The sequence below is a fragment of the Pseudomonas sp. Leaf434 genome (genome assembly GCF_001425545.1).
Taxonomy (GTDB): domain Bacteria; phylum Pseudomonadota; class Gammaproteobacteria; order Pseudomonadales; family Pseudomonadaceae; genus Aquipseudomonas; species Aquipseudomonas siliginis.
This window is the reverse complement of the sequence record NZ_LMQZ01000001.1, coordinates 1,953,591-2,687,255: the sequence shown is the minus strand read 5'-3', so window position 1 is coordinate 2,687,255 and position 733,665 is coordinate 1,953,591. Positions and strand designations below refer to the sequence as shown.

645 protein-coding genes, 3 tRNA genes, 10 pseudogenes and 1 riboswitch (1 of these 659 cut by a window edge) are annotated in these 733,665 nt (G+C 60.2%); of the genes and pseudogenes, 331 read left to right on the top strand and 327 right to left on the bottom strand.

Annotation, left to right across the window (positions count from 1 at the left end; genetic code table 11):
* Positions 1-334 precede the first annotated feature (334 nt).
* The gene (gene tyrS / locus ASG55_RS11995; RefSeq protein ID WP_016772931.1) at positions 335-1,534 is read right to left on the bottom strand and encodes a tyrosine--tRNA ligase; all 1,200 of its coding nucleotides are present in this window, start codon (positions 1,532-1,534) and stop codon (positions 335-337) included.
* Between the two features lie 212 nt (positions 1,535-1,746).
* On the opposite strand from tyrS, the gene ASG55_RS11990 reads away from it, so the two are divergent.
* A complete protein-coding gene (locus ASG55_RS11990) occupies positions 1,747-3,171 on the top strand; it encodes a peptidoglycan DD-metalloendopeptidase family protein (RefSeq protein WP_056786724.1) in 1,425 nt (474 codons plus the stop codon).
* 3 nt (positions 3,172-3,174) lie between these two features.
* A complete protein-coding gene (locus ASG55_RS11985; RefSeq protein WP_056786721.1) occupies positions 3,175-4,266 on the top strand; it encodes an anhydro-N-acetylmuramic acid kinase in 1,092 nt (363 codons plus the stop codon).
* A gap of 69 nt (positions 4,267-4,335) precedes the next feature.
* Here ASG55_RS11985 and erpA read toward each other — a convergent pair whose 3' ends face one another.
* Positions 4,336-4,686 (bottom strand): iron-sulfur cluster insertion protein ErpA, encoded by a 351-nt coding sequence (erpA, locus tag ASG55_RS11980; protein ID WP_007918905.1) that lies wholly within the window; start codon positions 4,684-4,686, stop codon positions 4,336-4,338.
* A gap of 167 nt (positions 4,687-4,853) precedes the next feature.
* Positions 4,854-5,888, bottom strand: a complete 1,035-nt coding sequence (gene argC, locus ASG55_RS11975; protein ID WP_056786719.1) for an N-acetyl-gamma-glutamyl-phosphate reductase — start codon at positions 5,886-5,888, stop codon at positions 4,854-4,856.
* 134 nt (positions 5,889-6,022) lie between these two features.
* Here argC and hemJ point away from each other — a divergent pair, with 134 nt between their 5' ends.
* The 6 genes from hemJ to coq7 all read left to right on the top strand — a co-directional run bounded on the left by hemJ (position 6,023) and on the right by coq7 (position 10,570).
* Positions 6,023-6,451 carry a protoporphyrinogen oxidase HemJ gene (gene hemJ, locus ASG55_RS11970; RefSeq protein WP_056786716.1) on the top strand — a complete coding sequence of 143 codons (429 nt, stop codon included), beginning with the start codon at positions 6,023-6,025 and terminating at the stop codon, positions 6,449-6,451.
* Positions 6,452-6,484: 33 nt separating this feature from the next.
* Positions 6,485-7,453 (top strand): NAD(P)H-dependent flavin oxidoreductase, encoded by a 969-nt coding sequence (locus tag ASG55_RS11965; protein WP_056786714.1) that lies wholly within the window; start codon positions 6,485-6,487, stop codon positions 7,451-7,453.
* A gap of 80 nt (positions 7,454-7,533) precedes the next feature.
* On the top strand, positions 7,534-8,481 hold the full coding sequence (locus ASG55_RS11960; RefSeq protein WP_056786712.1) for a DUF805 domain-containing protein: 948 nt from the start codon (positions 7,534-7,536) through the stop codon (positions 8,479-8,481).
* A 61-nt stretch (positions 8,482-8,542) separates the two neighbouring features.
* Positions 8,543-9,331, top strand: coding sequence for an SDR family NAD(P)-dependent oxidoreductase (locus ASG55_RS11955; RefSeq protein WP_056786709.1), 789 nt, complete (start codon positions 8,543-8,545; stop codon positions 9,329-9,331).
* A 56-nt stretch (positions 9,332-9,387) separates the two neighbouring features.
* Complete coding sequence (locus ASG55_RS11950; protein WP_017128660.1) at positions 9,388-9,726, top strand: histidine triad nucleotide-binding protein; 339 nt, start codon at positions 9,388-9,390, stop codon at positions 9,724-9,726.
* Between the two features lie 196 nt (positions 9,727-9,922).
* Positions 9,923-10,570 carry a 2-polyprenyl-3-methyl-6-methoxy-1,4-benzoquinone monooxygenase gene (gene coq7, locus ASG55_RS11945; protein WP_056786706.1) on the top strand — a complete coding sequence of 216 codons (648 nt, stop codon included), beginning with the start codon at positions 9,923-9,925 and terminating at the stop codon, positions 10,568-10,570.
* 111 nt (positions 10,571-10,681) lie between these two features.
* Here the strand turns inward: coq7 and speD are convergent, their stop codons facing one another.
* Together speD and ASG55_RS11935 are read right to left on the bottom strand one after the other, a co-directional pair.
* Positions 10,682-11,476 (bottom strand): adenosylmethionine decarboxylase, encoded by a 795-nt coding sequence (gene speD / locus ASG55_RS11940; RefSeq protein ID WP_024014530.1) that lies wholly within the window; start codon positions 11,474-11,476, stop codon positions 10,682-10,684.
* A 237-nt stretch (positions 11,477-11,713) separates the two neighbouring features.
* Positions 11,714-12,136, bottom strand: coding sequence for an OsmC family protein (locus ASG55_RS11935; RefSeq protein WP_016772921.1), 423 nt, complete (start codon positions 12,134-12,136; stop codon positions 11,714-11,716).
* A gap of 235 nt (positions 12,137-12,371) precedes the next feature.
* Here ASG55_RS11935 and crp point away from each other — a divergent pair, with 235 nt between their 5' ends.
* Positions 12,372-13,016: a cAMP-activated global transcriptional regulator CRP gene (crp, locus tag ASG55_RS11930; RefSeq protein ID WP_041476679.1), complete on the top strand. Its 645-nt coding sequence runs from the start codon at positions 12,372-12,374 to the stop codon at positions 13,014-13,016.
* On the opposite strand, the gene ASG55_RS11925 is transcribed toward crp, so the two are convergent.
* The 4 genes from ASG55_RS11925 to ASG55_RS11910 form a co-directional block, all read right to left on the bottom strand.
* Positions 13,013-13,711: a lipoate--protein ligase family protein gene (locus ASG55_RS11925; RefSeq protein ID WP_056786703.1), complete on the bottom strand. Its 699-nt coding sequence runs from the start codon at positions 13,709-13,711 to the stop codon at positions 13,013-13,015. The genes crp and ASG55_RS11925 overlap by 4 nt on opposite strands.
* A gap of 124 nt (positions 13,712-13,835) precedes the next feature.
* On the bottom strand, positions 13,836-14,672 hold the full coding sequence (trpC, locus tag ASG55_RS11920) for an indole-3-glycerol phosphate synthase TrpC (RefSeq protein WP_056786700.1): 837 nt from the start codon (positions 14,670-14,672) through the stop codon (positions 13,836-13,838).
* Positions 14,669-15,718, bottom strand: a complete 1,050-nt coding sequence (gene trpD, locus ASG55_RS11915) for an anthranilate phosphoribosyltransferase (protein WP_041476682.1) — start codon at positions 15,716-15,718, stop codon at positions 14,669-14,671. Before trpD ends, trpC begins: the two co-directional genes overlap by 4 nt.
* 9 nt (positions 15,719-15,727) lie before the next feature.
* On the bottom strand, positions 15,728-16,321 hold the full coding sequence (locus ASG55_RS11910; protein ID WP_042610431.1) for an aminodeoxychorismate/anthranilate synthase component II: 594 nt from the start codon (positions 16,319-16,321) through the stop codon (positions 15,728-15,730).
* A 407-nt stretch (positions 16,322-16,728) separates the two neighbouring features.
* Between ASG55_RS11910 and estP the strand changes: the two genes are divergently transcribed.
* Positions 16,729-18,636, top strand: a complete 1,908-nt coding sequence (gene estP / locus ASG55_RS11905; protein WP_016772913.1) for an esterase EstP — start codon at positions 16,729-16,731, stop codon at positions 18,634-18,636.
* A gap of 172 nt (positions 18,637-18,808) precedes the next feature.
* Here estP and trpE read toward each other — a convergent pair whose 3' ends face one another.
* The 10 genes from trpE to ASG55_RS11855 all read right to left on the bottom strand — a co-directional run bounded on the left by trpE (position 18,809) and on the right by ASG55_RS11855 (position 31,402).
* A complete protein-coding gene (gene trpE / locus ASG55_RS11900; protein WP_056786697.1) occupies positions 18,809-20,290 on the bottom strand; it encodes an anthranilate synthase component I in 1,482 nt (493 codons plus the stop codon).
* Between the two features lie 70 nt (positions 20,291-20,360).
* A complete protein-coding gene (locus ASG55_RS11895; RefSeq protein WP_041476686.1) occupies positions 20,361-21,179 on the bottom strand; it encodes a phosphoglycolate phosphatase in 819 nt (272 codons plus the stop codon).
* Entirely contained in the window at positions 21,176-21,850 is a 675-nt protein-coding gene (gene rpe / locus ASG55_RS11890) for a ribulose-phosphate 3-epimerase (protein WP_007918813.1), read from the bottom strand. Before rpe ends, ASG55_RS11895 begins: the two co-directional genes overlap by 4 nt.
* Positions 21,851-21,964: 114 nt before the next feature.
* Entirely contained in the window at positions 21,965-23,113 is a 1,149-nt protein-coding gene (locus tag ASG55_RS11885; RefSeq protein ID WP_056786696.1) for an iron-containing alcohol dehydrogenase, read from the bottom strand.
* Positions 23,114-23,398: 285 nt separating this feature from the next.
* A complete protein-coding gene (locus ASG55_RS11880) occupies positions 23,399-24,223 on the bottom strand; it encodes an ABC transporter permease (RefSeq protein ID WP_008084123.1) in 825 nt (274 codons plus the stop codon).
* Between the two features lie 12 nt (positions 24,224-24,235).
* Positions 24,236-25,483, bottom strand: a complete 1,248-nt coding sequence (locus tag ASG55_RS11875; RefSeq protein ID WP_016772908.1) for an ABC transporter permease — start codon at positions 25,481-25,483, stop codon at positions 24,236-24,238.
* 258 nt (positions 25,484-25,741) lie between these two features.
* Positions 25,742-26,785: an ABC transporter substrate-binding protein gene (locus tag ASG55_RS11870; protein WP_016772907.1), complete on the bottom strand. Its 1,044-nt coding sequence runs from the start codon at positions 26,783-26,785 to the stop codon at positions 25,742-25,744.
* 48 nt (positions 26,786-26,833) lie between these two features.
* Positions 26,834-27,958: an ABC transporter ATP-binding protein gene (locus tag ASG55_RS11865; protein ID WP_041476689.1), complete on the bottom strand. Its 1,125-nt coding sequence runs from the start codon at positions 27,956-27,958 to the stop codon at positions 26,834-26,836.
* 333 nt (positions 27,959-28,291) lie between these two features.
* Complete coding sequence (locus tag ASG55_RS11860) at positions 28,292-28,921, bottom strand: response regulator (protein WP_003228820.1); 630 nt, start codon at positions 28,919-28,921, stop codon at positions 28,292-28,294.
* A gap of 84 nt (positions 28,922-29,005) precedes the next feature.
* Positions 29,006-31,402 (bottom strand): PAS domain-containing sensor histidine kinase, encoded by a 2,397-nt coding sequence (locus ASG55_RS11855; RefSeq protein ID WP_056786693.1) that lies wholly within the window; start codon positions 31,400-31,402, stop codon positions 29,006-29,008.
* 73 nt (positions 31,403-31,475) lie between these two features.
* Between ASG55_RS11855 and ASG55_RS11850 the strand changes: the two genes are divergently transcribed.
* Positions 31,476-32,462 (top strand): alpha/beta hydrolase family protein, encoded by a 987-nt coding sequence (locus ASG55_RS11850; protein ID WP_056786690.1) that lies wholly within the window; start codon positions 31,476-31,478, stop codon positions 32,460-32,462.
* Positions 32,463-32,585: 123 nt separating this feature from the next.
* Here the strand turns inward: ASG55_RS11850 and ASG55_RS11845 are convergent, their stop codons facing one another.
* From ASG55_RS11845 to ASG55_RS11835, 3 genes are read right to left on the bottom strand one after another with little or no spacing between them, the layout of a single operon-like run.
* Positions 32,586-33,353: a TerB family tellurite resistance protein gene (locus ASG55_RS11845; RefSeq protein ID WP_056786687.1), complete on the bottom strand. Its 768-nt coding sequence runs from the start codon at positions 33,351-33,353 to the stop codon at positions 32,586-32,588.
* Between the two features lies 1 nt (position 33,354).
* Entirely contained in the window at positions 33,355-34,026 is a 672-nt protein-coding gene (gene murU / locus ASG55_RS11840) for an N-acetylmuramate alpha-1-phosphate uridylyltransferase MurU (RefSeq protein ID WP_056786684.1), read from the bottom strand.
* Positions 34,023-35,042, bottom strand: coding sequence for an aminoglycoside phosphotransferase family protein (locus tag ASG55_RS11835; protein WP_056786680.1), 1,020 nt, complete (start codon positions 35,040-35,042; stop codon positions 34,023-34,025). The genes murU and ASG55_RS11835 overlap by 4 nt, the downstream gene beginning before the upstream one ends.
* Before the next feature lie 130 nt (positions 35,043-35,172).
* Between ASG55_RS11835 and ASG55_RS11830 the strand changes: the two genes are divergently transcribed.
* From ASG55_RS11830 to ASG55_RS11780, 11 genes are all read left to right on the top strand, one after another.
* Positions 35,173-37,971 (top strand): LPS-assembly protein LptD, encoded by a 2,799-nt coding sequence (locus ASG55_RS11830; protein WP_056786677.1) that lies wholly within the window; start codon positions 35,173-35,175, stop codon positions 37,969-37,971.
* On the top strand, positions 37,946-39,268 hold the full coding sequence (gene surA, locus ASG55_RS11825; RefSeq protein ID WP_177342713.1) for a peptidylprolyl isomerase SurA: 1,323 nt from the start codon (positions 37,946-37,948) through the stop codon (positions 39,266-39,268). Before ASG55_RS11830 ends, surA begins: the two co-directional genes overlap by 26 nt.
* Positions 39,265-40,254 (top strand): 4-hydroxythreonine-4-phosphate dehydrogenase PdxA, encoded by a 990-nt coding sequence (pdxA, locus tag ASG55_RS11820; RefSeq protein WP_056786671.1) that lies wholly within the window; start codon positions 39,265-39,267, stop codon positions 40,252-40,254. Before surA ends, pdxA begins: the two co-directional genes overlap by 4 nt.
* Complete coding sequence (rsmA, locus tag ASG55_RS11815; RefSeq protein ID WP_041476699.1) at positions 40,251-41,069, top strand: 16S rRNA (adenine(1518)-N(6)/adenine(1519)-N(6))-dimethyltransferase RsmA; 819 nt, start codon at positions 40,251-40,253, stop codon at positions 41,067-41,069. Before pdxA ends, rsmA begins: the two co-directional genes overlap by 4 nt.
* Positions 41,070-41,182: 113 nt before the next feature.
* A complete protein-coding gene (gene apaG, locus ASG55_RS11810; RefSeq protein WP_056786669.1) occupies positions 41,183-41,563 on the top strand; it encodes a Co2+/Mg2+ efflux protein ApaG in 381 nt (126 codons plus the stop codon).
* Complete coding sequence (locus ASG55_RS11805; RefSeq protein ID WP_056786666.1) at positions 41,563-42,444, top strand: symmetrical bis(5'-nucleosyl)-tetraphosphatase; 882 nt, start codon at positions 41,563-41,565, stop codon at positions 42,442-42,444. The genes apaG and ASG55_RS11805 overlap by 1 nt, the downstream gene beginning before the upstream one ends.
* Positions 42,445-42,478: 34 nt before the next feature.
* Positions 42,479-42,808: a thiosulfate sulfurtransferase GlpE gene (gene glpE / locus ASG55_RS11800; RefSeq protein WP_056786663.1), complete on the top strand. Its 330-nt coding sequence runs from the start codon at positions 42,479-42,481 to the stop codon at positions 42,806-42,808.
* A 296-nt stretch (positions 42,809-43,104) separates the two neighbouring features.
* The gene (locus ASG55_RS11795) at positions 43,105-45,027 is read left to right on the top strand and encodes a PrkA family serine protein kinase (protein ID WP_016772892.1); all 1,923 of its coding nucleotides are present in this window, start codon (positions 43,105-43,107) and stop codon (positions 45,025-45,027) included.
* A 119-nt stretch (positions 45,028-45,146) separates the two neighbouring features.
* Entirely contained in the window at positions 45,147-46,418 is a 1,272-nt protein-coding gene (locus ASG55_RS11790) for a YeaH/YhbH family protein (RefSeq protein WP_056786661.1), read from the top strand.
* Positions 46,415-47,977 carry a SpoVR family protein gene (locus ASG55_RS11785; protein WP_024014545.1) on the top strand — a complete coding sequence of 521 codons (1,563 nt, stop codon included), beginning with the start codon at positions 46,415-46,417 and terminating at the stop codon, positions 47,975-47,977. The genes ASG55_RS11790 and ASG55_RS11785 overlap by 4 nt, the downstream gene beginning before the upstream one ends.
* Positions 47,978-48,040: 63 nt before the next feature.
* On the top strand, positions 48,041-49,264 hold the full coding sequence (locus tag ASG55_RS11780) for a multifunctional CCA addition/repair protein (protein WP_056786659.1): 1,224 nt from the start codon (positions 48,041-48,043) through the stop codon (positions 49,262-49,264).
* 90 nt (positions 49,265-49,354) lie between these two features.
* Here ASG55_RS11780 and folK read toward each other — a convergent pair whose 3' ends face one another.
* Both folK and folB read right to left on the bottom strand, forming a co-directional pair.
* On the bottom strand, positions 49,355-49,870 hold the full coding sequence (gene folK / locus ASG55_RS11775) for a 2-amino-4-hydroxy-6-hydroxymethyldihydropteridine diphosphokinase (RefSeq protein ID WP_041476704.1): 516 nt from the start codon (positions 49,868-49,870) through the stop codon (positions 49,355-49,357).
* Entirely contained in the window at positions 49,861-50,217 is a 357-nt protein-coding gene (gene folB, locus ASG55_RS11770) for a dihydroneopterin aldolase (RefSeq protein ID WP_056786656.1), read from the bottom strand. The genes folK and folB overlap by 10 nt, the downstream gene beginning before the upstream one ends.
* A 74-nt stretch (positions 50,218-50,291) precedes the next feature.
* Between folB and plsY the strand changes: the two genes are divergently transcribed.
* Positions 50,292-50,861: a glycerol-3-phosphate 1-O-acyltransferase PlsY gene (gene plsY, locus ASG55_RS11765; protein ID WP_056786655.1), complete on the top strand. Its 570-nt coding sequence runs from the start codon at positions 50,292-50,294 to the stop codon at positions 50,859-50,861.
* Positions 50,862-50,884: 23 nt separating this feature from the next.
* Here the strand turns inward: plsY and tsaD are convergent, their stop codons facing one another.
* Complete coding sequence (gene tsaD / locus ASG55_RS11760; RefSeq protein ID WP_039757706.1) at positions 50,885-51,910, bottom strand: tRNA (adenosine(37)-N6)-threonylcarbamoyltransferase complex transferase subunit TsaD; 1,026 nt, start codon at positions 51,908-51,910, stop codon at positions 50,885-50,887.
* A gap of 199 nt (positions 51,911-52,109) precedes the next feature.
* On the opposite strand from tsaD, the gene rpsU reads away from it, so the two are divergent.
* The 16 genes from rpsU (at position 52,110) to ASG55_RS11685 (ending at position 72,611) form a co-directional block, all read left to right on the top strand.
* Positions 52,110-52,325, top strand: coding sequence for a 30S ribosomal protein S21 (gene rpsU / locus ASG55_RS11755; protein ID WP_002551877.1), 216 nt, complete (start codon positions 52,110-52,112; stop codon positions 52,323-52,325).
* 486 nt (positions 52,326-52,811) lie between these two features.
* Positions 52,812-54,776 (top strand): DNA primase, encoded by a 1,965-nt coding sequence (gene dnaG / locus ASG55_RS11750; RefSeq protein ID WP_056786653.1) that lies wholly within the window; start codon positions 52,812-52,814, stop codon positions 54,774-54,776.
* Positions 54,777-54,843: 67 nt separating this feature from the next.
* Complete coding sequence (gene rpoD, locus ASG55_RS11745; protein ID WP_024014550.1) at positions 54,844-56,691, top strand: RNA polymerase sigma factor RpoD; 1,848 nt, start codon at positions 54,844-54,846, stop codon at positions 56,689-56,691.
* A 125-nt stretch (positions 56,692-56,816) separates the two neighbouring features.
* A complete protein-coding gene (locus tag ASG55_RS11740; RefSeq protein ID WP_056786651.1) occupies positions 56,817-60,563 on the top strand; it encodes a bifunctional diguanylate cyclase/phosphodiesterase in 3,747 nt (1,248 codons plus the stop codon).
* A gap of 15 nt (positions 60,564-60,578) precedes the next feature.
* A tRNA-Ile gene (locus ASG55_RS11735) sits at positions 60,579-60,655 on the top strand.
* Between the two features lie 194 nt (positions 60,656-60,849).
* Positions 60,850-61,422, top strand: a complete 573-nt coding sequence (locus ASG55_RS26925) for a PBECR2 nuclease fold domain-containing protein (RefSeq protein WP_056786649.1) — start codon at positions 60,850-60,852, stop codon at positions 61,420-61,422.
* A 271-nt stretch (positions 61,423-61,693) separates the two neighbouring features.
* A complete protein-coding gene (locus ASG55_RS11725) occupies positions 61,694-62,155 on the top strand; it encodes an Lrp/AsnC family transcriptional regulator (protein ID WP_041476707.1) in 462 nt (153 codons plus the stop codon).
* Positions 62,156-62,378: 223 nt separating this feature from the next.
* Positions 62,379-64,061 carry a flavin monoamine oxidase family protein gene (locus ASG55_RS11720; RefSeq protein ID WP_024014552.1) on the top strand — a complete coding sequence of 561 codons (1,683 nt, stop codon included), beginning with the start codon at positions 62,379-62,381 and terminating at the stop codon, positions 64,059-64,061.
* Positions 64,062-64,073: 12 nt separating this feature from the next.
* On the top strand, positions 64,074-64,868 hold the full coding sequence (locus ASG55_RS11715; protein ID WP_056786645.1) for a carbon-nitrogen hydrolase family protein: 795 nt from the start codon (positions 64,074-64,076) through the stop codon (positions 64,866-64,868).
* A 38-nt stretch (positions 64,869-64,906) separates the two neighbouring features.
* Positions 64,907-67,318: a pyrroloquinoline quinone biosynthesis protein PqqF gene (pqqF, locus tag ASG55_RS11710; RefSeq protein ID WP_056786644.1), complete on the top strand. Its 2,412-nt coding sequence runs from the start codon at positions 64,907-64,909 to the stop codon at positions 67,316-67,318.
* A gap of 156 nt (positions 67,319-67,474) precedes the next feature.
* Positions 67,475-67,549, top strand: coding sequence for a pyrroloquinoline quinone precursor peptide PqqA (gene pqqA, locus ASG55_RS26320; protein ID WP_003444522.1), 75 nt, complete (start codon positions 67,475-67,477; stop codon positions 67,547-67,549).
* 81 nt (positions 67,550-67,630) lie between these two features.
* Positions 67,631-68,542: a pyrroloquinoline quinone biosynthesis protein PqqB gene (gene pqqB / locus ASG55_RS11705; RefSeq protein WP_041476710.1), complete on the top strand. Its 912-nt coding sequence runs from the start codon at positions 67,631-67,633 to the stop codon at positions 68,540-68,542.
* A 135-nt stretch (positions 68,543-68,677) separates the two neighbouring features.
* Entirely contained in the window at positions 68,678-69,430 is a 753-nt protein-coding gene (gene pqqC, locus ASG55_RS11700) for a pyrroloquinoline-quinone synthase PqqC (protein ID WP_039757691.1), read from the top strand.
* The gene (gene pqqD / locus ASG55_RS11695; protein WP_056786642.1) at positions 69,427-69,702 is read left to right on the top strand and encodes a pyrroloquinoline quinone biosynthesis peptide chaperone PqqD; all 276 of its coding nucleotides are present in this window, start codon (positions 69,427-69,429) and stop codon (positions 69,700-69,702) included. The genes pqqC and pqqD overlap by 4 nt, the downstream gene beginning before the upstream one ends.
* Entirely contained in the window at positions 69,674-70,846 is a 1,173-nt protein-coding gene (pqqE, locus tag ASG55_RS11690; RefSeq protein WP_056786640.1) for a pyrroloquinoline quinone biosynthesis protein PqqE, read from the top strand. The genes pqqD and pqqE overlap by 29 nt, the downstream gene beginning before the upstream one ends.
* Entirely contained in the window at positions 70,812-72,611 is a 1,800-nt protein-coding gene (locus tag ASG55_RS11685) for an alpha/beta hydrolase family protein (RefSeq protein ID WP_056786638.1), read from the top strand. The genes pqqE and ASG55_RS11685 overlap by 35 nt, the downstream gene beginning before the upstream one ends.
* Before the next feature lie 116 nt (positions 72,612-72,727).
* Here the strand turns inward: ASG55_RS11685 and ASG55_RS26315 are convergent, their stop codons facing one another.
* From ASG55_RS26315 to ASG55_RS11670, 4 genes are all read right to left on the bottom strand, one after another.
* On the bottom strand, positions 72,728-72,886 hold the full coding sequence (locus ASG55_RS26315) for a YqaE/Pmp3 family membrane protein (protein WP_003228885.1): 159 nt from the start codon (positions 72,884-72,886) through the stop codon (positions 72,728-72,730).
* A gap of 94 nt (positions 72,887-72,980) precedes the next feature.
* Positions 72,981-73,301 carry a helix-turn-helix domain-containing protein gene (locus ASG55_RS11680; protein ID WP_039757682.1) on the bottom strand — a complete coding sequence of 107 codons (321 nt, stop codon included), beginning with the start codon at positions 73,299-73,301 and terminating at the stop codon, positions 72,981-72,983.
* Positions 73,294-73,650 (bottom strand): type II toxin-antitoxin system RelE/ParE family toxin, encoded by a 357-nt coding sequence (locus ASG55_RS11675; protein ID WP_056786636.1) that lies wholly within the window; start codon positions 73,648-73,650, stop codon positions 73,294-73,296. Before ASG55_RS11675 ends, ASG55_RS11680 begins: the two co-directional genes overlap by 8 nt.
* Positions 73,651-73,900: 250 nt before the next feature.
* On the bottom strand, positions 73,901-75,127 hold the full coding sequence (locus ASG55_RS11670; protein WP_056786633.1) for an aspartate aminotransferase family protein: 1,227 nt from the start codon (positions 75,125-75,127) through the stop codon (positions 73,901-73,903).
* A gap of 169 nt (positions 75,128-75,296) precedes the next feature.
* Between ASG55_RS11670 and ASG55_RS11665 the strand changes: the two genes are divergently transcribed.
* Entirely contained in the window at positions 75,297-76,211 is a 915-nt protein-coding gene (locus ASG55_RS11665) for a LysR family transcriptional regulator (RefSeq protein ID WP_056786630.1), read from the top strand.
* A 228-nt stretch (positions 76,212-76,439) separates the two neighbouring features.
* Here the strand turns inward: ASG55_RS11665 and ASG55_RS11660 are convergent, their stop codons facing one another.
* The 10 genes from ASG55_RS11660 to bioB form a co-directional block, all read right to left on the bottom strand.
* The gene (locus ASG55_RS11660; protein ID WP_056786627.1) at positions 76,440-78,218 is read right to left on the bottom strand and encodes an acyl-CoA dehydrogenase C-terminal domain-containing protein; all 1,779 of its coding nucleotides are present in this window, start codon (positions 78,216-78,218) and stop codon (positions 76,440-76,442) included.
* 157 nt (positions 78,219-78,375) lie between these two features.
* Positions 78,376-80,172: an acyl-CoA dehydrogenase C-terminal domain-containing protein gene (locus ASG55_RS11655; protein WP_056786622.1), complete on the bottom strand. Its 1,797-nt coding sequence runs from the start codon at positions 80,170-80,172 to the stop codon at positions 78,376-78,378.
* A 90-nt stretch (positions 80,173-80,262) separates the two neighbouring features.
* On the bottom strand, positions 80,263-81,552 hold the full coding sequence (locus ASG55_RS11650; RefSeq protein WP_039757672.1) for a GGDEF domain-containing protein: 1,290 nt from the start codon (positions 81,550-81,552) through the stop codon (positions 80,263-80,265).
* A gap of 191 nt (positions 81,553-81,743) precedes the next feature.
* The gene (locus ASG55_RS11645; RefSeq protein WP_024014564.1) at positions 81,744-83,549 is read right to left on the bottom strand and encodes a phenylacyl-CoA dehydrogenase; all 1,806 of its coding nucleotides are present in this window, start codon (positions 83,547-83,549) and stop codon (positions 81,744-81,746) included.
* Between the two features lie 274 nt (positions 83,550-83,823).
* A complete protein-coding gene (locus tag ASG55_RS11640; protein ID WP_016772865.1) occupies positions 83,824-84,120 on the bottom strand; it encodes a hypothetical protein in 297 nt (98 codons plus the stop codon).
* A 108-nt stretch (positions 84,121-84,228) separates the two neighbouring features.
* Positions 84,229-84,909: a dethiobiotin synthase gene (gene bioD, locus ASG55_RS11635; protein ID WP_041476721.1), complete on the bottom strand. Its 681-nt coding sequence runs from the start codon at positions 84,907-84,909 to the stop codon at positions 84,229-84,231.
* Positions 84,906-85,715 carry a malonyl-ACP O-methyltransferase BioC gene (gene bioC / locus ASG55_RS11630; protein ID WP_056786874.1) on the bottom strand — a complete coding sequence of 270 codons (810 nt, stop codon included), beginning with the start codon at positions 85,713-85,715 and terminating at the stop codon, positions 84,906-84,908. Before bioC ends, bioD begins: the two co-directional genes overlap by 4 nt.
* Positions 85,708-86,439: an alpha/beta fold hydrolase gene (locus ASG55_RS11625; protein ID WP_056786618.1), complete on the bottom strand. Its 732-nt coding sequence runs from the start codon at positions 86,437-86,439 to the stop codon at positions 85,708-85,710. Before ASG55_RS11625 ends, bioC begins: the two co-directional genes overlap by 8 nt.
* Positions 86,432-87,610: an 8-amino-7-oxononanoate synthase gene (gene bioF, locus ASG55_RS11620; RefSeq protein ID WP_056786612.1), complete on the bottom strand. Its 1,179-nt coding sequence runs from the start codon at positions 87,608-87,610 to the stop codon at positions 86,432-86,434. Before bioF ends, ASG55_RS11625 begins: the two co-directional genes overlap by 8 nt.
* A gap of 159 nt (positions 87,611-87,769) precedes the next feature.
* Complete coding sequence (gene bioB / locus ASG55_RS11615) at positions 87,770-88,825, bottom strand: biotin synthase BioB (protein WP_056786610.1); 1,056 nt, start codon at positions 88,823-88,825, stop codon at positions 87,770-87,772.
* 91 nt (positions 88,826-88,916) lie between these two features.
* On the opposite strand from bioB, the gene ASG55_RS11610 reads away from it, so the two are divergent.
* The 5 genes from ASG55_RS11610 to rarD all read left to right on the top strand — a co-directional run bounded on the left by ASG55_RS11610 (position 88,917) and on the right by rarD (position 94,794).
* Positions 88,917-89,651: a ComF family protein gene (locus ASG55_RS11610; RefSeq protein ID WP_056786608.1), complete on the top strand. Its 735-nt coding sequence runs from the start codon at positions 88,917-88,919 to the stop codon at positions 89,649-89,651.
* Positions 89,652-89,837: 186 nt separating this feature from the next.
* The gene (locus tag ASG55_RS11605) at positions 89,838-90,602 is read left to right on the top strand and encodes a TOBE domain-containing protein (RefSeq protein WP_056786606.1); all 765 of its coding nucleotides are present in this window, start codon (positions 89,838-89,840) and stop codon (positions 90,600-90,602) included.
* A 69-nt stretch (positions 90,603-90,671) separates the two neighbouring features.
* Positions 90,672-92,573: a PhoX family protein gene (locus tag ASG55_RS11600; RefSeq protein ID WP_056786603.1), complete on the top strand. Its 1,902-nt coding sequence runs from the start codon at positions 90,672-90,674 to the stop codon at positions 92,571-92,573.
* Positions 92,574-92,737: 164 nt separating this feature from the next.
* Positions 92,738-93,712, top strand: a complete 975-nt coding sequence (locus ASG55_RS11595; RefSeq protein WP_056786600.1) for a serine/threonine protein kinase — start codon at positions 92,738-92,740, stop codon at positions 93,710-93,712.
* Positions 93,713-93,906: 194 nt separating this feature from the next.
* On the top strand, positions 93,907-94,794 hold the full coding sequence (rarD, locus tag ASG55_RS11590) for an EamA family transporter RarD (RefSeq protein ID WP_041476730.1): 888 nt from the start codon (positions 93,907-93,909) through the stop codon (positions 94,792-94,794).
* 223 nt (positions 94,795-95,017) lie between these two features.
* Here the strand turns inward: rarD and ASG55_RS11585 are convergent, their stop codons facing one another.
* The gene (locus ASG55_RS11585; RefSeq protein WP_016772854.1) at positions 95,018-95,536 is read right to left on the bottom strand and encodes a glycine cleavage system protein R; all 519 of its coding nucleotides are present in this window, start codon (positions 95,534-95,536) and stop codon (positions 95,018-95,020) included.
* Between the two features lie 640 nt (positions 95,537-96,176).
* On the opposite strand from ASG55_RS11585, the gene ASG55_RS11580 reads away from it, so the two are divergent.
* Positions 96,177-98,354, top strand: coding sequence for a malate synthase G (locus ASG55_RS11580; RefSeq protein ID WP_056786595.1), 2,178 nt, complete (start codon positions 96,177-96,179; stop codon positions 98,352-98,354).
* Positions 98,355-98,617: 263 nt separating this feature from the next.
* On the opposite strand, the gene ASG55_RS11575 is transcribed toward ASG55_RS11580, so the two are convergent.
* Positions 98,618-99,064: a response regulator gene (locus ASG55_RS11575; RefSeq protein ID WP_016772851.1), complete on the bottom strand. Its 447-nt coding sequence runs from the start codon at positions 99,062-99,064 to the stop codon at positions 98,618-98,620.
* Positions 99,065-99,319: 255 nt separating this feature from the next.
* On the opposite strand from ASG55_RS11575, the gene ASG55_RS11570 reads away from it, so the two are divergent.
* The 8 genes from ASG55_RS11570 (at position 99,320) to ASG55_RS11535 (ending at position 108,415) form a co-directional block, all read left to right on the top strand.
* A complete protein-coding gene (locus ASG55_RS11570; protein ID WP_330219656.1) occupies positions 99,320-101,254 on the top strand; it encodes a putative nucleotidyltransferase substrate binding domain-containing protein in 1,935 nt (644 codons plus the stop codon).
* Positions 101,251-101,958 (top strand): 3'-5' exonuclease, encoded by a 708-nt coding sequence (locus ASG55_RS11565; RefSeq protein WP_056786589.1) that lies wholly within the window; start codon positions 101,251-101,253, stop codon positions 101,956-101,958. The genes ASG55_RS11570 and ASG55_RS11565 overlap by 4 nt, the downstream gene beginning before the upstream one ends.
* Before the next feature lie 204 nt (positions 101,959-102,162).
* The gene (locus tag ASG55_RS11560; protein WP_236167915.1) at positions 102,163-102,639 is read left to right on the top strand and encodes an RNA polymerase sigma factor; all 477 of its coding nucleotides are present in this window, start codon (positions 102,163-102,165) and stop codon (positions 102,637-102,639) included.
* Complete coding sequence (locus ASG55_RS11555; RefSeq protein WP_056786583.1) at positions 102,636-103,610, top strand: FecR domain-containing protein; 975 nt, start codon at positions 102,636-102,638, stop codon at positions 103,608-103,610. Before ASG55_RS11560 ends, ASG55_RS11555 begins: the two co-directional genes overlap by 4 nt.
* Positions 103,611-103,814: 204 nt before the next feature.
* Positions 103,815-106,241: a TonB-dependent siderophore receptor gene (locus ASG55_RS11550; protein WP_056786580.1), complete on the top strand. Its 2,427-nt coding sequence runs from the start codon at positions 103,815-103,817 to the stop codon at positions 106,239-106,241.
* A 74-nt stretch (positions 106,242-106,315) separates the two neighbouring features.
* On the top strand, positions 106,316-107,446 hold the full coding sequence (locus tag ASG55_RS11545) for a PepSY-associated TM helix domain-containing protein (RefSeq protein WP_056786577.1): 1,131 nt from the start codon (positions 106,316-106,318) through the stop codon (positions 107,444-107,446).
* Positions 107,443-107,622, top strand: a complete 180-nt coding sequence (locus ASG55_RS11540) for a hypothetical protein (RefSeq protein ID WP_041476738.1) — start codon at positions 107,443-107,445, stop codon at positions 107,620-107,622. The genes ASG55_RS11545 and ASG55_RS11540 overlap by 4 nt, the downstream gene beginning before the upstream one ends.
* A gap of 163 nt (positions 107,623-107,785) precedes the next feature.
* Positions 107,786-108,415: a glutathione S-transferase gene (locus ASG55_RS11535; RefSeq protein ID WP_056786573.1), complete on the top strand. Its 630-nt coding sequence runs from the start codon at positions 107,786-107,788 to the stop codon at positions 108,413-108,415.
* Positions 108,416-108,596: 181 nt separating this feature from the next.
* Here the strand turns inward: ASG55_RS11535 and creD are convergent, their stop codons facing one another.
* From creD to rloA2, 4 genes are all read right to left on the bottom strand, one after another.
* Positions 108,597-109,964 (bottom strand): cell envelope integrity protein CreD, encoded by a 1,368-nt coding sequence (gene creD / locus ASG55_RS11525; protein ID WP_056786567.1) that lies wholly within the window; start codon positions 109,962-109,964, stop codon positions 108,597-108,599.
* A gap of 132 nt (positions 109,965-110,096) precedes the next feature.
* Entirely contained in the window at positions 110,097-111,515 is a 1,419-nt protein-coding gene (creC, locus tag ASG55_RS11520) for a two-component system sensor histidine kinase CreC (RefSeq protein WP_056786564.1), read from the bottom strand.
* Positions 111,515-112,195, bottom strand: a complete 681-nt coding sequence (gene creB / locus ASG55_RS11515; RefSeq protein WP_016772840.1) for a two-component system response regulator CreB — start codon at positions 112,193-112,195, stop codon at positions 111,515-111,517. The genes creC and creB overlap by 1 nt, the downstream gene beginning before the upstream one ends.
* A gap of 69 nt (positions 112,196-112,264) precedes the next feature.
* Complete coding sequence (gene rloA2, locus ASG55_RS11510) at positions 112,265-112,771, bottom strand: retropepsin-like aspartic peptidase RloA2 (protein ID WP_041476742.1); 507 nt, start codon at positions 112,769-112,771, stop codon at positions 112,265-112,267.
* A 278-nt stretch (positions 112,772-113,049) separates the two neighbouring features.
* Here rloA2 and ASG55_RS11505 point away from each other — a divergent pair, with 278 nt between their 5' ends.
* Positions 113,050-113,937: an acyltransferase gene (locus ASG55_RS11505; protein WP_056786561.1), complete on the top strand. Its 888-nt coding sequence runs from the start codon at positions 113,050-113,052 to the stop codon at positions 113,935-113,937.
* Between the two features lies 1 nt (position 113,938).
* Here the strand turns inward: ASG55_RS11505 and ASG55_RS11500 are convergent, their stop codons facing one another.
* On the bottom strand, positions 113,939-114,496 hold the full coding sequence (locus ASG55_RS11500) for a DUF2780 domain-containing protein (protein WP_016772837.1): 558 nt from the start codon (positions 114,494-114,496) through the stop codon (positions 113,939-113,941).
* Between the two features lie 282 nt (positions 114,497-114,778).
* Here ASG55_RS11500 and ASG55_RS11495 point away from each other — a divergent pair, with 282 nt between their 5' ends.
* Positions 114,779-115,087 (top strand): hypothetical protein, encoded by a 309-nt coding sequence (locus tag ASG55_RS11495; protein WP_056786558.1) that lies wholly within the window; start codon positions 114,779-114,781, stop codon positions 115,085-115,087.
* 62 nt (positions 115,088-115,149) lie between these two features.
* Here ASG55_RS11495 and fdhA read toward each other — a convergent pair whose 3' ends face one another.
* The 8 genes from fdhA to ASG55_RS11455 all read right to left on the bottom strand — a co-directional run bounded on the left by fdhA (position 115,150) and on the right by ASG55_RS11455 (position 125,239).
* Positions 115,150-116,349, bottom strand: a complete 1,200-nt coding sequence (gene fdhA / locus ASG55_RS11490) for a formaldehyde dehydrogenase, glutathione-independent (protein ID WP_016772834.1) — start codon at positions 116,347-116,349, stop codon at positions 115,150-115,152.
* Positions 116,350-116,523: 174 nt separating this feature from the next.
* Complete coding sequence (gene purU, locus ASG55_RS11485) at positions 116,524-117,381, bottom strand: formyltetrahydrofolate deformylase (protein ID WP_039757644.1); 858 nt, start codon at positions 117,379-117,381, stop codon at positions 116,524-116,526.
* Positions 117,382-117,597: 216 nt separating this feature from the next.
* Complete coding sequence (locus ASG55_RS11480; RefSeq protein ID WP_041476747.1) at positions 117,598-118,230, bottom strand: sarcosine oxidase subunit gamma; 633 nt, start codon at positions 118,228-118,230, stop codon at positions 117,598-117,600.
* A gap of 142 nt (positions 118,231-118,372) precedes the next feature.
* On the bottom strand, positions 118,373-121,390 hold the full coding sequence (locus ASG55_RS11475) for a sarcosine oxidase subunit alpha (RefSeq protein WP_056786556.1): 3,018 nt from the start codon (positions 121,388-121,390) through the stop codon (positions 118,373-118,375).
* On the bottom strand, positions 121,387-121,716 hold the full coding sequence (locus ASG55_RS11470) for a sarcosine oxidase subunit delta (RefSeq protein WP_016772830.1): 330 nt from the start codon (positions 121,714-121,716) through the stop codon (positions 121,387-121,389). Before ASG55_RS11470 ends, ASG55_RS11475 begins: the two co-directional genes overlap by 4 nt.
* A 14-nt stretch (positions 121,717-121,730) precedes the next feature.
* Entirely contained in the window at positions 121,731-122,981 is a 1,251-nt protein-coding gene (locus ASG55_RS11465; RefSeq protein ID WP_016772829.1) for a sarcosine oxidase subunit beta, read from the bottom strand.
* Between the two features lie 21 nt (positions 122,982-123,002).
* Complete coding sequence (gene glyA, locus ASG55_RS11460; RefSeq protein ID WP_024014589.1) at positions 123,003-124,256, bottom strand: serine hydroxymethyltransferase; 1,254 nt, start codon at positions 124,254-124,256, stop codon at positions 123,003-123,005.
* Positions 124,257-124,528: 272 nt separating this feature from the next.
* Complete coding sequence (locus ASG55_RS11455; protein ID WP_056786553.1) at positions 124,529-125,239, bottom strand: TraX family protein; 711 nt, start codon at positions 125,237-125,239, stop codon at positions 124,529-124,531.
* A gap of 126 nt (positions 125,240-125,365) precedes the next feature.
* On the opposite strand from ASG55_RS11455, the gene ASG55_RS11450 reads away from it, so the two are divergent.
* From ASG55_RS11450 to ASG55_RS11435, 4 genes are all read left to right on the top strand, one after another.
* Positions 125,366-126,406 (top strand): threonine aldolase family protein, encoded by a 1,041-nt coding sequence (locus tag ASG55_RS11450; protein WP_016986284.1) that lies wholly within the window; start codon positions 125,366-125,368, stop codon positions 126,404-126,406.
* 159 nt (positions 126,407-126,565) lie between these two features.
* Positions 126,566-127,051 (top strand): Hcp family type VI secretion system effector, encoded by a 486-nt coding sequence (locus ASG55_RS11445; RefSeq protein WP_056786550.1) that lies wholly within the window; start codon positions 126,566-126,568, stop codon positions 127,049-127,051.
* On the top strand, positions 127,048-128,511 hold the full coding sequence (locus tag ASG55_RS11440) for a hypothetical protein (RefSeq protein WP_056786548.1): 1,464 nt from the start codon (positions 127,048-127,050) through the stop codon (positions 128,509-128,511). Before ASG55_RS11445 ends, ASG55_RS11440 begins: the two co-directional genes overlap by 4 nt.
* A complete protein-coding gene (locus tag ASG55_RS11435; protein WP_056786545.1) occupies positions 128,508-129,272 on the top strand; it encodes a hypothetical protein in 765 nt (254 codons plus the stop codon). The genes ASG55_RS11440 and ASG55_RS11435 overlap by 4 nt, the downstream gene beginning before the upstream one ends.
* Positions 129,273-129,330: 58 nt before the next feature.
* On the opposite strand, the gene gbcB is transcribed toward ASG55_RS11435, so the two are convergent.
* Positions 129,331-130,431 carry a glycine-betaine demethylase subunit GbcB gene (gene gbcB, locus ASG55_RS11430; protein WP_056786541.1) on the bottom strand — a complete coding sequence of 367 codons (1,101 nt, stop codon included), beginning with the start codon at positions 130,429-130,431 and terminating at the stop codon, positions 129,331-129,333.
* Between the two features lie 296 nt (positions 130,432-130,727).
* Between gbcB and gbcA the strand changes: the two genes are divergently transcribed.
* Positions 130,728-132,023 (top strand): glycine-betaine demethylase subunit GbcA, encoded by a 1,296-nt coding sequence (gene gbcA / locus ASG55_RS11425; protein WP_016772823.1) that lies wholly within the window; start codon positions 130,728-130,730, stop codon positions 132,021-132,023.
* A gap of 875 nt (positions 132,024-132,898) precedes the next feature.
* Here the strand turns inward: gbcA and etfB are convergent.
* From etfB to ASG55_RS11395, 6 genes are all read right to left on the bottom strand, one after another.
* Complete coding sequence (etfB, locus tag ASG55_RS11420; RefSeq protein ID WP_024014592.1) at positions 132,899-133,669, bottom strand: electron transfer flavoprotein subunit beta; 771 nt, start codon at positions 133,667-133,669, stop codon at positions 132,899-132,901.
* 9 nt (positions 133,670-133,678) lie between these two features.
* On the bottom strand, positions 133,679-134,899 hold the full coding sequence (gene etfA, locus ASG55_RS11415; RefSeq protein WP_056786539.1) for an electron transfer flavoprotein subunit alpha: 1,221 nt from the start codon (positions 134,897-134,899) through the stop codon (positions 133,679-133,681).
* Positions 134,899-136,848 (bottom strand): dimethylglycine demethylation protein DgcB, encoded by a 1,950-nt coding sequence (gene dgcB, locus ASG55_RS11410; RefSeq protein ID WP_056786537.1) that lies wholly within the window; start codon positions 136,846-136,848, stop codon positions 134,899-134,901. The genes etfA and dgcB overlap by 1 nt, the downstream gene beginning before the upstream one ends.
* A gap of 155 nt (positions 136,849-137,003) precedes the next feature.
* The gene (gene dgcA / locus ASG55_RS11405) at positions 137,004-139,064 is read right to left on the bottom strand and encodes a dimethylglycine demethylation protein DgcA (protein ID WP_056786533.1); all 2,061 of its coding nucleotides are present in this window, start codon (positions 139,062-139,064) and stop codon (positions 137,004-137,006) included.
* Positions 139,065-139,079: 15 nt separating this feature from the next.
* A complete protein-coding gene (locus tag ASG55_RS11400; RefSeq protein WP_039757633.1) occupies positions 139,080-139,610 on the bottom strand; it encodes a 4-vinyl reductase in 531 nt (176 codons plus the stop codon).
* Between the two features lie 105 nt (positions 139,611-139,715).
* On the bottom strand, positions 139,716-140,693 hold the full coding sequence (locus ASG55_RS11395; protein ID WP_024014597.1) for a dipeptidase: 978 nt from the start codon (positions 140,691-140,693) through the stop codon (positions 139,716-139,718).
* A gap of 231 nt (positions 140,694-140,924) precedes the next feature.
* Here ASG55_RS11395 and ASG55_RS11390 point away from each other — a divergent pair, with 231 nt between their 5' ends.
* Together ASG55_RS11390 and ASG55_RS11385 are read left to right on the top strand one after the other, a co-directional pair.
* On the top strand, positions 140,925-141,326 hold the full coding sequence (locus tag ASG55_RS11390) for a lysozyme inhibitor LprI family protein (protein ID WP_041476757.1): 402 nt from the start codon (positions 140,925-140,927) through the stop codon (positions 141,324-141,326).
* Positions 141,327-141,336: 10 nt separating this feature from the next.
* Positions 141,337-141,564, top strand: a pseudogene (locus ASG55_RS11385) (helix-turn-helix domain-containing protein); the annotation flags it as partial.
* A 63-nt stretch (positions 141,565-141,627) separates the two neighbouring features.
* Here the strand turns inward: ASG55_RS11385 and ASG55_RS11380 are convergent.
* Entirely contained in the window at positions 141,628-142,593 is a 966-nt protein-coding gene (locus tag ASG55_RS11380) for a tyrosinase family protein (RefSeq protein WP_056786528.1), read from the bottom strand.
* Positions 142,594-142,822: 229 nt separating this feature from the next.
* Here ASG55_RS11380 and ASG55_RS11375 point away from each other — a divergent pair, with 229 nt between their 5' ends.
* A complete protein-coding gene (locus ASG55_RS11375) occupies positions 142,823-143,239 on the top strand; it encodes a DUF3010 family protein (RefSeq protein WP_016772815.1) in 417 nt (138 codons plus the stop codon).
* A gap of 134 nt (positions 143,240-143,373) precedes the next feature.
* Here ASG55_RS11375 and ASG55_RS11370 read toward each other — a convergent pair whose 3' ends face one another.
* Entirely contained in the window at positions 143,374-144,318 is a 945-nt protein-coding gene (locus ASG55_RS11370) for a GlxA family transcriptional regulator (protein WP_041476759.1), read from the bottom strand.
* Between the two features lie 191 nt (positions 144,319-144,509).
* On the opposite strand from ASG55_RS11370, the gene ASG55_RS11365 reads away from it, so the two are divergent.
* The 6 genes from ASG55_RS11365 (at position 144,510) to ASG55_RS11340 (ending at position 149,991) form a co-directional block, all read left to right on the top strand.
* Complete coding sequence (locus tag ASG55_RS11365; protein ID WP_024014601.1) at positions 144,510-145,454, top strand: choline ABC transporter substrate-binding protein; 945 nt, start codon at positions 144,510-144,512, stop codon at positions 145,452-145,454.
* Between the two features lie 120 nt (positions 145,455-145,574).
* Positions 145,575-146,462, top strand: a complete 888-nt coding sequence (locus ASG55_RS11360; RefSeq protein ID WP_056786525.1) for a 3-keto-5-aminohexanoate cleavage protein — start codon at positions 145,575-145,577, stop codon at positions 146,460-146,462.
* A gap of 133 nt (positions 146,463-146,595) precedes the next feature.
* Complete coding sequence (locus tag ASG55_RS11355; protein WP_056786523.1) at positions 146,596-147,561, top strand: L-carnitine dehydrogenase; 966 nt, start codon at positions 146,596-146,598, stop codon at positions 147,559-147,561.
* Positions 147,562-147,688: 127 nt separating this feature from the next.
* Positions 147,689-148,165, top strand: a complete 477-nt coding sequence (locus tag ASG55_RS11350; RefSeq protein ID WP_056786520.1) for a thioesterase family protein — start codon at positions 147,689-147,691, stop codon at positions 148,163-148,165.
* Positions 148,166-148,191: 26 nt separating this feature from the next.
* The gene (locus ASG55_RS11345; RefSeq protein WP_056786518.1) at positions 148,192-149,355 is read left to right on the top strand and encodes a gamma-butyrobetaine dioxygenase; all 1,164 of its coding nucleotides are present in this window, start codon (positions 148,192-148,194) and stop codon (positions 149,353-149,355) included.
* Between the two features lie 372 nt (positions 149,356-149,727).
* Positions 149,728-149,991, top strand: a complete 264-nt coding sequence (locus tag ASG55_RS11340) for a hypothetical protein (RefSeq protein ID WP_008083190.1) — start codon at positions 149,728-149,730, stop codon at positions 149,989-149,991.
* A 73-nt stretch (positions 149,992-150,064) separates the two neighbouring features.
* Here the strand turns inward: ASG55_RS11340 and ASG55_RS11335 are convergent, their stop codons facing one another.
* Together ASG55_RS11335 and ASG55_RS11330 are read right to left on the bottom strand one after the other, a co-directional pair.
* On the bottom strand, positions 150,065-151,168 hold the full coding sequence (locus tag ASG55_RS11335) for a GlxA family transcriptional regulator (protein WP_007949927.1): 1,104 nt from the start codon (positions 151,166-151,168) through the stop codon (positions 150,065-150,067).
* Positions 151,169-151,714: 546 nt separating this feature from the next.
* A complete protein-coding gene (locus ASG55_RS11330) occupies positions 151,715-153,091 on the bottom strand; it encodes an L-serine ammonia-lyase (protein WP_056786515.1) in 1,377 nt (458 codons plus the stop codon).
* A 435-nt stretch (positions 153,092-153,526) separates the two neighbouring features.
* On the opposite strand from ASG55_RS11330, the gene ASG55_RS11325 reads away from it, so the two are divergent.
* From ASG55_RS11325 to choV, 3 genes are all read left to right on the top strand, one after another.
* A complete protein-coding gene (locus tag ASG55_RS11325; protein WP_016772806.1) occupies positions 153,527-154,474 on the top strand; it encodes a choline ABC transporter substrate-binding protein in 948 nt (315 codons plus the stop codon).
* Between the two features lie 77 nt (positions 154,475-154,551).
* Positions 154,552-155,397 (top strand): choline ABC transporter permease subunit, encoded by an 846-nt coding sequence (choW, locus tag ASG55_RS11320; RefSeq protein ID WP_016772805.1) that lies wholly within the window; start codon positions 154,552-154,554, stop codon positions 155,395-155,397.
* The gene (gene choV / locus ASG55_RS11315) at positions 155,394-156,572 is read left to right on the top strand and encodes a choline ABC transporter ATP-binding protein (RefSeq protein ID WP_016772804.1); all 1,179 of its coding nucleotides are present in this window, start codon (positions 155,394-155,396) and stop codon (positions 156,570-156,572) included. The genes choW and choV overlap by 4 nt, the downstream gene beginning before the upstream one ends.
* Positions 156,573-156,841: 269 nt before the next feature.
* Here the strand turns inward: choV and ASG55_RS11310 are convergent, their stop codons facing one another.
* Positions 156,842-158,782, bottom strand: a complete 1,941-nt coding sequence (locus ASG55_RS11310) for a BCCT family transporter (protein WP_223630511.1) — start codon at positions 158,780-158,782, stop codon at positions 156,842-156,844.
* A 486-nt stretch (positions 158,783-159,268) separates the two neighbouring features.
* Here ASG55_RS11310 and betI point away from each other — a divergent pair, with 486 nt between their 5' ends.
* From betI to yccS, 9 genes are all read left to right on the top strand, one after another.
* Positions 159,269-159,862 (top strand): transcriptional regulator BetI, encoded by a 594-nt coding sequence (gene betI, locus ASG55_RS11305; protein ID WP_008085771.1) that lies wholly within the window; start codon positions 159,269-159,271, stop codon positions 159,860-159,862.
* Between the two features lie 88 nt (positions 159,863-159,950).
* Positions 159,951-161,423 (top strand): betaine-aldehyde dehydrogenase, encoded by a 1,473-nt coding sequence (gene betB, locus ASG55_RS11300; RefSeq protein ID WP_039757620.1) that lies wholly within the window; start codon positions 159,951-159,953, stop codon positions 161,421-161,423.
* Between the two features lie 180 nt (positions 161,424-161,603).
* Entirely contained in the window at positions 161,604-163,307 is a 1,704-nt protein-coding gene (gene betA, locus ASG55_RS11295; RefSeq protein WP_056786513.1) for a choline dehydrogenase, read from the top strand.
* 261 nt (positions 163,308-163,568) lie between these two features.
* A complete protein-coding gene (locus ASG55_RS11290) occupies positions 163,569-165,011 on the top strand; it encodes a TldD/PmbA family protein (RefSeq protein WP_041476770.1) in 1,443 nt (480 codons plus the stop codon).
* Positions 165,011-166,348, top strand: a complete 1,338-nt coding sequence (locus ASG55_RS11285; protein WP_056786510.1) for a TldD/PmbA family protein — start codon at positions 165,011-165,013, stop codon at positions 166,346-166,348. The genes ASG55_RS11290 and ASG55_RS11285 overlap by 1 nt, the downstream gene beginning before the upstream one ends.
* A gap of 144 nt (positions 166,349-166,492) precedes the next feature.
* Positions 166,493-167,920: a multidrug transporter subunit MdtD gene (mdtD, locus tag ASG55_RS11280; RefSeq protein ID WP_056786508.1), complete on the top strand. Its 1,428-nt coding sequence runs from the start codon at positions 166,493-166,495 to the stop codon at positions 167,918-167,920.
* Between the two features lie 281 nt (positions 167,921-168,201).
* Positions 168,202-169,587 carry an ATP-dependent RNA helicase DbpA gene (dbpA, locus tag ASG55_RS11275; protein WP_024014613.1) on the top strand — a complete coding sequence of 462 codons (1,386 nt, stop codon included), beginning with the start codon at positions 168,202-168,204 and terminating at the stop codon, positions 169,585-169,587.
* A gap of 153 nt (positions 169,588-169,740) precedes the next feature.
* Entirely contained in the window at positions 169,741-170,919 is a 1,179-nt protein-coding gene (locus tag ASG55_RS11270) for an NAD(P)/FAD-dependent oxidoreductase (RefSeq protein ID WP_016772798.1), read from the top strand.
* 230 nt (positions 170,920-171,149) lie between these two features.
* Complete coding sequence (yccS, locus tag ASG55_RS11265; protein ID WP_056786505.1) at positions 171,150-173,342, top strand: YccS family putative transporter; 2,193 nt, start codon at positions 171,150-171,152, stop codon at positions 173,340-173,342.
* Between the two features lie 111 nt (positions 173,343-173,453).
* Here yccS and ASG55_RS11260 read toward each other — a convergent pair whose 3' ends face one another.
* Positions 173,454-174,191, bottom strand: coding sequence for a substrate-binding periplasmic protein (locus ASG55_RS11260; RefSeq protein ID WP_056786502.1), 738 nt, complete (start codon positions 174,189-174,191; stop codon positions 173,454-173,456).
* A 255-nt stretch (positions 174,192-174,446) separates the two neighbouring features.
* Between ASG55_RS11260 and ASG55_RS11255 the strand changes: the two genes are divergently transcribed.
* Positions 174,447-174,899, top strand: a complete 453-nt coding sequence (locus ASG55_RS11255; protein ID WP_056786498.1) for a GNAT family N-acetyltransferase — start codon at positions 174,447-174,449, stop codon at positions 174,897-174,899.
* A 96-nt stretch (positions 174,900-174,995) separates the two neighbouring features.
* On the opposite strand, the gene ASG55_RS11250 is transcribed toward ASG55_RS11255, so the two are convergent.
* The 3 genes from ASG55_RS11250 to ASG55_RS11240 are packed head-to-tail and all read right to left on the bottom strand — an operon-like array spanning position 174,996 to position 177,973.
* Positions 174,996-175,292: a winged helix-turn-helix domain-containing protein gene (locus ASG55_RS11250; protein WP_016772794.1), complete on the bottom strand. Its 297-nt coding sequence runs from the start codon at positions 175,290-175,292 to the stop codon at positions 174,996-174,998.
* Between the two features lie 18 nt (positions 175,293-175,310).
* The gene (locus tag ASG55_RS11245) at positions 175,311-175,805 is read right to left on the bottom strand and encodes a YgjP-like metallopeptidase domain-containing protein (RefSeq protein ID WP_038861199.1); all 495 of its coding nucleotides are present in this window, start codon (positions 175,803-175,805) and stop codon (positions 175,311-175,313) included.
* A 44-nt stretch (positions 175,806-175,849) separates the two neighbouring features.
* Positions 175,850-177,973, bottom strand: coding sequence for a putative bifunctional diguanylate cyclase/phosphodiesterase (locus ASG55_RS11240; protein WP_056786495.1), 2,124 nt, complete (start codon positions 177,971-177,973; stop codon positions 175,850-175,852).
* Positions 177,974-178,284: 311 nt separating this feature from the next.
* On the opposite strand from ASG55_RS11240, the gene ASG55_RS11235 reads away from it, so the two are divergent.
* The 5 genes and pseudogenes from ASG55_RS11235 to ASG55_RS26305 form a co-directional block, all read left to right on the top strand.
* On the top strand, positions 178,285-178,953 hold the full coding sequence (locus ASG55_RS11235) for a polysaccharide lyase family 7 protein (protein WP_016772792.1): 669 nt from the start codon (positions 178,285-178,287) through the stop codon (positions 178,951-178,953).
* A gap of 390 nt (positions 178,954-179,343) precedes the next feature.
* A pseudogene (locus ASG55_RS11230) lies at positions 179,344-179,669 on the top strand (DUF6124 family protein).
* Positions 179,670-179,770: 101 nt separating this feature from the next.
* Positions 179,771-180,022, top strand: a complete 252-nt coding sequence (locus tag ASG55_RS11225; protein ID WP_056786493.1) for a helix-turn-helix domain-containing protein — start codon at positions 179,771-179,773, stop codon at positions 180,020-180,022.
* A complete protein-coding gene (locus ASG55_RS11220) occupies positions 180,019-181,218 on the top strand; it encodes a type II toxin-antitoxin system HipA family toxin (protein ID WP_056786490.1) in 1,200 nt (399 codons plus the stop codon). Before ASG55_RS11225 ends, ASG55_RS11220 begins: the two co-directional genes overlap by 4 nt.
* A gap of 124 nt (positions 181,219-181,342) precedes the next feature.
* Positions 181,343-181,939 (top strand): annotated as a pseudogene (locus ASG55_RS26305) (transposase); the annotation flags it as partial.
* Positions 181,940-182,672: 733 nt separating this feature from the next.
* Here ASG55_RS26305 and fba read toward each other — a convergent pair.
* The 6 genes from fba to tkt all read right to left on the bottom strand — a co-directional run bounded on the left by fba (position 182,673) and on the right by tkt (position 189,027).
* Complete coding sequence (gene fba, locus ASG55_RS11205; RefSeq protein WP_008081027.1) at positions 182,673-183,737, bottom strand: class II fructose-bisphosphate aldolase; 1,065 nt, start codon at positions 183,735-183,737, stop codon at positions 182,673-182,675.
* Between the two features lie 251 nt (positions 183,738-183,988).
* Entirely contained in the window at positions 183,989-184,321 is a 333-nt protein-coding gene (locus ASG55_RS11200) for an MliC family protein (protein ID WP_056786480.1), read from the bottom strand.
* Between the two features lie 57 nt (positions 184,322-184,378).
* Positions 184,379-184,600, bottom strand: coding sequence for a hypothetical protein (locus tag ASG55_RS11195; RefSeq protein ID WP_056786477.1), 222 nt, complete (start codon positions 184,598-184,600; stop codon positions 184,379-184,381).
* A 34-nt stretch (positions 184,601-184,634) separates the two neighbouring features.
* A complete protein-coding gene (locus ASG55_RS11190) occupies positions 184,635-185,798 on the bottom strand; it encodes a phosphoglycerate kinase (RefSeq protein WP_016772785.1) in 1,164 nt (387 codons plus the stop codon).
* A 12-nt stretch (positions 185,799-185,810) separates the two neighbouring features.
* Positions 185,811-186,863 carry an erythrose-4-phosphate dehydrogenase gene (epd, locus tag ASG55_RS11185; protein ID WP_042606605.1) on the bottom strand — a complete coding sequence of 351 codons (1,053 nt, stop codon included), beginning with the start codon at positions 186,861-186,863 and terminating at the stop codon, positions 185,811-185,813.
* Between the two features lie 166 nt (positions 186,864-187,029).
* Positions 187,030-189,027, bottom strand: a complete 1,998-nt coding sequence (gene tkt, locus ASG55_RS11180) for a transketolase (RefSeq protein WP_056786473.1) — start codon at positions 189,025-189,027, stop codon at positions 187,030-187,032.
* A 259-nt stretch (positions 189,028-189,286) separates the two neighbouring features.
* On the opposite strand from tkt, the gene ASG55_RS11175 reads away from it, so the two are divergent.
* The 4 genes from ASG55_RS11175 (at position 189,287) to ASG55_RS11160 (ending at position 193,882) form a co-directional block, all read left to right on the top strand.
* Positions 189,287-190,282 (top strand): ArsR/SmtB family transcription factor, encoded by a 996-nt coding sequence (locus ASG55_RS11175; protein WP_056786470.1) that lies wholly within the window; start codon positions 189,287-189,289, stop codon positions 190,280-190,282.
* A gap of 18 nt (positions 190,283-190,300) precedes the next feature.
* On the top strand, positions 190,301-191,491 hold the full coding sequence (gene metK / locus ASG55_RS11170) for a methionine adenosyltransferase (protein WP_024014624.1): 1,191 nt from the start codon (positions 190,301-190,303) through the stop codon (positions 191,489-191,491).
* A gap of 221 nt (positions 191,492-191,712) precedes the next feature.
* Positions 191,713-193,389, top strand: coding sequence for an NAD-dependent DNA ligase LigB (ligB, locus tag ASG55_RS11165; RefSeq protein ID WP_056786467.1), 1,677 nt, complete (start codon positions 191,713-191,715; stop codon positions 193,387-193,389).
* 97 nt (positions 193,390-193,486) lie between these two features.
* Positions 193,487-193,882, top strand: coding sequence for a DUF1090 domain-containing protein (locus ASG55_RS11160; protein ID WP_016772779.1), 396 nt, complete (start codon positions 193,487-193,489; stop codon positions 193,880-193,882).
* A gap of 165 nt (positions 193,883-194,047) precedes the next feature.
* Here the strand turns inward: ASG55_RS11160 and ASG55_RS11155 are convergent, their stop codons facing one another.
* On the bottom strand, positions 194,048-194,497 hold the full coding sequence (locus ASG55_RS11155) for a c-type cytochrome (protein WP_056786463.1): 450 nt from the start codon (positions 194,495-194,497) through the stop codon (positions 194,048-194,050).
* A 128-nt stretch (positions 194,498-194,625) separates the two neighbouring features.
* Between ASG55_RS11155 and mltA the strand changes: the two genes are divergently transcribed.
* Entirely contained in the window at positions 194,626-195,798 is a 1,173-nt protein-coding gene (mltA, locus tag ASG55_RS11150) for a murein transglycosylase A (protein WP_056786460.1), read from the top strand.
* A 90-nt stretch (positions 195,799-195,888) separates the two neighbouring features.
* On the opposite strand, the gene ASG55_RS11145 is transcribed toward mltA, so the two are convergent.
* Complete coding sequence (locus ASG55_RS11145) at positions 195,889-196,272, bottom strand: MAPEG family protein (RefSeq protein WP_024014628.1); 384 nt, start codon at positions 196,270-196,272, stop codon at positions 195,889-195,891.
* Positions 196,273-196,604: 332 nt separating this feature from the next.
* Between ASG55_RS11145 and ASG55_RS11140 the strand changes: the two genes are divergently transcribed.
* Together ASG55_RS11140 and ASG55_RS11135 are read left to right on the top strand one after the other, a co-directional pair.
* Positions 196,605-197,774 (top strand): MFS transporter, encoded by a 1,170-nt coding sequence (locus ASG55_RS11140; protein WP_056786457.1) that lies wholly within the window; start codon positions 196,605-196,607, stop codon positions 197,772-197,774.
* A gap of 318 nt (positions 197,775-198,092) precedes the next feature.
* The gene (locus ASG55_RS11135; RefSeq protein ID WP_024014630.1) at positions 198,093-199,358 is read left to right on the top strand and encodes a cation:proton antiporter; all 1,266 of its coding nucleotides are present in this window, start codon (positions 198,093-198,095) and stop codon (positions 199,356-199,358) included.
* On the opposite strand, the gene ASG55_RS11130 is transcribed toward ASG55_RS11135, so the two are convergent.
* Both ASG55_RS11130 and ASG55_RS11125 read right to left on the bottom strand, forming a co-directional pair.
* Entirely contained in the window at positions 199,359-200,246 is an 888-nt protein-coding gene (locus ASG55_RS11130) for a formate/nitrite transporter family protein (RefSeq protein WP_056786455.1), read from the bottom strand.
* 174 nt (positions 200,247-200,420) lie between these two features.
* Positions 200,421-200,825 (bottom strand): acyl-CoA thioesterase, encoded by a 405-nt coding sequence (locus ASG55_RS11125; protein WP_016772772.1) that lies wholly within the window; start codon positions 200,823-200,825, stop codon positions 200,421-200,423.
* 198 nt (positions 200,826-201,023) lie between these two features.
* Positions 201,024-201,122: riboswitch (S-adenosyl-L-homocysteine riboswitch) on the top strand.
* A gap of 23 nt (positions 201,123-201,145) precedes the next feature.
* On the opposite strand from ASG55_RS11125, the gene ahcY reads away from it, so the two are divergent.
* The 5 genes from ahcY (at position 201,146) to ASG55_RS11100 (ending at position 207,700) form a co-directional block, all read left to right on the top strand.
* Positions 201,146-202,555, top strand: coding sequence for an adenosylhomocysteinase (gene ahcY, locus ASG55_RS11120; protein WP_016772771.1), 1,410 nt, complete (start codon positions 201,146-201,148; stop codon positions 202,553-202,555).
* 159 nt (positions 202,556-202,714) lie between these two features.
* Entirely contained in the window at positions 202,715-203,560 is an 846-nt protein-coding gene (gene metF, locus ASG55_RS11115; RefSeq protein ID WP_056786871.1) for a methylenetetrahydrofolate reductase [NAD(P)H], read from the top strand.
* A gap of 73 nt (positions 203,561-203,633) precedes the next feature.
* On the top strand, positions 203,634-204,716 hold the full coding sequence (locus ASG55_RS11110; RefSeq protein ID WP_056786451.1) for a hypothetical protein: 1,083 nt from the start codon (positions 203,634-203,636) through the stop codon (positions 204,714-204,716).
* An 87-nt stretch (positions 204,717-204,803) separates the two neighbouring features.
* Entirely contained in the window at positions 204,804-205,616 is an 813-nt protein-coding gene (locus ASG55_RS11105; RefSeq protein ID WP_056786449.1) for a substrate-binding periplasmic protein, read from the top strand.
* 221 nt (positions 205,617-205,837) lie between these two features.
* Entirely contained in the window at positions 205,838-207,700 is a 1,863-nt protein-coding gene (locus ASG55_RS11100) for a DEAD/DEAH box helicase (RefSeq protein WP_016772767.1), read from the top strand.
* A gap of 248 nt (positions 207,701-207,948) precedes the next feature.
* On the opposite strand, the gene ASG55_RS11095 is transcribed toward ASG55_RS11100, so the two are convergent.
* Together ASG55_RS11095 and ASG55_RS11090 are read right to left on the bottom strand one after the other, a co-directional pair.
* On the bottom strand, positions 207,949-208,527 hold the full coding sequence (locus tag ASG55_RS11095; protein ID WP_039757580.1) for a YceI family protein: 579 nt from the start codon (positions 208,525-208,527) through the stop codon (positions 207,949-207,951).
* Positions 208,528-208,558: 31 nt separating this feature from the next.
* Positions 208,559-209,110 carry a cytochrome b gene (locus ASG55_RS11090; RefSeq protein WP_041476792.1) on the bottom strand — a complete coding sequence of 184 codons (552 nt, stop codon included), beginning with the start codon at positions 209,108-209,110 and terminating at the stop codon, positions 208,559-208,561.
* A 300-nt stretch (positions 209,111-209,410) separates the two neighbouring features.
* Between ASG55_RS11090 and ASG55_RS27230 the strand changes: the two genes are divergently transcribed.
* Positions 209,411-209,599: a hypothetical protein gene (locus tag ASG55_RS27230; RefSeq protein ID WP_236708172.1), complete on the top strand. Its 189-nt coding sequence runs from the start codon at positions 209,411-209,413 to the stop codon at positions 209,597-209,599.
* Positions 209,600-209,623: 24 nt separating this feature from the next.
* Complete coding sequence (locus tag ASG55_RS27225; protein ID WP_236708171.1) at positions 209,624-209,908, top strand: hypothetical protein; 285 nt, start codon at positions 209,624-209,626, stop codon at positions 209,906-209,908.
* Positions 209,909-210,271: 363 nt separating this feature from the next.
* Here ASG55_RS27225 and ASG55_RS11080 read toward each other — a convergent pair whose 3' ends face one another.
* Positions 210,272-212,041, bottom strand: coding sequence for a flavin monoamine oxidase family protein (locus ASG55_RS11080; protein WP_056786445.1), 1,770 nt, complete (start codon positions 212,039-212,041; stop codon positions 210,272-210,274).
* Positions 212,042-212,264: 223 nt separating this feature from the next.
* Here ASG55_RS11080 and ASG55_RS11075 point away from each other — a divergent pair, with 223 nt between their 5' ends.
* Both ASG55_RS11075 and ASG55_RS11070 read left to right on the top strand, forming a co-directional pair.
* Complete coding sequence (locus tag ASG55_RS11075) at positions 212,265-213,671, top strand: adenosylmethionine--8-amino-7-oxononanoate transaminase (RefSeq protein WP_056786442.1); 1,407 nt, start codon at positions 212,265-212,267, stop codon at positions 213,669-213,671.
* 144 nt (positions 213,672-213,815) lie between these two features.
* Entirely contained in the window at positions 213,816-214,535 is a 720-nt protein-coding gene (locus tag ASG55_RS11070; protein ID WP_056786439.1) for a 16S rRNA (uracil(1498)-N(3))-methyltransferase, read from the top strand.
* 175 nt (positions 214,536-214,710) lie between these two features.
* Here the strand turns inward: ASG55_RS11070 and trhA are convergent, their stop codons facing one another.
* On the bottom strand, positions 214,711-215,328 hold the full coding sequence (trhA, locus tag ASG55_RS11065) for a PAQR family membrane homeostasis protein TrhA (RefSeq protein WP_039757573.1): 618 nt from the start codon (positions 215,326-215,328) through the stop codon (positions 214,711-214,713).
* A gap of 140 nt (positions 215,329-215,468) precedes the next feature.
* Here trhA and ASG55_RS11060 point away from each other — a divergent pair, with 140 nt between their 5' ends.
* The gene (locus tag ASG55_RS11060; RefSeq protein WP_056786436.1) at positions 215,469-216,389 is read left to right on the top strand and encodes a LysR family transcriptional regulator; all 921 of its coding nucleotides are present in this window, start codon (positions 215,469-215,471) and stop codon (positions 216,387-216,389) included.
* Between the two features lie 198 nt (positions 216,390-216,587).
* Here ASG55_RS11060 and madM read toward each other — a convergent pair whose 3' ends face one another.
* The 15 genes from madM to pilG form a co-directional block, all read right to left on the bottom strand.
* Positions 216,588-217,352 carry a malonate transporter subunit MadM gene (gene madM / locus ASG55_RS11055; protein WP_041476796.1) on the bottom strand — a complete coding sequence of 255 codons (765 nt, stop codon included), beginning with the start codon at positions 217,350-217,352 and terminating at the stop codon, positions 216,588-216,590.
* A 5-nt stretch (positions 217,353-217,357) separates the two neighbouring features.
* The gene (gene madL, locus ASG55_RS11050) at positions 217,358-217,750 is read right to left on the bottom strand and encodes a malonate transporter subunit MadL (protein WP_016772756.1); all 393 of its coding nucleotides are present in this window, start codon (positions 217,748-217,750) and stop codon (positions 217,358-217,360) included.
* 67 nt (positions 217,751-217,817) lie between these two features.
* On the bottom strand, positions 217,818-218,738 hold the full coding sequence (mdcH, locus tag ASG55_RS11045) for a malonate decarboxylase subunit epsilon (protein ID WP_056786434.1): 921 nt from the start codon (positions 218,736-218,738) through the stop codon (positions 217,818-217,820).
* Positions 218,735-219,355: a malonate decarboxylase holo-ACP synthase gene (locus tag ASG55_RS11040; protein WP_056786430.1), complete on the bottom strand. Its 621-nt coding sequence runs from the start codon at positions 219,353-219,355 to the stop codon at positions 218,735-218,737. Before ASG55_RS11040 ends, mdcH begins: the two co-directional genes overlap by 4 nt.
* Complete coding sequence (gene mdcE / locus ASG55_RS11035) at positions 219,349-220,134, bottom strand: biotin-independent malonate decarboxylase subunit gamma (RefSeq protein WP_056786427.1); 786 nt, start codon at positions 220,132-220,134, stop codon at positions 219,349-219,351. Before mdcE ends, ASG55_RS11040 begins: the two co-directional genes overlap by 7 nt.
* Complete coding sequence (locus ASG55_RS11030; RefSeq protein WP_056786424.1) at positions 220,131-220,982, bottom strand: biotin-independent malonate decarboxylase subunit beta; 852 nt, start codon at positions 220,980-220,982, stop codon at positions 220,131-220,133. Before ASG55_RS11030 ends, mdcE begins: the two co-directional genes overlap by 4 nt.
* A complete protein-coding gene (locus ASG55_RS11025; RefSeq protein ID WP_056786420.1) occupies positions 220,975-221,274 on the bottom strand; it encodes a malonate decarboxylase subunit delta in 300 nt (99 codons plus the stop codon). The genes ASG55_RS11030 and ASG55_RS11025 overlap by 8 nt, the downstream gene beginning before the upstream one ends.
* Complete coding sequence (locus ASG55_RS11020) at positions 221,274-222,131, bottom strand: triphosphoribosyl-dephospho-CoA synthase (protein WP_056786410.1); 858 nt, start codon at positions 222,129-222,131, stop codon at positions 221,274-221,276. Before ASG55_RS11020 ends, ASG55_RS11025 begins: the two co-directional genes overlap by 1 nt.
* On the bottom strand, positions 222,131-223,801 hold the full coding sequence (mdcA, locus tag ASG55_RS11015; RefSeq protein WP_016772750.1) for a malonate decarboxylase subunit alpha: 1,671 nt from the start codon (positions 223,799-223,801) through the stop codon (positions 222,131-222,133). The genes ASG55_RS11020 and mdcA overlap by 1 nt, the downstream gene beginning before the upstream one ends.
* Before the next feature lie 419 nt (positions 223,802-224,220).
* On the bottom strand, positions 224,221-224,691 hold the full coding sequence (locus ASG55_RS11010; RefSeq protein ID WP_056786406.1) for a chemotaxis protein CheW: 471 nt from the start codon (positions 224,689-224,691) through the stop codon (positions 224,221-224,223).
* Entirely contained in the window at positions 224,684-230,599 is a 5,916-nt protein-coding gene (locus ASG55_RS11005; RefSeq protein WP_056786403.1) for an Hpt domain-containing protein, read from the bottom strand. Before ASG55_RS11005 ends, ASG55_RS11010 begins: the two co-directional genes overlap by 8 nt.
* An 11-nt stretch (positions 230,600-230,610) precedes the next feature.
* Positions 230,611-232,659, bottom strand: coding sequence for a methyl-accepting chemotaxis protein (locus ASG55_RS11000; RefSeq protein ID WP_041476807.1), 2,049 nt, complete (start codon positions 232,657-232,659; stop codon positions 230,611-230,613).
* Between the two features lie 209 nt (positions 232,660-232,868).
* Positions 232,869-233,408, bottom strand: a complete 540-nt coding sequence (locus ASG55_RS10995; protein WP_056786402.1) for a chemotaxis protein CheW — start codon at positions 233,406-233,408, stop codon at positions 232,869-232,871.
* Positions 233,409-233,418: 10 nt separating this feature from the next.
* Entirely contained in the window at positions 233,419-233,784 is a 366-nt protein-coding gene (gene pilH, locus ASG55_RS10990) for a twitching motility response regulator PilH (protein ID WP_016772744.1), read from the bottom strand.
* A 60-nt stretch (positions 233,785-233,844) separates the two neighbouring features.
* On the bottom strand, positions 233,845-234,249 hold the full coding sequence (gene pilG / locus ASG55_RS10985) for a twitching motility response regulator PilG (RefSeq protein WP_016772743.1): 405 nt from the start codon (positions 234,247-234,249) through the stop codon (positions 233,845-233,847).
* Positions 234,250-234,474: 225 nt separating this feature from the next.
* Here pilG and gshB point away from each other — a divergent pair, with 225 nt between their 5' ends.
* From gshB to ASG55_RS10950, 7 genes are all read left to right on the top strand, one after another.
* Entirely contained in the window at positions 234,475-235,446 is a 972-nt protein-coding gene (gshB, locus tag ASG55_RS10980) for a glutathione synthase (protein WP_056786399.1), read from the top strand.
* 107 nt (positions 235,447-235,553) lie between these two features.
* Entirely contained in the window at positions 235,554-236,453 is a 900-nt protein-coding gene (locus ASG55_RS10975) for an energy transducer TonB (RefSeq protein WP_039757551.1), read from the top strand.
* A 168-nt stretch (positions 236,454-236,621) separates the two neighbouring features.
* A complete protein-coding gene (locus ASG55_RS10970) occupies positions 236,622-237,194 on the top strand; it encodes a YqgE/AlgH family protein (protein WP_016772739.1) in 573 nt (190 codons plus the stop codon).
* Entirely contained in the window at positions 237,194-237,631 is a 438-nt protein-coding gene (gene ruvX, locus ASG55_RS10965) for a Holliday junction resolvase RuvX (protein ID WP_041476809.1), read from the top strand. Before ASG55_RS10970 ends, ruvX begins: the two co-directional genes overlap by 1 nt.
* Positions 237,632-237,712: 81 nt before the next feature.
* On the top strand, positions 237,713-238,219 hold the full coding sequence (gene pyrR, locus ASG55_RS10960; RefSeq protein ID WP_016772737.1) for a bifunctional pyr operon transcriptional regulator/uracil phosphoribosyltransferase PyrR: 507 nt from the start codon (positions 237,713-237,715) through the stop codon (positions 238,217-238,219).
* A 27-nt stretch (positions 238,220-238,246) separates the two neighbouring features.
* On the top strand, positions 238,247-239,251 hold the full coding sequence (locus tag ASG55_RS10955; protein ID WP_056786396.1) for an aspartate carbamoyltransferase catalytic subunit: 1,005 nt from the start codon (positions 238,247-238,249) through the stop codon (positions 239,249-239,251).
* Positions 239,248-240,519 (top strand): dihydroorotase, encoded by a 1,272-nt coding sequence (locus tag ASG55_RS10950; protein WP_056786393.1) that lies wholly within the window; start codon positions 239,248-239,250, stop codon positions 240,517-240,519. The genes ASG55_RS10955 and ASG55_RS10950 overlap by 4 nt, the downstream gene beginning before the upstream one ends.
* Before the next feature lie 83 nt (positions 240,520-240,602).
* Here the strand turns inward: ASG55_RS10950 and ASG55_RS10945 are convergent, their stop codons facing one another.
* A complete protein-coding gene (locus ASG55_RS10945; RefSeq protein WP_056786390.1) occupies positions 240,603-241,037 on the bottom strand; it encodes an NINE protein in 435 nt (144 codons plus the stop codon).
* Between the two features lie 248 nt (positions 241,038-241,285).
* On the opposite strand from ASG55_RS10945, the gene ASG55_RS10940 reads away from it, so the two are divergent.
* Positions 241,286-241,903 carry a C40 family peptidase gene (locus tag ASG55_RS10940; protein ID WP_016772733.1) on the top strand — a complete coding sequence of 206 codons (618 nt, stop codon included), beginning with the start codon at positions 241,286-241,288 and terminating at the stop codon, positions 241,901-241,903.
* Positions 241,904-242,028: 125 nt separating this feature from the next.
* On the opposite strand, the gene ASG55_RS10935 is transcribed toward ASG55_RS10940, so the two are convergent.
* A complete protein-coding gene (locus ASG55_RS10935; RefSeq protein WP_041476813.1) occupies positions 242,029-243,063 on the bottom strand; it encodes a type IV pilus twitching motility protein PilT in 1,035 nt (344 codons plus the stop codon).
* Between the two features lie 56 nt (positions 243,064-243,119).
* Here ASG55_RS10935 and ASG55_RS10930 point away from each other — a divergent pair, with 56 nt between their 5' ends.
* The 10 genes from ASG55_RS10930 to ASG55_RS10885 all read left to right on the top strand — a co-directional run bounded on the left by ASG55_RS10930 (position 243,120) and on the right by ASG55_RS10885 (position 250,513).
* Positions 243,120-243,806 carry a YggS family pyridoxal phosphate-dependent enzyme gene (locus tag ASG55_RS10930; RefSeq protein ID WP_056786387.1) on the top strand — a complete coding sequence of 229 codons (687 nt, stop codon included), beginning with the start codon at positions 243,120-243,122 and terminating at the stop codon, positions 243,804-243,806.
* Between the two features lie 23 nt (positions 243,807-243,829).
* A complete protein-coding gene (gene proC, locus ASG55_RS10925; protein ID WP_056786384.1) occupies positions 243,830-244,648 on the top strand; it encodes a pyrroline-5-carboxylate reductase in 819 nt (272 codons plus the stop codon).
* A gap of 11 nt (positions 244,649-244,659) precedes the next feature.
* Positions 244,660-245,250, top strand: coding sequence for a YggT family protein (locus ASG55_RS10920; protein WP_039757546.1), 591 nt, complete (start codon positions 244,660-244,662; stop codon positions 245,248-245,250).
* Between the two features lie 205 nt (positions 245,251-245,455).
* Positions 245,456-246,595 (top strand): homoserine O-succinyltransferase MetX, encoded by a 1,140-nt coding sequence (gene metX, locus ASG55_RS10915; RefSeq protein ID WP_056786381.1) that lies wholly within the window; start codon positions 245,456-245,458, stop codon positions 246,593-246,595.
* Between the two features lie 7 nt (positions 246,596-246,602).
* On the top strand, positions 246,603-247,223 hold the full coding sequence (gene metW / locus ASG55_RS10910; RefSeq protein WP_056786380.1) for a methionine biosynthesis protein MetW: 621 nt from the start codon (positions 246,603-246,605) through the stop codon (positions 247,221-247,223).
* Between the two features lie 26 nt (positions 247,224-247,249).
* Positions 247,250-247,684, top strand: coding sequence for a DUF4426 domain-containing protein (locus ASG55_RS10905; RefSeq protein ID WP_056786377.1), 435 nt, complete (start codon positions 247,250-247,252; stop codon positions 247,682-247,684).
* Positions 247,681-248,277, top strand: a complete 597-nt coding sequence (gene rdgB / locus ASG55_RS10900; protein WP_024014661.1) for an RdgB/HAM1 family non-canonical purine NTP pyrophosphatase — start codon at positions 247,681-247,683, stop codon at positions 248,275-248,277. Before ASG55_RS10905 ends, rdgB begins: the two co-directional genes overlap by 4 nt.
* On the top strand, positions 248,274-249,479 hold the full coding sequence (hemW, locus tag ASG55_RS10895) for a radical SAM family heme chaperone HemW (RefSeq protein ID WP_056786374.1): 1,206 nt from the start codon (positions 248,274-248,276) through the stop codon (positions 249,477-249,479). Before rdgB ends, hemW begins: the two co-directional genes overlap by 4 nt.
* Before the next feature lie 22 nt (positions 249,480-249,501).
* Entirely contained in the window at positions 249,502-249,825 is a 324-nt protein-coding gene (locus ASG55_RS10890; RefSeq protein ID WP_008083808.1) for a DUF3392 domain-containing protein, read from the top strand.
* Positions 249,826-249,964: 139 nt separating this feature from the next.
* Positions 249,965-250,513: an RNA 2'-phosphotransferase gene (locus tag ASG55_RS10885; RefSeq protein ID WP_056786371.1), complete on the top strand. Its 549-nt coding sequence runs from the start codon at positions 249,965-249,967 to the stop codon at positions 250,511-250,513.
* A gap of 129 nt (positions 250,514-250,642) precedes the next feature.
* Here the strand turns inward: ASG55_RS10885 and trmB are convergent, their stop codons facing one another.
* The 4 genes from trmB to ASG55_RS10865 all read right to left on the bottom strand — a co-directional run bounded on the left by trmB (position 250,643) and on the right by ASG55_RS10865 (position 252,886).
* Complete coding sequence (gene trmB, locus ASG55_RS10880) at positions 250,643-251,368, bottom strand: tRNA (guanosine(46)-N7)-methyltransferase TrmB (protein ID WP_056786368.1); 726 nt, start codon at positions 251,366-251,368, stop codon at positions 250,643-250,645.
* Positions 251,369-251,377: 9 nt separating this feature from the next.
* On the bottom strand, positions 251,378-252,172 hold the full coding sequence (locus tag ASG55_RS10875) for a thiazole synthase (RefSeq protein ID WP_041476820.1): 795 nt from the start codon (positions 252,170-252,172) through the stop codon (positions 251,378-251,380).
* Positions 252,173-252,233: 61 nt separating this feature from the next.
* Entirely contained in the window at positions 252,234-252,434 is a 201-nt protein-coding gene (gene thiS / locus ASG55_RS10870) for a sulfur carrier protein ThiS (RefSeq protein WP_056786870.1), read from the bottom strand.
* Positions 252,435-252,505: 71 nt separating this feature from the next.
* The gene (locus ASG55_RS10865) at positions 252,506-252,886 is read right to left on the bottom strand and encodes a DUF423 domain-containing protein (protein WP_056786365.1); all 381 of its coding nucleotides are present in this window, start codon (positions 252,884-252,886) and stop codon (positions 252,506-252,508) included.
* A 74-nt stretch (positions 252,887-252,960) separates the two neighbouring features.
* Here ASG55_RS10865 and mtgA point away from each other — a divergent pair, with 74 nt between their 5' ends.
* Positions 252,961-253,683: a monofunctional biosynthetic peptidoglycan transglycosylase gene (mtgA, locus tag ASG55_RS10860; RefSeq protein WP_056786362.1), complete on the top strand. Its 723-nt coding sequence runs from the start codon at positions 252,961-252,963 to the stop codon at positions 253,681-253,683.
* Positions 253,684-253,862: 179 nt separating this feature from the next.
* On the opposite strand, the gene rpoH is transcribed toward mtgA, so the two are convergent.
* From rpoH to ftsY, 4 genes are all read right to left on the bottom strand, one after another.
* A complete protein-coding gene (gene rpoH, locus ASG55_RS10855) occupies positions 253,863-254,717 on the bottom strand; it encodes an RNA polymerase sigma factor RpoH (RefSeq protein WP_016772717.1) in 855 nt (284 codons plus the stop codon).
* 115 nt (positions 254,718-254,832) lie between these two features.
* A complete protein-coding gene (gene ftsX, locus ASG55_RS10850) occupies positions 254,833-255,858 on the bottom strand; it encodes a permease-like cell division protein FtsX (RefSeq protein ID WP_056786359.1) in 1,026 nt (341 codons plus the stop codon).
* Positions 255,855-256,526: a cell division ATP-binding protein FtsE gene (gene ftsE / locus ASG55_RS10845; protein WP_016772715.1), complete on the bottom strand. Its 672-nt coding sequence runs from the start codon at positions 256,524-256,526 to the stop codon at positions 255,855-255,857. Before ftsE ends, ftsX begins: the two co-directional genes overlap by 4 nt.
* Entirely contained in the window at positions 256,523-258,001 is a 1,479-nt protein-coding gene (ftsY, locus tag ASG55_RS10840; RefSeq protein ID WP_056786356.1) for a signal recognition particle-docking protein FtsY, read from the bottom strand. Before ftsY ends, ftsE begins: the two co-directional genes overlap by 4 nt.
* Between ftsY and ASG55_RS10835 the strand changes: the two genes are divergently transcribed.
* The 7 genes from ASG55_RS10835 (at position 258,000) to ASG55_RS10805 (ending at position 266,047) form a co-directional block, all read left to right on the top strand.
* Positions 258,000-258,194 (top strand): hypothetical protein, encoded by a 195-nt coding sequence (locus ASG55_RS10835; protein WP_056786354.1) that lies wholly within the window; start codon positions 258,000-258,002, stop codon positions 258,192-258,194. The genes ftsY and ASG55_RS10835 overlap by 2 nt on opposite strands.
* Positions 258,195-258,609: 415 nt before the next feature.
* On the top strand, positions 258,610-259,965 hold the full coding sequence (locus ASG55_RS10830) for a M16 family metallopeptidase (RefSeq protein ID WP_041476824.1): 1,356 nt from the start codon (positions 258,610-258,612) through the stop codon (positions 259,963-259,965).
* The gene (locus ASG55_RS10825; protein ID WP_056786349.1) at positions 259,958-261,448 is read left to right on the top strand and encodes a M16 family metallopeptidase; all 1,491 of its coding nucleotides are present in this window, start codon (positions 259,958-259,960) and stop codon (positions 261,446-261,448) included. Before ASG55_RS10830 ends, ASG55_RS10825 begins: the two co-directional genes overlap by 8 nt.
* Complete coding sequence (gene rsmD / locus ASG55_RS10820) at positions 261,448-262,050, top strand: 16S rRNA (guanine(966)-N(2))-methyltransferase RsmD (RefSeq protein WP_041476826.1); 603 nt, start codon at positions 261,448-261,450, stop codon at positions 262,048-262,050. The genes ASG55_RS10825 and rsmD overlap by 1 nt, the downstream gene beginning before the upstream one ends.
* Before the next feature lie 108 nt (positions 262,051-262,158).
* Complete coding sequence (locus ASG55_RS10815) at positions 262,159-263,499, top strand: M16 family metallopeptidase (protein WP_056786346.1); 1,341 nt, start codon at positions 262,159-262,161, stop codon at positions 263,497-263,499.
* Entirely contained in the window at positions 263,496-264,968 is a 1,473-nt protein-coding gene (locus tag ASG55_RS10810; protein WP_082530280.1) for a M16 family metallopeptidase, read from the top strand. The genes ASG55_RS10815 and ASG55_RS10810 overlap by 4 nt, the downstream gene beginning before the upstream one ends.
* A 71-nt stretch (positions 264,969-265,039) precedes the next feature.
* Positions 265,040-266,047, top strand: coding sequence for a hydrolase (locus ASG55_RS10805; RefSeq protein WP_056786337.1), 1,008 nt, complete (start codon positions 265,040-265,042; stop codon positions 266,045-266,047).
* A gap of 181 nt (positions 266,048-266,228) precedes the next feature.
* On the opposite strand, the gene ASG55_RS10800 is transcribed toward ASG55_RS10805, so the two are convergent.
* The gene (locus tag ASG55_RS10800) at positions 266,229-267,083 is read right to left on the bottom strand and encodes a sulfurtransferase (protein ID WP_056786334.1); all 855 of its coding nucleotides are present in this window, start codon (positions 267,081-267,083) and stop codon (positions 266,229-266,231) included.
* A 31-nt stretch (positions 267,084-267,114) separates the two neighbouring features.
* Complete coding sequence (locus ASG55_RS10795) at positions 267,115-267,786, bottom strand: TetR/AcrR family transcriptional regulator (protein WP_016772708.1); 672 nt, start codon at positions 267,784-267,786, stop codon at positions 267,115-267,117.
* A gap of 147 nt (positions 267,787-267,933) precedes the next feature.
* Here ASG55_RS10795 and ASG55_RS10790 point away from each other — a divergent pair, with 147 nt between their 5' ends.
* The 5 genes from ASG55_RS10790 (at position 267,934) to ASG55_RS10770 (ending at position 272,658) form a co-directional block, all read left to right on the top strand.
* A complete protein-coding gene (locus ASG55_RS10790) occupies positions 267,934-269,364 on the top strand; it encodes a coniferyl aldehyde dehydrogenase (protein WP_056786331.1) in 1,431 nt (476 codons plus the stop codon).
* Positions 269,365-269,393: 29 nt separating this feature from the next.
* Entirely contained in the window at positions 269,394-269,939 is a 546-nt protein-coding gene (locus tag ASG55_RS10785; RefSeq protein ID WP_056786327.1) for a hypothetical protein, read from the top strand.
* 131 nt (positions 269,940-270,070) lie between these two features.
* Complete coding sequence (locus ASG55_RS10780) at positions 270,071-271,666, top strand: GMC family oxidoreductase (RefSeq protein WP_056786325.1); 1,596 nt, start codon at positions 270,071-270,073, stop codon at positions 271,664-271,666.
* A 115-nt stretch (positions 271,667-271,781) separates the two neighbouring features.
* Positions 271,782-272,261 (top strand): pantetheine-phosphate adenylyltransferase, encoded by a 480-nt coding sequence (gene coaD / locus ASG55_RS10775; protein ID WP_003229157.1) that lies wholly within the window; start codon positions 271,782-271,784, stop codon positions 272,259-272,261.
* Between the two features lie 145 nt (positions 272,262-272,406).
* On the top strand, positions 272,407-272,658 hold the full coding sequence (locus tag ASG55_RS10770; protein WP_003195146.1) for a YfhL family 4Fe-4S dicluster ferredoxin: 252 nt from the start codon (positions 272,407-272,409) through the stop codon (positions 272,656-272,658).
* A 125-nt stretch (positions 272,659-272,783) separates the two neighbouring features.
* On the opposite strand, the gene ASG55_RS10765 is transcribed toward ASG55_RS10770, so the two are convergent.
* Genes ASG55_RS10765 through ASG55_RS10755 form a run of 3 tightly spaced genes read right to left on the bottom strand, consistent with a single transcriptional unit; the run spans position 272,784 to position 274,801 of the window.
* The gene (locus ASG55_RS10765; RefSeq protein ID WP_056786323.1) at positions 272,784-273,107 is read right to left on the bottom strand and encodes a hypothetical protein; all 324 of its coding nucleotides are present in this window, start codon (positions 273,105-273,107) and stop codon (positions 272,784-272,786) included.
* A 56-nt stretch (positions 273,108-273,163) separates the two neighbouring features.
* Positions 273,164-273,976: a bifunctional DNA-formamidopyrimidine glycosylase/DNA-(apurinic or apyrimidinic site) lyase gene (gene mutM / locus ASG55_RS10760; RefSeq protein WP_056786320.1), complete on the bottom strand. Its 813-nt coding sequence runs from the start codon at positions 273,974-273,976 to the stop codon at positions 273,164-273,166.
* Positions 273,977-273,988: 12 nt separating this feature from the next.
* Positions 273,989-274,801 carry an HDOD domain-containing protein gene (locus ASG55_RS10755; RefSeq protein WP_161984078.1) on the bottom strand — a complete coding sequence of 271 codons (813 nt, stop codon included), beginning with the start codon at positions 274,799-274,801 and terminating at the stop codon, positions 273,989-273,991.
* 228 nt (positions 274,802-275,029) lie between these two features.
* On the opposite strand from ASG55_RS10755, the gene ASG55_RS10750 reads away from it, so the two are divergent.
* From ASG55_RS10750 to ilvD, 6 genes are all read left to right on the top strand, one after another.
* Positions 275,030-275,569 (top strand): type 1 glutamine amidotransferase domain-containing protein, encoded by a 540-nt coding sequence (locus ASG55_RS10750; RefSeq protein ID WP_016772701.1) that lies wholly within the window; start codon positions 275,030-275,032, stop codon positions 275,567-275,569.
* Positions 275,570-275,731: 162 nt separating this feature from the next.
* A complete protein-coding gene (locus ASG55_RS10745; RefSeq protein ID WP_016772700.1) occupies positions 275,732-276,928 on the top strand; it encodes a class I SAM-dependent rRNA methyltransferase in 1,197 nt (398 codons plus the stop codon).
* A gap of 452 nt (positions 276,929-277,380) precedes the next feature.
* Positions 277,381-278,454 (top strand): SagB family peptide dehydrogenase, encoded by a 1,074-nt coding sequence (locus tag ASG55_RS10740; RefSeq protein ID WP_056786314.1) that lies wholly within the window; start codon positions 277,381-277,383, stop codon positions 278,452-278,454.
* Positions 278,451-279,428, top strand: a complete 978-nt coding sequence (locus tag ASG55_RS10735; RefSeq protein WP_056786311.1) for a diiron oxygenase — start codon at positions 278,451-278,453, stop codon at positions 279,426-279,428. The genes ASG55_RS10740 and ASG55_RS10735 overlap by 4 nt, the downstream gene beginning before the upstream one ends.
* Positions 279,421-280,653, top strand: a complete 1,233-nt coding sequence (locus tag ASG55_RS10730) for an MFS transporter (protein WP_056786308.1) — start codon at positions 279,421-279,423, stop codon at positions 280,651-280,653. The genes ASG55_RS10735 and ASG55_RS10730 overlap by 8 nt, the downstream gene beginning before the upstream one ends.
* A gap of 256 nt (positions 280,654-280,909) precedes the next feature.
* Entirely contained in the window at positions 280,910-282,751 is a 1,842-nt protein-coding gene (gene ilvD, locus ASG55_RS10725) for a dihydroxy-acid dehydratase (RefSeq protein WP_024014684.1), read from the top strand.
* Positions 282,752-282,951: 200 nt separating this feature from the next.
* Here the strand turns inward: ilvD and ASG55_RS10720 are convergent, their stop codons facing one another.
* Positions 282,952-284,007, bottom strand: a complete 1,056-nt coding sequence (locus ASG55_RS10720) for a hypothetical protein (RefSeq protein WP_056786305.1) — start codon at positions 284,005-284,007, stop codon at positions 282,952-282,954.
* A 239-nt stretch (positions 284,008-284,246) separates the two neighbouring features.
* Here ASG55_RS10720 and ASG55_RS10715 point away from each other — a divergent pair, with 239 nt between their 5' ends.
* Positions 284,247-285,638, top strand: a complete 1,392-nt coding sequence (locus tag ASG55_RS10715) for an L-cystine transporter (RefSeq protein ID WP_056786302.1) — start codon at positions 284,247-284,249, stop codon at positions 285,636-285,638.
* 93 nt (positions 285,639-285,731) lie between these two features.
* Here ASG55_RS10715 and ASG55_RS10710 read toward each other — a convergent pair whose 3' ends face one another.
* Positions 285,732-286,244 carry a dihydrofolate reductase gene (locus ASG55_RS10710; protein ID WP_056786298.1) on the bottom strand — a complete coding sequence of 171 codons (513 nt, stop codon included), beginning with the start codon at positions 286,242-286,244 and terminating at the stop codon, positions 285,732-285,734.
* Positions 286,245-286,329: 85 nt separating this feature from the next.
* Here ASG55_RS10710 and ASG55_RS10705 point away from each other — a divergent pair, with 85 nt between their 5' ends.
* Both ASG55_RS10705 and ASG55_RS10700 read left to right on the top strand, forming a co-directional pair.
* Positions 286,330-287,703, top strand: coding sequence for a DUF2868 domain-containing protein (locus tag ASG55_RS10705; RefSeq protein ID WP_056786294.1), 1,374 nt, complete (start codon positions 286,330-286,332; stop codon positions 287,701-287,703).
* Complete coding sequence (locus ASG55_RS10700) at positions 287,696-289,081, top strand: GTPase/DUF3482 domain-containing protein (protein WP_056786291.1); 1,386 nt, start codon at positions 287,696-287,698, stop codon at positions 289,079-289,081. Before ASG55_RS10705 ends, ASG55_RS10700 begins: the two co-directional genes overlap by 8 nt.
* Before the next feature lie 162 nt (positions 289,082-289,243).
* On the opposite strand, the gene ASG55_RS10695 is transcribed toward ASG55_RS10700, so the two are convergent.
* From ASG55_RS10695 to ASG55_RS10665, 7 genes are all read right to left on the bottom strand, one after another.
* Complete coding sequence (locus ASG55_RS10695; protein ID WP_056786288.1) at positions 289,244-289,801, bottom strand: phosphonate degradation HD-domain oxygenase; 558 nt, start codon at positions 289,799-289,801, stop codon at positions 289,244-289,246.
* On the bottom strand, positions 289,798-290,931 hold the full coding sequence (locus ASG55_RS10690; protein WP_056786287.1) for a TIGR03364 family FAD-dependent oxidoreductase: 1,134 nt from the start codon (positions 290,929-290,931) through the stop codon (positions 289,798-289,800). The genes ASG55_RS10695 and ASG55_RS10690 overlap by 4 nt, the downstream gene beginning before the upstream one ends.
* A gap of 118 nt (positions 290,932-291,049) precedes the next feature.
* Positions 291,050-292,075, bottom strand: a complete 1,026-nt coding sequence (locus ASG55_RS10685; RefSeq protein ID WP_056786284.1) for a putative 2-aminoethylphosphonate ABC transporter substrate-binding protein — start codon at positions 292,073-292,075, stop codon at positions 291,050-291,052.
* 36 nt (positions 292,076-292,111) lie between these two features.
* Positions 292,112-293,836, bottom strand: a complete 1,725-nt coding sequence (locus ASG55_RS10680; RefSeq protein WP_056786280.1) for a putative 2-aminoethylphosphonate ABC transporter permease subunit — start codon at positions 293,834-293,836, stop codon at positions 292,112-292,114.
* The gene (locus ASG55_RS10675; protein WP_056786277.1) at positions 293,836-294,912 is read right to left on the bottom strand and encodes a putative 2-aminoethylphosphonate ABC transporter ATP-binding protein; all 1,077 of its coding nucleotides are present in this window, start codon (positions 294,910-294,912) and stop codon (positions 293,836-293,838) included. Before ASG55_RS10675 ends, ASG55_RS10680 begins: the two co-directional genes overlap by 1 nt.
* Before the next feature lie 234 nt (positions 294,913-295,146).
* Positions 295,147-296,010, bottom strand: coding sequence for a LysR family transcriptional regulator (locus ASG55_RS10670; RefSeq protein WP_038861192.1), 864 nt, complete (start codon positions 296,008-296,010; stop codon positions 295,147-295,149).
* Positions 296,011-296,025: 15 nt separating this feature from the next.
* Entirely contained in the window at positions 296,026-298,281 is a 2,256-nt protein-coding gene (locus ASG55_RS10665) for a heavy metal translocating P-type ATPase (protein ID WP_056786275.1), read from the bottom strand.
* Between the two features lie 84 nt (positions 298,282-298,365).
* Here ASG55_RS10665 and cadR point away from each other — a divergent pair, with 84 nt between their 5' ends.
* A complete protein-coding gene (gene cadR, locus ASG55_RS10660) occupies positions 298,366-298,815 on the top strand; it encodes a Cd(II)/Pb(II)-responsive transcriptional regulator (protein WP_016772685.1) in 450 nt (149 codons plus the stop codon).
* A 125-nt stretch (positions 298,816-298,940) separates the two neighbouring features.
* Here cadR and ASG55_RS10655 read toward each other — a convergent pair whose 3' ends face one another.
* From ASG55_RS10655 to ASG55_RS10645, 3 genes are all read right to left on the bottom strand, one after another.
* A complete protein-coding gene (locus ASG55_RS10655) occupies positions 298,941-299,912 on the bottom strand; it encodes a thymidylate synthase (protein ID WP_056786272.1) in 972 nt (323 codons plus the stop codon).
* A gap of 50 nt (positions 299,913-299,962) precedes the next feature.
* Positions 299,963-300,778 (bottom strand): prolipoprotein diacylglyceryl transferase, encoded by an 816-nt coding sequence (lgt, locus tag ASG55_RS10650; protein WP_016772683.1) that lies wholly within the window; start codon positions 300,776-300,778, stop codon positions 299,963-299,965.
* Positions 300,779-300,857: 79 nt separating this feature from the next.
* Positions 300,858-301,640: a sulfite exporter TauE/SafE family protein gene (locus tag ASG55_RS10645; RefSeq protein WP_041476853.1), complete on the bottom strand. Its 783-nt coding sequence runs from the start codon at positions 301,638-301,640 to the stop codon at positions 300,858-300,860.
* Between the two features lie 130 nt (positions 301,641-301,770).
* Between ASG55_RS10645 and ASG55_RS10640 the strand changes: the two genes are divergently transcribed.
* Complete coding sequence (locus ASG55_RS10640) at positions 301,771-302,517, top strand: NRDE family protein (protein ID WP_056786269.1); 747 nt, start codon at positions 301,771-301,773, stop codon at positions 302,515-302,517.
* Positions 302,518-302,726: 209 nt separating this feature from the next.
* Here ASG55_RS10640 and ptsP read toward each other — a convergent pair whose 3' ends face one another.
* The gene (gene ptsP, locus ASG55_RS10635) at positions 302,727-305,006 is read right to left on the bottom strand and encodes a phosphoenolpyruvate--protein phosphotransferase (protein WP_024014698.1); all 2,280 of its coding nucleotides are present in this window, start codon (positions 305,004-305,006) and stop codon (positions 302,727-302,729) included.
* 22 nt (positions 305,007-305,028) lie between these two features.
* Positions 305,029-305,508 carry an RNA pyrophosphohydrolase gene (locus ASG55_RS10630; RefSeq protein ID WP_003229203.1) on the bottom strand — a complete coding sequence of 160 codons (480 nt, stop codon included), beginning with the start codon at positions 305,506-305,508 and terminating at the stop codon, positions 305,029-305,031.
* A gap of 143 nt (positions 305,509-305,651) precedes the next feature.
* Between ASG55_RS10630 and ASG55_RS10625 the strand changes: the two genes are divergently transcribed.
* Complete coding sequence (locus ASG55_RS10625; RefSeq protein WP_056786265.1) at positions 305,652-306,308, top strand: HAD family hydrolase; 657 nt, start codon at positions 305,652-305,654, stop codon at positions 306,306-306,308.
* A 120-nt stretch (positions 306,309-306,428) separates the two neighbouring features.
* Here the strand turns inward: ASG55_RS10625 and ASG55_RS10620 are convergent, their stop codons facing one another.
* Together ASG55_RS10620 and ilvA are read right to left on the bottom strand one after the other, a co-directional pair.
* Entirely contained in the window at positions 306,429-306,842 is a 414-nt protein-coding gene (locus ASG55_RS10620; RefSeq protein WP_056786263.1) for a DUF2269 family protein, read from the bottom strand.
* A 41-nt stretch (positions 306,843-306,883) separates the two neighbouring features.
* On the bottom strand, positions 306,884-308,398 hold the full coding sequence (gene ilvA / locus ASG55_RS10615) for a threonine ammonia-lyase, biosynthetic (RefSeq protein WP_016772678.1): 1,515 nt from the start codon (positions 308,396-308,398) through the stop codon (positions 306,884-306,886).
* Between the two features lie 317 nt (positions 308,399-308,715).
* Here ilvA and rpiA point away from each other — a divergent pair, with 317 nt between their 5' ends.
* Positions 308,716-309,390: a ribose-5-phosphate isomerase RpiA gene (gene rpiA / locus ASG55_RS10610; protein ID WP_007913886.1), complete on the top strand. Its 675-nt coding sequence runs from the start codon at positions 308,716-308,718 to the stop codon at positions 309,388-309,390.
* Between the two features lie 143 nt (positions 309,391-309,533).
* Here the strand turns inward: rpiA and ASG55_RS10605 are convergent, their stop codons facing one another.
* From ASG55_RS10605 to ASG55_RS10590, 4 genes are all read right to left on the bottom strand, one after another.
* Entirely contained in the window at positions 309,534-310,451 is a 918-nt protein-coding gene (locus ASG55_RS10605) for an SdiA-regulated domain-containing protein (RefSeq protein WP_056786260.1), read from the bottom strand.
* Between the two features lie 183 nt (positions 310,452-310,634).
* On the bottom strand, positions 310,635-311,558 hold the full coding sequence (locus ASG55_RS10600; RefSeq protein WP_056786257.1) for an SdiA-regulated domain-containing protein: 924 nt from the start codon (positions 311,556-311,558) through the stop codon (positions 310,635-310,637).
* 204 nt (positions 311,559-311,762) lie between these two features.
* Positions 311,763-312,428 (bottom strand): fumarylacetoacetate hydrolase family protein, encoded by a 666-nt coding sequence (locus tag ASG55_RS10595; protein WP_024014705.1) that lies wholly within the window; start codon positions 312,426-312,428, stop codon positions 311,763-311,765.
* A 41-nt stretch (positions 312,429-312,469) separates the two neighbouring features.
* Positions 312,470-313,864: an FAD-binding oxidoreductase gene (locus tag ASG55_RS10590; RefSeq protein ID WP_024014706.1), complete on the bottom strand. Its 1,395-nt coding sequence runs from the start codon at positions 313,862-313,864 to the stop codon at positions 312,470-312,472.
* A gap of 205 nt (positions 313,865-314,069) precedes the next feature.
* Between ASG55_RS10590 and serA the strand changes: the two genes are divergently transcribed.
* Positions 314,070-315,299: a phosphoglycerate dehydrogenase gene (gene serA, locus ASG55_RS10585; protein WP_024014707.1), complete on the top strand. Its 1,230-nt coding sequence runs from the start codon at positions 314,070-314,072 to the stop codon at positions 315,297-315,299.
* Positions 315,300-315,403: 104 nt separating this feature from the next.
* On the opposite strand, the gene ASG55_RS10580 is transcribed toward serA, so the two are convergent.
* On the bottom strand, positions 315,404-315,829 hold the full coding sequence (locus ASG55_RS10580) for a DUF4399 domain-containing protein (protein ID WP_056786255.1): 426 nt from the start codon (positions 315,827-315,829) through the stop codon (positions 315,404-315,406).
* A gap of 135 nt (positions 315,830-315,964) precedes the next feature.
* On the opposite strand from ASG55_RS10580, the gene ASG55_RS10575 reads away from it, so the two are divergent.
* Entirely contained in the window at positions 315,965-316,531 is a 567-nt protein-coding gene (locus ASG55_RS10575; RefSeq protein ID WP_056786252.1) for a transporter substrate-binding domain-containing protein, read from the top strand.
* Between the two features lie 103 nt (positions 316,532-316,634).
* Here the strand turns inward: ASG55_RS10575 and ASG55_RS10570 are convergent, their stop codons facing one another.
* Complete coding sequence (locus ASG55_RS10570) at positions 316,635-317,120, bottom strand: DUF523 domain-containing protein (protein WP_056786249.1); 486 nt, start codon at positions 317,118-317,120, stop codon at positions 316,635-316,637.
* Between the two features lie 2 nt (positions 317,121-317,122).
* Positions 317,123-317,755: a 2OG-Fe(II) oxygenase gene (locus tag ASG55_RS10565; protein ID WP_056786246.1), complete on the bottom strand. Its 633-nt coding sequence runs from the start codon at positions 317,753-317,755 to the stop codon at positions 317,123-317,125.
* A gap of 108 nt (positions 317,756-317,863) precedes the next feature.
* Here ASG55_RS10565 and ASG55_RS10560 point away from each other — a divergent pair, with 108 nt between their 5' ends.
* Positions 317,864-318,595, top strand: coding sequence for a DUF2059 domain-containing protein (locus tag ASG55_RS10560; RefSeq protein ID WP_024014712.1), 732 nt, complete (start codon positions 317,864-317,866; stop codon positions 318,593-318,595).
* Between the two features lie 132 nt (positions 318,596-318,727).
* On the opposite strand, the gene ASG55_RS10555 is transcribed toward ASG55_RS10560, so the two are convergent.
* The gene (locus tag ASG55_RS10555; protein ID WP_056786244.1) at positions 318,728-319,675 is read right to left on the bottom strand and encodes an alpha/beta hydrolase; all 948 of its coding nucleotides are present in this window, start codon (positions 319,673-319,675) and stop codon (positions 318,728-318,730) included.
* Positions 319,676-319,774: 99 nt separating this feature from the next.
* On the opposite strand from ASG55_RS10555, the gene ASG55_RS10550 reads away from it, so the two are divergent.
* Both ASG55_RS10550 and ASG55_RS10545 read left to right on the top strand, forming a co-directional pair.
* On the top strand, positions 319,775-320,353 hold the full coding sequence (locus ASG55_RS10550; RefSeq protein WP_056786241.1) for a DUF6436 domain-containing protein: 579 nt from the start codon (positions 319,775-319,777) through the stop codon (positions 320,351-320,353).
* A gap of 102 nt (positions 320,354-320,455) precedes the next feature.
* Entirely contained in the window at positions 320,456-322,867 is a 2,412-nt protein-coding gene (locus tag ASG55_RS10545) for a penicillin acylase family protein (protein ID WP_056786240.1), read from the top strand.
* 200 nt (positions 322,868-323,067) lie between these two features.
* On the opposite strand, the gene ASG55_RS10540 is transcribed toward ASG55_RS10545, so the two are convergent.
* From ASG55_RS10540 to ASG55_RS10510, 7 genes are all read right to left on the bottom strand, one after another.
* The gene (locus tag ASG55_RS10540; RefSeq protein ID WP_056786237.1) at positions 323,068-323,958 is read right to left on the bottom strand and encodes an ABC transporter permease subunit; all 891 of its coding nucleotides are present in this window, start codon (positions 323,956-323,958) and stop codon (positions 323,068-323,070) included.
* A complete protein-coding gene (locus tag ASG55_RS10535) occupies positions 323,955-324,836 on the bottom strand; it encodes an ABC transporter permease subunit (protein WP_177180879.1) in 882 nt (293 codons plus the stop codon). Before ASG55_RS10535 ends, ASG55_RS10540 begins: the two co-directional genes overlap by 4 nt.
* Positions 324,837-324,871: 35 nt before the next feature.
* A complete protein-coding gene (locus ASG55_RS10530) occupies positions 324,872-326,014 on the bottom strand; it encodes an ABC transporter ATP-binding protein (RefSeq protein WP_016772662.1) in 1,143 nt (380 codons plus the stop codon).
* Between the two features lie 63 nt (positions 326,015-326,077).
* Entirely contained in the window at positions 326,078-327,175 is a 1,098-nt protein-coding gene (locus ASG55_RS10525) for a polyamine ABC transporter substrate-binding protein (RefSeq protein WP_038860901.1), read from the bottom strand.
* Positions 327,176-327,361: 186 nt separating this feature from the next.
* The gene (locus tag ASG55_RS10520; RefSeq protein WP_039757472.1) at positions 327,362-328,474 is read right to left on the bottom strand and encodes a polyamine ABC transporter substrate-binding protein; all 1,113 of its coding nucleotides are present in this window, start codon (positions 328,472-328,474) and stop codon (positions 327,362-327,364) included.
* Between the two features lie 171 nt (positions 328,475-328,645).
* Positions 328,646-330,010, bottom strand: a complete 1,365-nt coding sequence (locus tag ASG55_RS10515) for an aspartate aminotransferase family protein (protein WP_056786233.1) — start codon at positions 330,008-330,010, stop codon at positions 328,646-328,648.
* A 56-nt stretch (positions 330,011-330,066) separates the two neighbouring features.
* Complete coding sequence (locus tag ASG55_RS10510; protein WP_056786231.1) at positions 330,067-331,425, bottom strand: glutamine synthetase family protein; 1,359 nt, start codon at positions 331,423-331,425, stop codon at positions 330,067-330,069.
* A gap of 728 nt (positions 331,426-332,153) precedes the next feature.
* Here ASG55_RS10510 and ASG55_RS10505 point away from each other — a divergent pair.
* Both ASG55_RS10505 and ASG55_RS10500 read left to right on the top strand, forming a co-directional pair.
* Positions 332,154-333,530 (top strand): glutamine synthetase family protein, encoded by a 1,377-nt coding sequence (locus ASG55_RS10505; RefSeq protein ID WP_016772657.1) that lies wholly within the window; start codon positions 332,154-332,156, stop codon positions 333,528-333,530.
* 284 nt (positions 333,531-333,814) lie between these two features.
* Positions 333,815-334,447: a TetR/AcrR family transcriptional regulator gene (locus tag ASG55_RS10500; RefSeq protein WP_041476873.1), complete on the top strand. Its 633-nt coding sequence runs from the start codon at positions 333,815-333,817 to the stop codon at positions 334,445-334,447.
* 161 nt (positions 334,448-334,608) lie between these two features.
* On the opposite strand, the gene ASG55_RS10495 is transcribed toward ASG55_RS10500, so the two are convergent.
* The 8 genes from ASG55_RS10495 to ASG55_RS10460 form a co-directional block, all read right to left on the bottom strand.
* A complete protein-coding gene (locus ASG55_RS10495; protein WP_003229256.1) occupies positions 334,609-334,824 on the bottom strand; it encodes a TOBE domain-containing protein in 216 nt (71 codons plus the stop codon).
* A gap of 29 nt (positions 334,825-334,853) precedes the next feature.
* Positions 334,854-335,660, bottom strand: a complete 807-nt coding sequence (gene ssuB, locus ASG55_RS10490) for an aliphatic sulfonates ABC transporter ATP-binding protein (protein WP_056786228.1) — start codon at positions 335,658-335,660, stop codon at positions 334,854-334,856.
* Positions 335,657-336,439 (bottom strand): aliphatic sulfonate ABC transporter permease SsuC, encoded by a 783-nt coding sequence (gene ssuC, locus ASG55_RS10485; RefSeq protein ID WP_056786226.1) that lies wholly within the window; start codon positions 336,437-336,439, stop codon positions 335,657-335,659. The genes ssuB and ssuC overlap by 4 nt, the downstream gene beginning before the upstream one ends.
* Positions 336,440-336,448: 9 nt before the next feature.
* Positions 336,449-337,597, bottom strand: coding sequence for an FMNH2-dependent alkanesulfonate monooxygenase (gene ssuD, locus ASG55_RS10480; protein ID WP_016772653.1), 1,149 nt, complete (start codon positions 337,595-337,597; stop codon positions 336,449-336,451).
* A gap of 25 nt (positions 337,598-337,622) precedes the next feature.
* Complete coding sequence (locus ASG55_RS10475; RefSeq protein WP_041476876.1) at positions 337,623-338,597, bottom strand: sulfonate ABC transporter substrate-binding protein; 975 nt, start codon at positions 338,595-338,597, stop codon at positions 337,623-337,625.
* Between the two features lie 89 nt (positions 338,598-338,686).
* A complete protein-coding gene (ssuE, locus tag ASG55_RS10470; RefSeq protein ID WP_016772651.1) occupies positions 338,687-339,280 on the bottom strand; it encodes an NADPH-dependent FMN reductase in 594 nt (197 codons plus the stop codon).
* Between the two features lie 315 nt (positions 339,281-339,595).
* The gene (locus tag ASG55_RS10465) at positions 339,596-340,234 is read right to left on the bottom strand and encodes a peroxiredoxin (RefSeq protein ID WP_041476878.1); all 639 of its coding nucleotides are present in this window, start codon (positions 340,232-340,234) and stop codon (positions 339,596-339,598) included.
* 292 nt (positions 340,235-340,526) lie between these two features.
* Positions 340,527-341,900 (bottom strand): OprD family porin, encoded by a 1,374-nt coding sequence (locus tag ASG55_RS10460; RefSeq protein WP_056786224.1) that lies wholly within the window; start codon positions 341,898-341,900, stop codon positions 340,527-340,529.
* Positions 341,901-342,264: 364 nt separating this feature from the next.
* Here ASG55_RS10460 and tauA point away from each other — a divergent pair, with 364 nt between their 5' ends.
* Entirely contained in the window at positions 342,265-343,254 is a 990-nt protein-coding gene (gene tauA / locus ASG55_RS10455) for a taurine ABC transporter substrate-binding protein (protein WP_156388186.1), read from the top strand.
* A gap of 133 nt (positions 343,255-343,387) precedes the next feature.
* Here the strand turns inward: tauA and argA are convergent, their stop codons facing one another.
* Both argA and argE read right to left on the bottom strand, forming a co-directional pair.
* Positions 343,388-344,689 (bottom strand): amino-acid N-acetyltransferase, encoded by a 1,302-nt coding sequence (gene argA, locus ASG55_RS10450; protein WP_016772647.1) that lies wholly within the window; start codon positions 344,687-344,689, stop codon positions 343,388-343,390.
* 262 nt (positions 344,690-344,951) lie between these two features.
* Positions 344,952-346,106: an acetylornithine deacetylase gene (gene argE, locus ASG55_RS10445; RefSeq protein ID WP_056786221.1), complete on the bottom strand. Its 1,155-nt coding sequence runs from the start codon at positions 346,104-346,106 to the stop codon at positions 344,952-344,954.
* Positions 346,107-346,262: 156 nt separating this feature from the next.
* Between argE and ASG55_RS10440 the strand changes: the two genes are divergently transcribed.
* Positions 346,263-347,633 carry a CYTH domain-containing protein gene (locus ASG55_RS10440; RefSeq protein WP_056786219.1) on the top strand — a complete coding sequence of 457 codons (1,371 nt, stop codon included), beginning with the start codon at positions 346,263-346,265 and terminating at the stop codon, positions 347,631-347,633.
* A gap of 181 nt (positions 347,634-347,814) precedes the next feature.
* Here ASG55_RS10440 and ASG55_RS10435 read toward each other — a convergent pair whose 3' ends face one another.
* Complete coding sequence (locus ASG55_RS10435) at positions 347,815-348,279, bottom strand: Lrp/AsnC family transcriptional regulator (RefSeq protein WP_024014730.1); 465 nt, start codon at positions 348,277-348,279, stop codon at positions 347,815-347,817.
* A 125-nt stretch (positions 348,280-348,404) separates the two neighbouring features.
* On the opposite strand from ASG55_RS10435, the gene ASG55_RS10430 reads away from it, so the two are divergent.
* The 3 genes from ASG55_RS10430 (at position 348,405) to ASG55_RS10420 (ending at position 351,005) form a co-directional block, all read left to right on the top strand.
* A complete protein-coding gene (locus tag ASG55_RS10430; RefSeq protein ID WP_056786217.1) occupies positions 348,405-348,743 on the top strand; it encodes a hypothetical protein in 339 nt (112 codons plus the stop codon).
* Between the two features lie 92 nt (positions 348,744-348,835).
* Entirely contained in the window at positions 348,836-350,620 is a 1,785-nt protein-coding gene (locus tag ASG55_RS10425; protein WP_056786216.1) for a GspE/PulE family protein, read from the top strand.
* A gap of 64 nt (positions 350,621-350,684) precedes the next feature.
* Positions 350,685-351,005, top strand: a complete 321-nt coding sequence (locus tag ASG55_RS10420) for a DUF2388 domain-containing protein (protein ID WP_172667868.1) — start codon at positions 350,685-350,687, stop codon at positions 351,003-351,005.
* 174 nt (positions 351,006-351,179) lie between these two features.
* Here ASG55_RS10420 and gcvP read toward each other — a convergent pair whose 3' ends face one another.
* Positions 351,180-354,053 (bottom strand): aminomethyl-transferring glycine dehydrogenase, encoded by a 2,874-nt coding sequence (gene gcvP / locus ASG55_RS10415; protein ID WP_056786213.1) that lies wholly within the window; start codon positions 354,051-354,053, stop codon positions 351,180-351,182.
* Between the two features lie 457 nt (positions 354,054-354,510).
* Between gcvP and ASG55_RS10410 the strand changes: the two genes are divergently transcribed.
* The gene (locus ASG55_RS10410; RefSeq protein ID WP_056786210.1) at positions 354,511-355,482 is read left to right on the top strand and encodes an IS110 family transposase; all 972 of its coding nucleotides are present in this window, start codon (positions 354,511-354,513) and stop codon (positions 355,480-355,482) included.
* Positions 355,483-355,693: 211 nt separating this feature from the next.
* A complete protein-coding gene (locus ASG55_RS10405; protein ID WP_056786208.1) occupies positions 355,694-357,547 on the top strand; it encodes a polyurethane esterase in 1,854 nt (617 codons plus the stop codon).
* 207 nt (positions 357,548-357,754) lie between these two features.
* On the opposite strand, the gene ASG55_RS10400 is transcribed toward ASG55_RS10405, so the two are convergent.
* Positions 357,755-357,979, bottom strand: coding sequence for a YgdI/YgdR family lipoprotein (locus tag ASG55_RS10400; RefSeq protein ID WP_016774830.1), 225 nt, complete (start codon positions 357,977-357,979; stop codon positions 357,755-357,757).
* Positions 357,980-358,174: 195 nt separating this feature from the next.
* Here ASG55_RS10400 and ASG55_RS10395 point away from each other — a divergent pair, with 195 nt between their 5' ends.
* The 4 genes from ASG55_RS10395 to ASG55_RS10380 all read left to right on the top strand — a co-directional run bounded on the left by ASG55_RS10395 (position 358,175) and on the right by ASG55_RS10380 (position 364,678).
* Positions 358,175-359,827 (top strand): VRR-NUC domain-containing protein, encoded by a 1,653-nt coding sequence (locus tag ASG55_RS10395; protein ID WP_056786204.1) that lies wholly within the window; start codon positions 358,175-358,177, stop codon positions 359,825-359,827.
* Positions 359,824-362,154 carry an ATP-dependent DNA helicase gene (locus ASG55_RS10390; RefSeq protein WP_156388182.1) on the top strand — a complete coding sequence of 777 codons (2,331 nt, stop codon included), beginning with the start codon at positions 359,824-359,826 and terminating at the stop codon, positions 362,152-362,154. The genes ASG55_RS10395 and ASG55_RS10390 overlap by 4 nt, the downstream gene beginning before the upstream one ends.
* A complete protein-coding gene (locus ASG55_RS10385; RefSeq protein WP_056786201.1) occupies positions 362,147-364,066 on the top strand; it encodes a hybrid sensor histidine kinase/response regulator in 1,920 nt (639 codons plus the stop codon). Before ASG55_RS10390 ends, ASG55_RS10385 begins: the two co-directional genes overlap by 8 nt.
* 78 nt (positions 364,067-364,144) lie before the next feature.
* Positions 364,145-364,678, top strand: a complete 534-nt coding sequence (locus ASG55_RS10380) for a hypothetical protein (RefSeq protein WP_016774826.1) — start codon at positions 364,145-364,147, stop codon at positions 364,676-364,678.
* Positions 364,679-364,912: 234 nt separating this feature from the next.
* Here ASG55_RS10380 and ASG55_RS10375 read toward each other — a convergent pair whose 3' ends face one another.
* The 5 genes from ASG55_RS10375 to ASG55_RS10355 all read right to left on the bottom strand — a co-directional run bounded on the left by ASG55_RS10375 (position 364,913) and on the right by ASG55_RS10355 (position 369,717).
* Positions 364,913-365,206, bottom strand: coding sequence for a hypothetical protein (locus tag ASG55_RS10375; RefSeq protein WP_056786199.1), 294 nt, complete (start codon positions 365,204-365,206; stop codon positions 364,913-364,915).
* A gap of 184 nt (positions 365,207-365,390) precedes the next feature.
* Complete coding sequence (locus ASG55_RS10370; RefSeq protein WP_056786196.1) at positions 365,391-366,734, bottom strand: cation:proton antiporter; 1,344 nt, start codon at positions 366,732-366,734, stop codon at positions 365,391-365,393.
* A 42-nt stretch (positions 366,735-366,776) separates the two neighbouring features.
* A complete protein-coding gene (locus ASG55_RS10365; protein WP_056786193.1) occupies positions 366,777-367,388 on the bottom strand; it encodes a Yip1 family protein in 612 nt (203 codons plus the stop codon).
* Between the two features lie 87 nt (positions 367,389-367,475).
* A complete protein-coding gene (locus ASG55_RS10360) occupies positions 367,476-368,333 on the bottom strand; it encodes a glucose 1-dehydrogenase (protein WP_016774822.1) in 858 nt (285 codons plus the stop codon).
* Between the two features lie 229 nt (positions 368,334-368,562).
* The gene (locus tag ASG55_RS10355; RefSeq protein WP_056786191.1) at positions 368,563-369,717 is read right to left on the bottom strand and encodes a MalY/PatB family protein; all 1,155 of its coding nucleotides are present in this window, start codon (positions 369,715-369,717) and stop codon (positions 368,563-368,565) included.
* Positions 369,718-370,068: 351 nt separating this feature from the next.
* On the opposite strand from ASG55_RS10355, the gene fdnG reads away from it, so the two are divergent.
* The 7 genes from fdnG to ASG55_RS10315 all read left to right on the top strand — a co-directional run bounded on the left by fdnG (position 370,069) and on the right by ASG55_RS10315 (position 380,367).
* Positions 370,069-373,134 (top strand): formate dehydrogenase-N subunit alpha, encoded by a 3,066-nt coding sequence (fdnG, locus tag ASG55_RS10345; protein WP_156388181.1) that lies wholly within the window; start codon positions 370,069-370,071, stop codon positions 373,132-373,134.
* Positions 373,135-374,070 (top strand): formate dehydrogenase subunit beta, encoded by a 936-nt coding sequence (gene fdxH / locus ASG55_RS10340; protein ID WP_016774818.1) that lies wholly within the window; start codon positions 373,135-373,137, stop codon positions 374,068-374,070.
* Positions 374,067-374,732: a formate dehydrogenase subunit gamma gene (locus ASG55_RS10335; RefSeq protein WP_056786188.1), complete on the top strand. Its 666-nt coding sequence runs from the start codon at positions 374,067-374,069 to the stop codon at positions 374,730-374,732. The genes fdxH and ASG55_RS10335 overlap by 4 nt, the downstream gene beginning before the upstream one ends.
* A 3-nt stretch (positions 374,733-374,735) precedes the next feature.
* The gene (gene fdhE / locus ASG55_RS10330; RefSeq protein WP_056786186.1) at positions 374,736-375,662 is read left to right on the top strand and encodes a formate dehydrogenase accessory protein FdhE; all 927 of its coding nucleotides are present in this window, start codon (positions 374,736-374,738) and stop codon (positions 375,660-375,662) included.
* Positions 375,663-376,940: 1,278 nt separating this feature from the next.
* Positions 376,941-378,353 carry an L-seryl-tRNA(Sec) selenium transferase gene (gene selA, locus ASG55_RS10325; protein WP_056786185.1) on the top strand — a complete coding sequence of 471 codons (1,413 nt, stop codon included), beginning with the start codon at positions 376,941-376,943 and terminating at the stop codon, positions 378,351-378,353.
* Positions 378,350-380,266 carry a selenocysteine-specific translation elongation factor gene (selB, locus tag ASG55_RS10320; protein WP_056786183.1) on the top strand — a complete coding sequence of 639 codons (1,917 nt, stop codon included), beginning with the start codon at positions 378,350-378,352 and terminating at the stop codon, positions 380,264-380,266. Before selA ends, selB begins: the two co-directional genes overlap by 4 nt.
* Positions 380,267-380,271: 5 nt before the next feature.
* Positions 380,272-380,367, top strand: a tRNA-Sec gene (locus tag ASG55_RS10315).
* Between the two features lie 330 nt (positions 380,368-380,697).
* On the opposite strand, the gene ASG55_RS10310 is transcribed toward ASG55_RS10315, so the two are convergent.
* From ASG55_RS10310 to ASG55_RS10250, 13 genes are all read right to left on the bottom strand, one after another.
* The gene (locus tag ASG55_RS10310) at positions 380,698-381,057 is read right to left on the bottom strand and encodes a DUF6124 family protein (protein ID WP_024012116.1); all 360 of its coding nucleotides are present in this window, start codon (positions 381,055-381,057) and stop codon (positions 380,698-380,700) included.
* A gap of 508 nt (positions 381,058-381,565) precedes the next feature.
* Positions 381,566-383,911: a hypothetical protein gene (locus tag ASG55_RS10305; RefSeq protein WP_056786180.1), complete on the bottom strand. Its 2,346-nt coding sequence runs from the start codon at positions 383,909-383,911 to the stop codon at positions 381,566-381,568.
* 382 nt (positions 383,912-384,293) lie between these two features.
* Positions 384,294-384,653: a DUF6124 family protein gene (locus ASG55_RS10300; protein ID WP_056786177.1), complete on the bottom strand. Its 360-nt coding sequence runs from the start codon at positions 384,651-384,653 to the stop codon at positions 384,294-384,296.
* Between the two features lie 379 nt (positions 384,654-385,032).
* Complete coding sequence (locus ASG55_RS10295; RefSeq protein WP_016774812.1) at positions 385,033-385,542, bottom strand: hypothetical protein; 510 nt, start codon at positions 385,540-385,542, stop codon at positions 385,033-385,035.
* 8 nt (positions 385,543-385,550) lie between these two features.
* Positions 385,551-386,066 carry a hypothetical protein gene (locus ASG55_RS10290; protein WP_024013038.1) on the bottom strand — a complete coding sequence of 172 codons (516 nt, stop codon included), beginning with the start codon at positions 386,064-386,066 and terminating at the stop codon, positions 385,551-385,553.
* The gene (locus tag ASG55_RS10285; protein ID WP_056786867.1) at positions 386,063-386,716 is read right to left on the bottom strand and encodes a hypothetical protein; all 654 of its coding nucleotides are present in this window, start codon (positions 386,714-386,716) and stop codon (positions 386,063-386,065) included. The genes ASG55_RS10290 and ASG55_RS10285 overlap by 4 nt, the downstream gene beginning before the upstream one ends.
* A gap of 226 nt (positions 386,717-386,942) precedes the next feature.
* Positions 386,943-388,238 (bottom strand): OprD family porin, encoded by a 1,296-nt coding sequence (locus ASG55_RS10280; RefSeq protein ID WP_056786174.1) that lies wholly within the window; start codon positions 388,236-388,238, stop codon positions 386,943-386,945.
* Positions 388,239-388,438: 200 nt separating this feature from the next.
* A complete protein-coding gene (locus ASG55_RS10275) occupies positions 388,439-390,142 on the bottom strand; it encodes an amidase (RefSeq protein ID WP_056786171.1) in 1,704 nt (567 codons plus the stop codon).
* A gap of 165 nt (positions 390,143-390,307) precedes the next feature.
* Complete coding sequence (gene proP, locus ASG55_RS10270; protein ID WP_041480305.1) at positions 390,308-391,813, bottom strand: glycine betaine/L-proline transporter ProP; 1,506 nt, start codon at positions 391,811-391,813, stop codon at positions 390,308-390,310.
* Between the two features lie 300 nt (positions 391,814-392,113).
* Positions 392,114-393,412: a carbohydrate porin gene (locus tag ASG55_RS10265; RefSeq protein WP_056786168.1), complete on the bottom strand. Its 1,299-nt coding sequence runs from the start codon at positions 393,410-393,412 to the stop codon at positions 392,114-392,116.
* A gap of 97 nt (positions 393,413-393,509) precedes the next feature.
* Positions 393,510-395,915 carry a glucose/quinate/shikimate family membrane-bound PQQ-dependent dehydrogenase gene (locus ASG55_RS10260; RefSeq protein WP_156388180.1) on the bottom strand — a complete coding sequence of 802 codons (2,406 nt, stop codon included), beginning with the start codon at positions 395,913-395,915 and terminating at the stop codon, positions 393,510-393,512.
* A 659-nt stretch (positions 395,916-396,574) separates the two neighbouring features.
* Positions 396,575-397,591 (bottom strand): NADP-dependent oxidoreductase, encoded by a 1,017-nt coding sequence (locus ASG55_RS10255; RefSeq protein ID WP_056786162.1) that lies wholly within the window; start codon positions 397,589-397,591, stop codon positions 396,575-396,577.
* A 55-nt stretch (positions 397,592-397,646) separates the two neighbouring features.
* Positions 397,647-398,435: an SDR family NAD(P)-dependent oxidoreductase gene (locus tag ASG55_RS10250; RefSeq protein WP_056786160.1), complete on the bottom strand. Its 789-nt coding sequence runs from the start codon at positions 398,433-398,435 to the stop codon at positions 397,647-397,649.
* Between the two features lie 138 nt (positions 398,436-398,573).
* Here ASG55_RS10250 and ASG55_RS10245 point away from each other — a divergent pair, with 138 nt between their 5' ends.
* On the top strand, positions 398,574-399,155 hold the full coding sequence (locus tag ASG55_RS10245; RefSeq protein WP_056786157.1) for a TetR/AcrR family transcriptional regulator: 582 nt from the start codon (positions 398,574-398,576) through the stop codon (positions 399,153-399,155).
* A gap of 186 nt (positions 399,156-399,341) precedes the next feature.
* On the opposite strand, the gene ASG55_RS10240 is transcribed toward ASG55_RS10245, so the two are convergent.
* The 4 genes from ASG55_RS10240 to ASG55_RS10225 form a co-directional block, all read right to left on the bottom strand.
* Positions 399,342-400,454, bottom strand: a complete 1,113-nt coding sequence (locus ASG55_RS10240) for an alkene reductase (RefSeq protein WP_056786154.1) — start codon at positions 400,452-400,454, stop codon at positions 399,342-399,344.
* A 172-nt stretch (positions 400,455-400,626) separates the two neighbouring features.
* Positions 400,627-402,861, bottom strand: a complete 2,235-nt coding sequence (locus tag ASG55_RS10235) for a xanthine dehydrogenase family protein molybdopterin-binding subunit (RefSeq protein WP_056786151.1) — start codon at positions 402,859-402,861, stop codon at positions 400,627-400,629.
* Positions 402,858-403,331 carry a (2Fe-2S)-binding protein gene (locus ASG55_RS10230; RefSeq protein ID WP_056786149.1) on the bottom strand — a complete coding sequence of 158 codons (474 nt, stop codon included), beginning with the start codon at positions 403,329-403,331 and terminating at the stop codon, positions 402,858-402,860. The genes ASG55_RS10235 and ASG55_RS10230 overlap by 4 nt, the downstream gene beginning before the upstream one ends.
* On the bottom strand, positions 403,328-404,608 hold the full coding sequence (locus tag ASG55_RS10225; RefSeq protein WP_056786146.1) for a c-type cytochrome: 1,281 nt from the start codon (positions 404,606-404,608) through the stop codon (positions 403,328-403,330). Before ASG55_RS10225 ends, ASG55_RS10230 begins: the two co-directional genes overlap by 4 nt.
* Before the next feature lie 286 nt (positions 404,609-404,894).
* Here ASG55_RS10225 and ASG55_RS10220 point away from each other — a divergent pair, with 286 nt between their 5' ends.
* The 3 genes from ASG55_RS10220 (at position 404,895) to ASG55_RS10210 (ending at position 408,736) form a co-directional block, all read left to right on the top strand.
* Positions 404,895-406,094, top strand: a complete 1,200-nt coding sequence (locus ASG55_RS10220) for an MFS transporter (RefSeq protein ID WP_056786144.1) — start codon at positions 404,895-404,897, stop codon at positions 406,092-406,094.
* Between the two features lie 94 nt (positions 406,095-406,188).
* Complete coding sequence (locus tag ASG55_RS10215; RefSeq protein WP_056786138.1) at positions 406,189-407,103, top strand: LysR family transcriptional regulator; 915 nt, start codon at positions 406,189-406,191, stop codon at positions 407,101-407,103.
* A 130-nt stretch (positions 407,104-407,233) separates the two neighbouring features.
* Positions 407,234-408,736 carry a sensor domain-containing diguanylate cyclase gene (locus tag ASG55_RS10210; protein WP_056786132.1) on the top strand — a complete coding sequence of 501 codons (1,503 nt, stop codon included), beginning with the start codon at positions 407,234-407,236 and terminating at the stop codon, positions 408,734-408,736.
* 6 nt (positions 408,737-408,742) lie between these two features.
* Here the strand turns inward: ASG55_RS10210 and ASG55_RS10205 are convergent, their stop codons facing one another.
* The 3 genes from ASG55_RS10205 to ASG55_RS10195 all read right to left on the bottom strand — a co-directional run bounded on the left by ASG55_RS10205 (position 408,743) and on the right by ASG55_RS10195 (position 412,378).
* On the bottom strand, positions 408,743-410,281 hold the full coding sequence (locus ASG55_RS10205; RefSeq protein ID WP_056786129.1) for a cryptochrome/photolyase family protein: 1,539 nt from the start codon (positions 410,279-410,281) through the stop codon (positions 408,743-408,745).
* A 195-nt stretch (positions 410,282-410,476) separates the two neighbouring features.
* On the bottom strand, positions 410,477-411,598 hold the full coding sequence (locus ASG55_RS10200) for an alkene reductase (RefSeq protein ID WP_056786126.1): 1,122 nt from the start codon (positions 411,596-411,598) through the stop codon (positions 410,477-410,479).
* 102 nt (positions 411,599-411,700) lie between these two features.
* On the bottom strand, positions 411,701-412,378 hold the full coding sequence (locus tag ASG55_RS10195) for a type 1 glutamine amidotransferase domain-containing protein (RefSeq protein ID WP_056786124.1): 678 nt from the start codon (positions 412,376-412,378) through the stop codon (positions 411,701-411,703).
* A 212-nt stretch (positions 412,379-412,590) separates the two neighbouring features.
* On the opposite strand from ASG55_RS10195, the gene ASG55_RS10190 reads away from it, so the two are divergent.
* On the top strand, positions 412,591-413,175 hold the full coding sequence (locus tag ASG55_RS10190) for a TetR/AcrR family transcriptional regulator (RefSeq protein WP_056786121.1): 585 nt from the start codon (positions 412,591-412,593) through the stop codon (positions 413,173-413,175).
* Positions 413,176-413,324: 149 nt separating this feature from the next.
* Here the strand turns inward: ASG55_RS10190 and ASG55_RS10185 are convergent, their stop codons facing one another.
* Both ASG55_RS10185 and paoC read right to left on the bottom strand, forming a co-directional pair.
* Positions 413,325-413,657, bottom strand: a complete 333-nt coding sequence (locus tag ASG55_RS10185) for a hypothetical protein (protein WP_056786120.1) — start codon at positions 413,655-413,657, stop codon at positions 413,325-413,327.
* Between the two features lie 25 nt (positions 413,658-413,682).
* Positions 413,683-415,893, bottom strand: a complete 2,211-nt coding sequence (gene paoC / locus ASG55_RS10180) for an aldehyde oxidoreductase molybdenum-binding subunit PaoC (RefSeq protein ID WP_056786117.1) — start codon at positions 415,891-415,893, stop codon at positions 413,683-413,685.
* Positions 415,894-416,159: 266 nt separating this feature from the next.
* Here paoC and ASG55_RS10175 point away from each other — a divergent pair, with 266 nt between their 5' ends.
* Together ASG55_RS10175 and gabP are read left to right on the top strand one after the other, a co-directional pair.
* Complete coding sequence (locus tag ASG55_RS10175; protein ID WP_056786113.1) at positions 416,160-418,286, top strand: TonB-dependent siderophore receptor; 2,127 nt, start codon at positions 416,160-416,162, stop codon at positions 418,284-418,286.
* 235 nt (positions 418,287-418,521) lie between these two features.
* Positions 418,522-419,928, top strand: a complete 1,407-nt coding sequence (gene gabP, locus ASG55_RS10170; RefSeq protein WP_056786111.1) for a GABA permease — start codon at positions 418,522-418,524, stop codon at positions 419,926-419,928.
* On the opposite strand, the gene ASG55_RS10165 is transcribed toward gabP, so the two are convergent.
* Together ASG55_RS10165 and ASG55_RS10160 are read right to left on the bottom strand one after the other, a co-directional pair.
* Complete coding sequence (locus ASG55_RS10165; protein ID WP_041480326.1) at positions 419,925-420,137, bottom strand: hypothetical protein; 213 nt, start codon at positions 420,135-420,137, stop codon at positions 419,925-419,927. The genes gabP and ASG55_RS10165 overlap by 4 nt on opposite strands.
* A gap of 18 nt (positions 420,138-420,155) precedes the next feature.
* Positions 420,156-422,207, bottom strand: coding sequence for a 2Fe-2S iron-sulfur cluster-binding protein (locus tag ASG55_RS10160; RefSeq protein WP_056786109.1), 2,052 nt, complete (start codon positions 422,205-422,207; stop codon positions 420,156-420,158).
* Positions 422,208-422,492: 285 nt separating this feature from the next.
* Between ASG55_RS10160 and ASG55_RS10155 the strand changes: the two genes are divergently transcribed.
* The gene (locus tag ASG55_RS10155; RefSeq protein WP_056786106.1) at positions 422,493-423,122 is read left to right on the top strand and encodes a glutathione S-transferase family protein; all 630 of its coding nucleotides are present in this window, start codon (positions 422,493-422,495) and stop codon (positions 423,120-423,122) included.
* A gap of 370 nt (positions 423,123-423,492) precedes the next feature.
* Complete coding sequence (locus ASG55_RS10150) at positions 423,493-424,413, top strand: LysR family transcriptional regulator (protein ID WP_041480329.1); 921 nt, start codon at positions 423,493-423,495, stop codon at positions 424,411-424,413.
* A gap of 27 nt (positions 424,414-424,440) precedes the next feature.
* Here the strand turns inward: ASG55_RS10150 and ASG55_RS10145 are convergent, their stop codons facing one another.
* Together ASG55_RS10145 and ASG55_RS10140 are read right to left on the bottom strand one after the other, a co-directional pair.
* Positions 424,441-425,217 (bottom strand): alpha/beta fold hydrolase, encoded by a 777-nt coding sequence (locus tag ASG55_RS10145; RefSeq protein WP_056786104.1) that lies wholly within the window; start codon positions 425,215-425,217, stop codon positions 424,441-424,443.
* 155 nt (positions 425,218-425,372) lie between these two features.
* A complete protein-coding gene (locus tag ASG55_RS10140) occupies positions 425,373-426,278 on the bottom strand; it encodes an AraC family transcriptional regulator (RefSeq protein WP_056786101.1) in 906 nt (301 codons plus the stop codon).
* 125 nt (positions 426,279-426,403) lie between these two features.
* Here ASG55_RS10140 and rclC point away from each other — a divergent pair, with 125 nt between their 5' ends.
* Both rclC and ASG55_RS10130 read left to right on the top strand, forming a co-directional pair.
* Positions 426,404-426,979 (top strand): reactive chlorine resistance membrane protein RclC, encoded by a 576-nt coding sequence (rclC, locus tag ASG55_RS10135; protein ID WP_056786098.1) that lies wholly within the window; start codon positions 426,404-426,406, stop codon positions 426,977-426,979.
* 30 nt (positions 426,980-427,009) lie between these two features.
* A complete protein-coding gene (locus ASG55_RS10130; protein ID WP_056786095.1) occupies positions 427,010-427,237 on the top strand; it encodes a DUF2790 domain-containing protein in 228 nt (75 codons plus the stop codon).
* Position 427,238: 1 nt separating this feature from the next.
* Here ASG55_RS10130 and ASG55_RS10125 read toward each other — a convergent pair whose 3' ends face one another.
* Both ASG55_RS10125 and ASG55_RS10120 read right to left on the bottom strand, forming a co-directional pair.
* Entirely contained in the window at positions 427,239-428,480 is a 1,242-nt protein-coding gene (locus ASG55_RS10125; RefSeq protein WP_056786093.1) for an MFS transporter, read from the bottom strand.
* A gap of 118 nt (positions 428,481-428,598) precedes the next feature.
* Complete coding sequence (locus ASG55_RS10120) at positions 428,599-429,732, bottom strand: lactonase family protein (RefSeq protein WP_056786865.1); 1,134 nt, start codon at positions 429,730-429,732, stop codon at positions 428,599-428,601.
* Positions 429,733-430,006: 274 nt separating this feature from the next.
* Between ASG55_RS10120 and ASG55_RS10115 the strand changes: the two genes are divergently transcribed.
* Positions 430,007-431,299 carry an Nramp family divalent metal transporter gene (locus ASG55_RS10115; protein WP_370695140.1) on the top strand — a complete coding sequence of 431 codons (1,293 nt, stop codon included), beginning with the start codon at positions 430,007-430,009 and terminating at the stop codon, positions 431,297-431,299.
* A 42-nt stretch (positions 431,300-431,341) separates the two neighbouring features.
* On the opposite strand, the gene ASG55_RS10110 is transcribed toward ASG55_RS10115, so the two are convergent.
* The 5 genes from ASG55_RS10110 to folE form a co-directional block, all read right to left on the bottom strand.
* Complete coding sequence (locus tag ASG55_RS10110) at positions 431,342-432,145, bottom strand: DUF1206 domain-containing protein (RefSeq protein WP_056786090.1); 804 nt, start codon at positions 432,143-432,145, stop codon at positions 431,342-431,344.
* Positions 432,146-432,271: 126 nt separating this feature from the next.
* Positions 432,272-432,577 carry a DUF6482 family protein gene (locus ASG55_RS10105; RefSeq protein WP_016774774.1) on the bottom strand — a complete coding sequence of 102 codons (306 nt, stop codon included), beginning with the start codon at positions 432,575-432,577 and terminating at the stop codon, positions 432,272-432,274.
* Positions 432,578-432,591: 14 nt separating this feature from the next.
* Positions 432,592-433,302 (bottom strand): SDR family oxidoreductase, encoded by a 711-nt coding sequence (locus ASG55_RS10100; protein WP_056786088.1) that lies wholly within the window; start codon positions 433,300-433,302, stop codon positions 432,592-432,594.
* On the bottom strand, positions 433,299-433,841 hold the full coding sequence (locus ASG55_RS10095) for a DUF3833 domain-containing protein (RefSeq protein ID WP_056786086.1): 543 nt from the start codon (positions 433,839-433,841) through the stop codon (positions 433,299-433,301). The genes ASG55_RS10100 and ASG55_RS10095 overlap by 4 nt, the downstream gene beginning before the upstream one ends.
* A gap of 45 nt (positions 433,842-433,886) precedes the next feature.
* On the bottom strand, positions 433,887-434,444 hold the full coding sequence (folE, locus tag ASG55_RS10090; protein ID WP_041480339.1) for a GTP cyclohydrolase I FolE: 558 nt from the start codon (positions 434,442-434,444) through the stop codon (positions 433,887-433,889).
* Positions 434,445-434,765: 321 nt separating this feature from the next.
* Here folE and ASG55_RS10085 point away from each other — a divergent pair, with 321 nt between their 5' ends.
* Complete coding sequence (locus tag ASG55_RS10085; RefSeq protein WP_056786084.1) at positions 434,766-436,220, top strand: TrkH family potassium uptake protein; 1,455 nt, start codon at positions 434,766-434,768, stop codon at positions 436,218-436,220.
* Positions 436,221-436,279: 59 nt separating this feature from the next.
* Here ASG55_RS10085 and ASG55_RS10080 read toward each other — a convergent pair whose 3' ends face one another.
* The 5 genes from ASG55_RS10080 to ASG55_RS10060 form a co-directional block, all read right to left on the bottom strand.
* Positions 436,280-436,765, bottom strand: a complete 486-nt coding sequence (locus ASG55_RS10080; protein WP_056786081.1) for a DUF6130 family protein — start codon at positions 436,763-436,765, stop codon at positions 436,280-436,282.
* 120 nt (positions 436,766-436,885) lie between these two features.
* A complete protein-coding gene (locus ASG55_RS10075) occupies positions 436,886-439,276 on the bottom strand; it encodes a TonB-dependent siderophore receptor (RefSeq protein ID WP_056786078.1) in 2,391 nt (796 codons plus the stop codon).
* A gap of 121 nt (positions 439,277-439,397) precedes the next feature.
* The gene (locus ASG55_RS10070; RefSeq protein WP_056786074.1) at positions 439,398-440,378 is read right to left on the bottom strand and encodes a DUF4880 domain-containing protein; all 981 of its coding nucleotides are present in this window, start codon (positions 440,376-440,378) and stop codon (positions 439,398-439,400) included.
* Positions 440,365-440,883, bottom strand: a complete 519-nt coding sequence (locus ASG55_RS10065) for a sigma-70 family RNA polymerase sigma factor (RefSeq protein ID WP_056786863.1) — start codon at positions 440,881-440,883, stop codon at positions 440,365-440,367. The genes ASG55_RS10070 and ASG55_RS10065 overlap by 14 nt, the downstream gene beginning before the upstream one ends.
* Before the next feature lie 269 nt (positions 440,884-441,152).
* Entirely contained in the window at positions 441,153-442,241 is a 1,089-nt protein-coding gene (locus ASG55_RS10060; RefSeq protein WP_056786072.1) for an NAD(P)/FAD-dependent oxidoreductase, read from the bottom strand.
* Between the two features lie 365 nt (positions 442,242-442,606).
* Between ASG55_RS10060 and ASG55_RS10055 the strand changes: the two genes are divergently transcribed.
* Positions 442,607-443,443 (top strand): MliC family protein, encoded by an 837-nt coding sequence (locus ASG55_RS10055; RefSeq protein ID WP_056786070.1) that lies wholly within the window; start codon positions 442,607-442,609, stop codon positions 443,441-443,443.
* Between the two features lie 273 nt (positions 443,444-443,716).
* Here the strand turns inward: ASG55_RS10055 and ASG55_RS10050 are convergent, their stop codons facing one another.
* On the bottom strand, positions 443,717-444,718 hold the full coding sequence (locus ASG55_RS10050) for a zinc-dependent alcohol dehydrogenase family protein (RefSeq protein ID WP_056786068.1): 1,002 nt from the start codon (positions 444,716-444,718) through the stop codon (positions 443,717-443,719).
* Between the two features lie 108 nt (positions 444,719-444,826).
* Between ASG55_RS10050 and ASG55_RS10045 the strand changes: the two genes are divergently transcribed.
* Positions 444,827-445,708 carry a LysR family transcriptional regulator gene (locus ASG55_RS10045; RefSeq protein WP_056786066.1) on the top strand — a complete coding sequence of 294 codons (882 nt, stop codon included), beginning with the start codon at positions 444,827-444,829 and terminating at the stop codon, positions 445,706-445,708.
* Positions 445,709-445,829: 121 nt separating this feature from the next.
* On the opposite strand, the gene ASG55_RS10040 is transcribed toward ASG55_RS10045, so the two are convergent.
* The 5 genes from ASG55_RS10040 to ASG55_RS10020 all read right to left on the bottom strand — a co-directional run bounded on the left by ASG55_RS10040 (position 445,830) and on the right by ASG55_RS10020 (position 451,150).
* Complete coding sequence (locus ASG55_RS10040) at positions 445,830-447,260, bottom strand: amidohydrolase family protein (RefSeq protein WP_056786064.1); 1,431 nt, start codon at positions 447,258-447,260, stop codon at positions 445,830-445,832.
* A gap of 40 nt (positions 447,261-447,300) precedes the next feature.
* Positions 447,301-448,104 carry an ABC transporter permease gene (locus ASG55_RS10035; protein WP_056786061.1) on the bottom strand — a complete coding sequence of 268 codons (804 nt, stop codon included), beginning with the start codon at positions 448,102-448,104 and terminating at the stop codon, positions 447,301-447,303.
* A 19-nt stretch (positions 448,105-448,123) separates the two neighbouring features.
* Positions 448,124-448,966, bottom strand: coding sequence for an ABC transporter ATP-binding protein (locus tag ASG55_RS10030; RefSeq protein ID WP_056786058.1), 843 nt, complete (start codon positions 448,964-448,966; stop codon positions 448,124-448,126).
* A 60-nt stretch (positions 448,967-449,026) separates the two neighbouring features.
* Complete coding sequence (locus tag ASG55_RS10025; RefSeq protein WP_056786055.1) at positions 449,027-450,052, bottom strand: aromatic ring-hydroxylating dioxygenase subunit alpha; 1,026 nt, start codon at positions 450,050-450,052, stop codon at positions 449,027-449,029.
* Between the two features lie 75 nt (positions 450,053-450,127).
* Positions 450,128-451,150 carry an ABC transporter substrate-binding protein gene (locus ASG55_RS10020; protein ID WP_056786053.1) on the bottom strand — a complete coding sequence of 341 codons (1,023 nt, stop codon included), beginning with the start codon at positions 451,148-451,150 and terminating at the stop codon, positions 450,128-450,130.
* A 667-nt stretch (positions 451,151-451,817) separates the two neighbouring features.
* Between ASG55_RS10020 and ASG55_RS10015 the strand changes: the two genes are divergently transcribed.
* The gene (locus ASG55_RS10015; RefSeq protein WP_082530278.1) at positions 451,818-452,639 is read left to right on the top strand and encodes an outer membrane protein OmpK; all 822 of its coding nucleotides are present in this window, start codon (positions 451,818-451,820) and stop codon (positions 452,637-452,639) included.
* 81 nt (positions 452,640-452,720) lie between these two features.
* On the opposite strand, the gene ASG55_RS10010 is transcribed toward ASG55_RS10015, so the two are convergent.
* From ASG55_RS10010 to ASG55_RS09965, 10 genes are all read right to left on the bottom strand, one after another.
* Positions 452,721-453,350: an isochorismatase family cysteine hydrolase gene (locus ASG55_RS10010; RefSeq protein ID WP_056786051.1), complete on the bottom strand. Its 630-nt coding sequence runs from the start codon at positions 453,348-453,350 to the stop codon at positions 452,721-452,723.
* Positions 453,351-453,434: 84 nt separating this feature from the next.
* A complete protein-coding gene (locus ASG55_RS10005) occupies positions 453,435-454,463 on the bottom strand; it encodes a D-cysteine desulfhydrase family protein (protein WP_056786049.1) in 1,029 nt (342 codons plus the stop codon).
* A 97-nt stretch (positions 454,464-454,560) separates the two neighbouring features.
* Positions 454,561-455,217: a DsbA family oxidoreductase gene (locus ASG55_RS10000; protein ID WP_056786046.1), complete on the bottom strand. Its 657-nt coding sequence runs from the start codon at positions 455,215-455,217 to the stop codon at positions 454,561-454,563.
* Positions 455,214-455,429: a tautomerase family protein gene (locus tag ASG55_RS09995; RefSeq protein WP_016774741.1), complete on the bottom strand. Its 216-nt coding sequence runs from the start codon at positions 455,427-455,429 to the stop codon at positions 455,214-455,216. The genes ASG55_RS10000 and ASG55_RS09995 overlap by 4 nt, the downstream gene beginning before the upstream one ends.
* Before the next feature lie 210 nt (positions 455,430-455,639).
* On the bottom strand, positions 455,640-456,107 hold the full coding sequence (locus tag ASG55_RS09990) for an HvfA family oxazolone/thioamide-modified RiPP metallophore (RefSeq protein ID WP_041480354.1): 468 nt from the start codon (positions 456,105-456,107) through the stop codon (positions 455,640-455,642).
* A gap of 252 nt (positions 456,108-456,359) precedes the next feature.
* Entirely contained in the window at positions 456,360-457,151 is a 792-nt protein-coding gene (locus tag ASG55_RS09985; RefSeq protein ID WP_056786043.1) for an HvfC family RiPP maturation protein, read from the bottom strand.
* Entirely contained in the window at positions 457,144-458,028 is an 885-nt protein-coding gene (locus ASG55_RS09980) for an HvfB family MNIO-type RiPP peptide maturase (RefSeq protein WP_056786040.1), read from the bottom strand. The genes ASG55_RS09985 and ASG55_RS09980 overlap by 8 nt, the downstream gene beginning before the upstream one ends.
* 113 nt (positions 458,029-458,141) lie before the next feature.
* Positions 458,142-458,561, bottom strand: a complete 420-nt coding sequence (locus ASG55_RS09975; protein WP_056786037.1) for an organic hydroperoxide resistance protein — start codon at positions 458,559-458,561, stop codon at positions 458,142-458,144.
* A 61-nt stretch (positions 458,562-458,622) separates the two neighbouring features.
* On the bottom strand, positions 458,623-459,138 hold the full coding sequence (locus tag ASG55_RS09970; protein WP_056786035.1) for an HvfX family Cu-binding RiPP maturation protein: 516 nt from the start codon (positions 459,136-459,138) through the stop codon (positions 458,623-458,625).
* 373 nt (positions 459,139-459,511) lie between these two features.
* Positions 459,512-460,573 carry an SDR family oxidoreductase gene (locus ASG55_RS09965; protein ID WP_056786033.1) on the bottom strand — a complete coding sequence of 354 codons (1,062 nt, stop codon included), beginning with the start codon at positions 460,571-460,573 and terminating at the stop codon, positions 459,512-459,514.
* 102 nt (positions 460,574-460,675) lie between these two features.
* Between ASG55_RS09965 and ASG55_RS09960 the strand changes: the two genes are divergently transcribed.
* Positions 460,676-461,302, top strand: a complete 627-nt coding sequence (locus tag ASG55_RS09960; protein ID WP_056786029.1) for a dTMP kinase — start codon at positions 460,676-460,678, stop codon at positions 461,300-461,302.
* A gap of 120 nt (positions 461,303-461,422) precedes the next feature.
* Here the strand turns inward: ASG55_RS09960 and ASG55_RS09955 are convergent, their stop codons facing one another.
* Both ASG55_RS09955 and ASG55_RS09950 read right to left on the bottom strand, forming a co-directional pair.
* Complete coding sequence (locus ASG55_RS09955; protein ID WP_156388178.1) at positions 461,423-462,535, bottom strand: hypothetical protein; 1,113 nt, start codon at positions 462,533-462,535, stop codon at positions 461,423-461,425.
* A gap of 126 nt (positions 462,536-462,661) precedes the next feature.
* Complete coding sequence (locus ASG55_RS09950) at positions 462,662-463,003, bottom strand: helix-turn-helix domain-containing protein (RefSeq protein WP_162245413.1); 342 nt, start codon at positions 463,001-463,003, stop codon at positions 462,662-462,664.
* An 806-nt stretch (positions 463,004-463,809) separates the two neighbouring features.
* On the opposite strand from ASG55_RS09950, the gene ASG55_RS09940 reads away from it, so the two are divergent.
* From ASG55_RS09940 to ASG55_RS26290, 3 genes are all read left to right on the top strand, one after another.
* Positions 463,810-464,121, top strand: a complete 312-nt coding sequence (locus tag ASG55_RS09940) for a hypothetical protein (protein WP_156388177.1) — start codon at positions 463,810-463,812, stop codon at positions 464,119-464,121.
* Between the two features lie 224 nt (positions 464,122-464,345).
* Positions 464,346-464,420, top strand: a tRNA-Lys gene (locus ASG55_RS09935).
* A 25-nt stretch (positions 464,421-464,445) separates the two neighbouring features.
* Entirely contained in the window at positions 464,446-466,767 is a 2,322-nt protein-coding gene (locus ASG55_RS26290; RefSeq protein ID WP_082530277.1) for a hypothetical protein, read from the top strand.
* Positions 466,768-466,957: 190 nt separating this feature from the next.
* Here ASG55_RS26290 and ASG55_RS09930 read toward each other — a convergent pair whose 3' ends face one another.
* From ASG55_RS09930 to ASG55_RS09910, 5 genes are all read right to left on the bottom strand, one after another.
* Positions 466,958-467,473 (bottom strand): cupin domain-containing protein, encoded by a 516-nt coding sequence (locus tag ASG55_RS09930; protein WP_056786019.1) that lies wholly within the window; start codon positions 467,471-467,473, stop codon positions 466,958-466,960.
* Positions 467,474-467,576: 103 nt separating this feature from the next.
* Positions 467,577-469,979 (bottom strand): TonB-dependent receptor, encoded by a 2,403-nt coding sequence (locus ASG55_RS09925; protein WP_056786017.1) that lies wholly within the window; start codon positions 469,977-469,979, stop codon positions 467,577-467,579.
* 67 nt (positions 469,980-470,046) lie between these two features.
* Positions 470,047-470,997: a FecR domain-containing protein gene (locus tag ASG55_RS09920; RefSeq protein ID WP_056786014.1), complete on the bottom strand. Its 951-nt coding sequence runs from the start codon at positions 470,995-470,997 to the stop codon at positions 470,047-470,049.
* On the bottom strand, positions 470,997-471,506 hold the full coding sequence (locus ASG55_RS09915) for a sigma-70 family RNA polymerase sigma factor (RefSeq protein WP_056786013.1): 510 nt from the start codon (positions 471,504-471,506) through the stop codon (positions 470,997-470,999). The genes ASG55_RS09920 and ASG55_RS09915 overlap by 1 nt, the downstream gene beginning before the upstream one ends.
* An 81-nt stretch (positions 471,507-471,587) precedes the next feature.
* Complete coding sequence (locus tag ASG55_RS09910) at positions 471,588-472,484, bottom strand: helix-turn-helix domain-containing protein (protein WP_056786010.1); 897 nt, start codon at positions 472,482-472,484, stop codon at positions 471,588-471,590.
* Positions 472,485-472,646: 162 nt separating this feature from the next.
* On the opposite strand from ASG55_RS09910, the gene ASG55_RS09905 reads away from it, so the two are divergent.
* From ASG55_RS09905 to ASG55_RS09885, 5 genes are all read left to right on the top strand, one after another.
* Entirely contained in the window at positions 472,647-474,005 is a 1,359-nt protein-coding gene (locus ASG55_RS09905; protein ID WP_041480368.1) for a glutamine synthetase family protein, read from the top strand.
* 264 nt (positions 474,006-474,269) lie between these two features.
* Positions 474,270-475,358 carry a polyamine ABC transporter substrate-binding protein gene (locus ASG55_RS09900; protein ID WP_056786007.1) on the top strand — a complete coding sequence of 363 codons (1,089 nt, stop codon included), beginning with the start codon at positions 474,270-474,272 and terminating at the stop codon, positions 475,356-475,358.
* On the top strand, positions 475,355-476,656 hold the full coding sequence (locus tag ASG55_RS09895; RefSeq protein ID WP_056786004.1) for an NAD(P)/FAD-dependent oxidoreductase: 1,302 nt from the start codon (positions 475,355-475,357) through the stop codon (positions 476,654-476,656). The genes ASG55_RS09900 and ASG55_RS09895 overlap by 4 nt, the downstream gene beginning before the upstream one ends.
* Positions 476,657-476,878: 222 nt before the next feature.
* Positions 476,879-478,534 (top strand): PqiB family protein, encoded by a 1,656-nt coding sequence (locus ASG55_RS09890; protein WP_056786000.1) that lies wholly within the window; start codon positions 476,879-476,881, stop codon positions 478,532-478,534.
* A gap of 17 nt (positions 478,535-478,551) precedes the next feature.
* Complete coding sequence (locus ASG55_RS09885) at positions 478,552-479,100, top strand: PqiC family protein (protein ID WP_056785997.1); 549 nt, start codon at positions 478,552-478,554, stop codon at positions 479,098-479,100.
* A gap of 6 nt (positions 479,101-479,106) precedes the next feature.
* Here ASG55_RS09885 and ASG55_RS09880 read toward each other — a convergent pair whose 3' ends face one another.
* Positions 479,107-480,045, bottom strand: coding sequence for a site-specific integrase (locus tag ASG55_RS09880; RefSeq protein ID WP_305965242.1), 939 nt, complete (start codon positions 480,043-480,045; stop codon positions 479,107-479,109).
* Positions 480,046-480,286: 241 nt separating this feature from the next.
* Between ASG55_RS09880 and ASG55_RS09875 the strand changes: the two genes are divergently transcribed.
* From ASG55_RS09875 to ASG55_RS09855, 5 genes are all read left to right on the top strand, one after another.
* Entirely contained in the window at positions 480,287-481,666 is a 1,380-nt protein-coding gene (locus ASG55_RS09875; protein ID WP_056785994.1) for a UDP-glucose 6-dehydrogenase, read from the top strand.
* Positions 481,667-481,910: 244 nt separating this feature from the next.
* Positions 481,911-483,089, top strand: a complete 1,179-nt coding sequence (locus ASG55_RS09870; RefSeq protein WP_056785988.1) for an MFS transporter — start codon at positions 481,911-481,913, stop codon at positions 483,087-483,089.
* 156 nt (positions 483,090-483,245) lie between these two features.
* The gene (locus ASG55_RS09865) at positions 483,246-483,932 is read left to right on the top strand and encodes an HPP family protein (protein WP_056785985.1); all 687 of its coding nucleotides are present in this window, start codon (positions 483,246-483,248) and stop codon (positions 483,930-483,932) included.
* 141 nt (positions 483,933-484,073) lie between these two features.
* A complete protein-coding gene (locus ASG55_RS09860) occupies positions 484,074-485,180 on the top strand; it encodes an enoyl-CoA hydratase/isomerase family protein (RefSeq protein WP_056785982.1) in 1,107 nt (368 codons plus the stop codon).
* 3 nt (positions 485,181-485,183) lie between these two features.
* Positions 485,184-486,335, top strand: a complete 1,152-nt coding sequence (locus tag ASG55_RS09855; RefSeq protein WP_041480377.1) for an acyl-CoA dehydrogenase family protein — start codon at positions 485,184-485,186, stop codon at positions 486,333-486,335.
* A gap of 362 nt (positions 486,336-486,697) precedes the next feature.
* Here the strand turns inward: ASG55_RS09855 and ASG55_RS09850 are convergent, their stop codons facing one another.
* From ASG55_RS09850 to ASG55_RS09825, 6 genes are all read right to left on the bottom strand, one after another.
* Entirely contained in the window at positions 486,698-487,471 is a 774-nt protein-coding gene (locus ASG55_RS09850; protein WP_016774718.1) for an enoyl-CoA hydratase, read from the bottom strand.
* Between the two features lie 15 nt (positions 487,472-487,486).
* Positions 487,487-488,614, bottom strand: a complete 1,128-nt coding sequence (locus ASG55_RS09845) for an acyl-CoA dehydrogenase (protein ID WP_056785979.1) — start codon at positions 488,612-488,614, stop codon at positions 487,487-487,489.
* Between the two features lie 142 nt (positions 488,615-488,756).
* On the bottom strand, positions 488,757-489,950 hold the full coding sequence (locus ASG55_RS09840; protein WP_056785976.1) for an acetyl-CoA C-acyltransferase: 1,194 nt from the start codon (positions 489,948-489,950) through the stop codon (positions 488,757-488,759).
* Between the two features lie 12 nt (positions 489,951-489,962).
* Positions 489,963-490,724 (bottom strand): SDR family NAD(P)-dependent oxidoreductase, encoded by a 762-nt coding sequence (locus ASG55_RS09835; RefSeq protein WP_056785974.1) that lies wholly within the window; start codon positions 490,722-490,724, stop codon positions 489,963-489,965.
* Positions 490,725-490,742: 18 nt separating this feature from the next.
* Positions 490,743-492,407, bottom strand: a complete 1,665-nt coding sequence (locus ASG55_RS09830) for an AMP-binding protein (RefSeq protein ID WP_056785971.1) — start codon at positions 492,405-492,407, stop codon at positions 490,743-490,745.
* Positions 492,408-492,697: 290 nt separating this feature from the next.
* Positions 492,698-493,714, bottom strand: coding sequence for an AraC family transcriptional regulator (locus tag ASG55_RS09825; protein ID WP_056785969.1), 1,017 nt, complete (start codon positions 493,712-493,714; stop codon positions 492,698-492,700).
* A gap of 273 nt (positions 493,715-493,987) precedes the next feature.
* On the opposite strand from ASG55_RS09825, the gene efeU reads away from it, so the two are divergent.
* The 4 genes from efeU to efeO (ASG55_RS09805) are packed head-to-tail and all read left to right on the top strand — an operon-like array spanning position 493,988 to position 498,187.
* Positions 493,988-494,827: an iron uptake transporter permease EfeU gene (gene efeU, locus ASG55_RS09820; protein ID WP_041480384.1), complete on the top strand. Its 840-nt coding sequence runs from the start codon at positions 493,988-493,990 to the stop codon at positions 494,825-494,827.
* An 8-nt stretch (positions 494,828-494,835) separates the two neighbouring features.
* Positions 494,836-496,020: an iron uptake system protein EfeO gene (gene efeO, locus ASG55_RS09815; protein WP_056785967.1), complete on the top strand. Its 1,185-nt coding sequence runs from the start codon at positions 494,836-494,838 to the stop codon at positions 496,018-496,020.
* Positions 496,021-496,037: 17 nt separating this feature from the next.
* On the top strand, positions 496,038-497,336 hold the full coding sequence (efeB, locus tag ASG55_RS09810; RefSeq protein ID WP_056785966.1) for an iron uptake transporter deferrochelatase/peroxidase subunit: 1,299 nt from the start codon (positions 496,038-496,040) through the stop codon (positions 497,334-497,336).
* A 26-nt stretch (positions 497,337-497,362) separates the two neighbouring features.
* Positions 497,363-498,187 (top strand): iron uptake system protein EfeO, encoded by an 825-nt coding sequence (gene efeO, locus ASG55_RS09805; RefSeq protein WP_056785965.1) that lies wholly within the window; start codon positions 497,363-497,365, stop codon positions 498,185-498,187.
* 105 nt (positions 498,188-498,292) lie between these two features.
* On the opposite strand, the gene pssA is transcribed toward efeO (ASG55_RS09805), so the two are convergent.
* A complete protein-coding gene (gene pssA, locus ASG55_RS09800; protein WP_056785963.1) occupies positions 498,293-499,636 on the bottom strand; it encodes a CDP-diacylglycerol--serine O-phosphatidyltransferase in 1,344 nt (447 codons plus the stop codon).
* A gap of 215 nt (positions 499,637-499,851) precedes the next feature.
* On the opposite strand from pssA, the gene ASG55_RS09795 reads away from it, so the two are divergent.
* The 3 genes from ASG55_RS09795 (at position 499,852) to ASG55_RS09785 (ending at position 501,981) form a co-directional block, all read left to right on the top strand.
* Entirely contained in the window at positions 499,852-500,415 is a 564-nt protein-coding gene (locus ASG55_RS09795) for a TetR/AcrR family transcriptional regulator (RefSeq protein ID WP_056785962.1), read from the top strand.
* A 54-nt stretch (positions 500,416-500,469) separates the two neighbouring features.
* On the top strand, positions 500,470-500,949 hold the full coding sequence (locus ASG55_RS09790) for a nuclear transport factor 2 family protein (RefSeq protein WP_041480390.1): 480 nt from the start codon (positions 500,470-500,472) through the stop codon (positions 500,947-500,949).
* Positions 500,950-501,201: 252 nt separating this feature from the next.
* Complete coding sequence (locus tag ASG55_RS09785) at positions 501,202-501,981, top strand: TSUP family transporter (RefSeq protein WP_016774706.1); 780 nt, start codon at positions 501,202-501,204, stop codon at positions 501,979-501,981.
* Here ASG55_RS09785 and nudC read toward each other — a convergent pair.
* From nudC to ASG55_RS09765, 4 genes are all read right to left on the bottom strand, one after another.
* Positions 501,949-502,779: an NAD(+) diphosphatase gene (gene nudC / locus ASG55_RS09780; protein ID WP_056785960.1), complete on the bottom strand. Its 831-nt coding sequence runs from the start codon at positions 502,777-502,779 to the stop codon at positions 501,949-501,951. The two genes, ASG55_RS09785 and nudC, sit on opposite strands and share 33 nt — an antisense overlap.
* Before the next feature lie 7 nt (positions 502,780-502,786).
* A complete protein-coding gene (locus ASG55_RS09775) occupies positions 502,787-503,599 on the bottom strand; it encodes a crotonase/enoyl-CoA hydratase family protein (RefSeq protein WP_056785958.1) in 813 nt (270 codons plus the stop codon).
* A 186-nt stretch (positions 503,600-503,785) separates the two neighbouring features.
* Complete coding sequence (locus ASG55_RS09770) at positions 503,786-504,931, bottom strand: PQQ-dependent sugar dehydrogenase (protein ID WP_041480394.1); 1,146 nt, start codon at positions 504,929-504,931, stop codon at positions 503,786-503,788.
* Between the two features lie 52 nt (positions 504,932-504,983).
* Positions 504,984-505,304 carry a hypothetical protein gene (locus tag ASG55_RS09765; protein ID WP_056785955.1) on the bottom strand — a complete coding sequence of 107 codons (321 nt, stop codon included), beginning with the start codon at positions 505,302-505,304 and terminating at the stop codon, positions 504,984-504,986.
* A 188-nt stretch (positions 505,305-505,492) separates the two neighbouring features.
* Here ASG55_RS09765 and ku point away from each other — a divergent pair, with 188 nt between their 5' ends.
* Positions 505,493-506,359: a non-homologous end joining protein Ku gene (gene ku, locus ASG55_RS09760; RefSeq protein ID WP_056785952.1), complete on the top strand. Its 867-nt coding sequence runs from the start codon at positions 505,493-505,495 to the stop codon at positions 506,357-506,359.
* A 130-nt stretch (positions 506,360-506,489) separates the two neighbouring features.
* On the opposite strand, the gene lpxO is transcribed toward ku, so the two are convergent.
* Complete coding sequence (gene lpxO / locus ASG55_RS09755) at positions 506,490-507,389, bottom strand: lipid A hydroxylase LpxO (protein ID WP_041480397.1); 900 nt, start codon at positions 507,387-507,389, stop codon at positions 506,490-506,492.
* Between the two features lie 308 nt (positions 507,390-507,697).
* Here lpxO and ASG55_RS09750 point away from each other — a divergent pair, with 308 nt between their 5' ends.
* Positions 507,698-508,132, top strand: a complete 435-nt coding sequence (locus ASG55_RS09750; protein WP_056785950.1) for a hypothetical protein — start codon at positions 507,698-507,700, stop codon at positions 508,130-508,132.
* A 33-nt stretch (positions 508,133-508,165) separates the two neighbouring features.
* On the opposite strand, the gene ASG55_RS09745 is transcribed toward ASG55_RS09750, so the two are convergent.
* The 4 genes from ASG55_RS09745 to ASG55_RS09730 form a co-directional block, all read right to left on the bottom strand.
* The gene (locus ASG55_RS09745; protein ID WP_056785947.1) at positions 508,166-509,110 is read right to left on the bottom strand and encodes a methyltransferase; all 945 of its coding nucleotides are present in this window, start codon (positions 509,108-509,110) and stop codon (positions 508,166-508,168) included.
* 14 nt (positions 509,111-509,124) lie between these two features.
* Positions 509,125-510,492: an iron-containing redox enzyme family protein gene (locus ASG55_RS09740; protein WP_056785944.1), complete on the bottom strand. Its 1,368-nt coding sequence runs from the start codon at positions 510,490-510,492 to the stop codon at positions 509,125-509,127.
* Between the two features lie 110 nt (positions 510,493-510,602).
* Positions 510,603-511,532 (bottom strand): ZIP family metal transporter, encoded by a 930-nt coding sequence (locus ASG55_RS09735; protein ID WP_056785943.1) that lies wholly within the window; start codon positions 511,530-511,532, stop codon positions 510,603-510,605.
* A 15-nt stretch (positions 511,533-511,547) separates the two neighbouring features.
* Positions 511,548-512,774: a zinc-dependent alcohol dehydrogenase gene (locus tag ASG55_RS09730; RefSeq protein WP_056785940.1), complete on the bottom strand. Its 1,227-nt coding sequence runs from the start codon at positions 512,772-512,774 to the stop codon at positions 511,548-511,550.
* A 374-nt stretch (positions 512,775-513,148) separates the two neighbouring features.
* On the opposite strand from ASG55_RS09730, the gene ASG55_RS09725 reads away from it, so the two are divergent.
* Positions 513,149-514,735 carry an ABC-F family ATPase gene (locus ASG55_RS09725; RefSeq protein ID WP_016774693.1) on the top strand — a complete coding sequence of 529 codons (1,587 nt, stop codon included), beginning with the start codon at positions 513,149-513,151 and terminating at the stop codon, positions 514,733-514,735.
* Between the two features lie 283 nt (positions 514,736-515,018).
* Complete coding sequence (locus ASG55_RS09720) at positions 515,019-516,206, top strand: MFS transporter (RefSeq protein WP_056785939.1); 1,188 nt, start codon at positions 515,019-515,021, stop codon at positions 516,204-516,206.
* Between the two features lie 127 nt (positions 516,207-516,333).
* Here the strand turns inward: ASG55_RS09720 and ASG55_RS09715 are convergent, their stop codons facing one another.
* Entirely contained in the window at positions 516,334-517,371 is a 1,038-nt protein-coding gene (locus ASG55_RS09715; protein ID WP_056785938.1) for an alpha/beta hydrolase family protein, read from the bottom strand.
* 167 nt (positions 517,372-517,538) lie between these two features.
* Positions 517,539-518,150 carry an FMN-dependent NADH-azoreductase gene (locus ASG55_RS09710; RefSeq protein WP_016774691.1) on the bottom strand — a complete coding sequence of 204 codons (612 nt, stop codon included), beginning with the start codon at positions 518,148-518,150 and terminating at the stop codon, positions 517,539-517,541.
* Between the two features lie 126 nt (positions 518,151-518,276).
* Here ASG55_RS09710 and ASG55_RS09705 point away from each other — a divergent pair, with 126 nt between their 5' ends.
* Together ASG55_RS09705 and ASG55_RS09700 are read left to right on the top strand one after the other, a co-directional pair.
* On the top strand, positions 518,277-519,185 hold the full coding sequence (locus ASG55_RS09705; protein ID WP_056785936.1) for a LysR substrate-binding domain-containing protein: 909 nt from the start codon (positions 518,277-518,279) through the stop codon (positions 519,183-519,185).
* Positions 519,182-519,541, top strand: coding sequence for an MmcQ/YjbR family DNA-binding protein (locus tag ASG55_RS09700; protein WP_016774690.1), 360 nt, complete (start codon positions 519,182-519,184; stop codon positions 519,539-519,541). The genes ASG55_RS09705 and ASG55_RS09700 overlap by 4 nt, the downstream gene beginning before the upstream one ends.
* A 119-nt stretch (positions 519,542-519,660) precedes the next feature.
* On the opposite strand, the gene ASG55_RS09695 is transcribed toward ASG55_RS09700, so the two are convergent.
* Together ASG55_RS09695 and ASG55_RS09690 are read right to left on the bottom strand one after the other, a co-directional pair.
* Complete coding sequence (locus ASG55_RS09695) at positions 519,661-520,089, bottom strand: DUF1294 domain-containing protein (RefSeq protein WP_056785933.1); 429 nt, start codon at positions 520,087-520,089, stop codon at positions 519,661-519,663.
* A complete protein-coding gene (locus ASG55_RS09690; protein ID WP_016774688.1) occupies positions 520,086-520,916 on the bottom strand; it encodes an undecaprenyl-diphosphate phosphatase in 831 nt (276 codons plus the stop codon). The genes ASG55_RS09695 and ASG55_RS09690 overlap by 4 nt, the downstream gene beginning before the upstream one ends.
* Positions 520,917-521,220: 304 nt before the next feature.
* Between ASG55_RS09690 and ASG55_RS09685 the strand changes: the two genes are divergently transcribed.
* The 10 genes from ASG55_RS09685 (at position 521,221) to ASG55_RS09630 (ending at position 532,911) form a co-directional block, all read left to right on the top strand.
* On the top strand, positions 521,221-522,855 hold the full coding sequence (locus tag ASG55_RS09685; protein WP_056785931.1) for a methyl-accepting chemotaxis protein: 1,635 nt from the start codon (positions 521,221-521,223) through the stop codon (positions 522,853-522,855).
* A gap of 1,214 nt (positions 522,856-524,069) precedes the next feature.
* Positions 524,070-524,633, top strand: coding sequence for a nicotinamide riboside transporter PnuC (gene pnuC / locus ASG55_RS09670; protein WP_041479688.1), 564 nt, complete (start codon positions 524,070-524,072; stop codon positions 524,631-524,633).
* A complete protein-coding gene (locus tag ASG55_RS09665; RefSeq protein WP_056785925.1) occupies positions 524,630-525,154 on the top strand; it encodes an AAA family ATPase in 525 nt (174 codons plus the stop codon). Before pnuC ends, ASG55_RS09665 begins: the two co-directional genes overlap by 4 nt.
* Before the next feature lie 331 nt (positions 525,155-525,485).
* Positions 525,486-525,935 carry a hypothetical protein gene (locus tag ASG55_RS09660; protein ID WP_056785923.1) on the top strand — a complete coding sequence of 150 codons (450 nt, stop codon included), beginning with the start codon at positions 525,486-525,488 and terminating at the stop codon, positions 525,933-525,935.
* A gap of 1 nt (position 525,936) precedes the next feature.
* Positions 525,937-526,509: a hypothetical protein gene (locus ASG55_RS09655; protein WP_041479691.1), complete on the top strand. Its 573-nt coding sequence runs from the start codon at positions 525,937-525,939 to the stop codon at positions 526,507-526,509.
* Positions 526,510-526,582: 73 nt separating this feature from the next.
* On the top strand, positions 526,583-527,575 hold the full coding sequence (locus ASG55_RS09650) for a hypothetical protein (protein ID WP_056785920.1): 993 nt from the start codon (positions 526,583-526,585) through the stop codon (positions 527,573-527,575).
* A gap of 64 nt (positions 527,576-527,639) precedes the next feature.
* On the top strand, positions 527,640-528,320 hold the full coding sequence (locus tag ASG55_RS09645) for a C39 family peptidase (protein ID WP_024012915.1): 681 nt from the start codon (positions 527,640-527,642) through the stop codon (positions 528,318-528,320).
* A 43-nt stretch (positions 528,321-528,363) separates the two neighbouring features.
* A complete protein-coding gene (locus tag ASG55_RS09640; protein WP_041479693.1) occupies positions 528,364-529,110 on the top strand; it encodes a hypothetical protein in 747 nt (248 codons plus the stop codon).
* A gap of 45 nt (positions 529,111-529,155) precedes the next feature.
* Positions 529,156-530,472, top strand: a complete 1,317-nt coding sequence (locus ASG55_RS09635) for a hypothetical protein (protein ID WP_056785917.1) — start codon at positions 529,156-529,158, stop codon at positions 530,470-530,472.
* A 222-nt stretch (positions 530,473-530,694) separates the two neighbouring features.
* On the top strand, positions 530,695-532,911 hold the full coding sequence (locus tag ASG55_RS09630; RefSeq protein ID WP_056785914.1) for a hypothetical protein: 2,217 nt from the start codon (positions 530,695-530,697) through the stop codon (positions 532,909-532,911).
* Positions 532,912-532,949: 38 nt separating this feature from the next.
* Here ASG55_RS09630 and ASG55_RS26280 read toward each other — a convergent pair.
* A pseudogene (locus ASG55_RS26280) lies at positions 532,950-533,335 on the bottom strand (helix-turn-helix domain-containing protein); the annotation flags it as partial.
* A 381-nt stretch (positions 533,336-533,716) separates the two neighbouring features.
* Between ASG55_RS26280 and ASG55_RS09625 the strand changes: the two are divergent.
* On the top strand, positions 533,717-535,099 hold the full coding sequence (locus ASG55_RS09625; RefSeq protein WP_056785910.1) for a hypothetical protein: 1,383 nt from the start codon (positions 533,717-533,719) through the stop codon (positions 535,097-535,099).
* Positions 535,100-535,170: 71 nt separating this feature from the next.
* Here the strand turns inward: ASG55_RS09625 and ASG55_RS09620 are convergent, their stop codons facing one another.
* Positions 535,171-536,496 carry a sigma-54 dependent transcriptional regulator gene (locus tag ASG55_RS09620; protein WP_056785907.1) on the bottom strand — a complete coding sequence of 442 codons (1,326 nt, stop codon included), beginning with the start codon at positions 536,494-536,496 and terminating at the stop codon, positions 535,171-535,173.
* A 522-nt stretch (positions 536,497-537,018) separates the two neighbouring features.
* Here ASG55_RS09620 and ASG55_RS09615 point away from each other — a divergent pair.
* The 3 genes from ASG55_RS09615 to nhaB all read left to right on the top strand — a co-directional run bounded on the left by ASG55_RS09615 (position 537,019) and on the right by nhaB (position 540,429).
* Positions 537,019-537,285: a hypothetical protein gene (locus ASG55_RS09615; RefSeq protein ID WP_016774677.1), complete on the top strand. Its 267-nt coding sequence runs from the start codon at positions 537,019-537,021 to the stop codon at positions 537,283-537,285.
* Positions 537,286-537,548: 263 nt separating this feature from the next.
* Positions 537,549-538,838, top strand: a complete 1,290-nt coding sequence (locus ASG55_RS09610; RefSeq protein ID WP_056785904.1) for a hypothetical protein — start codon at positions 537,549-537,551, stop codon at positions 538,836-538,838.
* An 88-nt stretch (positions 538,839-538,926) separates the two neighbouring features.
* Positions 538,927-540,429 (top strand): sodium/proton antiporter NhaB, encoded by a 1,503-nt coding sequence (gene nhaB / locus ASG55_RS09605; RefSeq protein ID WP_056785902.1) that lies wholly within the window; start codon positions 538,927-538,929, stop codon positions 540,427-540,429.
* Positions 540,430-540,589: 160 nt separating this feature from the next.
* Here the strand turns inward: nhaB and ASG55_RS09600 are convergent, their stop codons facing one another.
* The 3 genes from ASG55_RS09600 to gnd are packed head-to-tail and all read right to left on the bottom strand — an operon-like array spanning position 540,590 to position 543,908.
* Complete coding sequence (locus tag ASG55_RS09600) at positions 540,590-541,411, bottom strand: Cof-type HAD-IIB family hydrolase (protein ID WP_056785899.1); 822 nt, start codon at positions 541,409-541,411, stop codon at positions 540,590-540,592.
* The gene (zwf, locus tag ASG55_RS09595; RefSeq protein ID WP_056785896.1) at positions 541,408-542,931 is read right to left on the bottom strand and encodes a glucose-6-phosphate dehydrogenase; all 1,524 of its coding nucleotides are present in this window, start codon (positions 542,929-542,931) and stop codon (positions 541,408-541,410) included. Before zwf ends, ASG55_RS09600 begins: the two co-directional genes overlap by 4 nt.
* A complete protein-coding gene (gene gnd, locus ASG55_RS09590; protein WP_056785893.1) occupies positions 542,928-543,908 on the bottom strand; it encodes a phosphogluconate dehydrogenase (NAD(+)-dependent, decarboxylating) in 981 nt (326 codons plus the stop codon). Before gnd ends, zwf begins: the two co-directional genes overlap by 4 nt.
* 275 nt (positions 543,909-544,183) lie before the next feature.
* On the opposite strand from gnd, the gene ASG55_RS09585 reads away from it, so the two are divergent.
* The 3 genes from ASG55_RS09585 to ASG55_RS09575 all read left to right on the top strand — a co-directional run bounded on the left by ASG55_RS09585 (position 544,184) and on the right by ASG55_RS09575 (position 546,707).
* Complete coding sequence (locus ASG55_RS09585; RefSeq protein ID WP_016774671.1) at positions 544,184-544,366, top strand: DUF6026 family protein; 183 nt, start codon at positions 544,184-544,186, stop codon at positions 544,364-544,366.
* A 211-nt stretch (positions 544,367-544,577) separates the two neighbouring features.
* Complete coding sequence (locus tag ASG55_RS09580) at positions 544,578-546,320, top strand: phosphoethanolamine transferase CptA (protein ID WP_056785889.1); 1,743 nt, start codon at positions 544,578-544,580, stop codon at positions 546,318-546,320.
* Between the two features lie 177 nt (positions 546,321-546,497).
* Positions 546,498-546,707, top strand: a complete 210-nt coding sequence (locus ASG55_RS09575; protein ID WP_056785887.1) for a hypothetical protein — start codon at positions 546,498-546,500, stop codon at positions 546,705-546,707.
* A gap of 116 nt (positions 546,708-546,823) precedes the next feature.
* Here ASG55_RS09575 and ASG55_RS09570 read toward each other — a convergent pair whose 3' ends face one another.
* The 3 genes from ASG55_RS09570 to zapE all read right to left on the bottom strand — a co-directional run bounded on the left by ASG55_RS09570 (position 546,824) and on the right by zapE (position 549,239).
* Positions 546,824-547,321, bottom strand: coding sequence for a GNAT family N-acetyltransferase (locus ASG55_RS09570; protein WP_024012903.1), 498 nt, complete (start codon positions 547,319-547,321; stop codon positions 546,824-546,826).
* A 200-nt stretch (positions 547,322-547,521) separates the two neighbouring features.
* Positions 547,522-548,103 (bottom strand): DinB family protein, encoded by a 582-nt coding sequence (locus ASG55_RS09565; protein ID WP_056785884.1) that lies wholly within the window; start codon positions 548,101-548,103, stop codon positions 547,522-547,524.
* A gap of 17 nt (positions 548,104-548,120) precedes the next feature.
* Entirely contained in the window at positions 548,121-549,239 is a 1,119-nt protein-coding gene (gene zapE / locus ASG55_RS09560) for a cell division protein ZapE (RefSeq protein WP_056785881.1), read from the bottom strand.
* A gap of 263 nt (positions 549,240-549,502) precedes the next feature.
* Between zapE and ASG55_RS09555 the strand changes: the two genes are divergently transcribed.
* Together ASG55_RS09555 and ASG55_RS09550 are read left to right on the top strand one after the other, a co-directional pair.
* The gene (locus tag ASG55_RS09555; protein ID WP_056785878.1) at positions 549,503-550,969 is read left to right on the top strand and encodes a nucleobase:cation symporter-2 family protein; all 1,467 of its coding nucleotides are present in this window, start codon (positions 549,503-549,505) and stop codon (positions 550,967-550,969) included.
* A 66-nt stretch (positions 550,970-551,035) separates the two neighbouring features.
* Complete coding sequence (locus tag ASG55_RS09550) at positions 551,036-551,509, top strand: LEA type 2 family protein (RefSeq protein WP_056785875.1); 474 nt, start codon at positions 551,036-551,038, stop codon at positions 551,507-551,509.
* 136 nt (positions 551,510-551,645) lie between these two features.
* Here the strand turns inward: ASG55_RS09550 and ASG55_RS09545 are convergent, their stop codons facing one another.
* Complete coding sequence (locus tag ASG55_RS09545; RefSeq protein WP_056785872.1) at positions 551,646-552,569, bottom strand: carbon-nitrogen hydrolase family protein; 924 nt, start codon at positions 552,567-552,569, stop codon at positions 551,646-551,648.
* Positions 552,570-552,653: 84 nt separating this feature from the next.
* Here ASG55_RS09545 and ASG55_RS09540 point away from each other — a divergent pair, with 84 nt between their 5' ends.
* The gene (locus ASG55_RS09540; protein ID WP_056785869.1) at positions 552,654-553,568 is read left to right on the top strand and encodes a LysR family transcriptional regulator; all 915 of its coding nucleotides are present in this window, start codon (positions 552,654-552,656) and stop codon (positions 553,566-553,568) included.
* 6 nt (positions 553,569-553,574) lie between these two features.
* Here ASG55_RS09540 and ASG55_RS09535 read toward each other — a convergent pair whose 3' ends face one another.
* Positions 553,575-553,829, bottom strand: coding sequence for a hypothetical protein (locus ASG55_RS09535; RefSeq protein ID WP_003224595.1), 255 nt, complete (start codon positions 553,827-553,829; stop codon positions 553,575-553,577).
* 154 nt (positions 553,830-553,983) lie between these two features.
* Here ASG55_RS09535 and ASG55_RS09530 point away from each other — a divergent pair, with 154 nt between their 5' ends.
* Positions 553,984-554,301 (top strand): DUF883 family protein, encoded by a 318-nt coding sequence (locus ASG55_RS09530; protein ID WP_016774661.1) that lies wholly within the window; start codon positions 553,984-553,986, stop codon positions 554,299-554,301.
* A gap of 202 nt (positions 554,302-554,503) precedes the next feature.
* Here ASG55_RS09530 and ASG55_RS09525 read toward each other — a convergent pair whose 3' ends face one another.
* Positions 554,504-555,532, bottom strand: coding sequence for an Ldh family oxidoreductase (locus tag ASG55_RS09525; RefSeq protein WP_056785867.1), 1,029 nt, complete (start codon positions 555,530-555,532; stop codon positions 554,504-554,506).
* Between the two features lie 233 nt (positions 555,533-555,765).
* Here ASG55_RS09525 and ASG55_RS09520 point away from each other — a divergent pair, with 233 nt between their 5' ends.
* On the top strand, positions 555,766-560,613 hold the full coding sequence (locus ASG55_RS09520; protein ID WP_056786857.1) for a dermonecrotic toxin domain-containing protein: 4,848 nt from the start codon (positions 555,766-555,768) through the stop codon (positions 560,611-560,613).
* A 70-nt stretch (positions 560,614-560,683) separates the two neighbouring features.
* On the opposite strand, the gene ASG55_RS09515 is transcribed toward ASG55_RS09520, so the two are convergent.
* Positions 560,684-560,953: a PepSY domain-containing protein gene (locus tag ASG55_RS09515; protein ID WP_056785864.1), complete on the bottom strand. Its 270-nt coding sequence runs from the start codon at positions 560,951-560,953 to the stop codon at positions 560,684-560,686.
* 153 nt (positions 560,954-561,106) lie between these two features.
* Between ASG55_RS09515 and ASG55_RS09510 the strand changes: the two genes are divergently transcribed.
* Positions 561,107-562,108, top strand: coding sequence for a FecR family protein (locus ASG55_RS09510; protein ID WP_056785862.1), 1,002 nt, complete (start codon positions 561,107-561,109; stop codon positions 562,106-562,108).
* Positions 562,109-562,161: 53 nt separating this feature from the next.
* Here ASG55_RS09510 and pvdQ read toward each other — a convergent pair whose 3' ends face one another.
* Positions 562,162-564,501: a bifunctional acylase PvdQ gene (gene pvdQ / locus ASG55_RS09505; RefSeq protein WP_056785860.1), complete on the bottom strand. Its 2,340-nt coding sequence runs from the start codon at positions 564,499-564,501 to the stop codon at positions 562,162-562,164.
* A 243-nt stretch (positions 564,502-564,744) separates the two neighbouring features.
* Between pvdQ and ASG55_RS09500 the strand changes: the two genes are divergently transcribed.
* Complete coding sequence (locus ASG55_RS09500; protein ID WP_056785857.1) at positions 564,745-565,122, top strand: hypothetical protein; 378 nt, start codon at positions 564,745-564,747, stop codon at positions 565,120-565,122.
* Between the two features lie 9 nt (positions 565,123-565,131).
* On the opposite strand, the gene ASG55_RS09495 is transcribed toward ASG55_RS09500, so the two are convergent.
* Positions 565,132-565,320: a hypothetical protein gene (locus tag ASG55_RS09495; RefSeq protein ID WP_041480969.1), complete on the bottom strand. Its 189-nt coding sequence runs from the start codon at positions 565,318-565,320 to the stop codon at positions 565,132-565,134.
* A 358-nt stretch (positions 565,321-565,678) separates the two neighbouring features.
* On the opposite strand from ASG55_RS09495, the gene ASG55_RS09490 reads away from it, so the two are divergent.
* The 5 genes from ASG55_RS09490 to ASG55_RS09470 are packed head-to-tail and all read left to right on the top strand — an operon-like array spanning position 565,679 to position 572,728.
* Positions 565,679-566,926, top strand: a complete 1,248-nt coding sequence (locus tag ASG55_RS09490; protein WP_056786855.1) for an MdfA family multidrug efflux MFS transporter — start codon at positions 565,679-565,681, stop codon at positions 566,924-566,926.
* A gap of 9 nt (positions 566,927-566,935) precedes the next feature.
* On the top strand, positions 566,936-568,066 hold the full coding sequence (locus ASG55_RS09485) for a LuxE/PaaK family acyltransferase (RefSeq protein ID WP_056785854.1): 1,131 nt from the start codon (positions 566,936-566,938) through the stop codon (positions 568,064-568,066).
* 1 nt (position 568,067) lies between these two features.
* Entirely contained in the window at positions 568,068-570,470 is a 2,403-nt protein-coding gene (locus ASG55_RS09480; protein ID WP_056785851.1) for an aldehyde dehydrogenase family protein, read from the top strand.
* A 43-nt stretch (positions 570,471-570,513) separates the two neighbouring features.
* The gene (locus ASG55_RS09475) at positions 570,514-571,824 is read left to right on the top strand and encodes a phenylacetate--CoA ligase family protein (protein ID WP_056785850.1); all 1,311 of its coding nucleotides are present in this window, start codon (positions 570,514-570,516) and stop codon (positions 571,822-571,824) included.
* The gene (locus ASG55_RS09470; RefSeq protein ID WP_056785845.1) at positions 571,793-572,728 is read left to right on the top strand and encodes a GNAT family N-acetyltransferase; all 936 of its coding nucleotides are present in this window, start codon (positions 571,793-571,795) and stop codon (positions 572,726-572,728) included. Before ASG55_RS09475 ends, ASG55_RS09470 begins: the two co-directional genes overlap by 32 nt.
* Before the next feature lie 45 nt (positions 572,729-572,773).
* Here ASG55_RS09470 and ASG55_RS09465 read toward each other — a convergent pair whose 3' ends face one another.
* Positions 572,774-573,301 carry a hypothetical protein gene (locus tag ASG55_RS09465; RefSeq protein WP_024012886.1) on the bottom strand — a complete coding sequence of 176 codons (528 nt, stop codon included), beginning with the start codon at positions 573,299-573,301 and terminating at the stop codon, positions 572,774-572,776.
* A 353-nt stretch (positions 573,302-573,654) separates the two neighbouring features.
* Between ASG55_RS09465 and ASG55_RS27610 the strand changes: the two are divergent.
* The 19 genes and pseudogenes from ASG55_RS27610 to ASG55_RS09375 form a co-directional block, all read left to right on the top strand.
* A pseudogene (locus tag ASG55_RS27610) lies at positions 573,655-574,785 on the top strand (HAMP domain-containing protein); the annotation flags it as partial.
* A 333-nt stretch (positions 574,786-575,118) separates the two neighbouring features.
* A pseudogene (locus ASG55_RS27605) lies at positions 575,119-575,646 on the top strand (methyl-accepting chemotaxis protein); the annotation flags it as partial.
* Positions 575,647-575,887: 241 nt separating this feature from the next.
* On the top strand, positions 575,888-576,334 hold the full coding sequence (locus ASG55_RS09455; RefSeq protein ID WP_041480975.1) for a DUF411 domain-containing protein: 447 nt from the start codon (positions 575,888-575,890) through the stop codon (positions 576,332-576,334).
* Entirely contained in the window at positions 576,334-576,768 is a 435-nt protein-coding gene (locus tag ASG55_RS09450) for a YqaA family protein (RefSeq protein ID WP_056785840.1), read from the top strand. The genes ASG55_RS09455 and ASG55_RS09450 overlap by 1 nt, the downstream gene beginning before the upstream one ends.
* Positions 576,769-576,854: 86 nt before the next feature.
* Positions 576,855-577,901: an alpha/beta fold hydrolase gene (locus ASG55_RS09445; RefSeq protein WP_056785839.1), complete on the top strand. Its 1,047-nt coding sequence runs from the start codon at positions 576,855-576,857 to the stop codon at positions 577,899-577,901.
* A gap of 12 nt (positions 577,902-577,913) precedes the next feature.
* Positions 577,914-578,867, top strand: coding sequence for a D-2-hydroxyacid dehydrogenase family protein (locus ASG55_RS09440; RefSeq protein WP_056785836.1), 954 nt, complete (start codon positions 577,914-577,916; stop codon positions 578,865-578,867).
* 590 nt (positions 578,868-579,457) lie between these two features.
* Entirely contained in the window at positions 579,458-581,044 is a 1,587-nt protein-coding gene (gene glgA / locus ASG55_RS09435) for a glycogen synthase GlgA (RefSeq protein WP_056785833.1), read from the top strand.
* Positions 581,045-581,061: 17 nt separating this feature from the next.
* Complete coding sequence (treZ, locus tag ASG55_RS09430; RefSeq protein ID WP_056785827.1) at positions 581,062-582,864, top strand: malto-oligosyltrehalose trehalohydrolase; 1,803 nt, start codon at positions 581,062-581,064, stop codon at positions 582,862-582,864.
* Positions 582,861-584,939, top strand: coding sequence for a 4-alpha-glucanotransferase (malQ, locus tag ASG55_RS09425; protein WP_041480980.1), 2,079 nt, complete (start codon positions 582,861-582,863; stop codon positions 584,937-584,939). Before treZ ends, malQ begins: the two co-directional genes overlap by 4 nt.
* Complete coding sequence (locus ASG55_RS09420; RefSeq protein WP_056785825.1) at positions 584,936-587,710, top strand: malto-oligosyltrehalose synthase; 2,775 nt, start codon at positions 584,936-584,938, stop codon at positions 587,708-587,710. Before malQ ends, ASG55_RS09420 begins: the two co-directional genes overlap by 4 nt.
* 21 nt (positions 587,711-587,731) lie before the next feature.
* A complete protein-coding gene (locus ASG55_RS09415; RefSeq protein WP_056785823.1) occupies positions 587,732-588,070 on the top strand; it encodes a DUF2934 domain-containing protein in 339 nt (112 codons plus the stop codon).
* Between the two features lie 240 nt (positions 588,071-588,310).
* The gene (glgX, locus tag ASG55_RS09410) at positions 588,311-590,470 is read left to right on the top strand and encodes a glycogen debranching protein GlgX (RefSeq protein ID WP_041480983.1); all 2,160 of its coding nucleotides are present in this window, start codon (positions 588,311-588,313) and stop codon (positions 590,468-590,470) included.
* Between the two features lies 1 nt (position 590,471).
* Positions 590,472-591,470 carry a hypothetical protein gene (locus ASG55_RS09405; RefSeq protein WP_056785820.1) on the top strand — a complete coding sequence of 333 codons (999 nt, stop codon included), beginning with the start codon at positions 590,472-590,474 and terminating at the stop codon, positions 591,468-591,470.
* A complete protein-coding gene (locus tag ASG55_RS09400; RefSeq protein ID WP_056785817.1) occupies positions 591,467-592,225 on the top strand; it encodes a PIG-L deacetylase family protein in 759 nt (252 codons plus the stop codon). Before ASG55_RS09405 ends, ASG55_RS09400 begins: the two co-directional genes overlap by 4 nt.
* Positions 592,222-592,821 carry an SAM-dependent methyltransferase gene (locus ASG55_RS09395; protein WP_056785814.1) on the top strand — a complete coding sequence of 200 codons (600 nt, stop codon included), beginning with the start codon at positions 592,222-592,224 and terminating at the stop codon, positions 592,819-592,821. Before ASG55_RS09400 ends, ASG55_RS09395 begins: the two co-directional genes overlap by 4 nt.
* Positions 592,818-593,477 carry a glycosyltransferase gene (locus ASG55_RS09390; RefSeq protein ID WP_041480987.1) on the top strand — a complete coding sequence of 220 codons (660 nt, stop codon included), beginning with the start codon at positions 592,818-592,820 and terminating at the stop codon, positions 593,475-593,477. The genes ASG55_RS09395 and ASG55_RS09390 overlap by 4 nt, the downstream gene beginning before the upstream one ends.
* A gap of 178 nt (positions 593,478-593,655) precedes the next feature.
* On the top strand, positions 593,656-594,414 hold the full coding sequence (locus ASG55_RS09385; protein WP_056785811.1) for a PIG-L deacetylase family protein: 759 nt from the start codon (positions 593,656-593,658) through the stop codon (positions 594,412-594,414).
* A 198-nt stretch (positions 594,415-594,612) separates the two neighbouring features.
* A complete protein-coding gene (locus tag ASG55_RS09380; protein ID WP_056786852.1) occupies positions 594,613-595,395 on the top strand; it encodes an endonuclease/exonuclease/phosphatase family protein in 783 nt (260 codons plus the stop codon).
* A 379-nt stretch (positions 595,396-595,774) separates the two neighbouring features.
* Complete coding sequence (locus ASG55_RS09375; protein WP_056785809.1) at positions 595,775-596,827, top strand: autotransporter outer membrane beta-barrel domain-containing protein; 1,053 nt, start codon at positions 595,775-595,777, stop codon at positions 596,825-596,827.
* Between the two features lie 116 nt (positions 596,828-596,943).
* Here ASG55_RS09375 and glgB read toward each other — a convergent pair whose 3' ends face one another.
* The 3 genes from glgB to ASG55_RS09360 all read right to left on the bottom strand — a co-directional run bounded on the left by glgB (position 596,944) and on the right by ASG55_RS09360 (position 604,703).
* The gene (glgB, locus tag ASG55_RS09370) at positions 596,944-599,175 is read right to left on the bottom strand and encodes a 1,4-alpha-glucan branching protein GlgB (protein WP_056785807.1); all 2,232 of its coding nucleotides are present in this window, start codon (positions 599,173-599,175) and stop codon (positions 596,944-596,946) included.
* 2 nt (positions 599,176-599,177) lie between these two features.
* On the bottom strand, positions 599,178-602,519 hold the full coding sequence (treS, locus tag ASG55_RS09365) for a maltose alpha-D-glucosyltransferase (protein WP_056785803.1): 3,342 nt from the start codon (positions 602,517-602,519) through the stop codon (positions 599,178-599,180).
* 186 nt (positions 602,520-602,705) lie between these two features.
* The gene (locus ASG55_RS09360; RefSeq protein ID WP_056785801.1) at positions 602,706-604,703 is read right to left on the bottom strand and encodes an alpha-1,4-glucan--maltose-1-phosphate maltosyltransferase; all 1,998 of its coding nucleotides are present in this window, start codon (positions 604,701-604,703) and stop codon (positions 602,706-602,708) included.
* Positions 604,704-604,920: 217 nt separating this feature from the next.
* On the opposite strand from ASG55_RS09360, the gene ASG55_RS26980 reads away from it, so the two are divergent.
* A complete protein-coding gene (locus ASG55_RS26980) occupies positions 604,921-605,079 on the top strand; it encodes a hypothetical protein (protein ID WP_162999838.1) in 159 nt (52 codons plus the stop codon).
* Between the two features lie 70 nt (positions 605,080-605,149).
* On the opposite strand, the gene ASG55_RS09355 is transcribed toward ASG55_RS26980, so the two are convergent.
* The gene (locus ASG55_RS09355) at positions 605,150-605,662 is read right to left on the bottom strand and encodes an MgtC/SapB family protein (RefSeq protein WP_056785798.1); all 513 of its coding nucleotides are present in this window, start codon (positions 605,660-605,662) and stop codon (positions 605,150-605,152) included.
* A 121-nt stretch (positions 605,663-605,783) separates the two neighbouring features.
* Here ASG55_RS09355 and ASG55_RS09350 point away from each other — a divergent pair, with 121 nt between their 5' ends.
* The 3 genes from ASG55_RS09350 (at position 605,784) to mapR (ending at position 609,758) form a co-directional block, all read left to right on the top strand.
* Positions 605,784-606,032 carry a DUF3203 family protein gene (locus ASG55_RS09350; RefSeq protein ID WP_056785796.1) on the top strand — a complete coding sequence of 83 codons (249 nt, stop codon included), beginning with the start codon at positions 605,784-605,786 and terminating at the stop codon, positions 606,030-606,032.
* A 195-nt stretch (positions 606,033-606,227) separates the two neighbouring features.
* On the top strand, positions 606,228-607,658 hold the full coding sequence (gene ccoG / locus ASG55_RS09345) for a cytochrome c oxidase accessory protein CcoG (RefSeq protein WP_056785793.1): 1,431 nt from the start codon (positions 606,228-606,230) through the stop codon (positions 607,656-607,658).
* A 690-nt stretch (positions 607,659-608,348) separates the two neighbouring features.
* Entirely contained in the window at positions 608,349-609,758 is a 1,410-nt protein-coding gene (mapR, locus tag ASG55_RS09340; RefSeq protein ID WP_041480995.1) for a GntR family transcriptional regulator MpaR, read from the top strand.
* Positions 609,759-609,889: 131 nt separating this feature from the next.
* Here the strand turns inward: mapR and ASG55_RS09335 are convergent, their stop codons facing one another.
* The 10 genes from ASG55_RS09335 to ASG55_RS09290 form a co-directional block, all read right to left on the bottom strand.
* Entirely contained in the window at positions 609,890-610,636 is a 747-nt protein-coding gene (locus tag ASG55_RS09335; RefSeq protein ID WP_056785790.1) for an SDR family oxidoreductase, read from the bottom strand.
* A 177-nt stretch (positions 610,637-610,813) separates the two neighbouring features.
* On the bottom strand, positions 610,814-612,895 hold the full coding sequence (locus ASG55_RS09330; protein WP_056785788.1) for a putative bifunctional diguanylate cyclase/phosphodiesterase: 2,082 nt from the start codon (positions 612,893-612,895) through the stop codon (positions 610,814-610,816).
* A gap of 301 nt (positions 612,896-613,196) precedes the next feature.
* Positions 613,197-614,666 carry an efflux transporter outer membrane subunit gene (locus ASG55_RS09325; RefSeq protein WP_056785785.1) on the bottom strand — a complete coding sequence of 490 codons (1,470 nt, stop codon included), beginning with the start codon at positions 614,664-614,666 and terminating at the stop codon, positions 613,197-613,199.
* Complete coding sequence (locus ASG55_RS09320) at positions 614,663-617,770, bottom strand: efflux RND transporter permease subunit (RefSeq protein WP_056785782.1); 3,108 nt, start codon at positions 617,768-617,770, stop codon at positions 614,663-614,665. The genes ASG55_RS09325 and ASG55_RS09320 overlap by 4 nt, the downstream gene beginning before the upstream one ends.
* A gap of 136 nt (positions 617,771-617,906) precedes the next feature.
* On the bottom strand, positions 617,907-621,008 hold the full coding sequence (locus ASG55_RS09315) for an MdtB/MuxB family multidrug efflux RND transporter permease subunit (protein ID WP_056785779.1): 3,102 nt from the start codon (positions 621,006-621,008) through the stop codon (positions 617,907-617,909).
* The gene (locus tag ASG55_RS09310; RefSeq protein ID WP_041481001.1) at positions 621,005-622,309 is read right to left on the bottom strand and encodes an MdtA/MuxA family multidrug efflux RND transporter periplasmic adaptor subunit; all 1,305 of its coding nucleotides are present in this window, start codon (positions 622,307-622,309) and stop codon (positions 621,005-621,007) included. Before ASG55_RS09310 ends, ASG55_RS09315 begins: the two co-directional genes overlap by 4 nt.
* A gap of 174 nt (positions 622,310-622,483) precedes the next feature.
* On the bottom strand, positions 622,484-622,984 hold the full coding sequence (tpx, locus tag ASG55_RS09305; RefSeq protein ID WP_016774621.1) for a thiol peroxidase: 501 nt from the start codon (positions 622,982-622,984) through the stop codon (positions 622,484-622,486).
* Positions 622,985-623,272: 288 nt separating this feature from the next.
* Complete coding sequence (locus ASG55_RS09300; protein ID WP_056785778.1) at positions 623,273-623,950, bottom strand: DUF3313 domain-containing protein; 678 nt, start codon at positions 623,948-623,950, stop codon at positions 623,273-623,275.
* Positions 623,951-624,079: 129 nt separating this feature from the next.
* A complete protein-coding gene (locus ASG55_RS09295; protein WP_056785775.1) occupies positions 624,080-625,054 on the bottom strand; it encodes a hypothetical protein in 975 nt (324 codons plus the stop codon).
* A 429-nt stretch (positions 625,055-625,483) separates the two neighbouring features.
* Complete coding sequence (locus ASG55_RS09290; protein WP_056785773.1) at positions 625,484-625,975, bottom strand: hypothetical protein; 492 nt, start codon at positions 625,973-625,975, stop codon at positions 625,484-625,486.
* A 197-nt stretch (positions 625,976-626,172) separates the two neighbouring features.
* On the opposite strand from ASG55_RS09290, the gene ASG55_RS09285 reads away from it, so the two are divergent.
* Positions 626,173-626,865, top strand: a complete 693-nt coding sequence (locus ASG55_RS09285; protein ID WP_056785770.1) for an aspartate/glutamate racemase family protein — start codon at positions 626,173-626,175, stop codon at positions 626,863-626,865.
* Between the two features lies 1 nt (position 626,866).
* Here the strand turns inward: ASG55_RS09285 and ASG55_RS09280 are convergent, their stop codons facing one another.
* Positions 626,867-627,385 carry a GNAT family N-acetyltransferase gene (locus ASG55_RS09280; protein WP_056785767.1) on the bottom strand — a complete coding sequence of 173 codons (519 nt, stop codon included), beginning with the start codon at positions 627,383-627,385 and terminating at the stop codon, positions 626,867-626,869.
* A 634-nt stretch (positions 627,386-628,019) separates the two neighbouring features.
* Here ASG55_RS09280 and ASG55_RS27435 point away from each other — a divergent pair.
* From ASG55_RS27435 to ASG55_RS27600, 6 genes and pseudogenes are all read left to right on the top strand, one after another.
* Positions 628,020-628,243: pseudogene (locus ASG55_RS27435) on the top strand (DUF6124 family protein); the annotation flags it as partial.
* A gap of 1 nt (position 628,244) precedes the next feature.
* On the top strand, positions 628,245-628,458 hold a 214-nt coding region (locus tag ASG55_RS26270), incomplete at its 5' end, for a DUF6124 family protein (protein ID WP_236708169.1).
* 401 nt (positions 628,459-628,859) lie between these two features.
* Complete coding sequence (locus tag ASG55_RS09270; RefSeq protein WP_056785764.1) at positions 628,860-631,442, top strand: hypothetical protein; 2,583 nt, start codon at positions 628,860-628,862, stop codon at positions 631,440-631,442.
* Between the two features lie 472 nt (positions 631,443-631,914).
* Positions 631,915-632,156: pseudogene (locus tag ASG55_RS27205) on the top strand (DUF6124 family protein); the annotation flags it as partial.
* Positions 632,157-632,164: 8 nt separating this feature from the next.
* On the top strand, positions 632,165-632,371 hold the full coding sequence (locus tag ASG55_RS26810; protein ID WP_081489808.1) for a DUF6124 family protein: 207 nt from the start codon (positions 632,165-632,167) through the stop codon (positions 632,369-632,371).
* A gap of 125 nt (positions 632,372-632,496) precedes the next feature.
* The coding region (locus ASG55_RS27600; RefSeq protein WP_442962970.1) for a DUF6124 family protein at positions 632,497-632,590 on the top strand (94 nt) is incomplete at its 5' end.
* Between the two features lie 593 nt (positions 632,591-633,183).
* On the opposite strand, the gene ASG55_RS09260 is transcribed toward ASG55_RS27600, so the two are convergent.
* From ASG55_RS09260 to ASG55_RS27595, 10 genes are all read right to left on the bottom strand, one after another.
* Positions 633,184-634,164: a LysR family transcriptional regulator gene (locus ASG55_RS09260; RefSeq protein WP_056785761.1), complete on the bottom strand. Its 981-nt coding sequence runs from the start codon at positions 634,162-634,164 to the stop codon at positions 633,184-633,186.
* Between the two features lie 165 nt (positions 634,165-634,329).
* Entirely contained in the window at positions 634,330-635,277 is a 948-nt protein-coding gene (locus ASG55_RS09255) for a peptidylprolyl isomerase (protein ID WP_056785759.1), read from the bottom strand.
* Positions 635,274-635,744 (bottom strand): YbjN domain-containing protein, encoded by a 471-nt coding sequence (locus ASG55_RS09250; protein WP_056785756.1) that lies wholly within the window; start codon positions 635,742-635,744, stop codon positions 635,274-635,276. The genes ASG55_RS09255 and ASG55_RS09250 overlap by 4 nt, the downstream gene beginning before the upstream one ends.
* Positions 635,745-635,761: 17 nt before the next feature.
* Positions 635,762-636,391 carry a hypothetical protein gene (locus ASG55_RS09245; RefSeq protein WP_056785753.1) on the bottom strand — a complete coding sequence of 210 codons (630 nt, stop codon included), beginning with the start codon at positions 636,389-636,391 and terminating at the stop codon, positions 635,762-635,764.
* Between the two features lie 17 nt (positions 636,392-636,408).
* Complete coding sequence (locus tag ASG55_RS09240) at positions 636,409-638,106, bottom strand: putative porin (RefSeq protein WP_056785750.1); 1,698 nt, start codon at positions 638,104-638,106, stop codon at positions 636,409-636,411.
* A 39-nt stretch (positions 638,107-638,145) separates the two neighbouring features.
* A complete protein-coding gene (locus ASG55_RS09235; RefSeq protein WP_056785747.1) occupies positions 638,146-638,847 on the bottom strand; it encodes an energy transducer TonB family protein in 702 nt (233 codons plus the stop codon).
* 3 nt (positions 638,848-638,850) lie between these two features.
* The gene (locus tag ASG55_RS09230) at positions 638,851-639,276 is read right to left on the bottom strand and encodes an ExbD/TolR family protein (RefSeq protein WP_003201710.1); all 426 of its coding nucleotides are present in this window, start codon (positions 639,274-639,276) and stop codon (positions 638,851-638,853) included.
* A gap of 11 nt (positions 639,277-639,287) precedes the next feature.
* Positions 639,288-641,087 (bottom strand): DUF2341 domain-containing protein, encoded by a 1,800-nt coding sequence (locus ASG55_RS09225; protein WP_056785744.1) that lies wholly within the window; start codon positions 641,085-641,087, stop codon positions 639,288-639,290.
* Positions 641,088-641,099: 12 nt separating this feature from the next.
* Positions 641,100-642,698, bottom strand: coding sequence for a ShlB/FhaC/HecB family hemolysin secretion/activation protein (locus ASG55_RS09220; protein ID WP_056785742.1), 1,599 nt, complete (start codon positions 642,696-642,698; stop codon positions 641,100-641,102).
* A 54-nt stretch (positions 642,699-642,752) separates the two neighbouring features.
* On the bottom strand, positions 642,753-643,364 hold the full coding sequence (locus ASG55_RS27595) for a transposase (protein WP_082530275.1): 612 nt from the start codon (positions 643,362-643,364) through the stop codon (positions 642,753-642,755).
* 376 nt (positions 643,365-643,740) lie between these two features.
* Here ASG55_RS27595 and ASG55_RS09210 point away from each other — a divergent pair, with 376 nt between their 5' ends.
* The 4 genes from ASG55_RS09210 to ASG55_RS09195 all read left to right on the top strand — a co-directional run bounded on the left by ASG55_RS09210 (position 643,741) and on the right by ASG55_RS09195 (position 647,885).
* Positions 643,741-645,366 (top strand): NADP-dependent glyceraldehyde-3-phosphate dehydrogenase, encoded by a 1,626-nt coding sequence (locus tag ASG55_RS09210; RefSeq protein WP_016774600.1) that lies wholly within the window; start codon positions 643,741-643,743, stop codon positions 645,364-645,366.
* Between the two features lie 102 nt (positions 645,367-645,468).
* On the top strand, positions 645,469-645,825 hold the full coding sequence (locus tag ASG55_RS09205) for a DUF3302 domain-containing protein (RefSeq protein ID WP_056785737.1): 357 nt from the start codon (positions 645,469-645,471) through the stop codon (positions 645,823-645,825).
* 2 nt (positions 645,826-645,827) lie between these two features.
* Positions 645,828-646,787 carry an HlyD family secretion protein gene (locus ASG55_RS09200; protein WP_056785734.1) on the top strand — a complete coding sequence of 320 codons (960 nt, stop codon included), beginning with the start codon at positions 645,828-645,830 and terminating at the stop codon, positions 646,785-646,787.
* Positions 646,788-646,844: 57 nt separating this feature from the next.
* Positions 646,845-647,885 (top strand): FUSC family protein, encoded by a 1,041-nt coding sequence (locus ASG55_RS09195; protein WP_056785732.1) that lies wholly within the window; start codon positions 646,845-646,847, stop codon positions 647,883-647,885.
* 3 nt (positions 647,886-647,888) lie between these two features.
* Here ASG55_RS09195 and ASG55_RS09190 read toward each other — a convergent pair whose 3' ends face one another.
* Positions 647,889-648,782, bottom strand: a complete 894-nt coding sequence (locus tag ASG55_RS09190) for a DMT family transporter (RefSeq protein ID WP_056785729.1) — start codon at positions 648,780-648,782, stop codon at positions 647,889-647,891.
* Between the two features lie 147 nt (positions 648,783-648,929).
* Here ASG55_RS09190 and ASG55_RS09185 point away from each other — a divergent pair, with 147 nt between their 5' ends.
* Both ASG55_RS09185 and ASG55_RS09180 read left to right on the top strand, forming a co-directional pair.
* On the top strand, positions 648,930-649,367 hold the full coding sequence (locus ASG55_RS09185; protein ID WP_056785725.1) for an Lrp/AsnC family transcriptional regulator: 438 nt from the start codon (positions 648,930-648,932) through the stop codon (positions 649,365-649,367).
* 59 nt (positions 649,368-649,426) lie between these two features.
* Entirely contained in the window at positions 649,427-649,756 is a 330-nt protein-coding gene (locus tag ASG55_RS09180) for a YceK/YidQ family lipoprotein (protein ID WP_041481021.1), read from the top strand.
* Positions 649,757-649,821: 65 nt separating this feature from the next.
* Here ASG55_RS09180 and ASG55_RS09175 read toward each other — a convergent pair whose 3' ends face one another.
* Both ASG55_RS09175 and ASG55_RS09170 read right to left on the bottom strand, forming a co-directional pair.
* Entirely contained in the window at positions 649,822-650,493 is a 672-nt protein-coding gene (locus ASG55_RS09175) for a Bax inhibitor-1/YccA family protein (RefSeq protein ID WP_008006561.1), read from the bottom strand.
* A 90-nt stretch (positions 650,494-650,583) separates the two neighbouring features.
* Positions 650,584-650,841: a hypothetical protein gene (locus ASG55_RS09170; RefSeq protein ID WP_056785724.1), complete on the bottom strand. Its 258-nt coding sequence runs from the start codon at positions 650,839-650,841 to the stop codon at positions 650,584-650,586.
* A gap of 118 nt (positions 650,842-650,959) precedes the next feature.
* On the opposite strand from ASG55_RS09170, the gene ASG55_RS27425 reads away from it, so the two are divergent.
* Both ASG55_RS27425 and ASG55_RS26265 read left to right on the top strand, forming a co-directional pair.
* On the top strand, positions 650,960-651,094 hold the full coding sequence (locus ASG55_RS27425) for a hypothetical protein (RefSeq protein WP_269085001.1): 135 nt from the start codon (positions 650,960-650,962) through the stop codon (positions 651,092-651,094).
* A 258-nt stretch (positions 651,095-651,352) separates the two neighbouring features.
* A complete protein-coding gene (locus ASG55_RS26265; protein WP_008076910.1) occupies positions 651,353-651,529 on the top strand; it encodes a DUF3606 domain-containing protein in 177 nt (58 codons plus the stop codon).
* Positions 651,530-651,754: 225 nt separating this feature from the next.
* On the opposite strand, the gene ASG55_RS09160 is transcribed toward ASG55_RS26265, so the two are convergent.
* The 3 genes and pseudogenes from ASG55_RS09160 to ASG55_RS27195 form a co-directional block, all read right to left on the bottom strand.
* Complete coding sequence (locus ASG55_RS09160; RefSeq protein WP_056785721.1) at positions 651,755-652,162, bottom strand: DUF3775 domain-containing protein; 408 nt, start codon at positions 652,160-652,162, stop codon at positions 651,755-651,757.
* Positions 652,163-652,676: 514 nt separating this feature from the next.
* Positions 652,677-653,438, bottom strand: a complete 762-nt coding sequence (locus tag ASG55_RS09155; RefSeq protein WP_056785717.1) for a hypothetical protein — start codon at positions 653,436-653,438, stop codon at positions 652,677-652,679.
* 167 nt (positions 653,439-653,605) lie between these two features.
* Positions 653,606-653,830: pseudogene (locus tag ASG55_RS27195) on the bottom strand (lysis protein); the annotation flags it as partial.
* Here ASG55_RS27195 and ASG55_RS09150 point away from each other — a divergent pair.
* Positions 653,803-654,162 (top strand): hypothetical protein, encoded by a 360-nt coding sequence (locus ASG55_RS09150; RefSeq protein WP_056785715.1) that lies wholly within the window; start codon positions 653,803-653,805, stop codon positions 654,160-654,162. The pseudogene ASG55_RS27195 and the gene ASG55_RS09150 sit on opposite strands and share 28 nt — an antisense overlap.
* A gap of 9 nt (positions 654,163-654,171) precedes the next feature.
* On the opposite strand, the gene ASG55_RS09145 is transcribed toward ASG55_RS09150, so the two are convergent.
* Positions 654,172-654,771, bottom strand: a complete 600-nt coding sequence (locus tag ASG55_RS09145; RefSeq protein WP_156388176.1) for a hypothetical protein — start codon at positions 654,769-654,771, stop codon at positions 654,172-654,174.
* A 101-nt stretch (positions 654,772-654,872) separates the two neighbouring features.
* Here ASG55_RS09145 and ASG55_RS09140 point away from each other — a divergent pair, with 101 nt between their 5' ends.
* Positions 654,873-655,274, top strand: coding sequence for a hypothetical protein (locus tag ASG55_RS09140; RefSeq protein ID WP_056785709.1), 402 nt, complete (start codon positions 654,873-654,875; stop codon positions 655,272-655,274).
* Between the two features lie 23 nt (positions 655,275-655,297).
* Here the strand turns inward: ASG55_RS09140 and ASG55_RS09135 are convergent, their stop codons facing one another.
* The 3 genes from ASG55_RS09135 to ASG55_RS09120 all read right to left on the bottom strand — a co-directional run bounded on the left by ASG55_RS09135 (position 655,298) and on the right by ASG55_RS09120 (position 656,812).
* Positions 655,298-655,555 (bottom strand): hypothetical protein, encoded by a 258-nt coding sequence (locus ASG55_RS09135; RefSeq protein WP_056785708.1) that lies wholly within the window; start codon positions 655,553-655,555, stop codon positions 655,298-655,300.
* 69 nt (positions 655,556-655,624) lie between these two features.
* Complete coding sequence (locus ASG55_RS09130) at positions 655,625-655,813, bottom strand: hypothetical protein (protein WP_056785705.1); 189 nt, start codon at positions 655,811-655,813, stop codon at positions 655,625-655,627.
* A 450-nt stretch (positions 655,814-656,263) separates the two neighbouring features.
* Positions 656,264-656,812, bottom strand: coding sequence for a DUF5677 domain-containing protein (locus ASG55_RS09120; RefSeq protein ID WP_236708168.1), 549 nt, complete (start codon positions 656,810-656,812; stop codon positions 656,264-656,266).
* Between the two features lie 268 nt (positions 656,813-657,080).
* On the opposite strand from ASG55_RS09120, the gene ASG55_RS27185 reads away from it, so the two are divergent.
* Together ASG55_RS27185 and ASG55_RS09115 are read left to right on the top strand one after the other, a co-directional pair.
* Positions 657,081-657,227, top strand: coding sequence for a hypothetical protein (locus tag ASG55_RS27185; RefSeq protein WP_236708167.1), 147 nt, complete (start codon positions 657,081-657,083; stop codon positions 657,225-657,227).
* A gap of 48 nt (positions 657,228-657,275) precedes the next feature.
* Positions 657,276-657,950, top strand: coding sequence for a hypothetical protein (locus ASG55_RS09115; protein ID WP_236708166.1), 675 nt, complete (start codon positions 657,276-657,278; stop codon positions 657,948-657,950).
* Position 657,951: 1 nt separating this feature from the next.
* Here ASG55_RS09115 and ASG55_RS09110 read toward each other — a convergent pair whose 3' ends face one another.
* Positions 657,952-658,380 (bottom strand): hypothetical protein, encoded by a 429-nt coding sequence (locus tag ASG55_RS09110; protein WP_056785699.1) that lies wholly within the window; start codon positions 658,378-658,380, stop codon positions 657,952-657,954.
* Positions 658,381-658,433: 53 nt separating this feature from the next.
* Between ASG55_RS09110 and ASG55_RS09105 the strand changes: the two are divergent.
* A pseudogene (locus tag ASG55_RS09105) lies at positions 658,434-659,213 on the top strand (DUF2786 domain-containing protein).
* A 70-nt stretch (positions 659,214-659,283) separates the two neighbouring features.
* On the opposite strand, the gene ASG55_RS26255 reads toward ASG55_RS09105, so the two are convergent.
* Positions 659,284-659,823, bottom strand: coding sequence for an MltR family transcriptional regulator (locus ASG55_RS26255; RefSeq protein ID WP_082530274.1), 540 nt, complete (start codon positions 659,821-659,823; stop codon positions 659,284-659,286).
* Between the two features lie 66 nt (positions 659,824-659,889).
* Here ASG55_RS26255 and ASG55_RS27180 point away from each other — a divergent pair, with 66 nt between their 5' ends.
* Positions 659,890-660,210, top strand: a complete 321-nt coding sequence (locus ASG55_RS27180; protein WP_236708165.1) for a hypothetical protein — start codon at positions 659,890-659,892, stop codon at positions 660,208-660,210.
* Here ASG55_RS27180 and ASG55_RS27175 read toward each other — a convergent pair.
* Together ASG55_RS27175 and ASG55_RS26920 are read right to left on the bottom strand one after the other, a co-directional pair.
* The gene (locus tag ASG55_RS27175) at positions 660,207-660,440 is read right to left on the bottom strand and encodes a hypothetical protein (protein ID WP_236708164.1); all 234 of its coding nucleotides are present in this window, start codon (positions 660,438-660,440) and stop codon (positions 660,207-660,209) included. The genes ASG55_RS27180 and ASG55_RS27175 overlap by 4 nt on opposite strands.
* A 201-nt stretch (positions 660,441-660,641) precedes the next feature.
* A complete protein-coding gene (locus ASG55_RS26920) occupies positions 660,642-661,346 on the bottom strand; it encodes a hypothetical protein (RefSeq protein ID WP_162245412.1) in 705 nt (234 codons plus the stop codon).
* A gap of 214 nt (positions 661,347-661,560) precedes the next feature.
* On the opposite strand from ASG55_RS26920, the gene ASG55_RS09095 reads away from it, so the two are divergent.
* From ASG55_RS09095 to ASG55_RS09085, 3 genes are all read left to right on the top strand, one after another.
* A complete protein-coding gene (locus ASG55_RS09095) occupies positions 661,561-661,872 on the top strand; it encodes a hypothetical protein (protein ID WP_056785696.1) in 312 nt (103 codons plus the stop codon).
* A gap of 115 nt (positions 661,873-661,987) precedes the next feature.
* On the top strand, positions 661,988-662,230 hold the full coding sequence (locus ASG55_RS09090; protein WP_056785694.1) for a DUF4224 domain-containing protein: 243 nt from the start codon (positions 661,988-661,990) through the stop codon (positions 662,228-662,230).
* A gap of 1 nt (position 662,231) precedes the next feature.
* Entirely contained in the window at positions 662,232-663,281 is a 1,050-nt protein-coding gene (locus ASG55_RS09085) for a tyrosine-type recombinase/integrase (RefSeq protein ID WP_056785692.1), read from the top strand.
* Between the two features lie 304 nt (positions 663,282-663,585).
* Here the strand turns inward: ASG55_RS09085 and ASG55_RS09075 are convergent, their stop codons facing one another.
* The 6 genes from ASG55_RS09075 to pstS all read right to left on the bottom strand — a co-directional run bounded on the left by ASG55_RS09075 (position 663,586) and on the right by pstS (position 668,838).
* Positions 663,586-664,227, bottom strand: coding sequence for a hypothetical protein (locus ASG55_RS09075; RefSeq protein ID WP_056785689.1), 642 nt, complete (start codon positions 664,225-664,227; stop codon positions 663,586-663,588).
* A complete protein-coding gene (locus tag ASG55_RS09070; protein ID WP_056785687.1) occupies positions 664,227-664,925 on the bottom strand; it encodes a hypothetical protein in 699 nt (232 codons plus the stop codon). The genes ASG55_RS09075 and ASG55_RS09070 overlap by 1 nt, the downstream gene beginning before the upstream one ends.
* Before the next feature lie 93 nt (positions 664,926-665,018).
* Positions 665,019-665,780, bottom strand: a complete 762-nt coding sequence (pstB, locus tag ASG55_RS09065; protein WP_016774591.1) for a phosphate ABC transporter ATP-binding protein PstB — start codon at positions 665,778-665,780, stop codon at positions 665,019-665,021.
* 75 nt (positions 665,781-665,855) lie between these two features.
* Entirely contained in the window at positions 665,856-666,767 is a 912-nt protein-coding gene (gene pstA, locus ASG55_RS09060; protein WP_016774590.1) for a phosphate ABC transporter permease PstA, read from the bottom strand.
* Positions 666,767-667,732 (bottom strand): phosphate ABC transporter permease subunit PstC, encoded by a 966-nt coding sequence (pstC, locus tag ASG55_RS09055; RefSeq protein ID WP_024012838.1) that lies wholly within the window; start codon positions 667,730-667,732, stop codon positions 666,767-666,769. Before pstC ends, pstA begins: the two co-directional genes overlap by 1 nt.
* Before the next feature lie 74 nt (positions 667,733-667,806).
* Entirely contained in the window at positions 667,807-668,838 is a 1,032-nt protein-coding gene (gene pstS / locus ASG55_RS09050; RefSeq protein WP_051600442.1) for a phosphate ABC transporter substrate-binding protein PstS, read from the bottom strand.
* 313 nt (positions 668,839-669,151) lie between these two features.
* Between pstS and ASG55_RS09045 the strand changes: the two genes are divergently transcribed.
* Complete coding sequence (locus ASG55_RS09045) at positions 669,152-670,591, top strand: ATPase domain-containing protein (protein WP_041478782.1); 1,440 nt, start codon at positions 669,152-669,154, stop codon at positions 670,589-670,591.
* 23 nt (positions 670,592-670,614) lie between these two features.
* The gene (locus ASG55_RS09040; protein WP_016774585.1) at positions 670,615-670,974 is read left to right on the top strand and encodes a response regulator; all 360 of its coding nucleotides are present in this window, start codon (positions 670,615-670,617) and stop codon (positions 670,972-670,974) included.
* Here ASG55_RS09040 and ASG55_RS09035 read toward each other — a convergent pair.
* Positions 670,969-671,925: a fimbrial protein gene (locus ASG55_RS09035; RefSeq protein ID WP_056785684.1), complete on the bottom strand. Its 957-nt coding sequence runs from the start codon at positions 671,923-671,925 to the stop codon at positions 670,969-670,971. The genes ASG55_RS09040 and ASG55_RS09035 overlap by 6 nt on opposite strands.
* 330 nt (positions 671,926-672,255) lie before the next feature.
* Here ASG55_RS09035 and ASG55_RS09030 point away from each other — a divergent pair, with 330 nt between their 5' ends.
* The gene (locus tag ASG55_RS09030) at positions 672,256-672,840 is read left to right on the top strand and encodes a hypothetical protein (protein WP_056785683.1); all 585 of its coding nucleotides are present in this window, start codon (positions 672,256-672,258) and stop codon (positions 672,838-672,840) included.
* 38 nt (positions 672,841-672,878) lie between these two features.
* On the opposite strand, the gene ASG55_RS09025 is transcribed toward ASG55_RS09030, so the two are convergent.
* The 6 genes from ASG55_RS09025 to ASG55_RS09000 all read right to left on the bottom strand — a co-directional run bounded on the left by ASG55_RS09025 (position 672,879) and on the right by ASG55_RS09000 (position 681,613).
* Positions 672,879-674,507 carry a methyl-accepting chemotaxis protein gene (locus ASG55_RS09025; RefSeq protein ID WP_056785681.1) on the bottom strand — a complete coding sequence of 543 codons (1,629 nt, stop codon included), beginning with the start codon at positions 674,505-674,507 and terminating at the stop codon, positions 672,879-672,881.
* Positions 674,508-674,622: 115 nt separating this feature from the next.
* Positions 674,623-675,084 carry a hypothetical protein gene (locus tag ASG55_RS09020; RefSeq protein ID WP_056785680.1) on the bottom strand — a complete coding sequence of 154 codons (462 nt, stop codon included), beginning with the start codon at positions 675,082-675,084 and terminating at the stop codon, positions 674,623-674,625.
* Between the two features lie 308 nt (positions 675,085-675,392).
* Positions 675,393-675,770 carry a type 1 fimbrial protein gene (locus ASG55_RS09015; RefSeq protein ID WP_016774580.1) on the bottom strand — a complete coding sequence of 126 codons (378 nt, stop codon included), beginning with the start codon at positions 675,768-675,770 and terminating at the stop codon, positions 675,393-675,395.
* A 101-nt stretch (positions 675,771-675,871) separates the two neighbouring features.
* Positions 675,872-679,504 (bottom strand): transporter substrate-binding domain-containing protein, encoded by a 3,633-nt coding sequence (locus ASG55_RS09010; protein ID WP_056785678.1) that lies wholly within the window; start codon positions 679,502-679,504, stop codon positions 675,872-675,874.
* Positions 679,505-679,511: 7 nt separating this feature from the next.
* Positions 679,512-680,219 (bottom strand): response regulator transcription factor, encoded by a 708-nt coding sequence (locus tag ASG55_RS09005; RefSeq protein ID WP_041478777.1) that lies wholly within the window; start codon positions 680,217-680,219, stop codon positions 679,512-679,514.
* A gap of 173 nt (positions 680,220-680,392) precedes the next feature.
* A complete protein-coding gene (locus ASG55_RS09000; protein ID WP_056785675.1) occupies positions 680,393-681,613 on the bottom strand; it encodes an EAL domain-containing response regulator in 1,221 nt (406 codons plus the stop codon).
* A gap of 320 nt (positions 681,614-681,933) precedes the next feature.
* On the opposite strand from ASG55_RS09000, the gene ASG55_RS08995 reads away from it, so the two are divergent.
* From ASG55_RS08995 to ASG55_RS08985, 3 genes are all read left to right on the top strand, one after another.
* Complete coding sequence (locus ASG55_RS08995; protein WP_056785673.1) at positions 681,934-682,539, top strand: fimbrial protein; 606 nt, start codon at positions 681,934-681,936, stop codon at positions 682,537-682,539.
* A 68-nt stretch (positions 682,540-682,607) separates the two neighbouring features.
* Positions 682,608-683,357 carry a fimbrial biogenesis chaperone gene (locus tag ASG55_RS08990; protein ID WP_041478776.1) on the top strand — a complete coding sequence of 250 codons (750 nt, stop codon included), beginning with the start codon at positions 682,608-682,610 and terminating at the stop codon, positions 683,355-683,357.
* 197 nt (positions 683,358-683,554) lie between these two features.
* The gene (locus ASG55_RS08985; protein WP_056786849.1) at positions 683,555-686,014 is read left to right on the top strand and encodes a fimbria/pilus outer membrane usher protein; all 2,460 of its coding nucleotides are present in this window, start codon (positions 683,555-683,557) and stop codon (positions 686,012-686,014) included.
* A gap of 121 nt (positions 686,015-686,135) precedes the next feature.
* Here ASG55_RS08985 and ASG55_RS08980 read toward each other — a convergent pair whose 3' ends face one another.
* The 9 genes from ASG55_RS08980 to ASG55_RS08940 form a co-directional block, all read right to left on the bottom strand.
* Entirely contained in the window at positions 686,136-687,041 is a 906-nt protein-coding gene (locus ASG55_RS08980; RefSeq protein ID WP_016774575.1) for a LysR family transcriptional regulator, read from the bottom strand.
* Between the two features lie 87 nt (positions 687,042-687,128).
* Positions 687,129-687,665, bottom strand: a complete 537-nt coding sequence (locus ASG55_RS08975) for a 2,4'-dihydroxyacetophenone dioxygenase family protein (RefSeq protein ID WP_024012829.1) — start codon at positions 687,663-687,665, stop codon at positions 687,129-687,131.
* A gap of 108 nt (positions 687,666-687,773) precedes the next feature.
* A complete protein-coding gene (locus ASG55_RS08970) occupies positions 687,774-688,919 on the bottom strand; it encodes a glycerol dehydrogenase (RefSeq protein ID WP_056785670.1) in 1,146 nt (381 codons plus the stop codon).
* Between the two features lie 24 nt (positions 688,920-688,943).
* A complete protein-coding gene (locus ASG55_RS08965) occupies positions 688,944-689,714 on the bottom strand; it encodes an SDR family oxidoreductase (RefSeq protein ID WP_056785667.1) in 771 nt (256 codons plus the stop codon).
* Positions 689,715-689,747: 33 nt separating this feature from the next.
* Positions 689,748-690,452, bottom strand: coding sequence for an ABC transporter ATP-binding protein (locus ASG55_RS08960; protein WP_056785665.1), 705 nt, complete (start codon positions 690,450-690,452; stop codon positions 689,748-689,750).
* Entirely contained in the window at positions 690,445-692,226 is a 1,782-nt protein-coding gene (locus ASG55_RS08955) for a branched-chain amino acid ABC transporter ATP-binding protein/permease (RefSeq protein WP_201783055.1), read from the bottom strand. The genes ASG55_RS08960 and ASG55_RS08955 overlap by 8 nt, the downstream gene beginning before the upstream one ends.
* 11 nt (positions 692,227-692,237) lie before the next feature.
* A complete protein-coding gene (locus tag ASG55_RS08950; RefSeq protein ID WP_056785660.1) occupies positions 692,238-693,113 on the bottom strand; it encodes a branched-chain amino acid ABC transporter permease in 876 nt (291 codons plus the stop codon).
* 76 nt (positions 693,114-693,189) lie between these two features.
* Positions 693,190-694,437, bottom strand: coding sequence for an ABC transporter substrate-binding protein (locus ASG55_RS08945; protein WP_056785656.1), 1,248 nt, complete (start codon positions 694,435-694,437; stop codon positions 693,190-693,192).
* A 202-nt stretch (positions 694,438-694,639) separates the two neighbouring features.
* Complete coding sequence (locus ASG55_RS08940; RefSeq protein WP_056785655.1) at positions 694,640-695,545, bottom strand: LysR family transcriptional regulator; 906 nt, start codon at positions 695,543-695,545, stop codon at positions 694,640-694,642.
* 118 nt (positions 695,546-695,663) lie between these two features.
* On the opposite strand from ASG55_RS08940, the gene ASG55_RS08935 reads away from it, so the two are divergent.
* Complete coding sequence (locus ASG55_RS08935) at positions 695,664-696,590, top strand: alpha/beta hydrolase (protein WP_056785652.1); 927 nt, start codon at positions 695,664-695,666, stop codon at positions 696,588-696,590.
* Positions 696,591-696,684: 94 nt separating this feature from the next.
* Positions 696,685-696,894: a hypothetical protein gene (locus ASG55_RS08930; RefSeq protein ID WP_056785649.1), complete on the top strand. Its 210-nt coding sequence runs from the start codon at positions 696,685-696,687 to the stop codon at positions 696,892-696,894.
* Position 696,895: 1 nt separating this feature from the next.
* On the opposite strand, the gene ASG55_RS08925 is transcribed toward ASG55_RS08930, so the two are convergent.
* Positions 696,896-697,870 (bottom strand): NAD-dependent epimerase, encoded by a 975-nt coding sequence (locus ASG55_RS08925; protein WP_056785646.1) that lies wholly within the window; start codon positions 697,868-697,870, stop codon positions 696,896-696,898.
* 685 nt (positions 697,871-698,555) lie between these two features.
* Between ASG55_RS08925 and rfaH the strand changes: the two genes are divergently transcribed.
* The 17 genes from rfaH to ASG55_RS08835 all read left to right on the top strand — a co-directional run bounded on the left by rfaH (position 698,556) and on the right by ASG55_RS08835 (position 719,090).
* The gene (gene rfaH / locus ASG55_RS08920) at positions 698,556-699,074 is read left to right on the top strand and encodes a transcription/translation regulatory transformer protein RfaH (RefSeq protein ID WP_056785643.1); all 519 of its coding nucleotides are present in this window, start codon (positions 698,556-698,558) and stop codon (positions 699,072-699,074) included.
* Between the two features lie 51 nt (positions 699,075-699,125).
* The gene (locus ASG55_RS08915) at positions 699,126-700,286 is read left to right on the top strand and encodes an outer membrane beta-barrel protein (protein WP_056785640.1); all 1,161 of its coding nucleotides are present in this window, start codon (positions 699,126-699,128) and stop codon (positions 700,284-700,286) included.
* 12 nt (positions 700,287-700,298) lie between these two features.
* Positions 700,299-700,832, top strand: coding sequence for a polysaccharide biosynthesis/export family protein (locus ASG55_RS08910; protein ID WP_056785638.1), 534 nt, complete (start codon positions 700,299-700,301; stop codon positions 700,830-700,832).
* 2 nt (positions 700,833-700,834) lie between these two features.
* On the top strand, positions 700,835-703,144 hold the full coding sequence (locus ASG55_RS08905; RefSeq protein WP_056785636.1) for a GumC family protein: 2,310 nt from the start codon (positions 700,835-700,837) through the stop codon (positions 703,142-703,144).
* Between the two features lie 66 nt (positions 703,145-703,210).
* Positions 703,211-704,602 (top strand): undecaprenyl-phosphate glucose phosphotransferase, encoded by a 1,392-nt coding sequence (locus ASG55_RS08900; RefSeq protein WP_056785633.1) that lies wholly within the window; start codon positions 703,211-703,213, stop codon positions 704,600-704,602.
* A gap of 46 nt (positions 704,603-704,648) precedes the next feature.
* Positions 704,649-706,007 (top strand): UDP-glucose dehydrogenase family protein, encoded by a 1,359-nt coding sequence (locus ASG55_RS08895; RefSeq protein ID WP_056785631.1) that lies wholly within the window; start codon positions 704,649-704,651, stop codon positions 706,005-706,007.
* A complete protein-coding gene (locus tag ASG55_RS08890; RefSeq protein ID WP_056785627.1) occupies positions 706,004-706,711 on the top strand; it encodes a WecB/TagA/CpsF family glycosyltransferase in 708 nt (235 codons plus the stop codon). Before ASG55_RS08895 ends, ASG55_RS08890 begins: the two co-directional genes overlap by 4 nt.
* A gap of 11 nt (positions 706,712-706,722) precedes the next feature.
* A complete protein-coding gene (locus ASG55_RS08885; protein WP_056785624.1) occupies positions 706,723-707,802 on the top strand; it encodes a glycosyltransferase in 1,080 nt (359 codons plus the stop codon).
* Positions 707,799-708,905, top strand: a complete 1,107-nt coding sequence (locus ASG55_RS08880) for a glycosyltransferase (RefSeq protein ID WP_056785623.1) — start codon at positions 707,799-707,801, stop codon at positions 708,903-708,905. The genes ASG55_RS08885 and ASG55_RS08880 overlap by 4 nt, the downstream gene beginning before the upstream one ends.
* A gap of 1 nt (position 708,906) precedes the next feature.
* Positions 708,907-710,214 carry an O-antigen ligase family protein gene (locus tag ASG55_RS08875; protein WP_056785621.1) on the top strand — a complete coding sequence of 436 codons (1,308 nt, stop codon included), beginning with the start codon at positions 708,907-708,909 and terminating at the stop codon, positions 710,212-710,214.
* Positions 710,208-711,137: a glycosyltransferase family 2 protein gene (locus tag ASG55_RS08870; RefSeq protein WP_056785618.1), complete on the top strand. Its 930-nt coding sequence runs from the start codon at positions 710,208-710,210 to the stop codon at positions 711,135-711,137. The genes ASG55_RS08875 and ASG55_RS08870 overlap by 7 nt, the downstream gene beginning before the upstream one ends.
* A 17-nt stretch (positions 711,138-711,154) precedes the next feature.
* Positions 711,155-712,573 carry an oligosaccharide flippase family protein gene (locus ASG55_RS08865; protein WP_056785615.1) on the top strand — a complete coding sequence of 473 codons (1,419 nt, stop codon included), beginning with the start codon at positions 711,155-711,157 and terminating at the stop codon, positions 712,571-712,573.
* A 31-nt stretch (positions 712,574-712,604) separates the two neighbouring features.
* A complete protein-coding gene (gene galE / locus ASG55_RS08860; RefSeq protein WP_056785612.1) occupies positions 712,605-713,660 on the top strand; it encodes a UDP-glucose 4-epimerase GalE in 1,056 nt (351 codons plus the stop codon).
* A 30-nt stretch (positions 713,661-713,690) separates the two neighbouring features.
* Positions 713,691-715,169, top strand: a complete 1,479-nt coding sequence (locus tag ASG55_RS08855) for a family 16 glycosylhydrolase (RefSeq protein ID WP_056785609.1) — start codon at positions 713,691-713,693, stop codon at positions 715,167-715,169.
* A gap of 408 nt (positions 715,170-715,577) precedes the next feature.
* Positions 715,578-716,762 carry an MFS transporter gene (locus ASG55_RS08845; protein ID WP_056785604.1) on the top strand — a complete coding sequence of 395 codons (1,185 nt, stop codon included), beginning with the start codon at positions 715,578-715,580 and terminating at the stop codon, positions 716,760-716,762.
* Positions 716,763-716,789: 27 nt separating this feature from the next.
* Positions 716,790-717,464, top strand: a complete 675-nt coding sequence (locus tag ASG55_RS08840) for a polysaccharide lyase family 7 protein (protein ID WP_056785602.1) — start codon at positions 716,790-716,792, stop codon at positions 717,462-717,464.
* Between the two features lie 309 nt (positions 717,465-717,773).
* Complete coding sequence (locus tag ASG55_RS08835) at positions 717,774-719,090, top strand: MFS transporter (RefSeq protein WP_330219658.1); 1,317 nt, start codon at positions 717,774-717,776, stop codon at positions 719,088-719,090.
* A gap of 7 nt (positions 719,091-719,097) precedes the next feature.
* Here the strand turns inward: ASG55_RS08835 and ASG55_RS27420 are convergent, their stop codons facing one another.
* Together ASG55_RS27420 and ASG55_RS08830 are read right to left on the bottom strand one after the other, a co-directional pair.
* A complete protein-coding gene (locus tag ASG55_RS27420; protein ID WP_095179833.1) occupies positions 719,098-719,226 on the bottom strand; it encodes a hypothetical protein in 129 nt (42 codons plus the stop codon).
* 132 nt (positions 719,227-719,358) lie between these two features.
* Positions 719,359-719,910 carry a cytochrome b gene (locus tag ASG55_RS08830; RefSeq protein ID WP_041478765.1) on the bottom strand — a complete coding sequence of 184 codons (552 nt, stop codon included), beginning with the start codon at positions 719,908-719,910 and terminating at the stop codon, positions 719,359-719,361.
* Positions 719,911-720,116: 206 nt separating this feature from the next.
* On the opposite strand from ASG55_RS08830, the gene ASG55_RS08825 reads away from it, so the two are divergent.
* From ASG55_RS08825 to ASG55_RS08785, 9 genes are all read left to right on the top strand, one after another.
* Positions 720,117-720,794 carry a thermostable hemolysin gene (locus tag ASG55_RS08825; protein ID WP_056785596.1) on the top strand — a complete coding sequence of 226 codons (678 nt, stop codon included), beginning with the start codon at positions 720,117-720,119 and terminating at the stop codon, positions 720,792-720,794.
* Positions 720,784-722,268, top strand: coding sequence for an AMP-binding protein (locus ASG55_RS08820; protein ID WP_056785594.1), 1,485 nt, complete (start codon positions 720,784-720,786; stop codon positions 722,266-722,268). The genes ASG55_RS08825 and ASG55_RS08820 overlap by 11 nt, the downstream gene beginning before the upstream one ends.
* Entirely contained in the window at positions 722,268-722,942 is a 675-nt protein-coding gene (locus tag ASG55_RS08815) for a TenA family transcriptional regulator (protein ID WP_056785591.1), read from the top strand. The genes ASG55_RS08820 and ASG55_RS08815 overlap by 1 nt, the downstream gene beginning before the upstream one ends.
* Positions 722,929-723,738, top strand: coding sequence for an SDR family oxidoreductase (locus ASG55_RS08810; protein ID WP_041478761.1), 810 nt, complete (start codon positions 722,929-722,931; stop codon positions 723,736-723,738). The genes ASG55_RS08815 and ASG55_RS08810 overlap by 14 nt, the downstream gene beginning before the upstream one ends.
* Positions 723,735-724,379 (top strand): tetratricopeptide repeat protein, encoded by a 645-nt coding sequence (locus ASG55_RS08805; RefSeq protein WP_056785589.1) that lies wholly within the window; start codon positions 723,735-723,737, stop codon positions 724,377-724,379. Before ASG55_RS08810 ends, ASG55_RS08805 begins: the two co-directional genes overlap by 4 nt.
* Positions 724,380-724,390: 11 nt before the next feature.
* On the top strand, positions 724,391-725,053 hold the full coding sequence (locus ASG55_RS08800) for a response regulator (RefSeq protein WP_016774538.1): 663 nt from the start codon (positions 724,391-724,393) through the stop codon (positions 725,051-725,053).
* Positions 725,050-726,420 carry an ATP-binding protein gene (locus tag ASG55_RS08795; protein WP_056785585.1) on the top strand — a complete coding sequence of 457 codons (1,371 nt, stop codon included), beginning with the start codon at positions 725,050-725,052 and terminating at the stop codon, positions 726,418-726,420. The genes ASG55_RS08800 and ASG55_RS08795 overlap by 4 nt, the downstream gene beginning before the upstream one ends.
* A gap of 8 nt (positions 726,421-726,428) precedes the next feature.
* On the top strand, positions 726,429-726,632 hold the full coding sequence (locus tag ASG55_RS08790; RefSeq protein ID WP_056785583.1) for a hypothetical protein: 204 nt from the start codon (positions 726,429-726,431) through the stop codon (positions 726,630-726,632).
* A 342-nt stretch (positions 726,633-726,974) separates the two neighbouring features.
* Positions 726,975-727,187 carry a hypothetical protein gene (locus tag ASG55_RS08785; protein WP_224787233.1) on the top strand — a complete coding sequence of 71 codons (213 nt, stop codon included), beginning with the start codon at positions 726,975-726,977 and terminating at the stop codon, positions 727,185-727,187.
* Here the strand turns inward: ASG55_RS08785 and ASG55_RS08780 are convergent.
* Positions 727,181-728,152, bottom strand: coding sequence for a universal stress protein (locus tag ASG55_RS08780; RefSeq protein WP_056785578.1), 972 nt, complete (start codon positions 728,150-728,152; stop codon positions 727,181-727,183). The two genes, ASG55_RS08785 and ASG55_RS08780, sit on opposite strands and share 7 nt — an antisense overlap.
* A gap of 233 nt (positions 728,153-728,385) precedes the next feature.
* On the opposite strand from ASG55_RS08780, the gene fnr reads away from it, so the two are divergent.
* From fnr to ASG55_RS08765, 3 genes are all read left to right on the top strand, one after another.
* Positions 728,386-729,126, top strand: coding sequence for a fumarate/nitrate reduction transcriptional regulator Fnr (gene fnr, locus ASG55_RS08775; protein ID WP_056785575.1), 741 nt, complete (start codon positions 728,386-728,388; stop codon positions 729,124-729,126).
* Positions 729,127-729,328: 202 nt separating this feature from the next.
* Positions 729,329-730,669, top strand: a complete 1,341-nt coding sequence (potE, locus tag ASG55_RS08770; RefSeq protein WP_056785572.1) for a putrescine-ornithine antiporter — start codon at positions 729,329-729,331, stop codon at positions 730,667-730,669.
* Positions 730,670-730,718: 49 nt separating this feature from the next.
* Positions 730,719-731,624: an amino acid ABC transporter substrate-binding protein gene (locus ASG55_RS08765; protein WP_056785570.1), complete on the top strand. Its 906-nt coding sequence runs from the start codon at positions 730,719-730,721 to the stop codon at positions 731,622-731,624.
* 41 nt (positions 731,625-731,665) lie between these two features.
* Here the strand turns inward: ASG55_RS08765 and ASG55_RS08760 are convergent, their stop codons facing one another.
* Entirely contained in the window at positions 731,666-732,577 is a 912-nt protein-coding gene (locus ASG55_RS08760) for a universal stress protein (RefSeq protein ID WP_056785569.1), read from the bottom strand.
* Positions 732,578-732,789: 212 nt separating this feature from the next.
* Here ASG55_RS08760 and ASG55_RS08755 point away from each other — a divergent pair, with 212 nt between their 5' ends.
* On the top strand, positions 732,790-733,353 hold the full coding sequence (locus tag ASG55_RS08755) for a GNAT family N-acetyltransferase (protein WP_056785566.1): 564 nt from the start codon (positions 732,790-732,792) through the stop codon (positions 733,351-733,353).
* A 53-nt stretch (positions 733,354-733,406) separates the two neighbouring features.
* On the opposite strand, the gene ASG55_RS08750 is transcribed toward ASG55_RS08755, so the two are convergent.
* Positions 733,407-733,665: the final stretch of a universal stress protein gene (locus ASG55_RS08750; RefSeq protein ID WP_056785564.1), read on the bottom strand. Its footprint extends 665 nt past the window's final position; the window shows 259 of its 924 coding nt (coding positions 666-924); its start codon lies beyond the right edge, outside the window; it ends in the stop codon at positions 733,407-733,409.

The following is a 733,665-nucleotide window of genomic DNA, read 5'->3' as shown; positions in this document are numbered from 1 at the left end:
TGTCAAGTGATTATTTTCAGAAGTTTTCGAAGAATTCTTCAACAACTTCAACCACTTGCGCTTCCGATCTCTCGTTAGCGGGAGGCGAATTCTACAGCGTTAATCGCTGCTGTCAACACCTCTTTTTCTCCGCTTTCGACCGAGAAGATCGAACCGTTAAAAGAGCTACACATCACTGCTCTTTCAACTCCTTCCAGGCTTCGATGATCTGAAGCAAGCCGCTGTCGAAAGCTGCGTAACTCTTTGAATCTCAAGGAGTTTTCCGTTTCGACTGCGCCGGAAGTGGGGCGAATTATAGACTTCTAAAATTCGCCGTCAACCCCCAATTTCAACTTTATTCAGATTTCAGCGTAATACGTGCAAAAGCTTTCTTGCCGGCCTGACAAACGTGAGTCGTGCCCAGTACATATATAAAGGAACGATCAACCACCTCACCATCAACACGCACCCCACCCGCCGCCAACAGATCACGCGCCGCCGCCGAGTTCTTCACCAGGCCTGCCTTATTAAGGACGGCAGCGATCGGCATATCCTCAACCGAAGACAGTTCGATCTCAGGCAAGTCATCTGGAAGCTCGCCATCCTTCATGCGGTTGCCGGCGCCTCGGTGAGCATTCGCCGCAGCCTCTTCACCATGGAAGCGCGCAACGATCTCTTCAGCCAGCTTGATTTTGATGTCGCGTGGATTCGCTCCAGCTTCGACGTCAGCCCGGAAGGCGTTGATCTCATCCATCGAGCGAAAGCTGAGCAACTCGAAGTAACGCCACATCAGCGCATCCGGGATGGAAACCAGCTTGCTGTACATAACGCCTGGTGCTTCCTGGATACCGACATAGTTGCCCAGCGACTTGGACATCTTCTTCACGCCATCCAGACCTTCCAGCAATGGCATCGTCAGAATGCACTGTGCCTCCTGACCATACCCACGCTGCAACTCACGCCCCATCAGCAGGTTGAATTTCTGATCGGTACCGCCCAGCTCGACATCGGCGCGCAGCGCGACCGAGTCATAACCCTGAACCAGCGGATAGAGGAATTCGTGAATAGCGATTGGCTGGTTGGTGGTGTAGCGCTTGTCGAAGTCATCGCGCTCAAGCATGCGAGCGACCGTGTATTGCGAAGTCAGGCGAATGAAATCCGCCGGCCCCATCTTGTCCATCCAAGTGGAGTTGAAGGCAACTTCGGTTTTCGCCGGATCAAGGATTTTGAAAACCTGAGTCTTGTAAGTCTCAGCATTTTCCAGAACCTGTTCACGCGTCAGCGGTGGACGCGTTGCGCTTTTGCCACTTGGATCGCCGATCATCCCGGTGAAGTCACCTATAAGGAAGATGACCTGGTGCCCCAGCTCCTGGAACTGGCGCAGCTTATTAATAAGCACCGTATGACCCAGATGCAGATCCGGAGCGGTCGGATCGAAACCAGCCTTGATACGCAGGGGTTGGCCGCGCTTGAGCTTCTCGACCAGCTCGGACTCGACCAACAGTTCTTCCGCACCACGTTTAATCAGCGCTAGCTGCTCTTCAACCGACTTCATAACAGACCCGCAAGGCTCAGATTCAAAGGGAACCAACCATACAAGAACGCGCACCAATTACAAGTTTTGCCCGGCGCACGGACACCAATCCACAGACCCGAGGTCTGTAGACTTGCTTCAGCGATGATTTGGTTATATTTTATACAGTTATTTCATCTTCATCATGTCATTCATCTTTTCCAATTCATCTATTTCAAAGTCAAAAATTACCTATGACCACAGAACCGTCTAAAGCGCCCCCGCTTTACCCGAAGACCCACCTGCTCGCCGCAAGTGGAATCGCCGCCCTTCTCAGCCTGGCGCTGCTGGTATTTCCCTCCAGCGATGTTGAAGCCAAAAAGACGACTCTGAGTCTTGAACTGGAAAGTCCTGCTGAAAAACTGACACAAGATCAAGACGCTGCTGATGCGGCTCAAGCCACAAACGAGCCCGCAGCTTCGCCGTTCGCACAAATCGAAAACAGCGACGAAAACACCGCACAAACCGCTGAAACCGCGCCAGCACCTGTGGCGCCTGCTGAGAAACCGAAAGAGCCTGGGCACCGTGAAGTCGTGGTTTCCAAAGGCGATACACTGTCTACCCTGTTTGAAAAAGTCGGTCTGCCTGCAGCCTCCGTGCACGAAGTACTCGCAAGCGACAAGCAAGCCAAACAGTTCAGCCAGCTCAAGCGCGGCCAGAAACTCGAGTTCGAACTGAGTCCGGAAGGCCAGTTGACCAGCCTGCACAGCAAGGTCAGCGACGTTGAAACCATCACCCTGACCAAGAATGACAAGGGTTATTCGTTCAACCGAGTGACTGCCAAGCCAACTGTTCGCACTGCCTACGTCCACGGTGTCATCAACAGCTCACTGTCGCAGTCCGCAGCCCGCGCCGGTCTTTCTCACAGCCTGACCATGGACATGGCCAGTGTCTTTGGCTACGACATCGACTTCGCGCAGGACATTCGTCAGGGCGATGAATTCGATGTGATCTACGAGCAGAAAGTCATCAACGGCAAGGCCGTCGGCACCGGCCCGATCCTGTCGGCGCGCTTCACCAACCGCGGCAAGACTTACACCGCCGTTCGCTACACCAACAAACAAGGCAACAGCAGCTATTACACTGCCGATGGCAACAGCATGCGCAAGGCCTTCATCCGCACCCCTGTTGACTTCGCCCGCATCAGCTCGAAGTTTTCCATGGGCCGCAAGCACCCGATCCTCAACAAGATCCGCGCCCACAAAGGTGTCGATTACGCAGCGCCACGGGGTACGCCAATCAAGGCTGCCGGTGACGGCAAAGTGTTGCTGGCCGGTCGTCGTGGTGGCTATGGCAACACTGTGATCATTCAGCACGGCAACACTTACCGTACGCTCTATGGCCATATGCAAGGCTTTGCCAAAGGCGTGAAAACCGGTGGCAGCGTCAAGCAAGGTCAAGTCATTGGCTATATCGGCACCACCGGACTGTCCACCGGCCCGCATTTGCACTATGAGTTCCAGGTCAACGGCGTTCACGTCGATCCGCTGGGCCAGAAGCTGCCAATGGCCGATCCGATCGCCAAGTCCGAACGCGCGCGCTTCCTCGCGCAGAGCCAGCCACTGATGGCGCGCATGGATCAAGAGAAGGCCACCATGCTGGCTTCGAGCAAGCGCTAAGCCATGGCCCTGTATATCGGTGTGATGTCCGGAACCAGTCTCGACGGGCTGGACATCGCCCTGATCGAGCAGACCTCGGCGATCAAACTGATCGCCACCCACTACCTGCCAATGCCTGACTCCCTGCGCGCCGAGCTGCTTGGCTTGTGCGCCAGCGGCCCCGACGAGATCGCCCGCTCGGCGATTGCCCAGCAACACTGGGTCGAACTTGCCGCGTCGGGCATTCACACCCTCCTCGCGCAGCAACAACTCAAGCCCGATGCAATCCGCGCTATCGGTAGCCACGGTCAGACCATTCGCCATGAGCCGACGCGCGGGTTTACCGTGCAGATTGGTAATCCAGCCCTGCTGACTGAGTTGACCGGTATTACCGTCGTCAGTGATTTCCGCAGCCGCGATGTCGCAGCGGGTGGCCAAGGTGCGCCTCTGGTACCAGCCTTTCACGAAGCGTTGTTTGAAGAGCGTAGCGGTAACCAGGCTGTCTTGAATGTCGGCGGATTCAGCAATCTCAGCCTGATTGAGCCGAACAAACCTGTAGCCGGTTTCGACTGCGGCCCGGGAAATGTTCTGATGGACGCCTGGATTCACCGGCAACGTGGCGAAAACTATGACCGGGACGGCAAATGGGCTGCGACCGGCAAGGTTGAACCAGCCCTGCTCAAGGCGCTGCTCAGCGACCCGTTCTTCGTGACCAAAGGCCCGAAAAGTACGGGCCGGGAAGTCTTCAATCTGCCATGGCTGGAACAGCATCTATCGCGTCTGCCGACTTTCGCTGCCGAAGACGTTCAGGCCACGCTGCTCGAACTGACGGCGCTGACCATCGTCGAGTCGCTACAAAGCGCTCAATCGGACACTCAGGAATTGCTGGTTTGTGGCGGCGGCGCTCACAACGCCACGCTGATGCAACGCCTGGCCGCTCTACTGCCAGACACCAAGGTCGCCAGCACCGCAACTCACGGTGTTGACCCTGACTGGGTGGAAGCCATGGCCTTCGCCTGGCTGGCTCATTGCTGCCTCGAAGGCATCGCCGCCAATCGGCCAAGCGTCACCGGCGCTCGCGGCCTGCGCGTACTTGGCGCCATCTACCCGGCCTAAACTTCAGATACAAAAACGCCGCAGAACCGAAAGGCTCTGCGGCGTTTTTTTGTGTGCGGTGAAGCGCGATCAGATCGAGAACGACGACCCGCAACCACAAGTCGTGGTGGCATTCGGGTTCTTGATCACGAAGCGCGAACCTTCCAGACCTTCCTGATAATCCACCTCGGCACCGGCCAAGTACTGGAAGCTCATCGGATCGACCACCAGGCTCACGCCTTCGCGCTCGACGATGGTGTCGTCATCGGCCACGTCTTCATCGAAGGTGAAACCGTATTGAAACCCTGAACAACCGCCGCCCGTAACAAATACGCGCAGCTTCAAGCGATCATTCCCCTCTTCATCGACCAGGCTCTTCACCTTGTGCGCAGCACCTTGAGTGAATTGCAAAGCCGTGGGGGTGAAGGATTCGACGCTCATGCTGACTATCTCCCGGCGTTACGCCGCCATAATGCGTGATGACGCGCATTATCCGCTTGTCCTAGAAAATTGGTCAACTATTAGAGGAGCAGCGCAAGCTTCAAGCGGTGAGCTTCAAGCTTGCCTCTGATCTCTTGTAGCTTGTGGCTTGAAGCTCGTAGCTGCTTTTAAGGCAGCATGCCGGCGTGTGACAGGCCGAAGCGCTCATCCAGCCCGAACAGAATGTTCATGTTCTGCACCGCCTGGCCCGAGGCGCCCTTGACCAGATTGTCGATCACCGACAGCACGACCACCAGATCGCCATCCTGTGGACGATGCACGGCGATGCGGCAGACGTTGGCGCCGCGCACGCTACGGGTTTCCGGGTGGCTGCCGGCTGGCATGACATCGACGAACGGTTCGTTGGCATAGCGCTTTTCGAACAGTGCCTGCAGATCAACCGAGCGATCCGCTACTGTCGCGTAGAGCGTGGAGTGAATACCGCGAATCATCGGCGTCAGGTGCGGGACGAAGGTCAGGCCGACGTCCTTGCCCGCCGCGCGACGCAGGCCCTGGCGAATTTCCGGCAGATGACGATGACCTTTTACCGCATAGGCCTTCATGCTTTCCGACGTCTCGGAGTACAAAGAACCAACAGCCGCACCACGCCCGGCACCACTGACACCGGATTTGCAGTCGGCGATCAAACGCGATGCGTCGGCCAGACCTGCTTCCAGCAACGGCAGGAAACCCAATTGCGTTGCGGTCGGATAGCAACCCGGCACCGCGATCAGGCGCGCTTTCTTGATCTGCTCGCGATTGACTTCCGGCAGACCATAGACCGCTTCGTCCAGCAATTGCGGTGCGCCGTGTGGCTGGCCGTACCACTTGGCCCATTCATCAGCATCTTGCAGACGGAAGTCAGCGGACAGGTCGATGACCTTGGTGCCCGCCGCCAGCAGCTCGCCTGCCAAGGCGTGAGCCACGCCGTGTGGCGTGGCGAAGAAAACCACATCGCAGGCGCCAAGGGTTTTCACGTCCGGCACGCTGAACGCCAGCCCGTCATAGTGACCGCGCAGGTTCGGGTACATGTCAGCCACGGCCAGACCGGCCTCGGATCGGGAAGTGATGACGACCACTTCTGCCTGCGGATGCTGTGCCAACAGACGCAGCAGTTCGACACCGGTGTAACCCGTGCCGCCGACGATACCGACCTTGACCATAAACCTGCCCTCAACGAACCCACTGGAAAGCCGTCGATAATAGGGGCCGCGCGCGCCTGCGACAACCGCCAAGGTGACGCGCGGACGCTCAAGCCTCTACTATCTGGCTACCGTGAATGAGGGAATAACCAAAAATGCTCTATCTATGGCTCAAAGCGTTTCACATTGTCAGCGTCGTCTGCTGGTTTGCCGGGCTGTTTTACTTGCCGCGCCTGTTCGTTTACCACGCGCAAAGCACCGACACGATCAGCCAGGAGCGCTTCAGCGTCATGGAGCGCAAGTTGTATCGCGGCATCATGGGCCCGGCGATGATCGCCACGCTGATCTTCGGTGGCTGGCTGATCTACCTTAATCCATCAATCTTCAGCCAGGGCGGCTGGATTCACGCAAAACTGACTCTGGTCGTATTGCTGATCGGCTACCACCACATGTGCGGCGCGCAGGTAAAACGCTATGCCCGTGGCGAAAACACCCGCAGCCATGTCTTTTATCGCTGGTTCAATGAAGTGCCGGTTCTGATATTGCTGGCTATCGTAATTCTGGTCGTGGTCAAGCCGTTCTAACTTCAACCAATACAGGTCCTTGGGGGGTTCACAATGTCGCTGCCCGCTTTGCTCGAACAACGTCTGCGTCTGCCCGTAGTAGCAGCGCCGATGTTCCTGATCTCCAATCCGGAACTGGTGCTCGCCTGCTGCCGCAACGGCGTGGTCGGCAGTTTTCCGGCGCTGAACCAACGCGAAAGCAGCGGCTTCAAGGCTTGGCTGGAACAGATCGAAGCGGGCCTGGCGACGCTGGATAATCCGGCCCCTTATGCGGTGAACCTGATTGTTCACCACAGCAATCCGCGCCTGCAGGCGGATCTGGACATCTGCGTGGAGCATAAGGTGCCGATCGTGATCACCAGTCTCGGCGCGGTGAAGGAACTGGTCGACGCGGTGCACAGCTATGGCGGTCTGGTGTTTCACGACGTGACCACGCGGCGCCATGCCGAGAAAGCCGCTGAAGCCGGTGTTGACGGGCTCATTGCCGTTGCGGCCGGTGCCGGCGGGCATGCTGGTACCTGGAGCCCGTTTGCGCTGATTGCCGAGATCCGTGAGTTCTTCGACAAGACACTCTTGCTTGCAGGATGTCTGAACCACGGCCATGAGATTCTCGCCGCGCAACTGCTCGGCGCGGATTTGGCCTACTTCGGTACGCGATTTATCGGCACCACAGAAAGTCACGCGCCTGACGCCTACAAAGACATGCTGCTGACAGCCAAGGCTGCCGACATCATTCATACTCCAGCAGTGTCGGGAGTGCCGGCCAGTTTCATGCGCCAGAGCCTGGAGGCGGCCGGTTTCGACATGGCGGCACTGCAAGGCAAGGGCGAGGTGAACTTCGGCGACAAGCTCAAGCCGATCAACGATGAAGCCAAAGCCTGGAAGACCGTGTGGTCGGCGGGCCAGGGTGTTGGCCAGATTGGTGACCTGCCAAGCGTGGATCAGTTGATTGCGCGGCTCGATGCAGAATATCGTCAGGCTCAGGCGCGCGCCGCACAGCTGCCGGAACGCTGGCCGCGCTGAGCAATACCCCCGGCCAGTCGCTGTCAGACTGGCCTTGAACTGACTACTGCAAACCCAATCGCGACAAGGATGCCTCGGCCATGAGCGACACCCGTTACAAGATCGTCTTCGACGGCGCGCTGCAGCCCGGCGTCGACCTCACCACCGCCAAACTGAATCTGGCGGATCTGTTCAAAAGCGATGTGGCCGCCATCGAGCGCCTGTTCAGTGGCCGCACCGTCGCCCTCAAACGTGATCTGTCCCACAGCGATGCCCAGACGTATCTGCAGGCATTGAACAAAACCGGGATCGATGCGCGGATTGAAGCGGAAACCGCCATTGAGCTGGATCTGGCGGATGTCCACGATAACCCTGCAGCGGCGGCGGAACCGGACTCGCCTTACGCCCCACCGCGCGCCAATGTCGGTGAAGCCCTGCCGCCATTCGCCACGCTCAAGCCATTCAGCGTCGAAGGCCGGATCGGTCGCCTGCGCTTTCTCGCCTGGACCATGGTCTTGAGCCTGGTGACCCTGCCCATCGTCGGTGTGTTTGCCTTGATTGCGCTGGGCCTGGTCAGTGGCGATTCAACCACCGGCCTGATCCTCGGCGGCATTCTGGCGGTCTTCCTGTTCCTCGGTTTCATGATCGTCAGCATTCTGTTCAGCGTTCAGCGCCTGCACGATATCGGCTGGTCGGGCTGGCTGTGGTTGTTGAATCTGGTGCCGTTCGTCGGCAGTTTTTTCCCTCTGGTGATGATGGTCGTACCCGGCAATGCCGGCGCCAACCGCTATGGCCCGCCACCACCGCCGAACAGCACGGCGGTCAAAGTGCTGTGCTCGTTATGGATCGTATTCTTCGCACTGATTTTTGCCGGAGGCCTTCTTGGCGGCTTCTCGGTTGTGCAGGAAGAATATGAAAGCAATCTGGAGAGCAGCTATGACAGCGGCTCGGTGACCACCGACGAAGTTGAGGTCGTCGAACCGCCAGTGATTTCCGCCGACGAGGCAGCCGAACCGGCGCAGGCCCCTGTAGACTCTGCGCAAGAATGAACAGCGCTCCCTGCCGCGACAACCGCGTCGCCGGCGCGGAGCTGTTGCGATGGAGAACTGCATGACCCGTTACGCTCTGATCACCGGTGCTTCCAGCGGCATCGGCCTGGCCATGGCCGAAGCACTGGCCCGACGCGGCCGCAGCCTGATTCTGGTGGCACGACAGCGTGATCAGCTGGAAAGTATCGCCATCGAGCTGACCCAGCGTTTCGATGTCGAAGTATTGTTTCGTGCCTGCGATCTCGGCGAACCGTTGCGCCTGTCGGGCTTTTTGCTGGAGCTGGAAGAAGGCGACCGGCAGATCGATCTGCTGGTCAATTGCGCAGGCATCGGCACCTGCGGGCCATTCCTCGCGCAAGACTGGATGACCGAGCAGGACCTCATCGAGGTCAATATCCTCGCCCTCACACGCCTCTGCCATGCGCTGGGTAACAGCATGGCACTGCTGGGTGGCGGGCAGATCCTCAATGTCGCCTCGGTGGCTGCGTACAGCCCCGGCCCATGGATGAGCACGTACTACGCCAGCAAAGCCTATGTGCTGCATTTTTCCGAAGCCTTGCGCGTGGAGCTCAAACAAAGCGGCGTGAAAGTTTCGGTGCTGTGCCCCGGCCCGACGCGCACACCGTTCTTCCGAACCGCACAGATGAGTAGCGAAAAGATCGAAAGCAGCCACTCGCTGATGAGTCCGGAAGAAGTGGCACTGCATGCCGTACGCGCACTAGATAAAAACCGCGCCATCATCATTCCGGGACGACGCAATCGCTGGCTGGCGTTCCTGCCGCGGCTGGGTTCGCGCTGGCTTAACCGGACGATTGTCGGCATGGTCAACAAAGCTTACTGCCCCCGCTAGGAAGACAACTTCGAAGCGGTACACTCGATTCAGCCCAACTCAACGGAGAAACAGCAGTGGATACTCTGTTCACCAAGATCATCAACCGGGAAATCCCGGCGAAGATCATTTACGAGGACGACCAGGTTCTGGCCTTCCACGACATCGCCCCCCAGGCTCCGGTGCACTTTCTGGTAATCCCGAAAAAACCGGTGCGCACGCTCAACGACCTGACCGAAGACGACAAGGCGCTGGCCGGGCACATCCTGTTCACCGCGCAGCGTCTGGCGCTGGAACTGGGTTGCGAAGAAGGCTTCCGCGTAGTGATGAACTGCAATGAACTTGGTGGGCAGACTGTCTATCACATTCATATGCACGTGCTGGGTCAGCGCCAGATGAACTGGCCGCCGGGCTGACTGGCGACAACCAACTGTGGGAGCGAGCCTGCTCGCGAAGGCGCCGATACATTCAACACTTCAGTATCCGATAATCCGCTTTCTCGAGCAGGCTCGCTCCCACAAAAAAGCCTGACCGCGCAGCAAGTGACCCAGCGCAAACCCTCGCCGGCCGATTCGGTTAAACTGGCCGCCGAGATTCTTCCCGGAGGTCAGCATGACTACCCAACGTCACTACTCGCCCATAGACCGTCTGCTGCTGCAAGCCGATGCCGCGATGCGCACTCTGTTGCCCTTCAGTGGCCAGCCGTACCGCCCGTCGCCAGCGATTCTGCAGCCGGATACGCAGATGAGCGATGAAGACACTCGCCACGTCGCCGGTCTGATGCGCATCAACCATACCGGCGAAGTCTGCGCTCAGGCGCTTTATCAGGGGCAAGCGCTGACCGCCAAGTTGCCGCAGGTACGCGCAGCCATGGAGCACGCGGCTGAAGAAGAGATCGATCATCTGGTCTGGTGTGAGCAGCGCATCCATCAGCTGGGTAGCCACACCAGCGTGCTGAACCCACTGTTTTACGGCATGTCGTTCGGTATCGGCGCGGTGGCCGGACTGATCAGCGACAAGGTCAGCCTTGGTTTCGTTGCGGCGACCGAGCATCAGGTCTGCAAACACTTGAACGAACATCTGGAGCAATTGCCGGCCAAGGACGAGAAGTCCCGGGCGATTCTTGAGCAGATGCGCATCGATGAAGAACACCATGCGGAAAGTGCCCTGGATGCGGGCGGGTTTCGTTTTCCGGCGCCGGTCAAGTTCGGGATGAGCTTGTTGGCCAAGGTGATGACCAAGAGTACTTATCGGATCTGAGATATGTATCGCCCGACATTGCCCTATCGCTGGCAAGCCAGCTCCCACAGGGGTTTTGTCTGAAGCATGAAAAAGGCGACCAGGAGGTCGCCTTTTTTGTTTCCGGGAATCTTAGGTCGGCATATTGCGCGCGTAGAAGATTTCCAGCATTTCGTGTTTCACACGGTCGGTCACCTGGGCACGTTGCTCGGGCGAGAGGTTGCTGGTGGCGTCGCCGAACAGGTAGTTATCCAGTTCGAAGTTCTTCAGCAGCATTTTGGTGTGGAACAGGTTTTCCTGGTACACGTTCACGTCGGTCATCTGGTACGCGTCGCGAGTGTCTTCGGAGAGGTAGTTCTGGATCGAGTTGATCTCGTGGTCGATGAAGTGCTTGTTGCCTTCAACGTCACGGGTGAAACCGCGCACACGGTAATCCACGGTCACGATGTCCGAATCGAACTGGTGAATGAGGAAGTTGAGCGCTTTGAGCGGTGAAATGACACCACAGGTCGACACGTCGATATCCACACGGAACGTTGCAATACCGTCGTCCGGATGGATTTCCGGATAGGTGTGCACCGTGATGTGGCTCTTGTCGAGGTGGGCCAGAATGATTTCGGGCAACGGGCCCGGCGATTCTTCGATCTGGCTGTCAGTCGGGGTTACCGGCTCTTCCGAAATCAGAATCGTGACGCTGGCGCCCTGGGGTTCATAGTCCTGACTGGCGATGTTCAGGATGTTGGCACCAATGATCTCGACAACTTCTGTGAGAATCTGCGTCAGGCGTTTCGCGTTGTACTCTTGATTGATGTACTCGACGTAAGCCTGCTGGTCTTGCGGGGTTTCCGCGTAGCAGATGTCATAGATGTTGAAGCTCAAGGTCTTTGTCAGGTTATTGAACCCGTGGAGCTTGAGTTTGCTTTTCACCGTTAAAAACTCTCTATGTATGCGGCGCGGCCGCGTGATCAAGCATGCCCGTCAAGTGCGAACAACGCACCTGCGTAGGACGGTTAACACCTCTTCGCGATGGCGATTTTGGTTATCTGTTCAGGCGGATGACCCGTCGGCTGACCGATCACTGCCCTGAAAAAAGTGGCGCATTATGCAGACGTCAGCGGGGGATCGCCAGAGTCTGCACTGCTTTTATGATAGTTGAATGTCGGTTCAGCCGAGTTCGACGATTTCATAATCGTGGGTGATTGCCACGCCAGCCGCGCCGAGCATGATCGACGCCGAGCAATACTTCTCGGCCGACAGCTCGATGGCGCGCTTGACCTGAGCTTCCTTCAGGCCCCGGCCCTTGACCACGAAGTGCATGTGGATCTTGGTAAACACCTTGGGATCTTCAGTCGCACGCTCGGCATCAAGGAAGGCTTCGCAGCTTTCAACGGCCTGGCGCGACTTCTTCAGGATGCTGACCACGTCGAAGTTGCTGCAACCGCCGACACCCAGCAAGAGCATTTCCATCGGGCGAACCCCGAGGTTACGGCCACCGGCGTCCGGCGGGCCGTCCATCACCACGACATGACCACTGCCGGATTCGCCGAGGAACATGGCTTCGCCAGCCCATTGGATGCGTGCCTTCATCGCCCAGACTCCACTGTAAAAAAAGGGTCGCCAGCTTAGCACAGCACTTTGTCCCGACAGGAACGACGTCCTAGGACCGATGCTTTCTGGCTGTAGGTAATTTCTCGAATTCTCGACGGAGTGTCTGGTAAGCTGGCGCCAATTCGCTGGCGCCAATTCGTCAGCTCTGTAGCGACCGCCTTCAGCGCCTCATAACAACTCAAACATCACCGTGCAGTCTTTTCGGGATACAACCATGGTTGCTATTACCCCCACACCCAAAATCAAGAACATCGACAAGCTGTTGATGCATTGCCAGCGCCGGCGTCATGCGGCCAAGAGCAATATAATCTGCGCCGGGGATCGCTCGGACACGCTGTTTTTCATCATCAAAGGCTCGGTCACCATCCTCATCGAAGACGACGATGGTCGCGAGATGATCATCGCTTACCTGAACGCCGGGGATTTCTTCGGCGAACTGGGTCTGTTCGAGCAGGCAGGTCAGGAGCAGGAACGCAGCGCCTGGGTGCGTGCCAAGGTTGAATGTGAAACCGCAGAAATCAGTTACGCCAAGTTCCGCGAGTTATCGCAGCAGGATCCAGACATTCTTTACGCCCTCAGCGGACAAATCGCACAACGCCTGCGTAACACCACGCGCAAAGTCGGCGACCTGGCGTTTTTCGATGTCACTGGCCGAGTCGCCCGCTGCCTGCTGGAGTTGTGCAAACAACCGGACGCCATGACTCACCCGGACGGCATGCAGATCAAGGTCACCCGCCAGGAGATCGGCCGGATTGTCGGTTGTTCACGGGAGATGGTCGGCCGCGTGCTCAAGGATCTTGAAGAACGCAACCTGGTCGATGTGAAAGGCAAGACCATGGTGGTCTTCGGCACGCGCTAGACGTAAATCTGCGCCAGCATCAAACGAAACAATTCATCGAGACGCGCCAATGCCTGTGGCGCGTTGAATTTCTCATGCAGGGCGATGTGGCTTTGCGCCCTCACCCGCTGATCCAGGCCGCAGGCTTCATTGAAGCGATTGACCGCAGCAACCATCGCTTCGCGCTCGTCATCCATCAGCATCGCACCATGCACCAGGCCAACCGGACGCTGGCCGCCCTGACTCTGGCGCCAGCGCTGGGCGGTGCCGACCATCTTGCGACCGTCGAGATTGACGTTGAAACGGCCGTCGCAGAATGCGCCGTCGATTTCCCCGACCGACGAGGTGCCACCCAACTCATCCAGCAACTGACAGATCGGATCGCACAGGCGGCGGTAGCCGGTTTCGATGCGGTTCAGATCGCCTTCGCTGCGAGGCGGGGCATATACCAAGGCAATGTTGACGGTCGCAGCGGATTGCGGGACGGGCTCACCGCCGGTTTCACGCAACAGCACCGGCCAGCCAGCAGCAGCGGAAACTTCGCAGGCGTGGTCGAAATGCGGGAGACGGTTGAGGCGGCGCGGCATGACCAGCGCGCGATCGGTGGGTTGCCAGAACAGCAGGCCGAATTCGGCGTCGCCGGCGCAGACCGAGGCCAGCAAGTCCTGTTCGGCTTGCAGGCCGGATTCGATGGTCAGCGGGGTTGGCAACGACATGGTGAGCTCCGGCAGATTGAATCTCTTTAGCGGAATTTAGCGCCTCTTCGCGAGCAGGCTCGCTCCCACACTGGAATGCATTTCCCTGTGGGACCGAGCCTGCTCGCGAATGAGGTCGACTCGGTCAGTCGAGGGTCGAACCACTGATCGGCACACCACGCTCCGGAAAGAACAGGCGCTGCAATTCAATGCCCGGATTTTCCGCGCGCATGAACGCTTCGCCGACCAGGAACGAGTACACATCGCTGATTTCCATCAGCTCGACGTCGGCCCGATTGAGGATGCCGCTCTCGGTGATCACCAGGCGATCGCGCGGGATGCGCGGCAGCAGGTCGAGGGTGGTTTCCAGACTGACGTCGAATGTGTGCAGGTTGCGGTTGTTGACCCCGACCAGCGGCGTGTCGAGGGTTTTAAGCGCGCGCTCCAGTTCGTCACCGTCGTGCACTTCCACCAAGACGTCGAGACCGACCCCTTTGGCCACGGAGGCCAGCTCAGCCATTTTCACGTCGTCCAGGGCGGAGACGATCAACAACACGCAATCGGCGCCAAGCGCGCGGGCTTCAACGATCTGGTACGGATCGATCATGAAATCCTTGCGGATCACCGGCAATTTGCAGGCGGCGCGCGCCTGTTGCAGGTAGGCATCGGCGCCCTGGAAGTAGTCGATATCTGTCAGCACCGACAGACAGGTGGCCCCACCCTTTTCGTAGCTCTTGGCGATGTCTGCCGGGACGAAGTCTTCGCGGATCACGCCTTTGCTCGGCGAAGCCTTTTTGATTTCGGCAATCACGGCCGGTTGTTTCTTCTTCGCTTGCGCCAGCAAAGCCTGGGCAAAACCACGGGGTGCATCGGCCGCCTTGGCCAGACTTTCCAGCTCGCTCAGGCTGACCCGAGCGCTGCGCTCGGCGACTTCCTCAACCTTGCGCGCCAGAATGTTTTCCAGAACCGTCGGTACACTCATCCTTCATTCTCCACTTTGAATACCGCGGTAAAGGCACCCAGCTCCTCGAGTTTTTCCCGAGCGAGGCCGGTGTGCAGCGCGTCGTGCGCCAGCTCCACACCTTGTTTCAGACTGCTTGCGAGGTCGGCGGCATACAGCGCCGCACCGGCATTGAGCACAATCATCTCGGCAGCTTTCTGGCCGTTTTCGGTTTTGCGCTTGCCGAGGGCGTCACGGATCAGCGCCAGCGACGCTTCCGGGCCTTCAACCGATAGACCGTGCAGGCTCTGGCTCTTCATGCCGAGGTCTTCCGGTTCGACCCAATACTCAGTGATTTCGTTGTTTTTCAATTCAGCGACAAAGGTCGGCGCGGCGAGGCTGAACTCATCCAGGCCGTCCTTCGAATGCACGACCAGCACGTGTTTGCTGCCCAGTCGCTGCAAGACCTCGGCCAATGGCCGGCAAAGCGCCTGAGTGAACACGCCGACTACCTGATGTTTCACACCGGCCGGATTCGTAAGCGGGCCGAGCATGTTGAACAGCGTGCGCAGGCCGAGTTCGCGGCGCGGGCCGGCGGCGTACTTCATCGCTTTGTGGTGAGTCTGGGCGAACATGAAACCGATGCCGACGTTGTCGATGCAGCGCGCGACCTGCACCGGGGTCAGGTTCAGATAAATGCCGGCAGCTTCCAGCAGATCGGCACTGCCGCTCTTGCCGGACACCGCGCGATTGCCGTGCTTGGCGACGGTGCAACCGGCGGCTGCGACAACAAAGGAAGACGCGGTCGATACGTTGAAGATATTCGCACCGTCACCGCCGGTGCCAACCACATCGACGACGCCGTCGAGGGTTTTCAGCTCGACCTGATCGGCCAGCTCGCGCATCACCGACACGGCGCCGACGATTTCGTCGATGCTCTCGCTTTTCATGCGCATGGCCATCATGAACGCGCCGATCTGCGCTTCCGTGCACTGGCCGGTCATGATCTCGCGCATCACATCGCGCATTTCATCGGTGCTGAGGTCGAGGTGTTCGACGATACGGCTCAGGGCTGTCTTGATATTCATGGGAAGTCCTTAGCGCGTGCCGCCGGTTTGTTTGAGGAAATTGGCAAACAGTTCATGACCCTGCTCGGTGAGGATCGACTCGGGGTGGAACTGTACGCCCTCGATGTTCAGGGTCTTGTGACGCAGGCCCATGATCTCGTCGACCGAGCCGTCATCGTGCTGGGTCCACGCGGTCAGCTCGAGGCAATCGGGCAGGCTTTCGTGCTTGACGATCAGCGAGTGGTAACGGGTAACAGTGAGCGGATGATTGAGGCCGGCGAACACGCCCTTGTCCTCGTGGAATACCGGGCTAGTCTTACCGTGCATGACTTGGCGGGCACGCACCACATCACCGCCGAAGGCCTGGCCGATGGACTGGTGGCCGAGGCAAACGCCGAGGATCGGCAGCTTGCCGGCAAAGTGCTTGATCGCGTCGATGGAAACGCCCGCCTCGGTGGGCGTGCACGGCCCGGGGGAAACCACGATGCGCTCGGGATTCAGCGCTTCGATTTCGGCGATGGTCAGTTCGTCGTTGCGCACCACTTTGACCTCGGCACCCAGCTCGCCGAGGTATTGCACAACGTTGTAGGTAAAGGAGTCGTAGTTGTCGATCATCAGCAACATGGCGTTTCGAACCTCTTGAATTCTGACTTGATGACAGCCTTCAGATGACTTGCCCGCAGGGCGCTGCGCGATGTCGGACGCGCAGAGGGCGCCAGCACAGCGGCATTTCAAACAGACAAGGAAGGCAAAGCGATACAGATCCGGCGGAGCCGGCAGAGAAGATTCAGGCGCGCCAACGCCAGCGGGCGTGTGCCTTGATGACTTGATCCAGGAGTTTGCTGGTGATCAACACGGGGAAGGTCTCGTTCATACGTTCCGGCACAGTAACTTAGCTGGGCGGAGCGTGCAATATGGCGGGGCCTGCGGGTTATAAAACGGCAGAAGGATTCGCGACCGATGGCAAAATGCCGAAAGTTTTTGGTACTGTCGTTTCGTTCACCTACAACAATAAATAAACGGACTTGCTCATGATCAGACAGACGTTGTTTGTACCGCTGGCCAGCTGCTTGCTCGCACTCGCCTGCGCCCAGGCCAATGCAGCGCCCAATCCTTATTCCAGTTTCATCGTCTTCGGTGACAGCCTCAACGATGCCGGCACCTTCGCCGACACCGGTGGCCCGGCGGGCTCCACCGAGCGTTACACCAACCGTACCGGGCCGGTGTATCAGGATGGCAGCGGCGAAGTTTTTTCATTGAATTCCACCCAGTTGCTCGGCGGCCGCCTGGGCTTTTCGCCCGACCAGACAGCCTCTTCCAGCTCCGCAGTGCGCGCGGAAAACGGCCAGCCTGACGGCAACAACTGGGCGGTCGGTGGTTATCGCACCGACCAGATTCTCGACTCGATCACCACCCAATCTGCCACCGGCGAACGCACCCGCGCCGGTTACCTGCCGTCGAACGGCTTCCGCGCCGACCCGAATGCGCTGTATTACATTTCCGGTGGCGGCAACGATTTCCTCCAGGGCCGCATTCTCAGCCTGCCCCAGGCCAACGCCGCAGCCGATCGACTGGCCGATAGCGTGCAAACCCTGCAGACCGCCGGCGCCAAATACGTGATGGTCTGGCTGCTGCCCGACGTGGGCCTGACACCTGCTCTGAACGGCACGCCGCTGCAAGCGTTCAGCAGCACCCTCGCCAACCAGTTCAACAGTCAGTTGGTGACGCGCCTGCAAGGCATCAACGCCGAAGTCATTCCGCTGAACATTCCGGTGCTGCTCTCGGAAGTCTTCGCCGACCCGGGGCGCTTTGGTCTGGCTACCGACCAGAACCTCACCGCCACCTGCTTCAGTGGCAATAGCTGCACGGAAAACGCCCGTTACGGGATCAACAGCGCCACGCCGGATCCGACCAAACTGATCTACAACGATGGCGTACACCCGACCGAATCCGGGCAAAAACTGATCGCCGATTACGCCTATTCGCTGTTGGCTGCGCCATGGGAATTGAGCCTGCTACCGGAAATGGCCCACGGCACCGTGCGCGCGCATCAGGATGAATTGCGCAATCAATGGCAGGCGGACTGGGAGAACTGGCAAGCGGTCGGCCAATGGCGTGCGATTGTCTCGGCCGGCGGACAGCATCTGGATGTCGACAGCCAAAGCAGCGGCGCCAGCGCCGATGGCAGCGGTTACAACCTCAACGTCGGCGGCAGCTATCGCCTCAATGAGGCCTGGCGCGTGGGCGTGGCGGCCGGTTTGTACCGGCAGAATCTCGAGGCCGGGCACAACGATTCCGACTACAAACTCAACAGCTACATGGCCACCGCGTTCGCCCAGTTCCAGCAGAACCGCTGGTGGGCCGACGCGGCGCTGACCGGCGGCAAACTCGACTACGACAACCTCAAGCGCAAGTTCGACCTCGGCGCCAGCGAGGGCGCGGAGAAAGGCGATACCGACGGCAGCCTGTGGGCGTTCAGCACGCGCCTGGGCTATGACATTGCGCAACCGGGCAGCCAATGGCATCTGTCGCCGTTTGTCAGCGCCGATTACGCCAGTGTCGATGTCGACGGTTACTCGGAAAAGAGCAACCGCGCCACCGCGCTGACCTTCGATGACCAGAGCCGCGATTCGAAACGCCTGGGCCTGGGGATTCAAGGCAAGTACAACTTCACCGCGCAAACCCAGGTGTATGGCGAATACGCCCACGAGCGTGAGTACGAAGATGACGTGCAGAAGGTCAACATCGCCCTCAACACCCTGCCGGCCAATGACTTCACCCTTGAAGGCTACACACCGGCAAGTCACCTGAACCGCTTGAGCCTGGGCGTCAGTCACAAGCTGACGGCTGATCTGGCGCTGCGTGGGGGTTATACGTTCCGCAAGGATGATGACTTCAAGCAGCAGGGCCTGAATGTCGGGGTTGTGCTGGATTTCTGAGTCGTAGATGCAAAAAAGCGGCGCCTGTCAGGGCGCCGCTTTTTTTATGCCTCAACACAAAACCCAATGTGGGAGCGAGCCTGCTCGAGAAAGCGCTGGGTCAGTCAATATCAACGGTGACTGACACACCCTCTTCGCGAGCAGGCTCGCTCCCACATGGGAAATTCGTGTCTCAGGCGTCCGGGGTTTGCTCGGCCAGGGCCACGGCGCGGAACATCGCGCGGCGTTTGTTCAGGGTTTCTTCCCATTCCAGCGCCGGCACCGAGTCGGCGACGATGCCGCCGCCGGCCTGCACGTGCAACTCACCGTTCTTGATCACCGCTGTGCGAATGGCAATGGCGGTGTCCATGTTGCCGTTCCAGGCGAAGTAACCGACCGCACCGCCATACACGCCACGCTTGACCGGCTCAAGTTCGTCGATGATTTCCATCGCGCGAATTTTCGGCGCACCCGACAACGTACCCGCCGGCAGGATCGCCCGCAGTGCGTCCATCGCGGTCAGGCCCGACTTCAACTGGCCGGTGACGTTGGAGACGATGTGCATCACGTTGGAATAACGTTCGATGACCATTTTCTCGGTGAGCTTCACCGAGCCGATTTCCGAGACTCGCCCGGTATCGTTGCGGCCCAGATCGATCAGCATCAAGTGCTCGGCGATCTCCTTGTCATCCGAGAGCAGGTCCTGCTCCAGCGCCACGTCGGCTTCTTCGGTGGCGCCGCGTGGGCGCGTGCCGGCGATCGGGCGCACGGTGATCAGGTTGTCTTCGACGCGCACCAGCACTTCCGGCGAGCTGCCGACGACGTGGAAATCGCCGAAGTTGAAGAAGTACATGTACGGCGTCGGGTTGAAGCAACGCAGCGCGCGATACAGATCGATCGGCGCAGCCTTGAAGTCGATCGACATGCGCTGCGACGGCACCACCTGCATGCAGTCGCCAGCAAGGATGTATTCCTTGATGGTGTCGACGGCTTTTTCGTAATCGTCCTGAGTGAAACTCGAACGGAACACCGGATCAGCCGATTGCTGTTTGCTGAAATCCAGGCCACGACGCGGGGTGATCGGCTGACGCAGTTGCTCGAGCAGTTCCTGCAAACGCGCCTGGCCTTGCTCGAAGGCATCGGTCTGCGCAGGGTCGGCGAGGACGATCGCGTGCATCTTGCCAGCCAGGTTGTCGAACACCACAACGGCGTCGGAGACCATTAGCAGAATGTCCGGCACGCCCAGCGGATCCGGGTTCGGGCACTTGCCCAGACGCTTTTCCACGTAGCGCACGCAGTCATAACCGAAGTAACCGACCAGGCCCCCGTTGAAGCGCGGCAGGCCGGTAATGGTCGGCACGTTGTAACGGGCCTTGAAGGTTTCAACGAAGGCCAGCGGGTCTTCAACCTCGTGGCTTTCGGTCTCGACGCCATCAACGGTGATGCTGACGTGATGGTCGTGCACCCGCAGCACGGTGCGGCACGGCAGGCCGATGATCGAGTAACGGCCCCATTTCTCACCGCCCTGCACCGATTCGAGCAGGTAGGAGTTGGGCTGGTCGGCCAGTTTCAGGTAGATCGACAGCGGCGTGTCGAAGTCGGCCAGGGTTTCGCAGGCCAACGGGATGCGGTTATAGCCGTCAGCGGCCAGACGCAGGAATTCTTCGCGATTCATAAAGTGCCTCGTGGGGTGAGGTGCAATCAGTCAGGTATGCAAACGCGCCGGCAGGGCCGGCCAGAATCAGTCAGGCGCGCCAACGCCAGCGGGCCAGGGCCTTGATGACTTTCATCCAGAGTTTGCGGGTGACCACCACGATGGCGTTTCCAGAAGGGGGTTGAACAGCGTCGGGCAACGTTATCCCACCGGCCAGATCCAGGCAACCGGGAATTAGTTTGCGCAAATCGTCGATCACCAGTGCCGGCGATTCCTCGGCAATCGGCCGGCCATGGTTGTAGCCGTAACTCAGCGCCACACACTTGACCCCCGCTGCTTTCGCGGCCTGCACATCACTGCGCGAGTCGCCGACGAACAACGATTGCGAGGCCGGAATGTTGGCCATTTTCATCACGAAAAACAGCGCCGCCGGGTCAGGCTTCTTCTGCGGCAGGGTATCGCCGCCGATGATCCACTTGAAGTAGCGCCCGATCTTCATCTGATCGAGCAGCGGCGCGACGAAGCGCTCCGGCTTGTTGGTGATCAACGCCATGGCCACGCCTTGTTTGTGCAGCCACTTGAGCGTGTCGCGCACACCGGGATAGACCACGGTCAGTTCATGGCTGGCGCCGTACGCCTCCATGAAAATCTCCAGTGCGCGCTCGGCTTCAGCGTCGTCCACTGCCGAGTGATCGATGCCACCCGCCAAGGCCCGACGCACCAGCACCGGCGCGCCATTGCCGACCCATTCGCGCACCGCTTCGATACCTGCCGGCGGACGGCCGAGGGAGAGCAGCATGGTGTCCACCGCCGCTGCCAGGTCGGGAACCGAATCGATCAGCGTGCCATCCAGATCGAACATCACCAACCGTGGCAACTGCCCCGGGAACAACTGCTCAAAACCGCTCATGGGCGCGCCAGTGCCAGTTCGGAACGCATCTTGTCGATGACTTCCTGATAGTTTGGCGCGTTGAAAATGGCCGAGCCGGCGACGAAGGTGTCAGCGCCAGCAGCGGCAATTTCGCGGATGTTGTTGACGTTGACGCCGCCGTCGATTTCCAGACGGATGTCGCGACCGGAAGCGTCGATGATCGCCCGCGCTTCACGCAATTTGTCGAGGGTGCCGGGAATGAACTTCTGCCCACCGAAGCCCGGGTTGACGCTCATCAGCAGGACCATGTCGACCTTGTCGATCACGTACTTGAGCACGTCCAGCGGGGTCGCCGGGTTGAACACCAGACCGGATTTGCAACCACCTTCGCGGATCAGTTGCAGCGAGCGATCGACGTGCAAAGTGGCTTCCGGGTGGAAGGTGATGTAAGTCGCGCCGGCTTCGATGAAGTCGCCGACGATGCGGTCCACCGGGCTGACCATCAGGTGCGCGTCGATCGGCGCGGTGACGCCGTACTTGCGCAGCGCCGCGCAGACCATCGGGCCGATCGTCAGGTTGGGCACGTAGTGGTTGTCCATGACATCGAAGTGGACGAAGTCGGCGCCGGCGGCGAGAACGTTGTCCACTTCCTCGCCGAGGCGGGCGAAGTCGGCGGAGAGGATCGACGGAGCAATTACGAAGGGCTGCATGACGCACCTGTGCTGAGCTAAATCACGATGGCGCGCATTGTATACCTCAAGTTTCCACGCGCGCACCGGGACCGCGATGATTGGGTTGTGCCATGTGCCCTCAGCGCCCGCGCCTCAGTAAGCCGCGCGGTAGATCTTCTCGATGTCGCCGGCGCTGAGTTTGCGCGGGTTGTTGCGCATCAAGCGCTCGATGCCGGCGGCCTCCACGGCCATCGCCGGAATTGCTTCCTCCGGCACGCCGAAACTGCGCAGCCCGGCAGGGATTTCCACTGCCGCGCACAGGTCGGTCATGGCCTGCACGGCTTTGTCCGCGGCTTCGCTGGCGCTCAGATGCGCGGTCTTCACGCCCATGGCTTCGGCAATATCCTGCATGCGTTCGACACAGGCCATTTTGTTCCAGGTCATCACATAGGGCAGCAGCAAGGCGTTGCTGACACCGTGGGCAATGTTGAAGCGCCCGCCCAGCGGATACGCCAACGCATGCACCGCACCGACCCCGGCGTTACCGAACGCCATGCCGGCCATCAGGCTGGCGGTGGCCATGTCTTCGCGGGCTTGCAGGTTGGCGCCGTTGGCGTAGGCCTTGGGCAAGGCGCTGGCGATCAACTTGATTGCGCCAATGGCGAGGGAGTCGGTGATCGGCGAGGCATTCACCGACAGGTAGGATTCGATGGCGTGCACCAGTGCATCGACACCACTGGCGGCGGTGACACTGCGCGGGCAGGTCAGGGTCATTTGCGGGCTGACCAGCGCCACGTCCGGCAACAGATAGTCGCTGACGATGCCTTTCTTCAACTGCGCGACCTTGTCCGAGAGGATCGCCACGTTGGTGACTTCAGAACCAGTGCCGGCGGTGGTCGGGATGGCGATCAGCGGCGGGCCTTTGCGCGGCACCTGATCGACGCCGAACAGATCTTCCAGCGCGCCGTGATATCCGGCGTAGGCGGCGACACTTTTGGCAATATCGATGGCGCTGCCGCCCCCGAGGCCGATCAAACCGTCATGGCCGCCTTCGCGATAGGCGCGCATGCAGTCTTCGACGATGGCGATTTCCGGATCGGGCAGTACACGGTCGAATATTTCGTAGTCGCGCCCGCCGAGTTGCACCAGCGCCAGTTCGACAGTACCGGACTTGACCAGCGCGGCGTCGGTGACGATCAGCGGATTGTCGATGTCCAGACGAGTGAGTTCAGCGGCCAGTTGTTCGATGGCTGCGGCGCCGGTGATCAGTTTATGAGCGATTTTGAACTGGGACAGACTCATGGTGCGCAGCCTCTTATAGATGTGGGAGCTGGGCACAAGATTAGCTGGGGATTTGGGGTTGTCTGCTATTCAGGGTGTGAATGGTTGATCGGATAGGAAGATCAAGAGCCCCTCACCCTAACCCTCTCCCGGAGGGAGAGGGGACTGACCGGGTTGTACTCTCGAAATACATCGACCTGAATTACCGAGTCGAACTCCGGCCGCGAAAGCCTCGAAGATCTGCTCCCTTCCCCCTCGCCCCCTTGGGGAGAGGGCTGGGGTGAGGGGTGGCTTTTGACCTTGATCTCAGACCTGCGCAGTACGCAGTTTCTCGCTACGCCCGCGCAGCCATTCCAGGGTCAGCAGCAGAATCACCGAGAAGGCAATCAGTAACGTCGCCGCCGCTGCAATCGTCGGACTGAGGTTTTCGCGAATCCCGCTGAACATCTGCCGAGGCAATGTCGCCTGCTCAGGCCCGGCGAGAAACAGCGTCACCACCACTTCATCGAAAGAAGTCGCAAAGGCAAACAGCGCCCCGGAAATCACTCCCGGCGCAATCAGCGGCAAGGTCACCCGGCGGAACGCCGTCAGGGGTGAAGCACCGAGACTCGCAGCAGCACGCACCAGATTGTGATTGAAACCCTGCAACGTTGCCGAAACGGTGATGATCACAAACGGCACACCCAATACCGCATGCACGACGATCAGCGAGAAGAAGCTGTTACCCAGCCCCAGTGGCGCGAAGAACAGATAGCTGGCCACGCCAATGATCACCACCGGCACCACCATCGGCGAAATCACCAGCGCCATCACCAGCGCTTTGCCGGGGAAGTCGCCACGGGTCAGGCCGATCGCCGCCAGGGTGCCGAAGATCATCGCCAGCACCGTCGCCGCCGGGGCGACGATGATGCTGTTCTTCAGTGCACGCATCCATTCCGCCGAGGCGAAGAAGTCGTGGTACCACTGCAGCGAGAAACCCTGCAGCGGATAGACCAGAAAACTCCCCGAGTTGAACGACAGCGGAATGATCACCAGCACCGGCAGGATCAGAAACAACAGAATCAGGCCGCAGAGAATCCGCAGGCTGTAGAACCACACCCGTTCAATGGGCGACATGTAAGGACTCAGCATCGCAAATTCCCCTTAGCTCAGGCGCAGGCGACTGGCGCCGACCAGCCAGCTGTAGATCAGATAAAGCACCACGGTCGCCAGCAACAGCAAGCCGCCGAGCGCGGTGGCCATGCCCCAGTTGATGCTGGTGTTGGTGTAGAAGGCGACGAAGTAGCTGACCATTTGGTCGTTCGGACTGCCGAGCAGCGCCGGGGTGATGTAGTAGCCGATGGCGAGGATGAACACCAACAGGCAGCCGGCGCCAACGCCGGCATAGGTCTGTGGGAAGTAAACCCGCCAGAAACTGGCGAACGGATGACAGCCGAGGGAAATGGCGGCACGCATGTAGGTCGGCGAGATGCCTTTCATCACGCTGTAGATCGGCAGAATCATGAACGGCAGCAGGATGTGCACCATCGAGATGTAAACGCCGGTGCGGTTGAACACCAGTTCCAGCGGTTTATCGATGATGCCCATGGCCAGCAGCGCACTGTTGATCAAACCGCCGGATTGCAGCAGCACGATCCACGCTGCGACCCGCACCAGAATCGAGGTCCAGAACGGTAGCAACACCAGAATCATCAGCAGGTTGCTCTGCCGCGAAGGCAGGTTCGCCAGCAGATAAGCCAGTGGATAGGCGAGCAGCAGGCAGATCACGGTGATGACCAGGCCCATCCAGAAGGTGCGGGCGAAGATGTCGAGGTAGATCGCCTGATCCGGGGTGGCCGGGGCCAGTTCGCCGAGATCATCGATACGGTGATCGACTGCCGCCAGCAGGTAATACGGAGTGATGCTGCTGGTGTTGCGTTTCACCGCTTGCCAATAAGCCGGATCGCCCCAGCGTTCATCGAGCGCTTCCAGCGCTTCTTTATAAGAAGCCGGTTCGCTGGCGAACGGCAGCGCCCGGGCGGTTTTGGTCAGCAGGCTGCGGTAGCCGGCCAACTCCATGTTCAAGCGCTTGGACAGATCGCCCAGCGTCTGGTTTTTGCGGGCTTCGGCGAGGTCTTCGCTGGCCGCCTTGTACACCGGTTCGGCGGGCAGACCACGGCCGTCCCAACTGGCGATGGCAGTGACAGTGCGCGGCATGCCGCCAACCACTTCCGGGTTGCCGACGCTTTTATAGAGCAGCGCCACGATCGGCACCAGAAACACCAGCAGCAGAAACAGCACCAGCGGCGCAATCAGTGCCTGGGCCTTCCAGCGGTTGACCCGCTCGGCGTGCTTGAGCTTCTGCTTCAAAGTGGGGCTGGCGCCCTCGTTCAGGGGAACGGCGATGGCCATGACGTACTCCGCAAATCTTTGATCGTTACAGAGGTGGCGAACCACCTCTGTTGCGTTGAAACACTGCTACCTGTGGGAGCGAGCCTGGTGGCGAGGGGATTTATCCCCGTTCGGCTGCGCAGCAGTCGTAAAACCTGAGAATGCGGTTTATCTGACCCACCGAGCGGGTATGGCTTTGGGGCTGCTTCGCAACCCGACGGGGATAAATCCCCTCACCACAAAAGCCCCCTTGCCATGTCCATACAGGTAAATAAGTGGTTATTTCGCCGCCCAGGAATTGAAACGCTGTTCCAGTTGCTCGCCGTTGTCAGCCCAGAAGCTGACGTCGATCTGCACCTGGTTGGCGATGTTTTCCGGGGTGGTCGGCATGTCTTTCAGGACATCCTTGGCCAGCAGCGGCACAGCCTGGGTATTGGCCGGGCCGTAGGCGATGTTTTCCGAGTAGGTCTTCTGCTGCTGCGGCTGCACCGAGAAGGCAATGAACTTCTTCGCCGCTTCGGCGCGCTTGGCGTCCAGACCTTTCGGGATGGCCCAGGCGTCGAAGTCGTAGATGCCGCCGTTCCATACCACTTTCAGGTTGGATTCTTTCTGCACCGCCGCAATGCGACCGTTGTACGCCGAGCTCATCACCACGTCACCGGAAGCGAGGTACTGCGGCGGTTGTGCACCGGCTTCCCACCACTGAATGCTTGGCTTGAGCTCATCGAGCTTCTTGAAGGCGCGATCCTGGCCGCCCTTGCTCGCCAGCTCTTTGTAGACGTCTTTGGGCGCCACGCCATCGGCCATCAGCGCGAATTCGAGGGTGTACTTGGCGCCTTTGCGCAGGCCGCGCTTGCCCGGGAATTTCTTGGTGTCCCAGAAATCCGCCCAACTGGTCGGCGCGGTTTTCAGCTTGTCAGCGTTGTAAGCCAGTACGGTCGACCAGACGAAGAAACCTACGCCGCACGGCTGAATGGCGCCTTTGACGTAGTCTTCGGTCTTGCCGAACAGGGCCGGGTCGAGTTGCTCGAACATGTCTTCGTCGCAACCCCGGGACAGCTCTGGCGATTCAACTTCGACCAGATCCCACGACACGCTCTTGGTGTCGACCATGGCTTTGACCTTGGCCATCTCGCCGTTGTATTCGCCAGCGACGATCTTGCCGTTACCCGCCGCTTCCCAGGGTGCATAGAAGGCTTTGACTTGCGCCGCCTTGTTCGCCCCGCCAAACGACACCACGGTCAAGTCCGGGCCGGCGGCCATTGCGCCGGTCGCACCCATCAGGCCCAGAGTCAGGGCGGTGAACTTCAGGGATCTCAACATTTATTGTTCTCTCCACGTGCAGGGTTGGTGTTGGTATTGCCGGGGCGCTTAGTGCGCCTCTAAAAGCGGATCGAGCGCACGAACGTGCTCGACCTGCCAGCCAAGCGGTACCACGTCGCCGACGCTGAGCGCAGGATCGAGCTCGGCAATTGGTTGTTTCACGAAGAAGTCGGTCTTGCCGCAGACTTCCAGGCGCACCCGGACGTGGTCGCCCAGATAGATGAATTCCGCCACCCTCCCTGAGAAGCGGTTGACGCATTGATCGCTCGAACCGTTGAGGCTGACGCGCTCCGGACGGATCGACAGGGTCACCGGTTCGCCGGTCTGGCCAACGTTGACGGCCAGCGCCTCGACCTTTTCGCCACGGCCCAACTCGACCACACAGCGCTCGCCGCTCTGGCTGAGCAGGCGGCCGTTGAGGCGGTTGTTCTCGCCAATGAAGTTGGCGACGAAGGTGTTTTTCGGTTCTTCGTAAAGCGTGCGCGGCGGCGCAATCTGCTGGATCTCGCCTTGATGGAATACCGCGACGCGGTCGGACATGGTCAGTGCTTCGCCCTGGTCGTGGGTCACGTAGACCACGGTCACGCCGAGGCGCTGGTGCAGGTGCTTGATCTCCATCTGCATGTGTTCACGCAGTTGTTTGTCGAGGGCGCCCAGCGGTTCGTCCATCAGTACCAGTTGCGGCTCGAACACCAACGCGCGGGCCAGTGCCACACGTTGCTGCTGTCCACCGGACAACTGCGCCGGATAACGCGAGGCGAAGGCATCGAGCTGAACCATACTGAGGACTTTCTTCACCCGCTCGCTGACATCGCTTTTATTCAGGCCGCGCACGGTCAACGGGAAAGCAAGGTTCTCCGCGACAGTCATGTGCGGGAACAGCGCGTAGTTCTGGAACACCATGCCGATATCGCGCTTGTGCGGCGGCACGTTGTTGATCGAACGCCCGGACAGAAGGATTTCACCGGCGGTCGGCGTTTCGAATCCGGCGAGCATCATCAGGCTGGTGGTCTTGCCGGAACCGGACGGCCCGAGCAGGGTGAGGAATTCGCCTTTGCGAATGTCCAGGTTGAGGTCTTTGACGATCAGGTTCTCGCCGTCGTAGCTCTTCTGCACACCACGAAAGCTGACCAGCACATCACTGGTCCCTGCGCTTGTATCGACCTGGCTCATACCCACACCTTTGTTGTTGATGACTGCTTGTTCATCAAGCCTAGTGGCTGGCGGCGGCCACGCAAATCGGGGTGCAGGAGAGAATCGCTTAAGCGCAATGGAAGGTTGGGGGTAGGGATTGCCCTACAAGGATGGCGCGTTTGGGCAAACGCAGCGGCAAGGGGCAAGCTGCAAGCCGCTAGTAAAGGCAAAAGCGTCTGTCGCTAATGGATATGCCAACTCCGAACCTGTGGGAGCGAGCCTGCTCGCGAATGCGGTGGGTCATCAAACTGAATGGCTGACTGTTACGCCGCCTTCGCGAGCAGGCTCGCTCCCACATGAGGGCGGTGACGGTCAAAGGAGTTTGTGCTCCATCGCATATTTCACCAGCTCCGCCAGCGAGGTGATGTTGAGCTTCTGCATCAGCCGCGCCTTGTGCGTGCTGATGGTCTTGCTGCTCAAGGCCAGTTGCTGGGCGATATCGTTGACGTTGGCGCCTTGGGCCAGGCGTTCGAACACCGAGAATTCGCGTTCTGACAACAGCGAATGCAGCGGCCGGGTATCGGTCAGGCCGACTTCGAAGACCATGCGGTCGGCCAGTTCCGGGTCAATGTAACGCCCGCCCGCTGCGACTTTGCGGATCGCCGTGAGCAGCAGCGCCGGATCGCTGTCCTTGGTCGCATACCCGGCCGCGCCGACCTTCAAGGCGCGCGCGGCCATTTGCGCTTCGTCGTGCATCGACAGCACCAGAATCGCCGGCGGATTGTTCAGCGCACGGATACGCGGGATCGCTTCAAGTCCGTTGACGCCAGGCATGGAGATGTCCAGCAGCACCACCTCGCACGGCACGCTGCGCAGGGTTTCGAGCAGTTGCTCACCATTGCTCGCCTCTCCGACCACTTGCAGATCCTTGGCCAGGCCGATCAATTGCTTGATGCCCTCGCGGACGATGGTGTGGTCTTCGGCTACCAATACACGGATCACGTTTTTCTCCAGATTTCAGGTACACACCAGTCCCTGTGGGAGCGAGCCTGCTCGCGAAGGCGTCAGCACTCACAATACAAAACCTCAGACCTCACTTACCGGCACCCACACTTGAAGACTGGTGCCCTCCCCCGGCTCACTCACAAGCTCCAGCCGCCCGCCCATGATCAGCACCCGCTCACGCATACCGACCAGACCAAACGACGTCGGCCTACCCTCGGCCGCGACAAATCCTACGCCATCATCGCTGACCGTCAGGCACAATTCATCGCCCGCAAGCACCAGCGTCAGCTCCACCGTGTGCGCCTGAGCATGGCGCATCACGTTGGTCAGCGCCTCCTGCAAAATCCGGAACAGCCCCACCGCCTTGGCATCGCTGAGCGCCGGCAGGTTGTCCGGCACCTGCACCAGACACGGAATCTGCGTGCGCGCCTCGAACCGCCGCGCCTGCCACTCGATCGCCGAGGCAATCCCGGCATCCAGAATCGGCGGACGCAACGCGGTCGCCACATCGCGCACCAGCTGAAATAACTGTGCGATCAGGCGCTTCATGCTGTTGAGCCGCTCGTTCAGACCGGGATCGAGTTGCGCGTAGGCCAATTCGCACATCGATGTCTCCAGTTTCAGCACGGTGAGCATCTGTCCCAACTCATCATGGACTTCCCGGGCGATACGCGCCTTCTCTTCTTCGCGCACGCTCTCCAGATGCGCCGACAATTCGCGCAGTTGCTCGCGCGAGGCGGCCAGTTCCAGCTCGATGCGTTTGCTTTCGCTGATGTCCCAGACGATGCCGTCCCACACATAGGCGCCGTCCTCCAACTGGCGGGTGATCGCCTTGATCTCGGCCCAGCGTTGCTCGCCCTGGCGCGTGACGATGCGGCCCTGCCACGACCAGTCGCTGTCAGTGTCCAGCGCCTGATCCTGGGTACGGTGATAACTGGCCCTGTCATCGGGGTGCACCAGGCTGCGCAAGCCCATGTCGCGATGAGCGATGGCTGCCGGCGCATAACCGACCAGACTTTCGCTGCCCTCACTGATGTAGGCAAAGTCGATCTGCCCGGTGACCGGTGCCCGCTCCAGCCTGAACACCAGACCCGGAACGTTGGCGGCGATGCCTTGCAGGCGCGCCTCGCTTTCCTGCAAAGCGGCGAGCGCGCGGCGGCGGTCGGTGACGTCGGTGAGGTAGACCACCAGATATTCACTGTCGCGAAAACGCAGAAAACTCAAAGACACGTCGGCCGGCAGCACGCTGCCATCGGCACGCAGGCAGCTGGTTTCGAAGCTCAGCGGCCCTTCTTCACTGGCCCGCGCACGCTTCCACAGATTGAGCCAGCGATCCATGTGCAGGCCGGGCTCGAAATCGATCAGTGGCCGTTCGATCAGCCCGCCCGAGGGATAGCCGAGCATGTTTTCCGCTGCGCGGTTGGCGTAGCGCACATGGCTGTCCCAATTGACCCAGAGGATGCCGACGGTGCTTTGATCGATGGAAAACTGCGTCAGCCGCAGGGCCTCTTCGCTGGCGGCGCGCAACGCGATGTCCTCGCGGGCGCTGAGCAAGCGTTGTTCGAGGCTGTGTTGTTGGCGCCGCTGCCACACCACGATCACCGCGCAACTGAGCAGCATCACCGCGAACAACAGGCTGAGGTTCTGCCAGAATCCCGGAGACTCGGTCAGCCGTGGGTATTTCGGCTGTAGCCATTGATTGTGCAGTTGTTCCAGGTCCTTGGCCGGTATTGCGCGCAAGGCGCTCTGGACGATGCCGGCCAGTTCCGGCCAATCGCGCCGCGAGGCCACGCGCAGCAACTGCGGCAGGCCGATATCGCCGACCACCACCAGTTCGGCAAACTCCGGCTCCACCGACAGACGCCCCAACTGCGCTTCGTCGACCACTGCGTAGGAGGCTTGCTGACTCAACAGCAGTTGCAAGGCCTGACGCTCCAGCGGCACGCCTTGCAGATTCAAGTGCGGATAATTGCTGCGCAGGTAATCGGCGGTGCTGCTGGGCATGCGCACGGCGACGCGGGTCTGGCTGTCGAGTTTTTCCAGATCGACCGCGCCGCTGCTTTTCTGATCGCTGACCACCAGTTGCGGCACGCGCATGTACGGGTCGGAAAACTGCCAGAGACGCAGCGCGCTCGGGGTCTGGCTGAGGCCCGGAGCGATGTCGATCTCGCCCTCGCGCAAAGCGTTTTCCAACTGCCCGAGATCCTGAAAGTTGCGCCAGCTCAGTTCCACGCCGAGGGTTTTGGCCAGCAGCTTCATCAACTCGACATTGGCCCCGGACAATCGCTGCAGGCGCCGATCGTAGGTCGCATAGGGCGCCTGCAACACCAGGCCGACGCGCAATTCGTTGTGCTGCGCCAGCCATTGTTGCTGCTCTGGCGACAATTGCGCGGCATGGCCCGGCGGCGCAGGCGCCGCCCAGCCCATCAAGGGAAACCACAAACAGCCGATAACCCACAGGCAGCAAAATCGCTTCATTGAAGTCTCATACACTGACAAATTCTGACCAACCCATTAGGCTGCCGGGATACTTTCTGGCCTGGAATAACCGATGCCCTCTGTCTACCGCCTGGCACTGCCAGCATTGTGCCTGTCGCTGATCCTGCCTTGTGCGTTTTCCGCCGAAGCCGCAGACCCTGCGCCTGCGGCCACGGATAAACCCGCCGAAGAAAAACCGGCCGAGCGCCAGCCACTGCTTGAGCGTAGTCAGGAAGAGGCCGCCGCACTGCAACGTAAACTGCCGGCGCAAGAGCAGCAACAACTGCAGGCTGGCAGCGACACTTTCCTCGCCCTGTGGAAACCGGCCAACAGCGCCGAACCCAAAGGCGCGGTGATCATCGTTCCCGGTGCCGGCGAAACCGCTGACTGGCCGCAGGCAGTTGGCCCGTTGCGAGGCAAATTGCCGGATGCCGAGTGGAGCAGCCTGAGTATCACCCTGCCGGATCTGCAAAGCGACGCCATTGCTCCGCGCGTAATCGAACCGGCCGCCGCGCCGAAAGCCCCGGAAACCACAAGCAAAGACGCCACCACCGCACAACCGATCGAACAGGCCGCTGGCGGTGAAGCGGAAGTCGCCGAACAGGTAGTGGCCGAGACCAGCGAAGAACAAACCAAAGCCGACGCCGAGCGCATTTTCGGACGCATCGACGCAGCGATTGCCTACGCCGAACAGCAGAGCGCGCGCAGCATTGTCGTGCTCGGTCACGGCACCGGCGCCTACTGGGCGGCGCGTTTTCTCAGTGAGAGACAAACGCCGCAGGTGGAGAAACTGGTCATGGTTGACGCGCAAGCACCGGCCAAAGCCCTGCCGCCACTCGCTGAACTGACGCCGACGCTGAAGCTGCCGACGGTGGATATTTTCTACATGGACAGAGCGCTGGATCGCAACGCAGCGCTGGAGCGCATGCAAGCGAGCAAGCGCCTGAAGACCTCGGCGTTCAGCCAGGTGGCGCTGAAGGTGTTGCCGGACAAGAAGGCTGAGCAGGAACAGTTGTTTCGGCGGGTGCGGGGCTGGTTGAATCCTCAGGCTGTTGACTGACTGTCACACCGAATCGCCCTTAATTCGCGAGCAGGCTCGCTCCCACATTGGATCTATGCACAATTCAATGTGGGAGCGAGCCTGCTCGCGAAGGGGCAAGCACAAGCAACACCCATCTAACTTCTAGCGAAAATCCCGCCGCTCGCGAATCAGCGTATAGGCGCTATGCAGTTCCCGCGTACGCTCGGTCGCGTCACGCACCTGCGCCGGGGTCGCGCCGCTGCCGGCGATTTTGTCCGGGTGATGGCGACTGAGCAATCGCCGGTAAGCGCGCTTGATCTGTGCCGGCTCGCTGCTCGCCGACACCCCAAGCAGCTTCATCGCCTCCTGATAGCTCACTGCCGCACTGACGATCGGCCGCTTGCCCGGCTCGTAATCGCTGGCCAGCGCTTGCACCTGCTGCGACGTCCAGCCGAGCCACTTGCCCCACTGCGCCAGCAACTCGCGTTCGCTGACCCCGGCGCGACCATCAGCCCAAACCATTCGCCAACAGGCGCGCAACACACCTTCGGCCGCGTGCGGTTGCGCACTCAAACGACGCAGATAGCCGCGCAGATTGTCGCTGCCGGACTTGCCGCGATTGAACGCGGCAATCGCCCGTCGAGTCGCCGGTTCGCTCATTTCCAATGCGCGCATTTCATTGCGCGCCTGCTGGATATGCCCGTCAGTGACGCGCCCGTCGCTCTTGGCCAGACGCCCGAGCAACACGAACAGCAATTCATCGTTGCGCAGCATCGGCCGGCCACCGAGCTTTTCGCGTAAGTGTCCCCAGCTTTGCAAGTGCAGGCGCCGATCCAGCGCCTGCCCCAACAACGCCCCAAGCATGGCCCCCGGAATGCTGGCAATCGCGTACCCCACTCCGGCTCCAATCAGAGTCCCTGGCCACAGCATCTCAGCGACTCGCTTCTATCAAGGCTTCGGCTTCGGCCAGACGCTCGTGGGTACCGACATCCACCCAATGCCCCTTCAGGCGCTCGCCCGTCACTTCACCTTTGGCCATGGCGTTGCGTAGCAGCGGCGCGAGCTTGAACGCGCCATCGCTGCAACCATCGAACAACTGCGGATGCAGCACGGCGATACCGCTGTAGGTCAGCGTCTGCGCATCAGGCTCGCCGTCCTGCACTTTGCCGTCGATGAGAGTGAAGTCGCCTTTCGGGTGATGCGCCGGATTGTCCGCCAGCACCAGATGCGCCAGGCCATTGATTGGCTGGTGCAGCACGCTGAAGTCGTAATCGGTCCAGATGTCGCCGTTGACCACCAGAAAAGCATCGTCACCAAGTAACGGCAGCGCACGGAAAATCCCGCCACCGGTTTCCAGCGGCTCGCCCTCCGGCGAGTACTGAATACTCAGGCCGAAACGCGAACCGTCGCCCAGATGATCCTCGATCTGCTGACCAAGCCAGGCGTGGTTGATGACGATTTCGTTGAAACCTGCGGCCGCGAGGGCGTGCAGGTGATACTCGATCAGCGGCACGCCAGCGGCCTGCACCAGCGGTTTCGGCGTGGTCAGGGTCAGCGGGCGCATACGCTCGCCTTTGCCCGCCGCCAGAATCATTGCCTTCATGCCGTCGCTCCAGCACGCAAGCTGCTGAACAGCGCTTGCAGCTCCGCCAGTTCAGGACGGCGGGCGATCACTGCTTCTATATAAGAGAAGAAGCGCGGCACATCGGCCAGATAACGCGGCTTGCCATCGCGATGGCAGATACGCGCGAAGATGCCGATGACTTTCAGGTGACGTTGCACGCCCATCAAGTCGCTGGCGCGCAGGAAGTCTTCGAAATCAGATTGCACCGGAATGTCCAGTGCCGAGGCTTGCTGCCAATAACTTTCCAGCCAGCCGCGTACACGTTCTTCCGGCCAGCTGAGGAAAGCGTCCTTGAACAGGCAAGTCACGTCGTAGGTCACCGGGCCGTACACCGCGTCCTGGAAGTCCAGCACGCCAGGGTTCGGCTCGCTGAGCATCAGGTTGCGCGGCATGTAGTCGCGGTGCACCAGCACTTTCGGCTGCGCCAGCGCGCTGTCGATCAAGAGCTCGCTGATGTGCTGCCACTGTTGCTGCTGGGTCGCATCGAACTCGACGCCCAGCTCATGCTTGACGTACCACTCGGGGAACAACTCAAGCTCACGACGCAACAAGGCGACGTCGTAACTGGGCAACGGCGCAACCATCGGCAACTGTTGAAAAGCCAACAGCGCTTGCAGGGCATCGTGGAATAACGCGTCCGCATTTTCGCCATCGATGACGTCGAGATAGGTCTTGTTGCCCAGGTCATTGAGCAAAAGAAAACCGCGTTCGAGGTCTTCGGCGTAAATTTTCGGCACATTAATTCCGGATTTCGCCAGCAAAAAAGCGATATCCACGAACGGTTTGCAGTTTTCCTGGGGTGGCGGCGCGTCCATCACGACGAAGCTGCGACCATCGCCCTCCCAGCGGAAGTAGCGGCGGAAACTCGCGTCGCTGCTGGCCGCGGTCAACGTGGCCGGGGGCACGGTGCCCCAGCCCTGCTCGGCAGACAACTTTGCCAACTGCTCATCGAGCCAAACTTTCAGGTGTTGCAAGCGTACATCTTGGTCAGGCATTGCAAGGGTCTCCGACGGCGCTAGCCGTCAAGCGGGTCATGCTTTATTATCCAGCATCTTTTTCAGACCATCGAGAGGCGTGCGGCCCACACCGCGGGCAGATGGCACGCAGGAAGCCCGGACTAATAAGATGGCATTGAAATCCCCCGCGTTTCGTAAAAAATTTCCATTGTTGGTAACCGGCAGTCTGCTGGCTATGCAACCTCTGGCCAGTCAATTCGTTGTTGCCGCCGAGCAGTATGACTGCTCCGTCTCGGCTACGGGTGGCTGGGACTGTGCGCCCAAGTCGCCCGCCGCGGCATTGCCGCCGCGTCCGGTGCATGACGGCAGTGCCGTCAGCGCCGCCGGCGAGCCTGCGGCCGACAAGGGTTCCGACGCCGACACTGGCGCGAAAACCGCACTGGTCACCGAGTCCAAGGGCCGCGGCCTGAAATCCCGTAGCGAAGACTACAGTCACCTCGACTGGGTTCCGCGCGAGAAGCTCACCGCCGCCCAATTGGCCGAGACCGGTCCTTACTGCTCTGGTTCCTATATCGAACCGATTCGTCCTGGCATGAATGACAAGACGAATAAAAGTGACGCGCCGACCTTCATCGGTGCCAAAGCGTCGCGTTACGAGCAGGACACCCAGGTCGCCAGCCTTGCCGGTGACGTGATCATGCGTCAGGGCAGCATGCAGGTCGAAGCCGACGAGGCCAATCTGTATCAGGCCGAGAGCCGTGGCGAACTGGCCGGCAACGTGCGCATCCGCGACAACGGCGCGCTGATCGTCGGCGACCACGCCGATGTACAGCTCGACACTGGTGAAGCCAAGGTCGACAACGCCGAATACGTGATGCACAAATCGCGCATCCGCGGTAACGCGCTGTATGCCAAGCGTGCCGAAAACGCGATCATCCGCTTGAAGGACGGCACGTACACCACGTGCGAACCGAACAGCAACGCCTGGCAGCTCAAGGGCAACAACATCACCTTGAACCCGGCGACCGGTTTCGGCACCGCGACCAACGTGACGTTGCGCGTCAAAGACATCCCGATTCTGTATACCCCGTACATCTACTTCCCGATCGACGACCGTCGCCAGTCAGGTTTCCTCCCGCCGACCATCGGTTCGGGCAGCGACACCGGCTTCATGCTGGTCACCCCGTACTACTTCAACCTGGCGCCGAACTACGACGCCACGTTGTACCCGCGCTACATGAGCAAGCGCGGCATGTTGGTGGAGGGCGAGTTCCGCTACCTGACCAAGTCGAGTGAAGGGCAGTTCGGTGCGGCGTATCTCAACGATGAGAACGACGATCGCAAGCTTCAGTCCGACTACAAAGACACCCGCTATATGTACAACTGGCAGCACAAGGGCGGTCTCGACTCCCGTGTGCTCACAGAAGTTGATTACACCAAGATCAGCGATCCGTATTACTTCCAGGATCTGCAGACCGATCAGATTGGTGTGAAGAGCGATGATTTCGTCAATCAGCAGGGTGCGGTCAGCTACCGTGGCGACAACTACACCGCACGCCTGAATGCTCAGCAATATCAGCTGGCTACCGTTTCCAACATCACACCCTATGGTCGTCTGCCGCAGATCACCTTCAATGGTCAGCTGCCGTACCATCCGGAAGGTCTGAATTTCGATTACGAGACCGAGCTGGTTCGTTTCGATCGCGATCTACGTGATGGCGACTTCATCAATGAAGATGGCATTGCCGAACGTCGTCTGGACACAAACATCAGCGGTCTGGCCCGCGCCAACGGTGATCGCCTGAATCTGAAGCCGGGCGTCAGCCTGCCGATGAACTGGACGTATGGTTTCCTCAAACCATCGTTGAAGTATCAGTACACGCAGTATCAGCTTGATCTGGATAACACCGGCAAATCCCAGATTGATGCGCTGTCGCCGGAAAACCAGAAGCTTTATGGCAAGTTCGACAGCAACCAGAGCCGTGGCGTCCCGATTGCCAGCATCGACAGCGGCCTGTATTTCGATCGCGATACTTCCTACTTCGGCAAGAATTACCGCCAGACTCTGGAACCGCGCCTGTTCTACCTCTATGTTCCCGAAACAGATCAGGAAGACATTCCGGTCTTCGACACCAGCGAATATACCTTCAATTACTCTTCGCTGTTCCGCGACAACCGCTTCTCCGGCGCCGACCGTGTAGGCGACGAGAACAAACTATCGCTGGGCGTTACCAGTCGCTGGATCGAAGAAAACGGGTTTGAACGTCAGCGCATCAGCGTGGGCCAGGCGTACTACTTCAAGAACCGCGAAGTGCAATTGCCTGGTATCGATGCGAAAACTCGTGAAGACTCCAAATCCAGTGTTTCGCCGTACGCGCTGGAATATGAATACCGCTGGAACCGTGACTGGCGCGCCACTGCCGATTACAACTGGGACCCGGACAGCCGCAGCCCACGCTCCGGCAGTGCGATGTTCCACTACCAGCCGGCTGACAACCCGAACAAAGTCATCAACGCTGGCTATCGCTATCGCAATGACCAGATCCGTTACGACCAGAACACCGGCCAGTGGTCGGTGGGCGGCGGCGACTACGGCACCCCGGGTCAACCTGGCTACGTGAAGGACTACTACAAGATCCAGCAGCATGACTTCTCGGTCATCTGGCCGATCGTTCCGCAGTGGAACGCCATCAGTCGCTGGCAGTACGACTACAACCGCAATCGCACGCTGGAAGCCTTCGGTGGTTTCGAATACGACAACTGCTGCTGGAAACTGCGCCTGATCAACCGTTACTGGGTCGCCTATGACGAAAACAGTCAGAACGCCCCGGAAAACGAAAAAGGCGACCATGGCATCTTCCTCCAAATTGTTCTGAAGGGACTCGGCGGCCTGACTGGCGCCAAGGTAGAGAGCTTCCTCGACAAAGGCATTCAAGGTTATCGTGAACGTGAAGACCAAGCTTTCTGATTGTCTGCGCCCGGTGCTGCTGGGCGCGCTGTTCCTGGGTACGGCGGCCAACGCCGCCGTACAGTCCATCGATAAAGTGGTGGCGATCGTCGATAACGACGTGGTCATGCAGAGCCAACTGGACCAACGCGTTCACGAAGTTCAGCAGACCATCGCCAAGCGCGGTGGCGGTCTGCCGCCTCCAGGCGTGCTGGATCAACAAGTGCTCGAGCGTCTGATCGTCGAAAACCTGCAACTGCAGATCGGCGAACGTTCCGGCATCCGCATCACTGACGAAGAGTTGAACCAGGCTGTCGGCACCATTGCTCAGCGCAACAACATGAGTGTCGATCAGTTTCGTGCTGCGCTCGCTCGTGATGGCCTGAACTATGACGACGCCCGTGATCAGATCAAGCGCGAGATGATCATCAGCCGTGTGCGTCAGCGTCGTGTGGCCGAGCGCATCCAGGTGTCCGAGCAGGAAGTGAAGAACTTCCTCGCCTCCGACCTCGGTAAGATGCAGCTGTCCGAAGAACTGCACCTGGCCAACATCCTGATTCCGACCCCGGAAAGCGCCAACTCTGAAGCCATTCAGAGCGCTTATCGTCAGGCGATGGATGTATACCAGCAGCTCAAGCAAGGCGCCGACTTCGGTCAGATGGCCGTGGCCAAATCCGGTAGCGACAACGCGCTGGAAGGCGGCGAGATGGGCTGGCGTAAAGCCGCACAACTGCCACCTCCGTTCGATCGTGAGCTGAGCAGCATGGCGGTTGGCGACATCACTCAGCCTGCGCGCACGCCGGGCGGCTTCATTATTCTGAAGCTGCTGGGCAAACGTGGCGGCGAAGCGCAGATGCGCGACGAAGTGCATGTCCGCCACATCCTGGTCAAGCCGAGCCCGATCCGCGACGAAGCCAAGACCAAGGCACTGGTGCAATCGTTGTATGAACGCATCACCGCCGGCGAAGATTTTGCCGAACTGGCGAAAAACTACTCGGAAGACCCGGGTTCCGCCCTCAACGGCGGCGACCTGAACTGGATCGACCCGAACGTGCTGGTACCGGAATTCCGCGAAGTGATGGCTTCGACCCCACAAGGTCAGCTGTCCAAGCCATTCCAGACCCAATACGGCTGGCACGTGCTGGAAGTCCTTGGCCGTCGCGCCACTGACGGCACCGAACAGGCCCGTGAGCAGCAAGCGATGTCCGTACTGCGTAACCGCAAATACGATGAAGAGCTGCAAACCTGGCTGCGTCAGATCCGTGACGAAGCGTACGTAGAGATCAAACTTCCTGGTGCAGACCAGGCAGCGCAGTGAAACCCAAGCGTTTCGCGCTGACACCCGGCGAACCGGCCGGCATCGGTCCCGACCTGTGCCTGCTGCTCGCCGCGCAAGCCCAGCCACACCCCCTGATTGCCATCACCAGCCGCGACCTGCTCCTTGAGCGGGCCGCGCAGTTGGGGCTGGCCGTCAATCTGCTGGATGTCGCGCCGGGGCAGTGGCCAGATGCTCCAGCACCGGCCAACAGCCTGTACGTCTGGGACACGCCGCTCAGCGCACCGGTAATCGCCGGGCAACTGGACAAGGCCAACGCGGCATTCGTCCTCGAAACCCTGACCCGCGCCGGCAACGGCTGCCTGAATGGCGACTTCGCCGGGATGATCACCGCGCCGGTGCACAAAGGTGTGATCAACGAATCGGGTATCGCGTTCTCCGGACACACAGAATTTCTCGCCGACCTGACGCACACCGCGCAGGTAGTGATGATGCTGGCCACTCGCGGTTTGCGCGTGGCGCTGGTCACCACCCACCTGCCCCTGCGCGAGATTGCCGACGCGATCACCCCGGAGCGGCTGGAGCGGGTCACGCGAATCCTGCACGCCGACCTGCAAGACAAATTCGGCATCGCCCGGCCCCGCATCCTGGTCTGCGGTCTCAACCCGCATGCCGGTGAAGGCGGCCACCTGGGCCATGAAGAAATCGACATCATCGAACCGACATTAGAGCGCCTGCGCGGCGAGGGCATGGACCTTCGTGGCCCGCTGCCTGCCGACACTCTGTTTACCCCCAAATATCTGGAGCACTGCGACGCAGTGCTGGCGATGTACCACGACCAGGGCTTGCCCGTGCTCAAGTACAAAGGCTTCGGCGCTGCCGTCAACGTGACGCTGGGCCTGCCGATCATCCGCACCTCGGTCGACCATGGCACCGCCCTGGATCTGGCCGGCAGCGGCAGGATCGATACCGGCAGCCTGCAAGTCGCCCTGGAAACCGCCTACCAGATGGCCGAGACCCGTTTATGAACGAGCAATATCAACACAAGGCGCGCAAACGCTTTGGTCAGAACTTCCTGCACGATGCCGGCGTTATCGACCGCATCCTGCGCTCCATCCATGCCAAGCCTGACGATCGCCTGCTGGAAATCGGCCCCGGTCAGGGTGCGCTGACCCAAGGTTTGCTGGGCTCCGGCGCGCAACTCGACGTAGTGGAGCTGGACAAGGATCTGATCCCGATCCTCAACCAGCAGTTTGCCGGCATGAGTAATTTCAACCTGCATCAGGGCGATGCGCTGAAGTTCGACTTCAATACACTGAACGCCGCGCCAAACAGCCTGCGGGTGGTCGGCAACCTGCCGTACAACATCTCCACGCCGTTGATTTTTCACCTGTTGAACAACGCCGGCATCATTCGCGACATGCACTTCATGCTGCAGAAAGAAGTGGTCGAGCGCTTGGCCGCAGGCCCGGGTGGCGGTGACTGGGGTCGTCTGTCGATCATGGTCCAGTACCATTGCCGCGTGGAACATCTGTTCAACGTCGGCCCAGGCGCATTCAACCCGCCGCCGAAAGTCGACTCGGCGATCGTTCGTCTGGTGCCCCACGCGGTACTGCCGCACCCGGCCAAGGATCACAAGTTGCTGGAGCGCGTGGTACGCGAAGCCTTCAATCAGCGCCGCAAAACCTTGCGCAACACCCTCAAGCAATTGCTCAGCAATGCCGAAATCGAAGCCGCCGGCGTCGATGGCAGCCTGCGTCCCGAGCAGCTGGATCTGGCTGCATTCGTGCGCCTGGCCGACCAGCTCGCGATACAGGTCCCGGCAGCTCCCGCTGCCGACTGACCCGCGATGAACGCTATCGGGCAGCACACCACTCTGGTTTACTGCCCGATACTTGCCTAGACTGATTCCCCATCAGCTACGCCCCGCGTTCCGCTTCATTAAGGCCTTCTTGCATGTCCGATTCCCGTTATCAGGTCGATGTCAGCGTCGTCACCCGCTATCTGCCAGACCAATCGCAACCCGAACACGACCGTTTCGCCTTCGCCTACACCATCACCGTACAGAACAACGGCAAGGTTGCGGCCAAGCTTCTGTCCCGGCACTGGGTGATCACCGATGGTGACGGCCATGTCGAACACGTGCGCGGTGAAGGCGTCGTCGGCCAGCAACCGTCGATCAATGTAGGCAAGAGCCATGTCTACACCAGCGGCACAGTGATGACCACCAAGGTCGGCACCATGCAGGGCACTTATCAAATGCTCGCCGACGACGGCAAACATTTCGATGCCGTCATCAAACCGTTTCGCCTCGCCGTGCCCGGAGCCCTGCACTGATGACGACGTATGCCGTCGGTGACCTGCAAGGCTGCCTCGAACCGCTCAAGTGCCTGCTCAAACAAGTTGCCTTCGACCCGGCGCTTGACCGGCTGTGGCTGGTCGGCGATCTGGTCAACCGTGGCCCGCAGTCGTTGGAAACCCTGCGTTTTCTCTTTGGCATGCGTGAGTCGCTGGTCTGCGTGCTCGGCAATCACGACCTGCACCTGCTGGCCGCCGCGAAGAAGATCGAGCGCCTGAAGAAAAGCGACACACTGCGCGAAATCATCGAGGCTCCCGACGGCCCGCAATTGATGGAATGGCTGCGCCAGCAAAAGCTGATGCATTACGACGAAACACGCGATGTTGCGATGGTCCATGCTGGCATCCCGCCGCAATGGTCGCTGCGCCGTGCGTTGAAGTGCGCCGCCGAAGTGGAGACCGCCCTGCGTGACGACAACGTATTCCCCGCCTACCTTGACGGTATGTACGGCAATGAACCGGCGAAATGGGACAACGACCTCAAAGGCATTGATAGGCTGCGGGTGATCACCAATTACTTCACGCGCATGCGCTTTTGCACCGCTGAGGGCAAACTCGACCTCAAAAGCAAGGAAGGCCTCGACAGCGCGCCGCCCGGCTACAAGCCGTGGTTTCAGCACAAGGAGCGCAAGACCAAAGGCCTGCGCATCATCTTCGGTCACTGGGCCGCGCTCGAGGGCAATATCCACGAGCCGGGCATTTCCGCGCTGGACACCGGATGCGTATGGGGCGGCAGCCTGACGCTTATGAACGTCGACAGCGGCGAACGCCTGTCATGCAAATGCGACGAGCACGGCGGACTTGCGCCATCAGTCGCCCCACTCACCCCTAACGATTCGCCCGTCAACGCCTCGCGTTAGACTGCGCCTTCAGTAGAGCAACAGGTACTTTGTCATGACCGAATTCAAACGAATCCCCCCGGAACAGGCGCAGGCCCTGCGTGAACAGGGCGCAGTCGTAGTCGACGTACGCGATCCGGCGACCTTTGCCGCGCTGCACATCAGCGGCTCCAAACATCTCGACAACCATTCCCTGCACGCTTTCATTCAAGGCGCCGACCTCGATGCACCGACCGTCGTGGTCTGCTACCACGGCAATTCCAGCCAGGGCGCAGCCGCCTATCTGGTCGGCCAGGGCTTCTCCGATGTCTACAGCATGGATGGCGGTTTCGAGCTGTGGCGTACGACCTATCCTTCGGAAACCGCGCAAGGCACCGACGAATAATTTTTTTGCGCGGCGCAGGCCCCGGCTGCCGTGGGCCTGCGCGCGGCAGACGAACGGTCTGCCACAACTAATTACGTATCTCGCCTTTACCTCTCGAATTCCCAACTATCCTTAAGCGCAGGCCATCCAAAACAGGGGAGAGCCGGTACACCGGCGCGCGGGTCATCGGGAGTAGCTTTCGCGGTTTGTCGACCGTGGGAGAATTCTGGGGGGTAAACAGCAGCTGCCACAGCGACTGCTGCCAGCATCGACTGAGTGATCCGGCGTCGGCTCCACGTATCGAGCGAGGTGACGTCATGAGTATCTTTAGCCACTTCCAACAACGCTTCGAATCCACACGCCAGGAAGAACTCTCTCTGCAGGAGTACCTGGAGCTGTGCAAAAACGATCGCAGCGCCTACGTTTCCGCCGCCGAACGTCTGTTGATGGCGATCGGCGAACCGGAACTGCTCGACACTTCGACCAATTCGAGGCTGTCGCGCATCTTCTCCAACAAGGTGATCCGCCGCTATCCGGCCTTTGAAGACTTCCACGGGATGGAAGAATGCATCGACCAGATCGTCTCGTATTTCCGCCACGCCGCCCAAGGCCTGGAAGAGAAGAAACAGATTCTTTATCTACTCGGCCCCGTCGGTGGCGGTAAATCGTCCCTGGCCGAGAAGCTGAAACAGCTGATGGAGAAAGTGCCCTTTTATGCCATCAAGGGCTCGCCGGTCTTCGAGTCGCCTCTGGGTCTGTTCAACGCCACCGAAGATGGCGCGATCCTCGAGGAAGATTTCGGCATTCCACGGCGCTACCTGAACACCATCATGTCGCCATGGGCGACCAAGCGCCTGGCCGAATTCGGCGGCGACATCAGCCAGTTCCGCGTGGTCAAGCTGTACCCGTCGATCCTCAATCAGATTGCCGTGGCCAAGACCGAACCCGGTGACGAGAACAACCAGGACATCTCGGCGCTGGTCGGCAAGGTCGATATCCGCAAACTCGAAGAATTCCCGCAGAACGACGCCGATGCCTACAGCTACTCCGGTGCGTTGTGCCGGGCCAACCAGGGCTTGATGGAATTCGTCGAAATGTTCAAGGCGCCGATCAAGGTGCTGCACCCATTGCTGACTGCTACCCAGGAGGGCAACTACAACAGTACCGAAGGCCTCGGCGCGATTCCGTTTACCGGCATCCTGCTGGCTCACTCCAACGAATCGGAGTGGCACACCTTCCGCAACAACAAGAACAACGAGGCGTTCATCGACCGGATCTACATCGTCAAAGTGCCGTACTGCCTGCGCGTCAGCGACGAAGTGAAGATCTACGACAAACTGCTTTTCAACAGCTCCCTGTCCAAGGCGCACTGCGCACCGGACACCCTGAAAATGCTCGCGCAGTTCACCGTGTTGTCGCGCCTCAAGGAGCCGGAAAACTCCAACATCTATTCGAAGATGCGCGTCTACGACGGCGAAAACCTCAAGGACACCGATCCGAAGGCCAAGTCGATTCAGGAGTACCGCGATTCGGCCGGTGTCGACGAAGGCATGAACGGCCTGTCGACCCGCTTCGCCTTCAAGATCCTCTCCAAGGTGTTCAACTTCGATCCGCATGAAATCGCCGCCAACCCGGTGCACCTGCTCTATGTGCTTGAACAACAGATCGAACAGGAACAGTTCCAGGCCGAAACCCGCGAACGTTACCTGCGCTATCTGAAGGAATACCTGGCGCCGCGCTACATCGAGTTTATCGGCAAGGAAATCCAGACCGCTTATCTGGAGTCCTACAGCGAATACGGCCAGAACATCTTCGATCGCTACGTGCTGTACGCGGATTTCTGGATTCAGGACCAGGAGTATCGCGACCCGGAAACCGGCGAGATCCTCAACCGCGTAGCCCTGAACGAAGAGCTGGAAAAAATCGAGAAGCCGGCCGGCATCAGCAATCCGAAGGATTTCCGCAACGAGATCGTCAACTTCGTCCTGCGCGCTCGGGCCAACAACAACGGCAAGAACCCGACCTGGCTCAGCTACGAAAAACTGCGGGTGGTCATCGAGAAGAAAATGTTCTCCAACACCGAAGACCTGCTGCCCGTCATCAGCTTCAACGCCAAGGCCAGCAAGGAGGATCAGCAGAAACACAACGACTTCGTTACGCGAATGGTTGAACGTGGCTACACCGATAAACAGGTACGCCTGCTGTCCGAATGGTACCTGCGGGTCCGCAAGTCGCAGTGAGGCAGCTGCAAGCTATAAGCCACAAGCTGCAAGAACAAAGCGTGTGAACCCTGACACACGGGCATTCGCTTCCACTTGCAGCTTGCAGCTCAAAACTTGAAGCTCCCCGGAGGGGCCTTATGAGCTATGTGATCGACCGACGCCTCAATGGCAAGAACAAGAGCACGGTAAACCGTCAGCGTTTTCTGCGGCGTTACCGTGACCACATCAAGAAGGCTGTCGAAGAGGCAGTCAGTCGCCGTTCCATCACCGATATGGAGCACGGTGAACAGATCAGCATTCCCGGTCGCGACATCGACGAACCGGTGCTTCATCACGGACGCGGCGGCAAACAGACCGTGGTGCATCCCGGCAACAAAGAGTTCACGGCCGGTGAACATATCGCCCGTCCACCGGGCGGCGGAGGTGGGCGCGGTCCGGGCAAGGCTGGCAATTCCGGCGAAGGCATGGACGAGTTCGTCTTCCAGATCACGCAGGAAGAGTTCCTCGAGTTCATGTTCGAAGACCTGGAACTGCCGAATCTGGTCAAACGCAACCTGACCGGCACCGACACGTTCAAAACCGTCCGCGCCGGGATCAGTAACGAAGGTAACCCCTCACGCATCAATATCATTCGCACGTTGCGTTCGGCTCATGCGCGTCGTATCGCCCTGTCCGGCAGCAGCCGCGCGAAATTGCGCGAAGCCAAGGAAGAGCTGGCACGGCTCAAGCGCGAAGAACCGGACAACTTCGGCGATATCCAGGATCTCGAAGCTGAAATCGAGAAACTCAGCGCACGCATCCATCGCGTGCCGTTCCTCGACACCTTCGACTTGAAATACAACCTGTTGGTCAAGCAACCCAATCCCAGCTCCAAAGCAGTGATGTTCTGCCTGATGGACGTGTCCGGTTCGATGACGCAAGCGACCAAAGACATCGCCAAGCGCTTTTTCATCCTGCTTTACCTGTTTCTCAAACGTAACTACGACAAGATCGACGTGGTGTTCATCCGTCACCACACCAGCGCCCGAGAGGTGGACGAGGAGGAGTTTTTCTATTCTCGTGAGACCGGCGGCACCATTGTTTCCAGCGCCCTGAAGCTGATGCAGGAAATCATGGCCGAGCGCTATCCGAGCAACGAGTGGAACATCTACGCCGCTCAGGCCTCCGACGGCGACAACTGGAACGACGATTCGCCGATCTGCCGCGACATCCTGATCAATCAGATCATGCCGTTTGTGCAGTACTACACTTACGTGGAGATCACCCCGCGCGAACATCAGGCCCTGTGGTACGAGTACGAACGCATCGCCGAAGCCTTCTCTGACACGTTTGCCCAGCAGCAACTGGTCTCGGCCGGAGATATCTATCCGGTCTTCCGTGAACTCTTCCAGCGCAGGTTAGTGACATGACCGCCAAAGAGCAGAAACGCCAACCCATTTCCACCGGTTCCGAATGGACATTCGAGCTGATCCAGACTTACGACCGCGAAATCGCCCGGATCGCGGCCCGTTATGCTCTGGACACCTACCCCAACCAGATCGAAGTGATCACCGCCGAGCAGATGATGGACGCCTATGCCTCAGTGGGCATGCCGCTGGGCTATCACCACTGGTCCTATGGCAAGCACTTCCTCAGTACCGAGAAATCATACAGTCGCGGACAGATGGGCCTGGCCTACGAGATCGTAATCAACTCCGACCCGTGCATCGCCTATCTGATGGAAGAGAACACCATCTGCATGCAGGCGCTGGTGGTGGCCCATGCCTGCTACGGCCACAACAGCTTCTTCAAGGGCAACTACCTGTTCCGTACCTGGACCGATGCCAGTTCGATCATCGATTACCTGGTGTTCGCCAAGCAGTACATCATGCAGTGCGAAGAGCGCCACGGCATCGATGCCGTGGAAGATCTGCTCGACTCCTGCCATGCCCTGATGAATTACGGTGTCGACCGCTACAAGCGCCCGTATCCGATTTCCGCCGAGGAAGAGCGCCGGCGGCAAAAGGATCGCGAAGAGCACATGCAGAAGCAGATCAATGATCTGTGGCGCACCATTCCCAAAGGCGCGGACAAATACAGCGACAAGGACAACGCCCGCTTCCCGGCCGAACCGCAGGAAAACATCCTCTATTTCATCGAGAAACACGCGCCGCTGCTGGAACCCTGGCAGCGCGAAATCGTGCGCATCGTGCGCAAGATCGCCCAGTACTTCTATCCGCAGCGCCAGACCCAAGTCATGAACGAAGGCTGGGCAACGTTCTGGCATTACACGCTGATGAATGACCTGTATGACGAAGGCCTGGTCACCGACGGCTTCATGATGGAATTCCTCACCTCGCACACCAGCGTGGTATTCCAGCCGGGTTTCGACAGTCCGTACTACAGCGGCATCAACCCCTATGCATTGGGTTTCGCCATGTACCGCGACATTCGGCGCATGTGCGAAGAGCCTACCGAAGAGGATCGCCGCTGGTTCCCGGACATCGCCGGTTCCGACTGGCTGTCGACCATCAAGTTCGCCATGAGCAGTTTCAAGGATGAGAGCTTCATCCTGCAGTACCTGTCGCCCAAGGTGATCCGCGATCTGAAGCTGTTCAGCATTCTCGATGACGACCAGAAAGACGACCTGCTGGTGCCGGCCATTCATGACGAAGGCGGCTACCGGATCATTCGTGAAACCCTGGCCGCGCAGTACAACCTCGGCAATCGTGAGCCGAACGTGCAGATCTACAGCATCGACCGGCGCGGTGATCGCTCGCTGACCCTGCGCCATCAGCAGCACGACCGCAAACCCTTGGGCGACTCCACCGAAGAAGTCCTCAAGCACCTGCACCGGCTCTGGGGCTTCGACATTCATCTGGAAACCCTGCAAGGCGACCAGATCATGAAAACCCATCACGTGCCGCCACGCAGTGAACACAGCGAGGGCGATTACGGCCGGCTCGATCTGGCCGTGATTCATCTTTGATCCGGTTCTGGCCTCCGAAAGTCTGACGCAAGGGTTATCCTGTCGGACTGACGGAGGTTTTTTATGCAGGTTTACAAGGTTGGCGGCGCAGTACGTGATCGCCTGTTGGGGTTGCCGGTCACTGACATCGACAGGGTCGTGGTGGGCGCCACCACGGAGGAAATGCTCGCCAAGGGATACCGCCCGGTCGGCGCCGATTTTCCGGTGTTTCTGCACCCCAAAACCGGTGAGGAATATGCCCTCGCCCGTACGGAACGCAAGAGTGGCCGGGGTTACGGCGGCTTCACCTTTTACGCAAGTCCCGAAGTGACGCTTGAAGAAGACCTGATTCGCCGCGACCTGACGATCAATGCCATGGCCGAGGACGATCAGCTCAACCTGACCGATCCGTACCATGGTCAGCGCGATCTCGAAGCACGAATCCTTCGCCATGTTTCCCCGGCGTTCGCCGAAGATCCGTTGCGAGTGCTGCGCGTTGCCCGTTTTGCTGCACGCTACGCAGGATTGGGCTTTACGGTCGCCGATGAGACCATGGACTTGATGCGCCAGCTCAGTGAGTCCGGCGAATTGCAGGCGCTGACTGCCGAACGTAGCTGGAAGGAGATTTCCCGGGCACTGATGGAAGATCATCCACAGGTGTTCATCCAGGTCTTGCGCGACTGTGGCGCACTCAAAGAGCTAATGCCGGAAGTCGACGCCTTGTTCGGCGTGCCACAGCCAGAGACCCACCACCCGGAAATCGACACAGGCCTGCACACCCTGAGCGTGCTGGAGCAATCAGCCCTGCACAAACAACCACTGACGGTGCGCTGGGCCTGCCTGCTGCATGACCTTGGTAAAGGCCTGACGCCGGAAGAAGAATGGCCCAGGCATATCGCCCATGAGCACACCGGGCTGAAGCTGATCAAAGCGGTCAACGAGCGCTTCAAGGTCCCCAAGGACTTTCAGGAACTGGCGCTGCTGGCCGGCCAGTACCACACCCATGGGCACCGGGCGCTGGAGCTGAAAGCCTCGACGCTGCTGGAGTTGCTGCAGAGTTTCGATATTTATCGCCGGCCGCAGCGATTCGAAGAGTTTATCGCCGCGTGCGAGATGGACGCCCGTGGCCGCAAGGGCCTGGAGCAGCGCAGTTATCCACAGGCGGATTATTTGCGCGGAGCGGCGAAAGCTGCGCGAGCGGTGGCGGTGCAGCCGCTGCTGGAAAAGGGCTTCAAGGGGCCGGAACTGGGTGAAGCGCTGAAGCGGGAACGGTTGAAAGCATTGAAGATCTACAAAGACAACGCCTGAAGCAAGATCAAAAGATCGCAGCCTTCGGCAGCTCCTACAGGGAAACGCAAATTCCTCTGTAGGAGCTGCCGAAGGCTGCGATCTTTTGCTTTAAAGATTCGACGGAGTCAATTGCTGCCCATTCCATTCGAACGCAACCGGCGCCAACACCTGATCAATTTGCGCCTCGGCCCACAACGTCGCAAAGCTCTTGCCCACCCCCGGATGCACCCGATCCGGCGCAATCAACGACAGCGGCCACAGCACAAAGGCATTTTTCAGGATTTCAGCACGCGGCAGCATCAATCCATCGAAATTACCCACCAGATCGCCATACAGCAGCACGTCGATATCCAGCGGCAGACCTTTGCGATCCGGGGCATAACGACCGTTGTCCGCCTCGATGAATTTCAAGCGGCGGTCAAGCTCCATCAACGGCAGATCGGTGTAGGCCGAGACCACGAAATTGAAGAACGGCCCGCTCTTGATGCCCACCGGTTGGCTCTCGAACACCGCCGAACAACGGATATCCACCAGGAACGTGGCCAGCGCATCGAGACCGGCGCGCAAATGGGTTTCGCGCTCGATATTGCTACCGAGCCCGAGGTAGACCTGAGTCAGCGACATCCGCGCTCGATCTCCACACCCACACCACCCTTGGCCGCTGGAACGGCGCCCGGTTTGGTCAGTTTCAGTCGCACCCAGGTGATCTTGAATTCGGTCATCAGCACTTCAACCAGACGCTCGGCGAAGGTTTCGACCAGCTGGAACTGCGCCTGCTCGGCGAAGGCCTGAATGCGCGTGGAAACACTGGCGTAATCGAGCGCCAGGGTCAGGTCGTCACCGGCGGCGGCCGGGCGATTGTCCCAGGCGAAGCTCAGATCAAGACGCAGGCACTGACGGATGCCGCGCTCCCAGTCGTAGGCACCGATCACGGTGTCGACTTCCAGGCCCTCGATAAACACTCTGTCCAAGCACTTCTCTCCGCTGCACGACAAGGGCGCGATGCGCCGTTAGAATCAGGGCGTCCTCGCCCGGAATAGTTAGCATGTTTTGGTTACTGGCGATTCTCGCCTACCTGCTCGGCTCGCTGTCCTTTGCCATTTTGCTCAGCCGCCTGACCGGAAATCCGGATCCGCGAATGGGTGGCTCGGGTAATGCCGGCGCCACCAACATGCTGCGCCTGGCCGGTCGCAAACTGGCGATCCTGACCCTGCTCGGTGATCTGTGCAAAGGCCTGCTGCCGGTGCTGATAGCCTCGAGCGCGGGCCTTTCACTGCAGGATCAGGCCTGGACTGGCGTGTGCGCCGTGATCGGTCACCTGTTCCCTTTGTACTTTCGCTTTCGCGGCGGCAAAGGCGTTGCCACTGCCGCCGGCATGCTGCTCGGCCTGTATCCACCCGCCGCGCTGCTGGCCGTATGTGCCTGGCTACTGACGTTCTACCTGACCCGCACCAGCTCGCTGGCGGCGCTGATTGCCACGCCACTGACCCTGCCATTGCTGGCCTGGCAGGAGCCGGAAGCCTTACTGCCAATGAGCGCGCTGACCTTGCTGATTGTCTGGCGCCATCGCGGCAATCTACGCGACCTGTTCGCCGGGCGCGAACGGCATTTCTGACTGCCGTCCATGAGCGTCGCTCATTACAGCGCCGACAACTGCTCCATTGGCCAGCGTGCCTGCACGGTGATTGCCAGACTTTCCTGCTGACCGGCCTTCAGGCGCTGGCAACCGGCAAATGCGATCATCGCGCCATTGTCGGTGCAGAACTCCGGGCGCGCATAGAACACATCACCCTTCATATCGCCGAGCATTTTTTCCAGCGAAACCCGCAACGCCTTGTTGGCGCTGACGCCGCCGGCAATCACCAACCGCTTCATGCCTGCCTGTTTCAGGGCGCGCTTGCACTTGATGGTCAAAGTCTCCACCACGGCCTGCTGGAACGCCAGCGCGATGTCGCAACGGGCTTGCTCGCCGTCGTCCCCGGCGCTGACGCATTGCTGCCAGGTATTGAGGGCGAAGGTTTTCAGGCCGCTGAAGCTGAAATCCAGACCCGGGCGATCACACATCGGACGCGGAAAGGTGAAACGTCCTGCGACGCCCTTCTCGGCCAGCTTGGCGATTTCCGGCCCGCCGGGGTAATTGAGGCCCATCATCTTCGCGGTTTTGTCGAAAGCTTCGCCGGCCGCATCGTCGAGCGTCTCGCCGAGCAGGCTGTATTGGCCAATGCCGTCGACCTGAACCAACTGGGTATGACCACCGGAAACCAACAAAGCGACGAACGGAAATTCCGGCGGTTTCGGTTCCAGCATCGGCGCCAGCAAGTGGCCTTCCATGTGGTGCACACCGAGAGCCGGAATGCCCCAGGCAAACGCCAGCGCCTGCGCGCAGGAAGCACCGACCAGCAACGCGCCGACCAGGCCAGGACCTGCGGTATAGGCGATTGCATCGATCTCGGTCGGCACACAGTCGGCCTCGGCCAACACCTGACGGATCAAGGGCAGCATGCGTTTGACGTGGTCACGCGAGGCCAGCTCCGGCACCACACCGCCATAGACACGGTGCAGGTCGATCTGACTGAACAGCGCGTCGGCCAGCAGACCGCGTTCACTGTCATACAATGCGACGCCGGTTTCGTCGCAGGAGGTTTCTAATCCCAGTACTAGCATGGGTTTGCGCCTTGTTTAGGCTGAATTCGAAGGCGCGCATAATAGTCGCCACGTGATGCCCCGACCAGCGGTTTTCGATCAGAGGCTTTGCATTCCGAGCGATGAGGGGTTAACATCCGCAACCCTTAAAAACCGACGTCTTCAAGTGCTCTTTTGCCGCGAGGATGTTGACCCCGGTAATGAATGAAGGTAGCTCTGGATGCCAGCCGTCAAAGTAAAAGAGAACGAACCCTTCGACGTAGCTCTGCGTCGTTTCAAGCGCTCCTGCGAAAAAGCCGGTGTACTGGCTGAAGTTCGTAGCCGCGAATTTTACGAGAAGCCAACTTCTGAGCGTAAGCGCAAGGCAGCAGCCGCTGTTAAGCGTCACGCCAAGAAAGTTCAGCGCGAACAGCGCCGCGCCGTTCGTCTGTACTAATCCACAGACGTTCGTAGCAAGCTTCTTGCCTAAGCCCGGCCCTCAGCCGGGCTAATGGCATTTGCGTAAAACGCTTGATGCTTCACCGTCGACGCCGCCGATGCGACCGAGACAAATCTGCTTCACCGCGTCAGGCCTGGCTCTTTTGCCAGCGGTGCACGTCTTTTCTGACGAGCCTTTCAAGGCTACTGACGAGCACACCCACTGATTCCTCTTACGACGATCAGCCCAAGGCACCTGCATGCGTGCCCGCTTTATTGAGCTATCCGAGGTCGATAATCGGCCGTCAGCGGATTCAGCGCAACACTTTCACATAGTCGAAGACTGATAGGTACTAACGTCAGTGGATTTTCGGCAGATACACTTCCCGACAGCGATTCCGCAGACGACACCGGTCGAGCCGCACTTTTTGTGCGTTTCCAGCAATGGCCCGCGTCCGACGGCCTGTCGCAACGGATTTATTGCAGCGCAGACGACGAGAACGCCATGGCCGGGCTGATTCCCCAGAGCTTCATTGACGACCTGCTGAACCGCACCGACATCGTCGACGTGGTCAGCTCGCGCGTGCAATTGAAGAAGGCCGGTAAGAACTACACCGCCTGCTGCCCGTTCCATAAAGAGAAAACCCCGTCATTCAGCGTCAGCCCCGACAAACAGTTCTATTACTGCTTCGGTTGCGGCGCCGGCGGCAACGCCCTCGGCTTTCTCATGGATCACGACAATCTGGATTTCCCCCAGGCTGTCGAAGATCTGGCAAAAGCCGCCGGCATGGAAATCCCCCGCGAAGAAAGCGGTCGCGAGCGCAAGCCGCGCCAGCCGACCGATTCGCCGCTGTACCCGCTGCTGACCGCCGCCGCTGATTTTTACCGGCAGGCACTCAAGAGTCATCCGTCGCGCAAGGCTGCGGTGGATTACCTCAAGGGGCGCGGGCTGACGGGCGAGATCGCTCGGGATTTCGGCCTCGGTTTTGCGCCGCCGGGCTGGGACAACCTGCTCAAGCATCTGAGCAGCGACACCCTGCAACAGAAAGCCATGATCGAAGCCGGCCTGCTGATCGAGAACGCCGAAACCGGCAAGCGTTACGATCGCTTCCGCGATCGCGTGATGTTCCCGATCCGCGACACCCGCGGACGAATCATCGCCTTCGGCGGCCGCGTACTGGGCGACGACAAGCCCAAGTACCTGAACTCACCGGAAACACCGGTATTCCATAAAGGCCAGGAACTCTACGGCCTTTATGAAGCACGCAAAAATAATCGCAACCTCGACGAAATCATCGTCGTCGAGGGTTACATGGACGTCATCGCCCTCGCCCAGCAAGGCTTGCGCAATGCCGTCGCCACGCTGGGTACCGCGACCAGCGAAGAACACCTCAAGCGCTTGTTCCGCGTCGTCCCGAACGTATTGTTCTGCTTCGACGGCGACCAGGCCGGCCGTAACGCAGCCTGGCGTGCACTGGAAGCGACCCTGCCGTGCTTGCAGGACGGTCGTCGCGCGCGGTTCCTGTTTTTGCCCGAAGGCGAAGACCCGGACACCCTGGTTCGCGCCGAAGGCACCGATGCTTTCAAGGCGCGCATCAATCAGCACGCGCAGCCGCTGGCCGATTATTTTTTCCAGCAACTGACCGAAGAAGCCGACCCGCGCTCACTTGAGGGCAAGGCGCACATGGCCACCCTCGCCGCGCCATTGATCGACAAGGTGCCGGGAGCGAACCTGCGCATCCTCATGCGTCAGCGCCTGACCGAGATTACCGGCCTGAGCAGCGAGACCGTCAGCCAATTGGTTCAGAATGCGCCGCAGGAAGCACCGCCCGCCTACGATCCGGGCTTCGATTATGACGCCATGCCGGACTACAGCGACTACCATCAGCCGCAGGCACAGGACATGTATGTGCCGCAGCAGGAATGGACGCCGAAGAAACCCGGCGCCGGCGGCAAGAAGTGGGACAAGAAACCGTGGGACAAGAACGGCAAGCGTGGTGGCGATCGCGAACAGCAGCGCCCGCGTACGCCGATTGGCGTTGAATCGCCAACCCTGACGGCACTGCGAACATTGCTCCATCATCCGCAACTGGCCAAGCGCGTCGAAGACGCCGGGCACATTGCCGATGAAAATCAGACCAACGCCCAGCTGCTTGTGGCGCTGCTCGAAGCCGTACAGAAGAATCCCAAGCTAAACTCATTTCAGCTGATCGCGCGATGGCACGGTACTGAACAGGGTCGCTTGCTCAAGGCGCTGGCAGAAAAGGAATGGCTGATTGACGGAGATAACCTTGAACAACAGTTTTTCGACACCATTACTAGCTTGTCCGCCCGCCAACGCGAGCGAAATCTCGAACAGTTACTCAGGAAAGCGCGGCAAAGCGAACTGAGCGTCGAAGAGAAAAATCAACTGCGCGACCTTTTAAGTCGCAATGTTTCCGCATCAAACCCGACCTCAACTGGCGCGTGAGGTCATAGCTCAGGTATAATCCTCGGCTTGTTTTTTGCCCGCCAAGACCTTCAGTGGATAGGGTGTTATGTCCGGAAAAGCGCAACAGCAGTCTCGTATTATTGAGTTGATCAAACTGGGTCGTGAGCAGAAGTATCTGACTTACGCCGAGGTCAACGACCACCTGCCCGAGGATATTTCAGATCCGGAGCAGGTGGAAGACATCATCCGCATGATTAACGACATGGGGATCCCCGTACACGAGAGTGCTCCGGATGCGGACGCCCTTATGTTGGCCGACGCCGATACCGACGAGGCCGCTGCGGAAGAAGCAGCCGCTGCGTTGGCGGCGGTGGAGACCGATATCGGTCGCACCACTGACCCGGTGCGCATGTACATGCGTGAAATGGGTACGGTCGAGCTTCTGACCCGTGAAGGCGAAATCGAAATCGCCAAGCGGATCGAAGAAGGCATTCGTGAAGTGATGAGCGCGATTGCGCACTTCCCAGGCACGGTTGACCACATTCTCTCCGAGTACACCCGCGTCACCACCGAAGGTGGTCGCCTGTCCGACGTCCTGAGCGGTTATATCGACCCGGACGACGGCATCGCGCCGCCTGCGGCAGAAGTGCCGCCGCCGGTTGACCCGAAAGCCGTCAAGGCCGACGACGATACCGACGACGATGATGCCGAATCTTCCGACGATGAAGAAGAAGCCGAAAGCGGTCCGGATCCGGTCATCGCTGCGCAGCGCTTCGGTGCCGTCGCCGACCAGATGGAAATCACCCGCAAGGCCCTGAAAAAGCACGGTCGTCACAACAAGGCAGCCGTTGCCGAGTTGCTGGCCCTGGCCGAGCTGTTCATGCCGATCAAACTGGTGCCGAAGCAATTCGAAGCCCTGGTCGAGCGTGTACGCAGTGCCCTGGATCGCCTGCGTCAGCAAGAGCGCGCGATCATGCAGCTGTGCGTACGTGATGCACGTATGCCGCGCGCCGATTTCCTGCGTCAGTTCCCGGGCAACGAAGTCGACGAAAGCTGGTCCGACGCCCTGGCCAAAGGCAAGAGCAAGTACGCCGAAGCCATCGGTCGCGTGCAGCCGGACATCATCCGTTGCCAGCAGAAGCTGATTGCGCTGGAAACCGAGACCGGCCTGACCATCGCAGAAATCAAGGACATCAACCGTCGCATGTCGATCGGTGAGGCCAAGGCCCGCCGCGCGAAAAAAGAGATGGTTGAAGCCAACCTGCGTCTGGTGATCTCGATCGCCAAGAAGTACACCAACCGCGGCCTGCAATTCCTCGATCTGATCCAGGAAGGCAACATCGGCCTGATGAAGGCGGTGGACAAGTTCGAATACCGTCGCGGTTACAAGTTCTCGACTTATGCCACCTGGTGGATCCGTCAGGCGATCACTCGCTCGATCGCCGACCAGGCGCGCACCATCCGTATCCCGGTGCACATGATCGAGACGATCAACAAGCTCAACCGTATTTCCCGGCAGATGTTGCAGGAAATGGGTCGCGAACCGACTCCGGAAGAGCTGGGCGAACGCATGGAAATGCCTGAGGACAAGATCCGCAAGGTACTGAAGATCGCCAAAGAGCCGATCTCCATGGAAACCCCGATCGGTGATGACGAAGACTCCCATCTGGGCGACTTCATCGAAGACTCGACCATGCAGTCGCCAATCGATGTCGCCACAGTGGAAAGCCTGAAGGAAGCGACTCGCGAAGTGCTGTCCGGCCTCACTGCCCGTGAAGCCAAGGTACTACGCATGCGTTTCGGTATCGACATGAACACCGACCACACGCTCGAAGAGGTGGGCAAACAGTTTGACGTAACGCGTGAGCGGATCCGTCAGATCGAAGCCAAGGCGCTGCGCAAGCTGCGCCACCCGACGCGAAGCGAGCATCTGCGCTCCTTCCTCGACGAGTGATACCAGAACCCCCGGCCCAGGCCGGGGGTTTTGTTTTATGGCAGATTAAATTCCCCGCTCCGCCCTCCCCGTCGCGTACCCCGTCTACACTCGAAACAATCATCCCAAGCCCTGACGAGAGCGTTATGCCCAGACTGGCGCCCGTGCTTTTTCTGCTGTCATTGATGATCTGCACCGCCACGGCTGACGCGCTGACTCTCACCGATGAAGAACGCAGCTGGCTGGCGGCTCACCCTGACTTGCGCCTGGGTGTCGACGCGTCGTGGCCGCCTTTCGAATTTCGTGACGACCAGAACCGCTATCAGGGTCTCGCCGCTGACTATATCGACGTGATTCGCCAACGTTTGGCGATCAAGCTGACGCCCATCGAACCGGCAAGCTGGACGGTGGTGCTGGAGCAGGTCAAAAAAAGCAAGATCGATTTGCTGCCGGGAATCATGTCCACGCCGGAACGCCAGAATTACCTGTCATTTACCCGGCCGTATCTCGACTTCCCGATCGTCATTCTGGCCCATGTCGGCGGGGCCCAGCCGCGCAAACTCGACGACCTGTACGGTCTGAAAATCGCCGTAGTGGAAAACTACGCTCCCCACGAACTGCTGCGCACTCACCATCCCGATCTGAATCTGGTGGCCATGCCCAATGTCAGTTCGGCGCTGCAAGCCCTGGCGACCGATGAAGTGGACGCGGTGGTCGGCGATCTGGCTTCCAGCGTCTGGAGCCTGCGCCAGCTCAAACTCGACGGCCTCTACGTCAGCGGCGAAACCCCGTATCGCTATCAACTGGCGATGGCCGTGCCCCGCTACAACAAGATGTTGGTGGGCATTCTCGATAAAGTCCTGGCCGACATGACACCGGCGGAAATCAGCAGCATTCAGGAACATTGGGTCGGTAATGTGCTCGACCACCGCACATTCTGGTCAGATCTGCTGATGTATGGCCTGCCCGGTCTGTTGTTGTTGATGACGGTGCTGGCCGTGGTGATTCGCATCAACCGCCGCCTGAGCTCGGAAATCTCCCGGCGCATCGACCTCGAACAGGAATTGCGCAGCAGCGAATATCACTACCGCGGTCTGGTGGAGAGCTTGTCGGCGATCGCTTGGGAAGCGCGGATGAGCGACTTCACCTACAGCTATGTGTCGCCCCATGCTGAAGACCTGCTCGGGTATCCACAGTCTCACTGGCTGATTCCGGGTTTCTGGCACAACATCATTCACCCGGCCGACCTGACCCGCACGCAAAACTATTGCAGGGAAGCGCTGCGCCAGGGCCGCGATCACATCGTCGATTATCGCGTGATCACCGCCGACGGCCGCTGCCTGTGGGTGCGCGACATTGTCAGCCTGATCGAGCATGGCCACGAACCGGTGATGCGCGGGTTGATGATCGATATCAGCGAAATCAAACGCACCGAAGAGGCGCTGCGCCTGTCCGAGCAGAAGTTCGCTTCGGTGTTTGAGCAATGCCCGGACATTCTGGTGATTGCGCGCCTGTCCGACGGCTGCCTGCTGGAGGTTAACGAGGCCTTCGAAGAGCAGATCGGCCTTAGGGCCGAGGAGGTGATCGGGCAGACCGCCACCAACCTCAATATCTGGGGCATCCCCGGGGTGGGGCCGGGCCTCTTGCAGCGTTTGCAGGCCGGCAGCATCCGTAATCTGGAAATGCCCTTTCGCCGCAACAACGGCCAATTGTTCACCGGGCTGATTTCCGCCGAGCCTTTCGACCTCGACACCACCCCGGCGCTGGTGGTGGTAGTTCGCGACATCAGCCAGCTCAAGGAAACCCAACAGCAACTGCAAACCTCTGAAGAGAAGTTCGCCAAGGCTTTCCATGCGTCGCCGGATGGCCTGTTGCTGTCGCGCCAGAGCGACGGCCTGCTGTTGGAGGTCAACGAAGGTTTTAGTCGTATCACTGGTTTCAACAGCGCCATGTCGGTGGATCGTTCAACGCTGGATCTGGGCATCTGGGTCAACCTCAACGAACGCAAACAGATGCTCGATCTGCTAAAGCGCGACGGGTTTGTCCGCGACTTCACATGCCACATCCGTCGCAGCGACGGGCAGATTCGCCTGTGCGAAGTGTCCAGTCGCCCGCTGCCGATCGGCGACGAGGATTGCATGCTGACCATCGCCCGCGACATCACCGAACGCCATCTCATGCAGGAAAAACTGCAGCAGGCCGCGACCGTTTTCGAGAGCACCGCCGAGGGCGTGTTGATCACCGATACTCAACAACACATCAGCGCCGTCAATCGCGCTTTCACCGAAATCACCGGTTACAGCGAAAGTGAAGCGCTGGGCCACACGCCACGCTTGCTGGCGTCAGGGCTGCATGACAGCGCTTTCTACGCGGCGATGTGGCACCAATTGACCGACGAAGGCCACTGGCAGGGCGAGATTTCCAACCGGCGCAAGAACGGCGAGCTGTACCCAAGCTGGCTGACCATCAGCGCCGTGCGCAATCGCGACAAGTTCATCACCCACTTCGTCGCGGTGTTCGCCGATATTTCCAGCCTCAAGCATGCCCAGGCCAAGCTTGATTACCAGGCTCACCACGACCCGCTCACCGGCTTGCCAAACCGCACCTTGTTCGAGAGCCGCCTGCAAATGGCCCTGACCAGCCAGCAGGAAAATGGCGGCCAGGGTGCCGTGCTGTTTCTCGATCTCGACCGTTTCAAACACATCAACGACAGCCTCGGCCACCCGGTCGGCGACCTGTTGCTCAAGGGCATTGCCGTGCGCTTGAAAGAACAATTGCGCGATATCGACACGGTCGCGCGGCTGGGCGGCGACGAGTTCATCATTCTGCTACCGGGCCTGCAGCAAGCCAGCGACGCCGACAACATCGCGACGAAACTGCTCAACTGCTTCGGTGCACCGTTCCAGGCCGGCGAACACGAGTTTTTTATCAGCGCGAGCATCGGCACCAGCCTTTATCCCCGCGACGGCTGCGATGTCGCCACACTGGTGAAAAACGCCGACGCGGCGATGTACCGCTCCAAAGCCAAGGGGCGTAACCGCGTCGAAAGCTACACCCGCGACCTCACCGCCCAAGCCAGCGAGCGCGTAGCGTTGGAACACGAACTGCGCCGCGCCATCGAGCGCGATGAGCTGTTTCTCTATTACCAACCGAAAATCAGCCTGGTCGACCACAGTCTGGTCGGTGCAGAGGCGCTGATTCGCTGGCGCCACCCAACCTTCGGCGACGTGCCGCCCGAGCATTTCATTCCGCTGGCCGAAGAGAACGGCATGATCCTGCAGATCGGTGACTGGGTGCTCGAAACCGCTTGCCGGCAAATGTTCGAGTGGAGCCGGATCTACCAACCGCTCGGGCCGCTCTCGGTAAACCTCGCTGGCGCGCAGCTGCGTCAGCCGAACCTGTTGGTGCGCATCGAGCAACTGCTCAAGGACAACCGCCTCAGGCCGGATTTACTGCAACTGGAAATTACCGAGAATTTCATCATGAGTCAGGCCGAAGAGGCGCTGGCAGTGCTGCACCAGCTCAAACACCTCGGCGTGCAACTGGCGATCGATGACTTCGGCACCGGCTACTCCTCGCTCAGCTATCTCAAACGCCTGCCGCTGGACATCCTCAAGATCGACCAGTCCTTCGTCCGCGGACTGCCTGACGACCCCCACGACGCGGCCATTGTGCGCGCCATCATCGCGCTCGGCCGCAGCATGCAATTCACCGTGATTGCCGAAGGCGTGGAAACCCAGGCGCAACAACAATTCCTCGCCGCAGAAGGTTGTGAACAGATCCAGGGCTACATCGTCAGCCTGCCGCTGCCCCCGGACGAATTCGCCGCGACGTTTCTGCATATAACCGTATCGGATTTTTCGGATAGCACAGCCGCGAAACCGTCGCTATAATCCGCGGCCTACTGAGGGCCTATAGCTCAGTTGGTTAGAGCAGAGGACTCATAATCCTTTGGTCCACGGTTCGAGTCCGTGTGGGCCCACCAAATTGAAAAGCCGCGCTGAATGCGCGGCTTTTTTGTGGGTGCGGTTTCTCAGTCTGGCTAATTCCGACCCAGGAAGAAGGCTGCGCTATCTGTAGGATCATTCTGAAGCGATGCTTCCGGGACGTTTGCAGCCTTGTGAGGCTTTCCTGCGAGCAATTAATCTCCTGACGCCATCGCCGCCCAGGATTGTTTCCATGCTCATGAATGCTGCTCCAACAATCAGCGAAGCAGCCGACCAAGCAACCTGGATCGATCTTGCCCTACCCGACTTGAGAACACTCTCAAAAGAACTTCGATCAGCCGCAATCACAGAAATAAAAAGGGCTGACGATGCAGCGGGTGCCTTGGGAATACTCTTGGAATACTTCGGATTCATCGATGAGTCTGTTATGGCCGTCACGATCCTGACGCCGATTGGAAACGTTGCGGTTGCGAGAGACAAACTGGCCCACATCGTTGAAAAACGCCCGGACTCGCGCGAGCGCTATGTTCGACACGCTATCGATACCTTAACGGGACCCTTTGAAATATGGAAAGTCCGATACGATAACGGCGGACACCGCGTGGCATTCATCAATGCCTATGAGGCAAAAAATGACATGCTTGTGGTTGTAGACATTCGGAATGGACACGTTCTGTGGAATTTTATGCACGCTCCGGCGAGAGCCATGAACAGGCATCGAAAAGGCGAGCTTTTGTATAGGCGGTACATTCTTACGGACAAAAAAAGGGCAGCCATCGGGCTGCCCGTAACATCTAAATCCTGATATTTGCATCCTCAGGAAATGGGATGAAGAGGTCTCACCTGACACCGATGTTGCAGCATCGCTGAGGTACCTACATCTGCTAATGCCCTGCAAGGCAGCAGATTTCGCGCTCTTGTTGGCATTCTTGGGAAACAGGGCAGACAAGTCAAATCAATTGTCAGAACATTTGTTTCATCAAATTCATCAGTGACCACTTTGCTATGGCGCAAAAGCCTTTCCTATTTGCCTGTAAAGTGCGCCTCCCTCCGACTCAACGCCAATGGAGCCCACCTTGCCAGACACCCGCCAACCCATCCTCGACGAAATCGACCGCCAGCTAATCGCCGCGTTGCAAATCAACGCCCGCGAAAGCGTGGCCATGCTCGCCCGTCAGCTAGGCATTGCTCGCACGACGGTGACGTCGCGCCTGGCCCGGCTGGAAAAGGCCAGAGTGATCACCGGTTATGGCGTGCGTCTTGGTCAGCGTGTGGTCGATGGTGGCTTGCAGGCCTACGTCGGGATCAAGGTGCAGCCGCGTTCCGGCAAGGACGTGCTGCGGCGCCTGAGTGCGATGGCGCAGGTGCAGCAGTTGTGTGCAGTGAGTGGCGAGTTTGATTATGTGGCGTGGTTGCGCACCGACTCGCCGGAGCAGCTCGATCAGTTGCTGGATCAGATTGGCAGCGTCGATGGGGTGGAGAAGACCACGACGTCGATCATTCTGAGTAGCAAGATAGATCGGGGGCAGCCGGTTTAAGATTTTGATCGAGCTTCTCGGGTGAATTTCAGAGCCTCTTCGCGAGCAGGCTCGCTCCCACACTTTGGTCGGTATGCAGCCTGCAATCGTCAATCTGCACAATAATCATGCAAAATGACGACACATTGCGCCTTATTAACGCGCTCCACGCTCCCTAGAATGGCTGACATCTTTTCCTATACTCAGACGCGAACCCTGCGTCGGGTCACCAACAAGGTCAGCCATGAACAAGAACAACCGCCATCCTGCAGACGGAAAAAAACCTGTCACCATTTTCGGTCCGGACTTTCCGTTCGCGTTTGACGACTGGATCGAGCATCCCGCCGGCCTGGGGAGCATTCCCGAGCAGCACCATGGCGCTGAGGTGGCGATTGTCGGGGCGGGCATTGCCGGTCTGGTGGCTGCGTATGAACTGATGAAACTCGGTTTGAAACCGGTGGTGTACGAGGCGTCGAAACTCGGCGGTCGTCTGCGCTCGCAAGCCTTCAACGGTACCGACGCCATCGTCGCGGAGCTTGGCGGCATGCGCTTTCCAGTGTCCTCCACGGCGTTCTATCACTACGTGGACAAGCTCGGCCTCGAAACCAAGCCTTTCCCCAACCCGCTGACCGGTGCTTCGGGCAGTACCGTGATCGATCTGGAAGGCGAAACCTATTACGCCGAAAGCCTGAAGGATCTTCCTGCATTGTTCCAGGAAGTCGCTGACGCCTGGGCAGATGCGCTGGAAGCCGGTTCGCAGTTCTCCGACATCCAGCAAGCCATTCGCGATCGCGATGTGCCGCGCCTGAAAGAGCTGTGGAACAAGCTGGTGCCGCTGTGGGACGACCGGACCTTTTACGACTTCGTCGCCACCTCGAAGGCCTTCGCCAAATTGTCGTTCCAGCATCGCGAAGTGTTCGGCCAGGTCGGTTTCGGCACCGGCGGCTGGGATTCGGACTTCCCCAATTCGATGCTGGAAATCTTCCGCGTGGTGATGACCAATTGCGACGATCACCAACACCTGGTGGTCGGTGGCGTCGAGCAGGTGCCACAGGGCATTTGGCGCCATGTGCCGGAGCGCTGTGTGCACTGGCCGGCCGGCACCAGCCTGAAATCCCTGCACCGTGGCGCGCCGCGTTCCGGCGTGAAGAAAATTGCTCACGCACCGGAGGGCCGTTTCGCCGTTACCGACAACAACGGTGACACCCGCGAATACGCCGCCGTCCTGACAACCTGCCAGAGCTGGCTGCTGACCACTCAGATCGAATGCGATGAAACCCTGTTCTCGCAGAAGATGTGGATGGCCCTCGACCGCACGCGCTACATGCAGTCGTCGAAAACCTTCGTGATGGTCGACCGGCCATTCTGGAAGGACAAGGATCCGGAGACCGGCCGCGACGTGATGAGCATGACCCTCACCGATCGCCTGACCCGTGGCACCTATCTGTTCGACAACGGCGACGACAAGCCGGGGGTGATCTGCCTGTCGTACTCGTGGATGAGCGACGCGTTGAAAATGCTCCCGCATCCGGTGGAGAAACGTGTTGAGCTGGCGTTGAACGCGCTGAAGAAGATCTACCCGAAAGTCGACATCGCCGCGCGGATCATCGGCGATCCGATCACCGTGTCGTGGGAAGCCGATCCGTATTTCCTCGGTGCCTTCAAAGGCGCCCTGCCCGGCCATTACCGCTACAACCAGCGCATGTACGCGCACTTCATGCAGGACGACATGCCGGCCGAGCAGCGCGGGATTTTCATCGCCGGCGACGACGTGTCGTGGACACCGGCGTGGGTCGAAGGCGCAGTGCAGACTTCGCTCAACGCGGTGTGGGGCATCATGAAACATTTCGGCGGATCCACACATAAAGAGAACCCGGGACCGGGTGATGTGTTCAAAGACATCGGCCCTATCGCCCTGCCCGAGTAAGAGGATTCCCCGATGCGCGTAGCCGTTTACCAATGTCCACCGCTGCCACTGGACCCCGCCGCCAACCTGCATCGCCTGCATCAAGTAGCGATGGAGGCCAAGGGCGCCGATCTGCTGGTGCTGCCGGAGATGTTCATGACCGGCTACAACATCGGCGCCGAAGCGGTCGGCACGCTGGCCGAGGTCTACAACGGTGAATGGGCGCAGCAGATCGGCCGGATTGCCAAGGCTGCGGGTCTGGCGATCGTTTACGGTTATCCGGAGCGCACCGCCGACGGTCAGATCTACAACGCCGTGCAACTGATCGACGCCCATGGCGAGCGCCTGTGCAATTACCGCAAGTCACACCTGTTCGGCGACCTCGACCGGTCGATGTTCAGCCCCGGTGACTCCGATTTGCCGGTGGTTGAATTGAACGGCTGGAAGCTCGGCTTCCTGATCTGCTACGACCTGGAGTTTCCGGAAAACGCGCGGCGCCTGGCCTTGACCGGCGCCGAGCTGATCGTGGTGCCGACGGCCAACATGATTCCGTTCGATTTCGTTGCCGATGTCACCGTGCGTGCCCGCGCCTTCGAAAATCAGTGCTACGTGGCTTACGCCAATTACTGCGGCCATGAAGGCGATATTCAGTACTGTGGGCAAAGCAGCATTGCCGCGCCGGACGGCAGCCGCATCGCCCTGGCAGGTCTGGACGAAGCGTTGATCGTCGGTGAACTGGACCGCCAATTGATGAACGACTCACGTCAGGCCAATCGCTATCTCAGCGATCGCCGCCCGGAGCTTTACGGCGCGCTCAACCGCCGCTAATCCGCTAGCATGAGCACTTCATTGTTCTGGAAGTGCCCATGCCCGCGCCGACTCATCTCCGCCCCCACTCTGAAACCCTGGCCAACGGCCTGCGCGTGAACCTGCACCACGTGCCCGGTCTCAAGCGCAGCGCTGCCGCGTTGCGCGTGGCGGCCGGCAGCCATGACGTGCCGGTGGCATGGCCGGGGCTGGCGCACTTTCTTGAGCACTTGCTGTTTCTCGGCACCGAGCGTTTTCCCACAGACGAAGGGCTGATGGCCTACGTGCAACGTCACGGCGGGCAGGTGAATGCCAGCACCCGCGAGCGCACCACGGACTTTTTCTTCGAGTTGCCTGTGTCGTCCTTCAGCGCGGGGCTCGAGCGTCTGTCAGACATGCTCGCCCGGCCACGGATGAATCTGGACGATCAACTGCGTGAACGGGAAGTGCTGCAGGCGGAGTTTGTCGCCTGGTCGCAGGATCCGACAGCGCAACAGCAGTTTGCCTTGTATGAAGGTTTACCAGCGGAGCATCCGCTGCGCGGTTTTCATGCGGGCAATCGGGACAGCTTGCAGGTCGAATCGCCTGGGTTTCAGTCGGCGCTGAAAGATTTCCATCAGCGCTTTTATCGAACCGGGCAAATGACCCTCAGTCTGGTCGGGCCGCAAAGTATCGATGAGCTTCGGGAGCTGGCGCAGCAATTCGCAGCGGCGTTGCCGGTTGGGGATAAAGTTGCCCAGGCCGCACCGCCACCGTTGGCAGTGAAAAGTTATCAACAGGTCGGCGCTCACTCGAACCTGTTATTCGCTTTCGACGCGTTGCCCGAGTCATCCGCCGAGGCGATGGCTTTTCTCTGTCATTGGTTGAATAGCGCAAAACCTGGTGGATTGCTCGCATACCTGCATCAACAGAATCTGGCTGACAGCCTGAAAGCCACGCCGCTCTACCAGTTCGCCGGCCAAGCGCTGCTGCATCTTCAATTCAATGCTGGCGGCGACCGCCTGGATACCATTCGCGAACACCTGCTGGACTGGCTGAGCTTCTTCGCCCGTCAGGACTGGACGCCGTTGCGCGAGGAATACGCCGCCCTGCTTCAGCGCCAGCAGCAAGTCAGCGGCGCATTGCAACTGGCGCGAACCGACATCGAGCAGCAAGCATTCGGCCTGTCCGAATCCGGCGCTGCCGCACTTGAGCACATCCTTCGCGAAATCGGCGTTGTGGATAACTTCAGCGATCATTGGCATCTGCCCGCCGCGAATCCTTTCTTGCGCGCCAGTGAACCGCTGGCCAACGCCGGGCTGATTCGCGGCCAGACCAGCGCCCACCGTGGCCTGCGCACCTTCGCCCAGGATCGCTCGCGCAGTCGTCGCGAGCGATCGCCGATGCAGTTCAGCCAGGCGCTGCCGGACAACAGCGATGAGGGCGCGATTTACCTGCGCTGGCAGGTCGAGACGGCGGCCAGCGCCGATCTGCGCTCAAGATTGCAGCGCAGTCTGCGCCAGACCCGACAGGATGCGTCCGAAGCCGGAGTGGACTTGTCTTTCAGCGCCGCAGGCAACCAATGCCTGCTGAAAATGACCGGACTACAGGAACCGATGCCCAGCATCCTCGAGCATGCGCTGAAATGTCTGACGATGATCGGCGCCGATTCGCCGCGCGACGAGGTGCAGATACCGTCGATGCCGATCCGCCAACTACTCGAAGCGTTGCCAGAGAAATCCCTGCCCACGATTGAAACCAGCGATGACGCCAATCAGCTGTGGACAACTTCGCGCTGGGACGGCCTCGCTCTAGGCCTTAACCAACAAACCCAATCAGCCTTGGGCCTGGCGCTGAGCCGCATTCCCGGCACACCGGACAATCAGCTACCGCAGATACCGATCACCCAAGCCCAGTACCACTGGAGCCAGATCAACGCCGCCTCCAGCGAACACGCGTTGCTGCTGATCTGCCCGACAGCCAGCCGCGATATTGCTGACGAAGCGGCGTGGCGCCTTGTGGCTCAGTTGTGCCAGACGCCTTTCTATCAGCGCCTGCGCGTCGAACTGCAATTGGGGTACGCCGTGTTCAGCGCGCTGCGTCAGTTGCACGGCATGACCGCGATTGTCTTTGGCGTGCAATCGCCGACGAACCCGGCGGGCAAGTTGCTCGAATACATGCAGGAGTTCTTCAACAGCATTCCCGCGTTGATCGAAACGCTCGATGAAGCAAACCTCGAGCAACAGCGTCAAAGCCTCGCCGATCAGTTCGACGACACCACACTGTCCACCAAGGATGCCGCCGAACACCTCTGGCAAGGCAAGCTTGCCGGCCATTCGTCGGATTACCGGGAGCAGTTGGTCACGGCGATCCGGCAACTCGATCGCCAGGCTTTGCTGGCCGCTGCGCAGCGCCTGATCAATGCCGAGGGTGGCTGGCATTGCCTGGCCAATGAATCGATGCCGGGCACACCGTGGCAAGCGGCAAACTGATCATTACCGAGGCTGCAAGGAGCTTTCTCAAAGATTCACGGGTCACGGCGTTGAAATTTTGAGTAACATAGCCGCCTAACTAATTGGAACATCACCGCGCTACCGTGGACTATAACTATGGATAGCGCTATCCCAACCCTCAGAAGGAGACATCTCATGGCCTGGACCAAACCTGCTTACACCGACCTGCGTATCGGCTTCGAAGTCACCATGTACTTCGCCAGCCGCTGAGTTCTGCCTAGGCAGAATCGCAGTGCAACGCCTCGGCTCGCCGAGGCGTTTTATTTTCCGCGTTGAAATGATGGAGCGTTCATGTTCGTCCAGATTCTGGGTTCGGCCGCCGGTGGCGGTTTTCCGCAGTGGAACTGCAACTGCGTCAACTGCGCAGGTTTTCGCGACGGCAGCCTGAACGCCAAGGCCCGCACCCAATCGTCCATCGCCATTTCCGATGACGGCGTGAACTGGGTGTTGTGCAATGCCTCGCCGGACATCCGCGCGCAACTGCAAAGCTTCGCCCCGATGCAACCGGGCCGGGCGCTGCGCGACACCGGCATCAGCGCGATCATCCTGATGGACAGCCAGATCGACCACACCACCGGCCTGCTCAGTCTGCGCGAAGGCTGCCCGCATCAGGTGTGGTGCACGGACATGGTTCACGAAGACCTGAGCACCGGTTTTCCCCTGTTCAAGATGCTCACCCACTGGAACGGCGGGCTGGACTGGAACCGTATCGAGCTCGACCAGAGCTTCACCGTAGCCGCCTGCCCGAATCTGCGTTTCACCCCGTTGCCGTTGCGCAGCGCCGCGCCGCCGTATTCACCGCACCGTTTCGATCCGCATCCGGGCGACAACATCGGTTTGATCGTTGAAGACCTCAACACTGGCGGCAAGCTGTTCTACGCGCCGGGACTGGGCAAGGTCGATGCGCCGTTGCTGGAAATCATGGCGGGCAGCGATTGCCTGCTGGTCGACGGCACGCTGTGGGATGACGATGAAATGCAGCGCCGTGGCGTCGGCACCCGCACCGGTCGCGAGATGGGCCATCTGGCGCAGAACGGCCCCGGCGGTATGCTCGAAGTGCTGGAGCAGTTGCCCGAGCAGCGCAAGGTACTTATCCACATCAACAACACCAACCCGATCCTCGACGAGGATTCGCCGGAGCGTGCCGAACTGGCGCGGCGTGACGTTGAAGTAGCGTACGACGGCATGAGTATTGTGTTGTAGCGACCGGCCTCTTCGCGAGCAAGCTCGCTCCCACACTGGATCTGTGCCGTACACAAAACCTGTGGGAGCTGGCTTGCCAGCGATGACGTCCTGACAGACACCAGAGATTTCCAGGGTTGTTTCCGGAGAACAGACATGACCGACACCCCGCTGTCCCCCGCCGAATTCGAAGCGGCCCTGCGCGCCAAGGGCGCCTACTACCACATCTACCACCCTTACCACGTGGCGATGTACGAAGGCCGCGCGACCCGCGAGCAGATTCAGGGCTGGGTCGCCAACCGCTTCTACTATCAGGTGAACATTCCCCTGAAGGACGCAGCGATCCTCGCCAATTGCCCGGATCGGGAAATCCGCCGCGAGTGGATTCAGCGCCTGCTCGACCACGACGGCGCACCCGGTGAAGATGGCGGCATCGAAGCCTGGCTGCGTCTGGGCCAGGCTGTTGGCCTCGACCCGGACCAATTGCGCTCCCAGGAACTGGTGCTGCCCGGCGTGCGTTTCGCCGTCGATGCCTACGTCAACTTCGCCCGTCGCGCCAGTTGGCAGGAGGCCGCCAGCAGCTCGCTGACCGAACTGTTCGCGCCGCAGATCCACCAGTCGCGTCTGGACAGTTGGCCGCAGCATTACCCATGGATCGACCCGGCCGGTTATGAATATTTCCGCACCCGCCTCGGTCAGGCGCGGCGTGACGTCGAACATGGGCTGGCGATCACCCTCGAGCACTACAAGACCCGCGAAGGCCAGGAGCGCATGCTGGAAATTCTCCAGTTCAAACTGGACATTCTTTGGAGCATGCTCGATGCCATGAGCATGGCCTACGAACTGAACCGTCCGCCGTATCACAGCGTGACCGAACAACGGGTCTGGCATAAAGGAATCATCTTATGAGTTTCGACCGCAGCAAAGTGCCGAGCTGGCGCCCGGGCTATCGCTTCCAATACGAGCCGGCGCAAAAGGGTCACGTGCTGCTCTACCCTGAAGGCATGATCAAACTCAACGACAGCGCCGCACTGATCGGCGGCTTGATTGATGGTGAACGCGATGTCGCGGCGATCATTGCCAAACTCGACGAGCAGTTCCCCGGCGTGCCCGAGCTCGGTGACGACATCGAGCAATTCATGGAGGTTGCCCGTGCGCAGCACTGGATCGAACTTGCCTGATTCGTCAGTGCAAGTACCGCCGAAACCTGAAGTCGGCCTGCCCCTTTGGTTGCTCGCCGAGCTGACCTACCGCTGCCCGCTGCAATGCCCGTATTGCTCGAACCCACTGGATTTCGCCGAGCAGGGCAAAGAGCTGACCACCGAGCAATGGATCAAGGTGTTCCGCGAAGCGCGGGAGATGGGCGCGGCGCAATTGGGCTTTTCCGGGGGCGAACCGCTGGTGCGTCAGGACTTGGCCGAACTGATCCATGAAGCGCGGCAGCTGGGTTTCTACACCAACCTGATCACCTCCGGCATTGGCCTGACCGAGCAGAAAATCAGCGACTTCAAAAAGGCCGGGCTCGATCACATCCAGATCAGTTTTCAGGCCAGCGACGAGCAAGTGAACAACCTGCTCGCCGGTTCGAAAAAGGCCTTTGCGCAAAAGCTGGAAATGGCTCGCGCAGTCAAGGCCCACGGCTATCCGATGGTGCTGAACTTCGTCACCCATCGGCACAACATCGACAAGATCGACCGCATTATCGAACTGTGCATTGCGCTGGAGGCCGACTTCGTCGAACTCGCCACTTGCCAGTTCTACGGCTGGGCGCAGCTCAACCGTGTTGGCCTGCTGCCGACCAGGGAGCAACTGGTGCGCGCCGAACGCATCACCAACGAATACCGGGCCAGGCTGGAAGCCGAAGGGCATCCGTGCAAGCTGATTTTCGTCACTCCGGACTATTACGAAGAACGCCCGAAAGCCTGCATGAACGGCTGGGGCAGCATCTTCCTGACCGTCACCCCGGACGGCACCGCCCTGCCCTGCCATGGTGCCCGCCAGATGCCGGTGCAGTTTCCCAACGTGCGCGATCACAGCATGCAACACATCTGGTATGACTCGTTCGGCTTCAACCGTTTTCGCGGTTACGACTGGATGCCCGAGCCGTGCCGCTCTTGCGACGAGAAAGAAAAAGACTTCGGCGGCTGCCGCTGCCAGGCGTTCATGCTCACCGGCGACGCCAGTAATGCCGACCCGGTGTGCAGCAAGTCCGAACATCACGGCGTGATCCTCAAGGCCCGCGAAGAAGCCGAGACCGCCACTCAAACCATCGAACAATTGGCCTTTCGCAATGAACGAAACTCACGCCTCATCGCCAAGGGCTGAGCCTTTCAGCGCCGCCCAGGCCGTCGCCGCCGGAACCGACTTCGCCGAACTGCAGCTCGGCGCCCATGGCGTGTTCTGGAATGAATACCGCCCCGAGGATGCCGCGTGCCGAATCTGGCATTGGCGCGATGGCGCAGCGAAACGTCTGACGCCGGACGGTTTCAGCGTGCGTAGCCGCGTTTACGAATATGGCGGTGGTGCGTTTTGTCTGGCGCCTGACGGGGTGGTTTTCGTCAATGAAGCGGATCAGCAGATGTATCGGCAGGCGCTGGATGGCGAGCCGGTTGCGCTGACGTCGACTGACTGCCGCTACGGCGATCTGCAATTCGCCGCTGGCCGGGTATTGGCGGTTGAAGAGCAGCAGGATCGGCATCGCCTGGTGGCAATTGATCTGGCGACCGGTACGCGACAGGTGCTGGCCGAGGGTGCGGATTTTTATGCGTCACCAACGCTCAGCCCCGATGGCCAGCGGCTGGCGTGGATCGAGTGGAGTCGCCCGCATCAGCCGTGGACCTCGACGCGCTTGATGGTCGCGCAAGGCGATTTTTCTGCGCCTCGCTGTGTTGCCGGTGAGCAGATCGAGGAGTCGATCCAGCAGCCGCGATTCGACGCTGATGGGCGGCTCTGTTGCCTGACGGACCGTGGCGGCTACTGGCAGCCGTGGGGCGAAACGTCCGATGGCTTGCACGCGCTACCGAGTGCCGCGGCCGATCACGCGCCCGCGCCGTGGCAGCTAGGCGGCTGCACGTGGCTGCCTGTCGGTGATCAATTTTTAGCCAGTTGGAGCGAGGGTGGTTTCGGTCGCCTGGCCCTTGGAAGTGAAGATTTCAGCGGTGACTACAGCCGCTTCCGCCACTTGGCGATGGATCAACAATTCATCTATTGCATCGCTGCATCGCCGACCAGCCCGTCGGCAGTGATCGCCATTGATCGTGTGTCGCATGCCGTGAAAATCCTCGCTGGCGGCGTGGCTCCATTGCCTGCCGAACGCATCAGCCGTCCGCAGACCTTGCGTTATCCGAGCGGCTCCGGCGAGGCGCACGGTTTCTTTTACCCGGCCATGAGCGGTGAAGCAAAACCGCCGCTGGTGGTGTTTATCCACGGCGGCCCGACGTCGGCGTGCTATCCGATACTCGACCCGCGCATCCAATACTGGACGCAGCGCGGCTTTGCTGTCGCCGACCTCAACTATCGCGGCAGCAGTGGCTATGGTCGCGAATATCGCCAAGCGCTGCATCTGCGCTGGGGCGAGGTGGATGTCGAGGATGCCTGCGCGGTGGTCAGCCATCTCGCCGGACAGGGCTTGATCGATGGCGACCGCGCGTTCATTCGCGGTGGCAGTGCGGGTGGCTACACAACGCTTTGTGCGCTGGCGTTCAGACAGGTTTTCCGCGCAGGCGCCAGCCTCTACGGCGTCAGCGATCCGGTCGCGTTGGCTCGCGCAACGCACAAGTTCGAGGGCGATTATTTGGACTGGCTGATCGGCGATCCCGAGCGAGATGCCGAACGCTATGCCGCCCGCACGCCATTGCTGCACGCCGATAACATTCGCGTGCCGGTGATTTTCTTTCAGGGTGAACTGGACGCGGTGGTCGTGCCGCAACAGACCCGCGACATGGTCGCGGCGCTGGAGCACAACGGCGTCCCGGTCCAAGCGCATTACTACCCTGACGAACGCCACGGCTTCCGCCGCGCGGCCAACCAGGCACATGCGCTGGAGCAGGAGTGGACGTTTTATCGGCGAGTGATGGGGCTGGTTGACTGAAAACTGTGTTGCGCCCTTCGCGAACAGGCTCGCTCCCACAGAGGACTTGTGTACACCACAGATCCAGTGTGGGAGCGAGCCTGCTCGCGAAAGCTATCTAAGTTGCGCTAGCGGACTCAGCGCTTGGCGATGATATACACCGCATGCACGATCCCCGGAATGTAGCCGCACAACGTCAGCAGAATGTTCAGCCAGAACGCCCCGCCAAACCCGACCTGCAGAAACACGCCCAGTGGCGGCAACAGAATAGCGATGATGATACGAATGAAATCCATGGGGCAGCTCCTGAATGGGGGTTGGCTCACTTGAGCCATACAAGCTAATCGACACGCGCCGTTCGTCAGGGTTCAGTGCAATAGCTTGTCAGGCTCAAGCGAGAATTTTCAACCCATGTTTTTGTACGATGCTCAGTAGTTTGAGCGCCATACCGCTGGGATGTTTGTCACCCGATTCCCACTGCTTCACCGTGGATGCACTTGTGTTGAGATAGCGTGCAAATACCGGTTGGCTGACCTTGTTTCGCTCGCGTAGCGCCTTGATCTCCTCAGCCGGGATCGCTAAGGGAACCGATGCCAGACAGGAGTCATCGAATTCTCGCATCGTTGCCTTGTTTATTGCTCCGACAGCAAGCAACGCCCCGGCTGATTCGTGTATCGATTCAAAAACTTCACTTTTGAATTTCTTACTCATGACATATCTCCACAAACTCCTTCATCGCCAACAAGTCGCTGATCTGCGCTTCAGTCAGTTGCGCATAGACCTTTGCCAATTTACGTAAATCCTTCAATTCTGTTGGCGTGATATTGCTTTGATCCTGCTTGGCGAAAAGCACTTGGTAGATCCAGTGACGTCCACCTTTTGCCAAAACAATCGAACGGTGACGGTTCGCCTTCAAGCGCTTCTTCCACACGCCTCCGCCAAGATTGTCCGCCTGTCCCTGAAGCATCTGGTGAAACGCCTCTTGCAACTCTTCATCTGTGATCCACGCCCTACTGGCCTGGAGGGCGAAGCGTTTGGTCTTGAACAGCCTCAATGGCATAGGTATCCCTTCCAAAAACATACCACCTAGTGGTACAGATCGCAAAACGGCTTTTTCGGTGATACCGATCAGGCCGTAGCCGCATCCCTTGCTGGCATTCTCTAAAAGACCATCCACGGTACGATCCCTCAAGCTCTAAATCACGTCTGTAAAACCCGGCCACAAAAAAACGCCCTACGCCAAAAGAATCAGGCGTGGGGCGTGCGTTATACCGCGAGACGGTTCGAGTAATCGGTTGGGGCTGCTCAGCTCACACGGCAATGCCCTTGCGACATTGCACTTGGGCGGTGCGCACTCGCGAGAAGGCGCGGCCCAGGCGCAGGAGCATTTCGTCGATGTTGGCTTTGCTGACAGTGAGGGCCGGGGTGAAGCGCAGGCAGTCAGGCTGCGCGGCGTTCAATATCAGGCCTTCGTGAAGTGCGGCATGGACGACGGCGTCGGCGCATTCCTCGGACAGCGTCAACCCGTAAAACAGGCCTTGGCCGCGCAACTCGCCGTGGCCGTAGCGGTGCGCCAGTCGCGCAAGGCCTTCGCGCAAATGCTGGCCGCTGTCGTTAACCTGCTGGAGAAAGCTGCGGTCATGGATGCTGTCGAGCACTACCAGACCGGCCGCCGTCATTAGTGCATTACCGTGATGAGTGCCGCCCAATTCGCCAACGCCGAAACAGCAGGCCGTGCCCCGCGCCAGCAAAGCCGCCAATGGCAAGCCGCCGCCAAGGCCTTTGCCGAGCACGACGATATCGGCGCGAATGCCGTAGGACTGTTCGGCGAGCAAGCTGCCGCAGCGGCCGATACCGGTCTGCACTTCGTCGAGAATCAGCAGAATGCCCAGTTCACGGCACAGTCGTTCGACCCCTTTGAGGTAATGCTCGGTCGCGGGAATGACCCCGGCATCGCTCTGGATCGGCTCCAGCATGATCGCCACGGTCTGCGCGTCCACCGCCGCATGCAGCGCCGGCAAGTCGTTGAATGGCACTCGATCAATCGTCGCCAGACTGCGGCCATGACAACCCTGCTCAGCCATGATGATCCGCGAGGCGCCGCCGCGATGCAGCTGCCCCCATTTGCGCGCCAGTTTGATCGCCGCCTCACAAGCCTCGCTGCCACTGTTGAGCAGATACGCCTGTTCGCTGGACGTGCTGGCGCACAAACGTTCGGCGAGGCTGAGCATGCCGCGATTACGCAGATTGAAGCATGGATTGATCAGCGCCTGGGCCTGATTGGCGATGGCTTTGACCAGCGCCGTGGGGCTGTGGCCAAGGCTGTTGGCGCCGCCGGCCTGGGAAAAGTCGAGGTAGGCGCGATCGTTGCTGTCCCACAGCCAGGAACCCTGGCCGCGAACGAACACTTGTTGCGGCCGATCGACGCTGGGCATCAGGCGTTGGGCATTGAGATGGTCGGTCATAGCGGATGGCCCCGCCTCGAAGCAGAGGTCATCCAGACTCGGCGTCTGGCGCCGCAAACTGAACATATTCATGCGGAAAAACCTCGCTGGAGGTTTTTTGAACTGCCTATGTAATCACGAACGAAGCAAATGGAATTCGTCACGCTTTCTGGCCCTGCAAGCCTTGTGAATGCGGTTAGACTAGGCGCGCAAACGGCTTCAGGCCATTTCGATTTCTCAGCCATTTCGATAAGCGCTACTTATGGATTTCAAACAACTGCGTTATTTCGTCGCGGTCTACGAAGAAGGCCATGTCGGCCGTGCGGCTGAGCGCTTGTCGATCTCGCAACCGGCGCTGTCGCAACAGATCCGTCAGCTGGAGCAGAACCTCGACGTAACCCTGTTCGAACGCAGCAGTAAACGCCTGCTGCCGACCCTCGCTGCGCATACGCTGTACAACCACGCGTTGCCATTGCTCGATGGCTTGCAGCGGGCGCGCGAGGCGTTGGGTAGTTTCAAGGGTCAGGCACTGCGCACACTGGCGATCGGTGTGTTGCAAACGGTGCACACCAGCCTTGTGCCGCAGATGCTCGAGCGTGTGCGCAAGGCGCAGCCGCATCTGGTGGTACAAATCTATGAACTGACCGGGCTGGAAATCGAACGGCGTCTGCTCAATGGTTCCCTGGACATCGGCATCAGCTATCTGCCACCGCGCCAACCCGGTCTGCACGGTGTGTTGCTGTACGAAGATGAACTGACGCTGGTCATCCCGGCGGACCATCCCTTGCGCGAGTTCAAGAAGGTCTCGATGCGCCAGGCTGCTGAGCTGCCCATGTTGCTGCTCGGCGAAGAGTTCCAGATCCGACAGATCTGGCAGGCACAACTGACCAGCCTCGGACGACGCCCGCAGGTGCAGGCCGAGTTGAACACTATGCTGGGGATTCTCGATAGCCTGCCGCACACCAGGCTGGCAACGGTGCTGCCGGGACGTTCGCAAAAGGAATATGACGATGAAGATCTGCTATGGAAACCGCTGAGCGAACCACGGGTGCCGTTGCAAGTTGGCCTGGTGTGCCGTGATGTGCAACGCCAGCAGGCCTCGTTGGCATTGCTGCGGACATTGCTTGAAGAGGTGATCGATCGCGAAACCAAGCAGCCCCTCGATCCGCTCGCCTGAAACTTTTCTTCAGGCAAAAGAAAACCCCGCCGAAGCGGGGCTTTGCAGACTGTTTCCCTGACATCCATTTCACTCCGCCACCCTGGCAGAATCCTACGTGTCCGTGTTGTTTACTTTGCGCTTCCTGCGCGACGTCCATGAAATGTAGATTAGCCGTGGATCCAATATACGGATATGGGAGAACAGCAGCACGTCACGTAAGCAAATGCTTACATGACGTCTACAGGATCAAAACTGTGCCGCATCCAGCAGGAACAGCGATTCGCTACCGGCTTTGACCGACGCGCTCAACGAGTGGATACGCGGCAGCAGGCGGGCGAAATAGAAGCGCGCGGTGCCCAGCTTGCTCGCATAGAAATCCTCCTGCGCTTCCTTGCCCAGCGCGGCTTTGGCCATCAACGCCCACATGTAGGCGTAAGCGGTGTAGCCGAACGCTTGCAAATATTCGACCGAGGCCGCGCCGATTTCGTTCGGATTGTTTTTCGCCCGGTCCAGCAGCCACGCGGTCAGCTCGTCGAGGGTGTCGACGGCATCGTTCAACGGCTTGGTGAACTCGCCCAGATCAGCACTGGCGGTTGCGGTGAAATGGCGGATCTCGTCAGCGAACAGCTGGTAGAACGCGCCGCCACTGCCAACGATCTTGCGCCCGACCAGGTCCAGCGCCTGAATACCGTTGGTGCCTTCGTAGATCTGGGTGATGCGCACGTCACGCACCAGTTGCTCCTGGCCCCACTCGCGGATGTAGCCGTGGCCGCCGAAAATCTGCTGGCCGTGGACAGTGGTTTCCAGACCCAGGTCGGTCAGAAAGGCTTTCGCTACCGGCGTCAGCAACGCCACCAGATCTTCCGCGCGCTTGCGGGTGGTCGCGTCTTCACTGAACTTGGCGGTGTCCAGTTGCATCGCCACATACGTGGAGAACGCACGGCCGCCTTCGTTCGAGGCTTTCATCGTCAGCAGCATGCGTCGCACGTCCGGGTGGACGATGATCGGGTCAGCGACCTTGTCCTTGTTCTTCGCACCGGTCGGCGAACGACTCTGCAGACGATCGCGCGCGTATTCAACAGCGTTCTGATAAGAGCGCTCGCCCGTGGCCAGGCCTTGAATACCAACGCCCAGGCGCTCGTAGTTCATCATGGTGAACATTGCGGCCAGGCCTTTGTTCGGCTCGCCGACCAGATAACCCACGGCTTCGTCGAAGTTCATCACGCAGGTCGCCGAGGCCTGAATGCCCATCTTGTGCTCGATCGAGCCACAGTTGGCCGGGTTACGCGCACCGAGGCTGCCGTCGGCATTGACCATGAACTTCGGCACCAGGAACAGCGAAATGCCTTTTGGACCGGCCGGCGCGTCAGGCAGCTTGGCCAGTACCAGGTGAATGATGTTTTCGGTGAGGTCGTGCTCGCCGCCGGTGATGAAGATCTTGGTGCCGCTGACCTTGTAGGAACCGTCGGCCTGAGGTTCGGCTTTGGTGCGGATGATGCCCAGGTCGGTGCCGGCGTGCGGCTCGGTCAGGCACATGGAACCGGCCCAGATGCCGGCGTACATGTTCGGCAGGTACGCAGCTTTCAGTTCTTCACTGGCGTGGGCATTGATCGACAGGCAGGCGCCGGCGGTCAGCATCGGGTACAGACCGAACGCCAGGCTGGCGGAGTTGACCATTTCTTCGACCTGCGCCGACACGGCTTTGGGCATGCCCATGCCGCCGTAGGCCGGATCGCCACCAACACCGACCCAACCGCCTTCAGCATAAGTCTGATAGGCCTGTGGGAAACCGGCCGGCGTGGTGACGGCACCGTCCGCCCAATGGCAACCTTCCTCGTCAGCGGCACGGCTAAGTGGCGCGATGCTTTTGCTGGTGACCTTGCCGGCCTCTTCGAGAATCGCTTCAACGGTTTCGGCGTCGACGGTCTCGGCCAGCGCCGGCAGCTCGGCCCAGAGTTTGGCGACTTCGAACACTTCATTGAGGACGAAGCGCATATCGCGCAGCGGCGCTTTGTAGTCAGCCATGGCAAACCTCGCAAGATCTAAACAGGTGGTTCGTGGAATGATGTTTTCGTTGATCCGGAGTGTACCTCAACAACTTTTGCGACACATAGGGTCAACCGGTGACTGATTTGTTATTTTTGGTCACCGGAAAAAGATCGCCGCGATCTTTCGATCTGCTCTACAAAGCAAACGCCTGCGCCGGCAGATTCATCAAACAATCACTCCCCGCCTCGATCGCCGCCTGATGCGCAGCCGTACGCGGCAGCAAGCGCTTGAAGTAGAACTCGCACGTCGCCAGTTTGCCCTTGAGGAAATCAGCCTCACCCTCGCCCGCCTCCAGCTGTGCCTGAGCAACCAACGCCATGCGCAGCCACAGGTAGCCCAGGATGATGTAGCCGCTGTACATCAGATAATCCACCGACGCAGCACCGACTTCGTCCGGGTTCTTCATGGCCGCCATGCCGACCTTCATGGTCAGATCGCCCCACTGTTGGTTGAGCCCATTGAGTTGCGCGACGAAGCGGCCCAGCTGCGCATGTTCGGCGTTCGCTGCGCAGAACTTGTGGACGATTTTGGTAAAGCCGCGCAGCAGCTTGCCCTGACTGCCCAGCACCTTGCGCCCAAGCAGGTCCAGCGCTTGAATGCCGTTGGTGCCCTCATAGATCGGCGCAATCCGGCAATCGCGCACCATTTGCTCCATGCCCCACTCACGAATGAAGCCGTGGCCGCCGAATACTTGCATGCCGTGATTGGTCACTTCCAGCCCGGTGTCGGTCATGAACGCCTTGCAGATCGGCGTGAGGAACGCCAACAGGTCTTCAGCCTCCTGACGCGCCTCGGCGTCGCTGCTCAGGTGCGCGACGTCGAGCATCTGCGCGGTGAAATAGGTCAGCGCGCGGTTGCCTTCGTTGAAGGCTTTCATGGTCAGCAACATGCGCCGCACATCGGGGTGGACGATGATCGGATCGGCAGGTTTTTCCGGGGCCTTGGCGCCGGTCAGCGCGCGCATCTGCAGGCGGTCATTGGCGTACTTGATCGCGCCCTGAAAACTCGCCTCGCCCAGACACAGCCCCTGCATGCCAGTACCAAGCCGCGCATGGTTCATCATGGTGAACATGCAGTTGAGGCCCTTGTTCGGCTCGCCGATCAAGTAACCCGTGGCGGCATCGAAATTCAGCACGCACGTAGCAGAAGCCTTGATGCCCATCTTGTGCTCGATCGAGCCACAGGAAACGCCGTTGCGCTCACCCGCTTCGCCTGCTGCATCGGGCAGAAACTTGGGCACGATAAACAGGGAAATGCCCTTGGTTCCGGCCGGTGCGTCCGGCAGCTTGGCCAGGACCAGATGGATGATGTTGTCGCTCAGGTCATGCTCGCCGGCGGAGATGAAAATCTTGCTGCCGGTGATCGCGTAGCTGCCGTCGGCCCGTGGCACCGCGCGAGTCTTGATGATGCCCAGATCAGTGCCGCAGTGGGCTTCGGTCAGGCACATGGTGCCGGTCCACTGGCCAGCGGTGAGTTTGCTCAGATAGGTGTCTTTCTGCTCGGCGGTACCGTGGGCGTGGATCGCCGACATCGCGCCGTGGGTCAGGCCGGGGTACATGCCCCAGGACGTGTTGCTGGAGCCGACCATTTCACTGATCACCAGCCCCAGCGAACTCGGCAACCCTTGGCCACCGTAAGCCGGATCAGCCGCCAAACCGTGCCAGCCGCCCTCGACATATTGTGCGAAGGCCTGCTTGAAGCCTGTAGGCGTTGTCACCACGCCGTTGTCGAAATGGCAGCCCTCTTCGTCGCCGCTGCGATTGAGCGGTGCCAGAACGTTCTCGCAGAACTTCGCGCCTTCTTCGAGGATCGCGCTGATCATGTCCGGGCTGGCGTCATGCGCGCCGAGACTGGCGTAGCTGGAGTGGAAGTCGAAGACGTGATCGATCAGAAAGCGCATGTCGCGCAGGGGAGCTTTGTACTCGGGCATGGTGGCTTCTCCGTCAGCAGATTTGTTCAACCTACTGCTGGCCACCACGCGCGACAATCACTGTGCAGGCGCTGAATGCGCCGTCATCACTCAACCCGCAGCAGCGTCCATGCGCACCGCGCCACGGCGGTTCTGCCCGAACGCCATGACGCAGTTACGCCCGGCGCCCTTGGCGCTGTACAACGCCTGGTCGGCGGACTTGAGCACTTCTTCAGGGGTGCGCTGCTCGACACGTTCGGCGACGCCGATACTCACCGTCACCGACACCGCCGAAGCCCCAGAACCGCTACGGCGCTGGCGACCTTGCTGATCATCCTGCGGGCGGTTTTCCTGGTTGCGTAACTGAATGCTGTAAGACGCAATCGATTCACGGATCACTTCCAGGTGCGGCATGCACTCCTCAAGGGTCTTGCCTGCGAACACCAAGGCAAATTCCTCACCGCCGTAGCGATACGCCCTACCGCCACCGCTGATTTTCGACAGTTTGCTGGCGACCAGGCGCAGCACCTGGTCACCGACATCGTGGCCATGGGTGTCGTTGAATTTCTTGAAATGATCGACGTCGCTCATCGCCAGCACATAGTTGCGCCCCAGTCGCTGCATGCGTTCGTTGAGCGCACGTCGTCCCGGCAGGCCGGTGAGCTCGTCGCGGAAGGCCATTTGGTAAGCCTCATGCGCAACGGCGGCGGCGATCATCAGCATCACCTGGCTGCACATGATGTTCAGGGTGAACGGCAGAATGAAGGTCTTCGGCAGCATCCAGAACACACCGAGCAAGCCAACCAGTTGCGCCGCGTGCAACGGGCGCGGGTTGCGCCAGTATTGCCAGGCCAGAAGCAGGAAGGCCGAGATGAACACCGGATAGGACAACTGGATGAGACTCATCCATGCCCCATGCAGCGCCGGCCAGCGGATCTCCGACAACCACAGCAGCAGCGCCTGTGGGTAACTTTGCTCCAGTCCCAGCGCCACGCTGCCAAATGCCAGCAGCACGGCAAAGCGCGCGACCATGTCCTGAAACAGATGGGTACGTTCCTGCCATGCGGCGAATAATCCGAACAACAACGGCAGCAGCAGGCAGACCAGATGAAACACCACCGCAGCGTCTTCGCGGACCTTGCCGTTGTCGCGGTAGAAATCTGTCTGGGTGTCCAGCAGAAAGTAGGCGATGTACACCGTGAGCATCAGAAACAGTTCGCGCTGACGTCGATACACCGCGCAATACGCGCCACCGAGGAGCAGAACCAATGTCGGCAGGACGTTGAACAGCGATGTGAAGAATACGCTGAGGTCTTTGACGTACGCAGCCGCCAGCCCCGCAAGCAATAACAGCAGTGATGGCAGGAAATGGCTGAAACGCACAGCGGAAGAACGCGGCAAGGGTAAGCTCCGACCCGTCATAGCAAAGAGATGGCATTGTGCCTGCAAAGTGCGGCCAAGCCCATACAATGTGATCCAGATCACACACGGTCTCTGTAACGGCCGGAAGCTCGACTATCTGAGCGATCCACAAACAAAAAAACCGCTGCCCCCTAACGGGAGCAGCGGTTTTCGTCAGACTGCGTTAAGGCTTAGTAGCCCAGTGCGAAGTCTTCTTCTTTCATGTCCATCAGGTTGCCAGCACCCGACAGCATAGTGGCCACGTGCGTACGGGTACGCGGCAGGATGCGCTGGAAGTAGAAGCGCGCGGTTTGCAGCTTGGCGGTGTAGAACGCCTCGTCGCTGGTGCCGGCAGCCAGTTTTTCCGCAGCCAGACGTGCCATGTCTGCCCAGAAGTAGGCCAGGCAGGCATAACCGGAGTACATCAGGTAATCCACGGAGGCCGCGCCGACTTCTTCGCGATCTTTCATGGCAGCCATACCGACCTTCATGGTTAGCTCGCCCCACTCTTTATTCAGTGCAGCCAGCGGCGCGACGAATTCCTGGACGGCTTCGTTGCCTTCGTTGGTCTGGCAGAACTTGTGGACGATCTTGGTGAAGCCTTTCAGAGCCTCGCCTTGAGTCATCAGCACTTTGCGGCCGAGCAGGTCGAGGGCCTGGATGCCGGTGGTGCCTTCGTACAGCATCGAAATGCGGCTGTCGCGAACGTTCTGCTCCATGCCCCACTCGGCGATGAAGCCGTGGCCGCCGTAGATCTGCACGCCGTGGTTGGCGGCTTCGAAACCGACTTCGGTCATGAACGCTTTGGCGATCGGGGTCATGAACGCCAGCAGTGCGTCGGCCTTCTTCTTCTCTTCTTCATCAACGCCGTATTTGACGATGTCGACCTGCTTCGCAGTGAAGTAGACCATCGCGCGATTGCCTTCGGCGAACGCCTTCATGGTCAACAGCATACGGCGCACGTCCGGGTGGACGATGATCGGGTCAGCGGCCTTGTCCGGTGCTTTCGGGCCAGTCAGCGAGCGCATTTGCAGGCGATCACGAGCGTATTTCAGACCGCCCTGGAAGCCGATTTCGGCGTGAGCCAGACCTTGCAGTGCGGTACCGAGGCGAGCGGTGTTCATAAAGGTGAACATGCAGTTCAGACCTTTGTTCGCCGGGCCGATCAGGTAACCGGTGGCGCCGTCGAAGTTCATCACGCAAGTGGCGTTGCCGTGGATGCCCATCTTGTGTTCCAGCGAACCGCAGCTCACTGCGTTGCGCGCGCCAATGGTGCCATCGGCGTTTGGCAGGAACTTTGGAACGATGAACAGCGAGATGCCTTTGGTGCCAGCCGGAGCATCCGGCAGACGCGCCAGTACGATGTGGACGATGTTATCGGCCATGTCGTGTTCGCCGGCCGAGATGAAGATCTTGGTGCCGGAAACTTTGTAGGAACCGTCGGCCTGAGGCTCGGCCTTGGTGCGCAGCATGCCCAGGTCGGTGCCGCAGTGCGGTTCGGTCAGGCACATGGTGCCGGTCCATTCGCCGGAGACCAGTTTGGTCAGATAGGCTTCCTGCTGCTCTGGGGTGCCGTGCTCGGAGATGGTGTTCATCGCACCGTGCGACAGACCTGGGTACATGCCCCACGACCAGTTGGCTTCGCCGACCATTTCGCTCACCGCCAGACCCAGCGACTCAGGCAGGCCCTGACCGCCGTGCTCAACGTCGTGCGCCAGGCTTGGCCAGCCGCCTTCGACGAATTGCTTGTACGCCTCTTTGAAGCCAGTCGGGGTTTTCACGCCGGACTCGCTCCAGGTGCAGCCTTCGATGTCGCCCACGCGGTTCAGCGGCGCCAGTACCTGCTCACAAAACTTGGCGCCTTCCTCGAGGATGGCGTCAACCATGTCCGGCGTGGCGTCTGCGCACGCTGGCAGGCTCTGATAGTGCGCTTCGTAGCCGAGCAGTTCGTCACGAACGAAGCGAATATCACGCAAGGGGGCCTTGTAGTCAGGCATAGCGATAAACCTCTGCTGATGTAACCGGGAATGAACGACCGTGTTGAATTGTTGTGACGGTCAAACAGTTGTTTGAAACATACGTTTACGCCGAAATCTTGTCAAGCATCGTTCTTTTGCCGTTCGTCATCAGACTTTGCAAATGCCGGAGACGACAAATCGCCGCGATTTGATATAAGCCACGGGCGTTGTAAAAAGATTAGTTGAGCAAGAAGGACTTAAACGAAAAACGCCGCGACAGGGCGCGGCGTTTCGGGGTCTACAACAAATTCGCTCAGGCGAAGGTATCGATGATCGTCCCGAGCACTTCGTCGGATGCCTTGGCCACCTTCACACCCAACTCTGCCTGGATCTTGCCCTGCGACAGCTCGACGATATTGCTCGCCAGATCCGATTCTTGTGCGCGATCCACACCGCGCAGGCGATTTACCTGCACTTCGGACGACTGGCTGGTCACCGAACGTTCGATAGTGTTGTTGGCGATCTGGCTGGCGGCCTGATCGACGCGGTTCTGCCCGGACTGAATCGAGCTCAGTCCCGCATAAAAAGCTGTGTTGCCGGAGATTTCCATAGTCACTCTCATCCCTGCAAAGGATCAATGGTCGCCATTGAAGCAGACGCGCCGGCAAAACGCCCGTCAAAAACACTAATGGCACAGTGCCTGTTCATAGCGAGAAACTTAATCGAGCAAATCCAGTTGCAAATGCTCGGCCACCGCTTCGGCGCTCAACGCCTTGAGTTTCGGCACCCGGCCCAAGCACGGCGCGGGGATGCGCTCGGCCAGGGTCGCGAGGTTTTCCTCCAGCCGCGAAGTTTTCGGATCGATGATATTCGCCACCCACCCCGCCAATTGCAGACCATCGCGGGCAATCGCCTCGGCGGTCAGCAACGCATGACTGATGCACCCCAGCCTCACGCCCACCACCAGAATCACCGGCAGCTTCAGCGCAATCGCCAGGTCCGAGAGATTGTCCTGATCCGCCAACGGCACCCGCCAGCCGCCCGCGCCTTCGATCAGGGTGAAATCGGCGTTCATCGCCAGAATCCCGCGCATCGGCGCCAGCAGCGATTGCACCGTCAGCGCCACTCCTGCTTCGCGCGCCGCCAGATGCGGAGCGATCGCTGGCTCGAACGCCACCGGGTTGACCTGTTGATAAGTCAGCGGCAACGAACATTCGGCCAGCAGCGCCAGGGCGTCGGAATTGCGCAAGCCCTTGGGCGTGACGTCGCAACCCGATGCCACCGGTTTGCCCGCCGCCGTGCTCAAGCCTGCCGACCGCGCCGCATGGAGCAATCCGGCAGCAACGGTGGTTTTGCCGACATCGGTGTCGGTACCGGTGACGAAATAGGCTGCGCTCATAGAGGTTTCTCCAACACGGCGTATACCACCTGATACGTTGCCGGCAGCCCCGACGCCTGACGGAACCGCTCATACGCGTCGATCAGCCCGAGAATCCGCGCCCGTCCGGTCAAACCGCCCGGCCGCCCGGGATTCAGATTGTGTGCGCCCAACGCTTTCAGCTCATGAGTCAGGCTGCGCACATCCGGGTAATGCAACACGTGCGGCTGATTCTGGAGCGCCAAAATGCGCATGCCACTGCCGGCACATAAATGCTCATAGCGGGCGAAGGTGCGGAAGCGATTGACGTGCACCAGCCCGTCGACCTGCTGCCAACTCTCACGCAACTCGAACAGCGTCCCTGTACAGAGACTAGCAAACGCAAAAATCCCGCCCGGTTTAAGCACGCGCAAGGCTTCGCCGAGCACCGCCTCGAAGTCGGCGCACCACTGCACCGCGAGACTGGAGAAAATCAGATCGAAGCTAGCATCCTGCAACGGCAGCCTTTCGGCATCGCCAGCGATGAAATGCTCAGCGCCACCCAGCGGCCGTGCGTGATTGAGCATGCCCTCGGCGATGTCCAGCGCGACACCGCTGCCCTGGGTGAAACGCGAGGCCAGCGCGCGGGTGAAGTAGCCGGTGCCGCAACCGAGATCGAGCCAACGCGACGGCGTGAAGCTCGCCGGCAAGCGCCCGAGCAACTGTGTGCCGACGTCACGCTGAAACTCCGCGACACTGTCGTAACTGGCCGCAGCGCGGGAAAAAGACGCCGCCACCTGGCGCTTGTCGGGCAAGCCCTCAGGCAGCACAAGGGACAGATCAGTCATCAGCGCACTCATGTAGAAAAGCCTGGATCGCGCCCGCGACTCCATGCGGGTCTTCCAGCAGAAAAGCATGGCTGGCCTGTTCGATCAGACCAATTTCGATATCCGGCAAAAGCGCGAACAATGCGCCGGCCGCTTCCGCCGGTACCAGCGCGTCCTGCCCGCCGAACAGATGAAACTGCGGCCCGCGAAACGCCTGCAACGCCTGGCGTGTATCCAGTTGCGCAAGTAGCTCCAGACCCGCCATCAGCGCGGCCGGCGCGGTTGCCGGCGCGCCACCGAGCAGCAAGCACGACAAGCCACGCGGGTCTGGTGAACCTTGCGCACATAGCAGAGCGAAGCGCTTGAGCGTGGTACGCGGGTCGGCCTGACAACCGGCAAGAAACGCATCGAAGGTCTCGCCAGGCATCGCGCTCGGCCACTGCTCATGGGCGACAAACGCAGGGTTGCTCGCCAGCGTCAGCAGCCCGCAGCACGCCTCGCCGCGTCGTGCCGCCAACTCAGACGCGAGCATGCCGCCCAGCGACCAGCCACCAAGCCAGACTTCCTGCGGAATGCGCGCATCGAGTTCGTCGAGCCAGTCTTCAAGGTCAGCGGAGTCCAGCTCCGGCAGCGGTTCGATCTCGACTTGCAGATGTTCGTCGAGGCCGCGCAATGCTGCGGCCAGCGGTTCCAGCGGCGACACGCCGAGGCCCCAGCCGGGCAGCAGGATCAGACGATTACGCATGGCTTGGCTCCAACGACAATCGGGCGAAACAATCTGCCAACCCTTCCAGCAACTGTTGCACCTGTGCCTCGCTGTGGGCGGCGGTCAGAGTGACGCGCAACCGCGCGCTGCCGGCCGGCACGGTCGGTGGGCGAATTGCGGTCACCATCAAGCCGCGCTCGCGGAGCATTTGCGACAGCCGCACCGCGCGGCCGGCATCGCCGATCATGATCGGCTGGATCGGCGTGAAGCTGTCCATCAGCTCCAGCCCGATCTGCTCGGCGCCGTGGCGGAACTGGCGGACCAGTGTCTGCAAATGCTCACGGCGCCAGTGTTCACTGCGCAACAGCTCGAGGCTTTTCAGCGTCGCGCAGGCCAGCGCCGGCGGTTGGCTGGTGGTGTAGATATACGGGCGGGCGAACTGGATCAGGCTTTCGATCAACTCTTCGCTGCCAGCGACAAAGGCCCCGGCGGTGCCGAAGGCTTTGCCGAGCGTGCCGACCAGCACCGGGACGTCGTCCTGACTCAAGCCGTAATGCTCGACGATGCCGCCACCGTTGGCGCCCAATGGGCCGAAGCCGTGGGCATCGTCGACCATCAGCCACGCGCCTTTGGCCTTGGCCGCGCGGGCCAGCGCCGGCAGGTCGGCGATGTCACCGTCCATGCTGAATACGCCATCGGTCACCACCAGCGTGTTGCCGGTGGCTTTCTCCAGGCGTTTGCCCAGGCTTTCGGCGTCGTTGTGCAGATAGCGATTGAAACGCGCGCCGGACAACAGGCCCGCGTCCAGCAACGAAGCGTGATTGAGCCGGTCTTCGAGCACCGTATCGCCCTGCCCGACCAGCGCGGTGACCGCGCCGAGGTTGGCCATGTAGCCGGTGGTGAACAGCAGTGCACGTGGGCGCCCGGTCAGATCGGCGAGTGCTTCTTCCAGCGCGTGATGCGGGCTGCTGTGGCCGATCACCAGATGCGACGCCCCACCGCCGACACCCCAGCGCTCGGCCCCCACGCGCCAGGCTTCGATCACCTGCGGATGATTGGCCAGGCCCAGATAGTCGTTGTTGCAGAAAGCGAGCAACGGTTGGCCGTCCACCACCACTTCCGGCCCTTGCGGCGAGTCGAGCAGCGGACGCTGGCGGTAGAGGTTGTCGGCACGGCGGGCAGCAAGGCGTGCGGCGAGATCGAATGACATGCAGGCCTCGATTTTCAAATGACACAGATCCCCTGTGGGAGCGAGCCTGCTCGCGAATGGGCGTCACATCCAAGATGGATATTCGCGGCCAAACCGCTTTCGCGAGCAGGCTCGCTCCCACAGGGGTTTTGCATTCCTTCAGCGCAATCCGTGCAGCTTTTAGATGGCAGCGTTATAGAACTGCTCGCTGCTCTTCTGCTCCACCAGCGCCTGCTCGATCGCCGCTTGGTGCACTTCATCCGCGTGCTCTTCGCGAGCCTCCGGCTGGATACCGAGGCGCGCGAACAGCTGCATGTCCTTGTCCGCCTGCGGGTTGGCGGTGGTGAGCAATTTGTCGCCGTAGAAAATCGAGTTGGCGCCGGCGAAAAATGCCAGGGCCTGCATCTGCTCGTTCATCGCTTCGCGACCGGCGGACAGGCGCACGTGGGATTGCGGCATGAGGATGCGCGCGACGGCGAGCATGCGGATGAAGTCGAACGGGTCGATGTCTTCGGCGTTTTCCAGCGGCGTGCCGGCGACTTTCACCAGCATGTTGATTGGCACCGATTCCGGGTGCTCCGGCAGGTTGGCCAACTGGATCAGCAGATTGGCGCGATCGTCCAGCGATTCGCCCATGCCGAGAATGCCGCCGGAGCAGATTTTCATTCCCGACTCGCGTACATAGGCCAGCGTCTGCAGACGTTCGCTGTAAGTACGGGTGGTGATGATGCTGCCGTAGAACTCCGGCGAGGTGTCGAGGTTGTGGTTGTAGTAATCGAGACCGGCCTTGGCCAGCGCTTCAGTCTGCTCCTGATCGAGACGGCCGAGGGTCATGCAGGTTTCCAGGCCCAAGGCTTTCACCCCTTCAACCATCTTCAACACATACGGCATGTCTTTGGCCGACGGATGTTTCCACGCCGCGCCCATGCAGAATCGCGTCGAACCGATGGCTTTGGCGCGGGCCGCTTCTTCGAGGACCTTCTGCACTTCCATCAGTTTTTCTTTTTCCAGACCGGTGTTGTAGTGCCCGGACTGCGGGCAGTACTTGCAGTCTTCCGGGCAGGCGCCGGTCTTGATCGACAGCAGTGTCGAGACCTGCACGCGGTTGGCGTTGAAATGCGCGCGGTGCACCGTTTGCGCCTGGAACAGCAAGTCGTTGAATGGCTGTACGAAGAGTGCTTTGACTTCGGCCAGAGACCAATCGTGACGCAGGGTGGCGGTGGTGCTCGCGCTCATGGGCAATTCCTTGGTTATGCTTGGCTGGCGCTGGGGGAAACGGAATACCCACAGCCGCTACACGGATGTTCGGCATATTTAAGGAAGAGCGATGCGCTGTCAACCGCAATACCAAGGACAGGTTTACATCTGTTTAAAAAACGTACAGGCCTGTTTGCTGTGCGATGAGCCCGCAGAAGCACAAATGCCAATGTGCGAGGCCTGCGAAACCGAATTGCCTTGGCTCGGCAGTCATTGTCAGAGCTGCGCTTTGCCACTGGCGGCGGATGGCCTGACTTGCGGCGAGTGCCTGCTAGAGCCTCCGGCCTTCGAGCAGGTCGCCGTGCCCTGGGTTTATGGCTTCCCCGTGGACAGTCTGATTACACACTTTAAACACAACGCGAAATGGCCGTTTGGCCACCTGCTCGCCGACGTTCTCGGCCAATACCTGCAGCATCGCTTCGCCGAGGACTTGCCGCGACCCGATGTGTTGCTACCGGTGCCGCTGGCGAATAAACGACTACGTCGGCGAGGATTCAATCAAGCGGCGATGCTCGCGCGCTGGTTGAGTGTTTCGCTGGACTTGCCGTGCGAAGAACAGCTGCTGCGGCGAGTCATCGACACCGACGCCCAACAGGATCTCGATGCCAAGGCGCGCAAACGCAATTTGCGCAATGCCTTTGCGCTGGTGCCTGATGCGCAGGTCAGTGGCCGCCATTTCGCGCTGGTGGACGACGTCCTGACTACTGGAGCAACCGCTCAGGCATTGGCGCGGTTGCTGATGAATGCAGGTGCGGCGCGGGTTGATGTGTATTGCCTGGCCCGTACGCCGAAGCCCGGTACCTGAAGCGAATACAGATATCGTGTGGGAGCGAGCCTGCTCGCGAATGGGCATCACATTCAACAAAGCTGTTGTTGGTCAAACCGCTTTCGCGAGCAGGCTCGCTCCCACAGGGGGCTTTGCGTCAGGCTTGACTCATGCGTTGCAAGTGGCCAACGTCCATTTCATCGCCCGAGCCAGAAGCGTTCTGCCATGTCCCTGCCCACCCTGCTGTCCCAGCACATCGTCCGCCGCCCGCAGCGCATTGCCCTGCTGCAACACATCGCCGAGCAAGGCTCGATCACCCGTGCGGCGAAGAGCGCGGGGCTCAGTTACAAGGCGGCATGGGATGCGATCGATGAGTTGAACAACCTGGCGCAGAAACCCTTGGTCGAGCGCGTGGTGGGCGGCAAGGGTGGTGGCGGCGCCAGACTGTCCAGCGAGGGCGAGCGAGTGCTGCGCCTGTATCAGAAATTGCAGGCGTTGCAGGCGCAGGTGCTGGAAGCGGCGGAAGACGCCAGCGATCTCGACCTGCTCGGGCGCCTGATGCTCAGGACCAGCGCGCGCAATCAGCTGCATGGCACGGTGGCAGCGATTCAGACGCAGGGGCGCAATGATCTGATCCACCTCGAACTGGCCGAAGGCATTGCTCTGGAGGCGCAGATCACCCACGACAGCACCGTGCATCTGGAATTGCAGATCGGTACCGAAGTGATGGCGCTGATCAAGGCTGGCTGGCTTGAGTTGCTCGGCGCCGATCAGTCGGCAACGCCCGGACACAATGTCCTGCGCGGCACCATCGAAGCGATCCTCGATGCCGAGGACGGACCCAGCGAAGTGCGCATTTCCCTGCCCAACGGCCAGACACTTTGCGCCTTGGCCGAACCGCTGCACTTGCGCAGCCACGGGCTGGACGTCGGCAATTCGGTGCAGGTGCAATGCGCGCCGTCCAACGTGCTGATCGGCACGCCGCTCTGATTTGTCTTGCCACAAAAGCGTCATCGACCCGCATTAAGGTGTTGCCCATAACCAAGCAGGGAGCCTGATGTGAGCCTATTAGAAGAAAACCAATCCACTGATCTGGAAAAAATGGTCGGCCTCAGCCGTCGCGGTTTCATCAGCGCCGGTGCCTTGTGCGGCGCGGCGATGTTCCTCGGCGGCAACTTGCTGAGCCGCAGCGTCATGGCCGCCAGTGTCAGCGCCGGCAACAGCCGCCTGCTCGGTTTCGAAAGCATCCCGGCAGCGACCACCGACGCCATCAGCCTGCCCAAGGGCTACAAGTCTTCGGTGCTGATCAGTTGGGGCCAGCCGCTGCACAAGAACGGCCCGGCCTTCGATCCGAGCGGTAACGGCACCGCTGCTGCGCAGGAAGTGCAGTTCGGCGACAACAACGACGGCATGAGCCTGTTCGCCTTCCCGGACGACAAGAACCGCGCGCTGATGGCGATCAACAACGAATACACCAACTACCGCTACCTGTATCCGCATGGCGGCATGCCGCAGTCGGCTGAGGATGTGCGCAAGGCATTGGCCTGCGAAGGCGTGTCGGTGATCGAAGTGCAGCGCAAGAACGGCCAGTGGCAATTCGTCCAGGGCTCGCGCTACAACCGCCGCATCCACGGCAACTCGCCGCTGCGCATCAGCGGTCCGGCCCGCGGCCACGACTTGATGAAAACCGCCGCCGACAAGCACGGCAAAAAAGTCCTCGGCACCTTCCAGAACTGCGCCAACGGCAAGACACCTTGGGGCACCTACCTGACCTGCGAAGAAAACTTCACCGACTGCTTCGGCAGCAGCAACGCCCAGCAGCAATTCGATGCCGCGCAAAAGCGCTACGGCGTTGTCGCCAGCAGCAAGGACATCAACTGGCACCCGCACGACCCGCGCTTCGACATGGCCAAGAACCCCAACGAGCTCAACCGTCACGGCTGGGTGGTCGAGATCGACCCATTCGATCCGCAATCGACTCCGGTCAAACGCACCGCGCTGGGCCGCTTCAAGCATGAAAACGCCGCACTCGCCGAGACCGACGATGGTCGCGCTGTGGTGTACATGGGCGACGACGAACGTGGCGAGTTCATCTACAAATTCGTCAGCCGCGACCGCATCAACCATCGCAATCAGAAAGCCAACCGCGACATCCTCGATCACGGCACGTTGTATGTAGCCAAATTCGATGCTGGCGACGGCAACCCTGATCACCCGAAAGGCCGGGGCCAGTGGATCGAACTGACCCACGGCAAGAACGGCATCGACGCCAGCAGCGGGTTTGCCGATCAGGCGGAAGTGCTGATCCACGCGCGCCTTGCCGCCAGTGTGGTTGGCGCAACACGCATGGACCGCCCGGAATGGATCGTCGTCAGCCCCAAGGACGGCCAGGTTTATTGCACCCTGACCAACAACGCCAAACGTGGCGAAGACGGTCAACCGGTGGGCGGGCCGAACCCGCGCGAGAAGAACGTCTATGGGCAGATTCTGCGCTGGCGCACCGACCGCGATGACCATGCCTCGAAGACATTCGCTTGGGATCTGTTTGTGGTCGCCGGCAACCCGGGCATGCATGCCGGGACGCCGAAGGGTGGCTCATCGAACATCACCCCGCAGAACATGTTCAACAGCCCCGACGGTCTGGGGTTCGACAAGGCCGGACGCCTGTGGATTCTCACTGACGGCGATTCGAGCAACGCTGGCGACTTCGCCGGGATGGGCAACAACCAGATGCTCTGCGCCGATCCTGCGACCGGTGAGATTCGCCGTTTCATGGTCGGGCCGGTGGGTTGTGAAGTGACCGGAATCAGCTTCTCGCCGGATCAGAAAACCCTGTTTGTCGGCATCCAGCATCCGGGCGAAAACGGTGGTTCGACCTTCCCCGAGCACCTGCCCAACGGCAAGCCAAGGTCTTCGGTGATGGCGATTACTCGCGAGGATGGTGGGATCGTCGGCGCCTGATAAACCCTCATCGCTGGCAAGCCAGCTCCCACAGGTCTTGCGCAAAACCTGTGGGAGCTGGCTTGCCAGCGATGGCATCAGCAATGACACCAACCACCCCCCCACTGCCATCTGCGCTACCATGCCGAGCCGGACGCAGCAGCCTGCTGCGCGCAGGAGTCAGCATGGCCCACCCGTTTGAAACCCTCACCCCCGATCTCGTCCTGGATGCCGTTGAAAGCATCGGTTTCCTCAGCGACGCGCGCATTCTGGCGCTCAACAGCTACGAAAACCGTGTGTATCAGGTCGGTATCGAAGACTCCGAGCCGCTGATTGCCAAGTTCTATCGTCCGCAGCGCTGGACCAACGAGGCCATCCTCGAAGAGCACCAGTTCACTTTCGAACTGGCCGACATCGACATTCCGGTGGTAGCGCCGCTGATCCATAACGGTGAAACCCTGCATGAGCACGCCGGTTTCCGCTTCACCCTGTTCCCGCGCCGTGGGGGCCGCGCGCCGGAGCCGGGCAACCTTGATCAGCTGTATCGCCTCGGCCAGTTGCTCGGGCGCATGCATGCGGTGGGCGGTACCAAGCCGTTCAAGCACCGCGAAGCCCTCGCGGTGCAAAACTTCGGCCATGCCTCGCTGAACACCCTGCTTGAGGGCAATTTCATTCCCAAGAGCCTGCTGCCGGCGTACGAGTCGGTTGCCCGCGACCTGCTCAAACGCGTCGAAGATGTCTACGCCGCCACGCCGCACCAGAACATCCGCATGCACGGCGACTGCCACCCCGGCAACATGATGTGCCGCGACGAGATGTTCCACATCGTCGACCTCGACGATTGCCGCATGGGCCCGGCGGTGCAGGACATCTGGATGATGCTTGCCGGCGATCGCCAGGAGTGTCTGGGGCAGTTGTCGGAATTGATGGACGGCTACAACGAATTCCATGATTTCGACCCGCGCGAACTGGCACTGATCGAACCGTTGCGCGCCCTGCGCCTGATGCACTACAGCGCCTGGCTGGCGCGGCGCTGGGACGACCCGGCATTCCCGCACAGCTTTCCGTGGTTTGGCACGGAGCGGTATTGGGGCGACCAGGTGCTGGCGTTGCGTGAGCAGCTGGCGGCACTGAATGAAGAGCCGCTGAAACTCTTCTGATTCAAACCTGAACCCTGTGGGAGCGAGCCTGCTCGCGATAGCGGACGGACATTCAACTTTGATGTTGGCTGACCCGACGCTATCGCGAGCAGGCTCACTCCTACATTTGTCCGGTGTTCACAAATTCACAACTCACTTGCAGACAAATCTCCTTACAATCCCTCCTTTGTCAGCTGCCTGAGCAAGGATTCTGCATGCAAGCCGCCAACCCGCGTCGCGGGTACATTCTGGGCCTGAGCGCCTACATCATCTGGGGCCTGTTCCCGATCTATTTCAAAGCCATCGCTGAAGTCCCGGCCGTCGAGATCATCATCCATCGGGTGCTGTGGTCGGCGTTGTTCGGTGCATTGCTGCTGATGGTATGGAAACACCCGGGCTGGCTGCGCGAGCTGCTCGACAATCCAAAACGCCTGGCGATTCTGGCCCTGAGCGGCACGCTGATCGCGGCCAACTGGCTGACTTATGTCTGGTCGGTGAACAACGGCCGCATGCTCGAGGCGAGTCTGGGTTACTACATCAATCCGCTGGTCAACGTGCTGTTGGGCATGGTGATCCTTGGCGAACGGCTGCGGCGCATGCAGTGGGTCGCGGTCGGTCTCGCTGCCATCGGCGTGGCGCAGCAGGTGTGGCAGGTCGGCAGCTTGCCGTGGGTGTCGCTGGCGCTGGCGCTGACCTTCGGTTTCTACGGCCTGATCCGCAAGCAGGCGCCGGTCAAGGCGTTGCCGGGGCTGGTGGTGGAAACCTGGATGCTGGTGCCGATCGCGATTGCATGGTTGCTGTTCAATCAGACTGCCACGAGTGTGCAGCCGGCCTTCTGGACCACCTCCGAAGCCTGGTGGCTCGTGGCTGCCGGCCCGGTGACGCTGGTGCCATTGGTGTGTTTCAACGCCGCCACCCGCCACTTGCCCTACACCACCATCGGCTTCCTGCAATACATCGCGCCGACGCTGGTGTTGCTGCAAGCCGTGCTGCTATTTGGCGAGCATTTGTCGTCCAGCACGCTGGTCGCGTTCATGTTTATCTGGGCCGGTCTGGCGGTCTACAGCGTTGATGCGTGGATAAGTTTGCGCCGACGGGCCTGATCAAAAAACGCACAAAGCTCCGCAGGCCACGGTTCTCGTGGCCTGCATCGTTCCTTCCCAAGCTTATCCACAGCGTGATCCCCGCCGTTTGTGCGCAAGTCACTGAATGTTGGCGGTTTTTTGATCAACGGGCGCAAAGCCACGGCCGGCGTGGCGTGGCGGTCTGTCTCTACAGGTTATCCACAGGCAGGTGCACGTTAAACCTGAATAACCCTGTGAACGTTTAAACCTCTGTGCGTAACACCAGTTCGACCATCAGATCATCGGCCAGGGTTTCCAGGCGCGCCTGCAACACATCCAGCGACAGCGTCAGTGGTACCGCGAGAATCGCCTCGGCGTGGAACAGCGGCTCGCTGCTCATCGGCGCCGGGCGCACTTCAGTTACCAGTCGCTCCAGGTTCACGCCCTGCTCGCTCAACAGGCGAGTGATATCACGAACGATACCCGGTCGGTCATTGCCGACCAGTTCCATGGCGATCGGTTTCCACGTGCAGGACTGCTCCACTCCGCTTTCGGCAATCAATACCCGAATGCCATGGGCCGACAGCGCTTGCAGGGCATCGACCAGTTCGTCGTAAGCCTCCGCCGGCACGCCCACGCGCAGAATCCCGGCGAACTGCCCGGCCATGCGTGACATGCGGCTTTCCAGCCAGTTGCCGCCGTGCTCGGCAATGCATTGGGCGATGCGCTCGACCTGCCCGGGCTTGTCCGGGGCGAAAACGGTGAGTACGAGATGGTCCATGGCGCAGCCCTCTTGTCATGACTTTTGTTATCGAAGGGCAAGTATAGGCAAGCGGCTTGATTCAGCCTGACCCAGTGCTGGCAGATGATGACCTGTGGCGAGGGGATTTATCCCCGTCCGGCTGCGCAGCAGTCGTGAGTCCTGCCAGTTGGGTCTGCCAGCCGGACCGCAGGGGGCGGCTTCGCCACCCAAACGGGGATAAATCCCCTCGCCACAGATTCGCTCATCGCAAAGGGGGAGACGCCAAATCGCGCCATAGCAGTCAAACAGTAATTATGTGTACAACTTTCGATATTTAGCTGGAACAATCCAATGCTTTTTTGAGAACATCCCGTTCCGCGACGTGACCGCAATGCGTCATGAGGTCGCAGAACGACGTAATTAGTCTGATTTTCACAAGCGCAACTCATCATGTAGTATGCCGCAGCGCGCACTACATAACGCTGGATCGATGTCTGCCCAAGGCCCTTCGCAACCCTGAAAGCCCCGTCAGCAAGGCCTCCAAGCCGTTGATTGGTCCTAGCCCAGCCGCCAGCAATGGCATGTACTGGTCGGCAGGTTTGTGGTTTAAATGGCCGGAAGCTTCATTTTTAAATTGACGAGCTGAAAAGCGAAATAGCTGAGCAGAGTGAGGCAAGCAATGACTGAACACGTTCAAGTCGGTGGCCTGCAGGTCGCCAAAGTCCTGTTCGACTTCGTGAACAACGAAGCCATTCCCGGTACCGGCCTCACCGCCGAACAATTCTGGGAAGGTGCCGACAAGGTCATTCATGACCTGGCGCCGAAGAACAAAGCCCTACTCGCCAAACGCGATGACTTCCAGGCGCGCATCGATGCCTGGCATCAGCAGCATGCCGGCCAGGCGCACGATGCCGTGGCCTACAAAGCTTTCCTGCAAGAGATCGGTTATCTGCTGCCAGAAGCGGCTGATTTCCAGGCGACGACGCAAAACGTCGACGATGAAATCGCCCGCACCGCCGGCCCGCAACTGGTCGTGCCGGTGATGAATGCGCGCTTCGCGCTCAACGCCTCGAACGCCCGCTGGGGTTCGCTGTACGACGCTCTCTACGGCACCGACGCGATCAGCGAAGACGGTGGCGCGGAAAAAGGCAAAGGCTACAACAAGGTGCGTGGCGACAAAGTCATCGCCTTCGCCCGCGCCTTCCTCGACGAAGCCGCGCCATTGGCCGCAGGCTCCCACGTCGATTCGACCGGCTACAGGATCGCTGACGGCAAACTGGTCGTGACGCTCAAGGGCGGCAGCAACAGCGGCCTGCGCGATGACGCTCAGTTGATCGGTTTCCAGGGTGACGCCAACGCGCCGATCGCCGTTCTGCTCAAGCACAACGGCCTGCACTTCGAAATCCAGATCGATGCCAGCACTCCGGTCGGCCAGACCGATGCCGCCGGCGTCAAAGACATCCTCATGGAAGCGGCGCTGACCACGATCATGGACTGCGAAGACTCCGTGGCCGCCGTCGATGCCGACGACAAAGTGGTGATCTACCGCAACTGGCTCGGCCTGATGAAGGGCGACCTCGCGGAATCCGTGTCCAAGGGCGGCCAGACCTTCACCCGCACCATGAACCCGGATCGCACCTACACCGCGCCCAATGGCGGTGAAGTGACCCTGCACGGTCGTTCGCTGTTGTTCGTGCGCAACGTCGGCCATCTGATGACCATCGATGCGATCCTCGACAGCCAAGGCAACGAAGTACCGGAAGGTATCCTCGATGGTCTGGTGACCTGTCTGGCGGCAATGCACAACCTCAACGGCAACACTTCGCGGCGCAACACCCGCACCGGTTCGGTGTACATCGTCAAACCGAAAATGCACGGCCCGGAAGAAGCGGCGTTCACCAACGAGCTGTTCGGGCGTATCGAAGATGTCCTGCGCTTGCCGCGCAATACCCTGAAAGTCGGGATCATGGACGAGGAGCGCCGCACCACGGTCAACCTCAAGGCTTGCATCAAGGCCGCCAGCGAGCGCGTGGTGTTCATCAACACCGGTTTCCTCGACCGCACCGGCGACGAAATCCACACCTCCATGGAGGCCGGCCCAGTGGTGCGTAAGGCTGACATGAAGGCCGAGAAGTGGATCGGCGCCTACGAGAACTGGAACGTCGACATCGGTCTGAGCACCGGCCTGCAAGGTCGTGCGCAAATCGGTAAAGGCATGTGGGCGATGCCGGATCTGATGGCAGCGATGCTCGAGCAGAAAATCGCTCACCCTCTGGCCGGCGCCAACACTGCCTGGGTGCCATCGCCGACTGCCGCTGCGCTGCACGCGCTGCACTACCACAAGGTTGACGTGTTTGCGCGTCAGGCCGAACTGGCCAAACGTGCGCGCGCCTCGGTGGACGATATCCTCACCATTCCACTGGCAGTGAACCCAAGCTGGACGCCAGAGCAGATCAAGAACGAACTGGACAACAATGCCCAGGGCATTCTCGGTTACGTGGTGCGCTGGATCGACCAAGGTGTCGGTTGCTCCAAAGTCCCGGATATCAACGACGTTGGCCTGATGGAAGACCGTGCGACGCTGCGTATCTCCAGCCAGCACATCGCCAACTGGCTGCGCCACGGTATCGTCAGCCAAGAGCAAGTGATGGAAAGCCTCAAGCGCATGGCGCCGGTGGTCGACCGTCAGAACGCCAACGACCCGCTGTATCGCCCGCTGGCACCGGACTTCGACAGCAACATCGCCTTCCAGGCGGCAGTCGAACTGGTGATCGAAGGCACCAAGCAACCGAACGGCTACACCGAGCCGGTGCTGCACCGTCGTCGTCGCGAGTTCAAGGCCGCGAATGGTCTGTAATTTGCGCTGACGCTGGAAGTGAAAAAGGCCCTGATCGAGAGATCAGGGCCTTTTTGTTTGTGAGGTGGGTTGGATTGTTGTGGTGGGCTTGAGATCCATCCCCCTCACCCCAGCCCTCTCCCCCAAGGGGTAGAGGGGAAAGGGAGCAGATTGGGGAAGTTTCAATTCCTGAGTTCGACTCATGAAATTCAGGTCGGTGTACCTCCAACATTCACCGCGGTCAGTCCCCTCTCCCTCTGGGAGAGGGTTAGGGTGAGGGGCTTCTAGGGCTCGATGCCCAATTCATGTTTCACCAACTCAAGCAACTTCCCCGTATCAATCGGCTTGAGCAGAAAATCCACCACGCTCAAATGCATCGCTTCGATCGCGTCTTTCACGTCGGCATCGCCGGAGACGATGATGATCGGCATCGCTGCCCGTACCGATTCACGCACCTGGCGAATCAGCTCGAGGCCGTCGACATTGCCCATGCGCAGGTCGGTAATCACCAGACCGATCGAAGGCTTTTCATCGAGCATTTTCAGCGCGGTTTCACCGCTGGCTGCGGTCATGCAGCGAATGCCGTCCAGCGCGAGTATCTCCGACAACAACTCGCGGGCGTCCTTGTCGTCGTCGACGATCAGGACACGCTGCGGCGGCAGATCGGGTTCGAGCATGACTGCGCTGAGCGCTTCTCGCTCGGCGTCGCTCAAAATATCGTGGTCGGACATGGCGCTCTCTAAATGTTCAAACAATCCCTGGCAAGTCGTCAGACATCACCGGACAGCGCTTCAATGTGCACTTCGTCGGAATTTTTTCCAAGTGGCTGGCGCAAGCTTTTCCGAGCTTTTGCGTAGGTTATTTCCGAAAATCGGCCAATGGTGGCAAAACCTAGACTTACGTCCAATGGGCACCCTGCCCGCCGGGGTCGACCATGGTGGCAACGATCCGACAACAACAATTCGAAAAAGACTGCGGTAATGGTTATGAGCAAAGCGGACGCCTTCACCCAGGCAGGGAAAACCGCGGTGTTGCAGAACATTCAGGGCACCCTGCAATTCCTCCAGCGCTTCCCGCCCTTCAATCAGATGGAACACGCCCACCTCGCCTATCTGGTGGAGCAATGTCAGCTGCGTTTTTTTGCCCAGGGCGAGAGCATCATCAAACCGGCTGACGGCCCGGTGGAGCACTTTTATATTGTCAAACAGGGTCGGGTGGTCGGCGAACGCCAGCACATCACCAAGCCCGGCACCGAAACCACCTTCGAAATCACCACCGGCGAATGCTTTCCGTTGGCCGCGCTGCTCGGTGAGCGCGCTACGCGCACCGAACACCTGGCGGGCGAAGACACCTTTTGCCTGCAACTGAACAAACTGGCGTTCATCAAACTGTTCGCCCTTTCCAGCGCCTTCCGCGATTTCGCCTTGCGTGGGGTGAGCAGCCTGCTCGATCAAGTCAACCAGCAAGTGCAACAAAAAGCCGTGGAAACCCTCGGCACCCAATACTCGCTGAACACTCGTCTCGGTGAACTTGCGATGCGCCATCCGGTGACTTGCAGTGCCGATACGCCACTGCGTGAAGCGGTGAAGCTGATGCACGAGCAACAGGTCGGCAGCATCGTCGCGGTGGATGAGCACAAGGCGCCGCTGGGGATTTTCACCCTGCGCGATTTGCGCCATGTGGTCGCCGAAGGTGTCGGCGATTTCAGCGACGCCATCGAACAGCACATGACTCGATCACCGTTTTATCTGTCGCCGGATCACAGCGCCTTCGATGCGGCGATCGCCATGACCGAGCGGCACATCGCCCACGTCTGTCTGGTCAAGGATCAACGCCTGTGCGGCGTGGTGTCCGAGCGTGATCTGTTCTCCCTGCAACGGGTCGATCTGGTGCACCTGGCCCGGACCATCCGCAGCGCGCAACGGATCGAGCAACTGGTGACCTTGCGCGGCGAGATCGGCCAACTGGTCGAACGCATGCTCGCCCACGGCGCGTCGTCGACGCAAATCACCCACATCATCACCCTGCTCAACGATCACACGGTGTGCCGGGTCATCGAACTGACCCTCGCGGAAAAGGGCGACCCGGGTGTGCCGTTCAGTTGGCTGTGTTTCGGCAGCGAGGGCCGGCGTGAGCAGACGCTGCACACCGATCAGGACAACGGCATTCTCTTCGACGCGCGCGATGCCGCGCACGCAGCAGAAATACGCGGCAAGCTGCTGCCGATTGCCCAGCAGATCAACCAGAGCCTGGCGCAGTGCGGTTTCACTCTGTGCAAGGGCAACATCATGGCCGGCAATCCCGAGCTGTGTCTGTCGCGGGCCGAATGGGCGCGACGCTTCGCGGCGTTCATCCGCGAAGCCACGCCAGAGAACCTGCTGGGTTCGAGCATTTATTTCGACCTGCGCGTGGTCTGGGGCGATGAGCAAGGCTGCGAGCAATTGCGCCGGGGCATTCTCGATCAAGTCGCTGACAACCGTCTGTTCCAGCGCATGCTCGCCGAAAATGCCCTGCGCAATCGCCCTCCCGTTGGGCGCTTCCGTGAGTTCGTGCTGGCACGCAAGAACGGCGAGAAGGCCACGCTGGATCTGAAAATTCAGGGTCTGACGCCGTTCGTCGACGGCGCCCGCTTGCTGGCGCTGGCCAACGGCATCGATGCCAACAACACCCTCGAGCGTTTCCGCCAATTGGTCGATAAACAAGTCATCGAGCCGCTCGACGGCGCGGCGTATGAAGAGGCCTATCACTTCATTCAGCAAACGCGCATGCAGCAGCATCAGCTGCAGACCCGGGAAAATCAGCCGTACTCCAACCGCGTCGATCCCGACAGCCTCAATCATCTCGACCGGCGCATCCTGCGTGAATCCCTGCGGCAGGCGCAGCGCCTGCAAAGCAGCCTGACCTTGCGGTATCAGCTATGAGCCTGTTTTCCTGGCTGCGCCCGGCCAGCCCCGTGGTGTCGGCGGACTTGCAGCAGCGGCTGGCGAAGCTGCCGGCGCTTGCCGAGCTGAGCGAATGCAGCCTGCGCGAGCAGCGCTGGGTGGTGCTGGACCTGGAAACCACCGGCCTGAATATGAGCAAGGATCGGGTCCTGTCGATCGGCGCGGTGGTGATCGAGGACGATGCGATCGATTTCCGTCAGCAGTTCGAGCGCACGCTGCAATGCCGCGAGCTGAAGCTCAGCCCCAGCGTACTGATTCATGGCCTCGGCCCTAGTGCAATTGCCGCAGGCAGCGACCCGGCGGAAGCGTTGCTGGAGTTGCTGGAGTTCATCGGCGACAGCCCGGTGCTGGCCTTTCATGCGCCGTTCGATCAGCACATGCTCGGGCGTGCAGTGAAGGAGCACTTGGGGCATAAGCTGCAGCATGTGTTTCTGGATGTGGCGGACATTGCGCCGCTGTTATGTCCGCAGGCGCAGATTCGCGAGGCCGGGCTGGATGAGTGGATCGAATGGTTCCGGCTTGAAGTGTTCGAGCGGCATAACGCGAGTGCCGATGCGCTGGCCACGGCGGAGTTGGCATTGATTCTGTTCAGCCGCGCTCGGGCGCAGCAGATTTACAGTCCGTTGCAGTTGCAGCAGCGGTTGAGCCAGTGGAAGCGGCGGCAGCAGGCGCCGTCCTTCTAGCTTTTCGGCACCTCCCCAGCCGCCTTCGCGAGCAGGCTCGCTCCCACAAGGCAACGCGTTGCTTCAGATCACCTGACCAGTGGCCAATTGCTAACCATTCCCACCTCTGCCAGAATCGCGAACTATTCTCGTTAGTTAACATTTCCCAATCGGTGATGTCCGGTGTCGTCAGTGCCCAACCCCCACAGTGAGCTCGTCGGTGCGATGTATCGCGACCATCGCGGTTGGCTGCTGGCGTGGTTGCGGCGCAATGTGGCGTGTCCTCAGCGTGCCGAGGACCTGAGCCAGGACACCTTCGTGCGCCTGCTCAACCGCGACCAGCTGCTGACGCCGCGCGAACCTCGGGCGTTTCTGGTGGCGATCGCCAAAGGCCTGTTGTTCGACTACTTCCGCCGCGCCGCGCTGGAACAGGCCTACCTCACCGAACTGATGCTGATCCCCGAAGACGAGCAGCCGTCGGTTGAAGAACAGCAAATGATCCTCGACGACCTAAAGGCCATCGACCGGCTGCTCGGCAAGCTGTCGACCAAGGCGCGCGCGGCCTTCCTGTATAACCGCCTCGACGGCCTCAGCCACGGCGAAATCGCCGGCAAACTCGGCGTGTCAGTGCCGCGCGTGCGGCAGTATCTGGCCCAAGGTCTGCGCCAGTGCTACATCGCCCTGTACGGTGAGCCGACATGACGGCGGCCAGTTCGCGCCCGGTGCCGGCGCATGTGCTGGACGCGGCAATTGCCTGGCAATTGACCCTCGATTCGAGCACCGCGCTGGAGCGCGAGGAATTCGCCAAGTGGCATGCGGCCCATGAGGAACACGCCCGCGCGTGGCGTCAGTTGGGCATGCTCGATCAGCGTTTCAGCGTCGCCAAAGGCCCGGCCCGAAGTGCGTTGCTGCAATCGCGCGAAGGCATCCGTCGGCGCGTGCGAAAACTCGGCAGCGGGCTGGCCAGTGTCGTGGTGATCCTCGGGCTGGGACTGTTTGTCAGCGAGCGCTATCTGCCGCTGGATTACTGGCTCGCCGATCAGCGCACCGCCACCGGTGAACAGCGCAGCGTGCGCCTGTCCGACGGCACCCTGCTCAACCTCAATACCCACAGCGCGGTCGACGTACGCTTCGATGACGAGCGCCGCTTGATCGTGTTGCAGGAAGGCGAAATCCTCGTCGAGACCGGGCATGGCGATGCGCGGCCGTTTATCGTCGAAACCCGCGAAGGCAGCATGCGCGCGCTGGGCACGCGGTTTCTGGTCAAGCGCGAGGACGATGGCACCCGCCTGAGCGTGTTGCAGTCAGCGGTGGCGGCCCATGCCCAGGCGAATCCGCAAGAACAGATTCTGCGCGAAGGCCAGCAGGTGTTGCTGCGCAGTGACGGGCTGGGCTCGATTGCCGCCCTCGCCCCAGGCACCGATGCCTGGACGCGCGGCATGCTGGTGGTGGACAACGCACGGCTGGGCGATCTGGTGCACGAGCTGGGGCGCTATCGTCGTGGCCATCTGGGCGTGGCGCCGGAAGTGGCCGATCTGCGCATTACCGGCAGCTTTCCGTTGCACGACACCGACAAGGCCCTGAGCGCTTTGCTGCCGACTCTGCCGGTGCAGATCGAGCGGCATACGCCGTATTGGGTCACCGTGGCGAAGGCTGATATCAAGCCTGAGTAATGCGTCGGCAGGAAAACCGCCTTCGCGAGCAGGCTCGCTCCCACATTGGCATGCGATCACCTGTGGGAGCGAGCCTGCTCGCGAAGGCGCCATCAGCCGCACAACCATTTCCAGCAAAAAATAATTTCCACCCAGCCCTATCACTTTTCCAATCTCGTCCGGCACACAGGCAATTGAGAAATATTTCCATTCAGGAGCCGCCGTATGTCCCGTTCGCCAGACACCTTGTTGCGCCCCAGTCTGCTGGCTTTTGCCATCGCTTTCGGCACGCCGCTGATCAGCAGCCCGTTGCTCGCCGCTGAGCAAGCGTCCAGCGTGCGCGCCTACAACCTGCCGGCGGCGCCGCTGTCGACCACCCTGAACCAGATCGCCAGCCAGGGCGGCCTCGCCCTGTCGCTCAATCCTGCGCTGGCCGCCGGCAAAACCTCGGCGCCGGTCAACGGCCAGTACGACGCCGCCGGCGCCCTGCGCGCGGCTTTGCGCGGCACCGGTCTGCAACTGGAACAGAGCAGCGCCGGCACTTACACCCTGGTGGCCGTGCCGGAAGGCACGCTGGCCCTGCCGGAAACTTCGGTCATCGGCGTGGAAAACTTCGAAAGCGCCTGGGGCCCGGTCGAAGGCTACACCGCGACCCGCACCGCCGCCGGCACCAAGACCGACACTGCGCTGGTCGAAGCACCGCGTTCGATCTCGGTGGCGACCCGCCAGCAAATGGACGACCGCAGCGTGCACAGCCTCGATGACGCTGTGCGCTACATGCCCGGCATCACCGCCAGCAGCTACGGCAGCGACACCCGCGCCGACTGGCTGCGCGTGCGTGGTTTCGAGCCGACCCAGTTCCTCGATGGCCTGCCGCTGCCCAAAGGCGTGTACGCCAACCCGAAACAGGAAACCTGGAACCTCGACCGCCTCGCCCTGCTGCGTGGCCCGGCTTCGTCGGTGTACGGCCAGACCCCGCCGGGCGGTTTGCTCGACATGGTCAGCCGCCGCCCGAGCGCTGAAGCCAGCAGCGAAATCCAGTTGCAATACGGCAGCGACAATCACCGCCAGATCAACTTCGCCAGCACCGGCAAGATCGATGAGGCCGGGCAGTTTCTCTATGGCCTCAGCGGCGTGGTGCGCGACAGCGGCACCCAGGTCGATCACGTCGACAACAAGCGCTACAACATCGCGCCGAGCCTGACCTGGAACATCGATGACGACACCAAACTCACTCTGCTGAGCCAGTTCACCCGCGACGACACCGGCATCACCAGCCAGTTTCTGCCCATTCAGGGCACCAAAATCAAATCGCCGCTCGGTGATATTTCCCATCACAAAAATCTCGGCGATCCGGATTGGGAATACTACGACCGCACCTACTACGCGTTGGGTTATGCCTTCGAACATCGGTTGAACGATGTCTGGCAGTTCAAACAGAACCTGCGCTACACCAAGTCGGACCTGTCGTTCCAGTCGCTGACACCCGGTTCCTACCCGTTCACCACCGTGGATGCAGAGGGCAACGTCGGCCGCACCAGCACCAGCGTCGACGAAGACATCAGCCAGTTTGCCGTGGACAACAACTTCCAGGCCGACTTCGCCACGGGTGAGATTCGCCATACCTTGCTGCTGGGTCTGGATCACCAGCGCAGCAACACCAACTACACCTCGATCTTTGGCGATGGTCTGCAAACCAACGTCAACAACCCGATCTACGGCCAGCCGATCGTACGTCCAGCACGCTCCACCGCGTTTTACGACTACAACCAGAAGACCTACCAGACCGGCCTCTACGTGCAGGACCAAATGGCCCTCGATCAGTGGCGCCTGACCCTCGGCGGCCGTGAAGACTGGGTGCACACCAGCACCCAATTCATCAACCAGAGCGACACCACCAACACCCAGCGTGACAAGAAATTCAGCGGCAACGCGGCGCTCAGTTACGTCTTCGATAACGGCTTCGTGCCGTACCTGTCCTACGCCGAATCGTTCCAGCCGACCACGGGCGCCGATGCCACCTCGACCGGCTCGCTCAAGCCAACCGAAGGCAAGCAGTGGGAACTGGGCATCAAATACCAGCCGCCGGGCAGCAAGACCCTGCTGACCGCCGCCGTGTATGACCTGACCCAGAAGAACGTCGCGGTGAACACCTTCGTCAACAACGTTTCGGTGACCAGCCAGACCGGCGAAGTGAAGGTCAAAGGCTTGGAACTCGAGGCCGTGTCGGATGTGACTGACAACCTCAAAGTCATCGCCGCCTACACCCTGGCCAAGTCCGAAGTGCAGAAAGGCATCGACAAGGGCAATCGTCTGCAACTGATGCCCAACCAACAAGCCTCGCTGTGGACCGACTACACCTGGCACGCCGGCGTGCTCGACGGTTTCGGCATTGGTGCCGGCGTGCGCTACACCGGCAACACCTACGGCGACAAGGCCAACACCTGGCTGGGCAAGGCTGACGCCTACACCGTGTTCGACGCCAGCGTGCATTATGATCTCGGCCGTCTGGACAACAGCCTCAAAGGTGCGTCGCTGGCGGTGAATGCGACCAACCTGTTCGACAAGGACTACATTTCCACCTGCGACAGCTTCTACTGCTACTACGGCGACCAGCGCAGTGTCGTCGCCAGCGCCACTTACAAGTGGTAAGCCAGTGAGCTGAAACAGGCCCTGTTCCCAGGCCGTCCGTACCGGACGGCTTTGGTGTTTTTGAAGGTCATGCAATGAAAAGTAAAACCATCCGCCGCTGGTCGTTCATCCACACCTGGACCAGCCTGATCTGCACGGTGTTTCTGCTGATGCTGGCGCTGACCGGTCTGCCGCTGATTTTCAGCCACGAGATCGATCATTTGCTCGGCAACGCCCCGGAGCTGCGCGAGATGCCGGCCGACACGCCGCAACTCAACCTGCAGCAACTGGTCGAGGCGGCGCAGAAGCATCGCCCGGGCGAAGTCATGCAGTACTTCGGTTATGACGACGAAGAGCCGAACGCGGCGTTCGCGATCATGGCCAGGACGGCCGACACCGAGCCGAACTCTTCGCACACCTTCATGCTCGATGCGCGCACTGGCGAAGCGCTGGAAACCCCTTCGGCCAACGGTGGTTTGATGCTGTTCATCCTGCGTCTGCACGTCGACATGTTCGCCGGGCTGCCGGGCAAGCTGCTGCTGGCGTTCATGGGTCTGTTGTTTGTCGTGGCGATCGTGTCCGGCACGGTGCTGTACCTGCCGTTCATGCGCCGCTTGAAATTCGGAACCGTGCGCCAAGACAAATCGACAAGACTGCGCTGGCTCGACCTGCACAACCTGATCGGCGTCGTCACTTTGACCTGGTGCCTGGTGGTGGGCGTGACCGGAGTGATCAGCGCCTGCGCCGACCTGCTCATCGCTGCCTGGCGCAACGACGCGTTGACCACGCTGATCGCGCCGTATCGCGATGCGCCGCCGCTTACTCAACTGGCGCCGGCCACGCGGCTGCTCGACATCGCCGAGGAAGTCGCACCGGGGATGAAACCGGATTTCATCGCCTTCCCCGGCACACGCTTTTCCAGCGAGCACCATTACTCGGTATTCATGAAGGGCGGCACGCACCTGACCTCGCACCTGCTGACGCCGGTGCTGATCGACGCCACGACCTTGCAGGTCACCGCCGTGGCCGAACGGCCGTGGTACATGGACGCCATGGGCATGTCGCAGCCACTGCACTTTGGTGACTACGGCGGCATGCCGATGAAGATTCTCTGGGCGACGCTGGATGTGCTGACGATCATCGTGTTGGCCAGTGGGGTGTATTTGTGGGTGGTGCGGCGCAAGGCGGCCAAGCCTGTTCTGGAAACGGCGGAGGCCTCGGCATGAAGCCGCGTCAGTCGAGTTTCTGGAAGGTTTTCAGCACACCGATCGTGATCGCCTTGCTCAGTGCGGCGGGGCTGTTTGCGGCGTTGCTGGGGGATGGAATCTGGGATGCGTTGAGCTGGGTCGGGCTTGGCGTGCCGGCATTTCTGGCCATAAAAGGTTTTCTGCCGCGAAGCTGAGAATCCCTTGTGGGAGCGAGCCTGCTCGCGAAAGCGCCCGGACATTCAACATCAAAGTCGACTGTCACGACGCCTTCGCGAGCAGGCTCGCTCCCACATGGGTTCTGCGCCGGACGCGAGCAGGCTATGCTGCCCGATCATTGTCCTGATCGAGACCTTGCCCATGTCCGCCCCCAGCATGACCCTGTACCACAACACCCTGTCGCCCTTTGTCCGCAAAGTCATGGTGCTGCTGCACGAAACCGGTCAGCAGGATCGTGTCGCGCTGCAGGACTGCGTGCTCAGCCCGGTCAGCCCGGACTCGGCGCTGATCGCCGACAACCCGCTGAGCAAGATCCCCGCCCTGCGCCTGGCCGACGGCAATGTCATCCATGACAGCCGCGTCATCCTCGAGTACCTCGACCAGCAGCACGTCGGCAATCCGCTGATCCCCCGTGAAGGTGCGGCGCGCTGGCGACGCCTGACCCTGGCGTCGATGGCTGACGGGATCATGGATGCCTCGGTGATGGTGCGTTATGAAACTGTCCTGCGCCCGGTGGAAAAACACTGGGACGAATGGCTCGATGCCCAGCGCGACAAGATCCGCCGCGCCCTCGCCGTGCTCGAGAGCGAAGCGATTGCCGAGCTGACCAGCCACTTCGATGTCGCGGCGATCAGCGTGGCCTGCGCGCTGGGCTATCTGGATCTGCGCTTCCCGGACATGGACTGGCGTGCAGCCAATCCGCAACTGGCCAACTGGTATTTCGAGGTGAGTCAGCGACCGTCCATGGTGGCGACGATGCCCAAGCCTTAGATCTGGGCTGCCTGTTCCGGCCTCTTCGCGAGCAGGCTCGCTCCCACAGTTGACCACATTCCAATGTGGGAGCGAGCTTGCTCGCGAATGCACCAACTCGGTTTCGGAGGTAGTGACGCAATAAGCAGCGTCACCAAAACCTCCGCTTCCCGCTGTTCCTCGCGTAACCCAAGCCACCCGCTCATTGCATCGCCTCCACGTCAAACTCCAGCGGCCTGGCCGGCTTCAAACCAATCCCGTACCAGTCCAGTTTGCGCGTCAGCACCATGAACACGCCGAGCAGACCGAACAGCATCAGCGAGCCCATCAGCAGCGCGTAGTCCTCGGCACTGAGCAAGCCGTACAGCAAGCCATACAGCGCCGCCAGCCCGGCCGAGAAGCTCAAGCCATGCCGCGCGCTGCGCAGGACGTGGCTGACATAGAAGCCGATCAGCAACACGCAGCCACTCGCCGACAACAGATACGCCAGCGCAAAACCGATGTGTTCCGACAGCGACAACAGCAGCAGGTAAAAGAACGCCAGCGCCACACCGACCAGGGCATATTGCACCGGGTGCACCGCCAGGCTCTTGAGCACTTCGAAGAGGAAGAAACCGGCGAATGTCAGGACGATGAACAGCAGCGCGTATTTGATCGCCCGATCGCTCTTCAGGTACTGATCCACCGGATCGATGAAGCTGACGCCGAAGCTGCGCCCGTTGAGTGCATCACAGTCGCCAGCGACGCAGCGCTCCATCGCCTCTTGCAGGTTGGTGGAGAAAAACGAGGTCTGCCAGTCGGCGCTGAAACCCTGATCGTTGATCTCGCGCTTGGCCGGCAGGAAGTTGCCGACGAAGCTGGGGTGCGGCCAGTTGGCGGCGAGGCTGACGCTGCTGGTCTTGCCCACCGGCACCACGCGCAGCGAGCCGGTGCCCTGCAGACGCAGGTCGAAGCCGAAGGTCAACTGCGTGGCTTTGCTGGCGTCCAGCGCCGGCAGGGTCACGTGTACGCCCTCGCCGATCCAGGCCACTTCGCTGCCTGGCACGAAGTCCAGTTGCTGGCCGGCGAGCTCGAGTTTCAGCGCATTTTCGATGCCGCGAATATCGCTGATACCGACGGCGAGGAACGGCGCGTCGAATTGGTAATCGGCAAAATTTTCCTTGATGCCCAACTGCGCCGGCAGGGAAAAATGCCCGTCGATACGGTTATCGGCGTGAAACAGCCGCGCCTCGTAAATACCGCGTTTGCGCAGTTCGGTTTGCACCTGGCCGTCGAGTTCAAAACGCTCTGGCAGAAAGTACAGACGCCCGCGCGCTTCGCCGATCTCCTCGTAGCGCTTGTTGGTTTTCTCGTTGGTTTTCCAGGTGCGCACCACCTTGCGATATGGCACTACCATCACCGGCCCGGTCAGCTGCTGGCTGTAACTGGAACTGCGCGCGATGTCTTCGAGCACACCGTCGCGCAGTTGCTGACGTTCGTCGATGATGCCGTCGATCATCAACAGCGGTATCAGCAACAGCAGGATCAACAAGGCAATCGCGCCGAGCTTGATGGTCAGATTCTTGTTCATGGGACTCTCCCTGTTTGGATGGGAAGAGTCTGGGGATGCGCTGTGGTGGGAGTGTGGGGGGAATATGGAGATTGTGTGGAGAATGCATTCTCCTGTGGGAGCGAGCCTGCTCGCGAAGGCAGCAACTGGGTCTCACGGCAAGCGCAATACCACCTCAACCCCGCCCTCGACATTGCCAATGCGCATCACCCCGCCATGCAACTTGACCACTTCTTCAACGAAGTTCAGCCCCAGCCCGGTGCTTTTGCGTCCGCTGTCCGGGCGCGGCAACGAGTAGAAGCGTTCGGTCAGGCGCGGCAAGGCGTAATCGGGAATCGGCGTGGTCTGGTTGAACAGGCGGAACTCGACCTGTTCGCCAACCCGCTCGGCGCTCAAGCGCAACAGCCCCTGCGTCGGTGTGAAATCCAACGCGTTTTCCAGCAGATTGCCCAACGCCTGCCGCAGCAGAAACGGCTCGCCAATCAACAGCAGATCCTCGCCGATCGCTTGCTCGACACGCAGTTGTTTGCCCTCGATCCGCGCGGCCTGCGCCTTGAGCAGTTCTGCGACCAACAGCGCCAGCGGCACTGCCACCCGTTCTTCCAGCCCTTGGCGCTGTTCGACCTGCGCCAGGTTGAGCAGGCGCTCGATCAACTGCTGCATCCGCGCGCTTTCGCTGTCGATGTTGCTGACAAAGCGCAAACGCTGGACGGCCGGCATCTCGCTTTGCAGCAACTCCGCCGCACCCCGGATCGCCGCCAGCGGACTTTTCAATTCATGGGTCAGGGTGTGCACATAACGCTCGACGTAGGCCTTGCCTTCGAGCTGCGTGCGCATCTGCTCGACCGCAGTCGCCAGTTGCTCCAGTTCGCCGCCGCGATAATGCGGCACTTCCACGCGCCGGCCTTCGCTGACCGCTTGGGCATAACCGGTCAAACGGTGCAGCGCGCGGCTGAGCCACCATGAGAGCAAGGCGCCGAACAGCAGACCGAGGCCGATCAGTCCGGCGCCGTAAAACAGCAAGCGCCGCTCGGTGCGATCGACGTAGGGTTGCAACGAACTGTTGGGCTTGGCCACGGTGACCACGCCGATGATCTTGCCGTTGTCGCGGATCGGCGCACCGACGTGCATCACCGACGAGCTCGGATCGTCAGGAACACTGCGGCTGGAGCGCGCGCCGTACTCGCCACGCAGGGTCAGGTAGACGTCGTTCCAGCGCGAATAATCCTGGCCGACCGCGACGCCGCTGGAGTCGAGCACGACGATGCCCTTGGCGTCGGTGACGTAGATGCGGTGGTTGACCTGATTTTTCGGCAAACCCCAGATCGTCGCTTGCGGCTGGCGCTCGCCATAGGCGCGGAGCAATTGCGGCCAGCGGTTCTCGCTGAGGGTGCCGGCCTTGAAATCGTCGCGCAGGATTTCTGCCATCAGGTTGGCGGTGTCCACCAGCGTCTCTTCGGTGGACTGACGCACGCCGGGGCGGATTTCTTCCATGACCGTGTTGAGGACGAAATAACCGGTCAGGCCGACAAACAGCACGTACACCAGAAAGATCCGCAGCCCCAGCGACATCAGCTGTGCCCCGGGCTGTAGCTGTAACCGAGGCCGCGATGGGTCTGGATCGGCTCGGCCTCGGCGCGCACCAGGCGCAACTTGGCGCGCAGGCTTTTGATGTGGCTGTCGATGCTGCGCTCGTAACCGGCATCAGCGGCAACGCCCAGCGCATCAAGCAATTGCTCGCGGCTGAACACTCGCTCAGGTTGTTCGAGCAGGCATTGCAACAAGCGGAATTCATGGCGGGTCAGGCTCAGCGGCTGGCCGCGATAGCTGATCTGCACGCGTTCGGCATCGATGCGAAACAGCGTTGAGCCTGCTTCCAGGGTTGGCCGCGGCGCCATGCGTTTGAGGATAGCTTTGACCCGCGCGGCCACTTCACGCGGGCTGAACGGCTTGACCACGTAATCGTCGGCACCGATCTCCAGGCCCACCACGCGGTCGATCTCGGCGTCGCGGGCGCTGAGAAACAGCACCGGCACTTCCGTGAAGCGCCGCAGTTGCTTGCAAGTCTCGAAGCCGCTGATGTCCGGCAAACCGATATCGAGAATGATCAGGTCGGCCGGCGTCTGCCGCTGATGCTCCAGCGCCGCCGCGCCGAGGTTCAGCCACGTGGTGCTGAACCCCTCGCCCTGCAAGGCAAAAATCAGTGTGTCGGCTATTGCCGCTTCGTCTTCGACAATCAGGATGTGCGGCATGGCGTCCGAGCCCGTGGCAGTTAGTGCGCGAACGGTGCCCCAAGCCCGGGGTTACGTCAATCAGACCACTTAGCAGTCAGGCTTGTCGGCGGTGTAACGCCGCGCCGGGTTGACCGCCGCGCCGAACTCGCGCAAGGCCTTGGCGCCGATCAGCAGCGGATAGTTGAAGTGGCTGCGGTCGGTCAGGTTGACCTCGACGGTGCGCTTGACGTTGCCCAGGCAAAGTTCCAGATCGACCACCGGGCGCTTGGCGACATCGCTGCTGTCGCGCTCTTCATCGTCCTCGTCGGAACGGCTTTTGATCTTGCTGATCCGCGCGACCTTGTGCTCGAAAACCTTGTTGCTGGCGTCCTTGGTGGCGAGGCGAAAACGCACCCAGTCGTCGCCATCACGGGTGAAGGTCTCGATGTCCTTGGCCGACAGCGAGGCGGTCAGCGCGCCGGTGTCCATCTTGGCCTTGAGCACTTCACCACCGATTTCCGGCAGCGCGATGTATTCGTAGCGACCGTACAGCGTCGGCTCGGCGGCCATGACCGGCAGCGCCACGAGAGCAAACAGAGCAAGGAGGGATTTCACGTAAGGGGCTTCCTTGGAAATTGAGGGCGGCGGACTGGAGTTTTAGACACGCGCCGAGTTATTCGTTCGCTTCGGTCCTCTTCGCGAGCAGGCTCGCTCCCACATTTGAAATGCATTCCCCTGTGGGAGCGAGCCTGCTCGCGAAGAGGCCAGTGCATTCAGATCGAATCTTGAGCGAAGCATACCCGGCAAAAAGTGAAACATTCGTCAGCGCCGATTTGGCCTGTCGCGCGAAGCTGCTTATCATGGCTCGCCCCTGCCACTTCATAGAGTTGCTTATGCGCCGCCTGCTCACCGGCTGTTTCGTCACCCTGCTGCTGTTGCTCAACACCCTGATCCTGATCGGGCCATTGATGGTGTTTGCCCTGCTCAAGCTGGTTGCACCCGGGCGCTGGCGGGATTACGCATCGGGGGCGGTGATGTGGATCGCCGAGACCTGGGCCGAAATCGACAAGCTGATCTTCCGGCTGTGCATACCGACGCAATGGGACATTCGCGGCGGCGACGATCTGCGCCGCGACACGTCCTATCTGGTGGTCAGCAACCATCAATCGTGGGTCGACATTCCAGCACTGATCCAGACCCTCAACCGACGCACGCCGTTCTTCAAGTTCTTCCTGAAGAAAGAGCTGATCTGGGTGCCGTTCCTCGGCTTGGCGTGGTGGGCGCTGGATTACCCGTTCATGAAGCGCTACACCAAAGCCTTTCTGGCAAAGAACCCCGAGCTGGCAGGCAAGGATCTGGAAATCACCAAAGCGGCGTGCGAGCTGTTCAAGCGCCAGCCGGTGACGGTGGTGAATTATCTGGAAGGCACGCGCTACACCCTGGCGAAAAGCACCCAGCAGGAATCACCGTTCAGCCACCTGCTCAAACCCAAGGCCGGCGGCGTGGCGTTCGTGCTGGCGGCGATGGGCGAACAGCTCGACGCGATGCTCGATGTGACGGTGGTGTATCCGCAGGAAAAAATCCCGGGCTTCTGGGACCTGATCAGCGGCAACGTGCCGCGAGTGATCATCGACATCAGGACCCGCGAACTCGACCCGACGCTGTGGCAGGGCGATTACGAGAAGGATCCGGCCTTTCGCCAACACGTCCAGAACTGGGTCAACCAGCTCTGGACCGAGAAGGATCAGCGCATCGTCGAGCTGCGCAACGAGCGCGGCTGACTCAAGTGCCGGTGCCGGTGCCCCAGATGCTGCCCAGGCTGCTCAACAGCGAACCACCGACGCCCTGCTGACCGAGATATTGCAGCAACACCGGGGCAAACTGGCCGATCATGCCGCTGTCCATGCCCAGCGCGCTGAACGCGTTGTTCAGGTCGTTAGTGTCTTTGACATTGCCCAGCGCATTTTCAAGACCTGCGGACTTGCCGGACGAACCGAGCAAAGCCCCGAGCGCCGCCAGATTGCCGCTGCCACCGGACAGTTTGTCGATGCCCGGCACTTCCTTGGCCAGTTGCGAATAGTCGGTGCTGCTCAACTGATTCTTCGCCAGCCCGAGCATCGCACTGGTACCGCCAACGGCCTGCTCCGGCGTGACGTCCAGCGCACTCAGCGCACTCAACAAACCAGCGGTCTCCGAGGTCGGCGCCGCAGCCGCCGCCTTGTCGCCACCCTGCATCCCCGCTACCGCACCGGCCACGTCGTTCAAACTGAAACCGGCAAACACCGGCCCGGCGGCCAGAGTCAGGAGCGATGCCAAGGCAAAACCGCGTGAAATCTTCATTCAGACATCCTCTTGTGGAAAAGCTGCCACCGGACAACGGCGACGAAACTGCCGGTTTGACCGGGTATTGGGCGGCATGTTCCTCGCGGCGCATCCCCTTCTCTACGCACTCACCTAAATGAATTGTTCAATCGTTGAATAGCCACTTCACTATTCGACTTCACACTGAAAACCCGACTATTTATTTCGATTGGAACTAACCAACTGTCAGATCTGACAGTTGGCAGTCATAACGATGCAAGTGAATATCTCCACTCCAATTACGTAACGGAGTACGAAAAGATGAAGTTGAAAATTGTCACTGGCGCCCTGCTTGGTCTGACCATGATGAGTACTGCCTATGCTGCAACCTGCCCAACGATATCAGTGACTCATGCGCAAGGCGCCGAAGATGTAACCTTCACTTCTGCCCGACTTAAAGATAAAGACACTGCCAATTCAGTTGTCATCTGCCGATACGAAGGTGAGGCAGACCTTGGCGTCTCGGCTGGCTACAGAAACGACACTCCGGTTCAAGCCACCGGTAGCAATTGGAACGGTGATGAGTGTGCAACCAAGGATGGTGACGCCCGCAAATGCGCCTTTAAATAACTGGTCGTGTTCAGAACAAAAAAGGGCAGCCCGATCGGCTGCCCTTCTTACATGGGTAGAACTTACGCCGCACTGAACAACTTATGCGGATCAATCACAAACTTCTTCGGCACACCCGCATCGAACTCGCCGTAACCTTCCGGCGCCTGATCGAGGCTGATCACTTGCACGCCGACCACTTCGGCAATGTTGATGCGATCCCACATGATCGCCTGCATCAACTGGCGGTTGTACTTCATCACTGGAGTCTGGCCGGTGTGGAAGCTGTGGGATTTGGCCCAGCCCAAGCCGAAGCGGATGCTCAGGCTGCCCATTTTCGCCGCGGCGTCGACGGCGCCCGGATCTTCGGTGACGTACAGGCCGGGAATACCGATCTTGCCGGCAACGCGCACCACGCCCATCAGTGAGTTGAGCACCGTGGCCGGGGCTTCGGCCTTGACGCCGTCGTGGCCGTGGCCGCGTGCTTCAAAGCCAACGCAGTCCACCGCGCAGTCGACTTCCGGCTCGCCCAGCAGCGCGGCGATCTGTTCGTGCAGCGGGGTGTCTTTGGACAGGTCGACGACCTCAAAGCCCTGGGCCTTGGCGTGGGCCAGGCGGATGGTGTTGACGTCGCCGACAATCACCACCGCAGCACCGAGCAAACGTGCGGAAGCGGCAGCGGCCAGGCCGACCGGACCGGCGCCGGCGATGTACACGGAGCTGCCCGGACCGACGCCGGCAGTAACCGCACCGTGATAGCCGGTCGGGAGGATGTCGGAGAGGCAGGTCAGGTCGCGGATTTTCTCCATGGCCTTGTCGCGATCCGGCAGTTTCAGCAGGTTGAAGTCGGCGTACGGCACCAGCACGTATTCAGCCTGGCCACCGGTCCAGTCGCCCATGTCGACGTAACCGTATGCGCCGCCGGCACGGGCCGGGTTGACGGTCAGGCAGACGCCGGTGTGTTGCTCTTTGCAGGAACGGCAGCGCCCGCAAGCCACGTTGAACGGAACGGAGACCAGATCGCCGATTTTCAGGTTTTCGACGTCGGAGCCTTTTTCGATCACCTCGCCGGTGATTTCGTGACCCAGCACCAGACCGGTCTGCGCCGTGGTACGGCCGCGCACCATATGCTGGTCGGAGCCGCAGATGTTGGTGGAAACCACTTTGAGAATGACCCCATGCTCGATCTTGCGACCGCGCGGGTCCTGCATTTTCGGGTAGTCGATTTTCTGTACTTCGACCTTGCCAGCGCCGAGATACACCACACCACGATTGCCAGACATGCTTTCACCTCGCTGTTGTTTTTATGGAACTGCGTTGCCCCGGTTGGGCAGCGCGTTGAGTGCTCGGGTATTGCTTGTTGGTCTTGCGTTGTTTGTTACGGCCCCTTCGCGAGCAGGCTCGCTCCCACATTGGAATGCATACCCTGTGGGAGCGAGCCTGCTCGCGAAAGCGATCTAGAGAACGACGGTTCTGTTGGCGTTCAAAAAAACTCGTCTTTCGATGTGATACCCAACCGCCCGCGCCAAGGTCAGGCCTTCGATATCCCGCCCTTTGGCAATCAGATCCTCGGGGTAATGACTGTGATCCACCGCCTCGACACCCTGGGCAATGATCGGCCCTTCATCAAGGTCGTTATTGATGTAATGCGCCGTCGCGCCCACCAGTTTCACGCCCTTGTTGTAAGCCTGGTGATAAGGCTTGGCGCCCTTGAAGCCCGGCAACAGCGAGTGATGAATGTTGATCGCCTTGCCGTCGAGCTTGCGGCACAGCTCCGGCGATAGCACCTGCATGTAGCGGGCGAGGATCACCAGTTCGGCGCCGGCTTCTTCGATCACCTGCCAGACCTGACGCTCCTGCGCCGGTTTGTCGTTGGGGTCGAGAGGGAAATGGTAGTAGGGAATCTGGTGCCAGTCGGCCAACGGCTTGAGATCCGGATGGTTGGACACCACCGCCGCCACGTCCATCGACAACTGGCCGATGCGCTGGCGATAGAGCAAGTCGTTGAGGCAGTGATCGGCCTTGGAGACCATGATCACCACTTTCGGCCGGTAGTTCGGCGCGGTCAGCTCAAAGAGCATGCCGAACGCCTGCCCGCGCTCGGCCAGCCCGGCGCGGAAGGATTGTTCGTCGAAACCATCAGGCTGACGAAATTCCACGCGGATGAAAAAGCGCCCCGAGAGGCGGTCATCGAACGAATGGTGCTCGGTGACATAACAGCCCTGCTCGAACAGAAAACGCGTGACCGCGTCCACCGTGCCGAGGACGCTGGGGCAGTCGGCGGTCAGAATCCATGTGTCTGGGGCGCGGCTCATGGTGCGGTGACTCCTGTTCGTTGTGCGGGGTGTCAGGTTTTTCCCTCACCCTAGCCCTCTCCCAGAGGGAGAGGGGACTGACCGAGGTGTTCTTTCGAGCTACGCCGACCTGAAATAGCGCGTCGAACTCAGGCTCGAAAAACACACAAATCTGCTCCCTTTCCCCCTCTCCCCCTCAGGGGGAGAGGGCTGGGGTGAGGGGGTGGCTTTTGATCTTCAGGCCTGAACGCTCAGCCCGTACTCGGCCGAAGCATCCTGCAACCACAACCACCAGTAATCCGAGAAGCTGCGACGGATCAGCAGTTCCCAGGTGTCTTCGGCGGTATGACGAATCATCAACTGCGACTTGGCGAACACCGTGCCCACCGCTTTGCCGACCGGGAAGTTGTTCGGGTGCACGTCGTAGCTGGTCGACTTCATCAGCACCTGACGCACGTTCGGGCCGCTTAATTCGAGAATCTGCTGGCCGCCGCTGACGTTCACGATAGCAATGTGCAGATCGCCCAGCGCTTCGCGCAGTTTCTGCTCGGCGGCGAATTCCTCACCGCTTGGCACGATCAGCAGCCACTCGTCCGGGCCCATCCATTGCAGGCTGGTTTCGCCTTTGACGATTACGCTCAGCGCACCGGGCAATTCAATGCCAAGCGCCTTGTGCACACCGGCCGCGAATGCGGCATCGTGGCCATCGCCACGAATAGTCAGGTGGCCGAGGAGTTTCTTTTCCCGCACGATCACGCCGGCGTTCTTGCGGCCCTTGCCGACCAGGCTGGCGAGGTCGGCATGGTGCAGCGACGATTCGGCCTTGGCGCCAGTGGTCGGGCGTTGTTGGTAAACATTGGCTGTGGTCATAAAGCACCTTCTGAATTCTGTTGGTTCCTGTGGTTGCTGTGCCGCCGCCTTCGCGAGCAGGCTCGCTCCCACAGGGGAACGCGATCGAATGTGGGAGCGAGCCTGCTCGCGAATAGCCGCCCGCCCACCGCTCCCGAGGTTGTCAGATGTTCTGGCGATCACCCTTCGGATCGAAGAACACCGAAGAAACGATTTCCGCCTCGATCACGCTGCCATCGGCCAGGGGTGCGAACACCCGCTCGCCCATGCGCTTGAGACCGCCCTTGACCACACCCATGGCAAACGAATAACCGAGGGAGTTGTGCGCGTAACTCGAGGTCACGTGGCCGACCATGGTCATCGGGATCGCCTGTTTGGTGTTGAACACCAGCTGCGCACCTTCCGGCAGCCATTTGGTCGGATCGATCGGCTTGAGGCCCACCAGTTGTTTGCGCTGGTCTTTCACGCAATCTTCCCGGTTCATGCCGCGCTGGCCGATCCACGAGAACGGTTTGGTGCGACCGACACACCAGCCCATGTTCAGGTCGTCGGGGGTCATCGAGCCGTCAGTGTCCTGACCGACAATGATGAAACCCTTTTCGGCCCGCAGCACGTGCATGGTTTCCGTGCCGTACGGCGTCAGGTTGTACTGCTTGCCGGCCTCGACGATCTTCTCCAGCACGCCCATCGCATAATCGGCCTGCACGTTGACTTCGTACGACAGCTCACCAGTGAACGAGATACGGAACACCCGCGCCGGCACATCGCCAACCAGACCTTCTTTCCAGGTCATGAACGGGAACGCTTCGTTGCTCAGATCAATGTCGGTCACGGCGCTGAGCAGCTTGCGGCTGTTCGGCCCGGACAGGGTCATGGTCGCCCAGTGGTCGGTGACCGAAGTGAAGTACACCTTCATATCCGGCCATTCGGTCTGGTGGTACAGCTCCAGCCATTGCAGCACGCGAGCCGCGCCGCCGGTGGTGGTGGTCATGACGAAATGGTTGTCGGCCAGGCAAGCCGTCACACCGTCGTCGAAGACCATGCCGTCTTCCTTGCACATCAAACCGTAGCGAGCCTTGCCCACGTCGAGCTTGGTCCAGGCGTTGGTGTACACGCGGTTGAGAAACTCGCGGGCATCTGGGCCTTGAATGTCGATCTTGCCGAGGGTCGAAGCATCGAGCAGGCCAACGCTGTCGCGCACGGCTTTGCATTCGCGCTTGACCGCCGCGTGCAGGTCTTCACCGTTTTTCGGGAAGTACCAGGGACGCTTCCACTGACCGACGTCTTCAAACTCGGCGCCGTTCTTCACATGCCAGGCATGCAGCGCGGTGTAGCGCACCGGTTCGAAGATGTGCCCGCAGTGTCGACCGGCCACGGCGCCGAAGGTCACCGGCGTGTAGTTCGGACGGAACATGGTGGTGCCCATCTGCGGGATGGTCACGTTCAGCGAACGGGCGGCAATGGCCAGACCGTTGACGTTGCCGAGCTTGCCCTGATCGGTGCCGAAGCCCAGCGCGGTGTAGCGTTTGACGTGCTCGACCGACTCGAAACCTTCACGGGTCGCCAATTCGATACCACCGGCGGTGACGTCATTCTGGAAGTCGACGAATTGCTTCGGTGCACGCGCCGAGTTCTTCTCGTGCGGCACTTGGAACAGCGCCAGGGTCGGCTCTTCGAGACGGCTCAGGGCTTTCGGCAACACGCCTTCGACGGTCTGGAAACCGGCTTCAGCGGCAGCGCGCACGCCACCTTCGAAACCGTCGGCCAGCGAATCGCCGAGCGCGTAGACGCCATTGATGCCACCGACGCACACGCGCTTCTGCGGTGCTTCGCCCGGTACGAAACCGAGAATGTCTTCGCGCCAGACCGGTTTGCCACCGAGGTGCGAAGCCAAGTGAACCACCGGGCTGTAACCACCGGAGCTGGCCACCAGGTCGCAGTCGAGCCATTCGCCCGGACTGGTCACGGCGTGGGCCTTTACGTCAATCGCGGCGACGCGGGCAGCGGTCACACGCTTGCTGCCACGCACTTCGATGACGGCGCTGCCGGTGAGGATGCGAATGCCTTTGGCGCGCGCTTCTTCGACCAATGCACCGCGCGGATTGCTGCGCGCGTCGGCGATGGCGACGACTGGCAGACTGGCATCGAGCCAATCCAGAGCGACGCGATAGGCGTGATCGTTGTTGGTCGACAGCACCAGTTTTTTGCCCGGCGCTACGCCATAACGACGCACGTAAGTCGACACCGCGCCAGCGAGCATGTTGCCCGGCACGTCGTTGTTGCCGTACACCAGCGGACGCTCGTGGGCGCCGGTCGCCAGCACCACGCGCTTGGCGCGGACACGGTGGATGCGCTGACGCACCTGACCGATTGGCGCGCGGTCACCAAGGTGATCGGTGAGGCGTTCGTGAATGGTCAGGAAGTTGTGGTCGTGGTAACCGTTGACCGTGGCGCGCGGCAACAGCAGCACGTCCGGAGTGTTCTTCAATTCAGCGATGACACTGGCGACCCATTCCATCGCCGGTTTGCCGTCGAGGCTTTCGCGCGAGTCGAGCAGGCTGCCGCCGAACTCTTCCTGCTCATCGGCCAGAATCACGCGGGCACCGCTGCGCGCAGCGGCCAGGGCTGCGGCGAGACCGGCCGGGCCGGCACCGACGATCAGCACGTCGCAGTGCTGGTTCATGTAGTCGTAGGTGTCCGGATCGTTCTCGGTCGGCGAACGGCCGAGGCCGGCAGCCTTGCGGATGTACTTCTCGTAAGTCATCCAGAACGATTGCGGGTACATGAAGGTTTTGTAGTAGAAACCCGGCGGCATCAGCTTGCCGCCGACCTTGCCGAGAATCCCCATCATGTCGTTGTTGACGCTCGGCCAGCCATTGGTGCTGGTGGCGACCAGGCCCTGATACAACGCCTGTTGCGTGGCGCGCACGTTGGGAATCTGCGTGGCTTCGGTGGCACCGATCTGCAGCACGGCGTTCGGTTCTTCGGAACCGGCCGCGAAGATGCCGCGAGGACGCGAATACTTGAAGCTGCGGCCGATGATATCGACGCCGTTGGCAATCAGTGCAGCAGCCAGCGAGTCGCCTTCATAGCCTTTGTAGGTCTGGCCGTTGAAGGTGAAGCTCAGCACTTTGTTGCGGTCGATCCGTCCACCGTTGGACAGGCGATTGGTCTGGCTCATACCTTCTCTCCCAGCGCCGTCGTGGCTGTTTTCGCAGTGCCAGCCTTGTCGGTGAATTGCGGCTTTTCGCCGATCTTGTAGCTCTCGAGAATCTCGTAGGTCACGGTATCGCGGGTGACGTTGAAGTACTGGCGGCAACCGGCAACGTGGTCCCACAACTCGTGGTGCAGACCGCGCGGGTTATCGCGGAAGAACATGTAGTCGCCCCACTCTTCATCGGTGCAGGCGTTCGGATCCAGCGGACGCGGGATGTGCGCCTGACCGGATGCATGGAATTCCTCTTCGGAGCGCAGTTCGCCGCAGTGAGGACAGAAGATGTGCAACATAGGGATTTCTCCTGTTAGTGGGCGACGGCAGCAGCGCCGTGTTCGTCGATGAGCGCGCCGTTGTGGAAACGGTCGATGGAAAACGGTGCGGCCAGCGGGTGCATTTCACCCTTGGCCAGACTCGCGGCAAACACGTTGCCCGAACCCGGTGTGGCCTTGAAGCCGCCGGTGCCCCAACCGCAGTTGAAGAACATGTTCGGTACCGGCGTCTTGGAAATGATCGGGCAGGCGTCCGGGGTGGTGTCGACGATGCCGCCCCACTGGCGGTTCATGCGTACGCGGGACAACACCGGGAACATCTCGACGATGGCCTGGATGGTGTGTTCGATTACCGGGTACGAACCACGCTGGCCGTAGCCGTTGTAGCCGTCGATACCGGCGCCGATCACCAGGTCGCCCTTGTCGGACTGGCTGATGTAACCGTGTACGGCGTTGGACATGATCACGCTGTCGATAATCGGCTTGATCGGCTCGGACACCAGCGCCTGCAGCGGGTGGGATTCGATCGGCAGGCGGAAACCGGCAAGCTTGGCCATGTGCCCGGAGTTACCGGCCGTCACCACGCCGACGCGCTTGGCGCCGATGAAACCCTTGTTGGTTTCGACGCCGATGCACACGCCGTTTTCCTTGCGGAAGCCGATCACTTCGGTCTGCTGGATCAGGTCCACGCCCAAGGCATCGGCGGCACGCGCGAAGCCCCACGCCACGGCATCGTGACGGGCGACGCCGCCGCGACGCTGCACGGTTGCGCCCATGATCGGGTAGCGGGTGTTTTTCGAGCAGTCCAGGTACGGAATCTCGTCCGCAACCTGCTTGGCGTCGAGCAATTCGCCGTCGACGCCGTTGAGGCGGTTGGCGCTGACCCGACGCTCGGAATCACGGATGTCCTGCAGGGTGTGGCACAGGTTATAAACGCCGCGCTGGGAGAACATCACGTTGTAGTTGAGATCCTGCGACAGGCCTTCCCACAATTTCATCGCGTGTTCGTAGAGGTGCGCCGACTCGTCCCACAGGTAGTTGGAGCGCACGATGGTGGTGTTGCGTGCGGTGTTACCGCCGCCCAGCCAACCCTTCTCGACCACGGCGACATTGGTGATGCCGTGCTCCTTGGCCAGATAGTAGGCCGTCGCCAGGCCGTGCCCGCCGCCGCCGACGATGACCACGTCGTAGACTTTTTTCGGCGTTGGCGTGCGCCACATGCGCTGCCAGTTTTCGTGGTGGCTGAGCGAGTGTTTGAACAGGCCGAAGCCGGAATAGCGTTGCATAGTCATTACTCCAAAACCGACTCAGCGATAAACCGGGAAGTCTGCGCACAGGGCCGAGACCTGCTGGGCGACATTGGCCTCGACATCGGCGTCGCCGAGGTTGTCGAGGATGTCGCAGATCCAGCCGGCGAGGGTTTCGCACTGGCTGACCTTGAAGCCGCGCGTGGTCACCGCCGGGGTGCCGATGCGCAGGCCCGAGGTCACGAACGGCGACTGCGGGTCGTTCGGCACGGCGTTCTTGTTCACGGTGATGTGGGCACGGCCCAGCGCGGCGTCGGCGTCCTTGCCGGTCAGGCCCTGACGGATCAGGCTGACCAGGAACAAATGGTTGTCGGTACCGCCGGAGACCACATCGTAGCCACGCTTGATGAACACGCTGGCCATCGCCTGGGCGTTGTCGATCACTTGTTGCTGATAAGCCTTGAAGCCAGGCTCCAGCGCTTCCTTGAAGCACACCGCCTTACCGGCGATGACGTGCATCAGCGGACCGCCCTGGGCACCGGGGAACACGGCGGCGTTGAGCTTTTTCTCGATCTCTTCGTTGGACTTGGCCAGGATCAGCCCGCCACGCGGACCGCGCAGGGTCTTGTGCGTGGTGGTGGTGACCACGTCGGCGTACGGCAGCGGGTTCGGGTACAGGCCGGCAGCAACCAGACCGGCGACGTGGGCCATGTCGACGAACAGCAGCGCACCGACCTTGTCGGCGATCTGACGGAAGCGCGGGAAGTCCAGAGTCTTTGAGTAAGCGGAGAAACCGGCAACGATCATTTTCGGTTTGCACTCGACGGCCAGACGCTCGACTTCGTCGTAGTCGATCAGCCCGGTGTCGGTGTTGATGCCGTACTGCACGGCGTTGTAGAGCTTGCCCGAGGACGACACTTTGGCGCCGTGGGTCAGGTGACCACCGTGGGCCAGGCTCATGCCGAGGATAGTGTCGCCCGGCTGGATCAGCGCCAGATACACGGCGCTGTTGGCCGAGGAGCCGGAGTGCGGCTGGACGTTGGCGTAGTCGGCGCCGAACAGTTGCTTGGCGCGTTCGATGGCCAGTGCTTCGACCTTGTCCACATGCTCGCAGCCACCGTAGTAGCGCTTGCCCGGATAGCCTTCGGCGTATTTGTTGGTCAGGCCGCTGCCTTGCGCCTGCATGACGCGCTTGCTGGTGTAGTTCTCCGACGCGATCAGCTCGATGTGATCTTCCTGACGTTGCTCCTCGGCATTCATCGCCGCCAGCAGTGCATCGTCGTAACCCTGGATCTGGTCTTGCTTGCTGAACATCGCGTCTCTCCCAGCGGCATCTGTGCGCCATTCGTCTCGGTAGGCACTGGCAATGATGGCAGTGCCCTTTGATGCGATGGTATGACCGGCACAGACAGCTCAAATGCCTGCGCGCGCCACGCAAAGGTGCGTTTACGACATGGCTGGAAATGCTCTCTTCGAAACGCCGGAGATCCACTGTGGGAGCGAGCCTGCTCGCGAAGAGGCCGGCACATCCGACATAGAAGTTGACTGGCAGACCGCTTTCGCGAGCAGGCTCGCTCCCACAGGGATCAGGCGATGATTTGGCGGATGGCGAGCAGCAGGAGGAAATGCGCGGGATACAGCGCATAGGCCCAGCGCCGCATCGGTGGTGGCTGCAGATGTCGCCCATGTCGCAACAAGAACATTCCCAGCATCGGCGCAAACAGACATGTCGCCAGCCCGAGAGTCGCCACGCTGTTGCCGAACCGCGCCGATTCGAGCAGCACCTGCCATTGGTTCGCCGCCAGACACACCAGCCCCGGCAACAGGCTGAAATACCAGGGTCGGCGGAACACCAGCAGCAGCGCCAACGGCAACAATACGCCGAAGAAACCGAACATCAGTCGTTCTGAAAAAACCGCCGCAACCACCAGCGCGGCCAGTGCGAGCAATCGCGCCACCGATGCTGAATCCTGCCAGCCACGCGCCACCAGCAGGCCCAGCGCCAGCGTCGGCATCACGTTGAACGTGTCAGGGTCGGGGATATAAAAGCGATAAGGGATTTCGCTGATGGCGCTGAACAGCACCAGCCAGCCCAGATAGCGCCATTCCATCTTGCGCGAACCGCCCCGAGCCAGATTCGCCGCCATCGCCAGGCAAAACCACGGAAACGCCAGGCGACCTGGCACATATAGCCAATCGGCGGAGAAGCCGACATATCGCAGGTGATCGAGCAACATGCTCAGCAGCGCCAGCCACTTGAGCAGATCCAGGGCACCGTCGCGTTGGCTCAGGTGCATAATCGGCCCATAAACTGGTAATTTTCCCCACCCGACATTGCATGTGCTCCCCGGAAGATCTTCGGTAAAGTGCGCATCCTCATTGACCACGAGCCTTCACAAGAGTCTCGATTACGGAAGCCGGCCATGACCGACAAGAGCCAACAATTCGCCAGCGACAACTATTCCGGGATCTGCCCGGAAGCCTGGGCCGCCATGGAACAGGCCAACCACGGCCACCAGCGCGCTTACGGCGACGATGAATGGACCGCCCGCGCGGCCGATCATTTCCGCAACCTGTTCGAAACCGACTGCGAAGTGTTCTTCGCCTTCAACGGCACCGCCGCCAACTCGCTGGCCCTGTCGTCGCTGTGCCAGAGTTACCACAGCGTGATCTGCTCGGAAACCGCCCACGTCGAAACCGACGAATGCGGCGCTCCGGAATTCTTTTCCAACGGCTCGAAGCTGCTGATCGCCGGCACCGAAAACGGCAAGATCACCCCGCAATCGATCCGCGAAGTCGCACTCAAGCGTCAGGACATCCACTACCCGAAACCGCGCGTGGTAACCCTGACTCAAGCTACCGAAGTCGGTAGCGTCTACACCCCGGAAGAAGTCCGCGCCATCAGCGCAACCTGCAAAGAGCTGGGCCTGCACCTGCACATGGACGGCGCGCGGTTCTCCAACGCTTGCGCATTCCTCGGCTGCTCGCCCGCCGATCTGACCTGGAAAGCCGGCGTTGATGTGCTGTGCTTCGGCGGCACGAAAAACGGCATGGCGGTGGGTGAAGCGATCCTGTTCTTCAACCACAAACTGGCCGAAGACTTCGACTACCGCTGCAAGCAGGCCGGGCAACTGGCGTCGAAGATGCGCTTTTTGTCGGCACCGTGGGTCGGCATTCTGGAAAACGACGCCTGGCTCAAATACGCCCGCCACGCCAACCACTGCGCGCAACTGCTGGCAGAACTGGTCAGCGACATTCCCGGGGTCGAACTGATGTTCCCGGTGCAAGCCAACGGCGTGTTCCTGCAACTGTCCGAGCCGGCCATCGCTGCGTTGACTGCAAAGAACTGGCGCTTCTACACCTTCATCGGCAAGGGCGGCGCACGCTTCATGTGCTCCTGGGACACCGAAGAAGAGCGCGTGCGCGAACTGGCGCGCGATATTCGCGAGGTCATGTCGGCCTGATTCCCCTCCCAAGTTGCATTCCCATGCTCAGCACGGGAATGCAACCCAGAGGCTGCGCGTCGCGGACCTGCATTTTCAGAATCGGCCTACACCAAGGCCTACAGAAAGCAAGAAAATCCCGCCATAGACTGCTTGCTCCCGATTCAAGGAGCGCACGCGATGGCAATTCCCGGCTACATGACGATCACGGGCAAGACCCAAGGGCTGATTTCGGCAGGCTGCTCAACGCCTGATTCGGTGGGCAACAGATATCAGGCGGCACACACCGATGAAATCATGGTGCTGTCGTACAGCCACAACCTCGCCAACCTCGACAACTCTCACCGAGCCACCCACGCGCCGGTCATTGTCACCAAAGTCGTCGACAAATCTTCACCGCTGCTGGCCCAGGCACTGGCCAACCGTGAAGAGATCGACTGCAAGATCAACTTCTACAGAACCTCCCCTCAGGGTCAGCAGGAAAAATACTTTTCTGTCTCGATCGACGGTGCGGTGCTCACCGAACTGAACCTGGATATGCCCCACGTCATTCTGCACAACGACGCGGAACCTCAGGAGCAGGTCGCCATTCGTTATCGTGGCATCAGCTGGGTGCATCACCTCGCCGGGACCAGCGGCCATGCCTCGTGGGGCGAAGAAGGTTGAGCGATCAGCGCCATGGTCTCAGCGACGTTCGACACGTTGCCGGCAAGCTGCTCGGACAGGCACAGACAGTCGGCTCACATCATCTGGCATTCGGCAGTGCGCGCGTGCAGTTCAATCAGGAGGTCGCGCGCTTCGCCAAGGGCATTGTCGATGATGTCGCCAGCGGCCGCCTTTCAGCGGACATGGGCCTTGACGCCCTCGCACAGGAACAGCGTCATCTTCTGAACCAATCCAGAGTTCTGGTACGCGGCACCAAAGGTGCCATTCATGAAGCGGTAAAAAAACGCCCGTTATCGATGCTCAGGCAGCCTGCCTCGCGCTCCGATCCAGACAGGTTGCTGCGCGCGATTCATCAGCAGAACCTCAGAGTGGCGCGCGTTAATAACAGCAGCACCGCGCGCAGCCCTCACCCCGTCAACGACTTGAAGTTCTTCCCCAGCGAGCACTGGCCGCAAGATCGTCCGGCCCCATCGGAGCCGGGTTTTTACATCGTGCCGAAAAGCATTGTCGCCGAGAAGCTTGAGGCACAACTGCTCCCCTCCGCCAACCCGAATGTCATCGCCAGATTCAGAAGTTTGAATCCGACCCCGGACATGATTAAAGCCGGTTCGATGATCGTGCTGAGCGACCCTGACAATCAGCAATGCACATACGAGGAAGCATTGCTGATGCAGACCGCGCGTTTCGTCAGTGCGACGCTGGAACCGCTGACCGTGGAAGAAGCGGATTTCATGGCGCAGCACTATGGCGTGATCCAGACCGCACTTGCCTATGAATCAAAAGTGATCGGGGTCGTCACGGCCATGGCAGCCAATCATCTGGATGGCATAAAAAATGTTCTCGCAGATCTTGAGAAGTTGCATGTTCATACGCTGGACGTAAAAAGCCACCGGGTCTCTGAAGAATTCATAAACAAGCGTGACCAATTACTCAAAAAGCTGGACGTCCAACTCAATCGGTTCACCCGGCAGAGTATGGGCATACCCGATTACCCGAGCCTGAAGACCAGTCTAGGCATTGATCATCCCTATCTTGTGCACCGCTGGCGAAAAGCCGGCGGAATCGGCCAGAACCCAGGTTATGCCACGCATATTCGGGCAGTCAGCCAAGCATCACAGTACGTTAAATATGGCGGCTGGATCGGTACAGCGGTGGGTGGTGGCGCCTCCGCCTTAAAGGTGCAGGATGTCTGCATGCACGGAAGCGCGGAGTCATGTGAAAAGGTGAAGTTCACGGAGAGCGGAAGCTTTTTGGGTGGTGTGGGTGGCGGAATGGTTGCCGGCGCGCTCGTAAGCTTGACTGCCTCAACGATTTGCGTAGGCGCTGGCCTCCCGACAGGCGGGCTTGGCACTGTACTTTGCAGTGCGCTACTGGCAGGACTCGGAAATTACGCCGGCGGGACTTTGGGCGAGAAAGGCGGCGAACGGATCGCAGAGAAAGTATACGAGGCTGTTAGATGACTCTTCGCACTTCAGAGAAAATATTCTTGTTGATTGGTATTGTAGACTTCGTCGGCATATTTAGTTTAATAGCAGTGATGTTGTATGTCGCAAAAACAAAAACCAAAACCATACTGAACCATCTCATGAACAGTTCGATTTCAAGCAGCCTGATAATGCTTTGGCATGGAGGTCTTTGGGGCAAAATCTACATGATGGGAGAAGTGTTCGACATCATGCGAAACCCTGAATTTTACATTCACACCGGAAAACTTTGCGCGAACGACTTCGAAAACTTTCCAAAAAAGCTTAGAAAGAACTTAATTATTTTATATAGACTGGTTTTCATATTTTTTGCAATCATGATGTGCTTGGGAATAAGCTCATCCATTGATCAAATTAACAATATCGTAAAAGATCCCATAGTGATTATGACACTGGTGAGTTTCGCAGGTCTTTTAGTGGTAAATGGAATTTTACTTTATACCGCCAAGAGAAGACTGGAAACGATCCTAAACAGCCTAAAACGCAGTTCAATCACATCGTCTTTGCTCATGTTATGGCAAGCGGGCCTGGGGGGACGTATTTATATGTTGGGTGAAATTTTCGGCATCCTCAAAAAACCCGCACGGTACATTTCCCAAGGCAAAGTCAGCGCAAGAGACGTTAAGAATTTCCCGCCAACACTCAAACGCGACCTGCTCAAACTGAATAAATACCAGCAAATATTTGGCTTTGCCTTTGTGGGCTTCGGCCTGCTCGCTTTGTTCGGGCTGATTTGAAATTGCACTTTCCCGGTCGATCTCCTCATTTAGGAGATCGACCCAAGTTCATGCCTATTTAAAACTCAATCCGCACATCCCCCTTCGGCACGCTGCAGCACGACAGGATAAACCCTTCCGCCTCGTCGTCCTCGGTAATCCCGCCGTTGTGCTCCATCTCCACTTCGCCGCCCAGTTTCATCACCTTGCACGTTCCGCAAATGCCCATGCCGCAGGCTTTCGGGATCATCAGGCCGAGCTTGGCGGCGGCTGCGTGTACGGTTTCGCCCGGGCCGACGCGAATGCTTTTGCCGGAGGCGGTGAATTCCACCTGATGCAGATCCGCGGCGTCGATTTCCGGCGCATCGGCGGCTTGTTCGGCCTGTTCCACCGCGTCGGCGCGGGCCTCGGGTGGCGTGGCGCCGAAGGATTCTTCGTGGTAGCGCGACATGTCGTAGCCGGCCGCTTCCAGCAAGCGTTTGACCGCAGTCATGTACGGCGTCGGGCCGCAGCAGAACACTTCGCGTTCGAGGAAGTCCGGAACTATCAGTTCGAGCATCTTGTGATTCAGATAACCGCGATAACCGGCCCATGGCTCACCGAGGCCGTGCTTTTCACAGATCAGGTGCAGGCTGAAGTTATCGATCCGCGAAGCCATGTGCTCGAGTTCGCGGTGGTAAATGATGTCTTTCGGCGACCGTGCGCTGTGCACGAAGGTCATGTCGACGTTGGCGTTGGTGTCGTAGAACCAGCGCGCCATCGACATGCACGGGGTGATGCCGACGCCGCCGCTCAGGTAGAGGACTTTCGGGCTCGGGAAGTCGATGGCGTTGAACAGCCCGACCGGGCCATGCACCGCCAGCTCCTGACCTTCATGCAAAGTGTCGTGCAACCAGTTGGAGACCTTGCCGCCCGGCACGCGTTTGATCGTCACCGAAAAGCTGTACGGCACCGACGGCGAGCTGGAGATGGTGTAGGAGCGCATGATCGGCTGGCCTTCGATTTCCAGCTCCAGGGTGACGAACTGCCCCGGCTTGAAGAAGAACAGGATCGGCTGGTCGGCCATAAAGCAGAAGGTGCGCACATCCCAGGTTTCCTGGATGACTTTGACGCAACGGACAATGTGTCGGCCATTGGCCCAGGTCTGGGTGGTGACCGGATTCAGGAAGCTGTTGGACATGCTGTTCTCCACGGCCGACTGTCGGCCTCTTGTCGGCGATTCTGCGTATAGCGCAGACCGTGCGTTTACCTATCCGCGACATTGACATACTTATCGCGACCAGCCCTTGAACACCGGGGCTTGCGCGTCGGGAACAGATTGCGCCATGTCGCGCATGGATAAGGTTCCCCCCAGCGCCGGCCCCACACTCGCCCCAACACAAGACGACTTCTTTACACCTTGCGTAGCAACCGTTTTGCAGCACACCTGATCAGCCACTTTCGCCGGCCACGCAGAGGGCCATGAGGATTACATCGATGGACGTCACCGCAAAAATAAGCCTGGGCGATCCGCTGGAACCCGCACGCAAGGCCACCGCACAAATGCTGCAGGAGCGCGAGCGCACCTTTTCCCTGCCGCAACCGTTCTACAGCGACGAGCGCCTGTTCGATATCGATATGCAGGAGATCTTCCAAAAGGAATGGTTGATCGCCGGCATGACCTGCGAGATCCCGGCCAAGGGCAACTACCTGACCCTGCAGGTCGGCAAGAACCCGATCATCGTCATTCGTGGCGCCGAGGGCGTTGTGCACGCGTTCCACAACGTCTGCCGCCACCGTGGCTCGCGCCTGTGCACCAGTGAAAAAGGCAAAGTCGCCAAACTGGTCTGCCATTACCACCAGTGGACTTACGAACTGGACGGTCGCCTGCTGTTCGCCGGCACCGAGATGGGCGCCGACTTCGACATGAAGCAGTACGGCCTGAAACCGGTGAACGTGAAAACCGCTGGCGGATACATCTTCATCAGCCTGGCAGAGAACCCCCCGGCCATCGATGACTTCCTGTCGACGCTCAACCATTACATGGAACCGTACGACATGGAGAACACCAAGGTGGCGATCACCACCACCTTGATGGAAAAGGCCAACTGGAAACTGGTGCTGGAAAACAACCGCGAGTGCTACCACTGCAACGCATCGCACCCGGAACTGTTGAAAACCCTGCTGGAATGGGACGACGTCACCGACCCGCGCGCCGATCAGGCGTTCAAGGATCACGTCGCCGCCTCCGCCGCTGCCTGGGAAGCGGAAAAGATCCCTTACGCTCACGCCAGTTTCGGCTTGCGCAACCGTATCGTGCGTATGCCGCTGCTCAAGGGCACCGTGTCGATGACCCTCGACGGCAAACAGGGCTGCGCGAAACTGATGGGCCGCATCAAGAACCCGGACCTGGGCTCGATGCGCATCCTGCACCTGCCGCACTCGTGGAACCACTGCATGGGCGATCACATCATCGTCTTCACCGTGTGGCCGATCAGCGCCCAGGAAACCATGGTCACCACCAAGTGGCTGGTGCACAAGGACGCGGTGGAAGGTGTCGATTACGACGTCGAGCGCATGCGCCAGGTGTGGGATGCGACCAACGATCAGGACCGGCGCCTGGCTGAGGAAAACCAGCGCGGGATCAACTCCACCGCTTACCAGCCGGGGCCTTACTCCAAAACCTATGAATTCGGCGTGGTCAACTTCGTCGACTGGTACAGCGAGCGGATGTTGAACAACCTCGGGGCTGAGCCAGCGCCTTACCTCAAAGGCGTACCGGTTCAGGGCTGATCAAGAGCAAAAGATCGCAGCCTGCGGCAGCTCCTACAGGTGGAATGCATTCCCCTGTGGGAGCGAGCCTGCTCGCGAAGACGCCCTGACCCACGCTACATCTTCCAGCTGATCAATTTCCGATCAACCACCCTCGCACCCATACCCACCAAGCCCTCCAGCCTTCCGCAAACAAGTTATCCACATACCCGCCCACAGCAAATGGGGGTAACTGTGGATGACTCAAAAAATATCCTGCTGATTTGCAAAGAAAAATCGTGACTTATGCTGAATCGCGGTTTCTCAAAACAATTGATCGTTTTTTGATCACACTCGTACACAACACGTATTCAGAGGCCTGTAGCGGGTAGCGAACATGTTATCCACAGAAGCGCCAACAGAGATCGGGGACAACTTTCAATCTCCTGTGGAAAAACACCTGTGACTGGGGAAAAACCCTTCGCGTTAACAGCTCTTGGCCCCCGGGGATCACATTTGATCAATAATTGATCAAACCCATGTAAGCCCTGCTCCATATGGCCTACAGCTGGTAACGAACATCTTATCCACAGAAGCGCCAACAGAGATTGGGGGCAACTTCTCGATTAATACCGAGTGAAAAGCCCGTTAAATCCGTGAGTTACACTGATCGTTTTTTGATCTTATGGCTGGAAGGCTTGAACGGCGTGGGGTGCGCGGAAGGGCGAACACGTTATCCACAGCTTCGCCAACAGCGATTGTGGGTAAGCAGTACAGATTGGCGGTGGAGAAATGCCAATGTGGGAGCGAGCCTGCTCGCGAAGGCGTCGGGTCAGTCGATGCATGTGTCGGCTGACAGTCCGCTTTCGCGAGCAGGCTCGCTCCCACAGTGGTTATTCCATGCCAGGAAGAGGTGACTAGCGGACAACGCCTTCTTCAATAAGCAACTTCAGAATCGCTTCAGCCCCAGCCTGTGCGGTAACGCCCTTGAGCACCTGCCCACCGCCACCACTGGCCTTGGCCGTCGCGGCCTTCATCCGGTCGGCGCCGCTCTTGGCCTTGATCACCTTCAAGCGCTTGGGTCGTGGCTTGGCCGGTTGCAGCGTGGCGACGGCCAACAATTGGTCCTCAACAACTTCAACGTCATCGGCGGCCAATTCGCCCCGTCGCGCCGGGCCGTACGCGCTCTGCCGAGGCTTGGGGGCGGCGTTATCCACAGTCGCCAGAAACGGCAGTTTCACCTTCAAGCGGCGTCGCTGCCCGCGCGGCAACGCTTGCAGGACCAGCGCCGAACCGTCATTGATTGATTCGACCTGCGCCAGGCCCACCACCAGCGGCCAGCCCAGGCCTTCGGCCAGGAGGAACGGCAACATCCCCGAACCTTCCCCGGTTTCCGCCTGACTGCCGGTCAGCACCACTTGCGCCCCGGCATCACGCAGGTACGCGGTCAGCGCCGGCAATGCATCGGCGCCGGCGGGTTGTTCCAGCACATGCAGCTGTTCCAGGCCCATGCCGAGATAGGCACGCAGGGCCGGTTCGGCAACATCACCGGCATGCAGCACTTGCAGGTTATCCCCAGCCAATTGCAGGCCCAGTTCCACCGCGCGCGCATCCTGATCGGCGCGCCGTGGCCGACCTGAGGTCGGGTGAGCGCCGATTGAAACCAGACTGATAACGTTCGTGTTCATAGGGTTTCCTTACGCCGCATCGCGCTTGGCTTCGTTGCGGTAAGCCGCGACCGCTTCGATCAACGCTTGCAGAATCTCTGCGCTTTCGCCGATCACCGAGAGGTCGGCACGCTTGATCATGTCGCAACCCGGATCGAGGTTGATCGCCACCACCTTGTCGCAGGCGCCAATGCCTTGCAGGTGCTGGATCGCGCCAGAGATACCCACAGCCACATAGACCCGCGCGGTGACCCAGGTGCCGGACGCGCCGACCTGACGATCGCGCGCCATGAAGCCGTCGTCCACCGCCACCCGCGAAGCGCCTTCGGTGGCGCCGAGGGCTGCGGCCGTTTCGTGGAACAACTTCCAGTCCTTGACGCCGTTGCCGCCGGAGAAAATGAACTCCGCTTCGGCCATCGGAATCGCCGCCGGATCTACCGCCACTGCGCCGAGATCTTCGATTCGCGACAAGCTGCGCGCGACGCTTGTGGATAACTCCACTGGCAACGCTTCGTGACGAGTTTCGCTGACCGGTTCTGCGCATTCGGCAGCGGCGAGAATCAACCGCGCCACTGGACGCGCCAGGTCTTGCAATCCGGCCCCGGCGCGGCCGATGCACTCCTGATCCTTGACCTGCCAGACCCGCGTGGCCGGACGCTCACCCAGCGCTGCAGCAAAGCGTCGGCCGAGTTCGCCGCCACCGCTGCGGCTGTCCGGCAGCAACCAGTGACGCGGGTTGAATTGGTTATCCACAGCGCGCAAACCCTGCACCCGTTGCTCCGGTGCATAACCGCTGAATTCCTCGCCTTCAAGCACCAGCAAGCGATCGACGCCAGCGGTTTCGAAAGCGCTTTCCTTATGCTCGCCGAACACCACGGCGAGCACCGCACCATCGGTGCCGGCCAGTTGGTGAGCAAGGCCGAGCAGATCGCGGTCGTGGCTGCTCAGGCGACCACCGACCATATCCGGCACCACACTGATGTAGAACGCCGGGGCCGGTACCTGATGCAGCGGCAACTGCACTTCAACAGCAGCCGAGCGTTTGACCGCCCCACCCTGCTGCGCGCCGCTGCGGTCAATGCGTTTGATGCCGTTGGGGCCGATAAAACCCATGCCGTGCAGATTCTTGCGGATGACGCCATTGGGACCCATCCAGCTGTGTTGCGCCGGTTGCATCGCCGCGTGCAGCGGATGCAGGCGGTTGCGCGCAATCCATTCGGCGCGCGGGTCGCGGCGGATAATGTCGCTCATCAGTGCACCTCCGCAGGTTCACGTTTGGCCGGGCTGGCAGGCTTGTTTGGCGCGGCGTCTTCGAGCAGCGCGTCGGCCACCAGTTCGGCGATGTCCTTGATCAGCGGACGCGGTTCGACCACGCCTTCGAGCATCGCCGTGCACTGTGGACAACCCACCGCCACCAGTTCGGCGCCGGTTTCGCGGATGTCTTCCATGCGCATGTCGGGGATGCGCTGCTTGCCCGGAATGTCGGTGATCGGCGCGCCGCCACCGCCGCCGCAGCAGCGCGAGCGGAAGCCGGACCGTTGCATCTCTTTGACTTCAATGCCGAGGGCACGCAGCACTTCACGCGGCGCTTCGTACTCGCCGTTGTAGCGGCCCAGGTAGCACGGATCGTGATAGGTCACGCTGTTGCCTTTGTGCTGCCCGAGGTTGAGCGCGCCGGCCTGAATGATCTCGGCCATGTAGGTGCTGTGGTGCTGCACCAGATAGTTGCCGTCGAAGGCGCCGTACTCGTTTTTCAGCACATGGAAACTGTGCGGATCGCAGGTGACGATGCGGTTGAAGCTGTATTTGGCCAACGTCTGGATATTGCGTTTGGCGAGCTGCTGGAACGTTGCTTCGTCGCCCAGACGGCGGGCCACATCGCCGCTGTCGCGCTCCTCAAGACCGAGTACAGCGAAGTCGACTTTCGCTGCCTTCAGCACTTTGACGAAGGCACGCAGGGTGCGCTGGTTGCGCATGTCGAACGCGCCGTCGCCGACCCAGAAGAGCACGTCGGTGGATTTCTTTTCGCTGAGCAGAGTGAGGTTCAGGTCCGCTGCCCAGTTCATCCGCCCGCCCGGGGCGAAACCGCCGGGGTTGTCGGTGGCGATCAGGTTTTCGAGGACTTCGGCGCCCTTGTTCGGCGTAGCGCCTTTTTCCAGGGTCAGATGCCGGCGCATGTCGACGATCGCATCGACGTGCTCGATCATCATCGGGCATTCCTCGACGCAGGCGCGGCAGGTGGTGCACGACCACAGGGTTTCGGCGTCGACCAGACCGTTGACGATCGGTTGATGCGGATTGCCGCCATGCTCGCCGATCGGTTTGCCCGGATACGGGCTGCCGGCGAACTTCGCGTCAGTGCCGCCGGCGAGGCCGACGACCATGTCCTGAATCAGTTTTTTCGGGTTCAGCGGCTGTCCGGCGGCGAAGGCCGGGCAAGCCGCTTCGCACTTGCCGCACTGCACGCAGGCGTCGAAACCGAGCAACTGGTTCCAAGTGAAATCCTTGGGTTTTTCCACGCCCAGCGGCGCATCGGGATTGTTCAGGTCCAGCGGTTTCAGACCGGTCGAGCGCCCGCCGCCAAAGCGTTCCGGGCGACGGTGCCAGGCCAGGTGCAGCGCACCGGCAAAGGCATGTTTCATCGGCCCGCCCCAGGTCATGCCGAAGAACAGTTCCGACACGCCCCACAGCACGCCAACACCGAGGATGGCTGCGAGCACCCAGCCGCCGAAGTTTTCCGGCAGGATCCCCGCCACCGGCAGGGTCACCAGGAAAAACGACGCGGAGAAGGCCAGCAGGCTTTTCGGCAGGCGCATCCACGGGCCTTTCGACAGACGTGCAGGCGGATTGAGCCGACGCAGGTACATGAAGATCGCACCGACAAACATCACCGCCGACATCAGCAGCAAGGCGTAGCCAAGGATGCGGTTATGCAGGCCGAAACCGTGCACCAGAATGGCCAGCACAATCGACGCCACCGCACCGCCCGCCGTGGCGACGTGGGTGTTGGCAATGTATTTGTCCCGCGCGACGACGTGATGCAGGTCGACCATGTAGCGCTTGGGCATGGCCAGCAGACCGCCGAGCAGATCGACCTTCGCCGCCCGCCCCCGGCGCCACATGTTCATCCGCCGCAACGCGCCGAGGACAGCAAGGCCCAGGGCTGCGAACAACAGGATTGGAAGAAGGGTGTTCAACATAGGTGAAGCTCCCACCAGTGCAACCTGGAGAAACACGATCCGCTTTACTGTGGGAGCGAGCCTGCTCGCGAAAGCGGTGAGTCAGTCGACATCATCGTCAACTGACAGATTGCATTCGCGAGCAGGCTCGCTCCCACAGGGTTTGGTGCAAGCCGTCAGAAATCCTTGCACAACCGCAGTGCGTCATAGATCGCGGCGTGTGTGTTGCGCTGCGCCACGCAGTCGCCGATGCGGAACAGCAAGTAGCCGTCGCCCGCTTCGCTCAGCGAAGGTTGCGGCTGGATCGCGAACAGCGCTTCGACGTCGATCTGGCCCTTGTTGCGCGAGCCGTCCTTGAGCGCGTAGTAGATTTCCTCGTCCGGGCGTACGCCGTTTTCGACGACCACCTGATCGACCACCCGCTCCTCTTTCGCGCCGGTGTATTCGTTCTCCAGCACCGCGATCAGCTTGTCGCCTTCGCGGTAGACCTTCTCCAGCATCATGTCGCCGGTCATGATCACTTCTTTCGGGTACATGCTGCGGTAATAGGTCGGGAACGACGTGCCGCCGATGGCCACGCCCGGTTTGATGTCGTCGGTGACGATCTCGACCTGGCTGCCCTTGTCGGCGAGGAAGTCGGCCACCGACATGCCGGTGAACTCGCAGATGGTGTCGTAGACCAGCACGTTCTTGCCCGGCGCAACCTTGCCGTCGAGCACGTCCCAGCTGCTGACCACCAGCCCTTCGGCCGCGCCCCAGTGTTCGTTCTGCTCAAGGTACGGATGACCGCCGACCGCCAGCACCACCACGTCCGGACGCAGGTCCATGATGGTGTCGGCATCCGCCGCCGTGCCCAGGCGCAGATCGACTTTCAGCCGCGCCAGTTCCAGCTGGAACCAGCGAGTGATGCCGGCGATCTGGTCACGCTGCGGTGCTTTCGATGCGGTGGTGATCTGCCCGCCGATGAAGTCTTTTTTCTCGAACAGCGTGACGTCGTGGCCACGCTCGGCAGCCACGCGTGCGGCTTCCATCCCGGCCGGGCCGGCACCAACGACCACCACTTTGCGTTTCGGCCCGGTGGATTTCTCGATGATGTGCGGCACGCCCATGTATTCACGGGAGGTCGCGGCGTTCTGGATGCACAGCACGTCCAGGCCCTGATACTGGCGGTCGATGCAATAGTTGGCGCCGACGCACTGCTTGATCTGGTCGATCTGGCCCATCTTGATCTTGGCGATCAGGTGCGGGTCGGCGATGTGTGCGCGGGTCATGCCGACCATGTCGACGTAACCGCCTTCAAGGATGCGCGTGGCCTGGTTCGGGTCCTTGATGTTCTGCGCGTGCAGCACCGGCACCTTGACCACTTCCTTGATCCCGGCAGCCAGATGCAGGAACGGCTCCGGTGGATAACTCATGTTCGGAATCACGTTGGCCAGGGTGTTGTGCGTGTCGCAACCCGAGCCGACCACGCCGATGAAATCGAGCATGCCGGTGTCGTCGTAATACTTGGCGATCTGCTTCATGTCCTCGTGGGACAAGCCGTCCGGGTGGAACTCGTCACCGCACAGGCGCATGCCCACGCAGAAGTCGTCACCGACCTCGGCGCGCACGGCTTTGAGCACTTCCAGGCCGAACTTCATCCGCCCTTCGAAGCTGCCGCCCCATTCATCGGTACGCTTGTTGACGCGCGGGCTCCAGAACTGGTCGATCATGTGCTGGTGCACGGCCGACAGTTCGACGCCATCGAGGCCACCGGCCTTGGCCCGGCGCGCAGCCTGGGCGTAGTTGCCGATCACTCGCCAGATCTCTTCCGGCTCGATGGTTTTGCAAGTGGCGCGGTGCACCGGTTCACGGATGCCCGAGGGCGACATCAAGGTCGGCCAGTTGAAGCCGTCCCAGCGCGAGCGCCGGCCCATGTGGGTAATCTGGATCATGATCTTGGCGCCATGCTTGTGCATGGCGTCGGCCAGATTCTGGAAGTGCGGAATGATCCGGTCGGTGGACAGATTGACCGAACTCCACCATTCCTGCGGGCTGTCGATCGCCACCACGGACGAACCGCCACAGATCGCCAGGCCGATGCCGCCCTTGGCTTTCTCTTCGTAGTATTTGACGTAGCGGTCGGTGGTCATGCCACCGTCAGTCGCGTAGACCTCGGCGTGCGCGGTGCTGAGCACGCGATTGCGGATGGTCAGTTTGCCGATCTGGATCGGCTGGAACATTGCTTCGAAAGCCATGGCACGGTCCTCGGCTTACAACGGCTTGACGATGAACAAGCCGTCATCGTGGCCCTCTTCGGAGCCTCCGTAGACTTGTTCGGCCACAGTACGGATCTTGCTGCCACGGGCTTCGAGGATCTGATCCATGGCACCGGCGAACCAGCCGGTGAACATGTAGTCGACCTTGCGCCCGACCTTGCCGTAGACATAGACAAACGCCGAGTGCTCGAGCTTGACGCTGGCGGTGCCTTTGTCGAGGTCGATGTCCTGGATCTTGAACAGACCCCAGCCGCGCTGCGACAGGCGTTTCATGTAGTGCTCGAACACCGCGACGCCTTCCAGGCCGTGGCATTCGGCTTCCTTTTCACACCAGTGCCAGGCGGATTTGTAGCCGGCCTTGTAGAGGATCTCGGCGTAGGCTTCAGCGCCGAGCACTTCCTCGATGCCCATGTGGTTGTTGACGAAAAAGTGACGCGGCACATAGAGCATTGGCAGGGCGTCGGAGGTCCAGACACCGGTCTCGCTGTCGACTTCGATAGGCAATTGCGGGGCGATCTTGGCCATGGAAACTTAACTCCAGAAAAATGATGGTTCAGTGTTGGCCGCGGCCCTCACCCCAGCCCTCTCCCTCAGGAGAGGGGGCAGATCGGCGGCGGTCTTGAGAAAGCGTTATTCGCCCCAGACGTTCTTAAGAACGCTTACCCAGTTCTCACCCATGATCTTGCGCACCACGCGCTCGGAATGGCCGCGCTTGAGCAGGGTTTCGGTGAGGTTGGGGAATTCGCCGACGGTGCGGATGCCCAGCGGGTTGATGATCTTGCCGAAGCTGGTCAGGCGGCGGGCGTAGCCCTTGTCGTGGGTCAGGTATTCGAAGAAGTCCTGGCCGTGACCCTGAGTGAAATCGGTGCCGATACCGATGGCGTCTTCGCCGACGATGTTCATGGTGTATTCGATGGCTTCGGCGTAATCGTCGATGGTCGAATCAATGCCCTTGGCGAGGAACGGCGCGAACATGGTCACGCCGACGAAACCGCCGTGGTCGGCAATGAACTTCAACTCTGCATCGGATTTGTTGCGCGGGTGCTCTTTGAGACCCGACGGCAGGCAGTGCGAATAGCAGACCGGTTTTTTCGATTCGAGAATGACTTCTTCGGAGGTCTTGGAACCGACGTGGGACAGGTCGCACATGACGCCGACGCGGTTCATCTCGGCAACGATTTCGCGACCGAAACCTGACAGGCCGCCGTCACGCTCGTAGCAACCGGTGCCGACCAGATTCTGGGTGTTGTAGCACATCTGCACGATGCCAACGCCGAGCTGCTTGAACACCTCGACATAGCCGATCTGGTCTTCGAAAGCGTGGGCATTCTGGAAGCCGAAGAGAATGCCGGTCTTGCCTTGTTCCTTGGCGCGACGGATGTCGGCGGTGGTGCGCACAGGCATCACCAGGTCGCTGTTTTCGCGGATCAGTTTCTGGCTGGCAGCGATGTTGTTCACGGTCGCCTGAAAGCCTTCCCACACCGACACAGTGCAGTTGGCCGCCGTCAGACCGCCCTTGCGCATGTCTTCGAACAGCTCGCGGTTCCATTTGGCAATGATCAGACCGTCGATAACGATGCTGTCGGCGTGTAATTCGGCTGGGCTCATCAGGCGTCCCCTTATTGGCGATTCATGCGCCGAATCGTCTGCCGGCGCTTTGGGGCCAGCATATGCCTCGGTGCCGGGGCGACCGGGTGCAAAAACGACAGGGGAATTGCCGAAAGCGTCAATCCGCGACAAAGGGTCGTCAGCCGCCCTCCTCGGCTGGCTGTTCAAGCCCGCGCGCTTGCGCCAGAATCTGCCGCAGCCTGCACCTACCAACGGATTAGAGCGACCCCAATGAAATCAATAATCCTCGCCCTGGCACTGATTGCGACCGGCGCCCACGCCGCCGAAGAATCCGAGAACAACCCGTGCGACGCGGTGGAAAACGACATCCAGACCCTGGAATGCTCCGCCTACAGCCGCAGCACCGCCGAAGACCTGCTCAAAGACAACTACGCCAGCCTCAACGAACGCATGCAGGCCGCCTACGGCAAGAACCCGACGCAACTGGCCGACATCACCGCCAAACTGAAAACCGCCCAGCAACAATGGTTAAAGACCCGCGATGCGGATTGCGCGGTGGAAGCATTCCCGGCCACGGCGGGAAGCAAGGCGTTCACCATTGCGCAGAATGATTGTGTCGCGCGGATGAGTGATGAACGGTCGGAGTTTTTGGAGTCGATCGGGCAGGAATAAACATACAAAGGATAAATCAATGATTCCTCATGAAGTGGTCAGCCATATGGTTGATCGCGCAACACCGATCCGCGCCTGGCGCGAACATCTCAACCTGACTCAGGAAGAAGTGGCGAAGCGCATGGGCATCTCGCAACCGGCGTTTGCCCAGCAGGAAACAGTCGCCAAACCCCGCAAGGCCACCCGCGAGAAAATTGCGGCGGCCTTTGGAATCACCTCAGCTCAGCTTGAGCTCTAATCGGTTACGGCGTGATTGCCTGCTGTAATAGCCAGGCATTCACACCGCCACCCGCTGCCCGCATCAGTCGTGAAAAGGAGACCGAGGTTTCGCCTGATCGAGGATCAGACGTGGCCCCTCATATTCATACCCCAGGTCAGCGATATCGCTCACGTCCCGAGCAGTCTGGGCAAACGGCTCGAGCAAATCATCGTAGTTATGTCCTTTCGGACCATTGACCAGCGGCGCGTGATGCGGCACCCAAAGTTCGTTGCTCTGGAGCATCAGTGACTGCCAGTCGGCCCAGACTTTGTCGACAAAACAGTGATGCAGAAAGAACACCGGATCATCAGGAGAGGTCATCGGCAGCATATTGCCGCCCACCCAGAGGTGGACGCGGTTATGCAGTTGCGAACCCGTAGTGGTTACCTGCGGATCACCGCGCTGGGTGATCCAGCCTTCCAGGCGGTTTCGGAAGCCGCGCACAGTCGGGCCGGAATCATAAGGCGGGGTGTCGTAAAGGCTTTCGCGTAACGCCATTTGCAGATCTTGCGGTGTCGGCAATGAATTCACGACCAGCCCGAACTGGCGCTTCAGACCGAGACCTGGCAAATCATCATCCGGATACGAGGGAACCGGCCACTTGCCCTTTTCATAAGCGAACGGCCCCGTTGCTACACGCCAGTGTTCGTGCTCTACACCATTACCACCCATAAAATCCTCAGCCCATACCGGAGAATTGACCGGATCGGCAGCATCTTCAGTCCAGTTCCAGTAAGGAATCGTGATGGAGGGGTTAATCGCCTGAAGGTCATTTTCGAACTTCAGCAAAAATGCCCGATGCCAGGGCAGGAACGAAGGCCCCCTATGAGCGCCATTACGGTAGTTTGGATCGTTTGGTTCATGTGGCAAAACCGTTGGCTTCATGACTTGGTGATGCAGGTGCACATACTCATCGTATTGACCTGCCTGTTTGAGCTGGAGGCAGGCATCGACGAAGTTGTCTTTTTCACTTGGGGTCAACGAACGAATGTTCTTGCGCAGCTTCATGTCTTCAATCCCTTGAGCGAGGTCAGGTATGGAAAAGGGCGACATTCGTCCCAATCCCCCGACAATCAAGCTAGGCGCCAGTCGGAAGCGCGTCTACTGTCAGAAATTACAGGTCAACAACGATTTCAGACCAGCGGTCTGCTCCGCTGCCGCACCGACGCGAGGTGACTTGACCGCCCGACTGCGTCAACATGACCGCCATCCAATTCGCTCATAAGGTCACTCGCCCATGAACATCTGCGGCATTGAAATCAAAGGCAGCGAAGCGATCATCGCCGTGGCGGCGCTCGATGGTTCGACGTTGAGCCACGTCCCTCTCGCCACGAAGAAGATTGCTCTGGATGACGACGACGAGGCGGCGAACGTGCGGCGGTTCGCGGCGCAGGTGGCATCGTTTGTGCGGGAGAACTCGGTGGACCGGATTGCGATCAAGAAGCGCAGCAAAAAGGGCGAGTTTGCCGGTGGGCCGACGACGTTCAAGATCGAGGGCGTGTTTCAACTGCTCGATGGTTGTGAGGTAACGCTGCTGTCGCCGCAGACGATCAATGCCCAGGCCAAGAAGCACAATTTCGAACTGCCCGGGACGTTGAACAAATATCAGCATGAGGCTTACAAGGCGGCGTGCTCGGCGTTGGTGAAGAAATAAGCCTCTCTCAGGCGCCGGAAATTATGTGGGAGCGAGCCTGCTCGCGAATGCAATGTGTCAGGCAACATCAGTGTTGGATGACAGACCGCTTTCGCGAGCAGGCTCGCTCCCACATTGCTTTCATGCAAGCCCATTCACGCCTGCGCGGTACGCCGGTCTTCCCGGGGGCAGCGGGCGAAACGTGCGCGATAGCTGCGGGTGAAATACGACGGCGATTCAAACCCGCAGGCAATGCTCACTTCGAGCACGCTCATGTCGGTCTGGCGCAGCAACTGCCGGGCCTTTTCCAGCCTTAACCGCAGATAGAAATTGCTCGGCGTATCGTTCAGGTGCAGCCGGAACAAGCGCTCCAGTTGCCGCCGGGTCACCTTGATCGACTCCGCCAGTTGCAGCGTGGTCAGCGGTGGTTCGCTGTGCTGTTCCATCTCGCCGATCACCTGCACCAGTTTCTTGTTGCTGATGCCGTAACGCGTGGCGACTTCCATGCGCTGGTGATCCTTGCGCGGGCGTATGCGCCCGAGCACAAACTGCTCGCTGACCTGAATCGCCAGTTGCGGGCCGTGGGCCTGGGCGATCAGGTCGAGCATCAGATCAATCGAGGCCGTACCTCCCGCAGAGGTGATCCGCCGCCGATCGATCTCGAACAGCTCCTGGGTGACGCTGAGCTGTGGATAAGATTCCTTGAAGGCATCGATCGCCTCCCAGTGCAGGGTCAGGCGATGGCCGTCGAGCAGGCCTGCTTCGGCAAGGACGAAGCTGCCGGTGTCGATCGCACCGAGGGTTACGCCGTCGTTGTCCAGCCTGCGCAACCAGTGTTCCAGCGTCGGCGTGATGAACTTCAGCGGTTCGAAGCCGGCCACCACCAGCAAGGTCGCGCCTTTCTTCAGCGGCTCCAGCGCTGCATCGGCGTTGACCGACATGCCGTTGCTCGCCAATACCGCGCCGCCATCGGCGCTGAGCACATGCCAGCGGTACAACTCGCCGCGAAAACGGTTGGCCACGCGCAACGGTTCGATCGCGGAAATAAAGCCGATGGCGGAGAACCCCGGCATCAGCAAAAAGTAGAAATCCTGGGACATGGGCGCACTCGGTTGGCGGGTCGCGTGGCTCGTTGATACGCCGATTATCGGCGGCGTTCAAGCGCGCAGGTCGCTACAGTGCAAATGCCAGTCGCCGCAGTGCGCTTTCACGGGCCTATAGCTGCGTAACTTGGCCTCACCGGCGCGCAGATGCCGGGAACCACAATAATCGAACTGCCGAGGAACCCGACATGAAACGACTGATCAGCAGCTGCGTTCTTGCACTCAGCGGTACCGCTTTCTTCAGCACCGGCGTGATGGCGGCCGAACCGGCCTCCTGCAAGAACGTACGCATGGGCGTGGTCAACTGGACTGACGTGATCGCCACCAGTGCCATGACCCAGGTCCTGCTCGACGGCCTCGGCTACAGCACCAAACAGACCAGCGCCTCCCAGCAGATTATCTTTGCCGGGATTCGCGATCAGCGCCTGGACCTGTTCCTCGGCTACTGGAACCCGCTGATGACCCAGACCATCACGCCATTCGTCGAGGCCAATCAGGTGAAAGTGCTCGAAGCACCGAGCCTGAAAGATGCCCGCGCCACTCTCGCCGTGCCGACGTACCTGGCCGACAAGGGGCTGAAAACCTTCGCCGACATCGCCAAATTCGAGAAGGAATTGGGCGGCAAGATCTACGGCATCGAGCCAGGCTCGGGCGCCAACACGCAGATCAAAGCGATGATCGCCAAGAACCAGTTTGGCCTCGGTAAGTTCCAGCTCGTCGAATCAAGCGAGGCCGGCATGCTCGCCGCCGTCGACCGCGCCGTACGGCGCAAGGAAGCCGTAGTGTTCTTCGGTTGGGCGCCGCACCCGATGAACGTCAACATTCAGATGACCTATCTGACCGGCAGCGAAGACGCCCTCGGCCCGAACGAAGGCATGGCCACGGTGTGGACGGTCACATCACCGAAGTACGCCGAACAATGCCCGAACATCGGCCGCCTGCTGGCCAACCTGACTTTCACCGCCGAATCCGAGAGCCGGATGATGCAGCCGCTGCTCGATCACAAGGATGCCTTCGAGTCGGCGAAGCAGTGGCTCAAGGATCACCCCGAAGACAAACAGCGCTGGCTTGAAGGTGTGACGACTTTCGATGGCAAACCGGCTGCTGAAAATCTGCAACTGACCAGCAAATAACCCCTCGATTGAAGAGCCCCTCACCCTGACCCTCTCCCCAAGGGAGAGGGGAATTTGACGACGCTTCGCAGCCCCGCAACGGGCTGCGGACAGACCCATCTCGCCTGAAGGAAACGCACCATGAACCACGACGTCATCATCACCTGCGCACTTACCGGTGCTGGCGACACGACCGCCAAAAGTCCACATGTGCCGATCACCCCGAAACAGATTGCCGCTGCAGCGGTGGAAGCGGCCAAGGCTGGCGCCACCGTGGTGCACTGCCATGTGCGCGATCCGCAGACCGGCAAGTTCAGCCGTGACGTGGCGCTGTACCGCGAAGTGATGGAGCGCATCCGCGAGGCGGACGTCGACATCATCGTCAACCTGACCGCCGGGATGGGCGGCGACCTGGAAATCGGACCTGGCGAGAAGCCGATGGAGTTCGGACCGAACACCGATCTGGTCGGTCCGCTGACCCGTCTCGCCCACGTTGAACAGTTGCTGCCGGAAATCTGCACCCTCGATTGCGGCACGCTGAACTTCGGCGACGGCGACACCATTTACGTCTCCACCCCGGCGCAACTGCGCGCCGGCGCCAAGCGCATCACCGAACTGGGGGTGAAGGCCGAACTGGAGATTTTCGACACCGGGCATCTGTGGTTCGCCAAGCAGATGATCAAGGAAGGCTTGCTCGACAACCCGCTGTTCCAGCTGTGCCTGGGCATCCCGTGGGGCGCACCGGCCGACACCACCACGATGAAAGCCATGGTCGACAACCTGCCCGCCGACGCGGTGTGGGCCGGCTTCGGCATCGGCCGCATGCAGATGCCGATGGCGGCGCAAGCGGTGCTGCTCGGCGGCAACGTGCGGGTCGGCCTGGAAGACAATTTGTGGCTGGACAAAGGTGTGCTGGCGACCAATGGCCAATTGGTTGAGCGCGCCACGGAGATCCTCAGCCGCCTCGGTGCCCGGGTGCTCACACCGGCAGAAGGCCGGAAGAAAATGGGCCTGACCCAGCGCGGCTGATCCATCACCCATTTCACCTGTAGGAGCTGCCGAAGGCTGCGATCTTTTGACTTTGATTTTTTAGAAGCAAGATCAAAAGATCGCAGCCTTCGGCAGCTCCTACAGGGCTCTTCGAACTCTTCAGGACATCACCATGCGCTTTATCACCGAAATCAAAACCTTCGCCGCTCTCGGTAGCGGTGTCATCGGCAGTGGTTGGGTCGCCCGTGCCCTCGCACACGGCCTCGATGTAGTGGCCTGGGATCCGGCGCCCGGCGCTGAGGCGGCATTGCGCCAACGCGTGGCCAATGCCTGGGGCGCGCTGGAGAAGAACGGCCTGGCGCCGGGTGCTTCGCAGGATCGTCTGCGTTTTGTCGCGACCATCGAGGAATGCGTGCGTGACGCCGACTTCATCCAGGAAAGCGCCCCGGAGCGGCTGGAACTGAAACTCGATCTGCACAGCAAAATCAGCGCCGCGGCCAAGCCCGATGCGCTGATCGGCTCCAGCACTTCAGGCCTGTTGCCCAGCGAGTTCTACGAGAGTTCGACGCACCCTGAACGCTGCGTGGTCGGGCATCCGTTCAACCCGGTGTATCTGTTGCCGCTGGTGGAAGTGGTCGGCGGCAAAAACACCGCGCCCGAGGCGGTGCAAGCGGCGATGCAAGTCTACCAGTCCCTCGGCATGCGCCCGTTGCATGTGCGCAAGGAAGTGCCGGGTTTCATCGCCGATCGCTTGCTTGAAGCGCTGTGGCGTGAGGCGTTGCACCTGGTCAACGACGGTGTCGCGACGACCGGCGAGATCGACGATGCAATCCGTTTTGGCGCTGGTCTGCGCTGGTCGTTCATGGGCACGTTCTTGACCTACACCCTGGCCGGCGGCGATGCCGGCATGCGCCACTTCATGTCGCAATTCGGTCCGGCGTTGCAGTTGCCGTGGACGTATCTGCCGGCACCGGAGCTGACCGACAAGCTGATCGATGATGTGGTCGATGGCACGACTGATCAGCTCGGTCGGCACAGCATTTCGGCGCTGGAGCGCTATCGTGATGATTGTTTGCTGGCGGTGCTTGAAGCGGTGAAGACCACCAAAGAGAAGCACGGAATGAGTTTCAGCGAATAGACCTTGCAAAGCGCTTCCGGCCCCTTCGCGAGCAGGCTCGCTCCCACAGGTAAACGCATTTCAATGTGGGAGCGAGCCTGCTCGCGAAGACGGCAGTCCAGTCATCATCAATGTTGGAACCGAAACCATGCCCCACCTCACCACCTACCAAACCACCATCATCCCCGACTGGGTCGACTACAACGGCCACCTGCGCGACGCCTTCTACCTGCTGATCTTCAGCTACGCCACCGACGCGCTGATGGACCGCCTCGGCATGGACAGCAGCAACCGCGAGGCCAGCGGCCACTCGCTGTTCACCCTCGAACTGCACCTCAATTATCTGCACGAAGTGAAACTCGACACCGAGGTGGAAGTGCGCACGCAAATCATCGGCCATGACAGCAAGCGCCTGCACCTCTACCACAGCCTGCACAAGGTCGGCGATGAGCAAGAGTTGGCCGGCAATGAACAGATGCTTTTGCACGTCGACCTCGCCGGCCCGCGCTCGGCACCGTTCAGCCCCGATACGTTGCATCGCTTGCAGACCATCGTCGCGGATCAGACCGACCTGCCCGCTCCCGCTTACATCGGCCGCGTGATCGCGCTGCCACCCGCTCGGTAAATCCCCCCCATCGCCAAGGAGCCGCCATGAACACCGCCGTCGCTGTTGCCGATTTTCGTACTTATCCGTTGATCAGCGCGCTCGGTGGCGTGCAGCGTCTGGCGGATCGCGTTGTCATCGAATGGGCTGACGGTCGTGTCAGTCCGTTTCACCACTTATGGCTGCGCGACAATTGCCCATGTGATCAATGCGTCTACAGCGTCACTCGCGAACAGGTCTTCGAGAGCGTCGATGCCGCCGAGGATTTGCAACCGCTGGCCACGCGCATCGACACCGATGGCTGCCTGCGCATCGACTGGCAGGACGGTCACCTCAGCCGCTTCGATCCGGGCTGGCTGCGCGCACATGCCTATGACGATGAGTCCCGCGCCGAACGCCTGGCCGGCAAACCGCAGCCGCGTTTGTGGCACAGCGATCTGCAGTTGCCGGTGTTCGACTACATCGCGCTGATGAACGACAACGCCGCGCTGCTGCAATGGTTGCTCGCCGTGCGCGACATCGGCCTGACCCAAGTGCGCGGCGTGCCCACCGAGCCGGGCTCGCTGAAGCTCATCGCGCAGCGAATTTCCTTCATTCGCGAAAGCAATTTCGGCGTGCTGTTCAATGTGCAATCCAAAGCCGACGCCGACAGCAACGCCTACACCGCCTTCAACCTGCCATTGCACACGGATTTGCCGACTCGCGAGCTGCAACCGGGACTGCAATTTCTGCATTGCCTGGTGAATGATGCCGAGGGTGGCGAAAGTATTTTCGTCGATGGTTTTGCGATCGCCGACGCCTTGCGTCTGGAGGATCCGCAGCTGTTTGAGGCCCTGTGTGAAATACCCGTGGAGTTCCGCAACAAGGACCGGCACAGCGACTATCGCTGCCTGGCGCCGGTCATCGCTTTGGATGCGCTGGGCCGGGTGGCGGAGATTCGCATGGCCAACTTTCTGCGCGGGGCGTTCGATACGTCGGTGGCGCAGATGCCGTTGCTGTATCGCGCCTATCGGCGCTTGATTGCGATGACCCGCGAGCCGCGATTCCGGCTGATGCAGCGGCTCAAGCCGGGCGAGTTGTGGTGCTTTGACAACCGCCGCACGCTGCATGCGCGCAATGCCTTTGATCCAGCCACCGGGGCGCGACATTTTCAGGGCTGCTATGTCGACCGGGATGAGTTGTTGTCGCGGATTCTGGTGTTGCAACGTTGAACCGAGTCATCGTTCTTCGCGAGCAGGCTCGCTCCCACAGGGGTACGCATTCCAAAGTGGGAGCGAGCCTGCTCGCGAAAGCGTCAGCGGGAACAACTAATCTCTGACTGATTCACAAGCAAAAAAAAACTCCGATCAAGCCGTGACAGGATCGGAGCTGAGGAGGGTACTGTTGAGGAGCTGCCAGGCGAGGGTGACCAAACCTTCGTGAAGCGAGCTGGCGCCAGTGTGCCTAGTCGACAATCCAGTCGGTTAGCCGAAAACGACCTGTTCATAGTCGTCCCGGCCACCGCGACAAAACGCCCTTGCCGCGTCCGGTCGGGGCCACCAGAATCGAGCCAAGACCTCCGTTGCCACAGAAGGATTTGCGTAATGATGTACGCCGATTTGATTGACCAGGAAGATCTGTTGGGCCAGCTCAAGGCCTTGGGTATTCAGGTGCCGAGCGGTACCACCGCCGAGCAGGCCTGTGAGTGCGCGGTGCGTGGCCTGGATAATGTTCGCGCATTCGAACTGCGCAAGATGGTCAAGGACATGTACACCAGCGGCGCCAGCATTCAGCCGGCGGTGCGTCAGGCGATCGACAAACAGTTGTTGCCGGCCCTTGCGGATTACCAGCAGTCCCACAGCGCCTGAGAAACCCCTTCGCGAGCAGGCTCGCTCCCACCTGATCGTTCCCACGCTCTGCGTGGGAACGATCAGACTCGGTCTACAGCCTTACGCTGGCAAACGTCGACTCATTGCGCGCCTGACTCAGCGCTGACATCGGCCCCGACAGCGGCGACATCACGATGGCCTGCGGCAGTGGCAACATCGCCACTTGCTGGGTGGTGTTGGAGCCGACGCGCTCGTCACGCGGCGGAATGCCGAAGTACTCGCGATAGCACTTGGAGAAGTGCGGCGTGGAGACGAAACCACACACCGACGCCACTTCGATGATCGACATCGGCGTCTGCTTGAGCAGCTGCCGGGCGCGGATCAGGCGCAACTTCAGGTAATAGCGTGACGGCGAGCAGTGCAGGTATTTCTGGAACAACCGCTCCAGTTGTCGACGCGACACCGCGACATACACCGCCAGCTCATCCAGATCGATCGGCTCTTCCAGATTGGCTTCCATCAGCGCGACGATTTCCTGCAACTTCGGCTGGTTGGTGCCGAGCATGTGCTTGAGCGGCACGCGCTGGTGATCCTGTTCGTTGCGGATGCGCTCGTAGACGAACATTTCCGAGATCGCTGCCGACAGTTCACGACCGTGATCGCGGCTGATCAGGTGCAGCATCATGTCCAGCGGCGCGGTACCGCCGGAACTGGTGAAGCGGTTACGGTCGAGGGTGAACAGGCGTGTGCTCATGGCCACGCGCGGGAAAGCTTCCTGCATCGCCGCCAGACATTCCCAGTGCACGCTGCAATCGAAGCCGTCGAGCAGACCGGCACAGGCCAGCGCCCAACTGCCGGTGCACACCGCGCCCAGGCGCTTGGACTGGCGCGCCTGGCTTTGCAGCCACGAGACGTGTTCACGGGTTACGGTACGTTGAATGCCGATGCCGCCGCAGACGATCACCGTGTCCAGGGGCGGGGCTTTGTGCATGGAGGCGTCGGGAGTGATCTGCAGACCGTCACTGGCCCAGACCTGGCCGCCATCGACGGTGAGGGTGCTCCAGCGATACAGCTCGCGACCGGACAACTGGTTGGCCATGCGCAGCGGCTCAACGGCGGACGCCAGGGAAATCAGCGTGAAATTGTCCAGCAGCAGAAAGCCGATGGATTGAGGCGCACGGTTCTGGGGTTGGGCCCCGGAGTTGAACGACGTCATCGCGGTATCTCCTCACACAAAGCGGGTGGCGGCCTCAGGCGGAGGCTCTTGTTATTGCCCGCGTCTCACAGAGAAAGCAGGCTTTGTTATGACAGAGCAATTGCCGTGCCTGAAATTGGACGGCCATTCAATAACTCCTGAAAACGACCTCGCGACGCGTCTATACGAGACCTCGGAACACGCCATTTTGAAGTGCCATCAGGCGCCGTGACTGCCCTGCCGCGCAGCCTGTGAGCAGATCGGTAGCACTTGTGGGAACTGGCCTGCAGAGGATTTGCACAGAGTGTCACCGCAAGCACGGGCGACGGACGGTCAGGTAACGACTGACGAGTCACGACTGACAATGACGCTTGTCTGATTGCGACGCGCCAAAAGGTAGCGTGACTGGATCGGGATGTTCTTTTGTTGAGCAGTTTTGACTGGTCTGGCGTCTTCGCGAGCAGGCTCGCTCCCACACTGGAATCTGGGGTTCACAAATATTGTGTTCCTGGAGATCTATTGTGGGAGCGAGCCTGCTCGCGAAGAATCCACCTCGGTGTGGCTGGCTCAGCACTCAACCGCACTGACCGCCAAGCCACCGCGCGAAGTTTCTTTATATTTGTCATGCATATCGGCGCCGGTATCACGCATGGTGCGGATCACCCGGTCCAGCGAGATAAAGTGCTGACCGTCGCCACGCAGAGCCATTTGCGCCGCGTTGATCGCTTTCACTGCGGCAATCGCATTGCGCTCGATGCACGGCACTTGCACCAGCCCGCCGACCGGGTCGCAGGTCAGGCCCAGATTGTGTTCCAGGCCGATTTCCGCCGCGTTGCACAACTGCTCAGGGGTGGCGCCGAGAATCTCCGCCAGCCCTGCCGCCGCCATGGCGCAGGCCGAACCGACCTCGCCCTGGCAACCGACCTCGGCCCCAGAGATCGACGCATTCTTCTTGCACAAAATGCCGACTGCCGCCGCGCCGAGGAAATAGTCGACGACGTTGGCGTCGGTGACCGCTTCGCTGAACTTCATGAAATAGTGCAGCACCGCCGGGATGATCCCCGCCGCGCCGTTGGTCGGTGCAGTGACCATGCGCCCGCCGGCAGCATTCTCTTCATTGACGGCCAGGGCGAACAGGTTGACCCACTCCATCGCGCTCAGGGTCGAGCCGATGACATTGGGTTTATTCAGCTCTTGCAGGCTGCGGTGCAACTTCGCCGCACGCCGCCGCACGTTGAGGCCGCCGGGCAGAATGCCTTCGTGCTTGAGGCCCTGCTCGACGCAATCCTGCATCGCCCGCCACAGTTTCATCAGCCCGGCACGGATCTCTTCTTCGCTGCGCCAGACCTTTTCGTTGGCCATCATCAGTTCGGCGACGCGCAGGTTGTGCGTTTTGCACAACTGCAGCAGCTCGACCGCACTGGAGAAATCGTAGGGCAATTCGGTGCGATCCAGATCGACCACACCGCTGGCCGCTTGCGCCTCATCAACGACGAAGCCGCCGCCGACTGAATAGTAGGTGTCACGATGCAGCTCACCGAATTCGCCTTCGGCAACCAGGGTCATGGCGTTGGGATGGAATGGCAGGTTTTCGTCGATCAGGCGCATGTCCCGCGCCCAGACAAACGGCACCGACAGGCGACCATCCAATAAAAGCGTATGGGTTTCGCGCAGCGCCTGAATGCGCGGGCCGATCTGCGCCGGGTCGATTGCGTCCGGCCACTCGCCCATCAGGCCCATGATCACCGCGTTGTCGCTGCCGTGGCCGATGCCGGTGGCCGACAGCGATCCGAACAACTGCACCTCGATGCGCCGCACCTGCTCCAGTTGATGCTTGCCGCGCAGCGACTCGACAAACAGTGCGGCGGCGCGCATCGGCCCGACGGTGTGGGAACTGGAAGGGCCGATGCCGATTTTGAACAGGTCGAAAACGCTGATAGCCATTGCTGCGAAGCTCCTGAGAATACCGGTCCGGGCGGCGAAAGCGCCCGCTGGCGGAGCTGCTACGCTCAAGCTGCGATCCGCCGAATGCCGGCATCATCGGGCTTTTGTCGGCGCGCACGGCGTCTGACACCGACGCAGTCATGTCCAGCAGCGTCGTTACGTTTTCGCCCCGCAAATACGCCGTTTTTATGCAGTCGAGCAGGTCATCGGGGGCGGAAAAAAGCTGTAAGCGACGTCACCGACACTGGAAGCGACCATCCCTGTACTGGATACGACCCTCCCTGTAGGCGTCAGATTTTCACTGGTACATGATCGGGATGACTCGATTGCAAGGCGCTGCGGTAGAGCTGTCTCAAAAACGCCACCAACCGCAACCCATAAGTGCGGTGGTCCACAGTCGGAACACTGCCAAAAAAAACACCAAGGAGTCCATCCATGAAAGGTTCCCCGTCGTTGTTGTTGGCCGCCCTGCTGAGTCTGCCGTTACTGGCGCAAGCCGCAGAACCGGCACAGTGCAGCCTCGTTAACTTCTCCGATGTCGGCTGGACCGACATCACCGCAACCACCGCCACCACTTCCGTTGTTCTCAACGCCCTCGGCTACAAGACCAAGACCACCATGATCTCCGTGCCCGTGACCTACAAGTCGCTGGCCGACGGCAAGAACATGGACGTGTTTCTCGGTAACTGGATGCCGACCATGGAGAACGACATCAAGCCGTATCGCGATGCCGGCACCGTCGACACCGTGCGCACCAACCTCAAGGGTGCCAAATACACCCTCGCCGTGCCGCAAGCCCTGTACGACAAAGGCCTGCATGACTTCGCCGACATCGCCAAATTCAAGAAAGAACTCGACGGCAAGATCTACGGCATCGAGCCGGGCAACGACGGCAACCGGCTGATCCAGAGCATGATCGACAAGGATGCCTTCGGCCTGAAAACCGCTGGCTTCAAGATCGTCGAATCTTCCGAGGCCGGCATGCTCTCGCAAGTTGACCGAGCGCAGAAGCGCGACACCGCCGTGGTCTTCCTCGGCTGGGCACCGCACCCGATGAACAAGCGCTTCAAGATTCAATACCTGACCGGCGGCGACGACTTCTTCGGCCCCGATTTCGGCGCAGCCACCGTGGCAACCAACACCCGCAAGGGTTACGCCGAAGAATGCAGCAACGTCGGTCAGCTGTTGAAAAACCTGGAGTTCACCGTCGACATGGAAAGTGAACTGATGGGCAACATTCTCGACGACAAGATGAAGCCTGACGCGGCCGCCAAGGCCTGGCTGAAAAAGAATCCACAGGTGCTCGATACCTGGCTCGCTGGCGTGACCACCATTGACGGTAAACCAGGCCTGGAGGCCGTGAAAGCCAAGCTCGCGCCTTGATTTGAAAGGCACCGCTTATGCCGGGCAGGCGTGCCTGCCCGGGCTGTTAATTTCCTTGCATGCGGACGTTCACTACCATGCTGATTGATCAGAAAATACCTTTAGGCCAGTACATCGCGGGCTTCGTCGAATGGTTGACGCAACACGGCGCCAACACCTTCGACGCAATCGCCGTGACACTGGAAACGATGATCCACGGCGTGACGTTTGCGCTGACCTGGTTCAACCCACTGGTGCTGATTGGCCTGATTGCCATCATTGCCCATCTGATTCAACGCAAGTGGGGCCTGACCGCCTTCGTGGTCGCCTCGTTCCTGCTGATCCTCAACCTGGGGTACTGGCAGGAAACCATGGAAACCCTCGCCCAGGTGCTGTTCGCCACCCTGGTCTGCGTGTTGATCGGCGTGCCGCTGGGCATCGTCGCCGCGCACAAACCGATGTTCTACACCATGATGCGGCCGGTGCTCGATCTGATGCAGACCGTGCCGACCTTCGTTTACCTCATTCCTACCCTGACCCTCTTCGGGCTGGGTGTGGTACCGGGCCTGATCTCCACGGTGGTCTTCGCCATCGCGGCGCCGATCCGCCTGACCTACCTGGGCATCCGTGATGTCCCGCAAGAACTGATGGACGCCGGCAAGGCCTTCGGCTGCTCGCGTCGCCAATTGCTCTCAAGGATCGAATTGCCGCACGCCATGCCGAGCATCGCGGCCGGCATCACCCAGTGCATCATGCTGTCGCTGTCGATGGTGGTGATCGCGGCACTGGTCGGCGCCGACGGACTCGGCAAACCGGTGGTCAACGCACTGAACACTGCTGATATTGCGCTGGGCTTCGAAGCAGGCCTGGCAATCGTACTGCTGGCGATCATGCTCGACCGTATCTGCAAACAACCCGACGCTAAAGTAGGGGGTGACGCATGAGCATAATTCGCTTCGAAGACGTCGACGTAATCTTCTCCAAAGACCCGCGCGAGGCACTCAAGCTGCTCGATCAGGGCATGACCCGCAACGAGATCCTGAAGAAGACCGGTCAGATCGTCGGCGTGGAAAAAGCCACGCTGGACATCAACAAAGGCGAGATCTGCGTGCTGATGGGCCTGTCCGGCTCGGGCAAATCGAGCCTGCTGCGCTGCATCAACGGCCTCAACACCGTGAGCCGTGGCAAGCTGTTCGTCGAGCATGAAAACCGCCAGATCGACATCGCCTCCTGCACGCCCGCCGAGCTGAAGATGATGCGCACCAAGCGCATTGCCATGGTGTTCCAGAAGTTCGCCCTGATGCCTTGGCTGACAGTGCGCGAGAACATCAGTTTCGGTCTGGAGATGCAGGGCCGACCGGAGAAGGAACGCAAGAAACTGGTCGATGAAAAACTCGAACTGGTCGGCCTGACCCAATGGCGCAACAAGAAGCCTGATGAGCTATCCGGCGGCATGCAGCAGCGCGTCGGCCTCGCCCGCGCGCTGGCCATGGACGCCGACATTCTGCTGATGGACGAACCGTTCTCGGCCCTCGACCCGTTGATCCGCCAGGGTCTGCAGGATGAACTGCTGGAGCTGCAACGCAAGCTGAGCAAGACCATCGTGTTTGTGAGCCACGACCTCGATGAAGCACTCAAATTGGGTAGCCGCATCGCGATCATGAAGGACGGTCGGATCATCCAGTACAGCGTGCCGGAGGAAATCGTCCTCAACCCGGCGGACGACTATGTGCGCACCTTCGTCGCCCACACCAATCCGCTCAACGTGCTCTGCGGCCGCAGCCTGATGCGCACGCTGGACAAGTGCAAACGCATCAACGGCTCGGTGTGCCTCGATCCGGGCGGCGACTCGTGGCTGGACCTGGCCGAAGGCAACACCATCAAAGGCGCGCGGCAGAACGGCTCGGTGCTGAACCTGCAGAACTGGGCACCTGGCCAAGCGGTGGAAGGCCTGGAGCGCAAGCCAACGCTGGTGGACTCGAACATCGGCATGCGTGACGCGCTGCAGATCCGTTATCAGACCGGCAACAAGCTGGTGCTGCACGATAACAATCATGTGGTGGGGATTCTCGGCGACAGCGAGTTGTATCACGCGTTGCTGGGCAAGAATCTGGGGTAATGCGCCAGGTGGGATAAAAAAAGGGATCGCGGTGAGCGATCCCTTTTTGTTGGGTCAGGAATAGCCCCTCACCCTAGCCCTCTCCCAGAGGGAGAGGGGACCGATCGGGGGATGCTGCAGATCTGCACCGACCTGATCTTGCTTTACCGAATCCATAATCGACTCGATCTTTCAGGTCAATGTACAACGCCAGACACCTCAGTCGGCTCCCTCTCCCTACGGGCGGTCCGACGTTTCGGGAGGGCTGGGGTGAGGGTCAGCTTTTGACTTTAGCTATAAACCCGCCCCAACAACTGCCGATGGCTTTCAAACTGATCGAGCACATCCCGGGTAATCTGCTCCGGGGTGAAGCCCATCAAGTCATAGTCCTGACTGCCATTGTGCAAATACACCTCAGCGCGGTAATAACGCTGACGCGCTTCATCGGACTGCGCCGATTCGGTCGGGGTCGCCAGATAACCATCCAGGCTCACTTCGTAAACGAAAGGGTTGCCCTCTTCCATCTCGACCCGCACACCCATGCAACGCTTGGCTTTGCCCAGCAGCGTCTGCACTTCAATGCCCTGATTGCGCAATTGCGCCGCTGCATCTTCCAGCGCCGGAGTGACGTGCTTGTCCATGAAGCGCTGCACCACCGATTGGCTCGGCTGCAGATCCAGTTGCGTCAGGCGCTCACTGAAACCACGGCGTCCGCGCTCGGCCAGTTGTGCTTGCTCCTGTTCGATCTGCACGTCCTGGCGCATCGCCTTGTGCAGGCCGAACATGAAGCAGATCAGCACCACCGAGAACGGCAGGCCGGCCAACACGACCATGGTCTGCATGGCTTCGAAGTTGCCGGCGAACAGCAGGCCGATGGTCACCAGCGTGATCACCACCGACCAGAAGATCCGCAGCCAGTGCGGCGCGTCTTCATCGACGTTACCGCCCTTGCAGGAAAGATTCGCCATCATCACCGCGCCGGAGTCGGCCGGGGTCAGGAACAGCACGAAGCCGACAAAGATCGACACACCAATCACGACTTTCGACGCCGGATAATGCTCAAGCAACTGATAGATCGCCATCGACGGCTGTTCCAGCGCCGTCTTGCCCAGCTCCACCGCGCCCTGATTCATCACCAGATCCAGCGCCGAGTTGCCGAAGATCGACAGCCACGCCAAGGTGAAGCCCAGCGGAATCAGCAGCACGCCAGCGACCAGTTCACGCACGCTGCGGCCACGGGAAATCCGCGCAATGAACATGCCCACGAATGGCGCCCAGGAAATCCACCACGCCCAGTAGAACAGGGTCCACAGGCCCAACCAGCGATCGGACTTGGCGCTGTCGCCTTCATAGACGTACAGGTCGAAGGTCTTCAGCACCACGCCGTTGAGATAGTCGCCAATGTTCTGCACGAAGCCGTTGAGCAGATGCAAGGTCGGGCCGAACAGCAGGACGAAAATCAGCAGGCCGCTGAACAGCACGATGTTCAGGTTGGACAGACGACGGATGCCGTTTTCCACACCGGACACAGCGGCGATGGTCGCCACCGTGCTCATGACGATGATGACGATCAGCAGGTTGGTGTTGCTGTGCTCCATGCCGAACAGGTTTTCCAGCCCGGACGACACTTGCAGCGAGCCAATCCCCAGGTTGGTCACCAGGCCCAGCAGGGTCACGAACATGCCGAAGCCGTCCACCGCGTGACCGGCCGCGCCCTTGACCCAACGCTCGCCGACCAGCGGATACAGCGCCGAACGCAGGGCCAGCGGCTGGTTATGCCGATAGGCAAAATAAGCCACCGCCAGACCAACCAGTGCGTAGATCGCCCAGCCGTGCAGGCCCCAGTGCAGGAAAGTCAGTTGCACCGCCTGCCGCGCCGCCATATTCGTCGCCGAGGTGCCTTCCGGCGGATTGAAGTAGTGATCCAGCGGCTCGGACGCGCCGAAGTACAGCAGCGAAATGCCGATGCCCGACGAGAACAGCATCCCCGCCCAGGCGCCGTAACTGAAATCCGGGGTGTCGTCCTTGCTGCCCAGTTTGAGTTTGCCGTACGAGGAAAACGCCAGACCGACCACGAACACCAGGTAGGCGGCGATCACCACCATGTAGTACCAGCCGAAGCTGCGCGACAACCAGGCCTGGGCCATGCCCAACATTCTGCCGGCCTCTTGCGGGGCGATGATCAGAATGGCGGTCAACAACAGAATCAGCGCGGTCGAGGTGTAGAACACCCAACCGTTGACCGTCACCTTCTCGGGCGGGGTCTTTATTAGCGAGGCAGAACTCATGGCACAAATGCTCCAGGCAGTGCGAGAGAAGAACACAAGGCATCACGGAACCCGACCAATCGGTTAGTTGGCAGCCGACCGGCGGGTGATATAAAGACACTCCGAAAAAAGCCCGAACCTGTCGAAATGGCGTTGCGTATTCGCTTTCGTGGCCAGAGGCGACGGACGTTCATCCGAAACCTGGCCCCGAGCGTCTTGCCCTTTCAACACGTCCATCGAATCGCGAACCGCGCCATGCCCCGCGCAGGTTTCGAGCCGTTTCAGGTGTCGGTTTTTATCGTCATTACGTGTAGGAATTTTCTGTAGGCAGCGACGAATTGTCGCAGATCTTATTCTTTGTTGATTGAACGTTCAATCAAAACAAAATAGACTGGCCCTCAATCCGATCGGCGTCATTCGCCCCTCGGAAGGCCTAAGGAGATGTGCAAGATGCCCAAGGTCGGTATGCAACCCATCCGCCGCCAACAACTGATCGAAGCCACTTTGCAAGCGGTCGATCAGGTCGGAATGGGGGACGCCAGCATTGCGCTGATCGCCCGTTTGGCCGGTGTCTCGAATGGCATCATCAGTCATTACTTTCAGGACAAGAACGGCCTGATCGCCGCCACGATGCGGTACCTGATGACCGCCCTCAGCGAGAGCGTCACCGCGCGCCGTCAGGCGCTGGCAGATGACAGCCCACGGGCGCATCTGCAGGTGATCATCGAAGGCAACTTCGACGCCAGCCAGGTCAATGGCCCGGCAATGAAAACCTGGTTGGCCTTCTGGGCCACCAGCATGCACCAGCCGTCTTTGCACAGGTTGCAGCGGATCAACGATCACCGTCTGTATTCCAACCTGTGCTGCCAGTTCCGCCGTGTGCTGCCGCTCGAAGATGCGCGCAGCGCCGCCCGGGGTCTGGCAGCGTTGATTGACGGCTTGTGGTTGCGCGGCGCGCTGTCGGGAGACGCTTTCGACACGGCGCAGGCGCAACAGATCGCTTACGAATACATGGATTTCCAATTGGCCAAGAAGGTGAGCTAGAGCACACAGAAAATGCTCGGCCCCTGAACTCCACCGCAGCGTCATCGCGGTGGTCAACGCCAACCACCAATGCACTTGCGAGGACACTATGGCCCGTTTCGAACTGCAAAAACTCTACATCGATGGCGCGTACACCGACGCCGGCAGCGACGCCACCTTCGAAGCCATCAACCCGGCGAACGGTGAAGTCCTCGCACTGGTGCAACGTGCGACCAAAGACGACGTCGAGCGCGCCGTGGTCAGCGCCGAAAAGGGCCAGAAAATCTGGGCCGCGATGACCGCCATGGAGCGTTCGCGCATCCTGCGTCGCGCCGTCGACATCCTGCGCGAGCGCAACGATGAGCTGGCTGCGCTGGAAACCCTGGACACCGGCAAATCCTTCTCCGAAACCAAGTACGTCGACATCGTCACCGGCGCTGACGTGCTGGAATACTACGCAGGCCTGGTGCCCGCCATCGAAGGCGAGCAGATCCCGCTGCGTGACACCTCTTTCGTTTACACCCGTCGCGAGCCGCTGGGCGTGGTCGCCGGTATCGGCGCGTGGAACTACCCGATCCAGATCGCCCTGTGGAAATCCGCTCCAGCCCTGGCGGCCGGTAACGCGATGATCTTCAAGCCAAGCGAAGTCACCTCGCTGACTACTCTGAAACTGGCCGAGATCTACACCGAAGCGGGCGTGCCGAACGGCGTGTTCAACGTCCTGACCGGCAGCGGCCGCGAAGTCGGCACCTGGCTGACCGAGCACCCGCGCATCGAGAAAATCTCCTTCACCGGTGGCACCGACACTGGCAAGAAAGTCATGGCCAGCGCCTCGGCTTCGTCGCTCAAGGACGTGACCATGGAACTGGGCGGCAAGTCGCCGCTGATCATCTGCGACGACGCCGACCTCGATCGCGCCGCCGACACGGCGATGATGGCCAACTTCTACAGCTCCGGTCAGGTCTGCACCAACGGCACTCGCGTGTTCGTACCGGCGCATCTGAAAGCCGCGTTCGAGGCCAAGATCGTTGAGCGCGTTGCGCGCATCCGCGTCGGCAACCCGGAAGACGAAAATACCAATTTCGGCCCGCTGGTCAGCTTCGCCCACATGGAAAGCGTGCTGGCCTACATCGAAAAAGGTAAGGAACAAGGTGCCCGCGTCCTGTGCGGCGGTGGTCGCCTGACCGACGGCGAATTCGCCAAAGGCGCATTCGTTGCGCCCACCGTGTTCACCGACTGCACCGACGACATGACCATCGTTCGTGAAGAGATCTTTGGCCCGGTCATGGCGATCCTCTCCTACGAAACCGAAGAAGAAGTGATCCGCCGCGCCAACGACACCGACTTCGGCCTGGCCGCCGGTATCGTCACCAAAGACCTGAACCGCGCCCACCGCGTGATTCATCAACTGGAAGCCGGTATCTGCTGGATCAACGCCTGGGGCGAGTCCGACGCAAAAATGCCGGTCGGCGGCTACAAGCAGTCGGGTGTTGGCCGTGAGAACGGGATCAGCTCGCTGAACAACTTCACACGCATCAAATCGGTACAGGTCGAGCTGGGCGATTACGTTTCGGTGTTCTAAGACCCGAGATTTGCATTGCTCGCGAAGGCCTCTTCGCGGGCAAGCCCGCTCCCACAGGTTTGGAGTCGTCCACCCAATTTGTGGCAGCCCCCAATCCCTGTGGGAGCTGGCTTGCCAGCGATTCGAGTGCACAGCACTCGCCAAGGTCCGACCTGACCACTATCAAAGAGGGTGCATTCAATGTCCCAAGAATTCGATTACATCATCATCGGTGCCGGCTCGGCCGGTAACACCCTGGCGACCCGTCTGACTGAAGACGAAGGCGTCACCGTTCTGCTGCTCGAAGCCGGGGGGCCGGACTACCGCCTCGACTTCCGTACCCAGATGCCCGCCGCGCTGGCGTTCCCGCTGCAGGGTCGTCGCTACAACTGGGCCTACGAAACCGATCCAGAGCCACACATGGACGGTCGCCGGATGGAATGCGGTCGCGGCAAGGGCCTTGGCGGCTCTTCGCTGATCAACGGCATGTGCTACATCCGTGGCAACGCGATGGACTACGACGGCTGGGCGAAACTGCCGGGCCTGGAAGACTGGTCGTACCTCGATTGCCTGCCGTATTTCCGCAAAGCCGAAACCCGCGACATCGGCCCGAACGATTACCACGGTGGCGACGGCCCGGTCAGCGTGACCACGCCGAAAGCCGGCAACAACCCGCTGTTCCACGCCATGGTTGAAGCTGGCGTGCAGGCCGGTTACCCGCGTACCGAAGACCTCAACGGTTACCAGCAGGAAGGCTTCGGCCCGATGGACCGCACCGTGACGCCGAACGGCCGCCGTGCATCCACCGCCCGTGGCTACCTCGACATCGCCAAAAAACGTTCGACCCTGACCATCGTCACCCACGCCCTGACCGACAAGATTCTCTTTGAAGGCAAGCGTGCGGTCGGCGTGCGTTACCTGATCGGCGACGCTGAAGAACGTGTTGAAGCCAAGGCGCGCAAGGAAGTCCTGCTGTGCTCCGGCGCCATCGCTTCGCCGCAAATTTTGCAGCGCTCCGGTGTCGGCCCGGCGAAACTGCTGGAAAGCCTCGACATCCCGGTGGTCCACGATCTGCCGGGCGTCGGTGAAAACCTGCAGGATCACCTTGAGCTGTACCTGCAATACGCCTGCACCCAACCGGTTTCGCTGTACCCGTCACTGCTCTGGTACAACCAGCCAGCGATCGGTGCCGAGTGGCTGTTCAACGGCACCGGCATCGGCGCCAGCAACCAGTTCGAGGCCGGCGGTTTTATCCGTTCGCGTCCGGAATTCGAATGGCCGAACATCCAGTACCACTTCCTGCCGGTGGCGATTAACTACAACGGCAGCAACGGTGTGAAAGAGCACGGTTTCCAAGCGCACATGGGTTCCATGCGTTCGCCCAGCCGTGGTCGCATCCAGGTCAAATCCAAGGACCCGCGCCAGCACCCGAGCATCCTCTTCAACTACATGGCCACCGAGCAGGACTGGCAGGAATTTCGCGACGGCATCCGCCTGACCCGCGAAATCATGCAGCAACCGGCACTCGATCAATACCGTGGTCGTGAAATCAGCCCGGGCATCGACGTGCAAACCGATGAGCAGCTCGACAAGTTCATCCGCGAGCACGCCGAAACCGCGTTCCACCCGTCCTGCTCGTGCAAGATGGGCACCGACGAGATGGCCGTGGTCGATGGCGAAGGTCGTGTGCACGGCATGCAGAGCCTGCGCGTGGTCGATGCCTCGATCATGCCGATCATCACCACCGGCAACCTCAACGCGCCGACGATCATGATGGCCGAGAAAATCGCCGACAAGATCCGTGGCCGCAAGCCGCTGCCGCGCAGCACCGCTGCTTATTACGTCGCGAACGGCGCACCGGTCAAAGGCAAGCCGATGCGTGATATCACCCCGGTTACGCAGTAAGTCGTAGTACCGAGGCGCCGCCTTCGCGAGCAGGCTCGCTCCCACACTGGATCTGTGGCATTCACAAATCCCCTGTGGGAGCGAGCCTGCTCGCGAAGAGGCCCTCACAGCAACACACACTTCCCCGCTGCACAGTAAATCCCCCTACACCCCCTCTTCACTTGATCCTACCCCCACGCAGGCCTACTCTAGACCTCGCGCAACCGTTTCACCCCTCCCCGCTGTCGCCATGCCGCTACTCCATTACAAGGAGGTTCCCGAATGTTCGATTTCCACCCCCAGCTCAAGCAGCGCTTTGCTGCCTTGCGCACGGGCGCTGAATTTTTTTCCCTGCGGTATGTGCGCGAGTCCGGGCAGTTTCTGTCGGTGCGCAAGAATGTCGCCGAACCGCCGAGTTTGAGCCGCGATGAAGGGGCGATGCTCACCGTGCGCGTGAATGGCGTCGAAGCCTATGCGGCGACCAATGACCTCTCGCAACAAGGCCTGCAAGCCGCTCTCGAGCGCGCTGAGCAACAGGCCCGCCGGCTCAAGCCGCACGCCTTGCTCGATCTGCGCGAGCAGCCGCTTTCCAGCGATCGCGCTGATTATTTTTCACCCAATCTCGAACAGCCCTTCCCGTCCCTGAGCGAATGCTTCGATCTGCTCGGCGCGGAATCCGCCTCGGTGCCCAAGGATAAGCGCCTGGTCAATTGGCAGGTAAGCATCGGCATCACCCATGTCGAGCAGATCTACCTGAGCAGCGCCGGCGCCGAATTGCGTCAGGCCCAGCGCTTCGTCTATCCGAGCCTCGACGTCACCGCCTACGACGGCAACGACAGCCAGACCCGCAGCCTCGGCCGCGAGAACTTCGGCCAGCAGGGTGGCGCCGACGTCATCAGCCGTTGCGGCCTGGTCGGTGCCGGTCCGCAAGTCGCCGATCAGGCCCTGCAACTGCTGCTCGCGCCGAACACCCCGCAAGGCCCGCGCGACTTGCTACTGATGCCCGATCAGATGATGCTGCAGATCCACGAGTCCATCGGTCATCCGCTGGAGCTCGACCGCATCCTCGGCGATGAGCGCAATTACGCCGGCACCAGTTTCGTCAAGACCAGCGATTTCGGCAGCCTGCAATACGGCTCGAATTTGCTCAACGTGACTTTCGACCCCGGCATCCCGGAAGAACTCGCCAGCTACGGCCATGACGACGACGGCACCGCGGCGAGCAAACAATTCCTGATTCGCGACGGCCTTTTACTGCGGCCGCTGGGCGGAGCGCTGTCGCAATATCGCGCCGGCCTCGATGGCGTTGCCAACAGCCGCGCCTGCGGTTGGAACCGGCCGCCGATCGACCGCATGGCCAACCTCAACATCGAACCGGGTGATCAAACGCTGGAGCAGATGATCGGCGGTATCGAGCACGGCATTCTGATGAGCACCAACCGTTCGTGGTCGATCGACGATGCGCGCAACAAATTCCAGTTCGGCTGCGAATGGGGCCAGTTGATCGAGAATGGTGAACTGAAAGGCGTGGTAAAAAACCCCAACTACCGGGCGATTTCCGCGCACTTCTGGAAGAGCCTGCGCGCCGTCGGCGATGCCAGCACCGTCAAGGTGCTGGGCACGCCGAACTGCGGCAAGGGCGAACCGAACCAGGTGATTCGCGTCGGCCATGCTTCGCCGGCCTGCGTATTCAGCAACATTGATGTGTTTGGGGGAGACGCCTGATGAGCATTTCGAAGCGTCAGTCCGACGCCTTCAAGGTCATGGTCAACTGGCTGCGCGACAGCGTGCGCGAGCCGGAACAGTTCACGCTCAGCTACGCCGCCGAAGCCTCGGCGTTCGTGCGCTTCAATCACGCCAAGGTGCGCCAGGCCGGGCAAGTGCAGCAGGCCAACGTCGGCCTGAAACTGATCAACGACGGTCGCCACGCCGACCTGCAGATCACCTTGTCCGGGGATCAGGAAGCCGATCTGCAACGGCTCGCCGAAGGCCTGCAACAATTGCGCGAAACCTTGCCGCTGCTGCCGCAGGACCCGTACTTGCTGCTCAATCACAACAGCTGGCAGAGCACGCACGTACAAGCGCATCCGCTGCCGGACACCGAAGATGTCGTCGGGCAAATCTGCGCCGCCGCTGAAGGTCTCGATCTGGTCGGTTTTTATGCTGCCGGTCCGATCAGCCGTGGCTTTGCCAGCTCCGCTGGCGCGTTCGGCTGGCATGAAGCCAACAGCTTCAATTTCGACTTCAGCCTGTTCCACGAAAACGGCGAAGCGGTGAAGGCCAGCTATGCCGGCCACGATTGGAGCGACGAGGGCTTCGCCCGGCGTTTCGCCCAGGCACGCGAACAGCTTGAGTTTCTCGGCCGACCGTTACGCACCCTGGCACCGGGGCAGTACCGTGCCTATCTGGCACCGGCGGCGCTGGAAGAAATCATGGGCATGCTCAGTTGGGGCGGGTTCTCGGCGCAATCGATCGCCAGCAAGAGCAGCCCGTTACAGAAGCTCTACGTCGGCGATCAGGCATTCAGCCCGTTGCTGTCGCTGGATGAAAAAGTCAGCGAGTCCCTAAGCCCGGCGTTTTCCGCCGAGGGTTATCCGCGCAGCGATCTGCGTCTGATCATCGAAGGCAAGGCCGGCGATCAACTGGTCGGCTCGCGCAGCGCCGCCGAATATGGTCTGGCGGCGAACGGTGCGGGCGGCGGCGAGATGCCCAGTGCGTTGAACATGGCCGCCGGTGATCTGTCGCAGCAAGAGATCCTCAAGCAGTTGGGCACCGGGCTGTATATCAGCAACCTGTGGTATCTGAACTACTCGGATCAACCGGCGGCGCGCATGACCGGCATGACCCGCTTCGCGACCTTCTGGGTCGAGAACGGCGAAATCCAGGCGCCGGTCAGCACCATGCGCTTTGACGATAGCGCCTACAACCTGCTCGGTTCGCAGTTGGAGGCACTGACCACCGAGCGTGAGCTGCTGCTGTCGGCGAGTACGTACAGCCAGCGCAATACCTCGTCATCGCTGTTGCCGGGGGCGCTGGTCAGCCGACTCACGCTGACGCTGTAAATGCAAAACCTGTGGGAGCGAGCCTGCTCGCGAAAGCGTTAGATCAATCGACATCAATGTTGAATGAAATGGCCTCTTCGCGAGCAGGCTCGCTCCCACACTGACCGCGCTCGACTCTGAATATGCACTGACACAAGAGGTTCCATGCCCAACCGCCCGCCTCTCGACGCCATCACCGCCCGCTGGTTGCCGTGGGTCGTCGCCATTGCGTTCTTCATGCAGTCCCTCGACGGGACCATCCTCAATACCGCGCTGCCGGCCATGGCCAGCGATCTGGCGGAAGACCCGTTGCGCATGCAGGGTGTGATCATCGCCTACATGCTCACCGTGGCCCTGCTGATCCCGGCCTCTGGCTGGATCGCCGACCGCTTCGGCACCAAGAAAATCTTCTTCGGCGCGATTCTGCTGTTCAGCTTCGGCTCGTTGCTCTGCGCGTTATCCAGCAGCCTGAGCATGCTTATCGGCGCACGGGTGATCCAGGGCCTCGGCGGTGCGCTGATGTTGCCGGTCGGGCGGCTGGTGGTGCTGCGTGCCTACCCGCGCTCGGAACTGGTGCGGATCATGGGTTTCATCACCATTCCCGGCCTGCTCGGCCCGCTGATCGGCCCGACCATGGGCGGCTGGATGGTGGAATACGTGACGTGGCACTGGATCTTCCTGATCAATCTGCCGGTCGGGGTGATCGGTTGCTACGCGGTGTGGAAATTCATCCCAGACCTGCGCGGCACGGAGCGCACCCGCTTCGATAGCCTCGGCTTTTTGCTGTTCGGCGCAGCGATGATCCTCATCACCATCGCCATGGAAGGTCTTGGCGAACTGCACCTGCCGCACCTGCGGGTGATGCTGCTGCTGTTCGCCGGCATGGCCTGTCTGGCGGCGTACTGGCTGCGCGCCGGGCATATCGAGAATCCGCTGTTTGCGCCTTCGCTGTTCAAGACCCGCACCTTCGCCGTGGGCATTCTCGGCAACCTGTTCGCGCGACTGGGCAGCGGCGCTTTGCCATTTCTGGTGCCGTTGTTGCTGCAAGTGGCGCTGGGTTATTCGCCCTCGCAAGCCGGGATGAGCATGTTGCCGCTGGCCGCTGCGGCGATGGTCGCCAAGTGGGTCGCGCGGCCGCTGATCGAACGCCTCGGCTATCGCATCGTCCTCACCGGCAACACCCTGGCGTTGGGGATCATGCTGGCAAGCATGGGCCTGGTCAGCGAGCAGACGCCGTACTGGCTGCTGCTGTGCCTGCTGGCGGTGCTGGGGGCGATCAACTCGCTGCAATTCACCGCGATGAATACGGTGACGCTGATCGACCTCGACGATGCCAGCGCCAGCAGCGGCAACAGTTTGCTGTCGGTGGTCGCGCAATTGTCGCTGAGCCTCGGCGTGGCCTGCGCCGGTGCGCTGCTTGGTGGCTTCACTGCGAAGGTCGGCAATGATGGCGTGGAAACCGTACTCGGCGCGTTCCAGCTGACCTTCGTCACGGTCGGCGTGATGGCGATGCTGGCGGCGACGATCTTCTCGCAACTGTCGAAGGAAGACGGGCGCCGGGCGAAACGTCCACAAGAACACATCGAACACTGATTCTGCTGAAGGAGTTCTTTGACTTCTGTGGCGAGGGGATTTATCCCCGCTGGGTTGCGCAGCAGCCCCAAAAAGGTTGGATGCGGTCAGCCTGATGAATCGAGGTGGCAGGTATTGGGGGTGCTGCGCACCCCATCGGGGATAAATCCCCTCGCCACAGATAAATCCCCTCGCCACAGGTAATCCCTGCCTCGGGTTCAATCGCTGTTCGTCCAGAACTGTCGAGGAAACCAGCACGGGGCTGCTACACTGCGCGACATTTTGTTTTGCAGGCCAGTCCCGTGACCACCATCGCCACCGCTTTTAATACTCTGCCGCTGTCCGCCGCCATGCTGGCTAACCTCGAATCACTCGGTTATGCCCAGATGACGCCGATCCAGGCGCAGAGCTTGCCGGTGATCCTCAAGGGGATGGACCTGATCGCCCAGGCCAAGACCGGCAGCGGCAAGACCGCCGCGTTCGGCATCGGCTTGCTCAACCCGATCAACCCGCGCTACTTCGGGTGCCAGGCGCTGGTGATCTGCCCCACCCGTGAGCTGGCCGACCAGGTGGCCAAGGAAGTCCGTCGTCTGGCCCGCGCCGAAGACAACATCAAGGTCCTGACCCTGTGCGGCGGCGTGTCGTTCGGCCCGCAGATCGCTTCGCTGGAGCACGGCGCGCACATCATCGTCGGCACCCCGGGGCGCATTCAGCAGCACTTGCGCAAGGGTTCGCTGGTGCTCGATGGCCTGAACACGCTGATCCTCGACGAAGCCGACCGCATGCTCGACATGGGCTTCTACGACGCGATCGAAGACATCATCATCAAGACCCCGGAGCGCCGGCAGACTCTGCTGTTCTCCGCGACCTACCCGGTGGGCATCAAGCAACTGGCCTCGAAATTCATGCGCGATCCGCAGACCGTCAAGGCTGAAGCCTTCCACGACGACACGCAGATCGAGCAGCGCTTCTACGAGATTTCCCCGGAAGAGCGCATGAGCGCGGTGACCAAAGTCCTGCACCACTTCCGTCCGGCGTCCTGCGTGGCGTTCTGCTTCACCAAGCAGCAAGTGCAGGAAACCGTCGATCACCTGACCGCCAAAGGCATTTCCGCTGTTGGCCTGCACGGCGATCTGGAACAGCGTGACCGCGATCAAGTACTGGCGATGTTCGCCAACCGCAGCACCTCGGTGCTGGTCGCCACCGACGTCGCAGCCCGTGGTCTGGATATCGATGCGCTGGACATGGTGATCAACGTCGAGCTGGCGCGCGATTCGGAAATCCACATCCACCGCGTCGGCCGTACCGGTCGTGCCGGCGAGAAAGGCATTGCCATCAGTCTGGTCGCGCCGTCCGAAGCGCATCGTGCGCAAGCCATCGAACAACTGCAGAAAGCGCCGCTGAACTGGGATCAGATCGACAACCTCAAGTCCCAGGGCCTGGCGCCGCTGCAACCACCGATGACCACTCTGTGCATCGGCGCTGGCCGTAAAGACAAAGTGCGCCCGGGCGACATTCTTGGCGCACTGACCGGCGAAGCGGGCATTCCCGGCGCGCAGGTTGGCAAAATCGCCATCTTCGATTTCCAGGCCTACGTCGCTGTCGAGCGCACCGTGGCCATGCAGGCCTTGCAGCGCCTGAACGACGGCAAGATCAAAGGCCGCTCGTTGCGGGTACGTATTCTGTAAGCGATCTCCCATCCATAGGAGACCCCCTGTGGGAGCGAGCCTGCTGGCGAATGCAATCTGTCAGTCGACATCATTGTTGAATGACACAGCGCTTTCGCGAGCAGGCTCGCTCCCACAGTTTGTTTTGTAGCGACCCACCAAGAGGACACCGTTTTGCGCTCTACCGAAGTCGTGATCATTGGCGCTGGCGCGGCCGGCTTGATGTGTGCCCTGACCGCCGCCGGGCGCGGGCGTCAGGTGTTGCTGCTCGACCACGCGAACAAGGCCGGCAAGAAAATCCTCATGTCCGGCGGTGGCCGCTGCAATTTCACCAACATGTACACCGAACCGAGCAATTTCCTTTCGCAGAACCCGCATTTCTGCAAATCGGCGCTGGCCCGTTACACCCAGTGGGATTTCATCGGTCTGGTCGGCAAACATGGCGTGCCGTACCACGAGAAGAAACTCGGCCAGCTGTTCTGCGATAACAAATCCAGCGACATCCTCGGCATGCTCCTTGATGAATGCGATCAGGCCGGCGTCGAGCTGCACCTGGACACCTCGATCCAGACCATCGAAAAAACCGACAGCGGTTATCTGCTCGACACCACACTCGGCCAAGTCCAGTGCCAATCGCTGGTGATCGCCACCGGCGGGCTATCGATTCCGACCCTGGGCGCCACCGGTTTCGGTTATCAAGTCGCCAAACAGTTCGGCCATGAACTGCTGCCGACCCGCGCCGGGCTGGTGCCGTTCACCATTACCGACCAGCTCAAGGAGTTGTGCACAGAGCTGTCCGGCACCTCGGTGGATTGTCTGGTCAGCTGCAATGACCAGAGCTTTCGCGAGAACATTCTGTTCACTCACCGTGGCCTCAGCGGCCCGGCGATTCTGCAGATTTCCTCGTTCTGGGAGTCTGGCGATACGGTAGAGATCAACCTGCTGCCGGATCACGACGCGGCGAGCTGGTTGCAACAGCAAGTCGCCGAGCGTCCGAACAGCGAGCTGAAGACTTTGCTTGGCGAGATCTTCACCAAGAAGATGGCCAATCTGCTGGCGGACAACTGGTTTGTCTCCAAACCGATGAAGCAGTACACCCATGCTGAACTGGCGGAGATTGCCGAGAAACTCGGCAGCTGGAAGGTTGTGCCGGCGGGAACTGAAGGCTATCGCACGGCTGAGGTGACCCTGGGCGGCGTCGACACCCGCGAGGTGTCGTCGAAGACCATGGAGTCGCTGAAAAGCCCCGGCCTGTACTTCATCGGTGAAGTGCTCGACGTCACCGGGCACCTGGGCGGCTTCAATTTCCAGTGGGCCTGGGCCTCTGGTTACGCTGCGGCGCAGTTCGTTTAACTCAAGGCCAGATACAAAACCCTGTGGGAGCGAGCCTGCTCGCGAATGCGGTGTACCAGTCGACATCAATGTTGAATGACACTCCGCTTTCGCGAGCAGGCTCGCTCCCACAATGGTTTGTGGTGTAAGTAAAAGGAACACTTTTTGCTGTCAGATGTGCTCGGCGCCATTGCGTCGGCGTCATTACTGGCTCAATTTAGCGGCATCGCCTCGGAAGGCCTTCGCACTTCATGTCCTCGACCTCGTTTCGTCAGTCTTTGCGGCGCCTGTGGGCGCTGGATAAATTCAGCTACAGCGTGCGGGTATTCATCGCCCTGACCGGCAGCATGGCGCTGTGCTGGTATCAGGATGAAATGGGCCTGCTGATCCCGTTGTTCCTCGGCATCATCGCCAGCGCCCTGGCCGAGACCGACGACAGTTGGCAGGGCCGTCTCAACGCTCTGGCGGTGACGCTGGTGTGTTTCAGCATCGCCGCGCTGTCGGTGGAATTGCTCTTCCCCTACCCGATCATTTTCGCCGTGGCCCTGGCACTGGCCAGTTTCAGCCTGACCATGCTCGGTGCGCTGGGCGAGCGTTACGGCGCGATCGCCTCGGCGACGCTGATTCTGTCGGTGTACACGATGATCGGCGTCGATCAGCGCGGCGGCGCGGTCACTGACTTCTGGCACGAGCCGATGCTGCTGGTCGCTGGCGCGGCGTGGTACGGCCTGCTCTCGGTGCTGTGGCAGGCACTGTTTTCCAATCAACCGGTGCAGCAAAGTCTGGCGCGCCTGTTCCGCGAGCTGGGCCTGTATCTAAAGCTGAAATCATCGCTGTTCGAGCCGGTCCGGCAGATGGATGTCGAAGCCCGCCGCCTCGAACTGGCGCAGCAGAATGGCCGCGTGGTCGCCGCACTGAACACGGCCAAGGAAATCATCCTGCACCGGGTCGGCAACGGTCGACCGGGCTCGAAAGTCAGCCGTTATCTGAAGCTGTATTTCCTCGCGCAGGACATCCACGAACGCGCCAGCTCTTCGCACTACCCTTACAACGCGCTGGCCGAGGCGTTCTTCCACAGTGACGTGCTGTTCCGCTGCCAGCGCCTGCTGCGCCAGCAAGGCAAGGCCTGCCGGGCCTTGGCCGAGTCAATCCAGATGCGCCAGCCGTTTATCTACGACGCCAGTTTCGCCGAAGCCCTGAACGACCTGCATGCCTCCCTCGAACACTTGCGCATCCAGAGCAACCCGGCATGGCGCGGCCTGCTGCGCTCGCTGCGCGCCCTGGCGGCCAACCTCGGCACCCTCGACCGCTTGCTCAGCGATGCCAGCAATCCTGACGCCTTGGCTGATGCTACGGACAGCAGCCTGCTCGACCGCTCACCGCGCAATCTCAAGGACGTGTGGATTCGCCTGCGTACACAACTGACGCCGACCTCGCTGCTGTTCCGCCATGCCCTGCGCTTGCCGCTGGCACTGAGCATCGGCTACGGCATGGTGCACCTGATCCACCCGTCGCAAGGCTACTGGATCATCCTCACCACGCTGTTCGTCTGCCAGCCGAACTACGGCGCCACCCGACGCAAGCTCGGCCAGCGGATCATCGGCACGGCCATTGGCCTGACGGTGGCCTGGGCGCTGTTCGATCTGTTCCCCAACCCGGTAGTGCAATCGTGCTTCGCCATTGCTGCCGGCGTGGTGTTCTTTACCAACCGCACCACCCGCTACACCCTGGCGACGGCGGCGATCACCATCATGGTGCTGTTCTGCTTCAATCAGGTCGGCGATGGCTACGGGCTGTTCCTGCCACGGTTGTTCGATACCTTGCTGGGCAGTTTGATTGCGGGTCTGGCGGTGTTCCTGTTCCTGCCGGACTGGCAGGGCCGGCGCCTGAACAAAGTGCTGGCCAACACCCTGACCTGCAACAGCATCTACCTGCGCCAGATCATGCAGCAATACGCCGCCGGCAAGAGCGACGACCTCGCTTATCGCCTGGCCCGCCGCAACGCGCACAACGCCGACGCGGCGCTGTCGACCACACTGGCGAACATGCTCATGGAGCCGGGGCATTTCCGTAAGGAGGCGGATGTCGGCTTCCGTTTCCTGGTGCTGTCGCACACGTTGCTCAGCTATTTGTCAGGGCTCGGCGCGCACCGTGAAACGCAACTGCCGGCGGATGTGCGCGAGCATCTGATCGAAGGCGCCGGGGTGAAACTGGCGACCAGCATCGACGAAATCGCCCAAGGCCTGGCGAGCAAGCAGCCAATCGCGATTCAGAGTGATGAAGAGGAAGCGCTGGCCAATGAACTGGAACAGATGCCGGATGAAATCGATGAAGGGCAGCGGTTGGTGCAGACGCAGCTGGCGCTGATTTGCCGGCAGTTGGGACCGCTTCGGACATTGGCGGCGCATTTGATCAAGGACACTGCCGAAATCAGCGGCGCCTGAGACGACGCGTTCGCGAGCAGGCTCGCTCCCACAGGGTATGCATTTCAAATTGTGGGAGCGAGCCTGCTCGCGAAGAGGTCATCAGCAACAAAGAAATTGCCGGATCACCCTTCACATTCCATGCCGCCGCAATAACTTCTCATAAGTCCCGTCAGCCTTCATCGCCTCGATCGCTCGATCAAACCCGGCGACGATCTGCTCATGCTGCGGGTTCTTCAGACTGACCAGAATATGCAGGCTGTTCTCACTCAACGGCTTGGGTAAAAACTCCACCGAATTGCGTACCTTGGCCGATTCCCGTGCCAGGTAATACTTGGCCACGTACTCATCCTCCAGGGTCAGCTTGACCCGGTCCGCCGCGAGCATGCGCACGCCCATGGCGAAGTTGTGCACAGGGACTTTCTGCATCGCCGTATCGGCATCGAAAGGGGCGGAATAGGCGTACCCGCGCACCACGGCAATCGGATAGGTGTGCAGTTGCTCGAGGCTGTTGTATTCAATAGGTGCGTCTTTACGCTTGAGGAAGCGGATGCGGTTGATCAGGTACTCACCGGAAAACTGGCCGATCTGCGTGCGCTCGTCGTTGTACCAGGCGTTGACCAGAACGTCGTAACGCCCCTCGCCAATCCCCAGCAATGCGCGCGCCCATGGCACTTGCTCGTAACCGCTGGCATAACCGGCGCGAGCGAGTGCGGTGCTGACAATGTCGGTGGCCAGTCCACCGTTGACCAGTGCATCGTCGGTAAACGGCGGCCAATTATCGAACGCCAGCCGCAGCTTCTGCGCCGCAGCATCCTGGCCGAGCACCAGCAGTCCGATCAAAGCAACGGCTTGAAGCAATCGCAGCATGCTTGAACATCCTCAGCGGGCAACCGCCCGACGTGGTTTCACGTCAAAACCCAAGGCCCCTTACCGGCAAAACCCAAGCATTGAACATTAGCTCATGGGAGCCAGTGGACAGTGCTCTTGAGCAGATTACACAAAGTCGCAGCCAGCGTGAGAAAGGAATAGTGGCATTTTGACCTTTATCACAGACTGTTGCGCCATACAGACATACGGCGCTGCTGCGCTTAGTATCGGGCGACATGGTCAAGGAATCGAAAAATGACAATCGAGTGGATCTGCAAACATCATCGTGATCTGGGCAAAGAGCAGTTGTACGCCTTGTTGAAGCTTCGCTCTGATGTATTCGTGGTCGAACAGAAATGTGCTTATCCGGACCTCGACGGCCAGGATCTGGAGGGCGATACCCATCACCTGATGGGTTGGGAGGATGATCAGCTGATGGCTTATCTGCGCCTGCTGGACCCGGAATCCCAGGGCGGCGACGTGGTGATTGGCCGCGTGGTGACCGCGCCCGCCGGCCGTGGCAAAGGGTTGGGCCACGCGATGATGGAACAGGCGCTGAAGCAGGCCGAAAAGCACTGGCCGCAGGTACCGATCTATCTGTCGGCGCAGGCACACTTGCAGGGGTATTACGGCAAGTACGGGTTTGTCGCAGTCGGCGAGGAATATCTCGAGGATGACATTCCGCACATCGGCATGCGTCGGTCCTGAAGGCCCTTTCGCGAGCAGGCTCGCTCCCACAGGGAATGCATATCCATTGTGGGAGCGAGCCTGCTCGCGAAGGCGTAAGAACCGTCGGCGCAGAAATCAGGGGTATTCCAGCACCGCTTTTATCTGCCGCAAATTGCGCTCGATCCAGCCGCGATCAATCGCTCCCCACTCGCGAATCCGATAGCGCCCGGCATGATTGCGCGCGCCCTCTTCCTGTTCGAACTCACAGATGATGTCCAGATCGGCCAGCGCGGCAATCGTGTCCTGCGCCGTGCGTCGCGGCATGCCGGTGACTTCGGTCAGCGTCGGCACACTCGGCGCCAGGCCGCTATCGATCAGATAAGCCACGTACAAACGGCGATAGAAACTGCTCTTGGTCTTGCTGACGTCCATCCACACCTTCCTGATTGGTCAAGCCTGCATATCCCGCCACGTCAGGTACACACGCAGATCGAACTCGATCTGGTGATACCCCGGCAGCATGTGCTCGCACAGTTTATAGAACGCCTTGTTGTGGTCCGATTCCTTGAAGTGCGCCAGCTCGTGCACCACGATCATCTTCAGAAAATCCGGTGCGGCGTCCTTGAACAGCGCGGCGATGCGAATTTCCTTGTTGGCCTTGAGCTTGCCGCCCTGCACCCGTGACACCGTGGTGTGCAGACCGAGGGCGCGGTGGGTCAGGTCGAGGCGGTTGTCGAACAGCACTTTGTCGATGGCCGGCGCATTGCGCATGTACTGCTGTTTGAGATCCAGCGCGTAGCTGTACAAGGCCTTGTCGCTCTGCACGTCGTGTCGCCCTGAATAGCGCTGATTCAGGTATTCACCCAGGCGCCCTTCGGCAATCAGTTGGCGCACCTGATCCTGCAATTGCGCGGGGTAGGCCTGGAGGTACTTCAACACAGTCATGGACGAGCGACGCGGTTCGAAAAAGGTCCGCCAGTGTAGCGAATTCAACCGGGCAACGCGCTCCAGTCAAACGGTTCGACGAAGCTGACCGCGTCTTCGGCGATCAATGGCCGCGCGACGAGGAAGCCCTGCACGTATTCGCAGCCATGGGCTTGCAGCCACTGATATTGCTCGAGGGTTTCCACTCCTTCGGCAATCACCAGCAGACCGTATTGCTTGCACAGGTCGATGACCATGCGCACCAGCACCGCATCGCGTGGCGAGTCCGGCAAGCGCGCGATCAAGTGGCGGTCGAGCTTCAGTGTGTCCAGTTCCAGATCGCGCAGATGCGCGAGCGAGCACGGCCCCGAACCAAAATCATCCAGCGCCACGCGCACCCCGAGATGACGCAGCAGCCGCAGTTGCTTGCGGGTTTCGTCCGGGTTTTGCATCAACGCTTCTTCGGTGACCTCGACTTCCAGTTGCCGCGGTTGCAACGCATGGCGTTCCATGACTTGACGCAATTCAGTGACCAGATTCGGCAGGCCGAACTGGGTGTTGCTCAGGCTCACGCCGAGCACCAGATCGTCGGCGAACAAGGTTTCCCAGGCTTTGCGCTGGCCGGCGCCACGGTGATAGATCCAGCTGCCGAGGCGACTGATCAAGCGCGCCTCTTCCAGCAACGGCAGAAACAACCCCGGCGGCACATCGCCGACGCTCGGGTGCTGCCAGCGCAGCAAAGCTTCGAACCCACGGATCTGTCCGCTGCCGACCGCCACCTGCGGCTGATAGACCAGATTGAAATCACGATTCTCGATGGCCTCGCGCACGCTGTCTTCAAGCATCAGACGCGAACGCGCGCGGCCGTTCATTTCATGATCATAAAAACGATATTGCTGACGCCCGGCACGCTTGGCTTCGTACATGGCAATGTCCGAAGCGCGCAGCAAACCGTCGAGATTGCGCCCACAGTCGGGATAAGTAGCAATGCCGATACTGGCGCCAAGAACGATATCCAGGCCTTCGATCTGCTGACAGACCGATACCCGTTCGATGAGTTTTTCGGCAATCTTCGCCGCTTGCTCGGGAAACTCCAGATCCAGCAGCGCGGTGAATTCATCGCCGCCCATGCGCGCGAGAATATCGAACGGCCGCAGGCACGCCTTCAGTTGCTCGGAAACCCAGCGCAACACGCGATCGCCGGCATCGTGACCGAGGGAATCATTGACCCGCTTGAAGCCGTCGAGATCAAGGTAGAGCAACACCCAACTGCTGTCGCTACGTTCGCCGCGCAACAGCAGGTTTTCGACGGTCTGGTAGAACCCGCGTCGGTTGAGCAGCCCGGTCAGCGGATCGGTTACCGCCTGGAATTCCAGTTGCTGGTGCAAGTGACGCACCACCGACATGTCCAGCACCGTCACCACCATCGCATGCTGCTCCGAGGACAGCGGCGCACAGGACAATGCCACCGGCACTTGCTGCCCGGGCGCCGTGCGCAGCAACGCATCATGCAGGCGCAGGGTTTCACCGCGCTGGTAGCCGGCGTAGAACTCGGAATCGGCCCACAGGGGAATGTGTGGCTTCTGCAGGAAATCGAGAAACTCCTTGCCTTGCAGATCCTTCACCGGCGCATTGAGCAACCGCGAAATCGCCGGGTTGGCGAAGCGGATCACGCCGTCCTCGCTCAACACCAGAATGCCTTCGGCGGCGTTGTCCAGCACTGAGGCATTGAAGGCGCGCGCCACTTCCAGGTCATGACTCAGGCGTTGCAAGGCACGGCGATTGCGCTGGTGCTCGAGCAGCGCCTGGACCTTGGGCTTGAGGATTTGCGGATCGAACGGCTTGAACAGGTAATCCACCGCGCCGCTGGCATAGCCTTTGATCACGGCGTCCTGAGATTGCTCGTTGGCGGTGAGGAAAATGATCGGCGTCAGCCGCGTGCGCTGGCTGCCGCGCATCAGCCGCGCGACCTCGAAACCGTCCATGCCGGGCATCTGCACATCGAGCAGGACCAGGTCGATGTCGTGTTCGAGCAAAAGGTTCAGTGCCTCGAAACCCGAGGCGGCGGTCATCACGTGCCAATCCTGACGCTGCAGCAACGCGCGCATGCTGATCAGATTTTCGGGGTAATCATCGACGATCAAAAGGACCGAGCTGCCTTCACCTGGCTGGGGTTGCGCGCATTCCATGCTGCTTCTCTTATCGGGACCGGTTGCCGGCAAACCATAGACGTACTGAGCCTTCACTCTAGACGCGGATCAGTGAAAGCAGAAGCTGTCATCCCGCCATCATTTAAACAATGCTCAACCCAGCCGACTAACGGTCACCGCTACAGCCCCCGAAAACCGGGCGGGATGGCATTTCGACAGGACTTTGACGTCAAGCAATCGCCGGACGGGCATTAACAAAAATTGCCGCTACGCTTATAAAGACGCCCGAAAACGCGCGGGCTAGAGCTTCTGGCACCGGCGTTCCGGATGAATTGATTGGAAGAACCGTCATGATCGACCTCGCAACCTGGAACCTCAGCGTTCCTGTTGGCAGCCCGCCGTACACCGTTGAAACCTCGAAACTGGTGGATGGCTTCAAGGATCAGTACTTCCATTCCGACACCGGCACCCTGTTCTTCTGGTCCCCGGTGACTGGCTCGAAAACCGAAAACGCCATCTACCCGCGTACCGAACTGCGCGAAACCTACAGCAACGGCACCCTGCGCAACTGGTACTACCCGGACGCCGACAACCTGCTGCGCGCCACCCTCGCGGTGAACAAGGTGCCGAGCTCGGGCAAGATCGTCATCGGCCAGATTCACGCGTACGAAAGCCAGCGGCCGATGGTCAAGCTCGAATATCAGTACAAGGAAAAAACCCAGACCGGCAATCTGGTGATCAAAGTGCGCATGCGCCCGGACGACGCCGAAAGCCGCGTCATCACCCTCGCCACCGGCGTCAAGCTTGATCGCGAATTCAACTACCTCATCCACTTGAGCCCCGGCGGTGCCCTGGGCGTGAGTGCGGCGGGCTATCAGTGGGACTCCCAGATCAGCGCGACCTGGCGCGACAAGCCGCTGTACTTCAAGGCCGGGGTGTATGTGCAGGACAACACCGGGTACACCAGTGAAGGTGGACAGGTGACGTTTACCAAACTGGATATTGATCACGACAAGTAACCCATTTCGACATCGCAATCCCTTGTAGGAGCTGCCGAAGGCTGCGATCTTTTGATCTTGATGTTGGCGCCTCTTGGGACGCCGGGATCAAAATCAAAAGATCGCAGCCTTCGGCAGCTCCTACCTTTAAACAGCGTTGTTTATATCTGTCAGCAGTTACTTCCGGATGCCTACAACAGCTGATTCCCAGTGATCGGGTTTAGTAGCCCGTGGTTACGCGATGCGCACTGGCACCATTCAGTCGGGCATAACCCGCGCTTGATGGTAGCTGTACGCAGAGCGCCTTCGGGTGCGCCGGTCGCGTCTCCCCGGTCTACTAACCTGCGTTCAGCTGCCACCCTCTTCGTTTAGTAGCGATCCGGTGTCGGCTCCATTTACCGGAGACGAACCATGATCAAATCAACGCCGCACCCCAGAAACAGTCCCGCATCCCCCTACGAATCCCTTGATTCCAAAAAACTCAACGACGCCGCCGAACGCGCCCTCGACCATTACCTCAAACCGTCCGCCTTCATCATGGCCAGCACGCACAAACCCGATCCATGTACCTCGCCAACCCGAAGTACAACACTGAATCGCTGCTGGCAAACGCCAGCGAAACCCTGGGTTCAGCCAGCGAAATGCTCAACAACTTCGCCGCCATGCTCGACACCTCACACCGCAGGACTGCGCTAGGCATCGCGCAGGTGGTCATGCTCGTTGAACTGAAGGAATAGTCGTCCACAAAAAAGCCTCCCTCACCGCGGGTTTCTTGAGCCAAATAGATTAAATGTTCCGCATACGCTACATTGACATCAAAATGTGACGGTAGCGCAACATGGATTACTCTCTTTTAATTACCCGTCTCGGCATTCAATTACGTGAAAAACGTATAAATCGTGGCTTGACGCAGGCGCAGCTTGCCCATCTGGCGGGACTGACGCGATACAAAGTCATCGCAGTGGAGAAAGGCACCCTTTCTGTCGGCATGATCGCTTACGCGCGGGTTTTGGCTGCTTTGGACTGCGAACTCTCAGTGGTTCCAGCAACGATGCCAACCCTTGAAGAGATTGGAGATTTATTCGAATGAACATGGCCTCTCTTCAAGTCAGTACCCCTGAAGGTACTAGCGGAAGGCTTTGCAGCGATGCCGAGGATTTCACTTTTCGTTATCACGAAGATGCATCGCCACAAATGGCGATCAGCCTCCTGATGCCTGTACGGCATGACGAATTTCGTCGGCGCGAGTTGCACCCTGTTTTTCAAATGAACCTGCCAGAAGGCTACGTACTGGAGCAGTTGCGCAACCGCTTGGCCAAGACTGTGAACGTCAACCCAATGCTGCTACTGGCGCTTTCCGGCAGTACATCGCCCATTGGCAGGATTCACGTACGCTCTGAAACCGTTGATGCATTGTTGCAGGCGCAAGAATTTCCGGGAGAAAAACTCGAAGAGATCCTCACGTGGGATGGTACGGAAGATATCTTCGCTGAGATGCTTGATCGTTACCTCCTGCGGGCAGGCATTTCAGGTGTTCAACCCAAGTTGCTGGTGCCGGAGCGGCAAGAACCAGAGTTGCCGAGAGTGACATCCAAAACCTCGGATCTGATCATCAAGAGTGGAAGAGACGAATTCCCGGGCCTTGCGATCAACGAATTCCTTTGCATGTCCATGGCGAAAGAGGCGGGGATTCCCGTTCCACCGTTTTACCTTTCCGACAACGCCAAGCTGTTTGTCATGCGTCGATTTGATCGCGACGACAGGCTCAACCCGATTGGGTTTGAAGACATGGCCGTGCTGATGGGGCTGTCGGCTAACCAGAAGTACAGCAAGAGTTATGCGGCAATCGCCAAGGCTGTTCGAGTGTTTTGCCCGGCGAAACACTTGCGTACGTCGCTTGATCAACTCTTCGCTAGCGTTGCCCTGAGCTGCATCGTCGGAAACGGCGACGCTCATTTGAAAAATTTCGGATTGCTCTACTCAGAACCGACGCAACGCGATGCGCATCTGGCGCCGGCTTACGACATCGTCAACACCACGGCCTATATTCCAGAAGATGTTCTGGCATTGGATCTGGCGGGCAACAAGTCAATGTTCGCCTCACGACAAGGACTCTTGGAGTTTGCTCGCACCTGTGAAATCGACCAACCCAAAGAGCGAATTCAAAACCTGCTTGCCTCGGTTGAAACGGTGCTCGGACGCTATCCTCAGTATCGCGAACACGCGCCTCATGTGGTCAACGCCATTGAGCGCGCGGCAGCGCCATTTTCTCTGACGTTTAGATAACTTCGTCATTGCGAGAAATTCCGCCCCCAAAAAACCCGCCTCTCCAGACTGTGTGAAAACCTAGCAATCTGCGCAGCGCTCAAAGAAAATGCTCCGTATCGAAAGATACGGAGCATTTTTCGTTATGGCCTACATCCAGGGACAGTCCCGCAGCCAGACCAGCCTGTTTCCGGTCTCGCTGGAAGAGTTGATCCCCGAGGATCACCTCGTTGGCGTTATCGATCTTCACGTCGCCAAGCTGGATCTGGCTCGACTGGGCTTTGATAAAGCACTTCCCAAAAGCACCGGCCGTCCCTCTTACGATCCAGCGGATCAGCTCAAACTCTAGCTCTACGGCTATTTCCAGCGGAAATGGCTGATCTTTAAGCAGATCAGCAACAAAGGCCGGATCTACCAAGCGAAGGTCAGCGACTGCACAAGCTGCACGATTAAAGCGAAGTGCACCGACGCCAAACGCCGATACATCTCGCGCCATATGCACGAACAGGCTTTCCAGCGAATGGAGCAGCGAATGCAGGCGCATCCCGAAATGATGGTCAGCCGACGATCCATCGTCGAACATCCCTTTGGCAACCTTAAACAGTGGTTATTTGGTAACGCTCGCTTCTTGCTGCGACAGCTTGAAGGCGCGAGAGCTGAAATGGCCTTGGCGGTGAACGCCTACAACCTGAAAAGAGCAATTAACGTGTTGAGCGTGCGCCAGATGATGGCGCTGATGGGGCTGAAACGCCTTTTTTCGTCTGCTGTGAGCACAAAAGCAAACGCCCCGAACAAGTCGGGGCGTTTGCTGGAACCACCATCAGTGCGTTTTCACACAGTCTGTCTCGGCGGGTTTCCTTTTAATCAGTTCAACACCCAAGCTCAGTTAGTGGCTTAACTAACGAAGGATTTGATAAATACGCCTCTTCCCACAGTAGACATCGTAATATCTAAATGATCCGACTGTTATAGCCAATTGAGATTAAAGACTGTCAACTATTACAGGTTACGCGTATTTAAATAATCCTTAACATCAAAAACAAGCGATACAAGCACCAACTGTATCCCTTACAGCCAAACACCATCTCATCTACATGGAAGAAACCAACATGGCACAGAAAGCAACCATCGCTCCCCTTCAATATGCTCCCCCCCTTGGTCCACATCCCGCACTTTACGGAACTGGCGAGCCTAATTATTTTGTTGACGTTGCTGTTTCCAACACAGGCCAAGTCCTCGGAACAGGTCGTGTCGAGCCGGGTGGGCAATGGAGAGTCGAGTTAACAATCAAAACAGGTGAATGGATTCAGGTTCAAGCTCGATGCTATGCAACTAAAAACGCGCCGGTCTCAAATACAGAGTGGAGCGATCCCGTAAGCATCTACGGTTAGGATATAAAAAAGATTGAATTTCGTTCTGGCTACTTAATATAAATAAAGCCCGCATCACTGCGGGCTTCTTTCAAACACTTAAATTTAATTAACCTTGGCGTTCAACTCACCCTTCAAATAACGCTGGTACATCGCTTCCAGCGAGATCGGTTTGATCTTCGAAGCATTGCCGGCAGTACCAAACGCTTCATAACGAGCGATACATACATCGCGCATTGCGGTCACGGTGGCGCCGAAGAATTTACGTGGGTCGAATTCGCTCGGGTTGGTGGCCATCAGGCGACGCATGGCGCCAGTGGAGGCCAGGCGCAGGTCGGTGTCGATGTTGACCTTGCGCACGCCGTGCTTGATGCCTTCGACGATTTCTTCAACCGGTACGCCGTAGGTTTCTTTGATGTCGCCGCCGTACTGGTTGATGATCGCCAGCCACTCTTGCGGAACCGAAGACGAACCGTGCATCACCAGGTGGGTATTCGGGATGCGCTTGTGGATTTCCTTGATGCGGTCGATCGCCAGCACGTCGCCGGTGGGTGGCTTGGTGAACTTGTAGGCGCCGTGGCTGGTGCCGATGGCGATGGCCAGGGCGTCGACCTGGGTGCGCTTGACGAAGTCAGCGGCTTCTTCCGGGTCGGTCAGCATCTGGCTGTGATCCAGAACGCCTTCAGCGCCGATGCCATCTTCTTCACCGGCCATGCCGGTTTCCAGCGACCCCAGGCAACCCAGCTCGCCCTCTACCGAAACGCCGCAGGCGTGGGCCATGGCTACGGTTTGTTGGGTAACGCGGACGTTGTAGTCGTAGTCGGTCGGGGTCTTGCCGTCTTCGCCCAGCGAGCCGTCCATCATCACCGAGCTGAAGCCCAGTTGAATCGAACGCTGGCAGACGTCAGGGCTGGTGCCGTGGTCCTGGTGCATGCACACCGGGATGTGCGGGAATTCTTCGATCGCGGCCAGGATCAAGTGACGCAGGAACGGTGCGCCGGCGTATTTGCGGGCGCCGGCCGAAGCCTGGACGATCACCGGGGAGTCAGTCTTGTCAGCGGCTTCCATGATGGCGCGCATCTGCTCAAGGTTGTTGACGTTGAAGGCTGGAACGCCGTAGCCGAACTCGGCTGCGTGGTCCAGCATCTGGCGCATGCTGATAAGTGCCATTGTGTGTGTCTCTCCCGGTTGAGGGTCGTTGATCGTGCCAGCCTGCCGAAGCGGCGGCGGCTATTCAAGTTAATGCAGATCGGGGGTTGAGGCCCGACCTGGTGATTCGGTACAGCAAATTCCAAGAACTACACAGATCCCCTGTGGGAGCGAGCCTGCTCGCGAAAGCAATCTTGCAGTCGCTGATGCAGTGCCTGCCAGGCCGCTTTCGCGAGCAGGCTCGCTCCCACAGTAGAACTGTGGTGTGTCAATTACTGCGCCTTGCAACCACGGCCAATCAGGTCATTGGTGGCGACCCAGTACACCAGGCCTTCGTCACCCTTGACGTGAAACGCCAGCATGCCATCGCTGTACAGCGTGCCAGAGGCGCCCGGCTCTTCTTTCAGGCGATAGACCTGATCACCGCCGCCGAGGCGAACGTCGACTTCCTTCTGGCCGGCATCGGCGTAACGCCACAACACCTTGGCCTGGCTGTCGCAGGTCCAGGTCGTCCAGTTATCCACCGGGGCGGACGACTGGAACAGGTTCAACTGCGCGCAACCACCCAACAATGCCAACGCCGCAATGGCGATCAAGCCTTTCATCCGTGTTCCTCGACTGACGACGCATGCCGCCAGCCCTGAGTTAAAGAGTCAGACCCGTCAAGGACAACCATGTTCCTTGACCGGGGTTTGCGTCTCGTATTTGTCCAGACCGTCCGGCCCCGAGCGCTTGTTCAGCACCGGGTTGGTTTCGGCCTGCCAGTCGGCCTGATAACAGCCCTTCTGCGGCTCGCTCGGCGCCGGCGTGGCTTCGGCCTTCGGGCTACTTCCGCAGGCCGCCAGCGTACCGGTCAGCAACAACAGCGCTAACGACTTGACCATGTAAACACTCCTTTGCCTGGCCAAACGGGCGGCCTCAGGCCTTGGCCCGGCTTTCCAGGACTTCAACGGCCGGCAGCACCTTGCCTTCGACGAATTCGAGGAACGCGCCACCACCGGTGGAAATGTAGGAGATCTGCTCAGCCACGCCATATTTATCGATCGCCGCCAGGGTGTCGCCACCGCCCGCGATGGAGAATGCCGAGCTTTCGGCGATAGCCTGGGCCAGCACTTTGGTGCCGTTGCCGAACTGATCGAACTCGAACACACCAACCGGGCCGTTCCACAGAATGGTTTTCGACGACTTCAGCAGCTCGGCGAAATTGGCTGCAGTTTGCGGACCGATGTCGAGAATCATGTCGTCAGCCGCCACGTCAGCGATCAGCTTGACGGTCGCTTCAGCGCTTTCGGCAAATTCCTTGGCGACCACAACGTCAACCGGCAACGGTACGCTGACTTTGGCAGCGATTTCACGCGCGGTGTCGAGCAGGTCCGGTTCGTACAGCGACTTGCCGACCGGGTGACCAGCCGCCGCGAGGAAGGTGTTGGCGATGCCGCCGCCGACGATCAGTTGATCGCAGATCTGGCTCAGGCTGTTCAGCACGTCGAGTTTGGTCGACACCTTGGAGCCGGCAACGATGGCTGCCATTGGCTTGGCCGGCGCGCCGAGGGCTTTGCCCAGTGCATCCAGCTCAGCGGCCAGCAACGGGCCGGCGGCAGCGACTTTGGCGAACTTGGCTACACCATGGGTCGAACCCTCGGCGCGGTGAGCAGTACCGAAAGCATCCATCACGAACACATCGCACAGGGCCGCGTATTGCTGGGCCAGGTCGTCGGCGTTCTTCTTCTCGCCCTTGTTGAAGCGTACGTTTTCGAACAGCACGATGTCGCCAGCCTTGACCTCCACGCCACCGAGGTAGTCAGCCACCAGCGGCACTTCACGGCCCAGCGCTTTGCTCAGGTAGTCGGCGACAGGTTTCAGGCTGTTTTCGGCGGAGAACTCGCCTTCGGTCGGACGGCCCAGGTGCGAGCAGACCATCACCGCCGCGCCTTTTTCCAGGGCCAGCTTGATGGTCGGCAGCGAAGCCAGGATGCGCGCGTCGCTGGTGACAACACCGTCCTTGACGGGGACGTTGAGGTCTTCGCGGATCAATACGCGCTTACCTTGCAGATCGAGGTCGGACATCTTCAACACGGTCATGGGTCGCACTTCCTACGGTTTTTTTGAAGTTGCTGTTTGCAGATAGTGGTCTGCTACGTCCAGCATTCGGTTGGCAAAACCCCATTCGTTGTCGAACCAGGCCAGGATGTTCACCAGTTTGGGGCCGGAAACTCGGGTCTGGCTGGCATCGACGATGGCCGAATGTGGGTCATGGTTGAAATCACAGCTGGCGTGCGGTAACTCGGTATAGGCCAGAAGGCCTTTGAGCGGGCCGCTGGTGGCGGCTTCGCGCAGGATCCGGTTGACCTCATTGGCGTCAGTCGCCGTGGCGGTCTGCATCGTGATGTCGAGGCAGGACACGTTGACTGTCGGCACGCGCACGGCTTTGGCCTGAATTCGCCCGGCAAGTTCCGGCAGCAGGCGCTCGATACCGCGTGCCAGACCAGTGGACACCGGGATCACCGACTGGAACGCCGAACGCGTGCGGCGCAGGTCTTCGTGGTGATAGGCGTCGATCACTGGCTGATCGTTCATCGCCGAGTGAATCGTGGTGATCGACACGTAATCGAGGCCGATCGCCTGATCAAGCAGGCGCAGCAGCGGCACGCCGCAATTTGTCGTGCAGGAGGCATTGGACACCAGCAGTTCGTCGCCGGTCAGGCAGTCCTGATTGACGCCGTAGACGATGGTGGCGTCGACATCCGCTTCGCTGGCCATCGGCTGCGAAAACAGCACGCGCGGTGCGCCGGCGTCGAGAAAACGCTGGCCATCGGCACGGGTGTGGTAAGCGCCGGAGCACTCAAGCACCAGATCGACGCCCAGCGACGCCCAATCGATGCCTTCGGGGGTGGCACTGCGCAGGACCTTCACGCAGTCGCCATTGATATGCAGACAATCGCCCTCAACCCGCACTTCGCCGGGAAAGCGGCCGTGGGTGGAGTCGAAGCGTGTCAGGTATTCGATGCTGGCCATGTCGGCCAGATCGTTGATCGCGACAATTTCAAACCCGGCCTTCGCGCCGCGCTCGAACAACGCCCGCAAGACGCAACGACCAATGCGGCCGTAGCCGTTGAGTGCAACTTTGTAGGGACGCGGTTGAGGCATGGGGTTCTCGATAGATTCGCTAACAACACAACCCCATGTAGGAGCTGACGAGTGAAACGAGGCTGCGATCTTTTGATCTTGTTTTTAAGATCAAGATCAAAAGATCGCAGCCTTCGGCAGCTCCTACAGGGGAACGCGGCGGCCAGGGCCACCGCATTCGTACTGCTTAGTCTTCCAGCAGCTCTTCAGCCTGACCGAGGATGTTTTCCAGGGTAAAACCGAACTCTTCGAACAATGCCGAAGCCGGCGCCGACTCACCGTAGGTGGTCATGCCGATCACACGACCTTCCAGACCCACGTACTTGAACCAGAAATCGGCGTGGGCCGCTTCGATGGCAATACGCGCGCTGACCTGCAACGGCAGAACCGACTGCTTGTACTCCGCATCCTGAGCATCGAACGCGCTGGTGCAAGGCATCGAAACCACGCGAACCTTGCGGCCCTGCTCGGTCAGTTTGTCGAAGGCCTGTACGGCCAGACCGACTTCCGAACCGGTGGCGATCAGGATCAGCTCAGGCTCGCCTGCGCAGTCCTTGAGCACATAACCACCACGGCTGATGTTGGCAATCTGGCCAGCATCGCGTTCCTGGTGCTGCAGGTTCTGCCGGGAGAAGATCAGCGCCGACGGGCCGTCCTTGCGCTCCAGAGCGTTTTTCCAGGCCACTGCCGATTCCACGGCATCGGCTGGACGCCAGGTGTCGAGGTTCGGCGTGCTGCGCAGGCTGGTCAATTGCTCGATTGGCTGGTGCGTCGGGCCGTCTTCGCCCAGACCGATGGAGTCGTGGGTGTAGACGTGAATCACGCGCTTCTTCATCAAAGCCGACATACGTACCGCGTTGCGTGCGTATTCCATGAACATCAGGAAGGTCGCGCCGTAAGGCACCAGACCGCCGTGCAGGGCGACGCCGTTCATGATCGCGGTCATGCCGAACTCGCGCACGCCGTAGTACATGTAGTTGCCGCTGGCATCTTCAGCACTGACGCCTTTGCAGCCTTTCCACAGGGTCAGGTTGGAGCCGGCAAGGTCAGCCGAACCGCCGAGCATTTCCGGCAGCAGCGGGCCGAAGGCGTTGAGAGTGTTCTGACTGGCTTTGCGGCTGGCGATGGTTTCGCCCTTGGCGGCGACTTCGGCGATGTAGGCCGAGGCTTTTTCCGAGAAGTCGGCCGGCAGTTCGCCGCTCAGACGACGGATCAGCTCGTTGGCTTCAGTCGGGAACGCAGCGGAGTAGGCGGCGAAACGCTGATCCCACTCGGCTTCGACCGCGCGGCCAGCTTCTTTGGCGTCCCACTCGGCATAGATGTCGGCCGGGATTTCGAACGGGCCGTGGTTCCAGTTCAATGCCTGGCGGGTCAGGGCGATTTCTGCGTCACCCAATGGGGCGCCGTGGCAATCTTCCTTGCCCTGCTTGTTCGGCGAACCGAAACCGATGGTGGTCTTGCAGCAGATCAGGGTCGGCTGGGCGCTCTTGCGTGCGGTTTCGATGGCGGTCTTGATCTCTTCCGGATCATGGCCGTCGACGTTGCGGATCACCTGCCAGTTGTAGGCTTCGAAGCGCTTCGGCGTGTCATCGGTGAACCAGCCTTCGACTTCACCGTCGATGGAAATGCCGTTGTCATCGTAGAAGGCAATCAGCTTGCCCAGGCCCAGCGTGCCGGCCAGGGAGGCGACCTCGTGGGAAATGCCTTCCATCATGCAGCCATCACCGAGGAACACGTAGGTGTGGTGATCAACGATGTTGTGGCCGGGACGGTTGAACTGCGCGCCCATGACTTTTTCAGCCAGAGCGAAACCGACGGCGTTGGCCAGACCCTGACCCAGCGGGCCGGTAGTGGTTTCGACGCCCGGGGTGTAACCGAATTCCGGGTGGCCTGGAGTGCGGCTGTGCAGTTGACGGAACTGCTTGAGGTCGTCGATCGACAGGTCGTAGCCGGTCAGGTGCAGCAGCGAGTAGATCAACATCGAGCCGTGGCCGTTGGACAGCACGAAGCGGTCACGGTCGGCGAACGACGGGTTGCTCGGGTTGTGCTTGAGGTAGTCGCGCCACAGCACTTCGGCAATATCTGCCATACCCATAGGGGCACCGGGATGGCCGCTGTTGGCTTTTTGCACGGCATCCATGCTGAGGGCACGAATGGCGTTGGCACGCTCACGACGGCTAGGCATCGCTGATCTCCTGGGTGTGAATAGACTGAAACGGAAAAAAGGAGGGCATTTTCCCTCACCCATGCGCCTCGGGGCAATGACAGATAGTCATCGGCAGGCGTTTTTCCAATCGATAGCACAGGTTTCGCTTGGTGAAACCTTTCCGCTATTCGTTTGTAGAGACTGCCGTCCGCCGAGAAGTGCCATTTATCGAGCAATATCAAAACTTTTTGATATTGACCTTGCGGTGCCTTGTCCCCGTCTCTAGACTGCCAGCCCTATGAACTTACGCGTGCCTTCCATTCGCCATGACGATTGCGACGAGCTGGCGGCCCTGTGCAAGGCCGGCGGCGATCCGCTGCGGCTGAATGTATTGCGCGCGCTGGCCAACGATTCGTTTGGCGTGCTGGAGCTGGCGCAGATTTTCGGCATCGGTCAGTCGGGCATGAGCCATCACCTCAAGGTGCTGGCGCAAGCCGACCTGGTGGCGACACGCCGTGAGGGCAACGCAATTTTTTATCGTCGTGCCCTGCCCCACAGCGAATTGCTCGGCGGCAAGCTGCACGCGGCATTGCTGGAAGAAGTCGACAATCTGGATCTGCCCGATGAAGTGCAAGCACGCATCGAGCAGGTTCACGGCCAGCGTGCCGCCGCCAGCCGGGATTTTTTCGCCCGGGTCGCGGAGAAATTCCGTGCCCAGCAAGATTTGATCGCAGGCCTGCCGCAGTACCGTGACAGCGTGCTGGCCCTGCTCGACAAACTGAACTTCGATGGTGCAGCCACGGCCATTGAAGTCGGCCCCGGCGATGGTGCTTTTCTGCCGGAACTGGCCCGTCGTTTCGGCACCGTAACCGCGCTGGACAACAGCCCGGCGATGCTCGAACTGGCGCGTCAGGTGTGTGAACGTGAACAGCTGGCTAACGTCAGCCTGCAATTGGCCGATGCATTGAACGGCACAAGCCTCAAGGCCCATTGCGTAGTGTTGAACATGGTCCTGCACCATTTCGCCGCTCCGGCCGATGCGCTCAGGCACATGGCCGATCTGCTGCAACCGGGCGGTAGCCTGCTCGTGACAGAGTTATGTAGCCACAACCAGAGTTGGGCCAGGGAGGCCTGCGGTGATCTCTGGTTGGGGTTTGAACAGGACGATCTGGCCCGTTGGGCCACCGCTGCGGGACTCGTTCCCGGGGAAAGCCTCTATGTAGGCTTACGTAATGGTTTCCAGATCCAGGTTCGCCACTTTCAGCGACCGGCTGGCGACACTCACCATCGGTAAATTCAGGAAAACATCGAGATGAGCGAATACTCCCTCTTCACCTCCGAGTCCGTGTCTGAAGGACATCCGGACAAAATCGCCGACCAGATTTCCGATGCGGTGCTGGACGCCATTATTGCCCAGGACAAACACGCTCGCGTGGCTGTGGAAACCCTGGTCAAGACCGGCGTAGCCATCGTTGCCGGTGAAGTGACCACCAGCGCCTGGGTCGACCTGGAGCAGATCGTTCGTGACGTGATTTGCGACATCGGCTACACCAGCTCCGAAGTCGGCTTCGACGGCGCGACCTGCGGCGTGATGAACATCATCGGCAAGCAGTCCCCTGACATCAACCAGGGTGTTGACCGCGCCAAGCCTGAAGATCAGGGCGCCGGCGACCAGGGCCTGATGTTCGGCTACGCCAGCAACGAAACCGACGTTTTGATGCCAGCGCCGATCACCTTCTCGCACCAGCTGGTGCAGCGTCAGGCTGAAGCACGCAAGTCGGGCCTGCTGCCTTGGCTGCGTCCGGATGCCAAGTCGCAAGTGACCTGCCGTTACGAAGGCGGCAAGGTTGTCGGCATCGACGCTGTGGTTCTGTCGACCCAGCACAACCCGGAAGTGTCGTACAAAGACCTGCGCGAAGGCGTAATGGAGCTGATCGTCAAGCACGTACTGCCTGCCGAACTGCTGAGCAAGGACACCCAGTTCCACATCAACCCGACCGGCCAGTTCATCATTGGCGGCCCGGTAGGTGACTGCGGTCTGACCGGTCGCAAGATCATCGTCGACAGCTACGGCGGCATGGCCCGTCACGGCGGCGGCGCGTTCTCCGGCAAGGATCCATCGAAGGTTGACCGTTCGGCTGCCTACGCAGGCCGTTACGTGGCCAAGAACATCGTTGCGGCCGGCCTTGCCGAGCGTTGCGAGATTCAGGTGTCCTACGCGATCGGTGTGGCCCAGCCTACGTCGATCTCGTTGAACACCTTCGGCACCGGCAAGATCAGCGATGACAAGATCATCAAACTGGTGCGTGAAGTGTTCGACCTGCGTCCATACGCGATCACCACCATGCTCGACCTGCTGCACCCGATGTACCAGGAAACCGCAGCCTACGGCCACTTCGGTCGCGCGCCGCAGACCAAGACCGTTGGCGAAGACAGCTTCACCACGTTCACCTGGGAAAAAACCGACCGCGCCGACGCCCTGCGTTCCGCCGCTGGCCTGTAATACCCTGGCTGCAAGAAAGCCCCGCACGGTTCGCGCCGTGCGGGGCTTTTTCATGCCTGACAGATTTTTGAGATCCCTGCGGGAGCGAGCCTGCTCGCGAAGGCGCCCGCTCATGCAACGTCAATTCAGAATCCGGAAACACCTCGAAAAACACCCCCGGTAACGCATTTCGAATCCTCACCTACCCTTCAAATATTACCCCCGAGCAAGGACGCTCAACGATGCTCTTCACACTGCGCCTGTTGCTGGCCTTCCTGCTGGCACTCATCACCCTTGTCAGCCAAGCCAACTGTCCGAACTGGGATCGTTCCCAAGCCCAACGCGAAATCACCACCCTGCAAAACCGGATCGACCAATGGGACGACGCCTATCACCGCGAAGGCCGTTCATTGATCAGCGACGAACTCTATGACCAGTCCCGACTGCGGCTGAAAGAATGGCAAGCCTGTTTCAACCAACCCTCATCCCCGCAGCCGTTGGACACCGCGTCCGGCCCGGTCACCCACCCCATCGCCCACACCGGTCTGGACAAGCTGCACAAAGCCGAAGACGTCGCCCACTGGTTGCGTGATCGCCAGAACGTCTGGGTGCAGCCCAAGGTCGACGGCGTGGCTGTCACGCTGATCTACCGCCAGGGGATATTGCAGCAGGCGATCAGTCGCGGTGACGGGGTCAACGGCCAGGACTGGACCGCCTCCGCGCGCAGGATTGCAGCCATTCCGCAACGGTTGAGGCAGCCACGGGATCTGCTGGTACAGGGCGAACTCTATTGGCGTCTGAATGCACATGTTCAATCACAGTCCGGCAGCGTCAATGCCCGCGCCACCGTCGCCGGGCTGATGGGGCGCAAATCCCTCGATGCCGAACAGGCCGCCGGGATCGGCCTGTTTGTCTGGGACTGGCCGCAAGGTCCTGTGCGGCTGCCGGAAAGATTGTCCGAACTTCAGACATTGGGGTTCGCCACAACCGAGCCCTATACCCAGCCCGTCACCCGATTCGAAGAAGCGCAAAAATGGCGCGAGCACTGGTATCGCTCGCCACTGCCCTTTGCCAGCGACGGCGTGGTGCTGCGCCAGAGCCAACGGCCACCCGCCGAACGCTGGCAGGCTCGCGCGCCGTATTGGGCGATCGCCTGGAAATACCCTTTCGCCCAGGCATTGGCCGAAGTGCGCAAGGTCAATTTCAAGATCGGCCGCACCGGGCGGATCACGCCGGTGCTGGAACTGCTGCCGGTCAGACTCGATGACCGCGAAATCAAACGGGTCAGTGTCAGCTCACTCAAGCGCTGGCAAACCCTCGACATCCGTCCCGGCGATCAGGTGGCAATCAGTCTGGCCGGGCTGACCATTCCGCGCCTCGACAGTGTCGTGCTGCGCACCAGCGAACGGGCGGACATCAACATCCCCGATGCTGGCGACTACCACGCCCTGAGCTGCTGGCAACCGACGCCGGGGTGTGAAAGCCAGTTTCTCGCGCGTCTGACCTGGCTCAGTGGCAAGCAGGGCCTGGCCATGCAGCATGTCGGTCGCGGCACTTGGGAGAAACTTTTGGAAACAGGCCGTCTGAAACACCTGCTGGATTGGCTGACCCTCGATGCGTCAGAGCTTGCTAACATTGCCGGCCTCGGCGAGCGCAGCAGCGCACGGCTGATCGACAGTTTTCAGGGCGCGCAGCAACAGCCGTTCGCTCGATGGTTGAAAGCGCTGGGCATGCCGCCGACCGGACAGGCACAACTGGACGATTCGTGGCAGGCCCTGGCACAACGCGACACTGAACAATGGCAGGCAGAAGCCGGTATCGGCCCGGGACGCGCGGCGCAACTGAGCGCATTCTTTCGCGACCCGCAGGTACTGGCTTTGAGTGACACCCTGAAAGCCGCCGGAATCGACGGCTTCTGAACCTGCAATCCCCGCCCGGCGGGAACCCAACGGCCGGCCAGACGCTCCAACAGCGCAGTGCCCTCCCACCCCGATTGCCTTTGCACATGGAGCTTTTATGAAATTTCTCGCACCGCTCGCCCTGCTTACTCTTTGCGGCGTCATGGCCGCCCCGGTCATGGCCGAAGAAGACGGCCCGGGCCTGACCGGTTGCGCTGCCAAGAAGCAGGGCATCATCAATCAGATCGAACAGGCCAAGTCGCGCGGCAACATGGAGCAGCAGGCAGGCCTGGAAACCGCACTGCGTGAAGTGAACGAACATTGCACCGACGCCGGGCTGAAAAAAGAACGTGAAAACAAGGTGCTTGAGGCCAAGCATGAGGTGAGCCAGCGTCAGGCGGACCTCGACAAGGCCATGAAGAAGGGCGATCCGGAGAAGATCAACAAGCGCAAGGAAAAGCTCGCCGAGTCGCGCAAGGAACTGCAGGAAGCGCTGGACGAGATCGATAAGTAACCCAAGCCCTGTGGTGAGGGGATTTATCCCCGTCCGGCGGCGAAGCTGTCGCAAATTCGACTGGTCGGGTCCGACTGAAAAAACCCGGCTGTATGGTTTTGGGGCTGCTTCGCAGCCCATCGGGGATAAATCCCCTCGCCACAAGGTACTCAGCAGCCTCAGGAATCAATGATCGCGAAACTCTTTATGGCAAGCACTGCAGGCATCCTCGACTTTCTGCACTGCCGGTCCGAGATTGCTGGCCTTGTACGGCTGAACCTGACTGGCGACCACCAGTTCACCGGTAGCCGCTTCGAGGGCGCGGGCCAGTTCCTGAAAACGCGCCTGTTTCTGCCAGACATCGTCCTTGGCGCTGGTGTGATCTTCCTCGCGCACCTGCGGAAAATGCTTCCACGGTTCATGGGCCAACGCATCAAGTCTGACCGCGCCCTCGGCAAATTTCGGTCCGTCGAAGGCAATGCGCCCGCGCAACATGCCGCCGAGGTCTTCGCTGGTCTTGAGCATCTGCTTGAAGATGGCCTTGCGCTGGCCCAGCGGCGAATTCGGGTCGACGCCGCCGCAGGCGGACAAGGTCAGACAGGCCAGCAATACAACAGCAATTGGTTTCAGAGTCATGATGGCTTCAGGTCGCGGAAATCGGCGGCCAGTATCCTCGGCTCACCGCCAAACACCAATAGCCCTATTAAAAATACGGGTTGGTCGAGCGCATGGAGCTCTCGGCCAACCGGCACAGGAATCACTCCATGAACAGCCGCTTCACGGCCTGGCGTCACCCGCTTATCGTCACCCTTCCACTGCTCGCCATCCTCGCCGGTTGCACAGGCGGCGACAGCGCCAAACCAAAAACCCATGCGCTGGCCACCTATTCCAGCGCGACCTGGGAAGCCTTGCCCGCGGTCTCCGACAGCGATCTGGTCGCCGGTTTCGGCTCGTGGCGCAGCGCCTGCACACGACTCAAAGCCGACGCAGTCTGGGGGCCGACCTGCGCTGCGGCGGTGAATGTGCCGCAAAGCGCCGCCGAGATTCGTGCATTCCTCAAGCAGAATCTCGATGTCTACGGCCTGCGCGCCGAGAACGACAACCCCAACGGTCTGATCACCGGCTACTACGAACCGGTGTACCCCGGCAGCCTGACGCCAACCGCAACGGCGAACGTGCCGGTGTATGGCGTGCCGGAAGACATGATCATCGTCTCGCTCGACAGCATCTACCCGGAATTGAAAGGCAAGCGCCTGCGCGGCCGCCTCGAAGGACGTGTGCTCAAGCCTTACGACGACGCGGCGACCATTGAATCCAAAGGCGTGAAAGCGCCAGTGGTCGCGTATCTGACTGATCCGATGAATCTGCAATTTCTGCAGATCCAGGGCTCGGGCCGGATCCAGACCGAGGACGGCAAACAGCTGCGCATCGCCTACGCCGATCAGAACGGCCACCCGTACCGGCCGATCGGTCGCTGGCTGGTCGAGCAAGGCGAGCTGAAGAAAGAAGACGTGACCATGACCGCGATCAGCAACTGGGCCAAGGCCAACCCGATGCGCATTCCGGAACTGCTCGCCAGCAACCCGAGCTACGTATTCTTCACCCGCAATCCGGACAGCAACGAAGGCCCACGCGGCTCGCTGAACGTGCCGTTGACCGCCGGCTACAGCGCGGCGGTGGATCGCAAGGTGATTCCGTTGGGCAGTCTGTTATGGCTGTCGACCACCAAACCGGATGGCACCCCACTGGTGCGCCCGGTCGCGGCGCAGGATACCGGCGGCGCGATTGCCGGCGAGGTGCGCGCGGATCTGTTCTGGGGCACGGGTGATGCGGCCGGGCAACTGGCCGGGGACATGAAACAGCAGGGGCAGATCTGGATGCTCTGGCCTAAAGGACAAGAGTTGCCGCAAGTGCCGCAGGTGGCTGACAAACCCTAAAAGCATAAGATCGCAGCCTTCGGCAGCTCCTACAGGAGTATGCATTCCTCTGTAGGAGCTGCCGCAGGCTGCGATCTTTTGAGCCTGCTTTCAGATGGACACAAAGAAAAACGAAGCAATCAGCCCCATCCCGATAAACCACACCACCGAACGCAGTGCAGCCCAGTCAGCCAGGTAGCAAATGATGTACAGCAGGCGGCTGGTGATAAACAGCACGGCCAGCACATTGACCGTCACCAGCTCCGCAGTGCCGACCAGATGCGCAACGATCACCGCAGCGGCAAACGCGGGCGTTACTTCAAAGCTGTTCAGTTGCGCGGCGTGGGCGCGACGGGCGACGCCATCGACGCTGTCGAGAAAGTCCCGTGGATCGTAATTGTCCTTGAGGCGGAAACCGCCGGTGGCCTTCGCCACGATCGTGCACACGTACGGCAGGAAAATCGCGATCAACACACACCACAGAGCCACTGTCATAACGTCGTCCTTTTTTCGATTGGAGAAATTGGCGAGCGGTCAGAACTTCATCACCAGCATGCCGATCAGCACCTGCCCACAGGCTAAGAGCAGCGCCCGGCCGAAAGGTTCTTTCAGCTGGATATAACACGGCAATTCCAGTGAGCCGTCGATTAGTCAGATTATTGATTCGCCATGTGTCAGCAGCTGTTTATACTGCAACCCACCACGCCGTACTCAGCTGCACACCAAAAAACTCCAATAAAAGCTGCCTGCTCCGCTTTCTTCGAAAACGGTCGCTGGCACGCGTATGCCTGATCAAAGCGTCAAGACTACCGACAGAGACCTTGCGCATGCCCCTCGCTTTACTTGCACTCGCCGTTGCCGCATTCGGCATCGGCACCACCGAATTCGTCATCATGGGCCTGCTGCCCGACGTTGCCCGCGATCTGGCGGTGAGCATTCCTCATGCCGGGCTGCTGATCACCGGTTACGCCCTGGGCGTGGTGTTCGGCGCACCGATCCTGGCGATCGGCACCGCCAATATGCCGCGCAAAGCGACACTGCTGGGCATGACGCTGATGTTCATCCTCGGCAACGTGCTCTGCGCGCTCGCGCCGAACTACGCGACGCTGATGGCGGCGCGCGTGGTCACGGCGCTGTGTCATGGCGCGTTTTTCGGCATTGGCTCGGTGGTTGCGGCCGGCCTGGTTGCGCCGAACAAACGCGCGCAAGCCATTGCCATGATGTTCACCGGCCTGACCTTGGCCAACGTGCTCGGCGTGCCACTCGGCACAGCGCTGGGCCAATACGCTGGCTGGCGCTCGACCTTCTGGGCGGTGTCGGTGATTGGCATTGTGGCGGCGTTGGCGCAATGGTTGTGGTTGCCCAAACACATCGCGATGGACAAGGCCAATCTCGCCAGCGAATTCAAAGTGCTGGGCAAGGCCAACGTCTTGTTGGCGCTGGGCATGAGCGTGCTGGCCTCGACCAGCCTGTTCAGCGTGTTCACGTATATCGCACCGATCCTGCAAGACATCACTGGCGTCAGCCCCCACGGCGTGACGGTGATGCTGCTGTTGTTCGGCGTCGGCCTGACAGCGGGCAGCATGCTCGGCGGGCGTCTGGCCGATAGCCGCTTGCTGCCGTCACTGGTCGGCGTGGCACTGGCAGTTGTGGTGATTCTCGCAGCGTTCAGCCAGACCAGCCGTGCGGTGATTCCGGCGGCGATTACCCTGGTGCTATGGGGGATTTTCGCTTTTGCGCTGTGCCCGATTCTGCAGCTGCTGATCATCGATCAGGCGCATGAAGCGCCGAATCTGGGTTCGACGCTGAACCAGAGCGCGTTCAACCTTGGCAACGCAGCAGGTGCCTGGATCGGTGGACTGGTGGTTGCCAGCGGCGCGGATCTGACGGATCTGCCGTGGACCGGGGCGCTGGTCGGCGTGCTGACGGTGCTGACGGCGCTGTTGTTCATTTACCTGCAACGTCGGCAGGCGAGTGCGGTCAATGTGACTGGCTGATCGTGGTGTGTCAGATAGAGCCCTCACCCTAGCCCTCTCCCGAAGGGAGAGGGGACTGATCGGGGGATGCTCGATACCCACGCCGACTTGAACGTGCATTGCTGAATCCATAATCGACCCGATCGTCCAGGTCGATGCACCTCGCCAGACACCTCGGTCAGCCCCCTCTCCCTCTCCCTCGGGAGAGGGCTGGGGTGAGGGGGTTGTTGTTGAGCATGACGCGCCATTCGAATGTGCCCTCAGCCAACCCCGCCCCATCAAACCCCTGCGTCCAACCTCCGGTCGCGCTCCATTCACCCCTCATCCAAAGGACCCCGGATGCTTGAACTTGTCGCCGCTTTCATCTGCCTCACCACCCTCCTGACCTTCGTCAATTTCCGCTTTATCGGCCTGCCGCCGACCATCGGCGTGATGGTTACCGCCCTGCTGTTCTCATTGCTCCTGCAAGGCCTCAGCGTCCTCGGCTTTCCCGGCCTCGAAGATCGCGTGCAGCAACTGATCGGACAGATCGATTTCGGCGATCTGCTGATGAACTGGATGCTCTCGTTCCTGCTTTTCGCCGGCGCCCTGCACGTCAACTTGAATGACTTGCGCAGCTACCGCTGGCCGATCGGCCTGCTGGCGACCTTCGGCGTGTTGATCGCCACCGTGGTGATCGGCAGCCTGGCCTTCTACATTTTTGCCCTGTTCGGCTGGCACGTTAGTTTCCTCTACTGCCTGTTGTTCGGCGCGCTGATCTCACCGACCGACCCGATTGCGGTACTCGGCGTGTTGCGTACCGCCAACGCTTCGAAGCCACTGAAAACCACCATCGTCGGCGAATCGCTGTTCAACGACGGCACGGCGGTGGTGGTCTTCACCGTGCTGCTGGGCATCGCGCAACTGGGCGAAACCCCGACCGTCAGCGCCACGGCCATGCTCTTCGTCCATGAGGCGATTGGTGGTGTGTTGTTCGGCGGACTGATTGGTTATCTGGTCTATCGGATGATCAAAAGCGTCGAGCAGCATCAGATCACCGTGATGCTGACCCTGGCCCTGGTGATCGGTGGCTCGGCGATGTCCACCGAGTTGCACGTCTCGGCGCCGATTGCGATGGTGGTGGCCGGTCTGATCATCGGTAACCTCGGGCGCAATCTGGCAATGAACGACATGACCCGCCGTTATCTGGACGGTTTCTGGGAGTTGCTCGATGACATGCTCAACGCGCTGCTGTTTGCGCTGATCGGCATGGAGTTGTTGCTGCTGCCGTTCAACTGGCTGCACATGGCCGCCGCAGGTCTGCTGGCGGTGGCGATTCTGTTGTCGCGCCTGCTTACCGTGGCGCCGGCGATCCTGCTGCTGCGGCGCTGGCGCTCAGTGCCGGCCGGCACGATCCGCATCCTCACTTGGGGCGGTTTGCGCGGCGGTGTTTCGGTGGCACTGGCGCTGGCGCTGCCGCTGGGCCCGGAGCGCGATCTGCTGCTGAGCATCACCTACATCGTCGTGCTGTCGTCGATCCTGCTGCAGGGCCTGACCATCGGCAAACTGGTCAAGCACGCGACGCGCAACGAGCCGGCGAGCGTGGCTGAGCCAGCTCACCATTGATCATTTCTTGATCGACTGCGGATCGGGCTTAACAGCCTGATCCGCAGGCTCCTTCGGCGCACCGCTTTCGCTGCGAATCTGCGCATGGCTGATCAGCGCGAAGATAAAGCTGCCGCCGATGATATTTCCCGCCAGCGTCGGCGCGGCGAACACCGCCCAGAAATCACTCCACGGCAACTCGCCGGCAAACACCAGATAGGACACTTCCGCCGATCCGACGACGATATGGGTGAAGTCGCCCAGCGCCATGAAGTAGGTGATGAGGATGATGATCCACATCTTCGCGCTCTCCATGGAGGGGATCATCCAGACCATGGTGGCGATCATCCAGCCGGAGACGATGCCCTTGGCGAACATCTGACTGGCGCTGTGCTCCATGACCTTGCGGCCGATCTCGAGGAAGGCGACGTCGGTCTTGCTGTCGAAAATCGGCAGTTCCAGCATCACGTAGGCGACCAGAATCGTCCCGCAGAGGTTGCCGACCAGTACCACTGTCCACAGACGGATCAGTCGCAGAAAATTCTTCAGCGTCGGCTTGGTCATCACCGGCAGCACGGCGGTCAGGGTGTTTTCGGTGAACAGTTGCTGGCGCGCGAGGATCACCGCGAGGAAACCGGCGCAGTAGCCGAAGCTGGCGATCACCTTGAATTCGTCGCCGTCGGGCAGGCGCGAATTGAGCAGGCCCATGCCCATCAGGGACAGGCCCATGGTCAATCCTGCCGCCAGCGCCGACCACCACAGCGCGGCAATGCTGCGCTCCAGTTCCTGGTCGCCCTGGGTGCGGATGATTTCATGCAGAACGGCCGCGCGCGGCGGCTGGCTCTTCTCGACTTCGTGCTGCTCCTTGGCCGAGAGGTCGGGGGTCTTTTCGCTGGTGGGGGTGGTCATGGCGTGGCAACCGGTGGGGGGCGATGTAGCTACGACCGTTGCGCTTCATGGCTGTTCAGTGGGCAGGCGAATCTCCGCTGAATTGGCAACCGCTTTCGCGAGCAGGCTCGCTCCCACAAGGATCACGCTGTACCTGTGGGAGCGAGCCTGCTCGCGAAGAATGCGCCGCCGATCTTATTGAACGGCTTCGTCATCCTTGAACTGGTCTTTCACGTATTTGATCTCGGTCCGCCCGTGCGGCGCCGGCAGGCCGTCTTCGCCGAGATTGACGAACACCATTTTCTCGACGGTGAGGATGCTCTTGCGGGTGATTTTGTTGCGCACTTCGCAGGTCAGGGTGATCGAGGTGCGGCCGAATTCGGTGGCGGTGATGCCCAGTTCGATGATGTCGCCCTGGCGCGAGGCGCTGACGAAGTTGATTTCCGAGATGTACTTGGTCACCACGCGCTGGTTGCCCAATTGCACGATGGCGTAAATCGCCGCTTCTTCATCGATCCAGCGCAGCAGGCTGCCGCCGAACAGGGTGCCGTTGGGGTTGAGGTCTTCGGGTTTAACCCATTTGCGGGTGTGGAAATTCATGTTCACTCCTGAGCGCTTGCCGAAAGATGCGCCCATCTTGGCAGACTGCTCAGTCAGGCTCCAGGCGGCTGCGACTATGGTCGCCATTGGCGATCTTCATCTGGCCGACAGAAACCCTTTGGAAGATCAGCCCGGGCGGCTATAATCGCCCCCGTTTCAAAAAACGGTAACGTTCATTGGCTACCGTTTTCCCGCCACCTGTCCGAGGGGCGCTGCAGCAGGTTCGACCTGTCAGGCTCGGATGGGGCGTTGACCGGCTCACGCCGGACACTAAACGCACAACGGCGCCCATTCGCATACATTACGAATGGAGGCTCTTCATGAGCGCTGTCAACACGCCTGCCGATTTTACCGATTACAAAGTTGCCGACATGTCCCTGGCTGCCTGGGGCCGTCGCGAAACCATCATCGCCGAATCGGAAATGCCTGCCCTGATGGGTCTGCGCCGCAAATACGCTGCCGAACAGCCGCTCAAGGGCGCGAAAATCCTCGGCTGCATCCACATGACCATTCAGACTGCCGTGCTGATCGAAACCCTGGTTGCCCTGGGTGCCGAAGTGCGCTGGTCGTCCTGCAACATTTTCTCCACTCAGGATCAGGCCGCTGCCGCTATCGCTGCCGCCGGTATCCCGGTGTTCGCCTGGAAAGGCGAGACTGAAGAAGAGTACGAGTGGTGCCTGGAGCAGACCATCCTCAAGGATGGCCAGCCATGGGACGCCAACATGATCCTCGACGACGGCGGCGACCTGACCGAGCTGCTGCACAAGAAATACCCGCAAGTGCTGGATCGTGTTCACGGCGTGACCGAAGAAACCACCACTGGTGTACACCGTCTGCTGGACATGCTGGCCAAGGGCGAGCTGAAGATCCCGGCGATCAACGTCAACGACTCGGTGACCAAGTCCAAGAACGACAACAAGTACGGCTGCCGTCACAGCCTGAACGATGCGATCAAGCGCGGCACCGACCACCTGCTGTCCGGCAAGCAAGCGCTGGTCATCGGTTACGGTGACGTGGGCAAGGGCTCGGCCCAGTCCCTGCGTCAGGAAGGCATGATCGTTAAAGTCTCCGAAGTTGACCCGATCTGCGCCATGCAAGCGTGCATGGACGGTTTCGAATTGGTGTCGCCGTTCATCGACGGTATCAACGACGGTTCCGAAGCGAGCATCGACAAAGCGCTGCTGGGCAAAATCGACCTGATCGTGACCACCACCGGTAACGTCAATGTTTGCGACGCGAACATGCTCAAAGCCCTGAAGAAGCGCGCCGTGGTCTGCAACATCGGTCACTTCGACAACGAAATCGACACCGCTTTCATGCGCAAGAACTGGGCATGGGAAGAAGTGAAGCCACAGGTGCACAAGGTTCACCGCACCGGTGCCGGCAGCTTCGATCCACAGAACGACGACTACCTGATCCTGCTGGCCGAAGGCCGTCTGGTGAACCTGGGCAACGCCACCGGTCACCCGAGCCGCATCATGGACGGTTCGTTCGCCAACCAGGTACTGGCACAGATCTTCCTGTTCGGTCAGAAATACGCCGACCTGTCGCCAGCGCAGAAAGCCGAGCGTCTGACCGTTGAAGTGCTGCCGAAGAAACTCGACGAAGAAGTGGCCCTGGAAATGGTTCGCGGCTTCGGCGGCGTGGTCACCCAACTGACCAAGCAACAGGCTGATTACATCGGCGTCACCGTCGAAGGCCCGTTCAAGCCGCACGCCTACCGCTACTAACAGGCGCTGAATGCTCGCTCTCCCTGTGGGAGCGAGCTTGCTCGCGAAGGCGGCTTATCATTCAACATCCGTGTTGTCTGACCCAGCGCTTTCGCGAGCAGGCTCGCTACCACACGGGATTGCAGCGCCTCGAAGGTACTTGTTTCCAAGGGTATGACCATGTCCCAAGACCGTCGCTACAGCTTCGAGTTTTTCCCGACCAAGACCGATGCCGGGCAAGAAAAGCTGCTCGCCACTGCCCGCCAGTTGGCCACCTACAATCCTGATTTCTTTTCCTGCACCTACGGCGCTGGCGGTTCGACCCGTGATCGCACGCTCAACACCGTGTTGCAGCTGGAAAGCGAAGTCAAAGTACCCGCCGCACCGCACCTGTCGTGCGTCGGTGACAGCAAGGACGACCTGCGCGGCCTGCTGAACGAATACAAGGCTGCCGGCATCAAGCGCATCGTTGCCCTGCGTGGCGACCTGCCGTCCGGCATGGGCATGACCAGCGGTGAGCTGCGTCACGCCAATGAACTGGTGGAATTCATTCGTGAAGAAACCGCCGATCATTTCCATATCGAAGTCGCGGCTTACCCGGAGATGCATCCGCAAGCACGCAACTACGAAGACGATCTCGCCAACTTCGTGCGCAAGGCGAAGGCCGGTGCCGACAGCGCGATCACCCAGTACTTCTTCAACGCCGACAGCTACTTCTACTTCGTCGACCGTTTGCAGGCGCTGGGCGTGGATCTGCCGATCGTGCCGGGGATCATGCCGATCACCAACTACAGCAAACTCGCGCGCTTCTCCGATGCCTGCGGTGCGGAAATCCCGCGCTGGATCCGCAAGCAACTGGAAGCCTACGGCGATGACACGCGAAGCATTCAAAGCTTTGGCGAACAAGTCGTCAGCGAAATGTGCGAACGCCTGCTGCAGGGCGGCGCACCGGGGCTGCACTTCTACTCGATGAACCAGGCCGAACCTAGCCTGGCGATCTGGAACAACCTGAAGCTGCCGCGCTGAAGGTTTTCCATGCGATAAAAAAGGCCCTCACCGGGCCTTTTCACTGAAAAGCACAAATGGAATATTGTCGTCGATGATCTGCGCGCAAACAAAAACACGCCCTCAACTGGTCTATCTGGTTTTCGGTGCCGAGACTTACCATCAGGAAGCTGTTTTCAGCATCGCCAGTGCTCTGGCGTGGTTGCGCGAGACACCGGATGCCCCGATCGATATCCAGGTCTTCAGCGACAATCCGCAACCCTATGCACATCTCCCCGTACGCGTTCGCCCGCTGGACGCCGAAACGCGCCAGAAATGGAGCGAGCCCCACGGTTATCATTTCCGCATCAAACATGTCGCTTTGCGCTCGGTACTTGAAGAGCATGAAACGGCGCTGTTGATCGACACTGACACGTTCTTCCACTGCTCGCCGCTCAAACTGTTCGAGCGGGTACAGCCCGGCACCCTGCTGTGCAATGACTACTACGCCCGCTATGGCGACAACAAGATGAGCCTGCTCTACCGCACGCTGTCGGCCACACTGCTGGACAAAGGTCTGACTGACGATCACATGCGCCTGCTCAACTCCGGCGTCATCGGCTTGCACCGCCAGGACGCTCACGTGCTCGACCGCTCCATCGCTTTGATCGATGAGCTGTTCCCGTCGGCACAGGGCGCCTACACCCTCGAAGAGTTCTGCCTGTCAGTGGCTGCCTATCGCACGCTGGACGTCAACAAGTGCCCGGATCTGATTCACCATTACTGGAGCCGCAAGCACCTGTTCAGGGCCAAGGTTCAGGCCTGGGTCGCCAAACATGGCGACAACCCGACCGGCGAGGCCGCACTGGACGACACCCGACGTGTATCACCGCAACTGCCTCGACCACCGCGACTGCAGCGGATGTTCTACAAGCTCGTCACGTTGCTGCTGCCGGCACATCTGCGTCAGTTCATTCGCGAAATCCTTTACGGCTGCTATGAACATCCCAACGAGTTCGATCAGGCGTGTGCAGCGGTCTGGTGGGACAAGGCGCTGGAAAACCAGCAGCAACGCATCGGCAAGCCGGTTTGCAGGCACTTGCTCAGGGACTGGTTCAGTCGCGGCCTGGTCAAGCGGATCCTTGGTTCGCGTCACGCGAAGGTCCACCAACACCTGCTGAAAACCGCAAGCAAATAAGGCCATCGCGGCCATTGCGCCCGGGGTCTGCGCGAAACATGCATGCCAGAGCTTCTCATCAGGCGTTTCGCGTACTAACCTCAGGCCATGCCCCTTATTGCCCAACTGCTGAGCGTTATTCTTCTGACTTGCCTGAGCGTCGCCGCTCGGGGGGAGAAGTTGCGTATTGTCACCGAGCCGTGGGCGCCTTACGTCTACGAACAGGGTGGTAAAAACCTCGGTCTTGACTACGAAACCACCGCCATCGTGTTCCAGCGCCTGGGCATTGAAGTGGAATGGCAGTTCCTGCCGTGGAAGCGCTGCCTGTCGATGCTCGAGACCGGTCAAGCCGACGGTGCGCTGGACATCTTTCACAGCGCCGAACGCGACGCCACTCTGCTCTACCCCAGCGAACCGCTGTCCGACGTCGAATTCGTGATGTTCTACGCCAACGAGCGGCCGCATCCATTCAACACCCTCGAACAACTCAAAGGCCTGACCATCGGCACCTCGCCGGGTTATCTGTACAGCCCTGACTTCAGCCAGTCGGACCTGTTTACCCGTGAGCCGGCGCCAACTCATGAAGCCAATTTCGGCAAACTGGTGCGCGGGCGGATCGACCTGCTGATCACCGATCGCCGCGTCGGTCAGCATTTGCTCGATGAGCTGAATATTCGCGATCTGATCACGGAAAACCCGACGGTTATCAGCCGTCAGAGCCAGTTTCTTGCAGTTCGGCGCAATGCCGGCATGGATTTGCTGGTGCAGCGTTTCGGTGCCGAGCTCAAGCGTTTCAAGCGCGAACCGGCCTACGCGGAGCTCAGCGCGCGCTACGGTGCCGCGCCTGTCGATAGGGCATCACTGCGCTCGGCCACGGCCAGCGGCGAAACCGTTGAGCAGCAGGAAAGCAGCGCGCAGTGATTGCTCTGTTATACTCCGGCGTTCCCGCCAGGCTCACGCCCGGACGCCCGGAACCGTAACAGGCCTCTCGACCCGCTACAGCGCAGCTTCCAGCCCGCGCGAGCGCTCCTGACGTGCCTTCGGAACCGCCGCTGGACCGGACGGGATTGCGTCCTCTTAAACGTGATTCGCGCCAGGCAAGACTCCCATTGGGCCAAGCCCTAACTAAAACAGGATTACTCATGTCCTTTGCTTCCCTCGGTCTCTCCGAGGCTTTAGTCCGTGCCATCGAAGATGCGGGCTATACCGAGCCTACTCCGGTGCAACAGCGGGCCATTCCCGCCGTGTTGCAAGGTCGCGACCTGATGGTGGCGGCTCAGACAGGTACCGGTAAAACCGGCGGCTTCGCCCTCCCGATTCTGGAGCGGTTGTTCCCCAACGGTCACCCGGACAAATCCCAGCGTCACGGCCCGCGCCAACCGCGCGTGCTGGTCCTGACCCCGACCCGCGAACTCGCGGCCCAGGTGCACGAGAGCTTCAAGATCTACGCCCGTGACCTGAAATTCGTCAGCGCCTGCATCTTCGGCGGCGTCGGCATGAACCCGCAGGTCCAGGCCATGTCCCGTGGCGTCGACGTTCTCGTCGCCTGCCCGGGTCGCTTGCTCGACCTCGCCGGCCAGGGCAGCGTCGATCTGTCCCACGTGGAAATTCTCGTTCTCGACGAAGCCGACCGCATGCTCGACATGGGTTTTGTCCACGACGTGAAGAAAGTCCTCGCGCGTCTGCCGGCCAAGCGCCAGAACCTGCTGTTTTCGGCGACCTTCTCCAAAGACATCACCGACCTCGCCGGCAAGCTGCTGCACAACCCGGAACGCATCGAAGTCACGCCGCCGAACACCACGGTCGAGCGCATCGAACAACGCGTTTTCCGCCTGCCGGCCAGCCACAAGCGTGCGCTGCTGGCGCACCTGATCACCGCCGGCGCGTGGGAACAGGTGCTGGTCTTCACCCGCACCAAGCACGGCGCCAACCGTCTCGCTGAATACCTGGACAAACACGGCCTGCCGGCTGTGGCAATCCACGGTAACAAGAGCCAGAACGCGCGCACCAAAGCCCTGGCCGACTTCAAGGCCGGCGAAGTACGCATTCTGGTTGCCACCGACATCGCTGCCCGTGGCCTGGACATCGATCAGTTGCCGCATGTGGTCAACTTCGAGCTGCCGAACGTCGATGAAGACTATGTGCACCGTATCGGCCGTACCGGCCGCGCCGGTCGTTCGGGCGAGGCGATCTCGCTGGTCGCGCCGGACGAAGAAAAACTGCTGAAAAGCATCGAGCGCATGACCAAGCAGAAGATTGCCGACGGCGATCTGATGGGCTTCGACTCCAGCACCATCGAAGCCGAGAAGCCGGAAGCCCGCGAGCGTCCGGACATCCGCAACCCGCGCAATTCCCGTGGCCCGCGTGGCGACGGTCCGAATGGCGGCGGCGGTGGTGGTGGTCGCAAGGACAAAGGCAAAGACAAGGGCAAGGAAAAACCGGCCGGTGAACGTGGCGAGCGCCCTGCCCGTCAGCAGAAACCGCGCGAAGGCACCCCGAGCCGCGAACAGCGCCCGAGCCAGCCACCGCGTGCAGCAGCTGACCGTGCCCCGGACGAGTTCCTCGACGACGATATCGATAACTTCGGTAACCGCGTCGACTACGTGCCGAAAGCCGCTCCTGCCGGCGGCCGTGGCCGTCGTCCGGGTGCACCGGCGCAAGGCGCTGGCGCACCCCGTGGCGGTCAGCCCCAGGGTCGCCAGAACGGTCCGCGCAACAGCAACGGCTCGAGCACCGGCACACCACCGGCCAAACGCAGCGGCCCGCGCAATGGCGCACCGCGTGACGGTCAGGGTCGCCGCGACGAATCCGCGCCGCGCAATCGCCGCCCGGCCCGTGACGATCAGCCTCGCAGCGAACCGGCCGTGCAGAACCCGCGCAGCAACGGGCCGAAGATCATGCACAAGGAATCGAAAGCCGACCGCTTCCCGACGCCTGAGCAGCTCGATCAACTGCCAAGCCGCCCGCGTGGCGAGAAACCAGCACTGCTGACCCGCAATCGCTGAGTTTTAACCCGCCATGAAAATGCCCCGACTCGAAAGAGCCGGGGCATTTTTTTACCTCGATTATCTCTGCCATACCGCAATACCCCTGTGGGAGCGAGCCTGCTCGCGAAGGCGGCGGGTCATCTGAATCTTTGCCGATTGACACACCGCTTTCGCGAGCAGGCTCGCTCCCACAAGGAATAGCGTGTTATGACAAAAAAAACGCCCCCGACCTTTCGACCGGGGGCGTTTTCATGTGGCGGCGAAAGTTATTTCGCTTTCACACCTTCAAACGAAACATACAGCTCGACCGCGTCGGACTTAGGACCGAGGTCTTTCTGCTTGCCGAAATCGGAGCGCTTGATGGTGGTGGTGCCTTCGAAGCCGGCACGGTAGCCGCCCCATGGATCCTTGCCTTCGCCCAGGAAGGTTGCCTTGACGACAACTGGCTTGGTCACGCCCAGCAGGGTCAGGTCGCCGGTCACGTCAGCGGTGTTGGCACCGGTGGACTTGACGCTGGTGGATACGAAAGTAGCCTTGCCGAACTTGCTGGCGTTGAGGAAATCAGCGCTGGCGATGTGCTTGTCGCGCTCGGCGTGGTTGGTGAACACGCTGGCAGTGTTGACGTTGAACTCGATCTTGCTGTCTTCAGGCTTGGCAGCGTCGAAGCTGAACTTGCCGTCGATGTCCTTGAAGGTACCGGTGATGTAGCTGTAGCCCAGGTGGCTGATCTTGAAGTCGACGAAGGCGTGCTGACCTTCCTTGTCTACTACATAGTCAGCAGCCATTACGTTGGCGGACAGCACGGCCGAACCGATTGCCAGAGCGGCCAGAGTCTTTTTCAACATGCTTTCTTTTCCTTTGAGTCGAGGTTGAATTTCAGGCTTTGCGACCGAGCATTCGAGTGAGGGTCGCATCACGATCGATAAAGTGGTGCTTCAATGCTGCCAACGCATGGAGACCGGAAAAAATTACCAGTGCCCACGCCAGCCACAGATGAATCACCCCAGCGGTATCTGCCTGATCCGGTAGTCCGGAGAGCAGAGCAGGGACTTCAAACAGGCCAAACACCGGGATCCCGACACCGTCTGCGGTGGAAATCAGGTAACCGGCAATCATCACAGCGAACAGCGCCAGATACAGAAACCCGTGGCCGAATTTAGCGCCGATACGGGTCATGCGGCTGTAGCTTTGCAGCGTTGGCGGCGGTGGGCTGATGAAGCGCCACAGCACCCGCAACACCATCACACCGAGCAGCACCAGACCGATGCTCTTGTGCAGATCCGGCGCGTCTTTGCGCCAAGTGCTGTAGTAATCCAGTCCAACCATCCACAGACCCAGCGCAAACAGCCCGAAGACCGCCAGCGCCACGCCCCAGTGCATGAAGATGCTGACCCAACCATAGCGCGAAGAAGAGTTACGTAGCTGCATTGCCCAAATCCTGTGAGAACTGCGAACCAAGACTAGCGAGTTATCTATCGAATTAAAGCGGAAAATTTTGCTTTGAAATATCGATAAATACGATCAAGAGTCTGCGAGCGGGGTGTTAAGGAAGGATTAAAGGCGATTCCTGCGTAGAGCGCTTGTACAAATGACGGGGGCTGCATTGACCATCGTCATCTCTGCACACGCATACGGCGAAACTCGACCCTGATAACTATGTACCGCTGATGCGCAATTCAAACCTGCTCGAATGATGCTTCTTTTCATTATTCAAACAGGCACGAAAACATGGCTCTGCGATATACGCCCTTTCAAGCAAGTGGTTCGTCTGTACTGCCGCCCAATCAAACGATGTCTGCGGGCCAATTCCTGCAATCCGAGAACGGTCGATTTCGTCTGATGCTGCAAAGCGACGGGAACCTCGTGCTCAAGGACGGTGAGGCGATCATCTGGATCGCCGACGCCAATCAACCTTAAAGCGCAACTTTGCACCCGAAGAAGATGCGCGAGCCGCTGCAGTTTGTGATCAGCAACAGCGGCTTTCTTTATGACCCCTCCAGGCGACGATTATGGATCGCGGAAAGCACGCACAGCACCGACAAGTCGCTTTGGTACAACACATACATGACTGTGCAGGACGATGGAAACCTGGTGATTTACGACCAGCGCACGGGCAGTCTGCGCTGGGCGCGTTTCGGTTTCATTCCCGGGCGCCTGCGCAAACCCAAGCAAAAGTGGCTGAGGAAACTGCCGAACGGGACAGAATTCTTCAAGTGGGAGTTTTGACTGACCAGCCATTCATGGCCGATCAGTTATGGAGTACTGCCGGCGGTTGCAGGCATTCGGCACTGTAGGGGTCTATGTGGCACTTGTGCGCCAGTTCAGAACCATAGCCGCCGGGGAAAAATTGCCCGTTGCTACATCCGGAAAGTGCAATCAAAACCAGTATCGCGATAAGCGTTTTCATAGCATGCCTCCAATTTTTTCCAGCATAAAATTGGCGCGCTGGCAGCGGCTATCACCTCATTCCGAGCATCTTGTGGGAAGGCTCCGGTACGCCGGTAAGTCCCGTAACCGGATGACGAAGGACTGAAACGCAGGGCAAAAAAAAACGCGACCCGAGGGCCGCGTTTTCATGTGAACAAAGCCTTACTGCGCCTTGGTCTCGGTCGTTGCAGCAGGCTTGGCCGCTGGCTTCTTCGCCGGTTCAGCCTTCTTCGCCGCCGGTTTGGCCGCCGGCTTTTTCGTTTCGGTTTTTGCCGCCGGTTTCTTCGCCGCTGGCTTGGCCGCTGCTTTTTTCGCCGGCTCGGCTTTTACCGGGGCCGCTGGCTTCGGTGCTTCCACCGGCGCAGGTGCAGGTGCCGGGGTCGGCGCAGGCGCTGGAGCAACAGGTGCTGGCGCAGGCTCTGGCGCCTTCACAGGCTCTGGCTTCTTCTCGTCATCCGAACCGCCGAACAGGTTGCTGAAGAAGTTGCCCTTCTTCGCCGCTACCGCACCCGCCGCGCCTGCCGCAGCTGCAGCCGGAACCACTTTGGCCGGTTCGAACGACTTGCCTGCCGCCAGATCTTCAACCTGGCTAGCCGCGCGCTGGCCGGTGCGCAGTGCGCCTTCCAAGGTGCCCGGGTACAAGGTGTCGGTGTGTTCGCCGGCGAACGCTACGCGTTGCAGCGGACGTTCCCACAGGCGCCAGAACTTGCTGATCTGCCCCGGGCCGTAAGCCAGGTAGGCGCCGCCCATCGACGGATCGGTGCTGTAGCGACGGATTTCATAACCGGTGAACGAGCCACGGGCCTGTGGGTAAAACGCGTGCAGACGGATCAGCACCTGATCGACCATCTGCTTGTCGCCGAACGCCTGCATCACACGGGCGTTATCGCCGGACAGGTTGATCACCACGTTGGCGCCGCCCTTCAGTGCCGGTTCGATCCAGAGCATGCCCAGACCGGTATTGCTGTAGATCTCGCCGGACATGCGCGATTTGCTTTCCCACACTGGCGTCTTGAACTTCAGCATGATCTGGTCGCGCCAGCCGTAGTTGGTGCCTTTGATCGCCGCCAGATGCTGGGCATCCAGCGCAGGGGTCAGGGCGATCTTGTTCAGCGCGCGCAGCGGTACCGCCAGCACAACGTAGTCGGCCTGATAGCCGACGCTGCCGACTTTGACGGTCACACCGTCCTTGTCCTGGATGATGGCCGAGACCGGCGAGCTGGTCTTGATGGTCTTGATCTGTTTGACGAAGGCCTGGGCCAGGACCTGGCTGCCGCCGACCAGACGCGAGGCGCGCAGGTCGCGGTCGGAAACGCCGCGATAGACGCGGTTCTGCTGAGCGAAATACAGCAGCGACAGACGCGAAGGTTCGTCGTAGTGGGTGCGAATGTCCTGGTTGATCAACTGACGCGCGGTGGCCGGCAGGTTCTGCTTGTCGAGCCAGCTCGATACGGTGATCTGGTCCAGTGCATGCAGGGTGGCGGTCGCCGCCGGGTTCTGCGGGTCGTCGATCGAGCGCGCCAGATCGTCGAGGGTTTTCTGGTAGCGCTTGAGCGCATCGGCGGTGGCTGGCTGTTTGGTGGCCAGATCAGCGGCGGAGAAATAATCGCCGTCGATCAGATAACCCGGGGTACGGACGAATTCCGGCGCCGGCGTGGTGCCGAGCTTGAAGGTCGACACGTACTTGTTCAGCACCGGCTGGGTCTTGTCGTTGCCGATCCACTCGCTGGTGGCCATGCCCGAGCGCCCGCCCAGGCTCGGTTTGGCTTCCAGCAGGGTGACCTGCCAGCCTTTGTTCTGCAGTTCGTAAGCAGCGGTCAGACCCGACAGGCCGCCGCCGATCACGATCGCGGTTTTATCCTTGGCCAGCGCCGTAACGCTGAACAGCCCCAACATCACCAGCGCACAGGCGCGCAGCCAACCGACAGACATTCAGCGAACTCCGGAAAAACATGTGGGAAAAAGCAGTTTTGCGAGTCAGACGACTCAAAGAACCGCGAAGAATACGTTAGCCATCAAAACGCCGCCAGCGACGTCTATCGGCTCAGACAAAGTAGCTCAATCGACACAATGGGTTGTTCCCGCGCGATGCATTGCATAGGCTTGCGCGATTGTTCGCCCGCGCCTGACGCGAGCCGCCTCGAGGAGACTGTAAATGGGCCTGAATAACCAGTGGATGCAACGCGATCTCGCGGTGTTGTGGCATCCCTGCACCCAGATGAAAGACCACGAACAGCTGCCGCTGATCCCGATCAAGCGCGGCGAAGGCGTCTGGCTCGAAGACTTCGAAGGCAAGCGCTACCTCGACGCAGTCAGTTCCTGGTGGGTCAACGTGTTCGGCCACGCCAACCCGCGCATCAACCAGCGCATCAAGGATCAGGTCGATCAACTCGAACACGTGATCCTTGCCGGTTTCAGCCACCAGCCGGTGATCGAGCTGTCCGAGCGCCTGGTGAAGATGACCCCGCAAGGCCTGAACCGGGTGTTCTACGCCGATAACGGCTCGTCCTGCATCGAAGTCGCGCTGAAGATGAGCTTTCACTACTGGCTCAATCGCGGCCAGCCGAACAAGAAGCGCTTCGTCACCCTGACCAACAGCTACCACGGCGAGACCATGGCGGCGATGGCGGTCGGCGATGTGCCGCTGTTCACCGAGACCTACAAAGCGCTGCTGATGGACACCATCAAAGTGCCGAGCCCGGATTGCTACGGCCGGCCCGACGGCATGAGCTGGGAAGAACACTCACGCAATATGTTCGCGGCCATGGAACAGACGCTGGCAGAGAATCATGACAGCGTCGCGGCAGTGATCGTCGAGCCGTTGATTCAGGGCGCGGGCGGCATGCGCATGTATCACCCGGTGTACCTCAAGCTGTTGCGCGAGGCCTGCGACCGTTACGGCGTGCACCTGATCCACGACGAAATCGCCGTCGGCTTCGGCCGCACCGGAACGATGTTCGCCTGCGAACAGGCCGGCATCCGCCCGGACTTCCTCTGCCTGTCCAAAGCCCTCACCGGCGGCTACCTGCCGCTGGCCGCGTGCCTGACCACCGACGAGGTCTACAGCGCCTTCTACGACGACTACCCGACCCTGCGCGCCTTCCTCCATTCGCACAGCTACACCGGCAACCCGCTGGCCTGCGCTGCGGCATTGGCGACCCTGGACATCTTCGAGCAGGACAACGTCATAGAGAACAACCAGGCCCTCGCTCAACGCATGGCCTCGGCGACCGCGCATCTGGTGGATCATCCGAATGTGTCGGAAGTGCGCCAGACCGGCATGGTCCTGGCCATCGAGATGGTCAAGGATAAAGCCACCAAAGAGGCCTACCCTTGGCAGGAGCGTCGCGGTTTGAAGGTCTTCCAACATGCGCTTGAACGTGGCGCGTTGTTGCGGCCACTGGGCAGCGTGGTGTATTTCCTGCCGCCGTATGTGATCACCCCGGAGCAGATCGACTTTCTGGCCGAAGTGGCCAGTGAAGGTATTGATATTGCTACGCGTGACAGCGTCAGTGTTGCGGTGCCGAAAGACTTCCATCCCGGCTTCCGCGATCCGGGCTGATCTATTTCACTTAAGCTTCAGCGGTGAACGGACTACCGTCATCGCTGGCAAGCCAGCTCCCACAGGTCCTGCGCAAGTCCTTGTGGGAGCTGGCTTGCCAGCGATAGGGCCGCCAGACTTTTACACTTTTTACAGAGACCCCGCATGAGACTGTCCCGCTTCTTTATCGACGCCCCGCTGAGCACTGGCGAACACGAACTGCCGGAGGCTCAGGCGCATTACATCAGCCGCGTCCTGCGCATGGCCGAAGGCGATGCGGTGCAGTTGTTCGACGGTTCCGGCCATGAGTTTCGCGGATCGCTCGTCGAAGTCGGCAAGAAGCGCGTGGTCGTGCAGATCGACGAGCAGTTCGCCGGACAAATCGAATCGCCGCTGCAGATCCACCTCGGCCAGGGCCTGTCCCGGGGCGAGCGCATGGACTGGGCGATTCAGAAAGCCACTGAACTCGGCGTGACGCAAATCACCCCGATCTTCAGCGAACGCTGCGAAGTGCGGCTCAAGGACGAACGCGCCGACAAGCGCTTGCTGCATTGGCGCCAAGTGGCAATCAGTGCCTGCGAACAGTGCGGGCGTTCACGGGTGCCGGTGATTCATCCACCAGTATTGCTGGCGGACTGGCTCAAGCAGACTGAAGCCGAATTGAAACTGGTGCTGCATCCGGTCGCAGAACCGCTGGTCAGCCATGCCAAACCGGCGACGCTGGCGTTTCTGATCGGACCGGAAGGTGGGTTGACGGATGGCGAAGTCGAGCAGGCCAAAGGCAATGGCTTCCACGCCGCCCGCCTCGGCCCACGGGTGCTGCGCACCGAGACCGCACCGGTGGTGGCGTTGGCGGTGGCCCAGCAACTGTGGGGTGACTTCTAAGGCCCCTTCGCGAGCAGGCTCGCTCCCACATTGGATCTAGGGTGTTCACAAAACCAGAGTTCACTGAAGATTTATTGTGGGAGCGAGCCTGCTCGCGAAAGCGGTGTTTCATTCAACGAAGGTGTTGGCTGACCTGACGCCTTCGCGAGCAGGCTCGCTCCCACAGGGATTGCATTTACAGGACGTAAAACAGAATCGCCACAAAATGCAGCAAGCTCCCGGCAATCACGAACAGATGCCAGATGCCATGGGCATGCCGCAGGCGGTGATCCAGGGCAAAAAAGATAATCCCCACCGTATACAGAACCCCTCCCGACGCCAGCCAGGCAAACCCCGCTGTGCCCAGTGCGGCAATCAGCGGTTTGACCGCGACCAGCACGATCCAGCCCATCACCGCGTAAATCACGATCGACAGAATCCGCGCCTCGGAACGCGGTTTGATCTCTTGCAGGATGCCGATCAGCGCCAGCCCCCAGACAATCCCGAACAGCGTCCAGCCCCAAGGCCCGCGTAACGTCACCAGGCAGAACGGCGTGTAGCTGCCGGCGATCAGCAGGTAGATCGAGAAATGATCGACCTTCTTCATGATCGCTTTCTTGCGCCCGCGCACGCTGTGATACACGGTCGAGGCGCTGTAGAGCACCAGCAAAGTGAAGGCGTAGATCGCCACGCTGACAATCTTCCACGGACTGCCGTCGAGGCTGGCAATCACCAGCATCCATACGCCGCCGATAAACGCGGCGATGGCTCCGACCAGATGGGTCCAGGCGTTGAGTTTTTCCCCGTGATACATGTATTGCTCACCTCACATTCGTTACCGCAGCGCGCAAGGCTCGGGCCTTGAGCGTAAAAGCGCAATGTTTCTGTTCAACCTCGCCTGCGCGGCCCGCGGGAATTGGGCACAATCGGCCGATACCAAAAAGAGTCCGCGCCATGCTGATCGACGAAGAATTGACCCTGAAAAAACTCGAGGTGTTCCTCGCCTTCATGCGCACCGGCAACCTCGCCCGCGCTGCCGCCGAACTGCAGACCAGCAACGTCAGCGTGCACCGCGCCATTCACTCTTTGGAAAACGCCCTGCGCTGCCCGCTGTTCAAACACGAAGGGCGCAACCTGACGCCGCTGGAAAGCGCTTATGTGCTGGAAGAACGTGCGCAAAAGCTGATCAACGACGTCGTCGACAGCGTGCGCCTGACCCGCGAAGCCGCCGGGTTCTCCGCCGAGCGCTTCAAGCTCGGCTCGCTGTATTCACTGACGGTGAAGACCGTGCCGCAGCTGATCATGGGCCTGAAGATCCGCCGCAGCGAACTCAACATCGACCTGATCCTCGGCTCGAACATCGACCTGCTCTACAAGCTGAAAAACATGGAAGTCGACGCGATTCTGGTGTCGCTGGACGACAGCATCAACGACCCCGATTGCGAACAGATTGCGCTGTTCTCCGACGACATCTTCCTCGCCACCCCGGCGGATTCAAAATTCGCTCAGCGCAGTGAAGTCGATCTGGCGGAAGTGCGTGATGAAACCTTCATCACCCTGACCCAGGGCTTCGCCACGCATCAGGATGGTGTGCGGGTATTCAAGCAAGCGGGGTTCGAACCGAAGGTGGCGATGCAAGTCAATGACATCTTCACCCTGCTGAGCATGGTCAGCTCGGGGGTGGGGTACGCCTTGTTGCCGGGGCGGATTGCGGCGGTGTACGAGAATCGGGTGAAGCTGATTCCGTTGCAGGAGAAGTACCGGTTGCAGCAGCACATTGGCGTGGTGTTTCTGAAGGCCAAGGAGCGTGACCCGAATTTGCTGGCGTTGCTGGCAGAGTGTCGGATGTATGCCAATCGGCAGGCTGGGGTTTAGATCAAGATCAAAATCAAGAGCTACCCCCTCACCCCAGCCCTCTCCCCCAAGGGGTAGAGGGGGAAAGGGAGCAGATCGGGGGCTTTTTCAGAACCTGAGTTCGACTTAGAAATTTCAGGTCGATGTATAACGCCAGAACAACTCGGTCAGTCCCCTCTCCCTCCGGGAGAGGGTTAGGGTGAGGGCAGCTTAAATTGACTAACCCATCAACCCGCGCATCGCCAGAAACAACAGCGAAGGCCCAAGCAGACACCCGAGCGCGGTGTAGAACGCCGCCGTCAGGCAACCGTACGGCACCAGCTTCGGATCGGTGGCCGCCAGGCCTCCGGCAACACCGCTGGAGGTGCCCATCAACCCACCGAAAATCACCGCGCTGCGAGGATTGTTCAGGCCGATCATCGGTGCCACGAACGGTGTCATCACCATCACCAGAATCGCCTTGATCAGCCCCGCCGCAATCGACAGCGCCATCACCTCGGAGCTGGCACCAATCGCCGCACCGGTCACCGGGCCAACGATATAAGTCACGGCACCGGCGCCAATGGTGGTCAGGCTCACCGCATCGGTGTAGCCGAACGCCATCGCCACGCCGACGCCGGCGACGAACGAGGTGCCAACGCCGACAAACAGCGCCAGCACACCGACGAATCCGGCGCGTTTGAGCTCATCGACACTCACGCCAAACGCCGTCGCCACAATCGCGAAATCCCGCAGCATCGCGCCGCCGAGCAGGCCGATGCCGGACAGCAGGGGAATATCCACCACGCCTTTTTGCCCACCGGTCAGTGCGCCGCCGATATACGACAGCACCAGCCCGAGCAGAATGGCGATCGCCGAACCGTGCAGACGGCCCTTGGTGAAAGTGTTGGACATCCAGTAGGACACCCACATGGTCAGGCCGACAATCAAAAAGCCGCTGATCAGACCGTAGCCGGTGATCACTTTCATCATTGATTCGTACATGGCGATTACCCCGCAGTCTTGGCAGGAGCAATCGGTGTCTCTTGCTTGTTGCCCATGCGCGTCAGCACCGGCACCAGGGCAAAAGCGATCACTACGGCGAGGGTGCCGGCAAGAATCGCCATCGGCCCGCCCTTCAGCGCACCGTAGACATTCTGCTGCGCGGCCATGGCGACCACGATGGGAATGTAGATCGCGCTCCAGAACTCCACGCCCTGCTCGGTCTTGCCCTTGAGCCAGCCGCTCTTGTAGAGATAGCTGCCCAGGCCGATCAACAGCAGCATCGCAATACCGACACCGCCGACATTGGCCGGCACGCCGATCAGCTTGCCGAGCAGTTCACCGACCCAGATTCCGACCAGCGTGCAGAAGGCGAGAAACGCCACACCGTAAATAATCATTGTTGTAGTCCTCAAAGTGCATCGTCGAATGTTGTTTTTGTTGTTCGAAGCTTGAGTCGCGGCGGTTTTAGAGTTGGCGGCCACCCTCCTCGCGCAACAGCGCTTGCAGGGTATCGAGGCGGGCACTGTCGAAGGCAGTGACGGTACCTTGCTCGAACACCCGGCGCGCCAGCCCGGTCAGCACCGCACCGGGCGGCAGTTCGATCTGTAGACGTACGCCCCGCTCGTAGGCGCTTTGCACGGTGCCGCGCCAGTCCACCACGCGGCACATGTTGAAAGCGAGGTCATCTCGCAGCGCTTCGACTTTGCTCACAGGGCGGGCGCGGCTGCCGCTGAGATAGCCGATCCGTGGCGTTTTAAGTTCGACCCTGGCGAAGGCTTCGGCAAGCGCCTGCGCCGGTTTTTCCAGCAATGGGCAATGCGACGGCACGCTCACCGCCAGCCGCTTCGCCACTCCGGCGCCGCGACTGCGCGCCAGTTCGGCCACCGCGTGCATGGCCTTGTCGCTGCCGGCAATCACCACTTGGTTATCGGCGTTGATGTTGGCCAGATACACCGGCGCATCTTCGCTGTGCACTTGCGCCAGCAGCGTTTCGACGGTGGATAACTGCAAGCCGATGATCGCGGTCATGCCGTAGCCCTGTGGATAGGCTTGTTGCATCAGCTCACCGCGCAGGCTGACCAGATGCAGCGCATCGCTGAAGCTCAATGCCCCCGCCACCACTGCCGCCGGGTAGGCGCCGATGGACAGGCCGGCGACGTAATCCGCAGTCAGTTCATCCTGCAATAACTGCCGCGAAGCAGCGACACCGGCGATCAGCAGGCACAACTGAACCGCTCGTGTCGTGCGCAATGCCTCGGCACAATCCAGCAGCAAGACATCCTCGCCGAGCACATCACTGGCCTCGACCAGCGTTTCCCTTGGCAAACGCTGGAGCATGCCCGCTTGCTGCGCGCCTTGGCCGGGAAACACCAACAGGCTGCTCACGCTGCCTGCTCCTGCGGGTTCCACGGATCCGTCACCAGACAGGCCTGATAAGCATTTTTCAGCAGCACTCGGGACGAACCGTTGGCCCATTCACGCAGCGCCACCGCGCCGAATGGCGTCTGCAATTGCATGTCGACTCGGCACACAGTTTGATCAAATAGCGCGACCAGTTCGCGCGCCTGATCACGGCCGATCATCTGCGGCGCACGCAGAATCAGATCGAGATCACTGGCCGCATGCATTGCTCTGAAACCACTGGCCAATTCAAACCCGACACTGCCGCTGACACCCCAGACCCAACGGCAGTCATCGAGCATCGGCCGCAGTTGTTTGAGCGCCTGCATCACCGGCAGATCTCGCTCACACTCAACATGACAAAGGGCTTCGGGACTGACCCGACAGGCAATCGAATCCAGCGCCATAAACGCCGCCAGCCGCTGCTCGCGCAACACACCGCGCACACCGACCGCGACCTGACCTTCCTCGCTCAAGGCCCGGCGCACCACCACCGGTTGCCCGGCCGCCAGCGCCGCGATCGCCCACTGCGGCGCATCCGCCGGCAACTGCGCCGGGGTCATGCCCCAGAGCAGATCGTGGGCCAGGGGCAGGTTCACCACTGCGCCCTCAGCAATTCGCGGACTTTGCTGGAGGCGGCACGATTGCTCGCACCAAGGCGCCCTTTCAAATCAGTGCCGGTCACATCGCTGATCGCTTGCTTCAGGCACTCGCTCACCCGCGCCAGATCTTCCGCCGTCGGTTGTTCGATCTGCTGCACCGAGAGGGTTTCCCAGAGCAGGCCGAGGCTGGCGTAGCTGTCGATGTCGTAGGCCATGGGCGGCACGCTCGAGGCCAGCGCTTCCAGTTCCTCGACACTGCGCAAGGTCACCCGCGCCGCCGAGGCTTTGCCCATCGCGTGGACCATCACGCCGGGATCGCGCAAAGCAATCAGGCGATTGGCCTGATAACCGTGGGCGAGAAACGCACCCGACATGGCCTTGCCCACCAGCAGCGCAATCACCGGATGCCCGGCCAGACGCGCACGGGCATAACTGTCCGCCGCGCCGGCCAGCGCCTGATGAATGCCGAGGGCTTCTTCGCGCCGGCCATACGCCTGGCTCGGCACATCGACGATGGCGATGATCGGGCGCTTCTGTGCGCTGTCGCGGTCGGCGCTGATCGCGTCATCCACAGCCTTGGCCAGCCCCCAGCCTTCGAGCAAACCGACTTCGCCATTGCGGGCGCGGGGAAAACGATTGTCCGGGTCGCCGACCACCGCGATAAACCTGCCGAGCTCAGCGTCGGCGACTTTCAACGACGGCGGCAAACCTTCGACGACACTGGCGCCAGCGCTGAGCGCATTGAACCAGTGCAAACCGCGCAGTGAGTAACCGCTCATGAGCGCTCTCCTTGATACAGATCGCGAACCACCGACGGTTCGATTTGCTGGTCAGTGTTCAGCTTGCCGAGGCGTTGCAGGAACCACTCGGCGCGCTGACTGCGCGGCTGTGCCGGCAGGCCTTGCTGGAGCAATTCACCGACCTGCTGACGAATCTGCGCCACGTCATCGCCGACATAACGGTCCACCAGTCCGGTGTTGAAACGCTGTTCGCCGCCGGTCAGGCTCCAGATGAAGGGCCGGTCGCGGGAGTCGTATTCCTCGATCCCGGCTTCCTGCTCGATTACCTGCGGGCCGTTCAGGCCGAGACGTGCTTCCTGGGTCACCAGCAAATAACTGCACAGCGCTGCGGCGATCGACATGCCGCCGAAGCAACCGACACTGCCGGCGACCACGCCGACCACCGGTTGGTATTGCTGCAGATCGACAATCGCCGCGTGAATATCGGCAATCGCCGCCAGCCCTAGATTGGCTTCCTGCAAGCGCACGCCACCGGTTTCCAGCAGCAACACGGCGCGGGTGGGGATACCGTTGCGGTTGTCTTCGGCAGCCAGTTCCAGCGCGCCGGCAATCTTCGCCCCGCCGACTTCGCCAAGGCTGCCGCCCTGAAACGCACCTTCAATCGCCGCGATGACCACCGGCAAACCGTCGAGGCTGCCCTTGGCGATGATCACGCCGTCGTCGGCTTGCGGCACTACACCCTGGCGCTCGAGCCACGGCGACATGACCCGTTGAAACGGATCGAGCAGTTCGCGAAAGGTCCCGGCGTCGAGCAAGGCTTTCGCCCGCTGCCGTGCGCCAAGTTCGACGAAGCTGTGTTTGTTGAGCAACGCTGCGCTGTCAGTCATGGCCGATCTCCTCGAAACCCTGTTCCAGACGCAAGCGCACCACCCCCGGTGTCGCGCCGAAATCGTGGATATCGATGGCCATCGCTGGCGGCGTGGTGCCGTCGAACATCCGCGCAAACAGGTGCTGCCAGCGCTGCTGCGCGCCGTTGACCGAGGTCTGCACGTTGATCGTCAGTTTGCCGGCCAGACCCGGTTCGATCAGCACTTCCAGATCACCCGAGCCGACACAACCGACCAGCGCCCGCCCGCGTGGCGGCTGCCCGGCGGGGAATTCAAACGATAGGCTTTCCATCAAAACGCTCCCTGAACAATGCCGTCGCGCTCGATGCGATCGAGCAGCAGCGTGGCCGCGAGCAAGTCAGCGGCGCCACCGGGCGAGGCATTCAATGCGATGAGTTGTTGATCGAGTTCGTGCAGGCGCCGACGACCGCTGAGGCTGGCGCTGCCGCCGGCATCGAGCACCGCTTGCGCGCCGGCCTGCATGGCCTGCAGGCCCGGTTCGCCGGCGCGGTAAAGCACGCAGGTGTCAGCCAGTTCGGTCATGATCGCCAGCAACGCATCGAGCCGGGCGTTCTGTTCGCCGTGGCCGTTGGCGCGGCTTTTATGCAGTTGCGGCAGGCCGCGTTGCAGCACGGACGGGAAGCCGAGTTGCGCTTCCTCGCGAGCACCGCGTGCGCCGTAACGCTGGGCGACTTGTGCGCCGTGGCTGAGCGGCGTCGGTGCGTAGCGATCGTCGAGCAGTGCCAGGCGTGCGGCGCACAGGGCGATGGATTTCGGTTGCAGCGCGGCGGCTGTCACCAACAGTCCCAATGCCCAGATCGCACCGCGATGGGTGTTGACGCCGTTGGTGGTCACGAGCATCGCTTGTTCGCCCTCGCGGCCGATGCGGCCGATCGCTTCGCGCAACGGCAAACCGACTTCACCGATCTCCAGCGCGGCCTCGGCCATTTCCTTGAATGCCGGCCACAAGGCCAGCGCCGACGCGTGCATCAGGCCCAGGTGCAGATCGGTGTGTGCGCCATTGCCGCGACGATCGACCAGCGCCGGTTTCGGCGACAGATCGGCTTCGTCGATCAGCGCGTCCACCGCCAGATCGGCCAATCGATCAGCCAGGGACAGCGGTTTCGCTTGCAGGTTAAATGCGTGCATTACCAGCTCCTGAATTTGGCGGGCGGGTTGTACAGGCCGCCGGACCACTCGACCAGATCGGCCACGCTTTTCGCCGCGAGCAATTCGCGGGTGGCGTCGGTGCGGCGGATGCCGAGGTCTTCGGGCAAGGCGATCAGGCCTTCGCGGCGCATGCGTTCGGTGTCTTTCGGGTTGTGCCGCAGGCCGATGGCGGTAACCCCGGCAACCGCCGCGATCATCGCCTGGCGCTCTTCCAGCGAGCGCGCCTTGTACAGGTAGGCGATGCCTTCTTCGGTGAGCAGGTGGGTGACGTCGTCGCCGTAGATCATGATCGGCGCCAGCGGCATGCCGCTTTTCTTCGCCACTTCCACCGCGTCGAGCGTTTCGACAAAGGTCGGTTTGCCGCCCTCCTGGAAGGTCTCGACCATTTGCACCACGAGTTTCTTGCCGCGTTCGAGCATCGGTTGCGGCCCGTCGGCGTGGCGCATGTCCAGCCACGCCGGGGTGCCGTGACGGCGGCCGCGCGGGTCGTGGCCCATGTTTGGCGCACCACCGAAACCGGCGAGACGGCCCCGAGTCACCGTCGAGGAATGGCCGTCGCCGTCGACTTGCAACGTCGCGCCGATAAACAGATCCACCGCGTACTGCCCGGCGAGTTGGCAGACCATACGGTTGGAGCGCAGCGAGCCGTCGCGGCCAGTGAAGAACACATCCGGCCGAGCGGCAATGTAGTTTTCCATGCCCAGTTCGGTGCCGAAGCAATGCACGCTCTCGACCCAGCCGCTTTCAATCGCCGGGATCAGCGTCGGGTGCGGGTTGAGCGTCCAGTTGCGGCAGATCTTGCCTTTCAAACCGAGGGATTCGCCGTAGGTCGGCAGGATCAGTTCGATGGCGGCGGTGTTGAAACCGATGCCGTGGTTGAGTGACTGCACATTGTGTTTTTCGTAGATCCCGCGAATCGCCATCATCGCCATCAGCACGTGCACAGGCTTGATGTGGCGTGGGTCGCGGGTGAACAGCGGTTCGATGTAGAACGGCTTGTCGGCGACCACAACGAAATCGACCCACGACGCCGGGATGTCTACGCGAGGCAGCTCGCTGACGTCATCGACCAATTGGTTGACCTGGACGATAACGATACCGTCGCTGAACGCCGCCGGTTCGATCAGCGCCGGGGTGTCTTCGGTACTCGGGCCGGTGTAGATGTTGCCAGCGCGGTCGGCCATGAAACCGGCCGAGAGCACGACATTGGGAATCAGGTCCACAACGAGGCGGGCGTAGAGTTCGATGTACGTGTGAATGGCGCCGACTTCGAGCAAGCCATCTTCGAGCAACTGGCTGATGCGCAGGCTCTGGGTGCCGGCGAAGGAGAAATCGAGCTTGCGGGCAATGCCACGTTCGAACAGATCAAGGTGCTCGGAGCGGCCGACGCTGGGCATGATCATGTGCAGATCGTGGAGCTTGGCCGGGTCGGCCTTGGCCAGCGAGCGCGAAAGGAAATCCGCCTGCTTCTGGTTGTTGCCCTCCAGCACCACGCGGTCGCCGGGATGGATCAGCGCTTCGAGCGCGGCGACGATCTTGTCGCTAGGCAACACCGCGCCATCGGCGAGCCCGCGCACCTTGTCGAGCCGGCGCTGCTTCTCGTCACGCCGCCGCGTCCAGCGCGAGTCGGGGGAAATTGTTGTTGTCATGCTCACTCCACGGGGTTCGCTGTCGTGGAGCCAAGTTAGGCGTGTGTGGTGAGGGCATCAATCAAGCTGGGTGGTGAATCATTACGCTGAGCGTAACGTTCAAAAGCTACCCTCACCCTAGCCCTCTCCCGGAGGGAGAGGGGACTGATTGGGGGATGCTTGGGAATGACGCTGACCTGAACCCGTTGTAGTGAATCCATAATCGACTCGGTCATTCCAGGTCGATGTAGGACGCGAGACACCCCGGTCGGCTCCCTCTCCCTTTGGGAGAGGGCTGGGGTGAGGGGCTTTTGATCGTTCCCACGCTCTGCGTGGGAATGCCTCCACGGACGCTCCGCGTTCGGCTCTTGATGGGACGCGGAGCGTCCCGGGCTGCATTCCCACGCGGAGCGTGGGAACGATCAAGCGAAAGCCTTGGATCAGCGGGCCAATCCCGCATCCACCAGTAACTGCTCCAGCCCCAACAAATCCGGCACCTTCGCCACCTGCTCGCCGACCTGCACCGCCGCCTGCTCCAGCGCACACAACGGCACATCCACGTAACTCAACTGACTGTCGAGCTTGTACGACCGAGGAATCCCCTGCACCAACAGGGCGATGAATCTGAGCTGCGGCAAGCCGCCCAGCGCATTCAGGATGACGATCCGCGCCCGTTCGCCGATGACGATTTTCTGCCCGCAGGCCGATTCGAAACTGATCAGCGGAATCTGCCGCTCGCGCCACGTTACCCGGCCCAGGTACCACGGCGGCGTGTCGAGATCGAAGGCGCTGGCCTGGTAGTCGATCAGCTCGGCGATGGCGACATTGGGCAGGATCAGGTTGCGATCGGCCAGCGGCAGCAACAGCCCGGTGAGCTGGCTGGTGCGCGGGTTGTGCCGGTGCTCATGCATGTTTCTTGCTCCACTGAGCGATGCTCTCCAGCAACACCGATTCCTGATACGGCTTGCCGAGGTAGTCGTTGACGCCGATGGCCATGGCGCGGTCGCGGTGTTTCTGCCCGGTGCGCGAGGTGATCATGATGATCGGCAAGTGGCGCAGGCGTTCGTCGGCGCGCACCTGGGTGGCGACTTCGAAGCCGTCCATGCGCGGCATTTCGATGTCGAGCAGCATCAGGTCGGGCAGGTGCTCTTCGAGCAGCAGCATCGCATCGACGCCGTCCTTGGCAGTCAGCACGTTCATGCCGTGGCGCTCGAGCAAACGGCTGGTGACTTTGCGCACCGTTACCGAGTCATCGACGACCATAATCAGCAGCGGCTTGTGCGGTTCGCTGTCGATCTCCGTGGGCGTCGGTTCCTGCGCCAGCCGCGCCTGCATCGCGCGGATCGGTGCGAGCAGATCCAGAATCAGCACCACCCGGCCGTCGCCGAGAATCGTCGCCCCCGACACGCCCTGCACCGCCGCGAACTGCGGGCCGAGGCTCTTGACCACGATCTCGCGAGTGCCGGCCATGGCGTCGACCAGCACGGCAATGTGGCGGTCGTTGCAATGCACCAGCAGCACCGGCAACGGCAGGTTCTGCCCGAGCAGTTTTGGCCGTGGCGCAGTCTTCAACAGCTCGCCGAGATAGCACAGCTCATAACGCTGGCCGCCGTATTGATAACTCGGTGGATCCTGCCGGAAGTGCCCTTCCAGATCATTCGGCAACACGCGCACGATGCCTTCGATGGTGTTCAGCGGAATCGCGTACTGATCCTCGCCGCACTGCACCATCAGCGCGCGGTTGACCGACACGGTGAACGGCAGGCGAATGCGGAAATGCACGCCCTGCCCCGGCACCGAATCGATACTCATGCTGCCGCCGAGCTGACGCACCTCTTCGTGGACCACGTCCATGCCGACGCCACGCCCGGAAATCTGGGTGATCTTTTCCGCCGTGGAGAAACCCGGCTGAAGGATGAACTGCAACACGTCGCGGTCGCTGATCTCGGCGTCGGGCGCCAGCAAGCCGCGTTTGATCGCCTTGCGCCGCACGGCTTCCAGCGGCACCCCGGCGCCGTCGTCGCGGATGTCGAAAACGATGTCACCGCCCTCGCGGGACAGATCAAGGATGATCTGCCCTTGCGCCGGTTTGCCTGCCGCCAGCCGCACATCGGCGGGTTCGAGGCCATGGTCGACGGCGTTGCGCAGCATGTGTTCCAGCGGCGCGGCCATGCGCTCCAGCACGTTGCGATCCATCTCGCCATCGGCATTGCCGACGACGAATGCGACATCCTTGCCCAGCTCTTCGGCGACCTGACGAACGATGCGTTTCAGACGCGGCACCATGCGTTCGAACGGCACCATGCGCGTGCGCATCAGGCCTTCCTGCAATTCGGTGTTGATCCGCCCCTGTTGCTGCAACAGGTTCTCCGCATCGTGATTGCGGCGGTCGAGGGTTTCCTTGAGGTCGAGCAGGTCCGAGGCGGATTCGAACAGCGCCCGCGACAGTTGCTGGAGCTGCGAATGGCGGTCCATTTCCAGCGGGTCGAAGTCTTCATAACCGAGACGTTCGCCATCGACTTGCTGGCGGCTGAGAATGCGCCCCTGGGTTTCGGTGTCGAGGCGGCGCAACTGATCGCGCATGCGCTCGATGGTGGTTTCCATCTCGTTGAGAGCAATCTGCGCATCGTTGACTTGCTGCTCGATTCGCCCACGAAAGATCGAGGTTTCCCCGGCCAGATTGACCAGTTCATCAAGCAGCTCGGACGAGACCTTGACCATGTCCGCGCCAGCATCGGCGGCCGGTGGCGCAGCCTCGGGCTTGGCCACCGGTGCCGCGACCGGCGCCGGTGGCGCTTCAACCTGCACCGGGTGACTGAAATTCTGGATCGCGCTGATCAGCCGATCGGCCGGTGGGCACGGCTGCCCGGCGCGCACACCATCGAGCATTTGCGCCAGTCGGTCATGGCCGCGTTGCACCAGCGCAAACAGTTCGGCAGACGGTTGCAGCGCACCGCTAGAGAGACTTTCGTAGAGAAATTCCAGCTCATGGGCGAGGTCGCCGATCGGGCCGATTTCGACCATCCGCGCGCCACCCTTGAGGGTGTGTAGATCGCGCAGCAGGGTTTCAATCTCCTGACGGTTACCCGGCTCGGCCTGCCAGCGCAACAGCGCGGCGCCGGAGCTTTCGATGATGTCGAAACCTTCTTCGAGGAAGATTTCCAACAGTTCCGGGTCATGCCCGGCGTTGTCGTGTTCGACCGCTGCGGGGGCAGATTCGCTGGCGGCCTGGCCCTGACGCAATTGACGGATCGCGTCGATCAGATCCTGCGCCGGGGTCAGCGCTTGATGCGCTTGCAGTTGCTCCAGCATCAGCGCCAAACGCTCGTGACTTTGCTGGAGCAAACCTTCGAGCACGACGCTGTGGCTGTAACGCCGATCGACCAGCCCTTCGTAGAGATTTTCCAGCTCCTGGGCAAGGTCGCCGACGGCCTCGACCTCGGCCATGCGCGCGCCGCCCTTCAGCGTGTGCAAGTCGCGCTGCAATGACGACAGCGGCGCGGCGTTGTCCGGATCCTTGCGCCAGCGCTGCAAGGCTTGCCCGGCGCTGTCGAGAATGTCCACCGCCTCTTCGAGGAAGATTTCGACGATCTCGTCGTCAGGCTCGAGGGCGGCAACCGATTGCTGCAATTGCGCGGTGGCGCTGCCCAGTTCGCGAATATCCAGGGTGCGACTGCCGTCGCTGCGGATCAGGCCCATCGCCGCCGGGTCGAGGCCTTCGTCGAGCAGTTCCTGCAAGGCACGAATCCGCTCCGGTTGCGCGGTGATTTCCTGGCCGGCAGCGAGCTCGTCGAGCATGTTGATCAGCGCTTCGTGGGCCAGTTGCGCCTCGTGGAAAAACCGCTCACTGACCGCCAGGCTGCTTTCTTCCACCGCGCCATACAGGTCGAGCAAAGCTTCGCAGAGGCCATCGACCGGAAGCAGATCGGCAAGGTGCGCGCCCTCGCCCAGAGTGGTCAGCTCATCGAGCAGGGCACTGAGTTCCTGGCGCTCGCCGGGGTGTTGCTGCCAGCGCTGCAAAAGGTTTTCGGCGTCGAGGAGGATGTCCATGCCCTGGGCGAGGAAGTTGTTGATCAGCTGCGGATCGCGCTTGAGGCGCAGGCCGCTGTCAGCGCCATCGGAGCTGGCTTGCAGGCGCTCGGCGAGCAGCGCCTCGGTGCGTTTGATCAGCGACTGCGCACCGACAATCGGCGCCAGCGGATCGTGTTTGAGCTGACGCAGGCCGACGCGGAACAAACCCTCGGCTTCGAGCAGCAATTCGACCTCGTCCAGATCCAGCGGCAACTGATGCGCCTTGAACTCGCGAGCCAGTTGATCCAGTGAAGCCGCCAGTTCGGCCATCGGCAATACGCCGGCCATGGATGCACTGCCTTTGAGCGTGTGCAGCGCGCGTTGCAGCTCGTCGCTGGCCGGCAACGGCACCCGTTCGGCGGCCTGATCGAGGAAACGGTTGAGGCTGGCGAGATGGGTTTCAGCTTCCTTGCGGAAGATCTCCAGCAGCAGCGGATCAAGCGCGGCGACGTCGTCGGTGTCTTCGGCAGCCAGCGGCTCATCGCCTTTGGCCAACGCGTGGGCGCGGGCGGCGAGTTGGTCGACATCGTTGCGCTGGCGCTGACGCTGGGTGGCGAATTCGTTGATCAGCTCGGGCAGCAGCAACAGCGTGTCGCCGAGCAATTGGCGCAGCACTGCCCCGGGTTCGACGCTTTGTTCGAGCACGCGGTTGAGCAGGTTTTCCACCGCCCAGGCCAGTTCGCCAAGGACCAACGCGCGGACCATGCGCCCGCTGCCCTTCAAGGTATGGAAGGCCCGACGCAGCTCAATCAGGGCGGCGCGGTCCTGGGGATTGGCGCTCCAGCGCGGCAGGTATTCGTGGAGGACCGCGAGGACTTCGTCGGTCTCTTCGAGGAATACTTCGCGCAGTTCATCGTCGACCGGTTCTTCATCGGTCGGCGGCGGCATCAGGCTGTCAGGGGTGTTGCGCGCCGGCGGGTTGAGCGCCGACACCGGGCTGGCCAGCACCTCGGCGAGCGACTGCACGACGTCAGGGTCGTCAAGGGTTTGCAGATCCTGCATGAGCTGCGCTTCGCTGGGGCTGAGCACCTCATCGAGCACCGGCACTTGCGCTTCGCCGGGCTGCTCGTTGGCAAAGAAGCCGAGGCTGGCAAGGCTGTTTTGCGCGACATCGAGCAGATGCTCGGCGGGCGCCTGCGGGTCGTCGCTCAGGCGTTCGAGGTAATACTCCAGGCTGCTGATCACATCGGCCAGATGATCGAGTTGTTCCCAGCCCGGTTCGTGGGCATCGAGCATCAAATGCTCGCGAATGAAACCGTTGCAGGCCTCGACCAGACTCGCCGCGCGGGCCAGCGGAATCATCGCCAGCGCTCCGCGCACCTGCGTCAGCAGTTCGGGCAGCGGTTGCAGATGCTGGCGGTCCCAATCGGCGTCGATGTAGTCGACGATCATGTCCTTGGCCTGTTGCAGGCAGATGCGCGCTTCCTTGATCACGATCTGATGGATCTGCGTCAGGTCGGTGGTCGGCAGGCGCGCGTCTTCGGCGCTTTGCGTCTCCACCGTGCCAACCATGCCGGCCAGCGTCGCTTCGACGTAGAGCAAGGCCCCGGCGACGTCCATGAGAATGGCGTCGTTCGGTTCGCGCTGACCTTGGGCGAGGCTGAGCACCACTGCCAGTTGGTCGATGATGACTTTGCGCGGCTGGCCGAAACCCAGCACCGCGAGGGTGTCGGCGATCTGCCGCAGCGGTGCGAGCAGGCTGTCCAGATCCGAGGCGTGCTGGCGGTCGCTGCGCACGAACAGATCGAGGCGCTCCTTGACCCGCACCAGCTCTTCGCACAGCGCCGCCAGCACCGAGCGCATGGCATCGCGGTCGGGGCCGGCGAGGCGTGCGCGTTCTTCATCGACCATCGCGCTGTCGGGCAACGCGTCGTCCAGGGAGTAGTGATCTTTCATGGTCAGCATCTGCCCGGTGGGATGTTCGGCTTTGGCAATATAGAACAACAGGCTTTTCAGCAGCTCGGCCGGCGCCGGCTGATTGAGCCCGACGATGCCCTGCTCGAGCAGGCGCTTGAGCTCTTGGTCGGTGTCCTTGAACAGGCTGCGCAGCGCCGGACTGTTGGCGATGACGCCCTCGCGCATGCCCTCGACCAATGCCGAGGCGATTTGCCACAAAGGGCTCAACGGCGCGTCGCCGCTCAGCGCTTCGAGACGGCTGAAGACTTTGGCCAGATAGCCAAGGTGCGTCTGGTCGTCCTGTTCGCGCAGCAGACCGACCAGAGCCATTTGCAGCATCTGCCGCAGTTTGCGCAGCACGTTCGGCAGATCGGGCGGTTCCAGCGCGGCGAGTGCCTCGTCGCCGAGCGGCGCCAGCTCGGGCAGTGGCGGGCTGAACAGGCTGGTTTCCGCCAGCAGGCTTTCACCGCGAGCGCTGCGCAGATCGTTGATCAGCGGCAACACCACCAGCGGCAGGTCGCGGCGGGCGCTCTGCACGCGGTCAAGGTAAAGCGGCAGTTGCCCCAGAGCTTGCAGCAGCAGGTGCAGGGCTTCGTCGCGGTGCGGTACACGATCATGTTGCAGGGCTTCGACCAAGTGCTCCATTTCTTCGGCCAGTAACGCTGCGCCGTAGAACTCGACCATTTGCAGACTGCCGTGGACCTGATGAATGTACGCCAGACATTCGTCCAGCCCGGGGAAGGCCTGCGGATCGTCGAGCACGGCCTCGATCGCCTGATGCGCCAGCTTCAGCGTTTCGGCAATTTCGCCCTTGACCCATTCCAGGGCCACGTAGTCGTGCCGATCACCCATAACCACTCCACTCACGCTTTATCTGTCGCCGCCGGCAAGGTGAAACCGGACACCGAACGGCGCAACTGACTGGCCATTTTCGCCAGGTTGCCGATGCTCTCGGCGGTGGCCGTGGACCCCGACGAAGTCTGCGAGGTGATCTGCTGGATCACGTTCATCGTCAGCGAGATCTGCCCGGCCGAGGAGGTCTGCTGCTGCGCCGCGTTGGAAATGCTCTGGATCAGCGCCGCGAGGGTCTTGGATACGCCTTCGATTTCTTCCAGGGCCACACCGGCATCCTGCGCCAGTCGCGCGCCGCGCACCACTTCGGTGGTGGTCTGTTCCATGGAAATCACCGCTTCGTTGGTGTCGGCCTGAATCGCCCGCACCAGGGTTTCGATCTGCCGGGTCGCGGCGGACGAACGTTCGGCCAGCCGCTGCACTTCGTCGGCAACCACGGCAAAACCGCGCCCGGCATCACCGGCCATCGACGCCTGGATCGCCGCGTTGAGGGCGAGAATGTTGGTCTGGTCGGCGATGTCATCGATCAGGCTGACGATGTCGCCGATTTCCTGGGACGACTCGCCGAGGCGCTTGATGCGCTTGGCGGTGTCCTGAATCTGTTCGCGGATGTTGTCCATACCGTGGATGGTGTTGTGCACCACCTCGTTGCCCTTGTTGGCGATCTCCACGGAACGCTCGGCCACCGCCGACGATTCGGCAGCGTTGGCCGAGACCTGATCGATGGACTCGGCCATGTCGCTGATTGCCGTCGAAGCTTCGGAAATCTGCTGGGCCTGTTGCTCAGACGCTTGGGCCAGATGCATGGCGGTGGCCTGGGTTTCCTGCACGGCGGCGGCAACCTGGCCGGCGGTGAGGTTGATGGTGGCGACCAGATCACGCAATTGGTCGACGGAATAGTTGATCGAGTCGGCGATGGTGCCGGTGAAGTCTTCGGTCACTGAAGCGGTCACGGTGAGGTCGCCATCGGCGAGGTCTTCGATTTCGTCGAGCAGGCGCATGATCGCGTTCTGGTTGCGCTCGTTCTTCTCGGCGGTTTCACGCAACTGGCGATTGGTTTCGCGGACCATGACCAGACCGATGAGGATGATCGAGGCCAGCGCCAGCAAGCCCAGCACATAGCCGCCAATGGTGTCTGTGTTGCGCCCGCCGGCCAGATGTTCGAAACCTGTAGCAAGGTGTGAGGCTTCGTCGAGCAGGGTTTGCGACAGGGTGAAGATGTTGCTGGCCGACTCGCGGACCTTGAACAGCTCTGGCGAGGTTTCGAGGATTTCGTCCACCGAGCCGGAGACGAACTGGAACAGCTCGGAGATTTCGCTCAAACGCGCACGGGCGTCGCGGTCTTCGACCTGGCTGATTTTCAGCGCCGGGTTGCCCTGCAACATGCCGTTGAGCACCAGGCCGAAACGCGCGGCATCGCGGCCAAAGGCGTCGGCGGCCTGCTGCGAGTTTTCGTCACCGGCGAGCACCGTGTTGACGGCACCGAGGATGCGTTCGGCAAGCAACGATTGCCGTTGCGCCATCGCTACCTGCGCCGCCGGGGCGCCGCGCTGGAGGAGGATTTCCACGACTTTTTCGTATTCGATCTGCAACTGCGGCACGGTTTCGGCCAGCGTCGCGGCGACTTGATGCAGCGACAGCACGGTCTGTTCGCTGCTGAGGATCGCATCGGTGTTTTTCAACAGGCGCTCCCAGTCCATCTGCACCGCGCGCATTTCCGGGCGCACCGCGACGGGTGCCGGCGGCAGGCCGGTGTTCGGGTCACCCTTCTTCAGGTAGCCCCAGCGCTGGGCAAAATCGTTGCGCGCATCACTGAGCAGTTTGAAGGCGGCCGCCTTGCCCGCCGCCGCTTCGGTGGCGTTCTTGGCGATGCGTTGCGAGAGCACCCGCAGTTCGCCGGCATGGCCGATGTACTGCTTGTCGTAGTTCGCCTGGGTGTTGAGGTACGCGAAGTTGGCGAACAGCAGCATGATGAACACGATCAGTGCGATAAACAGCACGATGATCTGTGCGCGACTGCGCGATGCTTCTGCCGACTTGCCTGTTTTTGCTTTTGTCATCGGTCCTCGCCTATGAAACCTGCCATGGCCCTTGTGGGAGCGAGCCTTGTGGCTAGGGGATTTATCCCCGTTCGGCTGCGAAGCAGTCGCAAAAATATCGCATGCGCTGACGGTGTCAGGCATTGCAGTTTTTGGGGCCGCTGCGCGACCCAACGGGGATAAATCCCCTCGCCACATGGCCCGCGTCCACATGGGTTCTGTTGTTCGTGCTATAGAGCCACGCCCATGAACACCGGAGATTTGGCCAGTGCAAACAGGCTGAACACCCGCCAGTTCTGTTCACGGCGGAAATAGCCTTTGACGAATTCAGCCTTGGAGCCCTGGCGCTTGCTGATCGACAGCGGCTCGAAACTGCCCTGTTCGAAATGCTGCAAGCCGATGACTTCGTCGACCATTACCCCGGCGAACACGTCTTCATGTTCCACCACCAATACCCGCCGTTGTTTGCGCAGCGGCGACAGCTCATGGCCGAAGAAGCCGCACAGGTCCATGATCGGCAGCAGCCGCCCGCGCAGATTGGCGACACCCTTGACCCACGGCTTGACCCCGGGCAACTGGGTGAAGCGCGGTTCGTGCAGGACTTCGCTGACTTCGCCCATCGGCGCCACATACCAATGCTCGCCGAGGCGAAAGCCGATGCCGCTCCAGCGATCCGGGCGCGCCGCTTGCGACGGCAGGTCCGCTGCCAGCAGGCGGCAGCGCTGGTCGATCTGCCAGAGCAGTTCGAACGCGGTCAGCGATTCGTTCATGATCGCGCGATCAGCCGTTGAGTACGTTGTTCAGGGTCTTGATCAGGGTGTCTTCGTCGACCGGTTTGGTCAGGTAATCCTTGGCGCCCTGGCGGGTGCCCCAGACCTTGTCGGTTTCCTGATCCTTGGTGGTGATGATGATCACCGGGATGTGCGCCGTGTCGGCATCCTTGGTCAACTGCCGGGTCGCCTGAAAACCGTTGAGGCCGGGCATGACGATGTCCATCAGCACCGCGTCGGGTTTTTCCTGACGGGCCAGGGCCACGCCGTCGGCGCCGTTCTCGGCCTTGAGCACTTCATGGCCGTGCTTTTCGAGCATGCCGGTGAGTTTGTACATTTCAGTCGGCGAATCATCGACGATCAGGATACGTGCCATGGTCTTCCCCATTTTTCTGGTCGACTGCCGGCCCGCTGGCCGAGCGTCACTGTGCGTGTCTTACTGCGGCAAAACGGCGGCGAAGCCCGGAACATGGGCCTGGATCGCGTTGAGCAGTTCTTCTTTGCTGAACGGCTTGGTCAGAAATTGATCAGAACCGACAATCCGCCCCTTGGCCTTGTCGAACAGACCGTCCCTGGACGACAGCATGATCACCGGCGTCGCCTTGAAGGCGCTGTTGTTCTTGATCAGGGCGCAGGTCTGATAACCGTCCAGACGCGGCATCATGATGTCGACAAAGATGATCCCGGGATGGTGGTCGGCAATCTTCGCCAGCGCATCGAAACCGTCGATGGCGGTGATCACTTCGCAACCGACATTCTTCAACAATGTTTCGGCGGTGCGGCGAATCGTTTTCGAGTCGTCGATCACCATGACCTTCAAGGCGCTGGACTGCTGTTCCATAAGAGGGTTCTACCGTCGCCTTTGCGAATCAAATTGTCCGTTTTGCTGTGAATAATGGCCTGAAACCCTTGAAACCCATGGGGCGGCGCGATCTGCCAGCCTTTTTAGCACAGTCTCCAGATGCAATCTATCGACGGGTTTTTCCTTGACCCGAAACCCGCCCGGCGCCACTCTGGCGGCACTTTTTCAATACCGATCCGGTAGCCAAATTTCGAGGAAAACCCAATGAGCGTTCGCGTCGGGATTGTCATGGACCCTATCGCCAGCATCTCCTATAAAAAGGATAGCTCGCTGGCCATGCTGCTGGCCGCGCAGAAGCGTGGCTGGGAACTGTTCTACATGGAACAGAAAGACCTGTATCAGGCCGAAGGCCAGGCGCGGGCGCGGATGAGCCCGCTGAAAGTCTTCGCCAACCCGGACAAATGGTTCGAGCTGGACGCCGAACAGGACAAGCTGCTAAGCGACCTGGACGTGATCCTGATGCGCAAGGATCCGCCGTTCGACATGGAGTTCGTCTACTCCACTTACTTGCTGGAACAGGCCGAAGCCGCCGGCGTGCTGGTGGTGAACAAGCCGCAGAGCCTGCGCGACTGCAATGAAAAGCTGTTCGCTACGCTGTTTCCGCAGTGCACGCCGCCGACCATCGTCAGCCGCCGCCCGGACGTATTGCGTGAGTTCGCCGACCATCACGGTGACGTGATCCTCAAGCCGCTGGACGGCATGGGCGGTTCGTCGATCTTCCGCCACACCGCCGGGCACCCGAACCTCTCGGTGATCCTCGAAACCCTGACCCTGCATGGCAAGCAGCAGATCATGATTCAGGGCTACCTGCCGGCGATCGTCGATGGCGACAAGCGCATTTTGATGATCGATGGCGAGCCGGTGGATTACTGCCTGGCGCGGATTCCGGCTCTGGGCGAAACCCGTGGCAACCTCGCCGCCGGTGGCCGTGGCGAAGCGCGTCCGCTGACCGAGAAGGATCGCTGGATCGCCGCCCAGGTCGGCCCGACCTTGCGCGAGAAAGGCCTGCTGTTTGTCGGCCTCGACGTAATCGGCGAGCACCTGACCGAAATCAACGTCACCAGCCCGACCTGCATCCGCGAAATCGACAATGCGTTCGGCACTGATATCGGCGGCATGCTGATGGATGCGATCGATAAAAAGCTGCAAGCGGCCGGCAAAAAGCCACAAGCTTGATGTACGTCACATGCAGCCTGTCGCTTGAAGCGTGAAGCCCAAGGCGCGAAACCAACATTGCGTTATCATGCGCAGCCTCTGAAAAACGCGATGTTGGTTTTCTTGTCATGACCCTTCCGTCCGATCTGCCCGCTGAACTCGCCCATCGTGGCGTGCGCCCGGCCGATCGCCTCGGTTTTACACTGTTTCTGGCAGCGCTGATTCACCTGGCGCTGCTGCTAGGCGTCGGCTTCACCATGGTCGAGCCGCAGCAGATCAGCAAAACCCTGGAAATCACCCTGGCCACCTTCAAGGCCGAGAAGAAGCCGGAAAAGGCAGATTTTCTCGCCCAGGAAAACCAGGAAGGCAGCGGCACGCTCGATAAGAAGGCCCTGCCCAAGACCACTGAAGTCGCGCCTTTCCAGGACAATCAGGTCAAAAAGGTCACCCCGCCGCCCGCCGCCAAGCCAGTGGTGCAGGAAGCGGCACCGAAGGCAGCGGTGACCACCGTCGCGCCGAAACCGAAAAAGGCGCCGACCAAGAAAGAAGAAAGCAAAACCGAAGTCAAACCGACCGTCGACGCGCCGGTGTTCGACAGCTCGCAGTTGTCCAGCGACATCGCCAGCCTCGAAGCAGAGCTGGCCAAGGAACAACAGCTGTACGCCAAACGCCCGCGCATCCACCGCTTGAGCGCGGCCTCGACCATGCGCGACAAGGGCGCCTGGTACAAGGACGACTGGCGCAAGAAGGTCGAGCGCATCGGCAACCTCAACTACCCCGAAGAAGCACGGCGCAAGCAGATCTACGGCAATTTGCGCCTGATGGTCTCGATCAACCGCGACGGTTCGCTGTATGAGGTGCTGGTGCTCGAATCCTCCGGCCAGCCGCTGCTCGATCAGGCCGCGCAGCGCATCGTCCGCCTGGCCGCGCCGTTTGCACCGTTTACCGGCGATCTGTCGGACATCGACCGCCTGGAAATCATCCGCACCTGGAAATTTGCCCGGGGCGACAAGCTTTCAAGCAATTAAAGACCCTGCAAACCCTGTGGGAGCGAGCCCGCTCGCGAATGCGGTGTGTCATTCAATACTAATGTGACTGATCCACCGCACTCGCGAGCAGGCTCGCTCCCACATTGGAATTGTGTTGTCAGCATCTCCAGCTTGTCAGTTCGCCCCTCGAACGCCACACTAGCGCTCATGAAAAACGTCAGCCCCAGCTACCTCAAGCATCACTTCCTGATCGCCATGCCACACATGGCCGACCCGAACTTTGCCCACACCTTGACCTACATCGTCGAGCACACGGCCAATGGCGCGATGGGGCTGGTGGTCAACAGGCCGCAAGACTTGAACCTGGCCGACATCCTCGAACAGCTGCGCCCGGACATCGAGCCGCCGGCACGCTGCCAGGATGTGCCGATCTTCATCGGCGGGCCGGTGCAGACCGATCGCGGTTTTGTCCTGCACCCGGCGGGCCAAACGTTCCAGGCCACGGCGCAACTGGATGGCGACCTGGCCCTGTCGACTTCGCAGGACGTGCTGTTCGCCATCGCTGACGGCGTCGGCCCCGCGCAGAGCCTGATTACCTTGGGTTACGCCGGCTGGGAAGCCGGGCAACTGGAAGCCGAACTGGCCGACAACGCCTGGCTGACCTGCCCGTTCAACGCCGACATCCTGTTCAACACTCGCAGCGAATTGCGCCTGGAAGCGGCAGCGCGGCATCTGGGCATCGACCTCAATCTGCTCACCAGCCAGGCAGGTCACGCCTGATGGCCCTGCGCCTGATTCTCGGCTTCGACTACGGCACCAAACAGATCGGCGTCGCGGTCGGCCAGGTCATCACCGGCCAGGCCCGCGAGCTGTGCACTTTGAAAGCGCAGAACGGCGTGCCGAACTGGGATCAGGTCGAAGCGCTAATAAAAGAATGGAAACCCGACGCCGTGGTGGTCGGCCTGCCGCTGAACATGGACGGCACGCCCAGCGACATGTGCGTACGCGCCGAGAAATTCGCCCGCCGCCTCAACGGCCGCTACAACCTGCCCTTCTATACCCACGACGAACGCCTGACCACTTTCGAAGCCAAGGGCGAGCGACTGGTGCGTGGCGGGCAGAAAGGCAGTTACCGCGACAACCCGGTGGACGCCATCGCCGCTGCCCTGCTGCTGCAGGGCTGGCTCGATGAAAACACTGCATTGTTTGAATCCTGACAAGCGCTTCGGCGCTTTTCTTTTGGTTATAAACCGAGCTTCGTCCAGCAGGACGCAGCGCGGAATCACGAAGGAGCAACCATGAGCCTGCCCAATCCCGCCGATCTGATCAGCCAGATGGCGACCCGCCTCAAGGCGCACCTTGCCCAGCGTGACATCAGCGAACCGCGTTACATCGGTATCCGCACCGGCGGCATCTGGGTCGCGCAGGCGCTGCTCAAGGAACTGAACAGCGATGCGCCACTGGGCACGCTGGATGTGTCCTTCTATCGCGATGACTTCAGCCAGAACGGCCTGCACCCGCAAGTGCGCCCGTCCGCCCTGCCCTTCGAGATCGAAGGCCAGCATCTGGTGCTGATCGACGACGTGCTGATGAGCGGTCGGACTATCCGCGCCGCCATGAATGAATTGTTCGATTATGGCCGCCCGGCCAGCGTCACCCTGGTCTGCCTGCTGGACCTGGACGCCGGTGAGCTGCCGATCCGCCCGAACGTGGTCGGCGCCACCCTGACCCTGGCCGGCAACCAGCGGGTCAAGTTGTCCGGCCCCGAGCCGCTGACGCTCGAACTGCAAGACGTCACCCTTTAATCCGCCCTATTGAGAGTCCCCCTCGCGATGACGCCTCTAGATACCAAGCGCCCGCTGCAGCTCAATGATCAGGGCCAGCTGCGCCACTTCCTCTCGCTCGACGGCCTGCGCCGCGAGTTGCTGACGGAAATCCTCGACACTGCCGACTCGTTCCTTGAAGTCGGTGCCCGGGCGGTGAAGAAAGTCCCGTTGCTGCGTGGCAAGACCGTGTGCAATGTGTTCTTCGAAAACTCCACGCGCACCCGCACCACGTTTGAACTGGCGGCCCAGCGGCTGTCGGCGGACGTGATCACCCTGAACGTGTCGACATCGTCGGCGAGCAAGGGCGAAACGCTGCTCGATACCCTGCGCAACCTTGAAGCGATGGCTGCCGACATGTTCGTCGTGCGCCACGGCGACTCGGGCGCGGCGCACTTCATCGCCGAGCATGTCTGCCCGCAGGTGGCGATCATCAACGGCGGCGACGGCCGGCATGCGCACCCGACCCAAGGCATGCTCGACATGCTCACCATCCGTCGGCACAAGGGCGGTTTCGAAAACCTCTCGGTGGCGATCGTCGGCGACATCCTGCATTCGCGGGTGGCGCGCTCGAACATGCTCGCGCTGAAAACCCTCGGCTGCCCGGATATCCGCGTGATCGCGCCGAAAACCCTGCTGCCGATCGGCATCGAGCAATACGGCGTCAAGGTCTACACCGACATGGCTGAAGGCCTGAAAGACGTCGACGTGGTGATCATGCTGCGCCTGCAGCGCGAGCGCATGACCGGCGGCCTGCTGCCCAGCGAAGGCGAATTCTACCGCCTGTTCGGCCTGACCACCGCACGTCTGGCCGGGGCCAAACCCGATTGCATCGTCATGCACCCGGGGCCGATCAACCGTGGCGTGGAGATCGAGTCGGCGGTGGCCGACGGCCCGCACTCGGTGATCCTCAATCAAGTGACCTACGGCATCGCGATTCGTATGGCTGTGCTGTCCATGGCCATGAGCGGGCAGACTGCGCAACGTCAATTCGAGCAGGAGAACGCCCGGTGAAGCTCAGCATCCTCGGCGCACGCGTCATCGATCCCAGCAGCGGCCTGGATCAAATCACCGACATCCACGTTGAAGCCTGCAAGATCGTCGCCCTCGGCGCCGCACCGGCCGGTTTCAACGCAGTGGAAACCATCGATGCCCAAGGCCTGGTCGCCGCGCCTGGCCTGGTCGACCTCAACGTCGCCCTGCGCGAGCCGGGCTACAGCCGCAAAGGCTCGATCGTCAGCGAAACCCGCGCCGCCGCTGCCGGTGGCGTGACCAGCCTGTGCTGCCCACCGAAGACCAGACCGGTGCTCGACACCTCGGCCGTCGCCGAACTGATCCTCGACCGCGCCCGCGAGGCCGGCAACACCAAGGTGTTTCCGATCGGCGCCCTGAGCAAAGGCCTCGACGGCGAGCAATTGGCCGAGCTGGTCGCCCTGCGCGACGCCGGTTGCGTGGCGTTCGGCAACGGTCTGGAAAGCTTTCGCAACAGCCGCACCCTGTGCCGGGCGCTGGAATATGCGGCGACTTTCGACCTGACGGTGATCTTCAACTCGCAGGATCACGATCTGGCCGAGGGCGGTCTGGCCCACGAAGGCGCGGTCGCCAGTTTCCTTGGCCTGCCGGGCATCCCGGAAACCGCCGAAACCGTGGCGCTGGCTCGCGATCTGCTGCTGGTCGAGCAGACCGGCGTGCGTGCGCATTTCAGCCAGTTGACCAGTGCGCGCGGTGTTGCCCTGATTGCCCAAGCGCAGGCCCGTGGCCTGAAAGTCACCGCCGATGTAGCGCTGTATCAGCTGATCCTGACTGACGAAGCGCTGATCGACTTCAACAGCCTCTATCACGTGCAACCGCCGCTGCGCACCCGCGCCGATCGCGATGGCCTGCGTGAAGCTGTGAAGTCCGGGGTGGTCTCGGCCATTTCCAGCCATCACCAGCCCCACGAGCGCGACGCCAAACTGGCCCCGTTCGGCGCCACCGAGCCGGGCATCAGCAGTGTTGAGTTGCTGCTGCCGCTGGCGATGACGCTGGTTGAGGATGGTTTGCTCGACTTGCCGACGCTATTGGCTCGGTTGAGCGCAGGCCCGGCCGAAGCGCTGCGCCTGCCGGCGGGCAAACTGGCGGTAGGCGGCGCGGCGGATATCGTGCTGTTCGATCCGAAGTCTTCGACGGTGGCCGGTGAACACTGGCTGTCGAAGGGCGAGAACTGCCCGTTCATCGGCCACAGTCTGCCGGGCGTGGTGCGCTATACGCTGGTGGATGGGCGGATTACGCACCAGGCTTGATAGCCAGTTGACCCCTTCGCGAGCAGGCTCGCTCCCACAGGTATTGCGGTGATTCCTGTGGGAGCGAGCCTGCTCGCGAAAGCTTACTGGATGGCGCCGCGATTCTGCGCGTTGCGCACCGACACCTGATCGTTCAGCGTCCAGAAGTCATACAGCACGCCAATAAAGAACAACCCGCCGGTCAGCAGATACAGCAAGCCGCTGATCCATTTGCCCTGGTACATGCGGTGTACGCCGAACACACCGAGAAAGGTCAGCAGAATCCACGCGACGTTGTACTCGATCGGCCCGGCAGCAAAGCGCAAATCCGCTTCGCGATCCATCGCCGGGATCAGAAACAGGTCGATCAGCCAGCCAATCCCCAGCAAACCGAAGGTGAAGAACCAGATCGTCCCGGTCACCGGTTTGCCGTAGTAAAAGCGGTGCGCGCCAGTGAATCCGAAAATCCACAGCAGGTAGCCGATGACTTTGCTGTGAGTGTCTTTTTCTTTCACGCGGGGTAGCTGATAGCTGTTCATTAAGACCTCATTGCACTCGATAGATAAATATTCTTCATTTCTTTGTGACTTTTTTACAGGTGGCCGACGTATGGCAAATGTTACCGTTGCTAGCGCGAAACCCTTGTAGAACCTGACTTCTGTCGGACAATTGCGTACTTTTTGAGCGTTTTTGGTTCCGTAGCCGGCGGAATGAATCGATGAACGGCCTCGGAACGGCAAAAAAAGCTGTTATAAAGTTGCGCGCTATCACTTATGAGCCACGCCTAATGCGACCATTTTTCAAGACATGGCTGACTATTTGCCTATTAATGCCACTGGCCGCCCACGCCACCAATCGTGAGCAACGTCTTCCCAACGTCAACGGCTTCACCCCTAAATCCCATGCTTCGGCTCCCTCGAGCAAAAGCAGCAAGAGCAAGACCACCACGCTGAGCAGCAAGAGCCGCAGCAAGCTGGTGCCACCGATGGCGAGCAAGGAAAGCAGCAATGTGCTGAGCCGTGCGGTAAACGTCCTCGGTACACCTTATCGTTGGGGCGGCAGCAGCCCAAGTAAAGGCTTCGATTGCAGCGGCCTGGTGAAATACGCGTTCAACGACGCTACGTTCGACCTGCCACGCACCTCCAACGCCATGGCCAGCGGTCACGGCGAGAAAGTCGAGCGCAAGGATCTGAAGCCGGGCGATCTGATTTTCTTCAACATCAAGAGCCGTCGGGTCAATCACGTTGCCATCTACCTGGGCAACGACCGCTTCATCCACGCCCCGCGCCGGGGCAAAGCGGTGAGCATTGACACGCTGAACAAGCCGTACTGGGAAAAGCATTACGTCGTCGCCAAACGCGTGTTGCCGAAAGAACAACAGCAGATGCGCGTAGTCCAGCGCTAACACCATGCCGATCGTTCCCACGCTCCGCGTGGGAATGACTCAATGGACGCTCCGCGTCCGCTTCGGCAGGGACGCAGAGCGTCCCGGGCTGCATTCCCACGCAGAGCGTGGGAACGATCACTCCCTCAAAAATTATCCGGCGTACGCGCTTTCTCTCGCGCATGCTCGCGGCTGATCAGGCCCTTGGTCACCAGATCCTTCAGGCACATATCGAGTGTCTGCATCCCCAACGAACCGCCGGTCTGAATCGCCGAATACATCTGCGCCACCTTGTCCTCGCGGATCAGGTTACGAATCGCCGATGTCCCGAGCATGATTTCATGCGCCGCCACCCGCCCGCCGCCGATCTTCTTGATCAACGTCTGCGACACCACCGCCAGCAACGACTCCGACAGCATCGAACGGACCATCGACTTCTCGTCGCCGGGAAACACGTCGACCACGCGGTCGATGGTCTTCGCCGCCGAGGTCGTGTGCAGGGTGCCGAACACCAGATGCCCGGTCTCGGCGGCGGTCAGCGCCAGGCGAATGGTTTCCAGATCACGCATTTCGCCGACCAGAATCACGTCCGGGTCTTCACGCAGCGCCGAACGCAGTGCGGTGGCGAAGCTGCGCGTATCGCGATGGACTTCGCGCTGATTGATCAGGCATTTGCGCGATTCATGGACGAACTCGATGGGGTCCTCAATGGTGAGGATGTGGTGATGGCGATGGGTGTTGAGGTAATCGATCATCGCCGCCAGCGTGGTCGATTTGCCGGAGCCGGTCGGCCCGGTGACCAGCACCAGCCCGCGCGGCGCGTCGGTGATCTTGCGAAAAACATCGCCCATGGCGAGGTCTTCCATGCTCAGCACTTTCGACGGAATGGTGCGGAACACGGCGCCGGCGCCACGGTTCTGGTTGAATGCGTTGACCCGAAAGCGCGCCACGCCGGGTACATCGAAGGAAAAATCCGTTTCCAGATTTTTCTCGAATTCGATGCGCTGGGTGTCGTTCATGATGTCGTAGATCAGCTCGTGCACTTGCTTGTGATCCAGCGCCGGCAGATTGATCCGTCGCACGTCGCCATCGACACGGATCATCGGCGGCAGGCCGGCCGACAGGTGCAGGTCGGAAGCGCCCTGTTTGGCGCTGAAGGCCAGCAGTTCAGTGATATCCATAGCGTCCCTCAATTCCAGTAGAATGCCGCGAACCTACAGACCGCCGGCGCCTCTTGATGTCCACGATAGCAGACAACATCCTTCAGGTTAGTTCGCGCATCCAGGCAGCGGCGAAAGCTGCGCACCGCGACGAAAACAGCATCCATTTGCTCGCCGTGAGCAAGACCAAACCCGCCCAGGCCCTGCGTGAAGCCTATGCCGCCGGGCTGCGCGACTTCGGCGAGAACTACTTGCAGGAAGCCTTGGGCAAACAGCTAGAGCTGGCCGACCTGCCCTTGATCTGGCACTTCATAGGCCCCATTCAATCGAACAAGACTCGCGCGATTGCCGAGCATTTCGACTGGGTGCACTCCGTGGATCGTCTGAAAATTGCCCAACGCCTGTCCGAGCAGCGCCCGGCCGAACTGCCGCCCCTGAACATCTGCATTCAAGTCAATGTCAGCGGCGAAGCGAGCAAATCCGGTTGCACCCCGACCGATCTGCCGGCGCTGGCCGAGGCCATCAGCGCCCTGCCCCGGCTGAAATTGCGCGGACTGATGGCGATTCCCGAGCCGACCGAAGAGCGCGCTGAACAGGACGCTGCCTTCGCCGCCGTGCAGACATTGCAGGCGAGCCTCGCTCTGCCGCTCGACACACTGTCCATGGGCATGAGCCACGACCTCGAGTCGGCCATTGCCCAAGGCGCCACCTGGGTGCGGATCGGTACCGCGCTGTTTGGCGCCAGAGATTATTCCCAGTCTTGAACGTTTCCAGATAAGGACCACACATGAGCAACACACGTATTGCGTTTATCGGTGCGGGCAACATGGCGGCCAGTCTGATTGGCGGCTTGCGCGCCAAAGGTCTGGAAGCGGCGCAGATCCGCGCCAGCGACCCGGGCGAAGACACCCGTGCCAAGGTCAGCGCCGAACACGGCATCGAAACCTTCGGTGACAACGCCCAGGCCATCGACGGCGTCGATGTCATCGTGCTGGCGGTCAAGCCACAGGCGATGAAAGCCGTGTGCGAGGCGATTCGCCCAAGCCTGAAACCGAATCAACTGGTGGTGTCGATCGCCGCCGGCATTACCTGCGCGAGCATGACCGCGTGGCTCGGCGAACAGCCAATCGTGCGCTGCATGCCGAACACCCCGGCGCTGCTGCGTCAGGGTGTCAGCGGTTTGTACGCGACCAGCGAAGTAACCGCCGAGCAGCGTCAGCAAGCCGAAGAGCTGCTGTCCGCCGTCGGCATCGCCCTGTGGCTGGAAGAAGAACAGCAACTGGACGCAGTCACCGCAGTGTCCGGCTCCGGCCCGGCGTACTTCTTCCTGCTGATCGAAGCGATGACCGCCGCCGGCGTCAAACTTGGCCTGCCACAAGAGATCGCTGAGCAACTGACCGTGCAGACTGCTCTGGGCGCCGCGCACATGGCGGTGTCCAGCGATGTCGACGCCGCCGAATTGCGTCGCCGCGTGACCTCGCCAAACGGCACCACGGAAGCAGCGATCAAATCATTCCAGGCTGGCGGCTTCGAAGCGCTGGTTGAAACCGCACTCGGCGCCGCCGCGCACCGCTCGGCCGAAATGGCCGAACAACTGGGCAAATAAAGGAGCCTTACATGATCGGATTGAACACCGCAGCGGTTTACGTGCTGCAAACCCTCGGCAGCCTGTACCTGCTGATCGTGCTGCTGCGCTTCGTCCTGCAACTGGTGCGGGCGAACTTCTACAACCCGCTGTGCCAGTTCGTGGTCAAGGCCACTCAGCCGCTGCTCAAGCCTTTGCGCCGGATCATCCCAAGCCTTTTCGGCCTCGACATGTCGTCGCTGGTGCTGGCGATTCTGGTGCAACTGCTGCTGATGGCGCTGACCCTGCTGCTGACCTACGGCACCACCGGCAACCCGCTGCAACTGTTGATCTGGTCGCTGATCGGCGTCACTGCACTGTTCCTGAAGATCTTCTTCTTCGCTCTGATCATCAGCGTGATTCTGTCGTGGGTCGCACCGGGCAGCCACAATCCGGGCGCTGAGCTGGTCAACCAGATCTGCGAACCGGCGCTGGCACCGTTCCGCCGCTTCCTGCCGAACCTCGGCGGTCTGGACCTGTCGCCGATCTTCGCCTTCCTTGCGCTGAAATTGATCGACATGCTGGTGATCAACAATCTGGCGGCGATGACGATGATGCCGGAGATTCTGCGTTTGCTGATGTAAGCCAGTGCGTTCGGTCTGACTGACCGAGTCGCCTTTTTCGCGAGCAGGCTCGCTCCCACATTGGAATGCATTTCAACTGTGGGAGCGAGCCTGCTCGCGAATGGCTGCACCTCGGTCCGAAGCGAAAACGCCGGACCTGATCGTTGCTTGCCGCTAACCCCCCCGGTCTTTAGACTTACGCCTCATTTCAACGAGAGCAGGGTCGATGCCAACTGCCTTTCCCGCCGATTCTGTTGGTCTGGTAACGCCGCAAACCGCGCATTTCAGCGGACCGCTGACGCTGGCCTGTGGCCGTTCGCTGGCCGCTTATGACCTGATTTATGAAACCTACGGCACGCTGAACGCCCAGGCGAGCAACGCTGTGCTGATCTGCCACGCGCTGTCCGGTCATCATCACGCCGCTGGTTATCACAGCGTCGACGACCGCAAGCCCGGTTGGTGGGACAGCTGCATCGGCCCCGGCAAGCCGATCGACACCAACAAGTTCTACGTGGTCAGCCTGAACAACCTCGGCGGCTGCAACGGCTCCACCGGCCCGAGCAGTATCAACCCGGAGACCGACAAGCCGTTCGGCGCCGATTTCCCGGTGCTCACCGTGGAAGACTGGGTGCACAGCCAGGCGCGTCTGGCTGACCTGCTCGGCATCGGCCAGTGGGCAGCGGTGATCGGCGGCAGCCTCGGCGGCATGCAGGCGTTGCAGTGGACCATCACCTACCCCGATCGCGTGCGGCACTGCCTGGCCATCGCCTCGGCACCAAAACTGTCGGCGCAGAACATCGCCTTCAACGAAGTCGCGCGCCAGGCGATCCTCACCGATCCGGAATTCCACGGTGGTTCGTTCCAGGAAGCCGGCGTGATCCCCAAGCGCGGGCTGATGCTGGCGCGCATGGTCGGGCACATTACCTATCTGTCCGACGACTCCATGGGTGAGAAATTCGGCCGTGGCCTGAAGAGCGAAAAGCTCAACTACGACTTCCACAGTGTCGAGTTCCAGGTCGAAAGCTACCTGCGTTATCAGGGCGAAGAGTTCTCCGGGCGCTTCGATGCCAACACTTATCTGTTGATGACCAAAGCGCTGGACTACTTCGATCCGGCGGCGAACTTCGACGATGATCTGGCGAAAACCTTCGAAAACGCCACGGCCAAGTTCTGCGTGATGTCGTTCACCACCGACTGGCGCTTCTCCCCGGCGCGCTCGCGGGAACTGGTGGATGCGCTGATGGCCGCGCGCAAGGACGTCAGTTATCTGGAAATTGACGCACCGCAGGGCCACGACGCCTTCCTGATTCCGATCCCGCGTTACTTGCAGGCGTTCGGCAATTACATGAACCGCATTTCGTTGTGAGAAAGCCATGAGAGCTGATCTGGAAATCATCCAGGAATGGATCCCCGCCGGCAGCCGCGTCCTCGACCTGGGTTGCGGTGACGGCGAGCTGCTGACCTGGCTGCGCGACAACAAGAACGTCACCGGTTATGGCCTGGAAAACGACGCCGACAACATCGCCGAGTGCGTGGCCAAGGGCATCAACGTCATCGAGCAGGATCTGGACAAAGGCCTGGGCAATTTTGCCAGCAACAGTTTCGACATCGTCGTCATGACCCAGGCCCTGCAAGCGGTGCATTACCCGGACAAGATCCTCGACGAAATGCTCCGGGTCGGCCGTCAGTGCATCATCACCTTCCCCAACTTCGGCCACTGGCGCTGCCGCTGGTACCTGGCGAGCAAGGGCCGCATGCCGGTCTCGGAATTCCTGCCTTACACCTGGTACAACACGCCGAACATTCACTTCTGCACCTTCGAGGATTTCGAAGAGCTGTGCCGCGAACGTGACGCCAAGGTCATTGATCGGCTTGCCGTGGATCAACAGCACCGCCACGGGTGGGCCAGTAAGCTATGGCCTAATCTGTTAGGTGAAATCGGTATCTACCGCGTCAGCAGTCCGCAGTTGGCGGACGCCCGAGTCGCGGTCTGAGCCAGGGCATTTGAAGGAGCACGAACATGAGCCGTCTAGCGTTGCTGTTATTCACCGCCTGCCTGAGCGCCAGCACCATGGCGGCGGACGTCATCAAAGGTGAGCGCAAGGAAACCTTCGGCGACATTACGGTGCACTACAACACCTTCAACTCGACGTTCCTGCAACCGGACATCGCCAAGGCCGCCGAGCTGATCCGCAGCAAGAACCAGGGCGTGATCAATGTTTCGGTGGTCAAGGACGGCAAACCGGTGATCGCCAGCGTCACCGGCACGGTCAAGGACCTGACCAGCAACAGCGTGCCGCTGAAATTCCGCCAGGTCACCGAACAGGGCGCGATCTACTACATCGCCCAGTACCCGGTGCCGCAGCAGGAAACCCGCACCTTTGAAATCAAGGTGCAGAACGGCGACAAGATCAACACCATCAACTTCAACCAAGAACTCTTTCCCGGCGAATGATGAACATCAAGCAGCTCGTACTGGCCAGCCATAACGCCGGCAAACTCAAAGAACTTCAGGCCATGCTCGGCGACTCGGTGCAACTGCGCTCGATTGGCGAATGGAGCAAGGTCGAGCCGGAAGAAACCGGCCTGTCGTTCGTCGAGAACGCGATTCTCAAGGCGCGCAACGCCGCGCGTATTTCCGGGCTGCCGGCACTGGCCGATGATTCCGGGCTGGCGGTGGATTTCCTTGGCGGTGCGCCGGGTATCTACTCGGCGCGTTACGCCGACGGCCAGGGCGATGCGGCGAACAACGCCAAACTGCTCGATGCGCTGAAGGACGTACCGCAAGCCGAGCGCGGCGCGCAGTTCGTCTGCGTATTGGCACTGGTGCGCCACGCCGATGATCCGCTGCCGATTCTCTGCGAAGGCCTGTGGCACGGGCGCATCCTCACCGCTGCCAGCGGCGAGCACGGCTTCGGTTATGACCCACTGTTCTGGGTGCCGGAGCGCGACTGCTCCAGCGCCGAACTGAGCCCGGCCGACAAGAACCAGATCAGCCACCGCGCCCGTGCAATGGATCTGCTGCGCCAGCGTCTGGGCTTGAAATGACCACTGATTCTTCCGCGTCGTCGCTGATTATCGGCGGCGCCGCGTCCTCGCCTCGGGCGCCGCTGCCAACCCTGCCGCCCCTGGCGCTGTACATCCACATTCCGTGGTGTGTACGCAAATGCCCGTATTGCGATTTCAACTCGCACACCGCCAGCCCGGTGCTGCCGGAGCAGGAATACGTCGACGCGCTGCTGGCCGATCTCGATCAGGATCTGCATGCGGTGTATGGCCGTGAGCTGACCTCGATTTTCTTCGGTGGCGGGACGCCGAGCCTGTTCAGCGCCGAAGCCCTCGGGCGTTTGTTGAAGGGTGTCGAGCAGCGCATCCCGTTCGCCGCCGACATCGAAATCACCCTGGAAGCCAACCCGGGCACCTTCGAGCAGGAGAAGTTTGTCGCCTATCGCAAGCTGGGGATCAATCGGCTATCGATCGGTATCCAGAGCTTTCAGCAGGAGAAGCTTGAGGCCCTTGGCCGCATCCACAACGGTGACGAAGCCGTGCGTGCGGCGGGCATGGCGCGACAGGCCGGGTTCGATAACTTCAACCTGGACTTGATGCACGGTTTGCCCGATCAGTCGCTGGACGATGCCCTGAGCGATCTGCGCCAGGCCATTGCGCTGAAACCGACGCACATTTCCTGGTATCAACTGACGCTGGAGCCCAATACGGTGTTCTGGAATCAGCCGCCAGTGCTGCCGGAAGACGACACCCTGTGGGACATTCAGGAAGCCGGTCAGGCGCTGCTGGCCGAGCACGGTTACGCGCAGTACGAAGTGTCGGCGTATGCCCAGGCCGGTCGACCGGCGCGGCATAACCTCAATTACTGGAGCTTCGGCGACTTCATCGGCATCGGCGCCGGCGCCCATGGCAAGCTGAGCCACCCGGACGGGCGCATCGTGCGCACATGGAAAACCCGCCTGCCGAAGGATTATCTGAACCCGGCGAAAAGCTTTCAGGCCGGCGAGAAATCGCTGAGCAATGACGAGATGCCGTTCGAGTTCCTGATGAACGCCCTGCGCCTGACTGCCGGGGTCGAATCGCGCCTGTATCCGGAGCGCACCGGCCTGTCGCTGGACACCCTCGCCGAAGGCCGGCGCGAAGCCGAACAAAGCGGCCTGTTGCAGGTCGAACCGTCACGCCTGGCGGCGACCGAACGCGGCCAACTGTTCCTCAACGATTTGCTGCAACAATTTCTGAACTGACTTCAGCTCAAAGGGAAAACGCATGGATTTGATACTCGACCTGCTGGCCACCGTCTCCCGCTGGAGCCGCAGCAATCTCTCGGAAATCGCTTTGGCGCTGGTCGGTTGCCTGCTGGTGCTGTTCGGCGCTGACTTCAAAGGCTGGGTCGAGCAACGCCTGGGCAGCATCGCCGGCGCCCTGCGCGTGCCCCTGATGGCCCTGCTCTGCCTGATCGGCAGCGGCGCCGCGCTGATCTACGCCACGCCATGGGTGATCAAAGGCCTGAGCCAGTTCAACAACTACAGCCTGGCGCCGGTGCTGCTGGTAGTGCTGGTGTTGATCGGTGTGGTTGCTGATCGCCGCTGACCCCGCAAACACCCCAAAACAAAATGTGGGAGCGAGCCTGCTCGCGAAGGCGTCTTGACATCCAACATCATCGTTGATCGTCAGACCGCTTTCGCGAGCAGGCTCGCTCCCACAGTTGATCGCAATGAAAGGGAAGTTCATGAGTAAAAAACAACTGGATGAGACGAGCAAATTTCTTAGCTTCGTGTTGCGTCACGAGCCTCAGGCGATTGGTCTTACGCTGGATTCGGATGGCTGGGCAAATATCGACGCACTGATCAGCGGCGCGGCGCGTGATGGCAGGCATTTAAGTCGTGAGCTGATTGAAAACGTCGTGACCAGCAGTGACAAGAAGCGTTTTACGATTTCCGCTGATGGCCACTGTATACGCGCTGTTCAAGGCCACTCGACGAAAAGCGTTGATCTGCAATTCGAGCAGAAACAGCCACCGCAAACGCTCTACCACGGAACAGCGACGCGTTTTCTCGACTCGATCCACGAACAAGGCTTGATTCCAGGACAACGCCATCAGGTGCATCTGTCCGACGAGATCGCCACCGCGTCGGCCGTGGGTCAACGCTACGGAACGCCAGTCGTTCTGAAGGTTGCCGCGAAGCAGATGGAAGAACAGGGCTTCAAGTTCTATCAGGCCGAAAATGGCGTCTGGTTGACAGAGCAGGTGCCCGCTCGATTTCTTGCCCCCCTGTAATCTCCTCATACACAAAACAATTGTGGGAGCGAGCCTGCTCGCGAAGGCGTCTTGACATCCAACATCATCGTTGAACGTCAGACCGCTTTCGCAAGCAGGCTCGCTCCCACAGTTTTTTTTGCGTGATGCTTAAGCGATCTTTTCGAACTTCAGATCCCACACGCCATGGCCAAGTCGTTCGCCACGGCGTTCGAACTTGGTGATCGGGCGTTCGGCCGGGCGCGGGACGCATTTGCCGTCTTCGGCAAGGTTGCGGTACCCCGGGGCGACGCTCATCACTTCCAGCATGTACTCGGCGTAAGGCTCCCAGTCGGTGGCCATGTGCAGAACGCCGCCAACCTTCAACTTGCTGCGCACCAGTTCGGCGAACGAGGCCTGGACGATGCGGCGCTTGTGGTGGCGGCTCTTGTGCCACGGATCCGGGAAGAACAGCATCAGGCGATCGAGGCTGTTGTCGGCGATGCAGCGGTTGAGCACTTCGATCGCGTCACAATCGTAGACCCGCAGGTTGGTCAGCCCTTGGGTCAGCACGCCATTGAGCAGCGCGCCGACACCCGGACGGTGTACTTCAACACCGATGAAATCCTGCTCTGGAGCGGCCGCGGCCATTTCCAGCAGCGAGTGGCCCATGCCGAAACCGATTTCCAGCGAGCGCGGCGCCGAGCGGCCGAACACCTGGTCGTAATCGACCGGTGCATCGGCCAGCGGCAGCACATACAGAGGCGCGCCCTGATCCAGGCCGCGTTGCTGGCCTTCGGTCATGCGCCCGGCGCGCATCACGAAACTCTTGATGCGGCGGTGTTGGCGCTCGTCGCCTTCGTCCGGCTGGACAGGCGTGTCGTTCGATTCAGTCATCAATGGCTCTTACTTGATCAGACCATCCAGCGGCGAAGAGGCGCTGGCATAGAGTTTTTTCGGCATGCGACCGGCGAGGTACGCCAGGCGACCGGCAACGATGGCGTGCTGCATGGCTTGCGCCATCATGACCGGTTGCTGGGCGTGGGCGATGGCCGAGTTCATCAGTACGGCGTCGCAACCCAGTTCCATGGCGATGGTCGCGTCGGAAGCGGTACCGACACCCGCATCCACCAGCACCGGGATCCTGGCTTCTTCGAGGATGATCTGCAGGTTGTACGGATTGCAGATACCCAGACCGGAGCCGATCAGACCGGCCAGCGGCATCACGGCGATGCAGCCGATTTCCGCCAGTTGCCGGGCGATGATCGGGTCATCGCTGGTGTAGACCATCACGTCGAAGCCTTCCTTGACCAGGGTTTCGGCGGCCTTGAGGGTTTCGATCACGTTGGGGAACAGGGTTTTCTGGTCGGCCAGCACTTCCAGCTTCACCAGATTGTGGCCATCGAGCAGCTCACGCGCCAAGCGGCAGGTGCGCACGGCTTCGATAGCGTCGTAGCAACCGGCGGTGTTCGGCAGGAAGGTGTAGCGATCTGGCGACAGCACTTCGAGCAGGTTCGGCTCGCCTTCGATCTGGCCCAGGTTGGTGCGGCGCACGGCGAAGGTGACGATTTCGGCACCCGAGGCTTCGATGGCCTGGCGGGTTTCTTCCATGTCACGGTACTTGCCGGTACCGACCAGCAAACGCGACTGGTAAGTACGACCGGCCAGCACAAAAGGCTTGTCGCTACGAACGATGCTCATGGGGAATCCTCTTTAAGGGTGAGGGTCTTGCAGAATTCTGTGCCCTTGCGGGCCGGGACAATCAGCCGCCGCCGATGGCGTGGACCACTTCGACGTTGTCGCCGTCGTTCAACGTGGTGTCGGCATGCTGGCTGCGCGGGACGATGTCCAGATTGAGCTCGACCGCCACCCGACGTCCGGCCAGATCCAGACGGGTGATCAGGTCCGCAACGGTTTCACCGTCGGGCAGTTCAAAGGACTCACCGTTCAACTGAATGCGCATGCACAACGCCGCCATCATTTTTAGGGGCTGGCATTCTAGCCCGATCATGACCTAAAGGTCAGTACCAAGCGTCAAGCGGTTAGCTGCAAGCGCCAGGCGGCGAGGCCGAGGCAAACCCAACCGATGAGAAACGCGAGGCCACCAAAAGGGGTAATGATGCCGAGCTTGCTGATGCCGGTGGTGGTCAGCAGATACAGGCTGCCGGAGAACAACACAATGCCGACGGTGAAGGACACGCCGGCCCAAGTGACCAGCCGCCCTGGAATCTGCGTGGCCAGCAGCGCAACGCCGAACAGTGCGAGCGTGTGCACCAGTTGGTAGGTGACGCCAGTGTGGAAGATCGTCAGGTATTCCGGCGTCAGGCGGTTTTTCAGGCCGTGGGCGGCAAACGCGCCCAGCGCAACACCGGTGAATCCGAAAAAAGCGGCCAGCATCAAAAAGCCACGCAGCATGGGGAACTCCAGTCAGACGCCATCGGCAGGGTCTGTATAATGGCCCGCTCCACGGGTTCGGCCAAGCCATCTCTATGCTGCGTTCAATTTTCCGTCGTCTCACGAAGGCCCTGCTCTGGTTCGCCGGCGGCAGTGTCTTGCTGGTGCTGGTGTTTCGCTTTGTGCCACCGCCGGGCACGGCGTTGATGGTCGAGCGCAAGGTCGAATCCTGGGTCGACGGCGAGCCGATTGACCTGCAGCGCAGCTGGAAACCGTGGAACGAGATCTCCGATGACCTGAAAGTGGCGGTGATTGCCGGCGAAGACCAGAAATTCCCTGAGCACTGGGGTTTCGATCTGCGCGCGATTCAGGCTGCTCTGGCCCACAACGAACTGGGCGGTTCGATTCGCGGTGCCAGCACCTTGAGCCAACAGGTGTCGAAAAACCTCTTTCTGTGGTCGGGCCGCAGTTATCTGCGCAAAGGCCTGGAGGCGTGGTTTACCGCGCTGATCGAGGTGTTCTGGCCCAAGCAGCGAATTCTCGAGGTGTACCTGAACAGCGTCGAGTGGGATGACGGCGTATTTGGCGCTGAAGCGGCGGCCCGCCATCACTTTGGTGTGAGCGCAAAGTCGTTGTCGCGCCAGCAGGCGAGTTATCTGGCTGCCGTACTGCCCAATCCACGGGTGTGGAGCGCGAGTCATCCGACCGGTTATGTATCGCGCCGGGCTGGGTGGATTCGGCAGCAGATGAGTCAGTTGGGCGGGGACAGTTACTTGCTCGGGCTGAACGATTCGCGGCGGGCGCCTTGGGCTGAATAACACCGAAATTCCAATGTGGGAGCGAGCCTGCTCGCGAAAGCGGTGTGTCAGCTTGCATTGATGGCACTGATAAACCGCTTTCGCGAGCGGGCTCGCTCCCACAGGGATTTGTGTTGAAACAGAAATGAAAACGCCCCGATCATCGCTGATCGGGGCGTTTTTTATTGCGGATTCGCCAGTTAAGCGGCGATCGACAACTTGAGCTTGTTCATCGCGCTCTTTTCGAGCTGACGGATTCGCTCGGCCGACACGTTGTACTTCTGCGCCAGATCGTGCAGCGTGGCTTTCTCTTCCGCCAGCCAGCGCTGGTAGAGGATGTCACGGCTGCGCTCGTCCAGCACTTCCAGTGCTTCGTGCAGGTTGGTGTTGGAGTTGTCGCTCCAGTCGGCATCTTCCAGTTGACGCGCCGGGTCGTACCGGTGGTCTTCCAGGTAGTTGGCCGGAGACTGGAAAGCACTGTCGTCGTCGGCTTCGGCAGCCGGGTCGAAGGCCATGTCGTGACCGGTCAGACGACTTTCCATCTCGCGCACTTCACGTGGTTCGACGCCAAGGCTTTCCGCCACACGGTGGACTTCCTCGTTATTCAGCCACGCCAGGCGCTTCTTCTGGCTGCGCAGGTTGAAGAACAGCTTGCGCTGGGCCTTGGTGGTCGCGACTTTCACAATGCGCCAGTTGCGCAGGATGAACTCGTGAATTTCCGCCTTGATCCAGTGCACGGCGAACGACACCAGACGCACGCCCATTTCCGGGTTGAAGCGCTTGACGGCCTTCATCAGGCCGACGTTACCTTCCTGGATCAGGTCAGCCTGAGCCAGACCGTAGCCGGAATAGCTACGGGCAATGTGTACGACAAAACGCAGGTGGGCGAGCACCATCTGCCGAGCCGCCCCCAAATCCTGCTCATAGTAGAGACTCTCGGCCAGTTCACGCTCCTGCTCCGGCGTCAGCAATGGAATGCTGTTGACGGTGTGCACGTAGGCTTCCAGGTTCGCACCCGGAACCAATGCATACGCAGGTTGCAAAGAATTGGTCATACGAAAAAACCTCCCACTCACATACTCGTGCCTCTCGGCACTGCGAAAAATTGACCGGGAACTCAGGTACAAGTTCCCATAAAAACCGCAAGGTCAATCACGCGCAAAAAAGATTCTACTTCGGCGCCAGCTCCCTGAGATGACGTGCGACTGCAATCCATGCACCGATATAACCCAACAGCACCGCGCCAAGCAAGAGCGACAGACCGTCGGCCACTGGCACACCGGCCAGGGCGAAATCACTGCCGTACAAGCCGGCCAGTCCGACCACCGCATCGTTCAGCCAGTTGAGGCCGAACGCCAATACGCCCCAGGACAACAGCCCTGCACCGAAGCCATACAACGCGCCCATATAAAGGAAAGGGCGGCGCACATAACTGTCAGTGCCGCCGACGAGTTTAATCACTTCTATCTCGGTGCGGCGGTTTTCAATATGAAGACGAATGGTATTGCCTATCACCAAAAGTAATGCAGACACCAACAACACCGTCAGACCGAAGACAAAGCGGTCACCAAGCTTGAGGATGGCGGCCAGACGCTCGACCCAGACTAGATCAAGTTGCGCCTGTTGTACCTTCGGCAGCTCGGAAAGTTTTTGTCTTAATGCTTCGAGTGTCGGCTTGTCGACTTCGTTCGGTGTCACCAGCACCACACCCGGCAACGGGTTGTCAGGCAGCTCACGCAGGGCTTCGCCCAGGCCGGACTGCTGCTGGAATTCTTCCAGCGCCTGATCGCGGCCGACATATTCGGCATCAGCTACCCCGGGCATGCCTTTGATCTGCTCACGCAGCGCTTCGCCTTGCTCCGGGCTGGCGTCGAGTTGCAGGTACAGTGAAATCTGCGCCGCGCGCTGCCAGGAACCGCCGAGACGTTCGACGTTATTGAGCAACAGCGACAGCCCCATCGGCAGACTCAACGCCACGGCCATCACCATGCAGGTGAAGAAGCTGCCGATCGGCTGTTTGCCGAGACGGCGCAGGCTGTCGAGCAGGCTGGCGCGATGGCTTTCGATCCAGGCGCTAAACAGCGTGGCGAAGTCCGGGCCGTCGTCATCGTCGTGCTTTTTCTTTTTCTGCGGTTGCGGATCGGCGGCCTTCGGGGCCACGCGCTCGGAAACCTTCGGACTGCGTGTCGCACTCATACCCCGGCCTCCCCGTCGCCGATCAGGCGGCCGCGTTGCAGGGTCAGCATGCGATGACGCATGCGCGCGATCAGTGCCAGATCGTGACTGGCGATCAGCACGCTGGTGCCCAGACGGTTGATGTCTTCGAACACACCCATGATTTCGGCGGCCAGACGCGGGTCGAGGTTACCGGTCGGTTCGTCCGCCAGCAGCAAGGCCGGGCGATGGACGATGGCGCGGGCAATGCCGACGCGCTGTTGCTGACCGGTGGACAGATCGCCCGGGTACAGATCGGATTTGTCCGACAGCGCCACGCGTTCCAGCGCCGAATCGACGCGCTTGGCGATCTCGACCTTGGACAGGCCGAGGATCTGCAGCGGCAAGGCGACGTTGTTGAACACCGTGCGATCGAACAGCAACTGGTGATTCTGGAACACCACGCCGATCTGTCGGCGCAGGAATGGAATCTGCGCGTTGCTGATGGTGCTCAGGTCTTGCCCGGCGAGCAGCAATTTGCCGCTGGTCGGCCGTTCCATTGCCAGCAACAGGCGCAACAGCGTGGATTTACCGGCACCGGAGTGGCCGGTGACAAACAAGAACTCGCCACGACGGACTCGAAAGCTCAGCTCATGCAAGCCGACGTGACCGTTCGGGTAGCGTTTACCGACCTGTTCGAAACGAATCATGAACGCTCCCGCTCGGCAAACAGTGCCTGGACAAAGGGTTCGGCTTCAAAGGTACGCAAATCGTCGATGCCTTCACCGACGCCGATGTAGCGAATCGGCAGGCCGAACTGCTTGGCCAGGGCGAAAATCACCCCGCCCTTGGCGGTGCCGTCGAGCTTGGTCAGCGCCAGACCGGTCAGTTCGACGGTCTGGTTGAACTGCTTGGCCTGGTTGATCGCGTTCTGGCCAGTGCCGGCGTCGAGCACCAACAGCACTTCATGCGGCGCGTCGGCGTCGAGCTTGCCGATCACCCTGCGAACCTTTTTCAGCTCTTCCATCAGGTTGTCTTTGGTGTGCAGGCGACCGGCGGTGTCAGCGATCAGCACATCGATGCCACGGGCCTTGGCCGCTTGCACGGCGTCGAAGATCACCGAAGCGGAATCGGCGCCGGTGTGCTGAGCGATCACCGGAATCTTGTTGCGCTCGCCCCAGACCTGCAATTGCTCTACCGCCGCAGCACGGAAGGTGTCACCAGCGGCCAGCATGACTTTCTTGCCTTCCAGTTGCAGCTTCTTCGCCAGTTTGCCGATGGTGGTGGTTTTGCCGGCGCCGTTGACGCCGACCACCAGAATCACGAACGGCTTGTTCTGCGAGGCGATTTTCAGTGGCTGTTCCACCGGTTTGAGCATTGCGGCCAGTTCGGCCTGCAGGGATTTGTACAGGGCGTCGGAGTCTGCCAGTTCCTTGCGTGCAACCTTCTGGGTCAGGCGCTGAATGATCTGCGTGGTGGCTTCAACGCCGACGTCGGCAGTGAGCAGACGGGTTTCGAGGTCGTCGAGCAGGTCATCGTCGATGGTCTTGCGCCCGAGGAACAGGCTGGCCATGCCCTCGCCGATGCTGGCGCTGGTCTTCGACAGGCCTTGCTTGAGGCGGGCGAAGAAACCGGCTTTGGTTTCTTCGGTGCGCGGGGTTTCGACTGGCGCTTCTACAGGGACTTCGACCGGCACGACCGGAGCGACAACCGGCGCAGCGGCAATCGGTGCAGGCTCCGACGGCGGGACAACCGGGGCGGCGGGTTCAGAAATGACCGGCGCTGGCTCGACAACCGGCTCAGGCACAGGCTGCGCAGCCACCTCGGCAACCGGCGCAGGAATCACCGGCGTCACATGTGGCGCCGCTTCTTCAACCAGGGCCACCGGCTCTTCTGCCACCGGCAAGGTCAGCCACGGCTCGGCGGCGGGCGTCAGCGGCAGTTCGGGAGCGGCGGGCGCTTCCGGCTCGGCTTCAACCTCCGGTTGCAGCACCGGCTCGGCGATCGGCAGCACAATCGGCGCCGGCTCTTCTTCTATTACAGGAGCTGGCGCGGGGGCCGGTTCAGGAATCGCGGGCGGCTGTTCGACGACGGGTTCCTGCGGTTTTTTCCGCAGCCATCCGAACAGGCTTTTCTTCTCGCCAGCCGCAGCTGGGCTCTTCTTGTCGTCGTTGGAACCAAACATGGAGGACGGCTATCTCACGGTAGCGACGCGCCAACAGGGCGCCCCGGCAAATAAATATTCGATGCAGAACAGACTGTGTTTCACCCAGCTTGTTCACGCGCAACATTTTGTCGAGGCACCGAAGGCACCTCAAACTTCAATTAACACGAAGGACTGGAGCGGCATCGTCGGCGAAAATGCGCAGTTCAGATGAAAAACTGCTGCTATCCGCGACAAACCCATACAGCCTGACCGGGTATCGAAACCTGATAGGCGTGGCCGCCAGTAAAACGGATCAGTATCCTAGGGCGTGTCATTGATCATTACCAGTACCGCGTGGCCGCCTGAAAACGGGCCAGACAAGGCGCAGGCCGCAGGGAATGTGCTTTCCTTGCCAAGGACTGCAACGCAGTATGGCCCGTTTTCAGGCGCCACCCGGAGGGCCGGGCCTGATAGTGTGCAGGGCTGCGTTGCTCGGAGTTTATTTGGAACAACCAAACCACACTCCTCGCGCCTTGCCCTGCACACTATCAGGCGCCGGCGCGGTACTGGTAATGATCAATGACACGCCCTACCTCTCGCCCGCCGACGCTAAGACCAAGCGGGCAGCCCAACAGGTTGAAAAACGAATGAATGCTCTAGCCCGCCGCGCTGCTGGCCTGCTGCTCAGCGCAGTCTGCCTGCCCCTTTCGGCCCTGGCGGCCGACCCGCAACCGACCCATGAATTCACCCTCGACAACGGCCTCAAGGTCGTCGTGCGCGAAGACCATCGTGCGCCGGTGGTCGTTTCGCAGATCTGGTACAAGGTCGGCTCCAGCTACGAGACTCCGGGGCAGACCGGTCTGTCCCACGCGCTTGAGCACATGATGTTCAAGGGCAGCGAAAAAGTCGGCCCCGGCGAAGCCTCGCTGATCCTGCGCGACCTCGGCGCCGAAGAGAACGCGTTCACCAGCGACGACTTCACTGCTTATTACCAGGTGCTGGCCCGTGACCGTCTCGGCGTGGCGTTTGAGCTGGAAGCCGACCGCATGGCCAATCTGCGCCTGCCGGCCGACGAGTTCGCCAAGGAAATCGAAGTCATCAAGGAAGAGCGCCGCCTGCGCACCGATGACAAGCCGATGTCCAAGGCCTACGAGCGCTACAAGGCCATGGCCTACCCGGCCAGCGGTTATCACACGCCGACCATCGGCTGGATGGCTGACCTCGACCGTATGAAAGTCGAGGAACTGCGCCACTGGTACCAATCCTGGTACGCGCCGAACAACGCCACGCTGGTGGTGGTCGGTGACGTCACTCCGGACGAAGTGAAAACCCTCGCCCAGCGCTACTTCGGCCCGGTCGCCAAACGCGACGTGCCACCGGCGAAAAAACCGCTGGAACTGGCCGAGCCCGGCGAACGCCAGATCACCCTGCGCGTGCAGACCCAACTGCCGAGCCTGATGCTTGGCTTCAACGTGCCGAGCATTGCTACCGCTGAAGACAAACGCTCGGTCAACGCCCTGCGCCTGATCTCCGCGCTGCTCGATGGCGGCTACAGCGGGCGCATCCCGACGCAGCTGGAACGTGGCGAAGAGCTGGTCTCCGGCGGCTCGTCGGACTATGACGCCTACACCCGTGGTGACAGCCTGTTCACCCTGTCGGCCACGCCAAATACGCAGAAGAAAAAGACCATCGCCCAGGCCGAAGCCGGCCTGTGGAAACTGCTTGAGCAACTGAAAACCACCGCGCCGTCTGCCGAAGAGCTGGAACGCGTCCGCGCTCAAGTCATCGCCGGCCTGGTCTACGAGCGTGACTCGATCACCAGCCAGGCCACCGCGATCGGTCAACTGGAAACGGTCGGTCTGTCGTGGAAGCTGATGGACACCGAACTGGCCGATCTGGAAAGCGTGACCCCACAAGACATCCAGAACGCCGCGAAAAAGTATTTCACCCGCGAACGTCTCAGCGTCGCCCACGTCCTGCCTTTGGAGACGACTCATGAGTGAGCGCAAACCCCCACGCCTGATGCTGCTTGGCCTGATTGCTGTCGCGGTGATCGGCTCGGCGGCTGTGTATCTGTCGCCCGGCGCTGACAGCCACGCCAGCGAAGCCCTGGATAACGCCAAGTCCAGCCAGAAATTGCAATCGCTGGCCGAACTCGATGGCAAGGCCCCGGCCAGCCGCAAGCTCGATGTGCAGACCTGGAACACCGCTGAAGGCGCCAAAGTGCTGTTCGTCGAAGCGCATGAGTTGCCGATGTTCGACATGCGCCTGATCTTCGCCGCTGGCAGCAGCCAGGACGGCAACGCGCCCGGCCTCGCCGTGCTGACCAACGCCATGCTCAACGAAGGCATCGCCGGCAAAGACGTCGGCGCTATCGCCCAGGGTTTTGAAGGCCTTGGGGCCGACTTCGGCAACGGTGCGTTCAAGGACATGGCGCTGACCTCGTTGCGCAGCCTGAGCGCACCTGAGCAGCGTGAACCGGCGTTGAAGCTGTTCGCCGATGTGGTCGGCAAACCGACCTTCCCCGCCGATTCCTTCGCGCGCATCAAGAACCAACTGCTCGCCGGTTTCGAATACCAGAAACAGAACCCCGGCAAACTCGCCAGCCTGGAGCTGATGAAGCGTCTGTACGGCGATCACCCGTACGCGCATTCCAGCGACGGCAATCCGCAAAGCGTGCCGAAGATTACCGTCGCGCAATTGCGCGAGTTCCACGCCAAGGCCTACGCCGCCGGCAATGCTGTGATTGCACTGGTTGGTGATTTGTCGCGAGCCGAAGCCGAGGCGATCGCCAATCAGGTCTCCTCTGCCCTGCCGAAAGGCCCGGCACTGGCGAAAATCGCTGCGCCGCAGGAACCGCAAGCCAGCGTCAACCACATCGAGTTTCCGTCGAAACAGACCAACCTGATGCTCGCGCAACTGGGCATCGATCGCGATGATCCGGATTACGCCGCGCTGTCGCTGGGCAACCAGATCCTCGGCGGCGGTGGTTTCGGTACGCGCCTGATGAGCGAAGTGCGCGAGAAGCGCGGCCTGACCTACGGCGTGTATTCGGCGTTCAGCCCGATGCAGGCCCGTGGCCCGTTCATGATCAACCTGCAGACCCGCGCCGAGATGAGCGAAGGCACCCTGAAACTGGTGCAGGACGTGCTCGCCGACTACCTGAAAACCGGGCCGACACAGAAAGAACTCGACGATGCCAAGCGCGAACTGGCCGGCAGCTTCCCGCTGTCCACCGCGAGCAACGCCGACATCGTTGGCCAATTGGGCGCGATGGGCTTCTATAATCTGCCACTGAGCTATCTCGACGATTTCATGCGGCAGTCGCAGAGCCTGACCGTAGAGCAGGTCCGCGATGCGCTGAACAAACACCTGAGCACGGAGAAAATGGTCATCGTCACCGCTGGCCCGACCGTGCCGCAAAAGCCGTTACCGGCCCCATCTGATAAACCTGCCGAGCAACCGCTCGGGGTTCCGGAGCATTAATGGCCACTCGAGCACCGAAAAAACCTGTGCAAAACGTGCACAACGGCGTGAACCAGCTGCGCATCATTGGCGGCCAGTGGCGCAGCCGCAAGCTGAGCTTCCCCGACGCACCGGGCCTGCGCCCGACCCCGGATCGCGTGCGTGAAACCCTGTTCAACTGGCTCGCGCCCTATGTCGAAGGGGCGAAAGTGCTCGACCCGTTCGCCGGCAGCGGCGCGCTGTTTCTCGAAGCGCTGTCCCGAGGCGCGGCCACGGCCCAGGCGCTGGACGCCAGCAACGTTGCAGTTTCCAGCCTGAAAGAGCACCTCGGCACCTTGCGTTGCAGCAACGGCCAGGTGCAAACCGCCGACGCGCTGCGCTACCTGGAAACCCAGGCCGCGACGCCGTTCGATCTGGTGTTCCTCGACCCGCCGTTCAACCAGAACCTGTTACCAGCGGTTTGTACTTTGCTGGAAGAGCGCCAATGGCTGGCGGCCGATTCATGGATCTACACGGAAAGCGAAACAGCGCCATCGACGCTGGGCCTGCCGGGCAACTGGCGCCTGCACCGCGAACAGAAATCCGGTCGTGTGTATTACGCGCTGTGGCAGCGCAGCGCTTGAACCATCCGTACTGCGCTTTAGCGTGCGGTAGATAGTTACCGCACCCAGTGCCTCGCAGTCCGCCACAGTGGTTACCGCAATCTGCGTTAACCACTGAGGATTTCGCGTATGGATACGCTCTGCAGCCGGATGCTGCTTTTTCTTGGCCTCGCGCCGTTCATGACGCTGGCCGCCACGCCCCCGCCGACTCATCAATTCACCCTGGAAAACGGTTTGCAGGTACTGGTGCGCGAGGATCACCGTGCGCCGCTGGTCACTTCGCATTTGTGGTTCAAGGTCGGCTCGGCAGACGAGGCGCCGGGGCAAGCCGGGCTATCGCACGTTCTTGAACACATGCTCTACAAAGGCAGCCGCAAGACCTGCGCCGGTGAGGCTTCGCGTCTTTTGGAATCCCTGGGTGCCGAAGAAAATGCCTTCACCGCCGAGGACGTCACCGGCTACTACCAGACCTTGTCGCCGCGCTATCTGGGCGTGGTTTTCGAGCTGATGGCCGACCTGATGACGACTGCTGATTTGCACGTCGACGACCTGAAAACCGAACTGGCAGTCATCCGCGAAGAGCGCCAGCTGCGCATCGACGACGATGTCGACGCCGCTGTGCTGGAACACTTCACCAGCCAGGCGCATGTCGCCAACAGCTATCGCACGCCAGTCATCGGCTGGATGCACGACCTGCAGCACGTGGACGCCGAGGAACTTCGCCATTGGTATCAAAGCCGTTACGCGCCGGGCAACGCCGTACTGGTGATCGTCGGCGATGTCACGCTCGCACACGTGCAGCCGCTGGCCGAGCGCTATTTTGGCGCGCTCGCAAATCGTCCCGTGCCGCGCCTGTTACGGCCCGTGGAGCTGAAAGTGCCGGGCGAGCGCAAACTGACCTTGCAGCGCAATGTCCCAGCAGAGCGGTTGCTGATGGCTTTCAATCTGCCCGGACTGGCCACGGCCAAAGACCTGCACACCGTGCACGCCCTGCGCCTGATCAACGCGATACTCGGCGGCGCACATGGCGCGCGCCTGCAAAAGAAACTGATTTTCACCGACCGCGTGCTCAATCGTGTCGACACTCACTACGACGAACGGACGCGCGGCGACAGCCTGCTGATGTTGACTGCCGAGCTGGCCGATCCGCCGCTGACCGATCTTGAAGGTGCGCAAGCGCGGGTGTGGGAGCAGATCGAAACGTTGCGCACCACACCACCGTCGCCGGAAGAGCTCGAGCGGGCACGCACGCAACTGATCGCGCAGCAGGTGTATGCCCGCGATTCGATTCAGGAACAGGCGCGTCAGCTGGCCAGGTTCCAGGCCATCGGCTTGCCTTGGCGAATACTCGATGAAGATGCCGCTGCATTGGCGAAAGTGACGCCGCAACAGATCCGCGAAGTGGCCGCCACGTGGCTGATACCCGAGCGTCTCAGCGTTGCCCAAGTGCGCAAGGTGGACGTCCGATGAGCAGGTCCTCAAGGCGCACGGGGTTGGTCCTGATGTGGCTGTCGGCTGCGGCGGCTTGCGCTGATGGTCAGCCTGAACAAGCGCGGACATCGCGCCTGCAATCGCTCAGCGAAGTCCAAGCGCTGGAAATCAAGCCGCGCGCATTGCAGATCAGGGGCTGGAAAACCCTGACCGGCACCAAGGTGCTGTTCGTGCGCACGAGCGATCTGCCGATGTTCGATATTCACGTCAGCTTCGCCGCAGGCAGCGCCCGCGACGGTAGCCTGCCGGGCCTGGCTGCCACGACCTTTTCCATGCTCAATGAGGGTATCCCCGGCAAGGATTTGTCCGCCATCGTCGAAACCTTCGACGGGCTCGGCGCGCAATGGGAAATGGATATCGATCACGACCGCGCCGTGTTCTCCCTGCGCAGCCTCAGCGATCCGGCCAAGCGCCTACCGGCGATGGATCTGTTGACGCGAATATTCAGCGAGCCATCGCTCAGCGCCCAGCGCCTGCCGCCAGTGAAAGACGAACTGCGCGCCGCGCTCATCGCAGAGCAAGGCGATGCCGCGGGTCTGGCCTCGCAGAGCATCAAGGCACTGCTTGCGCCGGACAGCCCCTACAGCCTTCCGGTGTATGGCACGCAATGGGGCCTCAATGCCGTGACCCGGGCCGCCGTGGAGGATTTCCATCGCCGCTATTACGCTGCCCGACATGCGCAAATCACCCTGGTCGGCGACCTCACTCTGGACCAGGCACAAGCGATCAGCCTGCAGATCAGCAATGCCCTGCCCAAGCCTCCTGACGCGCTGGTATCTTCAGCAATGGCAACACCCGGAAACGTCCAGTCCAGTCACCTGGAACTGAATCAACTGCAGACCCACATTGCCTTTGCCCAAATCAGCGTGCCGCGACGACATGCCGATCACACCGCCTTGTACGCCGCCAGTCAGATTCTCGCCGGAGGCAGCAACAGTCGGTTGATGAATGAACTGCGGCACAAGCGCGGACAGGTTTATGACGTGTATGGCGCCAGCGTCAATTGGGCTGGTGGCGCCGGGTTGCTGACCGTCACCTTGCAGACCGGTAGCTCCATGAGCGACAGCACCGTCGCTTTGGTGCGCTCGATGCTCAATGATTTTCTTCGGCAAGGGCCGACCGCCCCGGAACTCGAGCACCTCAAGCGCAGGCTGGCCAACAGAAATGTGCTCACCAGCGCCAGCAACCGGCACATTCTGGCCAGACTCGTGGAGATCAACCGCTACGACTTGCCGCTCGATCTGGATTACACAATGCAACAAGTGCAGAAGCTGACGGTGGACGACATCAAACTCGCCATGAACCGTCACTTGTCTGTTGATCGCTGGGTGTCGGTTACGGTCGGCCCCAGTGTCGAGCAACAGCCACTGCCTGGACCGGAGGTTGCGCCGATCGGTCAGGCTGAAGAGGACATGTGTCGCGCCGACCCGGGCTTTGTGGCAAGTTAGGCGCTTTCGTTGAGAAGCGATAGCCCGCCCTGTGCGCCGGTCGCTTTACGCAAGACCTGTCGAGATTTGCCGTGCAATCACCGTCCCCGCTTCCCGCCTCGCGTTTCGTTCCGGCCTTCGGCCTCGGCAATCCGCATCTGCAAACCCTGTGGGGGCCGCTGTGGCGCAAGACCGTGCACATCGAGCGCGAACGCGAACGCCTGTGGCTCGAGGACGGCGACTTCCTCGACCTCGACTGGCACGGCCCGCACAGCGCCGAGGCGCCGTTGGTACTGGTGCTGCACGGTTTGACCGGCTCATCCAATTCGCCCTATGTGGCGGGCATTCAAAAGGCCTTGGCCGAGCAGGGCTGGGCCAGCGTCGCGCTGAACTGGCGCGGTTGTTCCGGCGAGCCGAATCTGTTGCCGCGCAGCTACCACTCCGGCGCCAGCGAAGACCTTGCCGAAGCCATCCAGCACCTGCGCGCGAAACGACCGTTGGCGCCGTTGTACGCGGTCGGCTATTCACTGGGCGGCAACGTGCTGCTCAAACATCTTGGCGAAACCGGCAGCAACAGCGGCGTGCTCGGCGCGGTGGCGGTGTCGGTGCCGTTCAGGCTCGACCAGTGCGCAGACCGGATTGGCCAGGGATTTTCGCGGGTTTACCAGGCGCATTTCATGCGCGAAATGGTCGCCTACATCAAGAACAAGCAGCGCCAGTTCCAGCATGACGGACGCGAAGACGGCCTGGCGAAACTGGCCGCGCTCGGCTCGCTGGAAAACATGCGTACGTTCTGGGATTTCGACGGCCGGGTCACCGCGCCGCTGCATGGTTTCACCGATGCCGAGGATTACTACCGCCGCGCCTCGAGCCGCTACTACCTCGGCGAGATCCGCACGCCGACGCTGATTATTCAGGCAGCGGATGATCCGTTCGTATTTCCCCACAGCCTGCCGCAAGCCGATGAGTTGTCAGCCTGCACCCAGTTCGAATTGCAGGCGCGTGGCGGTCATGTCGGCTTCGTCGACGGCTCGTTTCGCCGGCCCGGGTATTACCTGGAGCGGCGCATACCACAATGGCTGGCCGCACTCGGTCATTGAGCGCCGCATGGCCCTTGCAGGCTCGCTCCCACAGGGATTTGTGTCGGCATGAAAATGCATGGCACAACCTGGTTCAATGTGGGAGCGAGCCTGCTCGCGAAAGCGGTGAGTCAGTTGGCATTTAACTCACAGACACACCGCCATCGCGAGCAGGCTCACTCCTACAGAGAGATCGCTGGGTTTATTCGCCCGTGGCAATGCCGCGCGACGGTTCGTTGATCCACTCGCTCCACGATCCGGCATACAGCGCACCCAGCGGATAGCCAGCCAGGCACAGTGCGAACAGGTTATGGCACGCCGTCACCCCGGAGCCGCAGTAGGCGACCAGTTCCGACGGTGAGCGATCACCCAGTTTCGCGGCAAAGCGCTGCTTGAGCTGCTCCGCCGGCAAAAAACGTCCGTCACTGCCGAGGTTTTCGGTGAACGCCGCGCACTGCGCGCCGGGAATGTGCCCGGCGACCGGATCGATCGGTTCCACTTCGCCCTTGAAGCGCGGCAAGGCGCGGGCGTCGAGCAGGGTCAGGGTTGGCTGGCCGAGGCGCTGCTGCAATTGTTCGGCGCTGAGCAACAGGCTCATGTCCGGCTGACCACTGAAGTTACCCGGCGTCACGCTCGGCGGATCCAGGCTCAGCGGCAGGCCGGCCGCGTGCCAGGCCTTGAGCCCGCCGTCGAGAATGAACACGCCGTCGCGCTTGCCCAGCCATGCCAGCAACCACCACGCCCGCGCCGCGTATGCACCCGGGCCGTCGTCATACAAAACCACATCGCTGTCGTTGCTGATGCCCCAGGCTTGCAGGCGCTCGATCAACACCGCCGGCTCGGGCAACGGATGACGCCCGGTCACGCCCTTCTCGACTTTACCGCTCAGATCCCGTTCCAGATCGGCGAAACTCGCCCCGGCAATATGCCCTTCGGCGTAGCTGCGCTGGCCGTAATCCGGATCTTCGAGGGCGAAACGACAATCGAGAATCACCAGCCCCGGCTGCTCTTTGCGAGCGTCCAAAGCTTGTGGGCTGATCAACTGCGCAATCGACATAACGGGCTCCTGTGGAATTCGGCTGAACGGTTTATTTCACGTCTTCAAGGGCCTGCGCCAGCGGCACATAGAACTCGTCGAACAGTGCGTTGACTTCATCCCGCGCCTGATCGGTGACAAACCCTGCCTCAAGCACCAGCACCTGATACACGCCACGCTTCACGGCCTGTTCGCTGAGGTGGTTGGAGTTTTCCCGGGTGGTGCACAGAAAACGCACCCACGAGGTCAGGATGATCCACGCATTGAGGGTCAGCGATTCGATCTGCACACGGTCCATTTTCAGGATGCCGGCGGCGACGAAGCCTTCGTAGATCGCTGCGCCCTGGATCACGCAGCGCTGGGAAAAACGCCGATAGCGCGCGGCCAGTTCCGCATCGCTGTCGAGCAGATGCTCAAGGTCACGATGCAGGAAACGGTAGCGCCACATGGCCGAGAGCAGTTCCTTGAGATAGAAACGCTTGTCCTCGACGGTCGCCGGGCGACCCTGAGGCGGACGCAAAAAGCTGTCCACCAGGGCTTCGTACTCACTGAACAACACGGCGATGATCGCCTGCTTGTTGGGGAAGTGGTAGTACAGGTTGCCCGGAGAAATCTCCATGTGCGCGGCGATGTGGTTGGTGCTGACGCTGCGCTCGCCCTGCTGATTGAACAGCTCCAGGCTGTTCTGAACGATGCGCTCGCTGGTTTTTATTCGTGGGGCCATGGCTTGAGCTTTAATTCAGAGTGCGTAGACGGCGCATCTTACGACCTAACCGGAAATGGATAAAACCTTGCCGTGCACGGAAGTCGTTTGACTTTCTAGAGCTTAGACTCTAAAAAGTGCTCATTACAATAAAATCCGGAGCCCGCGATGACTGCCGACATTGCCTACCTGCAAACCCTGCAACAGCCTCTTGAAACCCTCGATCGGCAGTTCCAGGCACAACGGGCCGCGTACGCCGCCAACCCGATGCCGCCGGCCGCACAGCGGCAACAATGGCTCAAGGCTTTGCGCGATTTGCTCAGCGCTGAGCGGCAGGCATTGATCGAGGCGATCAGCGCCGATTTCAGTCACCGCAGCGCCGACGAAACCCTGCTCGCCGAACTGATGCCGAGCCTGCACGGCATTCACTACGCCAGCCGTCATCTGAAGAACTGGATGAAGCCATCGCGGCGCAAGGTCGGCATGGCCTTCCAGCCTGCTTCGGCAAAGGTGGTTTACCAGCCGCTGGGCGTGGTCGGTGTGATCGTGCCGTGGAACTACCCGCTGTATCTGGCCGTAGGGCCGATGGTCGGCGCCCTGGCGGCGGGCAATCGGGTGATGCTCAAGCTCAGCGAATCGACCCCGGCCACCGGCCTGTTGCTCAAAGAGCTGCTCGCGCGGATCTTTCCCGAAGACCTGGTTTGTGTAGTGCTGGGCGAAGCGGATGTCGGCGTAGCGTTCTCGCGTCTACCGTTCGATCATTTGCTGTTCACCGGTTCCACCAGCGTCGGCAAACACGTCATGCGCGCTGCGGCGGAAAACCTCACGCCAGTGACGCTGGAACTGGGCGGCAAGTCGCCGGCCATCGTCTCCAGAGACGTACCGCTCAAGGACGCCGCCGAACGCATCGCCTTCGGCAAGACCCTCAACGCCGGGCAGACCTGCGTCGCGCCCGACTATGTGCTGGTGCCGGAAGACCGCGTCGGCGCCTTCGTCGAGGCCTACCGTCAGGCTGTGAAAGGCTTCTACCCTACCCTGGCCGACAACGCCGACTACACCGCGATCATCAACGAACGCCAACTGGCCCGACTGAACGGTTACGTCAGCGACGCGACCAGCAAGGGCGCGCTGCTGATCCCACTGTTCGAACAAGGCCAGGGCCGACGCATGCCACACAGCGTGCTGCTCAATGTCAGCGATGAGATGACGGTGATGCAGGACGAAATCTTCGGCCCATTGCTGCCAATCGTGCCTTATCGCGATCTGGAGCAGGCATTCGCTTACATCAATCAGCGGCCTCGTCCTCTGGCTCTTTACTACTTTGGCTACGACAAACGCGAACAGCATCGCGTGCTGCACGAGACCCATTCCGGCGGCGTATGCCTGAACGACACCTTGTTGCATGTCGCTCAGGACGATATGCCCTTCGGTGGCATCGGCCCCTCGGGCATGGGCCATTACCACGGCCACGAAGGTTTCCTGACCTTCAGCAAGGCCAAGGGCGTGCTGATCAAACAGCGCTTCAACGCGGCCCGGCTGATCTACCCGCCCTACGGCACATCGATTCAGAAACTGATTCAGAAGCTGTTCATTCGCTAAACGTTCGTCGACGCCGGGTAATAAAAACAATGCACCCAAGCCTGACCGAAACACCCGCCCTGTCGCGCCGTGGCCTGCTGAAATTCAGCCTCGGCGCCAGCGCGTTTCTCGCCACCGCCGGCCTTGGCGCCAGCCTCACTGGCTGCTCGTCGAGCGTCAGCGCCAACGGCTTCGTCAGTTTGCGCGACGGCGATCTGCTGTTCCTGCGCGCGCTGATCCCGGTGATGCTCGACGGCGCCGTTGCCACCGGGGAAATGCCCGCGGCGGTCGACGGCACGCTGAAGTCGCTGGACTACAGCCTTGATCACGTGTCGCCGGAAATGCTCAAGCTCACTCGGCAACTCTTCGATGTGCTCGGCATGGCCGTGACCCGTGGCCCGCTCACCGGTATCTGGGGCAGTTGGGAAAACGCCAGCCCTGAGGCGATGCGGCATTTCCTCGAACGCTGGGAGAACAGTTCACTGAGCTTGCTGCGCATGGGCCATAGCTCGTTGCAGCAGATGGTGATGATGGCCTGGTACACCCGCGCCGAGTCCTGGGCGCATTGCGGTTATCCCGGTCCGCCGAAGGTCTGAAACCAGGGCGCGGCCTTCGCGAGCAGGCTCGCTCCCACATTTGAAATGCATCCCCCTGTGGGAGCGAGCCTGCTCGCGAAGGGGCCTGCTGCATCACCTCAGCATCCAGAATAATAAAGAGAACCTGACCGATGCCCGTACCCGATCCCTTCCGCGAAGGCCTCGCCCGAGGCTGGAAAACCTACAACGGCGCGCAACTGAGCGACGACCTCACCCTCGAAGCCGACGTGGCGATCATCGGCAGTGGCGCCGGCGGCGGCACCACGGCAGAGATCCTCAGCGCGGCCGGCTACAAAGTCCTGCTGATCGAAGAAGGCCCGCTGAAGACCAGCTCGGATTTCAAACTGCTCGAAGACGAGGCCTACAGCAGCCTCTATCAGGAAGGCATCGGGCGCATGAGCAAGGACGGCGCGATCACGATCCTGCAGGGCCGAGCGGTCGGCGGTACGACGCTGATCAACTGGACCTCGAGCTTCCGCACGCCCGAGCCGACCCTCGAACACTGGGCCAGCGAGCACAACGTCACAGGCCATAGCCCGGCAGAGATGGCGCCGTGGTTCGAAAAAATGGAGCAGCGCCTGGGCGTCGCGCCGTGGATGGTGCCACCCAACGCCAATAACGACGTGATCCGCAAAGGCTGCGAGCACCTCGGCTACAGCTGGCACGTGATCCCGCGCAACGTGCGCGGCTGCTGGAATCTTGGCTATTGCGGCATGGGCTGCCCGAGCAACGCCAAGCAATCAATGATGGTCACGACCATCCCGGCGACGCTGGAAAAGGGCGGCGAGCTGCTGTATCTGGCGCGGGTGGAGAAACTGCTGATCAGTGGCGACAAGGTTACCGGGCTGCATTGCGTGGCGATGGACCAACGCTGCGTCGAGCCGACCGGGCGCAGCATCACCGTCAAGGCGCGGCATTATGTGCTGGCCGGCGGCGGCATCAACAGCCCGGCGCTGTTGCTGCGCTCCGACGCGCCGGATCCGCATGAGCGCATAGGCAAGCGCACCTTTCTGCACCCAGTGAACATGTCCGCCGCGCGTTTCGCCGAGGTGGTCAATCCGTTCTACGGCGCGCCGCAGTCGATCTACTCCGACCATTTTCAGTGGAAGGACGGCACCACCGGGCCGATGGCTTTCAAACTCGAAGTGCCGCCGCTGCACCCGGCGCTGGCCGCCACACTGCTCGGCGGTTTCGGTCAAGAGAACGCGCAACACATGGCTGATCTGCCGCACACCCACGCGATGCTGGCGCTGCTGCGCGATGGCTTCCATCCGGACAGCAGCGGTGGCTCGGTGGAGCTGCGCGGTGATGGCTCGCCGGTGCTCGACTATCAGGTTTCGCAATACGCCTGGGACGGTTTGCGCCGGGCCTTTCACGTGATGGCCGAAATTCAGTTCGCCGGCGGCGCGCAATCGGTGATGCCGATGCACGCCGACGGCCGCTATGTGAAGACACTGGCCGAGGCGCGCTCAATGATCGATGGACTGAGCCTGGAGCTGTACCGCACGCGACTGGGCAGTGCCCACGTGATGGGTGGTTGTGCGATGGGTGAAGATCCGAAAAGCGCGGTCGCCGACAGCCTTGGTCGCCATCATCAACTGCGCAATCTGTCGATTCACGACGGCTCGCTGTTCCCCACCAGCATCGGCGCCAACCCGCAGCTGTCGGTGTATGGCCTGACCGCGCAATTGGCGACAGCCTTGGCTGACCGACTGAAAAATCCATGAAAAAGCAGAATATTCCTATCGTCTATAGTGCTTTCTTACCCAACAGGCGACTTGGCCGACCGGGAAGGCTGCGATACCATCCGACTCCCCAACGGACTCCCGCCAGGACGACGCGATGAACCGAGTGTTGTACCCAGGTACCTTCGACCCTATTACCAAGGGCCATGGCGATCTGGTCGAACGCGCCTCGCGCCTGTTCGATCACGTGATCATTGCGGTCGCCGCCAGCCCGAAAAAGAACCCGCTGTTCCCGCTGGAACAACGGGTCGAACTGGCTCGCGAGGTCACCAAACACCTGCCGAACGTGGAAGTGGTCGGTTTCTCGACGCTGCTCGCGCATTTCGCCAAAGAGCAGAACGCCAATGTGTTCCTGCGTGGTCTGCGCGCGGTGTCGGACTTCGAATACGAATTCCAGCTGGCCAACATGAACCGCCAACTGGCACCGGATGTGGAGAGCCTGTTTCTCACACCGTCGGAGCGTTATTCGTTCATTTCCTCGACGCTGGTGCGGGAGATTGCGGCGCTGGGCGGCGATATCAGCAAGTTCGTCCACCCGGCCGTGGCCGACGCGCTGACCCTGCGCTTTAAAAAGTAGGAGCTGCCGCAGGCTGCGATCTTTGCTTTTAAAGATTGCAGTCTCGTGCCCTTGATCGCCCCCGCGTGCACTGCGAGCGCCAATGCGGCACAATTGCGCGCATTGATTTATAGCGCCCGGGCCTGCCGCCCCGGCTGGAGTTAGCATGTCCCTGATCATCACCGACGATTGCATCAACTGCGACGTCTGCGAACCCGAGTGCCCGAACGCCGCCATTTCCCAAGGCGAAGAGATCTACGTGATCGACCCGAACCTGTGCACCCAGTGCGTCGGCCACTACGACGAACCGCAGTGCCAGCAGGTCTGCCCGGTGGATTGCATTCCACTGGACGAAGCCCATCCGGAGACTGAAGAACAGTTGATGGAAAAGTACCGCAAGATCACCGGCAAGGCCTGATCACTTCAGCGCCTGTACCGCCCTCTTCGCGAGCAGGCTCGCTCCCACATTGGCAATGCATTCCCCTGTGGGAGCGAGCCTGCTCGCGAATGGGCCATCAGCCACACCCCTGAAACCCGATCAGCTCACTCGCGCTGCTCGAACCCCTCCCCCGTACACCCCAGACACCGCACAAACGCCGCTTTCGCCGGGTCTACCACCAGCGCCTGACCGGCATCGCCGACCCCGCCGCCGAGCGCGGTAAACGGCAACGACACCACAAACGCTCCCGCACCGATCACCGTGGCCACCACCAGCAAAGGTCGGGCAATCAGCAGGTCGCCAAGCATGGCGTAGGCCGGGGGATTCTGGATGGTGTATCGCGGGTCACCGCTGCCGTTTTCCGAGGCCTGAACAGCCAGGCTGGAACACAACAGCAGCGTGACGAAGAGGACTTGCAGGACTTTCATGGCACGATCCTTCGGGCTGAGCAGTGAGACTTCTCACTATAGACCCAAGGATTTTTTCAGGTCTGGCAGCGCGGGCAAAACACGCTGGCGCGCTGACCGAGCTTCACTTCACGCAGACCGGTGCCGCAGACCTTGCAGTGTTGCCCTACCCGGCCGTAGACAAACAGTTCCTGCTGAAAGTATCCCGGCTGACCGTCGCCGCCAATGAAATCGCGCAATGTCGTGCCGCCACGCTCAATGGCGGCGGCAAGGATGCGTTTGATCTCGATCGCCAGTTTCAAGTAACGCCCGCGGGAAATGCTTCCGGCTTCGCGGCGCGGGTCGATGCCGGCGGCGAACAGCGCTTCGGTCGCATAGATATTGCCCACCCCGACCACCACCGCGTTATCCATGATGAACGGCTTGACCGCCATCGAGCGCCCGCGTGACAGCTGGAACAGGCGCTCGCCATCGAACAGATCGGTCAGCGGCTCCGGCCCGAGGCGAATCAGCAGTTCGTGATTGAGCGGGTCGTTGCTCCACAGCATCGCACCGAAGCGTCGCGGGTCGGTGTAGCGCAGGGCCAGTCCCGACTCCAGTTCGATATCGACGTGCTCGTGCTTCAACGCCGGCAACCCGGCCTCGACCAGACGCAGATTGCCGGACATGCCCAAATGGCTGATCAGCGTGCCGATCTCGGCGTTGATCAACAGGTACTTGGCGCGCCGCTCGACCAGCACGATGCGCTGCCCGGACAGACGCACATCGAGGTCTTCGGGGATCGGCCAGCGCAGGCGCCGGTCGCGGACGATGACCCGGCTGACCCGCTGGCCTTCCAGGTGCGGGGCAATTCCACGACGGGTAGTTTCGACTTCCGGCAGTTCAGGCATGTTGTCCTCGGATCAATGCGCGCCGAGGTCGCGAATCGTTTGTTTGAGTGTTTCGAAGTCGTAGTCCGACAGACCGACGTAATCGAGCACCAGCGGGCCGACCGCGTTCCACTCGAAATCTTCGCTCTGGTTGCCCAGCACGCGATAAGAGGCGCAGATGTGCTCGGCCATTTTCAGAATCGCCAGCAAGTTTTTCAGCTGGCTGTTCTTCGACGATTCGTCGCTGAAAATCGCCAGCGCGTTGTGGTGGTTGGCGATGGCGGCGCTGACATGCTCCGGCAGGCGCCAGGACTTGGCCGTGTAGTAACCGACCACGGCGTGGTTGGTGTTGAACACACGGTTTTCCGTATCGACCACGCGGCATTCCGGGCTGGCGCTGGCGTAGGCCTCTTCCAGCACGGTCATGTAATTGGGGAAACGCTGCAGCATCAATGGCACGCCGCAATCGTGGAACAGCCCTAATGCATAGGCTTCGTCACCGGCCTGGGTGCCGATGCGCTTGGCCAGGGTCAGGCAGGTCATCGCCACATCCTGCGCGGTGTCCCAGAAACGGTTGAGGGTGACGATGGTGTCGTCGTTCATCTCGCCCTTGATCGACTGCGCGTTGATCAGGTTGATGATCGAGCGGCTGCCCAACAGGTTCACCGCACGCTGGATCGAGGTGATCTTGTTGCTCAGGCCGTAATACGGCGAGTTGACGATTTTCAGCAGCGCGCCGGACAGGCCGGGATCCTGGGAGATCAGCTTGGCGATCACCTCCAGGTCCGGGTCGGGCATGTACTGCTCCATTTGCAGATCCACCATGATCTGCGGTTGCGCCGGCACACTGATGCCTTGCAGCGATTGTTGAATCTGTTCGGTGGTCAGCTCTTGGGACATAAGTACACACTCCGGGGCAGGCGGCGATTCTAACCGCTGAAACGGCAGGGCGACACACCGATGGGCACATCGTCGGAACTTTCATCTGTGCCCAGGCTTCGGAATCTGTAGGGCGCATCGGACCTCAACGGTCCGCTGCGAAGGCAAAATCTCCACAGACTCAGGAGCTTACCGATGGCAACTTCCCTCAATGGCAAACGCGTCGCTATTTTGGTTACCGATGGTTTCGAACAGGTCGAAATGACAGGCCCCAAGGATGCTCTGGAGCAGGCCGGCGTGCAGGTCGATATCCTTTCCGCCGAGGCTGGCACGGTGAAAGGCTGGAACCATGACAAACCGGCCGACGACTTCCCCGTCAGCAACACTTTCCAGGCTGTGAGCGTCGATCAATACGATGCCGTGCTGCTGCCGGGCGGTGTGCAGAATTCCGACACCATCCGTATCGATCAGGATGCCCAGCATCTGGTCAAGACTGCCGCTTCGGCGGGCAAGCCGATTGCCGTGATCTGCCACGGCAGCTGGTTGCTGATCTCGGCAGGACTGGTCAATGGCAAGACCATGACCAGCTACAAAACGGTCAAGGACGATCTGGTCAATGCCGGGGTCAACTGGGTCGACCAGGAAGTGGTCAAGGACGGCAACCTGATCAGCAGCCGCCAACCGGATGATGTGCCGGCGTTCAGTCAGGCCCTGATTGACGCACTGGCTGCATAAGAGCTGAAATCGCTTTCGCGAGCAGGCTCGCTCCCACAGGTGAATGCATTCCAAGTGTGGGAGCGAGCCTGCTCGCGAAGGGGCCATCCGCTTTTCATCGCAGGCCAGACCGGAGCACGCGTCAACACGCTATACTCCCGCTCTTTTTTCCGGAGCGACGTCATGTCCCTGCCTAGCCTGCGCCTCAAAGCCAACGCCGACCGTCGCCTGCGCAACGGCCACTTGTGGGTCTACAGCAACGAAATCGACGTGGCCGCCACGCCTCTGCACGGCTTCAAGGCCGGCGATCAGGCGGTGCTCGAAGCCGCTGGCGGCAAGCCGTTGGGCATCGTCGCCATGAGCCCGAACAACCTGATCTGCGCGCGTCTGCTGTCACGCGACATCAAACTGGCACTCGACAAGTCGCTACTGGTGCATCGCCTGAATGTCGCACTGTCGTTGCGCGAGCGTCTGTTCGACAAACCATTCTATCGTCTGGTCTACGGCGACTCCGACCTGCTGCCGGGTCTGGTGGTCGATCGTTTCGGCGACATTCTTGTGGTGCAGATCGCCTCGGCGACCATGGAAGCGCACAAAGACGACGTGATCGCCGCGCTGACTCAAGTGCTCAAGCCAAGCGGCATCCTGTTCAAGAACGACTCCGCCGCCCGCGACGCCGAAGGCCTCAACCGCTACGTCGAAACCGTGTTCGGTCTGGTACCGGAATGGGTCGCGCTGGAAGAGAACGGCGTCAAGTTCGAAGCGCCGGTCATTCAAGGTCAGAAAACCGGCTGGTTCTACGACCACCGCATGAACCGCGCGCGCCTGGCACCCTACGCCAAAGGCAAACGCGTGCTCGACCTCTATAGCTATATCGGTGGCTGGGGCGTGCAGGCCGCGGCGTTCGGCGCCAGCGAAGTGTTCTGCGTCGACGCCTCCGCATTCGCCCTCGACGGTGTAGAGCGCAACGCTGCGCTGAACGGTTTCGCTGACAAGATGACCTGCATCGAAGGCGACGTCTTCGAAGCCTTGAAGGAACTCAAAGCCAGCGAAGAGCGCTTCGACGTGATCGTTGCCGATCCGCCGGCCTTCATCAAACGCAAGAAAGACATGAAGAACGGCGAAGGCGCCTACCGTCGTCTGAACGAGCAAGCCATGCGCCTGCTGACCAAGGACGGCATTCTGGTCAGTGCTTCGTGCTCCATGCACCTGCCGGAAGATGATCTGCAGAACATCCTGCTGACCAGCGCCCGTCACCTGGACCGCAATATCCAGATGCTCGAGCGTGGCGGTCAGGGTCCGGATCATCCGGTGCATCCGGCCATCGCTGAAACCCGTTACATCAAAAGCATCACCTGCCGTCTGCTGCCCAACAGCTGATTGCGCTTGAACACCGGGGAGCCACTGAGCTCCCCGTTTTTTTTGCGCGCCCTCCCCCCGTTTTTTCACACTCGACATGAGTGTCCTGCCCTCTTCCTACAACTTCTTTCTCGCTGCCTTGCAGGAAGTTTCGTCATGCCTGTCAATCATGGAAATTAAACCTACGCAGTAAGCCTCCTGCAAAAGATCACTCCGACAAAATTACTGGAATATTCCTACTTAATATCCGCTTGCCAATATTCGATTACAAACTAATATGAAGTTGTCGCAACGAAGCGACTCAACTACCAACGAACAAGGAGTTCACATCATGAAAACCATTTATCTCGAAACAGACAAACTCGCCAACCTGGCCTTTCTGGTTGCAGCCACCGGCCACTAAGTAAGCCTGGACGCCGGAGAGTGCCGGCACTCTGGCGTCCATCAGACTTTTTCCCGAGTGACCTGAGCCCATGTATATCAATCCTTTTCTTTTTATATTGCCGCGCCCGCCTGGACAAGTTGTCTGGAACTACAAGAACCACACTCAACACGAACTTGATCTTGATTACTCCCATCGCCTCGCCAGACTTATACACAACCCTGAATTATTTGATCCGAACAACATAATAGACACACAACTTCTGGACGCAGGAATTCTGACAACTTCCAAAATAGACAGCCCGAATTGGGGCTGGGATGAATTGTCGAAGATCTATCACATCGGCACACAAAACATACCTAGCGCACATACGCCTCGGAATATCCACGAGTGGTCCAGGCAATATCTGGCGCACTGCAGCGAAGTGCTGGCGAAGCCAGAACCTGCAGACACCCGGGCGCGGCGATCAGTGCAGCCCCTGATTACCCTGCCCGTACCGGGCGCCATTGATGATGACAGCCTGACTCAGGCCCTGATGAGGCGCAAAACCTGTCGTTCCTACACCGGTGCAGCGGTGACACTGGATGAGGTTGGCACGCTGCTGTATTTGACCCTCGGCTATCTTCCCCCACGCGACAATGCCCACGACGATCCGGTCGCACCGGGTCTCGAGGCACGCCGAAGCTGCCCGTCCGGCGGCGGACTGAACGCCTGTGAGGGATTTGTCCTGGCGCAAAATGTCAGCGGACTGGAACCCGGCATCTACGCCTATCACCCTGCCGAACACGCCCTGAGTCGGATCAATGCGCTGCCGGATCCGGAGCTGGGTCAATTGCTCGGCGGCCAGCATTTCATCAACAACCTGCCACTGGGCGTGTTCATCACTGCAAGGTTTGATCGTCTCTGGTGGAAGTACGAGCACTCGCGTGCCTATCGCATGGCCTTCATCGAAGCCGGTCATCTCTCGCAAACCTTTCAACTGGTAGCGACGACGCTGGGGTTGAACACCTGGTTGACCGGCGCATTTGCCGACGCACAGATTGAAACCCTGCTCGGCATCGCGGACAGCGCCGAGCAACCGTTGTTCTTCGTCGGTTGCGGACAAAGCGATGGCCAGGCCATGTGCCAGGAAATGCGTGATCTGCTCAGCGGAGCACAGTCATGATTCCCACGGCTATGGACGAGAGCGAAGCCCCGGTGTCATGGTCGCTCAAATTCACGCTTCCAGGCTGGGAGAACCGTGCATCGGTACGCAGCAGTGTCCATGACTATCGGTTACCAGGCGATGTCGAGCAGCAATTGCAAACCCGCTACTGGTTACCCCCGGCCTTTGTGCCCTATCTGGCGCATCCGGCCATCCAGGCCAAAGGTCGCGAAACCCTGCACCGCCTTACCGCCAATCATCTGGTGTATTTCCTCGACTACACCACCCTGCTCGAACACCGCATCGTCAACCGCGCGGTGGAAGTCATCGTGCACCGCGAACTGCCCATTTATATACCGCTACCGATGAAACATGCGGCACTGCAGCTGTATACCGACGAGGGCTACCACGCGCTGTTTTCCAACCAGATTGCCGAGCAGATCGCTGCGCTCTACGGCATCACCCGGCGACCGGTCATTCCGAAGCGGATCAGCCGCATGAACGCTTTGATCGCGCGCACGCCGGAGAAAAACCGTGCATTGGCCTGGTTCCTGCTGGGATTTGTCTCGGAAACCATCATTGCCCGCGAGTTGCTGGAGGTCTGCCGCGACACGCTGGTGTCCAGTGTGAGTGACATGTTGCGCGATCACCTTGCCGACGAAGCCCGGCACAGCCGCTATTTCGCCGAAGCCTTCCATTACTTCTGGATTGCGATGAACAGTCGTCAATGCCTGTTCGCCAGCAAGACCCTCGTGGAGATCATTTCCATCTTCTTCGAAGCAGATGAAGGCTGGCTGCAACAAAGCCTGCGTTCGGCCGGTATTGCCGAGATCGACGTGATGGAGATTGTCGGCGGCACGGCAACGGTGCAGGCCAACCGCGCCCGTGCACGCGTTGGCTGCAAACCTACGGTGGAGGCCTTGCACAAGGCGGGCTTCTTTGCATTGCCCCACAACCAGACACTTTTCGCCAAAGCAGGATTGATCGATGGATAAACACAGCCGTGCAACCACCCGCCGACAACAGCGCGGAGCAATCAGCCTGCTGCTGGCGATGATCCTGCTTGGCGTGTTTCCGCTGGATGTGCTGCTGCCTTCCTTTCCGGCATTGGCAGCCCACTTTGGCCGATCGGCAAACGACATCGCGCTGTCGATCAGTCTGTTTGCCGTGGGCATCGCATTTGCCCAGTTATTGATCGGCCCGCTGTCAGATGTGATCGGGCGCAAAGGTCTGCTGCTTGCCGGCATGAGCGTGTCGCTGCTCGGCGCACTTGGCTGCGTGCTGAGCAATGACTACACGCTGTTCCTGATTTTCCGGGTGATGCAGGCGCTGGGATGCGGTTGCTTCGTGCTGTCCCAGGCACTGGTGCAGGATCTGTTCGAAGGCAACGAGCGTGATCGCCTGCGGATCCTGATGGTCACCGCAACGGGCATCTTCATTTCGGTATCACCATTGGCGGGCACGTTTCTGCAAGCCACGCTCGGCTGGCGCGGCAGCTTCTGGGTCTTCATCGCCCTGGCCGCAGCAGTTTTGATCAAGACCTGGCGATTGCTCGATAACAGCCGTCCTCCTCATGATCCCGGCCGCCTTGGCTTCATCCAGTCCTATCAGCGCGTCCTGGGCAATTTCGAATTTGTCGGCTGTTGGCTGATTTCCGCATTCGCTTTCGCTTGCCACTTTTCCTTCATCGTCATTTCCCCGCTGATCTTCATGGAGCAGCTGCAGATGGCACCTTACGATTTCGCCTTGATCCTGCTGATTTACGGCGCCGCCTATGTCTTTGGCGGCGTGCTCGCCAGCGTGCTGAACCGGCATATCAATGCGCAACAGCAGATTTTTACCGGGCTGAGTCTGATCCTGCTCTCGGGACTGGTAATGCTCTATCTGGCCGCCAACCATGATTTGTCAGCTGCGACGGTGCTGATTCCAATGCTCATCTGCACGGTGGGCACGACCATTTCCCGGCCACCGGCTACCTCCCGCGCCATGAGCCTGTTTGCCGAAAATGCCGGCGCATCGGCGTCTGCCGGCAGCACCATCATCTTTATCTGTGGCGGGCTGGTCAGCGCCTTGATCAGCCTCGGCCCGGCCAACCTGCAAGCGACGCTGGGTTACGGCTTCGTGGTGTTGAGCGGCGTATCGCTGTTGCTCAACAGCGTGATTGGCCGTCGCGTCAGCAACCTGCGCAGCAACAGGTTGATGCCCGGAGGCGACCATTGACCCTGCCAGTCGTCATCCCGCGCACCGCATCAGCAAGTCAACGATGCTTTGCGCCATTCCCTCGCGGCGTCAGCGGTGTAGAATCGCCTCATTCATCGCCATTCATCCCCGGCGGGTTTATGAGCTCAGGCTGAGACCAGCGGCGATCCCGCAACGTCATCGGCAGCTTCCGGACACACGGCCATTTTTCGGGTGTTTCAGAGGTCAACAGAAGCTCACTCCCCTTTAGTACGTGATTAGCCGCCCGGAGTGCTCCATGCCAGATTACCGCTCGAAAACATCCACCCACGGCCGCAACATGGCCGGCGCCCGCGCACTGTGGCGCGCCACCGGCATGAAAGATGACGACTTCAAGAAGCCGATCATTGCCATCGCCAACTCGTTCACCCAGTTCGTCCCGGGGCATGTGCACCTGAAGGACCTGGGTCAACTGGTCGCCCGCGAAATCGAACGCGCCGGTGGCGTGGCCAAGGAATTCAACACCATCGCCGTCGATGACGGCATCGCCATGGGCCACGACGGCATGCTGTATTCGCTGCCGAGTCGCGAGATCATCGCCGACTCCGTCGAGTACATGGTCAATGCCCACTGCGCCGACGCTATCGTGTGCATTTCCAACTGCGACAAGATCACCCCGGGCATGCTGATGGCCGCGTTGCGCCTGAACATTCCGGTGATCTTCGTTTCCGGCGGTCCGATGGAAGCGGGCAAGACCAAACTCGCCTCCCACGGCCTCGACCTCGTCGACGCCATGGTGATCGCCGCCGACTCCAGCGCTTCTGACGAGAAAGTCGCCGAGTACGAGCGTAGCGCCTGCCCGACCTGCGGTTCGTGCTCCGGCATGTTCACCGCCAACTCGATGAACTGCCTGACTGAAGCACTGGGTCTGGCCTTGCCGGGCAACGGCTCCACTCTGGCCACTCACAGCGACCGCGAGCAGCTGTTCCTGCAGGCCGGTCGCACCATCGTCGAGCTGTGCAAGCGTTACTACGGCGAGAACGATGACTCCGTGCTGCCGCGCAACATCGCCAACTTCAAGGCGTTCGAGAACGCGATGATGCTCGACATCGCCATGGGCGGTTCGACCAACACCATCCTGCACTTGCTCGCAGCTGCCCAGGAAGCCGAGATCGATTTCGACCTGCGCGACATCGACCGTCTCTCGCGCAGCGTGCCGCAGCTGTGCAAAGTCGCGCCGAACATCCAGAAGTACCACATGGAAGACGTGCACCGCGCCGGCGGCATTTTCAGCATCCTCGGTTCGCTGGCCCGTGGCGGCCTGCTGCACACCGACCTGCCGACCGTGCACAGCCGCAGCATGGAAGAAGCCATCGCCAAGTGGGACATTACCCAGACCAGCGACGAAGCCGTGCATCACTTCTTCAAGGCAGGTCCTGCGGGCATTCCGACCCAGACCGCGTTCAGCCAGTCGACCCGCTGGGAAACCCTCGACGACGACCGTGAAAACGGCTGCATCCGCAGCTTCGAGCACGCCTATTCGAAAGAAGGCGGCCTCGCCGTGCTGTACGGCAACATCGCGCAGGACGGTTGCGTGGTGAAAACCGCCGGGGTCGATGAGTCGATCCACGTCTTCGAAGGCAACGCGAAAATTTTCGAAAGTCAGGACAGCGCCGTGCGCGGCATCCTCGCTGACGAAGTGAAGGAAGGCGACATCGTCATCATTCGCTACGAAGGCCCGAAAGGCGGCCCGGGCATGCAGGAAATGCTCTACCCGACGTCCTACCTGAAATCCAAAGGTCTGGGCAAAGCCTGTGCGCTGCTCACCGACGGGCGTTTCTCCGGCGGTACTTCCGGCCTGTCAATCGGTCACGCTTCGCCAGAGGCTGCGGCCGGCGGCGCGATTGGTCTGGTGCAGGATGGCGACAAGGTGCTGATCGACATTCCGAACCGCTCGATCAACCTGTTGGTCAGCGACGAAGAACTGGCGGCACGCCGCGCCGAGCAGGACAAGAAAGGCTGGAAACCGGTCGAGGTGCGTCCACGCAAAGTGACCACCGCGCTCAAGGCCTACGCCCTGCTGGCGACCAGTGCCGACAAGGGCGCGGTGCGCAACAAAGCGATGCTCGACGGGCTGTAACCGTCAAATCGCCGATGCAAAAATGCCCCGCCATGTGCGGGGCTGATCGTTCCCACGCTCTGCGTGGGAATGTCTCAAGGGACGCTCCGCGTCCAGTGACGCAGAGCGTCACGGGCTGCATTCCCACGCAGAGCGTGGGAACGATCCAAAACAAGATCAAAAGATCGCAGCCTTCGGCAGCTCCTACATGCGATCGTGGCTTACTGGATGTCTTCCGGTTTGACGATCACCCAGTTCTTGTCCGCCGTCACCGGCAAGCCTTCCTTGGCCTGCGCCGCCGCGTGCCTGGCCATCATGCCGTTGATTTGCGTCATGTACTTGTCCTTGCGGTTGATCCACAAGTGAATGCCGCCCTTGGCCACGTCGACATCATGGAACAGCATGTAACCGTCGCTCGTCGGGGTATCGCCGCCGACCAGCACCGGTTTTTTCCATTCATCGATATAGGTCAGGATCGCTGCGTGCTTGCCGGCCATCCACGTTGCCGGGGTCCACAGGTACGGCGTCAGCTCCAGGCCGAGGTTGGCCTTCTCGTCATATTTGCCGGCAGTGATCTGTTTGCGCGCAGTGGTCAGCTCGCCGGTCTTCTGATCCTTGAGCAGCAGTGAAACGCCAATGACGTTCTGCGGTTTGACGTTGTAGCCGTACTTGGGATCCGCCGCGACCATGCGTACCAGTTCCTCTGAAGCGGCGGTCATCACGTAGACCTCGATACCGTTCTCCATCAGCTTGTTGTACAGCTCCTGCTGGCCAGTGAAGATCTTCGGCGGATTGACGTCGAGCTTCTTCACCACATCGCCTTCGTAATACGTCGCGGGCACCGGTTTGCCCGAAGCCATCAACTCGTCAACGTAGCCCTTGAGTTCCTTGAGGGTGAAGCCAGAGAACACCTGCGCCACCCACGGGTAGCAGACCATGTCGTCGACTTCGCAGAGCCGGTAGTAATAACTGAACAGGCTTTCCTTGTGCTCGGCGGTGTCCTTGAACGGCATCAGTTTCAGCGAGGGGTCGAGCTTGTCGCGGGTAATAAGGCCTTTGTTTTCCATGAACGGCAGCAAGGATTCTTCGAGGTCGTAGCGGTAACTGGTGTTGTCCATGTCGAACACCGCGTAATTACCCTTGTTGGCGTTGGCGGCAATCATCGCGTCCAGCGCCTTGGCCTGATCCGCCGGCCAATGCTTGAGGTCCGTGGCCAATGCCTGGCCAGCAAGGCCAGCCGCCAGTGCTACAGCCAACAACGTGCGTGCAATTCTCATAGCGCTACTCCCCGATGCAAAGAGTTCGACGCTAACAAATCAGTATGACAACCCTCGCCTGTCAGCGACCGCTTGCGTCCCCTGCGCGCCAACTGCATTGCCGACAGCGACACGCGCTTATTCCAAAAACGACGGTTGCCCAGCTATTTTGGTATTAAATCATTGCAAATCAAGCTGTTAGGCTTGCCGGTTCGCAGCAGCCCCGGATGGCTGTTGGCACAGTCTTTACTGGAGTTCTCATGAATCTACCGCTGATTCTCAACCTGCTGGTGTTCCTCGCCCTGCTCTTCGGTCTGGCGCAGACCCGCCACACCACCTGGAGCCTGGCGAAAAAAGTCCTGCTCGCACTGGTCCTCGGCGTGGCGTTCGGCGTCGCGCTGCACACGATTTACGGTGCCGGCAATCCGGTGCTGAAAGCCTCGATCGGCTGGTTCGATCTGGTCGGCAACGGTTACGTGCAGTTGCTGCAGATGATCGTGATCCCGCTGGTGTTTGCTTCGATCCTCAGCGCCGTCGCCCGTCTGCACAATGCCTCGTCGCTGGGCAAGATCAGTTTCCTGACCATCGGCACGCTGCTGTTTACCACCGCCATCGCAGCGCTGATCGGCATCGGCCTGACCAACCTGTTCGGCCTCAGCGCTGAAGGTCTGGTCGCCGGCACTCAGGAAATGGCACGCCTGCAAACCATTCAGAACGACTACGCCGGCAAGGTCGCCGACCTCAATGTGCCGCAATTGCTGCTGTCGTTCATTCCGCAGAACCCGTTCGCCGACCTGGCCCGGGCCAAGCCGACCTCGATCATCAGCGTGGTGATCTTCGCCGCGTTCCTCGGGGTTGCCGCGCTGCAACTGCTCAAGGACGACGTCGAGAAAGGTCAGAAAGTGATCAACGCCATCGACACCCTGCAAGCCTGGGTGATGCGTCTGGTGCGTCTGGTGATGAAGCTGACCCCGTACGGTGTGCTGGCGCTGATGACCAAAGTGGTCGCCGGTTCCAACCTGCAGGACATCATCAAGCTCGGCAGTTTCGTCGTGGTCTCGTATATCGGCCTGGGCCTGATGTTCGTCGTGCACGGCGTGCTGGTGTCGGCCGCCGGGATCAACCCGCTGCGCTTCTTCCGCAAGATCTGGCCGGTGCTGACGTTTGCTTTCACCAGTCGCTCCAGCGCGGCGACCATCCCGCTGAGCATTGAAGCGCAGACCCGCCGCCTGGGTATTCCGTCGTCGGTCGCCAGTTTCGCTGCCTCGTTCGGTGCGACCATCGGCCAGAACGGGTGTGCCGGCCTGTACCCGGCGATGTTGGCCGTGATGGTGGCACCAACGGTCGGCATCAACCCGCTGGATCCGCTGTGGATCGCGACGCTGGTAGCGATTGTCACGTTGAGCTCGGCCGGCGTGGCCGGAGTCGGTGGCGGCGCGACGTTCGCCGCACTGATCGTGCTGCCGGCGATGGGCTTGCCGGTGTCACTGGTGGCGTTGCTGATTTCGGTCGAGCCGCTGATCGATATGGGGCGCACCGCGTTGAACGTGAGTGGCTCGATTACCGCTGGGGCGATTACCAGTCAGGTCATGCAGCAGACGGATAAAGCGCTGCTGGATGCCGATGAACACGCAGAGTTGGCCCAGGCTTAAGCTTCTCAGCGACTGAGCGGGCCTCTTCGCGAGCAGGCTCGCTCCCACACTGAAATGCGTTCCCCTGTGGGAGCGAGCCTGCTCGCGAAGCTGTTAGGCTTTCTCCCAAACCTCAAAGCTATATGCAGGTTTATCGCCCTCTGCCGGATTCGGTACATCCGACACCAGCTTCCATTCGCTCAGATCAAACTCCGGAAACCACGCATCCCCTTCCGCGCTCAGCGCCACGCGGGTCAGGTACAGCCGATCGGCCTGCGCCAGTCCCTGCGCATACAACTGCGCGCCGCCAATCAGCATCAGTTCATCAACGCCCTGGGCTTTCGCCCATTCCTCGGCGCGGGCCACGGCGGCTTCCAGCGACGGATAGACCTCGGCGCCTTCGAGCTGCAGATCAGGCTGACGGCTGACCACGATGTTCAAGCGCCCCGGCAATGGCCGACCGAGCGAATCCCAGGTCTTGCGACCCATGATGATCGGCTTGCCGAGCGTGGTCGCCTTGAAGTATTTGAAGTCCCCCGGCAGGTGCCAGGGCATGCTGTTGTCGACGCCGATCACGCGGTTTTCACCGAGGGCTGCGATCAGGCTGAGGGGCAGTGATTTAGTCATGCCGGCGAGGATACCAGAGCCGCGCTTACCCCGATAAGCGCCACAGCGGTTATGCTCAGCGCTCGATTTAGCGACGGGACGCCGCGTGACTGAACTGACTCCACTGCAAAACCTCTGGCTCACCGAAACCATCCGCCTGCGCGAAGAACACGCGGGGCCGCTGGATGATCTGGAAGCCAATCGTCTGGCCCGCGCCGCTGGCGGCGATCTGCCGGGCCGCATTGCGCGCCGGGCGCTATGGCTGGCCGAGCGCGACGGGCTCACCGCCGCGCTCAAGCACTGGCTGCAAGGCGCGCGTCTGGCGCTGGTGCTGTTGATGATTTTCGCCGTGCTCAGCGGCGCCGGTCTGGCATTCGCCGCACTTGGCCAGACGCCGGTAAATGTGTTCTGGGCGCTGGGCAGTCTGCTCGGGATCAATCTGATTTTGCTGCTGAGCTGGGCGCTGGGCTTGATTTTCGCTGGCGAACACGGCGCCACCCTCGGGCGCTTGTGGCTGTGGCTCAGCGAAAAATTCGCCCGCGATGCCAAAGCCGCGCAACTGGCGCCGGCCCTGCTGTTGCTGCTGCAACGCAAGAAACTCAACCGCTGGGCGCTCGGCGCGTTGGTCAATGGCCTGTGGCTGCTGGCGATGCTCAGCGCGCTGATTCTGTTGCTGACCCTGATGGCCACGCGGCGCTACGGCTTTGTCTGGGAAACCACGATCCTCGGCGCCGACACCTTTATCCATGTCACCCAGGCCCTTGGCTATCTGCCGTCGCTGCTCGGCTTCAATGTGCCGACCGAGGAAATGATCCGCGCCAGCGGCGACGGCGCACTGGATATTGAAAGCGCACGACAAGCCTGGGCGACCTGGCTGGTCGGTGTGCTGGTGGTCTACGGCGTGCTGCCGCGCCTGCTGCTCGCGCTGTTGTGCCTGTGGCGCTGGAACAGCGGCAAAGCCGCGCTGCGCCTGGATCTGAACCTGCCCGGCTACGCGCAACTGCGCGAACGGTTAATGCCAACCAGCGAGCGCCTTGGCGTCAACGACCCGGAGCCGGCGCAACTGCATCGCGTCGAAAGCAACATCGGCGAACTGGCCAGTGAAGGCGCGCTGCTGGTGGCGATCGAGTTGGACGAACAGCGTCCATGGCCACCCGCGCTGCCGAAAAACGTCAGCAACGCGGGCATCCTCGACAGTCGCGAATCGCGGCACAAACTGCTCGAGCAACTCAGTCGCTTCCCGCCAGCGCGGCTGGCCATCGCCTGTGATCCGCGACGTTCGCCGGATCGCGGCAGCCTCGCGCTGATCGCCGAACTCGCGCGCAACGCCGGCGCCACTCGCATCTGGCTGCTGCAAGCGCCACCCGGCGAAGCGCTGGACGGGCAACGTCTGGGTGACTGGCACGCGGCGCTGCAACAGCTGGAACTGCCATTCGCCGATTGCGCGCCGATGAACTGGCTGGAGAGCGGACATGACTGATGCACGCAAGGCCCCGCTGAAACTGGCAGTGGTTGGCCACACCAACGTCGGCAAGACCTCGCTGCTGCGCACGCTGACCCGTGACGTCGGCTTCGGCGAAGTCTCGCACCGGCCGAGCACCACCCGGCATGTCGAAGGCGCGCGGTTGTCGGTGGATGGCGAGCCGTTGCTCGATCTGTACGACACGCCGGGGCTGGAAGATGCGATCGCCCTGCTGGATTTTCTCGAGCGTCTGGAACGCCCCGGCGAACGCCTCGACGGCCCGGCACGGCTGGCACGGTTTCTCGACGGCAGCGAGGCGCGCCAGCGTTTCGAACAGGAAGCCAAGGTACTGCGACAACTGCTGGCCTCCGATGCCGGTCTGTATGTGATCGACGCCCGCGAACCGGTGCTGGCCAAGTACCGCGACGAGCTGGAAGTGCTCGCCAGTTGCGGCAAACCGCTGCTGCCGGTGCTGAATTTCGTCAGCAGCGCCAACCATCGCGAACCCGATTGGCGTGAAGCGCTGGCGCGGTTGGGGCTGCATGCGTTGGTACGTTTCGACAGCGTCGCGCCGCCCGAGGATGGCGAGCGGCGCTTGTACGAGAGCCTCGCCCTTCTATTGGAAAACGCCCGGCCGCAACTGGAGCGGTTGATCGCCGACCAGCAGGCGCAGCGCCTCGCCCGTCAGCAAAGCGCCGCGCGCTTGATTGCCGAATTGCTGATCGACTGCGCTGCGTGCCGACGCAGTGTGGTCAGCGAAGCCGAGCAGGAACAGCAGGCGATCAGCGAACTGCGCAAAGCCGTACGTCAGCGTGAGCAGAAGTGCGTTGAGACGCTGCTCAAGCTCTACGCGTTTCGCCCGCAGGACGCGGCGGCCAGTGACTTGCCGTTGCTCGACGGGCGCTGGGGCGATGATCTGTTCAACCCGGAAACCCTGAAGCAACTCGGCGTGCGCGTCGGCGGCGGCATTGCTGCCGGTGCAGCGGCCGGGGCTGGGGTGGATTTGCTGGTCGGCGGGATTACCCTTGGCGCGGCGGCACTGGCCGGCGCGATTGCCGGTGGCGCACTGCAAACCGCGCGCAGTTATGGCAGTCGCCTGCTCGGCAAGATCAAAGGCCAGCGGGAATTGACAGTGGATGACGCCGTGCTGCGCCTGTTGGCGTTGCGCCAGCGCCAGTTGCTGCTGGCCCTAGATCAGCGCGGGCATGCGGCGATGGACAGCATTCAGGTGGCCACGCCTCTGGACAAGACCTGGCGCGAAGGCAAGTTGCCGGAAGCGCTGAACAAGGCGCGCGCGCATCCGCAGTGGTCGTCGCTCAATCCGCAGGCGAAGTTGAATCAGGCGGAAAGGCAGGAGCAGGTTGAGGCGTTGGTTGATCGGGTGCTTGAGCTTTAGATCGCTACCCCCTCACCCCAGCCCTCTCCCGGAGGGAGAGGGGGCCGACTGTGTTGCTCTTGGGTCATACACCGACCTGAGATATCCAGTCGAACTCAGGTTTGAAAAGCATGGAGATCAGCTCCCTCTCCCTCCGGGAGAGGGCTGGGGTGAGGGCTGCAATCACTCAGCCGACAACAATTTCTCAGCCTTGCGCTTTAACACACTCAGATCCACCAGCGGCACCGCAACCTCCTTCGCCAACTCATCCCAACACCGCATGCGCAGACTCAGCGCACACAATGGATCAGCCTCGAACGCCTCCGCCTCAGCCGCGCTCATCACCCCGCCCTGATATTCCAGCGTCCTGCGACTCGCCTCACTCAACCGCGCGTAATACCCCGGCTCGCGCAAGGTCAGATAGCGTTTAGCCTGGACGTGATATTCCACCAGTCGCGCCAGCCGTTCACTGAAACCTGCCTCACGCAGATAATCCGCACCGAGCCGTTCATGGCTGACCACGCCATAACCGCCCATGTTTTCCGCGCCCTCGGCACACAAATGGCCGATGTCATGAAAGAACGCCGCCAGCACCACTTCATCGTCACAGCCTTCAGCCATGGCCAGTTCTGCGGCCTGGGACATGTGCTCGAGCTGCGACACTGGTTCGCCGATGTAATCGCTGGCGCCGAAGCGCTCATACAGGCCGAACACCCGGGCGATCACCTGTTCGTGATTCATGCCTCCTCCAGTAATTGCGCGATATTGCGTTCGGCCAGCGCCGGGCCGACGCTCATGCCGACGCCGGTGTGCATCAGCGCCACGCTCAGGCCCGGTGCCGGACGCAGGAAAGAAAACGGCCCCGGCCCCCGAGAACCATAGACGCCCTGCCAGCGTTCGACCACTTGCACCTGGCAGCCCAGCGTCTGCTCGGCGAGTTCGAGCATCCAGTTGTCGACCTGTTCGGCGTTGAACGGTGACGCATCGCTGCCGTAATGATGCGAATCGCCAATAATCAGTTCGCCATACGGCGTCGGGCTGATCAGCAGGTGAATGCCGTTGGCGTGCAGGTGCGGTTGTTCACGGAGAATCTGCGCCTGCACCGCTGCGGCTTCCGGCAGATCGGCGAAAGCGCCGTAGTGTACGCAGCTCAGGCCGGTGAGCACGGCGTGTTGCAGGTTCAACTCGATGCTTGGTCTGGCCCGCAGCATTTGCAAACGACAGATCTGCGGATTGAGCGCGGCAATCGGCTCGGCCAGCAGGGTCTGATAATCGTGGCCGGAGCAGACGATGATCTGCTTGCCGGTAAAACTGCCGGCGGTGCTGTGCAGATGCCCCGGCTCGACACCGCGCACCAGTGTGGAAAAGTGAAACTCGACGCCCAGATCGCGGCGCAAATAATCGATCAGCGCCGGAATCGCTTCGCGCGAATACAACTGCTGATCATCGATACCGTGCAACACAGCACGGTGATGGCTGAACTGGCCGCCGTAGAGATCACGCAACGCCGCGCCGCGCAGCAGCTCGACGTTGTAGCCGTGCTCGATCGCGCGGCCGGCGCAGAAGACTTCGAGCAGGTGTTCTTCGGCCTCGTTACGGGCGAACAGGTATGAGCCGTTGCGTTTGATCTGCAGGCCGGCAAGTTGCGCCCAGTCGCCCCAGATCTCGCGGCTGGCCTTGGCCAGTTCGAGCATGATGCCGGGCGGCTGACCGGTCACCAGCGCCTGGCCGAAGTTGCGCACCGAAGCGCCGAGGGGCGTGGCGGTGCGTTCGAATACCGCGACTTTCAGGCCGCGTTTGGCAGCGGCATAGGCGTGGGACAGACCGAGGATGCCAGCGCCGATGATGAGCAGGTCTTTGGGTTGTGTCATGTAGAGGTGCTCTGAATGAGAAACCGCTTTCGCGAGCAGGCTCGCTCCCACAGGGGACAGCATTGCAACTGTGGGAGCGAGCCTGCTCGCGAAGGGGCCTTGTCAGTCGATAAAGATCTTACTTGGCGACAACTTTCTCGGACTTGCCGTCATACCGCTTGCGCCATTCAGCCAGGATCTCGTCGCGATTCTTCGAGGCCCAGGCAAAGTCGTTCTTGATCAGGCGCTGCTCATAGTCGGCTGGCAATTCGGTCTGCGGCTTGGCAATCCCCGGCTGCGCAAGAACAGCGAAGTTCTCCTTGTACAGATCCATCGCCTCGGCGCTGGCAGAGAAGTCCGCCAGTTTCTTCGCTGCCTCTTCATGCGGCGTGCCTTTGATCACCGCCGTCGCTTCGATCTCCCAGCCCAGACCTTCCTTCGGCAGGATGATGTCCAGTGGCGCGCCCTGGCGTTTCAGCTGTACGGCTGGATATTCAAAGGAAATCCCGATCGGAAACTCCCCCGCCGCCGCCAGTTTGCACGGCTTGGAACCGGAGTGAACGTACTGGCCGATGTTCTGGTGCAGGCCGTCCATATACGCCCAGCCCTGCTTCTCGCCGAAGGTCTGCAGCCAGGCGCTGACGTCGAGGAAACCGGTGCCGGACGACGCCGGATTGGGCATGACGATCTTGCCCTTGTACTCAGGCTTGGTCAGGTCCTGCCAACTGATCGGTTTGCTCAGACCCTGCTTCTCAGCCTCGACGGTATTGAAGCAAATGGTCGCGGCCCAGACGTCCATGCCGACCCAGGCTGGCGGGTTGGCGGCGTCGCGGTAGTTCGCGCCGATCTTGCCGAGATCCTTCGGTGCATAGCTTTGCAGCATGCCTTGCTGATCGAGAATCGCCAGGCTCGACGCGGCGAGGCCCCATACCGCGTCGGCCTGCGGACGAGCCTTTTCGGCGAGCAGTTTGGCGGTGATGATCCCGGTGGAATCGCGCACCCATTTGATCTCGACGTCCGGGTTGGCCTTCTCAAAGGCCTCCTTGTAGGACTTCAGTTGTTCGGCTTCGAGGGCGGTGTACACCGTCAACTCGGTTTTTGCCGCGAAGGCATTCAGGCTGAAAGTCGCGAGCACAGCAGCGGCCAGGGCCATAGGCTTGAACATGAGCGTTTCCTGTAGATGAGTTGATCGGGTTTGCAATCAGTGGCCGGGCGCGGTTTGCCGCCAGGCCTGGGAGCGGCGCAACAGGCCGCGCGAAGCCCACGCCAGCAGCAGCGACACGCCGGCCGAGGTGAACAGAATCAGGGTCGACATCGCCGCCGCGCCGCCCACGTTGCCGGCATCGTCCATGTTCAGCACCGCCACCGCAGCGAGGATGGTGTCGGGGCTGTAAAGGAAGATCGCAGCGGAAACCGTGGTCATTGCCGAGACGAACAGGTAGCGCACGATGTCCAGCAGCGCCGGCAGGCAGATCGGCACGGTGACGCGCAGGTAATGCCGGTAAAGCGGCGCCTTCAACGACAGCGCGGCGGCTTCGAACTCGGCGTCGAGCTGGCGCAGCGCGGTGGTCGCGGTCATTTGTGCGGTGGTCAGATAGTGCGCAATGGTGCAGACGATCAGCAGCGTCATCGTCCCGTACAGCACGTGCAGCGGATTGCCGCGGAGGTTGAAGAAGAAGACGTAGCCCAGGCCCAGCACCAGCCCCGGCACCGCCATCGGCACGAAGCTGAGCATGCGCAAAGCCAGGTTGAGCCCACGCTGGGTGCGGGTTTTCTCCATCAGATAGGCGCCAGTGAAAATCAGCACGCTGCCGATCAGCGCGGTGCCCAGCGCCATCTTCAGACTGTTGCCGTAGGCGAGCCAGCCACCGCCGGCGGTCTCGTTGAACTGATAGTGGTTGAGCGACAGCGACAGGTTGTACGGCCAGAACTTCACCAGCGACGAAAACACCGCCATGCCGAACACCAGGATCAACGCCGCACTGATCAGCAAAACGATCGCCAGATAGCAGCCGTCGCGCAGCCTGGACGGCAGCGGTTTGAACACCTGCGCGCGCCCGCTCATGGAGTCGCCGTGACGCCGACGCAGCCAGGCATCGACACCAAAGCTGAACAGCGCCGGCAGCAACAGCACCATGCCGATCAACGCGCCGCGACCGAATTGCTGCTGGCCGACCACGGCTTTGTAGGCTTCCAGCGCCAGCACTTGATAGTCGCCACCGACCACCACCGGCACACCAAAATCGGTAATGGTCAGGGTGAACACCAGACAGAACGCAGCGAATACCGCCTGGCGGGTCGCCGGCCAGGTGATGCTGCGAAACGCCTTGGCCGGACTGGCGCCCATGCTCGATGCGGCATCGAAAAGCCGCGCATCGGCCAGCGACAATGCCGAGAGCAAAATCATCAGCGCATGGGGAAAGGTGTAGATCACCTCGCCCAGCACAATGCCCCAGAACCCGTAGATATTGTCCGAGAGCAACCCACGCAGCATGCCCTGATTGCCGAACAGATAGACCAGCGCAATCCCCGGCAGCATCGACGGCGCCATCAGCGGCAGCAGGGAGATCCCGCGCCAGATGCCTTTGCCCGGAATCAGCGTGCGTTGCAGCGCGTAGGCAAACAGGTAGGCCAGCGGTACGACAATGGCCGCAACGCTGAGGGACACTTTCAGGCTGTTGCCGAGCAACCAATGGAAATTGGCACTGGTCACCAACTCTTTCGCCGCGAGCCAGCCACCGCCCTGCCCGGCGTCATTGCTGAAGCCGCGCCAGAAGATCGCCAACAACGGCAGCAGCACCGCGAGGCCGAGCAACACCAGCAGAACGACTTTGCCGCCGACCACGAACAGGCGATCGCCGATCTCGGCTTTCGAGGACTGTCGCACCTGCTTGTGCGGTAGCGGCAGCGCGAGGTTGCTGTTCATCAGGCGAACACCTGCAAACTGCGCGGCGGCAAGGCGACCATGATCTGCTGGGCGCCGAGGCGCGGCATGGCTTCTGGCGCGAGCTCGGCGAGCAGCGCATGGCCCGGCAGTTGATCGAGTTCGAAGCTCATCCGGCAGCGGTTGCCGAGGAAAGTGATTTCGCGAACCCTGGCCGGGAACAGGTTCTCTTCGTGCACCAGCGGATTAACGTTGATCGCCTCCGGGCGGCAGAACAGTCGACCCGAAGCGCCGTGTACGCTGCCCTCGGCCAGGCGCAGATTCATCCCGCCAACCTTGGCGTGACTGTCGCTGCTGCGCTGAAACGGTAGCCAGTTGCCCTGGCCGACAAACTCGGCCACGAACGGCGTGGCCGGACGGTTGTAGATTTCCTGTGGGGTGGCGTACTGCTCGACGCGGCCGTTGTTCATCACGGCGATGCGATCGGCCATCAACATCGCTTCGTCCTGATTGTGCGTGACCATCAGCGTGGTGATGCCGAGGTTGCGTTGCAGCTGACGCAGCTCAGTGCACAGATGCTCACGCACCCGCGCGTCGAGGGCCGACATCGGTTCATCAAGCAATAACAGCGACGGTGCCGGCGCCAATGCGCGAGCCAGCGCGACCCGCTGTTGCTGACCGCCGGACAGTTGGCCGGGGTATTTTTTCTCACTGCCAGTGAGGCCGACCAGTTCCAGCATCTGACCGACACGCCGGCGCACTTCATCGCGACCGCTGCCGGCGAGGCCGTAGGCAATGTTCGCCTCGACCGTCAGATTCGGGAACAGCGCGTAGGACTGGAACAGAATCCCGTAATCCCGCGCTTGCGGGGCGAGGTGCGAGACATCGCGATCGCCCAGAAACAGCTCGCCGCTGTCCTGCTGCTCCAGCCCGGCAATGCAGCGCAGCAACGTGGTCTTGCCACAGCCCGATGGACCGAGCAGGCACACCAGTTCGCCGGCGGCGACATCAAGGGAGACGTTATCCAGCGCAGTGAACGCACCGAAACGCTTGTGCACGCCGCGCACTTTCATTGGCGCGCCGGGGTGGGTCAGGGCAGTTGCGATGGCAGGATTCATGGACAGGCCTCATCAAACGGATGAGGCCAATCCTAGAGTTGTAATGCGTCCGTCATGTGGCAGCGAGGCAAAAACGGCTGATAGTGGTATTCGGGGATTTTGGTTCAGATTGTGTTTTGCCTGGGCTGACGCCTTCGCGAGCAGGCTCGCTCCCACAGGGGATCGTGTTCACAACCCAAATCCAATGTGGGAGCGAGCCTGCTCGCGAAGAGGCCTTCTCAGACATTGAAGGTCTCATGCCGGAGACATCTCTTGTGCCAAGCCGAGGAACGCCGCCGGCAACCGCGCACCCTTGCGCTCTTTGAGGCAATACAGATACTCCGGAATCTGCGGCGCATTCTCGATGGTCAGCACGCGCAATTGCGGATCATGCGGCACTTCCTGGCGGGCGATGATGCTGATGCCGATATTGCGCAGCACCGCTTCGCGGATCGACTCGCGGCTGCCGATTTCCAACAGTGGCCCGAAGCTCACTCCGGCGCTGGCCAGCAACTCTTCGGTCAACCGCCGCGTGGTCGAACCCGGCTCGCGCATCAACAACGTATGCCCGGCCAGCGCGTTCAGCGTCACATGTTCCTGCGCGGCCAACGGATGATTGCGATGCACCGCCAGCACCAGCGGATCGGTGCCGAGTACCCGGCGAATCAACCGCGCATCGTCGAGCAGCTGTGACGACGCCGCGACATCCACGCGGTAATCCTCCAGCGCTTCCAGGACCTGCTGCGAGTTGCCGATTTCCACCGACACTTCCACCTGCGGCAAACGCTCGCGGAAGGTCTTCACCAGATCGAGGATGTAATACGGCGCCGTCGCGGCAATGCGCAGCGTGCCCTGCACCTGACCGCTGTTGCGCAGGAAAAACTCGATGTCCGCCTCTTGCTGCAACAGGGTCTTGACCATCGGCAGCAAGCGCGCGCCTTCGTCACTGACGCTTAAGCGGCGCCCGCCACGGTAGAACAGTTCCACCGAATACTGACTCTCCAGATTGCGGATTTGCGTGGTCACGGTCGGTTGGCTGAGGCCGAGTTTTTTCGCCGCCAGCGTAATGCTGCCCAGGCGGGCGACCATGTAAAACGCTTTCAGCTCGGCACTCAGCACAACCATCCCTCACGTTTATTTGCGCAGCAGGCGCAAACCGTTGAACACCACCAGCAGGCTCACACCCATATCGGCAAACACCGCCATCCACATGGTGGCGAGCCCGGCAAAGGTTACCGCAAGAAAGATCGCCTTGATCACCAGCGCCAGTGCGATGTTCTGTTTCAGGATGCTCGCGGTGTTGCGCGACAGGCTGATGAACGCGGGGATCTTGCGCAGATCGTCGTCCATCAGGGCGACATCGGCGGTTTCGATCGCGGTGTCGGTGCCGGCGGCGGCCATGGCGAACCCGATCTCGGCGCGGGCCAGTGCCGGCGCGTCGTTGATGCCATCGCCGACCATACCGACCCGGTGGCCCTGCTTGTACAGATCTTCAATGGCTTGCAGCTTGTCGGTCGGCAGCAAATCGCCGCGCGCCTCGTCGATGCCGACCTGGGCGGCAATCGCTTGCGCGGTGTGGACGTTGTCGCCGGTCAGCATCAGGGTTTTCACGCCGAGTTCATGCAACTGACGAATCGCTTCGCGGCTGGTTTCCTTGACCGTGTCGGCCACGGCGAACAGCGCCAGCGGGCCTGATTTGTCGAGCAGCAACACCACGGATTTGCCCTGCTTTTCCAGGGCGAACAGCTTCTCTTCCAGCTGCGGTGAGCACAGGCCAAGCTCTTCGACCAGACGATGGTTGCCCAAGTGATAAGTCTGGCCGTTGATGTCGCCTTTGACGCCCCGCCCGCCCAGCGCGGCGAAGTTATCCACAGTCAGCGCGGCGAGGTTTTTATCCACAGCGGCGTTGGCAATCGCCAGCGACACCGGGTGATCGGAGCGCCCGGCCAGCGCGGCGGCGATTGCCGGTGCGCTGGCATCGGCCGTCGGGTCGAGTGACAGGTAATCGGTCTGCACCGGTTTGCCGTGGGTGATCGTGCCGGTCTTGTCCAGCGCCAGATAATCAAGCTTGAAGCCGCCCTCCAGATACACGCCGCCCTTGACCAGAATACCCTTGCGCGCCGCCGCCGCGAGGCCGCTGACGATGGTCACCGGAGTGGAAATCACCAGTGCGCACGGGCAGGCAACCACCAGCAACACCAGCGCGCGGTAGATCCAGTCGAACCACGCCGCGCCCATGAACAACGGCGGGATGATCGCCACGGCCAAGGCGAAGACGAATACCGCCGGGGTGTAGATTTTCGAGAATTGGTCAACGAAACGCTGCGTCGGCGCCCGCGCGCCCTGGGCCTGTTCGACGGCGTGAATGATCCGCGCCAAGGTCGAATTGTTCGCCGCAGCGGTCACCGTATATTCCAGCGAACCGGCCTGATTGATGGTGCCAGCGAAGACTTTGTCACCGACGGTTTTTTCCACCGGCAGGCTTTCGCCGGTGATCGGCGCCTGGTCGATGGTCGAGCTGCCGCTGACCACCGCGCCGTCCAGCGCGATGCGCTCGCCGGGTTTCACCCGCACGCGGGCGCCCAGTTCGACGCTTTTCACCTCTTGTTCGCGCCAGTTGCCGTCGGCCTGCAAGACCGTGGCTTGCTCGGGGGTCATCTGCATCAAGCCGCTGATCGCATTGCGTGCACGATCCAGCGAGCGTGCCTCAATCAGCTCGGCGACGGTGAAGAGGAACATCACCATCGCCGCTTCCGGCCACTGGCCGATGAGGATCGCGCCGGTTACGGCGATGCTCATCAGCGCATTGATGTTGAGGTTGCGGTTCTTCAGGGCGATCCAGCCCTTTTTATAAGTGCCGAGGCCGCCGCTGAGGATCGACACCAGCGCAACGACTGCCACCACCCAGTCCGGCGCGGCGCTGGTGAAATGAATGACTTCGGCGCCCAGCGCGGTCAAGCCGGACAGCGCCAATGGCCACCAGTGTTTTTTTACCGCTGCCGGTGCCGGCGCGTCGACACCCGCCTCGAGCGGCTCGGCGTGCATGCCGAGGGACTTGATCGCCTCAGTAATCGGCTCGGTGCCCGGCAGATTGTGGGTCACGCCAAGCACGCGGTTGATCAGATTGAATTCCAGCTGCTGCACACCAGCGAGTTTGCCGAGTTTGTTCTGGATCAGCGTCTGCTCGGTCGGGCAGTCCATCGCCTCGATGCGGAAGCTGCTCAGGCGCGCGTCGGCGCTGGTCTTTTCGCTCAGTTGCACCCGCGCAGGTGCGGCGGCTTTTGACGAGCAGCAGGAATCGCCGCCATGCGCATGTTTATGCACGGGCTGCAATTTATGACTGTGATCGTGACCGTCGCCGGGCTTGTGGGTGTGCAGGGAATCGCTCATTGGTCGCGTCCATGAAGGTGCCTGTTGCCAAGTAAAGACCCTGTAGCCACTATAGGGTCAAGCACCCTTTTGGAGATGGCGGTCATGAAGATCGGCGAACTGGCGAAACTCACCGACTGTGCGGTTGAAACCATCCGCTACTACGAGCGCGAAAACCTCCTGCCGGAACCGGCGCGCAGCGACGGCAACTACCGCGTCTACACCCAGGCCCACGCCGAGCGCCTGACCTTCATCCGCAACTGCCGCACCCTCGACATGACCCTCGAAGAAATCCGCAGCCTGCTCGCCCTGCGCGACAGCCCGCAGGATCAGTGCGAGAGCGTCAATGCGCTGATCGACGAACATATTCAGCATGTGAAGGCGCGGATTGATGGCTTGCTGGCCTTGCAGACACAACTGCTCGACCTGCGCCAACGCTGTGGCGAAGGGCCGGAGGCGGATCAATGCGGGATCTTGCAGCGGCTGGAAGTGAGTGGCGGGGTTGTTGCGACGGAGGTTGAGCATTCCCACGTCGGCCGTAGCCACGGCCACTAAGCACACCGCAAAAACAAATGTGGGAGCGAGCCTGCTCGCGAAAGCGGTGTATCAGTCGATACATCTGTGACTGACACGCCCTCTTCGCGAGCAGGCTCGCTCCCACAGGGATATTGCGGTGTGGTTTAGACCGCCATCGGCGCGGTCATCGGCGGATGGTGCTCGTAGCCTTCCAGCGAGAAATCGCTCGGTTCCACCAGCTCCAGCCACTCCGGCTGATATACACCAGTCTTGGCAAACTCCGGCACGCGGTCGGAGATTTTCAGTTTCGGCATGGCAAACGGCTCGCGCTTGAGCTGTTCGTTGAGCATGTCCAGGTGGTTTTCGTAGACGTGCGCATCGCCGATGAAATAGGTGAACCAGCGCGGCGTGTAACCGGTCAGGCGACCGATCAGGCTCAGCAGTGCGGCGCCTTCGGTGAGGTTGAACGGCGTGCCCAGGCCCAGATCATTGGAGCGGATGTACAGGGTCAGCGAGATCTCTTTGGTCTCGACATTCGGGTGGAACTGGTACAGCAGATGGCATGGCGGCAGGGCCATTTCATCGAGCTGGGCGACGTTCCAGCCGTGGAACAGGATGCGGCGGCTGCCCGGATCGTTGATGATCGTGTCGACGCACTGGCGCACCTGATCGATCGCCTTGTACAGCACGACGTAGGCCTGGCCGTCTTCTTCGCCCTGGGCGATCTGCTTGTAGCCGTTGCTCAGGGTTTGTTCGATGGCGGCGGTATTGCTCAGCGGGATCTGCTTGTACGCCGGCCACTTGCGCCATTGCACGCCGTAGATTTCACCGAGGTCGTCGTCGCCCTGACGGAACGGGTTGGCCAGCCACTGCGCGTTTTCGTTGGCGTTCTGGTCCCAGACCTTGCAGCCCAGCGCGCGGAATTCAGCGGCGTTGTTCACGCCACGGAGAAACCCGCACATCTCGCCGATGGCCGATTTGAAGGCCATTTTGCGCGTGGTGATCGCCGGGAAGCCTTCCTGCAGATCGAAACGCAGCATCGCTCCCGGGAAACTGATGGTGTTGATACCGGTGCGGTTGGCCTGTTTGGTGCCGTTCTGAATGACGTGCGAGACCAGTTCGAGATATTGCTTCATGAGTTACCTGTGTCCTTGGAGCCCCGGCGTCGCGCGCCGGGGTTCGTAGTTTAAGCCGTCGGCGCGAGCGGCGCTGCCGGGGCGCGACGATAGGCCAGCCAGATCAGCAACAGCCCGCCGACAATCATCGGCACGCAGAGCACCTGGCCCATGGTCAGCCAGTTCCACGCCAAGTAGCCGAGCTGAGCATCCGGGACGCGGACGAACTCGACGATGAAACGGAAGATGCCGTAGAACAGCGCGAACATGCCGGAGACCGCCATGGTCGGACGCGGTTTGCGCGAGAAGATCCACAGGATCAGGAACAGCGCCACGCCTTCGAGGGCGAACTGATACAGCTGCGACGGGTGGCGCGGCAACTGCGCCGGATCGCTGAACGGCGGGAACACCATCGCCCACGGCACGTCGGTGGCCTTACCCCACAACTCGGCGTTGATGAAGTTGCCGATGCGCCCGGCGCCCAGGCCGATCGGCACCATCGGCGCGACGAAGTCCATCAGCTGGAAGAACGACTTGCCATTGCGCTTGCCGAACCACAAGGCCGCGAGCATCACGCCGATGAATCCGCCGTGGAACGACATGCCGCCCTTCCACACTTCGAAAATCAGCGTCGGGTTGGCCAGGTACGCGCTCAGATCATAGAACAGCACGTAACCCAGACGGCCGCCAACAATCACGCCCATCGATAGCCAGAACACCAGATCGGAGAGTTTCTCCTTGGTCCAGGTCGGGTCGAAGCGGTTGAGCCGGCGCGACGCCAACAGCCACGCGCCGCCGATGCCGATCAGGTACATCAGACCGTACCAGTGGATTTTCAGCGGACCGATGGCCAGGGCCACCGGGTCGATCTGCGGGTAAGGCAGCATTGCGACTCCTTGTTAGAGTTGAAAGCAAAATTCCCGGGTGACGCTGCCACCTCAGGATTAAGCCAGGATTGCCACGCGATCAGAGCAGAAAGCTCAAACCCACGCAGAACAGCAAAGCGGCGAACAGCCTTTTCAGCAAGCGCGGCGACAACCTGTGTGCCAGACGCGCGCCGAGCCGGGCGAAGACCATGCTGGTCAGGGCGATGCCCAACAATGCCGGCAAATACACAAAACCGAGACTATGGGCCGGCAACAACGGATCGTGCCACCCCAGAATCATGAAACTTAACGCGCTGGCCAAGGCAATCGGCAGGCCACAGGCCGACGAGGTCGCCACGGCCTGCTGCATCGGCACGCTGCGCCAGGTCAGAAACGGCACGGTCAGCGAGCCGCCGCCAATACCGAAAATCGCCGAGGCCCAGCCAATCACCGTACCGGCAGCGGTCAGACCGAGTTTGCCCGGTACCGTTCGGCTGGCCTTGGGTTTGACGTCCAGCGCCAGTTGCACGGCGATCACCAGGGCAAATACGCCGATGATCTTTTGCAGGTTCGGCCCGGAGATGGCTTCGGCGGTCAGCGCACCGAAACCGGCGCCGAGCAGAATGCCCACGGTCATCCAGCGAAAAATCGCCCAGCGCACCGCGCCGCGACGGTGATGTTCACGCACGGCGTTGACCGAGGTGAATATGATCGTCGCCAGCGACGTGCCCACCGCCAGGTGCGTAAGAATCGACTGATCGAAGCCCTGCAAAGTGAAGCTGAACACCAGCACCGGGACGATGATGATCCCGCCGCCAACGCCAAACAGCCCGGCGAGCACGCCCGCACAGGCACCGAGCGCCAGGTAGAGCAGAAATTCCATGACCGTCTCCAGCACGCATCGGCAAAACAGGAGCGGCATGTTAACGGATGCGCAGCCTTCTGCTCCACTGGCGATGGATGCACGGACGCCGGATGCGTAGAGTGGGCAAAAAACACACAAGGACCACCTTATGTGCCTGATTGTTTTCGCCTGGCGCCCGGGCCATGCCCAGCCGCTGGTCGTCGCGGCCAACCGCGACGAGTTCTACGCCCGCCCCAGCCTGCCATTGGCGCCGTGGCCCGAGGCGTCACAGGTGCATGCCGGGCGCGATCTTGAGGCCGGCGGCACCTGGCTAGGGATCGGCGCCAACGGGCGCTTCGCCGCACTGACCAATATTCGCGATCCGCAACAGCCGCCCGCGACCAAATCCCGGGGCGAGCTGGTGGCGCGGTTTCTTGCTGGCGATCTGTCGATTGATGATTATTTGAGCGATGTGGTGGCTCGCGCCGCCGAATATGCCGGGTTCAATCTGCTGCTGGGCAATGCCCATGAGTTGTGGCATTTCAATGCACGAGCGTCAGAGCCGGTGATGTTGCAGCCTGGAGTTTATGGGTTATCCAACGCGGGGCTGGATACGCCGTGGCCGAAACTGCTCAAGGCCAGGGCGGCGTTGAGCGCGGTGCTGGACGATCCGCAGCCTGAGCGCTTGCTGGCCTTGCTGAGCGATGCGCAGACCGCACCCGAGGCGGAGTTGCCGGATACCGGGGTAGGCATGGCGACGGAGTCGTTGTTGTCGAGCGTGTTTATTGCCAGCCAGAGTTACGGGACGCGGGCGAGTACAGCGTTGGTTGTGCAGGCGGACGGAACGCGGCGGATGGTGGAGCGCAGTTTTGGGCCGTATGGCGGGCATCTCGGGGAAGTTGAGGTTTGTGTCTAACAGCAGCCCCTCACCCCAGCCCTCTCCCGGAGGGAGAGGGGGCCGACCGAAGTGCCTTGCGGTATACATCGACCTGAGAGATCGAGTCGATTATGGATTCAGCAAAGCACTTACAGGTCGACGGAGTTCTGCAGCATCCCCCAATCAGTCCCCTCTCCCTCTGGGCGGTCCGACGTTTCGGGAGGGCTAGGGTGAGGGGCCTTTGATCTTTAGAGAGCCTTGGTCACCACCGGCGAATTCATCTTCGCCAACCCGAGATTCTTCAGCGCCAGTTGCAGCGAGCTGTGGATAACCTGCGGGTTATCGATCTTCATCAATTCCGCCAGCATCTCCTGCGCCTTGCTCAGGTTCACCTGGCGCAACATCCACTTCACCTTCGGCAGGTTGGTGGCGTTCATCGACAAGCTGTCGAAACCCATCGCCATCAACAGCACCGCCGCCGCCGGATCACCGGCCATCTCGCCGCAGATACTCACCGGTTTGCCTTCGGCGTGGGCGTCAGTGACCACGGTTTGCAGGGCTTGCAGCACCGCAGGGTGCAAATAGTCGTAAAGGTCGGCGACGCGCGGGTTGTTGCGGTCGACCGCCAGCAGGTACTGGGTCAGGTCGTTGGAGCCGACGGAGAGGAAGTCGACCATCCGCGCCAGTTCCTTGGTCTGGTACACCGCTGCCGGGATCTCGATCATCACGCCGATCGGCGGCATCGGCACGTCCGTGCCTTCGTCGCGCACTTCGCCCCATGCCCGGTGGATCAGGTGCAGGGCCTCTTCGAGTTCGTGAGTGCCGGAGATCATCGGCAGCAGAATCCGCAGGTTGTTCAAGCCTTCGCTGGCCTTGAGCATCGCGCGGGTCTGCACGAGGAAGATTTCCGGGTGGTCGAGGGTGACGCGGATACCGCGCCAGCCGAGGAACGGGTTGTCTTCCTTGATCGGGAAGTACGACAGCGATTTGTCACCGCCGATGTCGAGGCTGCGCATGGTCACCGGTTGCGGGTGGAACGCGGCGAGCTGTTCGCGGTAGATCGCCAGCTGTTCCTTCTCGCTCGGGAAGCGCTGGTTGATCATGAACGGCACTTCGGTGCGGTACAGACCGACCCCTTCGGCGCCACGCTTCTGCGCCCGCGCCACATCGGCGAGCAGGCCGGTGTTGACCCACAGCGGCATGCGGTGGCCATCGAGGGTCACGCACGGCAGGTCGCGCAGGGTGTCGAGGCCCAGCGCCAGTTGTTTCTCTTCTTCGACGACTTCGGCGAACTGCTTGCGCAGCACTTCGCTGGGGTTGGTGTAGACCTCGCCACGGGTGCCGTCGACGATCATTTCGATGCCGTCGACCTTGGCGTACGGCAGATCGACCAGGCCCATCACTGTCGGAATGCCCATGGCTCGGGCGAGAATCGCGACGTGAGAGTTACCCGAACCGAGTACCGAAACCAGACCGACCAGCGTGCCTTCCGGCACCTCGCCGAGCATCGCCGGCGTCAGCTCTTCGCTGACCAGAATGGTTTTTTCCGGGTAGACCAGATTCTGCTGGCGCTCTTCCTGCAGATAGGCGAGCAGACGGCGGCCAAGGTCTTTGACGTCCGAAGCACGCTCGCGCAGATAGGCGTCGTCCATCAGTTCGAAACGGTTGACGTGCTCAGTGACCACCTGACGCAGCGCGCCCTGAGCCCACTGCCCCGTCTTGATCACGGTGGTGATTTCGCTGCCCAGCGAGGCATCGTCGAGCATCATCAGGTAGACGTCGAACAGCGCGCGTTCTTCCGGGCGCAGCTGGGTCGCGAGTTTGGCGGACAAGGCGCGCATGTCGGCGCGCACGCCTTCGATGGCGGTCTTGAACAGCGCCAGCTCAGCGTTGATGTCGGTGATGGTCTTGTCCGGCACCACGTCCAGGTCCGCCGGCGGCAGCATGACCACGGCGGTACCGACGGCAGCACCCGGCGAACCCGGTACGCCGACGAACTTGGCTTCCTGAATGCCCTTGCCCTGCCGGCCCAGACCACGGATCGAACCGGTGGCCTCGGCGTGGGCGATCACGCCGGCAAGCTGCGCGCTCATGGTCACGAGGAAGGCTTCTTCACCTTCGTCGAACTGGCGGCGTTCTTTCTGCTGGATGACCAACACGCCGACGACGCGGCGGTGGTGAATGATCGGTGCACCGAGGAACGAGGCGTAACGCTCTTCACCGGTTTCGGCGAAGTAGCGATAACGCGGGTGGACCGAAGCGTTCTCGAGGTTCAGGGGTTCTTCACGCGTGCCGACCAGACCGACCAGACCCTCGTTGGGGGCCATGCTGACCTTGCCGATCGAGCGCTTGTTCAAGCCCTCGGTGGCCATCAGGACGAAGCGATTGGTTTCCGGATCAAGCAGGTAGACCGAGCAGACCTGGCTGCCCATGGCCTCTTTGACGCGCAACACAATAATCCCCAACGCCGCCTTGAGATCCTTGGCGGAGTTAACTTCCTGGACGATCTTGCGCAGCGTATTGAGCATGGCTCGGGGTCGAACTCCGTCGTCAGTCGCGCGCTAAAAGGCGCGGGGCAAGCTCTTTGAGAGCGCGTCGATACACCTCGCGCTTGAATGTCACCACCTGGCCCAACGGATACCAATAGCTGACCCAGCGCCAGCCATCGAACTCCGGTTTACCGGTCAGATCCATCCGCACCCGCTGCTCGTTGGAGATCAGGCGCAGGAGGAACCATTTCTGTTTCTGGCCGATGCACAGCGGTTGGCTGTGGGTACGCACCAGGCGTTGCGGCAAACGATAGCGCAACCAGCCTCGGGTACAGGCCAGTATTTCAACATCTTCACGTTCCAGGCCAACTTCTTCGTTCAGCTCGCGGTACAAGGCGTCTTCCGGCGTCTCCTCGGGGTTGATCCCCCCTTGCGGAAACTGCCAGGCGTCCTGATTGATACGGCGAGCCCATAGCACCTGGCCGGCGTCATTCGTCAGAATGATCCCGACATTGGGGCGGAAACCATCGGGGTCGATCACGGCAACAACCTCGCAAACGCATGTCGCCGCATTGTTCCACAAAGCTTGATCAGGCGGCAACGAAGGTTCCTACCTTATGTGCACTCTTGTGAAAAGACCGTATTCTTGTCGCCTTTTTACTGACTTTTCAGCGGGTAACTGCAATGCGCCTGGCTCTATTCGATTTGGACAACACCCTACTGGGCGGCGACAGCGATCACGCCTGGGGCGATTATCTGTGCGAGCGCGGCTTCCTCGACCCGATCGCCTACAAGGCGCGCAACGACGAGTTCTATCAGGATTACCTGGCCGGCAAGCTGGACAACGCCGCCTACCTGAACTTCTGCCTGGAAATTCTCGGCCGCACGGAAATGGCCGTGCTTGAGCAATGGCACAGCGATTACATGCGCGACTGCATCGAGCCGATCGTGCTGCCCAAGGCACTGGAGCTGCTGAAGAAGCACCGCGATGCCGGCGACAAACTAGTGATCATCACCGCCACCAACCGTTTCGTGACGGCACCGATCGCCGTGCGCCTGGGCGTGGAAACCCTGATTGCCACCGAATGCGAAATGATCGACGGCCGCTACAGCGGGCGCAGCACCGACATCCCGTGCTTCCGCGAAGGCAAGGTCACGCGCCTCAATCGCTGGCTGGAAGAGACCGGCTATTCGCTCGAGGACAGCTATTTCTATAGCGATTCGATGAATGATCTGCCGCTGCTGGAGCAGGTGGCGAATCCGGTGGCGGTGGACCCGGATCCGAATCTGCGGGCCGAGGCCGAGAAGCGTGGCTGGCCGGTGATTTCGTTGCGCGGCTGAGATTGCTATCGCTGGCAAGCCAGCTCCCACAGGGTTGTCAGTGTCCACTTAATCTGTGTTCACTGAATACCCCTGTGGGAGCTGGCTTGCCAGCGATGGGGGTCAACTCGGCCTCAAGCCTTAAACCGGCTTGGCCCCCATCAACGCCGCTATGGCGACAAACCCGACGCCGCTGACAATCGCCAGCGCCAGATTGAATGTGCGATTGCCCACCCCGCTCGTCCACAACCGATCCAGCCGGACCAGCAGCCAGACCGCACTGAACGTGGCCACGGCGTAGATCACGCTGGATCCCAGAATCCACAATTGGCCCAATGGCCAGCCCACCAGGTGCACCAACCACCAGCCGGTGAAAGGCATGCTGAGCATGCCGATCAGCATCAGACACCAGATGAACAGCCACGGACGGCGCATCGTACTGGCCGGCCCTTCGCTGCGATTTCGCCAGGTCAGGGCGGCGAGCCCCAGCCCGCTCGCGAGGATAACCACGGTCGCCGCAACGTGGAGGACTTTCAGGGTGGTCAGGGTTTCCATGTCGTTCTCATCCGTAGATCCATGCCCATCAGCGTAGCCGCTCAGCCAAGAAACAGCTGATAGGCCGGGTTGTCGCTTTCATCCCAATACGGGTAGCCGATTTCCGCCAGCGCCGCCGGCACCAGATGACGTTCGTCATGCGGCACTTGCAAGCCGGCGACCACACGCCCGTCCGCCGCGCCGTGGTTGCGGTAGTGGAACATCGAGATGTTCCAGCGCCCGCCGAGCTTGTTGAGGAAGTTGAACAGCGCGCCCGGGCGCTCCGGGAATTCGAAGCGCAGCACCACTTCATCGACCACCTGCGCGGCGCGGCCACCGACCATGTGGCGAATGTGCAGCTTGGCCAGCTCGTTGTCGGTCAGGTCGAGCACCGGAAACCCCTGCTCGGTCAGGCTCGCCAGCAAGGCGCTGCGCGGATCGTTGTCCGGGTGGGTCTGCACGCCAACAAAGATGTGCGCTTCGCTGCCGGTGTTGTAGCGGTAATTGAATTCAGTGATCTGGCGCTTGCCGATGGCTTCGCAGAACGCCTTGAAGCTGCCGGCCTTTTCCGGAATGGTCACGGCGATGATCGCCTCGCGCCCTTCGCCCAGCTCAGCGCGTTCGGCGACGTGGCGCAGGCGGTCGAAGTTGACGTTGGCGCCGGAGTCGATGGCGACGAAAGTCTGGCCGCTGACGCCACGCTGCTCGACGTACTTCTTGATCCCGGCCACGCCCAATGCGCCGGCAGGCTCGGTGATCGAGCGGGTATCGTCGTAGATATCCTTGATCGCCGCGCAGATCTCGTCGGTGCTGACAGTAATCACTTCATCCACGTAATCCTTGCAGATCTCGAAGGTGTACTGGCCGATCTGCGCCACCGCCACGCCGTCGGCGAAGATGCCGACAGTCGGCAGAACCACGCGCTCGCCCGCTGCCATTGCCGCTTGCAGGCAGTTGGAGTCGTCCGGTTCGACGCCAATTACCTTGATGTCCGGACGCAGGTATTTCACGTAGGCCGCGATACCGGCGATCAGGCCGCCACCGCCGACCGGGACGAAAATCGCATCCAGCGGCTGCGGGTGCTGACGCAGGATTTCCATGGCCACGGTGCCCTGCCCGGCAATGGTGTGCGGATCATCGTACGGGTGGATGTAGACGTAGCCTTTTTCATCGACCAGTTTCAGCGAATAGGCCAGCGCTTCCGGAAACGAGTCACCGTGCAGCACCACTTTGCCGCCGCGCGAACGCACGCCTTCGACTTTGATTTCCGGGGTGGTCTTGGGCATGACGATGGTGGCTTTGACGCCCAACACTTTCGCCGCCAGAGCCAGACCCTGCGCATGATTGCCCGCCGACGCGGTGACCACGCCACGAGCGCGCTCTTCGTCGCTCAATTGCGTCAGCTTGTTGTAGGCGCCGCGAATCTTGAACGAGAACACTGGCTGCAAGTCTTCGCGCTTGAGCCAGATGTCATTGCCCAGCCGCTCGGAGAGCTGGCGGGCGTTCTGCAGCGGGGTTTCTACGGCAACGTCATAAACGCGCGAGGTGAGGATCTTTTTGACGTACTGTTCGAGCATCGGAAAGCATCACTGGCGATTGGGCGGGACCAGCGAGTCTAACCCGCCTTTTGCCGAGGCGACCACACTAAACAGGTGGTTTTAAGGTCTGGAAACCCAATCTTGAGTGAGCACCGTTGTGGTGAGGGGATTTATCCCCGCTGGAGTGCGAAGCGCTCCCCTGCTTTTTTTCAGTCACACCGCGTTCCTGGGTTTTACGACGACTGCGTCGCCGAACGGGGATAAATCCCCTCGCCACAGCTTGTTTCCCCCTGTACCACCGCGAGGCCTATAATGCCGGCCTTTCTGCCCAACCCTTGCCCGCTTCCGGAGCCCGCATGACCCAGGATCAACTCAAACAGGCCGTGGCCCAGGCCGCCGTCGACTTCATCCTGCCGAAACTCGACGACAAGAGCATCGTCGGCGTCGGCACCGGCTCCACCGCCAACTGCTTCATCGACGCCCTGGCCCAGCACAAGGGCGCGTTCGATGGCGCGGTCGCCAGCTCCGAAGCCACTGCCGCGCGCCTCAAGGGCCATGGGATTCCGGTATATGAGCTGAATACCGTCAGCGATCTGGAGTTCTACGTCGACGGCGCCGATGAGAGCGATGCGCACCTGAACCTGATCAAGGGCGGCGGCGCGGCCCTGACCCGCGAGAAGATTGTCGCCGCCGTGGCCAAGACCTTCATCTGCATCGCTGACGCCAGCAAACTGGTGCCGGTACTCGGCGAGTTCCCGCTGCCGGTGGAAGTCATCCCGATGGCCCGCAGCCACGTAGCCCGCCAACTGGTCAAACTCGGTGGCGACCCGGTCTACCGCGAAGGCGTGCTGACCGACAACGGCAACATCATCCTCGACGTGTTCAACCTGCAGATCACCAACCCGGTGGAGCTGGAAGCGCAGATCAATGCCATCGTCGGCGTGGTCACCAACGGCCTGTTCGCCGCGCGTCCGGCGGATCTGTTGTTGCTGGGCACCAGTGAAGGCGTGAAAACCCTCAAGGCTGAGTAACAGACTGCCCCACTTGCCATGGGCTGATAAATAACCTGTGGGAGCGAGCCTGCTCGCGAAAGCGTCGGGTCAGTCAACATATTCAGAGACTGATCAACCGCCTTCGCGAGCAGGCTCGCTCCCACAGTGTTTTGTGATGTCAGTTAGTTTGGTGTGGGTTTTTTGAAGACGTAAAACAGATTCGGCTCGCTCACCAGGTACAACGTGCCGTCATCATCCATTGCAATTCCCTCCGCCTGCGGCACGGTTTTCTGCAAACCCTGGCGCCCGCCGCTGATCGACATGGTGCTCAACGGGCGCCCGTCGACATCCAGCTCGATAATCAACCGCGACTCGTCCGACAGCGCCAGCAAGTGCCCGCTGCGCTCGTCGTACTGCAGACTCGACAGATCACGCACGAACATTCCGGCATCGCGCTTGGGGTTGTTGATCACGTGCACCGCGTAGGTCTTGTCCGGTTTGAAATGCGGGAAGCCGTGGACTTCGTAGATCAGCATCGGGTCGCGCTCTTTCGCCACGAACAGCCGCTTGCCCACAGAATCATAAGCCAGCCCTTCGAAACCCTTGTTGCCGGACATGTGCACGCCAAGGGTCATTTGCTCGGCATCCTCGGCATCGAGAAAAGTGGTGTCGGCCTCGAGGTGGATCTTGATCAGGCGTTGCTGACGCTCGTCGGTGATCACGTAGGTGTCGGCACTGATGTACTCGACGGCTTCCGGATCGCCAAACCCCACCAGAGCGATGCGCCGCAGAATCTTGCCTTCCAGGGACAATTCGACCAGTTCGGAATTCTTGTTGGTGACCGTGAACAGACTTTTGCGCACCGGATCGTAGGTCAGCGCCGAGACGTCATCGTCGAGCCCCTCGATCGGCCGCGCCTCGATCGTCACCCGATACTGGTCGAGCCCGATCGCCTCGCTGCTCACCGGTTGCCACAGCGTGTGCAGGTTGAACCAGGCGCGCTCGAACAGACGCAGGTATTGGCCGATCGCGATCAACGCAATCAGGACAATCATCAACAGGACGAGAATCAGCGGTTTGGGGCGGGCAAGTCGACGCATTCAGGCAGGCTCGGATTCATGACAGGCCGATGAAATATCACGCCTGTCTGAACTGAAGCTTAATGGCCACTTGCCTCAGATCACAAGCCAAGCGCCGTAGGAGCTGTCGAAGGCTGCGATTTTTTGACTTTCATAAGCAAGATCAAAAGATCGCAGCCTGCGGCAGCTCCTACAGGGAAGGCATCACCGGTGTTTTTCGAATCGGTAGAACAGGTTCGGTTCGCTGACCATGTACAGCGTGCCGTCCGCATCCATGGTCATGCCTTCGGCGCGGGGAATGGTGTCTTTCAGACCGTTGAAATTCCCAAGCAACGTCATGAAGCTGACTTGCTTGCCATCCTCGTCGAGTTCAAGCAACAGATGTGAATCCGCCGACAGCACCAGCAGATGGCCAGTGCGCGGATCGACAGCCAGCGCCGACAGGTTGCGCAGATCCAGCTGATCGCTCGCCAGCTTCTGCTTGTCGCCCTGCAGGGTCTGGCCGCCATCGCTTTTCCAGGTGAACAGCGCCGGTGGGCGTTCCTCCCCCAGAATCAGTCGCTGATTGCGCGGATCCCACGTGATGGCCTCAAACGCCTTGTTCTGATCTTTCGACGGCCCGAGATCGTATTTGGGGAAATCGGCGATGTTCAGCTCACGAGTCACGGCGTCGATCTTGACGATCGACAAGGTATGCTCACGCTCATCGACAATGGCCAGCAAACCGTTTTCCATGACCGTCAGGCCTTCCGGATTGCTCCAGCCCACCAGCGGCATCTTGCGCAACACGTCGCCCTCGAGCGTCAGCTCGACCAGGAAGGCATTCTTGCCCATCACCGCGAACAGGGTCTTGGTCTGCGGGTTATAGGCCAGATCCGAAGCTTCGTCCTTTTCCATACCCGGCAGCGGTTTGGCATCGATCACCACCTGATAATCCGGCAGCCACACACTCTCCTTTTGCTCGGCCTTGCTCTCGAAGCGCTCCAGCACCCACAGCACGCCGCGATCATCCCAATGCATGGCGAACGCCAGTCCATAGGCTGCGGCGATGACCAGCAACAGCCAGACATACCAGCGCAGGAAAAAACGCGAACGGAGGGAGGGTTTCTGCTGAGTTCGAGATGCCATCGAGGGATGCGTTCCGTTAATTCAGGCCAAGGGTAATAGCACAAAGAGGCCGGCTGAGACGCCAGAATCGCGGGAATTATCCAGAGAGGATGTGAAAAAAACGGGAAATGGCGGGATTGGCGTGTGCATTTGCCAGCAGCACACTTGTGGCGAGGGGATTTATACCCTCACCACAAAGCTCACCCCCTGCAAGGGGTTCCGCGGTTAGCGCACGCTGCTGCTGAAGCTGCTCGCCCCCGGCAGCTCGAGGACGATTTCATCGCCGACGTTCAGCGGGCCGACGCCCACTGGCGTACCCGTAAGGATCACGTCACCGGCCTGCAGCGAGAAGCAGCCAGCCATGTGCTGGATCATCGGCACGATCGGGTTGAGCATCGCGCTGCTGTTGCCGTCCTGGCGCACTTCGCCGTTGATGGTCAGGCGGATGCCGATGTCGGTCAGGTCAGCGAAGGTGCTGCCGACCACGAACGGCGCGATCACCGCCGCGCCGTCGAACGACTTGGCGATTTCCCACGGCAGGCCCTTGGCTTTCAGCTCGGCTTGCTTGTCGCGCAGGGTCAGGTCCAGCGCCGGGGCGAAGCCTGAGATCGCATCGAGGACTTCTTCACGGCTCGGCTTGGTCGACAGCGGCTTGCCGATCAACACGGCGATCTCCGCCTCGTAGTGCACTGAACCACGCTCGGTCGGAATGCTGAACCCGCCTTCCAGCGGCACCACGCAACTGCCCGGCTTGATGAACAGCAGCGGCTCGGTCGGCACTGGGTTATCCAGTTCCTTGGCGTGTTCGGCGTAATTGCGGCCAATGCACACGACTTTCCCGATCGGGAAGTGAATGCGCGTGCCGTCGACGTACTGGTGCTGATAGCTCATTTACCGACTCCTGCCTTTATTGATTCAACAGAGATTACCGATCAAACCGGGAAAATCTTGCCCGGGTTCATGATGCCGTTCGGGTCGAACACTGCCTTGACCGCTTTCATGTACTCGATCTCGGCCGGCGAGCGGCTGTAGGTCAGGTAATCACGCTTGGTCATACCGACGCCGTGCTCGGCCGAGATCGAGCCGTTGTATTTCTCGACAGTTTCGAACACCCACTTGTTGACGGTGGCGCACTTGGCGAAGAACTCGTCCTTGCTCAGGTTTTCCGGCTTGAGGATGTTCAGGTGCAGATTGCCGTCGCCGATGTGGCCGAACCAGACGATTTCGAAATCCGGGTAGTGCTCGCCAACGATCGCGTCGATTTCGCGCAGGAACGCCGGCACTTTCGAGACGGTAACCGAGATGTCGTTCTTGTACGGCGTCCAGTGGGAAATGGTTTCGGAGATGTACTCGCGCAGCTTCCACAGATTGTGCAGTTGGGTTTCGCTCTGGCTCATCACACCGTCGAGCACCCAGCCCTGTTCAACGCAGTGTTCGAAGGTTTCCAGCGCGCTGTTGGCCACTTCTTCGGTGGTCGCTTCGAATTCCAGCAGGGCGTAGAACGGGCACTCGGTGTCGAATGGCGCCGGCACGTCGCCACGGCCCATGACCTTGGCCAGCGCCTTGTCGGAGAAGAATTCGAACGCCGTCAGGTCGAGTTTGCCCTGGAAGGCATGCAGCACCGGCATGATCGAATCGAAATCGGCGGTACCGAGGACCATCGCCGTGAGGTTTTTCGGCGCGCGATCAAGGCGCATGGTCGCTTCGACGACGAAACCGAGGGTGCCTTCGGCGCCGATGAACAGCTGACGCAAGTCGTAACCGGTGGCGTTCTTGATCAGGTCCTTGTTCAGTTCGAGCACATCGCCCTTGCCGGTGACGACTTTCATGCCGGCCACCCAGTTGCGGGTCATGCCGTAGCGAATCACTTTGATCCCGCCGGCATTGGTGCCGATATTGCCGCCAATCTGGCTGGAACCTGCCGAGGCGAAGTCGACCGGATAGTACAGGCCGTTTTCTTCGGCGACGTTCTGCAGATGCTCAGTGACCACGCCCGGTTGGCACACGGCAGTGCGGTCGGTGAGGTTGACGTCGAGAATCTGGTTCATGTAATCGAACGAAACCACCACCTCGCCATTGGCCGCCACCGCAGCGGCGGACAACCCGGTGCGCCCGCCGGACGGCACCAGCGCGACCTTGTGGGTGTTGGCCCAACGCACCACGGCCTGCACTTGCTCGATGGTCTTGGGAAACACGATGGCGCTCGGTGCCGGGGCGAAGTGTTTGGTCCAATCCTTGCCGTAAGTGTTCAGGGAGTCGGCGTCGGTAAGGACTTTGCCAGGCTCAACCAGGGTCTTCAGTTCATCAATCAGCGCAGGATTGGTCATCGACAGAACTCTCGAACAATTCATGGTCATCCTGAGAACGCTTCACGTCGCAGGAATGAGTGTTTAGCGGGGTGGCTATGCTAGCATACCGACCCCGCCGGACAGTGCCCAAGGCCAGATCCGCGGTGACGGCTTTGTTGCCGTGCGGGTCAGCTCCAGGCTGCTCCCTCCCTGCCATTTTTCTCCGGGATACAGGTTTACGCAGATGAGCAAGACTTCTCTCGATAAGAGCAAGATCAAGTTCCTTCTTCTCGAAGGCGTCCACCAATCGGCTGTCGACGTCCTCAAGGCGGCGGGCTACACCAGCATCGAATACCTGACTGGTTCCTTGCCGGAAGCCCAGCTCAAGGAAAAGATCGCTGACGCTCACTTCATCGGCATTCGCTCGCGCACGCAACTGACCGAAGAGATCTTCGATCACGCGAAGAAACTGGTCGCGGTCGGCTGTTTCTGCATCGGCACCAACCAGGTTGACCTCAGTGCGGCCCGCGAGCGCGGTATTGCCGTGTTCAACGCGCCGTACTCCAACACCCGTTCCGTAGCCGAGCTGGTACTGGCCGAAGCGATCCTGCTGCTGCGCGGCATCCCTGAGAAAAATGCCTCCTGCCACCGTGGCGGCTGGATCAAGTCCGCTGCCAACTCGTTCGAGATCCGTGGCAAGAAGCTGGGCATCGTCGGCTACGGCTCGATCGGCACGCAGTTGTCGGTGCTGGCTGAAGGTCTGGGCATGCAAGTGTTCTTCTATGACACCGTGACCAAGCTGCCACTGGGCAACGCTACGCAGGTCAACAATCTGCACGAGCTGCTGGGCATGTCCGACATCGTCACCCTGCACGTACCGGAAACCGCCGCCACTCAGTGGATGATCGGCGAGAAGGAAATCCGCGCCATCAAGAAGGGCGGCATCCTGATCAACGCTGCACGTGGCACCGTGGTCGAGCTCGACGCCTTGGCGGACGCGATCAAGGACAAGCACCTGATCGGCGCGGCCATCGACGTGTTCCCGGTGGAGCCCCGCTCCAACGACGAAGAGTTCGAAAGCCCGCTGCGTGGCCTCGACAACGTGATCCTGACCCCGCACATCGGTGGCTCGACCGCCGAAGCGCAAGCCAACATCGGTCTGGAAGTGGCAGAGAAACTGGTCAAGTACAGCGACAACGGTACTTCGGTGTCGTCGGTCAACTTCCCGGAAGTGGCCCTGCCGGCTCACCCTGGCAAGCACCGCCTGCTGCACATCCACGAGAACATCCCGGGTGTGATGAGCGAGATCAACAAGGTCTTCGCCGAAAACGGCATCAACATCTCCGGTCAGTTCCTGCAGACCAACGAGAAGGTCGGTTACGTGGTGATCGACGTCGACGCCGAATACTCGGAGCTGGCGCAAGAGAAGCTGCAACACGTCAACGGTACTATCCGTAGTCGGGTGCTTTTCTAAAAGCAGCTACAAGCGGCAAGTGAAAGCGCTTTGCCTTCACTTGCCGCTTGCAGCTAGCCACTTGAAGCTGAATAAAAAAGGGAGCCCCGAAAGGCTCCCTTTTTTTATTTCACGTTGACCGTGATTTTTTCCGAAACTATCGATGGGTCGAACGGCATGTGGCCGCTGTCGCCGAGGATCAGTTGCAAGGTGTGCTTGCCCGGGGCCAGTTTGATCGTGGCTTCGGTCTGCGCCTTGCCGAAATGCATGTGGTGAGCGTCAGTCGGGATCGGCGCGCCTTCGGCCGGCAGGTCGTCGACGTCGATCAGCAGGTGATGGTGGCCGGTGTTCTTGGTGGTGTCACCCACCGGGGCCAGCGCGATGTTCTTGACGCCGAACTTGACCTTGAATTCCTGCGAGACGGTGGCGCCGTCCTCGGGAGAAACGATGAACACTTCAGCATCCTTCGGCGCCGGTGTCGCCGCACTGGCCAGCACCGAAACACCCATCAGCACACCGGCCAACGCTGCACGAGACATAAAGCTTTTCATTTTCTTCTCCAGTTTTTCCGTAAAATCCGCACGGTCATGACAACTTCATGACCATTCGTTGTCGAAGGCACTCGACAACCATAGCAAAGCGAGCCTGAATCAGAGCGTCGCGATAATGATTTCAAAGGAGTGACCATGCGCTTGCTGCCTGGCCTGATCTGCCTGCTACCCCTTCTGAGCCCGCTGGCTCACGCCGAACTGATTGATGACGTCAACGACCGTGGCGAGCTGCGCATAGCCCTTGAGGCTAATACACCGCCCTTCAATTACAAGGAAGGCGACACCCTCACGGGGTTCGAGGTCGAACTTGGGCAACTTCTGGCCCAAGAGCTGGATGTACGCGCCGACTTCATCGTCACCGACGAGGGCGACCTGCTCCAGGGCGTTGAAAGCGGCAAATACGATGTCGCGCTCAACCACATAGCACTGACACCCGAACTCAAGGATCGTTTCGACTTCAGCGAGCCGTACGGCGAGGTCGACGGGCAGTTGCTGGCGAAGAAGGACGAGACGCCGCGGCCGATGGTGCTGGTGCAGGCGTTGACCGAAGCGAAGCCGAAAGCGGCAGTGCCGGTCGAGCTGGCGATCCCGTTTCAGAAGGGTAATCCGGCATTTCAGGCCAGCCTAAAGAGCGCGATGCAGCGGATCAAAGACGACGGACGCCTGGCGGCGCTGTCGAAGAAGTGGTTCACCGAACCGTAGGAGCTGCCGCAGGCTGCGATCTTTTGATGTTGATTTTGAAGATCAAAAGATCGCAGCCTCGTTTCACTCGTCAGCTCCTACAGTTGGATTTGCGATGAAGCTTTTAATCGAGTCGGGCCAGGGCCTGTGCGGCTTGCGGCAGTTCAAGTTCACTGAAAACCCGAACCCCATGACGCTTGAGCAACGCCGCCGTCACCCCTTCGCCACTGACTTTGACCCCACTGAACGTGCCGTCATACGTCAACAGATTCCCGCAAGAGGGGCTGTTGGCCTTGAGCACCGCCACCCGAATGCCGTGCTTTTGCACCAGTTCCAGCGCTTGCCGCGCCCCCTCGAGAAATTGCGCGCTGACATCCTCGCCCTCAGTAGTGATGACTGCGGCAATGCCATCCAGCACCTCACCGCCCTGCCCGCCGGGAATCTCCGCCGCCGCCCGCGGCGTCGGCAATCCACCGGCCACCTCCGGACACAACGGCACTACCCGCCCTTCTTCGATCCACTGCTCAAGCAGATCAAACGGCCCGCTCGCGCCACCGTCATAACGCACGCGGTGACCCAGCAGGCAGCGACTGACCAGGATCTTTTCCATGTTCAGAACGGCTCGTTGCCACGGCGACGGAACCAGCCAGTCAGCGACAGGCGCTCGCGATGGGCCGGCAACACTTCGTGGGGCACTTCGCCGGAGAGAAACACCACCAGGCAGCCGCCGGTCGGCTGCACGTCGTGCACACGTTCCTCGCCCAGGTACATGCGCAACTGGCCACCGTCCTCCGGCAACCAGGCGTCGTTGAGGTAGATCACCGCCGACACCATGCGCCGGTCATCATCGCGAAAACGGTCGAGGTGCTTGAGGTAGAACGCGCCGGGCGGGTACAGGGCGAAATGGCATTCGAAATCCTCAAGCCCCAGAAACAAGCCGCGATTGAGCGCCTCGCGCAGACTGTCCATCAGGCTCAGGTAGCGGTCAGTGGCGTCGGCCTGACCCGGGTCGATCCACTGGATGTGATCGCCGCGAATACCCTCGCGAATCTCGGAAAACGGCCCGCGTCCGACCGCCGCCGGCGCCAGCTCACCCTCGGCTTCACGTTTACGGCACTCGGCCGCCAGCGCCCGGGTCAGATCGGCGGGCAGGAAGATGTTCTGCTGCGACCAGCCGTGTTCGGCCAGGTCGTCGACAATGCGTAACAGCAGCGGGTGTTCAGAGGATATCGGCATGGCGCGCATAGTATGCCGACGGCAACAAATCCGACAGAGCCACGCAGCGCCTTGCTACGAATTCTCGACAAGTACCGGCACCGCACGGACAATAGTCCGCTGCTGACAGGAGTCCCTATGCGCCGTTTGCTTTTTTCACTGTTGATGTTCTGCGTATTGCCCGCCTGGGCGGACGGCCACGATCAGTTGTACAAGGTCGCCGGCTGGCCAGAACAACGCGCGCATTTCAACGATGCCCTGAGCGCCGCCCAGCAGCGCTATCAGAACAGCCTGCCGCCTGCGGTATTTCAGGCGCTGGTCAACAACAGCAATCAACGCTTTGCCGCGCAGGCCATGGATCAGCGTGCCGAAGCGCAACTGCGGCAGAAACTCGCCGACCCGAAACCAGCGCTGACCTTCTTCCAGTCACCGCTGGGCAAGAAAATCGTCGCCGCCGAATTGCTCGCAACCCGTCGCGATCAACTGGCAAAAAATGCCCAGGGCCTGCCGAAGATGCAGGCCAGCGACAGTCGCTTGCTGATCATCGGCCATCTCGCCCAGGCCCTGCCGGCCCGTGAGGCTGGCGCCGAGGTCAGCCTGGCGATTGCCGGCGTGGCAGCGGACAGCTTGAGTTCGATGATTCCGGGATTGCTTGGCGGCGGTCAGGCGCAGGGAATGTTGAATGGTCAGCGCCAGCGGCTGATGGATCAGATTGGCGCCGATCTGAACAACACGTTGCTCTACGTCTATCGCGATTTGTCGGATGAAGAGCTGGAAGAGTTTGCGACGTTTGCCGAGTCGACCGAGGGCAAGGCTTACTACCAGGCGGCACTGGCGGCGATTCGGGCGGGGTTGGCGGTCGGCCAATAATCTTCGTTGCCTGAAAGATCGCATTCGCGAGCAGGCTCGCTCCCACATTGGATCATCAGTGGACACAAAATGTGTGAGCATCCCGAATTCCCTGTGGGAGCGAGCCTGCTCGCGAAGAGACCCGCACAGCCGCTACAGATTCCGGCCCCTGATCCGCTTGCTCAAGAATTCGAAATACTCCTCACGCATCTCCGCCGTTTCATTGGCCAGGTGATGCCGTGCCTCGGCCAACAGCAGAATCTGCGGCCGGTCGAACTTCCATTTCAACACCTGCAGATTGTGCTGCCAGTCGACAGTCATGTCCGCCTGCCCCTGAATGATCAGCGGCCGTCGCGGACTTTTTTTCGCGTGCTCGACGCGAATGATCCAGCGCGACAGCGCGCCCACCCATTTCGTCGGCAGACGTCTTGGCTGCAACGGATCGGCCAGCAGAAACGGCAGAAAATCCGGATCGTTGGAATTCTCGCTAAAGCGTCGCACCACGCCGCGCACAAACGGCCGCAGCAGGTAATAACTCAACTGCGACCAGCCCCACGCCCTTGGCCTTACCAATGGCGCCAGCAGAATCACCTGCCCCTGCGCCGGGCTGTTCTCGCCATGGTTGAGCAGGTGGTCGACGACAATCGCGCCACCGGTGCTTTGCCCGCACAAATGCCAAGGCTGCGGCAGCGCGATCGAGTTCGCTTCAGCGAACAGCGCCTGCAACACGTCCTGGTATTCAGCGAAATCACGAATGCTTGCCCGTGGCCCGCTCGACAATCCGTGTCCCGGCAAGTCGCAGGCGATCACGGCGAAATCCTGATCCAGCGCCCACTCGATCACATGCCGGTACAGGCCGATGTGATCGTAGTAACCGTGGAGCAGAAACAGCGTCGCCTTGACCTTCTCCGGCCACCAGCAATGGCTGACCAGCTCGTAGCCATCGACTTCGAAACGACCCATGCCGCGCCAGACATCGCGCTCGGCGAAGTCGGTCTTGTAGAAGCGCTGATAAGCCTTCGCCTCATCCGATAACGGCTGCCACTCGGCCAATGGCTTGAGGCTCGCGCGTAAATGATCGGGGTCGAAAGTATCAGGCATGCGGACATTCCAAAGCGGTAAACGGACTTTATCGGCCTGCGATATTCATCTGTCGGAGCAAGCATGGCAAGCTAGCCAACCTTTTCAGATTCCGAAATCATGCGTTCGCCCTACCGCACCGCACTGTTCGCCAGCCTGCTCGCGCTGATCTGCGCCGGGGTGCTGTGGGCGGCATATGACTGGTTTCAGGGCCGCTATCTGCGCGCGTTCAGCGAACATACGGCGGTATTTTCCGGTGACCCGCTGCGCCTGCCGGACAACCTCGCCGGGCCGGGAAATATCCGCCTCGTGCACTTCTGGGACCCGGCCTGTCCGTGCAATGTCGGCAATCAACAGCACCTGAGCGAGATGGTCGAACAGTTCGGCGCGCGTGGCGTGGAGTTCTTCGCCGTGCAAAAGCCCGGCAGCCACGGCCAGTTGCCCGCCACCCTCGCCAGCCTGAAAACCATCATCGTCCTGCCCGGCGCCGAACAGATCCCCGCCAGCCCTGCCGTGGCGATCTGGGATCGCAGCGGCAAACTCGCCTACTTCGGCCCGTACAGCGAAGGCTTGACCTGCAACTCCAGCAACAGCTTTATCGAACCGATCCTGCATGCCCTGACGGAAGATCGCCCGGTCAATGCTACCCACACCTTGGCGGTGGGTTGTTATTGCCCATGGCCGGCGGACGCGAAGTAAGGCATTCCGGACTTTTCAAGGACAGCGCTGCACCGCACAGATGCTCTGTGCTAAATGTTTGCAGCCCGACGGGTGGCCTTCCCGCCTGCACAAGGAGTCACCATGAAGCGTGCGTTGATCGTCGTTGCCTTGCTCATCGTTGTCCTGCTCGGCGCCGCCGGCGGGTATATCTACAGCAAGCAGCCGACGCGCCAGGGCCAGATCGAGCTGCGCAACCTGCAAGGCTCGGTGACCGTGCGCTATGACGAGCGCGGTGTGCCGCATATCCGCGCCGAGAACGAAACCGACCTCTATCGCGCCCTCGGTTATGTGCACGCGCAGGATCGTCTGTTCCAGATGGAAGCCATGCGCCGCCTCGCCCGGGGCGAGCTGGCCGAAGTGCTAGGGCTGAAACTGCTCGACGCCGACAAGCTGTTCCGCAGCCTGCGCATTCGCGAGCGCGCGGCCAGTTACGTCGCCAGCCTCGACAAGCAGTCGCCGGCATGGAAGGGCCTGCAAGCCTATCTGGATGGCATCAACCAATATCAGGACACCCACGCCGCGCCGATCGAGTTCGACGTGCTGGGCATCCCCAAGCGGCCGTTCACGGCCGAAGACAGCATCAGCGTCGCCGGCTACATGGCCTACAGCTTTGCCGCTGCGTTTCGCACCGAGCCGCTGCTGACCTACGTGCGCGATCAGCTCGGCGCCGATTACCTCAATGTCTTCGATCTCGACTGGCAGGCCAAAGGCGTTCTGGTCACCGATCACACCCGGCACGCACCGGCCCTCGCCGCCGGCGACTGGCAGGACCTCACCGCCCTCGCCCGCCTCAGCGAACAGGCGCTGCTCGACAACGGCCTGCCGCAGTTCGAGGGCAGCAACGCCTGGGTGATTGCCGGCAGCCGCAGTCAGAGTGGCAAGCCATTGCTGGCCGGCGATCCGCATATCCGTTTCTCGGTGCCGTCGGTATGGTACGAGGCGCAGTTGTCGGCGCCGGGTTTCGAGTTGTACGGCCATCATCAGGCACTGGTGCCGTTCGCGTTTCTGGGACACAACCTCGATTTCGGCTGGAGCCTGACCATGTTCCAGAACGATGACCTCGATCTGATCGCCGAGAAGGTCAATCCGGCCAACCCCAATCAGGTCTGGTATCGCGGCCAGTGGACCGAGATGCTCGTCACCGAACAACAGATCAAGGTAAAGGGGCAGGCGCCGGTGACCCTCACCTTGCGCCAGTCCCCGCACGGGCCAATCGTCAACGATGCTCTTGGCAGTGCTGCCGGCAAAACCCCGATTGCGATGTGGTGGGCCTTCCTCGAAACACCCAACCCGATCCTCGACGGCTTCTACCAGCTCAACCGCGCCGACACCTTGGCCAAGGCCCGCGCGGCAGCGGCCAAGGTGCAGGCGCCGGGCCTGAATCTGGTGTACGCCAACGCCAAAGGCGATATCGCCTGGTGGGCCTCGGCCCTGCTGCCCAAACGTCCGGCCGGGGTGAAACCGGGCTTCATCCTCGACGGCAGCACGCCCGAGGCGGACAAGGACGGCTACTACCCGTTCAGCGCCAACCCGCAGGAAGAGAATCCGGCGCGCGGCTATATCGTCTCGGCCAACTTCCAGCCCGTGTCGCCGACCGGCATGGAGATCCCCGGTTACTACAACCTTGCCGATCGTGGTCAGCAGCTTGACCGTCAGCTCAGCGACAACCGGGTGAAGTGGAGCAACGAGGCCAACCAGCAACTGCAACTGGGCACGGCGACCGGTTACGGCCCGCGTCTGTTGGCGCCACTGTTGCCGGTGTTGCGTGAGGTGGTGAGTGATCCGGCGCAGCTGAAACTGGTCGAGCAACTGGCGCAGTGGCCCGGCGACTATCCGCTGAATTCGATCAGCGCGACGGTGTTCAACCAATTCCTCTACGACCTTGCCGATGCGGCGATGCGCGATGAGTTGGGCAACGACTTCTTCGAAACACTGCTGTCGACGCGGGTGATCGACTCCGCGCTGCCACGCCTGGCGGCCAAGGCGGACTCACCGTGGTGGGACAATCGCAGCACGCCGGCCAGAGAAACCCGCGCCGATGTCGTGCGCACGGCGTGGGCGGCAAGCATGGCGCATCTGAAACTGACCCTCGGCGATAACGTGGCCGGTTGGCAGTGGGGCGCGGCGCACACCCTGACTCACGGCCATCCGCTGGGGCAGCAGAAGCCGCTGGATCGCCTGTTCAACGTCGGCCCGTTCGCGGCGCCGGGCAGCCACGAAGTGCCAAACAACCTCTCGGCGAAGATCGGCCCGGCGCCATGGCCGGTGACCTATGGACCGTCGACGCGGCGTCTGGTGGATTTTGCCGATCCGGTCCATAGCCTGACGATCAATCCGGTCGGCCAGAGTGGCGTGCCACTGGACAGTCACTATGACGATCAGGCCGAGGCGTATGTGGAGGGGATTTATGTGCAGGCGCATTTCAGCGAGGAAGAGGTGCTGGCGAATACGCGCAGTACGTTGAAGCTGTTGCCTGCGCGGGCTGCGCAATAGATTGATGCCGTCTCGACCGGCCCTTTCGCGAGCAAGCTCGCTCCCACAGGAGATTGCATTCCAAATGTGGGAGCGAGCCTGCTCGCGAAAGCGCTGTGTCAGCCGGCATCGGAGTCGACTGACACTCTGTCTTCGCGAGCAGGCTCGCTCCCACATTTACAACCAGGTTGGCCGCAGGGTTGAGGCCAACCTGATATTGCTTAGGCCGCTTCCGGCGCTGGCGCGCGGCGTGCGTCCGGTTGTTTCCACGAATCGGCGGCGCTTTCTTCGATGGCTTGCTGGATGGCTTTCTTGCGTGCTTCTTCGGCGCGGCGGCTGAAGAACCAGACGAGGAAGGTCACCAGCGACACCGCCAGCAGAATCAGACTGGCCACGGCGTTGATCTCCGGCTTCACGCCCAGGCGCACGGCCGAGAACACTTCCATCGGCAGCGTCGTCGAACCCGGGCCGGAAACGAAGCTCGCCAGCACCAGGTCATCCAGCGACAGCGCGAACGACATCATGCCGCCTGCCGCCAGTGATGGCGCGATCATCGGGATGGTGATCAGGAAGAACACCTTCCACGGCCGCGCACCCAGGTCCATCGCCGCCTCTTCGATCGACAGGTCCAGCTCACGCAAACGCGCCGACACCACCACCGCCACATACGCCGCGCAGAACGTGGTGTGCGCAATCCAGATGGTGACGATCCCGCGCTCCTGCGGCCAGCCGATCATCTGCGCCATGGCCACGAACAGCAGCAACAGCGACAGACCGGTGATCACTTCCGGCATCACCAGTGGTGCAGTCACCAGGCCACCGAACAGCGTACGGCCCTTGAAGCGGGTGATACGGGTCAGCACGAACGCGGCCAGGGTACCCAGTGCCACCGCAGCAACCGCGGTGTAGCAGGCGATTTCCAGCGAGCGCAGCACCGAGCCCATCAGTTGCGAGTTGTCGAGCAGGCCGACATACCACTTGATCGACCAGCCGCCCCACACCGTCACCAGTTTCGAGGCGTTGAACGAGTAGATCACCAGGATCAGCATCGGCAGATAGATGAAGATCAGACCCAATACCAGCATCAGGCTGGAGAAACGGAAGCGCTTCATTCTTTACCCTCCATTTCCTTGGCCTGACTGCGGTTGAACAGGATGATCGGCACAATCAGGATCGCCAGCATCACCACCGCCAGGGCGGACGCCACCGGCCAGTCGCGGTTGTTGAAGAATTCTTGCCACAGCACCTTACCGATCATCAGGGTTTCCGGGCCGCCGAGCAGTTCCGGGATCACGAACTCGCCGACCACCGGAATGAACACCAGCATGCAGCCGGCAATGATGCCGTTCTTGGACAGCGGAATGGTGATTTTCCAGAAGCTGTTGAAGGTGCTCGACCCCAGATCAGACGCGGCTTCCAGCAGACTCTGATCATGCTTCACCAAGTTGGCGTACAGCGGCAGGATCATGAACGGCAGGTACGAATAGACAATCCCGATGTACACCGCCAGGTTGGTATTGAGAATCTGCAGCGGCTCGTCGATCAGGCCCATGCTCATCAGGAAGCCGTTGAGCAGGCCGTTGTTGCTGAGGATGCCCATCCACGCGTAGACGCGGATCAGGATCGCCGTCCAGGTCGGCATCATGATCAACAGCACCAGCACCGTTTGCAGCTCTTTGCGCGCGCTGGCGATGGCGTAGGCCATCGGATAGCCGATCAGCAGGCAGAGCAAGGTGCTGATAAAGGCCATTTTCAGCGAGCCGAGATAGGCAGCGATGTACAACTCGTCGTCACCAAGCAACGCGTAGTTGCCCAGGTTCAGCAGCACTTGCAGCTTCTGCTCGGCGTAGGTGTAGATCTCGGTGTACGGCGGGATCGCCACGTCGGCTTCGGCGAAGCTGATCTTCAGAACGATGAAGAACGGCAGCATGAAGAACAGGAACAGCCAGATGAACGGCACCCCGATGACCAGCTGCCGGCCATTGGGGATGATTCGGTTTATACGGCGTTTGAATTTGCGCATGTTCATGAGCGAAGTACCACGCCGCTATCGTCTTCCCACCACACGTAGACCTGATCGCCCCAGGTCGGACGCGCGCCGCGACGTTCGGCGTTGGCGACGAACGACTGCACCAGTTTGCCGCTCGGCAATTCGACGTAGAACACCGAGTGCCCGCCCAGATAAGCGATGTCGTGGACCTTGCCGCTCGACCAGTTGTACTCGCAGGTCGGCATGTCGGCGGTGACCAGCAGTTTTTCCGGGCGAATCGCGTAGGTGACCGACTTGTCCTGCACCGAGGTACTGATGCCGTGGCCGACGTAGATCTGCCGGTCGAGGTCCTTGCAGGTGATGGTCGCGTGGCCTTCGGCGTCGTCGATCACTTCGCCTTCGAAGATGTTGACGTTGCCGATGAATTCGCAGACCAGACGGCTGGTCGGGGTTTCGTAGATGTCAATCGGGCTACCAATCTGCGCAATCCAGCCCAGGTGCATGATCGCGATGCGCTCGGCCATGGTCATGGCCTCTTCCTGGTCGTGGGTCACCATCACGCAGGTCACGCCGACGCGCTCGATGATTTCCACCAGTTCCAGCTGCATCTGCGAACGCAGCTTTTTGTCCAGTGCGCCCATCGGTTCGTCGAGCAGCAACAGCTTCGGCCGCTTGGCCAGCGAACGGGCCAGGGCCACGCGTTGACGCTGGCCGCCGGACAGTTGATGCGGCTTGCGCTTGGCGTACTGGCTCATCTGCACCAGCTTGAGCATCTCGGCCACGCGGGCGTCGATCTCGGCCTTGGGGATCTTGTCCTGCTGCAAGCCGAAGGCAATGTTCTGCGCCACGGTCATGTGCGGGAACAAAGCGTAGGACTGGAACATCATGTTGATCGGACGGTCGTACGGCGGCATGTCGGTGATGTCGACGCCGTCGAGGAAAATCCGCCCTTCCGTGGGCCGTTCGAAGCCTGCCAGCATCCGTAGCAAGGTGGATTTGCCCGATCCCGAACCGCCGAGCAGAGCAAAAATTTCGCCCTTCTTGATTTCCAGGGACACGTCGTCCACGGCAATCGTCTCGTCGAACTTCTTCGTGACCCGGTCGATTTTGACCAGCACCTGTTTTGGTGTCTGGTCGCCCTCGAGGGCTTTCTTGTAGGCGCCGGAGGCAACTGCCATTTACGAAACTCCCAACAGAAGCAGCAGTTCGCCCCGCAAGACGAACCCTGGATAGTTTGTGCGTTATTTGCCCGACTTGACCTTGGTCCAGCTACGGGTCATCAAACGCTGAATATTGGCTGGCAACTCGGTCGACACGTAGGTCTTGTCGAGGACTGCTTGCGGTGGGTAAACCGCTTCATCGGTGCGAATGGATTGTTCCATCAGCTTGTCCGAACCCGGATTGGGGTTGGCGTAACCGACGTAATCACTGACCTGGGCGATCACCTCAGGTTTCAGCAAATAGTTGATGAAGGCGTGGGCCTCTTTGACGTTGGACGAATCCTTGGGGATCGCCAGCATGTCGAACCACAGCGCGCCGCCCTCTTTCGGGATCGAGTAGGCGATGTTGACGCCCTTCTTGGCTTCCTCGGCACGGTTCTTCGCCTGGAAGATATCGCCGGAGAAACCGATGGCCACGCAGATGTCGCCGTTGGCCAGATCGCCGATGTACTTCGACGAATGGAAATAGGTCACGTAGGGACGCACCGCGAGCAGCTTGGCGGTGGCCTTTTCGTAGTCCTTGGTGTTGGTGCTGTTGGCGTTCAGGCCCAGGTAATTGAGCATGGTCGGCATCATTTCGTCAGCCGAATCGAGGAACGCGACACCGCAGCTGTGCAGCTTCTTGATGTTTTCCGGCTCGAACAGCACGGCCCAGGAATCGATCTTGTCGATACCCAGCACAGCTTTGACCTTGTCGACGTTGTAGCCGATGCCGTTGGTGCCCCACAGATACGGTACGGCGTAGAGGTTGCCGGGATCGTTCTGCTCCAGGCGCTTGAGCAGCACCGGGTCGAGGTTGGAATAATTGGGCAGCTGCGCCTTGTCGAGCTTCTGGAACGCGCCCGCCTTGATCTGCTTGCCAAGGAAGTGGTTCGACGGCACGACCACGTCATAACCGGTGCGCCCGGCGAGCAGCTTGCCTTCCAGGGTTTCGTTGGAGTCGAAAACGTCGTAGACCGGTTTGATCCCGGTCTCTTTCTCGAAGTCGGCCAGGGTCGATTCGCCGATGTAATCGGACCAGTTATAAATATGCACCGTACCGGCGGCCTGGGCTCCGACAGCGATTGTCAGGCCGGCAGCGGCCAGCAGGGCTTTGCGCAAAGAAGAAAATACAGGCAAGTGGAGGTCCTCTAAATTGATTGGGCCCAAGTTGCCCCGCGCTGCATGACAGCCATGGCTGCCCGACAACAAAACCGGCGCGCAACTTACCCTCGAAAAACCGATCCAGCAAAACTTTCTGTCATTTAATTATCCGCTGGCCGCCGTCGCGACGACGACGGCCAGCGGTTGTGGCGACAAACCGGCTTATTTGCCCGATTTGATCTTGGTCCAGCTGCGGGTGATCAGACGCAGTGTGGCGGCGTCCAGATCGCTGATCGCATAGAGCTGCTTCTTCACTTCAGCCGAAGGATAGATGCTCGGGTCGCTGGTGATGTCCTTGTCCACCAGAGGCGTTGCCGCCTTGTTGCCGTTCGGGAAACGCACGGCGTTGGTGATGCCGGCCATCACTTGCGGCTCCAGCAGGTAGTTCATGAACTTGTAGGCGGCTTCGACGTTTTCGGCATCCTTGGGAATGGCGACCATGTCGTAGAAAGTACCGGCGCCTTCTTTCGGAATGGTGTAGGCCAGCTTGACCTTGTCACCGGCTTCCTGAGCGCGGGTCTTGGATTGCTCGAGGTCACCCGAGTAACCGACGGCGACGCAGATGTTGCCGTTGGCCAGGTCGGAGATGTACTTGGAAGAGTGGAAGTAGGCGACCGAAGGACGGATCTTCAGGAACAGGTCTTCGGCGGCCTTCAGATCAGCCTTGTCCTTGCTGTTGGTCGGCTTGCCCAGATAGTGCAATGCCGCCGGAATCATTTCGGTCGGGGCATCGAGGAAGCTCACGCCGCAGCTTTTGAGTTTCTCGATGTTTTCCGGCTTGAACACCACGTCCCACGAATCGATCTTGTCGATACCCAGCGCAGCCTTGACCTTGGCCGGGTTGTAGCCGATGCCGATCGAGCCCCACATGTACGGGAAGGCGTGTTTGTTGCCCTGGTCGCTGGCGTCGCCAACGGCCTTGAGCAGGTCTTCGTCGAGGTTTTTCCAGTTAGGCAGCTTGGACTTGTCCAGCTCCTGGTAAACGCCGGCCTTGATCTGCTTGGCGAGGAAGTTGTTGGAAGGCACCACGATGTCGTAACCGGACTTGCCGGCCAGCAGCTTGGCTTCCAGGGTTTCGTTACTGTCGAAGACGTCGTAGACGACTTTGATCCCGGTGGCTTTCTCAAAGTTGGCCACGGTGTCCGGCGCGATATAGTCGGACCAGTTGTAGACGTGCAGCACCTTGTCGTCCGCGTGCACCGCACCCGCCATCATGCCCGCCATGGACAGCGCGAGCAGAGTCTTGCCAGCTAGCTTTTTACCTAATGCCTTCATGCGTCATGCTCCAAATTTTTCTTTTTTGAACCACTTTGTTCAGCGGCCGAACCCGGACAACTGGAACCGCGGCTAGTCTGGCAAGATCCGAGGCGGTCTTTCAACAAAAGACCAGCCTTTCTGACAGCTTTGAGCGAGTGCGCCGCAGCTCCCACGCCCAAAGCCTAGCACCTAGGCCTGCAGCGCATTGAGGGTCAGGTCCAGACACTTGCGTGCTTTTGTAACCAGCTCATCGATCTCGGCTTTGCTGATCACCAGCGGCGGCGCGATGATCATGGTGTCGCCGACTGCGCGCATGATCAGGCCGTTGTCGAAGCAGAACTGCCGGCAGATCATGCCCACGCCCTTGCCTTCGTAACGCTTGCGCGTGGCCTTGTCCTGCACCAGCTCGATCGCCCCCAGCAGACCGACGCCGCGAACTTCACCTACCAACGGGTGATCATTCAGCTCGCGCAGACGTTTCTGCAAATACGGTGCCGTTTCGTTGTGGGCGTTCTCGATAATTTTTTCGTCGCGCAGGATGCGGATGTTTTCCAGGCCCACCGCTGCTGCCACCGGGTGCCCGGAGTAAGTGAAGCCGTGGTTGAAATCGCCGCCTTCGTTGAGCACGGCCACCACCGAATCACGCACGATCAATCCGCCCATCGGGATGTAGCCGGAGGTCAGGCCCTTGGCGATGGTCATCATGTCAGGCGCAAGGTCGTAGAAATCGCTACCGAACCACTCACCGGTACGACCAAAACCGCAGATCACTTCGTCGGCGACGAAGAGGATGTCGTACTTGGCGAGGATTTCCTTGATGCGCGGCCAGTAGGTGTCGGGCGGAATGATCACGCCGCCGGCACCCTGAATAGGCTCGGCAATAAAGGCACCGACGTTGTCGACGCCGACTTCGAGAATCTTCTCTTCGAGCTGATTGGCCGCCCAGATGCCGAACTCTTCCGGCGACATGTCACCACCCTCGGCGAACCAATACGGCTGGGCGATGTGGACGATGCCCGGAATCGGCAGGTCGCCCTGCTCGTGCATATAAGTCATGCCGCCGAGGCTCGCGCCGGCCACGGTCGAACCGTGATAACCGTTCTTGCGGCTGATGATGACTTTCTTGTTCGGCTGGCCTTTGATCGCCCAGTAGTGACGGACCATGCGCAGCATGGTGTCGTTGCCTTCGGAGCCGGAGCCGGTGAAGAACACGTGGTTCATGCCTTCTGGCGCCACTTCGGCGATCGCCTTGGCCAGTTCCAGCGCCGGCGGGTGGGCAGTCTGGAAGAACAGGTTGTAGTACGGCAGCTCGCGCATCTGTTTGGCGGCGGCATCGGCCAGTTCATCGCGACCGTAACCGATCGCCACGCACCAGAGGCCAGCCATGCCGTCGAGGATCTTGTTGCCTTCGCTGTCCCACAGATAAACGCCCTTGGCGTTGGTGATGATCCGCGGGCCCTTCTCTTTCAGTTGCTTGAAGTCGCTGAACGGGGCCAGGTGGTGATCGCTGCTCAGCGCTTGCCACTCACGGGTTTGCGGGTTGTTGCTGGTCATGCCAATTCTCCTTGTTATCGGTGAAGGCGCGACGGCTGGCCGCCGCGCCCGGCGTATCAGACGGCGAAGAGCAGGTACTCACGCTCCCACGAACTGATCACGCGCTTGAAGTTTTCATGCTCGGCCCGCTTGACCGCGACGTAGCCGGTGATGAAGGTCTTGCCGAGATACTTCTCGATGGTCGCGCTGTTTTCCATGCGCTCCAGCGCGTCTTCGATGGTCAGCGGCAGGCGCAGGTTGCGGCGCTCGTAACCACGGCCGACCACTGGCGCGCTCGGGTTCAGGCCCTCGACCATGCCGATGTAACCGCAGAGCAGACTCGCGGCGATCGCCAGGTACGGGTTGGCGTCGGCGCCCGGCAGACGGTTTTCCACGCGGCGGTTCTGCGGGCCGGCATCCGGTACGCGCAGGCCGACGGTACGGTTCTCTTCGCCCCACTCGACGTTCACCGGTGCCGATGTGTCCGGGAGGAAGCGGCGGAACGAGTTGACGTTCGGCGCGAACAGCGGCAACAGCTCGGGGATCAGCTTCTGCAAGCCACCGATGTGGTGCAGGAACAACTGGCTCATGGTCCCGTCTTCGTTGGAGAAAACGTTCTTGCCGGACTGAATGTCGATGATGCTCTGGTGCAGGTGCATGGCGCTGCCCGGCTCACCGGTCATCGGCTTGGCCATGAATGTCGCAGCGACATCGTGCTTGAGCGCGGCCTCGCGCATGGTGCGCTTGAACACCAGAATCTGATCGGCCAGCGACAGGGCGTCACCGTGACGGAAGTTGATTTCCATCTGCGCGGTGCCGTCTTCGTGGATCAGCGTGTCGAGGTCCAGCTCCTGTAATTCGCACCAGTCGTAGACGTCTTCGAACAGCGGGTCGAATTCGTTGGCCGCTTCAATGGAGAACGACTGCCGGCCAATTTCCGGACGGCCCGAGCGGCCGATCGGCGGCTGTAACGGATAGTCGGGGTCGTCGCTGCGCTTGGTCAGGTAGAACTCCATTTCCGGCGCCACGATTGGCTGCCAGCCCTTGTCGGCATACAGCTTCAAGACTTTCTTGAGGACGTTGCGCGGCGACAGCTCGATCGGGTTGCCTTGCTTGTCGTAGGTGTCGTGGATCACCTGCGCGGTCGGCTCGATCGCCCACGGCACCAGGTACACGGCGTTCTGGTCGGGGCGGCAGATCATGTCGATGTCGGCCGGGTCGAGCAGTTCGTAATAGATGTCGTCTTCGACGTAGTCGCCGGTCACGGTCTGCAGCAGCACGCTCTCCGGCAGACGCATGCCTTTCTCGGCGATGAACTTGTTGGTCGGCGAAATCTTGCCCCGGGTAATACCGGTCAAGTCGCCGATCATGCATTCGACTTCTGTGATCTTGCGGTCTTTCAACCAATCGGTGAGCTGGTCGAGGTTGTTACTCATAAATGCCTCTGGGCTGAGTCTCCTGACGCGATGTCAGGCAATTTTGACGCTTGCGGCGTCGCGTTAAAGGGGGCTTGCTCGCGCAGTGCCGGCTTACGCCTGGCACCGCGCATAGACAATGAAAGAGGAGCTTACCTGCCCTTGACGCTGGCGTTGCATTTCCCGTGCACTTTGCAAACGTGCAGAATCACAAGCATGACGCTGAGTGCGGCACGGGCTTTGGGAGGGAAAGAGTTCTATAGTGAAAGGAGACGCCATAAAGCGGATGCTGTGCCCGACGTCCAGAATATCGGACGCTGCCGTTTTGCCGGATGTTGACGAGAGTCTCGTCAACAGGCTGCGCGCCTTGCTGGCTGCGCTACGGACGGATTGATCGCCACTGATGTGATGAGCATGCAGACCGGACTGTTGCGAGCAGTCGGTGATGCCGATTAACGGCAGGCGAGACATGAAGCACCCCGGTATTATTGCTGTTATGGGTTTGACCGGAGCTTAGCCTTGTTCATTTTTTTACACAACACCCCCGTAAAAAATACAACACGGCCTGCTCAAGCCCGCAGCTGAGCAACGTTCAAGGTTTGAAAAAACGCCCCAAAGTGCCCCATAAATGCCCTTCAAGCGCTTTTTCGGGGCAAAAAAGGCCTCGCTTGACTTCGGCAGGCCGTTCGGGTTGACTGAAACCAGAAAAGATCAATGATTGATATTTTTAACAACAAAGGTGTTGCATCATGTCGGTACCCCCGCGTGCCGTTCAGCTTAACGAAGCGAACGCGTTCCTTAAGGAACATCCTGAGGTTCTGTACGTTGACCTTCTGATTGCGGATATGAATGGTGTGGTGCGCGGCAAGCGCATCGAACGCACCAGCCTCCACAAGGTTTACGAGAAAGGCATCAACCTGCCGGCCTCTCTATTTGCTCTGGATATCAATGGCTCCACGGTGGAAAGCACCGGGCTGGGCCTGGACATCGGCGACGCCGATCGTATCTGCTATCCGATCCCCGATACCCTGTGCAACGAGCCATGGCAGAAGCGCCCGACCGCGCAGCTGTTGATGACCATGCACGAACTCGAAGGCGATCCGTTCTTCGCCGATCCCCGCGAAGTGCTGCGCCAGGTGGTGACCAAGTTCGACGAGCTCGGCCTGACCATCTGCGCCGCCTTCGAACTCGAGTTCTACCTGATCGACCAGGAAAACGTGAACGGCCGTCCACAGCCGCCACGCTCGCCGATCTCCGGCAAACGCCCGCACTCGACTCAGGTCTACCTGATCGACGACCTCGACGAATACGTCGACTGCCTCCAGGACATTCTGGAAGGTGCCAAAGAGCAAGGCATCCCGGCCGATGCGATCGTCAAGGAAAGTGCCCCGGCGCAGTTCGAAGTGAACCTGCACCACGTCGCCGACCCGATCAAGGCCTGCGACTACGCGGTCCTGCTCAAGCGTCTGATCAAGAACATCGCCTACGACCATGAAATGGACACCACCTTCATGGCCAAGCCGTATCCGGGCCAGGCGGGCAATGGTCTGCACGTACATATTTCGATTCTGGACAAAGCCGGCAAAAACATTTTTGCCAGCGAGGATCCCGAGCAGAACGCCGCGCTGCGTCACGCGATCGGCGGTGTGCTCGAGACCCTGCCGGCGCAGATGGCTTTCCTCTGCCCGAACGTCAACTCCTACCGTCGCTTCGGCGCGCAGTTCTACGTACCGAACTCGCCGTGCTGGGGCCTGGACAACCGCACCGTGGCGATTCGCGTACCAACCGGTTCTGCCGATGCCGTACGTATCGAGCACCGCGTGGCCGGCGCCGACGCCAACCCGTACCTGCTGATGGCTTCGGTACTGGCCGGCGTGCACCACGGCCTGGTCAACAAGATCGAACCGGGCGCGCCTGTCGAAGGCAACAGCTACGAGCAGAACGAACAGAGCCTGCCGAACAACTTGCGCGATGCCCTGCGCGAGCTGGACGACAGCGAGGTGATGGCCAAGTACATCGATCCGAAGTACATCGATATCTTCGTTGCCTGCAAGGAAAGCGAGCTGGAGGAGTTCGAACACTCCATCTCCGACCTTGAGTACAACTGGTATCTGCATACCGTTTAAACGGTTTGCAGCTTCAAAAAACGCCGTTGGCTGATTCAGCCACCGGCGTTTTTTTATGGCCGAACACAAAACCTGTGGCGAGGGGATTTATCCCCGTTGGGTTGCGAAGCAGCCCCAAATCCATCCCACTCGGTGTGTCAGGAATACCCGGCTCTCAGGGTTTACGACTGCTGCGCAGCCGAACGGGGCGGTGCGACGTTTCGCTAAATCCCCTCGCCACAGGGTACTGGCAGACAACACCTGAACCGCCTCGTACAATGCCCGCTGCCCCGCAGGAGACTTCCATGACGCGTCCCGCCACCGTCCGCAAACCCCGTGCCCGCAGTCAGGCGCGGATCGATTCGATCCTCGATGCCGCACGCACGTTGCTGGCGGCCGAGGGCGTGGCCAGTCTGTCGATCTACAGCGTCGCCGAACGCGCGCAGATTCCGCCCTCTTCCGTGTATCACTTTTTCGCCAGCGTCCCGGCGCTGCTCGAAGCGCTGACCGCCGATGTCCACGCAGCCTTCCGCGCTTGCCTGCAAGCACCGATCGATCATGATGCCTTGCGCGACTGGCGAGATCTGTCGCGACTGGTCGAACAGCGCATGCTCGAGATCTACGACGAAGACGCAGCCGCGCGGCAATTGATCCTGGCGCAACATGGCCTGACCGAAGTCACCCAGGCCGACCGCCAGCACGACCTCGAACTGGGCGACCTGATGCACAAGCTGTTCGACCAGCATTTCGAGTTGCCGAGGCTGCCGGACGATGTCGATGTGTTTGCCCTGGCGATGGAACTGGGCGACCGGGTTTATGCACGTTCGGTGCAGCAGCACGGGCAGATCACCCCGCGCATGGCCGAGGAAGGGATGCGCGTGTTTGATGCCTATATCGGGTTGTACCTTCCGCCGTATCTACCCAAAAGAAATCTCTAGCGCATGCACCGGCCCTTTCGCGAGCAGGCTCGCTCCCACATTTGAAATGCGTTCCCCTGTGGGAGCGAGCCTGCTCGCGAAAGCCGCGCCGCCGAATCCGCGACAGGCACAAAAAACCCCGCAGGGCTCACACCCTCCGGGGTTGTTTTTTGCTCACCGGCTCACAACTTGGCGATGGACACCTCGGTGGATTTCACAAAGGCGATCACCTCACTGCCGACCACCAGCTCCAACTCTTTCACAGAACGGGTGGTGATCACCGAAGTGACGATGCCCGAAGCGGTCTGCACGTCGATTTCCGACAGCACGTCGCCGAGGACGATTTCCTTGATCGAGCCTTTGAACTGGTTGCGCACGTTGATGGCTTTGATAGTCATGGCATTGATTCCTGTCGTTGATAAAGGTGTTATTGCGCCCAGCGCAGTTGCGTAGGCAGGGGTGAAACGGGTTCCGGCGCCGGCGGTTCGCCGGGCTGGGACAGAACACGGTTGAGCACTTCGGCTTCCAGTGCGGCGAGGCGATGCGAGCCACGCACCCTGGGGCGCGGCAGTTCGACGTGCAGGTCGAGACCGACTTCGCCGTCCTCGATCAGGATCACCCGATCGGCGATCGCCACCGCTTCACTGACGTCATGGGTCACCAGCAGCACGGTAAAACCGTGTTGCTGCCACAGCCGTTCGATCAGTTGCTGCATCTCGATGCGGGTCAGTGCATCCAGTGCGCCGAGCGGTTCGTCGAGCAGCAGCAGACGCGGCTGGTGAATCAGCGCCCGGGCCAGCGCGACGCGCTGCTTCTGGCCACCGGACAACGCCGCCGGCCATTCATTGGCGCGATCGGCCAGGCCCACTGCTTCCAGTGCGTCCAGCGCTTGCTGGCGCCAGTTGCCCTTGAGGCCGAGACCGACGTTGTCGATGATCTTTTTCCACGGCAGCAGCCGCGCTTCCTGGAACATCAGCCGCGTATCGTCGCGCGCCTGGCTGAGCGGCGCGGAACCGGCCAGCAGCTCGCCGCCAGTCGGTTGATCGAGGCCGGCGAGCAGGCGCAAAAACGTGCTCTTGCCACAACCGCTGCGCCCGACCACGGCGACAAACTGCCCCGCCGGAATGTGCAGATCGATGTCACGCAACACTTGGCGTGAGCCGAAGGTCTTCTGCAGGTTGCGCACCGCCAGCGGAATCCCGCGCAACAGGCGTGGAGGTTGTTGAGCAGTCATGCCGCACCTCCCTTGGCAACCTGATAGGCCGGGTGCCAGCGCAGCCACACACGCTCAAGTCCACGGGCGGCGAGGTCGGCAAGTTTGCCGAGCACCGCGTAAAGCAGGATCGCCAGCACCACCACATCGGTCTGCAGGAATTCGCGGGCGTTCATCGCCAGATAGCCGATACCGGAGCTGGCCGAGATGGTTTCAGCGACGATCAGCGTCAGCCACATGAAGCCCAAAGCGAAGCGCACGCCGACCAGAATCGACGGCAACGCACCCGGCAGAATCACCTGCCAGAACAGGCTGAAACCGCTCAGGCCATAACTGCGCGCCATCTCCACCAGCGCCGGGTCGACGTTGCGGATACCGTGGTAAGTGTTGAGGTAAATCGGGAACAAGGTGCCCAGCGCCACGAGGAAAATCTTCGCTGACTCGTCAATGCCGAACCACAGGATCACCAGCGGAATCAGCGCCAGATGCGGCACGTTGCGAATCATCTGCACCGAGCTGTCGAGCAGGCGTTCGCCCCACTTCGACAGGCCGGTGATGAAGCCCAGCACCAGGCCGATGCCGCCGCCGATGGTGAAACCGAGTGCTGCGCGCCAGCCGCTGATCGCCAGGTGTGTCCAGATCTCGCCGCTGCGCACCAGACTGACGCCGGCTTCGATCACCGCCACCGGTGCCGGCAGAATCCGCGTCGACAACCAACCGGCCGACACCGACAACTGCCACACCGCCAGCAGCAACACCGGCAACGCCCAGGGCGCGAGGCTGTGGATAAATTTGTTCATGGCCGCGCCTCAGCTCTGCGATGCGGCTTTGGGCAGAATGTCGTTGGCGACCATCTCGCCGAACGGGCTGACATAGCCAGCGCTCTTCGGCAGTTCCGGGCGCTCGACGTCGAGGTGCGGGAACAGCAGCTCGGCCACCCGATACGATTCTTCGAGGTGTGGATAACCGGAGAAGATGAAGGTGTCGATGCCCAGATCCGCATATTCCTTGACCCGCGCTGCCACGGTCGGGCCATCGCCGACCAGCGCCGTACCGGCACCGCCACGTACCAGACCGACACCAGCCCAGAGGTTCGGGCTGACTTCGAGGTTGTCGCGGCTGCCGCCGTGCAGCGCGGCCATGCGTTGCTGGCCGACCGAATCGAAGCGCGCCAGCGAAGCCTGGGCACGTTGGATGGTGTCGTCGTCCAGATGCGAGATCAGCCGGTCCGCTGCCTGCCAGGCTTCGGCGTTGGTTTCACGGACGATCACATGCAGACGAATGCCGAAGCGCACGGTGCGGCCGAGCTTGGCGGCTTTGGCGCGCACTTGTGCGATCTTCTCGGCCACCGCGGCCGGCGGCTCGCCCCAGGTCAGAACCATTTCCACTTGCTCGGCGGCCAGATCCTGCGCCGCTTCCGAAGAGCCACCGAAATACAGCGGCGGACGCGGTTGCTGGATCGGTGGATAGAGCAGCTTCGCGCCTTTCACGCTGATGTGCTCGCCATCGTAATCGACGGTTTCGCCTTCCAGAACACGGCGCCAGATGCGGGTGAACTCCACCGAGGCCTGATAGCGTTCTTCATGGTTGAGGAACAGACCATCGCCAGCCAGTTCCTCCGGATCGCCACCGGTGACCAGATTGAACAGCGCACGCCCGCCGGACAAACGATCCAGCGTCGCTGCCTGGCGCGCCGCGACCGTCGGGGAGATGATCCCGGGGCGCAGGGCGACCAGAAACTTCAGACGCTGGGTCACTGGAATCAGCGAGGCCGCGACAAGCCATGAGTCTTCGCAGGAACGCCCGGTCGGAATCAGCACCCCGCCAAAACCCAGACGGTCCGCCGCTTGCGCGACTTGCTGCAAATAACCGTGATCAACCGCGCGGGCGCCTTCGGCGGTGCCAAGGTAATGGCCGTCGCCGTGGGTCGGCAGGAACCAGAAGATATTGAGGCTCATGGAGTGGTCTCCTTGTGGATTCGAATTACTGGGCTTGGGAGCTTTGGGCCACAGCGGCCGGCGGGGTCCAGATCACATCCTTGATGCTCAACGGCTTGGGAATCAGCTTGAGCTGGAAGAACGTGTCGGCGATTTTCTGTTGCGCAGCGACCACTTCCGGGGTCAGGAACAGCGCGCCGTAGCCCTGGCGTTTCACCGAGGTCAGGGTGATGTCCGCCGGCAGGCCGAGCAGCGGCGCGACCTGTTGCGTCACGTCTTCGGGATTGGCTTTCGACCATTCACCAACCGCGCGCACCTCTTCGACGAGGGTCTTGATCACCTCGGGATTTTTCTGCGCGTAAGGTTTTGTGGCCAGATAGAACTGATGGTTGTCGACGATGCCTTTGCCGTCGCGCAGGGTGTGCGCTTGCAGTTGTTTCTCGGCAGCGGCCTGATACGGATCCCAGATGACCCAGGCGTCGACACTGCCACGTTCGAACGCAGCGCGAGCATCGGCCGGCGGCAGGAACACGGTCTGAATATCGCTGTACTTGAGGCCGGCGTCTTCCAGTGCACGCACCAGCAGGTAGTGCACGTTGGAGCCTTTGTTCAGGGCGACTTTCTTGCCTTTGAGGTCGGCCACCGATTTGATCGGCGAGTCTTTCGGCACGAGGATCGCTTCGCTGTTCGGCGCTGGCGGTTCATAGGCGACGTAGAGCAGATCCGCGCCAGCGGCCTGGGCGAAAACCGGTGGAGTTTCGCCGGTCACGCCGAAATCGATCGAGCCGACGTTGAGGCCTTCGAGCAGCTGCGGGCCGCCGGGGAATTCCGTCCATTGCACGTCGACGCCTTGCGCCGCCAGACGTTTTTCGAGCGTGCCTTTGGCTTTCAGCAGCACCAGCGTGCCGTACTTCTGATAACCGATCCGCAATGTCTCGGCTTGAGCTTGGGTGATGGCGCCGAAGGTGACAGCCGCAGCAAACAGAGCGACCAGACCACGACGCAAAAATACAGTGCGCATAGCGCTCTCCTTTTTGCTGTTGGGTTGTGGCTGCACCTGCTTGCCCGTTGGCGGGCGAGTAAGGCCAGTACTTCAAATTTCGATAAGGCTTAAATGCTCCAGCGAGCACTCAACAAACGTTCGTTCAGCAGGCCTGGCTCCAGCGGTTTCGGCCGGCGCGCCATGGCGCCGATGAACTGGTCCAGGGCCTCGTGTAACCGTTGCTCCAGGGCCGGCGCCAGTTGCGCGGCGGCACTGCCTTCGCCGTAAGCGATCTGGCTGTCCTCGGCGAAAATGCCCTGAAGCATCTCTTGGGCCTTGAGTGCCGACAGCACAGGCTTGAGGGCGTAATCGACCACCAGCATGTGGGCGATGCTGCCGCCCGTGGCCATCGGCAAGACAACCTTGTGGTTCAAAGCACGCTCGGGGAGCAGATCCAGCAGGGTCTTCAGCGCTCCGGAAAACGAGGCCTTGTACACCGGCGTGGCGATCAGCAGGCCATCGGCGTTTGCGATCTGTTGCAGCAGGTCGAGGACCTTCGGACTGTCGAAGCGCGCGTGGAGCAGATCCTCGGCCGGGAAGTCCCGCACCTGATAACTCACCACTTCCACCCCTTGCTGTTGCAACCAGCGTTGCGAACGCTCCAGCAGCACCCCGGAACGGGAGCGCAGGCTGGGGCTGCCACCGAGTGAGACGACCAGCATTGCAGATTCCTTTAAGCGTTACAGGCGATTCGCAGGCTGCGATCTCGCTTCAATGGCAGTGACCTTACCAGCTGATTTATATATCCATAAATCATATTTATTCATTTGGTTATGCGTTTAAGAAATATGAAGATAAGCAGAATCCAGGCGAAAAAAAAGGCCGTCGAAACGGCCGAAATTCCCCTGCGTTGTGATTCTGGATTCTCAAGTGCCTGGACTGACGCCTTCGCGAGCAGGCTCGCTCCCACAGGGGAATGCATTGCAAATGTGGGAGCGAGCCTGCTCGCGAAAGCGGCGGTGACTGCACCACAAATCTTATTTGTTCGGCTGCGGCGTCAGGCGCAGGTAGGGCTTCACCGCGCGATAGCCTTTTGGGAAGCGCTGCTTGATCTCATCTTCGTCCTTGAGCGACGGCACGATCACCACCTCTTCACCGTCCTGCCAGTTAGCCGGTGTGGCGACTTTGTAGTTGTCGGTGAGTTGCAGCGAGTCGATCACCCGCAGAATCTCGTGGAAATTACGCCCGGTGCTCGCCGGGTAGGTGATGGTCAGACGGATCTTCTTGTTCGGGTCGATGACGAACAGTGAACGCACGGTCAGCGTGTCATTGGCGTTCGGGTGGATCAGGTCGTAGAGATCGGAGACCTTGCGATCGGCATCGGCCAGGATCGGGAAGTTGACGATAGTGTTCTGGGTTTCGTTGATGTCCTCGATCCACTTGTGGTGCGAGTCCACCGGGTCAACCGACAGCGCGATGGCCTTGACGCCGCGTCGGCTGAATTCATCCTTGAGCTTGGCGGTGAAACCCAGCTCGGTGGTGCACACCGGAGTGAAGTCCGCCGGATGGGAAAACAGCACGCCCCAGCTATCGCCCAGCCATTCGTGAAAACGAATCTTGCCGGCGCTGGAGTCCTGTTCGAAATCGGGGGCGATGTCGCCGAGTCTGAGGCTCATGGTGCTGCTCCTGATGAGGGATGGGAGACAACAACTGTAGCTCGGGATCGATCAGCGTGAAAAAGAATAAATAACTAGATATCTAGATCATTAGTGAATATTAAACATCTGTTCATTGGACACCAGACGGCATCGCGACGAACATCCAACCAAGGTTCGAGAAGGCCTTGAGTTGCAGCAAAGAGGGAAATCGAGAAGGGCTTACGGGGGTGAGCCTGACTCGAAAACGCAAAAGCCCCGTCCGGCGCGATGCCGGACGGGGCTTTTTTTTGCTTCAGTTGCTCGAGTGCTATTACAGCAGCGGGATCGAGTAGCTGAGGATCAGGCGGTTTTCGTCCTGGTCGCGTTGACCCGGGATGTCGTTGCGCCAGGTTGCGTTTTTCCACATTACGCCAACGTTTTTCAGCGGGCCTTCCGGTACGACGTAAGCAACAGTGAGGTCACGCTCCCACTCGGAACGGCCAGTGGCATTGGTGCTGACTTGTGGCACGCTACTGCCAACACGACCAGTAGTGTCGATGTTATCGCCACGCAGGTAAACCACACCGGCGGTAAGGCCAGGTACGCCTACCTTCGCGAAGTCGTACGAGTAGCGAGCTTGCCAAGTACGTTCGCCAGCGCGAGCGAATTTGGCAATTTGCATGTCGGTAGTGATGTAAGCCGACGAGCCGTCACCCTGGTTCAGCCAAGGGAAGTCGCTGTTGCCGTTACTGACCTGATAACCGCCACCGAAGGTGTGACCTTCAACGGTGTACAGGAACAAACCACTGTACAGGTTGTTGTCGACTTTCCCTTTGGTGATGCCGGTACCGTAGTCACCAGTGGTGTAGTACGCCGGATCATTACCGTTGGCGCCATCGTCACGGCTATTGAAGTAACGCAAATCCGACTTCAATACACCCGGGCCGATTGCCCAGTTGTGCACCAGACCCAGGAAGTGCTGCTTGTAGTAATCCTGCAGGTTGCCGTAGTAGTACTGAGCAGTCAGGTCTTTGGTGATTTTGTAGTCACCGCCACCGTAGATGAACTTGTTACTGTCACGACCGGCAGCGGTGTGAGCGTTGGAGCCCGCAATCGACAACTCTTCGTTGTTGCTGGAGTTCCGACCCTTGGCATGCTCAATCTGACCAGCGACCAGCGTCAGGTCTTTGATCTCACCGGAAGTGATCTGGCCACCCTGGAAAGTTTGTGGCAGCAGACGTCCATCATTGGTCACGATAACCGGCAGTTTCGGCTGCAGGGTACCCAACTTCAATTCCGTCTGGGAGATCTTGGCTTTGGCAGTCAGACCCAGGCTAGAGAAGTTATCGACCGCTTCGCCGTTGGATTTGCTCGGGAATACAGTACCGCCGTAGGAAGTCGAGGTAGCACCGTTGGTGCCGCCACCCGAATCCAGACGCACACCCAACAGGCCGATGGCATCGATACCGAAGCCTACGGTGCCTTGGGTATAACCGGAGATAAACCGCAGATCGAAGCCTTGGCCCCATTCTTCTTGCTTGTTCTGAGCGCCGGCAGCTTTGGTATCGCCGTCACGGTTGTCAGTGTTGATATAGAAGTTACGCAGACCCAGAGTAGCCTTGCTGTCTTCGATGAAACCGGCGGCGCCTGCCTGCTGCGCCATAACCCCAACGGCCACAGCCAGGGCCAAGGTGGACTTGTTCATGTATCGCTCCTCTCGTTCTAATTCTTGTGTTCCTGGTTCGGGGTCGATTTGCCCTGAATCCTAAGATTCGCGATTAGCGCCAGACCGTGACTGCCAAGTCAATCGTAACCTTGTATGTCTACGACCATCGTCTAATCGCGAGTGATTTGGTCCCTGCAGCGTAAAGACTTCCTGATAATCCCAAAAAGAATTTATTCGTTCTTTTTCATGCCATTCAGGTATATGGCCCATTAACGGCCATCCGCGCCGGGAAACAGCGTATCGGCGCCTAAGCTCATTCCTAAATGGTATTTGTTGACCTTTTTTTAGATCGATTAGCTTTGCCGTGCTCCCAACACGGCAAATCCCATCGAAAAGGCGACGCATCATGGCGAAACGCGCACTATCAAGTCAATTTGTTACAGTTTGTGTGTCGGCACTGTTTTCTTTTTCCACACATGCCGCCGGTCTGACGGTCGGTTACCAGACCGGGATCGATCCGAGCAAAGTGCCGCAGGCCGATGGTGTCTATGAAAAAACCATCGGCGAGAAGATCGACTGGCGTCGTTTCAACAGCGGCCCGGAAGTCGTCACTGCCATTGCTTCTGGCGACGTGCAGATCGGCAACCTTGGCTCAAGCCCACTGGCAGCAGCTGCTTCACGCAATCTGCCGATCGTGGCGTTCATCGTTTCGGCACAGATCAATGCCGCCGAAGCATTGGTGGTGCGCAACGGCAGCGGCATCGACAAACCGCAGGACCTGATCGGTAAAACCATCGCCACACCGTTCGTGTCCACCTCGCACTACAGTCTGCTTGGGGCGCTGAAGCACTGGGGCCTGAATACCTCGCAAGTCAAAGTGGTCAACCTGCAACCGGCGGAAATCGCCGCCGCGTGGAAGCGTGGCGACATTGATGGTGCGTTTGTCTGGTCGCCGGCGCTAGGCGAGATCCGCAAGACCGGCAAGACCCTGACCGACGCCGCCCAGGTCGGCCAGTGGGGTGCGCCAACCTTCGAGGTGTGGGTGGCGCGCAAAGACTTTGCCGAGAAGCATCCCGAAGTGGTGGCCAAGTTTGCCAAGGTCACCCTGGAATCGTTCGCTGATTACGCGGCACACAAAGACAGCTGGACGGCCGACTCGGTGCCTGTGCAGAAAATCGCCAAATTGACCGGTGCCAACGCAGCAGATGTACCGGAACTGCTGGCCGGTTCGGCGTTCCCGGATGCCAAGGCGCAGCAAAGCACGGCGCTGCTGGACGGCGGCACCGCCGAGGCCATTGCCGAAACGGCGAAATTCTTGAAGGAACAGGGCAAGGTCGAGACAGTGCTGGCGGATTATTCGCCGTACGTCAGCGCCAAATTCATCACTGACTGAATGCAGAAAGTGGCGAGGGGATTTATCCCCGTTGGACTGCACAGCAGTGCCCCAGCGATTCCAAGTGAAACCACAGGGGGCCGCTACGCGACCCAGCGGGGATAAATCCCCTCGCCACAGACCTCGCTTTTGTTCAGAGGGTCTTTTCGAAGATCTTCGAATTACGCTGATAGTTGTACAGCGACGCCCGCGCCGCTGGCAGGCGTTCGACGCTGCTTGGCTCGAAACCGCGCTCGCGGAACCAGTGCGCGGTGCGCGTGGTGAGTACGAACAGGGTTTTCAAACCCTGCGCCCGCGCGCGGGTTTCGATGCGTTCGAGCAACTCGTCGCCGCGTCCGCCGTGGCGGTATTCCGGATTCACCGCCAGACACGCCAGTTCGCCAGCATCGGAATCGGCAATCTGATACAGCGCCGCACAGGCGATGATCATGCCTTCGCGCTCGACCACGCTGAACTGCTCGATCTCGCGCTCCAGCACTTCCCGCGAGCGGCGTACCAGAATGCCCTGCTCTTCCAGCGGACTGATCAGGTCGAGCAAACCGCCGACGTCTTCAATCGCCGCTTCGCGCACCAGTTCGAACTGCTCCTGCGCCACCAGCGTACCGCCACCGTCACGGGTGAACAGCTCGGTCAGCAGCGCACCATCTTCGGCGTAACTGACGATATGGCTGCGCGCAACGCCGCCTCGACAGGCTTCGGCGGCGGCATCGAGCAATTCCGCTTGATAGTTGCTCATGCCCAGACGCTGCAAATGTGCCGGCACTTGTTGCGGGCGCAGTTCGCGCACCAGTTTGCCGTTTTCGTCGATCAGGCCGAGCTCGGCGCCAAACAACAGCAGCTTGTCCGCGCCCAGATCAATCGCAGCGCGGGTGGCGACGTCTTCGCAGGCAAGGTTGAAGATTTCGCCGGTCGGCGAGTAGCCCAGCGGCGACAACAGCACGATCGAGCGCTCATCCAGCAGGCGATTGATGCCTTTGCGGTCGACCCGACGCACTTCGCCGGTGTGGTGATAGTCGACACCTTCCAGCACGCCAATCGGCCGCGCGGTAACGAGGTTGCCGCTGGCCACGCGCAGGCGCGAGCCCTGCATCGGCGACGAGGCCATGTCCATCGACAGCCGCGCTTCGATGGCGATGCGCAACTGGCCGACCGCATCGATCACACACTCAAGCGTTGCGGCATCGGTGATGCGCATGCCGTGATGGTAATGCGGGGTCAGGCCACGGGCGGCGAGGCGGGTTTCGATCTGCGGGCGCGAGCCGTGCACCAGCACCAGACGCACGCCCAGACTGTGCAGCAAGACCAGGTCGTGGACGATATTGCCGAAATTCGGATGCTCGACGCCGTCGCCGGGAAGCATGACGACGAAGGTGCAATCGCGGTGGGCATTGATGTAAGGAGACGCGTGGCGAAGCCAATTGACGTATTCGGGCATGAACCTGGGCCTGTAATAAAGAGCAGCCGAAAAAAGGGGCGAAACGAAAAACGCACAGCGGGCTGATGGTTATCGTCGAAACAGGCTTGGCGACACGCGCGCTCTCCTCATGAATACGGGTTGTGGTGCAGGCAATTTACCGGGTTGATGCAAGACATTTAACCCAGTGGGAGCGAGCCTGCTCGCGAAAGCGGTGGATCAGGTTCATCAATGGCGACTGACAAAACGCTTTCGCGAGCAGGCTCGCTCCCACACAGGGTCGTCATCGTTCGTCTGTCGTCAGGCAGTAATGTTCAATCAACTGCCGAATCAGATGCACGGTAGGCTGCAAACGTGACATTTCAAGGTACTCGCCGGGCTGATGCGCGCAGGCAATGTCGCCGGGGCCGAGGACTATGGTTTCGCAGCCGAGGCGCTGAAGATAAGGCGCTTCGGTGCCGAACGCTACTGCTTCGGCGCGATGGCCGGTGAGCTTTTCAGCGATGCGCACCAGTTCGGCATCTTCGGACTGCTCGAACGGCGGCACTTCCGGGAACAGCGGTTTGTAATCGATTTTCACCTTATGCCGCTCGGCCACCGGGTTGAGCTTGCGCAGGATTTCCGCGCGCAGCAGGCTCGGGTCCATGCCCGGCAGCGGGCGCAGGTCGAATTCCAGCGAGCACTGGCCGCAGATGCGATTGGGGTTGTCGCCGCCATGGATGCAGCCGAAGTTCATCGTCGGATGCGGCACGCTGAACTGTGGATTGCTGAATTCACGCTGCCACAACAGGCGCAGGCCGCGCAGTTCGCCGATCGCATCGTGCATCGCTTCAAGGGCGCTGTGGCCCAGGCGCGGATCAGACGAGTGGCCGCTCTGCCCGAGGATGTCGATGCGCTCCATCATGATGCCTTTGTGCATGCGAATCGGCTTGAGCCCGGTCGGCTCGCCGATCACCGCCGCGCGGCCCAGCGGTTGCCCGGCCTCGGCCAGCGCGCGGGCGCCGGACATCGAGCTTTCTTCGTCGCAGGTGGCGAGGATCAGCAATGGCTGTTTGAACGGCTGATCGAGCAGCGGCTGCACGGCTTCGATGATCAGCGCGAAGAAGCCCTTCATGTCACAACTGCCCAGCCCGACCCAGCGACCGTCGACTTCGGTGAGCTTCAGCGGGTCGGTCTGCCACAACGCATCGTCGTACGGCACCGTGTCGCTGTGCCCGGCCAGCACCAGCCCGCCGGGGCCGCTGCCGAAACTGGCGAGCAGATTGAATTTGCCGGGGCTGACCTGCTGGATATCGCAGCTGAAACCCAGGTCACCGAGCCAGCGAGCGAGCAGATCGATGACGGCGCGGTTGGACTGGTCCAGGTTCGGTTGGGTACAGCTGACCGATGGCGCGGCAATCAGCGCGGCGAACTGGTCTTGCATGGACGGCAATGGCATCACTGACTCCAGGTCCCGGATTGAGGCCCACTATAGAACCATCCGGCGCGTGGAATAAACCGCCGCAGGGCGTAGGAAGTTTGACTCCTGTACACTGCACGGCCTTGGCAGCCACACATTCCCCCGGCTGCGCTCCCGATTCTGGATGTTCCGGCCATGCAAAAAGAAACTGAAATCAAACTCCGCGTCAGCCGCGAAACCCTCGCTGCCCTGCGCGAGCACCCGCTGCTGAAGAAACGCAACAAAAGTGGCTGGGAACGCCGTGAGTTGATGAACCAGTACTTCGACACCCCCGAGCGCGACCTCGCCCAGGCCAAGGTCGCCCTGCGCCTGCGCAAGGACGGTGACGAAGTGATTCAAACTCTCAAGACCCGCGGCCAGAGCGTCGCCGGTCTGTCCGAGCGTAACGAGTACGACTGGAAACTGCCGAAAGCCAAGCTCGACGTGAAGAAACTCGACGGCGAATGCTGGCCCGAGTCGCTCGCCGAGCTGGACAAGAAAACCCTCAAGCCGATCTTCACCACCGATTTCGTCCGCGAGCGCGCCGAAATCGCCTGGGGCCGTGGCAAGACCAAAGTGGTCATCGAAGCCGCGCTGGACCTCGGTCACGTGGTGGTCGGCAAGCAGAAGGAAGAAATCTGCGAGCTGGAACTGGAGCTGCGCGAAGGCGAGCCTGCTGCGTTGCTGGAACTGGCTGCCGAACTGGCCGAAACCCTGGCGCTGATGCCATGCGATATCAGCAAGGCCGAGCGTGGTTATCGCCTGCACGACGCCAACAGCTACTCGCTGAGCCTGCCAGCGCCGCAGCTGACCAGCGAAACCCGTCTCGACGACGCCTTCGCCGCGCTGAGCTGGCATCTGCTCGGCAGCAGCCAGCGTCTGGCCGAACAATATCGCTTCAACGGCCACTGGCGGCTGTTGCAGGACTGGGTCGAGAACCTCGCGGAAATGCGCGCCCTGCTCAGCAGCCTCGGCCAGGCTGCGCCGCGTCAGTCGACCCACGATTTGCGCGTGGCCCTTGATGCCTTGCTGGAAGACTGGCGTCCACTGGTACAGGTCGGCATCGAAGACGAAGACGTGCGCAAGGCCGCGCCGGAGCAGTTCCTCGAAGAACTGGAAGACCCGCGCTGGGGCCAGTTCTCGCTGAACGCTTCACGCTGGCTGCTGGCCCGCACCTGGACCGCCGACCGCAACACTCGCGGTAATCGTCAGGGTGACGCGCAACTGCACAGCTGGCTGCCGCGCCTGCTCGGCGAAGAAGCCACTGCTCTGCAGCTGCAACGCTATCAGCAGCAGCCGGAAGATCTTGCTGAACAACTGCCGCGTATCGAGCGCATTCAGGTCTGGTTGCACCATGCGCGCAACGTGCTGGACATCCCGGAAATGGATCGCCTGTACGGTGAGCTGAACAAACTGGCGCAACTGGCCAACGAGCCGACCATCACCGACGAACTGCTCGATGCACGCAAGCATCAGGCGATTGCGGTGTACCAGAACCGCGCCTGGAAAATCCTCCTGCGCAGCTAAACACCTTCCCACCTGATCGTTCCCACGCTCTGCGTGGGAACGCCTCAATGGACGCTCTGCGTCCGCTTTGGGACGCAGAGCGTCCCGGGCTGCATTCCCACGCGGAGCGTGGGAACGATCAAGCGGGGTCTGCTGCGCAGCCCAGCGGGGATAAATCCCCTCGCCACAAAGGCCATCCGCACTAGACCGGCAGGCTGGTGGTGGACTTGATTTCAGAAAGCGCCACGATCGAATTCACTTCCTGTATCCCCGGCACCAGCGACAGCTTCTCGAAGAAGAACCGCTCGTACGCCTCGATGTCCGCCGCGACTATGCGCAACATGAAATCCACCGCGCCCATCAGCACATAACACTCCAGCACTTCCGGAAAGCCGCGAATCGCCTCGGTGAATTCAGTGAAGTTCGAACGCCCATGAGCGTTGAGTTTGATCTCGGCAAAGATCTGCGTGTTCAGGCCGATCTTCTTGCGATCCAGCAAGGTCACCTGACCGCGAATAATGCCCTCCTCCTTCATCCGCTGAATCCGCCGCCAGCACGGCGATTGCGACAAGCCGACCTGCTCGGCGATCTGCGCGCTCGACAGCGAAGCGTCTTCCTGGAGCAAGGCGAGGATCTTGCGGTCGTAGGCATCAAGTTCGCTGTGCATAAAAAATCCTCAATGATCAGCTTTCACGAATCAACTCTTTCGATAAATCCGTTCAGACGCCGATCATAGCCAAGAAATACCCCGCACCGAATGTAAAAATTTCTCCACTGATCTGGAGATTTGCCATGCCGCATCTTGAAGCCGTGAACAGCGCGCCTGCCCGCGCCGATGTCTGGAACGTCAACAACGCCCATTGCCTGGCGCAGTACCGGATCCTCGCCGAGGCCGAGCCGGACCTGCTGGTGCGCGTGCTGAATCTGTTCGCCTTGCAGTTTCTGACCCCGGAGCAGATCAACGTCCAGCGCCAGGACGATCTGATGTCGATCGACCTCCTCATGAGCGGCCTGAGCTGGCATCGCGCGCAGGTGATCGCGGAGAAACTGCGCAACCTGATCAGCGTCTGCGCGGTGGACCTGCACAACGCCGACGCCGCGTGGCAAGCGCCCGCCCAGGCGGCCGGCTGACAAATCCGGCAACGGCTTCGTCGGGTAGTGGCCCAACGGTCAGCGGGGCCACGACTATCCTTTTGCGCATGACGCTTAAAAAGGAAAGCCGCATGTCCGTTCAATTTGTCACTCAGGACCGCTGGCTGGACCTCAACGATGTATTACGGGAACTGGTCGCCCAAGGCTTCATCTGCCAGGACGCGGCGGAACAGGCGCTCAATGCCCGCCGTCGCCATGCTGCTCACGGGCAGATGCATCCGCTGGAATTCATCGCCAGCCAGCAACTCGACGACCTCAGCCGTCCGGGCAAACATCTGGATCTGGAAAGCCTGACCCTGTGGCTGGCGCAGCAGGCCGGTCAGCCGTACTTGCGCATTGATCCGCTGAAAATCAATGTCGCGGCGATCACGCCGCTGATGTCCTACGCCTTCGCGCAACGGCACAAGATTCTCGCCGTCGCCGTGGACCGCGATTCGGTCACCGTGGCCAGCGCTCAGCCCTACGTCAGCGGTTGGGAAGCCGACCTGACCCACGTGTTGAAGCTGCCGATCAAACGCGTTGTGGCCAACCCGGTCGACATCCAGCGCTTCAGCGTCGAATTCTTTCGTCTGGCCAAATCGGTCAGCGGCGCCAGCAATGCCGACGCCCAGGGCGGCAACCTCGGCAATTTCGAACAACTGCTCAATCTCGGCGCCAGCGACCAGGAACCGGACGCCAACGACGCGCACATCGTCAACATCGTCGACTGGCTGTTCCAGTACGCCTTCCAGCAGCGCGCCAGCGATATCCACATCGAACCGCGCCGCGAGCACGGCACCGTGCGCTTTCGCATCGACGGCGTGCTGCACAACGTCTATCAATTCCCGCCGCAGGTGACCATGGCGATCGTCAGCCGCCTGAAAAGCCTCGGTCGCATGAACGTCGCGGAAAAGCGCAAACCCCAGGATGGCCGGGTCAAGACCAAGACCCCGGACGGCGGCGAAGTGGAATTGCGTCTGTCGACCTTGCCGACGGCGTTCGGCGAAAAAATGGTCATGCGGATTTTCGACCCGGAAGTGCTGCTGAAGAATTTCGACCAGTTGGGTTTCAGCGCCGACGACCTGCGGCGCTGGCAGGACATGACCCACCAGCCCAACGGCATCATTCTGGTCACCGGGCCGACCGGTTCGGGCAAGACCACCACCCTGTACACCACGCTGAAAAAATTGGCGACGCCGGAGGTCAACCTCTGCACCATCGAGGACCCGATCGAAATGGTCGAGCCGGCCTTCAACCAGATGCAGGTGCAGCACAACATCGAACTGACCTTCGCCGCCGGGGTGCGCGCACTGATGCGGCAGGACCCGGACATCATCATGATCGGCGAGATCCGCGATCTGGAAACGGCCGAAATGGCGATTCAGGCCGCGCTCACCGGCCACTTGGTCTTGTCCACCCTGCACACCAACGATGCACCAAGCGCCATCAGCCGTTTGCTCGAACTCGGCGTGCCGCATTACCTGATCAAGGCCACCGTGCTAGGGGTCATGGCCCAGCGTCTGGTGCGCACGTTGTGCCCGCACTGCAAGGCGCCGCTGACGCTCGAAGATGAAGACTGGCAAACCCTGACCCGGCCCTGGCAGGCGCCGCTGCCGAGCAATGCGCAACGGGCGATCGGTTGCCTGGAATGCCGCGACACCGGCTATCGCGGCCGCGCCGGGGTCTACGAAATCATGCAACTGAGTGACAGCCTCAAGGCGCTGATCACCCCGGATACCGACCTCACCGCGATCAGGCGCCAGGCCTTCAAGGAAGGCATGCGCAGCCTGCGCCTGTCCGGTGCGCAGAAAGTTGCGGCGGGGCTGACCACGGTGGAGGAAGTGCTGCGGGTGACACCGCAAAGTGAGTTGAAATGAGTCGGCACGGAACTGGATTGGGGATCGGCTATCCAACGCCGTAGTCAATCCCAGGAGTCACCTCATCATGCGTCTCAAACTTGCTGTCGCCACCTTGGCCCTGCTGTCGCTTCCCGTTGGTTCGGCCATGGCGGACAGCTTTTGGCGTAACGTCATTTCCTCCGGCGCCACCACCGGCTCGACCTATCTGACGTTCAAGGATCACAAGCTGATCGTTGCCGCCCAGGACGACGCCGGCAGCTTCGTCGCCAGCGACGGCGGCATCCGTGGCCCGTACCTGGAAGCAGCGATGCAGAAAGTCCGCGCCGACAACCCGGGCCTGCAGGCTTCGGACATGGAACTGGCGAACGCGATTCTGGCGAAGAACGCCGTGGCTTCCGAGTAACAAAAAATGCCGCTCAAACGAGCGGCATTTTTTTGCCCGGATTACCGCCTCACCACCATGCCTTGTGGGAGCGAGCCTGCTCGCGAAAGCGGTGAGCCAGTCACCGCAAATGCCGGCTGGACGATTGCTTTCGCAAGCAGGCTCGCTCCCACAGGGGCGGTGGTGATTTAGAGATCAGCGGTAATCATCCACCGGGACACACGCGCAATACAGGTTGCGATCCCCGTAAACGTTGTCCACCCGATTCACCGCCGGCCAATATTTGTGCAATCGGGTGTGCGCATCCGGGGTAATGCCCTGTTCGATGCTGTACGGCCGTTCCCAGATCCCAGTGACATCGGCCAGCGTATGCGGCGCGCGTTTGAGCGGGTTGTCTTCGCCCGGCCAGTTGCCCTTCTGCACTTCATTGATCTCTGCGCGAATACTCAGCATCGCAGCGATGAAACGGTCGAGTTCTGCCTTGGATTCGCTCTCGGTCGGCTCGACCATCAACGTACCGGGCACCGGGAAGGACATGGTCGGCGCGTGGAAGCCGTAATCCATCAGCCGCTTGGCAACGTCTTCCTCGCTGATGCCGGTCTGAGCCTTCAGTGGGCGCAAATCAAGAATGCATTCATGCGCCACCCGGCCGTTGCGCCCGGCGTAAAGCACCGGGAATGCCCCGGATAGATGCTGCGCCAGATAATTTGCCGCCAGAATCGCCACCTCGCTGGCGTCCGCCAGTTGCGGGCCCATCATGGCGATGTACATCCAACTGATCGGCAAAATGCTCGCACTGCCCCACGGTGCTGCGCTGACTGCGCCGTTCTGCGCCAGCGGCCCGTCAATCGGCACCACCGGATGGTTGGCGACGAACGGCGCCAGATGCGCACGGACGCCGATCGGCCCCATGCCCGGCCCGCCGCCGCCATGGGGAATGCAGAAGGTCTTGTGCAGGTTCATGTGCGACACGTCGGCGCCAATGTCCGCCGGTCGGGCGAGACCAACCTGGGCATTGAGATTGGCGCCATCCATGTACACCTGGCCGCCGTGCTGGTGGATCACTGCGCAAATTTCGCTGATGCCCTCCTCGTAAACGCCATGGGTCGACGGATAGGTCGCCATCAGGCACGACAACTTGTTCCCGGCCTCTGCGGCTTTCAGCTTCAAGTCTTCCAGATCGACGTTGCCCGCCTCATCGCATTCGACAATCACCACACGCATTCCGGCCATCTGCGCCGAGGCCGGGTTGGTGCCATGGGCCGACGACGGAATCAGGCAGATATCCCGCGCGCCCTCCCCCCGGCTCTCGTGATATTTACGGATCGCCAAAAGCCCGGCGTATTCGCCCTGGGCGCCGGAATTGGGCTGCATGCAGATAGCATCGAAACCGGTAATCGCGCAGAGCCAACCCTCAAGTTCTTCGATCATCAGTGTGTAACCGACAGCCTGCTCCCTCGGCACGAACGGATGCAGATTGGCGAACTGCGGCCAGGTGATCGGGATCATTTCGCTGGTGGCGTTGAGCTTCATCGTGCAGGAACCGAGCGGAATCATCGACTGATTGAGCGCCAGATCCTTGTTTTCCAGTTGTTTGAGGTAACGCAGCATCTCGGTTTCGCTGTGGTGAGCGTTGAACACCGGATGTTGCAGGTACGGCGTGCTGCGCTGGAGTTCGTCGGGAATTCCCGAGGCGATGTCCTGCGCATCAAGCGCATCAACGCTCAGGCCGTGATCGGCGCCGAGCAGCACATCGAACAGCTTCGCCACGGTGTGTTCATCACAGGTCTCGTCCAGACTCAGACCGACGCGGCCGCGACCAAGAATGCGCAGGTTGATCTGCGCCGCCTGAGCGCTTTCGATGATCGCCGTTTGCGCACCGCCGACCTCCAGGGTCAGGGTGTCGAAGAACTGCTCGTTGAGCCGTTTGATACCGTTGCGCTTGAGTCCCGCGGCGAGGAGGCAGGTCAGGCGATGCACGCGCTGGGCGATACGCTTCAAGCCCTCGGGGCCGTGATACACCGCATAACAGCTGGCGATATTGGCCAGCAGCACCTGCGCGGTGCAGATGTTCGAATTGGCTTTCTCGCGGCGGATGTGTTGCTCGCGGGTTTGCAGGGCCATGCGCAGCGCGACGTTGCCGCGAGCATCTTTCGATACACCGATGATCCGCCCCGGAATCGCTCGTTTGTACTCCTCGCGGCTGGCGAAAAACGCCGCGTGCGGGCCGCCATAACCCATCGGCACACCGAAACGCTGGGACGAACCGAACACCACATCGGCACCCAACTCACCCGGCGGCGTCAGCACCAGCAGGCTGAGCAAATCGGTAGCGACGCAGGCCAGGGCCTGTTGTGCGTGCAGGTGGTTGATCAAGGGTTTGAGATCGCGGATTTCGCCGTGGGTGTCGGGGTATTGCAGCAGCGCGCCGAACACCTCGTGCTGCGCCAGGTTATCCACCGCGTCGACGACCAGCTCGAAGCCGAAACCTTCGGCGCGGGTCTGCACCACGGAGAGGGTTTGCGGATGGCAGTTTTCATCCACAAAAAACAGATTGCTCTTCGACTTCGCCACGCGCCTGGCCAACGCCATGGCTTCGGCCGCTGCGGTGGCCTCATCGAGCAGCGAGGCGTTGGCCAGTTCCAGGCCGGTGAGGTCGATGGTCAGCTGCTGAAAATTCAGCAGGGCTTCGAGCCGGCCCTGGGCGATCTCTGGTTGATATGGGGTGTACGCGGTGTACCAGCCGGGATTTTCCAGTACGTTACGCAGAATGACGGTCGGCGTGACGGTGCCGTGATAGCCCATGCCGATCAGGCTGGTGAACAGCTGATTCTGCTCGGCATAACCGCGCAGTTTCGCCAGCGCAGCCTGTTCGTCGAGTGCCGGCGGCAGATCCAGTGCGCGATTGAAGCGAATCCCCGGCGGCACGGTCTGCTCGATCAGCTCGGCACGACTGCCCAGGCCCAGGCTGTCGAGCATCGCCTGCTGCTCGGCGGCATCCGGGCCAAGGTGGCGGCGCAGAAAGGCTTCGGGATCGCGTAACTGGCTCAGGGACGGCGACTGGGACATGACGGGCTCTCCTGGCTGGCGCTTGGCGTCAATCGACACGGTCAAACCAGCATAGCAGTGCCCTCGAAGATCAAAAGATCGCAGCCTTCGGCAGCTCCTTGTATCTCGACTAACGCTCCGTCAGGAGCGATAGTTCTCGACTGATCATCGAGGGAGGGACTTGGAAGCCGCGCAGCTCCTTAGGCTTTTTGCNAAGATCGCAGCCTTCGGCAGCTCCTTGTATCTCGACTAACGCTCCGTCAGGAGCGATAGTTCTCGACTGATCATCGAGGGAGGGACTTGGAAGCCGCGCAGCTCCTTAGGCTTTTTGCCTGTGACGTAGATCGTGCTCCAGCCCTCCACACTCACTCGTACAGTTCGCACGGTATCTTGGGCCCGCCTGCGGCGAGAGCCCGCATTCGCAAGGTTGGACAGAGTGACGTGATGATCGCAACAGGGAACAAGTGGAGAATCAATCATGTCCGGTTTCGTTGGCGTCGACATCGCAAAGAACACCTTTGATATCGCTACACACCAGCCCAACGGCAAGCACAAAACCAAGGCCAAGCTGGCCAACGATCCAAAGGGCTTTAAAGAGTTTGAGGCGTGGCTAGAAAAAAATGCCGAGCGTTCGGCCCTGATCGTGATGGAAGCCACCAGCGTCTACCATTTGGAGCTCGCGGAATTCGTTTACAACAAAGGCTTCCGGGTCTGCGTCGTGAACCCGGCTACGACCAAAGCGTACGCTGACAGCGAACTGCGCCGCATCAAGACTGATAAAAGCGATGCCAAACTGATCGCCGACTTTGCCCGGGAAAAGGATCAAAAACTTCACCCATGGGCGCCTGAGCCGCTGAAATACCGCCAGTTAAAAGCAATGGTGCGCCGCCTGGATGACCTTCAGGAAATGGAACAAATGGAGCTCAATCGTCTGGACGTTTCCGACGAAAAGGTCAAAGACTCGATCAACTCCGTTCTGCGCCATATCGAAAAAGAGATCGTAGAAACGCATAAGGCGATCAAAAAACACATCGATGACGACCCGGATATGCGTCAGATGCGGGATCTCATCGTAACCATCGACGGCATCGGACAAAAAACGCTTGAACGATTGCTCGCCGAACTGGGTGACTTGCGCAAATACAGTGATCCTCGCCAACTGGTCGCTGCTGCAGGGCTCAATCCAAAGCTGCAGGAATCAGGAAAGCTCAAAGGTCACACCCTGATCTCAAGAGTAGGGTCAGCACGGCTGCGTGCAGGCCTTTACATGCCTGGCATGGTGGCGCTGAAACACAATAAGGCGATCAAGGCGATGAAAGAACGCCTGGAAGCCAATGGCAAGGCCCCCAAGCAGATCATCTGCGCAGCAATGCGCAAGCTGCTGCACTTCGTTTACGGAGTGCTCAAGTCAGGACTGCCATATGACCCGAAACTTGCGCTTGCCCGGTGAGGCTCAAGACGGTATCTACAGGGCAAGCTGCTGCACTTCGTTTACGGAGTGCTCAAGTCAGGACTGCCATATGACCCGAAACTTGCGCTTGCCCGGTGAGGCTCAAGACGGTATCTACAGAGGATGTGCAAGATGTAACGAATGCTCCAGAGCCCCGCGCTCTGGCTGTGAGCTATCTCTGACAATTCCAACAACAAGAGAGGCAATGGCAATGGGTGTATACGACTACAAGAACTTCGGCACAGCCGATTCCAAGGCGCTGTTCAGTGATGCCATGGCGATCACGCTGTATTCCTATCACAACCTCGATAACGGCTTCGCCGCCGGTTATCAGCACAACGGCTTCGGCCTTGGCCTGCCGGCGACGCTGGTCACCGCACTGATTGGCGGCACCGATTCGCAAGGGGTGATCCCCGGTATCCCGTGGAATCCCGACTCGGAAAAACTCGCCCTCGATGCCGTGCAAAAGGCCGGCTGGACGCCCATCACCGCTGCGCAATTGGGCTACGACGGCAAGACCGATGCACGCGGGACGTTTTTCGGCGAGAAGGCCGGCTACACCAGCGCGCAGGTGGAAATCCTCGGCAAGTACGATGCCCAGGGTCACCTCACCGAACTGGGGATCGCCTTTCGCGGCACCAGCGGCCCGCGCGAAATCCTCATTGGTGATTCGATTGGCGACGTGATCAACGATCTGCTCGCGGCGTTCGGCCCGGCCGATTACGCAAAAAACTACGTCGGCGAAGCTTTCGGCAATCTGCTCAACGATGTCGTCGCATTCGCCCGGGCCAACGGCCTCAGCGGCAAGGACGTGCTGGTCAGCGGCCACAGCCTGGGCGGTCTGGCGGTGAACAGCATGGCTGACTTAAGCACTGGCAAGTGGGGCGGTTTCTTCGCCGATTCCAACTACATCGCCTACGCCTCGCCGACCCAGAGCAGCGGCGACAAGGTGCTGAATATCGGCTACGAAAACGACCCGGTGTTTCGCGCCCTCGACGGTTCGACCTTCAGCAGTGCCTCGGTGGGTGTGCACGACGCGCCGCATGCCTCGACCACCGACAACATCGTCAGTTTCAACGATCACTACGCCTCGAACGCCTGGAACGTGCTGCCGTATTCGATCCTGAATGTCCCGACCTGGATTTCGCACCTTCCCACTGGCTACGGCGACGGCATGACCCGCGTGCTGGAGTCGAAGTTCTACGACCTGACCAGCCGCGACTCGACGATCATCGTCGCCAACCTGTCCGACCCGGCGCGGGCCAACACTTGGGTACAGGACCTCAACCGTAACGCCGAAACCCACAAGGGCAGCACGTTCATTATTGGCAGTGACGGCAATGACCTGATCCAGGGCGGCAGCGGCAATGACTATCTGGAGGGCGGCACCGGCAACGACAGCTTCCGCGATAACGGCGGCTACAACGTCATTCTGGGCGGGCAGGGCAACAACACGCTCGACTTGCAGCAAACAGTGAAGAACTTTGATTTCGCCAACGACGGTGCCGGCAACCTGTACATCCGCGATGCCAACGGCGGGATCAGCATTACCCGCGACATCGGCAGCATTGTCAGCAAAGAGCCGGGTTTTCTCTGGGGCGTGTTCAAGGACGACGTGTTGCACAGCGTTACAGCGACGGGGCTGAAAGTCGGCAGCAACCTCACCGCTTATGAGGCCAGTGTGAAAGGCACGGCGGGTGCTGACACGCTCAAGGCGCATGCGGGCGGTGACTGGCTGTTTGGCCTTGAGGGCAATGATCATTTGCTCGGCGGCGCGGGCAATGATGTGTTTGTCGGCGGCGCTGGCAATGACCTGCTGGAATCGGGCGGCGGGGCGGATACGTTTCTGTTCCACGGCGCGTTCGGCCAGGATCGTGTGGTTGGCTATACGGCCGATGACAAACTGGTGTTTCTCGGCGTACAGGGTGTGTTGCCGGGGGATGATTTGCGCGCCCATGCGTCGGCGGTCGGGCAGGATACCGTACTGACGTTTGGTGGGGATTCGGTGACGTTGGTGGGGGTGGCGCTGGGGAGTTTGAGCGACGACGGGGTGGTTATCGCCTGAGGTTGATGCGGGGCCTGTGCCGGCCCCTTCGCGAGCAGGCTCGCTCCCACAGGGGATTTGTGAACGACGCAGATCCAGTGTGTGATCGTTCCCACGCTCCGCGTGGGAATGCAGCCCGGGACGCTCTGCGTCCCACTCGAGAGCCGAACGCGGAGCGTCCGTGGAGGCATTCCTTTGCTGCGCATGGGAACGATCATTCAGGCCAAGTCAGTCTTCCTTGCGAACGGTCGCGACTTCATCGGCGCGAACCTTGACCTTGGCGCCAGAGATGTCTTCGAATTCGTAAAAACCATCTTCGGTCTCGGTTTTCGGCATGTCCTCAGTCAGGTACTGGGTGCCGTTCTGCAACGTCACCACGGTCTGGGTCGAACAGCCGCCCAGCGCCAACAGGGCTGCGACCGCTACAGGAATGCCCAGCATCTTGATTTTCATACCCACCTCTGACTCCTTGCTTGAATGTGATTGCGGGCATTGTCGGCCCTGTAACGCGGTTGGTGCCAGCAGCGGCGGAAAAGTTCGATGGCGGCGCGAAAAAATGCCATTGATCTTTTTCCGTTTGCGCCGGGCAGGGCTGAGCTGTTATCTGTACGCATAACCAGTGTTCGCTTGCCGTGGCTTTGAATTCCCGTGACCTCCAACCCTCTCGACGATCCGTTCTATTACCTCAACAACTTCCGGCAAGTGCTTGATTGGCTTGGGCTTCGCTATGCCGATGTGATGAGCGCAAGCGAGCACGGCTTCATCCGCGACTTCAACACGCTGCCGCAAGCCTCGCAGGGATTGCTGGTGCGCATGGTCATGCGCAAGGGCATTCACTTTCGCGCGAGCAAACTCAACTATCTGGAAATCGGCGACATTGCCGAGGCGGCGCGGCCGTTGCTCGAACACGGCTGGCTCGACGAACACGCTGCGCTGACCCTGGCAGAGCTGTTTGATGTCCTGCTCAAGGCCGAGCTGCTGCAAGCGTTCGGCACCTTTATAGAACAGCCGAAAGGGCGCAAGGACGAGTGGCTGCCGGTGCTGGCCGAACAGTTCAGCGAGGCGCAGCCCCTGCGTGTCTGGGCGCCGCAACTGGCTGAGCGGCTGTTCAGCCTGACCCTGATGGACCTGTGCGATCGCCTGCGCCTGATGTTCTTCGGCAATCTGTATCAGGACTGGTCGGAGTTCGTGCTGGCCGACCTGGGCATCTTCACTTATGAAAAAGTCGAGTTCTGCGCCGACTCCCGAGGCCTGCGCAGCCGCGAAGACGTCGACGCCTGCCTGTTCCTGCATCAATGCCAGTTGCGCTTTGAAGCCGGTGAAGCGCTGGACGAGATCGTCGAACAGATCGACGCCGTGCAATTCGACAACCCGTGGCTGCGCCGCCGGCAAGCCAAGGCGTTGTTCCAGATCGGCCAGTACGCCGAGCGCATCGGCGACTTTGCCCTGGCCCTGAGTGTTTACCGCGACTGCGCCTACCCGGGCGCACGGCTGCGGATGATCCGTGTGCTCGAACGCTGCGGCGAATATGCATTGGCGCTGGAACTCGGCACGCTGGCCGAACAGGCACCGCAAAGTGCGGCCGAGCTGCAAGGCTTGCAGCGCATCGTCCCGCGTCTGCGGCGCAAACTCGGTGGCCCGCCGCTCAAACGTGCCAAGGCCAGAGAGGTCGAGCGCCTCGACTTGCACTTGCCGCGCATCGATCCGGCGCGGTCGGTGGAATTTCACGTACAAGCGCACTTGCACGCCGATGACGGCCCGGTGCATTACGTCGAGAACAGCCTGATCAATTCACTGTTCGGGCTGTTGTGCTGGCCGGCGATCTTCGCGCCGTTGCCGGGTGCGTTTTTCCACCCGTTCCAGCGCGGCCCGGTGGATCTGCTCAGTGAAGACTTCCTCGAGCGCCGCGCCGAGCTGTTCCAGGCCTGTTTGGGCGAACTCGATAATGGCCGCTACGCCGAGACGATTCGCCAGCGCTTCGTCGACAAGTGGGGCATCCAGTCGCCGTTCGTGTTCTGGGGCGCGCTCAACGAAGACTTGCTGGAACAGGCGCTGGCCTGTCTGCCCGCCGAACACCTGAAACACTGGTTCAATCGCCTGCTGCTCGACATCAAGGCCAACCGCGCCGGCATGCCGGATCTGATCCAGTTCTGGCCGCAGCACAAGACCTACCGGATGATCGAAGTCAAAGGCCCCGGCGACCGCTTGCAGGACAATCAACTGCGCTGGCTGGAGTTCTGCCACGAGCACCAGATGCCGGTGGCGGTGTGTTACGTGCAATGGGCGGAGCAGAGCGCTTGAGTTACAGCGTTGCCGTGCGTGCACTGTGCGAGTTCACCGCCAAGACCGGTGATCTCGACCTGCGCTTCACCCCGTCACCAACGGCGCTCGAAGGCATCGTCGGCCATCGCACCGTGGCGTCGCGGCGCAGTGAGCAGTACCAGAGCGAAGTGGCGCTGCAAGGCGAATTCGGCGAGCTGAAGGTCAAGGGCAGGGCGGATGGCTACGACCCGGCGCAAAACTGCCTGGAAGAAGTCAAAACCTATCGCGGCGACCTCAGCAGGCAACCGGCCAATCACCGCCAGTTGCACTGGGCGCAGGCGAAAATCTACGGCTGGTTGATGTGCCAGAAACTGCAATTGCAGCAGATCAATCTGGCGCTGGTGTATTTCGACGTCGTCAGCGAAAAGGAAACCTGCCTGGTCGAATCCCACAGCGCCGAGTCACTCCAGACGTTTTTCACGCAGCAGTGCGGCTTGTTCCTGCAATGGGCCGAGCAGGAAATGGCCCATCGCGAAGCGCGCAATCTGGCCGCGCAGCAACTGCCGTTCCCGCATGCGGATTTTCGTCCCGGCCAACGGCATCTGGCCGAATCAGTGTTCAAAGCCGTCAGCACCGGCCGCTGTCTGATGGCCCAGGCGCCGACCGGCATCGGCAAAACCCTTGGCACGCTGTTTCCGATGCTCAAGGCCCTGGCGCCGCAGCAACTGGACAAGGTGTTCTTTCTCACCGCCAAGACTCCCGGACGCAAACTGGCGCTGGATGCCAGTCAGGTGTTGTTCAAGCAGACGCCTGAGTTGCCGCTGCGGGTGATGGAAATGGTTGCTCGCGACAAGGCCTGCGAACATCCGGACAAAGCCTGCCACGGTGAATCCTGTCCGTTGGCCCAGGGGTTTTATGATCGCCTGCCGGCTGCCCGCGAATCTGCCAGCCATATCAATCTGCTGGATCAGGCGGCAATGCGTGAAGTTGCCGCGCAGCACAGCGTATGCCCGTATTACCTGAGTCAGGAAATGGCCCGTTGGGCGGATGTGGTGGTTGCCGACTACAACTATTACTTCGACTTCAGCGCGCTGCTGTTCGGCCTGGCCCAGCTCAATCAATGGAAAGTCGCGGTGCTGGCCGACGAGGCGCACAACCTGGTCGAACGCGGCCGGCAAATGTACAGCGCCAGTCTCGACCAGTTCACCCTCGCCAGCGTGCGCAAAACCGCGCCGGCAGCGCTGAAGAATTCCCTGCAACGGGTCAACCGCGAATGGAACGCGCTGCATGCGCCGCAACTGGCGGCGTATCAGGCGTACGACAAGGCGCCGGACAAGCTCCTGCACGCCATCTCGCTGTGTTGCGCGGCCATTGGTGATTACCTCAACGAGCATCCGCAAGGCCTCGACAGCAGCTTGCAGAATTTCTATTTCGATCTGCTGCAATTCGCCCGGGTCGCCGAGCTGTACGACGAGCATTACCTGTTCGATATCAGCAAACGCGATCTCGACCGCAAGCGTCCGCTGTCGCAACTGTGCCTGCGCAACGTGGTGCCGGCGGCGTTCATCGGCCCGCGCCTGAGCGCGGCGCGCAGCAGCGTGCTGTTCTCGGCCACGCTGAGCCCGCGCAATTATTACGCCGACCTGCTCGGCACGCCCGCCGACACGGTGTGCATCGACGTCGAATCGCCGTTCAGCGCCGAGCAGTTGCAGGTGCACATCGTCAGCCAGATCTCCACGCGTTTTAACCATCGCCAGGCCTCGCTGGAGCCTATCGTCGAGCTGATCGCGCGCCAGTTCAGCGAGCGCCCGGGCAACTATCTGGCGTTCTTCAGCAGTTTCGATTACCTGCAACAGGTCGCGACCTTATTGGCCGAGCGCCATCCGCACATCACCCAGTGGCTGCAATCGCGGGGCATGGCCGAGGGCGCGCGGCAGGCGTTTCTCGACCAGTTCAGCGCCGACAGCCAGGGCGTCGGGTTTGCGGTGCTGGGCGGGGCGTTTGGCGAGGGCATCGATTTGCCCGGCGCGCGGCTGATCGGCGCGTTCATCGCCACGCTGGGGCTGGCGCAGCTCAACCCGGTCAACGAGCAGATGAAGCGGCGCATGGCGGCGATTTTTGGCGCCGGCTACGATTACACATATCTGTACCCGGGCATGCAAAAAGTCGTACAAGCCGCCGGGCGGGTGATTCGCACCCGTGAGGATCGCGGCACGGTCATGCTCATTGATGACCGCTTTGCCGAAAGCCGCATCCAGCAACTGCTGCCGCAGTGGTGGGCAATCAAAAGCGAGCCGGCACTTTCCAAATCAGTGGATTCACGCATACTTCAGCCCATGACAGTGGCTGGTGAGTGTGATGAGTGAAAACAACAGTACCGCAGCGATCGAAGACAGCCGTTTCCGGCTATTGATCGACGCGGTTGTCGACTATGCGATCTACATGATCGACCCCGACGGTACCATCACCAGTTGGAACTCCGGCGCCAAACGCTTCAAGGGCTACGAAGAAGCGGAAATCATCGGCGAGCATTTCTCGCGCTTCTATACCCCGGAAGACCGCGCCAACGGCATGCCGCAACGGGCGCTGGACACAGCGATCCGTGAAGGTCGCTTCGAAGGCGAGGGCTGGCGCGTGCGCAAGGACGGCACGCACTTCTGGTCGCACGTGGTGATCGACCCGATCATCGACCCCAACGGCAAGCTGCTCGGTTTCGCCAAGATCACCCGCGACCTCACCGACCGCAAAATGGCCGAGGAAACCCTCAAGCAAAGCGAACAGCAGTTCCGCCTGCTGGTGCAGGGCGTCACCGACTACGCGATCTACATGCTCAGCCCCGAAGGTTGCGTCAGCAACTGGAACCAGGGCGCGCAGCGCATCAAGGGTTACCTGCCGGAAGAAATCATCGGCCAGCATTTTTCGATTTTCTACACCCCCGAAGACCGCGAACTCGGCGAGCCGCAGCGCTCGCTGGAGATTGCCACCCGCGAAGGCCGGTTCGAGAGCCGCAGTTGGCGGATGCGCAAGGACGGCACGCGGTTTCTTGCCCACGTGGTCGTCGATGCGATTCGCGGCGACACCGGCACGCTGCTCGGCTTTGCCAAGATCACCCGTGATGTGACCGAGGCGCACGAGGCGCAGCAGGCCCTGGAAAAGACCCGCGAGGCGTTGTTCCAGGCGCAGAAGATGCAGGCGATCGGCCAACTCAGCGGCGGCATCGCCCATGACTTCAACAACCTGCTGACGGTGATTCTCGGCAACCTCGAGATCGTGCAGAAACGCATCGGCGACGCGCCGAAAATCGCTCGTCTGCTGGAAAACGCCACCCAGGGTGCCTTGCGCGGTGTTTCGCTGACCCAGCGCATGCTGGCCTTCGCCCGGCGTCAAGAGCTCAAAACCGAATCGGTGGATATCCCGCAATTGGTGCAAGGCATCACCGGGCTGCTGCGCAGTTCGCTCGGACCGGGCATTCGTATCGAAACACGCTTTCCCGACGACCTGCAGCCAGTGCTGGCCGATAGCAATCAGCTGGAACTGGCGATCCTCAATCTCGCCACCAATGCCCGCGATGCCATGCCCGACGGCGGCACGGTGATCATTCAGGCGCAAGCCGAAGTGGTGCTGGAACAAACTCATTCGACCCTCGCGGCGGGGCGTTACGTGTGCCTGAGCCTGATCGACAGCGGCGAAGGCATGGACGAAGCCACGCTGGCCTGTGCCCGCGATCCGTTCTTCACCACCAAAGGCCTGGGCAAAGGCACCGGGCTTGGCTTGTCGATGGTGCACGGCTTCATCGAGCAGTTGGGCGGGCGCTTTATTCTGAAAAGCGAGAAGGGCCACGGCACGGCAGCCGAGCTATGGATTCCGGTGGCGCTTGAGCGGGCGGTCAGTCGCCCGGCGTACAGCAACGCCGCGCCGCTCGCAGTGCCGAGACTCAGCGTGCTGGTGGTCGATGACGATTCGCTGGTGCTGACCAGCACCAGCCTGCTGCTCGAAGACCTCGGCCACCGCGTCATCGGCGCGACCTCCGGCGCCCAGGCGCTGGCGCTTTTCGATCAGGGCGAAGTCATCGATCTGGTGATCACCGACATGGCCATGCCAAAAATGAGCGGCGCGCAACTGGCTCACGCCTTGCGTATGCTCAAGCCGGATTTGCCGATCATTCTCGCCACTGGATACGCCGAACGTTTGGAAGGCTTCGCCGCCGATCTGCCGCGTCTGCCGAAACCGTTCACTCAGTTGAATCTGGTCCAGATCATCGCCCAGTCGATGAAGTAACGCGCTGGTCGATCCGGCTGAACTAGTGCTGACGCGTGCCTTTCCAAAAGTCTTGTTCACTTTTGGAGGGCACGTCTCTTGTCACGCATATTGACCCAGCCAAGCGCTGTTGAAGAAGCCTTGGCCGAACACGACGCCAAGATGTTTGGCTCACCCAAGGAGCGGCTGGATTTCTACCGCCGGGAAATCCAGTACGAAACCAGCATCCTCGCCAACCGTACTGACGCCTACCTGGCGGCGCAGTCGTTTCTGGTCATTGCTTTCGCTTCGTGCATGGCCAACCTCAATCCCGAGTGGGGCAAGATGTTCACCCTTGTCGTGCCGCCTTTTCTGGCGCTGCTCGGCGTGCTCAGCTCACTGAACGCCTGGCCGGGGATTCGTGCGGCGTACGACATCATCGATCACTGGCACTTCAAGCAGAGCCAGTTGCTGCACAGCGAACCGGTGATGGGCGCGGCGTATGACGAGTCTCCACTGTTCAGCGAAATGGAATCGAGCCACAAGGGCTATCGCAAGTCGTTGCTGTTCTCGGTGCGCACGCCTTGGATTTTTGCGACGTTCTGGGTGATGTTGGGGGTGTATGCGGTGTTTATTCAGGTGACCAATCCTTGAGGTGGATTGGTCGGGGGCAGGGGACAGGTGCTGAATTTTGTGGTGTTAGTGAGATCTTACCCCCTCACCCCAGCCCTCTCCCCCAAGGGGGCGAGGGGGAAAGGGAGCAGATCTTCATGCTTTTCAAAATCTACATTCGGCGCGGTACGCCAGGTCGGTGTAGCACGTGAGAACACCCCGGTCAGTCCCCTCTCCCTCGGGGAGAGGGCTAGGGTGAGGGGCTTTTGACTTTTATCACGCAATTTCCAGCTCACGCCGCGGTGTAACAGCATTCTGCACCGCTGCCGGAATAGGCGGGAAATCCTCATTCAGCACACACAGATGATCAATTGCATCTTCAAATTTCGCATCGGCTTTCTTGCGCAGTGCCCGGTATTGCTCAAAGCGTTCGAAGTCGGTCGGGGTCTGTTCCAGCAGCGCGTTGGCCGCTCGGTTCAGTTCGTGGGCTTCTTCGAACAGTTGACGATTGCGTTCCAGAGCCAGTGCTCTGCAAGCCTTGATTTGCGCAGGAGTCGAGCATTCGTTCATGACTGTGACCTTGTTTGTGTCGGGGTTCCGTTTGATAGGCTGTTCACCGCAGGGGAACCGAACCTGCCGGGTCGCGCTGGATGGTTGGCGCGGTTAAAGGTGTGACCCTTGGGTCGCGCCCGGCGATCCATTTTTTTGTAGAAAAATCTTCGATGATTTTCGGCAAAGCGCAGCGGTTGAAGAATCAGCTTTTTCGTTGCTTCAGACTTTCATAGCGCGCCAGCATCGGCTGTGTGCTGATGCCATGCAGCAGGATACTCAGGGCCACCACCGACAACGTGATGTCGGTACAGACCTTGGCCACGTCGGAATCGAGGCCATGGTTCAGGGCGAAGAACAGATAGAACAGGCTGCCGATGCCACGAATGCCAAACCAGCCGATCAACAAACGCTGCGGTCCGCTGAGCAGATTGCCCCACGGCATCAGCGCCACGCTCAGTGGACGAATCAGACAGAACAGCACGGCGCCAATCCACAAGGCCCGCCAGTCCCAATGCGCAATCAGCACGACACCGAGCAGGGTCACTAGAAACACTTCCATCGCCCGCTCGACCAGACTGCCGAATGCGAGCATGTCGCCCATCATGATTCCCGCCGCGACCTGGCTGTCTTCCAGCTTCTCGGTGTCGCCGTGCACGGCGTTCTGTGGTTCGACGTTCTGATGACCGACCACCGGCTGCACCAGATGCTCGGCAGGCGCTTGGGTGATGCCCGTGGATTTCACTTCCTCCTGACGCAGACCCAGGCCAGCAGCGAAGACCGCGAGAAAGCCGTAGCCGCCAATGGCGTCGGCCACCACGTAGGACAGCGCGATCAGCGCGAGGGTCAGGTAATCGTTCGGGCCGAGGGTGCTGTCCTCGTTGTGAATGCGTAGTAACAGAGCGATGCGGCCAATGCCGCGCCCCATCCAGTAACCGGTGAGCAAACCCGCCGGCACCGCCCACAACAGACTGCGAAGCACCCAGTGCTGCCATTCGCCAGCGCTGCCGTCACCGTGCAGCAACAGCAGACCGAGAATCACGAAAGGGAAAGCCACGCCATCATTGAGCCCGGCTTCTCCGGAGAGGCCGAAGCGCACGCTGTCGACGTCCTGCGCATCATTGACCTGCACCAGTGCGGCGAGCACCGGGTCGGTCGGGGCCAGAATCGCGCCGATCAGCAGGGAAGGCCCCCACGGCAATTGCAGGCCCCAATGCAACAGCAGGCACACGCCGATAATCGTCAGAATCATTACCGGCCCGGCCAGACCAAAAGCGATACGCCAGGTCTTGTGGGTCAACGGCAACCGCAGCTTCAGACCGCAGACGAACAAGGAAAAGAGCACCGCGACTTCAGTCAGGTGCTCCATCCACAATGATGATTCTTCCAGCGGCAATTGCAGCAGGTCGAGGCCGCTGGGGCCGATGGCGATGCCGAGCAGCAGGCACACCGCCGAGGTGGTGACCGGCATCCAGCGCAACCAAGACGACGTCAGGGCCAGCGTCAGCAGCACGGCGCCGAGCACCGCGACCCATACGCCGAAACTCATGACCGCTCACTTCGGTGAATTCTCAAGGACAGGCGCACCGGGTCAGCTCACGGTCGTGCGCAGGTACTCGGGGATGAGCACGTTGAACCACAGCAGAATCATCGACACCAGCATGGTCACCAGCACCAGCAGGCCGACGCCCCACACGCACGCCGAATACAACAGGCCTTGCTCCTTGCGCTCATGCATGAAGGTCGGCAGGCCGACGAACAGCAAAAACGTCGAATAGATTGACGCCGCGCCGAGCACCAGAATCGCCAGCCAGCGGCTCGGGTACAGCCCGGCGATCCCGGCGAGGAAAAACGGCGTCACCGTGTAAGCGGCAAAACCGATGCATTGATTCAGCGTTGGCCGCGCGTCAAATGAACGCGACATCCATCTGATAAACCCGCCGATAACCGCCACACCGGCGACAATCGTCACGTACAGCAGCACGCTCAACTGCAGGGCGCTGGCCGTGCTCAGGCGCACGTTCTCACCCGCGGCGAGGCTCCAACCGACTTGAGTGGTGCCGATGAACAGGCACACGGCCGGAATCAACGCGAGCAGCAGCAAATGCGCGAGGTAGTGGCGGGGATGGGTTTCTTCTTCGCGGCGGATATCGGTCCAGGCGAAGTTGGGTTGGGTGAAGAGTCTGACGAGGGGGGCGGACATGACAACCTCCTGTTCCAGTTGGCCCGTAGGCGCTTAAAGGTATGGAGAGATGCCATGCCGCTCGGGTTCAGTTTTTCTGCTGCACGGTTACAGCATCGGTTTGCCGCCGGTCACGCCGTAGCGCTGGCCGGTGATATAGCTGGCTTCGTCGGAGGCCAGTAGTACATAAATCGGTGCGACTTCTACCGGTTGGCCCGGACGGCCGAGCGGGGTGCTGCCGCCGAAGTTCTGTACTTCTTCGTCGGGCATGGTCGAAACGATCAGCGGTGTCCAGATCGGGCCTGGGGCGACGCTGTTGACGCGAATCTCCTTCGGCCCGAGCATCTGCGCCAGGCCACCGGTGAAGTTGGCGATCGCGCCTTTGGTGGTGGCGTAGGCCAGCAGGGTCGGTTTGGGCATGTCCGAGTTGACCGAGCTGGTGTTGATGATCGACGAGCCTGGGCGCATGTGCTTGATCGCCGCCTGGCAGATCCTGAACATGGCGGTGATGTTGACGTCGAAGGTCATCACCCATTCGTCATCGGGGATTTCTTCGAAGTTTTCGTGGGTCATCTGGAACGCGGCGTTGTTGACCAGAATGTCGATGCGGCCAAAGCGCTCGACGGTCTTGTCGACCAGCGCCTGGCACTGAGCCTTCTCGGCGATATCGCCCGGCAGCAGGATGCACTGACGCCCGGCCTGCTCGACCCAGCGTGCGGTTTCCTTGGCGTCTTCGTGTTCATTCAGGTAAGCCACGGCGACGTCGGCGCCTTCACGGGCGAAGGCAATCGCCACCGCGCGACCGATGCCGCTGTCGGCACCGGTGATCAGCGCGATCTTGCCGGCGAGGCGGCCGGAACCGACGTAACTTTGCTCGCCGCAGTCTGGATACGGTTCCATCTTGCGTTGCGAGCCGGGCACCGGTTGGGCTTGTTTCGGGAAGGGTGGTTTTGGATAGTCAGTCATCGCAGGGTCTCCTGATTTCAAGTCCAGTGTTCCGGGTTGACCCGGTGGCTTTGCCTTGAGTTCGATCGGATTTGCGCTGGATTTAGTTGGCTATGCAAAACCAATGTGGGAGCGAGCCTGCTCGCGAAAGCGGTCTGTCAGACGATAAATATGTCGACTGACACTGCGCTTTCGCGAGCAGGCTCGCTCCCACAGGGGGTCATTTATACAGGGGAATACCGGGCAAGGATCAGCGTTTGCGGCTGGCCAGCGCCCGCTCCATCCGCGCAATCCCTTCTTCCAGCATCGCCCTCGGGCAACCGAAGTTCAAGCGCACGAACTGCTGATGCCGGTCGCCAAAATCGAGCCCGGCACTCAGGCCGACCTTGCCCTGTTCGAGGAAGAACCGCTGCGGATCCGGCAGGTCCAGCGCGGTGCAATCGAGCCACGCCAGATACGTGCCCTGCGGCACATTGATGGTCACGCCCGGCAACCGCGTGCGTACGGCGTTCACCAGCCAGTCGCGGTTGGCCTGCAGGTAGATTTTCAATTCCGCGAGCCAAGGCCCGGCTTCGCTGTAGGCGACGCGGGTGGCTTCCATGCCCAGCGGGTTGACGCTGTCGACCATGCCGCAGCGGGCGTGGTTGACGCGTTCACGCAGCGCGGCGTCCTGAATGATCATGAACGAGGTCTTCAGACCGGCGATGTTGTAGGCCTTGCTCGCCGACATCAGGGTGATCGTGCGTTTGGAAATTTCCGGACTCAGCGATGCGGTGGGAATGTGCACGCGGCCGTCGAAGCACAGTTCGGCGTGAATTTCGTCGGAGATGATCCACGCGTCCTGCGCTGCGCAGATATCCGCCACTGCCTGCAATTCTTCGCGGTCGAAGACCTTGCCGAGCGGGTTGTGCGGGTTGCTCAACAGCAGGGCGCCGCCGCCTTTCAGCGACTCACGCAAAGATTCCAGCGGCGTGGCGTAAGTGCCATCGGCCTGGGCTTCGAATTGCAGCTCGACCTTGTTCAGGCCCCAGTGGCCCGGCGCATGGCGCAGCGGCGGATAGTTCGGCACTTGCACGACGACATTCTGCTGCGCCTGCACCAAAGCCTTGAGCGCCATGTTGAATCCCGATTCCACGCCCGGCAGGAAAATCAGCTCCTGCGGTTTGACCTGCCATGCGTACTTGTTCCACAGGTCGGCGACGATGGCTGCACGCAGGTTGTCCTGGGCCACGCTGTAACCTAGCAGCGGGTGCAGCAGGCGCTGTTGCAAGGCTTCGACGATGACCGGCGGCGCGGCGAAATCCATATCAGCGACCCACATCGGCAACACATCGGCCGGGTAGCGGCTCCACTTGGTGCTACCAGTGTGGTGGCGGTCGAACAGCTGATCAAAATCGAAAGTCATGCGCGGTCTCGGGGCGGCGGGTGGTTCGTGGGCGCCATGATAACTCGTGGCCCGGGCGGGGCACATAAATCCTGACGGCAACCTCATAACCCTGTGGGAGCTGGCTTGCCAGCGATGGCGCCGGCACAGTCGGCATAGGTGTTGCTGACCCACCGCAATCGCTGGCAAGCCAGCTCCCACAGGGATTGGGGTGCAGGGCAAATTCTGCGCCCACACACCCGACGGTCGGTTTTCACACAATCGGCAAGGTCTTTGTCTACAGTGAAAAAGTCGGCGTCAAGGCGTCGCAACCGTGATTGTCCAGATAAAGCCCGGCACAAGTACCGGGTTCCACCTGATCAGGAGTGCACGATGGATCTCAGCCGTCGTCAGTTCTTCAAGGTCGCCGGTATCGGCCTTGCAGGCTCAAGCCTGGGCGCGTTGGGCATGGCCCCGACGGCGGCCTTCGCCGAGCAGGTGCGTCACTTCAAGCTCGCCCACACCCGTGAAACCCGCAACACCTGCCCGTATTGCTCGGTCGGTTGCGGTTTGATCATGTACAGCCAGGGCGATGCCGGCAAGAACGTGGCGCAAAACATCATTCACATCGAAGGCGATGCCGACCACCCGGTCAATCGCGGCACGCTGTGCCCGAAAGGCGCGGGCCTGCTCGACTTCATTCACAGCCCCGGCCGCTTGCAGTACCCGCAAGTGCGCAAGCCCGGCAGCAATGAATGGACGCGCATCGGCTGGGACGAAGCCCTCGATCGCATCGCCGACCTGATGAAGGCCGACCGCGACGCCAACTTCATCGAGAAAAATGCCAACGGGCAAACGGTGAATCGCTGGCTGACCACCGGTTTTCTCGCGGCATCGGCGGCATCCAACGAAGCCGGCTACATCACTCAGAAGGTGATTCGCAGCCTCGGTCTGCTGGGGTTCGATAACCAGGCGCGTGTCTGACACGGCCCGACGGTGGCAAGTCTTGCCCCGACGTACGGCCGTGGTGCCATGACCAACACCTGGACCGATATCGCCAACGCGAATCTGATCCTGGTGATGGGTGGCAACGCAGCAGAAGCGCATCCGTGCGGCTTCAAATGGGTGACCGAGGCCAAGGCGCACAACGCCGCGCGGCTGATCGTGGTCGATCCGCGTTTTACCCGGACCGCTTCGGTGGCCGACTATTACGCGCCGATCCGCACCGGCACCGACATCGCCTTCATGGGCGGGTTGATCAATTACCTGCTGACCGAGGACAAGATCCAGCACGAATACGTGCGCAATTACACCGACGTGTCGTTCATCGTCAAAGCCGGTTATGGCTTCGAAGACGGCCTGTTCAGCGGCTATGACGCGGAAAAACGCAGCTATACCGACAAGTCCGGCTGGGGTTACGAATTCGCCGAGGACGGTTTCGTCCGCGTCGACCCGACCCTGCAAGACCCGCGCTGCGTTTATCAACTGATGAAGCAGCATTACAGCCGCTACAACATCGACCTGGCCAGCCAGATCTGCGGCATGCCGGTCGACGCCATGCAGAAAATCTGGGAAGAGATCGCTACCTGCTCGACACCGGGCAAGACCATGACGATTCTCTATGCCCTCGGCTGGACGCAGCACTCGATCGGCGCGCAGATCATCCGCAGCGCGGCGATGGTGCAATTGCTGCTGGGCAACGTCGGCATGCCCGGCGGTGGCGTCAATGCGCTGCGCGGGCACTCGAACATCCAGGGTCTGACCGATCTCGGCCTGCTGTCCAACGCCTTGCCCGGCTACCTCACGCTGCCCAGCGACAGCGAGCAGGACTACGGTCAGTTCATCTTCAAACGCACGCAGGTTCCGCTCAGACCGGGGCAGCTTTCGTACTGGCAGAACTACAGCAAATTCCACGTCAGCCTGATGAAATCCTGGTACGGCGCCAATGCCACCGCCGAGAACAACTGGCTGTTCGATCATTTGCCGAAGCTCGACATCCCCAACTACGACGTGCTGAAAATGTTCGATCTGATGAGCCAGGGCAAGGTCAACGGCTACTTTTGCCAAGGCTTCAATCCGATCGCTGCGTTACCGGACAAGAACCGCGTGATGGGCGCATTGGCCAAGCTCAAGTGGCTGGTGGTAATGGACCCGCTGGCCACGGAGACCTCGGAGTTCTGGCAGAACGTCGGGCCGTACAACGATGTGAAAACCGCCGAAATCCAGACCGAAGTCATTCGCCTGCCGACCACCTGTTTTGCCGAGGAAGACGGCTCGCTGGTCAACAGCAGCCGCTGGCTGCAATGGCACTGGAAAGGCGCCGACGGCCCCGGCGAAGCGCAGACTGACATTCGCATCATGAGCGAACTGTTCCTGCGCCTGCGCCAGCGTTATCAGACCGAAGGCGGCAAGTTTCCTGATCCGCTGCTGAAACTGTCGTGGCCGTACAAGATCCCCGACGAGCCTTCGCCGGAAGAACTGGCGCGGGAAATCAACGGCACCGCTGTCAGCGATTTCACCGATGCCAGCGGTGTCACTGTGAAGGCTGGTACGCAACTGGCCGGTTTCGGCTTGCTCAAGGATGACGGCAGCACCGCGTCCGGTTGCTGGATTTTCGCCGGCAGCTGGACCGAGGCCGGTAACCAGATGGCCCGGCGCGATAACGCCGACCCATTCGGCATGCACCAGCATCAGGGCTGGGCGTGGGCGTGGCCGGCGAATCGGCGGATTCTCTACAACCGCGCCTCGGCGGACCCGGCGGGCAAACCGTGGGACCCGAAAAAACGACTGGTGTGGTGGAACGGCAAGGCCTGGACCGGCACCGATGTGCCGGACTACAAGGCCGACGTGCCGCCGGAAGCCGGGATGAATCCGTTCATCATGAACCCCGAAGGCGTGGCCCGGTTCTTCGCCGTAGACAAGATGAACGAAGGGCCATTCCCTGAGCACTACGAGCCGTTCGAAACGCCGATCGGCATCAACCCGCTGCACCCGCAGAACAAGAAGGCCACCAGCAACCCGGCGGCGCGGATCTTCGATTCGGTCTGGGAAACCCTCGGCGAAGCCAAGGACTTCCCGTACGCCGGCACCAGTTACCGGCTTACCGAGCATTTCCATTTCTGGAGCAAGCACTGCAAGTTGAACGCGATTGCCCAGCCCGAGCAGTTCGTGGAGATCGGCGAGGTGCTGGCGAACGAGAAGGGCATCGCTGCCGGTGATCGCGTGCGGGTCAGCTGCAAGCGCGGCTTTATCGAAGCGGTGGCGGTGGTGACCAAACGGATCCGGCCGCTGCAGGTCAACGGCCAGGTCGTGCATCAGATCGGCATCCCGCTGCACTGGGGTTTCACCGGCCTGACGCGCCACGGTTACCTGACCAACACCCTGGTGCCGTTCCTCGGCGATGGCAACACTCAGACCCCGGAATCCAAGTCATTCCTGGTCAACGTGGAGAAACTGTAAATGGCCAGCCAAGACATCATTGCCCGCTCGGCCACCACCACCGTGCCGCCGTCGGTGAGGACTCAGCAGGGCGTTGCCAAGCTGATCGACACGACCAAGTGCATCGGTTGCAAGGCCTGCCAGGTCGCCTGCTCGGAATGGAACGAGCTGCGCGACGAGGTCGGCCACAACCACGGCACCTACGACAATCCGCAGGACCTGACGGCGGATTCGTGGACGCTGATGCGCTTCACCGAGCACGAAACCGACGCCGGCAACCTCGAATGGCTGATCCGCAAGGACGGCTGCATGCACTGCGCCGAGCCCGGTTGTCTGGCCGCGTGCCCGAGCCCCGGGGCGATCATTCAGCATGCCAACGGCATCGTCGATTTCGATCAGGACCACTGCATCGGTTGTGGCTATTGCATCACCGGTTGCCCGTTCAACATTCCGCGCATTTCGCAGAAGGATCACAAGGCCTACAAATGCACACTGTGTTCCGACCGGGTGGCGGTGGGGCTGGAGCCGGCCTGCGTGAAAACCTGCCCGACCGGCGCGATCGTCTTCGGCACCAAGGAAGACATGAAGGAACACGCCGCTGAACGCATCGTCGACCTGAAAAGCCGTGGCTTTGAAAATGCCGGTCTGTACGACCCGGCAGGCGTTGGTGGCACCCACGTGATGTACGTGCTGCATCACGCCGATACGCCGAAAATCTATGCAGGTTTGCCGGACCATCCGGCGATCAGTCCGCTGGTGGGTTTGTGGAAAGGCATCAGCAAACCCCTCGGCCTGCTGGCGATGGGCGCGGCGGTGCTGGCCGGGTTCTTCCACTACGTGCGCATCGGCCCGAATCGTGTCGAGGAGGATGAGCATCCCACGCCACCCGACACCTCGGTGCACGTGGTCGACCCGGCGGTGCACACCTTCGATCCACGCGGGGAGGAGCGGCCATGAGCAACAAGACGATCCTGCGTTACAGCGCCAACCAGCGCACCAACCACTGGCTGGTAGCGATCCTGTTTTTCATGGCCGGGTTGTCCGGGCTGGCGTTGTTTCATCCATCGCTGTTCTGGCTGAGCAACCTGTTCGGCGGCGGCACCTGGACGCGGATTCTGCACCCGTACATGGGCATCGCCATGTTCGTGCTGTTCCTCGGCCTGGTGTTCAGCTTCTGGCGCACCAATTTCTTCATCGCCAATGACCGCCAGTGGCTGCGGCGGATCAACCGGGTGATGGTCAACGACGAAGAAAGCGTGCCGTCGGTGGGCAAATACAACGCCGGGCAGAAGTTGCTGTTCTGGACTTTACTGCTGTGCATGCTCGCGTTGCTGTTCACCGGGCTGGTGATCTGGCGCGCGTGGTTCAGCGCGTACTTCGGCATCACCACGATCCGCTGGGCCATGCTGCTGCATGCGCTGGCCGGGTTCGTGCTGGTGCTGAGCATCATCGTGCACATCTACGCCGGTTTGTGGATCAAGGGTTCGGTCGACGCCATGTTGCATGGCTGGGTCAGCCGGCCGTGGGCGAGAAAACACCATGAACTGTGGTACCGCGAGGTGACCCGCGACGAACAGCCTCGGGACGTGCCCGAGCGACCGCTGACAAAAAAGGGCTGACTTTTGCCAAGCATTCTTGAACCTGGGGAAATCGAGGCGGCGGCCAGTTCGCCGCCGTTTCTGTATCTGCCGCCACGTAACCTGTTTGCCCTGCGCGCTGAGCGCCTCGAGCGTCTGGCCGAGGGCAATGGGTTGGCGGATTACCTGCGGCTGATGGCCGGGTTGTGCCGGGCGCAGCAGCAGGTCTTCGACGATCCGCCGCTCACCGCGCCGTTTGATGCGCAGCGTTTCGAAGCCTGTCAGCAACACGGTCTGCCACCATTCGCGGCAGATACCTTGGTGCGCGAAGATGCCTGGCAGCCGTGGCTGGACGCCTTGCTGCAGCGCTGTGCGCCAGCGGATCAACCTGCAGTGATCGACGCGCTGGACACTCTGCGCGGGGCCAGTTCCGGCCAGTTGCGCGCGTGGGCGGTGGCGCTGGTCAGTGGGCAGTATTCGCTGGTGCCGGCGGCGCTGGTGCCGTTTCTCGGCGCCGCGCTGCAAACCGCCTGGAGCCACTGGCTGCTCAGTGTGCCAAATCTGCAACTCAAGCCTGGCGACAGCCTCAGCCAATGCCCGGCCTGTGGTTCGCCGGCCATGGCCGGGGTGATTCGCCATCGCGGCAAGCACAACGGTTTGCGCTATCTGGTGTGTTCGCTGTGCGCCTGCGAATGGCATGTGGTGCGGGTCAAGTGCGTGTATTGCGAGCAAAGCAAAGGCCTTGAGTATCTGAGCCAGGAAGACGACCGGCACAGCGCCGAACAGGCGCCGCTGCGCGCCGAAGTCTGCCCGAGTTGCAACAGCTACCTGAAATTGCTCTATCTGGAGAACGACGCCGAAGCCGAGGCGTTGTCGGCGGATCTCGGCAGTTTGCTGCTGGACATGCGCCTGGCCCAGGACGGCTATCAGCGCCTGGCGCCCAATCTGTTGCTGGCGCCGGGGGACGAATGACCAGCGCAAAATTGTGGGAGAGGGGTGTGCTCCCACAGGTCTATGTGCCGAATCACAAAGCCCGGTCAGCCCCGGATTTCTCTGTGGGAGCGAGCCTGCTCGCGAAGGCGTCAGGTCAGCCACATCCACATTGACTGACACACCGYTTTCGCGAGCAGGCTCGCTCCCACAGGTTTTTGTGGTGACCAACAATGTTCATTCCACCCCGAATCCCTGTGGGAGCTGGCTTGCCAGCGATTGGTCGGCACCTCCACCACCTTCTTTGACGGACCCACCGCAATCGCTGGCAAGCCAGCTCCCACANCGCGAGCAGGCTCGCTCCCACAGGTTTTGTGGTGACCAACAATGTTCATTCCACCCCGAATCCCTGTGGGAGCTGGCTTGCCAGCGATTGGTCGGCACATCCACCGCCTTCTTTGACTGACCCACCGCAATCGCTGGCAAGCCAGCTCCCACAAGTCTATGTGCCGAATCACAAAGCCCGGTCAGCCCCGRATTTCCCTGTGGGAGCGAGCCTGCTCGCGAAGGCGTCAGGTCAGCCACATCCACATTGACTGACACACCGCTTTCGCGAGCAGGCTCGCTCCCACAGGTTTTGTGGTGACCAACAATGTTCATTCCACCCCGAATCACTGTGGGAGCTGGCTTGCCAGCGATTCGGTCGGCACATCCACCGCTTTCTTTGACTGACCCACCGCAATCGCTGGCAAGCCAGCTCCCACAGACTTCTGTGCCGAATCACAAAGCCCGGTCAGCCCCGGATTTCTCTGTGGGAGCGAGCCTGCTCGCGAAGGCAATCGCTGGCAAGCCAGCTCCCACAGACTTCTGTGCCGAATCACAAAGCCCGGTCAGCCCCGGATTTCTCTGTGGGAGCGAGCCTGCTCGCGAAGGTGTCAGGTCAGCCACATCCACACCAACTGACACACCGCTTTCGCGAGCAGGCTCGCTCCCACAGGTTTTGTGGTGACCAACAATGTTCATTCCACCCCGAATCCCTGTGGGAGCTGGCTTGCCAGCGATTGGTCGGCACCCCCACCGCAATCGCTGGCAAGCCAGCTCCCACAGACTTCTGTGCCGAATCACAAAGCCCGGTCAGCCCCGGATTTCTCTGTGGGAGCGAGCCTGCTCGCGAAGGCGTCAGGTCAGCCACATCCACACCAACTGACACACCGCATTCGCGAGCAGGCTAGCTCCGGCAGTGCGTCTACACTTCTGAAACCCTTTTGGGAGCAAGCTTGCTCCCAAAAGGGCCTGTTTCGGTCAAATCAGGAGTGGCTGATGTCTTCAAGCGTTGCCCTGCGGTTGCCGTCCATTGATGGGTTGTTGCGTCATCCGGCGTGCGCGCCGTTGGCCGAACGTTACGGCCGGGATTCGTTGCTGACTGGCCTGCGTCAGTTGCTCGATGAGCTGCGGCCCGGCGTGTTGAGCGGGCAATTGGCGGCCGTGGAAATCGGCCCCGAAGTGCTCGCCGGCCGCGTCGGCGAACGCTTGGCGCAACAGCAGCGCAGTCAGGTGCGTCGGGTGTTCAACCTGACCGGCACGGTGCTGCACACCAATCTCGGTCGCGCCTTGCTGCCCGAAGAAGCCATTGAAGCGGTGGAGATGGCTGCACGCTATCCGCTCAATCTCGAGTTCGATCTGGCGAGCGGCAAGCGCGGTGATCGTGACGACCTGATCGAAGGGCTGATCCGCGAACTGACCGGCGCCGAAGCCGTCACCGTGGTCAACAACAATGCCGCCGCCGTGCTGCTGACCCTCAACAGCCTCGGCGCGCGCAAGGAAGGCATCATTTCCCGTGGCGAACTGATCGAAATCGGCGGCGCCTTCCGCATCCCCGACATCATGGCCCGGGCCGGCGTGCGCCTGCACGAAGTCGGCACCACCAACCGCACCCATGCCCGGGATTACCAAGCGGCAATCGGTCCGCGCAGCGGGTTGATCATGCGCGTGCATGCCAGCAACTACAGCATCGAAGGCTTCACCGCGCGGGTGGCGACTGCGGAACTGGCCGAGTTGGCACACGCTCATGGCTTGCCGTTGCTGGAAGATCTGGGCAGCGGCAGTCTGCTCGACCTGACGCGCTGGGGCCTGCCGGCGGAACCGACGGTGCGTCAGGCATTGCTCGATGGCGCCGACATCGTCACCTTCAGCGGCGACAAATTGCTCGGCGGGCCGCAGGCCGGGTTGATCGTCGGGCGCAAAGAACTGATCGCGAAGATCAAGAAGAATCCACTGAAGCGCGCACTGCGGGTCGATAAATTGACCTTGGCCGCGCTGGAGGCGGTGCTCGGTCTGTACCGCGATCCGGATCGCCTCGCCGAGCGTCTGCCGAGCCTGCGTCTGCTGACCCGGCCGCAGGCCGAGATTCATGCTCAGGCTCTGCGTTTGCAACCGTTGCTCGCCGATGTGTTGGGCGAGGTCTGGCAGGTCAGTGCAGTCGAGGCGTTGGGCATGATCGGCAGCGGCAGCCAACCGGTGGCGCGCTTGCCGAGTGCAGCGCTGTGTTGCCGCCCGCAAGTGTCCAAGCGCTGGCGCGGGCGGTATCTGCTCAATCTCGAAGCAGCGTTGCGCGGTTTGCCGATCCCGGTGCTCGGGCGAATCGGCGACGATGCGCTGTGGCTGGATCTACGCCAGCTCGACGATGAGCCAGCGTGGCTGGCGCAGTTGCCGCAATTGCAGGTCGATCCGTGATCGTCGGCACGGCGGGGCACATCGACCACGGCAAGACTTCGCTGTTGCAGGCGCTGACCGGGCAAACCGGCGACCGCCGCCCGCAGGAGCGCGAACGCGGCATGACCATCGATCTCGGTTATCTCTACGCCGAACTCGCAGCGGGCTCCGGGCTGACCGGCTTCATCGACGTGCCCGGCCACGAAAAATTCACCCACAACATGCTCGCTGGTGCGCAGGGCATCGATCTGGTGTTGCTGGTGGTAGCGGCCGACGACGGCGTGATGCCACAGACGCGAGAGCATCTGGCGATCGTCGAACTGCTCGGCATTCCCCGCGCGCTGGTGGCGATCACTAAATGCGACCGGGCGGGAGCGGGCAGGGTGGAAGAGGTGCAGCGCCAAGTGCTCGATTTGCTGGCGCCCGGGCCATTCGCGGATGCGCCGATTTTTACCGTGTCGAGCGTGAGCGGGCAGGGCGTCGATGAGTTGCGCGCGGCATTATTGCAGGCGCAAAACGAGGTGCAGGCGCGCAGTTGTGACGGCGGCTTTCGTCTGGCGATTGATCGGGCGTTCAGCGTCGCGGGTGCGGGGGTCGTGGTCACGGGCACCGCGCTGTCGGGCACGGTTGCGGTCGGCGACAAACTGGTTCTGGCGCCTGCCGGCAAATCGGTACGCATCCGTGGCCTGCACGCGCAAAACCAGGCCGCCGAACAGGCCTTCGCCGGTCAGCGCGTGGCGCTGAACCTCAGCGGCGATCGTCTGGAACTGGCGCAGATCCACCGTGGCCAATGGCTGCTGGCGGACTGGTTGCATGCCCCGACCCAGCGCGTCGACATCGACTTTCAGCTGTTGCCCGGCGAGCGCACCTTTGAACATTTTCACCCAGTGCATCTGCACCTCGGCACCCAGGATGTCATCGCCCGCGTCGCCTTGCTGCAAGGCCCGCGCCTGAGCCCCGGCGAGCGCATGTTCGCGCAACTGCTGATCAACGCGCCGGTGCACGCAGTGAAAGGCGATCGATTGATCCTGCGCGACGCCAGCGCCCAGCGCACATTGGGCGGCGGTGTTGTGCTCGACCCATTCGCTCCGGCACGCCAACGCCGCAGCCTGGAACGCCTCGCGCAACTGCAAACCCTCGGCCTCAGCGTCAGCCTCGAACAGGCCCTGCCGGCACTGCTCAATCACAGCCCCGGCGGCCTCGACCCGCAACGCCTCGAACGCCAGTTCAACCGCCCGCGCGCGCAGTGGACGCTGGCGGACAACATCCGTCTGATCGACACCCGCCAAGGCCCGCTGCTGTTCAACGTGCAGCGCTGGGGCCAGTTGAAATTCACCTTGCTCGAGCAACTGGCGCGATTCCACGAACAGGAACCCGACCAGATGGGGCCGGACCGCGATCGCCTGCGCCGCTTCGGCGCTCTGACGCTGGAACGCTCGACTTTCATCAGCCTGCTCGACGAACTGCTCTATGCCGGCTCAATCCTCGCCAGCGGCCCTTGGCTGCACCTGCCCGACCATCAGGTGCGCCTGAATGCCGACGACGAAATCCTCTGGCAGCAATTACAGCCGTTGTTCGAACAGGCCGGTTTCGACCCGCCGTGGGTACGCGACGCCGCGAAAATGCTCGGCGAAGACGACGCCAGCGTCCGCCTGCTGCTGCGCAAACTCGCACGGCTGGGCCTGATGCACCAGGTGGTGCGCGACCTGTTTATCAGCGACATCGTCCTGCGGCAAATGGCGGCGCTACTGCTGAAACTCGCCGAAGAAAATCCAGCGATTGAGGTGACAACTTTCCGTGATGCGCTAGGCTTGGGACGCAAACGCTGTATTCAGTATCTGGAATATTTCGACCGACTCGGCCTGACCCGCCGGCTCGGCGAATCCCGCCAGATCCGCCCCGACAACGCGCTGGCTGACGCTTGCGCACCCTGAGTTCAGGAAGACAATCGCGCCCGGTGGCGCGGCCGGGCTTCAAACCCGGTTGGGGACGGCATCCGTTCCCGGGCAGGTTCGACTCCGGCTGTCTTCCGCCAGTCTCCTAAGAGCAAAGATCGCAGCCTTCCGCAGCCCCTACAAATCGATGTAGGAGCTGCCGAAGGCTGCGTTGATTCTGAATGCAGGAGAAACGTAGTCTGGCCCGTTTGGTTCGCCAGTTATTCAGAGGCAGCCGCGAACTTATGTGGGAGCGAGCCTGCTCGCGAAAACGGTATATCAGTCGACATCTCAGAGATTGACCCACCGCATTCGCGAGCAGGCTCGCTCCCACAAAGTTGGCGGCGTGAACGAAGCCATGTGATTGACAGAAAACCCTGTGTAGGCTTGCCCGCGAAGGCGCCTCACTCAGCATCCTTTAGCGAGGCCCGCTACTGTGGCAATTCCAGATTATCCAGCACCCGATTCACCGCCAACTCTCCGAGCATGATCAGCTGCGCGATCCCCATCAGCGTTCGGCGCTGTGACGGTTTCACCAGTCCGGCGAACTCCTGGGCGATGGTTTTGGCGGAGGCGAGGGTTTCGCAGGCGTTGGCCAGCAGGTCTTCGTTTTTGGTGTCGGCGGTGACGGCATACATGGCGCGGGGGCTGAAGGGTGGCGGGGTAGAGCCGGGTGGGCAGAGGTAGTGGTCGAGGGCGCGGTCGGCGGCTTGGTGAAGTTTTTTCGAATCGAGGGATTCGTAGGGGGAGGTGGGGTCGGATTCGGGTGGGTTGGGTGTTGGTTTGATCATGATGAGACTCCGTGGTTGATTTAGCCGCCACGGCTCATCGCTAAACAAGTAAAGGTGGCGGCTGTACGCAGGTTAGCGATCCGGGTCACAGAAACCCCGGGTAGACTCGAAGGTCTCCCACGCACAGCCACCATGACATCAAGTGCAGATCGAAAAATGCAATCGAGGCTGGGCATTGGTGCGTCTGTAAGGTGCCGGATCGCTAAACCCGATCGCTGATTCGTCAGCGACCGCACCACAATAGAACCCGCCCCCAAGGCGCACAAGCCGGCGGATTCTGGCGTAGCTGTAGGTAATGGCGCAAGGATTTGTAGCCTGGAAGGCGTGTCTGGAGGTGTCTTTTAAACAGTTTCGTTTAAATCGAAGCATTGCGCCGAAGCTGGTCGCGAAAGGACCATCCCGGCCAGTGAAAAATAACCTCGATCACGCGTGCTGTTTAAATTACTGTTATATATCTCCGTCACCTTTTCTTTGCTTTTCGTTTGCATTACTACAACGGTTTCGCACCTTAATTGCCGCTAGGAGCCGAATTATTGCTCGTCAATGTGAATGGCTGGGCATTATTTTCAATTTCGATTCGCGGTATTTTCTTTAGTCGAACATTGTCTATTTTAATGGTTGAAGGCGCCTGCAACATTATAAATATTCTTGAATGCGCTGTTGTTTGTGGTGTGCCGAGAAAAAATTTCATGAGGATATTTTTCCAGTTGTTAGTGCCAGATAATATTGGGCCCAATAAAGTTATTCTATTGGGCGCGTTCAAGTGTGGCGTCATAAAGATACTGAAGTTTATGGGATGCGAGCTCATATAGTCGAAGCTGAGAGCACATGATTCCCCGCTCTCAAGGTGGTGATATGATTTTGAAATGTATAAGGATGCGGTATTTTGGCCTGGTTGGGAGTATGCATAGTACTCATCGTTCTCTTTGACTATTGATCCTGCTCCTTGCTCAAATTGCCAGCCATTGCTCTCATAATTAGTAAAAGTAGTCAGATCATCGAGGGCTTTCTTGATCGTATACATTTTCTTCGGCAAGGATATTTGATCATCTTCAGTCCTATCAAAAGAAACCTTCACCTCAATCTCAAGTGTCGAGTCTTCTTCCAATATCAGCAACTTGTCTAGTGGTACTGGATGGCGTATTCCGACCAATTCCTCAGCCGTCACCTCTTTTCCTTTATAAGCCTCTTCAACAATTCCCGTACTGCCATCACTCTTGATTTCGGTATACGTCAGCCAAATCCTTTGCCCCAAGGCAATGAATGGCCAAGCCGCCGTCCGCGTATGATCCGTCGGCAACAAGTCCGCCGGATCCAGCACATCTCCCGTCACCCGATCAATCGCCGGCGTGGGCAATCCGGGATGGCCGTCGGCAATGTCCTGCACGGTCAGTGTCAGCGGCAGGGAATCCCGTGTTTCAGATCCGGTTGTCTTGCTGTAATCCACAGTGACGTTCCTGCCGAAACTGTACGCAAGCACCTTGTTATCCAGCGCAATCTCTTGCGTCCCCAGTGCTCTTACCACGTGAGGCGGCGAGGTATCGGAGCCATCGGCGGGAACGCCCGGGGCGGCGGTCCAACGCACTACGATGACATCATTGAGCTGAATGGAAGGATCGAAGACCAGCGCGGTCAGCGCATCTTTCGCCGCAAACGGATCCAGGCTGTTGCCTGGCGCTTGTTTGATTTTTGGCGATAGCAGATCCGGCGCCGTTTCGCCAATGATCTCGGCCTCAGCCGTTCCGGAATGACCAATGATGTTGCCCGCTGGCCGTTCCAGTTCAAACCGCACCTGCAAGCGTGCGCCGGAAGTCAGCTGATCGTTGGGTAGTTCCAGAATGCACGGTTGCAGTACCCCGAACCTGTCGGTGATCACGCCCGGTTGAGTCGATTTCTCGGCCGCTTCGTTCAGTCGATAAAACGCCTTGACCGTGTCGCCCTTTTGAAAATGCGAGGTAGTGGGAGCAATCACGATCAGTAGCGGCCGACCGTCGAGTTTTTCGAGGTCCACAAGCGCGGGATCGTCCATGTCATCGTCCGCAATTTCGCGCAAGAGTGGCTTGGGCAGAAATGTGCGCTCAAGATCAATGTTGGCAAAAATGAACTTCGACCAGCGGCTTTGGTGGGTCGGATTTTTCAGTTGATCAATCACGGTGTAGGAGAACGGGCAGTTAGTGATACTGCCGATTTCTTTCAGCCTGTCGGAATCAATCAGCACCGAGAACGGCTTGCCGGCTTCTTCCGGCGTCACCCTGTGAGTGAAACGCTGGCGATTGATCTCGTATTCCACCGCATCGTAGGCTCGGCAATAAGGGTAATCGAACGTCAGGAGTACGCCTTTCTCAGCCTGATCCTTGTCAATCACTGGCGGATTTCCAAGTTCTTCGGGCAGGCTGATCAGCAGATCCGGATGATCACCGGTCCCAGGCACATCATTGCCGCCGGGCGACGTGTCGTTGTAGAGCGCCCACGCTTCGATGGATTTGTTTTCATTGCCGGCGATGCTTTTCAGCATGTATTGGATTTTGTTGATGACCCCGTCGCGAAACTCCCTCTGGAACACGGAGAAGGTCATTCTCTCGTTGACGACTTGCTGTGGAATGCCGCTCTGCACACCGTTGATGTAGAGCCGGATGTCGACATATTGACCAACGTCCACAGGTGGATCGACCACTACCTGCACACCAGCGGCATTGACTCCATCGCGTGTGAGTTCCCTGAATATCCGCAATGGCAAGCCATACGCGTGTATGGGGGGTATGGCTGGCGGGTCGCTGATCACGCCCTCGATCGCCAGGTATATTTTCACGGGATGCAGTGTCATGACGTCGTTGTCGGATTGAGCATTGTCCATCGCACACCTTCCTGATGAGACGGCCACGGAGGGCTGGCCGGGATGGAGATATCAGATACCGGGTGGGGGAAGTTGGCTACTGTCAGATCTGACAGGTGAAGGTGGGTTTGCGACGGGCGGTAGGTCTGCGTTTGGAGATGCGCAGGCCGATGCCCACGCACAATCAGAGGCGCGGCCGGGCTTCAAACCCGGTTGGAGACGGCATCCGTTCCCGGGCAGGTTCGACTCCGGCTGTCTTCCGCCAGTTTCCCAAAGCAAAAGATCGCATGCTCTGCGTGGGAATGCAGCCAGGGACGCTCCGCGTCCCTTCCTAAGCCCCGAACGCGGGGCGTTCGTTGAGGCATTCCTATGCTGCGCGCGGGAACGATCGTCGCAGGAGGCGCTACTGTGGCAACTCCAGATTATCCAGCACCCGATTCACTGCCAATTCCCCGAGCATGATCAACTGCGCGATGCCCATCAGCGTCCGGCGCTGCGATGGCTTGACCAGTCCGGCGAATTCCTGGGCGATGGTTTTGGCGGAGGCGAGGGTTTCGCAGGCATTGGCCAGCAAGTCTTCGTTTTTGGTGTCGGCGGTGACGGCGTACATGGCGCGGGGGCTGAAGGGTGGTGGGGTTGAGCCGGGAGGGCAGAGGTAGTGGTCGAGGGCGCGGTCGGCGGCTTCGTGGAGTTTTTTTGAGTCGAGGGATTCATAGGGGGAGGTGGGGTCGGATTCGGGTGGGTTGGGTGTTGGTTTGATCATGGTAAAGCTCCTTGAGAAATGGAGCCGTCAGCCTTCGCTGCTAAACGAAGAGGGTGGCGGCTTTACGCGGGTTAGCAGACCAGGCTCAAGGATCCCGGCGCACCGAAGTGCCCCACGCAAGCCGCCATAAAAAGATAGGCGGAGCCAGCGTGCCTTGAAAATTTGCCGGGCTGCTAAACCCGATCACTGAACAGTCAGCGACCGCACCACAATAGAACCCGCCCCCAAGGCGCACAAGCCGGCGGATTCTGGCTTGGCTGTAGGCAATGGCGCAAGGATTTGTAGCCTTGAGACCGTATCCGCAGGTGTCTTTTAAACAGCTTCGTTTAAATCAAAGAATTGCGCCGCAGTCCACCGCACCAGCCCCCATCACCCAACCTTATGGTTGATACGGAATCACCTTGTCCCGGTCCATTTCCACCAACAACTGGTCGAGCATCTGCCGTTTGTTCTCGACCCCGGGAATCGGCACATACCACGTCATCACGCTCCAGCCTTCGCGGGAGTAGTTGTAGGTTTTGAGCAGTTGGCCATCCTTGAAGACCGAGCCGCGCAGGTTGTCCTGGTAGTGGTAGGGCATCGGGAAGGTGAACAGGGTGAAGACGTTGACCAGCGCCAGCCAGTTGACCTTGCCGTCGCTGGGTTCGGTGATCAACAGGCTGTAGCCGTTGCGGGTGTAACCGCCGTCGAGCATCGAGAACGCGCCGGTCTTTTTCAGGACGCTGACGGTTTCGCGCTGATGCTGCTCGTCGATGCGCGTATACGCCGGCCCCATGCCGAGCGTGACCGGCACGTAGGCCTGATCGGCATGGTAATCGAGCGGCTGCAAGGTGTTGGCGCAGCCGCCCAGCATCAGTGAGGCACAGAGCAGGCCGGCGACTTTTATCATCGCGCGGCTCATTGCGCGACTGCCGGGATCAGCCGGTCCTGCTGCACATCCTGCGCGAAGGCGCGGGCGATGCGGCCGAGGTTCTGTTCGCGCATCTCGCCGCCCTGATCCAATAGCCAGACGTATTTTTGAGTGATGTTGCGATAGGTGTATTGCTTCAGTCGCTTGTCACCCTGGTACACGGTGAATTCGGTTTGCGTATCGAATTCGTTCGACAGCGGCAGCAAGAACAACGTCGCGGTGCTCAGCAGAATCACCGGAAACGGCGGCAGGTGACGTTCCACATTGAGTTTGACCTGCACGTTGTACTCGTCAGCTTTACCGCTGCCGGTTTCGATGGTGCGGAACACACCGGTCTGACGCAGGTGGTTGCGCAGGCTGGAGCCGTTTTCCGGGTCATCGACCATCACGTGAATCGGCTGCAGATAATCCTGAGCGTCCGTAAGCGTGCGCTCGGGCAAGGTGTTGGTCGCCGCGCAACCGGTCAACAGAGCGGCGGCGGTGAGGGCGATGATTTTTTTCATGGTTTGGCGTCCACGGCAATACCCGGGATGGGGCCGGTGAAGATGTAGGGCTGAGCACTGTTCAGGTCGAGTTTCAGCGGTTGCAGCGTTGGCAATCCTGGCGCCAGACGTTGCGCAATCAGCGCATCGCGGGCGTTCTGATCACTCCAGCGGAACGCGCAGAAACCGGCTGTCAGGCAGAACGAGCGGAACTCGCCGATGTAATAGGCCTTGCCGGGTTCCAGGCGCATCGGCAGGTTGAATTTCTCCCGCGCCTCTCTCGAGGTGAAAACAGTGCCTAGCCCAGGTTGATAACGTGCGGAAAAGAACTGGAAATCATAGAACTCGTAATCGCCCGGCTTCAGGGGAAGCACGAATACGCTCGCTGCGCCGACACCGTCCTGAACATCCTGCGGCGTGGAGTAAGCGCCGGCCATTTTCCAGACGCCGGCCGCACCGTATTCGGAACCGCGTTTGCGGAAAAAGATTCGCTGGTTGTCAGCGGCTGATTGCTTGAGTGATTGCGGCCCGATTGAGCCAACGAGATAACTGACTGGCTCGCTTGCCTTGGGTTGCAAGGGTTCGCTGACCCAGGAAGCGCTTTCGGTAATGCAGCCGCTGAGCGTCGCGGCGAGCACGACGGCCGCTCCGAGTTTGAATAGCTGAAACATGTACATCCCTGAATCTGCTTGCGTTGATTGACTACAAACAGGAAGGTCAATCAATGCCTTCCTGGCTTGGCTTTTTATGCGGGGGCGCAGAATAAACGAGGTGATGGCACTTGGCTAGCTACTGTAGGCGCTGCGGTACGCTGAAATCATTTGATTTTGATCTCAAGGAGCAAACTCATGGTTTGTGGCCGACGCAGGAACCTGTGGGCGGGTTGATCGTGTTACCTCAAAAACCCAGCGGGTACTGAACGACCACGTAAATCCGGTCAATATCATCACCAGCCTGCGCCTCGTTGGCGCGGTGGGTGACGTGCGACAGCTGCACCGACAGATCTTTCGCGGCGCCGGATTGCACGACATATTTCAGGTCGATGTCGCGTTCCCAGTGTTTACCGCCATCGCCCTGTTGCGGTTGATAGTCAGCACTGTCGGCGTCGAAAGGGTTATAGGCGCCGCCCTTCGGCGCGTGCGTACCGTCGATGTGGCTGCCGCTGACGTAGCGGGTCATGAAGTTCAGGCCGGGGATGCCGAAAGCGCCGAGGTCGAGGTCGTAGCGGGCTTGCCAGGAGCGTTCGTTGGCGCCGTTGAAGTCGGCGTATTTGATCGAGTTGGCGAGGTAGATCGAGTCGCCGCCGACGAAATCGAACGGCGTGTCGCCATTGATCCGCTGCCAGCCGAGCATCACCGCATGCGGGCCGAAGCTGTATTTGCCGGAGAGGCTAAGGGCGGTGTTATCGATCTCGCCGGCCACTGCGCGGCCGGTGTCGCGGGTGTGGTAGAGGTTGGCGTCGAGCAGCACGCCGGACTGTTTAAAATGCAGGTTGCCGTAATACTGATGCCAGGTGTCGCTCAGTTCTGAGGCGTAGAGTGCGCCGCCGACCGGGCTTGAGCTGAACAGATCGGCACCGACGAAGCTGATGCCACCCGCTTCGGTGTTGGCGCCGTAACCGTAGAAGTCGCCTTGGCCGGAAGAGCTGTCCTGATTCTTGAACGCGGTGAAATGCCCGGCGACCAGATTGACGTTGTCGAACTCGGCGCTGTTGAGCAAAAAGCCTGTGGCGTATTCCGGTTGCAGGCGTTTGTCGGAAGTGTCGAAGACCGGGGTTTCCACGGTCATTTCGCCGAAGGCCAGAGTGGTACGCGAAGCTTTCAATTTGAGCGCACCACCGGCGCTGGAATAGTTGTTTTCACTGCGACCATCGCTGTCGACCGGTAGCAGACCGGTGCCGGAGTGGCCCTTGCCACCGTCGAGTTTCAGGCCGGCGAAAGCGTGGGCGTCAATGCCGAAACCGATTGTGCCCTCGGTGAAACCGGATGAGAAGTTGCCGATAAAGCCCTGTGCCCACTCCTGTTTGTAGTTTTTTCCGGAGGGCGTGGGCGAGCGGTAGTCGTTGCTGAGGTAGAAGTTGCGCAGCAGGACATCACTTTTGGCGTCGTCGAAAAAGCCGCTGGCATGGGCGGTGCCGGTCAGACCGCAGAGCATGGCAAGCAGGGTGAGGCGGGAGGGCGCGCGGTTGATCATGGTCAGGGCCGGTGGTGATTCGAATGGCGCTGATGATCGAAGATTGGGAACAAAGAGGATTGGGTTGATGTGCTGAGTTGGCAGCTTTCACCACAAAACCTGTGGGAGTCGGGGGTAGTCAATTAGAACTGTGGCGGCCGTCAGGCCGCCATCGCTGGCAAGCCAGCTCCCACAGGGTTTGTGGGAGCTGACACAGTGCATTAAGCCAGCGGCGGTGTGCGCGGTGGGATCTGGCGTTTGCTGCCGGTGGATTCGAAAGCGGCGGCGAAGCGCAGCAGGTTCGAGTCGTCGTAGGCGCGGCCGGCGAAGGTCAGGCCGACCGGCATACCGATATCGGCCATCACGCCCATGGGCACGGTGACGGTCGGGACGCCGAGGTGGCGGATCGCGAGGTTGCCGTTGGCCACCCAGACGCCGTTGCTCCAGGCGATGTCGGCCGAAGCAGGATTGACATCCGCGTCGGCCGGGCCGACGTCAGCGACGGTCGGGAACAGCACGGCGTCGAGGCCGAGGTTGTCCATCCAGTCTTCGAGGTCGATGCGTCGGGTTCGCTCCAGAGCGCGCAAGCCATCGGGCACGGTAGGGATTTCATTCCACGGCGTGATGCCGCGCTCGGCCATGCGCACGTATTCGTCCATGCCGGCGGCCAGATCACCTTCCCGGTTGGGCAGGGTGCCGGGGTCGTGCGGGAAGATCTTCGGCCCGTCGACGTCAACCAGACGATTAAGCTTCGGGTCGCCGTTTGCTTGCAGGAAGTCGTCGAACGCCCACGCGGTCAGATCCCACAGTTCATGATGTAGAAACTCTTTCGACACCAGCCCACGGGTGAACACGGTTGGCGCGCCAGGGCGGTCGCCTTCGCAGTTGGAGACCAGCGGAAAGTCGGTTTCGACGACTTCGGCGCCAGCGGCCTCGAGGGCTTGGCGCGCCTGCTTCCACAAATCAATCACGGACGCGCGGGTGTTTATGCGCTGGCCGGTCGGGCCGCCTATGCCGGGGGCTTCGCTGGTGCCGGCGTCGGGGTCGGCGTTGATGTACATGCGCGGGATGGCGAAGCGTTTGCCGGCCAGGGCTTTGGCATCGACGGCCAGTTCACTGTACGCAGCCGGGCGCACTTCGCTGACACGCGGGATCGGCACCCACGGTTGCAGGCGCCAGAGGTCGCCACGGGTGTCCGGGTCTTCGGCGACGACCACGTCGAGCACTTCGAGCAGGTCGGCCATGGTCCGCGCGAACGGCACGACGACGTCCATGGTCGGGGTCAACGGCCAGTTGCCGCGCACCGAAATCACCCCGCGCGACGGGGTGTAGGCGCACAGGCCGTTGTTCGACGCAGGGCCACGGCCGCTCGACCAGGTTTCCTCAGCCAGGCCGAAGGCAGCGAAACTCGCAGCGGTCGCGGTGCCGGCACCGTTGGACGAGCCGGAGGCGAACGGGGCGGTGAGGTAAGCGGCGTTGTACGGGCTTTCGGCGCGGCCATAGACGCCGCGTTGCATGCCGCCATTGGCCATCGGCGGCATGTTGGTCTTGCCCAGGCAGATCGCCCCGGCAGCGCGCAGGCGTTCGATGGTGAAGGCGTCGCGATGGGCGACCAGATCGGCAAATGCCGGACTGCCGGAAGCGGCGGTCAGGCCCTTGACCAGATAACTGTCTTTGGCGGTGTAGGGGATGCCATCGAGCGGGCCGAGGGTTTCACCTTTGGCGCGGCGGGCATCGGAGGCGCGGGCTTCGTTCAGCGCTTCAGGGTTGCGCACGACGACGGCGTTGAGTGCCGTCGAAGTGTCGGCGCCATCGTAGGCATCAATGCGCGCCAGATAGGCCTGCACCAGCTCCACGGCAGTGGTCTGGCCGGATTCAAGGGCGGTGCGCAGTTGGGCGATGGAGACTTCGGTGACTTCGATCATGGGGTCACCTGTTGAGCGTGGTTGTTTGGGGCAGGGGTATTCATAGCGGTTCTCGTTGCACGGCTTTAAGCGACAAGGTCAAGACTGGCGCCTATTTAACACCAAGCCGCGCTTCGAGTAATCGGCGGGGTGACGGCCCCGCCGATTTTTTCTGCGTCCAGCGGATCATTCATTGATGCGCGGATGCTGCTGGACCAGCACTTTGCGCTTGGCCTCCAACTCGGCGATCTCGGCATCAATGTCTTCGATTTTCTGCTCGATGTTGTCGTGGTGTTCTTGCAACAACTCCTTGGCCTCTTCGAGGTCGGAAGCCGCCGGGGCCGCGCCGCGCAGAGGTTTGTTGGCGGTTTCCTTCATGGTCACGCCAGTGACCAGACCGACCACGGCGATGACCATCAGGTAATACGCAGGCATGTACAGATCGTTGGTGCTTTCCACCAGCCAGGCCACGGCAGTCGGGGTCAGACCGGCGATCAGCACCGAAACGTTGAAGGCACTGGCCAGCGCGCTGTAGCGGATGTGGGTGGGGAACATCGCCGGCAGGGTCGAGGCCATCACACCGATAAAGAAATTGAGCAGCACCGCGAGGATCAGCAGGCCGGAGAAGATCAGGGCGATGCTGCCGCTGTTGATCAGCATGAACGCCGGAATGGCGAAGATGAACAGGCCAATGCTGCCGACGACGATGAAAGGTTTGCGGCCGATCTTGTCGCTGATGAAACCGATCAGCGGCTGCACGAAGAGCATGCCGACCATGATCGCGATGATGATCAGCACGCCGTGGTTTTCGCTGTAGTGAAGGTTGTGCGTCAGGTAACTCGGCATGTAGGTGAGCAGCATGTAATAGGTGACGTTGGTCGCCGCCACCACGCCGATGCAGGTCATCAGGCTGCGCCAGTGTTTGGTCGCGACTTCCTTGAACGACACTTTCGGGCCACCGGCGAGGCCTTCGCGGTCGCCTTGTTCGAGTTTTTCCACGTGTTGCTGGAACGCCGGGGTTTCTTCCAGGGCGTGGCGCAGATACAGGCCGATCATGCCCAGCGGCAGGGCGAGGAAGAACGGAATCCGCCAGCCCCATTCTTCGAAGCGCTGTTCACCGAGGATGGTCGAAATCAGCACCACCACGCCGGCGCCGAAAACGAAACCGGCGATCGAGCCGAAGTCCAGCCAGCTGCCGAGGAAGCCGCGTTTGCGGTCCGGCGCGTATTCAGCAACGAAGATCGAGGCGCCGGTGTATTCGCCACCGACCGAGAAACCCTGCGCCATCTTTGCCAGCAACAGCAGGATCGGCGCCCAGATGCCGATCGAGGCATAGGACGGAATCAGGCCGATGGCGAAGGTGCTCAGGGACATGATGACGATGGTCGCGGCGAGGACTTTCTGTCGTCCGTATTTGTCGCCGAGCGCACCGAAGAACAAACCGCCAAGCGGACGGATGAGGAAGGGCACGGAGAAGGTCGCCAGCGCGGCGATCATTTGCACGCCGGGATCGGCGCCGGGGAAGAAGACCTTGCCGAGCACATAGGCGACAAAGCCGTAGACGCCAAAGTCGAACCATTCCATGGCGTTGCCCAGTGCGGCGGCGGTAATCGCCTTGCGCATCTTGGCGTCGTCGACAATGGTGATGTCTTTCAAACCGATCGGTTTGACGGTGTTCTTGCGTGATTTCATTGCGCTGTTCCCGCTCGCTGATCCAGATTACCGCTGCGATGCCATCTCCATGATGGCGCCGGCTCTTCTGGCTCAGATACATGCGGACACGAAATAATTCACCGGTGGGCTGGAATTAATTTCGACAGGTGGGGGAGGTGCAACTCCGAGCCTTGTTGGAGCTGTATTGCCTGACCCACCGCTATCGCTGGCAAGCCAGCTCCCACAAGGGTTTTGGGTGTTGCCGGGATTTTGTGTCCGCCGTCAAACCCTGTGGGAGCTGGCTTGCCAGCGATGACGCCATGACATCCATTACAAGGCTTAAAGCGCAGCCTTCACCTGCAAGCCCACCACCAGCGCATTGTCGATGTCCTGCCCGGAAAACGCGCCCGGTTCGATGATGTATTGCAGGTTCGGGCGCAGGGTCAGCCATGGGGTGGCCTGGTAGCCGTAGCCCAACTCGATCAACTGCTCGGCGCTATCGAGATTCGGGAACGCAGCACCGCTGGCCTGCGCGGCATCCTGCTGCACATCACGGCTGCGCGGGTTCGGCACGGCGCGGCCATAGCCCAGGGCCACGGTGTCTCGCGGGCGGCCTTCGAACGGTTTGTACAAAACCACGCCGGTGCCGTACCACTTGCTGAACGGCGAGGCCGCTTCACTGGCCGCCGAGTATTGACCGAACGCATGCAGGCTGCGGCCCTCGGAAGTCGACGAGCGCCAAACCGCCTGATCGATCAGCAGATAATGCCCGCCACGACCGGACACTTCATCGTCGCTGCCAATGCGTTTGACGTCGGAGCTGTCGTAGTAATAGCCGAGCTTGTATTCACCCGGCAGCTCGCCGGCGTGCTTGTACACCAACTCGATCGGCACGACGGTGCCGGTGGTGTGCTTCGGCCCCAGATGCCAGGCGCGGCTGGAATTGCCGTTGCTCTCGGGGTCGACGTTGAACGCAGCCACACGCAGTTGCCAGGACGGCGACAGGTCGTATTTGACCCGCACGCCCAGACGCGCGTTGGGGTAGTTGGTCCAGCCGCTGCCGCCGGACATGTTCAGCGGATGGCCGCAGAAACCGGCGTTCATGAAGTTGCACAGAATGCCGCTGTCGAGGCCGCCGAGGTCGTTACCCATGGCCATGTAACCGAGCTTCACGTTCAGCGCCGGGGTGAACAGGCTGCGCTCGTAACTCAGTTCAGTCAGGCGCGTGTACAGGCCGCCGTAGTTTTCCTGAATCGGCAGGCGATTGCCGACCAGATCTTCCGAAGCGCTGTTACCGCGACGGTCGTTGATGGTCAGTTGTACTTTGCCGGCGTTGTCGACGCCGTAGAGTTTGCTCAGATCAAACTGCACGCCGAGCTTGATGTTCTGCGAGTAGCGCGCCGAACGGTGCAGGCCGCCGTCGGCGTTGTAAGCGGTTTCGCCGCTGTAATCGCCAGTGAACTTGATGCCGTCTTCATCGAGTTGATGACGCAAGCCGCCCCAGTCACCGGTCAGGGTGCTGCGGGTCAGCAGACCGGAATCGCTGGCGGCCAGCGCGGGTAGGGCAGTAGCGCAGCTCAGGCCCAGCAACAGGCCAGTGGAAAGCTTGGTACGAGAAAAGCGAACAGCCGATGACATGTGAATCCTTCCTGCTGAAATCTTTGACGCAATAAAACAGCGACGCGGTGCTTTGGGGCACCGCGCGCTTGGGGGAGGTTGGTTGTGCGGCAGCGAGTTACGGCAGGGCGTAAGCCATCACGTAATCGCCACGATCGGTCGACTGGCGTGCGCCGCCAGCGGTGACGACGATGTACTGCTTGCCGGTCTTCGGCGAAACGTACGTCATCGGGCCGCCCTGACTGCCGACCGGCAGACGGGCTTTCCAGACTTCTTCGCCGTTGCCGCTGTTGAAGGCGCGCAGGTAGAAGTCCTGGGTGCCGGCAATGAAGATCAGGCCTCCCTGGGTCGACAGGGTGCCGCCGAGGGTGGGGAGACCGATCTTGATCGGCAGGTGCATGCGGATGCCCAGGGGACCGGTGTCTTCAACGGTGCCGACCGGAACCTGCCACGCGACTTTCTGGGTCTTCATGTCGATCGCGGTCAAGGTGCCGAACGGCGGCGCCTGGCACGGAATGCCGGCCACCGACAGGAAGCGGTTCTTGTTCACCGCGTACGGCGTGCCTTTGAGCGGAACAGCGCCCATGCCGGTGTTCAGCGCTTCGCCACCGCCAGCGGCCTGGCCTTTGTTCTGCGACGGGATCATCTGGATCCACAGACCCAGGCGCATGTCGTTGACGAAGATGAAACCGTGCACCGGGTCAGTGGAGATGCTGCCCCAGTTCATGCCACCCAGCGAACCCGGGAAGCTCAGCGATTTGTCGGTACCCGGCGCTGTGTACAGGCCGTCGTAGCGCATGCTCTTGAAGTCGATGCGGCAGAGCAACTGGTCGTACGGCGTGGCGCCCCACATGTCCGATTCGGTCAGGTGCTGCGCGCCGATCTGCGGCATGCCCACGGATTTCGGCTGTGTCGGCGAGTACGGCTCGTTAGGGATGTTCGCGGCTTTCACCGGTACTTCCTTGACCTCGGTCAGCGGCTTGCCAGTGGCGCGGTCGAGCACATAGATCTGCCCGGCCTTGGTGCCGATGACCAGCGCCGGAACGCTTTGGCCGTCCTTGTCGAAGTCGATCAGGCTCGGCTGCATCGGCAGGTCGAAGTCCCACAGATCGTTGTGCACGGTCTGGAACACCCAGCGCTCTTCGCCGGTGCTGGCGTCCAGCGCGAGGATCGAGGCGCCGTACTTGTGGTCCAGTTCGCTGCGCTCGACACCATAGATGTCGGTGGACGAGCTGCCCATCGGCAGGAATACGGTGTTGGTCGCCGCGTCGTAGGACATCGGCGCCCAGCTGTTCGGCGTGCTGCGCACGTAGGTTTTGCCGTCGGCCGGCGCGTTGCGATCCTGCGGGTTGCCCGGGTCGAACGCCCAGCGCATGGCGCCGGTGATCACGTCAAAACCACGAATCACACCGCCCGGCATGTCGCTCTGCACGTTATCGGCAACACGACCGCCAACCACCACGGTGGTGCCAGCCATCAATGGTGCGGACGACAACTGATAGTAGCTGTCCGGAACATCACCCAGACCGGCCTTCAGATCGACCTGGCCGTTGTTGCCGAAACCCTGGCAGAACTCGCCAGTGTCAGCGTCGACCGCGATCAGGCGAGCATCGATGGTATTGGTCAGCAGACGACGCTGGCAGTTGGCAGCCGGCGCCGGTTTGGCTTCGATGATCGAAGAGTTGCTCGGCTGAGCGATGGTCGCGGTGGCGTCGAAATAGGCCATGCCACGGCAGCGCTGCCAGACTTTCGATTGCGCGTTGATCGCGTTCTTCCAAAGCTCTTTACCGGTGTCGGCATCGAGGGCGATCAGGTTGTTGTGCGGGGTGCAGATGAATACTTTGTTGCCGACCTGCAGCGGGGTGAGCTGGTCTTCGGCGCCGTTGCCATCGCTCTCGGCGAAGTCCCCGGTGTGGTAGGTCCACGCGACTTTCAACTTGTCGACGTTGTTGCGGTTGATCTGGTCGAGCGCGGCGAAGCGGCTGCCACCTTCGGTGTTGCCGTAGTGCGCCCAGTCTTTCTGCGCCTTGGCCGGCTCGACCGGAGTCAGGCCCGGGCCAGTGCCAGTGGCGGCAACGGTTGGGTGGGCGACGAACATGTTGCCCGCCGCAACGGCCACACCGACCGCCAGCACAGCGGCCACGGCATACGCACCACGACCGGCCACGCGGCCATTGGCGCGCGCCAGCAGCGGGTAGACCAGCGCGACGACCATACCGATGACGCTGAACATGAACAGCCGCGAGAACACCGGCCAGAACACCAGCCCGGCGTCAGCCACGGCCCAGATCGCGGTGGCCACGAGAAATGCGGCGAACAGCCAGGCGCCTGCGGTTTTCTTCAGTGCGATCAGCACACCGGAAACGGTCATCGCCAGACCGCCGACCAGGAAGTACCAGGAACCGCCCAGGCTGACCAGCTTCACACCGCCGGCCGCGAGCGCCAGACCGAGCAGGGCGATGATCACGCCAAGGCCGACCAGAATGAACGTTGAAACGCCTGAGACGCGTTGACTGTGGTTCACATTGAAAGTCCCGTTTGAATGAAGCGCGGGATTATAACGGTAACTAACCATTCAGTTAACCGCAGTTTTGCCATGAAACCGTGCACTTCTGTGAATCAAGCGTGGTGCAGGATTAGCAAAACGCAAGTTGAGAGGGGTTTCTCGAGGTTTCAGCATGAGGGGCGGATTGAGCGTGGTATTGCAATGCACATGCTTGGACACCGCGCTGGATTCACCCCTCACCCCAGCCCTCTCCCCGAGGAGAGGGAGCTGATTTGTGGGCTTTTTGAGACCTGTGTTCGCCTCGGTATCTCAGGTCGGTGTAACTCGCGCATTCAACTCGGTCAGTCCTCTCTCCCTCTGGGAGAGGGAGCTGATTTGTGGGCTTTTTGAGACCTGTGTTCGCCTCGGTATCTCAGATCGGTGTAACTCGCGCATTCAACTCGGTCAGTCCTCTCTCCCTCTGGCAGAGGGAGCCGATTCGTGGGCTTTTTGAGACCTGTGTTCGCCTCGGTATCTCAGGTCGGTGTAACTCGCGCATTCAACTCGGTCAGTCCTCTCTCCCTCTGGGGGAGGGAGCCGATTTGTGGGCTTTTTGAGACCTGTGTTCGCCTCGGTATTTCAGGTCGGCGTTACTCGCGCATTCAGCTCGGTCAGTTCCCTCTCCCTCTGGGAGAGGGCTAGGGTGAGGGGCTTTTGAGGTTGGCCGCGATGGCAACCTTGCCCTTTGCCCGGCCTTTTTCTACGTAGTGCAAGGCGTCAGCTATCTGATCGAACGGAAAATTACGATCGATCACCGGTTTGATCACCCCGGCCTCAATCAACGCAGTGATTTTCTGCAACTGGATGCCGTCGGCACGCATGAACAAAAACGAATAACCCACCCCACGCTTGCGCGCCTTGCGCCGAATACCACTGCTGAGCAGACGCATGACCAGCCCGAGCAGCCACGACAAACCCTGCTCCTGAGCGAACTGCGCAGTCGGCGGCCCTGACAGGGAAATCAGTTGCCCGCCCGGTTTCAACACCCTCAACGATTTTTCCAGCACATCGCCGCCGAGGCTGTTGAGCACCACGTCGTAGTCGCGCAGCTCATTGGCGAAATCCTGCTGTTTGTAATCAATCACCACATCAGCGCCCAGCGCCTTGACCCACGCGACATTCGCCGTGCTGGTCGTAGTCGCAACAAAAGCGCCGAGGTGTTTGGCCAGTTGAATGGCGACCGTGCCAACGCCACCGGAGCCGGCGTGAATCAGTACCTTCTGGCCTTTTTGCACGTTGGCGACTTCGACCAGTGCCTGCCACGCCGTCAACGCCACCAGCGGCATGCAAGCCGCCTCGGTCATGGCGAGATTGGCGGGTTTCAACGCGACCGCTGTTTCATCGACAGCGATGCGTTCGGCAAACGTGCCAATCCTGTTATCAGGCGCACGCGCATAAACCTCATCGCCCGGCTTGAAACGCTTGACCGCCGCACCGGTGCTGAGCACCACACCGGCGACATCGTTGCCCAATATCAAAGGCATTTGATAGGGCAGGATCATCTTGAATTCGCCGCTGCGAATCTTCAGATCCAGCGGGTTGACGCTACTCGCGCGCACTTCGATCAGCACGTCGTGAGCGCCAACCAGCGGTTCGGGCAGGTCGCCAATCCGGCCGTTCTGCTTGCCGTAGCGCTCGATGAAAAATGCCTTCATTGCGGATGCTCTTGTCGGTAGAAACCCGCCGGCATAGCGGCGGGTTTGAATGAGGTCAGGCCTGTGTCAGATAACGTTGCGCAACAGCCGACTGGCGGATCTGCCCCAACAGGCCTTGCCGCGCGGTTTGCAGGGCATCCCAGCGCTCGCCCTCGTGCAGCGGCGGGATGGTCACGACTTCGCGACGGTCGAAGCCGACCAGCGCTGCATCGACCATGTCGCCGACTTCCATGATGTCGGTGAGGGTGTTGATGTCGATACCGGCGCGGTCCCAGATTTCCGTGCGGGTGGCGGCGGGCAGGACCGCTTGCACATACACGCCTTGTGGCGACAGTTCCAGGCTCAGGCCTTGAGAGAGGAACAGCACGAACGCCTTGGTCGCGCCATACACCGACATGCCGAACTCCGGCGCCAGGCCCACCACCGAGCCGATGTTGATGATCGCGCCGTCGCCGGCCTTGGCCAGACGCGGCGCGATCGCACTGGCCAAACGCACCAACGCGGTGGTGTTGAGCGCGACCAGTTGCGCCACGCTGTCGGTGCTCTGCTCGATGAAGGTACCGGACTGCGCGGCGCCGGCATTGTTGACGAGGATACCGATGCGCGAGTCGTCACGCAGACGCGCCTCGACGGTTTGCAGGTCGCTCAGTTGCGTCAGGTCGGCCTGTAGCACTTCGACATTGACGTTGTGCTCAGCGCGCAAACCGGCGGCGAGGGTGTCCAGGCGCGCCTGGTCACGGGCGACCAGCAGCAGATCGTGCCCGCGTTGGGCGAAACGTGCGGCGTAGACCGCGCCTATGCCGGTGGAGGCGCCAGTGATCAGAACAGCAGGGCGAGTAGTCATGGTGTTGGCTCTTTTTCAGGTGAAGACTGATTGCGGGCCTTTAGGATGATGATCCAAATCTAAACTGTCAACGGTTTTGATTATGGCTAACATCTATGTATCATCGAGCCATGATTTTTCAGCGCTGGAGGATTCAACATGCGCGTATCCAAAGCTCAGGCTCAGGCCAATCGCGAGCACATTGTCGAAACGGCATCAGTGATGTTCCGCGAACGCGGTTATGACGGGGTCGGCGTGGCTGACCTGATGGCGGCCGCCGGTTTTACTCACGGCGGTTTCTACAAACACTTCGGCTCCAAGGCCGACCTGATGGCCGAAGCCTCGGCCAATAGCCTGGCGCAGTCCACGGCCGCCGCCGAAAGCATGAGCGTGCAGGATTTCATCGACGTGTACGTGTCCCGCGACCATCGCGATGGCCGCTCCACCGGTTGCACCATGGCGGCGTTGTGCGGCGATGCGGCGCGGCAGTCCGGGGATGTCAAAGCGGCGTTCGCTGAAGGCATCGAGCGCACGCTGCAGACGCTCGGCGAGAAATACCCGACGGCAGCGGATGCACCGCAAGGTGAGGGCCGAACCCGGATGATCGATCTGCTGGCCCGCGCGGTCGGGGCGATCATGCTATCGCGGGCCTGTCCGGATGACTCGGCGCTGGCCGATGAGATTCTGACGGTGTGTCACGCTTCGATGACGGCGTCGTTGCCAGTCATCGAGGCGCCCTGACCCTAACCCTCTCCCAGAGGGGACTGACCGAGTTGTTTGGGCGATTTACGCCAGGCGCTGATATCGGGTCGAACTCCGGCTCTGAATGCTCCATAGATCAGCTCCCTCTCCCTGGGGAGAGGGCTGGGGTGAGGGGTGAATCCGGCGCGATACCAAAGCCGAACGCCAGCACTTCGCCTTAGAAACTCAAGCGTGAAACGGATAATCGACATAACCACGCTGATCGCCGCCGAAGAAACTGCTCGGATCCGGTGTGTTCAGCTCAAGGCCATCGTGCAACCGACGGGGCAGATCCGGGTTGGCCAAAAATGGCCGGCCAAAGGCAATGATGTCGGCGCGATCGGCGTTCAGCGCCTGTTCGGCGGACTCGGCGTCGTAACCGCCAGCGAGGATCAGCACGCCGTTCCAGGTCTGGCGCAACTGGGCAATGATCGCGTCCCACCGCGGATCAAAGTTTTCGTCCTTGACCGTGCCGACCATGGCCGGCTCGACCAGGTGCAGGTAGGCCAGATTCCACTGGTTGAGCGCTTCGACCAGATAACCGAAGGTCGCTTCGGGCGTGTCATCGCCCATGCCCATGAAGCGACCCATCGGCGTCAGTCGTACGCCGACGCGCTCGGCACCGACTTCATCAGCCACGGCGGCGACCACTTCGAGCAGGAAGCGCGCGCGGTTTTCTACGCTGCCGCCATAGGCGTCGTCGCGCTGGTTGCTGTTGCTGTTGAGGAACTGGTCGAGCAGATAACCGTTGCCGGCATGGATTTCCACGCCGTCCATGCCAGCGTTCAACGCGTTACGCGCAGCGCGGCGATAGTCTTCGACGATGTCGGCAATTTCCGCAGTTTCGAGGGCGCGCGGCACCGGTACATCGCCCCATACGCCGTTGCCTTGTTCATCGACGATAAAGGTCTTGCCGGGCACTGGCAGGGCGCTTGGCGCCACCGGCAAGCCGGCGTCCGGCTGAAAGCTGGGGTGCGAGACCCGGCCGACGTGCCACAGCTGCATGAAGATCAGACCGTTCGCTGCGTGCACCGCCGTGCTGACTTCGCGCCACGCCTGGACTTGCGCATCGGTGTAGATCCCCGGCGTCCACGCATAGCCCTGGCCCTGTTGGGAGATCTGCGTGGCCTCGGTGATGATCAGCGCGGCACTGGCGCGTTGGCGGTAGTACTCGGCGTTCATCGCGGTCGGCACATCGCCCGGTTGGCCGGCGCGCGAGCGCGTCAGGGGCGCCATCGCTACGCGGTGGGCAAGGGTGTAAGGGCCAAGGGCGATCGGTTGGAACAGGCGACGGGTCATGGGTAGCTCCGGATTTTGATGAGTAGGGTTCAAGCGCGGCAGCCAGCTGCCGCGCGCTGTGCACTTAACTTAACCGGGGGTGGCGGGGCTGATAATCCGTGGCCGGCGCTACGCAGTTTTGCGCGCAACGCAACGGCAACCCGCGCCCATCCATGACGGGCGCGGGCGTGGTTCAGGCGGGTTGGGTCGAGCGAGTCAGCGGCAGATTCAGCCAGCGCCGGCCGGTGGCATTGCTGACCGCGTTGCCGAGCGCAGCAGCCATCGGCCCTTGGACGATTTCGGCAGCACCGAGGAAGGGTTCGCCCGGTTGATCGAGCAAATGCACGTCGACTTTTTTTGGCAATTGGGTGAAACGCAGAATCGGATAACCGCTCCAGTCGTAGCTGCGAATGCCGCCCGCGTCGTAGGCGACTTGTTCGTAGAGCGTCCAGCTCGCCGACTGGACAATGCCGCCCTCGACCTGATTGCGCAGGCCATCGGGGCTGACGATCTGGCCGACGTCGACCGCTGTCACCACATGATCGATGCGGATTTCGCCAGTCTGCGGATGCACCCGCAGTTTCACCGCGAGGGCGCAGTAACCCATGATGTTCTTGTAGCGGGCGAAGGCAAAACCGATCCCCGCGCCGGGCTCGTTGCTCTTGTGGGGCCAGCCGATTTCATCACGCACGCGCTCAATCACAGCCCGGGCACGCGGGTCGCGTAGATGCGCCAGACGCAATGCCACCGGATCGAGCCCGGCCTTGATCGCCAACTCATCGATACCCGCCTCAATGGCGAAGATGTTGATGTGCGCACCGAGCGAGCGCATGGCCGAAGTGCGGAACGGCATGGTGGTGACGAAGTTCATGTTGATCCGCGTCGCGCCCAGTTCATACAGCGGCACCGCGTTGCGATCGCCGTCACCTTCGGGCTGGGCAATCGGTACCGACGGCGCCGAAGCGAAGGGGTTCGCCAGCAGGCGTGCCGGCAGCAGGCGACCGGCATTGACGATGCGTTCGTTGTGCGGCGTGGTCCACAGCTCGTAGTTCCAGTCCTGCAAACGGCCCTGACTGATGCCGGCATCGACTTCGGTGACCATCGCCGAACTGTACGGCTCCCAGAGATTTTCCTGCTCGCGCATCCATTGCACGCGCACCGGCGTGCCCGGCAGGCGCATCGCGATCAGCGCAGCATCGGCGGCGGCATCATCGGCGCCGTTGTGGCCGTAGCAACCCGAGCCTTCGGTATGAATACAGCGCACACGTTCCGGCGGCAGCCGCAGCATCTCGGCGATACCGGCGCGCAGTGGATAGACACCCTGGGTGTGGGTCCACACCGTGAGCACGCCGTCGTTGAACCAGGCCACCGCACAGGACGGGCCGATCGAACCGTGCATCAAGTACTGCTTGGTCACCCGCGCCTTGAAGCGCGTTTCGGTCGCGCCGCCGGGATTGCCGTTGTTGCTGATCGGGTAGCGCTTGGAGGGCAGCTGCTTGAGCAAATCGTGAATCCCGGCGGCTTCGGGAATCGCCTCGCCGCCGCTCCACTTGGCACTTTCCATGCCGGCGCGCATGGCCTTGATCGCTTGCCACTCATCACCGGCGACCACGGCCAGATAGTTGCCGTCGCGAATCACTTTGACCACGCCGTTCAACGCCTCGATGGACGCGGCATCGAACGCCTGAAGCGTGCAGCCGGGACGCGGCGGGCGGATGACACGCGCGTGCAGCATGCCCGGCAGGCGCATGTCCTGGACGAATGCCGCGCCGCCGCTGACCTTGGCCGGGATGTCCAGGCGCGGCAGGTTGTGCCCGATCAGTTTGAAGTCGGCCGCCGCCATCGCTGGTGATTGTGCCTTGGCGTATTGGTGCACATCGACATGCTTGACTGCTTCGGCATAAGCCATGCGTTGCCCGCTGGGGCCTTGGATGATGCCGTCGCGAGTGCTCAGTTGCGCAGCATCGACTTGCCAACTGCGCGCGGCGGCGTCGACGAGCATTTCCCGCACCTGCGCGGCGGCGTTGTACAGCGCGGTGCCGCTGTCGAAAATGCTGTGGCTGCCGGCGGTGTAGCCTTCGTTGGGCGTCAGTGCGGTGTCGGCGGTGAGCAAATTGACGGCGCTGGCCGGCACCTGCAAACGCTCGGCGGCGATTTGCAGCAACGCGGTTTTCACTCCCGTGCCCAGTTCGACTTTGCCGGTGTACACGGTGATGCCGTCGGCGCCGATGCGAATCCACGCGTCCAGGTAAGGGTTGGTGCGCAGGCTGCCGGGCAGATCGGGGGCCAGCACTACGGTGCCGAGGGTGTCGACTTCGGTGTCGGCCAAGACACGCCGCGCTACCGGCATCAGGGTGAAGGCCATCAGTAGTGCGCCGCCACGCAGGAAGGCCCGGCGGCTGGGGTTCAAGCCGTTAGCTTCGCTCATGTCCGGCTCCCGTTGTGCCCGGCCACCTGCTTGATCGCCTCGATGATGCGCAAGTGCGTGCCGCAACGGCACAGATTGCCGGCCATGTGCTCGCGGATGGTTTGTTCGTCCGGGTGCGGATCACGTTCGAGCAACGCCTGCGCGCGCATCAGCATGCCGGCGATGCAGTAACCGCATTGCGCCGCTTGCTTGTCGATGAATGCCGTTTGCAACGGGCCGGGTTTTTCTGCGCTGCCGAGGCTTTCGACGGTGCGGATCTTTTTTCCTTCAAGGCCTGCGCACGGTGTCAGGCAGGCGAACACCGGCTGGTCGTCGACGATCACCGTGCACGCGCCGCACTGGCCCAGGCCACAGCCGTACTTGGCGCCGTTGAGGTTCAAGTGGTTGCGCAGCGCATACAGCAGCGGCATGTCCGGCTCCAGCTTCAGCGCTTGGGCGGCTCCATTGACGGTGAGAGTGATCTGGCTCATTTCGTCTCCTGACGTAACGCTTCAATAGTGGAAGAGAGGTCGGCCCATGGCTGCTCGGGTCTGGCTTGCTCGCGCAGATACGCGGCGAGGGCGCCGAGCTGGGCGTTGTCGAGGCTGGCGGCGAACGGCGGCATCACCGGGCCGGGCGCGCCGGGAATGGCGGGCACGCCTTCAAGCACGGTCTTGAGAAAGTTGCGCGGGCTGGCCGCTTGCAGCGCCGAAGTGCTTTGCAGGCCGGGGCGGCCGTCGATTTCCCGCATCGGCGCGGCGGGTGCGTGACATCCGGCACAGGCGCTGCTGAAGAGCAGGGCGCCGCTGCTGTGATCCGCTGGACTGCTCGGCGGCTTTTGCGCAGTGATTTCGGTCACCGCGTGCGGGCTTTGCAGGCTCAGCAGGTAGTCGGCAATCGCCTCGGCCTCACTGGCCGGCAAGCGCGCCAGACTCAGGCTGACCGGACGCATTGGGCCGGCGGGTGTGCCGTGGCCATCGACGACATCGGCGCGCAGGTAGCCGACCAATTGCTCGCGATTCCATGGATTGGCGCGTTGGCCGAGGCCGACCAGGGCCGGCGCTTCCCAGCCATCGACGCTGCCGCCCTGCAGATACTCCGAGGATTTCTCCGCGCCAATCAGGTTCAGCGGCGAATGGCAGCCGGCGCAGTGGCCCGGGCCGTCGACCAGATAGCGTCCGCGATTCCATGCCGCGCTGTGTTCGGCCTGCGGCGTGAGCGGCTCGCCATGCAGAAACAGCAGGTTCCAGAACGACACCAGCGGGCGGATGTTCATCGGGAAGTTCATCTGGTTCTGCCGCGCCGGGGCGTGTACGGCGGGGCCGCTCATCAAGTAGGCATAGGCGTCGGCGATGTCTTCGGAGCTCATGCGCCGGTAGTGCACGTAAGGAAAGGCCGGGTAGAGAAAGTGGCCGTCGCGGGCAATGCCTTCGCGCATCGCCCGCTCGAAGGCCGGCAATGACCACTCGCCGATGCCGGTCTGCGCATCCGGGGTGATGTTGGTGCTGTATAGCGTGCCGAACGGCGTCACCAGCGGCAGCCCGCCGGCCAGGTATTCGCCGCCGGGGCGGGTGTGACACACCGCGCAGTCGCCGGCCTCGACCACCCGTGCGCCTCGTTGCAACTGCGCAGTATCGAATGACGTGGGGCGTTTGATTGGCGCGATCGCCGGGCGCCACATCAGCGCGACGGCGACGATCAGGCCGATCAGCGCGAGCACGGCCACGCTGATCCACAGGGTTCTGGATTTGAGTAGAGGGCTGTTCATGATCGGCAGGAAAACGCGGCGGACAGTGGCAGGACGAGTGCAGTGCGGGTCATGGAAACGCTCCTTGTAGCAGCCGGGGGAAGGGCGCCGATGCGGACGTCTGCGCCAGGGCCAAAGCGTAGAGAAGACCCTTGCAGCGGAGAATCACCGGCCCGCGCAACAGCGCGTTGCGCCACAAGCAACGTTGCGCGCCACGCATCAGTGCGTTGCCAGTGGCACGGATTCTCGCCCCCGCCGGCTCACCGTAGCCTTGGCACAACTTTCCCGAACTCAACGAGGTGTCACCATGCTTACGGGCAACCCTGCCGTTGCGGCCCCGGCCGAACAGCCTGCTTCACTCTCCGGCCTGATGGTCGCGTTTCTGGCATTTTGCTGCGGCGCGGTCGTCGCCAACCTGTATTACGCGCAGCCCATCGTCGAACTGATCGCGCCGCAGATCGGCCTCTCCAGCGCCAATGCCAGCCTGATCGTGTCGCTGACGCAGTTCGGTTACGCGATGGGCTTGTTGCTGCTGGTGCCGCTGGCTGACCTGATGGAGAACCGTCGTCTGGTAGTCGGTTTCACCCTCGCTGCCAGCGTGACGTTGCTGTGCGCTGGCCTGACCCATTCGCCGTCGCTGTTCCTGCTGCTCTCTTTGCTGATCGGCCTGACCTCGGTAGCGGTGCAGATTCTCGTGCCGTTGGCTGCGCATTTGGCGCCGGAAGCCAGCCGGGGGCGCGTCGTCGGCAATATCATGAGCGGCCTGCTCTTGGGGATTCTGCTGTCGCGGCCGCTGTCGAGCCTGTTGGTCGAAGTGTTCGGCTGGCGCGGGGTGTTTTACAGCGCGGCGGCACTGATGGCGGTGATCGCGCTGATTACCGCTGTGGCACTGCCGCGCCGGGTGCCGACGCACAAAGCCACCTATGTCGCGTTGATCGGTTCGGTGTTTGCTCTGGCCCGGCGCTTTCCTGTGTTGCGCCAGCGTTCGCTGTATCAGGGTTTGCTGTTCGCCAGTTTCAGCCTGTTCTGGACTCTCGCGCCAATTGAGCTGATGCGTCACCACGGTTTCAGCCAGGCGCAGGTGGCGATCTTTGCGTTGGTCGGCGCGGTGGGTGCGATTGCCGCGCCGATTGCCGGGCGTCTGGCCGATGCCGGGCACGGTCGTCGCGGTACCTTGGTGGCGTTGCTGTTGGCGCCGCTGTCGCTGTTGATCGCCGCGTTGCCGGGCAGTGGTTATGTGTGGCTGGTGGTGTGTGCGGTGCTGCTGGATTTTGCCGTGCAACTGAACATGGTCCTCGGCCAGCGTGAGGTCTACGCCCTCGACCCGCACAGCCGTGCACGCCTGAATGCGGTTTACATGACCAGCATCTTCGTCGGCGGCGCCCTCGGTTCACTGGTCGCCAGCCCGCTGTACGAACACTTCGGCTGGAACCTCTCGGCCGTCGCCGTAGCGGTGTTGCCGGCGTTGGCGCTGGCGTTGTTCCTGAGCCGCAAGGCTGATGGCTGAGGTCGCGATGAGGCCCGGCAAGCACGACGATACAAGACGTGTGGCGAGCACTGATGCACAATCAGCGGCGTTCCCTCACCACCGGATCCCGCTTATGGACAAGTTGCTGGCATTGAAGATGTTTGTTGAAACCGTGCGCTGCGGGGGCTATTCCTCGGCGGCGCGCAAGCTTGGGATTTCGACGTCTTCGGTGACACGGCAAGTGGCGGGGCTGGAGAACGAGTTGGGCGCCAGCCTGCTCAATCGCACCACGCGCAACACCAGCGTGACCGTCGCCGGTCAAACCTATTTCGAGAAGGCCGTGGCGATTCTCGATGCCATCGACGAAGCCGATGCGGTGGTCGCTGATCGTGGCAGTGATGCCCAAGGCCGCTTGCGCATCAGTGTGCCGGTGGAGTTTGGCCGCCGGCTGATCGCGCCGCACCTGAGCCGCTTGCTCGAACGCCATCCCGGGCTGGAGATCAGCCTGTCGTTGAGCGATCAGGTCAGCGATTTGCTCAGCGAGCAGATCGACGTTTCAGTGCGGCTCGGCTCGACGGTGGTCAGCGAAGACATCGTCAGCAAACGCGTCGGGCAGTTTCAGCGTTGGATTGTCGCCAGCCCGGATTATCTGGCGCGCAGCGCCGTGCTCGAACATCCGCGGGATCTGCTAGAGCACCAATGCCTGCGTTTCGATTACGGCGGCAGCCATCATCACTGGACCTTTCAGGGCGACGAAGAGCCGATTCAGCTCAACGTTGCGGGCCGCCTGCAAAGCAACAACGCCGACATCTTGCGCGAAGCGGCAATTGGCGGTGGCGGGGTGGCGCTGCTGGCCGACTGGCTGGTGCGCGACGACGTCGCCGCCGGGCGCCTGACGCGCTTGCTTGAGCACTACGAGGTCAATCCCGGCAGTGCCAGCAGTTGCATCAACGCGCTGTACCTGCCCAACCACCGTGGATCGAGCCGGATCAACGTGTTCATCGATTTTCTCGTGGAAATCCTCAAACCCGCCGCACCTGCCGCTTAGCGCTGCACACTCTGTTGCTGCAGCCGCTGCACACTGCTTGTATGCTTGCGCCCCGGAACACGTGGCCGCCGTGAGTGCCGACGTTCGAATGATGGCTGGAATGGATCCCGGACTTCCTTAAGGTACTGACGTGAAGCGTGATACTCGCCTTGTAATGCTCCTGCTGCTGGTGATTGGCTGTTCCCTGACTTCGCTGACGATCTGGAAAGTCTGGTCTTCGCGCGAGCGTGCGCTGGCCGAGGTCGATGTGCATGGCCTGAACCTGACCCAGGCGCTCAACACCTACACCGAAGGCATTGTCCGGCAAAGCTCGCTGCTTTTGCTCGGGTTGGTCGAGCGCCTGGAAACCGAGGGCAACGGCCCGGCGCAGATTCAGCGCATCCAGAGCCTGATCGACCGTCAGCAGCCGCTGATGCCCCAGCTCAGCGGCATCATCATCTATGACCGGAACGGGCATTGGCTGATGTCCTCCAACCGGCCGATTCCGGAGGGCGCCAACAGCAGCGACCGCGCCTATTTCATACATCACCGTGACAGCCCGAGCCGCGAGCCGTTCATTGGCCCGCCGATCCAGAGCCGTGCCAATCATGAATGGGTGGTGACCATCAGTCGGCGCTTCAATGACGCCGGTGGCCAGTTCGCTGGCGTTGTAGCAGTGACGCTGGGGGTGGAAAACTTTCTGCGAGTGTTCGGCAAACTCGACGTTGGCCAGGACGGCGCGATAGGCCTGTCGTACACCGATGGCACGCTGCTGGTCCGCTATCCGTTCCGCGAGCAGGACATGGGCCGCAACTTCTCCAAATCGCCGATCTACGCCAAATACCTCGTTGACCGCTCGGTCGGCACTGCCTCCTACACCTCCAGCCTCGACGGTGTCGAGCGGCTGTACGCGTTCCGCAAAAGCGAAACGCTGCCGCTGATCACCACCGTGGCCCTGGGCAAGGACGAAGCGCTGGCGGCGTGGCGCATCGAAGCGGCGCTTTCGGCGGTGGTGGTGATCGGGCTGCTAGGGCTGACCGGGTTGATCGGCTGGTTCCTGATCCTTGATATGCGCCGCCGCACCGAGGCCGAAGAAGCCTTGCGCGATGCCCAGCAGCAATTGCTCGCGTCCAATCGCCAGCTGGAATTACTGGCGCTGAAGGACGCGCTGACCGGCCTGGCCAACCGCCGCTGTTTCGATGAAACCCTGACGGTGGAAGCGCGGCGCGCGCAGCGTGACGGGACTTCGCTGGCCTTGCTGATGATCGATATCGACCACTTCAAATTGTTCAACGATGCCTTGGGCCACGTCGCCGGCGATGCCTGCCTGCAAGCGGTCAGCAAGATTCTTGAAGGCTGCGTGCGACGCCCCTCGGATCTGGTCGCGCGCTACGGTGGCGAGGAAATGGCGGTGATCATGCCGGCCACCGACAGCGCCGGTGCGACGGTGGTGGCGCAACTGATGCTTGAGCGTTTGCAGCAGGCGAACATCGCCCACCCGGGCAGTCCGTTTGCTCGGATCACGGTGAGTATCGGCATGGCGGTAGGGACGGGCGCTCAGCTGGATTCGCTGCCGGCGTTGATCCAGACCGCCGATCAGGCGCTGTACCGCGCCAAAGCGGCGGGGCGCAACGGGATGGCCGGGCAGGCCTGAGGCGCACTAGAAAGCTTCGCCGCTATCCAGTGTCGCCAACAGCATCTGCCCGCGCTGCCACAGCGCGTCCTGCTTGGCCAGCGGCATGCGGTCGAGGTTCTTGTACATCATGGCCATGCGCTGATTGCCACGCAGAATGTCGCCGTGGCGCATGAGGAAATGCCAGTACAGCGCGTTGAACGGGCAGGCATCGTCCGCGCTGCTTTCCTTGACCTTGTAGGCGCAGTCGCCGCAGTAATCCGACATCCGATTGATGTACTGGCCGCTGGCACAGTAAGGCTTGGAGCCGAGATAACCGCCGTCGGCATGCATGACCATGCCAAGGGTGTTGGGCAGTTCGACCCAGTCGAAGGCGTCCATGTAGATCGCCAGATACCACTCACAGATTTCCTTCGGCGCAATCCCGGCGAGCAAGGCAAAGTTGCCGGTGACCATCAGCCGCTGGATGTGGTGGGCGTAGGCATGTTGCAGGCTTTGGCCGATGGCCTGGCGCATGCAGTTCATCTGCGTTTCACCCGTCCAGTAGAACTCCGGCAGCGCACGCGTGTTAGCAAACACGTTGCCCTCGGCGTAATCCGGCATCTTCAGCCAGTACACACCGCGCACGTATTCGCGCCAGCCGATCAGCTGCCGAATGAAGCCTTCGGCAGCGTTGAGACCTATGCTCCCCGACCAGTAAGCCGCCTCGACATCGCTGCACAGCTGACGCAAATCGAGCAGGCCGATGTTCAGCGCCGCGCTGATCCGCGCGTGAAACAGGAACGGCTCTTCGCTGGCCATGGCGTCCTGGTAATCACCGAAGCCGGCCAGCGCATAGTCGAGAAAGTATTGCCACAGGGCCTGAGCATCGGCGTGGGTCACCGGGTAGTTGAAGTCATCCAGCGTGCCGTAATGGCTGGCGAAGCGCTCGCCGACCAACGCCAGCACCTCTTGGGTGATTGCATCATTGGCGAAACGTGCCGGGTAGGGCGGTTTGGCGTGTTTGGGCAGCGCCTTGCGATTCTCCGCATCGAAATTCCACGCACCGCCGACCGGCGTACCGTCCCCGTTCAGCAGCAGCCGACTCTTGCGCCGCATCTCGCGGTAGAAAAACTCCATGCGCAGCTGCTTCTTGCCGCTGGCCCAATGGGAGAACTCTTCGCGGGAGCAGAGGAAACGGCGGTCTGAATGCCAGTGCACGGGCAAGCCCGAATCTTTGATTGACTGCTCAAGGCGCCAGTCGCCGCATTCGGTGATGTGGATTTCGTCGGCACCAGTGAGGGTTTGCCAGCGCTGCAATTCGCCGGGGATTGAGCCGCTGTTATCCGGGTCGTCGAGGCGGACGTATTGGACGCGGTAGCCTTTATCGCGCAACGCCTCGGCAAAGTGGCGCATGGCGCTGAAGATCAGAGCGATCTTTTGCGGATGATGGGCGACGTGGGTCGCTTCCTCCATGACCTCGACCATCAGCAGCAGGTCGTGCTGGGGATCGAGTGGCTGCAGGGAGGCCAGGTCGAAAGACAGTTGGTCACCGAGGATCAGGAGCAAACGGTGGGCAGGGGGCATGGAGCTAAGTCCGGTTAGAGATTCGAACTCCAATAGTTATACAGATTGTTTGTTATGTATAGGTTTTAGCGGCCACTGACATCCTATTGTGGGAGCGAGCCTGCTCGCGAAAGCGTCCTGTCAGTCAATACAAGTGCTGACTGACCCACCGCCTTCGCGAGCAGGCTCGCTCCCACAGGAACTTGTTTTGGGTTCTTAGGCGGGGTAGGTCGGATAGTCGATATAACCCTCGGCACCGCCGCCATACACCGTCGCCGGATTCAACTGATTCAACGGCCAGTCATTGGCAATCCGCGCCGGCAGATCCGGGTTGGCCATGAACGGTCGGCCAAACGCAACGAGATCGGCCAGCCCCGACTCAAGCAATTGCGCGCCGGTTTTGGCGGTGTAGCGACCGGCATAAATGATCGCGCCGCTGAAGGTGTCGCGCACGGCCTGGCGAAAGGTCTGCGGCATCGCTGGCGCGTTGTCCCAGTCGGCTTCGGCGATCGACAGGTAGGCGATGCCGACGTCTTGGAGAATCTTGATCGCGGCAATGTAAGTTGTGTGCGGATCTTCCTCGACCAGGCCCAGGTACGTCCGCGCTTCATCGGTGGTAGTGAACAACGGTGCGAAACGCACACCGACCTTGTCCTTGCCGATGCATTCGGCAACACCGGCCACCACTTCGCGCAAAAAGCGCAAGCGATTGTCCAGCGAGCCGCCGTATTTGTCGGTGCGCAGGTTGCTGTGGGCGGAGATGAACTGGTTGACCAGATAACCGTTGGCACAATGCAGTTCGATGCCGTCGAAACCCGCATCCATCGCGTTGCGCGCGGCCTGGATGTACAGCTGAATCAGTTCCTGCACTTCATCGGTGCTCAGCGCGCGCGGAGCGGACGGCGGCACCAGTTCACCGACACCAGGCGCGGTTTCGATGAACACGCTGACGCGGTCCGTCGCCACCGCAGAGGCCGACACCGGCGCATCACCATTAGGCTGCAACGCCGTGTGCGAGACCCGACCGACGTGCCAGAGCTGGGCGAAGATCACGCCATCCACCGCGTGCACCGCCTCTGTGACTTTGCGCCAACCGGCGATCTGCTCCGGCGTGTGAATGCCCGGCGTCCACGCATAACCCTGGCCACGCGGTTCGATCTGCGTGCCTTCGGTGACCAGCAAACCGGCACCGGCGCGCTGCTGGTAATACTCGGCCATCAACTCGTTGGCGACATTGCCCGGTTGCGTGCTGCGCTGGCGGGTGAGAGGTGGCAGGACGATGCGGTTTTTCAGGGTGTGTGCGCCCAATTTGGCAGGCGTGAAGAAAGCGTTTTTCATGGAGTAAGCCTTGAATCTGATTAGACCAGTCGACTAGTGACTGGGCAAAAAAACAACGCCGGGCGGTACGCACGCGGCGTTGATCGGGGTAGAGCGAGGGATTCAGCCGAGCATCTTCAACAGCTTTTCGGCAACGGCGGCAGAGCTGGCCGGGTTCTGGCCGGTGACCAGTTGACCGTCAGCCACCACATGCACCTGCCAATCGGCGACTTTCGAATAGCGCCCGCCCAGACGCTGGAATTCGTCTTCGATGAGGAACGGCACCACGTCAGTCAGACCAACAGCAGCTTCTTCGGCGTTGGTGAAACCGGTGACGTCGCGATCTTTGACGATCGGCTGGCCGTCAGCGCGCACCACATGACGCAACACGCCGGGTGCGTGGCAGACAAAACCGTGAGGTTTGTTGGCGCGGTCGAAGGCTTCGATCAGCGCGATCGAGGCCTTGTCTTCGGCCAGATCCCACAGCGGGCCATGGCCGCCTGGGTAGAACACGGCATCGAAATCCTCAGCCTTCACATCAGCCAGGCGACCCGTGTTGGCCAACGCCTGTTGCGCGGCCGAATCAGCGCGGAAGCGATCGGTTTCGGCAGTCTGCGCGCTTGGCTCATCGCTTTTCGGATCGAGCGGCGGCTGGCCGCCGGCAGGCGATACCAGCGTGACATCGGCGCCGGCGTCCTTGAAGGCGTAGTAGGGCGCGGCGAACTCTTCCAGCCAGAAGCCGGTTTTCTTGCCGGTGTTGCCGAGTTGATCGTGGGAAGTCAGAACCATCAAGATTTTCATAGAGCACCCTTGGTTTGGTCAGGCATCGGCACAGGGCGAGGAATTCGCTCAGCGTCGGCACCGCATGAATTTGTGTCTCGGGGCGCAGCATAGGTTCCAATTAGACCAGTCGTCTAGTAATTTTTTCAGAAAATGTTTTTGCCCGTCGGTTATGGCAAACTCCCGGTCCTGAAAAGTATACGACTGGTCTATTGTCTGGAATTTTGCGCACCATGAAGCCGACCTTTGACGACACCCGCCAACACTTGCTCGACACCGGCCACCGGATGATGGCCGAGAAGGGCTTCACCAGCGTCGGCCTCAATGAGATCCTGCAGACCGCCGGCGTGCCCAAGGGCTCGTTCTATCACTACTTCAAATCCAAGGAGTTGTATGGCCAGGCGCTGCTCGAGGATTACTTCGTCGACTACCTCGCCGACATGGAGCGCCGCCTGACATTGCCTGGGCTGACTGCGTTCGAGCGTTTGATGGATTACTGGCAGGGCTGGCAGAACCGCTGCACCCTCGAAGGCCACGGCGATGAATGCCTGGTGGTGAAACTCAGCGCCGAAGTCGCCGACCTGTCCGAATCAATGCGCCTGACCTTGCGCGACGGCGCCGAACGCATCGTCGCGCGCATCACCGAATGCATCGAACAAGGCCAAAATGACAAAAGCCTGCCCGAGGGCGATGCGCGGAAGTTGGCTGAGACGCTGTATCAGCTCTGGCTCGGCGCGAGTCTGCTGAACAAACTGCAGCGCACCGGGCAGTCGCTGGAAACTTCGATGGCAATGACCCGGCAGTTGTTGCGAGTCTGAGCCTCGCCGCAGATCCCTGTGGGAGCAAGCCTGCTCGCGATGGCGGCGGCACATCCAACATCTTCTTTAACTGACCCAATGCATTCGCGAGCAGGCTCGCTCCCACAGGAGATCTGTGTTGATTGGTGAGATTGGAGATCATTCAAAACTCAGGCAGAACTGCTGTCCTCTTCAGGCAGTTGGGCAAACCACTGCGCATACGGTGTATTGCTCACCTTGAATCGGTTGTAATCCGGGCTGCCGTCATCCCACCACACCGGCCCGCGTTCACCCAGCGCGACTTTGGCGTCGTTGACGCGAGCTCTCGCTGACTTCAACGCCTGTGCATCCTCCGCACGCTTTGCCTCTTTGACCGCACGCCGCGCTGACATGAGTTCGGTTACAAACGCCTCACGCTCGGCGGCTGGCAGTGTTGGATTGCTGCAACGCCACAGCTGTTGCTTGACCACAAAATAGCGGCCATCGGGGGTGGTGGGGTACATGGGCGATATCCTGCGCGATCGAGTCTTAGACCGGGTAGGACAACTCGCCGATGAGTTTATCCAGCGTAATCGGATAATCGCGCACCCGTACGCCACAGGCGTTATAGATCGCGTTGGCGATGGCCGCCGCGGCGCCGCTGATACCCAGCTCGCCAACGCCTTTGGCTTTCAACGGGGTTGCATACGGGTCGACTTCATCGAGAAAGATCACTTCCTGACGGGGAATGTCGGCATGCACCGGCACCTCGTATCCGGCCAGATCGTGATTGACGAAAAAGCCGATTCGATGATCCACCGCCAGCTCCTCCATCAATGCCGCACCAGCACCCATGGTCATGCCGCCGATGATCTGGCTGCGCGCGGTTTTCGGGTTGAGGATGCGCCCAGCGGCGCACACGGCCAGTTGCCGACGCAGGCGAATTTCGCCGGTCGCCGCATTGACCGCGACCTCGGCGAAATGCGCGCCGAAGGTCTGCTGGGCGAAGCGCTGGGCAAGGTCACCGTATTCCATGCGGTCCTCGCCCGTCAGCTCGCCATTGGCTGCGGCCTGAGCCAAGCCAACCTGCTGCGAGCCTGCGCGAATCTGCCCGTCGACAAACTCGGCTTGCTGCGGGTCAAACCCGACGGCGCGAGCGGCGGCTTCACGCAGTTTCACACACGCGGCATACACGCCGGCAGTGGAGGAGGCCGCGCCCCACTGGCCGCCGGAGCCCGACGATTCCGGAAACCGCGAATCGCCCAAGTGCACCACGACACGGTCCAGCGGCACGCCCATCATTTCGGCAGCGGTCTGGGCGATGATGGTGTAACTGCCGGTGCCGATGTCGGTCATGTCGGTTTCCACGGTGATGACGCCTTGACGATCGAGACGCACCCGCGCCGCCGAAGCGGTGGTCGGTGCGCCGCGAATCGCCGAGGCCAGCCCGATGCCGATCAGCCAGCCATCCTCACGGCGCTGAGCGGGTTGAGGGTTGCGCTGACGCCAGCCAAAGCGTTCGGCCCCAGTGTTCAGGCATTCCACCAACTGCCGTTTGGAGAACGGCCGCGCCGGTTGCTCCGGATCGACCTGCGAGTCGTTGAGGATGCGCAGCTGCAGCGGATCCATCTGCAGCTTTTCCGCCAGTTCATCCATGGCGATTTCCAGCGCCATCATCCCCGGTGCCTCGCCCGGCGCGCGCATCGCCGAACCCTCGGCGAGATCGAGCACGGCCAGGTTCAAACGGGTCATGCGATTGGCCCCGGCGTAAAGCAATCGGGTTGACGCGGTAGCCGCTTCGGCGCGTCCGCCGCGCAAATTGCCCGACCAGCTCTCGTGGCCGATCGCCGTGATCACGCCGTCACGGTTGGCACCGATGCGCAGGCGCTGAAGCGTCGCTGGACGATGGGTCAGGTTGTTGAACATCAGCGGCCGCGGCAGCGCGACTTTCACCGCTCGCCCGGCATGTCGAGCGGCCAGGGATGCCAACACAGCGTCGCAAAGAATCGTGCCCTTACCGCCGAAACCACCGCCGATATACGGCGAGATCAGGCGCACATCTTCCTTGGCGATGCCGAGGGTTTTCGCCAGATCGCGCACGCCCCAGTTGATCTGTTGGATCGATGTCCACAAGGTCAACTGCGTGCCACTCCAGCGGGCAATGGTTGCGTGCGGTTCCATCATCGCGTGGGCCTGGTCAGGCGTGCTGTAGTGCTGATCGATTTGCACTGGCGCAGCGTTGAAGGCGCCTTCGAAGTCACCGACGCTGGTCTGCGGCGGCGGGCCAAAACCGGCCGGTGGCGGTGGGGTTGCGGAGTCTTTCGCAGCCGCCAGATCGAATGAACCCGCTTCGGCCACGTAGCGGATGTCGAGCAAGCCGGCGGCCGCGCGCGCCTGTTCAAAGGTGTCCGCGACGACAATCGCCACGGCCTGGTGATAGTGATCGACCTGCGGCCCGGCCAAGGCCCTGGCTACGTAAAACTCGCCTTTGGCCAATGGCCCGGCGTTTTCGTAAGTGACGATGGCAATCACCCCGGACGCTTCCCGCGCTTGCGTCGAATCGATCGAGGCAATGCGCCCCTTGCCGATCCCGGCGCCGACGATATAGCCGTAGGCGGCGTCCGGCACCGCTGCGTTTTGCTCGTAGGCGTAGGGGGCGGTGCCGGTGGTTTTCAGCTTGCCGTCGATGCGGTCGGCAGGTTGGCCGATCACCTTCAGCTGGTCGATCGGATTGGAGCCGGCCGGGGTGTCGAATTTCATCTGCAAATTCCTTCCAGACAGGCTGGCGACGCACACGTAGCGCGGCGCAGCCATCGGTTGACGTCGGATCTCTACGAGCCTAGGCCATCGACGCGCCACTGATAATGCGCGGTTTCAGGATGGAATGATGAATCTCGCTCACCAATCCTGATCAACATGACAAATAGGAATACGTTTCAATTACTAATGCGACCGTATACCATGCGCGACGTTTTCACTGGCGGTTTTGCCCTTCGTTCTGGCCTATTCGTAAAGGTTTTCACCTCATGCGTCGAACTCTGCTTTCCATTTGTGTGCTGCAGGCGTTGTCTTCTTCCTCGTGGGCTGAGTCAGCCGAACCGACTTCTTCAACGCTTGAGCTGGAAGCCACCGACGTAGTCGGCACAGCGGATTACGAACGGGCAGACGGCCCGGTGCAGGGCTACCGCGCGACGCGTTCGGCCAGCGCCACGCGCACCGACACTTCGATTCATGAAACCGCGCAGTCAATCAGCGTGGTCACCAAGGACGCCGTCGAAGACCTCGGCGCCACGCGTTTGCAGGATGCGCTGGATTACGCCGGTGGCGTCGGTCGGGCGAACAATTTCGGCGGGCAGGGCCTGACCACCTTCACCGTGCGCGGTTTCACCACCGGTGAGTTCTACCGCAACGGTTTCCCGATTAACCGTGGCTACCCGAACATGCCCGACGCCAACACCATCGAGCGTCTGGAAGTGCTGCGCGGCCCCGCGACCATGCTCTATGGCCGTGGCGACCCAGGCGGTACCTTCAACGTGGTGTCGAAACAGCCGTTGCCCGAGCGCACCGTTACGTTAGGCAGCCAGTTGAACGACCAAGGCATGAAGCGCGGCACCCTCGACGCTTCCGGTCCGCTCGATGAAGAAGGGCGCCTGGCCTATCGCTTGAATGTGGTGGGCGAGGGCGGCGACACCTTCCGCGATCATGTCGAGACCGAGCGCTACGGCATCACGCCGGTGCTGACCTGGCAGGCCACCGACGCGACCAAGCTGATTTTCGAAGGCGATTTCATGCGCAACAACGCGCCGCTCGATCGTGGCGTGACGCGCTACCCGGCGCAGATCGGCACTGCCTCGCGCGATACCTTCTTTGGCGAGAAGGACGTCGGCAAGCTGCACAACGACAACAACATGGCGCAGTTGCGTTTCGAGCACATGCTCAACGATGACTGGACCCTCGGCGGTGGTTTCCAGTGGCTCGACGGCTCGCTCAAGGGCAACGCGATCGAGGCCAACGGCATTGCCGCTGACGGCCGCACGCTGGGGCGCAACTTCAACTACCGCAAGCTGGAATGGACCGACAAGGACACCCAGCTCAACCTCACCGGGCATTTTGATACTGGCGGTCTGCAGCACACCTTGCTCACCGGCATCGAGTACGAAGATTACGATTACAAGTCGATCATCCAGCGCTCCAGCGGCGCGGTCAGTGCCTACCCGATCGACATCTTCAATCCGGTTTACGGCCAGCCACGCCCGGCGCTGACCCGCACGCCGACTCATGACAAAGAAAATCTCAAGACCTACGCAGCGTTCGTGCAGGATCAGGTCGCCCTGACCGACAAGCTGAAGGTGCTGGCCGGTGCGCGTTTCGAGCGCTTCGAGCATGACTACGAAACCTACGTACCCGGCGGCAAGAGCTGGCAGGCCAGCGACAACGCCGTCACCCCGCGTATCGGCGTCACCTACGACCTGACCGAAACCCTGGCTGTCTACGCCAACACCGCGCGCTCGTTCAAGCCCAACACCGGCGCCAGTCGCGAAGGCGGCGGCTTCGCTCCAGAGAAAGGCAAGTCCTACGAGATGGGCGTGAAGTGGGAGGCACTGGATCAGCAGTTGAGCGTCGACGCGGCGATCTACCAGATCGAAAAACGCAACGTGCTGACCACCGACCCGGTAGATTCGACCTTCAGCGTCGCTGCCGGTGAAGTGCGCAGCCGTGGTTTCGATGTCAACGTCACCGGCAATCTCACTCCGGAGTGGCGAGTAGTCGGCGGTTACGCTTACGTCGACGCCGAGGTGACCAAGGACAACACGCTGCGCTCCGGCACCCGTCTGCTGAACATTCCGAAGAACAGCTTCAGCCTGCTCAATATGTACGAGTTCCAGGACGGCACGCTCAAAGGCCTTGGCCTTGGCACCGGCCTGAAATACGTCGACGAGCGCGCGGGGCAGACCGCCAACACCGCGTTTTCCATGGGCAGTTACACCGTGGTCGACCTGCTGAGCTTCTACAAGGTCAACGATAAAGTACGGCTCAACCTCGATGTGAAAAACATCTTCGACCGCGACTACGAAGAAGGCGCCTTCGGCAACGTTTACGCCTACCCGGGCGCGCCGCGAACCGTGCAGGTGGGGATTTCCTACACGCTGTAAATCGCCGCAGCGGTTGCCGCCGACTCATGGTGGCCTGAGAGTGGCATGTCGAAATCAGACATCGGCATGCCGCACTCAGGCTAGTTGGGCGGCGGTCGGGCCACGTAAGGTGAAGCATCATTTCGTCGGCAAAGCGTCTGCGTCGCAGCTTTCGCCTGATGTCGGCACCGGAAATGATGATCGCCTGACGCACAGTCAGTGACCCAAACGTCGATCATGAGAACAATAAGAACCCATGACTAGCCTGAACCCCAAGGACTCCAACGGTCAGTTGGCGCAAGGTTTCAAACCGCGTCACGTCACCATGCTTTCCATTGCCGGCATCATCGGCGCAGGACTTTTCGTTGGCTCAGGCCACGCCATCGCCGCCGCAGGACCTGCGGTGCTGCTCGCTTATCTGTTCTCCGGTCTGCTGGTCGTGCTGGTCATGCGCATGCTCGGCGAAATGGCCGTGGCGCATCCCGACACCGGCTCGTTTTCCACCTACGCCGATCAAGCCATTGGCCGCTGGGCCGGGTTCACCATAGGCTGGCTGTATTGGTGGTTCTGGGTGCTGGTGATTCCCATCGAAGCACTGGCCGCAGGTCACGTGCTCAATCAGTGGTTTCCCCAGGTCGATGCCTGGTTGTTCGCCTTGCTGTCGATCGTCCTGCTGGTGATCACCAACCTGTTCAGCGTGTCGAAATACGGCGAGTTCGAATTCTGGTTCGCCATGGCCAAGGTCATCGCAATCATCGGTTTCATCGGCCTGGGTTTTGCGGTGCTGATGGGCTGGATTCCCGAGCGTGAAGCCAGTGGCTTGAGCGCGCTGATGGCCGAGCACGGCGGCTTTGCGCCGAACGGCATGTCGGCGGTGGTCGGCGCGTTCATCACCATCATGTTCAGTTTCATCGGCACCGAAGCGGTGACCATTGCCGCTGCGGAATCGAACAATCCGGCGCAGAACATCGCCAAGGCCACGCGTTCGGTGATCTGGCGTATCGGCATTTTCTATCTGCTGTCGATCTTCGTGGTGATTTCCGTGGTGCCGTGGAATGACCCGCAACTAGCCTCGGTCGGCTCCTACCAGCGCGCACTGGAACTGATGAACATCCCCAACGCCAAATTTCTCGTCGACGTTGTGGTGTTGATCGCGGTGGCCAGTTGCATGAACTCCTCGATCTACATTTCCTCGCGCATGCTCTATTCCTTGGGCCGACGCGGCGATGCGCCGCCGGCATTGAAGGTGACTTCGGGGGCGGGCGTGCCACGCGCGGCGGTGATCGCCAGCACGGTGATCGGCGCAGGCGTTACCTTGCTCAGCTATTTCATGCCGGCCGGGCTGTTCCAGTTCCTGCTCGCCAGCTCCGGCGCGATTGCCTTGCTGGTGTATCTGGTGATCGCCATTTCGCAGTTGCGCATGCGCCGCCGACTGGAACGGGAAAAGGTCGAAATGACCCTGCGCATGTGGCTGTTTCCCTGGCTCACCTGGCTGGTCATCGCCTTCATCTGCGCGGCTTTGGCGGTGATGATGATCACCCCTGAACATCGCCTGGAAGTGACCTCGACCATTGGCTTGGCGCTGCTGATTTCCTTCGTCGGATTGATTAGCAGCCGCCAGCATGGGCCGGCGGGCAGAGTGGCGGCGGTGAGCAAAGCCTAAGCAAACAACGCCTTGAGCCCACGGGAAAACCAGCCGTTCGGGCTCGAAGGCAGATGCTCACGTTGATTGAATGAGCCCGTCAACGCGCAGGTTTCACCGGCGAGTGAACCCATCAATTGCGGCAGCAAAAAACTGCGTTCGCATTCGCTGGCGGACAGTCCGGTTTTCTCTTGCGGCCAAACGACGCTGGTTTCGGCAAACGGCTTCATGGCACACCTCCTCAACATTCAAACATCCAGCACCAGGGTGTCGCTGCCCTGCGCCGGGGCGGCGCAGCAGATCAGCACTTCGTCATCCGCCAGACGCATGGCCGGCGGGGTGAGGTAATGCACCTGGCCGCTGGTAAGGCGGGTTTTGCAGGTGCCGCACGAGCCGCCGCGACAGCTGAACTCAGGATTCAAGCCACGCGCCTCGGCCAGTTCCAGCAAGGTGCCGCTGCCCGGTTCCCAGCGTGCTTCCTTGCCGGACGTGGCAAACAGCACCTTGACCGGTTCTTCTGCGACCGGCACTTGCGGCGGCGCCGGGGTGCTGATTTCGACATCGCGGATCAGCGTCGACGGGCCGAAGGTTTCGGCGTGGATGCGATCATCGGGAATGCGCATTTTGCGCAAGCCGTCGTACAGCGCCTGAGTGAAGCTGCCCGGGCCGCACAGGTAGAAATCGTAGTCATCCAGCGGCAGCAGGCTTTTCAGCAAGGCCATGTCGATGCGCCCGGCATGGTCGTAACCTTGCGCTGTTGCTTCCAGCGGCGGCTGGCTGACCACGCGCAGCACCTTGACCTTGTCACCGGCGCGCGCAGCCAAGGCGTCGATTTCTTCGCGAAAGGCCAGATCCTCGACGGTGCGACTGCTTTGCACCACCCAGGTCGGACGCATGCGGCTGATGCGTTTGCCCTGATAGACCACCTCGCGCAGCATCGACAGCAACGGCGTCACCCCAACCCCTGCGGCCAACAGCACCAGTGGCCGGCGTTCGGTGGCGTCGACGGTGAAGTCGCCTTGCGGCGCGCGGGCTTCGATCAAGTCCAATGCCTGAACGCGATCATGCAGATGCGAGGATACCGAGCCATCGCGTTTGACGCTGATACGCAGAAATTCGTCCGACGGCGCGCTGGACACGCTGTAGGTGCGGATCGACGCGGCGTCCTGGCCGTCGAGCAAGATCTTGATCGGCAAGTGCTGGCCCGGTTCGAAGCGCGGCAGGCCGAAGCCATCGTTAGCTTGCAGGTAAAACGAACGGATCTGCGGACTCTCATCGACTACACGCGTTACGTGCAGCGCACGCCATTGGTTGCGCAGCGCCTCGGCCTGCAGACGTTCGCGGGTCTGTTCCCAGCTGCCGGTCATTTGCGAATTGGGCGAATCGCCTTGCGGCTGCTCGGCCCAGCGCAGTGGCAATGCGGCCTGACGGTAAACGATGCGCTGCGGCCTGAAGCGCCACAGACGTTCGGCACCTTGGAACGCGGCGATTTGCGGATCGTCGAGCAGTACTTCCGCGCTGCCGGTCATCTGCAACAGATCGCCGCTTTCGAAATCGATGAAGGTCAGCCCGGCGCGCGGGTTGAGCAGGATGTTGCCCAGAGTGTTGAAGAACAGATTGCCGGAGAAATCCGGGATGGTCAGGGTGCCGTCTTCGTCCATATGGACGAAACCGGATTTGCCGCCGCGATGGGACACATCGACTTGCCGCTCACCGTCGCGCACCACATAAGTGGCCACGTAGAACGAATCGGCGGCGGTGATCATGTCGCGCACCAAGGGTTCGCTGACCGGCAAGTCGATCGCGGCATCGGTGGTTTCGTCGACGAAGGCGTAATGGCGCAGGTTGATGTAGCGCGGGCAGTTGCCGTAAGCCTGGGTCACGCCGATCTCGAGGCTGTTGTCAGCGCGGCGGCTGATGTTGCCGTTCATGCGATTGCGCCGACGGGTGTGCAGCTCGATGCCGAGCATGCCGATCGCGTCGCCGGGTTGCAGGCCTTGATTGGCCGGGTCGTTGGGCTGCGCGTCGAGTTTGATCTTCAGAACCTCTGGTGACGGCGAATCCATGAACCCCGGTTGACCGGTGCGCAGCGTCGCCCACGGGTCGCCCTGGCCATCAACGGCGCCGAGCACGACGAAGGGCAGTTGCGCATAGAACTCGCGGTGCTGATCCGGCATCCAGTCGCGGGCCAGTTGCCGCTGGCCGACACCGACCATCATCTCCACCGCGCCGACGGCACGTTGCAGGGTCAGCTCACCTTCATGCCAGGGCGAGGGCTGCGGTTTCGACGCTGTGTCCATTTCGATTCTCCTCGGGTGCAAACGGGCCGGTGAGCCGCCAGGGGCTGAAGCTCAAGTGGGCTCATGTTCGCCCTCGGCCGGTTGCGAGGGAATGGCCAGAAACTGCAATCCACTGTTTCACGCGGTGAAATGATCCCTACGCGCGCCTAAGGACGAGAATGATTATTTCACTGGCTGAAATGCTCGATTGTATTTGCTGAGGATTCCGCGATTTGCGGCAGGGGAGCAGGATGAGACCCATCGACACGATCAGCGGGTCGACCTCAAATAATCCAGGAGCACGTCATGTCTCAGTCAGCCGTCAAACTGTATCGCCATCCGTTGTCCGGCCACTCGCATCGCGTCGAGTTGATGCTGTCCCTGCTGAATGTTCCGACCGAACTGGTGTTCGTCGACCTGATGAAGGGCGCACACAAAACCCCTGAATTCCTCGCCCTTAACCGTTTCGGCCAAGTGCCGGTGATTGACGACAACGGTACGGTGCTCGCTGATTCCAACGGCATTCTTGTTTATCTGGCGAGCAAATACGGCAACGGCCAGTGGCTGCCGAGCGATCCGGTCGAACAAGCCAAGGTGCAACGCTGGTTATCGGTAGCTGCCGGGCAGATCAGCTCCGGCCCGGCCACTGCGCGCTTGATCACGGTATTCGGCGCCGGTTACGACGCGGCTGATGCGATCAAGCGTTCCCATGCGTTGTTGCAGGTGATGGAAGACGAGTTGGCCAACAGCGCATTCCTTGCCGGCGACAAGGCAACCGTTGCCGATGTGGCCGCCTACACTTACGTCGCCCACGCACCGGAAGGCAATGTCTCGCTGGACGAATATCCGAATGTGCGGGCGTGGCTGGAACGGGTCGAGGCGCTGCCGAAATTCGTCGGCATGCAGCGCACAGCGGTGGGCCTGCAAAGCGCTTGATATCAGCACACGCCAAAAAACCTTGTGGGAGCGGGCTTGCCCGCGATAGCGGTGGGTCATTCAACGGTGATGTTGACTGACAGAATGCCTTCGCGAGCAGGCTCGCTCCCACGGGTTTGGCGTCAGCTGTCCCATCCATGCATTGGAAAACACTGTCTCGCTGGAGGAATATCCGAATGTGCGGGCGTACTGGCGGGAGTTGAAGCATTGCCCAAATTTAACTGTGTACACCAAACCCTGTGGGAGCGAGCCTGCTCGCGAAAGCGGTGTGTCATGCAACGGTGATGTTGACTGACGGAAAGCTTTCGCGAGCAGGCTCGCTCCCACATGATTTCACTGTGTTTTCGAGGTTTTTTACAGGTCCCCAGCTATGGATCGTTTTCAGGAAATGCGCATGTTCCTGGCCGTGGCCGAGGAGGGCGGCTTTGCGGCTGCGGCCCGGCGTTTGAACACCTCGCCCCCCAGCGTCACCCGCGCCATTGCCGCGCTGGAACAACGCATCGGCACGCGTCTGTTGTCGCGCACCACGCGCAGCCTGCACCTGACCGAAGCCGGGCATCGTTATCTGGACGATTGCCGAAGAATTCTGTGCGACGTCGACGAAGCCGAAGAGGCCGCTGCCGGCAGTTATCGGGTGCCGTGCGGGCACTTGAGCGTGACCGCGTCGGTATTGTTTGGCGAGTTGTTCATCGCGCCGTTGCTGGCGCAATACGTCGATGCGTTTCCTTCGGTTCATCTGAAGGCTTTGCTGGTTGATCGCGTGGTGAACATGGCGGAAGAGGGTATCGATGTCGCCGTGCGCATCGGCCATTTGCACGAGAACAATCAGCATGCAATCAAGGTCGGCGAGGTCCGTCAGGTGATCTGCGGCACCCCCGATTACTTCGCCCGCTATGGCCGACCGCAACATCCGAACGAGCTGAGCCGCGCCAATATTGTCATGTCGTCCGCCAGTCATTTGCTCAGCGATTGGCAATTCGCCCATGCCGATGGCCCGTTGAGTTTTCGCTTCGAGCCGCGTCTGGTGGTCACCGCGAATCAGGCGGCGATCAACATCGCCAGTTCCGGTTGGGGCATTACCCGAGTGCTGTCTTATCAAGTCGCCAGCCAGGTCGCGGCCGGTGAACTGGAATTGGTGCTGGAGGCCTTTGAGCCGCCGGCGTTACCGGTGCAACTGGTCTATCTGAAACATCCGCGCGTACCGGCGAAGGTGCGCACGTTTGTGGATTTTCTCAGCGAGCGGCTGCAACACCACCCAGCGCTGAAAGCCGTGAACAGGGTTCACGGCTAAGGCTTCAAGGTTCAACTCAGCGCTGGATCACTTCGCGGCCGCAGCGGTTTCGATCAGGCTGGCAACGGCTTTCGGGTTGGACACCATCACCACGTGCGAAGCGCCTTTGACCACGACGGTCTGCTTGGAGTGCGCGCGCTCGGCCATGAACGCCAAGGCTTGCGCCGGGATGTTCTTGTCCTGGTCACCGTAGACGAAGTACGACGGCACGGTTTTCCATGCAGGCTCGGTGGCGGCTTCGTTGAGCGCGGCGACGGTCACCGGGCGCTGCGTGGCGGCCATCAACTTCGCATCTGCCTGAGACACATCGGCAGCGAACTGATCGTGGAATTTGTCCTGCTGGATGTACAAATCCTTGCCACCATCGGCCAGCTCAACCGGGGCCGACAGGGTCGGGCCGAGGGTGCTGCCAGGGAAACGCCCGGACAGCTCAGCGGCGGTTTCACCCTTTTCCGGTGCAAAAGCTGCGACGTACACCAGCGCTTTGACATTGGCATTGCCGTAAGCGGCTTCGCTGATCACCGGGCCACCGTAAGAGTGGCCGACCAACACCACCGGGGTTTTCACGCTGGCCAGCACATCCGCCACTGATTGCGCATCACTCTTGACCGAGCGCAGCGAGTTGGCAGCGGCGATCACCGGGTAGCCATCCTTCTCGAGAATCTTGACCACGCCGTTCCAGCTGCTCGAATCGGCGAAGGCACCGTGCACCAGCACCACGGTGGGTTTGACCGGCGCGGCGAACGCAGCGGTGGCGCCGAACATGGCGGCGGTAAGGGCGAGGGTTGCGAAGACTTTGTTCATGGTGATGTCCTGTCGATTGGTTGGGGTAGGAATGGAAGCGACAGTGGTATTTAGCGCGCTAAATGTGTCAGTTGTGTGTGCGCACGGCCGAACTTCGCATGAGTGTGTATCTGGGGCGGCGAAAGCTACACGCTGATACAAAGCGATCCATCCGCTCAGATCGCGCGGCGGACTTTGCCCGGGGCCTCGCCGTAAATTTCCTTGAATTTCTTGCTGAAGGCAGCCTGCGACTGATAGCCGACCTGCACGGCAATGTCATTCAGGCCCAGATGCGAATGGCTGAGCAGACTGAATGCCAGCTCCATGCGCAACTGGGTCAGCAGCACCCACGGCGATACGCCAGCGACCCGGGCAAAGGTGCGCATGAACGTTGCACGGGACATGTTCGCGGTGTCGGCCATGGCCTCGATGGTCCATTCGTGCGCCGGGTCGGCCAATATCGCCTGACAGGTGCGGCCGAGGCGCTGGTCGCCGAGCAGCGCCAGGGTGCTTTTGTCGTGATCGGCACGCGCCAGGTGCGCACGCAGGATCAAGGTGAACAACGCTTGGGACAGTGAGTCGAGGAGGAACCGTGCACCCGGCTGTTCGCTGTCGGCTTCGCTGCGCAACAGCGCAATCAGGGCGGTCAGCGGCGCATCAATCGGTAAGCCATCGTTGGCAATCAACAGGTAATCGGGGAGGGCGGCGAACAGCATCGATGCGCGGTTGTAATGAAAGCCACCGCAAAGCATGTCCAGATCGGCGCTCGCGCCACCCAGCCGATAGATCGGCAACACCCCGCCGGGAATCAGCGTTGGCAGCATTGGCGCTACATCTTTACCGCCGCTGTGCAGCACATGCGGCGTGCCCCGTGGCAACAACAGAATATCGCCGGCGCGCATCGCCAGGCGTTGTCCGCTGGCCAGTTCTACCCGGCACTCACCTTTGAGCACGACGTGATAGGGCGCCTTGCCCAAGGCTTCCTGTTGATGATCGCGCGCCCAGTCGCCCTGGAACTGGCAGCGCAGATCAAGACTGCCGCGCACGTTGGCCAGGCTGATGAGCTTATCGAGCGAGTTCATTGGCACCCATCACGAAGGAATCCCCAAAGTTGAGACGATTGAGCAAGACGTTGAGCATGACCGACAAAAGCGCGATTCGATAGCACCGCAGACTGACTCCACTTTCATTGATCTGGAGACGTCGCATGTTCACCTCAATCAACGCCGGACTACAACAGCTCGGCAAACTCGATCGCCTCGGCATCCCGCTGATGCGCGTGGCCATCGCCATCGTATTCCTGTGGATCGGCGCGTTGAAATTCGTCCCGTACGAAGCCGACAGCATTACGCCTTTCGTCGCCAACAGTCCGGTGATGTCGTTCTTCTACGAGCACCCGCAGGAATACAAGGCGCACCTGACCCATGAGGGCGAGCTGAACGCCGACAAGCGCGCCTGGCAGACCGCGAACAACACCTACGGTTTTTCCACCGGGCTTGGCGTGGTGGAAATTCTCATCGGTCTGCTGGTCCTGTCCAACCCGCTTTCCCGCCGCACCGGCCTGCTCGGTGGCGCGCTGGCGTTCGCTACGCCGCTGGTGACCCTGAGCTTTCTGGTCACCACGCCTGAAGCCTGGGTCGCTGCGCTGGGCGATGGTCAGCATGGCTTTCCCTATCTGTCCGGTGCCGGACGACTGGTGCTCAAAGACGTCCTGATGCTCGCCGGAGCGCTGCCGGTCATGGCCGATTCCGCGCGCCAATTGCTGACTGAACGTCAGGCCTGAATTCCTCATCCTTTATAGAGAGATCACACGATGAAAACGTTTATTGCTTTGACCCTGGCCATCCTCGCCGGCAACGTGTTCGCTGCCACCGAAACTGTGCAGACCGGCGTGCCACTGGATATCGCCAAAACCATCAGCATCACCGACACCAGCGCCGCCTGCGGAATTGTTCCGGTGGAGGTCGTCTATGAAGACAGCCACGGTCAGCGGCATGTCGCCACTTACAGCGTTTTAGGCGATGGCTGCGGTGGCGATTAGCTCAGGTTTGGCCCATAACTGCAGCGGACTCGAATTGCTCAGTCCGCTGCAGCGTTTCCGGAACGCCGATCAATAGCAGCAGAAACGCTGCCCCTGCAATTGCGGCAAGGGTCAGGAATGCCGCGCTGTAACCGGCGGCCTCGACGACAAATCCGGCCAGCCCATTGCTCAGCGCCGCGCCAAGGCCAAATGCTGTGGTCAGCGCGCCGAGGCTGACATTGAAATGCCCGGAGCCGAGGGTGAGATCCTTGACCATTACCGGGAACAGCGCGCCGAACAAACCAGCGCCGACACCGTCGAGCAACTGCACGGCGACCAGCCAGTACGGATCATCCGAGAAGGTGTAGAGCAAGCCACGCAGCGGCAGGATCAGAAAACCCGCCAGCAATAACGGTTTGCGCCCCCAGACATCGGCTTTCGCGCCGGCCAGCAACGCCATTGGCACCATGACCAGTTGCGCGGCTACGATGCACGCTGACGTCAGCGGTGTGGCCAGGTGCAAATTGGCTTGGGCGAGTTTCTGGCTCACCAGCGGCAGCATCGCCGCGTTGGCCAAGTGGAACAGCGCGCAGCACAGGGCAAACATCAGAAGCGGGCGATTGCTCAGCAGTACCTTGAAGCCGGACGGCTGATGGCTTCGATCGCCAGGCTGCAAACCGCGCGCGACGTCGTGATCTATCGCTTCTGCCGAGACGAACAGCACGGCAATCACGCTGGCCAGCGCCATGACCGCCATCAGATAAAACACCGCCACCGGACCGAACAAATAGGCAAACAAGCCGGCCAATAACGCCGCGCACGCGTTGCCGGCGTGGTTGAACGTCTCGTTGCGACCGGTACGCCGGGTGAATGCTCGCGGGCCGGTGATGCCCAGGGTGATCGCGGAGATGGCCGGGGCAAAAATAGATGCTGCCGCCGCGCTCAAGGCTTGGGTCAACGCCACCAGACTGAATGAAGTAATGAACGGCAGCACCAGGCAACTCGCCGTCACCAACAGCGCGGCGATGATGATCAGCGCCCGTTTCGCCCGGCTGCTGTCAACCAGCGCACCGGCCGGTGTCTGCGTGACCAGCGCGGCGATACCGGCGAGGGTCATGACTACACCGATGCTGGCCGGGTCCCAGTGGTGCACGGCGAGCAAGTAGATGGCGAGGTACGGCCCGAGGCCGTCGCGGACATCGGCGAGAAAGAAATTCAGACTGTCCAGCGAGCGGTTGTTGCGGCGATCGAGATGGCTGATCACGGGGGGCAGTCTCTTGAAAGTGAGGTCTGCGTAAATGTATCAACCTCGGCAAACCTAATGACCGAAGCGGCGGGGGATTAGTTGCAGGACGGCGGAGCAGTTGCTGCTCCGCAGATATTCAAGCGTCAGGCGTTTGCAGTACTTCGATCCATAACGCGCCTTTGCCGGAGGCCGCTTCACCGACACGCTTCAGCGCGCCATCCTTGCTCACCGCGTACGTACCGACCTTGGCGCTTTTCTCGCCCGTCACCAGCAGCCAGCGGCCATCGGGGGAGAAGGCGATATTGCGTGGTTGTTGTTCCTGCACTGAGTAGTTATCGAGGAACTTCAGTCCTCCGGTTGCCGGATCCACGGTAAATGCCGAAACGCTGCTGCTGGTGCGCTCACTCATCAGCAGCAGTTTTCCATCCGGCGACATGCGCAGGTCGGCAGCCCAGATGCGCGGGGTCGGATCGTCTTTCAAATCGTTGTTGCGCGCATCCCGAACTTCGCCGTGGGCCAGTTGCAAACGCTCGGGAATGCCGTTGGCCACAGCGATTTGCGTTAACGCGCCGCTGGCGTCGTTGATTGAAAACGCAGTCACGGTGCCGCTCATTTCACCGACCACGTAAAGGAATTTGCCGTTCGGCGAGAACGCCAGGTGCCGAGGGCCGGTGTTGTCCGGGACGCTGACCGAGCCGTTGCCGATCGGGCTGAGTTCGCCAGTCTTGGCATCCAGGCGATATTGCAGCACCTTGTCGGTGCCCAGGTTGCCGGCATAGGCAAAGCGATTGCTCGGCTCGGTGCGAATTGAATGGGCGTGCAGGCCGGTCGGATAACGCAGGATGTTGGCGGAAGGTTGCTGATCCTCGCCGATCTTTTGAACGCTGAGCGCATCGGCGCCGTAGGACGCGGCGAGCAGGTACCGACCTTTTCGATCGGTCGACAGGTAGGCCATGCTCTCTGCCAGGGGCGCTTGGGTGAATTTTGTCAGGCGACCGCTTTGGCGATCGATCCGGTAACCCAGCACCTGAAAGGGTTTGACGCGCAAGGCTGCAAACAGCACCTTGCCATCCGGGGAGAGAGCCATGGGATTGACCTGATCACCGGCCTGAATCTGCTCAACGAGGGTGAGCGCGCCATTGCTCTGATCAAGGCGATACTGCGAGATCAGACCGTCACCGGGGCTTGAGATGTAGGCATAGGTGGCGGCATTGGCCGTCACGCTCAACGTGGAGGCGAGCGCAGCAATCAAGAGCGTTCTGTTCATCATTTTAGCCTTATTGTTGTTGTGATCAGTCATCCTATGAGTGATTGGCGAAGGCTTCAATGTCTATTTCATGGAGCTGGAACGTCGCCTAGCCTGGTTTTATAGACGCGTATTAGAGGATGTTGATCAGCAGAAATGATCGAGCAGCACGGTAATCAGCGAGTTGTGAAACATTTTTACATACTCTCCTGTTAGCGTTGTTGTACGACATCCTACCTAATGTGCGCACTGCATCAATTCTCACAAAAACAATAACGGAGATACCCCTATGACGAGCATGGCTCCACTCGATCATCAGGCCGCTGCGAAACCGCAAAACCTGTTCCTGCGAACGCTGAAACTGCTCGGCCCCGGCATTATCGCCGTGCTGTCGTGGCTCGGTGCGGGTGACCTGATCACATCCTCCGTGGCCGGTGCGAACTACGGCTACGCCATGATGTGGGTGCTGGCGGTCTCGCTGTTGCTCAGGTACCTGATCGTCAACATCATTGCCCGGTTCCAGCTGTGCAATAACCAAGGCATGACCATTCTGCAGGGCTACGCCCAGCTCAACCCGGTGTTCGCCTGGTTCATGCTGGTTTATGCCCTGTTGATGGGGCACTTGATGAACGCCTACATGATCAAGGGGGCAGGGGAGTCACTGGCGATGCTGTTCAAGATCGATCAGCCATTGCTGTGCTCGGTGGCGGTGGTGCTGGCGGTCTGGATGCTGGTCGGGCGCAACATCTACACGATGATCGAAGGCGTAATGAAGCTGCTGCTGGCGATCATGACCCTGGCGTTCATCGCTTTGGCGGTGATGTCCGGCCCGGATGTCAGCGGCATCATCAAAGGCACCATCGGCTTCAGCATTCCGCCGGACGAAGGCGTGCATGGCGCGTTGCTGGTGGCGGTCTCGGTAATCGGCGCGGTCGCCGGCTCGATCGCCAACTTCGTGCACCCCTATGTCATGCGCCAGAAAGGCTGGACCGGGCCGCAGCACAAGCGCATTCAGCGTAACGATCTGCTGTTTGCGGTGTTCGTCGGGATCATCATCAACCTGGCGATCTGGATCGTCGGTGCGGAAATCCTGCGGCCCAACGGCATCGAGGTGAAAACCTTGGGCGATCTGGGCAAGGCGCTGGAAATCTTCTTCGGCCCGATCGGCTGGTACGTGTTCTTCATCGGTGTGTTCGCGACCCTGTTTGCCAGTATTTCAGGCAAGACCACGGCGTTTCCGATGCTGATCACCGATGCCTTCCAGCATGTTCGTCCTGAGCGTCGCGAGAAGTACGGCAAAGAGTTTCATCATGACCCGATGCACAAGTGGTTCATGCTGTTCATCCTGGTCACGCCGCTGATCTGGTCGATGCCGGGCATGCCGGATTTCGTCACCCTGACCATTGGTGTCAGCGCATTGAACATCATTGGTTTGCCGGTGATTTCCCTAGGCTTGCTGATCATGTCCAACCAGAAATCGTTGCTGGACAAGCAATATCGCAACAACCTGTTTGAAAACATCGCGCTGCTTTTCGCTACCGGGCTGGCGCTCTGGGTAGCGTTTCAGTTGGGCGTTGATCTGTTCACTTGATGACGAAAAGTCGAGGGGGCACACGCCCCCTCGAATCGCCGCTTACAACGGCACATCCATTTCGATTCTGCGCCAGGCGGCTTCGGAAAAGCTGTATACCGAGAAGGCGATCAGCCCCAAGGCCATCAGCATCAACAGCACGCCGCCTGCCGGCAGATTCTGCAAAGCATCCAGTGCTTCCTTCATGCCGGGTGGATTGGTCGCTTGGTAAACCGAGCCGCTGACCGCCATCAACACTGCAATCTCGATAAACACCACGCCTCGGGCGATCAAGCCAAAGCGCGACACCGGGCGCACGTAACGCATCACTTCGTCATCCGCTTCGAAGTACTTCTCGAACGAGGCCTTCCAGCCTTTGATGATGTGGGCGATACCGACACCGAGCGGGATCAGCGCGATCAGGTAGATCAACAGGTTCGAATGCTCGAATGACAGCAGCTGCGCGAGCAGATCCTTGGTCTTGCCATCGCCGGAACCGCCGGAACTCCTGAGGCCACTCACCAACAGACCCAAGGCAAAGAAGGCCAGCGCCGCGTTGACCAGACCGCCGGCGAGCAAACCTGCGCGAATGACCAGGCCTTTGAACTCGCTGCCGTGGTGGTCGACATCGCGGATCGCTTGCAGCGCACGCCAGGCGGCGAAGGCCAGCAGGCCGGCGACCACAACACCGATCAGCACGTAGCCGAAGGGCTGGCTGAGCAACGCTTCGAGGCTTTTGTGACTGTCTTTCGGTTTGGTGGAGTCGTGCGCCGCCAGCAGCGCGAAGATGCCGATGATCAGATACAGAACGCCGCGCGCGGCGTATCCGCCTCGGGCAAGCAGGACAAGTGTGTGTTGAGTGGACATGGGATTTACTTCCAGGGAATCGATGTGAAGCAGACCCGTGGACGGAGCAGGGGTTCGATAAATGCGTCGCCGGTGGGCGACGCGCGCTTTATCAGCCTGCCATTCAGCGCTCGCCTTGCTTCGGCGTCATAACGGCGTGGTCAGCGAAAACGGAATGCGCAGCTCTTCGACCGGCCCTGAATCCCGGCCGCACATTTCGTCGTGCACGCATTGCTGCACCAGCACGCAGGGAAACGCCGGCACGGTTTGCAGCAAGTCGCGAAGGTGGGTGATTGAACGCAGGTGCATTGGCTTGGCCGCGTCATCGAGCAAGGTGAACTGGCCCTGATCTACGCGAATTCTCGCCAGATAAAATCCACCTTCGAGTGACAGCAGCTCCAGTTCGCGAACTTCACTGTTGGCCGCACGTTCGGTGAGGGTTTGCAGATTCATGCTTCACTCCTTGCCTACCAGGGCAGGCGTTCTCCATCGTAGGCGAAGAAATGGCCGCTGTCGGCCGGCGTTAGCGTGTCAATCAGAGTCAGTAATTGCCCGGCGGCAATGTCTGCCGGGCGGGCGCTCGAGGCTCCGCGAAAAGGTTGCGACAACGGCGACACTACTGTGCCCGGGTGCAGACTGAGCAAGCGACTCTGCAGGCGCGTGCGCGAAAGCTCGATGGCGGCGGTCCTGATCAGCATGTTCAGCGCAGCCTTGGAGGCGCGATAGGCGTACCAGCCGCCCAAACGGTTGTCGCCGATGCTGCCGACTTTTGCCGAAAGCATCGCCATCGCGCCTTGAGGTGCAAGCAATGGCAGAAAGTCGCGCAACAGCAATGCAGGCCCCAGCGTGTTGACCTGGAACACGGCCTGCAGCGACTCGGCGTCGATCGCGCTGTAGCTTTTTTCCGGCTTGATTTGGTCGCGATGAAGGAGGCCGGCTGCGTGAATGATCAGGTGAAAGGGCGCTTCGCCTGCCAGTTCAGCGGCGGCGCTGGCGATCGTTTCGGGTTGCTCGAGGTCGAGCTTCGGCACAGTCTGGCGTCCCAGCGCACGGACGCTGGCGCAGCGTGGATCCTGTTTCAAATGTTGGCAAAACGCCGTGCCGAGGGCGCCACTGGCGCCGATCACCAGAGCGCGATAACCGTCGCCGAACGAGGCCAGGGTCAACCCACTGCTCATGGGTTCGTCCCAGCGTTCTGGCGCCGGAAGAACACCGTCACCTGACCGACTTCGAAACCCCACTTGGACATACGGGTGCGGTTGATCAGCGTGTCCTCGTCGACCAGGTACATCCAGTCGTCCATGCTCATCTCGTAGGTCGAGTCGTCGACTGGCAGGTTCAGGCGATAACGCCAGTGGAAGGTGCTTCCAGCGATCTGGCCCTGAGCAACCCCGACAACATCATGCGCGCGACCGCTCCACTGACCATTGCCCCCGGGAGTGAGGGTCCAGACTCGGCGTTCACGGGTGCCGTCGCTGTAACGGAAGCGCTCGTCGAGGATCAGGTTTTCACCTTCACGACGGCTGGCGATATCGACCTCGAAACGTTTGACCACTTCGCCGTTGCGCTTCTGGAACATTCCCCAGGCTTTGACGGGCTGGCTGAAAAACTGCTCCAGATTCAATGCCGGTTGCTGGTCAGCGTAACGAGCAACATCGACACTGCCGCAGCTTGCGATGCTGAGCGCCAGTCCTAACACCAGCAGAAATCGGGTCATGTGCCTACTCCTTGAGCTTGTACAGGTAACAGATTATGTATAGGCCTAGCGCCGTCCGATGAGCTGGAGAAATTCCTGCCGCGTCGTCGAGCTGTCGCGAAAGGCACCGAGCATGACCGAGGAGGTCATGATCGAATTCTGCTTCTCGACGCCGCGCATCATCATGCACATGTGCCTGGCTTCAATGACCACCGCGACGCCGGCGGCATCGGTGATCTGCTGGATCGCCTGAGCAATCTGCCGAGTAAGGTTTTCCTGGATCTGCAGGCGCCGCGCGAACATGTCGACCACCCGCGCCACCTTCGACAGCCCCAACACCCGGCCAGTGGGGATATACGCCACATGCGCCTTGCCAATAAACGGCAGCATGTGATGCTCACACAGCGAATAAAGCTCGATATCACTGACGATCACCATTTCATCGCTCTGCGACTCGAAGAGCGCACCGTTGGTGACGTCTTCCAGGCTCATCCCGTAACCATTGCACAGGTATTGCATCGCCTTGGCGGCGCGCTGGGGCGTATCCAAAAGCCCCTCACGCTCGGGGTTTTCGCCGACGCCAACGAGGATTTCACGGTAATGGCTGGCTAATAGTGGGCTCATTCGGGTCACTCGTGGCGGTGCTGCGTGAGGGCCAATGTCTGGCGAAAAGGTTGTACGCATACAGGTTGCCTGTATAGGTTTTATTGAAGATAGGCTGAAAAGGATCAACTGACAACGCATCGGTGGTTTTTTTGTGCGGGTTTGGGAGTTCGCTCGGGACAAACCGAATGCCCGGTGCAGTGAAGGGCTTGATTGGCGCGGGCATTTGGCCTTCGACTCCCGCAGCCTGACTGATTGCAGGTCAAAATTTTACGGAGAATTTACGCAGTCTTTATTGAGGGCATCCGATACTGCGCGGCGCTAATTTGGAACGCTATCGTGATGTCCCTCGCAGCAATTCGGCTTATCGGCTTCATCTTGGGTATTTTTCTGATCACCCTGGCGGTAAGCATGGCTATACCCATGTTCACGCTGGTGGTCCATGAGCGTAGCGACGATCTGTCGGCCTTTCTCTGGTCGAGTCTGATTACCTTCATCTGTGGTCTGCTGTTGATCGTGCGAGGGCGTCCGGAGACCGGCAATCTTCGGCCCAGGGACATGTACCTGCTGACTACCGCGAGCTGGGTTGTTGTGTGCGCCTTCGCAGCGTTACCAATGGTTTTCATCAGCGATATCAGCTACACCGATGCATTCTTTGAAACGATGTCGGGCATCACAACCACTGGCTCGACGGTACTCACCGGTCTGGATAGCGCCTCTCCCGGCTTGTTGATCTGGCGTTCCATGCTGCATTGGTTAGGCGGCATCGGTTTTATCGGCATGGCTGTCGCGATTCTTCCGCTCTTGCGAGTCGGCGGCATGCGTCTTTTCCAGACAGAGTCCTCGGACTGGTCGGAGAAAGTGACACCACGTTCTCATGTCGCAGCCAAGTACATCCTTTTGCTCTATCTAAGCCTGACGGGTATCGGCACCTTGGCGCTCTGGCTCGCAGGAATGACCCCATTCGAAGCGATCAACCACGCAATGTCGTTGATCTCTACTGGTGGGTTCTCGACGTCGGATTCCTCCCTCGGGCATTGGGAGCAGCCAGCAATTCACTGGGTGGCGGTGGTCATCATGATCCTGGGCAGCCTGCCATTCACCTTGTACGTCGCTACATGTCGAGGCAATCGGCGTGCGCTGATCAGGGACCACCAGGTACGCGGGTTTATTGGATTCCTGCTCGTCACATCGTTGGCGGTAGGTACCTGGCTGTATTTTCACAGCGACTACGGATGGTGGGACGCGTTTCGTATCGTGGCGGTCAATGTGACCTCGGTTGTCACGACCACTGGAATTGCGGTTGGCGACTACACCTTGTGGGGCAGCTTCGCTGTGTTGCTGTTTTTCTATCTGACCTTCGTCGGTGGCTGTTCCGGCTCAACGGCCGGCGGGCTGAAAATCTTCCGTTTTCAGGTGGCCGCCGCGCTTCTGGTCAGCAGCTTGAAGCAGTTGATCCACCCTCGCGCCGTGATTCAGAAAAAATACAACGGCCATCCCATCGATGAGGAAATCGTCCGCTCGCTGCTGACCTTCTCGTTTTTTTTCACCATCACGATTGCCGCCATCGCTTTGGGCCTGGCTCTGATCGGGCTTGATTGGATTACCGCCCTGAGCGGTGCCGCTACGGCGGTGTGTAACGTCGGCCCCGGCCTGGGCACCATTATTGGACCGGCAGGTAATTTCTCGTCACTGCCAGATGCGGCCAAATGGCTACTCACCGTTGGCATGCTGCTAGGCCGGTTGGAAATCCTGACGGTGTTGGTGCTCGTGACCCCGGTTTTCTGGAGATATTGAGCCAGGCAGTCGCTGGCAGGGACGTCGATCGTTGCCTGTTTCGGTGAATAGCACGGCAGTCATGGTTTTACCGCGTGATGATCGTCAGTACGGGGAGCGTCCATCGGTTTCTTCTCCGGTACTGTAAAACTCACTGTCGTACTGGTGATGATCTGGTGCGTCGGGTCGGCCACTTCCAAGAGAACCTTGTGAGGACCGGGGGTTAGCCCGACCAGGATAATCGGGTCTTCACTGGTGTGCGCCCACGTACCTTTCCAGTCATCGACGGTCACGTGAAGGTGACCTAAGCGTGGTGATACCTCGGCAGCCACCTTGCCAAACACCGGCATGATCCTGGCGTGCTCTGTTCGAAACTGGATGATGACCACTCCGCGGGCGAGTGGCTCGGCAAGCGGCGGGTAGGCAATGAGTCTCGGCGCACTCTCGGATGCCAATGGCAGTATCGCCGGTGGAGAATCGCTGTCTGCTGCCCCTTGTCCGAGCACGGATGTGCAAAAGCAGACACCCACAGCCAGGGCCAATAGACTTCCGGGAGCGAGGGACATGATCTGGTTCTCCGCGTGATTTCATTCAAGCGTAGATCAAGCTGAGTATGCCCGTAGTTAACGGTGCTCGCGGTAACGCGGGCACCGTTTCCTTTACGCAAAAATAGGCTACCCGCCTAATTACCAGTTGTAGCTCAGTTTGGCGGTAATCTCGCGGCCCGGGTTGTAGAAGTTCGCCGTGCCGGAGCCGACCACGTGCTGCTCATCCAGCAGGTTGCTGACGTTCACCGCCAGGTCGGTGCCCTTGGCGATCTTGTAGTTGAAGGCGGCGTCGAACAGGGTAGTGCCATCGCTTTTGCCGGAGTTGGCTGCATCGAAGTAATAAGCGCCGACGTAGCGCGCACCCAGGCCCACGCTGACATCAGTGGCGGGTACGTCGTAGTAACTCCAGAGCGAAGCGGAATGCTTGGGTGCCGTGGCGAACTCGTTGCCCTTCAGGGAACTGCCGTCATACAACGAACCGCGCAGTACCTCGGACTCCATGTAGGAATAGCCACCGATCAGGCTCAGGTTCTGCGTCACCTGCGCTTTGGCCTCCAGGTCGAGGCCACGCGCCCTCGATTCGCCCACCGTCTGCTGCTCGATGATGCCGCTCGGCAGCACCACGGCGATGGTGACATTTTCCTGGGTCAGGTCGTACACGGCGGCGGAGAAAAGTGCATCCATCCCCATCGGCGCATACTTCACGCCGACTTCGTACTGCCTGCCTGTCTGCGGTGTCACGCCGACCTGCGGCGGCGAGACGGATTCGACCATGCTCACATAGGTGGAGACTTCATCGTTGACGATATAGGTCAACGCACCTCGGTAGGAGGTTTCGGAGAAGTTGTCTTTCTCGGTGGATTGCAAGCCTTTGCTGGTCAGGTCCATCGAGTCGTTGCGCACACCTCCGGTGACGATGAAACGCTCGTAGAACGACAGGTTCTGCTGAAGAAACACAGCCTTGGTGGTCGCGTCTCGCTTGTTGACGGCATACGGCGCGATTGAGCGTGGAACGCCAGTAAACACCGGGTTGGCAATGTCGATCGGGGTTGTCAGGGCGTAGACCGAGCTTTCCTTGGTGGTCGAATCGAGGTACTCCACGCCCACCAGACTGCTGCTGTCGATGTTCTCGAAGCGGGCATCGTATTGCAGCATCAGATTGCCGTTGAACTGGTCGGCTTCAGTGTCGGTTCCGAACAGGTAGCGATCGACGGTGGTACCGATACGTGCGGCGCTGTCGCTGAGGTACACGTAGCCAAAATCATCGGTCAACTTGCTGTAACGCAGATTGCTGCGCAGCACGAAGCCGTTGTCGAAATCATGGGTGACGTTACCGCTGAGGCTGGTGCGCTCGACATCGTGGAAGTTGTAGCTGGGCTCGCCATAAAACTTGCTGCGGTCGTATTCCCGATCCAGTGGATAGCCGCCGCTGTTGGGCGAACTTTCGGTTTTCAGGTAATCCAGAATCATCGTAGCCGATGTGTAATCCGTCGGTGCCCAGGTGAGGCCACCCATAAACAACTGGTTATCGTCCTGCGAGTGATCGTACTCGCGGTCGCTGTTCTGGCCTTTGGCAGTAAAACGGCCGGCCAGGGTTTTCTCGTCGTTCAGCGCATCGCCGACATCGATGCCGGTCTCGACATGGTCAAACGAACCGTAGGTCACATAGCCTTGGCCAAACTTCTCGAAGCGCGGCTGTTTGGTCACGAAATTTACCGAACCGCCCGGGTCCGCAGGGCCAAACAGCGTGGAGTTGGCGCCACGCAGAATCTCGATGCGCTCATAGGCGAATGGGTCTTCGCGTACGCCGCGCATCGAGCTGAGGGTCAAGCCGTCACGGTAGGTGGTGGCCTGGAAGCCGCGGATCTGGAAATAGTCGTTGCGATCATCCGTACCATAAAAGTCGCTGACCACGCCCGGCGTGTATTGCAGCGCTTCTTCCGTGGTGCTGACGCTGCGTTGCTGCATTTCCTTGTTGGTCACCACCGACACCGATGCCGGTGTATTGAGAATGCTGGTGGCCACCTTGCCGCCAACCCAGAGCTCCTTGGCGACCACGGAATTGGCGTCGTCGTCGGCACTGACCCGGACCTTGGCATTGATGATGAGCGGGGCGAGGCGGTAGTCCTCGACGGCCGTTGCGTCGAGCTCCAGCGGGCCGGCGGTTTTTGCTTGAGGGGTCAGCAGGTAAGCATTCGGGCCTTGCTGTTCGACCTGCAATTCGCTGCCCTGGAGCAACGATGACAGCGCTGCCGATGTATCGAGCGAGCCATTCACGCCAGCCGTGGTGCGGTTCGCCACACTCGAGGCGTCGAAGGAAAGGCTGATGCCAGCCTCGCGCGCAAAGCGGTCAAGCGCTGGCGCCAGTGGCCCGGGGGCGATATTCCACTGTTTGACTTGATCGCTGTGGTCAGCGCCCGAGGTTTGCGCCAGCGATGGCAATGCATAGCTGCTCACGATCAAACCCAAAATCGCACCGTGCAAGGCACGACTCAATGGATGGCGCTGTGAAACCGGGGACGAACTCATTTTCTCGCTCCAAGAAAGGACATCGGCAGACTGGCCTGTATTCCGGCCTTCCTTAGAGGTCGAACGAGAATGAGAAACCACCTCATTATTTTTCAGGTAGCAGAAAAATATTCAGGTGGACTCAGGTCGCAGCGCTCACGGTGACCCAGTAACGGGTTCGGTAATCAATGTGCAGGCGCAGTGACTGCGCGATCAATGCCAGGACCCGATCGTTGTCGGCGAGCTGGAAAGTGCCGGAAACGCGACGATCAGCGACCTCTTCGGCGCAGCGCAGGACTCCTGGGCGATAACGCGACAACTCTGCGATGAAGTCACCAAGGCGCATATGGTTCGCACTGATCACACCGTCACCCCAACCCCATGGATCAAGGCCGTTGTCCCTGAACGTTCGGGCGTCACTTGAGGTGAACAGCAGTTGGTTTCCTGCCAGGACGTTGCGGCTCGCAGGCGTTTGACTGGCGCCGGGGAACACCGTGACTGATCCTTCCTGGGCCGCGACCAGAGTGCCGTCGTCACGCTCGCGGACCAGAAAGCGCGAGCTGTGGGCTCGCATGATCCCGTCGCGTGATTGCACCCACAACGGTCGCGCTTGCGGGGAGTATTGATCCGCACCGACATTCACGATGATTTCACCACGGCGCAGGATGATCAGGCGCCGCTGGGCGTCGAAATCGCTGTCGACGGCGCTATCGCTATTGAGCTGAATAAGGCTGCCATCATCGAGTTCGAAACGTCGTTGCTCGCCGGTGCTGCTGCGCTGCTGTGCCAGCATGGAGGGCAGGGGGGTGTAGTCGCGGCCGAGCCAGGCTGCCGTGCCGACCGTCGCCAATACGCCCAGTAGCTTCAGGCTTTCCCGCCGGCGCATTCCATGCTGGGCGCCCTTAAGGGTTTGTCGAGCCAGCTGAGCTGGCACGCCTTCGAATTCATCGCCCAGCGTTTCCACACGCTGCCACGCCAATCCATGCTCCGGGCGCTGCTGCAGCCAGTGCTCAAACGTGCGCTGTGTCTGTTCATCGGCCTGATTGAAGCGAAGGCGCACCAGCCATTGGATCGCCTGCTCGACAATGGCCGGATCCAGCGCCTCGGGCTCAGGCCTCGACATAACGCAAGCGATAGCAATGTTGCAGGGCCGTGGCCAGATCGCGCTCCACCGTCGCGCGGGAAACACCGAGCTTTTCGGCGATTTGTGCGCAGGTCAGACCGTCGAGTCGGGCAAATAAAAACGCCTGGCGTACTCTTGGTTTAAGCGAGTCAAGCAGACGGTCTATGCGCTCGAGCGCATCGAGAATCATCAGCCGGCTTTCTTCCGATGGAACCTCGTGTTGAGGCAGCAAGATGATGCTTTCCAGGTAGGCACGTTCGAGTTCGCGACGACGATACTGATCAATCATCAACCCTCGGGCAATGCTGCTCAAATAAGCACGTGGCTCGCGCAGGGCGCCGGACTGGTGACGGTGTTTGAGCACACGCACAAAGGTGTCCTGCGCCAGATCTGCGGCGTTGTCGCGACAGCCGATGCGCCGAATCAGCCAGCCCTGTAACCACGAGAAGTGGGTGCGATAGAGCAGCCCTGGATCTGCAGTACCTAGTGTTTCGTCGCTACGCATCGGCATCCCGGGACATACATGATTGATAATGAATCGCATTCTACTCAGGCGTTGGGCCATCAGGCAAATACGTCGCGCGTAGGGTCTGCTTTGGGCGAAATGACGCCCCGGGTTTCTTGGACAATGGCCACGGTTCAGGCTGACGCGCCGATCCCGGTAATAGGCCCAGGCTGGGTTGCTGCGTTACTGGTCAGAGGTGCAGTCATTCTAGTTTTTCTCTTCATCGCATCACCTTGGGTTCGAACGTCTGCTCTTGGCCGATTTCTGCCTCACAAGAGGCTTCCCTCCGCTTGCAAAAATCGATCAGGCCGGCATGGGCAAAGGGCACTGGACACCTTGTCATCGATGATCTCCTCGCTGGCCAGACGTCCCACTATCGCCGCCAGAGTAATTCCAGGGTGCATTGCACAAACGTAGACGCCACCTACATTGGGGAGATAACCGATGATGGGGATGCCATCGGCAGGCATGGGCCTGAGGCCGACACAAGCCCGTTCCAGTTCTATGGAGACGACACCATGGAGTTCGTTCTGGATTGTCTTGGCAGTGCGAAGCGCTATCGCTGCCGGCTGATTTTCCACGGCATCGTCCAGATAATCTTCCGCCGCGAGCAACGCACCATCCGAACTTTGCCGCACTTCCATTTCAGGGCTGGATATGAGGGTGTGTACGAGGTCGGGTTGTGACTTGTAACGGATGAAAATGGCAGGGGAGGCCTCTATTGGCAGGGACACTCCAAGCATGTCTGTCAGTTTCGTGATGCCTGCCCCGGCTGCCAGTACGACAATATCGGCATCGAGGCTGCCTATCGTTGTTTCGACTCCAGTCACCGTTGCACTCTGGGTTACCAAACCGAGCACTCGCGTCTGAGTGAGAATCTTCGCCCCATATGCCTGCGCACCTGCGATCAACGCATGCGTAGCTGCCACTGCGTCCAGCGCTCCTTCTTCAGCCGCATACAGAGCAGACTGGGGAGGGTTCTTGAGATTTGGTTCCAAGTCGAGAATCCGCGATCGAGACACCAGGTTTGCTGAAGCCTGGTGACCTGAGACTGGCAGCGCCTCAATCGCCATCGCACTGTAAGACAAGGCGCCTGTCCATCTTATCTCCAGACCTGGCAGCTGCGTTTCGAGTCGGCGGTACTCCTTGATGGCAGAACCGCGCAGTTGCGCGATTGGGTCGGGTTCGGGGTGTGAGGCATTGAGCCAGGCGAATGAGCTGCCAGTCACTCCCGAAGCTATATCTTCAGCTTCTACCAAAGTGACATTCGCGCCTTTACTTGCCAAGTGATACGCCAATGACGCGCCAACGATGCCTGCACCAATGACAACGACCCTTTTGCCCTGACCATTTCCCATATCAACCTCCGTTTTGTCGATGTGCCGATGGTACGGCAGCCGGATGATTTCATGACATGAGAACCTGATCGTTGAGCTTTTTAAGTGTCTGCTTCTGGCCGAATCCGACAACGGTGCCGCGCGACTGATCCACCCCGGTCCTTCACCCACGTGGAGGGCACCACCATGTACATACACAATCGCCAAATATCGACATCTGGAAATTGCTGAGCAAACCCGAACTGTGCTGAAGGCCTAGACGCATCAGGCGTGCCTGCGCAGCGAGGACTTCTTATGCTGCAATCACTGTTGACTCACCAATCACTAGCGGATGAGACCGGCTAAGATGACTGGTCGGCGACTGCGTAAATCCAGGGAAACCGCACATGCGCAAATATTTGGTTTTGCTACTGATTGGCGTCACAGGCGTTGCCAAGGCGCAATCTCAATGCTCAAACACGTGGTATCAATCGGTCGATAAGGTTCTGCATACGGCTGATATGCAAGGGCACGGACCGGATCTAGGTTCTGACGAATGGAAGTCAGTGATCGAGATAAAGCTGGGGGTTCAAGAGGGGTCAGATGTCCCTGAGCGAAGCTCCGAACAGTGGTGCAATTACATTGATCAGCAAATCAGTGCGATACAGTCGACCGGGGCGCGCACGGGAACATCGTCGGCTATCAATTCGTCACCTGGTCCATCTTACGATTGCTCAAAGGCGGAGCCTGGCGGTGTCGAAGCATTGATATGTGAAGACAAGGAATTATCTGCCCTCGATCGCAAACTCTCGGCAGTGTATGCCAGTGCGAGTATCAAGGCTGGCAACGAGCATCCTCCAATGCTCAAAGCAGAGCAGCGGGGGTGGATCAAGGGGCGGGACGATTGCTGGAAGAGTGATGACGTCGGTGCATGCCTGCGCATGGAATACCATAACCGTATCGCTGAGTTGCAAGCACGGTACCGACTGATCTCTGGCACTGGGCCTGTCTTTTACGAATGCGACGGCAACCATGCAAACGAGGTAACTGTCAGGTTCTTCGAAACTGATCCGCCGACATTAATAGCCGAGCGTGGCGACAGCGTATCGCTGATGTACCAGCAACTCAGTGGCATGGGCATCAAGTACGTCGGGCGTAATGAATCGCTTTGGGAACATAAGGCCGAAGCCATCATCACTTGGGGATATGGTGCGCCCGAAGAGCAATGCAAAAGAAAACCTTGAGCAGCGGTTTGTTCAGGCCAGGTAAATACAAATGGGTGAGAGGCCAGCTCTCATAGAAAGAGCCGCCTACAGGAATCGGGTTGCCATCCATATGGTGTGCGGCCCATGCCAGTAGGTGTGCCGTACGTTCGGCAGCAACTGGCGACAGCGTTTTGCGCTGGAGAAGACCATGGGGGCGGCAGCTCTTGGCCGAAAGCGGTTGCCCTTGTGTGGCAACTAACGGCCAAAGGCGGACGCTTTTGGCCGTTAGCGCTATGAAGAGATTACAAGAAGCTATGCACCCACAAACTCGATCACCGTCTTGCCCTTGCCGCGGCCTTCGGCGACTTGGCGAAACGCCTCGTTGACGTCTTGCAGTGCAAAGTACTGTTGATCCACGCGGATCGTCAGTTGATCCGCGTTGGCCAGCGCAGCGGCCTCGCGCAGGATAGCGCCGTGATGTTCGCGTCCTTTGCCGGTGAGCAGCGGAGCCAGAGTGAAAACCCCCGAGTAGGTGGCACTTTTGAACGACAACGGTGCCAGGCTGTGCTGGCCCCAACCCAGGCAGCTCAGCACGTGCCCGGTATAGGCTTTCACGGCTTTGAATGATGCATCCAGCGTGCTGCCGCCGACGGTGTCGTAGACAATGTCAAACCCTTCGCCGGCGGTGTAGTGCTCGACATAATCCTCAACGCTCTGTGCCTGATAGTCGATCGCCGTCGCCCCCAGCGAGCGTATGAAGTCCAGACTGCCCGCCGAACCGGTGGCGTAGACATCGGCACCGCGAGCCTTGGCCAGTTGCACAGCCACTTGGCCGACCCCGCCCGCGCCGCCATGAATCAGGACACGCTGGCCGGAGCGGACATTGGCTCGATCGACCAGACCTTCCCACGCGGTGATGAATACCAAAGGCAATGCAGCCGCCTCACGCATGCTGAGGGTGTGTGGCTTGACCGCGATCAGGCGGGCATCCACGGCAATGTACTCGGCCATGGTGCCTTGGGCACCGCCGATCCCGCCGGGCATGCCGAAGACTTCCTGGCCCTGGGTGAATCCTTGGACTGCTTCACCCACTTCAACCACCGTACCGGCGAGGTCAAGGCCGAGCACGGCCGGCAGCGTTTGACGGGCGTGAGCCCCTGCGCCGGCGGCAATTTTGGTATCGAGCGGATTGACCCCTGCGGCGTGAACCTTGACCAATACTTGCCCCTTACCGGCAACAGGGCGATCGATGTGACGGATGGCCAGCGGGGATTGAGCGGACTCGGCGATGGCGGCAAGCATGGAATGTTTCATGGCGGGAACCTGTGTTGGGATGGACGCTTACAGATTGCCGCGCTTTAATCATTCCGATAACAAACCCAATGTGCATATGACTTATTCCGCAAAGAGAACCAATCGTCGATGGATCTGTTCGACAGCATGCATGTCTTTGTTCGCGTCGTGGAGCGCGGGTCCTTCTCGGCGGTCGCCCGTGAACTGAACATGGGGCAGCCGGCAGTGAGCAAGCAAGTGCGCGCGCTGGAGCAGTATCTGGGTGGGCCATTGTTCGCACGCAGCACTCGGAATTTGGCCCTGACCGACCAAGGTCAACGCTTCTACGACCACTGCCAGAAAATTCTCGGCCACGTCGAAACTGCTACACGGAGCTTTACCAGTGGCCAGGAGCAGATCGCCGGCCCTTTACGAGTCGCCGCGCCGGTCAGTTATGGAAGGTTATGCATAGCACCGCTCATAGGGATTTTCCTGCAACGCCATCCTGACGTGCGGATTGACCTGCGGCTGAGTGACCACAATGAAGACCTGCTCAAGGAAAACATCGATCTGGCTATTCGCATTGGCGCGGTGAAGAGCGAGGGATTGGTGGCACTGCCACTAGGCAATAGCCCACGGCGTGTCTATGCCGCGCCCGGTTACCTGGCTCTGCACGGCGTGCCACTTGAGCCAAGCGAACTGTCCGATCACAACTGCATCGGCTTCACGTTGCTGGAGCATTACGACCGTTGGCACTTTACCCGCAGCGCCGAGGAACTCGATGTAGCCATTCAGGGCAACGTCACCAGCAACAGCAGCGAGGCCATCCGCGAAATGGTGCTCTCCGGCCTGGGTATTTCCCTCTCACCGCAATGGCTGTTCACAGCTGACGTCGAGCAGGGCACGGTGAGTACCGTCCTCGACAACTATCAGACCAGCGCGCTGCCTGTCAGCGCTGTACTCAGCCGCGAGCGACGACGTTCAGCGCGGACGATGGCGTTCATCGATTTTCTACGCGAGCAATTGTTGTAGAAGCGCCTTGTGATACGCCGTCCGCTGCTTTCTTCTCCGGGACCATAAAACTATCTGATGACAGTCCCGGCATTTGATGCGGGCGAGTATTGGCACGGCAGCGCGTGCCGGGGAGATCAGCTCATGAGCGTACGCCTGCGGCCTGCTGCAACCGCCGCACCGCGTCCCGGGCCTGGGCGCCGAGTTCGGCCAGGTCGAAGTCAGGCAACTGGTCGTCGTGTACGGTCAACCGCCCAGCGACCAGCAAGGCGCGCAACGTCGGGCGTCCTCCGCCCACCACCGGCCCGATCGCCGGGTCATGCAGGCCGAAGTATCGCGGCTGGTCCAGGCGGTAGATCGCCAGGTCGGCCGCCATGCCCACTTGCACGCTGCCCACGGCGTCCAGCCCCAGCACCCGAGCCCCGCCAGACGTACCCCAGCGCACCACGTCTTCCACCGTGGCCGCGCTGGCACCGCCTTCCTCGTCACCGCCGGCATAACGCGGACGGGCCCGTTCGCCAAGTCTGGCCCGTTGCATCAGCCAGGCGGCGTGGGTTTCGCTGATCATGTCGCAGGCCTCGTTGGAGGCGGCGCCATCCACGCCAATCGACACCGGCATTCCCGCAGCCTCCATGGCCACCACATCGGCAATGCCACTGCCCAGGCGGCCATTGCTTTGCGGGCAATGGGCAATGCCCGTACCGCTGGCCCCGAGCATGCGGATTTCCTCGGCGTCGAGTTTCACCAAATGCGCGAACCACACGTCCGGCCCCAGCCACTCGTGCTCGGCACACAACGCCACTGGCGACATGCCGTGGCGTTGCTGCACCTCATTTTGATATTCGACGGTTTCGCTCAGATGGCTGTGCAGGCGAATGCCCAGTCGCCGGGCGACCCGGGCGGTTTCGCGCAGGTGTTCGGCAGGCATGGAGTAGGGCGGGCTGGTGGGCGCCATCACCACCCGCCGCCAGGCATCGGCGGCCGGGTCGTGGTAGCGCCGCACCAGACGCTCGACGTCGTCCAGGTATTGCTCCAGGGTCTCCGGCCCGGCCACGGACTTGCCTTCGGCTTGCCGTGCTTGCGTGGCTCCGCCACGGCAGAGAACAAACCGCAGCCCCAGCCGTTCGGCTTCCTCGAACAGCACCTCGGCACTGTCAAAGTCCATGCCCGGCAAGTACAGGTAATGATGGTCTGCGACGGTGGCGCAGCCGGATCGTGCCAATTCGACCAGGCCAATGCGCGCGGCGAGGCGAAAGCTTTGCTCGTCAAACGCGCCGCGATAGCGATAGGGCACGGCACCCAGCCAGGCTCCCAGACTCTGGTCGATACCTGCGGGAATGCCTTTGAGCAGCGATTGAAACAGGTGATGGTGGGTATTGACCCACGCCGGGTAGACCACGCAATCGGTGGCATCCAGCACTCGCTCGCCGGGCTGGGGTTGCAGGGCGCCGATGGCGCTGATGCGGCCGTCGACGATACGGATATCAGGCCCGGCGTGGCGCGCCGCCGCACCGGACAAGCCGGTGAGGATGGCGCTGGCGTTACGTACCAGCCAGCTATTTTGAATCTTCATGTGAGGCTCCATACGCCGCGCCTGCGGCGGATTCAAAGGGTCAGCCGAGTTCGCTTTCGTGCCAGTTGCGCAGGCTCAACCGGGCCAGCACGGCCATCAGGCTGAATAACGCGACACCGGTCAAGGCGATCAGCAGCAGGGCAGCGAACAGCCTCGGAATATTCAGTTGAAAGCCGGCCTGGAGAATCTGATACGCCAGCCCTGCACCGGTGCCCCCGGTGCCGGCGACGAACTCCGCCACCACCGCGCCGATCAACGCCAGCCCGCTGGCAATGCGCAGCCCGGCAAAAAAACACGGCAGGGCGCTGGGAATGCGCAGGCGCAACAGCACCTGCCAGCGGCTGGCGCGGTTCAGGCGGAACAGATTGAGCAGGCCGGGGTTGACGCTGCGCAAGCCGAGTACGGTGTTGGCGATGATCGGGAAAATCGCCACCAAAGTCGCGCAAATAATCAACGCCAGCGTGGTATTGCTGCACCAGATGATGATCAGCGGCGCGACGGCCACCACCGGCGTCACCTGCAACAGGATGGCGTAGGGAAACAGGCTGGCTTCCAGCACGCGGCTCTGCACAAACACAAAGGCCGCCAGGGTGCCGATAAGCACCGCCAGCGCAAAGGAGAAAAAAGTGATCTTCAAGGTCATCCACAATGCACCGAACAGCATCGGGCCATCGCTGATCAGGGTACGGCCGATATCGACCGGGGAGGGCACCAGATACACCGGCACCTTCCAGGCCACACATGCCAGTTGCCACAGACCCAGCAATACCGCGCCGAGCAGCAGCGGCGAGACGATGCGCAACACCGTGGGGTGACGTAACCAGGGAGTAAAGGACGGGTTCATGAGCGGGCTCTCAATAAAGTCAGCAAGGATCGCCATTGGCCTCGGCCAGCAGCCGGGACAGGCGTGCGCACTGCGCGATAAAGGCCGGGGAGGTGCGGTAGGCCTCGTCTCGTTCCAACGGGCCGTCGATTTCGATGTCGGCGATTACTCGGCCCGGGCGCGCACCCATCACCACCACCCGCGATGACAGGTAGACGGCCTCAAAAATGCTGTGGGTGACGAACACCACGGTCAGGTCGCGGCTAGCCCACAGCTGACGCAGGTCGCTGTCGAGCTTGTTGCGGGTGAACTCATCCAGGGCGCCGAAGGGCTCGTCCATCAGCAGCAGATTGGGCTCGGTGGCCAAGGCCCGGGCGATGGACGCGCGCATTTGCATGCCGCCGGACAGTTCCCGCGGGTACACCTGGCTGAAGCGGTCCAAGCCGACAAGAGCAAGGGCTGCGTCGACCTTTGGCTGGCTCTGGGCTTTGGGCACATTGGCCAGATCCAGCGGCAGGCGCACGTTGTCGCTGACCTTCGCCCAAGGCATCAGGGTCGCCTCCTGGAAAACCATCGCCAGGCTTTGCCCTTGGGTCGGGCTGGCCGGGCTGTCTTTGCCCCACCAGCGCACGTGGCCGGCGGAGGGCTTTTCGAGGCCGGCGAACATTTTCAGCAGGGTGCTCTTGCCGCAGCCCGACGGGCCGAGCAATGAAACGAACTCGCCGCGCTGAATGGCCAGCTTCACCCGGCTCAAGGCCTGGGTGCCGTTGCTGTAGGTTTTTTCCACCTGATTGGCGAACAGTGGTGTTTGCACGCCGACGCTGTCGCCCCGTGGCAACGCCTGTGGCAGGGCGTTGGCCCCAGTTATGGTTTGCATCAACATAGCGCTCTCCCCTTGGGTCATGAGCGTCCGGTAAAGCCCCGGCACACCGGGGCGCTGACTTCAATGGCTGAGGAACACTTCACTTTCACCGTGAGCTTCGAGCAGGCCCAGCAATTGCCGGCGAATCACCAGGCCAGGCTTGTCCGACGGCATGTGCAGTTCCACACGCCGGCGAGTATCGACACAGGCGTCGTAATCGGTGGCTTCGAGGATGTCGCGGTCTTCGGCGGTGATCGCTGCGTCCCAGTCGATCAGTTCCTGGGTCGAGCATTGCTCTTCACTGTCATTGCGATACAGCCACTGGACCAGCATCAGGCGCCCGTCTTCCATGGGTGTCGCGCAGTTGTAGATGATGTGATGGATGCCGCTGTCCGGGTACATGCAGCCAAAGCGCCGGGAGAATGGCAGGTAGTAGCGGTTGATCAGATGGCGCTGGGTAATCGGCTCGCGGGTGCCGGTGATGCGATAGCTCTCCTCAGGATTGCGGATCGGCACCCGCGTCTCAGCCTCGAAGCCGTAGTCGGTTTCGCGAAACTCGTAGCCGGCCGGCGCGGGCTGGTCGAAAAGGCCGAAATTGGCTTTGTGGACGAAGGAAAAATGCGAGTTGTCAAAGGAGTTTTCCATGACCCGCAGCGGGCTGGTTTTCCACTCTTCATAAAACTGGAAGATGCGCCGGTAGCCCGGGGCGCCATCCTCGGGAAACTCAGGGATTGGTTGCAGAGGATCGTCGAGGGCAACCCAGGCGTAGCCGTATTTTTCCTGGCAGTGAAAGGCCTGGACCGAGGCGCCCGGCGGAATCATGCGCGCAGGGTTTTGCGGGATCTTCACGCAGGTGCCGGTGCAATCATATTCCCAGCCGTGATAGCCGCAGGCGATGTTGCCGTCCTCGCTGACAAAACCTTTCGATAGCCTGGCGGTGCGGTGGCAGCAACGGTCGCGCATGGCCACCGGGGTGCCGTCGGGGCGCTTCCACAGCACCAGCGCCTCACCGAGTAAAGTGAAGGGCTGCGGGCCGGCATCCAGCGCGGTCATGGGCAGCAGGGCATACCAGAAACGGCGCAATACAGGTTGTTTGGTGACCAACATAACAAGTGTCCTCACGGTATTCGTTCAGCCGGCTCTTGGGCTCGGGCTCTGGGTTCAGCAGTCTTGCAATCAGGCTCAGCGGCTGGCGGACTGTTCGGCGCCAGGCAGTACCTTCAAGTCCTCGACGAAGCGCGTGGTGTAGGCCTTCTGCCAAGGCGCATCGGCACCGAGCAGGCCGGCGTCGACCATGAAATTGCGCGTGGCCTGCCAGCGCGCATCGCTCATCACGCCGATGCCTTGGGTGGCGGCATCACCGCCGGTGACCAGGCGATATTGCTTGAGCGTCGACAAGCCCCAGGCGAGCAATTCATCGCTCATGTTCGGGTTATCGGCCTTGATCAGGTGGTTGGCGCTCGGGTTGTCGAGGTAGCGCTTCCAGCCCTCCATCGAGGCGCGAACAAAGCGCTGGACTCGCTCAGGATGCTGATCAATCACGTCTTGGCGAGTGGCCAGCGTCGAGCCGTAGGGTGGGTAACCGGCGTCGGCGAACAGGAAGAAGTTGGCTTTCTCCCCGATCTTCAACGCCTGGAACAACTCGGAGCTGGCATAGGCCTGCTGCGTGGTGTTGGCGTCCGCGAGGAAGGGTTGCAGGTTGAAGGTGTAGGGACGGGCCTGGCTGTCCTTGAGCTGATATTTGCCCTTGAGCCACGGCCACCAGGTTTGCTGGCCGGCGGTGGAAACCAGCACCTGCTTGTTCTGCAAGGCATCCAGGCCGCTCACATCGGCATGGGTCAGCAGACCCTGAGGGTCACCTTGAAAGGGCGCGGCCACGGCCACCACCGGCATGCCTTGCTCCACACTTTTGAGAATCTGCAAGTCGTAGTTGACGATGAAATCGGCCTGCTTGTTGAGCAGCAGCTGCATGCCATTGACCTGCGGGCCACCCATGCGGATGGTCACGTCCAGGCCTTCTTTTTCATACAGTCCATCCGCCAGGGCCTGGTAGAAACCGCCCTGTTCAGCTTGGGCATACCAGGAAGTAAGCAGCACCACCTTGTCATTGGCCAAAGCCAGTGGAGACGCGATCAGGGCGGCGGGCACAAGCGCCATGGCCAGTAGCGAGCGAAGCGGTTGACCCAAGGCAAAGCGAATTTTCATGATGTGTTCTCCACAACGATTCGAAAACCGCCGCGCGCCAATCGGCACGCCAGCGCGGGACCGATTGGAGAGAACAAGGGGAGGAGAGAGGGCGCGTATGCGTAGTTACACGGCTGACACTTCTCTCTTGCCCGGGGCGCTGGCGCCGCGTTCAAGCATCCAATCGGACGTACGCCCACAGGGAAGGGCGCAAGAGCAATGCCCGGTGCCATTGCTGGCACTGACCGCTTCTACTCGAAAGCAGTCATAGCCAAAAGTGTGCCAAGCCGTCGCAGGCCCGCCCTCACGGGATCCGGCGGGCGAGGCAATCAGCACGAGGTGGGCAGGCGAATCGCAACGGTGCGAATCCAAGTGAGCGCGCCTCAATCTGGTGCGCAACCGATAGCTGCAAAGTATTCAGTTTTACGCATCGATTGTGCTGAATGAGGGTTGAAGATTGTATTCGCTCAGTTGGCACAACCCCTGCTTAGTCCGGAATCGAGTAGAAGCGGTCAGCACAGAGGGCTCTCAACAGAACCCGAGGTGCAGGGCATTGCTCTGGCGGCATTACGCCGCGTACCCGGCAAGGGTCGCCCCTCGTTAATTTGAGGGCCAGAGCAGCTGCTTGATCCGCAGCTCGGCCATGCCTTGCCGGTGATATCCGCCAATCACCTGACAAGGGCAGCCCATGAAAACATCGCGTATTCCATTACTTGCACCTTCGCTGCTGCGTCGCAGCCTGCCTCCGCTGTTTGCGCTGGCCAGCGCCGGCGCCGAAGCTGGCCCTCTGTTGTGGAACGACAACAGCTTGAGCTACCTCTACGGCCAGCATTTCAAAGTCGACGGCACAGGCGACGATACTCAGCAAACGCTGAGCTTCGAGCACGCCAGCGGCTGGACGTGGGGCGATATCTTCATGTTCGTCGACAACAAATGGTCCAGCGGACTCTCGGGTGCCGACGGCCATTCCTACTACGGTGAATTCTCCCCACGGCTGTCGCTGGGCAAAATCAGTGACCGCTCCCTGAGCTATGGCATCGTCAAGGACGTCCTCATCGCCGCCACCTACGAGCGCGGTGAAAACCGCAATCGCAAATACCTGCTGGGTCCTGCTGTCGACCTCATGCTTCCAGGCTTCGATCGCTTTTCCCTGAATACCTACTACCGCAAACCCGACGGCATCACCGGTAAGGCCTCAGGTCAATGGCAGATCAACCCGACCTGGTCCATGACCCTCCCGGTGGGTCGCTCCGACATTCTTTTCGACGGCTATCTGGAGTGGTACGTCAACGACGTCGGCAACAAAGGCACCTCCAACTATGTGGCCAGGAGCTTTCACTTCAACCCACAAGTCAAATACGACGTGGGCAAGGCGCTGGGGCAACAGCAAAAACGTTTTTATGCGGGACTTGAGTGGGATTACTGGTCGAATAAATACGGGATTGAAGACACGAGCGGATTCCCTACCGACCAGAACGCGTTGAGTCTCTTGCTCAAGGTGCATTTTTGACGGGGGCCGATCGCCCATTGCAGAAAGCGGCCTTGACGCACCACCTCGGCCAACTGGCGAAATCGGTGAGGTTCCTCGCCATTACACCTGCGCTGCCAGCGCCTCAATCAATTCCTGGGTGGTGACGATTGAGTGAGCGAAAGTCGGCCCGTTCAACTCATGGGCGGCGTGCATCATTTCCGTACGGAAAGCGGCGGTCGCATCGCGCACCAGCGTGACGTGGTAGCCCAGTTCCGAGGCGTAGCGGGCGGTCGCTTCGATGCAGGTGTTGGCGAGCAGGCCGACGATGATGACGTGGGTGATACCTTTCTGCTTCAAACGAAAATCAAGGTCGGTATTGGCAAAGCCGCTGGAGCCCCAGTGCTCCTGCACGACAATGTCGCCGTCCTTCGGTGCGAAATCGGGATGCCATTCGCCGCCCCATTCACCGCGTGCGAAGTGGTGCATGTGCATGATTTTGCATTGGGTCGGTGTTGGATGATCCCAGCCGTCGTAGTCGCCATGTTCCCAGCGGTGGTGCGGCACGATGACCACCGGAATGTTCTGCGCCCGTACGGCGCGATCGAGGGCTCGCAGGTTGTCGAGCAGCCCGACCTGCTCGGCAATCGGCTTGATCAAGGGGAAGACCTTGCCGTTTTCCGAGAGAAAATCGTTGTATGGATCGACCAGCAGATAAGCGGTGCGGTTCAGCGGATAAGGGGCGTTCGACATGACGATGTACTCCACGCAAGTTGAGTGACCGATGCCGTGGGCTCGCCCGGGCATCAGTTTTTTATGACGACGAAAAAGCTCAAGTCAGTTGAAGGCGCTGCGGTAGGCAAAGAGGCCAGGCAAGCCGCCGGTCATCACAAACAGCAGATTGCTTCCTGGCGGGTAGTCGCCTTGGCGCACGGCAGCGAGCAACCCGGCGAAGGCCTTGCCACCGTAGACCGGATCCGTCAGCAAGCCCTCAACGGAGGCCAGCAGCCGAACCGCTTCGAGCATCGATTCGGTGGGTGCGCCGTAGGCGTCGCCACGTTGCCTGCCATCCACAGTGATTGCGCTTTGCAGAAGGGTTGCGGACGGGTTCAGGAGCTGCAAGGTTTCCCGGGTTTTTTCCAGTGTCGTCGCTGTGGCCTGCTCCTCTGTTGCCAACACCGAATAGCCGATCACTTCGGTTGATGATCGAGCCAGTGCCAGACCGGCCTGCAGCCCTGAATGAGTCCCTGCGCTGCCGTTGGGGATGATGATCCGCTCGAAGTGAACGCCGAGCGCGTCTGCCTGGCGGAGGATCTCTCCCGCACAAGCGGCGTAGCCCAGACTGCCCCTGGGGCTGGAGCCGCCCAATGGTATGAGGAAGGGTTTTTTGCCCTGGCTTTTGAGCGCGCTAAGCAATTCACCAGCGTAGCTATCGGGCGTCAAACCGCGCGGCAGTCGATGGACCTTTGCGCCAAACAGGCCATCGAGCAATACGTTGCCGTTATGACAAAAATCATCATCGCTGCGCACCGCAGACGGAGTCAGAATAAGCTCGCAGGCCAAGCCGTGGCGGGCCGCGACGGCGGCGGTCAGCCTGGCGTGATTGGATTGAAAGCCGCCCCAGGTAACCAGTGTGTCCGCGCCTTCGGCCAATGCTTCGCCAAGCAAAAATTCGAGTTTGCGCAGTTTGTTGCCACCGCCGCCGAGGCCCATCAGGTCATCGCGTTTGACGTAGAGATCGCAGCCATGCAGCTCGGCGGCCCGGCTCAGACGGGACAGTTTCTGAATCGGTGTCGGGCCTTCCAGCAGCGCCACTCGGGGGTAAGCAGCCAGCGCAGTTTCCAGTTGATTCAAGTCGTGAGGCATGACGGTTCACTTGACGTTGATGGAAGGAAGTGGGGCGGTCACTTCAACAAGCCCCGGCGAAATGCTTAATAACTGAGATTGCAGTTAAGTCGCTTTGTCAGGCAGTGGCGGACTCTCGTGCGACTTGCCTGAGGATTTGTTCGTATTCCTTGACGGATAGCGATCCGGACACCAACTGACGGCCGTTCAGCACCATGGCCGGGACCGAGTTAATCCCGCGCTCAAGGTAAAAACTCTCAAGTTCACGGACCTCGAGAGCGAACGCCTCGCTAGTCAAAATCTCTCGGGCGCGGGTGGTTGAAAGTCCCGCTTCACCGGCCAGGCGCACCAATGTTTCGTGGTCGCTGGGGTTCTCGCCATTGGTGAAATAAGCCTCGATCAGGATTTTCTTCAGCGCGACCTGGCGGCCTTCCTGCACTGCCCAGAGCAGAAGTCGATGGGCATCGAAGGTGTTGTAGAAATGGCTGCGCTTGTCCAGGTCGAACTGAAAACCTATGGCATTGCCACGCGCGACGATCATTTCATTGCGCGAGGCGACTTCTTCGGCGCTGCGCCCGTATTTGCGCATCATGTGCTTGATGGCGTGCTCGCCCTCGGCCGGCATGTCCGGGTTCAGTTCGAACGGCTTGAAGGTCAGTTCTACGGCAACCTCGCCGGCAACGTTCGCGATGGCTTGTTCCAGCGCTGTGGCGCCGAGTGCGCACCAGGGGCACACCACATCCGACACAAAGTCGATACGGACGGGGAAAGTCATTTCTTCGACTCCGTCAGTTGTTGGCGGTACTCGGTGGTGGTAATTCCGGCATAGCCCCAGTTGTCGGTATCGACCTCTTCAATAACGATATGGGTGAGGTGCGGGTCCTTGTTGAGGACGGTTTGCATGGTTTTGGTGATCTCGGCGATGACTTGAGATTTCTGTTCTTTGGTAACGCCGTCGCGAGTGATACGAACGCTGATGAAAGGCATGGGATAAGTCTCCTGTAGGCACCCCATCGATATGAAGGGGAGCAGTGGGATCGACTTTAGAGTGTTGCGTTCAGGGGATAAATCAGGGGCGGAGAACATCACTTATAACGCTGTGTAATCAATCCGCATTTAACATTGAGCGCTTTGCAGAAAGTAGATCGCCCTCCCTGGCTGCAGGCGCGGGGAGGGCGAATGCTACGGCGGGAGGAATCAGTTCTGCGCTTTGCTCATGCGGGTAAATAGCTCGGTTGGGACTTTTTTGCCATTGGAGATGTACTGGTTGGTTCTGAACTTGTAGACCTCACCTTCCGAAAGAAAACCATCGTGGTTGGTGTCCATCGCTTTGAATTCTTCACCGCCCTGAGGTGCCACAGCCAGCAGCTCTTTAAGAGAGACGAGGCCATCATGGTCGGTATCTGTGCGAGCGAAAGAGTCGTCCCCACATTTGCCTTCACCGCACTTGCCCTCGGCAGTAGCCGACTTGTCGCTGGCTTCGCTGGCGCCGCATTTGCCTTCGCCACACTTGCCTTCGCCGGTTTTATCGGCCGATGCCAGTTGGTAGCCTTGGGGCAATGGCTCAACAGCAAAAGCGGCAGACGATGCCAGGCTCATACCACCGGCTAAAGCAATTGCGGCCAGGCCAAGACTGGTTTTGTTCGACATTGGTTTACGGTACATAGTGCTTCTCCAGATGCTTTGCGCGGCGACGCCGCGATTCATGCCACAGGGCGGATAGACCCTCAAGGAAGCTCGAGGCGAAGGGCGCAAGCGTCGTCCACTTCGACAGAGCGACCCTATTCGGGCAGGCCTATTTAGCGGGAGTCATGTATCGGTGATGTATCGGCGAGCGGAGCATTTGTAAGCCAATCCCAAGACTTCGCGTTTGGGTACATAGAGATACAAAAACTGACCTCAGCCTTTGCGCGTCAGTCAGGACAACAGCTTTAAAACGGGTGTCGCTGCTACCCCGACGACAGCTTGCTCATGCAGCTTGCGCAGCAGAGCCAGTGCGTCAGCGACGAAGCTGGTCACGTCTGATGCACCAGCCTCCGCAGCCAAAGCGTGCAACTGCGCTCGTCCATCCATGTCACGGAACTGCTCGATCCGCTGCAACAAACGGAACGCGAGAGGGCTGACCTGGGAGAATTGCACCTGGCCACTCGGCACACGGCTGATCAGCAGCAACGTCGGTTGTTCTGGCGGTTCAGAAGGCAAGTGGCCTGGGCCGAGACGATGTACGGCCCATGTGTAAGCCAGCGGCCAGACGAGCGGGGAAAGCCTGAGGGGACGATCGAGTAAATGCGCCGCATCACTGGGCTTTAAAGGCGCAGCGTCCAACTGTTGCAGCGCCATCTCCACCCACTCGTAATGAGCCAATTCAGGCAAGAACGGGTACCAAGGGTGTTCGTGACCGGGCGAGTCTTCCAGGCTCGCTACGAAGTCTACAAACTCACGAGCAATTTCTCCGAAGCGTGGTGTTTGCGCGCGGTAGTCACGCAAAAAACGTCGTACCAGCGCACGCCAACCGGCATCACCCAGCACGGCAATCAGCACCGGAAACGTTCCACCCAGCAACCCCAACAGATTGTTCAACACCAGGTTGAGGTAGACCTGCGCTCTTGCGGGATTCATCTGCGCAGGCGGCGCATAACTGTCCGGGTCACGCAGGTAACGGGTCAGCGCGAGCTGCTGACTGTGCAGACTTGAAGTGGAGTCAGCCATCGACAGTCACCCGCGCCAAAGCACCCGCGTCGCGTTGCAAGCGCTTGATGGTGTTCAACTCAGCCACCAGTTCGTCGTAGGACGGAAAGTTGAAATCGCGCTCCAGCAGGGTTGGCTTCACGCCGAAAAGGTCATAAGCCTGCCCCAGCAATGACCAGACTACCGGTTTGACCGACGCACCATGGGTGTCGATGATCAGGTCCTCGGCTTCGTCGTAATGCCCAGCCACGTGCATGGCGACTACGCGTTCGGGTTCCAGGCCGGCGAGGAAAACCGCTGGATCAAAGCGGTGGTTGACTGAGTTGACGTACACATTGTTAACGTCGAGCAACAGGTCGCAATCGGCCTCGCGGAGCACTGCATTGGTAAAAGCAAGTTCGTCCATGTCCTGATGAGCAGCGGCGTAGTAAGAGACGTTCTCTACAGCAAGACGACGACCGAGAATGTCCTGCGCACGACGGATGCGCGCCGCAACGTGATGAACGGCCTCCTCAGTGAATGGCAACGGCAGCAGGTCGTAGAGATGGCCATCGTCGCTGCAGTAACTCAGGTGTTCGCTATAGAACGGCACGTTGAAGCGATCGAGAAACCCGCGGACTTGCTCAAGAAAAGATTCGTCCAGCGGCGCACTGCCACCCAGCGAAAGTGACAAGCCGTGGCATGACAGCGGATAACGTTCAGCTAGCATCTGCAGGGCCGCTCCATGCGCGCCGCCGATGCCGATCCAGTTCTCTGGAGCAACCTCTAGAAAATCGAAATCACCGACTGGAGCGTCACGAAGCGTGTTGAGCAGCGCACGGCGCAACCCGAGCCCGACGGTCGCCGCAGGGGGAAGCTGTGGATCTAAATGCGTTGATGATGAAGTGTTCGTTTGCATGAGCTAAATACTCCGATTCGACGTCTGAAACGCCCGATCCACGCCACCTCCACGGTCACCTATGGCAGCCGGGCGGGCATGGATCGGGCGGTTGAAACCCGCCACGGTTCTGCTCAAACGAGGTTGATCACCACGTTGATGTTGTTCCGCGTCGCTTTGGAGTACGGGCATGTCTGGTGTGCGGTATCGATCAGGTCTTGGGCGACGTTGCGATCCAGCCCGGGAAGGAAGACGTTGAGGCGAGCCTGGAGGAAATACGCACCATCTGTTGTGCCTAGATCCACTTCGGCGTCGACGGCAAGGTCACCCGGGAGGGTGACTTTCAGCTTGCTCGCCGCAATCCCCATCGCGCCGATAAAACAGGCCGACCAACCTGCGGCGAACAACTGCTCTGGGTTGGTACCGGCGCCAGAGGTGCCAGGCGATGACAGCTTTATATCCAGTCGGCCATCGTCACTGAGGGCGGTGCCATTGCGTCCACCCGAAGAGGTATGGACTTTGCCGGTGTACAGCACTTTATCAATATGGGTCATGGTGAAACTCCTGATTAACTAGCGGGGGTTGAGAGCGATAACCTCGGTGACGCGATAACACTCAGCGTGCATTCAAACGCTTGAGATACCGACCGATGAATGCATCCAGGCTTAGCTTGCCGGCGCCTGTGAATACCAGTGGCAGAAGGGCTACGAGGTAGATCAAAGGAAGTTTGAAATTGCCGTAGCCTTTGTTGGTGATGGAGTAGCCCATAGCCAGTTCGCTCAACGTCGACCACTCTGCTGGCCAGTGAACTGCGGCAGTTGCCACGACGGTTACCACTATGAGGATCAGTGCCGAAAGACGTGTTCCCAGACCTACAAGCAAAGCGATGGAACAGAGCAGTTCTGCCCACATGGACAACTGCCAATTGAACGTAGCCGGCAGCTGATTGAAGGGAAAAGGAAAGGCCCCTTGAATGCTCGGGAACCAGTTCTCACCGTTCCACTTTTCCCATCCCGCTTCAAAAAACTCCCAGGCCAGAAAAACGCGCAGGCTCACAGGGGCGATCCAGTCTCCAGCGCGATCGAGGTTAAGTTGCAGCCGATTCAAGACCGATAACGCGTTTGTTTGCATGGGTTTAATCCTCCTACTTGTCGTCAAGAAAGTGGAAGCCCTTCAGGTGCTCCCAATGACAGGTGTCAGGCACAGGAGCACTGCGCTGGCCGTGGGCGCAGTTCATCGTGCTGGTGTATCTCGCTTGTGTCTGAGGGGGCGGGAAGATCAATGTTGTGTAACGTGTTTGCGTCCGTACACACTTGGATACAGAGCGATACCTGTGGAAGGCGCTATTTTGGAGTTGGGATATACGATCGGCTGCGTTCTGCCGGTGACTGGCAGGAGGATTTCACAGGGCGAATGAAAGTCGCAGATGTGGGGGGCGAGGGCGTGGAAATGACTGTTGAATGAGGGGGCACGCCAGGTGCCCACCTTATCTGTCTGGAACCGCCTAGGGGATCAAGCGCATCTCCCGCAGTTTGTCGAACACGTCGAAAAATGCCTGATCGCTCGCCTGGTAGGCAGTGAAGCCCATCAGGCGGCTTTTCGACATATCCGTGACCACTTCGATGGGGCGGCCAAGGTCGGCATCGGTATGCCATGGGGAAATCAGACGTCCAATGTCGGACTCTTTCAAACCGTGCTCCGCGACTATTTGCGTCCATACGGCTTGATCGTCAGCCATCTGCTTTTCAAGGGGTGAGGCTGAAGCGGGATAATCGGCAGCAGGCAGGTCGAAGTATTCGGCAATTCGGCTCCACATCCATTTCCAGCGGAATATATCGCCATTGGTGATATTGAATGCCTGATTCGCCGCAGCCGGCGTGGTGGCCGCCCACAGTTGTTGTTTCGCCAATTGCCGCGCATCGGTCATGTCGGTGAGGCTGTCCCACTGCACTTTTGATCCTGGAAATACGAAAGGGCGATTGGTGTGTTTGCAAATCGAGGCATAGACGGCGAGGGTGGTTGCCATGTTCATCGCGTTGCCCACGGCCACCCCAGTGACGGTATGCGGGCGATGAACGCTCCAGGTGAAACCGTCCTTTTCCGCAGCGGCGAAGAGTTCGTCTTCTTGGGCGTAATAGAAATTCTCGACATTCAGACGACCCTGCTCTTCGCGAAACGGTGTCTGCGGCAGGCTGCCTTCACCATAGGCTTCGAACGGGCCGAGGTAGTGTTTAAGGCCGGTAACCAGTGCTACGTGTTTGACGCTTTTCGCTGGGCGAATGGCGGCGAGGACGTTGCGCACCATGGCGGCATTGACGCGAATGTTCTCCGCTTCCGTGGCTTGGCGTGACCATGTGGTAATGAACACATGCGTGGGTTTCACATCCCTCAGCGCCTGTTCCAAAGAGGCTGGATCCTGAAGGTCCGCCGCGACAGGGATCACGCCTTGAAGTTGAGATGGATGCCTCGACAGCGCGGCGACCTGCCACTGGTTGTCGATAAGTAACTGGGTGATGGCGCTGCCGACAATGCCGCTGGCGCCCACGACTAGAGCTGTCTGGGTCATAGGTTTCTCCTGAATTCAGGTTTGGGAGTCCGCCTGAGCAGAAGAGGTTCAACCTGAAAATCCGTTAGAGTGTTCACCACTTCCCGTTAAAGCCTGTGAACAATGACTCGTCCGCTGTTTGTTTCCCTTGATGGCCCCAAAGGCGTCGGCAAAACCTCGCTGTTGGAGGCCATCACTGAAGTCCTGAGGGCAGACAACCAGAAAGTCATCCGACTCTGCGAGAAAAAAAGCGACCCGTTCAGGGGCGAGACAATGCACTTGGTGAACCGGCTCGTCCGCCATCCTGACAGGAATCTGGAACTGGAAGTTTGCCAACGCCTGGCTGACAGCCGCCGCTGGATTTCCCGAAACGTGCTGACCAGACAACCCACCGACAGCATCATCCTGATCGATCGCTGGTATCCATCCGATGCGGCGTTTCGCCGGATAGTCCCGTTTGCTGAAATCCTGCAATTAAACCGTGATCGCAACGTTCAGGTGCCCGACCTGCATGTTGGCGTGGTCACGGCGGCGGAGATTTCGTGGGCGAGGGCGGGGGCGCGACGGCGTGGCTTGAGCAGTACTGTGCTTCGCGGTCTGGAGGAGCATGTCGACTGTACCCAGGCTTTTGAACAAGTCGCTGCCGATCAGGGTTGGTTTATTTGCCGCAATGAGGGAACGATCGAGGAGGCGACGGGGCGGGTGGTAGGGGAGATTAATCGGGTGATGAGCCGCCTGCGCGTTCCTTAGCGCCAGTCCCTCAAGGCAGATCACGGTCGACTAAGACAGGCAGCGCGGAAAGTGCCATTGCACAAAAAAACGGGGCTCCAGCGTTGCGAATATGTGCTGGAGCCCCGTATTTATGGGCTATCAGTCGAAACTCAGTTCCTGAGTCTTGATGTGATTGGCCACTGCGCCAGAGATGGCGTCGAAGATTGCTTTTTCATTGTTGCTGTAGACCTCCATGTCGAGATCCAGGGTAATGGCAGCGCTGCGGATCAATACACCTTCATGGTGGTAGCTGACAAACAGTGAGTGCCAGTCTGTGAATTCCACATCCAACACGAGGTAAACCACTGTCACCGAAGCCATGCCCTGGTCGTTCTTGATGGGGCCAAAGGCGACAGTCGTGCGGCCGTCCTTAGTGCTTGCCTTGTTCCACCAGAAGGTCATGAAGTCGTGGGTGCCCGAATCGTTGGGATCCTTGGCCAAGAGCGTCGCGAGCTGCTTGAAACTCTCGAGTTCCGTCGCTCCCAGATACGTGCCAACGATGGTGGTCAGCAAACTACCGATGTCCACGTCACCTGAAGAGACATCCTGCCTGACCTGGCCGCCACTCGCTGCCTTTACGGTAAAGCCCAGATCGGTCAGTTGGTAAACCACAGCATCGAACCATTGCTTCGTCTGCAGATAGTCCGTATTGGTGATGTCCACGCCCTTGTTTTTCAGGACGGCGCGCGCAGCCCCCTGTGCGTAGAGGTTCAGGTGGGAGTATGCGCTGACCTGCTCCGGGGTAGCATCGGTCATGGCATAAACCAACTGCGAGTCGATGGCTGTGACGTCGATTGTCGTCGTAGTTCCACCGGTTAGTACGCTGCCCAGCTTCGGCGGCGCAAGGGCAGGCCAAGCGCAGGTGATGATCCTGCTCGTAAACCCCACACCATCGCGAAGATAGGCTTGACGAGAGCGCCAGTCGGGATGGGAAGTGCGGTCGATAGTGAAAGGGACGTCACGCAAGCCTTCGGGAGGGTTACCTATGGACTTGTCGATTGCCACGTTGAGTCTCTTCAGAAGCCCGTCGCACTCGCATTTCGCGAAAACATTCAGATGGTAGTTCAGGCCTTCTGTGTTGGTGACTTGCACGTGAGCACCAGCCCCCAGGGCCGCTTGGCAAGTTGAGATGTTCCGACCGAAAAGGCTGAACGTTTTCTGGGACTCGAACTTCACTTCTACATCAGCTTTTGCAGATTCCTTAGTGCACATGATGATCTCCAGCTCATACCCAGGCGTCATTGCTTGGGCATCTAGAAGTTATCAATATCGGCCCCTTCGTGAAGCTCAGTCGGTTGAGCAGGGCTCACGAATTGCCCTGAAAATATTGCGTGGCGCTCAAGGTGCTGGAGTAGTCACTTCATCAAGAAACTTGGCGAGGTTACGAACATCGTTGTCGGCCATTCTTTCAATCACGTCCGCGAGCGTTTTGCGATGCGGCGCGTCATGCATGGCGCCGAGCGAGTGCTGTCCACGGCCGAGCAGAAGCCAATCGGCATTGACGTTCAGCTCGACGCACAGCTTGGCGAAGTTCTCCATACTGATTGGCTCTGAACGAAACCACCGACTGAGGGCGCTGTCCGTCACACCGATTCGGTGTGACAGCGCGTAGAGTTTTGGAAACCCACGAAGGGTATATGCGAACTGAAGTCTCTCGCCGTAGCTTTTGATGCCATGCATTTCCATATCTTTCTTCGTCCTTTACTCGGAGAGGCATCGAAAGCTTCAGAAGTCCGCAGCCTCTCCGGGTTTAAGGCGGGTGAAGCCCCCAAGAGCGAATCGAGTGTGGTGAGAGGCACATGTCAGCGCGCCAACGATTGCTCTCGGCCATGCTAAAGACGAACTCATGTGCAGTGATATGAACTTTGCCGACTGAGAGCTCAGGTAGGTGTCCGGCCAAGGTGATTTTCTGGTTCGAGCGATTATGGCCTGAGCGCCAGCCAACGACTTGGTTATAGAGGGTAGGGCTAGCGAAAATGAGGTCGCGGCAGAGCTTCTGGATGACCAGGGGCGGACTGCCGCAATCTACCGGCTGGACGTTTCAGCAGCTGATAATAAGCTCGGCGGCCAGGCATTCGCTGCCATGGTTGAGGCTATTCTGGATTTCGACCCGGCTCTCGTTATGGGCACAGAAGAGGCTCAGTTTGGAATTGGCCATGATGGAGCGCTAACCAACGCGCATCTGCAGTATGCGAGGCTGAGGCGCTATGGGGATCGGTTTCACCGCGCGCTCACACAGATATCTCAGCGGCCGTTAACAACCTTGAAGAGTGATCGCACGTCGGTAAGTGCGCACACGGTCAAGCGGTTGGACTCCGCATCCGTGCATAAGGCACTCAGAGGGCCGACGGGACAGGCACTCTTGCATCCTGCCAGCACTCAGCGTCCGGCCTTGAATACTGTTCGCTTTGAGGTCAGCAGATCTTACGAGGAAGAGGACAATCCGGCCAATCAGGCCATTGGACTCGCCTTCGACGAAGCGCTTCTTGGTTTTCGACGCGAAGTATCGCAGCGCCCGCGCCAGCGTCCTGGATGCAATGGAGTCAGCGCACATTTATCACGACAGTCTCCAGTGGAAGGGCATCAAGCCTGACGTTTCATTGCTGCTGATACCTAGGGCAGACAAAGTAACGGCGCTTATCAGCCCGACTTATCATGCGGACTATGGGGTCGGAGCCTGGCAAATCAATGCAGAATCAGAAGGGGAGGCACTGGGGATCGAACTCAAACGAATTCTGAGTGCAATACCAATCGCGGCCGCTCCAGCCCGTACAATTGCTATTGGAACGGCGAAGTAATCGATTGCGCAGAGTAGCGCTAAACTCGCTGACAATCCCGCAACCCGAAATAAAGGCGTCGGGCTCCAGGCGTATTGGTTCGCGACGCCGGTGCAAAGGACTCGATCGGACTGCGCTGGTCTTGACGACTCTTCCCGAGATCACCTGATTACGTTCAGGTTCACAAGCGGCAATGTTTTCGATCTTCACAATCGTTCAGCGCTGGTGGACAATCCGCGCTCTGTTCCGGGGTAGTTCAGCGGTAGAACACTCGGCTCTTAACCGGGTGGGCGCTGGTTCGAATCCAGCCCCCGGACCCACAACATCGCAGGCTCGGAAGAACTCATGCTCAGGGACGATAGGGAATCGAATGCGAATGCCGGCATAGGTGCCGGCTATGCAGCCTTTCAACTGTCTCGGGCACTCGCTGCATCGGGCCTCGACGATAACGGACAGACGAGCAAGCGCATCGAGCGCTGGCGCAATGTAATCGAGCACATATTGCAGGGATCTGCGTCGTATGGCTCACGAACTCCATTCGCGGATGTGCCTGAGTGGGTCACGCTGGAAGTCGCCACGGGTGGTTTTGCCACTGGGCAGTACATGGCCGGTGGCGCACTGACCGAGTACGAGCGACATTTGGCTGCTTCGATTCCTGGTATCCGTCCTGGCTTCGAGCGACTCGATCTCAACACTTGGCACCTTACGGAGGAGGGGATTGAGGTACTGCAAACGAAGCTGGCGAGCGGGGATTATCGAATCGAGGTGCCAGAAGAAGCTGCACTGCTGACGGTGGCCTGGTTGCTGGGGCAGCAACGTACAGAGAACGCATGGGATCTGGTTGAAGCGATAGCGCCTTTCTTTGAAGAGCTGCGATTCTTTCCGATGGCTTCTGACGGTTCGCCGCTTTCAGCAGGGCAAGTGCAGGTTTTTACTGTCGGTGATGTCAGAACCGTGCTTTCAAACCGCCCAGCACAGACGCGTCTGGCAGCGCAAAAACATGTCGTCGAGACTCGCTTGCCGCTCTACGATGCGGCGGTGTCGCTTTTCCTTTTGACGTATCAGGATGATTGGCCTTGCCGCCGGTATCCCCAGGGCTGGTTTGAGCAGGCGAATACTCTGAAGCGGCAGTTCGATGCTTCTTGTCCCAGCGCTCCGTGTGAAGCTGAAAACCGGCGGGATCGGGTAGGGGAGTTGTTTGCACTGCTGGGGGTTTGCGCCAGCGATGCGGCGTTGCTTACCGGACGACAAGTCGGACGAATTCGCAGGATCGTCGACGATTTCGTACGCAAGCATGGTCATCCCGAATCCGAGTCTCATCAAAAGCACAGAGACTCTCAACGCGGTCACGTGTCCGCACCCGGTCACCATCTATTTGCTAAAGCGGTTGCCGCACGTCTGAGCAGGTATCCCGGTTCGGACGGAGTTTCCGACTTTTCATCTCTGCTGCACCCCGTTACCTGCGAAGAAGCGACCGCATATTCGCTGTTAACAGGTATCGGCATTCCTCCTGATATTCGTCGACGCGTCGAGCGGTGTCGAAAGGGCACAATTGCCGAGTTGATCGATAAGGGATTGATTACATCCGGGGATACCGTGGCGCGGCTGCTGCCAGCGATAACGGCTGAGATCTGCAGTGCAGGATTTCGCGATATGTCGCTGCGGATGCTCTCTGTAGCAACCTATCGCGCCTTTCGACAACGCCGATCATTGTTGCTGTTGGATCTGCAAAGTCAGGTCAGGATGAATGAATTGCCGTGGGTGGCGGCTGTTGAGGACCAGCGAGAAACGGACGCGGTGGTCGCTGAGGCAGCGAAACAGTCCCTGATCCAATCCGCAGCAATGACTCTTTGCGCTTTTCCTCAAGCGATCCTGCCCAACAAACTCATTCAGGAATTTGCTGCGCTTGGTGCGATGGCCAAGCTGGATCTGCCTTTTGTGGAAGAGGTCGCCTCGGACATTTTCATGGGCGCTTTCTCGAACAAGTACATAAGAGCTGCCAGGCAGGCAGCATCTTTGACAGGTGGCACGCTATACGCCAATTACTACGACATTGATGCAAGCCAATTGGCGATGCTTCCTGATCAACCGAAATCCAGGCGGAAAAGGTTCTCCAGACCTGACGCTAGTTCCAGGGACGCATTGGCCAGATTGTGCTCCCAGCGGGCTGATGCGGGCCTGGGGACATGGCGACCGGCGACTAACGGGAAAATCATCGAGCAACAACAGATCCTGACGACGCAAAACCTTGCGCTGTTGTTTGGTGAGCTCGGGTTGAAGGCGCTGTTGCAGCATCGCCTGGCTTCGATGGCCGAGGAATGCTTCAGATGGATATGCGTACGCCAGCAGATGAAGTTGCGGTTTTATCACTCCAGCCTGGTGGTGATCAAAAATACGGCTTATGCCTGGCGGCAAATGGTCTTTTATCTAGCGATGCTCGATGAGGCAGAAATGCGTTTCGCGATTGAACGTATCGAAGCTCATTTCGCGATTCAGCCTAGTGCATTTCGTGAAAGGTTCCTGCCGGCGATTAGAGGATTGCGAGTAGCGGCTTCTGGCGCACCGTTGACCGAGGCTCGCCAAGCAAGCGAAGGTGCTCAGGTTTTTATCGGATGGACTACCGAGAGACATTGGTTGTTGAAGCAGCAAACGAATGGCGTTGCTTAGACTGAGAGGTTGGGAGTGGTGGATCTGATATCTAAAGCCTGAGGCCATTCGCATACATGATTTAACATAATATACATTACACGTAACAAGATGTTACAGGGTTAGCGTGGTTGCCCGAGAGATTTGAATCTGCGCGGTCGCTTCAAAACCAGCTTTCCCTGCAAACTGCATTTGTCCCAATCTACAACTCTCAATCTTCACCGCGCGTAAGCATTTCAATCAGCGCTCCATGCTGCGGATACTGTGCCGTGAGTTTTGCGCGATTACCGACTTCCATGTCCGCGAAATCAAACCCAGGCGAAACCGCTTCGCTGATCAAGCCAAAGCCATTCGAGCCTTCCAGCAATCGAGAGGCTTTCCAGATTCCACCCGGTACGTGCAATTGCAGTTGCTGACCAGCCAAAACATCGCTGCCCATCACCAGCGTTTGCAGTGAGCCGTCGGCGTGGATCAGGTTGTATTCGATGGCGTCGCCCAACTGAAAATAATGCAGGATGTCGGATTGGTTGAAATGAAACTGGCCCGCCGGCGATTGCTCAGTGAGCAGATAGTAGATCGAGGTCAGCAGATATCGCGTGCCTTGCTGCGTTTCGAGGCAGGCACGGTGATCGGCTTGATAGGTTCTGCGGTAATAACCGCCCTCGACATGGGGCTGTAGATTCAGCGCAGCAATCACATCTGTAGCATTCGGCTTGCGCTGAATCATGGCCTTCTCCGTTGCAGGTACGGTTTTTTGTTAGCTCAACTAAACGGTCATTTAGTGTAGTTAACGTATTTTCGACGACGATCGACGCACTTACCCTGCTCCGTTAGAAGTCTACCGTCGCCGACAGCAGATACGTTCGCGGCGTCGAAAGCGTCAATCCCGGCTCACTATCATCCGAGGCACCCGCCGAGCTCCAATAGCGTTTATCCAGCACGTTTTCGACATTTGCGCGCAAGGTGATCGTCTTCTCGTCCAACTTGAAAGCATAGCGTGTGCCGACGTCGAACCGTTCCCAAGAGTCGATTTCCTTGTCGTTCGACTGGTCCAGATACTGCGAACTCGAGTAAATACCACGGCTGGTCAAAGTCAGCCCCGGCACGCTCGGCACGTCCGACTCTGCACCAAGGTTGACGTTGTATTTCGGTGTTGCCGGTGCGCGGTTGCCGTCGAATGTACCGTTGGTGGTATCGGTCAGCTCGCTATCGATGTACATCACCCCGCCGAGCAATCGGAAGCCCTTCAGCGGTTCGCCAAACACGCTCAGTTCTACGCCGTTGTTTTCGCGTTTGCCGTTCGGGCCGAAGACTCGTGTGGTCGCATTGGTTTCGTAGGCAGGCTGTTTGATGCGGAACACCGCTGCCGTCAGGGCGTATGAGCCGGCGTCGTACTTGGCGCCGACTTCGACCTGGCGGCTGATGAATGGCGGGAAGATTTCGTCTTCGTTGATCGACGTCGATGGCGCGATCTTGCCTTGGCTCAGACCTTCCATGTAGTTGGCGTACAGCGAAAGTTTGTCCGTCGCCTTGAACAGAATCCCGCCCGACGGCGAGACCTTTTCTTCATCGTAGGCCGTGTCGCCCTTGATGCCGTCGCTCCAGTCATCGACTTTGACCCGCTGCCAGCGCGCACCCAGAGTCAGCAGCAGTCGATCATCGAAGAAACCGAGCGTGTCGGACAAGGCCACGCCGCTGAAGCGATTTTCGGTGTAGACCTTGGCGTCATTGCGGGTCGGCGTGCCGGGTCTGGCTATTTCCACCGGGTCGTAGAGATTGCTGCGCCCGGCCGCGTAACGGGCGCCGCCGTTTTCGAAGTCCATATAAAAGTAGTTGGCCGCCAGGTTCACTTCATGGCTGACCGGTCCGGTCTGGAACCAGTTACGCACCCCAGCGGTAGCCGTGCGAACGTTTTCGTCGCGAGTGAAGTCGCGCGGCTGGACGCTGAAGTCGCCGGCGTCATTGGTCACCGACACCGCGTGGCGCAAGAAGTCGTGATTGCTTTTGCGAGCGCCGACGCCGCCATACAGCATGACTGAATCGCTGACATCGAACTCGCCGTTGAGCGTGCCGAAAGTGTCTTTGGTTCGCGCCCGACTCCAGGGTTGCGCATAGTTATCGCGCACATCATTGGCGTTCGGCACCTTGGCATTGGCCGCGACTTGCACGCGTTCCTGCGGTGCGTCGGTGTCGCGCTCGGTGTGGCCGATATCGGTGGAAAGTCGCAAGCGTTCACCACGGAAATCCAGACCGAGTACCGCCATGTCGCGATCGACGCTCTGATGATCCCATTCGGTATCGCCGGACTGTTTGACCCCGTTGAAGCGCACCCCGAATTGATTGTCTTCGCCAAAACGCCGTCCGACATCCACTGCGCCGCCGACCTGGTTGTTGGAGGCGTAATTGGCCGTCAGCGAGGTGATCGGCTTGTCGGTCGCGCGTTTCGGCACGACGTTGATCCCCCCTCCTACACTGCCCCGTGGCGAAATCCCGTTGATCAATTGGCTCGGGCCTTTGAGGATGTCGACGCGATCGGCCATTTCCATGTCGATGGTGTAAGTCGGCAGGATTCCGTAGAGGCCGTTGTAGGCAACATCACTGTTGAACAGGCTGAAACCACGAATGGTGAATTGCTCATAGCGGCCACCGGCCGGGTTGGTGGCGCGTACCGAAGGGTCGGTACTGATCAGATCGCCGAGCGTGCGCGCCTGTTGGTTTTTCACCGTTTCGCTGGTGTAGGTGGTCATGCTGAACGGGGTTTCCATGAAATCCCTGGAACCCAACAACCCTTGCGAGCCACGCCGCGCGACCTGACCGCCAGCAAACACGTCGGCATCCGCTGAACCGCTCGCGCCGAGAATCGATGTCGGCGCAAGTTGCAAGGTGCTGCCTTGCGCTGCGGGCACCAGCGTATAAGCCTGATCGCCGACCGGTTGCAGCTGCAACCCCGAACCCAGCAACAACCGGCTGAACCCCTCCTCCACGCCATATTCACCGGACAAACCATTGCTGTTGCGGCCGCTGACCAGTGCCGGATCCACCGACAGATTGACGCCGGCGAGACCGGCGAAGCGCGTCAGCGCTGTACTCAGACTACCGGCCGGCACCTGATAACTGCGGCGACTGCCATCGTCGGCCCAGCTCGATTGGATCAACACGGGGCTGGCACTCAGGCTCAGCAAAAGGCTCAACTGCAACAACGGACGCAAACGACCTGGAAATACTGCGGGCATTGGAAGAAGCTCTCGATTTTGTTCACTTGCCTGGAATGACCAGCGAGGCGAAAAAAAGGGACAGGCTTCAGCCAGTTTTTTCCGCACGCGGTACCAGTGACACCCAAAATCGCGTTCGCGTATGCACATCGACGGGCAAACTGGCAGCCAGCAGTGCCAGCACTTGATCGGTATCGTCGAGGCGAAAGCTGCCAGTGACGCGCAGCGATTCCAGCGCCGGATCCCAGCGCAGAACACCCGAGCGGTAGCGACTCAGCTCGCGGAGGAAATCACCCAGCGGCTGGTTTTGCGCCATCACCACACCGTCGCGCCACCCGGGCATCAACGCATCGAACGCCGTCACCGCCCCGGCGCCCGAAGCTTGCAGGCTGACTTGCTGGCCTTGCTGCAATACCAGCGCCGGGCCGTGCAGTGGCTGCAATTGCACCGAACCACGCAGCACGCAGACCTGGCAATCGCGCGCATTGAGGCGCACCGAGATGTCGCTGTGTTTGACGATCATCCGTCCATAAGGCGCGTTGACGATAAAGGCTGAATCGCCTGCCGCGTTGAGCGCCATCTCGCCACGAATCAGCGTCAACTGACGTGCCGCCAGATCGACATTAACCGCGCTGTCGGTGTTGAGTTGCAATGAATAATCCTGGGCCAACTGCACTTTGCGCCGCTCGCCAGTGCTGGTGTGCAGGTCGGCGCGCCAGACCTCCAGCGGCAGCTCCCGACTGATCAACCACACCGCCGGCACTAGCGCTGCCACGCCCAAAGCACGCTTGAGAGCAGCGCGCCGCGCCGGATCCGGCCGGTCCAGCGTGGCCAGGGCAAGCGCCGGGGGCAAGCCTGCAAAGCGTTGACGCAGTTGTTGAATTTTCTGCCACGCGTTCTCGTGGCGACTGTCACTGGTACGCCAATGCTGCAATCGGGCGTGATCTTCATCACTGGCACCACCGGACTCGAGCAGTGCCAGCCATTGCGCCGCTGCCCGCGCCACTTCCCGCGTTTCCTCGCTGGGGGCAACGCGCATCACAGATCCACCAGCAAGCAATGCTCGTACGCCTGGGCCATGTAGCGTTTCACCGTGCGCTCGGAAACCTGCAAGCGCTCGGCAATCTCGCGGTAGCCAAGGCCCTCGAGTTGACTCCAAAGAAATGCCCGGCGCACGGGGCGCGGCAAGCCATCGAGCAATTCATCCAGCGCCTGCAAGGTTTCCAGCAGCAACCAGCGCTGCTCCGGCGACGGTGCGCACGCTTCCGGCAATTGCGCCAAGGCATCGAGGTAGGCTTTTTCCAGGTGGCGCCGCGTGTAGAAATTGCTCAGCAACCGTTTGCCGACGGTGAGCAGATAAGCGCGCGGCTCGCGCAACTCGGCCAGTGGCGGCGCGTTGCACAGGACGCGGACAAAGGTGTCTTGACTGAGGTCCGCCGCATCCCACGCATTGCCCATGCGCCGGCGCAGCCAGGTTTCCAGCCAGCCGCGATGCTCGCGGTACAACTGCTGCAGGCTTTGCTCCGACGGTGACGTGGCTTCAATCATCTCAAGAGACCCTGCGCGAAGGTAGATTCAAATGAGACTGATTCTATTTAACTTCTGCGAGGACACAAAGCCTTTTTCTGCTCAGCGCTTGAGCGTTTCGCTCGGCAGCTCCTTGAACAGCGCGCGGTAACTGCTGGAAAACCGCCCCAGATGCCAGAACGACCAGCGCATCGCCACTTCGGCAACGGTGGTTTCGCAAGGTCGGCGCTTGAGCAATTCACGGTGCGCACTGTTCAACCGCCTCAGGCGTAACCAATGGCTCGGGGTCATCCCGGTGTAGGCCTTGAAAGCTTGTTGCAACTGGCGCAGGGGTACGCCGGCAACGTGGGAAAGTTCGAGCAGATTGACCGTGTCTTCCGGCGAATCAGCCGCCCACTCCCCTACTCGCTTCATGATTTGGCGTTCGTTGTTGCGCTGCTGCAATCCTCCACGATCAAGACGGGTTTGAGCGTTGTCGAGGATGAACAGGCAGTCCTCGAGCAGTTGCCGAGTCAGGCGATCTTTATCAAGTGGATCAGCAGCTTGCGACAACTTCGTGAGAATCGAGCTTAGCCAGCCGCTGAACAAAGCGTTCTGTCCGCAGTTCAGCGGCGCCATGAACAAACCTTCGAGCTTTGCCACTTGCAAACCGTGCTCGCGGACAAAATCCGGACCGAACACCACAGCGATTTCCCGGTAGTTCTCCGGGGTGATCCAGATGTTGCGGCTCTCTTCGTTGAGCAGATACAGCGCGTTGTCGCTGCGATCGAAACAGAACGCCAGAGCCCCGGATGGCGCACTGAAGTTTTGCTCGACCCGGGTGTTCATCTGTTCTTCATAAACCTCGACGCCCTGCAGATCCAGATAGCGAATCTGCCCGGCGAAATGCCCCGGCGACATCTGCTGGTAATGCTGGACCCAGCCCGGTGTAGCGCGGATTTGCTCGGCCACGTCGGCGGTATTGAACGCTTGAACCTGAAGCGGATTGCACGTTGTCATGGGGTGACCCTGCGCACTCTTTTGGTGCGCTTTGGTGCTGCTGAAAGTGGATAGATGGAATCGCAAGCCGCGCCCAAGATAGTCGCCAACGCGCCACAGGGGAAGGGGCGGAAGATGAAACCCGCCCTCCCCGGCGTCTACAAAACCAATAACGAGGTCTTTATGAACGCCCCTTTCGATCAGCTGTTCACCTGGCTGAAAGATCACAAGATTACCGAAGTCGAATGCGTGGTCAGCGACCTGACCGGCATCGCCCGCGGCAAGATTGCACCGACCAACAAGTTCCTGCATGAGCGCGGTATGCGCCTGCCGGAGAGCGTGCTGCTGCAAACGGTAACCGGGGATTTTGTCGACGACGACATCTACTACGACCTGCTCGACCCGGCTGACATCGACATGGTCTGCAAGCCGGTTTCCGACGCCGTGTACGTCATTCCGTGGGCAATCGAGCCGACCGCCATCGTCATCCACGACACCTTCGACAAGTTCGGCAACCCGATCGAACTGTCGCCGCGCAACGTGCTGAAGAAAGTCTTGCAGCTCTACACCGACAAGGGCTGGAAGCCGATTGTCGCGCCGGAAATGGAGTTCTACCTGACCCAGCGCTGTGAAGATCCGGACCTGCCGCTCAAGGCACCACTGGGTCGTTCGGGTCGTGCGGAAAGCGGTCGCCAGTCATTCTCGATCGATGCCGCCAATGAATTCGATCCGCTGTTCGAAGACGTCTACGACTGGTGCGAACTGCAAGGTCTGGATCTCGACACGCTGATCCACGAAGACGGCCCGGCGCAGATGGAAATCAACTTCCGCCACGGCGATGCGCTGGATCTGGCTGACCAGATCACCGTGTTCAAACGCACCCTGCGCGAAGCAGCGCTCAAGCACAACGTCACCGCGACGTTCATGGCCAAACCGATCGGCGACGAGCCCGGCAGCGCCATGCACTTGCACCAGAGTGTGGTCGAGATCGCGACGGGTCAGCCGATCTTTGCCGATGCCGAGGGCAACATGAGCGAACTGTTCCGTCATCACATCGGTGGCCTGCAGAAGTACATCCCGAAAGTCCTGCCGATGTTCGCGCCGAACGTCAATTCGTTCCGCCGCTTCCTGCCGGACACCTCGGCGCCGGTCAACGTCGAATGGGGTGAAGAGAACCGTACGGTGGGCCTGCGGGTGCCGACATCGGGGCCGGAATCGATGCGCGTGGAGAACCGCTTGCCCGGCGCCGACGCCAACCCCTATCTGGCGATTGCCGCGAGCCTGCTGTGCGGCTACATCGGCATGGTCGAGAAGATCGAGCCGAGCGCGGCGGTCGAAGGCCGGGCCTACGAACGGCGCAATCTGCGCCTGCCCATCACCATCGAAGAAGCCCTGACGCAGATGGAAGACTGCCCGAAAGTTGCCGAATACCTGGGCAGCAAATTCGTCCGCGGTTACGTCGCGGTCAAACGCGCCGAGCATGAAAACTTCAAGCGCGTGATCAGCTCGTGGGAGCGAGAGTTCCTGCTGCTGAGCGTCTGACGGCGCAGCCGTCCCTGTGGGAGCGAGCCTGCTCGCGAAGACGTCGGCACACTCACCATAGATGTCGACTGAAACACCGCTTTCGCGAGCAGGCTCGCTCCCACATGGGATTGTGCAGCGCCTGAGAATTTGATCGTTCCCACGCTCCCGCGTGGGAATGCATCCCGGGACGCTCTGCGTCCCATCCAAAGCCGAACGCCGAGCGTCCGTTGCGGCATTCCCACGCACAGCGTGGGAACGATCATTACAAGAAGAGGTGTCGATATGCGTCCATTGAAATCCATACTCCCGGTCGCGCTGAGCGTGCTGTTCAGCGCAGCAGCCCACGCCGAGCCCCAGGTCAGTGTCTACAACTGGACCGACTACATCGGCGAAACCACCCTCGCCGACTTCCAGAGCAAGACCGGGATCAAGGTGATCTACGACGTCTTCGACTCCAACGAAACTCTGGAAGGCAAACTTCTCGCCGGGCGCACTGGATACGACGTGGTAGTGCCGTCCAACCACTTCCTCGCCCGCCAGGTAAAGGCCGGCGCGTTCATGAAACTGGATCGCTCTCAGTTGCCAAACTGGAACAATCTGGACCCGAAACTGCTTGAATTGCTTGAGAAAAACGATCCAGGCAATGAGCACTCGGTGCCCTATCTGTGGGGCACCAACGGCATCGGCTACAACGTCGACAAGGTCAAGCAAGTGCTCGGCATCGACCACATCGATTCCTGGGCCGTGTTGTTTGAACCGGAGAATCTGAAGAAGCTCAGCCAGTGCGGTGTGTCGATGATGGACTCCGCCGACGAAGTCTTCCCGGCCATCCTCAACTACATGGGCATGGATCCGCGCAGTGAAAACCCTGAAGACTACAAAAAGGCCGAAGCCAAGCTGCTGAGCATCCGTCCGTACATCACCTATTTCCATTCTTCCAAGTACGTGTCGGACCTGGCCAATGGCGACATCTGCGTCGCGTTCGGTTACTCCGGCGATGTGTTCCAGGCGGCCAACCGCGCCAAGGAAGCCAAGAACGGTGTGAATATCGCTTACGCCATCCCCAAGGAAGGCGCCAACCTGTGGTTTGATCTGCTGGCGATTCCGGCCGACGCGAGCAACGCCAAAGAGGCCCATGCCTTCATCAATTACCTGCTTGATCCGCAGGTGATCGCCAAGGTCAGCGCCACCGTCGGCTACGCCAACCCGAACCCGGCGGCCAAGCCGTTCATGGATGAGGAACTGGTCAACAACCCTGAGGTTTATCCGCCGCAGTCGGTGCTCGACAAACTCTACATTTCCTCGACCCCGCCCCAGGCGATCATGCGTCTGATGACCCGGTCGTGGAGCAAAGTGAAGTCGAACAAATGAATCAGCACAATTCACAGCACGCCCGCTCCTGGTACGCCGCTTCTGCGCGGGCGAGCACGGCCTACCCTGCGCTAAACGGGGATTTGATTGCCGATGTCTGCGTGATCGGTGGCGGTTTCACTGGCGTCAATACCGCGATTGAGCTGGCGCAGCGCGGTCTGTCAGTGGTTTTGCTCGAGGCGCGACGTATCGGCTGGGGCGCCAGCGGGCGCAATGGCGGGCAGCTGATTCGCGGCATCGGCCATGAAGTCGAGGGTTTCGCCCGTTACGTTGGCCAGGACGGCGTGCGCTATCTGCAGCGCGCCGGCATCGATTCGGTGGAGCTGGTGCGCCAGCGCATCACTGCAAACGCCATCGACTGTGATCTGCGCTGGGGCTTTTGCGAACTGGCCAACACCGCCGCGCAATTTGCCGCGTTCCAGCAAGAGCAGGACAGCCTTGCCGAACTCGACTATGCCCACGAAACCAGGCTGGTCGGGCCGGAGCAGATCCGTGCGCAAGTGGTCGACGCCGGTGTGTACGCCGGCGGATTGATCGACATGGGTTCGGGCCATTTGCATCCGCTTGATCTGGTGCAAGGTGAGGCGCGTCTCGCCGCGTCGCTGGGCGTGCGTATCTTTGAGCAGAGTCCGGTGCTGGAAATCCTCCATGGCCCGACCGTCGAGGTGCGCTGCGCCACCGGTTCAGTGCGCGCCGGCAGCCTGGTGCTTGGCTGCAACGCGCATCTAGATGACCTTGAGCCGAAACTCAGCGGCAAAGTTCTGCCCGCTGGCAGTTACATCATTGCCACCGAGCCGCTGGGCGAAACTCGCGCCGCGCAGTTGATCCCGCAGAACCTGGCGCTGTGCGATCAGAAAGTCGGGCTCGATTATTACCGTCTCTCGGCGGATCGACGTCTGCTGTTCGGCGGTGCTTGTCATTACTCCGGGCGCGATCCGGCGGATATCGCCGCCTACATGCGACCGAAAATGCTCAAGGTGTTCCCGCAACTGGCCGACGTGCGCATCGACTACCAATGGGGCGGGAAGATCGGTATTACCGCCAATCGTTTCCCCCAGGTTGGCCGGCTCAAACAGCACCCGAACGTGTTTTACGCGCAGGGCTATTCCGGCCATGGCCTCAACGTCACCCATTGGTGCGCGAAATTGCTGGGCGAAGCCATTCACGCCGGGCATAGCCAAGGCATGGACGTGTTCAGCAGCGTGCCGCACATGACCTTCCCCGGTGGCCCGGCGTTGCGTTCGCCGCTGTTGGCGCTGGGCATGTTCTGGTATCGCCTGCGCGAAATGCTCGGTTAACAGGCGCTTACACTGATCGTTCCCACGCTCTGCGTGGGAATGCAGCCCGGGACGCTCCGCGTCCCAAACTCGATCAAAAGATCTCAGCCTTCGGCAGCTCCTGGACTGCAATCGCGTCCCACGCCAGCTATACACATTTGCTCTATCGCCAAGCACTTCTATATTGATGAAGTGCTTTTGCGTTCCTGACGCTCAGTGCCCGATTAATTGAGGAGGACATGGATGAAGTCGTCAGCCAGCGACGAGCCGCGAGCACCCGGTCAGGCGCCGGTCAAAACCCGCCGATTCGGTATCTCGCTGGTATGGATCGTGCCGATCGTGGCGGTGCTGGTGGGCATTTCGCTGGTGATTCACAACATCCTCCAGGAAGGCCCGACGATCACCGTCACCTTCAAGACCGGCGATGGCCTGACCGCCAACAAGACCGAAGTCAGGTACCGCAACGTAGTCATCGGCCATGTCTCCGATGTTGAACTGGCCAACGACCATAAACACGTCAACGCCACGATCAAACTCGCCAAGCAGGCCGAAGCCTTCACCCGCGAGGACTCGCAATTCTGGGTGGTACGTCCGCGCATCGGCGCCGGCGGGGTATCGGGCATCGACACATTGCTGTCGGGCGACTACATCGGTGCCGACATTGGCCAGGCCAATACCCGCTCAAAAAACTTCAAGGGTCTGGAGAACCCGCCGCCGATCACCTACGGCGAACCGGGCAAGCGCTTCACCCTGCACACCGCCGACCTCGGCTCGCTGGACATCGGCTCCCCCGTCTATTACCGCAAGATCCCGGTTGGCCAAGTGGTGTCCTATGCCTTGGACCAGGACGGCAAAGGGGTCAACATCGAAGTCTTCGTGCATTCGCCAAATGACGCCTACGTCACCGAAAACACCCGTTTCTGGAACGCCAGCGGCATCGACATCAATGTCGGTGCCAACGGCTTTGCGGTGAAAACCGAGTCGCTGTCGACCCTGCTGGTGGGCGGCATCGCTTTCCGCGCTCCGGATTACAGTCCCAACGATTCGCCAGCCAGTGAAGACAAGGGTTTCGAACTGTTCGCCGACCAGGCCACCGCCCTCGCCCCGCCGAACGGCAAGGCACAATATCTGGCGCTGCGCTTCGATCAAGCCTTGCGCGGGCTCAAGGTTGACGCGCCGGTGGAGTTCCTCGGAGTTGAAATCGGCCGGGTGGTGGCAGTCAATCTCGACTTCGACGAGGTCAAGCGCACCTTCCCGGTGAATGTCGGCATCGTCATCTATCCGCAGCGTCTGGGCCGCGCTCACACGAAAATGCTCAAGGCTTACCATGGCGACGAAAACGATGAGGCCACCGGGGCGCGCCTGATCGGCACGTTCATCGAAAATGGCCTTCGCGCCCAGGCCCGCAACGGCAACCTGCTCACCGGTCAGTTGTATATCTCGCTGGATTTCTACCCCAAAGCGCCGAAAGTCGCTTTTGACCCTACGGCACGGCCGGTCACCATTCCGACCGTCCCCGGCAGCCTCGAGCAATTGCAGGAAAAACTCGAGGCGATGGTCAACAAGATCAACGCGCTGCCAGTGGAGCGCATCGCCAGCAACCTCGACGGCAATCTGGTCGAGCTGCGCAAAGGCCTGAAGCAGTTCAACGCCAGGACCCTGCCGGGTGTACAGAGCACCCTCGCCGACGTCAGCAAGACCTTGCAGTCCGCCAATTCGACCCTGGCCGAGGATTCACCGCAGCGCGAGCAACTCACCGAGACCCTCGACGAGCTCGGGCGCATGTCGCGCTCGTTGCGAGAGCTGTCGGATTACCTCGGTCGCCACCCTGAGTCGCTGATTCGCGGACGCCCCGACAACGCCGCGCCGCTGGACCTCAAAGGACCGCCACGCAATTGAGCACAGGAGCTGCATCCATGGGTTTACCGTTGAAGATCACCCTGTTCGCTGCGCTCGTGTTGCTGGCCGCGTGCCGTAGCGACCCGATCAGCTTCCATACGCTGACCCCGGCGCAACCGGGTGCCAGCCGCAACGGCGCCGACATCGCCATCGAAAGCATCAGCGTGCCGCCGCAGGTCGATCGCGCGCAGATCGTGATTCGTCAAGGCAACAGCGGCGTGGCCATCCTGGATACCGATTGGTGGAGCGCCACCCTTGCCGATGAATTGCGCGGTGCGCTGGTCGATCAATTGAGCGGCGGCGTCGGCCAGCAGCGCGCTTCCGTGCGAATCGACGTGCAGCGCTTCGATTCGATTCCCGGTCAGTACGCCTTGATCGACGTGAAATGGCGAGTGCGCCCATTAGGTGCTGCGGACGCGGCCCTGCTGAGCTGTCGCTCGGTGTTGCAGACACCTTCAGGCCCGAGCATCGACGAACTGGTAACCGCGCAACAGAACAACATCAAACGCCTCGCTGCGCACATCGCGCAGGGTGCCAGCGGCTCGCGCTGCCCGCCGCAGACCTGACACCGTTTACAAATCGAAGCGATCCACCGCCCGCCGCCGCTCGTTGTCATCACGCACATCGTAGTTGGCAGTCGTCTGGATATTGCTGTGATGCGCCAGTTTTTGTGCGATCGACAGGTCGTGCTCTTCGATCACCCGGGTGATGAATGAACGACGGAAGTCATGGGGCATGATTTTCACCCCGACCTGCGTACCGCGCTGGCGGGCAATGTAGTAAATCGCGTGTTTGGTGATGCGCTCGCGGGTGATGTGGCTGCCCCGGCGAATACGGTTGAACAGAAACGCATCGTCGCTCTCGCCTTCCTTGAGCTGTGAACGACGCAGTTCCAGCCAGGCGTCGAGCTTGGCAAAGGCCCAGGCCGGCGCGTATTTGATCAACTGCTTGTTGCCTTTGCCGGTCACCGTCAGGCTGCGTTCGTGAAAGTCGACCTGGCTCAGATCCAGATCCACCGATTCCGACTTGCGCATGCCGGTGCCGTACAGCAGCGCTATCACCGCCGCATCACGCAGGCCCTGCGGGCGCGGGTCGGCAGCGCAGACTTCCATCAGTTCATGAATCAGCGTGCGCTTGAGGTTGCGCCCCTGGGACAGCCGCGTGCCGGCTATGCCCTTGACCGAACGCATCTTCAGCAGGTGATCCTGGCTGATCAGGCTCATGCGCCATGCTTCGTTCATCACCCCGCGTACGGCGTTCACGTACAGCGACGAGGTGTTCGGTGCATAACCATCGGCGCGCAAAGCGGCGACCAGCGCCACCACGTCTTCCGGTTGCAGGCCGTGCCAGGGGATTTCTTCGATATCGACGTCCTCGAAACCGAGGCGGTCAGCGGCGTCTTGCAGCACATAACGCATGGTCAACTGGCTGGAAGGTGCCAGTCGCGCCAGGTAAACGGTCAGCGGATTGTTGTTGGACGGTGCAGGTTGGGTACTCGACAAATCACTCAAACGAAACGGCCTTGAAATAAAAAACGATTCAACAAAAACAATAAATGCATGAAATGAAACGCAAAAAACGGCATGACTCGATGACAAGGGTTACCGCGAAAGGCCGACAACCTGCCGTTCGAGGCGGTAAAAGTCAATCGGGCATTCCCCGAACGGTCTGTTTGCTGATTCTTCAGCAGTAGGCGAACTGAAACATCGCGCTCTTATGTTCAGTGCAGGGAACTGCGAGCAGGAGTGCGGCATGAAGATCACGGTGTTTGGCAGTGGTTATGTCGGTCTGGTGCAGGCGGCGGTGCTGGCCGAGGTCGGTCACGAGGTCGTGTGCATGGATGTCGACGCGCAGAAGATCGAGCAGTTGGGCCAGGGGCACGTCAGTATTTACGAGCCGGGGCTGGCCAGTCTGGTGCGTGAAGGCCTGGATTCGAAACGCCTGCAATTCACCACCGATGAGCGGTTTGCGGTGTTGCATGGGCGTGTGGCGTTCATCGCGGTGGGCACGCCGTCACGCGAGGATGGTTCGGCGGACCTGCGCTACGTCCTCTCGGTTGGCGACGCGATTGCCCGACATCGCGAGCAGCCATTGATCGTGGTGGAAAAGTCCACGGTGCCGGTGGGCACGGGCGACGCTTTGCGCAGCCACATCGAAAAGGCCCTGATCAAGATTGGCCGCCTGCTGCAATTCGATATTGTCTCCAACCCGGAATTTCTCAAGGAAGGTTCAGCGGTTGCTGATTGCCGGCGACCGGATCGCATTGTCATTGGTTGCGAAGGCACTGAAGTGCGCGATGTGATGCGCGATCTGTACGCGCCGTTCAACCGCAACCATGACCGCATCCTGTTCATGGACTTGCGCAGTGCCGAGCTGACCAAATACGCCGCCAATTGCATGCTGGCGACCAAGATCAGCTTCATCAACCAGATCGCGGAACTCGCCGAGCACCTGGGCGCAGATATCGAAGCAGTGCGCCAGGGCATCGGTGCCGATACGCGGATTGGCTATCACTTTATCTATCCGGGTTGCGGCTACGGCGGTTCGTGTTTTCCCAAGGACATGCGCGCGTTGATTCACAGTGCCGAGCAGGCACATTGCTCCAGTGATCTGCTGCAAGCGGTCGAGGCGATCAACCAGCGCCAGAAGCACAAGCTGTTCGAGCGCATCAACGTGTTCTACCGGGGCGATTTGCGCGGCAAGACCTTTGCCCTGTGGGGCCTGGCGTTCAAACCCAACACCGACGACATGCGCGACGCGCCGAGCCGGGTTCTGCTCGAAGACTTATGGGCTGCCGGTGCCAGCGTGCGCGCGTTTGATCCGGAGGCCATGGTCGAAACGCAAAAGCTCTATCCAGATGAGTCGAAGCTGATGTTGATGGGCACGCCGGAATCGGTACTGGCCGGCGCCGATGCGTTGATCATCTGCACCGAATGGCAACAGTTCAAGGCCCCGGATTTCGAGCTGATCAAACAGCGCCTCAACAGCCCGGTGATCTTTGACGGCCGCAACCTGTACGACGCCGAGCGCCTGGCGCGCAATGGCTTTCAGTATTTCCCGATGGGGCGCGGTGAGTCTTGCAAGTTGCCGATCACCTTGCGGCAGTGGCCCGCGGCTTCGGATGTGGCTTGAACTGGCCCTGTGGGAGTCATTGCAAATTGTGAGCTACACAGACCCTGTGGGAGCGAGCCTGCTCGCGAATACGGTATGTCAGCGACATAGCAGGTGACTGATCCGCCGCCTTCGCGAGCAGGCTCGCTCCCACAGGGAAATCATGTGCTCCGAGAGACGCTGGTGTATCAGCTTGACCGGTGGCGGCTGCCCAGAGAGGATGGCGTTCGCCCTAGGCAATCCGAATAAGGACATTCCCCCTCCCTTGGCCATCTATTCGCCGTTCATTCGCCGGTTGATGATCAGCTCGCTGACCGTGGTCATCAGCCGCGCCCTGGTCAGTCCGCTGCTGACGCTGTTCCTCAGCAACAAGCTTGGCCTCGATCCGCAGGATGTCGGCTTGCTGCTCGGCATCGCCGTGTTCAGCGCAACATTGCTGTCGCTGTACGGTGGCTACATCATCGACAAGCTGGACAAGCGGCAGTTGCTGATCCTGGCCATGCTCTCCAGCGGTATCGGCCTGATCCTGCTGACCTTCGCGCAGAATCTGTATGTGGTCACCCTGGTGCTGATCATCAGCGAAACCGCGTCGGCGCTGTTCCTCATCGGCTCCAAGGCGATCCTCAGTGAAAACCTGCCGGTGGGCCAGCGGGTCAAGGCGTTTTCCCTCAATTACACGCTGACCAATATCGGCTACGCCGTCGGCCCGATGATTGGCGTGGTGATTGCCGGGGTGCAGCCGTCCGCGCCGTTCATCGTTGCCGGTGCGATCGCCATTGGCAGTATTTTTCTGCTGCTCGGCGCGACCAGGGATGCCAGTCCGATAAGTTCCGGCAGTGCGCCGCAAAGTTTCCTCGACACGCTGATGATTTTGAAAAACGACCGTACCATGGTGCTGTTCACCCTCGGTTGCCTGCTCAGCACATTGGTGCACGGGCGCTTTACGCTGTACCTGTCGCAATACCTGCTGGTCACCCACACCCAGCAACAAACGCTCGACACCATGGCCGCCCTGCTCGCCTGCAACGCAATCACAGTGATCCTGCTGCAATACCAGGTCGGTCGCTGGCTCAGTCGCGAACACCTGCGTCACTGGATTGCTGGCGGCACTGCGCTGTTCATCGTCGGGTTGATTGGCTTCAGTGTGGCGGACAGCCTGCTCGGCTGGTGCGTGGCGATGTTCATCTTCACCCTGGGCGAGATGATCATCTACCCCGCCGACTTCCTCTTCGTTGACACCCTCGCACCGGAGGCACTGCGCGGCAGCTACTACGGCGCGCAGAACCTGTCAGCGCTTGGCGGGGCTGCCAGCCCGGTAATGTGCGGGTTTCTATTGATGCACACGCCTGCGCCAAGCATGTTCTACGCCTTGAGCGGCTTGGCGGCGCTGGGCGGTTATCTGTGCTTCGTCAGCGCTCGGCGCACCGCTTCAATGCAAAAATAGTGCACTAAAACTGCATTTATATGAATTTGTCAGCATCGATTTTGATCGGCAAACTACGCGCGTTCCTCCCCCAATGTTGGAACGCTTCTAGGGCTTTCCGGATTTGCCGGACAAGTCCTTTTTTTTGCCCCGGATTTTGTAAAGGATCAGTTCTACATGCTTGCTCGCTGGTTGCCCGCTGCCATCAACACCCGCCCCACTGAATGGAGCCGTGCCGCGATCGGCATGGGCCTGGGCACGCTGTTCAGTGTGTGGATGTGCGCGCAGGTGTTCGGCCATGACGTTGCGTTTCACCTGGTCGGCCCGCTCGGCGCTTCGGCGGTGCTGCTGTTCGCGGTGTCCTCGGGCGCCCTCGCCCAGCCATGGTCGATTCTCGGCGGCTACCTGTGTGCTGGCGTGGTCGCCTTGCTGGTCGCCCATGTGCTTGGCCGTACGCTGGGCAGCGCCTGCCTTGCTGCCGGCATGGCGGTGATTCTGATGTGCTGGCTGCGTTGCCTGCACCCACCGGCCGGCGCCTTGGCGTTGACGCTGGTGCTGGCCGACCCGGCAACCATCGCCATGGACTGGAAAGCCATGGAGCCGGTAATGCTCGGCGCCCTGTGCATGCTCATTAGTGCGCTGGCCTATAACAACCTGACCCGCATCCGCTATCCGAAACGCGCTGCCGACCCGGCTCCGCCAGTGGTCCCGATCGACCGCCAGGCAATTACCGCCGAAGACCTGAAACTGGCGCTGGCCGACATGGAAGCCTTCATCGACGTCACCCCCGAAGACCTCGAACGCCTGATTCACGCCAGCGAACTGCATGCCAAGCGCCGAAGCATCAGCGAAACCTTTCGATAGCCACGCAATTTCGAGGCATGTAAAAACGCAGATTCCCCCTGCACATATCCCCGTTGTACACGACAAATTTGCACTGTTACGATCCGCTAACGCCCGCGCGCGGGCTTTTCGAATAAAGACAATAAAAGCAGGGAGTTACTGATGACAGCTCAGGCTTCATCCCGGCGGACCCCGTCCATGGATGCCATGCAAAACGACGTGATGGCCGAGGTGCGCAATCATATCGGCCACCTGACCCTCAACCGCCCTGCGGGCCTCAATGCCATCACCCTCGAGATGGTGCGTCTGCTGCAACAGCAGCTCGATGCCTGGGCGTCTGATGCCGATGTTCACGCCGTGGTATTGCGCGGCGCTGGTGAAAAGGCCTTCTGCGCCGGTGGCGATATTCGTTCGCTGTACGACAGCTACAAGAGCGGCGACACGCTGCACGAAGATTTCTTCGCCGAGGAATACGCCCTCGACCTGACGATTCATCACTACCGCAAACCGGTGCTGGCCCTGATGGACGGTTTTGTCCTCGGCGGCGGCATGGGCCTGGTGCAAGGCGCCGATCTGCGCGTGGTCACCGAGAAGAGCCGTCTGGCGATGCCGGAAGTGGCCATCGGTTATTTCCCTGATGTCGGCGGCAGTTACTTCCTGCCGCGGATTCCCGGTGAGCTGGGGATTTATCTGGGCGTCAGCGGCGTGCAGATTCGCGCCGCCGATGCGCTGTACTGCGGCCTCGCCGACTGGTACCTGGACAGCAGCAAACTGGCGCTGCTCGACGACAAGCTCGACCAGATGGAGTGGCAGGACACGCCGCTGAAGGCGCTGCAGAACCTGCTGGCCAAGCACGCCGTGCAAACTCTGCCCAATGCACCCCTCCAAGTGTTGCGCCCGGCCATCGACCATTTCTTTGCCCTGCCCAACGTGCCGAGCATGATCGAGCAATTGCGCGCCGTCACTGTCGCCGACAGCCATGAATGGGCAGTCAGCACGGCGGATCTGCTGGAAACCCGCTCGCCGCTGGCCATGGCCGTGACCCTGGAAATGCTCCGTCGCGGCAGACATTTGAGTCTGGAGAATTGCTTTGCGCTGGAGCTGCATCTGGACCGCCAGTGGTTTGCCCGAGGCGACCTGATCGAAGGCGTGCGCGCCCTGCTGATCGACAAGGACAAGTCACCGCGCTGGAACCCGCCGACCGTCGCTGAGCTGGACGCTGCGCAGGTTGCGAGCTTCTTCCATGGTTTTGATGAGAGCGGGAGCTGAGTCATGCACGATCTCGAACTGACTGAAGAACAAGTGATGATCCGCGACATGGCCCGGGATTTTGCCCGTGGCGAAATCGCGCCCCACGCCCAGGCCTGGGAAAAGGCTGGCTGGATCGACGACGCCCTGGTGGCGAAGATGGGCGAGTTGGGCTTGCTCGGCATGGTTGTGCCGGAAGAATGGGGCGGCACCTACGTCGATTACGTCGCTTATGCGCTGGCGGTTGAGGAAATCTCTGCCGGTGACGGCGCGACCGGCGCGTTCATGAGCATTCACAACTCGGTCGGCTGCGGCCCGGTGCTCAACTACGGCAGCGACGAACAGAAACAGACCTGGCTGGCCGATCTGGCCAGTGGGCAGACCATCGGTTGCTTCTGTCTGACCGAACCCCAGGCCGGCTCCGAAGCACACAACCTGCGCACCCGCGCCGAACTGCGCGACGGCCAATGGGTGATCAACGGTGCCAAGCAATTTGTCAGCAATGGCAAGCGGGCGAAACTGGCGATCGTCTTCGCGGTAACCGATCCGGATCTCGGCAAAAAAGGCCTGTCAGCGTTTCTGGTGCCGACCGACACACCGGGTTTCATCGTCGATCGCACCGAACACAAAATGGGCATCCGCGCCTCCGACACCTGCGCGGTGACGCTGAACAACTGCAGCATCCCCGAGGCCAATCTGCTCGGCGAACGCGGCAAGGGCCTTGCGATTGCCCTGTCCAACCTTGAAGGCGGACGCATCGGCATCGCCGCGCAGGCATTGGGTATCGCCCGGGCTGCTTTTGAAGCGGCGCTGGCTTATTCGAAAGACCGGGTGCAATTCGACAAGCCGATCATCGAGCACCAGAGCATCGCCAATCTGCTGGCTGACATGCACATGCAGATCAACGCCGCACGGTTGCTGATCCTCCATGCAGCGCGGCTGAGGACGGCGGGCAAACCATGCTTGTCCGAGGCTTCGCAGGCCAAGCTGTTCGCATCGGAAATGGCCGAGAAGGTGTGTTCGTCGGCGATCCAGATTCATGGCGGCTATGGCTATCTGGAGGATTACCCGGTCGAGAAGTACTACCGCGATGCGCGGATTACCCAGATCTATGAAGGGTCGAGCGAGATACAGCGGATGGTGATTGCGCGGGATTTGAAGAACTATCAGCTGTAATGGCGTTGGCCCTACCCCTCACCCCAGCCCTCTCCCCAGGGAGAGGGAGCCGACCGGGTCGGTTACGGATTCAGCGGCAACCTTTCAGGTCGGCGTAATTCGCCCATATCACGCGGTCAGTCCCCTCTCCCCAGGGAGAGGGAGCCGACCGGGTCGGTTACGGATTCAGCGGCAACCTTTCAGATCGGCGTAATTCGCCCATATCACGCGGTCAGTCCCCTCTCCCCAGGGAGAGGGAGCCGACCGAGTCGGTTACGGATTCAGCGGCAACCTTTCAGGTCGGCGTAATTCGCCCATATCCCGCGGTCAGTCCCCTCTCCCTGGGGAGAAGGCTAGGGTGAGGGGCTTGTGAAGCTCACACACTATTTGCCTTGGAATGCAGCCTCACGCTTGGCAATAAACGCCGCCATCCCTTCCTTCTGATCCTGCGTCGCAAACGCGGCATGAAACACCCGACGCTCGAAACGCACGCCTTCGCTCAGGTTGACCTCGAACGCCCGATTCACGCTCTCCTTGATCATCATCGCAATCGGCAGTGACTTGCCGGCGATCACCGCCGCGACTTTCAGCGCCTCATCAAGCAACTCATCGCTCGGCACGATGCGCGCGACGATGCCGCAACGCTCGGCTTCCACCGCGTCGATCATGCGCCCGCTCAGGCACATTTCCATGGCCTTGGCTTTGCCCACCGCGCGGGTCAGGCGCTGGGTGCCGCCCATGCCCGGCAGCACGCCGAGGTTGATTTCCGGCTGGCCGAATCTGGCGTTGTCGCCAGCCAGGATGAAGTCGCACATCAGCGCCAGTTCACAACCGCCGCCGAGGGCAAAACCATTGACCGCGGCGATAATCGGCTTGCGGCGGTTGGCCACGCGATCGCTGTCGCTGAACAGATCGTCCATGTAGATCTGCGGATAGGTCAGCTCAGCCATTTCCTTGATGTCGGCGCCGGCGGCGAAAGCTTTTTTCGAACCGGTGAGGACGATGCAGCCAATGTGCGCATCGGCTTCCAGCGTATCGAGGGCGTGGTTCACTTCGCTGACCAGCTGCGCGTTCAGCGCGTTCAGCGCCTGCGGCCGGTTGAGGGTGATCAGGCCGACGCGGTCGCGGGTTTCCAGCAGAATCGTTTCGTAAGTCATGAATAAAATTCCTTGTCAGAGATTGCGCGAAATGACCATGCGCTGAATGTCGCTGGTGCCTTCGTAGATCTGGCAGACGCGCACGTCGCGGTAGATGCGTTCCAGCGGGAAGTCGTTGAGGTAACCGTAACCGCCGAGGGTTTGCAAGGCCATGGAACAGACCTTCTCGGACATTTCCGAGGCGAACAGCTTGGCCATCGACGCTTCGACCAGCGCCGGTTGGCCGCTGTCACGCAAGGCCGCGGCGTAATGCACCATTTGCCGGGCGACGGCAATTTGCGTGGCCATGTCCGCCAGGCGGAACGCCACGGCCTGATGCTCGATGATCGGCTTGCCGAAGGTGTCACGCTCGCGGGCGTAATCACGAGCGGCTTCGAACGCGGCGCGGGCCATGCCGACGGCTTGCGAGGCGATACCGACGCGGCCGCCTTCAAGGTTGGCCAAGGCAATCTTGTAGCCCTCGCCCTCCTCGCCCAGCCGATTGGCCACCGGCACTTTCACATCTTCAAAAAGAATCTGGCAGGTGTCGGACGCGTGCTGGCCGAGTTTGTCTTCGACCCGCGCGACTTTGTAGCCTGGCGAGTCGGTCGGCACGATAAACGCGCTGATCCCGCGTTTGCCGGCGCTCGGGTCGGTCACGGCAAACACGATCACGATGCCGGCGTTCTGCCCGGAGGTGATGAACTGTTTGCAGCCGTTGAGCACGTAGTGATCGCCTTCCAGCCGCGCGCGGGTTTTCAGGCTGCTGGCATCGGAACCGGCCTGCGGTTCGGTCAGCGCGAAGGCGCCGAGCATGGCGCCGCTGGCCAGCGGTTTGAGGAAGCGCTCGCGCTGATCGTCATTGCCGAACTTGAGAATCGGCACGCAGCCGACCGAGTTGTGCACGCTCATGATCGTCGAGCAGGCACCGTCGCCGGCGGCGATTTCTTCCAAAGCCATGGCGTACGCGAGGTAGCCGGTGTCACAGCCGCCCCACTGCTCCGGCACGAGCATGCCGAAGAAACCCAGCTCAGCCATCTCGGCGATGGCTGAGCTGGGGAAACGGTGCTCGCGATCCCACTCGGCGGCGAACGGCTTGAGCCGCTCCTCGGCAAACTGCCGGGCCATGTCGCGGATCTGGGTCTGGTCTTCGTTGGGGATCATGGTGAGTCCTTGAAATCTGAGTACGACATTGAACCCTGTGGGAGCGAGCCTGCTCGCGAAAGCGGTGTATCAGTCACGCATGTGCCGGCTGAAACGACGTCTTCGCGAGCAGGCTCGCTCCCACAGTTGATCGGCGATGCCTTCAGTAAACGCATTCCACAGCCATGGCCGTGGCTTCGCCGCCGCCAATGCAGATCGCTGCAATGCCGCGCTTGAGTTGTTTCTGCCGCAGCGCCGCGAGCAACGTCACCAGAATCCTCGCTCCCGACGCACCGATCGGATGGCCCAGCGCGCAGGCGCCGCCGTGCACATTGAGCTTGTCGTGGGGAATCTCCAGGTGCGTCATCGCCGCCATGCCGACCACGGCAAACGCCTCGTTAACTTCAAACAGATCCACCTGATCCAGCGCCCAACCGGTCTTCTTCACCAGTTTCTTGATCGCGCCAATCGGTGCGGTGGGAAACAGCCCAGGGGTATCAGCGAACGCAGCATGCCCATGAATCACCGCCAGCGGCTTGAGGCCCAGTTGCTGCGCATGGGACTGGCGCATCAGCACGAGCGCCGCCGCGCCGTCGGAAATCGAGCTGGAGTTGGCTGCGGTGACCGTGCCGCCCTCGCGGAACGCCGGTTTCAGCGAGGCAACCTTGTCGAGTTTGGCTTTTGGCGGCTGTTCATCGTTGCTGATCACCACCTGCTCTTTGCCGACGGTCACCGTCAGCGGGACGATTTCGTCCTTGAAGCTGCCATCCTTGATCGCCTGTTGCGCGCGGGTAGTCGAGGCAATGGCGAAAGCATCCTGCGCTTCGCGGCTGAAGCTGTTGGCCTCGGCGCAATCCTCGGCGAAGGTGCCCATCAGGCGCCCCTTGTCGTAGGCGTCTTCGAGGCCGTCGAGGAACATCGAATCAAGCACGCGGCCGTGGCCCATGCGATAGCCGGCGCGGGCGCGATCGAGCAGGTACGGCGAGTTGGACATGCTTTCCATGCCGCCGGCGATCACCACGTCGGCACTGCCGGCAAGCAGCATGTCGTGAGCCATGATGGTGGTCTGCATGCCCGAGCCGCACATCTTGTTCACCGTGGTGCAGCGCGTCGATTTATCCAGCCCGGCGCCGAGTGCGGCCTGACGTGCCGGCGCCTGACCGAGGCCGGCGGGCAGTACGCAACCAAACAGCACTTCATCAACCGCGTCGCTGGCGACACCGGCGCGTTCGACCGCAGCCTTGATCGCCGCCGCCCCGAGTTGCGGTGCGGTGAGGCTTTTCAGTTCACCTTGAAAACCGCCCATCGGTGTGCGGACAGCGCTGACGATAACAATCGGATCATTGGACATAGTCATGACTAATCCTCCTTACTTGGCGGCCATGCGCAAGGCGCCGTCGAGACGGATCACCTCGCCGTTGAGCATGCTGTTTTCGATGATGTGGCGCACGAGCGCGGCGTATTCGGCAGGCTTGCCCAGACGCGGCGGGAATGGCACACCCGCGGCCAGCGAATCGCGCACTTCCGGGGTCATGCCGGCCATCATCGGCGTTTCGAAAATGCCCGGTGCGATGGTCATCACGCGGATGCCGAAGCGCGCCAGCTCGCGGGCGGCCGGCAGAGTCAGGCTGGCGATCGCGCCTTTCGAAGCCGAGTACGCAGCCTGGCCAATCTGGCCGTCGAACGCTGCGACCGAGGCGGTGTTGATGATCACTCCACGCTCGCCGTCAGCATTGGCTTCGCTCTCGGCGATCGCCGCCGCAGCCAGGCGCAGCATGTTGAAACTGCCGATCAGGTTGACGTTGATCACTTGAGCAAAACTGCTCAGGCCGTGCGGGCCGTTCTTGCCGAGAATTTTCTCGCCGCGAACGATGCCGGCGCAGTTGATCAGGCCGTTGAGGCTGCCAAATGCGGCAACGGTCGCCTGCACAGCGGCTTCGGCGGCGGCTTCATTGCTGATGTCGGCAACCACGCTTTGCGCACCCAGGCGCTGCGCCTGAGCGGCGACGGCTTCGGCGTTCATGTCGACCAGCATGACTTTGGCGCCGGCACTGACCAGCAATTCCGCGCTCGCGGCACCGAGGCCTGACGCGCCGCCGGTGACGATAAAAACCTTGTTCTCGATCTGCATGACGGTGTTCCCTTGGATTCAAGCTGAAACTCTGTGCGCCGCGGCCTCTTGAGCCTTGGCGATTTCCTGGTTGCGCAAGATAAAGCGCTGCAATTTGCCACTCGGGGTTTTGGGCAATTCGCTGACAAATTCGATTTCACGCGGGTACGAATGCGCGGCCAGACGCTTGCGCACGTGTTGGCGCAGCTCCTCGGCCAACTCCGGCGCGGCACGGTACTGCGCGCTCAGCACGACAAAGGCTTTGACCAGTTCGGTGCGTTCCGGGTCGGGTTTGCCGACGACCGCCGCCTCGACCACGGCCGGGTGTTCGATCAGGGCACTTTCCACGTCGAACGGGCCGACGCGGTAGCCCGAAGTGGTGATCACATCATCACTGCGGCCGACGAAGCTGATGCTGCCGTCCGGGTTCCACTCCACGGTGTCGCCGCTTAGATAGTAGTTGCCGACAAAGGCCTTGGTCGGCGCGCCTTCGTAGCCACCGAACCAGCACATCGGCGACTGCGGGCGGTCGATGGCGAGAATGCCCGGTTGACCGACGCCGAGTTCGTTGTACTGCTCATCGAGCACGACGATGCGATGGCCCGGCGAAGCGAAACCGGCGGCGCCGACATGCACCGGGTGCTCGAGGCCGTGGTGGTTGCACAGCACCATGCCCAGTTCGGTCTGGCCGTAATGGTCGTGGATGACCACGTCGAGGTTGTCGGCGAACCAGCGGATCACTTCCGGGTTCAGCGGCTCACCGGCGCTGCTGACGATGCGCAGTTTGCACTTGATCGATCTGGCGAACTCCTCGCCACCGGCAATCAGCAAACGATAGGCAGTGGGCGAGCCGGTGAGATTGGTAATGCCGTATTTGTTGATCACCCGGCAGGTGCTTTCGAGGGTGAACGGGCCATCGTAGAAGGTAATCGGGTGCCCCAACGCCAACGGCCCGGTGACGCCGAAATAGATGCCATAGGCCCAGCCCGGATCGGCGACGTTCCAGAACGCGTCTTCGGGGCGCAGGTCCACCGCATCGCGGGTGTAACTCTGGAAGGCGACGATGGCTTTGAGCGGCACTGACAGCGCTTTCGCCGGCCCTGTGGTGCCCGAGGTGAACATCAGCAGGAACGGGTCTTCGCCGGTCAGTAATACCGGCTCGCAGACATTGGAATAGTTGGCCAGCTCAGCCCAGAAACTGAAATCACCACGAACAATGCCCTGACCTTTGGCGCCAGCCACGGTGACGATGGTCGGGCATGCGCTGACTTCATTGAGCTTGGGCCGGTTGACCGCGTCGGTGACCACGATTTTAGCCCCCGAGCTGTTCAGGCGGTGCTCTAGCGCTTTCGGCCCGAATGCGGTGAATAGCGGCTGATACACCGCGCCGATGCGCCAGGTGGCGAGCACGGTGATGAGCAATTCGACGTTGCGTGGCAGCAGGCCAGCGACTTTGTCGCCCTTCTGCACGCCCTGGGCGAGGAGGAAATTGGCGAAACGCGCGGCTTTGTCTTGCAGATCAGTGAAGGTGTAAGTCGCACTTGAGCCGTCGCGACCTTCCCAGAACAACGCAATGCGCCCGGGCAAGGCATGGCGGTCGCAACATTCAACGCAGGCGTTGAGTGCCGCCAGCGTGCCGCTGAGCGACGCATCGACGGTGTGCTGATAATCGAACTGTTCGGTGGCAGACAAGTAATCACGCATTGCCAGAATCCCTCGGTGTTTTTATTAGGCTGGGAACCGTAAACAACACAGGGATAGTCGCGCCGCGCGGGCCTTGGGGCAATGGTCAAAGCTATCAACGTGGTTGACTGGTTTGGCCAAGAGGTTGCGGCCGCACGCCCTGTAGGAGCTGACGAGTGCAACGAGGCTGCGATCTTTTGATCTTGATTTTTACCATCAAGTACAAGATCAAAAGATCGCAGCCTTCGGCAGCTCCTACAGGGGAACGCCGTTCAAACTGTAGGAGCGAGCCTGCTCGCGAAGGCGTCGGATCAGACCACCTCATTGAGGATCAGTGTGCGGTAGTGCCCCGGATTCGACCCGGACCACTTGCGAAACGCTTTGTAGAACGAACTGGCATCAGCAAAACCCAGCCGTGCAGCAATCTCGACAAAACTGATCGAAGGCTCCGCCAGCCAGGTAATCGCCAGCTCTTTGCGCACGCTGTCTTTCAGCCCCTGATAAGTCTGCCCTTCCTCGGCCAGACGCCGGCGTAATGTCGACGCGGACATACAAAATTGCTGGGCCAGCGCCTCGGTTTCCGGCCATTGCTCGGCGGGGAGCTGCCGCAGATCCTGTTTGATCCGGCTGGCCAGGCTGTCGGGGTCGCGGTACTTGACCAGAATGTTGGCCGGCGCCTGGGCGAGAAAGCGCTTGAGTTCTTCGGCGCTGCGCTTGATCGGCAGATCGAGGCAATCGGCGGAAAAGATCATCCGCGTACGTGGGCGTTCGAAGCGCAGGTTTTCCGAAAACATCACCCGATAATCGTCGATGAAGTCCGGTTCCGCGCAGCGCAGTTCAATCGCCAGAATCGGAATCCGCCGCCCGGCCAGCCAGCACGCGACGCCGTGCACGATCATCCAGTAAGTGAAATAGGTGAAGGCGCGGCGCGGTTCGGCGTCGTCTTCGAGCAGGACGATTTCCGCAAGGCTCTGCTGATGCACCAGTTGCGCCGGCAGTTTTTCCAGCATCAGCGACAGGAACGTCAGACCAGTATCCAGCGCCGCCGCCAGCGTCGGTTGCGCCATGGCGCTGCGACACAAAAACGCCAGGCTGCCGGATTTGAGCGGGCGCGGGTCCATGCCGAAGAACTCGTCATCACCGCGTCGCGCCAGCAGGCGCCAGAGTCTGGCGTATTGCGAGGCCGGCACCCTGCCCTCATCGGCCGCTAACAAAGCCGGATCAATGCCGACCTTGGTCAACGCCTCATCCGTTGCCGCACCCGGGGCACAACTTTGCAGCAGCGCTTCGCGCACCAGTTGAATGGCAATGGTGTCTTTTTCTGCCATGGAGCGAGGTGAACCTTGTTGTTTTTTGGGTGGTGGGCATCTTAACCCAGCTGCTGAAGTCATCGCAGGGCCAATGTGGGAGCGAGCCTGCTCGCGAACGCGATGCGTCAGATAAACAAATGTCACAGGCATACCGCATTCGCGAGCAGGCTCGCTCCCACAGGAATCACAGTCGTTCAGCTAAGGTTCAGCTAAATGTCAATGAATGCCATTTGGGAATGAGTGTCATTATGTTACAACTTAGCCTCCTATCTAAATCGCTGTGGCTAGCCAATGCTCGTTCCCTTTTTGATCATGTTGCGCGAAGGCATCGAAGCCGCGCTCATCGTCGGCATCATTGCCAGTTATCTGCAGCAGACCGGCCGCGGTCAATGGATGCCGGCGGTGTGGATCGGCGTCTTCCTCGCTGCTGCCCTTGCGCTGCTGGTCGGCGGTGGCCTGGAGCTGGTGAGCGCTGAATTCCCACAGAAGCAGCAGGAGTTGTTCGAGGGCGTGGTCGGTCTGGTCGCCGTGGGCATCCTCAGTTCGATGGTGTTCTGGATGCGCAAGGTCGCGCGGTCGATCAAGCACTCGCTGCAAGCCTCGCTGGATCAAGCGCTGACGCAATCCAGGCATCAGGTGATTGCATTGATCGCCATGGTTTTCTTCGCCGTCGCTCGCGAAGGCCTGGAAACCGTATTCTTCCTGCTCGCCGTGTTCCAGCAAAGCGAAGGCCCGGGCGCGCCGATCGGTGCCCTGCTCGGCCTGATCCTGGCGGTGATCGTCGGTTTCCTGATCTACAGCGGCAGCATGCGCCTGAATCTGTCGGCATTCTTCAAGTGGACCGGATTGTTCATCCTCGTGGTCGCCGCCGGAATACTCGCCAACTCGGTGCAGGCGCTGCATGAAGCCGGGCTGTGGAATCACCTGCAAACGGTGTTGTTCGACTTCAGCGCGACGCTGCCGATGGACGGCCCGCTGGGCTCGGTGCTGGCCGGCATGTTCGGTTACCAGGATGCGCCGACCGTCAGCACCCTGGGTGCGTATCTGATTTATCTGCTGCTGGCGCTGGTGATGTTCTTCATGCCCGCGCCGCGCCAGGCGACGCCAACGACTTCCGTTTCCAGCCAATAAGGCCCTTCATGTCTACTACCCAAACCCCTCCGGCCCTGCGTTGGGCGCTGGCCGGCTCGGTGCTGCTGATGGTCGCCGCCGGCGGGCTGTTCTGGTACGCCTCGAACATGGCCGCCGCCAAGCGTCAGCACAACCACGATGAAATCGTCGTAAACATCCATCCGCACAGTTGCGAGCCAAATGCCCTGACGGTGCCCGCCGGCCGCGCCAGTTTCCGCATCGTCAACCGCTCCGAGCGGGCGGTCGAGTGGGAAATTCTCGACGGCGTGCTGGTGGTCGAAGAGCGGGAAAACATCGCGCCGGGCCTGAGCCAGGTGATTAACGCCAACCTGCAACCGGGCGACTATGCGATCACCTGCGGCTTGCTCAGCAACCCGCGCGGCACCTTGCACGTGACGGCGACGGCAGCCTCGGATGCCGCCGCCGAGGCCAAGCCGTCGATGGTCGCGTTCGTCGGGCCGCTGTCGGAATTTCGCGTGTATCTGGCCGTTCAGGGCAGCGCGTTGATCAAAGCGGCGACGGCGCTGAATCAGGCGATCGCCAGTGGTGATCTGGCCCAGGCGCAAGCGTTGTACCTGCCGGCGCGTGCCGCTTATCAGCGTCTGGCGCCGGCGGCGCAGCGCCTGGCCGAGCTGGACAATCAGATCAATGCCCGCGCCGATTATTTTGAAAAGCGCGAGCAGGATCCCGCCTTTGTCGGTTTCCATCGCCTCGAATACGCGCTGTTCCAGCAGCGCAATCTCGACGATGTCACGCCGATTGCCCAGCGCTTGCTCGCAGATGTCACCACCCTCAAGCAACAGTTACTTGCGCAGTCACTGCCACCGGAGCAACTGGTGAGTATCGTCGTGCGCAACCTCAACAGTCTCGCCGATGTGCGCGCCGGCAGCGGCGAAGAAGAACGCTACAGCCACAGCGACCTCAACGGTTTCGCCGCCAACGCGCAGACTGCGCGCAAGGTCGTCGACCTGTTGCGCCCGATGCTGAGCAAATCCGCTGCTGAGTTGTTGCCGAAGATCGACCAGGCGCTGGACGATTTCGACAGCCAACTCAACCCCTTCAAATCCGCCGATGGCTACGTCAGTTACGACGCCGTGACCGCCGCGCAACGCCAGCAGATCGCCGCCAAAGCCAAGGCTCTGGCCACGGCACTGGATGGCATCGACCCCGCCCTCGGCCTTTCCGGCCTGTAAGCAGAAGACCACGACAGATGAACGATTCAGAACCTCTCAACCTGCAACGGCGCCGCGTGCTGATGGGCATGGGCGCCGCCGGTGTCGCCCTTGCCGGATCGACGCTGAGTTGCCCGGCCATGGCCGCGCTGCCTGCGCAAGTCACTGAAGCGCCGAGCAGCGACAAGACCGAAGACCGCCACGATTTCCACGGCTTGCACCAGACCGGCATCGTCACCCCGCGCCCGGCCTCCGGGATGCTGGTGGCGTTCGATGTGCTGGCCAGCGATCGCGAAGACCTCGAGCGGCTGTTCCGCACCCTCAACGAACGCATTGCGTTTTTAATGAAGGGCGGCCCGGTCGCGCAGGTCGACCCGAAACTGCCGCCGCTGGACTCCGGCATCCTCGGCCCGGTGGTCACCCCGGACAACCTGACCATCACCGTTTCCGTCGGCGACTCGCTGTTCGACGAACGCTTCGGTCTCGCGGCGGCAAAGCCCAGGCGTCTGCAACGCATGGTTGGCTTCCCCAACGATGCGTTGGACGCCGATTGCTGCCATGGCGATCTGAGCCTGCAGTTCTGCGCCAACACCGCCGATACCAACATTCACGCCCTGCGCGACATCGTCAAAAACCTGCCCGACCTGCTGCTGGTGCGCTGGAAACAGGAAGGCAGCGTGCCGCCGCAAGCCCTGGCCAAACCCGGTGTGCCGGCGCAGTCGGCGCGCAACTTTCTCGGTTTTCGCGACGGTTCGGCCAACCCCGATTCCAACGACGCCAAGGCCATGGAGCGGATTGTCTGGGTACAACCGGACAGTGACGAACCGGCCTGGGCTGCCCACGGCAGTTATCAAGCGGTGCGCATCATACGCAACTTCGTCGAACGCTGGGATCGCACGCCGTTGCAGGAGCAGGAAAGCATTCTCGGCCGGGTCAAGAGCAGCGGCGCGCCCATCGGTGGCCACACTGAAAGCGAAGTGCCGGATTACAGCAAAGACCCCGCCGGCAAGCTGACCAGGCTCGACGCGCACATCCGTCTGGCCAACCCGCGCACCGCCGCGACTCAGGCCAATCTGATCCTGCGCCGGCCATTCAACTACTCCAACGGCGTCAACAAGAACGGCCAGCTCGACATGGGTCTGCTGTTCATCTGCTATCAGGCCGATCTGGAAAAAGGCTTTATCACCGTGCAGACCCGCCTCAACGGCGAACCGCTCGAGGAATACCTCAAACCGGTCGGCGGCGGTTACTTCTTCACCCTGCCCGGCGTGACCGGCGATGACGATTTCATCGGTCGCTCGTTACTCGCTGCCACCTCCCAAAACAAAACCGCATGACACCCAACCGACACTGGAGCCGCCCCATGAAAAAGACGCCACTCGCGTTATTGCTGACCCTTGGTTTGCTCAACACCCCGCTGGCGGCGTTCGCCGCGACCGCGCCGCTGGATCTGGTGGGGCCGGTGTCGGACTACAAGATTTACGTCACCGAGAAACTCGATGAGCTGGCCAGCCACACCCAGCAGTTCACCGACGCGGTGAAGAAAGGCGATCTCGCCACCGCGCAGAAGCTCTACGCGCCGACGCGGGTGTATTACGAGTCGATCGAGCCGATCGCCGAGCTGTTCAGCGATCTCGATGCGTCCATCGATTCTCGCGTTGACGATCACGAAAAAGGCGTTAAGGCCGAGGACTTCACTGGCTTTCACCGGATCGAATATTCGTTGTTCGCGGAGAAGTCCACTAAGGGCCTGGATGCATTGGCCGACGGTTTGAACAAAGACGTGCAGGACCTGCAAACCCGTGTGGCCGGTCTGACCTTCCCGCCAGAGAAGGTCGTCGGCGGCGCTGCTGCGCTGTTGGAAGAAGTCGCGGCGACGAAGATTTCCGGCGAGGAAGATCGCTACAGCCACACCGACCTGTACGACTTCCAAGGCAATATCGACGGGGCGAAGAAGATCGTTGATCTGTTCCGCCCGCAGATCGAACAGCAGGACAAGGCGTTTGTTGCCAAGGTCGACAAGAACTTCGCTACGGTCGACAAGATCCTCGCCAAGTACAAAACGGCGGATGGCGGGTTTGAGACCTATGACAAAGTGAAGGACAACGACCGCAAAGCGCTGATCGGGCCGGTGAATACGCTGGCGGAGGATCTTTCGATGATGCGCGGGAAGTTGGGTCTGAACTGATTTTTTAGCCTCTGGTCTGGCCCCTTCGCGAGCAGGCTCGCTCCCACAGTTGGAATGCATTTCCCTGTGGGAGCGAGCCTGCTCGCGAAAGCAATTCCGGACGCGCTAGAGAATCCTGTAGAGCAACCGCTCAATCCTCACCCGACTCACCCGTTTGAGAAACTTCGCCACCCCTGCCGGGTAATCCGGCAGCGTTTCAAGCGACTGGAAGTTATCGATCCGCGTGGTATGGCGGAAGATGTTTTCCAGCTCTTTCGCCCGTGGCTCCAGCCACTCGCCTTTCGGGTCTTCGATCAGCAGCGCGTTTTCCAGGTCGAGGCGAAACGCGCGCGGATTGAGGTTGTTGCCAGTCAGCAAGGTGTAGCGCTGATCGATCCACATGCCCTTGAGGTGATAGGTGTTGTCACCGTCGCGCCACAAGTGCAGGTTCAACTGGCCGCTGTCGATGCTGTGCTGATGGCGTTTGGCGAAGCGGCGCAGGCTGATTTCGTATAGATACGGCAGCGCGGCGATCACCTTGAACGGCTCGCTCGGCGGAATGTAGAAATCGTTGGCGGTCTTGTCGCCAACCACGATGTCGATCTTCACGCCACGGGCCAGCGCGCGGTTGATCTCACGGATCACGCCCAGGGGCAGGTTGAAGTACGGAGTGCAGATGGTCAGCTGCTTTTGCGCGCTGGCGATCAGTTCCAGAATCGCCCGGTTCAGCGGGTTGTTCTTGCCGACGCCGAGCAGTGGCGTGACCGACAGCCCTTCTTTGCTTGTGCTGCCGGCCCCGGTGTCGTAAGTCGCGTACTTGAGACGGCTGCGCAGGTCGCCGATGTCGTTGCGCAGGCTGCGGGTAGTCGGCAGGTTGGGCAGGTCGAGGCGGTGCACGGCTTTCGATTCGATCAGGCCATGCTTGACCAGATGATGCATCGAATCCGCCAGCTCGCGACTGTGCAGCACGTGGTAGCGGTCGAAGCGGTACTTGTCGAGTTTGTGCAGGTAGACGTTGTTCAGGCTCGCGCCGCTGTAGACCACCTTGTCGTCGATCACGAAGCCTTTGAGGTGCAGCACGCCGAACAGCTCGCGGGTCTGCACCGGCACGCCGTAGATCGGCACTTCGCTCTGGTGCGTGCGGGTCATGTCCTGATACCAGGCGGCGTTGCCCGGCTGCTTGCCCGCGCCGATCAGACCGCGCTGGGCACGCAACCAGTCGACCACCACGGCGATTTCCAGCTCGGGACGCTTGAGCTTGGCTGCGTGCAGGGCATCGAGGATTTCCTGACCGGCTTCGTCCTGCTGCAGATACAGCGCAACGATGTAGATGCGCTGGGTCGCTGCGGCGATTTGCTCGAGCAGGCAGCGTCGGAATTCGGCAGCACTGGACAGAATGCTCACCGCCTCGGCGGTCAGCGCGAAGCTGCGCAGTTTGGGCAGCAGAGAACGTTTGAAAAGCAACGGCATAAGGCTCGCAAGGTTCGATTCCGAAGAGTTTGAGAGCTTACACCATCGTCTGCGCCGGGTCTTGTCAGTGTCCGTAATGGCCCCTTCGCGAGCAGGCTCGCTCCCACCGTTGAAATGCATTCCCCTGTGGGAGCGAGCCTGCTCGCGAAAGCGTTTTCACACACGCTGAAGAAATTCGCTTGACCAAGGAGAACAGTCGTTCTACTGTTCGCCACATGAACGAATCAATCAGCAATGACACACGCGACATCATTCTGGATGTCACCGAAAAGTTGATCTACAAAAGTGGCATCGCTGCCACCAGCATGGATCTTCTGGTGAAGACCGCCGGCGTCTCCAGAAAAAGCATTTATCGTTACTTTGCCGACAAGGACGCACTGGTTGTCGCGGCCCTTCAGCGACGCGATGTTCGCTGGATGCACTGGTTCACACATGCTGTCGACCAGGCCGAGACTCCGGCCGATCGCCTGCTCAACCTGTTTACCGTGCTCAAGGGCTGGTTCGACTCGGAAGGCTTTCGCGGCTGCGCCTTTATCAACACCAGCGGCGAAACCGGCGATCCACAGGATCCAGTGCGGCTGGTGGCCAAAGAACACAAACAGAAGCTGCTCGACTACGTGTGCGAGCTATGTACCGAATATGGTGCCGAGGATCCGCAACTATTGGCCAGACAGTTGCTGATCCTGATTGAAGGCGCCATTACCATAGCGCTTGTGATGGGTGATCACAGTGCCGCCGATAATGCGCAATGCATGGCGCGAAAGTTATTGGGCCTGTAACTCTTAATAAGCCGGACTTGTTGTTCATACATTAAATGAAACAGGAGATTGAACATGTCGACTGCAGCCCAGGTACGTCCGCCATTGCCGCCATTCAACCATGCGTCAGCCATCGAGAAGGTGCGTCTGGCCGAAGATGGCTGGAACACCCGCGATCCGGAAAAGGTGTCGCTCGCTTATACCCTCGACACCAAATGGCGCAATCGCGCCGAGTTTGCCAACAACCGCGAAGAGGCCAAGGCGTTTCTGACGCGCAAATGGGCGAAGGAACTGGATTATCGCTTGATCAAAGAACTCTGGGCCTACTCCGATACGCGTATCGCGGTGCGTTATGCCTATGAATGGCACGACGATTCCGGCAACTGGTTCCGCTCGTACGGCAACGAGAACTGGGAGTTCGATGACAACGGCCTGATGTTCCAGCGCTATGCCTGCATCAATGACATGCCGATCAAGGAAAGCGAGCGCAAATTCCACTGGCCGCTGGGCCGCCGACCGGATGATCATCCGGGGCTGAGTGAACTCGGTCTCTAAAGCCAACCCACCCCTGTGTAGGAGCTGCCGAAGGCTGCGATCTTTTGATCTTGATTTGATCGTTCGCACGCGCAGCAGCCGGGGCGCTCCGCGCCCCAGAAGATCGCAGCCTTCGGCAGCTCCTACACAGGAATGTATTCCAGACTGTAATTGACGACGGCATGCTCTGGCTCGCCGCAACAGTTCGATACAGGTAACATAACCGCCCTCCCCGCAGCCCACGTTCTGCGCCTTGCCGAATAAGCCGACTCCATGCCTTTCGAACTCAGCGTTGACCTCACCACCCTGGCCATTCTGGCTGCTGTTGCTTTCCTTGCCGGTTTCATCGATGCCATCGCTGGCGGTGGCGGTCTGTTGACCACGCCGGCGCTGCTGACGGCGGGCCTGCCGCCGCATCTGGTGCTGGGCACCAACAAGCTGAGCTCGACCTTCGGTTCGGCGACCGCCAGCTTCACCTTCTACAAACGCAAACTGTTTCATCCACGCCAGTGGACCCACGCGATTGTCGGCACCCTGGTCGGCGCGCTCACTGGCGCGGTGGTTGCGCATTACCTGCCGGCCGAGTGGCTGAACAAGATGCTACCGGTGATCGTTTTCGCCTGTGGCCTGTATTTGCTGTTTGGCGGCACGCCGAAAGCGCCGCTGGACAGCGACGCGCCGATCAAAAAGAAATGGCAATCGACCCAGGGCTTCAGCCTCGGCTTCTACGATGGTGTGGCCGGCCCCGGCACGGGCGCATTCTGGACCGTGAGCAGTCTGCTGCTGTACCCGATCGACCTGGTCAAGGCCAGCGGCGTGGCGCGCAGCATGAACTTTGTCAGCAACATCGCGGCGCTGTCGGTGTTCATCTTCTCCGGACAGGTCGACTGGATCATTGGCCTGTGCATGGGCCTGTCGGTGATGGTCGGGGCCTTCTTCGGCGCGCGCACCGCAATCAGCGGCGGCGCCAAATTCATTCGTCCAGTGTTCATCACCGTCGTGCTCGGCTTGACCGTGCGTCTAGCCTGGCAGCACTGGTTCAGCGTGGCCTAAGCGCCGCGCGACGTAGACGTCGATCAGGTAACGGGCAATCGAACGCGACGCCGGCAACGGCGGCAAGTCATGCACGTTGAACCACTGGGCGTCCTCGATCTCGTCTTCCTGACAGACAATTTCGCCACCGGCATATTCGGCATGGAAGCCGAGCATCATCGAATGCGGAAACGGCCAGCACTGGCTGCCGATGTACTGAATGTTCTTCACTTCGATCTGCACTTCTTCACGCACTTCGCGAATCAGGCAATCCTCGGCCGATTCCCCCGGCTCGGCGAAACCGGCCAGTGTGCTGTAAACCCCGGTGACGAAACGCGGCGAGCGCGCCAGGAGGATTTCGTCGCCACGGGTGATCAGCACGATCATGCTTGGTGAAATGCGCGGATAACTGCGCAGATCGCACGGCTGGCAATACATCGCTCGTTCGCGCGGGACTTGCGTCATCGGCTGGCCGCAGTTGCCGCAGAAGCGATGCTCTCGTGCCCAAGTGCCAATCTGAGCGGCATAACCGAGCACTTTGTACAGCGTGTGATCGCCTTCGAGCATGAACGCTCGCAGCCCCTTCCAGCCGCAACCGGGCACATCGCTGACGCTGTGCAACTCAAGCAGATAGACCGGTTCGCCGTCGAGATGACCAATGCCGTGCTCAGCGAGGACCGACAGGTCCTGGCGCTTGAGCCACTCGCGCGAGAACAGTGCGCCATTGTCATCGAACAGGAAGCCTTCGGGGCTGCGCGCTACGGCCCAGCCGCCGGGTTGATCGGTGTCGAGTACTGCAGTGGTCCAGCGAGAGATCATGGTTAACTCAATCCAGAAATTCGGGTTTCTGTTTGCTCATGTGGGCGGCCATGGCCACGCGCAGATCGGTGGATTGCAACATGGCGGCGTTCCAGGTGGCAACGTATTCAAGACCATCGTCGATGCGATGGTCGCGCATGTAGCTGATCATTTCCTTGGTACCGGTCACGGCGATCGGCGACTTCGCAGCGATGTCACGGGCAATGTCGAACACGCCTTCGAGCAGCGTGTCCTTATCGCCGTAGACGCGATTGACCAGGCCCATGCTGCGTGCTTCCTCGGCGCCAAAGGTGCGACCGGTGTAAGCCAGTTCACGCAGCATGCCGTCTCCGATGATTCGCGGCAACCGTTGCAGCGTACCGACGTCAGCGGCCATGCCGATGTCAATTTCCTTGATGGAAAATTGCGCGTCCTCGGCGGCATAACGCATGTCACAAGCCGAGATCAGATCGATCGCCCCGCCCAGGCAATAGCCCTGAATCGCAGCGAGTACCGGTTTGCGGCAGTTGTCGACGGCGTTGAACGAGGCTTGCAGATTGAGAATCTTGCGCCGCAACAGGCGCGCATTACGGCCCACGTCCTTGCCCAGTTCATTGGCGACACCGGCGAGCATCATCAGGTCGATGCCCGATGAAAAATGCTTGCCGTTACCGCTTAGCACCACCACGCGGACTTCGTCGGTATCGTCAACCCATTGAAAGATTTCGACGATTTCGCTCCAGAACGCCGCGTTCATTGCGTTGATCTTTTCCGGGCGATTTATCTGCACATGGGCGATGTTGTCGGCCAGTTCGACGCTGAAGGCGGAGTATTGAGTCATGGCAGTGATCCTTTACCGGGCTGGGAAATAAGCCCCGAACTATAACAAGGCAAGGGGGCGGCGGTTCGGCCAAATGCGGGACTGACTGGCGCGGCTCATTGGGGAGCTGCCGAAGGCTGCGATCTTTTGGGACGCAGAGCGTCCCGGGCTGCATTCCCACGCAGAGCATGGGAACGATCGATTGGCTTATTTCAGCCCCAGCCTGTAAAGCGAGCCATTCTCTTCATCCGTCAGCACATACAGATAGCCATCCGGCCCTTGGCGCACGTCACGGATACGCTGATTCAACTCACCCAGCAAACGCTCCTCATGGACCACCTTGTCGCCATCGAATTGCAGGCGAATCAGTTCCTGGGACACCAGTGCGCCGATAAACGCGTTGTGCTGCCACGGCGTGAAGCGATCCGCGTCATAGAAGGCCATGCCGGTAACCCCGGGGGATTTTTCCCAGACATGATGCGGCGCCACGGTGCCTTCAGCAGTTTTGCCCTTCGCCTCAGGAATCGGTTGCATCGAATAGTTGATGCCATGGGTCGCCAACGGCCAGCCATAATTCTTGCCACGTTCGATGATGTTCACTTCATCGCCGCCACGTGGCCCGTGTTCGTTCTCCCACAGCGTGCCGGTCCACGGATTGAGCGCCGCGCCTTGCGGGTTGCGCAGGCCATAGGACCAGATTTCAGGCCGGACACCGGATTGGCCAACAAAAGGGTTATCGTCCGGCACCTTGCCATCCGGGAAGATGCGTACGACTTTGCCTTGCAACTTGTCGAGGTCCTGCGCAGTCGGCCGATCGTTGTTTTCGCCGAGGGTGATGAACAGATACCCGTCGCGATCGAACACCAGCCGTGAACCGAAGTGGTTGCTCACCGACAGCTTCGGTTCCTGACGGAAGATCACATTGAAGTCCTTCAGCGTCTTCAGGTCATCGGAAAGCCGTCCGCGCCCTACCGCCGTACCAGCCTTGCCGCCCTCACCACCGCCTTCGGCATACGACAGATAGACCATGCGGTCCTGCTTGAAGTCCGGCGACAGCGCCACATCAAGCAAACCGCCCTGCCCTTTGGCCCAGACTTGCGGCACGCCACTGATCGGCTCCGACAGTTTGCCGTCCTTGCTCACAACGCGCAGATGACCCGGACGTTCGGTCACCAGCATGCCCTTCTGATCAGGCAGAAACGCCAGTGCCCAGGGATGTTCCAGGCCTTGGGCAATGGTGGTGACTTCAAGAATGCCCTGCTCGCTTTTCAGCTCTTTGGGCGCGGCGGCGAACGCCGGGGCACTGATCAGCGCGGCGGCGCAGCAGGTGGCTAGTAGGGTTTTACGCAACATGCACGATTCCTTTTGTTCGTGTGAAAGGCTGACAGAACATCAGTCCTGCCGTTCAACGGTTGCTGCCGGTGCCCCGTGAGGGCGGGTTGGGAATGAAGGTTGGCGGATTGCTCGGCACCGAACGAATCGGTTGACCATTGCCGATGCCGCGATTTTCAACGGTCGGCTGACGTGGCACGGGAACGGTGTTCGGCCCGCGAAGCGGCGGAGCGCTGGGCTGGGTGCCCTGCATGCTGTTGGGATTGGCCCGGCGGATCGGGCTGTTGTAGGGATTGTTGCTGTTCCCGGTGGGGCTTTGTGCGAGCACGACATCGGCATGAACCAGGCCACCACTTAAGACGAGGACGGCGATGCCAATCAGAAACCGGTTCATGGGAATACCTCTCGATGTGCGTGGACTAGAGCCTTGGAGCCCAAGCTACGCCGTGGGTTCGGATTTGTTAACCCTCGTGCCTTAAACAACATGTAACACGGCTTGACCGTACCGCTGGAAGCCGCGCAATCACTGGAAACTTTCTCGCCGCGCCACGGGTCACCTGATCATCACTCGGAGGACAGGTCATGGCTCGGGCAATCTGGAAAGGCGCAATCAGTTTTGGACTGGTACACATCCCCGTGGCGCTGGTTTCAGCGACGTCGTCCCAAGGCGTGGACTTCGATTGGCTCGACAGCCGCAGCATGGACCCGGTGGGCTACAAACGCATCAACAAGGTCACCGGCAAGGAAGTCACCAAAGAGAACATCGTCAAAGGCGTGGCCTACGAAAAGGGCCGCTACGTGGTGCTCAGCGAGGAAGAAATCCGCTCGGCGCACCCCGTCTCGACACAGACCATCGACATTTTCTCGTTCGTCGACGCCGAGCAGATTCCGCTGCAGAACATCGACACGCCCTATTACCTGGCGCCAGACAAGCGCGGCGGCAAGGTCTACGCGTTGCTGCGCGAAACCCTGAGCAAAACCAACAAGGTCGCCCTCGCCCGCGTTGTCCTGCATACCCGTCAATACCTGGCCGCGTTGATGCCGCTGGAGTCGGCGCTGGTTCTGGTGAAACTGCGCTGGCCGCAGGAAGTGCGCAGTCTTGATGAACTGGCGCTGGGCAGTGAAGTGACCAAGCCGCAATTGGCCAAGGGTGAGCTGGACATGGCCAAACGTCTGGTTGAAGACATGACCTCGGAGTGGTCGCCTGAGGACTACAAGGACGAGTTCGAAGACAAGATCATGGCGCTGGTCGAGAAAAAAGCCCACGAAGGCAAGATCGAGGACGTCGAGACCACCACTGGCGAGGAAGAACGCAAGACTGCCGATGTTATCGACTTGACCGAGCTGCTCAAACGCAGCCTCGGTGGCAAGGCACCGGCCAAGCCCAAGGCCAAATCAAGCAGTAAGGCGGCGCCGGCGAAGAAGACTCGGAAGGCGTCCGGGGAGTAAGCGTTGGGCCAGCTAGAGGTATGTTTGAAGTGAGGCCGCCTTCGCGAGCAGGCTCGCTCCACAGGGAAACGCATTTCAAAATGTGGGAGCGAGCCTGCTCGCGAAGAGGCCGGTACTGACACCGCAAGTCTCAGATCAGAATAAAGATCGCCAACAACGCCGCAAAAATCGCCCACTTCTCCAGGTAATACCGCGTACGGTTGCGCTTCTTCAGCTCTTTGCCGCGCAAACGGATCTTGTAGATCTTGGTAAACAAGCGGTTGATACCACCGGTTTTGTCCCCCGCATCATTCGGCGCGCCTGCCGCTGACATCACGGTGCGGCTGAACCAGCGGTTGAACGCCGCCGCCCAGCGGTACTTCAACGGCCGTTCAATATCACAGAACAGAATGATGCGATTCTGGTCCGTGGTGTTTTCGGCGTAATGAATAAACGTCTCGTCGAACATCACCGCTTCGCCATCGCGCCAGTGATAGTTCTCGCCGTCGACATTGATATAGCAGCCAGGATCGTTCGGCGTATCCAGACCCAGGTGATAACGATAGGAACCGGCGTACGGATCGCGGTGGCGCACCAGCTTCGAGCCCGGTGGCAGCTCGGCAAACATCGCCGCCTTGATTGAGCCGATGCTCTGCACCAATTCAGTGGTGCGCGGGCACAGCTTCATCGCCGATGGATGGCTGTCGCCGTACCACTTGAGGTAGAAGCGCTTCCAGCCAGTCTTGAAGAAAGAGTTGAAGCCGACATCGTCATACTGATTCGAGCGCTTGATCTCGCCGGCACGCAACAGATTCTGGCCCTCCTCGCGAATCTCTTGCCAGTGCGCCTGCAACGGGCTCAGATCGGGAAAGTCCGCCGGGTTCAGATACGGCTTGTTGGGAATTTTCGAAAACAGATAGAGGAAGCAGTTGATCGGCGCGAGGAACGTCGAGTGGTCACTCAGTTGCCGCCCCAGCTTGTGGCGCACGCGTCCACGCAAGTGAACGTAAGCAATGGAGATGACATAAACAGCGGCAATGATGAGTTTCACGGAAAAGGGTCACACGTCAAAAGTGAACAAACTGCGCGCGTGGCGACCTGAGGCCCAGCGTCTTATGCAGCGGTCTTGATGCACAGGGCGCGTCCATGGCCCGCGCCGTTTCCGGGCGCTCGGTGAAAGGGTGGCATTTTAGCCACAGTTCGTAACCGATAGTGAACCCTCAACTGTGAAAAACTGTCTTGCCTGCGTTTGTGTAATACCTGCGCGTTGTACAAGAGGCAATACGCCCGTTGCTCGTTTCGATGGAACCACGCTTGGCACGCGCTCCTCTATCGCTTACCAATAACGGAGGAACCCCCATGATCGCCCCACAAACCGGTATGAAACCAGGTCAGCGCTATCGCATTGAAAGCGTCGAGCGCGCGCCGCAATTCTCTGGCTTTTTTCTCGATGGAAAGTATTACCTGGGGCCTGAATTGCAGACCGCCGTCGGCTGGCTTGAAGGGCAAATGTTTTTCTACGACCAGCTCGACCCTACCGGTGAGCCGGTTTATCCGGGCAGAATTGCCGGCACGATCGAAGGGCTGACGCTGGTGATGCCGGACGGCTTACGGCTGGAGATTGAAGAAGCGCCTTATCTGGCGGAACCCCTTGCGCCGGTGCGCGCCTCCCTCACCGGGCGCATCGAGCGTATCTCGCGGCAGCCGATTCGCCCTTCGCCGCTGTTGGTAGCCGGGGCCGCGATGCTGGTAGGGGTTTGCCTGCTGACGATCTCGCGCATCAGAAATCGCTGAAGGCCACCGCGCGAGCAGTGGCCCAACTATCGGTCACTGCTCGCGGGTTACCGTCAGTGCGACCACGGCGATGCGCTCGGCGCGCTCATATTCAGGCTTGAGCAGTTCCTCGCTGAACACGTCCGGATCAAGCTCACGATAAGTCCAGCCAAAACGTTCGCCCTTGAGCAGAGGCGCCACGGCCTCGCGGAACGGGTCCTGCCCGGCAACAATCGCTACGCCGGTGTACACCAGCAACGTGCCGCCGACTTCCAGACGTGGTAACGCCTCACGCACGATACGCACCGACAGGCCCTCGCCCAGCGCCCCGCCGCCGTGGCGATAAGCGCGCTGTTGCTGGTCGTTCATATACGGCGGGTTGGCGATGATCAAGGCGAACTGACCTTCGACACTGGCGAGCAGATCGCTGTGGTACACCGACACGTTGTTGGCCCCGGCCAGCTCAGCGTTGACCGCACTCATGCGCAGCGCCCGCGGATTGATGTCGACCGCCAGCACTTGGGCATCCGGCCGTGCCTTGGCGATGAGCACCGCCCCGGCGCCGCTGCCGCAGCCGATGTCCACTGCGCGCCTGATCGGCGAAAAGCGCTGCTGCAACTGCGCTTCTATGGCCTGAGCGAAACGGTAGGTATCCGGACCGAAGAACACCGCATCGCTCGCGGTTGTCGGGAAGGCGGAATGAGCGAACAACCGCTCATTGAGCGTCGACCAGCGCACTTGACTGCGCCACACCGCGCCATCGCGTGCAACTACGCCGGCCTGCTCCAGCGTGGCCAGTTCTTCTGCGCGAAACAGCTCTGAAGGAAACGGCATCGACCAGCCAAACACATCACGCAGATCTTTCGCCAACGGCGTGGCAAAGCGCTGCAGAAAACGTTCGTGGGTCAACGGCGTTGGGGTAATGAAGTGATAACCGCTGTCGAGCAGGCGCTTGCCCAGCTCGAACAGCGCTCTGTCCGATGTTTCTTGTGCCGACATGAAGCCTCCTTGTTTCAACGCAAGCGGGCGCGCAGTTGCATGAAGCGACGCGTCGCGAAAAGTCCGGCCGGACGCCAGTGCCGCTGGGGTTGCAGCCATGGCATCAACAATGACATCTGTTCGGCGGCAGGCTTGTCGGCCAGTGCCGCTTCCAGGTTGAGCAGATCGGCGTCATCGTCAAAGGTTTCTTCGACGGCAGCTTCGCGGCGTACGTAAGGCCGAGGCCGGGAGGCCGGGCAATCCTGAGTGATCCAGTCGCGCAACAGCTGTTTCTCATAGCCATTGAACACCCCGAACATCGCCGCATCGCTGCCGTCGATCAAACGCCAGAAACGACTTTCTTCCACCGCCTCACCGCGTTTGATCCAGCTTTTGCGCTCCAGCGCCGAAAGAAACTCGCCCATCTGTCCCGGCGTGGCCAGCCACTGATTGATGGTGCGGTTTTCGATACGGCAGTAGTCGGAATGCATGTGCCGGCCAAAGACAGCTTTACGCTCAAGCATGGCGATGACTTCGTGGTCCAGATCAAACTCTGTGATGACGGCGGTTGTGCCTTTGCCGACATCATTGAGGCGATAACCGACAGCCATGCGCCGGTAGAACTCATCGCGTTCATCGCCAAGTGGCAACAGCTCGAGCATTGATTGCACTGCCTTGCGCGCATGGCCGGTGCTGGCGTTGTCGATGGTCACGTGCAGGCGGAAATAGTGCGGATCGATGCCCAGCTCCGCTAGCTCATAAGCACTGATCAACAAGTGCAGCGGCAGTTGCTCGTAGCCGAGGTTGAAGCCGATGACTTCTGGCAGAAACTGCCCGCCGAAACGTCCCAGTGCCAGCTGCACCGCGCCTTGCAGAAAATACTCGTCGGCAAGACCGCTCAGATCAGAGCATTCATGCTCGGCGAGCAGCTTGCGATAGATCACCACATGATTCTGCCGTGGCACGCCCTCGCCCAGCTCTTCAAGATAGGTATCGAGCAAATCGTCGAAACGCGGGTCCTGCCACTGCGGCAACAGCCCAGCCAGCCAAGCGCCATCGACCTCTTTGGTCGGTGCCACATGCAAGATGAAATACAACGCGTGGGATTTGTTGCGGAAATAGCGGCGCGGCGCGCCCTGCTGACGTTGTTCGAGGTAATCGGCGTACTCGGCCGCCACGCTAGCGCAGCGGGTTTCCGACCATTGCAGCAGCTCTTCGGCGCTGGCCGGCAAATCGTCAGACAGCGCAGCCGCCTTGCTCAGCTGCCGGCGCAGGAAGTCCAGTGCCGCACGATCAACCGTGGAGTCTTCCGCCAGCAATCGGTCATAAAGCCGGCGCTCGGTATCCGCCGGCGTGGATGTTTTACCCGAAGACTTCCTGGTCGGGATTTCGATCAGCGACATGACTCATTCCCCTGCGTTATTGGCATTGCCTATAAACGAAAGAGTGATTGGCGCTGAAAAAAATTCCTTTTTTGTGCGAGACGATAGGCTCAGTGGTGCACGTCGTTTTTTTAACCCAAAGCGGTATCGAGAAACATCATCACGCCGAACCCAAGCATCAGCCCGAGCGTGGCAGGCGTCTCGTGGCCGTTGCGGTGAGTTTCCGGGATCACTTCATGCGACACCACAAAGATCATCGCGCCCGCCGCCAGGCCCATCGCCACCGGAAAACCCAACGCAAAACTGTTGGTGATGCCCAATCCGACAATCGCGCCCAACGGTTCCATCAATCCTGAAGCGGCGGCAATCAACGCTGCACGCCCTGCGGAAATGCCGGTCACGCGCAATGCCAACGCGACCGCTAGTCCTTCTGGAATGTCCTGAATGGCGATCGCAGTGGTCAGCGGCAAGCCGATTTTCATGTCGCCGGTGGCGAAGCTGACGCCGATCGCCATGCCTTCCGGAAGGTTGTGCAGAGTGATCGCCAGCACGAACAGCCAGACCCGATTGAAGCGCTTGGCTTCAGGCCCGCGCCGGCCGCTTTTTTCATGTTCGTGGGGGACGAAGCGGTCGAGACCGACCATCAACGCCACGCCTAAAGCCATGCCGGCCACAACGACGGCAGCGGCGAGCATGGGGCTGCTCACCGCTTCCTTCGCCGCCGCAATCCCCGGCAGGATCAGTGAAAAGGAACTGGCAGCCAACATCATCCCTGCCGCAAACCCGAGCATGGTGTCTTGAGTTCGCGAAGTAATCGCCCGCAACGCCAGGGCCAGCAACGCACCGATTGCCGTGGCGGCAAAACCCGACAGACCGCCTAGAGTGGCGAGGCGTAGCGTGTCGCGGCCGGTACTGACCAAACCGGTGTAGCCACTGATCAGCAACAACACGGTTACACCGACCAGGGTCAGCCAGAAAATGCGCCCTCCCCAGCCCGTGCGCGACAGGTTCACAAACCATGCTCGCACGGGAGCTGCGAACGAAGATGACGGTAGCGCCATGAAAAGTCCTCGGTTTCAGGTGGCCGGTACGAACGGCGTGGTTTCATCCAGCTGCGCCAGCGGAACATCGCTGCCACCCGGGGTCAGAATCACCTTGCGGCATTCTTCCTGCTTCTTATTGAAGATCTTGTAACCCTCGGCCGCCTGCTCCAGAGACAGCCTGTGGGTGATGATCGCTTCGGGCTGCAACTTGCCGGTTTCGATGTAGCCAAGCAGCTCCGGCAGAAAACGCTGTACGTGAGTCTGGCCCATTTTGAAGGTCAGGCCCTTGTCAAAAGCATCGCCGAACATGAAGCCATGGATAAACCCGGCATACACCCCCGGAACGCTGACCACACCGCCACGGCGGACGGCGGCGATGCACTGGCGCAAAGCCTTGCCGCTGCTGCCTTCAAGCTTGAGTGTAGCCATGACCGTTTCGGTGGTGCTGCCCTTGGCTTCAAGGCCGACGGCATCGATCACGGCATCGACGCCGCGATGGCCGGGAGTCTGGCTGGTAATAGTGTCGGCCGGGTCATCGTCTTCATCGAAGTTGATCGGAATCACGCCGTAGGTGCGCTGGGCATAATCGAGGCGGTACTGGTGATGGTCGACCATGAAAATCAGCTCAGCACCGAGCATTCTCGCGCAGGCTGCGGTGAGCAAACCGACCGGCCCGGCGCCGTAGATCGCCAGACTCGAACCCTGTTTGACGCCAGCGTTGATCACGGCTTGCCAGGCAGTCGGCAGGATATCGGACAGGAACAGCACCTTCTCGTCCGACAGCGTGCCCGGCACCTTGAACGGGCCGGTATTGGCTTTCGGCACGCGCACCAGTTCCGCCTGGCCACCGGGAATTCCGCCATACATACGGCTGTAGCCGAACAGCGCTGCTGGCGGCGGAATCATTTTCTTGTTCAGCGCCGCGCCGGGGCCTTCGTTGGTGGTCTCGCAAGCGGCGTAAAGCTCTTGCTGGCAGAAGAAGCAATCGCCACAGGCGATCACGAACGGAATCACCACACGGTCGCCGCGCTGCACGGCCGTGACGGCTGGCCCGGTTTCTTCGACGATCCCCATGAACTCATGACCGAATATATCGCCGTGCTCGACGGTGGGTATTTTGCCTCGGTACAGGTGCAGGTCCGACCCGCAGATGGCGGTAGCGGTGACGCGCAGGATGATGTCGTCGGCGGCTTCAAGTTTCGGGTCCGGTACGGTTTCGACGCGCACGTCATGGGCGCCGTGATAGGTCATTGCTCGCATGGCTTGGTCCTCACTCGTTTGAACAAAATGGCTGCTGCTCCACTTTCCGAAGTGAAAATGGCCGAGTGAGTTCATTCGGGTTTTCGAGATTTTGATCAGCGGATATCGGGGACTTCTCGGACGAGCCGATGCGTACGCCCGTTTGCCTGCCATATAACTGCCGTCTGAGTTATGCGACAATGCGCGCCAATGTCCAACAAGAACCCCGTACTCGTCGCTCAGCAGCTTGCCTTCAACGGCCCCAGTTGCGGACGGCTTATGCGCGTTGGCTCAACTCAAGCACAGACTGGGGGGAGCTGGAAAAGCTCCAGATTGGTACTCAAGTTTGTACCAGGCACCACAGACCAGCTCTAACCCATTGATAGGTAAGGTAATTGATCTCCACAGCTAACATCACGATGCAGTTTGGCGCCAAGCCGCTGTTCGAAAACGTTTCGGTCAAATTCGGCGCAGGCAATCGCTACGGCCTGATCGGTGCCAACGGTTGCGGCAAGTCGACTTTCATGAAAATCCTCGGCGGCGATCTCGATCCGTCCGGCGGTCAGGTCATGCTCGAGCCGAACGTGCGTCTGGGTAAGCTGCGCCAGGATCAGTTCGCCTACGAAGAATTCACCGTGATTGACACCGTGATCATGGGTCACGAAGAGCTGTGGAAGGTCAAGGCCGAGCGTGATCGCATCTACTCGCTGGCTGAAATGTCCGAAGAAGACGGCATGGCCGTTGCCGAGCTGGAAACCGAGTTCGCCGAGATGGACGGCTACACCGCCGAATCCCGTGCCGGCGAATTGTTGCTGGGTCTGGGCATTCCGCTGGAACAGCATTTCGGCCCGATGAGCGAAGTCTCGCCAGGCTGGAAACTGCGCGTGTTGCTGGCGCAGGCGCTGTTCTCCGATCCGGAAGTGCTGTTGCTCGACGAACCGACCAACCACCTGGACATCAATACCATTCGCTGGCTGGAAAACATCCTGACCCAGCGTAACAGCCTGATGATCATCATCTCCCACGACCGTCACTTCCTGAACAGCGTGTGCACGCACATGGCTGACCTGGATTACGGCGAGCTGCGCCTGTTCCCGGGCAACTACGACGAATACATGACCGTGGCGACCCAGTCCCGCGAGCAACTGCTGTCGGACAACGCCAAGAAGAAAGCGCAGATTTCCGAACTGCAATCGTTCGTCAGCCGCTTCTCGGCCAACGCCTCGAAAGCCAAGCAGGCCACCTCCCGCGCCAAGGCGATCGACAAGATCCAGCTGGCCGAGGTCAAGCCTTCCAGCCGCGTCAGCCCGTTCATTCGTTTCGAGCAGAACAAGAAGCTGCACCGTCAGGCGGTCATGGTCGAGAAAATGGCCAAGGGTTTCGATGGCAAGCCATTGTTCAAGGACTTCAGCTTCCAGGTTGAAGCCGGCGAGCGCGTTGCGATCATCGGCCCGAACGGTATCGGCAAGACCACCCTGCTGCGCACCCTGGTCAACGAACTGACCCCGGATGCCGGTAGCGTGAAATGGACTGACGCCGCTGAACTGGGCTACTACGCTCAGGACCACGCTCACGACTTCGAAGACGACGTCACCCTGTTCGACTGGATGGGTCAGTGGACCCAGGGCGAGCAGATGATTCGCGGTACTTTGGGCCGGATGCTGTTCTCCAACGACGAGATCCTCAAGTCGGTCAAGGTCATCTCCGGTGGTGAGCAAGGTCGCATGCTGTTCGGCAAGCTGATCCTGCAAAAGCCCAACGTGCTGATCATGGACGAACCGACCAACCACTTGGACATGGAATCGATCGAAGCACTGAACCTGGCGCTGGAAAACTACCCGGGCACGCTGATTTTCGTCAGCCACGACCGTGAGTTTGTATCGTCCCTGGCCACGCGCATCATCGAGCTGAGCCCGAACGGCGTGACCGACTTCAGCGGCACTTATGACGACTACCTGCGTAGCCAAGGCGTCGTTTTCTAAGAGCAGCTTTTAGTTTCAAGCTGCAAGCTGCAAGTTAAAAGCCCTGTCCTCTGTGACGGGGCTTTTTGCATTCGGCGTTTGGACATTGCTGGTGCGCAGATATTCGCGAGCAGGCTCGCTCCCACAGGGGAATGCATTTCAAATGTGGGAGCGAGCCTGCTCGCGAAGGGGCCGTCAGCAGCCCCATCAATCCCAAGGGAAAGTAGTTAGCCTGCTTTCTTTTATCCCAGCCCCGCGCCATGATGTCGGCAACTCTCCCACCGCCGCCCGCGAACGAGTGCTCATGTCTGCGCAGCCACTGCCACCGCAAAGCTCCCTGGCGATCACCCTGCAGATCGTCTCCATCGTTTTCTACACCTTCATTGCCTTCCTCTGCATTGGTTTGCCGATTGCGGTACTGCCCGGTTACGTCCATGAGCAACTGGGTTTCAGCGCGATCATTGCCGGGCTGGTGATCGGTTCGCAGTACCTCGCCACCCTGCTCAGCCGGCCAATGGCCGGGCGCATGTCAGATACCCTGGGCACCAAGCGGGCGATCATTTATGGCTTGTGGGGGATTGTCCTCAGCGGCGCGCTGACGTTGCTGTCGACCTTGCTGCAAAGTTTTCCGCTGACCAGCCTGTTGATTCTGATTGCCGGGCGCCTGCTGCTTGGCATTGCCCAAGGCCTGATCGGTGTCGGCACCATCAGTTGGTGCATGGGCCAGGTCGGTGTCGAGCACACGGCAAAATCCATCGGCTGGAACGGCATCGCTTCTTACGGCGCGATTGCCATTGGTGCGCCGTTGGGCGTGGTGATGGTCGCTGAATATGGCTTTGTCAGCCTTGGCATCGCGCTGTCGGCGTTGGCGGCAGGTGCGCTGTGGTTGATCCGCAACAAACCCTCGGTGCCGGTGATTCGTGGCGAGCGCCTTTCGTTCTGGGCCGTGTTCGGCAAGATTGCGCCGTACGGCACCAGCCTGACGCTGGCCTCGATCGGCTACGGCACCCTGACCACCTTCATCACTCTTTATTACCTCAATCGAGGCTGGACCGGCGCGGCGTACTGCCTGACCGTGTTTGGCGTGTGTTTCATTCTCTCGCGGTTGCTGTTTATCTCGGCCATCGCCCGCTTTGGCGGGTTTGCCTCAGCCATCGTTTGCATGTCGGTTGAAACTGTCGGGCTGGTGCTGTTGTGGCTGGCGCCCTCCACTGCGTATGCGTTGATTGGCGCAGGGCTGGCGGGGTTTGGGCTGTCTCTGGTGTACCCGGCGCTGGGCGTTGAAGCGATCAAACAGGTGCCGAGTTCCAGCCGTGGTTCAGGGTTGGGGGCTTATGCAGTGTTCTTCGATCTGGCACTGGCGATCGCGGGACCGTTGATGGGCGCGGTGGCGTTGAATCTGGGCTATTCGTGGATTTTCTTCAGCGCGGCGTTGTTGTCGGTGACCGGGCTGGGCCTGACCTTGTTGCTCAAGCGTCGTGCACTTCCCTGAAAACAGACAATTCAATCTCCGTGGGAGCGAGCCTGCTCGCGAAGGCGTCGTGTCAGAGAAAGATGCGCTGGCTGACTCACCGCTTTCGCGAGCAGGCTCGCTCCCACAGGGGAATGCGGTGTTTGAGTTATTGATCCGCCGTCTGCATCCCCGCCCTGCTCGATTTACCCAGTGCCTGGGCAAAAAACCGTCCGGCCTCGGAGATCAGGTTGCGGTGAATATCTTCGCGATCCACCCCGTCGGCATCGGTACACAACGCCGGCATGGAGAGGATCTGCTCTTCGGTGCACGGCGCCATGAACACGAAGTGCCCTGCTCCGGCCAGCAATTTGAAGTCCGGCGCGGTGGGCAGTTTGCGCGCCAGGGCGGCGGCGTTTTTATCGAAGGCCACCAGTTTGTCGCCGTCGCCGCTGTAGAGCAGCACCGGTACGTGCACATCGGCAAGGGTGTGGCGGCCGAACTTCAGGCTCAGCGGTGCCATCAGCAATAACGCGTGAACCCGTGGATCGGCCACTGGCTGCAGGTCATCGCGATCGACAATCAGCTCGCCCTGGGTGTTACAGGCGTCGTGATCGTCCGGACGTTCCTGGCAATAGCGGCGCAGACGATCCAGATCCGGTTGCGCCCCGGAAAGAATCAACGCGGTCTCGCCTCCAGCCGAATAACCGATCACACCAACCTGATCAGCATTGACGAACGGCGCCAGCATGTTGTCTGCGAGCGTCGCGGTGATCGCTTGGGAAATCTGGATTGGCCGCCCGTAGAGATTGCTCAAAGTGCCAAGTCGGCTATGGTCGCGCCAGTTGTCGCCGGGATGAATCACCGCCACCACGACAAACCCCTTGCGCGCCAGCGAAGTGGCCAGATCATGCAAGGCCAGCGGCGTGCCGGTATTACCATGGGAGAGCATCAACATGGGAAAGCGGCCGATGGCAACTTTGGTGTCTTCTCCAGCCTCGACCGAATAGCCCTCAAGCAAACTCATATGCTCACGGTCACTGGACGGGTAAAAAGCGATGGCGCGCATCGGTTGCAGATCGAGCGGGTCGAGAAAGGTCATCTCGTGATAACCGACGCTCCAGACAGGGTGCCGCCCCGGCGCGGCCTGCACTGAATTCAGGCTGCCCAGCAGGCAAATCAGCAACATTGCACAAAGATGCCTCATGAATGCCCCACCCTGTCGGACCACATCGTCGGATGTGCTGAAACTGCATAACCCGGGCCAGATTATGTAACAGCCAGAAACAAAAAACTCCGTATTCAGCCCTTGCGGAACCAGAATACAGAGTTTTTCGGGGATTGCCTGAACAGACGCTGTTCTTTACGCAAGCCTTACGCGGCGGCGAACAGTTGCTCGCTGATCTTTGCCTGCGCAGCGCTCATGGCGTTGTTGCGCACTTCTTCGCCATAGGCCAGACCTTCAGCGCGGACGATTTCGATATCGGTGATGCCGAGGAAGCCCAGTACCAGCTTCAGATACTCTTCGTGAGCGATGCCGCTGGCCTGACCGGCATGGATGCCACCAGAGGTCGACACAATCACCACTTTCTTGCCGCCGCACAGGCCTTCAGGGCCGGCTTCGGTGTAGCGGAACGTCTGGCCGGCGACGGCGACGCGGTCGATCCACGCTTTGAGCTGGGTTGGAACGGTGAAGTTGTACATCGGCGCGGCAATCACCACGGCGTCGGCAGCGATGAATTCGGCCAGGGTCGAAGCGCTCAGCTCGGCTTCGTGCTGTTGCGCAGCGTCGCGCAGTTCGGCGGTGGTGCCGGCGGCAACCAGCGTGGTCGACGAGAAGTGGCTGATCGCATCGGCGGCCAGGTCGCGGTAGGTGACCACGGCGCTCGGCTCGGCGGCTTGCCAGGCGTCGACGACTTGACGGCTCAACTGACGGGAAGCCGAGTTGTCGCCGAGAATGCTCGAATCGATGTGCAACAGTTTCATGTGGGTTCTCCTGAAAGAATCGCCGGCGGCGACGGAATGGAGACAATCCTACGCAACAAACCAATAGCTGATTAGTCGCTGACAATGCGATAGTTCGTCCCATTGATAGAACGACTGGAAACGCGCATGCAGGACCTCAACGATCTCTACTATTTCGCCAAAGTGGTCGAAGCCGGCGGTTTTGCCGCCGCCGGGCGCTTGCTCGGTATTCCCAAGTCACGGCTTTCGAGAAGGATCGCCGAGCTGGAAGAGCGCCTCGGTGCACGTCTGCTGCAACGCACCACTCGCCAACTGAGCCTCACTGCCGTGGGCGAACGCTATTTGCGCCACTGCCAGGCGATGCTGCTGGAAGCGGAAATGGCTGACGAGGCCGTGGCGAGCATGTCCAGCGAGCCTCGCGGACGCTTGCGGGTGTCGTGCCCGACCGGTCTGGCCCATGAAATGCTGCCGACGGTGATCAGCGATTTCCTCGGCAAGTTTCCTCAGGTGCAGTTGGAGGTCGTCCTGCTCAACCGCCGGGTCGATCTGGTCACCGAAGGCATCGATGTCGCCTTGCGTGTGCGCGATCACGGCGATGAAGACCCGTTGCTGGTCACCCGGCGCTTGCGGCAGGCGCAAGCAGTGGTGATCGCCAGCCCGGCGTTCATGCAAGGCAAGACGATCACTCATCCGCAGGACCTGAAAAACCTGCCGGTACTCGGCGCGCTGGAAGCCGACCGCATGGTTCATGTGCGTCTGCTCGATCAGCAAGGCAAGAGCGTCGATCTAAGCATGGAAGCGCGGCTGGGCATTGATGACTTCGTGGTGCGCAAGGCCTGCGTGCTCGCCGGTCAGGGCTTTACCGTGCTGCCGATGATGTTCTGCGAAACCGAATTGCGTAACGGCACACTGGTGCAAGTGCTGCCGCAATGGTCATTGCCTGGCGGCTGGCTGCAAGCGGTCTATCCGCACCGGCGCGGGGTAATGCCAGCGGTGCGTGCATGGATTGATCACCTGGTCGAATCGTTCAATGCCTGCGGGGACAGATTTCTATGAAACAGGGAAGAATGAGCGAAGCCGAAGTTGCCGAGTTTTGTCTGGCCCTGCCCGGCGCGCGGGAAGATTACAAATGGGGCGGCGTGCGGGTGTTCTCGATTGCCGGCAACAAGATGTTTGCCTTGCAGGGATTACGTGGGGATTCGCTGGCGTTCAAGGTCGACAAGGATCTGTTTCTCGGCCACTGCGACCGCCCGGGGATTCATCCAGCGCCGTATCTGGCGCGGGCGCAGTGGATCATCATGCACCCGCCCTACCCGCTGGGTGCCGAGGAATTGCAGGGACTGTTGCAACGATCCCATCAACTGGTGGTGAGCAAGTTGCCTAAGAAAACCCAAATCGGCCTGCTTTTGTAAGCACGCAAATCCTGTTGGAGCGAGCCTGCTCGCGAAGGCGGTTTGTCAGGCGATTGATCAGCGAGGATGAGATTGCGTTCGCGAGCAGGCTCGCTCCCACAGGGGATTTTCGGTGGACGTTAGATCAGCGACAGCAGGTTTGAACCGAGGAAAATCTGGTCAATCCAGAACACCTGATGCAACAACACGATCACCCAGAACAGAATCTGAAACGACACCTTGCGCGTTTTGTGCCGGAATACCTGCTGCGCGATCAAAGCACCCGGCCAGCCGCCCGCCAGTTCCACCGCATGCAGGATGTTTTCCGGGGTACGCCTGGCGTCGGCGCGGGCCTTGCGTTTGTCGGCCCAGTACAGAAAGAACGCCAGCACACTGACAATCCCGTACGCCGCCAGCGGCACCCGCGAGATGCCGCTGAGCCACATCGACAGCGAGCCGAACAGCGGCAGCGCGCAGACGATCAGCAACACCACAAGCTTCAATTTCAGATGCTGAACGCGCCCGCCTGAAGGTCGTCCCTCAGGGCGGCGCGTGCGGGAATCGTTCATGCCTTGGCCGCCGACCAGTCCACCCAGCCGAACTGCCAGGTCGCCAGAATGAACAGGCCGAAGGCAATCCGGTACCAGGCGAACGCTGCATAACTGTGGCTGCCGATGAACTTGAGCAGGCCGCGTACAGCGATCATGGCGAAGATGAACGCCGTGACAAAACCAATGGCGAACACCGGGAAATCCGCCGGCACAAACAGGTCGCGGTATTTGTAGCCCGAATACACCGCCGCACCGACCATGGTTGGCATGGCGAGGAAGAACGAGAACTCGGTGGCCGTCTTGCGCGACAGGCCGAACAGCAAGCCACCAATGATCGTCGAGCCGGAACGCGAGGTGCCGGGAATCATCGCCAGGCATTGCGCGAAGCCGATTTTCAGCGCGTCGGTCCAGCGGATTTCATCGACGGTTTCGGCATGCACTTCATGCTGACGCTGTTCGGCCCACAACATGATGATTCCGCCGATGACCAGCGCCGCCGCCACGGTGATCGGGTTGAACAGATATTCGTGGATCAGATCGGCAAAAATCACGCCGAGCACTACGGCCGGCAGAAAGGCGATCAGCAGGTTGGCGGTGAAACGCCTGGCGCTCGGCTGGGTCGGCAGGCCGATCACCACGTCGAGGATCTTGCGGCGAAACTCCCAGACCACCGCAAGGATCGCGCCGAGCTGAATGATGATGTTGAACGCCATGGCGCGCTCGCCGCCGAAGTTCAGCAAGTCGGCGACGATGATCTGGTGTCCGGTACTCGAAATGGGCAAAAACTCCGTCAGCCCTTCTACAACTCCTAGAATCAGTGCCTGCAAGGCGGTCCAAAGATCCATCAATCCCCCAAAGAGCGATGCACGCGGGCATGCCCCGATAGTATTTTTTCGTTCACTGCGTCCAGCGTAGCCGGTAAAAGCTGTAGCGATTGCGCGCGCACAGGATCCACACGAAACGGTAAAAATTCCGTGAAATATCAAAACCGGATTCAGGTTTTCGCGCGCGGGGCCGAAATCCTAACAGACAAGCCTTAATAGCGCTCCCCGCGTTAGGTGGCTCAAGTCGCGCAATCGCGAGCCCACAGCGGTGGCTGGATGCTGGCGATCGTTTACTACAAGAACAAAAATCCGGAGTGACAGCGTTATGAACAGCTTGCGCAGTGTGTCGATCAGCCGACGCTTGTGGCTCATCTTGATCGTGGCGGTGGTCATGTTGCTGACCTTGGGCGTGCTGATGCTCAAGCAGATTCACGACGACCTCTACCATGCCAAGGCGCAGAAAACCCAGCACGTGGTGCAGACCGCCAGCGGCCTGCTCACCTATTACCAAGGTCTTGAGACCGCTGGCACCCTGACCAGGGATGCCGCGCAAAAGCAGGCGCTGACCGCGATCCGTGGCCTGCGCTACGACCAGAGCGACTACTTCTGGATCAACGACCTCACGCCCGTGATGGTCATGCACCCGACCAACCCCAAACTCGAAGGCCAGAACCTCTCGGCGATCCGCGACCCGGACGGCTTTGCGGTGTTCAACGAAATGGTCGCCATCGCCAAGGCCAAAGGCGCGGGCATGGTCAATTATCGCTGGCCGAAACCGGGGGCGACTGATCCCGTTGCGAAGACTTCGTACGTGAAGTTGTTCGAGCCGTGGGGCTGGGTGATCGGCTCCGGCGTGTACGTCGACGATGTGCAAGCCGAATTCCAGGGGCAGATGATCAAGGCGTCGGCGATCGGCCTGGCGATTGCGCTGATCATGGCGCTGCTGGTGATTCTGATCGCACGCAGCATTGTCCGTCCGTTGCAGGAAACCGTGAATGCGATGGCCAACATCGCCAGCGGCGAAAGCGACCTGACCCGCAGCCTCGATACCCATGGCAAGGATGAGGTCACTGAACTGGCCCATCACTTCAATGCCTTCACCGCCAAGCTGCGCCGAGTGATTGGTGATCTGCAGGTCTCGGCCAGCGCTTTGGGCCTGTCTTCCAGCGAACTGGGCAACGATGCCTCGCAGGCGCAGCAGCGCAGTCAGCAGCAATCGCAGCAGATGGAATTGGTGGCCACGGCGATCAACGAAGTCACCTACGGCGTGCAGGACGTGGCGAAAAACGCCGAACACGCCGCCGCAGAAATGCGCGATGCCGAAGCGCAGGCGCAACAGGGGCAGATCAATATTGACGGCAGCCTGCAACAGATCGACAAGCTCTCGGGCACGATCGATCAGGCGGTGGAAGTGATCCGCACCCTGGCAGCGGAGAGTACGCAGATTGGCAGCGTGCTGGAGGTGATTCGCTCGATTGCCGAACAGACCAACCTGTTGGCCTTGAACGCGGCTATTGAAGCCGCGCGCGCGGGAGAACAGGGGCGCGGGTTCGCGGTAGTCGCCGATGAGGTGCGCTTGCTGGCCCAGCGTACGCAGAAATCGACGGCGGAGATTCAGTCGATGATCGAGCGTTTGCAGAATCATTCGGAGGCTGCGGTGAAGGTGATCGGCGACAGCAGCAAGGCCTCGCAATTGACCATCGAACAGGCGGGACTGGCCGGGGCGAGCCTTAATGCGATTGGCCAGGCGTTGCGTAATCTCAACGGCCTCAATGCGTCGATTGCCAGCGCTACGCTGCAACAGGCGCAGGTGGTTGAGGACATCAACCAGAACGTCACCCAGGCGGCCGGGCTTTCCCATAGCACCGCGTTGGCCGCTGAGCAGTCGAGCGCGGCCAGCTTGCGCCTTGGGCAACTGAGCGAACAGCTCAACGGGTTGCTGCGTCAGTTCCGGGTCTGACCGGTCACCGAGGTGAGCCCACCCCTCACCCCAGCCCTCTCCCCGAGGAGAGGGAGCAGATCACTGGGCTTTTCATGATCTGCGTTCGACGCGTTATTCCAGGTCGGCGTACCTCGACCAAACAACGCGATCAGTTCCCTCTCCCTCCGGGAGAGGGTTAGGGTGAGGGGCTTTTGATCGCAGATCACTGCGCTTTTCATGATCTGCGTTCGCCGCGTTATTCAAGGTCGGCGTACCTCGACCAAAACAACGCGGTCTGTTCCCTCTCCCTCCGGGAGAGGGTTAGGGTGAGGGGCTTTTGATCGCAGATCACTGGGCGTTTCATGATCTGCGTTCGACGCGATATTCCAGGTCGGCGTACCTCGACCAAACAACGCGGTCAGTTTCCTCTCCCTCCGGGAGAGGGTTAGGGTCGGGCTTTTGATCGCAGATCACTGCGCTTTTCATGATCTGCGTTCGACGCGATATTCCAGGTCGGCGTACCTCGACCAAACAACGCGATCAGTTCCCTCTCCCTCCGGGAGAGGGTTAGGGTCGGGCTTTTGATCGTAGATCACTGCGCTTTTCATGATCTGCGTTCGNTATTCCAGGTCGGCGTACCTCGACCAAACAACGCGATCAGTTCCCTCTCCCTCCGGGAGAGGGTTAGGGTCGGGCTTTTGATCGTAGATCACTGCGCTTTTCATGATCTGCGTTCGACGCGATATTCCAGGTCGGCGTACCTCGACCAAACAACGCGATCAGTTCCCTCTCCCTCCTGGAGAGGGTTAGGGTGAGGGGCTTTTGATCGCAGATCACTGGGCTTTTCATGATCTGCGTTCGACGCGTTATTCCAGGTCGGCGTACCTCGACCAAACAACGCGATCAGTTCCCTCTCCCTCCGGGAGAGGGTTAGGGTGAGGGGCTTTTGATCGCAGATCACTGCGCTTTTCATGATCTGCGTTCGACGCGTTATTCCAGGTCGGCGTACCTCGACCAAACAACGCGATCAGTTCCCTCTCCCTCCGGGAGAGGGTTAGGGTCGGGCTTTTGATCGTAGATCACTGCGCTNGCTTTTCATGATCTGCGTTCGACGCGTTATTCCAGGTCGGCGTACCTCGACCAAACAACGCGATCAGTTCCCTCTCCCTCCGGGAGAGGGTTAGGGTGAGGGGCTTTTGACCTGACTAATGCAGTACAATCCGCCCCCTTCTCAACTCCCCCAAGGATCACTCATGTCCGGGCTTGAACTGTTTGCCGCTGCCCTCGGTGTCATCGCCGTGTGGCTGACGGTCAAGCAGAATCCGTGGTGCTGGCCGATCGGGCTGGTCATGGTGTTGCTCTACAGCTGGATCTTCTTTGAGGTGAAGCTGTATTCGGACATGTTGCTGCAAGTGATCTACGCCGCGCTGCAGATCTACGGCTGGTGGCAATGGACCCGCGCCGGGACGATGCATGACGGTCGCCAGGTTACCCGCCTCGATCCACGCTCAATGGTGCTCGGCCTCGGCGTTGGGGCGATCGGCAGTGTGTTGCTGGGCGCGGCGATGGCGCACTGGACCGACGCCGCACAGCCGTGGCTCGATGCCGCGCTCACCGGTTTCAGTCTGGTCGCGCAACTGTGGATGGCGCAAAAACGTCTGCAATGCTGGGCGCTGTGGTTCGTCCTCGATGTGATCTTTGTCGGCCTGTTCATCTACAAAGGCCTGTACCTGACCGCCGCCCTGTACGCGCTGTTTACCCTGCTCGCCGTGCAAGGCTGGCGGGAATGGCGTGCCGATCCGGCATTGCGCACATGAAAGTCGTCGTTCTCACCGGCCCGGAATCCACCGGCAAGAGCTGGCTGGCGGCAGGGTTGGAGCAGCGTTTCGGCGGCGTGCGCGTTGATGAATATGTTCGTCGGTTCATCGAAGACAACCCACGCGACACTTGCCTTGCGGATATCCCTGATATCGCCCGGGGCCAGTTGCAATGGGAAGATCAGGCGCGCGCAAAACAGCCCCCACTGCTGATTCTCGACACCCACCTGCTCAGCAACATCCTCTGGAGCCAGACTCTGTTTGGCGACTGCCCGGCCTGGCTGGAAACCGAGTTACTGGCGCGCCATTACGACCTGCACCTGCTGTTGTCCCCGCAACAGATCGACTGGACCGAAGACGGCCAGCGCTGCCAACCGGATCTTGCGGATCGCATGGCGTTCTACGAAGCCACCCGCGTTTGGTTGATCCAGCACCAACAGCCGCTGCAAGTGATCAAAGGCAATTGGGCCGAACGCCAGACACAAGCCTTTGCGGCGGTCGAGCGTTTGCTGTCCAGATGAGCCGCCCGGCAGCTTTTAACGCAAAACTGTCCGTTTTTGAAACACTCCCGACCGCGCAAAGGCCCCGCCCAAGCGTCATTCATCATTGCGTCACGTGATCTGTTACGCCGATGAAACACCTCGGCGCAAACCCTTGTTCCAGAGCTTTCCGGCGCCCATTGCCCCGCAAGCGATCCGCCCTGTGTCTCAGCGCTGAAACAGTGCCCGCAACAGGGAACTTCCCAAAGCATGTAAGCCGTTGAAATAAAACGATAATTCAAAACCGGCACAGCTTTCGCTCTCTTCTTCACAACGCTGAATAACCCAGCCCACTGAAGAAGGAATTGCAGCCGTGGGGAATTTCAATAAAGGCCTGACCTGCCTCCTGCTGATCGGATCAGCCGCCAGCGCTTTGATCAGTGTCAGCGCCCAGGCTGAAGGCAACGGCGTGATCGTCCTCAACCGCGACGTTCAACCCGTCGCGATCGGGCGCAATGGCGGCAAAGACCCCTATCCGACCACGGTCAACGCCAACCCTTCGGCGCGGATCAACCAGACCCTCAGCAGTACCGAACTCACTGACGGTGATTTCGCCAGCGTCGCCAGCGGCTCATCGATTCGCGGCAACATGACCACGCCAAGCTCCAACCTGCCCGGCATGAACACCCTGACCAATCAGAACGGCCTGCCCGGTATGCGCACTGGCAGCGGCGGTGGTTCTGGCGCCTCGATCTCCAATACCGTCAACCGGGCGATGAGCACCGGGTTGGCGCCTCTGACTCGTATGGCCGGAGGCCAATGACATGAATCGCACCCTGCTGCTTCTCGCCCTGCTCGGCTGCACCAGCGCCATGGCCGATTCGGCTTCAGTCAACAAGGCAAACATTCAGGATTCCGGCGCTCAGTATCGCGGCAACTTCAATGTCAACCAGGCTGCCGGTGACCAGATGCAACAAGCCAACACCAAGGCGATTGCCATCGGCACCGAAGCCCATGCCACCACCAGCGTCAGGCAGACCATCGACACGCCCGCCAGCCGCGCCATCGACGCGAGCGCCAACATCGGCGGCAACTCTTTCAGCAATGGCAACGGCATCCTCGGTGTGAACCAGGGCGCCGGTGCCAACAACCAAATGGCCAACGTCACGCGCGTCAGCATCAGTGCCGGCCCGCAGAGCGTTGACGACAGCGCCCTTTCACAACAGAACGTGGCGTTTTTACCGAGCTCAGGAGCAACTGGTACCTCAATCGGCAGTCGCCAGGTCACGACAAGTGATCAGGCCTTCACCGGCAGCCGCGGGGTAATCCAGGTGAACCAGAGTGCCGGGGTGGGGAACCGCATGGCTAACACCCTGAGCATCCGGGTCGCAGACTGACCCAAACAAAAAGCAGTGCAATTAGAAAAGTCCCAACACTTAACCAACTAATAAGCACGACGGAGAAACAACCATGAAACCTACAATGGCTCTCAAACCACTGGTTTTCGCACTCGCAGCAGTGATGGCAATGGCAGCACAGGCTGGCGGCCGTGGTGACAACAACGGTCATGGTAACGGGCACGGCAACGGTCACGGCCAGCCACAAGGTCCGAATCTTGAACAACTGCTGCAGATCACCGCAGGCGCCGGCGCCGCTGTACTCGACGCACAAAACAGCGACGGCAACGTGGTGAAAAACCAGGGCACCCTGAACAACGCCAATGCCAGCGACTCGCTCAACGGCTCCAACGGCAACATGGGTGCCAACGTGGCGGGCGGCGACGGCAACCAGCAGGACAACGCTGCTGCACTGGCCACCGCTGACGAAAGCTTCATCTTCGGCAATGCTGTTGCCGCCTCGAGCGCGACTCAGGTGAACAACAACAACTATGTGAAAAACTCTTCCACCTTCAACAACGCCAACCTCACCAATACTGGCAACAACGGTTCCGGCAACATCGGCATCAACGTGACCGCCGGCAACTTCAACCAACAGAAAAACAACCTCGCCATCGCCGTTTCCGGTGGTCGTGTAGCGCAGGCTGCCGCCTCTGCCAACCAGTCCTCGACTGGCCTGGTCGTGGAAAACAAAGGCGTGCAGGCTTACAAAACCGACACCCTTACCGGTACTTATGCAGCCGCTGGCGTGTTCAAAGCCAAAGGCACTGCGACCATCGAAGACGACAACGACCATGGTGGTTGGGGTAACCGTGGCGGCGGCCATGGCGGCAACGATGATCAGAAAGCCAAGTTCGAAGCCGTGGGTACTTTTGGCCTCGCTGGCGTCACCACCCAACAAGTGTTGACCAAAGATGGCTGGAAAACTCCTGTCGTCAACAACGCCAACATGACCAACTCGATGAACAACTTCTCCGGCAACGGCGGAGCCAACGTCTCGGCGGGTGTGGGCAACCAACAAAGCAACTCGCTGTCCATCGCCGCAGGTTGCAAAGCCTGCATGTAATCGCGATCGAAACGAAAGCCCCGGCAACGGGGCTTTTCCTCGGTTCCACAAGGCGTATTCGATCATGCGGACTCCTGCCCTCCTCGCTCTGCTTTGTCTGTGCGGCCTGACTCAGGCGGCCCAGATGCCCGTCGCTGCCCTGCCGGGTGGCGTGCTGGTCTACAAGGATGTGCAAAGCATTCGTGAGCGCAAGTTTGCCGACATCGTCGAACAGAAAACCGACTTCAGCTGCGGCGCTGCTGCACTGGCGACGGTCCTGCGCCAGGCCTATTGGCTCGACGTCGATGAGGAGCACATCATCAAAGGCATGCTGGTCAACGCTGACCAGGACCTGGTGCGAACCCAGGGTTTCTCCATGCTCGACATGAAGCGCTACGTAGAAAGCATCGGCATGCGCGCCCGTGGCTACCGGATCCCGCCCGAGAAACTCGAAGCGGTGACCATTCCGGTGGTGGTTCTGATGGACATTCGTGGTTACAAGCATTTCGTCGTCCTGCAGCGTTCGGACAAGGATTGGGTCTACATCGGTGACCCGGTTCTCGGCCACAAGCGCTACAAGCACGACGACTTTGTCAAAGGTTGGAACGGCATTGTCTTTGCCATCGTCGGCCCCGGTTACGACAAGGCCAACGCCTTGCGCAGCCCTCCGGTGCCGCTGACGGCGAAGAACTCGCTGGACAGTTTCAACCCGGTCAAAGATGCGGAATTGATGGATTTCGGGTTCATTCAGAGCGACTTCTTTTAATCGCCGAGTTAGAGAATGGGACTGGATGTCCCGGGAGCAGCAGATGAAAAGCTCATACTGGCTGGCCGCCGCCTGCCTGGCAGCGAGTGCGTCAGGTTTAGCCCATGCCGGATTCAAACCCATCGAAATCAAGGACCAGGAGCTCGCCGAGCTGCGCGGTCGGTACGTCATGCCGGGGCGGATCATCAGCTTCGGCATTGTCATGAGCAGCACCTGGCGCAACGCCAGCGGCGACTTGATCGGGGCCGCGACCTCGATGCAGATCCAGGCCGCAACCGTCAAACCGGAATTCTACGTCTCGACCATCAAGGAGTCGGGCAACGGCAGCGCCCTCACCGCAGGCACCGGCAGCGTAATCGGTGGCGCCGGCCTCAACAGCAGCCAGGGTGTGACGCAAAGCGTACGCGCCGCCGGCGATGGCAACACCGCCAACAACAACGTCGCGATCAACGTCAGCGAAGCCAGTCAGGCGCCGGCACTGGTGCCATCGCAAGGCCAGGCCCTTATCGCCGGACAAACCATTACTGGCAGCAACGGCGCCGGCAGTGTCGCGGTTTCAGCCAATGGCGGTGGCGTGCAAATGGCCATTCAGGCCAGCGGCAATCAAGGCACGGCACTGCAACAAGTCGCCCAGGGCGGGCTGCTGCAGAACACCCGATTGCTGGGCAGCGCCAACGTGGTCAACAACCTTACGCAACTCAACGTCGTACTTAACAATAACGGCAGAAGCGCCGGTGCACTGGATTGCAACCTGACCCAACTCGGGGCCCTACGCAATATCGGATATTGAACTACGCTGAGTCTCGATCATTGGGCTTAAAGGGACGGCTTATTCATGTATCGATCAGTATCACTGCGTGCTGCAGTGTGTTTGAGTACCCTTCTCCCGGCGGCAATGCTGCAAGCAGCACCCGACGCCGATGTAGAAGCCCTGAAACGGGAACTTCTGGAACTGAGACAACGATACGAACAACAACAACAAGCGCTGGCGGTACTTGAACAACGGGTTCGCCAGGTAGAAGAAACACCCGCCGCCCCACCGCCAAAACGGCTGGCAAAATCACCGTCGGACATGAAAGGCAATCGCGTCGCCGCCGGAGCCGCCACAGGCACCGGTGCGGCCGCTGCATCGGGAGGCGCCGCCGGGGGCAGTGGCGCTTCCTACGGTCAATCGCTGGCCGATGATTCACAACCGGCGCAGAGCGTTTCCAACCTGTATGACGAAGCCAGCGGTTTCTTTGGCGGCGGCAAGTTCAGCGTGGAAACCGGCCTGACCTATTCACGCTACGACACCCGTCAGTTGATCCTGAACGGGTTCCTCGCGCTGGATTCGATCTTTTTGGGCAACATCAACCTCGACCGGATCAAGGCCGACACCTGGACCCTGGACCTCACCGGCCGCTACAACTTCGATAACCGCTGGCAGTTCGACCTGAACGTGCCGGTGATCTATCGCGAGTCGACGTATCAATCCGGCGGCGGCAACGAGGGCGCGGCTGGCGTAACAACAGAAGAAACCGTCACCAAGGATCCAACCATTGGCGACGTCAACTTCGGTATCGCCTACAAGTTCCTCGACGAATCGGTCAACACCCCGGACGCCGTGGTCACCTTGCGCGTCAAGGCGCCGACCGGCAAAGACCCGTTCGGCATCAAACTGCGCCAGACCGACGCCAACTCCAACCTGTTCGTCCCCGACACCCTGCCCACCGGCAACGGCGTCTGGTCGATCACGCCGGGTATCTCGCTGGTCAAGACGTTTGACCCGGCGGTGCTGTTCGGCAGCCTTTCCTACACCCACAACCTTGAGGAGTCGTTCGACGACATCAGCTCTACGGTCAATCAGAAAAACCCGGGCAAAGTGCGCATCGGCGACAGCTTCCAGATCGGTGCCGGTATCGCCTTCGCGCTCAACGAGAAGATGAGTATGTCGTTCTCGGTCTCCGACCTGGTGCAACGCAAAAGCAAGCTGAAACAGGACGGCGGCGACTGGGAATCGGTGGTGTCCAGTGATGCCAACGCCGGTTACTTCAACGTCGGCATGACCATCGCAGCCACCGACAACCTGACGATCGTGCCGAACTTGTCGATCGGCATGACCGATGATGCGCCGGACTTTTCGTTCAGCCTGAAATTCCCGTATTACTTCTAAAAGCAAAAGATCGCAGCCTTCGGCAGCTCCTACAGTTCGTGTAGGCGCTGCCGAAGGCTGCGATCCTTTGATCTGTCGGCTTTTCGCTGCTGGTGCAACTCGCGACCACTTATCGGAAATACGTCCGCACCTGTCAGATCTGACAGGTGCGCCCTACCGCTGAATCCGCTTACATGACTCCAGCGCCTCGCACCTTGCAACAGGCCGTAACGGAGCATCGACATGAACCAGACGCCGGATGAAAACCGCATTCTCGCTCTGAATCCACCCTTTGTTTTGAAACAGGCCGTTTTGAAGGATGGGGGCTACGACGGTGGCATTTCGCTCGAGACCGTCGAAAATGATTTGCTGATCATCGTAGATCCGTGGGTAGGGATGGCGATGTATGACAACTGTAAAATGTATTTTGATGGCGTCGAAGTTGGGACAATTCCGGTCGATGAAAGCAACTTGAATAAGCGGCTCGAATTCAAAGTCCCCAAGGGTCAAGTCACCAATGGCGAAGCACTGATCGTTTACACCGTACAGCGCTTGGGTCAGGACCCGGTTAGCTCCGAGCCGGTACGGCGTGTGTGGGTCCAACTCACACAACCAGGTGGCACCGATAGCGACAGCGAAGAAGGCAACTCCGGCCTGATCTATACGCTTAGTCCGGATCCGTCCAATGGCGTGAATGAGGATTTGGCCCGGCGGGGAATCCGCATGAACATCGTACCCTATGAGAACATTGCCATCTTCGACACCATTCGGTGCCGTTGGGGTGATCAGGTGGTGACGTACTACCCGGTCACCAGAGAGCAGATCGACGATCCGGTCAACCATCCGATCTTCGCCACCTTCACCGAGGACGTCATCAGGGCGCAAGGCAACGGCAACAATATCGAAGTGAGCTATCAGGTCGTCGACCGGGTGGGTAATCTGCCGGATCCGAAGGCGCGGTGGGCGAAAATCACTTACGTCTCGGTGGATCTGAACAATCGCTTGCCGGCGCCGACGATCTGGGTCAACGGCCAGAACGTCACCACCATCGACCTGAAGGTACTGGGCACGAGCGACGCCGCCGCCCGGGTTTACTTCACAGGCGCCGACTACCAGGCTGGTGACAAGGTCGTCCTGACCTGGGCCGGTACGACGTCTGGAGGACAGCCCGTGACCGTCGGCCCGCTGGAAAAAACTGTCGACAGCGTGCCCGGCCATCACGACTTCCCGATCCCGAACGACAAGATCACAGCGATCGTCAACGGTTCGGCCAAGGTCGGCTTTCAGCTGCTGCGCACCGGCGCACCTGCGCGCCCCTCCAATGACATTGTGATCGCGGTCACCGGCGAAGCCAGTCAGTTGAAACCGCCGACGGTTGTGCAGGCGCCCGATTACAGGCTGAACCCGAATCTGCATCAAAGCGGATTTACCGTGGTGTTTGACACTTCGACGTTTGGCGCCAATCACGAAGTGCAACTGGAAATCGCCGGCAGACCCGGCGCCGGCTCAGTGCCTCCCCAGCACAAGCCGGTGGCGGGACAGTCGAAAGTGCAATTCGATATCGATTCTTCTATCACCGGGGCAAATCTGCAGCGCAGTGTGGAATTGAAATACAACTTGATCGTCAATGGCCAGCCGACGCCTGTGCAGAGCGTGACGTTGGTGATTGGCGAGTTGCTGCAATCGAGCATGCCGATGCCGAAACTTGAGGGTTTTGATGGTGAGGTGCTGGATGTTGGAATGCTCAAGGATGATACGAAGGTTTTGTGTAGTGCCTGGCCGTTTCAGCGGGCGGGATTACCGATCTGGTTAAGGTATGTGGAGACGTTCACGAGTGGTGGAGAGCGCGTCAAGGAGCAGTTTGTCGGGGCGGCGCATGATCAGGGAGGGGGGCTTGATTATTTGGCTGAGGTGGAGTGGTTGCGCGGGTGTAAGGCTGATTCGAAGTTGGCTGTTGTATTTAAGGTGGGATTGCATGCGGGGGCGGTTGAGGGTGAGGCCGTGGCGTGTCGGGTGAGGAGTTATGGGGTCAAGGCTGGGTTGGATGATTTGACTACGTTTGAGGACTATGACTGGAATCATTGGGCAATCAAAATAGTAAAAGACTCTCCTCCAAAAATTTCATTTATTGAAAATGAATATGTTTTACAATCAGTAGCAGACTCGACATCCCCGTACAGCGCTATTTTTATTGCCAAAAGCTTTCAAGAAATTGAGGCAGACATTTCACTGGAGTTCAGTTTTGACTATAAAGTCACAGCTCCGATACATATAGAATTTTATCAGAACAACGTCAAAATAATTGGCGAGACAGTAGCCGCATCGCCTTCCTGGCAAACTCGAACATTGCGCTTCAGAGTCGCGGAGTACCAAACACCAAAAACATTATCGTTAAGTTTTTATGCTGGCAGCTCACAACAAACTACATCTGTAAGGAACTTGAGATTAAGAAAATCATAATCAGCAAACTTCAAGCGCCAAGGGAAATTTAAAGCATTTCACCACATTAATCTCAGATGCTCGCCATTCAAACTTATGACTAGAATATTTCGCCCACCTAATCTGTAGCTTTTGGAGCACCGATAAAATTTAGGCCGCGAAAGCCCTAACAGTTTCGCGGCCGCACTCAAATTATCACTGTGACGATTCAACACGTCACGCAATGCCGGCCGTTCCGCCCGAGTCTTGTATCTTCAAGCGTGCCCATCGACTTAGAGAAGGAGTGTTGACTAATCAATCCCAAATCCCGCGCCTCGATCTACCGGCCCTTCGCCAACACCATTCCACGCCTTATCCAGCTAGGCAGTTCCCGTACATTGCCCAGCCAATCGTACCTGCCCATCGCGATCAATGCATCCAGACTGAAGCCACTTGGCTGACGCCCGTATCACCTGCACGCCCACGAGAAGGTGAACGTGGGAATGACCATCGCAGCCACCGACCAACTGACGATGGTGCCGAACTAATCGATTGGTATCGATGGATGAAGCGCCGGACTTATCGTTAATTTTGAAAATCCATATTACTTTTATAAGCAAAAGATAGCAGCCTACTGCAGCTCCATTGGTATTTGATTAACTTCTGTGGGAGTCGCTGAAGGCTGCCACCTTTTTATGTGTCGGCTTTTTGCGCTTGCATAACTCGCTACCATTCATCGGAAACAGCCACGCACCTGTCAGACCTGACAGGTGCGCCCTACCTCTTAATCCGCTTTCATGACTCCAGTGCCAAGCACTTTCAATCAGACCTAAAACGGAGCATCGAAATGAGCCAGACGCCGGATGAAAATCGCATTCTCGCCCTGAACCCACCGTTTGTTTTGGGACAGACCGATTTGAAAAAGGACGGCTACGACGGCGTCATTGCGCTAGAGACCGTCGAGCATGATTTGCGGGTCATAGTAGATCCGTGGGTAGGCATGGCGCTCAATGACGGCTGCAAAATGTTTTGTGATGGCGTCGAGGTTGGGACAATATTGATCGATGAAAGCAATGTAAATAAACGGCTGGAATTCAAGGTCCCCAAGGCTCAGGTCACCAATGGCGGAGCACAGATCGTTTATACCGTGGAACGCTCGGGTCAGGAGCCGGTCAGCTCCGAGCCGCTTCGGAATGTATGGGCCCAACTCACTCAACCAGGTGATACGGGTGGCGCCAGCGAGGCAGACAATTCCTGCTTGACTTATACGCTCAGCCCGGAACCGCCCAACGTTTTAGTGGATCTGAACAGTCGCCTGCCAGCACCAGTTATCAGGGTCAACAACGACAGCGTTACCTCTATCGACCTGAAAGTTTTGGGCTCCAACGACGCAGCTGTGAGGGTGTGTTTCACAGCCCCCCACTATCAGCCTGATGACAAGGTCGTTCTGACTTGGGCTGGCACGACGTCTGGAGGGCAGCCCTTGATCGTCGGCCCACTGGAAAAAACCATCGACAGCGTGCCCGGCCAATACGATTTCCCGATGCCGAACGCCATGATCGCAGCGATCTCCAACGGTTCCGCCAAAGTCGCCTTTCAGCTGCTACGTGCCGGCGTACCTGCCCGCTCGTCCAATGACGTTGTGGTTACGGTCATCGGCGAAGTCAGTCAGTTGAAACCGCCAGCGCTGAGTACGACGTTGGTAATTGGCGAGTTGCTGCAATCGAGTTTATCAATGTCGGGGCTCGGTGGGGGTGAAGGTGCGGCAATTGGAGGGCGGGCGAGGAGTAATCGGGTGAACTCAGGGTTAGATGATTTAACTACCTTTGAGAAGTATGACTTGAATCATTGGGCAACCAACCGGGAAGATCTCTCTCATCCGAAAATATCATATGTAGCAAACGAGTATTTTTTAGAGTCAGTACCAGGTCCATCCGCATACAGTGCAATCTCTATTGTCAAAAGCTTTCAAGAGATCGATACAGGTATTCAGCTTGAGTTTAGTTTTGACTACAAAGCCACAGCGCCGATATCCATAGAATTTTACCAGAACCACGTAAAGGTACACGGCGAATCAGCGACTGCATCGCCCTTTTGGCAATCCCGCACATTGCGATTTGCCGTTGCGCAATCTCGAACACCAAGATCATTAATGTTATTTCTTTTTGCAGGCGGCGCATTACAGCCGACATTTATAAAAAATCTGAGATTAAAGAATTCTAACAACTAAACCACAAAGGATGAAGGAAGCGCATTAATATCGGGTGCTCAGCATGCAAGTTTATAAACAAATTTTTTAACTCACCTAATCTGATGCTTATGCAACAACCGATAAAAAGTAGGCCGCGAAACCCCTAAAACTTTCGCGGCCACACTCAAATTATCACTGTGCCGGTTCAACACATCACACAACGCCTGCCGTTCCGCCCGGGTCTTGTAGTCTTCCAGCGTGCCCATCGGGGTGGCGATGGAATGCTGGCTGATCAACCCCAAATCCCGCGCCTCGATCTGGCGGCCCTCGGCCAACACCAACCCACGCCTGACCCGGTTAGCCAGCTCGCGCACATTGCCCGGCCAGTCGTGCTTGCCCATGGCAATCAACGCATCTTCGCTGAAGCTTCTTGGCCGGCGCCCGGTTTCATGGCTGTAGAAGTGCGAGAAATGGTTGGCCAGCATCGATAGATCGCCATGACGTTCACGCAACGGCGCGGTCACCACTTGCAGGACGTTGAGCCGGTAATAAAGGTCTTCACGAAAGCGCTTCTTCTCGATTGCTGCTTCCAGGTCAACGTGGGTTGCGGCCAACACGCGTACATCCACCGGTATCGGCTGACTGCCCCCTACCCGTTCAATATGCTTTTCCTGCAGAAAGCGCAGGAGATTGGCTTGCAATTCCAGCGGCAGGTCGCCGATTTCGTCGAGGAACAACGTGCCGCCATTGGCCGCTTCGATGCGTCCGACCTTGCGCTGGTGTGCGCCGGTGAATGCGCCTTTTTCGTGGCCAAACAATTCGGACTGAATCAAATGCTCTGGGATCGCCCCGCAGTTGATCGCTACGAACGGTTTTTTGTGGCGCTGGGATTGGCGGTGCAGGGTGCGCGCGACGAGTTCCTTGCCGGTGCCGCTTTCGCCGCGAATCAGCACGGGCGATTCGGTCGGGGCCAGTTTGCTAAGGAGTTTGCGCAGTTCGCGGATCGGTTTGCTGTCGCCGAGCAGTTCGTGCTCCGGCTGATCGACATGAATCGTACCCTGCCCGCGCAGGCGTGCCATGCCGAAGGCGCGGCCGAGGGTGACCTGTACGCGGGAAACGTCGAAGGGCAAGGTGTGGAAATCGAAAAACCATTCACAGACGAAGTCACCGACGTTCTGCAAGCGCAGGACTTCCTGATTGAGCACGGCGATCCACTCGGTGCCGCTGCGGCTGATCAGCTCTTTGACGGCTTCGGGTCGTTCCAGGTGGTAGGGCTGCAAACGCAGCAGGCCGACATCGCAGGCCCGGGATGCGGCGTTTTCCAGATTACAACTGTCGACATCCCAACCCACAGCGCGCAATCCGGGCAACAGGCGATAACAGTCGTCGCAGGGATCGACCACCAGTAAACGTCTCGATGCAGGCGCTTCGCTCATGACTGTTCCTTGGCGCCAAATTTGATAAATGATCGTAAAAACAGTCATTTGGCAGACCCGGTTGTAACACTAGCAAGATTTTGACGGGGGCTTGTACCGATTGCTTATAGGCTGGGCATTAAAAGAGTTATAAGAAAGTTGGTTGTTAGTTAGCTATCGACTATTTGCCGTGAATCAAAGAGCGGCCCCTCACCCTAGCCCTCTCCCGAGGGAGAGGGAACTGACCGAGGTGTTTACGCGAGGTCAGCCGATCTGAAAGACCGAGCCGAACTCGAGTTTGAAAGGCCCACAACTCGGCTCCCTCTCCTCGGGGAGTGGCTGGGGTGAGGGGTGAATTCAGCGCGGTGTTCGGACATGTGCAGGATTAACGAAACGAACTTACGTTATGTAAAGAATCTGAAATTTCTTTGTTTCACTTGTGACCCGCCCCCCGGTTGCGTGCATCAGTACAAGTAACCCGCCGCACGGTAAGCCCAACCGACGGCACATCATTTGATTGGGCGCCAATAGAGAGAAGACCCCATGACTGCCCCGCTGCGTATCAACGAAGCTCTTTTGATTGCCAACCACGCGTTCAAGCCTTTTCAATGCGTGGCCTGGGCGCCACAAGACGGCAATGGCGAACTGAGCCTGACCGTCGTCGACCGCACCAACTCCCACATCGGTCGCAAACAGATCCCGAGCAGCGCCTACTCTGACCCGGCGCAACTCGAACAACTGCTGCAGCAGGCCCGCGCCGAGCTGAGCGAAGACGGCCACAAGTTGCAATCGTGGTCGATGCCACATTGATAACCGAACTAGGGCGGATGACGTTAAAGTCATCCGCCCTTGTTGTATGCGTAGTCAAATAAGCAACGTACTTGCAGCGCAGTTTCATCCAAAGTACTTGGCTCGCTTGCGACTGGTTCAACAAGACACTGTTCTGGCACAGTGCGACCGTCGTCTGTTTATTCGTCCAGTTGTACTTCTCGCGGTTCAGGGATTGAATGTTTCGCTCGTGCAGTCAGCCTCCCAACCACTGGGTATCGGCTCAGGCACAAGGAGACGCGTGCATGTCCACCCTGAGCCCTTACGCGCTGCCTACTGCATGGACCGCCCCCGGTTCGCTCGACCCGACATTCGCCATTGGCGGTGTTGCGCAGGTGTACTTTGCCGGCAGTTTGTCCAGCCAGACCCAACATGTCACGCTCGATGCACAGGGTCGGATTCTGGTCGCCGCCAAGGTCGGTACATCCAAAGGGAGTCGTTTTGGCCTCGCGCGGCTGCTGGCCGATGGGTCGGCGGATTTGTCGTTCGGCTTTCAGGGCAGCGTGATCGGCAGTTTCGTCGAGGGTTTCGAAGCCAAGGCCGGCAAGGTTCAGGTGTTAGCCGACGGCAAGATTCTGCTGGCCGGCCTGCATTATGAAGACACCCAACGCACCCTGCCCGCCCTCGCCCTGTTCGATGCCAACGGCCAGCCAGACCGATTCTTCGGCGATGACGGTTTCCAGGTGGTGCGACTGCCCGGCGAGCTGTCCATGGGCACCCGCGACAACTGGTTGCCGCCGGGCGTGCCGGGCGTCGAAGCCTGTGACTTTGTGGTGCAGGAAGACGGCCGTATTCTGCTGATCGCCAATCATCATTTCAGCCTTGCCGACCACGCCGGCATATTGATCCGCCTGCAGCCCGATGGATTTCTCGACGAATCATTCAACGGACGCGGATTCGTCGTGGTCCGCCACCTGCTGCTCAATACCTGGCTGAGCACGCTGTTGTTGAAGGAGGATGGGCGCATCGTCGTCGCAGGTTCCATCGACTTTCCTCAGCATGGCCTGCTGGCGGTGTATCGGCCCGATGGCAGCCTGGATGAGCGCTTCGCCGTCGATGGCTTCATGGCCTTCAAGGCTCACGGCAACAGCGCTCAGGTCAGCCAGATCATTGAGTGCGATGACAGGCTTTATTGCTTCGGCAGCAGCCGCGATCCAATCCGCTGTTTGACGTTTGTCCTGCACGCCAACGGTCGACCGGACCTGCACTGTCATCATGGCCAGCCACAGGTGTTGGACATCGGCCCCAGCGGATGCCAATGGAACGCCGCCCAGCAAATGAGCGACGGCCGCATCGTCGCCGTGGGCGCGACCATCGGCGGAGTCGAAGCTGACTTCATGGTGGCGCGCTATCAACTCGATGGCAGCCTTGATCCAGCGTTCGGTGAGGGCCATGGCTGGTTGCGCACGCGACTGGGGCGAAGTCTCGATACCGCCAATTCACTGACCGTACATACTGACGGGGCGATTGTGGTAGGTGGCTATTCGCTGGATGGCAACTACCGGGCAATGGTTGCGCGTTATCTGAATCCATAGAGCATTCAACAGGATCGAGGTTATCGGCGACTTGATCTTCCTCGAAACATCCGGCAACTTTCGCGCTTCTAAATAAAAGGAGCAGCCGATGTCCGGTTCAATCGCCCAGGCGTTCGCGCACAACTTCCTCGGGCAATCGCCACGCTGGTACAAGGCGACCATCGTCGGTTTTCTCATTCTCAACGCCGTGGTGCTGTTCACCGTCGGGCCGGTCGCCGCAGGCTGGTTGCTGGTGATCGAATTCATCTTCACCCTGGCCATGGCCCTCAAGTGTTATCCGTTGATGCCTGGCGGCCTGCTGTTGATTGAAGCGTTGCTGTTGAAGATGACCACGCCGCAAGCGCTTTACGATGAGTTGCTGCACAACTTTCCGGTGATCCTGCTGCTGATGTTCATGGTTGCCGGCATCTACTTCATGAAAGATCTGCTGCTGTTTCTCTTCTCGCGGCTCCTGTTGGGCGTGCGCTCGAAAGCGATTCTGGCGCTGATGTTCTGCTTCTTGTCAGCGTTCCTCTCTGCGTTTCTGGATGCGCTGACCGTGACGGCGGTGATCATCAGTGCGGCTGTGGGCTTTTACTCGGTGTATCACCGCGTCGCGTCGGGCAATGATCCACGCAAGGACAGCGAATTCGCTGACGATCAGCATTTACCGTCGCGACACCATGAGGACTTGAATCAATTCCGCGCATTCCTGCGCAGCCTGTTGATGCATGGCGCAGTGGGAACAGCGCTAGGCGGGGTTTGCACCTTGGTGGGTGAGCCACAGAACCTGTTGATCGGCCATGAGATGGGCTGGCATTTCGGCGAGTTTTTCCAGAAAGTTGCCCCGGTGTCGCTGCCGGTACTGGCGGCGGGTCTGGTCACTTGCGTGCTGCTGGAGAAGCTGCGCTGGTTCGGATACGGCACGCTGCTGCCAGACAACGTCCGCGCCGTGTTGGCCAACTACGCCGCCGAGGACAACGCCAAACGCACGCCTCGTCAGACGGCGGCGCTGCTGGTGCAAGGTGCGGCGGCACTGATTCTGATTGGTTGCCTGGCGTTTCACCTGGCTGAAGTTGGCCTGATAGGGTTGATGGTAATCGTGTTGATCACCGCGTTTACCGGGATCACCGACGAGCATCGTCTGGGCAGCGCGTTCAAGGACGCCATGCCGTTTACTGCACTGCTGGTGGTGTTTTTTGCCGTGGTGGCGGTCATTCACGATCAGCATCTGTTCGTCCCACTGATCGAGTGGGTCTTGGCGCTGCCGATGGATCAACAGCCGGGCATGTTGTTCATCGCCAACGGCTTGCTCTCGGCGATCAGCGACAACGTGTTTGTCGCGACCATTTACATCACTGAGGTGAAACAGGCTTTTCTGGCCGGGCACATGACTCGCGAGCACTTCGAGACATTGGCGATTGCGATCAACACCGGCACCAACCTGCCGAGCGTGGCGACCCCTAATGGTCAGGCAGCGTTTCTGTTCCTGCTGACCTCGGCGATTGCACCGCTGGTGCGATTGTCATACGGGCGCATGGTGTGGATGGCGGTGCCGTATACCGTGGTGATGGGACTGCTGGGCTGGTATGCGGTGAGCTATTGGCTCTAAGCAACACTGAATAAACCTGTGGGTTACCGGGGTTTGCACGCGCCGCGAAAACCTGTGGGAGCGAGCCTGCTCGCGAAGAGGTCGTGTCAGGCAACGAATCTGTTGAATGACACACCGCCTTCGCGAGCAGGCTCGCTCCCACATTGGTTTTGGTGTTGGGTCAGTGCGTGAGGATGTATTTCTCGATCGCCAGGACCACGCCGTCTTCAGTGTTTGGCGCTGTAACGACATCAGCCTGGTGCTTCACCGCCTCTTCCGCCTGGCCCATGGCAATCGACAAGCCAGCGCATTTGAACATCGCCGGGTCGTTGCCGCCGTCGCCGATGACAGCGGTTTGCTCCAGCGCCACACCGAGGTATTCGGCGATGGTCGTCAATGCCGTGCCTTTGTTGGCCTCAAGCGCCGTAACGTCGAGATACACCGGCTGCGAGCGCGACACTTGCGCCATGCCGTTGACCTTGGGCAACAACTGCGCCTCCAGCTCAATCAGCAACTCAGTGTTGTTGCTGGTAGCGACGATCTTGTCGATGCGCTCCAGATACGGTTCAAAACTCTCGACCACCACCGGCGGATAGCCGAGGCCACTCTGTTCACGTGGGACCATCGGCCCGTGCGGGTCCTTGAGCAGCCAGTCGCCACCGCTGAACACCCAGATTTCCACCTCCGGTTGATCGGCAAACAGTGCCAGTGCGATCAGCGCTGTGGTCGCCGGCAAATAATGCGCGGCCAGCAGCGTGCCGTCCGCTTTGACGATGGTGCCGCCATTGAACGCCGCTGTCGGCAGATCAACGCCTAGCGCCTCGATCTGCTGCAACATGGCTTTCGGCGGACGGCCGCTGGCGAGGCTGAACAGCACGCCGGCATCGCGCAGCGAGCGCACGGCTTCGATGGTGCGTTGGTTCAGCGTGTGATCCGGAAGCAACAGCGTGCCGTCCATGTCGCTGAGCAGAAAACGTATGGGTTGTTTCGGCAAATCACTCATCCCAGGCCATGCCAGACGCGACCATCGCGAGTCAGGAGATCTTCGGCTGCTTGCGGGCCATCTTCGCCGGCCGCATACGTCTCGACGCTCGCATCCTGCTGCCAGGCATCAAGGAAAGGCTGCACGGCTCGCCAACCGTTCTCGATGTTGTCGGCACGCTGGAACAGCGTCTGATCACCGGTCAGGCAGTCGTAGATCAAGGTTTCGTAGCCGGTGGAAGGCTGCATCTCGAAGAAGTCCTTGTAGGCAAAGCCCAACTCGATGTTCGCCATATTCAGCGCCGGCCCGGGCCGCTTGGCCAGCAAGTCGAACCACATGCCTTCGTTTGGCTGGATCTGGATGCGCAGATAAGTCGGCTGCAACTCGTCGACTTCGGTGTCGCGGAACTGTGCGTACGGCGCTGGTTTGAAGCAGATGACGATCTCGGTGTCGCGCACGCTCATGCGCTTGCCGGTGCGCAGATAGAACGGCACGCCGACCCAGCGCCAGTTATCGATCATCACCTTCAGCGCCACATAGGTTTCCGTGGTGCTGTCGGGCGACACGTTGGCTTCTTCGCGATAACCCTTTAATGGCTGGCCATCGCGCTCGCCGGCACTGTACTGGCCGCGCACCGAGTTGGCCCGGGCTTCTTCCGTCGACCAGGGACGAATCGCCCCGACCACTTTGGCCTTCTCGCCGCGCACCGCGTCAGCGCCGAAAGCAGCCGGCGGTTCCATCGCGACCATGGCCAACAATTGGAACAGGTGATTGGGCACCATGTCGCGCAGTGCGCCGGTGTGTTCGTAAAAGCTGCCACGGGTTTCCACACCGACGGTTTCCGCCGCGGTGATCTGCACGTGGTCGATGTAATGATTGTTCCAGAACGCTTCGAACAGGCTGTTGGAGAACCGGCTGACCAGAATGTTCTGCACGGTTTCCTTGCCCAGGTAATGGTCGATCCGGTAGATCTGCTTTTCGCTCATGACCTTGAGCAGGCACGCGTTCAAGGCTTCGGCGGTGTGCAGATCGGAGCCGAACGGCTTCTCGATCACCACTCTTTTGAACGCTTCGGGGGTTTCTTCCAGCAAACCGGCGCTGCCGAGGCGGCGCACCACTTCACTGAAAAAACGTGGCGCGGTGGCCAGGTAGAACACCGCATTGCCGGTGCCGCTGTCGGCGATTTTCGCCGCCAGGGCTGAATAAGTGCTGTCGTCGAGGAAATCGCCCTGGACGTAGCTGATGCCTTTGGCGAGCTTGGCCCACAAGACCGGATCAAGCATCTGATCGCCCTTGCCGACCTTCGCCGCCACTTCGGTACGGATGAAGTCTTCGAGCTTCTGCGCAAAGGCTTCATCGGTAATGGCGTTGTGATCAACGCCGACGATCCGCAGGTTTTCGTCGAGCAGACCGTCGCGACTGAGGTTGTACAGCGCCGGCATGAGCAGGCGCTTGACCAGGTCGCCGTGGGCACCGAACAGGAATAGCGTGGTCGGTGGTGCGGGTTCTGCCTTGGATTTTCTGCGGATCGTACGGGTCATTTTTTCGCGGTCTCCACGTGGCCGCCGAAGCCGAAGCGTTGTGCCGACAGGATCTTGTCACCAAAGGTGCCCTGCCCGCGCGAGCGGTAACGGGAGAACAGCGAGTTGGACAGCACCGGTACCGGCACCGCTTGCTCCATGGCCGCTTCGATGGTCCATTGGCCTTCGCCGCTGTCAGCCACGGAGCCGGAGAAGCCGTCGAGCTTCGGATCGCTGGCCAGCGCATCGGCAGTCAGGTCGAGCAACCACGACGAAACCACGCTGCCACGACGCCAGACTTCAGCGATATCGGCCACGTTCAGATCAAATCGCTGATCTTCCGGCAAACGTTCGCTGGATTTGGTCTTGAGAATATCGAAGCCCTCGGCGAACGCGGCCATCATGCCGTACTCGATGCCGTTGTGAATCATCTTCACGAAGTGCCCGGCGCCGGCGGGACCGGCGTGGATATAGCCATGCTCGGCGCGGTGGTCATCGGACTTGCGGTCCTTGGTGCGCGGAATGTCGCCCATGCCCGGCGCCAGTGCGGCGAACAGCGGATCGAGACGCTGCACGGTTTCGGCATCGCCACCGATCATCATGCAATAACCGCGTTCCAGGCCCCAGACGCCGCCGGAGGTGCCGACGTCGATGTAGTGCAGGCCCTTGTCGTTCAGCATTTTGGCCCGGCGAATGTCGTCCTTATAGTTGGTGTTGCCGCCGTCGATGATGGTATCGCCGGGTTCGAGCAGTTCGCTCAGGGTGTTGATGGTGTCTTCGGTCGGTGCGCCCGCCGGCAGCATGACCCAGACCGCGCGCGGCTTGTCGAGGCCGGCAACCAGTGCTGGCAAGTCGGCGACGCCGGTGGAGCCCTCGGCGACCAGGTTATCGATGAAAGCGGTATTGCGGTCGTAAACAACGGTGGTGTGCCCGTTGAGCATCAGACGTCGCGCAATATTGCCGCCCATGCGGCCCAGTCCAATAATCCCGAGTTGCATGTGCTGATGCTCCTTACTACAAATAAATGTGTGTCATTGGTTATAGCCCAACGCGACTGATGGAGGTTAGTCCAGAGCGTTGCGATGAAGTTTCCGGGCATTGTGCCCGATCCAGAGTGATAACGCCCCGAATCCTGCCGAAGACACACCGACCATGAAAAATAAAAAAGTTCCCTTCCAGGGCAAAAGAAATCAAAATTGGCGCCGATAGTAAGTCAAGCGCCTCAAAACGAGGAGTGACTTACAGTTGATGCACGCCATTTGCGAGGTGAGCAATGGGCACAGTACATACAGCAATGCCGCCACAAACCCTCTACGTTACGATCCGTCGCGATGAATTGCGCCAGTTGAAAGACGAGCGCGACCAGTTGAAGCACGAATTGGCGCAATTGCGCGCATTGACCCAGGGCTCGCAGCCGCAACCGCGTCCGGTTGTGCAGCGCGCACCCCACGCCTGATCCCCGCCTGCTTCGGGAACGGCCCTCGTCGTTCCCGACACGTTGCACCTCTGACCGCTTGATACACACCAACAGCGGCGCTTAACAAATCTTTCACAAGCCCTTGGGGATACTTCGCCCCATTCTGGCCGTGCCTGCGTGTACGGCCTCTGTTCGTCGGTGTCATGGAAGCGTTTCCGGCGTGGGTCTGATGATTGAGCTGGAGCGCTGAATGGCATTGTTCAAACGCAGCAAAACGACTGCGACCGGTTTCGACTGGGCCGGATTCATCTGGTTGTTCGTCTTCTTCTGGTACTTCTCGGGCATCACTCAACTGCTGATCCAGCTGACCGGCACGTCTGGTTTCACGGGATTTCGTCAGGCATTCGTGATGAGCGCGCTGTGGCTGGCGCCAATGTTGCTGTTTCCTAAACAGACCCGCGTGCTTGCGGCGATCATCGGTGTGGTGCTGTGGGCTTGCTCGATGGCCAGCCTGGGTTACTTCTTCATTTATCAGCAGGAATTCTCGCAGAGCGTCATCTTCATCATGTTCGAGTCGAACGTGTCGGAAGCGGGCGAGTACATGACGCAGTATTTCGCCTGGTGGATGATCCCGGCGTTCCTCGCCCATACCGCGTTCGCCTACTTTCTGTGGACGCGCCTGCGCCCGGTGTACATGCCCCGTGGTCGCGCACTGGTTGCAGCCACCGCAATCGTGATCGCCGTCGCCGGCTACCCGCTGATCAAACAAACCATGCGCATGGGCAATTTCGCCGAAGGCTTCGAGAAATTCGAAACCCGCATCGAGCCCGCCGTGCCGTGGCAGATGGCCGTGGCCTATCACCGCTATCTGGAAACGCTGGGGGACATGCAAGGCATGCTCGACAGCGCGAGCAAGATCCCGCCGCTGAAAAACCTCAAGGACGCCTCGGCCGGGCAACCGGCGACGCTGGTGCTGGTCATCGGTGAATCGACCAACCGCCAGCGCATGAGCCTCTACGGTTATCCGCGCAGCACCACGCCGGAACTGGACAAACTCAAGGATCAACTGGCGATCTTCGACAACGTCATCACCCCGCGCCCGTACACCATCGAAGCGCTGCAGCAAGTGCTGACCTTCGCCGACGAGCAGAACCCCGACCTGTACCTGTCGACGCCATCGCTGGTCAGCGTGATGAAACAGGCCGGTTACAAGACGTTCTGGATCACCAACCAGCAGACCATGACCAAGCGCAACACCATGCTCACGACCTTCTCCGAACAGGCCGACGAGCAGGTGTACCTGAACAACAACCGCAACCAGAACTCGGCGCAGTACGATGGCGACGTCATCGAGCCGTTCAACAAGGCGCTGGCCGATGCGGCGCCGCGCAAGCTGATCGTCGTGCATCTGCTCGGCACGCACATGAGCTACCAGTACCGATATCCGCCGACGTTCGACAAGTTCAAGGATCGCCAGGGCGTTCCGGCTGGCGTGCGTGACGATCAGGTACCGACCTACAACAGCTATGACAACGCCGTGCTGTACAACGACTTCGTGGTCTCGAGCCTGATCAAGGACTATGCCAAGACCGACCCGAATGGCTTCCTGCTGTACCTCTCCGACCACGGTGAAGATGTCTTCGACTCCGCCGGCCACGGCACGCTGGGGCGCAACGAAAACAAACCGACCGCGCCGATGTACACCATCCCGTTCATGGCCTGGGCCTCGCCGAAGTGGAAGGAAAACCACGACTGGAACTTCGCCGGCGACCTCAGCCGCCCGTACAGCAGCTCGCAACTCATTCACACCTGGGCGGATCTGGCCGGGTTGAGTTCCGATGAACTGGATCGCAGCAAAAGCCTGGTCAGCGACAGCTTTGTACCGCGCAAGCTGTTGATTGGCGACCCGTACCAGGCGCCGAGGCGAGCGTTGATTGACTTCAGTTTGATGAAGCCCAAACACCCTGATCCGGCGGAAGTCGCGCAGAAGTAAAACGACAAAGGGCCGAGAAGGCCCTTTTTTGTGCCCATCGGCCGCGGTGTTTCTGTAATACGCCGCAATATTTGCGCTGAACCAGCGTTAACCGATTGTTAATGGCCGCGACGCAGACTCTCTTTCGCGGTCTGCTTCACGGACGAACCGACTCCCACTTGTTCAGTAGGAGGCACCATGAAAACCACTACCTTCATTCTCACCACCCTGCTCGCCCTCGGCTCCACCAGCGCCTTCGCTGAAGGCGGTGCCGAACGCATGCGTTATTACTTCGACAATTTCCCGGTCCAGCACGCGCAAAGCGAGCAGAAGGCCGACGCCAGTGCGAAAGAAATTCGCGTCCCTGCTGACCAGACGGCGCAGGTGACCGAGTCCTATCGCGACTGAGCTTTACCGAGCAACCGATGGACCTTCCGTGGCTCCGCTCTGGCCCGGGAGATGACAGTTCAGGCGCCCTGATCGGGGCGCCTTTTTTTATGTTGGTGATTGGCGGTGAGGAGCCTTCAGGCCTGCAAATCCTTTATCCAGAACAGCATCCGCCCGTGATCTGGATTGAACATCCCCGGTGCAAAGCCGAATTTGCGATATGAACCCTGCGCCACCGCATTGCCTTCCAGCACTTCCAGGGTGATTTTGCAGCAGCCGCGCTGACGGGCGATCTCTTCTACCTTCTGCAGCATTTTCTGACTGAGCCCCAGGCCGCGAAATTTGCCGACCACGGCGACGTCGTGAACGTTGACCAGCGGTTTACAGGCGAAAGTCGAGAAGCCTTCAAAGCAGTTGACCAGCCCGGCCGGTTCGCCGCCGACGAAGGCCAGCACGCTGAAGGCATGCGGGCGGCGGGCGAGCTCTTCGGGCAGGCGTTGCAGCAGTTCGGGCGCGATCGGATGACCGCCGCCCATGGGATCTTCGGCGTAGTGGTTGAGCACGATGCCGATGGCTTCGGCGTGCACCGGGTTGCTGTAGCTGGCCTGAAGTACGAGTATTTCTGCGGAATCCATTTCCATCCCCGATAAGCAAAAAGCCCCGGCGCGCAAGGTGCTAGCTGAAAGGCCTGGGGGGGACCTTAGCTTGGGTGCGCCGGAGAGGGCAACTTGAAAAGCTGAAGATCAAAAGATCGCAGCCTCGTTGCACTCGTCAGCTCCTACGGTCCGATATGTGTAGGAGTTGACGAGTGCAACGAGGCTGCGATCTTTCGTGGTCAGTGGCCCCAGATGAGCTCTTCGGTCCAGCCCAGTTCGGCGAAGTCTTCGGCGCGCAATGCGCTTTCGCCGACACAGAAAAATTCATCCAGTTGCGGTGGCTTGACCGCCGTGCCGCTGAGCATGGCGTGCACCTGGCCACGATGATGGAGCTGGTGCTCGAACAGGTGCGAGAGCATGCGCAGGCGGCTGTCATGTTGCGGCATGTCACGGGCGATGGTGACGATTCTCGACAGGTCGGCATCGCGCAGTTGCTCGCAATAGGCGATCAGGCGGCGATCGACGCGGGCCTGCTCTGCACGCAGCGCCGCAGCCTCGGTAAACGGCTCGTCTGCATTGAAGAAAACATAGCAATCCGGGTGCGGCTCGTCACCGCGCAATTCCCGCTCCAGCGCGTCGACGTAGAACCAGTCGCAAGTGAGGATGTGGTTGAGCGTGAGGCGGATGCTGGGGAAGAAGCTCACCCGTGGCGCCGCCAGTTCAGTGGTGTCGAGCTGGCTCCAGGCCTTTGCCAGGCGGTGATTGGCCCAGGCATTCTGATAGGCCATGGTCAGCAAATGATGGGACAGCGGTTGACTCATGTCGGCGCCCTCTTCTTTCAGGCTTCAGCGAAGCGCTGCAATTGCATCTCCTGCAAACGGCTGAGGGTGCGGCGGAACGGGAATTCCAGGTAGCCCTCGGTGTATAGCGCGTCCATCGGTACGCTTGCCTCGACGTACAGCGGCACCTTGCGGTCGTAGCATTCGTCGACCAGCGCGATAAAGCGGCGAACGCCGTCGTCATGCACCGATAACTGCGGCAATTCCCGGTCACCGGCGACCACGCGTTCAGCGCCATCTTCGGTGCCCCGCGCAATGCGCCCTTCGCGTTTTTGTGCGCTGAGGTTCGGCACTTCGCTCAACAGAATAGCCCGGTAGCGATCACACAGGGCAATGAAGTCCATGGCGGCGAAAGGTTGTTCGCACAGATCGCTGTAGCGGCACCACAGCACCGATTCGCTGGCTTGCACGACGTTGAGCGTGCGATGGCCCACGGCGACTGGCTCATCGCTGACAGTCTCATCTACAGCCAGCGACTTGAAAATGGCACCCAGTGCGCTCGGTGAATCGGCTTCATTGACAAAATAGCGCTGCTCGATCGCTCCGGGATGCAAGCGATGATCCTCGGCGCCATTCACCGCCACCACTGTCATGTGTGCCTTGATCGCCGCAATCGCCGGCGTGAAACGGTCGCGATTGAAGCCGTCCGCGTACAGATCATCAGGCGGCAGGTTGGACGTGCAGACCACCACTACGCCTTCCTCGAACATCACCTGAAACAGCCGGCCGAGAATGATCGCGTCGCCGATGTCATTGACGAACAGTTCATCGAAGCACAGCACGCGCACTTCGCCGGCCAGCTCTTTGGCCAAGGCGCGCAACGGATCGGCGATGCCACTGAGTTGAAATGAACGCTGATGTACCCAGCCCATGAAGTGATGAAAGTGCTGACGCCGCGCCGGCACCCGCAGGCTCTGATAGAACTGATCCATCAGCCAGGTCTTGCCGCGCCCGACCGGCCCCCACAGGTACACGCCGCTGATCGAAGGGGCACCGGCGTGCAAGGCTTCATGGCATTTCTGCAAGGCCCAGACTGCGTGTTCCTGAGCTTCATCCTGGATGAAACCCTTGTGGTCGACCGCGTATTGCCAGGCACTGAGGGGAGAGTCGAAAGTCATGCGCGGGAGTATGCCACGGGCGATTGGCCATTGCTGATTAACGGGCGTGGACGATCATTGTGGGAGCGAGCCTGCTCGCGAAGGCGGCTCGTCAGTCACCGAGATGCAGACTGAGCCACCGCTTTCGCGAGCAGGCTCGCTCCCACATAGGCAGTAAAACCTGACCTTTCAGGCAGTTATTGCTCGTTGCCCTCGCCGCCCTCTTCCGGCATTCTGCGCACCCATTTTCTGACCCGGCCCCGCCTTGCGGCGCGCACATCACCATGACCGCCTCTGACAAAACCCCGCGCAACAACGACCTGATCTACGGTCTCAACGACCGTCCGCACCTGACCGCCACGGTGTTCGCCGCGTTGCAGCACGTGCTGGCGAGTTTCGTCGGCATCATTACCCCGACCCTGATCATGGGCGGCGCCCTCGGTCTGCACAGTGAAATCCCCTACCTGATCAGCATGGCGCTGTTCGTCTCCGGCCTTGGCACCTTTGTCCAGGCCAAGCGCTTCGGCCCGGTGGGGTCGGGTCTGCTGTGTCTGCAAGGCACCAGTTTTTCCTTTATCAGCGTGATTCTCAGCGCCGGATTCATGGTCAAGGCGCGCGGCGGTGGCACTGACGAAATCCTCTCGACGATCTTCGGCGTGTGCTTCTTCGCTGCGTTCATTGAAGTGGTGCTCAGCCAGTTCATCGGCAAACTGCGCATGCTGATCACGCCGGTGGTGACCGGCACGATCATCACGCTGATGGGCCTGTCGCTGATCAAAGTGGCGATGACCGACATCGCCGGCGGCTTCGGGGCGCCTGATCTCGGCGCGGCCAGCCATGTGTTTCTGGCGGCGCTGGTGATCGGCACCATCGTTGTGCTGAACCGAGTCGACGTGCCGTTTCTGCGGCTGGGCGCGATCGTCATCGGCCTGACGCTCGGCTACGTGGTGGCATGGCTGATGGGCACGGTGGATTTCGCTTCGATGCCCGAAGTGCCGCTGGTCAGCGTGCCGGTGCCGTTCAAGTACGGTTTCAACTTCGATTGGGTGGCGTTCGTGCCGGTGGCGGTGATTTTCCTCGTGTCGCCGCTGGAAGCGGCCGGTGACCTGACCGCCAACTCGATGATCTCGCGGCAACCGGTGAAAGGCCCGCTGTACATCCGCCGGATCAAATCCGGCCTGCTCGCCGATGGTCTCAACTCGGCCATGGCGGCAGTGTTCAACAGCATGCCGATGGTGACCTTCGCGCAGAACAACGGCGTGATCCAGTTGACCGGCGTGGCCAGCCGCTACGTGGCGTTTTTCATCGCCGGGCTGCTGGTGTTGCTCGGTTTGTTCCCGATGATCGGCGCGGTGCTGCAACTGATGCCGAAACCGGTGCTGGGCGGCGCTGAGCTGGTGATGTTCGGCACCGTCGCCGTGGCCGGAATCAAGATCCTCGCCGAAGCCGGCCTGCATCGACGCAACATGCTGATCGTGGCGATCTCGCTGGGCATGGGCCTGGGCATCGCGGCGGTGCCGGAAGTCCTGCGCGAACTGCCGCAAGCGCTGCGCAACATCTTCGAATCGCCAATCACTGTCGGTGCGTTGTGCGCTATCGTGCTGAACATCTTCCTGCCGGAAGAATTCATCGAGCTGGAAGAAGATGATTTCGACCCGGAAGCTTCGATTCTGCAGGTCATGGAAAACCCCGACGTCGCCGCCAAAGGTGAACCCGGCCAAGCGGCGGCTGTCGCACACTTGAACCGCTGACGTCACGCCTCGAAAAAAAGGGCTGCACCGGCGACGGTTCAGCCCTTTTTTTGTCGAGAGATTTTTATGCGCCGCGTCCACGCCGTCATCCTGTCGCTTGTGCTGTTGTCGCTCAGCGCCTGCGCGCTGTTTCCCAACCGCGATCCGGTGAACATCAACGTGGTCGGCCTCGAACCGTTACCCAGCCAGGAACTGGAAGTACGCTTCGCGATCAAGCTGCGCGTACAGAACCCCAATGAAACGGCGATCGATTACAACGGCATCGCGCTGGATCTGGAGGTCAATGGTCATTCGCTGGCTTCGGGTGTGAGCGATCAGAGCGGCTCGATCCCGCGTTTCTCTGAAGCCATTGTCACGGTGCCGGTCAGCGTCTCGGCGTTCTCGGTGCTGCGCCAGACATTGGGGCTGAGCCAGACGCAAAGCCTCGATAATCTGCCCTACGTGCTGCGCGGCAAACTGGCGGGCGGGTTGTTTGGCACGATGCGCTTTACCGACAGCGGCAAGTTGAGCCTGCCCAAGGCGAGCGCGGCGACCTGGTAAAAGTTTTCTGATCGGGCACCGATCCCTGTGGGAGCTGGCTTGCCAGCGATAGCGGTGCATCTGCCAAAAAGATGTCGACTGACATGGCCCCATCGCTGGCAAGCCAGCTCCCACAGGTTCAAAACAAGTATCAAGGTCAAGTGTTGAACCGCACCCCCGGCTTCGCACGCTCATCAACGGTCAACTCGAAGACATCCGGCCGCGCGTAGTGGCCGACCACATCGTAGTCGTACCGCGCACGGATCAGTTCATCGGTGTCGATCTGCGCCGTGAGCAAGCCCGCTTCGCCACGCAACGGCCCCGCCAGCACATCGCCCATCGGACCGACGATCACGCTGCCACCGGCGATCAACGGCCGATCACCCGGCCAATTGGCAATCTCCACACCCAAATCATCCGGCGAGGCCTGCACCTGACAGGCGCTGACCACGAAACAGCGGCCTTCGTGGGCGATGTGGCGCATGCTGACCTGCCACATCTCGCGCTCGTCCACGGTCGGCGCGCACCAGACCTCAACGCCCTTGGCATACATCGCCGTGCGCAGCAGCGGCATCATGTTTTCCCAGCAGACCACGGCGCCAAGCTTGCCGACCTGGGTGTCGAACACCGGCAGCGTCGAGCCGTCACCCTTGCCCCAGATCAGTCGCTCGGTGCCGGTGGGCATGAGCTTGCGGTGTTTGCCGAGCAGCCCGGCCTGCGGATCGAAATACAGCACCGTGCAATACAACGTGCTGCCAGCGCGCTCGATTACGCCGATCACCAGATTGGCCCCGGTGCGCGCTGACAATCCGGCCAGCGCTTCGGTTTCCGCGCCCGGTACATCAATGGCGTTGGCAAAATAACGCGCAAAGGCCTCACGCCCCTCGGGCAGTCGATAGCCCAATTGGGTGCCGAAGCCCTCGCCTTTCGGGTAACCACCGAGCAAGGCTTCCGGCATCACCACCAACGCGGCGCCGGATTCGCGGATTGCGTCTTCCCAAGCAAGGATCTGTTCAAGGGTTTCGCCTTTGCCGCCGGGCAATGCACCGATCTGCAACGCCGCCACTATGGATTTGGCCATCGTATTTACTCCATCAGGTTCAGGTGTTGCCGATTCTCCGGCGTCACGCGATCATGAATAAAGCCCTGCCGACTGCTGAATGATATGAGCCAAATGAATATCGCCGACATTGACCTCAACCTGCTGAAAGTCTTCGAAGCACTGCACGATGAATCCAGTGCCAGTCGCGCCGCCCTGCGCCTGGGCTTAACGCAATCGGCAGTCAGCGCGGCATTGCGCCGCTTGCGTGAGGTGTATGGCGATCAGTTGTTCGTGCGCACCGGGCGCGGACTGGCGCCGACCCTGCAAGCCAATCAGCTGAAACCGGTGATCAGCGATGCGCTCAACAAATGCCGGCAAAGTCTGGCCATGCTCGATCCGGCGGCCAATCAATACGAAGGACGCTCGGTGGCGATCGGTCTGTCAGATGATTTTGAAATTGCCTACGGGCGCCACTTGATCGAGGAAATCGCCCGCCGTGCGCCGAAGCTGCGGTTGATATTTCGCCAGACCCACAGCCAGATCGTTGCCCGCGCGCTGATGGAACGCAGCATAGATCTGGCGATCACTGCCGGCGGTTTTTCCGAGCGCCTGCTCAGTCGTCAGGTGTTGGGGGAAGGCGGCTATGCGTGTCTGGTCGACCCGGCCAGTCTCGCGCCAGGCCAACAGCAGATCGCGTTGCAAGAGTTCGTTGAACGCGAGCACATTCTGGTGTCGTCGGGCGGCTTTATCGGTATCACCGATGAGGGATTGGCGGCAGTGGGCTTGAACCGGCGAGTCTGCGCGTCGACCACGCATTTCGCCGCGCTGCCCTTCCTGCTCAAGGGCAGTCAGGCGGTGGCGACCATCCCGGCCCATGCCGCCGCAAGCATCGCGGCGCTGAGCGGGCTGGCGTTGCTGCCCTGCCCTCTGGCGTTACCACGCTATCCGGTGGAACTGGGCTGGCGCACCAGCACGCAGATCGATCCGGTGCTGGTCAAGGTTCGCGAGGCGATTGCCACCACGTTCAGCCAGGCGTGAAGCGGATTATTTGTTCGCCGCCATCAGGCGATTGACTTCACTGCGCACCATGTTGGCGAACTCCGGCGGCGACATGCCGTCCAGTTCGGCGCGGACCCACTCGGCCCATTTGCCCTTGCGCTTGGAGCGCTCCCCAAACAAGCGCGCGGCTTCGCCTTTGGCTTTGCCCAGATTGTTCTGCCAGAGTTCGAACAGACGGGATTTCTCATCTTCCAGCGCTGCGCGCTCTGCGAGGGATTTGTCGGCCAGATTGAAACTCATGGGGATTTATCCTGCTGCGTAAAATGGCGACATCTTACACGCTCGATGGAAATCTCCGGTGCAGGTTTTTCCCTTCTCCACGAATGACATGCAACTTTTCGCCTGCCGCTACACTCCATTGGTCACTGTCCATTCACCTGCAAGGAGTCACCCAATGGCCCGTAAAACCGCCTCGCAAGCTGCCGAAGAGCAAATCAAGGATCAAGCTTTCAGCGAGCTTCAGGCTCTGATCGAAGAATCGGACAAACTGCTCAAGAGCAGCGCTTCACTGGTCGGCGAAGAAGCAGAAACACTGCGTGCACAAATCGCCCAGAAACTGCAGCTGGCACTGGATTCGGTGTCCAGCGTGCGCGATCGCACCAAACCCGCCGTCGAAGCCACCGAAAACTACATCGGTGGTCACCCTTGGCAAACCGTGGCGATCTCCGCCGGTTTCGGCCTGGTGGTGGGCCTGCTGCTCGGCCGTCGCTGAGTTCCAGCGCTATAAAAAAAGCGAGCCTTCCGGTTCGCTTTTTTTATGCCCACCGCTTTGCTTTTCGATTACTGAATTCAACTCGGTATCCCAAGTCGGCGTACCTCGCTCAAACCACGCGGTCAGTCCCCTCTCCCCCGGGAGAGGGCTAGGGTGAGGGGCTTTTGACCTTGTCACTGCAATCGTCAGAACAACAAAAGACTCACTCCCCCGCCAACTCCCGCAACTGCCCCAACGTTTGCTCATCCAGCGCAATCCCTTGCGCCATCGACCGACTGCGCTGCAAATGCCGGCGATCCCCCGGCAGCCGCTTGAGCCCGACCCCGTGCATCTGCCGCACCAGCTCCTCACTGCGCTGGGCAAAGCTCTGCCCCGCCGCTTTGCTCGGGTCGATGACGATCAACAGCTGGCCGGTCCATGGCGTTTTCGCGCCGGGATGGTTGGACCAGTCAAACTCGAATGAGAAATTGCCGCCGGTCAATGCCGCCGCCAGCAACTCGACCATCATCGACAGCGCCGAGCCTTTATGGCCGCCAAACGGCAACAAGGCGCCGCCTTCGAGAACCGCCTTGGGGTCCTGGGTCGGCTGGCCGAGGCTGTCGACACCCATGCCGGCCGGGAGTTTTTCACCCTTGCGGGCTGCAATTTGCACATCGCCATGAGCGATGGCGCTGGTGGCAAGATCGAACACAATCGGCGCGGCGTTGGCCCTTGGCGCGGCGAACGCAATCGGATTGGTACCGAACAATGGCCGATCAGCGCCATGGGGCACCACGCAGGTCATGCTGTTGACCACGCTCAGCGCCACCAGACCTTCGTCGGCGAAGGGCTCGACATCCGGCCACAAAGCGGCGAAATGATGCGAGTTGCGAATTGCCAGGACTGCGATGCCGGCATGACGCGCCTTCTCGATCAGCAGTGGTCGGGCCGCTGCCAACGCTGGCTGGGCAAAACCGTTGCCAGCGTCAACCCGGACAAACCCCGGCGCGACATCTTCAACCTGTGGCACGGCATGGCCATTGACCCAGCCGCTTTTCAGCGTCGAGACATAACCGGGGATGCGAAACACGCCATGACTGTGAGCGCCGTCGCGTTCGGCGTTGGCGCAGTTGACGGCGAGTACCCGTGCGACTTCGCTGGAGGTGCCGTGGCGCAGAAAAATCGTTTCAAGCAGTTGCGTCAGTGCTTCGAGGGACACTGTGGACGAGCCATGATCGTGTGGCGCAGACATCTGAAGCTCCAGAATGATTATTGGAGGGAACAACAGCGTACGGTCGATTTTGCCCACCGATTAACCCTGTCCGAGCTGCCAGCTGTCAACCCTTCGATTCATTGCCATCGGTTGGCGCGCCCTGATGCACATTTTGATCTCGGCACGTGCGGTAACTGTCTACCGCAAGTGCTCCACTCTGCGCATTTACTGTTGAGTTCCAGCCCAATGGCGCCCTGTTCAGAGTTGCAATGATGTCCACCCCGACTGCCCCGCTGTTGTTTCCAGTGATATTCGATTCACCCGGCCTGCACGCTGACCTCGGTCCGGCACACGGTCTCAACAGCAAAGACTTCGACTGGCTTGCACATGCGCAACTCGCTACGCAATCACTGCGCAACAAGCAAACACCGCCAATGCTGGCCGAACGCATCCTGCTCAACGCCGACAAGCAACTGGCCGTGCCGCTGGCAGGCAGCTTCATACTCAGCGCAGGGCCGGATGACAACGGCGTGTTTCTCTATACGCCCTACGATGGCCTGAAAAAATTCGCTGACCGGCAAGCCCTGACTGATGCCCTGCAGAAACGCCTCGACAACGCCAGGGAAAACGATGATCTGCTGGCTTTCCTCTCGGTTTCATTGCGCAAGGAACTGGTGGAAAAACGGGGTATCACTCTGACTTGCGAAACCATCGAAGGTGATGTGTTCGAGGACCAGCAATTGGCAATCGGCGACTCTCTGGAGAGGTGCGCCCGTGACCTGCTGGACGAGCTCAAACGCCTGCCATCCCTTGCAACGCTGCTGGAAAAGATTCTCGACGAACTGCTCGAAGCGCATTTTGGCGCGGTGCAACAATCGCTTACCCGGGTCGGTTTCTATTCGGTGACTTCTTCGGAGGGGAAACAGTGGGTCGACTCGCTGTCGCTGACTGAAGCGCTGTTGGTGCATTTTCACCGTCAGGGCTGGCCCCACGGTCAGGTCGTAGAATTCACCCATCCCGCCCGTTCGGTACGCGAAGACGATCAGTCTGCCTGGACCAATGCGATCAAGTCGGCGTCGGGAAAACTGACCATGCTGTTGTTTCGACAGCTTGAGGTGTTTTGGAACGGCGCTTCATTCGAAGGCTCGCCCAGACGTACTTTCTTCAGCCAGACGGTGCAGGATCAGGCGCGCGCGGATCTGATGATCAAGCGCGAAACGCAGATCCTCACCGCCAGCGAGTTCGACGCCCTGCACAGCCTGGTACGTGAGCCAACCGTTGCGGTACGGCGGCCAACGTTTGAAACCGTGTGTTTGAGTGAAGAGACAGCCTGTGTCGAGCTGGCCGGTTCACTGATGATCAATCACGACAAGGCTTATCTCTATACGCCCAGCCAGGGCCTGCAGGTACTCGCCGACTACGCGGATCTCAAACAGACACTGACCGCGAAAATGCGGGCTGCCGGACACGAAGACGAACTCTACGGGCTGATGAATCTGCAAGAACGCAATCGTTACCTTGGCTTCGCTAACGCGCAGGTATCCGGGGAAAACATTGGCGGTGAGATCATGACCACGCTGTTTGAGGCCATCATCACCAAGCAACGTCAGAACGTTGAATTCGTTCTGCAGCGTTTTCGTCAGAGCGAGCGCACCACTGACATCCATGCGCTCTTCGACAAGGCGCTGGATATCCGCTCAATGATTCATGAACGGCTGCTCAAGCTCGACGTCAATCAGCGCTGGAGTACCCGGCCGTTGTTTACCAGTACACCGCCATCGTCACTCGTGCAGGCAGACAAGGCTGCGCAGCAGGCGGCACTTCTGGGACGGACGCTGGATAATCTGACCAGCCACTTCAAAGACCAGCCGACCGCGCACGGTGCCGAACAGCGCGTCTTTTTGGAAGGCATTCTGTGGAAACTGGCCCAGGCATTCGAAGACGGCCTGCGCGGTGAGGCGTACCTGCGCAGCCTCAGCGGGTCATGGCTGGAGGCGGAACGAAAGATCGTCGACACCGTGTTCGATTCCAGGCACCCGACACGCAGGGACCGCCAGTCACTCAATGGTTTTCGCCCCGATGCCTGGTCACTGACCCTCAACGGGGCCGAGCCCAACGCTGCGCTGCCGCTCGCTCACTGCGTGCTGCTGACCGAGCGCGGCGGCATGGACGTGAAACATTCCGGGCGCGCCATCCTCTGGACACCGGCCATGGGCCTGGAGCTGTTTGACGACATCGCCAATGCGCAAAAGCAATTGCAGCAACGGCTGGACGACAACAATCAGAGTCACACGCTGCTGGAAAATCTGCCAAAGGCGCAACACAGACTGGACCAGCAATACACACTGGGCGAGTTTCAATTGATTAATGGCAGTGTCTCCCGAGACCGCATGCAATCTGCCATTGAACAGTTCCTGGCAGAATGTGAACTGCTGCGAGTTTGCATCAAGGAGCCAAAGACATTGGCGAGCTTCCTTGATGAAATGAAGAATGCTGTCATCGATACCAACCTGCGACGCGCGATCGATCTTGCACGAACCCTTTCGCGTCATCTGGATTACCCGGACTGGTTGCGTATGGCCTCGGCGACGGAGCAACGCACGCAACTCGCGCTGCTGGATGAACTGCGGCATGCGTTCATCGATGGCAAGGATTTCCTCGATGAGGTCCCGGCGCTGGCCACTCATATCGAGCAGACCCTCAAAACCCTGCTCGATGCCCGCTTTCCAGGCAACGGGCTCAAGCCACAGGACATCCGGATCACCCCCAATCTGATATTGGCCGGCCCTGCCTGCAACTTGCTGGAATTTGCCTTGCATCACTACAACGTCGTGCAGGGCAGCGGTTTCAAAGTCGCCTCGACAACGGCCACAGCCTTACCAAAAGAGTTTGCCCAGGCCGCGGTACGGCAATTACTGCAATCTCTTGATGTTGCTACCACCTACACCGCGAAAGTCACCGAAGCGCTGTCAGCCGACAGCCCGTCTGCTCGCACCAGCAAAGAACGGTTCTTGCGCCAGTTGCCCTGGCAACTGATGCAACACGCTCACTCGATGAAATTGCAGCAACAGCTCTCGGATACCGGCTATGACTACATTTGCCAGGTCCTCGACATGCCCGACGCGATAGCGCGCGCTGCGGTCGAGGGCGCTCATGCCATCGCCTGTCCGCTATCGTTGATCAAGACCCCAGGCGCTGATTGCGTCGACACACTCGGTTTGTATGTCTTCGGTCCGGGCGCAGGGCAAACAGGCCCCCGGATCCTCTATGCGCCTTACTCCAGGTATGTGTTTCGCGAATTCGAAAACGAAGCGCAGCTGATCGAGGCACTGAATACCCCCGGGCACTTCCAGGATTTGATCATCCGGCGTCTGCCTGAAGCTCAGCAGGCGATATTCAAGAGTCTGTTGAAAACAACGATCGGCAAAGACAGTGAAATCACTCTTCATGGCGCGCCCATCAATGGCAACGTGCTCGAGCGGTTTCACCAGGACACTCTGAGCCTTCTGCCGCAACTGTTGCGCAGCCAGCCACAGATCAATGGCCAAGCGGATTGGGAAGCGGTGAAGTTTCTCTTCAGTCACGGCGTGCGCCTGGTGCCACATTTGCTACCGGGCAAACTCGCGTCCGGTTTTTTCCTGTGGCGAAGCTACCAGGACTTCAAGGCGTCCGCCGAAGGCCTTCAGGATCATCACTGGGCAAATGCCCTGAAAAGCTTCATCGCAGGGGCGATGACCCTCTTCAGCCTGGGACGTCTGTCATGGGAAAGCGAGGCAGAAACGGCCGGCTCCGAATTCGCCGCAGAGGCGCAAGCACCTGCGGGTACAGCCACAACGGTGCAAGTCGCCTCTCGCTGGGCAAAGGTGTCGCCCGTCACGCCCGCTCGGATTGATTTGCAGCCCTTTGAAAGCAGTACGGCGCTGGAATCCCTCAAGCTTGATGCCAATAAGCTGGTCTATGGGGATTCGTCAACGACGCAAAAATACGCCGCCATTGCCGGCAAGGTGTATCCGGCAGTCCAGCTCGAAAAAAACTGGTATTTGCGCAAAAAAGACGGCAGTCAGGGGCCGGCACTCGAAGAGAAAAATGCCCGTCTGGTTGTTGCAAGCGCCAGCCAGCCGGTTCATCGCTGCCGATCAAAACGTCGTGACCCTGCTCAACATGAAGTCGAGGAAAACCGCTCAATAGAAATGTATATCCAGGCCAGAGGCATGGCCCAGATCCACCGTCGCTATCCGGCCAGGGCGTTCGTGATACAGCAAGCCGTAAACCGTGCAAGAGAATACGCAGTCAACTGCCTGCATAACTACGTTACACAGCGCAGCCACCCAGCGGGCACACGGCTGGAGAGGGTTTTGAAGGAGTTCTTCGAGGTGCATGAGGTAACGCCCTTGCTGCTCACAAAACTCGAGAAAGTGATCATTCCTGTCTGCCAGGAGCTGACGAACCCAAAAGATGATTTGCTCTACACCGAGCGCTTCTTTACTGGTCTGAATGGGCCTGGCAGCGCCAATACCGTTGCTTTCGTTTTCAAACAGGACAAACAAAAAATAATTCATCTCACCGAGGTTTTTTTCAATCCCAGAATGGACAAATACACCGCCCATCTGCCTCCTCGATTCAATGTTGATTCACACGCACGCGCGGTAACGATTATCCATGAACTCTCGCATCTGGTTTGCGACAGCGAAGATCTGGTGACGATCCAGGCCATGGGGCCTTATCTCGACCTTATCGACACGACGACGGCAGAGGGGCAAGCGGCCAAGGGCTCGCTTGAACGTTATCGCAGGTTATTGTCGCGCTACGGCAATCTCTCGCACCTGTTTGCGGTGAAATCCGATAACCACGTCTGGACCGATCTGGACAAAATGCCGACGCATGCCGCGGATTACCTGAAAATCCTCAGCCTTACCAAAACCACAAACCTTGCAGACGCGCGCCGAGCGTTTCGCAGTCCTGTTTCAGCAGATGCGCGGGTCGACGTGATGCTCGCCAACGCCGACTCGATAGCCTTGCTCATCAGCGAACTGGGCCGCCAGCTCGACCCGCTTCCCGCGCCCATGCCGCTACCGGCGCCGGTTGCAGATCAGGCGGGATCCTCGCAAGCGCTGGCGTGAAGACAAAAAAATGCGCCGGCGTAACGCCAGCGCATTGCTCATGCCAAGAATCAACGAGTGAGACGGTGCGTTAATCCTTCTGATCGCGCAGTACATTGCCCGAGGCGCCGTCGATGCGGAACTCGTAGACAATGCCGTCAGCTTTGCGCCCTTCGCCTTCCCAGTAACCGTCATTGTCGGCGCCGATCTCATAGACCTCGACATAGCCGGCCTTGGTCTTGGCGACCTCGATGGCTTTTTCGATGGTGATCCAGCCTGCGCCCGGCTTGTCCGCCAAGGCGGCACCGGCGCTGAGCAGACCGGCAGTGGCAATCAGGGCTGCGAATGTATTTTTGATCATTTTTTCACTCCATTTATGGATAGTAGGCAGTTGCTTCCTGTTTTTTTGGGCGCCACAGGGAAAAATAAGTTCCACGTTGATGGGTAAATGCCATGACGGATGTTCTCCGCAGCCTGCCGGCGAGGTTAGAATGAGCGAAATCAGGACGAGTCAATGACCCAAGACACTCTCTCGGAAGCCGAATACGATGCGATCACCGATGCCGCCGCGCACTGGTGCATGCGTCTGCACGCCGCTGACTGCACGGACGAGGAGCGTCGCGCATTTGAGACCTGGCACGCTGCACATCCTTTGCATGCCTTCGAATACGAAGCCATGCAAGAGATCTGGGAAGTCGCCGGAGATCTGCCTCGAACCGAGCCCGAGGCACTCGCCGCGCAACGCAAGCCTTCGCGTTCGTGGCGCAAGTTCGCGGTCATTGCTGGCGCCTGCGCCCTCGCCTTGCCACTCGCGGCTTACAGCGGCTGGAGTCTGGGCTGGGTGCCCAACAGTTATCAGCATTACGCCGCCACCGACAGTGTGCGTCAGATCACCCTGAGTGACGGCAGCCAGCTCGAACTCAACCTGCACACCGACCTGAGCTTCAGCAATTACAAACATGAACGTCGCGTCACCCTGAACAAGGGCGAGGCGTTTTTTAATGTCAGCCATGACGCGTCTCATCCGTTCGTGGTTCGCGCCGGCGACGGCAAGATCCGCGTGACCGGTACGCGGTTCAATGTGTGGATGTACGAAGATCAGGTGCGGGTCAATCTGATCGAAGGTTCGGTGCTGGTCAGCAGCAATCGCGACTTGCCTGGCGACGGTCTGCGCCTCAGTCCCTCGATGCAGGCGCGCTACCGGCATGGCGATTACGCGCCGCAAATCAGTCAGACCTACCCTGGCGATACTTCGCTGGCGTGGCGCAGCGGCCGATTGGTGCTCGACAACCTTGCGCTGCACGACGCCCTGCCGCTGATCAACCGTTACCTCGACAAGCCGTTGATGCTGGCCGACACCAATACCGGCGCGATCCGCGTGGGCGGCGTCTACAACATCAAAGAGATGAACCACCTCGCCAACAGCCTGCCGAAAGTGCTGCCGGTCTATTTGACGCGCAACAAGGAAGGCAACCCGGTGATCAATTCGATGCCGCAACGCCCGCCGAAAAGCTGAAGGCCGCGTCCCTTGCGGGAGGCGGCCTTCGTTTGTTTCGAGCTGTGACTGTTTTATTGCGCTGCCACCTTCCCTGCCTGATCCTGCTTGATCGTCTGCACCTGATATTGCGGATCCGCCTGGATCTGCTGTTCGGTGAACGGCAGAACACTCCACTGCTTCTTCGAAAATGCAGCAGTCTGATCCCGCGAGTATTTCGACATCGGATCACTGGATAACGAGAACGCCAGCAGCCCTTGGGCGTGCGGGCCTTTTTCATCGAAGCTCACCACTTGCAGATAGCTGGTGCCGCTGACCACTTCAAGTTTGCCGTCTTCGCGGGGCACGCTTTGCATCGCGTTGTAGATGCCCAGCGTCCCCGGCCCGCCATGAATCGGCGTTTGCTGCCCGCCGCTGCTGACCACCTGGACATCACCCCAGCGCGTGTCAGGTTTCAGGCCCATTTTTGCGACCCGCTCAACCGACGAGAGCATCGCTTCACGCAGTGCTTTGGCGACGGCAGGTTGTTCGACTGCCAGGCCGCGAGGAGTGTGTTGCGCATCTGCCGGATTGAATGCAACACGCCAGATATCCGCTGATTCAAGCAGCGCCTGCATGATGTTCTGAAAATGCACCAGACCGAGCCCGGAATCCAGATTTGCGCGGCCGTCCCAGGCTTTGAGGCTGGCGCACGCAGACTTGAGTGTCGCGGCATCGCTGCCCAGATCGGCGCCGCAGAACTTCCGCAGATCGGGCATGACCTGCGCGGCCAGATAGACCTGATCGTCCATGACCATGTGCTGCAGATCCTTGACTGCCAGCGGGCCTTTCTTGCTCAGTTCAGCCAAACGATCAAGCGCGAATCGTGAGCGCAGGCCCAGCGGTTGTCCTTCCTGACTGATCAGCGGTGAATAGCCGGTGAGCGGTTGAGCCGGGTTGGCCAGCCATGCCGAATCATTGGAGTGCTGAACGAAATCCTTGCGCAGCAATTGCGGCAACTGGCTGGAAGCGAAGATGCCCTTCTGCGCCGCGTGCGGATCGACATCCCAGGCACAGCCGCTGTTGGAACCGTCCAGCACGATCATGCGCAGACCGAGGCGTGGGTCGCTGCACTTGGCAAGTTTTTCCGCGCTGACGTTCGGTACCACCGACAGGTTCATGTACAGCGTCTGGCCCTTGTCATCCACTGCCAGGGTGTTGACCCACGGAATGCCCTGGATCTTGTGCACCGCGTCTTGCAGATCCTTGAGATTGCTGGCCTGGTTCATCGCATACCACTGTTCGAGCACGCGGTCGTTGTCGAGGTTGGCATCGCGCAAGCTGTAGGCATATTGCCTGTCCCAGTCGAGCTTGCCCGGCCATTGCACGATCGGGCCGAACTGCGAGCTGTAGATGTCGCGCGCAACCGCTACGACCTGTCCGTCAGCCTGCTTGACCTGCACGGTAACCGTCTGTTTGTTCAGTGGCAGCGACTTGCCATCGAGCAAATATCGAGTCGGATCCTTTGGATCAAGTTGCAGGCGATACAAGGTGAAGTGTTTCGACGAATCGACGGTGTGGGTCCAGGCCAGATGCTGGTTGAAACCGATATTGATCATCGGCAATCCCGGCAAAGCGGCGCCCATCACATCAAGCTTGCCGGGGATGGTCAGGTGCATCTGATAAAAGCGCATCCCCCCGACCCATGGGAAATGCGGGTTGGCCAGCAACATGCCACGGCCATTGAACGAGCGCTCGCTGCCGACCGCCACAGCGTTGCTACCGCGATCCAGAGCAAAACGTTGCTGACGCGCGTCGGCCAACTGGAACGCCTCGGTGTCGTGCTTCACCTGCGCGGTCGCTTGCGGCGGCGTCGCGCCAGCAAGGGCTTCGGCGAACTGCCCCACCCCACCTTCAACCAACAGGCGCCGCGTCAGTTTGACCAGATCCTCGGCGCTGATGTCACGTACCCACTCGCCCTGGCATTGCTGCGGCAACCCTTGCTGACGGCGTTCAGCCAGATAGCGGTTGTAACCGGCGGCATATCCCTCGACCAGGTCGCGGACCTGCGTCGGTTGCGCCTGCCAGAAGGTTTCGACCGCTTCTGGAGTATTGAGCCAGGTGAAGAACACATCACTGACGCGGTTTTGCCGTTGTTCAACAGTCAACTGCTCCGGGCCGAAGTAGCGTGAACGCTCGCCGTTGACCGTGACGATCTCGTTGGCCAGCAGGCACAGATTGTCCTGGGCGTAGGCGTAACCGATGCCGAAACCCAGACCGCGCTCGTTTTCAGCGCGAATGTGCGGCACGCCGAAACTGGTGCGGCGAATATCGGCGCTGGTTTGTGCAGCCGGGCTCAGTGCATGGGCTGACAGGCTCAGCCCGAACAAGGTGCTGGCGAGGGCCAGCCCGGTGAGTTGCCTGGAAATAATCACGCTTGCTCCTGATCGAAAGGTCGATTGCCCCTGCGTCCACGCGCAATGAGCCTGTCGAAGAAACGAAGCTGAAGGAAAAAATTTAGCGGGTAGCCCATTGGGGCAATGCCGTCATCACAAGGCTGAGACGAATTAGCGACGAAATTTCTACATCTTTTCTTTCATGATTTGTCGTGCTGAAACGTCTTGTTTAGAGAGCGCAACAAAACCTTTCCCGATCTGGCTCTGAAAAGGAGTAATCGCATGTACAACTCGCAACTACCATCGGACGGTAGCCAGACGCCACAGGGCGTTTCGATGGGTTCGCACACCGGCAATTTCAGCCAGCGCGGCGAGCGTCCGGGCAATGAGCGTATTCGCGTGCTACTGAAGAGCTTCGGCCTGCGCACCAGCCTGATTCGCCTGAAAGTCATCGACGCGCTGCTCGTGGCGGCACAGAGCAATCGTCGCCTGGGCGTACGTGGCGTACATAGCCAGTTGCTCGATCTGGACGTGCCGCTGTCGTTTCTCAGCGTGCGAGAAGTGCTTAAACGCTTGTGCGCCGAAGGCGTGATCACCTTCAACGCCGACAAGAGTTACAGCCTGCACCCGCAGGCTGCGGCGGTCCTCAACCACGAATGAGGCTCGCCTTCAGGGCTTGACCTTGCGGCGCATCACGCCGTTGATGATGACCACCACGACCGCCACGCCGATTGCCACGTACTGGAAAGTCTTCTCGGTGATCATGCCGGCATTCTGCAGCCAGGACAGGCCCAGCATGATCGCCAGTACCGACAGAGCGATCAGAATCGAATAAATCAAGCGTTGCTTCTGGGTCATTGCGGTTTCCTGAAACATTGAAATGTAGCCGGTTGCGCGCCGAGCGTTTCCCGGATGAGGGGGATGCGCCGGGGCAAACGGGTGCTCATGTTACCGCCCCTGAGGTTTTTTGGCTGCATGGGCACCCAACCCTGAGACATGCCCGCCCTCCCTGATCCAGCGCAAACAATGCCCGCACTGACGCGGGCATCGTTGTTTGCGCCGCAATGGCAGCCAGGTAAACAGGTTTCACGCCGCGCCAATCCTTTAAACATGCCGTAAGTTTTTGAAATCTGCTGACGCAGCAAACGGCTAGGTCGGCTGTGCGCCTGCGCCTAGGCTCTGCGAACTTCCTACCACTCATAAAACAGGGATGTTCATGCAGAGAACACTTATCAATATCGGCCCCAGACAGGTTGCGGGTTTCTGTCTGGCGCTGACCGCTTTCGAACTGCTCACTTACATGGCCAGCGATGTGATCATGCCAGCGATGCTGGATGTCACCACCGACCTCGACGCGGACGTGCGGCATGTTCCCCATGCCTTCAACCTGTATCTGTTGGGTGGCGTGTGCCTGCAATGGTTGCTCGGCCCGTTGTCCGATCAATACGGCCGACGACCACTGTTGTTATCGGGCAGCGCGCTGTTCGGATTGTCGTGCGCGGCAGCTTTTTTCACCGACAGTATTGGAGCGTTCAACCTGTTGCGGCTGTTGCAAGGCATGGGTCTGGGGTTTGTCGTCGCAGTCAGCTATCCGGCGCTACAGGAGGTGTTCTGTGAAGCGGACGCCGTCAGGCTGATGGCGTTGCTCGGCAATGTTGCGTTGTTATCGCCTCTGCTCGGGCCGCTACTGGGGATCCTGTTGCTGGAATGGCTGAGCTGGCGAGAAATCTTTCTGCTGCTGGGATTCACGGCAGCGCTGGTCTGGCTCGGTCTGTTGCTGTGGATGCCGGAAACCGTAGGCGTCGAGCGCCGCGATGGTCATCGAACACCCCTTGTGCCCTTCTCCTGGCGTTGCACTTCACGGCGCTATGGCGCGTTGTTGGGCAACCCGCGTTTTCTCTGCGCCAGTCTGGCGCTGGGCCTGATGAGTCTGCCCCTGATCACATGGATAGGCCTGGCACCGTTGCTGCTGGTGCGGGTGCTGGAACTGCCGCCGCTGGAATATGGCCTGTGGCAGATTCCGGTTTTCTCAGCGGTGATTGCCGGCAATCTGATTCTCGACCGCTTGCTGCAGACTCATTCGCTGACGCAATTGATTCAACTGGCGCTCTGGCCGTTCTGTCTGGGCCTTCTGTTTCTGGCCGCGTGCGCATTGCTCGGCGCGGGGCTTGGTCCGGTGGTGGCGAGTCTGTCGCTGTACGCCGTCGGGCTGGGCATGAGCAACGCGGCGGTGTATCGCCTGGCGCTGTTTGCCAGCGACGACAGCAAAGGTCTGGTGTCGGCGCTGACCGGCATGATTTCGATCGCCGTCATGGGCCTTGGCGGTTCGCTGATTGCGGCCATCGGTGGCGGCGGCCGTCTTGAATACTTCGCTCTCTGGGCCGCATTCGGCGGGCTGATGTGCCTGCCCATGGTTTACCGGCTCCTGCAAACCACCACAGCTGATGTGGCCTCGCCTCAGTAAGGAACACTGATGACTCACCTACCCTATGCCGACGCGCTGTGCGCGTTGAAGCAACCCTATTGCGCGGATTCAGCCGCGCCCGGTCTGTTTGATCGGGCGATGAAGGAAATCAGCCGCTTTCACTGCGACCACACCCCGGGTTACGCCCATTGGCTCAACGCCCATGGACTGGCGCCGCAAGACCTCGACAGTCTTGATGACTGGTCGCGTCTGCCGCCGATCTTTGCCAGTTTCTTCAAGCAACACTTGCTGCTCAGCAGCACGGGGACAAACGCCCTGGAACTGACCTCGTCGGGCACCAGCGGGCAGAAAAGCCGGATGCGTTACGACGAACGCAGCCTGGCGCGGGCGCAGTTCATGGTTGCGCAGATCTTTCGCCATTACGGTTGGGATACTCCGGATACGCCATGCAATTACCTGCTGCTGAGCTACGAACCCGAGGGTCACATTACGCTCGGGACTTCGTTTACCGACCAGTTTCTCTGTCGGTTTGCCCCGGTCAATCGCGTGGTTTACGCCTTGCGCAACATCGGTAGCGGCCATCAGTTCGACGTATTCGGTGTCATCGCCGCATTGCAGTCATTCGCTGAAGAAGGTTTGCCGGTACGGATTTTCGGCTTCCCGGCGTTTCTCTGGCAGACCCTGCAACGCATGCAGGCTAGCGCTGTGCAGGATGTGCAATTGCCCGCCGGTTCGCTGGCCTTTTTTGGCGGCGGCTGGAAAAACCAGGCCGCGCAGGAAATTCCCAAACAGCAGCTCTACGCCCATATCCATCGGCAATTGGGCATCGAACCCGCCCGCTGCCGCGACGGTTACGGTGCTGTCGAGCATGCGGTGCCTTACATCGAATGCGCCCGTCACCGCTTTCATGTGCCGGTGTATTCGCGGGTGCTGATTCGCGATGCGGCGGATTTTTCTCTGCTGCCCTATGGCCAACAAGGCCTGCTCGGCTTCGTCTCGCCTTACATCTCATCCAGCCCGGCGCATGCCGTGGTGATGAGCGACCTTGCCACGCTGCACCCGGGCGCAAGTTGCGGCTGTGGATTGACCACCGACTGGTTCGAACTGCACGGCCGCGCCGGCACCACGGCCGGCAGAAGCTGCGCGATGGCCGCCGCCGAATTACTGGGAAGTCACTGAAATGTATTTGATAAATGGACAACTGCACGACATTTACAGCCTCGACCAAGCGCTGCAAGACCTGCAACACAAGTTGCCCCAGCGTTTGGCGACGTCGCTAGACAGCAGCACGGTCATCAAGGCGATCACTGTTTTTGCCCAGCTGCTGCGTGACTCGCGCACGGATCTGCCCCTCGACAGCGAACAACGGCAGGCCTTGATCGATTTCTGCCAACCTGAAGCCTTGACGACCAAACGCCAGCGCGAACTCGGCGTCGCTGCCGACTCCCTGCGCCGTATCGATTATCGCCTGCCACGCTTCGAAGCCTGGCGCCCGCTCGGGCTGGTGGTGCACATCACCCCGGCCAACGCGCCGCTGCTGGCCTTTTGCGCGGTGGTGGAAAGTCTGCTCGCCGGCAACGTCAACTGGTTGCGCCCCAGCCGCAGCGATCAAGGCCTGACGGCGCGACTGTTGCGCGCGTTGGTGAACTGCGATGCGAGCGGACAACTGGCCGGTCACGTGGCGGTGATTCCAGCGAGCACCGAGCAGATCGGCCAATTATGCAAATCGGCCAATGGCGTCGCGGCGTGGGGTGGCGAAGCGGCCTTGCAAGCCATTCGGCAACAGCTCGCGCCGGGTTGTCGCTGGATCGACTGGGGGCATCGCATCAGCTTCGTCTATCTCACTCCTGCATCGGCTACGCCAGAGGCGCTTGATGCCGTCGCCGACGAAGTTTGCCGACTGGATCAGCAGGCGTGCTCCAGCCCGCAATGGCTGTTGGTGGACAGCGACGACACGCAAGTCTTGCGCGATATCGGTGAACGCCTGGCGCAGGCCCTGCAACGACGCGCCGCACAGTGGCCGGCACTGGTGCCGACACGCCAGGAAGCTGCGCAAATTACCACGCACACGCAGATGGCCCGCCTCGGTCAGAGTTTCGCCGGTCACACCGGGCAAGTCTGGCACGGCCCAGGCTGGCGGGTGATCTGGACCCATGATCGGCAACTCGCACCTTCGCCGCTGTTTCGCAGCGTATTGCTGCACCCGGTGCCGCAGGCGCTGCTGCCCGCCACTCTGCTGCCGTGGCGCAACGTCCTGCAAAGCTGTGCGCTGGTATGCGCACAATCGCAAATTGTCGAGCTTACCCATGCGTTGATCGCTGCCGGAGTCACGCGGATCGCACCGATCGGCAACATTCACGACGGGTACGAGGGCGAACCCCATGATGGCGTCTATGCGCTGCAACGTTTGAGTCGACGGGTATCGGTGAGTCTTGCAGCCACGCAACTGCCGAATCAGGCCAGTCTCGATCCAACACCATCAGCGGCGACGCCGTGCGCTGCGATCATGGACAAAGAAGCCTTCGTCGCCCAGCCCATCAACGATCAGGCGCAGTTGTATTTCCGCTCTGGAGGCAGCAGCGGCACCCCTGCTCTGGCCGGCTACAGCTATCGCGACTTTGATCGGCAGATGCGCGCGACCGCTGATGGCCTGTTCGCTGCCGGTCTGGATCCAGCACAAGACCGAGTCATGAACCTGTTCTTCTGTGGCGGGCTGTACGGCGGTTTTCTCAGTTTCAGCAAAGCGCTGGAACTGCTCGAGGTGACGCACCTGCCCATGGCCGCCCCTGCTGATGACGATTATCGGGAGATTGCCCAATTGATCATCGACCAACGGGTCAACGTGCTGGTCGGTATGCCCGGCACCCTGCATCGTCTGTTCCTCAATGAACAGGAGCGTCTGCGTGCTTATGCCGGAGTCGAAAAGGTCTTTCTCGGTGGCGAGCACCTGAGCGAGCAGAACCGTGAATTGCTGCGCAGTTGTGGCGTCTCGACCATTCGCTCGGCGATTTACGGCAGCGTCGACGCCGGTCCGCTTGGGCATGCCTGCGAGGATTCGGCGGATGGGGTTTTCCATCTGATGAGCGAAATCCAGCAGTTGGAGATTGTCGCGTTCGATGAGGATGTGCCGGTGATCGACGATCAGGTGGGCCGGCTGCTGGTCACCTCGCTCGCCCGCGAGGGTGGTCAGCGCGTGCAGCGTTATGAGATTGGCGACAGCGGACGCTGGCTCCCGGGCGTCTGCGCCTGCGGGCTGAAGTCGCCCCGCTTTGAACTGTTGCAACGCCACGGCAAGTTGTTGCGTATCGGCACTGACTTTATCTCCCTGAGCGAATTGGCGTCGCGGCTGCAGGTGCCGTTTAAGTTGCATCTGGACCACAGCGCCGAGGGCGTCGAGCGCATGCAACTGCACTGCGAGCTTGCAGCCGCCACGGTTGATACACGTCTCGCCGATTACCTGACCCTGACAACCGTCATCGACAGCGGATTGCTGGTTCTGCAGATCGAGCAATGCTCGCCCGAACACTTCGCTCGAAACAAACACAGTGGCAAGACGCCGCTGGTCATTGACTCCCGCCGCTGACGCTTGCCGTGAGCTGGCTCATTCGAATCAAGAAGAACACACCGTGAAAACAACCGACTCGATTAGCGAATTAACGGGTTTCGCCCGAAAGCATTCGCCCTACTACAAGAACAGTCTCGCCAACATCCCCGAGGCGATAAGTTCACCGTGCGAACTGCCACTGCTTGATCCGGCAGACTTCTGGAAAGAGAGCGCGGATCTCGCGCAATGGCCGGTCCTGACGGCCCCCATTGGGCACGCCCTGGTGTTCAAGACCGGTGGATCAACCGGCGGTGGCAGGCTGTCCGTGTATGCCCGCACGGAATGGCAGCGCACGGTGGAAGATTTCGGCCGCAGTCTGAGCGAGCAATTCAGCCCCGGCGACCGTGTCGCCAACCTGTTTTTCGCCGGCGACCTCTACGCCAGTTTTCTGTTTATTCATGACTCACTCGCCCATGTTCAAACAGCTGTCAGCGAGTTTCCGTTTACCGGTGAGGTCGATCCGCCGAAGTTGGCCGATGCCATCGAACAACATCGAATCAATGTACTGGCTGGCGTGCCCGCGCAATTACTGACCTTCGCCAGTTGGCTCAAACAACGCGGCCTTACGTTGCCCCTGGTTGATAGCGTGCTTTACGGCGGGGAGAGCCTGTTTGCCTCACAACGCCAGCTCCTTGAGCAAGTGCTGCCCAACGCGCGCATTGCCTCGATCGGCTACGCCAGCGTCGACGGCGGATTTATTGGCGCCAGTCATCCTGACTGCGTCGAAGGAGAACATCGCACACCCGACGGCCACGTCCTGTTGGAGATTATCGATCAGCACAGCGGCGCAACGATCGAGGCCTGCAATCAAACCGGTCTGCTCGTATTGACCAATCTGCATCGCCGCTTGATGCCGCTGATCCGCTATCCCGTGGGTGATCTCGCGTGCTGGCGCGAACCGCCGGGCACTGCACAACGCAAATTCGCCCTCAGGGGTCGCAGCGGCAATAGTCAGCGGGTGCGGGTCGGCATTCTGTCGCTGATGACCGATGAAATCAGCGAAAGCGTACGGAGCATCACTGGCAGCGACGATTGGCAATTGCTGATCGAACAAGCCAACAGCGCAGATGTGTTGACGTTGAAATACGCAGTCATCGAACGATCGGCGCTCATCGACGAGAAACTTGAGGCCCGCTTGATCGAACTGTACCCGCCGATCGCGCAACTGCGGGCTGAGCGGCTATTGGAGCTGCGCATCAAGAGTTGCCGGTTTGAGGACTTGGCGCGCCATCCTCGCGCAGGGAAAAGCCTGCGGATCGTCGACTTGCGCTGCTATGACCAGGAAGAGCGGGAGGTGCGTGATGGAGTCGTTGATTCTGCGCAATTACCGTGACACCGACGCCAAGGCCGTCAGCCAGCTGTTTCGCGAGGTCTACGGTGATCATTACGTGCAAACCGACGTTTACATGCCCTGCCTGATCAATCAGAACCACGCCGACAAACGCTGGCATTCACTGGTTGCAGTGGAGGGTGAGCGGATTCTTGGTCATGCCACTTTGTATCGGCAAAGCGAAAGCTCGCACGATGCCGAACTGGCCTTGAGCGTCGTACATCCCGATATCCGTGGAAAGAACATTGCCACGCGGCTGGGCGGACAACTGCTGACTCATGCGCAGGCGTTGGGTTGTCGCAGCGTCTCGATCAAACAGGTCACCCATCACCCTTACACCCAACGCATGGCTATCAACCTCGGTTTTCACAACACTGGATTGTTGCCGGACTATGTCCGCTCACCCTTTGGTTGTAAAAAACCCGAGTCGATCGTGTTGGGTGTACGTGCTATCGATGGCTATCAACGGCCATTGCCAGAACAGGCATGGCCAGCCAGTTGCCGCCCCTTGATGGAGCGTCTGAGCGCTGTGTTCGGCGTCGGGGCTGATGCAGAACGCTGGCGCGGAGCTTCGGTTCAGGTCCAGCAGCACGGCAGCCGCCATGAAATGTGGCTGGAAAAACTCAATCCGGAACTGCTCGACCAGTTGCGATCACTGCCCGGGCATTGGCTGGTTTCGATTCGTCTACAGCTTTCGCGACAGTTTGCCGTGGATCTGCACAGCCTCAACGCCATCGGTTTTGCTTTCACCGGCCTGGCGCCTGCACAGGACAATCGAGGGGGATGGCTGGCGTTGTTTCATCGTGGCTACCGCGCCCGCCGGCTTGCGCTGCATTGCCCGCATATGCAGCAGTTGCATGACCAGGCACAACGTCACATCACTCGGCAAGCCGTGCCGGCGGCGTAAACAGCATGAGCCCGCACACGGATGAGCGGGCATCATCAGCAGACGTTACGCCTTTGCCTTCAGGCCTTTGTCGGACGGAACTGCCGCATTGCCTTCGCCATAGGTCTTGAGATTCTGCAGGACGTAAATGGCTTTCTTGAATTCGGGGATCAGGCTCTTGCCGTAGTAATTGCCATTGAGACTGTTGGTCTGGATGGCATCGAGCTGAGTGGCGAAATATTCCAGCGCGTTGAACTTCGCCTCCGGGTCTTTCTGCACGCCGAAGCGGTCGAATTTGTCGCCGGCATTGAGCAAAGTGATCGAGGTGATCTCGGAAATCAGGCCGCGCCCGCGCAGGAATTCGCTGAGGTTGCCCAACTGCTTGACGGAAACGTTGGCCGGGTCGAAGCCCTTGATCTGCTTGCGCAAACCCTGCTTATCCATCTCCGCCACATTCAGCGCATTCGGATCGTTGCCGACCAGCGTCAGCATCTGCTGCACTTTGACGCTCTGCGAAACCTGCTTTTTCGCGCCGGTATCACGGACCATTACGCCTGCCTTGCTTTCCCAGGCGCCGGTATAGCCGATCGTCATGCGAGGATTCCTTGTGCGATGAGCATGAAATGTCCTTGTTCCAACCAATTGAATGGGCGCGAGTATCGGCCGATGCGCCTGATCGCACCAAGTCTTTTGTGCGCTTTTTTACAAATCTCGTACATTCGTGACACAAGCCTGCATCCCGTAAACATTGGTTCAGAGCCGTCATCTTGATGTAACAAACGTGGCGATCCGGGGGTTTGTACCCATCCCGATACCAACCGGTCATCGCCCAGCGTGGTTTCGGCGCGCAAGCACCTAAAGCTTCCGCCCGCAACGACGATACGCTGTGATACCCGCCCTGTTTTATTTCTGCCCTCCAACAAAAAAGCCGCTCAAGGATCAGTTCCATGCCCGCACTGCGCACTATTCAGGCTCGCTACACGCTGTTTCTGATTCTGTTCATCCTGCTGTTGTCCGTGCTGACCGTGGTCGGCATCAGCCAACTGGTGGCACCGACCCTGCGCGATACCGAAGAGAAGGTCGTGCTCAACCGCATCGCCGAAGTCGCCGTGCAGATTCAGGGCGAACTGAACAAGGTCCAGGCGCAGCAACGCAGCATCACCCAGACCATCCCGCTGCTCGACAGCGCCGCCATCGACACGGTGTTGCCAGGGCTGGTGGATCAGTATGGCGAGCTGAAAGTCTTCGGCGGCGGCATCTGGCCGTTACCGGGCCAGCGTGAAGCCGGGCGCAACAAATTCAGCACTTTCTGGCACCGTGACGCCTCTGGCCAACTCAAGGTCAACACGTTCTGGAACAGCGATGCGGCGCCCAACTATTACGACCAGAGCTGGCACAAGGGCGGCATGGCCACTCCGCGCGGCCAGTGCGCGTGGGCCGCTGCCTATAAGGACGACGCCAGCGCCGAGCCGCGCACCAACTGCGCCATGGCGATCTACAAGAACGGCAGCGCCTGGGGCGTTTCGACCATCGACGTGACCCTGGGCTTCTTCAACGATTTGGTGGCGCGCAAGGAAAAGGACCTCAACGCCGAAATGCTCATCGTCGAGGCGGACGGCAAGATCATCAGCAACAGCTCGCGCATCAGCGGCCCGATCGTGCTGAAAAACATCAGCGAACTGGCGGCCAGCTCGACCTTCGTCAATCAGATCAAGACCGGCCTGCAGAATCGCGATACAGCGCAACGCGTCGAGTTCGATAACAACGGTGAAGATGCCACCTTCTTCATGCGCCCTATCGAGGGCACACCGTGGTTCCTCGCCACCGCCCTGCCGACCAAGATGCTCACTGCCCAGCGCGATGACGTACTCCATAGCCTCAGCCTGATCCAGATTCCGCTGGTGATCCTGCTGGTGCTGTTGCAGGTTTACGCGATTCGCAAACTGGTGCTGCGCATGAAAGCGCTGAAGGCCAACATTGATTCGCTGTCCAGCGGTGACGCCGACCTGACCCGCCGCATCACCATTCGCGCCGAAGACGAACTGGGCGCCATCGGTCACTCGGTCAACACCTTCATCGCCTATCTGCAGAACATGATCGGCGAAGTCACCCAGGCCACCGGCGCCATGGCTTCCAGCCTCGACAACCTGCAGCGCACCTCGGCACATACCGGCCAGATTCTGCTGCGTCACGCTTCGGAAACCGATCAGACCGTCACCGCCATCAACGAAATGAGCTCGACTGCTGAAAGCGTCGCGCAAAACGCCGCTGAAACCGCTGCATTCACCCAGCGTGCCAATGAGAACGCAGACCGCTCGCGCGTCGTGGTGGGTGAAGCGACCAACAGCGTGGTCGCGCTGATCGACGAAGTGGCCAGCGCTACACACAAAGTTGAAAACATGCAGCAGGACGCCCAGCGCATCACCGAAATCCTCGGCGTCATCGGCGCGATTGCCGGGCAGACCAACCTGCTCGCCCTCAACGCGGCGATTGAGGCGGCACGTGCCGGTGAACAGGGTCGCGGCTTTGCGGTGGTGGCGGATGAAGTCCGCGCCCTCGCCGCCCGCACTCAGGCCAGCACCTCGGAAATCAACGAAATGTTGACCCGTCTGACCCAAGGCGTGAGTTCGTCGGTCAGCGCCATGGAAAACACCCAGGCCAGTTGCCAGTCCGCTGCTGACGCCACCGCCCGAGTCAACTCGGGGCTGGACGAAATGGCCGGTTCGGTCAGCCATATCAACAGCCTCAGCACGCAGATCGCCACCGCCGCCGAACAGCAAAGCGCAGTGACCGAAGAGATCAACCGCAGCATGGTGCAGATTCGCCACATGGTCGATGAACTGGTGCAGAGCGGCCAGGCCAGCGAGCTCAATACCCGCCAGTTGCTCGAAGCCAATAGCCGCGTGAGCGCGATCATGGGGCGGTTCAAGGTCAGTTAAGCCAACCGCGACCACGGGGATTTCGGCCTTTACGCCAATCCCCTGTGGGAGCGAGCCTGCTCGCGAAAGCGATTTTTCAGTCACCTGGATTTGCGTCTGATCCAGCGCATTCGCGAGCAGGCTCGCTCCCACCATTGTTCGAATGTCTTGTAGCAACTGGAAACACTCAGTTGATGCCGGGATGGAAAAACCGGTCAAAATGCGCTCTTGCTGACCTTCACCGAGTCGAGAGCCCATTCCCATGCGAAGCCAACTGCGTCTGCTCGCCCTGAGCGCCCTGTTCATCTCCTCCCTGGCGCAAGCCGCCGAACTGATCCCGATCGAAGTGCACCGCGATGCCAATTGCGGCTGCTGCAAAAAGTGGATCAGCCATCTCGAAGCCAATGGCTTCAAAGTCGAAGATCACGTCGAAAGCGACATGAGCAGCTTTAAACAGCAGCACGGCGTACCACCGCGTCTGGCGTCCTGCCACACCGCGATCATCAATGGCAAATTCGTCGAAGGCCATGTGCCGGCCGATCAGGTGCTTGCGTTGAGCAAGCGCGACGATCTGCTGGGTGTGGCTGCACCGGGCATGCCAATGGGCTCGCCGGGCATGGAAATGGACGGCATGAGCGATGCGTACCAAGTGATCGGTCTGAAGAAGGACGGCGCCGACGTGGTGGTGGCGGACTACCCGGCCCGTTGATGGGTGCGGCTTACTTCGGCCTGTTCTTTGCTGCGTTTGGTGCGGCGACGTTGTTGCCATTGCAATCCGAGGCGCTGCTGGTCGGCCTGATCGTCAGCGAGCGTTACTGGCTGTGGGGTTTGCTCGCAGTGGCGACGCTGGGCAACGTACTCGGCTCGCTGGTCAACTGGTGGCTGGGCCGTGGCATCGAGCGGTTTCAGGATCGACGCTGGTTTCCGGTCAGCCATGGGCATATGGCCAAGGCACGCAAGCACTATGAGCGCTATGGGCATTGGTCGCTGCTGCTCAGTTGGCTGCCGGTGATCGGCGATCCGCTGACCTTGATTGCCGGCGTCATGCGCGAACCGCTCGGGCGCTTTCTGTTGATCGTCACACTGGCCAAAGGCGCGCGCTATGGCGTGCTGGCCTTGCTGACACTTGGCTGGCTAGGTTGAACCAACCCTCAGTGTGATTGCCTTTGTTTAACGTCGGCGTAATCCCGACCTTCCAGAGTCGGCCAATTTTCAAGGAGTTTGTGCTTATGTCCGTCACGCTTTCCCGCTGGCTGCCCGGCCTGGTCCTCAGCGCTGCCTTGCCGTTAATGGCGCACGCAGCCACTGAAACCGTTGCCGCCGAAGGGCCTGCCTATGGCCCGGAGCTGCAAGGTTTCCAATACCCGTACACGCTTAAACATTTCGCCTTCGAATCCCAAGGCCAGAAGCTGCAAATGGGCTACATGGACGTCGCCGCCAATGGCAAGGCCAACGGCCGCACCGTGGTGCTGATGCACGGCAAGAATTTCTGCGCAGCGACCTGGGACAGTTCGATCAAAGCCCTGAGCGACGCCGGCTACCGCGTGATTGCGCCGGATCAGATCGGTTTCTGTACATCCAGCAAACCTGAGCATTATCAGTACAGCTTCCAGCAACTGGCGACCAACACCCAGCAATTGCTCAAGGCCTTGGGCATTCAGAAAGCCACCCTGCTCGGCCACTCCACCGGCGGCATGCTCGCTACCCGTTATGCGCTGCTGTTCCCTGAGCAGGTCGATCAACTGGCAATGGTCAACCCGATCGGTCTGGAAGACTGGAAAGCCCTCGGCGTTCCGTATCGCACCGTTGATCAATGGTATCAGCGCGAATTGAAGGTCACGGCCAAGGGCATTCGCGACTATGAGCGCACCACCTATTACGACGGCCGCTGGAAGCCGGAATTCGATCGTTGGGTCGACATGCTCGCTGGTCTGAGCAAAGGTCCGGGCAAGACCCAGGTCGCGTGGAACTCGGCGCTGATCTACGACATGATCTTCACGCAGCCGGTGTACTACGAGTTCAAAGACCTGAAGATGCCGACCCTGTTGCTGATCGGCACCTCCGACACCACCGCCATCGGCAAGGACCTCGCGCCGCCGGAAGTGAAAGCCAAAATCGGTCATTACGAGGTGCTTGGCAAACAGGTCGCCAAGCTGATTCCGCAGTCGACGCTGATTGAATTCCCGGGCATGGGTCATGCGCCGCAAATGGAAGAACCGGAGAAATTCCATCAGGCGCTGCTCGGCTGGCTGGGCAAGACTCCTTCCGCTCCTTGATGAGGCAAGCCGATGACGGTGCAGATTGCAGTGATCGATGACTGGCAAGACGTGGCCCGCGACGTGGTCGACTGGTCCGTGCTGGAGAGCATCGGTGAAGTGACCTTTGTGCATGATTACCCGGCCGACAACGCCACACTGGCCGAGCGCCTTGGCAAGTACGAGGTGATCTGCGTCATGCGCGAACGCACGCGCTTCGACGCCGATTTGCTCGGGCGCTTGCCCAATCTGAAGTTGCTGGCCACTGGCGGCATGCGCAATGCCGCGCTGGACATGCCGGCCGCAGCAGCACTGGGCATCAAGGTCTGCGGCACCGATAGCTACAAACACGCCGCGCCGGAACTCACCTGGGCGCTGATCATGGCGGCCACCCGTGATCTGGTGAAGGAAGCCAATGCCCTGCGGGCCGGCCAGTGGCAGCAGGACCTCGGCGGCGATCTGCATGGCAAGACCCTGGGAATCCTGGGTTTGGGCAGCATCGGCCAGCGCGTCGCGCAATTCGGTCAGGTGTTCGGCATGCGGGTGATCGCCTGGAGCGAAAACCTCACCGCCGAACGCGCTGAACAGGCCGGCGTGACGTACGTCAGCAAGCAACAACTGTTCGAGCAGGCCGACGTACTGTCGGTGCATCTGGTGCTCAGTGAACGCAGTCGCGGTCTGGTTGATGCCCAAGCGCTGGACTGGATGAAACCGAGCGCGCTTTTGGTCAACACCGCTCGCGGGCCGATCGTCGATGAAGCGGCGTTGATCAAGGCGCTACAGAAACGGCGCATTGCCGGGGCAGCGCTGGACGTATTCGAGCAAGAGCCGTTGCCGGCCCTGCACCCGTTTCGCACGCTGGACAATGTCCTCGCCACGCCGCATGTGGGCTATGTCAGCCGGCAGAATTACGAACAGTTCTTCCGGCAGATGATCGAGGATATTCAGGGTTGGGCAGCTGGGGAGCCGGTGCGTCTGTTGAACTGAGCCCATCACTTTAAAGTTGAGTTGCTTCAACCGCCCTCTTCGCGAGCAGGCTCGCTCCCACAGGTTGTACGCGGTCCAATGTGGGAGCGAGCCTGCTCGCGAAGAGGTCATCTCAGATACCACTCTGCAATACGCTCGCACCACAACGGTGCAACTCGCCCATCCCCTAGCACAAAACCGTGACTACCCAGTCACTGTTTTGGCCCACTCCGTCCAAAAAACATGCCCTTCGTCGGAGCGTTTTCCCTCCTGAACCCTCGCTAACATCCCGACACAACCGATTGTCGAACAATTTACCCATTTGCCCCGACCCGCTCTAGGATCTGGCCTAGACTGATTTTTCAGTGGCCAAACCACTCGGTCATACCGACGAAAAAAAGTCGAAACTTTTGCTTCACGCCACAGGTCATCAGAACAACTGGGCGAAAGCGACTGGTGTAATCCTTGCAACGGCCTCACCACCCATTCTGCTTGCGCGTGTTGGGTCAGCATTTGCTCACCGATGCGTGGCGCCTTTGCGCCCGGCCACAGGACTTGGCCACGAAACAGCTTGTTCGAGACAAGAATCAGATCACACACGGGAGATACATATGATCAGTGCGGCATTGGATATTCAGGGAGAGCGTGCTCACCAGTCGCTTGGAGAATCGAGCACCATCAGTGTTCCCGGCAGCCGACAGATCAACGTACCCGGCACAAAGACGCTTGCTCCGGTAGCAAGCCAGAATCCCAACAAGAAAAAAGTGTTGTTCGTGACCTCTGAGATCGCCGATCTGGTCAAGACCGGTGGCCTCGGTGATGTCTCCGCCGCCCTGCCCCGGGCGATGGCCCACCTGCATGACGTGCGGGTGTTGATTCCCGGGTATCCGCAAGTGGTGCACAGCGAAAACCCGATTCACATCATCGGCGAGCTGGGTGGCCACGCCGCGCTGCCACCTTGCAAGATCGGTCGTATGGACATGCCCGATGGTCTGGTGATCTACGTGTTGATCTGCCCTGAGCTCTACGAGCGTGAGGGTGGCCCTTACGGCGCCAACAACGGTCGCGACTGGCCGGACAACCATATCCGCTTCGCCCGTCTCGGCCTGGCCGCCGCCGACATCGCCGCCAATCTTGCGCAAATCCACTGGCGCCCGGATCTGGTGCACGCCCACGACTGGCCGGCTGGTCTCGCCCCCGCCTATATGCACTGGCGCGGGCAGCGCACGCCAACGCTGTTCACCATTCACAACCTTGCCTACCAGGGCGTGACCAGCCTCGGTTCCTGCCCGGAGCTGGGGATTCCCACCCATGCCCTGCAACAGGAAGGCATGGAGTTCTACGGCAAGATGTCGTTCCTCAAGGCCGGCATGGCCTATTCGAGCCACATCACCACCGTCAGCGCGACGTATGCGCAAGAAATCACCACCCCGGACTTCGGCTGCGGCCTCGACGGTTTCCTTGCCGCCAAGACCCAGCAAGGCCTGCTCAGCGGTATCCCGAACGGCATCGACGAGAGCTGGGATTCGGCGACCGACCCGCACCTGTTCGCCCCGTTCGCCATCGGCGATTGGGAAGGCAAATCGGTCAACGCCGCCCACGTCCGTGAGCTGTTCGGCCTGAATGACTCTACCGGCCCGCTGTTCGCCGTGGTCTCGCGCCTGGTCTATCAGAAAGGTCTCGACCTCACCGAAGCGGTGTCCGAGTTCATCGTGCAGAACGGTGGTCAAATCGCGATCATCGGTCGCGGCGAGCCGGAAGAAGAGCAAGCCATGCGTGAACTGGCCCTGCGCTTTCCTGGCCAGATCGGCGTGCGCATCGGCTTCAACGAGACCGATGCACGACGCATGTTCGCCGGCAGCGATTTCCTCTTGATGCCGTCGCGCTACGAGCCTTGCGGCCTGAGCCAGATGTACGCCCAGCGTTTCGGCTCGCTACCGGTCGCGCGCAACACCGGCGGCCTGGCCGACACCATTGAAAACGGCGTAACCGGTTTCCTCTTCGATGAGTCCACCGTTGATAGCTACAAGGAAGCCCTGAGCCGCGCGTTCAAGGTTTTCGCCTTTCCGGAACTGCTCAACGCCATGCGCTGCCGTGCCATGGCCGCACCGTTCAACTGGAGCAAAGCGGTTGAACCGTACGCCGAACTTTACGAACAACTGGTCGCCAAGGCGTTGGGTAAAGCCAGCCACAAATAACCAGGGAGTTGCAGAAAATGCCGTCAAGGACCCAAGAAACCTGGCCCCACGGCGCGATCATGCTGGATGCCGAGCACACGCAATTTGCGTTGTGGGCGCCTGACGCGTTCTACGTCAGTGTGGAACTGGAAGATGGAAAATCGTTGCCCATGCTGCCTCAGGGTGACGGTTGGTTTGTAATCAAGACCAATTGCCCGGCGGGCAGTCGCTACCGTTACTGCATCGATGGCGAACTGGAGGTGCCGGACCCGGCCTCCAGAGCGCAGGATGGTGACCTTGACCGCCACAGCGTGGTGGTCGACCCCCATGCCTATCAATGGCGGCACACGACCTGGAATGGTCGGCCGTGGAGCGAAGCGGTGATTTACGAGATGCACGTCGGTGCGCTCGGTGGATTTGCCGAAGTTGAACAGCATCTGGCGCGCTTGGTGGCGCTGGGCATTACCGCGATCGAACTGATGCCGCTGGCGCAATTCCCCGGTGATCGCAACTGGGGCTACGACGGGGTGCTGCCCTATGCACCTCAAGCCTCCTACGGCACCCCCGAACAACTCAAACACCTGATCGACAGCGCCCACGGCCATGGCCTGGCGGTGATTCTCGACGTGGTCTACAACCACTTCGGCCCCGATGGCAACTATCTGCATCGTTACGCCAAAGGCTTTTTCCGCGAGGACAAGCACACGCCTTGGGGCGCGGCGATCGATTTCCGCCGCCCGGAAGTGCGCGAGTTCTTCATTGAGAATGCACTGATGTGGCTGCTCGAATACCGTTTCGACGGCCTGCGTCTGGATGCGGTGCACGCAATTGAAGACCCGGATTTCCTTAGCGATCTGGCCCGGCGCATTCGCCAGCAGATCGACCCGACCCGGCACGTCTGGCTGACCGTCGAAAACGAGCTGAACCAGTCGAGCCTGCTGGAAAACGATTACGACGCGCAATGGAACGATGACGGTCATAACGCGTTGCATGTGCTGCTGACCGGCGAAACCGACGCCTATTACGCCGACTATGCCGCGCAGCCCACCGAGCAACTGGTGCGCTGCCTGAGTCAGGGCTTCGTATTCCAGGGCCACATCACTCGCCATGGCGAACCTCGCGGCGAGCCGAGCGAACATCTGCCCTCCACCGCTTTCGTGTTGTTCCTGCAGAACCATGACCAGATCGGCAACCGTGCCTTTGGCGAACGTCTGCATCAGCTTGCCGACCCGCGTGCGGTGCAGGCGGCGACGGTGTTGTTGCTGCTGTCGCCGATGATTCCGCTGATGTTCATGGGCGACGAGTTTGCCGCCGAGCAACCGTTCCTGTTTTTCACCAGCCACCACGGTGAACTGGCGGAACTGGTGCGTGAAGGTCGGCGCAACGAGTTCGCCGCATTCAGTGCCTTCACCGATCCGCACAAGCGCGAGCAGATCCCCGATCCGAATGCCCAGGACACCTTCCACGCTTCGCAGCCCCGACTGTCCGGCAGCGGCACGCCGTTGCAACAGCAGACCCAAGAGCTCTACCGGCAACTGCTGAAGTTGCGCCATCAGTACATCATTCCTCATCTCTCCGGGACCCAGGCTCTGGGCGCGCAAATGCTCGGCTATGGAGCGGTCAGCGCGCGCTGGCGGCTGGGCAACGGCAGTGAGCTGCGAATTGACCTGAACCTCAGTGACACGCCAGTGGTCAACCCTGCACAGACCGATACCGAGTGGCTGTTTCAACAGCCAGCCGCGATCGAACTGTCGGACCCGAACCAACTGCCGGCGTACACCGCGCTCGTCAGCCTCACGGCCGCACCCCTTTTGCACCCCCTGGATGGAGAGCGCCTATGAGCGATGCGCAACTGGAAATACTCGCCAGTCGAGCCGGCCTTGCCGTCGACTGGATCGACGCCAACGGGCGTCAGCAAAAAGTCGCTCCTGCTGTGTTGCGCAATGTCCTGGTCGGACTCGGCCACCCCGCCAGCACCGCGCAAGAAATCGATGCCAGCCTGTTGCAACTGCAAGAAGTCCAGCAAGACCGCCATCTGCCGCCCCTGCTGACCTGCGACGTTGGCGTTGCCCTCGACCTGAGTCGCTACTTCACACCGGAGACGCCCTGCGAGATTCATCTTGAAGACGGCTCGCAGATGAACCTCAAGCTGGACAACGAAGCCATGTTGCCCGGCTTGATTCCGGTCGGTTACCAGCAAGTGCACATCGGCGATCAGTATTTCACTCTCGCTGTGGCGCCTGAGCGTTGTTTCAGCGTTGGCGATGCGGTCGATAGCCCGATCCCGCGCGCCTGGGGTCTGAGCGCCCAGTTGTATTCGCTGCGCCGTCCGGGTGACGGTGGTTTCGGCGACACCCAGGCGCTGGAGGAATTGGTTCGTGTAGCGGGTGAACGCGGCGCCGATGCGCTGGCGATCAGTCCGATGCACGCGATGTTCAGCTCAGACAATGGCCGCTACAGCCCTTATTCGCCGTCCAGCCGCTTGTTTCTCAATTCACTGTACGCAGCGCCGGGCAGCATTCTCGGCGAGCGCGCATTGCGTGACGCAATCGATGCCAGTGGCCTGGCCGCGCAGTTCGACCAGTTGGAAAATCTCAAGCTGATCGACTGGCCTGCCGCCGCCCAAGCCAAGCAGAAACTGCTGCAAGCCTTATATGATGGTTTCGTCGCTGGCGAGCATCCGCTGCACGCCGACTTCGCCAGTTTCCGTCATGCCGGTGGCGAAGCGCTGGAGAATCATTGTCGCTTCGAAGCGATTCAGGAAATGCGCGCCGCCCGTGGCGAAAGCCTCGACTGGCGCGAATGGCCGGAGCACTGGCACGACCCGCGCGGCGCGGCGCTGGGCGCTTTTGCCGAAGAATATGCCGAGCGCATCGGTTATTTCGCCTTCTGCCAATGGCTGATCCATCGCTGCCTCGAGCGCGTGCAATCTGCCGCGCGCAGTGCCGGCATGGGCATTGGCCTGATCGCCGACCTCGCCGTCGGTGCTGACGGTGCCGGCAGTCAGGCCTGGAGTTTTCAGGATGAATTGCTCGCCTCGCTGACCGTCGGCGCGCCGCCGGACATCCTGAACCGCAGCGGCCAGGGTTGGGGCATTTCCGCGTTCTCGCCGGAAGGGCTGATCCGCAACGGTTTCCGTGCCTTCATCGAGATGCTGCGCGCCAACTTCGCCCACGCCGGAGGCCTGCGCATCGACCATGTCATGGGCCTGCAACGCCTGTGGGTGATTCCCAACGGCGCCGCCCCGGCCGATGGCGCCTATCTGTATTATCCGTTCGACGACATGCTGCGTCTGCTGGCCCTAGAGTCGCATCGGCATCAAGCCATCGTGCTCGGCGAAGACCTCGGTACCGTGCCGGAAGGCCTGCGGGAAAAACTCGCCGCGCGCTCGATTCTGGGCATGCGCGTGCTGTTGTTCGAACAGGACAATACCCGCTTCAAACCGATTCTCGACTGGCCGGATGACGCGCTCGCCACCACCAGCACCCATGACCTGCCGACACTCAATGGCTGGTGGCATGGCCGCGATATCGACTGGAACGCGCGCCTCGGTCTGGTCGATGCCAACGGCGAAATCGACTGGCGCCGGCATCGCGAGCGTGAACGCGAAGGCCTGCGCGATGCGCTGCGTCAGGATCCACAGAACTTCCGCGAAGAGTCCCACGAAGCCGATCAAGTGGTCGATGCCAGTGTGCGTTTCCTCGGGCACACCCGCGCGCCGCTGGTGCTGCTGCCGCTGGAAGATGCCCTGGGTATCGATGAACAGCCGAATCTGCCTGGCACCACCGATTCACATCCGAACTGGTCGCGACGTTTGCCCGGTCCCAGCGAAGCGTTGCTGGACGGCCCCGATGCCGCCCGCCGCCTGGAACTGCTGGCCTGCGCGCGCCTTCAAGCCTCTGAGCGTGACCAATGAATCAACAGCAAATCCAGCCACTGCGCGCCACGTTGCGCCTGCAATTTCATAAAGGTTTTACCCTCGAACAAGCGGTGCCACTGGTGCCCTACTTTGCCCGACTCGGCATCAGCCATATCTACGCCTCGCCATTGCTGGCGGCGCGCGCCGGTTCCATGCATGGCTACGACGTGGTCGACCCGACCCAAGTCAATCCGGAACTGGGCGGCGAGCCGGCATTGCGCCAACTGGTCAGCACCCTGCGTGAACACAACATGGGGCTGATTCTCGACATCGTTTCCAACCACATGGCCGTGGGCGGCAATGACAACCCGTGGTGGCTCGACCTGCTCGAATGGGGACGCCTGAGTCCGTATGGCGAATTCTTCGACATTCAGTGGCACTCGCCGGACCCGTTGATGGAAGGCCAATTGCTGCTGCCGTTTCTTGGCAGTGACTACGGCGTGGCGTTGCAGGAAGGCACACTCAAGCTCAAATTCAACGCGCAGACCGGGACTTTTTACGTCGAGCATTACGACCACCACTTCCCGATCTGCCCGAACAACTATGGCGAGCTGCTCAAGTCCGACGACACGCTGAAGTCTCTGGCAGATCGCTTCAGCACACTCAGCTATCAGACCGACGCACATTCGTTGGCGATGCCGCTCAAGCAAGAGTTGCGCGAGCTGGCGAGCGATCCGCGTGTTCTGACCACCATCGAAAGCAATGTCGTCCAATACGATTCGACCACCGATGAGGGCTTCCACAAGCTCCACGAGTTGCTCGAGCGGCAAAGCTATCGCCTCGCCAGCTGGCGCACGGCTGCGGACGACATCAACTGGCGGCGCTTCTTCGACATCAACGAGCTTGGCGGTCTGCGCGTGGAGCGCCCGGCAGTGTTCGAAGCAACCCACGGCAAGATCTTCCAATTGGTTGAAGAAGGTCTGGTCGACGGCCTGCGCATCGACCACATCGACGGCCTTGCCGACCCGCGTGGCTACTGCCGCAAGTTGCGTCGGCGTCTGGATCACTTGGCACCGGGACGTCATCTGCCCATCTACGTCGAAAAGATCCTCGGCGAGGGCGAAACCCTGCGCCGCGACTGGAGCGTCGACGGCACCACCGGTTACGAGTTCATGAACCAGCTGTCGCTGCTGCAACACGACCCGGACGGCGAACATGTCCTCGGCGAACTCTGGCAGCGCCGTACCGAGCGCCCGGCAGCGTTCATTGAAGAAGCGCAATTGGCCCGTCAGCAAATCCTCAATGGTTCGCTGGCCAGCGACTTCGAAAGTGTTGCCCAAGCGCTGCATCAGGTAGCACGTGATGACTTGATGACCCGCGACCTGACCCTGGGCGCGATCCGCCGCGTGCTCCACGCGTTGATCGTGCACTTCCCGGTTTATCGCACCTACATCAGCGCGATGGGCCGTTCCGAGCAGGACGAAGCGATTTTCCTGCACGCCATGGACGGTGCGCGGCAAACCCTCAGCGAAGCTGACTGGCCAGTGCTCGACTCGGTCGCCAGCTGGCTAGGCGGCACGCCATGGCGCCGCAAGCCACGGGGGCGCTCGCGCAAGATCCTCAAGCATGCCTGCGTGCGTTTCCAGCAACTGACCTCGCCGGCAGCGGCCAAGGCTGTGGAAGATACTGCGCTGTATCGCTCGGCGGTGCTGCTGTCGCGCAACGATGTCGGTTACAACACCGAGCAATTCAGTGCGCCGGTCAGCGAGTTCCACGAAGTCAATCAACAGCGCATGACGGAGTTTCCCGACAACCTTCTGGCGACTGCCACCCACGATCACAAGCGCGGTGAAGACACCCGCGCCCGGCTGGCCGTACTCAGTGAGCGCAGCCATTGGTACGCCGATCAGGTCGAACTGTGGCGCGCCCTCGCCCGCCCGGTGCGCATCGAAGATGACGCGCCTTCCGCTGGCGACGAACTGATCCTCTATCAGGCATTGCTCGGCAGTTGGCCGCTGGACCTGCAGGACGACGACAAGGCCGGTTTCGCCGATTACGCCAAGCGCATCTGGCAGTGGCAACAGAAAGCCCTGCGCGAAGCCAAGCTGCAAAGCAGCTGGAGCGCGCCGAATGAAGCCTATGAAAACGCGGCCCAGGCTTTCACGGAGAAGCTGCTGACCGGTGAAGAAGGCGAGTTGCTGCGTGCGGCGCTGAGCAAGACCGTCAACAGCATCGCCGCCGCCGGCGCGCTCAACGGGCTGGCGCAAACCTTGCTGCGCATGACCGTGCCGGGTGTGCCGGATCTGTACCAGGGCAACGAGTACTGGGACTTCAGTCTGGTAGACCCGGACAACCGCCGCCCGGTGGATTACGCCGCACGCGAGCAAGCGTTGCAGGCATCCGTGCCGGGTACCGAGCTGCTTAAGGACTGGCGTGACGGGCGCATCAAACAGGCGCTGATCAGTGAGGTGTTGAACCTGCGCAAGGAACACGGCGAGCTGTTCCGCCGTGGCGATTACCAGCCATTGGAAGTATTGGGCAGTCAGGCGCACAACGTCTTGGCATTCGCGCGTGAACACGAAGGCGCGCGGGCCATTGTCGTAGTGCCGGTGCGTTGCGCAACGTTGCTGGAAAACAGTGCCATCCCGCAGGTCGATGCGCTGCGCTGGGGCGATACGCGGGTGGTTTTACCGTCTGCCGCTTCGGATGCAAACCTGAAGGGACTTTTTGCCAGCAGCGTAGTCACACAAAACAGGGAGCTGAATGTCAGCGAAGCGCTGGGGGATGTCCCGGTCAATCTCTTTATCCAACACTTAACACAAGCATGAGTTCAGTTCAGGAGCATTGCGATGAGCACCGACGATAAACGCATTCGCGAATTCGCCTATCAGATCTGGGAGTCGGAAGGGAAACCTGAAGGCCACGAAGAACGTCATTGGGAAATGGCGCGCAAGCTGGCCGAGGCCGAAGCGCTGGCACCCAAGAAGCCACCCAAGGCGGCCGGCAGCAAAGTGGCTGGCAAGACTACAGGCGCAGCAGCGAAAAGCACCGACGGCAAGACACCGGCAGCCGCCAAAGCCAAACCAGCGGCGAAAGCCAAGCCTGCGGCCACGGCCAAAGTAGTCCCGCCGGGCGAAAAGGCTGCCGAGAAAAAGCCGCGAGCAGCGAAGAAGCCTCCGGCGAACTGAACCCGATCCATTTTTGAACTGAATGACTGTGTGGCGAGCGTGCTCGCCACAAGGGGTTCTTGCGCCCCGAAGAAAGCCCTTCTTGGGGCAAAACACACCACTCTGTGGGAGCGAGCCTGCTCGCGAAAGCGCTAGGTCAGTTGGTGAAAACGTCGAATGTACCGACGCTTTCGCGAGCAGGCTCGCTCCCACAAGGAAATCTCATTGCCTGAACTGTCCCGTTTTTTTGCAGGAGCAATCATGACCCGTCCAAAGAAAGCCGAACCCGCTGCGCACGCCGAGCCATCGAGAATCCGTGAAGGCCTGCCCTTCCCGCTCGGTGCGACCTGGGATGGTCTGGGGGTGAACTTTGCTCTGTTTTCCGCCAACGCCACTAAGGTTGAGCTGTGCATTTTCGACGATGCCGGCGAAGTCGAACTCGAACGCATCGAGCTGCCGGAATACACCGATGAGATCTACCACGGCTACCTGCCGGATGCGCATCCTGGCTTGATCTACGGCTACCGCGTTTATGGTCCTTATGACCCGGCCAATGGTCACCGTTTCAACCACAACAAACTGCTGATCGACCCTTACGCCAAACAATTGGTCGGCGAGCTGAAATGGTCGGAAGCGCTGTTTGGCTACACCATCGGCCACCCCGACGCTGACCTCAGTTTCGACGAGCGTGACAGTGCGCCGTTCGTGCCCAAGTGCAAGGTTATCGACCCGGCCCACACCTGGGGCAACGACCATCGTGTCAGCGTGCCGTGGGACAAGACCATCATTTACGAAACCCACGTGCGCGGCATCAGCATGCGTCATCCTTCGGTGCCGGAAAACCTGCGCGGCACCTTTGGCGGCTTGATGGTCGACGACGTGCTTGAGCACATTCGCAAGCTCGGTGTTTCGTCTGTCGAACTGCTGCCGATTCACGCCTTCGTCAACGATCAGCATCTGCTGCAAAAGGGCATGACCAACTATTGGGGCTATAACAGCATCGCGTTCTTCGCCCCGGACCCGCGTTATCTGGCCAGCGGCAAGATTGCCGAATTCAAGGAAATGGTCGCGCACCTGCACGATGCCAATCTCGAGGTCATTCTCGACGTGGTCTACAACCACACCGCCGAAGGTAACGAGCAAGGTCCGACTCTGTCGATGCGCGGTATCGACAACGCCTCCTACTACCGCTTGATGCCCGATGACAAGCGCTACTACATCAACGACTCCGGCACCGGTAACACCCTGGACTTGAGTCACCCATGCGTGCTGCAAATGGTCACTGACTCCCTGCGCTACTGGGCCAGTGAGATGCACGTCGACGGTTTCCGTTTCGACCTGGCAACCATTCTTGGCCGTTATCACGATGGTTTTGACGAGCGCCACAGCTTCCTCGTCGCTTGCCGTCAGGACCCGGTGCTGCGTCAGGTGAAAATGATCGCTGAGCCGTGGGACTGCGGTCCCGGCGGTTATCAGGTCGGCAACTTTCCGCCGGGCTGGGTTGAGTGGAACGACAAGTTCCGCGACACCGTGCGTGCGTTCTGGAAAGGTGACGACGCCCAGCTCGCCGATTTCGCCAGCCGCATGACCGCTTCCGGGGAGATGTTCAACCAGCGCGGGCGCCGGCCGTATTCGTCGGTGAACTTCATCACCGCCCACGACGGTTTCACCCTCAACGATCTGGTCTCGTACAACGACAAGCACAACGAAGCCAACGACGAAAACAATCAGGACGGCAGCAACAACAACCTGTCGTGGAACCACGGCGTCGAAGGCCCGACCGACGATCCGGAAATCAACGCTCTGCGCCACCGGCAGATGCGCAATTTCTTCGCCACTCTGCTGCTGGCCCAAGGTACGCCGATGATCGTCGCCGGTGACGAGTTCGCCCGCACCCAGGACGGTAACAACAATGCCTATTGCCAGGACAGTGAGATTGGCTGGGTCAACTGGGACCTGAGCGAGGACGGCAAGGCCCTGCTCAAGTTCGTCAAACGCCTGATCAAGCTGCGCCTGACTTATCCGATCCTGCGTCGCGGACGTTTTCTGGTCGGCGAGTACAACGAAGATATCGGCGTCAAGGACGTGACCTGGCTGGCACCGGACGCCACCGAAATGACCACCGAGCACTGGCACGATGCGCACAATCGCTGCCTGGGCATGCTGCTCGACGGTCGCGCGCAGGAAACCGGCATCCGTCGCAAAGGTGCCGACGCGACTCTGCTGCTGGTGGTCAACGCACACCATGACATCGTCAACTTCACCCTGCCGGAAGTACCGGATGGTGGCTTCTGGACGTGCATGATCGATACCAATCAGCCGTCGATTCGCGGCCAGGAACGCTTCGAATTCGGCCACGAGTATTCGGTGACCGGGCGTTCGTTGCTGTTGTTCGAACTGCAACGCGACGAAGAAGATTGATATGGACTTTCAACATTATCTGGCCCGCCGTCCGCCAGATTACGCCGACACCAATGCCCTCGGCCGTTGCCTGCGGGCAATGGTCGAGGCCGGCCTCGACCGCTTGCCGTTGCCCGGCAGCGGTCACACGCTGGAGCGCTTCCAGCGTCTATCGGAGGTGGGCGGACACGATCTTGGGCTGTGCAAACTCTATGAAGGCCACACGGATGCGCTGGCGATCATCGAGCAATTGGGCGGTACGCCAACCCCGGGCAGCACGTGGGGCATGTGGGCCGCCGAACCGCCGCAGGCACGGGTGAAAGTCACGCCGTCCGGGCATATGGTGATGCTGAACGGGCGCAAGGCCTGGTGCTCTGGCGCGGCGGTGCTCAGCCACGCCTTGCTCACCGCATGGGACGCGGACGGTCAGCAGCAATTGGTTGCAGTCGCACTCGATCAACCTGGCGTGACCATCACCGATCAAGGCTGGCAAGCGGTGGGCATGGCGGCCACCGGCAGCGTTGAAGTGCTGTTCGACAACGCCGAAGCGCAGGCCATTGGCAACCCCGGTGATTATCTGCACCGGCCGGGGTTCTGGCAGGGCGGGATCGGAATCGCGGCTTGCTGGTACGGCGCTTCACGGCGGATTGCCGAAGGGCTGCGTCAGCATTGCGCGCAACGCGATGAACCGCACGCCCTCGCCCATCTCGGTGCGACTGACACAGCACTGCAAGCGGCAGCCGACGTATTGCGCTTCAGCGCGTTGCAAATCGATGCGCAGCCTGATGCCGACGCTGAACTGCTGGCCCGTCGCGCCCGCGCGGTTGTCGAGCAGTCTGCCGAACAGGTCATGCGCGAGGTCGGGCGGGCGCTGGGTGCCGGGCCGTTTTGTCAGGATCGGCATTTTGCGCGACTGAGTGCAGACTTGCCGGTGTTTCTGCGCCAGAGTCACGCCGAACGCGACCTTGCTGCACTGGGCCAGCGGATTGCCGGTCAATCCTGCGAGGTCTGGGCGTTATGAGGGACAACCCGATCGTCGGCCAGGGCACTTCACTGCAGCAATGGCAGGGTTCGCGGCGTCTGGCCGAACTGCCCGCCATCGACGTTCTTGACCTGGTACCGCTGGGTTCGCGGGCGGTGATCATCGCGCCGCATCCGGATGACGAAGTGCTCGGTTGCGGCGGCATCATGCAGTTGCTGGCGGCAGCCGGACGGCCGTTGCAATTGATCTCGGTTACCGATGGCAGCGCCAGTCACCCCGGCTCGCAACGCTGGACGGTCGAACGCTTGAGCGTGGTGCGACCGCAGGAATCCGCAGAAGCTCTGCGCCGCCTCGGCTTGCCGATGCACAGCCTGAAATGGCTGCGCGGCGGGTTTACCGACACCCAAGTGGCGGCTCAGGAACCCGGGTTGAGCGAATTCATCGCCGGCTATCTGCATGCCAGTGACGTGGTTTTCACTACCTGGCGCCAGGACGGCCACAGCGATCATGAGGCCGTCGGCCGCGCCAGTGTCGAGGCGGCGCGACGCGTCGGTGCGACCTGCCATGAACTTCCGGTCTGGACCTGGCACTGGGCAACCCCGGAAGACGCCTCGGTGCCATGGGAACGCGCGCGCAAGATTCTTCTGTCACCCACGCACATCGCGCGCAAACGCCACGCGGCCCACGCGTTCGCCAGCCAGTTGGAAGGCGACCGCGACGTCGGGCTCGGGCCGGTGCTTGCGCCCTATGTGCTTGATCGTTTGCTGCAACCTTTTGAAGTGGTGTTCCTGTGAGCGTCGATGATCGCTATTTCGACGGCCTGTTCGCGGGCAATGACGACCCATGGGCGTTCCGCCAGCGCTGGTACGAGCAGCGCAAACGCGCGATCACCCTCGCCGCCCTGCCGCGTCCGCGCTACAGGTCGGTGTTCGAACCGGGTTGCGCCAACGGCGAACTGAGTGCAGAACTGGCTCCGCGCTGCGACCGCCTGTTGTGCTGCGACACGGCGAGCGCGGCAGTGAAGCTGGCGCGTACTCGCTTGAGCGTGTTCGAGCATGCCGAAGTCCGTCAGGGCCGCCTTCCGGCTGACTGGCCGGAGGAAAAATTCGACCTGATTGTATTCAGCGAAATCGGCTACTACCTCGACGAAAAAGATCTGACAGAAATGATCCGCCGGATCAGTGAGTCACTGACCGCCGACGGCCAATTGCTGGCCTGCCACTGGCGCCCGCCGATCGAGGGCTGCCCGTTGAATGCACGACAGGTCCACGATCAGATCCACGATCAATTGGCTTTGCCGCGTCTGGTGCTGCATCAGGAAGCGGATTTCATTCTCGAACTGTGGAGCCGCGAGCCACGCTCGGTGGCGGCACTGGAGGGCTTGCGTTGATCGGTATCGTGATTCCTGCACACAACGAAGAAGCGCTGCTCGATGAATGCCTGCGCGCCGCCCTGCGGGCCAGCCAGCATGCACAACTGGGCGGCGAGCCGGTGGAAATCCTGGTGGTGCTCGACAGTTGCAGCGACGCCTCGGCGCAGATCGTCAGCGCTTATCCGGTGCTGAGCCTGCAGATCGACGCACGCAACGTCGGCGAAGCCCGAGCCGCCGGTGCGCGACTGCTGCTTGAGCGCGGTGCCCGCTGGATAGCCTGTACCGACGCCGACAGCCGCGTCGCCGATGACTGGCTGGCGGCGCAACTGGGACTGGAGGCGGACGCAGTGTGCGGCACGGTGACCGTCGAGCACTGGCACGAATCGATCGATGAAGCGGCGCAGATTCGCTATCACCGCCATTATCAGGCCCGCGATGGCCATCGACACATTCACGGCGCCAACCTCGGTGTCAGCGCCGAGGCTTATCGCCTGGCCGGCGGTTTCAAACCGCTGACCTGTGACGAGGACGTGCAACTGGTGCGTGCGCTGGAGCGCAGCGGTGCGAATATCGCCTGGAGTCATCGCCCGCAAGTGCACACCAGCGCCCGTCTCGACAGTCGGGCCAAGGGCGGATTCGGTGACTTTCTGCGCAATCTGGCACAGCTGGAATAAAAAAATACGGATCAGATCGATCTGTGACGCGACGAATCCGCTGTCTTGAGCAATACTCTGCTTCGCAGTAATCCAAGGGTTGGAGCACTGCACCGTTGCTATTCATTTGCCTTCACGGGCCGCGATCAGCGTTGGCTGTTCACGACTGAGGGCGAGATACCACAAGGACGTCGCACTCATGAAATCGTCATTGATCAACGAACACGGCCTGCCAGCACAGATCTGGAACAGCGCGCCGCAACTCGACAATATTCCCGTCATCAACACCCACAGCCTGGTTCCCGCCGGCGCCCGCGCCGTGGTCATCGCCCCGCATCCGGGCGATGAAGTGGTCACTTGTGGCGGTCTGCTGCAATTGCTCTCCAGCCTTGGCCATCCCCTGCAATTGCTCTCGATTACCGACGGCAGCGCCAGCCACCCCGGCTCGCGGCAATGGTCGGAACAACGCCTGAGTGTATTCCGCCCGCAGGAAAGCGTCGAAGCCCTGCGCCGCCTCGGCCTGCCCATGCACAGCCTGAAGTGGGTGCGCGGCGGCTTTACCGACAACGCACTGAGTGATCAGCAAAGCCAGCTCACCGAGTTCATCGGCCGTTATCTGCGACCGGGCGACGTAGTGTTCAGTACCTGGCGCAAGGATGGCCCGCCGGATCATGAAGTGGTTGGCCGCGCCAGTTTCGACGCGGCGCAAAAGGCCGGGGCGACCTACCACGATGTGCCGGTGTGGGCCTGGCACTGGCCGGAGCGCGAGCAGCGCATGATTCCCTGGGAACGCGCGCGCAAGCTGCGCCTAGACACATGGACCGTAGCGCGCAAGAGCCACGCCACCCACGCTTACGCCAGCCAGCTCAAGGGCGAACCGGCCATCGGCATCGCCCCGCTGCTGCCCCCGGTGCTGCTGGAGCGGATGCGCTTGCCGTATGAAATCGTCTTCTTTTGAACGGCGGAAGCTCAACATACCTGTGGGAGCGAGCCTGCTCGCGAAAGCGGTGTGTCATGTGTCAGATGTATTGAATGTGATGAAGTCTTCGCGAGCAGGCTCGCTCCCACATTGGCCCAGCAGTGAATCATCGGAAGGAACTGCCACCCCCTCAAACCAGTCGCATGAACAGGCATGGCCCAAATCAGAGGAGTGAACGTGTCCAGCGATCCCAAGCGTCAAGTGGTCGACGCGCCAGTCATTCATCGCCTGCGGGTACTCACGGTCAACACCCACAAGGGCTTCACCGCGCTGAATCGGCGGTTCGTTCTCCCGGAGCTGCGCGAAGCGATGCGCAGTACCTCGGCCGATCTGGTGTTTCTGCAGGAAGTGGTGGGTGAACACGAACGCCATTCGAGTCGCTACAACGACTGGCCGCAGACCTCGCAATACGAATTCCTCGCCGACAGTATGTGGAGCGATTTTGCCTATGGCCGCAACGCCGTTTACCCCGACGGCCACCACGGCAACGCGCTGCTGTCGAAATACCCGATCCGCGAATACCGCAACCTCGACGTGTCGATCACCGGGCCTGAACGGCGCGGGCTGTTGCACTGTATTCTTGATGTGCCCGGGCATGCCGAGGTGCACGCGATCTGTGTGCATTTGAGTCTGCTGGAGAGCCATCGGCAATTGCAGTTGCAGCTGCTTTGCCAGTTGCTTGAATCACTGCCCGACGATGCGCCGGTGATCATTGCCGGTGATTTCAATGACTGGCAGTTGCAGGGCAACGCCGCCCTCGCCCGTCGCGACTATTTGCACGAAGCCTTTGAGCGTCATCATGGGCGCCCGGCGAAAACCTATCCGGCGCGTTTTCCGCTGTTGCGCCTGGACCGGATTTACCTGCGCAATGCCAGCAGCCACGATCCAAGGATTCTCGGCAACAAGCCGTGGACGCATTTGTCGGATCATCTTCCCTTGGCGGTTGAAGTGCACCTCTAGCTGCATTTTTGACAGCCATCCAATGACAGGTCGTTCCGGCCATAACCGCTCGGAAGGACCTTTCGTCGGCGGCAAAAAACCGTCAGATGCACCCTTCGCAAGCGTTTTTCCATGCAAACAAGCACTTAGTTATGTGCAGAAAAACAAACGCTTGCGGTTGCTGATTTAAGCGCGCCATTCATCGTGCATTTTCTTGACGCGCAGGCGTCGCTCTTCTTATCTCTACCTTACTACCCCCGGAATCACTACTGGGGCTGACCTTCCGGCACTCGCGAAATCGAGCAGCCGCGGTTCGCCCCGCTCTATTCGGTCGCCCCTCGTTCGGGGTAGGAGAGACGCCAAACTCGAGATGACGCATGCGCTTGCAAGGTAGACCTCCATGAAAACTTCACTGACCCCACATGAATTGAAAATCACTTTTTGCACAGTGTCAGGTTCGCTGTTGCTGTGCTCGTCCATGGAGGCGCATGCGGAATTTTCGGCGGATGAACCCGCGTGGTATCGCGCCGATGTCCCTGTGATGACCTTGCCAGTGACCGTGATAACGCCCGGACCGCTGCCATTGAGTCAGCAGAGTTCGCGCCTGCTCACCGAAGATCTTGCCCCGTCTGCCTGGGACGAGCTCTACGGCAAAAGCGCCCGGCGCGCGCAGACGGATGCATTGTCCTCCGGTTACGCGATGCCTGGCGGCGAGTTCAAAGGCCCGGCGGTGGTCACGTTGAAAAGCAGCAGTGGTGCCACCCAGACCCTTGGTCTGATCGGCGGCGATAATCAGATTCAGATGAATGCCGGTGGTGCGCTGACCCGACGCGCCCTCGCCGACCGCAACACTGACAGCCTCAACCTGCAAGGCCAGAGCCTTGGCGCCTATTACAGCCTGGTCGGTGCGCAGGGCTGGCACGTCGACCTGTCGGCCAGTGGCGGTCGGGTCAGCGGTTTCAGTCGGAGCCCACAAGGCAATCGGCAAGCCACCGAAGGCAACGCGATGACCTTTTCCGTTGAAGGCGGTTATCCGATCGGCTTGAGTGACAACTGGGTGGTCGAACCACAGGCGCAACTGATCAACCAGCGCATCAGCCTCGACGCGCCTTATGCAGGCTCGGGCAACGCCTCGTCGACCGACCTGACCGCGTGGAGTGGCCGTGTCGGTGCGCGATTGAAAGGCAGTTATGACTTGAACGGGTTGCCTGTTGAACCCTACGTGCGCACCAACCTTTGGCACACGGTGTACACCGGCAGCACGGTGACCCTCGATCAGGTCGACAAGATCAGCAGCAGCCGCAAGTCTTCAACAGTGGAATTGGGCTTGGGACTGGTGGCGCGGGTCACACCGGCGGTAAGCCTGTACATGAGCGCCGATTACAGCAGCGATGTGGATGACAATGACCTGAACGGCATTATCGGCAGCCTAGGAGTGCGGATGCGTTGGTAATCTGCTGAACGCTGAAGAACCTTGTGGGAGCGAGCCTGCTCGCGAAAGCGGTGCCACCTTCAACATCATCGTTGACTGACATGGCGCCTTCGCGAGCAGGCTCGCTCCCACAGGTGCTAGCCGTGCGGCTTGAGAATCAACACCGCCAATGGTGGCAGGTTCAGTTCCAGCGACAACGACTGACCATGGCTTGGCACTTCTTCGGTCAACGCTCCGCCGCCATTGCCATAGTTGGAGCCGGCATAAATGTCGGCGTCACTGTTGAACAGCTCGGTCCAGCGCCCGGCAAACGGCACGCCGACCCGATACGCCTGGCGCGGTACCGGGGTGAAGTTGGCAACCACCAGCACTGGCGAGCCATCCTTGCTCCAGCGCAACCACGCGTAAACGCTGTTGATCGCATCGTCGCCAATCAACCACTGGAAGCCCTGCGGCGCATCGTCCTGATCGTGCAGCGCCGGCTCTTCGCGATACAGCCGGTTGAGATCGCCAACCAGTTTCTGCACGCCCTTGTGCTCGGAATACTGCAGCAGGTACCAGTCCAGCTGCTGATCGTGGTTCCACTCGCGCCATTGGCCGAACTCGCAGCCCATGAACAACAGCTTCTTGCCCGGATGCGTCCACATGAAGCTCAGATAGGCGCGCAGGTTGGCAAACTTCTGCCAGCGATCGCCAGGCATCTTGTCGATCAACGAGTGCTTGCCGTGCACCACTTCGTCGTGGGAAATCGGCAGGATGAAGCGTTCCGACCAGGCGTAGACCAGACCAAAGCTCAACTCGTTGTGGTGATGGGCGCGGTACACCGGATCTTGCTGGATGTAGTGCAGCGAATCGTGCATCCAGCCCATGTTCCATTTGTAGGCAAACCCGAGACCGCCCTGCTGGGTGCTCTGACTGACGCCCGGCCAGGCGGTGGACTCTTCGGCAATCACCAGCGCACCCGGCGCTTCCAGCTCAACCACGTCGTTCAAATGCCGCAGGAAGTCGATGGCCTCCAGGTTCTCCCGACCGCCGTGGCGATTCGGCACCCATTCGCCCGCCTTGCGCGAATAGTCGCGGTACAGCATCGACGCCACCGCATCGACACGCAGGCCGTCGATATGGAAGTGTTTCAGCCAGTGCAGCGCCGAGGCCAGCATGTAACCGTGCACTTCGGTGCGACCAAGGTTGTAGATCAGCGTGTCCCAATCCTGATGGAAGCCTTCCAGCGGGTTGCCGTATTCGTAGAGCGCGGTGCCGTCGAACTGCGCCAGACCATGGGTATCGGTGGGGAAATGCGCCGGTACCCAGTCGAGAATCACCCCGATGTCGGCCTGGTGACAGGCGTTGACGAACTCGGCGAACTGATCCGGCGTGCCATAACGCGCACTCGGGGCGAATTGCGAAAGCAACTGATAGCCCCAAGAACCGCCGAAGGGGTGCTCCATGATCGGCATCAGTTCGATGTGGGTGAATCCCAGCTCTTTGACATAAGGAATCAGGCGCTCGGCCAGTTCCGGCCAGGTGTACTGGCGCGCGACCTCGCCGAGATCATCCAGCTCGCACTGCCAGGAACCGGCGTGCAACTCGTAGATCGACAGAGGTTTGGAGCGCTGCTGGCGATCCTGACGGGAATTCATCCAGTCGTGATCCTGCCAGTCGATCTGCAGGGGCGAGGCAACTTTCGAAGCGGTGTCCGGCGGCAGGCTGGTGGCCAGTGCCATCGGGTCGGCCTTGAGCGGCAGAATGCCGTGGGCGCCGAGGATTTCGTACTTATACAACTCCCCCGCTTGCAGACGCGGGATGAACAGTTCCCAGACACCGGACGGATGACGCAGCCGCATCGGGTGGCGACGGCCGTCCCAGACGTTGAAATCGCCGACCACCGATACACGGCGGGCATTCGGTGCCCACACGGCAAAGCGCACACCGTCCACGCCATCAACGGTCTTCAGCTGCGCACCGAGGCAGGCGCTGAGGTCGCGGTGGTTACCCTCGGCGAACAGATACAAATCCATCTCGCCGAGCAACTGGCCGAAGCTGTACGGGTCTTCGGCAACCTGCTCGCCACCGGCCCAACGTGTGCGCAACAGATACGGTCGCGCCTGGTCGAAATGGCCGACAAACAGCCCCGGCGTTTCGGTCATCTCCAGCGGGCCAAGCTCTTCGCCGCTGTCCTTGTCCAGCACTGCCACACTCAGCGCACCTGGCAAATAGGCGCGGATGAACTGCCCGCCGGCGCCATCGCCGTGCGGGCCGAGAATGGAAAACGGGTCCTGATGTTCAGCGCGCACCAAAGCATCGATGTCGCGCGCCGAGGGTAACAATGCTTCCTTTACCACACCCTGTTCCTTGTTCGAGAAACTCATGACTACTCTCCACCAAGATCGGAAAAGGGTTTAAGCCCTGTCAATAATCCATACAAGCCGTGCAATGGCACGGGCAGCCACGTTGGGCGGTTTTCTGCCTCGTAAGCCACTTCATAAGCGGCTTTTTCCAGGCCGAACAACGCCAGCGCGGCGTCGGCACCCTCGGGATCCTGCCAGGCATGCTCAAGACTAGCTGCTGCCTCGCGGTATGCCTGGACAAATACCTCGCGTGCCTCACGCAGATAACGCTCGGCGACCCGTTTGCGCGCCGCTTCGGCTTCGACGCTGTTATCAACGTTATGCACATTGATGGTCATCGCCGCTGCGTAATCGAACGAACGCAGTACGCCGCTGACGTCCTTGTACGGGCTGTGTTTACCGCGACGCTCGCTCAATGGCCGCGCCGGTTCGCCCTCGAAGTCGATCAAGTAGGCGTCGCCCTTGATCACCAGCACCTGGCCCAAATGCAAGTCGCCATGCACCCGAATGCGCAAGCCGCCGGTGGCTTTCTTCGCCAGATCCTGCACATGGGCAAGAATGGTTTTCTTCTCGTCGAGCAGACGCTTGACCAGTTTCTGATCCGTCGCATTCAACTCGCCTTGATGCTGCTTGAGCAGCTTCAAGGCGTGTTCGACCTGGGCGGTGACATCCTTGCCCGTCGCGGCCATGTCCTTGCTCGACGACACTTGCGGCGCGAAGTCGGCATTGTCGGTTGGCGCAGCGAGCACCTGATGCATCTCGCCCAGACGCTGGCCGAGCATGCCGGCGAAGTCTCTCAGCTCGCCGAGGGCGTTGTAATGCTGCTCCTGCTCGGACATGGCGTCGGCCAGTTCATCACGCAGCGCCCGTTCAAGGTTGTTCTGCGTCCATTCCCACGCGTCGCCCTGATTGCTCAGATAGCCTTGGGCGATCATCAGCAGATTGTCGTCCCCCTGCGCGTCACGGCGAATCACCGAACCGAGCAGTGGAGAGATATTGGCAAACCCGGCCTCGGTCAGGTAAGCGCTCATCTCCAGTTCCGGGTGTACGCCAGAAGCGACTTTGCGTATCAGCTTAAGCACCAGACTGTTGCCGATTACCACTGAACTGTTCGATTGCTCGGCCGACAGGTAGCGCACATCCGACTCGGCGCCGAGGCCGAGTTTTTCCAGATGATCTGTCTGTTCGAAGCGGATTTCGCCTTCGATCGACTCCAGTACGGTGTTGTTCTGCATGCCTTGCAGAACGGCGCGGACGAAGGTTTCCAGGGTGAACGCATCGGTGATCAGGCCAACCTGACGCACACGGCGTACACGCGAAAGCGCCAATTGCTGCGGCAATGGCGGGCCGACATGGTCTTCGCCAATGAAGCCGAACGGCAGTTGATAACGATTGGTCTGGCCACCGCTGGTGACTTCGATTTCGCTGAGCAGCACCGGATGCTGGGCATCGCCGAAACGCACGCCGTAAGCCAGATTGACCTTCTCGATCGCCGCATCCTTGCCGGCAAACCAGCGACGATTCTGCAGCCAGCTCGGCAGGATGCTTTGCTCCAGCGTCGTCCGCGATGGCGCTTCGAGCAGTTCTTCCATGCGTTTTTTCAGTACCAGCGTGGTGAAGTCCGGCAGGCTCTGTGCCGGCTCGACGTGCCAGCTCGGCATCTGGTTCTCTGCTGCCAGTGCAAACCAATAGAAACCGTACGGCGCCAGGGTCAGGAGGAAATTCAACTGACCGATCGGCGGGAACGCGTTACCACCGAGCATTTCCACCGGCACCATGCCGACATACGCCGACAGGTCCAGCTCGACCGCTTGCGCACTGCGCGAGACGTTGGCCACGCACAGAATGATTTCGTGCTTGCCGTCGGCATCAGTGTATTCGCGGGTGTAAGCCAGCACGCGACGGTTGCTCGGCGAGAGCATTTTCAAGGTGCCACGGCCGAACGCCTTCGATTGCTTGCGCACTGCGAGCAGGCGCCGCGTCCAGTTCAACAGTGAGTGCGGATCGCCGGACTGGGTTTCGACGTTGACCGACTGATAGCCATACTGCGGGTCCATGATCGGCGGCAGTACCAGACTGGCCGGATCGGCGCGGGAGAAACCGCCGTTGCGGTCGATCGACCACTGCATCGGTGTACGCACGCCATCGCGATCGCCGAGGTAGATGTTGTCGCCCATACCGATTTCGTCGCCGTAGTACAGCGTCGGCGTGCCGGGCATCGACAGCAGCAGGCTGTTGAGCAGTTCGATGCGGCGACGGTCGCGTTCCATCAACGGTGCGAGACGACGGCGAATACCGAGGTTGATCCGCGCGCGACGGTCAGCCGCGTAGTAGTTCCACAGGTAATCGCGCTCGCGGTCGGTGACCATTTCCAGGGTCAGCTCATCGTGGTTGCGCAGGAAAATCGCCCACTGGCAATTCGCCGGAATTTCCGGGGTCTGCCGGAGAATGTCGGTGATCGGGAAGCGATCTTCCTGCGCCAGCGCCATGTACATGCGCGGCATCAGCGGGAAGTGGAAGGCCATGTGGCATTCGTCACCATTGACGCCAGCAGCGTCGGTGTCACCGAAATACAGCTGGGTGTCTTCCGGCCACTGATTGGCCTCGGCCAGCAGCATGCGATCGGGATAGTTGGCGTCGATCTCGGCACGGATCTGCTTGAGGACGTCGTGGGTCTCGGGCAGGTTTTCGTTGTTGGTGCCGTCGCGCTCGATCAGGTACGGAATCGCGTCGAGGCGCAGGCCGTCGATGCCCATGTCGAGCCAGTAACGCATCACCGACAACACGGCTTTCATCACTTGCGGGTTGTCGAAGTTCAGATCCGGCTGGTGCGAGTAGAAGCGGTGCCAGAAGTATTGGCCAGCGACCGGATCCCAGGTCCAGTTGGACTTTTCGGTGTCGAGAAAGATGATTCGCGTGCCGTCGTATTTCTGATCGTCATCGGACCACACGTAGAAATCCCGCGCCGCTGAACCCGGCTTGGCTTTACGCGCACGCTGGAACCACGGGTGCTGGTCGGAGGTGTGGTTGATGACCAGCTCGGTGATCACCCGCAGCCCGCGCTTGTGCGCTTCGGCAATGAAGCGCTTGGCATCGGCCATGGTCCCGTAGTCGCTGTGCACACCACGATATTCGGCGATGTCGTAACCGTCGTCGCGACGTGGCGAGGGATAGAACGGCAGCAGCCAGATGGTGTTGACGCCGAGGTCGGCAATGTAATCGAGTTTGGCGATAAGCCCGGGAAAGTCACCGATCCCGTCATTGTTGGAGTCGAAAAACGATTTGACGTGAACCTGATAGATCACCGCATCCTTGTACCAGAGCGGGTCTTTGATGAAGGCGGCTGCCTTGGGTTTCTTCGCCATGTGGAACTCCTGAAAAATTCTCTGATACACCGAGGGACTCGCAGTGGTGAGCCCCTGTGGCGAGGGGATTTATCCCCGTTCGGCTGCGCAGCAGTCGCAAATTGTTAACGCGGTGCAGCTTGAAAAAAGGGGCCGCTGCGCGCCCCAACGGGGATAAATCCCCTCGCCACGGAGGCGGTGCAAATGTTACGAAGCGGTAATCCGCCAAATCCCGAACGGCTGATACGCCGGATCGATGCGCATGAACTGATACTTGCCGTGCCAGTCCCAGCGATGGCCGTTCATCAAATCTTCGCCATGGGTGGTGGCATCGTCCGGCAGGCCCATTTCCCACAGCGGCAGTTCGAAATTCGCTTCCTGCACGTTATGCGGATCGAGGCTGACTGCGACCAGAATGAAATTGCTGCCATCGGCGCTGCGCTTGCCGAAGAACAGAATATTGTCGTTCCAGGCGTTATAGATTTTCAGGCCCAGATGCGTATGCAGCGCCGGGTTCTGCCGGCGGATCCGGTTGAGCTGGGCGATTTCGGCAATGATGTTGCCCGGCGCGGTGAAGTCGCGGACACGGATCTCGTACTTCTCCGAATCCAGGTATTCCTCTTTGCCTGGCACCGGCGCCGATTCGCACAACTCGAAGCCGGAATACATACCCCACAGGCCCGAGCCCATCGTTGCCAAGGCAGCGCGGATGAGGAAACCGGGACGCCCCGACTCATGCAAAAACGCCGGGTTGATGTCCGGGGTATTGACGAAGAAATTCGGCCGGTAGCATTCGCGCCACGGCGACTGATTCAGCTCGGTGAAATATTCCGCCAGTTCGGCCTTGGTATTGCGCCAGGTGAAATAGGTGTAGCTCTGCGAGTAACCGACCTTGCCCAGACGCGCCATCATCGCCGGCGTGGTGAAAGCCTCGGCGAGGAAGATCACTTCCGGATACAGGGTGCGCACATCGGCGATCAGCCATTGCCAGAACGGCAGCGGTTTGGTGTGCGGGTTATCGACGCGGAAGATCTTCACACCTTCCTTGACCCAGCCGACAACGATGTCGCGCAACTCGACCCATAGACTCGGAATTGCATCCGGCGCATAGAAGTCGACGTTGACGATGTCCTGGTATTTCTTCGGCGGGTTTTCGGCGTATTTGATCGTGCCGTCCGGGCGCCAGTTGAACCAGCCCGGATGCTCCTTGAGCCACGGATGGTCCTGGGAGCACTGGATGGCGAAGTCGAGAGCGATTTCCAGGCCATGGTCGGCGGCGGCGGCCACCAAACGGCGGAAATCTTCACGGGTGCCGAGTTGCGAGTGAATCGCCTCGTGGCCGCCCTCCTCGCTACCGATCGCGTACGGGCTGCCAGGATCGTCCGGGCCGGCAGTCAGGGAATTGTTGCGGCCCTTGCGGTGGGCGCGGCCGATCGGGTGAATCGGCGTGAAGTACAACACGTCGAAACCCATGTCCTGAATCATCGGCAGACGCGAGTGCACATCGTTGAACGTGCCGTGACGCTGAGGATCGTCGGTGATCGAGCGCGGAAACAGCTCATACCAACTGGCGAACTCGGCGAGTTCGCGCTCGACGTCCATGGGGAATTCGGCGCTGATGCTGAGATAGGCGCGGTGATCAGCCTGGGCCATCAGCTCTGCACTGCGCGAGTGCAGAAACAGCGCAACCTGCTCGGTTTCGAGCAGGCCGGACAATTCATGGTGCAGCGCCGCGAGCTGCTCGCTGAGCTGGCCTTCGCTGCGTTCGGCGGCCTGTTGCACCATGGTCCGGCCTTCCTGCAGCTCCAGGGAAACCGGCACAGCAGCATTGTGCTTCTTTTCCAGTTCGTACTGGAAGCTGGCGAAATGGTCGATCCACGCTTCGATGCAATACAGATAGCGGCCCTGCTCTTGCGGGCGGAACTGGCCTTGCCAGGTGTTGTTGCCCTGATCGGACATGACCTCGGTCTGCCAGGTTTCCTGGCCTTCTTCGCGCCAGCGGATGCGTACGGCGAGCTTGTCATGGCCGTCGGCAAACACTTTGCTGGTCACCACGACCTCGCGCCCGGCAACCGACTTGACGGCAAACTGGCCGCCGTCGAGGGTCGGCATGGTGTTTTCGATGACGATTCGAGGCAGCAGCAACGCCTGCGACAATGGCATGTGCGGGTTGTAACTCAGCTCTGAAGGTCTTTCAGCAGTCATTGAGCATCTCTCCTTAACGCCCCAAGGACGCTCTTGTGCCGGAACAGTATTCGCGACAAAGCGCCGGCCCTGTCATGAACTCACTTAGGTTCCGAGCAACCGGCGCGGGGAAAAGTTCAGATGAAATTAACAAGACAAACCGGCGGATCGAATTTGTCGTGGCCGGGTCAACTCACTTAAGCACGTCCCACGCCATGTGCCATACGGAGGTCATCAGATGAACATCCCGATCCCGGCGGAAACGCCTGATCCGAACATCGACAAACCCACCCTGCCGGATACCGAGCCGCCACCGGTGCCCGAGCAAGAGCCACCCGGCACCACGCCACCGCCGAAAGAAGAGCCACCGAGTACGATGCCGCCAGTGATCGTCTGACCCTGCCCCCCTGATCGTTCCCACGCTCCGCGTGGGAACGATCAGGCAACGATCATCAGCCGGCGGGAAGTCAGAGGTGGTCATTCTTGTCGACATCCTTTTCGAACACTCTCACCACGTAAGGCATCACGCTGAAAATCGCCAGTGCCAGAATGGTACTGAGCAATGCCGTCGCTTCCTTGCCCAGCCCCGCCGCCACGCCGATCGCCGCCGTCATCCATAAGCCCGCCGCCGTGGTCAGGCCTTTGACATGGGCCTCGTCGCCCTGCTGATTTTTCAGAATGGTGCCGGCGCCGAGAAAGCCGATCCCGGCAATCACACCCTGCAAGACCCGACTCATGGCATCGGATTCTGCGCCCGAGGTCTGCGGCACCAACACGAATAGCGCAGCGCCCAACGCCACCAGCATGTGCGTGCGCACGCCCGCTGCCTTGCCTTTATGCTCGCGCTCAAATCCGAGTATCCCGCCGAGAATCGCCGCCATCAGCAGGCGTACGGTGATCCGGGTCATTTGCGAGGCGTCGCCGATATCGGCAAATTCGGCTTGCATCGTGGCCCACACTTCATCCCACCAGTCTTCCATCGTGCTTCCCTTGTTATTGGCTTGATAAGCGATGGACAACAGCGACCATTAATCGGTTGCGCAGAACGAACTGCGCGCTGCGTTTCCTAACGTGCAGACCTCACTTGAAAGGACTGCCGCCATGACCGTTCGAATCGATGAATCCAACCCTGAGCAGAAAGTGTGTTTTTTCACCGTCGAGCATGGTGAGGAAATCCGTATCTGCGACACGTTGACAGTCGAGACCGATAGCGAAAAAGCCATGTCGTTCGTGGAAATCGAAGGCAAACGCGCCTACATCACCGAAGCAGAAGCCGATGTCTTGACCGTCGCCGGGGCCAAGGACGGGCGCAAACATCTGAAGGCCGATGACAGTGATTCGGTGGTTTGATTGATCTCGATCAACACCCGGCGCAGGCGCCTGCAATAGGCGTTTGCGCCTTGCCTGGCAGGTTGCTTCAAGTTGTCGCAGGCATTGCGTCAAATCTCATCTGATCCGCTTTTTATTGCCAAACCTGAGTCTGTTCTGCAAACAGATCGGCGCTCATAGTGCATCGGCCTGATGGAGGCTGATGAGCGAACGAGCATGAGCGACCGAATCCCCGTCCGAACCGTAGAAGCAGCGCCGACGATAAGAAGCGTACCCGCGCGCCCACTGAAGGCGACTGCCGGATCCACCGACAAGCAAATCCACACCCGCAGTTTCACCGGCCTGTTCCGCAATCTGCGTTTAAGCGGTGCCGGGTTTCTGTTCCTGCTGTTCTTCGGCACCGTGTGGCTGAACTGGGGCGGTCGGCAGGCGGTGCTGTGGGATCTGGCGGAGAGCAAATTCCATATCTTTGGCGCGACGTTCTGGCCGCAGGATTTCATTCTGCTCTCAGCATTGTTGATCATCGCTGCGTTCGGACTCTTCGCGATTACCGTGTTCGCCGGTCGCGTCTGGTGCGGTTACACCTGCCCGCAGAGTTCGTGGACGTGGATCTTCATGTGGTGCGAGAAGATCACCGAAGGCGAGCGCAACCAGCGAATCAAGCTGCAAGCGGCGCCGTGGAGCCTGAACAAACTGGCGCGGCGCGCCGCCAAGCACACGTTGTGGCTGGCGATCAGCGTGATGACCGGCCTGACCTTCGTCGGCTACTTCACCCCGATCCGGCCGCTGGCCGAAGATTTGCTGACCCTGCAGATCGGTGGCGTCAGTCTGTTCTGGGTGCTGTTCTTCGCCGCCGCCACCTACATCAACGCCGGTTGGCTGCGTGAGGCAGTGTGCATGCACATGTGCCCGTATGCGCGGTTTCAGAGTGTGATGTTCGACAAGGACACGTTGACCATTGCGTATGATGCCGCCCGTGGCGAAAACCGTGGTCCACGCAAGCGTGATGTGCGCCCGGTCGAAGCCGGCCTGGGTGATTGCATCGACTGCCAGTTGTGCGTGCAGGTCTGCCCGACCGGCATCGACATCCGCGATGGCTTGCAAATGGAATGCATCGGCTGCGCAGCATGCATCGACGCCTGCGATTCGATCATGGACAAAATGCATTACCCGCGCGGCCTGATCCGCTACAGTTCCGAGCGCGAATTGCAGGGCGGCAAAACCCATCTGCTGCGTCCGCGTTTGATTGGCTATACGGCGGTGTTGTTGGTGATGATCGGAGCGTTGGCGCTGGCATTGATCGAGCGGCCGATGGTGTCGCTGGACGTGACCAAGGATCGCGGGTTGTTCCGCGAGAACGCTCAGGGGCAGATCGAGAATATTTATTCGCTGAAAGTGATCAACAAGACTCAGCAGCGACAGGAATACCGGTTGAGTCTGGTTGATGGCGACGGGTTTGAGTTGCAGGGCAAAACGGCCCTGAGCCTGGCGCCGGGAGAGATTGTCGATGTGCCGGTGTCGGTGGCGATGACCACCGAGCGCCCGGCGAGCAGTTCGCAGACGTTGAGTTTCAGGATTGAAGACAGTGACGAGCCGCAGGTATACAGCGTGGCGAAGAGCCGGTTTGTGGCGCCGATAAATCGTTGAGAATTTGGCATTGCTGCCCTCACCCCAGCCCTCTCCCGGAGGGAGAGGGAGCCAACCGAGGTGTCTGTCGCTATGCATCGACCTGAAAGACCGAGTCGATTATGGATTCGGCAAAGCACTGTCAGGTCGGCGTATTTCATCAGCATCCCCCAATCAGTCCCCTCTCCCTAGAACGGCGGCGGTAGCGCAATCTGTTGCCTTTGTGCACGACCGCGGAAGCGACGCCGGCCTGCATTCACGCCGTCATTGCTCATTCAGTCCTCTCCCATCAGCTTTTTTCTGTCGCTATGCATCGACCTGAAAGACCGAGTCGATTATGGATTCGGCAAAGCACTGTCAGGTCGGCGTATTTCATCAGCATCCCCCAATCAGTCCCCTCTCCCGGAGGGAGAGGGAGCCGACCGAGGTGTCTGTCGCTATGCATCGACCTGAAAGACCGAGTCGATTATGGATTCGGCAAAGCACTGTCAGGTCGGCGTATTTCATCAGCATCCCCCAATCAGTCCCCTCTCCCNTCTGTCGCTATGCATCGACCTGAAAGACCGAGTCGATTATGGATTCGGCAAAGCACTGTCAGGTCGGCGTATTTCATCAGCATCCCCCAATCAGTCCCCTCTCCCTCTGGGAGAGGGCTAGGGTGAGGGCTCCTTCCCTGACACCCCACAAAATCATGTCCACCAAGGCCCACCGATGAAACGCTACGAAAAATTCGCCGACGACATCGCTGAACTGATCCGCTCCGGCGTCCTCGGCCCCGGCCAGCGGGTGCCGTCGGTGCGCTACGCCAGCCAGACCTACGGCGTCAGCCCGTCGACGGTGTTCCAGGCCTATTACCTGCTCGAACGCCGTGGCCTGATCCGCGCCCGACCGCGCTCCGGTTACTTCGTCAACGCCCATACGCCGAGCACATTTTCCGAGCCGGTGATCAGCAGCCAGGTCAATGAATCCACCGAGGTTGACGTCAGCGAACTGGTGTTCTCGGTACTCGATTCGATCAAAGACCCCAACACCGTGCCCTTCGGCTCGGCGTTCCCCAGCCCGACGCTGTTCCCGCTGCAACGCCTGTCGCGCTCCCTGGCCAGCGCCGCGCGGGAGATGGACCCGCGCATGGTCGTCACCGACATGTCGCCGGGCAATCCGCAACTGCGCCGGCAGATTGCCCTGCGCTACATGGTCGGCGGGCTGATGTTGCCGATGGAAGAATTGCTCATCACCAACGGCGCGCTCGAAGCGTTGAACCTGTGCCTGCAAGCGGTGACCGAGCCCGGTGATCTGGTGGCCATCGAAGCCCCGGCGTTCTACGCCAGCCTGCAAGTGCTCGAACGCTTGAAGCTAAAAGCCGTGGAAATACCCGTGCATCCGCGTGATGGCATCGACCTCGGTGTGCTCGCGCAGACTTTGGAACGCCATCCGATCAAGGCCTGCTGGTGCATGACCAGTTTCCAGAATCCGATGGGCGCGACTGTGCCCGAGGCGAAGAAACAGGAACTCGTCGAACTGCTGCGTCAGCATCAGGTGCCGTTGATCGAAGACGACGTCTACGCCGAGCTTTATTACGGGCAACAGGCGCCAAAACCGGCCAAGGCTTTTGATACCGAAGGATTGGTCATGCATTGCGGCTCGTTCGCCAAAAGTCTCGCGCCCGGTTATCGCATCGGCTGGGTGGCGGCCGGGCGTTTTGCGCAGAAAATCGAACGGCTGAAACTGATGACCTCACTGTGCGCTTCGATGCCGGCGCAAGCGGCTATCGCCGATTATCTGCAACACGGCGGCTACGATCGGCATCTGCGTAAACTGCGTTATGCCCTGGAAGAACAACAGAGCGCGATGCTCGCGGCGATTGCCCGCTACTTTCCGGCGCAGACCCGGGTCAGCCAACCGGCGGGCGGCTACTTTCTGTGGCTGGAATTGCCGGAGCAGATGGATTCGCTGAAGCTGTTTCAGATGGCACTGGCACAAGGCATCAGCATCGCGCCGGGGCCGATATTCTCGCCGACCCAGCGCTTCAGGAATTGCATTCGGTTGAATTACGGCAGCCCCTGGACCGAGGAATCGGAAAAGGCCATGGAGACGTTGGGGCGGATTGTGCGGTCGTTCTGAGGGATAGATGTTGTCTGGACTGGCCCCTTCGCGAGCAGGCTCGCTCCCACATGGGGTCTGTATTCACAAATCCACTGTGGGAGCGAGCCTGCTCGCGAAGAGGCCGGTTTTAACACTGCAAACCCACCGGTTTACCGCCCACCCCCCAAATCAACAAACGTCCCGGTTGCATACGATGCCTTGTCCGACAGCAACCAGATAATCGCCTCCGCCACTTCATCCGGCCGCCCGCCCCGGGCCATGGGAATCGCCGATTCGAGCTTGCTGACCCGATCCGGGTCGCCGCTCAGCGCATGGAAGTCGGTATAGATGTAGCCCGGACGCACGGCATTGACGCGAATGCCCTCACCCGCGACTTCTTTCGACAGACCGATAGTGAAGGTGTCGAGCGCACCCTTGGATGCGGCGTAATCAACGTACTCGTTCGGCGAACCGAGGCGTGCCGCGACCGAGGAGACGTTGACGATGCTGCCGCCCTGCCCGCCGTGTTTGGGCGACATGCGCAGGATCGCGTGTTTGGCGCAGAGGATCGGCGCCAGCACATTGGTTTTCATGATTTTGAGGATGCGGAATTCGGACATCTCATCGACCCGCGATTTCTGTCCGACGGTGCCGGCGTTGTTGACCAGCGCGGTGACACGGCCCAGTTCGGTGTCGACGCGATGAAACATCGCGATCACTTCGTCTTCGATGCTGACATCGGCGCGAACCGCGATGGCCTGCGCGCCCAAGGCGCGAACCTGCTCGAGCACGCTGTGTGCGGCCTGTTCATCCGACTGATAGTTGATGCAGATCCGGTAGCCCTGTTCGGCTGCCAGCAATGCCGTAGCCGCGCCGATTCCGCGCCCGCCCCCGGTGATGACAATGACTTTATCCATGCTGGCCTTCCCCCACGTGCACACGTAACAGTCGAGGGAAGAATAACTGCCATTCATGGCTTTTGCATGAGTTCTATGGTGTTTGCACAAGCGCCTTCGCGAGCAGGCTCGCTCCCACAAGGGAATGCGATCACCTGTGGGAGCGAGCCTGCTCGCGAAGAACGATGACTCGGTATCTCAGACCACCGCCAGCCGTTGCCCACGCACGATGTCCTGCATGAAGCGCTCCGCCGGCATCGGATGGCCGAGCAGATAGCCCTGCAGCGAATCACAGCCCAGTTTGGTCAGGAAATCCTGTTGCGCGCCGGTTTCGACACCTTCGGCGACAATCCGCAAATCCAGGGCCTGCCCCAGCGCAACGATCGCCGAGACGATTGCGGCATCATCGCTGTCATGCTCCAGATCGCGGACGAAACCGCGGTCGATCTTCAGCTCATTGGCCGGCAAACGTTTGAGGTACATCAGGCTGGAATAACCGGTGCCGAAGTCGTCGATCGACAGGTCGACGCCCATGTCCGACAACTCTTGCAGCACGGTCATGCTCGCATCGGCGTCGCTCATGGCCGTGGTTTCGGTGATTTCCAGAGTCAGGCTGTTGGCCGGCAGGTGATGGGTTGCCAGCGCCTTGGCCACGCTTTGCACCAGCCCGGCATGGCAGAACTGCAAGGCCGAGAGGTTCACGGCAATGCGCCAGTCGGTGTAACCGAGCACGTACCATTCGCGCATCTGCCGGCAGGCTTCGTTGAGCACCCATTCACCCATCGGAATGATCAGCCCGGTTTTCTCCGCCAGATCAATGAACTTGTCCGGCATCAACATGCCGTGCAGCGGATGCTTCCAACGCAGCAGCGCTTCAGCACCGACCGGACGGCCATTGGCGGCGTCGAACTTGGGCTGGTAATGCAGGCAGAACTGGTTGTGCTCGATGGCCGCGCGCAGGTCCTGTAACAGTTGCAACTGTTTGCGCGCGTTGGTGTTCATCGACGCATCGAAGAAGCTGTAGCCATTCTTGCCGCCGCCCTTGGCGTGGTACATCGCGGCATCGGCGTTCATCAGCAGTTCCTGGGCGTTGTCACCGTTGCCCGGGTACAGGGCGATGCCGACGCTGGCGGAAATCTGCAGATCATGTTCAGCGACGCGGAACGTGCGACCGATGAGGCTGACCTGACGCGCAGCCAGGCTCAAGGCGTCATTGGGCTCGCTCAAACGCACCAGCAGAACGAACTCATCGCCGCCGATCCGCGCAAGAGTGTCCTGGCTGCGCAAGTCTTCACGCAGACGCGCGCCGACCTCGCGCAGCAATTGGTCGCCCATGTGATGGCCGAATGCGTCGTTGACCGGTTTGAAGCCGTCGAGGTCGATGAACATCAAGGCGAAGCAGCCACCCTGCTCTTGCACCTTTTTGATCGCCTGATTGATGCGGTCGTCGAGCAGCATGCGGTTGGGCAGACTGGTCAGCGGATCGTGCAGGGCCAGTTGGGTGAGTTCGCGGTTGGCCACCGTCAGCGAGTGCGCCAGATCAGCCGTGCGCGCTTCGAGGCGGGCGTCGAGAATCGAGGTCAACAGGGCAATCGACAACACCGCCAGCGTAGTGACCACGACCAGGCTATCGAGGCCATTGCCCTTCAAGCCATTGAGCGTCGCGCCGCAGAAACTGCCGTCAGGAAACTGCGCAGCAGCCATGCCGGTGTAGTGCATGCCGACAATCGCCACCCCCATGATCACCGCCGCGCCGGCACGAATCAGCCGCACATTGGGCGATTGCTGACGCAGGCGAAAGGCAATCCACAATGCCGCTGCCGAGGCGCCGACGGCGATCAGCAGGGAGGCGCTGAACAGGGTCGGGTCGTAATCGATGCCCGGTGTCATGCGCAGCGCGGCCATGCCGGTGTAGTGCATGGCGCTGATGCCAGAACCCATGATCAGCGCACCGAAAGCCAGTTGCGCCAGTGGCAGTTTCGGTTGGCTGACCAGCCACAAGGCGAAACCGCAGGACAGCACCGCGATCAGCAGCGACAGCGCAGTGAGGGCGAAGTCGTAGCCCAGGTCGATCGGCAATTTGAAGGCGAGCATGCCGATGAAATGCATCGACCAGACGCCAACGCCCATCGCCAACGCCCCGCCCGCCGTCCAGAAATGCACGGCCCGGCCTTTAGCCGTGGCAATGCGCCCGGTGAGATCGAGCGCCGTGTAGGAAGCCAGAATGGCCACGCACAACGAAATGAAAACCAGGGTGAAGGAGTAGCTGCCGATGAGCATGGACGTTCTCGTGACAAGCCGAAACCGTACTGCTTCCATTCTCGGTCGGGCAAATGCGGCGATTGTACTGATTGCGCGAAAGAACGCACTGACAAAGTAACCAAATTGCCATCAAGCCGATGAAACGCTTGTTCGATCGTCCTACAAGGCTCTGCGGTGGGCTTTAACCTCACCCTGTGAAAGCGATCTCATGCCAGACAAAAATCCCCGTGGGAGCGAGCCTGCTCGCGAAGGCGTCGGCACAGCCACCATCGTAGTTGCCTGACCCACCGCTTTTGCGAGCAGGCTCGCTCCCACAGGTTCAGCGGTTGTCGCTGACGTCGAGTTGGCCATCCCAGCCGCCGCCCAGCGCGGCGATCAGTTGCACGCTGGCGATCAGTCGGTTCTGCAGAATATTCAGCACACTGCGTTCGTTGCTCAGCGCCGTGGCTTGCACCACGACCACGTCGATATAGGCAATCAGCCCGGCCTTGTACTGGTTTTCCGTCAGGCGCAGAGAATCACGGGCAGCATCCAGCGCTTCCTGGCGCACTGCCGCTTCGTCCTCATACACCTTGAGCTGGACCAGGTAGTTTTCCACTTCGCGGAAACCGTCGAGCACGGTCTGGCGGTAGCGCGCGACGGTTTCGTCATAGGCCGCCTCGCTGCGGTCAACCTCGGCCGAACGAATGCCGCCGTCGAACAGCGGCAGAGAAAGCTGCGGGCCGACCGACCAGAAACGGTTCGGCAGGCTGATCAGGTTTTTCGAGGTACTGCTGCTGTAGCCGCCGCTCAGGCTCAGGGTCAGGTCCGGGTAATACGCGGCTTTCGCCACGCCGACATTGGCGTTGGCGGCGATCACAGAGCGCTCTGCCGAAGCGATGTCAGGACGGCGTTCGAGCAATTGCGAAGGCAGGCTCAACGGCACTTGCGGCAGATTCGGGATGTTATGGCTTTCGGCAATGCTGAAGTTGGCCGGGGCTTCGCCAGTGAGCACGGCAATGGCGTTTTCAAACTGTGCGCGCTGCCAGATCAGGTCGACCAGATCGGCCTGAGTGCTTTTCAACTGAGTTTGCGCCTGCGCCACCGCATCGCGCCCGGAAACCCCGGCGCGGTACTGGTTCTGCGTCATCTTCAGTGATCGCTCGTAAGCGGCAACCGTGGCTTCAAGCAAACGCTTCTGCTGATCGATGACGCGCAGTTGCAGGTAGTTCTGCACCAGCTCCGACTGCTGACTCAGACGCATCGCCGCCAGATCGGCAAAACTCGCCTGGGCGTTGGCCTCATCCGCCTCCAGCCCACGGCGCAGCTTGCCCCAGACATCGGCCTCCCAACTGACGCCCAGTTGCGCGGTGTAGGTATCACGAATACCGCTTGAGGAACTGCTCAGGCTCGAACTGCTGCTGCCGGTGCCCTGACTCGAGCGGTTCTTGCCCAGACTCAGGTCGACACTGGGGTAAAACGCCCCGCGTGCACTGCGCACCAAAGCCTGCGCCTGACGAAACTGCGCTTCGGACTGGGCGACGGTCTGGTTGGAGCTGTTGAGTTTTTCCACCAAGGCGTTGAGCTGCCGATCGCCGTACAACTCCCACCAGGCGCCCCGGGCCAGCGAGTCGCTGGGATTGGCCTGACGCCAGCCTTCGGCTTCCTTGAACTGAGCGATTTCGGCAGTTTGCGGGCGCTGGTAGTCCGGGCCGACTGCGCAAGCGCTGAGCAGCGCCACGCACAGCGACAGGCTCAATAGGCGCGAGCCGCGGACGGTGGCCAATTGGATAAGCGAACGGTCAGTCATAGCGGAGTTTCCAGAGCGGCATCAGTACGCACGCCACGCCATTTGTTGAAGCGATGGCGCAGCTTGTCGAGATAAAGGTAAACCACCGGGGTGGTGTAAAGGGTCAGGACCTGGCTGAACACCAGGCCGCCAATGATGGTCAGGCCCAGCGGCTGGCGCATTTCCGCACCCTCGGCGCGGCCGAGCAGCAACGGCAAGGCGCCGAGGATCGCCGCCAGCGTGGTCATCAGGATCGGCCGCAAGCGTTGCAGACAGGCGCTGCGGATCGACTCCAGGGGCGACAGGCCCTCATGCCGCTCCAATTGCAGCGCAAGGTCGATCATCAGGATGGCGTTCTTCTTAACAACGCCGATCAGCAGGAATATCCCCAGCAGGGAAATCAGGCTGAACTCGCCGCCCAGCGCATAGATCGACAGCAACGCGCCAACCCCGGCCGAGGGCAAAGTCGAGAGAATGGTCAGCGGGTGAATGTAGCTTTCATACAGCACACCGAGCACCAGATACACCGCCAGCAACGCACCGAGGATCATGAACGGCTGGCTCTTCTGCGTCGCGGCGAAGGCGTCAGCGGTGCCGGCCATTTTCGCAATCACATCCTCCGGCAAACCGACCTTGGCGATCGCTCGTTCGATGGCGGCGCTACCCTGCTCTACGGTCACGCCTTCGGCCATATCAAATGAAATGCTTTCGGACGCAAACTGGCCTTCATGACTGACCCGGTCGTTTTCCAGGCTGTTTTCGTAATGGGCGAACGTCGACAGCGGCACGCGCGCACCGTCAGCGGTAATCACCTCGACCTGCTTGAGCGTCACCGGATCCTGGGCGTATTTCGGATTGACCTCCATCACCACCTGATACTGATTGAGGCTGTCGTAGATCGTCGAAATCTGCCGCTGGCTGTAAGCGTTGTTGAGCACGGCGGTGACCATGTTCATGTCGACCCCCAGGCGCTTGGCCTGATCCCGGTCGACAATCAGTGTCACCTGCTGCGCCCCGGCACCTTCGCGGGCATCGATGGCGGTCAGCTCGGGCAAGGCGCGCAACGCGGTGACCACTTTCGGGAACCACTTGCGCAATTCAGCGAGGTCGCCGCTTTGCAGGATGTAGGTGTATTGCGAACTGGTCTGCTCGCGGCCGCCGCCAAATTGCAGGTCCTGGTCGGCCATCAGCATCAACTGCGCCCCGGGCACCTTGGGCATTTCCTTGCGCAGACGCTCGATGACTTTCTGTGCCGACAGCTGGCGCTCCTTGATCGGTTTCAGGCGCACGATCATGAAGGCGTTGTTGGTGCCGTTGTTACCACCAATGAAGCCGGCCACGCTTTCCACCGCTTCGTCCTTGAGCACGGCGCGGCGGAAGGTTTCCATTTTTGGCTGCATGACGTTGAACGACAGACCGTCGTCGCCACGCACGAAACCGATCAACTGGCCGGTGTCCTGCTGCGGCAGGAAGGTTTTCGGCACTACCACATAAAGCGCAATGTTGACGCCCACTGTGAGCAGCAGACTGAACAAGGTCAGACGCCGATGACGCAACACCCAGTCGAGGCTGGTGGCGTATTTGCCGACCATCCAGTCGTTGGTCTTGTGGCTCCAGCGTTGCAAGCGGTTTTCCTGCCCCGGCGTGTGCGGCTTGAGCCAGCGCGCGCAGAGCATTGGCGTCAGCGTCAGGGAAACCACCAGCGACACCACGATTGCCGCCGCCAGGGTGATGGAAAACTCGCGAAACAAGCTCTCGACCAGCCCGCCCATGAACAGGATCGACAGGAACACCGCCACCAGCGAGACGTTCATCGACAGCAGGGTAAAGCCGACTTCCTTGGCCCCAAGGTACGCGGCCTGCATCGGTTTGACGCCTTCGTCGATATGCCGGGAAATGTTCTCCAACACCACGATGGCATCGTCCACCACAAGACCTGTGGCGAGAATCAGCGCCATCAGCGACAGGTTGTTCAGCGAGAACCCGTACAGGTACATCACCGCAAAGGTACCGACCAGCGACACCGGCACCGCCAGGGTCGGGATCAGCGAGGCGCGGAAGTTACCCAGAAACAGGTACACCACCAGCACCACCAGGGCGACGGCGATCAGCAAGGTCATCTCGGCTTCGTGCAGCGTCGCCTTGATCACTGGCGAGCGATCCATGGCCAGATTGAGTTTGACGCTGGCCGGCAGCACCGCTTGCAGCGCGGGCAACTGCGCCTTGATCTCGTTGACCGTCTCGATGATGTTGGCGCCGGCCTGACGGTTGATCACCAGCAATACCGCCGCGTCGTCGTTGAAGAAACCGCTGTTGTAACGGTCTTCGACGCCATCGCTGACTTTCGCCACATCCCTGAGACGCAATGCGGCGCCATCGGCGTAGTGAATGATCAGCGACTCGTAATCCTTGGCTTTCTCCAACTGATCGTTGGCCTGGATCTGCCACAAGCGCTCGCCGTCCTCGACCGAACCCTTGGGCCGGCGCACGTTAGCGTCGGCAATGGTCTTGCGTACATCGTCGAGGGCCACGCCGTACTGGTTCAGCGCCTGCGGTTCGAGCTCGATGCGCACCGCCGGCAGCGAACTGCCACCGATCTGTACTTCACCAACGCCCTGCACCTGCGACAGGCTTTGCGAGAGGATGGTCGAAGCCAGGTCGTAGAGCTGGCCTTTTTCCAGCACGTCCGAGGTCAGCGACAGCACCATGATCGGCGCCTGCGACGGATTGACCTTTTTATAGGTCGGCATGCTGCGCATCCCGCTAGGCAGCAGATTGCGCGAGGCGTTGATCGCCGCCTGCACTTCCCGCGCCGCGCCGTTGATGTCGCGGTCGAGGTCAAACTGCAGAATCACCCGCGTCGAACCCTGACTGGAACGGCTGCTCATGGTATTGACGCCGGCAATCGCACCGAACGACCGCTCCAGCGGCGTCGCCACCGTCGAAGCCATCACCTCGGGACTGGCGCCCGGCAGACTGGCCTGAACCACGATCACCGGGAAATCCATCTGCGGCAATGGCGATACCGGCAACAGACCGAAGCTGACCCCACCGAGCAACATGATTGCCAGGGATAGCAGCATGGTTGCCACGGGGCGTTTGATGAAAGGGCCGGAGAGGTTCATCGACTCTTGTTCTCCCCGCATACCTCTGTGGGAGCGAGCCTGCTCGCGAATGCGCCCTTACCTTCAACTTTGGCAGTGACTGACCTCCCGCTTTCGCGAGCAGGCTCGCTCCCACAGGGGAGATATATTCCGACAGTCATACCGCGACCTCTTCACCTTCGGCTTTGGATTTGCCAAAGCGCCTTCCGAGGCGGTCGAAGTACAGGTAAATCACCGGCGTCGTGAACAGCGTCAACACCTGGCTCACCAGCAAACCGCCGACCATCACCAGACCCAACGGCTGACGCAGTTCCGCGCCAGACCCCGTGGCCAGCATCAGCGGCACCGCGCCGAACAACGCCGCCAGCGTGGTCATCAGAATCGGCCGGAAGCGCAGCAGCGCCGCTTGATAGATCGCCTCTGCCGGGGCCATGCCCTGGGTGCGTTCGGCGTCGAGGGCGAAGTCGATCATCATGATCGCGTTCTTCTTGACGATACCGATCAGCAGGATGATGCCGATGATCGCGATCATGCCCAAATCGTTGCCACTGAGCAGCAACGCCAGCAAGGCACCGACCGCGGCGGACGGCAAGGTCGAAAGAATGGTGATCGGGTGGATGTAGCTCTCGTAGAGCACACCGAGGACGATGTACATGGTCACCACGGCCGCCAGAATCAGCAGCAAGGTGCTCGACAGCGAAGCCTGGAACGCTTGCGCCGCGCCCTGGAACTGAGTCTGCACGCCGACCGGCATGCCGATGTCCTGCTGCACCTGCTCGATGATGTCCACGGCATGCCCCAACGCCACGCCCGGCGCGAGGTTGAACGACATCATCACCGCCGGGAACTGGCCGATGTGAGTGATCGCCAATTGCGCCTGACGCTCTTCAACATGCGCCAGACTCGACAGGCGTACCTGCGCGCCGTCGGTGGTCTTGACGTGAATCTGATCCAGCGCCTGCGGGCCGATCTTCTCCCCGGCCTGGGCTTGCAGCACCACGCGATACTGGCTGGCCTGGGTGTAAATGGTCGAAATCTGCCGCTGGCCGAACGCGTCGTACAGCGCATCGGTGATATTCGCCACCGACACGCCAAGGCGCGATGCGGCGTCGCGGTCGATCACCAGATAGACCTGCAAGCCTTTGTCCTGCAGATCACTGGCCACGTCGGTCAACTCCGGACGCTGGGCCAGGGCTTCGACCAGACGGCCACTCCACTGGCTGAGCAATTCGGAGTCCGGCGAGGACATGCTGAACTGGTACTGGGTGCGGCTGACCCGATCCTCGATGGTCAGGTCCTGCACCGGCTGCATGAACAGACGAATGCCGACCAGTTTGTCCAGTTGCGGTTGCAGGCGGGAAATCACTTCACTGGCCGTCAGATCGCGCTCGCCATGGGGCTTGAGGTTGATCAGCAAGCGGCCGCTGTTGAGCGTGGCGTTGTCGCCGTCGACACCAATGTAGGACGACAGGCTCTGCACCGCCGGATCTTCGAGGATGATCTTGGCCAGTTGCTGCTGCCGCTCGCCCATCGCCGCGAAGGAGATCGACTGCGGCGCTTCGGAAATGCCCTGAATCACCCCGGTGTCCTGCACCGGAAAGAAACCCTTCGGCACGATCACGTAAAGGAATACGGTCAACGCCAGCGTGCCGATGGCGACCAGCAAGGTCAGCGGCTGATGCTTGAGCACCCAGCGCAGCATCCGCCCGTATTCCTTGATCATCCAGTCGATGAACGCACCGCTGGCGCGGTAGAAACGGCCTTGCTCGTGCTCTTGCGGTTCACGCTTGAGCAGGCGCGCGCACATCATCGGCGTCAGGGTCAGCGACACCACCAGGGAAATCAGGATCGCCACCGCCAGGGTAATGGCGAACTCGCGGAACAGGCGCCCTACCACGTCGGCCATGAACAGCAGCGGAATCAGTACGGCGATCAGCGACAGGGTCAGGGAAATCAGGGTGAAGCCGATCTGTTTCGCGCCCTTGAGCGCGGCCTGCATCGGGCTGTCACCCTCTTCGATGAAGCGCGAAATGTTCTCGAGCATGACGATGGCGTCGTCGACGACGAAACCGGTGGCAATGGTCAGCGCCATCAACGTCAGGTTGTTCACCGAGAAACCGGCGAGGTACATCACGCCAAAGGTGCCGATCAGCGACAGCGGCACGGCTACGGACGGAATGATCGTCGCACTGGCGCGGCGCAGAAACAGGAACGTGACCATGACCACCAGCGCGATAGCGATCAGCAGTTCGTGTTGCACGTCGGTGACCGAGGCACGGATGGTCTGGGTGCGATCCGTCAGCACCGTGACGTCGAGGCCGGCCGGCAGGTTGTCCGTGATGCTCGGCAGCAAGGCCTTGATGCGGTCGACCACTTCGATAACGTTGGCACCTGGCTGACGCTGGATGTTGAGCAGCACCGCCTGATTCTGGTTGGCCCACGCGGCCAGACGCTCGTTCTCGGCGCCATCGACGATTTCCGCGACGTCCTTGAGCCGCAACGGCGCGCCGTTCTTGTAGGTCAGGATGAGGTTGGCGTAGTCCTCGGGCGAGGTCAGTTGGTCGTTGGCATCGAGCATCGACACCCGGGTCGGGCCGTCGAAGTTGCCTTTCGGCTGGTTGACGTTGGAGGCGCCGATCAGCGTGCGTACATCCGACAGGTTGAGGCTGTTGGCCGCCAGCGCTTCGGGGTTGACCTTGATCCGCACGGCCTGGCGCTGGCCACCGGCAATGCTGACCATGCCGACGCCGCTGATCTGGGCGATTTTCTGCGCCATGCGCGTATCGACCAGATCATTGAGCTTGGGCAGCAGCATGGTTTTCGAGGTGATGGCCAAGGTCAGAACAGGCGTGTCCGCCGGGTTGACCTTGTTGTACACCGGCGGTGCCGGCAGGTCGGTCGGCAGCAGGTTGGTCGCGGCGTTGATCGCGGCTTGCACCTGCTGTTCGGCGACGTCCATGTTGATGTCGAGGCTGAAACGCAGGGTCAGCACCGAAGCGCCGCCGGAGCTGGTCGAGGCCATTTGTGTGAGGCCCGGCATCTGCCCGAACTGGCGTTCAAGCGGCGCGGTGACGGCGCTGGTCATCACGTCCGGACTGGCGCCGGGGTACAGGGTCATGACGCGGATGGTCGGATAATCGACCTGCGGCAAGGCCGAAACCGGCAGCAGGCGATAAGCGATCAGGCCGGCCAGAACAATGGCCAGCATGCTCAGGGTGGTGGCTACCGGACGGAGGATGAACAGCCGCGAAATGTTCATGCGCCCTTCTTGGCCTTATCGGCTGTGGTCGCATCGGGATTGGCGGCAGATTTGCCTTGCAGGTGTTCGGTCGGCGAGGTCGGCACTTCGCTGCTGTCATTGACCACTTCGACTTCGCTGCCCTCCTTCAGGCGATCGGTGCCTTCGAGCACCACGCGATCACCCGCGGCGAGGCCTTCGGTGACCACGGTGTTGTCACCGTCACTGGCACCGATTTTCAGTTGGCGAATGGTAACTTTCTTGTCGCCGTCCAGCGCATAGACAAAGGTGCCATTGGTGCCGAACTGAATCGCTGCCGACGGTGCCAGCACTACACCTTTGAGCGTGTCGGCCAGCAAATGAACGTTGACGAACTGATTGGGGAACAGCGACTGGTCGCGGTTATCGTAACGGGCCTTGAATTTCAGGGTGCCGGTGGCAACGTCGATCTGGTTGTCCAAGCTTTGCAGCACGCCAGTGGCTTGCAGCTTGGTGTCGCCGCGATCCCACGCTTCGGCAGGCAACTTGGCGCCACTGCGGTAACGGGCGAGCACGGTGTCGAGGCTGTTCTCCGGCAAGGTGAAGGCCACGCTGATCGGCTGCGTCTGGGTGATCACCGCGAGGAACGTCGTGTCATTGGCGGCGACGAGGTTGCCGACGTCGACCTGACGCAGACCGACGCGACCGGCAATCGGTGCGCGGATCTTGGTGAATTCGAGATTGAGCTTGGCGTCGTTGACCGCCGCCTGATTGGTCTTGACCGTGCCCAGGTACTGGCCAACCAGCGCTTCGGCGGTGTCGAGGGTCTGTTTGGCGATGCTGTCTTCTTTATACAGACCGCGGTAACGCTCGACGTCGACCTGGGCGTTTTTCAGTTGCGCCTGATTCTGCAGCAGCGTGCCTTCGGCCTGGAGCAAAGCATTCTGGTAAGGACGCGGATCGATCTCGGCCAACAGGTCGCCCGCCTTGACCATCTGCCCTTCTTCGAAATGAATCTTTACCAGCTCGCCGCCCACGCGGCTGCGAACATTGATGGTGTTCAGCGCGGTGACCGTGCCCAGCGCCTTGTAATACAGCGGGAAGTCGCCCTTCACCGCCGGCGCCACACGCACCGGAATCGGCCCGGTACCGCCGCCGAAGCCAGGCCGCATCATTCCCGAGCGCCCGGTATGCCCAGCGGCCGCTTTGTCGCCGCCCGCCTTGTCAGCAGAGCCGGCGGGCCAGAATTTCCAGCACAGGACAGCGATGACCAACAGGACCAGCAGGCTGATCAGCCAGCGACGGGATTTGCGGGGGGACGATTGCATGGAGTTATTGACCATTGGGCGCGTGGGCTTCTATTACGGGAGGCTGAACGATAAGCACTGAGTGGATTTAAGCAAAGCAGCTTTACCGGCAATTTACCTTCCACTTACGTTTCAAGGTGTGAGGCAAAACCCTGATACACAAATGAAAACGGCCTGGACAGGGCCAGGCCGTTAACAATTGTAAAAGCCTTACTTGAGAACGGACAGTGCCGCTTCGTAGTTAGGTTCTTCAGCGATTTCCTTGACCAGTTCGCTGTGCAGGACGGTGTCGTTTTCGTCCAGCACCACAACGGCGCGAGCGGTCAGGCCTTTCAGCGGGCCGTCAGCGATGGCCACGCCATAGTTTTCGATGAACTCGCTGCCGCGCAGGGTCGACAGGTTCTGTACGTTTTCCAGACCTTCAGCACCGCAAAAGCGTGCTTGGGCGAATGGCAGGTCAGCGGAGATGCACAGCACCACGGTGTTGCTGATGTCGTTGGCCTGGGCGTTGAACTTGCGCACGGAGGTGGCGCAGGTCGGGGTGTCGACGCTTGGGAAAATGTTCAGGACTTTGCGCTTGCCGGCGAAGTCTTTCAGGGTGACGTCGGACAAATTGCCGGCTACCAGGGAAAAGGCTGGCGCCTTGGAACCGGCTTGTGGCAACTGGCCGTTGACTTGAACCGGATTGCCTTTGAGGGTGACTTGAGCCATGACTTGAGTCCTTCTGTTTTTTGATTGGAAAGCATGCAAGAGGCGGAAGTTAACCACGAAATCGGCTGACGACCTATGCCCTGTTTGAAATTGTTGGGTGCTGAGCGGTGACATTGTATACAACCCACCGCAGCTTCCCTGAAGGGGTGAGCCTGCTGGCAAAAGCGTTGTGTCAGGCAGGACATTCGAAACTGATACACCGAAATGCGAGCAGGCTCACTTCCATACTGAATACGTATCCAGTGTGGGAGCGAGCCTGCTCGCGACAAGGCAACCGGCCTTACTGCATCATTTGGCTTCAGATTTGAGTTTCAGATAGGACTGATGCAGATCGCTTGCCCAGCCATCGATCACCGCTTTCATGTCGTCGGCTTTCATCACCTGGGAAGAGTTTTCCAGCGGTTTGCCGGTACCTTTGCGCACCACCTGCGCGATGACATGATTGGTCGCGCCGTCCATGAATACCGCTTCGGTGGCCAGCGTGGTTTCCTGGTCGCGGATGCCAGAGGCCGTACTTACCGCTGCGGCGACCAGTGCGATCGGGATCACTTCATAGACTTGCAGGCCTTCGGTCTTGCTGCTGACTGCGGTAATCGCCGGACGCACCACAATTACGCCCGGCCCGGGACCTGCGGCCAACGGCAGCGATTTGCCGAGTTCGCGCTTGAGCGCCTGATCGTAATAACTGGTGATGCCGTTGAGAGTCTGCTGGGGGATTTTCTCGTTGGCTTGCGGCTTCGGGTAGAGCTGGCTTGGCTCTACGTAAACGCTGGTGAATTTATTGATGTCGAGTTTCGGGTCCATCCAGCGCATCACCTCGGCACCAGAGGGTGACTTGGCCTCCTTCAGCTGGCTGTAATCCTTGAGAAAGCCGGAATACTGGTCAGGCTCGACGGTTTTGCTGGAACAACCCACCACGCCAAGGGTGGCAATGCACAGCGTGCCCATCACGACGGCTAGCTTCATGCTGTAATTCCTTTGAGAAGGCCAAGACATTTTGCATAGGGGAGATACAGGTATAGCCAAAACCCCGGCAAATGCGATGGCCAATTGCAAAGTTCACATCCGACAGCGCGTGTGCCTCGCCAACCGGTATTACCAGGAGGATGTTTCGCCACTGCGCAACGCCATCTCTCGCCGGCTATTGGCGCGCATCGCCTTGATCAGCGACACCGTTCCCACCAGCAGAATCGCCGCACCAAACAAGAAGTCGATGTTGTATAGCTGGAAATCTTCCACCGGCCCGATCAGCAATGTGCGCACCACCGCAATTCCCACCAGCGTCGCGAGAAAGTCGATCCCCGGCTCATCGCGGTAAAACACCAGCATCAGCGGCAGGCACAGCACCAGCAAGAGCAGCAACACCACGACCTTGAACGAGCCTTTGCGCTCGACGCTGAACGCGCACTCATGCGCCCCGTACGGCTTGTAGTCCTCATCGCGGATCATCGAGTTTTTCTCGTTGATGTAGTCGGCGCGGTTGTACTTCTGGATCGGCGTAAAGGTGTTGGACATCTCCATCAGCGTGGTGATGTTCTTGAAGCGCAAGTCGATGCGCTCGCTGCCCTTGAGGTAATACAGCACCGGTTTATAGCCGTAGCGATAGGTATCGAAGGGGAACGCGGCAGTCTGAGCGTGCACGCCGATTGCGCGAGGCTCAAATTCGGCGAAGGCGCTTTTATTGGTCGACGAGAGGTTGCGGCTCAGCGGCTGCACCTTGACCTGCTCGAGGAAGATCGGCGTGACGCCGAACGACCACTGCAGCGGTTCCAGACGCAGGCGCAGTTCGTTGCGGCCCAGGTCGTAGCGGTTGAAGGTTCGTTCGGAAACCACCAGCGAGCCGCCAACCATGAATTCGCCGCGCAGGTTGTTGGTGACGCGCAAGGTCAGTTGATCCTTGCCCAGCAACGCCGCTTCACTGCTCGGTGGCGTGCCGCACCACGCGGTGCTTTCGCCGACACCGCCAAGCTGGCCGTCGCGGTTTTCCTTGAATACATAAAAGTAACTGGCCCACAGCGTCAGCAACAAAAGCGACGCCGTGAGACCGAGGATTTTTTTGCCCGGACTCACTGATCAGACTCCCTTCTTCGGTTCCATCGTCCAGCCGAAAACCCGCTGGCGACGGCGACTCTACCAAAAGGCCATCAGTGACCCAAGGGAAAATGCCGGATTGGCACCGAACCTAAGGGTTTCCCCGGTCTACGCCTCACTCCTCCTGCGGATGTGGCGCTGGCCCGGCGTCATGCTCAGATTGCTTGAGGGCTCAGGTGATGGAGATGCTTTTTGATGCGCTGGGCGTGATGTTTTTGTGGCTGGCGGCGGGCTGCCCTCACCCTAGCCCTCTCCCAGAGGGAGAGGGGACTGACCGAAGTGTTTGTAGGACTCACGTCGACCTGAAATATCGCGTCGAGCTCAAGTTTTGAACATCACTCGGTCTGCCCCCTTTCCCCCTCGCCCCCTTGGGGGAGAGGGCTGGGGTGAGGGGGTAAGCTTTTGATCTTAACCGCGATCGCGAGGTATCAGGCTCTGCAATTGCTGAGCAAGGAAATCGGCGTCGAAGGCAAACGTATCCGGATCCTTCAAGCCATTGGTCTTACGCCACTGCCATGCGCCATCCGCCAGGCCAACCAGCGAAATACTCCCGTACCGCGCCGCCGTCAACCCCATCACTGCCAGGGAAATCTGCCCGCCGCTGCCCATCACATCCGGCACAAATTCCACCGGTTTGCCGGCAATCATAATGCTCAATTTTTCCGTCTTGAAGGTCGAGGTTTCCACCGGCACGCTCGGCCCGGATGCGACATACGCCTCGCGACTGACCTCCAGCAGATTGGGCGCCTTGACCGGTTCAAGCCATTGTTCGATCTGGTCGAACAGCGCGCCAATCCGAGCCGCCCAAGCAGCCGATTGCGTGGTGAACAGTTGCTTCTTGTGCGCTTCGCTTTCGGCATAGTGGCGCAGCATCTCGCCCAGTTGCTGTACGTCGTTCATTGCGGTGTTCCTCGGAAAGGACCTGCGAAGGGTGATAGTGGCAGATCCCCGGCGCGGCGTACGTTTAGTTCTTGCAGATGCACAGTTGCGGGAAAGATCGGCGGTACAGTCAGTCGGTACTGGCGTCGAGTCTCGAACAGAAGGAAACTTCAGGCAGCCCTGAATGCTCGACACTGACATTTGCTTGAGGAAATCCAATGCGCACCATCGGCCTTATCGGCGGCATGAGCTGGGAGTCCAGCGCCGAATACTATCGCCTGATCAACCAACAGGTTCGCGAGCGCCTCGGCCCGTTGCGCTCGGCGCAGCTATTGATGTTCAGCGTCGACTTCGGCCCGGTCGAACAGGCCCAGCACGCCGGGCGCTGGGACGATGCGGCGGCAATTCTGGTGGACGCCGCGCGCCGGCTTGAATCCGGTGGCGCCGAGTGCGTGGTGCTGTGTACCAACACCATGCACAAGGTCGCCGAGCAGATTCAGGCCGCCATCAGCATTCCGTTCCTGCACATCGCCGAACCCGCCGCCCGGGCCGCACTGGAAATCGACGCGCGCACTGTCGGGTTGCTCGGCACCGCGTTCACCATGGAGCAGGACTTTCTCAAGCAACGTCTGATTGCCCAAGGCCTGACCGTACTGGTGCCGGATGAAGCCGAGCGCAAAGAGGTGCACCGGATCATCTACGACGAACTCTGCGTGGGTGTGATCAGCGAACAATCGCGAGAAATCTATCAAGGCGTCATCGAATCCCTGACCGCCCGTGGCGCCCAGGCAATCATCCTCGGCTGCACCGAAATCGGTCTGCTGATCAAACCCGAACACAGCGCCCTGCCCCTGCTCGACACTACCGAGCTGCATGCGCAGTCGGCAGTGGCGTTCGCACTGGGCGACTGACTCAGGCTTTCAGGCTATTGCGTAGACGGGCCATGCTCAGGGTGTCGACCCACTGCCCGTCGCGCACCGCATAATCACGCAATAGCCCTTCGGCCTCGAAACCGAACTTGCGATAAAGCCCGATCGCCGCCTCGTTATCGGCGTAGACCGTGAGTTCGACGCGGTGCAGATTCATCCAGTTATCGGCGACCTCCAGCGCCGCCGCCAACAACATCGAACCGACGCCCTTGCCCTGCCAAGCCGCCCCGACTGCCATGCCGAAGCTGCCGGCGTGGGCGCGGCGCATGCGGGAATAAGCTTCCAGGCCCAGATTGCCGATCACCACGCCTTGGTCCAGGGCAACCAGTTTCAGCGCACGTTCGTTATCAGCCTGAAGTCGCTGGCGCCAGACCTCGGTGGATTGAAACGGCATTTGCAGCACTTGCCGTGCAACCACGGGGTCGTTGTAAAGCGCAGTGATACCTTCGAGGTGGGATTCGTTGGAGCGTTCGAGATGGATCGTGGAGGTTGGGTCTGACATGGGATCGGTCCGTGATCAGCGTGTGGCTGGTCACTCTAAACCGCTGATCTGGAATCTGGCGAGCGGCAATGGTGGGGGCGAGCCTGCTCGCGAAGGCGGTTGGCCAGTCACTGAAGCCTCGACTGGCAGATTGCATTCGCGAGCAGGCTCGCTCCCACATTTTGATCCAGCCCGGGCACAACCCCTGTGAGCACTGAAGATTCCTGTGGGAGCGAGCCTGCTCGCGAAAGCGACCTCATAGCCAACACCTGCTTCCCGGCAAAAACGTCTACCGTGCTGTCGCCAATTTTTTGCTTTTTAAACACCGCTGTTTAAATGACACCTGCTGACACGCCTTCCAGGCTACAAATCCTTGCGTCGTTGCCTACAGCCAAGCCAGAATCCGCCGGCTTGTGCGCCTTGGGGGCGGGTTCTATTGTGGTGCGGTCGCTGACGAATCAGCGATCGGGTCTCGCAGCCCGTCGATCTCTGGACGCACAACACCCGCTGTTTTTATGGCGGCTGTACGTGGGAGACCTTCGGGTCTGCCGGTTCTAGAGTCCCGGTCTGCGACCCGCGTACAGCTGCCACCAACCATTTCGTATCGCAGCGAAAGGTGGCAGCTCCGTCGACTCTAGGAGCTCTACCATGATCAAACCCACCCCAAACCGACCCCACCTCTCCCTACGAATCCCTCGACTCAAAAAAACTTCACCAAGCCGCCGACCGCGCCCTCGACCACTACTTCTGCCCACCCGGCTCCACCCCGCCGCCCTTCAGCCCCCGCGCCATGTACGCCGTCACCGCCGACACCAAAAACGAAGACCTGCTGGCCAACGCCTGCGAAACCCTCGCCTCGGCCAAAACCATCGCCCAGGANCCGCGCCATGTACGCCGTCACCGCCGACACCAAAAACGAAGACCTGCTGGCCAACGCCTGCGAAACCCTCGCCTCGGCCAAAACCATCGCCCAGGAATTCGCCGGGCTGGTGAAACCGTCGCAGCGCCGAACGCTGATGGGGATTGCGCAGTTGATCATGCTCGGGGAATTAGCGGTGAATCGGGTGCTGGATAATCTGGAGTTGCCGCAGTAGCGGGCGGATTGCGCAGTTGATCATGCTCGGGGAATTAGCGGTGAATCGGGTGCTGGATAATCTGGAGTTGCCGCAGTAGCGGGCCTTTGATGATCGTCCCCACGCGGAGCGTGGGAACGATCAACGCGTAAGCAATGAAGATTCCTGTGGGAGCGAGCCTGCTCGCGAAAGCGTCGGAGCAGTCAGCATTGCAACCGAACATTACGACAAATTCGCAGGCTGGCTCGCTCCCACAACAACCGCGCAAACAAGAGCCGGCTCGACCGCTCGTCTGAATACCGCCTGTACCTGTCAGATCTGACAGGTGTGCTTTTTTTCAAACTGGAGTGAGATGGATCCCATTCAATGCACGGCACGGCACGGCACGGCACGGCACGGCAAAATTCTCAGGGAGCGCTTCCATGGATATCCAGTCTTCGATTTTCAACGAATTGTTTGTCTTGTATCCGGTCATCATCAGGGGCTGGGTCACACCGGTGAAGCCGCAGGGCATTGCCCAAGGCGGGATTCCCAAGGTGCTTTACGATGGCGAGACGCAGGGTCTGGAATGTCTGATAGATCCGTGGACGGAAATGCAGCTCGCTTCCTGGACCATGGCCGCTGATGACCGCGTCGATCTGTACGTCAACGACAACCCTACTCCCGCAACGGGCAAGACCGTTGCCCCGGGCGAAGAACAACAGCGGGTGCGCTTGTACTTGCCCCACGGCTGGCTCAATCAGGGCGTCAATCGCCTGTATTACAAGGTCACGCGCGTAGGAGGTAACGATGAATCGTCTCGGGACACGCTAGCCCTCTACCATTTGCGTCTGCCGGAATCTCTGGATCTGATCATTCCGCCGGATGTAGAACATGAAGGCGTGGGGCCGGAGCTCGCCGCACGAGGTGTGACATTTGCGTTTACTTACACCAACCGACGCCACTTCGACTCCATCGTTTTTGCGCTCGGCGATACCACCGTGCGCTTCGACGTGCCCGACGCGCCGGCCCCGGTCAACCTGACGCTGTTCACCGATACCTTCCAGCGTGCCGGTGACAATCCGAATGCTGTGGCGGAATTCAGAGTATTTGACCAATTGGGCAATGCCGTCATGTCAGGTGAAAAGCGCGTGGACATTCACCTCGGTCGCCTTTCTCTGCTGGTACCCACCGTCCGTGGCATGAACGGCAATCAGTTCAGTCCGACCACTCCGGAAATCAGAGTCCTAGTACCGCAGGGTTCGTTACTGCCCACCGACACGTTGTGGGTGAACTGGCAAGGCGCGACGGCTGTCCCTGAAGGCTCCTACCCAAGCCCGCCTCGGCTGGTCAGTGCCGGCCTGGAGATTGCGGTACCGCGCTCGGTGCTCGCCTACAGCCTGGGCCAACGGGTTGCAGTCAGTTATTTTATCGACCGCGACGACAAACCCGTGGAGTCGGCTGTGTTGCTGCTGGACATTCTGCCGCTGCCGGCAACCGCTTTGAACTCCCCGAAAATTGTCGAGGCCGATGCCAACAATTTTCTCGACATAACGGCGCTTGGCACCAAAAACGCAACCATTCATGCGCTGCTGCATACCTTGATTGAAGCTGAACAGCCCTGCTGGCTGCGGCTTGAGGGCAAGAAGGCGGACGGCACTGCACATGACTTGACTCTCTGGGCTGGGTTGCCAGCTAGAGTCAACAGCACTTGGATCAACCAGGGTTTCTGGCCACAGACACTGGCAAACAGTTATCTCGTTCAATTGGGGCATGGCACGACGCTGACGCTTAAGTACCTGGTGGCGCTCGACAAAAGCAATATCGAAACGAACGCAGTGAAATTTCCGGATCGGGTTTACACGATCAAGTCTGTAGAACTGGTTGTGCCGACACTGGACAGGGTATTGGACTCGAACGGTGAGGAAGTGCTGGAAGGGGGATGGACGGTCAGCACTAGCTTAACGTTGTCGGGAACTGCCAGTAAGGGACTGGATATCGAGGTGTTCGATGATGATGGGTCGAGCACGGTTGCCAAAGGCCGAGCGACGGCCGACCCGCTGACGGGAATCTGGACACGGGAAGTAACTGTTGCTGAAGGGAAGCACCGGTTATTTGCGAGATCGTTGTATCACAGTGGAGAAGTTGATTCTGGCGCGCGGAGTTTTACTGTGGCAGCTGAAGTTGCCCCGACGATTGATTCGGTGAAAGGATTGCCAAGTAACGCCGAAATTGAGGAAGGTGGAACTACTGCAGACACTTCAGTAGCAATGCAAGGCTTGGCCTCGAAAGATCAATGGGTCGAGGTGTCTGATAAAGAAGAGTTTAGAATCAAAGTCCCGGTGAACCACGAAGGCGTTTGGAAATACAGTGAAGATCTGACCGCAGGAAATCACAGCTATAAAGTCAAGGCACTGTATGGTAGTGGAAAATTTTCCATCCCAAGAACTCTAAAAGTTGTTCCACCGCTATTGGTCGACATATCACCCGTACATCTCTCAGGGAGAAATTACGTCGTCGACCATGCCGCGCTTGGCTGGGCATTAACTGGAAACGATTTCCCAGATACAACCGCGACCCGGGCGGCGACAGGCGGGCAAGCACCGTACACCTACAGGTCGAGCATGCCCAACGTTGTATCTGTGGACGGCAACGGCATGATTCGTTCAATCGGGAATGGTGCAGCTAAAGTGATCGTATCTGACGCTAGCGGACAACTTAAAGAAATACCTGTCGTAGTAAGCAACGTGCAAAAGGTTTTAATTGGCGGCGCCAACTTTACACACGAAGCGGCCAGTGCTTGGATCGCGCGCGTGGGGGGCAGTCCATTTCCGAGCTACTTAAGCGAGATTGCACTTCTTAATATTAAATACAGACCGCTTTACGAAGCCCGGTACTTTTGGGGATATACACTTCCTAGCAACCCTCAGGTCGAATTCACATGGGCCAAGACCAGTTTTATATCGGCATCAACAGGTGCTACGTCCCCTTTTGCTTACACAGCGGTCTGCGTGGCCAGGGCCTAAAACTACACAACGGTTCAACAAGAGAGGTTAACCACCGGTATTCGGAAAAAGGGCGGATTTATTTAACCAGTGATTTAAACAGCGAAGCGCGATCCAGGCTTCTCTTCTGATCGCGAAAGGACCGTCAGGTTTGCGCAATTCTTTGATTTAAACGAAGGTGTTTAAAGGGCACATCCAGACACGCCTTCCAGGCTACAAATTCTTGCGCCATTGCCTACAGCTACGCCAGAATCCGCCGGCTTGTGCGCCTTGGGGGCGGATTCTATTGTGGTCCGATCGCTGAATGTTCAGTGATCGGGTTTAGCAGCCCGGGTTATCTCTAGACGCACAAGGTCTTGCCGTTATGGCGGCTTTGCGTGGGGCACTTCGGTGCGCCGGGTTCTAGAGTCCTGGTCTGCTAACCCGCGTACAGCCGCCACCTCCTTCGTTAGCAGCGAACGGTCGCAGCTTCACCACTCTAGAGGCTTCACCCATGATCAAACCAACACCCAACCCACCCGAATCCGACCCCACCTCACCCTACGAATCCCTCGATTCAAAAAAACTCCACCAAGCCGCCGACCGCGCCCTCGACCACTACTTCTGCCCACCCGGCTCCGCCCCGCCGCCATTCAGCCCCCGCGCCATGTACGCCGTCACCGCCGACACCAAAAACGAAGACCTGCTGGCCAACGCCTGCGAAACCCTCGCCTCGGCCAAAACCATCGCCCAGGANCCGCGCCATGTACGCCGTCACCGCCGACACCAAAAACGAAGACCTGCTGGCCAACGCCTGCGAAACCCTCGCCTCGGCCAAAACCATCGCCCAGGAATTCGCCGGATTGGTCAAGCCATCCCAGCGCCGAACGCTGATGGGGATTGCGCAGTTGATCATGCTCGGGGAATTAGCGGTGAATCGGGTGCTGGATAATCTGGAGTTGCCGCAGTAGCGGGCCTTTGATGACTGCTCTTTCAACTCCTTCCAGGCTTCGATAATCTGAAGCAAGCCACTGCAGAAGCAAACGCATCGATCAATCTTCCTTGTCTTTGACTAACTCGCCGGTATCGGCCTTCNGCAGCGCCGAACGCTGATGGGGATTGCGCAGTTGATCATGCTCGGGGAATTAGCGGTGAATCGGGTGCTGGATAATCTGGAGTTGCCGCAGTAGCGGGCCTTTGATGATCGTCCCCACGCTCTGCGTGGGAATGCCTCAAGGGACGCTCCGCGTTCCAGCTCTGAGGGGACGCAGAGCGTCCCGGGCTGCATTCCCACGCGGAGCGTGGGAACGATCAACGCGTAAGCAATGAAGATTCCTGTGGGAGCGAGCCTGCTCGCGAATGCGGTTTGTCAGTCACTGTGGCTTCGACTGGCGGATTGCTTTCGCGAGCAGGCTCGCTCCCACTGTTGATGCGGTTTATTCAGTTACGGGTGCAGTGTCTGGGCTGGCGCCATCGCGAGCAGGCTCACTCCTACAAGGGGATCGGGTTAAGGCTGGAACCATTCGTGGCGTTCGTTGAAGGTTTTGATGATCGTCCCCACGCTCTGCGTGGGAATGCCTCAAGGGACGCTCCGCGTTCCAGCTCTGGTGGGGACGCAGAGCGTCCCGGGCTGCGTTCCCACGCGGAGCGTGGGAACGATCAACGCGTAAGCAATGAAGATTCCTGTGGGAGCGAGCCTGCTCGCGAAGGCGGTGGGTCAGTTACTGAGGCTTCGACTGGCGGATTGCTTTCGCGAGCAGGCTCACTCCTACAGGGGGTCGGGTTAAGGCTGGAACCATTCGTGGCGTTCGTTGAAGGTTTGCTGGATGAGGTCGGTGAGGGCTTTGATTTCGGGGGAGTTTTGCGAGTCGGTGTTGACGGCGAGCCACGCGTGTAGCTGCATCGGTTCGGCGAATAATCCGGGCAGTGCGATGAGGCCACGGTCGAAGCGGCTCATGTATGCCGGCAGCAACCCGATGCACGCGCTGCAGCGAATCATCTCCAGCATCAATTCATAGGACTGCATCTGCACCACTCCAGCCAACCTCTCCTCCACCAATTCATTCCACGGCCGAAAGCTCTCAACCTGTCGGTCATGCTGCCATTGCACCAACATGAAATCAGCCAGATCTTCCGGCGTTTCCGGTCTAGCTGTCACCCGCGAATAGCGCTTGGCAATGTGCGGCAGATACTCGATCCGCGCGAGGTGTTGCGGTTCGCTGGTGGAAAAGGTCGGGCCGGGATTTGGGCATTCGCCTGGAGCAAGCCACAGGACAATGTCGGCGCTGACCGCACGCAATGCCAGTTCGCTATCCAGCGCGATAATTTCCAGACGCAGACTGGCGTTGCGCCGCAGCAGTGCGATGAGGTCGCGGCCAAGGATGTCGTGGAGGATGGATGCGGCGACGGCGAGGCGGATCAGTGGCTGTTCGATGACCGGGAGTTTGCGTTCGTGGGCCAGGGTGATGAGTCGGGCCTGCAACTGTTGGCCTTCGCGGGTCAGGCTGAGGGCGCTGCCCTGGAAGCTGAACAGGCTGCGTTGCAGTTGCTGTTCGAGTTGCGCGAGTTGTTTGCGCAATACAGTTGAGCGCACGTTGAGGCTGCGCGCGGCTTGCATGAAGCAGCCGCAGCGAGCACTGACCAGGAAGTATTGGGCGACTTCGCTGTCGATGGTCGCGGCCTGGTTTAGCCAGGGCTCGGAGCGGGATTGCGGCGATTGATAATCAACGGTGCCCGGGCGTCCTGCGGGTTCGGTGAATGACATTGATGACTCCCTGTCGATCTTTGTAGTTGTCTTGAATGCGCCCTGGACCCCTGTGGGAGCGAGCCTGCTCGCGAAAACGTTGGCACATTCAACATCTTCGCTGACTGACCCACCGCATTCGCGAGCAGGCTCGCTCCCACAGGGGTGATTGGTGTTCGGCTGACGTCAGTGTTTTTCCTCGAGGATTTTGTTCAGTTCAGCGCCGTCGATGCTCAGGGTGGCGGTGTTGAGCATGCCGTCCAGATAAGCCTGGGCGATCTGTTCCTGGCGTTGTGCGCGCAGGGCTTGGGTCAGTTGGTCGCGCAGTTCCTCCAGCGTCGCGGTGCGGGCCGGTTGCTGTTCGGTGAGCTTGATCACGTGGAAACCCGCGGCGCTTTGCACCGGATCAGACACGGCGCCCACCTTGAGCCGCGCCACGGCGCCACGCACTTCCGGCACCAGCTGTTGCAACGGTTGCAGGCCGGTATCACCGCCCCGCTCTGCCGTGACGCGATCCTGCGAATGTTGCGTAGCGAGCGCCGCAAAATCGCCCGGTGCTGTCTGCGCCTTCTTGCTCAATTCAGCGGCTTGTTTGCGCACCGTTTCCACATTCGCTGCGTCACTGACAGCAAGGAAAATCTGACTGACCCGATACAGCGCCGGCGTCTGCCAATTGGCCTTGCCGGCGTCGTACGCCTGCTGCAATTCAGCTGCGCTCGGATACTCCGCCGGCACCTGACTCACCGAGCGCAAATAATCCCGAAACACGATTTGCTCAGTCGCTGCGCGAGTCTGCCGGGCGACGTCCGGACGCTGCGCCCAACCCTGCGCATCGGCCTGTTCCAGCACCGCTTTCTCGGCCAGCCGCGCACGAATCCAGCGCTCCAGCGCCTCACGGTTACCGCGCAATTGCTCGCGGGTTTGCGCCGGGACAGTGGCCAGCAGCGCCTGCAATTCCTCTGGCGAAACCTGCTGATTGCCCAACCGCGCGACCGCTGGCCCGGCTGCAACCGCCATTACCGGCGATGGCTGCTGAGCGGCGACCGGATCACTGCCCGGTCGCAGCACCAGCGCCACGGCCACCACCAACAACGCCACCGCTCCGGCGCCGATCACCATGGCAGGCTTCTTCACAGCGCGACTTCCTCTGCTTCGGCGACAGCGGATTTGGCGGGTTGCACAGCAGCGGTCTGGCTAAAATCGCGCAGGTAAACGATGAATTCCTGCAACAGGCGATCCCACAACTCCAGATTGCCGCGCAGGTGCTCGTTGCTCACCCCTGCGGCCACGACCACGTCCATTTCCATCAGCAGAAACTCGCCCTGCAACGACAACCGTGCAAACCGCCGCGTCGCGTTCCACTGCTCGGCCACGCCCTGGGGCAAGTCGCCCTGCACGCGCAGCGCACAGCTGAAAGTGAAATCAACAAAGCTGCCCTGCTCCACCGCCGGGTTGCCGAAGCGCACGGCGTAGCCGATGCCCTGACTGGCGCTGAGCAACTGGACGATGCCGTTCTGTTCACTCTGGTTGACGCGATAACCTGCGGCTTGCAGAACGTCGGTCAGCGATTGCGGGGAAACGTGGGTGATCAATTGAGTCATGGCTTTCTTCCTTGCTATCAGTGAGCGATCGCCGCTTGCGGCGCGTCGAATTGGGTCTTGTACAGCTCGTCGCCAAAGCCTTGGGCCAGTTCATCGAACTTGACCCGGGCGCTGCCGGCGAATGGCTGGCGGATCTTCATCACTTCGGCGACGTCGATGTTTTCGTAGGCCGTGAGAATCTGTTTGGCGACGCCGTACATTTGCTGATTCTTGGCTGAACATTGCTGCACTTGTGTGTCACGTTCCGCCAGTTGCGCTTGCAGCTTCGAGCGCTCGGCTTCCTTGCCGCGAGCGAGGACCAACAACTCGTCGTAGGCTTTTTTGAACTTGCCGGTCTGCTCGGCACTGGCCGCCACTTGCGCCTGCGCCTGGCTATGCAGGCTCTGTTGCTGCCCGGCGAGTTGCTCGGCGAGGCCTTTGGCTTTGGCCAGTTCGGCGGTCAGCTGCTTGATCTGCGCTTGCGCTGCCTTGGCTTCGTTCTGCGCTGCCAGTTGCGCGGCGCTGGCCTGGGCCTGTTGGCTTTGCAGGGCCTGCAATTGCTGGGTGGTGCTGCGCAATTGCGTGCGCAAGCGTTCTTCCATGCCTTCGGCGCTCGCCCCGGTGGCAATCAACAACCCCAGGCCCAGCGCGAGAAAACGCGTGTTCATAAAGCTCTCCCGGCGCCTTAGAAGCGCGTGTTGATCTCAAGCTGCAAGACGTCGATGTCGAACGGCGCGCCGTACACCGCTTCGGTGCTCATCCAGCGACCCGTGGCGGAAACGTTCTTCGCCAGGCCGTAGTTGCCGCCCATGAAATAGCCCTTGGCGTTGGTGCCGCCGAGGTGGAACGACGAGTCGTTGAAGCCGTCGGGCAAGGCGTCAGGCTGGATGTACTTGTAGCCGGCGAACAGGTTCCAGTCGCCCTTGCGCTTGAGGTCCAGCGCGTTGCCGAGGGTGAACTGCACCATCCACGCGTTGGCGCCGCTTTCGATCTCGCCGTTGCTGTCGAGGTTGTTGACGATCTGCCCGGCGGAACGCTTGCGCATGTCGCCTTCGTCGTAGCTGAGGTTGTGGATGTAGTTGCCCTGGCTACGCAGTTTGAAGTCCTGCGGCAGGTCGGCGTCCCACACGACGTTGAGGTCGAGCAGGTTGAATTCGGACGCAAGCCCGACGAATTGCGGCTGCGGCGTAGCGCTCGGGTTGAGCGGGTTCGGCGTGATGTCACGCAGCAGGAACACGCTGTTGCCCTTCTGCATGAACGCCGCGCGGGTGCCGTCGCTGTCGCAACCCGGTGCGCCGGCCCACGGTTCGCAGGGGCTGGAGCGCTGGCCCTGAATGTCGTCGAAACGGTAATAGGCCAGCGCGCCTTTGAGGCGGTTGTTGCTATTGATCGCCCACTTCGCGCCGAGCTGCGCGCCGTACAGCCACTTGTTGTCGCTCTCTTCCTTGTCGAAACCGTTGCTGCTGGAAGTGTCGTTGGTGTAGTCCACCGGGAACGCGCCGACGGTGCCGAACACGCCCCAATCGCGGTTGAGCTTGTGGTCAAAAATCGCCGCCACACCGTCGAAATTCAGGTCATTGGAATAGAGCATGTCGGTGGACATGAACGGATTGGCGAAGCGCCCGCCGGTCAGGGTCAATTCGTCCATTGGCTTCCAGGTCAGATAGCCCTGATCGAGCCAGATGTCTTTCTTGGCGAAGCCGCCGCCGAGGTTCTGCGTGGTCGATACCGGGTTGTTGTCCGAACCGGTGCCGATGCGAATGCCGGCGGTCCACTCCTCCGAGATCAGCGCTTTCATGCCCAGGCGTGCGCGCAGGCGAAAGAGATTTTCGCGGTCTTCGCGGGTGTTGAGCAACGGCGGCAGGCTGGTGCTGCTGTTGGGATTCACGTCGTACGGGCCATTGTTGTTGAGCTTGGCGAAGTCGACGATTTCGTTGCTGTTGTTGCCCGAGTAGTAACGCGATTCGTCACGCAGACGAATGTCACCATCGAAACTGATGCGCGAGGCCCAGTCCGGAAAGGTATTCGGCGCTGCCCAGTTTTCCTGTTTGGCGGTGGCCATGACCTCGGCTTTGACCTGATCACGGATCTGGTCGCGCACCGCTGCCGGCACGTACTGCACGCGCACATCCCCCGGCGCGGCGACCGGTCCAGCCGCTACGGCAGTGGACGCGGCAGCCTGTTTCGCCTGCGCCGCTTCGTTCTGGGCCTGGGCGATCAGCGCGTCGGCCTTGTCCTGTTTCAGAATGCCCTGCTCGACCAGCAAGCGGATCAGATTGATCGTGGCGTTCTCCGACGGCGCAGGCGCTGCCACGGCCTGACCGACCAGGGTCGCAATGACCATGCCGACCGCCAGGGACAATCGATTCACGTTGGAAATCATTTGCACACAACTCCTTTTGCCGAAGCTTGAATAAGTGAATTAACCCGGACGCCGCCCTTGCAGGGACAGGCGCACGGGCAAAGTGATGGAGGCCGGAGGCCGCTCGCTGAGGGCTGGCGCACCGCGTAAAGCGGCCAGCACCTGGGTATCGATTTGCGGGTTGCCGCTGGACTTGATCAGCTCGACACGGGTGATCTCGCCGACGCTGCTCAGCCAGACGTCGGCCTGCAGCGAGAACGCGAGGTTGCGCAGGTCGGGGTTCTCGCGCAGCAAACGCTGGAAGGTGAACGCGAGAAACTGGCTGTACGTGCCCGTGCCCAAACGCCCGCCGCCAGCACCGGCCATGCCGCCGCCCTTGCCCGCGCCGATGTTGAAAGCGTCGCTACCGGACTGCGCGTCGCCGTCCATTTGCATCGGGTTTGCCAGGTCGTCCGCCGGCGATGGCGGTGCTTCTTCAGGCTTGACCTCCTCCGGCTCAGGCGTTGGCTCGGGCTCGACGACTTTTTCTTCCACCGGCGTTTCCGGCTCTGGCGGTTTCTCCGGCGGCGGTGGTGGCGGTGGCGGCAACGGAATGATCGTCGGCACTTTCGGCGCTTCGCGGCGCACGCCGGCCATGTCGTTGGCCCACTGCCAGAGGAACCACGCGGCGAGCGCGCCGACCAGCAATCCGGCGCCCCACTTCACATAGCGCAACGGCGACTTTTTCACGGGCGGCGGCTCGATCGGGAGTTGTGCGGTCATGACTCAGCCCTGACTCGGTTTGCCGGTGACGAGACCGACCTGGGACAGTTCGAGTCGGCGCAGCAGATCCAGCACTTCGATGACTTTCTGGTACTGCACCGTCGCATCGCCACGCACGATCACCGGAAAATCCGGGCTCTGCGCTTTCTCGATGCGCAGGCGTTCTTCCAGCTCCGCCAACGTCACGGGATAGGCATCGAGGAACACCTGGCCGCCGTCGTTGACCGAGATCGCCTTGGTCTTGGCCTCCGACAGCGACACCGAAGCGCTGGCCTTGGGCAGGTTGATCTGGATCCCGGAGACCTGCGCGGTGGCGGTGAGGATGAACATCACCAGCACCACCATCAGCACATCGACCAGTGGGGTGATGTTGATGCTGTCGACTGCGGCATCGTCATCATCGTCGTGGGAGGCATTTACGGACGCCATGGCAGTGCTCCTCAGGCCGGTACGGAGTGGTTGGCGTGATGGCCGCGCTGGTGCGACGCCTCACTGAATTGGCTCTCGCCATGCATCTCCGCCAGACGAGTGATGAACTCGTCGACGAACACGCGCATGTCGGCGCTGACTTCCTTGTTGCGGGTGATCAGGCGGTTGTAGCCGAACAGCGCGGGGATCGCGACGAACAGGCCCATCGCCGTGGCCAACAGAGCGGCGGCCATGCCCGGCGCGATGGCATTGATATTCACGTCGCCGGCCATCGCCGTGCCGAGGAACACCACCATGATCCCCAGCACCGTGCCCAGCAGGCCGATATACGGACCGCCGGCGATGGCGTTGGACAGGGTCGAGAGTTTCGAACTCAGTTGCTGGTTCTCGCGGGTGCGCACACCGTCCATCGAGCAGCGGATGGCTTCGATGGTCGCGGCAGAGACCGACGAGGTATCGGCGCCCTGCTCGCGGCGGGTGCGGATCTCTTTGACCGCCACCAGATACAGGCGCCACAGCGACGAATGCTGCAGACGCTGAGCCAGTTGCGCGTCGTCGGCGAACATCTCCAGATGCGTGCCGACCTTGGCGAATTGCACGCGAAAGTCTTCGTTGGCCGCAGTGACGCGGCTGAGGCTGCGGTTCTTGCGTAGCATGATGATCCACGACTGGAACATCATCAGCACCAGCACGGCGATGATCACCCAAGCGTCGATCGGCACCGCGTTGAGGAGGAAGCCGAGGCTGCCGAAACCGAAGCCGGATTGTTCTTCATCGACGCCGTAAGCGACCAGTTTCGACTCGGCGCCTTGCGAGGTGGCATCGGCCAGCAACAGCGCAGCAGGACGGGCGACCTTCGACAGGCGCAGCTCATCAATAGCGCCAGTGAATGGCTGGAACGCGCCTTCCTGCAGATCGGCGCCGATGGCCATGACCGAGTTGAACGCCGGCATCGCCTGAGCCAACGCAGCGCTCTCGCGACCGTTGATGTACAGGGTGACTTTCGAGCCCTCGGCGGTCAGCGCAACGTGTTGCCATTGCGCCGGCGCCAGCGCCTGCGTGGCAGCGGCGCGCTGGCCGTCGATTTCGACGAACGGCAGGCCTTGGCTAACGCCGATCAGCAGGCTCTGCGAGCCTTCGCGCCGAGCCAGGATCAGTTGTTCGCCAGTGGCCTGATCCAGACGCAGCCAGGCACTGAAGGTGAACGCGCTGCCGGCGTTGTGTTGCAGTGAAGGACTGGCCGGCAGCAGTAACGGTTGACCGCTGAACTGTAACGCACGGCCGACGACGCCATCGATCGCTGTGCCGGTCGCGCTTTGCGCGGTGTTGCCGTACGCAGTGGTGTCTTTCGCCGGGGTGCCGGTGGCGCTGTCGAAGTGATACAGCGCGGTGTAACTCGGATCGAAGGTCAACTGGCCGTTGCCGGTAGCCGGGGCTTTCTGGTTGCCGTAATACATCCAGATGTCCTGACGCTGACCGCCCTCGACATTCGGCACATCGACCCAGATCAGCGCCATGCCCATCAGCGCATCGAAACTCTCGATCTGGTGGTTGAGCACGGTTTTGTCATCGGCAGCGACAAAGCGCAGATCGGAGCCGTCCTCTTTCACGCCGTCGAAGGTGAAGTTGCCGGTGTGCAGGCGCACCAGCAGCGCGGTGCGGCCGAGGGCCTGATTGATCGCCGCGCCTTGTGGCGTGGTGTCGACGGCGATCTGTTTGCGGTAATGCCAGTCGTCCTGCCACCAGGCCTGAGCCGTGGCCGGGAGCACGAAGCCCAGGCAGATCAACAACGAAAGGAGAAGGCGTTGCATGGACGTGCTCCGTTAGAAAGTGGCTTGAAGGTTGAAGTGCAGGCGCGATTCCTGCTTTGAGGTGTTCGGCCCTTCGAGTAGCGGGTAGCCCCAGTCGAGGCTGCCGGACAGCCATTTACTGAGGCTGGCGCGGGTGCCGAGGCCGACGCTGGCCAGGGCGTAATTGGCATCCTGGTCCGGCAGTTCGTCGCGCAGGTACAGCTGCGCACCTTCGGCGAAGGCATAGAAGCGCCAGTCCTGCATCCACGTGCCGGCGAATTTCGCCAGCGACGGTGTGCGCAATTCCTGGCTGAGCAAGTAGCCGTCATCGGCGGTGCGCTCGGCAGCGAGATAGCCGCGCACCGAAGTGGCACCGCCGGCGGAGAATTGTTCGTTGGAAACCAGCGGCCCCGAGGCGAGTTGGAATGCGGCTTTGCTTGCGCTCTGCCAGTCGCTGTCGAAGGTCCAGGTGTAGTTGGTGTCGCCCTTGAGCACGGCGAAACCCGGTTTGGCGCGATAGCGTTTGTAGTCGAAATCTTCGTCGTCGCTGCCGTAGCCGAACACGCTGCGCGTGGCGGCAACCAGACTCAGGCCGAGGCCGAGCTGGCTCTTTTCGCTGTAGCGATAGCCGTTGTAGGCGAAGGTGAACGGCGCGTATTTGAGCGGCACCTTGTCGCTTTCGCCGGACAGGCTCAGGCGCTCGTCGAAGTCCTTGAAGTCGATGCCGGCCGACAGCGAGTTCGACCAGTTGCCGCTCGAGGGCAGCGTATAGATCGCCGCGACGCCGTAGCTGTGACCCTTGCCGAGCACGTTGCTGCCGCCGATGGTGGCGACGTTGCTGTCGGACTGGTAACCGGAGAATTGCACGCTCCAGCGCTCGCTCAGCGGCGCGGTGTACGACCCGGACCAGACCTTGGCGTTGTCGGTTTCCTGCGGCGCGGTGAAGAACGTCAGGTTGACGCTGTGACCGAGTTGCCAGAGGTTGTTGTAACCGAGGCTGGCGACGCTGCGCAGCTTTTCGGTATCGGCGCTGTAGTCGTTATTGAGGCCGACGCTGGCCGTCCACGGGTTCTGGTCTTCGACCTGCAAGTCGACATCCATGGTGCCGGGGCGCTGCCCTTCACGCACCAGCGGCATGACCTGGCGACCGGGTGTCTTGTTGAGCTGCGCGAGTTCGCCCTGGACTTTGGCAAAGTCCGGCACCTCGCCTTCTTTCAGCGCCGGGACGTTGTCGCGGATATCCAGCGGCGAATAGTGTTTGGCGCCGACCACGCGCACCCGGCCGACCTTGGTTTCGCTGACTTGCAAATAAACGATGCCATCGGCCACGGCCTGCTCGGGCAGCTCGACAAACACCGACTGATAGCCGCGCTCCTGATAGGCCTTCTGCAACGCATCGCGGGCGCCTTCGATGTCGCTCAAGGCTTTCTGCGGGCCGAGAAACGGGTACACCGCTTCTTCGATCGCCCGCGCATCGAGCACGGTATTGCCGCGCACAAAGTATTCGTTGACGTCGACCAGTCGCTGCGCGGCGGGCGCTTCTGTGCCCTCCTCGGCCAGCGCCGGCTGCGCGCCCGCCGTCACCAGCAGCCAGCCCCACAGTGCCAGCCGTGACGTGAAAATCCGTTCCACACTACCCCCTGAAATTCGCGATGACCTGTAGGCGTTAGCGCCCGATGTGATGCGTCAATTGCTGATCGTTGTGGCGCAGGCATGCTTGCCCAGCCAGGTGTGCAACAGCGCAAAGTTCAGCGAGAACTCGGGCATTTGCAGCAAGGCACCGCAGAACACTTCGCCGATGATTTTCTGAATCAGCAGCACCGCACGCGGCTCTTTGAGCAGCGTGGCGATGTCACGGCTGAGGGCGGTGAAACTCCAGACCTTCTGGTTCAGGCCAAGGCCGACGAACCAGCGGAACAGCAGGTTGTAATTGAGCTGTTCATAGAGCTGCTGTTCGCTGGGCACCGAATACAGCAATTGCAGGAGCAGGATGTGCATCACCGTCTGCGCGGGAATGAGCATGCCGGGTGCGGCATTGAGGTCGCGCAGCAGGTCCTGGTGGGCGTCGAGCAGATCGTCGATCTGCGGGCGCAGCAGCACCAGCGAATGGCCCGGCGGAATGTAGCTGGAGACCTCTTTCAAAGCGCCCTGCCAGTCATCCTGCGAGACGATCCAGACCCACGGCGCGCCGTAGCGATACACCGAAACCGGCTTCTTGCGCGCGGCTTCGACGATCTTCGACAGGCGTTGATCGAGCTCCTGCATGCCCACTTTCGAATAGCGTTCCATAGTCCCCATTGCCTCACTCCCGGCGTCCCGCCTCGGCTTGCAAAGTGCGCCCCGAAAGGCCCCTCAAGCGCGTTACACAGGCATGACCGGACTGGCAAAGGGCTACCGAACTTTTGTCATAAAAGCTTCATTACCGAAGATGGATTGACGGATGTAGATGATCGACCGTGGGAGCGAGCCTGCTCGCGAAAGCGCTGTGTCAGGCGATGAGGATGTTGGATGTGCCGCCGCCTTCGCGAGCAGGCTCGCTCCCACAAGGTGGACTGTGGTTGCACCGTTGCGTGACATTCGCGTGACATTCACGGGGTTAAATCCCGGCCCGTTCAGGCGTATAACCTTCACAAGACTTTCAATCGGCACGCCGACTTCAACACAGGGTAGTGACATGACCACAGCAAACATCCTTGGCAACCTGTTCCCTTCGGTCAGCGACATCCCGGAAAAATATCGCCTCGACGCTCAGGTCGAGCAGCGTGAATATCTGGTCGATGGCCAGTTGCGCCGCTGGGACGGCCCGCTCGCGCAGGTGCGAAGCCCGGTCTATCTGAAAAGCGAAAACGGCGAAGAACAGGTGATCCTCGGCAGCACGCCGCTGCTGGATGCCGACACCGCCCTCACCGCCCTCGACGCTGCCGTTCGCGCTTACGATCGCGGCCAAGGCCTGTGGCCAACCATGCGCGTGGCCGAACGCATCCAGCACGTCGAAGCATTCCTTGGTCGTATGCGCGAGCAGCGCGAAGCCGTGGTCAAGCTGCTGATGTGGGAGATCGGCAAGAACCTCAAGGACTCGGAAAAAGAGTTCGACCGCACCTGCGATTACATCGTCGACACCATCAATGCCCTGAAAGAACTCGACCGCCGCTCCAGCCGCTTTGAGCTGGAACAGGACACCCTCGGGCAGATTCGCCGCGTGCCGCTCGGCGTCGCCTTGTGCATGGGGCCTTACAACTACCCGCTGAACGAAACCTTCACCACGCTGATTCCGGCACTGATCATGGGCAATACCGTGGTGTTCAAACCGGCCAAGCTCGGCGTGCTGCTGATTCGGCCTTTGCTCGAAGCCTTCCGCGACAGCTTCCCGAGCGGCGTGATCAACGTCATCTACGGCAGCGGCCGCGAGACCGTCAGCGCTCTGATGGCCAGCGGCAAGATCGACATCTTCGCCTTCATCGGCACCAACAAGGCCGCCAGTGACCTGAAGAAGCTGCACCCGAAACCACACCGTTTGCGCGCGGCTCTCGGTCTGGATGCAAAGAACCCGGGAATCGTTTTGCCCGAAGTCGATCTCGACAACGCCGTCAGCGAAGCGGTCACCGGTTCGCTGTCGTTCAATGGTCAGCGCTGCACCGCACTGAAAATCCTCTTCGTACATGAAGACGTGGTCGACAGCTTCATCGAGAAATTCAACGCCAGACTGGCCACGCTCAAACCGGGTATGCCGTGGGACAGCGGCGTGGCGCTGACGCCGCTGCCGGAGTCGGGCAAAGTCGACTATCTGCACGGTCTGGTCGCGGATGCGCAAAGCAAAGGCGCCCAGGTGGTCAACCCGAATGGTGGCGAGTCCCACGCCTCGTTCTTCTACCCGGCAGTGCTGTATCCGGTGAATCCGCAGATGCGCGTTTATCAGGAAGAACAGTTCGGCCCGGTCGTGCCCATCGTGCCGTACCGCCACCTCGATACCGTGATCGACTACGTGCTGGAATCGGACTTCGGCCAGCAGTTGAGTATCTTCGGCACCAACCCGGTGGCCGTCGGCCGGCTGGTCGACACTTTCGCCAACCAGGTCGGGCGGATCAACCTCAACGCCCAGTGCCAGCGCGGCCCGGACACTTACCCGTTCAATGGCCGCAAAAACTCCGCCGAAGGCACGCTGTCGGTTCACGATGCATTGCGAGTGTTTTCGATCCGCACCCTGGTGGCGACCAAATTCCAGGAGAGCAATAAGGACCTGATCAGCGAGATCATTCGCGGGCGTGATTCGAGTTTCCTGACCACCGATTACATCTTTTGACGGATGATCGGCAGGATTGAATGATCCTGCCGATCCGTCAGCTACCCGGCAATTCAGTGACTACACTGAGCCCAGCATTGCTGGATGCCCGGGAGGCTGACCATGCTCGATTACTTCGCATTGGGTCTGTTGGTTTTTGTCGGTCTCGCGCTGTTTTACGGGATTATCGTGCTGCATGACATTCCGTACGAGATCGCCGTCCACCGCAACCACCCGCATCAGGACGCGATCCATGCCACTGGCTGGGTCAGCCTGTTCACCTTGCATGCGCTGTGGCCGTTTCTGTGGATCTGGGCGATGGCCTATCGCGAGGATCGTGGTTGGGGGTTCGGCGATGGCAAACCCATTCAGAATCACGTCAATCAACTGGAGCAGCAGGTCGTCGAGCTGCAAGCCCGGATCGAGCGGCTCGAAGCGCAGTCGCCGGTTGCGCCGCAATCTGACAGCCGGGGGATCTGAGCATGGATCTGTTGCTCATCCTCACGTATGCCGCGCTCTGCGTCGCGATTTTCAAGATCTTCCGCATTCCGCTGAACAAATGGACGGTGCCCACCGCTGTCCTGGGTGGCGTGCTGATCATCGGCGCGCTGATTTTCACCATGAACTACAACCATCCCTATTCTGAGGTGGCGCGTTCCTACTTCGTCTCGGTGCCGGTTATTCCGATCGTCAGCGGCCAGGTCATCGACGTGCCGGTAAAGGGCAACGAACCCCTGGAAAAAGGCGACGTGCTGTTCCGCATCGATCCCACGCCTTTCCAGAACCGCCTGAAATCGCTCAAGGCGCAACTGGTTGCAGCCAAAGGCGACCGCTACCGCATCACCGAACTGATCCGCCGCAACTTCGGCACCCAGCGTGAACTGGACGCGGCCATCGCCCGCACCGACGATCTGCAGGCGCAACTGGACAATGCGCAGTTCGAGCTGGACAACACCGTGGTTCGAGCACCGAGCAAAGGCTTCGTCACCCACGTTTCGCTGCGCCCGGGAATGATGGCGAGCAAGCTGCCGCTGCGCCCGTCGATGGTGTTTATTCCGCAGGAAGGTCAGTACTTCGCTGCCTGGATGCGTCAGAACAGCCTATTGCGTCTGACCGTGGGCGACGAGGCCGAAGTCGCCTTCGACGGCATTCCCGGCAAGGTCTTCGCCGGTCGGGTGAAAAGTGTGATCGGGGTGATCGCCGAGGGCCAGGTGCAACCTTCCGGTACCCTGATCAGCTACACCGGTTCGCCACCGGCCGGACGGGTGCCAGTGATCATCGAGATAACCGATCCGGCGTTCGCCGAATACAGCGCGCTCATGCCGGGCGGCGCCTACGGGCAAGCGGCGCTTTACAGTCAGCACTTTCACCACATCGGCGCGATGCGCAAAATCCTGCTGCGCATGTCCGCCTGGATGAATTACATTTTCCCCTTCCACTGATTTGACTGACTCACGAGGTTCGCACTGACTACTTACAGCACCCACCGCCTGCCACCGCTGTTGCGCCGTATCCTGCGTCCGTTACTGGACCCGTATCGGCGCTACCGTCACGCCCGACTGATCCATTCCGTGCGGGTGGCGTTGGGGTTGCTGGCGACGATTCTGCTGACCACTGGCATCAATCTGCCCCACGGCGAATGGGCGTCAGTGACCATGCTGGTGGTGATCGGCGGTTTGCAGCACCACGGCAACATCGGCAAAAAAGCCGCCGAGCGCGCCATCGGTACCTTGATCGGTGCAGGAGTCGGATTGGCACTGGTGGCGCAGCACGCCTGGCTGGGCATGCCGTGGCTGACCTATTTTTCCATGGCCGTGGTCTGTGGGTTTTTCTCCTATCACGCGATCGGCAAGGGCGGCTACACCGCCCTGCTCTCGGCCATCACGGTGTTCATCGTCGCCGGGCATGGCGACAACCCGATCACCGATGGTCTGTGGCGCGGCGTCGACATCCTGATCGGCATCGCCCTCGCCCTGGCGTTTTCCTTCGCTCTGCCGCTGTACGCGGTCTACTCGTGGCGCTACAACCTCGCCGATGCCTTGCGCGATTGCGCCACGGTGTACGGGCGCATCATCAACGGTGAAGCGGTCAGCGCCGACGAACACGTGCGGCTGATGAGCAAGCTCGGCGCGGTGATGGTGCAATTACGCTCGCTGATGCCGTCAGTGTCCAAGGAAGTGAAGATTTCCATGACCGAGCTCGACGCGATTCAGCGCAACCTGCGCATGTGCATCAGTACGCTGGAGATCCTCGGTAATATCCGTCCCAGTGCCAGCGACCCGCAGGCCACAGCCCATTTGCAAACGGCGCTGAAGGCTGAGCACCGGCAGATTCGTGTGCAACTGATCGGCATGGCTCGCGCGTTGAAAACCGGGGCCTCGCAACGGCTGGAGCGGCCAATGGAGCTGCCAGCAGCGGACCTTGATGCGCCAGTCGCCAATACGCTCGACGGCTACCGGATGCTGACCCGGCAACTCGCGGCCAATATCAGCGAGATGCGCCAGCGCTTGGCAGCCACCGCACCGCGCTGGAACATCTGATCCTTACTGCGCCGCCAGCCGCCGGGCTTTCCAGCCCCAACCTTGTTGCATGCCGGCGGCGGCCAGCAGGATCGCTGCGACGCCTATCCATTGCAGCAATTCGAGGCGATGGCCGAAGGCGAACCAGTCAACGAAAATCGCCGCGATCGGATATATAAAGGACAGCGCGCCGGTCAATGCCGTCGGCAATTTTTGAATCGCGCCGTACAGCAAAACGTACATCAGACCGGTGTGCACGATCCCGAGAGTCAGCAGACTGGCCCAGGCATCGACGCCTTGCGGCAACGCATCGAAATGCGCAAAAGGCGCGAGCAACAACACCCCGGTGCAGACTTGAATCAGCGCGATCAGATGTGGCGGCGTGCCGGTCAGGCGCTTGATGATCAGGGCGGCAATCGCGTAGAGAAACGCCGCGCCCAACGCCAGGGCAATTCCCATCAAGTAATCGTTACCCTCCTCGCCTTGCGTGCCATGGGCGCTGACGATCGCCAGCATGCCCATGAACGAAATCGCCAGCCAGAACAGCTTCTGCAGGGTAATTTTCTCGCCGAGGAACAACGCCGCCAGGCCGACCAGCATGAACGGCTGCACGTTATAGACCGCCGTACCAATGGCAATCGAGGCGCGGGAATAGGATGCGAACAGCAGCACCCAATTGCCGACAATCGCCATTCCACTGAGCACCGCCAGCAGAAACGTTGTGCGGGTCAGCATCCCCGGACGCAGGAAGCCGAACGCGGCGCAGACCAACAGCAAGGTGCCAGCGCCGAACACGCAGCGCCAGAACACCACGTCGAGCACCGGTTGCCCGGACACCAGCACAAACCAGCCGATCGTCCCGGATATGAGCATGGCGGCGGTCATTTCCAGCGAGCCGCGGCGAATTGCGTTGTCCATCATCTTCTCCTGAGGCTGTGAGCGAAGCATGGCAAAAGTATGCCAAGCGCACCTCGGGCTGCTCCAGCGCATAAAGCAGGCTAAACTTGGTTTTCGCCTTTTTTATCGAGGGTGATTTGCGCCCTTCGCCTAATCCGGAGTTTGAATGTGACTGACGATATCGATCAGATCCTTATCAGCGCGCTGATGGAAGACTCGCGGCGCTCGCTCAAAGCGCTGGCGCAGATCAGCGGCTTGTCATCGCCGAGCGTGGCCGAGCGGTTGCGGCGGCTGGAAGAACGCGGCGTGCTCAAGGGCTACACGGTGGAGATCGATCCGAAATGCTTCGGCTATCAGTTACAGGCGATCGTCCGTGTGCGGCCGCTGCCAGGGCAATTGCAGGAGGTTGAGCGGCAGATCATGTCGATTCCGGAGTTCACCGAGTGCGACAAGGTCACCGGTGACGACTGCTTCATCGCCCGCCTGCACGTGCGCTCGATGGAACAGCTCGATACCCTGCTCGACCGACTGAATACGTTGGCGGAAACCAACACCGCGATCGTCAAGAAGACCCCGGTCAAGCGACGCCTGCCACCGATGGCGTAGGTGTTTTTTTCCGTTGTTCGGCGTAGATTGTGGGTTTTTCGCGGCTAAGGAATGGCGCTATGAAAATTCAGGCAATGCTGCTGGCGGCCCTGCTGCTCGGCGGTTGTGGCACGATTCAAACGGTGGCGCGCAACGATCAGGCTGCTGTTGACGGACTCAAGCAGCAGAAAAGTTATTGCGGCGCGGTACCGAGAATCTACAGCGGCCTCGCTTATGACTTCTGCACGCTGAACGCTCCGCTGGCCTCAGGCATCGATCCCGATGATCACCGCAACGCGGCAATTCCGGTGGTGCTGGTGGACGCCGTGGTCTCCGGCGCGCTCGACACCTTGCTGCTGCCCTACACGATCTACCGTCAGCAAGTGGACGGCAGCATCGTCATCAACTGAGCAGACACCTTTGTCCAGACGATAAAAAACCCGCCGAAGCGGGTTTTTTATTGCAGCCATTACGATCAGTCGTCGCGGCTCATGATGCCGAACAGTTGCAGCAGGCTGACGAACAGGTTGTAGATCGATACATACAGGCTGATGGTCGCCATGATGTAGTTGCGCTCGCCGCCGTGGATGATCGCGCTGGTCTGGAACAGAATGCAGACCGACGAGAACAGCACGAAGCCGGCGCTGATCGCCAGTTGCAGGCCGCTGATCTGGAAGAAAAAGCTCGCCAGCGTAGCGCCCAGCAGGACAAAGAAACCGGCGGTGATGAAGCCGCCAAGGAAGCTCATGTCCTTGCGGGTGATCAGCACGTAGGCCGACAGACCACCGAACACCAGTGCGGTCATGGCGAAAGCCGAGCTGACCACTTCAGCGCCGCCCTGCATGCCCAGGTAACGGTTGAGGATCGGGCCGAGCAGGAAACCCATGAAACCGGTCAACGCGAAGGCGGATACCAGGCCCCACGCGGAATCACGGAGTTTGTTGGTGAGGAAGAACAGCCCGTAGAAGCCGATCAGCACCACGAAAATGTTCGGGTAGCCGACACGCATCTGCTGGGCTACGAAGGCCATCACACCGCTGAATGCGAGGGTCAGAGCCAAGAGACCATAAGTGTTGCGCAGGACGCGGCTAACCTCTAGCTGCTCAGCCTGCACGCTGTTATTAACTGCGTAATCCTGTTCGCGCATGGCGACACTCCTGTTGGTTTGAAACGTTCAGTCGCAAAGATCATAACAGACGCTCTGTAACAAGCCATGCAGAGAGTTTGACAGTGTGTTTCATTCAGGTATTATGGCGCCCGCAACGCAAACGGAGGTCTTGAAAACCGTCGACTGTAACAGGTCCATGAGTTCGAATCCCATCGCCTCCGCCATATTTGATACGACAAAGCCCTGATTATTCAGGGCTTTGTAGTTTCTGGGGTTTGGGATTTCCGCCCCACGAGCTGAAGCGTTACAAAACTTTTTGGCCCGCGTTACAAAACTTTCTGCTTTTTCTCCCTTCTCCGGCGTCCTGCCAAACGCAAAATTCTTCATGTAACACGGTGCTACGCTTGGCTTTTTCACAGAGGAACGCCTAATGCCAAATTCAGACCTGATCCCTTCCCTGCCTTAAAAAATCAATGAAAACCAACTCGCCCTCGAAGCCGCCATCATGGAATTGTCAAACTGGGTCGAGCGGCGCGGATCTGCCGACGTCGCCGAGAACGTCCGCGGTGCCCTTTGGGCAATCGGCAAGAACGAAGAATTCATCAAAATGACGCTCGCGATACTTATGGCCCCCGAATGACAGAAGTCTGTCAAGACCGTCGCACTCGTCGCTAGCACCCCATGCTGGGTACTGTAGTGGCCTAAGTTATTGTTTTAAAAAGATAATAGCCTGTTTTCAGGGTAGCAAAACATCCGTTTTTTTGTGCTTATGCAAACGGTACACCGTGGGCTGTAGCGGAGGTTTTGCGCAGAAAGGTAGTCCACCCAGACGACCGGGATTGATGGTCTATGCTGGATTGGCCTGGACTGCCCCAGGCTACCAAAAAGGAAATTGAAGATGGCTGATGATCTGAAAAACCGCGGCCCCAAAGACAGAGACCGGGTAAACACTTCCGAGGATTGGGAGTTGAAATACTGGTCGACTAAATTCGGCGTGACAGCGGACCAGCTAAAAGCAGCTGTGAAAGCAGTCGGTCCTATGGTGACCGACGTCCGCAAGAAGCTCGGCAAGTAAAGGCGTGACAGCCCCGCGGCCACCGCGGGGCTTTGAGGTGAGGGTGAAGCACCACCATGTCAAGGTGACCACGAAACCTACGCAAGCATATGATTCAAAAGGAAAAATTCTAGATTTTCAGTGGGTGAAAAACCGGAACATCACCCTATAAGAATCAATAACTTAGCGTTGTATATTCCTACAGTGGTTAAGCCGTCCCGGCGATGATTAAATTTATTAACAGCCCTACTTGTACGCGAATCTCACCCGATCAAGGCCTCGCGCGAGGTACCGGTGAATAACCGCCCCCTTGCCGGAAATATAATCCAGCAATTCTTTATGCGAGTCTTTTGAGAATGAGTGGGCATGGCCTTCGAATGCGCCGCGAATCGACTCTGGATCCTCAGGATTCTCAACGTGCTCGCCGCGGCCTACGCACATCAAGGCAACCAGGTCGAGGAGTTCATCATCAGAAAGCGCACGCATCGCCTCGACGAAAGCAATTTCCTCCTGGCTATCAGGCTCAAGAATCAAAGCTTTCAACTCCCCCGCTCCTAAAATGCGGTTCCCAGGATGACGCTGACGGTATTCGTCATGGCTTGCCGCAGCAAGGCGAACAATAGAGGCTGCTTTGGTGGTGCTGAGGTGTTTCATGGACCGTCCCTTGTGATGTTGATAGCTCCTGATCCTACAGTTTGTGGATGGAGTAATGGAACACCGCAACTCAACTGAAGCGAAGAATTATGCCGTCGGGGTACATGGCGCCATCTAGTTGAGTTTCCCGCAGCGCCCTAGGGCGCCCTGCCGAACTGCAATCCCACCAACACGCCACTGATGCAGCAGTATGGGCTGGAACAGTGCATAGGCTACGCACTACGTGGCTCTCGGCATTTTCCTGTCTAAAGCGCTACTGTTATTTAGGCGCGTTTTCGGTCAGTGAACACGCGGTAGCTTGGGTTAGTTTTAGACAGAAATTCACCCCTGCTTTCCTTCACCGGCTTGCCATAAGGCCTCACGCCGGCCCTGGCGGTGTCAGAGCACGGATCCGAACTCAGTCCGCTTATACGATTCAATAATCACCGTGGTTCGGAGGTGAATAGTGGGCTCCAGATTGTCACCCTAAACGCCACTCGATAGCTCAAGAATGGCGAAAAAAAAAAATAAAAGATTACTTGAGAAGCTTCAGCATAGTGGATTGGTGATTCATAAAAGCCTCACACCCATGCTGGATCATATTGGAAGCTTGAAAAGAGTCTTCAAACTTAATGCAGTTTGCTATTACGATCGAATCGCCACCTACATAAATGGCAGAGGCCTCTGCGTGAAACCTTTCCGAGACATTCGTATGTATATTCGCTATCAATCCATCGAAGTAGAACCGGTAGCTATTCAACATCAACGCCCCATTTCCAGATCCGAAATCCATAGGGGTATTCATTTCTAGCGGGCCAAGGTTGTGACGCGCGCCGCGAGTGATCATCTGAGTCAGATGTACCGGAAAAAGACTTAATGGATATGGGTTTCTATTTAAAACCATAAGCCTAAGTTTTTCCAGTTCACACTCTTGCAACTTAATATTCGCATATTGAGGCATCTCAGATGCCGCAGCCCTCCAAAGCAAGCTAAGAAAAAAAACTCGCAGCTTAAGGGCATCCAAATCCGGAACCAAACGAACTAACTGATCACTGTCCGGATATTGGAATATATTATCCTTGAGTACCGTTTCTTTTTCCCAGCCACTCCAAACTAAGCGTGCCTTGCGCAGTTCAGTAGCAGCAAAGCTGTCCAAATCAGCGAGAATATCCTCCCCTGAGCGGGTGACCAGTTCACGGTCATACCAACTAGTCGGCCTTCTAGTCGGACGACCTCCTGGTGCTCCATCGATGAAGTAGCACCCCTCGCTTGGAGCTGAGAACGCTAGCGGGATCATGTGTGACTTCACAAACTTTCCAGGCTTCAATGTCAGCTTGCACGTGCCTATCTTCACGATTCGCCCCCTGTGATGAGTGACCGTTAGAGTGCCCTAATTTTTTCTGCACGACAAAATGACAGCATAAACTTTATGCGATGTTAACCCGCTGTTAGATCCGCGGAGCACTAATGGGTTAGAGCCTTGATGTACGATTGGCACGCCTGCAACGCGATCAATCCGCGGTCACCTGTGTCGGTGATCGCGATAATTCGTTGAGCATGCGCGGGGTCAAGTCGGGCGCGTACTGTTGCATGATCCACGCCGCCGGCGCCGGTGGCTTTTGGCACGTCACAGCCACTGGCTGAATCCGCGTCGATGAGGACTGACAGCCGCAGATCAGCAGTGGCAAGCCATCAAGCAGCGCAGGAAGCGCGAAAAGGCTGCAGCAAAGGACGCTGCATTGGGCGTCGAGAAGTTTACGGTTGAGGTGGAGGGTGTGTTCAAGCCAGACCTCAAGCGAGTAATGGCAACGCACGGCATCAACAACCAGCAGGAGGTTTACCAGCTGCTGCTGATGAACCTGATCGCCGCCGACTTCGAAACCCAGGCCAAAATGCTGCGCTGTGTCACGACACCTTATGTTGTCACTGAAAAGGTGTCGCGCATTATTCAGGCCGCCGGCATGAAGTCACTTGCCGACGATCCGCCAGAGCTGGAAGACGAAATAGAGCATCCAAATTGATGTTATTTTTTACTCCATTTTTTTTGCTCGTTCCCATTCTGTTTTTAAAATCCTCTGAGTCAACAGAACTATTTCTTCACAAGCTTTTATAGCACCGCCATTCACGCTGCTGGCTTTTGAGAGAGCGAAACGTACTGGTATCATAAGCTCTTGAAATGCCGGCTCATCCGGATTAGATAAAAGCTGTATCTTTGCGCATAGAGATAGGCCGGATAACATTAACTTCCTATTTTCTTCAGCCCATGCCGCAATCATGTTTGCGGCCGTCGATTGATCGTGAGCATCAACTTTCGCGATAAAGACCGAATGCACTTCTTTACTTTCGGCATGAACCTGCAAAAGCCCAATAGTTGCCACGTACTCGGCGCAAGTTTGGCGCAATTCATTTATCCAACTTTGACGACTATCCTTTAACGCGACTGCCCGCGCCAACTTCTCTTGACTGATCAAAGATCTTTTATAAGTCGCCAGAGAAACCCAAGAGCCTGCTATCACGGCGACAATAGTCAACACAAAACCGAACACTACTGTCCAATCGGTTCCGGTGTCCACTACAGCTTTTATCTCTGGGATTCTGTTAAGAGTCATCACCATATTTTCAATCGTCACCTTTCCACCTCAGCCCTGTTTTTCATCCAGAACAAATACCCCAACCCAAACCAAATTGCCACCACCGGTCACGGAGGGCGGCGCCTGACTGGAGATAATCCATGGACCACAACTGCGCGTACGTCCGGCAGCACTATCAGGTGCCTGCCGAAATCGGCTGCCGCGTCATCGCTTACGGGAAGCCCGGCGTCATCCTTGCCGATCGCGGCCATTACATCGGCGTGGTGCTGGACGAAGACCCGAAGAAGCGGATCAGCAACTACCACCCCACCCACGAAATGCAGTACGGCGAAATGGCCGAGACGCTGCCTCTGAAAGAATGGCTGGTTCTGCCGTTCAAGCATGACTGGGATGACCTCGACTGGAACCGCGAAGCCCGCGAAGATCTGGTCAGGGTGTGGGCAGCAACTCGAAGTCAGGCCAAATACAAGGCCTACGAGCGGCTTCAGGATTACTGCCACAGCATCAAGGCCATGCTCCACTTCAAAGTCCGTCGAGCCTGACTCACCCTTGCCCGTCGCGTTTTTTATTCAGGAACGATTGTTAGCAATGCATTGTGGTTGGCATCGACGACCATCGCCCGGCCACCGTCTGTTTCGAAGATATCACCAATGTATTTTGCGTCGGAGCCGGCGGTATATACCTCGTCACCATCGATCCGGTATAGGAGCTCGCCGGTGTTGCTCCGCACAAACTCGTCCTCATCGAGGCGACCAATCAAAGGTGCTGTTGGTCCTCGGCCAGAATAGACGTTGTAGCGACCCTTTGTGAAATCAGTAGCCATCTGCTTCTCCTTGATCCGGCTCCATGCCGGGCCGAACACAAATACCGCAACGATCGGCAATACGCCAGCTCAGACAAAGCTCGGCGACCCAACGACTCGATGCGCCGACTCCTTGTAGCTGGCCAGGTCGATCACCCCGCGAAGGAACACGACCACCTCCAGCTTCACCGCGTCATCCGGCAGCCCTATCCGTTTCAGCATCGCCTTAGCATCCTCTTCGATCGCCGCTAGTGCATCGACAGCGCTCTGTAACCTCATGTCGGCCTCCTGCCAGTGTGAGTTGAGTCGTAGATACACCATCTGGTAACGAGCCGGCGAGCGGAATTGAAGTAGTAGGTCATGGCCGGAGAGCAGCAGCTCCCGACGGAAGAGCCGCAGCGCACGGCGGAAGCCATCAAGCAGCGAGGGAAGCGCAGGAAGCGCGAGAAGTCAGCAGCGTAGGACGATGCATTGAGCGTAGAGAGGTTTACGGTTGAAGTCGCCGGGGTGTTCAAGCTAGGCCTGAAGCGAGTCATGAAGGCTTACGGCATCAACAACCAGCAGGAGGCATACCAAAGCTGCTGCTGATGAACTTGATCAGCGCCGATTTCGAAACTAAGCCAAGATGCCGCGCTGTGTCACGACACCTTACGAACCTAGCGCAAAAGTGTCGAGAGCGTTTCATTATCAGAACATGTCGGAGCTCGCTCGCGACCATGGGTGATGAAATCATTGAACCCTACTGTTAATGTCACCAAGCCCTCTGATCGACAGTGTTAGGCATTGCGCGATCAAACTTAAAGTAAAAATCAACTGATTCTCTGTCGGCCCCATATATAAGGAATAACCGTTCGTTTCTTCGATAAATGACCTATCTAGGGAACGAAATGTAGCGTGCCCGGCTAAGGAGGAAAGACCGCGATAAACCATGCTGTATAAATCCAGCATCCCTGCAGCTTTCGCTGAGCAATGCACGGAAAAGGTTTGGCCGGCTCTCGTATCAATAACTTCCTTCAGGTATTTTTTGTTTTTTTCAGACAGTTGATCTGCGGGCATATCTGTCAGCATGGCCCGAGCCTGCTTGACGTCTTCCTTATCATTATGAGAATCAAGCTTCTTGAAAATCGTTGGGTCGGCAATAAGTGCTGATGCGTGGAAGACAGTTTCATATGCGGTTCTAAGTAGAACCTGCGCCTCTTGCACCATGCCTATTTCGCATAAGCGAACTGCGGCCTGACATGCACGAATTGTTCTTTCGAAAAACAGGAATGAGCACAACTAGGTGAATCGTTATCTCTAACACCCGTTTTAAGCAGGAGCGTCTGAGCTTGATTAGATATGCGTTCGCAATTTGAAAAACCGCCGGCATATTTTTCTCGAATTGCTTCCCTATGCTCGTAAACATAGTCAGATAAAAAACCTTTTTCATCAAAGTCCCTAGCGGGCATAAGCCCTCCCTCTTTCAATCGTCAGATACAACATACACAAATACCCCACTTCTTCGAATCACGCCAGCCGGCGAGGCAATCGGCTGTCTGGAGCAATTATGAATCCCTACATGATCACCGGCCCAGCACAGATCGGCATCAGTGGTGGTCGCACCAGCGGTCACATGGTCTACATGATCCTCGAAGCACGCGGCGGCACCCTCCCGCCTGATGTGCACCTGTTCTTCCAGAACACCGGCAAATAGCGCGAGGAAACGCTGATCTTCATCGACCAGATTGCGAAGCGCTGGAACGTGAACATCGTCTGGATGGAATGGTGTCGCGTATATGGCCAGCCAGATGAAGCACCTTGGTACAAGCTGGTGGACTTCGAAACTGCCAGCCGCAACGGCGAGCCATTCACGATGATGCTTGAGTATTACGCGGCGTATCGGAAGGCAGAAAAGAACCTGCCTCCGGTTCTGCCAAACTTCTCGAACAACATGTGCACCGCTTACCTGAAGGTGAAGATCGGCGAAAAGCACATGCGCGCCCTAGGTTACACCGAGTGGGACTGCGTCATCGGCATCCGGTACGACGAACCGAAGCGCTACCACCGGATGATGGCTGCGAATGATCGCGGCGGCACCCGCTGGGACAACGTCTGCCCGTCCTATGCCGCTGGTGTCACCAAGGAGGATGCCGGTGCGTTCTGGGCGGCCCAGCCTTTCGATCTGGGAATGGATTCCGACTTCGGCAACTGCGACCTGTGCTGGAAGAAGAACGAAGGCAAGCTGATCAAGACCATCATGGATGACCCGGCGCGGGTGATCTGGTGGTCAGGTACTGAGGAACGGTTCGGCCAAGTGTTCCGCCACGATCGCGCCGACTATAAGACGATGGGTTGGTCTGCCGAGCGGCGTTCCCGGCAGACAGACTTCGATTTTGAGTATCTTTCAGAAGAAATCGACTGCTTCTGCGGAGACTGACTCAGCCTTTAAATGCTGATACCAAACCAGTGATCGCACCGATCAGCCCAACGGCAATTCCGAACCAATACCCCACTGCCTCTCGTTTGTGTTTCTGTTCAGCCCGAATAGAATCTCTGACGGTTCGAAGCCCTAACGGCGTCAAATAGTAGGGCTCATCAGGATGATCATCCCAGTCCACGCGCGCAAACATTGCTGAGTCAGACTCTTCAGGCATCTGAACGAGGAGAGATTCCGCTTTTCTCCGGTAGTAATTCGTTTGTATCAACGCGCGCCACTGCTCGGACAGTTCCCAGCGGCGAACATAGTCGGCCATTTCTCCGGTCTCGTAGGAATTCTCACTATCCGGCGGTTCGCTCTTCAAAAGAGCGTTCGCCGCTCTTTTCTGCTTGAAAAGCTCATAACGGTACTGAATGTAGTTCGGCAGCATCCCTTTATTCCCTCAAGAATTCCCTATCGCAATATACCCGGCGAGGATCCCCTATGTCCGCACAACAGATCGACGAAAAGAAACTCGAGCGCGCGATCCGCAAGATCAAGCACTGCCTGGCGCTGGCTCAGAGCGCCAACGAGAACGAAGCGGCGACCGCACTGAGGCAGGCACAGGCTCTGATGCGCGAGTATCGCCTGACCGAAATGGATGTGAAGTTGAGCGACGTCGGTGAAGTCGAGTCGGACCTTCACCGCGCCAAGCGCAGGCCAGCATGGGATCAGCAGGTGAGCATCGCCGTAGCAGATGCATTCAACTGCACGACCTTGCGGCGCCGGAAGTGGAGCCCTGCGAAAGAGCAAGTCATCGAGTGCGCGACATTCGTCGGCGTTGCCCCCGCTCAGAACATCGCTCTGTATGCGTATGAGTCCCTGCATAGAAAGCTCACCCAGGCGCGCAAAGAATACTGCTCAGCCGTCAGGTCTGGGATTCGACGCAGTGAGTATTCGGCAGAAACCGCGGGCGATCACTTCGCTCTAGCGTGGGTCTGGGAGGTTCAATCGAAGCTGAAAGCGCTCGTGCCCCAAGGTGATGATGATCCGGCCGGACAGTCCAGCACTGGGCAAGGGCTCGTTGCGATTCAAGCGCAAGACAAGGCTTTGATCAGCGAATTCCTCGCCACACAAGACATCAGAGAGTCACGGAAAAGAAAGGGCGTCGAGCTGGATATGAACGCTTAAATTGCCGGGATGCTCGCCGGCAGCAAAGTAGAGCCGCACGCCGGCATCGCGCGCGGCGGCGACGAGATTCTTGGCCTATCCGCAAGCGTCTGATGGGCGACGCAGTACCACCGTTGGCCGCCCAGCGAATCACCGAAGCCAAATTTAAAGCCGTGTGATTTCACTACCGCGGCCAAGGTCCCAAATGATCAAATTTAATATTGAAATACTTACACTGACCTTCTAATATACTAATATGAATATCTTTAATTATTAAGCAAAATACATGCTTAAAATACGCTGAATCGCCAATCAAGTCCCCAACTGAAATCTCTCCCTTTTCTCTTTCATGTTCATTGCGCGCCTGATAAAAACGCATTGACTGAATTTGCGCCATAACATTTCTATCAGAAAAAGAACAGTGCATATGAACATGAGCAAACTCATTTCGAAGCTTTCTTATTACCATAAGATCGTGAAACGTATCCTCGCTTATTAACGCGAACCCGCGAGCGATCTGAGCCCTTGCAGAAAACGATCCCAACGCTCCGTTACCATCTAGTATTTTCACCGAATATCTATTCGATAGCCCATTCTTTTTCATTACTAATGAAAGATAGCGAGCGAGTAGATTATCGAGTATTGCGGCCGCAACTATGACACTGCCCCGATCTGACTCTTCTAACAATGGATCTATTTTTGTCAGCCCAACTGGATTTTCCATACTTTTCACACCAAAAAAAATACTAAAGCACCAATATTAGATCACATTGTTTAAGAAGGCATCTCCATGCCCAATCAAAATAAACCAGCCGAGCCTCTGCGGGTTGAGCGCTCGACTGTGACCAAGCTGGTGATCACCGGCGCGCGGAACCTCGACCCCATCACCGTGTTCCTCGAAGACTTGGCTCGGTGCAAAGGCAAGATCACCGTCAGTTGCTGGGGTAAGAGCTGGACGGCCTACTGGGGAGGCATGTGGGACGGGCTGAGCTTCGGCCAGTTCTTCTGTGAGCTGACCACCAGTTACATCATCGGCTACTTCGATCAAGCGATGAGGTCGCGTCAGTTCAGTGGCACGCCTTGGCAAACAAGGCACATACCGCACTGCTAAAAGATCGCCGACATGGGCATCTCGATCAGGAAGAAGCACGCGAGCTGTTCGACGAGGCTGAAGATATCCGGGAGGCGACGTCCATTGACTACCTGGCCGGCGCACATTACCCGCTGATGAGAAAGCTCTTTGGCGATGAATGGTGGCACTCGGCGGATGACGCCACCGAGCCAAATCCCGATTACGAACACCTCGAGCGAATCATCCTCGCGGTACAGGCGCTGCACCAAGAAGAGTCGCGGCAGGTGTCGGGCTGGACTTCCCAGCCTTTCACACCATCACGAGCAATTTGCGCGCACTGCCCACATCGTAATCAACCCCGCAGAATTAAACCCAGACGGCGGCAACTGGAGCGACTTCATGCGCCTCGACATCGCCACCTTGATGGACTGCAACGAAAGCGATCTACAATTCCGCAGATATTACACTCTCTATCTGACCCCCCAGATAGTAGACGGGTCAACGACGCTAAATGTTGTCATGTCATTGTCAACTACAAGCATCTTTCCACCGCCAGCTGAAACCAGAATAAATTTTTTTTCGCCCTCTACCCTATAAACGTAGCTCGTGACCTTAGAATCTTCGTTGCGCAAGAGCTGAGCAGACGAATCTCCATTAATCAACGGAATAACCACTACAATGCAGATAAGATAGCTACTACCAGACAGCAGTCCAAGAAGTCTGTAATACGGAGTGCCACCACTTTGGTCATGAACGGCAACAGATATATTTATCGCACAAACCAATGTAATCAAGGCAAAAGCCCACGTAGTGCCAAGATACGACATGGCTTCCTGCCGACCGAAACCCATAATAAGTACAAGCCCAATTACCACCACTAACGTTCCTAAAATAAAACTAGCAATCCTTAAAGACAACTGAGGCAACCAACTCAGATTGGCGATAAGCAGCACTAAAACCATACCAAAAAACAAAAAAGCAGCATACCAAATACCACCAACTACAAACTCGGTGGCACCGTAAAACCCTAAGAACCAACTAGCCCCTAATGAGTTCAGATAGCCCTTTAGGGAAAAGTATCCAGCACAAAAAGAAACGCCAACCAGAACAACAGAACAAGCGGCTACCTTGCCAAGATTCTCCAAGAAAATTGACCATTCATTATTCCCTGCCATACAAAACTCCAAAAAGTGGTTTCTGGCATTATCCACCATCCAATTCAAACGATGAAGCTCTCTAGAAGCTGTCGACTCCAGCTCGTTAACTAGTAAAAGCTGGCGCCCTGATGCTTGCCGAGTTCAAGCGCATCGACCGCATCGTACTCACCAGCACCCCGCAGTATCTCCCTCCCCCTTCAAAGTCAGCCGCTATAGCGGCAAGGACGAAGTCATGTCTGAAGAAAACCAAGCTCCAGAATTCGAACTCAACGGCAACCAGCCGAGGCGTCCCGATCTGCGTTGCTACAGCATCGGCGATCAAGACTGGGTTGCCGCCGCCAGCGAGGACGACGCACGTCGCGTGCTTGCTGAAATGAACGGCGACGACCCGGCCGACTACGCGGATTGGGATGTTGAGCTGACCAGCGAAAAGACTCTCGACATGCAGTGGACAGATGAAGACCCGCCGTACGCCGAATGCGGGTGTCTTCGCGATTGGCTGGCTGAAGCAAGAGAGCCGACCTACCTGATGGGTACGGAGTGACTCCGTGATCCTAACAAGCTTTGCCGGCTACCGCGCTCAATCCCCCCAGCAGCGAAAAGAACCTCGAAACTTCTAACAACCTTCTGCCGCCACGCTCGGCATGGAGCAATACCTCATGGAAACCGAAATCCTCTCCGATGAGGAACTGGCCGAACTCACCGGCTACAAGGCCCGTGCCTACCAGCGCCGCTGGCTGATTGATCGCCAGTGGGTGTTCGTCGAAAGCCGCGGCAAGCGCCCACTGGTGGGCCGTATGTATGCCCGCATGAAGCTGGGCATCATCAGTCCCGCGATTGCCGACCCCAACCCGCCGTCGACCACACCGGTCTGGACACCTGACTTTTCACGAGTGAACTGATATGCGACCCCGCAAGACCGAAACTCGAAATTTGCCGCCTCGGATGTTCCAGTGGACGCGAACACGAAAAAGCGGAAAGGTTTGGATCGCCTATTACTATCTGGATATCACAGGCAAGGCGATCCCGCTGGGCAAGGATCTGGACTTGGCCAGGGTCAAATGGGCGGATCTGGAGGCCAAGGAAAAGCCACTCGATCTGCGCACGATGAAGGGGATTTTCGATCGGTATGTACGCGACATCATTCCGAAGAAAGCCCCGCGCACACAGAAGGACAACTTGGCAGAGATCAAGCAGCTACGGACGATGTTCTACAGCGCACCGATTGACTCGATCACGCCGGCGACGATTGCAGGCTACCGCGACGCCCGATCGGCGAAGGTACGGGCGAATCGGGAAATCGCCACCCTCTCCCATATTTTCAACATTGCTCGAGAATGGGGTCTGACGACGAAGGAAAATCCTTGTCAGGGAGTACGCAAAAATAAAGAGACACCGCGGGATTACTACGCGAACGACGTGGTTTGGGATGCGGTTTGCAGGAAGGCAGCCCAAGAGCTGAAGGACGCGATGGACCTGGCTTATCTGACTGGCCAGCGACCGGCAGATGTGCTGGTCATGAGAGCCGATGATATCCAGGGTGGATACCTCACCGTGCAGCAGAACAAGACGCACAAAAAGCTTCGCATCCAAATGACTGACGCCGGTGAATTGAACAGCTTGGGGCTGTTGATCAAAAGAATGGCTGAGCGCAACGCCCAGCATATTTGCAGCTATTTGATCGTAAGTGAGCGCGGCAAGCGCATGACCGCGAAGATGCTGCGCGACCGCTGGGACAAGGCCCGAGAAGAGGCCAAGAAAAAGGCGGAGGAACTGGGTGACACGCTACTGGATGAAAAAATCAACAGCTTCCAGTTCCGCGACATACGGCCTAAAGCCGCGTCAGAGATTCTCGACATTGGTGACGCAAGCCTGCTCCTTGGCCACACCAAAGGCGACATCACCGAACGCGTCTACCGGCGCGTCGGCGCCATTGCTAAACCATCGAAATAGCCCCAAAAACCGTTACAAAACTCAGAATACGCCCCTTGTAGAATGCGGGCTGTAGGGGTGTCAAAAAAAAATAAACGTATCGTAACGAAAATTGGGTCTTGAAAACCGTCGACTGTAACAGGTCCATGAGTTCGAATCCCATCGCCTCCGCCATATTTGATACGACAAAGCCCTGATTATTCAGGGCTTTGTCGTTTCTGCGAGATATGTTTGCGCAGCATCGTTTGCGCATCTGTTGAGTCATTTCACAGCAGCGCCTCGTACACCTGAGGCGCTGCTGCCCAGACAGCCAATGCGTACCCGCTCAGCCAAGCGACTCAAAGACAGCCTCCGCACGCTGTTGCACCGGCTCTTCAGGTCTGAACATTTGCTGCCAGGCGAGCTGCGCCTGGACCTTGGCCACCGAATCCAGCACTTTCTGCGCCCAGCGATCATCCTCGGGATGCACCACGACCACCCGGAAGCCATGATCCTTGCCTTCAATCTGCACGCCCTCCGAATCATCGACATGCAAGTCGATATCGAACGCTGGCGGATACTTGGAAGGCGCATTCGACATCCCGTGCGCCGTCAGCGCACGGTTGTGCAGCACGCTGTTGACCACGCCATCGACGCGGATACCGTACAGCGCCAACCAGCGCCTGATATAGGACGGCGTGCGCCCGGATGAGGTGTAGACCCAGACACTGCAATCCTGGCGACGCAGCTCTCGGATCAGCGATCGTGTGCCCATCCGCAACGGTTCACCCAGCCAGCGATGAATACAGGCCGGTAGTCGACTCTTCTCCACTGCGCAGTGGTGGAGCTGGCAAGCGAGCGTGTCATCGATATCGAACGAAATTCGTATGCGCTGACGTTCGAACAACTGCGGCAAAGCGCAGCGGATAGCCTGCCCTGCCCGGCTGCCGAAGGTTTTCAATCTGGCAAATGCTGGTGCCCAGTTCATCAATGGCCACCTTGAGAGAGAGGCAAAGGCTTGCCTTTGAGAAAGAACTTCATTGGATCGGGCGCCTGTTCTTCTAAGAATGCTGCATATTTTTTCTTGATCTTGGGCAATTCGTACAACGCCTTGACGCCATGCTTGGCGGAGTTGCGGATGACCGAAGACGGGTTGAAATAGCCCTCGGCGTTTTCCAGCGTCAACACGAATGGAGGCAGCCCCGCCCGCATGAGCAGGTAGCTCACAATGAGCGAGCCACTACGGTTATTGCCTTCGATAAACAGCTGCGGCTTGCTCAGAATGCGCACATAGACACCGGCTGCACGCTTCCAGACCGATTCACTGCGATACGCGCAATACCAGTTGTACAAGTCCTTGATGCCTCCCTCAACATTGTTGAAGAAGTGCGCCTCAGTGGCTGCCAGATGCTGGGCGTATTCCAGCCGGCGCGCCGGATCCCGGCCACAAAGCACTGTGGCATTGATCTCCAGCATCAGGTTCAGTTGCTGCAGATCGAACAGGTCGATGCCGCGGGCAACATATTCGTCAACCAACGCATAACCTTCAAGCACATTGTTCAGGACTTCGTCAGTGAACGGGTCTCGGGGCTCGGTGAAGTGCCGGCTGAGCTCGGCGAAACGGCTCTGCACGTTACGCAGTGCGCGTTCAATCGCAGGCAAATCAAGGCGATGCGTGGCAGGCATTGGAGCTCCTTGGAAACGCTTGGTAAATGTCCGCCGGTGCCCGCCAAATCCATTTGGCTTGTGCAGGTAGGCGGCCGTGACCGGTGCTGTGACTTAGCTGAACTTGCCGCTGATGTAATCGCCGGTCATCTGTTCACGCGGGTTGTCGAAGATCTGCGCCGTCGGGCCCATCTCGACCAGATAACCGGTGCGCGTGCCCTGGGAAATATCCACCGAGAAAAACGCTGTGGTGTCAGCAACACGGATGGCTTGCTGCATGTTGTGAGTGACCAGTGCGATGGTGTAGTCCTTCTTCAACTCGACCATCAACTCTTCGACGCGTCGGGTGGCGATCGGGTCCAGTGCCGAACAAGGCTCATCCAGCAGCAGGACTTCCGGCTCAGTGGCGATCGCCCGGGCGATACACAGGCGTTGTTGCTGGCCACCGGAGAGCGACAGGCCGCTGACCTTGAGCTTGTCCTTGACTTCGTCCCACAGCGCGGCGCCTTGCAGCGCATGCTTGACGCGGTCACCGATATCGCCCTTGTAGCGATTGAGGCGCAGACCAAACGCAACGTTGTCGAAGATGCTCATCGAAAACGGGTTTGGCTGTTGAAACACCATGCCGATGTAGCGACGTACGACCACCGGATCGACGCCCTTGCCATAGACATCCTGGCCGAGGAAATGCACATGGCCCTCAAAACGAAAGCCCTTCACCAGATCGTTCATCCGGTTGAGACTGCGCAGCACGGTGCTTTTGCCGCAGCCTGAGGGACCGATGAATCCGGTGATCTTGTTTTTCTCGATGGGCACGTGGCTGTCACGTACTGCCATGAAGTTGCCGTAGAAAATCTTGTCCAGTTTGCAGTCCATGACTACAGGCGCCTGGGTGACAAACGGAGCGGCAATTTGCGCAGTGGATACGTTCAAAATCAGATGCTCCCGTTCTTAATACTTGGGCTTGCCGAAAATCCGGCTGATGATGTTCACGAACAGCACGATCATCACCAGCACCAACGAGGCCGCCCATGCGAGCTCGAGCTGGTTATCGAAAGGCATGCCGGAGAAGTTGTAGATCAGCACCGCCAGCGAGGCAGTCGGATTCATGACATCGAGATTGCCCTGGTGGTAGATCCAGTAGTTGCTGAACAGCGCGGTAAACAACAAAGGTGCCGTCTCGCCTGCGGCACGCGCCACGGCGAGCATCACGCCAGTCAGGATCGCCGGCATGCCGGTCGGCAAGATGATTTTCCAGATGACCTGCGAGCGAGTGCAGCCCATGCCATAAGCAGCATCTTTCATGATCTTGGGCACCATCCGCATCGATTCTTCTGCGGTGAGCACCACGATAGGCAGCATCAGGACGGCGAGCGCCACGCCACCTGCCGGTGCCGAATACGTGCCAGTCGTCATTACTACCAAAGCGTAGGCAAACACCCCCGCCAGGATCGACGGCAGGCCCGTAAGCATCTTGGCGGCAAAACGCGCGGCGTTCCCCAGCTTGCTATCCGGCCCCAGTTCAGCCAGAAAAATGGCCGCCATGATCCCGACCGGCACCGCGATCGCTGCCGCGATACCGACCATCACAAAGGTACCCGCCATCGCGTTGCCGAAACCGCCGCCCATCTCGAAGCCGGTCGGCGGCAGTTCGGTGAAGACTTCCAGGTTAAGACGCGCGCCACCGCGGGTGATCAGCATGTAGAGCACGGAAATTAGCGGCACGCTGGCCAGCAAAGCACCTGCCCAGACCAGGGTGGTCAGGATCAGGCTGCGCAGCGCGCGGCCTTCGAACCTGCGTTGCAAACTGGGCATCGCACCGGTTGGCGCCGTCAGGTCTGTTGCTGCGGTCAGATCAGTCATCACTTGTTACCCCGTTGGGCGTACATCATGATCATCGAGCCGAAAATGTTCACGATCAGCGTAATCAACATCAGCACGAGCGCGGCATACATCAACACCTCGATCTCGTTCGGTCCGGCTTCGGGGAAGTTCAGCGCCAGCAGAGCGGCAAGCGTGTTGGCCGGTGCAAACAACGAGAGGGAAATGTTGTTGGCATTGCCGACCAGCATGGCCAGCGCCATCGTTTCACCCAGCGCGCGCCCCAGGCCCAGCACCAGAGAGCCGAAAATGCCGGTGGCAGCCGAAGGCACCATCACCTTGAGAATCGCTTCCCAATGGGTTGTACCCATGCCGTACGCGGCCTGTTTGGTTTTCATCGGCACAGCCGTAAGCGCGTCCTGCGAAACGGCGGCAATGGTCGGCAGAATCATGATGGCGAGCACCAGAGCTGCGGGCAGCAGGCCCGGACCGCTCAGGGACGTGCCGAAAAAGGGTATCCAGCCCAGCTCGCTGTTCAGCCAGGTCGTCAGCGGCCGAATCGCCGGAATCACCACATAGATCCCCCACAGGCCATAGACCACACTGGGGATGGCCGCGAGCAGTTCGACGATGGTGCGAAACAGCGCAGCGAGCTTGGTCGGCAGGAAATCCTGGGTCAGGAAAATCGCCATGCTCACGCCAAAGACACCGGCGATCAGCAACGCGATGAAGGCGCTGTAAAGCGTGCCCCAGATGGCCGGCAGGATGCCGTATTTGCCCTGGTTGACGTCCCACACACTGCCCAGAAGCACATCAAAGCCGTGCTTCTCCATACCGGGAAGTGCCTTGCGTCCGACTTCGAACACCAGTGCAAATACCAGCGCCAGAATCAGTACCACACCGATGCGTGCGAGCGCGCGGAAGGTGCGATCAACCAGGAAATCCTTCGTCGAAGGTGGCTGGCAGGCAGAGTCGGGATTAACCGGTACGACAAAAGGTTTGTTCATGGGCTAAGTCCGGAACAGGGGGAAAACTTTCCCGGCGTGGCGCAGACGCACACGCCGAGAGAGACCTCACGGCGTTACTGAATGTTGGCGGACGCTTTGCGAACCTGTTCGACGACCGATTGCGGCAACGGGATGTAACCCATCGAATCGGCAATCTTCTGCCCCTCGGTCAGACTGTATTCGACCATTTCACGCATGGCCTTGGCCTTGGCCGGGTTGCCATTGTCCTTGCGGAAAATCATCCAGGTATAAGAGGTGATCGGATAGGACTTGGCACCGTCCGGATCAGGCAGCCAGGCCACCAGGTTTTCCGGCATTTTCACCGCCGCCAGGGCCTCGGCACCGCTTTCGGCATTTGGTACTACGTAATTGCCAGCCTTGTTCTGCAACTGGGCAAAGTCGACCTTGGCCAGCTTCGCGAAGCCATATTCGATGTAACCAATCGCACCAGGGGTCTGGCGTACGGTAGCGGTTACGCCATCGTTTTTCGGCGATTTGATGAACTTGTCACTGGCCGGCCAGTTGACGGTGTTGCCCTCACCCAACGCCTGCTTGAACTCGGCGTTGACTGTTGCCAGGTGCTTGGTGAATACCGCGGTCGTACCGCTGGAATCTGCACGCACTACAACGGTGATCGGCGTATCGGAGAGTTTCAGGTCCGGGTTGGCTGCGACGATCTGCGGATCGTTCCAGCGCGTGATCTTGCCCAGGAAAATGTTGGAATAGACGTCGCGTGGCAGCTTCAGGCCCTTGGGATTGCCCGGCAGGTTATAGGCCAGCACGATTTCCCCGGCGGTCATTGGCAGCAACTGCACGCCTTCGGCGACCTTGGCGATATCTTCGTCTTTCATTGCCGAGTCACTGGCAGCGAAATCCACGGTTTTGTTCAAGAAGTCCTGTACGCCCGCGCCACTGCCCTTGGATTGGTAATCGACAGTGACGCCATCGGATTTCTTGCTGAAATCCTTGAACCAGGTCAGGTAGATCGGCGCCGGGAAACTTGCTCCGGACCCCGTCAGGCGAACATTTTCTGCTGCAAATGAGGCCGAGGTGGCACAAAGAGATACCGCAATGGCGAGCGCAGCAGACTTCATCAAACTTTTCATTAAATGACACCTAGTGATTACGGGCTCCCGAACTCTGCAGCAGTTTTGTGACGATTTCATGAAAGCAAAGTGGCAAGCGTTACCCTCATGGTCCGCAGCAGCGCCTATGGATGTAATCGGCTTCCGGGTTTCGAAAAATCGAATCTTCCTGTGCCGGACTTGTCACTACCCCCTGATCCCGAGCAGTCACGTGCCAGGTTCACATTGCAAAAACGCTACTTTTCCCCAGCCTTTATGGCCCTCAACCGGAAATGGCGTTAGCATTTCACTCATTCGGCTGAACAAGCCTGTTTATTCAGATCAGGGTTGCATTGTGGAAAAGCTAAAACGCCTTCAAAGCGGGATCGAAGGGCTCGACGCGCTGCTTCAGGGGGGCTTTGTCGCGGGCGCCTCGTACATCATTCAAGGGCGTCCGGGCTCCGGCAAGACCATCCTTGCCAATCAGCTCGGATTTCACCACGCCCGAAACGGCGGCCGTGTGCTGGTCGCCACGTTGCTGGCCGAGTCCCACGACCGTCTGTTCCAGTTTCTGTCGACCATGAGTTTCTTCGACGCCTCGCGAGTCGGCGCGGAAATTCAGTTTGTAAGCGCCTTCGATACGCTGGAAAACGAAGGCCTTGATGAAGTCGTGAAGCTGCTTCGGCGCGAAATCACCCGGCAGAAGGCGACCGTCATGGTCGTCGACGGCCTGCTCAACGCACGTTCCAAAGCCGACTCGCCGATCGATACGAAAAAATTCATCTCTGAACTGCAAGGCCATGCCGCATTTGCCGGTTGCACCGTGCTGTTCCTGACCAGCTCGCGCCTGGACGACGGCAGCCCCGAGCATACGATGGTCGACGGCGTCATCGAAATGGGCGAAGAGCTGTTCGGTACCCGTTCGGTACGGCGCATTCATTTGCGCAAGACTCGCGGCAGCGGCGCGTTGACCGGTCTTCACGAGTGCGAGATCACCGATAACGGCCTGGTCGTCTACCCGCGCCTCGAAAGTCTCTACAAGCGCCCTTCCGCCCCTGACAGCGCGGACATGACGCGCATCCCAAGCGGCATTGCTTCACTGGATGACATCCTCGGTGGTGGCTTGCACAGCTCCAGCGTGACGCTGGTCATGGGGCCTTCCGGGATCGGCAAGACCACGCTGGGTCTGAAGTTCATCGCACAGTCGACGGCCGAAGCGCCGGGCCTGCACTTCGGCTTCTATGAAAGCCCGCAGCGGCTGCGGCTGAAAGGCCGTTCGCTGGGCATTGATATCGAACACATGGAACACAGCGGTGCGCTGAGCATTGCCTGGCAGCCAACTACCGAAGGCTTGCTGGACGGCCTCGGCGCACGCCTGCTGAGCCTGGTCGATGAAAAAGGCATCAAGCGCCTGTTCATCGATAGCCTCAGCGGCATGACTCGGGTTTCAACCACACCGGAACGCATCACCGACTTTTTCAGCGCGCTGATGAATGAGCTGCGATCCAGAGGCGTTACGGTGTTCGCCTCATGGGAAATGCGCGATTTGTTCGGCTCCGAGGTCAGCGCACCGAACTCCGACCTGTCCAGTATTGTCGACAACCTGATGCTCATGCGTTTCTTTGAGAATCACGCTGAACTTCACAGGACGCTTTCCATTCTCAAGATACGTGATAGCTCCTACAACCCGTCGCGGTTCGAGGTGGTTATCCGTGATCAAGATGTGTTCCTGGAAAAGGCTTTGAAAAATGAACCTTCAGTCACAGCTGAGTCATTGCCTGGTTCAATTTCGTAAGTCTGCAAGCGGGTTGAAATAACATGACCACCATCCTGGTAGTCGACGACGAGTATCTGATTGCTGACATTCTTGGCTTTGCGCTTGAGGATGAGGGCTTCATGACTGTGACCGCGAGCAATGGCAAGAAAGCGCTCGAGGTGCTGGAAAGAGAACGTCCGGCGCTGGTTATTACCGACTTCATGATGCCGGTCATGGACGGCCTCGAATTCGCCGAAGCCGTGCGTGCCCAGCCGTCCGTCAAACACTTGCCGATCATTCTCATGAGTGGCGCGCAAGCGCACATCGGCATGCAGCGTTCGGATCTGTTTGATGTGGTGGTGCCCAAGCCGTTTGATATTGCGGTGATTGTGGCTGAGGTGAAGAGGCTGTTGGGCTCATAGATACTCGACGACAAAGGCAATTTCGGCATTGGCATCGCCCGCTCGCATTTGCGCATTGGAAGGCTCGATGCGCACGAAGCGGGCTTGCAAGGAAACGGATGCATTACCACCGCTCGATGTTGGCGCTTTCATTATGTAATTCTGGTTCAGCTTGAGTATCGTCCTGTCACTGAAGCGCATCTGCAATGCCAGCCCTTTGGCAGTGGAATTACTGTTGAGGTGTACCACGCCGGTATCAGCGCTCCATGCAGGGCTGCCCGCAGTGGGCGAAAAGGAGTACCTGAAGTTATTGATTCCGGGAGGACAGTTTTTCATATCAAGAAAGAAATATTTCTCCTTGGCATAGTCACCGTTCTGCAAAAAATCGCTCATGGTGTAGCTGCCCATATCCACTTTCACATCAGGTGTTTCACAAGACTGCGAGACGATCCGCGTGCCATTTGTATTCATTGCCAGAGGCTCGATTTCTGCAGCGACGAAGGTCCCAAGTTGGCCTGAGGGTATCGTCGCACTGCCGGAAATAGTTCCCGTCTTTACAAAACGCAAGATGTGCTCAGAACCATTCCAACCCCAACCGCCAGCAGTGTCGGTAGTTCCTGGAAAGCCTTTCCACGCTTTCCCCGATGGCGGTCGGACCCATTGCCAGCCGATTCCGGTATTTCCGATAGGAAAAATCTCCGCGCCCGGCTGAGTAACGCCGACAGTATTGCGTACACCTTCGTTGTGTACCGCAGAGCACCTGAATGAGCTGGGTATGGCGCCCAGGGTCACGATCGGGCTTTCATAGATAACCGTGCCGTTGGGCGTGTCACGAGGCACCGAGATCGTGGCTGGAAGAACCACCCTGACACTGCCCTTGGAATGGTCGGGATAAAATTCGCAAACTGCAGCCATTGCGTTAAATGGCAGTAAATACAAAAAACCGACAATTAAAACATGGGAAAACTTCATAGCAATCTCTCTGAACTCGCCGTGTTTGCAAACATTTGAATGGCGGACGATTGCGTGAACTATCAGCAGTAAACGCCACCAAAGCGGCAGCAGACGATAATGAAAAAAAGGAGCTTGAGCAAAAAGTTTATTTATTCGCAAACAAGACAATTCTCATGGACCCACAAGAAACTTTAGATAGTCGGTTTAAACAAGAAGCCTTCTGCGAATTCGTTAACAAATGTTAGCCGTTATCGACATACGCAAATAGAGCACAATTTAAGACTCGTCTTAAAGGCCCAGCGAATCGAGGTTATTACACTGTCTACTCTTGATAGGAGAAACGATTCCGTGAGAGCCCTCGATACCCTCAATAGCTCAAAACCCCAGAGCAACGCCGCCATCTACTGCCTGACCATTCTTGCGCTGGCACTGATCGCCATGACTGTGGTCGCCGGCTACCAACTCAATGAACTGTTTCCACTGAAGGCTGTGGTGCAACAACAGGAGGTCCAACTCACCCAGCGCGCCGATGCAATCCAGTCGATGAGCGCAGAACTGAAGCGCCTGGCGGAACAGAAACAGGTTTTGGAAGCCGACCTGCTTAGCGCAAAGGAACAGGCGAAGGCCGCTGAGCACGCAAAAACCGAACTCGAAAACAATCGACAGGCAGCCCTGACCAGCGCGGCGTTAGAGGATGAAGATTCACTGTGCGCGATCATCGAGCAAAACATCCGACTTGTTGCGGACCAACTCAATCGCGACGATTTCTTCCGCCTGCGTGATGAGCGCGAAGCTGAAGCCGAAGCGGTACTTGAAAGCTATGAAAAACAACTCGCCAGCTGCATTGAGCAGTTGACAGCACAAACCGCATCGCCAGCACAAACTGACTCTGCACCCCATGCGCAAGACTTTGCTGCGCCGATCGAGCGCTGATCAAAAAGCCCTGATAGCCAGGGCTTTACGTTTACTGATTAAAGTTTGAATTCCTTGGTCAATTTGTTCAGCGACGCCGCCAATTGCGACAGCTCCGCCGATGCGACTGCGGTCTGTTTCGATCCCTCTGCGGTTTCACACGAAAGGTCGCGAATGCTGATCAGGCTGCGATCCACTTCACGCGCAACCTGAGCCTGCTCTTCTGCAGCGGTTGCCATCAGCAGGTTTCGCTCGTTGATGAGATTCAGCGAGCCAGTGATGTCGGTCAGCACTTCGCCGGCGATATTGGCCATTTCGAGCGTTCTCTCGGCCTGAGCGCGGGTGTGGCTCATGGAGGAAACTGCGCGGCTGGTGCCCGACTGAATGGAGCTGACCATGGACTCGATGTCCTCGGTCGACTTCTGAGTACGCTGCGCCAGCCCTCTCACCTCATCGGCAACCACGGCAAAACCGCGACCCGCCTCCCCCGCCCGCGCTGCTTCGATCGCTGCGTTCAAGGCAAGCAGATTGGTTTGTTCGGCAACCTCTCGGATAACGTCCAGCACGCTGCTGATATCGCTCGCCATGGTCGATAGCGCCTGCACCTCAGCCGAGGTGCTGTGCACGCTGGACACCATCAGGTTGATTGCGGCTACCGTGTCGCTGACCTGGCTTCGACCGGCGACGGCTGCGGCACTTGATTCCGACGTCAACTGCGAGGTCGATGCGGCGTTGTCTGCAACCTGCTCCACCGCTGCACTCATTTCAGTGACGGCGGTGGCGGCCATTTCGATTTCATGGCTCTGACGTTGAGTGATACGCGAGATATCTTCAGTGACGCCGTGCATGACCTCCGAGGTCTCGGCCAACTGCGTGGACGAATCACGGATCATGATCAAGGCATCTCGCAGGCTGGTTTGCATCGCCGCCAATGACGACAGCATTTGCGCCGCCTCATCAGAGCCATCCAGCGCAATGGTTTCGCTCAGATCATTGGCGGCGATGCATTCCGCCACCCTTAGCGAGCCTGCAATGGGTACCGTCAGGCTGCGGGTATACAACACGGCCAGGGCCAACGAAGCACCGATCGCGATGAGAATGAACACACTGACGATCAACAGCGTGTGCTCATAGACATTGTCGGCCTGCTTGCCCGCCTCATAAGCTTCTATTTCGTTGAGTGCAATCAGCTTCTTGAGCGCGACTTGTACACCATCCGAGGCAGCACGCATCTGATTCTTTGACAACGCAATGGCCGCTTCAAGCTGCCCGTTCGCCACGGTTTGAAGGTATTGGTCCTGCGCCTGATCGTTGACCTTCTGTGCTTTGGCAAACTCCTCGAACGCCTCGCGCCCAGCGTCAGTGGCCAGCAGATCAATGAGCGCTTGCTGATGTTTTTTGATCAGCTGACGCGACTGCTGAATGTCCATCAGGGCTTGCGCCTTGCGCTCAGGGGTTTCGATGGGATTGCGCAAGCGAGCGTTGTTGCCCTTGATTTCGACGAACTCTCGATCGAGTTGGCCGAGCAGCTTGATACTCGGCACGATCGTCGTCTCGACGTACGTTTCTGCCTTGTTGAGCAAGTCGACTTGCTGCAGAGCGATCAATCCGATCGCGATAATCATGAGACAGAACAAGCCGAAACACAGCGCCGAACGAGGCGCGAGATTGAGTTTACGAAGCAGCATGATGCCTTACCTTAGAGTGTATTCAAGACAATGGGGCAAACGAGTGGGCGGCACAGCAGGCGCTGGGCAATAGCACCTCAGCGTCTACGTGGATCATCGCGGGAAGGTGAAGCAGCTAGCGGTTTGCGCACGAAGAGAGTGTGGAGTCGGTCGAGGCCGGCTCCGCAAGTTCCTTGAGCGCCGGGTCGGCCAGCATCAGAAAATCTGCCAGGCGCGGCAGATTGATTTTCGAGACCAGGCGCATCCAGCGTTGCGGATGCGGGTTGAAGAAGGTCTTCGACCACTGGTGATCATCGTTGGGATTGAAAATCAGCAGATGACGAATCAGCGGGTTTTCCCCGAAAAAGTCGAGCGGATCCATCGCCATTTCGCTGAGCAACTCAGCATTGACGACGACCAGGCTCAACCGTTGAGGGCAGTAATACGTCAGTATTTTCAGGTCACGATAAGTGCAAACGTTCAAGACGCTGAGACAGCCCAGCTTGTTGAACTGCTGTTCGATTGACAGACCTCTGCGCACATCGCTATCGGCGATCAGGATCCGCAAGGATCGACTGCGGTTATTTTCAAGAAACATCGGACACCTTTGGCAGCTCCATTCTTCCTTTCAAGAAAATAACCAAGGGCCAACCTGCCTGATATGAGACTTGTCTCAAAAATGAACGCAGGGATAGATGATAAAAAGCCACACCTTGACGACAGCCCAAGCGATCGGCGCATGGTCTGGCTCAGAAAGTGTTGAAGGAGGGATTTTGCAACGCAGGGGAGTGGCGACAAGCCAGAAGCGCGGGACGGTTCTGTGCGAACCAGACAATTCTCATTATTAACGCCCCTTTTTGTCAGTAACCTTGAAACAAGGGGCGCAGACTCATTCTTTCCAAGCCATCAAGGCAGCGTCATCGTCACTACGTAATTACCGCTCGTTATCTGGTGACCCTTGTTGTCCGTGAGCAGCAAGCGCTGGTCGTAATAATCGTCCTGCTCATGAGTATCGGCAATCACCTTCACAAACACCTGCTGGCGCGACTCACCTCGCCCTGCCGCACTGACGTTGTTCACGGTAAAAATCTGCCCGGTGCTTGCCTGGGGGCAATCAAGCAACTCGACAGAAGAATGGCTGGCGCCACTGGCAATGCAACTTGCCTCGACAATTCGACCGCTGAAGCGAATCACTCCGCTGACCGGCGCAGACTGGGCTGCGCTGACGGTGTCAAAACCGAGCAGGCAAAGGCAGGCAATCAATAAAGGACGTCGAATGATCATCGCGAAACTCCATGGTTATTACCAAGGTATCGCCCGCTGCAAAATGATCTTTAACGTCAGCTTTAATGCAAGGCCAGTCGGATGGTCATGAGCCGATACGTTTACAGCTCGATCCGTTTGATTTTCTTGATCAGATCAGCCTGTGCATGCTCCAGCTTCAATGCACTGCGATTGAGGTCCAGCGGATCGATAACAGGCGCCTCGCACTCGGCTTCAAGCTCGTTACACGCCTCAATGACCTGATGCTCGGCAACAATGCGCGCCGCCCCCTTGATGCGGTGCGCCAGGTCAGCCAACAGCCCGGGATCGCTTTCGGGTATTAGCGAATGCAACTCCTCCAGATCCTTTTCGCAACTCGACAGCGCCTCGCGCAGAAGTTCTTTCATCATGTCGAGATCGCCTCCGGTGAGCTCGTCAAGACGCTCGCGAATCGAACCCAGCTCCTTGATAGTCGCCGCAGGCGGGCTTTCAAATGGCTGGGTTTCAACATTTTTTTCCCAGCCTGCAAGCATGATCGACAAGGTGCCGAGACTGATCGGTTTGAACAGACAATCATCCATCCCGGCCTCCCGGCATTTCACTTTTTCTTCCGGCTGCGCGTTGGCCGTGAAGCCCAGTACGATGCACGGCGATCCACCACTTTCGCGTTCGTCCTGGCGAATGGTGCGGGCCAGCTCATAGCCGTTCATGACCGGCATGTTGCAGTCCGTGATCACAATGTCGAACGGCTCCGAGCGCCACAGCGCCAATGCCTGGGCACCGTCGGCGGCATCACGCACCGCCTGGCCAAGGAAACTCAGCTGCTGCGTCAACAGCAGGCGGTTGGCGCTCTGGTCATCGACTACGAGAATCCTGAGTGTCGGTACCGGTTTGTCCTGAACAACCGAAACAGGCAGCACTTTGCCGCCAAGCGGGCTGAGAATATTGAAGAACAGCGACACTTCCAGGCAGGTGCCTTTGCCAAGCGTACTGGTAATGTTCAGCCGCCCGCCCATCAATTCGCACAATGAACGGGAGATCGCCAGTCCCAGACCGGTGCCGCCTCTGCTGGAGGGGCCATGATTGGCTTGGGAAAACGGCTGGAACAGATTCTGCAGATCGGCGCTGGAAATGCCGATGCCGGTGTCCTCGACCTTGAGGTCGACCTGTAAGCGTTCGTCAGCGAGACGTTGGCCGCGAATCGAGACGGTGACATGACCGGTGTCGGTAAACTTGATCGCGTTGCCCACCAGGTTCGAGAGCACCTGCTGGAAGCGCATCGGATCAACCAATACGTCACAGCCGACAGTGGCGTCGATGTCGAGCTTAAGCACCAGACTCTTCTGCCTGGCCAAGCCGTCGAACACCCGCGCCACGGATTCGACCAATTCGCGCAGGTTGGCACGTTTCGGCGAAAGGCTGACATGGCCCGATTCGATGCGTACCACATCGAGGATATCGCCGATCAGTTCCAGCAGACCTTTTGCCGAGTCGTATGCCACTTCAATCGCCGGCCGATCGAAGTGTCCCTGCTCGGCACGCTTGAGGGTAAGTTCGAGCATGCCGATCACGGCGCTCATCGGCGTACGGATTTCGTGGCTCATGGTCGCCAGGAACGTGGTTTTGGCGCGGCTCGACTCGTCAGCCAGCTCTTTCGCCGAACGCAACTCCTCGATGAGTTCACGGCGTTCGCTGATATCGATCCAGCCGCAGATCACGCCTCTGACTTCACCCGCCGTGTCGTGATACGGCTGGATCCAGTGGTAAATGATCAGCCGCGTATCACCGACATGCAGCGTGCGATCCACCTCGTAAGGTTCGTCCTGCTCGATGACGCGCAGGTAGTCGTCGTGAAATTGCAACGCCTCCTGACGATTGCGCTTGCCGCTTTCGAGCACGGTCTTGCCGATCACGTCCTTTTCCAGCAGGCCAAATGTTTGCAGATAATTATTATTGCAGGTGACAAGCCGACCTTCACGATCACGTACGTAGATGGGATGCGGCGTGCCGTTGATCAACGCGCCCATGAACTTCAACTGATCGCCCAGCAAGCGCTCTGCCCGGCTGCGTTCGCGGATCTGCCGGCGAATATAGAAATTCCACGCCAGCGATCCCAGGATAATCAGGAACGCGCCAGCGCTGATCTGGTAGATCAGCGCCTTGTAATCGCGCCACGACAAACCCGAAAACGCTGCAATGGGACGCCACCTGTTGAGGATTACGTCCAGCTCATCCGGCGGAATGCTCAGCAGCGCCTTGTTCAGAATGCTGACCAGTTCGGTATCGGCACGCCGCGCGGCGAAAGCGAGGAAGCCTTTGTTCATGCCGACGATGTTGGAGATACGCAAGCTGTCGCTGTAGATGTGGGCGATGTAGTAGCGCGCACTGTGCAACGTGGTAATCATCGCGTCCGCTCGACCGTCCTTCACGTCAGCCAAGGCGCCCAGAACTGTTTCGTTATCAACGATCTCGATGTCGGGGTAGTCCTTGAGCAGCTCACGCTCAGCCGAACTTTCGGGCACTGCGACGCGCTTGCCGCGCAGCTCCTGCAGGCTTGAAGGCGCGCCTGCGTCCTTGGTGGTGACGATCACAAAGGGGCTGGCAAGGAACGGATGAGTGAAACGCATGCCGACTTCCCGCGAGACCGTTGGTGTCAGCAGAGAAATATCCGCGCTGCCATCCAGCAGACGCGTGCTCAGACTGGAAAAGCTGTCGGTGCGCTCGACATTGATCTGCAAGCCGGTACGCCGCTGGATGAGCTCGAGCAGATCAGCGCCGATCCCGCCAAAGTTGCCGTCACCATCAAAGAATGCAAACGGTGCCTGATCGTCATTGATCACGAACCGCGCGACCGGATGCAGCTCAAGCCAACGTGCTTCGCCGGGTGTCAGGTCAATGCGTTTGGGCGTCAGCGCCCCGCCGCCGCCCGACCAGCGCTTGGTAATTTCGGCAATCTTCGCATCACCCAGCGACTCGAGGGTCGAATCGATCAGACGCAGCAATTGGTCGTTGCCCCGGCGCAAGGCAAAGCTGAAACCGCTGGTTTGGGTTTTGACGAAAGAGTGCAGCCGCACATAGTTGAAGTAGTTGAGGTTGATCAGGTAATTGCTCGACACCGTATCGCCGAGAAACAGGTCGACCTTGCCAAAAGCCAGCGCAGCCAGTGCCAACTCGTTCGATGGAAAAAGCACGAATTCGGCGTTGGGGTATAACGCGTGTAATTGACTGGAAGGCAGGTAATCGTCGGCAACCGCAATACGCAAACCGGCCAGATTGGCCGGCATCGGGCGCCGATCATCACCGCGCATGAACATTGCCGGCACGTCTTCGACATAAGGCTTACTGAGCGTGACGAGGCCGTCGATCAACTCGAAACTGTTGGAACTGCCCAGCATGTCGATGTCGCCACGCTCGAGCGCCGCCATGGCGTCGCGACGGTCGGGATAAGCCTTGACGGTAACTTCGACATGCAAGGCCTGACCGATAATGCAGGCGATGTCGGCGGCTATTCCCTCGTACCGCGTACCGCTGGCGGTCATGACATAAGGCGGGAAATCCGGAAGCGCCGAGCCCAGCACCAGACTGCGCTTCTGCCGCAGCCAACTCCAGTCTTCATTGGCCAGATCGACCTGTAGCTCCTTGCAGTCAGACCGACCGAACACCTGCAGAGTGCGCGGCTCTGCTGCCCACAACGACCCGCTACCGAACATGACAAGCACACTGACTAGCAAAACACCGCGCAACAGATGAAACATAAGCGAGTTATCCCTGGTTGTCCGCCGTCAGGCTGTGCTGCAACTTGAACAGCTCCGCATCACCACGAATGCCAAGCTTTTTGAAAGCGGCCTGTTTTTGCCCGCTGATGGTTTTGCGACTGCGCGAGAACTTCAAAGCGATCTGCGTCACTCCCATCCCCTCGAGGCAGCAGCGCAATACTTCTTTTTCTTTCGGTGACAGAAGAGGATTACTGAGGAAGTCGTCGCCGTGCGCCGCGCCATCGTCATTGGCACCAGCAGGTTCGTCGACCGACGCAGGCAGCACATCGAGTTCGAAGGCCATTTCCGGCGAAAGATACAACTGGCCGGACGCAGCACTGCGGATGGCGGTGATCAGGTCATCGACCGACTGCGACTTGCCGAAGAATCCGCTGACGCCCGCCCCGATCGCCATATTCACTACCGCCGGGCGCTCTTCGGAAGATGAGACAAGGATGCGCATGCCCGGATATTGCTTGCGCAGCAGGCGGATCAGATTGAGCCCGTCCAGCTCCCCATCGTGCAGTTTGTAATCGAGTATCAGCAGGTCGATGTCGATTTCGCGCAATCCGGTGAGCAACTGCGCGCTGCTGCCATACACACCTACGACACTGAACTCGGCTTCGCGCGTCAGCCGCGACTTCATCGCCAGACGTATGAGCGAGTGATCATCAAGGATGGCAACGCGTAACGGATTCACGACTGACCAATGCATGAACAGCTCCATGATGAAGAGTGTTGGAGGACCATCAGCACTTGGCAACCGCAGCAAATCCCGGGCATCACCGAAGCATTCAGGTGCATCTGATTGATTTCTCGGCACATGATGAGTGTTTTGAAGGCGTGACGAAATAGGGCTTTGTCCCAAAAGTCAGAATGCCGCTTGCATCAACGATCGGATGTGCCTATTGCGCGGCGCCAGGACGACTTCTGGCCTTCGAAACGCCAGTCGACCAAATGCGCCCAATTCATCGGGCGAGCATAGAAGAAGCCCTGCCCCCACTGACAACCAAGCCGCGCCAGATGCTGAACCTGATCTGCGGTTTCAATACCCTCTGCCACCACGCGCATGTCCAATTCCCGCGCCAAGGCCAACGCCCCGTGGATGACCGCGCTGTAGCGCGCCTGATGGAAATTCTGCACGAAGCCGGCGTCGAGTTTGATTTCGTTGAACGGCATCTGGCACAGCCGCTCAAGTGAAGAATAGCCGACACCGAAATCATCGATTGCCAGACTGAAGCCGAGCATGCGCAGACGCACCATGTTTTCCATGCTGATCTCGGGCATCTGCAGCAGGCCGGTTTCCGTGAGCTCGAAAATGAGCCCAGCTGGCGAGGCGCCATGGATGCGCAACAGCGCCTTGATCCGGTCGACAAGATTCGGATTGGCCATCTGCGTCACGTCGAGATTGAACGCCAGCTTGAACGGCTTGCCGTGAGACTGGACGAAGCGCTGCAGACTCAAGCCTTGCGTGAGCAGGCTGAAAAACATCTCATCGAGCAGCCCGCAGCGCTCGATCGTCGGCAAGAACATGCCTGGCGAGAGCAAGCCGCGACTGGGGCTCTGCCATCGCACCAGCACCTCGGCGCCATCCACCTCACCACTGCGCAGATGAAACTTGGGCTGGAAGTAGGCGCGAAATTCCTGACGGCGTATCGCTTCGAGCACTTCGTTCTCCGAAGGCTGATCGAGATGACTTTCCACCACTTTGGTATCGCCCGGAGTGTGCGGCCGATAACGCGCCAACAATGGCCCCAGCACATCGATCATCAGAGGCTTGCCGACACTGCCAAGCAATTCCAGCCCCTGCAACGTGACAATCCGGTCAACCGTGCGCAACAAGTCTTCAGGCAGTGAACTGCAGATGATCACTGCACGAATCAAACCGGCCTCTCTCGCCAGGCGCAAGAACGTCAAACCATCCATCCCGGCCATGCTCAAGTCACACAATGCAACGTCCACGCCTCCAGCCTGGGATATCACAGCCAGCGCATCCTTGCCGTCAGCCGCCTGAAAGATATTTTTGTACCCCAGACTATTAAGCGCACTGACTGCCGCCGTGCGCTGAAAGGCGTGATCTTCCAAGACCAATATACGAAGCGTGTTCACAAACCTGGAACCTCTTTCTATCAGTCGTTGATAGCGAAAGTTTGAATAATCTTTCAAGCAGGACGCCCGCTCACAAACTTTGCGTTGACTGAGAATTTCTGCATCCGCGAATACTAGCCAGACAAAGACCGCACGACTTTGAGAATTGTCTCATTTGGTTCGCTGCACCATTACCGCAAATATGAATACGCCACTGCCATATTACTGACCGGCTCGCACCTTTATCGCTTTAAGACAAATCCCAAAGACCCGCCACCACCGCACACCTAATATGGCCTGGCATTTCAATGCAGCACTTCACAATAACTTCGGATATAAACATGAAAAAGTTCGCTTTCGCAGTACTCACTCTTTCCGTACTGGCTGCCTCCACTGGCGCAGTGGCTGAAGAAGAAGCCGCTAAAGCTGTCAAGGGCGGCAGCGGTCAAATCAGCTTCACCGGCGTTATCAACAACGACGCCTGCTCGGTAGACGGCGCTTCGGGTAACGACAAGATGATTGCCGTGGACATGGGCAGCGTGTCGATCAAAGACATGGGCACCGACTCTGCTCCGGGCGCCGGTCGTGTGGCCGCCAACGATTTCAACCTGAAAGTGAACTGCAACGCTGGCACCAAGGTTTCGATGCTGTTCAAACCAACCGTAAACGGCGGTTCGGGCCTGGTTGATGGCAAGAAAGTTCTCAAGCTGCAGGGTGCAGACGCGGCCAAGGGCGTTGGTATCGCACTGCTGGACAGCAATGGCCAGTTGATCGACCTGAGCTCCGAAGCCACTGCCAAAGTGCAGACCAACCTGACTGGCGACGCAACCACAGGTGGTGATGGCACCCTGTCGTTCGCAGCCGCTTACGTCACCACCGGCGACAAGACCACCGCTACTGCCGGTACCGGTAACGCCACTCTGCCGTTCGTTCTCGAATACGAATAAGCAGCCCGCAATACCTGGACGGGGCCGCTGTGCCTCGTCCTTCCCGAACAGATTAATCGGTGAAATCTATGTTAAGTCGCTACTTTCCGCTTTGCCTGGGGCTTGCCGGGGTGTTGATGACGCACTCGGCATTCGCCAGCATCTCCTTGAGCTCCACCCGGATTATCTTCGATGGCGCGCACAAAGAGGCGAATGTCACCGTGCGCAACGGCGGACAAACCATTCTGGCGCAATCGTGGCTGGATGCCGGCGACACCGCTGGCAGCGCACCGCCTTTCGCAGTTACTCCACCACTGGCCAAACTTGAGCCCAATCAACAGCAATTACTGAGGATTCTTTATGAAGGCCGCGGCATGCCTGCGGACAAGGAGTCGGTGGTATGGCTGAACGTGCAGGAAATCCCCCAGGCCAGTGCTGCCGATGTCAACACGCTGCAATTGGCGGTACGTCAGCGTATCAAGGTCTTCTTCCGCCCGGACGGACTCACCGGTGATGCCGCAAAGGCACCGGAGCAACTTGCATGGCAATTGGTCACTCAGGCTGGCAAGTCGGTGCTGAAAGTAAAAAACCAAAGCAACTACCACGTGTCGCTGGCCGATCTGAAAGTCGTTGCAGGAAAAAAAGCGGAATTGGTAATTGATTCGACAATGATCGTTCCAGGGGAAGTTCGCTCATTCAATCTGAAAGATCTGCCAGCTGGTACTTCGCATTTGAGTTTTTCAGCAATTAACGATTACGGCGCACAACAACGATTCGATGCACCACTAAGCGTTGCCGAAAGCCATGCCGAGCGCGTGAAAGATGCCTCCGCCCAGTAAATCCCCCACCCCACCCTGCCAACTTACAAGCTATTCACAAGTTCCGGACTCCGGTTGAAGCAACACGGACTGATAAGGCAAATTGCATGTTTTCCTCCCAACACCACACATCTGAAAGTTGTGTTAAGCATCATGTTGCGCGCCAGAAAAACAAAGCGGCGTTGGGCTGCCTGCATCCATTGTGCTTTGCTATCAACATGGCCATTTGCGGATTCGCCGTGGGCGCCGAAGCCCCGGCCGCAGTGGCGAGTGAATCTTTCAATACGCTGTTCCTTGAAGGTTCATCAGCGGTCGATCTGCAACCCTTGTTGAATGCCAACAGCGTACTGCCGGGCCAATACCGCGTTGACGTTTTCAGCAACGGCACGCTGGTCGGTCGACGCGACGTTGATTTCGCGGCCAACCCGGTCAACGGCAAAGTCGAGCCACGCATCACTCTGGAACTGTTGCAGCAGCTGGGTGTGGACATGCGCAAACTGCGTGAGCAGGGTCTGGTTGACGAGCAACACCCTGCCGATCACTACGACCTGCCTGCAATGATCGAGCAAGCCAGTCTCAGCTTCGATGCCAACCGCCTGCGCCTCAATATCAGCGTGCCGCAGGTCGCCATGGCGCGTGGCATGCGCGGCTATGTAGATCCAGAGCTTTGGGACCAAGGTGTGGCCGCCGGTTTCATCAACTACCAGCTGAGCAGCACCCGCAGCAAAACCGATTACACCACGCAAATCTCCAATAACCTGGGGCTGCGCAACGGCATCAACTTTGGCGCCTGGCGTCTGCGCAACGAGTCCAATCTGAGCAGCTCCACCGGCCGGCCCAATCGTTTTGTCAGCAACCGCACGTTCATCCAGCGCGACCTCACGGCGATCAAGGGGCAACTGAGCGCGGGTGAAATCTTTTCCGACTCGGATCTGTTCGACAGCGTGCGCTATCAAGGCGTCAAGGTGGCCTCTGATGAGGGCATGCGCGCAGACAGCGAGCGCGGCTATGCGCCGATCATACGTGGCGTTGCTGAAACCAACGCCACGATCGAGGTCCGCCAGGATAACTACATTCTCTACACCACCAACGTGCCGCCGGGTCCGTTCGAGATCAGTGATATCTACCCATCGGGCTCCAACGGTGACCTGGAGATCACCATTGTCGAAGCGGATGGTCGGCGCAAGGTAACCCGGCAGGCGTTCTCCGCCCTGCCGACGATGGTGCGTGAGGGACAGTTGAAGTACAGCCTGTCGAGCGGCAAATTCAATAACAACAGCGAGGGCTATGACAAGCCCGCCTTCCTCAGCGGCACGTTCGCCTACGGCTTGACCAGCAACCTGACAGGCATTGCCGGCCTTCAGGCCAGCAATGGTTTCAAGGCGATTTCAGTCGGTGCGGCGAAGAACACCTCGATTGGCGCAATGTCCCTGGACGTGACGCAATCGTCCAGCAAGGCATTCGGCAAAACCACCCAGGGCAGCAGCATACGCGCGCTCTATGCAAAGACCTTCACCGGCACCGATACCAGCTTCACCCTCGCCGCTTATCGTTATTCGACCGAGGGTTACCGCACGCTGACCGACCATGTCCAGGACACCAGCTCCGGGGCCACCCGGCGCCTGGGTAATTCCAAAACCCGCACCGACCTCACGGTCAACCAGACTTTGGGCGAAGCACGCCAGTTCGGCTCGCTGTACCTGAACGCCAGTGACCAGCGCTATTGGGATCGCGGTGGCTCGCGGAGCTTTTCCGCCGGCTACAACAACAATTGGCGCGACCTGAACTACAACATCAGCCTGAGCAAAACCCAGGAGTTCGGCGCGCGCGGTGACACCAGCAACGACACACAACTGAGCGTCTCGATTTCGTTTCCGCTCGGTTCGACACCCCGCGCACCGCGCGCCTACATTTCCAGTAACCATCAGAACACCGGTACCAGCACCCAAGCCGGGATCAACGGTTATCTGACCGAGGACAGCGACACCTACTATTCCGTGCAGACCGGGCGCAGTGTCCAAGGCGATCGATCTGGCTCGCTGAGCCTGAGTACCCGCACATCGATGGGCGACCTGAGCCTGGGTTACAACCGAGGCAACGGTTATGAATCACAGAACCTGAGTGCCGCCGGATCGCTGGTGGCCCATGCAGGCGGCATCAATATGGGCCAGACCGTCGGTGAAACGTTCGGTCTGGTGGAAGTGCCCGGCATGTCGGGCGTCGAAGTCAGCAGCTATTCGGGTGTGAAAACCGGCCTGAACGGCTATGCGGTTCTGCCTAACGCGCAACCGTACCGCGTGAACTGGGTAACGCTGGACACGCGTAACCTGGGCGGTGAGATCGAGCTGGACAATGCCACCCAGCAACTGGTGCCAAGACGAGGTTCGATAGTTCTTGCACGCTTCGAAGGCAGCAAAGGCAGACGCGTCCAGTTTGAACTGTACGATGCCAACGGCCAGCCGATTCCATTCGGCGCGGTGCTGTTGGATAGCGACGGCAAACAACTGGCATTGTCAGATCCGACGGGCAAGGCCCTGGCGCTGGTGACCAAAGATCACGGTGTCATCACCATCAAGTGGCAGGGCAAAAGCTGCCCCGTGCCGTACAAGCTGCCGGAAAAGGTCGAAGGCTTGAACTATGAGCAATACCGGTTGGCCTGCTCTTCGAGCGCGAAGTAGACCGACCGCGAGCTTGTCACTCTACGCCCCCTCAACCAAAACTCAGCCCTGATGATTCAGGGCTTTTTAATGCGCAGTTTGAGCATCGCGTTGATCAATACGCTGCCCCCAGAGCTGAACGTCAGGAGACCTTCCACGGATGCTCACGCCACTTGTTCTGAAAAAACTCGATGAATACTCGTATCCGTGGACTCAAATGCTTGCGATCCGAATAAAGCAGGTAGATCGGCTCGACCACACCCGTTTTGAAATCCTCAAGCAACGGCACTAGCGTTCCCGCTTTTACATCAAGCCCGATATGAAAGTCCGCAAGCTTCACCACGCCAGCGCCTGACAGCGCCATGTCGCGCAACAGATCGCCTTGAGTAAACGACGCGCTGGCGGTCACCGGTACCGAGACGCCGTCTCCATCCTGCAAAAATGACCATTTGTTCCACGGGCTGACGAAGCTGAAATTGAAGCAACGATGATTCAGCAAATCTGCGGGTGTGGTTGGTGTGCCGTGTTCAGCCAGGTACTGCGGCGAGGCACAGATCAGCCATTCACATTCGCCGATGCGTCTGGCAATGCGTGATGAGCTGGGCAATACGCCGCTGTGGATGGCGATATCGAGCCCTTGCTCGAAGTGATCGACGAATTGCGCGCCGAGTTGGATCTCAACGTCCAGTGAGGGATACAAATCCAGAAATTCCGGTAGCCACGGCACGATCTGGTGTTTGGCGAAAGAGGTCATGGTGTGGATGCGCAGGGTGCCACTGACCCTGGAGGGCAACGCCTCGGCCAGCGAGTCCGCCTCGTTCATGGCTTCAACGACGGCTTTGGCGCTGCGCAGGTAAGCGGCGCCCTCCTCGGTCAGCGTCAGCACGCGTGAGCCGCGCTGGAACAGCCGGACCTGCAAGCGATCTTCCAGGCGGGTGATCAGTTTGCTGACCGCTGATGGCGTCAGGTGATGGGCGCGCGCGGCAGCAGAAAAACTTCCACATTCGGTAGACCATATAAAAGCGAGCAGCTGCGAATAATTGTCCATGGCCGGTCCTGGCGAAAAGCTTGAAGGCATGTTGTCTCAACGCTTATGAAAAAGCGCGCCGAAGCGCGCTTTTTCCTGGGGGCCGGGTCAGCGAATGAACTGTTCGATGTAGTCGTCCGGCAAACCCAGCGTCTTGTAATGCGCTCGGGCGGCTTCAAGCTTGGTGAACACATCTTCGTAACCCACGGCAACGCCCTGCGGATCGACGTAAGTGTAGCCACCCTGCACGTGGAACCAGGTGATCATTTCACTCACATCCTCGGGGACGAACAGGGTATGCGTTTCACCGGGCGGCTCATAGGCAAAAGACCCCTCCTCCGCGACCCAGTCATGCTCCAGGTAGTACCAGCGACCCTTGAGCACGATCGCATGCACGCCGCCGGTATGGCGGTGACGCGACAGCACGCCGGCCTGACGCACCCGCAACAGGTTGATGTAATAGCCGCCGCTGGTGTTGAGCAGCAATGGCTTGAAGGAGACAGATTTTGTTACCGGCACCCACAGCGCATCGTCTTCGAGCCACTGCGTCATGACGCCCGGATGCACCATGTCGGGCGTCATGAATGGAACTTGCGGCAACTGATACGCAATGGCGAGTTCATCAGGTTTAACAGGAGTATTCATAGTCAGGCCTCTCGGTTTTTTTGACGAATTCACAGCACTTGATTGCGCCAGGATTTCGCTTGAGGGAAAGGTTATGGCGTCGCTGTACGGGAGAAAACAGCTACTTGGTCACACCTGTTGTGACGCAGGATCACAGTGTCGGGGCGGGTTCGCGCAGACTCTGACCAGCCGTGAACCAAGGCTGTCAGCCGCCGCCAATCCTTCCACCAGGCGCTGGTAGTTCAAGGGCGGTTGCATGTTTCTGGCGTAAACCGCCGATAAGGTTGCGTCCACGAGAATATTGATCTGCGCCGTCGTCAACGGCGTGCGCTGACCCAGTTCAGCGAACGTCACGGGCAGCTTCACCGCGTGCAGCAGACGCGCGACCTGTTCAATCTCTTCGGCCGGTCGCGCCTCCACCGCCATCTGCACCAGCGTGCCGAACGCCACCAGTTCGCCATGCAGCATCGACGCCATCGCCGGTATCGCGGTCAGCCCCCGAACCAGGGCATGGGACAGTGACAAACCACCGCTCTCGAAACCGACACCGCTAATCAGCACGGTGCCTTCGATGACCCGCTCGACATCATCGGTGAGTTCATGTCGACACACCGCCTGATATGCCGGGACGCCGTACTGCCTCAGCGTGTCGAAAACCAGGTTGGTGAGCATCAATGCCGTGTGCAGCGGCGGTGTGCCGAAAGAGTTGTGGCCGCCGGCGGCGTAGCACTGTCGGGCTTCGAATTTCTTGCTGATGGCATCGCCGATCCCGGCCGCGAAGAACCGTGCCGGCGCCTGAACGATGACCTCTGTATCGACAATCACCGCAGCGGGATTCATCTTCAGAAACTCCACGCCCACCACTTTGTGCTCTTCGTCGTAAAGCACGATCAGCCGACTCGTTGGCGCGTCACTTGAAGCGATCGTGGGGCAGACAATGATCGGCACGTCGAGATTGGCCGCCAGCCCCTTCGCCGTATCGATGGTCTTGCCACCGCCCAGCGCAATGATCGTGTCGGGGGCGTGCAGCAATGCCTGCTCGGATAACTGCGCAATCGCAGCGCGCGTGCACTCGCCGGGAAACTCGATGTGCAATGGCTCCAATCCCTGGTCCTGCAACGTGGCGCCAACCTGCGGCCATAGATGCCGGGCGACAAACTCATCGCAAAGCACCAGCGGCCGTGATCGGCCCATGTCGTTCAGCACTCTGCCCAATTGTTGCAATGCATTCGGACCCTGCTCGTAGCGCCCGGGAAATCCCATCGTTTTAACCATGACAAACGTCCTCGCAAGAAGTCATCAGCGCATCAACCAGCCGCCCGCGACATCAACCACCTGGCCGGTAATGAAGTCGCTTTCGCTTGACGTGAGAAAACACGCCGCTCTCGCCACCTCAAGCGGTGTGCCCAGCCTGCGCAGCGGTGTCTCGTCGACCACGGTTTGATTGGCCTGGGCCGATACGGTCTTGAGCAATGGCGTTTCGATTCGTCCAGGTGCCAGCGCATTGGCGGTGACACCGAACGGCCCGAGTTCGCCGGCCAGGTGGCGGGTAAAGCCGATGATTGCGGCTTTGGTCGCACTGTAGTGCGCTGCGACAATCGGCAAGAACGCGCTGCCCGCCACCGAAGACATATTGACGATGCGCCCGAACCGGCGCTCGACCATGCCGGGCGCGAGCACTCGCACCAGGTTGAAGGAGCCATTGAGGTTGATATCGACCACCCGCAGCCACTCCTCCGGCGCCATGGTCCAGATCGGCGCGGGTGCGCCGTGGTGTTTGGGCGAAACGCCGGCGTTGTTGATCAGGGTATCGATGGGGCCGAGCTCACCTTGCACGCGCTCGCATGCAGCAGCGCAGTCTTGAAAACTCGCGACATCAGCCTGCGCCCACGCGACCGCAAAACCCGCATCACGCAACGCCACGCCCTGCTGTTGCACCTTGTCGGCATCAGCATCGAGCAGCGCCACGGCTGCACCTTCTTCGCAATACAACCGCGCGATCGCCGCACCGATACCGCCCCCGGCGCCGGTGACCATTACGGTGCGCCCAGCGTGTCTGGAATGAGTCATGAGCTGTTCTCACTTGCAGATGAATGGACTGGGTCAGAGCCCCAGATAAGCACGCTTGACGTGCGGGTTTTCCAGCAGTTCCTGGCCGGTGCCGCTGAGCACCACTTCGCCGTTCTCCAGCACGTAACCACGATGAGCAATGCGCAGCGTATGAACGATGTTCTGCTCGACGATCAACACGGTGGTGCCCAACTGGAGAATCCTGTTGATGATCTCGAAGACCTGCGACACCAGCAGCGGCGACAGGCCCAGCGAGGGTTCATCAAACATCAACAATTTCGGCTCGGCCATCAGGCCCCGGGCGATGGCGACCATTTGTTGTTCGCCGCCCGACAGTGTCCCGGCGTTCTGATCAAGGCGTTCGCGCACCCTCGGAAACAGATCGAGAATATTGTCCAGACGCTGCCTGTAGCCCGCTCGTGCACTGCGTTTGTAGGCGCCCATCAAGAGGTTGTCGCGCACGCTGATGTAGGGAAACAACTGGCGCCCCTCCGGTATCAGTGTCAGGCCCGCGTCGACAATCTGATCGGGGCGATTGCCATCGATGCGCTGGCCTTCGAATTCGATCGTGCCTTGGGACGGTGTGACGATGCCGCACAAGCTGCGCAGGGTCGTGGTTTTGCCGGCGCCGTTGGCGCCGACGATAGTCACCACCTCACCGGCATTGACCTCGAACGACACGCCACGAAGGATCTCCGTACCGCCATAGCCGCTGTGGACGTTGTCGAGTTTAAGCATGGCTGTACTCCTTACCGAGGTAGGCTTCGATAACCTGAGGATCGTTGATCACATCGTGAGGCGCGCCCTGCATCAGCAGCGTGCCGGAACTGATCACGACGATGCGGTCAGAAAGGCTCATGGTGGCTTGCATCAAGTGCTCGATCATCAACACGCTGACGCCCGAATCACGCACCCGGCGAATGACTGCGATGGCCTTGGCAACATCCGTCGGGTTGAGGCCGGCCATGACCTCGTCGAGCAGCAGGATGCGCGGGCGGGTCGCCAGAGCGCGGGCCATTTCCAGGCGCTTCATGCCGCCGACCGTCAAGTTGCGCGCCCGGGTGTCGAGCAGCGCGGTGAGTTCGGTCAGCTCGGCGACTTGCTCGGCGATCGCCCTCGCCTCCTTCGCGTCGGCGGTGTGCATGAATGCACCGAGCATGATGTTCTCGCAGACACTCAAATCAGCGAATGGCTGCACGATCTGAAAGGTCCGGCCAATGCCTGCCCGGGCGAACTCGGCCGGGCTGTTCGGGGTGACCCAGTCGCCATTGAGCAGGCGCACTTTCACTTGGCCTTTGGATGGCAGAAGAAACCCGGAGAGCTGGTTGAACACCGTAGTTTTGCCGGCGCCGTTCGGGCCGATCACACCCACGATTTCGCCTTCGGCCAAGCTCAGCGAAACATCGTTGGTGGCGTGCAGTCCGCCAAAGAACTTGTGCAGGTTTTCTGCGACCAGAACCGGCTCACCGTGCGTGGCCGAATGGGCTTGCGCCAAGGTCGGCCCGATCGGTGCTTCTGTATTTGCCATCGAACGACGGCCGCCGGGCAATGAGTCGATCCAGGCAAATATCCGAGCCCCAAAACGCCCCACCACGCCTTGCGGAATAGTCAGCACCACCGCGACCAGCACGATGCCATAGACCAGACCGTGCACCCCGCTGCCCAGATCGCCCAGCCAACCGCGTGCCAGTTCAGCCAGCGGCAGCACCAGCAAAGTGCCGATCAGCGGTCCCGATACCGTGCCCAGTCCACCAATCAACGCGAACATGGCGATCTGAATCGACATCTCCAGAGAAAACATCGAGCCGGGTTCGATGAAGGTCAGGTACATCGCGTGAAAGCTGCCGACCAGGCTGGTGATAAATGCGGACAACACCACGGCGATCAGCTTGACCTTGACCGAGTTCACGCCCACCGCATGGGCGGCGTCTTCACGTTCACGCACGGCGATCAGGTAATAACCCAGTCGGGAATTCTTGATCTTCCACGACACCGCCAATGTGATGAGCAGAAACGCGAAGGCGATCAGCAGGTACGGCCAGCGCGGGCGGAACAACATCCACTCGAAACCGAGCTTCAGCGGTACGCCCAGCCCTGCCGCACCACCGGTCACGTCATGCTGATTGATCGCCACCAGACGCACGACCTCCAGCACCGCAATGGTCGCCAAGGCAAAAAACGGCCCGCGCAACCTGAAGCACGGCCAACTGATCAGCACCGCGACAATCGACGACAGGATTGCGCCAGCGAACATGCCGATCCATGGACTGATGCCCAGTTTCATCATCAGCAGCGTCGTCGTGTAAGCGCCCACCCCATAGAACACGGCATGCCCCAACGACAGCTGGCCGGCAAACCCACCGACGATGTTCCAGGCACTGGCCAGTGCCGCATAACTGCATATGAGGATGAACAGGTGGTAAACGAACGGCGAGCCAACGCTCAATGGAATGATCAATAACAGCGCCAGGGCCAGTGCACTGACATAGACACGCGGGTGCAAAATATTCATGACCATTTTCCTCACTCAGACCCGCGACCGGAGCCGAAAAGGCCTGTCGGACGAAACACCAGGATGCCCAGGAAAATCGTGAAATAGACGACCTCCTTGAGGTCCGGCGCGATGTAGTAACCGGCGAGACTGTCGACGATGCCGATCAGCATTGAACCGATCAGTGCGCCGGACAGGCTGCCCAGGCCGCCCAGCACCACAATCACAAACGCCGTCAGCACGAAGAAAGTGCCAACGGTTGGAAAGACCGGATATTGCGGAGCGATCAGTCCCGAGGCGACGCCCAGGCAGGCGCAACCCAGGCCGAAGGCAAACACATAGATGTTCTTGACGTTGACGCCCATCAGTTGCGCCGCGTTGCGATGCTGTGCAGTAGCGCGCACGGCCCGGCCGAGAAATGTGTTCTGCAAAAACCAGTGCAGCCCCGCGACCAGTGCGAGCGACGCGACAAACGTGATCAACTGACCGCTGCTGACGCGAAAGGCGCCGAAGCTGACGGTCGTGGTACCGACGCTGATGTTCTTCACCGTCATGACATCGGCACCGAAGATCAGCAACGCGCCGTTCATCAGGGCAATCGAGACGCCGACGGTGGCGAAAATCTGGATATGTCCTTCGGCGCCAAGCAACGGCTGAATGATGAAACGCTGCATTGCCGCACCAGCGGCAAACAACAGGATCGTTGCAGGAATGATCGCTATATACGGGTGGATGCCGAAGTGCGAATTCAGCAAGTACACGGCATACAGGCCGATCATCAGAAACTCGCCATGGGCGAAGTTGACCACACGCACGATGCCGAAAATCAAAGTCAGGCCGATGCTGATGATGGCCAACGTGCCACCGAGCAATAAGCCGTTCAACAGGAGCTGGATGAAAATTTCCACGGTTGGCGCCCTCTTTGCGAGCGAACGAACCCGTGAAGCTCAATGATCAAGCTTCAGCAGATTGCGGGTTCAGATATCAGGGTTGGTCGGAAAAACGCGCTTGGGCAACGGCGGCTGCCTGGGGGTAAACGGTTTTCAGCAGTCCGTTCTGCCACTGCATGATTGCCGTATTGGCGCGCTGGTTCTGGCCGTTCTTGCCAAACCTGGCACCGATGCCGGCAGCCGTGCCACCGAGAGGAATATCGATGGTTGCCACCGAGGCACGGATCGCATCGGCGTCCAGCGAAGTACTGTTTTCCATGGCATCGAGGAATATCTTCGCCCCGACATAGTTGATCAGGCTGTGGCCCGAGCGCGGTTCGCTGCCGTAGCGATCCTTGTATGCCTTGGCGAACGCCCCGATACCGGGAGCGCCGTTTTCATTGGTCTGGAACTGTGGGAAATCGACATCGAGCACGCCTTCCATATTGGCTGCGCCGACGACCTTGACCGTGTCCTGCATGGAATAGCCGCCGCCGGCGCCGATAACGGCTTTGGGCCTGAAACCGGCTTCGCGGATCTGGCGGAAAAACAGCGTCGTGTCGTTCTGATAACTGGTCTGCAATACCACATCCGCCTGGGCGCCCTTCAAACGCAGGATCAGCGATGAGAGATCAACCGCTTTGGCCGAATACGGCAGTACCTCGACCACATTCAGACCTTGCTCCTGAGCGATCTTTTTCTGAAACCCGGCGATGGTCGTACCGTACAGCGCATCCTCGTGGATGATCGCGACCTTCAATTGTTTCGGATCGACCTTGAGCGATGGGCTGACAATCTCCGTGATGGCGGTGATGGTGCCTTCGGCAAAATTCCTGGCGGTCGGGTTGCTGCGCATCACGTAGCTCAGATCACGCTCAGTGATGTGGTCGGACACCGCACCCAACTCGAAAAACGGCACCCCCGCCATCTCCGTCACCTGCGTGGCCGCAAATGACAGCGCCGAGGAATAGCTGCCAAATACAGCAGTGACGTTTTCAACAGAGGTGAGCCGGCGCGCGGCACCGACCGCTTGTCCCGCATCGACTGCGTCGGCCTTGAGCAACTTGATCGGCTCGCCCTTCAAACCGCCCGAGGCATTTCGTTCGGCGACGGCCAGTTCGAGGCCACGGAAGCTCTCGTCGCCCAGTAACGCCAGGGATCCACTCAGGGGATAAAGCGCACCGATCCTGATGTCCGCGAGCGCGGCAACCGGAGTGGACAGGCAAAGCAGGATGCCGGCAGCTTTCAGCCAGCTTTTCGCGGTAGCCGCCACGGCCACGGCTTCCTCTTGAGCGAGTCTCATTGGATTCATCTCCCGCAGATATTGTTTTTATTGTTCCTTCAAATGATCCGTGCCGAGCACAGACATCGTCGGATTACAGTGGCGATGACACGCAAGTTTCTGCGCCACTGTTTGCAAGAGTACGGCTCGCCAAGATTGGCTGGATATAGCTGAAAAAGCACACCTGCTGTGAATTTTCGGCACAGCTTCTATCGCCGATTGATCAGTCCCAAGGCGCCGGCGACCACGCTTCCACCAGCCTGTCGATGAACAGCCGAATCTTCGGCGACAGGTGTCGCTTGCTCGGATAAATCACCCGGATCGGCTCGGCAGCCTCGGCGTAATCTGCGAGCAACTGCACGAGCTTGCCACTGCGCAAGTCATCGTTTGCCACATAGGATGGCAACGTCGCGATACCGAGGCCTGCGGCAGTCGCCTGATGCAAGGCTTCAGCGCTGTCCATCTGCAGCCGCCCGGCATGAATGACCGGCACAGGCTGACCATTGACGCGAAAATTCCACGGCAGCAATCGGCCACCGCTGACGAAGTGCAGGCACGCATGCCCGGCGAGATCTTCAGGTGTCTGCGGTGCCGGATGTTCATTCAGGTAATTGGGCGAGGCACAGGTGATCATTTGCTGGTAAGCCACCGTGCGCGTGAGTAGCCCGGAGTCTTCCTTGGGCGGACCGATGCGAATCGCCAGATCGAAACCCTCGTCGATCAGGTCGACCAGCCGATCGGAAAACGTCGCGTCGATGGCGAGCGACGGCCAGTCTCTCAGGCAGCGCTCGATGTGCTGCACAACGTGCAGCCGGCCCAGTGCTACCGGCAGGCTCATGCGCAAGCGGCCGCTGGGCGTCGAACGGCGGAACGCCAAAGCTTCTTCGACCTCGTCCAGATCCTGCAGGATGCCCACACATCGCTCATACAGCACCCGACCATCGTCGGTCAGGCTCAGGCTGCGGGTGGTGCGGTTCAGCAGACGGACCTGCAGACGCGATTCGAGCCGCACGATCGATTTACCGACGGCCGAGCGAGTCAGCCCGAGTTGCCTGGCCGCCGCCGTAAAACTTCCGGCATCCACCGAGGCGACGAAGGCGGCGATGTCGTTCAGGTTATGCAGTTCCATGTGGCCTCCGGATTTGGCATTCAAGCGGCTTGGCACCGGTTATGGGGAACCCTATTCCCCAATCATGAGCATAACATCTCGATTAGTTAATCCATCACCAACGCCTGATTGAGGTCATATGAACACTGAAGTAAAAGCAGCCGTGCAAACCTGGGCCAACAGCCTCAGCGATCTGGTACCCGTGCTCAAGGGCACCGATACCACCACAAAGATGAGCGACATCCGCGATGCCTACGCAAAAATGCTCGGGCAGAATCAGCCGCCGGCTGGCGTGAGGTTTGAAACAGTCGACATGGGCGGCGTGCCCGCTACGCTGGTGACTCCGGATGAGCTCAAGACCGACGCGGTGCTGATGTACATCCACGGTGGCGCCTACATCGTCGGTCGACCTGACGGCTACCACGGCATCGGCGGCAACTACGCAAAAATGCTTGGCGCGCGGGTGTATATGCCGGATTACCGCCTTGCACCCGAGCATCAGTTCCCCGCCCCCATCGATGACACTTTGCGCGCCTATGAGTGGTTGCTCGAGCAGAACATCGCCGCCAGCAAGATTGCCTTCGCTGGCGAGTCGGCGGGTGGCGCGATGGTGGTCAGCGTGATGGTCGCGGCAAAATCCAAAGGCTTGCCCTTGCCCGCAGTGGGTTCGTCCATCTCGCCATGGGCCAACCTCGAACACACCGGCGCCTCCATGAGCAATCGTGAAGGCCTTGATCCGCTGAACTCCAAGCCAGTGCTGGATATCCTCGCGCGAGCCTTTCTCGGCGACACCCTGGCCAACCATCCGCTAGCCTCGCCGGTGTTCGCCGACGTCACCGGACTGCCACCGATTCTGGTGCAGATCGGCGAAAACGAACTGATGCTCAGTGACGCCATGCGTCTGGCCAATCACCTGGCGGACAACCGCGTCCGGGTTAATCTTGAAGTGTGGCCCGGCATGTTTCACGCCTGGCATTTCTACGCGGGCATGCTGGCCGAGGGGCAGCAGGCGCTGGAGAGTTCGGTGCGGTTTATCGAGGCGGGATTGACTGAGGCTAATCGCTGACCAGACAGCATTAGCTGCTGATCGGGGACACTTCTGGCTGTATTGCTCGGCGCCTTGGCGGTATGGTGATTTGCCGACCGCCGAGGAACCCTGAATGCCGAAAAAACCACCAGCCCCTGACAGCACCGCCAGCGCAGCCGACATCGAACGCGCCATTCTGGCCTTGAACAAAATGGCCGAACGCCTATGGGGTGACGGTCGTGAGGCCGAGGCCAAGGCGCTGCTCGATGCACTGGATGCGCTGAATCGCGCCCTCGACCGGATCCGCATCGGGGAAAGTCGCAGGGCCGTCACCCTGCACTGAATCAGACCTGATAGAACTCGCGATACCACTGCACGAACGCTTGCACGCCCTGCTCGATCGGCACCTGCGGGCTGAAGTCGATGCAGCGTGCCAGCGCCGACACGTCGGCCCAGGTCTTCAATACATCGCCCTCCTGCATCGGCAGATAACGGCGCTGGGCCTTCATGCCCAATGCCTGCTCCAGGCATTCGACGAAGATCAATAGCGCTACTGGACTGCCGCGACCGATATTGAACAGCCGGTTAGTACCACGCTCGGCGCTGAGTGCGGGCGGTTTGTCGAGCAGTCGGAAAATCCCTTCGACGATGTCATCGATGTAGGTGAAATCCCGCGCCATTTCGCCTTGGTTGTAAAGGTCGATGGCGCGCCCCTGCAGCATCGCTTCGGTGAACTTGAACAGCGCCATGTCCGGTCGACCCCAGGGACCGTAGACGGTAAAAAAACGCAGGCCGGTGGCTTGCAAGCCGTAGAGATGGCAGTAACTGTGCGCGAGCAATTCGTTGGCACGCTTGGTCGCGGCGTACAACGAAACCGGTTGGTCGACCGGGTCGTCTTCTGCAAACGGCATCTTGGTATTGGCGCCATACACCGAGCTGCTCGAGGCGTAGATAAAGTGCTCCGGCGGATGACGACGGCATGCCTGCAGAACGTTGAGAAACCCGACCAGATTCGATTGCGCATATGCATCAGGATTGTCCAGCGAGTAGCGCACACCGGCCTGGGCGGCCAAGTGAATGACCTGTTTGAAGTGTCCGTGCTGTAACAGCGCGTTCAACGCCGCCTGATCAACAATGTCCAGTCGATGGAAAGTGAAATTGGCCAGCGTCTGCAATCTGTGCAAACGCGCCTGTTTGAGTTTGACATCGTAATAAGGATTGAGATTGTCGATACCCACAACCTCGAGCCCCTCGCGACACAAACGCATGACCGTGTGATAACCGATAAAACCTGCGGCACCTGTCACCAGAACACTCATGATCACCTCGGCTCACCGGTTGGACTTTAAGGAGATACACAGCACCGAACACTTACCGGCCAACAACGGCAACTATTGATAGACGACCCTAGTTACCCTGGCCAGCAGCATCCGACGCGAGGTATTTAAAAGCCGAACTGCCGGTGAATCGAAAGATGTAAGATTGAAACTAATTTGCTATCACGGACGCCATCTAACACCCGCGACTTCAATAACTTCAAAAAGTTTAAAAAATCCGACGAATAAATTTCACCATTCACAAACAATGACTTACACAACACGGCCATTATCAGCGGATGAAAGGCAGTCTTTTTGACTGTTATTAATTGACAGCTTGCAAAGACTGGCCGATAACTTAGCACTTCCCGAAGAGCTCGCGCCGCCGCGCACTTTTCTGCTCTCCGGCTACTTATGTAATTGGATCCTGAAGGTCGCAACTGCGAACCGTGCGGTAGCTTTTCCTGAATGAAAGCGCGCCGATTCGTTATAGCCAAGACGGCCACGGATATAACAATAACCAACCAAGTTGATTCATTTTTGAAACACTTCTTCTGCCAATAAACATTGATGCATCTGGCTCGGCACTTTGCCTTGATCAGCCTACTACCTACTAGCAAGCATGACGGCTCGTCCCACGTTATCGGCTGCCGTGCTTACACGATCGCTATGTATGGAGTACTCCAGCATGCTAACGGTTTGCCGCAACGGCTCTAACTGGTATTTATTGCAGTGCAAGCCCCGCCAGGATGAACGGGCACAACTCAATCTGCAGCAACAGAACTATTCGACCTTCCGGCCGCAGCTGATGAGCGAGCGCAGTATTCGTGGCAAACGCCAACGAACACTGGAATCGCTGTTCCCCGGCTACGTGTTCATTCAACTGAGCCGCGACGACAACTGGGCACCGATTCGCTCGACCCGTGGTGTCAGCCGCATCGTCGAATTCAACCATGTGCCCGCCCGGGTCGATGAAGACGTGATCGCGCAATTGCGTGAGCGCAGTCAGGAGTCGATCGGCTTTCCTGCGGAACCGACACTCAAGCCCGGCGAACCTCTGCAAATCGTCCAGGGTCCACTGTCCCCGCTCGAAGGCGTGTTCCTGTCCATGCAGGGCGATGAGCGGGTAATGATCCTGCTCAATTTCCTCAACCGCCAACAGCACGTCAGCGTCCCGCTGAGTTACCTCGAACGCCAGCGACAATAGTCCGGATCCGCTTCGCCCTGACCCCGACCCCCTTAATCAGGAGCGTGATCCATGGCTCTGAAGCCTCGCTGTTCCCTGGTTTTAGTCGTCGCCTGCTGTGCCCCCGAAGCTGCCTGGAGCGTTGAGCCGCAAGCGATCAATGTGTACGGCTTCGATTTCACCCCGACCTTTGCCTTGTCGGAAAGCTACGACGACAACTTTCGTGAAGTCGAACACGATGTCGAATCGACCATGGTCACCCGCCTGGCGCCGGCCTTCGAGCTCAAAGCCGAGGACCGCAACAGCGCCACGCGGGTGATCTGGGAGCCGACCCGCTACATCTATCACAGCGCCTCGGACGCTTCGAACACCGCCCAGCGTCTGCGCGCCGACAGCATCATGGAGTTCACCGACCGGCATCGGCTGAAACTCGAAGCCGAGGCACGCAAGTACGAGCGCACCACCTCGACCGCCGTCGACGGCATCAACGACAAAATCGAGAGCCAGCGCGTCGGCGGCGTCTACACCTTCGGCGCGCGCAGTGCGCTGAACCAGATCGACCTCGGCGCCAGTTACGCAAGGCTGCGCTACGACAACTCCGACGGCATCAACGATGACAAGGAGCGCAACACCAGCAATCTGTCCAGCACTTGGTATCACCGCCTCGGCAGCAAGACCCGTGGCCTGCTCGAATACGACCACACCCGCTTCGATTACGTGCAATCGAACAGCCCGCGCAGCAGTCGCTCCGACGCGGTGCTGGCTGGGGCCGAGTGGGACATGACAGCGAAAACCACCGGCAAGCTGCGCGTCGGTTACGAGCGAAAGAATTTCGACCAGAGCGGTTCCGACGACCTGAGCAACCCCACCTGGCAAGTGGATCTGGCGTGGAAACCGCGCACCTACTCGACCTTCACCTTTCTCGCGCGCCAGGCCATGGCCGAAGGCGATGACGGCTCCGACGCGGTGAAAGCCACCTTCACCCAGATCGGTTGGCGCCACGGCTGGACCGAGCGCATCACCACGATTGCTGAAGCCGGCATGGGTCATTACGTCTACGAAGGCCAGGACCGCAGCGACGATTTGCAGGACTACAAACTCGGCGTGAATTACGCAATGCGCCGCTGGCTGGACGTCGAAGTCGCCTACCGCCACCGCGACAACGACTCCGATGCCGACAATGAAAGCTTCACCCGCAATGTTTTCCAGATCACGTTCGACGTCAGTCTTTAGGAGGGTTGGGCCATGCACACGCGCCTGATTTTATTGTTGTTGCTGCTCTGGACAGTGCCCACGGTCGAGGCGGCGGACACCGACACCCATTACCGCCTGGCCGCTGGCGATGTCTTGCGCATCATCGTGTTCGGCGAGCCGGAACTGAGCTTCAAGAAGATCCGCCTCAACGATGCCGGCACCTTTTCCTATCCGTTTTTAGGCGAAATCGTCGCCAAGGGCCTGACGCCCAATCAGGTCGAACAAAAGCTCGTCGACGGCCTCAAGCAAGGCTACCTGGTCGATCCGAAAGTCAGCCTCAGCCAGATCGAGTACCGCCCGTTCTACATCAACGGCGAGGTGCAGAAGCCCGGCAGCTATCCGTTTCAGCCCGGCCTGACCCTGGAAAAAGCCATCGCCCTGGGTGGCGGCCTGACCGAACGCGCCTCGATGAAACGCGTGACGATCCTGCGCGGCAGTGGCGGCCCACCGGTCACTGAGAACATTTCGCGCACCACCGTCATCGCCCCCGGCGACACCATTTCCATTGCACAAGGCTTTTTCTGATCATGGACAACAGCCCAAGCACCTACCTCGAACGTCCGCTCCAGGGCCACTTGCCAACGCAAGCCGCCGACGAGTCGGACACCCTTGATCTGCTGCATCTGTGGCGGGTGATCTGGTCGGCGAAGTGGAACATCGCCTGGCTTGTGCTGCTCAGTTGCGCGCTGGCCGTGGTGGCGCTGTCGTTCATCACGCCGCAATACGTCGGCAGTGCGACGTTGCTGATCAAGGACAAGACGCCACCGGTGTTGAGTTTTCAGCAGGCCGCCGAATCCGGCGGCGCCACCACCACTGATTACTTGCAGACCCAGCAAGCCCTGCTGCAATCGAGGGAACTGGCCGAGCGCGCCGTGCGCAAACTTGGCCTGACTACTAACCCGATCACCGATCCACGCCAGCAGGCGCAGAGTTGGTTCACCCCGCGCCAATGGCTAGCGGAGCTAAATCGCGACCAATGGCTGCCATGGCTGGATCTGCTGCCGCCGCCGAAGCCGCCAGCGACCGAAGAGCAAGTGTTCAACGACGTCACGCAAAACCTGATGCTGCACACCAGCGTCAAGTTTGTCGGCAAGAGTCAATTGCTGGAGATCGACGTCGAACTGCCCGACCCGGCACTCGCTGCGGCGGTGGCCAACGCCCTCGCGCAAGGCTTCATCGACAGCCAGCAGGACACCAGCCTGAAGTCTTCGCAAAACAACACCAGCTGGATGAACACCCGCCTGGTCGAGTTGCGCGACAACCTGCGCGTCGCCGAAAACAAGTTGCAGGCCTATCGCGAGGAACAGGGTCTGGTCGATGTAGACGGTGTCGCCACCATCAGTGCCAACGAGCTGCAGATGACCGGCAACCGCATGATCGATGCGCGCCGCGATCGTGCCGAAGCGGAGAGCCAGTTCCGTCAGGCGCAAGCCTTGAGCAACGGCGACATCAGTCGTTTGTCCAGCGTGCCGGCAGTGCTGAGCAATCCGCTGATTCAGCAGTTCCAGGCTGATCTGGCCAAGGCTCAGGCCAAAGTCGAGGAGTTGTCGGGCCGCTACGGGCCGAAACACCCGGCGCTGATATCCGCCCGTTCCGAACAGCGCACCGCCGCCAACAGTCTGCGTCTGCAAGTGCAGCAAGTGGTCGCCGGCATCGAGCGTCAATACCAATTGGCGGTGGCCAGCGAAGACGCCCTGCGCAAATCCTTCAACAGCAACAAAGCGCAGATTCAGGACATTTCGCGCAAGGAATTCCAGCTGCGCGAATTCCAGCGTGAAGTCGACAGCACCCGGGCGCTGTACGAAACCTTCGTCACCCGCCTCAAGGAAACCGCCGCCACTTCGGACATGGATTCGGCCAAGGCGCGCATCGTCGACCCGGCGATCGCACCGCTGGAAGCGAGCAAACCGCGCAAGAATCTGATTCTCGCGATTGTCGCGCTGGTCGCAGCGATCGTCGGCGTTGCCCTCGCCTTCCTCTTCGATACGCTCAGCAATACCTTCAAGACCGACGACACCGTCGAGAGTCTGCTCAATGTGCCGTTGCTCAGCGTCGTGCCGCTGGTGATGAAGAAGAGCCGGCGGCAGTTGGCGCGGTTGTTCGAAGACAACGACCACCCGCGCTTCTGCGAAACCATCCGTAATCTGCGCACCTGGCTGATGCTGCAGAACAACGAACGCCCGGCGCAGGTGGTGCTCGTCACTTCCTCGGTGTCGGGCGAAGGCAAAAGTACCATCGCCAACAACCTTGCCTCGTCACTGGCGCCACTGGAACGGGTGCTGCTGATCGATGCCGACATGCGTCAGCCGACGCTGTCGCTGAACTTCGATTTCCCGCCGCAGAGCCCCGGCCTCGCCAACCTCATGGCCGGCAGCGCGCGGCTGGAAGACTGCATTCGCAGTGTCGGTAATCTGGACATGCTCCCGGCCGGCTGCCTGACGCCCGCAGCGCTGGACCCGTTCGAGGCACCACGCTTGAAAGCCTCGAGCAGTTCGAGCAACGCCGTGGCCCCCGCGCAGGACTTGCTCAGTTCACCGCGCCTTGGTCGGCTGTTACAGATTCTCAAGTCGCGCTACCGGCACATCATCATCGATTCGCCGCCAGCGGAAATCGTCAGTGACGCGCTGTTGCTGGCGCAGCATTCCGATGCGGTGATCTACGTGGTCAAGGCGCAGAGCACGCCGGTCGGCCAGGTGCGCAAAAGCATCGCCGTGTTGCAGCAGAGCCAGGCGCCGGTGTTCGGCGTGGTGCTCAATCAGGTCGATCTGCGCAAGGCGCGCAAGTACGGCCATGGCCATTCCCGTTCCTTCTACGACTACGACTTCGCCCCGCGCTGATCCTCCGGGCCGTGCCGCCCGGCAGCAGCCTGTCCTTCCCTGTACGACGAATCGGAGATCGCGCCGATGACCTCGCAATATTCCGCGCAAATGGCACACCGTCGCGGCCTCACCTTCTGGGGGCAATGGTTGTGCGCAATGACCCTGGTCAATCTGTTGCTGATTGTTCTGGTGCACTGGCGCATCGGTGCCTTGCCCAGTGAATACCGGCTACTGATCATCCTCACGGTGCTCGGCTCGATGCCGGTCTACAGCCTCGTTCAGGTCTACCACAAACGTCATGGCCTACTGGTCGGGCTCGGCCGTTTGCTGGCCGGCTGGCTGATTCTGCTCGGACTGCTGATGAGCATCGCCTTCGTCACCCAGACCAGCGCGTTGTTCTCCCGGCAGGTGGTGATTGTCTGGGCGGTGGTCGGTTTTCTCGCCCAGGCGGCGACGTTTCTGCCGCTGCATCTGTTCGTGCGCATGTACACCAAAATGATTTGCAACGAGCGCCGCGCGGTAATCATCGGCACCTGCCCGACCGCCCATGAACTGGCGCGCAAACTCCTCGACCCGGATCGCGCGTTACTGCTCGGGTTTGTCGCGGCGAAAGCCGACAGCGGCCCGGCGCCGAGCATTCTGCCGCTGCTCGGTGAGGTCGAGGACATCCGCGAAATCATCACCCGTTTGCAGGCGCGGCGCGTGTACATCGTGCTGCCGATGGCCGAGGCGGCGACCATCGAAGCGTTGTACATCAATCTGCTCGACATGAACGTCGACGTGGTGTGGATTCCGGATCTGGGCAGCATGGTCTTGCTCAATCATTCGATCTCCGAGATCGAGCGGATGCCGGCGATTTACCTCAACGAAAGCCTGCTTACCTCGCACCCCGGCAGCCTGTTCTGCAAGGACCTGTTCGAACGCAGCGTTGCAGCGGTGGCGCTGATTCTGCTCAGCCCGCTGCTGCTCGGCGTGGCCATTGCGGTCAAGCTGACGTCGCCGGGGCCGGTGCTGTTCAAGCAGAACCGCCATGGCTGCGACGGCGAAGTGATCCGCGTGTGGAAGTTTCGCTCGATGCGCGTGCACAACGATCAGCAAGTGCGTCAGGCCACCCGCGACGACGACCGCGTCACACCGCTGGGACGCTTTCTGCGGCGCAGCTCCATCGATGAGCTGCCGCAACTGTTCAACGTGCTGTTCGGCCACATGGCGCTGGTCGGGCCGCGTCCGCACGCGGTCACCCACAACATCTATTACACCGGCAAGGTGCGCGCCTACATGGCGCGGCATCGGCTCAAGCCTGGGATCACCGGGCTGGCGCAGATCACCGGGCATCGCGGCGAAACCGAGACCGTGGAAAAGATGCAGCGCCGGGTCGCTCAAGACCTCAATTACATCAATCAATGGTCGCTGTGGCTGGACATCAAGATCCTCCTGAAGACGCCCTTCACCCTGTTCTCGAAAAACATCTACTGACAGCGGCCAGCGCTCTGGCCCACCCCGCCACGCATGAGGTTTTCCCATGAATGTGAGTGTATTCGGTATCGGTTATGTCGGACTGGTCCAGGGCGCCGCGCTGGCCGAGGTCGGCCACAACGTGCTGTGTGTGGATGTCGACGCGGCCAAGGTGCAGGCCTTGAACGACGGCACTCTGCCCCTCTACGAACCCGGCCTGAAAAGCCTGGTGCGGGACAATCATCACAGCGGCCGTCTGCAATTCGGCAGTGATCTGGCCGCTGCGGTTAAGCACGGCGATGTGTTGCTGATCGCGGTCGGCACGCCGCCGGACGAGGACGGCTCGGCGGATCTCAAACATGTCCTCAGCGTCGCCCGTACCATCGGCGAACACCTGCGCGGCGAGCAGATCATCGTCGACAAATCCACGGTGCCGGTGGGCACGGCGGACCGGGTGCGCGAATGCATCAGCGCCATCCTCGGCGAAAGCGGGCGTGGTGCACTGACCTTCGATGTGGTTTCCAACCCGGAATTTCTCAAGGAAGGTTGCGCGGTCGACGACTGCATGCGCCCCGACCGGATCATCATCGGCACCGACAGCCCGCGCGCCGAAGCGCTGATGCGCGAGCTCTACGAACCGTTCAATCGCAACCGCGAAAAAATCATCGTCATGGATGTGCGCAGCGCCGAGCTGACCAAGTACGCCGCCAACTGCATGCTAGCGACGAAGATCAGTTTCATGAACGAGATGGCCGGGCTTGCCGAAAAGCTTGGCGCCGACATCGAAATGGTTCGCCATGGCATCGGCTCGGATCCGCGCATCGGCTACCAGTTCATCTACCCCGGCATCGGTTATGGCGGTTCGTGTTTCCCCAAGGATGTGCGTGCACTGATCCATGCTGCCCACGGCGTCGATGTCGATGCACGCCTGCTTCGGGCGGTGGAGTCGCGCAACAACGAGCAGAAAAGCACGCTGTTCCACAAGATCACCGAGCACTTCAACGGCGCGCTGGAAGGCAAAACCTTCGCGCTGTGGGGCCTGAGCTTCAAGCCCAATACCGACGACATGCGCGAGGCCCCCAGCCGCGTGTTGATGGAAGCGTTGTGGCGAGCCGGCGCCAGCGTGCAGGCGTTCGACCCGAAAGCCATGGAACAGGCGCAGCAGCTTTACGGCCCGCGCGATGACCTGACGCTGGCCGGCACCAAAGAGGCGGCGCTGAAAAATGCCGACGCGCTGGTGATCGTCACCGAGTGGCAAGCGTTTCGCGCGCCGGACTTCGAACTGCTCGCCCGCCAGCTTAAAAATCCGCTGATCTTCGATGGCCGCAATTTGTTCGATCCGCAACGCCTCAGCGCACGCGGTTTCACCTACATCAGCGTCGGCCGGCCAACCTGCGCCGCTGAAGCACAGGATCTCGCGTCATGATCCGCCTGGAATTGCTCGACCGTTATTCGCCGGCCCTGCTGGAATCCAACCGGGCCTTCTCCTTTCTCAACTTCGCCTCGATCGGCAGTTTCATCCGCCAGCCGCCGTCGTCGCTGGCGTATTTTTGCGACGGCATGCTGATGTCCGGGTTCATGTCGCGCATCACCGGGCGCGCGGTGCAGCGGGTCAGTTTCGATTTCACCTCGATTGCCGATCCGGTGTTGCGTGAATCCGAGCAGCGCGGCAAACGCGTCTATGTGGTCGGTGCGCGGCAGGCCGAGCTTGATCGTTTCGTGGAAAAGCTCGGCATGCAGTACCCGCGCCTGCAACTGGTCGGCGCGCACAACGGGTACTTCGATGCCGAGCAAGGCGCCGCGCTTCAGGCTGATATCCGTCGGCAGCGGACCAACCTGTTGCTGGTCGGCCTCGGCGCCGGTCTGCAGGAGCGCTTTGTCCTCGATGCGCTGCGTGGTGGCTTCAGCGGCGTGGCGTTCACCTGCGGCGGTTTCATTCGTCAGGAAGCCGATGCCGGCGAGCGTTACTACCCCGACGCCATCAACCGCCTGCACCTGCGCGCCTTCTACCGCATGTACCGCGAGCCGCACACGATCAAGCGCTACCTGCTCGACTACCCGAGCAATGCCCTGCGCCTGACCGAACTGATTCTGCGCCAGCAAGTGGCAATCAATGTCACTGCCCCATGAGGATTGTGCCGATGCATATTCTGTTCACGCTCAAGGATTACCAGACTGGCGGCGGCGTCGAGTGCGTGCAGCAACGCCTCGCCGAGCAGTTTCTGGCGGACGGCCGGCGGGTGAGTTTTTTCGTCATGAACGGCGACTCGCCTAACGTCGACGGCGCGCCGAGCATGGCCGGTGGCGGCAGTGGGCTCGCGGGCTGGCTGAAATCGATCGTGCTGCTGCGCCGGCTGATCCGCCGTGAGGGCGTGACGCATCTGATTGGCGCCAAGGAGCAGGCCAACCTCTGCACCTGGTTCGCCACCCTGGGCAGTGCCTGCAAAGTCATCTACACCCGCCACGCCGCGCTGGATTGCGCCGAGCAGAACACCGGGCGCGCCAGCCTGCGCCTGTTGTACGCGCTGTATCTATGCGGCAGCGGCAAGGTAGTCGCGGTGTCCCACGGTCTGCGCCAGTCGCTTGCCGGGTTGATGCCGTGGGGCCAGCCGCGCATCCGTTATTGCCCGAACGCGGTGATCAGCGAGCAACTGTTGCGTGCGGCTCAGGCGCCGTTGCCCGGTGGCGTGCCCCATCATTATTGGCTGGGTGTCGGCCGGCTAGTGGAAACCAAGGGCTTCGCGCTGCTGCTCGACGCCTACGCGCTGGCGGCGCAACAACGCCCGCTGCCCTATCTGGTAATTGCCGGCGACGGGCCGTTACGCGCAGCGCTTGAAGCGCAGACACAACGGCTGGGCATCGAACGTCTGGTGCATTTCACCGGGCATCTGCGCAATCCCTATCCGCTGATCCGCCATGCGCAGTTGTTGGTGCTCAGCTCATTGCACGAAGGTTTGCCGACGGTACTGGTCGAGGCGCTGGCGCTGGGTACGCCGGTGATCTCCACCGATTGCGGCAGCGGTCCGCGCGAGTTGCTCGACGATGGACGCCTCGGGCGTTTGGTCAAGGTCAACGATGTGCCAGCCCTGGCCGAGGCGCTGCTCGACAGTCTGGCCAGCCGCGAACCCGAGCCGCCGCCCCGACGCTCAGTCAGCGACGCGATCCTGCCCTATACCAGCCAGTACGCCGCGCAGGCTTATTACCAGGTGTGGAACCGATGAAAAAGCTGCTGATCATTCTCCAGGACCTCGGCGCCGGCGGCGCGGAGAAAATGATGGTGCGCCTCGCCGGTGCCTTGGTTGAGGCCGGCAACGAAGTCACGCTGCTGATGCTCACCGGTGCCGGCATCAATCAGCCGGCGCTCGACCCACGAGTCAGACAAGTGCTGCTCGACAGTCCGCGCAGCGCGGCGGCTGTGCCGGCACTGACACGGTTTTTACGCAGCAATCAGTACGACGCGCAACTGGCCGCCCTCACCCACGTCAACGTCGTGGCGATTGCCGCCGCCGCGCTGTCCGGGACGCTGGCGCGGCTGCATGTCAGCGAGCGCAATGCCTTTTCGCGGGACAAACACGTCAACCCGGCGCTGTCGGTCAAGCTCGCCTACTGGCTGGCGCCGTGGTTGTACCGGCTGATTCCCAACCCGGTGATCTGCGTGTCACAAGGCGTTGCCGAGGATCTGGTCGACACCACCATCGCCCGCGCGCGCGATGTGACGACCGCTGACAACCCGGTGCTCGACAACGATTTTCGTGACAAACCCGCCGCCGCGCCCAGCCATCCCTGGCTCAAGGCCAAAACCACTCCGGTGATCGTCGCTGTAGGACGCCTGGCGCAGCAAAAAGGCTTCGACACTTTGATCGACGCCTTCGCCCGCCTGCCGCAAGGCAATGCGCGGCTGATCATCTTCGGCGAAGGCGCCCTGCGCGGCGAACTGCTGGCCCAAGCGACAGCGCTCGGCGTCGCAGAGCGTTGCGATCTACCGGGATACGCCAGTGACCCTATCGCCGAGATTGCCCGAGCGGACTGTTTCGTCCTGTCGTCGCGTTTCGAGGGCAGCCCCAACGCGTTGGTCGAAGCCCTGTCGACCGGCACGCCGGTCGTGGCGACCCGCTGCCCGTACGGCCCGCAGGAAATCCTCGCAGATGGCGCCGTCGCCCCCTTGGTCGAGGTGGACGATCCGGCCGCCCTCGCCAGCGCAATCAGCGCACAAATGGCCGCGCCACGAGCCCTGCATCGCCAGCGGCGGATTGATGCCGCCGCGCGCTTCGTCAGCGGCCGCGCGGTGCAGACCTACCTCAAGGCGTTACTTGGGAGGCGCTGAGATGAACCGCCTGCAAGTGCGTTATTCGACGCTGGCCGATGCCTTCACCCTGTTCGGTGTGCTGTTCTATACGCAAGTGATCGGCTTCTTTCTGCGCCTGGGTAATGTGAGCACGCTGGACGATGCGCAGCAGGATCTGGAAGGCAATCTGGCCAATCAGGTCTGCGGCTTGCTGACGTTGCTGGTGCCGCTGTTCTTCTTCATTCGCCACAAAGTGTTCCTCAGCAAGAGTTTCTACCGGCAGAACCTGTTTTTGCTGTTGTTTCTCGGCTGCGTGGCGGCGTCGATCAGTTGGTCGAGCGAGCCGATGCTCAGTTTCAAGCGTTTCGTTGCGCTGCTCAGCGTGGTGTTTTTTGCCGGTTTTATCGCTTGGCGCTACAGCATCGAGCGGATCGCTTTTCTGTTCGGCTGCGTGATCGGTGCAGCGGCGCTGGTCGGGTTGATCTTCGCCGTGATTCGCCCGGACATCGCCTTTATTTCCGGCGGCATCCGTGACGGGGCCTTTCGCGGGGTGTTCGCGGAAAAGAACGCTGGCGCACGCCTGAACGCGATTGCGATCCTGTTGCTGCTGCCGATGATCCGCCAGCGCAACCCGCTGGCCATGCTGTATGGGCTGTTCGCGCTGATCGCCATCGGTCTGGCGCAGTCAGCCACGGCGATTGCGCTGATCGTCGCCGGCACCGCCAGTTACGCCTACTTCATCACGCTGATCCGGCTGCGCATCAACCGCTCACTGCTGGCCTTCACCGCCGCCACGCTGGTGTTCTTCCTCTTGTGTGGGGTGCTTTACGCCAATTATGCCATGCTGCTGGAACTGGTCGGCCGCGACCCGTCACTCACTGATCGCACGTTGATCTGGGAGCTGTTGCAGCCGCTGATCGATGCGCAATTTCTCAAGGGCTATGGCTTCGGCGCGTTCTGGGCCAGTGCCGATGCCGATGCGTTTATCACGCGCTGGGGCTATATCGGCAATGCGCACAGCGGCTACGTTGAAACCCTGCTCAACGGCGGTTTGATCCAGTTGATCGCCCTGCTGCTGATGTTTGCCCAGACCCTGAGCAAGCGCTACCGGGCAATCACGGCGGATCAGTCGGTGCGCTATCAGGCCTGTGCGCTGGTGATCATCGGCCTGTTCGTCGTTACCAATTACGTCGCCTATGTGATTCCCAACTACCGCTCGGGTGAGTTCCTGATTTTCTGCGTGCTCAGCCTGACCTTCCGCCATCACCTCGTCGCCCGTCCGCAGCCGCTGCCAGCGGCGAATGCTCGGCCAATGCGCGGCACTTTCCGGGAACAACGCCCATGCTGAATGATCCCTCGGCCGTCACCGTGTGCGTGGTGGTTCCGCTGTACAACGCCGCCGCCAGCATTCAACGCACACTGGACTCGGTGTGCGCACAGACCCGCCCGCCGGACAAAGTCATTGTCGTTGATGACGGTTCCAGCGATGCCGGGCCAGAGATCGTCAGGCAGTACGCCGCGCCCTTCCCCATCGTGCTGTTGCAGCAGCCCAACCAAGGCCCGGCCAGTGCACGCAATCGCGGCGTGTTCAGCGCCGAAGAAACCTTTATCGCTTTCCTTGATGCCGACGACCGCTGGCATCCGGAAAAACTGCAAAAACAACTGGCACTGCACGCGGAATTGACCCGACAGGGACGCAAAGTCGGTTTGATCGATTGCTTTCAGATGAGCGAATTCAGTGATGGCAAACGCCAATTGGAGGATCGCTGTAAACACGGCGAGCACTTTGCCGACTTCATGCGCGAGAACATCATCAACGGCACCTCCGGCGTACTCGCCCTGCGCGAGATCATCGTCGCCATTGGCGGCTTCGATCAGAGCCTGCGCTTCGCTGAAGATCGCCTGTTGTGGACGCGCATCGCCGAAATCAGCGAGATCCACAGCGTGCCGCAGATTCTCCACTGGCGCGCCGTCAACGCCGCCAACATCACCGCGCAACCGCACAAGTATTACCCGCACAAGCTGCGCTTCATCCAGCTGTACCTGGCGCGTTACGGCACCCGGCTGAACCAGCAGCAGCGGATCTATTTCGTCCTCGCCAATCACGCGGAATTTCTCAATGCCTTCTCCCGGCGCGGCGATCATCGCCGGGTCATCGAGGTGTTCCGACAGATGCTCGGGCATTCGTGGCAGACGCTGTTGTTCTCCCGGGGCAAACCGACCCTGCGCTACCTCTACGCCTGCTTGAAAAGTCTGGGGAACAGCCGCTGAATTTCAGGGATCGCGCCATGGCCAACCGTCGCCTGATGACCCTCGCATGGATTTTCACCGAGAAGTTCGGCCTGATTTTCCTGTCGATGATCACCTTTGTCGTGTACGCGCATTTGTTGACGCCGACGGAGTTGGGCATCGGCACGTTGATCATCGCCGTGGTCGAAGTGGTCGGCATTCTGTTCTCGTCGATGCTGGAAGACCCGCTGGTGCGCCTGCAGCGGATGGAACACAAACACATCAGCAGCGTGTTCTGGTTTGCCGTGCTGGTCAGCCTGCTATCGATTGCGTTGATTTCTCTGGCGGTCGTGCTCTATACGCCGTCCACCGCGCTGCGCTGGATGACCGCTGTGGCCTCGGTGAAAATCCTTTTCACCCTGATGGCGCGGGTGTATGTGGCACAGATGCGCCGCAGCGGCAATTTCAAGCTGCTGGCCTCGCGCACCTTGCTCGGCAAAGTGGCTGGCGGGGTTGGCGGCGTGGCTGTTGCGCTGCTGGGTTTCGGCCCGTGGGCGGTAGTCGCGCAGGCGCTGATCATGGACGGCGTTTCCACACTGGTACTGATGCGCAGCGAACGTCGGCGCATTCCCTTGCTGATCGACCGCCAGGTGCTGAGCGAACTGCTGCGCGCCGGTCTCCCGGTCTGTGTCAACGTGATGAGTTCGCAAACCCTGCAACGCGGCGTCAACCTGATTCTCGGCCTGACTGCCGGGGCGCACGCGGTGGGCATGTTCAATCTGGCCATGCGCATCATCGACCTGCCGCGCTCGGCGATCTACAACGGCTTGATGAGTTACGCCCTGCCGGTATTCGCCCGGCGCAGTGCCGAACCGGCGCGCCTGATCGGGGTTATAGGCGATTCCACGGCGATCAGCGGATTCGTGCTGACCCCGCTGTTCTTCGGCATCGCCCTGACCGCCGAGGACATCATCCTGCTGATCTTCGGCGCGAAATGGGCCGATGCGATTCCTTTGCTGCAAGTGCTCGCCTGCACGGCGGCGCTGGGCAATCTGGCGCTGTACGCGACCACCGCGCTGGTGGCGGTCAATCGCACGCACTTGACCCTCAAGGCGGAAGTCGCCACCACCCTGCTCGCGCTGGCGCTGGTGTATCTGCTCGGAGCGACCTACGGCGGCATGGCGGCGGCGCTGGCATTGCTGCTGCGCACGCTGCTGATCACGCCGTTGCAGGTACGCGGCCTGCACGCCGCGATCGGTTACGACTGGCGCAGCTTCTTTCAGTCCAGTTACCGCAGCCTGCTTGCCTCTTTCGTGATGGTCGTCGTGGTGATGTGGCTGTCGCGGCAGACCGGCCTGTCCGGTTATGCGCACCTGGCCGGCGACATTGCCATCGGCACGCTGACCTATGCCTTGGCCTACAGCCTGCTGCACCCGCGCTGGCCGCAAGAATTCAAGTTGGTGTTCACCGCCCGCTGAGCTGCATTTCCTCGCAATGGAGTACGTCGTCATGCGCAAAACCACGTTGATCACGGGCGGTGCCGGCTACATCGGTTCGCACACGGCATTGCAACTGATCGAAGCCGGACACTCGGTGCTGATCCTCGACAATCTGTGCAACAGCAGCCGCGAAGCAGTCGCACGGCTGGAGCTGTTGAGTCATTCGCACGTCGATTTCATCGAGGGCGATATCCGCGACGCCGCACTGCTGGACGAGATTTTCAGCACCTACGCGATCGACGCCGTGCTGCATTTCGCCGGCCTCAAAGCCGTTGCGCAAAGCGTGCGCCGGCCGATGGATTACTACGCCAACAATGTGTTCGGCACGCTGAACCTGTGTCAGGCGATGGCCCGCGCCCACGTGTTCAATCTGGTGTTCAGTTCCTCGGCGACGGTGTACGGCGAGCCGGCCCGCATGCCCATCGTCGAAGACCACGGCACCGGCAAACCGGCCAATCCCTACGGGCGCTCGAAGTTGATGATCGAAGAATTGCTCAGCGACCTTGCCCTCGCCGATTCACGCTGGAACATCGCTGTGCTGCGTTACTTCAACCCGATCGGCGCGCACCAGAGCGGGCTGATCGGCGAAGCACCCAGCGGTCGACCGAACAATCTGCTGCCGTGCCTGACCGAGGTCGCCAGCGGCCAGCGCGCGGCGTTGACCGTTTACGGCAACGACTATCCAACCGTCGACGGCACCTGTATTCGCGATTACATCCATGTGCTGGATCTGGCCGAAGGTCATCTCAAGGCGCTGCAGGTTTTGCAAGGCGACGAGCATGGCCTGCACGTATGGAATCTCGGCAGCGGCACCGGCTACAGCGTATTGCAGATCATCAGCGCCTTCGAAGACGTCACCGGCCTGCGCATTCCCTACCGGTTCGCCGCCCGCCGCGCCGGTGATGTCGCCGAGTGCCGCGCCGACGCGAGCAAGGCCGGGCGCGAGCTGGGCTGGCGGGCACAACGCGAGCTGACGCAAATGCTCATCGACAGCTGGCGCTGGCAGACCAGCAACCCATGGGGCTACCGCCCGAAACCGGCGCCGCTGCTGGCGGTGGGCAGCTGAACCGGCGCACATCCATGTTAGGGACGACTCATGAACAGATCACCATGCTTGCTGTTGGTTTTGCTGCTGCTGAGTGCTGGCGTCAGCGCCAATATTCCACGACCGGTCACCGATGGACTGGTGCTGTGGCTGGACGGCAATGATCCCGCCTCGATGACTCTGGAGGGGCAAAATCAGGTCGTGCGCTGGCGGGACAAATCCGGCAAGGGCAATGACGTCGTCGTCGACAATCGCGCGGCGACGACATTGCCCACGCGCGTCGACAACGCCCTCAACGGCCACGGCGTGGTGCGTTTCAGCGGCACGGCGGCGTTCATGGGCCAGGCGATCCGCACAAGCAAAGGCCCGGTGACAGTCTTTATCGTCTCGCGGCGTCTGCCCGAGCAGGCCGGCGGCAAGGCCTGGCAGCGCCTGTTCAGCTCGCGGCCGCAACTGGCGGACAACGACAACGTCGCACCGAATTTCGGCATCAGTGTGCAGCAGACCACCGCCTACGAGCCGGCGCTGGCGTTGCTGGAAACCAGTGACGTGCCGATCGGCCCGTTCGCGGTGGCGCGCAATGTGGTGGGCACCTCGGAAATCCTCCGCGGTGACATCGCCGAAGTACTGGTTTATGACCGCCCATTCAGCAGCCAGGAAGAACGCCGCAACGTGTTCGAGTATCTGGCGCAAAAGTGGGCGGTCGCCATTCCGCAACAGGTCGATGCGTGGACTCGCGTCGGTCCGCTAGGCCCGACCCCGACGCACGGTACGCCCGACCTGCCGTTATCGGACCAGGCCAATGCCGGCGGTTGGAAACGCGATACGCGGCTGTCCGACGAATTCAACGGCAGCACCCTCGATGCCGAACGCTGGCACGTCAACAACGCCACCGGCACCGATTCCCTCGGGCGCAAACCGGCGCTGTTTTTGCCGGAGAACGCCAAGGTCGGCAACGGCAATCTGAACATCACTTTCCGCAAACAGACCTTGCCGGAAAAATACGTAGCCCTGGGCTATAAGGATTACAGCTCGGCGATGGTGCGAACCAACGAACGGGGGATGTACGGCTATTACGAAGCCCGGGCGAAACCGATGAACTCTGCCGGTTCCAGTGCGTTCTGGCTGGCGTGGACCGGGCTGCCGGACAATGCCACGGAAATCGACATCTTCGAAATCGGCGGCAAAACCCGCAACGAAGCGTTCGACCGCCGGTACAACATGAACGCCCATGTCTGGGCCAGACCGCAGAATGATCAACACCTGAGTTCCGGCAGCACGTGGAATGCCCCTTGGCGGCTGGCCAGTACCTTTCATGTCTACGGTTTCGACTGGCAACCCGAGACCTTGCGCTGGTATGTCGACGGCGTACTCGTCCGGGAAGCAAAGAACAGCTACTGGCATTTCCCGATGCAAATCGTTTTCGACAGCGAAGCGATGTGGGACTGGTTCGGGGTGGTCGACGATGCTGATCTGCCGTCGGTGTTTCGCATCGATTACGTCAGGGTCTGGACCCGCTCGCCGCAGTAGTGCGGTGTTCAATGGGTTTGGACCTTCGCTTGCATCCGCCACAGCGTGCGGAAACCTCCCTGACGCTCGCGCAGTTCTTCCGGCGTGCCGTCCTGCACTAACTCGCCCCCCTCCAAGCGCCATCCCCCGCCCCTCGATACCCGCAAAAACCCCTCGATCCTGCTCGCAAAGGTTGACGTGCGCCAAGCCAACCGAGAGCTGCCCTCGCCCTTTGCTCTACCATCCATCGGCTGTGTTGGAAAATCATCAAACCCCAGTGCAAGTCCGTTATCAGAATCGGTAACCACTCCAGCAACAGACATCCTCAGGGACACTCATGGCTAATGATCCCTCCAACTCCGACCGCACCAGGTTCAGGCCGGAGCATGCGGTCGAGACAACCTTTCCTGCCAGCAATCCGATTTCACCGTGAGTCTTGACCGGCGCAGCCTCAATCTTGTCGCGGCAGCGTTCGCGCTGACGGCGTTGTCCTATGGCCTGGCGCGCTTCGCCTATGGACTGCTGCTACCACAGATTCGTCAGGATCTGACGCTCAGCGTGACCGCTGCCGGATGGATCGGTGGCAGTGCGTTCGCCGCTTACTGTGTGGGCATCGTTGCGACGTTTGTCTGCAATGGCAAAATCAGTCCGCGCGGGTTGACGGTGATGGCCGGTGCAGCGGCCACGCTGGGGATGGGCCTGGTGGTTGTGGCCTCGTCGGGGCTGACGTTGGGCTGTGGTGTGGCGCTGGCGGGATTGAGCACGGGTCTGACTTCGCCGCCATTGGCCAGCGCGGTGGCAGCGCGTCTTGATGATGCGGATCGCCCGCGGGCCAATGGTTTTATCAATGCCGGGACAGCGGCGGGAATCGTTTTTTCCGGTTTTGCGGCGATATTGGCGGCCGGGCAATGGCGCCAGCTGTATGCCCTGTTTGCCTTGATCGGCATCGGCGTTACGCTCTGGCTCTGGTTTGCGGTACCGCGCCGGGTCGAGCGTGACGTCGCGCAGAACTTCTCGCTGGCAATGCTGCGTCGACCCGGCGTACTGCCTTTGTGCGCCAGTGCATTCCTGATGGGGTTGGCGAGCACGGCGATCTGGACATTCGGCGCCGATATTTTGCGCAGTAAGGCTGGTTTCTCCGATCAGGCGATTGCGTGGGCGTGGATCGTATTGGGCGCTGCGGGAATCAGCGGCTGCATGACCGGCGTGCTCACTGGCCGCTTCGGTGTCGCACGCATGCAGCATCTGGCGCTTGCCGTGATCGCGCTCGGGACATTGGGCCTTTCTGCCGCATCAGTTTCCGCCGGATCGGGCCTCGCCGCGATGTGCCTGTTTGGCGCGGCCTACATCGTTTCTTCAGGCGTTTATCTGCTGCAAGGCATTCGTTTGTTGCCGGACCGCCCGGACCTGGGACTGGGCATTCCGTTTCTGCTTCTGGCGCTCGGTCAGACCGCTGGCACGCCGGTTTTCGGCGCTGTGCTGGAGGCTGCCGGCGTAATCGTTGCCCTTTGTGTTTTCGCGGCGGCCGCATGCGCCGCTATGGTGCTGTGCCCAAGAGATGGTGAAAGTCCGCGCAGACAGATGTGCCAATCCACCGAAGGCTTGGGTCGCTAATGATTTTTATCGTCAGGAGTACAAACCATGGCCGTAAACATCAGCAATCTCACCCTCTCCACCCCGGTACCCGTCTCGGCAACCAATCCGGTGGCACTGGAACTCAACGGCGCCGAGGCCATTGCGCAGTTCCCGAGCATCGTCACGGTGCTGCCCGACGGATCCCTGCAACTGTCCGCGCCGACCAAAGGCGCCTCAAGCAAGAGCACCCACCGCACCCGCTGTGAATGGAAGGAATCGTTCTACTGGTCGCTGGCCAGTGCCGCTGACCACCTCAACTATCAGGAGATGACCGTGACCAAGGTCAACTCTGCGCAGAAAGTCGTTATTTCGCAGATGCATGTGAAAAACGACGACAGCCCCGCCATCAAGGTGTTCTGGCAGAAAGGCAACATCACCATGGGCTTCCGCCAGAGTTTCAACCAGCCCACCCCGGTCAACACCACGGTGCTCAAGGGCGTACCGCTGGGCGCGAAATTCAAGGTGACCATTCGCGCCAACTCTGCCGGCGTAGCTCGAGTCACCGTCGACTACAACGGCGTTGTCGGTACATCAGGTGATTTGCAGCTCGACTCAACCTGGAATTCGCAGGTGTTCAATTTCCACGGAGGGGTCTACAACCAGATCGACTACACCGACGCCACCCCGCCAGAGGATGGCTCGATCTGCATCATCAGTGATTTGTTGATATCGCATACTTAGGCGCTGAAACGAGCAAGGGCCTGCATAGCTTTTGCATGCATGGCCCTTGTCGGAGCTCAGCCCGATGATTAGTTTTCAGCCTCCTCTCGAACCTCAAAACAGCCTGCGTCCTAACGTCGCAGCCGTCAGCTATTGGCAAATCCTGCGTAAGCCGTAGAATCCCGCGCTCTCGCATCGCGCGTCCGGTCACAGACGCGAACTTGCAGGGCTGGCCATGTCGTCCGACGTCACCACCCTGCCCGATCGGCAGACCCCCTGCACAACACCTGTTCCAGCCTGGCAACCGCACGCGCAGTGGCGCACGTTGCGCTGTTCGATTTTCTTGAGGTTTTTATGTCTCCGCGTTTGCTGGCCATGGCGCTGGCGCCCCTGCTCGGGCTGTTCATTATTGCTCTGGGCAATGGTTTTCTGTCTTCCCTGACCACCCTTCGCCTGGACGCCGCCGGTGCCTCGGCGACGATGATCGGAGTTGTTTCGTCGGCCTACTTCATCGGCCTGACGCTGGGCGCGGTGTTCAACGACCGGCTGATTCTGCGCATCGGCCATATTCGTGCCTACGGCAGCTTCGCCCCGCTGATCGCCGTGACGATTCTGTTGCAGGGTCTGTTCTACGACACCTGGGGCTGGCTCGTCCTGCGCCTGATCAACGGCTGGGCCACGGTGGGTGTGTTTCTGGTGATCGAAAGCTGGCTGCTACTGGCCGGTGACGAGAAGATTCGCGGGCGCTTGCTCGCGCTGTACATGATCGTCCTTTATGGCGCTGGCGTTTTGGGCCAGGCGACGCTCGGGACCATCACCGGCATGAGCGACAGCGCGCCGTTCATGGTCGCCGGCATGCTCGCTGCGCTGTCGGTGCTGCCGATCGTGATCCTGCCGCGCGTGTCGCCGCTGCTCGATCAGGTCGAGCCGCTCAAGCCCCGGCAACTGCTGGGCGTGACGCCGACCGGGCTGGTCGGCTGTTTCGGCTCGGGGGTGACCATCGCGGCGATCTACACCTTGTTGCCGCTGTATCTGCAACGCAGAGGTCTGGACGTCGGAGAAGTCGGCAGCATGATGGCCTGGACGATCCTCGGCGCGATGCTGCTGCAGTATCCGGTCGGACGCTGGTCCGACCGCACGGATCGCTTGCAGGTGCTGACGCTTCTGACGGTGGCGTGCACCGCGTTATCACTGGTGATTGTGCTGCTGCCGCTGTCTTCGACAATGCTCGCGGCGATGCTGTTTCTGCTCGGTGGCGGCGTCTTCGCGCTGTACCCGGTGGCCGTCAGCCACGCGGCCGACCGCGCGCCGGCCGAAGCGTTGGTGCCGATGATTCAGGGTTTGCTGCTGATCAACTCGCTGGGCTCGGCCATCAGTCCGATGATGATCTCGCCGGTGATGAACTCGTTCGGCGCCAACGGCCTGTTCTGGGTATTTGCGGTGGTCAACCTGAGCATGGTCAGCTTTTTCTTCTGGCGCCGCGGCAAACGCCCGGTGCCGGCCAACCCCGCACCTTTCACGGCGGCAGCAACCTACTCGCCGACGGGTGCGGAGTTGCGCGTCACCGAGGATTTGCGTGTGGCCGCTGAGGAGCATCCGGCGATGATGGATGCGATCAGCGGGGAACTGGTGACGCAGCCACGGTGACCGCTGATCAGCAACTGCCCGGCGGGATGCCGTCCTTGTTGAAGTCCTTCAAGCGCTCGCGCTCTTCTTCGGTGGAATGCGCCGGGGTGGTTTGATCCGGTACCTCTTGCGGCACTTCGGTATTTTCTTCAGTCATGGCTTTGCCCTCGTTGTCGATGCTATTTCGGCATCGGCGAGGGCTGGCAGTTCCGGATTTTCAGCTCCACCGCAGCCATGCGCTTGAGTTGCGGCGAACATTACCTTCAGCGAACAGCGCCAGATGCTTGCCTCAAGAGCGGGTACGCTCAATCAGCATCCTCTGCAACGTGTTGTCCTTCACCCAGTAATGATGGAACAGCCCCGCCAGCGCGTGCAGGCCGATCAGCCAGTAGCCGGCACTGCCAATCCATTCGTGCCAGTACTTGAGTTGTTTGGCCAGGTCCGGATCAATAGCCACCGGCGCCGGCACATGGAAACCGAAGTACGGAAACGGTTTATCGCCCGCCGCGAGCATCAGCCAGGCGAGTAGCGGTGTGACAATCATCAATCCATACAGCGCCAGGTGCGTCAGGTGCGCGATTGCGGTCTGCCACGCTGGCGGCTTGGGGATGATCGGTGGACGCGGGGTCAGGCGGCCGATCAGGCGAATCCACACTAACGCGAAGATGCTTGCGCCAAACAGGCCATGCATACCCATCAGCAGGCCGCGTGCTTCGCTGCCTTTGGGCATATAGCCTTTGATTTCGACGCACGCATACACACCAACGAACAACGCCAGCATCAGCCAATGCAGGATGATTGAGAGTTTTCCATAACGGGTTACAGCGGTGTCGCGAATCATAGGAAACGCCTCGTGATTGTTGTGGAGCGACGATCATCTCGCTCGAAATTATCGATCCGGTTGCCCTGAATCAAGGCTGACCATGCTTGCCCAGCCTTAAGGGAGTCTGAAGATCGGCGCTGCGGTTAACGGTTTTTCATCTTCAGACTTCGTTAAGAAATGGCTTGGATACTGCGCTCAAACCCATTGAGGGAGGCGTTCTGCCCATGCCCGAATTCGACTGGAACATCCCGCTGCCCCTGCACTTCGGCCAGGCCGAATCGTTGCCGATGACGCTGAGAAACGCGTTGCCGGAGGACGAGCTGCGCGCGCCCTTCGAAGCCTTTATCCAGCAGCGTTTTCGTACGGCTCACGGTGCCGAAATCCGCCATTTCATGCCCGAGCTGTTCGGCATGCACAACAGCGATGGCCAGTTGTGCGCAGTGGCCGGGGTCCGTCGAGCGCATCTGGAGGCACTGTTTCTCGAGCGCTATCTGGATGAACCGATCGAGCCGTTGATCAGCGCCGCCGCCGGTCGTGCAGTGGATCGCAAGGTCATTGTCGAAGTCGGCAACCTCGCCGCCAGCGACACCGGCAGTGCGCGCCTGAGCATCATCGCCATCACCTATCTGCTGGCCATGGGCGGCCTGGAATGGGTGACCTTCACCGGCAACATCGGGCTGGTCAACAGCTTCCATCGCCTCGGTTTGAAGCCCGTGACATTGTGCGCCGCTGATCCACAGCGACTGGGTGACGAGCGTCAACACTGGGGCAGTTATTACGAAAGCAAACCCTGGGTGCACGTTGGCAACATTCGCGCGGGATTTGTTCACCTGCGCAATATTGGCCTGTTCACTCGCCTGGGTTTGCCGACTTCTGTTGAAGGAGCCTGCCATGTCGCTTGAATTGCAACGCTTCCAGGAAACCCTGCGCGACCATGCCCGGCGCAATGACAACGCCTCAGCCCTGTGGGGCGACACGCTGAGAATAGATTACGCCACGCTGTATGCCGAGGTGTTGTATCGCCAGGAGCGGCTGCGCGATGAGCAGGTGCAGGTGCAGGTGATCGCGCTCGCGCTGGACAACGGCGTCGACGCGATGCTTTGGGATCTGGCGGTGTTGTTCGAAGGCTTGACCTGCGTAACGCTGCCGCCGTTTTTCAGTGCCGCGCAGCGCGCCCATTGTCTGGAGCAGAGCCAGGCCGAACGGGTGATCGCCGAGCCGCAACTGCAAGCCGAGCTGCTGGCGGCGGGCTATGAATTACGAGGTGAATTCTGGTGTCGCTCGTTCAATGGCCCGAGTCGCATGCCGGCGGGCACCGCGAAACTCACGTTTACCTCCGGGACCACCGGCACGCCGAAAGGGGTGTGCCTGAGCGCCGACAGCTTCTTGCGCGTTGCCCGGGAGCTTGATCAGGCAAGCGCAGCTACTGGGCCGGAGCACCATCTGGCGCTGTTGCCTTTGGCGATCCTGCTGGAGAACCTGGGCTGTTATGCCGCGCTATACGCCGGTGCGGTGTTGAGCCTGCCAAGCCAGACAACCCTCGGCATTCAAGGCGCCAGCGGCATCGATGTTGCGCGCCTGCTCGGTTATCTGGCCAAGCGTGCGCCGGAGAGCCTGATACTCGTGCCACAGCTGCTGCAAGTTCTGGTCAGCGCCGCTGAACAGAACGCTTTCGATCCGCAAACCTTGCTCTTCGCCGCGGTCGGTGGCGCGCGGGTGTCAGCGGATCTGCTGCACCGCGCGCAACGGGTCGGGTTAGCGGTTTACGAGGGATACGGCTTGTCCGAGTGCGCCTCGGTCGTATGCCTCAATCGCCCCGGCGCGCGCCGTCCGGGCAGCGTCGGGCGCCCTCTGCCCCACCTCGAGGTGCGGTTGGCCGAGGACGGTGAAGTGCTGATCAAGGGTTCGGTGTTGCTCGGTTATCTGGGGGAGCCGGCGTATACCGATCAATGGTGGCCGAGTGGCGATCTCGGTGAGTTCGATCCGGAAGGTTTTCTCTATCTCAAGGGCCGCAAAAAACACCAATTCGTCACCAGCTACGGGCGAAACGTCAACCCGGAATGGGTCGAGTCGGAACTGACCCAGCGCCGCCACATCGCTCAAGCGTTCGTCTATGGCGAGGCGATGCCGCACAACCACGCCCTGCTCTGGCCGCATCGTCCGGACTGCACCGATGCCGAGCTGGCCGCCGCCGTCGCCGAAGCGAACGAGGCGTTGCCCGATTACGCCCAGGTGCATCAGTGGACGCGCCTGGCGCAGCCCTTCACCGCCGCCAACGGCCTGCTCACCGCCAATGGCCGGCCGCGCCGCGACGCCATCATCGCGCAGTACCGCACGCAACTGACCGAATCCGCCACTTCCGAGGAATCCGCATAATGAGTTTTTTCGACACCCTGCAAGAAGCCACACAACGCGAACGCCACGAGCTGTTCAACCTGCCGATCATCGTCGATGCGTTGCAAGGCAAGGTCAGCCTCGACAGCTATCGGGCCTTTCTTGCCCAGGCTTACTACCACGTGCGCCACACCGTGCCGCTGATGATGGCCTGCGGTGCACGCCTGCCGACGCGCCTGGAATGGCTGCGCAAAGCGGTGTGCGAGTACATTGAGGATGAATACGGCCACGAACAATGGGTGCTCAACGACATTGCCGCCTGTGGTGGTGATCGCGACGCCGTGCGCGACGGTCAGCCGTCATTGTCAATCGAGCTGATGGTCAGTTTTCTCTACGACCTGATCGCCCGGGGCAATCCGGTGGGTCTGTTCGGCATGGTAAACGTGCTCGAAGGCACCAGCATTGCCCTGGCGACCCACGCGGCGGGGAGCATTCGCGATCGCCTGGCGCTGCCGGAAACGGCATTCAGCTATCTGAGCTCCCACGGCGCACTCGATATCGAGCACATGCAGACCTATCGGCGGTTGATGAATCAGCTGGAAGACCCTGACGATCAAGCGGCGGTCATTCATGCTTCGAAAGTCGTCTATCGGCTCTACACCGACATGTTCCGTGATCTGCCGCGCGACGCTGAGGCCCAATATGCAGCTGCATGAAGCCCGCGTGGTGCTGACAGGTGCCAGTGGCGGCATCGGCCTGGCCATCGCCAGTGCCTTGTGCGCCGCCGGTGCCAGGGTATTGGCCGTGGCGCGGCATCAGGAGGCGCTGTTGCCGCTGCTTGAGCGGTATCCGCAGAACCTGTGCTGGGTCGCCGCCGACCTGACCTTCCTCAGCGATCGCCGCAAAGTGTTGGCCGCCGCCGACGCCATCGGCGGCATCAACCTGCTGATCAACGCCGCCGGGGTCAATCACTTCGCCATGCTCGAACAGCTCGATGACAGTGACATCAACGCGATGCTGGCGGTGAACATCAGCGCGCCAATCTGCCTGACCAAAATGCTGTTGCCGCAGCTCAAGCAGGCTGACAGCGCGATGGTGGTCAACGTCGGCTCGACCTATGGCTCCATCGGCTACCCAGGTTACGCCAGTTATTGCGCGAGCAAATTCGCCCTGCGCGGATTCTCCGAGGCGTTGCGCCGCGAGCTGGCCGACACGCGGGTCAGCGTGTTGTATGTAGCGCCCCGGGCCACCCGCACCTCGATGAACAGTGCCGCTGCACAAGCCTTGAACGATGCCCTCAAGGCCAGCGTTGACGATCCGCAGACCGTAGCGTCGGCAGTGATGCATGCGATTGCCGGCGACCGTCGTGATCTGTACCTAGGCTGGCCGGAGCGATTTTTCGTCCGTTTGAACAGCTTACTTCCGCATCTGGTGGATCGCGGTCTGCGCAAGCAATTGCCACTGATCCGCCGTCTCAGTGAAAAACCTGACAACGAGGCTTCAAAGCCATGAAAAAACTCTCCACATGCCTGCTGTTTGCCGCCCTCAGTCAAAGTGTCTGGGCGCTTGAGCCGGCTGATCAGCAACGTCTCACCGGCATACAGCAGAGCTGGGCGCACATTCAATACGAGGTGGCGGAAAAACAGCGCGCCGCGGCGTTCGAGCAATTGGCCAGCGAAGCCAACGCGTTCACCACGCAACGTCCGAATGTGGCCGAAGCCTGGATCTGGAAAGGCATCGTCACCAGCAGTTGGGCCGGTGCCGAGGGCGGGCTCGGTGCCCTGGGCAAAGCCAAGGACGCCAAAGCGGACCTGGAAAAATCCCTGACGCTTGACCCTAAAGCCCTGCAAGGCTCGGCATACACCAGCCTCGCTGCATTGTACGATCGGGTACCGGGCTGGCCGATCGGCTTCGGCGACAGCGACAAGGCCGAGCAATTGCTCAAACAAGCCCTGCAGCTCAACCCCGATGGCATCGACAGTCTGTACTTCTGGGGCGACCATCTCTACCGTCAGAAGCGCTACGCTGAAGCCAAGGCAGCGCTGATCAAGGCCAGACAAGCCGCACCCCGTGCGGGCCGCGAAAGTGCCGATGCCGGGCGTCGTAAAGAAATCGACGCCTTGCTGGTGGACGTGAACAAGAAACTCGACTGAAAGGAGTGCGCGTGCGTTTATTACTGATCGAGGATGACGTGGCGCTGGGTGAAGGCATTTATCAGGCGTTGGGTCGCGAGGGTTACACGGTCGACTGGCTCAAAGATGGCAGCAGCGCTTTGCACGCGCTGCTCAGCGAAACGTTTGATGTCGCCGTGCTGGACCTCGGCCTGCCGCGCATGGATGGCCTCGAAGTGCTGCGCCGTCTGCGTGACAGCGGATCGAACCTGCCGGTGTTGATTCTTACCGCGCGCGATGCCACTGAAGACCGCATTGCCGGACTCGACGCCGGTGCTGACGATTACCTGGTCAAGCCGTTCGACCTCGCCGAACTCAAAGCCCGTCTGCGCGCCTTGTTGCGCCGCAGTGCCGGGCGCGCCCAGGCGCTGATCGAACACGCCGGCATCAGCCTCAACCCCGGCACCCAGCAGGTCAGTTATCAAGGCCAGCCGGTCGCGCTCACCCCCAAGGAATATCAGCTGCTGCACGAACTGCTGTCGCCGCCGGGGCGGGTGATGACTCGCGATCAATTGATCCAGTTGCTCTACGGCTGGAACGAAGAAGCGGAAAGCAACACCCTGGAAGTGCACATTCATCACCTGCGCAAGAAGTTCTCCACCGACCTGATCCGCACCATCCGCGGCGTGGGTTATCTGGTGGAGGAGCGTCGATGACCTCGATCCGCCGGCGCACGCTGACCCTGATCATCGGCCTGTTACTGGCCGGCCTGGCGATACTCAGCACCTTCAACGTGCATGACAGCAACCACGAAATCGCCGAGGTCTACGACGCGCAATTGGCGCAGAACGCACGCCTGCTGCAGGGCGTGATGCGTATGCCGATGGCGAGTACCGAGCACGCGCAGTTGTATCAGGCGTTCAATCAGGCTCTCGGAGAAGCCAAGCCACGGGTTGACGGACATCCTTACGAAAGCAAAATCGCCTTTCAGGTGTGGAACCCGCAAGGCGAGGTGCTGGTACATACCGCCAGTGCGCCCTCCTTCACTGCGCCGCCGACGAGAACGGGGTTCAGCGACGTGGTCGACCTGAAAGGTCGGCAATGGCGAGCGTTCATGCTGGAAGACAAGCAGAACGGCCTGCGCATCTGGGTCGGCGAGCGCGACGATGTGCGCACCGACCTGGTCGACCGCATCGTGCGCCACACGCTGTGGCCGAACATGCTCGGCAGCCTGATCCTCGCCGCGATGATCTGGCTGGCCATAGGCTGGGGACTCAAGCCCCTGGCAGACATGGCGGCGACTCTGCGCGCCCGTCACAGTGGTTCACTTGAGCCGCTGCAACTGACGCCCCTGCCCAGTGAGCTGGAGCCCATGCAGGCAGCGCTCAATCGCATGCTCGCGCAGATTCAGGAAGTGCTCGGCCGGGAGCGTCGCTTTATCGCCGATGCCGCGCATGAAATGCGCACGCCGCTGGCGGTGCTGCGGGTGCATGCGCAAAATCTGCAGGAGGCCGGTACCGAAGACGAGCGTCGTGAGTCACTTGAGTTTCTGATCTCCGGAGTCGACCGCACGAGCCGACTGGTCAATCAGCTGCTGACCATGGCGCGTCTTGAACCCAAACCTAACCCGCCGCCACTGCAACGCATTGATCTCAGCGAAACCGTACGCAACAGCCTGGTGCAATTGACACCATGGTTGCTGAGCAAACACCTTGAATTGATCTTCGAGGTCAGCGACCAACCGTTTCATGTCCTCGCCGACCCCGCCGCCATCGACATTGCGCTGAATAACCTGATCACCAACGCGGCGAATTTCTCCCCCGAACACGGTGCGATCACCGTGCACCTGAGCGAGTCCGATGGCTTCTGTCATTTGACGGTCGACGATCAAGGGCCGGGAATCGATGAATCAGCCAGAGAGCGATTGTTCGAGCGTTTCTACAGCCGTGGCACGGCGCATGGCGCCGGATTGGGGTTGACCATTGTCAACACCATCGCGATGCGACTGAACGGACGGATTGAACTGACAAACCGCGCAGAGGGAGGTTTGAGGGCGACGTTATCGATTCCGGCAGGGGAATAATCATCCGATTGATTCAGCTGTATGCCGCCGGCCCCAAATACCTGCTGCTCAGCGCTCTGCTCTACGCGCTTGGCTCGTTGATTTACCTGGGCACGCTGAAAACACGTCAGGGTCAGCCGCTCAGCGGTCCGGAAACGGGTGTGTTGATCATCATCTGGGCCGCCGCGATTTACGCTGGCCGGATGTTGTGGGCCGGAACGCTGACTTTGTAAGGTGCACCAGCGTTTTCGCTAGACCGCCAGTACGCTGCAGGGGTCCTGGTACAGTGAAAAACCTGAATATCGAGGCTTGTCCACCACCCTTGCGAAAGCGCCTGGAAAACCGACAAAGCGGCGATGAAACTGGCGAGCGACATTGATCTGGATCAATCGCTGCGACGACAAACTGGATCGAAATAGATTCATGACTCGGCTGCGCCCGCATCTCGGATCAGGGACAGTCACAAGCTGCTCGAACGCGTGAAAGTTACAGATGCGGCCACAGGGTGGCAGGTCCGCAACCCACCCTCATTCTTGCTTTGCGAGGTTCACGATATGGTCATCAATGATTCAGCCATGACAACCGCCAATGTCCCCGACGCGATCGATGACAGTGGCGCACTGTTTCACGAAGCCGATCGGCTCAGCGAACGGGCCTATGCCGTCCTTGAAGAGCCGTTTTCTACAGACACCATGCACAAGTTCACTGAAGCGAGGAAACGCGCCGATGAGAAATATCGGCACGCCTGGCAACAATGGCAATACGCACACGGCGGGCGCAGTCACTGATGGATTATCCCCAACCGATTACCATCAACTGCTGCGATGACCGGGCAGGCTGTGGCAGGCATTGCCTTGACCATCAACAAACTGCAAGAAGCCCGGTTCATCAGGCATTCGGCCGTGCCGCCGATGAAGCCGTCGAGCGCTTGATGGTGACAGATACCGAGCACCAGCAGGTCGAACGCGTGCTGCCGGGCGAAGTCTTCGATCACCCGGTACGGGACACCTGAGAGCAGGTGGCTATGCTCTTCATCGAGACCATAGCGCTCGGCCAGCGTATCGAAGGCTTCCTGCTGAGTGTCGTTGATCGCATCGCGCAAACTGTGATCCAGACTCAAGTTCGGCACACTCATCGCCGCATCACCCACCACTGACCAATTGGCGACGTTCAACAAGTGCAACGATGCATCGCATTTAGCTGCCAATGTCGATGCAACGCCAAGTATCCGGTCATTGAGCCCTTGGGTCAGATCCTCGAGATGCGACAGGTCAATGGCCGCCAGGATCTTCAAGGGTTTCGGATGTGCGGCCTCGGTGACCAGATGCACGCAGGCGGGACAATCTCGTACCAATAGCCAGTCCAATGGCGGATGAAACGTTTGATTGAGCGCTGAAACATGGTGAGCATCCTTGATCACCAGATCGACATGAAAGTCATTGATGTACTCAAGTACATGCGCCGGCGTGGCCCTGGCCCAGACCACTTCGGTGCTGACTTGCACGCCGGCGCCACGCTGAAACCTGGCCTGCTGCTCCAGCCACTGGCGATGCATCTGCAAATAGCCTTCACGCGCTTGCGCCATGGCGTCGTGATCGAACAGACCGGCCAACGCCAAGGACTGGACATGATCGAACGCTACGATGTGCAGCAACGCGCCACTGGCCCGAGCGAGCGCCCGGGCGCGATCAAACGCCGGGGTGCGGGTCATTTCGGCGGGTGCGATCAACAGAATGCGTTTGAGCCTGAACATCACGTGTATTTCCAGTCAGCGCCATTGGACGATTCTGCAACTCTGCCAACCGCCACGCTTGATATGCATCAAGTCTCCCCATCAAGCCTGCGACACAAGAGCGGCGCAGAGGCCGTTGCCTTTGTGATTCCCCTCCCCGCCGTTCGTCCGTAATCACGCTGGCACGCCAAACGAAAGGCACGTGCGCTGCGAAGACTTCTATGCTTATCACACTCACTGGAGGCTGCTTATCCATGCTTGAAGCCCACTCGCCCCCGCCGATTCTTAAAACTGCCTGTTGCAATTGCAGTGTGGTGGAGTTATGCCTGCCGCTCGGTTTGACGGGCCCGGAGGTCGAGCGGCTCGACACGCTGATCGTGCAGCGATACAAGGTGAAGAAAGGCGCTGCTCTCTACAGGACGGGGGACCCGCTACGCTCGCTGTACGCCGTGCGAATAGGCTCGTTCAAGACCAGCGTGGTCTCCGTCGATGGCCGCGAGCAAGTGACCGGTTTTCATATTCCCGGCGAAATGCTCGGGCTGGACGCCATCAGCATCGATCAACACGCGTGTACTGCGTATGCACTGGAAGACAGCGAAGTCTGTCCGATTCACTTCGCACAGCTGGAAAAACTCGCGCAAAGCCTGCCATCGCTGCAGCACAACCTCAACAAGTTGCTGAGCCGGGAAATCGTGCGCGATCACAGCATGTTGATGCTCATGGGCAACATGAACTCCGATGAGCGCCTGGCGGCTTTCCTGCTCAACCTCTCACAACGCCTGAGCTCCCGTGGCTATTCCTCGAAAGAGTTCGTGCTGAAAATGCGCCGCGAAGAAATCGGCTCCTACCTTGGGCTGCGTCTGGAAACCATTTGCCGCGGCATTGCCCACTTGCGCGATCAGGGCTTGGTGGAAATCACCGCACGCGACGTAAAAATCCGCAACATGGACGGCCTCAAGCAGATGGTGTCCGGCTGCAACCGCCAGCAGCATTGAGCCCGTCCATGAGTTCCTGCCATGCCTTCGCCATCCCTCGGGCAAGCCATATCGAAGCGATGGGCGCGCTGTTTCGATGCACTTGAAATCACCTGTCTTTCTAACCGTTGAACGTCGCTTGAAAAGCTGCGTACTGCCGATGCCGGCAAAACCTCGTGCGTCGGCTGAGCGGTGATGCGTTGCGCAAATCGAGGGAACTCCGATGGCCGACTCAAGCAAGAAAATGAGCCTCATGGGGCTCACCACACTGGTGACGGTGAACATGATGGGCTCAGGCATCATCATGTTGCCGACGAGCATGGCCCAACTCGGGGCTGTTTCATTGCTGTCATGGATCGTCACCGCTGTCGGCTCGATGGCCATCGCGTATTGCTTTTCCCAGTGCGGCATCTTCTGCCTGCGCTCAGGCGGGCTATCCGCCTACACCGAAGAGGCGCATGCAAAGTCAGGCTTTTTTCTGTGCTCTTACCTGTACTTCCTGTCGCTGGCCATTGCCAACGTGGCGGTGGCGATCTCTGCGGTGGGATACATGACATCGTTCATGCCCTGGCTGGGAAGCGGCGCCATTCCTTTATTCGTTGGGACAGTCGGCCTGCTCTGGCTGACCACCGTGGCGAATTTCGGCGGCCCAGGCATCACCGGCAGGATTGGTGCGGTTACGGTGTGGGGGGTGATCATTCCTGTAGCGGGCTTGAGCATCATCGGTTGGTTCTGGTTCAAACCCGATCTGATCATCGCCGCCTGGAACCCGAATCAACTGCCGATATCCGAGGCCATCAGCAAAGCGATTCCCCTGACACTCTGGGCGTTTCTCGGCATGGAGTCGGCAGCCCAGGCCTCAGATGCGGTGGAAAACCCCAAGCGCACCGTACCGCTGGCCTGTCTGTTCGGGACATTGGGCGCAGCGGTGGTCTATGTGCTATCGACGACGGTCATTCAGGGCATTATTCCCAACGCCGAACTGGCCAACTCATCTGCTCCTTTCGCGCTCGTTTATGCACATATGTTCAATCCCCTGGTCGGCAACATCATCATGGCGCTCGCGGTAATGGCCTGTGTTGGCTCGCTGCTGGGCTGGCAGTTCACGTTGGCGCAAACGGCCAAGGTGACCGCTGATCAGGGCATGTTTCCAAAACTGTTCTGCAAGGTCAGCGCACGCAACGCCCCCATCGTCGGGATGCTGGTCTGCGGCGTCCTGCAGACCTTGATGGCGCTGTCGACCATTTCGCCGAACGCGAGCGCGCAGTTTGGAAAACTTGTCAGCCTCGCCGCGGTGACCAACCTGATTCCCTACGTGACGGCAGCCACCGGGCTGCTGGTGATGATGTACAAAGCCAGAGTCAGCGCAGCCGTATACACGCGCAATACCCTGCTGTTAGTGGTTGCCGTGGCCTATTCCTTGTATGCGCTGTATGCCTGCGGCAAGGACGCGGTATTCGGCGGCATCCTGGTCCTGGTTTTCGGCTACCTGCTTTACGGTTTCCTTGCCAAACGTTTTGTCGATGCCCCTGCGCCTGTCGGCCCCCGGCCTGATAACCCTTGATCGAAGTCTTCGGTACAGCACAGAAATCTGAATTCGAGGAACCGCGCGCATGAACGTGAAACTGACCAGAGCCCACCACCTGCTGCTCGTCTGCATGCTTACGCTGCTACCGGTAATCGCCCATGGCAACACGCTGGAGCGCATCCGGGCCAGTCAAGCGATCACCCTTGGCTACGTGCCTGACTTCATGCCTTTCAGTGATCAGGCCGCCGATAAAGCCAGCGGCTATGCCATCGATCTCTGTCTGAAAATAGCCGAGAAGGTCAGGATCGATCTGAATCTGCCGGCGTTGAAAATCAATTACCAACCGGTCTCGCTCAACGACGAGATGAGCGCCGTCAGTTCCGGCAAGATCGACATTCTTTGTACGCCGACCCCACCCACGCTGGCGCGGCGCAGGGTCGTCAGCTACTCGGTGCCGATTTACACCGCCGGTCTCTCGGCCGTGGTGCGCCAGGATGCTTCCGAAACCTTGCTCAATGTGCTGAACGGCAAAGTGGCCCATACCGGGCCAACGTGGCGAGCCACGGTGAACCGTGGTCTGGCCAATCAGACGTATGCCGCCATCGCCGGCGGGGTCACCGAGACGTGGATACAACAGCAGATGCGATTGCTGGGTGTGGTCGCCACGCTGGTCACCGTAGAGAACGCAGAAGCCGGTCTGAATCTGGTTGCCAATGGCAAAGCCGATGCGTTTTTCGCTGAACGCATGCTGCTCAAGCATCTGCTGACCAGAAATTATCCATCGGGCAACCTGGTGCTGGTGGAGCGGATTTTCGAGTACGCACCGACGGCGATGGCAGTGGATCGAGAGGATGAGGATTTCCGTCTGCTGGTCGACACGGCGCTGAGTGAAATGTACCAATCCGGCGAAATTGAACAGGCATTCGACAAACATCTGGGCGGCGCCGGCGATGCGGCCAGGAAGCTGTTCAAGATCTATGCAATACCCTAGCGAGCCAGCGAACAGGCTGGCTCGCTACGCTGCGATCATGCTCAACGCACAGGCTCTTTCCTCACCGCCAGAATGCTCCCCGGCACCGAATACAAGGCGCGCTCGGTGGTGCTGCCGATCACGCGTTCGATGCCCACGCGATGAACCGTGCCCATCACCACCACGTCGGCCAGGTACTGCTCGACGAACTCATTGATGACCTGCACTGGATGGCCCATGACGAAGTGTCGACGCTCAGGTGGCACACCGTGACGATCGGCAAGGGCGACAAAAGCCTGATGCAGTGTCTGACGCAGCTCGTTCGCCAGATCTTCGTTCCAGCCACCGTTGATCATTGGTGCATCGCCGTTGAAAGCGGCGGACAAATCGTAGGCGCAGAGCAGGTGCAACGGCACGTCGCATTGCAACGCCAAAGTGTTCGCCGATCGTATGATCACGTCGTTCAAGCCACTGATTTGGGTATCCGGATCGAACGGGTCCACGGCTGCCACGACACGATGCGGCAACGCATAGCGAATCTGATTGACCAGATGCACCGGAATCGGACACTCACGCAGCAGGTGGCAATCGAGCGGCGTGATGAACACGCGCTTGAGCGCCGGTTCCAGTCGCACGTCCTTGATCAACAGGTCGGGCTTGAGTACATGGACGGTCTTCAGGATGTCCAGCAGCGGATGGCTGGAAAAGACCACATCAACCGTGCCGTCCAACCCTTGGTTGCTGAGCTGCTCGAGCTCATCGGCCACCCAGCGACGGTAGCGCCGCTGATAGCGCTGAGCATCCACGTCATCGATTTTTTCCTCCCACAGATGGGTGATCGGCACCGGCGAAACAAAGGCCCGCACATCCAGCGCCGCCCCGCTCGCCTTGGCCAGCGCGATGGCACGCAGCATCGCCGCCGATTGATGCAGCGTCTGGTCGGCGACCAGCAACAGACGTTCATATTGGCCCATCACACACCTCCGCTCGGCACCGGCGCGGTGGGCCGGCAGGCTTCAAGACTGCGCCCGCTCGCCCTTGCCCGGCGTTGATTTACATCAAGCCCGGGTCAATGAAAGAGGCGTCTGATGTAGATCAGATGTCGCCGTGGGCAACCGCGTAGAAGGAAGGCAAGCGGACGCTTTTTCAGCGTCCGCCAGCCTTTCGAACCGGATGGAGAATGACCATGCTCACCGTCAAAGACCACAACGATCAGGCCGTGGCCGCTTACGCGGCGGTTTCCGGTCAATACTGGATTGAGGCGCTCAAGGACGGTCGCCATGTATTGATCCGGCCGCTCACGGAGAAGGATCGCATGCGCGAATACGACTTCATCAAGCGCCTGTCCCCCGAATCCAGGCACATGCGTTTTCTCGCCCAGATCAGCGAACCCGGCACCGCTCTGCTCGACCAGTTGATGGACACCGATAACAAACAGCGCACCGCCTTCATTGCACTGGTTCACGAGAACGGCAAGTTGATCGAAATCGGCATCAGCCGCTATGCCGGCACAGGCGGACATCAATGCGAGTGCGCGGTGACGGTCGCCGATGAATGGCAGCACTTGGGCTTGGGCACGTTGCTGATGGAACACTTGATCAAGGCAGCCCGCCACAACGGATTCCGCCAGATGTACTCGGTCGATGCCGCCAGTAACTCGGCGATGCGCGATCTGGCCAAAAGCCTGGGCTTCGAGACCCACAATGATCCTGACGACGCACGCCAGGTCATTCATCGTCTTGACCTGTAAATGAATCGCCCCGAGGTGAGTCGGCCAACGATTCACCTCGGGGCGTTCGTGTTTCAGGATTGCAGTGTGGGTTGCGGCTTGATCGCCAGCACACTGCAAGGTGCCCGATGCAGCAGCTGTTCGGCGGTGCTGCCTAACAACTTGCTCAAGCCGTGGTGCTGCACTGTGCCCATGACAATGACGTCGATCTGCTTGTTGATGGCGAACTCGCAGATACTGCGCACCGGCGCGCCCTCGATGAAGTGCCGGCATGAGGCCGGCACGCCGTGGCGCTCGGCCAGGGCCGTAAATGCCTCATGCTGCGCAGTGCCC

Bases quoted from the DNA above. Each gene is read 5' to 3' on its own strand.
- ASG55_RS09645 (WP_024012915.1), top strand. From the start codon at position 527,640: ATGCGGACTCCTGCCCTCCTCGCTCTGCTTTGTCTGTGCGGCCTGACT.
- ASG55_RS11640 (WP_016772865.1), bottom strand. From the start codon at position 84,120: ATGGAAATCTCCGGCAACACAGCTTTTTATGCGGGACTGAGCTCGATT.
- ASG55_RS11060 (WP_056786436.1), top strand. From the start codon at position 215,469: ATGCTGATCGACGAAGAATTGACCCTGAAAAAACTCGAGGTGTTCCTC.
- ASG55_RS10145 (WP_056786104.1), bottom strand. From the start codon at position 425,217: ATGAACAAAGTCTTCGCAACCCTCGCCCTTACCGCCGCCATGTTCGGC.
- ASG55_RS10045 (WP_056786066.1), top strand. From the start codon at position 444,827: ATGGATCTGTTCGACAGCATGCATGTCTTTGTTCGCGTCGTGGAGCGC.
- ASG55_RS11125 (WP_016772772.1), bottom strand. From the start codon at position 200,825: ATGAATTTCCACACCCGCAAATGGGTTAAACCCGAAGACCTCAACCCC.
- proC (WP_056786384.1), top strand. From the start codon at position 243,830: ATGAGCAACACACGTATTGCGTTTATCGGTGCGGGCAACATGGCGGCC.
- ASG55_RS10250 (WP_056786160.1), bottom strand. From the start codon at position 398,435: ATGACTACTCGCCCTGCTGTTCTGATCACTGGCGCCTCCACCGGCATA.
- ASG55_RS11160 (WP_016772779.1), top strand. From the start codon at position 193,487: ATGAAATTTCTCGCACCGCTCGCCCTGCTTACTCTTTGCGGCGTCATG.
- ASG55_RS11475 (WP_056786556.1), bottom strand. From the start codon at position 121,390: ATGAGCCAGACCAATCGCCTGTCCAACGGTGGACGGATCGACCGCAAC.
- creB (WP_016772840.1), bottom strand. From the start codon at position 112,195: ATGCCGCACATCCTGATTGTCGAAGACGAAGCGGCAATAGCCGACACA.
- ASG55_RS10295 (WP_016774812.1), bottom strand. From the start codon at position 385,542: ATGATAAAAGTCGCCGGCCTGCTCTGTGCCTCACTGATGCTGGGCGGC.
- ASG55_RS09240 (WP_056785750.1), bottom strand. From the start codon at position 638,106: ATGATTTCCAACGTGAATCGATTGTCCCTGGCGGTCGGCATGGTCATT.
- folE (WP_041480339.1), bottom strand. From the start codon at position 434,444: ATGAGCCCACTATTAGCCAGCCATTACCGTGAAATCCTCGTTGGCGTC.
- ASG55_RS11870 (WP_016772907.1), bottom strand. From the start codon at position 26,785: ATGTTGAGATCCCTGAAGTTCACCGCCCTGACTCTGGGCCTGATGGGT.
- ASG55_RS11380 (WP_056786528.1), bottom strand. From the start codon at position 142,593: ATGAAGCTGCGCAAGAACATTCGTTCGTTGACCCCAAGTGAAAAAGAC.
- ASG55_RS10590 (WP_024014706.1), bottom strand. From the start codon at position 313,864: ATGACCAATCCTGCGCTGATTGATGAACTGAAGACCCTGGTTGAGCCT.
- ASG55_RS09575 (WP_056785887.1), top strand. From the start codon at position 546,498: ATGAAAACCACTACCTTCATTCTCACCACCCTGCTCGCCCTCGGCTCC.
- ASG55_RS11435 (WP_056786545.1), top strand. From the start codon at position 128,508: ATGACTCTTCGCACTTCAGAGAAAATATTCTTGTTGATTGGTATTGTA.
- ASG55_RS10940 (WP_016772733.1), top strand. From the start codon at position 241,286: ATGCGACCATTTTTCAAGACATGGCTGACTATTTGCCTATTAATGCCA.
- ASG55_RS09975 (WP_056786037.1), bottom strand. From the start codon at position 458,561: ATGACCCATATTGATAAAGTGCTGTACACCGGCAAAGTCCATACCTCT.
- ASG55_RS10410 (WP_056786210.1), top strand. From the start codon at position 354,511: ATGTCCGGTTTCGTTGGCGTCGACATCGCAAAGAACACCTTTGATATC.
- rpoD (WP_024014550.1), top strand. From the start codon at position 54,844: ATGTCCGGAAAAGCGCAACAGCAGTCTCGTATTATTGAGTTGATCAAA.
- ASG55_RS09495 (WP_041480969.1), bottom strand. From the start codon at position 565,320: ATGACCCAGAAGCAACGCTTGATTTATTCGATTCTGATCGCTCTGTCG.
- ASG55_RS10790 (WP_056786331.1), top strand. From the start codon at position 267,934: ATGACTGCCGACATTGCCTACCTGCAAACCCTGCAACAGCCTCTTGAA.
- ASG55_RS26920 (WP_162245412.1), bottom strand. From the start codon at position 661,346: ATGGCAGGGAATAATGAATGGTCAATTTTCTTGGAGAATCTTGGCAAG.
- ASG55_RS10160 (WP_056786109.1), bottom strand. From the start codon at position 422,207: ATGGACACAGCGTCGAAACCGCAGCCCTCGCCCTGGCATGAAGGTGAG.
- ASG55_RS08900 (WP_056785633.1), top strand. From the start codon at position 703,211: ATGACCTCGCAATATTCCGCGCAAATGGCACACCGTCGCGGCCTCACC.
- ftsY (WP_056786356.1), bottom strand. From the start codon at position 258,001: ATGTTTGGTTCCAACGACGACAAGAAGAGCCCAGCTGCGGCTGGCGAG.
- ASG55_RS11390 (WP_041476757.1), top strand. From the start codon at position 140,925: ATGAAATCAATAATCCTCGCCCTGGCACTGATTGCGACCGGCGCCCAC.
- estP (WP_016772913.1), top strand. From the start codon at position 16,729: ATGATCAGACAGACGTTGTTTGTACCGCTGGCCAGCTGCTTGCTCGCA.
- ASG55_RS11135 (WP_024014630.1), top strand. From the start codon at position 198,093: ATGCTTGAACTTGTCGCCGCTTTCATCTGCCTCACCACCCTCCTGACC.
- ASG55_RS09710 (WP_016774691.1), bottom strand. From the start codon at position 518,150: ATGAAACTGTTGCACATCGATTCGAGCATTCTCGGCGACAACTCGGCT.
- ccoG (WP_056785793.1), top strand. From the start codon at position 606,228: ATGAGCGACCGAATCCCCGTCCGAACCGTAGAAGCAGCGCCGACGATA.
- ASG55_RS11030 (WP_056786424.1), bottom strand. From the start codon at position 220,982: ATGACTGACAGCGCAGCGTTGCTCAACAAACACAGCTTCGTCGAACTT.
- ASG55_RS10175 (WP_056786113.1), top strand. From the start codon at position 416,160: ATGCGTCGAACTCTGCTTTCCATTTGTGTGCTGCAGGCGTTGTCTTCT.
- ASG55_RS09655 (WP_041479691.1), top strand. From the start codon at position 525,937: ATGAATCGCACCCTGCTGCTTCTCGCCCTGCTCGGCTGCACCAGCGCC.
- ASG55_RS11465 (WP_016772829.1), bottom strand. From the start codon at position 122,981: ATGCAACGCTATTCCGGCTTCGGCCTGTTCAAACACTCGCTCAGCCAC.
- ftsX (WP_056786359.1), bottom strand. From the start codon at position 255,858: ATGAGTGCGACACGCAGTCCGAAGGTTTCCGAGCGCGTGGCCCCGAAG.
- ssuD (WP_016772653.1), bottom strand. From the start codon at position 337,597: ATGAGCCTCAATATCTTCTGGTTCCTGCCGACCCACGGCGACGGCCAT.
- ASG55_RS09790 (WP_041480390.1), top strand. From the start codon at position 500,470: ATGTCGACTGCAGCCCAGGTACGTCCGCCATTGCCGCCATTCAACCAT.
- gnd (WP_056785893.1), bottom strand. From the start codon at position 543,908: ATGCAACTCGGGATTATTGGACTGGGCCGCATGGGCGGCAATATTGCG.
- ASG55_RS11455 (WP_056786553.1), bottom strand. From the start codon at position 125,239: ATGCACCTGAGCCAACGCGACGGTGCCCTGGATCTGCTCAAGTGGCTG.
- ASG55_RS10015 (WP_082530278.1), top strand. From the start codon at position 451,818: ATGAAAACATCGCGTATTCCATTACTTGCACCTTCGCTGCTGCGTCGC.
- ASG55_RS08785 (WP_224787233.1), top strand. From the start codon at position 726,975: ATGACAACCGCCAATGTCCCCGACGCGATCGATGACAGTGGCGCACTG.
- lgt (WP_016772683.1), bottom strand. From the start codon at position 300,778: ATGCTGCCTTACCCGCAGATCGACCCGGTGGCCCTGGCCATCGGTCCG.
- ASG55_RS11445 (WP_056786550.1), top strand. From the start codon at position 126,566: ATGGCAATTCCCGGCTACATGACGATCACGGGCAAGACCCAAGGGCTG.
- ASG55_RS10465 (WP_041476878.1), bottom strand. From the start codon at position 340,234: ATGAGCCTCAGACTCGGCGACATCGCCCCCGATTTCGAACAGGACTCC.
- ASG55_RS09510 (WP_056785862.1), top strand. From the start codon at position 561,107: ATGACCCAAGACACTCTCTCGGAAGCCGAATACGATGCGATCACCGAT.
- pyrR (WP_016772737.1), top strand. From the start codon at position 237,713: ATGAGCCTGCCCAATCCCGCCGATCTGATCAGCCAGATGGCGACCCGC.
- ASG55_RS09490 (WP_056786855.1), top strand. From the start codon at position 565,679: ATGCAGAGAACACTTATCAATATCGGCCCCAGACAGGTTGCGGGTTTC.
- ASG55_RS08925 (WP_056785646.1), bottom strand. From the start codon at position 697,870: ATGAGTGTTCTGGTGACAGGTGCCGCAGGTTTTATCGGTTATCACACG.
- ASG55_RS10050 (WP_056786068.1), bottom strand. From the start codon at position 444,718: ATGAAACATTCCATGCTTGCCGCCATCGCCGAGTCCGCTCAATCCCCG.
- ASG55_RS08975 (WP_024012829.1), bottom strand. From the start codon at position 687,665: ATGAATACTCCTGTTAAACCTGATGAACTCGCCATTGCGTATCAGTTG.
- ASG55_RS10540 (WP_056786237.1), bottom strand. From the start codon at position 323,958: ATGAAGCGCTTCCGTTTCTCCAGCCTGATGCTGGTATTGGGTCTGATC.
- galE (WP_056785612.1), top strand. From the start codon at position 712,605: ATGCGCAAAACCACGTTGATCACGGGCGGTGCCGGCTACATCGGTTCG.
- ASG55_RS09980 (WP_056786040.1), bottom strand. From the start codon at position 458,028: ATGCAAACGAACACTTCATCATCAACGCATTTAGATCCACAGCTTCCC.
- ASG55_RS10685 (WP_056786284.1), bottom strand. From the start codon at position 292,075: ATGTTCAAGCCTATGGCCCTGGCCGCTGCTGTGCTCGCGACTTTCAGC.
- ASG55_RS11790 (WP_056786661.1), top strand. From the start codon at position 45,147: ATGAGCTATGTGATCGACCGACGCCTCAATGGCAAGAACAAGAGCACG.
- bioC (WP_056786874.1), bottom strand. From the start codon at position 85,715: ATGACTGATCTGTCCCTTGTGCTGCCTGAGGGCTTGCCCGACAAGCGC.
- ASG55_RS10000 (WP_056786046.1), bottom strand. From the start codon at position 455,217: ATGACTTTCCCCGTCCGTATCGACTTTGTGTCGGATGTGGTGTGCCCC.
- ASG55_RS08880 (WP_056785623.1), top strand. From the start codon at position 707,799: ATGAAAAAGCTGCTGATCATTCTCCAGGACCTCGGCGCCGGCGGCGCG.
- ASG55_RS10040 (WP_056786064.1), bottom strand. From the start codon at position 447,260: ATGAAGATTCAAAATAGCTGGCTGGTACGTAACGCCAGCGCCATCCTC.
- ASG55_RS09875 (WP_056785994.1), top strand. From the start codon at position 480,287: ATGAAGATCACGGTGTTTGGCAGTGGTTATGTCGGTCTGGTGCAGGCG.
- ASG55_RS09205 (WP_056785737.1), top strand. From the start codon at position 645,469: ATGCTCGATTACTTCGCATTGGGTCTGTTGGTTTTTGTCGGTCTCGCG.
- selA (WP_056786185.1), top strand. From the start codon at position 376,941: ATGTCTTCAAGCGTTGCCCTGCGGTTGCCGTCCATTGATGGGTTGTTG.
- fba (WP_008081027.1), bottom strand. From the start codon at position 183,737: ATGGCACTTATCAGCATGCGCCAGATGCTGGACCACGCAGCCGAGTTC.
- potE (WP_056785572.1), top strand. From the start codon at position 729,329: ATGGCCGACTCAAGCAAGAAAATGAGCCTCATGGGGCTCACCACACTG.
- ASG55_RS11865 (WP_041476689.1), bottom strand. From the start codon at position 27,958: ATGAGCCAGGTCGATACAAGCGCAGGGACCAGTGATGTGCTGGTCAGC.
- ASG55_RS09825 (WP_056785969.1), bottom strand. From the start codon at position 493,714: ATGGCAGAAAAAGACACCATTGCCATTCAACTGGTGCGCGAAGCGCTG.
- choV (WP_016772804.1), top strand. From the start codon at position 155,394: ATGAGCATAATTCGCTTCGAAGACGTCGACGTAATCTTCTCCAAAGAC.
- ASG55_RS10185 (WP_056786120.1), bottom strand. From the start codon at position 413,657: ATGTACCCCACCACCCCCGATGGCCGCTATTTTGTGGTCAAGCAACAG.
- fdhA (WP_016772834.1), bottom strand. From the start codon at position 116,349: ATGTCTGGCAATCGTGGTGTGGTGTATCTCGGCGCTGGCAAGGTCGAA.
- gshB (WP_056786399.1), top strand. From the start codon at position 234,475: ATGAGCGTTCGCGTCGGGATTGTCATGGACCCTATCGCCAGCATCTCC.
- choW (WP_016772805.1), top strand. From the start codon at position 154,552: ATGCTGATTGATCAGAAAATACCTTTAGGCCAGTACATCGCGGGCTTC.
- ASG55_RS08865 (WP_056785615.1), top strand. From the start codon at position 711,155: ATGGCCAACCGTCGCCTGATGACCCTCGCATGGATTTTCACCGAGAAG.
- ASG55_RS08815 (WP_056785591.1), top strand. From the start codon at position 722,268: ATGAGTTTTTTCGACACCCTGCAAGAAGCCACACAACGCGAACGCCAC.
- ahcY (WP_016772771.1), top strand. From the start codon at position 201,146: ATGAGCGCTGTCAACACGCCTGCCGATTTTACCGATTACAAAGTTGCC.
- ASG55_RS10500 (WP_041476873.1), top strand. From the start codon at position 333,815: ATGACGCGTCCCGCCACCGTCCGCAAACCCCGTGCCCGCAGTCAGGCG.
- ASG55_RS11260 (WP_056786502.1), bottom strand. From the start codon at position 174,191: ATGCTGCGATTGCTTCAAGCCGTTGCTTTGATCGGACTGCTGGTGCTC.
- rsmD (WP_041476826.1), top strand. From the start codon at position 261,448: ATGGCCACTCGAGCACCGAAAAAACCTGTGCAAAACGTGCACAACGGC.
- ASG55_RS10885 (WP_056786371.1), top strand. From the start codon at position 249,965: ATGAGTAAAAAACAACTGGATGAGACGAGCAAATTTCTTAGCTTCGTG.
- rpe (WP_007918813.1), bottom strand. From the start codon at position 21,850: ATGCAGCCCTTCGTAATTGCTCCGTCGATCCTCTCCGCCGACTTCGCC.
- ASG55_RS08935 (WP_056785652.1), top strand. From the start codon at position 695,664: ATGAACACTGAAGTAAAAGCAGCCGTGCAAACCTGGGCCAACAGCCTC.
- ASG55_RS11670 (WP_056786633.1), bottom strand. From the start codon at position 75,127: ATGAATATGTTCAGTTTGCGGCGCCAGACGCCGAGTCTGGATGACCTC.
- ASG55_RS27595 (WP_082530275.1), bottom strand. From the start codon at position 643,364: ATGGGGACTATGGAACGCTATTCGAAAGTGGGCATGCAGGAGCTCGAT.
- ASG55_RS09715 (WP_056785938.1), bottom strand. From the start codon at position 517,371: ATGAGGCATCTTTGTGCAATGTTGCTGATTTGCCTGCTGGGCAGCCTG.
- ASG55_RS09155 (WP_056785717.1), bottom strand. From the start codon at position 653,438: ATGATCCCGCTAGCGTTCTCAGCTCCAAGCGAGGGGTGCTACTTCATC.
- ASG55_RS10230 (WP_056786149.1), bottom strand. From the start codon at position 403,331: ATGAGCCAGATCACTCTCACCGTCAATGGAGCCGCCCAAGCGCTGAAG.
- ASG55_RS11145 (WP_024014628.1), bottom strand. From the start codon at position 196,272: ATGACAGTGGCTCTGTGGTGTGTGTTGATCGCGATTTTCCTGCCGTAC.
- ASG55_RS10605 (WP_056786260.1), bottom strand. From the start codon at position 310,451: ATGCGTCGACTTGCCCGCCCCAAACCGCTGATTCTCGTCCTGTTGATG.
- ASG55_RS09620 (WP_056785907.1), bottom strand. From the start codon at position 536,496: ATGAGCGAAGCGCCTGCATCGAGACGTTTACTGGTGGTCGATCCCTGC.
- ASG55_RS10240 (WP_056786154.1), bottom strand. From the start codon at position 400,454: ATGACCCGTCGCCTGTTCCAACCGATCGCCCTTGGCCCTTACACCCTT.
- ASG55_RS11845 (WP_056786687.1), bottom strand. From the start codon at position 33,353: ATGCTGTGGCCAGGGACTCTGATTGGAGCCGGAGTGGGGTACGCGATT.
- ASG55_RS10825 (WP_056786349.1), top strand. From the start codon at position 259,958: ATGAGTGAGCGCAAACCCCCACGCCTGATGCTGCTTGGCCTGATTGCT.
- ASG55_RS10515 (WP_056786233.1), bottom strand. From the start codon at position 330,010: ATGACCAGCAACAACCCGCAAACCCGTGAGTGGCAAGCGCTGAGCAGC.
- rsmA (WP_041476699.1), top strand. From the start codon at position 40,251: ATGAACGAGCAATATCAACACAAGGCGCGCAAACGCTTTGGTCAGAAC.
- ASG55_RS08980 (WP_016774575.1), bottom strand. From the start codon at position 687,041: ATGGACAATTATTCGCAGCTGCTCGCTTTTATATGGTCTACCGAATGT.
- ASG55_RS10720 (WP_056786305.1), bottom strand. From the start codon at position 284,007: ATGAGAATTGCACGCACGTTGTTGGCTGTAGCACTGGCGGCTGGCCTT.
- ASG55_RS09235 (WP_056785747.1), bottom strand. From the start codon at position 638,847: ATGACCGCACAACTCCCGATCGAGCCGCCGCCCGTGAAAAAGTCGCCG.
- pssA (WP_056785963.1), bottom strand. From the start codon at position 499,636: ATGCCGTTGCTTTTCAAACGTTCTCTGCTGCCCAAACTGCGCAGCTTC.
- ASG55_RS27425 (WP_269085001.1), top strand. From the start codon at position 650,960: ATGGAATTGTCAAACTGGGTCGAGCGGCGCGGATCTGCCGACGTCGCC.
- ASG55_RS08755 (WP_056785566.1), top strand. From the start codon at position 732,790: ATGCTCACCGTCAAAGACCACAACGATCAGGCCGTGGCCGCTTACGCG.
- ASG55_RS11020 (WP_056786410.1), bottom strand. From the start codon at position 222,131: ATGCACGCATTTAACCTGCAAGCGAAACCGCTGTCCCTGGCTGATCGA.
- ASG55_RS10070 (WP_056786074.1), bottom strand. From the start codon at position 440,378: ATGTCGAGGCCTGAGCCCGAGGCGCTGGATCCGGCCATTGTCGAGCAG.
- ASG55_RS11090 (WP_041476792.1), bottom strand. From the start codon at position 209,110: ATGCAGCTACGTAACTCTTCTTCGCGCTATGGTTGGGTCAGCATCTTC.
- ASG55_RS11625 (WP_056786618.1), bottom strand. From the start codon at position 86,439: ATGCGTAATCGTCTGATCCTGCTGCCCGGCTGGGGCCTCGGCGTGTCG.
- ASG55_RS10970 (WP_016772739.1), top strand. From the start codon at position 236,622: ATGAAAAACGTCAGCCCCAGCTACCTCAAGCATCACTTCCTGATCGCC.
- ASG55_RS09270 (WP_056785764.1), top strand. From the start codon at position 628,860: ATGGATATCCAGTCTTCGATTTTCAACGAATTGTTTGTCTTGTATCCG.
- ASG55_RS11550 (WP_056786580.1), top strand. From the start codon at position 103,815: ATGTCCCGTTCGCCAGACACCTTGTTGCGCCCCAGTCTGCTGGCTTTT.
- ASG55_RS10370 (WP_056786196.1), bottom strand. From the start codon at position 366,734: ATGAGTTTCGGCGTATGGGTCGCGGTGCTCGGCGCCGTGCTGCTGACG.
- ASG55_RS08965 (WP_056785667.1), bottom strand. From the start codon at position 689,714: ATGACTCATTCCAGACACGCTGGGCGCACCGTAATGGTCACCGGCGCC.
- ASG55_RS09695 (WP_056785933.1), bottom strand. From the start codon at position 520,089: ATGAACGATTCCCGCACGCGCCGCCCTGAGGGACGACCTTCAGGCGGG.
- ASG55_RS11285 (WP_056786510.1), top strand. From the start codon at position 165,011: ATGAGCATTTCGAAGCGTCAGTCCGACGCCTTCAAGGTCATGGTCAAC.
- ASG55_RS09375 (WP_056785809.1), top strand. From the start codon at position 595,775: ATGAAAACTTCACTGACCCCACATGAATTGAAAATCACTTTTTGCACA.
- ASG55_RS09130 (WP_056785705.1), bottom strand. From the start codon at position 655,813: ATGAGGTTACAGAGCGCTGTCGATGCACTAGCGGCGATCGAAGAGGAT.
- murU (WP_056786684.1), bottom strand. From the start codon at position 34,026: ATGAAGGCAATGATTCTGGCGGCGGGCAAAGGCGAGCGTATGCGCCCG.
- ASG55_RS09745 (WP_056785947.1), bottom strand. From the start codon at position 509,110: ATGTCGGCACAAGAAACATCGGACAGAGCGCTGTTCGAGCTGGGCAAG.
- ASG55_RS09915 (WP_056786013.1), bottom strand. From the start codon at position 471,506: ATGATTGAAGCCACGTCACCGTCGGAGCAAAGCCTGCAGCAGTTGTAC.
- madM (WP_041476796.1), bottom strand. From the start codon at position 217,352: ATGTACGAATCAATGATGAAAGTGATCACCGGCTACGGTCTGATCAGC.
- ASG55_RS10835 (WP_056786354.1), top strand. From the start codon at position 258,000: ATGGAGGACGGCTATCTCACGGTAGCGACGCGCCAACAGGGCGCCCCG.
- ASG55_RS09835 (WP_056785974.1), bottom strand. From the start codon at position 490,724: ATGCAGATCGAGAACAAGGTTTTTATCGTCACCGGCGGCGCGTCAGGC.
- ASG55_RS10285 (WP_056786867.1), bottom strand. From the start codon at position 386,716: ATGTTTCAGCTATTCAAACTCGGAGCGGCCGTCGTGCTCGCCGCGACG.
- ssuC (WP_056786226.1), bottom strand. From the start codon at position 336,439: ATGAACAAATTTATCCACAGCCTCGCGCCCTGGGCGTTGCCGGTGTTG.
- ASG55_RS11685 (WP_056786638.1), top strand. From the start codon at position 70,812: ATGAACGAAACTCACGCCTCATCGCCAAGGGCTGAGCCTTTCAGCGCC.
- ASG55_RS09320 (WP_056785782.1), bottom strand. From the start codon at position 617,770: ATGAACCTCTCCGGCCCTTTCATCAAACGCCCCGTGGCAACCATGCTG.
- dnaG (WP_056786653.1), top strand. From the start codon at position 52,812: ATGGCCGGGCTGATTCCCCAGAGCTTCATTGACGACCTGCTGAACCGC.
- ASG55_RS10310 (WP_024012116.1), bottom strand. From the start codon at position 381,057: ATGATCAAACCAACACCCAACCCACCCGAATCCGACCCCACCTCCCCC.
- ASG55_RS10955 (WP_056786396.1), top strand. From the start codon at position 238,247: ATGACGCCTCTAGATACCAAGCGCCCGCTGCAGCTCAATGATCAGGGC.
- ASG55_RS11235 (WP_016772792.1), top strand. From the start codon at position 178,285: ATGATCGACCTCGCAACCTGGAACCTCAGCGTTCCTGTTGGCAGCCCG.
- ASG55_RS11480 (WP_041476747.1), bottom strand. From the start codon at position 118,230: ATGACCACAGCCAATGTTTACCAACAACGCCCGACCACTGGCGCCAAG.
- ASG55_RS10085 (WP_056786084.1), top strand. From the start codon at position 434,766: ATGTCCCTCGCAGCAATTCGGCTTATCGGCTTCATCTTGGGTATTTTT.
- ASG55_RS11005 (WP_056786403.1), bottom strand. From the start codon at position 230,599: ATGGGTGATCGGCACGACTACGTGGCCCTGGAATGGGTCAAGGGCGAA.
- ASG55_RS09035 (WP_056785684.1), bottom strand. From the start codon at position 671,925: ATGAAGTTTTCCCATGTTTTAATTGTCGGTTTTTTGTATTTACTGCCA.
- ASG55_RS11495 (WP_056786558.1), top strand. From the start codon at position 114,779: ATGAAGTTGAAAATTGTCACTGGCGCCCTGCTTGGTCTGACCATGATG.
- ASG55_RS11155 (WP_056786463.1), bottom strand. From the start codon at position 194,497: ATGACTCTGAAACCAATTGCTGTTGTATTGCTGGCCTGTCTGACCTTG.
- ASG55_RS09420 (WP_056785825.1), top strand. From the start codon at position 584,936: ATGAATCAACAGCAAATCCAGCCACTGCGCGCCACGTTGCGCCTGCAA.
- ASG55_RS11935 (WP_016772921.1), bottom strand. From the start codon at position 12,136: ATGAAGGCACGCATCCAATGGGCTGGCGAAGCCATGTTCCTCGGCGAA.
- ASG55_RS11835 (WP_056786680.1), bottom strand. From the start codon at position 35,042: ATGCCTGACCAAGATGTACGCTTGCAACACCTGAAAGTTTGGCTCGAT.
- ASG55_RS09325 (WP_056785785.1), bottom strand. From the start codon at position 614,666: ATGACTGACCGTTCGCTTATCCAATTGGCCACCGTCCGCGGCTCGCGC.
- zapE (WP_056785881.1), bottom strand. From the start codon at position 549,239: ATGACTTTCGACTCTCCCCTCAGTGCCTGGCAATACGCGGTCGACCAC.
- ASG55_RS11535 (WP_056786573.1), top strand. From the start codon at position 107,786: ATGTCCGCCCCCAGCATGACCCTGTACCACAACACCCTGTCGCCCTTT.
- ASG55_RS11240 (WP_056786495.1), bottom strand. From the start codon at position 177,973: ATGGAATGCGCGCAACCCCAGCCAGGTGAAGGCAGCTCGGTCCTTTTG.
- ASG55_RS09635 (WP_056785917.1), top strand. From the start codon at position 529,156: ATGTATCGATCAGTATCACTGCGTGCTGCAGTGTGTTTGAGTACCCTT.
- ASG55_RS11350 (WP_056786520.1), top strand. From the start codon at position 147,689: ATGCCCCACCTCACCACCTACCAAACCACCATCATCCCCGACTGGGTC.
- ASG55_RS10430 (WP_056786217.1), top strand. From the start codon at position 348,405: ATGCCGCATCTTGAAGCCGTGAACAGCGCGCCTGCCCGCGCCGATGTC.
- ASG55_RS09540 (WP_056785869.1), top strand. From the start codon at position 552,654: ATGAGCCAAATGAATATCGCCGACATTGACCTCAACCTGCTGAAAGTC.
- ASG55_RS11345 (WP_056786518.1), top strand. From the start codon at position 148,192: ATGAACACCGCCGTCGCTGTTGCCGATTTTCGTACTTATCCGTTGATC.
- rclC (WP_056786098.1), top strand. From the start codon at position 426,404: ATGTTCACCTCAATCAACGCCGGACTACAACAGCTCGGCAAACTCGAT.
- ASG55_RS09350 (WP_056785796.1), top strand. From the start codon at position 605,784: ATGACCGTTCGAATCGATGAATCCAACCCTGAGCAGAAAGTGTGTTTT.
- ASG55_RS11105 (WP_056786449.1), top strand. From the start codon at position 204,804: ATGCCCCTTATTGCCCAACTGCTGAGCGTTATTCTTCTGACTTGCCTG.
- ASG55_RS09630 (WP_056785914.1), top strand. From the start codon at position 530,695: ATGAACCAGACGCCGGATGAAAACCGCATTCTCGCTCTGAATCCACCC.
- ASG55_RS10655 (WP_056786272.1), bottom strand. From the start codon at position 299,912: ATGAAGCAATATCTCGAACTGGTCTCGCACGTCATTCAGAACGGCACC.
- ASG55_RS10570 (WP_056786249.1), bottom strand. From the start codon at position 317,120: ATGGAAAAGATCCTGGTCAGTCGCTGCCTGCTGGGTCACCGCGTGCGT.
- rpoH (WP_016772717.1), bottom strand. From the start codon at position 254,717: ATGACCAATTCTTTGCAACCTGCGTATGCATTGGTTCCGGGTGCGAAC.
- ASG55_RS26255 (WP_082530274.1), bottom strand. From the start codon at position 659,823: ATGGAAAATCCAGTTGGGCTGACAAAAATAGATCCATTGTTAGAAGAG.
- serA (WP_024014707.1), top strand. From the start codon at position 314,070: ATGAGCAAGACTTCTCTCGATAAGAGCAAGATCAAGTTCCTTCTTCTC.
- ASG55_RS26810 (WP_081489808.1), top strand. From the start codon at position 632,165: ATGTACGCCGTCACCGCCGACACCAAAAACGAAGACCTGCTGGCCAAC.
- ASG55_RS09090 (WP_056785694.1), top strand. From the start codon at position 661,988: ATGGAAACCGAAATCCTCTCCGATGAGGAACTGGCCGAACTCACCGGC.
- ilvA (WP_016772678.1), bottom strand. From the start codon at position 308,398: ATGCTCGAACAGTACGTCAAAAAGATCCTCACCTCGCGCGTTTATGAC.
- ASG55_RS09910 (WP_056786010.1), bottom strand. From the start codon at position 472,484: ATGACAACGTGCAATCCGCTTCAGGTTCAAGCGTTCAATACCGCCGAC.
- ASG55_RS08825 (WP_056785596.1), top strand. From the start codon at position 720,117: ATGCCCGAATTCGACTGGAACATCCCGCTGCCCCTGCACTTCGGCCAG.
- ASG55_RS11195 (WP_056786477.1), bottom strand. From the start codon at position 184,600: ATGGTCAAGTCGTTAGCGCTGTTGTTGCTGACCGGTACGCTGGCGGCC.
- ASG55_RS09970 (WP_056786035.1), bottom strand. From the start codon at position 459,138: ATGCAAACAAACGCGTTATCGGTCTTGAATCGGCTGCAACTTAACCTC.
- ssuB (WP_056786228.1), bottom strand. From the start codon at position 335,660: ATGACTGCTCAACAACCTCCACGCCTGTTGCGCGGGATTCCGCTGGCG.
- creD (WP_056786567.1), bottom strand. From the start codon at position 109,964: ATGAACAAGAATCTGACCATCAAGCTCGGCGCGATTGCCTTGTTGATC.
- ASG55_RS10975 (WP_039757551.1), top strand. From the start codon at position 235,554: ATGACCCTTCCGTCCGATCTGCCCGCTGAACTCGCCCATCGTGGCGTG.
- ASG55_RS10400 (WP_016774830.1), bottom strand. From the start codon at position 357,979: ATGAAAATCAAGATGCTGGGCATTCCTGTAGCGGTCGCAGCCCTGTTG.
- ruvX (WP_041476809.1), top strand. From the start codon at position 237,194: ATGGCCCTGCGCCTGATTCTCGGCTTCGACTACGGCACCAAACAGATC.
- ASG55_RS10530 (WP_016772662.1), bottom strand. From the start codon at position 326,014: ATGGCAGTTGCCTCCGGCGCCTACAAGAAAGCCCTCGAGGGCGACCAG.
- ASG55_RS11540 (WP_041476738.1), top strand. From the start codon at position 107,443: ATGAAGCCGCGTCAGTCGAGTTTCTGGAAGGTTTTCAGCACACCGATC.
- ASG55_RS11175 (WP_056786470.1), top strand. From the start codon at position 189,287: ATGAACTTACGCGTGCCTTCCATTCGCCATGACGATTGCGACGAGCTG.
- ASG55_RS11330 (WP_056786515.1), bottom strand. From the start codon at position 153,091: ATGGCTATCAGCGTTTTCGACCTGTTCAAAATCGGCATCGGCCCTTCC.
- ASG55_RS10065 (WP_056786863.1), bottom strand. From the start codon at position 440,883: ATGCGTAGCGACGAAACACTAGGTACTGCAGATCCAGGGCTGCTCTAT.
- ASG55_RS09135 (WP_056785708.1), bottom strand. From the start codon at position 655,555: ATGGCTACTGATTTCACAAAGGGTCGCTACAACGTCTATTCTGGCCGA.
- ASG55_RS11560 (WP_236167915.1), top strand. From the start codon at position 102,163: ATGTATCGCGACCATCGCGGTTGGCTGCTGGCGTGGTTGCGGCGCAAT.
- ASG55_RS09795 (WP_056785962.1), top strand. From the start codon at position 499,852: ATGAACGAATCAATCAGCAATGACACACGCGACATCATTCTGGATGTC.
- ASG55_RS08760 (WP_056785569.1), bottom strand. From the start codon at position 732,577: ATGGGCCAATATGAACGTCTGTTGCTGGTCGCCGACCAGACGCTGCAT.
- ASG55_RS10200 (WP_056786126.1), bottom strand. From the start codon at position 411,598: ATGAAAAACGCTTTCTTCACGCCTGCCAAATTGGGCGCACACACCCTG.
- ASG55_RS09885 (WP_056785997.1), top strand. From the start codon at position 478,552: ATGGGTTTACCGTTGAAGATCACCCTGTTCGCTGCGCTCGTGTTGCTG.
- trmB (WP_056786368.1), bottom strand. From the start codon at position 251,368: ATGACTGAATCGAACGACACGCCTGTCCAGCCGGACGAAGGCGACGAG.
- ASG55_RS10675 (WP_056786277.1), bottom strand. From the start codon at position 294,912: ATGAATCCTGCCATCGCAACTGCCCTGACCCACCCCGGCGCGCCAATG.
- ASG55_RS09010 (WP_056785678.1), bottom strand. From the start codon at position 679,504: ATGTTTCATCTGTTGCGCGGTGTTTTGCTAGTCAGTGTGCTTGTCATG.
- pstA (WP_016774590.1), bottom strand. From the start codon at position 666,767: ATGACTGATCTGACCGCAGCAACAGACCTGACGGCGCCAACCGGTGCG.
- treS (WP_056785803.1), bottom strand. From the start codon at position 602,519: ATGGCGAAGAAACCCAAGGCAGCCGCCTTCATCAAAGACCCGCTCTGG.
- ASG55_RS09070 (WP_056785687.1), bottom strand. From the start codon at position 664,925: ATGCCTGCCACGCATCGCCTTGATTTGCCTGCGATTGAACGCGCACTG.
- ASG55_RS11355 (WP_056786523.1), top strand. From the start codon at position 146,596: ATGCGCTTTATCACCGAAATCAAAACCTTCGCCGCTCTCGGTAGCGGT.
- coq7 (WP_056786706.1), top strand. From the start codon at position 9,923: ATGACTACCCAACGTCACTACTCGCCCATAGACCGTCTGCTGCTGCAA.
- ASG55_RS10995 (WP_056786402.1), bottom strand. From the start codon at position 233,408: ATGAACGAATCGCTGACCGCGTTCGAACTGCTCTGGCAGATCGACCAG.
- ASG55_RS10140 (WP_056786101.1), bottom strand. From the start codon at position 426,278: ATGAACTCGCTCGATAAGCTCATCAGCCTGGCCAACGTGCGCGGCAGT.
- ASG55_RS10245 (WP_056786157.1), top strand. From the start codon at position 398,574: ATGCGCGTATCCAAAGCTCAGGCTCAGGCCAATCGCGAGCACATTGTC.
- ASG55_RS10110 (WP_056786090.1), bottom strand. From the start codon at position 432,145: ATGTCCACTCAACACACACTTGTCCTGCTTGCCCGAGGCGGATACGCC.
- ASG55_RS09455 (WP_041480975.1), top strand. From the start codon at position 575,888: ATGCGAAGCCAACTGCGTCTGCTCGCCCTGAGCGCCCTGTTCATCTCC.
- ASG55_RS11365 (WP_024014601.1), top strand. From the start codon at position 144,510: ATGAAACGACTGATCAGCAGCTGCGTTCTTGCACTCAGCGGTACCGCT.
- ASG55_RS11070 (WP_056786439.1), top strand. From the start codon at position 213,816: ATGAGACTGTCCCGCTTCTTTATCGACGCCCCGCTGAGCACTGGCGAA.
- ASG55_RS11450 (WP_016986284.1), top strand. From the start codon at position 125,366: ATGACCGACAAGAGCCAACAATTCGCCAGCGACAACTATTCCGGGATC.
- ASG55_RS10190 (WP_056786121.1), top strand. From the start codon at position 412,591: ATGAAGCCGACCTTTGACGACACCCGCCAACACTTGCTCGACACCGGC.
- ASG55_RS09860 (WP_056785982.1), top strand. From the start codon at position 484,074: ATGACAGCTCAGGCTTCATCCCGGCGGACCCCGTCCATGGATGCCATG.
- ASG55_RS10555 (WP_056786244.1), bottom strand. From the start codon at position 319,675: ATGCCTGATACTTTCGACCCCGATCATTTACGCGCGAGCCTCAAGCCA.
- ASG55_RS09095 (WP_056785696.1), top strand. From the start codon at position 661,561: ATGTCTGAAGAAAACCAAGCTCCAGAATTCGAACTCAACGGCAACCAG.
- ASG55_RS10105 (WP_016774774.1), bottom strand. From the start codon at position 432,577: ATGAATCTGCAAACCCTCACCGAACGTGCGGCCAACAGTGAAGTTCGC.
- ASG55_RS10795 (WP_016772708.1), bottom strand. From the start codon at position 267,786: ATGGCCCCACGAATAAAAACCAGCGAGCGCATCGTTCAGAACAGCCTG.
- ASG55_RS10560 (WP_024014712.1), top strand. From the start codon at position 317,864: ATGCGCCGTTTGCTTTTTTCACTGTTGATGTTCTGCGTATTGCCCGCC.
- fdxH (WP_016774818.1), top strand. From the start codon at position 373,135: ATGGCCAGCCAAGACATCATTGCCCGCTCGGCCACCACCACCGTGCCG.
- pstB (WP_016774591.1), bottom strand. From the start codon at position 665,780: ATGGACTGCAAACTGGACAAGATTTTCTACGGCAACTTCATGGCAGTA.
- ASG55_RS09535 (WP_003224595.1), bottom strand. From the start codon at position 553,829: ATGAGTTTCAATCTGGCCGACAAATCCCTCGCAGAGCGCGCAGCGCTG.
- ASG55_RS11715 (WP_056786645.1), top strand. From the start codon at position 64,074: ATGCGCGTAGCCGTTTACCAATGTCCACCGCTGCCACTGGACCCCGCC.
- efeO (WP_056785965.1), top strand. From the start codon at position 497,363: ATGAAAAAGACGCCACTCGCGTTATTGCTGACCCTTGGTTTGCTCAAC.
- bioD (WP_041476721.1), bottom strand. From the start codon at position 84,909: ATGAGCGCAGCCTATTTCGTCACCGGTACCGACACCGATGTCGGCAAA.
- pqqF (WP_056786644.1), top strand. From the start codon at position 64,907: ATGCCCGCGCCGACTCATCTCCGCCCCCACTCTGAAACCCTGGCCAAC.
- ASG55_RS09900 (WP_056786007.1), top strand. From the start codon at position 474,270: ATGCGTCCATTGAAATCCATACTCCCGGTCGCGCTGAGCGTGCTGTTC.
- cadR (WP_016772685.1), top strand. From the start codon at position 298,366: ATGAAGATCGGCGAACTGGCGAAACTCACCGACTGTGCGGTTGAAACC.
- ASG55_RS09015 (WP_016774580.1), bottom strand. From the start codon at position 675,770: ATGATCATTCGACGTCCTTTATTGATTGCCTGCCTTTGCCTGCTCGGT.
- ASG55_RS11830 (WP_056786677.1), top strand. From the start codon at position 35,173: ATGGCATTGAAATCCCCCGCGTTTCGTAAAAAATTTCCATTGTTGGTA.
- ASG55_RS10495 (WP_003229256.1), bottom strand. From the start codon at position 334,824: ATGACTATCAAAGCCATCAACGTGCGCAACCAGTTCAAAGGCTCGATC.
- betA (WP_056786513.1), top strand. From the start codon at position 161,604: ATGTCCCAAGAATTCGATTACATCATCATCGGTGCCGGCTCGGCCGGT.
- ASG55_RS08765 (WP_056785570.1), top strand. From the start codon at position 730,719: ATGAACGTGAAACTGACCAGAGCCCACCACCTGCTGCTCGTCTGCATG.
- ASG55_RS10155 (WP_056786106.1), top strand. From the start codon at position 422,493: ATGTCTCAGTCAGCCGTCAAACTGTATCGCCATCCGTTGTCCGGCCAC.
- ASG55_RS08930 (WP_056785649.1), top strand. From the start codon at position 696,685: ATGCCGAAAAAACCACCAGCCCCTGACAGCACCGCCAGCGCAGCCGAC.
- apaG (WP_056786669.1), top strand. From the start codon at position 41,183: ATGTCCGATTCCCGTTATCAGGTCGATGTCAGCGTCGTCACCCGCTAT.
- ASG55_RS10100 (WP_056786088.1), bottom strand. From the start codon at position 433,302: ATGAGCAGTGGGTTGACCCTGGCCTCGTTCGGCGACGGTTATCGCGCT.
- ASG55_RS08940 (WP_056785655.1), bottom strand. From the start codon at position 695,545: ATGGAACTGCATAACCTGAACGACATCGCCGCCTTCGTCGCCTCGGTG.
- tsaD (WP_039757706.1), bottom strand. From the start codon at position 51,910: ATGCTAGTACTGGGATTAGAAACCTCCTGCGACGAAACCGGCGTCGCA.
- ASG55_RS08870 (WP_056785618.1), top strand. From the start codon at position 710,208: ATGCTGAATGATCCCTCGGCCGTCACCGTGTGCGTGGTGGTTCCGCTG.
- ilvD (WP_024014684.1), top strand. From the start codon at position 280,910: ATGCCAGATTACCGCTCGAAAACATCCACCCACGGCCGCAACATGGCC.
- ASG55_RS09230 (WP_003201710.1), bottom strand. From the start codon at position 639,276: ATGGCGTCCGTAAATGCCTCCCACGACGATGATGACGATGCCGCAGTC.
- ASG55_RS11075 (WP_056786442.1), top strand. From the start codon at position 212,265: ATGGGCCTGAATAACCAGTGGATGCAACGCGATCTCGCGGTGTTGTGG.
- ASG55_RS09625 (WP_056785910.1), top strand. From the start codon at position 533,717: ATGAGCCAGACGCCGGATGAAAATCGCATTCTCGCCCTGAACCCACCG.
- ASG55_RS08955 (WP_201783055.1), bottom strand. From the start codon at position 692,226: ATGAATATTTTGCACCCGCGTGTCTATGTCAGTGCACTGGCCCTGGCG.
- ASG55_RS11190 (WP_016772785.1), bottom strand. From the start codon at position 185,798: ATGACCGTGTTGAAGATGTCCGACCTCGATCTGCAAGGTAAGCGCGTA.
- ASG55_RS11605 (WP_056786606.1), top strand. From the start codon at position 89,838: ATGTCCCTGCCCACCCTGCTGTCCCAGCACATCGTCCGCCGCCCGCAG.
- pstC (WP_024012838.1), bottom strand. From the start codon at position 667,732: ATGAACAAACCTTTTGTCGTACCGGTTAATCCCGACTCTGCCTGCCAG.
- ASG55_RS11335 (WP_007949927.1), bottom strand. From the start codon at position 151,168: ATGACGTCGTTCAACTCCGGGGCCCAACCCCAGAACCGTGCGCCTCAA.
- ASG55_RS11960 (WP_056786712.1), top strand. From the start codon at position 7,534: ATGAGCGACACCCGTTACAAGATCGTCTTCGACGGCGCGCTGCAGCCC.
- ASG55_RS11925 (WP_056786703.1), bottom strand. From the start codon at position 13,711: ATGTCGTTGCCAACCCCGCTGACCATCGAATCCGGCCTGCAAGCCGAA.
- glgB (WP_056785807.1), bottom strand. From the start codon at position 599,175: ATGAGTTTCTCGAACAAGGAACAGGGTGTGGTAAAGGAAGCATTGTTA.
- ASG55_RS11855 (WP_056786693.1), bottom strand. From the start codon at position 31,402: ATGAAGCGATTTTGCTGCCTGTGGGTTATCGGCTGTTTGTGGTTTCCC.
- ASG55_RS27185 (WP_236708167.1), top strand. From the start codon at position 657,081: ATGAATCCCTACATGATCACCGGCCCAGCACAGATCGGCATCAGTGGT.
- ASG55_RS11780 (WP_056786659.1), top strand. From the start codon at position 48,041: ATGCAGGTTTACAAGGTTGGCGGCGCAGTACGTGATCGCCTGTTGGGG.
- paoC (WP_056786117.1), bottom strand. From the start codon at position 415,893: ATGAAATTCGACACCCCGGCCGGCTCCAATCCGATCGACCAGCTGAAG.
- ASG55_RS09580 (WP_056785889.1), top strand. From the start codon at position 544,578: ATGGCATTGTTCAAACGCAGCAAAACGACTGCGACCGGTTTCGACTGG.
- ASG55_RS09950 (WP_162245413.1), bottom strand. From the start codon at position 463,003: ATGCATGGCATCAAAAGCTACGGCGAGAGACTTCAGTTCGCATATACC.
- ASG55_RS09385 (WP_056785811.1), top strand. From the start codon at position 593,656: ATGAAATCGTCATTGATCAACGAACACGGCCTGCCAGCACAGATCTGG.
- ASG55_RS09650 (WP_056785920.1), top strand. From the start codon at position 526,583: ATGAAACCTACAATGGCTCTCAAACCACTGGTTTTCGCACTCGCAGCA.
- ASG55_RS09570 (WP_024012903.1), bottom strand. From the start codon at position 547,321: ATGGATTCCGCAGAAATACTCGTACTTCAGGCCAGCTACAGCAACCCG.
- dgcA (WP_056786533.1), bottom strand. From the start codon at position 139,064: ATGGCTTTCGAAGCAATGTTCCAGCCGATCCAGATCGGCAAACTGACC.
- ASG55_RS11100 (WP_016772767.1), top strand. From the start codon at position 205,838: ATGTCCTTTGCTTCCCTCGGTCTCTCCGAGGCTTTAGTCCGTGCCATC.
- ASG55_RS10565 (WP_056786246.1), bottom strand. From the start codon at position 317,755: ATGCGCGCCATGCCGATATCCTCTGAACACCCGCTGCTGTTACGCATT.
- glpE (WP_056786663.1), top strand. From the start codon at position 42,479: ATGACCGAATTCAAACGAATCCCCCCGGAACAGGCGCAGGCCCTGCGT.
- ASG55_RS10060 (WP_056786072.1), bottom strand. From the start codon at position 442,241: ATGGGAAATGGTCAGGGCAAAAGGGTCGTTGTCATTGGTGCAGGCATC.
- ASG55_RS10280 (WP_056786174.1), bottom strand. From the start codon at position 388,238: ATGATCAACCGCGCGCCCTCCCGCCTCACCCTGCTTGCCATGCTCTGC.
- ASG55_RS09770 (WP_041480394.1), bottom strand. From the start codon at position 504,931: ATGTTGCGTAAAACCCTACTAGCCACCTGCTGCGCCGCCGCGCTGATC.
- ASG55_RS09465 (WP_024012886.1), bottom strand. From the start codon at position 573,301: ATGACGATCGGCTATACCGGCGCCTGGGAAAGCAAGGCAGGCGTAATG.
- ASG55_RS10365 (WP_056786193.1), bottom strand. From the start codon at position 367,388: ATGTCCGCCCCCCTCGTCAGACTCTTCACCCAACCCAACTTCGCCTGG.
- ASG55_RS11255 (WP_056786498.1), top strand. From the start codon at position 174,447: ATGACAATCGAGTGGATCTGCAAACATCATCGTGATCTGGGCAAAGAG.
- ASG55_RS11895 (WP_041476686.1), bottom strand. From the start codon at position 21,179: ATGAGCGGTTTTGAGCAGTTGTTCCCGGGGCAGTTGCCACGGTTGGTG.
- rdgB (WP_024014661.1), top strand. From the start codon at position 247,681: ATGATGAACATCAAGCAGCTCGTACTGGCCAGCCATAACGCCGGCAAA.
- ASG55_RS10215 (WP_056786138.1), top strand. From the start codon at position 406,189: ATGGACAAGTTGCTGGCATTGAAGATGTTTGTTGAAACCGTGCGCTGC.
- mdcE (WP_056786427.1), bottom strand. From the start codon at position 220,134: ATGAGCGGTTACTCACTGCGCGGTTTGCACTGGTTCAATGCGCTCAGC.
- trpD (WP_041476682.1), bottom strand. From the start codon at position 15,718: ATGAATATCAAGACAGCCCTGAGCCGTATCGTCGAACACCTCGACCTC.
- ASG55_RS11025 (WP_056786420.1), bottom strand. From the start codon at position 221,274: ATGGAAAGCCTATCGTTTGAATTCCCCGCCGGGCAGCCGCCACGCGGG.
- ASG55_RS11680 (WP_039757682.1), bottom strand. From the start codon at position 73,301: ATGAGTAAGAAATTCAAAAGTGAAGTTTTTGAATCGATACACGAATCA.
- ASG55_RS09965 (WP_056786033.1), bottom strand. From the start codon at position 460,573: ATGACCCAGACAGCTCTAGTCGTGGGCGCCAGCGGCATTGTCGGCAGC.
- purU (WP_039757644.1), bottom strand. From the start codon at position 117,381: ATGAGCCGCGCCCCAGACACATGGATTCTGACCGCCGACTGCCCCAGC.
- ASG55_RS09775 (WP_056785958.1), bottom strand. From the start codon at position 503,599: ATGACTCAATACTCCGCCTTCAGCGTCGAACTGGCCGACAACATCGCC.
- ASG55_RS11360 (WP_056786525.1), top strand. From the start codon at position 145,575: ATGAACCACGACGTCATCATCACCTGCGCACTTACCGGTGCTGGCGAC.
- ASG55_RS09895 (WP_056786004.1), top strand. From the start codon at position 475,355: ATGAATCAGCACAATTCACAGCACGCCCGCTCCTGGTACGCCGCTTCT.
- ASG55_RS10945 (WP_056786390.1), bottom strand. From the start codon at position 241,037: ATGAACAGCTATCAGCTACCCCGCGTGAAAGAAAAAGACACTCACAGC.
- ASG55_RS09730 (WP_056785940.1), bottom strand. From the start codon at position 512,774: ATGCGAGCAATGACCTATCACGGCGCCCATGACGTGCGCGTCGAAACC.
- ASG55_RS10120 (WP_056786865.1), bottom strand. From the start codon at position 429,732: ATGATGAACAGAACGCTCTTGATTGCTGCGCTCGCCTCCACGTTGAGC.
- ASG55_RS09175 (WP_008006561.1), bottom strand. From the start codon at position 650,493: ATGCGCGAACAGGATTACGCAGTTAATAACAGCGTGCAGGCTGAGCAG.
- ASG55_RS10035 (WP_056786061.1), bottom strand. From the start codon at position 448,104: ATGAACCCGTCCTTTACTCCCTGGTTACGTCACCCCACGGTGTTGCGC.
- ASG55_RS11225 (WP_056786493.1), top strand. From the start codon at position 179,771: ATGGATTACTCTCTTTTAATTACCCGTCTCGGCATTCAATTACGTGAA.
- ASG55_RS11545 (WP_056786577.1), top strand. From the start codon at position 106,316: ATGAAAAGTAAAACCATCCGCCGCTGGTCGTTCATCCACACCTGGACC.
- ASG55_RS10005 (WP_056786049.1), bottom strand. From the start codon at position 454,463: ATGCCTCACGACTTGAATCAACTGGAAACTGCGCTGGCTGCTTACCCC.
- madL (WP_016772756.1), bottom strand. From the start codon at position 217,750: ATGATTATTTACGGTGTGGCGTTTCTCGCCTTCTGCACGCTGGTCGGA.
- ASG55_RS10355 (WP_056786191.1), bottom strand. From the start codon at position 369,717: ATGACTTTCGATTTTGATCAGCTGTTCGACCGCCACCACACTGGTAGC.
- ASG55_RS11220 (WP_056786490.1), top strand. From the start codon at position 180,019: ATGAACATGGCCTCTCTTCAAGTCAGTACCCCTGAAGGTACTAGCGGA.
- ASG55_RS09700 (WP_016774690.1), top strand. From the start codon at position 519,182: ATGAAACAGGGAAGAATGAGCGAAGCCGAAGTTGCCGAGTTTTGTCTG.
- ASG55_RS08810 (WP_041478761.1), top strand. From the start codon at position 722,929: ATGCAGCTGCATGAAGCCCGCGTGGTGCTGACAGGTGCCAGTGGCGGC.
- glgX (WP_041480983.1), top strand. From the start codon at position 588,311: ATGACCCGTCCAAAGAAAGCCGAACCCGCTGCGCACGCCGAGCCATCG.
- ASG55_RS11720 (WP_024014552.1), top strand. From the start codon at position 62,379: ATGAACAAGAACAACCGCCATCCTGCAGACGGAAAAAAACCTGTCACC.
- ASG55_RS11110 (WP_056786451.1), top strand. From the start codon at position 203,634: ATGATCTGCGCGCAAACAAAAACACGCCCTCAACTGGTCTATCTGGTT.
- ASG55_RS10505 (WP_016772657.1), top strand. From the start codon at position 332,154: ATGTCGGTACCCCCGCGTGCCGTTCAGCTTAACGAAGCGAACGCGTTC.
- ASG55_RS09335 (WP_056785790.1), bottom strand. From the start codon at position 610,636: ATGGATAAAGTCATTGTCATCACCGGGGGCGGGCGCGGAATCGGCGCG.
- ASG55_RS09585 (WP_016774671.1), top strand. From the start codon at position 544,184: ATGGGCACAGTACATACAGCAATGCCGCCACAAACCCTCTACGTTACG.
- ASG55_RS11850 (WP_056786690.1), top strand. From the start codon at position 31,476: ATGCCCTCTGTCTACCGCCTGGCACTGCCAGCATTGTGCCTGTCGCTG.
- ASG55_RS11805 (WP_056786666.1), top strand. From the start codon at position 41,563: ATGACGACGTATGCCGTCGGTGACCTGCAAGGCTGCCTCGAACCGCTC.
- crp (WP_041476679.1), top strand. From the start codon at position 12,372: ATGGTTGCTATTACCCCCACACCCAAAATCAAGAACATCGACAAGCTG.
- ASG55_RS09690 (WP_016774688.1), bottom strand. From the start codon at position 520,916: ATGGATCTTTGGACCGCCTTGCAGGCACTGATTCTAGGAGTTGTAGAA.
- ASG55_RS10165 (WP_041480326.1), bottom strand. From the start codon at position 420,137: ATGAAGCCGTTTGCCGAAACCAGCGTCGTTTGGCCGCAAGAGAAAACC.
- ASG55_RS10620 (WP_056786263.1), bottom strand. From the start codon at position 306,842: ATGGAAACCCTGACCACCCTGAAAGTCCTCCACGTTGCGGCGACCGTG.
- ASG55_RS11610 (WP_056786608.1), top strand. From the start codon at position 88,917: ATGCGCTGTCAACCGCAATACCAAGGACAGGTTTACATCTGTTTAAAA.
- gbcB (WP_056786541.1), bottom strand. From the start codon at position 130,431: ATGTCCAACAGCTTCCTGAATCCGGTCACCACCCAGACCTGGGCCAAT.
- ASG55_RS08795 (WP_056785585.1), top strand. From the start codon at position 725,050: ATGACCTCGATCCGCCGGCGCACGCTGACCCTGATCATCGGCCTGTTA.
- ASG55_RS09190 (WP_056785729.1), bottom strand. From the start codon at position 648,782: ATGGACAACGCAATTCGCCGCGGCTCGCTGGAAATGACCGCCGCCATG.
- ASG55_RS09250 (WP_056785756.1), bottom strand. From the start codon at position 635,744: ATGACTCAATTGATCACCCACGTTTCCCCGCAATCGCTGACCGACGTT.
- ASG55_RS09765 (WP_056785955.1), bottom strand. From the start codon at position 505,304: ATGAACCGGTTTCTGATTGGCATCGCCGTCCTCGTCTTAAGTGGTGGC.
- ASG55_RS11245 (WP_038861199.1), bottom strand. From the start codon at position 175,805: ATGACTGTGTTGAAGTACCTCCAGGCCTACCCCGCGCAATTGCAGGAT.
- ASG55_RS11555 (WP_056786583.1), top strand. From the start codon at position 102,636: ATGACGGCGGCCAGTTCGCGCCCGGTGCCGGCGCATGTGCTGGACGCG.
- ASG55_RS10810 (WP_082530280.1), top strand. From the start codon at position 263,496: ATGAGCAGGTCCTCAAGGCGCACGGGGTTGGTCCTGATGTGGCTGTCG.
- ASG55_RS08805 (WP_056785589.1), top strand. From the start codon at position 723,735: ATGAAAAAACTCTCCACATGCCTGCTGTTTGCCGCCCTCAGTCAAAGT.
- ASG55_RS08990 (WP_041478776.1), top strand. From the start codon at position 682,608: ATGTTAAGTCGCTACTTTCCGCTTTGCCTGGGGCTTGCCGGGGTGTTG.
- ASG55_RS09005 (WP_041478777.1), bottom strand. From the start codon at position 680,219: ATGCATTGGTCAGTCGTGAATCCGTTACGCGTTGCCATCCTTGATGAT.
- ASG55_RS09260 (WP_056785761.1), bottom strand. From the start codon at position 634,164: ATGTCATTCACCGAACCCGCAGGACGCCCGGGCACCGTTGATTATCAA.
- ASG55_RS10055 (WP_056786070.1), top strand. From the start codon at position 442,607: ATGCGCAAATATTTGGTTTTGCTACTGATTGGCGTCACAGGCGTTGCC.
- ASG55_RS09930 (WP_056786019.1), bottom strand. From the start codon at position 467,473: ATGATTCAGCGCAAGCCGAATGCTACAGATGTGATTGCTGCGCTGAAT.
- ASG55_RS10520 (WP_039757472.1), bottom strand. From the start codon at position 328,474: ATGAAGGCATTAGGTAAAAAGCTAGCTGGCAAGACTCTGCTCGCGCTG.
- ASG55_RS09040 (WP_016774585.1), top strand. From the start codon at position 670,615: ATGACCACCATCCTGGTAGTCGACGACGAGTATCTGATTGCTGACATT.
- rarD (WP_041476730.1), top strand. From the start codon at position 93,907: ATGCAAGCCGCCAACCCGCGTCGCGGGTACATTCTGGGCCTGAGCGCC.
- mdtD (WP_056786508.1), top strand. From the start codon at position 166,493: ATGCCCAACCGCCCGCCTCTCGACGCCATCACCGCCCGCTGGTTGCCG.
- ASG55_RS11250 (WP_016772794.1), bottom strand. From the start codon at position 175,292: ATGGACGTCAGCAAGACCAAGAGCAGTTTCTATCGCCGTTTGTACGTG.
- ASG55_RS11585 (WP_016772854.1), bottom strand. From the start codon at position 95,536: ATGGACCATCTCGTACTCACCGTTTTCGCCCCGGACAAGCCCGGGCAG.
- ASG55_RS08890 (WP_056785627.1), top strand. From the start codon at position 706,004: ATGATCCGCCTGGAATTGCTCGACCGTTATTCGCCGGCCCTGCTGGAA.
- tkt (WP_056786473.1), bottom strand. From the start codon at position 189,027: ATGCCTAGCCGTCGTGAGCGTGCCAACGCCATTCGTGCCCTCAGCATG.
- ASG55_RS11880 (WP_008084123.1), bottom strand. From the start codon at position 24,223: ATGCTGAGTCCTTACATGTCGCCCATTGAACGGGTGTGGTTCTACAGC.
- ASG55_RS10600 (WP_056786257.1), bottom strand. From the start codon at position 311,558: ATGGCATCTCGAACTCAGCAGAAACCCTCCCTCCGTTCGCGTTTTTTC.
- ASG55_RS09855 (WP_041480377.1), top strand. From the start codon at position 485,184: ATGCACGATCTCGAACTGACTGAAGAACAAGTGATGATCCGCGACATG.
- ASG55_RS11470 (WP_016772830.1), bottom strand. From the start codon at position 121,716: ATGTTGCACATCTTCTGTCCTCACTGCGGCGAACTGCGCTCCGAAGAG.
- ASG55_RS09830 (WP_056785971.1), bottom strand. From the start codon at position 492,407: ATGCGTGATTACTTGTCTGCCACCGAACAGTTCGATTATCAGCACACC.
- ASG55_RS10220 (WP_056786144.1), top strand. From the start codon at position 404,895: ATGCTTACGGGCAACCCTGCCGTTGCGGCCCCGGCCGAACAGCCTGCT.
- coaD (WP_003229157.1), top strand. From the start codon at position 271,782: ATGAACCGAGTGTTGTACCCAGGTACCTTCGACCCTATTACCAAGGGC.
- ASG55_RS09995 (WP_016774741.1), bottom strand. From the start codon at position 455,429: ATGCCTTTCATCAGCGTTCGTATCACTCGCGACGGCGTTACCAAAGAA.
- ASG55_RS10195 (WP_056786124.1), bottom strand. From the start codon at position 412,378: ATGAAAATCTTGATGGTTCTGACTTCCCACGATCAACTCGGCAACACC.
- ASG55_RS10440 (WP_056786219.1), top strand. From the start codon at position 346,263: ATGCAAAAAGAAACTGAAATCAAACTCCGCGTCAGCCGCGAAACCCTC.
- ASG55_RS09445 (WP_056785839.1), top strand. From the start codon at position 576,855: ATGTCCGTCACGCTTTCCCGCTGGCTGCCCGGCCTGGTCCTCAGCGCT.
- ASG55_RS10745 (WP_016772700.1), top strand. From the start codon at position 275,732: ATGTCCCTGCCTAGCCTGCGCCTCAAAGCCAACGCCGACCGTCGCCTG.
- ASG55_RS11575 (WP_016772851.1), bottom strand. From the start codon at position 99,064: ATGTCCGACCACGATATTTTGAGCGACGCCGAGCGAGAAGCGCTCAGC.
- ASG55_RS11505 (WP_056786561.1), top strand. From the start codon at position 113,050: ATGCGCCGCCTGCTCACCGGCTGTTTCGTCACCCTGCTGCTGTTGCTC.
- ASG55_RS10425 (WP_056786216.1), top strand. From the start codon at position 348,836: ATGTCCGTTCAATTTGTCACTCAGGACCGCTGGCTGGACCTCAACGAT.
- ASG55_RS10025 (WP_056786055.1), bottom strand. From the start codon at position 450,052: ATGTTGGTCACCAAACAACCTGTATTGCGCCGTTTCTGGTATGCCCTG.
- etfA (WP_056786539.1), bottom strand. From the start codon at position 134,899: ATGAGCGACATTATCCGCCGCGACCCGCGCGCCGAATGGATTGCGCGC.
- ASG55_RS11785 (WP_024014545.1), top strand. From the start codon at position 46,415: ATGACCGCCAAAGAGCAGAAACGCCAACCCATTTCCACCGGTTCCGAA.
- plsY (WP_056786655.1), top strand. From the start codon at position 50,292: ATGTTTTGGTTACTGGCGATTCTCGCCTACCTGCTCGGCTCGCTGTCC.
- ASG55_RS09565 (WP_056785884.1), bottom strand. From the start codon at position 548,103: ATGAGTCAACCGCTGTCCCATCATTTGCTGACCATGGCCTATCAGAAT.
- ASG55_RS09735 (WP_056785943.1), bottom strand. From the start codon at position 511,532: ATGGCGCTACCGTCATCTTCGTTCGCAGCTCCCGTGCGAGCATGGTTT.
- ASG55_RS26265 (WP_008076910.1), top strand. From the start codon at position 651,353: ATGGCTGATGATCTGAAAAACCGCGGCCCCAAAGACAGAGACCGGGTA.
- ASG55_RS09225 (WP_056785744.1), bottom strand. From the start codon at position 641,087: ATGCAACGCCTTCTCCTTTCGTTGTTGATCTGCCTGGGCTTCGTGCTC.
- ASG55_RS10700 (WP_056786291.1), top strand. From the start codon at position 287,696: ATGACTGATGCACGCAAGGCCCCGCTGAAACTGGCAGTGGTTGGCCAC.
- treZ (WP_056785827.1), top strand. From the start codon at position 581,062: ATGCCGTCAAGGACCCAAGAAACCTGGCCCCACGGCGCGATCATGCTG.
- ASG55_RS10765 (WP_056786323.1), bottom strand. From the start codon at position 273,107: ATGAAAGTCCTGCAAGTCCTCTTCGTCACGCTGCTGTTGTGTTCCAGC.
- ASG55_RS11400 (WP_039757633.1), bottom strand. From the start codon at position 139,610: ATGGCCAAGATCGCCCCGCAATTGCCTATCGAAGTCGACAGCGAGACC.
- ASG55_RS10690 (WP_056786287.1), bottom strand. From the start codon at position 290,931: ATGACACAACCCAAAGACCTGCTCATCATCGGCGCTGGCATCCTCGGT.
- ASG55_RS09750 (WP_056785950.1), top strand. From the start codon at position 507,698: ATGATCGCCCCACAAACCGGTATGAAACCAGGTCAGCGCTATCGCATT.
- ASG55_RS08985 (WP_056786849.1), top strand. From the start codon at position 683,555: ATGGCCATTTGCGGATTCGCCGTGGGCGCCGAAGCCCCGGCCGCAGTG.
- fnr (WP_056785575.1), top strand. From the start codon at position 728,386: ATGCTTGAAGCCCACTCGCCCCCGCCGATTCTTAAAACTGCCTGTTGC.
- efeO (WP_056785967.1), top strand. From the start codon at position 494,836: ATGTCTACTACCCAAACCCCTCCGGCCCTGCGTTGGGCGCTGGCCGGC.
- ASG55_RS10080 (WP_056786081.1), bottom strand. From the start codon at position 436,765: ATGTCCCTCGCTCCCGGAAGTCTATTGGCCCTGGCTGTGGGTGTCTGC.
- ASG55_RS08915 (WP_056785640.1), top strand. From the start codon at position 699,126: ATGGCTCTGAAGCCTCGCTGTTCCCTGGTTTTAGTCGTCGCCTGCTGT.
- ASG55_RS10740 (WP_056786314.1), top strand. From the start codon at position 277,381: ATGTATATCAATCCTTTTCTTTTTATATTGCCGCGCCCGCCTGGACAA.
- hemW (WP_056786374.1), top strand. From the start codon at position 248,274: ATGACCACTGATTCTTCCGCGTCGTCGCTGATTATCGGCGGCGCCGCG.
- ASG55_RS11095 (WP_039757580.1), bottom strand. From the start codon at position 208,527: ATGTTGAAAAAGACTCTGGCCGCTCTGGCAATCGGTTCGGCCGTGCTG.
- ASG55_RS09170 (WP_056785724.1), bottom strand. From the start codon at position 650,841: ATGAAGAATTTTGCGTTTGGCAGGACGCCGGAGAAGGGAGAAAAAGCA.
- ASG55_RS10115 (WP_370695140.1), top strand. From the start codon at position 430,007: ATGGCTCCACTCGATCATCAGGCCGCTGCGAAACCGCAAAACCTGTTC.
- ASG55_RS11675 (WP_056786636.1), bottom strand. From the start codon at position 73,650: ATGCCATTGAGGCTGTTCAAGACCAAACGCTTCGCCCTCCAGGCCAGT.
- pstS (WP_051600442.1), bottom strand. From the start codon at position 668,838: ATGAAAAGTTTGATGAAGTCTGCTGCGCTCGCCATTGCGGTATCTCTT.
- pnuC (WP_041479688.1), top strand. From the start codon at position 524,070: ATGTCCGGGCTTGAACTGTTTGCCGCTGCCCTCGGTGTCATCGCCGTG.
- ASG55_RS09285 (WP_056785770.1), top strand. From the start codon at position 626,173: ATGCGCACCATCGGCCTTATCGGCGGCATGAGCTGGGAGTCCAGCGCC.
- ASG55_RS10290 (WP_024013038.1), bottom strand. From the start codon at position 386,066: ATGAAAAAAATCATCGCCCTCACCGCCGCCGCTCTGTTGACCGGTTGC.
- metK (WP_024014624.1), top strand. From the start codon at position 190,301: ATGAGCGAATACTCCCTCTTCACCTCCGAGTCCGTGTCTGAAGGACAT.
- ASG55_RS09280 (WP_056785767.1), bottom strand. From the start codon at position 627,385: ATGTCAGACCCAACCTCCACGATCCATCTCGAACGCTCCAACGAATCC.
- ASG55_RS10405 (WP_056786208.1), top strand. From the start codon at position 355,694: ATGGGTGTATACGACTACAAGAACTTCGGCACAGCCGATTCCAAGGCG.
- ASG55_RS26290 (WP_082530277.1), top strand. From the start codon at position 464,446: ATGCTCAGGGACGATAGGGAATCGAATGCGAATGCCGGCATAGGTGCC.
- ASG55_RS10020 (WP_056786053.1), bottom strand. From the start codon at position 451,150: ATGAAAATTCGCTTTGCCTTGGGTCAACCGCTTCGCTCGCTACTGGCC.
- ASG55_RS10785 (WP_056786327.1), top strand. From the start codon at position 269,394: ATGCACCCAAGCCTGACCGAAACACCCGCCCTGTCGCGCCGTGGCCTG.
- gabP (WP_056786111.1), top strand. From the start codon at position 418,522: ATGACTAGCCTGAACCCCAAGGACTCCAACGGTCAGTTGGCGCAAGGT.
- ASG55_RS09180 (WP_041481021.1), top strand. From the start codon at position 649,427: ATGAAAATTCAGGCAATGCTGCTGGCGGCCCTGCTGCTCGGCGGTTGT.
- ASG55_RS09110 (WP_056785699.1), bottom strand. From the start codon at position 658,380: ATGCTGCCGAACTACATTCAGTACCGTTATGAGCTTTTCAAGCAGAAA.
- ASG55_RS09440 (WP_056785836.1), top strand. From the start codon at position 577,914: ATGACGGTGCAGATTGCAGTGATCGATGACTGGCAAGACGTGGCCCGC.
- ASG55_RS26925 (WP_056786649.1), top strand. From the start codon at position 60,850: ATGCTCATGAATGCTGCTCCAACAATCAGCGAAGCAGCCGACCAAGCA.
- ASG55_RS11395 (WP_024014597.1), bottom strand. From the start codon at position 140,693: ATGAGCCCAGCCGAATTACACGCCGACAGCATCGTTATCGACGGTCTG.
- ASG55_RS09990 (WP_041480354.1), bottom strand. From the start codon at position 456,107: ATGTACCGTAAACCAATGTCGAACAAAACCAGTCTTGGCCTGGCCGCA.
- ASG55_RS10715 (WP_056786302.1), top strand. From the start codon at position 284,247: ATGAATCTACCGCTGATTCTCAACCTGCTGGTGTTCCTCGCCCTGCTC.
- ASG55_RS10665 (WP_056786275.1), bottom strand. From the start codon at position 298,281: ATGAGCGATTCCCTGCACACCCACAAGCCCGGCGACGGTCACGATCAC.
- ASG55_RS08895 (WP_056785631.1), top strand. From the start codon at position 704,649: ATGAATGTGAGTGTATTCGGTATCGGTTATGTCGGACTGGTCCAGGGC.
- ASG55_RS10545 (WP_056786240.1), top strand. From the start codon at position 320,456: ATGAAGCGTGCGTTGATCGTCGTTGCCTTGCTCATCGTTGTCCTGCTC.
- ASG55_RS27225 (WP_236708171.1), top strand. From the start codon at position 209,624: ATGCGCGAGCCGCTGCAGTTTGTGATCAGCAACAGCGGCTTTCTTTAT.
- epd (WP_042606605.1), bottom strand. From the start codon at position 186,863: ATGCCTCAACCGCGTCCCTACAAAGTTGCACTCAACGGCTACGGCCGC.
- ASG55_RS11290 (WP_041476770.1), top strand. From the start codon at position 163,569: ATGTTCGATTTCCACCCCCAGCTCAAGCAGCGCTTTGCTGCCTTGCGC.
- ASG55_RS08875 (WP_056785621.1), top strand. From the start codon at position 708,907: ATGAACCGCCTGCAAGTGCGTTATTCGACGCTGGCCGATGCCTTCACC.
- ASG55_RS10680 (WP_056786280.1), bottom strand. From the start codon at position 293,836: ATGAACAGCAACCTCGCGCTGCCGCTACCGCACAAGCAGGTGCGACAG.
- ASG55_RS11990 (WP_056786724.1), top strand. From the start codon at position 1,747: ATGACCACAGAACCGTCTAAAGCGCCCCCGCTTTACCCGAAGACCCAC.
- ASG55_RS08995 (WP_056785673.1), top strand. From the start codon at position 681,934: ATGAAAAAGTTCGCTTTCGCAGTACTCACTCTTTCCGTACTGGCTGCC.
- ASG55_RS10580 (WP_056786255.1), bottom strand. From the start codon at position 315,829: ATGAAAAGCTTTATGTCTCGTGCAGCGTTGGCCGGTGTGCTGATGGGT.
- ssuE (WP_016772651.1), bottom strand. From the start codon at position 339,280: ATGCTGGTCGTCTCACTCGGTGGCAGCCCCAGCCTGCGCTCCCGTTCC.
- malQ (WP_041480980.1), top strand. From the start codon at position 582,861: ATGAGCGATGCGCAACTGGAAATACTCGCCAGTCGAGCCGGCCTTGCC.
- ASG55_RS09525 (WP_056785867.1), bottom strand. From the start codon at position 555,532: ATGTCTGCGCCACACGATCATGGCTCGTCCACAGTGTCCCTCGAAGCA.
- mltA (WP_056786460.1), top strand. From the start codon at position 194,626: ATGAACAGCCGCTTCACGGCCTGGCGTCACCCGCTTATCGTCACCCTT.
- ASG55_RS09400 (WP_056785817.1), top strand. From the start codon at position 591,467: ATGAGGGACAACCCGATCGTCGGCCAGGGCACTTCACTGCAGCAATGG.
- ASG55_RS09415 (WP_056785823.1), top strand. From the start codon at position 587,732: ATGAGCACCGACGATAAACGCATTCGCGAATTCGCCTATCAGATCTGG.
- ASG55_RS09610 (WP_056785904.1), top strand. From the start codon at position 537,549: ATGTCCACCCTGAGCCCTTACGCGCTGCCTACTGCATGGACCGCCCCC.
- ASG55_RS11370 (WP_041476759.1), bottom strand. From the start codon at position 144,318: ATGTCCCAGGATTTCTACTTTTTGCTGATGCCGGGGTTCTCCGCCATC.
- ASG55_RS09720 (WP_056785939.1), top strand. From the start codon at position 515,019: ATGTCTGCGCAGCCACTGCCACCGCAAAGCTCCCTGGCGATCACCCTG.
- ASG55_RS10905 (WP_056786377.1), top strand. From the start codon at position 247,250: ATGAGCCGTCTAGCGTTGCTGTTATTCACCGCCTGCCTGAGCGCCAGC.
- ASG55_RS10075 (WP_056786078.1), bottom strand. From the start codon at position 439,276: ATGAGTTCGTCCCCGGTTTCACAGCGCCATCCATTGAGTCGTGCCTTG.
- ASG55_RS09300 (WP_056785778.1), bottom strand. From the start codon at position 623,950: ATGAAGCTAGCCGTCGTGATGGGCACGCTGTGCATTGCCACCCTTGGC.
- nhaB (WP_056785902.1), top strand. From the start codon at position 538,927: ATGTCCGGTTCAATCGCCCAGGCGTTCGCGCACAACTTCCTCGGGCAA.
- ASG55_RS09200 (WP_056785734.1), top strand. From the start codon at position 645,828: ATGGATCTGTTGCTCATCCTCACGTATGCCGCGCTCTGCGTCGCGATT.
- ASG55_RS10360 (WP_016774822.1), bottom strand. From the start codon at position 368,333: ATGACTGACTATCCAAAACCACCCTTCCCGAAACAAGCCCAACCGGTG.
- yccS (WP_056786505.1), top strand. From the start codon at position 171,150: ATGTCCTCGACCTCGTTTCGTCAGTCTTTGCGGCGCCTGTGGGCGCTG.
- ASG55_RS09705 (WP_056785936.1), top strand. From the start codon at position 518,277: ATGCAGGACCTCAACGATCTCTACTATTTCGCCAAAGTGGTCGAAGCC.
- ASG55_RS10375 (WP_056786199.1), bottom strand. From the start codon at position 365,206: ATGAACGAATGCTCGACTCCTGCGCAAATCAAGGCTTGCAGAGCACTG.
- ASG55_RS08855 (WP_056785609.1), top strand. From the start codon at position 713,691: ATGAACAGATCACCATGCTTGCTGTTGGTTTTGCTGCTGCTGAGTGCT.
- ASG55_RS27420 (WP_095179833.1), bottom strand. From the start codon at position 719,226: ATGACTGAAGAAAATACCGAAGTGCCGCAAGAGGTACCGGATCAAACC.
- ASG55_RS08885 (WP_056785624.1), top strand. From the start codon at position 706,723: ATGCATATTCTGTTCACGCTCAAGGATTACCAGACTGGCGGCGGCGTC.
- ASG55_RS09500 (WP_056785857.1), top strand. From the start codon at position 564,745: ATGTACAACTCGCAACTACCATCGGACGGTAGCCAGACGCCACAGGGC.
- ASG55_RS09925 (WP_056786017.1), bottom strand. From the start codon at position 469,979: ATGCCCGCAGTATTTCCAGGTCGTTTGCGTCCGTTGTTGCAGTTGAGC.
- ASG55_RS11875 (WP_016772908.1), bottom strand. From the start codon at position 25,483: ATGGCCATCGCCGTTCCCCTGAACGAGGGCGCCAGCCCCACTTTGAAG.
- ASG55_RS10750 (WP_016772701.1), top strand. From the start codon at position 275,030: ATGGCAACTTCCCTCAATGGCAAACGCGTCGCTATTTTGGTTACCGAT.
- rpsU (WP_002551877.1), top strand. From the start codon at position 52,110: ATGCCAGCCGTCAAAGTAAAAGAGAACGAACCCTTCGACGTAGCTCTG.
- ASG55_RS10030 (WP_056786058.1), bottom strand. From the start codon at position 448,966: ATGTTGATGCAAACCATAACTGGGGCCAACGCCCTGCCACAGGCGTTG.
- ASG55_RS08820 (WP_056785594.1), top strand. From the start codon at position 720,784: ATGTCGCTTGAATTGCAACGCTTCCAGGAAACCCTGCGCGACCATGCC.
- ASG55_RS09615 (WP_016774677.1), top strand. From the start codon at position 537,019: ATGACTGCCCCGCTGCGTATCAACGAAGCTCTTTTGATTGCCAACCAC.
- metF (WP_056786871.1), top strand. From the start codon at position 202,715: ATGTCCCAAGACCGTCGCTACAGCTTCGAGTTTTTCCCGACCAAGACC.
- ASG55_RS09530 (WP_016774661.1), top strand. From the start codon at position 553,984: ATGGCCCGTAAAACCGCCTCGCAAGCTGCCGAAGAGCAAATCAAGGAT.
- ASG55_RS09840 (WP_056785976.1), bottom strand. From the start codon at position 489,950: ATGACTATGTCCAATGATCCGATTGTTATCGTCAGCGCTGTCCGCACA.
- ASG55_RS10890 (WP_008083808.1), top strand. From the start codon at position 249,502: ATGGATTTGATACTCGACCTGCTGGCCACCGTCTCCCGCTGGAGCCGC.
- ASG55_RS10735 (WP_056786311.1), top strand. From the start codon at position 278,451: ATGATTCCCACGGCTATGGACGAGAGCGAAGCCCCGGTGTCATGGTCG.
- ASG55_RS11660 (WP_056786627.1), bottom strand. From the start codon at position 78,218: ATGGCTGACTACAAAGCGCCGCTGCGCGATATGCGCTTCGTCCTCAAT.
- ASG55_RS10625 (WP_056786265.1), top strand. From the start codon at position 305,652: ATGCGCCTGGCTCTATTCGATTTGGACAACACCCTACTGGGCGGCGAC.
- trpE (WP_056786697.1), bottom strand. From the start codon at position 20,290: ATGAATCGCGAAGAATTCCTGCGTCTGGCCGCTGACGGCTATAACCGC.
- ASG55_RS11565 (WP_056786589.1), top strand. From the start codon at position 101,251: ATGAGCCTGTTTTCCTGGCTGCGCCCGGCCAGCCCCGTGGTGTCGGCG.
- ASG55_RS10150 (WP_041480329.1), top strand. From the start codon at position 423,493: ATGGATCGTTTTCAGGAAATGCGCATGTTCCTGGCCGTGGCCGAGGAG.
- ASG55_RS09075 (WP_056785689.1), bottom strand. From the start codon at position 664,227: ATGAACTGGGCACCAGCATTTGCCAGATTGAAAACCTTCGGCAGCCGG.
- ASG55_RS09865 (WP_056785985.1), top strand. From the start codon at position 483,246: ATGCTTGCTCGCTGGTTGCCCGCTGCCATCAACACCCGCCCCACTGAA.
- ASG55_RS09470 (WP_056785845.1), top strand. From the start codon at position 571,793: ATGGAGTCGTTGATTCTGCGCAATTACCGTGACACCGACGCCAAGGCC.
- ASG55_RS09360 (WP_056785801.1), bottom strand. From the start codon at position 604,703: ATGACTGCTGAAAGACCTTCAGAGCTGAGTTACAACCCGCACATGCCA.
- ASG55_RS10830 (WP_041476824.1), top strand. From the start codon at position 258,610: ATGAATGCTCTAGCCCGCCGCGCTGCTGGCCTGCTGCTCAGCGCAGTC.
- bioB (WP_056786610.1), bottom strand. From the start codon at position 88,825: ATGAGCGCGAGCACCACCGCCACCCTGCGTCACGATTGGTCTCTGGCC.
- etfB (WP_024014592.1), bottom strand. From the start codon at position 133,669: ATGAACACGAACGTTATCAGTCTGGTTTCAATCGGCGCTCACCCGACC.
- ASG55_RS08780 (WP_056785578.1), bottom strand. From the start codon at position 728,152: ATGTTCAGGCTCAAACGCATTCTGTTGATCGCACCCGCCGAAATGACC.
- ASG55_RS10550 (WP_056786241.1), top strand. From the start codon at position 319,775: ATGCGTTCGCCCTACCGCACCGCACTGTTCGCCAGCCTGCTCGCGCTG.
- ASG55_RS11645 (WP_024014564.1), bottom strand. From the start codon at position 83,549: ATGCCTGACTACAAGGCCCCCTTGCGTGATATTCGCTTCGTTCGTGAC.
- ASG55_RS10875 (WP_041476820.1), bottom strand. From the start codon at position 252,172: ATGAGCATCGTTCGTAGCGACAAGCCTTTTGTGCTGGCCGGTCGTACT.
- metX (WP_056786381.1), top strand. From the start codon at position 245,456: ATGCCAACTGCCTTTCCCGCCGATTCTGTTGGTCTGGTAACGCCGCAA.
- ASG55_RS10920 (WP_039757546.1), top strand. From the start codon at position 244,660: ATGATCGGATTGAACACCGCAGCGGTTTACGTGCTGCAAACCCTCGGC.
- ASG55_RS11325 (WP_016772806.1), top strand. From the start codon at position 153,527: ATGAAAGGTTCCCCGTCGTTGTTGTTGGCCGCCCTGCTGAGTCTGCCG.
- ASG55_RS09850 (WP_016774718.1), bottom strand. From the start codon at position 487,471: ATGACTTACGAAACGATTCTGCTGGAAACCCGCGACCGCGTCGGCCTG.
- mutM (WP_056786320.1), bottom strand. From the start codon at position 273,976: ATGCCTGAACTGCCGGAAGTCGAAACTACCCGTCGTGGAATTGCCCCG.
- glgA (WP_056785833.1), top strand. From the start codon at position 579,458: ATGATCAGTGCGGCATTGGATATTCAGGGAGAGCGTGCTCACCAGTCG.
- ASG55_RS08910 (WP_056785638.1), top strand. From the start codon at position 700,299: ATGCACACGCGCCTGATTTTATTGTTGTTGCTGCTCTGGACAGTGCCC.
- ASG55_RS09665 (WP_056785925.1), top strand. From the start codon at position 524,630: ATGAAAGTCGTCGTTCTCACCGGCCCGGAATCCACCGGCAAGAGCTGG.
- pqqB (WP_041476710.1), top strand. From the start codon at position 67,631: ATGTTCGTCCAGATTCTGGGTTCGGCCGCCGGTGGCGGTTTTCCGCAG.
- ASG55_RS09985 (WP_056786043.1), bottom strand. From the start codon at position 457,151: ATGGCTGACTCCACTTCAAGTCTGCACAGTCAGCAGCTCGCGCTGACC.
- ASG55_RS10335 (WP_056786188.1), top strand. From the start codon at position 374,067: ATGAGCAACAAGACGATCCTGCGTTACAGCGCCAACCAGCGCACCAAC.
- mdcA (WP_016772750.1), bottom strand. From the start codon at position 223,801: ATGACAACAACAATTTCCCCCGACTCGCGCTGGACGCGGCGGCGTGAC.
- ASG55_RS09845 (WP_056785979.1), bottom strand. From the start codon at position 488,614: ATGATCCCCAACGAAGACCAGACCCAGATCCGCGACATGGCCCGGCAG.
- ASG55_RS09290 (WP_056785773.1), bottom strand. From the start codon at position 625,975: ATGAACGACGTACAGCAACTGGGCGAGATGCTGCGCCACTATGCCGAA.
- ASG55_RS10645 (WP_041476853.1), bottom strand. From the start codon at position 301,640: ATGGAATTTCTGCTCTACCTGGCGCTCGGTGCCTGTGCGGGCGTGCTC.
- ptsP (WP_024014698.1), bottom strand. From the start codon at position 305,006: ATGCTCAATACGCTGCGCAAGATCGTCCAGGAAGTTAACTCCGCCAAG.
- ASG55_RS26315 (WP_003228885.1), bottom strand. From the start codon at position 72,886: ATGGATTTCATTCGTATCATCATCGCTATTCTGTTGCCGCCACTGGGC.
- ASG55_RS10300 (WP_056786177.1), bottom strand. From the start codon at position 384,653: ATGATCAAACCAACACCCAACCCACCCGAATCCGACCCCACCTCCCCC.
- ASG55_RS09485 (WP_056785854.1), top strand. From the start codon at position 566,936: ATGACTCACCTACCCTATGCCGACGCGCTGTGCGCGTTGAAGCAACCC.
- ASG55_RS09550 (WP_056785875.1), top strand. From the start codon at position 551,036: ATGCGCCGCGTCCACGCCGTCATCCTGTCGCTTGTGCTGTTGTCGCTC.
- ASG55_RS11655 (WP_056786622.1), bottom strand. From the start codon at position 80,172: ATGCCCGAGTACAAAGCTCCCCTGCGCGACATGCGCTTTCTGATCGAT.
- ASG55_RS11080 (WP_056786445.1), bottom strand. From the start codon at position 212,041: ATGTCTGTCGGTTGGCTGCGCGCCTGTGCGCTGGTGATGTTGGGGCTG.
- ASG55_RS10275 (WP_056786171.1), bottom strand. From the start codon at position 390,142: ATGATCGAAGTCACCGAAGTCTCCATCGCCCAACTGCGCACCGCCCTT.
- ASG55_RS10095 (WP_056786086.1), bottom strand. From the start codon at position 433,841: ATGACCCGATTTCTGCTGGTGTTAGGACTGGCGCTCAGCATCGCAAGC.
- ASG55_RS10010 (WP_056786051.1), bottom strand. From the start codon at position 453,350: ATGTCGAACGCCCCTTATCCGCTGAACCGCACCGCTTATCTGCTGGTC.
- ASG55_RS09955 (WP_156388178.1), bottom strand. From the start codon at position 462,535: ATGTGCACTAAGGAATCTGCAAAAGCTGATGTAGAAGTGAAGTTCGAG.
- ASG55_RS09450 (WP_056785840.1), top strand. From the start codon at position 576,334: ATGGGTGCGGCTTACTTCGGCCTGTTCTTTGCTGCGTTTGGTGCGGCG.
- ASG55_RS09210 (WP_016774600.1), top strand. From the start codon at position 643,741: ATGACCACAGCAAACATCCTTGGCAACCTGTTCCCTTCGGTCAGCGAC.
- efeB (WP_056785966.1), top strand. From the start codon at position 496,038: ATGAACGATTCAGAACCTCTCAACCTGCAACGGCGCCGCGTGCTGATG.
- ASG55_RS09355 (WP_056785798.1), bottom strand. From the start codon at position 605,662: ATGGAAGACTGGTGGGATGAAGTGTGGGCCACGATGCAAGCCGAATTT.
- ASG55_RS10205 (WP_056786129.1), bottom strand. From the start codon at position 410,281: ATGCCCCCTGCCCACCGTTTGCTCCTGATCCTCGGTGACCAACTGTCT.
- pilH (WP_016772744.1), bottom strand. From the start codon at position 233,784: ATGGCACGTATCCTGATCGTCGATGATTCGCCGACTGAAATGTACAAA.
- ASG55_RS11665 (WP_056786630.1), top strand. From the start codon at position 75,297: ATGGATTTCAAACAACTGCGTTATTTCGTCGCGGTCTACGAAGAAGGC.
- ASG55_RS11955 (WP_056786709.1), top strand. From the start codon at position 8,543: ATGACCCGTTACGCTCTGATCACCGGTGCTTCCAGCGGCATCGGCCTG.
- ASG55_RS11595 (WP_056786600.1), top strand. From the start codon at position 92,738: ATGGCCCACCCGTTTGAAACCCTCACCCCCGATCTCGTCCTGGATGCC.
- ASG55_RS09330 (WP_056785788.1), bottom strand. From the start codon at position 612,895: ATGCTCATCGGCAGCTACTCCTTCACCCTGGTTTTCATTTCGTTGTGC.
- mtgA (WP_056786362.1), top strand. From the start codon at position 252,961: ATGCTGCGTTCAATTTTCCGTCGTCTCACGAAGGCCCTGCTCTGGTTC.
- ASG55_RS10255 (WP_056786162.1), bottom strand. From the start codon at position 397,591: ATGAAGGCATTTTTCATCGAGCGCTACGGCAAGCAGAACGGCCGGATT.
- ASG55_RS10235 (WP_056786151.1), bottom strand. From the start codon at position 402,861: ATGAGCGAAGCTAACGGCTTGAACCCCAGCCGCCGGGCCTTCCTGCGT.
- ASG55_RS10575 (WP_056786252.1), top strand. From the start codon at position 315,965: ATGCGCTTGCTGCCTGGCCTGATCTGCCTGCTACCCCTTCTGAGCCCG.
- ASG55_RS09140 (WP_056785709.1), top strand. From the start codon at position 654,873: ATGGACCACAACTGCGCGTACGTCCGGCAGCACTATCAGGTGCCTGCC.
- ASG55_RS09515 (WP_056785864.1), bottom strand. From the start codon at position 560,953: ATGATCAAAAATACATTCGCAGCCCTGATTGCCACTGCCGGTCTGCTC.
- ASG55_RS08840 (WP_056785602.1), top strand. From the start codon at position 716,790: ATGGCCGTAAACATCAGCAATCTCACCCTCTCCACCCCGGTACCCGTC.
- ASG55_RS09600 (WP_056785899.1), bottom strand. From the start codon at position 541,411: ATGAGTGATTTGCCGAAACAACCCATACGTTTTCTGCTCAGCGACATG.
- ASG55_RS10225 (WP_056786146.1), bottom strand. From the start codon at position 404,608: ATGAACAGCCCTCTACTCAAATCCAGAACCCTGTGGATCAGCGTGGCC.
- ligB (WP_056786467.1), top strand. From the start codon at position 191,713: ATGCTCTTCACACTGCGCCTGTTGCTGGCCTTCCTGCTGGCACTCATC.
- ASG55_RS11200 (WP_056786480.1), bottom strand. From the start codon at position 184,321: ATGAAAGGCTTGATCGCCATTGCGGCGTTGGCATTGTTGGGTGGTTGC.
- ASG55_RS09640 (WP_041479693.1), top strand. From the start codon at position 528,364: ATGAAAAGCTCATACTGGCTGGCCGCCGCCTGCCTGGCAGCGAGTGCG.
- ASG55_RS11140 (WP_056786457.1), top strand. From the start codon at position 196,605: ATGCCCCTCGCTTTACTTGCACTCGCCGTTGCCGCATTCGGCATCGGC.
- zwf (WP_056785896.1), bottom strand. From the start codon at position 542,931: ATGACCCGTACGATCCGCAGAAAATCCAAGGCAGAACCCGCACCACCG.
- creC (WP_056786564.1), bottom strand. From the start codon at position 111,515: ATGTCGCTGGGGCTGCGGATCTTTCTGGTGTACGTGCTGTTTGTCGGC.
- ASG55_RS09740 (WP_056785944.1), bottom strand. From the start codon at position 510,492: ATGTCGCTGATCGAAATCCCGACCAGGAAGTCTTCGGGTAAAACATCC.
- argE (WP_056786221.1), bottom strand. From the start codon at position 346,106: ATGCCATTGCCGTCCATGCAAGACCAGTTCGCCGCGCTGATTGCCGCG.
- ASG55_RS11000 (WP_041476807.1), bottom strand. From the start codon at position 232,659: ATGACAAAAGCAAAAACAGGCAAGTCGGCAGAAGCATCGCGCAGTCGC.
- ASG55_RS09920 (WP_056786014.1), bottom strand. From the start codon at position 470,997: ATGCGCGTTGCCCCCAGCGAGGAAACGCGGGAAGTGGCGCGGGCAGCG.
- ASG55_RS10730 (WP_056786308.1), top strand. From the start codon at position 279,421: ATGGATAAACACAGCCGTGCAACCACCCGCCGACAACAGCGCGGAGCA.
- argA (WP_016772647.1), bottom strand. From the start codon at position 344,689: ATGCCCGAATACGTCAATTGGCTTCGCCACGCGTCTCCTTACATCAAT.
- ASG55_RS27230 (WP_236708172.1), top strand. From the start codon at position 209,411: ATGGCTCTGCGATATACGCCCTTTCAAGCAAGTGGTTCGTCTGTACTG.
- pqqC (WP_039757691.1), top strand. From the start codon at position 68,678: ATGACCGACACCCCGCTGTCCCCCGCCGAATTCGAAGCGGCCCTGCGC.
- ASG55_RS09905 (WP_041480368.1), top strand. From the start codon at position 472,647: ATGAACGCCCCTTTCGATCAGCTGTTCACCTGGCTGAAAGATCACAAG.
- efeU (WP_041480384.1), top strand. From the start codon at position 493,988: ATGCTCGTTCCCTTTTTGATCATGTTGCGCGAAGGCATCGAAGCCGCG.
- pilG (WP_016772743.1), bottom strand. From the start codon at position 234,249: ATGGAACAGCAGTCCAGCGCCTTGAAGGTCATGGTGATCGACGACTCG.
- dgcB (WP_056786537.1), bottom strand. From the start codon at position 136,848: ATGTTGAACACCCTTCTTCCAATCCTGTTGTTCGCAGCCCTGGGCCTT.
- bioF (WP_056786612.1), bottom strand. From the start codon at position 87,610: ATGTCATTCGATCTCGCCGCACGCCTTGCTGCCCGCCGTGCCGACAAC.
- ASG55_RS09785 (WP_016774706.1), top strand. From the start codon at position 501,202: ATGCCTTTCGAACTCAGCGTTGACCTCACCACCCTGGCCATTCTGGCT.
- ASG55_RS10435 (WP_024014730.1), bottom strand. From the start codon at position 348,279: ATGCACAGCGAACTTGATGCCTACGACCGCAAGATCCTCGCCTTGCTC.
- ku (WP_056785952.1), top strand. From the start codon at position 505,493: ATGGCTCGGGCAATCTGGAAAGGCGCAATCAGTTTTGGACTGGTACAC.
- ASG55_RS08970 (WP_056785670.1), bottom strand. From the start codon at position 688,919: ATGGTTAAAACGATGGGATTTCCCGGGCGCTACGAGCAGGGTCCGAAT.
- ASG55_RS10780 (WP_056786325.1), top strand. From the start codon at position 270,071: ATGCCCGTACCCGATCCCTTCCGCGAAGGCCTCGCCCGAGGCTGGAAA.
- ASG55_RS10800 (WP_056786334.1), bottom strand. From the start codon at position 267,083: ATGTCGATTGCGCAGTTGATCAGCCCACAAGCTTTGGACGCTCGCAAA.
- ASG55_RS10460 (WP_056786224.1), bottom strand. From the start codon at position 341,900: ATGAACAAGTCCACCTTGGCCCTGGCTGTGGCCGTTGGGGTTATGGCG.
- ASG55_RS11375 (WP_016772815.1), top strand. From the start codon at position 142,823: ATGAACATCTGCGGCATTGAAATCAAAGGCAGCGAAGCGATCATCGCC.
- ASG55_RS11740 (WP_056786651.1), top strand. From the start codon at position 56,817: ATGCCCAGACTGGCGCCCGTGCTTTTTCTGCTGTCATTGATGATCTGC.
- folK (WP_041476704.1), bottom strand. From the start codon at position 49,870: ATGTCGCTGACTCAGGTCTACCTCGGGCTCGGTAGCAATATCGAGCGC.
- ASG55_RS09245 (WP_056785753.1), bottom strand. From the start codon at position 636,391: ATGAACACGCGTTTTCTCGCGCTGGGCCTGGGGTTGTTGATTGCCACC.
- glyA (WP_024014589.1), bottom strand. From the start codon at position 124,256: ATGTTCAGCAAGCAAGACCAGATCCAGGGTTACGACGATGCACTGCTG.
- ASG55_RS10865 (WP_056786365.1), bottom strand. From the start codon at position 252,886: ATGCTGCGTGGCTTTTTGATGCTGGCCGCTTTTTTCGGATTCACCGGT.
- ASG55_RS09085 (WP_056785692.1), top strand. From the start codon at position 662,232: ATGCGACCCCGCAAGACCGAAACTCGAAATTTGCCGCCTCGGATGTTC.
- ASG55_RS11500 (WP_016772837.1), bottom strand. From the start codon at position 114,496: ATGAAGATTTCACGCGGTTTTGCCTTGGCATCGCTCCTGACTCTGGCC.
- tpx (WP_016774621.1), bottom strand. From the start codon at position 622,984: ATGGCTCAAGTCACCCTCAAAGGCAATCCGGTTCAAGTCAACGGCCAG.
- ASG55_RS10595 (WP_024014705.1), bottom strand. From the start codon at position 312,428: ATGAGCTATCAGCACCAGTACGTCGACGGCACGCGCATTCACTTCCCG.
- ASG55_RS08945 (WP_056785656.1), bottom strand. From the start codon at position 694,437: ATGAGACTCGCTCAAGAGGAAGCCGTGGCCGTGGCGGCTACCGCGAAA.
- ASG55_RS09545 (WP_056785872.1), bottom strand. From the start codon at position 552,569: ATGGCCAAATCCATAGTGGCGGCGTTGCAGATCGGTGCATTGCCCGGC.
- trhA (WP_039757573.1), bottom strand. From the start codon at position 215,328: ATGTATCACGGGGAAAAACTCAACGCCTGGACCCATCTGGTCGGAGCC.
- ftsE (WP_016772715.1), bottom strand. From the start codon at position 256,526: ATGATTCGTTTCGAACAGGTCGGTAAACGCTACCCGAACGGTCACGTC.
- ASG55_RS11130 (WP_056786455.1), bottom strand. From the start codon at position 200,246: ATGACCACCCCCACCAGCGAAAAGACCCCCGACCTCTCGGCCAAGGAG.
- ASG55_RS10640 (WP_056786269.1), top strand. From the start codon at position 301,771: ATGTGCCTGATTGTTTTCGCCTGGCGCCCGGGCCATGCCCAGCCGCTG.
- ASG55_RS09020 (WP_056785680.1), bottom strand. From the start codon at position 675,084: ATGTTTCTTGAAAATAACCGCAGTCGATCCTTGCGGATCCTGATCGCC.
- gbcA (WP_016772823.1), top strand. From the start codon at position 130,728: ATGGACGTCACCGCAAAAATAAGCCTGGGCGATCCGCTGGAACCCGCA.
- ASG55_RS08960 (WP_056785665.1), bottom strand. From the start codon at position 690,452: ATGCTTAAACTCGACAACGTCCACAGCGGCTATGGCGGTACGGAGATC.
- ASG55_RS11910 (WP_042610431.1), bottom strand. From the start codon at position 16,321: ATGTTGCTGATGATCGACAACTACGACTCCTTTACCTACAACGTTGTG.
- ASG55_RS09025 (WP_056785681.1), bottom strand. From the start codon at position 674,507: ATGCTGCTTCGTAAACTCAATCTCGCGCCTCGTTCGGCGCTGTGTTTC.
- ASG55_RS10695 (WP_056786288.1), bottom strand. From the start codon at position 289,801: ATGAATCACGAACAGGTGATCGCCCGGGTGTTCGGCCTGTATGAGCGC.
- ASG55_RS10130 (WP_056786095.1), top strand. From the start codon at position 427,010: ATGAAAACGTTTATTGCTTTGACCCTGGCCATCCTCGCCGGCAACGTG.
- metW (WP_056786380.1), top strand. From the start codon at position 246,603: ATGAGAGCTGATCTGGAAATCATCCAGGAATGGATCCCCGCCGGCAGC.
- proP (WP_041480305.1), bottom strand. From the start codon at position 391,813: ATGAAATCACGCAAGAACACCGTCAAACCGATCGGTTTGAAAGACATC.
- ASG55_RS08905 (WP_056785636.1), top strand. From the start codon at position 700,835: ATGGACAACAGCCCAAGCACCTACCTCGAACGTCCGCTCCAGGGCCAC.
- ASG55_RS09890 (WP_056786000.1), top strand. From the start codon at position 476,879: ATGAAGTCGTCAGCCAGCGACGAGCCGCGAGCACCCGGTCAGGCGCCG.
- ASG55_RS10475 (WP_041476876.1), bottom strand. From the start codon at position 338,597: ATGCGCACTGTATTTTTGCGTCGTGGTCTGGTCGCTCTGTTTGCTGCG.
- ASG55_RS09555 (WP_056785878.1), top strand. From the start codon at position 549,503: ATGACCGCCTCTGACAAAACCCCGCGCAACAACGACCTGATCTACGGT.
- hemJ (WP_056786716.1), top strand. From the start codon at position 6,023: ATGCTCTATCTATGGCTCAAAGCGTTTCACATTGTCAGCGTCGTCTGC.
- ASG55_RS09315 (WP_056785779.1), bottom strand. From the start codon at position 621,008: ATGAACATTTCGCGGCTGTTCATCCTCCGTCCGGTAGCCACCACCCTG.
- nudC (WP_056785960.1), bottom strand. From the start codon at position 502,779: ATGATCTCTCGCTGGACCACTGCAGTACTCGACACCGATCAACCCGGC.
- ASG55_RS09310 (WP_041481001.1), bottom strand. From the start codon at position 622,309: ATGGTCAATAACTCCATGCAATCGTCCCCCCGCAAATCCCGTCGCTGG.
- erpA (WP_007918905.1), bottom strand. From the start codon at position 4,686: ATGAGCGTCGAATCCTTCACCCCCACGGCTTTGCAATTCACTCAAGGT.
- ASG55_RS09405 (WP_056785820.1), top strand. From the start codon at position 590,472: ATGGACTTTCAACATTATCTGGCCCGCCGTCCGCCAGATTACGCCGAC.
- ASG55_RS10930 (WP_056786387.1), top strand. From the start codon at position 243,120: ATGTCCACGATAGCAGACAACATCCTTCAGGTTAGTTCGCGCATCCAG.
- ASG55_RS11010 (WP_056786406.1), bottom strand. From the start codon at position 224,691: ATGCATGAGCACCGGCACAACCCGCGCACCAGCCAGCTCACCGGGCTG.
- pqqD (WP_056786642.1), top strand. From the start codon at position 69,427: ATGAGTTTCGACCGCAGCAAAGTGCCGAGCTGGCGCCCGGGCTATCGC.
- ASG55_RS11885 (WP_056786696.1), bottom strand. From the start codon at position 23,113: ATGAGTCTGTCCCAGTTCAAAATCGCTCATAAACTGATCACCGGCGCC.
- ASG55_RS09160 (WP_056785721.1), bottom strand. From the start codon at position 652,162: ATGAAACACCTCAGCACCACCAAAGCAGCCTCTATTGTTCGCCTTGCT.
- ASG55_RS11570 (WP_330219656.1), top strand. From the start codon at position 99,320: ATGAGCAAAGCGGACGCCTTCACCCAGGCAGGGAAAACCGCGGTGTTG.
- trpC (WP_056786700.1), bottom strand. From the start codon at position 14,672: ATGAGTGTACCGACGGTTCTGGAAAACATTCTGGCGCGCAAGGTTGAG.
- ASG55_RS09960 (WP_056786029.1), top strand. From the start codon at position 460,676: ATGACTCGTCCGCTGTTTGTTTCCCTTGATGGCCCCAAAGGCGTCGGC.
- ASG55_RS10385 (WP_056786201.1), top strand. From the start codon at position 362,147: ATGAGTGAAAACAACAGTACCGCAGCGATCGAAGACAGCCGTTTCCGG.
- ASG55_RS27180 (WP_236708165.1), top strand. From the start codon at position 659,890: ATGCCCAATCAAAATAAACCAGCCGAGCCTCTGCGGGTTGAGCGCTCG.
- ASG55_RS11580 (WP_056786595.1), top strand. From the start codon at position 96,177: ATGACTGAACACGTTCAAGTCGGTGGCCTGCAGGTCGCCAAAGTCCTG.
- ASG55_RS10815 (WP_056786346.1), top strand. From the start codon at position 262,159: ATGGATACGCTCTGCAGCCGGATGCTGCTTTTTCTTGGCCTCGCGCCG.
- ASG55_RS10770 (WP_003195146.1), top strand. From the start codon at position 272,407: ATGTCCCTGATCATCACCGACGATTGCATCAACTGCGACGTCTGCGAA.
- rfaH (WP_056785643.1), top strand. From the start codon at position 698,556: ATGCTAACGGTTTGCCGCAACGGCTCTAACTGGTATTTATTGCAGTGC.
- ASG55_RS09480 (WP_056785851.1), top strand. From the start codon at position 568,068: ATGTATTTGATAAATGGACAACTGCACGACATTTACAGCCTCGACCAA.
- ASG55_RS10305 (WP_056786180.1), bottom strand. From the start codon at position 383,911: ATGGACAATGCTCAATCCGACAACGACGTCATGACACTGCATCCCGTG.
- rpiA (WP_007913886.1), top strand. From the start codon at position 308,716: ATGACCCAGGATCAACTCAAACAGGCCGTGGCCCAGGCCGCCGTCGAC.
- ASG55_RS11795 (WP_016772892.1), top strand. From the start codon at position 43,105: ATGAGTATCTTTAGCCACTTCCAACAACGCTTCGAATCCACACGCCAG.
- ASG55_RS11985 (WP_056786721.1), top strand. From the start codon at position 3,175: ATGGCCCTGTATATCGGTGTGATGTCCGGAACCAGTCTCGACGGGCTG.
- argC (WP_056786719.1), bottom strand. From the start codon at position 5,888: ATGGTCAAGGTCGGTATCGTCGGCGGCACGGGTTACACCGGTGTCGAA.
- ASG55_RS26980 (WP_162999838.1), top strand. From the start codon at position 604,921: ATGAACATCCCGATCCCGGCGGAAACGCCTGATCCGAACATCGACAAA.
- ASG55_RS10710 (WP_056786298.1), bottom strand. From the start codon at position 286,244: ATGACTAAATCACTGCCCCTCAGCCTGATCGCAGCCCTCGGTGAAAAC.
- ASG55_RS09685 (WP_056785931.1), top strand. From the start codon at position 521,221: ATGAACAGCTTGCGCAGTGTGTCGATCAGCCGACGCTTGTGGCTCATC.
- ASG55_RS11340 (WP_008083190.1), top strand. From the start codon at position 149,728: ATGATGTACGCCGATTTGATTGACCAGGAAGATCTGTTGGGCCAGCTC.
- tyrS (WP_016772931.1), bottom strand. From the start codon at position 1,534: ATGAAGTCGGTTGAAGAGCAGCTAGCGCTGATTAAACGTGGTGCGGAA.
- ASG55_RS11965 (WP_056786714.1), top strand. From the start codon at position 6,485: ATGTCGCTGCCCGCTTTGCTCGAACAACGTCTGCGTCTGCCCGTAGTA.
- betB (WP_039757620.1), top strand. From the start codon at position 159,951: ATGGCCCGTTTCGAACTGCAAAAACTCTACATCGATGGCGCGTACACC.
- mapR (WP_041480995.1), top strand. From the start codon at position 608,349: ATGAAACGCTACGAAAAATTCGCCGACGACATCGCTGAACTGATCCGC.
- thiS (WP_056786870.1), bottom strand. From the start codon at position 252,434: ATGCGCATTCAGTTGAACGGTGAGTCCTTTGAACTGCCCGACGGTGAA.
- ASG55_RS10935 (WP_041476813.1), bottom strand. From the start codon at position 243,063: ATGGATATCACTGAACTGCTGGCCTTCAGCGCCAAACAGGGCGCTTCC.
- betI (WP_008085771.1), top strand. From the start codon at position 159,269: ATGCCCAAGGTCGGTATGCAACCCATCCGCCGCCAACAACTGATCGAA.
- ASG55_RS10265 (WP_056786168.1), bottom strand. From the start codon at position 393,412: ATGTCATCGGCTGTTCGCTTTTCTCGTACCAAGCTTTCCACTGGCCTG.
- ASG55_RS08830 (WP_041478765.1), bottom strand. From the start codon at position 719,910: ATGATTCGCGACACCGCTGTAACCCGTTATGGAAAACTCTCAATCATC.
- ASG55_RS09520 (WP_056786857.1), top strand. From the start codon at position 555,766: ATGTCCACCCCGACTGCCCCGCTGTTGTTTCCAGTGATATTCGATTCA.
- gcvP (WP_056786213.1), bottom strand. From the start codon at position 354,053: ATGTCCCAGTCGCCGTCCCTGAGCCAGTTACGCGATCCCGAAGCCTTT.
- ASG55_RS10510 (WP_056786231.1), bottom strand. From the start codon at position 331,425: ATGAGTAACAACCTCGACCAGCTCACCGATTGGTTGAAAGACCGCAAG.